Annotated in this window: 872 protein-coding genes, 13 tRNA genes, 4 pseudogenes and 1 riboswitch (1 of these 890 cut by a window edge); of the genes and pseudogenes, 389 read left to right on the top strand and 500 right to left on the bottom strand. The window is 57.9% G+C overall.

The features are described 5' to 3' along the window. The first annotated feature begins 51 nt into the window (after positions 1–51). Positions 52–1,224 carry a DUF2865 domain-containing protein gene (locus FS819_RS05805; RefSeq protein WP_156550663.1) on the top strand — a complete coding sequence of 391 codons (1,173 nt, stop codon included), beginning with the start codon at positions 52–54 and terminating at the stop codon, positions 1,222–1,224. A 165-nt stretch (positions 1,225–1,389) separates the two neighbouring features. On the opposite strand, the gene FS819_RS05800 is transcribed toward FS819_RS05805, so the two are convergent. Beyond that, complete coding sequence (locus FS819_RS05800; RefSeq protein ID WP_197434205.1) at positions 1,390–4,815, bottom strand: YhdP family protein; 3,426 nt, start codon at positions 4,813–4,815, stop codon at positions 1,390–1,392. A 220-nt stretch (positions 4,816–5,035) separates the two neighbouring features. Here FS819_RS05800 and bcp point away from each other — a divergent pair, with 220 nt between their 5' ends. From bcp to sseA, 8 genes are all read left to right on the top strand, one after another. Next, a complete protein-coding gene (gene bcp, locus FS819_RS05795) occupies positions 5,036–5,509 on the top strand; it encodes a thioredoxin-dependent thiol peroxidase (RefSeq protein WP_156550665.1) in 474 nt (157 codons plus the stop codon). A 101-nt stretch (positions 5,510–5,610) separates the two neighbouring features. Then, the gene (locus FS819_RS05790; RefSeq protein ID WP_409050100.1) at positions 5,611–6,393 is read left to right on the top strand and encodes a ferritin-like domain-containing protein; all 783 of its coding nucleotides are present in this window, start codon (positions 5,611–5,613) and stop codon (positions 6,391–6,393) included. Positions 6,394–6,529: 136 nt separating this feature from the next. Further along, positions 6,530–7,819: a M23 family metallopeptidase gene (locus tag FS819_RS05785; RefSeq protein WP_409050106.1), complete on the top strand. Its 1,290-nt coding sequence runs from the start codon at positions 6,530–6,532 to the stop codon at positions 7,817–7,819. Positions 7,820–7,989: 170 nt separating this feature from the next. Then, entirely contained in the window at positions 7,990–8,214 is a 225-nt protein-coding gene (locus tag FS819_RS05780) for a hypothetical protein (protein ID WP_070150340.1), read from the top strand. 119 nt (positions 8,215–8,333) lie between these two features. Further along, positions 8,334–9,785 (top strand): cryptochrome/photolyase family protein, encoded by a 1,452-nt coding sequence (locus FS819_RS05775; RefSeq protein WP_156550668.1) that lies wholly within the window; start codon positions 8,334–8,336, stop codon positions 9,783–9,785. 144 nt (positions 9,786–9,929) lie between these two features. Next, positions 9,930–10,967: a cysteine synthase A gene (locus tag FS819_RS05770; protein WP_156550670.1), complete on the top strand. Its 1,038-nt coding sequence runs from the start codon at positions 9,930–9,932 to the stop codon at positions 10,965–10,967. Positions 10,968–10,972: 5 nt separating this feature from the next. Then, positions 10,973–11,710: an alanyl-tRNA editing protein gene (locus FS819_RS05765; protein WP_156550671.1), complete on the top strand. Its 738-nt coding sequence runs from the start codon at positions 10,973–10,975 to the stop codon at positions 11,708–11,710. A 17-nt stretch (positions 11,711–11,727) separates the two neighbouring features. Further along, positions 11,728–13,161 carry a 3-mercaptopyruvate sulfurtransferase gene (gene sseA / locus FS819_RS05760; protein WP_156550672.1) on the top strand — a complete coding sequence of 478 codons (1,434 nt, stop codon included), beginning with the start codon at positions 11,728–11,730 and terminating at the stop codon, positions 13,159–13,161. A 123-nt stretch (positions 13,162–13,284) separates the two neighbouring features. Here the strand turns inward: sseA and FS819_RS05755 are convergent, their stop codons facing one another. Then, positions 13,285–13,695, bottom strand: a complete 411-nt coding sequence (locus tag FS819_RS05755) for a ribosomal maturation YjgA family protein (RefSeq protein ID WP_409050107.1) — start codon at positions 13,693–13,695, stop codon at positions 13,285–13,287. A gap of 96 nt (positions 13,696–13,791) precedes the next feature. On the opposite strand from FS819_RS05755, the gene FS819_RS05750 reads away from it, so the two are divergent. After that, positions 13,792–14,664 carry a DUF817 domain-containing protein gene (locus tag FS819_RS05750; protein WP_070167167.1) on the top strand — a complete coding sequence of 291 codons (873 nt, stop codon included), beginning with the start codon at positions 13,792–13,794 and terminating at the stop codon, positions 14,662–14,664. A 133-nt stretch (positions 14,665–14,797) separates the two neighbouring features. Here the strand turns inward: FS819_RS05750 and FS819_RS05745 are convergent, their stop codons facing one another. The 32 genes from FS819_RS05745 to rpsL all read right to left on the bottom strand — a co-directional run bounded on the left by FS819_RS05745 (position 14,798) and on the right by rpsL (position 35,642). Next, positions 14,798–15,856 carry a purine-nucleoside phosphorylase gene (locus FS819_RS05745; protein ID WP_234624896.1) on the bottom strand — a complete coding sequence of 353 codons (1,059 nt, stop codon included), beginning with the start codon at positions 15,854–15,856 and terminating at the stop codon, positions 14,798–14,800. A 247-nt stretch (positions 15,857–16,103) separates the two neighbouring features. Continuing rightward, complete coding sequence (rplQ, locus tag FS819_RS05740) at positions 16,104–16,529, bottom strand: 50S ribosomal protein L17 (RefSeq protein WP_060715698.1); 426 nt, start codon at positions 16,527–16,529, stop codon at positions 16,104–16,106. Between the two features lie 119 nt (positions 16,530–16,648). Further along, entirely contained in the window at positions 16,649–17,659 is a 1,011-nt protein-coding gene (locus FS819_RS05735; RefSeq protein ID WP_060715699.1) for a DNA-directed RNA polymerase subunit alpha, read from the bottom strand. A 99-nt stretch (positions 17,660–17,758) separates the two neighbouring features. Next, positions 17,759–18,148, bottom strand: a complete 390-nt coding sequence (rpsK, locus tag FS819_RS05730) for a 30S ribosomal protein S11 (RefSeq protein WP_015915761.1) — start codon at positions 18,146–18,148, stop codon at positions 17,759–17,761. Between the two features lie 132 nt (positions 18,149–18,280). Beyond that, positions 18,281–18,649, bottom strand: coding sequence for a 30S ribosomal protein S13 (gene rpsM / locus FS819_RS05725; protein WP_060715700.1), 369 nt, complete (start codon positions 18,647–18,649; stop codon positions 18,281–18,283). A 229-nt stretch (positions 18,650–18,878) separates the two neighbouring features. Further along, positions 18,879–19,529 (bottom strand): adenylate kinase, encoded by a 651-nt coding sequence (locus FS819_RS05720; RefSeq protein ID WP_156550674.1) that lies wholly within the window; start codon positions 19,527–19,529, stop codon positions 18,879–18,881. Further along, positions 19,526–20,866, bottom strand: coding sequence for a preprotein translocase subunit SecY (gene secY / locus FS819_RS05715; protein WP_156550675.1), 1,341 nt, complete (start codon positions 20,864–20,866; stop codon positions 19,526–19,528). The genes FS819_RS05720 and secY overlap by 4 nt, the downstream gene beginning before the upstream one ends. Before the next feature lie 340 nt (positions 20,867–21,206). Continuing rightward, a complete protein-coding gene (gene rplO / locus FS819_RS05710; protein ID WP_070150346.1) occupies positions 21,207–21,686 on the bottom strand; it encodes a 50S ribosomal protein L15 in 480 nt (159 codons plus the stop codon). 16 nt (positions 21,687–21,702) lie between these two features. Beyond that, positions 21,703–21,906 carry a 50S ribosomal protein L30 gene (rpmD, locus tag FS819_RS05705; protein ID WP_015915756.1) on the bottom strand — a complete coding sequence of 68 codons (204 nt, stop codon included), beginning with the start codon at positions 21,904–21,906 and terminating at the stop codon, positions 21,703–21,705. 11 nt (positions 21,907–21,917) lie between these two features. Continuing rightward, positions 21,918–22,487 carry a 30S ribosomal protein S5 gene (gene rpsE, locus FS819_RS05700; protein WP_015915755.1) on the bottom strand — a complete coding sequence of 190 codons (570 nt, stop codon included), beginning with the start codon at positions 22,485–22,487 and terminating at the stop codon, positions 21,918–21,920. 145 nt (positions 22,488–22,632) lie between these two features. Then, positions 22,633–22,995: a 50S ribosomal protein L18 gene (rplR, locus tag FS819_RS05695; protein WP_015915754.1), complete on the bottom strand. Its 363-nt coding sequence runs from the start codon at positions 22,993–22,995 to the stop codon at positions 22,633–22,635. Between the two features lie 12 nt (positions 22,996–23,007). Beyond that, the gene (gene rplF / locus FS819_RS05690; protein ID WP_015915753.1) at positions 23,008–23,541 is read right to left on the bottom strand and encodes a 50S ribosomal protein L6; all 534 of its coding nucleotides are present in this window, start codon (positions 23,539–23,541) and stop codon (positions 23,008–23,010) included. Between the two features lie 42 nt (positions 23,542–23,583). Then, the gene (rpsH, locus tag FS819_RS05685; RefSeq protein WP_015915752.1) at positions 23,584–23,982 is read right to left on the bottom strand and encodes a 30S ribosomal protein S8; all 399 of its coding nucleotides are present in this window, start codon (positions 23,980–23,982) and stop codon (positions 23,584–23,586) included. Between the two features lie 12 nt (positions 23,983–23,994). Continuing rightward, positions 23,995–24,300, bottom strand: a complete 306-nt coding sequence (rpsN, locus tag FS819_RS05680; RefSeq protein WP_060715702.1) for a 30S ribosomal protein S14 — start codon at positions 24,298–24,300, stop codon at positions 23,995–23,997. A 33-nt stretch (positions 24,301–24,333) separates the two neighbouring features. Then, positions 24,334–24,891, bottom strand: a complete 558-nt coding sequence (rplE, locus tag FS819_RS05675; RefSeq protein ID WP_156550676.1) for a 50S ribosomal protein L5 — start codon at positions 24,889–24,891, stop codon at positions 24,334–24,336. After that, a complete protein-coding gene (gene rplX / locus FS819_RS05670; RefSeq protein WP_015915749.1) occupies positions 24,884–25,192 on the bottom strand; it encodes a 50S ribosomal protein L24 in 309 nt (102 codons plus the stop codon). The genes rplE and rplX overlap by 8 nt, the downstream gene beginning before the upstream one ends. 15 nt (positions 25,193–25,207) lie before the next feature. Next, the gene (gene rplN, locus FS819_RS05665; RefSeq protein WP_015915748.1) at positions 25,208–25,576 is read right to left on the bottom strand and encodes a 50S ribosomal protein L14; all 369 of its coding nucleotides are present in this window, start codon (positions 25,574–25,576) and stop codon (positions 25,208–25,210) included. Positions 25,577–25,809: 233 nt separating this feature from the next. After that, positions 25,810–26,046 carry a 30S ribosomal protein S17 gene (gene rpsQ / locus FS819_RS05660; protein ID WP_015915747.1) on the bottom strand — a complete coding sequence of 79 codons (237 nt, stop codon included), beginning with the start codon at positions 26,044–26,046 and terminating at the stop codon, positions 25,810–25,812. A gap of 15 nt (positions 26,047–26,061) precedes the next feature. Further along, positions 26,062–26,262 carry a 50S ribosomal protein L29 gene (gene rpmC, locus FS819_RS05655; protein ID WP_015915746.1) on the bottom strand — a complete coding sequence of 67 codons (201 nt, stop codon included), beginning with the start codon at positions 26,260–26,262 and terminating at the stop codon, positions 26,062–26,064. A 10-nt stretch (positions 26,263–26,272) separates the two neighbouring features. Next, positions 26,273–26,686 (bottom strand): 50S ribosomal protein L16, encoded by a 414-nt coding sequence (gene rplP / locus FS819_RS05650; RefSeq protein ID WP_015915745.1) that lies wholly within the window; start codon positions 26,684–26,686, stop codon positions 26,273–26,275. Between the two features lie 37 nt (positions 26,687–26,723). After that, a complete protein-coding gene (gene rpsC / locus FS819_RS05645) occupies positions 26,724–27,437 on the bottom strand; it encodes a 30S ribosomal protein S3 (protein ID WP_156540492.1) in 714 nt (237 codons plus the stop codon). Further along, positions 27,437–27,826: a 50S ribosomal protein L22 gene (gene rplV / locus FS819_RS05640; protein ID WP_015915743.1), complete on the bottom strand. Its 390-nt coding sequence runs from the start codon at positions 27,824–27,826 to the stop codon at positions 27,437–27,439. The genes rpsC and rplV overlap by 1 nt, the downstream gene beginning before the upstream one ends. Before the next feature lie 2 nt (positions 27,827–27,828). Next, positions 27,829–28,107: a 30S ribosomal protein S19 gene (rpsS, locus tag FS819_RS05635; protein WP_015915742.1), complete on the bottom strand. Its 279-nt coding sequence runs from the start codon at positions 28,105–28,107 to the stop codon at positions 27,829–27,831. 15 nt (positions 28,108–28,122) lie between these two features. Further along, positions 28,123–28,959 carry a 50S ribosomal protein L2 gene (gene rplB / locus FS819_RS05630; RefSeq protein WP_015915741.1) on the bottom strand — a complete coding sequence of 279 codons (837 nt, stop codon included), beginning with the start codon at positions 28,957–28,959 and terminating at the stop codon, positions 28,123–28,125. A gap of 11 nt (positions 28,960–28,970) precedes the next feature. Beyond that, entirely contained in the window at positions 28,971–29,264 is a 294-nt protein-coding gene (locus tag FS819_RS05625) for a 50S ribosomal protein L23 (RefSeq protein ID WP_015915740.1), read from the bottom strand. Continuing rightward, positions 29,261–29,881 (bottom strand): 50S ribosomal protein L4, encoded by a 621-nt coding sequence (gene rplD / locus FS819_RS05620; protein ID WP_156550677.1) that lies wholly within the window; start codon positions 29,879–29,881, stop codon positions 29,261–29,263. Before rplD ends, FS819_RS05625 begins: the two co-directional genes overlap by 4 nt. A 12-nt stretch (positions 29,882–29,893) precedes the next feature. Next, complete coding sequence (gene rplC / locus FS819_RS05615) at positions 29,894–30,535, bottom strand: 50S ribosomal protein L3 (protein ID WP_070167171.1); 642 nt, start codon at positions 30,533–30,535, stop codon at positions 29,894–29,896. A 171-nt stretch (positions 30,536–30,706) separates the two neighbouring features. Then, entirely contained in the window at positions 30,707–31,015 is a 309-nt protein-coding gene (gene rpsJ, locus FS819_RS05610) for a 30S ribosomal protein S10 (protein WP_006728688.1), read from the bottom strand. Positions 31,016–31,336: 321 nt separating this feature from the next. Then, a complete protein-coding gene (tuf, locus tag FS819_RS05605; protein ID WP_156550678.1) occupies positions 31,337–32,512 on the bottom strand; it encodes an elongation factor Tu in 1,176 nt (391 codons plus the stop codon). Positions 32,513–32,583: 71 nt separating this feature from the next. Then, on the bottom strand, positions 32,584–34,683 hold the full coding sequence (fusA, locus tag FS819_RS05600; protein ID WP_071206309.1) for an elongation factor G: 2,100 nt from the start codon (positions 34,681–34,683) through the stop codon (positions 32,584–32,586). A 34-nt stretch (positions 34,684–34,717) separates the two neighbouring features. After that, positions 34,718–35,188: a 30S ribosomal protein S7 gene (gene rpsG / locus FS819_RS05595; protein ID WP_015915736.1), complete on the bottom strand. Its 471-nt coding sequence runs from the start codon at positions 35,186–35,188 to the stop codon at positions 34,718–34,720. Between the two features lie 82 nt (positions 35,189–35,270). After that, the gene (rpsL, locus tag FS819_RS05590; protein WP_003507760.1) at positions 35,271–35,642 is read right to left on the bottom strand and encodes a 30S ribosomal protein S12; all 372 of its coding nucleotides are present in this window, start codon (positions 35,640–35,642) and stop codon (positions 35,271–35,273) included. 679 nt (positions 35,643–36,321) lie between these two features. Between rpsL and FS819_RS05585 the strand changes: the two genes are divergently transcribed. Together FS819_RS05585 and FS819_RS05580 are read left to right on the top strand one after the other, a co-directional pair. Next, complete coding sequence (locus FS819_RS05585) at positions 36,322–36,615, top strand: hypothetical protein (protein WP_015915734.1); 294 nt, start codon at positions 36,322–36,324, stop codon at positions 36,613–36,615. Between the two features lie 11 nt (positions 36,616–36,626). Continuing rightward, positions 36,627–37,061: an NUDIX hydrolase gene (locus tag FS819_RS05580; RefSeq protein WP_156550679.1), complete on the top strand. Its 435-nt coding sequence runs from the start codon at positions 36,627–36,629 to the stop codon at positions 37,059–37,061. A 152-nt stretch (positions 37,062–37,213) separates the two neighbouring features. Here the strand turns inward: FS819_RS05580 and rpoC are convergent, their stop codons facing one another. From rpoC to FS819_RS05505, 15 genes are all read right to left on the bottom strand, one after another. After that, positions 37,214–41,425, bottom strand: coding sequence for a DNA-directed RNA polymerase subunit beta' (gene rpoC, locus FS819_RS05575; RefSeq protein ID WP_156550680.1), 4,212 nt, complete (start codon positions 41,423–41,425; stop codon positions 37,214–37,216). A 184-nt stretch (positions 41,426–41,609) separates the two neighbouring features. Beyond that, positions 41,610–45,749: a DNA-directed RNA polymerase subunit beta gene (gene rpoB, locus FS819_RS05570; RefSeq protein WP_156550681.1), complete on the bottom strand. Its 4,140-nt coding sequence runs from the start codon at positions 45,747–45,749 to the stop codon at positions 41,610–41,612. 252 nt (positions 45,750–46,001) lie between these two features. Next, complete coding sequence (rplL, locus tag FS819_RS05565) at positions 46,002–46,376, bottom strand: 50S ribosomal protein L7/L12 (protein ID WP_156533255.1); 375 nt, start codon at positions 46,374–46,376, stop codon at positions 46,002–46,004. A 68-nt stretch (positions 46,377–46,444) separates the two neighbouring features. Next, positions 46,445–46,963: a 50S ribosomal protein L10 gene (gene rplJ, locus FS819_RS05560; RefSeq protein ID WP_194416919.1), complete on the bottom strand. Its 519-nt coding sequence runs from the start codon at positions 46,961–46,963 to the stop codon at positions 46,445–46,447. Between the two features lie 343 nt (positions 46,964–47,306). Then, positions 47,307–48,002, bottom strand: a complete 696-nt coding sequence (gene rplA, locus FS819_RS05555) for a 50S ribosomal protein L1 (protein ID WP_156550682.1) — start codon at positions 48,000–48,002, stop codon at positions 47,307–47,309. A 2-nt stretch (positions 48,003–48,004) separates the two neighbouring features. Further along, a complete protein-coding gene (gene rplK, locus FS819_RS05550) occupies positions 48,005–48,436 on the bottom strand; it encodes a 50S ribosomal protein L11 (RefSeq protein ID WP_015915727.1) in 432 nt (143 codons plus the stop codon). Between the two features lie 146 nt (positions 48,437–48,582). Then, positions 48,583–49,113 carry a transcription termination/antitermination protein NusG gene (nusG, locus tag FS819_RS05545; protein ID WP_015915726.1) on the bottom strand — a complete coding sequence of 177 codons (531 nt, stop codon included), beginning with the start codon at positions 49,111–49,113 and terminating at the stop codon, positions 48,583–48,585. 16 nt (positions 49,114–49,129) lie between these two features. Beyond that, complete coding sequence (gene secE, locus FS819_RS05540; protein WP_015915725.1) at positions 49,130–49,330, bottom strand: preprotein translocase subunit SecE; 201 nt, start codon at positions 49,328–49,330, stop codon at positions 49,130–49,132. Between the two features lie 182 nt (positions 49,331–49,512). Then, positions 49,513–49,588 (bottom strand) — tRNA-Trp (locus FS819_RS05535). A 121-nt stretch (positions 49,589–49,709) separates the two neighbouring features. Next, positions 49,710–50,363: a hypothetical protein gene (locus FS819_RS05530; protein ID WP_156550683.1), complete on the bottom strand. Its 654-nt coding sequence runs from the start codon at positions 50,361–50,363 to the stop codon at positions 49,710–49,712. Positions 50,364–50,500: 137 nt separating this feature from the next. Then, positions 50,501–51,358: a 3-deoxy-manno-octulosonate cytidylyltransferase gene (locus FS819_RS05525; protein WP_234624897.1), complete on the bottom strand. Its 858-nt coding sequence runs from the start codon at positions 51,356–51,358 to the stop codon at positions 50,501–50,503. 2 nt (positions 51,359–51,360) lie between these two features. Next, on the bottom strand, positions 51,361–52,050 hold the full coding sequence (locus FS819_RS05520; RefSeq protein ID WP_162292182.1) for a glycosyltransferase family protein: 690 nt from the start codon (positions 52,048–52,050) through the stop codon (positions 51,361–51,363). Between the two features lie 267 nt (positions 52,051–52,317). After that, positions 52,318–53,493 carry an elongation factor Tu gene (gene tuf / locus FS819_RS05515; protein WP_015915721.1) on the bottom strand — a complete coding sequence of 392 codons (1,176 nt, stop codon included), beginning with the start codon at positions 53,491–53,493 and terminating at the stop codon, positions 52,318–52,320. Positions 53,494–53,715: 222 nt separating this feature from the next. After that, a tRNA-Gly gene (locus FS819_RS05510) sits at positions 53,716–53,789 on the bottom strand. A 26-nt stretch (positions 53,790–53,815) separates the two neighbouring features. Beyond that, positions 53,816–53,900, bottom strand: a tRNA-Tyr gene (locus tag FS819_RS05505). A 218-nt stretch (positions 53,901–54,118) separates the two neighbouring features. On the opposite strand from FS819_RS05505, the gene rlmB reads away from it, so the two are divergent. The 3 genes from rlmB to FS819_RS05490 all read left to right on the top strand — a co-directional run bounded on the left by rlmB (position 54,119) and on the right by FS819_RS05490 (position 55,780). Next, positions 54,119–55,000 (top strand): 23S rRNA (guanosine(2251)-2'-O)-methyltransferase RlmB, encoded by an 882-nt coding sequence (gene rlmB / locus FS819_RS05500; protein ID WP_156550684.1) that lies wholly within the window; start codon positions 54,119–54,121, stop codon positions 54,998–55,000. A gap of 211 nt (positions 55,001–55,211) precedes the next feature. Continuing rightward, on the top strand, positions 55,212–55,403 hold the full coding sequence (locus FS819_RS05495; RefSeq protein ID WP_060715716.1) for a hypothetical protein: 192 nt from the start codon (positions 55,212–55,214) through the stop codon (positions 55,401–55,403). Between the two features lie 227 nt (positions 55,404–55,630). Further along, entirely contained in the window at positions 55,631–55,780 is a 150-nt protein-coding gene (locus FS819_RS05490) for a hypothetical protein (protein WP_197434203.1), read from the top strand. A 64-nt stretch (positions 55,781–55,844) separates the two neighbouring features. Here the strand turns inward: FS819_RS05490 and FS819_RS05485 are convergent. Continuing rightward, a tRNA-Thr gene (locus FS819_RS05485) sits at positions 55,845–55,920 on the bottom strand. A 241-nt stretch (positions 55,921–56,161) separates the two neighbouring features. Between FS819_RS05485 and FS819_RS05480 the strand changes: the two genes are divergently transcribed. Both FS819_RS05480 and FS819_RS05475 read left to right on the top strand, forming a co-directional pair. Continuing rightward, the gene (locus FS819_RS05480; RefSeq protein WP_070167181.1) at positions 56,162–56,935 is read left to right on the top strand and encodes an NAD kinase; all 774 of its coding nucleotides are present in this window, start codon (positions 56,162–56,164) and stop codon (positions 56,933–56,935) included. A gap of 42 nt (positions 56,936–56,977) precedes the next feature. Beyond that, the gene (locus FS819_RS05475) at positions 56,978–57,523 is read left to right on the top strand and encodes a hypothetical protein (protein ID WP_234624898.1); all 546 of its coding nucleotides are present in this window, start codon (positions 56,978–56,980) and stop codon (positions 57,521–57,523) included. Positions 57,524–57,529: 6 nt separating this feature from the next. On the opposite strand, the gene pyrF is transcribed toward FS819_RS05475, so the two are convergent. The 5 genes from pyrF to FS819_RS05450 all read right to left on the bottom strand — a co-directional run bounded on the left by pyrF (position 57,530) and on the right by FS819_RS05450 (position 64,501). Continuing rightward, complete coding sequence (gene pyrF / locus FS819_RS05470; RefSeq protein WP_156550685.1) at positions 57,530–58,429, bottom strand: orotidine-5'-phosphate decarboxylase; 900 nt, start codon at positions 58,427–58,429, stop codon at positions 57,530–57,532. 130 nt (positions 58,430–58,559) lie between these two features. Continuing rightward, positions 58,560–59,688 (bottom strand): peptide chain release factor 2 gene (gene prfB, locus FS819_RS05465; protein ID WP_139191396.1). Its coding sequence is split into 2 segments (ribosomal slippage): positions 58,560–59,618 and positions 59,620–59,688, totalling 1,128 coding nucleotides; the frame shifts between segments, so codons are not numbered across the junction. Positions 59,689–59,792: 104 nt separating this feature from the next. Continuing rightward, positions 59,793–62,249: a penicillin-binding protein 1A gene (locus FS819_RS05460; RefSeq protein WP_156550686.1), complete on the bottom strand. Its 2,457-nt coding sequence runs from the start codon at positions 62,247–62,249 to the stop codon at positions 59,793–59,795. A 316-nt stretch (positions 62,250–62,565) separates the two neighbouring features. After that, positions 62,566–63,795: an N-acetylmuramoyl-L-alanine amidase gene (locus FS819_RS05455; RefSeq protein ID WP_409050108.1), complete on the bottom strand. Its 1,230-nt coding sequence runs from the start codon at positions 63,793–63,795 to the stop codon at positions 62,566–62,568. 178 nt (positions 63,796–63,973) lie between these two features. Then, positions 63,974–64,501, bottom strand: coding sequence for a hypothetical protein (locus FS819_RS05450; protein WP_156550688.1), 528 nt, complete (start codon positions 64,499–64,501; stop codon positions 63,974–63,976). A 26-nt stretch (positions 64,502–64,527) separates the two neighbouring features. Here FS819_RS05450 and FS819_RS05445 point away from each other — a divergent pair, with 26 nt between their 5' ends. Continuing rightward, the gene (locus FS819_RS05445) at positions 64,528–67,620 is read left to right on the top strand and encodes an Rne/Rng family ribonuclease (RefSeq protein ID WP_156550689.1); all 3,093 of its coding nucleotides are present in this window, start codon (positions 64,528–64,530) and stop codon (positions 67,618–67,620) included. 104 nt (positions 67,621–67,724) lie between these two features. Here the strand turns inward: FS819_RS05445 and FS819_RS05440 are convergent, their stop codons facing one another. Continuing rightward, complete coding sequence (locus FS819_RS05440) at positions 67,725–68,297, bottom strand: GNAT family N-acetyltransferase (protein WP_156550690.1); 573 nt, start codon at positions 68,295–68,297, stop codon at positions 67,725–67,727. Positions 68,298–68,420: 123 nt separating this feature from the next. Then, positions 68,421–69,578: a pyridoxal phosphate-dependent aminotransferase gene (locus tag FS819_RS05435; RefSeq protein WP_156550691.1), complete on the bottom strand. Its 1,158-nt coding sequence runs from the start codon at positions 69,576–69,578 to the stop codon at positions 68,421–68,423. 307 nt (positions 69,579–69,885) lie between these two features. On the opposite strand from FS819_RS05435, the gene FS819_RS05430 reads away from it, so the two are divergent. From FS819_RS05430 to aat, 5 genes are all read left to right on the top strand, one after another. After that, a complete protein-coding gene (locus FS819_RS05430; protein WP_409050102.1) occupies positions 69,886–70,647 on the top strand; it encodes a DsbA family protein in 762 nt (253 codons plus the stop codon). A gap of 125 nt (positions 70,648–70,772) precedes the next feature. Beyond that, complete coding sequence (gene aroQ, locus FS819_RS05425; RefSeq protein WP_156550693.1) at positions 70,773–71,210, top strand: type II 3-dehydroquinate dehydratase; 438 nt, start codon at positions 70,773–70,775, stop codon at positions 71,208–71,210. 25 nt (positions 71,211–71,235) lie between these two features. Beyond that, positions 71,236–71,724, top strand: coding sequence for an acetyl-CoA carboxylase biotin carboxyl carrier protein (gene accB, locus FS819_RS05420; protein ID WP_015915707.1), 489 nt, complete (start codon positions 71,236–71,238; stop codon positions 71,722–71,724). A 4-nt stretch (positions 71,725–71,728) separates the two neighbouring features. Continuing rightward, positions 71,729–73,081: an acetyl-CoA carboxylase biotin carboxylase subunit gene (accC, locus tag FS819_RS05415; RefSeq protein WP_015915706.1), complete on the top strand. Its 1,353-nt coding sequence runs from the start codon at positions 71,729–71,731 to the stop codon at positions 73,079–73,081. 9 nt (positions 73,082–73,090) lie between these two features. Next, positions 73,091–73,729, top strand: coding sequence for a leucyl/phenylalanyl-tRNA--protein transferase (gene aat, locus FS819_RS05410; protein ID WP_156550694.1), 639 nt, complete (start codon positions 73,091–73,093; stop codon positions 73,727–73,729). A 27-nt stretch (positions 73,730–73,756) separates the two neighbouring features. Here aat and FS819_RS05405 read toward each other — a convergent pair whose 3' ends face one another. From FS819_RS05405 to gatB, 5 genes are all read right to left on the bottom strand, one after another. After that, the gene (locus FS819_RS05405) at positions 73,757–74,149 is read right to left on the bottom strand and encodes a DUF2155 domain-containing protein (protein WP_234624901.1); all 393 of its coding nucleotides are present in this window, start codon (positions 74,147–74,149) and stop codon (positions 73,757–73,759) included. Positions 74,150–74,400: 251 nt separating this feature from the next. After that, positions 74,401–74,799, bottom strand: coding sequence for an NADH:ubiquinone oxidoreductase subunit NDUFA12 (locus tag FS819_RS05400; protein WP_015915703.1), 399 nt, complete (start codon positions 74,797–74,799; stop codon positions 74,401–74,403). 100 nt (positions 74,800–74,899) lie between these two features. Beyond that, positions 74,900–75,361, bottom strand: coding sequence for a GNAT family N-acetyltransferase (locus FS819_RS05395; protein WP_156550695.1), 462 nt, complete (start codon positions 75,359–75,361; stop codon positions 74,900–74,902). A 39-nt stretch (positions 75,362–75,400) separates the two neighbouring features. Beyond that, positions 75,401–75,919, bottom strand: a complete 519-nt coding sequence (locus FS819_RS05390) for a GNAT family N-acetyltransferase (RefSeq protein WP_156629835.1) — start codon at positions 75,917–75,919, stop codon at positions 75,401–75,403. 6 nt (positions 75,920–75,925) lie between these two features. Continuing rightward, positions 75,926–77,428 carry an Asp-tRNA(Asn)/Glu-tRNA(Gln) amidotransferase subunit GatB gene (gatB, locus tag FS819_RS05385; protein ID WP_015915700.1) on the bottom strand — a complete coding sequence of 501 codons (1,503 nt, stop codon included), beginning with the start codon at positions 77,426–77,428 and terminating at the stop codon, positions 75,926–75,928. Between the two features lie 349 nt (positions 77,429–77,777). Here gatB and FS819_RS05380 point away from each other — a divergent pair, with 349 nt between their 5' ends. Genes FS819_RS05380 through FS819_RS05370 form a run of 3 tightly spaced genes read left to right on the top strand, consistent with a single transcriptional unit; the run spans position 77,778 to position 80,299 of the window. Next, positions 77,778–78,527 (top strand): glycosyltransferase family 2 protein, encoded by a 750-nt coding sequence (locus tag FS819_RS05380; protein ID WP_156550697.1) that lies wholly within the window; start codon positions 77,778–77,780, stop codon positions 78,525–78,527. After that, entirely contained in the window at positions 78,520–78,843 is a 324-nt protein-coding gene (locus FS819_RS05375) for a lipid-A-disaccharide synthase N-terminal domain-containing protein (RefSeq protein WP_060715729.1), read from the top strand. The genes FS819_RS05380 and FS819_RS05375 overlap by 8 nt, the downstream gene beginning before the upstream one ends. Positions 78,844–78,856: 13 nt before the next feature. After that, a complete protein-coding gene (locus tag FS819_RS05370; RefSeq protein ID WP_156550698.1) occupies positions 78,857–80,299 on the top strand; it encodes an ArnT family glycosyltransferase in 1,443 nt (480 codons plus the stop codon). 12 nt (positions 80,300–80,311) lie between these two features. On the opposite strand, the gene FS819_RS05365 is transcribed toward FS819_RS05370, so the two are convergent. The 5 genes from FS819_RS05365 to FS819_RS05345 form a co-directional block, all read right to left on the bottom strand. Beyond that, positions 80,312–80,830: a GNAT family N-acetyltransferase gene (locus tag FS819_RS05365; protein WP_156550699.1), complete on the bottom strand. Its 519-nt coding sequence runs from the start codon at positions 80,828–80,830 to the stop codon at positions 80,312–80,314. Positions 80,831–80,926: 96 nt separating this feature from the next. Next, entirely contained in the window at positions 80,927–81,460 is a 534-nt protein-coding gene (locus FS819_RS05360; RefSeq protein WP_156550700.1) for a GNAT family N-acetyltransferase, read from the bottom strand. After that, a complete protein-coding gene (gene gatA, locus FS819_RS05355; protein ID WP_156550701.1) occupies positions 81,411–82,892 on the bottom strand; it encodes an Asp-tRNA(Asn)/Glu-tRNA(Gln) amidotransferase subunit GatA in 1,482 nt (493 codons plus the stop codon). Before gatA ends, FS819_RS05360 begins: the two co-directional genes overlap by 50 nt. 71 nt (positions 82,893–82,963) lie before the next feature. Beyond that, positions 82,964–83,251: an Asp-tRNA(Asn)/Glu-tRNA(Gln) amidotransferase subunit GatC gene (gene gatC / locus FS819_RS05350; protein ID WP_015915693.1), complete on the bottom strand. Its 288-nt coding sequence runs from the start codon at positions 83,249–83,251 to the stop codon at positions 82,964–82,966. 184 nt (positions 83,252–83,435) lie between these two features. Continuing rightward, positions 83,436–84,140 carry a metal-dependent hydrolase gene (locus FS819_RS05345; protein ID WP_156550702.1) on the bottom strand — a complete coding sequence of 235 codons (705 nt, stop codon included), beginning with the start codon at positions 84,138–84,140 and terminating at the stop codon, positions 83,436–83,438. A gap of 144 nt (positions 84,141–84,284) precedes the next feature. On the opposite strand from FS819_RS05345, the gene ruvX reads away from it, so the two are divergent. Then, positions 84,285–84,761, top strand: coding sequence for a Holliday junction resolvase RuvX (ruvX, locus tag FS819_RS05340; RefSeq protein ID WP_156550703.1), 477 nt, complete (start codon positions 84,285–84,287; stop codon positions 84,759–84,761). Here ruvX and FS819_RS05335 read toward each other — a convergent pair. The 4 genes from FS819_RS05335 to FS819_RS05320 form a co-directional block, all read right to left on the bottom strand. Then, the gene (locus FS819_RS05335; RefSeq protein WP_070150373.1) at positions 84,716–85,036 is read right to left on the bottom strand and encodes a DUF6105 family protein; all 321 of its coding nucleotides are present in this window, start codon (positions 85,034–85,036) and stop codon (positions 84,716–84,718) included. The genes ruvX and FS819_RS05335 overlap by 46 nt on opposite strands. Continuing rightward, on the bottom strand, positions 85,033–85,248 hold the full coding sequence (locus FS819_RS05330; protein WP_156550704.1) for a hypothetical protein: 216 nt from the start codon (positions 85,246–85,248) through the stop codon (positions 85,033–85,035). Before FS819_RS05330 ends, FS819_RS05335 begins: the two co-directional genes overlap by 4 nt. Positions 85,249–85,380: 132 nt before the next feature. After that, entirely contained in the window at positions 85,381–85,809 is a 429-nt protein-coding gene (locus tag FS819_RS05325; protein WP_156550705.1) for a GNAT family N-acetyltransferase, read from the bottom strand. A 60-nt stretch (positions 85,810–85,869) separates the two neighbouring features. Next, positions 85,870–87,513: an acyl-CoA dehydrogenase family protein gene (locus tag FS819_RS05320; protein WP_015915688.1), complete on the bottom strand. Its 1,644-nt coding sequence runs from the start codon at positions 87,511–87,513 to the stop codon at positions 85,870–85,872. Positions 87,514–87,820: 307 nt separating this feature from the next. Here FS819_RS05320 and FS819_RS05315 point away from each other — a divergent pair, with 307 nt between their 5' ends. From FS819_RS05315 to dprA, 4 genes are read left to right on the top strand one after another with little or no spacing between them, the layout of a single operon-like run. Next, positions 87,821–88,777, top strand: a complete 957-nt coding sequence (locus tag FS819_RS05315) for an aspartate carbamoyltransferase catalytic subunit (RefSeq protein ID WP_060715742.1) — start codon at positions 87,821–87,823, stop codon at positions 88,775–88,777. Next, complete coding sequence (locus tag FS819_RS05310; protein WP_156550706.1) at positions 88,774–90,066, top strand: dihydroorotase; 1,293 nt, start codon at positions 88,774–88,776, stop codon at positions 90,064–90,066. Before FS819_RS05315 ends, FS819_RS05310 begins: the two co-directional genes overlap by 4 nt. A 17-nt stretch (positions 90,067–90,083) precedes the next feature. After that, entirely contained in the window at positions 90,084–90,713 is a 630-nt protein-coding gene (plsY, locus tag FS819_RS05305; protein WP_070150376.1) for a glycerol-3-phosphate 1-O-acyltransferase PlsY, read from the top strand. A gap of 6 nt (positions 90,714–90,719) precedes the next feature. Beyond that, positions 90,720–91,871, top strand: coding sequence for a DNA-processing protein DprA (dprA, locus tag FS819_RS05300; protein WP_156550707.1), 1,152 nt, complete (start codon positions 90,720–90,722; stop codon positions 91,869–91,871). 162 nt (positions 91,872–92,033) lie between these two features. On the opposite strand, the gene FS819_RS05295 is transcribed toward dprA, so the two are convergent. Beyond that, on the bottom strand, positions 92,034–92,240 hold the full coding sequence (locus FS819_RS05295) for a hypothetical protein (protein ID WP_070167204.1): 207 nt from the start codon (positions 92,238–92,240) through the stop codon (positions 92,034–92,036). Positions 92,241–92,490: 250 nt separating this feature from the next. On the opposite strand from FS819_RS05295, the gene topA reads away from it, so the two are divergent. The 5 genes from topA to rpmG all read left to right on the top strand — a co-directional run bounded on the left by topA (position 92,491) and on the right by rpmG (position 99,896). Then, complete coding sequence (gene topA / locus FS819_RS05290; protein WP_156550708.1) at positions 92,491–95,193, top strand: type I DNA topoisomerase; 2,703 nt, start codon at positions 92,491–92,493, stop codon at positions 95,191–95,193. A 98-nt stretch (positions 95,194–95,291) separates the two neighbouring features. Then, positions 95,292–97,568: a ribonuclease R gene (gene rnr, locus FS819_RS05285; protein ID WP_234624902.1), complete on the top strand. Its 2,277-nt coding sequence runs from the start codon at positions 95,292–95,294 to the stop codon at positions 97,566–97,568. A gap of 157 nt (positions 97,569–97,725) precedes the next feature. After that, positions 97,726–98,181, top strand: coding sequence for a DUF983 domain-containing protein (locus FS819_RS05280; RefSeq protein WP_070167207.1), 456 nt, complete (start codon positions 97,726–97,728; stop codon positions 98,179–98,181). 269 nt (positions 98,182–98,450) lie between these two features. After that, positions 98,451–99,635, top strand: coding sequence for an MFS transporter (locus FS819_RS05275; protein WP_156550710.1), 1,185 nt, complete (start codon positions 98,451–98,453; stop codon positions 99,633–99,635). Between the two features lie 93 nt (positions 99,636–99,728). Next, positions 99,729–99,896, top strand: a complete 168-nt coding sequence (gene rpmG, locus FS819_RS05270) for a 50S ribosomal protein L33 (RefSeq protein ID WP_015915679.1) — start codon at positions 99,729–99,731, stop codon at positions 99,894–99,896. A 1,021-nt stretch (positions 99,897–100,917) separates the two neighbouring features. Here the strand turns inward: rpmG and FS819_RS05265 are convergent. Together FS819_RS05265 and FS819_RS05260 are read right to left on the bottom strand one after the other, a co-directional pair. Then, on the bottom strand, positions 100,918–102,288 hold the full coding sequence (locus tag FS819_RS05265; RefSeq protein WP_156550711.1) for a PleD family two-component system response regulator: 1,371 nt from the start codon (positions 102,286–102,288) through the stop codon (positions 100,918–100,920). 179 nt (positions 102,289–102,467) lie between these two features. Beyond that, positions 102,468–102,839, bottom strand: coding sequence for a response regulator (locus FS819_RS05260; protein ID WP_015915677.1), 372 nt, complete (start codon positions 102,837–102,839; stop codon positions 102,468–102,470). Positions 102,840–103,174: 335 nt separating this feature from the next. Between FS819_RS05260 and FS819_RS05255 the strand changes: the two genes are divergently transcribed. The 4 genes from FS819_RS05255 (at position 103,175) to FS819_RS05240 (ending at position 106,904) form a co-directional block, all read left to right on the top strand. After that, positions 103,175–103,390 (top strand): DUF3572 domain-containing protein, encoded by a 216-nt coding sequence (locus tag FS819_RS05255; protein WP_233741798.1) that lies wholly within the window; start codon positions 103,175–103,177, stop codon positions 103,388–103,390. Continuing rightward, the gene (locus FS819_RS05250) at positions 103,390–104,037 is read left to right on the top strand and encodes a hypothetical protein (protein ID WP_156550712.1); all 648 of its coding nucleotides are present in this window, start codon (positions 103,390–103,392) and stop codon (positions 104,035–104,037) included. The genes FS819_RS05255 and FS819_RS05250 overlap by 1 nt, the downstream gene beginning before the upstream one ends. Before the next feature lie 108 nt (positions 104,038–104,145). Further along, complete coding sequence (locus FS819_RS05245; protein ID WP_156550713.1) at positions 104,146–105,432, top strand: DNA polymerase IV; 1,287 nt, start codon at positions 104,146–104,148, stop codon at positions 105,430–105,432. Between the two features lie 236 nt (positions 105,433–105,668). After that, on the top strand, positions 105,669–106,904 hold the full coding sequence (locus FS819_RS05240) for a L,D-transpeptidase family protein (RefSeq protein ID WP_156550714.1): 1,236 nt from the start codon (positions 105,669–105,671) through the stop codon (positions 106,902–106,904). Between the two features lie 72 nt (positions 106,905–106,976). Here the strand turns inward: FS819_RS05240 and dnaE are convergent, their stop codons facing one another. The 6 genes from dnaE to FS819_RS05210 all read right to left on the bottom strand — a co-directional run bounded on the left by dnaE (position 106,977) and on the right by FS819_RS05210 (position 116,048). Beyond that, positions 106,977–110,465 (bottom strand): DNA polymerase III subunit alpha, encoded by a 3,489-nt coding sequence (dnaE, locus tag FS819_RS05235; RefSeq protein ID WP_156550715.1) that lies wholly within the window; start codon positions 110,463–110,465, stop codon positions 106,977–106,979. A gap of 579 nt (positions 110,466–111,044) precedes the next feature. Beyond that, positions 111,045–111,734 (bottom strand): ABC transporter ATP-binding protein, encoded by a 690-nt coding sequence (locus tag FS819_RS05230; RefSeq protein WP_015915671.1) that lies wholly within the window; start codon positions 111,732–111,734, stop codon positions 111,045–111,047. A gap of 14 nt (positions 111,735–111,748) precedes the next feature. Beyond that, complete coding sequence (locus FS819_RS05225) at positions 111,749–113,056, bottom strand: lipoprotein-releasing ABC transporter permease subunit (RefSeq protein ID WP_015915670.1); 1,308 nt, start codon at positions 113,054–113,056, stop codon at positions 111,749–111,751. A gap of 19 nt (positions 113,057–113,075) precedes the next feature. Then, positions 113,076–114,398, bottom strand: coding sequence for a proline--tRNA ligase (gene proS / locus FS819_RS05220; protein ID WP_156550716.1), 1,323 nt, complete (start codon positions 114,396–114,398; stop codon positions 113,076–113,078). 630 nt (positions 114,399–115,028) lie between these two features. After that, positions 115,029–115,298, bottom strand: a complete 270-nt coding sequence (locus FS819_RS05215) for a DUF1467 family protein (RefSeq protein WP_060715757.1) — start codon at positions 115,296–115,298, stop codon at positions 115,029–115,031. A 156-nt stretch (positions 115,299–115,454) separates the two neighbouring features. Further along, positions 115,455–116,048: a TetR/AcrR family transcriptional regulator gene (locus FS819_RS05210; RefSeq protein ID WP_156550717.1), complete on the bottom strand. Its 594-nt coding sequence runs from the start codon at positions 116,046–116,048 to the stop codon at positions 115,455–115,457. A 157-nt stretch (positions 116,049–116,205) separates the two neighbouring features. Between FS819_RS05210 and FS819_RS05205 the strand changes: the two genes are divergently transcribed. Next, on the top strand, positions 116,206–116,604 hold the full coding sequence (locus FS819_RS05205) for a RidA family protein (protein WP_156550738.1): 399 nt from the start codon (positions 116,206–116,208) through the stop codon (positions 116,602–116,604). Between the two features lie 30 nt (positions 116,605–116,634). Here the strand turns inward: FS819_RS05205 and mce are convergent, their stop codons facing one another. From mce to FS819_RS05105, 20 genes are all read right to left on the bottom strand, one after another. Next, the gene (gene mce, locus FS819_RS05200; protein WP_156550718.1) at positions 116,635–117,039 is read right to left on the bottom strand and encodes a methylmalonyl-CoA epimerase; all 405 of its coding nucleotides are present in this window, start codon (positions 117,037–117,039) and stop codon (positions 116,635–116,637) included. Between the two features lie 120 nt (positions 117,040–117,159). Beyond that, a complete protein-coding gene (locus FS819_RS05195) occupies positions 117,160–118,827 on the bottom strand; it encodes a ribonuclease J (protein ID WP_156550719.1) in 1,668 nt (555 codons plus the stop codon). Further along, positions 118,824–119,612 carry a biotin--[acetyl-CoA-carboxylase] ligase gene (locus FS819_RS05190; RefSeq protein ID WP_156550720.1) on the bottom strand — a complete coding sequence of 263 codons (789 nt, stop codon included), beginning with the start codon at positions 119,610–119,612 and terminating at the stop codon, positions 118,824–118,826. Before FS819_RS05190 ends, FS819_RS05195 begins: the two co-directional genes overlap by 4 nt. After that, positions 119,609–121,048: an NADH-quinone oxidoreductase subunit NuoN gene (gene nuoN, locus FS819_RS05185; protein ID WP_156550721.1), complete on the bottom strand. Its 1,440-nt coding sequence runs from the start codon at positions 121,046–121,048 to the stop codon at positions 119,609–119,611. The genes FS819_RS05190 and nuoN overlap by 4 nt, the downstream gene beginning before the upstream one ends. A gap of 17 nt (positions 121,049–121,065) precedes the next feature. Beyond that, positions 121,066–122,577 carry an NADH-quinone oxidoreductase subunit M gene (locus FS819_RS05180; protein ID WP_156533294.1) on the bottom strand — a complete coding sequence of 504 codons (1,512 nt, stop codon included), beginning with the start codon at positions 122,575–122,577 and terminating at the stop codon, positions 121,066–121,068. After that, a complete protein-coding gene (gene nuoL / locus FS819_RS05175; RefSeq protein WP_156533295.1) occupies positions 122,577–124,568 on the bottom strand; it encodes an NADH-quinone oxidoreductase subunit L in 1,992 nt (663 codons plus the stop codon). The genes FS819_RS05180 and nuoL overlap by 1 nt, the downstream gene beginning before the upstream one ends. Positions 124,569–124,575: 7 nt before the next feature. Then, on the bottom strand, positions 124,576–124,884 hold the full coding sequence (nuoK, locus tag FS819_RS05170; RefSeq protein WP_015915659.1) for an NADH-quinone oxidoreductase subunit NuoK: 309 nt from the start codon (positions 124,882–124,884) through the stop codon (positions 124,576–124,578). Positions 124,885–124,916: 32 nt separating this feature from the next. Next, the gene (locus tag FS819_RS05165; RefSeq protein ID WP_156550722.1) at positions 124,917–125,531 is read right to left on the bottom strand and encodes an NADH-quinone oxidoreductase subunit J; all 615 of its coding nucleotides are present in this window, start codon (positions 125,529–125,531) and stop codon (positions 124,917–124,919) included. A gap of 154 nt (positions 125,532–125,685) precedes the next feature. Next, on the bottom strand, positions 125,686–126,177 hold the full coding sequence (gene nuoI / locus FS819_RS05160) for an NADH-quinone oxidoreductase subunit NuoI (RefSeq protein ID WP_015915657.1): 492 nt from the start codon (positions 126,175–126,177) through the stop codon (positions 125,686–125,688). Positions 126,178–126,217: 40 nt separating this feature from the next. Next, positions 126,218–127,261 (bottom strand): NADH-quinone oxidoreductase subunit NuoH, encoded by a 1,044-nt coding sequence (nuoH, locus tag FS819_RS05155; RefSeq protein ID WP_156629834.1) that lies wholly within the window; start codon positions 127,259–127,261, stop codon positions 126,218–126,220. 12 nt (positions 127,262–127,273) lie between these two features. Then, entirely contained in the window at positions 127,274–129,355 is a 2,082-nt protein-coding gene (nuoG, locus tag FS819_RS05150) for an NADH-quinone oxidoreductase subunit NuoG (RefSeq protein ID WP_156550723.1), read from the bottom strand. A gap of 282 nt (positions 129,356–129,637) precedes the next feature. Further along, positions 129,638–130,369 carry a helix-hairpin-helix domain-containing protein gene (locus FS819_RS05145; RefSeq protein ID WP_156550724.1) on the bottom strand — a complete coding sequence of 244 codons (732 nt, stop codon included), beginning with the start codon at positions 130,367–130,369 and terminating at the stop codon, positions 129,638–129,640. 44 nt (positions 130,370–130,413) lie between these two features. Next, positions 130,414–131,718: an NADH-quinone oxidoreductase subunit NuoF gene (gene nuoF, locus FS819_RS05140; RefSeq protein WP_070150394.1), complete on the bottom strand. Its 1,305-nt coding sequence runs from the start codon at positions 131,716–131,718 to the stop codon at positions 130,414–130,416. A 3-nt stretch (positions 131,719–131,721) separates the two neighbouring features. After that, a complete protein-coding gene (gene nuoE / locus FS819_RS05135; protein WP_156550725.1) occupies positions 131,722–132,522 on the bottom strand; it encodes an NADH-quinone oxidoreductase subunit NuoE in 801 nt (266 codons plus the stop codon). A 257-nt stretch (positions 132,523–132,779) separates the two neighbouring features. Then, positions 132,780–133,970: an NADH-quinone oxidoreductase subunit D gene (locus FS819_RS05130; protein ID WP_156550726.1), complete on the bottom strand. Its 1,191-nt coding sequence runs from the start codon at positions 133,968–133,970 to the stop codon at positions 132,780–132,782. 19 nt (positions 133,971–133,989) lie between these two features. Next, a complete protein-coding gene (locus tag FS819_RS05125; protein WP_015915650.1) occupies positions 133,990–134,592 on the bottom strand; it encodes an NADH-quinone oxidoreductase subunit C in 603 nt (200 codons plus the stop codon). 17 nt (positions 134,593–134,609) lie between these two features. Then, entirely contained in the window at positions 134,610–135,197 is a 588-nt protein-coding gene (locus FS819_RS05120) for a NuoB/complex I 20 kDa subunit family protein (protein WP_015915649.1), read from the bottom strand. Next, positions 135,188–135,553 carry an NADH-quinone oxidoreductase subunit A gene (locus FS819_RS05115; RefSeq protein WP_070167276.1) on the bottom strand — a complete coding sequence of 122 codons (366 nt, stop codon included), beginning with the start codon at positions 135,551–135,553 and terminating at the stop codon, positions 135,188–135,190. The genes FS819_RS05120 and FS819_RS05115 overlap by 10 nt, the downstream gene beginning before the upstream one ends. 225 nt (positions 135,554–135,778) lie before the next feature. Then, positions 135,779–135,855 (bottom strand) — tRNA-Asp (locus FS819_RS05110). A gap of 61 nt (positions 135,856–135,916) precedes the next feature. Further along, positions 135,917–135,993, bottom strand: a tRNA-Asp gene (locus FS819_RS05105). A 538-nt stretch (positions 135,994–136,531) separates the two neighbouring features. On the opposite strand from FS819_RS05105, the gene FS819_RS05100 reads away from it, so the two are divergent. Continuing rightward, positions 136,532–136,607, top strand: a tRNA-Val gene (locus FS819_RS05100). A gap of 84 nt (positions 136,608–136,691) precedes the next feature. Here FS819_RS05100 and FS819_RS05095 read toward each other — a convergent pair. From FS819_RS05095 to FS819_RS05085, 3 genes are all read right to left on the bottom strand, one after another. Next, positions 136,692–137,455, bottom strand: a protein-coding gene (locus FS819_RS05095) for an IS5 family transposase (protein ID WP_498724306.1) whose coding sequence is annotated in 2 segments (ribosomal slippage) — positions 136,692–137,128 and positions 137,128–137,455 — 765 coding nt in all. Because the reading frame shifts where the segments join, the coding sequence is not laid out codon by codon here. A gap of 167 nt (positions 137,456–137,622) precedes the next feature. Beyond that, a complete protein-coding gene (locus FS819_RS05090; RefSeq protein ID WP_156550739.1) occupies positions 137,623–138,456 on the bottom strand; it encodes a p-hydroxycinnamoyl CoA hydratase/lyase in 834 nt (277 codons plus the stop codon). Positions 138,457–138,467: 11 nt separating this feature from the next. Next, on the bottom strand, positions 138,468–140,066 hold the full coding sequence (locus FS819_RS05085; protein ID WP_156629841.1) for an AMP-binding protein: 1,599 nt from the start codon (positions 140,064–140,066) through the stop codon (positions 138,468–138,470). Between the two features lie 219 nt (positions 140,067–140,285). On the opposite strand from FS819_RS05085, the gene FS819_RS05080 reads away from it, so the two are divergent. Then, complete coding sequence (locus tag FS819_RS05080) at positions 140,286–140,804, top strand: MarR family winged helix-turn-helix transcriptional regulator (protein WP_156550741.1); 519 nt, start codon at positions 140,286–140,288, stop codon at positions 140,802–140,804. 3 nt (positions 140,805–140,807) lie between these two features. Here FS819_RS05080 and FS819_RS05075 read toward each other — a convergent pair whose 3' ends face one another. The 6 genes from FS819_RS05075 to clpP form a co-directional block, all read right to left on the bottom strand. Further along, on the bottom strand, positions 140,808–142,142 hold the full coding sequence (locus tag FS819_RS05075; protein WP_156550742.1) for an MFS transporter: 1,335 nt from the start codon (positions 142,140–142,142) through the stop codon (positions 140,808–140,810). Continuing rightward, complete coding sequence (locus FS819_RS05070; protein ID WP_498724484.1) at positions 142,139–142,285, bottom strand: DUF2256 domain-containing protein; 147 nt, start codon at positions 142,283–142,285, stop codon at positions 142,139–142,141. Before FS819_RS05070 ends, FS819_RS05075 begins: the two co-directional genes overlap by 4 nt. Positions 142,286–142,618: 333 nt before the next feature. After that, positions 142,619–142,894 carry a DNA-binding protein HupB gene (hupB, locus tag FS819_RS05065; RefSeq protein ID WP_015915641.1) on the bottom strand — a complete coding sequence of 92 codons (276 nt, stop codon included), beginning with the start codon at positions 142,892–142,894 and terminating at the stop codon, positions 142,619–142,621. Between the two features lie 327 nt (positions 142,895–143,221). Further along, positions 143,222–145,642: an endopeptidase La gene (gene lon, locus FS819_RS05060; protein WP_041696436.1), complete on the bottom strand. Its 2,421-nt coding sequence runs from the start codon at positions 145,640–145,642 to the stop codon at positions 143,222–143,224. Between the two features lie 589 nt (positions 145,643–146,231). Next, positions 146,232–147,509 carry an ATP-dependent Clp protease ATP-binding subunit ClpX gene (gene clpX / locus FS819_RS05055; protein ID WP_015915639.1) on the bottom strand — a complete coding sequence of 426 codons (1,278 nt, stop codon included), beginning with the start codon at positions 147,507–147,509 and terminating at the stop codon, positions 146,232–146,234. Positions 147,510–147,797: 288 nt separating this feature from the next. Then, positions 147,798–148,430: an ATP-dependent Clp endopeptidase proteolytic subunit ClpP gene (gene clpP / locus FS819_RS05050; RefSeq protein WP_015915638.1), complete on the bottom strand. Its 633-nt coding sequence runs from the start codon at positions 148,428–148,430 to the stop codon at positions 147,798–147,800. A 396-nt stretch (positions 148,431–148,826) separates the two neighbouring features. Between clpP and FS819_RS05045 the strand changes: the two genes are divergently transcribed. Together FS819_RS05045 and FS819_RS05040 are read left to right on the top strand one after the other, a co-directional pair. Beyond that, on the top strand, positions 148,827–150,062 hold the full coding sequence (locus FS819_RS05045) for a diguanylate cyclase (protein WP_156550743.1): 1,236 nt from the start codon (positions 148,827–148,829) through the stop codon (positions 150,060–150,062). Between the two features lie 44 nt (positions 150,063–150,106). Beyond that, positions 150,107–151,351, top strand: a complete 1,245-nt coding sequence (locus FS819_RS05040; protein WP_156550744.1) for a cytochrome P450 — start codon at positions 150,107–150,109, stop codon at positions 151,349–151,351. Positions 151,352–151,362: 11 nt separating this feature from the next. Here FS819_RS05040 and FS819_RS05035 read toward each other — a convergent pair whose 3' ends face one another. Continuing rightward, positions 151,363–151,707, bottom strand: a complete 345-nt coding sequence (locus FS819_RS05035) for a cupin domain-containing protein (protein WP_156550745.1) — start codon at positions 151,705–151,707, stop codon at positions 151,363–151,365. Between the two features lie 389 nt (positions 151,708–152,096). On the opposite strand from FS819_RS05035, the gene FS819_RS05030 reads away from it, so the two are divergent. Then, on the top strand, positions 152,097–153,227 hold the full coding sequence (locus FS819_RS05030) for a metallophosphoesterase (protein WP_156550746.1): 1,131 nt from the start codon (positions 152,097–152,099) through the stop codon (positions 153,225–153,227). A gap of 66 nt (positions 153,228–153,293) precedes the next feature. On the opposite strand, the gene FS819_RS05025 is transcribed toward FS819_RS05030, so the two are convergent. Beyond that, positions 153,294–154,577 (bottom strand): O-acetylhomoserine aminocarboxypropyltransferase, encoded by a 1,284-nt coding sequence (locus FS819_RS05025; RefSeq protein ID WP_156550747.1) that lies wholly within the window; start codon positions 154,575–154,577, stop codon positions 153,294–153,296. A 139-nt stretch (positions 154,578–154,716) separates the two neighbouring features. Further along, on the bottom strand, positions 154,717–155,169 hold the full coding sequence (locus tag FS819_RS05020; protein ID WP_156550748.1) for a CoA-binding protein: 453 nt from the start codon (positions 155,167–155,169) through the stop codon (positions 154,717–154,719). Positions 155,170–155,344: 175 nt separating this feature from the next. Here FS819_RS05020 and FS819_RS05015 point away from each other — a divergent pair, with 175 nt between their 5' ends. Beyond that, the gene (locus FS819_RS05015) at positions 155,345–155,689 is read left to right on the top strand and encodes a hypothetical protein (protein WP_322192752.1); all 345 of its coding nucleotides are present in this window, start codon (positions 155,345–155,347) and stop codon (positions 155,687–155,689) included. Positions 155,690–155,771: 82 nt separating this feature from the next. Here FS819_RS05015 and FS819_RS05010 read toward each other — a convergent pair whose 3' ends face one another. Then, positions 155,772–156,236 (bottom strand): CoA-binding protein, encoded by a 465-nt coding sequence (locus FS819_RS05010; protein WP_156550749.1) that lies wholly within the window; start codon positions 156,234–156,236, stop codon positions 155,772–155,774. Positions 156,237–157,545: 1,309 nt separating this feature from the next. Between FS819_RS05010 and rplM the strand changes: the two genes are divergently transcribed. From rplM to FS819_RS04965, 9 genes are all read left to right on the top strand, one after another. Further along, positions 157,546–158,010: a 50S ribosomal protein L13 gene (rplM, locus tag FS819_RS05005; RefSeq protein ID WP_015915628.1), complete on the top strand. Its 465-nt coding sequence runs from the start codon at positions 157,546–157,548 to the stop codon at positions 158,008–158,010. A gap of 2 nt (positions 158,011–158,012) precedes the next feature. Next, the gene (gene rpsI / locus FS819_RS05000; protein WP_015915627.1) at positions 158,013–158,480 is read left to right on the top strand and encodes a 30S ribosomal protein S9; all 468 of its coding nucleotides are present in this window, start codon (positions 158,013–158,015) and stop codon (positions 158,478–158,480) included. A gap of 145 nt (positions 158,481–158,625) precedes the next feature. Further along, on the top strand, positions 158,626–158,958 hold the full coding sequence (locus tag FS819_RS04995) for an antibiotic biosynthesis monooxygenase family protein (RefSeq protein ID WP_234624903.1): 333 nt from the start codon (positions 158,626–158,628) through the stop codon (positions 158,956–158,958). A gap of 71 nt (positions 158,959–159,029) precedes the next feature. Next, complete coding sequence (locus FS819_RS04990; RefSeq protein WP_156550751.1) at positions 159,030–159,875, top strand: CgeB family protein; 846 nt, start codon at positions 159,030–159,032, stop codon at positions 159,873–159,875. Positions 159,876–159,993: 118 nt separating this feature from the next. Beyond that, positions 159,994–160,839 carry a CgeB family protein gene (locus tag FS819_RS04985; protein ID WP_156550752.1) on the top strand — a complete coding sequence of 282 codons (846 nt, stop codon included), beginning with the start codon at positions 159,994–159,996 and terminating at the stop codon, positions 160,837–160,839. A gap of 159 nt (positions 160,840–160,998) precedes the next feature. Further along, positions 160,999–161,952 (top strand): agmatinase, encoded by a 954-nt coding sequence (gene speB / locus FS819_RS04980; protein WP_234624904.1) that lies wholly within the window; start codon positions 160,999–161,001, stop codon positions 161,950–161,952. 69 nt (positions 161,953–162,021) lie between these two features. Continuing rightward, the gene (argC, locus tag FS819_RS04975) at positions 162,022–162,954 is read left to right on the top strand and encodes an N-acetyl-gamma-glutamyl-phosphate reductase (protein WP_156550754.1); all 933 of its coding nucleotides are present in this window, start codon (positions 162,022–162,024) and stop codon (positions 162,952–162,954) included. A gap of 115 nt (positions 162,955–163,069) precedes the next feature. After that, positions 163,070–163,837 (top strand): aminoglycoside phosphotransferase family protein, encoded by a 768-nt coding sequence (locus FS819_RS04970; RefSeq protein ID WP_234624905.1) that lies wholly within the window; start codon positions 163,070–163,072, stop codon positions 163,835–163,837. Positions 163,838–163,899: 62 nt separating this feature from the next. Continuing rightward, complete coding sequence (locus tag FS819_RS04965; protein ID WP_156550756.1) at positions 163,900–164,727, top strand: DODA-type extradiol aromatic ring-opening family dioxygenase; 828 nt, start codon at positions 163,900–163,902, stop codon at positions 164,725–164,727. On the opposite strand, the gene FS819_RS04960 is transcribed toward FS819_RS04965, so the two are convergent. Continuing rightward, positions 164,707–165,801, bottom strand: a complete 1,095-nt coding sequence (locus FS819_RS04960; RefSeq protein ID WP_156550757.1) for a COX15/CtaA family protein — start codon at positions 165,799–165,801, stop codon at positions 164,707–164,709. The genes FS819_RS04965 and FS819_RS04960 overlap by 21 nt on opposite strands. A gap of 155 nt (positions 165,802–165,956) precedes the next feature. Here FS819_RS04960 and FS819_RS04955 point away from each other — a divergent pair, with 155 nt between their 5' ends. Further along, on the top strand, positions 165,957–166,166 hold the full coding sequence (locus tag FS819_RS04955; protein ID WP_041696430.1) for a DUF2842 domain-containing protein: 210 nt from the start codon (positions 165,957–165,959) through the stop codon (positions 166,164–166,166). A 79-nt stretch (positions 166,167–166,245) separates the two neighbouring features. Then, positions 166,246–167,454 (top strand): GNAT family N-acetyltransferase, encoded by a 1,209-nt coding sequence (locus FS819_RS04950; protein ID WP_156550862.1) that lies wholly within the window; start codon positions 166,246–166,248, stop codon positions 167,452–167,454. Positions 167,455–167,832: 378 nt separating this feature from the next. Here FS819_RS04950 and FS819_RS04945 read toward each other — a convergent pair whose 3' ends face one another. After that, entirely contained in the window at positions 167,833–170,076 is a 2,244-nt protein-coding gene (locus tag FS819_RS04945) for a GumC family protein (RefSeq protein ID WP_156550758.1), read from the bottom strand. Between the two features lie 177 nt (positions 170,077–170,253). Between FS819_RS04945 and FS819_RS04940 the strand changes: the two genes are divergently transcribed. From FS819_RS04940 to FS819_RS04915, 6 genes are all read left to right on the top strand, one after another. Continuing rightward, positions 170,254–170,823 carry a polysaccharide biosynthesis/export family protein gene (locus FS819_RS04940; protein ID WP_060716018.1) on the top strand — a complete coding sequence of 190 codons (570 nt, stop codon included), beginning with the start codon at positions 170,254–170,256 and terminating at the stop codon, positions 170,821–170,823. Beyond that, positions 170,823–171,959, top strand: a complete 1,137-nt coding sequence (locus tag FS819_RS04935) for a glycosyltransferase family 4 protein (RefSeq protein ID WP_156550759.1) — start codon at positions 170,823–170,825, stop codon at positions 171,957–171,959. Before FS819_RS04940 ends, FS819_RS04935 begins: the two co-directional genes overlap by 1 nt. A 100-nt stretch (positions 171,960–172,059) precedes the next feature. After that, positions 172,060–173,610: an undecaprenyl-phosphate glucose phosphotransferase gene (locus FS819_RS04930; protein ID WP_156550760.1), complete on the top strand. Its 1,551-nt coding sequence runs from the start codon at positions 172,060–172,062 to the stop codon at positions 173,608–173,610. Then, complete coding sequence (locus FS819_RS04925) at positions 173,607–174,830, top strand: O-antigen ligase family protein (protein ID WP_070167245.1); 1,224 nt, start codon at positions 173,607–173,609, stop codon at positions 174,828–174,830. The genes FS819_RS04930 and FS819_RS04925 overlap by 4 nt, the downstream gene beginning before the upstream one ends. 22 nt (positions 174,831–174,852) lie before the next feature. After that, entirely contained in the window at positions 174,853–176,124 is a 1,272-nt protein-coding gene (locus tag FS819_RS04920) for a glycosyltransferase (RefSeq protein WP_234624906.1), read from the top strand. A 111-nt stretch (positions 176,125–176,235) separates the two neighbouring features. Further along, complete coding sequence (locus tag FS819_RS04915; RefSeq protein ID WP_015915610.1) at positions 176,236–176,385, top strand: hypothetical protein; 150 nt, start codon at positions 176,236–176,238, stop codon at positions 176,383–176,385. Positions 176,386–176,482: 97 nt separating this feature from the next. On the opposite strand, the gene FS819_RS04910 is transcribed toward FS819_RS04915, so the two are convergent. From FS819_RS04910 to FS819_RS04895, 4 genes are all read right to left on the bottom strand, one after another. After that, entirely contained in the window at positions 176,483–177,511 is a 1,029-nt protein-coding gene (locus FS819_RS04910) for an extracellular catalytic domain type 1 short-chain-length polyhydroxyalkanoate depolymerase (RefSeq protein ID WP_156550761.1), read from the bottom strand. A 504-nt stretch (positions 177,512–178,015) separates the two neighbouring features. Then, positions 178,016–178,092: transfer RNA gene (locus tag FS819_RS04905), tRNA-Pro, on the bottom strand. Positions 178,093–178,193: 101 nt separating this feature from the next. After that, positions 178,194–179,570, bottom strand: a complete 1,377-nt coding sequence (locus FS819_RS04900) for a sensor histidine kinase (protein WP_156550762.1) — start codon at positions 179,568–179,570, stop codon at positions 178,194–178,196. A 234-nt stretch (positions 179,571–179,804) separates the two neighbouring features. Continuing rightward, positions 179,805–180,596, bottom strand: a complete 792-nt coding sequence (locus tag FS819_RS04895) for a PRC-barrel domain-containing protein (RefSeq protein ID WP_156550763.1) — start codon at positions 180,594–180,596, stop codon at positions 179,805–179,807. A gap of 300 nt (positions 180,597–180,896) precedes the next feature. On the opposite strand from FS819_RS04895, the gene FS819_RS04890 reads away from it, so the two are divergent. Further along, positions 180,897–181,160 carry a DUF982 domain-containing protein gene (locus tag FS819_RS04890; RefSeq protein WP_060715801.1) on the top strand — a complete coding sequence of 88 codons (264 nt, stop codon included), beginning with the start codon at positions 180,897–180,899 and terminating at the stop codon, positions 181,158–181,160. Between the two features lie 8 nt (positions 181,161–181,168). On the opposite strand, the gene FS819_RS04885 is transcribed toward FS819_RS04890, so the two are convergent. From FS819_RS04885 to FS819_RS04860, 6 genes are all read right to left on the bottom strand, one after another. Then, a complete protein-coding gene (locus FS819_RS04885; protein ID WP_015915593.1) occupies positions 181,169–181,714 on the bottom strand; it encodes a MerR family transcriptional regulator in 546 nt (181 codons plus the stop codon). 193 nt (positions 181,715–181,907) lie between these two features. Further along, positions 181,908–182,246, bottom strand: a complete 339-nt coding sequence (locus FS819_RS04880; protein WP_015915592.1) for an integration host factor subunit alpha — start codon at positions 182,244–182,246, stop codon at positions 181,908–181,910. A 98-nt stretch (positions 182,247–182,344) separates the two neighbouring features. Further along, on the bottom strand, positions 182,345–183,316 hold the full coding sequence (locus FS819_RS04875; protein WP_015915591.1) for a beta-ketoacyl-ACP synthase III: 972 nt from the start codon (positions 183,314–183,316) through the stop codon (positions 182,345–182,347). Positions 183,317–183,335: 19 nt separating this feature from the next. After that, positions 183,336–184,403, bottom strand: a complete 1,068-nt coding sequence (gene plsX / locus FS819_RS04870) for a phosphate acyltransferase PlsX (protein ID WP_041696419.1) — start codon at positions 184,401–184,403, stop codon at positions 183,336–183,338. Between the two features lie 110 nt (positions 184,404–184,513). After that, the gene (locus FS819_RS04865; RefSeq protein WP_060715802.1) at positions 184,514–185,077 is read right to left on the bottom strand and encodes a YceD family protein; all 564 of its coding nucleotides are present in this window, start codon (positions 185,075–185,077) and stop codon (positions 184,514–184,516) included. Then, on the bottom strand, positions 185,074–185,628 hold the full coding sequence (locus FS819_RS04860) for a ubiquinol-cytochrome C chaperone family protein (protein WP_156550764.1): 555 nt from the start codon (positions 185,626–185,628) through the stop codon (positions 185,074–185,076). The genes FS819_RS04865 and FS819_RS04860 overlap by 4 nt, the downstream gene beginning before the upstream one ends. Before the next feature lie 334 nt (positions 185,629–185,962). Between FS819_RS04860 and FS819_RS04855 the strand changes: the two genes are divergently transcribed. Further along, on the top strand, positions 185,963–186,469 hold the full coding sequence (locus FS819_RS04855) for an outer membrane protein assembly factor BamE (RefSeq protein ID WP_197434214.1): 507 nt from the start codon (positions 185,963–185,965) through the stop codon (positions 186,467–186,469). Positions 186,470–186,547: 78 nt separating this feature from the next. Here FS819_RS04855 and FS819_RS04850 read toward each other — a convergent pair whose 3' ends face one another. From FS819_RS04850 to FS819_RS04830, 5 genes are all read right to left on the bottom strand, one after another. Continuing rightward, entirely contained in the window at positions 186,548–188,686 is a 2,139-nt protein-coding gene (locus tag FS819_RS04850; RefSeq protein WP_156550765.1) for a sodium-translocating pyrophosphatase, read from the bottom strand. Between the two features lie 339 nt (positions 188,687–189,025). After that, positions 189,026–190,252, bottom strand: a complete 1,227-nt coding sequence (locus FS819_RS04845; RefSeq protein WP_156550766.1) for an MFS transporter — start codon at positions 190,250–190,252, stop codon at positions 189,026–189,028. 26 nt (positions 190,253–190,278) lie between these two features. After that, positions 190,279–190,761 (bottom strand): transcription antitermination factor NusB, encoded by a 483-nt coding sequence (nusB, locus tag FS819_RS04840; protein WP_015915584.1) that lies wholly within the window; start codon positions 190,759–190,761, stop codon positions 190,279–190,281. A 4-nt stretch (positions 190,762–190,765) separates the two neighbouring features. Beyond that, entirely contained in the window at positions 190,766–191,224 is a 459-nt protein-coding gene (ribH, locus tag FS819_RS04835; RefSeq protein ID WP_015915583.1) for a 6,7-dimethyl-8-ribityllumazine synthase, read from the bottom strand. Between the two features lie 231 nt (positions 191,225–191,455). Then, on the bottom strand, positions 191,456–191,689 hold the full coding sequence (locus tag FS819_RS04830; protein ID WP_156550767.1) for a hypothetical protein: 234 nt from the start codon (positions 191,687–191,689) through the stop codon (positions 191,456–191,458). 66 nt (positions 191,690–191,755) lie between these two features. On the opposite strand from FS819_RS04830, the gene FS819_RS04825 reads away from it, so the two are divergent. Further along, positions 191,756–192,124 carry a hypothetical protein gene (locus FS819_RS04825; protein ID WP_070167256.1) on the top strand — a complete coding sequence of 123 codons (369 nt, stop codon included), beginning with the start codon at positions 191,756–191,758 and terminating at the stop codon, positions 192,122–192,124. A 61-nt stretch (positions 192,125–192,185) separates the two neighbouring features. Here the strand turns inward: FS819_RS04825 and FS819_RS04820 are convergent, their stop codons facing one another. The 7 genes from FS819_RS04820 to FS819_RS04790 all read right to left on the bottom strand — a co-directional run bounded on the left by FS819_RS04820 (position 192,186) and on the right by FS819_RS04790 (position 198,696). After that, the gene (locus tag FS819_RS04820; RefSeq protein WP_156550768.1) at positions 192,186–192,797 is read right to left on the bottom strand and encodes a riboflavin synthase; all 612 of its coding nucleotides are present in this window, start codon (positions 192,795–192,797) and stop codon (positions 192,186–192,188) included. Beyond that, complete coding sequence (gene ribD / locus FS819_RS04815; RefSeq protein WP_156550769.1) at positions 192,797–193,897, bottom strand: bifunctional diaminohydroxyphosphoribosylaminopyrimidine deaminase/5-amino-6-(5-phosphoribosylamino)uracil reductase RibD; 1,101 nt, start codon at positions 193,895–193,897, stop codon at positions 192,797–192,799. The genes FS819_RS04820 and ribD overlap by 1 nt, the downstream gene beginning before the upstream one ends. Before the next feature lie 2 nt (positions 193,898–193,899). Continuing rightward, a complete protein-coding gene (gene nrdR / locus FS819_RS04810) occupies positions 193,900–194,376 on the bottom strand; it encodes a transcriptional regulator NrdR (RefSeq protein WP_015915579.1) in 477 nt (158 codons plus the stop codon). A gap of 9 nt (positions 194,377–194,385) precedes the next feature. Further along, the gene (gene glyA / locus FS819_RS04805) at positions 194,386–195,675 is read right to left on the bottom strand and encodes a serine hydroxymethyltransferase (protein ID WP_156550770.1); all 1,290 of its coding nucleotides are present in this window, start codon (positions 195,673–195,675) and stop codon (positions 194,386–194,388) included. Positions 195,676–195,877: 202 nt separating this feature from the next. Further along, a complete protein-coding gene (locus tag FS819_RS04800; RefSeq protein ID WP_070167259.1) occupies positions 195,878–197,203 on the bottom strand; it encodes a L,D-transpeptidase family protein in 1,326 nt (441 codons plus the stop codon). 412 nt (positions 197,204–197,615) lie between these two features. Then, positions 197,616–198,128 (bottom strand): transcriptional regulator LdtR, encoded by a 513-nt coding sequence (ldtR, locus tag FS819_RS04795; RefSeq protein WP_015915576.1) that lies wholly within the window; start codon positions 198,126–198,128, stop codon positions 197,616–197,618. A gap of 148 nt (positions 198,129–198,276) precedes the next feature. Further along, positions 198,277–198,696, bottom strand: a complete 420-nt coding sequence (locus FS819_RS04790) for a DUF6163 family protein (RefSeq protein WP_234624908.1) — start codon at positions 198,694–198,696, stop codon at positions 198,277–198,279. A 206-nt stretch (positions 198,697–198,902) separates the two neighbouring features. On the opposite strand from FS819_RS04790, the gene hemB reads away from it, so the two are divergent. The 3 genes from hemB (at position 198,903) to FS819_RS04775 (ending at position 201,577) form a co-directional block, all read left to right on the top strand. Then, the gene (gene hemB / locus FS819_RS04785; RefSeq protein WP_156550772.1) at positions 198,903–199,916 is read left to right on the top strand and encodes a porphobilinogen synthase; all 1,014 of its coding nucleotides are present in this window, start codon (positions 198,903–198,905) and stop codon (positions 199,914–199,916) included. A 104-nt stretch (positions 199,917–200,020) separates the two neighbouring features. Next, positions 200,021–200,479: an RDD family protein gene (locus tag FS819_RS04780; RefSeq protein WP_070167339.1), complete on the top strand. Its 459-nt coding sequence runs from the start codon at positions 200,021–200,023 to the stop codon at positions 200,477–200,479. Between the two features lie 336 nt (positions 200,480–200,815). Beyond that, positions 200,816–201,577: an arginyltransferase gene (locus FS819_RS04775; RefSeq protein WP_156550773.1), complete on the top strand. Its 762-nt coding sequence runs from the start codon at positions 200,816–200,818 to the stop codon at positions 201,575–201,577. An 83-nt stretch (positions 201,578–201,660) separates the two neighbouring features. On the opposite strand, the gene FS819_RS04770 is transcribed toward FS819_RS04775, so the two are convergent. After that, on the bottom strand, positions 201,661–203,445 hold the full coding sequence (locus FS819_RS04770) for a sensor domain-containing phosphodiesterase (protein WP_156550774.1): 1,785 nt from the start codon (positions 203,443–203,445) through the stop codon (positions 201,661–201,663). A 468-nt stretch (positions 203,446–203,913) separates the two neighbouring features. Further along, the gene (locus FS819_RS04765) at positions 203,914–204,960 is read right to left on the bottom strand and encodes a class I SAM-dependent methyltransferase (RefSeq protein WP_156550775.1); all 1,047 of its coding nucleotides are present in this window, start codon (positions 204,958–204,960) and stop codon (positions 203,914–203,916) included. A 317-nt stretch (positions 204,961–205,277) separates the two neighbouring features. Here FS819_RS04765 and FS819_RS04760 point away from each other — a divergent pair, with 317 nt between their 5' ends. After that, positions 205,278–207,302, top strand: coding sequence for a putative bifunctional diguanylate cyclase/phosphodiesterase (locus FS819_RS04760; protein WP_156550776.1), 2,025 nt, complete (start codon positions 205,278–205,280; stop codon positions 207,300–207,302). Positions 207,303–207,410: 108 nt separating this feature from the next. Here the strand turns inward: FS819_RS04760 and parC are convergent, their stop codons facing one another. Continuing rightward, the gene (gene parC, locus FS819_RS04755; RefSeq protein WP_156550777.1) at positions 207,411–209,687 is read right to left on the bottom strand and encodes a DNA topoisomerase IV subunit A; all 2,277 of its coding nucleotides are present in this window, start codon (positions 209,685–209,687) and stop codon (positions 207,411–207,413) included. A gap of 304 nt (positions 209,688–209,991) precedes the next feature. On the opposite strand from parC, the gene FS819_RS04750 reads away from it, so the two are divergent. Further along, positions 209,992–211,215 (top strand): aq_1923 C-terminal domain, encoded by a 1,224-nt coding sequence (locus FS819_RS04750; RefSeq protein ID WP_156550778.1) that lies wholly within the window; start codon positions 209,992–209,994, stop codon positions 211,213–211,215. A gap of 79 nt (positions 211,216–211,294) precedes the next feature. Here the strand turns inward: FS819_RS04750 and FS819_RS04745 are convergent, their stop codons facing one another. Further along, positions 211,295–211,825 (bottom strand): FUSC family protein, encoded by a 531-nt coding sequence (locus FS819_RS04745; protein WP_156550779.1) that lies wholly within the window; start codon positions 211,823–211,825, stop codon positions 211,295–211,297. A 4-nt stretch (positions 211,826–211,829) separates the two neighbouring features. Then, entirely contained in the window at positions 211,830–213,635 is a 1,806-nt protein-coding gene (aspS, locus tag FS819_RS04740; protein ID WP_070167458.1) for an aspartate--tRNA ligase, read from the bottom strand. A 220-nt stretch (positions 213,636–213,855) separates the two neighbouring features. Here aspS and FS819_RS04735 point away from each other — a divergent pair, with 220 nt between their 5' ends. From FS819_RS04735 to FS819_RS04710, 6 genes are all read left to right on the top strand, one after another. Continuing rightward, entirely contained in the window at positions 213,856–215,091 is a 1,236-nt protein-coding gene (locus FS819_RS04735; RefSeq protein ID WP_156550780.1) for an MFS transporter, read from the top strand. 87 nt (positions 215,092–215,178) lie between these two features. Further along, positions 215,179–216,591 (top strand): multicopper oxidase family protein, encoded by a 1,413-nt coding sequence (locus FS819_RS04730; protein ID WP_156550781.1) that lies wholly within the window; start codon positions 215,179–215,181, stop codon positions 216,589–216,591. 252 nt (positions 216,592–216,843) lie between these two features. After that, positions 216,844–217,998, top strand: a complete 1,155-nt coding sequence (gene rnd, locus FS819_RS04725; RefSeq protein ID WP_156550782.1) for a ribonuclease D — start codon at positions 216,844–216,846, stop codon at positions 217,996–217,998. 41 nt (positions 217,999–218,039) lie between these two features. Then, entirely contained in the window at positions 218,040–218,492 is a 453-nt protein-coding gene (locus FS819_RS04720) for a GNAT family N-acetyltransferase (protein WP_197435830.1), read from the top strand. Between the two features lie 75 nt (positions 218,493–218,567). Then, the gene (locus FS819_RS04715; protein ID WP_234624909.1) at positions 218,568–219,545 is read left to right on the top strand and encodes a small ribosomal subunit Rsm22 family protein; all 978 of its coding nucleotides are present in this window, start codon (positions 218,568–218,570) and stop codon (positions 219,543–219,545) included. After that, positions 219,545–220,564 carry a DUF2891 domain-containing protein gene (locus FS819_RS04710; protein ID WP_156550784.1) on the top strand — a complete coding sequence of 340 codons (1,020 nt, stop codon included), beginning with the start codon at positions 219,545–219,547 and terminating at the stop codon, positions 220,562–220,564. Before FS819_RS04715 ends, FS819_RS04710 begins: the two co-directional genes overlap by 1 nt. Here FS819_RS04710 and FS819_RS04705 read toward each other — a convergent pair. Next, positions 220,548–221,909, bottom strand: coding sequence for an Nramp family divalent metal transporter (locus tag FS819_RS04705; RefSeq protein WP_156550785.1), 1,362 nt, complete (start codon positions 221,907–221,909; stop codon positions 220,548–220,550). The genes FS819_RS04710 and FS819_RS04705 overlap by 17 nt on opposite strands. 277 nt (positions 221,910–222,186) lie before the next feature. On the opposite strand from FS819_RS04705, the gene mntR reads away from it, so the two are divergent. Next, positions 222,187–222,678 (top strand): manganese-binding transcriptional regulator MntR, encoded by a 492-nt coding sequence (mntR, locus tag FS819_RS04700; protein ID WP_156550786.1) that lies wholly within the window; start codon positions 222,187–222,189, stop codon positions 222,676–222,678. A 17-nt stretch (positions 222,679–222,695) separates the two neighbouring features. Here mntR and ppx read toward each other — a convergent pair whose 3' ends face one another. The 4 genes from ppx to FS819_RS04680 form a co-directional block, all read right to left on the bottom strand. Then, positions 222,696–224,216 carry an exopolyphosphatase gene (gene ppx, locus FS819_RS04695; protein ID WP_156550787.1) on the bottom strand — a complete coding sequence of 507 codons (1,521 nt, stop codon included), beginning with the start codon at positions 224,214–224,216 and terminating at the stop codon, positions 222,696–222,698. 74 nt (positions 224,217–224,290) lie between these two features. Beyond that, a complete protein-coding gene (locus tag FS819_RS04690) occupies positions 224,291–226,495 on the bottom strand; it encodes an RNA degradosome polyphosphate kinase (protein WP_234624910.1) in 2,205 nt (734 codons plus the stop codon). 164 nt (positions 226,496–226,659) lie between these two features. Beyond that, positions 226,660–227,382, bottom strand: coding sequence for a DnaA regulatory inactivator HdaA (gene hdaA, locus FS819_RS04685; RefSeq protein ID WP_156550788.1), 723 nt, complete (start codon positions 227,380–227,382; stop codon positions 226,660–226,662). Beyond that, positions 227,383–228,522 carry an AI-2E family transporter gene (locus tag FS819_RS04680; RefSeq protein ID WP_156550789.1) on the bottom strand — a complete coding sequence of 380 codons (1,140 nt, stop codon included), beginning with the start codon at positions 228,520–228,522 and terminating at the stop codon, positions 227,383–227,385. It abuts the gene before it with no gap. Positions 228,523–228,794: 272 nt separating this feature from the next. On the opposite strand from FS819_RS04680, the gene purM reads away from it, so the two are divergent. Next, positions 228,795–229,868: a phosphoribosylformylglycinamidine cyclo-ligase gene (gene purM / locus FS819_RS04675; protein WP_156550867.1), complete on the top strand. Its 1,074-nt coding sequence runs from the start codon at positions 228,795–228,797 to the stop codon at positions 229,866–229,868. After that, entirely contained in the window at positions 229,865–230,554 is a 690-nt protein-coding gene (purN, locus tag FS819_RS04670; protein WP_156550790.1) for a phosphoribosylglycinamide formyltransferase, read from the top strand. The genes purM and purN overlap by 4 nt, the downstream gene beginning before the upstream one ends. Here the strand turns inward: purN and FS819_RS04665 are convergent. From FS819_RS04665 to FS819_RS04635, 7 genes are all read right to left on the bottom strand, one after another. Then, on the bottom strand, positions 230,544–231,323 hold the full coding sequence (locus FS819_RS04665) for a sulfite exporter TauE/SafE family protein (RefSeq protein WP_156550791.1): 780 nt from the start codon (positions 231,321–231,323) through the stop codon (positions 230,544–230,546). The genes purN and FS819_RS04665 overlap by 11 nt on opposite strands. Next, positions 231,320–231,754, bottom strand: a complete 435-nt coding sequence (locus FS819_RS04660; RefSeq protein ID WP_156550792.1) for a DUF6691 family protein — start codon at positions 231,752–231,754, stop codon at positions 231,320–231,322. Before FS819_RS04660 ends, FS819_RS04665 begins: the two co-directional genes overlap by 4 nt. Beyond that, on the bottom strand, positions 231,751–232,158 hold the full coding sequence (locus FS819_RS04655) for a YeeE/YedE family protein (RefSeq protein WP_234624916.1): 408 nt from the start codon (positions 232,156–232,158) through the stop codon (positions 231,751–231,753). The genes FS819_RS04660 and FS819_RS04655 overlap by 4 nt, the downstream gene beginning before the upstream one ends. Further along, entirely contained in the window at positions 232,158–232,502 is a 345-nt protein-coding gene (gene bigR, locus FS819_RS04650; protein ID WP_015915547.1) for a sulfite-sensing transcriptional repressor BigR, read from the bottom strand. Before bigR ends, FS819_RS04655 begins: the two co-directional genes overlap by 1 nt. Next, positions 232,496–233,782 (bottom strand): bifunctional sulfur transferase/dioxygenase Blh, encoded by a 1,287-nt coding sequence (gene blh, locus FS819_RS04645; RefSeq protein WP_156550794.1) that lies wholly within the window; start codon positions 233,780–233,782, stop codon positions 232,496–232,498. The genes bigR and blh overlap by 7 nt, the downstream gene beginning before the upstream one ends. A gap of 147 nt (positions 233,783–233,929) precedes the next feature. Continuing rightward, entirely contained in the window at positions 233,930–234,514 is a 585-nt protein-coding gene (locus tag FS819_RS04640) for an NUDIX domain-containing protein (RefSeq protein WP_070149515.1), read from the bottom strand. After that, entirely contained in the window at positions 234,511–236,667 is a 2,157-nt protein-coding gene (locus FS819_RS04635) for a molybdopterin-containing oxidoreductase family protein (RefSeq protein ID WP_197434212.1), read from the bottom strand. Before FS819_RS04635 ends, FS819_RS04640 begins: the two co-directional genes overlap by 4 nt. A 33-nt stretch (positions 236,668–236,700) precedes the next feature. Between FS819_RS04635 and FS819_RS04630 the strand changes: the two genes are divergently transcribed. Both FS819_RS04630 and FS819_RS04625 read left to right on the top strand, forming a co-directional pair. Beyond that, the gene (locus FS819_RS04630) at positions 236,701–237,552 is read left to right on the top strand and encodes a 23S rRNA (adenine(2030)-N(6))-methyltransferase RlmJ (protein WP_156550795.1); all 852 of its coding nucleotides are present in this window, start codon (positions 236,701–236,703) and stop codon (positions 237,550–237,552) included. 32 nt (positions 237,553–237,584) lie between these two features. Continuing rightward, positions 237,585–238,181 carry a glutathione S-transferase family protein gene (locus tag FS819_RS04625; protein ID WP_156550796.1) on the top strand — a complete coding sequence of 199 codons (597 nt, stop codon included), beginning with the start codon at positions 237,585–237,587 and terminating at the stop codon, positions 238,179–238,181. Between the two features lie 88 nt (positions 238,182–238,269). Here FS819_RS04625 and FS819_RS04620 read toward each other — a convergent pair whose 3' ends face one another. Continuing rightward, positions 238,270–238,908 carry an outer membrane protein gene (locus FS819_RS04620; protein ID WP_071204672.1) on the bottom strand — a complete coding sequence of 213 codons (639 nt, stop codon included), beginning with the start codon at positions 238,906–238,908 and terminating at the stop codon, positions 238,270–238,272. Positions 238,909–239,320: 412 nt separating this feature from the next. Between FS819_RS04620 and FS819_RS04615 the strand changes: the two genes are divergently transcribed. The 5 genes from FS819_RS04615 to FS819_RS04595 all read left to right on the top strand — a co-directional run bounded on the left by FS819_RS04615 (position 239,321) and on the right by FS819_RS04595 (position 243,659). Then, on the top strand, positions 239,321–240,100 hold the full coding sequence (locus tag FS819_RS04615; protein WP_156550797.1) for an SDR family oxidoreductase: 780 nt from the start codon (positions 239,321–239,323) through the stop codon (positions 240,098–240,100). Next, positions 240,097–242,157, top strand: coding sequence for an excinuclease ABC subunit UvrC (uvrC, locus tag FS819_RS04610; protein ID WP_156550798.1), 2,061 nt, complete (start codon positions 240,097–240,099; stop codon positions 242,155–242,157). Before FS819_RS04615 ends, uvrC begins: the two co-directional genes overlap by 4 nt. Positions 242,158–242,351: 194 nt before the next feature. Further along, on the top strand, positions 242,352–242,942 hold the full coding sequence (gene pgsA, locus FS819_RS04605) for a CDP-diacylglycerol--glycerol-3-phosphate 3-phosphatidyltransferase (protein ID WP_156550799.1): 591 nt from the start codon (positions 242,352–242,354) through the stop codon (positions 242,940–242,942). Further along, positions 242,939–243,196 (top strand): molybdopterin converting factor subunit 1, encoded by a 258-nt coding sequence (gene moaD / locus FS819_RS04600; RefSeq protein ID WP_015915537.1) that lies wholly within the window; start codon positions 242,939–242,941, stop codon positions 243,194–243,196. Before pgsA ends, moaD begins: the two co-directional genes overlap by 4 nt. A 4-nt stretch (positions 243,197–243,200) precedes the next feature. Then, positions 243,201–243,659 (top strand): molybdenum cofactor biosynthesis protein MoaE, encoded by a 459-nt coding sequence (locus tag FS819_RS04595; protein ID WP_070167365.1) that lies wholly within the window; start codon positions 243,201–243,203, stop codon positions 243,657–243,659. 63 nt (positions 243,660–243,722) lie between these two features. Here FS819_RS04595 and ndk read toward each other — a convergent pair whose 3' ends face one another. The 4 genes from ndk to FS819_RS04575 form a co-directional block, all read right to left on the bottom strand. Further along, a complete protein-coding gene (gene ndk / locus FS819_RS04590; protein WP_156550800.1) occupies positions 243,723–244,145 on the bottom strand; it encodes a nucleoside-diphosphate kinase in 423 nt (140 codons plus the stop codon). A 106-nt stretch (positions 244,146–244,251) separates the two neighbouring features. Continuing rightward, positions 244,252–244,932, bottom strand: a complete 681-nt coding sequence (locus tag FS819_RS04585) for a glutathione S-transferase family protein (protein WP_156550801.1) — start codon at positions 244,930–244,932, stop codon at positions 244,252–244,254. 77 nt (positions 244,933–245,009) lie between these two features. Beyond that, positions 245,010–245,702, bottom strand: coding sequence for a RhiA family protein (locus FS819_RS04580; protein ID WP_156550802.1), 693 nt, complete (start codon positions 245,700–245,702; stop codon positions 245,010–245,012). Positions 245,703–245,890: 188 nt separating this feature from the next. Then, the gene (locus tag FS819_RS04575; protein WP_156550803.1) at positions 245,891–246,610 is read right to left on the bottom strand and encodes a RhiA family protein; all 720 of its coding nucleotides are present in this window, start codon (positions 246,608–246,610) and stop codon (positions 245,891–245,893) included. Positions 246,611–246,831: 221 nt separating this feature from the next. Here FS819_RS04575 and FS819_RS04570 point away from each other — a divergent pair, with 221 nt between their 5' ends. Continuing rightward, positions 246,832–247,554 carry a Crp/Fnr family transcriptional regulator gene (locus FS819_RS04570; protein WP_197434211.1) on the top strand — a complete coding sequence of 241 codons (723 nt, stop codon included), beginning with the start codon at positions 246,832–246,834 and terminating at the stop codon, positions 247,552–247,554. Between the two features lie 118 nt (positions 247,555–247,672). Here the strand turns inward: FS819_RS04570 and FS819_RS04565 are convergent, their stop codons facing one another. Next, positions 247,673–248,551 (bottom strand): hypothetical protein, encoded by an 879-nt coding sequence (locus FS819_RS04565; protein WP_156550805.1) that lies wholly within the window; start codon positions 248,549–248,551, stop codon positions 247,673–247,675. A 160-nt stretch (positions 248,552–248,711) separates the two neighbouring features. Between FS819_RS04565 and abc-f the strand changes: the two genes are divergently transcribed. Next, the gene (gene abc-f, locus FS819_RS04560; protein WP_156550869.1) at positions 248,712–250,595 is read left to right on the top strand and encodes a ribosomal protection-like ABC-F family protein; all 1,884 of its coding nucleotides are present in this window, start codon (positions 248,712–248,714) and stop codon (positions 250,593–250,595) included. A 610-nt stretch (positions 250,596–251,205) separates the two neighbouring features. Next, positions 251,206–253,113 (top strand): HAMP domain-containing methyl-accepting chemotaxis protein, encoded by a 1,908-nt coding sequence (locus FS819_RS04555; RefSeq protein ID WP_156550806.1) that lies wholly within the window; start codon positions 251,206–251,208, stop codon positions 253,111–253,113. 71 nt (positions 253,114–253,184) lie between these two features. Here the strand turns inward: FS819_RS04555 and FS819_RS04550 are convergent, their stop codons facing one another. Beyond that, positions 253,185–253,634: a DNA polymerase III subunit chi gene (locus FS819_RS04550; RefSeq protein ID WP_156550807.1), complete on the bottom strand. Its 450-nt coding sequence runs from the start codon at positions 253,632–253,634 to the stop codon at positions 253,185–253,187. A 14-nt stretch (positions 253,635–253,648) separates the two neighbouring features. Continuing rightward, positions 253,649–255,142: a leucyl aminopeptidase gene (locus FS819_RS04545; RefSeq protein WP_156629839.1), complete on the bottom strand. Its 1,494-nt coding sequence runs from the start codon at positions 255,140–255,142 to the stop codon at positions 253,649–253,651. A 355-nt stretch (positions 255,143–255,497) separates the two neighbouring features. Between FS819_RS04545 and FS819_RS04540 the strand changes: the two genes are divergently transcribed. From FS819_RS04540 to FS819_RS04525, 4 genes are all read left to right on the top strand, one after another. Further along, positions 255,498–256,304, top strand: coding sequence for a phosphatase PAP2 family protein (locus FS819_RS04540; protein WP_197434210.1), 807 nt, complete (start codon positions 255,498–255,500; stop codon positions 256,302–256,304). Between the two features lie 126 nt (positions 256,305–256,430). Beyond that, positions 256,431–257,615: an LPS export ABC transporter permease LptF gene (gene lptF, locus FS819_RS04535; protein ID WP_156550810.1), complete on the top strand. Its 1,185-nt coding sequence runs from the start codon at positions 256,431–256,433 to the stop codon at positions 257,613–257,615. Beyond that, positions 257,612–258,700, top strand: coding sequence for an LPS export ABC transporter permease LptG (gene lptG, locus FS819_RS04530; RefSeq protein ID WP_156550811.1), 1,089 nt, complete (start codon positions 257,612–257,614; stop codon positions 258,698–258,700). Before lptF ends, lptG begins: the two co-directional genes overlap by 4 nt. Further along, on the top strand, positions 258,700–261,033 hold the full coding sequence (locus FS819_RS04525) for an LPS-assembly protein LptD (protein ID WP_070167377.1): 2,334 nt from the start codon (positions 258,700–258,702) through the stop codon (positions 261,031–261,033). The genes lptG and FS819_RS04525 overlap by 1 nt, the downstream gene beginning before the upstream one ends. Positions 261,034–261,223: 190 nt before the next feature. Here FS819_RS04525 and FS819_RS04520 read toward each other — a convergent pair whose 3' ends face one another. Then, a complete protein-coding gene (locus FS819_RS04520; RefSeq protein ID WP_156550812.1) occupies positions 261,224–261,436 on the bottom strand; it encodes a hypothetical protein in 213 nt (70 codons plus the stop codon). A 150-nt stretch (positions 261,437–261,586) separates the two neighbouring features. Between FS819_RS04520 and FS819_RS04515 the strand changes: the two genes are divergently transcribed. Genes FS819_RS04515 through rsmA form a run of 3 tightly spaced genes read left to right on the top strand, consistent with a single transcriptional unit; the run spans position 261,587 to position 264,422 of the window. Then, positions 261,587–262,534 (top strand): SurA N-terminal domain-containing protein, encoded by a 948-nt coding sequence (locus FS819_RS04515; RefSeq protein ID WP_070167379.1) that lies wholly within the window; start codon positions 261,587–261,589, stop codon positions 262,532–262,534. Positions 262,535–262,542: 8 nt separating this feature from the next. Then, complete coding sequence (pdxA, locus tag FS819_RS04510; RefSeq protein ID WP_156550813.1) at positions 262,543–263,583, top strand: 4-hydroxythreonine-4-phosphate dehydrogenase PdxA; 1,041 nt, start codon at positions 262,543–262,545, stop codon at positions 263,581–263,583. After that, complete coding sequence (gene rsmA / locus FS819_RS04505) at positions 263,583–264,422, top strand: 16S rRNA (adenine(1518)-N(6)/adenine(1519)-N(6))-dimethyltransferase RsmA (protein ID WP_156550814.1); 840 nt, start codon at positions 263,583–263,585, stop codon at positions 264,420–264,422. The genes pdxA and rsmA overlap by 1 nt, the downstream gene beginning before the upstream one ends. 41 nt (positions 264,423–264,463) lie before the next feature. Here the strand turns inward: rsmA and FS819_RS04500 are convergent, their stop codons facing one another. The 8 genes from FS819_RS04500 to fabD all read right to left on the bottom strand — a co-directional run bounded on the left by FS819_RS04500 (position 264,464) and on the right by fabD (position 272,257). Next, positions 264,464–265,144 (bottom strand): class I SAM-dependent methyltransferase, encoded by a 681-nt coding sequence (locus FS819_RS04500; protein ID WP_234624911.1) that lies wholly within the window; start codon positions 265,142–265,144, stop codon positions 264,464–264,466. Between the two features lie 69 nt (positions 265,145–265,213). Further along, positions 265,214–265,876, bottom strand: a complete 663-nt coding sequence (gene gmk / locus FS819_RS04495) for a guanylate kinase (RefSeq protein WP_156534253.1) — start codon at positions 265,874–265,876, stop codon at positions 265,214–265,216. 3 nt (positions 265,877–265,879) lie between these two features. Further along, positions 265,880–266,770, bottom strand: coding sequence for a YicC/YloC family endoribonuclease (locus FS819_RS04490; protein ID WP_156550816.1), 891 nt, complete (start codon positions 266,768–266,770; stop codon positions 265,880–265,882). A gap of 55 nt (positions 266,771–266,825) precedes the next feature. After that, positions 266,826–268,067 carry an endolytic transglycosylase MltG gene (gene mltG / locus FS819_RS04485; RefSeq protein ID WP_409050111.1) on the bottom strand — a complete coding sequence of 414 codons (1,242 nt, stop codon included), beginning with the start codon at positions 268,065–268,067 and terminating at the stop codon, positions 266,826–266,828. Between the two features lie 335 nt (positions 268,068–268,402). After that, complete coding sequence (fabF, locus tag FS819_RS04480; RefSeq protein ID WP_070167384.1) at positions 268,403–269,665, bottom strand: beta-ketoacyl-ACP synthase II; 1,263 nt, start codon at positions 269,663–269,665, stop codon at positions 268,403–268,405. Positions 269,666–269,911: 246 nt separating this feature from the next. Beyond that, positions 269,912–270,148 (bottom strand): acyl carrier protein, encoded by a 237-nt coding sequence (locus FS819_RS04475; protein WP_015915517.1) that lies wholly within the window; start codon positions 270,146–270,148, stop codon positions 269,912–269,914. A 295-nt stretch (positions 270,149–270,443) separates the two neighbouring features. Further along, positions 270,444–271,181, bottom strand: a complete 738-nt coding sequence (fabG, locus tag FS819_RS04470) for a 3-oxoacyl-[acyl-carrier-protein] reductase (RefSeq protein ID WP_015915516.1) — start codon at positions 271,179–271,181, stop codon at positions 270,444–270,446. A gap of 131 nt (positions 271,182–271,312) precedes the next feature. Beyond that, positions 271,313–272,257 carry an ACP S-malonyltransferase gene (fabD, locus tag FS819_RS04465; protein WP_156550817.1) on the bottom strand — a complete coding sequence of 315 codons (945 nt, stop codon included), beginning with the start codon at positions 272,255–272,257 and terminating at the stop codon, positions 271,313–271,315. A 207-nt stretch (positions 272,258–272,464) separates the two neighbouring features. On the opposite strand from fabD, the gene FS819_RS04460 reads away from it, so the two are divergent. The 12 genes from FS819_RS04460 to FS819_RS04405 all read left to right on the top strand — a co-directional run bounded on the left by FS819_RS04460 (position 272,465) and on the right by FS819_RS04405 (position 283,072). After that, positions 272,465–273,508 carry an aldo/keto reductase gene (locus FS819_RS04460; protein ID WP_156550818.1) on the top strand — a complete coding sequence of 348 codons (1,044 nt, stop codon included), beginning with the start codon at positions 272,465–272,467 and terminating at the stop codon, positions 273,506–273,508. A gap of 161 nt (positions 273,509–273,669) precedes the next feature. Then, the gene (locus FS819_RS04455) at positions 273,670–274,575 is read left to right on the top strand and encodes an RTX toxin (RefSeq protein ID WP_156550819.1); all 906 of its coding nucleotides are present in this window, start codon (positions 273,670–273,672) and stop codon (positions 274,573–274,575) included. A 169-nt stretch (positions 274,576–274,744) separates the two neighbouring features. Continuing rightward, positions 274,745–275,788, top strand: a complete 1,044-nt coding sequence (locus FS819_RS04450; RefSeq protein WP_234624912.1) for a M4 family metallopeptidase — start codon at positions 274,745–274,747, stop codon at positions 275,786–275,788. A 54-nt stretch (positions 275,789–275,842) separates the two neighbouring features. Further along, positions 275,843–276,127 carry a protealysin inhibitor emfourin gene (locus FS819_RS04445; protein ID WP_156550821.1) on the top strand — a complete coding sequence of 95 codons (285 nt, stop codon included), beginning with the start codon at positions 275,843–275,845 and terminating at the stop codon, positions 276,125–276,127. A 305-nt stretch (positions 276,128–276,432) separates the two neighbouring features. After that, the gene (rpsF, locus tag FS819_RS04440; protein ID WP_015915511.1) at positions 276,433–276,894 is read left to right on the top strand and encodes a 30S ribosomal protein S6; all 462 of its coding nucleotides are present in this window, start codon (positions 276,433–276,435) and stop codon (positions 276,892–276,894) included. A 12-nt stretch (positions 276,895–276,906) separates the two neighbouring features. Continuing rightward, a complete protein-coding gene (gene rpsR / locus FS819_RS04435; RefSeq protein WP_015915510.1) occupies positions 276,907–277,155 on the top strand; it encodes a 30S ribosomal protein S18 in 249 nt (82 codons plus the stop codon). A 164-nt stretch (positions 277,156–277,319) separates the two neighbouring features. Continuing rightward, positions 277,320–278,321 (top strand): DUF2232 domain-containing protein, encoded by a 1,002-nt coding sequence (locus FS819_RS04430; RefSeq protein ID WP_234624913.1) that lies wholly within the window; start codon positions 277,320–277,322, stop codon positions 278,319–278,321. A gap of 45 nt (positions 278,322–278,366) precedes the next feature. Then, the gene (rplI, locus tag FS819_RS04425) at positions 278,367–278,942 is read left to right on the top strand and encodes a 50S ribosomal protein L9 (protein ID WP_060715864.1); all 576 of its coding nucleotides are present in this window, start codon (positions 278,367–278,369) and stop codon (positions 278,940–278,942) included. 253 nt (positions 278,943–279,195) lie between these two features. Next, positions 279,196–280,692 carry a replicative DNA helicase gene (locus tag FS819_RS04420; RefSeq protein WP_060715865.1) on the top strand — a complete coding sequence of 499 codons (1,497 nt, stop codon included), beginning with the start codon at positions 279,196–279,198 and terminating at the stop codon, positions 280,690–280,692. Between the two features lie 146 nt (positions 280,693–280,838). Further along, complete coding sequence (locus FS819_RS04415; protein WP_156550823.1) at positions 280,839–281,621, top strand: transporter substrate-binding domain-containing protein; 783 nt, start codon at positions 280,839–280,841, stop codon at positions 281,619–281,621. A gap of 123 nt (positions 281,622–281,744) precedes the next feature. Beyond that, positions 281,745–282,416: an amino acid ABC transporter permease gene (locus tag FS819_RS04410; protein ID WP_156550824.1), complete on the top strand. Its 672-nt coding sequence runs from the start codon at positions 281,745–281,747 to the stop codon at positions 282,414–282,416. Further along, positions 282,413–283,072 (top strand): amino acid ABC transporter permease, encoded by a 660-nt coding sequence (locus FS819_RS04405; protein WP_156550825.1) that lies wholly within the window; start codon positions 282,413–282,415, stop codon positions 283,070–283,072. The genes FS819_RS04410 and FS819_RS04405 overlap by 4 nt, the downstream gene beginning before the upstream one ends. Positions 283,073–283,081: 9 nt before the next feature. Here the strand turns inward: FS819_RS04405 and FS819_RS04400 are convergent, their stop codons facing one another. Then, positions 283,082–283,930 carry an AraC family transcriptional regulator gene (locus FS819_RS04400; protein ID WP_409050110.1) on the bottom strand — a complete coding sequence of 283 codons (849 nt, stop codon included), beginning with the start codon at positions 283,928–283,930 and terminating at the stop codon, positions 283,082–283,084. 95 nt (positions 283,931–284,025) lie between these two features. On the opposite strand from FS819_RS04400, the gene alr reads away from it, so the two are divergent. From alr to FS819_RS04360, 8 genes are all read left to right on the top strand, one after another. Further along, positions 284,026–285,189 carry an alanine racemase gene (alr, locus tag FS819_RS04395; RefSeq protein WP_156550827.1) on the top strand — a complete coding sequence of 388 codons (1,164 nt, stop codon included), beginning with the start codon at positions 284,026–284,028 and terminating at the stop codon, positions 285,187–285,189. 126 nt (positions 285,190–285,315) lie between these two features. Then, positions 285,316–286,716 (top strand): DNA repair protein RadA, encoded by a 1,401-nt coding sequence (gene radA, locus FS819_RS04390; RefSeq protein ID WP_015915501.1) that lies wholly within the window; start codon positions 285,316–285,318, stop codon positions 286,714–286,716. A 137-nt stretch (positions 286,717–286,853) separates the two neighbouring features. Continuing rightward, on the top strand, positions 286,854–287,849 hold the full coding sequence (locus FS819_RS04385) for a UDP-glucuronic acid decarboxylase family protein (protein WP_156550828.1): 996 nt from the start codon (positions 286,854–286,856) through the stop codon (positions 287,847–287,849). Beyond that, entirely contained in the window at positions 287,840–288,820 is a 981-nt protein-coding gene (gene galE, locus FS819_RS04380) for a UDP-glucose 4-epimerase GalE (protein ID WP_234624918.1), read from the top strand. The genes FS819_RS04385 and galE overlap by 10 nt, the downstream gene beginning before the upstream one ends. A gap of 146 nt (positions 288,821–288,966) precedes the next feature. Then, positions 288,967–290,283, top strand: coding sequence for a UDP-glucose dehydrogenase family protein (locus FS819_RS04375; protein ID WP_156550871.1), 1,317 nt, complete (start codon positions 288,967–288,969; stop codon positions 290,281–290,283). 189 nt (positions 290,284–290,472) lie between these two features. Beyond that, positions 290,473–291,084 carry a CvpA family protein gene (locus FS819_RS04370; protein WP_156550830.1) on the top strand — a complete coding sequence of 204 codons (612 nt, stop codon included), beginning with the start codon at positions 290,473–290,475 and terminating at the stop codon, positions 291,082–291,084. A gap of 215 nt (positions 291,085–291,299) precedes the next feature. Further along, a complete protein-coding gene (gene purF, locus FS819_RS04365) occupies positions 291,300–292,790 on the top strand; it encodes an amidophosphoribosyltransferase (RefSeq protein WP_156550872.1) in 1,491 nt (496 codons plus the stop codon). Positions 292,791–292,834: 44 nt separating this feature from the next. Next, the gene (locus tag FS819_RS04360) at positions 292,835–293,575 is read left to right on the top strand and encodes an SDR family NAD(P)-dependent oxidoreductase (RefSeq protein WP_156550831.1); all 741 of its coding nucleotides are present in this window, start codon (positions 292,835–292,837) and stop codon (positions 293,573–293,575) included. A 56-nt stretch (positions 293,576–293,631) separates the two neighbouring features. Here the strand turns inward: FS819_RS04360 and FS819_RS04355 are convergent, their stop codons facing one another. The 7 genes from FS819_RS04355 to FS819_RS04325 form a co-directional block, all read right to left on the bottom strand. Continuing rightward, complete coding sequence (locus tag FS819_RS04355; protein WP_156550832.1) at positions 293,632–294,714, bottom strand: glycosyltransferase family protein; 1,083 nt, start codon at positions 294,712–294,714, stop codon at positions 293,632–293,634. Continuing rightward, positions 294,711–296,648 carry a glycosyltransferase family 2 protein gene (locus FS819_RS04350; RefSeq protein WP_156550833.1) on the bottom strand — a complete coding sequence of 646 codons (1,938 nt, stop codon included), beginning with the start codon at positions 296,646–296,648 and terminating at the stop codon, positions 294,711–294,713. Before FS819_RS04350 ends, FS819_RS04355 begins: the two co-directional genes overlap by 4 nt. Positions 296,649–296,889: 241 nt before the next feature. Beyond that, entirely contained in the window at positions 296,890–297,753 is an 864-nt protein-coding gene (gene rfbA, locus FS819_RS04345; RefSeq protein ID WP_156533140.1) for a glucose-1-phosphate thymidylyltransferase RfbA, read from the bottom strand. A gap of 77 nt (positions 297,754–297,830) precedes the next feature. Continuing rightward, entirely contained in the window at positions 297,831–298,736 is a 906-nt protein-coding gene (gene rfbD / locus FS819_RS04340) for a dTDP-4-dehydrorhamnose reductase (RefSeq protein ID WP_156550834.1), read from the bottom strand. Continuing rightward, complete coding sequence (gene rfbB / locus FS819_RS04335; protein WP_156550835.1) at positions 298,733–299,794, bottom strand: dTDP-glucose 4,6-dehydratase; 1,062 nt, start codon at positions 299,792–299,794, stop codon at positions 298,733–298,735. The genes rfbD and rfbB overlap by 4 nt, the downstream gene beginning before the upstream one ends. Before the next feature lie 69 nt (positions 299,795–299,863). Further along, positions 299,864–300,427 (bottom strand): dTDP-4-dehydrorhamnose 3,5-epimerase, encoded by a 564-nt coding sequence (gene rfbC, locus FS819_RS04330; RefSeq protein ID WP_156550836.1) that lies wholly within the window; start codon positions 300,425–300,427, stop codon positions 299,864–299,866. 183 nt (positions 300,428–300,610) lie between these two features. Continuing rightward, the gene (locus FS819_RS04325) at positions 300,611–302,245 is read right to left on the bottom strand and encodes a glycoside hydrolase family 28 protein (RefSeq protein ID WP_156550837.1); all 1,635 of its coding nucleotides are present in this window, start codon (positions 302,243–302,245) and stop codon (positions 300,611–300,613) included. A 345-nt stretch (positions 302,246–302,590) separates the two neighbouring features. On the opposite strand from FS819_RS04325, the gene cysS reads away from it, so the two are divergent. From cysS to rarD, 10 genes are all read left to right on the top strand, one after another. Continuing rightward, positions 302,591–304,093, top strand: a complete 1,503-nt coding sequence (cysS, locus tag FS819_RS04320; RefSeq protein ID WP_156550838.1) for a cysteine--tRNA ligase — start codon at positions 302,591–302,593, stop codon at positions 304,091–304,093. A 128-nt stretch (positions 304,094–304,221) separates the two neighbouring features. Beyond that, the gene (locus FS819_RS04315) at positions 304,222–304,614 is read left to right on the top strand and encodes a VOC family protein (protein WP_156550839.1); all 393 of its coding nucleotides are present in this window, start codon (positions 304,222–304,224) and stop codon (positions 304,612–304,614) included. 81 nt (positions 304,615–304,695) lie between these two features. Continuing rightward, positions 304,696–304,953, top strand: a complete 258-nt coding sequence (locus FS819_RS04310; RefSeq protein ID WP_156550840.1) for an antitoxin — start codon at positions 304,696–304,698, stop codon at positions 304,951–304,953. Next, entirely contained in the window at positions 304,953–305,369 is a 417-nt protein-coding gene (locus FS819_RS04305; RefSeq protein ID WP_156550841.1) for a type II toxin-antitoxin system VapC family toxin, read from the top strand. Before FS819_RS04310 ends, FS819_RS04305 begins: the two co-directional genes overlap by 1 nt. Before the next feature lie 3 nt (positions 305,370–305,372). Next, positions 305,373–305,861, top strand: a complete 489-nt coding sequence (locus FS819_RS04300; protein WP_156550842.1) for a GFA family protein — start codon at positions 305,373–305,375, stop codon at positions 305,859–305,861. Further along, a complete protein-coding gene (locus FS819_RS04295; protein WP_156550843.1) occupies positions 305,858–306,325 on the top strand; it encodes a GFA family protein in 468 nt (155 codons plus the stop codon). The genes FS819_RS04300 and FS819_RS04295 overlap by 4 nt, the downstream gene beginning before the upstream one ends. Further along, entirely contained in the window at positions 306,322–306,834 is a 513-nt protein-coding gene (locus FS819_RS04290; RefSeq protein WP_156550844.1) for a GFA family protein, read from the top strand. Before FS819_RS04295 ends, FS819_RS04290 begins: the two co-directional genes overlap by 4 nt. Beyond that, on the top strand, positions 306,827–307,792 hold the full coding sequence (gene pip, locus FS819_RS04285; protein ID WP_156550845.1) for a prolyl aminopeptidase: 966 nt from the start codon (positions 306,827–306,829) through the stop codon (positions 307,790–307,792). The genes FS819_RS04290 and pip overlap by 8 nt, the downstream gene beginning before the upstream one ends. A gap of 23 nt (positions 307,793–307,815) precedes the next feature. After that, a complete protein-coding gene (gene cimA / locus FS819_RS04280) occupies positions 307,816–309,432 on the top strand; it encodes a citramalate synthase (RefSeq protein WP_156550846.1) in 1,617 nt (538 codons plus the stop codon). A 247-nt stretch (positions 309,433–309,679) separates the two neighbouring features. Then, positions 309,680–310,603, top strand: a complete 924-nt coding sequence (gene rarD, locus FS819_RS04275) for an EamA family transporter RarD (RefSeq protein ID WP_156550847.1) — start codon at positions 309,680–309,682, stop codon at positions 310,601–310,603. On the opposite strand, the gene FS819_RS04270 is transcribed toward rarD, so the two are convergent. Next, positions 310,592–311,212 (bottom strand): TIGR00730 family Rossman fold protein, encoded by a 621-nt coding sequence (locus FS819_RS04270; RefSeq protein ID WP_156550848.1) that lies wholly within the window; start codon positions 311,210–311,212, stop codon positions 310,592–310,594. The two genes, rarD and FS819_RS04270, sit on opposite strands and share 12 nt — an antisense overlap. A 348-nt stretch (positions 311,213–311,560) precedes the next feature. On the opposite strand from FS819_RS04270, the gene FS819_RS04265 reads away from it, so the two are divergent. The 5 genes from FS819_RS04265 (at position 311,561) to FS819_RS04245 (ending at position 317,782) form a co-directional block, all read left to right on the top strand. Further along, the gene (locus tag FS819_RS04265) at positions 311,561–313,552 is read left to right on the top strand and encodes an Ig-like domain-containing protein (protein ID WP_156550849.1); all 1,992 of its coding nucleotides are present in this window, start codon (positions 311,561–311,563) and stop codon (positions 313,550–313,552) included. A 179-nt stretch (positions 313,553–313,731) separates the two neighbouring features. Continuing rightward, positions 313,732–315,618: an ABCB family ABC transporter ATP-binding protein/permease gene (locus FS819_RS04260; protein ID WP_156550850.1), complete on the top strand. Its 1,887-nt coding sequence runs from the start codon at positions 313,732–313,734 to the stop codon at positions 315,616–315,618. Positions 315,619–315,739: 121 nt separating this feature from the next. Then, on the top strand, positions 315,740–316,438 hold the full coding sequence (locus tag FS819_RS04255) for a phosphatidylserine decarboxylase (protein WP_156550851.1): 699 nt from the start codon (positions 315,740–315,742) through the stop codon (positions 316,436–316,438). Between the two features lie 37 nt (positions 316,439–316,475). Further along, on the top strand, positions 316,476–317,384 hold the full coding sequence (locus FS819_RS04250) for a CDP-alcohol phosphatidyltransferase family protein (RefSeq protein WP_156550852.1): 909 nt from the start codon (positions 316,476–316,478) through the stop codon (positions 317,382–317,384). 257 nt (positions 317,385–317,641) lie between these two features. Further along, positions 317,642–317,782: a hypothetical protein gene (locus FS819_RS04245; protein ID WP_174089192.1), complete on the top strand. Its 141-nt coding sequence runs from the start codon at positions 317,642–317,644 to the stop codon at positions 317,780–317,782. A gap of 23 nt (positions 317,783–317,805) precedes the next feature. On the opposite strand, the gene FS819_RS04240 is transcribed toward FS819_RS04245, so the two are convergent. Further along, the gene (locus tag FS819_RS04240; protein ID WP_156550853.1) at positions 317,806–318,561 is read right to left on the bottom strand and encodes an SOS response-associated peptidase; all 756 of its coding nucleotides are present in this window, start codon (positions 318,559–318,561) and stop codon (positions 317,806–317,808) included. Positions 318,562–318,651: 90 nt separating this feature from the next. On the opposite strand from FS819_RS04240, the gene FS819_RS04235 reads away from it, so the two are divergent. The 7 genes from FS819_RS04235 to FS819_RS04205 all read left to right on the top strand — a co-directional run bounded on the left by FS819_RS04235 (position 318,652) and on the right by FS819_RS04205 (position 322,990). After that, the gene (locus tag FS819_RS04235; protein WP_156550854.1) at positions 318,652–319,092 is read left to right on the top strand and encodes an NUDIX hydrolase; all 441 of its coding nucleotides are present in this window, start codon (positions 318,652–318,654) and stop codon (positions 319,090–319,092) included. Positions 319,093–319,161: 69 nt separating this feature from the next. After that, on the top strand, positions 319,162–319,596 hold the full coding sequence (locus tag FS819_RS04230; protein WP_234624914.1) for a TIGR02301 family protein: 435 nt from the start codon (positions 319,162–319,164) through the stop codon (positions 319,594–319,596). 99 nt (positions 319,597–319,695) lie between these two features. Next, positions 319,696–319,953, top strand: coding sequence for a hypothetical protein (locus FS819_RS04225; protein ID WP_015915468.1), 258 nt, complete (start codon positions 319,696–319,698; stop codon positions 319,951–319,953). A gap of 17 nt (positions 319,954–319,970) precedes the next feature. After that, positions 319,971–320,747: a hypothetical protein gene (locus FS819_RS04220; protein ID WP_197434209.1), complete on the top strand. Its 777-nt coding sequence runs from the start codon at positions 319,971–319,973 to the stop codon at positions 320,745–320,747. 212 nt (positions 320,748–320,959) lie between these two features. After that, on the top strand, positions 320,960–321,802 hold the full coding sequence (gene ygfZ, locus FS819_RS04215; RefSeq protein WP_156629838.1) for a CAF17-like 4Fe-4S cluster assembly/insertion protein YgfZ: 843 nt from the start codon (positions 320,960–320,962) through the stop codon (positions 321,800–321,802). A 1-nt stretch (position 321,803) separates the two neighbouring features. Beyond that, on the top strand, positions 321,804–322,451 hold the full coding sequence (locus FS819_RS04210; protein ID WP_156550856.1) for a YfbR-like 5'-deoxynucleotidase: 648 nt from the start codon (positions 321,804–321,806) through the stop codon (positions 322,449–322,451). Beyond that, positions 322,448–322,990, top strand: a complete 543-nt coding sequence (locus tag FS819_RS04205; protein WP_156550857.1) for a tyrosine phosphatase family protein — start codon at positions 322,448–322,450, stop codon at positions 322,988–322,990. The genes FS819_RS04210 and FS819_RS04205 overlap by 4 nt, the downstream gene beginning before the upstream one ends. Before the next feature lie 247 nt (positions 322,991–323,237). Here FS819_RS04205 and FS819_RS04200 read toward each other — a convergent pair whose 3' ends face one another. After that, positions 323,238–323,849, bottom strand: a complete 612-nt coding sequence (locus tag FS819_RS04200; RefSeq protein WP_156550858.1) for an EF-hand domain-containing protein — start codon at positions 323,847–323,849, stop codon at positions 323,238–323,240. Between the two features lie 362 nt (positions 323,850–324,211). Between FS819_RS04200 and FS819_RS04195 the strand changes: the two genes are divergently transcribed. Next, complete coding sequence (locus tag FS819_RS04195; protein WP_156550859.1) at positions 324,212–324,856, top strand: HD domain-containing protein; 645 nt, start codon at positions 324,212–324,214, stop codon at positions 324,854–324,856. A gap of 18 nt (positions 324,857–324,874) precedes the next feature. On the opposite strand, the gene FS819_RS04190 is transcribed toward FS819_RS04195, so the two are convergent. Continuing rightward, positions 324,875–325,638 (bottom strand): IS5 family transposase gene (locus FS819_RS04190; protein WP_498724306.1). Its coding sequence is split into 2 segments (ribosomal slippage): positions 324,875–325,311 and positions 325,311–325,638, totalling 765 coding nucleotides; the frame shifts between segments, so codons are not numbered across the junction. Positions 325,639–325,724: 86 nt separating this feature from the next. Between FS819_RS04190 and FS819_RS04185 the strand changes: the two genes are divergently transcribed. Beyond that, a complete protein-coding gene (locus FS819_RS04185) occupies positions 325,725–326,576 on the top strand; it encodes an MOSC domain-containing protein (protein ID WP_156550602.1) in 852 nt (283 codons plus the stop codon). 398 nt (positions 326,577–326,974) lie between these two features. On the opposite strand, the gene FS819_RS04180 is transcribed toward FS819_RS04185, so the two are convergent. Continuing rightward, the gene (locus tag FS819_RS04180; RefSeq protein ID WP_156550601.1) at positions 326,975–327,265 is read right to left on the bottom strand and encodes a hypothetical protein; all 291 of its coding nucleotides are present in this window, start codon (positions 327,263–327,265) and stop codon (positions 326,975–326,977) included. Positions 327,266–327,288: 23 nt separating this feature from the next. After that, positions 327,289–328,083 carry a DNA repair protein RecO gene (gene recO, locus FS819_RS04175; protein ID WP_156550600.1) on the bottom strand — a complete coding sequence of 265 codons (795 nt, stop codon included), beginning with the start codon at positions 328,081–328,083 and terminating at the stop codon, positions 327,289–327,291. 232 nt (positions 328,084–328,315) lie between these two features. Here recO and FS819_RS04170 point away from each other — a divergent pair, with 232 nt between their 5' ends. After that, positions 328,316–329,416 (top strand): AbrB family transcriptional regulator, encoded by a 1,101-nt coding sequence (locus FS819_RS04170; RefSeq protein WP_234624879.1) that lies wholly within the window; start codon positions 328,316–328,318, stop codon positions 329,414–329,416. A 9-nt stretch (positions 329,417–329,425) separates the two neighbouring features. Here the strand turns inward: FS819_RS04170 and era are convergent, their stop codons facing one another. From era to rpoZ, 6 genes are all read right to left on the bottom strand, one after another. Then, on the bottom strand, positions 329,426–330,409 hold the full coding sequence (gene era / locus FS819_RS04165; protein ID WP_156550598.1) for a GTPase Era: 984 nt from the start codon (positions 330,407–330,409) through the stop codon (positions 329,426–329,428). 10 nt (positions 330,410–330,419) lie between these two features. Next, positions 330,420–331,139 (bottom strand): ribonuclease III, encoded by a 720-nt coding sequence (gene rnc / locus FS819_RS04160; protein WP_156550597.1) that lies wholly within the window; start codon positions 331,137–331,139, stop codon positions 330,420–330,422. Further along, complete coding sequence (gene lepB, locus FS819_RS04155; protein WP_234624878.1) at positions 331,136–331,879, bottom strand: signal peptidase I; 744 nt, start codon at positions 331,877–331,879, stop codon at positions 331,136–331,138. Before lepB ends, rnc begins: the two co-directional genes overlap by 4 nt. Positions 331,880–332,435: 556 nt before the next feature. Beyond that, positions 332,436–332,588 (bottom strand): DUF3563 family protein, encoded by a 153-nt coding sequence (locus tag FS819_RS04150; protein ID WP_015915454.1) that lies wholly within the window; start codon positions 332,586–332,588, stop codon positions 332,436–332,438. 301 nt (positions 332,589–332,889) lie between these two features. Then, positions 332,890–335,130 carry a RelA/SpoT family protein gene (locus FS819_RS04145; protein ID WP_156550595.1) on the bottom strand — a complete coding sequence of 747 codons (2,241 nt, stop codon included), beginning with the start codon at positions 335,128–335,130 and terminating at the stop codon, positions 332,890–332,892. Between the two features lie 158 nt (positions 335,131–335,288). Then, positions 335,289–335,687 carry a DNA-directed RNA polymerase subunit omega gene (gene rpoZ / locus FS819_RS04140; protein ID WP_060715909.1) on the bottom strand — a complete coding sequence of 133 codons (399 nt, stop codon included), beginning with the start codon at positions 335,685–335,687 and terminating at the stop codon, positions 335,289–335,291. 312 nt (positions 335,688–335,999) lie between these two features. Here rpoZ and FS819_RS04135 point away from each other — a divergent pair, with 312 nt between their 5' ends. The 4 genes from FS819_RS04135 (at position 336,000) to FS819_RS04120 (ending at position 340,445) form a co-directional block, all read left to right on the top strand. Further along, entirely contained in the window at positions 336,000–336,578 is a 579-nt protein-coding gene (locus tag FS819_RS04135; protein WP_060715910.1) for a LabA-like NYN domain-containing protein, read from the top strand. Positions 336,579–337,234: 656 nt separating this feature from the next. Beyond that, positions 337,235–338,749 carry a methyl-accepting chemotaxis protein gene (locus tag FS819_RS04130; RefSeq protein WP_156550594.1) on the top strand — a complete coding sequence of 505 codons (1,515 nt, stop codon included), beginning with the start codon at positions 337,235–337,237 and terminating at the stop codon, positions 338,747–338,749. 111 nt (positions 338,750–338,860) lie between these two features. Continuing rightward, positions 338,861–339,934 (top strand): bifunctional transcriptional activator/DNA repair enzyme AdaA, encoded by a 1,074-nt coding sequence (locus FS819_RS04125; RefSeq protein WP_156550593.1) that lies wholly within the window; start codon positions 338,861–338,863, stop codon positions 339,932–339,934. Between the two features lie 232 nt (positions 339,935–340,166). Beyond that, complete coding sequence (locus FS819_RS04120; protein ID WP_156550592.1) at positions 340,167–340,445, top strand: hypothetical protein; 279 nt, start codon at positions 340,167–340,169, stop codon at positions 340,443–340,445. A 162-nt stretch (positions 340,446–340,607) separates the two neighbouring features. On the opposite strand, the gene smpB is transcribed toward FS819_RS04120, so the two are convergent. Together smpB and dapA are read right to left on the bottom strand one after the other, a co-directional pair. After that, complete coding sequence (smpB, locus tag FS819_RS04115; protein ID WP_156550591.1) at positions 340,608–341,084, bottom strand: SsrA-binding protein SmpB; 477 nt, start codon at positions 341,082–341,084, stop codon at positions 340,608–340,610. A gap of 153 nt (positions 341,085–341,237) precedes the next feature. Then, positions 341,238–342,122, bottom strand: coding sequence for a 4-hydroxy-tetrahydrodipicolinate synthase (dapA, locus tag FS819_RS04110; protein WP_156550590.1), 885 nt, complete (start codon positions 342,120–342,122; stop codon positions 341,238–341,240). A 223-nt stretch (positions 342,123–342,345) separates the two neighbouring features. Between dapA and FS819_RS04105 the strand changes: the two genes are divergently transcribed. Both FS819_RS04105 and FS819_RS04100 read left to right on the top strand, forming a co-directional pair. Beyond that, positions 342,346–344,445: a lytic transglycosylase domain-containing protein gene (locus FS819_RS04105; protein ID WP_234624877.1), complete on the top strand. Its 2,100-nt coding sequence runs from the start codon at positions 342,346–342,348 to the stop codon at positions 344,443–344,445. 41 nt (positions 344,446–344,486) lie between these two features. Then, the gene (locus FS819_RS04100) at positions 344,487–345,374 is read left to right on the top strand and encodes an alpha/beta fold hydrolase (RefSeq protein ID WP_156550588.1); all 888 of its coding nucleotides are present in this window, start codon (positions 344,487–344,489) and stop codon (positions 345,372–345,374) included. A gap of 63 nt (positions 345,375–345,437) precedes the next feature. Here FS819_RS04100 and FS819_RS04095 read toward each other — a convergent pair. Next, positions 345,438–345,527 (bottom strand) — tRNA-Ser (locus FS819_RS04095). 809 nt (positions 345,528–346,336) lie between these two features. On the opposite strand from FS819_RS04095, the gene FS819_RS04090 reads away from it, so the two are divergent. After that, positions 346,337–347,383, top strand: a complete 1,047-nt coding sequence (locus FS819_RS04090) for a porin (RefSeq protein WP_156550587.1) — start codon at positions 346,337–346,339, stop codon at positions 347,381–347,383. A 136-nt stretch (positions 347,384–347,519) separates the two neighbouring features. Further along, positions 347,520–348,554, top strand: a complete 1,035-nt coding sequence (locus FS819_RS04085; protein ID WP_156550586.1) for a porin — start codon at positions 347,520–347,522, stop codon at positions 348,552–348,554. Between the two features lie 419 nt (positions 348,555–348,973). On the opposite strand, the gene FS819_RS04080 is transcribed toward FS819_RS04085, so the two are convergent. Then, positions 348,974–350,191 (bottom strand): NAD(P)/FAD-dependent oxidoreductase, encoded by a 1,218-nt coding sequence (locus tag FS819_RS04080; RefSeq protein WP_234624876.1) that lies wholly within the window; start codon positions 350,189–350,191, stop codon positions 348,974–348,976. Positions 350,192–350,481: 290 nt separating this feature from the next. Between FS819_RS04080 and FS819_RS04075 the strand changes: the two genes are divergently transcribed. The 3 genes from FS819_RS04075 to FS819_RS04065 all read left to right on the top strand — a co-directional run bounded on the left by FS819_RS04075 (position 350,482) and on the right by FS819_RS04065 (position 352,695). Further along, positions 350,482–350,835, top strand: coding sequence for a hypothetical protein (locus tag FS819_RS04075; protein WP_060715919.1), 354 nt, complete (start codon positions 350,482–350,484; stop codon positions 350,833–350,835). A gap of 170 nt (positions 350,836–351,005) precedes the next feature. After that, positions 351,006–351,419 (top strand): PilZ domain-containing protein, encoded by a 414-nt coding sequence (locus tag FS819_RS04070; protein ID WP_156550584.1) that lies wholly within the window; start codon positions 351,006–351,008, stop codon positions 351,417–351,419. Between the two features lie 157 nt (positions 351,420–351,576). Beyond that, positions 351,577–352,695, top strand: coding sequence for a pyridoxal phosphate-dependent aminotransferase (locus FS819_RS04065; protein ID WP_156550583.1), 1,119 nt, complete (start codon positions 351,577–351,579; stop codon positions 352,693–352,695). A 108-nt stretch (positions 352,696–352,803) separates the two neighbouring features. On the opposite strand, the gene FS819_RS04060 is transcribed toward FS819_RS04065, so the two are convergent. After that, positions 352,804–353,070, bottom strand: a complete 267-nt coding sequence (locus FS819_RS04060; RefSeq protein WP_156550582.1) for an SEL1-like repeat protein — start codon at positions 353,068–353,070, stop codon at positions 352,804–352,806. 530 nt (positions 353,071–353,600) lie between these two features. On the opposite strand from FS819_RS04060, the gene FS819_RS04055 reads away from it, so the two are divergent. Beyond that, positions 353,601–353,939, top strand: coding sequence for a DUF2147 domain-containing protein (locus FS819_RS04055; RefSeq protein ID WP_156550581.1), 339 nt, complete (start codon positions 353,601–353,603; stop codon positions 353,937–353,939). 57 nt (positions 353,940–353,996) lie between these two features. Here the strand turns inward: FS819_RS04055 and FS819_RS04050 are convergent, their stop codons facing one another. Next, positions 353,997–354,689: a glutathione S-transferase family protein gene (locus tag FS819_RS04050; protein ID WP_156550580.1), complete on the bottom strand. Its 693-nt coding sequence runs from the start codon at positions 354,687–354,689 to the stop codon at positions 353,997–353,999. A 207-nt stretch (positions 354,690–354,896) separates the two neighbouring features. Here FS819_RS04050 and FS819_RS04045 point away from each other — a divergent pair, with 207 nt between their 5' ends. Both FS819_RS04045 and FS819_RS04040 read left to right on the top strand, forming a co-directional pair. After that, the gene (locus FS819_RS04045; RefSeq protein WP_070167446.1) at positions 354,897–355,091 is read left to right on the top strand and encodes a hypothetical protein; all 195 of its coding nucleotides are present in this window, start codon (positions 354,897–354,899) and stop codon (positions 355,089–355,091) included. A 59-nt stretch (positions 355,092–355,150) separates the two neighbouring features. Then, a complete protein-coding gene (locus tag FS819_RS04040; RefSeq protein ID WP_156550579.1) occupies positions 355,151–356,665 on the top strand; it encodes an AMP nucleosidase in 1,515 nt (504 codons plus the stop codon). 35 nt (positions 356,666–356,700) lie between these two features. Here the strand turns inward: FS819_RS04040 and FS819_RS04035 are convergent, their stop codons facing one another. Next, entirely contained in the window at positions 356,701–357,672 is a 972-nt protein-coding gene (locus FS819_RS04035) for a lysylphosphatidylglycerol synthase domain-containing protein (protein ID WP_156550578.1), read from the bottom strand. Positions 357,673–357,848: 176 nt separating this feature from the next. Here FS819_RS04035 and FS819_RS04030 point away from each other — a divergent pair, with 176 nt between their 5' ends. The 4 genes from FS819_RS04030 to FS819_RS04015 all read left to right on the top strand — a co-directional run bounded on the left by FS819_RS04030 (position 357,849) and on the right by FS819_RS04015 (position 361,311). Next, positions 357,849–358,799: a glycosyltransferase family 2 protein gene (locus FS819_RS04030; RefSeq protein ID WP_234624885.1), complete on the top strand. Its 951-nt coding sequence runs from the start codon at positions 357,849–357,851 to the stop codon at positions 358,797–358,799. Position 358,800: 1 nt separating this feature from the next. Continuing rightward, positions 358,801–360,327, top strand: coding sequence for a glycosyltransferase family 39 protein (locus FS819_RS04025; RefSeq protein WP_197434234.1), 1,527 nt, complete (start codon positions 358,801–358,803; stop codon positions 360,325–360,327). Positions 360,328–360,418: 91 nt separating this feature from the next. After that, the gene (locus tag FS819_RS04020) at positions 360,419–361,021 is read left to right on the top strand and encodes a PadR family transcriptional regulator (RefSeq protein ID WP_156550576.1); all 603 of its coding nucleotides are present in this window, start codon (positions 360,419–360,421) and stop codon (positions 361,019–361,021) included. Between the two features lie 2 nt (positions 361,022–361,023). Further along, positions 361,024–361,311, top strand: a complete 288-nt coding sequence (locus FS819_RS04015; protein ID WP_156550575.1) for a DUF2218 domain-containing protein — start codon at positions 361,024–361,026, stop codon at positions 361,309–361,311. 38 nt (positions 361,312–361,349) lie between these two features. Here FS819_RS04015 and FS819_RS04010 read toward each other — a convergent pair whose 3' ends face one another. Next, positions 361,350–362,720: an aspartate aminotransferase family protein gene (locus FS819_RS04010; RefSeq protein ID WP_156550574.1), complete on the bottom strand. Its 1,371-nt coding sequence runs from the start codon at positions 362,718–362,720 to the stop codon at positions 361,350–361,352. Positions 362,721–362,845: 125 nt separating this feature from the next. On the opposite strand from FS819_RS04010, the gene FS819_RS04005 reads away from it, so the two are divergent. The 5 genes from FS819_RS04005 to FS819_RS03985 all read left to right on the top strand — a co-directional run bounded on the left by FS819_RS04005 (position 362,846) and on the right by FS819_RS03985 (position 369,809). Beyond that, the gene (locus FS819_RS04005) at positions 362,846–364,201 is read left to right on the top strand and encodes a glutamine synthetase family protein (protein ID WP_156550573.1); all 1,356 of its coding nucleotides are present in this window, start codon (positions 362,846–362,848) and stop codon (positions 364,199–364,201) included. 304 nt (positions 364,202–364,505) lie between these two features. Then, the gene (locus FS819_RS04000; RefSeq protein ID WP_156550572.1) at positions 364,506–366,104 is read left to right on the top strand and encodes a peptide ABC transporter substrate-binding protein; all 1,599 of its coding nucleotides are present in this window, start codon (positions 364,506–364,508) and stop codon (positions 366,102–366,104) included. Between the two features lie 60 nt (positions 366,105–366,164). Beyond that, a complete protein-coding gene (oppB, locus tag FS819_RS03995; protein ID WP_060715931.1) occupies positions 366,165–367,088 on the top strand; it encodes an oligopeptide ABC transporter permease OppB in 924 nt (307 codons plus the stop codon). Then, the gene (locus tag FS819_RS03990; protein WP_156550571.1) at positions 367,081–368,202 is read left to right on the top strand and encodes an ABC transporter permease; all 1,122 of its coding nucleotides are present in this window, start codon (positions 367,081–367,083) and stop codon (positions 368,200–368,202) included. Before oppB ends, FS819_RS03990 begins: the two co-directional genes overlap by 8 nt. A gap of 2 nt (positions 368,203–368,204) precedes the next feature. Next, positions 368,205–369,809 carry an ABC transporter ATP-binding protein gene (locus FS819_RS03985; protein WP_156550570.1) on the top strand — a complete coding sequence of 535 codons (1,605 nt, stop codon included), beginning with the start codon at positions 368,205–368,207 and terminating at the stop codon, positions 369,807–369,809. 62 nt (positions 369,810–369,871) lie between these two features. Here the strand turns inward: FS819_RS03985 and FS819_RS03980 are convergent, their stop codons facing one another. Continuing rightward, a complete protein-coding gene (locus FS819_RS03980; protein ID WP_156550569.1) occupies positions 369,872–370,780 on the bottom strand; it encodes a diacylglycerol/lipid kinase family protein in 909 nt (302 codons plus the stop codon). 389 nt (positions 370,781–371,169) lie between these two features. Between FS819_RS03980 and FS819_RS03975 the strand changes: the two genes are divergently transcribed. From FS819_RS03975 to FS819_RS03960, 4 genes are all read left to right on the top strand, one after another. Beyond that, positions 371,170–372,399, top strand: coding sequence for an MFS transporter (locus FS819_RS03975; protein ID WP_156550568.1), 1,230 nt, complete (start codon positions 371,170–371,172; stop codon positions 372,397–372,399). 499 nt (positions 372,400–372,898) lie between these two features. Next, positions 372,899–374,275, top strand: a complete 1,377-nt coding sequence (mgtE, locus tag FS819_RS03970; RefSeq protein WP_156550567.1) for a magnesium transporter — start codon at positions 372,899–372,901, stop codon at positions 374,273–374,275. Between the two features lie 338 nt (positions 374,276–374,613). Continuing rightward, positions 374,614–375,483, top strand: a complete 870-nt coding sequence (locus FS819_RS03965; RefSeq protein ID WP_156550566.1) for an RNase A-like domain-containing protein — start codon at positions 374,614–374,616, stop codon at positions 375,481–375,483. A 15-nt stretch (positions 375,484–375,498) separates the two neighbouring features. Next, on the top strand, positions 375,499–375,828 hold the full coding sequence (locus tag FS819_RS03960) for a contact-dependent growth inhibition system immunity protein (protein ID WP_234624884.1): 330 nt from the start codon (positions 375,499–375,501) through the stop codon (positions 375,826–375,828). A gap of 12 nt (positions 375,829–375,840) precedes the next feature. Here FS819_RS03960 and FS819_RS03955 read toward each other — a convergent pair whose 3' ends face one another. From FS819_RS03955 to FS819_RS03945, 3 genes are all read right to left on the bottom strand, one after another. Further along, entirely contained in the window at positions 375,841–377,133 is a 1,293-nt protein-coding gene (locus FS819_RS03955) for a class I SAM-dependent methyltransferase (RefSeq protein ID WP_156550564.1), read from the bottom strand. 297 nt (positions 377,134–377,430) lie between these two features. Further along, the gene (locus FS819_RS03950) at positions 377,431–378,534 is read right to left on the bottom strand and encodes a branched-chain amino acid aminotransferase (RefSeq protein ID WP_156550563.1); all 1,104 of its coding nucleotides are present in this window, start codon (positions 378,532–378,534) and stop codon (positions 377,431–377,433) included. A 242-nt stretch (positions 378,535–378,776) separates the two neighbouring features. Then, entirely contained in the window at positions 378,777–380,438 is a 1,662-nt protein-coding gene (locus FS819_RS03945) for an electron transfer flavoprotein-ubiquinone oxidoreductase (RefSeq protein WP_156550562.1), read from the bottom strand. Between the two features lie 282 nt (positions 380,439–380,720). On the opposite strand from FS819_RS03945, the gene FS819_RS03940 reads away from it, so the two are divergent. The 8 genes from FS819_RS03940 to FS819_RS03905 all read left to right on the top strand — a co-directional run bounded on the left by FS819_RS03940 (position 380,721) and on the right by FS819_RS03905 (position 389,361). Further along, positions 380,721–381,506 (top strand): SDR family oxidoreductase, encoded by a 786-nt coding sequence (locus FS819_RS03940; RefSeq protein ID WP_156550561.1) that lies wholly within the window; start codon positions 380,721–380,723, stop codon positions 381,504–381,506. Positions 381,507–381,696: 190 nt separating this feature from the next. Continuing rightward, positions 381,697–382,992: an efflux RND transporter periplasmic adaptor subunit gene (locus tag FS819_RS03935; RefSeq protein WP_156550560.1), complete on the top strand. Its 1,296-nt coding sequence runs from the start codon at positions 381,697–381,699 to the stop codon at positions 382,990–382,992. Further along, a complete protein-coding gene (locus tag FS819_RS03930) occupies positions 382,989–386,123 on the top strand; it encodes an efflux RND transporter permease subunit (protein WP_156550559.1) in 3,135 nt (1,044 codons plus the stop codon). Before FS819_RS03935 ends, FS819_RS03930 begins: the two co-directional genes overlap by 4 nt. Positions 386,124–386,137: 14 nt before the next feature. After that, positions 386,138–386,341 carry a hypothetical protein gene (locus tag FS819_RS03925; RefSeq protein WP_015915412.1) on the top strand — a complete coding sequence of 68 codons (204 nt, stop codon included), beginning with the start codon at positions 386,138–386,140 and terminating at the stop codon, positions 386,339–386,341. 234 nt (positions 386,342–386,575) lie between these two features. Then, positions 386,576–387,868, top strand: coding sequence for an Hsp70 family protein (locus tag FS819_RS03920; protein ID WP_156550558.1), 1,293 nt, complete (start codon positions 386,576–386,578; stop codon positions 387,866–387,868). A gap of 91 nt (positions 387,869–387,959) precedes the next feature. After that, the gene (locus FS819_RS03915; RefSeq protein ID WP_156550557.1) at positions 387,960–388,841 is read left to right on the top strand and encodes a uracil-DNA glycosylase; all 882 of its coding nucleotides are present in this window, start codon (positions 387,960–387,962) and stop codon (positions 388,839–388,841) included. Between the two features lie 197 nt (positions 388,842–389,038). Continuing rightward, positions 389,039–389,203, top strand: coding sequence for a hypothetical protein (locus FS819_RS03910; RefSeq protein ID WP_156535192.1), 165 nt, complete (start codon positions 389,039–389,041; stop codon positions 389,201–389,203). Continuing rightward, entirely contained in the window at positions 389,200–389,361 is a 162-nt protein-coding gene (locus tag FS819_RS03905) for a hypothetical protein (RefSeq protein ID WP_156550556.1), read from the top strand. The genes FS819_RS03910 and FS819_RS03905 overlap by 4 nt, the downstream gene beginning before the upstream one ends. A gap of 81 nt (positions 389,362–389,442) precedes the next feature. Here FS819_RS03905 and FS819_RS03900 read toward each other — a convergent pair whose 3' ends face one another. Continuing rightward, the gene (locus FS819_RS03900; RefSeq protein WP_156550555.1) at positions 389,443–390,372 is read right to left on the bottom strand and encodes a hypothetical protein; all 930 of its coding nucleotides are present in this window, start codon (positions 390,370–390,372) and stop codon (positions 389,443–389,445) included. A gap of 638 nt (positions 390,373–391,010) precedes the next feature. On the opposite strand from FS819_RS03900, the gene FS819_RS03895 reads away from it, so the two are divergent. Further along, complete coding sequence (locus tag FS819_RS03895; RefSeq protein ID WP_156550554.1) at positions 391,011–392,243, top strand: MFS transporter; 1,233 nt, start codon at positions 391,011–391,013, stop codon at positions 392,241–392,243. 11 nt (positions 392,244–392,254) lie between these two features. On the opposite strand, the gene FS819_RS03890 is transcribed toward FS819_RS03895, so the two are convergent. Beyond that, positions 392,255–393,208: a DMT family transporter gene (locus FS819_RS03890; RefSeq protein WP_156550553.1), complete on the bottom strand. Its 954-nt coding sequence runs from the start codon at positions 393,206–393,208 to the stop codon at positions 392,255–392,257. A gap of 423 nt (positions 393,209–393,631) precedes the next feature. Here FS819_RS03890 and FS819_RS03885 point away from each other — a divergent pair, with 423 nt between their 5' ends. The 3 genes from FS819_RS03885 to FS819_RS03875 all read left to right on the top strand — a co-directional run bounded on the left by FS819_RS03885 (position 393,632) and on the right by FS819_RS03875 (position 400,393). Continuing rightward, complete coding sequence (locus FS819_RS03885) at positions 393,632–394,744, top strand: methyl-accepting chemotaxis protein (protein ID WP_156550552.1); 1,113 nt, start codon at positions 393,632–393,634, stop codon at positions 394,742–394,744. Between the two features lie 323 nt (positions 394,745–395,067). Beyond that, positions 395,068–397,734, top strand: coding sequence for an aminopeptidase N (pepN, locus tag FS819_RS03880; RefSeq protein WP_156550551.1), 2,667 nt, complete (start codon positions 395,068–395,070; stop codon positions 397,732–397,734). 286 nt (positions 397,735–398,020) lie between these two features. Then, positions 398,021–400,393 (top strand): PAS domain-containing sensor histidine kinase, encoded by a 2,373-nt coding sequence (locus FS819_RS03875; protein ID WP_156550550.1) that lies wholly within the window; start codon positions 398,021–398,023, stop codon positions 400,391–400,393. Here the strand turns inward: FS819_RS03875 and FS819_RS03870 are convergent. From FS819_RS03870 to FS819_RS03760, 23 genes are all read right to left on the bottom strand, one after another. Further along, on the bottom strand, positions 400,366–403,365 hold the full coding sequence (locus FS819_RS03870) for a bifunctional [glutamine synthetase] adenylyltransferase/[glutamine synthetase]-adenylyl-L-tyrosine phosphorylase (protein WP_409050142.1): 3,000 nt from the start codon (positions 403,363–403,365) through the stop codon (positions 400,366–400,368). The two genes, FS819_RS03875 and FS819_RS03870, sit on opposite strands and share 28 nt — an antisense overlap. Before the next feature lie 70 nt (positions 403,366–403,435). Continuing rightward, complete coding sequence (locus FS819_RS03865) at positions 403,436–404,842, bottom strand: sensor histidine kinase (protein ID WP_156550548.1); 1,407 nt, start codon at positions 404,840–404,842, stop codon at positions 403,436–403,438. 9 nt (positions 404,843–404,851) lie between these two features. Beyond that, positions 404,852–405,586, bottom strand: a complete 735-nt coding sequence (locus tag FS819_RS03860; RefSeq protein ID WP_085946615.1) for a response regulator transcription factor — start codon at positions 405,584–405,586, stop codon at positions 404,852–404,854. 114 nt (positions 405,587–405,700) lie between these two features. After that, positions 405,701–407,251, bottom strand: coding sequence for a Do family serine endopeptidase (locus FS819_RS03855; protein WP_156550547.1), 1,551 nt, complete (start codon positions 407,249–407,251; stop codon positions 405,701–405,703). Between the two features lie 279 nt (positions 407,252–407,530). Then, on the bottom strand, positions 407,531–407,842 hold the full coding sequence (locus FS819_RS03850; protein WP_156550546.1) for a HigA family addiction module antitoxin: 312 nt from the start codon (positions 407,840–407,842) through the stop codon (positions 407,531–407,533). A 9-nt stretch (positions 407,843–407,851) separates the two neighbouring features. After that, the gene (locus tag FS819_RS03845) at positions 407,852–408,127 is read right to left on the bottom strand and encodes a type II toxin-antitoxin system RelE/ParE family toxin (RefSeq protein WP_156550545.1); all 276 of its coding nucleotides are present in this window, start codon (positions 408,125–408,127) and stop codon (positions 407,852–407,854) included. Between the two features lie 69 nt (positions 408,128–408,196). Next, entirely contained in the window at positions 408,197–408,655 is a 459-nt protein-coding gene (locus tag FS819_RS03840) for a cytochrome c-type biogenesis protein (protein WP_156550544.1), read from the bottom strand. Further along, positions 408,652–410,655, bottom strand: coding sequence for a heme lyase CcmF/NrfE family subunit (locus FS819_RS03835; protein ID WP_156550543.1), 2,004 nt, complete (start codon positions 410,653–410,655; stop codon positions 408,652–408,654). Before FS819_RS03835 ends, FS819_RS03840 begins: the two co-directional genes overlap by 4 nt. Continuing rightward, a complete protein-coding gene (gene ccmE / locus FS819_RS03830) occupies positions 410,652–411,101 on the bottom strand; it encodes a cytochrome c maturation protein CcmE (protein ID WP_070167839.1) in 450 nt (149 codons plus the stop codon). Before ccmE ends, FS819_RS03835 begins: the two co-directional genes overlap by 4 nt. Then, complete coding sequence (gene ccmI, locus FS819_RS03825; protein WP_156550542.1) at positions 411,098–412,249, bottom strand: c-type cytochrome biogenesis protein CcmI; 1,152 nt, start codon at positions 412,247–412,249, stop codon at positions 411,098–411,100. Before ccmI ends, ccmE begins: the two co-directional genes overlap by 4 nt. Before the next feature lie 144 nt (positions 412,250–412,393). Next, positions 412,394–412,813 (bottom strand): RT0821/Lpp0805 family surface protein, encoded by a 420-nt coding sequence (locus tag FS819_RS03820; RefSeq protein WP_060715957.1) that lies wholly within the window; start codon positions 412,811–412,813, stop codon positions 412,394–412,396. Between the two features lie 185 nt (positions 412,814–412,998). Further along, positions 412,999–414,414, bottom strand: a complete 1,416-nt coding sequence (locus FS819_RS03815) for an ATP-binding protein (RefSeq protein WP_234624875.1) — start codon at positions 414,412–414,414, stop codon at positions 412,999–413,001. Next, positions 414,415–415,089 carry a response regulator transcription factor gene (locus FS819_RS03810; protein ID WP_060715959.1) on the bottom strand — a complete coding sequence of 225 codons (675 nt, stop codon included), beginning with the start codon at positions 415,087–415,089 and terminating at the stop codon, positions 414,415–414,417. It abuts the gene before it with no gap. Positions 415,090–415,223: 134 nt separating this feature from the next. Then, the gene (locus tag FS819_RS03805; protein WP_156550541.1) at positions 415,224–415,592 is read right to left on the bottom strand and encodes a hypothetical protein; all 369 of its coding nucleotides are present in this window, start codon (positions 415,590–415,592) and stop codon (positions 415,224–415,226) included. A 179-nt stretch (positions 415,593–415,771) separates the two neighbouring features. Continuing rightward, positions 415,772–416,011 carry a hypothetical protein gene (locus FS819_RS03800; protein ID WP_015915391.1) on the bottom strand — a complete coding sequence of 80 codons (240 nt, stop codon included), beginning with the start codon at positions 416,009–416,011 and terminating at the stop codon, positions 415,772–415,774. A gap of 42 nt (positions 416,012–416,053) precedes the next feature. After that, positions 416,054–419,911 carry a baseplate multidomain protein megatron gene (locus FS819_RS03795; RefSeq protein ID WP_197434235.1) on the bottom strand — a complete coding sequence of 1,286 codons (3,858 nt, stop codon included), beginning with the start codon at positions 419,909–419,911 and terminating at the stop codon, positions 416,054–416,056. Positions 419,912–419,914: 3 nt separating this feature from the next. Then, positions 419,915–420,349 carry an NlpC/P60 family protein gene (locus tag FS819_RS03790; protein WP_197434236.1) on the bottom strand — a complete coding sequence of 145 codons (435 nt, stop codon included), beginning with the start codon at positions 420,347–420,349 and terminating at the stop codon, positions 419,915–419,917. Positions 420,350–420,359: 10 nt separating this feature from the next. After that, complete coding sequence (locus FS819_RS03785; RefSeq protein WP_156550539.1) at positions 420,360–421,250, bottom strand: phage/gene transfer agent baseplate hub protein; 891 nt, start codon at positions 421,248–421,250, stop codon at positions 420,360–420,362. After that, positions 421,247–421,882, bottom strand: coding sequence for a phage distal tail protein, Rcc01695 family (locus FS819_RS03780; RefSeq protein WP_156550538.1), 636 nt, complete (start codon positions 421,880–421,882; stop codon positions 421,247–421,249). Before FS819_RS03780 ends, FS819_RS03785 begins: the two co-directional genes overlap by 4 nt. A gap of 9 nt (positions 421,883–421,891) precedes the next feature. Beyond that, positions 421,892–422,491: a phage tail tape measure protein gene (locus tag FS819_RS03775; protein ID WP_070167832.1), complete on the bottom strand. Its 600-nt coding sequence runs from the start codon at positions 422,489–422,491 to the stop codon at positions 421,892–421,894. A 113-nt stretch (positions 422,492–422,604) separates the two neighbouring features. Next, the gene (locus tag FS819_RS03770) at positions 422,605–422,790 is read right to left on the bottom strand and encodes a rcc01693 family protein (protein ID WP_498724292.1); all 186 of its coding nucleotides are present in this window, start codon (positions 422,788–422,790) and stop codon (positions 422,605–422,607) included. A 59-nt stretch (positions 422,791–422,849) separates the two neighbouring features. Beyond that, positions 422,850–423,224 (bottom strand): gene transfer agent family protein, encoded by a 375-nt coding sequence (locus FS819_RS03765; RefSeq protein WP_234624874.1) that lies wholly within the window; start codon positions 423,222–423,224, stop codon positions 422,850–422,852. Positions 423,225–423,253: 29 nt separating this feature from the next. Further along, positions 423,254–423,664, bottom strand: coding sequence for a phage major tail protein, TP901-1 family (locus tag FS819_RS03760; RefSeq protein WP_070149403.1), 411 nt, complete (start codon positions 423,662–423,664; stop codon positions 423,254–423,256). A gap of 351 nt (positions 423,665–424,015) precedes the next feature. On the opposite strand from FS819_RS03760, the gene FS819_RS03755 reads away from it, so the two are divergent. Beyond that, complete coding sequence (locus FS819_RS03755; RefSeq protein ID WP_156550535.1) at positions 424,016–425,260, top strand: MFS transporter; 1,245 nt, start codon at positions 424,016–424,018, stop codon at positions 425,258–425,260. On the opposite strand, the gene FS819_RS03750 is transcribed toward FS819_RS03755, so the two are convergent. From FS819_RS03750 to FS819_RS03710, 9 genes are all read right to left on the bottom strand, one after another. Then, positions 425,250–425,654: a DUF3168 domain-containing protein gene (locus FS819_RS03750; protein ID WP_156550534.1), complete on the bottom strand. Its 405-nt coding sequence runs from the start codon at positions 425,652–425,654 to the stop codon at positions 425,250–425,252. The genes FS819_RS03755 and FS819_RS03750 overlap by 11 nt on opposite strands. Further along, complete coding sequence (locus FS819_RS03745) at positions 425,629–425,811, bottom strand: hypothetical protein (protein WP_060715971.1); 183 nt, start codon at positions 425,809–425,811, stop codon at positions 425,629–425,631. Before FS819_RS03745 ends, FS819_RS03750 begins: the two co-directional genes overlap by 26 nt. Continuing rightward, a complete protein-coding gene (locus tag FS819_RS03740) occupies positions 425,808–426,146 on the bottom strand; it encodes a phage head closure protein (protein WP_234624873.1) in 339 nt (112 codons plus the stop codon). Before FS819_RS03740 ends, FS819_RS03745 begins: the two co-directional genes overlap by 4 nt. Then, positions 426,146–426,715, bottom strand: coding sequence for a head-tail connector protein (locus FS819_RS03735; RefSeq protein ID WP_156550533.1), 570 nt, complete (start codon positions 426,713–426,715; stop codon positions 426,146–426,148). The genes FS819_RS03740 and FS819_RS03735 overlap by 1 nt, the downstream gene beginning before the upstream one ends. A 223-nt stretch (positions 426,716–426,938) precedes the next feature. Beyond that, positions 426,939–428,201: a phage major capsid protein gene (locus tag FS819_RS03730; protein ID WP_156550532.1), complete on the bottom strand. Its 1,263-nt coding sequence runs from the start codon at positions 428,199–428,201 to the stop codon at positions 426,939–426,941. 11 nt (positions 428,202–428,212) lie between these two features. Beyond that, on the bottom strand, positions 428,213–428,782 hold the full coding sequence (locus FS819_RS03725) for an HK97 family phage prohead protease (protein ID WP_071204575.1): 570 nt from the start codon (positions 428,780–428,782) through the stop codon (positions 428,213–428,215). 37 nt (positions 428,783–428,819) lie between these two features. Next, on the bottom strand, positions 428,820–429,137 hold the full coding sequence (locus FS819_RS03720) for a DUF6107 family protein (protein WP_156550531.1): 318 nt from the start codon (positions 429,135–429,137) through the stop codon (positions 428,820–428,822). A 189-nt stretch (positions 429,138–429,326) separates the two neighbouring features. Further along, a complete protein-coding gene (locus FS819_RS03715) occupies positions 429,327–430,529 on the bottom strand; it encodes a phage portal protein (RefSeq protein ID WP_156550530.1) in 1,203 nt (400 codons plus the stop codon). Positions 430,530–430,917: 388 nt separating this feature from the next. After that, complete coding sequence (locus FS819_RS03710; RefSeq protein ID WP_156550529.1) at positions 430,918–431,526, bottom strand: glycoside hydrolase family 19 protein; 609 nt, start codon at positions 431,524–431,526, stop codon at positions 430,918–430,920. A 239-nt stretch (positions 431,527–431,765) separates the two neighbouring features. Between FS819_RS03710 and FS819_RS03705 the strand changes: the two genes are divergently transcribed. Beyond that, on the top strand, positions 431,766–431,909 hold the full coding sequence (locus tag FS819_RS03705; protein ID WP_174082350.1) for a hypothetical protein: 144 nt from the start codon (positions 431,766–431,768) through the stop codon (positions 431,907–431,909). On the opposite strand, the gene FS819_RS03700 is transcribed toward FS819_RS03705, so the two are convergent. The 5 genes and pseudogenes from FS819_RS03700 to FS819_RS03680 form a co-directional block, all read right to left on the bottom strand. After that, positions 431,910–433,157 carry a DNA-packaging protein gene (locus FS819_RS03700; RefSeq protein WP_457548373.1) on the bottom strand — a complete coding sequence of 416 codons (1,248 nt, stop codon included), beginning with the start codon at positions 433,155–433,157 and terminating at the stop codon, positions 431,910–431,912. It lies immediately after the preceding gene. A gap of 243 nt (positions 433,158–433,400) precedes the next feature. Then, a complete protein-coding gene (locus tag FS819_RS03695) occupies positions 433,401–433,946 on the bottom strand; it encodes a hypothetical protein (protein ID WP_234624872.1) in 546 nt (181 codons plus the stop codon). A gap of 795 nt (positions 433,947–434,741) precedes the next feature. Next, positions 434,742–435,173 (bottom strand): Cu(I)-responsive transcriptional regulator, encoded by a 432-nt coding sequence (gene cueR / locus FS819_RS03690; RefSeq protein WP_156550528.1) that lies wholly within the window; start codon positions 435,171–435,173, stop codon positions 434,742–434,744. A gap of 418 nt (positions 435,174–435,591) precedes the next feature. Next, a complete protein-coding gene (locus tag FS819_RS03685) occupies positions 435,592–436,644 on the bottom strand; it encodes a hypothetical protein (protein ID WP_156550527.1) in 1,053 nt (350 codons plus the stop codon). A gap of 96 nt (positions 436,645–436,740) precedes the next feature. Beyond that, positions 436,741–436,914: pseudogene (locus tag FS819_RS03680) on the bottom strand (YcgN family cysteine cluster protein); the annotation flags it as partial. A 220-nt stretch (positions 436,915–437,134) separates the two neighbouring features. Between FS819_RS03680 and FS819_RS03675 the strand changes: the two are divergent. Beyond that, positions 437,135–438,232 (top strand): hypothetical protein, encoded by a 1,098-nt coding sequence (locus FS819_RS03675; protein WP_156550525.1) that lies wholly within the window; start codon positions 437,135–437,137, stop codon positions 438,230–438,232. Positions 438,233–438,387: 155 nt separating this feature from the next. On the opposite strand, the gene FS819_RS03670 is transcribed toward FS819_RS03675, so the two are convergent. Next, positions 438,388–438,867, bottom strand: coding sequence for a YcgN family cysteine cluster protein (locus FS819_RS03670; protein WP_156550624.1), 480 nt, complete (start codon positions 438,865–438,867; stop codon positions 438,388–438,390). A gap of 241 nt (positions 438,868–439,108) precedes the next feature. Here FS819_RS03670 and FS819_RS03665 point away from each other — a divergent pair, with 241 nt between their 5' ends. The 4 genes from FS819_RS03665 to FS819_RS03650 all read left to right on the top strand — a co-directional run bounded on the left by FS819_RS03665 (position 439,109) and on the right by FS819_RS03650 (position 443,794). Beyond that, positions 439,109–441,232, top strand: a complete 2,124-nt coding sequence (locus FS819_RS03665; RefSeq protein WP_156550524.1) for a transglycosylase domain-containing protein — start codon at positions 439,109–439,111, stop codon at positions 441,230–441,232. A 101-nt stretch (positions 441,233–441,333) separates the two neighbouring features. Beyond that, positions 441,334–441,924, top strand: coding sequence for a DUF1214 domain-containing protein (locus FS819_RS03660; RefSeq protein ID WP_234624871.1), 591 nt, complete (start codon positions 441,334–441,336; stop codon positions 441,922–441,924). Next, positions 441,917–442,468, top strand: a complete 552-nt coding sequence (locus tag FS819_RS03655; RefSeq protein ID WP_156550623.1) for a DUF1254 domain-containing protein — start codon at positions 441,917–441,919, stop codon at positions 442,466–442,468. Before FS819_RS03660 ends, FS819_RS03655 begins: the two co-directional genes overlap by 8 nt. A 228-nt stretch (positions 442,469–442,696) precedes the next feature. Next, entirely contained in the window at positions 442,697–443,794 is a 1,098-nt protein-coding gene (locus FS819_RS03650) for a helix-turn-helix transcriptional regulator (RefSeq protein WP_156550523.1), read from the top strand. A gap of 142 nt (positions 443,795–443,936) precedes the next feature. Here the strand turns inward: FS819_RS03650 and FS819_RS03645 are convergent, their stop codons facing one another. Then, positions 443,937–444,362 carry an exopolysaccharide production repressor protein gene (locus FS819_RS03645; protein ID WP_156550522.1) on the bottom strand — a complete coding sequence of 142 codons (426 nt, stop codon included), beginning with the start codon at positions 444,360–444,362 and terminating at the stop codon, positions 443,937–443,939. A 642-nt stretch (positions 444,363–445,004) separates the two neighbouring features. Then, a complete protein-coding gene (locus FS819_RS03640; RefSeq protein ID WP_197434224.1) occupies positions 445,005–445,193 on the bottom strand; it encodes a hypothetical protein in 189 nt (62 codons plus the stop codon). Positions 445,194–445,556: 363 nt separating this feature from the next. Here FS819_RS03640 and FS819_RS03635 point away from each other — a divergent pair, with 363 nt between their 5' ends. After that, complete coding sequence (locus FS819_RS03635) at positions 445,557–446,654, top strand: DUF2336 domain-containing protein (RefSeq protein WP_234624870.1); 1,098 nt, start codon at positions 445,557–445,559, stop codon at positions 446,652–446,654. Positions 446,655–446,769: 115 nt separating this feature from the next. On the opposite strand, the gene FS819_RS03630 is transcribed toward FS819_RS03635, so the two are convergent. Both FS819_RS03630 and FS819_RS03625 read right to left on the bottom strand, forming a co-directional pair. Continuing rightward, positions 446,770–447,126 (bottom strand): DUF1491 family protein, encoded by a 357-nt coding sequence (locus FS819_RS03630; RefSeq protein ID WP_156550520.1) that lies wholly within the window; start codon positions 447,124–447,126, stop codon positions 446,770–446,772. Between the two features lie 58 nt (positions 447,127–447,184). Next, positions 447,185–447,820, bottom strand: a complete 636-nt coding sequence (locus FS819_RS03625; protein ID WP_234624869.1) for a TetR/AcrR family transcriptional regulator — start codon at positions 447,818–447,820, stop codon at positions 447,185–447,187. Positions 447,821–447,999: 179 nt separating this feature from the next. Here FS819_RS03625 and FS819_RS03620 point away from each other — a divergent pair, with 179 nt between their 5' ends. Genes FS819_RS03620 through FS819_RS03605 form a run of 4 tightly spaced genes read left to right on the top strand, consistent with a single transcriptional unit; the run spans position 448,000 to position 454,660 of the window. After that, entirely contained in the window at positions 448,000–449,073 is a 1,074-nt protein-coding gene (locus tag FS819_RS03620; protein ID WP_234624868.1) for an efflux RND transporter periplasmic adaptor subunit, read from the top strand. 1 nt (position 449,074) lies between these two features. Continuing rightward, positions 449,075–450,169 carry an efflux RND transporter periplasmic adaptor subunit gene (locus FS819_RS03615; protein ID WP_156550518.1) on the top strand — a complete coding sequence of 365 codons (1,095 nt, stop codon included), beginning with the start codon at positions 449,075–449,077 and terminating at the stop codon, positions 450,167–450,169. Beyond that, complete coding sequence (locus FS819_RS03610) at positions 450,166–453,291, top strand: efflux RND transporter permease subunit (protein ID WP_234624867.1); 3,126 nt, start codon at positions 450,166–450,168, stop codon at positions 453,289–453,291. The genes FS819_RS03615 and FS819_RS03610 overlap by 4 nt, the downstream gene beginning before the upstream one ends. 1 nt (position 453,292) lies before the next feature. Then, on the top strand, positions 453,293–454,660 hold the full coding sequence (locus FS819_RS03605) for an alpha/beta hydrolase (RefSeq protein ID WP_156550517.1): 1,368 nt from the start codon (positions 453,293–453,295) through the stop codon (positions 454,658–454,660). Between the two features lie 68 nt (positions 454,661–454,728). Here the strand turns inward: FS819_RS03605 and FS819_RS03600 are convergent, their stop codons facing one another. Together FS819_RS03600 and FS819_RS03595 are read right to left on the bottom strand one after the other, a co-directional pair. Further along, a complete protein-coding gene (locus FS819_RS03600; RefSeq protein ID WP_234624866.1) occupies positions 454,729–455,778 on the bottom strand; it encodes a peptidoglycan-binding domain-containing protein in 1,050 nt (349 codons plus the stop codon). A gap of 37 nt (positions 455,779–455,815) precedes the next feature. Continuing rightward, positions 455,816–457,594, bottom strand: coding sequence for an ATP-binding protein (locus tag FS819_RS03595; protein ID WP_234624865.1), 1,779 nt, complete (start codon positions 457,592–457,594; stop codon positions 455,816–455,818). A 469-nt stretch (positions 457,595–458,063) separates the two neighbouring features. Between FS819_RS03595 and FS819_RS03590 the strand changes: the two genes are divergently transcribed. Both FS819_RS03590 and FS819_RS03585 read left to right on the top strand, forming a co-directional pair. After that, positions 458,064–458,528: a DUF5330 domain-containing protein gene (locus tag FS819_RS03590; protein ID WP_156550515.1), complete on the top strand. Its 465-nt coding sequence runs from the start codon at positions 458,064–458,066 to the stop codon at positions 458,526–458,528. Between the two features lie 124 nt (positions 458,529–458,652). Continuing rightward, the gene (locus FS819_RS03585; RefSeq protein ID WP_070167797.1) at positions 458,653–459,066 is read left to right on the top strand and encodes a SufE family protein; all 414 of its coding nucleotides are present in this window, start codon (positions 458,653–458,655) and stop codon (positions 459,064–459,066) included. Positions 459,067–459,143: 77 nt separating this feature from the next. Here FS819_RS03585 and FS819_RS03580 read toward each other — a convergent pair whose 3' ends face one another. After that, a complete protein-coding gene (locus FS819_RS03580) occupies positions 459,144–459,851 on the bottom strand; it encodes a TetR/AcrR family transcriptional regulator (RefSeq protein ID WP_156550514.1) in 708 nt (235 codons plus the stop codon). A gap of 257 nt (positions 459,852–460,108) precedes the next feature. On the opposite strand from FS819_RS03580, the gene FS819_RS03575 reads away from it, so the two are divergent. Next, on the top strand, positions 460,109–461,821 hold the full coding sequence (locus tag FS819_RS03575; protein ID WP_197434226.1) for a CocE/NonD family hydrolase: 1,713 nt from the start codon (positions 460,109–460,111) through the stop codon (positions 461,819–461,821). Between the two features lie 105 nt (positions 461,822–461,926). On the opposite strand, the gene FS819_RS03570 is transcribed toward FS819_RS03575, so the two are convergent. Together FS819_RS03570 and FS819_RS03565 are read right to left on the bottom strand one after the other, a co-directional pair. Further along, on the bottom strand, positions 461,927–463,870 hold the full coding sequence (locus FS819_RS03570) for a MacB family efflux pump subunit (protein WP_156550512.1): 1,944 nt from the start codon (positions 463,868–463,870) through the stop codon (positions 461,927–461,929). Between the two features lie 3 nt (positions 463,871–463,873). Further along, the gene (locus tag FS819_RS03565) at positions 463,874–465,091 is read right to left on the bottom strand and encodes an efflux RND transporter periplasmic adaptor subunit (RefSeq protein ID WP_234624864.1); all 1,218 of its coding nucleotides are present in this window, start codon (positions 465,089–465,091) and stop codon (positions 463,874–463,876) included. 198 nt (positions 465,092–465,289) lie between these two features. Here FS819_RS03565 and FS819_RS03560 point away from each other — a divergent pair, with 198 nt between their 5' ends. Both FS819_RS03560 and FS819_RS03555 read left to right on the top strand, forming a co-directional pair. After that, the gene (locus FS819_RS03560; RefSeq protein ID WP_197434227.1) at positions 465,290–466,015 is read left to right on the top strand and encodes a TetR/AcrR family transcriptional regulator; all 726 of its coding nucleotides are present in this window, start codon (positions 465,290–465,292) and stop codon (positions 466,013–466,015) included. 309 nt (positions 466,016–466,324) lie between these two features. Next, on the top strand, positions 466,325–466,987 hold the full coding sequence (locus FS819_RS03555) for a hypothetical protein (protein WP_156550510.1): 663 nt from the start codon (positions 466,325–466,327) through the stop codon (positions 466,985–466,987). A gap of 179 nt (positions 466,988–467,166) precedes the next feature. On the opposite strand, the gene FS819_RS03550 is transcribed toward FS819_RS03555, so the two are convergent. The 3 genes from FS819_RS03550 to msrB form a co-directional block, all read right to left on the bottom strand. Beyond that, positions 467,167–468,018 carry a DUF6456 domain-containing protein gene (locus tag FS819_RS03550; protein WP_156550509.1) on the bottom strand — a complete coding sequence of 284 codons (852 nt, stop codon included), beginning with the start codon at positions 468,016–468,018 and terminating at the stop codon, positions 467,167–467,169. Then, a complete protein-coding gene (locus FS819_RS03545; protein WP_070167790.1) occupies positions 468,011–468,376 on the bottom strand; it encodes a helix-turn-helix domain-containing protein in 366 nt (121 codons plus the stop codon). The genes FS819_RS03550 and FS819_RS03545 overlap by 8 nt, the downstream gene beginning before the upstream one ends. Before the next feature lie 520 nt (positions 468,377–468,896). Next, complete coding sequence (gene msrB / locus FS819_RS03540; protein WP_156550508.1) at positions 468,897–469,325, bottom strand: peptide-methionine (R)-S-oxide reductase MsrB; 429 nt, start codon at positions 469,323–469,325, stop codon at positions 468,897–468,899. Positions 469,326–469,629: 304 nt separating this feature from the next. On the opposite strand from msrB, the gene FS819_RS03535 reads away from it, so the two are divergent. From FS819_RS03535 to FS819_RS03500, 8 genes are all read left to right on the top strand, one after another. Continuing rightward, positions 469,630–472,008 carry a putative monovalent cation/H+ antiporter subunit A gene (locus FS819_RS03535; protein WP_156629844.1) on the top strand — a complete coding sequence of 793 codons (2,379 nt, stop codon included), beginning with the start codon at positions 469,630–469,632 and terminating at the stop codon, positions 472,006–472,008. Then, on the top strand, positions 472,005–472,424 hold the full coding sequence (locus FS819_RS03530) for a Na+/H+ antiporter subunit B (RefSeq protein ID WP_156550506.1): 420 nt from the start codon (positions 472,005–472,007) through the stop codon (positions 472,422–472,424). Before FS819_RS03535 ends, FS819_RS03530 begins: the two co-directional genes overlap by 4 nt. Then, on the top strand, positions 472,424–472,801 hold the full coding sequence (locus tag FS819_RS03525; RefSeq protein ID WP_156550505.1) for a Na+/H+ antiporter subunit C: 378 nt from the start codon (positions 472,424–472,426) through the stop codon (positions 472,799–472,801). The genes FS819_RS03530 and FS819_RS03525 overlap by 1 nt, the downstream gene beginning before the upstream one ends. A gap of 50 nt (positions 472,802–472,851) precedes the next feature. Then, the gene (locus tag FS819_RS03520; protein ID WP_156550504.1) at positions 472,852–474,456 is read left to right on the top strand and encodes a Na+/H+ antiporter subunit D; all 1,605 of its coding nucleotides are present in this window, start codon (positions 472,852–472,854) and stop codon (positions 474,454–474,456) included. Continuing rightward, entirely contained in the window at positions 474,453–474,926 is a 474-nt protein-coding gene (locus tag FS819_RS03515) for a Na+/H+ antiporter subunit E (RefSeq protein WP_156550503.1), read from the top strand. Before FS819_RS03520 ends, FS819_RS03515 begins: the two co-directional genes overlap by 4 nt. 11 nt (positions 474,927–474,937) lie before the next feature. After that, complete coding sequence (locus FS819_RS03510; RefSeq protein ID WP_156550616.1) at positions 474,938–475,351, top strand: cation:proton antiporter; 414 nt, start codon at positions 474,938–474,940, stop codon at positions 475,349–475,351. Beyond that, the gene (mnhG, locus tag FS819_RS03505; protein ID WP_156550502.1) at positions 475,351–475,716 is read left to right on the top strand and encodes a monovalent cation/H(+) antiporter subunit G; all 366 of its coding nucleotides are present in this window, start codon (positions 475,351–475,353) and stop codon (positions 475,714–475,716) included. The genes FS819_RS03510 and mnhG overlap by 1 nt, the downstream gene beginning before the upstream one ends. Positions 475,717–476,129: 413 nt before the next feature. After that, on the top strand, positions 476,130–476,561 hold the full coding sequence (locus tag FS819_RS03500) for a Ros/MucR family transcriptional regulator (RefSeq protein ID WP_015915334.1): 432 nt from the start codon (positions 476,130–476,132) through the stop codon (positions 476,559–476,561). 181 nt (positions 476,562–476,742) lie between these two features. Here the strand turns inward: FS819_RS03500 and FS819_RS03495 are convergent, their stop codons facing one another. After that, entirely contained in the window at positions 476,743–477,882 is a 1,140-nt protein-coding gene (locus FS819_RS03495) for a helix-turn-helix domain-containing protein (RefSeq protein WP_234624863.1), read from the bottom strand. 118 nt (positions 477,883–478,000) lie between these two features. Here FS819_RS03495 and FS819_RS03490 point away from each other — a divergent pair, with 118 nt between their 5' ends. Beyond that, positions 478,001–478,738 carry a hypothetical protein gene (locus tag FS819_RS03490; RefSeq protein WP_156550500.1) on the top strand — a complete coding sequence of 246 codons (738 nt, stop codon included), beginning with the start codon at positions 478,001–478,003 and terminating at the stop codon, positions 478,736–478,738. Here the strand turns inward: FS819_RS03490 and FS819_RS03485 are convergent, their stop codons facing one another. Continuing rightward, positions 478,739–479,245 carry a GNAT family N-acetyltransferase gene (locus FS819_RS03485; protein WP_156550499.1) on the bottom strand — a complete coding sequence of 169 codons (507 nt, stop codon included), beginning with the start codon at positions 479,243–479,245 and terminating at the stop codon, positions 478,739–478,741. It lies immediately after the preceding gene. Positions 479,246–479,821: 576 nt separating this feature from the next. On the opposite strand from FS819_RS03485, the gene FS819_RS03480 reads away from it, so the two are divergent. Continuing rightward, positions 479,822–480,553 carry a Crp/Fnr family transcriptional regulator gene (locus FS819_RS03480; RefSeq protein ID WP_156550498.1) on the top strand — a complete coding sequence of 244 codons (732 nt, stop codon included), beginning with the start codon at positions 479,822–479,824 and terminating at the stop codon, positions 480,551–480,553. Between the two features lie 100 nt (positions 480,554–480,653). Here FS819_RS03480 and trhA read toward each other — a convergent pair whose 3' ends face one another. After that, positions 480,654–481,304 (bottom strand): PAQR family membrane homeostasis protein TrhA, encoded by a 651-nt coding sequence (gene trhA, locus FS819_RS03475; protein ID WP_156550497.1) that lies wholly within the window; start codon positions 481,302–481,304, stop codon positions 480,654–480,656. 371 nt (positions 481,305–481,675) lie between these two features. On the opposite strand from trhA, the gene FS819_RS03470 reads away from it, so the two are divergent. Then, positions 481,676–482,053, top strand: a complete 378-nt coding sequence (locus FS819_RS03470) for an MAPEG family protein (RefSeq protein ID WP_015915328.1) — start codon at positions 481,676–481,678, stop codon at positions 482,051–482,053. Between the two features lie 27 nt (positions 482,054–482,080). Here FS819_RS03470 and FS819_RS03465 read toward each other — a convergent pair whose 3' ends face one another. Together FS819_RS03465 and FS819_RS03460 are read right to left on the bottom strand one after the other, a co-directional pair. Next, complete coding sequence (locus FS819_RS03465) at positions 482,081–482,398, bottom strand: TraR/DksA family transcriptional regulator (protein ID WP_174089187.1); 318 nt, start codon at positions 482,396–482,398, stop codon at positions 482,081–482,083. A 40-nt stretch (positions 482,399–482,438) separates the two neighbouring features. Then, entirely contained in the window at positions 482,439–482,849 is a 411-nt protein-coding gene (locus FS819_RS03460) for a universal stress protein (RefSeq protein ID WP_156550496.1), read from the bottom strand. Here FS819_RS03460 and FS819_RS03455 point away from each other — a divergent pair. Then, complete coding sequence (locus FS819_RS03455) at positions 482,848–483,039, top strand: hypothetical protein (protein WP_156550495.1); 192 nt, start codon at positions 482,848–482,850, stop codon at positions 483,037–483,039. The genes FS819_RS03460 and FS819_RS03455 overlap by 2 nt on opposite strands. Positions 483,040–483,089: 50 nt before the next feature. Then, entirely contained in the window at positions 483,090–483,974 is an 885-nt protein-coding gene (locus FS819_RS03450) for a VOC family protein (protein WP_156550494.1), read from the top strand. Positions 483,975–483,977: 3 nt separating this feature from the next. Here the strand turns inward: FS819_RS03450 and FS819_RS03445 are convergent, their stop codons facing one another. Together FS819_RS03445 and FS819_RS03440 are read right to left on the bottom strand one after the other, a co-directional pair. Then, positions 483,978–484,757 carry a polysaccharide deacetylase family protein gene (locus FS819_RS03445; RefSeq protein ID WP_156550615.1) on the bottom strand — a complete coding sequence of 260 codons (780 nt, stop codon included), beginning with the start codon at positions 484,755–484,757 and terminating at the stop codon, positions 483,978–483,980. 166 nt (positions 484,758–484,923) lie between these two features. Beyond that, positions 484,924–486,546: an FAD-dependent oxidoreductase gene (locus tag FS819_RS03440; RefSeq protein ID WP_234624862.1), complete on the bottom strand. Its 1,623-nt coding sequence runs from the start codon at positions 486,544–486,546 to the stop codon at positions 484,924–484,926. A gap of 812 nt (positions 486,547–487,358) precedes the next feature. Here FS819_RS03440 and FS819_RS03435 point away from each other — a divergent pair. After that, positions 487,359–488,459 carry an AI-2E family transporter gene (locus FS819_RS03435; RefSeq protein WP_156550492.1) on the top strand — a complete coding sequence of 367 codons (1,101 nt, stop codon included), beginning with the start codon at positions 487,359–487,361 and terminating at the stop codon, positions 488,457–488,459. Positions 488,460–488,504: 45 nt separating this feature from the next. Here the strand turns inward: FS819_RS03435 and FS819_RS03430 are convergent, their stop codons facing one another. Beyond that, the gene (locus tag FS819_RS03430) at positions 488,505–488,894 is read right to left on the bottom strand and encodes a DUF930 domain-containing protein (protein WP_015915321.1); all 390 of its coding nucleotides are present in this window, start codon (positions 488,892–488,894) and stop codon (positions 488,505–488,507) included. A 237-nt stretch (positions 488,895–489,131) separates the two neighbouring features. On the opposite strand from FS819_RS03430, the gene FS819_RS03425 reads away from it, so the two are divergent. After that, positions 489,132–491,261: a S9 family peptidase gene (locus tag FS819_RS03425; protein ID WP_409050137.1), complete on the top strand. Its 2,130-nt coding sequence runs from the start codon at positions 489,132–489,134 to the stop codon at positions 491,259–491,261. Between the two features lie 346 nt (positions 491,262–491,607). Here FS819_RS03425 and FS819_RS03420 read toward each other — a convergent pair whose 3' ends face one another. Continuing rightward, entirely contained in the window at positions 491,608–492,096 is a 489-nt protein-coding gene (locus FS819_RS03420) for a fascin domain-containing protein (RefSeq protein ID WP_139191252.1), read from the bottom strand. A 305-nt stretch (positions 492,097–492,401) separates the two neighbouring features. Then, the gene (locus tag FS819_RS03415) at positions 492,402–494,621 is read right to left on the bottom strand and encodes a multicopper oxidase family protein (protein WP_156550490.1); all 2,220 of its coding nucleotides are present in this window, start codon (positions 494,619–494,621) and stop codon (positions 492,402–492,404) included. A gap of 296 nt (positions 494,622–494,917) precedes the next feature. On the opposite strand from FS819_RS03415, the gene FS819_RS03410 reads away from it, so the two are divergent. Beyond that, on the top strand, positions 494,918–495,799 hold the full coding sequence (locus FS819_RS03410) for a branched-chain amino acid aminotransferase (protein WP_156550489.1): 882 nt from the start codon (positions 494,918–494,920) through the stop codon (positions 495,797–495,799). A gap of 18 nt (positions 495,800–495,817) precedes the next feature. On the opposite strand, the gene FS819_RS03405 is transcribed toward FS819_RS03410, so the two are convergent. Further along, the gene (locus FS819_RS03405) at positions 495,818–496,741 is read right to left on the bottom strand and encodes a diguanylate cyclase domain-containing protein (RefSeq protein ID WP_156550488.1); all 924 of its coding nucleotides are present in this window, start codon (positions 496,739–496,741) and stop codon (positions 495,818–495,820) included. Positions 496,742–496,996: 255 nt separating this feature from the next. On the opposite strand from FS819_RS03405, the gene FS819_RS03400 reads away from it, so the two are divergent. From FS819_RS03400 to FS819_RS03385, 4 genes are all read left to right on the top strand, one after another. After that, positions 496,997–497,353, top strand: coding sequence for a YkgJ family cysteine cluster protein (locus tag FS819_RS03400; RefSeq protein ID WP_070167765.1), 357 nt, complete (start codon positions 496,997–496,999; stop codon positions 497,351–497,353). A 106-nt stretch (positions 497,354–497,459) separates the two neighbouring features. Then, a complete protein-coding gene (locus FS819_RS03395; RefSeq protein ID WP_156550487.1) occupies positions 497,460–498,314 on the top strand; it encodes a hypothetical protein in 855 nt (284 codons plus the stop codon). Between the two features lie 308 nt (positions 498,315–498,622). Continuing rightward, positions 498,623–499,225, top strand: coding sequence for a superoxide dismutase (locus tag FS819_RS03390; protein ID WP_015915312.1), 603 nt, complete (start codon positions 498,623–498,625; stop codon positions 499,223–499,225). 92 nt (positions 499,226–499,317) lie between these two features. Further along, complete coding sequence (locus FS819_RS03385; protein ID WP_234624861.1) at positions 499,318–499,788, top strand: GNAT family N-acetyltransferase; 471 nt, start codon at positions 499,318–499,320, stop codon at positions 499,786–499,788. Here FS819_RS03385 and FS819_RS03380 read toward each other — a convergent pair. Beyond that, positions 499,775–500,218, bottom strand: coding sequence for a winged helix-turn-helix transcriptional regulator (locus tag FS819_RS03380; protein WP_409050133.1), 444 nt, complete (start codon positions 500,216–500,218; stop codon positions 499,775–499,777). The two genes, FS819_RS03385 and FS819_RS03380, sit on opposite strands and share 14 nt — an antisense overlap. Positions 500,219–500,300: 82 nt before the next feature. On the opposite strand from FS819_RS03380, the gene FS819_RS03375 reads away from it, so the two are divergent. After that, positions 500,301–500,915, top strand: a complete 615-nt coding sequence (locus tag FS819_RS03375) for an FMN-dependent NADH-azoreductase (protein ID WP_156550613.1) — start codon at positions 500,301–500,303, stop codon at positions 500,913–500,915. A gap of 72 nt (positions 500,916–500,987) precedes the next feature. Here FS819_RS03375 and FS819_RS03370 read toward each other — a convergent pair whose 3' ends face one another. Beyond that, positions 500,988–501,488 carry a GNAT family N-acetyltransferase gene (locus tag FS819_RS03370; protein WP_156550485.1) on the bottom strand — a complete coding sequence of 167 codons (501 nt, stop codon included), beginning with the start codon at positions 501,486–501,488 and terminating at the stop codon, positions 500,988–500,990. 131 nt (positions 501,489–501,619) lie between these two features. Between FS819_RS03370 and FS819_RS03365 the strand changes: the two genes are divergently transcribed. Next, positions 501,620–502,453: a metallophosphoesterase gene (locus tag FS819_RS03365; RefSeq protein ID WP_234624860.1), complete on the top strand. Its 834-nt coding sequence runs from the start codon at positions 501,620–501,622 to the stop codon at positions 502,451–502,453. 61 nt (positions 502,454–502,514) lie between these two features. On the opposite strand, the gene FS819_RS03360 is transcribed toward FS819_RS03365, so the two are convergent. After that, complete coding sequence (locus tag FS819_RS03360; protein ID WP_197434232.1) at positions 502,515–502,679, bottom strand: hypothetical protein; 165 nt, start codon at positions 502,677–502,679, stop codon at positions 502,515–502,517. Between FS819_RS03360 and FS819_RS03355 the strand changes: the two genes are divergently transcribed. Next, positions 502,651–503,100, top strand: a complete 450-nt coding sequence (locus FS819_RS03355; RefSeq protein ID WP_197434230.1) for a c-type cytochrome — start codon at positions 502,651–502,653, stop codon at positions 503,098–503,100. The two genes, FS819_RS03360 and FS819_RS03355, sit on opposite strands and share 29 nt — an antisense overlap. 70 nt (positions 503,101–503,170) lie before the next feature. Further along, positions 503,171–504,085 carry a c-type cytochrome gene (locus tag FS819_RS03350; protein WP_156550483.1) on the top strand — a complete coding sequence of 305 codons (915 nt, stop codon included), beginning with the start codon at positions 503,171–503,173 and terminating at the stop codon, positions 504,083–504,085. Between the two features lie 39 nt (positions 504,086–504,124). On the opposite strand, the gene FS819_RS03345 is transcribed toward FS819_RS03350, so the two are convergent. The 4 genes from FS819_RS03345 to FS819_RS03330 form a co-directional block, all read right to left on the bottom strand. After that, positions 504,125–504,562 carry an NUDIX domain-containing protein gene (locus FS819_RS03345; RefSeq protein ID WP_070150296.1) on the bottom strand — a complete coding sequence of 146 codons (438 nt, stop codon included), beginning with the start codon at positions 504,560–504,562 and terminating at the stop codon, positions 504,125–504,127. 233 nt (positions 504,563–504,795) lie between these two features. Next, a complete protein-coding gene (locus FS819_RS03340) occupies positions 504,796–505,068 on the bottom strand; it encodes a hypothetical protein (protein WP_234624859.1) in 273 nt (90 codons plus the stop codon). 165 nt (positions 505,069–505,233) lie between these two features. Further along, positions 505,234–505,800 (bottom strand): type 1 glutamine amidotransferase family protein, encoded by a 567-nt coding sequence (locus FS819_RS03335; RefSeq protein WP_156550482.1) that lies wholly within the window; start codon positions 505,798–505,800, stop codon positions 505,234–505,236. 44 nt (positions 505,801–505,844) lie between these two features. Continuing rightward, entirely contained in the window at positions 505,845–506,333 is a 489-nt protein-coding gene (locus FS819_RS03330; protein ID WP_156550481.1) for a GNAT family N-acetyltransferase, read from the bottom strand. A gap of 436 nt (positions 506,334–506,769) precedes the next feature. Between FS819_RS03330 and FS819_RS03325 the strand changes: the two genes are divergently transcribed. Then, on the top strand, positions 506,770–507,375 hold the full coding sequence (locus FS819_RS03325; protein ID WP_156550480.1) for a hypothetical protein: 606 nt from the start codon (positions 506,770–506,772) through the stop codon (positions 507,373–507,375). A gap of 30 nt (positions 507,376–507,405) precedes the next feature. On the opposite strand, the gene FS819_RS03320 is transcribed toward FS819_RS03325, so the two are convergent. Further along, complete coding sequence (locus tag FS819_RS03320) at positions 507,406–508,224, bottom strand: class I SAM-dependent methyltransferase (RefSeq protein ID WP_156550479.1); 819 nt, start codon at positions 508,222–508,224, stop codon at positions 507,406–507,408. 229 nt (positions 508,225–508,453) lie between these two features. On the opposite strand from FS819_RS03320, the gene FS819_RS03315 reads away from it, so the two are divergent. The 6 genes from FS819_RS03315 (at position 508,454) to FS819_RS03290 (ending at position 513,379) form a co-directional block, all read left to right on the top strand. Continuing rightward, on the top strand, positions 508,454–509,542 hold the full coding sequence (locus tag FS819_RS03315) for an ABC transporter substrate-binding protein (protein WP_156550610.1): 1,089 nt from the start codon (positions 508,454–508,456) through the stop codon (positions 509,540–509,542). A 62-nt stretch (positions 509,543–509,604) separates the two neighbouring features. Further along, positions 509,605–510,756 carry an ABC transporter substrate-binding protein gene (locus FS819_RS03310; RefSeq protein WP_156550478.1) on the top strand — a complete coding sequence of 384 codons (1,152 nt, stop codon included), beginning with the start codon at positions 509,605–509,607 and terminating at the stop codon, positions 510,754–510,756. After that, positions 510,756–511,835 (top strand): FecCD family ABC transporter permease, encoded by a 1,080-nt coding sequence (locus FS819_RS03305; protein WP_071202799.1) that lies wholly within the window; start codon positions 510,756–510,758, stop codon positions 511,833–511,835. Before FS819_RS03310 ends, FS819_RS03305 begins: the two co-directional genes overlap by 1 nt. Continuing rightward, positions 511,829–512,584 carry an ABC transporter ATP-binding protein gene (locus tag FS819_RS03300; protein WP_070167753.1) on the top strand — a complete coding sequence of 252 codons (756 nt, stop codon included), beginning with the start codon at positions 511,829–511,831 and terminating at the stop codon, positions 512,582–512,584. Before FS819_RS03305 ends, FS819_RS03300 begins: the two co-directional genes overlap by 7 nt. 139 nt (positions 512,585–512,723) lie before the next feature. Beyond that, the gene (locus tag FS819_RS03295; protein WP_156550477.1) at positions 512,724–512,972 is read left to right on the top strand and encodes a type II toxin-antitoxin system Phd/YefM family antitoxin; all 249 of its coding nucleotides are present in this window, start codon (positions 512,724–512,726) and stop codon (positions 512,970–512,972) included. A 113-nt stretch (positions 512,973–513,085) separates the two neighbouring features. Further along, on the top strand, positions 513,086–513,379 hold the full coding sequence (locus tag FS819_RS03290) for a hypothetical protein (protein WP_234624858.1): 294 nt from the start codon (positions 513,086–513,088) through the stop codon (positions 513,377–513,379). 40 nt (positions 513,380–513,419) lie between these two features. On the opposite strand, the gene FS819_RS03285 is transcribed toward FS819_RS03290, so the two are convergent. Further along, entirely contained in the window at positions 513,420–514,625 is a 1,206-nt protein-coding gene (locus FS819_RS03285; protein ID WP_156550476.1) for an ROK family transcriptional regulator, read from the bottom strand. Between the two features lie 398 nt (positions 514,626–515,023). Between FS819_RS03285 and xylF the strand changes: the two genes are divergently transcribed. From xylF to FS819_RS03270, 3 genes are all read left to right on the top strand, one after another. Next, entirely contained in the window at positions 515,024–516,064 is a 1,041-nt protein-coding gene (gene xylF / locus FS819_RS03280) for a D-xylose ABC transporter substrate-binding protein (RefSeq protein ID WP_070167748.1), read from the top strand. Positions 516,065–516,420: 356 nt separating this feature from the next. Next, a complete protein-coding gene (locus FS819_RS03275; RefSeq protein WP_156550475.1) occupies positions 516,421–517,734 on the top strand; it encodes a sugar ABC transporter permease in 1,314 nt (437 codons plus the stop codon). A gap of 17 nt (positions 517,735–517,751) precedes the next feature. Then, positions 517,752–518,537, top strand: a complete 786-nt coding sequence (locus tag FS819_RS03270) for an ATP-binding cassette domain-containing protein (RefSeq protein ID WP_156550474.1) — start codon at positions 517,752–517,754, stop codon at positions 518,535–518,537. Positions 518,538–518,546: 9 nt separating this feature from the next. On the opposite strand, the gene FS819_RS03265 is transcribed toward FS819_RS03270, so the two are convergent. Then, on the bottom strand, positions 518,547–519,419 hold the full coding sequence (locus FS819_RS03265) for an undecaprenyl-diphosphate phosphatase (protein WP_156550473.1): 873 nt from the start codon (positions 519,417–519,419) through the stop codon (positions 518,547–518,549). Positions 519,420–519,761: 342 nt separating this feature from the next. On the opposite strand from FS819_RS03265, the gene FS819_RS03260 reads away from it, so the two are divergent. Then, positions 519,762–521,576 carry a HAMP domain-containing methyl-accepting chemotaxis protein gene (locus tag FS819_RS03260; protein WP_156550472.1) on the top strand — a complete coding sequence of 605 codons (1,815 nt, stop codon included), beginning with the start codon at positions 519,762–519,764 and terminating at the stop codon, positions 521,574–521,576. Positions 521,577–521,600: 24 nt separating this feature from the next. On the opposite strand, the gene FS819_RS03255 is transcribed toward FS819_RS03260, so the two are convergent. The 4 genes from FS819_RS03255 to FS819_RS03240 all read right to left on the bottom strand — a co-directional run bounded on the left by FS819_RS03255 (position 521,601) and on the right by FS819_RS03240 (position 527,389). Then, on the bottom strand, positions 521,601–522,521 hold the full coding sequence (locus FS819_RS03255) for an AEC family transporter (RefSeq protein WP_234624882.1): 921 nt from the start codon (positions 522,519–522,521) through the stop codon (positions 521,601–521,603). A gap of 11 nt (positions 522,522–522,532) precedes the next feature. Then, a complete protein-coding gene (gene pyk / locus FS819_RS03250) occupies positions 522,533–523,936 on the bottom strand; it encodes a pyruvate kinase (protein WP_156550471.1) in 1,404 nt (467 codons plus the stop codon). A gap of 33 nt (positions 523,937–523,969) precedes the next feature. After that, positions 523,970–525,247, bottom strand: a complete 1,278-nt coding sequence (locus tag FS819_RS03245; RefSeq protein ID WP_156550470.1) for a cation:proton antiporter — start codon at positions 525,245–525,247, stop codon at positions 523,970–523,972. Positions 525,248–525,817: 570 nt separating this feature from the next. After that, positions 525,818–527,389 (bottom strand): helicase HerA-like C-terminal domain-containing protein, encoded by a 1,572-nt coding sequence (locus tag FS819_RS03240; RefSeq protein ID WP_156550469.1) that lies wholly within the window; start codon positions 527,387–527,389, stop codon positions 525,818–525,820. Between the two features lie 290 nt (positions 527,390–527,679). Between FS819_RS03240 and FS819_RS03235 the strand changes: the two genes are divergently transcribed. The 4 genes from FS819_RS03235 to FS819_RS03220 all read left to right on the top strand — a co-directional run bounded on the left by FS819_RS03235 (position 527,680) and on the right by FS819_RS03220 (position 533,572). After that, positions 527,680–528,069, top strand: a complete 390-nt coding sequence (locus FS819_RS03235) for a hypothetical protein (RefSeq protein ID WP_015915280.1) — start codon at positions 527,680–527,682, stop codon at positions 528,067–528,069. A 224-nt stretch (positions 528,070–528,293) separates the two neighbouring features. Further along, the gene (locus tag FS819_RS03230; protein WP_156550468.1) at positions 528,294–530,480 is read left to right on the top strand and encodes a methyl-accepting chemotaxis protein; all 2,187 of its coding nucleotides are present in this window, start codon (positions 528,294–528,296) and stop codon (positions 530,478–530,480) included. A 206-nt stretch (positions 530,481–530,686) separates the two neighbouring features. Further along, complete coding sequence (locus FS819_RS03225; protein WP_156550467.1) at positions 530,687–532,870, top strand: methyl-accepting chemotaxis protein; 2,184 nt, start codon at positions 530,687–530,689, stop codon at positions 532,868–532,870. 165 nt (positions 532,871–533,035) lie between these two features. Next, complete coding sequence (locus FS819_RS03220) at positions 533,036–533,572, top strand: orotate phosphoribosyltransferase (protein ID WP_156550466.1); 537 nt, start codon at positions 533,036–533,038, stop codon at positions 533,570–533,572. An 18-nt stretch (positions 533,573–533,590) separates the two neighbouring features. Here the strand turns inward: FS819_RS03220 and FS819_RS03215 are convergent, their stop codons facing one another. Continuing rightward, entirely contained in the window at positions 533,591–534,319 is a 729-nt protein-coding gene (locus FS819_RS03215; RefSeq protein WP_156550465.1) for a class I SAM-dependent methyltransferase, read from the bottom strand. Positions 534,320–534,514: 195 nt separating this feature from the next. Here FS819_RS03215 and FS819_RS03210 point away from each other — a divergent pair, with 195 nt between their 5' ends. The 4 genes from FS819_RS03210 to FS819_RS03195 all read left to right on the top strand — a co-directional run bounded on the left by FS819_RS03210 (position 534,515) and on the right by FS819_RS03195 (position 537,129). Continuing rightward, the gene (locus tag FS819_RS03210; RefSeq protein ID WP_156550464.1) at positions 534,515–535,102 is read left to right on the top strand and encodes an AAA family ATPase; all 588 of its coding nucleotides are present in this window, start codon (positions 534,515–534,517) and stop codon (positions 535,100–535,102) included. A gap of 282 nt (positions 535,103–535,384) precedes the next feature. Further along, positions 535,385–536,119, top strand: a complete 735-nt coding sequence (locus FS819_RS03205) for a helix-turn-helix transcriptional regulator (protein WP_156533969.1) — start codon at positions 535,385–535,387, stop codon at positions 536,117–536,119. A gap of 105 nt (positions 536,120–536,224) precedes the next feature. Further along, a complete protein-coding gene (locus FS819_RS03200; protein WP_156550463.1) occupies positions 536,225–536,887 on the top strand; it encodes an acyl-homoserine-lactone synthase in 663 nt (220 codons plus the stop codon). A gap of 32 nt (positions 536,888–536,919) precedes the next feature. Next, the gene (locus FS819_RS03195; protein WP_156533973.1) at positions 536,920–537,129 is read left to right on the top strand and encodes a hypothetical protein; all 210 of its coding nucleotides are present in this window, start codon (positions 536,920–536,922) and stop codon (positions 537,127–537,129) included. 258 nt (positions 537,130–537,387) lie between these two features. Here FS819_RS03195 and FS819_RS03190 read toward each other — a convergent pair whose 3' ends face one another. The 4 genes from FS819_RS03190 to FS819_RS03175 form a co-directional block, all read right to left on the bottom strand. Further along, on the bottom strand, positions 537,388–537,780 hold the full coding sequence (locus FS819_RS03190) for a response regulator (RefSeq protein WP_156550462.1): 393 nt from the start codon (positions 537,778–537,780) through the stop codon (positions 537,388–537,390). Between the two features lie 167 nt (positions 537,781–537,947). Continuing rightward, positions 537,948–539,000 carry a sensor histidine kinase gene (locus FS819_RS03185; protein WP_156550461.1) on the bottom strand — a complete coding sequence of 351 codons (1,053 nt, stop codon included), beginning with the start codon at positions 538,998–539,000 and terminating at the stop codon, positions 537,948–537,950. 305 nt (positions 539,001–539,305) lie between these two features. Next, positions 539,306–540,235: a DUF4238 domain-containing protein gene (locus tag FS819_RS03180; RefSeq protein ID WP_156550460.1), complete on the bottom strand. Its 930-nt coding sequence runs from the start codon at positions 540,233–540,235 to the stop codon at positions 539,306–539,308. Between the two features lie 198 nt (positions 540,236–540,433). Continuing rightward, positions 540,434–540,856, bottom strand: coding sequence for an organic hydroperoxide resistance protein (locus tag FS819_RS03175; RefSeq protein ID WP_015915272.1), 423 nt, complete (start codon positions 540,854–540,856; stop codon positions 540,434–540,436). Positions 540,857–541,038: 182 nt separating this feature from the next. Between FS819_RS03175 and FS819_RS03170 the strand changes: the two genes are divergently transcribed. Next, positions 541,039–541,485 carry a MarR family winged helix-turn-helix transcriptional regulator gene (locus FS819_RS03170; protein ID WP_156550459.1) on the top strand — a complete coding sequence of 149 codons (447 nt, stop codon included), beginning with the start codon at positions 541,039–541,041 and terminating at the stop codon, positions 541,483–541,485. A 3-nt stretch (positions 541,486–541,488) separates the two neighbouring features. Here the strand turns inward: FS819_RS03170 and FS819_RS03165 are convergent, their stop codons facing one another. After that, on the bottom strand, positions 541,489–542,202 hold the full coding sequence (locus FS819_RS03165; RefSeq protein WP_156550458.1) for a L,D-transpeptidase: 714 nt from the start codon (positions 542,200–542,202) through the stop codon (positions 541,489–541,491). 192 nt (positions 542,203–542,394) lie between these two features. Next, entirely contained in the window at positions 542,395–543,228 is an 834-nt protein-coding gene (locus tag FS819_RS03160; RefSeq protein WP_409050130.1) for a L,D-transpeptidase, read from the bottom strand. A 208-nt stretch (positions 543,229–543,436) separates the two neighbouring features. Here FS819_RS03160 and FS819_RS03155 point away from each other — a divergent pair, with 208 nt between their 5' ends. The 4 genes from FS819_RS03155 to FS819_RS03140 all read left to right on the top strand — a co-directional run bounded on the left by FS819_RS03155 (position 543,437) and on the right by FS819_RS03140 (position 546,653). Beyond that, positions 543,437–544,003 carry a hypothetical protein gene (locus tag FS819_RS03155; protein ID WP_156550457.1) on the top strand — a complete coding sequence of 189 codons (567 nt, stop codon included), beginning with the start codon at positions 543,437–543,439 and terminating at the stop codon, positions 544,001–544,003. A gap of 58 nt (positions 544,004–544,061) precedes the next feature. Continuing rightward, positions 544,062–544,694, top strand: coding sequence for a hypothetical protein (locus tag FS819_RS03150; RefSeq protein WP_156550456.1), 633 nt, complete (start codon positions 544,062–544,064; stop codon positions 544,692–544,694). Positions 544,695–544,873: 179 nt separating this feature from the next. Next, positions 544,874–545,764, top strand: a complete 891-nt coding sequence (locus tag FS819_RS03145; RefSeq protein WP_156550455.1) for a thermonuclease family protein — start codon at positions 544,874–544,876, stop codon at positions 545,762–545,764. 256 nt (positions 545,765–546,020) lie between these two features. After that, the gene (locus FS819_RS03140; protein ID WP_234624880.1) at positions 546,021–546,653 is read left to right on the top strand and encodes an NAD(P)H-dependent oxidoreductase; all 633 of its coding nucleotides are present in this window, start codon (positions 546,021–546,023) and stop codon (positions 546,651–546,653) included. Between the two features lie 15 nt (positions 546,654–546,668). On the opposite strand, the gene FS819_RS03135 is transcribed toward FS819_RS03140, so the two are convergent. Both FS819_RS03135 and FS819_RS03130 read right to left on the bottom strand, forming a co-directional pair. Next, positions 546,669–547,694 (bottom strand): hypothetical protein, encoded by a 1,026-nt coding sequence (locus tag FS819_RS03135; RefSeq protein WP_156550454.1) that lies wholly within the window; start codon positions 547,692–547,694, stop codon positions 546,669–546,671. A 63-nt stretch (positions 547,695–547,757) separates the two neighbouring features. After that, positions 547,758–549,230, bottom strand: coding sequence for an MDR family MFS transporter (locus tag FS819_RS03130; protein WP_156550606.1), 1,473 nt, complete (start codon positions 549,228–549,230; stop codon positions 547,758–547,760). A 293-nt stretch (positions 549,231–549,523) separates the two neighbouring features. On the opposite strand from FS819_RS03130, the gene FS819_RS03125 reads away from it, so the two are divergent. Further along, entirely contained in the window at positions 549,524–550,093 is a 570-nt protein-coding gene (locus FS819_RS03125; RefSeq protein ID WP_234624857.1) for a MarR family winged helix-turn-helix transcriptional regulator, read from the top strand. A gap of 343 nt (positions 550,094–550,436) precedes the next feature. Beyond that, positions 550,437–552,125, top strand: coding sequence for a gamma-glutamyltransferase (gene ggt / locus FS819_RS03120; protein ID WP_409050135.1), 1,689 nt, complete (start codon positions 550,437–550,439; stop codon positions 552,123–552,125). A gap of 37 nt (positions 552,126–552,162) precedes the next feature. Here the strand turns inward: ggt and FS819_RS03115 are convergent, their stop codons facing one another. Further along, a complete protein-coding gene (locus tag FS819_RS03115; protein WP_156550453.1) occupies positions 552,163–552,687 on the bottom strand; it encodes a DUF2087 domain-containing protein in 525 nt (174 codons plus the stop codon). A 360-nt stretch (positions 552,688–553,047) separates the two neighbouring features. On the opposite strand from FS819_RS03115, the gene FS819_RS03110 reads away from it, so the two are divergent. From FS819_RS03110 to FS819_RS03095, 4 genes are all read left to right on the top strand, one after another. Next, the gene (locus FS819_RS03110; protein WP_156550452.1) at positions 553,048–553,701 is read left to right on the top strand and encodes a glutathione S-transferase family protein; all 654 of its coding nucleotides are present in this window, start codon (positions 553,048–553,050) and stop codon (positions 553,699–553,701) included. A 3-nt stretch (positions 553,702–553,704) separates the two neighbouring features. Continuing rightward, on the top strand, positions 553,705–554,199 hold the full coding sequence (locus tag FS819_RS03105) for a GNAT family N-acetyltransferase (RefSeq protein WP_156550451.1): 495 nt from the start codon (positions 553,705–553,707) through the stop codon (positions 554,197–554,199). 203 nt (positions 554,200–554,402) lie between these two features. Beyond that, entirely contained in the window at positions 554,403–556,076 is a 1,674-nt protein-coding gene (locus FS819_RS03100; RefSeq protein ID WP_234624856.1) for a phosphoethanolamine transferase, read from the top strand. Between the two features lie 145 nt (positions 556,077–556,221). Next, complete coding sequence (locus tag FS819_RS03095) at positions 556,222–556,836, top strand: hypothetical protein (RefSeq protein WP_234624855.1); 615 nt, start codon at positions 556,222–556,224, stop codon at positions 556,834–556,836. Positions 556,837–556,905: 69 nt separating this feature from the next. On the opposite strand, the gene FS819_RS03090 is transcribed toward FS819_RS03095, so the two are convergent. Beyond that, a complete protein-coding gene (locus FS819_RS03090; RefSeq protein ID WP_156537712.1) occupies positions 556,906–557,217 on the bottom strand; it encodes a hypothetical protein in 312 nt (103 codons plus the stop codon). Between the two features lie 283 nt (positions 557,218–557,500). Beyond that, the gene (locus tag FS819_RS03085) at positions 557,501–557,860 is read right to left on the bottom strand and encodes a DUF4406 domain-containing protein (protein WP_156550449.1); all 360 of its coding nucleotides are present in this window, start codon (positions 557,858–557,860) and stop codon (positions 557,501–557,503) included. 113 nt (positions 557,861–557,973) lie between these two features. Here FS819_RS03085 and FS819_RS03080 point away from each other — a divergent pair, with 113 nt between their 5' ends. Further along, entirely contained in the window at positions 557,974–558,729 is a 756-nt protein-coding gene (locus tag FS819_RS03080) for a DeoR/GlpR family DNA-binding transcription regulator (protein WP_156550448.1), read from the top strand. Positions 558,730–558,759: 30 nt separating this feature from the next. Here the strand turns inward: FS819_RS03080 and FS819_RS03075 are convergent, their stop codons facing one another. After that, positions 558,760–559,767 carry an asparaginase gene (locus FS819_RS03075; protein WP_156550447.1) on the bottom strand — a complete coding sequence of 336 codons (1,008 nt, stop codon included), beginning with the start codon at positions 559,765–559,767 and terminating at the stop codon, positions 558,760–558,762. A gap of 270 nt (positions 559,768–560,037) precedes the next feature. On the opposite strand from FS819_RS03075, the gene FS819_RS03070 reads away from it, so the two are divergent. Then, a protein-coding gene (locus FS819_RS03070) for an IS5 family transposase (RefSeq protein ID WP_498724262.1) occupies positions 560,038–560,801 on the top strand; the annotation gives its coding sequence in 2 pieces (ribosomal slippage) (positions 560,038–560,365 and positions 560,365–560,801; 765 coding nt in all). Positions 560,802–560,819: 18 nt separating this feature from the next. Here FS819_RS03070 and FS819_RS03065 read toward each other — a convergent pair. The 6 genes from FS819_RS03065 to FS819_RS03040 form a co-directional block, all read right to left on the bottom strand. After that, positions 560,820–562,733 (bottom strand): O-linked N-acetylglucosamine transferase, SPINDLY family protein, encoded by a 1,914-nt coding sequence (locus FS819_RS03065; protein WP_197434175.1) that lies wholly within the window; start codon positions 562,731–562,733, stop codon positions 560,820–560,822. Between the two features lie 115 nt (positions 562,734–562,848). Next, on the bottom strand, positions 562,849–564,747 hold the full coding sequence (locus FS819_RS03060; protein WP_197434176.1) for an O-linked N-acetylglucosamine transferase, SPINDLY family protein: 1,899 nt from the start codon (positions 564,745–564,747) through the stop codon (positions 562,849–562,851). Beyond that, entirely contained in the window at positions 564,734–566,671 is a 1,938-nt protein-coding gene (locus FS819_RS03055; RefSeq protein WP_197434177.1) for an O-linked N-acetylglucosamine transferase, SPINDLY family protein, read from the bottom strand. Before FS819_RS03055 ends, FS819_RS03060 begins: the two co-directional genes overlap by 14 nt. A 491-nt stretch (positions 566,672–567,162) precedes the next feature. Then, positions 567,163–569,148: a methyl-accepting chemotaxis protein gene (locus FS819_RS03050; protein ID WP_156548230.1), complete on the bottom strand. Its 1,986-nt coding sequence runs from the start codon at positions 569,146–569,148 to the stop codon at positions 567,163–567,165. A gap of 258 nt (positions 569,149–569,406) precedes the next feature. After that, complete coding sequence (locus tag FS819_RS03045) at positions 569,407–570,405, bottom strand: NAD(P)H-quinone oxidoreductase (RefSeq protein ID WP_156548232.1); 999 nt, start codon at positions 570,403–570,405, stop codon at positions 569,407–569,409. A 102-nt stretch (positions 570,406–570,507) separates the two neighbouring features. Further along, complete coding sequence (locus tag FS819_RS03040) at positions 570,508–572,310, bottom strand: GGDEF domain-containing protein (protein ID WP_156548234.1); 1,803 nt, start codon at positions 572,308–572,310, stop codon at positions 570,508–570,510. Between the two features lie 235 nt (positions 572,311–572,545). Between FS819_RS03040 and betI the strand changes: the two genes are divergently transcribed. From betI to betA, 6 genes are read left to right on the top strand one after another with little or no spacing between them, the layout of a single operon-like run. After that, complete coding sequence (gene betI / locus FS819_RS03035; protein ID WP_156548236.1) at positions 572,546–573,148, top strand: transcriptional regulator BetI; 603 nt, start codon at positions 572,546–572,548, stop codon at positions 573,146–573,148. Then, entirely contained in the window at positions 573,145–574,662 is a 1,518-nt protein-coding gene (gene betC, locus FS819_RS03030; RefSeq protein WP_156548238.1) for a choline-sulfatase, read from the top strand. The genes betI and betC overlap by 4 nt, the downstream gene beginning before the upstream one ends. 2 nt (positions 574,663–574,664) lie before the next feature. Next, positions 574,665–575,306: a glutathione S-transferase family protein gene (locus tag FS819_RS03025; RefSeq protein WP_156548240.1), complete on the top strand. Its 642-nt coding sequence runs from the start codon at positions 574,665–574,667 to the stop codon at positions 575,304–575,306. Beyond that, complete coding sequence (gene betB / locus FS819_RS03020; RefSeq protein WP_156548788.1) at positions 575,306–576,769, top strand: betaine-aldehyde dehydrogenase; 1,464 nt, start codon at positions 575,306–575,308, stop codon at positions 576,767–576,769. The genes FS819_RS03025 and betB overlap by 1 nt, the downstream gene beginning before the upstream one ends. Before the next feature lie 11 nt (positions 576,770–576,780). Further along, positions 576,781–577,242: a hypothetical protein gene (locus FS819_RS03015; protein WP_156548242.1), complete on the top strand. Its 462-nt coding sequence runs from the start codon at positions 576,781–576,783 to the stop codon at positions 577,240–577,242. A gap of 3 nt (positions 577,243–577,245) precedes the next feature. Beyond that, positions 577,246–578,898, top strand: coding sequence for a choline dehydrogenase (gene betA / locus FS819_RS03010; protein WP_156548244.1), 1,653 nt, complete (start codon positions 577,246–577,248; stop codon positions 578,896–578,898). A 4-nt stretch (positions 578,899–578,902) separates the two neighbouring features. Here the strand turns inward: betA and FS819_RS03005 are convergent, their stop codons facing one another. The 3 genes from FS819_RS03005 to FS819_RS02995 form a co-directional block, all read right to left on the bottom strand. Continuing rightward, the gene (locus tag FS819_RS03005) at positions 578,903–579,268 is read right to left on the bottom strand and encodes a type II toxin-antitoxin system VapC family toxin (protein WP_156548246.1); all 366 of its coding nucleotides are present in this window, start codon (positions 579,266–579,268) and stop codon (positions 578,903–578,905) included. Next, positions 579,262–579,477, bottom strand: coding sequence for a ribbon-helix-helix domain-containing protein (locus FS819_RS03000; RefSeq protein ID WP_234624788.1), 216 nt, complete (start codon positions 579,475–579,477; stop codon positions 579,262–579,264). Before FS819_RS03000 ends, FS819_RS03005 begins: the two co-directional genes overlap by 7 nt. 69 nt (positions 579,478–579,546) lie before the next feature. Continuing rightward, on the bottom strand, positions 579,547–580,836 hold the full coding sequence (locus FS819_RS02995; RefSeq protein ID WP_156548248.1) for a phosphatidylglycerol lysyltransferase domain-containing protein: 1,290 nt from the start codon (positions 580,834–580,836) through the stop codon (positions 579,547–579,549). Positions 580,837–581,121: 285 nt separating this feature from the next. Here FS819_RS02995 and FS819_RS02990 point away from each other — a divergent pair, with 285 nt between their 5' ends. After that, entirely contained in the window at positions 581,122–582,468 is a 1,347-nt protein-coding gene (locus FS819_RS02990; protein WP_234624787.1) for a chloride channel protein, read from the top strand. 3 nt (positions 582,469–582,471) lie between these two features. Here the strand turns inward: FS819_RS02990 and FS819_RS02985 are convergent, their stop codons facing one another. Continuing rightward, positions 582,472–583,437 (bottom strand): flagellin N-terminal helical domain-containing protein, encoded by a 966-nt coding sequence (locus tag FS819_RS02985; protein WP_180640259.1) that lies wholly within the window; start codon positions 583,435–583,437, stop codon positions 582,472–582,474. Positions 583,438–583,999: 562 nt separating this feature from the next. After that, a riboswitch (Fluoride riboswitch) is annotated at positions 584,000–584,076 on the top strand. A gap of 82 nt (positions 584,077–584,158) precedes the next feature. Here FS819_RS02985 and FS819_RS02980 point away from each other — a divergent pair. Together FS819_RS02980 and FS819_RS02975 are read left to right on the top strand one after the other, a co-directional pair. Continuing rightward, entirely contained in the window at positions 584,159–585,607 is a 1,449-nt protein-coding gene (locus tag FS819_RS02980) for a voltage-gated chloride channel family protein (protein WP_156548254.1), read from the top strand. Then, a complete protein-coding gene (locus tag FS819_RS02975) occupies positions 585,598–585,987 on the top strand; it encodes an ester cyclase (RefSeq protein ID WP_070167702.1) in 390 nt (129 codons plus the stop codon). The genes FS819_RS02980 and FS819_RS02975 overlap by 10 nt, the downstream gene beginning before the upstream one ends. A 47-nt stretch (positions 585,988–586,034) precedes the next feature. Here the strand turns inward: FS819_RS02975 and FS819_RS02970 are convergent, their stop codons facing one another. Next, complete coding sequence (locus FS819_RS02970) at positions 586,035–586,892, bottom strand: hypothetical protein (protein WP_156548256.1); 858 nt, start codon at positions 586,890–586,892, stop codon at positions 586,035–586,037. 231 nt (positions 586,893–587,123) lie between these two features. Here FS819_RS02970 and FS819_RS02965 point away from each other — a divergent pair, with 231 nt between their 5' ends. Continuing rightward, positions 587,124–587,210 (top strand): small membrane protein YohP, encoded by an 87-nt coding sequence (locus FS819_RS02965; RefSeq protein WP_444875226.1) that lies wholly within the window; start codon positions 587,124–587,126, stop codon positions 587,208–587,210. Between the two features lie 132 nt (positions 587,211–587,342). Here FS819_RS02965 and FS819_RS02960 read toward each other — a convergent pair. Further along, positions 587,343–587,416, bottom strand: a tRNA-Gln gene (locus FS819_RS02960). A 204-nt stretch (positions 587,417–587,620) separates the two neighbouring features. Here FS819_RS02960 and FS819_RS02955 point away from each other — a divergent pair. The 3 genes from FS819_RS02955 to FS819_RS02945 all read left to right on the top strand — a co-directional run bounded on the left by FS819_RS02955 (position 587,621) and on the right by FS819_RS02945 (position 589,616). Continuing rightward, a complete protein-coding gene (locus FS819_RS02955) occupies positions 587,621–588,181 on the top strand; it encodes a type 1 glutamine amidotransferase domain-containing protein (protein WP_156548258.1) in 561 nt (186 codons plus the stop codon). A 141-nt stretch (positions 588,182–588,322) separates the two neighbouring features. Beyond that, entirely contained in the window at positions 588,323–588,619 is a 297-nt protein-coding gene (locus tag FS819_RS02950; protein WP_060719036.1) for a cupin domain-containing protein, read from the top strand. Between the two features lie 88 nt (positions 588,620–588,707). Further along, positions 588,708–589,616, top strand: a complete 909-nt coding sequence (locus FS819_RS02945) for an MBL fold metallo-hydrolase (RefSeq protein ID WP_409050065.1) — start codon at positions 588,708–588,710, stop codon at positions 589,614–589,616. 40 nt (positions 589,617–589,656) lie between these two features. On the opposite strand, the gene FS819_RS02940 is transcribed toward FS819_RS02945, so the two are convergent. Further along, positions 589,657–590,556 (bottom strand): DUF1499 domain-containing protein, encoded by a 900-nt coding sequence (locus tag FS819_RS02940; protein ID WP_156548260.1) that lies wholly within the window; start codon positions 590,554–590,556, stop codon positions 589,657–589,659. 837 nt (positions 590,557–591,393) lie between these two features. Here FS819_RS02940 and FS819_RS02935 point away from each other — a divergent pair. After that, on the top strand, positions 591,394–592,425 hold the full coding sequence (locus tag FS819_RS02935; RefSeq protein ID WP_234624786.1) for a LacI family DNA-binding transcriptional regulator: 1,032 nt from the start codon (positions 591,394–591,396) through the stop codon (positions 592,423–592,425). 292 nt (positions 592,426–592,717) lie between these two features. Here FS819_RS02935 and FS819_RS02930 read toward each other — a convergent pair whose 3' ends face one another. Then, a complete protein-coding gene (locus tag FS819_RS02930; RefSeq protein ID WP_234624785.1) occupies positions 592,718–593,350 on the bottom strand; it encodes a TetR/AcrR family transcriptional regulator in 633 nt (210 codons plus the stop codon). 67 nt (positions 593,351–593,417) lie between these two features. On the opposite strand from FS819_RS02930, the gene FS819_RS02925 reads away from it, so the two are divergent. Further along, positions 593,418–594,167 (top strand): SDR family NAD(P)-dependent oxidoreductase, encoded by a 750-nt coding sequence (locus FS819_RS02925; RefSeq protein WP_156548264.1) that lies wholly within the window; start codon positions 593,418–593,420, stop codon positions 594,165–594,167. 32 nt (positions 594,168–594,199) lie between these two features. Here the strand turns inward: FS819_RS02925 and FS819_RS02920 are convergent, their stop codons facing one another. From FS819_RS02920 to FS819_RS02895, 6 genes are all read right to left on the bottom strand, one after another. Further along, complete coding sequence (locus FS819_RS02920) at positions 594,200–594,835, bottom strand: LysE family translocator (protein WP_156548266.1); 636 nt, start codon at positions 594,833–594,835, stop codon at positions 594,200–594,202. 136 nt (positions 594,836–594,971) lie between these two features. Further along, positions 594,972–596,510: a sulfate adenylyltransferase subunit CysN gene (gene cysN / locus FS819_RS02915; RefSeq protein ID WP_156548268.1), complete on the bottom strand. Its 1,539-nt coding sequence runs from the start codon at positions 596,508–596,510 to the stop codon at positions 594,972–594,974. Between the two features lies 1 nt (position 596,511). Continuing rightward, positions 596,512–597,468 (bottom strand): sulfate adenylyltransferase subunit CysD, encoded by a 957-nt coding sequence (gene cysD, locus FS819_RS02910; RefSeq protein ID WP_156548270.1) that lies wholly within the window; start codon positions 597,466–597,468, stop codon positions 596,512–596,514. A 157-nt stretch (positions 597,469–597,625) separates the two neighbouring features. Then, on the bottom strand, positions 597,626–598,375 hold the full coding sequence (locus FS819_RS02905; RefSeq protein WP_156548272.1) for a phosphoadenylyl-sulfate reductase: 750 nt from the start codon (positions 598,373–598,375) through the stop codon (positions 597,626–597,628). Between the two features lie 439 nt (positions 598,376–598,814). Next, on the bottom strand, positions 598,815–600,797 hold the full coding sequence (locus FS819_RS02900; RefSeq protein WP_156548274.1) for a methyl-accepting chemotaxis protein: 1,983 nt from the start codon (positions 600,795–600,797) through the stop codon (positions 598,815–598,817). Positions 600,798–601,300: 503 nt separating this feature from the next. Beyond that, on the bottom strand, positions 601,301–601,717 hold the full coding sequence (locus tag FS819_RS02895) for a hypothetical protein (protein WP_156548276.1): 417 nt from the start codon (positions 601,715–601,717) through the stop codon (positions 601,301–601,303). A gap of 359 nt (positions 601,718–602,076) precedes the next feature. Here FS819_RS02895 and FS819_RS02890 point away from each other — a divergent pair. From FS819_RS02890 to FS819_RS02880, 3 genes are all read left to right on the top strand, one after another. Continuing rightward, positions 602,077–602,153, top strand: a tRNA-Pro gene (locus tag FS819_RS02890). A gap of 424 nt (positions 602,154–602,577) precedes the next feature. Continuing rightward, on the top strand, positions 602,578–604,374 hold the full coding sequence (locus tag FS819_RS02885) for a type I secretion system permease/ATPase (RefSeq protein ID WP_156548278.1): 1,797 nt from the start codon (positions 602,578–602,580) through the stop codon (positions 604,372–604,374). Positions 604,375–604,384: 10 nt separating this feature from the next. Next, positions 604,385–605,770, top strand: coding sequence for an HlyD family type I secretion periplasmic adaptor subunit (locus FS819_RS02880; RefSeq protein WP_156548281.1), 1,386 nt, complete (start codon positions 604,385–604,387; stop codon positions 605,768–605,770). A gap of 97 nt (positions 605,771–605,867) precedes the next feature. Here FS819_RS02880 and thrH read toward each other — a convergent pair whose 3' ends face one another. From thrH to FS819_RS02865, 3 genes are read right to left on the bottom strand one after another with little or no spacing between them, the layout of a single operon-like run. Further along, a complete protein-coding gene (gene thrH / locus FS819_RS02875; RefSeq protein ID WP_156548283.1) occupies positions 605,868–606,539 on the bottom strand; it encodes a bifunctional phosphoserine phosphatase/homoserine phosphotransferase ThrH in 672 nt (223 codons plus the stop codon). Beyond that, positions 606,536–607,165 (bottom strand): LysE family translocator, encoded by a 630-nt coding sequence (locus tag FS819_RS02870; RefSeq protein WP_015915216.1) that lies wholly within the window; start codon positions 607,163–607,165, stop codon positions 606,536–606,538. Before FS819_RS02870 ends, thrH begins: the two co-directional genes overlap by 4 nt. Before the next feature lie 60 nt (positions 607,166–607,225). Next, positions 607,226–607,984, bottom strand: a complete 759-nt coding sequence (locus tag FS819_RS02865) for a 2OG-Fe dioxygenase family protein (protein ID WP_156531588.1) — start codon at positions 607,982–607,984, stop codon at positions 607,226–607,228. A 115-nt stretch (positions 607,985–608,099) separates the two neighbouring features. Between FS819_RS02865 and FS819_RS02860 the strand changes: the two genes are divergently transcribed. Continuing rightward, complete coding sequence (locus tag FS819_RS02860) at positions 608,100–609,050, top strand: LysR family transcriptional regulator (protein ID WP_234624784.1); 951 nt, start codon at positions 608,100–608,102, stop codon at positions 609,048–609,050. Between the two features lie 6 nt (positions 609,051–609,056). Here the strand turns inward: FS819_RS02860 and FS819_RS02855 are convergent, their stop codons facing one another. The 3 genes and pseudogenes from FS819_RS02855 to ppdK all read right to left on the bottom strand — a co-directional run bounded on the left by FS819_RS02855 (position 609,057) and on the right by ppdK (position 614,575). Next, positions 609,057–610,076: an acetyltransferase domain-containing protein gene (locus FS819_RS02855; protein WP_156548285.1), complete on the bottom strand. Its 1,020-nt coding sequence runs from the start codon at positions 610,074–610,076 to the stop codon at positions 609,057–609,059. Between the two features lie 1,523 nt (positions 610,077–611,599). After that, a pseudogene (locus tag FS819_RS02850) lies at positions 611,600–611,647 on the bottom strand (hypothetical protein); the annotation flags it as partial. 243 nt (positions 611,648–611,890) lie between these two features. Further along, a complete protein-coding gene (gene ppdK / locus FS819_RS02845; protein ID WP_156548289.1) occupies positions 611,891–614,575 on the bottom strand; it encodes a pyruvate, phosphate dikinase in 2,685 nt (894 codons plus the stop codon). Positions 614,576–614,998: 423 nt separating this feature from the next. On the opposite strand from ppdK, the gene FS819_RS02840 reads away from it, so the two are divergent. Both FS819_RS02840 and FS819_RS02835 read left to right on the top strand, forming a co-directional pair. Then, a complete protein-coding gene (locus FS819_RS02840; protein ID WP_156543490.1) occupies positions 614,999–615,502 on the top strand; it encodes an invasion associated locus B family protein in 504 nt (167 codons plus the stop codon). A gap of 179 nt (positions 615,503–615,681) precedes the next feature. Next, complete coding sequence (locus tag FS819_RS02835; protein ID WP_234624783.1) at positions 615,682–616,239, top strand: SH3 domain-containing protein; 558 nt, start codon at positions 615,682–615,684, stop codon at positions 616,237–616,239. A gap of 51 nt (positions 616,240–616,290) precedes the next feature. Here FS819_RS02835 and mhpT read toward each other — a convergent pair whose 3' ends face one another. The 6 genes from mhpT to FS819_RS02805 form a co-directional block, all read right to left on the bottom strand. Continuing rightward, complete coding sequence (mhpT, locus tag FS819_RS02830) at positions 616,291–617,541, bottom strand: 3-(3-hydroxy-phenyl)propionate transporter MhpT (RefSeq protein WP_234624782.1); 1,251 nt, start codon at positions 617,539–617,541, stop codon at positions 616,291–616,293. A gap of 286 nt (positions 617,542–617,827) precedes the next feature. Next, complete coding sequence (locus FS819_RS02825) at positions 617,828–618,244, bottom strand: Ivy family c-type lysozyme inhibitor (RefSeq protein ID WP_156548293.1); 417 nt, start codon at positions 618,242–618,244, stop codon at positions 617,828–617,830. 87 nt (positions 618,245–618,331) lie between these two features. After that, positions 618,332–618,628 (bottom strand): hypothetical protein, encoded by a 297-nt coding sequence (locus FS819_RS02820; RefSeq protein ID WP_234624781.1) that lies wholly within the window; start codon positions 618,626–618,628, stop codon positions 618,332–618,334. A 66-nt stretch (positions 618,629–618,694) separates the two neighbouring features. Next, positions 618,695–622,156 carry an AAA family ATPase gene (locus FS819_RS02815; RefSeq protein WP_156548297.1) on the bottom strand — a complete coding sequence of 1,154 codons (3,462 nt, stop codon included), beginning with the start codon at positions 622,154–622,156 and terminating at the stop codon, positions 618,695–618,697. 333 nt (positions 622,157–622,489) lie between these two features. Continuing rightward, positions 622,490–623,173: a DsbA family protein gene (locus FS819_RS02810; protein WP_156548299.1), complete on the bottom strand. Its 684-nt coding sequence runs from the start codon at positions 623,171–623,173 to the stop codon at positions 622,490–622,492. 199 nt (positions 623,174–623,372) lie between these two features. After that, entirely contained in the window at positions 623,373–623,909 is a 537-nt protein-coding gene (locus FS819_RS02805) for a DUF721 domain-containing protein (protein WP_156548301.1), read from the bottom strand. Positions 623,910–623,981: 72 nt separating this feature from the next. On the opposite strand from FS819_RS02805, the gene mutY reads away from it, so the two are divergent. The 3 genes from mutY to FS819_RS02790 are packed head-to-tail and all read left to right on the top strand — an operon-like array spanning position 623,982 to position 626,020. Further along, complete coding sequence (mutY, locus tag FS819_RS02800) at positions 623,982–625,133, top strand: A/G-specific adenine glycosylase (protein WP_156548303.1); 1,152 nt, start codon at positions 623,982–623,984, stop codon at positions 625,131–625,133. A gap of 3 nt (positions 625,134–625,136) precedes the next feature. Then, the gene (locus FS819_RS02795) at positions 625,137–625,745 is read left to right on the top strand and encodes an HAD family hydrolase (RefSeq protein ID WP_156548304.1); all 609 of its coding nucleotides are present in this window, start codon (positions 625,137–625,139) and stop codon (positions 625,743–625,745) included. Then, positions 625,745–626,020, top strand: a complete 276-nt coding sequence (locus FS819_RS02790; protein ID WP_156548307.1) for a putative quinol monooxygenase — start codon at positions 625,745–625,747, stop codon at positions 626,018–626,020. Before FS819_RS02795 ends, FS819_RS02790 begins: the two co-directional genes overlap by 1 nt. Positions 626,021–626,056: 36 nt before the next feature. On the opposite strand, the gene FS819_RS02785 is transcribed toward FS819_RS02790, so the two are convergent. From FS819_RS02785 to FS819_RS02760, 6 genes are all read right to left on the bottom strand, one after another. Then, entirely contained in the window at positions 626,057–627,757 is a 1,701-nt protein-coding gene (locus FS819_RS02785) for an O-linked N-acetylglucosamine transferase, SPINDLY family protein (RefSeq protein WP_156548309.1), read from the bottom strand. 25 nt (positions 627,758–627,782) lie between these two features. Continuing rightward, a complete protein-coding gene (locus FS819_RS02780) occupies positions 627,783–628,391 on the bottom strand; it encodes a pyridoxamine 5'-phosphate oxidase family protein (RefSeq protein ID WP_156548311.1) in 609 nt (202 codons plus the stop codon). A gap of 79 nt (positions 628,392–628,470) precedes the next feature. Further along, positions 628,471–630,327: an O-linked N-acetylglucosamine transferase, SPINDLY family protein gene (locus FS819_RS02775; RefSeq protein ID WP_156548313.1), complete on the bottom strand. Its 1,857-nt coding sequence runs from the start codon at positions 630,325–630,327 to the stop codon at positions 628,471–628,473. A gap of 337 nt (positions 630,328–630,664) precedes the next feature. Beyond that, entirely contained in the window at positions 630,665–631,798 is a 1,134-nt protein-coding gene (locus FS819_RS02770; RefSeq protein ID WP_156548314.1) for a site-specific DNA-methyltransferase, read from the bottom strand. Between the two features lie 184 nt (positions 631,799–631,982). Further along, positions 631,983–632,414, bottom strand: coding sequence for a DUF1284 domain-containing protein (locus tag FS819_RS02765; RefSeq protein ID WP_156548316.1), 432 nt, complete (start codon positions 632,412–632,414; stop codon positions 631,983–631,985). Between the two features lie 125 nt (positions 632,415–632,539). After that, positions 632,540–633,208, bottom strand: a complete 669-nt coding sequence (locus FS819_RS02760) for a GntR family transcriptional regulator (RefSeq protein WP_060719065.1) — start codon at positions 633,206–633,208, stop codon at positions 632,540–632,542. 154 nt (positions 633,209–633,362) lie between these two features. Here FS819_RS02760 and FS819_RS02755 point away from each other — a divergent pair, with 154 nt between their 5' ends. Further along, positions 633,363–634,052, top strand: a complete 690-nt coding sequence (locus tag FS819_RS02755; RefSeq protein WP_156548317.1) for an HAD family hydrolase — start codon at positions 633,363–633,365, stop codon at positions 634,050–634,052. A 38-nt stretch (positions 634,053–634,090) separates the two neighbouring features. Here FS819_RS02755 and FS819_RS02750 read toward each other — a convergent pair whose 3' ends face one another. Both FS819_RS02750 and FS819_RS02745 read right to left on the bottom strand, forming a co-directional pair. Further along, positions 634,091–635,017, bottom strand: a complete 927-nt coding sequence (locus FS819_RS02750; RefSeq protein WP_156548318.1) for a diacylglycerol/lipid kinase family protein — start codon at positions 635,015–635,017, stop codon at positions 634,091–634,093. A 180-nt stretch (positions 635,018–635,197) separates the two neighbouring features. Next, the gene (locus tag FS819_RS02745; RefSeq protein WP_234624780.1) at positions 635,198–635,866 is read right to left on the bottom strand and encodes a hypothetical protein; all 669 of its coding nucleotides are present in this window, start codon (positions 635,864–635,866) and stop codon (positions 635,198–635,200) included. A gap of 248 nt (positions 635,867–636,114) precedes the next feature. Between FS819_RS02745 and thrC the strand changes: the two genes are divergently transcribed. The 4 genes from thrC (at position 636,115) to FS819_RS02725 (ending at position 642,530) form a co-directional block, all read left to right on the top strand. Continuing rightward, positions 636,115–637,512, top strand: a complete 1,398-nt coding sequence (thrC, locus tag FS819_RS02740; protein WP_156548319.1) for a threonine synthase — start codon at positions 636,115–636,117, stop codon at positions 637,510–637,512. A gap of 20 nt (positions 637,513–637,532) precedes the next feature. After that, complete coding sequence (locus tag FS819_RS02735) at positions 637,533–638,837, top strand: M16 family metallopeptidase (RefSeq protein WP_070167668.1); 1,305 nt, start codon at positions 637,533–637,535, stop codon at positions 638,835–638,837. A 124-nt stretch (positions 638,838–638,961) separates the two neighbouring features. Continuing rightward, complete coding sequence (locus FS819_RS02730; RefSeq protein WP_156548320.1) at positions 638,962–639,576, top strand: GNAT family N-acetyltransferase; 615 nt, start codon at positions 638,962–638,964, stop codon at positions 639,574–639,576. Beyond that, the gene (locus FS819_RS02725; RefSeq protein ID WP_234624779.1) at positions 639,573–642,530 is read left to right on the top strand and encodes an EAL domain-containing protein; all 2,958 of its coding nucleotides are present in this window, start codon (positions 639,573–639,575) and stop codon (positions 642,528–642,530) included. The genes FS819_RS02730 and FS819_RS02725 overlap by 4 nt, the downstream gene beginning before the upstream one ends. Before the next feature lie 39 nt (positions 642,531–642,569). Here FS819_RS02725 and FS819_RS02720 read toward each other — a convergent pair whose 3' ends face one another. After that, the gene (locus FS819_RS02720; RefSeq protein ID WP_156548802.1) at positions 642,570–643,253 is read right to left on the bottom strand and encodes an ArsR/SmtB family transcription factor; all 684 of its coding nucleotides are present in this window, start codon (positions 643,251–643,253) and stop codon (positions 642,570–642,572) included. Between the two features lie 149 nt (positions 643,254–643,402). On the opposite strand from FS819_RS02720, the gene FS819_RS02715 reads away from it, so the two are divergent. Then, complete coding sequence (locus tag FS819_RS02715) at positions 643,403–644,335, top strand: DMT family transporter (protein ID WP_070167666.1); 933 nt, start codon at positions 643,403–643,405, stop codon at positions 644,333–644,335. On the opposite strand, the gene FS819_RS02710 is transcribed toward FS819_RS02715, so the two are convergent. After that, positions 644,336–644,941: a YqgE/AlgH family protein gene (locus tag FS819_RS02710; RefSeq protein WP_156548321.1), complete on the bottom strand. Its 606-nt coding sequence runs from the start codon at positions 644,939–644,941 to the stop codon at positions 644,336–644,338. A 209-nt stretch (positions 644,942–645,150) separates the two neighbouring features. Here FS819_RS02710 and FS819_RS02705 point away from each other — a divergent pair, with 209 nt between their 5' ends. The 6 genes from FS819_RS02705 to FS819_RS02680 all read left to right on the top strand — a co-directional run bounded on the left by FS819_RS02705 (position 645,151) and on the right by FS819_RS02680 (position 649,481). Beyond that, positions 645,151–646,029: a protein-disulfide reductase DsbD domain-containing protein gene (locus tag FS819_RS02705; protein WP_156548323.1), complete on the top strand. Its 879-nt coding sequence runs from the start codon at positions 645,151–645,153 to the stop codon at positions 646,027–646,029. Between the two features lie 77 nt (positions 646,030–646,106). Next, on the top strand, positions 646,107–646,592 hold the full coding sequence (locus FS819_RS02700; protein WP_156548324.1) for a peroxiredoxin: 486 nt from the start codon (positions 646,107–646,109) through the stop codon (positions 646,590–646,592). Between the two features lie 221 nt (positions 646,593–646,813). Further along, positions 646,814–646,939, top strand: a complete 126-nt coding sequence (locus FS819_RS02695; protein ID WP_267967323.1) for a hypothetical protein — start codon at positions 646,814–646,816, stop codon at positions 646,937–646,939. Beyond that, a complete protein-coding gene (locus FS819_RS02690) occupies positions 646,936–647,700 on the top strand; it encodes a metal ABC transporter ATP-binding protein (protein ID WP_156548326.1) in 765 nt (254 codons plus the stop codon). Before FS819_RS02695 ends, FS819_RS02690 begins: the two co-directional genes overlap by 4 nt. Continuing rightward, the gene (locus FS819_RS02685) at positions 647,697–648,569 is read left to right on the top strand and encodes a metal ABC transporter permease (protein WP_156548328.1); all 873 of its coding nucleotides are present in this window, start codon (positions 647,697–647,699) and stop codon (positions 648,567–648,569) included. Before FS819_RS02690 ends, FS819_RS02685 begins: the two co-directional genes overlap by 4 nt. Before the next feature lie 15 nt (positions 648,570–648,584). Continuing rightward, positions 648,585–649,481 (top strand): metal ABC transporter substrate-binding protein, encoded by an 897-nt coding sequence (locus FS819_RS02680; protein ID WP_156548329.1) that lies wholly within the window; start codon positions 648,585–648,587, stop codon positions 649,479–649,481. Between the two features lie 68 nt (positions 649,482–649,549). On the opposite strand, the gene FS819_RS02675 is transcribed toward FS819_RS02680, so the two are convergent. Genes FS819_RS02675 through FS819_RS02665 form a run of 3 tightly spaced genes read right to left on the bottom strand, consistent with a single transcriptional unit; the run spans position 649,550 to position 651,311 of the window. After that, positions 649,550–649,858 carry a Dabb family protein gene (locus FS819_RS02675; RefSeq protein ID WP_070151938.1) on the bottom strand — a complete coding sequence of 103 codons (309 nt, stop codon included), beginning with the start codon at positions 649,856–649,858 and terminating at the stop codon, positions 649,550–649,552. Positions 649,859–649,884: 26 nt separating this feature from the next. Further along, positions 649,885–650,349 (bottom strand): ribonuclease HI, encoded by a 465-nt coding sequence (gene rnhA / locus FS819_RS02670; RefSeq protein WP_156548330.1) that lies wholly within the window; start codon positions 650,347–650,349, stop codon positions 649,885–649,887. Further along, the gene (locus FS819_RS02665) at positions 650,346–651,311 is read right to left on the bottom strand and encodes a homoserine kinase (RefSeq protein WP_234624778.1); all 966 of its coding nucleotides are present in this window, start codon (positions 651,309–651,311) and stop codon (positions 650,346–650,348) included. Before FS819_RS02665 ends, rnhA begins: the two co-directional genes overlap by 4 nt. A 310-nt stretch (positions 651,312–651,621) precedes the next feature. Between FS819_RS02665 and FS819_RS02660 the strand changes: the two genes are divergently transcribed. The 5 genes from FS819_RS02660 (at position 651,622) to blaOXA (ending at position 656,806) form a co-directional block, all read left to right on the top strand. Continuing rightward, complete coding sequence (locus FS819_RS02660; protein WP_156548334.1) at positions 651,622–652,092, top strand: gamma-glutamylcyclotransferase family protein; 471 nt, start codon at positions 651,622–651,624, stop codon at positions 652,090–652,092. Positions 652,093–652,197: 105 nt separating this feature from the next. Continuing rightward, positions 652,198–653,400, top strand: a complete 1,203-nt coding sequence (locus tag FS819_RS02655) for a pyridoxal phosphate-dependent aminotransferase (RefSeq protein ID WP_156543465.1) — start codon at positions 652,198–652,200, stop codon at positions 653,398–653,400. Between the two features lie 66 nt (positions 653,401–653,466). Continuing rightward, positions 653,467–654,069: a LysE family translocator gene (locus FS819_RS02650; protein WP_070167660.1), complete on the top strand. Its 603-nt coding sequence runs from the start codon at positions 653,467–653,469 to the stop codon at positions 654,067–654,069. A gap of 30 nt (positions 654,070–654,099) precedes the next feature. Beyond that, the gene (locus tag FS819_RS02645; protein WP_156548336.1) at positions 654,100–655,863 is read left to right on the top strand and encodes an NAD(P)/FAD-dependent oxidoreductase; all 1,764 of its coding nucleotides are present in this window, start codon (positions 654,100–654,102) and stop codon (positions 655,861–655,863) included. Between the two features lie 136 nt (positions 655,864–655,999). Next, a complete protein-coding gene (gene blaOXA / locus FS819_RS02640) occupies positions 656,000–656,806 on the top strand; it encodes a class D beta-lactamase (protein WP_234624777.1) in 807 nt (268 codons plus the stop codon). A gap of 18 nt (positions 656,807–656,824) precedes the next feature. Here the strand turns inward: blaOXA and ispH are convergent, their stop codons facing one another. The 10 genes from ispH to coxB all read right to left on the bottom strand — a co-directional run bounded on the left by ispH (position 656,825) and on the right by coxB (position 665,276). Continuing rightward, positions 656,825–657,847: a 4-hydroxy-3-methylbut-2-enyl diphosphate reductase gene (gene ispH / locus FS819_RS02635; protein WP_156548806.1), complete on the bottom strand. Its 1,023-nt coding sequence runs from the start codon at positions 657,845–657,847 to the stop codon at positions 656,825–656,827. A 14-nt stretch (positions 657,848–657,861) separates the two neighbouring features. Continuing rightward, the gene (locus tag FS819_RS02630) at positions 657,862–658,233 is read right to left on the bottom strand and encodes a DUF1304 domain-containing protein (protein ID WP_015915169.1); all 372 of its coding nucleotides are present in this window, start codon (positions 658,231–658,233) and stop codon (positions 657,862–657,864) included. 162 nt (positions 658,234–658,395) lie between these two features. Further along, the gene (locus tag FS819_RS02625; protein ID WP_156548339.1) at positions 658,396–659,121 is read right to left on the bottom strand and encodes an SURF1 family protein; all 726 of its coding nucleotides are present in this window, start codon (positions 659,119–659,121) and stop codon (positions 658,396–658,398) included. A 1-nt stretch (position 659,122) separates the two neighbouring features. Next, positions 659,123–659,503 carry a DUF983 domain-containing protein gene (locus FS819_RS02620; protein ID WP_156548341.1) on the bottom strand — a complete coding sequence of 127 codons (381 nt, stop codon included), beginning with the start codon at positions 659,501–659,503 and terminating at the stop codon, positions 659,123–659,125. Positions 659,504–659,742: 239 nt separating this feature from the next. Further along, complete coding sequence (locus tag FS819_RS02615; protein ID WP_156548343.1) at positions 659,743–660,621, bottom strand: cytochrome c oxidase subunit 3; 879 nt, start codon at positions 660,619–660,621, stop codon at positions 659,743–659,745. A gap of 139 nt (positions 660,622–660,760) precedes the next feature. Beyond that, on the bottom strand, positions 660,761–661,378 hold the full coding sequence (locus FS819_RS02610; RefSeq protein ID WP_156548346.1) for a cytochrome c oxidase assembly protein: 618 nt from the start codon (positions 661,376–661,378) through the stop codon (positions 660,761–660,763). Positions 661,379–661,521: 143 nt separating this feature from the next. Continuing rightward, complete coding sequence (locus FS819_RS02605; protein WP_060719083.1) at positions 661,522–661,659, bottom strand: cytochrome c oxidase system small membrane protein; 138 nt, start codon at positions 661,657–661,659, stop codon at positions 661,522–661,524. After that, entirely contained in the window at positions 661,659–662,615 is a 957-nt protein-coding gene (gene cyoE, locus FS819_RS02600; protein ID WP_156548349.1) for a heme o synthase, read from the bottom strand. Before cyoE ends, FS819_RS02605 begins: the two co-directional genes overlap by 1 nt. 73 nt (positions 662,616–662,688) lie before the next feature. After that, the gene (ctaD, locus tag FS819_RS02595) at positions 662,689–664,368 is read right to left on the bottom strand and encodes a cytochrome c oxidase subunit I (RefSeq protein ID WP_156548352.1); all 1,680 of its coding nucleotides are present in this window, start codon (positions 664,366–664,368) and stop codon (positions 662,689–662,691) included. Positions 664,369–664,382: 14 nt separating this feature from the next. Continuing rightward, positions 664,383–665,276: a cytochrome c oxidase subunit II gene (coxB, locus tag FS819_RS02590; RefSeq protein ID WP_070167877.1), complete on the bottom strand. Its 894-nt coding sequence runs from the start codon at positions 665,274–665,276 to the stop codon at positions 664,383–664,385. 626 nt (positions 665,277–665,902) lie between these two features. Here coxB and FS819_RS02585 point away from each other — a divergent pair. The 7 genes and pseudogenes from FS819_RS02585 to FS819_RS02555 all read left to right on the top strand — a co-directional run bounded on the left by FS819_RS02585 (position 665,903) and on the right by FS819_RS02555 (position 670,734). Next, positions 665,903–666,442 (top strand): invasion associated locus B family protein, encoded by a 540-nt coding sequence (locus tag FS819_RS02585; RefSeq protein WP_197434179.1) that lies wholly within the window; start codon positions 665,903–665,905, stop codon positions 666,440–666,442. Positions 666,443–666,535: 93 nt separating this feature from the next. Beyond that, positions 666,536–667,951: a metalloprotease TldD gene (gene tldD, locus FS819_RS02580; protein WP_156548355.1), complete on the top strand. Its 1,416-nt coding sequence runs from the start codon at positions 666,536–666,538 to the stop codon at positions 667,949–667,951. Between the two features lie 6 nt (positions 667,952–667,957). Then, positions 667,958–668,380, top strand: a pseudogene (locus tag FS819_RS02575) (GrpB family protein); the annotation flags it as partial. Positions 668,381–668,461: 81 nt separating this feature from the next. Beyond that, a complete protein-coding gene (locus tag FS819_RS02570; protein ID WP_234624792.1) occupies positions 668,462–668,884 on the top strand; it encodes a bleomycin resistance protein in 423 nt (140 codons plus the stop codon). Next, entirely contained in the window at positions 668,881–669,135 is a 255-nt protein-coding gene (locus tag FS819_RS02565; protein ID WP_156548361.1) for a hypothetical protein, read from the top strand. The genes FS819_RS02570 and FS819_RS02565 overlap by 4 nt, the downstream gene beginning before the upstream one ends. A gap of 16 nt (positions 669,136–669,151) precedes the next feature. After that, the gene (locus FS819_RS02560; protein ID WP_156548363.1) at positions 669,152–669,805 is read left to right on the top strand and encodes an HAD family hydrolase; all 654 of its coding nucleotides are present in this window, start codon (positions 669,152–669,154) and stop codon (positions 669,803–669,805) included. Positions 669,806–669,969: 164 nt separating this feature from the next. After that, positions 669,970–670,734 carry a hypothetical protein gene (locus tag FS819_RS02555; RefSeq protein ID WP_070167649.1) on the top strand — a complete coding sequence of 255 codons (765 nt, stop codon included), beginning with the start codon at positions 669,970–669,972 and terminating at the stop codon, positions 670,732–670,734. 76 nt (positions 670,735–670,810) lie between these two features. Here FS819_RS02555 and FS819_RS02550 read toward each other — a convergent pair whose 3' ends face one another. The 3 genes from FS819_RS02550 to soxR all read right to left on the bottom strand — a co-directional run bounded on the left by FS819_RS02550 (position 670,811) and on the right by soxR (position 673,395). Continuing rightward, positions 670,811–671,128 carry a pyrophosphohydrolase domain-containing protein gene (locus FS819_RS02550; protein WP_156548365.1) on the bottom strand — a complete coding sequence of 106 codons (318 nt, stop codon included), beginning with the start codon at positions 671,126–671,128 and terminating at the stop codon, positions 670,811–670,813. A gap of 272 nt (positions 671,129–671,400) precedes the next feature. Continuing rightward, positions 671,401–672,729 (bottom strand): D-alanyl-D-alanine carboxypeptidase, encoded by a 1,329-nt coding sequence (locus FS819_RS02545; RefSeq protein ID WP_015915154.1) that lies wholly within the window; start codon positions 672,727–672,729, stop codon positions 671,401–671,403. Between the two features lie 180 nt (positions 672,730–672,909). Continuing rightward, a complete protein-coding gene (gene soxR / locus FS819_RS02540) occupies positions 672,910–673,395 on the bottom strand; it encodes a redox-sensitive transcriptional activator SoxR (protein ID WP_156548367.1) in 486 nt (161 codons plus the stop codon). Positions 673,396–673,479: 84 nt separating this feature from the next. Between soxR and FS819_RS02535 the strand changes: the two genes are divergently transcribed. Together FS819_RS02535 and FS819_RS02530 are read left to right on the top strand one after the other, a co-directional pair. Then, the gene (locus tag FS819_RS02535; RefSeq protein ID WP_156548370.1) at positions 673,480–674,934 is read left to right on the top strand and encodes an MFS transporter; all 1,455 of its coding nucleotides are present in this window, start codon (positions 673,480–673,482) and stop codon (positions 674,932–674,934) included. 244 nt (positions 674,935–675,178) lie between these two features. After that, a complete protein-coding gene (locus FS819_RS02530; protein ID WP_156548372.1) occupies positions 675,179–676,225 on the top strand; it encodes a polysaccharide deacetylase family protein in 1,047 nt (348 codons plus the stop codon). Between the two features lie 50 nt (positions 676,226–676,275). Here FS819_RS02530 and pdxH read toward each other — a convergent pair whose 3' ends face one another. Beyond that, entirely contained in the window at positions 676,276–676,896 is a 621-nt protein-coding gene (gene pdxH, locus FS819_RS02525; RefSeq protein ID WP_156537681.1) for a pyridoxamine 5'-phosphate oxidase, read from the bottom strand. A gap of 62 nt (positions 676,897–676,958) precedes the next feature. On the opposite strand from pdxH, the gene FS819_RS02520 reads away from it, so the two are divergent. The 4 genes from FS819_RS02520 (at position 676,959) to FS819_RS02505 (ending at position 680,723) form a co-directional block, all read left to right on the top strand. Next, positions 676,959–677,411 carry an RT0821/Lpp0805 family surface protein gene (locus FS819_RS02520; RefSeq protein ID WP_234624776.1) on the top strand — a complete coding sequence of 151 codons (453 nt, stop codon included), beginning with the start codon at positions 676,959–676,961 and terminating at the stop codon, positions 677,409–677,411. Positions 677,412–677,799: 388 nt separating this feature from the next. Beyond that, positions 677,800–679,077, top strand: a complete 1,278-nt coding sequence (locus FS819_RS02515; RefSeq protein ID WP_156548374.1) for a DnaJ C-terminal domain-containing protein — start codon at positions 677,800–677,802, stop codon at positions 679,075–679,077. 190 nt (positions 679,078–679,267) lie between these two features. Further along, positions 679,268–680,086, top strand: coding sequence for an enoyl-ACP reductase FabI (gene fabI, locus FS819_RS02510; protein WP_156548376.1), 819 nt, complete (start codon positions 679,268–679,270; stop codon positions 680,084–680,086). A 46-nt stretch (positions 680,087–680,132) separates the two neighbouring features. Next, positions 680,133–680,723, top strand: a complete 591-nt coding sequence (locus FS819_RS02505) for a histidine phosphatase family protein (RefSeq protein ID WP_234624791.1) — start codon at positions 680,133–680,135, stop codon at positions 680,721–680,723. A gap of 10 nt (positions 680,724–680,733) precedes the next feature. Here the strand turns inward: FS819_RS02505 and FS819_RS02500 are convergent, their stop codons facing one another. Continuing rightward, positions 680,734–680,994, bottom strand: coding sequence for a DUF1344 domain-containing protein (locus FS819_RS02500; protein WP_070167640.1), 261 nt, complete (start codon positions 680,992–680,994; stop codon positions 680,734–680,736). A 716-nt stretch (positions 680,995–681,710) separates the two neighbouring features. On the opposite strand from FS819_RS02500, the gene FS819_RS02495 reads away from it, so the two are divergent. The 7 genes from FS819_RS02495 (at position 681,711) to FS819_RS02465 (ending at position 689,710) form a co-directional block, all read left to right on the top strand. Beyond that, positions 681,711–684,851, top strand: a complete 3,141-nt coding sequence (locus FS819_RS02495) for an EAL domain-containing protein (protein WP_234624775.1) — start codon at positions 681,711–681,713, stop codon at positions 684,849–684,851. Positions 684,852–684,993: 142 nt separating this feature from the next. Then, the gene (gene aroC / locus FS819_RS02490; protein WP_156548386.1) at positions 684,994–686,088 is read left to right on the top strand and encodes a chorismate synthase; all 1,095 of its coding nucleotides are present in this window, start codon (positions 684,994–684,996) and stop codon (positions 686,086–686,088) included. A gap of 11 nt (positions 686,089–686,099) precedes the next feature. Beyond that, positions 686,100–687,200: a 3,4-dihydroxy-2-butanone-4-phosphate synthase gene (gene ribB, locus FS819_RS02485; protein WP_156548389.1), complete on the top strand. Its 1,101-nt coding sequence runs from the start codon at positions 686,100–686,102 to the stop codon at positions 687,198–687,200. Between the two features lie 49 nt (positions 687,201–687,249). Continuing rightward, the gene (locus FS819_RS02480; protein WP_197434180.1) at positions 687,250–687,864 is read left to right on the top strand and encodes a hypothetical protein; all 615 of its coding nucleotides are present in this window, start codon (positions 687,250–687,252) and stop codon (positions 687,862–687,864) included. Between the two features lie 162 nt (positions 687,865–688,026). Next, the gene (locus tag FS819_RS02475) at positions 688,027–688,605 is read left to right on the top strand and encodes a nucleoside 2-deoxyribosyltransferase (RefSeq protein ID WP_156548391.1); all 579 of its coding nucleotides are present in this window, start codon (positions 688,027–688,029) and stop codon (positions 688,603–688,605) included. A gap of 238 nt (positions 688,606–688,843) precedes the next feature. Further along, positions 688,844–689,149 (top strand): hypothetical protein, encoded by a 306-nt coding sequence (locus FS819_RS02470; protein ID WP_156548393.1) that lies wholly within the window; start codon positions 688,844–688,846, stop codon positions 689,147–689,149. Between the two features lie 102 nt (positions 689,150–689,251). Then, the gene (locus FS819_RS02465; protein ID WP_156548395.1) at positions 689,252–689,710 is read left to right on the top strand and encodes a cupin domain-containing protein; all 459 of its coding nucleotides are present in this window, start codon (positions 689,252–689,254) and stop codon (positions 689,708–689,710) included. Here the strand turns inward: FS819_RS02465 and FS819_RS02460 are convergent. Then, positions 689,700–690,893, bottom strand: a complete 1,194-nt coding sequence (locus FS819_RS02460) for a winged helix-turn-helix domain-containing protein (protein ID WP_156548397.1) — start codon at positions 690,891–690,893, stop codon at positions 689,700–689,702. The two genes, FS819_RS02465 and FS819_RS02460, sit on opposite strands and share 11 nt — an antisense overlap. A 60-nt stretch (positions 690,894–690,953) precedes the next feature. Next, positions 690,954–691,910: an agmatinase gene (gene speB / locus FS819_RS02455; RefSeq protein ID WP_234624774.1), complete on the bottom strand. Its 957-nt coding sequence runs from the start codon at positions 691,908–691,910 to the stop codon at positions 690,954–690,956. A gap of 136 nt (positions 691,911–692,046) precedes the next feature. On the opposite strand from speB (FS819_RS02455), the gene FS819_RS02450 reads away from it, so the two are divergent. From FS819_RS02450 to FS819_RS02440, 3 genes are read left to right on the top strand one after another with little or no spacing between them, the layout of a single operon-like run. Further along, positions 692,047–692,727, top strand: a complete 681-nt coding sequence (locus FS819_RS02450; protein WP_234624790.1) for an energy-coupling factor ABC transporter ATP-binding protein — start codon at positions 692,047–692,049, stop codon at positions 692,725–692,727. Then, positions 692,721–693,341 (top strand): energy-coupling factor transporter transmembrane component T family protein, encoded by a 621-nt coding sequence (locus tag FS819_RS02445; RefSeq protein ID WP_156548399.1) that lies wholly within the window; start codon positions 692,721–692,723, stop codon positions 693,339–693,341. Before FS819_RS02450 ends, FS819_RS02445 begins: the two co-directional genes overlap by 7 nt. 13 nt (positions 693,342–693,354) lie before the next feature. Continuing rightward, complete coding sequence (locus FS819_RS02440; RefSeq protein WP_156548401.1) at positions 693,355–693,918, top strand: biotin transporter BioY; 564 nt, start codon at positions 693,355–693,357, stop codon at positions 693,916–693,918. A gap of 75 nt (positions 693,919–693,993) precedes the next feature. On the opposite strand, the gene FS819_RS02435 is transcribed toward FS819_RS02440, so the two are convergent. Further along, a complete protein-coding gene (locus FS819_RS02435; RefSeq protein WP_156548403.1) occupies positions 693,994–694,395 on the bottom strand; it encodes an acyl-CoA thioesterase in 402 nt (133 codons plus the stop codon). 83 nt (positions 694,396–694,478) lie between these two features. Between FS819_RS02435 and FS819_RS02430 the strand changes: the two genes are divergently transcribed. The 3 genes from FS819_RS02430 (at position 694,479) to dxs (ending at position 697,880) form a co-directional block, all read left to right on the top strand. Then, positions 694,479–695,414 carry a histone deacetylase family protein gene (locus tag FS819_RS02430; protein WP_156548405.1) on the top strand — a complete coding sequence of 312 codons (936 nt, stop codon included), beginning with the start codon at positions 694,479–694,481 and terminating at the stop codon, positions 695,412–695,414. Positions 695,415–695,416: 2 nt separating this feature from the next. Further along, the gene (locus tag FS819_RS02425) at positions 695,417–695,668 is read left to right on the top strand and encodes an exodeoxyribonuclease VII small subunit (RefSeq protein WP_156548406.1); all 252 of its coding nucleotides are present in this window, start codon (positions 695,417–695,419) and stop codon (positions 695,666–695,668) included. A gap of 292 nt (positions 695,669–695,960) precedes the next feature. Further along, entirely contained in the window at positions 695,961–697,880 is a 1,920-nt protein-coding gene (dxs, locus tag FS819_RS02420) for a 1-deoxy-D-xylulose-5-phosphate synthase (RefSeq protein WP_234624773.1), read from the top strand. Positions 697,881–698,004: 124 nt separating this feature from the next. Here dxs and FS819_RS02415 read toward each other — a convergent pair whose 3' ends face one another. Both FS819_RS02415 and FS819_RS02410 read right to left on the bottom strand, forming a co-directional pair. Beyond that, positions 698,005–699,945, bottom strand: coding sequence for a methyl-accepting chemotaxis protein (locus FS819_RS02415; RefSeq protein ID WP_156548408.1), 1,941 nt, complete (start codon positions 699,943–699,945; stop codon positions 698,005–698,007). A 1,325-nt stretch (positions 699,946–701,270) separates the two neighbouring features. Further along, entirely contained in the window at positions 701,271–703,220 is a 1,950-nt protein-coding gene (locus FS819_RS02410; protein ID WP_156548410.1) for a methyl-accepting chemotaxis protein, read from the bottom strand. 492 nt (positions 703,221–703,712) lie between these two features. On the opposite strand from FS819_RS02410, the gene FS819_RS02405 reads away from it, so the two are divergent. Together FS819_RS02405 and FS819_RS02400 are read left to right on the top strand one after the other, a co-directional pair. Beyond that, the gene (locus FS819_RS02405; protein ID WP_156548412.1) at positions 703,713–704,519 is read left to right on the top strand and encodes a TlyA family RNA methyltransferase; all 807 of its coding nucleotides are present in this window, start codon (positions 703,713–703,715) and stop codon (positions 704,517–704,519) included. Beyond that, positions 704,516–705,772, top strand: coding sequence for a class I SAM-dependent RNA methyltransferase (locus FS819_RS02400; protein WP_156548414.1), 1,257 nt, complete (start codon positions 704,516–704,518; stop codon positions 705,770–705,772). The genes FS819_RS02405 and FS819_RS02400 overlap by 4 nt, the downstream gene beginning before the upstream one ends. 20 nt (positions 705,773–705,792) lie before the next feature. On the opposite strand, the gene FS819_RS02395 is transcribed toward FS819_RS02400, so the two are convergent. After that, positions 705,793–706,119 (bottom strand): hypothetical protein, encoded by a 327-nt coding sequence (locus FS819_RS02395; protein WP_156548417.1) that lies wholly within the window; start codon positions 706,117–706,119, stop codon positions 705,793–705,795. Between the two features lie 525 nt (positions 706,120–706,644). Here FS819_RS02395 and FS819_RS02390 point away from each other — a divergent pair. Next, complete coding sequence (locus tag FS819_RS02390) at positions 706,645–708,732, top strand: methyl-accepting chemotaxis protein (RefSeq protein ID WP_156548419.1); 2,088 nt, start codon at positions 706,645–706,647, stop codon at positions 708,730–708,732. 424 nt (positions 708,733–709,156) lie between these two features. Here FS819_RS02390 and FS819_RS02385 read toward each other — a convergent pair whose 3' ends face one another. Together FS819_RS02385 and FS819_RS02380 are read right to left on the bottom strand one after the other, a co-directional pair. Beyond that, positions 709,157–709,915: a crotonase/enoyl-CoA hydratase family protein gene (locus FS819_RS02385; protein ID WP_156548421.1), complete on the bottom strand. Its 759-nt coding sequence runs from the start codon at positions 709,913–709,915 to the stop codon at positions 709,157–709,159. A gap of 3 nt (positions 709,916–709,918) precedes the next feature. Further along, complete coding sequence (locus FS819_RS02380) at positions 709,919–711,694, bottom strand: acyl-CoA dehydrogenase (protein ID WP_156548422.1); 1,776 nt, start codon at positions 711,692–711,694, stop codon at positions 709,919–709,921. Positions 711,695–711,904: 210 nt separating this feature from the next. Here FS819_RS02380 and FS819_RS02375 point away from each other — a divergent pair, with 210 nt between their 5' ends. Further along, complete coding sequence (locus FS819_RS02375) at positions 711,905–712,900, top strand: transporter (protein ID WP_156548424.1); 996 nt, start codon at positions 711,905–711,907, stop codon at positions 712,898–712,900. A gap of 56 nt (positions 712,901–712,956) precedes the next feature. On the opposite strand, the gene FS819_RS02370 is transcribed toward FS819_RS02375, so the two are convergent. Further along, complete coding sequence (locus tag FS819_RS02370; RefSeq protein ID WP_143116625.1) at positions 712,957–713,415, bottom strand: BA14K family protein; 459 nt, start codon at positions 713,413–713,415, stop codon at positions 712,957–712,959. A gap of 325 nt (positions 713,416–713,740) precedes the next feature. Between FS819_RS02370 and FS819_RS02365 the strand changes: the two genes are divergently transcribed. Continuing rightward, a complete protein-coding gene (locus FS819_RS02365) occupies positions 713,741–714,346 on the top strand; it encodes a DUF6656 family protein (protein ID WP_070167613.1) in 606 nt (201 codons plus the stop codon). 25 nt (positions 714,347–714,371) lie between these two features. On the opposite strand, the gene FS819_RS02360 is transcribed toward FS819_RS02365, so the two are convergent. The 4 genes from FS819_RS02360 to FS819_RS02345 all read right to left on the bottom strand — a co-directional run bounded on the left by FS819_RS02360 (position 714,372) and on the right by FS819_RS02345 (position 720,911). Next, complete coding sequence (locus FS819_RS02360; protein WP_070151853.1) at positions 714,372–715,454, bottom strand: FAD-binding oxidoreductase; 1,083 nt, start codon at positions 715,452–715,454, stop codon at positions 714,372–714,374. Between the two features lie 2 nt (positions 715,455–715,456). After that, the gene (locus tag FS819_RS02355) at positions 715,457–716,713 is read right to left on the bottom strand and encodes an aromatic ring-hydroxylating oxygenase subunit alpha (RefSeq protein ID WP_156548426.1); all 1,257 of its coding nucleotides are present in this window, start codon (positions 716,711–716,713) and stop codon (positions 715,457–715,459) included. A gap of 472 nt (positions 716,714–717,185) precedes the next feature. Then, positions 717,186–719,021, bottom strand: a complete 1,836-nt coding sequence (locus FS819_RS02350) for a methyl-accepting chemotaxis protein (protein WP_156548428.1) — start codon at positions 719,019–719,021, stop codon at positions 717,186–717,188. An 819-nt stretch (positions 719,022–719,840) separates the two neighbouring features. Further along, on the bottom strand, positions 719,841–720,911 hold the full coding sequence (locus FS819_RS02345; RefSeq protein WP_156548437.1) for a GGDEF domain-containing protein: 1,071 nt from the start codon (positions 720,909–720,911) through the stop codon (positions 719,841–719,843). Positions 720,912–721,120: 209 nt separating this feature from the next. On the opposite strand from FS819_RS02345, the gene FS819_RS02340 reads away from it, so the two are divergent. Genes FS819_RS02340 through FS819_RS02330 form a run of 3 tightly spaced genes read left to right on the top strand, consistent with a single transcriptional unit; the run spans position 721,121 to position 723,957 of the window. Beyond that, on the top strand, positions 721,121–722,092 hold the full coding sequence (locus FS819_RS02340; RefSeq protein ID WP_156548439.1) for an L-threonylcarbamoyladenylate synthase: 972 nt from the start codon (positions 721,121–721,123) through the stop codon (positions 722,090–722,092). Positions 722,093–722,128: 36 nt separating this feature from the next. Then, on the top strand, positions 722,129–723,559 hold the full coding sequence (locus tag FS819_RS02335; RefSeq protein WP_156548441.1) for an FAD-binding oxidoreductase: 1,431 nt from the start codon (positions 722,129–722,131) through the stop codon (positions 723,557–723,559). Next, the gene (locus FS819_RS02330) at positions 723,559–723,957 is read left to right on the top strand and encodes a winged helix-turn-helix domain-containing protein (protein WP_156548443.1); all 399 of its coding nucleotides are present in this window, start codon (positions 723,559–723,561) and stop codon (positions 723,955–723,957) included. The genes FS819_RS02335 and FS819_RS02330 overlap by 1 nt, the downstream gene beginning before the upstream one ends. Before the next feature lie 30 nt (positions 723,958–723,987). Here FS819_RS02330 and modC read toward each other — a convergent pair whose 3' ends face one another. The 4 genes from modC to FS819_RS02310 all read right to left on the bottom strand — a co-directional run bounded on the left by modC (position 723,988) and on the right by FS819_RS02310 (position 728,979). Beyond that, on the bottom strand, positions 723,988–725,082 hold the full coding sequence (gene modC / locus FS819_RS02325) for a molybdenum ABC transporter ATP-binding protein (protein ID WP_322192664.1): 1,095 nt from the start codon (positions 725,080–725,082) through the stop codon (positions 723,988–723,990). Further along, entirely contained in the window at positions 725,082–725,777 is a 696-nt protein-coding gene (modB, locus tag FS819_RS02320) for a molybdate ABC transporter permease subunit (protein ID WP_156548447.1), read from the bottom strand. Before modB ends, modC begins: the two co-directional genes overlap by 1 nt. A gap of 31 nt (positions 725,778–725,808) precedes the next feature. Next, positions 725,809–726,627, bottom strand: a complete 819-nt coding sequence (gene modA, locus FS819_RS02315) for a molybdate ABC transporter substrate-binding protein (protein WP_156548449.1) — start codon at positions 726,625–726,627, stop codon at positions 725,809–725,811. Between the two features lie 168 nt (positions 726,628–726,795). Next, entirely contained in the window at positions 726,796–728,979 is a 2,184-nt protein-coding gene (locus FS819_RS02310; RefSeq protein WP_156548451.1) for a DUF1217 domain-containing protein, read from the bottom strand. A gap of 593 nt (positions 728,980–729,572) precedes the next feature. Here FS819_RS02310 and FS819_RS02305 point away from each other — a divergent pair. After that, positions 729,573–730,139 carry a DUF6101 family protein gene (locus FS819_RS02305; protein WP_060719132.1) on the top strand — a complete coding sequence of 189 codons (567 nt, stop codon included), beginning with the start codon at positions 729,573–729,575 and terminating at the stop codon, positions 730,137–730,139. 121 nt (positions 730,140–730,260) lie between these two features. Here FS819_RS02305 and dmeF read toward each other — a convergent pair whose 3' ends face one another. From dmeF to FS819_RS02280, 5 genes are all read right to left on the bottom strand, one after another. Then, positions 730,261–731,289 carry a CDF family Co(II)/Ni(II) efflux transporter DmeF gene (gene dmeF / locus FS819_RS02300; protein ID WP_156548454.1) on the bottom strand — a complete coding sequence of 343 codons (1,029 nt, stop codon included), beginning with the start codon at positions 731,287–731,289 and terminating at the stop codon, positions 730,261–730,263. Next, the gene (locus FS819_RS02295) at positions 731,286–731,561 is read right to left on the bottom strand and encodes a metal/formaldehyde-sensitive transcriptional repressor (protein ID WP_156548463.1); all 276 of its coding nucleotides are present in this window, start codon (positions 731,559–731,561) and stop codon (positions 731,286–731,288) included. The genes dmeF and FS819_RS02295 overlap by 4 nt, the downstream gene beginning before the upstream one ends. Positions 731,562–731,635: 74 nt before the next feature. Beyond that, positions 731,636–732,589 carry a 4-hydroxybenzoate octaprenyltransferase gene (gene ubiA / locus FS819_RS02290; protein ID WP_156629828.1) on the bottom strand — a complete coding sequence of 318 codons (954 nt, stop codon included), beginning with the start codon at positions 732,587–732,589 and terminating at the stop codon, positions 731,636–731,638. 72 nt (positions 732,590–732,661) lie between these two features. Next, the gene (locus tag FS819_RS02285) at positions 732,662–733,918 is read right to left on the bottom strand and encodes a cyclopropane fatty acid synthase (RefSeq protein WP_156548467.1); all 1,257 of its coding nucleotides are present in this window, start codon (positions 733,916–733,918) and stop codon (positions 732,662–732,664) included. Positions 733,919–734,152: 234 nt separating this feature from the next. Beyond that, positions 734,153–736,465 carry a Tex family protein gene (locus tag FS819_RS02280; RefSeq protein WP_156548470.1) on the bottom strand — a complete coding sequence of 771 codons (2,313 nt, stop codon included), beginning with the start codon at positions 736,463–736,465 and terminating at the stop codon, positions 734,153–734,155. A gap of 232 nt (positions 736,466–736,697) precedes the next feature. Here FS819_RS02280 and FS819_RS02275 point away from each other — a divergent pair, with 232 nt between their 5' ends. The 4 genes from FS819_RS02275 to FS819_RS02260 all read left to right on the top strand — a co-directional run bounded on the left by FS819_RS02275 (position 736,698) and on the right by FS819_RS02260 (position 741,667). Next, a complete protein-coding gene (locus FS819_RS02275; RefSeq protein ID WP_197434181.1) occupies positions 736,698–737,762 on the top strand; it encodes an acyltransferase family protein in 1,065 nt (354 codons plus the stop codon). A gap of 53 nt (positions 737,763–737,815) precedes the next feature. Further along, positions 737,816–739,096, top strand: coding sequence for a phosphoribosylamine--glycine ligase (purD, locus tag FS819_RS02270; protein WP_156548474.1), 1,281 nt, complete (start codon positions 737,816–737,818; stop codon positions 739,094–739,096). 99 nt (positions 739,097–739,195) lie between these two features. Beyond that, positions 739,196–739,627: a plant virulence effector HPE1-like domain-containing protein gene (locus FS819_RS02265; protein ID WP_156548476.1), complete on the top strand. Its 432-nt coding sequence runs from the start codon at positions 739,196–739,198 to the stop codon at positions 739,625–739,627. A gap of 207 nt (positions 739,628–739,834) precedes the next feature. After that, positions 739,835–741,667 (top strand): methyl-accepting chemotaxis protein, encoded by a 1,833-nt coding sequence (locus FS819_RS02260; protein WP_156548478.1) that lies wholly within the window; start codon positions 739,835–739,837, stop codon positions 741,665–741,667. A gap of 53 nt (positions 741,668–741,720) precedes the next feature. Here FS819_RS02260 and FS819_RS02255 read toward each other — a convergent pair whose 3' ends face one another. The 12 genes from FS819_RS02255 to FS819_RS02200 form a co-directional block, all read right to left on the bottom strand. Next, positions 741,721–742,215, bottom strand: a complete 495-nt coding sequence (locus FS819_RS02255) for a 2-thiouracil desulfurase family protein (protein ID WP_156548480.1) — start codon at positions 742,213–742,215, stop codon at positions 741,721–741,723. Further along, complete coding sequence (locus FS819_RS02250) at positions 742,212–742,685, bottom strand: type II toxin-antitoxin system RelE/ParE family toxin (protein ID WP_197434182.1); 474 nt, start codon at positions 742,683–742,685, stop codon at positions 742,212–742,214. The genes FS819_RS02255 and FS819_RS02250 overlap by 4 nt, the downstream gene beginning before the upstream one ends. Then, on the bottom strand, positions 742,612–742,851 hold the full coding sequence (locus FS819_RS02245; protein WP_156548482.1) for a type II toxin-antitoxin system ParD family antitoxin: 240 nt from the start codon (positions 742,849–742,851) through the stop codon (positions 742,612–742,614). The genes FS819_RS02250 and FS819_RS02245 overlap by 74 nt, the downstream gene beginning before the upstream one ends. 256 nt (positions 742,852–743,107) lie before the next feature. Continuing rightward, positions 743,108–745,600, bottom strand: a complete 2,493-nt coding sequence (gene glyS / locus FS819_RS02240) for a glycine--tRNA ligase subunit beta (RefSeq protein ID WP_156548484.1) — start codon at positions 745,598–745,600, stop codon at positions 743,108–743,110. Positions 745,601–745,706: 106 nt separating this feature from the next. Then, positions 745,707–746,978, bottom strand: a complete 1,272-nt coding sequence (locus tag FS819_RS02235; protein WP_156548486.1) for a 3-phosphoshikimate 1-carboxyvinyltransferase — start codon at positions 746,976–746,978, stop codon at positions 745,707–745,709. A gap of 123 nt (positions 746,979–747,101) precedes the next feature. Next, entirely contained in the window at positions 747,102–747,842 is a 741-nt protein-coding gene (locus FS819_RS02230; RefSeq protein ID WP_156548488.1) for a DUF4328 domain-containing protein, read from the bottom strand. Between the two features lie 33 nt (positions 747,843–747,875). Next, on the bottom strand, positions 747,876–748,808 hold the full coding sequence (locus tag FS819_RS02225) for a glycine--tRNA ligase subunit alpha (RefSeq protein ID WP_156537764.1): 933 nt from the start codon (positions 748,806–748,808) through the stop codon (positions 747,876–747,878). Between the two features lie 130 nt (positions 748,809–748,938). Next, a complete protein-coding gene (locus tag FS819_RS02220) occupies positions 748,939–750,147 on the bottom strand; it encodes an HWE histidine kinase domain-containing protein (RefSeq protein WP_234889376.1) in 1,209 nt (402 codons plus the stop codon). Positions 750,148–750,430: 283 nt separating this feature from the next. Beyond that, entirely contained in the window at positions 750,431–750,619 is a 189-nt protein-coding gene (locus FS819_RS02215; protein ID WP_156548490.1) for a hypothetical protein, read from the bottom strand. 127 nt (positions 750,620–750,746) lie between these two features. Continuing rightward, a complete protein-coding gene (locus tag FS819_RS02210; protein ID WP_156548492.1) occupies positions 750,747–751,613 on the bottom strand; it encodes a S49 family peptidase in 867 nt (288 codons plus the stop codon). A gap of 106 nt (positions 751,614–751,719) precedes the next feature. Beyond that, entirely contained in the window at positions 751,720–752,523 is an 804-nt protein-coding gene (locus tag FS819_RS02205; protein WP_156548494.1) for a tRNA1(Val) (adenine(37)-N6)-methyltransferase, read from the bottom strand. A gap of 21 nt (positions 752,524–752,544) precedes the next feature. Beyond that, complete coding sequence (locus tag FS819_RS02200) at positions 752,545–752,775, bottom strand: putative signal transducing protein (protein WP_071202502.1); 231 nt, start codon at positions 752,773–752,775, stop codon at positions 752,545–752,547. Between the two features lie 326 nt (positions 752,776–753,101). On the opposite strand from FS819_RS02200, the gene FS819_RS02195 reads away from it, so the two are divergent. From FS819_RS02195 to moaB, 4 genes are all read left to right on the top strand, one after another. Further along, positions 753,102–754,118 (top strand): polyprenyl synthetase family protein, encoded by a 1,017-nt coding sequence (locus FS819_RS02195; RefSeq protein ID WP_070167587.1) that lies wholly within the window; start codon positions 753,102–753,104, stop codon positions 754,116–754,118. A 374-nt stretch (positions 754,119–754,492) separates the two neighbouring features. Next, the gene (locus tag FS819_RS02190; protein ID WP_156548496.1) at positions 754,493–756,352 is read left to right on the top strand and encodes a tetratricopeptide repeat protein; all 1,860 of its coding nucleotides are present in this window, start codon (positions 754,493–754,495) and stop codon (positions 756,350–756,352) included. Positions 756,353–756,399: 47 nt separating this feature from the next. Continuing rightward, positions 756,400–757,272 (top strand): 4-(cytidine 5'-diphospho)-2-C-methyl-D-erythritol kinase, encoded by an 873-nt coding sequence (locus FS819_RS02185; RefSeq protein ID WP_156548498.1) that lies wholly within the window; start codon positions 756,400–756,402, stop codon positions 757,270–757,272. Positions 757,273–757,382: 110 nt separating this feature from the next. Further along, entirely contained in the window at positions 757,383–757,931 is a 549-nt protein-coding gene (moaB, locus tag FS819_RS02180; protein WP_060719151.1) for a molybdenum cofactor biosynthesis protein B, read from the top strand. Positions 757,932–758,008: 77 nt separating this feature from the next. Here moaB and FS819_RS02175 read toward each other — a convergent pair whose 3' ends face one another. Beyond that, positions 758,009–758,530 (bottom strand): glycosyltransferase family 2 protein, encoded by a 522-nt coding sequence (locus FS819_RS02175; protein WP_156548500.1) that lies wholly within the window; start codon positions 758,528–758,530, stop codon positions 758,009–758,011. A gap of 270 nt (positions 758,531–758,800) precedes the next feature. Between FS819_RS02175 and FS819_RS02170 the strand changes: the two genes are divergently transcribed. Together FS819_RS02170 and rnhB are read left to right on the top strand one after the other, a co-directional pair. After that, positions 758,801–759,958: a PA0069 family radical SAM protein gene (locus FS819_RS02170; protein ID WP_156548502.1), complete on the top strand. Its 1,158-nt coding sequence runs from the start codon at positions 758,801–758,803 to the stop codon at positions 759,956–759,958. A gap of 708 nt (positions 759,959–760,666) precedes the next feature. Then, positions 760,667–761,329: a ribonuclease HII gene (rnhB, locus tag FS819_RS02165; protein ID WP_498724218.1), complete on the top strand. Its 663-nt coding sequence runs from the start codon at positions 760,667–760,669 to the stop codon at positions 761,327–761,329. Positions 761,330–761,484: 155 nt separating this feature from the next. Here the strand turns inward: rnhB and FS819_RS02160 are convergent, their stop codons facing one another. From FS819_RS02160 to FS819_RS02115, 10 genes are all read right to left on the bottom strand, one after another. Continuing rightward, positions 761,485–761,970, bottom strand: coding sequence for a F0F1 ATP synthase subunit B (locus FS819_RS02160; RefSeq protein ID WP_156531493.1), 486 nt, complete (start codon positions 761,968–761,970; stop codon positions 761,485–761,487). Positions 761,971–761,974: 4 nt separating this feature from the next. After that, positions 761,975–762,559, bottom strand: a complete 585-nt coding sequence (locus FS819_RS02155; RefSeq protein ID WP_156548506.1) for a F0F1 ATP synthase subunit B — start codon at positions 762,557–762,559, stop codon at positions 761,975–761,977. A 79-nt stretch (positions 762,560–762,638) separates the two neighbouring features. Beyond that, positions 762,639–762,866 (bottom strand): F0F1 ATP synthase subunit C, encoded by a 228-nt coding sequence (locus FS819_RS02150; protein WP_003588243.1) that lies wholly within the window; start codon positions 762,864–762,866, stop codon positions 762,639–762,641. 67 nt (positions 762,867–762,933) lie between these two features. After that, entirely contained in the window at positions 762,934–763,686 is a 753-nt protein-coding gene (locus FS819_RS02145; RefSeq protein WP_015915077.1) for a F0F1 ATP synthase subunit A, read from the bottom strand. A gap of 77 nt (positions 763,687–763,763) precedes the next feature. Beyond that, positions 763,764–764,111, bottom strand: coding sequence for an AtpZ/AtpI family protein (locus FS819_RS02140; protein ID WP_015915076.1), 348 nt, complete (start codon positions 764,109–764,111; stop codon positions 763,764–763,766). A gap of 308 nt (positions 764,112–764,419) precedes the next feature. Continuing rightward, positions 764,420–766,324 carry a potassium transporter Kup gene (locus tag FS819_RS02135; protein WP_409050058.1) on the bottom strand — a complete coding sequence of 635 codons (1,905 nt, stop codon included), beginning with the start codon at positions 766,322–766,324 and terminating at the stop codon, positions 764,420–764,422. A gap of 15 nt (positions 766,325–766,339) precedes the next feature. Then, entirely contained in the window at positions 766,340–767,317 is a 978-nt protein-coding gene (locus FS819_RS02130) for a magnesium transporter CorA family protein (RefSeq protein WP_409050057.1), read from the bottom strand. A 361-nt stretch (positions 767,318–767,678) separates the two neighbouring features. Next, complete coding sequence (gene apbC, locus FS819_RS02125; RefSeq protein ID WP_070167578.1) at positions 767,679–768,845, bottom strand: iron-sulfur cluster carrier protein ApbC; 1,167 nt, start codon at positions 768,843–768,845, stop codon at positions 767,679–767,681. Positions 768,846–769,263: 418 nt separating this feature from the next. Further along, positions 769,264–770,490 carry a CmpA/NrtA family ABC transporter substrate-binding protein gene (locus tag FS819_RS02120; protein ID WP_322192660.1) on the bottom strand — a complete coding sequence of 409 codons (1,227 nt, stop codon included), beginning with the start codon at positions 770,488–770,490 and terminating at the stop codon, positions 769,264–769,266. A 123-nt stretch (positions 770,491–770,613) separates the two neighbouring features. Beyond that, positions 770,614–771,354, bottom strand: a complete 741-nt coding sequence (locus tag FS819_RS02115; RefSeq protein ID WP_409050064.1) for a LuxR family transcriptional regulator — start codon at positions 771,352–771,354, stop codon at positions 770,614–770,616. 779 nt (positions 771,355–772,133) lie between these two features. Here FS819_RS02115 and FS819_RS02110 point away from each other — a divergent pair. Further along, positions 772,134–773,030: an SMP-30/gluconolactonase/LRE family protein gene (locus tag FS819_RS02110; RefSeq protein ID WP_180640089.1), complete on the top strand. Its 897-nt coding sequence runs from the start codon at positions 772,134–772,136 to the stop codon at positions 773,028–773,030. 265 nt (positions 773,031–773,295) lie between these two features. Further along, complete coding sequence (locus FS819_RS02105) at positions 773,296–773,817, top strand: PRC-barrel domain-containing protein (protein WP_070151801.1); 522 nt, start codon at positions 773,296–773,298, stop codon at positions 773,815–773,817. Positions 773,818–773,900: 83 nt separating this feature from the next. Here FS819_RS02105 and FS819_RS02100 read toward each other — a convergent pair whose 3' ends face one another. Beyond that, positions 773,901–775,322 carry a DHA2 family efflux MFS transporter permease subunit gene (locus FS819_RS02100; RefSeq protein WP_156548515.1) on the bottom strand — a complete coding sequence of 474 codons (1,422 nt, stop codon included), beginning with the start codon at positions 775,320–775,322 and terminating at the stop codon, positions 773,901–773,903. A 398-nt stretch (positions 775,323–775,720) separates the two neighbouring features. Between FS819_RS02100 and FS819_RS02095 the strand changes: the two genes are divergently transcribed. Further along, positions 775,721–776,698, top strand: coding sequence for an MBL fold metallo-hydrolase (locus FS819_RS02095; RefSeq protein WP_156548826.1), 978 nt, complete (start codon positions 775,721–775,723; stop codon positions 776,696–776,698). 63 nt (positions 776,699–776,761) lie between these two features. Here FS819_RS02095 and FS819_RS02090 read toward each other — a convergent pair whose 3' ends face one another. Beyond that, on the bottom strand, positions 776,762–777,211 hold the full coding sequence (locus tag FS819_RS02090) for a nucleoside deaminase (protein WP_156548517.1): 450 nt from the start codon (positions 777,209–777,211) through the stop codon (positions 776,762–776,764). A 72-nt stretch (positions 777,212–777,283) separates the two neighbouring features. Between FS819_RS02090 and FS819_RS02085 the strand changes: the two genes are divergently transcribed. The 3 genes from FS819_RS02085 (at position 777,284) to FS819_RS02075 (ending at position 781,004) form a co-directional block, all read left to right on the top strand. Beyond that, a complete protein-coding gene (locus tag FS819_RS02085; protein ID WP_156548519.1) occupies positions 777,284–779,389 on the top strand; it encodes a pseudouridine synthase in 2,106 nt (701 codons plus the stop codon). Positions 779,390–779,395: 6 nt separating this feature from the next. Beyond that, positions 779,396–779,956, top strand: coding sequence for a 16S rRNA (guanine(966)-N(2))-methyltransferase RsmD (gene rsmD / locus FS819_RS02080; protein ID WP_156548521.1), 561 nt, complete (start codon positions 779,396–779,398; stop codon positions 779,954–779,956). Positions 779,957–780,125: 169 nt separating this feature from the next. Beyond that, positions 780,126–781,004 (top strand): patatin-like phospholipase family protein, encoded by an 879-nt coding sequence (locus FS819_RS02075; protein WP_156548523.1) that lies wholly within the window; start codon positions 780,126–780,128, stop codon positions 781,002–781,004. Positions 781,005–781,052: 48 nt separating this feature from the next. Here the strand turns inward: FS819_RS02075 and FS819_RS02070 are convergent, their stop codons facing one another. After that, positions 781,053–782,861: a monovalent cation:proton antiporter-2 (CPA2) family protein gene (locus FS819_RS02070; protein ID WP_156548525.1), complete on the bottom strand. Its 1,809-nt coding sequence runs from the start codon at positions 782,859–782,861 to the stop codon at positions 781,053–781,055. A 212-nt stretch (positions 782,862–783,073) separates the two neighbouring features. On the opposite strand from FS819_RS02070, the gene FS819_RS02065 reads away from it, so the two are divergent. The 6 genes from FS819_RS02065 to lpxK all read left to right on the top strand — a co-directional run bounded on the left by FS819_RS02065 (position 783,074) and on the right by lpxK (position 788,911). After that, positions 783,074–784,420, top strand: coding sequence for a TldD/PmbA family protein (locus FS819_RS02065; RefSeq protein ID WP_156548527.1), 1,347 nt, complete (start codon positions 783,074–783,076; stop codon positions 784,418–784,420). Positions 784,421–784,462: 42 nt separating this feature from the next. Then, positions 784,463–785,275: a 3'(2'),5'-bisphosphate nucleotidase CysQ gene (locus FS819_RS02060; RefSeq protein WP_156548529.1), complete on the top strand. Its 813-nt coding sequence runs from the start codon at positions 784,463–784,465 to the stop codon at positions 785,273–785,275. A gap of 113 nt (positions 785,276–785,388) precedes the next feature. After that, positions 785,389–785,625: a DUF4170 domain-containing protein gene (locus FS819_RS02055; protein ID WP_070167566.1), complete on the top strand. Its 237-nt coding sequence runs from the start codon at positions 785,389–785,391 to the stop codon at positions 785,623–785,625. 166 nt (positions 785,626–785,791) lie between these two features. Next, a complete protein-coding gene (waaA, locus tag FS819_RS02050; protein WP_156548532.1) occupies positions 785,792–787,129 on the top strand; it encodes a lipid IV(A) 3-deoxy-D-manno-octulosonic acid transferase in 1,338 nt (445 codons plus the stop codon). Further along, on the top strand, positions 787,126–787,848 hold the full coding sequence (locus tag FS819_RS02045) for an HAD family hydrolase (RefSeq protein ID WP_234624771.1): 723 nt from the start codon (positions 787,126–787,128) through the stop codon (positions 787,846–787,848). Before waaA ends, FS819_RS02045 begins: the two co-directional genes overlap by 4 nt. 10 nt (positions 787,849–787,858) lie before the next feature. Beyond that, the gene (lpxK, locus tag FS819_RS02040) at positions 787,859–788,911 is read left to right on the top strand and encodes a tetraacyldisaccharide 4'-kinase (protein ID WP_156548534.1); all 1,053 of its coding nucleotides are present in this window, start codon (positions 787,859–787,861) and stop codon (positions 788,909–788,911) included. Between the two features lie 36 nt (positions 788,912–788,947). On the opposite strand, the gene FS819_RS02035 is transcribed toward lpxK, so the two are convergent. Both FS819_RS02035 and mutL read right to left on the bottom strand, forming a co-directional pair. Further along, positions 788,948–789,178: a DUF2093 domain-containing protein gene (locus tag FS819_RS02035; protein WP_015915055.1), complete on the bottom strand. Its 231-nt coding sequence runs from the start codon at positions 789,176–789,178 to the stop codon at positions 788,948–788,950. 117 nt (positions 789,179–789,295) lie between these two features. Then, the gene (gene mutL, locus FS819_RS02030; protein WP_156548535.1) at positions 789,296–791,149 is read right to left on the bottom strand and encodes a DNA mismatch repair endonuclease MutL; all 1,854 of its coding nucleotides are present in this window, start codon (positions 791,147–791,149) and stop codon (positions 789,296–789,298) included. 361 nt (positions 791,150–791,510) lie between these two features. Here mutL and FS819_RS02025 point away from each other — a divergent pair, with 361 nt between their 5' ends. Both FS819_RS02025 and FS819_RS02020 read left to right on the top strand, forming a co-directional pair. Then, positions 791,511–793,175: a response regulator gene (locus FS819_RS02025; RefSeq protein WP_156548537.1), complete on the top strand. Its 1,665-nt coding sequence runs from the start codon at positions 791,511–791,513 to the stop codon at positions 793,173–793,175. Between the two features lie 315 nt (positions 793,176–793,490). Further along, positions 793,491–794,858, top strand: coding sequence for a putative bifunctional diguanylate cyclase/phosphodiesterase (locus FS819_RS02020; RefSeq protein ID WP_156548539.1), 1,368 nt, complete (start codon positions 793,491–793,493; stop codon positions 794,856–794,858). Between the two features lie 15 nt (positions 794,859–794,873). On the opposite strand, the gene FS819_RS02015 is transcribed toward FS819_RS02020, so the two are convergent. The 3 genes from FS819_RS02015 to FS819_RS02005 all read right to left on the bottom strand — a co-directional run bounded on the left by FS819_RS02015 (position 794,874) and on the right by FS819_RS02005 (position 797,670). Continuing rightward, positions 794,874–795,257 carry a VOC family protein gene (locus FS819_RS02015; RefSeq protein ID WP_156548541.1) on the bottom strand — a complete coding sequence of 128 codons (384 nt, stop codon included), beginning with the start codon at positions 795,255–795,257 and terminating at the stop codon, positions 794,874–794,876. Positions 795,258–795,270: 13 nt separating this feature from the next. Then, the gene (locus FS819_RS02010; RefSeq protein WP_156548543.1) at positions 795,271–796,056 is read right to left on the bottom strand and encodes an RlmE family RNA methyltransferase; all 786 of its coding nucleotides are present in this window, start codon (positions 796,054–796,056) and stop codon (positions 795,271–795,273) included. An 84-nt stretch (positions 796,057–796,140) separates the two neighbouring features. Beyond that, positions 796,141–797,670, bottom strand: a complete 1,530-nt coding sequence (locus FS819_RS02005) for a Ppx/GppA phosphatase family protein (RefSeq protein ID WP_409050063.1) — start codon at positions 797,668–797,670, stop codon at positions 796,141–796,143. Here FS819_RS02005 and FS819_RS02000 point away from each other — a divergent pair. Then, a complete protein-coding gene (locus tag FS819_RS02000; protein ID WP_409050066.1) occupies positions 797,578–797,895 on the top strand; it encodes a hypothetical protein in 318 nt (105 codons plus the stop codon). The genes FS819_RS02005 and FS819_RS02000 overlap by 93 nt on opposite strands. Before the next feature lie 360 nt (positions 797,896–798,255). Next, a tRNA-Gln gene (locus FS819_RS01995) sits at positions 798,256–798,329 on the top strand. A gap of 59 nt (positions 798,330–798,388) precedes the next feature. On the opposite strand, the gene FS819_RS01990 is transcribed toward FS819_RS01995, so the two are convergent. Genes FS819_RS01990 through FS819_RS01970 form a run of 5 tightly spaced genes read right to left on the bottom strand, consistent with a single transcriptional unit; the run spans position 798,389 to position 800,444 of the window. Continuing rightward, the gene (locus tag FS819_RS01990) at positions 798,389–799,420 is read right to left on the bottom strand and encodes a site-specific integrase (RefSeq protein ID WP_060719181.1); all 1,032 of its coding nucleotides are present in this window, start codon (positions 799,418–799,420) and stop codon (positions 798,389–798,391) included. Beyond that, positions 799,404–799,598 carry a hypothetical protein gene (locus tag FS819_RS01985; RefSeq protein ID WP_060719182.1) on the bottom strand — a complete coding sequence of 65 codons (195 nt, stop codon included), beginning with the start codon at positions 799,596–799,598 and terminating at the stop codon, positions 799,404–799,406. Before FS819_RS01985 ends, FS819_RS01990 begins: the two co-directional genes overlap by 17 nt. Further along, positions 799,595–799,828, bottom strand: a complete 234-nt coding sequence (locus FS819_RS01980; protein ID WP_060719183.1) for a MerR family transcriptional regulator — start codon at positions 799,826–799,828, stop codon at positions 799,595–799,597. The genes FS819_RS01985 and FS819_RS01980 overlap by 4 nt, the downstream gene beginning before the upstream one ends. A 29-nt stretch (positions 799,829–799,857) precedes the next feature. Further along, positions 799,858–800,121, bottom strand: a complete 264-nt coding sequence (locus tag FS819_RS01975) for a hypothetical protein (protein WP_156548547.1) — start codon at positions 800,119–800,121, stop codon at positions 799,858–799,860. Next, positions 800,118–800,444 carry a hypothetical protein gene (locus tag FS819_RS01970; RefSeq protein WP_156548548.1) on the bottom strand — a complete coding sequence of 109 codons (327 nt, stop codon included), beginning with the start codon at positions 800,442–800,444 and terminating at the stop codon, positions 800,118–800,120. The genes FS819_RS01975 and FS819_RS01970 overlap by 4 nt, the downstream gene beginning before the upstream one ends. 346 nt (positions 800,445–800,790) lie before the next feature. Here FS819_RS01970 and FS819_RS01965 point away from each other — a divergent pair, with 346 nt between their 5' ends. The 3 genes from FS819_RS01965 (at position 800,791) to FS819_RS01955 (ending at position 801,945) form a co-directional block, all read left to right on the top strand. Next, on the top strand, positions 800,791–801,273 hold the full coding sequence (locus FS819_RS01965) for a helix-turn-helix domain-containing protein (protein ID WP_234624768.1): 483 nt from the start codon (positions 800,791–800,793) through the stop codon (positions 801,271–801,273). 104 nt (positions 801,274–801,377) lie between these two features. Further along, positions 801,378–801,665, top strand: a complete 288-nt coding sequence (locus tag FS819_RS01960) for a hypothetical protein (protein ID WP_156548552.1) — start codon at positions 801,378–801,380, stop codon at positions 801,663–801,665. A 40-nt stretch (positions 801,666–801,705) separates the two neighbouring features. Beyond that, positions 801,706–801,945 carry a hypothetical protein gene (locus tag FS819_RS01955; RefSeq protein WP_156548554.1) on the top strand — a complete coding sequence of 80 codons (240 nt, stop codon included), beginning with the start codon at positions 801,706–801,708 and terminating at the stop codon, positions 801,943–801,945. Between the two features lie 178 nt (positions 801,946–802,123). On the opposite strand, the gene FS819_RS01950 is transcribed toward FS819_RS01955, so the two are convergent. The 19 genes from FS819_RS01950 to FS819_RS01860 form a co-directional block, all read right to left on the bottom strand. After that, positions 802,124–803,173 carry a hypothetical protein gene (locus tag FS819_RS01950; RefSeq protein WP_156548556.1) on the bottom strand — a complete coding sequence of 350 codons (1,050 nt, stop codon included), beginning with the start codon at positions 803,171–803,173 and terminating at the stop codon, positions 802,124–802,126. A gap of 5 nt (positions 803,174–803,178) precedes the next feature. Beyond that, positions 803,179–803,538 carry a phage tail assembly chaperone gene (locus FS819_RS01945; protein ID WP_156548558.1) on the bottom strand — a complete coding sequence of 120 codons (360 nt, stop codon included), beginning with the start codon at positions 803,536–803,538 and terminating at the stop codon, positions 803,179–803,181. Further along, positions 803,538–805,643, bottom strand: coding sequence for a tail tape measure protein (locus FS819_RS01940; protein WP_156548559.1), 2,106 nt, complete (start codon positions 805,641–805,643; stop codon positions 803,538–803,540). The genes FS819_RS01945 and FS819_RS01940 overlap by 1 nt, the downstream gene beginning before the upstream one ends. Further along, positions 805,643–807,235 (bottom strand): terminase large subunit, encoded by a 1,593-nt coding sequence (locus FS819_RS01935; RefSeq protein ID WP_156548560.1) that lies wholly within the window; start codon positions 807,233–807,235, stop codon positions 805,643–805,645. Before FS819_RS01935 ends, FS819_RS01940 begins: the two co-directional genes overlap by 1 nt. Next, entirely contained in the window at positions 807,216–807,653 is a 438-nt protein-coding gene (locus tag FS819_RS01930) for a phage terminase small subunit P27 family (RefSeq protein ID WP_156548562.1), read from the bottom strand. Before FS819_RS01930 ends, FS819_RS01935 begins: the two co-directional genes overlap by 20 nt. Further along, a complete protein-coding gene (locus FS819_RS01925; protein ID WP_156548563.1) occupies positions 807,650–807,961 on the bottom strand; it encodes a phage head closure protein in 312 nt (103 codons plus the stop codon). Before FS819_RS01925 ends, FS819_RS01930 begins: the two co-directional genes overlap by 4 nt. Beyond that, positions 807,958–808,371: a DUF3168 domain-containing protein gene (locus tag FS819_RS01920; protein WP_156548565.1), complete on the bottom strand. Its 414-nt coding sequence runs from the start codon at positions 808,369–808,371 to the stop codon at positions 807,958–807,960. Before FS819_RS01920 ends, FS819_RS01925 begins: the two co-directional genes overlap by 4 nt. Continuing rightward, positions 808,368–808,874, bottom strand: coding sequence for an HK97-gp10 family putative phage morphogenesis protein (locus FS819_RS01915; protein WP_156548566.1), 507 nt, complete (start codon positions 808,872–808,874; stop codon positions 808,368–808,370). The genes FS819_RS01920 and FS819_RS01915 overlap by 4 nt, the downstream gene beginning before the upstream one ends. A gap of 1 nt (position 808,875) precedes the next feature. Continuing rightward, positions 808,876–809,187 (bottom strand): head-tail connector protein, encoded by a 312-nt coding sequence (locus tag FS819_RS01910; RefSeq protein WP_015915037.1) that lies wholly within the window; start codon positions 809,185–809,187, stop codon positions 808,876–808,878. After that, entirely contained in the window at positions 809,184–809,654 is a 471-nt protein-coding gene (locus FS819_RS01905) for a hypothetical protein (protein ID WP_156548568.1), read from the bottom strand. The genes FS819_RS01910 and FS819_RS01905 overlap by 4 nt, the downstream gene beginning before the upstream one ends. Before the next feature lie 3 nt (positions 809,655–809,657). Continuing rightward, positions 809,658–810,146: a hypothetical protein gene (locus FS819_RS01900; RefSeq protein WP_156548570.1), complete on the bottom strand. Its 489-nt coding sequence runs from the start codon at positions 810,144–810,146 to the stop codon at positions 809,658–809,660. After that, positions 810,143–810,505: an endonuclease gene (locus FS819_RS01895; protein WP_156548572.1), complete on the bottom strand. Its 363-nt coding sequence runs from the start codon at positions 810,503–810,505 to the stop codon at positions 810,143–810,145. The genes FS819_RS01900 and FS819_RS01895 overlap by 4 nt, the downstream gene beginning before the upstream one ends. A 2-nt stretch (positions 810,506–810,507) precedes the next feature. Continuing rightward, positions 810,508–810,894, bottom strand: coding sequence for a hypothetical protein (locus FS819_RS01890; RefSeq protein WP_156548573.1), 387 nt, complete (start codon positions 810,892–810,894; stop codon positions 810,508–810,510). 35 nt (positions 810,895–810,929) lie between these two features. Then, the gene (locus tag FS819_RS01885; RefSeq protein ID WP_156548574.1) at positions 810,930–812,144 is read right to left on the bottom strand and encodes a phage major capsid protein; all 1,215 of its coding nucleotides are present in this window, start codon (positions 812,142–812,144) and stop codon (positions 810,930–810,932) included. 1 nt (position 812,145) lies between these two features. Continuing rightward, the gene (locus FS819_RS01880) at positions 812,146–812,697 is read right to left on the bottom strand and encodes an HK97 family phage prohead protease (RefSeq protein ID WP_015915031.1); all 552 of its coding nucleotides are present in this window, start codon (positions 812,695–812,697) and stop codon (positions 812,146–812,148) included. Beyond that, positions 812,697–813,101, bottom strand: a complete 405-nt coding sequence (locus FS819_RS01875) for a hypothetical protein (RefSeq protein ID WP_156548576.1) — start codon at positions 813,099–813,101, stop codon at positions 812,697–812,699. The genes FS819_RS01880 and FS819_RS01875 overlap by 1 nt, the downstream gene beginning before the upstream one ends. Then, positions 813,091–814,317 (bottom strand): phage portal protein, encoded by a 1,227-nt coding sequence (locus FS819_RS01870; RefSeq protein WP_156548577.1) that lies wholly within the window; start codon positions 814,315–814,317, stop codon positions 813,091–813,093. The genes FS819_RS01875 and FS819_RS01870 overlap by 11 nt, the downstream gene beginning before the upstream one ends. A 244-nt stretch (positions 814,318–814,561) precedes the next feature. After that, positions 814,562–815,128, bottom strand: coding sequence for a hypothetical protein (locus FS819_RS01865; RefSeq protein ID WP_156548579.1), 567 nt, complete (start codon positions 815,126–815,128; stop codon positions 814,562–814,564). 208 nt (positions 815,129–815,336) lie between these two features. Continuing rightward, positions 815,337–815,549, bottom strand: a complete 213-nt coding sequence (locus FS819_RS01860) for a hypothetical protein (protein ID WP_156548580.1) — start codon at positions 815,547–815,549, stop codon at positions 815,337–815,339. 263 nt (positions 815,550–815,812) lie between these two features. Between FS819_RS01860 and FS819_RS01855 the strand changes: the two genes are divergently transcribed. Together FS819_RS01855 and FS819_RS01850 are read left to right on the top strand one after the other, a co-directional pair. Continuing rightward, entirely contained in the window at positions 815,813–816,244 is a 432-nt protein-coding gene (locus FS819_RS01855; protein WP_156548581.1) for a hypothetical protein, read from the top strand. 30 nt (positions 816,245–816,274) lie between these two features. Further along, positions 816,275–817,297, top strand: a complete 1,023-nt coding sequence (locus FS819_RS01850) for a hypothetical protein (RefSeq protein ID WP_156548582.1) — start codon at positions 816,275–816,277, stop codon at positions 817,295–817,297. Between the two features lie 114 nt (positions 817,298–817,411). Here FS819_RS01850 and FS819_RS01845 read toward each other — a convergent pair. Then, positions 817,412–817,564, bottom strand: a pseudogene (locus tag FS819_RS01845) (IS3 family transposase); the annotation flags it as partial. Between the two features lie 63 nt (positions 817,565–817,627). Next, positions 817,628–818,905, bottom strand: a complete 1,278-nt coding sequence (locus tag FS819_RS01840; RefSeq protein ID WP_156548583.1) for an NAD(P)/FAD-dependent oxidoreductase — start codon at positions 818,903–818,905, stop codon at positions 817,628–817,630. Between FS819_RS01840 and FS819_RS01835 the strand changes: the two genes are divergently transcribed. Continuing rightward, positions 818,904–819,029 carry a hypothetical protein gene (locus FS819_RS01835; protein ID WP_267967321.1) on the top strand — a complete coding sequence of 42 codons (126 nt, stop codon included), beginning with the start codon at positions 818,904–818,906 and terminating at the stop codon, positions 819,027–819,029. The genes FS819_RS01840 and FS819_RS01835 overlap by 2 nt on opposite strands. A 118-nt stretch (positions 819,030–819,147) precedes the next feature. Here the strand turns inward: FS819_RS01835 and mqo are convergent, their stop codons facing one another. Then, entirely contained in the window at positions 819,148–820,860 is a 1,713-nt protein-coding gene (gene mqo / locus FS819_RS01830) for a malate dehydrogenase (quinone) (protein ID WP_156548584.1), read from the bottom strand. Between the two features lie 346 nt (positions 820,861–821,206). Here mqo and FS819_RS01825 point away from each other — a divergent pair, with 346 nt between their 5' ends. Together FS819_RS01825 and FS819_RS01820 are read left to right on the top strand one after the other, a co-directional pair. Continuing rightward, the gene (locus FS819_RS01825; RefSeq protein WP_070166380.1) at positions 821,207–821,884 is read left to right on the top strand and encodes a response regulator transcription factor; all 678 of its coding nucleotides are present in this window, start codon (positions 821,207–821,209) and stop codon (positions 821,882–821,884) included. After that, on the top strand, positions 821,862–823,250 hold the full coding sequence (locus tag FS819_RS01820) for a sensor histidine kinase (protein WP_234624766.1): 1,389 nt from the start codon (positions 821,862–821,864) through the stop codon (positions 823,248–823,250). The genes FS819_RS01825 and FS819_RS01820 overlap by 23 nt, the downstream gene beginning before the upstream one ends. A 70-nt stretch (positions 823,251–823,320) precedes the next feature. Here FS819_RS01820 and FS819_RS01815 read toward each other — a convergent pair whose 3' ends face one another. Beyond that, on the bottom strand, positions 823,321–823,719 hold the full coding sequence (locus FS819_RS01815) for a (R)-mandelonitrile lyase (RefSeq protein ID WP_070166397.1): 399 nt from the start codon (positions 823,717–823,719) through the stop codon (positions 823,321–823,323). A 190-nt stretch (positions 823,720–823,909) separates the two neighbouring features. Here FS819_RS01815 and bglB point away from each other — a divergent pair, with 190 nt between their 5' ends. From bglB to FS819_RS01800, 3 genes are all read left to right on the top strand, one after another. Then, positions 823,910–825,034, top strand: coding sequence for a beta-galactosidase BglB (gene bglB / locus FS819_RS01810; protein WP_234624765.1), 1,125 nt, complete (start codon positions 823,910–823,912; stop codon positions 825,032–825,034). A gap of 134 nt (positions 825,035–825,168) precedes the next feature. Then, entirely contained in the window at positions 825,169–826,416 is a 1,248-nt protein-coding gene (locus FS819_RS01805) for an NAD(P)/FAD-dependent oxidoreductase (RefSeq protein ID WP_156548585.1), read from the top strand. 107 nt (positions 826,417–826,523) lie between these two features. After that, complete coding sequence (locus FS819_RS01800) at positions 826,524–827,261, top strand: CDP-diacylglycerol diphosphatase (protein WP_156548586.1); 738 nt, start codon at positions 826,524–826,526, stop codon at positions 827,259–827,261. A 16-nt stretch (positions 827,262–827,277) separates the two neighbouring features. Here FS819_RS01800 and FS819_RS01795 read toward each other — a convergent pair whose 3' ends face one another. From FS819_RS01795 to FS819_RS01785, 3 genes are all read right to left on the bottom strand, one after another. Next, positions 827,278–827,823, bottom strand: coding sequence for a gluconokinase (locus tag FS819_RS01795; RefSeq protein WP_156548588.1), 546 nt, complete (start codon positions 827,821–827,823; stop codon positions 827,278–827,280). Positions 827,824–827,968: 145 nt separating this feature from the next. Then, positions 827,969–828,439 carry an iron-responsive transcriptional regulator RirA gene (gene rirA, locus FS819_RS01790; protein ID WP_015915017.1) on the bottom strand — a complete coding sequence of 157 codons (471 nt, stop codon included), beginning with the start codon at positions 828,437–828,439 and terminating at the stop codon, positions 827,969–827,971. Between the two features lie 255 nt (positions 828,440–828,694). Beyond that, a complete protein-coding gene (locus tag FS819_RS01785; RefSeq protein ID WP_156548589.1) occupies positions 828,695–830,191 on the bottom strand; it encodes a CoA-acylating methylmalonate-semialdehyde dehydrogenase in 1,497 nt (498 codons plus the stop codon). 103 nt (positions 830,192–830,294) lie between these two features. On the opposite strand from FS819_RS01785, the gene FS819_RS01780 reads away from it, so the two are divergent. Both FS819_RS01780 and FS819_RS01775 read left to right on the top strand, forming a co-directional pair. Then, complete coding sequence (locus tag FS819_RS01780; protein ID WP_156531462.1) at positions 830,295–831,176, top strand: LysR family transcriptional regulator; 882 nt, start codon at positions 830,295–830,297, stop codon at positions 831,174–831,176. Between the two features lie 14 nt (positions 831,177–831,190). After that, positions 831,191–831,619, top strand: coding sequence for an OsmC family protein (locus FS819_RS01775; protein ID WP_156548590.1), 429 nt, complete (start codon positions 831,191–831,193; stop codon positions 831,617–831,619). Positions 831,620–831,628: 9 nt separating this feature from the next. Here the strand turns inward: FS819_RS01775 and FS819_RS01770 are convergent, their stop codons facing one another. Genes FS819_RS01770 through FS819_RS01760 form a run of 3 tightly spaced genes read right to left on the bottom strand, consistent with a single transcriptional unit; the run spans position 831,629 to position 833,645 of the window. Next, positions 831,629–832,249, bottom strand: coding sequence for a DUF1007 family protein (locus FS819_RS01770; protein ID WP_156548591.1), 621 nt, complete (start codon positions 832,247–832,249; stop codon positions 831,629–831,631). Continuing rightward, positions 832,246–833,037 carry a hypothetical protein gene (locus FS819_RS01765; protein WP_156548592.1) on the bottom strand — a complete coding sequence of 264 codons (792 nt, stop codon included), beginning with the start codon at positions 833,035–833,037 and terminating at the stop codon, positions 832,246–832,248. Before FS819_RS01765 ends, FS819_RS01770 begins: the two co-directional genes overlap by 4 nt. After that, positions 833,037–833,645: a HupE/UreJ family protein gene (locus tag FS819_RS01760; RefSeq protein ID WP_015915012.1), complete on the bottom strand. Its 609-nt coding sequence runs from the start codon at positions 833,643–833,645 to the stop codon at positions 833,037–833,039. The genes FS819_RS01765 and FS819_RS01760 overlap by 1 nt, the downstream gene beginning before the upstream one ends. A gap of 294 nt (positions 833,646–833,939) precedes the next feature. On the opposite strand from FS819_RS01760, the gene FS819_RS01755 reads away from it, so the two are divergent. Then, positions 833,940–834,608, top strand: coding sequence for a HupE/UreJ family protein (locus FS819_RS01755; protein ID WP_156548593.1), 669 nt, complete (start codon positions 833,940–833,942; stop codon positions 834,606–834,608). A 197-nt stretch (positions 834,609–834,805) separates the two neighbouring features. Beyond that, positions 834,806–835,138, top strand: a complete 333-nt coding sequence (locus tag FS819_RS01750) for a hypothetical protein (RefSeq protein WP_156548594.1) — start codon at positions 834,806–834,808, stop codon at positions 835,136–835,138. 107 nt (positions 835,139–835,245) lie between these two features. Here FS819_RS01750 and FS819_RS01745 read toward each other — a convergent pair. Together FS819_RS01745 and FS819_RS01740 are read right to left on the bottom strand one after the other, a co-directional pair. Then, a tRNA-His gene (locus tag FS819_RS01745) sits at positions 835,246–835,322 on the bottom strand. A gap of 165 nt (positions 835,323–835,487) precedes the next feature. Further along, complete coding sequence (locus FS819_RS01740; protein WP_015915010.1) at positions 835,488–835,937, bottom strand: phasin; 450 nt, start codon at positions 835,935–835,937, stop codon at positions 835,488–835,490. Positions 835,938–836,170: 233 nt separating this feature from the next. Here FS819_RS01740 and FS819_RS01735 point away from each other — a divergent pair, with 233 nt between their 5' ends. Then, complete coding sequence (locus FS819_RS01735) at positions 836,171–840,364, top strand: ATP-binding protein (RefSeq protein ID WP_197434200.1); 4,194 nt, start codon at positions 836,171–836,173, stop codon at positions 840,362–840,364. 219 nt (positions 840,365–840,583) lie between these two features. Next, the gene (locus FS819_RS01730) at positions 840,584–842,479 is read left to right on the top strand and encodes an AsmA family protein (RefSeq protein WP_156548595.1); all 1,896 of its coding nucleotides are present in this window, start codon (positions 840,584–840,586) and stop codon (positions 842,477–842,479) included. 9 nt (positions 842,480–842,488) lie between these two features. Here the strand turns inward: FS819_RS01730 and FS819_RS01725 are convergent, their stop codons facing one another. From FS819_RS01725 to FS819_RS01710, 4 genes are all read right to left on the bottom strand, one after another. Beyond that, entirely contained in the window at positions 842,489–843,304 is an 816-nt protein-coding gene (locus FS819_RS01725; protein ID WP_060719219.1) for an ABC transporter permease, read from the bottom strand. 9 nt (positions 843,305–843,313) lie between these two features. Then, the gene (locus FS819_RS01720) at positions 843,314–844,255 is read right to left on the bottom strand and encodes an ABC transporter permease subunit (RefSeq protein ID WP_234624764.1); all 942 of its coding nucleotides are present in this window, start codon (positions 844,253–844,255) and stop codon (positions 843,314–843,316) included. 4 nt (positions 844,256–844,259) lie between these two features. Continuing rightward, complete coding sequence (locus tag FS819_RS01715) at positions 844,260–845,408, bottom strand: ABC transporter ATP-binding protein (protein ID WP_156548596.1); 1,149 nt, start codon at positions 845,406–845,408, stop codon at positions 844,260–844,262. Positions 845,409–845,507: 99 nt separating this feature from the next. Further along, positions 845,508–846,578, bottom strand: coding sequence for a polyamine ABC transporter substrate-binding protein (locus tag FS819_RS01710; RefSeq protein WP_156548835.1), 1,071 nt, complete (start codon positions 846,576–846,578; stop codon positions 845,508–845,510). Between the two features lie 319 nt (positions 846,579–846,897). On the opposite strand from FS819_RS01710, the gene FS819_RS01705 reads away from it, so the two are divergent. After that, on the top strand, positions 846,898–847,887 hold the full coding sequence (locus FS819_RS01705) for a hypothetical protein (RefSeq protein WP_156548597.1): 990 nt from the start codon (positions 846,898–846,900) through the stop codon (positions 847,885–847,887). 28 nt (positions 847,888–847,915) lie between these two features. Here the strand turns inward: FS819_RS01705 and FS819_RS01700 are convergent, their stop codons facing one another. Next, positions 847,916–849,325 carry a helix-turn-helix domain-containing protein gene (locus FS819_RS01700; RefSeq protein ID WP_156548599.1) on the bottom strand — a complete coding sequence of 470 codons (1,410 nt, stop codon included), beginning with the start codon at positions 849,323–849,325 and terminating at the stop codon, positions 847,916–847,918. A 249-nt stretch (positions 849,326–849,574) separates the two neighbouring features. On the opposite strand from FS819_RS01700, the gene aceA reads away from it, so the two are divergent. Both aceA and FS819_RS01690 read left to right on the top strand, forming a co-directional pair. Then, on the top strand, positions 849,575–850,864 hold the full coding sequence (gene aceA / locus FS819_RS01695) for an isocitrate lyase (RefSeq protein ID WP_070166362.1): 1,290 nt from the start codon (positions 849,575–849,577) through the stop codon (positions 850,862–850,864). Positions 850,865–850,998: 134 nt separating this feature from the next. Next, positions 850,999–851,259, top strand: coding sequence for an SMc00767 family acetate metabolism repressor (locus tag FS819_RS01690; RefSeq protein WP_060719226.1), 261 nt, complete (start codon positions 850,999–851,001; stop codon positions 851,257–851,259). 40 nt (positions 851,260–851,299) lie between these two features. Here FS819_RS01690 and FS819_RS01685 read toward each other — a convergent pair whose 3' ends face one another. From FS819_RS01685 to FS819_RS01655, 7 genes are all read right to left on the bottom strand, one after another. Further along, positions 851,300–852,493, bottom strand: coding sequence for a TCR/Tet family MFS transporter (locus FS819_RS01685; protein ID WP_156548601.1), 1,194 nt, complete (start codon positions 852,491–852,493; stop codon positions 851,300–851,302). A gap of 168 nt (positions 852,494–852,661) precedes the next feature. Beyond that, positions 852,662–853,213 (bottom strand): GNAT family N-acetyltransferase, encoded by a 552-nt coding sequence (locus tag FS819_RS01680; protein WP_197434198.1) that lies wholly within the window; start codon positions 853,211–853,213, stop codon positions 852,662–852,664. Between the two features lie 156 nt (positions 853,214–853,369). Continuing rightward, a complete protein-coding gene (locus FS819_RS01675) occupies positions 853,370–854,485 on the bottom strand; it encodes a LysR family transcriptional regulator (protein ID WP_197434197.1) in 1,116 nt (371 codons plus the stop codon). Positions 854,486–854,904: 419 nt separating this feature from the next. Then, a complete protein-coding gene (locus FS819_RS01670) occupies positions 854,905–857,433 on the bottom strand; it encodes a methyl-accepting chemotaxis protein (RefSeq protein WP_156548605.1) in 2,529 nt (842 codons plus the stop codon). Between the two features lie 257 nt (positions 857,434–857,690). After that, on the bottom strand, positions 857,691–858,551 hold the full coding sequence (locus tag FS819_RS01665) for a LysR family transcriptional regulator (RefSeq protein ID WP_156548837.1): 861 nt from the start codon (positions 858,549–858,551) through the stop codon (positions 857,691–857,693). Between the two features lie 332 nt (positions 858,552–858,883). Beyond that, positions 858,884–859,030 (bottom strand): hypothetical protein, encoded by a 147-nt coding sequence (locus FS819_RS01660; RefSeq protein WP_156540775.1) that lies wholly within the window; start codon positions 859,028–859,030, stop codon positions 858,884–858,886. Between the two features lie 388 nt (positions 859,031–859,418). Then, positions 859,419–860,606, bottom strand: a complete 1,188-nt coding sequence (locus FS819_RS01655; protein WP_156548606.1) for a BaiN/RdsA family NAD(P)/FAD-dependent oxidoreductase — start codon at positions 860,604–860,606, stop codon at positions 859,419–859,421. Between the two features lie 146 nt (positions 860,607–860,752). Between FS819_RS01655 and FS819_RS01650 the strand changes: the two genes are divergently transcribed. From FS819_RS01650 to FS819_RS01620, 7 genes are all read left to right on the top strand, one after another. Further along, on the top strand, positions 860,753–862,171 hold the full coding sequence (locus FS819_RS01650; RefSeq protein WP_409050056.1) for a glutamine synthetase family protein: 1,419 nt from the start codon (positions 860,753–860,755) through the stop codon (positions 862,169–862,171). 70 nt (positions 862,172–862,241) lie between these two features. Further along, positions 862,242–863,525: an NAD(P)/FAD-dependent oxidoreductase gene (locus FS819_RS01645; RefSeq protein ID WP_156548608.1), complete on the top strand. Its 1,284-nt coding sequence runs from the start codon at positions 862,242–862,244 to the stop codon at positions 863,523–863,525. A gap of 162 nt (positions 863,526–863,687) precedes the next feature. Then, positions 863,688–865,157, top strand: coding sequence for a glucose-6-phosphate dehydrogenase (zwf, locus tag FS819_RS01640; RefSeq protein ID WP_156548609.1), 1,470 nt, complete (start codon positions 863,688–863,690; stop codon positions 865,155–865,157). A gap of 13 nt (positions 865,158–865,170) precedes the next feature. Beyond that, positions 865,171–865,869: a 6-phosphogluconolactonase gene (gene pgl, locus FS819_RS01635; RefSeq protein ID WP_156548838.1), complete on the top strand. Its 699-nt coding sequence runs from the start codon at positions 865,171–865,173 to the stop codon at positions 865,867–865,869. Between the two features lie 143 nt (positions 865,870–866,012). Beyond that, positions 866,013–867,830, top strand: coding sequence for a phosphogluconate dehydratase (gene edd / locus FS819_RS01630; protein WP_156548610.1), 1,818 nt, complete (start codon positions 866,013–866,015; stop codon positions 867,828–867,830). Between the two features lie 955 nt (positions 867,831–868,785). Continuing rightward, positions 868,786–871,008 carry a methyl-accepting chemotaxis protein gene (locus FS819_RS01625; RefSeq protein ID WP_156548611.1) on the top strand — a complete coding sequence of 741 codons (2,223 nt, stop codon included), beginning with the start codon at positions 868,786–868,788 and terminating at the stop codon, positions 871,006–871,008. Between the two features lie 252 nt (positions 871,009–871,260). Next, positions 871,261–872,658 (top strand): 2-hydroxycarboxylate transporter family protein, encoded by a 1,398-nt coding sequence (locus FS819_RS01620; RefSeq protein ID WP_234624763.1) that lies wholly within the window; start codon positions 871,261–871,263, stop codon positions 872,656–872,658. Positions 872,659–872,718: 60 nt separating this feature from the next. Here the strand turns inward: FS819_RS01620 and FS819_RS01615 are convergent, their stop codons facing one another. The 7 genes from FS819_RS01615 to FS819_RS01585 form a co-directional block, all read right to left on the bottom strand. Continuing rightward, positions 872,719–874,089, bottom strand: coding sequence for a tlde1 domain-containing protein (locus FS819_RS01615; protein WP_156548615.1), 1,371 nt, complete (start codon positions 874,087–874,089; stop codon positions 872,719–872,721). Positions 874,090–874,696: 607 nt separating this feature from the next. Beyond that, the gene (locus FS819_RS01610; RefSeq protein ID WP_081343950.1) at positions 874,697–875,104 is read right to left on the bottom strand and encodes a hypothetical protein; all 408 of its coding nucleotides are present in this window, start codon (positions 875,102–875,104) and stop codon (positions 874,697–874,699) included. Between the two features lie 138 nt (positions 875,105–875,242). Then, entirely contained in the window at positions 875,243–876,331 is a 1,089-nt protein-coding gene (locus FS819_RS01605; RefSeq protein WP_156629833.1) for an ABC transporter ATP-binding protein, read from the bottom strand. Positions 876,332–876,408: 77 nt separating this feature from the next. Continuing rightward, positions 876,409–878,061 carry a beta-galactosidase BglA gene (bglA, locus tag FS819_RS01600; protein WP_070163574.1) on the bottom strand — a complete coding sequence of 551 codons (1,653 nt, stop codon included), beginning with the start codon at positions 878,059–878,061 and terminating at the stop codon, positions 876,409–876,411. A gap of 76 nt (positions 878,062–878,137) precedes the next feature. Continuing rightward, positions 878,138–879,283, bottom strand: a complete 1,146-nt coding sequence (locus FS819_RS01595; RefSeq protein ID WP_156548619.1) for a carbohydrate ABC transporter permease — start codon at positions 879,281–879,283, stop codon at positions 878,138–878,140. A 1-nt stretch (position 879,284) separates the two neighbouring features. Further along, entirely contained in the window at positions 879,285–880,295 is a 1,011-nt protein-coding gene (locus FS819_RS01590; protein WP_234624762.1) for a carbohydrate ABC transporter permease, read from the bottom strand. An 86-nt stretch (positions 880,296–880,381) separates the two neighbouring features. After that, positions 880,382–881,740 (bottom strand): ABC transporter substrate-binding protein, encoded by a 1,359-nt coding sequence (locus tag FS819_RS01585; RefSeq protein ID WP_234624761.1) that lies wholly within the window; start codon positions 881,738–881,740, stop codon positions 880,382–880,384. A gap of 318 nt (positions 881,741–882,058) precedes the next feature. Here FS819_RS01585 and FS819_RS01580 point away from each other — a divergent pair, with 318 nt between their 5' ends. Continuing rightward, positions 882,059–883,087, top strand: coding sequence for a LacI family DNA-binding transcriptional regulator (locus FS819_RS01580; protein WP_234624760.1), 1,029 nt, complete (start codon positions 882,059–882,061; stop codon positions 883,085–883,087). A 1-nt stretch (position 883,088) separates the two neighbouring features. Here FS819_RS01580 and folD read toward each other — a convergent pair whose 3' ends face one another. From folD to flgF, 39 genes are all read right to left on the bottom strand, one after another. Continuing rightward, positions 883,089–883,988 carry a bifunctional methylenetetrahydrofolate dehydrogenase/methenyltetrahydrofolate cyclohydrolase FolD gene (folD, locus tag FS819_RS01575; RefSeq protein ID WP_234624759.1) on the bottom strand — a complete coding sequence of 300 codons (900 nt, stop codon included), beginning with the start codon at positions 883,986–883,988 and terminating at the stop codon, positions 883,089–883,091. A 144-nt stretch (positions 883,989–884,132) separates the two neighbouring features. Next, a complete protein-coding gene (locus FS819_RS01570) occupies positions 884,133–885,062 on the bottom strand; it encodes a WecB/TagA/CpsF family glycosyltransferase (RefSeq protein ID WP_234624758.1) in 930 nt (309 codons plus the stop codon). A 257-nt stretch (positions 885,063–885,319) separates the two neighbouring features. Continuing rightward, positions 885,320–885,850: a hypothetical protein gene (locus tag FS819_RS01565; protein WP_156548621.1), complete on the bottom strand. Its 531-nt coding sequence runs from the start codon at positions 885,848–885,850 to the stop codon at positions 885,320–885,322. Next, on the bottom strand, positions 885,850–886,215 hold the full coding sequence (locus FS819_RS01560; RefSeq protein WP_070163567.1) for a hypothetical protein: 366 nt from the start codon (positions 886,213–886,215) through the stop codon (positions 885,850–885,852). The genes FS819_RS01565 and FS819_RS01560 overlap by 1 nt, the downstream gene beginning before the upstream one ends. Positions 886,216–886,388: 173 nt before the next feature. Continuing rightward, positions 886,389–886,988, bottom strand: a complete 600-nt coding sequence (locus FS819_RS01555) for a rod-binding protein (RefSeq protein WP_234624757.1) — start codon at positions 886,986–886,988, stop codon at positions 886,389–886,391. 32 nt (positions 886,989–887,020) lie between these two features. Then, the gene (locus tag FS819_RS01550; RefSeq protein WP_156548623.1) at positions 887,021–887,434 is read right to left on the bottom strand and encodes a hypothetical protein; all 414 of its coding nucleotides are present in this window, start codon (positions 887,432–887,434) and stop codon (positions 887,021–887,023) included. 173 nt (positions 887,435–887,607) lie between these two features. Further along, complete coding sequence (gene fliR / locus FS819_RS01545) at positions 887,608–888,360, bottom strand: flagellar biosynthetic protein FliR (protein WP_156548625.1); 753 nt, start codon at positions 888,358–888,360, stop codon at positions 887,608–887,610. Beyond that, entirely contained in the window at positions 888,357–890,447 is a 2,091-nt protein-coding gene (gene flhA / locus FS819_RS01540) for a flagellar biosynthesis protein FlhA (protein ID WP_156548627.1), read from the bottom strand. Before flhA ends, fliR begins: the two co-directional genes overlap by 4 nt. A 137-nt stretch (positions 890,448–890,584) precedes the next feature. Then, complete coding sequence (fliQ, locus tag FS819_RS01535) at positions 890,585–890,851, bottom strand: flagellar biosynthesis protein FliQ (RefSeq protein WP_015914971.1); 267 nt, start codon at positions 890,849–890,851, stop codon at positions 890,585–890,587. 151 nt (positions 890,852–891,002) lie between these two features. Beyond that, positions 891,003–891,458, bottom strand: coding sequence for a flagellar hook assembly protein FlgD (gene flgD, locus FS819_RS01530; protein ID WP_156531431.1), 456 nt, complete (start codon positions 891,456–891,458; stop codon positions 891,003–891,005). Then, the gene (gene flbT / locus FS819_RS01525) at positions 891,449–891,898 is read right to left on the bottom strand and encodes a flagellar biosynthesis repressor FlbT (protein WP_015914969.1); all 450 of its coding nucleotides are present in this window, start codon (positions 891,896–891,898) and stop codon (positions 891,449–891,451) included. The genes flgD and flbT overlap by 10 nt, the downstream gene beginning before the upstream one ends. Beyond that, positions 891,895–892,242 (bottom strand): flagellar biosynthesis regulator FlaF, encoded by a 348-nt coding sequence (flaF, locus tag FS819_RS01520; protein WP_060716418.1) that lies wholly within the window; start codon positions 892,240–892,242, stop codon positions 891,895–891,897. Before flaF ends, flbT begins: the two co-directional genes overlap by 4 nt. 34 nt (positions 892,243–892,276) lie before the next feature. Next, positions 892,277–893,344 carry a flagellar hook-associated family protein gene (locus tag FS819_RS01515; RefSeq protein WP_156548629.1) on the bottom strand — a complete coding sequence of 356 codons (1,068 nt, stop codon included), beginning with the start codon at positions 893,342–893,344 and terminating at the stop codon, positions 892,277–892,279. 3 nt (positions 893,345–893,347) lie between these two features. Further along, a complete protein-coding gene (flgK, locus tag FS819_RS01510) occupies positions 893,348–894,802 on the bottom strand; it encodes a flagellar hook-associated protein FlgK (protein WP_156548631.1) in 1,455 nt (484 codons plus the stop codon). Positions 894,803–894,826: 24 nt separating this feature from the next. After that, positions 894,827–896,083 carry a flagellar hook protein FlgE gene (locus FS819_RS01505; RefSeq protein ID WP_156531429.1) on the bottom strand — a complete coding sequence of 419 codons (1,257 nt, stop codon included), beginning with the start codon at positions 896,081–896,083 and terminating at the stop codon, positions 894,827–894,829. A gap of 130 nt (positions 896,084–896,213) precedes the next feature. Continuing rightward, on the bottom strand, positions 896,214–896,885 hold the full coding sequence (rem, locus tag FS819_RS01500; RefSeq protein WP_015914964.1) for a transcriptional activator Rem: 672 nt from the start codon (positions 896,883–896,885) through the stop codon (positions 896,214–896,216). Between the two features lie 336 nt (positions 896,886–897,221). Then, positions 897,222–897,770 (bottom strand): transglycosylase SLT domain-containing protein, encoded by a 549-nt coding sequence (locus tag FS819_RS01495; RefSeq protein ID WP_156548850.1) that lies wholly within the window; start codon positions 897,768–897,770, stop codon positions 897,222–897,224. Beyond that, complete coding sequence (fliK, locus tag FS819_RS01490) at positions 897,736–899,589, bottom strand: flagellar hook-length control protein FliK (protein ID WP_156548633.1); 1,854 nt, start codon at positions 899,587–899,589, stop codon at positions 897,736–897,738. The genes FS819_RS01495 and fliK overlap by 35 nt, the downstream gene beginning before the upstream one ends. Continuing rightward, positions 899,586–901,034, bottom strand: a complete 1,449-nt coding sequence (gene motC / locus FS819_RS01485; RefSeq protein ID WP_156548635.1) for a chemotaxis protein MotC — start codon at positions 901,032–901,034, stop codon at positions 899,586–899,588. The genes fliK and motC overlap by 4 nt, the downstream gene beginning before the upstream one ends. Before the next feature lie 4 nt (positions 901,035–901,038). After that, entirely contained in the window at positions 901,039–902,364 is a 1,326-nt protein-coding gene (locus tag FS819_RS01480) for a MotB family protein (RefSeq protein WP_156548636.1), read from the bottom strand. Further along, a complete protein-coding gene (locus FS819_RS01475; protein WP_156548638.1) occupies positions 902,361–903,011 on the bottom strand; it encodes a GTPase in 651 nt (216 codons plus the stop codon). The genes FS819_RS01480 and FS819_RS01475 overlap by 4 nt, the downstream gene beginning before the upstream one ends. 475 nt (positions 903,012–903,486) lie before the next feature. Beyond that, positions 903,487–904,449, bottom strand: coding sequence for a flagellin N-terminal helical domain-containing protein (locus FS819_RS01470; RefSeq protein WP_070163553.1), 963 nt, complete (start codon positions 904,447–904,449; stop codon positions 903,487–903,489). A gap of 404 nt (positions 904,450–904,853) precedes the next feature. After that, positions 904,854–905,819, bottom strand: a complete 966-nt coding sequence (locus FS819_RS01465; protein ID WP_156548640.1) for a flagellin N-terminal helical domain-containing protein — start codon at positions 905,817–905,819, stop codon at positions 904,854–904,856. Positions 905,820–906,230: 411 nt separating this feature from the next. After that, positions 906,231–907,196 carry a flagellin N-terminal helical domain-containing protein gene (locus tag FS819_RS01460; protein ID WP_156548642.1) on the bottom strand — a complete coding sequence of 322 codons (966 nt, stop codon included), beginning with the start codon at positions 907,194–907,196 and terminating at the stop codon, positions 906,231–906,233. A 388-nt stretch (positions 907,197–907,584) separates the two neighbouring features. After that, complete coding sequence (locus FS819_RS01455; protein ID WP_156629832.1) at positions 907,585–908,550, bottom strand: flagellin N-terminal helical domain-containing protein; 966 nt, start codon at positions 908,548–908,550, stop codon at positions 907,585–907,587. Between the two features lie 287 nt (positions 908,551–908,837). Next, positions 908,838–909,803 (bottom strand): flagellin N-terminal helical domain-containing protein, encoded by a 966-nt coding sequence (locus tag FS819_RS01450; protein WP_156548644.1) that lies wholly within the window; start codon positions 909,801–909,803, stop codon positions 908,838–908,840. A gap of 264 nt (positions 909,804–910,067) precedes the next feature. Further along, entirely contained in the window at positions 910,068–910,805 is a 738-nt protein-coding gene (gene fliP, locus FS819_RS01445) for a flagellar type III secretion system pore protein FliP (protein ID WP_060716404.1), read from the bottom strand. Next, entirely contained in the window at positions 910,802–911,320 is a 519-nt protein-coding gene (locus FS819_RS01440) for a flagellar basal body-associated FliL family protein (protein WP_156548646.1), read from the bottom strand. The genes fliP and FS819_RS01440 overlap by 4 nt, the downstream gene beginning before the upstream one ends. A gap of 83 nt (positions 911,321–911,403) precedes the next feature. Beyond that, positions 911,404–912,090, bottom strand: a complete 687-nt coding sequence (gene flgH / locus FS819_RS01435; RefSeq protein ID WP_409050061.1) for a flagellar basal body L-ring protein FlgH — start codon at positions 912,088–912,090, stop codon at positions 911,404–911,406. 23 nt (positions 912,091–912,113) lie between these two features. After that, positions 912,114–912,683 carry a MotE family protein gene (locus tag FS819_RS01430; protein WP_156548648.1) on the bottom strand — a complete coding sequence of 190 codons (570 nt, stop codon included), beginning with the start codon at positions 912,681–912,683 and terminating at the stop codon, positions 912,114–912,116. Further along, positions 912,680–913,795 carry a flagellar basal body P-ring protein FlgI gene (locus tag FS819_RS01425; RefSeq protein WP_156548650.1) on the bottom strand — a complete coding sequence of 372 codons (1,116 nt, stop codon included), beginning with the start codon at positions 913,793–913,795 and terminating at the stop codon, positions 912,680–912,682. Before FS819_RS01425 ends, FS819_RS01430 begins: the two co-directional genes overlap by 4 nt. Beyond that, positions 913,792–914,271 carry a flagellar basal body P-ring formation chaperone FlgA gene (gene flgA / locus FS819_RS01420; RefSeq protein ID WP_234624951.1) on the bottom strand — a complete coding sequence of 160 codons (480 nt, stop codon included), beginning with the start codon at positions 914,269–914,271 and terminating at the stop codon, positions 913,792–913,794. The genes FS819_RS01425 and flgA overlap by 4 nt, the downstream gene beginning before the upstream one ends. 17 nt (positions 914,272–914,288) lie before the next feature. Then, positions 914,289–915,080 (bottom strand): flagellar basal-body rod protein FlgG, encoded by a 792-nt coding sequence (gene flgG, locus FS819_RS01415; RefSeq protein ID WP_015914947.1) that lies wholly within the window; start codon positions 915,078–915,080, stop codon positions 914,289–914,291. 18 nt (positions 915,081–915,098) lie between these two features. Next, positions 915,099–915,473: a flagellar hook-basal body complex protein FliE gene (fliE, locus tag FS819_RS01410; protein WP_070163543.1), complete on the bottom strand. Its 375-nt coding sequence runs from the start codon at positions 915,471–915,473 to the stop codon at positions 915,099–915,101. Continuing rightward, the gene (flgC, locus tag FS819_RS01405) at positions 915,470–915,907 is read right to left on the bottom strand and encodes a flagellar basal body rod protein FlgC (RefSeq protein ID WP_070163542.1); all 438 of its coding nucleotides are present in this window, start codon (positions 915,905–915,907) and stop codon (positions 915,470–915,472) included. The genes fliE and flgC overlap by 4 nt, the downstream gene beginning before the upstream one ends. Before the next feature lie 3 nt (positions 915,908–915,910). Next, entirely contained in the window at positions 915,911–916,303 is a 393-nt protein-coding gene (flgB, locus tag FS819_RS01400; protein ID WP_015914944.1) for a flagellar basal body rod protein FlgB, read from the bottom strand. A gap of 289 nt (positions 916,304–916,592) precedes the next feature. Further along, positions 916,593–917,165, bottom strand: coding sequence for a flagellar protein (locus tag FS819_RS01395; RefSeq protein ID WP_081088894.1), 573 nt, complete (start codon positions 917,163–917,165; stop codon positions 916,593–916,595). Continuing rightward, positions 917,146–918,489 (bottom strand): flagellar protein export ATPase FliI, encoded by a 1,344-nt coding sequence (gene fliI, locus FS819_RS01390; protein WP_233741248.1) that lies wholly within the window; start codon positions 918,487–918,489, stop codon positions 917,146–917,148. Before fliI ends, FS819_RS01395 begins: the two co-directional genes overlap by 20 nt. 73 nt (positions 918,490–918,562) lie before the next feature. Next, complete coding sequence (flgF, locus tag FS819_RS01385; protein WP_015914941.1) at positions 918,563–919,297, bottom strand: flagellar basal-body rod protein FlgF; 735 nt, start codon at positions 919,295–919,297, stop codon at positions 918,563–918,565. 423 nt (positions 919,298–919,720) lie between these two features. Between flgF and motA the strand changes: the two genes are divergently transcribed. From motA to fliG, 4 genes are all read left to right on the top strand, one after another. After that, complete coding sequence (gene motA, locus FS819_RS01380) at positions 919,721–920,596, top strand: flagellar motor stator protein MotA (RefSeq protein ID WP_015914940.1); 876 nt, start codon at positions 919,721–919,723, stop codon at positions 920,594–920,596. Beyond that, positions 920,593–921,552, top strand: coding sequence for a FliM/FliN family flagellar motor switch protein (locus FS819_RS01375; protein WP_156548652.1), 960 nt, complete (start codon positions 920,593–920,595; stop codon positions 921,550–921,552). Before motA ends, FS819_RS01375 begins: the two co-directional genes overlap by 4 nt. Before the next feature lie 63 nt (positions 921,553–921,615). Next, positions 921,616–922,263, top strand: coding sequence for a flagellar motor switch protein FliN (fliN, locus tag FS819_RS01370; RefSeq protein WP_070163538.1), 648 nt, complete (start codon positions 921,616–921,618; stop codon positions 922,261–922,263). 29 nt (positions 922,264–922,292) lie between these two features. Further along, on the top strand, positions 922,293–922,746 hold the start of the coding sequence (fliG, locus tag FS819_RS01365) for a flagellar motor switch protein FliG (protein WP_156629831.1). 590 nt of this gene lie beyond the right edge of the window; 454 of the gene's 1,044 nt are visible here — the first part of the coding sequence; it begins with the start codon at positions 922,293–922,295; its stop codon lies off the right edge, out of view.

Genomic DNA, 922,746 nt, shown 5'->3' with positions numbered 1-922,746 from the left:
CCCGTCAACCGGCCCGTTAGCATGGCCCAATAGCATGGCTTATGGATCTGCATGCGCGCTATCGCTATCATCGCTGTCGCGCCCTGTTGCTTCATCGCCCTCGGGTTGGCCGGTTCGGCACGGGCCGCCCCAAACTGCGAAGCTATTCGGGCCGAGCTTGCCCAGACACCTGTCGTGATTGGCAATTCTCAGGACGTGCGCGCCTATTCGGGAGCTGTGACCCGGCAGGATTTCGAGATCCGTAAATTGCAACGCACCGTGCAACAAGCCGGATGTTCCTCCAGTATCGCCGTTCTCGACGGCCAGGGACAGGATCTCTGCGCACCGATGCAGGACAGCCTTGCCGTGATGCAGGAAAACAAACGTCAGCTTCTGATCGAACGCAACGCGGCGGGCATGAAAGGCGGCGTCAATCCCCGTCACGAGGAACTGACGGCTGCCTTGCAATCGAATGGCTGTGATGTCACCGAACCGGCCTCGGCGCTCCAGGACACGGATGACAGCCCGGAGACGGCCAGGCCCTTTGAAGCTCCGGTCTATCCCGATTATCCATTGCGCAATGAGGCTCCGATCTCGACATCCAGCGACGGGCTTATGCTGCCGTCGGGACAGGGCGGATATAGAACTCTTTGCGTTCGCACCTGCGATGGCGGTTTTTTCCCGATCTCGCCCAGCACCCCCGCCCGTGACTTCGGTCGCGATGCCGAAACATGCAATCGGCTTTGTCCAGGGACGCAAGCCGAACTCTATTATTCCCGCCTCACCGACGAGGCAAAGGATATGGTTTCAACCGTAACCGGCCAGCCTTATCGCGATATGCCCCATGCCTTCGCCTATCTCAGCCGGGTACCCGGGCAGCCGGGACAATGCAGTTGCAACAGGAGCCGCTCTGACGGCTTGCAGACCAATGCTCCAAAGCCTGGTTCCGGGGGGGATGCTGGCGGGTCCTCAGTCGTATCCATCACATCCAATGGATCCGCCGCCGGTTCCACACAGATGGAGGCCCCTCCTGGTGCGAAGGCCAAAACATCGCCCGACGAAAAGACAACGAATGGAATGGAAGCTACGAATAAGCCGGTCCCTGAACCGGAGGTCGTGAGCCGACCCTACGATACAGGGCGCCAATCCGTGCGCCGCGTCGGTCCGACCTTCCTGCCGTCCAACACCAGCCAGATCGACCTCGTTCACCCAGCGCTTCCGGGCGCCCAACCAGTTCAGGAATAGGCTCTCGTTACAGCATCGTGCTGATTCCGGTTTTCCTCACGATCCATCGAGCGGTTAAACCGGGCTAGAGTTTGTCAGAGAAAAGCGGAACCCGATTTTCCCTAAAAGACAAACGAAAACAAGAGAATATAGAGTCTGTCTGGTTCAATCTGAACCTGACAGACTCTATTGAAATTCGAAGATCTGGCGGAACATCCCGGGCGCGATGATCGATAGCGGATTGACCACCAGATGCGGGGCATCAACCGGGCCTTTCAGCTTGAAAGTAATGCCCAAAAGGCCGCGGTCGCGGCCATTGCCAAGGATGGCGCCGATAATCGGAACTTCCGCGAACAGCCTATTGAGACCATAGGCGGGCATGAATGTCCCGGTCATTTCCATCTGGCCCCTGGTATCCTTGATGGTGCCCTGGAACGATGCGCCGACCTGTTCGCCACGGACAATGCCGTTATCGGTCCTGAGCACGCCGTCCTGGTAGATCAGCCGCGCGAAGGCCCGCTGGAATTTTTCCGAACTGACATCCAGGTCACGCTTGACCGCGCTGTTCAGGCTACGGCCATCGTCGGTTGCCGGCGTCGTGACAATTTTCTGCAACCGATCCTCATTCTCGACCCGGAAATTGCGCAGATCAACATTGCCCATCCAGTTCTTGTTCAGATCACCACGGATTTTCACGTCCAACATGCCACCGCGCATATGGCTGTAGAGATCGACAAACCGCACCAACGTGCCTGCATCGCTGGAAATCAGCGATATGTCATTGCCATTTCCAGCCTTGGCCGACTGAACGACAACCGCCTGGCCGGTATCGGTCACGGCACTCATTTTCAGCGCTGTTATTGCACCCGACCGGGAGCCATAAACCAGCCTGACGCCGGAAAGGGATTCGTCATTGAAACCAATCAGTTTGTCGATGTCGACATTTATATCGACATCGGTCGAATTGCTTGACGACTGACCGTCGCCAGTCGCTCCATGAGACGAGCTACCGGATTTCAGCTTTTTCAGGAAAGCACGGCCATCAACGCTGCTGCCGCTGACCTTTGCGTTGATGACACCCTTGTTGACCTGAACCGAAAGGCCGAAATCATCGGCGGAGGCCAGTTTGACATGGTCGAGATCCGCCCCAACCAGTCCATTGGTTTTGGATACCACAAGCTTGCCTGTCGCCCCGAACCCGTCGCCACCGAGATTGAACTTGTCGAGCATCAGCATGCCGGACTTGTCCTGCAACTCCATCGACACCTTGGCGGGAATACCGGAGCCCTTGGTCCAGCCGATAACAGGGATGTTCAAAGTCGCACGCGACAGGTCGCTTTTCACCAGCTGGCGATTATCATCAAGGCGCGACACTTCCAGATCGATCGTGCCTCCGACAATATCGCCAAGGCCCGGTACGAGCTTGGCGCGCTGGCTGTCATTCAGCTGTCCTTTCACCGTCCAGCTGGGCGCTCTATTGGAACCGCGGTCGACCGGCTGAGAGAAGTCGATCTCCACCGACACGCCATCGATCTGGGCATCCCCCTGCAAGACGGCATTTTGCGGATCGACCACCAGCGTGCCATCGAAGCCGGTAATCTTCTTGTCCATATAGGGCCGCTTGAGATCGACCCCCTTCATATCCAGCGAGGCCTTCCACACTTCCGGTGGAGGTTTCTGATCGGCGATGATGCCGCCATAGAGCTGGACATCGGCCTTGATCTCGCCTGCAAAATCCTCTGGCACGAATTCCGTGCGTTGCAGGGCTTGCATGGGCTTGAAGGTTGCAAGTTCCGCCATGGCATCAGCAGGGCCGCTGAGGGAAACGGCGATATTGGCCATCAAAGGCTTCTTGTAGGTATTGGCGATCGCAAATGTGCCTTTGTCCAGTTTGACCTTCCGCCCCGAGGGGAAATAGGACGTGCCGCCATCGATACGCACGTCCAGATCCGGCCCTGTCAGGTCGAAATGCCCCGCAAGATCACGAATCGGCGGCAGGTCGCCTGTGACGTTCATCCGCGCACCGCTGATATCGAAAGCAATTTTCAACTCGTCCGGGCCCAGATCCAGGGGCTGGGGTATAGGCTTCATTCGTCCGGCAGGAATGAGCACATCGATAGAGGCATTGCTGATCGTGCCGCCGAACAGATTGGCCTGCACCCAGGCTCTTGGCTTCATGGCCATCCAATAGGGCCAGAGCTGCTTGACCATGGCGGTGCGCATCTCGAACAGTTTGCCGTTGAAACGGATTTCCGGCGAGGCGTTGCCAAACTGAACATTGAGCGTGGCTTGCATGCTGCCATGCGGTGTCGACACCGCCAACTCGCTGAATGTCAAATGACGCTGGCTGGGAATGAACTGTCCAAAGGCCTTCAAAGAAAACGGAAACGGTTGCTCTCCCGATGATTCCACCGAGGCCGTGCCCTGATCGACCAGCAGATCGATGCCGATACCCTGGGCATCACCCTGCACGGACTGCAACCGGTCAAGATCGATGAACCCGCCGGAGAACGGCACATGGGTTGGGCCGAAATCCACCTCAGAGGGTCGGATTTCCGCCGTCAGCTTGTCGAAATCATAGGCGAGATTGATGTCGGCCCGCGTCAGGTCCTGCTTGTCGCCATCGACGTAGAGTATGCCGTTTTCCGTTCGCAACCTCGCCGAGAGCGCGGGCCTCTGGCTTGGTGACTGCCGCAAGGCGTAAAAATCGATATTGATGCTGGTATCGGCGCCGTCCCGCCAGACACCGGTGGGCGTGCGCTTGATCAGGAAGGGCGTGGCGATCAGATCTGTCACCGTTGCTGTCAGCGAGGTGGTGCGGGTTCCGTCAGTCACCGCCTCGGCGGAGATCATGCTGACCTTGCCGTTGATAGACGTCTCACCCTCGATGGCAAGCGAATCATCCTTCCTGCGTGTCAATGTCAGATCGTTGACCTGCACATCAACCGGCTGACCGATTCCGTTTTTGGCAGGCAAGGTAATGCCACCCAGCCGCAGCCGATCCAGACCTCCCCGGACAATGAAGCCATGCACATCGTCGAGATTGCCGAACATCGTCTCCATGAATGCCGGAAACTTGTCGATCCGCAGCGTGGCAAGATCCAGATCGCCGCCCTGCAACAGGCGTGAACTGTCGAAATCGATGCCGGTCACGTCGATTTCGGTCACGGAAACCCGCCCCATCAACAGCGAGATCGGATCGATGACGAGTTTGACGTCACCGGCTTTGGAGACCACCTGCTGGGTCTTCGGATCGGTCAGGGTGACATTCTGCGCGGCGACCGCCAGATGCAAATTCTTGGAAAGACGGATGGAGGTCTGGTCGATATCGGCTTTCAGGTCGTCGCCAATCGCGGATTGAAAAGCGGCGCGCGCACCGGTCGACAGGGCCTGGTCCAGCGTACCGGTTTCAATCGCAATGGCCGCCGCCCCCAGCATGGCCATCAGCGACAGCACGATATAGGCCCCAAACCGCATCAATCTGGTCAGAAGGCCACGGCGGCGCGGGCAATGCACGATCAAGGGATCATCGACCTGCGAGGACGGCAAGGTCTCGAGGGCAACAATATCGCCTTTGCGAAAACGGATTTTCTCGCCCCGGATCTCTCCCATGCCTTGGCCTGTATCTCCGATATTTCCTGAAGCTCGACGGGCTGTTAGCGCACCGGCAACCTTATGATTCCAATGAATGACCGAATTCGACATGTGCCTTGACTGCGCGCAGCAAACAGAATTCTGATGGCAAATTCATTACACTGGACGCGCTTCATCTGCGCTATATATCCGTCCCGGCCTTATATTTCCACAAACCGGGCAAAAGAAAGGTATCAGCATGGCGGAATTGTCGATTGGGGACATGGCTCCGGATTTTACGCTTCCACGCGATGGCGGCGGCACGGTGAGCCTCTCCTCCTTCAAGGGCAAGCAGGTCGTCGTCTATTTCTATCCCAAGGACGATACCAGCGGCTGCACCGTAGAAGCCACGTCCTTCACATCCCTGACACCGGAATTCGAGAGTTCCGGCGCAGTCATTATCGGCATTTCCCCCGACACGGTGAAAAGTCACGATAAATTCGTCGCCAAACACGGACTTGCGGTCATGCTCGGCTCTGACGAAGAGAAGACCACGCTGGAAGCCTACGGCGTGTGGAAGGAAAAAAGCATGTATGGCAAGACTTATATGGGGGTCGAACGTAGCACCTTTCTTGTTGATGCCGATGGCCGGATCGCAGGCGTCTGGCGCAAGGTGAAAGTGCCTGGTCACGCTGAGGCTGTGCTGCAAGCCGTGAAAGGCAAAGCAGCGTAGCTGGAATATTTCGCCCGAAATCGATAGAGATTTCGGCAATTATGCCGTAAATGCCAAGCATGTCTCATAGCATAATAAAATCCCTGAGAGCGGGTGCGACGATGGCAATCGCCGCAACCGACCTCGATGAAAAAACCGGCCTTGCGCAGGAAACCGCCCGCCGCTGGCATGGCCGGACCCTGTCACTGCGCTCGCCGCTCGATCCACCGTTGCCGGACCGTCCGGGGCGTCCGGCCCATCCGGTTCTGGTGCCGCCAAAGGCGACGGAAAAACGGTCTCTGCACACGCTGAAGGGCCGGATCGCCATGCTGCATTCGCTGGCCCATATCGAATTGAATGCCGTGGATCTGGCGCTGGATATTGTTGCCCGCTTTGCCAGTGAACCGGTGCCACATTCATTTTTCGACGGCTGGATGCAGGTGGCCTTTGAAGAAGCCAAGCATTTCGGCCTGGTGCGCGACCGGCTCCGGGCGCTCGGGGCCGATTACGGCGACATGCCAGCCCATGATGGACTTTGGCAGGCGGCCCATAGCACCCGCACCGACCTGACAGCCCGACTTGCTGTCGTGCCGCTGATCCTTGAGGCGCGCGGCCTGGACGTAACCCCGTCCCTTCAGGAAAAGATGCGCGAGACCGGCGATATCGAAAGTGCCGAGGTATTGAAGATCATCTATGACGACGAAAAAGGCCATGTCGCCGTCGGCGCCAAATGGTTTCGCTTTCTCTGTTCCCGTGAAAAGCGTGACCCGGCCAAAACCTTCCAGCAATTGGTTCGCGCCAACTTCCGTGGAACGTTGAAAGCACCGTTCAACGACATTGCTAGGGCCGAAGCCGGGCTGACACCTTCCTTTTACCGGGTGCTCTCCTCTATCAGCCACGCTTGAAACATATCGGCGGCAGGCAACATTTTGTTAACCTTAACAGGATGTAATCACCTCGACAGAATCGGGTCTGCAATCCGGGTCAAACGTTAGAGTTTGGCCACGCGCAACGGCTGTAACGATGCACGAGGTCGGCATGATGAAGACACGCAGCCGCAACGGCTTCAGCAAGCGTCAGCGCCAACAGCATGTCCTTATCCTCGCGTCCGGCGAAACCATTCGCCATATGACACTGCGCCCGTGGATGGCAGGAGCCGGTCTTTGCCTGGTGGTGGCCGGTGTGGTCGGCTATCTCGGCGCGACCTCCTATCTCATCATGCGCGATAATCTGATCGGTGCCTCCATGGCCCGCCAGGCGCATTTGCAGCACGATTACGAAGACCGGATTTCCGCCTTGCGCGCCCAGGTCGACCGGGTCACGTCCCGGCAATTGCTGGACCAGCAGGTGGTGGAGGAAAAGCTTCAAACCCTGCTCGAAAAGCAGATGGCGCTTTCCGCCCGTTCCGGCAAGCTTGGATCGCTTCTGGACCGCGCCGAGGAATCCGGCCTAACGCCGAATGAGCCTTCAGCGCCTATGGCACCGGATAAATCCGCGTCTGTCGCACCTGTGGGCAAAGGCAATGCACTGGCCGCCCTCAATCGGATGCTCCATACCGGACCCGCAGACACACAGGAAAGCGATGGCCCGGCACTGGGCTTTATGCCCGCCCGTGAAAGCGGCGCCGACCGGGCCGACCGGGTTTTCCGCAATGTGACCCTGTCGCTGAAATCCATCGAGCAGCAGCAGAAATCAAGCATCCATGCACTGACCGCCGAGGCAAGCGACAAGGCCGGTGCCATAGAGCAGGTCTTGATCGACAACGGCATCCACATCGACAAGCCTGATGCCGGCAAAGATGGAATGGGTGGCCCCCTGGTTGATGCCGACCCGAAACTCGGAATCGATACCAGTCTCGACGGGCTGGATAGCGCCCTCAATCGCCTGGATGCCGCACGCGAAACGGCAAAGGACATGCCTTTTTCAAATCCTGCCGCTACCCGCGAAATCACCAGCCCCTTCGGTAACCGCCCAGACCCGCTGCTTGGACGACTGGCCATGCATACCGGCATAGATTTCCGCGCAACGAATGGTTCAGCTGTCAAAAGTGCCGGTGCCGGAACCGTGGTCACGGCGGGACCGACAGGCGGCTATGGGAATATGGTGGAAATCGACCATGGTCAGGGACTTTCCACCCGTTACGGCCATATGTCGAAAATCCTGGTTCGTCCCGGCGAAAAGATCGAGGTCGGTCAGTTGATCGGCCTGTCTGGGTCTACCGGGCGTTCCACCGGGCCGCATCTGCATTATGAAATTCGCAAGAACGGCAACCCGATCAATCCGATGAGCTTTCTGGCATCCGGAATGACATTGAAGCCTTTTATTCAGTAGTAGGCGCCTCAAATCGGGAGGAATCGCGCGATTGGAGATGAGATTGGCGGCACTTACCAAGGCAACCCGTTATTCATAAATGTCTGTTACTGAATATCTGCAGATACGAGGATATGTCAGGGGACCTGAGTTGCAACAAAGCAGCTCAACAGACAAAGCGGAACGGTACTATGTGGCTTGAACTGCATGACGGCGACGGGTTTCCCTTCTTCGTCAATATGAACAATGTCGTTGATTTTCGTTGGTATGAACGAGAAAAATATACCAGCTTGCTGACCACGGCGCCTGTGGCGGAAAAACTGCATATGCTTTACGTGCGAGAAAGCGCGACCCAGATCATGCAGATGATCCGCCAGGAGCAAAACCGGCAGGCTGGCAGGACAGGCGGCGCTTAAAGCATCGGCCCCGAAAAAGAAACCGGGTTGCTGAAAGGTGCTCTAAGCATGGCAGAGATTGATCCAACACCTTTCGCCTAGCGTAATGGTATAGGTTACTCCTGAATCAGCGAGCCACCATGCCAAATGCCAGCCCTAGTCCAACCATCCTTTGGTTCCGCAAGGATCTGCGTCTTGATGACAACAGGGCGCTGCACGCAGCCTTGCAGACCGGAAGCCCGGTCATCCCCCTCTATATCCTTGAGCCTGAGGAGATGGGTACCGGTCCACTCGGTCCGGCGCAGGCCTGGTGGCTGCATCACTCCCTCGTCAGCCTCGGCCAGTCGCTTGAACCTTACGGCAGTAGGTTGATTCTTCGCCATGGCCCACCGGGCCAGGTCCTGCGTAGCCTGATGAAAGAGACTGGCGCCAAAACCGTGCATTGGAACCGCCGTTACGATCCGTCCGGCATGGCCATGGACACCGAGCTGAAAGCCGCTCTGCGCAGCGAAGGGCTTGAGGCCAGCAGCCATGCGGGCTTCCTGCTGCATGAACCGTCGAAGGTGAAAACCGGGAGCGGCGGGCCTTTCCGTGTCTATACACCCTTCTGGCGCGCGCTTGAAAAACAGGGCGATCCACCACCGTCCATCGAGAAACCCAAGACCTTTCACAACCCCGCCGATTGGCCGGATAGCGACCGGTTGGAAGACTGGCAATTGCTGCCGACCAGGCCGGATTGGGCAAAAGAGTTTTCGCAGATCTGGACGCCAGGGGAATCCGGTGCGCATGAGAAACTGAGCCAGTTTATCGATCATGGCATCAAGGGTTACCGCACGCAGCGGGATTTTCCCGCCCTGCCCCATACATCCGGCCTGTCGCCGCATCTGGCATTGGGGGAAATTTCTCCGGCGCGAATCTGGCAGGCAACCATCGGCCTCGGCGATAATGTTTCCAGCGAAGACTATGTGCATTTTCGAAAAGAGCTGGTTTGGCGGGAATTTTCCTACCACCTGCTGTTTCACTTTGCCGATCTGGCCAGCCAGAACTGGAATGACCGCTTTAATGACTTCCCCTGGGAAAAGAACGCGGCATTTCTATCCGCCTGGCAGCGGGGCCAGACCGGCTATCCGATTGTCGATGCCGGCATGCGCCAACTTTGGCGGCATGGTGTCATGCACAATCGCGTGCGGATGATCGTCGCCTCCTTCCTGATCAAGGACCTGATGATCGACTGGCGCGAGGGCGAGACCTGGTTTCGTTACACCTTGGTCGATGCCGATCCGGCTTCCAACGCTGCCAGCTGGCAATGGGTGGCTGGCTCCGGAGCCGATGCCTCACCATTTTTCCGGATTTTCAACCCGGTCACCCAGAGCGAGAAATTCGACCCTGACGGCGACTATATCCGCCAATTCGTGCCGGAGCTGGCAAAATTGCCCAACAACCTGATCCATCGCCCATTCGAAGCCCCCGCAGCCCTGCTGGAAAAGGCGGGTGTTACGCTTGGCAAAACCTATCCGGCGCCACTGGTGGATCACAAAAAAGCCAGGGCCGTGGCGCTTGAGGCCTATAAATCAACCGGCGCGCCGGAATGAATAACAGCCTCAAAGGCATTTTCCCCACATGCTGAGGCAAGGTTTTCCGGGTTGATGCCACAGCAAGAAATTGCATTTCTTGTCATGCGGGGCTTGTAGACCGAAAACACACTTTCTATTGTCCGGGAAACAGAAAGTGCGCTCATGGCATTCCACCCCTCCGTTCTAGACGCCATCGGCAACACGCCGCTGATCCGGCTGAAAGCCGCTTCACAGGCAACCGGTTGCACCATTCTGGGCAAGGCCGAGTTTCTCAATCCCGGCCAGTCCGTGAAGGACCGTGCCGCGCTCTACATCATCCGCGATGCCGAACGGCGCGGATTGCTGCGGCCTGGCGGCGTGATCGTCGAGGGCACCGCCGGTAATACCGGTATCGGCTTGACCCTGGTCGCCAAGGCGCTTGGCTACCGCACCGTGATCGTCATTCCGGAAACCCAGAGCCAGGAAAAGAAGGACGCGCTGCGGCTGCTTGGCGCCGAACTGGTCGAGGTTCCCGCTGTTCCCTACAAGAACCCGAATAATTATGTGAAGCTTTCCGGGCGGCTTGCGGCCCAACTGGCGAAAACCGAACCGAACGGCGCGATCTGGGCCAATCAGTTTGACAATACCGCCAATCGCGACGCTCATATCGAGACAACGGCCCGGGAGATTTTCGAGGACACAGGCGGTGCTGTCGATGGATTCATCTGCGCCGTTGGCTCCGGTGGCACGCTGGCTGGCACGGGGATCGGACTTCGAAACCTGAAGCCCGGCGTCAAGATCGGTCTTGCCGATCCCGAAGGAGCCGCGCTCTATGAATTCTATCGGAATGGCGAGTTAAAATCCTCTGGCTCCTCAATCAGCGAGGGCATAGGCCAGGGCCGGATTACCGCCAATCTGGAAGGATTTACGCCTGATTTCTCTTACCTGATCCCCGACAGCGAAGCTCTGCCGATCATTTTCGATCTGGTCGAACAGGAAGGCCTCTGCCTTGGCGGCTCTTCCGGCATCAACATTGCCGGTGCCATCAGGTTGGCGCGTGAGCTTGGGCCGGGTCATACCATCGTGACCATTCTGTGCGACTATGGCAATCGCTACCAGTCAAAGCTCTATAATCCGGCCTTCCTCAAAGAAAAGGGCCTGCCGCAGCCGACATGGCTGGGCGGAAAAACTGACATTTCCATTCCCTTCGAACCTGTCTGAGCCCCATGCCAACATTGCCTCTGTTTCGTGACGATTTTTACCTCTCGACGGCTGAGGCGGTGGTGACAGCCGTGCATGAAGACGGCTCAATCGAGCTTGACCAGACCTGCTTTTACGCCACATCCGGCGGCCAGCCAGGCGATACCGGTTTTCTCGAACGCGCCGATGGCTCCACCATTCAGCTTGGCCTGACGCGCCACGGTGCAGACAAGAGCATCATTCTGCACCAGCCGCTGGAGGGCCAGCCAAGTCCCGACCTTGGTGAAAAACTGGTCCTGCATGTCGATTGGCAGCGGCGCTACAAATTGATGCGGATGCATACCGCCTGCCATCTGTTGTCGGTGGTCTGCCCGTTTCCCATTACCGGTGCCGCCGTCGGCGAGGATGAAAGCCGGGTGGATTTCGACATGAGCGAAGCCATCGACCGCGAAACGGTAACCGCCGATCTGATACGGCTGGTGGAGGAAAACCATCCGATCTACCTGGAATGGATCACCGACGCGCAACTGGCAGCCAATCCGGATATCGTCAAATCCAAGAATGTGCGCCCACCGATGGGTTTGGGTCGCGTTAGCCTTGTTTGCATCGGAGAGAATTCATCCGTTGACAGCCAGCCCTGCGGCGGCACACATGTTTCCGAGACCCAGGAGGTCGGCGCGATTCATATCGCCAAGATCGAGAAAAAGGGCAAGGAGAACCGGCGCTTCCGTATTCGCTTCGGTACGCTGGAACTCTCTGCCTGACAAGCATGGAGAGAAGCATGTCTGCGGAGAAAAGCCGTTTCGTCGTATCGGCCGAGTGGGTACAGAAGCAATTGGGCGCACCTCAATTCAAGGTGGTCGATGCATCCTGGTATCTGCCGGCCCATAACCGCAATGGCGCGGAGGAATACGCTGCGGGGCACATTCCCGGCGCAGTGTTTTTCGATCAGGACCAGATCGCCGACCGCTCCACCAGCCTGCCCCACACCGTACCCTCCCCGGAATCCTTTGCCGAAGCAGTCGGCAAGCTTGGCATTTCAGACACCGACACGATTGTCGTATATGATGGCCCCGGCCTGTTTTCCGCGCCGCGCGTCTGGTGGATGTTCCGGGTGATGGGCGCGCCGAATGTGTTTCTTCTGGATGGCGGATTGGACGGTTGGAAACAGGAAGAACGGCCGCTTGAGACCGACCTGCCTGAGCCCGCACCTGCAACCTTTACCACCAATTTCAAGGAAAGTCTGATTACTCCGTTCCAGGATATGCAGAGCATTGTCGAGAGCGCCAGCCGCCAGATCGCCGATGCTCGCCCTGCTGGACGATTCACCGGTGAAGAACAGGAACCACGGGCGGGAATGCGCTCGGGCCATATGCCTGGCGCTCGCTCAGTACCTGCCTCCATCCTTGGCGAAAATGGTCGGTTGAAAGACCTCTCGACATTGCGAGAGATTTTTACCGATGCAGGCATCGATCTGACCCGCCCCGTTGTTACCAGCTGCGGCTCTGGGGTTACAGCGGCGGTCGTAACGCTGGCGCTGCAATCGCTCGGCCATCACGATAATACGCTCTATGACGGTTCCTGGTCTGAATGGGGCTCCCGCAAGGACACTCCTGTCGTGACCGGACCGGCAGACGAGGTTGAAGGCGAGTTACCCACGCTTCTAACCGCCCATGTCACCAAGCTGGAAATGACCGCCCCGCCGAAATCCAGCTTGCCAGTGCCAATCAATATCCAGACGGCGATCATCCGCGCCACCGAAATGCCCCTGCCCTATTACCGCTTCCTCTATCGCCAGGTCGGCTCCCGCTGGCACTGGTACAAGCGCCTGCAGATGACCGATACCGAGCTGAAGGCGGCCATCCATAGCCCGGATGTGTCAATCTGTGTGCTTTACGTCAATGGCGCACCAGCGGGCTTCTTTGAGCTGACCCAGCAACAGGACAATACCGTCGAGCTGTCCTATTTCGGCCTGTTCGAACATGCACTGGGACTTGGAATCGGCAAATGGTTCCTGCTTCAGGCCCTCTATGCCGCATGGTCGACCGCACCAACCAAAATTTCGGTGATGACAAATACACTCGACCATCCCCGTGCCCTGCAACTCTACCAGCAATTCGGCTTTTCCCCGGTTGAGACCTGGCAGGAATTGGTGGAGCCACCCTCGGAATCCAGTTTGCTGGACATTTTGAAGCGGGATTACAACATTCAGTGATGGGCTGTGACGCCGGTCAATTCTTCTTCTTGCCTGTCAGGTTTAGATTGAACCCGACAGGCTCGAATCCATTCAGTTCAGCAATGGGATAATCGACGGGCAACACCATCAACCTTTGGACACTCACTTCTTAGGTGAGAATGCAAGCCGGTCCAGCACGCTAGCAATGACAATGCCCAAACAATAAGCCACGATGTTCCACGGTGAAAAAATCCGGCCGAGCAGCAAGGCACCCGCCATAGTCAAACGAAAAGCATCCAGCTCCGGCGTATGGATCAACCTGAACAATTCGACAGCAATTGCCACGGCCAAAGAAGCGACCAAAGACCGGCGGAATGCAACCAAAACAATAGCGGTCAATCCATAGACCATAGCTCCCCACAAAATCGACCCGCCATACTTGACGAAAAAGAACGGCAAACCAAACTGATAGCCTTTAACCCGCAAAAGGAGACCAGCAATAATCACGCCTAACGACGCCACCAATAGAATAAGCTTTCTTTGCAGTGGGCTATGTTCTCCGATCCCTACAATAGACAAGTTGGATCCTCTTCAAAAACCGTCCCTCTCCAACATTGCACATTTTTGAAGCCTACAAGTTCCAGTGAATTATGCAGCAGGCAAGATCGTATGACAGATCCCCGCACACGCCAAGCGTTCTCACTTCATCGCCTTGATGACATTCTTGAGCAGAGTCGACCATTCAACAATCTCTCAGGTCTGCGCCGATTTATTGTCGAGTTTCTCTATTTTGGAATAAAAGAGGCCCGCGCCTGTCTTTTTGTCGGACTGTTTTTTCTGGCGGTTTTCCTCGTGCCGCGCGGTGGCATTCTCGGTGTTGCCCGCTACGATATACTTTTGTTTATCGCTCTTGCCATTCAAGCGATCATGCTGATCGGCAAACTGGAGACTTGGGACGAAGCAAAGGCAATCGCGCTCTTCCATGCACTTGGTTTTGCTCTTGAAGTTTTCAAGACATCCGGCGCACTTCCATCTTGGTCTTATCCTGATCCCGGATTGAGCAAATTATTCGGTGTTCCTCTATTTTCCGGCTTCATGTACGCGGGTGTCGGCTCCTACATCATACAAGCCTGGAGGTTATTCGACCTGCGTGTTCGCCATCACCCACCGTATTGGATGACGGCGCTAGTCGCAGTGGCAATATACGCAAACTTTTTCACCCATCACTATATCGGCGACTACCGCTGGTATATTGCCGCTTGCGCGCTGGGCCTCTACGCCCGAACCACTGTGATTTTCCGTCCATATGACAAAGACCGATGGATGCCTCTGTTTGTGGCATTTATCCTTATAGGATTTTTTATATGGCTTGCGGAAAACATCAGCACATTTTTTGGTATCTGGCGCTATCCGAACCAGATGAACTATTGGTCCATGGTTCATCTTGGTAAGTGGAGTTCGTGGTCCTTGTTGGTGATCATGTCATTTGTGATCGTCACGCAATTGAAACATATCAAAACAAGGATACACATACCTCAATAGTAAGCGCATCGATCTTATAGCGATGCCTATTGATGGGGCATGAAGGCGCGACAACACACCGCGTCCTCAATGCCTTGATTTTTGTTGTGGAGCTCAAAAACGAATAAGGCGCTCAAGATACATACGATATGGTTTATTTTCCGCCATCGCGTTTCTTCCACGTTTTCCAGTCCGCGATAACGACATCGGCGAAACGACTTCCCACTCGATAAGCATTTGTAACTGATGGCATGAAGCCGCCGGACTTCGAAGTCAGCGACTCGATAGCGGTGCGGCCAAACGGCTCGCGGTCGAAATTGGACGCTGTGCGCAACACCAGAATACGGTTGAAATCGAGGCGCCCGGCCTCCGAGGCCCGCTTCAAAGCTGTCAGCGTCGCATTATCCTCCATCTGGGTGGTGCAGTAATGGGCTTTTCCATCGGTGACCAGGGTCGCAAACCGTTCCGTGGCTTCAGCGTTCTTGACCCCATGCCAGTAGGTATCGCCTGAGACCGTGTCGCAAATCTTCACAGACGGAGCCGCCTTGGCCGCAGGCGCGGCATAGGCGGCGCGATAGGTCTTGGCAGCGTCGCTGTCCATCAGTTCGACGGACCCGGTCACCGCCATGGCCTTCTGGACCAGCGCCTCGTTCAGCGCGTAGACTTCTGTCCCCGCCGCCCAGGTCGGCTTGCCGGTCGGACTTGCCGCACCCAGCGGCACCTGCCCGTCTGGCCAGTCCTTGTCGATCTGGCGGGCATCGATATCATGCCGCAATCCGCCATCAACCACATATCTGGCCCAGAACGCCGACCCCAGAGTTCCCTCCTTCGGATTGACGCCGGCAATGCCTGCGATCAACACATAGGTGTTGCGGAAGTCGAACCGACGGTCGAACGCCACCGCCATGGTCGAGCCCGCCGCATTGGCATAGCCCATTGCCGTGGTCATCACGCAGAGGCCCTGACGATCACAAGAGACCTCCGGATACTCTTTCGACAGGCCTTGTACTTTAACTTTTGTCGTCAGCTTTCGCCCTGTCAGCCACGGCTTGGTCTCTTCGCCAAACATGGTGATGACAAGAACTTTCGGAGCGATTGTTTTCACTCCCCGGCTGGAAGCCGACGCCGCGGAATGGCTGACAATGGCGCTCGACGCCACCGTCAACGCCGTGACAATCAAAACAGTAGCGAGTGCAGGCAATCTTGGCATCATGGGATAGGTCTCTTTGTCGAAGGGCAATGGCAGCATTGCAGGGAGGAGACCACCTTCTTAGCCCGGACAGAATTTCAGGTCAAAACCATAGACCAAAGGCATAGGCGATCCTGCAGATTAACCAACAATGCGTGACGCCTGAACACAACTCTCCCGGCAAGACTTGGAGCAGCGAGCCAGAAAACGGAAAAGAGCCGGATGGTTTCCCATCCGACCCTGAAACAAACGACTTAACGTCGCTTATGGCTTATGCTGCTTCAGCGGTTTCTGCTTCAGCGGCAACGCGAGCCTTGTCAGCTGCACCCTTGGCGTCGACATCGCGCTCAACGAACTCGATAACGGCCAGAGGAGCGTTGTCGCCCTGACGGAAGCCAGCCTTCATGATGCGAAGGTAGCCGCCGTTACGGCTGGCGTAACGTGTAGCAATCGCATCGAACAGCTTGCGAACAGCATCCTGATCCTTGATCTGCGAAATGGCCTGACGACGAGCGTGCAGGTCGCCACGCTTGCCGAGTGTGACAAGCCGTTCGACGATCGGGCGAATTTCCTTCGCCTTAGGCAGGGTGGTAACAATTTGCTCATGGGTGATGAGCGAAGCCGCCATATTGGCAAACATTGCCTTACGGTGGCTTGCGGTACGGTTCAGCTTGCGGCCGGCTTTCTGATGGCGCATGGCTATTCTCCTTCAATGCAGGTTCCCGCGCTTGTTGCGGCCCTGCCGTTTCCTGACACATACGGATCAAGATCCGCAGTTTGACTGGAAAGGCAGAGTTCAACCTGCCTTATCTAAGATTAATATTGGTCTTCGTAGCGCTTGGCGAGATCTTCGATGTTTTCCGGCGGCCAGGCAGGAACTTCCATACCCAGATGCAGGCCCATGGAAGCCAAAACTTCCTTGATCTCGTTGAGCGACTTGCGACCAAAGTTCGGCGTGCGCAGCATTTCGGCTTCGGTCTTCTGGATCAGATCGCCAATATATACGATATTGTCGTTCTTCAGGCAGTTGGCCGAACGAACCGAAAGCTCGAGTTCGTCGACCTTCTTCAACAGAGCCGGGTTGAAAGCCAGTTCGGTAACGGCTTCTTCTTCAGCTTCACGCTGCGGCTCATCGAAGTTGACGAAGACAGACAGCTGGTCCTGGAGAATACGGGCAGCAAAAGCCACCGCATCTTCACCCGAAACAGACCCATCGGTCTCGATCGTCATGGTCAGCTTGTCGTAGTCAAGAACCTGGCCTTCGCGGGTGTTTTCCACCTTGTAGGACACTTTCTTGACCGGCGAATAGAGGCTGTCGACCGGGATAAGCCCAATCGGCGCATCTTCTGCGCGGTTACGATCGGCGGGGACATAGCCCTTGCCGTTGTTGACCGTGAATTCCATCCGGATTTCCGCACCCTCATCCAGCGTGCAGATGACGTGGTTCGGATTGAGGATCTCGATATCGCCAACCGTCTGGATATCACCAGCGGTCACGACGCCTGGACCCTGCTTGCGAACGACCATGCGCTTGGCATCGTCGCCGTCCATCTTGATGGCAATTTCCTTGATGTTCAAAACGATGTCGGTGACATCTTCGCGAACACCTGGGATCGACGAGAATTCATGCAGAACGCCGTCGATTTGAACTGCCGTCACGGCAGCACCACGCAGCGACGACAACAAAACGCGACGAAGCGCGTTGCCGAGCGTCAGACCGAAGCCCCGCTCAAGCGGTTCGGCAACCAGGGTGGCCTTGGTGCGACCGCTGGAGGAGAACTCAACCTTGTTCGGCTTGATCAGTTCCTGCCAATTCTTCTGAATCATATGTTTACCTTCCGTTCGTCGCCACTATTCAATCGTGACGACCGAGCATGAGAAGAACCGGGACCGCATGTGCGCATATCCCGGCCGGACGAAGAATGATCAGACGCGGCGCTTCTTGCGAGGACGGCAGCCATTGTGCGGGATCGGGGTCACATCGCGGATCGAGGTGATCATGAAGCCCGCAGCCTGCAAAGCGCGCAGAGCCGATTCACGGCCAGAACCCGGACCGCAAACTTCGACTTCCAGCGACTTCATGCCGTGTTCCTGAGCCTTCTTGGCGCAATCTTCAGCAGCGATCTGAGCGGCAAACGGGGTCGACTTACGCGAACCCTTGAAGCCCTTGGCACCAGCAGACGACCAGGCAATTGCATTGCCCTGCGCGTCGGTGATGGTGATCATCGTGTTGTTGAATGTCGAGTTGACGTGCGCGACACCCGACGAAATATTTTTGCGTTCTCTACGGCGAACGCGTGTGGCTTCCTTGGCCATTCAATTCCCTTTCATTGATCTCGACACCGCCGTAACACCAGCGGCTCCACCGGAAAGGACAAAGCGCCCTCTCCAAAACTGCAACAAGGCCGGCACTGACGTGCCAGCCTCAAGCTCGCCATAAAGCGAAACTTACTTCTTCTTACCAGCGATAGCCTTTGCCGGACCCTTGCGAGTACGAGCATTGGTATGGGTACGCTGACCGCGAACAGGCAGACCGCGACGATGACGCAGACCGCGGTAGCAGCCCAAATCCATCAATCGCTTGATGTTCATTGCGGTGTCGCGACGCAGGTCACCTTCGACCTGGTAATCGCGGTCGATGGTTTCACGGATAGCCAGAACTTCAGCATCTGTCAGCTGATGAACGCGGCGGTCGGCGGCAAGACCAACCTTTTCCATGATTTCCTGTGCGAACTTCGGACCAATCCCATGAATATAGGTCAGCGCGATAACTACGCGCTTTGCCGTTGGGATGTTGACGCCAGCGATACGTGCCACGCCTATTCTCCTTGCGTTCCAGTTGCCATCCGGCAAGTGGTGTGTCGTTTGACAGCCGTGACAAGGCCGCCGATTGATTTTTGGGTTCTCAACAAGTCAAAACGACCGAACCCGTCTTCCTCCGTAGGAAGAACGCGCCGACCGTTGATCTTTAGCGAGTTGGCGCGCTATCTAGCGGAATCGGTAACAAAAAGCAACCGTTCCACTAAAGAAATTCATGGATATCCGGTCAGAGACCGGACAACACAGCCTCGATTTCCGCCGTAACCTGGTCGATTTCGGCCATACCGTCGACAGAATGGAGTTTTCCCTTGGCATAGTAATAGCCGATCAAGGGAGAAGTCTCCTTATAATAGGCCTGTAGACGGGTCTTTACCGTATCGCGATTGTCATCGGGACGGCGCTTGAAGTGAGTCGATCCGCATTTGTCGCAGACCCCCTCCACCTTCGGCTTGAGATTCTCGTCATGATAACCCGTCCCGCAATTGGCACAGGTATAACGACCAGCGATTCGATCCGCTAGAATTTCGTCTTCGACCCTGATTTCAACCACAGCCGAAAGCTCAAGGCCCTTAACCGCAAGCATATTTTCCGTAGCATCCGCCTGGATCAAGGTCCGCGGAAACCCATCGAGAATGAATCCATTGCTGCAATCATCTTGATCGATCCGCTCGGAAACGATGGCGATGACGATATCGTCCGAAACCAGTTTCCCGGCATCCATCACCGCCTTGGCGCGCTTACCGACCTCAGTCTGAGCCGACACAGCGGCCCGCAGCATATCCCCCGTCGACAATTGCGGAATACCGTACTTGTCGACGATCCTCTGGGCCTGAGTGCCTTTACCCGCACCCGGAGGCCCCAATAGAATTAACCTCATCGTCCCCTCTTTCCTCCACGCAACTTCGATTTCTTGATCAGCCCCTCATATTGCTGAGCAATCAGGTGACCCTGTACCTGTGCTACCGTATCCAGGGTAACGCTGACAACAATCAAAAGCGACGTACCACCAAGGGATAAGGGCACCCCGGTCTGAGAAACCAAAATTTCGGGAAGGATACAGACGAAGACAAGGTAGATGGCGCCAACAACCGTAATTCGCGTCAGCACATAATCGATATATTCAGCCGTGCGATCACCGGGACGAATCCCCGGAATGAAGCCGCCATGCTTTTTCAGATTGTCGGCGGTATCCTTCGGATTGAAAACGATGGCCGTATAGAAGAATGCAAAGAAGCCGATCAGCAGCGCATAGAGCACCATATAGGCAGGTTGACCATGGCCAAGCGCGCTGATGATGGTGGTCGCCCAGGCGGGCAGCGTTGAGCCACCGGTAAAGCCGGCAGCTGTCGCTGGCAACAGCAAGAGAGAAGATGCAAAGATCGCAGGGATAACACCTGAGGTGTTCAGCTTCAGCGGCAGATGCGAGGTATCACCTTGGAACATCCGGTTGCCGACCTGGCGCTTCGGATACTGGATCAGCAAACGGCGCTGGGCGCGTTCAAAGAACACGATCAGCGCAATCACGCCGATTGCCACCAGGATCACCGTCAGGATCAAGGCTGTGGACAAAGCGCCTGTGCGGCCTAGCTCCAACGTACCGGCAAGTGCGGTCGGGAGACCTGCGGCAATACCCGCGAAGATAATCAGCGAAATACCGTTACCAATACCGCGCGACGTGATCTGCTCGCCAAGCCACATCAGGAACATCGTACCGCCCAGCAGCGTCACGACGGTCGACAGCCGGAAGAACAAGCCAGGATCGGTCACCAAGCCATTGCCGTGCTCCAGACCGACCGCAATACCATAGGCTTGCAGCGTACCGAGCAGAACCGTGCCGTAGCGGGTATATTGATTAATGATCTTTCGGCCCTGCTCCCCTTCTTTCTTGAGGTTTTCAAGTGAGGGAACAACTGATGTCATCAGCTGGACGATAATCGAAGCCGAAATATAGGGCATGATGCCGAGGGCGAAAATCGCCATGCGCTGCACTGCGCCACCGGAAAACATGTTGAACAGCCCGAGAATACCACCGGACTGGCCTTTAAAGGCAGCCGCATAGGCCTCGGGGTTGAGGCCAGGCAGCGGAATGTGGGTACCTAGACGATAGACAAGAAGGGCGGCCAGCGTGAACCAGATGCGCTTTTTCAAATCCTCTGCCTTCGCAAAGGTTGAAAAGTTCAGGTTCGAGGCCAATTGTTCCGCTGCAGAAGCCATAAAATTCTCCGCGTACCATATACGGCGGCTTGATAATGGACAGCCTGCCGAAGGTAAAGTTCGTTCTCTCTCGCAGAAAACCGGGGGCGGAGCGATTGCATTGCAACCAGATGCCTCTCCCTCTGTTTCCGAAATTCCCGGAAGACGGAACATAAAGCGTCGTGTATTTTTTCAAACACAACAAAACTGCTTTATCACTCAAAAAGTGCTGTGTCGCTTTCTCCCCAAACTAAGATGATTTGGGGAGAAAGCGACACAGGGGCCGCCCATGGGTCGCGAGGCACACATATGGTAGAAAAATCGCCCGGTGTGAAGCACCCCGGGCGATAAATTTAATCGATTATTCCGACTTTTCCGCAACAGCTGAAAGCTGCTTGATCGAGCCACCTGCCTTTTCGATCTTTTCGACCGCAGGCTTGGAGGCACCGGCAACTTCAATCGTTACCTTCGTCGTCAATTCACCGTCACCGAGGACACGAACACCGTCCTTGAGGCGGCGAATCACACCAGCAGCCTTGAGAGCTGCTGCATCGATCGTGGCGGAAGCGTCGAGCTTGCCAGCATCGATCGCCGTCTGAATCCGACCGAGCGAAACGGTCGTGAATTCGGAAGCGAAGATGTTGTTGAAGCCACGCTTCGGCAGGCGACGATAGATCGGCATCTGGCCGCCTTCGAAGCCATTGACGGCAACGCCGGAACGAGCCTTCTGACCCTTGACGCCACGGCCACCGGTCTTGCCCTTGCCGGAACCGATACCGCGACCTACGCGGATACGGTCCTTGCTGGAGCCTTCGTTGTCTTTGATTTCATTCAGTTTCATGACAGTTTCCTCCGTCTCACTTCTCGTCGACGACGCGAACGAGATGCTGGACAGCACGGATCATGCCACGAACCGAAGGCGTATCTTCCAACGTGCGGACCCGATGCATCTTGTTGAGACCCAGGCCGATAAGCGTCTGGCGCTGTACAGCCGGGCGGCGAATAGGCGAACCGATCTGCTCGACCGTGATCGTCTTCTGGGCTTCAGTGTTCTTGGCCATTGTCCAGCTCCTTATTCTTCAGAACCGTTGCCGGACGCGGCACGACGAGCCTGCAAGGTCGCATACTTCAGGCCACGCTGTGCAGCGACGTCCTTCGGATGAACCTGGTGCTTCAGCGCGTCGAACGTTGCACGAACCATGTTGTAAGGGTTCGACGAACCGGTCGACTTGGCAACAACGTCATGCATGCCGAGCGTTTCGAAGACGGCGCGCATCGGGCCACCAGCGATGATACCAGTACCAGCCTTGGCAGACCGCAGCAGCACCTTGCCAGCGCCGTGACGGCCATGAACGTCATGATGCAGCGTACGGCCATCACGCAGCGGTACGAAAATCAGGTCGCGCTTGGCGGATTCGGTTGCCTTGCGGATGGCTTCCGGCACTTCACGTGCCTTGCCATGACCGAAGCCAACGCGACCCTTCTGGTCGCCGACGACGACGAGAGCAGCGAAACCAAAACGACGGCCGCCCTTGACGACCTTGGCGACGCGATTGATGGCGACCAGCTTGTCGACAAATTCGCTATCGCGCTCTTCACGGTTCTGACGGTCGTCCCGCGAACCACGCTTTTCTTGTGCCATTGTCCTTTTCCTTTTTTCTTTTCCGGGTGCAATCGGCAGATTACAATCTTGAATTCGGCCCTCCCCTTTTAGGGTTGGGCTTCTCCGGCATATGCGGCAAAGCCGCGAAACCGCCCGGATACCAGCGCATCCGGGCGGCTATTCCTTAGAAGGACAGACCGCCTTCGCGGGCGGCTTCTGCCAGTGCCTTGATGCGGCCATGATAGATGAAGGCGCCGCGATCGAACACGACTTCCTTCACACCGGCGGCAACAGCACGCTCGGCGACCAGCTTGCCAACAGCAGCAGCTGCTGCTGTGTCGGCGCCGGTCTTCAGCGAAGAGCGCAGGCTGCCGTCGAGGGTCGATGCAGCAGCCAGCGTGCGGCCGGCCACGTCGTCGATAACCTGGACGTAGATGTTCTTCGAAGAGCGATGTACCGACAGACGCGGACGGCCATTGGCCACCGCCTTGATCTGACGCCGTACGCGGTTGGCACGACGTACAAGTGCTTCTTTTCTGCTTGCCATTTCGCGCGTTCCTTACTTCTTCTTGCCTTCTTTGCGGACGATCCGCTCTTCGGCATACTTGACGCCCTTGCCCTTGTAGGGCTCGGGGCCGCGATATTCGCGGATCTCGGCAGCGACCTGACCGACCTGCTGCTTGTTGATCCCGGAAACCACGATTTCCGTCGGCTTCGGAACGGCGATAGTGATGCCCTGCGGCGGCTCATACACAACGTCGTGGCTGAAACCGAGCGCCAGCTGCAGGTTCTTGCCCTGCAAAGATGCGCGGTAACCAACGCCGTTGATTTCGAGCTTGCGCTCGTAGCCGTCCTTGACACCCTTCAGGATGTTTTCGATCATCGTGCGGGACATGCCCCACTTTGAACGCGCATCCTTGGAGTCATTGACTGGCTTGACGACAATTGCGTTGTCTTCAAGCGCAACCGAGATTTCGTCATTTGCGACGAAGAAGAGTTCGCCCTTCGGGCCCTTGGCAGTTACTTTCTGGCCATCAACCGAGGCCGTGATCCCTGCAGGAACCTGAACGGGCTTTTTACCGATACGAGACATGTGATTATCCTGTCTGTTCGCTAGGGAGATCTCTGCGCTGTCTTAGAAGACAGAGCAGAGAACCTCGCCACCAACATTCTGTTCGCGAGCCTGGTGATCGGCCATTACGCCCTTCGGAGTCGAAAGGATGGTAATGCCGAGGCCGTTCGCGACCTGCGGAATGGACTTAACCGAGACATAGACTCGGCGGCCCGGCTTGGACACGCGGCCGATCTCACGGATCACCGACGCGCCTTCATAATATTTCAGTTCGATCGTGATCTCGGCCTTGCCGTTACCATGGTCGATTTCAGAATAGCCACGAATGTAGCCTTCAGCCTGAAGAACATCCAGAACGCGCGCACGCAGCTTGGAAGCCGGAGTAACCACCGAAGCCTTGCGGCGGGCAGCACCATTCCGGATACGGGTGAGCATATCGCCCAACGGATCAGTCATCGTCATTTGCCCGTCTCCTTACCAGCTCGACTTTACAATACCCGGCACCTTGCCGGAATTGCCAAGCTCACGAAGTGCGATACGCGACATCTTGAGCTTGCGATAAAATGCACGCGGACGACCGGTGACTTCGCAACGGTTACGGATGCGGGTCTTGGAGCCATCACGCGGCATTTCTGCCAGCTTCAGGGTTGCCTTGAAACGGTCCTCGATCGACAGGGACTGGTTCATGATGATTGCCTTCAGCTCGGCGCGCTTGCCGGATTGCTGGGCAACTGTCTTGCGGCGGCGCTTGTTCTTTTCAACTGCGCTTGTCTTCGCCATATTGAAGTTCCTCTTCTACGCTCGTCGTTACGGTTATTGACGGAAGGGGAAGTTGAACTCTTTTAGAAGAGCCCGTGCTTCGTCATCCGTGGGAGCCGTCGTGCAAACGATGATGTCCATGCCCCACATCTGATCAACCTTATCGTAGTTGATCTCTGGGAACACAATGTGTTCCTTGATGCCCATGGCGAAGTTGCCACGGCCGTCAAAGCTCTTCGGGTTCAAGCCCCGGAAGTCGCGAACGCGCGGGAGCGCGATGTTGATCAGACGGTCCATGAACTCATACATGCGAGCGCCGCGCAGTGTAACCTTTGCGCCAATCGGCATGTCTTCGCGGACCTTGAAGCCAGCGATCGAGTTGCGGGCCCGGGTAATGACAGGCTTCTGACCAGCAATAGCAGCCAAATCCGCAGCAGCAACCGTGGGCTTCTTGGAATCGGCAGTTGCCTCACCCACGCCCATGTTGATGACGATCTTGTCAAGCTTCGGAATCTGCATTTCGTTGGCGTAGGAGAACTGCTCCCGAAGCGCCTGACGAATGCGGCTTACATATTCTGCCTTGAGCCGTGGCTCATACTTGATCTCAGCCATCGATCACTTCCCCCGAACGCTTGGCAACGCGAACCTTCTTGCCATCGACAACGGAGAAACCAACGCGAGTCGGCTTGCCGTCCTTGTCTGCAATAGCAAGGTTGGAAAGGTGCACAGAGGCTTCCTTGTTGATGATACCGGCTTCCTGGGTCTGCGTCTGGCGCTGGTGGCGCTTTACGACGTTGATCCCCTGAACGACCGCACGGTCTTCCTTCGGCATCACTTGAATGACTTCACCAGAACGACCCTTGTCCTTGCCGGTGAGTACGACGACTTTGTCGCCCTTACGAATCTTTTGCATCGTCAATCGCTCCCCTTAAAGAACTTCAGGAGCCAGCGAGATGATCTTCATGTGGTTCTTAGCGCGAAGTTCGCGCGGAACCGGTCCGAAGATACGGCTGCCGATTGGCTCTTTCTTGTTGTCGATAAGAACGGCTGCGTTGTTATCGAAGCGGATGACGCTGCCGTCGGCGCGACGGATGTCCTTGGCGGTACGAACCACCACGGCCTTCATCACATCACCCTTTTTCACGCGGCCGCGCGGAATAGCTTCCTTGATCGAAACGACGATAATGTCGCCGACCGAAGCGTATTTGCGCTTAGAACCGCCCAGCACTTTGATGCACATGACACGACGCGCGCCGGAATTATCGGCAACGTCGAGGTTAGTCTGCATCTGAATCATGTCAGGTCGCCTTCTCGTTATACCGGAACGGTTGGGCGATGCCCCCTATTCCGGCTTATGGATCTTTATGTCTTTTCGAGCGGAGGAGGATCTTGCCAAGGTGGTTTCCTTAAAAAGGACCTTCCCTGCGCTCAAAGCAAAAGAACGCTCTCGATGGAGCGTTCTTGCGCCGTTGCGGTGCTTCTACAGATTTTTGGGAAAGGCGCAAGTGGCCTCCCCCATTTCTCTGCAAATTAAGCCTGGGCGGAAACGACCGTCCAGCACTTATCCTTGGAAATCGGTGCGCATTCCTCGATGGAAACCACGTCACCAATCTTATACTGATTGCTCTCGTCGTGAGCCTTGTATTTCTTCGAGCGACGAACGGTCTTCTGAAGCAGCGGGTGAGCGAATCGACGCTCAACCCGAACTACAACGGTCTTCTCGTTCTTGTCGCTGACCACGACGCCCTGCAGAATGCGTTTCGGCATTGTTCTTCTGGTCCTTTAGGCCTTGGCTTCTGCCGCCTTCTGGCGGGCAATGGTTTTCACGCGGGCGATATCCTTACGGACCTCGTTGATGCGCGAGGACTTTTCAAGCTGGCCAGTTGCCTTCTGGAAGCGCAGGTTGAACTGCTCCTTCTTCAGGTTGCCCAACTCATCCTTCAACTGATCAGCGCTCATGGCGCGTGCGTCTGCGGCTTTCATGGCTTGATCCTTACTCTGCAATGCGCTGTACGAAGCGCGTTTTCACCGAGAGCTTGGCCGAGCCGAGACGCAGCGCCTCACGGGCGATTTCCTCGGACACACCGTCGATCTCGAACATCATACGGCCGGGCTTGACCTTGCATGCCCAGTATTCGACAGAGCCCTTACCCTTACCCATACGGACTTCGGTAGGCTTTGCCGTGACCGGCACATCGGGGAATACCCGGATCCACACGCGACCTGCGCGCTTCATATAGCGCGTGATCGCGCGGCGAGCCGCTTCGATCTCGCGTGCATTGACGCGGTTGGGCTCAAGAGCCTTCAGGCCGAATTCACCGAACGCCAGGTCGAAACCGCCCTTGGCAACGCCCTTGATGCGTCCCTTGAACTGCTTGCGGTACTTGGTACGCTTTGGCTGCAACATTTATCTATTCTCCGAACTTTTCTCCGGGCGCGCCTAATCAGGCGTTCTCGCGACGACGGTTGTTGTTGTTGCCGCCTTGGGCGTCGCTTTCCAGCGCCCGGCGCTCGGAGGCCATTGGATCGTGCTCAAGGATTTCGCCCTTGAAGATCCAGACCTTGATGCCGCAAATACCATAAGCGGTCGTAGCTTCCGCTACACCGTAATCGATATCGGCACGCAGCGTATGAAGCGGCACGCGACCTTCGCGGTACCATTCCGTACGAGCGATTTCGGCACCACCGAGACGGCCAGCGCAGGTGATCTTGATGCCTTCGGCACCCAGACGCATGGCGGACTGTACGGCGCGCTTCATGGCACGACGGAACGCGATACGGCGCTCGAGCTGCTGGGCGATCGACTGAGCGACCAGCGTAGCATCGACTTCCGGCTTGCGCACTTCAACAATGTTGAGGTGCGTTTCGGAATTGGTCATTTCGGAAAGCTTCTTGCGAAGCTTTTCGATGTCTGCACCCTTCTTGCCGATGATCAGACCCGGACGAGCCGAGTGGATCGTGACGCGGCACTTCTTGTGCGGACGCTCGATAACCACCTTGGCGATACCGGCCTGCTTCAGCTCTTCCATCAAATAGGCCCGGATCTTCAGGTCTTCATGAAGAAGCTTGCCATATTCGGCGTTGTCGGCGAACCAACGGCTATCCCAAGTCCTGTTAATGCCCAGGCGGAAACCGATTGGATTGATTTTCTGACCCATTATGCGGCCTCCCCTTTGGCTTCGACTTCGCGCACAACAATCGTCAGATGCGAGAATGGCTTTTCAATGCGCGATGCGCGGCCACGGCCACGAGCGTGGAAACGCTTCATGGTGATCGATTTACCAACATAGGCTTCGGCGACGATCAGCTGATCGACGTCGAGGTCGTGGTTGTTCTCGGCGTTTGCAATAGCCGATTCCAGTGTCTTCTTCACTGTATCTGCAATGCGCTTGCGCGAGAATGTCAGGTCGGCCAGAGCGCGGTCGACCTTCTTGCCACGGATCAAAGCTGCAACTAGGTTGAGCTTCTGAGGGCTGACGCGGAGCGTGCGCGCAACGGCCTGCGCCTCGTTATCCTTCAGCCGGCGTTCGGCTTTTGCCTTGCCCATCGTTACTTCCTCTTCGCTTTCTTGTCCGCACCGTGACCGTAATAGGTCCGGGTCGGAGCGAATTCACCGAATTTATGGCCAACCATGTCTTCGTTGACGCTGACCGGGATATGCTTGCTGCCGTTATAGACGCCAAACGTCAAACCGACAAACTGGGGCAAGATCGTCGACCGACGGGTCCACATCTTGATCACTTCGCTACGACCGCTCTCGCGAACTTTTTCAGCCTTCTTAAGAAGGTAGCCGTCAACGAAGGGGCCTTTCCATACTGAACGAGCCATCTCTGACTACCTCTCTTACTTCTTCTTCTGGTGGCGGGAACGCATGATGAACTTGTCCGTGGACTTGTTCGACCGCGTACGCTTGCCCTTGGTCGGCTTACCCCAAGGGGAAACCGGATGACGGCCACCGGAGGTGCGGCCTTCACCACCGCCGTGCGGGTGGTCGACTGGGTTCATGACGACGCCGCGAACGTGCGGGCGCTTGCCACGCCAACGCGAACGACCAGCCTTGCCGTCATTGATGTTGCCGTGGTCGGAGTTCGACACGGCGCCGACCGTTGCAAGGCAAGTGCCATGCACCAGGCGCTGTTCGCCCGAGCTGAGACGCAGGATAGCCATGCCGGCATCGCGACCGACCAGCTGAACATAGGCACCAGCGGAACGGGCAACCTGACCGCCCTTGCCGGGCTTCAGCTCGACATTATGCACGATGGAGCCGACTGGGACGTATTGCAGCGGCATAGCGTTGCCGGGCTTGACGTCAACAGCCTTATCCGATGCGATCACCTTGTCACCGGCTGCCAAACGCTGCGGAGCCAGGATATAGGCCTGCTCGCCATCGGCATAGGTGATCAGCGCAATAAACGCTGTACGGTTGGGGTCGTATTCCAGACGCTCGACAGTGCCTTCTACGTCAAACTTACGACGCTTGAAGTCCACCAGACGATAGGTGCGCTTGTGACCGCCGCCCTGAAAGCGAACTGTGATGCGACCGAGATTGTTGCGACCGCCCTTCGAAGACAGACCCTCGGTCAGCGACTTGACAGGCTTGCCCTTGTAGAGGCCCGACCGGTCAACGATGACCAGCTGACGCTGGCTCGGGGTTGTCGGATTGAAATTTTTCAATGCCATTTTTCTGTTCCTCAGAGACCGGTGGAGACGTCGATGGACTGACCCTCGGCGAGCGTAACGATCGCCTTCTTCACATCCTTCTGCTTACCGGCGAAGCCGCGGAAACGCTTAGTCTTGCCCTTGCGGAGCAGCGTATTCACAGCTGTAACCTTGACACCGAACAGTGCTTCGACGGCAGCCTTGATTTCAGGCTTGGAAGCAGTCCGGGCGACGTTGAAGACCACCTGGTTGAAATCGGAAACCAGCGTGGACTTTTCAGTGATCGATGGAGATACGATCACGTCGTAGTGGCGAAGATCAGTCATTTGAACCGCTCCTCCAGAGCTTCAACCGCAGCCTTGGAAAGCACGAGCTTACCGCGACGCAGAATGTCATAAACGTTGATGCCCTGAACCGGCAGAACATCGATATTCGGGATGTTCGCGGCAGCGAGCTTGAAATTGACGTCGAGTTCGACGCCGCCAATCACCAATGCGTTCTTCAGCCCGAGAGCCTCGAACACGCCAACGGCGGCCTTGGTCTTGGCATCGGCAGCAACCAGCTGATCGACGATGATCAGTTCGTCAGCCTTGAACTTGGCAGACAGAGCGTGACGCAGGGCGAGAGCGCGAACCTTCTTGGGAAGATCATGCTCGTGGCTGCGAACGACCGGGCCGTGGGCCTTGCCGCCGCCGCGGAACTGCGGAGCACGAGCGGAATGGTGACGAGCGCGGCCCGTACCCTTTTGCTTGTACATCTTGGCACCGGTGCGCGATACTTCGGCACGGGTCTTGGTCTTGTGTGTGCCCTGCTGCTTCCTGGCAAGCTGCCAACGAACCATGCGAGCAATGATATCTTGACGGGGTTCGAGGCCGAAAATGGCGTCGGACAGGGAAACCGTACCGGCATCCGTCCCCTCGAGGGTTTTGACGTTGAGTTCCATGGTTTGGCTCCCTTACTTCGCTGCCGACTTGACGGCGTCGCGCACGATGATCCAGGAACCCTTGGAACCGGGCACAGCGCCCTTCACCAGGATAAGGCCACGATCTTCATCGGTCGAAACGACTTCCAGATTCTGGGTGGTAACGCGGGTTTGACCCATGTGACCGGCCATACGCTTGCCCTTCCAGACCTTGCCCGGATCCTGGTTGGAACCAGTCGAACCGTGCGAGCGGTGCGAGACGGACACGCCGTGGGTTGCACGAAGACCACCGAAATTGTGGCGCTTCATGGCACCGGCAAAACCCTTGCCGATCGTGGTGCCGGTAACGTCAACCAGCTGACCAGCAGCAAAGTGACCAGCCTTCAATTCAGCACCGATCTCGATGAGGTTGTCTTCGGAAACGCGAAATTCGACGAGCTTGGCCTTCGGCTCGACGTTTGCAGCGGCAAAATTGCCGCGCATTGCCTTGGATGTATTCTTGACCTTGGCCTGACCGGCGCCGAGCTGAACGGCAGTGTAGCCGTGCTTATCGACAGTCCGCTGAGCCAGGACCTGGCAGTTATCCAAGCGTAGTACTGTTACCGGGACATGCTCGCCGGCGTCATTATAGACCCGGGTCATTCCCACTTTCTGTGCAATCACACCTGAACGCATCGGTTCATTCCTCTTGAGAGTAAAACAAGCGCCTCACGGCCCTTGCCCGCCTCTTTGTTTAAGGATTCCATTCCAGTCCTTCCAGACTTTCAGGTTTCCCGTTTCGAGAAGTCGTTGGCAGGTCTTGCCACGTACCTTCCTTGTTATTTCGGCTCTCGCCGGAATTGGTTTTTAAAGCTTGATTTCGACGTCTACGCCGGCAGCCAGATCGAGCTTCATCAAAGCGTCGACGGTCTGCGGAGTCGGATCAACGATGTCCAGCAGACGCTTATGCGTACGCATTTCAAACTGTTCGCGACTCTTCTTGTCGACGTGAGGCGAACGGTTGACGGTGAATTTCTCAATACGGGTCGGAAGCGGAACCGGGCCGCGGACGCTTGCACCGGTGCGCTTGGCGGTAGAAACGATCTCCCGCGTAGAGGCATCGAGAACCCGGTGATCAAACGCCTTCAGGCGGATACGGATATTCTGGCCGTTCATTCGACGTGTCCTTATTCGTTTTTCTTAAACGTCCCCGCTCACGCAAAGACAGTGAATTACCAATTTCTGGCCGGCCCCGTATTGTCAAAAATCACAAGGACGTATCGACGTCCATGTCACCTTACTTCATCAGGGACCCCACCAGTGCGACCCAAGACCGGATCGCGAAACTTAGCAGAGCCAGAGGAAAGAGGAGCGATGCGCCGCTCTTCCTTGTTCGTGGCGGGGGCATACAACGTCCCCGTCAATTCGTCAACTGATTCCCGGAAATAAAGAAGCGCGGCATGGAATGCCGCGCTTCTTCGTCTGTATTATGACGACTTATTCGATGATCGAAGCGACGATGCCGGCGCCGACGGTACGGCCACCTTCGCGGATCGCGAAGCGCAGCTTTTCTTCCATCGCGATCGGAACGATCAGTTCAACCTGAACCGTCACGTTGTCACCAGGCATAACCATTTCAGTGCCTTCAGGCAGGGAAACAATACCGGTAACGTCCGTCGTGCGGAAGTAGAACTGCGGACGGTAGTTGGTGAAGAACGGTGTATGACGGCCGCCTTCTTCCTTCGTCAGGATGTAGGCTTCTGCCATGAACTTCTTGTGCGGCTTAACCGAACCCGGCTTGCACAGGATCTGGCCACGCTCAACGCCATCGCGCTGTACGCCGCGAACCAGTGCACCAATGTTGTCGCCAGCCTGGCCCTGATCGAGCAGCTTGCGGAACATTTCAACGCCGGTAACCGTCGTCTTCGAGGTCGCGCGGATGCCGACGATTTCGACTTCTTCGCCAACCTTGACGATACCACGCTCAACGCGGCCCGTCACAACCGTACCACGGCCAGAGATCGAGAACACGTCTTCGATCGGCATCAGGAACGGCTGGTCAATCGGACGCTCAGGCGTCGGAATGTAAGCGTCAACTGCGGCCATCAGTTCGCGGATCGCGTCTTCGCCGATCTTCTTGTTGCTGTCTTCCAGAGCAGCCAGAGCCGAACCCTTGACAATCGGAATATCGTCGCCCGGGAAGTCGTAGGACGACAGAAGTTCGCGCACTTCCAGTTCGACCAGCTCCAGAAGCTCTTCGTCGTCAACCTGGTCAACCTTGTTCAGGAACACGACGATGGCGGGAACGCCAACCTGACGAGCCAGCAAAATGTGCTCGCGGGTCTGGGGCATCGGGCCATCGGCAGCCGAGCAAACCAAGATCGCGCCGTCCATCTGCGCTGCACCGGTGATCATGTTCTTGACGTAGTCGGCGTGGCCGGGGCAGTCAACGTGAGCGTAGTGACGGGCAGGCGTTTCATATTCGACGTGCGCCGTCGAAATGGTGATCCCGCGGGCCTTTTCTTCCGGAGCGGCGTCGATCTGGTCATACGCCTTGTATTCACCGAAATACTTCGTAATTGCTGCCGTCAGCGACGTCTTGCCGTGGTCAACGTGGCCGATCGTGCCGATGTTAACGTGCGGCTTGTTGCGCTCAAACTTACTCTTTGCCATTTTCGGCTCTCCATTATCTCATCCCCATGAAGGGGGAAATTCCTGTTATCTGTTCCGGCTGACTACCCCGATCATTTCTGACCGGAGTACTTTGCCTGAATTTCGGCAGCGACATTGCTCGGAACGGGCGAATAGTGATCGAACACCATCGAGTACTGAGCGCGACCCTGGCTCATGGAGCGCAGGTTGTCGACGTATTTGAACATGTTGGCCAACGGTACATGCGCGTTGATGACAACGGCGATACCACGGCTTTCCTGGCCCTGGATCTGGCCACGGCGGGAGTTCAGGTCGCCGATCACGTCACCGACGTAATCTTCCGGCGTCACGACTTCCACCTTCATCATCGGCTCGAGCAACTGAGCGCCAGCCTTCTTGGCTGCTTCACGGAAGCAGGCACGCGAAGCGATTTCGAAGGCCAGAACCGACGAGTCGACATCGTGGTAAGCACCATCGATCAGAGTTGCCTTGACGCCGAGCATCGGGAAGCCAGCCAGCGGACCGGAAGACAGAACGCTTTCGATGCCCTTCTGAACGCCGGGGATGTATTCCTTGGGAACCGAACCACCGACGATTTTCGAATCGAACTTAAACTCATCACCTTCAGGATTGGGTTCGAAGATGATCTTGACGCGGGCGAACTGACCCGTACCGCCAGACTGCTTCTTGTGGGTATAGTCTTCTTCGTGCTGACGCGTAATAGTTTCGCGATAGGCAACCTGCGGCGCGCCGACAGTTGCTTCTACCTTGAACTCACGACGCATACGGTCGACGATGATGTCGAGGTGAAGTTCACCCATGCCGGCGATGATCGTCTGGCCGGATTCCTGATCGGTCTTGACGCGGAAGGACGGATCCTCAGCAGCAAGACGGTTGAGCGCGAGGCCCATCTTTTCCTGGTCGCCCTTGGTCTTCGGCTCGATGGCGATCTGAATGACCGGCTCGGGGAATTCCATGCGCTCCAGGATAACCTGGTTCAGGGGATCGCAGAGCGTATCGCCCGTGGTGCTTTCCTTCAGGCCAGCCAGGGCAACGATGTCGCCTGCAAAGGCTTCTTCGATGTCTTCACGGCTGTTGGAATGCATCTGGAGCATACGACCAACGCGTTCGCGCTTTTCCTTGACCGTGTTCATGACCGACGCGCCCTTTTCGAGCTTGCCGGAATAGATACGGCAGAAGGTCAGCGAACCAACGAAGGGGTCGTTCATGATCTTGAACGCCAGCATCGACAAAGGCTCTGCGTCATCAGGATGACGTTCGATTTCAGCGTCGGTCTTGACGTCGATACCCTTGATGGCAGGGATATCGAGCGGCGAAGGCAAATATTCGCAAACAGCGTCGAGCAAAGGCTGAACGCCCTTGTTCTTAAAGGCCGTACCGCAGAACATCGGATGGAACTTAACTTCAATCGTGCCCTGACGAACGAGAGCGCGGATCTTGTCATTATCAGGCATGATGCCGTTCAGGTAGTCTTCCATCGCCTGTTCGTCGATCTCGACAACGGTCTCGATCAGCTTTTCGCGATATTCAACGGCCTTTTCCTTCAGGTCGTCGGGGATTTCCACAACGTCCCAGGCAGCGCCCAGCGATTCATCACGCCAGACGAGAGCGTTCATCTCGATCAGGTCAACAACGCCCTTGAACTCTGTTTCAGCGCCGATTGGCAGCTGCATAACAACAGCGGTGGCACCGAGACGGGTCTTGATCATTTCTACCGAACGGTAGAAGTCAGCGCCGGTCTTGTCCATCTTGTTGCAGAAGATCATCCGCGGAACGTTGTACTTTTCAGCCTGACGCCAGACGGTTTCCGTCTGCGGCTCAACGCCTGCGTTGGCATCGAGAAGTGCGATAGCACCGTCGAGTACGCGGAGCGAACGTTCAACTTCAATCGTGAAGTCGACGTGGCCGGGGGTGTCGATGATGTTGAAACGGCGCATCTTGCCATCGCGACCCTTCCAGTAGGTCGTGGTCGCAGCAGAGGTGATGGTGATACCACGCTCCTGCTCCTGCTCCATCCAGTCCATCGTGGCTGCGCCATCATGAACTTCGCCGATCTTGTGCGACTTGCCGGTGTAGTAGAGAATCCGCTCAGTCGTCGTGGTCTTACCGGCGTCGATATGCGCCATGATCCCGAAATTGCGGTAGTCTTCGATTTTATATTCGCGAGCCATAGTGGACTGCCTTTCGATATTCGATCGTCTAAGATTACCAGCGGTAATGCGAGAAGGCGCGGTTGGCGTCGGCCATCTTGTGCGTGTCTTCACGCTTCTTGACAGCGCTGCCGCGATTGTTGGACGCATCAAGCAATTCGCCGGAAAGGCGATCGACCATGGTGGTCTCGTTGCGCTTGCGGGCGGCGATGATCAGCCAGCGAATGGCGAGCGCCTGGCGGCGCTCCGGACGGACGTCGACGGGGACCTGGTATGTTGCACCACCAACGCGGCGCGAACGAACTTCAACATGCGGGGCGACATTTTCAAGCGCCTGGTGGAAGATTGCGATCGGCTCTGCCTTGGACTTGGCTTCAACGACATCGAAGGCACCGTAAACGATGCTTTCAGCAACGGACTTCTTGCCGTGCAACATGATGGCGTTCATGAACTTGGTGACGACCAGATCACCGAACTTTGGGTCCGGGTTGATCTCACGCTTTTCGGCTTTATGGCGACGGGACATTTTACTTCGTCTCTCAACGGTTAGAACGCTTTATCACGCGGAGAACCTCGCGCAGCGCTGAATTTCAAAGAAGGCTTCCGACTTACTTCGGACGCTTTGCACCATACTTGGAACGGCGCTGCTTACGGTTCTTGACACCCTGGGTATCGAGAACACCACGGATGATGTGGTAACGAACGCCCGGCAAGTCCTTGACGCGGCCGCCACGGATCATGACGACAGAGTGTTCCTGCAGGTTGTGGCCTTCACCCGGAATGTAGCCGATGACTTCGAAGCCATTGGTCAAACGGATCTTGGCAACCTTACGCAGAGCCGAGTTCGGCTTCTTCGGGGTCGTGGTATAAACGCGGGTGCAAACGCCGCGCTTCTGTGGATTTTCCTGCAAGGCAGGAACCTTGTTGCGCTTTACCTGCGCCTGACGCGGCTTGCGGATCAGCTGATTTACGGTAGGCATAGAACCATCCCTTATAATTCTTGTCACTTGAGCCTTTTCAGGCCCGTTTGTGCCGTTTCCGGCGGCGCTCGCACAATTTTCGCCATGCGCGAAATGTGGCCCGATCCGGGCTTCCGGATGGACCACAAAAAGCAGAGGACGCATGCGAATGCGTCATGCGTGCAGCATTCATGTCTTCAAAGTGCGTTTGGATCCTAAGCCTGGGGCAAACTTCAGAACAATATGTCCTGAAAATCATAACCGTGCATTGGCTCCGATGCGGGGCTACTACTGTTTTCACCCCGTTCCGTCAAGCCATGGCGCAAAATTAATAGCTCTCCAAAGCCCTGTGGCCGCTTTGGTCCCGGCCTATTTCGCGTTATGACGGCTTTTCGTCGATTATGCAATTGTCATCGGCCAATTCCGACCTTGCACCTACCGATTTTCAGCCTGCGATAGAAGAATCGTTTTCATGCCTGCCAAACGTCAGTTTTTGCACATGAAGCTGAGCGATTTGGAATTTGCAACCAGCCTTCAGCTTGACGAAGGCGGATGGCTCTATAACGATGAAATTATCGATTAGGTTATTGTGCCGAGGCGATTCCCGTCTACAAGACTTTCTAACCGTTGCTATCGCGGTCACCTGGCGGCTCGCTTGTCTCGAGCTATAAGAAAGGCGACCCGTCATAAGGACCGACTGATGATTTCGACCCCTGACAATGACAATAATTCGGACGGACCAATGGTCTTCATCATCATTGCCAAGGCCTATGAAGAAACGGGCACCGAAGGCATCGACCTGCATATTCTGCTGAGCGCACCCGATGACGATTCCGCAGTGCGCGAGGCTTTGAATGCACTGGCCGAGGAAGGCTTCCTGGAGGCCGACCTGGACCAGATCGGCATGGTGACAGAACCACCTTCCGACGAGCCGCACGCCTCAGCTTATCAGGGCGCACTCGAAGGTGAAGTGGCAATCATCCGCTTCAATTGAGTCAGCCGTGAATGACGGGACATGTCATCGAAAAGGTCCTGGTCTATGCAGCCGACCGCGACCGGCTCCTGGTTTTCGATGAGCCGGATTTTCCGGATATTCTACCGCAGGTGCCTGGTGGCACCATTGAACACGGTGAAAGCCCCAGCACTGCGGCTTGTCGCGAATTCGAAGAGGAGACGGGCTTAGCTTGTCCCTCGCCTCCCCGCTTTCTGACTTCTGTCGATTATCGGGATGTTCGAGATGGGGGTTCCATCCACCACAAGCGCCACTTTTTCCACCTGCCTTTGCTTCACACTCTCTATCCGCAGAGCTGGATTCACAGCGAAACAAAGCCCCATGGTGGTGGCGATCCAGTGCGTTTTTCCTTCTTCTGGTTAACCCGAGATGAGGCAAGCCACCGGCTCGGCTATGAGCATGGCGCCGTCCTGCCCCTGCTTCCTTAGGTATCCGTCAGGTTGTTATCGAGCCAATCACCGGATTGCGTATTCCACTGATAAGCTCGAACAAACTCCGCCCTTCGCTAGGCTACATCATAAAACGGAAAAGCCGCCCGGATCGCTCCAGACGGCTTTTTATTTCGATTGCTCTGCACCGATTACTCGGCGGCAGGAGCACCCTCGCCTGCCATGTCGCGCAGCATCGGGGTTGCGAGATCCGCACCGGTTCCCTTGCGACGTTCCTCGAGAATGAGGTCGTCACGCGAGGTGGCGATACGGCGGATCTGCGTCATCGTACCACCGGTACCGGCCGGGATCAGACGACCAACGATGACGTTTTCCTTCAGGCCTTGCAGCGTATCGGTCTTGCCGGCAATTGCCGCTTCCGTGAGAACCTTGGTGGTTTCCTGGAAGGACGCAGCCGAGATGAAGGACGGCGTCTGCAGCGATGCCTTGGTGATACCGAGCAATACCGGATCGCCAAAAGCTGGCTTCTTGCCTTCTTCAACCAGACGCTCGTTGGCTTCGTCCAGCTCGATACGGTCGACATTGTCGCCAACGATATACTGGCTGTCGCCGCTGTCGGTAATTTCGACCTTCTGCAGCATCTGGCGAACGATCACCTCGATGTGCTTGTCGTTGATCACAACGCCCTGCAAGCGATAAACTTCCTGGATTTCGTTGACCAGGTAGCTTGCCAGCGCTTCGACACCCTTGATCGCCAGAATATCGTGCGGAGCCGGATTACCGTCGAGGATATAGTCACCCTTTTCGATATAGTCGCCTTCCTGAAGATGGAAGGGCTTGCCCTTCGGGATCAGGTATTCGACAGGCTCGACACCGTCTTCCGCCGGCTCGATGATAACGCGACGCTTGTTCTTGTAGTCGCGGCCCAGCCGGATCGTACCATCGATTTCAGCAATGATGGCGTGATCCTTTGGACGACGGGCTTCGAACAATTCAGCAACACGCGGCAGACCACCGGTGATGTCCTTGGTCTTGGCGCTTTCCATTGGCGAACGAGCAAGCACGTCACCCTGGGAGACACGCTGGCCTGGTTCAACCGACAGGATCGCATCGACCGACAGCTGGAACCGTGCTTCACCACCACGCGGAACCTTGAGCACATTGCCCTGGGTGTCCTTGATGACGATTGCCGGCTTCAGATCGGCACCACGTGGCGTCGAACGCCAGTCGATAACCTGACGCTTGGTGATACCGGTGGATTCGTCGGTAGCTTCCAGAACGGAGATACCGTCGACCAGATCCTCGAAATGGACGATACCTTCCACTTCGGTCATCATCGGGCGTGTATATGGGTCCCACTCAGCCAGACGCTGACCGCGCTTGACCTTGTCGCCATCGTCGACAAACAGCTTGGAACCATAGGCAACACGCTGCGAGGAGCGCTCGACGCCGCGTTCATCCAGGATCGTCACTGCGATGCTACGGCCCATGGCAACATAAATACCGTCAGAGTTGCGCAGCATGTTGCGGTTCTTGATCTGGATCGTGCCCTCATAGGACGCTTCCAGGAACGATTGGTCGACCACGTTGGCCGTACCGCCCAAGTGGAACGTACGCATGGTCAGCTGTGTGCCAGGCTCACCGATAGACTGAGCAGCGATGACACCCACGGCTTCACCCATGTTCACAGGTGTACCACGGGCAAGGTCGCGACCGTAGCAGATCGAGCATACGCCGGTCTGAACTTCGCAGGTCAGAGCCGAACGAATACGGATCGACTGAATGCCAGCCTTTTCGATTTCGATGACATCGGCTTCAAGGATCATCCGACCTGCATCAACGATGCGCTCACCCGTGACCGGATGGTCGATATCGTCCAGCGCAGTACGACCAAGAACGCGCGCACCAATCGACGCCACAACCTGACCGGCGTCAACAATCGCCGTCATGGTCAGGCCCTTGTCGGTACCGCAATCGACCAGATTGACGATGCAATCCTGCGCAACGTCAACCAGACGACGGGTCAGGTAACCGGAGTTCGCGGTCTTCAAGGCCGTGTCTGCAAGACCCTTACGGGCGCCGTGGGTCGAGTTGAAGTACTCGTTAACGGTCAGACCTTCCTTAAAGTTCGAAATGATCGGCGTTTCAATGATTTCGCCCGATGGCTTGGCCATAAGACCACGCATACCACCCAGCTGACGCATCTGGTTCGGAGAACCACGCGCACCGGAGTGAGACATCATGTAAATCGCGTTCATTGGCTTTTGGCGGCCAGTTTCCGGATCGAACTCAACGGCCTTAATGCGGGCCATCATGTCTTCCGCAACCTTTTCAGTCGCCTTACCCCAGGCATCAACGACCTTGTTGTACTTCTCACCCTGGGTGATCAGACCGTCGTTGTACTGCTGTTCGTATTCCTTCACCAAAGACTCGGTGTCGCCTACGATCTTCACCTTGGAGTCAGGAATGACCATGTCATCCTTACCAAAGGAAATGCCAGCCTTACATGCGTGGCGGAAGCCGAGCTGCATGATGCGGTCGCAGAAAATCACTGTGTCCTTCTGGCCGCAATGACGGTAGACCGTATCGATCATCTTGGAGATGTTCTTCTTGGTCATTTCCTGATTGCAGGTATCGAACGGCACGTTGACGTTCTTCGGCAGAAGTTCGCCAATCAGCATACGGCCCGGCGTGGTTTCGAAAATCTTCGAAACTGGCTTGCCTTCTGCATCCACGGTCTTGAAACGACCACGGATCTTGGAGTGCAGCGTCACAACCTTGTTTTCCAGCGCGTGATGCAACTCACCGATGTCGGAGAAGACCATGCCTTCGCCCGGCTCATTCTGGTTCATGATCGACAAATAGTAGAGACCGAGAACCATGTCCTGAGAAGGAACGATAATCGGCGCACCGTTTGCCGGATGCAAAATGTTGTTGGTGGACATCATCAACACGCGTGCTTCCAGCTGGGCTTCCAGCGAAAGCGGAACGTGAACAGCCATCTGGTCGCCGTCGAAGTCGGCGTTGAAAGCCGTGCAGACCAGCGGATGCAGCTGAATGGCCTTGCCTTCAACCAGAATTGGTTCGAAGGCCTGGATACCCAGACGGTGCAGCGTCGGTGCGCGGTTCAGCAGAACGGGATGCTCGCGGATAACCTCGTCGAGAATATCCCAAACTTCCGGCTTTTCCTTTTCAACCAGCTTCTTGGCCTGCTTGACGGTCGAGGAATAACCCTTGGCGTCGAGACGGGCGTAAATGAAAGGCTTGAACAGTTCGAGTGCCATTTTCTTTGGCAGGCCGCACTGGTGCAGCTTCAGTTCTGGACCGGTCACGATAACCGAACGACCAGAATAGTCGACGCGCTTGCCGAGAAGGTTCTGGCGGAAGCGGCCCTGCTTGCCCTTGAGCATATCGGACAGCGACTTCAGCGGACGCTTGTTGGCGCCGGTGATAACGCGGCCACGGCGGCCGTTGTCGAACAGCGCGTCTACAGATTCCTGCAACATGCGCTTTTCGTTACGGATGATGATGCCCGGCGCGCGCAGCTCGATCAAACGCTTCAAACGGTTGTTACGGTTGATCACGCGACGATAGAGATCATTCAGGTCGGAGGTCGCAAAACGGCCACCATCCAGCGGCACCAGCGGACGCAGGTCCGGCGGAATCACGGGAACAACCTTCATGATCATCCATTCAGGACGATTCCCGGATTCCATGAAGTTCTCAACGATCTTCAGGCGCTTCATCAGCTTCTTCTGCTTCAGGTCCGACGTGGTGTCGGCCAAATCCTGACGCAATTCGCCGGCGATGCGCTCGAGATTCATTGAGGCCAGCATTTCAAAGATGGCTTCAGCACCGATCATGGCGGTGAACTGGTCTTCGCCATATTCATCGACCGCCATCATGTATTCTTCTTCGGACAGAAGCTGGTTCTGCTTCAGGGCCGTCAGGCCCGGCTCCGTGACAATGTAGTTTTCGAAGTAGAGAACCCGCTCCACATCCTTCAACGTCATGTCGAGCAGGGTCGAAATGCGCGATGGCAGCGACTTCAGGAACCAGATATGGGCAACCGGAGCGGCAAGCTCGATATGGCCCATGCGCTCACGGCGAACGCGCGACAGGGTGACTTCCACGCCGCACTTTTCGCAGATGATGCCCTTGTACTTCATGCGCTTGTACTTGCCGCACAGGCACTCGTAATCCTTGATCGGACCAAAGATACGGGCGCAGAACAGACCGTCGCGCTCCGGCTTGAAAGTGCGGTAGTTGATGGTCTCAGGCTTTTTGATTTCGCCATACGACCATGACAGGATCTTCTCCGGCGAGGCAATCGAAATCCGGATGGAATCGAAATGCTGCGCAGGGACCTGCGGGTTGAAAAGGTTCATGACCTCTTGGTTCATGCCTATCTCCTTGTGGGGCCTGGGGCCCTCAGCTTGGCGACGGATGTGGCCCTTCCCGGGAAGCCGCACCGCGCCTTAAAACGACAATAACCGCTGAATGCGGCAAAAGTCCCCACGCCGGTTGATGTTTACAACTGGCGGAAGACGGCGCGCGCATCGAAACGCGCGCGCCCCACTGTCACTGTTATTCCGCAGCGTCCGGCAACGGGTTGACGGTATCGGCCGTCTCGAGTTTGGAATTCTCCAACTCGACCGACAGGCCAAGCGACCGCATTTCCTTGACGAGAACGTTGAAGCTTTCCGGAATACCGGCTTCGAACGTATCGTCGCCCCGGACAATCGCCTCGTAGACCTTGGTACGACCGGCCACGTCATCCGACTTCACCGTCAGCATCTCCTGCAGGGTGTAGGCGGCGCCGTAAGCTTCCAGCGCCCAGACTTCCATTTCCCCGAAGCGCTGACCGCCGAACTGTGCCTTGCCGCCCAAAGGCTGCTGGGTCACAAGCGAGTAAGGACCGATGGAGCGTGCATGGATCTTGTCGTCAACCAAGTGGTTGAGCTTGATCATGTACATGTAACCAACGGTGACCTTACGGTCGAAGGTTTCACCCGTCCGTCCATCATAGAGAACCGACTGGCCGGAAGTGTGCAGACCGGCGCGGGTCAGCATTTCCGAAACGTCGCTTTCATGCGCACCGTCGAAAACCGGTGTTGCGATGGAAAGTCCGCTCTTGGCCTGATCGGCCAGTCGCAGAAGCGATTCGTCATCGAATCTGGCGACTTCGTCATGCGACTCGCTGGCGTAGAGATCGACCAGTTCTGTCCTCAGCTCGGTGATGTCCAGATGCTTCTGGTAGTCCTCAAGCATCTGCCCAATCTTGCGACCCATGCCGGCGCAAGCCCAGGCAAGGTGGGTTTCAAGAATCTGGCCGACATTCATACGCGACGGCACGCCAAGCGGGTTCAGAACGATATCGACATGCGTACCGTCTTCCAGGAACGGCATGTCTTCGACCGGAACGATGCGCGACACGACGCCCTTGTTACCGTGACGGCCGGCCATCTTGTCACCTGGCTGGATCTTGCGCTTCACAGCAACAAAGACCTTGACCATCTTCATGACGCCCGGAGGCATTTCATCGCCGCGCTGGACCTTTTCGACCTTGTCCATGAAGCGCTGCTCAAGGCGCGACTTGGATTCGTCGTACTGACCACGAAGCGCTTCCAGCTCGCTTTGAACCTTCTCGTCTTCAACGGCAAACATCCACCATTGCGAACGCGGATATTCAGAAATGACGGCGTTGTTGAGTTCGACGCCCTTCTTGAAACCCTTCGGACCGGCAATCGAAACCTGACCGCGCAGCGTGTCGAGCAAACGCCCATAGACGTTGCGGTCCAGGATTGCCTGTTCGTCGTCACGGTCCTTGGCGAGACGTTCGATTTCCTCGCGTTCGATGGCCATGGCGCGCTCGTCCTTTTCAACGCCGTGGCGGTTGAAAACACGAACTTCGACAATGGTCCCGAACGTGCCCGGAGGCATGCGCATCGAGGTGTCACGGACGTCGGAAGCCTTTTCACCGAAGATGGCGCGCAGAAGCTTTTCTTCCGGCGTCATCGGGCTTTCGCCCTTCGGAGTGATCTTGCCGACCAGGATATCGCCCGGCTGCACTTCCGCACCGATGTAGACGATACCGGCTTCATCGAGGTTGCGCAGCGCTTCTTCCGAAACGTTCGGAATATCGCGGGTGATTTCTTCCGGCCCAAGCTTGGTATCGCGGGCCATGACTTCAAACTCCTCGATATGGATCGAGGTGAAGACGTCTTCCGAAACGATACGCTCCGACATGAGGATCGAGTCCTCATAGTTATAGCCGTTCCAAGGCATAAACGCGACGAGCGCGTTGCGGCCAAGCGCCAGGTCACCGAGGTCGGTCGACGGACCGTCCGCGATGATATCGCCCTTGTTCAGAATATCGCCAACGGCGACCAGCGGACGCTGGTTGACGCAGGTATTCTGGTTGGAACGCTGGAACTTCTGCAGACGGTAGATATCAACACCGGACTTGCCGGCATCGAGATCTTCCGTGGCGCGGATAACGATACGCGTCGCGTCTACCTGGTCAACCACGCCGCCACGACGGGCGCCGATAGCCGCACCGGAGTCACGCGCCACGATCGGCTCCATGCCGGTCCCAACGAACGGTGCTTCAGCCCGCAGCAGCGGAACAGCCTGACGCTGCATGTTGGAGCCCATCAGCGCGCGGTTGGCGTCGTCATTTTCCAGGAATGGAATAAGAGCGGCGGCAACGGACACGAGCTGCTTCGGCGAAACGTCCATCAGGTTGATGGTGTCGCGCGGCGACAGCATCACTTCCCCAGCGTGACGGCAAACGACGAATTCCTCGACGAATTTGCCTTCCGCGTTCAGCTCGGCATTGGCCTGGGCAACGTAATACTTGGCCTCTTCCATAGCGGAGAGGTAGATCACGTCCTTCGTCACAACGCCGTCGATGATCTTACGATACGGGCTTTCGATGAAGCCGTATTTGTTGACCCGTGCGAAGGTGGCAAGCGAGTTGATCAGACCGATATTCGGGCCTTCAGGCGTCTCAATCGGGCAGATACGGCCGTAATGGGTCGGATGCACGTCGCGCACTTCAAAGCCAGCGCGCTCGCGGGTCAGACCACCCGGTCCAAGAGCCGAAAGACGGCGCTTGTGGGTGATTTCCGACAGCGGATTGACCTGGTCCATGAACTGGCTGAGCTGGGACGACCCGAAGAATTCGCGCACAGCAGCAGCGGCAGGCTTGGCGTTGATCAGATCCTGCGGCATGACCGTGTCGATTTCGATCGACGACATACGTTCCTTGATGGCGCGCTCCATGCGCAGCAGACCCAGACGATACTGGTTCTCCATCAATTCACCGACGGAACGAACACGGCGGTTGCCGAGGTTGTCGATATCGTCGATTTCGCCCTTGCCGTCGCGCAGTTCGACCAGCATCTTGACCACGGCCAGGATGTCTTCCTTGCGCAGAACACGCACGGTGTCGGCCACTTCGAGGTCGAGACGCATGTTCATCTTGACGCGGCCAACAGCCGACAAGTCATAACGCTCGCTGTCGAAGAACAGCGAGTTGAACATGGCTTCTGCCGAATCCATGGTTGGCGGTTCACCCGGACGCATGACCCGGTAGATGTCGAACAGCGCATCCTGGCGGTTTTCGTTCTTGTCGGCAGACAGCGTGTTGCGGATATACGCACCGACATTGATATGGTCGATGCCCAGAACCGGGATCTCTTCAAAGCCTGCGTCCAGAATGATCGGCAGGGTCTTTTCGTCGATTTCGTCACCGGCTTCGAGATAGATCTCACCGGTTGCAAAATTGACGATATCTTCGGCCAGATAATTTCCGTAAAGGTCCTCGTCGGTCGCCTTAAGAGCCTTCAGGCCCTTGTCCTGCAACTGGCGCAGAAGACGCGGCGTGAGCTTCTTGCCCGCTTCGACCACGACTTCGCCGCTATCGGCATCGACCATGTCGACGAGCGTCTTGGAACCCTTCAGCGTTTCCGCCTGGAACGGCACGCGCCAGCCCTTGCCATCGCGCTTATAGTCGGACTTGGAATAGAAGGTCGACAGGATCTCTTCGCCGTCCATGCCCAGCGCCATCAGCAGCGAGGTCACGGGGATCTTGCGGCGGCGGTCGATACGGGCGTGGACGATGTCCTTGGCGTCGAATTCGATATCGAGCCAGGAACCGCGATAAGGAATGACGCGGGCCGCAAACAGCAGCTTGCCGGAGGAATGGCTCTTACCCTTGTCGTGGTCGAAGAACACGCCCGGCGAACGGTGCATCTGCGAGACGATAACTCGCTCGGTGCCGTTGACGATAAACGTGCCGTTATTGGTCATCAGAGGCATGTCGCCCATGTAGACCGACTGTTCCTTGATGTCCTTGATCGAGCGGGCACCCGTATCTTCATCAATATCGAACACGATCAGGCGTAATGTTACCTTGAGCGGCGCTGCATAGGTCAGGTCGCGCTGGCGGCATTCATCGACGTCGAACTTCGGCGGCTCGAATTCGTAGGACACGAATTCCAACATCGAGGCACCGGAAAAATCGGTGATCGGGAAAACGGATCTGAAAACAGTTTGAAGCCCCTCGTCGGGACGACCGCCTTCAGGCTCGTCAACCATGAGGAACTGATCATAAGATGCCTTCTGAACCTCAATGAGGTTCGGCATTTCTGCCACTTCTGGAATTTTTCCGAAAAACTTGCGTACGCGCCTGCGACCGTTAAAGGAAAGGGTCTGAGCCATCGTCGCTCCTTGTCAGTTTGCACCCGGGCCTGCAACAGACGGCAACCGCTGGCCAGGCGGCACCATCAATCATGGGTCGTCAATCTCGTTCCAGTTCAGGCGGGAAGGCCGGTTTGCCTTGAGCGCCAGATCGGAACCATCCTCTTGAGAACCCATTACCCAAAAGCCGTTTTACCGGCTTTTGGGTAATAATTTCCGCCAGGAAAACGACTCCGGAGAGAGTTTGCACCCTCGCCGGAGCCGAAGTCTGAATTACTTGACGTCAACCTTGGCGCCAGCGTCTTCAAGCTTCTTCTTCAGGTCAGCAGCTTCAGCCTTGGAAACGGCTTCCTTGACAGCCTTCGGAGCGCCTTCAACGAGGTCCTTGGCTTCCTTCAGGCCGAGGCCTGTGATCGCGCGAACTTCCTTGATGACGTTGATCTTGTTTGCACCGGCTTCGGTCAGGATAACGTCGAATTCGGTCTTTTCTTCTTCAACAACTGCGGCAGCAGCGCCACCAGCAGCAGCAGCAGCTACAGGAGCAGCTGCAGATACGCCCCACTTTTCTTCGAGCAGCTTGGAAAGCTCAGCAGCTTCCAGAACGGTCAAAGAGGAGAGGTCTTCTACGATCTTAGCGAGATCAGCCATTTTACTAGTCCTTTGTCAGTGTTCGGTTCGAAACGAACTGGTTTGGGTATGAACAGCGAAAAACCGCCTTACGCGGCTTCGTCCTTCTTGGCATAGGCCGCAAACACACGAGCAAGCTGAGCTGCCGGTGCCTGAACAACGCCTGCGATGCGAGTAGCTGGGGTCTGGATCATGCCGACCAGCTTTGCACGCAGCTCGTCCAGCGAAGGCAGGGTCGCAAGCGACTTAACTGCATCCACGGAGAGCGTGGTTGTTCCCATGGAACCACCGAGAACAACGAGCTTGTCGTTAATCTTGGCGAAATCCATGACGACTTTCGGAGCCGTGATCGGGTCGACGCTGTAAGCAATCAGCGTCTGGCCCTTGAAGAGATCTGTCATCCCTTCCGACTCCGTGCCCTGAAGAGCGATCTTGGCCAGACGGTTCTTCGCGACTTTGACGGTGCCGCCAGCAGCGCGCATTTTTGAACGGAAGTCGTTCATCTGCGCAACCGTGACACCAGCATAGTGGGCCACAACAACCGAACCGGAAGCCTTGAAGACTTCGTTCAGTTCTGTGACGAATTCGCGTTTTTCCGCTCTTTCCACTGTCTGTCTCCAGTAGACGGGACCGCAATCCTGCAGGCCCCATCGGGTTTGCCTTTGCCTCAAGGGATCTAAACTCGTCAGATCCCAAGCGACGCTTGAGGATCCTGTCCCCCCGCACTGTCACCCGAAGGCGTCAGGCACAAGGCACACAAGGCTCGAACCGACACTTCCGTAACGCCTTGGCGTTCGTGAAGAATTTCGGGTCTTACCCGTCTCATGCAGGCAAATATTAAGGCCTTGCGGCCGCCCACAATCTCGGACAGGAAATCCGGCTATAAAACCGGACATTCCCGGTCCCGAAGGACCGGGAATTCTTGAATACGGGGTGGAACACCCCGAAAAATTAAGCTGTGACCGACGAAGGGTCGATCTTGACGCCAGGACCCATGGTCGAGGAGATCGCTACGCGCTTGACGTAGTTACCCTTGGCGCCAGCCGGCTTTGCCTTGATGACAGCATCAGCAAAGGCCTTGATGTTTTCTTCAAGAGCCTTGGCTTCGAACGAGGCCTTGCCGATACCGGCGTGGATGATACCAGCCTTCTCAACGCGGAACTCAACGGCGCCGCCCTTGGAAGCCTTAACGGCACCAGCAACGTCCATGGTCACAGTGCCGACCTTCGGGTTCGGCATCATGCCACGCGGGCCGAGAACCTTACCGAGACGGCCGACCAGCGGCATCATGTCAGGCGTTGCGATGCAACGATCAAAATCGATCTTGCCGCCCTGGACGATTTCGACCAGGTCTTCGGCACCAACCACTTCTGCGCCAGCAGCACGGGCTTCATCAGCCTTGGCGCCACGAGCGAATACGGCAACGCGAACGTCACGGCCAGTGCCATTCGGCAGGTTGACAACGCCACGAACCATCTGGTCAGCGTGACGAGGGTCAACGCCCAGATTCATGGCAATTTCGATGGTTTCATCGAACTTGGCAACGGCACGTTCCTTAACCATAGAAATGGCATCGGTCAGAGCAACCAGCTTGGTGGGATCAACGCCTTCGCGGATCTTCTGAATACGCTTTGCAAGCTTTGCCATGATCAACCTACCACTTCCAGGCCCATGGAGCGGGCAGAACCCTCGACCATTGCCATAGCGCCGTCAACGTCGGCAGCATTCAGATCCTTCATCTTGGCTTCGGCGATCGTACGAACCTGAGCCTTGGTGATGGTGCCAGCTTTTCCGCCCTTGCCCGGAGTCTTCGAGCCGGACTGAATCTTTGCTTCCTTCTTCAACCAGTAAGTAACCGGAGGCTGCTTCATGATGAAGGTGAAGGACTTGTCCTGGTAATAGGTAATGACGACCGGAATCGGCATGCCCTTTTCCATTTCCTGCGTGGCGGCATTGAACGCCTTGCAGAATTCCATGATATTGACACCACGCTGACCAAGCGCAGGACCGATTGGCGGGGACGGATTAGCCGATCCTGCCTTGACCTGAAGCTTGAGCTGGCCTGCAACTTTTTTAGCCATTTCTCTCTGCCTTTCTATCAGACCGGTTGCCCGGCCCACTCATGCCGGACATGCCGGCGGCTGCGGTTGCGTGGTGCGTATGAACGATCCGGCTTAAGAGACCGCCGCACTCCCACGCGAAACGGGAGGTTACCCTCCCTGACCAATCAGACCTTTTCGACCTGACTGTATTCAAGCTCGACCGGCGTAGCGCGACCAAAGATTGACACCTCAACTTTAAGGCGCGACCGCTCCTCATCGACATCCTGCACAACACCGTTGAAGGATGCAAAAGGACCATCGGAAACGCGAACCTGCTCGCCGATCTCGAAGGACAACGAGGACTTGGGACGCTCGACACCCTCCTGAACCTGACCGAGAATCCTATCAGCTTCGTAATCAGGGATCGGAACCGGCTTATTATCGGAACCAAGGAAACCCGTGACCTTTGGGGTATTCTTGATCAAGTGATACACTTCATCCGTCAAATTCGCCCGCACCAGCACGTAACCGGGGAAGAACTTGCGCTCGCTGTCAACCTTACGACCGCGACGGACCTCGACAACCTTTTCGGTCGGAACCAGGATCTTTTCAAAGAGATGCCCAAGCCCCTTCTGGCGAGCCTTCTCTTCAATCGATTCCGCGACCTTCTTTTCAAAATTAGAATATGCGTGGACGATATACCAACGTGCAGCCATGTTCGTTCCCGTCCTGTTAATTGCCGAGATTCAGGACAAGGCTCAAAACCCAGCCAATAACCTGATCCGCCGCAAAGAAAAACAGCGAGGCAAAAATCACCATGGCCAACACCATCAGCGTCGAGATCACAGTCTCGCGGCGCGACGGCCAGGTGACTTTGGACGTTTCGGAGCGGACCTGCTGCAAAAACGCAAATGGATTAGTCTTCGATGCCATCTAATGCCCACGCATTTACGGCACGTAAAGCTGAAAAGATCAGCCCCACGCACCGCGTGTCTGTTTGAGTGTTACATAAACGCCGATTCTCACTTTAACAAGGGCAAAACCGACATTTAAACAAATTCTACAACGCCAAAACCCACCAGCCGAAAAAATCAATTCCAACACTGTGTGAAAAATGGCAGGGGCAGTAAGGCTCGAACTTACGACCTGCGGTTTTGGAGACCGCCGCTCTACCAACTGAGCTATACCCCTATCTGCACGTCCGAGTGATGTGCCTATGGCCATCCCGTCCGTTGCTTGGCGCTCCGTTTAAGACGGTCGGTGACGATTGGCAAGAGGGTTTTTTGCACATTCAAAACAAAATACCGTTTTCCTACCAGTGACGACTATAGCTCGCCCGGAAGGTGGTCGAAGGCGCATCGAGCAGATTGGTCATAGCGGCCGAAAGACCGACATCGCCGAAAACCTTTTTCTCAATACCGACAGATCCAGTCGTCGTCGCATCCAGCTGGTCGATACCCGCTTCGCTGTAAAGCGATGCCGACCAATCCGGCATGGACAAATCCAGCCGCTGGCTCGCCGACAGCCCCGCCCCATCACCACTGACCCGGCGCACCTGGATAATGCGAGTCGAGCCAAGCGTGAAGTCAGGCGTCAGCGTCCAGTTCCAGGCGCGCTCCATCGACAGGCTGGAGGCACCCGTTGCGGGTGTGAAACTGGTATTGAGATAGGTCGCAGGCCCATTGGTTTTGTCATTGCCTTCCAGCAGCACCCGTCCCCAGAGCCGCAACGGCAGCGTGGATTGATCCACCTGCCCGCTCCTCGTGGCAATGATCGAGGTATCAACACCTATTTTCGGCTCAAAAGCATTCCGCAACTGAACGCCGGTCTGGATAGCAACACCACTCGTGCCGTTGCGCGACACGTTCCAGATCAACGGCCTGCCAAAATCGGCAGCCTGGCCAACCCAGGAAAATGGTAGAATGAAAAAAGGCGCAATCGCAACCGCGCACATCAGACGAATCATAGATACATCTTTATGTGTTCAGGGTGGGTTCGGCCCCAAACAAGCCGGGACAGCGTAAATAGTTATATCGCTATATTAACAACCAACGCCATTTATCGCAAATCAATTTTTTGCGGTGCAGCATGGCAAAACGCGAATCAACTCTTGGCCTTCTTGGCGTTCAATCGCTGTTTTCTGGTTTTCGGCTTCAGCTTTTTTGAGAGCTGATAAAACCAGCGCAGGATCTTTGTGACGGAAATCAGCTTATCGATTTCCTTGTTTGCCCCTTCAAGACGGCTTGCCAGCACGTCAGCGGCAGACAGCGCGACCGCCCCCTCAGTCAAATCAGGGAATCGTTGCAGTAGTGCCGCATAAGCGTTTTTCTCTGCCGCACCCGGAGCGACCAGCTTGCCGGAATGGATGAACAATCGCAGCACGACCTGTTCGAATGTCCAGTCATGCAGATGAAAGACTTTCCATTTCTCACTGCGTCGGGCTGAAAATCCATCCAGCACAATGGTCTTTTCGGGCAGGTATTCACTCAGCCATAAGGCCAAGGCAAAACCGCTGGTCGGAATATGATCGCCAGGATAAAAACTGGAAAAATGGCTGGAGAGATCCAGATGGCCAACCGCAGCCCCTTCGAATTTGCCGGCTTCGCTGAACAATTCTCCGGGATGAGCCCTGACATTCATTACGCCTAGAAAAGTGTCAGCTGGAAAATAGCCAAGTACCTCTTTGACTTCCTTGCGGTAGACGATATTGGCGCCAACCGAACCACTGCGCGCCACCAGCAGCGACGGGCGATCGAACGGCTTGTCGAGGATCTTGTAGACCTTGTTGAAAAACACGAACAAGCTCGTATGCGGCAATTCGCGCCGCAGCCTGTCCACATTGGCCTCTTCGCTGTTGGCGACGAGGACGATATGGGTGAAACGGCCGAGCAACGCCTGCCAGTCCGTAAAGGCCTGGATGCTGGCGGTCGTGGGGCGCGCGCTGCCGTTCTGGACTGTCATGGTCACAGGCTCTGTGTGACGTGCAGCATGCGTTCGCGGGCAGCAAACCACTCTTCTGCGTAATCGTCATTCTTGTATTGTTCGAAATAAGGGCCGCCATCGGTGAAATGGACGATCTTGGCGGCCGGGTCATGGTCATATTCGTTGACCAGATAATTCCAATGCAGCGGCAGCCCACCGATCAGGTCATCACTTTCAAGCCATTTGAACTGATGCAGTTGCAGACCGGTTGCGGTGTTGACGTAATCCTTGGTCAGCGCCGTGCATTTGGCGTTGTTGAACAGCATGACGCTCGACCAGTTCTTCTTTTCGTATTTGGTCTGAGTCTGACCGAGAAACTTGGTTTCCACCTTTGGCTGGTAGTCATGCTTGACGCACATCACGGCGTAGCGGTCGTCGCGCAGCGCCCAGAGTTCGGCCAGATCGGCGCGCGCCAGCATGTCGCAATCCATGAACATGCTCCAGCCCTGGTAATCGCTCAGATAAGGCACGAGAAACCGGGAGAAGGAAAACTCCGTCGATTGCAGTGGATTGCGTTCGCGCGTGAAGATACCGGCCAGATTGTCGAGGACGATGGGTGTGAAGGCGACGGGAATGGACGAATGTTCAAGAATGCTCTGCGCGAGCACATGATAGGCCACGACTTCCTTTGTATCGAAGCCAATGAAAATCTGAAGCTTGTTGTCCAACACCGCAACTCCTGAAATTGTACGTCTGTTTCTTTTAAAGGATAGGGACCGCTGCGGACAAGAGAACCAAGCGCTTAACTGCATTAGCCACCAAGAATTTGCAGTACGGCTTGCCGTTTTGCAGATTTTCTCATGGTCTCCATCGCAATAGCGTCCAATTTGAGGAAGGCGGCTCCTTAGAAACGTAATCAGTTCAACCGTAACGTCCTAAACGCAAAAACCCCGCTGTTGCCAGCGGGGTTCCATTTCATCCCCTAAGGGAAGAAATCATTATTCGATGATCGAAGCGACGATGCCGGCGCCGACGGTACGGCCACCTTCGCGGATCGCGAAGCGCAGCTTTTCTTCCATCGCGATCGGAACGATCAGCTCAACCTGAACCGTCACGTTGTCACCAGGCATAACCATTTCAGTGCCTTCAGGCAGGGAAACAATACCGGTAACGTCCGTCGTGCGGAAGTAGAACTGCGGACGGTAGTTGGTGAAGAACGGTGTATGACGGCCGCCTTCTTCCTTCGTCAGGATGTAGGCTTCTGCCATGAACTTCTTGTGTGGCTTGACAGAGCCGGGCTTGCACAGGATCTGACCGCGCTCAACGCCATCGCGCTGTACGCCACGAACCAGGGCGCCGATGTTGTCGCCAGCCTGGCCCTGATCGAGCAGCTTGCGGAACATTTCAACGCCGGTAACGGTCGTCTTCGAGGTGGCGCGGATGCCGACGATTTCGACTTCTTCGCCAACCTTGACGATACCACGCTCAACGCGACCCGTCACAACCGTACCACGGCCAGAGATCGAGAACACGTCTTCGATTGGCATCAGGAACGGCTGGTCGATCGGGCGCTCAGGCGTCGGAATGTAGGAGTCAACTGCCGCCATCAGTTCGCGGATCGCGTCTTCGCCGATCTTCTTGTTGCTGTCTTCCAGAGCAGCAAGAGCCGAACCCTTGACAATCGGAATATCGTCGCCCGGGAAGTCGTAGGACGACAGAAGTTCGCGCACTTCCAGTTCGACCAGCTCCAGAAGCTCTTCGTCGTCAACCTGGTCAACCTTGTTCAGGAACACGACGATGGCGGGAACGCCAACCTGGCGAGCCAGAAGAATGTGTTCGCGGGTCTGCGGCATCGGGCCGTCAGCTGCCGAGCAAACCAGGATCGCGCCGTCCATCTGCGCTGCACCGGTGATCATGTTCTTGACGTAGTCGGCGTGGCCGGGGCAGTCAACGTGAGCGTAGTGACGGGCAGGCGTTTCATATTCGACGTGCGCCGTCGAAATGGTAATCCCGCGGGCCTTTTCTTCCGGAGCAGCGTCGATCTGGTCATACGCCTTGTATTCACCGAAATACTTCGTAATTGCTGCCGTCAGCGACGTCTTGCCATGGTCAACGTGGCCGATCGTGCCAATGTTAACGTGCGGCTTGTTGCGCTCAAACTTACTCTTTGCCATTTGAATGCTTCCTGTGAACGTAAAAGGTTGACGCGGCGAACCGGTTTAGTGCCGCCGTTTAAGGCTTTCGGTCCGATTGCGCAAGCCATAAATGCGCATGGCCCAAAGCAGGTGCCTTGCGGGGGTGTCCAGCAGCGCAATTCCTGCAAATGCGCGTGATAACGGCACAGATCGCATATAGGGAAACAGCTGAAAGATAAACTAAAAGAGAGTATGGAAAGCTGGAGCGGGTAGCGGGAATCGAACCCGCGTATTCAGCTTGGAAGGCTGCTGCTCTACCATTGAGCTATACCCGCGGCGGTTTTAGATCCAGGTGTCGAAATGGTGGAGGGAGTTGGATTTGAACCAACGTAGGCTGAGCCAACGGATTTACAGTCCGTCCCCTTTAACCACTCGGGCATCCCTCCAGTATTTCGACCGGATCAAGCAACCAAGCTTACTATCCCGGAGCGTCGAACTTCGCTTTCGAGCTTGGCTCACCGCGTTCCGTGGCGGCTATATGACGGCCCGAAACGGAGATGTCAACACGCCTTAGACGGAAAATTTTCATGTTTTTTCCTCGTTCAGGCATCCCGGCAAACCCGGGGTCTCTATCCCCTGGCACGCAAGCCCGCTATAAGGCGCCATGAGCAAAGATAACCCAAACGACACGTCCGACCGCGACAGCCACTATGCAACTTTGCGCCGTCAGGTGCGGGATGCAAAGCGTGAGCGCGGCGAGATTCCCACCCCGCAACCGCAAAAACGGCGCAAGTCCAACGCCGATTGGACACCGCCGCCGATCGCCCCCGACCAGGTATTTTTATATGGCCTGCACACGGTGCGCGCCGCCCTCAACAATCCCGAACGCAAGCCGATCAAGCTATCGCTGACCCAGAATGCGCTGGTGCGGCTGGAAATCGGCCCGGTCGATGCCCTGCCCTTTCCTGTGGAAATCGTCACGCCGCAGGATCTCGACAAGCATTTGGGGCCGGAAGCCATTCATCAGGGCGTCATGCTGGAAACCCGGCCGCTGCCACCTCGCCGTCTTGAAGCGCTTAAGGAAAGCCCACTGTTGCTGGTGCTGGACCAGGTGACCGATCCGCATAACGTTGGAGCAATCATGCGCACCGCCGTCGCCTTCGGTGCTGGCGCGGTGATCACCACCATGCGGCACAGCCCGACCGAATCGGGTGTACTCGCGAAATCAGCTTCCGGTGCGCTGGAATTGATTCCCTATATCCAAATCACCAATCTCGCCGATGCGCTGGGCGAATTGCACAAGCTCGGTTTCGTTTCCATCGGGCTCGATTCGGAAGGGCCAAGCCCGCTGGAAGAGACATTCAGTGGCGACAAGTTGGCACTGGTGCTGGGCTCCGAAGGTAAGGGCCTGCGCCAAAAGACTCGTGACACAGTCAACGCACTGGCGCGGCTCGACATGCCCGGCGAGATCAAATCACTGAACGTGTCGAATGCGGCGGCTATCGCTTTGTATGCTTCACGCCAATTCCTGTTGCGCAAAAGCTGACATCACGGCGTCGGTTCCGATGTCCTCGACCTCGGAGCCGACTATCTGCAAGCCTTTCCGAGAATATCCTCTATCATTCCCGGCCGGTCAGACGCCAATACTGCTAGCTGATAGCATCGCGGTAGGCTCGACATTTGGCGAGACGTCAAAATCTTCGGAACCAATGCCCAGCCCTATGGTTGTCCTTCTGAACAGAAGAAGGAGGATAACCATGCCAACCACAATTCCCGAAAGACCAGAAGGCGCACCGCGCGGCCCGCAGGGCACGCCCGGCATTCCAGACCGTAAGCAGGATGGCGCGGTAAAACCGCCAATCCAGGATCAGGGCGACACCAAAAATCCCAATGATCCGGTACCAAGCCCGCCCCTGCTACCGATCGGCGACCCTGCCGGAATGGCCTGACAATTATCTTTGAATACTCTCCCCGGCGCATTGTGAAGCGGCGGGGATATTCTTTTTTATCGGTGGCGAGGCAATGCCAGTCCGTTCATGGCAGTCGCCGACTTTGAGATTAACCGATCCGCGGTCCGCTGATTTTCTGGCTCATCGTAACCATGCCGCAAGCTTTGCGTGAAATAAATGCCGCCGATCATGCATGGCTTTATCATAGCCCATGAGAGGAGGCACCCATGAGCGACAATGTCATAAAATTCAGAAAACCTGCCCCGCCGAAGCAACCGCGGCCAGGGCTGCGCAAACTGGTGGTCGTACTCTGTATTGTCGCGGCTTTCGCGGTCGCATGGGCGTATTTCGCGTTTATCGCACCCGGCGGGCTTTGACGAACGTCGTCGCTCCGCTGATCCTAGGATCAGCAGTTCAAGCGATGGAATTGATGTGAAATAATGGTGCCCCCGGCAGGATTCGAACCCGCGACCCCCTGATTACAAATCAGGTGCTCTACCAACTGAGCTACAAGGGCAGTGGCGTCTGACTACCAGATTTTTCCGCGCTGTAAAGAGGGTATAACGAAAAAGCGTCATACAGGACGGCTCAAACGATATCTGTCTGGATCTGGTTTTGAACCACAACACCTGCCCGGTGTTATCCATCGCGCTCCACGTCCGCAACCCGGATTTCAAGGGTTTTAACAACGCGAAAAAACTTGGCGTAGGGTTAGTTTATCATGTACGAAGAAGGCCCTTTCCAACAGGTTTTTTCGCATGGCGCGTTCCTTCCGGTCGCTTTCTTTCGTCGCAACGAACACCCCGGAGGCGCTTGCATCCCGCGAAGAGCTGATTCGAACCTATGGCTACACGCCACCCGAAGAGGCCGATGTGCTCGTCGTGCTGGGCGGCGATGGCTTTATGCTGCAAAACCTGCATGACACGATGAATTCCGGGCGGCTGATCTATGGCATGAACCGGGGCAGCGTCGGCTTCCTGATGAATGATTACCGGGTGGACGATCTGCCGGAGCGAATCGCAATCGCCACCGAGAATGATTTTCATCCCTTGAAAATGACCGCGCTCAGCGAAGACGGCACGCAAACCGTCGCGCTTGCCATCAACGAGGTCTCTTTGCTGCGGCAATCCTATCAGGCGGCGAAACTAAGGGTGCTGATCGACGGCCAGGAGCGCCTCGATGAGCTGATCTGCGATGGGCTGATGGTGGCGACACCGGTCGGCTCCACCGCCTATAATCTTTCCGCCCATGGGCCTATCCTGCCGCTTGATGCACCTCTTCTGGCGCTTACCCCCGTCTGCCCGTTTCGACCACGGCGCTGGCGTGGCGCCTTGCTTCCCGACCGGGTCACGGTGATGATCGAGGTTCTCGAAGAACGAAAGCGTCCGGTCAATGCCGTCGCCGATAATATAGAGGTCAAGTCGGTTCTCACCGTGCAGATCGAACAGGCCAAGGATATTACCGCGCGGATATTGTCAGATCCCGATCATTCGTGGTCGGAACGAATCCTCGCCGAGCAATTTGCCAACTGAAACATATTGTGCAGCACAAGGGGCGTAAGCCGGAGTGAACCTATGCAGATGAAGGGACGCCTGGATTTTTCAGCATCCGCCACCGCTGTTGCCGCGGCACTGATGGTCTGCACCTTCACATTTTCGTTCACGAATACCGCCGCATTGGCACAGGAAGCCGAAACGGTGCCGCCCGCCGTGACATTCTTGATCAGCGGGGGCTATTGGGAGGATCCCGGCACGGCAAGCAGCACCGGTATCGTCAAAAGCCCTGCCGTCATCGACGCAAGCAAGGACGGGACGCGGCGCGGTTATTACCGGCTCTACGCCCTGCGCCAGCCAGACCGCACCGCCAAGGTTTTCCTCAGCCAGATTTCCGTTGGAGGTCAAGGGTCACAGATTATCGACACCGTTGAATTGCAGGAAATTACCGATCTGCATGCCTATGTCACCGATATTCGCAGCGAAGACCCATCCGGGGTTAATCGCGGTTTTGGCCTTTCGGCAACCGTCTATCTAAAGCAGGACGCCCGTTCGAATGACCCGGAAAGCTGGACGGTGGTGGTCGATGAATTCGGCGAAATCCAGGTCGAGCGTGAGAGCCACTGAGCGCAATCAGACCGCTCGGCTCCTTGGCCGGCTGTAATCATAGGCAATGGACTGCTTGAAACTGTCCAGCCTGCCGAGGATCAACTCGGCATACGCCCCCAGGGAAAGGCTTCTGTCTTCAACCTTCGTCAGGCCACGAGCCACGGGGACCAACAAGTCACCGGGTACGGTTCCACGCAAGGAGTGGATGGCCAGCGGATCGGCGCCTTGCGCACCCAATCCTGGTGCAAGAATGATCGAACGGGGCATAAATTGTCTAAGGCGACGTCCTTCCGCAGGAACCGTCGCACCGATAACCGCCCCAATGGCACTGAGATCACCGTCCTCAATCGTGTCAGGTATAAAACCACCGATCAGCCCCGCCAGGCGGTCCGAAATAAGCTGGTTGCCCGTCATCTTGTCCTGTAGCCAGCCTGCGCCCGGATTGGACGTGCGGCAGAGGACAAACAGGCCTTTGCCATGCGCCTGCGTGGCCTCGACAAAGGGCGCAAGCGTGTCGGGTCCCATCAGCGGATTGACGGTCAGGCAATCCGCCTCGAAGTCACCGCTTCCCCCTTCAGCGCCGGGAACCAGATAAGCCCTCGCATAGGCTGACGCCGTTGCGCCGATATCGCCACGCTTTGCATCGAGGATAACGCCAATGCCAGACGCCCGCGCTCGTGCCATGCCCATCGACAGAGCCTTCAAGCCTTTGATGCCGCAAGCCTCGAAATAAGCCGACTGGAACTTGACGAAGCCAACATGCCCCTCGATCGTGTCGAGAAGAAAGTCCACATAGTCTTCGATCCAGCATCCATCGCCATTCTCGAAGACGGAGGGAACATCGCCCAGCGCTGGATCAATTCCAGCGACCAGATCGCCATAATGCTCGACATTGGCTTTGACGATTTCAGTCCATGTCGGCATGAGGTGCTTTCCTTTTGCTCACGATCCGACAATCATTATACAAAAAAACCGCCTGAACAGAAGCTCAGACGGTTTGCATTTCACTGCGTGCAAGAGGCGCGGCACAAGAACCGCCGAACATGGCCCGACATCAGTCGATATCGGAAACAGCATCGGCGCTGCCGCTGATGCGATGGGCGAGAGCGGCCTCCATGAAGGGGCTGATGTCGCCGTTCAGGACGTCGTCGGGCGCTGTGCTTTCGACACCGGTGCGCAGATCCTTGACCAACTGATAGGGCTGCAATACGTAGGAGCGAATCTGGTGGCCCCAACCGATATCAGTCTTGGACGCTGCCTCGGCATTGGCGGCTTCCTCGCGTTTCTTCAGCTCGACTTCGTAGAGACGGGCGCGCAGCATGTCCCATGCCTTGGCCTTGTTCTTGTGCTGCGACCGTTCCTGCTGGCAGGAGACTGCAATACCGCTTGGAATATGGGTGATTCGCACCGCCGAGTCCGTGGTGTTGACGTGCTGACCGCCCGCACCAGAGGAGCGGTAGGTATCGATACGGCAATCGCTTTCGTTGATGTCGATCTGGATCGAATCATCCACCACCGGATAGACCCAGATGGAGGAGAACGAGGTATGACGCCGCGCATTGCTGTCGTAAGGCGAAATGCGCACCAGGCGATGCACGCCCGATTCGGTCTTCATCCAGCCATAGGCATTATGGCCCTTGACCAGGATGGTGGCCGACTTGATGCCGGCTTCTTCGCCGTCATGCACTTCCAGCAATTCCACCTTGAAGCCACTGCGCTCGGCCCAGCGGGTATACATGCGCAACAGCATGTTCGCCCAGTCCTGGCTTTCCGTGCCGCCAGCCCCCGAATGCACTTCGACATAGGTGTCATTGCCATCAGCTTCACCCGAAAGCATCGCTTCGACCTGCAATTTACCGGATTCGGCCTTGAGGGCTTTCAGGCCTTCCTCGGCCTCCTTGACGATGCTCTCGTCGCCCTCTTCCTCACCCATCTCGATCAGCTCGATATTATCTTTCATCTGCTGTTCGAGACGGCGCACGCCGGCAATGCTGTCTTCCAGCTGCTGGCGCTCGCGCATCAGCTTTTGGGCCTCAGCCGCGTCGTTCCAGAGGTTGGGGTCCTCTGCCTTGTTGTTCAACCAGTCCAGTCGTCTTACCGCCTGATCCCAGTCAAAGATGCCTCCTCAGCAGGCTTATGGCCTGCTTGATTTCGTCTACGACATTTTCGATTTCGTTACGCATGGGTCCTTTTCTCGGAATCTTGTTTTTCGATATCGTGCCCGGTCCATAATTGCCGATGCCCCGGAAGTAAAGTCCGGGGCATGGCGACAAGCTTGATCGCTCTGTTAAAATAGGCCGGGCGTCCCGGACTGAACGGCCTGGTTGACCTGCGGCGAGCTTTTCATGATCTCATCCGGCTGCATATTGCTGTCCATGCCGATCACCGAGAGGCTGTCGGCCGGGCCGGTGCCGGGCTTGAAGGCCTCAACAATCGTATCCGGATCGCCCACGACCGCCGCCATGCCGGTCTTGCGGTTGACGGCAATCATCTGCATACCGTCAGGCACCTTGAACTTGCTGGGCGGTGTGCCCTTCACTGCGGTCTGCATGAATTCATTAAATACAGGTGCTGACATCGAGCCCCCCGTCGCACCCCGGCCCATCGGGGTCGGATTGTCGTAACCGATATAAACACCGGCGACGATATTCGGGGTGAAGCCGACGAACCAGGTATCCTTCGCGTCGTTGGTGGTGCCGGTCTTACCCGCCACGTCGCGGTCCAGCTTGATCTTGCCATAGGCCGTGCCGCGCTGGATGACGCCCTGCATCATTGAGGTAATCTGATAGGAGGTCATCGGATCAAGCACCTGCAACCGGTTATCGGCCAGAACCGGCTCATCCTGATTGTGCCATTCGTCGGCATTGCAGCCTTCGCAAATCCGCTCTTCATGCTTGAAGATCGTCTTGCCGTAGCGATCCTGGATCCGGTCGATCAGTGTCGGCTTGATCTGCTTGCCGCCATTGGCGATCACCGCATAGGCGGACACCATGCGCATGACAGTGGTTTCCCCTGCCCCCAGCGACATGGACAGCACGGGCTGCATATGATCGTAAATGCCGAAGCGCTCGGCATATTCGGCCACCAGATTCATGCCCATGTCATTGGCCAAACGCACGGTCATCAAATTGCGCGAATGCTCGATGGCAAACCGCAGCGTTGCCGGACCAATGGAACCGCCTCCGTCATTTTGCGGCCGCCAGACCTCGCCACCGGACACAAATTCCACTGGCGCATCCAGCACGACGGAAGCTGGCGTATAGCCGCTATCCAGCGCCGCCGCATAGACGAAGGGTTTGAAGGACGAACCCGGCTGACGCATGGCCTGCGTCGCGCGGTTGAATTCCGATTGGGCGTAGGAGAAACCGCCAACCAGAGCCAGAACACGGCCCGTATGCGGGTCCATGGCAACAAAACCGCCCTGGACTTTCGGCGGCTGCCGAAGGCGATAATTGGTGGAGGTATCGGCGCCGATCTTTTCAGCATAGACCACGTCACCGGGCTGCAAGACACCGTCAGGCGATTTGGCCGTCTTGCGGTCGCCGCGTCCCGACCTATAGGCCCAATCCATCGCATCGGCCTTGATGGTGCCGGTCAAACGCTCCGGCACGACTTTGCCCGCGCCGTCACGGTCCGGTTTCAGACCGATCTGCACCTCGGTCTTGGAAGTAGAGAGCACGACCGCGACTTCCCATTCCGGCACGTCGGCAAGGCTAGCCACATCGGCCAGCGGCACGCCCCAGTCGGACCCCATATCGATATGGGTGATCGGACCGCGATAGCCACGCCGTTCGTCATAGCTCAGCAAACCATCCTGCAATGCCTTGCGGGCCGCTACCTGAAGCTCTGGATCGAGCGAGGTGCGCACCGAAAGTCCACCTTCATAAAGCGACTTGTTGCCATATTTATCGATAATCTGACGGCGGACTTCTTCGGAGAAATAATCCGAGGCAAACACATTGCCGCCACCGCGCCGCAGGTTGACGCCCAGGTCTTCCTTCTTGGCAGTGTCGCCATCGGCCTGGCTCACAAATCCATTTTCCACCAATCGGTCGATAACCCAATTGCGGCGCTCGATAGCGGCCTGCGTGTGGCGGTAGGGATGGTAATTGGCCGGGCCTTTAGGCAGCGAGGCGAGATAGGCGGTTTCGGCAATGGTCAGTTCGGTAACAGGCTTGTCGAAATAGGTGAGTGCCGCCGCAGCGATACCATAGGAATTCAGGCCGAAGAAAATCTCATTCAGATAAAGCTCAAGGATCTTGTCCTTGGAATAGGCTTGCTCGATGCGGAAGGAGAGAATGGCCTCCTTGATCTTGCGGTCCATGGTCTGGTCAGAGGACAGAAGAAAGTTCTTGGCGACCTGCTGGGTGATGGTCGACGCGCCAACGGGACGGCGACCAGACCCGAAATTCTGCAAGTTCACCAGGATGGCGCGGCCAAGGCCCCAGATATCAACCCCGGGATGGGTGTAGAAATTCTTGTCTTCCGCTGACAGGAAGGCCGCCTTCACACGATCAGGAATGGCCTGGATCGGCATGAACAGCCGCCGTTCATGGGCATATTCAGCGATCAGCGCGCCGTTACCGGCGTGGACGCGGGTCATCACGGGCGGCGCATACCGGCTCAATACCTCATAATCAGGCAGATCCTTGGTAATGGTCGTCAGATAGATGGCAGCAGCGGCCGCCGCGGCAAGCGCGGCAACGGAAGCCAATCCGAAGAGATATCCAATCAGTCTTATCATCGTGAAGCTACCGGCAATCGCTTTCGGTTCGCATACGCCTGTATGTCAAGCATCGCTTATATCGTGGCGTTTTGCATACGACGCCACCAATTACAAGTCGGGAGGCGCATTGAACACCACCGCCCGGGTCTTTCCTGGTGTTGTTGTGACAATGTGCGTAAAATAGGGCCTTACCCGTTTTACACACAGCCATCGCGATCAACTTTCGTGTTGCCGCTTTATTCTTCGATAAATCGGCGTCCGCCGATGCATTCGATGTAAACACCCAGGCTTTGCCTTTAGAGCATTTCCAGCCGAAGTGGCTCTCGGTTTAGCGTCAACCACCTTTGGCAACAAGCGGCTGGCGATATTTCTTCACCGCCTCAGCGATCAGTTTCACCACTTTGCTGCGCCAGGCCGAATCGAGCAACAGCTTCTCGTCGTCCTTGTTGGACAGAAACCCAAGTTCGAGCAGCACGGACGGTACATCCTGGGCCTGCAACACTCGGAAGCCGGCAAAGCGATGCGGATTGTTGATCAGGTTGATCTGCCCGTCGAACGACGTCACCACCGATTTGGCCATGGCAATGGAAAAGGCCTGGGTCTCGCGCCGGGTGAGGTCCGCCAGGATGTCGGAAACCTCCTGTGGTTCGGCGCTCGCATCGACACCGCCAACCTCGTCCGATTGGTTTTCACGCGCCGCCGCCGCTTCGGCAAGATGGTCTGATGCCTTGTCGGAAATGGTATAAACGGTCGCGCCGCGAATATTGGCCTGACCCAGCATGTCGGCATGCAGCGAAATAAACAGGTTTGCGCCTTTCTGCCGCGCCAGCGTCACGCGCTGCGACAGGGACAAAAACGTATCGCCGTCGCGGGTCAGGAAGGCCTTGACGCCCTTCTGCCGCTTAAGCTCGACAGCCAGCGCCCGGGCAAAGCCCAGCGTCACGGTTTTTTCCGGCGTATTGGTGGTCTTGCCAGTCGCCCCGGTGTCGATACCACCATGGCCAGCATCGACGGCAATCAGAAACTCGCCATCCGTCGTCGGCGCCGCCTGTTCTATGCGCGGGCTCTTGCCATTGCTGTAGGCATCGGCATCCCAGGCCTGGGAGGCGACCAGTTTGGAAAATGTATCATTATCGGTCATCTCCGCATCGAGAATCAGCCGAAACCCCTGCCCCTCGTCATTCTTGCGAATGTCGGTCAGGACGAGTTTGGCAGGGCGCGCCGTCGTCAGCACGATACGCGAATGGGTGGCGTCGATGGAGCCGAAACGGATATCCCGAAACAGGCCACGGGCTGCCAGTGCCTCGGCTGGAAAGGCAAAGACGGCGGCGGGCAGATCGACGACGATGCGATCCGGATTGCCGATATAGCGCACAGTCGCTTCCGGCTTCTGGTCGAAATCCATGACGATACGGGTGCGGGCATCGTCACCGGCGATGCGGGCCGCAAAAGCCGCAAGACGTTCCGCAGAAAAGGCCTTTGCAGGGGCAAAACCCGCGACAATACAGGCCAATAGCCACAGAATCATCACGCCGGGCCGCTTGCCTTGCCCTATCCTTTCCATCGTCAAACGCACCACCCGTCCACGCCACGACACCATTCCGCTCACGCTTTGAGCGCCTTGATCATTCACGCCCATCCTTCAACCCTACTCAAACGCCGGACCGACCGGACGACCGGAAATTGCAACCACCGGAGGCGCAGGATGCGATCCTAACCATAAACCGGAGCGCGCATACCGACTATCCATCATTCCTCAACGCCGCACGCAAGTGCAACAATTCTAATCTATTGGTCTTATCAATATTATGGCAGGGCAGGCTTTGCCGCTTGCCAATGTGACACAGACGACATACAACAGAAATAAGGGTTAAAATTGTCGACGGGATAGAGTCATCCGACGGCTGCCAACCAATAACGGACCTGGCGCCATTTGTCTGATTTTTCATCCGCCGCCAAGGCATTTTTGTCCCGAAACTGAATCGTCCAGCCGGAATCTTCGGCAAAATAACAGGGCGGGAAACCGCCAAACGCTCTTTTGAGCATTCATTGGGCCTTATCACGAGGCCTTTGTCATTGTCGCTTTTGTTTTGGTATTTGATGTCGTTGCAGCAGCCTTTGTCCAATGTTGTCCGCCTTGGGGCCTTTGATGCCCTGAACGCTGACGGACTGCTGCCAGGAAAGATACCACAGACGAGAGCACCGATATCCGGCGCATCGCTCACGAGATCAGCCCCGCTTGGCACCAGGCCTGCGGCATTGCTCGCCACCGGTCGCGCCGAGGAGCAGAGCTTACATGGCAGACAAAATGCTAATCGATGCGTCTCACGAAGAAGAGACGCGCGTCGTTGTCGTTCGCGGTAACAGGATCGAAGAATTCGATTTTGAATCCCAGCATAAGAAACAGATCCGCGGCAACATCTATCTGGCCAAAGTCACACGGGTCGAGCCTTCCTTGCAGGCCGCCTTCGTCGATTACGGCGGCAATCGCCACGGCTTCCTGGCTTTTGCAGAAATCCATCCCGACTATTATCAGATCCCGCTTGCCGACCGTCAGGCCCTGCTGAAGGCCGAAGCCGAAGAGCATGGCCGTCACGACGACGGCGATTTCGAGCCGGTGCGCAGCAGAGATCCCGGCGAACGCGACCAGCCAGTAATTGCTGATCCGGCCGAATTCGCCAATGAAGCCGAAGAGGTGGCTGGTCTCGCCGTCAATCAGGCCGATGACGATCACGCCCAAACCACTGCCGAGCAACCGGCAGAGACAGCGGATGCGACGCAAGCCGACGCGGTACAGGCCGTGCCGCAAGCGGACGAGGCAGCCCCTGAGGCCGCAGCCAAGCCCAAGGCACGCCGTCCGCGCAAGCCCCGCAAGAAGGCAGGCGAGGTTGAAGCCAGCGCCGATGAAGCGTCCGCAGAACCTGTAGCCCCGGTCGCCATTGAAAGCGACGAGACACCGGACGATGGATCGAGCAATGGCAGCATGGCCGCCATGGTCGACACGGACTCCATCTCGGAAGAAACCGATAGCCGCCATCGTCATGACGATGATGACGACGATGATGATGATGACGGCGAGAAGGAAGAGATCGAATCCGTTGGCGCTGAAGACGCCATGGAGGAGGTTCCCGACCGGGTGCGCCGCACGCCGCGCAAGCAATATCGCATCCAGGAAGTCATCAAGCGCCGCCAGATCCTGCTGGTGCAGGTCGCCAAGGAAGAACGTGGCAACAAAGGTGCTGCGCTGACCACCTACCTGTCTCTGGCAGGCCGCTATTCTGTTCTGATGCCGAATACGGCGCGCGGTGGTGGCATTTCCCGCAAGATTACCAACCCCGCCGACCGCAAGCGGTTGAAGGAAGTGGCCCGCGATCTGGAAGTGCCGCTGGGCATGGGCGTTATCCTGCGCACGGCAGGCGCCAATCGCACCAAGGTCGAGGTCAAGCGCGATTTCGAATATCTTATGCGTCTCTGGGAAAATGTTCGCACCCTGACGCTGAACTCCACCGCACCTTGCCTTGTCTATGAGGAAGGCTCGCTGATCAAGCGCTCGATCCGCGACCTGTACAACAAGGATATCAGCGAGATCGTGGTATCAGGCGAAGAAGGCTATCGTGAAGCGAAAGACTTCATGAAAATGCTGATGCCGAGCCATGCCAAGGTGGTTCAGCCCTACCGCGACATTCACCCGATCTTCTCGCGCTCCGGCATCGAGGCGCAACTGGACCGGATGTTGCAGCCGCAGGTCACGCTGAAGTCCGGTGGTTATATCATCATCAACCAGACCGAAGCACTGGTGTCCATCGATGTGAACTCGGGTCGCTCGACCCGCGAATATTCCATCGAAGACACCGCCCTGCAAACCAATCTGGAAGCAGCGGAAGAAGTGGCTCGTCAGTTGCGCCTGCGCGACCTTGCCGGTCTGATCGTCATCGACTTCATCGACATGGAAGAGAAGCGCAACAATCGCTCTGTCGAGAAGAAGCTGAAGGATTGCCTGAAAAACGACCGCGCCCGTATTCAGGTCGGACGTATTTCGCATTTCGGTCTGCTGGAAATGTCGCGTCAGCGCATTCGCGCCAGCGTGTTGGAATCGACCACCCAGGTCTGCCAGCATTGCTCCGGCACGGGCCTGATCCGCTCACAATCCTCCGTTGCCCTGCATGTGCTGCGCGGCGTCGAGGAATATCTGCTGAAAAGCACCACGCACGACATTACCGTGCGTACCCTGCCCGAAACAGCGCTTTACCTGCTCAACCACAAGCGCGGCTCGATTGTCGATTATGAAAACCGCTTCGGCGTGTCGATCATCATCGACTCGGATGCCAGCGTCGGCCACCAGCATTTCGCCATCGACAAGGGTGAGCCGGTTGCCAATCCGGTCCGCATCGAGACCTTGCTGCCGCTGATCAGCGAGCCGGAAGAAGACGATCCGATCATCGAGATCGAGGAAGAGGATGACGAGGACGTCGTCGAGGCTCCTGTTCAGGCGCAGACCGCATCAAGTGGCAATGCCGCAGCAAACGCCGCCGAAGACGGTAATCGCAAGCGCAAGCGCCGCCGCCGCCGCCGTGGCAAGAATGGCAATGGCCATGCCGATGGACAGCAGAACGCTGCCGGCGGTGACGAAGGCGACGATGACAGCGAAGGCGAGGACGACGCCGAAGATACGGCAGAAGACCGCGATGATAGCGTCGAGGCCTCTGAATCTTCTGAAGACGGCAACAGCGAAAGCCAGCGCCGAAAGCGCCGCCGTCGCGGCAAACGCGGTGGACGTCGCGGTCGCGATGAAAATGGTGTGAGCGCCGATGCCGAAGGTAATGACACTGCTGAAGATGACGACTCTTCTGAAGAGTCGGCGCAGGCCGATGCCGATCAGGCTGTCGCCGTCGCTGTGGTTCCGTCCGAAGCCGTCGCCGACAGTGTTGCTGTGGCTGCCGAGGTCAGTGTCCCAGCAACAGAGGCCGTGAAAGCCGATGAGCCAGTGGCTGCCAAGCCACGCCGGGCTCGCAAGCCGAAAGCGTCAGCCAAAACCGAAGCCGCCGATAGCGTCGAAACGGTAACGGAACCTGCTGCTGTGCCTGAGGCTGTGGTTGTCGAAGCACCGGCTGCTGCCGAGCCTGTCGCCGCCTCCCCCGTCTCGGAAGAGACGTCAGTACCGGCACCTGCTCAGGACGTCTCTGCGCCAGAGCCTGCGGTCGAAGCACCTGCTTCTGAAGTTGCGAGCGAGCCAGAGGCCGTAAGTGATGCCAGTGCCGAAAAGCCGGTGCGCGCCAATCGGTCGTCCAATGTCAGCACATCCGAACCGGTCGTTACCTCGGTGACCAACGGCGACGACGCTCCGAAGCCCAAGAAGGGCGGATGGTGGCAAAAGCGCGGTTTCCTCTAGGAGGGACTTGCGTCTTAAACATTCAAAAACGGCCATGCTCCAGCGTGGCCGTTTTCGTTTAATGGTAAGCGTCCATCAGTCCTATTGTCTATGAAACGGTGTGATCAACCGAAGTCCGGCGCTGCCACCAATAACGGCCTCATGCGCTGCATGACCAGCGTCGGTCTGCCCATATAGGTCGCCTCACCCTTACGACTATAGCCGCTTTTCTCCGCAACCCGGATCGACGCCTGGTGCTGAGGATCGAAAAGGCAGACTGTTTCTGCATGGGCAAAATGACGATCGGCCCAGCCCAGCGCGGCCGCGACGGCCTCGGTTGCAATGCCCCGGCCATGGGCATCGGCAATAAGCACCCAGCCAATTTCCGGCACCTCGTCCAAGGGTGGGCTGATATCGCGCTTGTAATTGGCGAAGCCGACTTCACCGAGAAAATCGCCGCTGATCCGGTCTTCGACAACCCAATAGCCGAAGGATAGCGCCTGCCAATGGCCGATATAGCGCAGCAGCCGAGACCAGCTGTCGGATCGGCTCGATGGCTTCCCGCTGATATAGCGCACCACTCTCTCGTCCGCCCACATCCGGGCCGATGCCTCGAAATCCTCGAGGCGATGACCGCGCAATCGCAGCCTTACGGTTTCAAGAACAAGCACGCGCGACACCATTGGCTCATCCTGCATTTGACATCCCCTGCTGCTTCTTGAGTGATCCTGACAAACAGAATCAATCCTTTCACAGATTGATTCAAGCGCTTACGACCTTGAATCGAGATGAGACCTTAAGCCTTTGATCCCTATTAAAAATCAAGAAAGCCAGTTAGCAATGCGGTCGGTGGCATCGGTCAGGTCGGCCAGTGTTCCCGCATAGGAAATCCGCAAGGCCCGGTGGCCTTCCAGCGGATCGAAATCGAGGCCAGGCGTTGCCGCCACATGGGTTTGCGCCAGCAATCTGCGGGCAAATTCCATGCTGTCATTGGTGAAACGGCTGACATCAACATAGGCATAGAAAGCGCCATCCATGGGAGACAGCAGCGGCATGCCCAGCGCAGGCAGCCGAGCCTGGAGAAAATCGCGATTGGCGCGGCAACCGGCCCGGTACTCTTCCAACTCATCGCCTGCCCCCAGCGCCGCTATCGCGGCAATCTGCGATAATTCAGGCGCCGAAATATAGAGGCTCTGAGCCACGCATTCCACGCCACGAACCAATGCCGGGGGCAAGACCATCCAGCCAATGCGCCAGCCGGTCATCCGATAATATTTGGAGAAGGAATTGATGACGACAGCATTCGGCGCAAATTCCACAGCGCTCGCTTCCTCCACACCATAGGTCAAGCCGTGATAGATCTCGTCAGAGATGAAGCTGACACCATTGTCGTCGCACCACAGCGCCAGACGCTCTAACGCAGCCCGGCCGGTGACCGTGCCAGTAGGATTGGCGGGGCTTGCCAGAAGCACGCCTTTCAGCCGCACACCAGCTGCCCTCGCCGCACGCTCCAGGCTATCGGGCGTCAGGGTAAAATCAGTCTCAGGACCAACAGGCACTTCAATCACCACCAGTCCCAGCGCCTTCAGGATGTTACGATAGGCCGGATAGCCGGGCCGGGCGATGGCCACCGCGTCCCCTGCCTCAAACAGCGTCAGAAATGCCAGGTTGAAACCCGCCGACGAGCCAGTCGTCACCATGATCCGCTCCGCCGCGACCTCCGTGCCGTGACGACGGCGGTAATAATCGGAAAGCCCCTGACGCAGGTCGGCGCGGCCCAAGGCTTCGGTATAGCCGATCTGGCCCGCCCGCAAGGCGACTTCCGCCGCCTGGATCGCCCGCTCGGGCGCTGGTGCGCCAGGTTGGCCCACGGCAAGCGAAATCACCTTATGGCCAGCGGCCTTCAACCGGTTGGCCTCGGCCAGAATATCCATGGCGTGAAACGGTTCGACGGCACTGCGGGTGGAAAGCATAACCAAGATGGATCTCTTTCTATTCTATTAGGAGGCTGAAACAGAAATGCGCCTGACATTTGCCGCATTGCGCACCCTATCACAATGGTAAGAGCCATGCCGGAATGCGTTTTCCCGCTTTTCCCGGTCAGGAAATGAGCTACGGTCACACCTCCAATTCGAGGTGGATTGACCACGAAAATAACCGGATAGACTAGACCGCCAGCGCGGCGGCTGGCACAAGGCCCGAAGACCGGCAGGGCGGACATGCATGCCGCCGAAAACGCAGGCCGAAAATCATGGCCGAAGACAATGGCCAGAGACGAGGATTGATATGAAGACACGATTTTTTCGCACCGCCGTTCTGGCAACGCTCCTTGCCTCGACCGGCCTCGGCGCTCCTGCTTACGCGCTGGATGACAAGCAGAAGCAAGAAATCGGCGCCTTCATCAAGGAATATCTGATCGCCCACCCGGAAATCATGCTCGACGTGCAGGACGCCCTGCAAAAGAAACAGGAAGCGGCCCGCGCCAGCCAGGCCTCCAGCGGCATCGAACGCAACAAGGCGGAGATCTTCAATTCGAAGGATGATATCGTCCTTGGCAATCCGAAGGGTGACGTGACCATCGTCGAGTTCTTCGACTATAATTGCGGCTATTGCCGCCATGCGCTGGCGGACATGGACACCATTCTGAAGACTGACAAGAATGTGCGGTTCGTCCTGAAGGAATTCCCGATCCTTGGACCGGATTCGGTGGCCGCTCACCGGGTTGCAGACGCTTTTCGCAAGCTGGCGCCAGAAAAATACGGCGACTTCCATCACGCCCTGCTGGGCGGTGAAGGCCGCGCTACGGAAGAAAGCGCCATTGACGCCGGTGTGATGCTGGGGATTTCGGAAGCAGCTCTTCGCAAGGAAATGACTGACAGCCCCAATGCCGCATCCGTCAAAAAGGTCTATCAGCTGGCCCAGGACCTGGGCATTAACGGCACACCCGCCTATGTGATCGGCAATGAACTGGTTTCCGGTGCTATCGGTGCAGATGCTCTCCAGGAGAAGCTGACGAATGTTCGCACCTGCGGCAAATCAACCTGCTGAATCCACCAGATAGTCTCGATATCCAGCTGATTTTACAGTGAAGCCATAGGGAGAAAAGCGCAAAGGGCTTTTCCTTCAACGGATGCCGGTTTATAGGAGGCGGTCGAAAACGCGACGGAACAGCAATGAGCAGAACAATTTTCGTGCTGAACGGCCCCAATCTCAATGCGCTTGGCAAGCGGGAGCCCGGGATTTACGGTGGCAAGACATTGGCCGACATCGAAGCGGACTGCGTTCGGTTCGGTGAGCAGCTCGGCATTGCCGTGGACTGCCGCCAGAGCAATCATGAGGGCGATCTGGTCGATTGGCTGCATGAAGCGGGCGATAAAGCTGTCGGTGTCGCGCTCAATGCCGGTGCCTACACGCATACATCGATCGCACTGCATGACGCCATGCGGGCGATTACTGTTCCGGTCGTCGAAGTTCATATTTCGAATGTCCACGCGCGGGAAGAATTCCGCCACACCTCAATGATAGCGCCCGCCGCCAAGGGAGTTATTTGCGGCTTCGGACCGCATTCCTACCTCTTGGCGCTGCAAGCGCTTGATAACCTCACACGATAGAACAAGAAATTCAGGGACAACCTCCATGGCAGAGAAGAAAACCGGCATCGATCAGGCGCTTATCCGCGAGCTGGCGAATATCTTGAACGAGACCGATCTGAGCGAGATCGAAGTGGAACAGGATGCGCTGAGAATTCGCGTTTCCCGCGCCGCGCCGCAAATGGTGGCTCCACAGATGATGGCAATGCCGCAGATGCAGTATGGCGCGCCTTATGGTGCCCCAGCACCTGCCGCAGCACCTGCTCCGGTCGCGGTAGCGGCTCCTGCTGCCCGCGATCTGTCCAAGGCCGTAACGGCTCCCATGGTCGGTACGGTCTATATGTCCCCCGCCCCCGGTTCCAAGCCCTTCATCGAAGTCGGCTCGACGGTCAAGGAAGGCCAGACGCTGCTGATCATCGAAGCCATGAAGACAATGAACCAGATCCCTTCGCCTCGTTCCGGCAAGGTCGTCGAAATCCTCATCGACGATGCAAGCCCGGTCGAATATGGCGAAGCCATGGTCATCATCGAGTAAGCCGATGCCAGTCATCTCAAAAATACTCATCGCCAATCGCGGCGAAATCGCCCTTCGCGTGCTGCGCGCCTGCAAGGAGCTTGGCATTGCCTCCGTTGCCGTGCATTCCACCGCGGATGCCGACGCCATGCATGTGCGCCTCGCCGACGAAAGCGTCTGCATCGGCCCGCCGCCCTCGCGTGACAGCTATCTGAACATCCACCAGATCGTTGCCGCCTGCGAAATCACCGGGGCGGACGCCGTCCATCCCGGCTATGGCTTCCTCTCGGAGAATTCCAAATTCGCCGATATTCTTGATGCCCATGGCATTACCTTCATCGGACCGACCGCCGATCATATCCGGCTGATGGGCGACAAGATTACCGCCAAGGAAACCGCAAAATCCCTCGGCATTCCCGTGGTTCCCGGTTCCGCTGGCGAAGTAAAGCCGGAAACTGCGCTGGAAATCGCCCGCGAAATCGGCTTTCCAGTGCTGATCAAGGCAACGGCTGGCGGCGGCGGACGCGGCATGAAAGTCGCAAACACCGAAGCAGAGCTGGAAGAAGCCGTTTCCACGGCCCGTTCTGAAGCCGCAGCTGCTTTTGGTAACGACGCCGTTTATATGGAAAAATATCTCGGTACGCCTCGGCATATCGAAATCCAGGTATTCGGCGACGGTGAAGGCAATGCCATTCACCTGGGCGAACGCGATTGCTCGCTTCAACGCCGCCACCAGAAGGTCTGGGAAGAGGCCAATTCCCCTGCCCTGACCCAGGAACAGCGGATGAAGATCGGCCAGATCTGCGCCGACGCCATGAAGAAGCTGAAATATCGCGGCGCTGGCACGATCGAGTTCCTCTACGAAAACGGCGAGTTCTATTTCATCGAAATGAACACCCGTCTGCAGGTGGAGCATCCGGTGACGGAAGCCATTACCGGCATCGATCTGGTCTATGAACAGATCCGCGTTGCATCGGGCGCAGGGCTTTCCGTGACGCAGGAAGAAGTGGAATTCCGTGGCCATGCCATCGAATGCCGCATCAATGCCGAAGACCCGCGTACCTTCACGCCGTCGCCTGGCACAATCACCCATTTTCACGCTCCTGGTGGACTTGGGGTGCGGGTGGATTCCGGCGCTTACGCTGGCTACAAGATCCCGCCCTACTATGATAGCTTGATCGGCAAGCTGATCGTGCATGGCCGCACCCGCGAAGAATGCATGATGCGTCTGCGCCGGGTTCTCGATGAATTCGTCATTGACGGGATCAAGACGACCCTGCCATTGTTCCAGGATCTGATCAACAATCCGGATATTGCCAAGGGCGATTACGACATCCATTGGCTGGAGCATTATCTGGCCAAGACGTCCACGAAATAAGGACTTAGAATGGGTCGGCGCAGTAAGGATAGAAGCATCACACCCGACATCCTGCTGCGCGCCTATTCCATCGGCCTGTTTCCCATGGCCGAATCCAGCGACGACCCGGAGCTGTTCTGGGTCGAGCCGGACCTGCGGGGCATTATTCCCCTCGACAGTTTTCACTATTCCAAAAGCCTGGCCAAGATTATCCGGCAAAAGCCGTTTGATATCCGCTTCGATACGGCTTTTGCGGCGGTTCTGGACAAATGCGCCGAGCCTGCGCCGGACCGGCCCAGCACATGGATCAACCAGACAATCCGCGACCTCTACACAGCCCTGTTTCACATGGGCCACGCCCATAGCGTCGAAGCCTTTGAGGGCGATGAACTGGTCGGCGGCCTTTACGGCGTGTCTCTGGGGGCGGCCTTCTTCGGCGAAAGCATGTTTTCCCGCCGTTCCAATGCATCGAAAATCTGTCTTGTGCATCTGGTCGACAGGCTGCGGTCACAGGGCTTCGTGCTGCTCGATACCCAGTTCACCACCGAGCATCTGAAAACCTTCGGAGCGATAGATGTGGCAAAAGACGAGTACAGCAAAATGCTGGACGAGGCCGTAACCATGGCCAATGTGCCATTTCTACTGCCGGAAGAAATCAGCCCAGAATAGCCGGTTTTCGACATTCCGATTTTTGGCTTATTTTACCGGCTTCGGCACGTCGGAGGTCTGCTTGCAATCCTTCAACCAGACATCGTAGATCGGGTGCTCAATGGCATTCAGTGCCGGGCTATCGGCAAACATCCAGCCTGAAAAAATCTGGCGGATGCGGCGATCCAGGGTAATTTCCTCGACCTGCACGAAGGCATCGACATGCTGGGCCTCCGTTTCATCGCGGGAATAACAGGCCTTGGGCGTCACCTGCAAGGCACCGAACTGGACTGTCTCATTGATATAGACGTCGAATTCGGTAATCCGCCCGGTGATCTTGTCCAATCCTGAAAAAACAGCAACGGCGTTGGAAATGCGGGCGGCATCGGCTGGAACAGTGGCCGTTATCGAGAACGCTACGGTGAGGCTGGTTGCTGCCAGAACCGCTCTCAACACCCTTTTCGTCTGTTTCACAGATCGTATTCCTGTCGTTTCCGGCCGTCGTCGCTCAGATGGGCCAATTTTCAAATGCGCCAGCAATTGGACCGGTGATCCGAATTGCAGACACGTCCGCCCTACGCGCAAAACAAATGTCAGCAGGAACGCGCTGACAAACCCATGTACCGGAAATTTGTGGCCAAAACCGGAAGAGCGCACAACGCGTAACCCGTCATGCGCTCACAAAGTCTCTGTTAATTGCCGGGTGTCCAGGCGTCGTAGTCACCGGTGACGCGCGGACGAGCACCGGTCGCGGCAATAGAGCCCTGCGGACGATAGGCTTTGGCGGTGCCGGTCAGGTTTGCCTCATGCGGCTTTTCCCATTCCCGTGGCACGTAATTGTCCTTGGTAGGCGGAACGTCGGTGCGGTGATGCATCCAGCCATGCCAGCCAGGCGGAATGGCAGAGGCATCGGCATAACCGTTGTAAATCACCCAGCGGCGTTGCAGGCCGAAGCTGCTCATGCCGCCTTCATAGTAGACATTACCTGCCTCGTCTTCGCCAACGCGCTTGCCTTCACGCCAGGTGAAGAAACGGGTTCCGACGGTCTGGCCACTCCACCAGGTGAAAATCTGCAACAAAAGCTGCTTCATGTCTTTTCCTCGGCTCCGCCACGGTCCGGCGGCTTTCAATGATGATTTGCTTATGACGCCTTGACGAGCGCTTGTCCAGAGATTCGGGTCAAAGCCCTGTTCATTTCAGCTTGAACTTGAAGCCGAAATGGCTCTTGCTAAAGCCCAACCGCTCGTAAAATCGATGCGCGTCGAGCCTCACTGCGTTCGAAGACAACTGCACTAGGCGCAGACCTTCAGCCCTTGCTCGATCCAGGCAAAACTCGATCATCTGCGCACCAATCCCCTGCCCCCGGCAGTCGGCCCGTGTCTGAACGGCCTCCACGATCATCGAAGAGGAACCACGACCGGTGAGGGTCGTGGTGACCATGGTTTGGAAGGTGCCAACCACAACGCCATCTCGTTCCGCCACATATAGGATCTCATTGCTCGACGCGGCGATGCGCCAAAAGGCAGCAAGATAGTCCGGCAGGGCATCGGGGTCAGTGGTATCGCCATGACCACCAAGATCGTCAGCGGCAAATAGCGCTACAATGGCGACAATATCATTTTCTTGCGCCGGACGAATAATCAAGGGGAGCATGATGATCCTGAACGTTTCGGGCTGACAGGTATAAACGACCTAGAACGGCCCAGATAAGACATTGACCAATGGTTTTTCCATGACCAAGCCTTCGATGCCGCTGCCCGCTGCCCCGCAATTTTGGGTGCGATCAACCTCCACGAAGCCGTGAGTGGTGTAAAAAGTCACGGCACCAGTATTTTTGGGCTCCACGTCCAGCCGCAGGATCTCGGCGTCCGGAAAGCAGGTTTCCAGTTCGGCCAGAATATCAGTGCCAATGCCCTGGCGGTGAAAACTCGGGTGGACATAAAGCTGATGCAGAATGGCGGTCTTGACCATATTATCCGCCATGGCAGCAAACCCCATGCCGCCGAGGCGCTTGCCATCGTCAGCCACCAGAAATTCGCCGCCCTTTTTCGCCAGCCTGGCTTTCAGCGCGGCAGCCGAATGCCAGGTATCGATGATCTTCTGCACCTTGGCCACGCCATAGAGACTGTCATAGGTGGCATGCCAGGTTTCCCCCAGCAGCACCCGCACCTTTTCCAGATCCCGGTCATTGGCGGTGCGGATGAAGAACATCGGACTTTACTCCTCCAGGCCCAGCTTGGCCTTGACCAGCGCCTGCACCGCCTGCGGATTGGCCTTGCCACCGGTCGCCTTCATCACCTGACCGACAAACCAGCCGGCCAGGGTCGGCTTGGCCAGCACCTTGGCGACCTGATCGGGATTGGCGGCGATAATCTCGTCCACAGCCTTTTCGATGGCGCCGGTGTCGGTCACCTGTTTCATGCCCCGGCTTTCAACGATATCGGCGGGATCACCGCCCTCGTTGAAGACGATTTCAAACAAGTCCTTGGCGATCTTGCCGGAAATGGTCTCCGCCTTGATCAGATCGATGATACCACCGAGTTGGGCGGGTGAAACCGGAGTCTCTTCAATGCCTTTGCCGGCTTTGTTCAAGGCACCCAGCAAGTCGTTGATCACCCAGTTGGCGGCAATCTTGCCATCGCGACCGGCGGCCACGGCTTCGTAATAGTCGGCAATCGCCTTTTCAGACACCAGCACCGAAGCATCGTAGACGGAAAGGCCCAGGGAGGCGACAAAACGCGCCTTCTTGTCGTCGGGCAATTCCGGCAGATCCTTCTTCAAGGCCTGCACGAAGGCATCATCGAACTCCAGCGGCAGCAGGTCGGGATCGGGGAAATAGCGATAATCATGCGCGTCTTCCTTGGAGCGCATCGAGCGGGTCTCGCCCTTGCCCGGATCAAACAGCCGGGTTTCCTGATCAATCGAGCCGCCATCCTCCAGAATAGCGATCTGGCGACGAGCTTCATACTCGATGGCCTGACCGATGAAGCGGATGGAGTTGACGTTCTTGATTTCGCAGCGCGTGCCGAATTCGCCGCCCGGCTTGCGCACCGAGACATTGACGTCGGCGCGCATCGAGCCTTCGTCCATATTGCCGTCGCAGGTGCCGAGATAGCGCACGATGGAGCGTAGCTTGGTCATATAGGCCTTGGCTTCGTCGGAAGAGCGCATGTCCGGCTTGGACACGATTTCCATCAGCGCCACGCCGGAGCGGTTCAGATCGACATAGGACATGGTCGGATGCTGGTCATGCATCGACTTGCCGGCATCCTGCTCCAGATGCAGACGCTCGATGCCGATTTCGATATCCTCGAAATTCCCCTGACGATCAGGCCCAAGCGAAATGATGATCTTGCCTTCGCCGACAATCGGGTCCTTGAACTGCGAGATCTGATAGCCCTGCGGCAGGTCGGGATAGAAATAGTTCTTGCGGTCAAAAATCGAACGCTTGTTGATTTTTGCCTTCAGGCCGAGACCGGTGCGCACCGCCTGGCGAACGCATTCCTCGTTGATAACGGGCAACATGCCGGGCATGGCCGCATCGACCAAGGAGACGTTGTCGTTCGGTGCATTGCCGAATGTGGTTGAGGCCCCGGAAAACAGCTTGGACTGGCTCAAGACCTGGGCATGAACTTCCATGCCGATAACGATTTCCCAATCGCCGGTGGCGCCGGGAATCAGGCGTTTCGGGTCGGGGGTGCGCGTATCGACAAGGGTCATGACATGCTCTTTTCAGACCAATTCCGGAAAAACCACGAGAGATTTCGCCTGAGGAATTGCACAAACATAAAGAAGCCGGAGCGGTCGGCGATCTGGAAAAAACAGCAATGCTCCGACAGGTGATTTTCACCTTCCCGGTTAAAACAAATGCGCGCAAGGCGCAAGACGGCGCAGCGCCCTCAGCCGTCAAGGAACGGCCTGGCACCACTGAAAAAAGCGGATGACGTGGCAAAATTAGCAATTGCTCGCAAAATGCAGGGCAAAGCAGCCGTAACAGCCTTTCAAGGCGGATGACGCGCCTTGGAAAACAGGCTATGGGGGCGGCGGAGAACAGCCCTTGGAAACAGACATGACCGCCCAATTGCCCCGCTTTGCCGTTGTCGTCCCTATGAAGAATGAGGCGGATAATATCGACCTGCTGATCGGCGAGATCGAAACGGCCTGTCAGGGCGAGAATTTCGAGGCGATTTTCGTGGATGACGGATCGACGGACGCCACGCTTGCCCGGCTAAGGCAAGCAGCCAGCCTCAAGCCATGGGTGCGCGTGCTGCATCATCCAGTCTCCGGCGGTCAATCGGCAGCGATCCATTCGGGCGTCAACGCGGCGCGTGCGCCGATCATCTGCACCATGGATGGCGACGGCCAGAACCCGCCCTCGGAAATCCCCCGGCTCGTCGCTCCGCTTTTGGGCGATAACACCGCTCCCGATCTGGGCCTGGTCGCCGGGCAGCGCGCCAAGCGGCAGGACACTTTGTCGAAGAAGATCGCCTCGCGTCTGGCCAATGGCATCCGCCAGAGCATCCTGCAGGACAACACCCGCGACACCGGCTGCGGCCTGAAAGCCTTTCGGCGCGATGCATTTCTGGACCTGCCGTTTTTCAATCACATGCACCGCTACCTGCCGGCACTGTTTTCCGCCTATGGCTGGCGGGTGGCGCATGTGGATGTCGGCCACCGGCACCGCCATGCCGGAACCTCCAATTACAACAATCTTCAGCGCGCGCTGGTCGGCATTCATGACCTGATCGGCGTCAGCTGGTTGATCAAACGCCGCAAGACCGTGCGCCCGCAGGATATCGGACCGTCATCTCATGAATGATCTTCTCGCCTATTTCAAAATCCACGACACCAACGATCTGATCTGGCTGGCGCTGGGGGTGATTGCCCAATTGATGTTTTCGCTACGGTTCATCATCCAGTGGCTGGTGTCTGAAAAGCAGAAACGCTCCGTGATACCCGCCGCCTTCTGGTGGTTTTCGGTGATCGGGGGTATCATGCTGCTGGCCTATGGCATTCACCGTGGCGAGCCGATCATCATGCTTGGCCAAGGGCTTGGCATCATCGTCTATATCCGCAACCTGATGCTGCTGCATCAGGGCCGCAAGACCGATCTGCCCTCCGAATCCAAATCATAAACCGGCGGCCCCGATGCGCATCACCCTAACCACCAGCGTCTTCCTCATTCTTGCCATCACGCTCTACCGGATCGTGATGCTGCATTTCGACGGCACCGACCTGTTTGTGGATGAAGCGCAATACTGGCTGTGGTCGACCCATCTCGACTTCGGCTATTATTCCAAGCCGCCGATGATCGCTTGGGTGATCCATCTGTTCACGCTGATCGGTGGCAGTCAGGATATTTTCTGGGTCCGTGTGGCAAGCCCGCTGTTCCATATGGCAACGGCGCTGCTGCTGATCCCGGCGACGTCCAGGCTGACCGGTTCTGAAAAGGCCGGGCTGTGGACAGGACTGAGCTATGCGACCCTGCCGGGCGTGGCGCTGTCATCGGTGTTCATGTCCACCGACACGATCCTGTTTCCCTTCCTGGCGCTGACGCTGCTATGTTATTCGCATCTGATCGAGCGACGCTCGGCTGGCTATGCGGTTTTGATGGGCATCGCCATCGGCTGCGGCACCCTTTCGAAATATGCGATGCTGTATTTCGCCGCGACCGCAATCATTGCCGCCATCGCCCTGCCCAAAGCGCGCATTGCGCTGCGAGACACCGTGCTTGCCATCTTCGCGGCAATCGTGGTTATCGCTCCGAATATCTGGTGGAACAGCACCCATGGCGGCGCGACGCTGAAACACACGTCGGAAAATGCCGATTGGCACGGGCTGAACTTCAAGATCGGCAAGGCAGCAGAGTTTCTCGGCAGTCAGTTCGGCGTGGTCGGACCGGTGTTGTTTGCCGCCCTGCTGATCGTGTTTTACCGGCTGCTGCGGGGGCGTGCCTCCACGACCGAAAAACATCTGTTCATCCTGTCCTGGCCAATCATTCTCGCCATCGTTTTCCAGGCCTTGATGTCGCGTGCCTATGCCAATTGGGCAGCCACCGCTTACGCAGCAGGCACCATGCTGGCGGTCTGGTATCTTCTCCAGTCCTCGCCTCGGGCGCTGAAGATCTCGCTGGCGATCAATGGCATCATCGCCATAGCCTTTCCGTTGCTGACGGCTTTTCCTCAGCACGTCACGACACCAAAAGGCCAATCGGTGCTGGCCCGCTATCTGGGACGAACCGATCTGAGCTGGGCGATTGCCACGACGGCCGCGAGGACCGGCACAGCCACCATCGTCGCTGATAACCGCGATATTCTTGCCGATCTGTTTCACACGCTGCGCGACGAACCCTTCGCCATCAAGGCCCGGACCATCGGTGGTTTTCCGCGCAATTACTATGAGCAGGAATTTCCGCTGACCTCGGCGCTCGGCACGGAAACCGTGCTGTATGTGACCGGAGCCAATGTCACCTGCCACGGCGCGGTGGTCGATCCTGTGGCGGACCTGACGCCCAAGGATGGCTATCTCATGGGACGCAAGCTGAAAGCCTACGCGATTTCCGCCAGCTGCCTGACCAACCAGCTGACATAACCCCCTTGCGTCCTACTCAAATCCGCCGCCGGGGCCATAGGTAAAGCTGCGTTTTTCAACGAGACGCTTCGACATACCGACCGTCTCCACATCCCGGTCCAGCTTCGGATTATAGACCACCGAAAGCCAGTGGACGCTATATCCGTGGTGTTCGAAAAAACCGACGGCCTGACGGTTGCGCGCATGAGTTTCCAGATGCGCTTCCTCAAAGCCCAAGTGAAGGATATCCTCCTCGATGGAGGCGAGCAGCGTCCTGCTATAGCCGCGCCGCTGGTAATCGGGATCGATCCAGAAATCGGAGATCTTATCATCGAGATTTTCGCGCGCCGCCCAGCCAACGGGGTGGCCTGCATGTTCGACCACGGACATGGTAATCAGGTTCGAGCGGGCGAAATTGATAAATGCGCTGCGGGCAGTATCGACCATCGTCCGCGTTTCGCCGACGGGAATCATCGCCTGTTCCCAGGCGCGAAAGCCGATATCGGCCAAAATCCCTGCTTCGTCGGAATGCGCACTGCGAATCGTCGACATCGGCTCCTCACCTGGATGATCGGTTGAGTAGATCACCAGGAATGCAACAGCGCCAGTGGCGTTAAGGTTTTATGAACACTTTGCTGAGGGCGCGGTTCAGTAAAGCCGTCGCCGCAGCCGGACCTTGGGAATTTCCAATTCCATGACCGCGTCGCGCTCCATACCTTGCCAGACGGTCTCAAATCCGCAGCTTTTATAAAGGGCCTGGGCCGCAAAATTATTCTGATGGGTGGAAATTCGGGCCTGCTTTACCCCTTCGCGGCGCATGGTCTCGCAAAAATGCAACACCAAAGACCGGCCAATGCCACGCCGCTGATGGTCCGGCGAGATCCAGATATCGGAAATCACGTCCTGTTGCGCCTCACGCGCGCCCCAACCGGCAATCGCGCCTTCGATCTCGGCAACAATGACATCCAGCGCAGGCCCGAAGGGGAAGCGCAAAAACGCTTCCTTGACCTTTTGCGCAATAGCCGGATCGGTCATGGCGCGATCCAGCGGCCCGGTGGAGCGCCAGCTGTCCCAGCCGATGTGGCCGACCATCTGCCGGTCAGCCTCCTCCATCGGCCTCAGGATCAATGGCTTACCACCATTGAGCGGGTGTGAACTTTCCGGCAGCCTGTTCGATGACATGAGCGGTCTTGAAAAGAGTTTCTTCCTCGAAGGGCCTGCCGATCAGTTGCAGGCCAAGTGGCAGTCCCTTGGCGTCCAGGCCAGCGGGAACCGAAAGGCCCGGCAGACCCGCCATGTTCAGCGTTACCGAGAAGATATCGTTCAGATACATCTTCACCGGATCGGCAGCCATGTCCTTGTCGCCAATGGCAAAGGCCGAGGATGGTGTGATCGGCGTCAGGATCGCATCGACCCCTGCGGCAAACACCTGTTCGAAATCGCGCTTGATCAGCGTGCGAACTTTCTGGGCGCGCAGATAGTAGGCGTCGTAATAGCCAGCTGAGAGCACATAGGTGCCCATCAGGATACGGCGCTGCACTTCCTTGCCGAAGCCTGCCGCACGGCTCTTTTCATACATGTCGGCAATATCCTTGCCATCAACGCGCAAGCCGTAGCGCACGCCATCATAGCGCGCGAGGTTGGATGAGGCTTCGGCTGAGGCGACGATATAATAAGCTGGCAATGCGTATTTGGTATGCGGCAGGGAAATATCGACAATCTCGGCACCGGCCTCCTTCAGCCAGGCCATGCCCTTCTGCCAGAGGGCCTCGATTTCCTCAGGCATGCCATCGACGCGGTACTCCCGGGGAATGCCGATCTTCATGCCCTTGACGGACTGGCCGATGGCCGCCTCATAGTTTGGAGCGAGCAGATCGACCGAGGTCGTGTCCTTCTCGTCTATGCTGGCCATGGATTTGAGCAGGATCGCGGCATCGCGCACATCGCGGGCAATTGGCCCGGCCTGATCAAGCGACGAGGCATAGGCAACAATGCCCCAACGCGAGCAGCGGCCGTAAGTGGGCTTGATTCCGACAGTGCCAGTGAAGGCAGCCGGCTGGCGGATTGAGCCGCCGGTATCGGAGGCAGTAGCACCAGCGCAGAGCCGTGCGGCGACAGCTGCCGCCGAGCCACCGGATGAGCCGCCCGGCACCAGCTTTTCCTCAGATCCCGTGGCCCGCCATGGGTTTACCACCGGGCCATAGAAGGAGTTTTCGTTGGACGAGCCCATGGCGAATTCGTCCATGTTCAGCTTGCCCAACATCACCGCGCCCTCATTCCAGAGGTTCTGGGTAACGGTCGATTCGTATTTCGGCTTGAAGCCGTCGAGAATGTTCGAGCAGGCCTGGGTATGGACGTCGCGGGTGGCGAACAGGTCCTTGACGCCGAGCGGAATGCCTTCCAGCGCGCCAGCCTTGCCGCTGGCCAGCCGCGCATCCGACGCCTTGGCCATGTCGCGGGCGATCTCCGGCGTCACCGTCACATAGGCATTGATGGCACCATTGGCAGCCTCGATGGCGCCCAGATAGGCATCGGTCAACTCGATGGCGGTGATATCCTTGGAAACCAGCTTTTCGCGGGCTTCGGCAATGGTGAGGCTGGTGAGTTCGCTCATGAATACGGTCACTTTATAGTTGGCGCGGCTGCGTCGAGGGCATCGATGGCTTGGTGGATAATCGCACCGGCTTATTCGACAACCTTGGGCACCAGGAAGAAATGGCGGTCGGTTTCCGGCGCATTGGCAACGATGTCATCGGCCTTGCCACCATCGGTGACGGCGTCCTTGCGCTTGCGCATCGCCATTGGCATCACCGACGTCATCGGCTCGACGCCATCGACATTCACTTCCGACAATTGCTCGACAAAGCCGAGAATGCCATTCAACTCCCCCATGACCCGCTCGGCCTCGTCTTCGGGCAGAGCAATACGGGCAAGCTTGGCAACACGCTTGACAGTGGCGAGATCAACGGACATCGGCATTCTCCAGATCGATTATCAGACCCGCTATAATCGCCGAACCGCGCCCGCGCAACGGGCAGGTTTTTACCACCCTCGAATTTTCACCCCCGATCTCGAATTTTCGCCTCTGGCCCAGATTTTTCACCCCGAGAATGACTGATCCAGGGGTGAAAGTTGAGATTTTTAACAGGGCATCATTTCAAAGCGACAGCGTTTCGCCCGGCTTGGGTGCCTTGACCTCAGTTTTCGATCCTTCCATGCCGCCGATGAATTTTTCCGGGGTCTGGTCGATGATCGGGAAGGTGCCGTAATGGGCGGGAATAGCGGTCTTAAAGTTGAAGAATCGCTGGCAGGCGAGTGCGGCAACCGCACCGCCCATGGTGAAACGGTCACCAATCGGTACGATGCCGATATCAGGCTGATGCAGCTCGTTGATCAGCGCCATATCCGAGAAAATATCGGTATCGCCCATATGCAGCAGGGACGCTTCATCCTGGAAATGCAGCATCAACCCATTGGCATTGCCGAGCGCATGCGACACGCCATCCTCGGTGATCTGCGCGGAGGAATGCAGTGCATTGGTAAAGGTCGCGGTAAAGCCGCCGAGATCGATCGTCCCGCCTGTATTGCCCATCTCGATTTTGGACACACCCTTGGCGCCAAGCCAGGCGGCGAGATCGGCATTGGCCAGCACGGTTGCGTCGGTATCCTTGGCAATCGCCACCGTATCGCCGACATGGTCGCCATGACCGTGGGTCAGAAGAATATGCGTAACGCCCTTGGTCATATCCTTGATATCCAACCCGGAAAAGCTGGCATTATGGGTCAGGAACGGGTCGATCAGAATGGTGGCCTTGGCGGTTTCGAGACGAAAGGCCGAATGGCCGAGCCAGGTGAGTTTCATGGAATATCCTCTATGGATGAATGAAAATGGTTTGCCCGCCAAGACATATGGCATAAGCAGCGCAAGAAAAGGCCAAACCACGAGGATATCCCAGTATCCCCACGGTTTGGAATGAACACACTATTCACAGTTTGAGAAACAGTTATGGCGACCCTGGAAATCGAAGAACTGGCGCAAAGCCTGCAACCAGGTCAGGCCGTGGCAGGGCTTGATCTCGGCACCAAGACCATCGGTCTTGCCATGTCGGATCTCGGGCGCCGCTTTGCCTCGCCGCGCACAGTGATCAAAAGGACGAAATTTACCAAAGACGCTGAGGTTCTACTGGCCTTTGCCGCGAAGGAAAAAGTCGCGGCCTTCGTCATCGGCCTGCCAATCAACATGGATGGCTCTTCCGGGCCCCGTGTTCAGGCCACCCGCGCCTTTGTGCGCGCCATGGCCGAGAAGACCGAAATTCCCTTCGTCTACTGGGATGAGCGGCTATCGACGGTTGCGGCAACGCGGGCGCTGCTGGAAATGGACGTGTCGCGGGCCAAGCGCGCCGAACGGATTGATTCGGCCGCCGCCAGCTTCATTCTTCAAGGGGCGCTGGACAGGCTGTCTGGCCTTGCATCGACGCTCTGAAGCTGACGCGCTTTCCACCAGGCAGCAATCTGCTTGCGGCGGCGAAAAGCCACCAAGCTGAACAGAACAGTGCTATCGACGACGATGGCACGCATGACCAGCGGCGGAATGCTTTCCGGCGCGATGCCCAGAACATTGCCATAGATGGTAAAGACCAGATCATGGGTCTGGCGGGTCAGCATGAAAAAACCGAAGCTCATGTCGTTGAGCGACAGATAATACCAGCTTCCCAAAAGCAGGATTGGCCCGGCCCAGAAAATCAGCAAATATTTCATGCCAGCCTCCCCTTGGTCGAGAGGTATTGGGCAGAGACGGATTGACGCGGCAGGAGATGGTCGAAAAGATCATCCGGCGCCTTCAGCACCAGCCAATTGATCGCCGCCATGACAGACAGCACCAATGCCGGCACCGCAATATCCAATGCCAAAACGGCAAAAAACGCCATCATGACGCCCAGTGCCACAGATTTCCGAAGGCCAGTCATCATTACCCGCCCCTATTGGTTGCATTTACCAGCAGAGTTAACGGTTAATGAATGCCGCACAACGTAAACCTTTTATTAAGGTTAATTTTTGGAGGTGGGGCTGTGGATAGATTTATTGCGAACGGAAATCTAATCTCAAAAGCGCTTTTTCAGAAAATATTGTCCATGGGCTTTTTCGCCCGCCTCAAGTTCGCCGAATAGCTGAAATCCGAGCTTTTCATAGAACGGACGGGCCTGAAAATCGAAGGTCTCCAGCCAGATCCCTTCGCTTTCGTGGCGGCGGGCAATCGCCTCTGCTTCTTCCATCAGGCGTCGGCCAAGACCCAATCCCCGATAGGCCTCAGGGACGATCAAAAGCTTTACAAAACTCCATCCGTGATCCGTCAGACCATATAATCCGCCGATAACATCCCCGCTCTCCGGGTCCCGCAAAAGAATCGCGAATTCGACATAGAAAGCGTGCTGAGCCATCGCATTATTGTAGGTCAGCAAAGCATCGAGAATTGACGCCTTCTGCTGCGACGTAACGTTATCCTCGACGATTTCAATACGGGGCACCCGCATGATGACGCCACCTCCTTGAGGGTATCAAGCTTTCTAAAAACTGAGTTCCGAAACCGCGTCTCAATCTACCGCCGGATACAGCAAATCGATCAGATACCGGCTGTCGAACCGCGCATCCAGCACGCCGTAGGTATTTCGCCAGCCGCCTGTCAGGCGTGTCTCAAGAAAGGCATCAGCAATCTTGCCTGCACCCATGCGGTAAAGTTCGGCGGCGGCGGCGGCGAGTGCCATTTGTTCGACCAACAAACGCGCCGCGCCCTCGTCGCGTTCGCAGAGCGCCATGGCGGCCCGCAGCACTTCGACGGTCTTGCGGCCTGACGGACCAAGATCGCGCTCAAGCTCGGCAAATACCATTTCGAACAGGTCTTTGCCACGGGCCAGCACGCGCAACACGTCCAGCGCCATGACATTGCCGGAGCCTTCCCAGATGGCGTTAACAGGGGCCTCGCGGTAATGACGGGCAATGGCGCGTTCTTCGACATAGCCGCTGCCGCCGATGCATTCCATCGCTTCATAGATCAGCGGCGGTGCCATCTTGCAGACCCAGTATTTCACCACCGGCGTCATCACCCGTGCGTAAGCTGCGTCGGCGGGATTATCACGCGCACGGTCGAAGGCCTCGGCCAGCCGGAAGGACAGCGCCGTTGCCGCCGCCACATCCAGCGCCATATCGGCCAGAACGCGGGTCATGATCGGCTGGTCCACCAGCTTTTTGCCGAATACGGAGCGGCCCCGCACATGGTGCACAGCCTCCGCCATCGAAGCGCGCATGATGCCAGCCGAAGCCAATGCGCAATCCAGCCGGGTCAAAGTCACCATTTCCAGAATGGTGCGGATGCCGCCGCCCTGCTCGCCCAGCAGGAAGCCGAAGGCATCGGTAAATTCGACCTCGGAGGAGGCATTCGACCGGTTGCCGATCTTGTCCTTCAGCCGCTGGAACTGCAAGCCGTTGGCCGAACCGTCTTCCAACAGGCGCGGCACCAGAAAACAGCCGACGCCCTCAGGCATCTGCGCCAGCATCACGAACCCATCGCTCATCGGTGCCGACATGAACCATTTGTGGCCGGAGAGCCGGTAGATCCCCTCGCCCACCCGTGTGGCGGTGGAAATATTGGCGCGTACATCGGTGCCGCCCTGTTTCTCCGTCATGCCCATGCCAATGGTGATGGCGGATTTCTGCATGGCGGGGCGGTTGGAACTGTCATATTTGCGCGACAGAATTTTTGGCGCCCATTCCTTCTGCACCCGGGGCGAGCCCATCAGGGCAGCAACCGAGGCGCTGGTCATGGTCAGCGGGCAGAGATGGCCGCATTCGAGCTGGGCGGTGAGATAGAATCGCACGGCGCGGGCCTTGTGGTCCTGACCGCGTGCATCAGCTAAATTTTCCCAGACGGAGGAATGCAGGCCGGTTGCCATGGAACGGCGCATCAGCGCATGCCAGGCCGGATGAAACTCCACCACGTCAAGCCGCTCGCCGCGCGGCCCGTGGGTGCGCAGTTCCGGCGGATTGTGGTTGGCCATGCGGGCCAGTTCCTGCGCCTCATGCGAGGTCACATAGCGGCCAAGCGTATCATATTCATCGCGCAGGTTGCGGCTGAGGCCATTGGTAATATCGACCACCAGCGGATCGGTGCGAAAGGCGTTCACGCCGGACCAGGGCCTTGGCTGATTGAGTTCCAGCAATTTGTCTTCCGTACGGCTCATCCGCGTTCCAATTTTTATCTTTAGTCTTACAGCAATGCCGCAAATCGATCTTTGTCGATGGTCTTTAACACGTTTGCGCAGATTTGCGACAGCATGGGGCGGGCCAACCGACCAAAACGGGGGACAAAGGCTTGCACGTCTCAAGCAGGCTTGCTCCTGATCATCGCAGTCTTTATAGACCGCGCGACCCCTTCGGAGTCTCATGCTTTCATTACAAGCCGAGAGACTTCAAAGCCTTTCGTTGTCGTTTGTCCTGTCGGAAAATCGGGCTCCATTTTTCCCTGACGAACTCTAGGAGAACATGCGCATGGTCTTCTTTCCCCATCGCCATCTGATTGGCATCAAGGGCCTTACCGAAACCGATATTACCTATCTGCTCGATAAAGCTGACGAAGCGGTAAAAATCAGCCGCCAGCGTGAAAAAAAGACCTCGACCCTGCGCGGTCTGACCCAGATCAACCTGTTTTTCGAGGCGTCCACCCGCACCCAGTCATCCTTCGAGCTGGCGGGCAAGCGGCTCGGTGCCGATGTGATGAACATGTCGGTCGGTAATTCGTCGGTCAAGAAAGGCGAAACGCTGATCGATACGGCGATGACGCTGAACGCCATGCACCCGGACGTGCTGGTCGTGCGCCATGCCTCAGCCGGTGCGGCAGCGCTTCTGTCGCAAAAGGTCGCCTGCGCGGTGATCAATGCCGGCGATGGCCAACATGAACATCCAACCCAGGCGCTGCTCGACGCGCTGACCATCCGGCGCGCCAAGGGCAAGCTGTCGCGGATCATCGTCGCGATCTGCGGCGACGTGCTGCATTCGCGCGTGGCCCGTTCCAATATTCTCCTGCTCAATGCCATGGGCGCGCGGGTCAGGGTCGTGGCGCCCGCCACGCTGCTGCCATCGGGCATTGCCGATATGAGTGTCGAAGTCTTCCACGATATGAAGGAAGGCCTGAAGGGCGCCGATGTCGTGATGATGCTGCGCTTGCAGCGCGAGCGCATGGCAGGGTCGTTTGTCCCATCGATCCGCGAATATTTCCACTTCTACGGGCTTGATGCTGAAAAGCTGAAAGCCGCCAAGGAAGACGCCCTGGTCATGCATCCCGGCCCGATGAACCGAGGAGTGGAAATCGCCTCCGATGTGGCCGATGGGCCGCAAAGCGTCATCGAAAGCCAGGTCGAGATGGGCGTCGCCGTACGCATGGCCGTGATGGAATCGCTGCTGATCTCTGACAATAACGGCCCGCGTAGCGAAGGAGTTGGCGCATGAACAAGCCGCTTGTCTTCAACAATGCCCGCATTATCGATCCGTCCCGTTCGCTGGATGAGGTTGGCAGCATTATCGTCGGTGCCGATGGCCGCATTCTGGCCGCCGGTGCGGATGCCCGAAATCAGGGAGCACCCGAGGGTGCCGAGGTCAGAGACTGCAAAGGACTGGTGGCCGCACCGGGTCTGGTGGATGCGCAGGTGTTTGTCGGCGAACCCGGCGGCGAACACCGCGAAACACTGGCTTCCGCTGGCAAGGCCGCAGCGGCTGGCGGCGTAACCTCCTTCGTGATGATGCCGGATACCGATCCTGTCATCGACGACATCGCCCTGGTGGAATTCATCAAGAACGCGGCGCGGGAAAAATCGCCGGTCAATATCTATCCGGCCGCGGCCCTGACCCGTCGGTTGCGCGGCGAGGAAATGACCGAATTCGGCCTGTTGCAACAGGCGGGCGCGGTCTGCTTCACCAATGGCCGCCATGGGCTGGACGATACGCTGGTGCTGCGCCGGGCGATGACCTATGCGCGGGAATTCGGCGCGGTGATTTCGCTGGAACTGCACGAAAAATATCTCGGCAATGGCGTGATGAACGAAGGCCTGTTTGCCAGTTGGCTGGGCTTGTCCGGCGTGCCGAAGGAAGCCGAAATCATTCCGCTGGAACGCGACCTGCGTATCGCCGGGCTAACGCGGGCAAAATATCATGCCGCCAAGATTTCGGTGCCCGGCTCGGTGGAGGCCATCAAACTTGCCCGCGCACGCGGCGCAAACGTCACCTGCGGTATTTCCATCAACAATCTGTCGCTGAACGAAAACGATATCGGTGAATACCGGACCTTCTTCAAGCTGGCCCCGCCGCTGCGGGCCGAGGATGATCGGGTAGCGATGGTCGAGGCCTTGGCAAGCGGCGATATCGACATCATCGTTTCAGCCCATGATCCGCAGGATGTCGATACCAAGCGCCTGCCATTTGCCGATGCTGCCGATGGCGCGGTTGGTCTGGAAACCGTGCTGGCAGCAGCTCTCAGGCTGCATCATGCCGGTCAGGTGCCGCTGATGCGGCTGATCGATGCGATGTCCACCCGGCCTGCCGAAATTTTCGGGCTGGATGCCGGCACATTGAAGCCGGGCGCAAAGGCCGATATCGTGCTCATCGATCTGGACGAGCCATGGTTGGTTGCCAAGGAGACGCTGTTGTCGCGCTCCAAGAATACACCCTTTGAAGACGCCCGCTTCTCCGGCCGCGCTGTCGCCACCTATGTGGCGGGCCGTCCGGTGTTTTCTCTGTTTTGAACGTATAGGAGCCGGCCATGCCCAGCCTCGATTATAGCCAGGTGACGATCACAGCCCTTATCGCCTCGCTGGCGATCGGCTATCTGCTCGGCTCCATCCCTTTCGGACTGATCCTGACCCGGATGGCGGGCCTGGGCGATGTGCGCAATATCGGTTCCGGCAATATCGGCGCCACCAATGTTCTGCGCACTGGCAATAAAAAGCTAGCGGCTGCCACCCTGCTGCTCGACGCGCTGAAAGCAACGGCTGCGGCGCTGATCGCCCAGAAACTGTTCGGCTCCGATACGGTGCATCTGCCGGGCCTGCTTGGCGGCTTTGCTGCTTTTATCGGCCACCTTTTCCCGGTCTGGCTTGGTTTCAAGGGCGGCAAGGGCGTGGCCACCTATATCGGCACATTGCTCGGCATTTTTCCGTTGATGGTACTGGTCTTTGCCATCGTCTGGCTATCGATTGCTTTCCTCAGCCGCTATTCCTCGCTATCAGCACTGGTTGCAACCCTTGTCATTCCGGTTGCATTGTGGATACTCGGTCAGCCGGAAGCTGCCATGATCACGTCGGCCATGACTGTGATCACCTGGGGCAAGCACAAGGCAAATATTGAAAGACTTATTTCAGGCACCGAGAGCAAGATCGGTAAAAAAGGATAGAACACAATGTCGGCAGGCGGTTCTGGACGCTCGGGGATCGCCCTGACGGAAAAACAAAGAACCGCCTGGCTGAGGTTGATACGTTCCGACAATGTTGGCCCGGCCACCTTTCGCGACCTGATCAACAATTTCGGCACTGCCGAACGCGCCTTGGACATGCTGCCCGAATTGTCGCAGCGCGGCGGCGCCACTCGCTCCATCCGCATCGCCACGATTGCCGAGGCCGAACGCGAGCTGGACTTTGCCCGCAAATTCGGGGCGCGATTCGTCGGGATCGGCGAACCGGACTATCCCCCCGCGCTGCGCCAGATCGACGCGGCACCACCGCTTCTGGCGATGAAAGGCTCTGGCAGCACCGCTATCCGCCCCTCGATCGGCATCGTCGGCTCACGCAATGCCTCGATCAGCGGCGTGAAAATGGCATCACTGCTGGCGCGCGATTGCGGTACAACCGGCTACACCATCACCTCGGGACTTGCGCGCGGCATCGATGCGGGCGCGCATCGAGCAAGCCTGGACACCGGCACGATGGCCGCATTGGCAGGCGGACTCGACCGGCCCTATCCGCCTGAGAATGTCGATCTCTTGAAAGACATCTGGGATGGCAAGGGTGTGGCGATCAGCGAAATGCCATTTGGCTGGGAGCCCCGCGCCCGTGACTTTCCAAGACGCAACCGGCTGATTGCCGGAACCTCACTTGGGGTTGTAGTCATCGAAGCCGCCAGCCGCTCCGGCTCACTGATTACCGCACGGCTGGCCGCCGATTTCGGACGACTGGTGTTTGCCGTGCCGGGCTCGCCGCTCGATCCGCGCTGTCATGGAACCAATGGGCTGTTGAAAAACGGTGCGACGATCACCACCGAGGCCCGGGATATTCTCGAGGCGCTATCCCCGCTCAGCAGTATTGACTTGTTTTCCCAGCCGCAGGTGGAAGAACCGGTCTATGAAGAAAGCGAGACCTTCAACCAGCCACCCGGAGAACAGGATCGCAGCCGGATCATCGATGCGTTGGGCATAACGCCGGTCGAAGTCGATGATATCATTCGCCACACCCAATTGCCGCCGTCTGCCGTCTATCTGGTGATGCTGGAACTGGATATTGCCGGTCGCCTGCACCGTCATCCCGGTGGCCTGGTTTCGATTGCACCGCTGGATTAAACAAGGCTGCCTTTGGAAAAGTCGAAACCGGGTCGCCCAAAAAGATCAGCGAAAGCAATGGACGCGACAATCTGCCTGGCACGGCAGATGGGGGGAGGCACAACTGAAAACGTCTGTGTCGCGTACTCTGGCTCTATCAGAACAAGACAAAACCAAAGATTTTCAAAGCGATCTTTTGGTGTTTGAGATCATTCTCGGCGCTTTATGGCGGCGTTGAAGGTCGCCGGCCTCTTCAAAGGCCATCTCGATCAGGTAGCAAAGCATCTGTGCCCCCTCCTTTTCGGCAACCAGCCGTAATTCGCCCAGCATCTGGCGCACATAGGCTATGCTTTCCCGGCTATGAAGTTCCGCTGCGCCACTGCCCGTCATTACGTGTTCCCGTCGTGGAAATACAACCTGAATATGTATATTTGCTACCTATGCAACATAGGATACAGAAATGATTTATGATTGCAATACCATTTTTATAAACTTTCGGTTGTGCAAGCGTGTAATGGATAAAATGCATGAGGGGACTTGACCCCGGCGCAATCCCTGTCCATGTCGAACCATCGATGCTTGAACCCTCGCCAGAATCGACGCCATATGCAACAAACGGGGCCATGTTCAGAGAAACAGAATGAATGTAGTCGTTGTCGAATCCCCTGCCAAAGCCAAGACGATCAACAAGTATCTCGGACCGGGATATAAGGTGCTCGCCTCCTTCGGCCATGTCCGCGACCTGCCTGCCAAGGACGGCTCGGTCCTGCCGGATCAGGATTTCGAAATGCTATGGGAAGTGGACACCGCCTCTGCCAAACGCATGAAGGACATTGCCGATGCGATGAAGGGGGCCGACGCCTTGTTTCTCGCAACTGACCCGGATCGTGAGGGTGAAGCGATTTCCTGGCATGTGCTGGATCTCTTGAAAAAGAAGAAGGTGATCGGCGACAAGCCGGTGAAGCGCGTGGTTTTCAACGCCATCACCAAGAAGGCCGTGCTCGACGCCATGGCTGCCCCGCGTGATATCGATGGCGATCTGGTCGATGCCTATCTGGCGCGCCGTGCCATGGACTATCTGGTTGGCTTTAACCTTTCGCCCGTCCTGTGGCGCAAGCTGCCCGGCGCCCGCTCGGCAGGCCGCGTGCAATCGGTAGCCCTGCGGCTGGTTTGCGACCGGGAAAACGAGATTGAACGCTTCGTCTCGGAAGAATACTGGAACCTGTCAGCGCTTCTGAAAACCCCACGCGGCGATGAATTCCTTGCCCGCCTGGTGTCTGCCGATGGCAAGCGCTTGCAAGCGCGCAGCGTCGGCAATGGCGAAATGGCCAACCGGCTGAAAGACCTGCTCGACGGCGCCAACTATGTGGTGGAATCGATTGAGGCAAAGCCCGTCAAGCGCAACCCATCGCCGCCATTTACAACCTCTACATTGCAACAGGCCGCGTCCTCCAAGCTCGGCTTCTCCGCCTCGCGCACCATGCAGGTGGCGCAGAAACTTTATGAAGGTGTCGATATCGGCGGCGAGACCGTCGGTCTGATCACCTATATGCGTACCGATGGCGTGCAGATGGCACCGGAAGCCATTGAGGCCGCCCGCTCCGCGATTACCGAGCAATTCGGCCCGCGCTATATGCCGGAAAAGCCGCGTTTCTATTCCACCAAGGCGAAAAACGCCCAGGAAGCGCATGAAGCCATCCGTCCGACCGATTTTAACCGGACGCCGGATCAGGTCCGCCGCTATCTTGATGCCGACCAGTTGCGTCTGTACGATCTGGTCTGGAAGCGCGGCATTGCCAGCCAGATGGCCTCTGCCGAAATCGAGCGGACTACCGCTGAAATCCTCGCCGACAACGCCGGTGAAAAAGCCGGTCTGCGCGCCGTTGGCTCGGTCATCCGGTTTGACGGCTTTATCGCCGCCTATACTGATCACCGCGAAGAAGGTGAAAAGAGCGACGACGATGATGATGAAGATGGCCGCCTGCCGGAGATCAACGCCCGTGAGGCGCTGGCCAAGCAAAAGGTCAATGCCACCCAGCATTTCACCGAGCCGCCACCGCGCTATTCGGAAGCGACCCTGATCAAGAAGATGGAAGAGCTTGGCATTGGCCGGCCTTCCACCTATGCCGCGACGCTGAAGACACTCAGCGACCGCGAATATGTTGTTATCGACAAGCGCAAGCTGATCCCCGAAGCCAAGGGCCGTTTGGTGACGGCATTCCTGGAAAGCTTCTTCACCCGCTATGTCGAATATGATTTCACCGCCGATCTTGAAGAAAAGCTCGACAAGATTTCTGCCGGTGAGCTGAACTGGAAAGACGTGCTGCGCGAATTCTGGCAGAATTTCTTTGCCCAGATCGAAGGCACCAAGGAATTACGCGTCACCAACGTGCTCGACGCGCTGAATGAGGCGCTAGCCCCGCTGGTGTTCCCGAAGCGCGAAGACGGCTCGGACCCGCGCATCTGCCAGGTTTGTGGCACCGGCAATCTTTCGCTGAAGCTTGGTAAATACGGCGCCTTCGTCGGTTGCTCCAATTATCCCGAATGCAACTTTACCCGCCAATTGTCCGCCGATGGCAGCACAGAAGCGGAAGCCGTCGGCAATGAACCGAAAGCACTGGGTGAAGATCCCGCAACCGGCGAACAGATCACGCTGCGTTCGGGCCGTTTCGGCCCTTACGTCCAGCGGGGCGATGGCAAGGAAGCTAAGCGCTCGTCGCTCCCCAAGGGCTGGTCGCCGACCGATGTAGATTTCGACAAGGCGCTATCACTGCTGTCGCTGCCACGTGAAGTCGGCCTTCACCCGGAAACCGGCAAGATGATGACGGCCGGGCTTGGCCGCTACGGACCTTTCGTGCTGCATGATGGCACCTATGCCAATCTCGACGGTATCGAGGACGTGCTGACCATCGGCCTCAACCGTGCTGTCACCGTTCTGGCGGAAAAGCAGGCGAACCCCGGTGGCCGTGGCCGCGCAGCACCTGCCGCCCTGAAGGAGATCGGCGATCATCCCGATGGCGGCGCGATTACCGTGCGCGATGGCCGCTATGGTCCCTACGTGAATTGGGGTAAGATCAACGCGACCATTCCCAAAGGCATGGACCCGCAAGCCGTAACCATGGAAGAGGCGATTGCCCTGATCGTTGAGCGCGCCGCCAAGGAAGGCAGCGGCAAGACCAAGGCGAAACCTGCCGCCAAATCCGCCAGCGCAAAGAAGGCGCCTGCGAAAGCTGCCAAGGCCGATGCGGATGACGCCGCCGACGCCAAACCAAAGAAAGCAGCCGCCAAGCCGAAGGCGACAAAGCCCAAGGCAAAGCCCGCCGCGAAACCAGAGAAAGCCTGACCTTGAGCAAAGCCCCGCGACCCGACACCCGCAGCCTCACCAACAGAACGCGGAAGGCGGAGCTTGCGGCGAAAAAGGCAGCGGATAAGAATGAAACGGTGATCATCCACGGGGCGGTGCCGCCCCGCGAGATCCTGATGCAGTTCATTACCGACAATCCCGACCGGGCCTCCAAGCGCGAAATTGCCAAGGCTTTCGGCCTGAAAGGCGAGGCTCGGATCGAATTGAAGGAAGCCCTGCGGGCTTTGGAAGAAGACGGGCTGGTCAACAAGAACCGCAAGTCGCTGAGCCGCCCCGGTGCGCTGCCGCCCGTGACTGTTCTCGACATCACCACCCGTGACAAGGATGGCGACCTGATCGGGCGTCCCGCAGAATGGCCGGATGAACTGGGCGCTGCCCCTGCCGTCTCCATCCGCCAGTCGAGCGCGGACCGCGCCAAGGGCAAGACGCCTGTCGGCGGGCTTGGCGACCGGGTTCTGGCGAAGATTTTCCCCTCCAAGGACCATATCGGTCCCGCCTATACCGCGCGGATCATCAAAGTGATCGACAAGCGGCGCGGCGCGCTTTTGGGCGTTTACCGCGAAATGGCCGGGGATACCGGCGGCAGGCTGATGCCAATCGAGCGGCGCGGCGAGGAAATGGTCATCGAAGCGCCAGATGTTGGCGACGCCCGCGACGGCGATCTGGTCGAGGTGGAAGTCGGTCGGCTCTCCAGCCGTCTGGGTCTTGCCCGCGCCAAGGTGCTGTCGGTGATCGGCTCGGTGGCCTCGGAAAAAGCGATCTCGATGATCGCCATCCACGCCCATGGCATCCCGCATATTTTCCCGCAATCGGTGCTGGACGAGGCCGATGCCGCCAAACCAGCCAGCATGGCCCATCGGGAGGATTGGCGCAGCTTGCCGCTGGTCACCATCGACCCGCATGACGCCAAGGACCATGACGACGCTGTTCATGCCGAGCCGGACCCCTCACCCGACAATCCGGGCGGCGTGATCGTTACCGTGGCGATTGCCGATGTCTCCTATTATATCCGCAGTAAGTCGGCGCTGGATCGCGAGGCGCTGAAGCGCGGCAATTCGGTGTATTTCCCCGACCGGGTCGTGCCGATGCTGCCGGAGCGGATTTCCAACGATCTCTGCTCGCTGCGCGAGGGCGTTGACCGGCCAGCACTGGCCGTGCGCATGGTGTTTTCCCATGAAGGGCGCAAGGCGGGTCATACATTTCATCGCATCATGATGAAGAGTGCGGCCAAATTGTCCTACCAACAGGCGCAGGCCGCCATTGACGGCAACCCGGACGACAAGGCCGGGCCGTTGCTGGAGCCGATCCTGAAACCGCTCTGGGCGGCCTATGCGATCCTGAAGCGTGGCCGCGACCGCCGCCAGCCGCTGGAACTGGACATGCCGGAGCGCAAGATCATCCTCAAAGCCGATGGCACGGTGGATCGGGTCTTCGTACCCGAACGGCTGGACGCCCATAAGCTGATCGAGGAAATGATGATCCAGGCCAATGTGGCCGCCGCCGAGACGCTGGAGAAGAAAAAGCAGCCGCTGGTCTACCGTATCCACGACACCCCGACATTGGCCAAGCAGGAAGTGCTGCGTGAGTTTCTGGCCACCATCGGCTTTTCACTGGCCAAGGGCGGCAATCTGCGCTCCAATTCGTTCAATGGCATCCTCGCCAAGGCGCAGGACACGCCCCACCAGACCATCGTCAACGAAATGGTGCTGCGTTCGCAGAGCCAGGCGGTCTATAGCCCCGAGAATATCGGCCATTTCGGCTTGAACCTTTTGAAATACGCGCATTTCACATCCCCCATCCGCCGCTACGCCGACCTGATCGTGCACCGGGCGCTGGTTGGCACGCTGGGGCTTGGCGAAGGCGGCATTACATCCGATGAAGAAGCGGCGCTGGCCGATGTCGCCGCCGAAATCTCCACCTTTGAGCGCCGCGCCATGGCAGCCGAGCGCGACACGATCAACCGGCTGATTGCCCACCACCTGGCAACGCGGATCGGTGATGAATTCGACGGGCAGGTTTCCGGCGTCACCAAATCCGGCCTGTTTATCTCCCTGCCGCAATATGGCGCCGATGGCTTCATTCCGGTCTCAACGCTTGGCCGCGACTATTTCATCTACGATGAAGCACATCAGGCACTGACCGGCGAAAAGACCGGGCTTGGCTATCAATTGGGCGACAGCGTCAGCGTCAAGCTGGTGGAAGCCGTGCCGCTGGCCGGTGCCTTGCGGTTTGAAATCCTCAGCGAAGGCAAGAAAATGCCGACCGGCATCCGTTCCTTCCACAAAGCGACGCGGCGCGGCCGACCCGGCCCCGGCAAGACACCGGGAACCAGACCACCGCGCGGCAGGCGTTGAAACCGCGCGCCGAGTTCGTATATCTGGGCTTGGTATACGAAGCCCAGATATACGAACTCGGCGCACTTGTGCGCAAATGCCGCGATGAAATATCAACTTTCATGCCCCATCTTTGATCAAAGCCTATAGGATTTGATAGAAGTTCAGGAGGAACCGCATGTCTGTCAGCCAGTCTCCCCCCGTTATCCGCTTCGGCGGCGGCAAGGATGCGGTTCGCCCACTTGGACGCTCCATTCTGCGCGGCCTGATGTGTACCTGTCCCGCCTGCGGCTCCGGTCGCCTGTTCAAGGCCTTCCTTAAGCCGGTCGATACCTGCGCAGTCTGCGACGAGGATCTTTCCCACCAGAGGGCCGATGACCTGCCCCCCTATATCGTCATTATGATCGTCGGCCATGTGCTGCTGGGTGGCTATATGATGACCGATCTGGTCTTCGTGCTATCGACCTGGGCGCATCTGGCGATCTGGACGCCGATTGCCGTCATCACCTCTCTGCTGATCATCCAGCCCATCAAGGGCGGCGTGGTGGGGCTGCAATGGGCGCTGCGTATGCACGGCTTCGGGGAAGAACCAGAGGTGATTGAGGACTACGACGAGCGCTATCCGCCAAAGTGACGGTTTCACCACCCCATATCGGATGGACCAGTCAAGCAGGGCCAAATCCGGTCAGGCCAAATTCTGGCATTCGACGTATTACGACAATCGAATAAGTAGTTTTTCTACATCTTGGCTTAAACCGGTTTCGATTTTTGCCGTTATGGAGTAAAGCCCCGGAGGATCGCTGGCATATTATGAAATGTAATCGGCCTTTGTTGCCCTGGCATGACGCCTTGCGCCGTTATCCTTCACCGCGCATTGCGTGCATTTTCTTCTGAGGACCTTCCATGTCTGACACCAGAGACCCTGTTACCGGACATCGCGAAGAGATCCACTGGCCATCGCTGATTGCCGCAGTCTCGTCGATTTCCGCTGTTGGCATTGCCATCGGGCTGGGATTGCCGCTACTCAGCATCATTCTGGAAAAACGCGGTATTCCCTCCACCCTGATCGGACTGAATTCAGCCATGGCAGGCGTTGCGGCGATGATTGCCGCGCCGATCACCACCAGGCTTGCGCACCGTTTCGGTGTGGCGCAGACCATGATCTGGGCGGTGCTGCTCGCCGCGCTCAGTTCGCTCGGCTTCTATTACGCCGAAGCCTTCTGGATGTGGTTTCCTCTGCGGCTGGTGTTTCACGGCGCCACGACGACATTGTTCATCCTGTCGGAATTCTGGATCAATGCCGCCGCCCCGCCATCGCGGCGCGGGCTGGTGCTCGGCATTTATGCCACCGTCCTGTCGGTCGGCTTTGCCGCTGGTCCCTTGCTGTTTTCAATTGTCGGCAGTGAGGGCGTATTGCCCTTTGCCATCGGCGCGGTTGCCATAATGATGGCAGCGGTGCCGATCTTCGTTGCCCGCAACGAAAGCCCGGCACTGGATGAAAAGCCGGAGATGCATTTCTTCCGCTATATCTTCCTGGTGCCAACCGCCACAGCCGCCGTCTTCGTGTTCGGCGCGGTGGAAGTCGGCGGACTGTCCCTGATGCCCGTCTATGCCACTCGTATCGGCTTCACAGAGGCCCAGTCAGCCCTGCTGCTGACGGTGATGGGGGTTGGCAACATGGTGTTCCAGATTCCGCTTGGCATGCTCTCTGACAAGCTTAGGGATCGCCGCTTGCTGCTCGGCGCCTTGGCGACAGTCGGCCTGATCGGATCGCTGCTGCTGCCGCTGATTTCTCATAGCTGGATGGCGATGGCCGTCATCCTGCTGTTCTGGGGCGGCTGCGTCTCCGGTCTCTACACGATCGGCCTCAGCCATCTCGGCTCCCGACTCACAGGATCTGACCTTGCCGCCGCCAATGCCGCCTTCGTTTTCTGTTATGCGGTTGGCACGGTGGCCGGTCCACAAGTGGTGGGTGCAGCCATCGATATGGGCGGAAATGCCGGTTTTGCCTGGTCGATTGCCGGCTTCTTTGCGTTATATGTGGTTCTTTCCGTCGCACGATTGTTTTTCAAGGGTGCGCGGGGTTGACTTTTCGGTGGCGATTTGTAGTTTCCGCCCAGATTTGCCGTGGGCCCTGAAGGTCGTCACGGCTTTGTGTTATTCATGTAAGGCAGGACGACCATGGCCAAGGCTACAACCATCAAGATCAAGCTGCTGTCGACAGCCGATACGGGTTTCTTCTACGTCACCACCAAGAACAGCCGTACGATGACGGACAAGATGACGAAGACCAAATACGACCCGATCGCTCGCAAGCATGTCGAATTCAAGGAAACCAAGATCAAGTGATCCTGGTTCTTCGTGAGAAGATTGAAAAGCGCGCTCCATCGGCGCGCTTTTTTTATGCCGTTTTGAGGATGGGCCAGCACGCCACGCAGACCGGCTCTAAAAGCCGAGCTCGATCCTGCCTGTGGCAATAGGCGTAAGGACGCTATCGGCGCGAGGACAGTGACCCCACCCATAGGGGCGCAGGATAGAATGCATCGGAAACCATCTTGACCGCGAAACGCAAAACGCCGCCTCCGGACAAGGAAGCGGCGTTCGAATGGTGGTCGGCGGGCATGCAATAACGGCACGAGGAACCGCTTGATAATCGCACACCTGCCGACCAACCCCACGACCCAGGAGATGCGGCGGACCTGAGCACCATGGGGTATTGGTTAAACCTGTTATTCGTCAATTTTTACTGCTTAATTCCTCAGATCCACAGGGATCGATGGATATCTCTAAGCAGCTTATAAAAACGGCATTTATTAAGAACCACAGCACACGTTAAAGCACAGCTTGCTATGGATGCATCGTAGTTGTCCCAACTATGCGCATATGAAATAAAAAATCAACATTTTCTTAACCGTTGCATCTTTTCGATGCCGGCATGGTTAAATTCTGCTCATTTCCTCTTGTCAAAAACAAATAGAATTAACACTCCAGAGAGGCAAGTATTTTCTCTTAAAAACTCTCGATCTCAACGAAAAATTGTCGTTATCAACAATTCGAAAAACATAACTTTCTATTACACCTACATTTCTATCCAAAACAGAGTAAAAAAATAAAAATATACCCTTATTTATTTATGGTATATTTTCTATTTTTTTAAAAGAAAATAGACATGTATCGAGCACATCTACAAGCTCTCGGAAAAGTCCGGGCAAACATGGCTTTCTATGTCAGGAGCAAATTTTGCCAAACCGGATCCTTGAACGCGCGCATGGATGTAACGGAAAATCACGGCAGATGAATTTTTTGAAGACGCGGGAGAGCGGGCTCCACGTGAACCAAAACACAAAGGCGCACCTGTGCTGAAATTACTTTAGGCCGCCGCAGACACGACCCTGTTACGGCCTTCGGTTTTGGCCTGATAGAGCGCGCGGTCAGCCTGTCTTAACAATTGTTCCGGACTTGCGATCTCATCTCCCGCCGTAGCGATGCCAAGCGATGCCGTAACATTCAGTTCGCCCCCAGATTGCAACCGAAATGGCTTTTTCTCTACCATCTCGCGCAGGCGCTCGGCCACCGTACCGGCCATCTCTTGCGACGTATCCGGCATCACGACCACGAATTCCTCACCGCCATAGCGGCAGGCAAGATCGGCGCCGCGCACTGTGGCGCGAATACGAGCAGCAAACTCCCGCAGAACGTCATCGCCCGCCTCATGGCCATAGGTGTCATTGACCAGCTTAAACCGATCGATATCCACCAGGCACACCGAAAGCGACTGTTTGCGCAGGCTGGATCGCTCGAACAACACTTTGATATGGGTATCGAGATAGCGCCGATTGTGAAGTCCGGTAAGATCGTCGGTCACCGCCAGTTCGATGCTTTGCTGCACGCTGCTGCGCAGCCTGTCATTATACCGTTTGCGGCGTAGCTGGGTCAGCGTGCGCGCCAGCAGCTCATTGGTGTCGACCGGCCGGACAATGTAATCGTTGACGCCCAGATCCAACGCCCGCACGATCAAGTATTCCTCGCCTTGGTCGGCAATCAGCAAAATCGGAATGAAGCGGGTGCGGTCCAGCGACCGCAGCTGCGAACACAGGCGTAGCGGATCGTAATCCTCCAGCGTGCCATTAACGATCACCAGGTCGAAATTGCTTTCCGCCGCCTCAAACAGCGCGGCCTGGGCGTCGGACATCGCGATAACATCAGCCACAGGCTTCAACGCCTTGATGATGCGCTCCTGCGAACTGGCGCGGCTATCGACCAGCAAGACCTGGCCGACCTCGTCCATACGTCCATCCCCGAGATGAATATTGCTATCTATGCCGATTTTCTGCGCCGTCTCGGCGCGGATGCGCAATTCATCGGAAAGGGTTTTCAGCCGCACCAGGCTTTTGACCCGAGAGATCAATTGCAGATCATTGACCGGTTTGGTCAGAAAATCGTCAGCGCCAGCCTTCAATCCCCTCACCCGGTCCGAAGGTTGGTCCAGCGCCGTGACCATGACCACGGGAATATGGGCCGTACGCGGGCTGGATTTCAGCCGCTCGCACACTTCAAAGCCATCAATGCCTGGCATCATGACATCGAGAAGAACGACGTCCACCTGGGTACGGTCGCAGATATCCAGCGCCTTCAATCCGTCTTCGGCCGTCAATACCTCAAAATATTCCGCCAGCAGCCGGGCTTCCAGCAGCTTCACATTGGCAGGAACATCATCAACAACCAGAATACGGGCTGTCATCAGCCATCACCCCTTGAAGCAAGCCTGGCGCGCACACGCTACCGGCTCTGCATGGACATTGCGCCAACCCGACAGACTGACGTTTCATATAGAATTCAGAGCGCCTCGGTCCGTCAAGCATCTGCCCAGGTCTCAACGGAGATCGCCTATGGGTTTAAGACGCCCGCGCTACCTGCGCCTCAGGCGTCTCCCAGATAGGTCTTGATCGTTTCCAGAAATTTTGGCACGGAAATTGGCTTCGACACATAGGCCTCGCACCCACCCTGGCGAATGCGCTCTTCATCGCCCTTCATGGCAAAGGCAGTCACCGCGATCACGGGAATGACGTGCAGCTCGCTATCCTGCTTCAGCCATTTGGTCACTTCCAGGCCGGAAACTTCCGGTAACTGTATGTCCATCAGAATCAGATCGGGATGATGTTTGCGTGCCAGTTCCAGCGCTTCCATGCCATTGCGGGTCTGGATGGTCGCATAGCCCGACGCTTCGATCAGATCACGAAACAGTTTCATGTTCAGCTCGTTATCTTCAACGATCATCACCTTTTTCGGCATTTTCAATCCTTGCTTTCCCGCCCTCCATGGTGGATGACAGGCGTAACAGACATAAAGATTCATTCTTTTGTGAAATAGAATTTAGCGCGATTTGGTTGAGAAATAGGTAATTCTCCGGCACATTGCGACACAAGTCAGCCAAGACAATTTAACCGTGATAAACCGAAAATAACAATCGGTTTAAGCGAGTTGGCCGGATAGAACGAGCTGCCGGACGAAACAAACCGAAATGGGCATAGACTGTGCGAGACAAAGTGACGATCAAGACGGTTTCAGCAGAGCATGCCGAACAAACGGCGATTGCCGTTCTGGGTTGGCTGGCGAGTGAGCCGGACATGCTGGGGCGCTTTCTGTCCCTGACCGGCCTGGAGCCTCAGCAATTGCGCCTGGCCGTCAATGACCCGGAATTTCTGGCCGGACTTCTGGAGTTTCTCATGCAGCATGAACCAACCTTGCTGGAATTCTGCTCCGCCACACAGACCCGACCGGAAGATGTTATTGCAGCCTATCACGTCTATGTTCGGCCTGCACTTGATTCCGGTGAAATCTGATGGGCGAGATTGTCGACTTCAACCATGTCCGCCTGGCCGACCGGCCATTGCTGATCAGCGATGTCGACGACGTCGTGCTGGAATTCCTGGTGCCCTTCGAGGCCTATCTCGACAGCCTGGGCCATCGTCTCTTGCCGAAATCCTTTCGACTGCATGGCAACATCGTGTCAGCCAAGGATCAGCTTGCGCTGGAAGATCAGATCGTCACGGATCTCCTGCTGACGTTTTTCGAAAAGCAGGAAGAGTGGCAGACCCCGTTTGGCGATGCCGTGGCCGTGCTGCAGCGGATCGGCGAGATTGCAGATATTGTCTTTCTGACCGCCATGCCACCCGCCTTTACCGCCCAACGACGCCGTCTGCTGGATCGGCTGGGGCTGGATTTCCCACTCCTGGCCACGGAAAGCCCAAAGGGACCAGTCGTCAAAGCCCTGCATGGTGATCGGCCCCTGCCCTTCGCCTTTATGGATGACATGGCCCACAATCTCCATTCCGTGGGAGAACATGCCCCGGAATGCCTGCTGGTGCAGATCGGGCCTCAGTCTGAAATTCATCGCCACGCGCCTCCGCCCGGCCCCCATGTATTGCGTGCCGACGATTGGCACGATGCCAGCGAGCGGGTTCTCCGTCATTTCCAGGCGCGCATCTGATCCGTTCCCGTCTTTTACTTTTTGGGGGCTTGGGGATTAGCAGGGTATCCACTTGCAGGCCTTGAAAACCCGGCTTATGGTGGCGATGTTCAACTTATGTTCTCGCCCATGTCTGCTGCGCCGCCACTCCGTTCCGGCTTTTGTCGTGATTGCCTTTCGCTACAGGCGGAAGGCAAGCGGAGATGTACGGCTTGCGGCAGCCCTCGCCTCGTCTACCACCCGGAACTGTTTAAGCTGACATTGGCCCATATAGATTGCGATGCCTTTTATGCCTCGGTTGAAAAGCGCGACAATCCAGACCTGATCGACAAACCATTGATCATTGGCGGCGGTAAACGCGGCGTGGTTTCCACCGCCTGTTACGTTGCGCGCATCCATGGCGTGCGCTCGGCCATGCCGATGTTCAAGGCGCTGGAAGCCTGCCCTGACGCCGTTGTCATTCCACCGAATATGGAAAAATATTCCCGCGTCGGACGGCAAGTGCGGGCGATGATGGAGGAACTGACCCCTCTGGTGCAACCCCTGTCCATAGATGAGGCCTTTTTGGAATTGAAAGGCACAGAAACCCTGCACCACGCGCCACCCGCCCTTGTGCTGGCACGGCTTGCCCGGCGTATCGAAAGCGAGATCGGCATCACCGTTTCCGTTGGTCTGTCCTATTGTAAATTTCTGGCGAAAGTGGCGTCCGACCTGCAAAAACCCCGGGGATTTTCGGTCATTGGCGAGGCTGAAGCGATGGATTTTCTGGCGCCTCGCCCTGTCACCACGATCTGGGGCGTCGGCAAGGCCTTCGCCAGCACCTTGGAAAAAGACGGCATTCGCACCATCGGGCAATTGCAAACCATGGAGGAAAGCGACCTGATCCGTCGCTATGGCAGCATGGGCCAACGACTGGCCCGGCTATCAAAAGGCATCGACGACCGGGATGTTCATATCAATGACGCGGCTAAAAGCGTCTCCGCCGAAACCACGTTCTTTGACGATATTTCCCGCCGAGAAGACCTTGTCCCCCATTTGCGCAAGCTTTCCGAGAAAGTCGCCTGGCGATTGAAAAAGCAGGAATTGGCTGGACACACTGTTATCTTGAAGCTGAAGAGCGCCGATTTCAAACTGCGCACCCGCAATCGGCGGCTGGACGATCCGACCCAACTGGCTGATCGGATCTTTCGCACCGGTCTGCAAATGCTGGATAAGGAAGCCGATGGCACGAAATTTCGGCTAATCGGTATCGGCGTCAGCGATTTTGCCGATCCAAGCCTGGCCGACCCACCGGATCTGGTCGATCCAGACGCCGCCCGCCGCGCCAAGGCGGAAGCCGCCATGGACCAATTGCGGACGAAATTCGGCAAGGGCATGGTCGAAACCGGCTTCACCTTCGGCAGCACTAAAAAATAGCCACTATCAAAGCATTGCCCGTCAACTTTGTGTGAGCGGCCATGCCGGGTAAGCAATCGTTAAAGATCGACGTTTATTTTAGGGTTCAGCTTGCACGCGTCTGTATCCCTTGTGCGTTTTATAAAACGCATTGCGTTGTAGGCGTGTACCAACTGATTTCATGGCACATTGTTGCTCACATGATCAGGCGACCTTTTGAAGGCCCAGTTTTTCCCGGTTTACATAATGAGGGCACCATGACGGTCCGCACCATGTTTCGTTCGATGTTCCTGTCCGCTTCCGTGCTCGCGTTGAGCGCGACCCTATCGCAGGCCTCAGCCAGAGACGGCAGCGCATTGCAAATCATCGTGTCGAAACAGACGCAGTCTCTCACGGTCTATGATGGAAACCGGATCGTCGCCTCTTCGAAGGTTTCGACAGGTAAGGAAGGTCATACGACGCCATCAGGCATCTTCTCGATCATCCAGAAGGCAAAATATCACGAATCCAACCTTTATTCGAATGCGCCCATGCCCTGGATGCAACGCATCACCTGGTCCGGCGTTGCCTTGCATGAATCAAACAGTGTGCCAAACCGGCCAGCCTCGCATGGCTGCGTGCGCCTGCCCGGCCAATTTGCCCGTGAGCTCTACGGCATGACCCGACTGGGTGCGCATGTGCTGATCAGCGATGCCCCGGTCGCGCCAGCTCCCATCGAGCATCCGTTTCTATTCAGCCCGGCGCAACAACAGCAAGGCCCACAGATCCTGTCCGACGCGCGCTTGCGCGGTGCGGATGGCACAAGCAGCACGGAACCGGTGGAAGTGGCAATGGCCGATCTGCCCCGCCCCAAGCCCCCGACCGTAATTGCCGGACAACCACCTTTGAGCCTGTTAATCACCTTCCGGGGTGAAATCGAAACCATCCATGACGCCCAACTTCTCTTGCAAGACATGGGATTTGAGACCGGCGGTCACGATGGTCATGCCGGTCCCCTGACCCGCACCGCCATCCAGGGCTTCAAACGGTGGAAAGGTCTGCCCCTGAAGGGGCCACTTATTACGCCGACATTCCTGAGCGCTCTTTATCAAAGCGCTGGCAAGCCGATGCCACCCGTTGGCCAGATCTATGTGCGGCAGGCCTTCAAGCCGGTCTTCGATGCGCCTATTGTCATCGACCAGCCGGAAAAACCACTCGGCACACATTTTTTCGCAGCGAACCTGGAGAGTGCCAATGGGACGGCCCATTGGCAGGTAACCAGCCTTGAGCCGGCTCCGGCGGCCTCAAATTCGTCGATTGTCACCATTGGCAAGGCGCAGCCAACCGCCCCCGATGGGGTGGATACGGTTCTTAATCGTATTCACATCCCGGACGACATCCGCGAGCGTATTGAAACGACCATGACGACAGGCACCGTGATGACGATTACCGACCATGGACTAGGCCAGGATACGGTTGACGGTACAGACTTCATCACCTACCTGCCGGGATAACGGCAATGCCGAAATAATCCGCGTGGTCTGAGCCCGTGCCGCAGTTTTGCGAGAGCGACGCCACAAAGGTGCCTATACCAATTCAACATCCACCACGCCCGGCGCGGACCGCATGGCGGCGGCGATTTCGGGGGTGATGCGGAAACGTTGATTGAGTTCGACCTCGATTTCGCGGCGGCCATCCTCCTTGATCACCACGAAGGACACCAGTCCATCGCCCTTGGTGTTGAGATGGGCGGCCAGCGCCCGCAAGGGGCCGGAATCGCGCAGATAGACGCGCAGCGTCTTTTGCATCTGCAAGGATTTTTCTTCCAGAGATTGCGCCGTCTGGATACGAAGACCAATGCCTTCCGGTCGTTCTTCGGCAGCAACCGTGATCACCAGCGACTTGCCCGATTCAAGCAGGTCGCGATACTGATTCAAGCCCTCCGAAAACAGCACCGCCTCGAACTGGCCGGTGGCATCCGAGAACGTAACGATGCCCATTTTGTTTCCGGTTCGCGTCTTGCGCTCCTGCTTTGAAATCACCGTACCGGCCAGCCGACCCGCCGTCGCGCCTTGGCGCACAGCGCCAGAAAAGTCAGCGAAATTCTGCACGCGCATCTTTTCCAACAGCGGTTTATAAGTGTCGAGCGGATGGGCCGAGAGATAGAAGCCCAGAACCTGAAACTCCCGCATCAACTTTTCAGATGGCAGCCAGGGCGTATAGGTCGGAAACGAAATCCGCTCCGGCCCTGTGGCGCCGCCAGAGCCGAACATATCCGACTGGCCGCTGACGGCATTTTCCTGGGCGCGCTGCGCATAGCCGATGATCCGGTCCATGCCAGCCAACAGTTCGGGACGATCGCGGCCAAAGCAATCGAAGGCACCGGCAAAAATCAGGCTTTCAAACACCCGGCGATTGATCTGCTTCGGGTCGATCCGCAGACAAAAATCCTCCAGATCGGCAAAGGGCGTATCGGCGCGGACAGCCACGATATGCTCGACGGCTGCATCGCCGACACCCTTCAAGGCGGCCAGTGAATAGTAAATCCTGTTCGGACCGGTCTGGAAGTGCCTGAAAGACGTCTGCACCGAGGGCGGCACCACCTCAATACCGAGACGCCCGGCGTCCTGGCGGAAATCCACCAGTTTTTCGGTATTGGCCATATCGAGCGTCATCGACGCTGCCAGAAACTCCACCGGATAATGCGCCTTCATATAGGCGGTCTGGTAGGAGACAATGGCATAGGCGGCGGCGTGAGACTTGTTGAAGCCGTAATTGGCAAACTTCGCCAGCAGGTCGAAAATATTGTCGGCCTGGGGCTTTGAGACGCCATTCTTCACCGCACCATCGACGAAACGGGCGCGCTGTTTGTCCATTTCCTCCTTGATCTTCTTACCCATGGCGCGGCGCAGAAGATCCGCTTCACCGAGCGAATAGCCCGACAGAACCTGGGCCACCTGCATGACCTGCTCCTGATAGACGATAACCCCCTGGGTTTCCTTCAGCAGGTAATCGATGGTCGGATGGATCGATTCGATCTCCTCCTCGCCATGCTTGCGGGCATTGTAGACCGGAATATTTTCCATCGGCCCCGGACGATAGAGCGCCACCAGCGCGATAATATCCTCGATACAGTCGGGCCGCATGCCGATCAGCGCCTTGCGCATGCCGGCACTTTCCACCTGGAACACACCGACGGTCTCACCGCGTGACAGCATTTGATAGGTTTTTTCGTCGTCCAGCGGAATGGTCGCCAGATCGATCTCGATATCGCGCAACCGGCAGAAATCCACGGCGGTTTTCAGCACCGTCAGCGTCTTCAATCCGAGAAAGTCAAACTTGACCAGCCCGGCCTGCTCCACCCACTTCATATTAAACTGGGTAACCGGCATATCCGAGCGCGGATCGCGATACATCGGCACCAGCTTGGACAGCGGGCGGTCACCGATCACAATACCGGCGGCATGAGTGGAGGCGTGGCGATAAAGCCCTTCAATCTTCTGGGCGATATCCAGCAGACGGGCGACAACCGGCTCCTTCTCTGCCTCTTCCTGAAACTTTGGCTCTTCTTCGATGGCCTTGGACAGAGGGGTCGGATTGGCCGGATTGTTCGGCACCAGCTTGCAGATCCTGTCGACCTGCCCATAGGGCATTTCCAGCACGCGGCCAACGTCACGCAAGGCTGCACGGGCCTGGAGCGACCCAAAGGTGATGATCTGCGCCACCTGCTCGCGCCCATATTTGCGCTGCACATAACGGATCACCTCTTCACGGCGATCCTGGCAGAAGTCGATGTCGAAGTCGGGCATCGAGACACGCTCAGGATTGAGGAAGCGTTCGAACAGCAGGGAGAACCGCAGCGGATCGACATCGGTAATGGTCAGGGCATAGGCAACCAGCGAACCCGCACCGGAACCACGGCCGGGGCCAACTGGAATGTCCTGGTTTTTGGCCCATTTGATGAAGTCGGCAACGATCAGGAAGTAGCCGGGAAATTTCATCCGCTCGATGACGCCAAGCTCGAAATCCAACCGGTCTCGATATTCCTTTTCCTCGTAGCCTGGCGCCATGCCAAGCTTCGCCAGCCGGTCGTCCAGTCCCTCAATGGCCTGACGGCGCAATTCCCCGGCTTCGGCGCGCTCAGCCTCTTCCGGATCGTCGCTACCACCGGTAAAGCGCGGCAATATAGGGTTACGGGTGTCGAGAACGAAAGAACAGCGGCTGGCAATCTCCACCGTGTTTTCAAGTGCTTCCGGCAGATCGCTAAACAAAGCCTGCATTTCCTTGCGGCTTTTCAGATAATGATCCGGCGTCAGGCGAAACCGTCGGTCATCAGACACGATGGCATTATGGGCAACCGCCATCAATGCGTCATGGGCATCATAATCGTCACGGCTGGGAAAGAAGGCCTCATTGGTGGCAACCAATGGAATATCGTGATCATAAGCCAGCGCGATCATCCGGCTTTCATGCACCCGGTCATAGCCTTGGTGGCGCTGCAATTCGATATAAAGCCGATCCCCGAACAGGGATTTGAGCGTCTGAAGCCGCGACAGCGCCTGGGCTTGATGGCCGTCCTTCACCGGCAGATCGACCGGACCGCCTGCTGCACCCGTCAGGGCGATCAGGCCATCCGTGCCGATCTCCTCCAGCCAGGAGGCGGTGATATGCACAGACTGAGTGTTATCGCCCTGGAGATAGGCACGGCTGACCAGGTCCACCAGCCGCTCATAACCCGCCGGATCGGCGGCCAGAAGCACAATGGCGGGATATTTGGCAAGAGAGCTATTGCCCCGCTTTTCCTCGCTTGCGTCTTCCATGTCGATGGACAATTGGCAGCCAATGATCGGCTGCAATCCATCGCCGAGCGCCTTCTGGGAAAACTCCAGTGCGATGAACAGATTGTTGGTATCGGTAATGGCAATGGCCGGTTGCTGGTCAGACGCAACCTTGCTCAGGATCTTCTTCAGCGGCAGCGCGCCTTCCAGCAGCGAATAGGCCGAATGTACTCTCAAATGGACGAAACCTGGACCCGCCTTCACTACAGCCTGTCCGCTTGCGCCCATATCACTCATTGCATCCATCCTGCTTGCTTGTCGCCGCTACACACTGAAAACCGCCGCCATAAAACTTCTCGTTCAACCGAAATCGGCCCAAGGAAAAAGCAATGCAGCAGATGAAAGTGTTACCGCGTCCGATGTGCATTTAACAAAACGCACCGCGCTGTATGAAGGTTATTGTCCTAGGTTTGGCCCGCCATGTCCAGAAGACATCCAGCCTCACTGCCACCTATCCCCTTAAAGCGACGTGTGCCTTTGGCAGGCCCATCTAGGTCAGATCGCGCCAAGACGATGCCCGGCATTTCAAAAAGCCATCGCCAGAACAGACAAGCTGGCAATAAAAACAGCCAGCGATGCGAATGCGGCGATGTCATGCAGAATGTCACTCATAGCTCACTCCTGTCTGGTTATGTATTCACTTTGTTCTCCTTTTGTTTGTTCGTCAACAGAAATTTTTCCAATCATTTGTCTGCCGAAACCGGTTTCCATTTTTCTCTGACAAACTCTATGCGCCATACGAAAAGCCCGCCGATCAAGTGATCGACGGGCTTTGATATCTCTAATGTAAAAAGTTCTTTCCAGACCCGTGGGCAATTACAAATCGAAATCGACGATTCTGCCATCCTGGAGAGTGACGCAGCGGTCCATCCGCCGGGCCAGTTCGTGATTATGGGTCGCGATCAACGCCGCAAGGCCAGACTGGCGCACCAGAGCTTCCAGCGCGGAAAACACGTAAGCCGCAGTTTCCGGATCGAGATTGCCGGTCGGCTCGTCCGCCAACAGCAACAGCGGCGCATTGGCGACAGCCCGGGCAATAGCCACGCGCTGCTGTTCGCCGCCGGAAAGCTCGGCGGGCCGGTGGTCGCCGCGATGACCGATACGCATGTAATCAAGCAAAGCCTTGGCGCGCTTGCTAGCTTCCGGAATGCTCAGGCCTGCAATCATCTGCGGCATCATGATGTTTTCAAGTGCCGAGAACTCCGGCAACAGGTGATGGAACTGATAGACGAAGCCAATGCTGGTGCGGCGCATGGCCGTGCGGCCTTCCTCGGACAATTCATTGCAACGGGTGCCACCAATCAGCACGTCACCATCGGTCGGATGTTCCAGCAACCCGGCAATATGCAGCAGGGTGGACTTGCCCGTGCCCGATGGCGCCACGAGAGCGACGGTTTCGCCTTCGTATAATTTTAGTCCGGCACCTTTCAGAATTGAAAGCTTGGTTTCGCCCTCCCCATAGGTGCGCGAAACCTCCGAAATTTCAAGAACAGGGTTGTTCGCCATGGATCCGCTGTTCCTTATTCGTAACGCAGGGCTTGCACGGGATCGAGCCGGGCCGCCCGCCATGCCGGAAAGATGGTGGCGATAAAGGACAGGGTCAGCGACATGATAATCACCGAAACCGTTTCACCGAAGCTCATATCCGCTGGCAATTTGCTGAGGAAATAGAGTTGCGGATCAAACAACACAGTACCGGAGACCCAGGAGAAGAAATTCCGGATCGATTCGATGTTCAGACAGACCAGCACGCCCAGTCCGACGCCGGCGAATGTGCCAGCGATGCCGATGGCCGCACCTGTCATGAAGAAGATCCGAAGGATCGAACTTGAACTGGCGCCCATGGTCTTCAGAATGGCGATATCGCTGCTCTTGTCCTTCACCAGCATGATCAGGCCGGAAATGATGTTCAGCGCCGCGACGATGACGATCAATGTCAGGATCATGAACATCACATTGCGCTCCACCTGCAAGGCGGAGAAGAAGGTCTGGTTGCGCTGGCGCCAATCGCTGATGAACACCTGCCGGCCCGCTGCCGCCTCGACCTTGGGACGCAGCTCATCGATGTCGTCAGGATTGGTAACGAACAATTCGATGGATTGCACCACGCCTTCCGCGTTGAAATAGAGCTGCGATTCTTCAAGCGGCATATAGATAATCGAAGAATCATATTCCGACATGCCGATCTCAAACGTACCGGAAATCTTGTAGGATTTGACCCGCGGGTTGACACCCATCGGCGTCACGTCCCCCTCTGGCGAGACCAGCGTGATGGAATCACCCGCCTGCAACCCGAGATCGTTGGCCATGCGCGAACCAATCAGCACGCCTTGGCCGGACGTGAAGCCAACCATGTCGCCGGTCTTGATATTTGCCGCTACTTCCTTGAGCTTCAACAGGTCGTCCGGGCGGATGCCGCGCACCAGCGCACCCGTTCCAGCCCCGCCCTTGCCGGAGGCCAGAGTCTGCCCCTCGACCAACGGCAGCGCCATGGTGACCCCGGGCACGGCGGAGAATTTCTTGGCAAGATCGGCAAAGTCGGTGAAGGGACTATCGACCGGCTGAACGATCATATGCCCGTTTATGCCGAGGATACGAGAAATCAACTCGGTCCGAAAACCGTTCATGACAGCCATGACGATGATCAGGGTCGCAACCCCCAGCATGATGCCGACGAAGGAAAAGCCGGCAATAACCGAAATTACCGCCTCCTTGCGCCGCGCGCGCAGGTAGCGCCAGGCCACCATGCGCTCGAATGCGGAAAACGGCTTTGCGGATGACGGCACTGCGGTATCGCCTGCCGCAGAGCTTCCGGTTTCACTGCTCAATCTTGCCTCCTGGCGTCGCTCAACCGGCAAGACGGTTGATAGCGGCCTCGATGGTCATGGTTTCACGCTCGCCGGTTTTACGGTTCTTCAGCTCGACTTCGCCATTGGCGACCGACCTCGGACCGACGATCACCTGGTAGGGTACGCCGATCAAATCCGCGAGTGCGAATTTCGCACCGGCGCGATCATCGGTATCGTCGAGAAGAACATCCTTGCCGGCCTTGGTCAGCGCCCCGTACACGGTGTCGCATGCGCCATCGCAACCAGCATCCCCAGCCTTCATGTTGATGATGATAGCATCGAACGGCGCGACAGAAGCCGGCCAGATAATGCCATTTTCATCATGGGAAGCTTCGATAATGGCCGGAACAAGGCGGGTCGGCCCAATACCGTAGGATCCCATGTGGACAAGATGTTCCTTACCGTCAGGCCCCTGCACCTTGGCGCCCATCGGCTCGGAATATTTGGTGCCGAAATAGAAGATATGACCGACCTCGATACCACGGGCGGAAATCTTCGCGTCATCAGGCATGGCACCGTAAGCTGCCTCATCATGCATTTCGGATGTGGCGGCATAGTTTGACGTCCAGTCGTCAAAAATCGCCTGAAGGCCAGCAACATCGTCAAAATCGGTATCGGCAGCCGGAATGGCGCGATCCAGGAAGCTCTTGTGGCAGAACACTTCCGATTCACCGGTATCGGCGAGAATGATGAATTCATGGCTATGATTGCCGCCAATCGGGCCGGTATCGGCGCGCATCGGAATGGCCCGCAGACCAAGCCGGTCGAAGGTCCTGAGATAGGCGGTAAACATCTTGTTATAGGAGTGAATGGCGGCTTCCTTCGTCAGATCGAAGGAATAGGCGTCTTTCATCAGAAACTCGCGCGACCGCATCGTGCCAAAGCGCGGCCTGATCTCATCACGGAATTTCAATTGTATGTGATAGAGGTTCAGCGGCAGGCTCTTGTAGGATTTCACATAGGACCGGAAGATGTCCGTGATCATTTCCTCATTGGTGGGACCGTACAGCATGGGCCGGTCCTGCCGATCCTTGATCCGCAGCATTTCCTTGCCATAGTCGTCGTAACGACCGCTTTCCTGCCAAAGCTCCGCCGATTGCAGCGTCGGCATCAGCAATTCCACCGCTCCAGCCCGGTTCTGCTCTTCACGAATGATCGCATTGACCTTGTCCAGCACGCGCTTGCCCAGCGGCAGCCAGGAATAGATGCCCTGCGACTGCTGCCGGATCATGCCGGTGCGCAGCATCAGCCGATGAGAAACGATTTCCGCTTCCTTGGGATTTTCCTTCAGGATGGGCAAAAAATAACGGGAGAGACGCATACCGACTTCCATTGGTGAGGCGAGCCGCATTTCGTGCGGAATCAGCCGTATATCTGGTTTTTCTTGAAGCCTTCTAACCGTTTCGCACGCGGAAGAAAACCCGCCACGTCCGTTTGTTCACGGCGGCGAAGGATAACAAGGTGCCGCGCAAGATCCGCTTCATACAGAGACACCTTGAAGATAGACTTGTCCCGACTGGCTCAGGGCTGAACACCCGGCAAAAGCACCAAGGCCTTGCACCAAAATCGGGGCAAATCACTCTGACCTGAGCATTCGCTCAAAGCCTAACCATGTCAAAATATTGACAAATCAGCAAAAATTTCCAGCGGGAATTCTTTTTTTAGAAAGCTGTAACAAAAATGCAAAAAGTTGATGACAAGTCTGCCTTGTTGAGCTAGTTTACGCTCACAAAACAGGCAGAAAGCTTAAATTTCTGCCGAATTCGCGGTTAAAGTCTTGGGAGGATCAGATCTTAGGCGCGGTCATTCGCAGCCCCTTAATTGGTGAAAGGTCACGCGACATTTCAATAACAAGGTCTTCGGGCCTTGTTTTTTTTTGCCCATACGGTGTTTCCGCTTACAGGACACACGCATTGCTTAGCGAATATCGGGGCTTAGCGAATATCGAGCCTCAGCGAATATCAGGCATAACGTGCGGCAGATCGGAAAAACTGAAGCCGAAATAGCCCGACACGAAATTCCAGCCAAAAAAGATGACGGCGGCAACAATCGTCGTGGTGCCCATCACCCGCCAGAAGCGGAAGCCTGCTGGGGCGCTGGCCACAGTGCCTGGAACGATGTCGCTTTCTTCGTCCTGCGTCCGCACTCCAAAGGGCAGGACAGCAAACAGCGTGACCCACCAGAGAATGAAATAGATCGCTCCACCGGTAACCCAGGACATCACTCTTCCTCCCCGAAATGCACCCCGAACACAGTCGCAAGAACACAATCTACAGCATCGGGCCGAAAAGTGAAAACCGGTTCTGGGGAAAACCCGAGCCTATCGTGTGCGCCTTTCACACTGTGATTCTACAATCCGGCAGCTTTGGAAAACCAATCAACGCGGATTGCGAAGTAGGCCTTCAGCCATGGCGCGGAAAGCCTCGACCGCCTTTGGCAAGACATTTTCTGGATCGTCGCTGGCCGCAATCCAAAGTGCCGCATCAAGGGCGGCCCCGCTCAGAAGCCGTGCGGCGGCTTCCGCATCAACCGGCTTTAGGACTTCCTGAGCAATAAGGCTCTCCAAGGCCCGCCGGGTGATCTGAAGACAAGTGTTCTGGCTTGGCCATTGGGAGGGGTCACCCAACACTGCCGGGCCGTCAAGCAACACGATACGCTGCACCTCCGGCTCCATTGCCATTTCGATATAGGCCACGCCCTCAGCCAGCAGGCGCTGCCAGTCCGTCGCGGCATGAAAACCGATTTGCTGGGCGCGCGCGGCCATTTCCGAATCGATCTGGTCGACAACCGCCGCCAGCAGACCGCGCTTGTCGCCAAAGTTATGATACAGCGCACCGCGCGTCAGCCCCGCATGGGCGGTCAACTCGTCCATGGACGCCGCCGCATAGCCCTTTTCAGCAAAGGCTTTTCGTCCAGCCGCGATCAACTTGACGCGGTTTTCCTCCATGGTTTCTCGTCGGGACTTTGCCATTCAGACCTCACTTCATATACGACATGTATGCGAATTTGACATGCAGCTCGCATGCAGTTACTTTGTATACGTTCCGTATATGAAATACCGGCTGCATTGTGAAATGTCATGCGGACCCACTCGCATTGTCATCCGCCCCCCCAGAAAAGAGAGAAAAATGGCTGAACACGAAGCAATCTTTCCTGCCAACCGACATGCTCTTTACGAAAAACACGGATATTCCGCCGCCATCCGCTCCGGTGACCTGTTGTTTGTCTCAGGTCAGGTCGGCAGCCGTGACGATGGAACACCCGAGCCTGATTTCAAGCGTCAAGTCCAACTGGCTTTTGAAAATCTCAAGGCCGTCTTGGGTGCTGCGGGATGCGGCTTGGAGGATATCGTCGATGTAACGACGTTTCACACGGACCCCGAACAGCAGTTTCCAATCATAATGCCTGTCAAGCAGGAGATCTTTCACAGCGCACCCTATCCGAACTGGACGGCCGTTGGAGTAACCTGGCTTGCCGGTTTCGATTTTGAAATAAAGGTCATTGCCCGCATTCCAAAAATTCATTGAAACAGAACCATCAAAGGAATCAGGGATGACCTAGAGTTGCTCGAGTTCGATCAATGTCCCAGTAAAATCCTTGGGATGCAGAAAAAGCACCGGCTTGCCATGCGCGCCGATTTTCGGCTCGCCATCTCCCAAAACGCGGGCACCTTTGGCAATCAGGCGGTCTCGCGCGGCGTGAATATCATCGACCTCATAGCAAATATGGTGCATGCCACCATTGGGCGATTTTTCCAGAAAGGCTTTGATCGGGGAGTGATCGCCCAGCGGCTCCAGAAGTTCGACCTTGGTATTTGGCAGTTCGACAAAAACCACCGTCACACCATGCTCCGGCAAGGCTTGAGCAGCGGAAACCGTCGCGCCAAGCGTGTCAGCGTAAGTCTCCACCGCAGAGCCAAGATCTGGCACGGCGATGGCGATATGGTTGACCCGGCCCAGCATACGCTTCTCCCATGTCTGCGCAGATAGAGCGCCATTATCACGAGATGAATGGCGCTCCATGTCTGTTGATAGCTGACCTATTCCGGATCCAGAAATATCCCTTGCCAGCGGCTCCGGCAATCAGACCTTGGTCACAAAAACCGTAACGACCGGCTTCTTGCCCCAGCACTCATTGGCGGTGGAGCGAACAGCGCGACGGATACTTTCACGCAGGGCGCCAAGATCCTTGCGCCGTGTGCGCGGAATGCTCTCGACGGCGCTCAGAACGGCGTCATAGAGAATGTCCTCCATGTCATCGCCTTCCAAATCTTCCGCTGGCAGGCCATGGGCAACCACTTCCGGATCGTCGCGGAACTCGAAGCGTTCGTCCAGGAGGACGCTGACCGAGACATGGCCTGCAAAAGACAGCTTACGCCGCTCACCAATGCCCATCTGCTCGAAATCGCCCAGCAGCTTGCCATCCTTGAAGACCCGGCCATACGGCGCTTCACCGATGACTTCGGCAGGACCAGGCGCCAGCCGCAGAATGTCGCCATTGCGCACTTTCGGCACCTGCGCAATCCCAGCTTCCAGAGCCAGTTTCTGCTGCGCCGTCAGGTGGGCCGCCTCGCCATGAACAGGGACGAGAATTTGCGGGCGCGTCCATTGGTACATCTGCAAAAGTTCGTTGCGACGTGGATGACCGGAGACATGTACCAGCGCGTCGCTATCGATAACGATGGTTACACCCTGCTCGATCAGACCATTCTTGATATCGTTGATGGGCTTTTCATTGCCCGGAATAGCACGAGACGAGAAAACCACCGTGTCGCCCTTGGTCAGCGCCACATTACGCATTTCATCGCGAGACAGCTTGGCAAGCGCCGCGCGTGATTCACCCTGGCTACCAGTCAGGATCACCACGACTTTGTCGCGGGGAATGTAACCATATTCGTCCTCGGCGATAAAAGACTGCACGCCTTCCATCAGCCCGACATCGCGCGCCACCCCCACGACCCGCTTCAAGGAACTGCCCAGCAGCAGCACTTCGCGCCCAGCAGCCTCGGCCGCCTTGGCAATCGAGCGGATACGTCCGACATTGGAGGAAAACGTGGTAATTGCCACGCGTCCTTCCGCCGTCTTGATGATCTTGCGCAACCCTTCCGAGACTTCCTGCTCGGAGGGAGAAACGCCCTCGCGCATCGCGTTGGTGCTATCGCACATGACAGCCAGCACGCCCTCGTCGCCGAGAGCACGGAACCGCGCCTCATCGGTCAGCGGGCCAAGCGACGGCGCATGGTCGATCTTCCAGTCACCGGTATGGATGACATTGCCAAGCGGCGTGCGAATAATCAGCGACATCGGCTCGGGAATCGAGTGATTGACATCCGAAGCCTCGACAACGAAAGGACCGACATGGACCTTGTCGCCTGGCTTGAAGGGCGTTACCGGAATTTCAGCCCGGGTTCCCTCATAATTGCGCTTGGCCTCCAGCATGCCAGCGGTAAAACCAGAGGCATACACAGGTACATTCAGGCCCGGCCAGATATCATTCAATCCGCCATAATGATCTTCATGCGCGTGGGTGATGAAGATAGCCTTGAGCCGGTTTTTCTGCGAGAGAACGAAGCGGATGTCAGGCAGAACCAGATCCACGCCGGGCAGATCGGGACCAGGGAAGGTCACGCCGCAATCCACCATGATCCACTCCCGGTTCTTCGGCGGGCCAAAGCCGTAAAGCGCCAGGTTCATGCCAATTTCACCTACGCCGCCCAGCGGCAGAAATACCAGTTCGTCTGTCTTTGTCATTCTTTCCTTGGCCCATTCGGCTCGAAAAACACATCTCCCGCCGCAACTGGCGTGATGCCTAGCGAGCCCCGGTCGAGCAATAATATCCCTTTATCATCGATTCCTGAAAACACACCGGAAATCGACCGATCCGGGAGATTGACGGTGATTTTCTCGCCGATCCCACACGCCACCTGCCGCCAGCGCTGCATCACTGCCTTGACGCCGCGACCCCGATCCCAAAGCGCCAGGGCATCGGCCATGGCGGCAAAAAGATGCGTGAAAAGCTCGTCAGGCGTCACCGCTGCGCCATGCTCGGCGAGCGAAGCCGTCGGATACGGCGTTTCCGTGGGCTTGAAACGAAGATTGATGCCGATGCCGATAACCAGGGCGTTGCGGCCATCCGGCGTCCGCTCCGCTTCCAGCAGGATGCCGGAGGTTTTGGCACGACCGATCAGCACGTCATTCGGCCATTTGATTTCCAAAGGCGGCGCAACCGACGGCAATACGACGCCAATCGCATCATGCACGGCCACGGCCACGGCCAGCGGCAGCGAGGCCAGATCGGCCAAAGGCGCCGGATCGATCAATAAAAGAGAGCTATAGAGATTGCCGGGCTCGGAGGCCCAAGGCCTGCCACGACGACCCCGGCCGCCTGTCTGGCGGTTGGCCGTGATCCAGAGATTTCCCGGATCACCGTCACGGGCCCTGATCAGGCACTGCTGGTTGGTGGAATCCACCTCGTCCAGCGCAATATGTCGGAAGGCGTCGAGCGCCTTCCGACGATGGGTGGAATAGTCGCTCAACGGAACAAGGTCGCTGCCGCTGCCGACGCCGCACTGCCGATCGGACCACCGATCAACACATAGGCAATGACGAACAGACCGGACAGGCCAAAGACCACCCGCAACGTGCCAGACGTCGCGGCAAACTCGATTTTGGCATCGTCGAACCACATGACCTTGACGAGGCGCAGGTAGTAGTAGGCGCCGATAACCGAGGCCAGAACACCGATGATCGCCAGGGCATAGAGATGTGCCTCGATAGCGGCCAGGAAGACGAAATACTTCCCGAAGAAGCCAGCGAGCGGCGGAATACCGGCCAACGAGAACATCAGTGCCGTCAGAACGAAGGCCATGAACGGACGGGTCTGCGACAGACCAGCCAGATCATCCACTGTTTCGAGCGCTTCCCCCTCCTTGGTCCGCATCGCCATGATGCAGGCGAAGGTACCGAGATTCATGATCAGGTAGATCAGCATATAGAGCAGAACGCCCTCGATGCCCTGCTTGGAGCCAGCGGCCAGACCGACCAGAGCGTAACCCATATGACCAATGGAGGAATAGGCCATCAGGCGCTTGATATTGCGTTGGCCGATGGCAGCAACCGAACCCAGAACCATGGAGGCGATCGCGATGAACACGACGATCTGCTGCCATTCAGCGGTGATCGGCTGGAAGGCGTCGATGACGATGCGCACCAGGATCGCCATGGCGCCAACCTTTGGGGCGGCGGCAAGAAAGGCCGTGACAGGTGTCGGCGCGCCTTCGTAAACGTCCGGTGTCCACATATGAAAGGGAACAGCCGAGATCTTGAAGGCGAGACCGGCAAGCACGAAGACCAGACCGAAAATAAGTCCAAGATTGGTGTGACCAGCGGCCAGGACGGCAGCGATCTTGTCGAACTCCACATTGCCGGTGAAGCCGTAGACCAGAGACATGCCGTAGAGCAACATGCCCGACGACAGGGCACCAAGCACGAAATATTTCAGGCCAGCTTCCGAAGACCGCGCGCTGTCGCGGTTCATGGCGGCGATGACGTAGAGCGCTAGAGACTGGAGCTCCAGCGACATATAAAGAGAGATCAGGCTATTGGCCGAGATCATCAACAGAATGCCCAGCGTCGCCAGCACCAGCAAGACCGGAAACTCGAACTTGTCGAGATCGTTGGCACGTGCCTGACCGACCGCCATCACCATGGTGGTAATGGAACCGATCAGGGCCAGGACCTTCATGAAACGGGCATAGCCGTCGGAGATATAGGCACCGCCGAAGGCGACACCATCGGCGGGCATCAACAGGATCCACGCGCAGGCGGCGGCCAGAAGCGCCACCGCCAGGCCCGTCACCAACGAGGTCTTGTTGGTGAACACGCCGATCATCAGCAATACCAGCGCGCCAACCGCAAGCAGGAGCTCCGGCGTGACGAGATGCAGGCTTGCAAGGAGAGTTTCAGCATTCATGTCCAATGATCCTGTCGTCAGTTCACCAGGAGCGCAACATTTTGCGCAGCCTGCAGAGCAGCGGTGTAGTTATTCAAAAGCGCGTCCACCGAAGCCGTCGTCACGTCGAAGATCGGGGCCGGATAGACACCGAACAGGATGGTGAGCGCGATCAACGGATAAAGCGTGACCTTTTCGCGGAAGGACAGATCGAGAAGCGCTTTCAGGCTCTCCTTGTCCAGCGCCCCGAAAACGACCCGGCGATAGAGCCAGAGCGCGTAGGCTGCCGACAGGATAACGCCGGTGGCAGCAAACAATGCCACCCAGCTATTGGCCCGGAACGCACCGATCAGCGTCAGGAATTCGCCGATAAAGCCCGAGGTGCCAGGCAGGCCGACATTGGCCATAGTGAAGATCATAAAGGCCAGCGCGTATTTCGGCATGTTGTTGGCGAGACCGCCATAGGCGACGATTTCGCGGGTATGCATGCGATCATAGATCACGCCGACGCAGAGAAACAGCGCGCCTGAAACAAAGCCGTGGCTGATCATCTGGAAAACCGCACCCTGCAAGCCTTGGGTATTGGCAGCAAAGATACCCATCGTCACATAGCCCATGTGAGCAATGGAGGAATAGGCGATCAGCTTCTTCATATCCTCCTGCATCAGCGCCACAAGCGAGGTGTAGATGATGGCGATAACGGAGAGCGCAAAGACCGCTGGTGCGAAATAGTCGGAGGCAAGCGGGAACATCGCCAGCGAAAAGCGAATGAACCCATAACCACCGAGCTTCAGCATGATCCCCGCCAGAATGACCGAACCAGCGGTCGGCGCCTGGACGTGAGCATCGGGAAGCCAGGTGTGGACAGGCCACATCGGCATCTTCACCGCGAAGGAAGCGAAGAAGGCCAGCCATAGCACCGTCTGCAAATGCGGCGGGAATTTATGAGCCAGAAGCGCTGCGATATCGGTCGTGCCGGCATCCCAGTACATCGCCATGATCGCCAGCATCATCAGCACGGAGCCAAGCAGCGTATAAAGGAAGAACTTATAGGAAGCGTAGACGCGATCCTTGCCACCCCAGACACCGATGATGATGAACATCGGGATCAGGCCAGCCTCGAAGAACACGTAGAACAGCACGATATCCAGCGACACGAACACGCCGACCATCATCACTTCAAGAATGAGGAAGGCGATCATGTATTCCTTGATCCGCTTCTGGACCGAGGTCCAGCTGGCGAGCACGCAGAACGGCATGAGGAACGCCGTCAACACCACGAACAGCATGGAAATGCCATCGACGCCGAGGTGATAGGCAATGCCGGTGCCGAGCCAGGGATGATTTTCCACCATCTGGAAGCCTGGATTGGCGTTATCGAAGCCGATCCAGATGAACAGCGACACAATGAAGGTCGCAACCGTCGTCAACAACGAAATGTTGAGAACGTTCCGGCGTCCGGATGGAGTGTCGCCATTCATCAGCAGCAGCAGGGCAACCCCGACCAGCGGCAGAAAGGTGACCGTTGAAAGAATTGGCCAATCGGTCATCAGATCGAACTCCCGAGCATCATCCAGGTAATAAGCGCTGCAATTCCGAGCAGCATTGCGAACGCATAGTGGTAGAGATAGCCGGATTGCAGCCGGACAACCCGCTGCGTCAGACCTGCGACCCCGGCAGCAACGCCATTCGGACCATAGGCATCAATGGTGGCAACATCGCCCTTCTTCCAAAGGAACCGTCCAAGCGCCTTGGCCGACCGCACGAAAAGGAAGTCATAGAGCTCGTCGAAATACCACTTGTTGAGCAGGAATTGGTAGAGAAGCCACTGGCTTTGCGCCAGTTTCTTCGGCGTTTCCGGCGACTTGATATACATGTACCAAGCGGTGACCAGGCCGACGAGCATGGCAACGAACGGGCTCAGCTTCACCCAGGTCGGAACGTGATGGACCTCGTGGAGGACTTCATTATGCGCACCGGTAAACAATGCGCCCTTCCAGAACTCGGCATAGGCTTCGCCGAAGAAATAGTCATGGAAGATAAAGCCAGCGAACAAGGCTCCTGCGGTCAGAAGGTAAAGCGGCACCAGCATGACCTGAGGTGATTCATGCACATGATGCATGACTTCGTGCGAGGCGCGCGGCTTGCCGAAGAAGGTCATGAACGCCAGACGCCACGAATAGAAGCTGGTGAACAGGGCGGCAATGACCAGAAGCACGAAGGCAAAGGTTGAAACGCCTGTGCCAGCGGCAAAGGAGGATTCGATAATCGCATCCTTGGAGAAGAAGCCTGCCGTACCGATCATCGTTCCCGGAATGCCGACACCTGTCAGCGCCAGATTGCCGATGGTCATCGCCCAGAAGGTCACTGGGATATGCTTGCGTAAGCCCCCCATGTGACGCATGTCCTGCTCGCCATCCACGGCATGAATGACCGAACCGGCACCAAGGAACAACAGGGCCTTGAAGAATGCGTGCGTGAACAGGTGGAAAATAGCCGCCCCATAAGCACCGACGCCAAGCGCCACGAACATGTAGCCGAGCTGCGAGCAGGTCGAATAGGCAATCACCCGTTTGATGTCGTTCTGCACGAGACCGACAGTTGCCGCAAAGAAGGCAGTGATCGCACCGACGATGGTGACGACCATCAGGGCATCCGGCGACAGTTCGAAGACCGGCGACATGCGGGCGACGAGGAAGACACCGGCGGTGACCATGGTTGCCGCGTGGATCAGAGCCGAAACCGGTGTCGGCCCCTCCATCGCATCCGGCAGCCAGGTATGCAGCAGGAACTGCGCCGACTTACCCATGGCGCCCATGAACAGCAGCAGGCAGGCTGCGGTGACCGCATGACCCTTGTCGAGATGCATACCGAACAGATTGATGACAGCGTCACCGGCAGGCGCGCCTTCGGCTGGCAGATATGTCTGGGCAGAAGCGAAGATCGTTTCGAAATTGATCGAACCGAACAGCACGAACAGCGTGGCGATGCCGAGAATAAAGCCAAAGTCGCCCACACGGTTGACGATGAAGGCTTTCATGGCAGCAGCCGTTGCCGAAGGCTTCTTGAACCAGAAACCGATCAGCAGATAAGAGGCCAGACCGACGCCTTCCCAGCCGAAGAACATCTGCAGGAGATTGTCTGACGTGACCAGCATCAACATTGCGAAGGTAAACAGCGACAGATAGCTGAAAAAGCGCGGACGATGCGGATCGTGATGCATGTAGCCGATGGAATAGAGATGCACCAGCGTCGAGACGCTGTTGACCACCACCAGCATGACCGCTGTCAGCGTATCGATCCTCAGCGCCCATTCAACGTCGATGCCACCGACCTGAATCCAGCGCAGCACAGGAACCTTGATCAGCTCAGAATGACCGAAGCCAACCGAGATGAACACGTACCAGGACAGGGCCGCAGTCAGCACCATGAAGCCGGTGGTGATGAATTCCGATGCCTTGGCACCGATCTGGCGACCGAACAGGCCGGCGATGAGCGCGCCAAGCAGCGGAAGAAAGACGATTGTCTTATACAATAGCATAGCCGTATCAGCCCTTCATCATGTTGACGTCTTCAACGGCGATCGATCCGCGGTTGCGGTAGAAGACAACGAGGATAGCAAGGCCGATCGCGGCTTCCGCAGCCGCGACGGTCAGGATAAACAGCGCGAAAACCTGGCCGACGATGTCATTGAGGAATGACGAGAAGGCCACCATGTTGACGTTGACCGCCAGAAGAATGAGTTCCACCGACATCAGGATAACGATGATGTTCTTTCGGTTCAGGAAGATACCGAAGACGCCCAGCATGAACAGGATCGCGCTGACGGTGAGATAATGGGAAAGTCCGATTTCCATTGTTCGTTTCCTTGAGATCCCTTGCCTTCAGCTCAGATGCCCTGGCCGGGCTTGACCTTGACCACCTTGATGGCAGTCGCCGGTCCACGTGCAACCTGGTGTGCAATATTCTGCCGCTTGATGTGCTGGCGGTGACGCAGCGTCAGCACGATGGCGCCGATCATGGCCACCAGCAGCACAAGGCCGGCAATTTGGAAGAAGAAGACATAATTGGTATAGAGCACATCGCCGAGCGCCGCCGTGTTCTGACGGTCCGCCAGTGCCGGGATCGGCATGGTGATCGCCTCCTTAGCAGCAGGCGAGATGACCGAGCCGCCAATCACGAAGATCAGTTCAGCTGCAACGATGGCACCGATCAAGGCCGCCAGGGGACCATGTTTCGAAGCCCCTGCCCTCAATTCCGTGAAGTCGATGTCCAGCATCATCACCACGAACAGGAAGAGCACTGCAACCGCGCCGACATAGACAACCAGCAGGATCATCGCCAGGAACTCGGCGCCCGTCAGCATGAACAGACCAGCCGCGTTGACGAAGGTGAGGATGAGGAACAAAACCGAATGAACCGGATTGCGTGACGAAATAACCATGAACGCCGACGCAATCGCGACAAAGGCGAAAAGGTAGAAAAAGATTGCCTGAAGACCCATGATGGTGCCTTTTCATCTTCCCCAGGAGCGCGGCGCGGCCGTGTCCCATGAAATGCCAGTGGCCCGGGCCGGACCATCCATGCATTTCGTTTCAATTTCAAACCGGGACGGACAGATCATGTCCAGCCGCCATCGGTTTCCTCAAAAGACGATCTCAGCGGTAGGGAGCATCCTGCGCAAGATTGCGCGCAATTTCCCGCTCCCACCGATCTCCATTGGCCAGAAGCTTGGCCTTGTCGAAATAGAGTTCTTCGCGTGATTCCGTCGAGAATTCGAAATTCGGACCTTCGACGATCGCATCGACCGGGCAGGCTTCCTGGCAGAAGCCGCAATAGATGCATTTTACCATGTCGATATCGTAACGAACCGTGCGGCGCGTGCCATCGTTGCGGCGCGGGCCAGCTTCGATGGTGATCGCCTGGGCCGGACAGATCGCCTCGCATAATTTGCAGGCAATGCAACGTTCCTCGCCATTGGGATAGCGGCGCAACGCATGCTCGCCGCGAAAGCGCGGGCTGACAGGGCCCTTCTCAAACGGATAGTTCACGGTCGCCTTCTGCTTGAAAAAGTAACGCATCGACAGGAAAAATGCGTTGACGAACTCTTTCAGAAACAGCGAGCGGACAGCCTGGGAAACACTTGCCATCTTCAAACTCCAATTCTGCCGAAATCTGCAGGGTGAAGGCTCATGCCCAGCCCCCCAGTTTCAACACGAATGCAACAATAACCACCATGGCCAGCGACAGCGGCAGGAACACTTTCCAGCCCAGGCGCATCAACTGGTCATAACGGTAGCGTGGAACGATCGCCTTGGTGATGCCGAACATGAAGAACACCAGCGTCGCCTTGAGGATGAACCAGATAATGCCCGGCACCCAGTTGAGTACGGCAATGTCCAACGGCGGCAACCAGCCCCCCAGGAACAGGATGGTGGTCAGGGCGCACATCAGCACGATGGCCGCATATTCGCCCAGCATGAACATCATGTAAGGGGTCGATCCGTATTCCACCATGAAGCCGGCAACCAGTTCGGATTCCGCTTCAGGCAGGTCGAAGGGAGGACGATTGGTTTCCGCCAGCGCCGAGATGAAAAAGATCACAAACATCGGAAACAGCGACAACCAATGCCAATCAAGCAGCGAGGACGGCATGCCCATCATTGTGCCGAGACCATGGTTCTGGGAATTGACGATGTCGGTGAGGTTCAGAGATCCCGCACACAACAGCACCGTGACGATGACGAAGCCGATCGACACTTCGTAGGAGACCATCTGCGCCGCAGAGCGCAACGCACCGAGGAATGGGTATTTCGAGTTAGACGCCCAGCCCCCCATGATGATGCCGTAGACTTCCAGCGAGCAAATCGCAAACACATAGAGAATGCCGACATTGATATTGGCAATTACCCAGCCCTGGTTGAGCGGAATAACCGCCCAGGTCGCCAGCGCCAGCGTCACGGCCACAAGCGGTGCCAGGAGGAAAACGGCCTTATTGGCGCCGGCCGGAATGATCGGTTCCTTGAACACGAATTTCAAAAGGTCGGCGAAGGACTGGAAAAGCCCCCAGGGACCCACCACATTCGGACCACGGCGCAATTGCACCGCTGCCCAGATTTTGCGGTCTGCCAACAGGATATAGGCAATGAACACCAGCAGGCAGACCAGCAGCAGCAGGGACTGGCCGATCATGATGGCCGCCGGCCACACATAGGTAGAAACGAAACTGTCCATGGTCCCTTGCCCTTACTCTGCCGCAGCCTTGAAATTATTGCGGGCCAATGCCGAACACTCGGCCATCACCGCAGACGCGCGTGCAATCGGGTTTGTCAAATAGAAGTCTTTGATCGGAGACGCAAACCCGGATTGGGTCATGTTCCCGCCTTTTTTTGCCAAGGCGTCGATTTCCGCCGGATTGCCTTCGGCAATCTCGTCAAGCGCGGCAAAATGCGGATAGGCCTGATAGAGCTTCTGTCGCAGTTGGCCAAGCGAATCGAACGGCAACTTCTTGCCGAGCACGTCCGAGAGCGCGCGCAGCACAGCCCAGTCTTCGCGGGCTTCGCCCGGCGCGAAGCCAGCGCGATTGCCAAGCTGGACGCGACCTTCCGTATTCACCCAGGTGCCCGACTTTTCCGTATAGGCGGCAGCCGGCAAGATAACATCGGCATTCTGGGCACCGTTATCGCCATGCGAACCGATATAGATCGTCAGTTTGGCCGTCTTGGCCGACAGATCCAGTTCATCGGCACCAAGCAGGAAGATAACATCCATTGCACCAGGCATTTCAGCCGCTGTCTTGCCCCCCTGCCCCGGCACGAAGCCGAGATCGAGGCCACCGACGCGCGACGCGGCGGTATGCAGAACGCCAAAGCCGTTCCAGCTTTCGCTGACAGCACCCACGGCAACAGCAAGCGCTGCGACCTGCGCCAGCACGGCAGCGCCATCACCACGGGTCAAGGCGCCCTGGCCAATGATGATCAAGGGCTTGGCAGCCGTCTTCAACGCATCAAAGAAGCTGTTCTTGCCAGCCGCCAGATCGGAAAGCGTATCCGTACCCGCACCCAGATAGCTATAGTCATAGCGCAGGTCGGCGTTTTCGCCGATTACACCAATCGGGAAGCCACCACGGCGCCACCGCTTGCGGATACGCGCATTCATGACCGCCGCTTCAAGGCGCGGATTGCAACCGATCAACAGCAGCGCGTCGGCGTCCTCGATGCCCTCGATGGTCGAGTTGAGGATATAGGACGAACGCCCCAGAACCGGATCGAGCGCCGTGCCATCCTGGCGACAATCATAGCTCGTGGAACCAAGCGAGGTCAGCAGTTCCTTCAGCGCATACATTTCCTCGACGGAGGCCAGATCGCCAGCAATCGCGCCAATCTTCGAGCCATTGGTGGCCGAAACGGCAGTCTTGATTTCGGCGAAGGCTTCCGGCCAGGTTGCAGGCTGGAGGCGTCCATTGCGCCGCACATAAGGCCGGTCAAGACGCTGGGTCTTCAATCCGTCCCAGATGAAGCGGCTCTTATCGGAAATCCACTCTTCATTGATGCTGTCATTGACGCGCGGCATGACACGCATCACTTCGCGACCGCGCGTATCGACGCGGATTGCCGAACCCAGCGCATCCATCACATCGACCGATTCGGTCTTGCCCAATTCCCACGGACGGGCCGTGAAGGCAAAAGGCTTGGAAGTCAGCGCGCCGACCGGGCAGAGATCAACGACATTGCCCTGCAATTCCGAGGTCATCGCCTGTTCGAGATAGGTGGTGATTTCGGCATCCTCGCCGCGACCGATCAGGCCAAGTTCGGCAACGCCAGCCACTTCGGTGGTGAAGCGGACGCAGCGCGTGCAGTGAATGCAACGGTTCATCACCGTCTTGACCAGCGGTCCGATATACTTGTCCTCGACGGCGCGCTTGTCCTCGCCATAGCGGGAACTGTCGATACCGAAGGCCATGGCCTGGTCTTGCAAGTCGCACTCGCCGCCCTGGTCGCAGATCGGACAATCGAGCGGATGGTTGATGAGGAGGAACTCCATCACCCCTTCGCGCGCCTTCTTGACCATTGGCGTATTGGTATAGACTTCCGGCAACTCGCCATTCGGACCACCACGGATATCGCGCACGCCCATGGCGCAGGAGGCTGCCGGCTTTGGCGGACCGCCCTTCACCTCGACAAGGCACATACGGCAATTGCCGGCTACCGAAAGCCGCTCGTGGAAACAAAAACGCGGAACTTCGGCACCCGCTTCCTCGCACGCTTGAAGCAGCGTGAAATGATCGGGAACCTCGATCTCCTTACCGTCGACTTTCAGCTTTGCCATATTCGCCTTCCTGTCTCACGTCCATCGCAGCCGCCGCTTCTTCAGTCCGGCCAGGAAAATCGCACAGGATTTTCCGCTACGCATGTCTCAGTTCTCGACCGCTCGCCTGCTTTGTATCCCATCACTCAAGATGGGATGCATGGCGGCAGAGCGCCCTCAATTCATCCAATAGGCCTTCGCCCATCTTTTCCGTGCCGTGCTTCATACATGAGACACAAAACACGTCGTAACACATTCTATCTCAATCACAATTCCTAAACCGACGTCGGCACACCTGCCTAATCAAGCACCGGTCAGCTTGCGGGCCTGTCCGATCCAGTCATCACGCAGGATCCGACCGTCGAGACCAAGCTCTGCATCAATCCGTGCCGCATCTTCGGGCGTCCAGGTGGCGATATCATCAAGGCCATGAACACCAAGTTTACTGAGCATTTCCTGAACCTTCGGCCCGACACCGCCGATTGCCTTCAGATCGACCTTTTTGCCGCGCCGCCGGGCAGGCTTGACGGCAACAGGCGCGGCCTTCACTTCGGGTTCCGCTATAGGCGTCACAGGCGCGACTGTCGGCTTTTTGGCCGACTGCACTGCCTGGCTTCTTACCGGCTTGGCAGTCTGCGGCTTGCTCTTTGCTTTTGCGACTGGACGGCGTGCAGGTGCCGCTTTGGGCGGAACCGCTGCATCCGAAACCGGAGCATCGACTGGCTTCAGCTGCGTTTCAGGCTTCAAATTGACCTCTAAAACGGATGCGGCAGAAATCTGATCATCAGCTTTATCTTCCGGCACATCGTCCTTCGTCCGACGGGCGGGCTTGTCCATCATCGTTTGCATGGAACCGAGCATCACACCAGTCATCTGGGTGGCAAAACCGAAACCCAGCACCGTGGCAGCCGCAAAGGCAGCCATCGGATTGGCCATCAAGGCATGCAGCGACGATCCGGCCGTCTCAGCGCCGCGACTGGTGTCAGCCGGCTTTGCCGATGCATCCGTTCCCGTCCGTTTCGAAGCCTCAACCATCGCATCACCTTTGTTACTCGGCGCCACTGTAACCGGAGCCTACGTTACTCAGCCGCTTCCATCACCGCGCCATGGTCCATGGACTTGCGGGTATAGTCATCGATCCTGGCCTCGATCTCAGGCCGGAAATTACGGATCAGGCCCTGGATCGGCCAAGCCGCCGCGTCGCCAAGCGCGCAGATGGTATGTCCTTCAATCTGCTTGGTGACCTGGAACAGCATGTCAATTTCACGCTTCTGGGCATTGCCCTTCACCATGCGCTCCATCACCCGCCACATCCAACCAGTCCCTTCACGGCACGGCGTGCATTGGCCACAGCTCTCGTGCTTGAAGAACTGCGACAACCGGGCAATCGCCTTGATGATATCGGTGGACTTATCCATGACGATAATCGCTGCGGTACCGAACGAGGATTTCACATCACGCAGCCCATCGAAATCCATGGGGACGTCAATAATATCTTCCGCCTTGACCACTGGACAGGACGCGCCGCCGGGAATGACAGCCAGAAGATTGTCCCAACCGCCGCGAATGCCGCCGGCATGCCGCTCGATCAGTTCGCGGAACGTGATCCCCATGGTTTCTTCAACCGTGCAGGGCTTGTTGACATGACCGGAGATCATGAACAGCTTGGTACCGACATTGTTCGGGCGACCGAAGGACGAGAACCAGCCAGCGCCACGGCGCAGGATGGTTGGTGCGACCGCTATCGACTCGACATTGTTGACCGTCGTCGGGCAGCCATAGAGACCCATATTCGCCGGGAACGGCGGCTTCAGGCGTGGCTGGCCCTTCTTGCCCTCAAGGCTTTCAAGAAGAGCCGTTTCCTCGCCGCAGATATAGGCCCCTGCGCCATGGTGAACGTAAATGTCATAATCCCAGCCAAGCTTGTTGTTTTTGCCCAGCAATCCGTATTCGTAGCACTCGTCGATTGCGGCCTGAAGCGCTTCGCGTTCGCGCATATATTCGCCGCGCACGTAAATATAGGCGGCGTGGGCGCCCATGGCGAAACCGGCAATCACGCAGCCTTCCAGCAGCGTATGCGGATCATGGCGCATGATTTCCCGGTCCTTACAGGTGCCGGGTTCGGACTCATCGGCATTAACGACCAGATAATGCGGGCGACCGTCGCTTTCCTTCGGCATGAAGGACCACTTCAGACCTGTCGGGAAGCCTGCGCCGCCACGACCACGAAGACCCGAGGCCTTCATCTCATTGATGATCCAGTCGCGTCCCTTTTCCAGGATCTGCTTGGTCCCGTCCCAGTGGCCGCGGCTCATCGCGCCTTTCAGGGACTTGTCCTTGAGGCCGTAGATATTGGTGAAAATGCGGTCCTTATCCTGTAACATCTCTCACCCCTTGGCCTTGTCGGCATTGTCGCCGGAGACTTTCGCATTTTCACTCGCTGCCGGCTTGTCGGTGGCGGGCGTCTTCAGCTTCGGATCGGTTATCGGCGTATCGGTTGTCGGACGACCGGCATTAGCCGGTGGAACCGCTACCTCATCCTGTCCAGATTGTCCCTCGCCCCAACGGACCGGGGTGATCTCTTCCGTCAGGCTGGTCAGCCCGCCTTCAGGAGCAGAAAATACTCGCTCGATCTGCGGACCTGTCTTGACCTCGCCACCCTCGCCGGCTTCGAAGGCGTCGATGATTTCTTCGAGGCGCGCGGGTGTCAGATCCTCATAAGCGTCCTTGAAGATGATGACCATCGGCGCGTTGACGCAGGCACCCTGACATTCGACTTCTTCCCATGACAGGGTTCCGGTCGCATTACGCTCAAGAGGTTCCGGATGGATCTTTTTCTTACAGATTTTCATCAGCTCTTCCGAGCCGCGCAGCATGCAGGGCGTTGTACCGCAGACCTGGATATGGGCTTTGGTACCAACAGGCTTCAACTGGAACTGGGTATAGAAGGTCGCCACTTCGAGCACGCGGATATAGGGCATGTCCAGCTTGTCCGCGACGAATTCGATCGTCGCCTTGGTGACCCAGCCGTCCTGCTCCTGCGCCCGCATCAACAGCGGGATGACAGCGGATTGCTGACGACCCTCCGGATATTTGCGGATGGTGGCTTCGGCCCAAACGGCATTCTCCTCGCTAAAAGCGAAGGATGCGGGCTGGAATTGATCTTCGGCTAAACGACGAACGGACATACTTCCTCACGCCTTATCTCAGTTTTTGAACAGAAGGCCTGGATGCGTCGCCATGACGGCATCCCGGCCTGCGTTCAGATTGTCCTTCTCGTGGACGCTGACGAGCAATGCGGCAGAAAGCCCGATTGCCGCCTGCAGAGCAGACGGCCTGGCGGGACAGTGCCGTTCGGTCCCAACGGATTTCAATGCAGAGTGCCGACCCGCAACCGAGGCTGCAAGAGGAACACCACACTGACGATCCGAGAGGATAAGCTGCATCAACGATCCACCTCACCAAACACGATGTCGAGAGACCCCAGCACCGCCGTCACGTCAGCAAGCTGATGACCGCGCGACATGAAGTCCATGGCCTGCAGATGCACGAACCCAGGAGCGCGGATCTTGCAGCGATACGGCTTGTTTGTGCCGTCCGCCACCAGATAGACCCCGAATTCACCCTTCGGCGCCTCGACGGCCGCATACACTTCGCCAGCCGGCACGTGGAAGCCTTCAGTGTAAAGCTTGAAGTGATGGATGAGCGCTTCCATCGACCGCTTCATCTCACCCCGTTTCGGCGGCACGACCTTGCCATCCACAGACGAAACCGGACCAACGCGCGCATCGCCGAGCAGGCGATTGACGCATTGCTTCATGATCTTCACCGATTCGCGCATTTCCATCATGCGGATCAGATAGCGATCGTAGCAGTCGCCATTCTTACCAACCGGAATATCGAACTCCATATCGGAATAGCATTCGTAAGGCTGCGAGCGGCGCAAATCCCAGGCTGCACCCGAACCGCGAACCATCACGCCGGAGAAGCCCCATTTCCAGGCATCTTCCAGGCTGACAACGCCGATATCGACATTGCGCTGCTTGAAAATCCGGTTCTCGGTCAACAGACCTTCGATGTCATCGAGAACTTTCAGGAACGGATCGCACCAAGCGCCGATATCCTCGACCAACTGGGCCGGAATATCCTGGTGAACGCCACCGGGACGGAAATAGGCGGCATGCATGCGCGCGCCAGAGGCCCGCTCATAGAATACCATCAATTTTTCGCGCTCTTCGAAGCCCCAGACCGGTGGCGTCATCGCACCAACGTCCATCGCCTGCGTGGTGACGTTCATGATATGCGACAGGATGCGACCAATTTCGGAATAGAGAACCCGGATCAGCTGGCCACGGATCGGAATTTCCAGACCGAGGAGCTTTTCGATAGCCAGACAATAGGCATGTTCCTGATTCATCGGTGCGACATAGTCCAGCCGGTCGAAATAGGGCAATGCCTGCAAATAGGTCTTGGCTTCGATCAGCTTTTCGGTGCCACGGTGCAAGAGGCCGATATGCGGATCGACACGCTCAACGATTTCGCCGTCTAGCTCCAGCACCAGACGCAAAACGCCGTGCGCAGATGGGTGTTCAGGGCCGAAATTGATCGTGAAGTTACGGACGGAATGTTCAGTCATGGTCTCGCCTTCCGTTCCCTTACTTCGCGGCTTTTTCATCGCCGGGCAGCACGTAATCCGTGCCTTCCCAAGGCGAGAGAAAGTCGAAACTACGGAATTCCTGCTTCAACTCAACCGGTTCATAAACCACCCGCTTGACCGTGTCATCATAGCGGACTTCAACAAAGCCTGTCAGCGGAAAATCCTTGCGCAGCGGATGGCCTTCAAAGCCGTAATCGGTCAGCAGACGACGCAGGTCCGGATGACCGGTAAACATCACGCCATAGAGATCCCAGGCCTCGCGCTCAAACCAGTCGGCGCCTGGAAACAACGGACAGATCGACGGAACCGGTTTGTCCTCGCTGGTGGAAAGCTTGACGCGGATGCGCTGATTCTGCTTCGGTGCCAGGAAATGATAGACCACCTCGAAACGCTCGACACGCTCGGGATAATCCACACCGCAGATGTCGATGATATTGATGAAGCCGCAACGGGCGTCGTCACGCAGGAAAGTCACCAGCGCGTAAATATTTTCGACGGTCGTAGTGACCGTCAGTTCACCAAAGGCAACGGTGCTCGACAAAGCGAGACCACCGCTGTTTTCGGTGATGTGGGATGCCAGCACTTGCAGGGCTTCACTCATCTTGTCGGTCCCTCGCCTTAGCGCTCGATCGTGCCGGTGCGGCGGATTTTCTTCTGAAGCAGCAGGACGCCATAGAGTAGCGCCTCTGCCGTGGGGGGACAGCCCGGCACATATATGTCGACAGGCACGACCCGGTCACAACCCCGAACCACGGAGTAGGAATAGTGATAGTAACCGCCGCCATTGGCACAGGAACCCATGGATATCACATAGCGCGGCTCCGGCATCTGGTCATAGACCTTGCGCAAGGCGGGCGCCATCTTGTTGGTCAGGGTTCCCGCGACAATCATCACGTCCGACTGGCGCGGAGATGCACGCGGTGCGACGCCGAAACGCTCCATGTCGTAACGCGGGCCAGAGGCCTGCATCAGACCTTCGACGGCGCAACAAGCCAGACCGAACTGCATCCACATCAAAGATCCGGTGCGCGCCCAGGTAATCAAAGCCTGAGTGGAAGTGACGAGAAACCCTTTATCGGCCAGCTCATCATTGATCTCGCCGAAAAACGTGCTGTCATTGCCAACCGGCTTGCCGGTGGCAGGGTCCAGAATACCCTTCGGCTGCGGTGCAACCAAGGTCTGGTGATCGCTTTGGCTCACTCCCATTCCAGGGCTCCCTTCTTCCATTCATAGATAAATCCGATGGTCAACACGCCGAGAAACACCATCATAGACCAGAAACCAAACCAGCCGATCGCACCGAAGGAAACCGCCCACGGAAACAGGAAGGCAACTTCGAGATCGAAGATGATAAAAAGAATCGACACGAGGTAAAATCGAATATCGAATTTGACGCGGGCATCATCAAAAGCATTGAAGCCGCATTCATAGGCAGAAAGCTTTTCCGAGTCTGGCGCCTTGAATGCCACGGCAAACGGCGTCACCAGAAGGGCTATGCCGATAACCATCGCAATTCCGACGAAAACCATGATCGGAAGGTAGGAACTGAGGAGTTCAGTCATCGTATCCATCCTTGCTTGTCAAAACGCCGGGCGACGTTCACGGCGGTGCGCCGACAAGCCAAAAAGACTGTTGCAACGAGCTGTTGGTTAGCGCAGCCAGCGCCCGTGCGCAAGTGCGCTTACCGCATTTCGCACATGCACACAAAGACTTTAACACCAAGATTGAAGGCTGGTATATAGTACGTTGCAGTTCAAAAGATACAACGGACTAAGGAGGTGGAAAAATGGCGCGAGTGACGGGGCTCGAACCCGCGACCTCCGGCGTGACAGGCCGGCACTCTAACCGACTGAGCTACACCCGCGCATTGATGATGCCTTGTCATAGGCATCTGAATGGAAAGCCATTCACTTTTAGTACCAGGATGGCGCGAGTGACGGGGCTCGAACCCGCGACCTCCGGCGTGACAGGCCGGCACTCTAACCAACTGAGCTACACCCGCAATTTCCTGGTGGGAAGCTTGCTTCCCCGCTTACCGACCGTCATGTGCCGTTCGATGAGCGGCTAACTAAGTGGTTCCTTGGTGGGTGTCAAGCAGCATTGAAAACAAAAACGTGACAGAATGATTTTTCGCTGTTGATGGACAGAAAACACCGGCGATTGTGCACAGGCACAGGGATCGAAACAGGCCGCGAGAACAAACCGACCAAACGACGCCGACCGTATTGACTGCCAGGTGCGGCCCTTCGGCCATCCTGCGCATGTCACACGATCCCCACCGCCAATCCAGACCGGGTGCCACAAGAGAAAACCGCGCCCTGTTGAGAACGAGGCCATAGCGCACGCCCTATAGCAGAATACCGAAGGCGGCCTCCCCTTTTCGAAAGGAAGCGACAAGCCCGGAACTGCAGGGTTTTTGATCCAGCCGTCATCTTGCCGTCGTAAAAAAATCAAAAAAAGCAAAAAACCCTCTTGCGGTTTTTTCAACGACCGAATAGATCACAGCCACCGACGCGGCGGGCACGACCCGATGACGCGAAGGGCGATTAGCTCAGTTGGTAGAGCGCCTCGTTTACACCGAGGATGTCGGGAGTTCGAGTCTCTCATCGCCCACCATTTTTCCTTTTATAGTCCAGAATTGAACAGTGTATGCCATCAGCGCGGAGCTGTGTTTCGTTCTAGGCTGTAGTGACAATTTAATCAATTGATCCATAGCATTATGCTGGCGAGCTTAATGAACCCGAGAAAGTTGGCGGCGAGTTTGTCATATCGCGTGGCGATACGCCGCCACTGCTTGAGCTTGGCAAAGAAGCTCTCAATACCCCATCTCTGCCTGTAAGCGATGCGATCATAGGCATGCTGGTACTTGCGATGCCGTCGCGGCGGAATGACCGGTTCACCGCCTTGTTCGAGAATGACATCGTGCAGATGATCGGCATCATAGGCACGGTCTGCAAGCACCTTTTGAGCTGGCAGTCCCCGAACGAGGTCGCAGGCTGGAGCCATGTCATTTTGCTGTCCGGGCCCGAGTTGAAAACGAACCGGCAACCCTAGCGCATCAACGACCGCATGGATTTTGCAGCCAAATCCACCTCTGGAGCGACCGAGAGCCTGGGCTTGCGGTCCCCCCTTTTTCGGCGTCCGCCAGCGGCTTGCGCCTGAGCCCGGATCACAGTGGCGTCGATGGACAGCCACTCCAAATCCGGGTCCGCAGCGACGGCCTCGAAAATCTCGTCGAAAATGCCCTGCTCGATCCAACGATAGTAACGCCGTTTGACTGCCTGATAAGAGCCGAAGCGGTCTTCCGGCAGATCTCGCCAGCGGGCTCCAGACCGGGCAAGCCATAAAATCGCATCAAAGAACCGCCGACCGTCGCTGCGTGGGCCGCGTTTACCTTTACGACCGCCGGGAACAAACGGTTTCAAACGCTCCCACTGGTCATCTCGGAGAACCTCACCATCCATCGCTAAACCTCCAAAAGTTAGCGTTGAATCTGATTTGCGACGGAAAGGGAATCCCAGTCGTTAATTTGTCACTACAGCCTAGTGATCGCTTCCCCAATTGGCAAAAAAAGACCCGCCAGTGGTTCTGCGGGTCTTTCATACCTAAGAATTATTGATCGTTCGGAAGTTTATTTCCGTTTGTAAGCGCCAAGCCCAGGGCGATAGGTCTTGTCATCCAGGAATTGCTTCAGGCCCTCGTCACGGCCCCGGGTCTTGTCCAGCAGCAGCATTTGCTCCAGCTTCGCATAGATATAGTCGTCGGCCAGTTCCCAGGGCATGTTGCGGACGCGCTTGAACGTGTCCTTGGCGGCTTTCATTGTCACAGGATTTTTTTCGAGCAGACTGGCGCAGAGTTTGCGGACGCGGGTTTCCAACTCTTCCAGTGGCACCGATTCGTTGACCAGGCCCATATCCCGGGCCTTCTCACCACCGAAGGGCTCGCCGGTCATGATGTAATACAGCGAATCACGGTGATTCATCACTTCAGCGACAGCGCGAGTCACATTGCCACCCGGCAGGATGCCCCAGTTGATTTCCGAGAGTCCAAAAGTGGCTTCATTGGCGGCAATCGCCAGATCGCAGGCCACCAGCGGATTGAAGGCACCGCCGAAGCACCAGCCATTGACCATAGCGATGGTCGGCTTTTCAAAATAAGTCAGGCGCTGCCACCACCCGCCCGACTGGCGGCGGCTTTTCAGTGTTGCGTGGCGAGGCTTGTCGTCATTGTCGCGGAAATATTGCTGAAGATCCATGCCGGCAGACCATGAGGTTCCTGCCCCGCGCAACACCAGCACACCGCAACGGTCGTCAGCTTCCAGCTCATCAAGGATTTCCGCCATGCGGATATTCAGCGCCGGGTTCATCGCATTGCGTTTTTCAGGCCGGTTGAAGGTCACGAAGGCGATTCGGTCTTCAATGTCGACCAGTACGGTGTCTGCGTCGGATTTTTCTGCAACTGTCATAGTATGTCTCCTTATGCGCCGGGCTGTCCGGACGCCGATGTCGAGCTGGATGAAAGGTGAGTGTAGGCTTCGCGCAAAATGTGCTTCTGCACCTTGCCGGAAGCGGAGCGAGGAATGGTATCCACAAACACAACGTGCTTGGGCCGTTTGAAGCTGGCAAGCCGATCCGCGCAATGGCGTAGGATGTCGTGATCACGTAAGCTACCGTCGCCAGCGACGACCAGCGCCAGGCCAACTTCGCCCCATTCGGCATGGGCAAGACCCATGACCGCAACATCGGCAACGCCGGGATGGGCGGCAATCGCCGCCTCGACCTCAGCCGGGTAAACATTTTCGCCCCCGCTGATATACATGTCCTTCAGGCGGTCTGCGAGATAGACGACGCCGTCCTGGACCCGCGCCATATCGCCGCTGCGAAACCAGCCATCGGTGAAGGCTGCCTCGGTCAGGTCCGGACGGTTCCAATAGCCCTCGGTGACGCTCGGTCCTCGTAGCCAGATTTCACCGACCCCGCCATTGGTGACATCGGCGCCATCGAAATCAACAACCCGGGTTTCAAGCAGTGGGGCGGCAAAACCGATACTGCCTGGATGACGGGCGATGAGTTGCCGGTCGAGCGGCATATGATAGGCCGTGCCGGTTTCGCTCATCCCGTAGCCATTGACCAGCGCAATGCCGTCATCGAGAAAACGCTCGATCAGCACCGGTGGCAAAGGCGCACCACCCAGAAAGATCGCCTTCAAACCCTGCAATGCAGCCGGGTTCCAATTCGGCGAGCTCCGCAACGTACTGGCCATTTGCGGCACACCACAATAATGGCTCACGCCGATTTGGGCATCCGCCATGGTGGCAATCGTTCGTTCGGCGATGAAGCGATCAGAAATGACCAGCCGGGCGCCCATCACCATTGCGGTGCGCGCCAGAGCCACCAAACCGATCGTGTGGAAAAACGGCAAGTCGCAAAGCACGACCGACTCCGGCGTCACCTCACCGACGAAAGCAAAATTCAAGGCGGAGAAAAACAGATTGCGGGCATTGAGCAGTACGCCCTTTGGCACGCCTGTCGTCCCGGATGTGTAGAGAATCACGCAAGTACGGTCGGCAGATGAAGAACGGGGTGTGATTGGCTCCAATGCCGAGGCCTTGTCCAGAAAGCCTCCCTTGCCGGTCACAACAAGGCTTTCGACTTCGAAACTGATACCGGTTTCGGCAAATTCCGCATCGTAAAGCAAAAGCGCCGGTTCGCAGTCAGCAAGAATCAACGAAATTTCCCGGGCGCTCAAGCGCCAGTTCAAGGGCACGAAGATCGCACCGATACGCTGGCAGGCAAAACAAACCGCAAATTGGGCAGTGGAATTGCGTCCGAGATAGGCAATACGGGCTGGGCTGTCCTGCCCCGTCCCTGCGCTCGCAATCACATCATCAAGATGAGCGGCGCATCGCCCGATCAGCGTATCGAACTCGGAAAATGTCAGTGTTTGCCCGGTCGCAAGCTCCATGACGGCTGGCCGATCAGGACCGTTATTGGCGCGGAATCGAACCGGATCCTCGGCAACCATGCCGGCAAAAGCAGACGTATCGCGCAAACCTGCGCCACCATAGTGCGACATATATCCTCCCTGGCCCGTTCTCCCGACGGCCATTTAGTATGTAGTACATATTATATTGTCTTTCTGGCAGCACAAGCGAAATCTGCGCGATGCATAGGTCAAATATGGCGCTTTGCCTTTTGGGCTTATGGGTTTATCACCGGAGTGAGCCGTATCTTATCAGGCTGGAGATGCTACGCATCCTCAACCTGAAGGCATTATCGAACATGGATTGAGCGCATGGACGGACCGGAACAGGCGACTGACGATTTCGAAACCCCGGAATTTTCCGGAACTGTGGCCTTCGGCGACCTGGAAAAAGTCCTTGGCTTTCATTTGCGATTGGCCAATGTCGCGGTGTTTCAGGATTTTCAGGCGACCATGTCGGGGCTGGCCTTAACCCCGAAGCAATTTGCCGTACTGGAATTGATCGACAACAATGCCGGGGCCAGCCAGATCGATCTTGCCCAAAGCCTGAGAATGGACAAGGCGACCATGATGGCGCTGATCAACAAGCTCGAAGGTCGGGGCGCCGTCGAGCGCCGGCCTTCCCAGGTGGATCGCCGACGCCAGGAACTCTTCGTGACCGAGGAAGGCCAGCGTGTTCTGGCTGCGGCAAAAGAGCTTCGCCATGGCCATGAAGCCCGTTTTACCGAGCGGTTTTCGAAAGACGAGCTTGCCCAGCTGCTGTCTTTCCTGCGGCGCATCTATCAGGACGGTCGCGCCCTGCCCAAGCCATCCACGACACCACAGACCTGATCATCATGGGTTTGCTATATCCCTCTGGCGCTGCTCGATTTTCTGTCGAGTGGCTTGCTGGTGCGTGCTGTCGATGGAAAACCGCCACATAAGAGCGATGGCGAGCAGCTTGAACAGGATCGGCAAGAAAGCATAAAGCGCCGACAAGGCGTAAAGCGCCTGCCCGCTTTGAGCGCCGCCTTCCGGCTGGAAGCCTGCTAAAGCCAGCAATGGAAAGACAATACCGGAAGAAAGCGCCAAGGCCAGCTTGGTGACGAAACTCCAGGCGGCGAAATAGAGCCCGGACCGTTGTTCGCCTGACGCCAATGTGTCCTGATCGATTACGTCGGCCTGGATGGCGGGCGGCAGCGCCAGATCGAAGCCGAGCAAGACGCCGGTCACCACGCAGATGCCGAGAAACAGCCAGGCATCCCCCGGCCCCAGCAGGCCACCCAAGGCAAATATCGCGCAGCTGAGCAGCATGGCCCAGCACCAGGCCCGGTGCTTGCCCAGCCGCCGCGCCACGAAAACCGCAAGCGGCACGCCAGCGACCGCCGAAAGAAAATAAGCAAACAGCAAAGGCCCCTGAAGTTCAGGCGCCTCCAGCCGCGCCGCGACGAAATAGAGAAACAGCGAAGCGGGAATGGCATTGGCCAGAGAATTCATCAGGAAAGCCATGGCCAGCCGCAGAAAGGCGCTATTGGCCAGCAGGAAGCCCAGACCCTTCTGCAGGGAAAGCCGGGTCTTCGAAAAATCCACCGGTTCCGCCACGCGCCATACCGCAATGGCACCAAAAATTGGCAATAGCACCGCCACCATAACAGCAATCGCATTCAGGTCCGGCTGGGCGCCTGCCGTGGATGCCTGCCCCAGGAAAGGCAGCGAGATGGCGAGAAGCGTGCCGAGCAGCGTCGTACCCTCACGCCAGGCTGAAAGCCTGACCCGCCCGTCGTAGGAGGTCTCCAGCTCGGCCCCCCAAGCGGTATAGGGCAGGCTTGTCCAGGTACTGCCAATCGACAAAAGACAGCCCCAAACCACCAGATGCGCAAGCCCTGCCCCTTCCGGCGGGCTGAACAGCATGTAAGCGGAGAGCGCCGTCAGCGGCAGCGACAATAGAAAGAACAGGCGGCGGCGGCCATACCGACCGGGAATGCGGTCCGCAAGCCAACCCATCAGCGGATCGGTGATCGCATCCAGACAGCGAATGGCCAGCAAAGCGGCCCCAATGGCCGACAGAGCAATACCGAACCGCCCGGCATAGACGGACGGCACGATGATATAGAGCGGCAGAGCAATGGCTGCCAAAGGCAGGGCCGGAAGCGCATAAAATAGCAAAGTCAGGTTCGACAGCGGCTTCATGAGGTGTGCGACACTCTCGAACGGGCCATCTCCAATTTTCGGAACGATGCCCTGCGGTTACGGCAGCGCTCGGAACAGAAGCGAACCTCCTCCCAGCAGCGCGCCCACTTTTTACGCCACGCGAAAGGCCTCTGACAGGCCACGCAGAGCTTGGTCGGGAGATTGGCTTTCTTCGTGACCACGGGCGCCTCTCTGATGGACCATTGGCAACTCGTTTGCGGCAGCCAATTTGTATTGAACTCAATGCTATTTCGAAGCAGCGACCATCTTGGATCAGTGAAACGGCAACGAGATGCCTCCTTCCTGCAAAAAGACAAAAAACCCGGCTTGAGAGCCGGGTTTTCGATAGAACTGGCAGGTTTGCCGCTAGAGTCTGTCAGGTTCAGATTGAACCAGACAGACTCTAGCTACTCTTGTTTTCGTTTGTCTTTTCGGGAAAACCGGTTTCCACTTTTCCCTGACAAACTCTAGCAGGATCAGCTGTTAACAGCGTCCTTCAGGCCCTTGCCGGCCGTGAACTTCGGAACGTTACGGGCAGGAATATCGACTTCCGCGCCGGTCGAAGGATTGCGGCCCTTCGAGGCTTCGCGATGGGAAACCGTGAAGGCGCCAAAACCGGCGAGGCGAATGTCGCCACCATTCTTCAATTCCGCCTGGACGGTGTCGAAGACGGCGTCCACGGCGGAAGCTGCGTCGGCCTTGCTGAGACCGGCCTTATCGGCAACTGCGTTTACGAGTTCGGACTTGTTCATGTTTCCACCCTTTCTGTATGACATGAATATCAAAGCGGCGAAGATGCTAACGCATCCCCGCATCGAGGAACCGCGACCACCGCAAAGCGCCAGGCGCCCGAGAGGATCACAAAGGAATACCGACCGCCATTTTCGATGGCCTCCGGCATGACTCAAAAATTCCAAGTCGGGCGGACAATACTCATGCCCATGCCCGTCGCAAGCCAAAAGCACCGCAATCGCCTGAAAAACAAGGCTTCTGGTGATGTTTGCACAAAAAAGGCTGGCCCGAAGGCCAGCCTTTTCGAAGTTTTTCCGCCAATTGGGCAGGATCGTGGCAAAGACGGCTCAGTGCGCCACGGTTGCGCCTGAATCATCGACACCTTCGACCGTGCCGACAGCAGGCGTTTCCACCGTGCCATCCCACTCGATCGGCTCTGGTATGCGCACCAGCGCATGGGCAATCACTTCACCCATCCGGGCGACCGGGACGATCTCAAGATTGTTCTTCACATTGTCTGGAATATCCGCCAGGTCCTTGGCGTTTTCTTCCGGGATCAGAACCTTCTTGATGCCGCCGCGAAGTGCTGCCAGCAGCTTTTCCTTCAACCCGCCAATTGGCAAGACGCGACCGCGCAGGGTGATTTCACCCGTCATCGCCACATCCTTGTTGACCGGAATGCCCGTCATGATCGAGACGATGGCGGTTGCCATTGCCACGCCAGCCGACGGACCGTCCTTAGGCGTCGCACCTTCCGGCACGTGGACGTGAATGTCCGACTTATCAAAGCGCGGTGGTTCGATGCCGAAATCGACGGCGCGCGAGCGGACATAGGATGCCGCCGCCGAAATCGATTCCTTCATCACTTCCTTCAGATTGCCAGTTACCGTCATGCGGCCCTTGCCCGGCATCATCACGCCTTCAATGGTCAGCAATTCGCCGCCTACTTCCGTCCAGGCAAGACCGGTGACGATACCGACCTGATCCTCGCCCTCGGCCTCACCATGACGATAACGCGGAACGCCGAGATAATCGTTGATGCTAGCCGCCGTAACCGCAACAGAGGTCGACTTACCCTTGATGATTTCAGTCACGGCCTTGCGGGCGACCTTCATCAATTCACGCTCGAGACTGCGCACACCGGCCTCGCGGGTATATTGCTGGATGATCGAGACGATCGCATCATCCGCCAGCGAGAACTCTTCCGGACGCAGCGCATGCTCCTTGATCGCCTTGGGCAGAAGATGCCGCTTGGCGATCTGGAGCTTTTCATCCTCGGTGTAACCGGCGATCCGGATGATTTCCATGCGGTCCATCAGCGGGCCGGGAATATTCAGCGTATTGGCGGTCGTAATGAACATCACGTTGGACAGATCGTATTCGACCTCCAGGTAATGGTCCATGAAGGTTGCGTTCTGTTCCGGATCCAGCACCTCGAGCAGAGCCGAAGACGGATCGCCACGGAAATCCTGGCCCATCTTGTCGATTTCGTCGAGCAGGAACAGCGGGTTGGACCGTTTGGCCTTCTTCATCGACTGCACGACCTTGCCGGGCATGGAGCCAATATAGGTCCGGCGGTGACCGCGGATCTCGGCCTCATCACGCACGCCGCCCAGCGCCATACGGACATATTCGCGTCCTGTAGCCTTGGCAATCGAGCGGGCGAGCGACGTCTTGCCAACGCCCGGAGGACCGACGAGGCACAGGATTGGCCCCTTGAGCTTGGTGGCACGCGCCTGCACAGCCAGATATTCGACGATCCGTTCCTTGACCTTGTCGAGACCGAAATGATCCTCGTCGAGGATTTTTTCAGCCGCGTTGAGGTCGATCCGCACCTTGGACTTCTTGTTCCAGGGCAGACCGAGCAGCCAGTCGAGGTAGTTACGCACGACAGTGGCTTCCGCCGACATCGGGCTCATATGCTTGAGCTTTTTCAGCTCCGCATCGGCCTTGTCCTTGGCTTCTTTGGACAGTTTGGTCTTGGCAATGCGCTCTTCCAGTTCGGCCATCTCGTCGCGGCCTTCCTCGCCGTCGCCGAGTTCCTTCTGGATCGCCTTCATCTGCTCGTTCAGGTAATATTCGCGCTGGGTCTTTTCCATCTGGCGCTTGACGCGCGAGCGAATACGCTTCTCCACTTGGAGAACGGAAATTTCGCCCTCCATGAAGCCAAGCGCCTTTTCAAGCCGTGTCTTGATACTCACCGTTTCCAGCATTTCCTGCTTTTCGGTGATCTTGATCGACAGATGCGAGGCAACCGTGTCGGCCAGTTTCGAATAGTCTTCGATCTGGCTGGCAGCCCCCACCACTTCCGGCGAGATCTTCTTGTTCAGCTTGACGTAATTTTCAAACTCCGACACCACAGACCGGCTCAAAGCCTCGACTTCAACCGGATCTTCGGCGGGTTCAGGCAACAGATCGGCATGGGCCTCGTAGAAGTCCTCACGTCCGGTATAGCCAGAGATCCGGGCGCGCGCCTTGCCTTCGATCAGCACTTTGACGGTGCCGTCAGGCAATTTCAAAAGCTGCAAGACATTGGCGACCGTGCCGACCTCATAGATGGCATCGGCCGATGGATCGTCATCGCTTGCATTGATCTGGGTGGCCAGCATGATCTGCTTGTCGGAGCCCATGACTTCTTCGAGGGCACGAATAGACTTCTCGCGCCCTACAAAGAGCGGCACGATCATGTGCGGGAACACCACGATGTCACGCAGCGGCAATACCGGATAGGTATTGGTTTCGCCGGTGACAGAGGTCACTTTAGTCATTCCAGTTCCTTTCATCGTCCCGTTGCCGGGACCCAAATCCGCGCTCAAAAGCCGCGGGGGACATGGTCCTGTCTCACCGGTTAAAGTGGAGACCCAAGATCTAAAATTCAAGCCTTTCAGCGCTCAGCCACCACCGTGGCGTAACAGCTTGGGGCCTGTTGCATGATATTCCGGCTCAGACCTATCCGGGTCGAGCCCATCGTGCGGAAACACAATACAAACGGTTGATTGACGCGACAGCAAGCAACAACAAAACGCACCGGCACTGCCCAACCACTGCGACCGAAGCCGCCCTACCCTGATGCGCGCGCCAGGCATTCCAGCATCCGAAGAGATCAAACACTCGCCTGGGGCAAACCTGCCTTCGACCGAATCTGTCACATCGCGCGAAGCACCTTGTGATAGTCATAAACTATTCAAAAACGCCCTGCAAACGACTTAGAGTTTGGCAGGGAAAAGTGGGACCCGGTTTTCCCGAAAAGACAACCGACAAGAAACATAGATCCAAGCACCGATACGGCCCCACCCCGTAGAAACGCCAAAGCCCGCACATGGCGGGCTTCAAAGCTGTTCAGAGATTTGCGGAGGGTCACGCCGAAGCGTTGGCCTTTTCTTCCTGGCGATCCGCATAGATGTAGAGCGGACGGGCGGCACCGCGCACCACTTCATCGGAAATCACCACTTCGCGCACACCTTCAAGCTCAGGCAGTTCGAACATCGTGTCGAGCAGGATCTTTTCCATGATCGAACGCAGGCCACGAGCGCCGGTCTTGCGGGTAATCGCCTTGCGGGCGATTTCGCGCAGCGCGTCCTCGTGGAAGGACAATTCGACGTCCTCCATTTCGAACAGGCGCTGATACTGCTTGACCAGTGCATTCTTTGGCTCGGACAGGATCTGGATCAGCGCGTCCTCGTCCAGGTCTTCCAGCGTCGCCAGAACCGGCAGACGACCGATGAATTCCGGGATCAGGCCGAACTTGACCAGATCTTCCGGCTCCAGTTCGCGCAGCACTTCGCCGACGCGGCGATCTTCCGGCGACACAACCGTCGCGCCGAAGCCGATCGAGGTCTTTTCGCCACGAGCCGAGATGATCTTGTCGAGACCGGCAAAAGCACCGCCGCAGATGAACAGGATATTGGTCGTATCAACCTGCAGGAATTCCTGCTGCGGATGCTTGCGGCCACCCTGAGGAGGAACCGAAGCAACAGTGCCTTCCATGATCTTCAACAGCGCCTGCTGCACGCCTTCGCCAGACACGTCGCGGGTAATCGACGGGTTGTCGGACTTGCGGCTGATCTTGTCGACTTCATCGATATAGACGATACCGCGCTGGGCGCGCTCGACATTGTAATCAGCCGATTGCAGCAGCTTCAGGATGATGTTTTCAACGTCTTCACCGACATAGCCGGCTTCCGTCAGCGTTGTCGCATCCGCCATGGTGAAAGGCACATCGATGATGCGCGCCAGCGTCTGGGCAAGATAGGTCTTGCCGCAACCGGTTGGCCCGACCAGCAGGATGTTCGACTTCGCCAGCTCCACATCGCCGCCCTTGGAGGCATGCGACAGGCGCTTGTAATGATTATGGACAGCGACGGACAGGATCTTCTTGGCCTGTCTCTGGCCGATCACATATTCGTCGAGGATCTTGATGATGTCCTGCGGTGTCGGCACGCCATCGCGCGACTTGACCATCGAACTCTTGTTTTCCTCGCGGATGATATCCATGCAGAGTTCGACGCATTCATCGCAGATGAAAACCGTCGGGCCGGCAATCAGTTTCCGGACCTCGTGCTGGCTCTTGCCGCAGAACGAACAATACAGGGTATTCTTCGAGTCACCGCCGTTGCTTCCGCTGACCTTGCTCATAACTTTTTCCTTCCAGCACGCCGCACCGCCATTTACCGGCTCGCGGTCTAGTCATGTCGCCCGATACCGCACGCCCGACCATCCGGGCGAAATTCGGTTCAGAGGTACTATTCAGCTCTCAAAAGTCACATTCATGAGCTGACGGCAACGAGAACCTCTGAGAATATTCAGGCTATGTCATAAAAGCTCAACATAGCCTTAATAACTATTAGCGCTTTCGGCGGCAGTTTAAACCCCCTGGATGGATCCGGCCTTGCGTTTCCATCGAAAGCCCACCGCCAAAAGACATCAAGAAGGCGTTACCCCTTCGATTTCGGAGCGCGTCGTCAGGATCTTGTCGATCAGACCCCAATCCTTGGCTTCCGTGGATTCCATGAAGTGGTCGCGGTCGAGCGTGTGCTCGACTTCTTCCAGCGTACGGCCGGTGTGCTTGACATACACCTCGTTCAGGCGACGCTTCATCTTGATGATGTCGCGGGCATGACGCTCGATGTCGGAGGCCTGCCCCTGGAAACCGCCGGACGGCTGATGCACCATGATGCGAGCGTTGGGGGTCGCAAAGCGCATGCCCTTTTCGCCGGCCGCCAGAAGCAGCGATCCCATCGAGGCGGCCTGGCCGACGCACAGCGTCGAGACGGCCGGACGGATGAACTGCATCGTATCGTAGATCGCCATGCCGGCAGTCACGACGCCGCCGGGAGAATTGATGTAGATCGCGATTTCCTTCTTCGGATTTTCCGCTTCCAGAAACAGCAGCTGGGCGCAGACAAGCGACGCCATATGATCCTCGACCGGTCCGGTCAGGAAAATGATGCGCTCCTTCAACAGACGCGAGTAGATGTCGTAGGACCGTTCGCCGCGATTGGTCTGCTCCACAACCATAGGCACCAGAGCCATGGCGGTATCAACTGGATTTCTCATGTCCGTCCTTTTCAACCCATTCCCGAAGCCTGTCAGGCCCGATGCCGATCCGGGCTGAGGGAATCAATTCAAATGCTGTCAATCCCTACATAGAGTGTTCGCCCCCAACACTTCAAGACGCGAGCACACGATATCCTTAATCGCTTGCATGGATTGGTTCTCGCATTCTCGCTGTTTTACCCAAAGCGCCCCATGGGCGGTGGCTTGCCCGGCCAAGCCATACACAGAAAATCGACAACATGGTGAATAGGGCGTGATAGGTCCAATCGGAATTTGCAACCAAAAGAAAAAATCGATTATGATCACCGATAGATCATCCCGGCTTTCATTCGGAAGCATAAAACCAGAGAATGACGAGGGCCGACCGCCTTGCTCGACATCAAGACAGCTTTTTTGATGTGGGGGACCCAGGCGATCACGCTGGCGGTCCTGCTGATCACCATATGGCTGCGCGCGCCACAGCATCGCTATTATTGTTACATGGCCATCGGGTTTGCCTGTCACGGCATTGGCGCAATGCTGATCGCGCTTCGCAACGACCTACCGCTGCCGCTGGCAATTTACGGCGGCAACGCCATCGTGCTGTGCGGCTTCTGTTTCTGGATCTGCGCGCTGCGGCTGTTTGACGGGCGCAAACCCGGCTGGTGGATCGCGGCACCGCTGCTGCTCTGGGGCCTCGTCCTGATCCATCCGGTCATACGGGATACCTACGCCTATCGTCTGGCGACCCATCAATTTGCCAGCATGCTTTGCTTCGTGATGCTCGCGGTCACGGCCATGACGTCGCGTATGACGGCACGGAAATATCGTCGGATGCTTGCGGCCTTGTGGACGCTGCAAGCGCTGTCATGTGCGGTGATCGGTTCCGCCAGCCTGATCGGCATGCCGGAAGGCCAACATGAGGTTGCCCTCAGCGACTATATCGGCCTGTTCGTCATTGTCTGCCTGGTCTCGGCCATGGTGCTTCTGGCCCGGATCGTCATGGATCGGAACGAACGGGAACTGAAGCAATTGTCGCGCACCGATCCCCTCACCGGCGTACTGAACCGGCGTGGCCTGATCGAGACCGTAGGTGAACTGAAACACACTGTCGCCAGAGACCGGTTTCTGGCCCTTCTTGTGTTCGATCTCGATTATTTCAAACATATCAATGATACATTCGGCCATCAGGCCGGCGATACGGTCTTGTCCAACTTCGCGCAGATGACAGGTAGCGCACTTGGCAGTGGCGCGATTTTCGCCCGCTCCGGGGGCGAGGAATTCTGCGCCGTCATGCCTGTTGCGGACCTGCGCCAAGCTGCCGGCGTTGCCGAGCGGATCCGCTACATGATTGCCTCGACCCCCATCACCACAGAACAGGGCGTTGTCAGGCTGACCACCAGCATTGGCCTCTCTGCGGCCTCCGTCGAGGCCTTCGACTTCGATACAGCCATGCGTCAGGCCGATCACGGCCTCTATACGGCCAAAGCAGATGGTCGTAACAGAACTGCCGTGGCGCGTGGCGAAAGCGTTTTTTGCCTGACGCCCAACGAGGAACGCGGCACACCGGCGGCAATCGACAATGAGGCAGACCGTCAGGTCGCAGCCCTGCGCCGTCTCAGCCAGCGTTCGACACAGCAACATCTCGAATGAGGAGGCTCTTTCAGCCTCGTCAAGAAAGAATCCGCGAACCGATCATGCCGCATTCCTCGTTTTTTTCCCTCGATCCCCACCAGAGATCGGTCAGTCTCGACACTGGCCATCCCGGTTTTTTCGAAGCCCCGAATGCGGTCTATGCCATGCTACATGCGCAGGCGCCGACATTTTTCTGGCGTGAGCAGCAGCAATGGTTTTTCACCGGTTACGACCTGGTCAATGGTTTGCTGCGCGACAAGCGGTTCGGCCGGCAGATCCTGCAGATCGCCAGCCGCGAAGAACTCGGCTGGCCGGAGCCTGCCGCCCATACGAGAGCCTTCGATGCCGCAGAGGCCTGGTCGCTGCTGGAACTGGAGCCGCCGGAGCATACACGGCTGCGGACGCTGGTTAACCGTGCGTTCGTGTCCCGCCATGTCGAGAAAATGACGCCGGATATTCTCGCGCTCGCCAATACGTTGATCGATGATTTCGAAGCGCAAGGCAAAACGGAATTGCTGTCTTCCTTCGCCGAAATCATTCCGGTGACGATGATTGCCCGGATGATCGGCATTCCCGACGAAATGGGGCCGCAATTGCTGGCGTGGAGCCATGATTATGTCGGCATGTATGTTTTCAACCGCACCCGCGCCCATGAGGATGCCGCCGAGCGCGCTGCCCGGGAGTTTTCCGATTATTTGCGCGGTGTCATTACCGAGCGCCGCAGCGAGCCGCGTGACGACCTGCTCAGCCACATGATCCATACCGAGCATAAGGGCCAGTATCTCACCGATGACGAGTTGATCTCGACGACCGTGGTGCTGCTCAATGCCGGACATGAAGCAACCGTCCACCAGATCGGCAATGCGGTGCGGATCATCCTAGAGAGCGGGCTGGACCCAAAGGGGTTGTTTGGCGATACAGCCGCCACGGAACGCACGGTCGAGGAATGTCTGCGGATCTGCGCGCCGGTGCATATTTTCCAGCGCTACTGCCTGGAGCCCTGCGAGATCGACGGTGTCTCCTTCAGCCAAGGCGATAAGATCGGTCTGATCCTGGCCGCGGCCAATCTCGACCCACGCAAATTTCCAGATCCTCTCACCTTCAAGCCGCAGCGCAATGATGGCGCCAACCTTTCTTTCGGCGCCGGCATTCATTTCTGCATCGGCGCGCCCCTCGCCCGGCTGGAACTGTCATTGGTGCTGCCGTTGCTGTTCCAGCGCCTGCCGGGTCTGGCGTTGGCAGGGACCCCAAAAGTCAAGGACCTCTATCATTTCCACGGGTTGGAAAAGCTCGATCTCGTCTGGTAGCGGCAGCCGCCTCAAAACCGAACGACGTAATCCTTCATTGTGGTTTCCACCACTTCCCATAGGCCCGTGAAGCCGGGACGAAGAATCATCCTGTCACCCTTGCGCAGATGCATCGGCTCCCCGCCGTCTTCCGTGACGATGGAATAGCCTTCCAAAACGGAAAAATATTCCCATTCGTCATAGACGATTCGCCACGTGCCGGGCGTGGATTGCCAGACCCCGGCATAGAGCCCTTGACCGGGCTCATCGATACTCCAGGTCAGGAAGCGCGGATCTCCGACGACCAGCCGGTCCGGCGCGGGAGCGCCCTCTTCCGGCTGAACGGCGGATAAATCGAAATGAAGCGATGTGATCATGATCTCTGTCTCGCACATCCATTAAATGGGGTTCATCAATGCCACCGATTGTCGGCAATGCTGATTTGATTGGAGAATAGACTTGGCTGCGCCAAATGTCTCCACCAAGACAGCGACTTCCGCATCTGTACGGCAGCAAGCTGCATGATTTTCTTTTTCAGCCGTAGACCGTTTAAAGAATCATGCAGCAGCACCACAGATCCAGATTGGCGTTTCCACCGTTGTAGTGGATGCGCTCTTGTCTAACGGACTGGTGCGAACAACATTCTAGACCCTGACCAAATCAAGTCGCTTTATACTGCGACACCCGATCTCGACAATGAAGAAGCCGGAAACAACAACACGGAACAGGTCGCGTTGCCCGTCTACACCCCGAAAGAATAGAATTGATGTTTCATCTGATATTTGGACTTCCCTGGCTGATCGTCGCCATCCGCTTCATCCAGCCCTTGCCCTGGATCTGGTCGGCGAAGGTGGCGCTGGCAGTTCTCCTGTTGATCGCCTCGCAATATCATTTCTTCAGCCGCCTCTCGTCCGGTTCGGTGTTTTCGCCCGAGTTTCCCCGTCCGCTGATCATCGCGTTCAATCTCCTGTTTGGTGCGATCATCCTGCTCGCCGTGTTCCAGATCGTGCTGGACGTTATTTCCGTTGCGATCATGCTGTTCAAAGGCAATTTCCCATCGATTCCGGCCAGTCTGCGCTATGCCCTTGGAGGCGTGGCGCTGTGCCTTTCCGCATACGCGGTCAGCCAAGCGATCAGGGTACCGCCGCTAAAGGACATCGAAATTCCAATTGCAGGCCTACCACCGGCGTTTGACGGCTACCGCCTCGTGCAACTGACCGACCTCCACATCAGCCGCCTGTTCCCTGCCCGCTGGACCGAGGAAGTCGTATCGAAAACCAACGAACTCAATGCCGACCTCATCGTCATCACCGGAGACTTTATCGACGGTGACGTTGCGAGCCGGCGGGATGATGTCGCACCGCTTGCAAACTTGCGGGCGCGCGATGGCGTCTATGCCATTCCCGGCAATCACGAATACTTCTTCAGTTACCAGAACTGGATGGCCCATCTCGCCACGTTGAAGATGACCATGCTCCCGAACGCCCATACTGTGCTGACCAGAGGCGACGCCAAAATCGCCTTGGCAGGCGTGACGGATCGCTCCGCCTCGGCGCACGGAGCACCGGCGCCCAACCTCGCAGCGGCACTCCAGGGAACGCCCGCAGATGCGCCGATCATTCTCCTCGATCATCAGCCGATGTCGGCTGCCAAGGCCGCCGCTTCAGGGGTTGCCCTTCAACTGTCGGGTCATACGCATGGTGGCATGGTTCTGGGCCTTGATCGCATGGTCGCCCGCGCCAATAACGGCTTTGTTTCGGGCCGTTATGTCATCGGTGGCATGACGCTCTATGTCAACAATGGCACAGCACTCTGGCCCGGCTTTGCGCTCAGGCTCGGCGTGCCGTCAGAACTGACCAGGATTACCCTGAGAGCGAAGAGGCCGAGCGGGATATAGAGGATTTCAGCGTTTCCATGGAAACGCTGAAATCCTCTCACCGCAAACGCAGTCAGCAAGCCCCAATCAAAGCTTCGATAAAGCCTGTTGAAGATCCGCAATGATATCGTCGGGGTCCTCGATACCGATGGACAGGCGCACGACCTCCGGCCCTGCACCTGCCGCCACCTGCTGCTCCGGGGTCAATTGGGCATGGGTGGTCGAGGCGGGATGAATGACCAGCGAGCGGGTATCGCCGATATTGGCAAGATGGGAAAACAGCTGCAATCCCTCCACCAGCGCCTTGCCCGCCTCATAGCCACCCTTCAGCCCGAAGGTGAAAACGGCGCCAGCTCCTTTCGGTGCGTAGCGCTGTTGCAGCGCATGGTTCGGATCATCCGGCAGGCCCGCATAATGCACCCAGGAGACTTTCGCATGGGCCTTCAGCCAATGCGCGACCTTCAAGGCGTTGTCGCAGTGACGCTGCATGCGCAGCGGCAAGGTTTCAATGCCGGTCAGGATGAGGAAGGCATTCATTGGCGCAATCGCCGGTCCAAGGTCGCGCAGACCGAGCACCCGGCAGGCAATGGCAAACGCCATATTGCCGAAGGCGTCATGCAGAACCACATCGCCATATTCGCTGCGCGGCTGTGACAGGCTCGGAAACTTGTCCGATTGCGACCAGTCGAACGTGCCGCCGTCAACGATCACGCCGCCCATGGAATTTCCATGGCCGCCGAGAAATTTGGTGGCGGAATGCACGACGATATCGGCACCGTATTCCAAAGGCCGGACCAGATAAGGGCTGGCCATGGTATTATCGACGATCAGCGGCAGTCCGTGGCGGCGCGCAACATCGGCAATAGTGGCAATATCGACGAATGTACCACCGGGATTGGCAAGGCTTTCGATGAAGATCGCCTTGGTTCGCTCGTCGATTTGCGCCTCAAAGCTTGCCGGATTGTCGGTATCGGCCCAGCGCACCTGCCAGCCGAAATTCTGAAAGGAGTGACCGAACTGGTTGATCGACCCGCCATAGAGCTTTTTGGCAGCAACGAAATTATCCCCCAGCTGCATCAGGGTGTGAAAGACCAGCATTTGCGCCGCATGTCCCGATGCCACCGCCAATGCCGCCGTGCCGCCTTCCAAAGCAGCGACTCGCTCTTCCAGCACGCCCTGGGTCGGGTTCATGATCCTTGTATAGATATTGCCGAATTGCTTGAGGCCAAACAAGGCGGCGGCGTGATCGGTATTTTCAAACACAAAGGCGGTCGTCTGGTAGATCGGCGTCGTACGTGCGCCGGTCGTCGGGTCCGGCTGAGCACCAGCATGCACCGCCAGTGTCGCGAAGCCCGGATTGTTGTTTGCCATGGTTATCCTCCCTGAAATAGTGCGGCAGAGCATTACACCGATCCCGATGAAACGCTACCTCATGCCCTGTTTGAAAGTCCGGGCTTTTTTGGAGAATTGCACAGACTTTTGATGGCTATAGATCTCTTACCCGATCCGCCTAATGCCTGTCCTGGTCCAGCTTGCCTTGAAAAAATCTGGGATATTCGATGGCCGGGCAGCGGTTCATCACCATCTTGATCCCGGCTGCCTCGGCGCGGGCGGCGGCCTGGTCGTCGCGCACGCCAAGCTGAGCCCAGATCACCTTTGGCAGATGCGTGAGCCCCAAGGCTTCATCCACCACGGAGGGTAGATATTCGGAAGCGCGGAACACATCGATCATGTCGACCGGTTCAGGAATATCCGCAAGCGAAGCAAAAACAGTCTGCCCCAGAATGTCCTTTCCCGCCTGCCCCGGATTGACCGGAATGACGCGGTAGCCCTGGTTCAGCAGGAAATGCATGACCCCATGGCTTGGCCGCGCCGGATTGGGCGAGGCCCCGGTCAGGGCAATGGTCTTGACCGTTTCCAGAATGGTCTTGAGATAAGCGCTCTCATAAACGTCATGCTGCATGTCATTCTCCCAAGCACGCTGCTGTGATCCTCTGGAATTGCGCCCTGTCTTGATCGTAAGCACAACCGCCCCAGTTAACGAAGAGATATACAGCATGTCACCAGAAAGTGTGCGGCGGGCTTGGGACAAGGACATGCTATAGGGATTGGCGAATGTATTTGATGGAGATGTTCTGATGAACCCGATGATACGGTTGAGCTTTTGCGTTGCCATTTCCTTATGGGGCAGCAGTGCGCTGGCGATCGAGCGTTACAATTCAACCACGCTTGCCTGCGAAAATGTCCGGCAAATCCTGAGAGATCAGGGGGCTGCCGTGCTGCGCTATCCCTCGAAGCGTGTGCCGGGCATGGCGCTTTACGATCGCTACGTTCGCAACACCAATTCCTGTTCTCCAGGGGAGTATGCCGAACGTGCCACGGTACCGACACGCGACAATCCTGCCTGCCCGGTGCTGAACTGCAAACCGGTGGAAAACCTGCAGGACGGCTTTATCCGCTTCGTCCCGCATTATTCCCTCTAAGAGAACACCCGGCCCGCGGATAACCCACCAAGACGGCGCTAACCGCGCAAGGCAGCGCGATTATCGCCGGTGCCGCTTGCAATCAGGCGACGGTGGGGGAGCGATGGGCAATATGACTGGCCTGGTAGACCAGCGGATATTCAGCGACCAGCGCTCGGTTCATCACCACATCGATGCCTGCCGCCTCGGCTTTTGCCGCCGCTTCATCATCGCGTACACCCAATTGACCCCAAATCGCTTTTGGTCGTCTCTCCAGGGCCAGGGCTTCATCCACCACCTCACTGAGGGCTTCCGAGCGGCGAAACACATCGACGAGATCGATCGGCACCCCTATATCGGCAAGGCGTGCATGCACAAGGCGGCCAAGAATTGTGGTGCCAGCAAGCGCGGGATTGACGGGAAAGACCTGATAGCCCTTACCGAGCAGAAAACCGAGCACCCAATGGCTGGGCCGGTCGTCGCGTGCGGACACTCCAACCAGCGCGACAGTGCGGGTGCGCGCCAGAATCGTGCAGAGATAGTCATCGGAATAGTGGTCGTGGTTCATGGCTTATCCTTCCCGGCTCGACAGCCGTTTCTCCAGACAATCCGTCCCTAAAACCTGTCGCTCAAAAGTGGGCAGCGGTTTTGCGATAACGACATGCGGCAAAACAAAAATTCAAAGCGTGAAAAGCTACTCTGAAGATATACTTTGCTCTCGTGCTGCCGTTTGTCTTTTCAGGAAAACCGGGCTTCACTCTTCCTAAGGCAAACTCTAGGTCCCGGTCACAGGATAGCAAATTTGGCTTAACTGTTTGCAAAGACGCAAGGTCCCGCAATGACACATTACACGGTGCCATTCGCGCCATCATTTCCCGATTAAGTAACCTTTTTTTGCACAACCATCCCTCTGCCGGTCCAGAATCGGAAACGCGAATACAACCTTTGAGATAAAGACACACCAATACCCTCTCCGCCTTCCGAGGAGACATGGAAGCGGTCGTCATGTTATCGCTATCATTAGTATACTCTTTTTAAGGGAATTTTCAAGCTTGATGTGATCAACATCACATTCATAAAGATGAATGCTATTATGTTCGCTTTTTGTTCATATTTTGTTCATGTGCATTTTAGCACCCTCAAACATTGAATTCCCTAATGATTACAAGTAGTTTTAGGTAAAAATTATTTCACTCGAAATGTCGTTAGACGTGCCAGAATTTAAATCGATTTGATTATCGATCACCCCCATTGCGTAAGCCTGTGTTGACGCAAGAGCCTCGGGTTACGTATCTCAAAGGCTAGTTAACACCACCACTGATTGCAAAACCTCCATCCCGAAACAAGCCGGAGCAACAGAGCGATTTGTCTCAAAACGAAGCACTCGCCTCACGCCGTCTACAGAAACCATTAGGCATCGCACATGTGCATCTCCACTCTCGTCCGAGAGGAAAAGATAAGTGCGTCTCAGAATTAGAAAGCAGCTGGCGTGCACTTTCAAATAATGCAGACTTCTCTGCCACCATGACCTCAAACCGGGTACCGTGGATGAGCCTTCTCGCCGCAAACCTGGCAAGTTCAGCGTGACCGCCCCGCCGTTTGCACCAATGAAGAGGCCGAAATTCAGACAAGATGGCAAAGTATTTTGCGGTAAAATAATACCACATATCTAATCACTTGTTTTCTATTGGTTTTTCGAACGCCGTCGCCAATCAGCCATCCTTGACCGAACCCGGCACCGCGACTATAAAACCGCCAGCTTGCGGCCCTTATGGACCGCATTCTTTTTGTGCGCATCAAAACGCACAAGACAAGCAACAAGAAACGCCCGACCGGCCCTTCAAAGGCTGAAAGGGTCCAAAAGAAAGTTGAACCTCATGTCTACCTTCGTTCAGAAGCCTGCAGAGGTGGAGAAGAAGTGGGTCATCATCGACGCCGAAGGGCTCGTTGTTGGTCGCCTCGCCACCGTGATCGCCACCTATCTGCGTGGCAAGCACAAGGTCACGTATACTCCCCATGTCGATGATGGCGACAATGTCATCGTCATCAATGCCGAAAAGGTCGTCCTGACCGGCAAGAAATACACCGACAAGACCTATTACTGGCACACCGGCTATCCGGGTGGCATCAAGGAACGCACGGCGCGCCAGATCATCGAAGGCCGCTTCCCGGAGCGCGTTCTTGAAAAGGCTGTCGAGCGCATGATTCCTCGCGGTCCGCTTGGCCGTCGCCAGATGAAGAACCTGCGCGTTTACGCCGGTTCCGCCCACCCCCACGAAGCCCAGCAGCCTGTCGCTCTCGACGTGGCCAAGCTGAACAGCAAGAACGTAAGGAGCGCCTAAGTATGGCTGACCTCTCTTCCCTGAAGGATCTCGGCACTGCGCAGGAAGCTTCGGCTCCCGTTCACGTCCGTAAGGTCGACGCTCAAGGCCGCGCCTACGCGACCGGCAAGCGCAAGAACGCAATCGCCCGCGTTTGGGTCAAGCCCGGCACTGGCAAGATCACGGTCAATGGCCGCGATTTCCCGGTTTACTTCGCCCGTCCGGTTCTGCAGATGATCCTGCAGCAGCCTGTCGTCGCTGCTGCCCGCACCGGCCAGTTCGACGTTATCGCCACCGTTACCGGTGGTGGTCTGTCCGGCCAGGCTGGCGCTGTGCGTCACGGCATTTCCAAGGCCCTCACCTACTTCGAACCAGGCCTGCGCTCGGTTCTGAAGAAGGGTGGCTTCCTGACCCGCGATAGCCGCGTTGTTGAACGTAAGAAGTACGGCAAGGCAAAAGCTCGCCGGTCCTTCCAGTTCTCCAAGCGCTAATTGCGCTTCTGGAATTTTACATTGGAAAAGCGGGGCTTCGGCTCCGCTTTTTTTATGATCGATCATCAATTTGAATTTGTCTATTTCGGCTGAAGGAGCAAATTGACAACACGCCATGCCTCAACCCAACAGAGAGTCGCCCGTGATGTCCGGTTTTGCCAAATTGCCTTCTCCCCCTTACTACGTCGTCTGTTTTTCCTCGGTCAGAACCGAAGTCAGCAATGGCTACGATGACATGGCAGAGGCCATGGTGACGCTTGCCAGCCAGCAGCCAGGCTTTCTCGGTGTGGAATCCGCCCGCGATGCGACCGGGTTCGGCATAACCAATTCCTACTGGAGCGATGAAGACTCGATCCGGGCCTGGAAAAAGGTCGTGGATCATCTGGCAGCGCAAAACCAGGGCCGTGCGGAATGGTACAGCCGCTATGAGGTGCGCGTGGCAAAAGTGGAGCGGTCCTACAGCTTTGCGAAAGGCTGACAAAGCAAGGATTGCGTGGTGCCATCGGCTTCATTTTGACCGATGCAGCGGACGGAACCTTGGAATTGAAAATGATCAAACGGCCTTACAATATTTGCATCGTGGAGCCGAAAGGCTTCGGTCACTCCAAAGCCTTCGAGGAAGTCGCCGAGGCCATCGACTATTCCTTGAAAGAATTGGGGTATCCAACGGCCCTTTCAGTCAACAGAGTGACCGACGACGCCGTCAACATCATCTTCGGGGCGCATCTCCTCCCCTTGCAGGACCTTCACGATCTTGATCCGAGCACGATCATCGTCAATGCCGAACCTTTGTCAGCGACCTCGGAACGGACACGTGACCGAATTCTCATCTGCCTCAACGCCGGCTTGGAAATCTGGGATTACAGCCTCGCCAATATCGAGATCCTCAACCGAATCGGTGGGCGGCCAGCCAAATATCTGCAACTTGGTTTCCAGAAGGAACTGGACCGCATAGCGGCCGCCCCGGTCCGTGATATCGACGTGCTTTTCTATGGCTCGATGAATGAACGTCGCGCAGAGATTCTCTACGGCTTGCAAGCCCGGGGACTTGTCATCGAGCATCTGTTCGATGTGTATGGACGCGAGCGCGACGCCTGGATCGCCAGGTCCAAAGTGGTTTTGAACATGCATCTGCTGGAATCGCAGATTTTCGAAGTCGTGCGGGTATTCTATCTGCTGATCAATGGCGTGGCCGTTGTCGGCGAGGTGAATGGTCCGGAAACACTGATCGATGATCGGTTTGCGCAGGGCATCGTCGCCGCACCCTATGGTGATTTGATCGACGTTACGGAACAGCTGGTGCGCGATGCTGCCAGGCTCGAGAAACAACGCACCCTCGCCCGCGACGCCATCAAGCGCTATCCGCAAGTCTCCTTCACCCAACAACTACTTTGATATCCTAATGGCAAAAGTGGACGGCTACAGGTTTGCGAAAGCCATCTGCGCCATGGTCACAGCCCTTACCGTCATGCACCACACGTGCATCCTGGTCTCGTAACAGCTGGTCAGCGACATGAGTTCTGCAAAATATAATATCTGCATCGTGGAGCCCGACGGCTTCAAGCATTCCATGGCCTTTCTGGAGATCGCAGAGGCGCTGGGTTATTCATTGAGAGCGTTGGGGCATCAGGCGGCGGTGAATTTCAACGCCTTCGCGCATGACGCAATCAACATCATTTTTGGCGCCCATCTGCTGACCCCACAGGATATCGCCGATCTCAAGCCGAACACGATCATCGTCAATGCCGAACCGCTCTCGGCCATTGACGCGCCGGTGCGTGAGCGCATTCTCACCTGGGTCGAGGCCGGACTGGAAATCTGGGATTACAGCCGCGCCAATATCGAGATCCTGGGCCAGATCGGCGGACGTCCGGCGAAATATCTGCAATTGGGTTTCCAGAAAGAACTGGATCGCATTACGCCTGCGCCGCGCCAGGATATCGACGTGCTGTTCTATGGCTCGATGAACGACCGGCGTGCCGCCATCATCGATGGCCTGCGCGACAGGGGCCTTGCCGTCAAGCGCCTGTTCAACGTCTATGGACGCGACCGCGACGCATGGATCGCCCGTTCGAAAACGGTCTTAAACATCCATTTTTTCGACGCGCAGATTTTCGAGGTCGTGCGGGTCTTCTATCTGCTCAGCAATGGCGTGCCTGTTGTCGGCGAGGTCAACGGACAGGCGACGCAGATCGAGGAGCGTTTTACCCAGGGCATCGTGGCCGCACCCTATGACGAGCTGATTGATGTCACCGAAAAGCTGGTGCGCGATCCCGAAAGGCTTGCACGGCAGCGCATCATCGCCCGCGATGCCATCACGCCTTATCCGCAGATTGTCTTTACGCAAATGCTGCTTTGACACAGGCCGAGGCCTCTATAGGATTGCTGCATAAAGTTTGTCAGGGACAAGTGGAACCCGGTTTTCGCGAAAAGACAAACGAAAACAAGAGAATCTAGAGTTTGTCTGGTTCAATTTGAACCTGACAGACTCTAGAACAGCTGATGCGGATCAAATACCTTGGCAGATAAATCCATAGACCACGCCTTCACGGCTAGCGATCTCACATCGGCCGCCACCGACCCGACCTATGCCGGGGTGCTCTCCTTCATGCGCCGGCGCTATACCAAACTGCTGGATGGGGTGGACACGGCGGTCTGGGGCATTCCCTTCGATGCCGCCACCTCCAACCGGCCCGGCGCCCGGTTCGGGCCGCAGGCCATTCGCCGTGCCTCGGCCATTTTCGACAACGACCCGCAATATCCGTTCGAGCGCGATCTGTTCGCGGCCATGCCCACCGTGGATTACGGTGATTGCCGTCTGGACTATGGCAATCATTGGGAAACACCCGCTACCATTGAAAAGGAAGCGGCCGATATTCTCTCAAAGGCGAATTTCCTGCTGACGCTTGGCGGCGACCATTTCATCACCTGGCCGCTGCTGAAGGCCCATGTCGCCAAACATGGGCCGCTGGCGCTGGTGCAGTTCGATGCCCATCAGGACACATGGTTCGACGATGGAAACCGGATCGACCACGGTTCCTTCGTCGGACGGGCGGTGCGCGAAGGCCTGATCGTCCCATCCCGTTCGATCCAGATTGGCATCCGCACCCATGCGCCTGATGATTGCGGCATCCGCATGCTTTACGGTCATCATGTGGAGGAAATGCGCGCTGCCGAGATCGCCGCGCTGATCCTCGATCACACGGCGGGCCAGCCCGCTTATCTCACCTTCGACATCGATTGCCTCGACCCTGCCTTTGCCCCCGGCACCGACACGCCGGTGGCAGGTGGACCATCCAGCGCAAAAATCCTCTCGGTTCTGCAAAACCTTCATCCGCTCGACATAAGAGGAGCCGATATAGTCGAGGTAGCGCCCGCCTATGACCATGCCGATATCACCGCCATTGCAGGGGCAACGGTGGCGATGTATATGCTGGGGCTGCGCGCTGAACGACTGGCGCGGTCTGGTTGATAAACTGATTCAAGCAATTCAGGATTTGAATCCGCAAAAGCGGGCAATCTCCTGAAAAGAGAGGGTAAAATGACAGCGAAAATCTTCATTGACGGCGAACACGGCACCACCGGCCTGCAAATCCGCAGCCGCATGGCCGACCGCCGCGATGTGGAATTGCTGTCGATCCCGCAAGAGCAGCGCCGCAATGCCGCCCTGCGCGAGGACATGCTCAACAGCGCCGATATCGCCATTCTGTGCCTGCCCGACGATGCCTCGAAAGAGGCTGTGTCGATGCTGGCTGGCAACAACAATGTGCGGATCATCGATACGTCCACCGCCTTCCGCGTTGCCAAAGACTGGACCTATGGTTTTGCCGAAATGGACAAGGACCAGGGCGACAAGATCCGCTCAGCCCGCTGCGTAGCCAATCCCGGTTGCTACCCGACCGGCGCTATCGCGCTGATCCGTCCGCTTCGCGCTGCGGGCATCCTGCCGGACGGCTATCCGGTCTCGGTCAATGCCGTTTCCGGCTATAGCGGCGGCGGCAAGCAGTTGATCGCGCAGATGGAAGACGAGAGCCATCCCGAGCATCTGACCGTCAACAACTATGTCTATGGCTTGAACCTCAAGCACAAGCATGTGCCGGAAATGAAGGCCCATGGCCTGCTGGATCGCGCCCCGCTATTTTCGCCTTCGGTCGGCCGGTTCCCGCAGGGTATGATCGTGCAGGTTCCACTGTTCCTGGAGGATCTGGCCGATGGCGCGACCGTAGAAAGCATCCATGCGGCGCTTTGCGCCCATTACGCCGGGCAGGACATCGTCAATGTCGTCTCTCTGGAAGACAGCGCCAAGCTCGGTCGCGTCGATGCCGAGGAACTGGTGGGCCAGGACACGATGAAACTCTTCGTGTTTGGCAATCCGGGCACCGGCCATGTCAATCTCGTCGCCGTGCTGGACAATCTCGGCAAGGGTGCGTCCGGTGCAGCCGTCCAGAACATGGACCTGATGCTGTCGGCGTGATCGTTTGAACAGCTCTTTGAAAGCCCCCATCTTTCCTCCATCTCTGATGGAGACATGGGGGCTTTCACATCTCAGGCTAATCGCCGATACCCCTAGCAGCCTCGTTTACCGAGCCATGCAGGACCAACGCCCCGTCATTGTCAAAGCTCTGAAGCCCGAAGGCAGCGGCGAACGACCGGGCCTGGATTTTCTGCGCTGGCGGGCTGGCAATGGTGCAATCCGGCTCATCGATCAGGCCGACGACATCGCCCTGCTGGACGATGCGGGCAACCTGCTGCTGCGCCATCATCTTGGCAAGGTCGGAGATCCGGTAGCAACGGAGATCATTGTCGATGTATTGGCGCGCCTGCATGCGCCCTCGTCCGACCCTGTTCCCGATGCGCTGACGCCGCTAGATGTCCATTTCAGCGCCCTGTTTGCGCTTGAGAAAACCATGTCTGACCCGGCCATCGCCGAGATCATCCATTGGACCGCAGCACTTGCCCGCAGCCTGCTTGCCGAGCAACAGGATATCAAGCCGCTACACGGCGACCTGCACCACGATAATGTCATCGGCGATGACAGTGGCAATTGGCTGGCCATCGATCCGCAAGGCCTGCTGGGCGATCCGGCCTATGATGTCGCCAATGTGTTTGGCAATCCGCTCCACGCTCCAAATCTCGTTCTTGATCGCCAGCGCGCGCTAGACCTGAGCCAGCGGTTTTCATTGGCATTGGGCTGTTCGTCACGCAAAATCCTCAGCTATGCCGCAGCTCATGCAGGTCTCTCCTGCGCCTGGACGCTGAGCCGCCCGCTGACCGCATCAGGCAATACCAATCTTGCCGAGCGGCTTGGCTTTGCCCGGCTGGCACGGTCCATACTTGCTGAACAGTTTGTCGACTGATCCGCCTCTCGTGCTGGTTGCCGCCACGGCGTATATTCGGGTCATATCTTCAGGAGCATCCCATGACCGACAGCCGTCTTCCCGTTTATTTCATCCCTCATGGCGGCGGGCCCTGGCCCTTCATGGATTTCCCGAAAGACGACCAGGGCAAAGGCCCCTGGGACGATCTTGCGGCCTTTCTGCAAGGCCTGCCTGCCGATCTCGGCGTCACGCCGAAAGCCATTCTCATCGTCTCCGGCCATTGGGAAAAGGAACCCCAGGTCACCGTCAGCACGGCAGCGGCCCCCGGCATGCTCTATGATTATTACGGCTTTCCCGCCCATACCTATGAGATAACCTATCCGGCTAAAGGCGATCCGGCACTGGCTGCCCATGTCCGCGCGCTGCTGCAACAGGCAGGCATTGCTTCAGCGGAAGATGATTCGCGCGGCTTCGACCACGGCGTCTTCGTTCCGCTGATGGTTGCCTATCCGGATGCGGATGTGCCTGTCGTGATGCTGTCGCTGAAAAATACGCTGGATGCGGAAAGCCATCTGGAGATCGGCAAGGCTTTGCAGTCGCTGCGCGATGACAATGTGCTGATCATCGCGTCCGGCATGAGCTACCATAATATGCCGATGTTTCGCCGCCGCGATGCCGACCACGAAGCCGTTGCCAAACGGTTCGATGACTGGCTGACGGCAGCGGTAGAAATACCCGACCCGGATGCCCGTGCCGCAACGCTCAGCCTCTGGAATCAAAACCCGGATGCGCTTGCCTGCCATGTGCCTGACCATGACCATCTTGTGCCGCTGTTTGTGGCCGCAGGGGCTGCGGGCGCGGACAAGGGCGTGCGGACGTTCAATGGTCTGGCGCTGGGCAAGGCCTATTCAGGCTACCGGTTCGGGTAGCGGATAGGAGCCGTAGAAGCCCCGTAGATGTGCGACCGTAAAGCCGAGCAGGATCAGCGCGCCGCCCTGATGGGCGAGCGCCGCATGAAGCTGCACCTGCATGAGCAGCGCGGAAATCCCCAACGCGGCCTGACAGCAAACGATGGCAAACAGCACGACACTGCGGCGCGCATGGGTCGTTCCCGGGGCCGCCCGCAGCGACGAGACCATGTGATAGAGCGCCACCAGAAACACGGTATAGGCACCAATGCGATGCACGAACTGCACCGTCTTCGGGTTTTCGAAGAAATTCAGCCAGACGGGATGCTGGAGCAGCAGATCACCGGGTATCAGCGCCCCATCCATCAGCGGCCAGGTATTGTAGGACATGCCCGCATCCAGCCCTGCCACCAGCGCCCCCAGATAGATCTGGAACAGCACAAGGCACAGCAGCGCTATCGCCCAATGCCTCGAATGCGCGGCTGGAGCCGGATCGGCGCTATGGCGGGCAAGGCCACGCATCACCCAGACACAGGATGAGAAGATCAGACAGGCTGTAACCAAATGAGTTGCCAACCGGTATTGGCTGACCTCGGTGCGCTCCGACAGGCCTGATGATACCATCCACCAGCCGATAAAGCCCTGAAAGCCGCCAAGCGCAAGTATGCCGACCAGCGGCCAGCGCAAACGCTTCTCGATCCGTCCTGTGACCCAGAAAAACACCAGCGGCAGGGCAAAGATCACGCCGATGCTGCGGGCCAGGAAGCGATGCGCCCATTCCCACCAGAAAATCGTCTTGAACGCCTCGACCGTCATGCCCTTGTTAACCAGCTCATATTGCGGGATCTGCTGGTAGAGCTTGAACTCTTCCTCCCATTCCGCCGCGCTCAACGGGGGAATGACACCGTGGATCGGCTTCCACTGGGTAATCGACAGGCCAGAATTGGTCAGCCGCGTTGCCCCACCGACCAGAACCAGGGCAAACAGCGCGAGAATCACCAGGCCGAGCCAGATGCGCAGGGCGCGGCGGTTGCGGCTTTGCCGGTCAAGGGCGGCTGCCGCCGGGACGGGTGAAGCGGTGCTGGCGATGGTCATCGGTCCAATCTCTCCATTCTACGGCATAATCCCGGTCCGAACGCTGTGTTGCAGGCGGAACTGGTGCATTCCGGTTGATTTGCATCAGGACCCGGTGCAAAACAAGGGCGGAAGGTTTGCGACATCGCGTCGCGTCCTGCAATCAGGGTCATAGCATGCCGGTCAGACTGCGCAAATTCATCGGGACGATTTTGATCGTCGTGCTTGTCATGCTTTACGCGGTGCTGGCCACCACCATTGCCACATTGACATTGGCACAATCACCCTGGTGGGTGCATCTCACCTATTTCCTGCTGTCGGGTGTGGTCTGGATCCTGCCAGCCATGGCGATCATCAAATGGATGGCGGGTCCGGTTCGCAAATAATCCGCGCATTGCATAATCCTTAAATACAAACCGGGTAAACTGGTGCTGTATCGACAGGACCGGAGAATGCAGCGTGGCGATGATCGATCCGAAACGGCTGACTGAAACCGCCAGCAGCCAAATCTCCGTGGCAGATATCGCCGTGGACGTTTTGCCTGCGATGGAGCCTCTGGAGGCCGACTGGCGCTGTCTGGAGCGCAACAACCACCTGTCGCTGCATCAAGGTTACGACTGGTGCCGCGCCTGGGTTAAAACCCATGGCAACCCGCTGGCCATCCTGCATGGCAACAGCAATGGACGCAGCCTGTTCATCCTGCCGCTGGAAATCACCCGCCACGCTATGATCCGCAAGGCAAGCTTCATTGCCACCCGCTTCACCAATATCAATACCGGCCTGTTTGACCCGGCTTTTTGCCAGCAGGTGGAGCCGGACACGGCCAAACAGTTGGGAAAGCAGATTGTCCAGGCAATGACGGGGCATGCCGATCTCGTTCACCTCGGCAATATTCCGCTCTCCTGGCGTGGATTGTCTCATCCTCTGGCCAGCCTACCGGCTGTCGAACATCAGAACCATGCCTTCCAACTGCCTGTTCTAGGCGACTTTGAGCAGACGCTCTCCCAGATCAACGCCAAGCGTCGCCGCAAGAAATACCGTAACCAGGTCCGCAAGCTGGAAGCGAGCGGCGGCTTTGAACATATTATTGCATGCGGTGAAGAGCAGAAGGCCTGGCTGCTGGATTTGTTTTTCCGGCAAAAAGCGATCCGCTTCGAAACCCTCGGCCTTCCGGACGTGTTCCAGGAGCCGGAGACACAGGCATTCTTCCAGTTGCTGCTGCAAAGCGAGGCAGGCGGATTGAACGTGCCGCTGGAACTGCATGCGCTGCGGTTGTCGGGCAGCCATCAAAATGGCAAGATTGCCGCCATCGCCGGCCTGTCACGCAAGGGCGATCACGTTATCTGCCAGTTCGGCTCGATAGACGAAAACATTGCCCCGGAAACCAGCCCCGGGGAATTGCTGTTCTGGCTGATGATCGAACAATGCTGCGCCGAAGGGGCCGCCCTGTTCGACTTCGGCCTCGGTGACCAGATCTACAAGCGAAGCTGGTGCCCTATGGAAACCGTGCAACACGATATTTTGCTGCCTGTGACCCCTCTCGGCCACCTCGCCGCCACAGCGGAGCGGAGCCTGATCCGCTCCAAGGCGTTCATCAAGGGTCATCCCCAACTCTATAGCGCCCTGCAAAAACTCCGCGCCCGTAGCAATGCGCAGGCGGATGATCCGGGCTAGGATTAGAGGCTTGAGTTTGTTAGGTTAAGATTGAACCATAGTACAGAACGCAAAAGTTTTTCGGGCGCGCGGCCCCCTCTTGCCTCTGCCGCCACCTTCTCCCCGATGGGGAGAAGAAGTGCGAGCCGCCTTCCTGATCACTCACCGACACCGTGAAAAAGGTATAATCTTTTTTCAACATCAAACTGAGATTCAGTGCTGTCGCTTTTGCTTCTTCTCACCAGCGGGGAGAAGGTCCCGGCAGGGGGATGAGGGGGTGCGCAGCCGAGAGGATGTTTGCGTCGTGTACCCCGCCGATTGAACCACACAGACTCTAAATCTTCTTGTTGTCGTTTAACTGTCCGAGAAAACTCGGTTTCCACGTTCCCCTGACAAATTTCAAGCCACCCGCTGGCCACCATCATCCGGTGGCACCGCATTGTCGTCACTCATCAGCACCAGATCACTATAGCCAACGGCTTCGAAGGCGGACATGATTTGCGCCAATTGCTTGCGGTCCGGATTGGGCGCAGAGAGGATGACTTCATGGTCCTGGGCCTTGCACAGGCCAACGACATTGTCGGCGCTGGCCGGGCCGCATTCGATCAGGACCAGGTCGTAAACGTCGGCAAGCGCCTCGACCACCATTGACAGCCGCTCGATGCCACGCAGCGCCTGACGGATATCGCTATTGCCCTTCGGCACGATATGGGCGTTTGACAATCGGTCGGAATGGATGGTTTCACCAAAGGCAACGTCGCCGCAGAGCAGATCGGTCACGCCGGGCAGATCGTTTCGCACGGCCATCAGCGCTGTCGGATAGCCGGAGCCGGTCATGTCAATCAGGATCACCGTGCGTTCGGCTTTGGCCACGGCGCGTGCCAAAAGCACCGTTGCCGCCGATCCGTCATCGCCGGAAGGCGAGATGACCACTGCTTTGGAAATACCATGCCGCGTCAAGTAACGCGCCACCGACGCGATTGAAAACTCATGATCGGCATCGGAAAGGGCCGCGGGATGTTGATCGCTTTCACCTTCAGGATCTGCCGGTGCGATGGGCGGAGTTTCCTTTTCGATCCGTTCGGCTGCTGCCGTCGCTGCGATCGCGGCAGCCGCCGCATCCAGTCTTGGCTTCTGTTTTGCAGGCGCGGCTGCTGGTTCGTCAAAGGCAGGCTCACCGGTCCGGCGGCGGGGATATTCCTGCGCAAACCGCCCGCTGCGGTCTGGATCAACAGGGCCGACAGGCTTCAGCGCCCGGCCACTGAACAGTTCCGCCAACATGATGACGATCACGCTCAACACCAGAGCCGCCATGGCGGCCACAACTGTGATCGGCAGGACCTTGGGGAAATTCGGTTCACTCGGCTCGGAGGCGCGGGAAATCACCCGGGCATCGGCAGGGCTGGCATTGCTGTCCAGACGGCTGGTGGCTTCGCGGTAGCGGGCAAGATAGGTTTCCAGCAATTGCCGCTGGGCGCTGGCTTCGCGCTCCAATGCCGCAAGCCCGACCTGGCTGTCCCCAGCCTTGGCGCTTTGTGCCTTGAGGGTCGTCAGCTGCCGGTCAAGCTCCGCTTCGCGCATCCGCGCCACATTGGCCTCGGTTTCCAGGCTGGAGACGACTTTTCTCGTCTCTTCGGCCAATTGCTGGCGCAGGTTGGCCAATTGGGCCCGCAGCGCCTTGATGCGCGGGTGTCCGTCCAGAAGACTGGTGGAGAGGTCGGAGATTTGTGCCTGTACGGCGGCTTCCGCCTGTTTCAACTGCTGCACGGCAGGAGAGGCCATGACGATATCGAGATTGTCGGTCGACCGCCCGGCCTTCAATGATGCCTTGGCATTTTCGGCCCGTGCCTGCGCACTGGCCCGGTCGGTCCGCACCCGCGCCAATTCCGTCGATATATCGTTGAGCTGCTTGGAGGCGAATGTACCGCCCTCGCCGGTCGACAGCAGATCGGCATTGCGGCGATAATCCGCGACTTTCTTTTCCGCGTCGGACACCTTCTGACGCAGATTGGAAATTTCCGGCTCCAGCCAGCGGGCCGCGTCCTCATTGCTATCAAGCTTGGCGCCGCTCTGGATCGCCAGATAGACCTTGACCATTTCATTGGGAATGGCAGCGGCGAGCCTTGCATCCTTGGAGGAAAACTCGATGCCGATAACCCGCGACTTCTCGACCTGATAGACCTGAAGCTTTTCCAGGAAGGTACGGATCACCCGGTCTTCTGGCGCCAGATCGAGCGGGTTCTTTTTCAGATGCAGCATCACCATCAGATCCGACAGGGCGGAGGGATGCAGATCAGGGTCGAATTCCGTCAGTTCATAGAGCTTGAGATCCTTCACCACCTGGCGGATCAGATCGACAGATCGGAACAGCTGCACCTGACTGGCAATATTCAGCTCGTCCAGCACCGGTTCGGAGGCGGCCGACTTGGCGTTTTCCGCATCGTAATTGGGCGCGCGCGGCTCAATCAGCACCGTCGTTTCGGCGCGGTAGGTCGGACGGATCATGCTGGCCCCGGCAAAGGCGACGCCTGCGGCCAGACAAGTGACAAGCAATACCCTGCCCTTTCGCTGCCAGACGGCGCGAAACAGCTGCAAGAGATCGATATCTACGTCCTGATGGGCGGCGACCGGCTGACCCGACATTCCATCCCTCCTTCAAATCTGTCCGGAGCGTAAACGAACATAGTAACTCAAGCGTTAACCGCCTGTGGTCATCGCGGAGATTGCAGGATAAGCTTGCCGGACTTGCGCTCCAATCTTTACACTCCCTTAACCATACTGGCCGATAAGAACATGATTATCTTCTATGGGAGCGTGCGCATGGTCACCGCCAAACAGATCTTGCTGGCTGTTGCCGTCACCCTGCTGGCGGCGCTTTCCAGCTGCGCCACCTATAAGCCGGCTTCGAAAGTCTTCCAGGAAGCAACGATCCAGCCCTACCGGCTGGATAGCGGCGACCGGCTGCGCATCACCGTGTTCGACCAGGCCAATCTGAGCAATACCTATACCGTGGATCAGGCCGGCTATATCGCCTTTCCGCTGATCGGCCAGGTCGCGGCGCGCGGCACCACCATGCCACAGCTGGAAGGCACCATTGCCCAGCGGCTGCGCAAGGGCTATCTGCGCGATCCCGATGTCAGCATTGAGATCGACCGCTACCGCTCGATCTTCGTCATGGGCGAAGTTGGCCAGCCGGGGCAATATTCCTATGTGCCGGGCATGACGGTGCAAAATGCCATCGCCGTTGCTGGCGGCTTCACCAGCCGCGCCAACGAGCGCGACGTGGATGTGACCCGCAAGGTCAATGGCACCATCGCCACGGGCCGGGTGCCGATCACCGACCCCATCATTGCCGGTGATACGGTTTATGTGCGCGAACGGCTGTTCTGATGCCGGATGAAGACGGGCTGCGGATCATCCATTGCTTCCGCTCGCCAATTGGCGGCATTTTCCGGCATGTGCGCGATCTGGTCGAGCATCACGACGCGCTTGGCCATTCCGTCGGCATTATCTGCGACAGCAGCACCGGCGGCGACCATGAGGACGCCCTGTTTGCGGAATTGCTGCCCCGCCTGAAACTCGGCCTTATCCGCCAGCCGATCCGGCGCGCCATTGGCTTTGACGATATCAGCGCGGTGCGCTCCTGCTATCGGCATATCAAGAGCCTGAAGCCCGATATACTGCATGGTCACGGTGCCAAGGGCGGCGCCCTCGCCCGCATCATTGGCACGGCGCTTCGCATGCAGGGATCAAAGGTTGTCCGCATCTATTCACCGCATGGCGGCAGCCTGCATTATCGCCGCAACAGGCCGGTTGGCAGACTGATCTTTGCCCTGGAAAAGCTGTTGGAACGCCAGACCGAAGCCATCGCCTTTGTCTGCGGCTTCGAGCAATGGTCCTACGGGCAAAAGGTGGGAAAACCGAGCTGCGACTCCCGATTGATTTTGAATGGGATCAGCGAGAGTGAATTTCGACCTGTACCACTCCGTGACGCATCCGTGGACTTCGTCTTCATCGGCATGTTGCGGGATCTGAAAGGCCCTGACGTCTTCATCAACGCCGTGCTGGAGGCGGAACGGTTGCTGGGGCGTCCTCTGACCGGCGCTGTCATCGGCGATGGCCCGGACCGAGACAGATACGAGCAGCAGATTCACCAGCGCGGACTTGGCCTTCGCATGCAATTGCTGCCTGCCATGCGGGTCTCGGAAGCCTTTACCTTCAGCAATATTGTTGTCGTCCCCTCCAGAGCTGAATCCATGCCCTATATCGTGCTGGAGGCGATTGCCGCCGGAAAATCGGTGATTGCCAGCGCCGTCGGCGGCATTCCGGAAGCTCTGGGCAAGAACAGCGCCGCACTGGTCAAACCCGACAATGTCGAGGAACTGGCCGCTACCATGGTGCAGGCCCTGACCCAACCCGACTGGAAACAGGCCGTCATGCCGGACCCGGTTCTCTTCCATGCGCGATTTTCTGCCTCTGCCATGGCCACACAAATGCTGGCGCTCTACCGCGATCATTCGGTTTGACAGCCGCCGCGACCTGCATCATCGTGGGACGGGTCCTGCCAAAGCTAAAGGTTTTTTAGCACATTTGCGGTAATCCAACGTTGCAAAATGAATTGCCGCGATGAGGGCGCTAGAGACTTTGGATGTAGCAAAGCTCCGTCAAAAACTGAAGGAAGAGGCTGAACAGACCCGCGCAAGCGGCTCTTCATCGTCTCCAACAGTCGAATTGTCACCACTCGCCAGCCGGGTGGCCGATCAATTACGCCGTGCCAATCGCTCGCCCAGCATCATGCTGGGGCAGTTCGGCCTGCTGGAATTTTCCTGGCTGATCGCCACCAGCCTGCTGTCCGGCTGGTTGACGATGGACGGACCGCTCGACACACTGCTGCCCCTTGGTGCGTTCGGCGCCCTTGGAGCGATTGTTTTTGTCCTGTTCACGCAATTTGCCGACGGCTACCAGATACATACGCTGCGTCGTCCAATCCGCTCGGTAAAGCGGGCCCTGACCAGCTGGCTTCTGGTTATCGCCTTGATGGTCGGCATCCACTTTGCCTGGAATGCCCAGCTGTTTACCGTTTCCTGGTTGGCGACCTGGGCGGCAACCGCTGCCCTGTTTCTCCTGCTTGAACGCTATGGCATGGCACTGGCCATTCGCAGCTGGACCCGTAACGGCATCATCGAGCGACGCGCCGTGGTGGTTGGCGGTGGAGAGCCTGCCAAACAATTGATCCGCACGCTGGAAAGCCAGCCGGATAACGATATCCGTATCTGCGGTATTTTCGACGATCGGCAAGGCGACCGGTCGCCGAACATCGTCGCGGGCTATCCCAAGCTCGGCACCGTTGCCGAATTGGTGGCCTTTGCGCGGGAAACACGGATCGACATGCTGATCATCGCCCTGCCGATCAGCGCGGAAGCGCGTATTCTGGAATTGCTGAAACTACTCTGGGTCCTGCCGGTGGATATTCGGCTGGCGGCCCATTCCAACAGCCTCAGATTCAGACCCCGCGCCTATTCCCATGTCGGCGATCTACCGATGCTGGATCTGGTCGATAAGCCCATCCGCGACTGGGACCAGGTTGCCAAACGGGCCTTCGACATCATTTTCAGCCTGGCGGCCTTGGCCATTTTCTGGCCGGTCATGGCGCTCGCCGCCATCGCCATCAAATCCACGTCGAAAGGGCCGGTGCTGTTCGTGCAGAAGCGCCATGGCTTCAACAATGAGGTCATCAAAGTCCTGAAATTCCGCTCGATGTATACGGAAATGAGCGACCCGACCGCCAAACTGGCCGTCACCAAGAACGATCCGCGCGTCACGCCCGTCGGCCGCTGGCTGCGCAAATCCTCGATGGATGAATTGCCGCAATTGTTCAATGTTTTGCGCGGCGATCTTTCGCTGGTCGGGCCTCGCCCGCATGCGGTCATGGCGCAAACCCGCAACCGCCATTACAGCGAAATCGTCGAGAGCTATTTTGCCCGCCACCGGGTCAAGCCTGGTGTCACCGGCTGGGCGCAGATCAAGGGCTGGCGTGGCGAGATCGATACCGACGACAAGATCAAGGGCAGAACCGCCCATGACCTCTATTATATCGAGAACTGGTCGCTACTGTTTGACCTGAAGATCCTGTTGATGACGCCGATCAGCCTTTTCAACACGGAAAACGCTTATTGAGCGCGGTCAGCCACCACAGCAGCCCGCCTTTCCGGCCAGGCTTTGCAGCCATTACCCTGACCGGATCGGCGCTGGTCGGCTTTGGCGTGTTTCTGCTCGGCTTCGTGTTCATGGAGCCAGCCCCTTACGAATTGTTCATGGCGGCGCAGATCCCGCTATGGTTCCTGCTGGGCCTGAAAATTTCCCGCAGCGTCGCACCGCTTCTGGCGCTGATGCTCACCTTCAATGTCGGCGGCATGATCTCGTTGACGACAATGACGGACCTTGATGAAGGCCCGCTCTATGTTGCCGTCTCGACCTTCCTCGCCGTGACCTCGGTTTTCTATGCCGCCATCATTGAGGACCGGCATGAACGTCTACGATTGATCTTCAATGCCTGGGTTCTAGCCGCTGTCGCCACGTCCCTTCTGGGAATCCTGGGCTATTTCCACGCCTTTCCCGGCGCTGAAATGTTTACACGCTATGATCGGGCCATGGGGGCTTTCCAGGACCCCAATGTGTTTGGTCCGTTTCTGATTGCTCCGTCGCTCTATCTCATCCATGGGCTTTTGACTGGCAGGCTGTTGGACGCACCCTGGAAAATCCTCTGTCTGCTGATCCTCGCACTTGGGGTTTTCCTGTCCTTTTCACGGGCGGCCTGGGCGCTTTTCCTATTTAGCGCCATTGCCATGGTACTGATCCTGCTGATCAAGGAGCGCAGCAGTGCCTTCCGCCTGAAGATCGTGCTGCTGGCGCTGACGGCGGCCATCGCTCTCGTTGTGGCGCTGACCGTCGCCCTGCAATTCCAGCAGGTGCGTGACCTGTTTTCCAGCCGCACCCAGCTTGTGCAGGATTATGATGGCGGCCATCTCGGCCGCTTCGAGCGTCACAAGATCGGCTTTCTGATGTCGATGGAAAAGCCACTCGGGATCGGGCCGATGGTGTTCAGCAAGATCTTTCCAGAGGACGAGCACAATATCTGGCTGAAAACCCTGACATCCTATGGCTGGCTCGGCTTCGTCTGTTTTATCGCCATGCTGATCTGGAGCATTTGCTTCGGCTTCAAATGTCTGCTCTATGACCGCCCTTGGCAACCCTATCTGATGATTGCCTGGATCGTGCTGATCGGCCATGCCCTGATCGGCAATGTCATCGATATCGATCATTGGCGACATGTGTACCTGCTGTTCGGAATCCTTTGGGGATGCAGAGCACTGGAAATCAACTGGCAAAGACACTAGGGAACATCGGGGGACGCGTTTAGTGGAGGAAAACGTCAGGGATGGCCAGGGAATTGCCAATGGGCAGCATCTGCGAATCTTGCAGGTCTTGGAGCCGAGCGGCGGTGGCTCCGGCCGTCATTTTATCGATCTTTGTGCAGGCCTCGCTGCCTGCGGCCAAACGGTAACCGCTGTCTATTCTCCTTTGAGAGCCGAAAGCCGGTTCGTTGCCGAATTGCTGGCGCTGCCGCTGCACGAGATCATTACGCTGGACATGCACCGTGCGGTCGGCCCCTGGGATTTGGCCTCCTATAGCGCGCTGCGACGGCTGATCCGCGACAAAGGCCCATTCGACATCGTGCATGGCCACAGTTCAAAGGCCGGCGCGCTGACCCGACTGGCAACCCTGCCCGGGCGCAATCCACCGGTGCTTTACACGCCCCACGCCTTCCGCACCATGGACCCGACGCTCGGCTCCAAAGGCCGTTTGGTCTATGGCGGCGTGGAACGGCTGCTTGGGAGGTTCTTCAGCGACCGGGTGATTTGCGTTTCGCCAGACGAATATCATCATGCCGTGGCGCTGGGTATTCCGGCGCGAACACTCCGCATTGTCGCAAATGGCGTCAAATATCCGCCCGGCGACGCCCGCTCGGAGACACGCACACGCTTCGGCATTGCCCATGAGCACCTGGTTTTCGGTTTCATCGGCAGGCTCGTCGCCCAGAAAGCTCCGGAGCGGCTGATCCACGCCTTTGCCAGCATTGCAGACCTGATGCCTCAGGCACGGTTGGTGATGATTGGCAGCGGCGAGCGGGAGGCGGAACTGCGCAACTTGATCCATATCCTCGGTCTTGATGGCAAGGCACAGATCCGTAGCGATATGAGCGGACATGATGCCATCCAGGCTTTCGACATCCTGGTTGCTCCCAGCCGCTACGAGGCCATGTCCTATGCGATGCTGGAGGCCGCAGCCGGTGGCCTTCCCCTCGTTTTGACAGCAGTGGGTGGAACGAGCGTTGTGCTGGAGAATGGCGTCAACGGCTTTGCCGTTCCCAATAGCGATGAGATCAAGCCGCTTTCAGACGCCATGGCCGCCTTTCGCGATCCCCTGGTGCGGGCACAGCTTACGGCTGGCGCATTGAGCCGCCGTAACAACTACCGGCTTGAAAAAATGGTGGCCGAAACATTGGCAATCTACCGGGACCTACTGCCGCAAACCACGCCATGCCCGGTGATCAAACACGAAACCGACAGCAGACTTCGAACGCCCGGAGACCACACGACCTTGCGGCTCGCCAATCAGATTGGTGAATGACCCAGGGAGACTGGCAGGTATTTTTTCACACGCATGGAACAATTTCTCTTCTGTCGCATTAAGCAGCGCGTTCAGCCGAAACAGTTGGCGGACGGACAGAAGAGGGACAGCATGAACCGCACAAACGGTCTTTATTTGATCATCGGCGCATTGGTCGTCATCGTGGTTGGCCTCGGCGCCTATGCCTATCATGAGGAAACCAAGCCCAAGGGCGTGGAACTCAGCATTGGAAAAGACGGCGTTGCCGTCGAACAGAAATAATCTCCAGCCAGCGCGTTTGCCTTACAGCACTGCCGTATTATAAAACGCCAGTGCTGTAAGGCTTTATACTATTGAATAATTCTCAAGTGGAGGCAAATCACGCGACCTTGCGTTTGCCTTCAGCCCTGTCGAGACCCCAGCTTTCCACAAGCAGGGATGGCAAATGCAGGTCTCCAGGTAGCATATAGGGCATTTCCTGCCCCTCGCCCGCTTTGATCGGCAGACCATGCCCCAGGCCATCCATTACGGCATATTCCACCTTGATCGCACCGTCTTCGTCATGCCAGACATAGCCGTCGCTCCGGCCATAGGCGACGGGCTTTGCCTTGCCGTCCAGCAAGCCATGCACGGCAAGCCATTGGATGACCAGCGCATCGGCGTTCTTCTGATGGACGACATTGTCATCCCTGCCCTGCCAGATCGAAATCCGTGGCCAGTCCCGACCTTCGGGCGCGGCCTGATAGACCAGTTGCGCCCATTCATCCGGGGCTTTCGCCACACCGTTATGCATGATGTTCAAGGCATTCATTGCATCGCGCGCGCCACCAACCGGCAGGCCGGCAACCACGGCACCTGCCTTGAAGATATCGGGATAGGCGGCCAGAGCCGCAGCGGCCAGCGCACCACCGGCCGACAGGCCCATGATGAAAACATGGTCGGTGCTCAGGCTATGGGCCTCGACCATGGTGTCAATCATCTGGCGGATCGAGCCCGTCTCGCCGCGATCACGCGCAACAGCACTCGGGCGAAACCAGTTGAAACACCCATTCGGATTGTTGGAACTACGCTGTTCGGGATAGAGCAGCGCGAAACCGTACTGACGTGCCAGACGGCTCCAGCCGCTGCCGTCATCGAAATCCTTAGCCGTCTGCCCGCAGCCGTGCAGCACCACCACAAGCGGCGCACCCGGCTGCAAACCCGCAGGCACATAGGTCATCATCCGCAAATGCCCGGGATTGCTGCCGAAGCTGGTGTTTTCAACAAGGCGTGGCTGGGCGGGCTTTCTCGGTTTCGGCGCGACCTTTTCGCGAGGCGTGGCGCTCTCAACCAGATCCACAAATGCCTTTTGTAACTTTTTTTGGCGGCGAACCATGGCGGCCACCGATTTTGGAACATTCAATCGCATCACATCTGCCTTCCTGACGGCTGCATTCTCTCGTCTGCTTCACAAGCCGCCAATACTTCTGGCCCTCAAAAACTCATGGTGAATATCGTCTCATGCTAATCTCGAAGGTTATGAGGACCAACGACACGGCATATTGCTGCACTGCACCCAATATAAGGCAGAGACGGGACTTTATCGATACCAGCGCTGCACCATTCGGCGCTTTTGTAGCCTGTCTAGCCTCTTCAAAGTCCAGAAAATCTGATAATAACCGTTAGAATATAGATGGTTACGGAAAACATCTGTCTATTACGTGCACCGCAAAAAAAGAATTATACATTATAAACATAAAACTCTTGAGATTAGCTTACGCCCTGAAAGGATTACGCAAGCACAAAGCCGCCGCCTCTCCCCAAAATAGAAGGGCTTCAGCAAACCTGAGTGCAAGGCGCTGTAACGCTGAAAATAGGCATCTGGTTTGAAGAGAGACAATCACCCAAACTGGGGGGGAGTGATTGAAATAAATGGTCGGGACGGCAGGATTTGAACCTGCGACCCCTTGACCCCCAGTCAAGTGCGCTACCGGGCTGCGCTACGCCCCGACCCGCTCCTAAGAGCAAGGTTCACTTAGAGTTTTTGACTTTCGGGCGCAAGCGGAATTTTGCCCGGACAGATCAAAAACACGCAAAACACACCTCAAAACTCATTCCGCCAAGATCGACGGTGGAAGCCTGACGGTATACGTCGTGCCACTGGAGCTCGTCGCGCTGGCCAGGGAACCGCCGAGTTGCTTGACGAAAGCTTTGACGAACTGGGTGCCAAGTCCCGACCCCTCCGATTTGCCGCTGAGGCCGATTCCGTTATCGCTGACGGTCAGTGCGACCTCACCTTCCCGGCGCTGAAAGCCGAGAACAACCTCGCCCTGCCCCGATGGAAAGGCATATTTTACGGCATTGGTGGCAAGCTCATTGACGATCAAGCCGATCGATACGGCATAATCGGGTTGAATGCTCAACGGCTCGGTTTTCGTGCTGATCGTGATGTTCGAATTCGGGCTCAAAAGGCTCTTACGGATCGTGGTGTTGATGCCTCTCAGGTAGGTTTCCATGTTGACGGGGCCAAAGGCACTGGATTGAGCAATGACGTCGTAAAGCTCGGCAACGGCTCTAATCCGCGCTTGCATGGCCTTATATCCTTCGGCGCAAGGTTCTGCGGCGCGGCGAATTTCGTGCGAGACGAAAGAGGAAATGATCTGCAGGCTGTTTTTGATGCGATGGGCGAGTTCCGCTGCCAATATATCCCGATGCCTATCGAACAGCACGGCCTCCGTCGCGTCTTCGAATACGACGAGCATCCGGGTGACATGATTGCCTGGCCGAAATATTTTCCGGGCATTGATCTTGAACACACGACGGCCCAGACCGGGAAAGTCGTCCTCCAGCAGCAAGCCATCGACATGCTCGTCGCGTGGCAAGACACGCTCCAGGAGATCGTTGAGCGCAGCCACGTTCCACTGGCCGTCCCCCAGCGTTTTCAACTGCTGGCCGACAACCTCCGTGGCTTGAACACCGAAAAGTTTCAAAAAAGAACGGCTGGCAAACACAACGCGCATGTCATGTTCCAACACCAGCAATGGATCGCGGACCGTATCGACAATATTCTGCGCAAGAATCCAACTGCGCTCAGCTTCCGCACTGGCAAGGCGCGCTTGCGTGACATCATCGATCGACATCAAAAACAGGCTTGTGGCATCACTCGTGCGTTGAACCCGCCGCACATTGACCAGCATGATCCTATGGCCCAGATCGGGGAAAACCACATCAATTTCATGAGCATTAACGACGATATCGAGCGGAACGATCTGCTCCAAAAGCAATCGAAGCCCAGGTATGTTCCAATGGCCACCCTTTAGCTCGTACAGCTGCCGTTCCAGTGTCTGTTCAGAGGTGATCTGGAAATTGGCGTAGAAGGCTTGATTGGCGGCAAGCACAGTCAGATCCTGGCTCAGAATCAGCACTGCGTCACGGGAGGTATCAATGATGTCCTGAGGCAGGATTTCGTTGAGCGGAAGATTGGTCAAGGGGTGTCGCTTTTCTAAGATGAGATAGGCTGTTTCCAGGTGCGGCTAGGCCGCGCGTGAAATAGGTGAGCTATACCACGGTCCAAAGATACCAATGCATCACTGGCTTTGGATAGAGATCAGTGGAATAGCAAACATCGTTTTTAATGAAACATTTGCATCGGACGACCAAAACGGCATGCACGGCAACAGGTGGCTCGTCCTCGCCCATCAAGGCGTGCTTTGGCTAATCGCTCATTTCGTGGCACTGTCTCTGGAGGTTTTCGTGGGTTGATCGGGCCCGGGGCCAGCAATCAAACTCTCGAAAATCGCATCGTTTGTCTTGCGCCATGTCTCGTCCGTCAACCATTGATAATCCTGGTCCGGCATCAAAGGGACTGCCTTCACCTGCGCATTCGAAATCCGCAGAAAGAAGCTCTTCCTTTCCCGATCGACAAGCAGGTAGCGAAGCGGAACAACGAGACTATCCTTGCCCGGTACAAAAAAACCACCAGCCGCAACGATTGCGTAATCCTGCCGGTCCTTGGTGCCGATGACCACATTGCGAACCTCGCCAACAATCTTGTCATCGGCGGTCCGAACCTCGGCCCCGACAATTTCATTGACCAGCAAGCCAGGATCGAGATCGTTGATGCTGATCAAAGCCCCCTCATTGGCAGTGCCACGGCTTCCCTTGACCTGGCCCAGCCTATGCCATTGCGGCTCGCCGGCGGCCAATTGCTGGTCGGTCGCGTCTTCGTCATTGGTACCCAACCGCGCCATGAACGGGGATGCGATCAATTCACGAATATTGCCCAGTAACCGCTCGCAATCTTTTTCCAGCCCGTAATTCCACAGAAGAAAGGCCGCATCGCGCAATTTGCGCAGGTCATGCACGAGATAGCGGTTTTGAGGATCCCGGAATTCAGGCTTTTCCAGAATGGCTTCTTCAAACCTTGCATCGGAAATATTGCAGGCGGCGAGCGCTGGCGTGCCACAAAGCGCAAGCAGAAGCGCTCCAGCCGCGGCTGATTTCATAAACGTCATTCCTAGTCCGATCGGCGGGTTTTGCTATGACTTCGTGTTGCCCAGCACACTGATCGGAAGGAGGCGCACCGCATGACGCTATTCTTCAGTCAGCATAACGCGCGCCATCCTGATTTGTTCCAAAATTTAAGAAAATATTCCTTTTTGCCGTTCTTTTCTTATTGCCGAAACACACGCCAGACACGTCTTTGCCGTCGATTCCACAGCCCGCGATATACGGCCAAAATTTATTATTCACATCGGATTTTTTCTGCGGAACCAATGGTTAACCGTGGCGTTATGAGCCGCGGAGAACATGACATGACATTAGACAGAGACTTTCAGCGGCCGGTCGCCTTGGTCATTGCCGGAACCACCCACATGGTCAGATCGATTCGGGAAGCAGCCTGGCTGCTTGCCGATCAATGGCCGGATTTTTCCTGCGAATATTTTCGCAAGGCCTTGTCCGCCTGCGCAGCCGCCCTGGAAGGACGGCGTTCCGCCACCTATGCGCGGCGCGCGCTGATCCTTGCCGCGCATCGCGCCAATGTGGCGATTGCGCCGGAGCAAACTCAGGCGGCGTGAGGGGTGTTTTAGCGGACCTGATCCAATAGCCGCTTGCATTCCAGCAGATCGAACAGAGTTTCCTGAAGAAGCGCCCGGTCTTCCTTGCCGACCGAACCACGGCCAGCGGAAATGTCGAGAGCGCTATCGTCGCCACCGCCGAAGTTAAAGAATCGGCTGCTGGTACGCGACTTTGCATGACCGACAACCTGATCGTCGTCGCTGCCGAGTTTGGGATCGTCATTGCTGGATTGGCCAGCAGCAACCAGGGCTTCCATCGTCGCCAGATCGCCGGAAGCGACAGCCATGACGAATTTATTGCCGTTGGTTTTCAGAAGCTTCTGCACACCTTTGATCGTATAGCCATGATCGTAAAGCAGATGTCGAATGCCCTTCAGCAGTTCGATATCGTCAGGACGGTAGTAGCGCCGCCCGCCGCCGCGTTTCAGCGGCTTGATCTGCGGAAACCGGGTTTCCCAGAATCGCAGCACATGCTGAGGCAAATCAAGATCGTCCGCCACTTCGCTGATCGTGCGGAAGGCATCAGGGCTTTTATCCAAGACGGGCTCCATCATGTCACTCTCAACGACAGCATGTCTCTCATCAGAAACTGAGGCTGTATCATCTTGTATTGCAGCTACTGTTTTGAGGACTATTCAGTAAGTCGCCCATCCGTATGGCAGCTCGAAAGCGCCGTCCGCAACAAATAGGGACCGACATAATCAAGCTCAAAACTTGCCGGAACCGCTGGGGTTGCTCCCAAGACCATTAAGCAGCAGGATTGGCCGGTTTCTGCTTGGCTTTGCGGGCCAGATGCGAGCGCAGAATACGCTGTTTCAAGACATTGGAGGCCTTGAACGTCATCACCTTGCGGGGCGAAATCGGCACTTCTTCACCGGTCTTCGGATTGCGGCCGATCCGCTCGTTCTTTGCGCGCACCTGGAAGGTAGCGAAAGAGGAAAGCTTGACCATTTCGCCACGCACGATGGCATTGCAAATCTCATCGATAACAGTTTCGACAAGTTCGGCGGATTCCGTCCGGGAGAGACCAACCTTGCGGAAGACCGATTCAGCCAAATCCGCGCGTGTTACCGTTTTGCCAGCCATAGCATCCCGTCCATTTATCAGTTCTGATCGTTATACTCAGAGACTATTGATATGAACGCAATCGGTCAAGCACCGTTAACAACTTGTTTTTGCGGCAACTACCAGCGCAGCAGCAGCGCACCCCAGGTAAATCCGCCGCCCATGGCTTCCAACAGCACCAAGTCACCCTGCTTGATCCGGCCATCAGCGACAGCAACCGAAATCGCCAGTGGAATCGAGGCAGCAGATGTATTGCCATGCTGATCGACGGTGATCACAACTTTTTCCAGGGGAATATCCAGTTTTTTCGCAGCACCATCGATAATGCGGCGATTGGCCTGATGCGGCACCAGCCAATCGACATCCTCAGCCGTCAGGCCCGACGCCGCAAAGGATTGTTCGATCACATCGGCGATCATCCCGACCGCGTGCTTGAAGACTTCACGGCCTTCCATGCGCAAATGGCCGACGGTGCCTGTCGTGGATGGGCCGCCATCGACATAAAGCTTGTCCTTGTGCGAGCCATCCGAGCGCAAATGCGCCGTCAGCACGCCGCGATCGGCAATGGTTCCCTGCCCTTCGACCGCTTCCAGCACCAGAGCGCCAGCGCCATCGCCGAACAGCACGCAGGTGGTACGGTCCTGCCAGTCGAGAATACGCGAAAAGGTCTCGGCACCGATGACCAGCACCCGCTTCGCCAGTCCGCCGCGAATATAGGCATCCGCCGTCGTCATGGCATAGACGAACCCGGTGCAGACGGCCTGAACGTCAAAGGCAAACCCATGGGTCATGCCAAGCCGGTTCTGGATATTCACCGCAGCCGACGGAAAGGTGTTGTCGGGCGTCGATGTGGCGCAGATGATCATGTCGATATCGGCGGGCGCGAGGCCAGCGGCCTCCAGCGCCTTCAAGGCAGCCTCAGCGCCAAGCGAGGCGGTGGTCTCCCCCTCGCCGGCAATATAGCGCTGCTTTATGCCGGTGCGTTGAACGATCCAGTCGTCCGACGTGTCGACAAGCGTTTCCATTTCGCGGTTACTCAATAGCCGCTTGGGCAAAGCCGAGCCAACACCGCGAACAACTGAACGAATCATTTTATATTTATCCTGTCTTTCACGCTGCTTCCGGCCCGGCGCTGGAGGAACCAGCCCTGGACGTCGATGGAAAGCGAGTGTGATAAAGTTTCAAATCATTTTCAATTTTCTGGGTCAAACCATTGCGCGCCATGTCATAGCCAACCTCAATGGCTGAACCGAAACCTTCCGCGTCCGTACCGCCATGGCTCTTGATGACGATGCCGTTCAGACCGAGAAAGACGCCGCCATTCACCTTGCGCGGGTCCATCTTGTCCTTCAGCGCATCGAACGCCCCCTTGGCGAAGAAATAGCCGATCTTCGACATCAGGCTGCGCGACATGGCAGCCCTCAGATAGGTGGCAATCTGGCGCGCCGTGCCTTCGGCAGCCTTCAGGGCGATATTGCCGGTGAAGCCTTCCGTGACGACGACATCGACCGTGCCCTTGCCAAGATCGTCTCCCTCGACGAAACCAGCATAGTTTAGGGTGTCCAGACCTGCCTCACGCAACATGCGGCCCGCTTCGCGCACTTCTTCCTGACCCTTGATTTCCTCGACGCCGACATTCAACAAGCCAATCGAAGGACGATCAATCTGGAATAAAGCCCGGGCCATAGCGCCGCCCATGACGGCGAAATCCAGCAGTTGTTGCGCATCGGCACCAATGGTGGCGCCAATATCGAGCACAATGCTTTCCCCCTTCAGGGTCGGCCAGATCCCGGCAATGGCCGGGCGCTCCACATTGGCCATGGTGCGCAGGCAGAACTTGGACATCGCCATCAGTGCGCCGGTATTACCGGCAGACACGACAACATCCGCCTCGCCTGTTTTGACGGCCTCAATCGAGCGCCACATGCTGGAGACATAGCGGCCACGCCGCAGCGCCTGGCTTGGCTTTTCGTCCATAGCGATTGCCACTTCGCAATCGTGGAAGACGGATTTTGCTTTCAATTTTGGATATTTGGCAAGAAAAGGCTCGCACTTTTCCCGCTGGCCAAACAGGATGAATGTAATCTCCGGATGGCGCTCCAGCGCCCGGGCGGCGCCCGGAATAACGACTTCGGGACCGAAATCGCCCCCCATGACGTCGAGAGAAATTTTGACCACGCGTCTTAATCCCTTCTTTTTCACCCCCAGGTGAAATTTTCGGCCAAAATACCGGTTTTGGTCTGGCGTACAACTTATTTGTGGTTCATCGTCAAGGCGCGACTGTCAATCTAGTCCTTTTTCCAGTCTTTAAGCGCGGCAAAGGGCGATGGGCGAATAATCTGCGCGCCTGTATCCTCGTTATGGCCTGAAAATTCAACGCCCGGCTTGCGCGGATAGGGGTCGATTGCCATGGCGGCAAACTCGGCGACCAGCGCGCCCGCATCGATCGTGTCCCCGACGAAGGGTTCCGGCGCGTCCGGTCCATCCGGGTCCAGCACCATTTCGCCCTGGCCGTCCAGCACAATGCGGGCAAGCTTGGAGCCTTCAGGCACGAAAACCTGCTCCACCTGTTCGCTAATCTGCGTCAGGACCGGCTCCAGCGTCACGACGCAGGCCTGCTCGATTTCACCTTCCACCACGCCCTTGATTCGCACACCGTCGCGCTTCCAGCGGCTGATCTGAAGTTCAGCCTTCAGGGAACGGACAGCCAGCACTTTCCACAGCTGCGCCAGGCCTTGGCGCTCGGCGTCATTGGCCTCAAGGCGCACCCGTACGGCATTGGCGGAGACATGTCCGACCTTGACGTGATAGGAAAAAGGCGTGTTTGCCAGGGTTTGGCCTTGCGATTTCATCGATGAACCTGCTGCTCTGGAAGAGGAAATGCCAGCGATCCGATGATCACGGTCTCTTCCGTCATTTGTAAAAGATATGTTTCCGCTGTGATGGCCCAATGGGCCAGATCCGTCATGGCCGGAAGCGCGGCTTCTGGCACGTCTGGATGGATATTGCGCCGAAAGCCGGCGGCAAGCGCACTCTCATCCTTCAAATCGAGTGCCTTGCCGTAGGTTTCAAGGCGGCCGTAGAACATTCCCGCCAATTTTTTCATCCTCTTGGGCACGGTCTGGTCGCCGACGCCCAATTCCCGGATGGAATGATCGACATCCTGAAAAAACGCGTCAATGATTTCCTGCGCCACTTCCTGGCCGCTGCGCTCAGATTTCGCCGTGCGGCGCAGATAGAGAATCAGCACCAGCGACAGCATTTCAAAACGGCCCATCACGGTATCCGGCACGTCGAACGCCTCGTAGAATAGCGGCACGCGGGCGGTTTCCATCAGCACCGCATATTGGCGATCGATAATCTGGCGGTTGTTGCGGCGGGTCTTGAACAGGGAAAAAATCATCGCAGCGCCTATTTTACGTGTTGCCGGCTATTCGTCCGATCCCTGGAGAAAGAGGCGCGACGGCCCGACCGATGTTGCATGATGGCTAAAGCTGGTTTACCGAAGCAGTCATGAATTGCAATGCCGTTTTACCGGACCGGCCCTGCCGATGGCAATCGTATCGGCCAAAGTGGGTTGGAGCTTGAAACATATCGTTGCTCCGTCTTTTCGGTTTCCCCGGAAAGGCCACAATGATATGGGCAAGACGCAAGCGGATAAGCACAAGAAGCGACTGGCGCAAGAAATGGCTGGCGCAAGAACGAACCTGGCCTGCAGGCGGGCAGAAGAGAGCATGATGGGAGATGCATCATTGAAGAGACGGTATTTCCGGCCCGACGCCAGGGCAATCGGCCTGGCCGCGATGACTTTGCTGATCGCAACCGGCGGCTTGACCGGCTGCACGACCAGCGAAGTTTTCCATAACGGCTATATTGTGGACCCAAAGGCGCTCGATCTGGTGCCGGTCGGGGCCAGCCGCGAACAGGTCCTGCTATCGCTCGGCACGCCGTCCACCACGGCGACCTTCGATGGCGAGGTATTCTATTATATCTCCCAGACCCGCAAGCGCCCCGTGGCCTTCATGAAGCAGCAGCTGGTCGATCAGCAGGTTCTGGCGATTTACTTCGACAAGAACGGCACGGTCGTACAGCGCGCCAACTACAGCATGAAGGACGGCAAGGTCTTCGACATGGTGTCGCGCACCACGCCAACCGGCGGCAAGGACCTCAGCTTCCTGCAACAGATTCTGTCGGGCGGCAACGGCGCTGCCAACAGCGTCAAGAACATGCTCGGCTTCCAATAAGCAGAGCCTCGATATCAAAACAAAACCCGCGGCCTTACGGTCGCGGGTTTTTCTATGTCTGCGGTGTATCAAACACCCTCAACCGGCAAGAATAGCCAGCAGCAACAGAGCAACGATATTGGTGATCTTGATGGCCGGATTGACGGCAGGGCCTGCCGTATCCTTGTAGGGATCGCCAACCGTATCGCCTGTCACCGACGCCTTATGGGCGTCTGACCCTTTCAGATGCGTTGTGCCGTCCTTGTCAACAAAACCATCCTCGAAGCTCTTCTTGGCATTATCCCAGGCGCCGCCGCCCGATGTCATGGAAATTGCCACGAACAGGCCGTTGACGATCACGCCCAGCAACGAGGCCCCCAGCGCCGCAAAGGCCGAGGCCTTGGAGCCGGAGACCAGCAGCACACCGAAATAGACGACGATGGGTGCAAGCACCGGCAACAACGACGGCACGATCATCTCACGGATCGCCGCCTTGGTGAGGATATCGACGGCGCGACCATAATCCGGCTTTTCGGTTCCCTGCATGATGCCGGGCTTTTCACGGAACTGGCGGCGCACTTCCTCAACGATCGAGCCAGCGGCCCGGCCCACTGCCGTCATGGCGATGCCGCCGAACAGATAGGGAATGAGCCCCCCGAAGATCAACCCGGCCACCACGTAAGGGTTGGAGAGGCTGAAGGAAATGTCGCCTATTCCAGCGAAATACGGATATTGATCGCCATTGGCGGCAAAATATTGCAGGTCATTGGAATAGGCGGCAAACAGCACCAGCGCACCAAGCCCTGCCGAACCGATCGCATAGCCTTTGGTGACGGCTTTCGTCGTATTGCCAACCGCGTCCAGCGCATCGGTAACCTTGCGCACCTCCGGTGGCAGATGGGCCATTTCGGCAATGCCGCCAGCATTGTCGGTGACGGGACCGAAAGCATCAAGCGCGACGATCATCCCGGCCAGCCCCAGCATGGTGGTGACGGCGATGGCGGTGCCGAACAGACCGGCCAGCTGATAGGTGGAGATGATGCCGCCGATGATTACCAGCGCTGGCAGCGCGGTTGACTCAAGGGAAACTGCCAGCCCTTGGATAACGTTGGTGCCGTGGCCGGTCACCGACGCCTGGGCGATGGAATTGACCGGGCGTTTGTTGGTTCCGGTATAGTATTCGGTGATCACAACGATCAGCGCGGTGACGACCAGGCCCAGAATGCCGCAAATGAACAGGTTGACGCCAGTGATGGCCTGACCCGCAACGCTGCCAATCGCGCCCCAACCGATGGTAAGCTGGGTTGCCACGGCCAGCCCGATGATCGAAAGCAGGCCAGTGACGATCAGGCCCTTGTAGAGCGCGCCCATGATCGAGCCATTGACACCGAGCTTGACGAAAAACGTACCAGCAATCGAGGTCAGGATGCAGGTGCCGCAAATCGCCAGCGGATAGATCATCGCGCTTTCCAGTATCGCGCTGCCTGCGAAGAAAATCGCCGCCAGCACCATGGTGGCGACCACGGACACCGCATAGGTCTCAAACAGGTCGGCGGCCATGCCGGCGCAATCGCCAACATTATCGCCGACATTATCGGCAATGGTGGCCGGGTTGCGCGGATCATCCTCGGGAATGCCCGCCTCGACCTTGCCGACCAGATCGCCGCCGACATCGGCACCCTTGGTGAAGATACCGCCGCCCAGCCGGGCGAAAATCGAGATCAGCGACGCGCCGAAGCCAAGCGCCACCAGCGCATCGATGACATCGCGCGAGCCGCTGGCATGGCCAAGACCATAAGTCAGGATGAGATAATAAACGGAGACGCCGAGAAGGGCGAGACCAGCCACCAGCATGCCGGTAATGGCCCCGGATTTGAAGGCAATGTCGAGACCGGCGGCCAGGCTCTGGGCCGAGGCCTGCGCGGTGCGGACATTGGCGCGCACCGACACATGCATGCCGATAAAGCCCGCTGCACCGGAGAGAACCGCGCCGATCAGAAAGCCGATGGCAGCCTCTCCCGACAGGAGGTACCAGACGCCTGCACACACCACAGCACCGACGATAGCGATGGTCAGATATTGCCGGGCCAGATAGGCCTGCGCGCCCTCGCGGATATAGCCGGCGATTTCCTGCATACGCGGCGTGCCCTGGTCAGCAGCCAATACCGCCTGCGTTGCCCAGACCGCATAGGCCACCGAAATCAAGCCACATAGAATTACGCCTAACAGAACTGCCATTCCAACGCCTCCCTGTTGGACACCGCCCTCTCCTCCAAGGACGTTGCCTGTTTCTAACAGTCTATCCAATAATCGCCGCTGGCCGGCTGCAAATGGCAATTTCTGCGCTTCCGGTACTCACGTACGTTAAGTACGCTCCGTTCCGGTTCTCAAAATCACCATTTTCGCCAGGCCAGCAGCAATTCTTGAACAAACTGTAAGGCAGAGTGCGCTTCTCACGCTGCAAAGGTCAAGAGCGTGCAACCGGATTTCAAAGCGTCCTGCCGTGCCAGAACGCAATCAACAACCGTCGGGAAATGTTCCGCCGTGAAGGGCTTTGTTGGAGGGTATCAGGAGCCGTCAGGCCTTGGCGCGGCGCTCGGCAAGCAGTTGCAGCGCAATCAGCACGAGGCAAAGCACGGTCACCGGCCAAATCACCAGGTTCATCACCGACCATCCATAGGCAGTAAACACCTTGCCGGAAGAAAAGGACGAGAGGGCAACTGTGCTGAACAGGATGATGTCATGGAAACCCTGGACCTTGTCAGCTTCCTGTGGCCGATAGGAGGAGGCAACAATGGCTGTCGCGCCGATGAAGCCGAAATTCCAGCCGATGCCGAGCAGCACCAGCGCGCCCCAGAAATTCCAGAGTTCAACGCCCATATGCGCAACGACGGCGCAGCCCATCAGGATCAACAGACCGGCGGCAACGATTTTTTCAGCCCCGAACCGGCGGATCAGCCGTCCGGTGAAGAAGCTTGGCGCGAACATGGCGATGACATGCCATTGAATACCGAGTGTTGCCTGATCAGAGGTAAAGCCGCAGCCGATCACCATGGCGAGCGGCGCACCGGTCATCATGAAGGTCATCAGCGCATAGGTGCAGATGCCGCAGATCATCCCGGTAATGAACCGTTGCGTCAGCACGATCTCACGCAGCGAGCGAACGGGCTTGGCGCTGTCATCCTGGTGGCCGAGCGGCTGCCCAAGATGAACGAAGCTGAGAATCGCAATGGCCAGCAGCATCAGCGGTGCCAGCGCCAGGAATGCACCGGCAAACAACACCGGCTCGAACAGATCTTTCAGCCAGATCGCCAATTGCGGACCAAGGATCGCCGAAACAATGCCGCCTGCGAGAATCCAGGAAATGGCCTCGCCCTTGAAATAGCTGGGCGAACTGTCGGCGGCGGCAAAACGGATCTTCTGGGTAAAGCCGCTGGACAGGCCAATCAGCAGCAGGCCGAAGGCAAACAGCCAGAAATCGATCCTGAACAGCGCCAGCGTAGCGACCAAACCGCCAATCGCCGCCGAACCTGCCCCGATGATGAATGCAGCCTTGCGGCCAAACAGGCGGGACGCAATGGCAATGGCCACTGCGCCAAGGGCTACGCCAATGTTGAAGCCGGTGAGCGGCGCTGTCGCCAGCGATTTATCGGCACCCAGCATTTGGTAACCGGCAAGCCCGCCCAGGGAAAAGGACAGGGGGGCAACAGAGCCCAGAACCGCCTGGGCAGCGGTCAGGATAGCAACGGTGCGCTTGGCACCTCGCAACTGATGTTCAAGGCCAGTGCTGCTTTCCACTGCCATGTCCCTGCCCTTCCCCCGAAGGGCTGTTACTTGACTGCGGGAACCCGGACCTGCTTGGCAATCCGGTCCAGCACCGCATTGACCAGCTTGGGCTCGTCTTCCTGGAAAAAGGCGTGGGCAATCTCGACATATTCCGTGACGATCACCGCAATGGGTACGTCCTTGCGCTCCAGCAATTCGAACGTGCCAGCGCGCAGAATGGCCCGCACGGTGCTGTCCACCCGGGCCAGCGACCAGTCGTCCTGCAAGGCCTGACGGATCAGCGGATCGATCTTGGTCTGGTCGCGGACCACACCGGCAACGATGGAGCGGAACCAGGAGGCATCGGCCTTCAGATAGGTTTCGCCGTCGATTTCCTGACCGAGACGATGGGTCTCGTATTCGGCAACGACTTCAAGAACGCCGGTGCCGCCGATATCCATCTGGTAGAGGGCCTGCACGGCGGCAAGCCTGGCGGCGCCGCGCTGGTTGGCGGTCTTGACCGGCGGTTTGTTATTTTCGGTCGTCATCGGTTCAGCCACCAAATTTCTGCTTCAGAGCAATCATCGTCAGGGCAGCGCGAGCGGCAAAGCCACCCTTGTCCTTGTCTGTCCGCTTGACGCGGGCCCAAGCCTGTTCGTCATTCTCTACCGTCAGGATGCCGTTGCCGATGGCAAGCGATTCTGACACGGAAAGATCCATCAGGGCGCGGGAGGATTCGTTGGCGACGATATCGAAATGATAGGTCTCACCCCTGATAACCATGCCGAGAGCCACATAGCCATCGTAGACCACGCCGCCATTGTCGGCGCCGTCGAGCGCCATGGAAATAGCCGCGGGGACTTCGAGCGCGCCCATGACGGTAACGATGTCATAGCTGGCGCCAGCCTCATCCAGCACCGCCTTGGCGCCGTCCAGAAGCGCATCGGCCATGTCGTCGTAGAAACGGGCCTCGACAATAAGAAGGTGCGGTGCGGAATACTGGTCAGACATAAGCGGTCACCCCGGAACGGATGGAGAAAATGGCAATGATTGGATGCGGGGTCAAACCATGCCCTACCCCGAATGGCAAGTGTTTTTCCGCAAAACCCGCCGAAATGCCGCCAAAGCCTTGCAATCCTGCTCCCGCGGCTTCGGCACCGCAAGCGCTATTGCACATTATTGTGACCTAGCCTGCAAAGGACCGGTTTTGCGGCAGGTGCAGACATCTTACTGACTCATCAGTCATTGGAAGGCGCGCCAATGAGATGGCCTCAACAGAGGACACGCTTCGTCAACATGCTGATAAATATCAGTAATCTTGCGAAAATCCGCGCCAGAAAGCCGGTAATGATGATTGGTCAGCGGCCACACTTTCGCCCGCGCTAAAAATGGCGATTTGATGAAAATCAAGATGACGGATTTGTAACCCATCAAGGCAGTTTGCGGGCTGGAAATTGCCTTTGTTGCAACGCACATCATTGATCACCGGCGAGCGTTTAGGACGCGATAAGCCGGGGGAAAATTTGGATTAGGAGATTACCGATGAACCGTATCGGACACGTATTCAGTGCTTCCACCGTTGCCGCCATCTCTTTCGGTGGCGCATCCCAGGCCGCCGTTGAAGTGGCCTGCGAAGATGGTCGGCCCCAATCCGTACAATCCGTACAACCCGTCGTCGGCAACCGACTGACAGTCGTGCCGCTGCGTGGCCTACAGATATCCGACCCGATGCGCCAGGCGCTGGATTCGCAGGACCCACATTCCGCCCAGGCGCGCAAGTTGCAGGCCGCTATTATTGCCAATCCGAAACTGATGCGTCAGCTCGATGGCCAGGGCGTCGATGTCACCACCATTGTCGGCATGGTCACGGTAGACGACGGCAGCATATCGGTGTTTACCGCTTCGGCTTGATGGATATGCGCGGAAGGAGCTACCCGGCCCTTCCGCCCTTTCTCAAAAAGCGCGTAAGTTTTTACGCCTTTGGAAATTCCGCAAGCCTTGCCGCATAGCGCGCCATGGTATCGACTTCGAAATTGACGAAATCGCCGACTTGCCGGTCGCCCCATGTCGTCACGTCCAGCGTGTGGCGGATCAGCAGGATGTCGAAGTCGCAGCCATCGACACCATTAACGGTCAACGAGGTTCCGTCCAGCGCAACTGAGCCCTTCGGGGCGACGAAACGGGCCAGATTCTCGGGTACGCGCAGGGTGAAGCGGGTCGCATCGCCTTCGGCTTTGATCGCCAGAATCTCGGCCTTGCCATCGACATGGCCAGAGACAATATGCCCGCCTAGCTCATCGCCGATTTTCAACGAGCGCTCCAGATTGATCCGCGTGCCCTTTTGCCAGCTGCCGATGGTGGTTAGCCGCAGGGCTTCTTCCCAGGCTTCGACTTCGAACCAGCGCGCATTGCTGCCCGACTCTGGCAGACCGGTCACCGTCAGGCAGGTCCCGGAATGCGCGATGGAAGCGCCCATGTCGATTGTGTCAGGATCATAGGCTGTAGCGATGCGCAGCTTTACGCCTTCCTTCAGAGGCACGATGTCTTCCACGGTGCCGATATCGGTGACAATGCCTGTAAACATCAGAAATCCCGCTCATATTCATAAAACCGATCCGCGCCGAAGGTCACACTGCGCAGATGACGAAAATTTTCCGGTATATTGGCAGGCGTGAGCGGCGATACAAGTCCATTGCGACCGATTTCATCCGGCCCCTGATAAAGATGGATGCGATCCACCAGGCCCGCGTCGAGGAAGGCCTTTGCCGCAGCAGCCCCACCTTCGACCAGCACGGAAGACATGCCCTGCACAGCCAGTTGACGCAGGAGATCGTCAAGATCAGCTGCCGGCCAGACATCAACGCCCGCAGCCTGCAATGCCGTGCGGCTTTCCTCAAAACTTTCCGTACAGGTAAAGGTGGAAGGCTCACCGCAGGCGCAAACCGTTGGCACCTGCCCCGCCGTTTGCACCAGTTTCGAGCCAAGAGGCAGTTCCAGCCGCCGGTCGAGCACGATGCGCAGCGGAGACAGATGGGTCTGTCCAGCCAGCCGCACCGTCAGTTCCGGGTCATCGGCTCTTGCCGTGCCGATCCCGACCAGAATGGCATCGCTCTCGGCGCGCAGCAATTGCACCTGGGTGCGGGCCAGCGGCCCGGTAATCGCCACCTGCCCCTCGCCCGCCCGGCCAATCATTCCATCGCGCGACAGGGCCAGTTTCAGCGTCACATGCGGGCGCTGTTTCGTCTGCCGTGTCAAATAGGCAGCGAGGCCATAGCGCGCTTCACGCTCCAGCACGCCGGTCAGCACCTCGATCCCCGCATCCGTCAGGATGGACAGGCCACGGCCTGAAACACGCGGGTCCGGGTCGGTGACAGCAACCACAACCCGTGCAACGCCAGCCTCAACCAGCGCGTCAGCACAAGGCGGGGTCTTGCCATGATGGGAACAGGGTTCAAGCGTCACATAGGCCGTAGCACCGCGGGCCTTTTCGCCGGCCACGGCAAGGGCCTGACGCTCGGCATGCGGGCGTCCGCCAATCGCTGTGACAGCGGAGCCGACAATGGTTCCGTCGGCAACAATCACACAGCCGACCGACGGATTGGTCAGGGTTTGTCCCAGATGACTGCGACCAAGCCTAATCGCCGCTGCCATAAACCGCTGATCATCGGGCTGTTCGCACACCATGTTTACCCCGGTTCGTGATCCTGGGAAATCTTGGCGGTAATTTCAGAAATGACCTGCTCGAAATCCTCGGCATGGGAGAAATCGCGATAGACCGAGGCGTAACGCACGAAAGCCACATCATCGAGGCTTTTCAGCGCTTCCAGCACCTGCAAACCGATCTGTTCGGAGGAAATTTCCGTCTCGCCGGAGCTTTCCAAACGCCGCACGATGCCGGAAACCGCCCTTTCGATCCGGTCCCGGTCGACGGGACGTTTGCGAAGGGCGATCTCGAACGACCGCACCAGCTTGTTGCGATCGAAAGGCGCCTTACGACCCGTCTTTTTCAACACGGTCAGCTCGCGCAGTTGCACGCGCTCGAACGTGGTGAAGCGGCCACCGCAATCCGGGCAGATCCGACGCCGGCGGATGGCGCTATTGTCCTCCGCCGGGCGAGAATCCTTGACCTGAGTATCGTCCGAACCGCAAAACGGGCACCGCATCTGGCCGCCTTACAGGTAAGGATACATCGGGAAACGGCCCGTCAGGCCAACGACCTTATCGCGCACGCTTGCCTCGACGGCGCTATTGCCCTCGTCGGAATTGGCAACCTTCAGACCGTCGAGAACCTCAACGATCAGATTGCCGATTTCGATGAATTCAACCTCCTTGAAGCCACGGGTCGTGCCAGCTGGCGTGCCGAGGCGAACACCCGAGGTGACGAAAGGCTTTTCAGGGTCGAAGGGAATGCCGTTCTTGTTGCAGGTGACATAGGCGCGGCCAAGGGCTGCCTCGGCGCGCTTGCCGGTGGCGTTCTTCTTGCGCAGGTCGACCAGCATCAAATGGTTGTCGGTACCGCCAGAGACGATATCGAGGCCCCCCTTGACCAGGGTTTCGGACAGAGCCTTGGCGTTCTTTACCACCTGGGCCGCATAATCCTGGAATTCCGGTTGCAAGGCTTCGCCGAAGGCAACCGCCTTGGCGGCGATCACATGCATCAGCGGGCCGCCCTGGAGGCCAGGGAAGACAGCCGAATTGAATTTCTTGGCCAGATCCTCGTCATTGGTGAGAATCATGCCGCCACGCGGGCCACGCAACGACTTGTGGGTCGTGGTGGTGGCGACGTGGCAATGCGGGAACGGCGACGGATGCTGATTGCCAGCAACCAGACCGGCGATATGGGCCATATCAACCATCAGATAGGCGCCAACTTCGTCTGCGATTTCGCGGAAGCGCTTCCAGTCCCAGATCCGCGAATAGGCTGTGCCACCGGCGATGATCAGCTTTGGCTTGTGTTTGCGGGCCGATTCAGCCACCGCATCCATATCCAGCAGATTGTCGTCCTGGCGCACGCCATAGGAGACGACGTTGAACCACTTGCCGGACATGTTGACCGGCGAACCGTGGGTCAGATGGCCCCCGGAATTCAGGTCGAGACCCATGAAGGTATCGCCCGGCTGCAACAGCGCCAGGAACACGGCCTGGTTCATCTGCGAACCGGAATTGGGCTGAACATTGGCAAAATTGACGCCAAACAGCTTCTTGGCGCGCTCGATCGCCAATTCCTCGGCAATATCGACGAACTGACAGCCGCCATAATAGCGCTTGCCCGGATAGCCCTCGGCATATTTGTTGGTCATGATCGAGCCTTGCGCTTCCAGCACGGCGCGCGAGACGATGTTTTCAGAAGCAATCAGCTCGATTTCATGGCGTTGACGACCGAGCTCCTTTTCGATCGCACCAAAAATATCCGGATCGGTTTCGGCAAGCGGACGGGAAAAGAAAGCATCGGTATTGGCCATGATCGCAGTCTCCTGAAAGCGTTGATGCGTGCGCGTCTTAACGTCCTCGCGCCCCAAGAGCAAGACAACAGAGCGACATTTGCACGCCAATGCGCGGAAGAAGATGCTTGTTCTTGTATCACCCGGTGTGCTGCCCGCGTAAAAACACAAAAGGCCGCGCAACTTGAGCGCGGCCCTTTATAAAAACGCCTGGTGCCAAGACTTACTGCGGCAAATTGTCGTCCTCAATCCGGCCCGGATTTTGCTCCACGCCAATGTTGGTTTGCAGCGCCAACTGGGCATCGCCATCACGCTTGTAGATATCGTCACGGAACTGCACGACATTGTCCTTGGCCGACCACGCCGTGATGTAAACGATATAGACGGGGACTTCCTGCGAAAGCTTGATCACATTGTTCTGGCGCGTGGAGATGACCCGCTCGATTTCCTGACGGTTCCAGCCGGGCGTATCCCTCAGCAACCATGTGATCAGATCACGGACGTTCTGGACGCGCATGCAGCCGGAGGATTCAAAGCGCATCAGTTTGTTGAACAGACCCTGCTGGGGCGTATCGTGCAGATATTCGTTGTTGGGATTGTGGAAGTTGATCTTCGTCGAGGCCATGGCGTTGATCTTGCCAGGGTCCTGACGGAACATCAGGTTCGGTGCCTTTGGCGCGTTCCAATCCACAGTCTCCGGAGCCACTTCCTGGCCTTTGCCATCGAAGAGACGGATATTGTTGCGCGTCAGATAGGTCGGGTCCTTGCGCATCAGCGGCACAATGTCTTTTTCGACGATTGAGCGCGGCGCAGTCCAGTAAGGATTCAGGATGACTTCATAGATCTTGGAATTGATGGAATGGGTCGGGCGGTCGATACGGCCAACAACGGCATTGGTGCGCAACGCAACGCGATCATTTTCGACGGCCTCGATAGACATCGAGGGAATGTTGACCATGACATACCGGTTGCCAAGATCACCGGACATTGCCTGCAGGCGCACCAGATTGGTATTGAGCTGGTTGAGGCGCACGTCGGCAGAGATATTCATGGCTTTCAGCGTATATTCGCCGAGTGCACCGTCGGTTGGAAGCCCGTGACGAGCCTGAAAACGCTTCACGGCACCATCGACATAGGTATCGAAAGAATTGGACATGCCCGCTTCCTGGCCAAGATCGCCCGAGATCATCAGGCGTTGACGCAGCAGCTGCACGGTCGGATCAACGGACCCGAGTTTCAATTTCACCGAGGGATTGACCTGCGGCCAACCGCCCTGGGCGACGATCTGCTGATAGGCGGAAATGGCCAATTGCAGGTTCGGCAGGTTGGTGGCGCTCAACATCGGCGAATTGGACGTGACCGAAGCGACCGCACGTGACGTCTGGGCATCGAACTGGTCGTCCCAATTGCCCCGCGACCGGGCATTGATCAGCTCGTCGACAGCGGATTGCGCCATGGCGGTCCCGGCCAGCGTGGATGCTCCCACCAATGCAGCGCCTCTCAGCAATGCTCTGCGAGAGACCGAAACCAGTTTAATCTTGTCCGCCATAGTCTTCTATTTCCCTACCGATCCACCGATCCCGAAACCCTTTAGCCCATGGGAGACGATCAGGTCCCATGAAGGCCTTGTGCTTAATAAAGCCGGAGGCGTTCCGCAATCATTGTTTTCATCGCAGGAAACGTTTGCCGCTATCGCTTGTTCCCAAAGCCCTCTGCCCTACAGAATTCTTTAGAACCCAGGCGAAGGCAAGGCTTCAGCTCGGGTCGAGCAACCAGCTTATTCCACAGTCTGGCGGTCCCATATCAATATGGCCAAAGCTTGTCAGGCCCGATGCGCTCACAACACTGTGTTGAATAAGCGTGCGCGCATCAAAACGAAGCGAGGCGATATCGATCTGCCGGGATTGATGACCGTTACCGGTCGATCAAGGCAGCAAAGCCAGACATTGCAGCCGGTTGGCCTACATCCGATAGGCGATCGTGTCGTTCCAGAAGCGATCGAGACGCTGCAACAACCTGTTCATCTGGTTGAATTCGTCAGGACCGATGCCGCCGACCTTCTGGATGGAGCCGACGTGACGCTCATAGAGCTTGGCGACGGTTTCGGCGATATCCTGGCCTTCTGGTGTCAGGGAAATACGGACCGAACGGCGGTCGACACGCGAGCGGGAATGATTGATGAAACCGAGGTCCACCAGCTTCTTGACGTTATAGGAAACGTTGGAGCCGAGGTAGTAACCGCGAGACCGCAATTCACCGGCCGTCAGCTCGGAATTGCCGATGTTAAACAGCAGCAAAGCCTGAACAGCATTGACGTCGTTGCGGCCCTGACGGTCGAATTCGTCCTTGATGACGTCGAGCAGGCGGCGGTGCAGGCGCTCCACCAGATGCAGGGAATCAAGATAGAGAGAACGGATGGTCTGCTCTTCGTGATCGATAGCGGACACCTGCGGTTTGATCTTTGTCGTGGTCATATCGTCTGCCTCACTGTTTGGGTGGCGGCCTTGTTGGTTTCCAACCGCCTTGTGAGTGACAATATCGAATGCAGATAAAATTCTATTTAAAACGCAGGCTTAACAGAGGCTTACCATTCAGCCTGCTTGTATCAGGGTAAACCATTCCTTATGCCGTGGCGCGCCGACGCTTTTGCATCAGGATTGCCAGGCGGAAAGCGATATAAACGACGGCGACAATCAGATGGAATGCGACGATCAGCGGATCGCGTCCGAAAATGCCCGGCCATACGGCATGCATCAGGATCTGGCCGCTGGCGGCAATCACCCAGATGACCGGCCCCCAGGAGACCGTCATCCACAACCCAACCCCTGCCACCGGCAGCATCACGGCAAGCCCGCAGCTGGCAATGCGCCAAGGCACATTCATCAGGTCGAACCGCCCAAGGCCGTCACCGGCAAAGCCCACCAGCAGGCCCCAGAACTGTAAGCCCAGCCAAAGGCAGGCAAGCGCAACAACGCGCAGGAAGAGCACGAACAACAGGTCTACCAGGCTGGGTTTTGGCGTATGGACGACATCATCAATCATCCTGCGACGATATCGCATAATTGACCGGACCGGTATCGGCGACAGGTGAAATTTATGGGGAGACAAACAATCCGCGGACGGTTTTACCCGAGCATCGCTATGCCCGGGGGTGGGTGTGGGGGCGGTCAGGTTGCCGCAGTGGGCAAACATCCCGGTGCATGATAAACGGCATCATAAGAGAGCAGGCCTGAAGACTGGAGACCGCGATGACCAACAAGACCCACCTCGTCGACGATATTACCGGCCACCGGCGCATGCGCCGCAACCGCAAGGCGGACTGGACGCGCCGGATGGTCCAGGAAAGCCGGTTGACGGTGGACGATCTGATCTGGCCGATATTTCTCGTGCCCGGCAGCGGCATCGCCGAGCCGATCGCCGCCATGCCGGGGGTCAACAGGATGAGCGTCGACAAGGCCGTCGAGGCGGTGAAGGAAGCTGCCGATCTCGGCATTCCCGCCATTGCCACCTTTCCGAATATCGAGATGAACCTGCGTGACCAGACGGGCTCCCATATCCTGGAAGCCAATAACCTGCTCAACCAGGCGACAGCCGCCATCAAGAAAGCCGTCTCCAACATCGGCGTGATTACCGATGTGGCGCTGGACCCGTTCACCAGCCATGGGCATGACGGTATTTTGCGCGGCGATGATATCGTCAATGACGAAACGGTCGATCAGGTGGTCAAGGCCGCCATCCTGCAAGCCGATGCCGGCTCCGACATTATTGCGCCGTCGGAAATGATGGATGGGCGAATCGGCGCCATCCGCCGCGGGCTCGACGCTGCCGGTCACCAGTCGGTCGGCATCATGTCCTATGCGACGAAATTCTCCTCCGGCTATTACGGCCCCTATCGCGAGGCGATTTCCACCGCAGGCCTGCTGAAGGGCGACAAGAACAGCTATTACATCAGCCCGGCCAATGGCACCGAAGCGGTGCGCGATGCTGCCATGGATGTCGAGGAAGGGGCGGATATGCTGATGGTCAAGCCCGGCCTGCCCTATCTGGATATCTGCTGGCGTCTCAAGGAAGCCTTCAGCCTGCCGGTCTTCGCCTATCAGGTGTCAGGCGAATATGCACAGATCAAAGCGGCGGGTCTGAATGGCTGGATCGACGAGGAGCGAGTGATGATGGAAACGCTGCTCTGCTTCAAACGGGCCGGATGCGACGGCATTTTGAGTTATTTTGCCGTGGAAGCGGCAAAGCGGCTGGCCAAAAGCTGACGGTTTTCGGTGGGACGCTGCCCCATGCAAGGGTCCCCGATAGAAGACAATTGTATTTTGGACCGGAGCATCCCATATCATCGTGATCGACCAAGGAGACGATCATGAGCTTCGATCCGAATATGACCACCGTGGCTCCCACCGACTGGCGCGCCTATAGCGGCGTGCTATCGCGCCGGGTCTTTGCCTTCATCATCGACTATGTCCTGGTCGGGCTCCTTTGGGTTCCCGCCGCCGTCGTGGTGTTTTTCCTTGGCGTCATCACGCTTGGCCTCGGCTGGCTCCTTTATCCCATTCTGTTTTTCATTGTCGCGGGCCTTTATTTCGGCCTGTCGCTGGCTGGACGCACTCAGGCGACACCTGGCATGCGGGCCATGGGAATTGCCATGATTCGACTGGATGGCAGCAAGATCGATTTCGTAACCGCCATTGCCCATCTAGCCCTGTTCTGGATTCTCAACTCCGTGCTGACACCACTGATCCTGCTGGCAGGCCTGTTTACCGATCGCTCGCGATTGGTCCATGACTTGCTACTCGGCACCGCTGCGCTTCGCGCTGGCTGAGTGGACGCCAGCATCCACTAAAAATCGGTAGTCTCGACAGGAATGCTTACAATTTCACGTTGAGCAACCGAATCGTGAAATGAAATAGTTGACCTTTTGAAATCTTGAGCCATGCTAGACATGAACTTGAAGGTCATGGGCAATAACGGGAATCATTAAAAATGATTTTTGATATTGCGCTTTTGGATAGCTCAAGCGCTTGATGCATTTGAGATATTCGACATTCCTGCAAGGTGAGGATGCGTTAGCACCTTCGATGTCTTGGTGTAATGTGCATTCCCGGCCAACGAAGCAAGCGCGCTTTTCCGGGTGCCTGAGAGGACGCATAGACAAAGCATGAACACGCAGGCTGCTACGTCTCCGCAGTTTTATCTGACAGCGCCCGCGCCCTGCCCTTACTTGGCGGGGGAAATGGAGCGGAAGGTCTTCACGCATCTTGTTGGACCACGCGCGCCGGAAATGAACGATCTTCTGACACAGGGCGGCTTTCGCCGATCGCAGAATATCGCCTACCGTCCAGCCTGCGAAACCTGCCGCGCCTGCATTTCCGTGCGGATCGTCGCCCGGGAATTCCAGCCGAACCGGACCATGCGGCGTGTGGCGGGCGTCAATGCTGATCTCACCAGCAGCGTCTTTGCCGCCCAGCCTTCGACCGAACAATTCTCGCTGTTTCGCACCTATCTCGATCATCGCCACCAGCAGGGCGGCATGTCAGACATGTCGGCGCTCGATTTTGCAATCATGGTGGAAGACAGCCATGTCAAAACCAAGGTGATCGAATATCGCCTGCCGAAAGTGGACGAGGACAGCGACCGCCCCGGCGAACTGGTGGCCGTGGCGCTGTCCGATATTCTCAGCGACGGATTGTCGATGGTCTATTCCTTCTTCAATCCGGCTATGGAAAAACGGTCTCTCGGCACATACATGGTTCTCGACCATATCCGCCGTGCCAACGAAATGGGCCTACCCCATGTCTATCTTGGCTATTGGGTGAACGGCTCGCGTAAAATGGGATATAAAATCCGCTTCCTGCCGCAGGAACATCTGCTCAGCCAGGGCTGGACCCGCTATGAGCCAGAAAGCAGCGTCGAAGAGTAAACCAAAGATCACTCTTCGTATTCCTGTGCAGCAGCCTGGAGAGGAGGATGCGTCATCCTCTCCAGGAAACTTGGTCGAATGGATCAGGCGACCCGAGCCGCCTGATCGGCAGCTTCGCGGCGATGGCGCAGCCATTCCGGCAGAACTTCCGCCGCCATGGGACGCGACAGCCAGAAGCCCTGAATCTCATCGCAACCCATCGCTTGCAGGAGATCGGCGGCCTCCAGCGTTTCGACGCCTTCCGCTACCACTTCATAACCTAGACTGTGCGAGAGATTGATCATCGATCGCACCAACACGCGCTCGCGATTGCCTTTTGCCATATCCGCGACGAAAGAACGGTCAATCTTCACCACGTCGGCAGGCAATTTTTGCATATAGGCCAGGCTGCTATAGCCAGTGCCGAAGTCGTCGATCGCCAGCCGGACACCATGGGCGCTCAGCGCGTGAAGAAGGTCGAGTGACTTTTCGGTCTCCCTCATCATCGCCGTTTCCGTCAGTTCAAATTCGATCTGACCCGGCAGAACATCGTATTTCGCCAGCTTTTCCTTCAGCAATTCCAGAAATTCCGGCTCATTCAGATTGAGAGCCGAAATATTGATCGACAATCGCATATCGATGCCTTGGCCTCGCAGAATGGCCAGATGGGAGAGCGCCTTGTCGATCACCCAGGCGCTCATGGAGCGCACCAGATCGGACGCTTCGATAACTGGCACGAATTCGGCTGGTGAAATCGACCCCAGTTCAGGATGGTTCCAGCGCAGCAACGCTTCGGCGCATTCCGCTTGACCGGTCTTCAAAGACAGCCTCGGCTGGAAAACCAGATGCAATTGATCACTCGACGCCAGAGCGACAGGAAAATCCTGCAACAGGCGGAAGTTACGGCGATGCAGCAAATCATGATCGTCGGAAAAAAAGGCAATGCCGGTTTCGCTATCACGCGCATCTTGAACCGCACTTTGCAGCGAGCGTAGCACGTTTTCTGGCTCCATTGCGCTGGGATTGAACCAGGTCACCCCAAGCGAGGGTGTCATCGTCAAACGAAGATTTCCCACCTCACCCACATCGGACAACAAGCGTTCCAGCACAGGCAAAAGACTTTCGGATGTGGCGTCCTCAGGTGGGATCAAGGCAAACTGCATCGCGCCAATATGATAGGAGGCCGTATGATCACCCATCGACCTCTGCAGGAACTGCGCAACGGAGCGGATGACACCATCCAGATGCGATGGGCCCATGACACGCGACAACCGGTCGAACTGCATGGTGCGCGCAAGATCGAGAACGCCGATCAACCGTTCCTTGCCACCGCCATGCTTGCCAATATCAGCAAGGTCGCTCAACAATTGGAAGCGATTTGGCAGGCCGCTGGCGGCCTCAATACGGCCCACGGCATGCTGCATTTCTATCTGCGCCATGACCATGGCCGCCATATCGGACAATACAGCCATTTCCCTTTCGCCAACCGCGTGAGGTTCATTATCAAGAACGCAGAGCGCACCCAGGGAATAGCCATCGGTCGTCATAAGCGGCACACCGGCGTAGAACCGAACGCCAGCCTGACCGAGGGGACTATCGACATAAAAGGCATCATTGTGAAAATCGTTGACGATCAGCGGCCGACAAGTTTCCGCGACTTCAGCGCAGGGCGCCTTGAACCGTGGAATCTGGTTATGATCAATTCCCACTTTCGACTTGAACCACTGGCGATCGACATCTGTCAGCGACACTGCCGCGACCGGCAATCCGAAAAATTCCGATACGATTCGAGTAATCCGGTCAAAGCTTTCGCTCGGCAGGGTATCGAGTATTTTCAGGTTGCGTAGGCTGGTCAGTCTTGCCAGTTCGCGCTCTTGATCCACAGTCATCGCCTTCTTGGTAGGGCTCGAAGCATCTGATTATCATGCCGAAAGCCAGCCACGCAGAAACGCGGTTCCGAAAGGCGCAGCCAGGCAAAAAACTCTTCCGGCTTGCGTATTGAGCACGGTTTGAAATCAAAAACGCACGCGCACAGCCTTTGTTCCATATGGAGCAGAAGTGATTAAAACCAAGTGATGATGTTAACTGCAAAAAGACTGAATTTATCTATGGTTATAGCATCATGAATCATTGTTTTCATGCAAAACAAAACCCAGAATTCCGAAGAATTCTGGGTTTGAATAATGGCGGCCAGTCATTTGGGAGATATGCTGGCTGCAAAACAACTGAAATCGATTTTCTTTAAAGATTCACGCGCCCGAAATGTAAAACGCAGGCTCGTGTAACGTCTCATGGATTCCGCAAAAAGCCGAGAATATATTATATTCACGAATTTACACAGTAAACTCCAAGCGAACCTAGCCGATTTTTCGAATAAAGCCGTAGACAATATTGCGATTAGCACCGAAACGAACCTGCGCATCGATATCGCCTTCCGGTGTGCTTGCATGAATAACGCGCCACATGTCCTGCTCGCTGCGCAGCAAAAGGGCCCAGTTCATGAAGGTTTCCATATAGCCGTCGACGACAATATCTTCCGCAAAATTGGCGAACATAAAGACACCATTCGGCTTAAGCATGGACAGGCACTTCTTCGTCAGCTTTACAGCTACCTTGTCGTTAAGATAGTCATAAAGGCCCGACGCATAGACGAAATCGAAAGTTCCAAGGTCATGCTGATTGGTCAAGAGGCTACGGACTGATCCATCAATAGGCTCAATGCAGGTGTTTGCGAAATCCCGACGGATGGAACCGACACTCACAGGGTCCTGATCCAGTGCGATCCAGCGCTTGATTCTGCCCTCTTTCAGAGCGACTGAACGATTGGCCTCGCGTAGGTGGCCTGCGGCAATGGTCAGGATTTCTGCATCCGGCCCGCGTGACGTGGCAATTTCATCGACATGCTGGGTCAGGAGATCGCGGCGCTCCCGTACGGCGACAGATGACGACGCATCCTTGGTGTAATCATACAGCGCCAGCCCGAGAGGCGAAGCAGCGGCAATTTCATTCGCAACGCTTTCATGGCCGTAAATAAAATCAAGTAATTGTGCATCCCCTGAATAGCCGCGCGGCTTGACGCAAGACCAGCGCGTAAAAGGATCCTCGAGAAAATACTTAGATACTTTATGATTTTGCGCCATCGGTATCAATGACTGCCATAAGACAGGAGAAACCTTATTGCGGAGATTATGAAGGGCTCCAGCCATCATTGCAATGATAGCAGCGGGATCTCTACCGTGCTCAAATTGCTGATAGGCAATGTTGAGTGCCAGGGCCAACTCGGATTCCGCTAAAACCCGCTCACGATCATCGATTTTCTTGCCTTTTGGCGAAAAAACCTCTGCTGCAATTGCATCTGGAGTTACCAAGCTTTCGCCGTCCAAGACAGTTTCTATATACTGCATATCCGATCTACCTCTAATGTTTTATCGACAAAATTAAATGTTTGATAACTATAAAGTCTGATTCTAACTATTGCGACTGGCGATTTAGGCAATTTTCTATTAAGGTTAATAGATGAGAGTGCGTCATATTCAGCGTGATACAGAGGTTTGACGCTTGTCTAAATTTCAATTAAATTTAAGGGTAATTGTGCGCTGTATTACATTAGGGATTCGGGTTTAAAATAAAAGGTGTATCGAGCTGAGTGTGTGAATAGCGCGCATGAAGGAATAACTTGCATTCCTGTTCACGACGGTAAAACTCAGTGGAACAATCCAGCATGAAGCACCCCGGGTCGGACCCAATGAAAGCCGGGCGGCGTGGCACCCCTGACAGAAAGCGAACTGCAGAAGTCGTGAAGCTGTATCGAGACCAGACCGAATCCGAGCGCATTGCCGCAGCACGCCATGGCCTTTGGATCGCTGTGATCGTCTATCTGATGTTTTCAGGGATGGATTACATCCTCATTCCTGATGTTGCATCAACCTTGCTGATCAGCCGTTTTGCGGTTGGCGCCTTGTCTCTCGTCATTTTGGAAGCCCAGATCTTCATTGGCCCGAGAGCCAATATGATAGACTTGACCTGCGCCCTGGCGCTCATCATCGGCTATGGTGGCTGGCTTTTTCCGGCATCAATGACCGATTCGGTTGAGAATTTTCGCTATTACATGGTGTTTGGCGCGATTTTCATGATGGGTGCCAACCTGTTTTTCGGCCTGTATTTCCTGTTGTCGATTGTCACCTCTGCTTCATTACTTGCCTTGTTTCTCTGGGTTGTTACGAGTGTTTTCGGTCGAGAGACGTCTTACATCATTGCTTTCGCTACGTTTTATGTCTTGTGCTTCGTCTTCACCAGTTATGTAAACTGGCGACTGAACAAGGAGCGCTACCATGTTTTCCTGAACGCGCTGGAGGCACGCAAGCAGCATCGGGAAGCCATCGAACGCGGCAAAGCGCTGCTGCGCCTTTCCAATACAGACTATCTGACCGGCGTTGAAAACCGACGTGCCATCGATCAGCGATTGAGGGACAATTGGGCTGAATGGCAAAGTTCAGGAACCGGCTTTGCCGCAATTCTGGTCGACGTCGATTTTTTCAAGAAATACAACGACTATTACGGGCATCAAGCTGGCGACCATTGTCTGGTCCTGGTCGCCAATGCTCTGAAGACAGCCCTCCTGCCCTTCAATGCCTCCATTGGCCGTTATGGCGGCGAGGAATTTATCGTTCTGGCTCCAGCCGCCAGCCGTGACGATGTTGGGCTGCTGGCTGAGATGATTCGCAATACCGTGGAAAAAATGTCGCTGGTCCACGATCAGCGCAAGGATGGCATCAACGTCGTCACGGTCAGCGTCGGCGCGGCCTTTACACGCCCTCATTTCGGTCCACGGCTGGAAAAGATCATTACCGAGGCCGACCGGGCGCTCTATTCGGCAAAGGCCAATGGTCGTAATTGCGCGCGGTTGTTCGACCCGAACGACCCGCAAAGCAGCGACGATAGCGAGCACATTGCCGCCCTTTTGCGGGTGGCAGTGGCCAATAACCTTGTTTCCCTCGTCTATCAGCCGATCCTCAACCTCACAACCGGCAAGATCGACGCTGCGGAAGCCCTGATGCGGCTGAAACTGCTCGACGGAACGCCTGTGCCACCCTCGGTGTTCATTCCGATTGCTGAGCGGACAGGTTCGATCCTCGATCTCGGCTTGTGGACGCTACGGCAGGCCTGCGACGAAATCCTCGTTCCCGGCCACGCGCCGGTCGTCAGTATCAATGTCTCTCCCATTCAGCTGAAAACCCGCGGCTTTGCCGCCGCCGTCGCTGAAATCCTGATTGATACCGGCGTCGATGGGCAGCATGTCGCCTTCGAGATTACCGAAGGCATCAATATGGATCGTCAATCCGACATCCTGCGCTGCATCAAGGACCTTGAAAATATGGGCATCCGCATCTGGCTGGATGATTTCGGTACTGGTTTCGCTGGCCTGTCCTGGCTGCGGCTCTTCAATTTCGACACGGTGAAAATCGATCGGTCCTTCCTTCAGGACAGCGATACGCCGAAGGGACGCTCCATGCTGCGCGACATCATCGCGCTGGTCCGCAATCGTGGCCACCGCATTCTTGTCGAGGGCATCGAGACCGAGGAACAGCTGGAGTTGATGCGGCAGTTTGACATTGATCATGTGCAGGGATTCTACATCGGCCGCCCGGCCACCCTGGATGTCTTCAAGTCCAAACCCCTGAACCATTTTAGCCAAACTGAGGCGGAAAGCACAGACGCATCGCTGATTACCCATTTCATCAGCTAGGGCATTCAATGTTTCTCGGAAATGCAGAAATACGCTACAGCCTGAGCCATTGGCAAAATGGAACCGGCGGCCCTGCGCACTACATGGTGCGCAGGACGAAACGGGCAATCAGCCGCTGAATTTGCCGCTGCGCGGGAAGCCCTTGGGAACCGTGCGTCCAGACCCGGCCCGATCGCCCAGCCATTCCAACAGTTCGTCCTTGCTGCGGGTGAAGCTCCGTCCCGCACTGTCTTCCCAGGAAAGCCCGCCTGCAAGGGTAAAGCACTTGATGTCGGAGACACCGCCGTCCTTATAGCGTTGCAGGCGCACGCCCTTGCCACGGCTCATTTCCGGGACCTGCGCCAGCGGAAACACCACCATCTTGCGATTTTCGCCGACCACAGCTACATGGTCGCCGGAAATCGGCACGACCAGCTTGGTTTCATCAGGCATGCCGACATTCATCACCTGCTTACCCTTGCGGGTATTGGCGGTGATGTCGCTTTCCGCAACGATGAAGCCATTGCCCCCCGTCGAGGCGATCAGCAGCTTGCGGGCTGGATCGTGGACGAAAGCCGTCAGCACATCCTGATCGTTTTCCATATCGACCATGATGCGGATCGGCTCACCATGACCGCGCCCGCCAGGCAGCTTGTCGCCGCCAAGTGTGTAGACCTTGCCACCGGTGGTCACCAGCAGGATCTTGTCGGTGGTCTGCGCCGGGAAGGCCACGCGCAGACCATCGCCTTCCTTGAAGGTCAGGCTGGCCTTGTCGTAGCTGTGGCCCTTCAGCGCCCGTATCCAGCCCTTTTCGGAGATGACGACGGTGATCGGCTCTTTCTCAATCATCGCCTGCTGAATGGCATCGATATCGGCGTCAGGCGCATTGGCAAACAGCGTGCGGCGGCGACCGATGTCGGTCGCCTTGGCGTATTTCTTCTTCACCTCACCGATTTCCGAGGCGACAGTCCCCCATTGCAGGTCGTCAGAGGCCAGCAATGTCTCGATCTCTGCCTTTTCCTTGGAGAGCGCATCGTGTTCCTTGCGGATCTCGAATTCCTCGAGCTTGCGCAAATTGCGCAACCGCATGTTCAAGATGGCTTCGGCCTGGTTGTCGGTCAGCTCGAAGCGGGCAATCAGTGCGTCCTTGGCCTCGTCTTCCTCGCGGATGATGCGGATCACCTCGTCGAGATTGAGATAGGCGATCAGCAACCCGCCGAGAATTTCCAGCCGCCGGTCGATGGCCGCCAGACGGAAGCGCGACCGGCGCACCAGCACGTCCTTGCGGTGATCCAGCCATTCCAGCAGCACCTCGTTCAGCGCCATCACCTTCGGTACTTTACCTTGGGAGAGGACGTTCATGTTCAGCGGGATGCGGCTTTCCAGCTCAGACAGCTTGAACAGCGATTCCATCAGGATGGTCGGATCGACAGTACGACTCTTCGGCACCAGCACAACGCGAACGTCTTCGGCTGACTCATCGCGAATGTCTTCCAGCAACGGCAGGCGCTTGGCGATCAGCAATTCAGCGATCTTTTCGATCAACCGTGATTTCTGCACCTGGAACGGAATCTGGGTGATGACGATCTGATAGCCGCCGCGCCCGAGGTCTTCCGTCTCCCATTTGGCCCGCACCCGGAAACCGCCGCGTCCGGTGCGGTAGGTTTCCAGCATGCTTTCGCGGCTTTCGATGACAATACCGCCGGTCGGGAAATCCGGTCCCTCGATGCCGCCGCGCTGCGGATGAGCCGGATCGGCAAACAGCTCTTCAACAGAAGCGCTACGGTTCTTGATCAGATAAAGCGCCGCATCACACAGCTCATGGGCATTGTGCGGCGGGATCGAGGTTGCCATGCCGACCGCGATGCCGGAGGCGCCATTGGCGAGCAGATTGGGGAAAGCGCCGGGCAACACGACCGGCTCGTCGTCTTCCTCGTTATAGGTCGGACGAAAATCCACCGCATCCTGCTCGATACCCTCAAGCAGAAGTCCGGCAACGTCGGTCATCCGTGCTTCGGTATAGCGGTAGGCAGCCGCCGAATCGCCGTCGATATTGCCGAAATTGCCCTGACCATCGACAACGGGATAGCGCTGCGAAAAGTCCTGGGCGAGCCGCACCAGCGCGTCATAGACCGACTGGTCGCCATGCGGGTGAAATTTACCGATGACATCGCCGACGATACGCGCGCATTTCTTGAAGGCGGAATTGGGCCTGATCCCCATTTCGCTCATCGCATGGATAATGCGCCGATGCACCGGCTTCAGCCCATCGCGCACGTCAGGCAGCGCCCGGTGCATGATGGTCGACAGCGCATAGGCCAGGTAGCGCTCTTCCAGCGCGTATTTCAGATCGATCGGTGTGACGTTATCGCCACCGTCGCCAGGCGGTATAAGACTTTTTCCCATACCCCTTGCGTAGCCGAGAACCCCTTGCACGGCAAGGATTCCGGGGGATGCACCTGTGGATTATCCGATCCGGGCGTTTAAGGTCTATGAGACAAAATCAAACTACAGCGCCGTGCGCCCTATAGGGCGCACAAAGGTTCGCTGTAGCTCTTTATATCTGCTGCATAATTTTCTCCTTAAATCGAATCCGATTTAAGGAATTATGCAGTAGTACGACAAAAAGCATGGCGGATTTCCGCACTGTCTTATAAAGGATCATGACCGCGCAATCGCGCATATCCTTTTGTTCTTAGAGGGAATTGTTATGACGACGCATAAATCCGCCGGGCCTGCCCTGCGCCGTATCCTCTCGGTCAGTGCCGCCATTCTCGTGCTTCCCTCGGCAGCTTTCGCGCTGGATGGCCAGGATTTGCTCGCCAAGATCAATAAATCCTATACCGGGGGCAATGCCGCCATTACCGCTGGCTCAATCGATATCAACGGCGATGTCGTGACCCTGCGCGATACCAAATTGAAGCCGGCCAATGCTTCTGATACCGGCCCGGAGTCGACACCAGTCTCCATCGGCGATGTGAAGATGAGCGGGGTCATTGAAAACCAGGACGGCTCCTATGAGATCGACCGGGTCGATTTCCAGCCGCTCAACCTGGTTGAAAACAAATCGACCGTGACAGCTTCCGATCTCTATCTGTCCGGCGTCACCGTTCCCGCCAAGACCGATGGCGGCGATCTCGCCTCCATGCTGTTTTATGAAAAGGCCCATAGCGGCCCGATCAGCGTCAAGGCGGATGGCAAGGAAGTGTTGTCCATGGCCGAGGCCGAGGCGACAACGGCAATCGAGGACGATGGCGCCAGCCTCGCTTTCGAAGGGACTGTCAAAGGCTTCAAGCTCGATCTGTCCACCGTCGACGATCCAAAGAGTCGCGATGCCATCGAAAAGCTCGGGATCAGCATGCTGGATGGCGGCATGACCATGAAAGGCAGCTGGGAACTGCAATCGGGAACGATTGACGTTCAAAACTACACGCTCGATTTCAAGAATGTCGGTAAGCTGACGGTGGCGCTCGGTCTGTCCGGTTATACGCTGGACCTGGTCAAGCAACTTCAGGAAACCGCACGGGCCATGGAAACCAATGCCAAGGACCCGCAGGCGCAGCAGGCCTCCGGCATTGCCATTCTCGGCCTGATGCAGCAAATGTCCTTCCTGGGCGCCGATATCCGCTTCGACGATGCTGGCATTACTGAACGGGCGCTGGCCTATAGCGGCAGCCAGCAGGGTATCTCGGGCAAGGATATGGGGCAAATGGTCAAGGCCATGACGCCTTTGATGCTGGCCCAGGCCAAGCTTGGCGATTTCCAGAATGTCGTCACGTCAGCCGTCAATGCCTATATCGACAATCCGAAGAGCCTGACAATCTCCGCCGAACCGCAGAACCCGGTCCCCTTCCCGATGATCGTCGGCGCAGCCATGGGCGCACCGGAGACACTGCCCAAGGTTCTGGGCGCAAAGGTAACGTCCAACGACTGAGGAGCGTCAAGCTCGAACACAGACGATAAAAGCCGCCAGACTGGCGGCTTTTTTTGTGGAATGCGTTTTGCAGATTGCGCTATTTTTCCTGCGGCCCCTGCCCTGCATCCTTGCTGGGCGCGGTCGTCGTGTCATGCAGTTTCGTCGCATTGCGAAACAGGATGAGCGCGAAGGCAAGTCCGGTGGAGACGCCGATGATCACATCGAGAAAGCGCACCAGCCCGCCGGTCGCAGGGCCAAGCAGGATGACCAGAAGTGCTGAGGCGCCAGCCTGGATAGGCGTGACCGGCGCCAGATTGGCCAGCGCGCCGAGAAACATCGCGGCGAATATGGCCAGCGAAATCTGGATGCCGAGCACACTTATCGGCAGGAGAAAGATCAGCTCGCCGACCGCGATGCCGATGGTCACGCCAATGACAACATTGATACCTTGGCGCAGGTGATTGGGAATGCCCGGGGCCAGACAGATGATCGCGGCTATGGCGGCAAAGATCGGCTGCTGGTGGCCGAACAGCCAGTGTGCACCATAAAATGCGACCGCCGCAGCTAAGGCTGCGGCGGTCGCATGGCTGAAGGCATCCCGGATATGGCTAGCAAACCGGGACCACATCGGTTCAGTCTTTCTTCGGCGTCGGCACCACGCGCAGCGCCAATTCACGCAACTGCGTTGGCGTTGCCGGAGCCGGGGCGCCCATCAACAGATCCTGCGCCTGCTGGTTCATTGGGAACAGCGAGATTTCGCGCAGGTTCTTGGCACCGACCAGCAGCATGACCACGCGGTCGATACCGAATGCACAGCCACCATGCGGCGGTGCGCCGTATTGGAAGGCGCGGTAGAGGCCGCCGAAGCGCTCTTCCACGTCCGTCTGGCTGAGGCCAACCTTCTCGAACGCCTTGACCATCAGTTCCGGCGACTGATTACGGATCGAGCCGGAAGCGATTTCAAAGCCGTTACAGACGGCGTCATACTGGTAAGCCTTGAGTGTCAGCGGATCTTGGCTGTCGAAGGCTTCCAACCCGCCCTGCGGCATGGAGAACGGGTTATGGGCGAAGTCGATCTTCTTTTCTTCCTCGCTCCATTCGTAGAATGGGAAGTCCACAATCCAGCACATTTCAAACCGGTCGCGGTCAACAAGGTTCAGCTCTTCGCCTGCACGGGTGCGGGCTTCGCCAGCGAACTTGTAGAACTTGGCCGGATCACCGGCGACAAAGAAGCAGGCATCGCCAGCGCCAAGGCCAAGCTGGGCGGCGATGGCTGCGGTGCGCTCTTCGCCAATGTTCTTGGCCAGAGGGCCGGAACCGCCAACCTTGCCGTCTTCTTCCTTCCAGAAGATATAGCCAAGGCCCGGCTGGCCGGTCGATTGCGCCCAGGCATTCATGCGGTCGCATACGGCGCGGCCAATCGCGCCTGTTGCTTCCGTATGCTTGACCGGGATCGCCCAGACCTCAACCTTGGGGTTGGAGGCAATCATGCTTGCAAAAATCTTGAAGCCTGAATCAGCGAAATGCTCGGTCACAGCCTGCATGACGATGGGGTTACGCAGGTCTGGCTTGTCGGAACCGTATTTGCGGATCGCTTCATCATAGGGAATGCGTGGCCACTGCTTCGTCACCGGCTTGCCTTCGGCAAACTGCTCGAACACCTTGGTCATCATCGGTTCCATCGTGGTCCAGACATCTTCCTGGGTCACGAAGCTCATTTCCACGTCGAGTTGGTAGAACTCGCCCGGCAGACGGTCGGCACGCGGGTCTTCATCGCGGAAACAAGGGGCGATCTGGAAGTAGCGGTCGAAACCAGCCACCATCAACAGCTGCTTATACTGCTGCGGAGCCTGCGGCAGGGCGAAGAACTGGCCTTCATGGATACGGCTTGGCACCAGAAAGTCACGCGCACCTTCCGGCGAAGAGGCGGTGAGGATTGGCGTGGTGTATTCAGCAAAGCCAAGCTCGCTCATGCCATTGCGCATGGACGAAATAATCTGGGTGCGCTTGACGATGTTCTTGTGCAGGGTTTCGCGGCGAAGATCGATGAAGCGATACTTCAGGCGCACATCTTCCGGATAATCCGGCTCACCAAACACCGGCAGCGGCAATTCCTTGGCCACGGCCAGAATTTCGATTTCCTGCGCATACAGCTCGATTTCGCCGGTCTGCATGGCCTTATTGACCGTCTCATCGGCGCGGGCCTTGACCACGCCGTCGATGCGGATCACCCATTCACCGCGCACGGTTTCAGCCAGCTTGAAAGCCGGGCTATCGGGATCGGCCACCACCTGCGTGATGCCGTAATGGTCACGAAGGTCGATGAACAAAACGCCGCCATGGTCGCGGACGCGGTGGACCCAGCCGGAAAGGCGCACGGTGGCACCAACATCGGACTTGCGGAGAGCGGCACAGGTGTGGCTGCGGTAACGATGCATTTCGAACGATCCTGGACATGTGTAAAAGGTCAGCACGGACGCAAGGAATGCGCGCTTGGCTGGCATGGAAAATCGGGCGGAAAAGCGCATGGCCGGCCTGATTTGTCAAGGCTACAGGCTTTTACGCTTTGGATTTACGCTATATCGGCATCTCCTGCCGGGGTAAACGTCGCATGCTGTTTATAGCCCGACTCACCTGCATTTGAAAATCCTGCCCATCATGAACGATATCCGTCCGCTTTTGCCCTTGCTCGTCACCGCCGGTATTCTGATCGGCGGCAATGGCTTGCAAGGCACGTTCATTTCGCTGCGCGCCCTTGAAGAAGGGTTCTCGACGACGATGATCGGCGTGGTCGGCACCGGCTATAATATCGGCTTTGCCATCGGCTGCATCTATGTCACCCGGCTGATCCGGGAAATCGGCCATATCCGCGCCTTTGCCGGGCTGGCGGCGATTGCCTCTGCCGCCTCCATCGCCATGCTGATCTTCATCCATCCTGCCGCATGGTTTTCGATGCGGCTCATCCAGGGCATCTGCTTTGCCGGATTGTTTGCCGTGGTGGAAAGCTGGCTCAATGCCCGCGTCACCAACGAAACACGGGCGCGCACCTTGTCCATCTACCGCTTCGTCGATCTCGGCTCCGTCACCGTGGCGCAATATGTCATTCCGGCGGTAGGGATTTCCGGTGTCGATCTGTTTGCGCTGATCGCCATGGCGCTGTCCCTGTCGCTGGTGCCAATTTCCTTTGCCGACCGCACCAGCCCCACCCCGCCCCGGCATGTGGAGTTTAACATCAAGGCCCTGTGGGGCATTTCGCCGCTGGCGACCATCGGATGTATCGTCGTCGGGCTGACCAATTCCAGTTTCCGTTCGCTCGGACCGATCTATGCGCAGGATCTTGGCATGTCGGTCACGGCCATCGTCACCTTCATGAGCATAGGTATTTTTGCGGGCGTGGTGCTACAATATCCGCTCGGCCATTATTCTGACAAGCTGGATCGGCGCACCATCATTCTGGTAGCCGCCGGCGGTGCAATGCTAGCCGGGCTATTCCTGACCTTCGTGGCGGGAACGAGCGAAATCCTCAATTTCATCGGGATTTTCCTGTTCGGAGCCTTTGCCATGCCGCTCTATTCGCTGTGCTCGGCCCATGCCAATGACCACGCCGCCCCCGGTCAACATGCGCTGGTCTCTGCGGGAACGCTGTTCTTCTGGTCCTGCGGGGCCGTTGTCGGGCCGATGTTTGCCTCTGTCCTGCTCGACCATTTCGGCCCAAGGGCGTTGTTTAGCTATATGGTCGTCGTGCTGGCGCTGTTCATCCTCTATACCCTGCTGCGGATGCGGGCGCGCGAGGCGGTTCCGACGGAAGAGCGGCGCTATCCCTTCCGGGCGCTGCTGCGCACCTCGGCCTTTTTCAGCAAGCTCGCAGCACCTGTGCGAACGAAGCGGAAATAGGCTCGGCGGCATCGGCCTGGGATATTGCTGATTTCGATAATCAACTTTAAAAGATCTGCGTCCCGTCCGACGCTGGAACCGCCCATCATGCCCATTCTCTCCCGCCGCACCCTGTTGAAAGCCTCCGCTGTTGCCACTGCCTATGGCGCAGGGCTCGGCATTACCAGCCGCTTCCAGGGCACGCGCATGGCCTTTGCCGCCCCCAAACCACTGGAGATCGAGGCGCGGTTTACTTCGGCCACACTCGACGGCAGCCACGAGACGAAAAAGCTGATGAGTTTTGCTTTGCCTGGCCAGACGGCGGCAATGCCACCGACCATCCGCATGCGACGAGGCGAGCCTTTCGCGGCAAAACTCATCAACCATATCGATGATGCGACCACCATTCACTGGCATGGATTGCGGATTCCTAATGCCATGGACGGCGTGCCTTTCCTGACCCAGCCCTATGTCTATCAGGGCGACAGTTTCGATTACGCTTTCACGCCGCCGGATGCCGGTACATTCTGGTATCACCCGCATTGCAACACGCTGACCCAGATGGCGACGGGCATGACCGGGATGATCGTGGTCGAGGACCGCGATGACCCGGTCTTCGACGCGGAAATCGATCTCAATCTGCGCGACTGGCGGCTGGGCGATGATGGCCAGTTCATCGCGCTTTTTAGGCCACGCGACACCGCCAGGGCCGGAACCTTCGGCACCGTGCGCACCGCCAATTGGCAGGTGGAGCCGCGCTACGATGCGCCCAGCGGCGGTTTTACCCGGGTGCGGATCGTCAATACCGATGTGACGCGGATCTATACGCTGAAGCTGGAAGGCGCAGAGGCGGTGATCGTCGCGCTGGACGGCCAGCCGGTGCCGGCGATCCTGCCAATGGAACTTGCCATCGTTGCCCCCGGCCAGCGCATGGACATCATCCTGAAAATGCCCGACAGCGAAGGCAGCGAGGCGCGGCTGACCGATATTCGCCCCAGCACGCCAAAAATCGTGGTCAGCTTCCGCGCCACCGGTCAGTCCTTGAAACGCGATCTGAAGGAGGTGCCGCCGCTGCGGCCCAATCCTTTCAACAAGCCCGATCTCTCATCCGCCCAACATATTCCGCTGGTGCTTTCCGCCACGGCGGAAAACGGCGCGAAAGAGTCAATCTGCGGCACGCTCGGCTATTCCTTCTGGGCGATCAACAAGGTGACCTGGCCGGGCGACACCCCGGACCCGACCGCGCCACTGGCGGAATTGAAGCTGGGCAAGAGCTATATCTTCGACCTCGTGAACGACACGCCGCACGCCCATCCCATCCATCTGCATGGCATGAATTTCCAGGTGATCGCCTCCAACAACCGCCCTGCTGTACCGCTGATCTCCGATACCTATCTGGTCATGCCCGATGAAAAGGTTCAGCTGGCTTTCGTGGCTGACAATCCCGGCGACTGGGTTTTGCATTGCCATATCATCGAGCATCAGAAGACTGGCATGACAAGCTATATCCGGGTGGCGTAAAAAGACCCTGCCGCGCCGCAATGCCATGATGTCCGTTTTCGTCCAGAAGTGGAAACATGCCGCCAATCATGGCGGAGCGCATTGAATGAATTGCTTGACGGCCAGCGTTGCAAGCAGGTCACAAAGCCGTCACTTACTGCGAAAAACCGGGGAGTTTTAAAGCTTGGCAGGCTCAAACCTTGTCATCAACTTGACAACCCCGACACAAGCGGAAAGGAAAGATATGATTTCGAAGAAATATGCCGGGGCCAAATGATTTCCACAACTCAAGATTTAGAAGCCGCTTGCGAAAAACTGGCCGGATCTGAATTTATCACCATCGATACCGAATTCCTGCGCGAAACCACCTTCTGGCCGGAGCTGTGCCTGATCCAGATGGCCAGTCCAGATCTGGAAGTTATTGTTGATCCGCTGGCTGACGGGATCGATCTTGCGCCGTTTTTCAAGCTGATGGCCAATGGCGACGTGATCAAGGTGTTTCACGCTGCGCGCCAGGACATCGAAATCATTTTTCACCTCGGAAATCTCATTCCCCATCCGATCTTCGACACCCAGGTGGCGGCCATGGTCTGCGGCTTTGGCGATAGCGTGTCCTATGATCAGCTGGTCCAGAAGATCAAGAATATCCATATCGACAAAAGCTCGCGCTTTACCGACTGGAGCCGCCGTCCGCTCTCTGAAAAGCAGCTGGATTATGCGCTGGCCGATGTCACCCATCTGCGCGATGTTTATCTGACGCTGAAGGCGGAACTGGAGCGTGAAGGCCGCGCCAGCTGGCTGAGCGAAGAAATGGCCATTCTGGAATCCCGCGACACCTATGACCTGCATCCCGACGATGCCTGGCAACGGCTGAAGATGCGGCTGAGAAAACCGCAGGAACTGATGGTGATGAAAGCCGTCACCGCCTGGCGTGAGCGTGAGGCCCGCGCCCGTAACGTCCCCCGCTCACGGGTGATCAAGGACGACGCTATTTTCGAAATCGCCCAACAGCAGCCCAGGGATGTTGAGGCGCTGGGACGGCTGAGGACCATTCCGAAAGGTTGGGAGCGCTCGACGCCGGGCGGCGCGATCATCGAGGCGGTCAATGCCGCCCTGGCAATTCCCAAGGCCGAATGGCCTCAGGTCCAGCGCCAGAACCATGTGCCAGAAGGCACGGCACCGGCAGTGGAACTCCTCAAGGTACTTCTGCGCCTGACCTGCGAACAGCATGGCGTCGCCGCCAAAATGATCGCCAATACCGACGACCTGGAAAAGATTGCCGTTGAAGGCGAACAGGCCGATGTGCAGGCCATGCGCGGCTGGCGGCGTGATCTGTTCGGCGAGTCGGCGCTGAAGCTGATCAATGGCGGGGTTGCCCTTCGTTTCGTCGGCAAGAAGATCGAAGCCGTCGAATTTATCGAACCTTGATGGTGTCGCTGCGCGCGGCCACGAAAGGTGATATCGGCTTCATGATGTCGGCGGAGCGCCAGCCCGGCTACGACCTGGTGGTCGGTCGGTTCAGCGCGGCGGAACACCTTGCCAATCTCAATGACCCGGCGAAGGCCTATCGGATCGCCGTGTCGCCGGAGGACGAACCCCTCGGCTTCGTGTTGTTCCGTGACATCAACGATCCGCAGGATAATCTCTATATCAAGCGCGTCGTGGTCGCCGCTCCCGACAAGGGAACCGGCACGGCGATGATGCGGCTTGCGCTCGACTGGGCATTCACCAGCACCTCCGCCTACCGGATCTGGCTGACACATATACCGAATAACCGGCGCGCCCACGCGCTTTACAGCAAGCTCGGCTTTCAACAGGAAGGCGTGCTGCGCGGAGCCTATGGCCACCGTCAGGACCAGCGCGGCGATCTCGTGCAGATGTCACTGCTGAAACCGGAATGGGACAGCGGGACCCACGGCTGATAAGACGTGTTTGCCTCACAGTCCGTTCAACAATCGCCGCTGTTTCCCAACTCTTCAAACTGCCGGACCCTTACCGTGGAACTCCCCTCTCCCTTGAAAAGCGCCGTCGAGCGCCTGTTGGAAAACCAGCCGCTGGCACCGCTGATGAAGGCTGCCGAGCGCCTGTCGCAGCGCTACCGTAAGGAAGTGCGCGACGGACAGTTGCATATCAGCGATGATCTCGCCGCCCGCGCTTATCTGGCGGCCCGCCTGCCCGCCACCTTTGCCGCCGTCAGGGCGGCGATGGAGATGGTGGCCGAAGTGCAGGCGGATTTTGCGCCCAGAACCTTAAGCGATTTTGGCTCCGGCCCCGGCACCGCGCTTTGGGCCGCCGCCGATTGCTGGCCACAATTGCAACAGGCGACGCTGATCGAGGCCAGCCCTGCCATTCGCGCCATTGGCAAAAGCCTCTCGCAAGCCCTTCCCTTTACCTGCGACTGGCAGGCGGCCGATCTCACCAAGACCCTGCCGCCTATGGCCCCTGCCGATCTGGTGACGCTGGCCTATGTGCTCGATGAATTACCCATCGATGCGGTGGCAAGCATGACGGCAAAGCTCTGGGCCTTGACCGCAGGCACGATCATCATTGTTGAGCCCGGCACGCCAGCGGGCTGGCAGCGGATCGTCACGGCGCGGCAGGCACTTCTCGATGCGGGCGCCCATCTGCTTGCACCCTGCCCTCACCAGCAGCTCTGTCCGATCACCAGCCCGGACTGGTGCCACTTTTCAAGGCGCGTTGCCCGCTCACGCCTGCACCGGCAGGTGAAACAAGGCGAAGTGCCGTGGGAAGACGAGAAATACATTTTCATCGCCGCCTCGCGCCAGCCTGTGACCCTATCTGGAGCGCGGGTCCTGTTGCCGCCCCGGCTGGCCAGCGGCATGGTGAAGCTGAAACTGTGCCAAGGCGATGGAACGGCAGAGGAAACCACTCTCAGCCGCCGTGATGGTGCGCTGTTCAAGGCTGCACGCCGGGCCGATTGGGGTGACTTGCTGATCGCCGAGGAGGAAGACTGATGCCTGTGCCACAGAGAATGCTGGATATAGAGACGGCACATGGTTTTGCCGAAATTGCCCTTGGCCATGTCACCAGGGAATATCCCAATCACATCATGCATGTGTTCGATGGTCCGGAGGCTGGCGTCACACCCTCGGCCCTGCATCCGGTGTTCTATGGTAGTTTCGACTGGCATTCCTGCGTCCACGGCTATTGGATGTTGGCGCGGCTGCTCAGGCTTTTCCCCTCCATGCCCTCGGCACCGGCGATCCGCGACCTGTTCGATACCATGCTGGTGGCGGAAAACATCGCCGGAGAATGCCGCTATTTCGACAGGCCATCATCGCGCGGTTATGAAAGGCCCTACGGCTGGGGCTGGCTTCTGGCCCTTGCCGCCGAATTGGAGGGTTACGAACAGCCGGATTGGGCGCAAGCCTTGCTGCCGCTGACCCAACGGATCGTTGCACGCTTTGAGACATTTTTGCCGCTGGCGACCTATCCGGTTCGGGTCGGCACCCATTACAATACCGCTTTTGCCCTGCGGCTGGCCGCAGACTATGGGCACGTGTCCGGCAATTCCGCATTCCTGACACTTCTTGAGCAAACGGCCCGGCGCTGGTACGGCGCCGACCACACGTGCACGGCCTGGGGAGAGCCATCCGGCGACGAATTCCTGTCCTCATCGCTGATCGAGGCCGAATGCATGCGCCAGCTTCTGCCGCCTGCGGAATTTTCCAACTGGCTGTCGCGCTTCCTGCCAGATCTCGACCGGGGTGAGCCTGCGCATCTGATGCAGCCCGCCAATGTTTCCGACCGCAGCGATGGCAAGATCGCCCATCTGGACGGGCTAAACCTCAGCCGGGCCTGGTGCTTTTATTCGCTTTCGGCGGCGCTGACGGATCAGGATGCCGCAAGCCTGGTGCTTACCCAAGCCGCTGAGCGGCATCTGGATACTGCACTCGCCCATGTCGCGGGCGACTATATGGGCGAGCATTGGCTTGCAAGCTTTGCCGTGCTGGCGCTTACACAGCCCCGCTGAAGACATCCCAGAGCAGTTTGAGATTGAGCGCGATGATGATCGCAGCAATCACCCAGGCCAGGGCCGCCGTCCAGCGGGAGATGACGAACGATCCCATCTTGCGCTTGTCGCTGACGAATTGCACCAGCGGCACGACGGCAAAGGGCAATTGCATCGACAAGATGACCTGGCTGAGCACCAGCAGCTCTGCCGTTCCCTTGTTGCCGTATAGCCAGGTGACGATCACGACCGGAATGATCGCCAGACAGCGGGTCAGCAGGCGGCGCGCCCAATTGGGGATGGTCAGCCGCAGGAACCCTTCCATGACGATCTGCCCGGCCAGCGTTGCCGTGACAGTGGAATTGATGCCGGAGGCGAGCAGCGCCACGGCAAACAGGGTGGAGGCAAGGCCGAAGCCCAGAAGCGGCGACAGCAATTGATGCGCCTGCTCGATTTCCGCCACATCGGTGCGGCCATTGGCATGAAACACCACGGCGGCGATGATCAGGATCGAGGCATTGACGAACAGCGCCAGCATCAGCGCAATCGTGCTATCCAGCGTCGCCCATTTGATCGCATCCTTGCGCCCCCGGTCATTGCGCTCATAGGCGCGGGTCTGGACGATGGAAGAATGCAGGTAGAGATTATGCGGCATAACCGTCGCGCCGATAATGCCGATGGCGACATAGAGCATTTCGCGATTGGTGATCACTTCCGTGGACGGAATGAAGCCCGACAGAATCTCGGCGACTGGCGGTTGGGCCGCGATGATCTGCGCCATAAAACACAGGGCGATAATCGTCAGCATCGACACCACGAAGGCTTCCAGAAACCGAAACCCCTTGTTCATCAATAGCAACAGCAAAACCGTATCGAGCGCGGTAATCAGCGCCCCGCCGATCAGCGGAATGCCGAACAGCAATTGCAGGGCGATGGCCGTACCGATCACTTCCGCCAGATCGCAGGCGATAATCGCCACTTCGCAGGCCAGCCACAGACAGATGCGCACCGGCGGCGAATAATGGTCGCGGCAGGCCTGGGCGAGATCCCGCCCGGTGGCAATGCCAAGCCGGGCTGACAGCGCCTGCAACAGGATCGCCATCAGGTTGGAAATCATGATGACCGACAAAAGCGTATAGCCGAACTGCGACCCGCCAGCGATATCCGTCGCCCAATTGCCGGGATCCATATAGCCGACCGAAATCATATAGCCCGGTCCGGCAAAGGCCATCAGCTTACGCATCCAGGAGCCGATCTTCGGCACATGGATAGAGGCATGCACTTCCGGCAGACTGGCGCGGTCATCTCCCGGCCGCGCAAAACTCCAGGCCCCTTTCGGGGCGGGACTGGTTTCCAATTTCGACATAAGTGCCCGTAGCCTGTTTTTTATTGCGATTAATTCGCAACAATCTGCGCCGGTTTTTTTAATTATGCAATAGGCTATATTCTATTGCATTGGCTTTATTCGAAACGTTTGGCCATGGGTGACGCCCCGTAACCCCGCCCTTTTTCGACGTCTGCCGGAGGCTGGTCATCAAGGCCAAGACTTGCTACTGCATTGTTTCGCCCGAACCAGGCCACAGCGCACGGTTGCGTCAAAAATGGTGCAAGGCGAGCGACCCACTGAATAAGAGGAACAGCATTTGGCGCGCATATCTCCTTCAAAGCCCCGGACCGGTTCCCTGCCGGATGCCGACGCCCATTCCGAAGGGTTCCGGCAGGCGCGAGAGGCACAGCGCAGCGCGCTGGTGGAGGACTATGTCGAACTGATTGCCGATCTGATCGCTGAGGGTCAGGAAGCCCGGCAGGTGGATATCGCCCAGCGGCTCGGCGTCGCCCAGCCAACCGTGGCCAAGATGCTGGCCCGACTGACCGAAGGCGGTCTGATTTCCCGCAAACCTTATCGCGGAGTCTTCCTGACCGAGGCCGGAGAAAAGCTGGCGCAGGAAAGCCGCGAGCGGCATGAGACCGTCGAGGCATTTTTGAAAATGCTCGGGGTATGCGAGAAAACCGCAAGGATCGATGCCGAGGGCATCGAGCATTATGTTAGCGCCGAAACGCTGGCGGCTTTTCGTAAAGCGCTGACAGATGGACTTTCCGAATCACGGGCAGCAGAGATTGGCGATCACCAATAACCGCCTTAGCAATTAACTCACTCGAAGCGAAAGGCCAGCCGCTTGCCCGTCAGTTTCGAGAGTTGCTGCAAACGGCCATCCAGGCGCTCCCCGGCAAATTCGTGATAGTCCTTCGGCACCACGAATTCGAGGTCCAGATCCGGGCGCTTTGAGCGCTCAAACGTCAGATGATCGACCACGCCCGGCATCGAGGCGGAAAACAGATAGACGACGCGCAGCAACCCACCCAAGAGCTTTGCCCGGTCCAGCAGTCGTTGCGTGGCAATGGTGGCGAGCGGCCCCGTCTGCCCATCATCATGCAGGCCTTCGAACCGGTAGTAATTGCTGAGCGCGATAAAGGCCCGGCCCGGATGGCTAATGCCGACAAAGGAGGAGTGGGCAATCAGGTTCAGCGCCTGCAAGCCGCGATAATCGGGATGGGCGCGCCAGCTGAGATCAGCCAGAAGGCAGGCGGCCTGACGATAGCGCGCCTCTTCCTCCGTCTCCACGACATCGAAAAACGGCATCATCGCGCCGGACCATTGCGCAAGCTCACGCGCATGTTCCGGCGAGCGGGCTCGCAGGATCGCCAATTCGTCGGCGGCTTCCAGCAAGGGGTCCAATGCACGGATCTCGTCCGACAGCTTGGAATAGAGATAGCCCTCACGCACGCCTTGTGCGGAAAAGCACACCCGGGCGGGCTGCATGGCCTCCAGAACTTCGCGAAGGGCAACCGCACCGAAAGGAATCAATGTGCGGCGGCTCTTGGAGACCGTCTGCCAGGCCGGTGCGCGAGCACTGACACCGGTGATGATCTCGTTGAGAAACTGCATCATCTCGGCTGTGGACACTTCATAGCCCTGCATCATGTGCAGGGGGTAATTGCGGATTTCCATATGCAGCTTGGCAATATTGCGCCATGTGCCACCGACTGCATAAAAGGTCCGCCCCTGGCCATTTTTCAAAAGGCTGGCGGAGCGAACCTGTTTGCGGGTAAAACTGGCCGCCTTTTCAAGGGAGCCTTCTGATAGTTCCGATAGTCGCAAGCCGCCAAGCGGCAGGGTAATTCCCTTGCCAATCACCTGTCCCTTGACATCGACCAGTTCAAGAGAGCCGCCGCCCAGATCGCCGGCAATGCCATCGGGGTCGTGAAAGCCGCTGATGATGCCATAGGCGGAATAGAGCGCCTCTTCCTCGCCGGACAGAACTTCGATTTTATGGTCGAGGATCTCTTCGGCCTCGGCGATGAACGCGGGGCCATTTTGCGCCTCGCGCGCCGCAGCCGTCGCCAGAACATGCATGGAGACCGCGCGAGCCTGCTGCGATAAGGCGTGAAAACGCTTCAGCGCCAAAAGCGCGCGCCTGACACCCTCTTCATCCATCCTGCCGGTCTTGGCGAGGCCCTTGCCCAGGCCGCACAGCACTTTCTCGTTAAAGAGAATGGCAGGCGCCCGCGACAGGCCCTCGTAGATGACAAGACGAATGGAATTCGAACCGATATCGACAACGGAAACAGGGGAAATTCCGGGGAGACGCCCCTGCGCTTCGGATTGGGTCATGCGTATCCAGTTTGGCGTTCACTTGCTTTGCAGGTCTATCCGAAAGCTGGTCACCCGCCTTTCGGAAAACCTGCTTAGCTTTTCCGACCGGAAACAACCCCGGCGATCAGCTTCGGCGCGCTCGATTTCAAGGCTTCTCCTCGCCCGGACAGGCTGGGATTGGTCATGAAATACTGTTGCGCGTTAAAAGGTTCCTCGCCTGCGCGCACATCGATGCGCCTCGACGTTCCATCGGGCAATATCTCGTAGCTCTGCTGGTTGTCAATCAGATTGCCCAGCATGATCTGCGAGAGAACCTGTTCATGCACGGTTGGGTTGACCAGCGGCACCAGGGTTTCGACACGCCGATCCAGATTACGCGGCATCATATCGGCCGAGCCGATATAGACCAGCGCCTTTTCGGAGGGCAGACGATGGCCGTTACCGAAGCAGAAAATCCGGCTGTGTTCAAGAAAACGTCCGATGATCGATTTGACCCGGATATTTTCCGAGAGACCCGCCACTTGCGGCCGAAGGCAGCAGATGCCGCGAATGACCAGATCCACCTCGACGCCAGCGGCACTGGCCCGGTAAAGCGCATCGATAATCTCAGGATCGACCAGAGAGTTCATCTTCATCCAGATGCCGGACGGTTTACCGTCCTTGGCATTGCTGGTTTCTTCCTCGATATGGCGCAGGATGCGCGAGCGCATCGTGTAGGGAGACACCGCCAGTTTCATGTTCTCCTCCGGCTCGCCATAGCCGGTGATGAAGTTGAAGACATTGGCCATGTCATGGGCAATCTTCGGATTGCAGGTGAAGAACGACAGGTCCGTATAGATCTTCGCGGTAATCGGGTGATAATTGCCGGTGCCGAGATGGCAATAGGTCCTGAGCTTGCCGTCCTCACGGCGCACCACCATGGACATCTTGGCATGGGTTTTCAGCTCGATAAAGCCGAACACCACCTGCACGCCAGCCCGCTCCAGGTCGCGTGCCCAGCGAATATTGGCCTCTTCGTCAAACCGGGCCTTCAACTCCACCAGCGCCGTCACCGATTTTCCGGCATCGGCGGCATCGATCAGGGCGCGGACAATCGGGCTATCATTCGAGGTACGGTAAAGCGTCTGCTTGATCGCCAGCACGTCGGGATCGCGGGCAGCCTGAAGCAGGAACTGCACCACGACATCAAAGCTTTCATAGGGGTGGTGGACCACCATGTCCTTTTCGCGGATGGCCGCCAGGCAATCGCCCATATGCTCACGAACCCGCTCCGGGAACCGGGCATTGTAAGGCTCAAACCGCAAATCTTCACGCGGGGCCTTGGTGATTTCAGATATGGTATTCAGCGCCAACAGTCCTGGCAGAACCGCGACGCGATTATCAGGCACATTCAATTCCTGCACCACGAACTGGCGCAGCGCCGCTGGCATTTCCGAATCGGTTTCGATGCGGATCACCTTGCCGCGACGGCGGCGTTTCAGGGCGGTTTCGAAAAACCGAACAAGATCTTCGGCCTCTTCCTCGACCTCAATATCGCTGTCGCGGATGATGCGGAAGGTGCCATAACCCTTGACCTCATAGCCGGGATAGAGCCGGTGGATAAACATGCCGACCACATCTTCGAGCGTGATGTAGCGGATGGTGTTCTTGTCGTCGGGCAGGCGAATGAAGCGGTCCAGCGCGGTCGGCAGGCGCAGCAGTGCCGTCATTGGCTCCTTGCCGTGCAGGCTTTCCAGTTGCAGCCCCATGGAAAAGCCGAGATTGGGAATGAAGGGGAACGGATGGGCCGGATCGATGGACAGTGGCGTCAGGACCGGAAAGATCGACTGCTCGAATTCAGTCCCCAGCCAGGTGCGGTCTTCCTCGGAAAGAGCCGAGGGCCGGACGATCAGAATGTCTTCCTTGGCGAGATATTGCTGCAAGACGGCCAGCGACGCCTGCTGTTCCATTTGCAGATTGTCGATTTCCTTGAGGATATCTTCCAATTGCTCGACGGGCGTGCGTCCGTCCGGGCTCTTGATGACGATGCCCTGGCGCACCTGGCCTTCCAGCCCGGCGACGCGCACCATGAAAAACTCATCCAGGTTGGCGGCGGAAATCGACAGGAAGCGCACACGCTCCAGCAGCGGATGGGCGGTGTTCAGGGTTTCCTCCAGCACCCGCCGATTGAATTGCAGCCAGGAAAATTCACGATTGATGAAGCGATGCGGGCTGGAGAGCAATTCCTCGCGCGCGACCTCTTCTCCCGCCAGGATAACCGTTTCCTGAGATACCGCCGATTCCGTCACCGATTCCATTGTTCCCGCCTTCGTTTTCAATGCCTTGCGGCATGGCGTCCCAGCTTCATGCAAAACGCAATGCAAGCCATGACACTTCTATTGATTGCAAATCCCGCTAAAACTCTGAGGGAGTCACAGACTTGCCCAACTATACCAGCAACACGACGTTCCTGTGACAACCGTTAGCCGTCGATTGCAGAGAGAGAATCCAGAACCTCCGCCGCCAGCGCCCGCGAAATTTTGACCCGACGCGCCAGTGCCAGCCGATCAAGGTGCTCGACAACGGTCTGGGCGGCGGCCAGCGACCGTTCCATACGCTGAACGATATAATCAACGACCCGTTCGTCAATCGCCAATTGACGGTCGGCAAACAGCTTGACGATCACCTGCGACAGCAAAGCCTCGTCCGGCTCGCCGATTTCAACCAGGGTCGCGGCCTTCAGCCGGGAACGCAGATCGGCCAGTTTGACCGGCCAGGACAATGGCCAGGTGCGCGAGGTGATCAGCAGGCTCGTACCATGCTGCTTGACGCTATTGATCACATGAAACAGCTCGACCTCGTCGAAATCCGCCCGGTCAGCGTCCTCAAACAATACCGGTCCCTTGGATGCGATCAGGGAGCTCTCTGCATCGGCCACAGGGAGAATATCGACGGCCCCGCTTTGCGCCCGCCAGATTTCCGCCAGATGCGATTTGCCGGAGCCTTGCGGCCCCGACAGAATCACCACCGGTGACGGCCAGCTGGGCCAGGCATCGACAACAGACACGGCAGCCGCCAGCCGGTCCGAGACCAAAAGGTCGTCGCGGCCCGATGCCGGGCTGTGGCCCAAGGCGAGCGGTAGTTGTTCGCCCGTTTTGCCTTCATATGCTGGGTGCCGCACCGCTGTCTTGTCGATGTCACGCATTTACGTCTCTGAAATGACTGGAGGACGGACGTCCTTGATAACGGTCGCCTCCTCACCATAGTATAGATCGCTGTCAAGATATCGCCGCACGGCAAAGCGGACAAGCACGCCAACCGCCGCCGCGCAGGGAACCGCGACCAGAACCCCAAGAAAACCGAAGAGCGAGCCGAAGGCGAACATCGCAAACATCAGCCAGACGGGATGCAGGCCAACGCTGGAGCCAACCAGCTTGGGCTGAAGGACATTGCCTTCCAGAAACTGGCCGGTGAAGAAGAATACGCCTGTAATGACCACCCAGAGATAATCGGGCCAGAACTGCACCGCCGCCATGCCGAGCGCCAGAATCAGACCAACGGATGAGCCGACATAGGGAATGAAGCTGATCATGCCGGTGAAAAAGCCGATCAGCAGGCCGAAATTCAAACCGATCAGCGACAGGCCGACCGCGTAATAAATGCCGAGAATGAGGCAGAGCGAGCCCTGACCACGCACGAAACCGGCAATAGTCCGATTCATTTCGCGGGCGATTTCCCGCACGGCGCCGACCTGATTGCGCGGAATGAGGCTGTCCAGCTTGTCCATCATCCGGTCCCAGTCGAGCAACAGATAAAAGGCGACGACAGGGGTCACCACCAGCAGAGAGATGATATCCAGCAGCGCCTTGCCGGAATTCCACAATTGCGACAGAAGCGTGCCGATAAAGCCCGCCCCTTCCGCCAGATAGCGGGAAAAATTGCCCTTGATCGCCGCCATCTGGGTGCTCACCTGGCCATTCAGCCATTTCGGCACCCAGGAGGCGTTGGATTTGGCAATCAGCGCCTGCAACTGGCTGACATAATCGGGAATATTGGTGATGAAGTCGTTGAGCTGGGTGACGAGGACCGGAATGATGATCACCAGCGACAACACGAAGATCACCACGAAGGACACCAGGATCAGCACCGTTGCCATCATCCGCGACAGGCCCAGCCGCTCCAGCCGGTCGGCGACCGGATCGAGAAAATAGGCGAGCGCCATGCCGGCCACGAAGGGCAGCAGAATGGAACTGAAGGTCAGCAGAAAGGCAATGACCACTGCGAGTGTGCCAATGCCGAAAAGAACCTGCCGCCAGAAAACGGGGCCGCTGACGCGCTTGATCATGACTTACTGTCCTTCCCGGCGGATTGCCTTTTTGCAAACTGGATATGCAGGCCGCAACAGGCCGTCCTATCATCATGCCGATGAACATGAGATAGGATGGTGTTTCGTCAAGGGTCAAGGTGGCGCGACCGCAATTCACATATACGGCCACCACAGTCCTTGGAAAACGATGAAAAAGCGGCAGTTTCCAGCCCTTGCGCTTGCATCCCGGCCCCACCCATGCCATGGCGGGCGAAATGAGCCTAACCCTGCCAACCAGCGGAGACGAACGGATGAGCCAGTCGGGGAAAAACGGTCTGACCTATAGCGATGCAGGCGTCGATATCGATGCGGGCAATCTTCTGGTCGAAAAGATCAAGCCTGCGGTTCGCTCCACCCGCCGCCCCGGCGCCGATGGTGAGATCGGCGGCTTCGGCGGATTGTTCGACCTGAAGGCGGCAGGCTTTACCGATCCGATCCTGGTTGCGGCCAATGACGGCGTCGGCACCAAGCTGAAGATCGCCATCGATGCGGGCCTGCATGACACTGTTGGTATCGACCTCGTTGCCATGTGCGTCAACGATCTCGTGGTCCAGGGTGCCGAACCTCTGCTGTTTCTCGATTATTACGCCACCGGCAAGCTTGACCCCGACCAGGGTGCTGCCATCGTCGGCGGCATTGCGGCGGGCTGCCGCGAGGCAGGCTGTGCGCTGATTGGCGGCGAGACCGCTGAAATGCCCGGCATGTATTCCGGCGGCGATTACGATCTGGCCGGTTTTGCTGTGGGCGCTGCCGAGCGCGGCCAGCTTCTGCCTGCGGGTGATATTGCCGAGGGTGATGTGATTTTGGGTCTTGCCTCGTCCGGCGTCCATTCCAACGGTTTTTCGCTGGTGCGCAAGATCGTTGAGCTTTCCGGCCTTGGCTGGGACGCACCGGCACCGTTTGCAGAAGGTGCTACGCTTGGCGCTGCCCTGCTGACCCCGACCCGGATTTATGTGAAGCCGCTGTTGAAGGCGATCCGCGAGACCAAGGCCCTAAAAGCACTGGCCCATATTACCGGCGGTGGTTTTCCCGAGAATATTCCGCGTGTCCTGCCAAAACATCTGGCCGCCGAAATCGACCTTACTTCGATCACCGTTCCCGCCGTATTTTCCTGGCTGTCTAAAACCGGTGGCGTGGCGCAGAATGAAATGCTGCGCACTTTCAATTGCGGCGTCGGCATGATTGTCGTGGTCGCTGCCGAAAACGCCGATGCGGTTGTTGCTGCTCTCAAAGCCGAAGGCGAGACCGTCGCCCGTCTCGGCCGGATGATTTCCCGTGAGGAAGGCGCGCCCGGTACCGTCTACAAGGGAACGCTCGGCCTATGAGTTCGGCACCTTCATCGGCGGTCGAAAGGCCATCTCACGCCAAAAAGCGTGTCGCCGTGCTGGTTTCCGGCAGCGGCTCCAATATGGTGGCGCTGGCCAAGGCCTGCGAAACGGAGGATTATCCGGCGGAAATCGTTGCCGTATTCTCCGACAAGCCGGAGGCTGGCGGTCTGGCCAAGGCCAGCGATCTCGGCATTTTCGCTGCCGCTTTTCCCCGTAAGGACTATGCCAGCAAGGCGGACCACGAAGCCGCTATTCTGGCCGCACTGGATCAGGTACAGCCCGATCTGATCTGTCTTGCCGGTTATATGCGGTTGCTGTCGGGCGATTTCATTCGCCGCTACCAGGGCCGTATTCTTAATATTCACCCATCACTTCTGCCGTTGTTTCCCGGCCTGCACACCCACCAGCGGGCACTGGATGCTGGCATGAAGATCGCCGGCTGCACCGTGCATTTCGTCACCGAAGGCATGGATGAAGGTCCAATTGTTGCCCAGGCCGCTGTGCCCGTGCTACCGACCGATACCGCTGATGCGCTGGCCACTCGCACCCTGACGATAGAGCATCGCATCTATCCGGTCGCCTTGCAGCTGGTGGCAGGCGGTACCGTCACCATGCTGGAAGACGGTCGCATTGAGCGCTCCGGCTTTGTCGCGGATGCTGAGGCGCGGCTGCTCAGCGCGTAATGATCGCGCTAGAGCTCTTGTAGATCACATAGAAGGCAACCAGGAAAATCATCACCGCGAAAATGCGGTTGAGGGTGTTTTTATGCGCGCCGAGCCGTGTTGCCGAGAGGGTGCCGACAATACCGCCCAGCAGCCCACCCAGAATGAATTCCGCCGCCAAGGCCCAATCCACCAAACCTGACAGTGCGTAGTTCACAGCCGTTGCCAACCCGAAGGCCGTGACCGCCATAAGCGACGTGCCAACAGCATTGATCATCGGCATGCCCGTGGCAAGCATCAGGCCGGGCACAATCAGGAAGCCACCACCAATCCCGAAAAAGCCGGAGGCGGCACCCGATACCAGCGCCACAAGCGCCGTCATCAGACACATGCGCAGATCCACCGGCCTTGGAGCGGCAGCCACCGCCTTTCTGGGCCGCAGCATCCACGCCCCGACAACCAGCATGACAATACCGAACAACAGCAGAAGCCTCGTGCCATCCATCGCCTTGCCAAGCGAGGATCCGGCCAACGCGCCAAGCACACCCAGCGCTGCAAACACCGCGCCGCAGCGCCAGCGGACATTGCCTTTCAGGGCGTGACTGGCAAAATTGATAAGGGCATTGGCCGACACCGCCAGCGCGCCGGTACCGATCGCCACATGCGGTTGCGATACGCCCACCACATAGAGCAGCAGCGGGGTCGCCAGGATAGACCCGCCTCCCCCCAGCAGGCCAAGGGTGAAGCCGACCACGCTGCCTGAGCCGATGGCTGCAAAAAGCGTGTTCATTGGCGACCTCCCGTCATCAGGCGATCATGCACGACCATGCCGATCACCATGGCAACAACGAAGATCAGGCTTTCTCCATAGCCGAGCGGCAAAGCCGCCAGCGCCGGACCGGGACAGAACCCTCCAAGGCCCCAACCGATACCGAAAATCGCCGAGCCTGCCACCAGCGGCAAATCGATGCGGGTCGCGGTCGGCATGGCGAAACGATCCGCCAGCACGGGACGGGCCATACGGCGCACCAGCACCATACCGGCGAAAGCCGTGACAACCGCACCGCCCAGCACGAAGATCAGGCTCGGGTCCCAGACGCCGAAAATATCAAGAAAGCCCTGGACACGGGCGGGGTCCAGCATGCCGGACAAGGACAGGCCGAAACCGAAGAGAAGACCGGATAGGAGCGCGGCAGCAGCCTGCAAGGGAATGGTTTTCATAGGCTGCCCCTCATGATTGTCACGGTGACAATGCCGGTGAAGAGAAAGGTGACGACCGCAACGAAGGAGCGCGGCGACAGTCTCGCCAGACCCAGAACGCCATGGCCGCTGGTGCAGCCTGAGCCCATGCGCGAACCGAAACCGACCAGCAGGCCAGCAACAACCGCCAGCGGCAGGCTGGCCGTCATCGTCACCTGCGGCCATGCCCCAAACAGGGCAAGGAACAGGATAGGACCAAGCATCAACCCTACGACAAATGCGCTATTGATAGCGATGCTCCCCCCCTGCGCCAGGCGCCCGACAATACCGCTGATCCCGGCAATCCGGCCCGTCATCACCAGAAACAGGATGGCCGAGGCACCGATCATCACGCCGCCCGCAAGCGAAAGAAGATAGGTCGATATCATGCTTCGTCCTCCGCGCAGAAAATCGTGAACAGGGCAGCAATCAACCGCTGGGTCTTCGCCTCCGTCAGGCGATAGAAAATCTGCTTGCCCTCGCGCCGGGTCTCAACGATCCCGGCCTCGCGGAGCACGGTAAGCTGCTGCGACAGGGTCGGCTGGTGAATATCCAGCTTTTCCTCCAGCTCACCCACCGACCATTCGCCCTCGACCAGCGTGCAGACCAGCATGAGGCGCACCGGATGGGCGAGCGTTTTCAAATGCCCGGCCACTTCATCGGCCCGCTCTTCCATCGCCTTCGGCGTCATGCCGGCGCGACGCTTGATCTCAGCAAACGGATCTACCATGCGGCCCCCTCCAGAACATTAAGCGGAATTTTCAGGTAGCGGCGGCCATTGTCTTCCGGTTCCGGCAACCGCCCGCCACGCACATTGATCTGCAAGGCATGGAGAATCAGTTTCGGCATCGGCAGGGTGCGGTCGCGAGCCTGACGCAGGGCGATGAACCCGGCCTCATCCGTATTGGCCAGATGCGGATTGGCGGCCTTCTGCGCTGCGACGGTGCTTTCCCAACGCGGATTGCGCCCGCCCGGCTGATAGTCATGGCCGGTGAAAATCCTGGTGTCGTCAGGCAGGGCCAGAATATCCTGCATGGATTGCCACAGCATATGGGCATCCCCACCGGGAAAATCGGCCCTCGCCGTGCCACTGTCAGGCATGAACATCGTGTCATGCACAAAGGCCGCATCGCCGATGACATAAGTGACAGATGCCAGCGTATGGCCCGGCGAAAACATCACCTTCGCATCGATAGATCCGAGCTTGAAGCTCTCACGATGGCTGAATAGCCGGTCCCATTGCGATCCATCGGCTTTTAGCGCTGGCCAATTGTAGATGCCTTTCCACAGGGCCTGCACATCAATGACATGCGCACCAATCGCCGTTGGCGCGCCGGTCTTGCCCTTCAGATAGTCGGCAGCAGAAAAATGATCGGCATGGGGATGGGTGTCGAGAATCCAGGCGACCGTCAGCCCCTCGTCCTCGATATGGCGAAGGATGCGATCGGCATTCTCGGTCGAGGTCTGGCCGGATTTCTCATCATAATCCAGAACCGGATCGATGATGGCGCAGACTTTCGTTGCAGGGTCGGACACCACATATTGCACACTCCAGGTGCGCGGGTCGAAGAAGCCCTTGACCTGCGGCCGACGCTCGGCCCGGCGATTGAGCCAGGCGACGGCGGCGCTCAGATCCATGCCATGAGCAGAACCGAAATATGGGACCTCGTCCACACTCATGCGGCCATCGAGGACTTCGCCTAGAACATGCAGGGTCAGCGCCCGCAAGCCGCTGCGGCAATGGGCAAAGACCTTACGCTTGCCTTGAGACGCAGCCCGGAAAGCCTCCACATCAGCCTCGGTAATATCGGCCATGGTGACCGGAATGAAATGATAGTCCAGCCCGGCCTTTTGCGCGGCCTCACGCTCGGCTTTTGTGCCGGGGGCCCCTTCTTCAGCATCTGGGCGTAGATTGACGAGCGTGGTAAACCCATCGGTCGCCAGTGCGGCAATCTCGTCCATGGAGGGTTGGCTGGAAATGGTAAACGTATCGGAGATGTGGTTCGGCATGGTGGTTCGCCTCCTATCAATATACAATATCATATAATGTATATTGATAGAAGGCGCAAGAGCCAGAATGACGCAGGCATGCGTCCTCCCGGCCTCTCAAAACGATGAGTGAATTGCCTTGGTCGGAACGTCCCCCGACCGCTCCGCTCAGGCCAAGTTGAGCGCCGCCCATTGCAGCAGCATGATCGTTTTGCCATCGACAATGTCGCCGCGCTCGATCATCGAGATTGCATCCTTAAGCGGCACTTCGACCAGTTCCAGATCTTCGTGCTCGGCTTCCAGCCCGCCGCCGAGCGACAGTTTTTGCGCCTCATCGATGGGTGAGTAGAAGAAGTGGATCTTTTCTGTCACCGCTCCCGGCGACATATAGGCGGTGAACAGGAAACGCGGCGCGGCAATGTGATAGCCGGTCTCCTCCTCAACCTCGCGGGTCACGGCCTTTTCAGCATCCTCGCCATCGGTCATGCCCGCCGGCACTTCCAGCAGAAAGGGCTTGTCACCCATCATATAGGCGGGAATGCGAAACTGCCGTACCAGAAGCAAGGTCTTCTTCGCAGGGTCATGCAGCAGGATTGCCACCGCATGGCCGCGATCGAAGACTTCCCAGCTAAGGCGCTGGGTGGTGCCATCCGGTTTCGCATAATCGAACACCATCTTGCGCAGATGGCTCCAGCCCTTCCACAGGGTCTTGTCCTCGACAATGGTAATGCCGGTCGCGTCGAACTTGCTCATGATACTCGCACCCAAACCTTGTTATCGTGAAACGCAGCCCCACCATGCGGGGCGGGCGCGTCGGCACCGGTCAACACGTTGATGCCCTCGCCGTCCAGATGCGCCTTGTTGGGCCAAAGACCTTCCGCCACCAGCACGCCGGGCTTGACCGCATCGGTGACGTTGACGTGGATACGCAAGCTTCCCCGCCGGTTGCCGATCCGCACCACATCACCATGGCCGATACCCAGTGCCGCCGCGTCAGCCGGATTGACCATCACCTCTGGCCTGCCCTCCTTGTCGCGCGAGGTCTTGGTCTCGGCGAATGTCGAGTTGAGGAAATTGCGGGCGGGTGACGTGGCGAGCCGGAACGGATGCTCGCTATCGGCTGTCTCGATCACATCCATCTGATCGGGGAAAACCGGAAGCGCGGCCACCGGCCCCAGCGAACCCAGTGCCCGAGGCGGTTTGTTGGGCGCGGGCGTGCCTTCCCAATCCGGCCTAAAGCGGAACCTGCCATCGGGGTGGGCAAAACCTTTGAGATAATGAGCGTCTTCGAATGGCGGCTGACAATCCAGCCATTTGTCCTGTTCGAAACTGGCAAAATCCGGCTTGCCGCTAGCGGCGAGGATATGGTCGATATGCTCGCGTTCGCTGAGGCCAAAACCCGGAAGATCCGCTAGACCGAGCCGTTTGGCCAGTTCCTCAATAACAAAGAGATTGGTGCGCACCGTGTCCGGCGGCTCGACCAGTTTTGGCCCAAGCAGGATATGGCTCTGGCCACCGCCGCGATAGAGATCGTCATGCTCAACGAACATCGTGGCTGGTAGAACCAGATCGGCAAGCTCCGCTGTCTCGGTCATGAAATGCTCGTGTACCGCCGCGAACAGATCGTTGCGCAGAAAGCCCTGCTTTACCAGCCGCTGTTCCGGCGCAACATTGACCGGGTTGGTGTTCTGGATCAGCATCGCCGTCACCGGGCCACGATGGCGCAGCGCCTCCGCATCGCCGGTCAGCACCCGGCCAACCTGCGACTGGTCCAACATGCGGATATCAGGATCGACAAACGCCGTCCCCATCAACTCGGCCTTGTTGAGCTTGAAAATATCGCTGTTGGAATGAAACGCGCCACCGCCTTCATATTGCCAGCTGCCCAGCACGGTCGAAAGCGACAGAGCCGCATGCATGGAGACCGCACCGTTGCGGCTGCGGGTAAAACCATAGCCGAGGCGGAAGAATGTCTTTTTGGTCTCGCCGACCAATCTGGCGAAGGCTTCGATCTCTTCAACCGAAAGACCGGTAATGCTGGCGGCCCATTCCGGCGTCTTGTCCTTCAGATGCGCTTCCAGCCCAGCGGGATCGTCGGCAAAGTCAGCCATATACTCCCGGTCGGCATAACCGTCACGAAAGGCAATATGCATTGCGGCACAGGCCAGCGCCGCATCGGTGCCGGGGCGCAGAATGAGGCCCATATCGGCCTGTTTCATGGTCGGATTATCGTAGATATCGATAACGACGATTTTCGCGCCGCGATTTTTGCGCGCCGCCACCGCATGGGTCATGACATTGACCTGGGTCGCCACCGCATTGGTGCCCCAGATCACCACGCAATCGGCAACCGCCATTTCGCGCGGGTCGGGGCCACGCAGCGTGCCGGTGCCCATCACATAGCCGGTCCAGGCCAGATTGGTGCAGATCGAACCGAAAAAGCCGGAATATTTCTTGGCATGGCGCAACCGCTCTATCGAATCGCGCTGCACCTGCCCCATCGTCCCGGCATAGAAATAAGGCCAAACAGCTTCGCTGCCATGCAGTTGCTCGGCTTTGATAAAGGCATTGGCGATTTCATCCAGCGCCGCCTCCCAGGAAATCTCCTGCCATCTGCCCGCCCCTTTGGCGCCTTTCCGGCGCTGCGGCACCAGCAAGCGGTCGGGGTGATAGAGCCGCTCGGTATAGCGCGCCACCTTGGCGCAGATCACGCCAGCGGTATAGCTATTGTCGCGCGCGCCGCGCATCCGCCCGATCCTGCCGTCCGGGGTCAGATCGACCTCAAGCGCGCAGGTGGATGGACAGTCATGCGGACAGGCCGTATGACCAACGGAAGTTTTCAAGGCGGGGCTGATGATGTTCATGGCAAAGTTATAGGCCAAGCCTGCAAGGCTCAAAAGCCCCATTCCAAAATTTCACCGGACCCATCGGAAAAGCGCATGAATTACCGCCACATCTACCACGCAGGCAATTTCGCGGACGTGCTGAAGCATGCCGTGCTGGCGCGGCTGGTCATTTATCTCCAGCAAAAGGACAAGGCATTCCGTGTGCTGGATACCCATGCGGGCATCGGTCTTTACGATCTATCCTCAGACGAATCGCAAAAAACCGGTGAATGGCTGGGCGGGATCGGCAAATTGCTCGACGCCGAGCTGACACCCGCAGCAGCGCAAGTGCTGCAACCCTATCTCGACGTGGTGCGGGCGCTGAACCCGGACGGCGGTCTGACCCGCTATCCAGGCTCGCCAAAGCTGGCACGCGACCTGTTTCGCCCGCAGGACCGATTGTCGGCCATGGAACTGCATCCGGACGATTGCCGCACACTTTCCCGGCTGTTCGAAGGCGATTACCAGGCGCGGATCACCGAACTGGATGGCTGGCTGGCGCTGGGCGCTCATCTGCCACCCAAGGAAAAACGCGGCATCGTGCTGGTTGATCCGCCCTTCGAGTTGGACGGAGAATATGAGCGGCTGGTCGATGGATTGGCGCGGGCCTATCGCCGGTTTTCCGCCGGGGTCTATTGCCTCTGGTATCCCATCAAGAAGGGTGCGCCGATTGCCGCGTTTCACGAGGCCTTGAAAGAAACGGGCATCCCCAAAATGCTCTGCACTGAGCTTTCGGTGAAAAGCGACCGGGATTTGACCGGCCTGTCTGGTTCAGGCCTGATCGTCGTCAATCCGCCCTTCACCCTCAAGGATGAATTGCATGCGCTGCTGCCCGAATTGAAGCGGGTGCTGGCGCAGGACCGCTATGCCTCGCAGCGCTGCTTCTGGCTGCGCGGCGAAGAGTAAACTCCACCTGACACGCGAACAGGACCAAACCGATGAAGCTGCTTTATGCTCCCGCCTCGCCCTATTCCTCCAAGGTCCGGATGGCCGCCCGTGCCACCGGCATTACCCTTGAGGAAATCAAGGTCGATACCAATGCCAACCCGCCTGAATTGATCGACAACAATCCGCTGGGCAAGATCCCGACCCTGATCACCGACGAGGGCCAGGCGATTTACGACAGCCGCGCCATCATGCTCTATCTGAATCGGATTTCGGACGGTGGCCTCTATCCGAAAAAGGACGAAAAGCGCACCGAGGCCGAGGTGCTGGAAGCGCTGTGCGATGGCATCACCGATTGCCTTCTGGCGATTGTCTATGAAAAGCGCCTGCATCCGCCGGAAAAGATCCACCAGCCCTATATCGACCGGCAATGGGAAAAGGTCACACGCGGCCTTGACTATCTCGAAGCCCATATGCCGAAGATGGGCAAGAAGCTGAACGGCGGCCATTTTTCCATGGCGGGCCTGCTCGGCTACCTGATGCTGCGCTTTCCGGGCGAATGGGAAAATGGTCATGTGGCGCTGACCGAATGGCCGGTGCTGTTTGCCAAGAAATTCGATGGGTATCAGTTGCTGCGACCGCAGGCCTGAAAGTTTTTCCAAGCTTGAAAAGTCTTCCCAGAATCAAGAAGCCCGGCGCTAAGGCCGGGCTTCTTTCGAGATCACGATAATCGGCTGATCAGAACTTCATGCCGATACCAACCTTGACGCTCTGGTCGTCAAAGCCGCGCGATACCTTGGAACCGCCGATGTTGTAGTCCTTGTTCTGGTAATCGGTGTAGCGGTATTCCACACGAGTGGTGATGTTGTTGGTCACCATGGCTTCGACACCTGCACCGACCGTGTAGCCGAGAGCTGCCTTGCTGTCAGAACCGCCAGCACCGGAAATCTTGGTGTCAGCCGCAGCCACACCGGCTGTGCCGTAAACCATGAATGGGTTGAGGTCGTAGCCGACGCGGCCACGAATAGAGCCGTTTACGCCCTGCTTGCCGGTCAGGCCAGCGCCGGAGCGGCTACCATTGCCGTCATAACCGATGTCAGCTTCACCACCGTAAACGATCTTGTCGTTCTGCATGTTGTAGCCGCCATAGACCTGGCCGCCGAAGGCACGGGCGCTGAACTTGCTGCCGTGCGAACGACCCATTGTATAGGTGCCTGCACCGCCGACATAAGCACCGGCCCAGTTGCTGACCGGAGCCGGCATATCGACGGCTGCGGGTGCTTCCGGCACCGACATGACGGCATCGGCAGCGTGAGCGCCGGTGACGAGGGAAAGACCAGCAGACGATGCCAGCAAAATCATAACGAGAGTACGCATACCAAATTCTCCTATTTATAAAACGAACCGATGGCGATCATGTCGTCTCTTGCGGTTCGAATACTTGCACGGATGTCCCTGCCCGCTTCAGTGTTGAAAATGGCCCTCAATTGCGGAATTGGAAGAGCCGAATTGTGAAATATTTTAGGCAAACACTAGGCAAAATTTAGACGTTGCTTTCGTGCAACAGGTGATTTGTTAACCCTAATAAATCGTCAACAGGATATTACTTTGCACTCACGGCATTTTACTTTCGCAAATGCAGCGTGATACAGAGATTCAAGATGAAGAAAACGAAGATCGCTGACCTTCAATAAGTCGCGCCATGACATATATCTGGAGCGACAATAATGGTGCGCCTTGAGCGTCCGGCCTATCCATACAAAGCCGATTATAACAAAAGGTGAAGAGCATGTCCGCCCCTCGTCCAAAAGCTGCCTCAAGAACAGCACTTGTCACCGCTTCCGCCAAACGGATTGGCCAGGCCATCGCGCAGGATCTGGCAGACAATGGTTTTGCCGTTGCCATCCATACCCATGCGTCTCTTGACGAAGCTGAAACTCTGGCGCAGCAGATAAGTTCCAAGGGCGGCAAGGCGGTGGCCTTGAAAGCGGATCTTCGTGACATTGGCGAGACACAAGCGCTGATTTCAAAGGCGACGCAGGCGCTTGGTCCTCTTGGTCTGCTGGTCAACAATGCCTCGGTGTTTCTGGACGACAAGGCAGACCAGTTCGATGCGGAGCATTTCGCTGCCCATTTCGATATTCATGTCCGTGCGCCTGCCATTCTGTCCGCTGAATTTCATCGGCAGGTGCCAGAGAATGGCTCGGGCCTGATCGTCAACATCATCGATCAGCGGGTGCTGGCCCTCAAACCAACGTTCTTTTCCTATACATTGTCGAAATCCACCCTGTGGACGGCGACGAGAACCATGGCGCAGGCCTTTGCCCCACAGATCCGGGTCAATGCCATCGGCCCCGGCCCGACGCTGAAAAGCGAGCGGCAGGAGCAGAAGGATTTTCAGGCGCAGATCGACAGCCTGCCGCTGAAGCAGGGCGCGGGCCTTGAAGAATTCGGCCGCACCATCCGCTTTCTTTTTGACACGCCATCGATCACCGGCCAAATGTTTGCCCTCGATGGCGGGCAACATTTGATTTGGCCCGGCGCAAACGGTACGGAGATTGCGGAATGACCCCAGGGAAGCAGCCGGAAGGCGGCATTCTCTATGATGGCACAGAAGACGACGAGGATGACGTTGCGACAGATGGCGCAATCGACCCCGCGGTCGCTGCCGTGTTGCCGCCGATCGACTGGAACGAGGGTGCCCTGCATGGCAGCGGCCTGACCGGCGCCGACCTGATTGCGGAATTCGTCAAGAAACTACCCAACAATCCCGGCGTCTACCGGATGATGAATGGCGACGGCGATGTGCTCTATGTCGGCAAGGCCCGCAGCCTGAAGAAGCGCGTCAGCAATTACGCGCAAGGCCGCCTGCATTCCAACCGCCTGACCCGCATGGTGCGCGAAACCGCCCATATGGAATTCGTCACGACCCGCACCGAGGTCGAGGCGCTGTTGCTCGAAGCCAACCTGATCAAGCGCTTGCGGCCGCGCTATAACGTCCTGTTGCGCGACGACAAGAGCTTTCCCTATATCCTGATTACCGGCGATGGCCGCGCACCCGCCATTTACAAACATCGCGGCGCGCGTGCCCGCAAGGGTGACTATTTCGGCCCCTTCGCCTCGGCGGGCGCTGTCGGACGCACCATCAATTCGCTGCAACGGGCGTTTCTTTTACGCACCTGCACCGACAGCGTGTTCGAGAGCCGCACCCGGCCCTGTCTTCTTTATCAAATCAAGCGCTGTTCCGGCCCCTGCACCCATGAAATCAGCGATGCCGATTACGGCGTGCTGGTGAAGGAAGCCAAGGATTTCCTGTCCGGCAAGAGCCAGAACGTCAAGGAAGCCATGGCGCGGACGATGAACGAGGCGGCGGAAGAGCTGGATTTCGAACGCGCCGCCGTGTTCCGCGACCGTCTGGCAGGCCTCTCCCATGTGCAGAGCCACCAGGGCATCAACCCGGCGGGCGTCGAGGAAGCCGATATTTTCGCCATCCATCACGAGGGCGGGCTGACCTGTATCCAGGTGTTCTTTTTCAGGACGGGACAGAACTGGGGCAACCGCGCCTATTTCCCGAAGGCCGACCCGCAAATGACTGGCGCGGAAGTGTTGAGCGCCTTTCTGGCACAGTTTTACGACGACAAGCCCTGTCCCCGGCAAGTGCTGCTGTCGGAGGGGATTGACGAACAGGATCTGTTGAGCTTGGCGCTCTCCGAAAAGGCGGGATACAAGGTGACGATCCTGGTGCCGCAACGCGGCGAGAAGAAGGATCTGGTCGAGCATGTGCATGGCAATGCCCGCGAGGCCCATGGCCGCAAGCTGGCGGAGACGGCCTCGCAGGAACGCTTGTTGAAAGGCTTTGCCGAAACGTTCGCGCTCAGTTACGTGCCACGCCGGATCGAGATCTACGACAATTCCCACATCATGGGGACCAATGCAGTGGGCGGCATGGTGGTCGCCGGGCCGGAAGGCTTCGTGCGCAACCAGTATCGCAAGTTCAACATCAAATCGACCGACATCACCCCTGGCGACGATTTCGGCATGATGCGCGAAGTGATGACGCGGCGCTTTTCGCGGCTGTTGAAAGAAGAAGGCAAGCCGGACCGCAAAACTGTTACCGAGGAAGGCGCGGATGCGGTTTTCCCGGCCTGGCCCGATGTGATTCTGATCGATGGTGGCCAGGGTCAGATGACCGCCGTCAGGGCGATCCTGAAGGAACTGGATATTACCGATTGCGTCACCGCCATCGGTGTCGCCAAGGGCGTTGACCGCGATGCGGGCCGTGAGCGTTTCTTTGCTGAGGGCAAGCCGGACTTCACCTTGCCGCCACGCGATCCGGTGCTGTATTTCATCCAGCGGCTACGCGACGAGGCACATCGCTTTGCCATCGGCTCGCACCGGGCGCGGCGCAAGAAGGAAATGGTCAAAAACCCATTGGATGAAATCGGCGGCATCGGACCGACCCGCAAGCGGGCGCTGTTACAGCATTTCGGCACGGCCAAGGCGGTCTCGCGAGCGGCAATGAACGATCTGATGGCGGTGGATGGCATTTCGGAAGCCGTTGCACGACAAGTTTACAATCATTTTCATGAAAATGCTGGTCATTCTCACGAAAACAGCCGGGAATAGTGAAGCTGCTTAATTCCTTAAATCGGACTCGATTTAAGGAGAAAATTATGCAGCAAATATAAAGAGCTACAGCAAACCTTTGCTGTAGTGAGCATAAAATGGCCGTTTCGACCCCGGAAAAACCTTAGCACCGGCTTGACGATCGATCTTTCCAAGCGCCATCTTCCAGCGCTTCATAACAAAGACAGGGCATCATGGCTTCGCGTACTTACAGTATTCCCAACCTGTTGACTTATTGCCGCATTCTGGCCGTGCCGTTGATCGTCCTGTGCTTCTATCTGGAAGGCAAGCTGCAAAGCACCGACTTTGCCCGCTGGGCGGCGCTGGCGATCTTTGTTATCGCCTCGATCACCGATTTCTTCGACGGCTATCTGGCCCGGATCTGGAACCAGACCTCCAATATCGGCCGGATGCTCGACCCGATCGCCGACAAACTGCTGGTCGCCACCTGCCTGTTGCTGATGGCTGCCGATACGGAAAAAACCATTGCTGGCTGGTCGCTCTGGGCCGCCATCATCATCCTCTGCCGCGAAATCCTGGTTTCCGGCCTGCGGGAATATCTGGCCGAACTGAAGGTCAGCGTGCCGGTGACGCGGATTGCCAAGTGGAAAACCACCGTGCAGATGGTGGCGCTGGCCTTTCTGCTGGCCGGTCCGGCGGGCGACAAGGTTCTGCCTTACACAACCCAGATCGGCATCGGCCTGCTGTGGATCGCCGCCGCTCTGACCATGTATACCGGCTATGACTATTTCAAAGCCGGTGTGAAGCATATGGTGGATGAATGACCGTCAAGCTTGTCTATTTCGCCTGGGTGCGTGAAAAGATCGGCCTCGATGAGGAAGAGCTTGCGCTGCCCGAGCAGGTAAAGACCGGCGCCGACCTGATTGCCTATCTGACCGAACGCGGCGAGAATTACGCCGAGGCGCTGCAATTTCCAAACGCCATTCGGATTGCCGTCAATCAGGAACATGTCGAGCATGACGAGCTTTTGGCCGGTGCCCGCGAAATCGGCCTGTTTCCGCCGATGACTGGCGGCTGAGGCCATGGTGTCGCCTGTCATCCGGGTTCAGAAGGACGATTTCGACGCTTCGGCAGAGACGGCGTTGATAACGGATGGCCGCACGGATATCGGCGCGCTGGTGTCCTTCGTCGGGCTTTGCCGGGATGAACAGGGCAGGCTCGATGCGCTGGAGCTGGAACATTACCCCGGCATGGCAGAAGCCGAGATGAACCGGATTGCTACGCTTGCCATCGAGCGATTCGATCTGATGGCGCTGACCGTGCTGCATCGCTATGGCAAGATCGCCGCTGGCGAACAGATCGTGCTTGTCATTGCCGCCTCAAGCCACCGGCAGGCGGCCTTCGATGGTGCCAATTTCGTGATGGATTTCCTGAAAACCGCCGCCCCCTTCTGGAAGAAGGAACATGCCAAGGATGGCACGTCAGCCGGCTGGGTCGCCGCCCGCGACGCCGACGACGCGGCCCGCGACAGATGGACATGAAAAAACCGGAGCCTCTCAGCTCCGGTTTTTTTTTAATTCTGAAAGCAAAAACCTCGAAGAGGCTCAGCCAACGATCTCGGTGGCTGCGAACCAGTAAGCGATTTCTTCAGCGGCAGTTTCCGGGGCGTCGGAGCCGTGCACGGAGTTTTCGCCGATGGAGAGGGCGAACTGCTTACGGATCGTGCCTTCGGCAGCCTGGGCAGGATTGGTTGCGCCCATGATTTCGCGGTTCTTCAGGATGGCGCCTTCGCCTTCCAGAACCTGGACAATGGTCGGGCCGGAGGTCATGCCTTCAACCAGTTCGCCGAAGAAAGGGCGTTCCTTGTGAACTGCGTAGAAGCCTTCAGCTTCGCGCGTGCTCATCCAGACGCGCTTCGAAGCAACGACGCGCAGGCCGTTGTCTTCAAAAACCTTGGTGATCGCGCCCGTCAGGTTACGCTTGGTTGCATCCGGCTTGATCATCGAAAAGGTGCGTTCAATCGCCATCGTCTCGTCCTTTGTTTGTAGGGAAAGTGGGCGGTTTCTACCTGCCCCGATTCGCGAAGACAAGGGGGAGACGCGAATTTCACGCCACCGTCACATGACAAGGCCTTTATGCCGCGTCAGCCTGCGCCAAGCCAAGGGCCGCGCAGCGCTCAAACCATTGCGCTGCCGGATCGTCTTCGGGCAGGAAGATCGAGCCTGTGACAATCTTCAGCCATTGCAACGCGCCAAACACGATGTAATCGGCAAACAACGGCTTTTCCCCGCCGATAAAAGGTTGCGAGCGCAGCATATGCCGCAAGGGCTGGAGTTTTGCCGGAAAAGCCGCAATCGCCCCGTCACGATCCGGGAAAATCTCTTCCAGCACCTTGCCGAACAGCGCTTCGCGGGTTTTACGAAAATGCGCCTGATCGGCGGGAGAGATCATATTATAAATGTCCATCAGGATGATGGCACTGATGGCCGGATGGATAGTGGATTGCGAATAGCCTTCCACAAACCGTGCCAGCGCCTTGCCGCCCTCGCCGCGAAACAGGCTTGGGCGATCCGGATAGGCCTCCTCCAGATAAAGCGCGATCTGGAAACTATCCGCCACCACCTTATCGCCATCGCGCAAGATAGGCACGAGCTTCGAGACCCCCTCCTCCACCGTTGGAATTTCGGTAAAAGCCAGCGGCTTTTCCTCGAAGCTCAATCCCTTGTGGCGCAGCGCCAGGATGATCTTCCAGCAATGCGGTGAAAACGGACGAGTGACGTCCGTGCCTGCAAGTGAGTAGAGAAGTCGGGTCATCGGTGGTTGCCTCCAGTCGAAACAATCTGACTATCGGATGTCAATCCTCCCAACTATTCAAATCAAAAATGCTTATATCAGCCATCAACATCAAGACTGAAGGGCTTGCCCGCTGCCGGCTGCACACCGTCATCTAGAAACTCCGTGTCATAGGCAGCGCTGGAAATGGCTGTGTCGATCACCTGCCCTTGCACGAAGGAGCCGGCGATAATGTAGTAGGTCGGATTTGGCTTGAACTGGTACGTCAAGTTCGGCTCCAACTGCACAGCAATTGCCGATTTCCCGGCCATGGCAAGGCCGACATTCAGAGATACGTTCTCGCTGTGCCGGACGGCCACGGTCGGTAACGCATCGTCGGCATTGATATCGGTCACGGCCTGAGTATCGTCGACGGGCTCGTTGGGCAAGCCGGTTACCCCATCAGAAAACTGCCCCTGATAGTTAGCACCCACCGTATTGGCAGAGTTGATGCGAACACCCATCTGGCTGATCGTCTCGAAGCTGCGCGGCGGGGTCGTCGTACCAATTTCTTGAATGGAGCCAACAGGTGCCGAATAGTCGACAGTCAAATTGAACTGCGGCTGGCTCGGATTGCCCGGCGCGCCCACAGAAGCTCCGCCCACCATCCAGGCGAGCGAGAATGGATCATAGGATGATGCACTCGGCACCTTCTGAAATATCACGAACTGTTGAAATTTTGTATTCTCGTTGAGAATCGTCAGTGTATATTCCTGTTTGTTGGATAGGTTCTTTGTCTCCTCACTGCCCAAGACTTTCCTCCTTCAAAATGAACTGGACCGCGGGCGTCCAAAACCCCTTGCAGCTCGTCGCAGTCTGTGAAGAATCATCATAACAATAATTTTCAAACCCCACACTCAAAAGATGAAAACAACAAAAGACCCGATGCGTTTCCGCACCGGGTCCAGTTTGCTTTTGGGTCACTCTGCGGCTGGGTCAATCAGGCAGGTTCAAACTGGTTTTGCTGGGTAAAGCGAACCGTCATATTGGTCACGCCCTGGAACTTTACTTCGTAGGCAGCGCTGGAAATGGCTGTGTCAATCACCTGCCCTTGCACGAAGGAGCCGGCGATAATGTAATAGGTCGGCTTTGGCGTGAACTGGTAGGTCAGGTTCGGCTCCAACTGCACAGCAATTGCCGATTTCCCTGCCATGGCAAGACCGACATTCACAGATACCTTGTCGCTGCGCTGGACGGCCACGGTCGGGAACGAGTTGTCGGACTTAATGACGATCACCCCTTGGGTGCCGTTGACGGGTTCGTTGGGGAAACCGGGCGCGCCATAGGGAAACTGCCCCTGGTAGGTAACGCCTACCGTGTTGGCGGAGTTGATGAGAACCCCCACCTGGCTGGCTGTCTGGAAGCTGCGCGGCTGGGTCGTCGTACCAAAATCCTGAATGTAGCCAGCAGTTGCAGCATAGTCGATGGTCCAGCTGAACTGCGACTGGCTCGGATTGTCCGGCGCTCCCCCGGCAGCTCCGCCCACCATCCAGGCAAGCGAGATCGGATCAAAGGATGAGCCGATCACCTTCGGGATCGTTTGATAGAGCGCGAATTGCTGGAATTTCGTGTTTTCATTCAGTATCTTAAGCGAATAAGGCTGACCAGATTCAACCTTTGCCTGTGATTCAATCGCATTTCTTCCCATCCAAATCGTCATATCATTCTCCAAGTCGCGTTAATCGGCAGTCAGCGCACCATGCACTGTCCCGCCTGTCGGCCAACCACCTTGATGGGCCAACAACGGTCGTAACCAACCGTGAATGCAACTATAGATAAATATTTCTTCCAATCATGTTCCTTACGTTACAGTTGAATCCTAATTTTTTGCAATCATTACTGGCACTCTGTGGTATTCCTCTCAACGGACATTTTCAGACCATGCCATTTCAGCCTTATATTCCCATCGTCAGCAATTTGCGGTCTCATGAACCCTTTGCCTTGCTTGATCCAAAAGTCCTGGCAGAGCATGAACGGGCGTTTCGCATTCGGAAATACTTAAATGGACAGACAATATTCCAGGCGGGGGATGCCTGCCATGCCGTCGGCATCATTCTCTCCGGCGGCGTACACCTGTCCTTCCAGTCGATCTCGGGCCATGAGGTGATCTTCAGAGAGTTGCGTGCTGGCGAGATGATTGGCGATAGTGAATTGGCCCTGGGTAGCACCTATGGCACGAGCGCCACGGCAACTGAGGAAACTCGCCTGGTGGAAATTGATGGCGCAACCTTCACCAAGCTGGCACAGCTGCCACCGGTCGCGCATTTCTGGCTGCACAGTAATGCCCGAAAACTTCATGCCGCCTTGCAATTTGCCGAGGGCCTGGCGCTGCAATCCCTGGAAGCCCGCCTGGCGCGCGTTCTGCTGGAACTGGCAGACCGCCATGGCCGCACCACCCCTGCTGGCACACTGATTGACAGAGTGATACCCCAGCACCTGCTAGGGCAATTGATCAACGCCAGTCGCCCCAAGGTCAATATTCAATTGCAGATCTGGAAATCGCGGGAGGTCATTCAGATGCAACAGCACCGTATCCTGATCGTCAAGCCGGAGCTTTTGCGGAGCAAGGCGGGATGGTCAATCGTCGCACCCCAGCGGCGGTGAGGCAAGACGGAATGCAAGGCGTCCTATGCGACGTCTCCTCGTCTGAACGATTTTCTACCCCGCCGAGGTGGAGTTCAGAGAAGCATGGCCGCCGCCACGACGGCCATGCTTGTCCAGCCTATTTGCAGCCGCCCTTCACGTAGGCGATCATATCCGTCGTGTCATCCGTGAAGACCGGACCTCGGACATAGTCGCTTGTCCCCGAGGCCACGACGCTTACTGCCTTGAAGGACCCTGAATCTCCGATGAACCAAGCCCCACCGCTTGCACCGCCACCAGACATTGGATGCGGTCTCGCTTCGAAAGAGGTTCCTGCCTGAGCAAGGATTGTCGCGCCTTCCCGATACATATAGTTGCCATCCTCCAGTCGACCTGGATAGCCAGTAATGGTCACGGCGGCATTCACTTTTGCAGTGCCGAGATCATAGCGACCAACTGCGCTAGCCGTCTTTGTGCGCATGACGGAATAGTCATATTGGGATTTTTTCGCGCTTGGATCCTCGCCCGCGACCTTCGTCCATTCGGTCAGCACCGCGGCCTGATCGATGTCGTAGCGGGTCCCGCCGCCGCCATTATAACCTTGCATGAAGCGGATGTTGGTTGCCTCCTTACCTCCATACCACAGACTGTGCGCGGCGCCGATGACGATATTGTCTTGCGCAACGAACTGGGCGCTTGCTTTGTAGTCCTTGCCTCCACGAGTGTAGAAGAGCTTGCCGCCAAATTTGTAAGGCGCTTCATTGATGGGAGCACGCTCGGCATCGCCAAGCGCCTGTGGCGACGCGGAGCCAGAGCCATTCTGGTCCGAGGGCAGTTCCAGCGGCTCGGATACGGCTTTGCGCATCCGCTCCTCCGTCCAATAATCGGCGGGTGCCACTGCCAACTCTTTGGTATTCAAGCCCCAGCAAGTGACTTTATCATTGGCAAGCAGTGGCGCTGGCATGGCGGTCATGGCGCCCGCAAGGGCAAGCATCAGGTGTCGGAATGAAGGGCTCATTAAGTTCTCCTTTGTAAACGAGGGACACGCCGCACAGTTGCAGCGCAAGAAGAACGTTAGTCCTGCCTTTGGTCTTTGGCTGTTCCGGCGGGGACAACCGCTCTGCCTTCCCATCGTCGCCCTCTTGCTTTCCCAGCCATCATCCGCCAAAACGCCAGCCATGATTACCATCAATGACGTCTCCGCCCGTATTGCAGGCCGCCTGCTGATTGACCACGCCAGCATTTCGCTGCCAACAGGCACGAAAGCGGGTCTTGTCGGCCGCAATGGTGCCGGTAAATCCACCCTGTTTCGGGTGATCACCGGCGACCTGGGAGCTGAAAGCGGCTCGGTCTCCATTCCCAAGAATGCCAAGATCGGTCAGGTGGCGCAGGAAGCCCCCGGCACCGAGGACAGCCTGATCGAAATCGTGCTGGCTGCCGACAAGGAGCGCACCGCGCTGATGGCGGAGGCCGAGACGGCCACCGACCCGAACCGGATTGCCGACATCCAGATGCGGCTGGTGGATATCGATGCCCATTCGGCGGAAGCGCGCGCCTCCAGCATTCTTGCCGGTCTCGGATTTAACCAGGAAGCGCAGTTGCGCCCGGCCTCGGCCTTTTCCGGCGGCTGGCGGATGCGCGTGGCGCTGGCCTCGGTGCTGTTTGCCGAGCCGGACCTGCTGCTGCTGGACGAACCCACCAACTATCTCGACCTTGAAGGCACCTTGTGGCTGGAAGACTATATCCGCCGCTATCCGCACACCGTCATCATCATCAGCCATGACCGCGACCTGCTCAACAACGCGGTCAATGCCATCGTCCATCTCGACCAGAAGAAGCTGACCTTCTATCGCGGCGGCTATGACCAGTTCGAGCGCCAGAAGGCCGAGAATGACGAATTGCAGATGAAGTCGAAGGCCAAGAGCGATGCGGCACGCAAGCATCTTCAGGCCTTCATCGACCGGTTCAAGGCCAAGGCCTCGAAGGCCAAACAGGCCCAGAGCCGTGTGAAAGCGCTGGAGCGCATGGGCACGGTTTCAGCGGTTATTGAAGACCACGTCCAGCCGATCACCTTCCCGGAGCCGGAAAAGCAGCCAGCATCGCCGATCATCGCCATCAATGGCGGTGCCGTTGGCTATGTGCCGGGGCAGCCGATCCTGAAAAACCTCAACCTGCGCATCGATGCGGATGACCGCATCGCGCTGCTGGGCTCGAACGGCAACGGTAAGTCTACATTCGCCAAATTCATTTCTGGTCGTTTGCCGCCGGAAAGTGGCGACCTGCGGCTGGCTCCCAGCCTGAAGATCGGCTTCTTCGCCCAGCATCAGTTGGACGATCTGGTGCCAGAGGATACGCCGGTGGAACATGTGCGCCGGCTGATGCCGCAGGCGCCGGAAGCCAAGGTACGCGCCCGCGTCGCGCAAATGGGGCTTGCCACCGAAAAGATGGCGACCGCCGCCAAGGATTTGTCCGGTGGCGAAAAGGCCCGATTGCTGATGGGCCTTGCTGCCTTTCACGCCCCCAACCTGCTGATCCTCGATGAGCCGACTAACCATCTCGACATCGACAGCCGCCGCGCGCTGATCGAGGCGCTGAACGATTACGACGGCGCGGTCATCCTGATCTCCCATGATCGCCACCTGATCGAGGCGACGGTGGACCGGCTCTGGCTGGTCAATAACGGGACCGTCACCACATTCGAAGGGGACATGGAAGAATACCGCGACCTGATTGTCTCCTCAGGTAAAAAAAAAGAAGAAAAAATTGACGTAACCGTCGAAGCCGGGAAAAAAGCCGACCAGCGCAAGGCCAATGCCGAAAAGCGGGCCGCGCTGGCACCGCTGAAGAAAAAGATCAACGAAATCGAATCATTGACCAAGAAACTGGAGACAGTGATTCAAGGTCTTGATGCAGAACTTGCAGATCCGGTTCTCTATGAAAAGCATCCGGCCAAGGCGGCGGAAAAGGTTAAGCAGCGCGGCGAGGCAGCCGCCAAGTTGAGCGCTGCCGAAGAGCAATGGCTGGAGCTTTCAACCGAATATGAAGAGGCGATGGCGGGTTAGACAGTCTTTCTGATCGTAGTCTATCAGAATGCTTGGAAGCCATCGATGCTATAGCGGCCATCGAAATCGCCAACAGATGTGCAAAATAAAAAACAACTTTAAATTTTAAATACTACCCATAGCGAACAATGCACAATTCCGACACTCAACGATCGGATAAAAGATAAATTCCGGAAACCCGCCTTTCTATTATTATTTTTGCAACGCAAACAAAAGCCATTCGACTGAATGCAGCGAAGCAATTCGCTAAACCCCTGAATCTTTTAGGATAAGACAATAAACCCCTAAAATATCAGGGTTAATTATCCATTAGAGATATTTTAAATATTAAGCAACATCATCCTCGCCAAGGACAGACCAGCAAGAAACATGCCGGTTGCCATGCCCCTCCGTCGGCTGTCAACGCTCGCCCCCAGCGTGAATGTCGCGTCATATCTGTCAGTAGGTTCAGCCGCTCTCCGGCTTTTATATATCCATTTCTCCACGGTGCTGTTCCAGCACGTGTCACATGATGAAACTCCAGGCCTCCGCGCAATGAATTGTGCGGAATGGTGCAAGCACGCCGTCGGACAAAGATGATATTTGCCATCGGCTCGATTGGAACAGATCAATGCATCTGAATTTCTCGCTCAAGACATCGCTGGCCAGCGCGTTTAGCGGCCTGATGCTGCTCCTTCTCCTCCAGGGCTGTTTTGCCTTGTCCTCCATGTCCGGCGTATTTGACAATGTCGAGGGTTTGGCGAAAGACGCCGTTCCCTCGGTCGATATTACCAACCGCCTCAACATTTCGCTCGCCAATGTGCGCGGCCTCGAAATGCGCCATATCCTCAGCAAAACGCCACAGGCCATTCAGGAAGCGGACGACGCCCTGAAAACTGAAATGCAGAAGCTGGACAAGCGGATGAAAACCTATGAAACGCTGATCTCGCTGCCTGAAGAGCGCAAGGCCTATGAGGCCTTCAAGCTGGCCATGGGTTCTTATGTTACGCTGCATAATCAAATGGTGACCTATTCGTCCAAAGGTGAAAAGGACAAGGCTGCGGCATTGCTGACCGGAGACATGGTCAGTGCCTATAACGCCATGGACGAACAGGCCGATATCTTCCGGGACGCCAATGTCGATGCGGCCAACCGGATGTATGAGAATGCCGCCGCGGCATTCCGGCTCTCGCTGCTGCTCAATGGACTAGTGCTGGCGCTGGGAGCGGCGGCCGGAATTGGCGCGATGGTTTTCGTCTTCAAGGGTGTGTCCAACCCCATCGAACGGCTGACCCGGTCCATGCGTCGCCTGGCCGACGGTAATCTTCAAACCGAAGTGCTCTATCTGGAGCGTGGCAACGAGATCGGCGACATGGCCCGGGCGCTCGAAATCTTCAAGCAGAACGGCCTGCGTGTTCAGATGATGAATGCCCAGGAACTGCATATGCGGCAGAAATCCGATGAATTGCGCGACAGTATCGGCGAAGTGGTCGCTGCCGCCGTCGTCGGCGATTTCAGCCAGCGGATCACCCGGGATTTCGATTTCGAAGATCTGAACGCCTTTGCCTCATCCATGAACAAACTGGTACAATCCATCGATACCGGCCTTGGCGAAACCCGCCGCATCGTCGCCGCCCTCTCGGATGGCGACCTCACCGACACGATGCGCGGCCAGTTCCATGGCGCGTTTGCCGAGTTGCAGCAGAATGTCAACGGGACGATGTCCGCATTGCGGGGCATTGTCGGCGAAGTGCGCTCCTCCATCGACATGATCAATTCAGGCTCCGGCGAATTGCGGTTTGCCTCGGACGATCTGGCCAAGCGCACTGAGCAACAGGCCGCCACCCTTGAAGAAACCTCCTCCGCATTGGAAGAAATCACCACGGCGGTGCATTCCTCTAATGATCGCGCCCAGCAGACCAGCCGCATGGTGGATGAAGCCCGCCGCAGCACCGAGCAGTCGGCCTCAGTCGTCCATGACGCCGTCTCGGCCATGGGCCGGATCGAACAAGCCTCCGGCGAAATCGGCAAGATCATCAATGTCATCGACGAGATCGCCTTCCAGACCAACCTGCTGGCGCTGAATGCCGGCGTCGAGGCGGCACGGGCAGGTGAAGCCGGCAAGGGCTTTGCGGTCGTCGCTCAGGAAGTGCGCGAATTGGCACAACGCTCGGCAGGCGCTGCCAAGGACATCAAATCGCTGATCACCAAATCGGGCGAGGAAGTCAATGCAGGCGTGCGGCTCGTTACCGCCACCGGCGATGCGCTCTCCAAGATCCGTGATCATGTGGTGGACATCAATGCGCAGGTGCATCAGATCGCCAATGCGGCCAAGGAACAATCCTTCAAACTGCAAGAGGTCAATTCTGCCGTCAGCCAGATGGACCAGGTCACTCAGCGCAATGCCGCCATGGTCGAGGAAACCACGGCGAGCACCAACCAACTGGCGGATGACGCCCAGAACCTTGCCCGGCTGATCTCGCATTTCAAGCTGGAAGCTGGCGGCGCTCACCAAAGACAGAAACGTCAGGCGGCCTGAGCTCTAACACTTTATATCATTGACGCGGGCGACCGCGTCAATGTTGCGTTTCAGGCATGAAAGAACATCAATTAAGCCTTCTTTTCCCATCGGCCCTGATTGTTCTGTTGCCAATAGGTGAGCGCATGGCCCTCACCCTTCAGCCGTTTCCATTCGCCTCTGGCCGTTTCCAGCTCGCCCTGATCATGGCCGTCGAACACGAAGACGATCCGGTCATAGACAAGCGGCAGGTCCGGCACCGCGCCATCGATATAAAAGCGTACCGTCGCCCCATTCGGATTGTCTGAGGACAGGCAGAGAAGAATCGGTTGTGCCTCCGCCTGCTCGCCGGTGCTAATGCCATGGGCCAGAAAACTGTCGTCGCGAAACGTCCATAAATGCTGATCCAGCCGGCCACACCGCTCCGGATCGCGCATTTCCACGCCAACCTTCCAGCCGCGCTCGACGCTTTTTTCCAAAAGCGCCGGAAGCGCATCTTCCAGCCGGGTCTCGGTCAGGTGATAGAACAATACCTCGGTCAAGGCCGGGCTATCCCTTACGATTCATAGGCATCACGCACCAGCTGATCGAGCAACCGCACGCCAAAGCCCGACGCCCAGGACTGGTTGATCTCGTCCTTCGGCGAGGCCATTGCCGTGCCAGCAATATCGAGATGCGCCCAGGGTGTGTCGCCAACAAAGCGCTTCAGGAACTGCGCTGCCGTGATTGCGCCGCCATGCCGGCCACCGGTATTTTTCATATCGGCGAACTTGCTGTCGATCAGCTTGTCGTAATCCTTGCCGAGCGGCATGCGCCACAGGCGCTCATTGGTGGAAAGACCGGCCTTCAGCAGATTATCCGCCAGCCTATCGTCATTGGAAAACAGCCCGGCATGCAGATTGGCCAGCGCCACCAGGATGGCGCCGGTCAGCGTCGCCAGATTGATCATCAAGGCAGGCTTGAAACGGTCGTTGCAATACCACAGCGCATCGCACAGCACGAGACGGCCTTCAGCATCGGTATTGATCACTTCGATGGTCTGACCGGACATCGAGGTGACGATATCGCCTGGGCGCTGGGCATTACCGTCAGGCATGTTTTCAACAAGGCCGAGAATGCCAATCGCGTTGACCTTGGCCTTGCGGGCCGCCAGCGTGTGCATCAAGCCGATCACGGCGGCAGCACCACCCATATCGCCCTTCATGTCTTCCATGCCGCCCGCAGGTTTGATGGAAATGCCGCCGGTGTCGAACACCACGCCCTTGCCGATGAAGGCAATGGGCTGACCATCAGGCGCGCCACCCTTCCACTGCATGATAGCAAGCCGCGGCGGACGGACCGAGCCCTGGGCCACGCCCAGAAGAGCGCCCATGCCAAGGCTGGCCATTTCGGTTTCGGTGAGGATTTCCACCTCGACGCCAAGCTGCTCAAGCGCTTTGGCGCGGTCGGCAAATTCCACCGGACCCAGCACATTGGCCGGCAAGTTGACGAGGTTGCGCGCCAGAAGAACACCATCGACAACCGCCCGGCCCTCAGCCGCAAACAACCGTTCCGCAGCGTCGGCCACAGCAGTCACCAGGGTGATCCGGACGGCGGACGGTGCCTTGTCGTCATCGTCCTTTTTCTTCGTCTTGTAATCATCGAAGGAATAGGCGCGCAGCAGCATGCCGATGGCAAAATCACGCACGGCCTGCGCCGTCACGGCCAGCCCATCCGCATCGAGAAAGACCGTCGCCGCCTCCGCGCCCTTCAGGTGTGCCGCTGCCACACCGCCCAGACGCAGCCAGTCATGATCGACAAGATCGGCGGCCTTGCCAGTCCCGATGACAATCAGCCGATTCGCCGGCGAACCGGCGGGCGCGATAATGTCGAGAGCCGACATGGATTTGGCCTTGAACTTTGCCGTTGCGGCGGCCTTCCCAAAAATCCCGGACGGATCGAGAGTGGATGCCCCGGCTGGCAAGTTCGCTTCGGCCTCCTTCAGGCTAAGGACCAGCCCCGTCTCGATTAAGGCGGATGGGGCAAAGGAAATTTCCAGCTTCATGGACATGGCTTACTCCGGCACTGCATGTTTGATCGCGATTGTCACGATTTGCTCTGGGCGCCGATCATGTCGGTTTTGCGCATGATTGCAACAGGGGCCGCCACCTTCTCCTCACTCCCGATCAAAGAAGCGCTTTGCCAACGCCGCCCCTGTCGACGTCGATCACAATTCCACATGCCCGATAGACCCTAATTTGGCCGTTTCCGACCCATGATCAGAGTAAAGATTTGTAATGCGTGGCCTGCCCGCAACTGGTCTTTGTCTTATAACATCTATAAGCATTAGCTATGATGCAAATCAGCACCGGGGCAAGCCAGAACCGGGGCAAGCCCGAGTTGTGACGAGCCTCAAGAGTTTGACGATGAAGACCAGTGCCCGCAAACCCCAGCTGACCGTCACGGATATATTTGGACGGCACTGTCGTATTCCCGATCTCACCCGATCCTCGTTTACGACCGCCGCCTTGCTATCCACCGTCTGGGTGATGCTGCTAGTGGTGTTCTATTCAGCTCCCGGCTTCGATGTCGCGGTGTCGGAATTGTTCTTTCGCGCCGGCAATTGCACAGCGCATGAGGCAAACACGATCTGCGGCGGCTTTCCCATTTCGCGCGAGCCAATCCTGAAGGCGATCAGGCAAATCCTGTTCTACATGCCGCATGTGGTTGGCGTCGGCGTGCTGGTGGCGCTGATCGTCAAGCTGTGTCAGCCGCGCGCCGCCTGGCAGCAGGAACAGATCGTCAAGCTGGTTCTGTCGCTGCTGGCAACGGCTATCGGCCCCTATCTGCTGGTCAATGTGTTTCTGAAGGACATGTCCGGTCGGCCACGCCCCAATCAGACCGTGTTTTTCGGCGGACCCTATGGGTTTGAACCGGCGGGCAATTTTGCCGGTGCCTGCGACCAGAACTGTTCCTTCATTTCCGGCGAAGCCGCCGGGGCAGGCTGGATCATCTGCATCGTTCCCCTGCTGCCAGCCACCTGGCGCCGGCGCATCGGCTGGCCGCTGGTCTTCGCGTCGTTTGCCTCGCCCCTGCTGCGGTTGGCCTTCGGAGCACATTACCTGTCCGACGTGGTTCTGGGCTGGCTGTCTTCCCCTGTTATCTTTGCCATCGTCTTTGCAGTGGCAAACGGCTGCGGGCTTTTGCGGGCCAGAAACCAGCCCCATCTTTAAATGAGGCACGTAAATCTGCCTGTTGCCGAGAAGCATCATTAAAAAGTCCTGCACAGGTGATTGAAGCATCGGCTCTTGTGTTTTGCCCTGACGATGGGCAAATAGGCGCTATTGGCAGGATCCGGCATGAAGCTTCTTGAGTCCTATATATTGCGGCGTGTCGCGCAGATGTTCCTGACGGCACTTCTGCCCGTGCTGGCCATCATCTGGACGACACAGGTCTTGGCACGCATCAATCTCGTGACCGATACAGGACAGTCGATCGGCTCTTTTGCCACACTGGCAACGTTGATCCTGCCCACCATCATTCCCATCGTTATGCCGTTCGCGCTGGTTATTGGCATTACCCAAAGCCTGACGGCGATGAACAACGATTCCGAGCTGGCTGTCATCGACGCCGCTGGTGCATCTCGCGCGGTCATTCTCCGGCCAATCCTGCTATTTGCGCTGGCCATCAGCGTGATAACGCTTGTTATCACCAACGAAGTGCAGCCAAAAGTGAAAGTGGCGGCGCGTCAGATGATCGCAAATGCCTATGCTGACCTTCTATCGACGGTGATCGAGGAAAAAACCTTCCGCAAGGTGGAAGATGGTCTCTATGTGCAGATTTCGCAGCGGCTGGCCGGACGCGTGCTGAAGGGCCTGTTCGTCGCCGATTACCGCGACCCGGCCTATTCGCTGATCTATTATGCCCGCGAAGGCGCGGTGGATGAGACGGGGACCGCCCTGATCATGCATGACGGCGAGGTCCAGCGCAAAGCACCGGGTGGCACGGTTTCAATCGTTCGCTTTGATTCCTATGCCTTCGACCTGTCCGACCTGACGGAAACCCGTGGCAAGGCAAAGATGCGGCCGAGCGACCGCAGCCTGAGCTTTCTGCTCAATCCCGATACAAACGACGACGATTACAAGGATCACCCAGGCGAATACCGGGCGGAACTGCACAAGCGCATGACCGAATGGCTCCTGCCGTTTGCTTTCGCACTGATTTCACTGGCCATCGCCGGCGATGCGCGCTCCCACCGAGAGGCGCGGCTGCATCCCATGGTCTCGGCATTGACCATCGCGCTTATCCTGCGCTGGCTGACATTCTATGCCGCCAACAAGTCCGAATCGAATGCTGCCTTCATCGTGTTGATGTATGCGACACCGCTCGCCAGCGCGGCGATTGCCACCCTGATGCTCATGCGACAGAAGAAATCGCAATTGCCGGCACCCTTGCGCCGCATGATCGACACGACACGGTTGGCCTTTCAGCGGCGCTTTGCTTCCAATAGCGCGAACGGCCGGGACAATGGAGGCAGCGTATGATGCTCAACACGCTCAGCCGCTATTTTCTCAAGCGCTATGCGATCACCGTGTTCTGGTTCGTGGTCGGCGTCGCCGCGATCATTTTCCTGATCGACTTCAGCGAGGTCAGCGGTCGGTTCTCCGACAACGAACAATCCTCGCTGTTCGGCGTCTTCCTGCTGACGCTGATGCGCCTGCCTCTGCTGCTTCAGCAAACCGTACCCTTCATCGCACTGTTTTCCGGGATGGTGACCCTGATCACCCTGAACAGGCGCTCGGAATTGGTGATTGCGCGTGCCGCAGGCATTTCGGTCTGGCAGTTCATGTTCCCCTTCCTGCTGGGCGCTTTCCTGCTCGGCTGCGCCACATCCCTGCTGATCAATCCGCTTGCCGCGCTCGGCCAGAAACAGGCCGCGACACTGGAAGCCGAATACAGCGACCCCGGCAAGGCCAGCAACAACAAGAACTCCGTGCCGTGGATGCGCCAGATCACCGGCAAGGAAGACACGATCATCGGCGCGACCTCCGTTCTGGAAGACGGTACGTTGCTGATGCAGGCGGTGTTCATCCACTTCGACGGCCAGGGTCGAATCACCTCCCGTCAGGATGCACGCACAGCGAAGTTGCAAGATGGTTACTGGTTGCTTAAGGATGTCGTGGAGACCAAGCCTGGCGAAACACCCAAGCGGGAGGCTTCGGCACAAGTTAGCACCAATTTGAAACAGGAATTTGTACAGGAGCGTCTCGCACAGCCGGATACTGTTGCTTTTTATGAACTTTCTCAGAAAATCGCAGTTGCCAAATCCTATGGCGTCTCAACGAAAAATCTGGAAACGCAGTTTCATACGCTGCTGTCCACTCCCTTCCTTTTCGTTGCGATGACTCTGATTGCTGCAACTGTTTCTCTCAAATTCAGCCGGTTCAACCAGTCACGTTCCGTGATTCTGGGTGGAATCATTTCGGGCTTCGTGCTTTATGTGGCGACAGTGCTCGTGAAGGCGTTCGGAAGCAGTGGCGTTGTGCCTCCGTTCGTTGCGACCTGGGTTCCTGTCATCGTTGCGACAGCGCTCGGGGCGACGATCCTGCTTCATCAGGAGGATGGTTAGTGGCGGCAATTGACCGCGGAAATATAAAACGGCTTTTCACAGCCCTGCTGGCAGGCGTCGCCTTTGGTGCGACCCTCGTTCCTGTGCCTTTTGCTTATGCACAGTCTGCCTCCAGCAATGGTTTGGTGTCACCGAAAATTCCCGCCGATGCGAAGCTCATGCTCGCAGCGAATGAAATGACATATGATAAGGACGCCCAGAAGGTGACTGCGGTCGGCGGCGTCCAGATCAATTACGCCGGCTACCAGATGGTATCAAAGCGCGTCGAATACGACCAGAAGACAGGTCGGATGATGGCCTATGGCAATATCGAACTGATAGAGCCTGATGGTAACCGCATCTATGCCGACAAGATGGACGTCACCGACGATTTCGCCAACGGCTTCGTCAACAGCCTGCGGGTGGAAACGACTGATAATACCCGCATCGCCGCCCAGAAGGGCGAACGCGTCAACGGCGACCAGATGATCCTCTACAAGGGCGTCTACACTGCCTGCCTGCCGTGTGCAGAACAGGGACGTGCGCCTTTCTGGCAGATCAAGGCGGAACGGGTCATCCAGAATGGCAAGACCCATACAATCCGTCTCGAAAATGCACGCTTCCAGCTGTTCGGCAAGTCAATTGCTCTGATCCCGTCAATCGAGGTTCCCGACAATACCGTCAAGCGTAAGTCGGGCTTCCTGTTTCCTGAATTCAGCACGACTCAGAAACTCGGGTTTGGGGTAATTGTTCCCTATTACTGGGCGATTTCCCCGCAGACCGATGCCACGATCAAGCTGGGCGGCTTTACCAGCCAGGGCGTGCTGATCGATACCGAAGTGCGCCATCAGTTCGAGGATGGATTGGCGACGCTGCGCTTTGCTGGCATCAACCAGTTGAATCCGGGCAAGTTCGACAGCGGCACCACGGATGCCGAGAAGGACTTCCGCGGCATGGTCGGTTCTACCGGCAAATTCGATATCAATCCCCGCTGGAGCTTCGGCTGGGACGTGATGCTGGAGAGCGACAACAATTTCTCACGCACCTACGACCTGGAAGGTTTCAACCAGAAAACCCATACCAATCAGGTCTATCTGACCGGTCTTGGGGATCGTAATTCCTTTGACATGCGCGCCTATTACTTCGACATCCAGGATGCTGACAGTAAGGATGTCGCCGAGCGCAAGCAGCCGATTGTCACCCCGACCATCGACTACAGCTATTATGCGCCGGAACCGTTCATGGGCGGCGAATTGTCGGCAACCGTCAATTTCACGGCCCTGACGCGCTATAACAGCGATATTCTCAACCTGAACAATGGCAACCAGCGTTTCAGCGGACTGAAGGGCAATACGACCCGCCTGACCGGTGAAATGGAATGGAAGCGCACCTTCGATACACCGCAGGGCGTATTGCTGACACCTATCCTTGCCGCACGTGGCGATGCCTTTGGCAATAACATGGATGCGCCGGGCTCCAGCTATTCCGGCAATTACAACGACACAACAGGCGTAACCCGTTCGATGGTAACGGCCGGGCTTGAAGTTCGCTATCCGTGGTTGCTCAGCGCTCCGGGCAGCACGCATGTGATCGAGCCAATTGCCCAGGTCTTCGTGCGGCCTGACGAGCAACAGGCCGGCAGGCTGACGAATGAAGATGCGCAAAGCTTCGTCTTCGACGCCAGCAACCTGTTTGAGCGCGACAAGTTCTCCGGCTATGACCGGGTTGAAGGTGGCACGCGTGCCAATGTCGGCCTGCGCTATACCGGCTCGTTCGACAGCGGCTATACGATGCGCAGTATCTTCGGGCAGTCCTACCAACTGGCCGGCAAGAACTCCTTCGCCTCCTCGGATCTGGTCTATGCTGGCAACGAATCGGGCCTGGAAACCGCAGTATCCGATTATGTCGGCATGGTCGGACTGGACACGCCCTACGGCATTTCCACCTCGGTCAATGCACGGTTCGATGAAAAGACCTTTGAGGTCGAACGGACGGATTCGGCTATCGGTTATCACAACGACCGACTGCAAACGAATTTCATTTACACCCAGATCGCGGCACAGCCTAATTACGGCTATGATTACGACCGCGAAGAGATACAAAATGCCAGCTCGGTCAAGGTCGGTGATTTCTGGTCGGTGTTCGGTTCGATTACCTGGGATGTGAAGAAGGACAATATCAACCGCTATGGCATCGGCGTGTCCTATGCCGACGATTGCACGATCTTCTCCATCGTCTACAAGAACAAGGACGACGACGAATCCGCCAATGACTGGTCCATCGGCGCCCGCCTGACATTCCGCACGTTGGGCGATGTCAAAGTAGGCGATACCGACGTCACCGGATTCAATTGATCTGTCTCGCCTTTTAAAAGCCCGCTGTTTTCCCTGGAAACCAGCGGGCGACAATCCTATTCATCCAAAATATCAATAGCATCGTGCGGAGACTTGAACATGCACGACGCTGTTGGTTTTTATTTTCCCATCGGATTTTTCAAAATCCGGTTCCCGCTTTTCGGCCAGATGCCATAGAACAGATGAATTTTTATAAGAAACGCTGCCGCACCGTTGGTTGAAGCGCCGTTTCTTCTGGAAAAGCCATTGTTTCGCCGCAGGGTTTGTGCAATCGATCCTGCAATAAAGCATTTTCTGCAAAGGTGCGGTGCGGCTTTGTGGTGGAAATGCCTGGAAGTAAAAAGGGGGCATTCTGCGCTTCACTTGGAAGCGGGAATTCTCCAATATGCTGTGCCCGCTGCATAATTGTTTGAATCAATGCTGATTTAAGAAATTATGCAGCAGAGTTTACCAGGAAAAAAGCATGCGTGTTTTTAACGGTAGACCCTGAACACGATAATTCAGAGGGTGCCGCGCGCCATTGGATCGCTGCGGCATGGGAAAAGGACAGGTGATGACCTTGAGCAATAAAACTTTGCGCGCCGCTGTTGTTGCAACGGTGGCTTTGGTTTGCGTGACAGGCTTTGCGCCAGCAACGATCACTCCAGCTCTGGCCGATACCGGCGTGGCTGTCGTCGTCAATAAAACCGCGATTACCAATACCGATTTGGCACGGCGGATTGCCTTCCTCAAACTTCGCCACGAGACCGGCGACGTCGCTAAAAAGGCCCGTCAGGAATTGATCGACGAGCAGCTGAAACGCCAGGAAATCGCCCGGGTTGGAATGTCCGTCAGCACCATGGATGTCGACCAGGCTTTTGGACGGTTCGCCGCTTCCAACAAACTGTCAACGCAGCAGATGGGCCAGATCCTCGACAAGGCAGGCGTCGGCGTTGAGCACTTCAAAGCCTATATTGCCGTGCAGATGAGCTGGCCGCGACTGGTCAACGCACGCTATGCGTCCCGCTCGAAGATGAGCAATCAGGACATGGTCACCCGTCTGCTTGAAAACAAGCAAAAGCCAGTGACGACGGAATACACCCTGAAACAGGTTATTTTCGTGGTTCCCGTTGCCAAACGCGCCACCTTGACCGCCAAGCGCAAGGCAGAGGCCGAAGCCTCCCGCGCCAAATTTCCCGGCTGCGACCAGGCCATGGATTTTGCCAAGAACTATCTCGACGTATCGATCCGCGACCTCGGCCGGGTGATGAAGCCTGAATTGCCTGACGACTGGAAGCCTTTGATCGAGGGCGCCAACGGCACCACCACGGGCACGCGTGTCACCGAACGCGGAATTGAATATCTGGCGATCTGCAATCAGAAGCAGGTCTCCGACGATCTGGCCGCCGAAGCGGTTTTCAAGGCCGAAGATATCGGCAAGGAAGACAAATCCAAAGGCGATCCGAACTCCGAAAAATACCTGACCGAACTGCGCTCCAAGGCCCAGATCATCAATCGTTGAGCATCATCATGTCGGATACCAGCCAGCGTCTTCCCCTCGCCTTGACCCAAGGCGATCCAGCGGGGATCGGCCCGGATATCGCCTTGGTGGCATGGACAAAGCGCAAGGCGCTTGACCTGCCGCCATTCCTGTTTCTGGGCGATCCAGCCGTGCTGAAAAGCCGTGCCAGACAGCTGGGGCTGGATATTGCCTTTAAGGAAACCGGGGCAGAGGATGCGGCAGAGGTTTTCGAAACCGCGTTTCCAGTTCTGCCGATCCCTGTTGGTATCGATGTCGTGGCTGGCGAGCCGCATGTTGCAACCGCGCGCTCGACGATAGCAGCCATTGAAATGGCGGTCGATCTTTGCCTGAAAGGCCAGGCTGGCGCTGTCGTGACCAATCCCGTCGCCAAATCCGTGCTCTATGAAGGCGGTTTTGGGTTTCCCGGTCATACCGAGTTTTTGGCCGCTCTTGCCGAAAAGGCCACAGGCCACCCAGTCATGCCTGTCATGATGCTGGCCGGAGCGCAATTGCGGGCAATTCCAGTCACAATCCACATGCCGCTAAGCGCGGTGGCGCCAGCGCTGAGCGAAGAGTTGATCATTCGCACCTGCCGGATCACCCATGCCGACCTGCGCGACAAATTTGGTATTGCCGAGCCTCGGCTCGCCGTTGCGGGGCTCAATCCGCATGCTGGCGAAGGCGGCGCGATGGGCCGCGAAGACGACGAGATCATAGCACCGGCTCTCAAGATCCTGCGCGCAGAAGGAATCGACGCCTTCGGGCCGCTGCCTGCCGACACCATGTTTCATGAGGAAGCGCGCAGCCGCTACGACGTCGCGATCTGCATGTATCACGATCAGGCGCTGATACCGGTCAAGACCCTGGATTTCGACGGTTCGGTCAATGTCACGCTCGGCCTGCCCTTCGTGCGGACATCGCCCGACCATGGCACTGCTTTCGGCCTCGCTGGCCAAGGCATTGCCCGCGAAAACAGCCTGGTCGCAGCGCTACGCCTGGCGGTCGATATCAGCCGCAAGGCTGCCCTCACCCACGCATTGGCCGTCTGATGGCCGCTCTGGACGGATTGCCGCCGCTGCGCGACGTTATCCAGCGCCACGGGCTGGATGCGAAGAAAGCGCTCGGCCAGAATTTTCTTCTGGATCTGAACATCACCCAGAAGGTTGCCCGCACCGCCGGTGACCTGACGAATGCGACGGTGTTCGAGGTCGGTCCAGGCCCAGGCGGCCTGACGCGGGCCTTGCTGGCGCTGGGTGCCAAAAAGGTCATTGCCGTAGAGCGTGACAGCCGCTGCCTGCCGGCGCTGGCCGAGATTTCCGACCATTATCCAGGCCGTCTTGAGGTGATTGAGGGCGATGCGCTGAAGACCGATTTTGAGGCAATGGCCCTGGAAGGGGCCCCGGAAGGTCCGGTAAAAATAGTTGCCAATCTGCCCTATAATGTCGGCACGCAATTGCTGATCAATTGGCTAATGCCGCGCCAATGGCCACCGTTCTGGGACTCGTTGACGCTGATGTTTCAGAAGGAAGTCGGTGAGCGGATTGTGGCCCAGGCCGATGACGACCATTATGGCCGCCTCGGCGTGCTCTGCGGTTGGCGAACTGAGGCCCATATGGCGTTCGACCTGTCACCGCAGGCCTTTACACCACCGCCGAAAGTGACATCCACAGTGGTGCATCTGACGCCGCGCTCTGCCCCTATCCCTTGCGAGATCGCCAAGCTGGAAAAACTGACCCAGGCCGCCTTTGGTCAGCGGCGCAAGATGCTGCGTGCCAGCCTGAAGCCCTTGGGTGGTGAAGCGCTTCTAAACCGCGCCGAGATCGATCCATCGCGCCGGGCAGAAACCCTGTCGGTCGAGGAGTTCTGCCGGATTGCCAATCTCCTGTAGGTGCCAGCCCGCCCCCTGCCCAATCAAATGTGCCCGCCCGATCACGCCTTCGGCAAGCGCAGGGTAAACAGAGCAACCCGGCCATGACGACGGACGTCCACATCCTGAAAATGCGCACGGAGCGTCTCTGCAAGGCCATCCTGCGTGTCGTGGCGATTGCCGAAAACACCCTTGGCGTTGTAGACCGCCATCAGTCGTCGGCCATAGTGGTTATGACCGGCGCTATCCCCGAGGATCGTCGCCCCGTAAATCACTCCGCCAGGTTCCAAATAGGGCGACAGATGGGCGATAGCCGCTGACTTTTCCACCATGCTGCCTGGCAGGCAGTGATAGAGATAAAACAGCGAAATCGAAGAAAAACGACAGTCTGACGGCAGTGGATGCGGTCGCATCACGTCACCGACATAGGTGTTGCAGGGGCGGACCAAAGACAGGGCCAAGCGCGCTTCCGCCGCCTTCAGGCTGTTCGGGTTGAGGTCGAGCAGACTGACCTTCTGATGCGGGCCGATCCCCGCCTCCGCAAGGTAATAGCCCGTGCCAACGCCGACATCGAGGTGATTGTTGCTGAGATGCGCCTTGAAGAACGGGAGCAGCACCGCACGGGTCGGGCATGTCCAAGCGAAGCGGTTGGAAAAACCGAGCACGACGAGATCATAAAGCTTCAGGGTCAGCGGCGAATAGATCGCCGCACCCGAACTGCTATCGAGACCATTCTCCACCATTGGCATCTCTCTCCTCATGCCACCAGGAACAGGCTATTTGGGTTCGGACTCCCCAGTCCTGGCCCTTTGTTAAAGCTTTGGCTCTTCTGTAATCAGGTTATTGACGAAATCGAACAGGCCCGGGCGGCGGTCGCGACGCAGACGCTCGGCCTTGACGATTGACTGTACAGCATCAAAGGCCGAATTCAGGTCGTCGTTGACGATGACATAGTCATATTCACGCCAATGCTCGATCTCGGAGCGGGAATTGGCGAGCCGGGTCTGGATCACCTCTTCAGAATCCTCGGCGCGGCGGTGCAGGCGAGATTGCAGCTCGGTCATGGTCGGCGGCAGGATGAAGACCGAGACGACATCGGCGGCCATTTTCTCCTGCAATTGCTGGGCACCCTGCCAGTCGATGTCGAACAGCATGTCACGCCCCTCCGACATCGCCACCTCGACCGGCTCGCGCGGTGTACCGTAGAAATTGCCATGCACTTCCGCCGACTCCAGCAGAGCATCCGAGGCCTTGAGTCGTTCGAATTCGCGCTGCGAAATGAAATGGTAATGCACGCCCTCGATTTCACTTGGACGGCGCTGGCGCGTGGTGACGCTGACCGACATGCCGATCTGCTTGTCGATATCCATCAGCGTGCGCGAAATGGTCGATTTACCCGCCCCCGAGGGTGAGGAAATCACCAGCATCAGGCCGCGCCTGGGAATGGTGGCGTTTTTGGACGCTGCGATGGACATGTTTCACTCCAGATTTTGGACCTGCTCGCGGAACTGGTCGATGACGACCTTCAATTCGATCCCAGCCGCTGTAACCGCGGCGGAATTGGACTTAGAGCAGATGGTATTCGATTCGCGATTAAATTCCTGCGCCAGAAAATCGAGCTTGCGCCCGACCGGTCCGCCAGCGCGCAGCAGGGTCCGGGCCGCAGCCACATGCGCCTTCAGCCGGTCGATCTCCTCGCGCAGATCGGCCTTGGTGGCCATCAAGGCCGCCTCGGCATAGAGCCTGTCCTTGTCCAGAACAGGTGCGGAGGCCAGCAATGCGCTAATCTGCGTGGCGAGCCGTCGAGCGATCTCGTCCGGGCTGCGGGATGGATCAGCCTCGATGACCAAGGCCAGTCGCTCAATTTCATCGATATGCGCGAGCAGGACCGCCTGCAAGGCAAGGCCCTCGTGCGACCGCATCTCAGCAAGTGCGGCGACGGCAGTTTCCAGTTCGCCCAGCAGCATTCGCCGCCGTGCGGCCAGTTGGGTGCCGTCCTCCTGCGCCTCGCGCAGATCGACAAGGCCACGGATGGACAGAAGCGTATCGAGCGACAATGGTTCGGCAGAGACGATGCCCGGACCCAATTGAGTGCGCAGCTCTAGCACAGCATCGAGGGCATCGCGGTTGACCACCGCTTCCATTCGGTTGTCGCTGGCAGTCAGGCTCAGGCCAACCTGCACATTGCCGCGAGACAGCTGCAAGGCGACCGCTGCCTTGACCTCAGTTTCCATGTCTTCCAGGCCCGGCGGCAGGCGAAGCCGCACATCCAGCCCCTTGCCATTGACCGACCGCAGCTCCCAGGCAAAACGATAGCGGCCGATCTGACCTTCATTGCGGGCGAACCCGGTCATCGATTGCAATGTCATCGTGTGTCTTCCATCGCCGCCCTGTTTGACCGATCATCCGGCAAGCCGCGTCATGTTATTTTTTCTTCGCCGGTTTCGGAGCCTGGTCAGGGTCCGCCTCGGGCTGGCCATCGACGGCCTGGCCAGGATCTGCACCCCGGTCCGCCTCCAGCTTGCGCCAGCGCCTGACATTGGCATTATGCTCATCGAGGGTCGATGCAAAGACGTGACCGCCGGTGCCATCCGCGACGAAATACAGATCGGAGGTGCGCCAGGGATTGGCAACCGCCTCCAGCGCCGCGCGGCCAGGATTGGCAATCGGTCCCGGCGGCAGGCCCTTGATCACATAGGTATTATACGGCGTCTGCTTCTGCAGGTCCGACTGGTAGATCGGCCGGTCGGCAGGCTTACCGTCACCGCCGAACAACCCATAGACGATGGTCGGATCCGATTGCAGCCGCATGCCCTTCTGCAGCCGGTTGAGGAACACCGAGGCCACATGGGCGCGCTCATCATCCTTGCCGGTTTCCTTCTCGACAATGGAGGCCAGAACCACGAATTGCTCCTTGGTCTTCAAGGACAGGTCGGGGGAACGATTGGCCCAGATCTGATCGACAAGACGTTTCTGTCCGTCGAGCATCTGATCGACGACTTCCTGCCGCTTGGTGCCCCGGGTGAATTTATAGGTATCCGGCCGCAGGCTTCCCTCCGGCGGCAGCGCCTTGGGTAGATCGCCTTCCAGCGTCTCGTCCTTGGCCAGCCTGTCGAACATCTGCTTGACCGTCAGCCCCTCCGGCAGCGTCACCGAATAGAGAATGGATTTGCCCGACCGTAGCAGTTCGAGAATATCCTTCATCGAGGCGCCGGCCTTGATCTCGTATTCGCCAGCCTTCAACGTATCGCCGTCATGCAGATAGGTCGATGTCATGTAACGGAAAATCCGCGCATCGGAAATCATGCCATTGCGCTCAAGGCTGGTGGCGATTTCGGACACGCCCGCGCCGTTGCGAACCAGAAAATTGGCATTGGTGGAGAGCGGACCCGGGTCCTGAAACGCCGAGACCACGTAATAGAAGGCAGCAACGGCGGCAATGCAGGCAAAGACCAGCAAGGTCATCACGAAATTCAGGAACACCACCACCTGGCTTCGGGCGCGCCGGGAACGACGCGGGGGTTGTGGCACCCGTTCCGGCCTCAGGGCTTCCGAGGGCGATTTGGGAATGAAAGGCCCTTTCGCCTGGTTTTGATTTTGGGGCTGCTGTTCACCACCATTGCTGGAACGGTTGGCTTCCTGGTCGACGCGATCGCTCACCGGCACTCCTCTTCTGTTCGGTCATGGTGCTTTTGGGCAAGCATTACGGCAAAAGCGGGTTCCGGACACGTGTCTTCCGGCGTTGTTGCGACGGCAGGGGTTGAAAACAGACCTTCAAGCCCATCCCCTGCCCTTACCAAGGGACAGGATCGGCCCGGCAGAGTGTCATACTCTACCCCTGCCCTTCAGAAAAGGCAGGGGATCTATTTTTCCGACTGGTCGGGATTGAAAGCATGACCAAAGCCTTGATCACAGGAGCGCAAGCAGTATCGGGCTATTGCTCCCGGAGGCTGCCGTTAGTCTTCTCGGGAAAACCGGTCTCCGCTTTTCCTAAGGCAAGTCTAGCCTTCGAAGCGGCGCAGCACCAGCGATGCATTGGTGCCGCCGAACCCGAAGGAATTCGACAGGGCCACCCGCACATCGCGTTTGCGGGCCTTATGCGGCACCAGGTCGATGGCACTGTCCACATCCGGCGTATCGAGGTTCAGCGTCGGCGGAACGATACCATCCCGAATGGCAAGCGCCGAGAAGATGGCTTCGACCGCACCGGCTGCCCCCAGAAGATGCCCGATCGCCGATTTGGTCGATGACATCGAAATCTTCGAGGCGGAAGCGCCGACCAGCCGCTCGACAGCGCCAAGCTCAATGGTATCGGCCATGGTCGATGTACCATGGGCGTTGATATAATCGATATCGGCAGCCGTCATCCCAGCCCGCTTCAGCGCCATGGTCATGCAGCGGAATGCACCGTCGCCATCTTCCGCAGGTGCGGTGATGTGGAAGGCGTCGCCGGACAGGCCGTAGCCTACCACTTCCGCATAGATCTTGGCGCCGCGCGCCTTGGCATGTTCCAACTCCTCAAGCACCACGATGCCAGCGCCCTCGCCCATCACGAAACCATCGCGGTCTCTGTCATAGGGGCGCGAGGCCTTCTGCGGATCGTCGTTATGTTGGGTGGACAAGGCCTTGCAGGCCGCAAAACCAGCCAGCGAAATCCGGCTGATCGGCGATTCGGCACCACCGGCCACCATCACGTCGGCATCGCCGAAGGCAATGAAGCGGCTGGCGTCACCGATCGCATGGGCGCCCGTCGAACAGGCGGTGACCACGGAGTGGTTTGGACCGCGCAGCTTGTGGCGGATCGAAACATGACCGGCGGCCAGATTGATCAGACGGCCAGGAATGAAGAAGGGGGAAATGCGGCGCGGACCCTTGTCGCGCAGCGTATAGCCAGCTTCGACAATGCCTTCGATGCCGCCGATGCCCGAGCCGATCAACACGCCGGTGGCGATCTGATCCTCATCGGTCTGGGGTTTCCAGTCGGCATCGGCCAGTGCCATTTCAGCAGCGGCCATCGCATAGACGATAAACGGATCGACCTTGCGCTGTTCCTTCGGCTCCATCCAGTCATCGGCATTGAATGTGCCGTCTGTACCGTCGCCAAAGGGAAGGCGGCAAGCGATCTTGGCCGGAAGATCCTCGACCTCGAATTCGGTTACCTTGCGGGCAGCGTTCTGGCCGGCAAGAAGCCGCGTCCAGGTGACATCCGTACCGCAGCCAAGAGGAGATACCATGCCGGTACCGGTGATAACGACACGTCTCATTCGCCCGTTCACCCCACTCAAACAATCAAATGCTAACGCATGCCTCCCTCAATCCGCCTCGATTGAAGGTGAAAACATGCAACGGATTAGAGATTTCCAGCCCGATTGCCCGTCATCCAGGATGAGGTACGACTGTGAAACCTGAAAACAACGTCAAAACAAACAGGACCGCAGGTGCATGTGTTTTGCTTGCAGGTCCTTTGAAGGGGGCGGACAGGAGCCCGCCCCTCTCAGGAAGATCAAGGATCAAGCCTGAGCCTTTTCGATGAACTTGACAGCATCGCCAACCGTGAGGATGGAGTCAGCTGCATCGTCGGGGATCTCGACGCCGAATTCTTCTTCGAACGCCATGACCAGTTCGACCGTGTCGAGCGAGTCTGCACCGAGATCGTCGATGAAGCTTGCTCCTTCAACGACCTTGTCGGCTTCAACGCCCAGATGGTCAATAACAATTTTCTTTACGCGTTCTGCGATATCGCTCATGTCGGTTTCCTCGACCTCTAATATAAAAGGGAATGCCGTGATGACGTTCCCACCCTGTTTTGCGCCCGCGGGTCCGAAGACGTCGCCGGCATTTGCGTTGAACCCGCTCTGCACACGTTCGTTCCGTGCTCACGGTCAGGCGCAAGACCTTCCATTTCGTGGCCATTTTCTGGCCATTTCCGGGACGACTGCTCACAGTCCCCGCCCGATTAACATGGTTTAAGTCTGCCGGAAAGCCCGAAAATCGATGCCCTCTGGTTGTTCCCAGACCAATTAAGCGGGTTTTGGCTTGTCTTCAGATCATTGCCATGCCGCCATTCACATGCAGTGTCTGGCCGGTGACATAGCTTGCTTCCGAAGAGGCCAGGTAGAGAACGGCAGACGCGATTTCGGCTCCCGTTCCCATGCGTTTCATGGGGATTGCCCCCATGATGGTGTCTTTCTGCTTATCGTTCAGCTTGCCGGTCATGGCGCTTTCGATAAAGCCAGGCGCAATACAGTTGACCGTGACGTTGCGCGCGGCAATTTCCTGGGCCAGCGACTTGGAAAAGCCGATCATGCCAGCCTTGGAAGCACAGTAATTGGCCTGCCCTGGATTGCCGGTCACGCCGACAATCGAGGTGATGTTGATGATCCGGCCATAGCGGCGGCGCATCATCGGATGGGTCAGTTCCCGCGTCAGGCGGAATGTTGAGGTCAGGTTGACCTCCAGCACGCTGTCCCAATCGGCATCCGACATGCGCACGAACAGGCCGTCCTTGGTGATACCGGCATTGTTGACGAGAATATCGACGCCTTCCAGTTCGGCTTCGGCCTTTTCGCCCAGCGCCTTCACTTCATCGCGGTCGGCGAGATTGGCAGGGAAAATCTTCACACGCTCGCCGAGATCGGCGGCCAGCGCCTCCAGCTTTTCGACGCGGGTGCCATGCAGACCGACGATTGCGCCTTGCGCATGCAGCATGCGGGCGATTTCCTCGCCGATGCCGCCGGTTGCGCCGGTTACCAGGGCCTTGCGGCCGGTCAAATCGAACATGTTCAATCCTCGTTGCTTGAAACCCGGTTCCGCCCTGCGAAACGCCAGTCTCATGTTAGAAACTTCTGCATTGTGCATTCATAAGCGACCGGCATAAGCTACCAGCCCCGGCAGGCCGCAAACCGGATGGCTTAAGACATCAACGCGGTCAGGGCCGCTTCGATATCAGCTGGCGAACCGACCGCCGTGCCGGTGATATTCTTGTCGATGCGCCGCACCAGGCCGCTCAGCACCTTGCCAGCGCCAATCTCATAGAGAACCGAGACGGCATTGTGGCTGAACCACTCCACCGTTTCACGCCAGCGCACCTGCCCCGTCACCTGCTCCACCAACAGGCGGCGGATCTCGTTCGGGTCGCTTACAGGAACGGCGACGACATTGGCGATCAACGGCACAACAGGTGCTTTCATCTCGACAGTCGCCAGGGCCTGCGCCATCGCATCGGCTGCCGGTCCCATCAATGTCGAGTGGAACGGCGCCGAGACCGGCAACATGATGGCGCGCTTGGCGCCTTTTTCAGTCGCGAGTGCCGCTGCCTTTTCCACGGCAGCCTTCGCGCCGGAAATCACCAGCTGGCCGCCGCCATTGTCATTGGCGATCTGCACCGGGCCGTCGCTGCTGGCCGCCTTGCAGACCTTTTCGACATCGCCATGCTCCAGACCGATAATTGCCGCCATGGCGCCAGCCCCAACCGGAACTGCGGCCTGCATGGCATTGCCACGAATGCGCAACAGGCGAGCGGTATCGGCAAGGCTGAACGTGCCAGCGGCACAGAGCGCCGAATATTCACCAAGCGAGTGGCCCGCGACATAGGACACTTTGCCCGCCAGCGAAAAACCACGCGCTTCCATGACCCGCAGCACCGCGATAGACACCGCCATCAGCGCCGGCTGGGCATTGGCCGTCAAGGTCAAATCCTCGGCGGACCCGTTCCACATCACGTCCGACAGTTTCTGGCCGAGTGCATCGTCCACTTCGTCAAAAACCGTGCGGGCTTCCGGAAAAGCCTCAGCCAGATCCTTGCCCATTCCGACGACCTGGCTGCCCTGGCCCGGAAATGTAAATGCGACACCCATGCGGTACTCCCTGCTAATTTCCTTCTCCAATTCACAAACTATCCTGGAGAGTCAACCCTTCGAGGCCGTATCGACGCCTCAACCCCGGTGAAGTCACAGGCTTTGGAGGTGCATTGGCGGGTCTTGCGGATCGGAAAATTCCCTCTACATTCCGCCTCGATCCCTCCCTGCTCGCAAAGAGCTTTTTCAAAACCGAGACCATAGACCATGAAATATAACAGGCTTGGCCGCACGGATATTTCCGTCTCCTCAATCTGCCTCGGCACTATGACCTGGGGAAGCCAGAATACCAAGGAAGACGCCTTCGCACAAATGGACTATGCCCTTGATAAGGGCGTGAATTTCTTCGATACCGCAGAGCTTTATCCCACCACGCCACTCTCTGCCGAAACCTATACGGATACCGAAAAACTGATCGGCCTATGGTTTGAAAAGACCGGAAAACGCAAGGACGTGGTGCTCGCCACCAAGGTTGCAGGCGCCGGCCGACCCTATATCCGCGGTGGTGCACCGATCAATGCCGACACGATCCGCGAGGCGGTCGATGCCAGCCTGTTGCGGCTGAAAACCGATTATATCGACCTCTATCAAATTCATTGGCCCAATCGGGGTCATTATCATTTCCGTGGGGTCTGGGGCTATGATCCATCCAACCAGAACCGCGCCCAGGTGCTGGCCGAAATCACCGAAAAGCTCGAGGCGCTCCAGGATTGCGTCACCGCTGGAAAGATCCGCGCCATCGGCCTGTCGAACGAAACCACCTGGGGGACGCAGAAATTTCTGGATATCGCCGAGCAGAAAGGCCTGCCGCGCGTTGCCAGCGTGCAGAACGAATATAACCTGCTTTACCGTCCGCACGATCTCGACATGGCGGAACTGTCCCACCACGAACAGGTCGGGCTTCTCTCCTATTCACCGCTGGCTGGCGGCATCCTGAGCGGCAAATATCTTGGTGGCACCAAGCCCGCCGGATCACGCGGCTCTATCAACGGCGATATCGGTGGCCGTCTGACACCCCATCAGGAACCCGCCACCCGCGCCTATCTGGAACTGGCCAAACAGCACGGCCTCGACCCATCGCAAATGGCGCTGGCCTTCTGCCTGACCCGTCCGTTCATGGCCTCAGTTATTATTGGCGCGACCAGCATGGAGCAGCTGGAAACCAATATCGGTGCTGCTGACGTCACCCTGTCCGACGAAGTGGTGAAGGGCATTGCCGCGATTTACCGGCAATATCCCATGCCGATCTGACAGTTTTTGGCGAGCCAAGAATAACCATAGGGGCGGGAGATATCCCGCCTTTTTTTTGTTAACCCTTTGCTCACCGCATTTGCAGGCAAAAGTAGCTTTACCTATCTTTATATATAAGTGTGCTCTTATCTTGTGGCTCGTAGCGGGCACGGAGAGCGCACATGAGCAGCATCAACAGTTTCTATCGCGACCCAAATGCCGTGGCCTATGCAAGCCAGCTGTTTTCCGGCAGCAGTCCGGCCAAACCCACAACAACGACAAACACCGGCCATAGCCAATCTGATCGTGGCACAGTCTCCGACAGCGCCGGGCAACGGGCATTGGCCCGGATCATTGAAATTCTCAGCCTTGGCGATGGCAGCAGCGCCGACCAGGCCGATGTCAGCGAAAGCCTTGGCTATATTACCAGCGTTACCGGCACGGAAGGCAATGACAGCCTGACCTTTACCGGCCGAGGCGTCTATCAGGTCGAGACCGGCAATGGCGACGACAGTCTGGTGGCCAAAAGCGCTGCCATGGCAGGAGTTGCACTTGGCGACGGCAAGGACAGCCTGAAAGCCAGTGCCGCCCTGCTCTCGGAGATCGACGGCGGAGCCGGTGATGACGATATCCAGTTGACGGGATCGCTGATCATGGCGGTAACGGGCGGCGATGGTGACGACAGTATCAAAGCCTCCGGTGACACGCTTGCCAATATCGATGGCGGTGCTGGCGACGATACAATGTATCTCGAAGGCAGCCGCATCTTCGCCTCTGGCGGCACCGGCAATGATACAGTGACCATCCACCAAACACCCGGCAGCAATAGCGTCGCCGAATATGCCTTTGCCGCTGGCGATGGTCAGGACACCATGACCACGGATGGGCCACTCTCTCTTCAGCTGGGCGGATTTCAGCAGAGCGATATCACTGTCACCGCCGGTGCCAATAGCTTGACCCTCACCTTTGCAGGGTCGTCCGACAAGATGACCGTGACCTTTGACGGCGCGGCGGCTAAAGGCTCCACCCCGAGCTTTGCCTTTGCCAATCACGATGGCCGCCTGACCCTTCAGATCCAATCAGCCTGATCGCTTTCCAAATAACGCATGACCTTCCTTGCTTAGCCACCGTTGGCTTGCCAGCAACTTTGTCTGGCAGAGCATGGAACCTGCTGGCATCCTGATCGTTTTCCCGAATAAATTTTAACGACACTTTATACTCCCCTCGGTGGAAATCTGATCAATCATGGAGGTTGCCATGTGCCGCTATTGCCAAATCATTCCCGAAAAAGTGCTGATCGCCCTATCCCATGACCAGGATTTTCCTGCTGCCGTCCGCGAGCGATTGCAGGAAACGATGCGTCACGACCATCAAGTACGCCAGTTTCGAGACAGCGCCCGCCAGCTGACCATCGCCAAGCGGCCTTTTCGGGCGTTTTCCGTGACGGTAGCCCAGGCGCCGGATATCCCGGTCTATACCTGCAATAACGGCATGACCCTTCCCGGCGTACAGATCGTCAATCCCGGTTCATCAAAGGATGCCCAGGTGAAGACCACATTCGACACCACGACCGGGGTCGAGGAATTCTATAGCAGCGTCTTCAAGCGTAACTCCATCGACGGCAATGGCATGACCATCCTGTCGTCGGTCCATTACGGCAGGGATTACAACAACGCCTTCTGGAACGGCTCGCAAATGGCCTATGGCGATGGCGACGGGGAAATTTTCACCCCGTTTTGCGAGAGCGCCGATGTGGTCGGCCATGAGCTAACCCATGGCATCACCCAATATACCCTCGGCCTCGACTATGAAAATCAGCCGGGCGGGCTGAATGAAAGTCTCTCGGATGTGTTCGGCAGCATGTTCAAGCAATGGACGAAAGGCCAGAGTGCCGATGAGGCCGACTGGTTGATCGGCAATGACATTCTCGGCCCGACGGCCCGGCAGAAATATACTTGCCTGCGCGACATGGCCAATCCTGAAGCAACCCATTGCATGGCCGAGCAGATCAGCCATTTCAGCGATTACCGCGATGGCATGGACCCACACGAGAGCAGCGGCATCGCCAACCGCGCCTTTTATCTGGCAGCCACCCGCATTGGCGGCAAAAGCTGGGACAAGACCGGACAGATATGGTATGATGCACTCACAAAGAATGGCAGCAACCCGGACATGACCATGGCGGAATTTGCCGAGGCGACCCGGGCCGGAGCTGCCAGGCTTTATCCGGGAGATGGATCGCTCGCTGAAACGCTCAACACCGCCTGGAGCGATGTGGGTTTGCAAAGTGCTTCGGTCTGATGCGTTTGCCACGATCACGGCGGCATCGATCAGGGCCGTATAGGTCAACACCGTATGGATGAACTTATTCTCGAAAAAATGGGCGGCTTTGGCGGCTTTGGCGGCGCGAGATCGGCGTTGCGCAGCGATGGAGTCTGCGCCGTCGAAAAACTGAGCGCTGCGGAAAAACAGCTGATCGAAGAGTTTTTCCGGGAGTCTGTGCCTCAAACAACCGCCGTGGCGGATGGATTTCGCTATCGAATCGTCTGGCCGTCACGTTTCGGCGACCAATCCGTGGAAGTGCCTGAAAGCCTGGTGCCGGATGAAATCAAGGCTGCCGTCAAGGATCGGCTGCGTTAAGGTCTCCCGCATAAGAATGCCTCGGCTTACAACCGATAGGTTTCCCCAGCTTTTTGCTTGCTTTCCGGCTGAAACCAGCTATAAGCCCGCTGTTCGCAACACCCGGTCTTTTGGCTGGTGGCTGAACGGAGGGCCGGCAGACTTGTTTTGCCGTCAGAAACGAAAAGCGTTTCGGCCTCCCGTGTCTCCGCTCTCGACCGTCTCGTACAACGCTTTTCTTGCCCCGGGCCTTGCCCGATCAGGAGCAGTCGTTGAGGCTTAGCGCCGATCCGGGTGATGATCACAGCAAGAAAGGCAAAGCTATCATGGCTCTTTATGAACATGTATTCCTTGCCCGGCAGGATATGTCCGCACAGCAGGTTGATGCCCTCGTAGAACAGTACAAGGGTGTTATCGAAGCAAATGGCGGCAAAGTCGGGCGCGTAGAAAACTGGGGCCTGAAGTCCCTGACCTACCGCATCAACAAGAACCGCAAGGCTCACTACGCTCTCATGGACATCGATGCTCCGGCTGCTGCCGTGCACGAAGTCGAGCGTCAGATGCGCATCAACGAAGACGTTCTTCGTTACATGACCATCGCCGTTGAAGCCCACGAAGAAGGCCCGTCTGCCATGATGCAGAAGCGCGACCGCGACGACCGTCCGCGCCGCGATGGCGACCGTCCGGATCGTGGCGACCGCGGTGATCGTGGTGATCGTGGCCCCCGTGAAGGTGGTCGTGAAAGCTTTGGTGATCGTCCGCGCCGTCCGCGCGAAGATCGCGCATAAGGAGATTTGACTATGGCTGAAGTTTCCTCTTCCACGGTTCGTCGTCCGTTCCATCGCCGTCGCAAGACCTGCCCGTTCTCCGGCGCCAACGCTCCGAAGATCGACTACAAGGACGTGCGTCTGCTGCAGCGCTACATTTCCGAGCGCGGCAAGATTGTTCCCTCGCGGATCACGGCTGTTTCGCAGAAGAAGCAGCGCGAGCTGGCCAAGGCCATCAAGCGCGCCCGCTTCCTTGGCCTGCTGCCTTACGTCGTTGCGTAATTTGGGCGTTGTCGCTTAACCTAAGCTGACGTGACTTTGCGGCTCCCGTTTTCGGGGGCCGTCTCCCTTCCGCGATGGGCGTGGATCGGAATGGATAAATCCCATGTTGAGGTGCAGGCCGCTTGCCGGTATCGCCCTCTAACTGCCAGGCGCAGGACAGCGACGTGAAACAATTGGACGGAAAATTGCTGCTGACCGGCTTTCTCGCCGGCGTGACCGCCATCTTTCTGGTGCTGGCGGCCAATGCACAACCGTCTTTTTCGTCTGTTTTCTATGCGGCATCTGCCCTGCCCGTGATGATTGTCGGCCTGCGCTGGGGCAATGTCCCTGCCATCGTTGCCATCGTCACCGCAGCCTTTGCTGGCGCGCTGGCGGTTTCGCCGCTGTTTGCCTGCGCCATGGCGGTTTTTACCTTGCTGCCCGCCGGCTGGATCAGCCATCTTGCCAATCTCGCTCGCCCCGCGTCTGAAATCGGCGGCCCGGACAAGCTGCTCGCCTGGTATCCCTTGTCGGATATCCTCATGCATCTCTGCGGATTGGTCTGTATCGGCGTGATCTTTCTTGGCGTGATGATCGGTTATGATGCTGAACTGGTTGGCAACATGATCGATGCGCTGATGCAGTCGCTGACCGATCGCGATCCAACCGTTGCCGCCACCATGGGCAGCACCGCCGGAATCAAATCCACCATGCTGCTGACCCTGCCGATCGTGCAGGGTGGCATGTGGGTCATCATGCTGTTTGCCGCCTATTACCTGGCAAGCCGGATCGTGGCAGCATCGGGCAATGCCTTGCGTCCGCGCGAGGATATTCCCTCGGCGCTGCGCATGAACCGCAATGCGCCGTTCATCTTCCTGGCTGGCATTGTCGCCTGCTTTATTGGCGGCGTTCCGGCCCTGATCGGCGCAACTGTCTGCGGCACGTTTGGGGCAGGCTTCCTGCTCGGCGGCTTCGCATCGCTGCATCAACGCACCCGTGGCAAGGAATGGCGCATCCCGGCGCTGATCCTGACCTATATGGTGTCTCTTCTCGCCTTTCCGGCCTTCTTCATCGTCATTCTCGGCCTTATCGACACACGGCGGACCGTTGCTCTCACTCCACCGAGGGTAGACGGCAAGTCCGGTACGGACAGCAAGTCCGATGACGATAACAAACCCGAAACATGAGCTTACAAACTTGAATTGCCCAACTTGAATTGAAAGGAAAATAGCATGCAAGTCATTCTTCTCGAGCGCATCGCCAAGCTTGGCCAGATGGGCGAAGTGGTCAAGGTTCGCGACGGCTTTGCCCGTAACTACCTGCTGCCAACCGGCAAGGCGCTGCGCGCCAACGCCGCCAACAAGGCCCGTTTCGACGCCGAGCGCGCCACCCTCGAAGCCCGCAACCTGGAGCGCAAGTCCGAAGCCCAGACCGTTGCTGACGTTCTGAACGGCAAGTCGTTCATCGTCGTCCGTTCGGCTGGCGAAACCGGCCAGCTCTACGGTTCGGTTGCGGCTCGCGACATCATCGAAGCTCTGGCAGCCGAAGGCTTTACCGTTTCGCGCAACCAGGTCGAGCTGAACAACCCGATCAAGACCATCGGCCTGCACAACGTCACCATGCACCTGCATGCCGAAGTTGAAATCAGCATCGAAATCAACGTTGCCCGTTCCGCTGAAGAAGCTGAGCGTCAGGCCAAGGGCGAAAGCCTCACCTCCGCCGACGCCATCTACGGCGTGGACGAAGACGCGCTACGTCCGGAAGACTTTTTCGATCCGGATGCCGACCGCGATGGCGACGACGAATAAGATATTCGTCATTATCGACTGAAGAGACGCCCGGATTTTCCGGGCGTTTTTTTGTGCGGATCGGGTTAAAATAGGCGCCTGAAGAACTGAGTCGTGCCATACCACAGTCAATGGAAAAAGCGGGTTCAGCTTGTTTTTTTCTGCCCTGGCGCATCAGGCCTGTGAACTACTGTGTTTATCGCAATGCGCCCTTTAACCGCCCCGCAGGATCGATAGGAATGCAGCTTCCAGCGAGAGAGAACGGATAAAGCCCATGAACGATGTTGCGCGCAGGTTAAATCCTGCCCAGCCGGCAGAGCCCCATTACCGGGAAGCCCCGAACAATATCGAGGCCGAACAGGCTTTGCTCGGCGCCATTCTGGTCAATAACGATGCCTATTATCGTGTCTCGGATTTCCTCAAGCCCCCACATTTTCACGAGGGCCTGCACCGGAAGATCTACGAGGTCGCCTCCGACATCATCCGCATGGGCAAGACCGCCAATCCGGTGACGATCAAGACCTTCCTGCCCTCCGACCAGAAGATCGGCGATTTCACCATTGCCCAATATCTGGCGCGACTGGCGTCGGAAGCCGTGTCGATCATCAATGCCGAGGATTATGGCCGGGCGATCTACGACTTGGCCCTGCGCCGCGCGCTGATCACCATCGGCGAAGACATGGTGAATATCGCCTTCGACGCACCGCTCGACATGCCGCCGCAGGCGCAGATCGAAGATACCGAGCGACGTCTGTTCGATCTCGCTGAAAACGGTCGCTATGACGGTGGCTTCCAGTCTTTCAACGATGCGGTGGCCCAGGCCGTCGATATGGCAGGTGCCGCTTTCGAGCGTGACGGTCATTTGTCCGGTATTTCCACCGGCATTCATTCGCTTGACAGCAAGATGGGCGGTTTGCAGCGCTCCGACTTGATCGTGCTGGCCGGACGTCCCGGCATGGGTAAGACCTCGCTTGCCACCAATATCGCCTGGAACATCGCTGCATCCTACGAGCCGGAAGTGCAGCCAGACGGTTCGTTCAAAGCCAAAAACGGCGGCGTGGTTGGCTTCTATTCGCTCGAAATGTCGTCCGAGCAGCTCGCTACCCGTATCATGTCCGAGCAGACCGAAGTATCCTCTTCGAAAATCCGCCGTGGCGATATTACCGAGCAGGATTTCGAAAAGCTGGTCGGCTTTTCCCAGACCATGCAGAAAGTGCCGCTATTCATCGACCAGACCGGTGGTATTTCCATCGCCCAGCTTTCCGCCCGTGCCCGCCGCCTGAAGCGCCAGCGTGGCCTCGATTGTTTGGTTGTGGACTATATTCAGCTGATGACCGGCTCGGGCAAGTCAGGGGAAAACCGCGTCCAGGAAATCACCCAGATCACCACCGGCCTCAAAGCGCTCGGCAAGGAGCTGAACGTGCCAATCGTCGCGCTGTCGCAGCTGTCGCGTCAGGTGGAAAGCCGTGACGACAAGCGTCCTCAGCTCTCCGACCTTCGCGAATCAGGCTCGATCGAGCAGGACGCCGACGTGGTGATGTTCGTGTTCCGTGAGGAATATTATGTGCAGAACCTCGAACCCCGCGACCAGGGCGACCCCAAATATCCCGAATGGGAAGCCCAGATGGAAAAAGTACGCGGCACGGCGGACGTGATCATCGCCAAGCAGCGTCACGGACCGACCGGCACCGTCAAACTGGCCTTCCAGGCGCAGTTCACCCGCTTTGCCGATCTGGCCGATCCGAGTTTCACGCCTTATGAGGAAACCTGACCATGCTTTGCGCGGTTCTTGCTTAAACTTTGCGCAAATGCACACCGTCAATCCAGACAAAACCAAGAGCCGCCTTTTCCAGGCGGCTTTTTGCATAGTGGCATAGCAATTGCTTTCTGAGGAGCAACATCAACCCGGAGCATCCTATGCATCGTCGTACCCTGCTTGCCCTTGGCCTTTCCCTTGCCACCTTTGCCGCCGTCCTGCCGGCCCATGCCGATGCGCTGGGCGACATTACCAAGCGGGGTACGCTGAAAGTGGCGGTGCCGCAGGACTTTCCGCCATTTGGCAGCGTCGGCCCTGACATGCAGCCCGTCGGATATGACATCGATACCGCAGCCCTGATTGCCAAAAAACTGGGCGTCAAGCTGGAACTGGTGCCCGTTACCAGCGCCAACCGCATTCCCTATTTGCAGACCAACAAGGTCGATCTGGTGATTTCAAGCCTCGGCAAAAATCCGGACCGCGAAAAGGTCGTGGATTTCTCCACCGCCTATGCGCCTTTCTACAATGGAGTGTTTGCACCCGCGGATACCGCCATCAAGTCCGCTGCCGATCTGTCGGGCAAGTCGGTCGGCGTTACCCGTGGCGCGGTCGAGGATCTGGAACTGACCAAGGTTGCGCCGTCCGACGCCACCATCAAGCGCTATGAGGACAATAACGGCACAATTTCCGCCTTCCTCTCCGGCCAGGTCGATGCGGTTGCCACCGGCAATGTCGTCGCGGCTGCTATCCTCGCCAAGAACCCGCCAAAGCGTCCGGAGCCAAAGTTCCTGATCAAGAATTCCCCCTGCTTCATCGGCTTCAACAAAAACGAACCGGCGCTGACGGAAAAGCTCAATGCGATTATCGCCGAGGCCAAGGCCGATGGCTCGCTGAGCAAGATTTCCGAAAAGTGGTTGGGCGCCCCGCTTCCCGCCGATCTCTGATCGTTGATCGGACGGTATAACCATTTTCTGCACAATCACCCGCAGCCCTGACGGCTGAGGTGATTGTGTAGGCCAGATACGGCAGCAAAGTAGAATACCCTCGCTTTGCCAGCAGGTTTCATCATGCATTACATTTTCGATTTCAGCTGGTTTGGCGAATACTATCCGATCATCCTCAAAGGGGTCGGGGTGACGGTCGAACTGACACTGGTCGGTGGCGTGGTCGGCATTGCCTTCGGCATCGCCTGCGCCTGGGCGCGGGCCTTAGGACCGAAATGGATCAAGCCACCAGTTGCCGCCTATGTGGAACTGATCCGCAATACGCCCTTCCTGATCCAGCTGTTCTTCATCTTTTTCGGCCTGCCCTCGACCGGGCTGAAGCTCTCCGAGATGGAAGCCGCCAATCTGGCGATGATCATCAATCTCGGTGCCTATAGCTGCGAAATCATCCGGGCCGGGATTGAGGCAACCCCGAAAGGTCAGTTCGAGGCCGGAAGCGCACTGGCGCTTCGACCACTGCAAACCTTCCGGCTGATCATTCTGGTCCCTGCCCTGCAACGTATCTGGCCGGCGCTATCGTCGCAGCTGGTCATCGTCATGCTCGGTTCCGCCGTCGTCTCGCAGATTGCCGCTGAAGACCTGACCTTTGCCGCCAATTTCATCCAGTCGCGCACCTTCCGGGCCTTTGAAGCCTACATGATCTCCACCGCTCTCTATCTGGTGCTGGCCATCGGCCTTCGGCAATTGCTGGCCCTGCTCGGACGGCAGATCTTTCCGAAAGGGGCGACGCGATGATTGAGTTCACCCTCTGGGATATCGCCCGCAATCTGTTGCTGGCTGCCCGCTGGACCCTGGTTCTGTCACTGGTGTCCTTCCTGTGCGGCGGGGCTTTGGGACTGGTGGTATTGATGCTGCGCATTGCCAAACAGCGCATGCCCCGAATCTTCGCGCGCGGCTTCATCGAGTTTTTCCAGGGCACGCCGCTCTTGATGCAGTTGTTCATCGCCTTTTTTGGTCTCGGCCTTTTCGGTATCGACGTTCCCGCGTGGCTCGCTGCTGGCGCGGCGCTGACCTGCTGGACCGCCGCTTTCCTGACCGAAATCTGGCGCGGCTGCGTCGAGGCCGTGCCAAAGGGCCAGTGGGAAGCGGGTACCAGCCTGGCCCTCACCTATCGCCAGCAGATGCGGCTGATCATCCTGCCGCAGGCCATGCGGATCGCCATTCCCCCTACGGCGGGTTTTTCGGTTCAGGTGGTCAAAGGCACGGCCCTGACCTCGATCATCGGTTTCGTTGAATTGTCAAAGGCCGGAACCATCGTCACCAATGCCACTTTTCAGCCCTTCACCGTCTATGGCTTGGTCGCGCTGTTCTATTTCGCCATCTGCTACCCGCTGTCGCGCTATTCCAAATATCTGGAACGCCGGTTTGGCGCGGCACCGGTCGGGCATTGATCCCTCAACCTATCCCCGGCGAAATTGCGCCGGGGTCATGCCCATCCGCGCCTTGAAATTGCGGGTAAAATGCGCCTGATCGGCAAAGCCGCAGGCAAAGGCAACGTCGGCAGGCGCAGCGTCCTTTGCCAGCATGGACTCCGCTTCTCGAATACGCCGAAGTGTCAGGTAGGCATGCGGCGTAATGTGATAGGTGGCGCGAAAGCTGCGGATCAAATGCGCGCGGCTACAGCCAACCAACCCCGCCAGATGCTCAAGGCCGATATCCTCAGCAAAATTCGCATGGAGATAGTCTCGTACCCTCGCCATCGCCGTGTCGGGGCGAGCAGTAGAGGACGCAGGCGCAACAACGCCATGGCGGGTGAAAAGAGCGGTGAGCATGTCCAGCATCCCCTCTTCGGCATCAAGCATTCCATCTGCCTGCTCTATTTGCCTGTGCATCCTGTTAAAGGCCTGCGCCAAGGCCGGATCTGTGACGATCTGCTGGCGAAAGGACGGCGTTCCCCACGACGGTCTCTTGCTCGTCTCTTGCAGAACGTCGCACACCATGGCGACCGACGGATAGATCATCCGATATCGATAGACCCCACCCGCAGGACTGCCATCGTGGATCTCCTCCGGATTGATCAGATAGAGATCGCCCGGTCCACAAATCTGCCGGCAGCCGCGAATAGTGGCAATTTTCTGTCCCGTCTCCATGGCGCCAATGCCGAAATGCTCATGGGCATGCGGGGAAAACCGATGGGTGACGAAGGTCGCGCTCATGCATTTCATACCGCCAAACCGGGCATCCCGCCAGAAGCGGGTCTGCTCCCGAATGGGCACTGACGCAAGGCTGGTGGAAACCGGTGAAAGCATGTTCATCGCCAGACAATAACACCAGCCCGGCATTCCAGTCTTGAAGAAAAGTGATAGGGTCCGGCTACCATTATTGTTCGCAAAAAGCTGTTTCCATGACCCTTACTGCCTTTTCCATCCCTCCTTCCGATGAATTCCTGACCGCACCGCTGCGTGTGACAATCGACCTCCAGGCGCTGGCCGACAATTGGCGCGAGATGGCGAAGCGATCCGGCAAGGCGCGGGCGGGTGCCGTGGTGAAGGCCGATGGCTACGGCATTGGTATCGAGGATGCAGGGCAGACGCTTTACAATGCCGGTGCGCGGGATTTTTTCGTGGCGCTGCCATCGGAAGGCGCGACCTTGCGCACCTATGCGCCGGACGCCCGGATCTTCGTACTGTCAGGGATCTGGGAAGGAATGGAACCGCTGTTTTTCGAGCATGATCTGGTGCCGGTGATTGCCAGTGAGGAACAGCTGGCGTTCTGGATGCGGGCCGTGGCCGAGCATGGCGACCATCCATGCGCCCTGCATGTCGATACCGGTTTCAACCGGCTGGGCCTCAGCATGGACGACGCAATGTTCCTGGCGACTGACGTTTCGCGCCCGGCCAGTTTTTCGCCAGTGCTGATTTTGAGCCATCTCGCCTGCGCAGACGATCCATCCTCGCCGATGAACCGGCTGCAATTGCAGGCTTTTCATCAGGTTAGCGCGGCTTTCGAGGGAATTGAATCAAGCCTTTCAGCCTCTGCTGGAACTTTACTCGGCCCCGATTACCATTTCGACCTCACCCGCCCCGGCATCGCGCTTTACGGCGGCGAAGCGGTCACGGGCCTGCCCAACCCAATGCGCCCAGTGGTCAAGGCCGAGGCCCGCATTCTCCAGATTCGACAAGCCAAGAGCGGAGAAACTGTCAGCTACGGCGCCACCTACCAGTTGACGAGAGAAAGCCGTCTGGCCATTGCCTCCGTCGGCTATGCCGATGGTTACCTGCGCAATCTCTCAGGCCACGGCACGGCATTGCGCGATACGGGGGCGCCGGGCGCCTATGGCTTTATCGCCGGATACAAGGTGCCGGTTGTTGGCCGCATCACAATGGACATGACGATCTTCGACGTCAGCGACGTGCCGGAAAAAGCGATTGCCGCTGGCGACTATATCGAGCTGTTCGGGCCAAACATGCCGATCGATGACGTGGCGCGGGCGGCGGGTACGATCGGCTATGAAATGCTGACCAGCCTCGGCCTGCGTTACGAGCGCCATTATCTGGAAGCCGAATAGGCCTTCCCCCCCTTGCATCGGCCCGGCATTTCTCTTAGGTGATAGCGCGTATTCACTTTTTGTTCTCATTTCTCCATCCATATTGCGGTGGGTGGGATGGTACGATGCTCGCATGAAAGGCAATGCATGGCCAAGGCCAAGACCCAATTCATCTGCCAGAACTGCGGCACGGTTCACAGCCGCTGGGCTGGCAAATGCGATGGTTGCGCACAGTGGAACACCATTGTTGAGGAAGACCCGATGGGTGGCATCGGGTCCGGTCCCGGCAAGGTGCCGAAGAAAGGCCGGGCGGTGACGCTGACCTCGCTGTCTGGCGAAATCGAGGAAGCGCCACGCATTCCAACCGGCCTGTCGGAACTGGACCGGGCGACCGGCGGCGGCTTCGTGCGCGGCTCCGCCGTGCTGATTGGCGGCGATCCGGGCATCGGTAAATCCACCCTGCTAATGCAGGCCGCCGCCGCCTTGTCGCGGCAGGGCCATCGCGTCGTCTATGTCTCGGGCGAAGAGGCGGTGGCTCAGGTGCGGCTGCGCGCCCAGCGGCTGAACGCCGCCGATACCGATGTGCTGCTGGCGGCAGAAACCAATGTCGAGGATATTCTGGCGACAATTTCCGAAGGAAAGCGGCCCGATCTTGTCATCATCGATTCGATCCAGACTCTCTGGAGCGATACCGCCGATTCGGCGCCCGGCACGGTCACGCAGGTGCGCACCGGCGTGCAGGCAATGATTCGTTTTGCCAAGCAGACTGGCGCCACCATGGTTCTGGTCGGCCACGTCACCAAGGAAGGCCAGATTGCCGGTCCCCGCGTCGTCGAGCACATGGTCGATGCCGTGCTGTATTTCGAAGGCGATCGGGGCCACCATTACCGCATCCTACGCACCGTCAAAAACCGATTTGGCCCGACGGATGAAATCGGCGTGTTCGAAATGTCGGATCGGGGGCTGCGCGAAGTCGCCAATCCATCGGAACTGTTTCTGGGCGAGCGCAATGAAAAAGCGCCTGGTGCTGCGGTGTTTGCCGGCATGGAAGGCACAAGACCCGTGCTGGTCGAAGTGCAGGCGCTGGTGGCCGCAACGGCGCTTGGCACACCGCGCCGAGCCGTGGTCGGCTGGGATTCCAGCCGCCTGGCGATGATTCTGGCCGTACTGGAGGCCCATTGCGGTGTCAGGCTTGGCCAGCACGATGTCTATCTCAATGTGGCAGGCGGCTACCGAATCACCGAACCCGCCGCCGATATGGCAATTGCCTCGGCGCTGGTGTCATCGCTGGCGGGCGTCGCCCTGCCCGCTGATTGTGTCTATTTCGGCGAAATCAGCCTTTCGGGCGCGGTGCGGCCCGTATCGCATACGGCGCAGCGATTGAAAGAGGCTGAAAAGCTTGGCTTTTCCTCCGCCGTTTTGCCCGCCTCCTCCGTCGATCTGCCGAAACGCACCGGCAAATGGGGTGAAATCGAAAGCCTGCCGGATCTGGTGGCGCGCATTGCCGGATCGAAACTGAAATCGCGCCAGCAGGGCAATGAGGATTGACAGAACGGGCGCAAAAGGTTCGGCAACGGGCAGGTTGCGTCCCTTGCCGCTCATAACGGTTGATTGCTGGTAGCCTGGAATTGACAGGGCCTGACCCCTTCCCCTACATGAACGGCAACGGACTGCAAGAGGACGCTATGGGAAAGACACGGACGGCATTGGTGACCGGCGGCGCTGGATTTCTCGGTTCCCACGTCTGCGCACGATTGCTTGACGAAGGCTGTGATGTGGTCTGCCTGGACAACCTCCAGACCGGGCGGCGCAAGAATATCGAACCTCTGCTGGCCAATCCCAAACTGTCCTTCATCAAAGCCGATGTCCGCGATCCCTTGCCGCAAGGCCGCTACGACGAGATCTGGAATCTCGCCTGCCCCGCCTCGCCGCCGCAATATCAGATCGATCCTGTCGGCACGATGCTGATCAATGTGCTTGGCATGAAAAACGTGCTGGACCTGGCTGTCGCCTGCGGCGCGCGGGTGTTTCAGGCATCGACCAGCGAGATCTACGGCGATCCGCAGGTTCATCCGCAGACGGAAAGCTATCGTGGCGCAGTCAACACGATAGGGCCGCGGGCCTGCTATGACGAAGGCAAGCGCGCCGCCGAAACCCTGTGTTTCGATTATCACCGCCAGCATGGCGTTGAAATCAAGGTGGTGCGGATCTTCAACACCTATGGTCCCAACATGGACCCGCAGGATGGACGGGTGGTGTCCAACTTCATCGTCCGCGCCCTGGAAGAGGCCCCGCTGGAACTTTATGGCGGCGGCACGCAGACCCGATCCTTCTGCTATGTCGATGATCTGATCGAGGGATTTTTCCGACTGATGCGCTCCGATGCCTCGATCACCGGTCCGGTCAATATTGGCGATCCCGGCGAGTTTACCGTGCGGGAACTGGCTGACATCATTCTGGAAATGACCGGAAGCCGGTCGGTTATCATCGACAGGCCGCTGCCGAAGGACGATCCGCTGCTGCGGCGTCCAGACATCACCCTTGCCGGGCAGTTGCTGGGCTGGGAGCCGAAAGTGCGGCTGCGTGAAGGACTGAAGCGGTCGATCCCGTATTTCGCGGCGGAAACGGGACGCACCATTAACACCAGTGCTGCCAACATCAATCTGGATACATTGTCATGAAGAATATCCTTGTTGTCGGCGGAGCCGGCTATATCGGAAGCCATGCCTGCAAGGCTTTGTCCAAGGCGGGTTACACACCTGTGGTCTATGACAACCTGGTTCACGGCCACGCGGATTCGGTCAAATGGGGACCGTTCGAACAAGGTGACATTGCCGATGGCGCAAGGCTTGATGCGGTTCTCAGCAAATACCAGCCGGAATGCGTGATGCATTTCGCAGCCTTCGCCGCCGTCGGCGAATCGGTGACGGACCCGGCGAAATATTACAATAACAACATCCATGGTTCGGTCTGCCTGCTGGATGCCATGCGCCGCAACGGCGTTGACACCATCGTGTTTTCCTCGACCTGCGCCACCTATGGCGAGGTCAAAAGCCTGCCAATTGTCGAGGAAGCTCCGCAGAGCCCGGTCAATCCCTATGGGTTCTCCAAGCTGGTCATTGAGCAGGCGCTGAAGGATTACGGCCATGCCTATGGATTGAAATGGGTGGCCATGCGCTATTTCAACGCCGCCGGTCTCGATCCGGAAGGCGATCTTGGCGAACGTCACGATCCGGAAACCCATGCCATTCCGCTGGCGGTTCTGGCAGCCATGCGGCAGACCGAATTCAATGTGTTCGGCACCGATTACAATACGCCTGATGGTACCGCCGTCCGCGACTATATCCATGTCTGCGATCTCGCCGATGCCCATGTCCTGGCCATCGACTATCTGCAAAAGGGTGGCGAAAGCGGCGCCTTCAATCTTGCCACCGGCAAGGGCACATCGGTCAAGGAATTGCTGGATGCGGTGTCTCAGGCGGTCGGCGCGCAGGTTCCGATCAATTATGCGCCAAGGCGGGCTGGCGATGCGCCGGTTCTTTACGCCTCCGGCGACAAGGCCCGCAGCCTGCTGGGCTGGACGCCCCAATATACCGATATCAACCTGATCGTGAAAACGGCGGCGGACTGGTTCAAGGCCCACCGTAATTAAGGCTCACCGTAATTAAGACCAACAATAGCCAAGGTCGAAAATAACCAAGGATTGTCGACATGGTTCGACAGGAACCGCAAGGCAGTCCCGTCCATCGCACACCCCCCGCCCATCCAACACCCTTTGACAGGAAAGCGGCAGAATTCATGAACGTTCGCATTACCATGGTAGGCACCGGCTATGTTGGCCTGGTCAGCGGCGCATGCTTTGCCGAACTGGGCCATGACGTGATCTGCGTCGACAAGGACCAGCGCAAGATTGAAATGCTGCGTCAGGGCAAGATGCCGATCTATGAGCCCGGTCTGGATGAACTGGTGCAGCGCAATGTCGCCGCCGGGCGCATCACTTTCACCACCGACCTTGCCGCAAGCGTCAAGGACCGTGATGCCGTGTTCATCGCCGTCGGCACGCCAACCGAGGCGGGCTCGGACCGGGCCGACCTGAAATATGTGTTTGCCGCCGCAGCCGAGATTGCCAAGGCCGTCACCGGCTTTACCGTTATCGTCACCAAGTCGACGGTGCCGGTTGGCACCAACCGTCAGGTCTTCGAGATGGCCAAGGCCAATGCAGGCCCGGATGTGCAGATCGCCGTTGCCTCCAATCCCGAATTTCTGCGCGAAGGCGCCGCCATCAAGGACTTCCTGGAGCCGGACCGGATCGTCGTCGGCGTCGATACCCCCCAGTCTGGCGAGGTCATGGAGCGGATTTATGCGCCATTGTTGTTAAACGGCAATGTTCCTTTCTTCAGCACCGGCATCGAGACCGCTGAACTGATCAAATACGCCGCCAATGCTTTTCTCGCGGTGAAAATCAGCTTCATCAATGAAATGGCCAATCTGTGTGAAGCGGTTGGCGCCACGGTTGAGGATGTGGCCCATGGCATCGGTCTCGACAAGCGGATCGGCCGGGCCTTTCTCAATACCGGCCCGGGCTGGGGTGGCTCCTGCTTTCCCAAGGATACCCGCGCGCTGCTGGCAACGGCTGCCGATGCCGGGATCGACTCACGGGTCGTCTCTTCAGCGGTCGATGCCAACAACCAGCGCAAGGCCGATATGGTCACCCGGGTGATCGATGCGGCGGGCGGTGATGTCGAGGGCAAGAAAATCGCCGTGCTGGGCGTGACCTTTAAAGGCCAGACCGACGATATGCGCGAAAGCACCAGCCTGGTGATGCTGCCGGCCTTGCAGGCGAAAGGCGCAAAGGTTGCGGCTTTCGATCCGTCGAGCCCGCATGATGCCGCAAGCCAGTTGCCGGGCGTTGAAATGACCAAGACGGCCAAGGAGGCCGCGACCGGCGCCGATGTCCTGGTGATCCTCACCGACTGGATGGTCTTCAAAACCTATAATTTCAAAGAAATCGCCAGTGTCATGGCCTCTCCTGTGCTGGTCGATCTTCGCAATATGTTCAATGCCAACGAAGCGCAGAAGAACGGCTTTTCTCATTATGTCTCGCTGGGACGGTGAGGTACTTCCTGGGAACGGGTCGTTCGGAGGTTTTTTGGCGTAAAGTCACATTTGTGTAACAAACTCGGCAAGGATTGATCCTTCCACTGCGTGACATCGTGGTGTAAGGAGAGGCCGCCGGAACAGCCGGACCGGAAAGATCAAGAAACCTGGCGACCCCTTCGCGGCCTAGTCCTGGAGTTGAACGGAATGCCCATTACGATTTTCGACGGTATTGTCATCGGTGTCGTGCTGTTTTCAGCCGTGCTGGCGATGATCCGCGGCTTTTCACGCGAGATCCTGTCGATTGCCAGTTGGGTGGGTGCTATTGCGGCGGCCTATTATCTCTATCCCTTCATTCTTCCCTATGTGAAGAATTATACCAATGACCAGCGGATCGCCGTGGCAGCCTCTGCCGGTGGCGTGTTCCTGCTTGCCTTGATCCTGATCTCGTTCATTACCTCGCGCATTGCCGACTTCATCATCGACAGCCGGATCGGCGCATTGGACCGCACCCTTGGCTTCCTGTTCGGGGCAGCACGCGGTATCCTGCTGCTGGTCGTCGCCGTGGCCTTCTGGAACTGGCTGATCGATGCCAAGCAGCGGCCGGACTGGGTCAACAATGCCAAGTCGAAGCCGTTCCTGGATGCGCTGGTCGTCAAGCTGGAAGCGGTGCTGCCCGACGATATCGAACCGCAATTGCGCGCCCGCATCCTCGGCAAGCAACAGACAGCACCCGCTGAAGGCCAGGCCCCTGCCGACGATGCGCCTGCACAACCGCCAGTCCAGACACCAGGTCAGGCACCCGCGCCGGCCAACTGATATCGTCCGCCTTCTGGACGTTGATGGCAGGCTTGCTTATATAGAGCATCCTGTCCGAATTGCTCAAGACCATCAGATCCTGCCAGGAACTGAGCCCTGGGATTGAGCCGAGACAAAGAATGAGCGCTACCCGTAATGGAAATCGGCGCTCCTCACTGCATTTCGTCACCCGTGCCCCGTATCGGCGCGCATGTATCGAGCAAAGGCTTGCTGCAATGAAACAGTCTATTTCATCGACTTTCCTTGAAGAGCTTGATGGCGACACGCTGCATGAAGAATGCGGCGTGTTCGGCATTTTGGGCCATCAGGATGCCGCAACGCTGACCGCTCTCGGACTGCATGCGCTTCAGCATCGCGGCCAGGAGGCAGCCGGACTGGTTTCCTTTGACGGCAAGCAGTTTCACACCGAAAAGCATATGGGCTTGGTCGGCGACCACTATACCAATCCGGTAACGCTGGCGAAGCTGCCGGGTTCTGCCGCCATCGGCCACACCCGCTATTCCACCACTGGCGAAGTGGCGTTGCGCAATGTGCAACCACTTTTTGCCGAGCTGGAAGAAGGCGGAATTGCCATTGCCCATAACGGCAATTTTACCAACGGCCTGACGCTACGCCGCCAGATCATTGCCACAGGCGCCATCTGTCAATCCACCTCGGATTCGGAAGTGGTGTTGCATCTTATCGCCCGGTCACGCCACAGCTCGACAGCCGACCGTTTCATCGACGCCATGCGGCAGATGGAGGGCGGCTATGCGATGATCGCCATGACCCGCACCAAACTGATCGCCGCCCGCGACCCGATCGGCATCCGACCGCTGGTGATGGGCGATCTCGACGGCAAACCGATTTTCTGCTCGGAAACCTGTGCGCTGGACATTATCGGCGCAAAATTCGTGCGCGATGTCGAAAACGGCGAAGTGATCATTTGCGAGATCCAGCCTGACGGTTCGATTACGGTGGACAGCCGCCGCCCGGCACGTCCGCAACCGGAGCGCCCCTGCCTGTTCGAGTATGTTTATTTCGCCCGCCCCGATTCGGTCGTCAGCGGTCGCAACGTCTATCAGACCCGCAAAGCCATGGGCATGAACCTGGCGAAGGAAGCCCCTTGCGATGGCGATGTCGTGGTGCCGGTTCCCGATGGCGGCACGCCAGCGGCGCTTGGCTATGCCCAGGCCAGTGGCATTCCCTTTGAATATGGCATTATCCGCAATCACTATGTCGGACGCACCTTTATCGAGCCAACGCAGCAGATCCGCGCCTTCGGCGTCAAGCTGAAACATTCGGCCAATCGGGCGATGATCGAGGGCAAACGGGTTATCCTGGTGGACGATTCCATCGTGCGCGGCACGACATCGCTGAAGATCGTCCAAATGATCCGCGATGCCGGTGCCAAGGAAGTGCATATCCGTGTTGCCAGCCCGATGATCTACCATCCTGACTTCTACGGCATCGACACGCCGGACGCCGAAAAGCTGCTCGCCAATCAATATGCGGGTGCCGAAGCCATGGCGAAATTTATCGGTGCCGATTCGCTTGCCTTCCTGTCCATCGACGGGCTGTACATGGCCGTCGGCGGCGAGGCGCGCAATGCTGCCAATCCGCAATTTACCGATCATTACTTCACCGGTGACTACCCGACCCGTCTGATGGACAGGGAAGGCGAGAAAATGGGCCGCAAGGTGTCGGTTATGTCTAGTAACGGCTGAGGCCGGTTCTTGGTGTTGCATGAGATGATGAGGGGGAAGCGGACATGACGGTTGATCTCAAGGGACGGATCGCGCTTGTCACCGGCGCGTCACGCGGCATCGGCTATTTCACCGCGCTGGAACTGGCGAAGGCGGGCGCGCATGTAATTGCCTGCGCCCGCACCGTCGGGGGTCTGGAAGACCTTGACGACGCCATTACCTCGGCAGGTGGTAGCGCGACCCTGGTGCCGTTCGATCTCGCCGACATGGCCGCCATCGATGCGCTGGGCGGATCGATTTTCGAGCGTTGGGGCAAGCTGGATATTCTGGTTGCCAATGCTGGCGTGCTCGGGACGATTTCGCCCGTTGCCCATGTCGAGGCCAAGGTGTTCGAAAAGGTGATGACTATCAATGTCACCGCCACCTGGCGGCTGATCCGCTCGATTGATCCGCTGATCACCAAATCCGACCAGGGCCGCGCCCTGATCCTGTCCTCCGCTGCACCGCATAAATGCAAGCCTTTCTGGGGCCCCTATTCCGCATCCAAGGCTGCGGTTGAAGCTTTGGCGCGCACCTGGGCTGCTGAAAACCAGCGCCTACCGCTCCGCGTCCTCGCGATTGACCCAGGCGCCACCCGCACGGCGATGCGCGCCCAGGCTATGCCGGGCGAAGACCCTGATACATTGCCGCATCCCTCAGAAGTCGCCAAAGCCCTGTTGCCACTAGTCGGGCCGCAACAGACGGAAACAGGCAAGCTGTTTATCGTCCGGGAACAGAAGATCGTCGATTATCCGCCCTACGGCTGACCGCGATTGCGGACAGCCTGGACGGCTGCGATCTTCAAAAATATTGAAATAGATTTTTACGGCAATAGCGGCTCGAAAGTCGTGCCCATCAGGGCCACTTTGCTGCGAATCCGCTCGGCTCCTTCGGCTCTTTCCGCGGGATTATCGATCAAGCGGATGATTTCTGCGATCCAGGCAGCCTGATCATAGGGCAATCGAGGTTGTGCATCATCAGCCTCGGCGCCATAGGCCAGGCCTTCTGAGAACAGCCCTGCCGCACCCAGCCGGGCAACATCGATGAATTTGGTGCAGGCGCGGCTGTCATTGGCCTCGGACGGCGCCAAAGGCACCAGCATGATATCGACCTGCGCCCTTCCCGCGTAAACCAGATATTGTGGCCAGGACACTGGCGCCTTCACCGTTACGCGGTTCATGTCTTTCCAGATCGTGCGCGCCTTCTTGCCCGCGAACACTTCGAACACCGCCTGGGGGCGCTGTTCCAGCACGGTCCGGATGACCGGCTTCAGGAAGTGATGTTCCGCCACATGCACCCCCGTGGCGTGATAGGCAACCACCACCTTGTCCTGGCTCGTCGCGTCATCCGCTTCGCTATCGGCGTGCAACCGACGCTCCCAAAGGCTGATGGGAGGAGCTGGCGGCAGGATACGGGCCATCGGTTCGCCAATCGCCTGGAACAATTGCGGCGTGGACAGCCAGAGAATGTCAAGATGGCGGTTCAGGCGCCGCAGCGGATAAAGCGCCCGAAACCATAGAAACAGGCTATAAGCGATATCGGCGTCCCGGCTGGATATCACGGCATTGATGTCGTCATCCAGCAGCAGACCGACCCCGGCGAGCTTGTCGGCATGGGTTTCGATCCAGCGCAGCAAGGGCCGTGACGCATAGCGACAGATCACCACAAATGCGCCGTCGGGGTCGAGTGCGGCCCCCTCAAGCTTTCTGATATCGTGAACCTGATACGGAGGCATGCCCTCTGCACTCAACCGGACGGGCAGATAATAGTCGAATGTGGGGTTTGGAACGCGACCGAAGACCAGAACCGACTTGACTGGGCGGCGCGGCTTTCCATCCGCTTGTTCCCGCAGCCGGGGTCGCGGCAAAACCTGCTCCAGAACGGGCCAGTACCACCGTTTTTTCATCGGATGCGGCCACTCCTTGCCGACAGGTCACGCGGCGCCGCTTCCAGCACGAAATCACCCGCGCTCAGTGAGCAATTCGGATTGTAGCAGGGATCGTTATCGATCACCTCGGACCAGCGTTCGAACATCACCTTTTCTTCTCCGGCAAAGCGCAGCCGCTTTTCGACAGTATCGTCCCGCCCGCGCGATACGGATTCACGATGAACAAGGCGTGCATGAGGCGTCCAGACGATATCGAGACCGGCACGGCGCAGCTTCAGGCAATAATCGACATCGTTGAAAGCAACCGGCAAATTTGCTTCGTCCATGCCGCCCACCTGAAGCCAATGGCTCTTGCGGGTCAAGAGGCAGGCCGCTGTGACGGCGGAAACATGGCGGCGCTGCGCAAGCAGGCCATGATCCTCACCACCGTCAGGATCATGAAAATGGAAACTGTGACGGGCGATGGACCCCGCCCCCAGCGTGACGCCGGCATGTTGGACAAAGCCATCGGGATAGAGCAACAGGGCGCCGACAGCCCCGACCTGAGGATCGTCCAACTCGGCCTTCATCTCACCCAGCCAGTCGCGCTCCAGCGGCTCGACATCATTGTTGAGCAGCAGAATCCGGTCATGCCGGGCCTGATCAACGCCGAGATTACAGGCTCTGGAAAAATTGAAGGTGCCGGGCATCGGCAAGCGCCGCACATGGCCTTCCGCCTCGATCCTGTCGAGAAGAATGCGCGTCGCATCCTCCTTGCTGTCATTGTCGATGACAATAATGTCCAACTCACCATGATCGGTGCGGCCCAGCAGGCCATCAAGACAGGCGGAGAGAAGATCCGCCCGGTCGCGGGTCGGAATGATCACTGTGACAGGCGGGCGAGAGCTGCCCGGCTGAAGCAAGGGCCGCGACGGCGTGAGAGCCGGTCGCGCAGAGGACCGGTGAACCAGAACGCGGGGCAGATGAAGAATGTCCCCCGCGGCCGCCGCCTGGATGACCAGTTGGTTCGCATCGAAATTGGTGACATCGACAGGCTGCGGCAGGCAGGCAGGACGCAAGAGAACACAGTCCATCGGCAGCCAGCCGGTTTGCACCAGGGGCAGGTTCCAGGCCGGTTTGAACAACGGCACAGCTGGCCCACCCTTGCGGCTAGCCTGGTCCTCGTCGCAATAGACGCCTGCCGCCTGCGGGTGACGGATCAGGCAATCCGCCATCCATTGCAACGCCAATGGCGACAAGGTGACACCCGCCGGTACCAGCAGCCAAAACAGATCCTTGTCCGCAGTGCGATTTGACAGGCTATCCGCCAGATCTTCCAGCTCGGCAAATTCGAAAGCGCGGTAGCTTTGCCGCTCAAGACTTTTGCGCGTAATGGTCCGCCCCTCACCCGCCCCAGTGATACTGACCAAAACAAGCGGCCCAGAACTGCTATCGGTGGGTGGTGGCCTGTCCACCTCATTGCGCAGCCGAAGCCAATCTTGATAGCGGGGGGACGACAAGGCCTCGAAATGCCGGAGGAACCGGAACGTCGCGCCTTTAAAGTTTCGCGCTGCCAGCAAGCGGAGCAAGGTGCGTGCGGTATGAGGCCAACGGATCAGCACCCGCAGGACAGCTTCAGCGATGGACAGTGTGCGGATGGTGACGGTCGGTTGCCGAACTGTCTTGCCCCCACTCTTTGCCGGTGAGGCGACGAGTGCAATAGAGTCCAGATCGTCGGGCATCCATCCCAGAAAGCGTCCGGCTTTGTTGACGATCAAAGAACGTTTAAGAAGGGCTGGAACCCGACCGGGACGATGAAGCAAGAGGCGCGGCGACGGTCCAAGGCAACCGTCGGGATCATCAATGGAGATCATCACTGGCTTATCGGCGAGATGGCGGGCAGCCGAACCCTGCGCGGCGCATACCTGCGCCAACCCGGTCGAATCCTGTCCATCGAGCACACTGGTCTTCAACGCATCACACCACCGATAAGACCGTTGGATGCGCTCCACAGCCGATACAATATTTCACCGGGCCTCACTTTTAAAACGCCAACACCGACCGCACCTAGACCTCTGCCCGCGTTTTACCGCATAAACCTTAAATCTAAGTCGATTTGAGGAAAAATTTATGCAGCATATATAAACTGTTACAGCGCCACACCCTCTCAGGTGCGTGGCGCTGTATTGCAGATACGCGTTCAGTTTAAAAGCGTCAGAGCACTTTTTTCAGCAGATATTGCCCATAGGCGCTCTTGCCATATTGCAGGCCGAGCGTCTCCAGCTGCTGGGCGTCGATGAAACCGAGCCGATAGGCGATCTCTTCCGGGCAGGAAATCTTGAAGCCCTGGCGGCGTTCCAGCGTGGCGACGAATTCCGAGGCATCCAGCAGACTGTCAGGCGTTCCGGTATCCAGCCATGCATAACCACGACTCATCTTTTCGACACTGAGACGGCCCCGCTCCAGATAGACCCGGTTGACGTCAGTGATTTCAAGTTCGCCCCGGGCCGATGGCTTGAGGTTCGCGGCGATATCCACGACATCCTTGTCGTAGAAGTAAAGCCCGGTCACGGCCCAGCTCGAGCGCGGCACCTGAGGCTTTTCCTCGATCGAAACCGCCTTCATGTCCTTATCGAATTCCACCACGCCATAGCGTTCCGGATCGTTGACGTGATAGGCAAATACGGTTGCCCCGTCATTGCGGGCCACAGCACTTCTGAACAGGTCGTTGATGCCATGACCGTAGAAAATATTGTCGCCCAGAATCAGGCAGGACGGGCTAGAACCGACGAAATCCGCGCCGATAATATAGGCCTGCGCCAGACCATCCGGTGTCGGCTGCTCAGCATAGGTCAGCGAAATCCCCCATTTCGATCCATCACCCAGCAGGCTTTGAAAGTTCGGCAGATCCTTTGGCGTCGAAATGATCAGGATATCGCGAATCCCGGCCAGCATCAGCGTCGAGAGTGGGTAATAGATCATCGGCTTGTCATAGACAGGCATGAGCTGCTTGGAGGTGACTAGCGTCATGGGATGCAGGCGGGTGCCGCTGCCTCCGGCTAGAATGATACCCTTCATTTATAAAACTCCTGACACGTCATTTGTGTTCGTTGTCTTTTGAGAAAAACCGGCGACCATCGTTGCCTTGACAAACTCTAAACTGCCGCCGGACGCCGCAACCGATCGATGACCAATTGCGTCGACACGCGCCAATCGGGGATATCGGTAGAGTGAACTCTGTCCAGTTTGGCGCAATCCAGCCGGGAATTCGCAGGCCGTTTGGCGGGAGTTGGGTAAGAGCTGGCCGGGATCGGATTGACCTTGGCTGATGGGCCGTTTTGCTCAGCCGACAGCCTGAAAATTTCAGCTGCAAACTCCGCCCAGCTGGCCTCTCCTGACCCCGTCATATGGAAGATGCCGCGCAGATCGGCGTCCTTTGAAGACAGCAGGTTATCGGCAACTTTCAGCACCGCATCGGCAATATCGAGCGCCGAGGTCGGATTGCCGATCTGGTCGGCGACCACGCCCAGTTCATCGCGGGTTTCGGCCAGCCGCAACATGGTCAGCAGAAAATTCTTGCCAAACGGACTATAGACCCAGGCCGTGCGCAGGATCGCGTGATTGTCGGTTTCAGCCGCCACCCGGCGCTCGCCTTCCAGCTTGCTGCGGCCATAGACGCCAAGCGGCGCAACCGGATCGGCCTCGTTATAGGGAAAAGCCTTGCTGCCATCGAAGACATAATCGGTCGAGATATGGATGATCGGAATATCCAGCGCCTTGGCAACCCGCGCCAATTCCCCCGGACCTTCGCCATTGACCGTGAAGGCTGCGGCCTCGTCGGTTTCGGCCTGGTCGACCGCGGTATAAGCGGCAGCAGAGATAATCAGGTCGGGTCTGGCGGCGCGCACAGCCGCTTCAATCGTTGAGGGGTCGGCCAGATCGAGCTGCGGCCGCCCCAGGGCGACCAGGTCAACATCCTTGCGATCACTGGCCTTCTCAAGCAGTGATTGAACGACCTGTCCCGCCAGTCCAGTCACCAGATAGCGCTTCACGCCGCTCATTTGCTTGCCGCCGCCTTCAACAGGCCAAGACGGCTGCCATCATAGCCCTTGCGCAACGGCTCCCACCACCAGCGGTTTTCGAGATACCATTTCACGGTCTTCTCGATGCCAGTCTCGAAGGTTTCCTGAGCCTTCCAGCCGAGTTCGGTTTCCAGCCGCGTCGCGTCGATAGCATAACGGGCGTCGTGGCCGGGACGGTCGGTCACATATTGGATCAGTTTCTCATGCGGTGCATCTGATGGATGAAGCTCATCCATCAGCGCGCAGACACGGGTAACGACGTCGATATTGCGCCGCTCATTACGTCCGCCGACATTATAGGTTTCGCCGATCCGCCCCCGCTCGGCGATGATATCCAGCGCCCTTGCATGGTCTTCGACGTAAAGCCAATCGCGGATATTGGCGCCATTGCCGTAAACCGGCAAAGGCTTGCCTTCCATCGCGTTGATGATCATCAGCGGAATGAGCTTTTCCGGGAAATGGAAGGGGCCGTAATTGTTGGAGCAATTCGACACCACCACCGGCAGGCCATAGGTGCGCGCCCAAGCCTTGGCGAGGTGGTCGGAGGCCGCTTTCGAGGCCGAATAGGGAGAGCTTGGATCATAGGGGGTGGTTTCGGTAAACAGACCCTCATCGCCCAGTGATCCATAGACTTCGTCGGTCGAGACATGCAGGAAGCGGAAACCGTCCTTGCTCGCACCTTCCAGCCCCTGCCAATAGGCGCGGGCGCATTCCAGCATGGTGAACGTGCCGAGCACATTGGTTTCGACGAAATCCTTGGCACCGGTAATCGAGCGATCAACATGGCTTTCGGCGGCCAGATGCATGACACGGTCCGGACGGAAGCTTGCAAAAGCCGAAGCAATCGCCTGGCCATCGCAGATATCGGCCTGAAGGAACCGGTACAGCGGATTTGCCTCAACCGATTTCAGCGAGGTCAAGGTCCCGGCATAGGTCAGCTTATCGACGTTCAGGACGTCATAGCCTTTTTCAAGCACCAGATGCCGCACGACGGCTGATCCGATAAAGCCGGCGCCGCCGGTTACAAGTACGCGCATGATTTTCGATATCCCCTAGCGTTCATAGAGCTGACTTGCATGAAGCAGATTGGCAAAGAGCAGAGGCGCTCAAGGCCGATAGACGAAATTCGTCTCAAGCTCGCTCAGTTTCGGCTGCTTCTTGTCCTTGTCAGACAGAATGGCATTATCTTCCGTCACCGGCCAGTCGATCGCCAGCGCCGGATCGTTCCACAACAGGCCCCGGTCATGATCCGGGCTGTAATAATCCGTCACCTTGTAGCTGATCACGGTATTGGGCTGTAATGTGCAGAAGCCATGGGCAAAGCCCGGCGGTACCCAAAGCTGGCAGCCGTTTTCGGCGGTCAGTTCGGCTTTCACCATCTGGCCATAGGTCGGCGAGCCCTGGCGGATGTCGACTGCAACATCCAACAACGCACCCGCCGCGCAGGAAACCAGCTTGCCCTGCGCCCTTGGGTCCAGCTGGAAATGCAGGCCGCGAACTGTGCCGACCTCTGCCGAAAACGACTTATTGTCCTGAACGAAGGTGAAAGATCCCACTTCGCTTTCAAACAGGCTGGCGCGGAAGGTTTCCATGAAATAACCCCGCGCGTCCCCAAACCGCTTCGGAGTGATCAGGAAAACGCCAGAAAGCTTCGTTTCTTCAAACTGCATTCTTGTCCCTTTGAATTAAGCCCCTCGCGCAATTAACAACCTCAATCTCACGAGGCAAGCAAAATGCTAGGCGCCCACCGTCTTAACCGGAAGATTATGACGTTATTCGGACAGTCTCCACGACCAGCAGCCACCATTGCAGGCAAGCCTTTGCCATTTGTGTCTCTTTACGACGCCGTCCGTTCAAAACGGTGCGCCCTCCAAAAAGCTCGAGAACGGCACAAAGGCTGACGAGCAATCGAGCGGCGGAACCGGATCTTCTTCACTGGCATCCACGAGATTGACCGTTTTCACCCGGCGCGCTGGGTCGGCCTTGATGAGGTCGGCAAAACTGACCGGACCAGGCCCCAGCGTGACATGCGCATTGAGCGGCGGATCTTTTGCCGCCGGATCGGCAGAACCGACCAAAAGCGGCTGAGGGCCGTCGAACTGAATGGTATCCAGGAAAAGGCCGAGCGGCTGATAATGCGCATCATCCCTGATGCCACGCAAAACCACATGGCCACCGCTGCCGGTCGTGCTCCCCGTATAGCGCATGTTGCGCACCGTGATGCCGGAAAAATCCGGGATACGGTCGCCGGTTTTGTCCGAGTAGCGGGTATCGAACACCAAGGGGAAGGCGACATTGCGCATGCAGACATCTTCATACAGCACATTCGTGACCTTGCCGCCCCGCGACGTATCCGACTTTATCCGCAGGCCATTGCCGTTCGGGCTGTCATGGCCGTCCATCACCAGATCATAGACATGGATACCGTCCACGCCAGCATCTGTCTCGGAGCCGACAGACATCCCGTGGCCGTAATAGAACCGGTTATGGGCAAAGGTCATCCGCGTCGAAGGCTTGTCGCCGCCCGCCTTGATCGCCACATGGTCGTCGCCGGTGCTGATCGCGCTATAGGCGAGCACGACTTTCGAGGATTGGCCCGGGTCGAACCCATCGGTATTCTTGACCGTATCAGGCGTGAAACAAGTGGCGGGCGTCAGCTTGTCGGGCGTGGTCTCCGGCGGGCAGGCGTAATCCGGGCGGGTATAGACGGCACTGGGGCTGAGGATCTTGATTCCCCAGGCGGTCAGGCCCGTCACGCCATTGCTCACCACATGAAAATTCGGGCTGTTCAACAGCGTGATCCGGTGCAGGGTAAAATCCTCGCCGCCATCGATTTCCACAAGCCGGAACACATGCTGGATCAATCCCTGCTTGGATTGCCAAGCCACATCCCACCAGGACCGCTTGCCAGCATTGTCGCCCGACAGCAGCAGCGAGCCGCCGCGTCCATCGATCTTTCCCTCGCCAACGATGCCGCTGCCTTTGGTGTCCTTGGCCATAATCAGCGGCTTGCAGGTTTTGGCGGATGAAGTATTGGCCGTACCGCAATCACCAGCACCGCTGTCGTAATCCTTGGGATCACGGGAGGCAAACAGCGTGACGCCCTTGTCGATCCACAGCACGACACCGCTCTTCAAGTTCAGCGGTCCGCTCAAAAACGCATCCCGCCCCTCACCGCCGGGCACGAGCTTGACGGCACCGCCCGCGCAGCCGTCGATAGCAGCCTGCAAGCGCATCTGGTCCGGATGGGGGGATTTGCCATCGGCATCGGCAGGATCGAGGGAACCGTCCTTGGCCGTCAGGCCAGCCGTCAATGTCGCGCAAAGGGTGGAGGGAGCCTCCGGCGCGGTGACTGCCCCCCATTGGGTGGCAACAGCCGGCTCCGCCGCCCAAGCCGCAACAGGCGCAAGGGCGCAAAAGGCGACCGCACCAAGCAACCGGCCAACGGCAGACTGTTGAAACAGGCGGGCAAAAACAGGTCCGGGCATGGGCTTATCCTTCAGCGGCGGCATGCGAAACAACAGTTAGCGCGCCCTCTTCAAACCGGTGAATGGCCCGAAATCAAGGCCGCAGCGTGCGCTTGTCGATGGGATAACGCAAAAATTTTTCATCACGGCGTAAAAACCGGCAGAGACCGTCCAGACGGCGCAAAAATCCGTTGACCAAAAACCGGGCTCGCGTCATAAAGCCAACCATGAAAACGAGCACCTGCATCCTCTGCTGGATCATTATTCGCTAGCGCATTCGCTGGCCCGGCCGTTTTCGTCTCTTGCAAAAGTCCCAGATGACAAACGCTCCGGTCCAGCCGGTTATCATTACGTCTGGAGACTGCCATGGCCGAGGGCCTCAAGCTTTACAACACACTGACGCGCAGCAAGGTTGATTTCACCCCGATCGACCCAGAAAACGTGCGCATGTATGTCTGCGGCCCAACGGTTTATGATTTTGCCCATATCGGCAATGCCCGGCCCGTTATCGTGTTTGATGTGCTCTACCGGCTGCTGCGTCACGTCTACGGCGAAAATCACGTCACCTATGCCCGCAACATCACCGACGTCGATGACAAGATCAACGCGCGGGCGCTCCGGGATTTTCCCGATCTGCCGCTGAATGAGGCGATTGCCAGGGTGACGCAAAAGACGGCGGATCAGTTCCATGCCGATGTGGCGGCACTGGGTAACTTGCCGCCGACCATCGAGCCACGCGCCACCGACAACATCAGCCAGATGATCGACATCATCAAGACGCTAATCGCCAAGGGCCATGCCTATGTGGCGGAAGGCGAAGTGCTGTTCGATACCCGGTCCATGGCGGTTTACGGCCAGCTTTCCAAGCGCAATCTGGATGAGCAACAGGCAGGCGCACGCATCGCTGTCGAGGCCCATAAAAAGCATCCCGGCGATTTCGTGCTGTGGAAACTGTCGAGCCATAACGAACCCGGCTGGGACAGCCCCTGGGGCCGAGGCCGCCCCGGCTGGCATATCGAATGCTCGGCGATGTCGAAGCGTTATCTGGGCGAGGTTTTCGACATTCACGGCGGCGGGCTGGACCTGATCTTCCCCCACCACGAAAACGAAATCGCCCAATCCTGCTGCGCCAATGACACCAGCGTGATGGCCAATGTGTGGATGCACAATGGCTTCGTGCAGGTGGAAGGCCGCAAGATGTCGAAATCGGATGGCAACTTCTTCACCATCAACGAATTGCTAGACACAGATAATTTCGGCGGTCGCAAATGGCCGGGCGAAGTGCTGCGGCTGGCAATGCTGATGACCCATTATCGTGAGCCAATTGATTTTTCGGTGAAGCGATTGGAAGAGGCGCAAAATATCGTTGGCAACTGGATGTCAAAGCTGTCTGGACATGACTCTCGCTGGATGTTTTGCGAGCCAGATCAAGAAGTACTTGCTCTCGTGACAGATGATCTCCAACTAGGAGAAGCCGTAAAGCTCCTAAACAGCAAATATTCCGGAGACTTGAAGCCGGAAGAAATTGGGCTGTTTTCCAGCACGCTCGGGCTATTGGGATTGATGCCCTCGCAAAAAATTCAGGAGCATTTCGACAATGCCACTGATCGGAGATCACCGGTACTTATGTCCCAAATTAAAAGCGGCATCTCTAATATGATGAAGCTATTTCGGTCATACGAAGCAGATGACGACCTTTCCGCTGCCATTGACGCTCTTGTCCAAATGCGCCTTGAAATGCTGAAGACCAAGAACTTTGCCGAGGCCGACAAGATCCGCGACGATCTTTTGGCAAAGGGCATTCAGTTGAAAGACGGAAAGAATAAGGACACCGGCGAGCGCGTGACCACCTGGGAGGTCAAGCGATAGAAGGCTTGCGGCTCTCGCTCTCTTCTCCCCAGCGGGGAGAAGGTGGCGGCAGCCGGATGAGGGGGGCGAAGCCAAAACGCCAAAAAACGGTTTTGGCATGTCTTTGAGACCGTATGGGAGCGACATCCATGATCGATCACATGAATATCAAGGTTGCCGATTTTGAGCGTGCAAAGGCTTTCTATGATGCGGCCTTTGCGCCACTTGGCGCGTCACTGCTCTACATGGTGCCAGCGGAATATTCCAACGGCGTGAAAATGGGTGGATACGGGCGCGAAAGGCCCGTCTATTGGTTACACGAGGGCACGCCACCCGTTGGCTACCATCAGCATATCGCCTTTACGGCCAACAGCCGCGCCGAGGTGGATGCGTTCTATCAAGCCGCAATCGCCGCTGGTGGCACAGACAACGGCCCACCCGGCCTGCGCCCGCATTATCATCCAGACTATTATGGGGCCTTTGTGTTTGATCTGGATGGCAACAATATCGAGGCCGTTTGTCACGCGAGGGAAGATGCGTGACCACGATGGAGGTCAAGCGTTGATTTGCATGGGACACGCGCTTGGCATATGCTAAGGCCTATGCCAGTGATGGAGGCACATATGAGCGGTGAGCAAGAAAGACATGTGCGGGTGTTCAAGAACGGTCGCAATCGCGCCGTTCGCATCCCCGTGGAATTCGAGTTTCCGGGCGATGAAGTGATCATGCGCAAGGAAGGCGACCGGATCATTATCGAGCCTATTGGCAATGCCCGAAAGAAGGAAAATCTTGTCGCTTTTCTGAGGAAGCAGGGGAAAATAGAGGAGGATTTTCCCGATGTAGATGAAGGACTGCTTCCTTTGAAGGATATCATCCTGTGATGGGATTTATGTTGGATACCAATATCGTCTCCGACATGGTTCGAAATCCTGATGGGCCTGCCATGGAACGCTGGAAACAAACGGGCTATGCGGACCTGCATATCAGCGCCATCGTCGTCTCCGAACTTTACTTTGGCATTCAAAAGCGTGAGTCGGAACGATTGCGACGGGGTGTTGAGACATTTCTGAACAATGTTGAGATCGCAGCTTTCGAAGGACACGCCGCGCATCATTATGCCAGCATTCGCAATGCTCTGGCAAAGGCTGGTGAGATGATTGGCCCGAACGACCTGTTCATCGCCGCCCACGCGCTGTCGCTGGATATGGTTCTTGTCACCAACAATAGCCGCGAATTTGCCCGTGTATCCGGGCTGAAACTGGAAAACTGGCTCGAAATCGCAACAGAGGGACAATAGGGCATGGCAGAAACAGTTTATACGGGCGGCTGCCAATGCGGAGCCATTCGCTTTCGCGTCGAGGGCGTGCTGAAAGACTCATCGATCTGCCATTGCCGCATGTGCCAGAAGGCGTTCGGGGCCTATTATGCACCGTTGGTGTCCACCCGTGGCGCGCAATTGAACTGGACGCGCGGCGCGCTCAAGCATTTTCAATCATCCAATATGGTCAAGCGCGGCTTTTGCGATGCCTGCGGCACACCACTGACCTATGAAGCGCCCGATGGCATTGCGGTGTCGGCTGGCGCGTTTGATGATCCATCTACCCTGCCCCCGACTATTCAATACGGTATTGAGGGCAAGGTTGGCTTTGTCGATAAACTGCATGAATTGCCAAACCGCAATACCGAAGAGGATTTGCAAAGCGCTGCCTTTCTGGCGCAGCTGATCTCCTACCAGCACCCCGACTTTGATACCGACACCTGGCCAACCGAAAGCGGAGCAAAGCCATGAGCGAGATTTTTTCCGGCGGTTGCCAATGTGGTGCTGTGCGGTTTCAAGCGGCAAAGCTGGGGCGGCCTTCCATCTGTCATTGCCGCATGTGCCAGAAACAATTCGGTGGCTTTTTTGGCGCTTTTGTCACCGCTGATCAGGCCCATCTGACCTGGACGCGCGGCCAGCCAAAGCTTTTCCGCTCATCCGCCAAGGTCAAGCGTGGCTTTTGTGAAAAATGCGGCACGCCGCTGACCTATCAGCATCCCACCGGGGTAGAGATTGCCATCGGTGCCTTTGACAATCCCGCCGCCTTTGAGCCCGCCATTCAGGTCAATCACCAAAAGCGCCTGCCGTGGATCGATACGCTGTTTGAAACGCCGGTCTATAACAGCCCGGAATACGAGGCGTTCTTCGACTCCATCGAATCCTGGCAGCACCCGGATTTCGACACCCAAGTCTGGCCGGTGGAGGACGAGGCATGAAAGCTCAAACCCTGCATGGCGGCTGCCAATGTGGCGCGGTGCGTTACACGGTGAAACCGTCGATGAGCCGCAAGCCGCCAATCGGCAATCCGCATATTTGTCATTGCCGCATGTGCCAGAAGGCGTCGGGCAATTATTTCCTGCCGCTCGGCTCGGTCAACCGTGAGCTGTTTCAGCTGACACGCGGCACCCCGAATTGGTTTCAGTCTTCCGATCTGGTGCGGCGCGGCTTTTGCGCCGCCTGCGGCACACCACTGTTTTTCGATATTCCCGAGGCGGATTTCATCAATATCACGCTCGGCTCTCTGGATGATCCGGCCAGCGTCAAGCCCGTTGAACAGGCCAATCTGGACAGCAAGATGCCATGGTTTGCAGCCCTCGACACCTTGCCGGTCGAGGCCAGCGAAGCAAATGCCAACTGGCTGGCGAAAGTGGCAGGTGCCACCCATCAGCACCCGGACCATGACACAAGCGAATGGCCAACCCATATCGGATCACCCCATGACTGAGCTTTGCGGCTTCTACCCTGAGATCGAACCTTTCGAGACCGGCGATCTCGATGTTGGCGATGGCCATGTCATCCATTGGGAGCGGGTCGGCACCAAGGGTGCCAAGCCTGCGGTGTTTCTGCATGGCGGACCGGGTGGTGGCATCACTCCCAACCAGAGGCGGGTATTCGATCCCGCCCTGTATGATGTGATCCTGTTCGATCAACGCGGCTGCGGCAAGTCTACGCCGCATGCCCATCTGGAAGCCAATACAACCTGGCATCTGGTGGCCGATATCGAGCGCTTGCGGACGATGATCGGCGTCGAAAAATGGCTGGTGTTTGGTGGCTCGTGGGGCTCAACACTGGCGCTGGCCTATGCGCAGACCCATCCCGAGCGGGTCAGCGAACTGGTGCTGCGCGGTATCTACACGCTGACCAAGGCGGAACTGGACTGGTATTATCAGTTTGGCGTCTCCGAAATGTATCCTGATCGTTGGGAACATTTCATCGCGCCCATCCCAGCTGAAGAGCGCCATGACATGATTTCCGCCTATCACCGCCGTCTGACCGGTGAGGACAAGGCCGTCCAGCTCGCCTGCGCCCGTGCCTGGAGCCAGTGGGAAGGCGCGACGATTTCGCTGATCCCCAATATCCAGCAGATCGAAAATTTCGGCGAGGACCATTACGCCATCGCCTTTGCCCGGCTGGAAAACCATTTTTTCATGAACCGGATCTGGATGGAAGACGGGCAATTGCTGCGCGGCGCCCATAAGCTGAAAGGCATTCCGGGCGTGATCGTGCATGGGCGCTATGACATGCCCTGCCCGCTGCGCTATGCTTGGGAATTGTCCAAACTCTGGCCGGATGCCGATCTGCACATTGTCGAGGCCGCTGGCCATGCCATGAGCGAACCCGGCATTCTCGACCAATTGATCCGCGCCACCGACCGTTTTGCCGGAAAAATCCAGAACACATAAAAATTTGCCTTTGGGAGGCACTCATGACCCGCGAAAAAATCACCCTATTCGATACCACGCTGCGCGATGGGCAGCAGACACCCGGCATCGATTTTTCCGTGGAAGACAAGATTGCCATTGCCGCCATGCTGGATGATTTCGGGCTGGACTATGTCGAGGGTGGCTATCCCGGTGCCAATCCGACCGACACGGCATTTTTCTCAAAGAAACGCACCAGCCGCGCCCGGTTCACGGCGTTTGGCATGACCAAACGCGCCGGGATTTCCGCCTCCAACGATCCGGGCCTGAGCCAGCTTTTGCAATCGAAAAGCGACGCCATCTGTCTGGTGGCGAAAAGCTGGGATTACCATGTGAAAGTGGCACTTGGCTGCACCAATGAGGAAAATCTCGACTCCATCCACGACAGCGTCAAGGCCGTGGTGGCTGCGGGCAAGGAAGCGCTGGTGGATTGCGAGCATTTCTTCGACGGCTACAAGGCCAATGCCGATTATGCCGTGGCCTGTGCCAAAACCGCCTATGAGGCCGGTGCGCGCTGGGTGGTGCTGTGCGATACCAATGGTGGCACCCAGCCGCCGGAAATCCGCAGTATCATTGCCAGCCTGATTGAGGCAGGTGTTCCCGGCGCAGCGCTGGGCATCCACGCCCATAACGATACCGGCCAGGCCGTTGCCAATTCGCTGGCCGCCGTGGAGGCCGGTGTACGCCAGATTCAAGGCACCCTGAACGGCATTGGCGAGCGCTGCGGCAATGCCGACCTGACCACCATCATTCCCACGCTCTGTCTGAAGAAAACCTATGCCGACCGGTTCGAGACGGCTATCGATCTCGAAAAGCTGGTGGAATTGACCCGGCTGTCGCATGCCTTCGATGAGCTGTTGAACCGCTCCCCCAACCATCAGGCTCCCTATGTCGGTGCTTCGGCCTTTGCCACCAAGGCTGGCATCCACGCCTCGGCGCTGTTGAAGGACCCGAAAACCTATGAGCATGTGGAGCCGGGCCTTGTGGGTAATTTCCGCAAGGTCATGGTGTCCGATCAGGGCGGCAAGGCCAATTTTATCAACGAGTTGAAACGCCGCGGCATCATGGTTGCCAAGGACGATCCGAAGCTGGACCGGCTGATCGAGATCGTCAAGCAGCGCGAAGCCTCCGGCTACGCCTATGAAGGTGCCGATGGCAGTTTCGAGCTTTTGGCGCATCGCACCCTCGGCACCGTGCCGGAGTTTTTCGCGGTCGAAAGCTTCCGGGTGATGATCGAACGCCGCTTCGACAGCAATGGCAACCTGAAAACCGTGTCGGAAGCGGTGGTGAAGATGGTGATCGACGGGCAGACGGTGATGTCGGTCGCCGAAGGTGACGGCCCGGTCAACGCCCTCGATATTGCGCTGCGCAAGGATCTCGGCAAATTCCAGAATGAAATAAAAGATCTGGAACTGGCCGATTACAAGGTCCGTATCCTCAATGGCGGCACCGAGGCCATCACCCGCGTTCTGATCGAATCCACCGATGCCAGCGGCGCCCGCTGGTGGACGGTAGGGGTTTCGGAAAACATCATCGATGCATCTTTCCAGGCGCTGATGGACGCTATCGTCTACAAGCTGATGAAAAACCGGCAACTGGCGGGACGGATCGCGGCGGAATAAGCTAAAACCGTCTTGATGTGCATTCCAGTTTTCGAACATTACTGCATAATTCCTTAAATCGGACTCGATTTCAGGAGAAAATCATGCAGCAGATTTAAAGTGTTACAGCGCCGTGCGTTTTATAAAACGCACGGCGCTGTAACAGGGTCGCATTCACCAAACTCACCGATCCTTCAATGGAATGAATTTGCCGTTTGCGCCCTGAAGGCGTATCGGCAGGAAAAACAGCAATGGGATCGGAAACATCATGACCGAGGTTGCAGCGCCAGGGACTGAGAACCGCGACAGCCTGCGCGGCTTTCTTTTTGCGCTTTCAGCCTATCTGCTCTGGGGGTTTCTGCCTCTTTACATGAAGGCCGTGGCGCATATTCCGCCCATGGAAGTGATCGCCCATCGGGTGCTGTGGTCCATTCCGGTCGCCGGTCTTGTTCTTCTGGTGCTGCGGCGCACCGATGATCTGAAGCGGGCGCTGCGCAATCCGAAAATGATTGGCATGGCAGCAATCACCGCCTGCCTGATCAGCGTCAACTGGGGCATTTATGTCTGGGCCATCGGTGCCGGCCACGCGCTGGATACCGCGCTCGGCTATTTCATCAATCCGCTGTTTTCCATTCTGCTTGGTGCCGTGCTTTTGAAGGAAAAGCTGAAGCCGGCGCAGATGGCGGCGCTGGCTTTGGTGGTGGTCGCCGTCGTCATCCTGACGGTGGATGCCGGACGCCTGCCGCTGATCGCCCTCAGCCTCACCTTTTCCTGGGGCTTCTATGCGTTTTTCCGCAAAACGCTGCCGATTGGCCCCAACCAGGGATTTCTGCTGGAAGTGCTGTTACTTGCACCGTTTGCCCTGGCCTACCTGATCTATCTCGGCGTGACCGGACAGTCGCATTTCCTGGGGGCGGCGGATGCCAGCATGTTCAACAATACCACGCTGCTGGCCTCAAGCGGGTTGGTCACAGCCGTGCCGCTGATCCTCTACGCCAATGGTGCCAAGCTGCTGCGTCTCTCCACCATCGGCATTATGCAATATATCGCCCCGACGATGATTTTCCTGATCGCCGTCTTCCTGTTTCGCGAGGAATTCAGCACCGCCAAGGCCATTGCCTTCCCGCTGATCTGGGTGGCTCTGTTCATCTATACCTTACCGATGCTGAAACGGCGCCCATCACAGCTTTGACAACACCTCGGCATCGCCGGAGATGCGGCCGAGTTCTTCCCAGCGATCGACGATCGTCGGCACGATGGCGTCGATCTCGTCAATCACCAGCGGCTGCACCTTATGGCCGGTATGGACGAAGCCCTCCTGGCGCATATGGGTGATCAACTCCAGCATCGGGTCCCAGAAACCGTTGACATTGGCAAAGACCATCGGCTTTTCATGGCGGCCAAGCTGGCCCCAGGTCATGATCTCGACGATTTCTTCCAGCGTGCCGATACCGCCCGGCAGCGTCACGAAGGCATCGGCACGCTCGAACATCTTGTGCTTGCGCTGATGCATGTCCTGCGTAATGATCAATTCGTTCAACTGACCGAGAGAATGGCGTGTGGCTTCCATATCGACCAGGAATTCCGGTATGATGCCCGTCACCTGGCCACCCGCATCCAGCACGCCGCTGGCAACGGCACCCATGATGCCCTTGGTGCCACCGCCATAAACCAGGCGCAGGCCATGGGCGGCAATCGAGTGGCCAAGTGTGCGGCCCGCAGCCATGTAATCGGGATCGCGCCCGGGCCGTGAGCCGCAGTAAACGCAGATGGATCGAATCGAAGAATGGTTTTCTGTCATACGTTTAGAATGGCCATCGCCGCCCGCTGACGTCAATAAAATTAACGAAAACTCCAGGAAGGCTATGAACAAACCGGGTTCATCGCTTGTGCAGCGATTAAGGAAACGTTACTGCATAAACTCTTAAATCCCAATGGATGTAAGAGATCGGACCAGAATGCGGGACGCGATTTTTGGAAAATCCGATGGAAACGCCAAGCCCGTAGCACCGCACCGTTCTGCGGTTTTGAGCTGGGTCATGCAGTGGGGACAAAACTTTTGAGCGTCCTTCATTGGGTATTCATACCCGATGGCGCTCTATCAGTTTCAAGGGATATGGCGGAATAATCCGCCCGGAGACGTTGGACTATGAAAAACCGTGCCGGTTGGCTGGCTCTCGGCGTGCTTGCCATTGCGACAGTATTGATGGTGTTTTTCGTGCTTCCGCAAATTGGCGGCACAAAGAAGACGGCAGAAACACCTGCTGCCCCGGCAGAACAGGCGGCGACGCCCGAAGCGTCAGGGCCCTCCTCAACCACGCCTGCCCCCGATGGCCAGGCCGCCGCCAAGATGCAGCGTCTGACCAAGGCCGCAGAGCAATCGGTGGCCGCCTTGGAAAATCTGTTTGCCGATCAGAAAACCCCGGCACCCGAACTTTACGCCACAGCCCGCATTGCCGCATTGACCGCGCTGAAAGCCCTATCGGATGCCGACCTTCCCGCCGGGATCGAATCTGGGCTTGTAGACAGCCTCACGAAGGCCAAGGCCTCGGCTGCCCATGCCTTGCAGTTGATCGCCAAACTGCCCGCCTCCCCGCAGGATGCCGCCGCCATGATCGCCAATATCGGTCGGGCCATGCGTGGCGAGCCGGAAGTGGCTATCGATCCAGACATGCCGCGTTTTGACGTGCTACGCGTTGAAAAAGACGGCTCAACGGTCATCGCCGGCAGCGCGGCACCGGGTGCCAAGGTCGAGGTCCATGACGGCTCCAACAATATTGCCAGTGCCACCGCCTCTCCCAACGGTGATTTCGCCATCGTGCTCGACAAGCCCTTGTCGCCCGGCGATCACTCTCTGGATTTGAAAGCCACGACCAAGGAAGGCAAGACCATCGGGTCCGAGGAGCAGGCTACGGTTTCCGTCCCGGCGGATCCATCCGGTGACGTGCTGGCCATGGTGACAAAGCCCGGCGAAGCCAGCCGGTTGATCAGTGGCCCGCAGCAGGATCAAGCCACGCAACAGGATAAGGGCCAGCCACAAGCTCCTGAACAGATCAATGGTGTCGACAAGCAAGGCCGCGTCGCCGCAGCCACGCCTAATGCGCCCACGGCATCCCCCGGGTCTGCGTCCAGCCCATCCCTGTCCGCTGCCGATTTGCAGATCACCGCCGTCGAGCTTGAAGGCGACAAGATCTTCGTGGCAGGCAATGCCCAGAAGGGCCGAACCGTGACCGCCTATGCCGATGGCAAGCAGATCGGCTCGGCGGATGTCGACCAGAAGGGGCATTTCGTGGTCGAAGGCCAGATGGCGCTTTCCGTCGGCCAGCATATCATCAGCGTCGATCTGAAGGACGCCAATGGCAGGGTGACGCTGCGCGCGTCCGTGCCGTTCAACCGGCCGGAAGGCGATCAGGTTGCGGTTGTCGCACCGGAAACCCAGCCCGGCGCCGCCAACAGCACCGTCAGCCCGGCCACCGTCGATAGCAACCTGTTCGACCGGCAGCGCGATACGCTGGCCAAGTCCTTCACGCTGCTCAGCAACCTGTTTGCCGATGGCAAGACACCAACGCTGGAAAGCCTGGCAGCCTCGCGTTCGGCGCTGGAATTTGCCCTGAAAGCAGTTGCGGATTTCCGCCCGACCCCCAGCACGGACCAGACCGCCAGCGCCTTCATGACGCGGATGGCAGATCAGGCTGACAAGGCTCTGGTCGTCCTCAAACAAGTACCGACGGCTTCGGTCACGGCGATGGCCAATGCCTTGCCGACCCTCAAGTCGCTTGTCGATGCGGCGCTGGAGCCCATGCCGGCCAAAATTGCCGCCGCGCAAGCCGCAGCGACGCAAAACCCGGCACCGACCCTGGCACCAACCGATGGCACATCGCCGCCAGTGCTGAGCCAGGCGCCGCTGACCGAAAGCAAGAATGCGGTGATCATCCGCCGGGGCGATACGCTCTGGCAGATTTCCCGGCGAGTCTATGGCCAGGGCGTGCGCTACACGACGATCTATGTTGCCAACGCCGAACAGATCAGCAACCCCGACCTGATCGAGCCCGGCCAGACCTTCACCGTGCCGGATCAATCCATGCCCGATGACGAGGCCAAAAAAATCCATCGCAAATGGATGCGTGAGCACAAGCGATAGGCGCAAATACAGGCAAGGACGGGGCTAAACCCGACCGGTCCTTGCCTGTTTCACTTATATTGCCTATATCAGCGACGACCAAAGGCGGCCCCAGGGTCGCCTTTTTCGTGCCGCCTCTTTTTGGCCGCCCTTCCGGGAACCGACCGCGCTTCCACCAGCCCGCGCGCAGGACATAAAGCATGCATCAGAAAGTTAAAACGGTTTCGGCCGAAAGCAGCAATCCGTGGCGCACCATCGTCAATCTCTGGCCCTATATGTGGCCAGCCGAGCGCCTCGATCTGAAAATGCGGGTGGTCTGGGCAAGCCTGTTTCTGGTGATCGCCAAGCTGGTCCTGATGCTGGTGCCCTATTATTTCAAATGGGCCACCGATGCGCTGAACGGTAAGATGGATGCGACTGGCCTGCTGCCTACCTTCATGCTGTCGGCAGTCATGCTGGTCATCGCCTATAATCTGGCCCGCATCGTGCAGATGGGCATCAACCAGTTCCGCGACGCGCTGTTTGCCAGCGTCGGCCAATATGCCGTGCGACGGCTGGCCCATATAACCTTTCTGCATATGCATCAATTGTCGCTGCGCTTCCATCTGGAGCGCAAGACCGGCGGGCTGTCGCGGATCATTGAGCGCGGCACCAAGGGTATTGAAACCATCGTCCGTTTCACCATTCTCAACTCCATCCCGACGCTGATCGAATTTGCCCTGACAGCGGTGATTTTCTGGTGGGGCTATGGCCTCTCCTATCTGGCGATCACGGCCGTCACCGTCGCCGTCTATGTCTGGTTCACGGTCAAGGCTTCGGACTGGCGCATCGCCATCCGCCGGTCGATGAATGACAGCGATACCGATGCCAATGTCAAAGCCATCGACTCGCTGTTGAATTTCGAGACGGTCAAATATTTTGGCAATGAAGACATGGAAGCCCGCCGCTTCGATGCCTCCATGGCCCGCTATGAGAAGGCCGCCACCCAGGTCTGGACCTCGCTCGGCTGGCTGAACTTCGGCCAGGGGCTGATTTTCGGTGTGGGCATGACAGTGATGCTGGTGTTTTCAGCACTGGCCGTGCAGCGCGGCGAGCAGACCATCGGCGATTTCGTCTTCGTCAACGCGCTGCTGTTGCAGCTTTCCGTGCCGCTGAATTTCATCGGCATGCTCTACCGCGAAATCCGCCAGGGCCTGACCGATATCGAGCAGATGTTTGACCTTCTGGCGGTAGAGCCGGAAGTACGCGACGCGCCCGATGCCAAGCCGCTTGCCATCGCCAAGGGCGCGATCACCTTCGAAAACGTGCATTTCGCCTATGACCCCGCAAGGCCGATCCTGAAGGGGATTTCCTTCACCGTGCCGGAGGGCAAGACGGTTGCCGTCGTCGGCCCATCCGGCGCTGGCAAGTCGACGATTTCACGGTTGCTCTACCGGTTTTATGATGTGCAGCAGGGCGCGATCCGCATTGACGGGCAGGATGTCCGCGACATCACCCAGACCTCGCTGCGCGCCGCCATCGGCATGGTGCCGCAGGATACGGTGCTGTTCAACGACACCATTGCCTATAATATCCGTTATGGCAGGCCAGAGGCCAGCGACGCCGAAATGGAAGCCGCCGCCGACATTGCCCAGATCAGCCGCTCGATCCGTGAACTGCCGCAGGGCTACAAGACCATGGTCGGCGAGCGCGGGCTAAAACTGTCAGGCGGCGAAAAGCAGCGCGTCGCCATCGCCCGCACCGTGCTGAAATCACCGCCAATCCTCATTCTCGATGAGGCAACCTCAGCGCTCGACACGACAACCGAGCAGGATATCCAGGCGGCCCTCGACATTGTATCGCAAAATCGCACCACTCTGGTCATCGCCCATCGGCTGTCCACCGTGATCGGGGCTGATGAGATCATCGTTTTGAAAGCGGGCGAAATCGCCGAGCGCGGCACTCACGCGGAACTTCTAGCGCAAAACGGCCTTTATGCCTCCATGTGGAACCGGCAGCGGGAGGCGACCCAGGCAGAAGAGCATCTGCGCCAGGTGCGCGAAAGCGACGATCTCGGCGTGGTCACGCGCCTGCCGCCTGCTGTGTAATGCCCGTGTATAAAAGTGCGACTGCCTGCCTGTGGATGACCTCAATCAGGCCCGGCATTGCCCCTGAACACGTTTCGCGGTAGTCACGTCATCAATAGAGTTTTCAGGAGAAGTCCTACCGATGTCCTTGTTCGATACGATCCGCAATACCCTCGTCCCCGTGCATAAGGAAGGCTATATTTTTGTCGGCGCTTTCTTCGTCGGGTCGCTGGTGCTCGGATGGATCTGGGAGCCGCTGTTCTGGGTCGGCCTGCTGCTGACACTGTGGTGCGCCTATTTCTTCCGCGACCCGGAGCGCCTCACCCCACAGGATGACGATCTGGTGGTCAGCCCTGCCGATGGCCGCGTGTCGATGATCCAGATGGTCATCCCGCCGGAAGAATTGCAGCTGTCGAGCGACCCGATGCTGCGCATCTCGATCTTCATGAATGTTTTCGATGTTCATATCAATCGCGCCCCGGTGCGCGGTCCAATCCGTCAGGTTGTCTACCGGGAAGGTAGTTTCCTGAATGCTGAACTGGACAAGGCCAGCACCGACAATGAGCGCAACTCGCTAGTCATCGATGGCCCACGCGGCGCCATCGGCGTGGTGCAGATCGCAGGTCTCGTGGCCCGCCGCATCCTCTGCTGGTCAGTCCCCGGCCAGGCGCTTGGGGTTGGCGAACGTTTCGGCCTGATCCGCTTTGGTTCGCGACTGGATGTCTACCTCCCAGCCGGTGCTGAGCCGCGTGTTGCAGTTGGCCAGCGTTCGATTGGCGGTGAAACCGTGATCGCGGAATATGGTTCGGCAAAGGGCCCAGTCATCAGCCGCCGCAGCTGAGACGATTTTTGCAAGCCATAACGGAGACAGGCCAGCCATGAACAGCGACACGCCGCAGCATCAGGCGCACCCCTCGGAAGAGAATGAGGGGCCGAGCAATCCGGCGGATGAGAATCAGGCAGGCCAGCAGGAAGTCAACGAGGCTTCACGCGGGCCTAGGCTGCGGGAAATTCCGCTGCGGCTCATGATTCCGAACCTGATTACCGTTTTGGCAATCTGCGCCGGTCTGACCGGCGTACGCCTGGCATTCGAAGGACGTTTCGAGCTTGCGGTTGGCATGGTGCTGGTCGCCGCTTTTCTCGATGGGATCGACGGACGCATCGCCCGCCTGATGAAAGCCACATCGAAATTTGGCGCGCAAATGGATTCACTCGCCGATATCGTCAATTTCGGCGTGGCGCCCGGTCTGGTTCTGTATATCTACGTTTTGGACCAGGCCCGGTCCTTCGGCTGGATCGCGGCGCTGATCTTTGCGATATCCGCAGGTCTGCGGCTTGCCCGCTTCAATGTGATGGACGAGCGTGCCATCAAGGCCCCTTGGCAAAACGCCTATTTCGTCGGCGTTCCGGCACCGGCTGGTGCGCTTCTGGTCATGCTGCCGATCTATCTCGGCTTTCTGGGTGTGGAAGCCACCCCCGGATTTGCCTTTGCGTCCTCGGCTTATACGATGCTGATCGCCTTCCTGCTGATCAGCCGTTTGCCGGTCTGGTCCGGCAAATCCGAAAAGAAGGTCCGCCGCGATCTGGTTCTGCCACTGACGATCGCTGTAGTGCTCTATGTCGCCCTGCTGATGAGCTTTACCTGGGAAGTGCTGTCGGTAACGGTCATCGTCTATCTTCTCTCCCTGCCCTTCGGCGCCCACGCCTGGAAGCGGAAATACGGCACCTTGACCGTCATGGAAGACCACGACGACCATCACGGCGCCGGCATGGATCGAGGCCTTTGAAACAGGCCTTTAAAACCGGAAATTGTAAAACAGACTCACGAAAAGTAGCAGTCTTTGATTTAAATTAATTTGCATTGTTCACGAAAGTGTCATGATCTCTAAACCTGAGCAGTCAAAAAAGCACTGTTCTGGAGTTTGTTACGGGAAAAACGCAATCCGATTTTCTCGATAAGGACAGACTGAAACAAGGGAAATGCGTGTCCCTCAGGTTGCAAGCAGATCTGAGAGGCCGCAATGGAAACACTTTGGAGAACATCATGCCCGCCCCCCTGCAAGCTAAAGAAGCCCCGCAACCGGCCAAGCCGGAATTGAGCGATAATTACCGTCCGATCGGTCTGAAAGCGGTGATTGCCGCCGCTCTGATGTTGAAGCGAGCGCCGATCAAGAAAGTTGCGTGAGGGCGCACTTTTTCCAATACCGTTCAAAACAGCGATAGCTGTTGCGAAGGCGGCTTGGGCTCGGCTTTCGGCGTCGGGTTTTCGATACGGATTTGCACATCCGGGCCGGTATTGGCGACCTTGTTGACCTTATCGGAAACCGGAATGGCTTCGAATATGTCCTCGCCTGCCGGTTTCAACAGATCAGCGACATGGCGTGGCTCCTGGCGCTTGCAATCCAGCCAACGCTCGAAATCCTCCGGGCCGATCACGACCGGCATGCGGTCGTGGATCGCTCGGATCGACTGATTCGCACGGGTGGTCAGGATGGCACCGGTATCGATTTCAGATCCATCGGCGGCGGCAAAGGTTTCGACCAGTCCCCCGAAAGCGACAATACCGCCCTGGGTGGGGCGGATCCAATAAGCCTGCGGTTTTTCACCGCTTTCTTTTGCTGGCCGATACCATTCGTAAAAGCCGGAGGCCGGGATCAAAACACGGCGATGGCGCATGGCGCCGCGAAAAGATGCCTTGGTTTCCGCCGTCTCAGAACGCGCATTGATCAGCAGTGGAAAATCACTTGGATCTTTCACCCAGCCGGGCAGAAAACCCCAGCGCACCAGCAGCGCCCGCCTGCTTGGCAGGTTACTGCCCATCATCGGCACCTCGCCATTGCCAACAGTCAGGATCGGCTGGGTCGGAGCAATATTAAACCGGGGCGGAAAAGCCTCGAGTTCGTGCAGACCAAATGCCTCCACGATTTCATCCGGTGTCACGGTCAGGGCAAAACGTCCACACATGCACTTGTCTTCGCAGTCACAGAGCCTATCGTCAAGCGACCTTATAACGGCTGCCTGATGCATCGGGTCAGCAAACAGAACGAGCACCGTATGACCGAGCAACCCGTCCCGGTTTTTTTCGCCCCCGCCTCCTCCGCCATCGTGATCCGCCAAGGCAAGCTGCTGTTGGTCAAGCGGTCAAAGCCGCCAGCCGCCGATCTCTACGCCTTTCCCGGCGGGCGTGGCGAACCCGGCGAAACACCGGAAGAGACCGCTTTGCGTGAGCTCAATGAGGAAACAGGGTTGTCGGCCCATGCGCCCAGTCTGTTTGCCAGCTACGACCTCTACCCCGACCCGGGCGGCCCCAGTCACCATCACTTCCGGCTTTCCGTTTTCCTCGTCACCCTGGACGACCCGGCGGCGGCGGCAGTCGCCCAAAGCGATGCCGCAGCGCTGGGCTGGTTTAGCCCGGTGGAAATCCGGGATCTGCCCGTGCCACCGAGCGTGCGCGACTGCGTGGAAAAGCTGGTGGCTTGCGGTAAAGCAGCGTAAACGAAGGCGGGAATCGTGATAAGGTTGAAGTCAATCCCGGCTAATCTGCCGGATATGCCATGGATATGCATGACCCGACGAATACTGTTTTTTTCCGCACTTTCTACCCTATCCGTCCTCATGGCGGGAATTGCCGCAGCGGCAAGTGTTGCGCCTCCAGCAAAGCTGCCCAGCGAGGCTGCAACGCCTGCGCAACAGGCAACGCCCTATGACGGACAGTTGAATCGGCTCTCGGAAATCCTGGGGACCGTGACCTATCTGCGCAATCTCTGCGCGGGCCAACCGGAGCAGCAATGGCGGGCTGTCGCCGAAAAGCTCATCGCGCTCGATGCAGGCACTGAACCGGCCCGCAAACAGGTGCTGACAGCCGCCTATAACCGTGGTTATCGGGCCTTTGCCGCAGTCCATCCCTCTTGCACTTCTGCCGCTCGGGTGGCAGAAAGCCAGTATCGTGCTGAAGGCGCAACACTTGTTCGGGAAATGACGGCGCGCTTTGGAAATTAACCAATAATTCATCCGATTTAGCATTCGCCCGTGTCGTTTTGATAAAACACTGATAGAGTCGTTAACAGCTGAGTAAGTATCGCTTCGAGGACATGCAGAATGGAACCACGCCGCAACGAGATTGACGACATGATCGTTCATGAAAAGATGCAGGCTGCCCTCGAATATCAGAACGAGGCCTGGGCCGACGGCATGGCTGACGGTATCGAACCGGAAATCATCGCCGATGCGGCCATTGCACTGGCCATGCGCGAAACCATCCGCATTCATGGTGAAGATGGTGCGGAAGCCATGTTGGAGTCTTTGCGCGCCCGTATGCTGGCCGGTGAGTTTTCTCCCAAGCGAAGTGTTCAGTAAGTTTCAGAGGCAAGAAGATGCGCAAGGCATGCCAGACCGGAGCAAAGGCAACCGGTCTCAAGAACAATGTAAAAACAATGCTGGTCTGCGGCTGGATGGCAAGTATTGCCGTTGTCGCTCTGCCGGGCAGCAGTTTCGCTCTGTCGGAATTGCAGGGCGGCGCCAAGGATGCGGCGCAGCAGGGACAGCAACCGCAAACCGGCCAGCAGCCGGGCCTGCCAACCGATAGCACCTCCGATCCGAAGAGCGCGCCCAGCACCGAACCACAGCAGGCAACCCCCGCCGACAAGGCGAAGGCAGCGACTGCCGAAGCGGCACCCCACACGCCTGTTGAGGTGATCTACGATATTAGCAAGGCCCCCGAACCCGTGCGCAAACTGCGCGAGAAGCTGGTGGAAGCCGCAGCCTCCGGCGACCCGGAACGGTTACGCGCGCTTCTGGCAGGCGGCAACGATCCGACCGCGCTGGCACTTGGCAATGACAATGGCGACCCGATCCAAACGATCAAGAGCGTTTCTGGCGATCCCGATGGCCTCGAAGTCCTGGCCATCATGCTGGACGTGCTGTCGACCGGCTTCGTGCATGTCAATGCCGGAACCCCGGAGGAAGCCTATGTCTGGCCGTATTTTGCCGAAAAGCCGCTGACAACGCTGACCCCACCGGAAAAAGTGGAATTGCTGCGGCTGGTGACAGCGGGCGATTTTGAAAACATGCTGGAAGTTGGCAATTACAATTTCTTCCGCATCGGCATTGCACCCGATGGAAAATGGAAATTCTTCACGGCAGGCGATTGATGGACGCGTGCTTGCCTTGGAAAAGTGGGCCCCGCGTTTCCCAACAAGGCAAATGATGTCATAGGTCACGAGAGGTTGCCGGGTTCAGTTTGAGCCAGGCAGCCTCTAGCCTATTTGACCTTGCGGCAATCAATTTGCTGAAGAGAAAAATATGCAATCCACGACCTCGCCTAATACTGCCGTGGTTTCGCAAGATGTGATTGGATCGTCTCATGCCAGCCGTTTTTCTTGAAAACCGGGCTTTTCTAAAGGTGGCTGGAGCAGAGGCCGCGCATTTTCTCAACAATTTGCTGACAGCAGATCTCGGCCTTATCGAACCTGGACAAGCCGCGCCCTCGGCGTTGCTGACACCCCAGGGCAAGATCCTGTTTGACATGCTGGTCTATCCGCTGGCCGATGGCTATCTGCTGGAGGTAGCATCTGACGAACAAGAGGCCCTGCTGCGCCGTTTGACACTCTACAAGCTGCGCGCCGCCGTGACCCTTACCGCCGCTGAATTTACCGGTGTCACAGTGATTTGGGACGAGGCGCCGACTGAATCCGCTTTTCAGGATCGTCGTTTCACCGCTGCCAGCGACACGGTCTGGCGCGTGCCGGGTCGCGTCAACTCGGCTGGGGGTGATGTCCGGCTCTATACAGCATTGCGAATCAAAGCCGGGGTGGCAGAAGCGGGGCTCGACTATCCGCTTCAGGATGCCTATCCGCACGACGTGCTGCTTGATCTCAATGGCGGCGTCTCCTTCAAGAAGGGCTGTTATGTCGGGCAGGAAGTGGTGTCGCGTATGCATCACCGTAAGATGGCCCGCCGCCGGATCGCCATCGTTTCCGCTGACACTGCCCTACCCGCGACCGGCACCGAGCTTCGTGCCGATGGTAAGCCGCTTGGCACACTCGGCACCATCTTGGACAACATGGGATTGGCGATCGTCCGCATCGACCGCACTGGCGATGCGATAACAAATGGCACGCCTATTCTGGCCGGCGATCAGGCTGTGCGTCTGCACCTGCCCGCCTGGACCGGTCTGGATTTTCCTGCCGCGTCAGACGAAGACTGACATGCCCGTCGTCCCTCCTCCGATATCGGCGCGGGCCTGGCAACGGATGCTGTCGGGCCGTCGTCTCGATCTTCTCGACCCTTCGCCGCTTGATGTCGAGCTTTCCGATATTGCCCATGGCCTGGCCCGCGTCGCCCGCTGGAATGGCCAGACGATTGGCGACCATGCCTTTTCCGTTGCCCAACACAGCCTTGTGGTCGAAGAGATCTTTCGCCGCTGCAATAGCAAATACAGCGCCAACGACCTGCAAATGGCCTTGCTGCACGATGCGCCGGAATATGTGATCGGCGATATGATTTCGCCCTTCAAGGCGGTGGTGGGCGGCGGCTATAAGCTGGTCGAAAAGCGGCTGGAGGCGGCCATCCATCTGCGATTTGGCTTGCCCTCGCATCCCACGGCCAGCCTGAAAAGCCTGATCAAGAAAGCCGATAGCATCGCCGCCTATTTCGAGGCCACCGAGCTTGCGGGATTTACCAACACGGAAGCCGTGCGAATCTTCGGCCAACCGCGCCATATTACCGCCGACATGCTGCCACTTGCCCCTATGCCAGCCATTGAAGCCCAGCGGCAATTCGCGGAGCGTTTCGACGCCATCGAGCGACTTCGAGAGGCGGAAAATCACAAAAAAACCGCTACGGGTGCGCCATGAGCTATTTCGTCGTCAGCCCGCTGGCTCGCCTTGCCGAAATGGCGGTGCGCCACAAGGCGAAAGAAATGATTAGCCTGCTGGCCAAGGGCCAGGATTTTCATCGCCCCGCAGTGATTTCACCGGATCGCCATCTTACGCTTGCGCTGAACGACATTACCTTTGCAGGCAGAGGTGATCTCATCGCCCCGCAAGACGTGCATGTGGAACAGATCATTCATTTCGTGAGGGATTGGGACCAGACTGCGCCGCTGCTGATCCATTGCTGGATGGGGGTATCACGCTCTCCAGCCGCAGCCTTGATTGCCAGCCTCGCCTTGCATCCCGAACAGGACGATGAGGCGTTGGCGCAAGGCTTACGGGCCGCATCGCCTTTTGCGACGCCCAATATCCGGATGGTGGAGATTGCCGATAGTCTGCTTTCACGCGGGGGGCGCTTCGTTGCGGCGATGAAAAAGCTAGGCCGTGGTCTGGACGCTGATGGCAATACGCCATTTGTGCTGCCAATTTTTGCAGCCGATCCGGTCTCCAGCTCCGCTTGATACGGATGGGCTCGATCCGAGGGATCTATAAATCAGCATTGAATGGGATAAAAAAGGGATAGATTGGTAAAGTTTGAAGCGGGTTCAATCGGCATAGGCATCATGTCTCCATGCCGTTTGTTTGCAAGTAGCGGCCCTTCAGGGCAGCATTCAGCCTCATGGCTGATAAAACGATCTCCCAGTCTCAGTCCTAGAACGATGAGCTCCAAAGTCCTGCACCGGGATAGTCGGGTGCGATAGCGACCCGTCAGGCAGCGGCGGTTTGTCCGGTCGTATCGGTTTCGTCGGCGGTGCCGCCAGCGGAACGATAGGCATTGATAACCGAGCTCATCTGACTGAACACGTCATCCATGGACATGCTGTCTTCACTACCACTGCTGTCACCGGACATCATGCTGCTAAGGCTCTGCATGTCGCCCATACCGCCCATCATCATCGGAGGTGGCATTTTAGTCTCGGACTGCAGCTGGTCTTCGGTCACATAGCCAGCATCTTCCGAGTCAATGGCCTCAAACATCTTGGTCGAATCTTCCTCCGACGCACCCTCCGGACGTGCGTTGACAAATTCTTCCTGGGTTACTTTTCCATCGCTATCTGTGTCGATGGACTTGGTTGCATTCTGGTCGGTAGAAGAGCTGTCGCCACGGGCCAGAACCATGGCCATCATATCACTGGAAAGCTGCGAGGATGTGCTGTTGGCGGCACTATCGCTCAAAACGGTTGGGTCCTGGGTCCGGGTAGATCCCGCGGATTGTTCTTCCGCAGAAACGACACCATCGCTATTGGTGTCCAAGCTGGATGTCGAGCCGACGTTGTAAGACGACACCGACGAAAGAGACGCTGAAGAAACGCTCGTCATTGAAAACCCCTGTCTAGGTTGTTTCTATTTTTATAGCGCCATTTAAACGCGAGACAGGACGGCGCTACGCGATGCCTATCGTGATTTGGGGGCCTTAGTCAAAAGGCAATTGTTATAGGTGATAATTTATATGGGCCGGATGATTTCCCTAGAAATCTGGGGTTTTCTAGAGGTTGAGTTGAAAAACGCTCAGTTGTTGCCGCGCGGGATCACGGAAATTTGCGTCCTTGCGTACCGCTTTTCCACTCTGCGAAGGCCAGGGCAAAATCATGCGATTTTGAGGGTGGATTTATCCTTCAATCTCAGTGGATTTGGGCAATGATACAGCAGAACCAAGTGATTCCCTGCGAGAAGATGCCCCGATGATCGCCACAGCCTTTGCCCCTCATGACGATCTTGCCAAATGGCTCCTGCCGCATGCCACTGAGGGTAATGACGGCTCGCATGACGCCGCCCATATTTTGCGCGTGTTCAAAAACGCCATGCGCATTCATGCCGTCGAAGGCGGCGACAGTCAGGTTCTTGCCGCAGCCGTTCTGCTGCACGATTGCGTTTCCATGGAAAAGAACGCGCCCAACCGAGCGGATGCGTCCCGCCTTGCCGCAAAGCAAGCTGAAGCCATCTTGGCTAACGACAGACAATGGCCAACGAGCAGAGTCCAAGCGGTCTCCCACGCAATTCTCACCCATAGTTTTTCGGCCAATCTTGCACCCGAAACGCTGGAAGCAAAGATCCTGCAAGACGCCGACCGGCTGGATGCCATCGGAGTGGTCGGGGCGGCGCGCTGTTTCTACATTGCCGGGCGGCTAGGCTCCGGGCTTTACGATCCAAGCGATCCGAAGGCTTTACATCGCCCACTGGACGACAAGCGCTTTGCCATCGACCATTTTCAGACCAAGCTTTTCAAGCTGGCGGATGGCTTCCAGACCCCGACCGGACAACACATGGCGCACGAGCGCCATACCCGCCTACAGGCAATTTTCAGCGATTTTCTTGAGGAGATCTAGGCTGTAGTGACAATTTAATCAATTGATCCATAGCATTATGCTGGCGAGCTTAATGAACCCGAGAAAGTTGGCGGCGAGTTTGTCATATCGCGTGGCGATACGCCGCCACTGCTTGAGCTTGGCAAAGAAGCTCTCAATACCCCATCTCTGCCTGTAAGCGATGCGATCATAGGCATGCTGGTACTTGCGATGCCGTCGCGGCGGAATGACCGGTTCACCGCCTTGTTCGAGAATGACATCGTGCAGATGATCGGCATCATAGGCACGGTCTGCAAGCACCTTTTGAGCTGGCAGTCCCCGAACGAGGTCGCAGGCTGGAGCCATGTCATTTTGCTGTCCGGGCCCGAGTTGAAAACGAACCGGCAACCCTAGCGCATCAACGACCGCATGGATTTTGCAGCCAAATCCACCTCTGGAGCGACCGAGAGCCTGGGCTTGCGGTCCCCCCTTTTTCGGCGTCCGCCAGCGGCTTGCGCCTGAGCCCGGATCACAGTGGCGTCGATGGACAGCCACTCCAAATCCGGGTCCGCAGCGACGGCCTCGAAAATCTCGTCGAAAATGCCCTGCTCGATCCAACGATAGTAACGCCGTTTGACTGCCTGATAAGAGCCGAAGCGGTCTTCCGGCAGATCTCGCCAGCGGGCTCCAGACCGGGCAAGCCATAAAATCGCATCAAAGAACCGCCGACCGTCGCTGCGTGGGCCGCGTTTACCTTTACGACCGCCGGGAACAAACGGTTTCAAACGCTCCCACTGGTCATCTCGGAGAACCTCACCATCCATCGCTAAACCTCCAAAAGTTAGCGTTGAATCTGATTTGCGACGGAAAGGGAATCCCAGTCGTTAATTTGTCACTACAGCCTAATCCGATGTTTCTCTCCACCCTTTGCATCTATCCTTTGAAAAGCGCGCGGGGCATTGCCCTGGGCCAAGCCGACATTCGTCCCGAGGGTCTTAGCCTCGACCGCCAGTTGATGCTGGTTGAGCCCTCGGGGCATTTCGTCACCCAACGAGAGTTGCCGGAACTGGCGCAGCTGGACGTTCGGCTGGATGACGCAGTTTTATACCTGCGACTCGATGATAGCAGAAACATCAGCATGCCCCTTGGGAGTTTTAGCACCCGCAAGCCGGTCACGGTCTGGCGGTCATTGGTTGATTCGGCCTTGGCGGATCCCGCCATCAACGACACCTTGTCGCAATGGTTCGGCAGGCCGCTCGAACTGGTGCTCTTCGATGAACGGGCATCGCGCCTCGCCAATGCAGACTGGGCCGGACCGGACACGCCCGTCACCTTTGCCGATGGCTATCAGGTGTTGATCACCACGACAGCCTCGCTCGACGCGCTGAATGCCGATATGGAATCCCATGGGGAAGGCATGGTTGCCATGGACCGCTTTCGGCCCAATATCGTCATCGACGGCGCACTGCCCTGGGAGGAAGACCAATGGGCCAGTATCGCCATTGGCGGATTGCGCTTCGATCTCGTCAAGCCCTGCGCCCGCTGTATCATGACAACACAGGATCAAAAGACTGGATCGCGCTCCGGCCCCTCACCGCTCGCTGCCATGGGACGGCTTCGAATGTCAGGCAACAAGCGCGTTCCCGGTCCGCTATTCGGCTGGAACGCTGTTCCCCGCGCCATTGGCACACTGCGCCTTGGCGATATTGTCGAGGTGCTGGAAAGGCGACCGGAAGGTATCGAACTTAGGAAACGTCGGTAAACGGTTCTCTTAACCGACAGATATCTTGCATAGAAATCCAATACTTCAATTTTAACGGGAATTTTTCCTGGTTTTTTGCGACTGCGCAGATTTTGCCGCAATGCGAACGCTATTTTCCAAAATGGGGCATGTGGGATTCATTTTGCCATGAAACCTTCATATTCAACCGATCACAAAAATATATTTTGTTTTTGATTAGAGCGCCATTGACGGATCGACCCATTGATCTTACCTTCAACGCTGTCGACAAGGTGGTGATACACGCTACCAAGATCTGTCAATCGGACAGGACATCGATCGGCACGTGTTCAATGTAGAGCCGGTTCCATAACCGGCTCCCTGGCAAGGAGGTAAAGCATATGCGCAGACTATCGCACCATGCGGCGCGCTCCTCGCATCTATGCCCGCTTGGCGTGAGAGGCGTTATAATGATGTCTTTCATTTGCTGTCGAATGTGACGCGTTCTTAAAACAAGACACCACAATTGATCGACTATTGGCCTGCGTATCAAAGCGGGCGGGGATATGACTATGGAAAAACAAGTTATCGAATATGCCGGTGTGCCGGTTGGAATAAGCGTCCCGGAAGGCAACCGGATCAAATTTATCGCCGTGAAATTCCCAGTCATCGATCTGGATGGCGGCGTTTATAGCAATGTCACTGAACTGCAACGCGCCATCCGCACGCATATGAAAAAATCCGATGAGAATGCCTATGGTACCCTCACCGGTTTCGGAGCCGCTCCACCGAGCGCGATCTCATCCGGCGTCTCCAAGGCTTTCAGCGCCGCCTGACAGAAACCATCGCGCGCGGCTCCAGCCGTGAGCCCGCGCGGTTCATAAACATGCCTTTGCAGAAAATAGCCGGTCAGGCTGAACGCCTGTTGCAGGGCATGCGCATCCGCCTGTTTGCCTTTACCGACTAACGGCTCCGGTTGCAGAAAAACCGGAAGGGATAGAAGTCGATCCGCATAGGGCAGACCGGCGGCGTGGGAAACCGCCCTGCCCGTCTTCGGCGACACGAAAACCAGATCCTGACGCCCGCCTGTGGCCGCGCAGGCTGTCAGGTCCAGACCGAAACCAAGATCGTTCAGGATTGCCAGTTCAAAGCGGATGAACAATTCACCTGCCGACGCTGGCTCATGCAGATGATCGAGAATGATGTTCATCGCTTCATACAGATGCCCATGCGGCTCCCGCTCCGGCAACAGCCGCAGCAGAGCCGCCAACGCCTGCACGCCATAGACCGCCGTGGCCGAACTCATCAGATGACCGGCTCGCAATTGCAAAGGCTCGACGCGGAAATCGCCCAGATGCTCTTCCAGCCGCGCCCGCCAGGTGACTTCCACGACATTGCCCGGCTGCAACACCGGCTGCATGGTGCGTGATCGCCCACCCCGCACCAGACCGAGATGTCGGCCCCGCGCCAGCGTCATCATTTCGGCAATGACGCTGGTTTCGCCATGCCTGCGCACACCCAACACAATTGCCTGATCGGTCCATTCCATAGATTGTTTTTATACCAGAGCGATGATTTTCGCCCGTAAAAAATCTGGATATTCCCTATATACGCTTCCGAACCAGCATGTCTTTTGGCAATCAGGCAGCATAGCTGGCATGCCAGAATTTTGCATGGCGCAAACAGGAAGATGGCCCTATACAGCAACCAGGCCTTTCAACCTGCGGCATGCTTCACTTCAGCGCCGTATCCCTGGTTCAGATCCCGCAAGACGGCATGACATGACCCCAATGGACACGAAAAACACCGAACCCGCCTTGGGCGATGGCCGGCTGACAGCGCTTCCATCCGCGCTCAAATGGGGACTGCTGCTGCTCTTGTCGCTGCTGGTGGCTGGGGCTTTGGAATATGTCCGCTTCCCGGCAGCGCTTCTGCTTGGGCCGATGATTGCCGCGATCGTGTTTGCCACTAATGGCGCAAGGCTTTCCCTGCCGCGCCCACCCTATATCGCCGCCCAGGCTCTGGTGGGCTGCATGATCGCCGAATCGCTGAATGGCGATATCCTGCGGCGGTTCTTGCAGGATTGGCCGCTGTTTATCGGCGCCACGCTGTCGGTAATCGCGCTCAGCTCGCTGCTCGGCTACATCATGGCGAAGCGCCAAGTTCTGCCGGGGACCACAGCGGTCTGGGGCAGTTCCGCCGGAGCGGCCTCGGCTATGGTGCTGATGGCCGAAGCTTACGGCGCCGATACGCGGCTGGTTGCCTTCATGCAGTATCTTCGGGTGGTCTGCGTGGCCTCGGCGGCGGCGGCCATGGCGGCCTTCGTCTTCAATATAGCCGGAGCCGAGCCGCCGCCGCTGGTGTTTTTTCCTGATATTGACGGCCAAGCTCTGGCCCTGACGCTGGCGATTACCGCTGCGGCCACTGCCGCCGGTCACTATCTGAAAATCCCGGCAGGCACGATGCTGGTGCCAATGCTGGTCATGGCCGTGCTGAATTCTTTCGGATTGGTGAAGATCGAACTGCCGCTCTGGCTGCTGGCGGTGGCCTATGCCATGGTCGGGTGGCGCATCGGGCTGGCCTTCAGCCGCCGTCTTTTGCTGCATGCCGCCAAGGCAGCACCGCAGGTTGCCCTGTCGATCCTTATTCTGATTTCCTTTGGCGGCTGTCTGGCTTTTCTGTTGTGGTATCTGCTGGGCGTCGATCCGCTGACCGCCTATCTCGCCACCAGCCCGGGCGGGCTGGATTCGGTGGCGATCATTGCCGCCACCACCCATGTGGACCTGCCCTTCGTGCTGGCCCTGCAAACGGCACGCTTCCTGATGATCCTGGCGCTCGGCCCGTCGATTTCAAAGTTCATCGCCAACCGGATCAAGGTGTAGGGCGAGCGGTTAGTCCCTCGGAAACTCCAGGCCCATTTCGCGGAAACGTTCTGGATCATTGCCCCAGTTTTCACGGACTTTCACGAACAGGAACAGATGAACCGTCTGTTCGAGAATTTCCGACATTTCCTTGCGCGAACTGGTGGAGATCGATTTGATGGCATCGCCATTCTTGCCGAGCACGATCTTCTTCTGGCTGTCGCGCTCGACATAAATCACCTGCTCGATCCTGACCGAGCCGTCCTTGCGCTCTTCCCATTTCTCAGTTTCGACATGAGAAGAATAGGGCAATTCCTGATGCAGGCGCAGGAAGAGTTTTTCACGGGTGATTTCCGCCGCCAGTTGGCGCATCGGCAGATCGGAAATCTGATCCTCCGGATAGTACCAGGGGCCTTCCGGCAGGTAATCGGCCAGATAATCCATCACGTCCTGGCAACCGGAACCGTTGGTGGCCGAGATCATGAAGGTGCGCTCAAACTTCACCGCCTCGTTGGCCGTCGAGGCCAATTTCAGCAGATCTTCATGACGCACCTGGTCGATCTTGTTCAGCACCAGGATTTTCGGCTGATGCACATCCTTCAGCGCTTCCAGAATGGCTTCGCCATCGCCGCGCAATCCGCGTTCACTGTCGATCAACAGCAGGATCACGTCTGCGTCCTTGGCGCCGCCCCAGGCGGATGTCACCATGGCGCGGTCCAGCTTGCGGCGTGGCTTGAAAATGCCGGGCGTGTCCATGAAGACGATCTGGGCATTGTTATGGATGGCGATGCCGCGCATGACGGCGCGTGTCGTCTGTACCTTGTGGCTGACGATCGACACCTTGGCACCGACGAACCGGTTCACCAGGGTCGACTTGCCGGCATTGGTGGGACCGATCAGGGCAACGAAGCCGGAATGGGTCGGACGAACAGCAGCCGCATCTTCGGCCACGGTACCCGCAACAGTGTCAGCGATCTGGCCATCGCCAGCCGGTTGGTTTTCATGCTCGGTCATTGTCATCCAATCAATCTGAGGCGGCGGATCTCGTCCACACGCCTTCTCTTTCCAGCAACCGGGTCGCCGCCGCTTGTTCGGCGGCGCGCTTAGACCGGTCAATTCCGGTTTCCGGCTCCAGCTTGCCGATTTCCACCGTTACCGTGAAGCTGGGATCATGATCCGGTCCGGAGCGGTCTGCAACCCGATAGACCGGTGTCACGGCAAATTTCGCGTGTGCCCATTCCTGTAGCTCGGTCTTGGCGTCACGCCGGCCTGCATCCTGCCGGGAGGCGCGTTCAGCCCAGAACTTCAACACGAAGGCACGCGCCGCTTCCAGCCCGGCATCGAGATAAATGGCGGCAATCAGGCTTTCTACCACATCGGCCCGCACATTCAGCATGTTCTTGTCGGTCAGCTTTTTGACGTCGGCACCGGTACGGATATAGCGATGCAGCTGGATTTCATCGGCCACCGCCGCACAGGTCTCTGCGCTGACCAGTTGGTTCAGCCGCACCGACAATTCGCCTTCGGTGGCAGCGCGAAACACCTTGAACAAATGCTCGGCCACGCAAAGGCCAAGCACCCGGTCGCCCAGGAATTCCAGGCGCTCATAATCGCTACCTTTAGCAGGCCTGGCACTGGAATGGGTCAGCGCCTTATCCAGCCGTTCCTTGCCGATAAAGCGGTAGCCGATAACGGCCTCCACTTTCTCGCGTTCCTCAGCGCTCAGGGCCTTGGGAGCCTTCATTGAACAGCCTTGAACAAACGATCCCACCGCATATTGGACGGCCATTTCCAAATTTCACGGAAGGACGTGTTGTTGCCAAGCGAGAAGAAGATCACCGAGGCACGGCCGACCAGATTTTCAGCCGGAACCATGCCCACGTCGAAGCGACTATCAGCGGAATTATCGCGGTTGTCGCCCATCATGAAGTAATGACCGGCGGGAACGGTGAATTCGCGGGTATTATCGCCAGCTGAATTCTGGATTTCATCCAGCGTGTCGTAATTGACGCCATTATCAAGCGTTTCGCGGAAGACCGGAACGTCGCGCCCGGCATCCATCCGATAATCGGAGGTAAAGGTTCCGTCCGGCACTTTGGGTATCGGCTTGCCGTTCACCAGCAACACGCCATCCGTCACCTGGATACGGTCGCCCGGCAGGCCGACAAGGCGCTTGATATAATCGATGTCAGGATTGGGCGGAAAGCGGAAGACGACGACATCGCCTCGCTTGGGCTCACTCGCCAGAATACGGCCGGAGAACAGATCGAGGGAAAAAGGCAGCGAATATTTCGAATAGCCGTAGGAGAACTTGTTGACGAAGATATAATCACCCACCAGCAGTGTCGGCATCATCGAGCCGGACGGAATGGTGAAAGGCTGGAACAGCACGGTGCGGATCACCATGGCAAGCACCAGCGCCTGAATGATGACCTTGATGTTCTCCCAAAGGGCATTCTGCTTCTTTTCGACTTTATCCGTCACGCCGGTCTCTTTCATAATTCGTCAGTCTGACGTTTCTCTAGTCGTTTCATGCCGACCCGGCAACGGCAAAACCGTTGCATCACGCGCTTGCGTCCCGATAACACGACAGGAACGCACACGGATCAGACAATTATCGTTGAGAAACGAACTTTAACGGGAAAGAAGCGGCATAGCTGGGGATCGGTCTTCATCACAGTGCTGCCGATGTGCAGCCGTGAAACCGGGCAATCCCAGATAAATAGCAGCCAAGATGAACAACGGACAAGGATGCAAACGCATGCCCCCAGAAAACATCAGAAATGTAATTTTGAAATTTGCCAGCACCCGAACGCATCGCGTTCGTCGGCGAGACCACCCAAAGACGATGGTCCCGTATCAGGAAGGCCATTCGTGATGGCCATTATTACAAGACGTCGCTGGCATTACACGACGTGGCTTGATGCAACGTCTTTATTCACAAGCCCCGGCAAGACCGCAACCTTTTTTCTCAACATCCAATTCGCCTCACCCGGCACAGCTGATTTCACAGGTCAGCCATGCGCCCGGCGTATAGCGATTAACGGATGCGACGGAACAGGCCACCATCGATTTCGCGCTGGCGATATTCCAGGTCGAGGCGGTCATGGGCAGCGTTCAGATAAGCCATTTCACGTTCCTGGGCAGTCGGGACGCGCAGGGCGCGGGCAAATTTGCGAATAGGACCAAACATTGTCTTATCTCTCTGTGTTTGTTTCGATGACCTCAATATACGAGTGCACTGCACAAAGAACCAGAGACAAGGTGCGTTGCCAGCCATGCTCAAAATGCATGGCATCGTTAAAAACCGTGGAATTTAGCCAGAAACTGCACGAAATTTGATCAGAAACAAGGCTCCGATGTCAAAACATTGGCAGCACCGCCGAAGCGGACAGTAAGCATTTACAGTGCCGTGCATGTCATAAAACACACCTATGACGCTGTACCGCTTTGTATCGGCAGCATAATTTCAATCGAAGTCGGCAATCCAAGCCTCAGTCATAGACCCGCTTGGCGGTTGCCACGCAATCCAGCTCCTTTAGCTGGGACAAAAGCTGGTTGAGCTGGCGCAGATCCCAGACATCCAGATCGAAGGCCATTTCGGTGAAATCGGCAGCGACGCGCATCATGGACAGAAGCCGGATATTAATGTCCAGCCCGGCAATCAGCTGCGCCACCTTGGCCAACGTACCCGGCTCGTTGATGGCATTGATCAGGATGCGGGAATGGAAGCGCGATTTGTTCGCCTCGTCCAGATCCCAGCGGACATCGATCCAGCGTTCCGGCTCGTCATCATATTTCTGCAAGGCAGACGCCTGGATCGGATAGATGATGATCCCCTTGCCGTCTTCCATGATGCCGACAATCCGGTCGCCGGGAACGGCACCGGCTGCGGAGAAATGCACTTCGAGATTACCAGCAAGCCCTCGGATCGGCAGCGGATCCAACTCCTCCGCAAGACTGCCATCGGTGGGCTTTGCGGCGTCAGTTACCTTCTTGCCTTGCGGCAGCTTGAACATCATGCCGCTGGCTGAGCGCATGTTGAACCAGCCATCATCCATGGCGGGCTTTACCGTAACGCGCTCGTCCTGATAATCGGGGAAAACGGCGCGCAGCACATCGAGCGAAGACACTTCGCCGCGCCCGACTGCCGCTATGGCATCCTCGACATCCTTATGGCCCAGCCTGTGCAGAACCGGTTTCAGGATCTCGCGGGAAAACGTCTTGGCGGCACGCTCGAACGTGCGCTCGAGGATTCGGTAGCCAAGGCCGGAATATTGCTTACGGATCGCCATTCGGGTGGCGCGGCGGATGGCGGCGCGGGCCTTGCCCGTGACGACGATCTCTTCCCAGGCCGCCGGCGGCACCTGCACGCCGGAGCGGATGATCTCCACCTCATCGCCATTGGCCAGGCGGGTGACCAGCGGCATGATCCGGCCGTTGATCTTGGCGCCGACGGTGGTATCGCCAATATTGGTATGAACGGCATAGGCAAAGTCGATCGGCGTGGCGCCGCGCGGCAGGGCGATCAACTTGCCCTTCGGAGTGAAACAGAAGACCTGGTCCTGGAACAGTTCCAGCTTGGTGTGCTCAAGAAACTCTTCCGGATTGTTGGCTTCCGCCAGAGCCTCGATGGTATGGCGCAGCCAGGAATAGGCATTGCTTTCGCGTGACAGCAACTCGCCTTCGCCACCGCCCTCACCATCCTTGTAAAGCGCGTGGGCGGCGATGCCGTACTCGGCGATTTCATGCATGCGGTGGGTGCGAATCTGCAACTCGATACGCTGGCGCGACGGGCCGACGATGGTGGTGTGCAGCGACCGGTAATCGTTCTGCTTCGGCGTCGAGATATAGTCCTTGAACCGGCCAGGCACCACCCGCCAGCGGGTATGGACAATGCCGAGCGCCCGATAGCAGGCCGCAACGCCATCGACCAGGATGCGAAAGCCATAGACATCCGAAAGCTGCTCGAAGGACAGCGATTTGGACTGCATCTTGCGAAACACCGAATAGGGTTTCTTCTGGCGCCCCTTCACCGACGCCTGGAGCAGGCCATTGGCGACCAACAGTTCGCTCAATTCGTCTTCGATCTTCTTGATCAGGCCTTCATTGCGTCGGGAAAGCTCTTCCAGCCGCTTTGTAACAGTCTCGTAAGCTTCGGGATTGATATAGCGGAAGGACAGATCCTCCAGCTCGTCGCGCATGTCCTGCATGCCCATGCGACCGGCCAGCGGCGCATAGATTTCCATGGTTTCCTCGGAAATCCGGGCGCGCTTGTCGGGGCGCATATGCTCCAGCGTGCGCATATTGTGCAGGCGATCGGCCAGCTTGACCAGCAGAACCCGCACATCGTCGGAAATCGCCAGCAACAGCTTGCGCAGGTTTTCGGCCTGCTTGGCTTTCTTCGTGACAAGGTCGAGTTTCTTGAGCTTGGTCAGGCCTTCGACGAGCCGGCCGATATCCTCGCCGAACAATTCGTCGATTTCGGCCCTGGTCGCCGTGGTATCCTCAATCGTGTCATGCAGGAGGGCAACCGCGATGGTCGACTCGTCCAGATGCATTTCGGTGAGGATGGCGGCCACTTCCAGCGGATGGGAAATATAGGGATCGCCGCTGGCTCGCTTCTGCTGGCCATGTTTCTGCATGGCGTAGACATAGGCCTTGTTGAGCAATGCTTCGTTGGCGTCGGGCTTGTACTTCTGTACCCGCTCCACGAGCTCATACTGCCGCATCATGCCAAAGCTACTCCATCAATCGAAAAACAGGCCACAAGAACGCTGGTCGAGGACGCACTCTCAAAAGAAAAAGCGCGCCAACCTTCCGATTGACGCACAGAGAGTTTGAAAGATCGGACCACCTCAAGACCGGTACGCCGATCTTGAGACTTCGGCAATCAGTAATCGTCGCTCTTTTCCGGCGGGACAAGGCCCTCGATGCCGGCCAGCAGCTCTTCTTCCGACATCTGGTCGAAGGCAACGGTTTCCGGCATTTCGTCCTCGTCTTGCGAGCCGCTGGTCAGCTGGCCTTCGGCAACGGAGGCAGCATCCTGTTCCGGCTCGTCGACTTCGACGTGCTTTTGCAGGGAATGGATCAGATCTTCCTTCAGATCATCAGGCGACAAGGTTTCATCGGCGATTTCGCGCAGGGCAACGACGGGATTCTTGTCATTGTCGCGGTCGATGGTGATCTGGGCTCCCTGGGAGATCTGACGGGCGCGATGGCTTGCCAGCAGAACCAGTTCGAAACGGTTATCGACCTTGTCGATGCAATCTTCCACGGTGACGCGTGCCATGGTCTGTCCTTCTTTTTACTATTTAGTCCTGGGGGCTTTTAATATTTATTCCTGAGGGATTGACAGACCGGATACATGTATTATCGCCGGAGTTCAAGTTTTTCCTGAGCGTCGTTTCAGCCAGACTCAACCTAGAAATTGTAAAAAAAATTGGAAACTAATAAAGATTCAATCAACAGGCGGTTGGAATATGCTCTATCGCTGGATACATAATTCATATATGATTAAATCATAATACATTGAGTCGGGTTGGAACCCGAGGCTGGCCATACATGATGCCGCGCTAATGTATATAACAAAGGATGTTGAAGGATGTTTGATCCGAGAGAAAAAATAGCGCTTTTCATAGACGGCGCAAATTTATATGCGGCTTCCAAAAGCCTTGGTTTCGATATCGATTACCGCAAGCTGCTCAAAGCATTTCAAAAGCGTGGTTATCTGCTGCGCGCTTACTATTACACCGCGTTAATCGAAGACCAGGAATATTCGTCGATCCGCCCGCTGATCGATTGGCTGGACTATAACGGCTACAAGGTCATTACCAAGCCGGCCAAGGAATTCACCGATTCCATGGGCCGCCGCAAGGTCAAGGGCAATATGGATATCGAACTGGCCATCGATGCAATGGAACAGTCCGAAACTGTGGATCATCTGGTAATCTTCTCCGGCGACGGCGATTTTACCACGCTGGTCGAAGCCCTTCAGCGCAAGGGCCGCAAGGTTTCCGTGGTTTCGACCATGTCGACCCAGCCGCCGATGATTGCCGATGATCTTCGTCGCCAGGCCGATCATTTCATCGATCTCGTATCGTTGAAGGCTGAAATCGGTCGCGATCCAAGCGAACGGCCGATACGCCAGGTCGAACCCATGCTGGCCGAACCGCAGATCTAATTGCCTACAGCGCCGTGCACCACATACGGCGCACTCAGTTTCGCTGTAGCGCTTTATATCTGCTGCACAATGAGACGACCCTGGGTCAGCCAGGGTCCCCTCCAGCACGGTCGGGCACATGCCCTTTCCTGCATTGCTCAAGGAAATAAACTGATGGTTGCCACGCAACCGCCCTGCTAGCTGCTTTCTTGATAAAAAATATTCCGGCTCAAACAGGACGCGACAGACGCTTTGCGGATCGCGACACGACTGTATCTATTAGATATTCAGCAACGTAAGCTCTGCTTATTTTAAGGGTTTTTGCGATAATATCTTGGTTTACCCGCTCCTGCGGATAAACGCTGGCGACCGCCTTATTATCCTATTGTTAAATTTCTGGGCGTTAACATTTCCATGGGAGGTGAGATCCTAACGGATCCACAACCGGGAGAATGATGACCGAAAACACAACCATAGCGCGTCTCTAGGCTGAGTATTTTTCCTCGGATAGCGACAGAAGGCTCGAGGCGCCACCTCTTGCATCCTGTCTTCAACACCTTGGATAAAATGGGATGTAACGGAGACCTCGCGTTATGGCAAAGCGCAGTGCCGATCTCCGTGTTGAATGGCTGGTGATCGTGCATTTTTAAAACAGGATAAGTGGACCAGGGTGTTTCATGACTAATGCAACCGATGACAATGGCGAACTTCACAAGCGAATGGCTTTCCTCAAGCTGACGGCAAGCGATCTGCAGGTCGTCGCCGGCTTGCAGCCGATCATTGCCCATTCCATCGGTCCGACGCTGGACATCTTCTACCAAACCGCCAAACAGCATCCGGAAGCGGCGAAGTTCTTTTCCAGCGACAGCCATATCGAACATGCCAAACAGAAACAGATCAAGCATTGGAGCCATCTGCTTTCCGGCCATCTGGATGGCGCTTATGTTGCCTCGGCAACCACGATTGGCCGCACCCATGCAAGGCTGGGCCTCGACCCGCGTTGGTATATCGACGGCTATGGCCTGATTCTTTCGGGCCTGGTCACCGGCGTGCTGGAAGCAGAGATGCGTGGAACCATGTTCGGCAGCCGCTTGAAAGGCGCCATTCCAAAAATCTCCGCGCTGATCCGCGCCACGATGCTGGATATGGATTTCGCCATTTCCACCTATGGCGAAGCTTTGGGCGAGGAGCGCAGCAAAATTGCCGCGGAGCGCGCCAGGATCGAAGAAGAACAGCAACAGGCCCTGAGCGCCCTGGACAATGCACTGGCCGCGTTGAGTAACGGCAATTTGACGGCACAGATCACCACGCCGCTTGCACCACAATACGAAGCCTTGCGCGGCAATTTCAACAAGGCCGTCGCGACCCTGGCAGGCGCTTTCGACGAAATCAGCCACGAGGCAGGCCAGGTCAATGCCAATACCCGTGAGCTGACCCGAGCCACCGACGACATGGCCAAGCGAACCGAACAACAGGCCGCCGCCCTCGAAGAGACGGCTGCGGCGCTGGAGGAAATCAGCGTGATTGCCAAGCAATCGGCGCAGCGCAGCCGGGAAGCCCAGACGGTGGCCAGCCATGCCGCAGAGGCTGCCGGCAAATCCGGCGAGATCGTCGGCAATGCAGTTGCGGCCATGAGCGCCATCGAGGATAGCTCGACGAAGATTTCCTCAATCATCAGCGTCATCGACGAAATTTCCTTCCAGACCAACCTTCTGGCGCTGAATGCCGGGGTAGAAGCCGCACGCGCGGGCGAGGCAGGCAAGGGTTTCGCTGTGGTCGCCCAGGAAGTGCGCGAACTGGCGCAGCGCTCCGCCAATGCCGCCAAGGAAATCAAGACGCTGATCGACCGCTCGTCAAAAGACGTTGCCAATGGGGTGGCTCTGGTCAACCAGACGGGCGACGTCTTGCGCACCATCAGCGATCAGGTTCGTGAAGTGGACGGACATATTGCAGCGATAGCCCAGGCCGCCCAGGAGCAGGCCTCCGGGATGAGTGAAATCAATGCCGCTATTTCCAGCATGGATCAGTTGACCCAGCAGAATGCCTCGATGGTGGAGGAAACCAACGCCTCAACCCATACGCTGCAAGGCGTATCCGACCATCTGGCATCACTGCTGGCCCGTTTCCAGACGCAAGGGACGAAGGCGCATACGCCACGGTCCGGGGCCTATCACCAGAGCTACGCGGCCTGACGACCGGATAAAAATAAAATTGGTTATCCAGCCAGAATATTTTTTGAGAGCGGGCATATCCATGCCCGTTTTTCGGCGGCGGCGTCCGGTGGAATGACGTAAAACCTGCCCATGCTGTTCAAACAACCTTCCGACGAGACCCTCTACGCCGCACTGGTCGCCAAAGATGCGTCCTATGACGGCTTCGCCTATGTCTGCGTCACCTCGACACGGATTTTCTGCCGTTTCACCTGTACGGCGCGCAAACCCAAACCGGAAAATTGCCGGTTCACAGAGACCATCGCCGCCTGCCTTGAAGGCGGCTTTCGTCCCTGCAAGCGCTGCCGGCCGCTTCTCGCCTATGGCCATGCCGATCCGCTGGTGAAAACCCTGCTCGACCGGCTGGACGCCGATCCCGGTCGTCGCTGGCAAGAAGCGGACGTCGTTGCACTCGGTCATGACCCATCCACGGTCCGGCGCGCGTTCAAACGGCGATTCGGAGTGAGCTTTATCGAAATGGCAAGGCTGCGCCGGATCAGCCTTGGCACGGAAGCCCTTGCCGCTGGCGAGGCTGTGATCGAAGCGCAGATGGAGGCCGGATATGAATCCGGCAGCGGCTTTCGTGCCGCCATCACCCAATTGCTCGGCAATGCTCCGGCAAGGATGAAGGACCTCGACCTGCTCAAGGCTGACTGGATCGACACGCCGGTCGGGCCGATGCTGGCGATTGCCGACGATCATGCGCTGCATCTGCTCGAATTTGCCGACCGGCCTGCCCTGCCCACGGAACTGAACCGTCTGAAGACAAGACAGGGCTGCGGGGTGGCAATTGGGCGAACCGCCGTGACCGAACAAATCGCGGCCGAACTGGCGCGCTATTTCAGCGGCGATCCGAATGATTTCGAAACCCGGGGATTCGAAACCCGGCTTGCCGGACATGGAACGCCATTCGAGCGTGATGTGTGGCAGGCGCTGCGGCACATTCCAGTGGGGGAGACCTGTAGCTATTCAGAGCTGGCGACAGCCCTTGACCGTCCAAGCGCCGTGCGGGCGGTGGCACGGGCAAATGGAGCAAACCAGATCGCTATCGTCATACCATGCCACCGCGTCATCGGCGCGGATGGCAGCCTCACCGGCTATGGTGGCGGATTGTGGCGCAAACAGTGGTTGCTCAATCACGAGCGGCGCATAAAACACAACCCATAAGCGTTGCTGATCGTTGTCATTCAAAACATTCGCTGGACGATTTGAGGCATCTCGGTCATTTTTCGCGCGTCCACTGGCAGCCAGAGTATTTCCAGGAAAAGGGAGATTTTCCCTGTTTCCATGAAGCAGAACAAGGCTCTCGGCCCGCCACCTTTTCACCCCTCACCCATCGCTTGTCTGCGTCGTCGAGACGTAGGCTCCTGTCCTCGTGCCCGCTTGAAAGGAAAAGATCATGCGCACGACAGATCCGACGAAAAACAGTGTTGTCCAGGCCCCCAGAGGCGGTTTCACCCGCCGCTTTGCGATCGCTTATCGCTGGATCGCTTCGGTTCTGACGCGCCGTTTCTTGCGCCGGGGCGGGGAAAAGCCGAGCAACCACATAAGCGATCTGAATGCGCATCAATTGCGCGATATCGGCCTCGACGAAAGGGATATCTCATCCCGGCAGGAACAGGAGCGGAGCGCCCGGCTGGCGGCCTATGCCTTCCTGATTGGGATGCACGGGCGGTAAAACTCACGCCGTGTCTGTCAAAGCGCCGTACTAGAGTCTGTCAGGTTCAAATTGAACCAGACAGACTCTAGATTCTTTTGTTTTCGTTTGTCTTTTCGGGAAAACCGGGTTCCACTTTTCCCTGACAAACTCTACGCGGCGCTTTGACAACTCACACGCATCTCAGCCCGTCTTCAGCAACCGGCTTTTCTGCCGGTTCCAGTCGCGTTCCTTCTCGGTCTGGCGCTTGTCATGCAATTTCTTGCCCTTGGCCAAGGCCAGTTCCAGCTTGGCGCGACCTTTTTCGTTGAAATAGATTTTCAACGGCACCAGCGTCATGCCTTCGCGATTGATGGCAACGCGCAGCCGGTTGATCTCGCGCTTGTTGAGCAGCAATTTGCGGCGACGGCGGGGTTCATGATTGAAACGGTTGGCCTGGAGATATTCCGGCAGATGCGAATTGATCAGCCAGATTTCCTCACCCTCGTCTGAAGCATAGGATTCGGCAATATTGGCCTTGCCTTCGCGCAGAGACTTGACCTCCGTGCCGGTCAGCATGATGCCGGCCTCGTAGGTGTCGATGATCTCATAGTTGAACCGCGCCTTGCGGTTTTCCGCGACGATCTTGTTTACGGTGCGCTGGCTGCCTCTGGGTGCCATGAACTCTGTCCAATCCGACCTAATGCTTTTTTGTTTTTGTTGAACGCCGGTGGGTCACTACTCCGGTCTGTAGGCCTTATGTAATACAGCAATATCAGGAATGGAAGAAGCCGGAGCCAATGTGAACTCCGGCCCAGCCGTCCATTGATGATCTCAGTTCATCAGACCAGCATGCTGAAGAGCGGCATCAATCGCCGCTTCGGTCGAGGATTCCAGCGTCGATAACAGCGGCAGGCGCGCGGTCCGGCCCATCCGGCCAAGCCGCGACAGGGCATATTTCGCCCCGCAAAGACCTGGCTCCAGGAAAATCGCCTTGTGCAGCGGCATCAACCGATCCTGATAGTCAAGCGCCTTGGCGAAATCCCCGGCCAGCGTCGCTGCCTGGAACTCGGCGCACAGGCGCGGCGCGACATTGGCCGTCACCGAGATGCAGCCAACCCCACCATGGGCGTTGAAGCCCAGCGCGGTCGCATCCTCGCCGGACAGCTGGATGAACTCACGCCCGCAGGTGATCCGCTGCTCGGAAACCCGCTCCAGCTTGCCGGTGGCGTCCTTGACGCCAACGATGGTCTTATGGGCCTGGGCCAGCTTGCCCATGGTTTCCGGGCTCATGTCGATTACCGAGCGCGGCGGAATATTGTAGATGATGATCGGCAGGGAGACCGCCTGGGCAATCGCCGAGAAATGCGCGATCAGCCCCTTTTGGGTCGGCTTATTATAATAAGGTGTCACCACCAGCACGGCATCAGCCCCGGCCTTTTCGGCGTGCTGGGCGAGATCGATGGCTTCCATCGTATTGTTGGAGCCAGCACCAGCAATCACCGGAACCCGCTTGGCGGCCACTTCGATGCACAGCTCCACCACCCGTTTGTGCTCGGCATGGGTCAGGGTTGGCGATTCGCCTGTGGTGCCGACCGGCACCAGACCGGAACTGCCTTCGGCGATCTGCCATTCGACATGAGCGGCAAAGGCTTTCTCGTCAATCGCCCCGGTTTCGGTGAACGGCGTGACAAGCGCGGGCATGGAACCCTGGAACATGCATAGAACTCCCAACAGCCGCCAATCCCTGGTCAGCCGTAAATGTGCAATCAAACGCGGGCACATTACTGCTAGGCCCGCACCGGTACAAGCACGGTACGGGCGGTTTTATGACAGTTTTTCAATGTGGAATTTTCGTCGCATTGACGCCATTTCATTAAGCATTCATTAATCGGGCTCAGAGTTAATGGGAGCTATGCGCATTTTCCGGACGAGTTTGCCGATGAAACGGACCATTTTGCTCAAGCTTGCCCTGTCCTTAAGTGTGGCGGTGGCGGCCCCTGCCGGTGTGTCCTGGTCCCAGCCGCTCCTGGGTGGCGGGGATGTGCCAGCGCCCGCCAACCGTCCAGCAGCGCTTTCGGTGTCTTCCGCCTCCTCTGTTTCCGGATCCTCTGTTTCTGGCGACATTACCGGTTCCATACCGGTTGTCGCGCCCATGCCGGTCGAGCGGTCCCCGCTGAAATCCGGCCTTGATGCCCTGTCGGATCGCAACGGAGCGCTGGCGCTGTCGATTCGCGATGCCATGCCCCAGGGGCTGGACCGGCATATGTTGACATGGTCGATTGCCATGTCCGGCCTTGCCGGTATTCCCTCCTCGGAAATTGCCAATGCCCAGCGCGAACTGAAAGGCTGGCCGGGGCTTTCCGCGTTCCGCGCCAATTCGGAAAAGGCGCTTTTGCGTGAAAACCCGCCAGCGCCGGATGTATTGGCAGCCTTCGGAGAGACAAAGCCGGAAACGGCAGAAGGCACGATCATCCTGACCCGCGCCCTGGTGGCAAGCGGCAATCGCAGCCGCGCCGTTTTTATCCTCAAAGACCTGTGGCGCAGCCAACCGCTGGAGATTGCCACCGAAGACCGCATCCTGAGCGAATTCGGCGGCTTGCTGACTCGCGCCGATCACAAGGTACGGATGGATTATCTGATGTATCGCGGCCGCACCGCCCAGGCCAAGCGCTTCGCATCGCTTGGCGATGCGCAGGCTCTTTATGCCGCCTGGATGGCCGTCAACAGCCGTTCGCCCAAGGCCGTGGCGCTGGTTCAGGCCGCCAGCGCACGGTTTGGCAATGACCCCGCATTGCTGTTCGTCAAGATCGAGTATCAGCGGCGTCAGGACAATTACCAGGACGCGGCAAAGCTGCTGGCGCTTGTGCCCAGAGATGCGTCACGGTTGGTCAATCCGGGCGAATGGTGGAATGAGCGGCGTATCGTGGCGCGCGGCCTTGCCGATGACGGCAAATACCGGCTGGCCTATCAGGTTGCCGCTGGCTATACCGCCACCGACCCGGTCGATATCGTCGATGCCGAGTTCCATGCTGGCTGGTATGCCCTGCGCGGCCTCAATGATCCCAAAACCGCAGCCCAGCATTTTCGCCGGATTGTCGAGGCCTCGAATCGGCCGCTATCGGCTTCGCGCGCCTATTATTGGCTGGGGCGTGCCGATGAAGCGCAAGGCAATCCGACCGCAGCGAGGCAGGATTTCGTTCGGGCTGCCGATTATCCCGGCACATTCTATGGACAATTGGCAGGCGCCCGCCTGAAGCAGACACGGCTCGACATTCGCTACCCCACACCGACGGACGAAGACCGGCGTCGCTTCGCCAGCCGGGAAGCCATTATCGCTATTGATCGCTACAAGGCAGCCGGTCACGAATGGCGCGGCGCAAGCCTTTACCGGGCCTTGGCCGAACAATTGCAAAGCCCTGGAGAACTGGCGCTTCTCGCCTCCAAGGCGGAGCGCGCCGGCAATCACCAATTGTCGTTGCAGGTGGGTAAAACCGCCTATGGCCGTGGCATCAACGTCCCAGCCCTGGCCTTCCCCATCGGGGTCATTCCGGCTTCCGCCAATATCGCCGGTTCCGGCAAAGCTATGGCCTATGCCATTGCCCGCCAGGAAAGTGCCTTCAACCCGGCAGCCGTATCGGCCGCCAATGCCAAGGGCCTGTTGCAACTGATGCCCGCCACGGCCAAGGCCGTCGCCAAGCGTCATGACATGGCATTTTCCCCTGATCGGTTAACCCAGGACCCAGCCTATAACGCCACGCTTGGTGCCCATTATCTGGGTGAACAGATCGACGCTTTCGGCGGCTCCTATATATTGACGTTCATTGCCTATAATGCCGGACCGAAGCGGGTGCCGGAATGGATCAACCGCTATGGCGATCCGCGTGGTATGCCAATCGATGACGTCGTCGACTGGATCGAGCGCATCCCCTTCCCCGAAACGCGCGGCTATGTACAACGCGTCATGGAAAACTACCAGATCTACAAGACCCGGCTGGGGCAGACCGCAGATATCGAGCACGACCTTCGCTATGGCCGCTGACGGCTGATACCAGTCAGGTGATGAAAACAGGAGTTCACGCTATGCAACACCTTGAAAGTGGAACTTTTCACGACAGGACGGTTGCAGCCGCCGATGACTTAAAACTGTTTGCGCGCGATTACCAAGCCAGCGGCGACACCCAACTGGCAGCCCTGCCCCCGGTCGTCTGCCTGCCGGGCCTGACACGCAATCACCGTGATTTCACAGCCTTGGCGCAAAGGCTTGCTGCGGGCGGACGACGCGTGATCTGCATCGATTCGCGCGGTCGTGGCGGCTCTGAGCGTGATCCGGACCCAAAGAACTACAATCTTTTGACGGAAATGGCCGATGTGGTCGCCGTACTGGATGAGCTTGCCGTTGCTCAGGCGGATTTTATCGGCACATCCAGAGGCGGACTTCTGCTGCATTTCCTGGCCGTCATGCATTCCGGCCGTATTCGCCGCGTGATTCTCAACGATGTGGGACCGGTTCTGGAAAAAGAGGGCCTGATCGCCATCAGGGATTACCTGAGCGGCAGTGGCGGACCAAAGACCTGGGCGGATTGCCCTGATTATCTCAAATCCGTGCATGGTGCGACGTTTCCGGTGCTGGAACAGCAGGATTGGGAAGACATGGCACAGGCACTCTATCGCGACGACAAAGGTATCCCCGTCGCCGACTACGATGCGGCGATTGCCGCACAAATTTCAAGCATTGACTTCAGCAAACCCATCCCGGATCTATGGGTGCAATATGAGGGTTTCGCCCCCTTCCCCCTACTGATCATTCGCGGTGAGCACTCACAATTGCTGTCCAAACAGGCAAGCGAAGCCATGGTCGCTCGCCATCCCCAGGCAAGCCTGATCATCGCAAACGGCCAGGGCCACGCGCCCGTGCTGCACCTCATGCCGCTTGCCGATGATATCACGCGATTTCTGAACGCCAGATAGCAATCGTTTGCTCGCCCAGAGCGACACATGGTTACAAATAGATTTAAATGGAAGTTTGTTTGATGGCGGAGAGGATGGGATTCGAACCCACGATACCATCTCTGGTATACTCCCTTAGCAGGGGAGCGCCTTCGACCACTCGGCCACCTCTCCGGTGCGGTCTGATTATGTCGTCGTAGATTCGATTGCAAGCGCTTTTCGCCAACTTCCACGATAAAGGCGCCATTTCCTCATAACAAACAAAGCAAACCGCACACCATTGTGCCAGCCTGGACAATTCCGCCATACTCGCCCCCGGCGACAACGCTGCTCTGTCTCGTTTTGATTGTCCTTAATTGCCCTTATAAGAAGACTGCCCTTATCAGAAGGCGGGCGCACTCTCCCTGTAACAAGCGGGCCCTGTAACAAGCGGGCTGCATGCGCGAACCTCGTCAGGTAACGAGCGACACCGCGATTGGTTGAGAGAATCGCTAGAGTCTAAAATAGAATCGCCACCGATTCCGGCTGTCCTCAGTCCGATTTTGCTACACTGCGAGCCGAAGAGGCTGTTGAAAACATCGTCTCACCTTGAAGCGACTTTGCAGCAGATCGCCTTCAAATAGCACTCGTCGGCACCGAATCGCCCGGATTTGCCGCATTTCGGATGAGGTCGGAATTCAAGCCGGTTTTCAGTTGATTGACGTTAGCCTTTGTTTTTCAAAGCGTTTCTTAACAAAGAGTAAACAAATGCCCCGCTTCGGCCATAGCTTTGTGTCCTTTCAGCAACATCAAACAGGGAAGGCTATGGCGAAACTGCCCCGTTTGCCGTTTGTCGATTGCAAGCGCAGCAGCGTTTTGTATTTTCAAATCCAGAAGCGAGGCGGTGGATCGTCCGTTTCATACGTTAACGGGAATGGGGGCAGGAAATGCTGTCCTTCAGCCAAACAAGCCCAGACCCTAATGAAACTTGACTGGAGGTCATTATGAACATCAAGAGCCTTCTTCTCGGCTCCGCTGCGGCTCTCGCAGCAGTATCCGGCGCCCAGGCAGCAGACGCTATCGTTGCTGCTGCTCCGGAACCAGCTGAATACGTCCGCGTTTGCGACGCCTTCGGCACTGGCTATTTCTACATCCCCGGCACCGAAACCTGCCTTCGCGTTAAGGGCTATGTCCGTTTCGAAGTTCAGGGCAACAGCAACGACGGCGACTCGTCCTGGTCGGGTAACCGCGACTGGAACTCTCGTACTCGTGGCCTCGTCACTTTCGACGCCAAGAACGACTCTGAAATCGGCACGATCGGCTCCACCATCACTGTCCGCACCTGGGCTGATGAAAACGGCGGCAGCCTCGAACTCGACGAAGCCTTCATCACTGTTGCTGGCTTCCAGGTTGGTGAATTCTACAACTACTTCGATACGGGCCTCTCCGGTGAAACCGATGACCTCGGCTCGAACCGTCTGAACTCGATCGCTTACAACTACAAGTCCGACACCTTCTTCGCCGGCATCGCTGTTGACGAACTGACTGGCTACTACAGCCGTCCACGTGACCTCGGCCAGGCTGATGCTTACGGCCAGAACAAGCGCGTTGGCATTGAAGGCCAGGTTGGCGGTTCTTTCGGTCCAGTAACAGCAACCCTGCTGGGTGGCTGGGACGCAGTTGCTAACGACGGCGCTGTTCGCGTCATCGCAACCGCAAACCTCGGTCCTGGCGTGCTCGGCGTCGCTGGCCTGTACTCGACCGGCGTTTCGGCTTACTACGACAAGGCTGAGTGGACTGTTGCTGCTGAATACGCAGCAAAGATCACTGACAAGCTGACCCTGACTCCTGGCGTTCAGTACTTCGCTAACACCCAGGTTGACGGTAGCGGCGATTACACCGGCCGTGACATCTGGAAGGGTGGCTTGACGCTGGACTATAAGCTGGCTCAAGGCCTGACCACCAAGGTTTCCGCTCAGTACCAGGATCATGCCTGGAGCAACAGCGACGACGTATGGTCTGGCTTCGTTCGCTTGCAGCGTTCGTTCTAATTATCTCTTAGGAGATAAGACTAAGACTAGGCTCCGTTGGAATACGGGGCCTAGTCAGTATGCCGGGGGGCAAACAACAAGAGCGGTTCATAGAGAGAATATCTCTATTTCTTAAACGACAAACTGGAGATTAAAAATGAATATTAAGGGCCTTCTTCTCGGCTCCGCTGCGGCTCTCGCAGCAGTATCTGGCGCACAGGCTGCTGACGCTATTGTTGCCGCTGCCCCCGAACCTGCTGAATATGTCCGCGTTTGCGATGCTTTCGGCACTGGCTACTTCTACATCCCCGGCACTGAAACCTGCTTGAAGATGAGCGGCTACGTTCGTTTTGAAGTTCAGGGCGCAAGCAACAACAGCCTGGGCGATGATCGTAACTGGAACGCTCGTACACGTGGCCTCGTCACTTTCGACGCCAAGAACGACTCCGAACTCGGCACGATCGGCTCCACCATCACGGTCCGCACCTGGGCTGATGAAAACGGCGGCAGCCTCGAACTCGACGAAGCCTTCATCACTGTTGCTGGCTTCCAGGTCGGTTCCTTCTACAATCCTTGGGATAGCGATCTGTCCGGCGAAACCGACGATATCGGTTCGAACCGTCTGAACTCGATTGCTTACAAGTACAAGGCTGACAATTTCTTCGTATACGGTTCGGTTGACGAACTGACGGGTTACTACAGCCGTACTCCGGCTGCTGGCTCTGATCCGTACAGCAAGAATAACCGCGTTGGTCTTGAAGCTCAGGTCGGCACGACTTTCGGTCCGGTTACTGCAAACCTGCTCGGCTCTTGGGATTTCGCAACCAGCAATGGTGCTGTTCGTGGCTTGGCTACAGCTGAAGTTGGTCCTGGCGAATTCGGTATCGCTGCGATCTACTCGACCGGCGCAAGCACCTATTACGACCTCAGCAAGTGGACTGTTGCTGCTCAGTACGCTGCAAAGATCACCGACAAGCTGAGCCTGACTCCTGGCGTTCAGTACTGGGGTGAAACTCAGGTTGACACGGATGGCGATTACTTCGGTCGCGACATCTGGAGAGCTGGTCTGACGGTTGACTACAAGCTGGCAGAAGGCCTGACCACCAAGGTTTCTGCTCAGTACCAGGATCATGACTGGGATGGCAACGACGACGTTTGGACGGGCTTTGTTCGTCTGGAACGCAAGTTCTGATCTGATTGTTGATCTTCAGTTGACAATAGCCTCCGGGTTTACGCCCGGAGGTTTTTTATTGCCTTGATGCGGTGTGCAACCTCGCAAGCAGGGTTGGATATAAAGCGCGATTGCGCTTATTGCCCTTAATCCTCTCTTATAGGACTGGGTTCGAAGGGTTGGGTCCTAGGATTGTTTGGGGTCTTTCGGTTTTGATTGAACCATGCAAACTCTCCCGTCTTGTGTTGTCGTTTGTCTTTTCGGGAAAACCGGTTTCACTCTTCCCAAGGCAACCTCTCACTCTGAAAGAATTTGGCTGGCCTTCTATCAAGGCACGGATGCTCACGCATTGTCGCTTTGAACGAGATGCAGATGCTTCCACGCCTCAAGGGCCTGAGGTGCTTTAAAATGGCCCCGAGAGCTATTTCGTCAGCGCTGGATCAGGCCAGCAACTGCTTTAAATCTTCCTGCGGATTACCAATGATTGCCTTATCGGCGAACCGGCCGGCTTCCAGAAGCTTTTTGGCCGTGACATAGGCCTTGGCATCATTGATGGCATCGACCGCAAGGAAACGGTCCTCATGATAATACCAGACGGACAGGCTACCCTCGCGCATGCCCGGTCTTATAATCGTCTCGTCATAGCCCAGATTAAGCCCGGCGATTTGCAGTTTCAGATCGTATTGATCCGACCAGAACCATGGTTTTGGTGCGTAGGGCACTGTCCCACCTGCAAGCACCATAGAAATGGCTTCCCCTTGATCGACGGCATTCTGAACTGATTCCAGCCGGACAGCCCCCTCACCCCAAGGAAGCAGCGCGCAATCGCCAGCAGCGAAGATGTCAGGATCGGATGTCCGGGCATAGCCGTCGACAATAATGCCATTCTGCACATGCAGTCCGGCGTTGCGCGCCAATCCGTCATTGGCGGTCGCGCCGATACCGACGATCACCAAATCGACATCAAGCCTGCTGCCATCTGATAGCTCGGCAGCCGTCACGATATCATTCTTACCCAAAAGGCATTTCAAGCCCATGTTTTCGCGAATCATCACGCCATGACCCTGGTGAACGGCACGAATGAAATCGGCAGTCTCTTTGGCGGCAACACGCGATAGAATGCGGTCGGCCATTTCGATCACCGTGACCTCAAGGCCAAGATGGCGCGCCACGGCAGCAGCCTCCAGGCCAATATAGCCGCCCCCGATGATCAACAGCCGCCGCCCTGGCTTCATCACCTCAGCCAGGCGGTCAGCATCGGCCTTGTTGCGGATGGTGTAGACCCCAGCCAAGTTGCCGCCAATTTCCTGCGGCAATCCTCGTGGCGTCGAACCGGTGGCAAGCACGAGTTTGTCATAGGACAGTGATGAACCGTCCTGAAGCCGAAGTAGCTTTTTCGATCGATCAATTTCTTCCACCCAACTGGAAAGGCGCAGTGTAATCGCATTTTCATCGTACCATTGGGCGGGCCGCAACAGCAGTCGATCAAAACTCATTTCGCCGATCAGATATTTTTTTGAAAGCGGTGGGCGCTGATAGGGTAATTCCGGTGCAAGGCCAATCATGGTAATCGGTCGTTCGTCGTTCAGTGCCCGTAGCTTTGCCGCAACAGAAAAACCGGCCTGCCCTGCGCCGACGATCACCAATGAATTTTCCACGCCATGCCTCCAGAAAAATCGCGAACTCTCTGCCGGAAAAAATGCAGCAATCAACGCGATAACCATTCTCATCAACGGGTAAATACCGGATGCCAACCCGTCAAGTTCGGTGGCCACGCCTGGATGTAATAATGCCAGGTTCCGAAGATCGGCCACCTCCTCACCTTGGGACGGATCAGAAGAGTTGCCGCAGTTCGTCAGGCTCGACAATTTTACCGATAAGATGAGGCAAACAATTAGGAAAACTGCGTTAAACTGGGATACCAAGAAGGAGAAGAAGGACCGGTGTCATGCCGCTGCAGAACATTCCCGATGCAAAAAAGGACATTCCGCGGGACCTTGTCTATAAGAAGTTCGGCATTGACCGACCTGGCAAAATCATCTTTGTGGGCCATCATCTCAGCACCAAAACCACGGTACGTTGCCTGATTCGCAAAATCTCTCTGCAGGGTGCGGAACTCGAAGTCAGCCGCATGCTACCCGTGCCGAAAAACTTCTTTCTCGAAATTCTAGGCATTCGCGACGAGATCGGTTGCACCTTGATGCGCAGGGAGCAAGAGACGGCAGTGGTGAGCTTCAACATGCTGATCGATCCCGAATTCCTTCATCACGTCGTAAAGCTCTCATTCGAATTTGGGCCGTAATGGCACAGACTAACACAGGTTGGACTTGAGATTGAGTTGCGTTTCTTTGCATATTCTCGTTTTGGTTTTAAAATTAGTCCAATCGCTCAAATTTGATGGAATAGATTCAACGCTCTGAAATGCCATTGCGGCAAACTTCTCCTGACAACGAGCACAACCGAGGAGAGATCATGCTGCAAGGAACCCATCTAGCGTCCGTCACTTCAGAAATGTATGAGCGGCGCTGGGACCGTTACCAGGTTCGCCGCCCCGCTCGTATTATGGCGGTCCGTGCAGGTTTGAGCGGCGTGACCATGCGCAGCGCGACGGTGCTGGATATTTCTCGCGGTGGCGCCGGTCTCGAATTGGATACGGGTATCGGCCTTGGCAGCCATTACTATCTGGAGGTGCTAGGGATTGCTACGCGCATTGGCTGTGCCGAAGCTTTTCGCAACGGCACAAGGGCGGGTGTCAAATTCCTGATGCCGATTTCAGAAGTCTTGTTGCAACGGATTATCCGTACCGACTTCGTCATGAGTGCCGACCGGACCAAAGACAATGCTGGAAAAACCGTTGCGCCGGGTACAGGCAGACTTGCCCGGTGAGCAGGCGCTCAAACCTCGTCGCGCACCATTTATTTTCAATCAACGGCCGTCCGCTGCAATAAAGAGGACTAGCCGCTGTTGTTTGATCTCATGCCCCTTGGCGGCTCCTTGCAGCCTTTCTATTCTCAGCGACACCGATTCGCCAGGAATAGCGTTCATGTCATCCTTTTCGCGGTTTACACCGCTTATCTCCCGCCTGCCCGCCACCGTTCCCTTTGTCGGCCCCGAGGCTATCGAGCGCCAGCGCAGTCTGCCGGTCAAGGCCAGGATCGGCGCCAATGAAAGCGGCTTCGGTCCCTCGCCCAACGTTCACTTGGCGTTGCAGGCCGCCTCATCCGACATCTGGAAATATGCCGATCCCGAAAATTTCGATCTGAAGGCCGCCCTGGCTGCCCATTATGGCCTTGCCGCCGATAATTTTGCGGTTGGTGAAGGCGTCGATGATCTTCTAGGCCTGACCGTGCGGCTGGTGATCGAGCAGGGTTTGCCAGTCGTCACTTCGCTTGGCGGTTATCCGACCTTCAATTTTCACGTCAATGGCTTTGGTGGGCGACTGGTGACGGTGCCCTATCGCCAGGACCGCGAGGATCTCGACGGTTTGCTAGAGGCCGTACGCCGCGAAAATGCGCCGCTGGCCTATCTCGCCAATCCCGATAATCCGATGGGAAGCTGGCACAAGAGCCACGACGTCGTCGCCTTTGCCCGCGCCTTGCCGGAGACATGTCTGCTCATTCTGGACGAAGCCTATAGCGAAACCGCCCCGGCTGGCAGCATCCCTGCGGTCGATGCGCTGATCGACCTGCCGAATGTGCTGCGGATGCGGACATTTTCCAAGGCTTACGGCTTGGCCGGAGCGCGGATCGGCTATGCGATCGGCACACCCGGAACAGTGTCTGCCTTCGACAAGATTCGCAATCATTTCGGCATGGTGCGCACCTCCGTCGCCGCGGCTCTGGCCGCCCTCGCCGACCAGGATTATCTGACCGCAACCGTCGCGAGGATCATCGCGGCACGGGAGCGAATTTCCTTAATTGCCCGCCAGAATGGCCTGCAACCGCTGGCCTCAGCGACCAATTTCGTGGCGGTGGACTGCGGCCGCGACCCGGCCTATGCCCGCGCAATTGTCGATGGATTGATGCAGCATGGCGTGTTTATCCGCATGCCGGGCGTGGCACCGCTCAATCGCTGTATCCGCATCAGCGCTGGCTTGCCGGAGGATCTCGATTTGCTGGAGCAAGTGCTGCCGATGGTTTTGAGCGATCTCGAATCGAAGTGATTGAACCACTTGGAAAAACAAAAACCGCGCCGGCTTGTTCCTGCCGGTCGCGGTTGAATGGTTTGGTATTACCCTGTTTCGTTGATGCCCTGTTTGGATGGCGGTGGATCAGTGGGAGGTCATCCATTCACGGGCGTCACGGAGCGCTTCTGCCAGCTGGCCCTTGGTCATGGTGGAGGCCAGATCGGACCGGAGGCCGACAGAACGGTCACATCCTTTGATCGCGGCGATATTCAGCCATTTATGGGCAGACACCAGATCCTGCTCGCAGCCACGACCGGTGGCATACATCAGGCCCATGATCCGAAAGATATCAGCCTGTGGCTGGCCGCCAATCGTGGCCATATCGTCTGCCTGCATATCGAAACGTGCCATGGTCTAGTTCCTGTCCAATTTGGCTTCGGTTGGTCTTTTTTCAGTGTCATGGCGGGTTTCCGGCTTATCATTGCGCCGGAATACCCCGCCAGGCTAAGTCCCTGTTTTTATGTCTGAACCGTCAACATCCTTGCGATCTAACGTCGCTTTTCGGAGTTTGCGGTGCGGCAGGTTTTCCCTGCTCGTTTGATGGGTTCATTATGTCGGACGGGTTTCAAAATGCGCTTAAAATGCTTGCTTAACGGGTGGCAAACGGGCTCGAAACCCTTTGTCAACTTGTCTTTCCGTTAAGCATTACAGGGGCTGGTTTACCGGCAAATAGAGGTTAATTTTACTGATCTTTTACAGTTGTGATTTTACTCTTTGTTCATCATGATCGAGAGAGACGCGGAAAGGCTTCGACATTCATCCCTTGCGATAGCGCCTCTCACATCGCATCAAAGCCCTATTTACGTTTACGTGCGCGTCATTTAATTTGGTGGTCTTGTGACCCGAAATCATATCGGGGGCGGAGGATCGTGGAGGAAACAATGAAAACTATTCTACTCGCAGCCGGACTATTGGCCTTGAGCCTGACAAGCGTCAGCGCAGCGGAGCCGATTGAAGGCAAATGGAAGACGGCGAGCGGTGAAACCGCCGAGATCGCCAGCTGTGGCACAGCCTTTTGCATCACCCTGAAGACGGGCAAGCATGCTGGCAAGCAAATCGGCAAGCTGAGTGGCTCAAGTGCCAGCTATACCGGCGAAGTCACCGATCCGGATAATGACAAGACCTATTCCGGCTCGGCAAATGTTCAGGGCAAGTCCCTCAACTTGAAGGGCTGCGTGTTGGCCGTGCTGTGCAAGAGCCAGACCTGGACCCGGATGTAATATTTCGCCGCGCCGGATCGTCCCGGCGCGGTATTGCCCGATTTTGAAGACGCCTGCTTATCGCGCCTTTTGACCAAACAGGACTTTCTTGGCTTCCTCATCGGTGGCGACATTGCTACGCCGCTCGGCGCCAACAGCAATACCGGCCTTGACCGCCGGTCGTTCCATCATCGCCTCAAACCAGCGCTTCAGATGGGGGAAATCGTTGAGGTCCTGTCCCTGATTGGCATGGGGTACGACCCAGCCGATGCAGGCCATGTCGGCAATGGAATAATTGCCCGCCAGAAACTCCCGATCCGCCAGCCGCTTGTTCATCACGCCATAGAGACGGTTGACTTCATTGGTGTAGCGGTTGATGCCGTATTCGATCTTTTCCGGCGCATATTGACGGAAATGATGCGCTTGTCCGGCCATCGGGCCAAGGCCGCCCATCTGCCAGAACAGCCACTGATCCACCTCGACACGGGCGCGCTCGTCGGTGGGGTAGAATTTGCCGGTCTTGCGTCCCAGATATTGCAGGATGGCGCCAGATTCGAACACGGATATCGGCTCCCCGCCCGGACCATCCGGATCGATAATTGCTGGCATGCGGTTATTGGGCGAAATTTTCAGGAAATCCGGCGCGAATTGCTCGCCCTTGCCGATATTGATGTATTTCACCTCATAGGGCAGGCCGAGTTCTTCCAACAGAATGGAAATCTTCCAGCCATTCGGGGTGGGCCAGTAATAAAGCTCGATAGGCGCTGTCATGGGCTCTCTCCTTTACGGCATCGTGTGTTTTATCAAATGCCGATGCTGTAGCACTTCAAATGATGCAGTCGCTTCCTGTCCTGAGGTAAATATCACAGCGCCAAGTTCAAGGGACAGAAACCTTAAAACAACAGCGTCAGAGGGGATTCCAGCCTCGCGATAGCTTGATCGTTTTATATCAAAACCATCAAGCTATCGGGGGATATCATGAGAGAGATTGCACTACGGCTGACGGCGGTAACGGTTATCATGGCGGTGTTCGCGGCGCTGTTTTCCATACTGGTCGTCAATTCTGCCCGCATACCGCAAAACCTGCGCACGGGCCTGGCGGGAGAGCGGCTCTATTCACTGCAAAACGGGTCGTCGTTTGCCAATCAAAACATCACCGCGCGCAGGGGATAAAATCAGCGGAAATGCATGGCTGTCGTTTGCTTGTTATTCAGACCGATATATAACGTCTCATGAGCAATAGAATCGTCAATTCCATCCCTGGGCCTATCCCCGTCACCATCATCAGCCCACCCGCTTATGAGGCAAGGCTGTTTGCCGATGCCAATGAGGCTGTCGATGCGATTACAGAAATCTATGAGCGCAATACGGCGTTTCTCATCGATGCATTTACAGCCCTTGCCAATGGCGCGCCGATAGAGGGTCGTTACCGGGCCTTCTATCCGCAGGTCAGTATTGAGACCAATAGTTTCGGCCATCTGGATACCCGGCTTTCCTATGGCCACGTCACCTCGCCCGGCGTCTACACCACGACGCTCACCAATCCGAAATTGTTTCGCCATTATCTCAAGGAACAGCTGTCCCTGCTGATGCGCAATCATCAGGTTCCGGTCAAGGTCTGTGAATCAACGACGCCGATCCCGCTGCATTTCGCCTTTGGCGAAGGCGCGCATGTCGAGGCTTCGCCCACCGGCTTTTCCGATATCCAGTTGCGCGATATTTTCGATACGCCTGATCTTTCGACCACGGACGACGAGATCGCCAATGGCGAATATGAGCCGCCAGCCGGCGAACCGTTTCCACTGGCGCCGTTCACGGCGCAGCGGATCGATTATTCGCTGGCGCGGCTGTCGCATTATACGGCGACCAGCGCCAAGCATTTCCAGAACTTCGTGCTGTTCACCAACTATCAGTTCTATGTGGATGAATTCTGCGCCTATGCCCGCACCCTGATGGCCAATGGCGGCGAAGGCTATACGGCCTTTGTCGAGCCGGGCAATATCACCACGCAAGCGGGTGAAAATGCGCCCTCTTCCGGCGCGCCGCTTGGCCGACTGCCGCAAATGCCTGCCTATCATCTGAAAATGAAGGGGCATGCCGGTATTACCATGGTCAATATCGGCGTTGGCCCGTCCAATGCCAAGACCATTACCGACCACGTCGCCGTGCTGCGCCCGCATGCATGGCTGATGCTTGGCCACTGCGCTGGCCTTCGCAACAGCCAGCGGCTCGGCGATTATGTGCTGGCTCATGCCTATATGCGTGAAGACCACGTGCTGGACGACGACCTGCCTGTCTGGGTACCGATCCCGGCTTTGGCCGAAGTGCAGCTGGCACTGGAAGATGCTGTCGAGGAAATTACCGGTTATGAAGGCTTCGAGCTGAAGCGCATCATGCGCACCGGCACGGTAGCCACCATCGACAATCGCAACTGGGAACTGCGCGACCAGCGCGGCCCGGTGAAGCGCCTGTCGCAGTCGCGCGCCATTGCGCTCGACATGGAATCCGCGACGATTGCCGCCAATGGCTTCCGCTTCCGCGTTCCCTATGGCACCTTGCTCTGCGTCTCCGACAAGCCGCTGCATGGCGAATTGAAACTGCCGGGCATGGCGACGGCTTTCTACAAGACCCAGGTCAGCCAGCATTTGCAGATCGGTATCCGCGCCTTACAGAAGCTCGGCGCCATGCCAACCGAAAAACTGCATTCGCGCAAGCTGAGAAGCTTTTTCGAAACGGCCTTCCAGTAAGCAGCTTCGATGCCTTGCCGTTGATGCCTGCCGTTTTAGGGCTTTTGCGCAGGCGAAGGGAAGATCGCGTTCAGCGCCAGCGACAGCGCTGCACTGAGCAGGGCTGAAACGATGACGATCAGATGCAGGTTGACGGCGGCCTTGGCCAATCCGTCCATATCCTGCACTGCCGCTCCAAGAGCCGCCGCACCGGCGACGATGCCAGCCGGATAGGTGCCGACGCCAGCCGGCGCATGAAACGGCAGGACGGAGGAAAGCTCGCCGCCCAGCGCTCCGCCAAAAGCCGCAGATAGCGGTGTCACCTGCATCAGGCTCAACACCCAGGCAAACACCAGAACTTTGGTACCCCAGGTGACAATGGTCATGGCCCAGGCCCGGAAAAAGGCCGCCTTATGCGCAGGCAGGCCTGCCTCCACCCCTTCGACCATCTTCAGCAGCCTGCCGGAAAACCGCGCCCTTGCGAAAGCTAAAGCAGGGCGTTTTAACGCAAAGCCGATCAGCGGCAGGACCAGAAACAGCAGCCAGACCATTCCCCACACTTTGGGCTGCGGCTTGCCCAGCACCAGGCCGAGACCGGCGGCGGCCAGAAGCGCGTGCAGATCCAGGAGCCGCATCACCAGCAGCGCCGAAGTGCCAGACAACAGCGGCACGGAAAATTCCGAGCGCATCAGCAGCGGAAAGCTGGTTTCACCGCTTCGAAACGGCAGAAGAATATTGAGGAGATTATGGACCTGCGCCAGATGAAACAGCGCGGTAAACCGGCCCGAGGTTTGGTGTGGAAAATAATCGTAGATCCGCCAGGCCCGCACCAGAGAGGTGGACACCAACAGGCCCAGTGCCAGCAGCACTGTTGAAAGGCCCAGCGCCTGCCACTCTCGCAGCACCATCCCCCAGCCCCAGACGGCTTCGACAAAAACCACATAAGCGGCAATGGCGATAAAGGCGATGAGCGAAACGCCATGGCGCTTTATCCACGATTTGCGGTGACTTTGATCGATTGAGGTCATTGCCCTGACAGTTCCGAATTGCGTGGCCGCGCCGGTTCCTATAACACCCGGACTTATAAAGGCCAGCAATTTTCGGAGTTCCTCCCTTGCCGACAGACCGTTTCGCCGCCGTGACCGGCCATGCTTCCTCCGATGATGCCGCATCCGCGATCGAGCTGTCGGTCATCGTTCCCTTCATGAACGAAGAAGACAATATCGGGCGGATGATCGAGCGGGTGATGGAAGCGCTGAAGGATTTCGGCAAGCTCTGGGAACTGATCGTCATCGACGACGGCTCCACAGACCGGACATTGAGCCGGGCGCAGGCCTATATCGGCCGTGAAGGCCTCGACCTGAAAATCATTGAATTCCAGCGCAATTTCGGCCAGGCAGCAGGCCTTCAGGCTGGTTTTGACGCGGCACGCGGACGGCTGATTGCCTCGCTGGACGGCGACCTGCAAAACGACCCGCACGATATTCCCGGCATGATCACCGAGTTGGAAAGCCGCGATCTCGACCTGCTCTGCGGCTGGCGCAAGGCCAGGCAGGATGCGCTGGTGCTGCGCAAGATCCCCTCCTGGTGCGCCAACCGGTTGATCGGCAAGGTGACCGGCGTGCGCATCCACGATTACGGCTGCGGCCTGAAGCTCTACCGTGCCCATATCATCAAGCAGATCAGCATCATGGGCGGAATGCACCGCTTCATTCCTGCCTGGGTCGCCAGCGTCATTCCATCGTCAAGGATCGGCGAGACCGTGGTCAATCACCATGCCCGCCAGTTTGGCACCTCGAAATACGGCATTTCCCGCACCGCCCGCGTCGTGCTCGATCTGCTGGCCGTGCTGTTCTTCATGCGGTTTCGCCAGAGGCCCGGCCATTTCTTCGGGATGATCGGCTTTTTCATCGGCACGCTCAGCGCGCTGATCCTGTTCTATCTGTTCGTCATCAAGCTGATGGGCGAGGATATCGGCACGCGGCCGCTGCTGCTGGTCGGCGTCATGCTGTTTTTGGCCTCGATCCAGATGATCACCACTGGCATTGTCGCGGAAATGCTGACCCGTTCCTACGATACGCCCCGCGCCTACGTGATCCGCAAGACCTATGAGCAGGCTCCGGATACCCAAGCACCGGATACCAAGGATATCTGAGATGATTTCGACGCTCCGGCAGAAGCCCGCTTCGCTCTTTCTTCTTCTGGGCGTCTATTTCATCGTGCAGGTGCTGGTGCGACTGGCCTTGCCCGCCTCGCTGGAACTCGATGAAGGCCAGCAGCTCTATTATGCGCAATGGCTGTCAATCGGTTACGACAGCCAACCGCCGTTCTATAACTGGATCCAGTATGGTGTGGTGGAGCTGCTTGGCCCCAACCGGCTGGCGCTGGCGCTATTGAAAAACCTGATGCTGTTTGCCAGCTACGTGTTGATCGCGCTGGCCGCAGCGCAGGTGCTGAAAAGCCGTGATCTCGTGATCATCGCCTGCCTTAGCCTGTTGACCATGCCGCAGATCAGCTTTGAGGCACAGCGAGACCTGACCCATACTGTCGCGCTGATTTTCTGCACCGCGCTGCTGCTGTTCGGGGTGTTGCGGACCCTGAAATCGCCCAGTCGCTGGAGCTATGCCCTGACCGGGGCTGCGATCGGCTGTGGGTTTATTTCCAAATACAACTTCGTCCTATTGGTCAGCGCCGCCTTCCTCGCCATCCTGGCGGAGCCGAAGTTTCGCCGACGTGTAATGGACTGGCGCATCCTGCTGACGGCTGGCGTGGCATTGGCCATCTTGCTGCCGCATGCCCTGTGGTTTTTCCAGCATATGCAGGAAGCGACCCGCAATACGCTGGGTAAAATGACCGATGACAATATTACCAGCCTGCCACAGCAGATCTTCAAGGGTCTGACATCGCTCAGCACTGCGGTTCTGGCCAGCGCAGCCCCCACCATGGCGCTGCTGCTGATACCCTTCGCCCGCACCCTGCCCTTCCCGCATCTGCCGCGCCCAGCCGCCTCCGTTTTGTCCGCCAGCAATGAATGGACCCGGCTGCTGGGCCGGATGATGCTGCTGGTGGTCGCCGTTCTGGCGCTGATGGTAATTTTCGGCGGCGTCAGCGCCATCAAGGACCGCTGGCTTGCGCCCTGTTTCCTGATGCTGCCGCTCTATCTTTGCCTGAAAGTCGAGGCAGCAGGCTTAGGCGAAGAGGGACAGTTGCGCCGCTTTCTGGTCGTCGCGCTTGCCATCATGGTGCTGGTGCCGGTGATCCTCTATGGCCGCGTGGTCGGTGCCGGCATTATCGGCCATTACCAGAAGCAGAATGTACCCTATGGCCAGGCCGTTGCCACGGCGCTGGCCTCTGCGCCAAGCCGCCCAGTTCTGGTGCTGACCAGCGATCAGCAGATGGCCGGCAACATCCGCCTGCACGCGCCCGATATTGCTGTTACCGTTCCGCCGACAAGCGGCGTGCCTGCACCGGCGCGTTTCGACGCACAGCATCCGCTGATGGTGATTTGGCGCAATTTCGGCAGGCCCAACCCGGAAATGCCAAAGGCCATGAAGGACTGGATCGCCACCTATCCCGGTCTACAGGCCCAATCGGTCGGCGAAATCGCCCTGCCCTTCCTGCATGGGCGGCCGCATTCGCTCTATTCCTTCGGCTACGCCCTCTATTACTCCACCACACCCTGATATTTCGATTTGGCAAAAAAGATCAAAATGCCTCTTGATCGATTTTATCTAAGATATATCTTAGACCTATAAAACTTATCGGAGATACACAATGCGATTTTCTCATTCACACGAATACCAAGGGGAGCATGGTGGCAGGCATGGTCATCGGCTTACCGACCTGATGCAGGCGATGCGTGGCGGTCCCTTTGGACACAAGGGACCAGGCGGCAAGCACGGACGCGATGGCGAACGTCGCCGGATGTTTGAAACCGGCGAATTGCGGCTGGTGCTGCTGAAGCTGATTTCGGAACTGCCGCGCCATGGCTATGACCTGATCCGCGAAATCGAACGGCTCTCGGGCGGTGCCTATGCGCCCAGCCCCGGCGTGATCTATCCGACCATGACCCTGCTGCTGGATATGGGCCTTGCCGAAGAACAACAGACTGAGGGCGCCCGCAAATTGCTGGGCATTACCGAGGCTGGAAAAATCCACCTCGACGACAATGCCGAGGCGGTCGAGATTGCCATCGCCCGGCTGACCGCCCTTGCCAAATTGACCGAACGCACCGATGCCGGGCCGGTGCGCCGGGCAATCCATAATCTGCGCGCCGTGATCCATGACCGGCTCGCCCAGGACGACGTATCGCGTGAGACGCAATTGGACGTCGCCCGCATTCTCGATGAAGCAGCCAGCAAGATTGAAAGGCTTTGACCATGACCAAAACCATTGCCACCGTCCCCACTGAACACGGTTGGAAATATGTTCAGCAACTCTGCAAACACTGGAGCCACAAGCTGGAGGTCGATCTCGGCGATCAAAAAGGTACCGTCAAATTCGACAACGCCATCGCTGTGATGACCTGCGACGAGGCAGGACTGACCGTCACCATCGAAGCCGCAAGCGAGGACCTGCTGGAGCGCTTCAAAGGCGTGGTCTCCAGCCATCTCGACCGCTTCGCCTTCCGCGAAGCGCCCCTGCCCTTTGATTGGAAACCTGCCTGATACCAAGGCCATTGAAAATGACCTTGGTATGACGTGACCTATTCGCGATAGTGATCGCGCAGCCAATCCAGCGCCTTGCCCAAAACCTCCACCGCCTCATCAACCTCGGCGCGGGAGATAATAAATGGCGGCGAAAACAACATGCGGTCGCCGGTGGCGCGGACAATCACGCCATTGGCAACGCACTGATTGCGCACTTGCGCGCCGACATCGTCGGGTTTGGCGAAGCGATGGCGCGACGCCTTGTCTGCCGTCAGTTGCACCGCACCGATCAGCCCAAGGCTGACCACCTCGCCCACGCACGGATGATCGGCAAGCGACGCCAGCGCCGTGGCGAAATAAGGGCCGATATCGTCGCGCACCCGCTCCACCAGTTTTTCATCTTCGAGGATACGGATATTTTCCAATGCCGCTGCCGCGCAGACCGGATGGCCGGAATAGGTATAGCCGTGATTGAAATCGCCGACCTCATTGATCAGCACCTCGGCCACCCGGTCCGAGACCAGCACGCCGCCGACCGGCAGGTAGCCTGACGATAGGCCCTTGGCGATCGGGGCCAGATCCGGCTCGAAACCGAAATGCTGATAGCCGAACCAGCTGCCCAACCGGCCAAAGCCGCAGATCACTTCGTCGGAGACCAGCAGCACATCATAGTGCTGGCAAATGCGCACGATCTCCGGCCAATAGCTATCCGGCGGAATGATAACCCCACCCGCCCCTTGCACGGGTTCGGCCACGAAGGCCGCAACGTTTTCCGCGCCAAGTTCCAGAATTTTCGCTTCCAGCTCCTGCGCGGCCTTCAGGCCAAACTCCTCAGGCGAAAGGATGCCGCCCTCGCCATACCAATAGGGCTGGTTGATATGGTGAATGCCCTCAATCGGCAGATTGCCCTGTTCATGCATGTATTTCATACCGCCCAGCGAAGCGCCCGCCACGGTCGAGCCATGATAGCCATTCTTGCGAGCGATCACCTGCGTCTTGGTGGGGTGGCCGAGCGCCTTCCAATAGACCCGCGCCAGGCGAAACCATGTATCGGTGGCCTCGGAACCCGAATTTGTGAAGAACACATGGTTCATCTGCGGCCCGGCCAGGCTGGTCACTTTCTGGGCCAGCAGCGTCGCTGGTGGCGTGGTGGAGCCGAAAAACGTGTTGTAATAGGGTAGTTCCTGCATTTGCGCATAGGCCGCATCGGCAATCGACTTGCGGCCATAACCGACATTGACGCACCATAGCCCGCCAAACGCATCGAGATATTTCTTGCCCGTCGCATCCCAGATATGGACGCCCTCGGCGCGCTCAATAATGCGCACACCTGCCTCATTCAGCTTTTTGGTGTCATTGAACGGGTGCAGATGATGAGCGGCATCGATGGCGGCAAGATTGGAAAGGGTGGCAGGTTTCTCGTTCATGGCAGGCATCCTCAGGCGGCGGTGTCGCATTGAAAGGCGGCAATTTATCCGCTACGACCATGACGATATGCCCCAGCTTTGGCAAGAACCGCCAAGGGCTGGCACACCTCTTTCGAAAGCCCGCCATGACCCAGATCGACGCCTCCACCAGCACCGCCCTCGACCCGCAGGCCCGGATCGAAATCCTGCTGGTGGGCATGAATGGCGATCTGCGCGGCAAGATGATCCCGCTCAGTGCTGAGGACAAGGTCTGGAAAAACAGTGTCCGCCTGCCCGCCTCCACCCAGTCGCTGGATATCTGGGGCGACGACAATGACGACCTGACCGGCATTTCGCTGACCTTGGGCGATCCCGATGGCCTGTGCATTCCCGACAAGCGTTCGCTTAGCTCCATGCCGTGGGCACCATCAGGCTCCAAACAGGTGCTGGCCACCATGCACACGCTAGAAGGAAAGCCGCATTTCGTCTGCCCGCGCGCCATTCTGGCCAGGGTGCTGGAACGGTTTACGGCATTAGGCCTGACGCCTGTCGTAGCAACCGAGCTGGAATTTTACGTGATGGAGGATGATTGGCGCGAGACCGGAAGGCCGATGCCGCCCAAGGCGCTGACCTATCGCGGCGAGCCGAACGGCTTTCAGCTGTATGACATGCGGGCAACCGGAGCGATGGAGGATTATCTCGCCACCGTGCGCGCCTATGCCGATGCCATTGGCCTGCCCGCCGATGCCACGACAGCGGAATTCGGACCCGGCCAGTTCGAGGTCAATCTCCTGCACCGGCCCGACGCTATGGCCGCAGCGGATGACTGTATCTATTTGAAGCGCGTCGCCGAATTTGCCGCCCGGCGCCATGGGCTGAAATCCACCTGCATGGCCAAGCCCTATGGTGATCAGGCCGGTTCCGGCCTGCATGTGCATGTCAGCATCATCGATACGCAAGGCCGCAATATTCTCGATGCCAAAGGCGGCGAACCGGTCAAGCTGAAATCGGTGACGGCGGGCCTGTTGCAGACCATGCGGGAAGCGCAGCTGATTTTTGCACCCTTTGCCAATTCCTATCGCCGTTTCCAGCCCGGCTCCTTTGCGCCCGACCGGATCGACTGGGGTTTCGGCCATCGCGGCACCGCTATTCGTATTCCCGACAAGGACGGCCCGGCAGCACGGATCGAGCACCGGGTAGCGGGGGCCGACGCCAATCCGCATCTGCTGCTCGCCGCCATTCTCGGCGGCATGTTGAAGGGCCTGGAGGCCGATCTCGATCCCGGCCCAGTGACCACGCCTGATGCGCCAGCCACAAGCCCGGACCTTCTGACCCATGACTTCCTGACCGCCGTCGATGCCTTCCGCACGTCTGATTTCATCGCCGATGTTTTCGGAAAACAATATCGCCAACTCTATGGCGATACCAAGCGCAAGGAAGCGATCACGTACCTGCGCACCGTGTCGGATTTCGATTACCGGACCTATCTGCCGCGCCTGTAAACGCGCCTGCCATGTCCAGAACTGCCGCAGCATGAGAACCGTTCAGCGGAATGTGATCCCATGGACATCGCATTTTGAATAATAAAATACTAAAATAACGCCGACGGACAGAATGGAGCACCAACTTCCCCTGAAATCATGGGGAGGCAGGGCCAGACTGTGGAAAACATTTTGCCTTTTGAGCACAAAGTGCCTCTGGTCAGAAACCGACAATGTTTTTTTGAAGGCAGGGCTTGTTTTTTGGGCAGTTTTACCATTTGGTCAACAACCGAACGAATTCCCTACGGGCGCGGAGACAACAAGAATGACCAAGATGAAAATCCGATTGGCAACGGCAGTGCTGGCAGGTTCCCTGCTGTTTGGTGCAAGCAGTGCATTGGCGGAAGCGGTGCTTCGGCGCGGCAATGGCGCAGAGCCCAAGTCGCTTGATCCGGCCCATATCTCGATCGACATCGAAGGTCATATCATGCAGGACCTTTACGAAGGTCTCGTGGTGTTTGACAATGCTGGCAAGATCCAGCCAGGCGTGGCCGAAAGCTGGAAAATCTCCACGGACGGCACGGTCTACACGTTCAACCTGCGCAAGGATGCCAAGTGGTCTGATGGCACACCTCTGACGGCTGGCGACTTCGTCTTCTCCCTTCAGCGTGAGGAAAATCCGAAGACAGCCGCCGAATATGCCAATATTCTTTATCCGATCAAAAATGCCCAGAAGGTCAACAAGGGTGAATTGCCGCCCGAACAGCTTGGTGTGAAGGCGGTGGATGACCACACGCTGGAAATCACCCTGGAACAGGCAACACCGTTCTTTCTGCAATTGATGACCCATTATACCTCCTTGCCGATCAGCAAGGCCAATTATGATAAATTCGGCGAGCAATTCGTCAAGCCGGGCAACATGGTGTCCAACGGCGCCTTCAAGCTGCAAGCCCATGTGCCGAATGACAGCCTGACCGTCGTTAAAAATGAAAACTACTGGGATGCGAAGAACGTCAAGCTCGACAAGGTGATCTTTTACCCGATCGACGATCAGGCCGCAGCGCAGCGCCGCTATGAAGCCAAGGAGCTGGATGTCAGCTACGGCCTGCCGCTCGATCAGTTGAAGCGCCTCAAGGCTGCATTTGGCGCACAGGTTCACGCAACGCCGTCACTCGCGACAGAATACTATGCTTTCGACACCCGCGAAGCCCCCTATAGCGACGTGCGGGTCCGCCAGGCTCTGTCCATGGCAGTCGACCGCGATTTCGTCGCCAATGACATTCGCTCCGGTGCCGTCATCCCGGCCTATAGCTTTGTGCCGCCGGGCATGGAAGGCTATGGCGCAGGCCCACAGCCTGAATTTGCCAAGCTTTCGCAGATCGACCGCGAGGACAAGGCCGTTGAATTGATGAAAGAGGCCGGTTACGGCAAGGGCGGCAAGCCGCTGAACATCGAAATTCGCTACAACACCAATGCCGACCACGAACGGCTGGCGACCGCCATTGCCGACATGTGGAAGACCACCTTCGGCGCTACGGTCAAGCTGACCAATCTCGATGTGGCCTCGCATTACTCCTACTTGCAGGAAGGCGGCAAGTTCAACGTTGCACGTGCGGCCTGGGCTGCCGACTACGCCGACCCGGAAAATTTCCTGGCGCTGCAAATCAGCGACAACAAGACCTTCAATTATCCGCATTGGAATAACCCGGAATTCGACGCGCTGATGGCGAAATCCTACAAGGAAACCGATCAGGCCAAGCGCATGGAGCTGATGAAGCAGGCTGAAGCGATTCAGGTCAAGGACCAGCCGATCATGCCGCTTTATTTCCGGTCCAATCTGTGGATGGTTTCTGAAAACGTGCAGGGCTGGGGCGACAGTGGCGTTGATTGGCACCTCTCCAAGTATCTGAGCCTGTCCAAGTAACCTCAAAGGAGAGCGACGCGCGGGGACCGAAAGGTCTGGCCGCGCGTCTGCTATTTGACCATGATCAACTTTGTTCTGCGCCGACTGATGAGCGCGATACCGACGATCTTCATCGTCGTGACCATTTCATTTTTCCTGATGCGCTTTGCTCCGGGTGGACCGTTCAGCCTTGAACGGCCATTACCGCCGCAAACCATGGAAAATATCATCGCGACATTCCACCTCAACGATCCCTTGTGGAAACAATATCTGCATTATCTCGCCAATGCCTTCCAAGGGGATTTTGGTCCGAGCTTCGTCTACAAGGACAATACCGTTGCGCAGTTGATTTCGCAGGCGCTTCCCTATTCCATCAAGCTTGGCGGCACCGCGCTGATTATCGCGCTGATTTTAGGCGTCATTCTGGGAACAATCGCAGCGCTTCGGCAAAACGGCTGGATCGATTTTACCGTCATGTCGTTTGCGACGATTGGCATTACCGTCCCGAATTTCGTGGTCGGGCCGGTGTTGACGCTGATTTTCGCTTTGATGCTGTCCTGGCTTCCCGCCGGTGGCTGGGGTGATGGTTCGCTCTACTATCTGGCGCTGCCGATTACCGTACTGGCCCTGCCCCAGGTCGCCATTATCGCCCGCCTCACCCGCGGCTCAATGATCGAAGCCCTGCATACCGACCATATCCGCACGGCCCGCGCCTATGGCCTGCCCTCGCGCACGGTCATCATAACCCATGCCATGCGCGGTGCGCTGCTGCCGGTTATTTCCTATCTCGCGCCCGCAGCCGCGGCTCTTTTGACCGGCTCTGCCGTGGTCGAGAGCATTTTCACCATTCCAGGCGTCGGACGTTTCTTTGTCATCGGCGCCCTGAACCGGGACTATCCGCTGGTGATGGCAACCGTTTTGCTGGTTTCGATCTTCGTGATCGTCTTCAATCTGCTTGTCGACATCGCCTACGGCCTGCTCGATCCGAGGGTCCGCCATGACTGATACCACCATCACCTCCCCTTCGATTGAAGGCCGCAGCCTGGGCCAATTGGCGCTCCTGCGGTTCCGCCGGAATAAGGCAGCCATGGGCGGCTGCGTGATCCTGCTGCTCATTGCCCTGTTCTCCTTTGCCGGGCCTCTGTTCAGCAGCCACAGCTATGACCAGGTGTTTTCCTCCTATGTTTCTGTGCCTCCGAGCCTGAAACCCTTTCCCGACCCTGCCTCTCTTCAACAGGTAGCGGAAAGTGCTGCCATGCGGGCACGGCTGAAACTGGACAGTTTTACGGTGGAAAACGGCACGTTTACCGTGAAGATTTCCTCCGACAAGCCCGTCGATCCCCGCAGTATTCGCTATTTCGACCGCGTCAATGAGTTTCATGACACCCGCGTCACTGAGACCACGCCCGACCAGCTTTCGATGACGTTGAGCGGACGTGTCAGCCAAGAATATTTCTTCTTCGGCACCGACAGCAATGGCCGCGATCTGATGGTTCGCGTTATGCTGGGCGGACAGATCTCGATTGCCGTCGGCATTGCCGCCAGCCTCGTTTCCCTCGGCATCGGGGTGATCTATGGGGCAACCTCTGGCTATCTTGGCGGACGGGTCGACAATGTGATGATGCGCATCGTCGAAATCCTTTATTCGCTGCCCTTCGTGTTCCTGGTTGTTGTCATGGTGGTGTTTTTCGGCCGCTCCATCCTGTTGATGTTCCTGGTGATCGGGGCCGTACAATGGCTGGAAATGGCCCGGATCGTCCGTGGTCAGACCTTGTCGTTGAAACGGCGTGAATTTGTCGGCGCGGCAGAGGCTTTGGGCTTGACGGATTGGCAGATCATTCGCCGCCATATCATTCCCAACACCATTGGCCCGGTCATCGTCTTCGTCACCGTGGTGGTGCCGCAGGTGATCCTCACCGAAAGCTTCCTTTCCTTCCTCGGTCTTGGCGTACAAGCACCACTGGCCAGCTGGGGAACATTGATTTCGGATGGCGCGCAAAACATTCAAAACACGCCATGGCTGCTGATCTTCCCGGCCATTTTCTTCGTCGTCACCCTGTTTTCGCTCAATTTCGTGGGCGACGGGCTGCGCGATGCGCTTGATCCCAAGGACCGATAAGCATGGACAAGACCGAGAACCAGACGGTACTGACCGTCAAGGACCTGAAGGTCACATTCACCACGCCCGATGGCGAGGTGAATGCTGTCAAGGGCATTTCCTTCGACGTCAAGAAAGGTGAGACGCTGGCCATCGTCGGTGAATCCGGCTCCGGCAAAAGCCAGACGATGATGGGCATCATGGGGCTTCTGGCCTCCAACGGCCAAGTCGCCGGTTCAGCCCGCTACGGCGAAACCGAACTGGCAGGGGCCAGCATCTCAACGCTGAACGACGTGCGCGGCTCCAAGATCACCATGATCTTTCAGGAGCCGATGACCTCGCTCGATCCGCTCTACACGGTCGGCAAGCAGATTTCCGAGCCGTTGATTTTTCACCGCCGCATGAGCCGGTCGAAGGCGCGCGCCCGCGTGCTGGAATTGCTGAAGCTGGTCGGCATCCCGGAACCGGAGCGGCGGATCGACAGCTATCCGCATGAATTGTCCGGTGGCCAGCGCCAGCGCGTGATGATCGCCATGGCGCTCGCCAACGAGCCGGACCTGCTGATTGCCGACGAGCCGACCACGGCGCTGGACGTGACGATCCAGGCGCAGATCCTCGACCTTCTCGCCGATCTGCAAAAGCGCTTCGGCATGGCCATCGTGTTGATCACCCACGATCTCGGCGTGGTTCGCCACGTCGCTGACCGCGTAGCGGTGATGCGGCGCGGCGAAATTGTCGAACAGGGCAGCCGCGACGATATTTTTGAGCGTCCCCAGGTCGATTACACCAAGATGCTGCTGGCCGCCGAACCATCAGGCTCCAAGGCCGCACCGCCCTCCGATGCGCCTGTCATTCTCGAAGGCCGCAATGTCGTGGTGGATTTCAACATCAGTTCCGGCATCCTGTTCAAGGGCAATCGAAAGTTTCGGGCCGTCGATCATGTCAATCTGACACTCCGAAAGGGCCAGACCATCGGCATCGTCGGCGAATCCGGCTCGGGTAAATCGACACTCGGTCGGGCGCTTTTGAAACTACTTTCGGCCGATGGGCGCTTCAGCTTCGAAACAACGGATATTTCCGGCCTCGACCGCGCCGGGATGCGGCCCTTCCGCCGTCAATTGCAGCTGGTATTTCAGGACCCCTACGGCTCGCTCTCGCCACGCCAGACGGTTGGCGAGATCATCACCGAAGGGCTTTACGTGCATGAACCGAACCTTAGCAAAGCGGAGCGCGACAAGCGCGCCATTGCCGCCTTGAAGGAGGTTGGCCTCGATCCGGCCTCGCGCAACCGCTATCCGCACGAGTTTTCCGGCGGCCAGCGTCAGCGTATCGCCATCGCCCGCTCGATGATCCTTAAGCCGAAAGTGGTGATCCTCGATGAGCCGACCTCGGCCCTGGACCGTTCCGTGCAGCGGCAGGTGATCGAGTTGCTACGCGACCTGCAACAGAAGCACGACCTGTCCTACGTGTTCATCAGCCACGACCTGTCGGTGATCAAGGCGATTTCCGACCATGTGATCGTGATGAAGAACGGCAAAATTGTAGAGGAAGGGCCGACGGACGACATTTTCGAAAGCCCCGCCGAGGACTATACCAAGGCCTTGATTGCGGCTGCGTTTACGCATTAAAGCTTTGGTAAAATTGTGATAGTTTAAACGCCCGGCTCGTCCGGGCGTTTCTATGAGGTGCGCTATACCTGAAGGGCTGGTGCCAAGACCTTCAGTTCTCCGGGATGGATTCTGATCTCCACGTCGCGGGGCATGTGCAGCAGTTCTCCATCGATCACGCAGGCGACGCCGTGACGGTGTTTTGGGAAATGCAGCTTGACGATTTGTGAGGTGGCCGATGTGACAGCCTGGTTTTCCGTGAGTTTACCGCGCAAAATATCAATCGCCAACCCCACCATTCCAACCGAATCGAGGGGTGCCGCAAGATAAATCCCAAGTTGTCCGGTGGTAATATCATCGGCATAAAACAACGGATTGGTTCCAACCGGGTTGTTGCAAACCGAAACGGCGGACACTTCCTTGCTATCCTGCCGTCCATCGGCGTCGATATCGAAAACGACGTCGAAGCGAGGCGGATTGAACATCACGCTGATCGCTGCGCTGGTGCTGGCCCGCATTTTGCCAAAGCGCGAGGCATAATCCATCCGGTTGCGCAGGCGGACCATCCGGGCGTGCAGGCCCGCGGAAAACTGGTGGACATAGGGCTGACCATTGGCAGTGGCAATATCAACGGATTGGACCTCCGCAGAGGCCAGCACCTCCAGAACCTGCCAGATATCGAGCGGCAGTTTCAGCGAGCGTGCAAACAGGTTCATCGTCCCGGCGGGTACGACGCCGAGCGGCAGGCCGGCTTTCCAGGCGATACCGGCGGCAGCCGAAATGGTCCCGTCGCCACCACCGGCAATCAGCGCGTCATAACCCTGCTTTGCAGCGGTCTCCAAGGCCTTGACGATATCACGGCCATCAACAGCCATGGTGTCGATCTCATGACCAGCATCGCGGAAGATTTGCTCGGCGCGTGCACAATAGGCATCCATGTCGGTGGTGCGAAAGGTCCCGCCCTCCCGGTTGAAAACGGCCTTGATCTTCATTCGCCCCCCTGCTCTTGTTGTCCGATGCTAGGTTCCATACGGTGTGCCTTACGTTGAAACCGCACGACAACGCATTTTAACGATCCGCCGTCGATTATGTTGCATGCGTCTGCTGCAAATCGGGTTTGCAGCTGAAAAGATCAAGATGATCATTATCATTCTACCGCAACGCACACATGCATGCTAAGGGTAACGGCATCACGTTTGACCATCCCATCCGCAGGTTTGCGATCTTCGCCGTCTTGCCTTGCGCATGACCGCCACAAGGTCAGCGGCTTCATGATGGGTACGCCAAATGGGTTATTTCGCGATTCAGCTGCGTCGAGCAGTCCTCCCTGCTACCCTTCTATTGAACAGCACCAGCCTTGCTCCGGTGCCGGGATGATTTTATGAATGATACGATCCGGTTTGCCCCCTCGCCCGTCAGACCAAGCCCAGACCGGACCGAAGCCGCCCTGTCGCCGCGCACCGTCCTGTTGATTGAGTTTGCGCTGGCCGTCGGCGGATTTGGCATTGGCACCGGCGAGTTCGCCATCATGGGCCTCCTGCCGGAAGTGGCGCAAACCTATTCCGTCAGCGTACCGGAAGCAGGCCGCGTGATCAGCGCCTATGCATTGGGCGTGGTCGTCGGAGCGCCGATCATTGCCGCACTGGCGGCAAAACTGCCACGCAAGACATTGCTGCTGATGCTGATGTGCCTGTTTGCTCTTGGCAATATCGCCAGTGCAATGGCCCCGGGCTTTCTGAGTTTCACCGTCCTGCGCTTCATCACTGGCCTGCCGCATGGCGCCTATTTCGGCGTCGCCGCCCTGGTGGCCGCATCGATGGTCGAGCCGCACAAGCGGGCGCGCGCCGTTGGCCGCGTCATGCTGGGTCTGACCATCGCCACACTGATCGGCACGCCATTTGCCACCTTCCTTGGCCAGATGATGAGCTGGCGGGCCGCCTTCATGCTGGTCGGGGCAATTGCCGCGCTGACGGCGGTGCTGATCGCGTTCAACCTGCGCAAGGACACGGTAGCGGAAGGCGCCAGCATTCGCCGCGAGCTCGGCGCTTTCGGCCGGTTACAAGTCTGGTTGGCGCTTGCGGTGGCTGCGGTGGGCTTTGGCGGCATGTTCTCAATCTTCAGCTATATCGCCAAGACCACCACCGACACCGCCGGACTACCCGCCTCGATGATTGCCGTCGTACTGGCGCTGTTCGGCATCGGCATGAATGTCGGCAATGTGGTTGGCTCACGCATGGCCGATTATTCGCTGAACGGCACAATCGGCGGCATGCTGGCCTTCAACGTCGTGCTGATGACGATCTTTTCGCTGACCGCCGCCAATCCGGTCATGCTGTGCATCTGCGTCTTTCTGACCGGCTGCGGTTTCGCCGCCTGTCCCGCCGTGCAGACGAGACTGATGGATGTTGCCGCCGACGCCCAGACGCTCGCGGCAGCATCGAACCACTCAGCCTTCAATATCGCCAATGCCCTCGGCGCCTGGCTGGGCGGCATGGTGATTTCCGCGGGTTACGGCTATGGCGCAACCGGCTATGTCGGTGCGGTTCTGTCGCTTCTAGGCCTCGTGGTCTTCCTGATCTCGGTTGCGCTACAGCGCCAATCAGCGTCCTGACCGGTCCCTTGCGCAAGCGCGCTACCGACCCGCACCAACAGTAGGTATTGAATGTGTTCTGTGTGCGTGGTTAACCGACCGTGAGTGCTGCGCCCACCGTTTTGCAGCCTTTCCGACCGAGAAAGTCACGGCGGAATTTATTGAGCAAGTCCTTGCATAACCTCGGAAATTCGCGTGCGCGTGGGCCAACAGGGCCGCGGAATACGCGGTGAAATGGCTCTTATATCAAGACAGAGCCGACACTCACCGAATTGTGTAATGCGCCCGACGCTTTGACTCCGATTCCAACCGCTATCCCCCTCTTGACTTTGCGCAGGCAGAGGCGCAGCTAATATGAACGAGCGGGAACTTCCCGCACGGATATCAACGGAGTCATCGATAAGATGCCAAGCGACAGTAGCAGTCGATTGTCCATGCCGTACGCGGTCGCCCTGCTCTGACGGTTCCGTCAGCTTGCCGGTCGGTTGCGCTACGGCGGATCGACGGAAAGGCAAGCACAATGAACATCCAACGCCTTCCTCTGCGGGCCAGTCATGCTGCCCGCCACCTTCTCAACGACAGCCTCAATGTCGTCACCGTTACGGACCGGATCGAACAGCTGAATGCGCTGGACGTTTCCGAGGCCGCCGCCATGCTGGCTAGCCTGCCGCAGCCAAAGGCGCTGCGCGTCATTGCCCGCCCCGAACTGGTGCATGCGGCCGACATCATCGCGGCCCTGCCGGTCGATACAGCCGTGCGCCTGCTGAAAGCCACCGCCCACGACCGGGTCGCCGACATCTTCCAGGCGATGGACGACCGCTGCCGCATGGTGATCTTCTCGCGGCTCGATGCGGCCACGGCCCATGCTGTCGAACATCTGATGGCCTATCCGCAGCGCACCGCCGGCTCGATCATGACGACGGAATTCGTCAGCGTTCCCGATGATTTCACCGTTGCCGAAACGCTGGCCCATGTGCGGATGGTGGAAAACGCCAGCGAGACCGTCTATGCGATCTATGTGCTGGACCGTATCACCCGGACGCTCATTGCCGTGGTCACGCTGCGGCGGCTGATCACCGTAGAGCCCGAGGCGTCCATCCTGTCGGTCGCCCAATGTCATGGTGTCGTGCATGCAAGCCCGTTGATGACACAGGAGGAAGTGGCTCGCCTGATCCGTCGCAACAACCTGCTGGCCCTGCCCGTCACTAACGACACAGGCCAGATGCTGGGCATTGTCACCGTCGATGACGTGATCGACACGATGATTGCCGATACGACCGAAGACGCCCAGAAATTCGGCGGCATGGAAGCATTGGGCAAGCCCTATATGCAGATCGGCTTTGCCGGCATGATCAAGAAGCGGGCCGGCTGGCTGGCTGCCCTGTTCCTCGGGGAGATGCTGACGGCCAGCGCCATGCAATATTTTGAAGGCGAGCTGGAAAAGGCGGTGGTGCTGACCCTGTTCATCCCGCTGATCATGAGCTCGGGCGGCAATTCCGGTTCACAAGCAACGTCGCTGATCATTCGTGCGCTGGCTGTCGGCGAATTGAAACTGTCCGACTGGTGGCGGGTTGCCATCCGTGAATTGCCCACGGGCATGACACTGGGGACCATTCTCGGCCTGGTCGGTTTCGTGCGCATTGCGCTGTGGCAGCATATGGGTCTCTATAATTACGGCGATCACTGGCTGCTGGTCGGCTTCACCGTGTTTGCCGCCCTGATCGGCATCGTCACGTTCGGCTCGATGGCGGGCTCGATGTTGCCCTTCCTGCTGCAACGCCTACGGCTCGACCCCGCCAGCGCGTCAGCCCCGGCTGTGGCGACGCTGGTGGATGTCAGTGGGCTGGTGATTTATTTCACCGTCGCGCTGGTGATTTTGAGCGGGACGCTGCTGTAAGCTTGGGATCGCGTGAGTAGCCGTTTGAATGACGCACTCGCTTACACCGCTATGTCTTATACAAAGAGTCATTTTCAATGACTCTTTGTATTCCGTTTTCGAATATCTCAAGCCCGTCATGCATTTGAGATATTCGAAATCTCTTCAAAGCGAGGATGCGGTAGCATCTTCGAGCTTTGGTATTATGGTCGACATGGCTCTGTTGCTATTGAATGGACCATGAGTTCCATGTGTCAGCATTGGGTCTTCGGCAACCTTCAGGTTTATCCCTTGCCGGGGTTGTAAAATTCCGCGAAAAATGAAACCTTCCCAATTCTGGAATGTTTGGGAGGTTATCCATGCCAACAGAAAATGAAAGCAATGCTCCGATAGAGGGGGGATTGGTTATCGCTGTATCTGCCGTTCAGTTGGCGGCGGTCCTTGAAGGGGAAACGGTCGAACAAAGCGGAACACTGGGCAACAGGGTCATAGGCGGATTACGCTTGCTCGGCTGCGCTGCGGAAGGCCTGACGGCCGGAGCACTTCTTGCCACACCAGAACCGACAATGTTGACCAAGGTCGGTGGAGGAGCTTTGGCGCTTCATGCCGCAGATCAATGCACCACAGGCGGACGACAATTATGGACGGGGCAAAACGAACGCTCCTGGACGGAGAGAGGCACGTCGTCCCTCGCGAAATCTCTTGGTGCATCGCCCCACGCAGCAGACAACATCGGCATGGCGATGGACTTTGTGGTGCCAATCGGTGGGGCTGCAATGGCTGGCGCAGTTCGCGCAGCCGCCATCAGATCCGGCCGTATCTCTTTGATGCAGCACGAAGCGCAGGCGGGAAGCCGCCTTGGCGGCCATACGATAGAGAGGCATATTGCCAAGGATGAAGCATTCCTACGCCAACGGATCGCACAAACAGCACCCAATCGCGCGCCCCCTCCCGTTATCTCGTCCTTCAGCAGTCTGCGCATCGCTGAAGATCAAATTTCCAGAGCATTGAGGTTGAACCAAGCACGGATCATGCAATGGTCACAGAATGCCGCCATTGGCTCCAAGCTGGAACCACCCATTGTGTTCGATGCAGGACGGGTGATCGGACAAGGTGTGGTCCGAGCATCAGGGCAGGTTCAACAAATGACGAGGCTCCGGATTATTTTAAAGAAAGAGACTTATAATGGCATGACCCATTATATTCTCACCTCCTATCCCGTTCCGTAAGAGTAACGATTGACCATGCCAACAATGACTGACGATTTCGACGCACTTTCAGGCCTGATTGGCAGCTATCTTCATCAGGATATGGATTTGGAATATCAAAGCGTACCCGCGGCGATTGCTGGCTATGCCCGATTGACCGAGGACACCAGAAAGCAACAATTAGTGCAGGAAATGCACGAGTTCTTGCGCCGCTATCACAATGACATCGAAGGCGAATTTTCCAAACGCTACTGGTTTGATTTTTCACCCCAGACACTGGGCCAGACAGTTCCCGAATTCTTTGATATGGTGCGCGACATCCTCACCGACCCCGATAGCTATCACCGATTCCTGCCGACGAACTGATCGTCGTGCGTCTTATACGGCGGCGACATGCTTTTCGTGATCGGTCAAAATATAATCCCGCGTCAGCGGCAGGATATTGTTTTTCTTGGCTATCTGGATCTGAAAGACGACGAGATCCTCGTGATAGAAGGCAGCTTCGGCAGTTGATAGATAATAGTCCCACATCCGGCAGAAGCGGTCGTCATAGAGGGTGGCCGCCTCTGCCCATCGGGCGGTAAAGCGGTCGCGCCAGTGGCGCAAGGTTTTGGCATAGTGGATGCGCAGCACCTCGACATCCGTGATCGTCAGGCCAGCCTTCTCGATTTCAGGAACGATTTCAGAGAGCGCCGGAATATAGCCGCCGGGGAAGATATATTTGTCGAGCCATGGCGTGGTGAAGCCCGGCGTTGCGGAACAGCCGATCGTGTGCAGCACCATCACGCCATCATCGGCCAGCAGCGTGCTGCATTTGCTGAAAAACGTCCTGTAGGCCGCAAGGCCGACATGCTCGAACATGCCGACCGAGACGATGCGGTCGAACGATCCTTCCAGGCTGCGATAATCCATCAGTCGGAAATCGACATTGGCCGCCTCGGTGGCAGACTTGCGAGGCCGCTTCACCGCATAGGCTAGTTGCTCTTCGGACAAGGTGACGCCCACGACCTCCCCACCCACCGCCCTATCGGCCAGATGAAGGGCAAGACCGCCCCAGCCGCAGCCGATATCCAGCACACGGTTTCCCGGTTTGAGGCGCAGCTTGGCGGCAAGATGGTCTTTCTTGGCGCGCTGGGCGTCGTCCAGGCTCTGGGTATCATGCTCGAAATAGGCGCAGGAATACTGGCGGTCTTCATCCAGGAAGAGTTCGTAAAGCCGTGCATCCAGATCGTAATGGTGCGCGACATTCTGTTTGGATCTGGCTGGAAGATTGCGATGGCGAAAGATCCTGAACCGGGTTCTCACATCGTCGATAATCCGGGCGATCAGTGGATGGGTGGCATTTTGCGCCTCCCGCAGCACCACGGATACAAAATCGAACATGGTTCCCTGATCGACAAAGAACCGCTCATCCATATAGAGCTCGCCCAGCCGCATATCAGCATCGATCAAAAAAGCCCATTGGGCAGCCGTATCGGCGAAGCGAACGGTGACAGGGTCACCCGTACGGTCACCAAATGAAAGCGTCTTGCCACTAGCCGTCACAATATCAAGACACCCAATGGTGACGATGCGCGACAGCGCCGAGGCCAAGGCCCAATCCGAAATGGCGTTAAAAATGGATCTTGGTGGTTGTTTCAAGCGGTCTGCATTTCCGGGATGCACTGCCATGATCTTCAACAGCCCTTACAGTCTGTCGGGGAAAGGTTAATGCGATTTTCCCGAAAGACAAACGAGAACAAAGGAAGCGTGAGTTTGCTTGGCTTGCAAGGGAAACCTGCGTACCTAACCAGGCAAACCATAAGAACAAATTATGCGCAAAATGTGAAAATCTACAGACAACCGTAGAATGTGCGGTGTTTTATATTGCACGTCACGCAGTAAATCATGCCGAAACATAGAAAAGAAAATCATATTTACTATTGAGAATATAATTAAAAAGGCCGGGATCACTCCCGGCCTTTTGTATCAGACGCCTTCGATCCGCCGCACCCAGCCATGCGGGTCATTGCTCTTGCCGCGCTGGATATTGACCAATTGCTCGCGGATTTTCAGGGTGGTCGGACCGGTCTCGCCATTGCCGATCACAAAGCCACCGTCGGTGAATTTGACCTCGCCGATGCCGGCCACCACAGCCGCCGTGCCGCAGGCGAAGGCTTCCTTCAGCTTGCCACTTTTGGCATCCGCCTGCCATTCATCGAAGGAATACGGGCGTTCATGCACTGTCACGCCCTGGTCTTTGATGAGCGAGATCAACGAATTACGGGTAATGCCTGGGAGGATGGTGCCCCCCAGAGGCGGCGTCACCAGCGAACCGTCGTCCATAACGAAAAACACGTTCATGCCACCCAGTTCTTCCAGCCACTTATGCTCGGCGGCATCCAGGAAAGCCACCTGATCGCAGCCATGCTCGACCGCTTCCTGCTGGGCAATCAGGCTTGCCGCATAATTGCCGCCGCATTTGGCGGCACCGGTGCCGCCGGGAGCGGCGCGGGTGTAGTTTTCCGAAACCCAGATCTTCACCGCCTTGGCGCCGCCCTTGAAATAGGGGCCAACCGGCGAGGCGATGACGCAGAAAATATAGTCACGTGCCGGTCGCACACCCAAAAACGCTTCGCTGGCAAACATGAAAGGCCGCAGGTAAAGGCTGCCCTCACCCTCCGGAATCCACTTTGCATCGGCCTTGACCAGTTTATCAATGGCTTCGAGAAACAACTCCTCGGGAATTTCCGGCATCGCCATGCGCCGTGCAGACTCGTTGAAACGGCGGGCATTTTCATCCGGGCGAAACAGCACGACGCGACCTTCCGCCGTACGGTACGCCTTCATCCCCTCAAAAATTTCCTGGGCGTAATGCAGCACCGCGGCTGCCGGATCGATGGCAAATGGTCCGCGCGCGGTAATCTCCGCCGAATGCCAGCCCTTCACCACATTCCATTGGATCACCGCCATATGGTCGCTGAACAGCGTGCCAAAGCCCAGGCTCTGGAACGCCTCGAGGCGCTCTGCTTCCGGCATGGGGTTCGCATTCGGCTTGACGATGAATTCCGGCTTTGCGGTTGCGGCAGACATGACAGGTGATCTCCTCAAATCAGTCAATAGGTCAACATTACTGACCTATTGACGTTTCGTATAGACGATCACCAGCTTTCGCAAGTCATTTCAAGTGCAAACCGGTACGGTTGATAAAAATATCCAACCAACGGCCTGATGCAGATATTAAGGACGTGCGGACCGCCTTTACATGTTCGGATAAACCGGTCCTTCGCCTCCTTTCCCCAACGGAGGTCCGTGCGGACCGCTATACCCGAACATTACATGTTCGGATAAACCGGTCCTTCGCCTCCTTGTGGCGGCACCCAGGTGATGTTCTGGTTCGGGTCCTTGATGTCGCAGGTCTTGCAGTGGACGCAGTTCTGGGCGTTGATGACGAAGCTCGGCTCGCCCTCCTTCTCCACCCATTCATAAACCCCGGCGGGACAGTAGCGGCTGGACGGACCGGCATAGACGCCAAGCTCGGAGTTCTTCTGCAGGGCCATGTCCTTGACCTTCAGATGCACCGGCTGGTCTTCCTCGTGATTGGTGTTGGACAGGAACACCGAAGACAGGCGGTCGAAGGTCAGCACGCCATCGGGCCTGGGGTAGTCGATCTTCTTATGCTGTGCAGCCGGTTCAAGACTCTCAGCATCGGTCTTGCCATGTTTCAGCGTCCCGAAGACAGAAAAGCCGAAGAGCTGGTTGGTCCACATATCCAGCCCACCCAGCGCCACGCCGAGCACCGTGCCAAGTTTCGACCACAGCGGCTTGACGTTTCGCACTCGCCGCAAATCCGTGCCTATTTCGCTGCCGCGCCAGCTGTTTTCGATCTCGACCGGCTCGTCATTGGCGCGGCCTGCGGCAATCGCCTCGGCAATCTTTTCCGCCGCCATCATCCCCGACAGCACAGCATTATGGCTACCCTTGATGCGCGGCACATTGACCATGCCCGCCGAACAGCCCAGCAGCGCCCCACCGGGGAAGGACAATTTCGGCACCGACTGATAGCCACCTTCGGTAATCGCCCGTGCTCCATAGGAAATCCGCTTGGCACCCTCAAAAGTGTTGCGAATGGCCGGATGGGTCTTGAAGCGCTGGAACTCCTCAAACGGATAGAGATAGGGATTCTTGTAGTTCAGATGCACGACAAAGCCGACCGCAACCAGATTGTCCTCCAGATGATAGAGGAACGAGCCGCCGCCGGTTTTCATGTCCAGCGGCCAGCCGAACGAGTGCTGCACCAGACCGGGTTTGTGGTGCTCGGGCTTGACCTGCCACAGTTCCTTGATGCCGAGGCCAAATTTCTGCACATCGCTATCGCGTGACAGATCAAATTTGGCGATCAGTTGCTTTGCCAGCGAGCCACGCACGCCTTCGCCGATCAGCAAATATTTGCCCAGCAATTCCATGCCGCGTGTGTAACTGGAGCCGGGTTCGCCGTTCTTTTCGACGCCCATATCACCGGTGGCAACACCAATCACCGCACCAGCCTCATTATAAAGCAATTCGGTTGCGGCAAAGCCCGGATAGATCTCGACACCCAGCGCCTCGGCATGGCCCGCCAGCCAGCGACAGACATTACCAAGCGAGACGATGTAATTGCCGTGATTGTTCATCAGCGGCGGCATCAGCGCGTTGGGCAGGCGAACGGAGCCAGCGGGACCGAGAAACAGGAAATGATCGGCGGTGACTTCGGTCTTGAACGGATGATCGGCTTCCTTGCGCCAATCGGGAAGAAGCTTATCGACTCCAACCGGATCGACCACAGCCCCGGAGAGAATATGGGCGCCGACCTCCGCACCCTTTTCCAGCACAACAACCGTCAGATCGGGATTGACCTGCTTGAGGCGAATGGCAGCCGAAAGGCCAGCAGGCCCCGCACCGACAATCACCACGTCGAATTCCATGCTCTCGCGCTCGGGCAGCTCTTGTTCGCTCATCGTTTTTCTCCGCTCGGCTTTTTCCCCATATGGACCTCTTCCTTGTCAAATCAAACCGGGCTTGTCGAGCCAGGTTGCGACAGGGCAAGGCGTGAAATCCCTGCGAGGTGCTATGAGGGACAAGAATATCTTCCGTTTACGTGCACGTCAATTACTGTGACGCCGGGAAATGGATGACATGCTGACCGCAGGAGCTTATCGCTTTCTGCGCCTTTGATTTTACATCCCCGCTTGTTAGGTTCGCGTGAAAATCGCATCGTCATTCACAAAAAGGAATTCACAATGGATCTCGGCATTTCCGGCAAGCGGGCGGTTGTTCTCGCCGCATCTCGCGGACTTGGACAAGGCATCGCCAATGCACTGGCCGCCGAAGGCGCGCATGTGCTGATCTGCGGACGCACAAAAGACAAGCTTGAGGCCAATTGCGCTGACATCGTCAAGGCTGGCGGCAAGGCGGACTATGTGGTGGCGGATCTCTCGGATACTGATTTCGTCGCCACGCTCGTTGAAGCGGTCGCCGTAAAACTTGGCGGCATCGATATCCTCGTCAACAATACCGGCGGGCCGACACCCGGCACCGTGGAAGACATGGACGATGAAAAGCTCCACATCTTCTTTCAGTCCATGGTGGTGCGGATCATTACGCTAACCAACGCGCTGGTTCCCCAGATGAAGGCGCAGGGCTTCGGACGCATTCTCACCGTTGCTTCGTCTGGTGTGATTGAGCCAATTGCCAATCTGGCGCTTTCCAACACGTTGCGCGGCGCGTTGGTCGGCTGGAACAAGACATTATCTTCCGAAATAGCCTCCTTCGGCATCACCGCCAATCTTCTCCTGCCCGGACGAATCCATACCGACCGGATTGATGAGCTGGACGGCGCCAATGCCAAACGCCAGGGAAAATCGCTGCAAGAGGTTCGCGAAAGCTCGATCAAAACCATCCCGATAGGCCGGCTTGGCAAGGTGGAGGAATTTGCCGCCGCAGGTGCTTTTCTCTGCTCCGTCCCCGCTGCCTACATCACCGGCACAATGCTGCGGGTTGATGGCGGCGGCGCTAAATCTCTTTGAACAATCCGCCCAAACCATCGTATTTAGTGACGAACCAATATCAATGTCACTAAATACGACTTTATTACAAGAATTTAAGGATAACTCACCGCGAGTTGATCGATAGTGTGCGTCTCTGTTATTTTCGCGGTGCATTAATTCAATAATGATAGGATGAACGACCAGCTCAAGCTTCATCAGGCCCTGACACATGAAAAAATTCTGGACCGCCTCCAGCATCATCGCAATCCTTGCCGTCGGCGGGTGGATATATCGCGACCAAATTCCTTATCTCGACAAGGTTCCGTTTCTGAGCCAAGCCAGCCAGACGGCGGGCCACAAGCCGGGTGCCGAACAGGCAACAGCCCAAGCAAACGGGCAATCTTCAGATCGGGCCTCAGGACAGGAAGCCGGTAAACCGGCAGGCCAAGGTGGCGGAAAAAGTGGCGGTCGGCGCAATGGCGGACCGGCATCGGTCAAGACCGTTGCGGCCAGCATGGGCAATCTGCCAATGGATGCCACGGCAACAGGCTGGGCCGAAGCGGAAGATACCACGACATTGGCCGCCCTCCAGAGCGGGCTGCTTCAGGACGTGATCGCCAAGGACGGCCAGGAAGTGAAAGCCGGAGATCTGATTGCCCGGCTTGATGACCGGATCGCAAAGGCAACAGTGGACAAGGACCAGGCCAATATCGTTGCCGACCAGGCCAGCCTGGCCGAATACGAGGCGGCCTTGACGCGTGCGGAAAGCCTCTTGAAGCAGAATGCGCAATCACAGCAGGCCTACGAACAGGCCAAGGCGTCGCGCGACTCGGCTGCTGCCAAGGTCGACGCCGATAAGGCCACGCTGGCCTCCGATATGGTCGACCTGGAGCATATGAAAATCCGGGCGCCCTTTGATGGCCGGCTCGGAAGTATCCAGCTCAGCATCGGCGCCTATGTCAGCGCCGGAACCGCGATTGTCACCATCACCCGCTATAATCCGATCTATGTGAAATTCCAGATGGCGGAACGCTACCTGCCGCAATTGCATCAGGCGTTTTCAGGCAAGGATGTGGTGGTCGATGTCGATCCCGCCTCGACCGGCGGCGTGCCGGTTCAGGGCAAACTGTCCTTCTTCGACAATAGCGTGGACACCGCGTCGGGGACTGTTCTTGTCAAGGCAGAGTTTCAAAACGACAAGGGCGTTCTTTGGCCCGGTCAGAGCGCCAATGTCACCGTTCGCTTCCAGACAGACCAGCGTAACATCCTCGTGCCAACCGTAGCCGTTCGCCCCGGCGCTGAAGGCTTCTTCGTCTATACGGTCAACAGCGACAGCAAGGTCAAGGCAACCAAGGTTTCCGTCCTGCGCGCCAATGGCGACATGGCGGCGATTGCCTCGGGCCTCAAGGAAGGCGATCACGTCGTGGTGGAAGGTCAGGTACAGCTTGCCGACGGACAGACTGTTCTGGAACAGTTTGCTGGCCAGAAAGTGGCTGAAAACGAGCCGAAGGATATCACCCGATGATCCCTGCTTTTTGCATCAATCGGCCTGTTGCCACCATTCTGCTTGCCATCGGCCTGGTTCTGGCCGGACTGGCCGGTTATCGGCTTCTACCGGTGGCCGCTCTGCCCAAAGTGGACTTTCCTACCATCAACGTGACGGCGACCCTGTCAGGTGCCTCGCCGGAAACCATGGCGACGTCCGTTTCCACCCCGCTGATCAAACAGTTCGAGACCATCCCCGGGATCAGCGAAATCAGCGCCACCAACTCGCTGGGCAACTCCTCCGTCGTTCTCCAGTTCGACCTGAACCGTGATATCGATGCCGCTGCCGCTGACGTTCAGGCGGCAATTTCCCGCGCCAGCCGTCAATTGCCCAGCAACATGACGTCCGATCCGAGCTACCGCAAGACCAATCCAGCCGATTCACCGGTGCTGCTCCTGGCAATCAACAGCGATGAGATGCCGCGCAGTCAGGTGGATTCGATTGCCGAAAATATCATTTCCCCGCTGCTGTCGACGCTGAACGGCGTGGCGCAGGTCAGCATCTATGGTTCCCAGACCTACGCGGTGCGGATCGGCGTCGATCCCGCCAAGCTGCAAGCGCGCGGGCTTGGCGTCGACACGCTGACCTCGGCGATTGCCGGGGCCAATAGCCAGGTGCCAATCGGCACCTTGCAGATGGCAAATCAGTCGCTGACCATCAATGCCAATACCCAGCGCACCAATGCCGAGGAATTCAAGTCGCTGGTAATCTCCACCACCAGCAATGGCGCGCCAATCCACCTTTCCGATGTCGCCAATGTGCGCGACAGTGTCGACAATCTCGACGCGGGCAGTTGGTTCGATGGGAAACAGGCGATCATCCTCGCCATCCAGCGCCAGCCGGACGCCAATACGGTCGAGGTGGTCGATGAGGTGTTGGCCAAGCTGCCTGCCCTGCAAAAGCAGCTGCCTCCCTCCTTGAAGATCAATGTGATGAACGATTCATCGACCGCGATCCGCGAGGCAATCCACGACGTTCAGTTCACGCTGTTCCTCACCATCGCCCTTGTCATCCTGGTGATCTATTTGTTCACCGGCCATCTGACCGCGACCCTCATTCCCGGTCTTGCCGTGCCGCTATCGCTGATTGCCACCTTTGGCGGCATGTATGTGCTTGGCTACAGTATCGACAATATCTCATTGCTCGGCCTGACGCTGGCGGTGGGTCTGGTGGTGGATGACGCCATCGTTATGCTGGAAAATATCCTGCGCCATGTCGAAGAAGGCATGCCGCCGATGCAGGCGGCCCTGAAAGGCGCCGGTGAAGTCAGCTACACGATTATTTCCATGTCGATTTCACTGGTGGCAGTGTTCATTCCCATCCTGTTGATGGGCGGTGTCGTCGGACGCCTGTTCAATGAGTTCGGCATGGTCGTCACCATGGCGATCCTCTCCTCTGCCCTGGTGTCCCTAACGGTCACGCCAATGCTGGCAGCCCGGATTTCCTCCCACAGCAGCCGCCCACCGCTGATCGTGCGCTGGTTCGACGCCGGTTTTGCCAAGACGCAACGCGGCTATGACAAGTCTGTCCGCTGGTGTCTCAACCACCGTTTTGTGGTGATGATGGTCTTTGTCGCCTCCATCGCAGGCTCCGGCTGGCTGTTCCACACGCTGCCATCCAGCTTCTTCCCGCAGGAAGATATTGGCCGGTTGACGGTCAGCACCCAGGCGCGTGAGGATATTTCCTACGCGGCCATGCGCGATCTTCAGTCAAAGGTCGCTGAAGAACTGAAGACCAATCCGGCTGTCGATCATGTTACCTCCATCGTCGGTGGCTCAAGCCGCAGCCCGCTCAACAACGGCACGATCTTCGTGCAGCTGAAACCGAAGGACAACCGTCCGCCTCTCGCTCAAACCCTCAACGAGATGCGACAGAAGCTGTCCAAGATCGCCGGCATCCGCAGCTATATCACCCCACAGCAAAATCTGCGTTTCGGCGGACGAAGCACCGCTAGCCAATATCAGTTGGTTGTCCAGGCGCTGAGCACGAAAGCAACCGATGAATGGTCATCGAAAATCCAGGCCGCCATGCGCCAGGACCCGTTGTTTACCGATGTGACCAGCGATGCGCAGAACAATGCCATTGCCGCCGATATCAACATCGACAATGGCAAGGCCGCCGCTTTCGGCATTACCAACGACCAGCTTCGCAAGACCCTGGAAATGGCGTTCAGCGGCTATAATGCCGCCCAGATCCAGTCGACCGGCGACAGCTACGATGTCATCGTTGAGTTCGACCGGAACAAGCCATGGGACGACGAGTTCCTGCGCGATATCCTGGTGCGTTCATCGTCTACGGGCACGCTGGTGCCGCTATCGAACTTCGCCACCGTCAAGCGTCATAATGCGCCTGTCACTGTCAACCAGACCGGCCAGCTGGTTTCGACCACGGTGTCGTTCAACCTGCCTGACGGCATATCGCTGAGCGACGCCACCGCCCGGATCGATCAGATCAAGACCGAGATTGGCGTGCCCAATGACGTCTTCACCTCCTATGGCGGTACGGCGGCGATTTTCCAGCAGTCGCAAAGCAATACCGGTCTACTGATCCTCGCCGCCGTGCTGACGATCTATGTGGTGCTGGGCGTGTTGTATGAGAGCTTCATCCATCCGCTCACCATTCTTTCCGGCCTGCCAGCGGCGGCTTTCGGGGCGCTTCTGGCCCTGAAACTGCTGAATTTTGATATGTCGGTCATCGCTCTGATCGGCCTGCTGATGCTGATCGGCATTGTCAAGAAAAACGCGATCATGATGATCGACGTGGCGGTGGAATTGATCCGCGAGCATGGCGAGACACCGGCAAAGGCCATTCACGAGGCCTGTGTGCGGCGTTTCCGGCCGATCATGATGACCACTTTCTGCGCCCTTCTCGGAGCACTGCCCATTGCGCTTGGCCATGGCGCCAGTTCCGAACTGCGCCAGCCGCTCGGGATCGCCGTTGTCGGCGGCCTGATCGTCTCACAATTGCTCACACTGTTCATCACACCTGTCATCTTCGTGGAAATGGACCGGTTCGGTAAATTCTTGACCCGGCTCGTTCGCCGCGACAAGGGTCACCACGCTGCAAACAGCGAAGATGGGCCATCAAAACCAGCCATGGCGGCTGAATAACGGGAGCAAGTCAAATGATTGTCGTGCGTTGGGCTTTAACAATTGTCGGCTTGCTGGCCATTGCCATGGGCATTCTGTGGATGGCGCAGGGTGCCGGGATTTTCCCCTACCCGCAATCCAGTTTCATGATCAACCAAAGCCCCTGGATCATCTGGGGGGGCTTGCTGGCCCTGTTCGGCCTGGTCCTGACCTGGGGGTCGGGCCGGATTTTGCGATAACCTCGCGCAGTTCATAATTGCCGCTTCAAAGCGCCGCGTTTGACCGAACGCGGCGCTTTCATCTGTCAAGCCGTAGGCGCGCAGGCAGTGGCTCTTTCTGGAAATCGATCCTTGCATCCTGCCCCAGCCTGTGTCATCAGGCCCGCTCGTTAAGCAAAGCCCCTCTCAGGCAGAGGCGCGCCCGCAACCGTCCAATCATTCACGCCAATAGACAGGCATCAGGGAGCAGCAGCCATGGCAAACGCGCTTGGGCTTGATTTCGGCACGACCAACACGGTCCTGGCACAGAGCATCAACGAGACCACCACCCATTCGGTGCAGTTCACATCCATGGCCGGAACCACCGACAGCATGCGCACGGCGCTGTCCTTCATGAAGGATGCCCAGCTTGGCGCGCGCGCCCTGAAGGTGGAGGCCGGGCAAGCCGCCATTCGCCAGTTCATCGACAATCCCGGCGATTGCCGTTTCCTGCAATCGATCAAGACCTTTGCGGCCTCGGCACTGTTTCAGGGTACGCTGGTCCATGCACGGCGGTTTCAGTTCGAAGACCTGATGGAAGTGTTCCTGAAAAGGCTGGAAACCTATGCTGGCGATGGCTGGCCTGCGAATGCCAACCGCATCGTCGCTGGCAGGCCCGTGCATTTCGCCGGCGCCTCCCCCGATCCCGAGCTTGCCATGCGCCGCTATAACGAAGCGCTCACCCGGCTCGGCTTTCCGGAAATCCATTATGTCTATGAGCCGGTGGCCGCGGCTTTCTATTTCGCCCAGCACCTGACGACAGATGCCACCGTGCTGGTCGCCGACTTCGGCGGCGGCACCACCGACTATTCGCTGATCCGGTTCGAGCGCAAGGCAGGCGTGCTGTCGGCAGTACCTGTCGGCTATTCCGGTGTTGGATTGGCCGGTGACCAGTTCGATGCGCGGATCATCGAGCATCTGGTGGCACCGGAAATTGGCAAGGGCAGCCAGTTCAAGAGTTTCGACAAGATCCTGGATATTCCAAGCAATTATTACACCAGCTTTTCGCGCTGGAACCAGCTGTCGGTGTTCAAGTCCTCAAAGGAATTCGCCGATCTGAAACAATTGGTACGCCAAAGCCTAGCCCCCGACAAACTGGAGCTTTTTATCGACCTGGTCGAGCATGACGAAGGCTATCCGCTCTACCAGGCGGTATCCTCCACGAAAATGGCGCTGTCTGCGGCGGATGAAGCGGAATTCAACTTCTCGCCACTTGGCGCGGCTGGCCGCAAGTCCGTCAAGCGTCAGGATTTCGAGAGCTGGATTGCCGACGATCTCACACGCATCGAATCGGCACTCGATGATGTTCTCACCCGGACGAACACGGAGGCAGGCGCCGTGGACAAGGTGTTTCTGACCGGCGGCACATCCTTCGTTCCGGCGGTGCGACGGATCTTCACTGAGCGCTTCAGCCAGGACCGCATCGAGAGCGGCGGCGAAATGGTATCGATTGCACATGGACTGGCGCTGATCGGCGACCGCGACGATATTGCTCTTTGGACAGCATGACCTGGGGACAGCATGACAGGGGGGACAGCATAACCGGAAGCAAATACGGTTTTCTGTTCCTTTCTGCGAATAGCTTGTCTAAAACATAGCAATGATTGCCGCTCAGGACATGACTGCCGCCGAACTTGCCGCCCTTCTGGCTTTTCACGCCGAAGCCGGGGTGGATTGGCTTGTGGAAGATGCGCCTGTTGACCGGATCGCACAATTTGCAGCAGAACGGCAGGCGCGGACCAGGGCCGCGCCCCAACAAGCCCCAGTTCAAGGCCAGGACCAACGGGCTACGACTGCCCCTGTCGGTTCGCAGAATGGCCCTGCCCTCAACCGCGACGGCCCGGCGCCTCGGCCTGCTGCATCGACACCGCTTGCCATTCCCGATGAAACGGCAATCAACGACGCCCGGTTTGCCGCCGAAAGCGCTCGTTCACTGGCTGAGTTGAAAACGGCTCTGGAAGGATTTTCCAGCTGCAATCTGAAGACCAGTGCCCGCTCCACCATCTTTGCAGAAGGCCCCGCTGAGGCAGGCATCATGGTGATCGGCCCCATTCCGTCAGCCGATGACGATCGCGAAGGTCTGGCCTTTTCCGGCCGGACTGGCGCGCTTCTCGACCGGATGCTTGCCGCCATTGGCCTTCGTCGCGACGCGCTGCTATTGACAACCGCCATTCCCTGGCGCGGCCCTGGTGACCGCATGCCGACCCCGGCTGAAGCCGCCATCTGCCGACCCTTCATAGAGAGACAAATCGCACTGGCTGAACCGAAGGCCGTTCTTCTGCTCGGCAATTTCACCGCCCGGTTCTTCTTCGGTGGAACGGCGACAATCCATTCGATGCGCGGAGAGTGGCGTGACGTGGCCGCAGGCGGTCACGGCGTTGCGGCCATGGCAACCTTTCATCCGCAGGAATTGCTGCAAGCCCCGGCCACCAAGGCTCTAGCCTGGCGAGATCTTCTCGCCTTCCGGCAGCGGTTGGCTTGACACACACCTTGCGAGGATTGCCGGATGTTCGCTTTCTCAACGAACCCATGCGCAAACCGCATGGCAGTCATCATTTTAGAGCCATTGAATTTTCTATATTGCAGTGCAATATATTCATTGTTGCAGGTGTTTGTCGGACATGAATGGTCGGCAATCGCCGCACAGTCTTGGGAGGACCCTTTATAGGAACCAGGACGATGAACCGGAAACGCATTACACGGCCAATCCATAGCAAGTTCGAAACGGTGCGCGGGCAAATCCGTTCGCTTAAGGGACTGCATAGCTATTACCGCATGGGCTATGTCGCCTGCGAACAATTGGCCTCCACGGCCTGGATACGATTGGAAAGAGACATTCGATGACCCACAGTTTCGACGGGACAAAGGCCAGACGCCTCGCAGTCCGCCCGATGCGGGCTTTTCAACAGATCCACGCGGCGGTTAGCGCATCGCGCGATTTCAGTCGCTCCGCCCGCACCGACGGGGATGAAACCGTGTTGCAGGCAGCCATTCCATTCTAAAATGATTCCGATTTAAAACGGGAGGGCGATCTTCATCTGGAATGGATTTTGACTGCAACATCCTTGCTTGCGGCATCAAGTTCAGCACCCTCTGCTTGATGCCGAACGCGCTACCGTGACAGGTTCGCTTTGCGGATGCGCTTGCTGCGTTTCTCCTGCCAGTATCATCTCTTTTTCAAAGACCGCGTCGAGAATAGCCGATTTGCGCGCCAGCCAATCGCGATATTCCTGATAGAAGTCTGCCGCCAGCCAGATATGGCTGGCCCGCCCCGATCCGTTACGGCGAATGCAACCGTGTTGCTCGGCCTTTCTCAAAGCCCTTTGCAGATGGGTTCGTGACATGACGAAGCGTTCTGCCATGGCTGGGATGTCAATTGTCCCCAAATCGTAGAAGTCATCCTCAAGGACTGCATTGGGTGTGAGGGATATAAACCTATCCATCACCAGGGCACCACTTTCCGTCCACAGAAACAGGCCGATACGCTCACCTGGCTCGCGCCATTGCTGATCATCAAGGCACAGGCGCGCAAATTCCGGCTGAACCCGGAAAAGCAATTCTGGACGCTGCCGAAAGTGCTGCAATCGCTCACCACCATCGACATGATCGAGCACGGCGAGATTGACGCCAAGCCATCGCCGCATGGCGTCAATGCTGGCCTCGCTTGCCTCAAAACTGCGCGGACGCTTGGCGCTGGCGGGGTGAAGGCGGATGAAGCGATAGGATAGCAGTTGATCGACATAGGTCAGAACCGTATTGCGGCTGGCAATTTCGGTCTGGCAAATCCAGTCCACCAAGCCGCTGGCCGTCATTCCAGGACCGCTACTGCGTCCCGCCAGGTGATCCGCGTAGAGCGCAAAGGCGGCTTGGGTCATCATCCAGCGCTGGTGCGAAACAAGCGCACGCGCCAATCGTGGCGTCTCATCGAACTGATCGCCGAACTGTGCCGCCATGACAGCTATCGCCTCGGCGAAGCGCCAGGAGGATGAAAGCGTTGCAACAGAAAGCGCCATGGACAATCCCAAGTTCAGCAATACATGAATAAGGAAAGCAGCAAAAGCCTATACCAAGCGAGCCATCGCCACCTACATCATTAATTTTTTATTGATCATAACAACAAAACCCGCCCTATTGCCAATCAATTCTTGTGAGCCCCATCACAATTTCCAGGAATACAAGGCGATGCTTAACATAAAAATGATTGATACGGTCATGCCAATTGAAATAGTGTCATTTTTACAAAACCAACATTATCCAATCTACATCATCCTCATCCAAACGGCGCGTGTCCGTCGTAGAGAAGCGATATTATACCATGTCACAGTCGACTTTGGAGCATCTTTTCAATACAGGGTCCGTTATGGCTCCCTATCGCACGTACCCCAGCGTTCCGAGCAAGGACCTTTCCAGGACGCATAACACGGAAAACCACTGAAAATGGCTCTTCGTATTCCACTTTTGCGTATCTTAAGCCTTCGGTGCGTTTGAGAGATTCAAAATTCATACAAGGCGAGGATGCGTCAGCATCTTCGATGCCTTGTTCTATAAAGCATGCTGTTGCCTGTCATATCTGCGGCATAATCTTCGCCGTAAGTGGGTCCCAGTTAGAGTCGCTTCCCAGTCGCAGCCCCATTCCTGTTCGGATCATGCCATGATTGCCAGTCTCGCCTCCATCGGCGCCCTCATGCTCTCAACCCTGCTGATGATGGCTGGATTCGGGCTGATGAATTACATGCTGCCAATCCGGGCGATTGCCGAAGGCTGGTCGACATTCACCATTTCAATCATCGCTACCGGTTATACATTTGGCTTCACCACATCCTGCGTCGTCACGCCTCGCCTGGTGCAGAAGGTGGGACATGTCCGGGTTTTTTCCGCCCTGATCACTCTCCTGACCATGTCTGTCCTACTCTGCGCCATCGTTGTCGACTGGCGGGCCTGGACCCTGTTCCGGGGTATTGCCGGCTTTGCCATTGCTGGCAGCTACCTGATCATCGAAAGCTGGCTGAATGAGCGCAGCAACAATGAAAACCGTGGCGGATTGTTTTCCGTCTATATGATTTCCTGCCTGGTTGGCTCGATTGGTGGCCAGTATATCGTGCCGCTTGGCGATCCAAGCCAGGTGACACTGTTCGTCGTCTGCGGGTTGATTTTTTCCGCAGCGCTCTTTCCAACCGCCCTGTCCACCGCACAATCGCCCGCGCCGCTCGCCCAGGCGCGGTTCGACCTGAAGAAACTCTATATCCGCTCGCCCATTGCTTTTGTCGGCTCGCTGCTGTCAGGCGCTTTATCGGGAACCTGGAGCAGTCTCGGTGCGGTTTACAGCCAGCGGGTCGGTCTTTCGACGGCGGAAGGCGCTACCTTTCTGGCAGCCGTCCTGGCTGGAGGCGCCATCGCGCAGATGCCGCTCGGGCGACTGTCCGATCGCATGGACCGCCGCCGCGTTATGGTCGGCGCTGGTTTGTTCGGGGTGTTTTGCTGCGCGGTGATGATCGTGCTCGGCGGAATTTCGCCATTGGCGCTCTATATCTGCGGCTTCTTTGTCGGCACCGTGCTTTATCCGGTCTACTCACTCAATGTTGCCCATGCCAATGATATGGCCGATCCCGATGAATATGTGACGATCTCCAGTGCCATCATGATTCTCTACGGCTTCGGCACCGTCACAGGCCCGCTGGTAACAGGCGCAATCATGCAGGGCATCGGCCCCAACGGACTACTGTTCAGCCTCGCTATCAGCTTTCTTCTCTACGCTGGCTATGCCGCCTGGCGGATGCGGCAGCGTAGCGCTGTCCCTGACCAACCTGGAAAAACGGAGTTTCAAGCCTCCTCCATCCCGCTCCAGGGCACGGAAGCCGTCTCCAGCAAGATCACCGATCTCTAACCCAATGCGACTCAGGCGCCAGGAGTGGATGCCTTACGCGCCGCGCGGCGCTCCAACCCCAATTGATGCTCGCGCAGGATGATGAAAATTCCGGCACCCGCCACGATCAGCGTGCCGACCAGGGTGTGAATGCTCGGAAGATCATCGAACAGCAGATAGCCGATCAGCGAGCCAAACAGGATGGAGCTGTATTCGAACGGCGCGATTGTCGAAATATCGGCATGGCGATAGCTTTCCGTCAGTAAAATCTGGGCGAGACCACCGCAGATCCCCGCAAAAGCCAGGAGAGCAAGCTGGCGGACGGAGAGATCGTTCCAGCCGAATGGCAGACTGACAAGCGATATCAGCGCCGCGATGATCGAGAAATACAATACGATCGTGGCGGTTTTTTCTTCACGAACGAGTTGGCGGACCTGCAACATCGCCGCTGCTCCAAGCGCGGCGGAGGCGAGAACTGCAAGCGTCCCCAAGCCAGCCTCGGAACCATAAAATCCGTCCTGCAACAGGGTCAGCTTCGGCCAGGAAATAATCACCACACCGACCAGGCCGATGGCAACGGCCGACCAGCGATAGAGTCTGACGGTCTCACCCAGGAAAACCGCAGCAAACACCACGGCAATCAACGGCATGGCATAACCGATAGCAATTGCATCCGGCATCGGCAGATGCACGAGGCCGTAAAAGCCACAGGCCATGGCGGCGATACCGATCAGCCCACGTTTGACATGCCCAAACACATTGGCCGTCTTCAACCCGGTCCTGATCTGCCCCAGATAGGCAAGATAGGCCAGAATGGGAATGAGCGCGAAGGCTGAGCGATAGAAGGTGATCTGCCCCGCCGGCACGTCATCGCCTGCCAGTTTGATCGCTGTCTGCATGGCAACGAAGACCGTAACAGAGGCGACCTTGAACACAATGCCCCTGATCGGGCCTCTGATCGGACCCGCCGATACTTCACTGTTCATGACGCTGGACTCACAAGGCCGGCTGATATGCGGGCCATGACATCAAGGGGACGAGCGGCCATGGGTTTCAGCCAGCACGTCGGATAACCCGACCATTGCCGATTCGGACCGACCGCGCAAGAACAAGGTCAGCATTCACGAACACTCCCGTGTCGCAAACATGCGATGCGCAATGGGGTGGACAACCACAAATACTGTCGCAACCCTAAATAAATAATTACAAAATTACTATATTTAAATCATACACTTATCCACAAAACTCAAAAATCCTCGAGCTATCCTCGATAAATAAATCGCACCCAAAAACAATAGATTTGAATTTATACTTACTTAACCAAGTGATGCGTTAATTTACTGCAAAGCAATATATTATTTTTCTTTCCACTTTGGGTCATCGCGGCCCTGGCTTCAGGATTTATCGCCATGTCGAATTCCCCAGCACCGCTCCGCCAGAACCGGGTCGTGACTGCAACGCCTCGCTCCATGCGGTTGATTACGGAAAGCATTGGCGGCGATCTCGAAAAATTCAGCATGAACAATACATTGGTGGTCAAGCAAATCCGCCTGCTGGCCATCAATGCCCTGATTGAAGCCGCGCGCGCCGGTGATACGGGCAAAGGCTTCGCGGTCGTGGCCAATGAAGTCCAGCGCCTGGCTCAAAGCGCGGCCGACATCGCCAAACAGTTCGAGGACAATGTCCTGAGCCGTATAAAGCTTGGCCGGGCCATGGCCGATGGTCTGGTTCAGGAAATGGAAGGCGTGCGGCTGACCGATCTCTGCCTGACCCTGGTGCAGTTCATCGTCCGCAATCTGTTCGAACGCACCGCCGATGTCCGATGGTGGGCAACGGACACTGCCCTGTGGTCGGCGCTACAAAATCCAACCACCGAAAGCTTCAACCATGCCTCGGAGCGACTGGGGGTCATCAATCGGTTCTATACGGTCTATCTCGATCTGGTGATGACGGATGCCAGTGGCCGTGTCGTCGCCTCTGCCAATCCGCGCTACCGAAACAATCTTCAGAACAAAAGTTTTGCTCAGGAAACATGGGTCAAGGCCGCCGGTCAAACGACAAGCGGCGACGACTATATCGTTGACGAAGTCAAAAAAAGCCCTCTGCATGACAACCGCGACACATTGGTCTATGCTACCGGAATTCGGGCGGGAGGCCGTTCGGACGGCGAACTACTGGGAATGCTTGGCGTCTATTTCGACTGGCAGGCCCAGGGCCAGGCCATTGTCGAAAAAGAAGCCAATCTGCCGCCGCATCTCGTTGACAAGACCCAGGTCATGCTGCTCGATGGCTCAATGCGGGTGATTGCAAGCTCTCATCCAAGCCGGATCTACACTCATTTCCCGCTGCACAATAGCCAAGCAAACCAGAAAGGCAGTTACTATGATGACAGCGGAAACATCATCGCCTTTGCCAAAACGCTTGGTTACGAAGACTATGACGGTCTTGGTTGGTATGGCGTGATTATTCAACAGACCGAGGCGGATCAAGACATTCGCGCAAAGCTTGATATTGGTCTGTGACCCAGGTCAATATCCCAGTGGTTCCCGCCGAGGCCTGTCGGCACACCAAAACCAGACCTCGGGTCAAAATATTTCTGGAGCATTTCCAACAAAAGTGCAAAGCGAATTTTGCAATCTGAAACCTTTGAAAACAATAGGATAACTCATTTCCGCGTTTTCATGGGACAAGAAAATGATCTGACTTCATCAAGAATAAACAATAATAGATCGGATTTTAGCAATCGTTCAGAAATTGATGTCATCATGCCCATGAATTGCGCTGGCCCGTTCCATCGAAACGCTCGCGTGTAGTCGATTTGCAATAGGACGATCAGGATATATTGATGCGTACAGAAACGGGCCAGGTTGTCAGCCTGGCGGATTATCGCCCGACCGAGTTTGTCCTGGAGCGAGTGGACCTGACTTTCGAGCTTGATCCAACAGACACAAAGGTCGAGGCCCGACTGATCTTTCATCGTCGTGAAGGTGCCGATGTCGCCGCACCGCTGGTGCTGGACGGCGATGATCTGGTTCTCTCTAGCGTGCTGTTCGACCAGATCGAGCTGGAGCCGGAGCGTTACAGCGCCACTGCGCGCTCATTGACGATCCGCGACCTTCCAGCTGCCGAACCCTTTGAGATTACCATTACCACGCTGATCAATCCTGAGGCCAATACCCAGTTGATGGGGCTTTACCGCTCGAACGGCATCTATTGCACCCAGTGCGAGGCCGAGGGCTTCCGCCGCATCACCTATTTCCCGGACCGTCCGGATGTGCTGTCGGTCTATACCGTCAATATCATCGCTGACAAGCAAGCCAATCCGCTACTGTTGTCGAACGGCAATTTCCTGGGTGGTGCGGGCTATGGCGAGGGCAAGCATTTCGCCGCCTGGTTCGATCCCCATCCCAAGCCCAGCTACCTGTTTGCACTGGTGGCAGGCGATCTCGGCCTGATCGAGGACACGTTCACCACGGTGTCGGGCCGCGAGGTCGCGTTGAAAATCTATGTGGAGCACGGCAAGGAACCCCGCGCCGCCTATGCGATGGATGCGCTGAAGCGCTCGATGAAATGGGATGAGGATGTGTTCGGGCGCGAATACGATCTGGATATTTTCATGATCGTCGCCGTGTCGGATTTCAATATGGGGGCCATGGAAAACAAGGGCCTGAATGTCTTCAACGACAAATATGTGCTGGCCGACCCGCAAACCGCCACCGATGCCGACTATGCCAATATCGAAGCGATCATTGCCCACGAATATTTCCATAACTGGACCGGCAACCGCATCACCTGCCGCGACTGGTTCCAGCTCTGCCTGAAGGAAGGGCTGACGGTCTATCGCGATCACCAGTTTTCCGCCGATCAGCGCTCACGCGCCGTCAAGCGCATCGCCGAAGTCCGGCATTTGCGCGCCGAACAGTTCGTTGAGGATTCTGGCCCGCTCGCGCATCCGGTGCGCCCGAATACCTACAAGGAAATCAATAACTTCTACACGACCACCGTCTATGAAAAAGGCTCCGAAGTCACAGGAATGATCGCCACGATCCTCGGGCCGGACCTATTCAAGGCTGGCATGGATCTCTATTTCGAGCGCCATGACGGCGATGCGGCAACCGTCGAGGATTTCGTTGCCTGCTTCGCGCAAGTCTCCGGGCGCGATCTTAGCCAATTCTCTCTCTGGTATAACCAGGCCGGTACGCCGAATGTGACGGTGTCCTGCGACTACGACACCGGCGCGAGCCTGTTTACCATCGAGCTGGAACAGGTGATCCCGCCGACACCCGGCCAGCCCAACAAGCAGCCGATGCATATTCCGCTGCGCTTTGGGCTTCTGGCAGCAGATGGCACGCCGCTTAACGCAGCAACCGTGGACGGCGGCGAAATCAGCGGCGACGTGCTGCATCTGACCGAACGCCGGCAGGTATTCCAATTTTCAGGCGTGAAGGAACGTCCAGTCCTGTCACTCAACCGGAGCTTTTCGGCACCCGTCATCCTGCATTTCAGCCAGGCAAGTGCGGATCTGGCGCTGATCGCACGCCACGATAGCGACCTGTTCTCCCGCTGGCAGGCCCTGACCGACCTCGCTTTGCCGGTTCTGTGCGACAGCGCGCGCCAGTTCTCCACCAAGAGCGGCACGGCCAAAAGCGCTTCTGACAAGGCAAGCGCTGCCCTGAAGGGAAGCCTGCTTGCCATCATCGCCGACGATGCGCTTGAGCCGGCCTTCCGCGCCCAGGTGCTGGCGCTGCCGAGCGAAGCCGATATCGCCCGCGAATTGGGCAGCGACATCGACCCGGACGCCATCCATCAGGCACGCCAGGCGGTGCTGGCTGATATCGCCACTGAGGGCGCGGATCTGTTTGCCCGCCTCTACGATAACATGGCGACTGAGACCCCCTACAGTCCGGATGCTACTGCCGCAGGCAAAAGAGCGCTGAAAAATGCAGCACTCGGCTATCTCGTGCAGGCCAAAGGCGATCCGGCCAAGGCCGCCGAGGCCTATGACAAAGCCGATAATATGACCGACCTGTCGCATGCGCTCGGCGTTCTCGCCTATCACTTCGGTGCTACGGAAGAGGCGCAGGCAGCGCTGGCCAATTTCCAGACACGGTTTGCCCAGAATGCATTGGTTCTGGACAAGTGGTTTTCCATTCAGGCCACCATCCCGGGACACGGTGCGCTGGAACGGATTGAAGCGCTCATGCAAAATTCGCTGTTCAACGCCAGCAATCCCAACCGCGTTCGTGCGCTGATCGGCAGCTTTGCCTTTTCCAATCCGACCGGCTTCCACCGCGCCGATGGCAAGGCCTATGATTTTCTTGCCTCGGAAATTCTGACCATCGACAAGCGCAATCCGCAGCTTGCAGCCCGACTGCTGACCTCGATGCGCACCTGGCAAAAGCTTGAACCGATCCGCGCGGCCAAGGCCAAGGCGGCCCTTGCCGTTATCGAAGGCTCAAACGGGCTTTCCAACGATGTCCGCGACATCGTCGAGCGGATGCTGAAGGGCTGAGCGCCTACGGTTTATGATCTTCCAAAAGGGGTGGCCGCACATGCGTCCGCCCCTTTTTTTGTGCGCAAGCCTGGAGTGCATGCTCATGCAATGGCGACGCAGGGATGATTCGACGGCTGATAGGTGCGGCTGCAACAGTCACGCGATCATGAAAAGCTGATTCTTCGCAAGAGGTTAACAAGCGGTTAGTTTTTTCGACTGGACAGGAAGAATCCCTGATGATTCATTAGGTTAGATTTGGAGCGAGCGGCGCGCCGAATCAGGACGAGGGATCAAGGCAGGGACAATGGAAAACGTGCAGCGGGCGACCGCAGCCGATGATCGGTTGCGACCGGAATTTCCCGGATATCTGTCATTTCTGGATGCGGTCAAGAACCACGGAGGCGTTGCTTACGTCGTCCGAAACCTTTCGATTTCCAATACTGACGCGGCCCTTCGCCAAGTCATTCCTATTCTGGTGGTTGCTTTTCTGATCGTCATCGCCATGGCGCGCGGCATGGGGCTTGTCTCGGAATATGCGCGAATGGAAAGCGCCATCCGTCATTCCACCGCGATGATGGCCTCTGCGGCGGCGGCGGCCTTATCTTCCGGCCCCGAGCTTCCGGCAGAACTTGGCCGGGACAAGGCCGAGGCGCTGATCAAGCGCTTTCTGCCGCCCAATCTTCTCGATGACGAAAGCTTTGTTCTCTTGCTCGATCCCGAAGGCCGGGTAGTCGCCAGTTCCGGCAATGGCAGCAGTTTTGTCGGCATGCAAATCATGGCGCTGTTTCCGCAAGTCGCGGTGCTCCGCAATTTCGGAGACCAGACGGGCGCGGTAGAAACCGACATCAACGGCTTTCGCCATATCGCCGTGCTGACACCAACCGGCACGGACGGCGCGCTTGTGCTGGCGGCCCATTCGCTGAAATCCGCCGCCGACTACTGGCGGGCGGAACTCGCTCTCAACGTCACGCTGTTTTCGGCCATCTCGCTGATCCTGATGGGCATTCTCTATGCCTATTTCGCCCAGGCAAAACGGGCGCGGGAGACCTCTGACGTGTTCGTCGATTCCAACCGCCGGGTCGAAACTGCCCTGTCGCGCGGTCGCTGCGGATTGTGGGATTTCGATCTCGCCAGCCGAAAACTGGTCTGGTCGCGCTCGATGTTCGACATTCTCGGCCTGCCGCCGTCCAGCGAACCGCTTGGCTTTGCCGACGCCGCCCGGCTGATGCATCCTGATGACGGCAATCTTTATGCGCTGGCCCGCACCATTGGCCGAGATGGCGACCGCCATATCGACCAGGTGTTTCGCATGCGTCACGCCAATGGCCATTATGTCTGGCTGCGCGCCCGCGCCCAGGTGATCCGCACCAGTTCCGGCAGCCCGCATGTGATCGGTATCGCCATGGACGTGACGGAGCAGCACCGGCTGGCACAGCGCTACGCCGAGGCCGACCAGCGGCTGGCCGATGCCATCGAATGTACCTCGGAAGCCTTCGTGCTTTGGGATAAGAACGACCGGTTGGTGATGTGCAACGCCCATTTTCAGCATGTCTACGGCCTGCCCGACAGCGTGCTGGTGCCCGGCGTCGAGCGCGCTGTGGTGGATGCCGCCGCTGCCCGGCCCATCATTCAACGGCGTATTGCCGATCCGTCCGCCAAGGGAAGCTCGCGGACTACCGAGCTGCAACTGGCCGACGAGCGCTGGCTACAAATCAACGAGCGGCGCACCCGCGATGGTGGCCTGGTCTCTGTTGGTACCGATATTACCCTGCTGAAGCGTCATCAGGAGCGGCTGCGCGAGCAGGAGCGCCGGCTGATGGCCACCATTGGCGACCTGTCTTCGTCGCAGAAAAAGCTGGAACGGCAAAAGGCGGAACTGTCGGAAGCCAACGAGAAATATCTGGCCGAAAAGCAGCGCGCCGAAGCCGCCAACAAGGCCAAGTCGGAGTTCCTCGCCAATATGTCGCATGAGTTGCGCACGCCGCTCAACGCCATCCTCGGCTTTTCCGAAATCCTCTCCACCGGCATGTTCGGGCCGATCGGCTCGCCGAAATACGGCGAATATGCTCGCGATATCCACGATAGCGGCAAGCATCTCCTCAACGTCATCAACGACATTCTCGACATGTCGAAGATCGAGGCGGGCCATATGCTGCTGAAATGCGAAAACGTTGATTTCGCCTCGCTGATCGACGAAACCCTGCGACTGACGACGATTTCCGCCAAGGACAAGAATATCGCCATTGAGCAACGCATCGTTTCGGGCCTCGCCATGACTGCAGACCGGCGCGCCCTGAAGCAGATCCTGCTCAACATCCTGTCAAATGCGGTTAAATTCACCAATGAGGGCGGACGTATCGCGGTGCGCGCCCACAAGATCGACGGCGCGGTGCGGCTGCTGGTCTCTGATACCGGCATCGGCATTCCCAAACAGGCCATCAGCAAGATCGGCCAGCCCTTCGAACAGGTGCAGAGCCAATATGCCAAGAGCAAGGGCGGATCGGGCCTGGGCCTGGCGATTTCCCGCTCGCTGATCATGCTGCATGGCGGCAGCCTGCGGATTCGCTCACGCGAGGGCAAAGGGACCGTCGTTTCGATCACCGTGCCGGATAGACCGTCACAACTTCCCCCCTGCCGCAAATCCGCCGCTCAGGGCCGGGTGCTGACAACTGCCTGAAAAATCCGCCGAACCGCCTTGGACAGGCGCTTCAACTCGGCCTCCAGCACTTTCAGGTCCGGGCAGTCGGCAACCCGCAGGACGACATCGATCAGGCCCGCCGGTGCATCCTGCGGCCTGAATCCTCCCTCGACACAGGCCCTGATTACCTGCGACAGTTCCGTGTAGAGCGTGAGGGCCGCAAGGCAGAGATCGAGATCACCGGCATCCATCGCCCGCGCACCACCCTGCTTCAAACGCTGGGCGGTGGTGATATCCGTCTGCGAAAATCCCGACCCGGCCTGCGTCTTCAATCCATGATCCGGTTCTATCAGGGCCAGATATTGGGCGAGAAATTCCAGGTCGACCAATCCGCCGGGTATCAGTTTCAAGTCCCATCCGTCCTTCGGCGGCTTTTCGGTGTCGATCAGGTTGCGCATCTCACTGACATCGGCAGCGATCGCGGCGCGGTCGCGGGTCTGCGCCAGGATATCGGCAATGATGGTTTGCGCCTCGGCGACCAGCGGGCCATCGCCGGTGATCAGCCGGGCGCGGGTCAGCGCCATATGCTCCCAGGTCCAGGCCTCCTCGCGCTGATAGCGCTCGAAGGCTCTCAACCGGGTTGCCACCGGCCCCTTGTTGCCGGAAGGACGAAGCCGCATGTCCACCTCATAGAGCACGCCCTCGGCGGTCGGTGCGGACAAGGCGGCGATCAACCGCTGTGTCAGGCGGGTGTAATAACGCACGGCATCGAGCGGTTTTGCTCCATCGCTCTCCCCGTTTTCATCATCATACTCATAAAGCACGATCAGATCGACGTCGGAACCTGCCGTCAGCTCCCGCGAGCCAAGCTTGCCCATGCCGACCAGCGCCAGTTGCCCGCCAGAGATCCGGCCATGCACCCGTTCCACTTCACGGCGCACGGCGTGAAAGGCCTGCTCGATCACCAGATCGGCGAGATCGGTAAAGGCATGACCTGCCACCGTTCCGGAAATTGCCCCGGTCATCAGGCGAATGCCGATCAGGAAACGCTGCTCGGCGGCAAAGATCCGCAGGCGGTCCAGCAATTCCTCGTAATTCGACACACCGCCAATAAAAGCATCGAGGCGCATGGCAAGGTAATCGCGCGTCGGCAGATCGGCCATCAGACCGGGGTCGAGCATACCGTCGAAAACATGCGGCCGACTGGCAATGGTGGCAGCAAGCCGGGGCGCGGCAGCCATGATGGTAACGATCAATTCCAGCAGTGCCGGGTTGTTGCCAAGCAGCGAAAACAACTGGATACCGGCGGGAAGGCCCGACATAAACGCATCAAACCGCAACAACGCCTCATCGGCGCGACGGCTTTCGCCAAATGCCTTGAGGAGACGCGGAGTCAGTTCCGTCAACCGTTCGCGGGCCTCCACCGATTGCGTGGCGCGGTAGCGTCCGTAATGCCAGGTGCGGATCACCCTGGAAATGTCTTCAGGCCGTTGAAATCCAAGCTTTTCCAGCGTTTTCAACGTATCGGGATCGTCCTTTTGACCGGTAAATACCAGATTGCCGCCAACAGACAGATCGTCTTCCTGTTCAAACAATTGACCGTAACGCCGCTCCACCAGCCGCAGCCGCTTTTCCAGGGCCTGCGAAAAGCCTGCCGGGGTATCGAAGCCGCACATCAGCGCAATCCGCTTCAACTCAGTCTCGGTGGTCGGCAGCGTATGGCTCTGCTCGTCATGCACCATCTGGATGCGGTGCTCGATATCCCGCAGGAACCAATAGGCCTCCGTCAGTTCATCGCGGGTGGTCGCATCGATCCAGCGGGCCTGTTCCAACGCCGCCAGTGCTGCCTCGGTGCCGCGCACCCGCAGATCCGGCATCCGTCCACCGGCGATCAATTGCTGGGTCTGGGCGAAGAACTCGATCTCGCGAATCCCGCCGCGCCCGAGCTTGACGTTATGGCCCTTGACCGCAATCGCTCCATGGCCTCGATGGCTATGGATCTGCCGCTTGATCGAGTGAATATCGGCAATCGCCGCATAATCGAGGTATTTTCGAAACACGAAAGGTGCCAATTCCTTAAGAAAGGCCTGACCTGCGCTAAGATCCCCCGCCAGCGCCCGAGCCTTGATAAAGGCGGCGCGCTCCCAGTTCTGCCCACGTCCCTCATAATAGATCAGTGCCGCCTCGACCGGCATGGCGAGGGGCGTGGCCCCCGGATCGGGCCTGAGCCTCAAATCGGTACGGAAGACATAGCCATCCCCCGTGCGCTCCTGAAGGATGCGGATCAACCGGCGCATCATCCGGCCATAGGTTTCAGTTGCTTCCTCGGGCGCGACCAGGATCGCCGCATCCGGCTCAAAAAACACCACGAGATCGATGTCCGACGAATAGTTCAGCTCAAACGCGCCAAGCTTGCCCATGCCCAGCACGATCAGGCCGCTGTGTTTCGATGGCGCATCGCGATCGGCAAGCCGAAACTTGCCCGCCTCATGACCCGCCAGCAAAAGATGGTCGATGGCGCAGGCGATTGCCGCATCCGCCATCCGCGACAGCCATAGCGTCGTCTGGCGGGGATGAAACAATCGGCCCAGATCGGCCAGCGCCAGCAGGAAGGACAGGCCCCGCTTGGCCTGGCGCAACCTGCTCATCACCATGGCCTCGGTCGGCGGCGTTTCTCCCTGGTCCGGTCGCCAGGCATGGCGCGCATGCTCCACCAGCATGTGCAGGCTGTCTTGCAGAGGGGCTTGAAGCGCGCATACCAGCAGATCGGGGCGCAAGGCCGCCGTCTCACGCAAATAGGGTGACAGCGTCAGGGCGGCGATGATGAAAGCTCTGAGTGGCGTCTCCTCCAAAAGCAAGGCCGCGATCTCAGGCGCATCCCGGCCAAGCTCCTTCAGCACGGCAAGGACAGCCTTGGTCTCCACCTTGTTCAGCGGTTTGACGACATCTTCGGCGACATCGCGCAGAAAGACGGTTTCCGGCGAAACGGGCTGGTCCTTGGGCATGCACATCCTCCATCCCGCCTGTTTCGGTCTGCCTTTTACAAGGCGGCCTTTTTGGCCATTGCGGGTTGAGAGAAGTTTATGCGGTTACACGCGGAAAGACCATGGTGGCCGTCAACCCGGGACACTCGGAATTAGCGGTATCGGTATCGCTCAGCTCCAGCCTGCCGCCATGCAATGCCATCACCGCCTCGACCAGCGACAGGCCAAGACCAGTGCCGGGTTTGCTGCGGCTTTCATCCAGCCGCACGAAACGCTTAACGACATCTTCCCGGCGCTCCGCTGCGATGCCAGGGCCATGATCGCAGACGCTGAGACGCGCCTCGCCGTTCGCTGCCTTTGCCAGTTTCACGCGGATTTCGCTGCCGCCTTCACCCGCATATTTGATGGCATTGTCGAGCAGATTAAAAATCGCCTGGCCGATCAGTTCGCGATTGCCCCGCACGCTAATGCCGGGGGCAATATCGCTTGCCAGCATATAGCCCGCCTCCTCGGCCACCGGCTCGTATAGCTCGGCGGTATCAGCAGCAATGGTGGAGGCATCGAGATCGGAAAGCTCGGCGGCAATCGATCCCGCTTCGACGCGGGAAATCATCAACAGCGCGTTGAACGTGCGGATCAACTGATCCGATTCGCCGATAATCCCTTCCAGCGCCTGACGCCGCAGTTGGTCATCATCCTCGGCCAGCGCATCGGCGGCCTTGTTGCGCAGCCGGGTCAGCGGCGTCTTCAGGTCATGGGCGATGTTGTCGGAAACCTGGCGAAGGCCCTCATTGAGCTTTTCGATCCGCTCCAGCATATCATTCAGCGAGCGCGACAGCCGGTCGAATTCATCGCCGGAACCGGAGACCGGCAGACGCTGGCCAAGATCGCCCGCCATGATCTTCTTGCTGGCGGCAGACACCCGATCGATGCGCTTCAAGGCGTTGCGGCCAATGGCAAACCAGATCACCAAAGCCCCCGCCCCCATGATCGCGAGCGCCACCATCAGCGCCTTGCGCACCAGAATGCGGAATTTGGTGGGTTCGCCCAGATCCCGCCCGACCAGAATGCGCAACCCATTGTCCAGCGCCAGCACATTGGCTATCGCCAGATGCGGACGGGCAGGCCCTGTTTCGGCATAGCGGTTATAAGCGAAGGGAAAATTCGTCCAGCCCTCGCGGTCCAGCACGCCCGGCTCGACGGAGCTGACATTGCCCGCCAGAAATTCGCCGTTTGGCCCGGCAATGACATAGAGATTGGCACCGGGCTGGCGCATGCGCCGTTCCATCAACCGCAGCAGATTTTCGACGCCGCCCTTTTCATAAGCGCGCTCAATTTCCGTCACTTCCTGTTGCAGACTATCGCGGGTCTGCTGATTGAGCAGACGTTCCGAAAGCGCCGTGACGTAGATCACCAGAAAAGCGGCGCAAAGCGCAAACAGAATGATGTAAAGCGCCGAAAGCCTGACGGCGGTAGACTTGAACAGAAATCCGGCACGCGACATTGGGGCTCGTCAGCTTTCGTCTTTGATCATATAGCCGGCACCGCGCACCGTCTTCAGCAGCGGCCGGTCGAAATCCTTTTCGATCTTGGAGCGCAGCCGCGACACATGCACGTCGATGACATTGGTCTGCGGATCGAAATGATAGTCCCAGACATGTTCCAACAGCATGGTGCGGGTCACCACCTGCCCGGCATTCTTCATCAGATATTCCAGCAGGCGGAATTCGCGGGGCTGGAGCAGGATTTCCTTGCCCGCCCGGCGCACTTCGTGGGAAAGGCGGTCAAGCTCGAGATCGCCGACCCGGTAAATCATGTCCTGTTCCGGCGTACCCTTGCGTCGCCCCAGGACTTCGACCCGGGCCAGAAGCTCGGAAAAGGCATAGGGCTTGGGCAGATAATCGTCGCCACCGGCGCGAAGGCCGGTCACCCGGTCATCGACCTGGCCAAGCGCCGACAGGATCAGCACCGGCGTATTGATGCTGCGCTTACGCAATTCAGAAATCACCGACAAGCCATCGCGGCGCGGCAGCATCCGGTCGATAATCATCACATCATAGGTATTTTCGCAGCCCATGAACAGGCCTGCCTCGCCATCGCTGGCGTGGTCGGCCATGATCCCAGCCTCACGGAAGGCCTTGGTCATGTAAGCGGCGGCTTCAAGATCGTCTTCGATCACAAGTATTTTCATGCGCGCGACATTAGTGCCCGCATTGCCCGATGCACAGCCTGTTTTACCGGTTTCCATGCTTTGTCCCGTCCCGAATGCCATGATCTGCGCCTCTTCGTTCACGAAAACACATCTTCTGCCGGAAGATTGACGGCGACTGGAAAAGTCCAGCCGCCGCCAATAGCCTGATCATCAGCCCTGGTTGATCGGCAGGGCGATGAAGCGGCTGCCATTGTCGGTTTCCACCTGGAAGAGCGCCTTGGTGCGGCCATCCTTCTTAGCCTGTTCAAGGATCTTCTTGACATCGGCGGCGCTGGAGACCTGCTGGTTATTGACCGAGGTGATCTTCTGGCCAGTCTTCAGCCCCTTGTCGGCAGCCTCAGAATCAGGGTCGACATTGGTGATCGTCAGGCCCTTGCCGTCATCGGCACGCTGGACAGTGACCCCGAGATTGGCAAGCGCCTGCTCGGTGGCCGGTGCGTTCTGCTCGGGCGCGCCCTGGTCCTCATCACCGCTGGCCGCATCCTTTTCAGCAGGCAGGGTGCCGAGATCAACCTTGACGGCAGTCGGCTTGCCATTGCGCCAGATCGAAATATCGACCTTGGTATTGGGCGGGAAGGCCGCAATGCGCTTGGCCAGGTCACGCGGGTCCTTGACCGGATCGCCGTTCACCGCGGTAATCACGTCGCCCTGCTTGATACCGGCCTTTTCACCGGGCGAATCGGCCTGCGGCTCAGCCACCAGCGCACCCTTGGCATCGGCCAGACCGAGCGATTCGGCTATATCCTTGGTGACGGGCTGGATCTGAACGCCAAGCCAGCCGCGCTGCACCGAGCCATGCTTGATCAATTCAGCAACCACATCCTTGGCGGTGGCCGCCGGAATAGCGAAGGCGATGCCAACGCTGCCGCCCGATGGCGAGAAGATCGCCGTATTGATGCCGACCACCTTGCCGCTGAGGTTGAAGTCTGGCCCACCCGAATTACCCCGGTTTACCGGTGCGTCGATCTGGATGTAATCGTCGTAGGGGCCGGAGCCGATATCGCGGCCAAAGGCCGAAACGATACCCGAGGTCACGGTTCCACCGAGGCCGAAAGGATTGCCGACGGCCACGACCCAGTCACCAACGCGGATCTTCTCGTCCTGCGCCCATTCGACATAGGTGAATTTCTTGGTCGGCTGATCGACCTTCAAAACGGCGAGATCGGTGCGCGGGTCCTTACCGACTAGCTTGGCATCATATTCGGTGCCGTCATTCATCACCACCGTATAGGCCTGGCCATCGGAAACCACGTGATTGTTGGTCACGACATAGCCGTCCTCGGAGATGAAGAAGCCCGAGCCCTGGGCAATCGGACGCAGTTTGCCATGACGCTCGGCATGCGGGCCGCCCTTGGGGCCTCCTGGACCACCCGGACCGCCGGGGCCTGGCATGCCCCATTCCTTGAAGAAGCGCTTCAGCGGATCGGGAAGCTGGTCGAAGTCACGGCCATTGAAGGAGAAATTGCTGCCGTCCTCGGAAGCCTGCTGCACATCCGATTTGACGCGGATGGAGACGACGGCGGGCGAAACGGCACTGACCAGATCGGCAAAGCTTGGCACCTGCGGCGCCTGCACCTCGACGGGCGCAGCCAGCGCAGGCGTTACCGTCACGGCACCCGCCAGCATCAGGGCCGCCAGCCCTGCCGCGGTACCGGCCCGCAGCCTGGAGGTAACGGAGCGATTATGGAAGGATTTCGACATGGATCTCTACCTTATCTGTTCTGTTGGCATCGTATCTTGCGAAGACCGGAACAACCCGGCTTCAGGCGGTGGATGACACAGATATAGGATGGATCACGTTACAACGAACTGTCCGGAACATGAAAAGTTGGTAATGCGGAAATTTATGCGCCGGAAAGGTTTTTGGGGCTTGGAATATGGGCGGTCGGAGCAGCAATACATCAAAGCAAGTCACCGTGGACAATAAGGATAAGGCCCGGCTCCGATTTATCCAATAAAACTCTCCCGCCATAGAGACCGTTAGGCGACATGCAAAGTCGGGATACCGGATACGTCGATCTCGCGTTCGGCATACCAGGCGTCGTAGGCCGCTTGCATCCTGATCCAGAACAGCGGGCCATTGCCGAACATCTTCCCAAACCGGACAGCCACGGCGGCACTCACCGGCCTTTCCTCAGCCAAGACCTCATGAAGATGCTGGCGGGAAATGCCAAGCAGGCCGGCAATCTCCGTCTTCGGCTTGCCGATCGCCGGAAGAATGACATCGCGCAACAGGGCGCCTGGATGCGTGGGGCATCTGTTGGGGTTACGTTTTGCCGCGATTGAGGTCATCGACCGCTCCTAATGATATTGTTCAAAGTCAACATCGTATGCATTGCCATTGCTGAACTCGAAGGTGACGCACCAGGGACCGTTGACATGAACGGTGTATCGCCTCGGATTTGGCCCGACAAGCTGATGGAAATCGAAGCCGGGGAGATTCATATCATCCGCCTTGGTGGCGGCATCGAGAGCATCGAGCCTCGCTTCGATACGGGCATGAAGCCGCTGGTCGATCTTGGTTCGAGATCCTTCCCAGAGCTTGGCCAGTTCCTTATTGAGGAAGGTCTCGATCATAGAAAATATGTAACACTTTGCGTGACATCTGTCAAGCATTACGTGACATCTCTGACACGCGATGGAATCCTACTCTTCCAACAGCCGCTTCAACCGCGCCTCTTCCTCCGCACTCAACGGCTCTGCCACAGCCACGCTTCTACGTCGGCGGCTGTAGGCAAAGGCTGCCCCTACGCCAATCACCAGCAACAGACCGGGCGCGCCCCACAGAAGCAAGGTCTCCGAGGTCAATCGCGGTTTCAGCAGCACGAATTCACCGTAGCGCGACACCAGATAGCGGATGACATCGTCATCGCTATCGCCCTTGACGATGCGTTCGCGCACCAGAAGCCGCAGATCGCGGGCCAGTTCAGCGTTGCTGTCGTCAATGGACTGGTTCTGGCAGACCATGCAGCGCAATTGCCCCGACAGGTGCCGGGCGCGGGCCTCCAAGGCCGGATCTTTCAGCATTTCATCGGGATTGACGGCAAAGGCGGGCTGGACCAGCGACAGCCAGAAACCGAAGAAGACGGCAAAAAGTCCCCTCATTCCGCCGCCTCCAGGCCCTTGAGGGTACCATTGGGCGCCGCTGCCTTTGCCTTGCGGTTTGGAGCACCGACGCGCAAACGCCGGTCGGAAAGCGAGACGAAACCGCCGATCATCATCACCAGCGCCCCGCCCCAGATGCAGAGAATCCAAGGCTTCCACCAGATCCGCACCACCATGCCGCCATCGGCCATGGCATCGCCAAGCGAGACGTAAAGCTGGCTGAAGCCGAAACTGCGGATACCCGCCTCGGTGGTCGGCATGCGCCTTGCCGTATAAAGCCGTTTCGATGACCAGACATCGCCCTCGGAGACCCCGCCACGCCGAATGGTGAAATGACCGCGATCCTCGGTGTAATTCGGTCCCTTGGCGGAGCGCAGCCCGTCATAGGTCAGGGAAAAGCCACCGGCCTCGACGGTCTGGCCGGGCTTCATCTCCACCACCATTTCGCTCTGGAACGTGGTAACAGCGACAATGCCCAGCACGGTGACGCCGAGGCCGAAATGCGCGAGTGCCGTGCCAAAGGCCGAGCGCGGCAGGCCGATCAACCGACGAAAGGCGACGCTTGGCTTCTGCTTGCCGAACGCCGAGCGATAAGCAAGATCGGCCAACGCCCCGAACATCAGGAAAAAGCCTGCGGCCAGCCCCAGAACAGACAGAACCGGACCGCCATTCTGGAAATAATAGAACACAAGCCCAACCAGAAAGGCCAGCGCCGCCACCAGATAGAGCCGTTGCAGCGCGCCCAGCAGATCGCCGCGCTTCCAGGCCAGCATCGGCCCGAACGGAACAGCAACGAGGAGCGGGATCATCAGCAGGCCGAAGGTGAGGTTGAAGAAGGGTGCGCCAACCGAAATCTTCTCACCGGTCAGGGTTTCCAGCAGCAGCGGATAGAGCGTGCCGATCAGCACTGTCGCGGTCGACACCGTCAGGATCAGATTGTTCAGCACCAGCGCGCCCTCGCGCGAGATCGGCTGGAACAGCCCGCCCGCCTTCAGATGCGGAGCCCGCAGCATGAACAGGAACAGCGCGCCGCCGATGAACAGGATGAGGATGGCGAGAATGAAAATCCCGCGGCTGGGATCGGTGGCAAAGGCATGCACCGAGGTCAGCACGCCGGAGCGCACCAGGAATGTGCCAAGCAGCGACAGCGAGAAGGTCAGGATGGCGAGCAACACCGTCCAGATTTTCAGGGCATCGCGCTTTTCCATCACCAGCGCCGAATGCAACAGCGCGGTGCCAGCCAGCCAGGGCATGAAGGAGGCGTTTTCGACCGGGTCCCAGAACCACCAGCCGCCCCAGCCCAGCTCGTAATAGGCCCAGTAGGAACCCATGGCGATGCCCGCCGTCAGGAAAGTCCAGGCTGCCAGCGTCCAGGGCCGAACCCAGCGCGCCCAGGCGGCATCGATCCGCCCGTCGATCAGAGCGGCAATGGCAAAGGAAAAACAGACGGAAAAGCCGACATAGCCGAGATACAGCAGCGGCGGATGGATGGCGAGGCCGGGGTCCTGCAACACCGGATTGAGGTCCTGCCCCTCGGCAGGGGCCGGATTGAGGCGAATGAAGGGATTGGAGGTGATCAGGATAAACAGAATGAAGGCCGTGGAAATCCAGGCTTGAACGCCGAGTACATTGGCTTTCAACCGGTCGGGCAGATTGGTGCCGAACAGCGCCACCAGGGCCGAAAACAGCGTCAGGATCAACAGCCACAGCATCATCGACCCCTCGTGATTGCCCCAGACCGCCGAAAAGCGATAGATGGCAGGCATCAGCGAATGGGAATTCTGATAGGCATTCAGCAGCGAGAAATCCGAGACCAGATAGGCATAAGCCAGCACCCCGAACGCAAACAGCACCAGGCCAAACAGCGCATAGGTGCCGGTGACCGCCGTCTGCATCATCGCGGTATCGCCCCTGCGGGCGCCCAGCATCGGCAGGACCGAAAGCAGGAGTGCGGCGGCCAGCGCCAGCACCAGCGCGTAATGGCCGATCTCAATGATCATTTCGCCTCTCCCTCGCCCTTCCAGACGCCGTCCTTCTTCATCCGGTCGGCAACTTCCTTCGGCATGTAATTCTCGTCATGCTTGGCCAGAACCGTATCGGCATCAAACAGCGTGCCGCCAGCGCCAAATACGCCTTCCGTCACCACGCCCTGCCCTTCACGAAACAGATCCGGCAGAATGCCCGTATAGGTCACTGGCACCGTGGCCGTACCATCGGTGACGGCAAAACTGACGGTGGAGCCGGTGTCGCGCTTGACCGAACCTTCCGCCACCAACCCGCCCAGCCGGATGCGGGTGCCGGGACCAACCGGCGTCTTGGCGAGATCGGAGGGCATATAGAAATAGGCGATGGACTGGCCGAACGCGAACAGAACCAGCAGCACAGCCGCCATGATGAAACCAACCCCACCGGCAATCACAGCCAGACGTTTCTGCTTGCGGGTCATTTCAGCGCCTCCTCGACCGGCAATCCCAATTGTTGCGCCATGGCGATCAGCTGCTTGCCTTGCTCCCCCTCGGCGGGGAAAGTCTTCAACCCGGCTTTCAAGGCCTCAAGCGCCCGCTGGTTGTCCTTCAACACGGTATAGGAGCGCACCAAACGCACCCAGCCTTCGAAATTGTTTGGATCGGTTTTCAGCTTGGCATCCAGGCTTTCCACCATGCCCTTGATCATCGCCTGACGGTCGCCGTCCGGCAAGCCCTGGGCTGCGGCGACAGCGGCGGCATCGGGATTTCCGAGGGGCGCCGCCGTTGCAGCAGCCTGAGGATCATTGCGGGTAATATGACGGGCGACCAGCGGTAGCCACGGCGCATTGGGCGGGGATTGAGCCGCAATCGCCTTGAAGGCGGCCAGCGCCTCGTCGCGTTTGCCGGACTGTTCCAGCGCCAGCGCCAGATAATAGGCGGCACGCGGATTGTCGCGGTTCAGCGCCACGGACTGCGAAAACAGATCGCGGGCGGCATCCGTCACCACACCGTCGCTCTGAGCAATCAGCGCTTCGCCAAGACCATTGAGCCGCTCGGGGCTGGCGCCCTTCAACCGGATGGCGTTGCGAAAGGCCAGTTCCGCCTCGCCCATGCGGTTCTGTTGCAGATAGATCGGGGCAAGCACATCCCAGCCCGCGCCATCCTCAGGCTTTTGCATCAGATGACGTTCTGCCTGGGCAATCAGCAGGCTCATGTCGTTGCCAGGATTTTCCAGTCGGGCCTGCAAGGGCTGTGATGGCAGGCCGGGACTGCCGAGAGCAAGATAAAGCCCAAGGCCGACCGCTGGCACCAGCAAGACAACAAAGGCCTGCGCCAGACCGTTACGCGAGGTTTTGCGAGGCGCGTTTTTGGCTGCCTGACCTGTTTCATCGCCCTTATCGGCAGCGAGAAGGCGGCGGGCAATCTCGGCGCGGGCATAATCCACCTGCTCGGCGGAAATCAGCCCGCCCGCCCGGTCACGGTCGAGTTCCTGCAATTGATCGCGATAGACGGCCATCGCACCATCACGGGTCTCGCGCTCACCACGCTGCTGCGCTCGCGTCAACGGCAACAGAAAGGCCGCCGCGACGGCAAAGGTCAGAACTGCAATTTCAACCCAGAACAGCATAAGGCTCCCTGAACCCGGAGGGTTCTATGACGTTTTGGAACGCCGTCCATACTATCTTGCAACTGATGGCGTCTTAAACAACCGACCTTCCATCAGCCTTGACTTAAGTCAAGGGCAAGCCGGACTGACCCGCGCAGATGTGATTCAGGTCAGAGGCGTCCATGTCCCGTCTTCATTGCGGCAGGCAACGCCGCGTGCCTCCACCGTCTTGCCATCGACCGTCACCTTGTGGCGATATTGGCGGCAGTTCTGATTGCCGACCTGATAAGGGGCTGCGGCCACCACTTCGCCGGAAACATCGTCATCGCGCCATGTCACGGTCTGGCCGCCGGGGGCCACTTCCAGGGCCTGATATTCGGCCGCCAGCGCCCGCTGCTTCTGGCTGTTGTCCAGTTCCGCACCGGTCCGCGACACAATGCCGCCCTGAAGTGCGTTGAGATAGAGCGAGCTTGAGGTGGTGGATTTGGCAAGCAGGCCGGTGCTGCCACCGGTCGTCTTGCAGGAGGTCAGTGCCAGGGCGCAGCCCAGCAGGGCAAATGCAAAACCGGTGCTGATCTTCCTCATGGCCTGCAATTCCAAATTCTGTTTCTCATGACAATTTGCACGGTCAAACCGTGCGTTGCTGTAGTATCTCATGATAAGCCCGACACTGCCTCACTTTGCAAGCCGCCATTTTGATCCGCTGTCTGGAGTTTGTCAGGAAAACAGTACAATCCTGCCCTGCATAAAGCACCAGCACCCATGCCAGATCATGCTCCATCCCGTGACAGGGCAGGCAGAACCAGCCGCGCCAGCAGTCCACCATTGACGCCGCGCGACAGGCCAAGCTTGCCTTGATATTCCGAGGTTATTTCCTTGACAATCGACAGTCCGAGCCCAGTGCCGGGCTTGCTTTCATCCAGGCGGCGACCGCGCTTTAACGCCTCGCCGATCTGGTCGGGGTCAAGACCCGGACCGTCATCCTCGACGATGATTTCCAGCCAGGCCCTACGACCCGGATCTAGCCCGACCTCGCCGACCGGCGCGATCCGGGCCGTCACCGTCACAGTGGTTTGTGCGTGACGGGCAGCATTTTCCAGCAGATTGCCGAGGATTTCCTCGAGATCCTGACTTTCCATCGCCAGAACCAGACCTTGCCCCGAGGCTTGGCTCTCCAGTTGAACCTCGAATTGCTTATCGGGATTAAGCTTGCGCATCACCCGCACCAGACGCTCCAGAACCGGCTCCACCTCGGCGCGCGACAGCACCGATTCGCGCTGGGCCGCGATGCGGGCGCGGTTGAGATAGGTGCCGACCTGGTTCTGCATGGCGGATGCCTGGGCCTTGATGACCTCGCCATGCGGTGGATCAAGGACGCGCGCCTCGTTGAGAAGCACGGCAATCGGGGTTTTCAGCGAATGGGCGAGATTGCCGACCTGCATGCGGGCGCGCTCGACAATACGGTGGTTGCTGTCGATCAGGGCGTTGATTTCATTGGCCAGCGGCTCGATCTCACGCGGGAATTCGCCTTCGATCCGCTCTGCCTCGCCGCCCCTGATCCGCTCCAGCGCCCGGCGCGCCCGATCCAGAGGTTTTAGCCCGAAGATAATGGTGACGGCATTGACCAGCAGGCCGCCAACCCCGAACATCGCCAGAACGGCGTAAAGCCGGTGGGAAAATCCGGTGATTTCGTCTTCCACCACTTTCAGATTGCCCGACACCCGGAACCGCGCCGCCCGGCCGGATTCGTCGAGGATAACTTCAGTTTCGGCAATCCGCAGCCGGTTGCCGAAACTATCGGTCATGCCGTAAAACCGCTCGTAATTCTGGTCGAACGGGCTTTCCTCGAAGCTTGGCACCGGCAGATTGGTCAGCCCCAGCGATGTGGAGGCCAGCGGCGCGGCATTGAAGGAGCCGAGCGGCTCGACCAGCCAGTACCAGCCGGTTCCGGGCTGCGAAAACCGGAGATCGCCCAGCGCCGGACTGCCGGACAGGCTTTCACCATCTCCAACCGTGACGGAATTGACGACATTATAGAGCTGGGCGCGCAACAGATCGTTGAAGGAGCGCTCTGCCCCTTGCCGATACAGCGCCGAAATCACCACGGCCATCGTCACCAGCGCGATGATGTACCAGAGAGTGGCAGACAGCAGAACGCGAAGGGTGAGAGAGTTGACCCGGAACACCTAGCCCTCGACGCTGTCAGGCGCTTTGATCCGGTAGCCCAGCCCGCGCACGGTCTCGATCATGTCCAGACCGATCTTCTTGCGCAGCCGCCCGACAAACACTTCGATCGTGTTGGAATCGCGGTCGAAATCCTGATCATACATATGCTCGACCAGTTCGGTGCGCGACACGACTTCCCCCATGTGATGCATGAGATAGGACAGCAGCCGGAACTCATGCGAGGTCAGTTTCAGCGCCTTGCCCGAAACAGTGACCTTGGAACTCTTGGTGTCGAGCCGCACCGGCCCGCAGGCGATTTCCGATGAGGCATGGCCGGCGGCGCGGCGAATCAGCGCCCGGATGCGCGCCAGCACCTCTTCGACATGGAAAGGCTTGGTGACATAGTCGTCGGCACCGGCATCGATACCAGACACCTTGTCGCTCCAGCGGTCGCGGGCGGTTAGGATCAGCACCGGCATAACACGTCCGGCGGAGCGCCATTTTTCCAGAACGGTAATGCCGTCCATGGTCGGCAGACCGATATCGAGGATCACGGCGTCATAAGGCTCGGTATCACCGAGATAATGACCTTCCTCGCCATCCATGGCCTGGTCTACTACATAACCTGCCTCCTGAAGCGCCTCGACCAGCTGGCGGTTCAGATTGACATCGTCCTCGACGACGAGAATGCGCATTCTTCACTTCTCCGTTTTGCCATGCTGGCGCCAGCCGGGCGATCTTGCGTGCAGGTCCGGAAAACCAGGCCGCGCAAGAAAAAAATATCCAACATATAGAAAGCCTTACACTACTCCACACACCAAAACCAGCCTCAGCGGGACACCTGGACCGTCATCTTGCGGGGCCTTGCATTGTCGCCGGTGCCTGGCACGAGAATGGTGATCACGCATTGGCCGCCCGACAGCCGTACCGAGAGCAATTGCCCGCCCGCCTGCTCAACGGCTCTGAGCGCCGCCGAACGGCAATCGACCCTGCCATTGGATTTGCTGTCGTTACTGTCGGAATTGTCACTGTTCTGATTCTGGTTCTGCGCCTGGACGATGACAGGTGAAGAAGACCCGCTGGAGCCAGACACCATCTGCGACATAGGGACAGCATCGGGTACCGGCGCTACGGTCGCCGGTACCGTCCAGGCAATAAGCCCGGCTGCGATACTGCCTATGATCGATTTGGATGTCATAAACTGCCACTCTGCCGCATTCGGTTATCGTGGTGTCAGTGTTACCGAAGAGCGGCTGAATGGCAAATGAATGCATGGTAATCTTGGCCTGTGGCACGATCTGCATGACAGATCTGCGACAGGGCAAGCATTTCAATTTATGAGATTATTGGCAGATTGAATGCGATATCCATTGCCGTTCAGGGTTTTTCCGGGGGCGGCCGGTTCGCCTGGGGGACGATGGCGTGGCTTGCCACCAGCCGGCCATAGAGCGCAACGAGCCCGCCCACCGATCCGGCCAGCGCCACCAGTCCATCGGTCAACTGACCCTGTTCCAGAACACCAAGCTCGAACCCGCCAAGTTGCAGGCCGGACGCCAGGATAGCGACCAGCGCACCCCAGACAGTCTTGGACAGATACCATGGTTTGCCATCATTCATGTCGATTTCCCTTGTTTTCGGTGGAGATTTTCGGGTTGAAGATCAGAAAATGAACTGTGCTTCAGCCGCGATGCCGCTGGCATGGCGGCCAATCTGGCGGACCCGGATGGAAAGCGTCGAGGGTGCCACGCCAAAGTCTGTGGCCTGCAACTCGGCGCTGTAGGTGTAGGACGCAGACGTCAAGGTTACGCTGCGCAACGTCGCTTTCCCCGTGTCGAGAATGTCGAGTTGGTAGCGTTCGCTTTCTTCATCGAGCGGAATATCGGATGGTGTCCAATTATCGGCATCGGTGCGGCCACGCCGGACCCAGGTCAGCGCAATATCGCCGCTTGCCCCCCGGCTGGCGCGCAGATGCACCGGGGAAAGCGGCGTCAACGCCCGCACGCCACCGGAAAAGCTAACCGGCCCCTTGGCCGCAAGGCTGGTGCCTGCGGCCTCGGCGATCCAGTTCAGCGTCAGGCCGATTTCGCTATCGGCAAGGTCAAGCGCAGTCACCGCGTTGTTGAGCAGAACCACCTGCGCGCCCGAGACCGCGCCCGCCGCCATCGCATCCTCCGTGCCATAGAGACCGCGCAACAGGCCGGACAATTGCCAGACGCCACTTTCCACCTCCTCCGCCGTCAGAAAGCCAATCACCTCCCAGACATCATTGGCGGCCTTGATCGCAAGGCGGTTATCGCCATTCAGCACCGACAGCCGCGAACCAGAGGAAAAGCTGCCATGCGACAGAGTAACGGTCAGACGATTGGCCTTATCGAACCGGCCCGACACACCCGCAGCCAATGCCGATGACAGGCTGCCGAGGGTTGCTGGGCCATCCACCACGACACGGGTCGCATAGTTCTCGGTCTCGGCGGATGACGACAGTACGATCTTGCGCCAAGGGCTGGCATAGGCAGCCGCGCGCGCAAAACTGCCGTCCTCGCCATCGTCAAGGCGTGGCAGGTCCATCAGCCGCCACAGCGGCGCAAACCCGTCCGAGGCCCGCCCGCTCTGCACCCGCCCGCTGCTGGCAACCGTGATCGCACTGGACACCGGCGCTGCCACTTCGGTCAGTTCCAACGACAGCGTGCTGCTGTCTTCGATCCGGGTGATCAGGAACCGGCCGGATGGCCCTTCCGGCAAGGTCAGCACGTCACCGGGCTGAAGCGCCAGCTGCGAGGGCGACAGCGACAGGGTCAGGCTGCGCCGCCCGATCCGGTGATCGCGCAATTGCGTTTCAACCACGGCCAAAGCGCTCGCCTCATCCAGCACCGCAGGCAGATCGCTGGATAAAAGCTTGGCCGAGGTCCCCACCACGCGGCGCGAGCGGACACTGGCATCTTCGTAATCATTGGCGGGGTCGTAAAAATCCAATACGGCCTGCCCAGCATAATCGGTGCTATCGCCCCGGGTCTCGGTCCAGAACGGCTCATCTTCGGTATCGACGAAAACCCGGGTCTCGACGGCCTGCAGGCTGGCGGCCTGGCGTGAGCGGAACCGCAGCACGGCACCGTCCTCGATCACGTCGATCAAGAAGGCCTCGGTCAGAGGCTCGATCAGGCTGCGGGCCGAGGATATATCGCCCTGCACATAGCCCGAGAGATCGCCGGTGACAGCAGACACATCGTAATCGGTAAAGCCGCAATCTTCCAATATCGCGGCGATCACCTCGGCCAGCGTGCCGCCGCCCAGCCTACCGTTCAGCCAATGGCCGCTGCGCCAATTGTCGCCATCGGCAAACAGATCGGTATCATAGGGAAAGGCCGGAAAGGGCCGGCTGTCCCAGGTCCAGAGAAAGATATGGTCGGCATCGACCATGCCTGATGGTGCCGACTCTCCCTGCCAATAGCTCAGATGCGCTTCAAGAAACCGCCGCTGCATGGCATCCGAGCGCATGCCGGAGGAAAAATAGGGAAGCGCATTTTCCGAGGATTTCGGATCGGGAAACACGTTCGGCTGGTTGGCACCACGCTCTACCGCCGGGCAACCCAGTTCGCTAAACCAGATCGGCTTTTGCTTCGGCACCCAGGCGCTGGGCGTAGAAAGCTCAACACCGCCGACCCGGTCATAGTGGTGGTTTTCCCACCAGGATTGAATATCCTTATAGCGATAGACCCAGGGCTTGCCCGCCAGCCCATCGGTAATGGCGGCACGCTCGCGTTTCTTACGGGCGACAAGGTCTGGATAATACCAGTCATAACCCTCCCCGGCGGCAATCTGCGCCTGCATGGCGGCACGGTCATCGGCAATGATAAACCCGTCAGGATTATCAGCAGTGAAATCCGCGTCATTCCAGTCCGACAGCGGCATGTAATTGTCGATGCCAACCGCATCGATGGTCGCGCTGGCCCAGAGCGGATCGAGATGGAAGAACACATCACCAGACCCATCGCCAGGATGATAGCCGAAATATTCGCTCCAATCGGCGCCGTAAGTCAGCTTGGTCTGGCTCCCCAGAATGGCGCGCACATCCTCTGCCAACCGCATCAAGGCGGTGACGAAGGGAAAACTGTTGCCCGCACCGCGCAGGGTCGTCAGGCCCTTCAGTTCCGAGCCGATCACGAAACTATCCACCCCACCCGCCGCCTTGGCCAGCAACGCAGAATGCAGCACCAGCCGCCGATAGCCGCTATCGCGACCGTTATTGTTGCCGGTATAAAGGATCGTTGTGCCGAGCACGAAGAAATCATCGACTGTGGTCTTGCCCATGAAGGCCTCGATAATGCCGTCCACCGCGTCCGTGCCGTCAGGCGAACCGGCAAGACCAGGGGCCGGTGAACAGGTGATGCGACCACGCCAGGGATAGGCCGCCTGTTCTGTCCCGCCATAAGGATCGGCCAAGCCGTTACCGGAGGGAATATCCATCATCACGAAGGGATAGAGGCAGGTGGCAATGCCCCGGCTGTTGAGATCCTTGATCGCCTCAATCACGCTTTTGTCACTGGGCGTGCCGCCATAGGCCGGGCCGCCGCCGCTCTGGCTGACCAGCCGGGCCTGTGAGCGCCCGATGCCTGCAACACTCCAGGCGCGGCTCTCCTCGTCACGCCTCGCCACTTCGACACCCGGCACGATGGCGCATTGATCGGCCCGCAGATCGGTACCGAACCAGCTGACCACCAGGGCTGCACGGACGAGATTGGGACACACCGCCTGCAACTCATCCAGCGAGGCCTGCCAATCGGTGGCGGCCACCAGCGTATTGCGGTTGATGATCCGCTCTTCGCCATCGCCGGTTTCCTCGGTAATGGCTTTTGTGGCATAGCCATGTTCGGTGGCGCCGGGAATGATGGTGACAGCCCTGACCTGGTTTTCCAGTGCGCCCAGTGGGCGGATCACCTCGAATTGCAGCACGGGAAGACGGTTGCCGTAATCGTCGAGCGGCAGGCGCTCGAATACGACATAGGCGACGCCGCGATAGGCGGGCGCATTGCCCTCGCCCTGTTTGGCGGCAATCAGCGGATCGACGCCCTGATCCTCACTGCCAGGATAAAAGCGCATCTCGACCTCAGTCAGATCCACTTCCTCGCCATCGGCCCAGACCCGGCGAACGGCCGCCACAGGGCCTTCGCACAAAGCCAGCGCCAGATTTCCGTAATAATCATAACTCTTGGTCTTGCTGCCGGTGGATTTACTGCCGGAGGTTTCGGTGGTGGTCTTTTCCTCAAACCGCGTCGCCCAGATCAGCGTGCCGCCAATGCGCACCGTGCCATAGGCCCGGTTCAGCGCCGTGCCTTCGCTGGCCCCACCGATCCGCGCCGACGACAGATGCGAGCCTGTCGTGGTGGAACTGCCGTTGATCAGCGCCTGATCGACCATATTGCCAGCCAGTGACCCCACGGCGCGGCCCAGCATGGTGCCAACAGGCCCGAATATGCTGCCGATGGCCGCACCGGCTGCCTGGAAAACAAGAGTTGCCATCGATCACTTCTCCGGAAAACGATAGACGCCCGCGACACGCCGCCGCCAGGCGGGCACCAGGGCGGAGCGAACCACCGCGGCCTGCTCATAGGCGTGAATGAAATGCTGGTCCGCCGCCAAAAGCCCCAAATGCTTGGCGGCGTAATGGGCGCGAAACCGGAAGACCAGGAGATCGCCGGGCAAGGCCTCGCCAAGGCTGGCGATCAAGGTGAAATGCCGCCCCGCCGCCTCGATCAACCGATCCTCTCCCGACCGCTCGGCCCAATCAGGCGCATAAGCAGGCGTTACCTCCGGCTCCTGCCCATAAAGCTCCCGCCAGATGCCTCGGACCAGGCCGAGACAATCGCAGCCAACCCCCTTGGTGGAGGCCTGATGGCGATAGGGCGTGCCAATCCAGCCCTCGGCAAGGGTGAGGACATGGGTGTTGATGGAGGACATACAATCCTCCTCACTCAAACAGCACCGACCCGTCATGGGTCGTTTGGCCGCTGACATAGGAATAGGCGAAATCGCTGCCGGGCATATGCGGGAAGCCCCGGAAGTTGGCGGCGTTGGCGAAGCTGTCGCGGCAGGTGGCGAAGCGTTTGTCGCAGCCGATAGTGATGCTCAGTGCATCGCCCGGTGACAATGTTACTTCCAAGGGCAGCCACAGTGTCAGCTCCGTGCCGTCCTCTCCGGGGCGGCTGGTTTCAATCTCGGCGGTCAGGCCGGTCTCAGCCCCTGATGTGACGGTGATCCGGCCATAGCGGAAATGGTCGTCGCCATAGGCATCCAGCCCCGAAACGATGAGCCGGTCGGACGCCGCCATCGCCACCAACACAGCGCTGACGGTGCGGCCCTCAATATTCAAATCGATACCGCAGCGATTATCGCCCAGGCTGGCATCGCAGCGGCGGCCCAGTGTGCGGCCTTGGTCCTGGGAAAGCTTGGCGGCAAAGCTGCGCAATTCGGCGGTAAACTGCCCCGTCTGACGCTTGACCTCGCCAACATCCTGTACCTTGAGCAGAACATGCTGGTCCGGCACCTGCCAGTTGACACGGTAGACCTCGATGCGCGCCCCATCATAGCGCCCGGCAATCAGATCGGCTTCGGTAATCACCTCGCTGGAAAAACCACCGGCAACTTCGGAGGTCGGAGCCGACAAGGTGTTTTCCGCCTCACCATCGCTGGCGGAAAAACCGCTGGCGGCATGAAACAGCGTGCCGCGCAGGGTCAGATCCCGGTCATGATCGGTAAAGCCCAACACCAGCCCATCGCTGCGGGTGACGCGCCAGCAGGTGCAGAGCGTCGTGGCGTCGCCCGCCAGATGGCGCGCCAAAGCGGCATCGATTGTCCTCATGGAAGGATCTCCGTCAGCGAAATGGAGGGAATGCTGCCAGCATTGAAGGCTTCGAGATTGATCTCGATCCGGTCCGTGTCAAAACGCACCGGCACATCGAATTGGAAGCCCGCCCGGATAACGGCACCGGATACAGGAATAAAATCCTGATTGAAGGACACCAGCCCGGTGGTGCTATCGCAGTTGAACCCATTGACCGGCACGCCATCCACCGAGATCAGCACGGTGCCATCGACCGGCTTGGCAATGGTGCGGTTCCAGCCGCCACCGGCATCGCCATAGGTCTTGACCAGTTGGAAGCTGGCTGTGACACCATCGCCGATGCCGATCTTCTGGTCTTCAGCACTCACCGCCCGGCCCGGCCCGGCGGAATTGGCATCCAGCGGATCGCGAAACCGGAACCCCGCCATCTGGCCGCCACGAGCCTCGAAAAACTCCAGGATCGTGTAGAGATCGGCAAGCGATTTCACCCCCGATCCGGCATCATAACTTCGGCGCGAATTGGCCCAGCGCTGGTTGCGCACTTCGCGCCCATTCGACAGGTTGACAATATCCGTGCGCCGCACCGGCCCGCCGCTGGTCGAAAGCGACACGCGCAGCGGAAAGCGCACCTCGTGAAAGGCGGTTGCCATGGTTTCACCTCACAAATTGCGCTGACCGCGCTTGACGGAACGCGCCAGCAGGCTGGAAATCTGCGACTGGCTCTTGGTGAAGCTCGACGCATCCTGGGTGGTGACGTTGACATTGACCTGCGTGCCGGAGGAACCACCGCCCTGGGTGGCAACCCCCAGCGACCCATCCGAGCCGCGTTTCAGCGGCAGGATCGCCTCGCTGCCCGCCTCGCCCATCAGCCCGGTATTGCCGCCATCCATGCCGAAATAGGTGGGGCTGGACACCACCCCACCGGACGCAAAAGGCGTGATCGAGCCGGGCACGCCGCCCTTCTCGAAGGCAAACAGCGAGCTGATCCCCGATGAAAGGCTGGATGTGGCGCTGGAGGCCAGCGACGACAGACTGCTTTGCAGCGGTTGCAGCCCGGATGACAGGGTAATGCTGGACAATTGGCTCGCCAGCGATTTCAGCGTGTCTTCCAGATCGCCACCGCCGCTCGTGGCGGATTTCAACGCTGATGTCAGCGCGCTGCCAAAGCTTTTCGAGCGGCTTTCCAGATCGTCGAGGGTCTTGGTCGCCCCGGAAGCATCGAGATCGATCCCGAAGGACAGGGTTTCGTCATCGGCCATGGTCTACCTCTTCTAGAGTCTGTCAGGTTCAGATTGAACCAGACAGACTCTCGATTCCTTTGTTTGAGTTTGTCTTTTCGGGAAAACCGGATTCCACTTTTCCCTGACAAACTCTATGTTGCGGTCAGGAAAGCATGGTCAGGATAGCGGGCCATCAGCGCCTCCAGATCGGCACGGGCAAGCTCAGTGCGGGCGGTGGCGACGGGACGAAACGCCCCACTCATGGCGGCGAATTCGCGTGGGGTCAGCGCCCAGAAGGCCTGCGGGGTCAGCCGCAGCAGGTGAAATCCGGCATGCATCACCGCCTCCCATGGAAAGGGAGGCGGCTTTACCGTGTCGGATCGACCCGCTGCGGCCCTCAAGGGCGGGCGAGATCACCTTCCCCTATCGAAGCGGCCTGCCCGGCTGAGGCGGACTGATCGGACGTTCCAAACGTCACGAGCAGCAACTCGCGGACGATGGCGATGCAGGCGGCAAGCCCGCCCTCGACGCACATGTCGGCGACATCCTCATCGGCGCAGCAATTGCCGCCACCCCGCAACCCGACGGCCAGAATGCGGATCAGATCGCGGCTGGAAAGCTTGCCACTGGAAAACCGCAGGGCAAGATCCGCCAGACTGTCGGCGGCAAAGGCCGTTTCCAGTTCGGCCAGCGCGCTCAGCGTCAGGCACAGAATCCGCCGTTCGCCATCGATCACCGCTTCCACTTCGCCGCGCCTGCGGTTGGCGCGCATGCCCGTCCCTCCTTTCATGGTCCCCCCGTTCATGCCGTCACCTCAAAGGCAATAGCCCCTGCCGATTCCAGCGCGATGTCGAATTTCAACTCGCCGTCATGCTCGCCGGAATAGTCCAGCGCCGTCACCTGAAACAGGCCGGTCACTGTGCCAAAAGCCGGGATCACCACCTGCCAACTCAACACCGAACCGGCAAAAAACGCCGCCCGGACCAGTTCATCGGAGGACTGGTCCTTGAACAGCCCGGCCCCCGATAGCGAGGCGCGTTTGGCACCGGCACCGGCCAAAAGTTCACGCCAGCGCCCGGCGCTGTCGGCATCGGTCACATCGACGGTTTCGGTATTGAAGGCCAGCTTGCGTGAACGCAGTCCTGCAACGGTTACATAATCGCTGCCGCTGATAATCTTCAGCAGCAGGTCCTTACCCCTCTGGGCCACCATAAAAAATCTCCTTGAAAATAACTAGAAATCCGCAAACCGGCCGCCAACCACGCCAGGGCGACATCCACCCCCTCCCCGTTTTCAGGGGTCTCTCCCACGTGCGGACCCGGCCAAGCCGGCACGACCGCCCGTCCCTTTTTCAGAGAGAAACCCAGGGCGAAGGTAAGGAGACCAAGAGGCCCGCAGGGGAAGCACCAAAACTAGTGTGACCGCGAAAACTCGCGTAAAAAGACAGTAAAGGTTGTCCGCACCGATGCTGCAAACAGATGTAAATGTCTGGACCAGACACAGCCGTGTCTTGAAACTTACACAGATGCGGCACTATGCTGATCTGCCGATTAGGTTGCTTGCATGTCCGCTCTCCCCGCCGATTCTCCCAGTCCCGTTCCCCACAATGCCGCATCGCTGGCGCGCTTGCGGCTGCTGGCCGTGCTATCCATCAGCCAGATTGTCGGCTGGGGCACGAGTTTCGACCTGTTCGGCATTCTCGGTCGCACCATCGCCGCCGATATCGGCATCAGCAACGAGACCGGCTTTCTCGGTGCCACGGTGATGCTGCTGATCATGGGTTTTGCCGGACCGGCCAGCGGCCGCCTGCTGGAAAGGCACGGGGCCGCCAAGGTGATGGCGGCGGGTTCGGTTGTGTTTGCTTTCGGCCTCGCACTGCTCTCGCAGGCGCAAGGCATGGCTTCCTATTTTGCCGCCTGGTTCACCATCGGTATTGCCGGCACCTTGGCGCTGAGCGTTGCCTGCTATACGGCGGTCGTCGAGCGCGAAGGCTCGTCGGCGAAAAGCGTCATCGGCCTGCTGATGATTTTCACCGGGCTGTCGACGGCCATTTTCTGGCCGCTGCTCAGTTGGCTGACTGGCCTGCTGGGCTGGCGCGATACATTGCTGCTTGCCGCTGGCTGCCATCTTCTCATCCTCGTTCCCTTGCATCGCTTCGCCCTGCCACCCATCAAAACCCGGTCGCAAACAGCGCAGGCCGCTGCCGACCGCGAACCAATGCCGCTGACAGCACTCCAACAAAAGCGGGCGATGATCGCACTTGCCATCATCAGCATCGGCTTCAGCAGCGTCACCTTCGGCGTCTCGTCATCGCTGATTGAAATGCTCACACAGGCTGGCGCCACACCGGCGCTGGCGCTGCAACTGGGGTCGCTGCGCTCGGTGCTGGGCATTTCCGCCCGTGCCGCCGATACAATTGCCGGAAAACGCGCCTCGCCCGTCACATCAGGCCTTGTGGCCACCGGCCTGATCGTCATCGGCTTTCTCGCGCTGATATTCGGCCATGGCTCCGTATGGATGCTCGGCCTGTTTATCGGTGCCTATGGCGTCGGCTCCGGCCTGTCGGCCATTTCGCGCACCGTGTTGCCGCTCGGCTTTTTTTCCGTCAGCCGCTACGCCGGGATCTCAGCAAAACTGGCACTGCCCGGCAATATCTCCCAGGCGCTGTCGCCGGTGGTGATCGCTGGTCTGCTGGATCGCGGCGGCCTGCCGCTGCTTCTAACCTTTACCCTCGCCGTCAGCGCTCTGGTGCTGGCAGCACTGATCTTTCTGGCCATGCTTTCGCGCCAGTCAACCATCAAGCGATAACAGCGCGAAATTGCAACTCGGCCAGATAAAGGCCGGTCTTTGCCTCGCGGCGACTGACGGTTTTGATATGGCGCAGCGCGATCAGCCGGGCAGCGACCAGCGGCAGCGCCGCATCCTGCAACACGGCGCGCACCATCGCCGCCAGGCTTTCCGCCTCGCGGCGACTGAGTGACGACCAGGCCTGCAAACTGACCAGCGCTTCAACCAACCCATCATCATCGGTGGAGATATCCGTGACCGTCACCTCGCCCACCATCAGGTAAGGTTGGGCCGAGCGCAGCAGCCGACGATCCTTCATCCCATCGGCACCGATGATCGCCGCAATGCCGGTATCGGCGAGCGCCGCCGCCGTCATTGCGGTGAGCAGGTCATTGACCGGACTGTGCGTGGTCATCGGATGTCTCTCCAATTTTCTCGCCCTTCGGCTCTTCGCTCGCGCTTTGCCTTTTGGCAGCCGCCCGGCTGGCGGCCTCTTCCACCCTGCGCCGCAGCGCAGCGGTAAAATCCGTCACCGCACCCTGCTGCCCGTTTGCTGAAAATTGCAGGCTCATCTCACCTCCTCCTCACAATCCAGCAGCAGAAACCGCTTGGTCTCATCCGGGTCGCGCAGCGCCCGGACCGCGAGAATGCGCGTTCCCTTCACCAGCCGATGGCCGCGCGCCACATCGGTGCGAAAACGAATGGTCACCGTCTGGTTGATGGTGGCGATTTCCGCTTCGCCGCGCTCTTCACGGGTGAAGGATTGCGGCTCGATCAGCGCCCAGAGCGTGGCAATCGCCTGCCAGTTCTGGCTCACCCCGCCCTGACCGTCAGGCTCATTAACTGGCTGTTCCAGCGTGAGGCGCGCCGTCATCCGGCCCGGATCGGGCATGGTGAAGGCACCCATCACAGGCCCCTGCGGGAAAAAGGTGCGATCAGCCGTTCGTAACCAACCGGCAGGGCGGCAGGCTGATCGGCCAGCGCCACTACACCACGAAACGCATGCATGGCCGCAACATGCAGGCTCATCGCGCGGCGCAGCGTATCCGGCACATCGGTGGCGGCAGCACCGAAGCCTGCGGTAAAGTCGATCTCGATGCCGTTGATCGGCCGTCCCGGCAAGGGCCGGTCGCGCAGCCACAGGCGGGCTGGACGCGCCTGTCCATCCAGCAGATGATCTTTCAGTGAAACATGAAGTTCATCGCCGTTTTCATCAAAAACCGTCACGGCATCAATGGTTTGCACCGGACCTTTGGGAAGCTGAATCACTTCGCTCTGCGGCCAGTCATCCAGATAGAGCCGCAGCGATTGGCTCATCAGGCAAAGCCCTGTCTCAGCCTCCAGATGCTGGCGGGCAGCGGTGATCAGGCCGGAGAGAAGATCGTCTTCATCATCGGTATCAATCTTCAACTGCGCCTTCACATCGACAAGGGTCAGCGGCTCCGCTTGCGGCGGAGTGAGGGTGGTGATGGTCATGTGTTGGGGGTCTCCGGAAGGTGAAATGCCCAAAATACAAAGGGCGCTCTCCGTTTACGGGAGCGCCCTTCCTGCCGCAGCCGACAGCTCGTGCAGGAATTCCTGCTGACGTGGCGAAAATGGTGAATTCGAGAACCGGCGCGCAGCGTACTCAAGTACGTGAGCACTGGAAGCGCAGAATTCGCCATTTGCAGCCCGTCAGCGGGTATTCATGCGCGGGCTGTCAAGCGGCAGCAAACTTGATCAGCTTTAGCGCTTCAAAATTCTGCATTCCACCGCCAACCCGCTTGGTGGTGTAGAACAGCACATAGGGCTTGGCCGAATAGGGATCGCGCAGCACCCGCACGCCCATCCGGTCAACCACCAGATACCCGGCCTTGAAATCACCAAAGGCGATGGAAAAGGCGTTGGCGGCGATATCGGGCATGTCCTCGGCCTCGGCAATCGGAAAGCCCATCAGTGAGGCCTCAAGGCCGGGGCCTGCGGGCGGCAGCCAGAGATAATTGCCGTCGGCATCCTTGAACTTGCGGATCTCGCCCTGGGTCTTGCGGTTCATCACAAACGTGCCGTTCTGGCGATGCCCAGCCTTCAACGCATAGATGGTGTCGAGCAGCACATCGGACGGCCCGCTTGCGGCAAAGCCACCGGCAGCGCCGGTCGCCTTGAAGCCGATCTTACCCCAGGCCCAGGCGCTGTCGGCCACCGTCTCATAGGCCAGAAAGCCCTTTGGCTTGTTGACACCATCGCCCGCCACAAAGGCCGCCCCTTCCTGTTCGGCAAAGGCGATGTCCACCTCACCAGCAATCCAGGCCTCGACATCAACAGCCGCATCGTCCAGCAGCGACTGGGTGGCGGCGGGCATGGCGTAAATCTCCATGGTCGGAAAGCTAAGTTCCGTCAGCTGCGGCGTATCGGTCTGGGTGCGGGCCGTGGTTTCGGCCACCCAGCCGGAGGCCATGCCCGTCGGGGCAAACGGCTTTTTCAGCACCGCGCCCGAGACCTGCCGGACGCTGGCCAATTGCCGGATCGGCGAGATGGAGGCCAGCCTGCGGCCAATCTCGCTATCGGTCTCGTCGGTGACCAGATAACCGCCATCCGCATCCGACCCAATCGCCATGGATTTGGCGTCAAGATCGCGCAGCGCCGTCTCATCGCCGCGCCGGATATAGGCCTCGAAAGCCGCCTTGCGCTCCGTCATGTCAAGGCTAGAGGAACCACCGCGATTGCCGTTCGATCCCAGCGCCGGACGCAGATTTTTCAGCGCCAGCTGGTCCAGCAGCCGGGATTGCTCGTCCATCGCCTTGTTGATCCGCTCCACCTTATCGCGGGTGACGACATCGGCGGTCAGCTTCTGCTCGATTTCGCCAAGCCGCTGGTCATTGGCCTGTTTGAAGCCTTCGAAGGCTTCCATGAAATCGTCGAAAGCGGCGGCCATGGTTTCCGGGATCGCCTTGATTTCGGGGGCAGTCATCTGATGATCGCTCATAAATCCATCCTTTATTTGAAATTGCTGTTGGCCATCGTCCGGGCTGCCCGGCGCATCGCCCGGATCAGCTCGGTATCCTTGTCGCGGTAAAACCGCTGATGCTTGACATTGGAAACTCTGGCCGAGGGGGCCATGGGAAAGGTGACGACGGAAATTTCCCAGAGATCGGCCTCCAGAATACGGCGAATGCCGGTCTTGGCGTCCTGACGGGATTTCACCGTCTGGAAACCGATCGACAGCCCGTCCAGCGCGCCCGATTTCATCAGGGCGCGCACCTCCTCGGCACGCTTGACACCGGGGGAAAGCCGTCCCTCGACATAAAGGCCACGCGCGTCTTCCTTCAGCAGCGTCCAGCTGCCAATCGGCTGGTTGGGATCGTGCTGGTACAGCATGCGGATGCCGCCTGCGCCGCGCCCCTGCAAACTGGTGCGGAACGCTCCCGGCTCGATCACATCGCGCCCCAGATCCACCTCGCCGAACACGCTGGCATAGCCGCTGAACGTGCCGTCACCGCTGAGATCCGACAGGGTCAGATCGGCAAATTTGCGCACCAGCTTTCCTGGCCCGCGATAAGCGTGCATGAATTTCTCCTTCAATGGTTTAAATTGTGAGGCTGGCTCAGCCGCCCTTGGAGCCGTATCTGCCCGCCAGTCGCGCCAGCGCGCCCAGCGCCCACCAGGCCGAAAGGCTGGCAAATGTCGCCCCCGCCAGCATGATTTCGGCACCGGACAGGCTTTGCAGAATGTCCAGCTTGCGGGCCAGCCATTGGCCGGTGGCGCCGCCGAAGATCAGCCCGATGGCCAGCCCGGTGAAAAACCGGCTAGCCGCCTCGCGTCGGCCTCTTGGTAGAAGATAGACCAGCGAGATAGCGGACCCCGCCAATGCGCCCGCCAGCCGCGCACCCCATAAGGGCGTGTCGGGTGTAAAATCGGTCATTTTATTAATCTTTTCGTCTTATGATTGTGGAAACGGACACCAATCCGCCCTGATTTATCCGAGCATTCTAATATTTAGAATCGCTTAGGCGCGTCTGCTCGCAAACAGGGTGCGGACGTTGACACTCTGAATCACCCTCCTGCGCAACAGAGTCCGGATCAGGCATCAACCTCTTGAAACTTCCAGGCTTTACGCGTCATACCCAACCGCCTGGCGCTTTTCCTCGTCGGTGAGGAAGCTGGCAGAGCCTACCCGTGACCACAGCGCGTCACGCTCGCTGGACAGGCCCTCGACCTGATCGAGATCAGGCTTCAGGCACAAGACCTCGCCAAACCCATCGGACAGAAACCCCGACAGGCTGGCGGCAGTGCGGCGGATCAGCGGCAGCACCGTCAGCCGGTAGAAGGCGCGGTTGGCCTCCTGATAATTGGCATAGGTATTGTCGCCGGGAATGCCCAGCAGCATTGGCGGCACGCCGAGCGAGAGCGCAATATCGCGGGCCGCGCCATTGCGGGCATCGGTAAAATCCATGTCGCGGGGAGTCAGGCTCATCGCCTTCCAGTCCAGCCCGCCCTCCAGCAGCATCGGGCGGCCTGCCTGCATTGGCCCGGAATAGCCCTGTTCCAGCTCGTCCTTCAGCCGCTGATATTGCTCCGGCGGCAGGTTGCCACCCTCCTTGGGCTGATAGACCAGCGCCCCGGAGGGTCGGGCGGAATTGTCGAGCAACGCCTTGTTCCAGGTCGCGGCGGCATTGTGCAGGTCCAGCGCATTATGGGCGGACGCCAAGGGGGCATAGCCGCTGATGTCATCAAGCGGATGAAACAGCTTGAAATGCAGGATCGGCTGCGGCTCGCCTTCAGCAGCCAAACGCCGCGTCACCCCGGCGGCGCGATAATCATAGGCGACCGGCCAGCCATCGGCCCCCTCGACGACGCTGACCCGGTCGGGCCGCAACAGATGCAGTTCCATCAGCCGCCCGCCAAGCCAGAGCGGCTCCAGATAGGCATTGCCCGATAGCAGCAGATGGCCATAGAGCATTTCGAAAAAATCCGCCCCCGTCGCCCGCCCGTTGGGCCGGGCCAGAAGCGCCAGCGCCGGATGCTCGCTCAACTCCCCGGCCCCGTCCTGCGGCAGGCCCTGATAAAGCAGAAGCGGCACAGCCGCCGCCGCCTCCGACACCAGCCGCACCGCCCGATGCGCCACCGGATTGCCGAGAAAGCCCGCGCGTGACAATGCCGCATAAGACCGCCCCGTGCCTCGCCCCGCACCGGTGGAGAGCAGCATTTCCAACCCCGCCCGGGGTCGTATCGCCGCTTTTGTCTGTGTTGGCGTCGCCGACGACACGGCAGCACGATTGGCCCGCCAAAACGGCAGGCGAAAGGAAGACAGCATGATGTTCTCCTAGAAAATGGGATATTCGCGCCGGAATACATTCGGCAGCTTGGGCGATGAGTGTCAGTCAGGAATACGGCGAACGAATATTGGACGTTCTTTCAGGGCGAGAATGCCGCCCGCATCTTCGTACCGTCCTATAAGATGCTGAAATTCCATTCTTCCCAGGCTAGGGGAGATGCGAGCTTACCGCGATCTCGTTGCCCAGCCTCTCCCCTAGCAGGAGAGGCTGGGCAACGGTGGCCGAAGGCCAGAAATCGATAAAGTCGATTTCAGTGAACGAAGGCCTGAGCGCGACGCCGCGCGAAGGCTCATCAGTATCTTAGCGTTGCTAAGTCATAGATTTTTCAGGTGAGGGGCATGCCCCGAATACCAACGAAGACCGCACTCACCCCAACCCCGCCAAAATCACCCGCCCATACCCGGCCACCAAGTCGGCCCGGTCCTGCCCGTTGACAATGCGCCGCGCGCCGACCCAATCGCTTGCCGTGGCGGTAAACACATCGCCAAGCCTAACGCCCGAAAACAACCCCTCGCGCATACCGACCACCAGAATATCCGCCGCGGTCGCCAGATGCAGGGCGCGGGCCGGATCGGCGACAAGATCGACGCCCAACGCCGCCGACAGCGCCTGATAATTGCGCTGATGAGTGAGTTGCACAAAGCCTCGGCCAAACCAGCTGCGCCCGGCCTCGTCCAGCCGCCAATAAGGCGCGGTCACCTGCGGCAAACGGCCCGCCGCATAGGCGCGTTCCAGCCGGTCGATAGCCTCGGCATCGGTTTTCGCCAGCGTTTCCCGCAGGGGCTGAAAGCGACCCACCGTTTCATGAAAGGCGGTGGCCAGCACATAGGCGATATGGCGATGGTCGGTCAGACCATGGCGCGCGCAGCCCGCCAGGATGGCGTTGATGCCCTGTACCTGAGCCGTGCCAAGCCGCCCGCCACATAAGTCACCGCGGATCACGTTGAAGAGCCATTGCAAAGCCGTGCTGTTCATAAACTGTCAATTCCCCTTAAAATGGCAGGGTCCAACTGAACGCGGTGAGATTGAACCCAAAAAATGCTGGGATTTAAATCGGTTAAACGAAATTCAATCGGTTCAGGACCTATCACGTGATATTTACAAATATTTAAGCTTGTGGAACTTTCCACTCCACCGCTGGTTATGAGCGGCACAGAGCAACAAGCCCTGCCGCGCCATGACGGGCGCCGGGCGGTTAACACAGGAGACATGTGATGGACGCCAAGAGCAGCAGCCAGATCAGCAAGACGATCGCAGAGGCCAGCCGGACCATTCCTGCCCATATCGTTGAACGCCTTGAATCCGAATGGCGCCAGATGCGCCAGCCTGCGCCCCAGCCTACCCCCGCTACCAAGTAATTACAGCGTGCGAATGCGCGGCTCGCCCGCGCCTTCCAGCAAAAGCGCGGTCAAGGCCCAGACCAGCGCATCGAGCCGGTCCGGTGATCGGCCACTCGACAAGCCCTCCGGGCCGAAATCACACATTTGATCTTCCAGATCGGTAAAACGGGCCGCGTGAAAAACGCGGCCTTGTTCATATAAAGCGGCCACCGGCTCGGCCCGCAGAAACTTGCCGCGGGTTGCCCGCACCATGCGCACCGGCAGATTGGCATCGACGCTTTTCAACAGCGCGCCGACCATTTCGCCGCCCTGATTGACCTCCGCTACCACCCGGTCCGCTTCAAACCGGCGAAACGCCCGCACCACGGCGGTCGCCCAGCTGGCGGGGCTTTCTCCCGTGACCGAACAATCAGCCAGCACCACCGCCCGGCCCAGACGGTCGAGACCGGCAACAACGATACCGCAGACAGATTGCGCCCCTGCCCCGGACGGCGGATCAACGCCGACGACGATCCGATGCAGCGGTTCGCTGAGCCTGACCGTCAATTGCTCCAGCCGGTCGCGCCGCCAGAGCGCATCCTCCCGGTCCTCAATCAGCTCGCCATTCAATTCCTGACGGCCCAGCCGCGTACCGCCGTAGCGGGCCTGCAAGGCCTCGATAAAGCCGGGAGCAAGATTACCGGCATTGCCAAAGGTGGAAAGCCGGGTCAGCCTTGTGCCGGGGTCCGCCAGCAATCGTTTGAGGATCGGCACCGGGCGCGGCGTGGTTGTTATCACCTGGCGTGGATCATCCCCCAGCCGCAGAGAAAATTGCAGCATGTCGAAGGTCTCCTCGGCATGTTTCCATTTGGCGATCTCATCGCACCAGGCATAGTGGAACTGCGGACCGCGCAGGCTTTCCGGGTCTTCGGCGGAAAACATCTGCGCCACCGCCCCATTCGGCCAGACCAGCCGACGCCGGGAAATTTCCACCTCCGGGCGTTTGTGGCGGGCTATACGGGCAATGCCGGACAAACCATCCACCATCACCTCACGGGCATCGCCCAGGGTTTCGCCCACCAGCGCAATCCGCACAGCGGATTTTTCGCCAGCCGAGGCGATCTCATGCACCCATTCGGCTCCGGCACGGGTCTTGCCGGAACCGCGTCCGCCCATCAGCAACCAGTTACGCCATGCCCCCTCGGGCGGCGCTTGCAATGGGTGCCGCAGCAAGGCCCAGTTGCGCGCCAGCCGTTGCAAGACCGCAAGCTCCAGCCCCTGCATCATATCAACGCCGTTATTTCCATCCGCCTGACCAGCCAGAACCGGAGAATTATGGCCCTGTCGCGCGCTGATCGCCTGCGCCAGCAGCGATCCTTCATCCCCCAGTGCCGAAACCGTATCGTGCAGGTTTTGCATCTCCCGGCGCAGGGCGGATAAACCATTGTTTTCGATCTGCGATGCCGCCAGAAGGGCCGCAACCGATATGCCCGCCGACAGCCGATCCGAACGTCCTGTCACCTGCGGCCCTCACGCTGTTGTCTGAATTGGCTGGTCGCTTGTCGCGCCCGGGGGGCCAGTTGCAGCAAGACTTTCAGCTTTCCACCGCTCAAACAGCAGGCCCGCCTTGGCCTCCGCCTGGGTTTCCACCAGCGCCAACAGCCGCGCCTGGGCGGCATCCAGGGTCTCCGTCTCACCCGCCCGCTCCTCCTCGGCCTCGCGGTCGCGGGCCAGTTGGCGTTGCAGCGCATCGATTTTTTCCAGCGTGCGGACAATCACCGACATCGCTTCGGTCGCCGCCTTCAGATCAGCACGGGCGAGCTTTGCCGCCGCCTCATCGCCCCCCTCCATCAGCGCCGCCGCCCCTTCGCGCAACAGCCGGAATTGCTCGAACTGCGCCGACATTTCCCGCGTCAGCTCATTGAGCAGCCCGGCATAATGATCGCTCAAAGTAGCGAGATCGGCAGCCTTGATTTCAAGCCGGTCACGCGCCAACAGCCAACCCTCTTGGTGTCGCAGGAGGGTCGGGGCAGGCAAAGGCCAACAGCCGTAAAGCGAGATATCGAAATCATCCATGACCAATGTCCTCCCGGCAGGCGAGGCTCCCATCACGATGGATGGGCAAGCCGCCAGAACCAGAGTTGAAGCGCTGTAATGATATGAAAGAGAGCGTAAAACCGAACCGGAAGAGCCGAAGCCGCAGATTTCCGACCGTAAACAAAACCTATCAAAACACCGTCACGGTGTCAATGACTATTTTCCTATTTAGGTTTTTTTTCTTATTTTTAATTGCGACAAAGACAACCTCCTTCCACAATCGGAGGCTCACTTAACGCATAACCAACATATGAGAAAAGAGTGGTGAGACAATATCCGGTTCAATTTCACAATTGCCGGTTCTAATACCAAGCGTCACTGAAAATGACGCTTGGTATTCCCTTTGCAAATATCTCAAGCACCTGATGCATTGGAGATATTTGCAATGCCTTCAAGGCGAGGATGCGTGAGCATGTCAGAGACTTGGTATAACACCGTGCATTTAGTACAATGCCAAAGCACACTGTAACTCTTTAAAACTACTGTGTTTATAGACTCAGGCGGTTGAATCCGCGCCTCATGAAGACATCACGAACGGCACAACAGAGACGTACACGTCTGCCTGGTTCAGCATACAGCTGACTGAGGTCTTGATTGACGGCCGGTCTTTCGACCGGCCGCCCGCCCCATTCCCCCGCCCCCAGGGTTCAGGTGCGTCCGACGACGAGCTATATTGCCCGCATGAGTTCTACCGCTAGCCAAACACACAGCGGCAGATATAAAAACACGTGGCCGTGGCGGATGACGCTTTCGCCTGATCGGATATGCCGAGGCTCAGGCCTCTTCCATTTCCACTGTGCAGCTATTGTCGTTGGAAGAACCACCGCCCAGCTTTTCCAGGATCGGGCAATCCGGGCGCTCACCCTGCTCGCAGTGATCGACCAGGTTTTTCAGCGTGTCGACCATGGCCTGCATGGCTTCCATCTTGTCTTCGAGTTCGCGCAGGTGGTTCATGGCCACCTGGCGCACATCGTCGTTTTTGCGGCCAGAGTCGCTCCACAGCGCCAGCAACCGCTCCGTTTCCTCCAGGGAAAACCCGAGGGTCCGCGCCCGCCGCACAAAGCGCAGACGGTGGACTTCATTTTCGCCATAGACCCGATAATTGCTTGAGGTGCGCCGTGCCGGAAGAACCAGCCCGATTTCCTCATAGTAGCGGATCATCTTCGCAGAAACGCCGGAGGCTGCGGCGGCTTCTCCGATATTCATGAGCTTGTCCTTCCTGGTTGCAAGCAAAAATAGTAAACTATCCAGCTTGCGCCGTTTTTTAAAATTGCATTCCAGCTTTTAACTATCAATATCGGCAGAAGTAAATAACCAAAAAAAGTTACATTGGATGCACACATTTTTACGTGAGCGACAGCAAGAGCGCGAATTATCCAATCCGAATTGCCATTCACTCCTTATCCACACAATTTCATGGAAAGCGTATCGTACTCCGATACACTTGCGTGTCGGAACGATACAGGAAGTACGATCGGCAAATTCGATATCACGATAGTACAGCTAGCGATGCACGAAATCGCTATATAGCGTAACCACAACCTATGGTGCAATAGTTATAAGGTACAAGGGTGCAAAAATCCACGCTGTACACCCGGCCTGAAGGATCGGCGGAACAGAGGTGTTAGGAGGGCAATATTTCAGAAAAATCGAAATCATCGCGATAGAGATCGAAACTCGCCCTGATCCGATCCTTGACACGCTGAGGCAATTGGCTGCCCCGACCGCTGACACCCTTGTTGAACCGGGCATGACCCGCCTCTATCGTCTCGGAAAACACCTCGGACAGCTTTGCGGAATCGACGAATTCCGGCCCGACAAAGGCGGCGATCCTCTCGGCCAGACGCTGCTTGTTGCCGAGAAAATCCTCCTCGTAGGAGACCCAGAGCGGCTTGACCAGACCAAGCGCTTCGCAGCGTTTCCAGCTCATGAAAAATTGCAGATACCAGGCACATTGGCGATCCACCAGGATCAGATAGCGCGTCTCATCGTCCAGCTCACAATAATTGGATGGCAGGCCATCGCTGAAATAGATCGCATCCTTGTCACGGGTCGCCGCCCATTCCTGGTGCTGTTTGCGCATCATGTCATCCAGACTGACCAGGCTATCATAGACATTGCGGTAGGTTACGATCGGGCGGATATTGTAAAGCTCAAGCTGCTGGCAAAGATAGGGCGTACAGCGCAAATGATGCTGCGCCACATAGCCAAGGCCATTATTGCCGTATTGGATCAACGCCAATTCGTCCGTTTCCTGCTCACGCAGGGTAATACCCATGGAAAAAGGCGTTTGCGGCGACAAGGCGGAGGACATCAGCACCGCCATCGGCACATTCAATACTTTCATCAAGCTCTGCCCGATGAAGGTCGAAGCCGATTTCGGCAGGCACGCCACCAGAACATTCGGCTGACGCGCGCGCGAGGCCGTCAGCCGTGCCCGCATCAGAGCCTCGCCAAGTTCCGGCACAGAAATCGCCAGACTGTCGGCTGCGGCATCGCTCATCTTCGGCACATAGAAAGGATGCGCCAACGAAAACACGCCCGAAATCGCAAAAGCATCGGCGGGATCGGTCCGCCGGAGAAACTCATCGAATTTCCGTGATACCCATTCCGCATCAGGCACCGGAGCCGCTTCACGGACAAAGCTTTTGACAAACGACCAGTCAAGTCTCGACATAGGCTCTCCATTGCACCGAAACGGTTTCAATCGAGATGAAATTATAGTGTAAAACTTGTACGAGACTTACCCTAAGGATAAACTTGCAGGCGATTGTCAGGGCGCGTCCCCGGCCACCGTCAATGGCCAGTCACAAAGACAATCCTCGACAGGCACTTTCTCTTCGCTGACCGTGCGTCCCCGGGCGGAAATCCCGGCCTGATGGACGGTTTCGCGGTCGCCAGAAATCAGCGGATGCCACCAGTAAAGGCCGCGGCCCTCATGGACGAGGTTGCAGGCTCCTGCCTGGCGCAAGCTTCCTCAGTCAGCTTTACGCCACAACGTTTTTGCCCCTTGCGAATAACCCTTTGGCACAGACACACCCCGGTGCACCGACGCATTAACTTCGGTCATGCTCTCATGCACCAAGCTTTTGTTTATGCGTCGATATCTCCAATTCGGCTAAAGCCTCCGTTTGGATAGACTCAGCAGGATAAGGACAGGTTGCAGCATGGAACATGCGGTCGGCATCCGGACGAATGACAAGCCAGGCTCGAACCTGGAAGACACGCTGGGCCAGACGCTAGCAGACATATCCACCCTGGCGCCGCGCGAAGCGCTAAGCCTGGGAATGGACTATCTATCCTCCGTGCCGCCAAACCGGGCTCTGGAAGTCGCCGCGGCCCTTTGCCATGCCAATCCGTTCTTTCTGCCCGCGGTAAGCGATGACGACGCCCAGGGTCTGAAGCTGTCGACTTCCCAACTTGCCGAATTGACATTTCGGGCGAGATTGACGGCAAGCCGGGCCAGACAGCCGAATGTTCTGGTGGCCTGCGCGCCCAAATCGGCCTCGACTTTTATTTCGATGGCGTTGGTGCAGGCACTGGATATCCCCCTGGCCAACCTGGCACTTCCCAGCTTCACACCCGGCAGCGGCTCTGCACTGGGAGGCAATCTGCGCTCGCAGGAAACCGATGAGCTTGCACTTATGCGGCATGGATTGAACGGCTGTGGCTATGTCGCCCAGCATCATATTCGATGCACGCCCTATCTGGCCCGCCAGATGACGCTTTACAACATCCGCCCTATCGTCACTGTCCGTAATTTCTTCGACACGCTGATCAGCCTCGATGATATGTTCCAATCCTGGCGCGCTTCCAATCGTCCGGTCGACACCATTTTTTTTGATGACGGCCTGCCAAGCAATTACCACCACCTGCCCTTCGAGGAGCGGCTTGAGATGCTGGTTGCGGCTCAAGCGGTCTGGTATGCGCAGTTTCTGCTGAGTTGGCAGCGATGCGAAATGCTCAATCTGGTCAAGCCGCTATGGGTTTGCTACGAAACGGACTTCCTCGGTGACAAGGCGGTTCTGGCCGATCGGATTGCCACCTTCACCGGAGCGGACAGCCAGGCGGCTCAGAAAATCACTGAGGCGCTGGCCGACAAGCGTGACGGTGAACGCAAGCGGATCAATCAGGGCATCGCGGGCCGCGGAGCCGAGGTGCCGGAAAATATTCGTCGGCAAGCCATGGCCATTTTCGACCGCTATGCCGTCAATGGCGACCTGACACTTCTGACGGGACCGGTGGCAGCCAAGACGGCAGCCTAGGTTGCTAGTGGTCTTCAAGGTTTTTGACAGCTGCTCTTGAGGGTGCTGCGAACGGTAGAAAATGTCAAAATAATACCACGAGAGCATCAATCCAAACGAAAGCTTCAGCCGAGTTTGGAAAAAAGTCCGTCTGCTTCTGCCGTCATTTCATGTCCCTATTGGCCGTCAGATTCTTCGGCCTGCAAGAGCACCGTCATCGGCCAGTCGCAGAGATAATCCTCGTACTCCTCGATAGAAACATGCTCTTCGCTGACCGTGCGACCACGGGCGGAAATCCCGGCCTGATGGACGGTTTCAGGATTGCCCGAGACCAGCGGGTGCCACCAGTAAAGGTCGCGGCCCTCATGCACCAGCCGGTAGCCGCAACTGGGCGGCAGCCAGGCGATGTCCTCGACCTGATCCGGCGTCAGCTGGATGCAATCGGGCACGGCGGCCTGCCGGTTGGGATAGTCCTTGCACCGACAGCTTTCCCCATCCAGCAGACGACAGGCGACGGAGGTGAAGACCACCTCACCGCTTTCCCAGTCCTCCAGCTTGTTGAGACAGCACAGGCCACAGCCATCGCAGAGGGATTCCCACTCCACAGTGTTCATCTCATCAAGGCGCTTGGTCTTCCAATAGGGTTCGCTGGTCATCATGCCCTTGGCCATCGGTCGGATGCGAGCACCCAATCCGCGGCAATCTTATAGATTCGTTAAAAGTTAAGTCGCATATGATCCATTGGCTGGGATATATCGCGATCAACGCAGACATGGGCGCAAGCTTGGCGCCTGTCAAGCGTTGCATGTGAAGCGTTGCATATGCCTACAGCATCCCCGGCACTCTCCGCCTGTGATATTGTAGCAGATCATCTTAAGGCTCGGCCCCGGAACCGCCATGCAGAAGAAAAAGCGGCATATCTTTCTCAAACTCGACGCCTGGCTGGATTCCACCCTGTGGAATACCGGCTTTCAGGCCGCCGAATTCTGGGAGGAAACCACGATCTTCTTTCGCCGGTTTCGCATGCGCGGCTGGAAGAAATGGCTGTTCGAGGCGCTGGGCGAAGCCATGACCCTGGGCACCGCCGGTGCCGTCGTCATGCTGGCGCTGGCCATGCCCGCCTTTCAGGAAACGGTCAAGGATTGGCGCAATCGCGGCGATTTCGCCGTGACCTTTCTGGATCGCTACGGCAATGTCATCGGCCATCGCGGCATTATCCATGAAAATTCCGTGCCCTTCGAAGACCTGCCCGACAATCTGATCAAGGCGGTGCTGGCCACCGAAGACCGGCGGTTTTTCGACCATTTCGGCATCGATTTCATTGGCCTTGGCCGGGCACTCAGCGAAAACGCCCGAGCTGGCGGCGTGGTGCAGGGCGGCTCGACGCTGACCCAGCAGCTCGCCAAGAACCTGTTTCTCACCAATGAGCGCTCCATCGAGCGCAAGATCAAGGAAGCCTTCCTGTCGCTATGGCTGGAGGCCAATCTGTCGAAGCAGGAAATCCTGTCACTCTATCTCGACCGCGCCTATATGGGCGGCGGTACATTCGGGGCGGCGGCGGCCTCGCAATTCTACTTCGGCAAAAGCGTGCGCGACGTCAATCTGGCCGAAGCCGCCATGCTGGCGGGTCTGTTCAAGGCCCCGGCCAAATATGCGCCGCATGTCAACCTGCCCGCCGCCCGTGGCCGCGCCAATGAAGTGTTGAGCAATCTGGTACAAAGCGGCTTCATGAGCGAGGGACAGGTGATTGCCGCCCGGCGCAATCCGGCCACCGTCGTCGATCGGGCCGAGCGCGAGGCGCCGGACTTTTTCCTCGACTGGGCGTTTGACGAGGTGCAACGCATCGCCTCCCGCTTCCCTGAACATTCACTGATCGTGCGCACCACCATCGATCCCGGCCTGCAAAAAGTCGCCGAAACCGCTGTCAGCAATACGCTGCGCGAATATGGCGAACAGTATAATGTCAAGCAAGCGGCCCTCGTGACGCTGGAAAACGGCGGCGCGGTGCGCGCCATGGTCGGCGGGCGCGATTACGGCGAAAGCCAGTTCAACCGCGCCACGCGCGGCCTGCGCCAACCCGGCTCCTCCTTCAAAATCTATACCTATGCGGTAGCGATGGAAGCGGGCCTGACCCCGGAGACCACCATTGTCGATGGTCCGGTCAATTGGGGCAATTGGAGCCCGCATAATTACGGCAACAGCTATGCCGGGCGCATCACGCTGACGACGGCGCTGGCCAAATCGATCAACACCGTGCCGGTGCGGCTGGTCAAGGACCGGCTGGGCGTTGATTCCGTCATCCGCATGGCGAAGGCCATGGGCGTGGAAACGCCGATCCGCAAAGATGTCACCATTCCGCTCGGCACCTCGGAAGTGACCGTCATGGACCAGGCGACAGCCTATGCCGTGCTGCCATCGGGTGGCCTGCAATCACGCCGCCACGGCATTGTCGATGTCAGAGACTATCGCGGCCATGTGCTCTACGATTTCGACCGCGACGAACCGGCCCCACGCCGGGTGCTGACCGAGCAGGCCGATAACTACATGAACCAGATGCTGACCAAGGTCCCCTATATCGGCACGGGCCGCAAAGCCGCCCTGGACGGCATTCTGACCGCTGGCAAGAGCGGCACGACGCAAGCCTATCGCGATGCCTGGTTCGTCGGCTTTACCGGCAATTTCACAACCGCCGTCTGGTTCGGCAATGATGACTATACTTCAACCAACAACATGACCGGCGGCTCACTTCCGGCCATGACCTTCAAGACCATCATGGACTACGCCCACCAGGGCGTCGCCGTCCGGCCAATTCCAGGCGTGCTGGAACCGGCAACCATTGCCGTAAAAGCCCCAGCCCCGGCCAAGGGCGAACCAAAGGGCGCAGCATCCGCCCCCACCCCGCCCGAATTCGTCCGCCCCCGGACACTGTCGGTGGAAACCACCGCCCTGCTCCGCCAGATCGGCACGATGCTCACAGAGGCCGAGCCGCTGGCACCGGCACTGAGGGCGGCGCTGGATTGAACAAAGGGTTTGTCATGGGGCCGAGCGAAGCGCGCGCCATTTCCCTGCCCTGAATTGAGTGCTACCGCTTCTCCAACAATCAACAGGGTTCGAATCAGCGCGTGTTCCGGGTTCCGCTTCTTGTCGCCATTGCGCTTGCCATTGCCTTCGGGCTTGGCATCCAGTCCACGCTGATGGCACTGAATGCCACGGTGGGCTTTGGCGAAATTGAGATTGATGGCTGGCGGGCGTTTCCGCAGGCGCAGACCGCCGATGCCGATCCTTATGCGCGCTCACACCGGGCCAAGGCCGGGCGGTTGTTGCTGGGCAGCGCCGAAGGGCTGAGTTTTATTGCCACCACAGATATGAGCGGACGTAAGCTGAATACACGCTGCCGCTACCGGCTGGCGGGTACGGTGCCGATGGCCCGCTACTGGACGCTCTCAGCCAGCCGCCCGGATGGAACGCCCCTGCCCGTATCGCCCGACCTGCCGGGGGCGCTGAATTCCGTCACGACGCTGAAAAATCGTGATGCCAGCATGGAGATCACCATCGGTTCGCAAGCAGCACCCGGCAATTGGCTGGCCATTCCCGCAGGAAGCGAAGATCTGATGCTCAACCTCACTCTGCTGGACACGCCGGTCGCGGGCAATTCGGGTCTGGTGAAACTGACCATGCCGCATGTCGAACAGATCGGATGCGGCGATGCGTAAGCTGATCTACGCCTTTCTTGTCGGCCTGGTCGGGGCCGTGGTTTTGCATATCGTCATCATCCTGGCATTACCGCATTTCACCGGCAAGGACGCCTATACCCGCGTGACCATGGAAGGCCCGCTGTTCAAATTCTATAGTCTCGACAGTCGGGCGGACCGGGCGGGGCTTGCCAATGGCGATCCCTTCCTCAAACTCGCCGCCTGCGCTTTCGATGTCAGTGAGGCGCCGGTGCATCTGACAGCAGAGGGCAGCGTTCCCTTTTGGTCCGTGGGTATTTTCGACCGTAATGCCAATGAAGTCTACAGTATGAACGACGCTACATCCGTGGAGGGCAAGCTTGACATTATTGTCGCCACCCCGGCCCAACTCGCCCGGCTGCGCGCCACGGCACCCGATGCGCTGGCCCAGACCATATTGGTGGAAATGCCGGAAACCCAAGGCTATGCCGTGTTGCGCACCCTTGTGCCTCAAGCCAGCTTCGCGCCCGATGCACAGGCTTTTCTTACAAACTCTGGTTGTGATCAGACAGCCATAGATCCATAAAGTATTTTTGCAGTCGCACAAATAGCTAAAACACTTTGGCGCGCACGTTTGCTTTAGAACATTCAATTAAGTCTAAAATTTTCTTTTTTCCAAGCGATAAAAAATTAAAATATTCGATTATTTTGTTTTTTCGACTTAAAATCTGATAATGTTATTCAGTAAATTGACTGGCATTGCTTCAGAAAGACATGTTTGCTAAACATAGCAATATTAATATGTGAGATTGCTATGCCGGAAACTATCATAGATTGCATTTATGAAGCGGCCGCTGAACCGGCTGCCTGGGAAAATGCGCTGGACCGCTTGGCGCATCTTGTCGGCGCGGAAGGCGCCCTGCTTGTCAATATCTCCGACGAGCTCATGCCCTTGATCACGACGCCAGGTGTGCGCGAGCTTTATTCTGATTTTTTCAAACAGGGCTGGACCGCCGACAATATCCGCACCAAAGCGCTGCTGAGTGCCAGCAAGTCGAAATTCATCAGCGATGTCGATCAGTTTTCACAAGAACAGATGCGTGATGAGCCACTTTATCGGGATTTTCTCTGGCCGCGCGGCTTCGGCTTTGCCGCAGGCGTCAGCTTCGATCTTCCCCAGGAGAAAACCATTGCCATCTCGATTGAACGAAAGCGTGATAGCGGTCCCATCGAAGAAAAACATCTTGATCTTCTCAACAGCGTTGGCCGGGACCTGCGTCGCAGCCTAATCCTTGCCTCCCAGCTTGAATTCAAGGCGGTCGATAACAGTCTGCGGGCATTGCAGCTGGCGCGGCTCCCAACTGCCGCTCTTACCGCCAAAGGCAAGATCCTGGGTTGCAATACGGTGTTTGAGGCAGCCAATCCAAGATACGCCATTTCGGCCTTCGACCAGTTGCGCTTTCTCCATCCCGCAGCACAGGCAAGTTTTGAAGCCAGTCTTGCCGCGGGTATGGCAGATGGCGCCAGCCGGGACGAGATGCAGGGCGCTCAATTCGCCTGCCCCGGCCAGCCGGGCCTGCCGCCGGCGGTCGTCTATCTCATTCCCGCCGCCCGGTTGAATGTCGGATTGTTCAGCCCGGTCAGCTTTTTCATCATTCTGGTCCCCCTCAGCCGTAGCAATGGCCTGACCTCGGAGATGATCCAGTCCCTGATGAATTTAACGCGCGCCGAGGCGCGGTTGACGAAACTGCTTCTTGATGGAGAGCCTCTGCGCGATGCCGCCCAGGCCCTTGGGATTCAGCTGGAAACCGCCAGAAGCCAGATAAAAACCGTACTGGCCAAAACCGATATGGCCCGGCAAACCGACCTTATTGCCGCTCTGACTTCGCTTCATTCACTGGAAGCGGATTGAGGGTCGTTACATCCTACTTTGTACGGCTTCGACACTGGAAACCGCTTTAAAAGGACGTCGGCACTTTGTCATTCTGATTCCGCATCACCAATGCCCGGAAAAGCCCCTTCATACCTGCACACCTCACAGGCATAGACCAGTCTCAGGCATTGTCCGCCCTCTCGGCAAGCGTCAGGTCGCGACCTGCGCACTGGTCCTTTTGTGCACGACCATCACGGGAGGCTTGACTGTTTTGAAGCGTGGCAAGGCGCGCCTTCACCCGACGCATGACAAGATAGACAATCGCGATGAAATAAACGCTTTGAAGAATAATTGCCGCAACAACCGTCCTGATGATTGTGGCCGCGATGAGCCCTGTCGATTGGTAATTATAGATGGCAAAACCCAGCAAGACGACACCCATTCCTGCAAACACCCGTGGCGCATACATCATGCTGTCACGATCGGGCGTGCCCGCCAAATCCTCGTCGTAGGCTTCCTGTCGATTGTTTCGAGACAATTCTGTCTTCTTCTGGTCCAGCTGTTCCGCGTGACTATATCCAAGCGCAGACTCTGTATCTTTATGCATCAAACGCCCCACTTGAAATAATGTTGCTTATTCCTAACAACGTTTATCAACCATTTTTGGGTGCTTTAAACATCCCCCAAATGGGGTAGGCGGAATTATTACTCAAATATCACAATCGTATACAAAACAATCTTTGGTAGAATTGCAAAATAAAATACATATTTTAAATTTGCGGATCATACTTAAACAAAGCAGATATAGGTATCTCTGGGAAACTATGGTTGCACAACTATTGCGTATTCCCTTAAAGCGCGTCCGTTCCAAAAAAGAAAATTACCCAACAGAATTGGCGGTATTAGTGCATCTCCTGCACAGTGGTTAACGTGAAGGATGCCATAGAGCATTCCGGTGAATGCCTGGAAAAACGGCCCGGATTTCCTGATTGCCACTGAACGCTTCATAAAAAAGCAACCGGGCTCAGCCAATGACATTCACCCCATGTGATTGCCTCAATGGTCGCAATAGCCAACGGCCAATTGATCTCACTCCACGCAGTGGAAGAGCCGCATCACGGTAACACAGGCCTAATACCAAGCCTCGAAGATGATCACGCATCCTCGACTTGAAAATATCTCAAATGCATCAGAGGCTTGAGATATTTTCAAAAGGAATACGAAGAGTCATTTCCAGCGAATCCTCGTATTACCCCTCATAGGGATGCATGTCCTGCACTGGACGCTTGCCGGTGAGCGAGGCGGCGCCGATCAGCAGGGGGTCGGCGCGGGTATAGCGCACGCCAGTAAACAGCAGGATACGGGCCTGTGTCGGTGCGGGGGTACGGTTGACGGGCTTTTGATCCAGCCGGTCTTTCAGTTTCACGATGTCAGCCATGCTCGTCTCCATTTGGGGTAGATGAGACGGATGAAGAGATCGATTTCATCCTGCCCCGGCAAAGGGGCCAGCACATCCAGCCTTGCCGTTTTGGGCAGCAAAGACAGGCATTCTGCGCTTTTCTCCAGACATGAGGGGTAAACAGCCATCCTCATGAAAAGTTGCTTTTATACTGAATAGGTTCCCGTTTTGCCGGGAACCCTTGCTGACATTTCCGAGTAAAAGCGATGACACTGCAACGCTCACGCAAGGATATGCTGCTTTATCAAAGTTTCCTTATTAAACACTGTCGATGGTTAACAGCTTGCTAACGATTACCGTCTATTTTGACCGAATTGGTATTGCGTTGGGACGGGTAATGTCGTGGATCATCAATTTCGGGCGTTGGAAAATCCGAGGATCGGCCGCAAGAAGGACGTGGTTTTAATGGCCACCGTTTCCAGTTTCGAAAGCCTCGAACATCCCCGCAAGGCCGATCTCCGGCAGTTTGCCCTGCTGTTCCAGCCCCTGTTTCAATACTCCTCCGAAGAGGCCCGGCGCGATGCCGTGGCGGCGCTGTCCCAATCGCCCAATGTGCCGGAAGCCGTCGCATTTTTCATCGCCAGCCAGCCGCTCGCCATTGCCGCGCCATTCCTGATCGCCTCGCCCTGTCTGTCGGATGAACTACTCATCACCATCGCCCGCACCCAGGGCATACACCACGCCCGCACCATCGTGCGCCGCGAGGCTTTGTCGCCCGCCGTCATCGATGCACTGGCAGGCCTGCGCTTCATCGACCCATTGCCCGAGCATGCCCAGCACGTGGACAACGAGGATATTGTCCAGGACATGATGGAAGCACCGCCCCGCCCCATTCGCCTGAGGTCGGATGCCGCTGCCGAGCCCGAAAACGTGCCCGCTATAGACCCTGAGGATGCCGTGGAAAATCAGGGGGTAACGCAGGAACCAGATCAACTCCGTGTAGAGAAACAGAAACAAGATCTGACAAGGGCACAACGCGAGGAAGCCTTGCGCCAGACCTTGAAGGCGCTGGATCGTCACCTTCATCGCCAGGATCGTGATCGCCTGGGTCGGCGCAATCTCAGCTCCGTGCAGGCTGCCCTGCTGGTGCGTTTTGCCCGTGAAAACGCACCAGGCAGTTTTGCCACGGCCTTGGCCGATGCCCTGTCTTCAAGTCGATGGCTGGCCGAGCGTATCCTGCTCGATACCTCCGGCCAGCAGCTGGCCACGACGCTGACCGGCCTTGCCATGGCCATTCCCGACATGATTTTCATACTGACCCGCCTCTATCCGCATCTCAGCCAATTGCAGCAGGGCGAACCGCGCGTCGCCAGACTGATCGCCGCCCTCGACGGCAGGGACTGCGAAAAGCGCATCGATGCCTGGCTCAGGGCCGACCGCTATACCTATCAGAGCGGTCAGAGCGACATCCAGCCAGCGGCGGTGTCGGCTTCCCGTTGAAACTTTATCCGTGGATAAGTGGAAACCGATTTTCCTGAAAAGACAAACGACAGCGATTAAAGACACTGTCTTGTCGGAGTGCGGCCATTTCGGCGGCAGTAAGCGTGACTGCCCTTCAGCTTCCCTCGCCAACCAGCGACAAAAGACCGTCCAACTGGTCGATCTCGATTTCCACCAGCCACAGATCCGGATCGAAACGGTATTCGCGCTCCATCAAAGCCGCGACCTCGCAGGCATCGACCTTGTCCAGGCGGCGCTCGAATCGGCGGTCGCCTGACATTTCGGCATCGTCGGCTTCAATCAGGCTTTGGGGGGCGGGAGCGTAAAGACTTTCCAGGCCATCACGAAACCGCTGGCGCAGGAAGATGGCGCCGGCTTGGTCCATGCCCTTACGCTCCACAGCAGCAAAGCCGCCAGCGGAAAACACGCGGCGTAGGATGGCGGCGACGAAAATATCGGAGCGAAGGCGCATCCCGCCTGTCTATAGACAGGATTGACGGAAAGAAAGGCATTCATCGAGGCAGTCGGGATTATTCGCCCTTGCCGCGCATCAGGGTCCGCATCACCATATCGACATGAGCCTCCATGTACGCCTTTTGCTCAAGCGGCCTGCGTTGCGCAAACAGGATTGACCAGAGATTGAAGTGGATGATCGGTCCAATCAGAACATCGGGAGCCGAAGCGGCAGGGCCAGGCAAAAATTCGCCGGCAGCGACGCCCCCCTCCACTAGCGTGCAGACCGTTTTCAAGAGGGGCGCAACGAATTCGTCGTAATGCCTGTCTACAATATGGGGAAAGCGGGTTCCCTCGCTCACCGTCAAACGCAGGAGTTCGCTACACTTGCAATCGCCGGCGATCATCTCATAGGCCATGCCGATCATTTGCTTCAATCGTTCGGCATGGCTGCCCTCCAATATTTCAGCAGAAGCACGCAATTGGGACAACGGCAGCGACATCTGCCGGATGGTCTCCTCGAACAAGACCTCCTTTGACGGAAAATAAAGATAAACTGTGCCCTTTGTAATGCCGAGCCGCAGAGCTACATCTTCCACACGCGCTGCAGCAAACCCTTTGTCCAGAAACTCTTCAAACGCGGCTTCTAATATTTCCTGCGGGCGCCTCGCTTTCTGCTCGGCCCGGCTGATCGTTTTCAATCGCTTTGCCATGACCATTTCCTTGAGGTTTGAGCGAGCGGTCTTGCGTGAGGCGCCGGAGCGAAAGCATCAGGCATTACGCTTTCAATTCCTATACCAGCAACTGACATACCGGCAATTATATTGACTAACCATACAGTCATTGATATCTACTCGCAACGACCCGTGAATGCAATGGTGGGGACCTCACAGTGCGGTTACAAACGACATTATCCGGACTGGCTTGCGTCCTGCTCGCCGTGTGTCTGGCAGGCTGCAATGAAAAGACCGAGAGCCAGTCTTCACCGCGCAGCGTCACGGTGACCAAGGCCCAAACCGCGCAATATCAGCCCTCGGTGGAAATCTCCGGATCGGTGAAGGCGCGGGTGCAGTCCGACCTGTCCTTCCGTACCGCAGGCCGGGTGATCGAGCGGCATGTCGATGTCGGCGACCGGGTCAAGGCGGGCGACGTCCTGGCCCTGCTCGACAATACCGAGCAGAAGGCGGATATCGCCGTTGCCCAGGCCGGGCTGGAATCGGCCCAGGCGACGATGCGCCAGAAGAAATTGGCCTTCGACCGCTACAAGGTACTGATCCAGACCAACACCATTGCCCAATCCACCTTCGACCAGGCCCGCGAGGATCTCGCCACGGCTCAAGGCTCGCTGCAAACCGCGCAGGCCAATCTGGCCACCGCCCAGGATGCGATGACCTATACGGAGTTGAAGGCCGATGCCGACGGCATCATTACCTCGCGCAGCATCGAGGTGGGACAGGTGGTTTCGGCGGCGCAGGCGGCCCTGACGCTTGCCCATGACGGACCGCGCGATGCCGTATTCGACATGTTCGAAGCGTTTTTCCTGGAAGGTGCGCCGTCCGATACCGTCGAGGTTTCGCCGATCGGCGGCCGCGCCAATCCCCAGGACGGCAAGATCCGCGAAGTCTCTCCGGCCATTGACACCAGCGCTGGCACCATCCGCATCAAGGTCGCCCTGCCCGCCGATACGCAATGGTCGCTCGGCACGACTGTCGTCGGACGGTTCCGCGCCCAGCCGCAGCAGGGCATCGTGCTCCCCTGGAGCGCCATGGCCTCGGCCAATGGCCAGCCCGCCGTCTGGGCGGTCAATGCCGCCGACAGCTCTGTCAGGCTGCGCAAGATCGACATTGCCCGCTACCGCGTCGGCGATTTCGTGGTGGCATCCGGTGTCGCGCCCGGGGACATCATCGTCACCGACGGCGGCAAGTTTCTGACGGACGGCCAGGTCGTGGCCTTTAAGGAAAAGTGACATGCGCCTCTACCGTCCCATCATCACCCTTCCCTTTCTGCTTGCCCTGGCGCTTTCCGCCGGTTGCAGCGAGAAGGACGACCAGCAGGCCGCCGGGCCACGTCCTGTCCGCTCGATAACCATCAAGGCCGAGCGCCTGTCGGGGGTCAGCTTTGCGGGTGTCGTCCAGGCGCGGGTCGAGACCGACCTCGCCTTTCGCACGCTTGGCCGGGTGATCCTGCGCAAGGCCGAAGTCGGAGATCTCGTTCACAAGGGTGACGTGGTTGCCGAAATCGATCCGCTGGCGCTGCAATTTGCCGTCAACAGCGCCGAGGCCGACCTGCGCAATGCCCAGGCGGCCTATGAGAATGCGCAGATCACCGAAAAGCGCCGCCGCACGCTCGCCACCATCAATGCCGGCAGCGTCGCCGATTTCGAAGTGGCCGAACAGGGCCTGAAATCGGCCGAGGGAAGTCTCAACCAGGCCAAGGCCAAGCTGGACAAGGCCCGCGAGCAATTGGGGTATGCGCGGCTACAGGCGGAATTCGACGGCGTCGTCACCTCGGTATCGGTCGAAGTCGGGCAGACGGTGACCGCCGGGCAGACGGTGATGAAAGTCGCACGGCTCGACCAGCGCGACGTGATCGTCGATGTCCCGGAAGGACGGATCGGCGCGCTGAAGGAAGGCACGAAGTTCAGCGTAGCGCTACAGCTCGACCCCACCAAACAGGCCATCGGCACGCTGCGCGAGATCGGCCCGGAAGCCGATGCGGAAACCCGCACCCACCGGCTGAAGATTGCCATCAACGATGCCCCCGAGGTCTTTCGACTCGGCGCCGTTGTAACCGCGACCGCAAGCCGTGATGAAGAAGACGGCGTCATCCTGCTGCCGTTGACCGCCATCCTCAGGAAAGACGGCGCGACTGGCGTCTGGGTGATCGACCGGGCCAATGCCTCGGTCGCCCTGCGCAAGGTCGTTCTGGACGACGCCACTATCGACGGCACCCGCGTAAAGGTCCTGTCCGGATTGAAGGAGGGCGAGCAGGTTGCCGTCGCTGGCGCCAACCAGCTTGCCGAGGGACAAAAGATCAAGACCGATGAGGAGCCGCGCCCGTGAAGAAATTTAACCTGTCGGACTGGGCGCTCGAACATCGCTCCCTCGTCTGGTACTTCATGATTGTGTTTTCGCTGGCCGGCGTGCTCGCTTATATCGGCCTTGGGCGTGAGGAAGACCCGTCCTTCACCATCAAGACCATGGTGATCCAGGCACAATGGCCCGGTGCCTCTGCCCAGGAGGTCACCCAGCAGATCACCGACCGGATCGAGAAGAAGCTCCAGGAACTGGAGTCGCTCGACTATACCAAGTCGATCACCACGGCTGGCCAGACCATCGTCTTCGTCAACCTGCTGGATACGACCAAGGCCCGCGACGTGCCCGCTACCTGGCTTCGCGTGCGCAACATGGTCCAGGACGTCCAGGGGGACTTTCCCTCCGGCGTCGTCGGACCGTTCTATAACGACCGTTTCGGCGACGTTTACGGCAATATCTACGCCTTCACCAGCGATGGCCTGACCCATCGGCAATTGCGCGATCTGGTCGAGAGCGCGCGCACCAAGCTGCTGACTGTCCCCAATATTGGCAAGGTGGACATTGTCGGCACCCAGGACGAGGCGATCTATCTCGAATTTTCCACCCGCAAGATTGCCGCCCTCGGCATCGACCAATCGGCGATCATCGCCACGCTTCAGGCCCAGAATGCAGTTACCCAGTCAGGCTTCATTGATGCCGGGCCGGAGCGGATTGCGCTTCGGGTCGGCGGGCGCTTTATTTCGGAAGACAGCCTGCGGTCGATCAATCTCAAGGTCAACGACCGGTTCTTTCCGCTGACCGATGTCGCCACCATCAGCCGGGGCTATGCCGATCCACCGACCAGCATGTTCCGGGTCAATGGCAAGCCCGCGATCGGTCTTGCCATCGGCATGAAGGCCGGTGCCAATCTGGTGAATTTCGGCAAGGCGCTGGACAAGACCATGGCCGACGTCATCCAGGACCTGCCGGTCGGCGTTTCCGTCGATCGGGTCGCCGATCAGCCGGCGGTGGTAGAGGAAGCGGTTTCCAGCTTCACCCATGCGCTGTTCGAGGCAATCGTCATCGTGCTGGCCATCAGCTTCATCAGCCTTGGCCTGCGCGCCGGACTGGTGGTTGCGATCTCGATCCCGCTAGTATTGGCGATCACCTTCCTGTTCATGCAATATGCTGGCATATCGTTGCAACGCATCTCGCTCGGCGCCTTGATCATCGCGCTCGGGCTTCTGGTGGATGATGCGATGATTGCCGTGGAAATGATGGTGGCGCGGCTGGAAGTGGGCGATAGCCTGCGCAAGGCCGCCACCCATGTCTATACCTCGACCGCCTTCCCGATGCTGACGGGAACGCTCGTCACCGTCGCCAGCTTCATTCCCGTTGGGTTGAACAACAGCAATGCAGGCGAATTCACCTTCTCGCTGTTCGTCGTCATCGCCGTGTCGCTGGTGGTGTCCTGGGTGGTGGCTGTGCTGTTCACGCCGCTTCTGGGCGTCACCATGCTGCCGAAAACCATGAAGAAGCATGCCGACCACAAGGGCTGGTTTGCCAGGCTGTTTGCCAGCATGCTCCACTTTTGCCTGCGCTGGCGCTGGCTGACCATCGTTGCGACGATCGGCGCCTTCGCCCTGTCGCTCTATGGCATGACCCATGTGCAGCAGCAATTCTTCCCCAGCTCCGACCGCCCGGAACTGATCGTCGACTGGAACCTGCCGCAAAACAGCTCCATCGACGAAACCAACCGGCAGATGGCCAAGTTCGAACAGGAGCAATTGGCCAATAACCCGGATATCGACCACTGGTCGACCTATGTCGGCCGCGGTGCGCCGCGCTTCATCCTGTCTTTCGACGTGCAGCCGGATGATATTACCTTCGGTCAGATGGTCGTCGTCACCAAGGGTCTGGACGTGCGCGACAAGCTGCGCCAGCAGTTCCAGGCCTATCTGAGCCAGACATTCCCCGGCACCGATGCCTATGTAAAGCTGCTGGATATCGGACCGCCGGTCGGCAAGCCGGTGCAATACCGTGTGTCCGGCCCCGACATCCAGAAGGTGCGCGATTATGCGGGCAAGCTGGCCGCCATTGTCGGCACCCATCCGCTGCTCACCAATATCGCCTTCAACTGGTATGAACCGGCCCGGGTGCTGAAAGTGGATGTGTTGCAGGACAAGGCCCGTCAGCTCGGTGTCACCTCCGAAGACATCGCCCAGACCCTCAACAGGGTGGTCGAGGGATCGACCGTCACCAAGGTTCGTGACGACATCTACCTGATCGATGTCGTCAGCCGTGCCGAAAAGAAGGATCGCGGTTCCGTCGAAACGCTGGTCGATCTGCAATTGCCGAGCAGCAACGGCCAGTCGATCCCGCTGTCATCCGTCGCCACCTTCCATTACGAACTGGAGCAGCCGACCATCTGGCGGCGCGACCGCACGCCGACGATCACCATCGAGGCCGCCGTCAACGGCCCCACCCAGCCCGCGACCATCGTCAACGCGCTGAGCGGCAAAGTCACCGAATTCTCCAAGGCGCTTCCGGCAGGCTATGCCGTCAATATCGGCGGCGCGGTCGAGGAGAGCAACAAGTCGCAGGGGCCGATCATCCAGGTAGCACCGCTGATGCTGTTCATCATGGCAACGCTGCTGATGATCCAGTTGCAGAGCTTCCACCGGCTGTTCCTGGTGTTTTCCGTCGCCCCGCTGGCACTGGTCGGCGTGGTGATCGCGCTTCTCACCAGCAACGCACCCCTTGGCTTTGTGGCGCTGCTCGGCGTGCTCGCGCTGATCGGCATCCTGATCCGAAACTCTGTCATCCTGGTGGTGCAGATCGAGGACCTGCGAAAATCGGGCGTCGCGGCCTTTGCGGCCGTGGTCGAGGCCACCGAACACCGGATGCGCCCGATCATGCTAACCGCCGCCGCAGCAACCCTGGCGCTGATCCCGATCTCGCGACAGATCTTTTGGGGACCGATGGCCTTTGCCATGATGGGTGGCATCGTCGTCGGAACGGTGCTGACCCTACTGTTCCTGCCCGCGCTCTACATCACCTGGTTCCGGATCAAGCCGGAGAAAAACCAGGCGCACGACAGCCACGTCCCCGATACCCATGATCACAACAACGGAGCCCCCGACAACAATGCTATCGGAGCCGAGAAATAGGATGTCGACCCTCGGCTGGCTCAAGAACAGGAAGCGGGAACACGCCCGCTCTCTCTTGAAGCGTGGATATGCCCTCACGCCTTCTGCTTCCACATCTAGGCTGGCGGCATCTGGGTCGGCCGCAAGCGGACTGGCAGGATCCAGTCCTGCTTTTGCGGGACATGCCGTCATTCCCTTAGTGATCGTCCTCGTGCTGGGTGGTTGCGCGGGCAGGCCAGAAAGCGTGCTGAAGCCTGTGCCGGTTGCCAGCGACGCCAGCCAGGTGAACATGCTGGTGTTCACCACCCGCAAACCGGCGGACGATCCCGGCCTGCTTTACTCCGGTGATCGCGGCACAGCGATCTCGGTGAACAATGTGGTCGTTTCCATCCCTCCGGAGCGCAACCGCAAGGTAGGCGAAGTGCAGTGGCCTTCCCGTGTGCCCCCCAACCCGGAACATGATTTCGCGGTGCTGAAGGCCGATAAAGTGCCGACGGAAGCCGAGGCCCTGCGGTGGTTCAACGCGACCCGTAACAAGAAACGCCAGGCCGTGATCTTCGTGCATGGCTTTAACAATACGTATTCGGATGCGGTTTTCCGCTTTGCCCAGATCATCCATGATTCCGGCACGGACGCATCCCCGATCCTGTTCACATGGCCGTCGCGCGGCAGTGTGTTCGACTATCTCTACGACAAGGAAAGCACCACCTATTCCCGGCGGGCGCTGGAAGACCTGATCCTGCAAGCCGCGAAGAATCCTAATGTCGGCGATGTGACGATTATTTCCCATTCCATGGGCACCTGGTTGACCATGGAAGCGTTGCGCGGCGTGGCGATGCGCACCGGAACAGTTCCAAGCAAGGTCAACAATGTCATCCTGGCCTCGCCGGATATCGATGTCGATGTATTTCGTCGCCAGTTGATCGAAATGGGGACCAAACGGCCGCATTTCACCATCTTCACCTCCAACAAAGACAAGGCCTTGTCCGTGTCGCGATGGCTGTCGGGCGGCGTCAACCGGGTCGGCGGCATGAGCCAGGCCGACCTGCAGCCGCTGGCTGGTGACCTGAAAGCGCTCGGCATCACCGCCATCGACACCAGCAGCGTCGATAGCCACGATCCGCTCGGCCACACGGCCTTTGCCGACAGTCCGGAGATCATCCGCAATCTGGGCAAGAACATCGCTGGCCAATCCATGGAAGGCGGCCAAACCACCTTGGGCGATCGGGTCGGCCTGGTGGCAATCGGCACAGCCAATCTGGCCGGTTCCGCGGCCCGCACCGTCGTCACCGCTCCCATGGCGGTGATCAGCAGCGATGCACGTCAATCGCTCAAGCAGGAATTTTCGTCGGGGCAGAAACCGCTGATAGACGGAAAAATCGCTTATTAGCGTTTACTTTAGGGAAAGATGGAAACCGGTTTTGCGTTAGGATATACGCAAATGCTGGCGAAAGCCGTTTACAAAGCGCCAATGGATTTCAGCTTTTTCAGCACCGCCATATTCGGTTCGCCGGTTTCCGGCAGGCGATAATGGCGCTCGAAATGGCGGATGGCAGCCTTGGTCTTGTCGCCAGCCACGCCGTCCACGCTGATATCGGTATAAGCGATATTGATCAGGCCGCGCTGGATATCCATGATCAGGCTTGCTTCCCCGCTTGCACCAGTCCCATTGGCACCGGCCCCATTGGCACCCGTCGTGACAAGGCTGGCAGAGGCAACAGGTGCTTGTGGCACTGGCGTATTTGCCGACGTAGCAGCCTTGGTCAGCGCACCGGACTGGGTTTTGCCCGAGGAGGCCGAGGCGGTCGACACGGGTGTTGCCGTGGGCAACCGTGAGGGCGCGGACCGCGCTGTGGTGACGGTCTTTTCCGCATTGCGAATGGCTGCGGCTACGGGATCGATGGCATCATCCGCTGTCGCCGTGACCTGAACTGGCCGTTCCATAGGGCGCACTGGCGGTGCACTCCCCTTGGGGGCCGCAACCGCAGGTGATTTCTGATCGACGCTCAGCGCTGCCAGCAGGTCATCGCTGGGCGCGCCAGTCACCGGCATGCCGATCCGCCGCTGATAGGCGCTGATCGCCGCATCGGTTCGGGGTCCCCGTTTGCCATCGGCCACGCCATCGTAAAGCCCCAGGCGAATGAGCTGCGCCTGAATGCCAACAGTCAGCTGGTCGGCGCCAGGCTCCGCGGCCTGCAACACACCTGTTGCTGAACCACCGCTGCCGGGCGCTGTGCCAACAGGGGTGTTTTCCGCTGTCTGGCGCTGAATACGGAACGTGGTGACGTCATCAGGGTCGGGTTTCAGGGAATGGTTGCTGTTCAGCCCCAGCATGGCGGTAAAATCATGCGGATCGCGGGTGCGCAGGAAGGGAGACGGATGCCGGCCCGGCTGATACCAGAAAGCGTTGGCCGCAACGAAACCCATGACTACGACAAAGCCGACCGTGCTGGTGAACCGAGCTGGATTGCGCGCGCAGATGCGCACGGACGCTCGAGCGGCCAGCATCAGAAATCCCGGTTCCTTGCGGGCCGGTTTTCTTTTATCAGGCGATTTTCGCTTTCGCGTCGTCATTCACATCCTTTTGCTGGCCCATCCTTTGGCCCGGCTGCCCGCTACCCTGCCGCTCATGCGTTTGCCCTGTGCTCCCTTCAAAAGAGACGCCGTCCATCTGGTGATGCCGCGGCGATGGGGCAAGCCCCTCACCAAGCGCACCGCTGTCGCCCACCATATTCATGCTCATTGCCCCATCGAGCCTCTCGCGAGCAGGCTGCCTTTCACTGACGGGCAAGCGTGGCGGAAATTCGATCTGACGGCTTTCGCCTGTGGATTGAACCCGGGCAATGCCCGATCCGTCGATTGGCAGGGTGATGGAAACAACAGTCCCCTCGCCCACACGGCTCGTCAACAGGAATGTCCCGCCATGCAGGGCAACGAGGCCCTTGACCAGCGACAGGCCCAAACCAACGCCGTCGAATTTCCTGTTATAATCACTATCGACCTGAACAAAAGGCTGGCCGAGCAGAAGGATGCGATCCTGGGCGATACCAATACCCGTATCGCTGACAGAGATCACCAGATCCTTGCCGAAACGTGCCGCATCCACGGTAACAACGCCACCCGGCTCAGTGAATTTAATGGCGTTACCAACAAGATTGATCAGGATCTGGCGCACCGCACGCGGATCGGCGGTCAGCTCGCTCACATCGCGGCCGATACGGCTGGTGAGCTTGACGCCTTTTTCCTGGGCCTGCAAGGCCAGCATGTTTTCACAGTCGTGAATGGTCTGCGCAAGGCAGAACGGCTCCACCAGCAATTCGTAGCGCCCGGCCTCGATGCGGCACATGTCGAGCATGGTATTGACCACCGACAGAAGATGGCCGCCGGATTGGCGGATCAACCGCACATATTCGCGGTGACGCTCATCTTCCATCCGGCCGAAATAATCGCCCATCAGAATATCGGAAAAGCCGAGTATGGCATTCAGCGGCGTGCGCAATTCATGGCTGACGGCGGCGAGAAAGCGCGACTTCGCTTCGTTGGCCGTCTGCAGATCGGCATCGAGCTTGACCAGCCGCTGCGCCATCTGCTGTTGCTCGCGGCAATCAAGCATCTGTACGAAAATCCCGGCAATGCCACCGCGTTCGTCACGGCGCACGGCCATGTCGAGGCCAACCGCCATCAGCGTGCCATCGGCAGCCTCATCGCTCGCAGTTTCACTATACTGACCTTCGCCGGTCTCACCCTTGACGCCTTCAATATGACCGGTCGGGCGGGCAAGCCGCAGTTGCACACGGCCAATATCCTCGCCCTGGCGCAGGGCGTCAAAGGCACGCACGAAAGCGATACGGTCGGTGACATGCACCTGATCGATGAAAGGACGACCGAGCGGATTGCGCAGGAAAGGCAGGAAATCACGGGCATCGCGCCCGCCGACGGTCTCTACCCGCGCCTGGGCATCGAGAGTGAAAACCATGCCGGGAAACAGCGACAGATCGATGGAAGCGCTCGTGTCCAGCGAATGGCGGATGACCGGCTGGCGAGCCGACAGGCGCGCCAGCCACAAGGCGGCGACCACGGCGATCAGAAACAGGCCGGCAACAATAGCAACGCCGAGCGGCAGGGCCACGGCGACACCTTGAAAGAAGGACAGGGTGAGCGGCACGAGGACCAGAGCGGGCAGGCAGGCCAGGACCACGCAGCGCGCCGCCGCAACTTCGGCGCGAGACGGCGAGGCTTCCGCGCCGATGCGCGTCACCACCAGGGTCACGGCTTCGTCGAGAAGGGTCTTTGCCCGATCAGCGATTTTACTCAATACCAACACGCCAAATTTCCGCGACTTGCGGTCCTCTTTACTGACCAAACAATAGAGGTCGCCGCCTTAAGGAAAAGATAAAGGGAAAGCTGCAAACCCGCCTAAACCGGTGTTTCCGTCTCGGAAAGGGACAGGGGTCAGAAGCTTTCGAAAACATGGTTAACGTGGCGTAAGCAACGGATTTTGCATGTTTTTCCGCATCACGTTAATATCTGTGGCGGTTGGTAGAATGAAAAAGCCCGGGAACAGAAGGGTTCTGCCGCAATTATGCTTAACCTCAGTCGTTAAACTTTGACTAGAATGTGGTTCAAATGCGGAAAGAGCGCATTTTATGAAAATACGCAGAAAATCCGATTATGTTTTGCAAAGCGATATTTCCGCGCGAATCATAGTCTGTTTCGCAGCAGCCCGGCCATACGACCGGCGCAACCGACGCGACAGACGAAAAAATGTCGCAGAACGAGACGGATAAGCGGTCATGTGGTTTCTGATCAAGGGAGCATTCTGGTTTACGCTGGTATTGGTCGCCCTGTCCTATCTGGGCGGCGCGCCGCGCGATGGTTCTGCATCTGCACCGCAATTCGAGCTGGCAAACGCCGTTTCGGCCGCATCAGGCGCTTATGATTACGTTTCCGGCCTCTGCGGGGAAAAGCCCGATGTCTGCGTAAAGGGCGGCCAGACGCTTCAGGCCATCGGAATCCGGGCGCGTGAAGGTGCGCTGGTCGCTTATCAATTGCTTAACCGTCAGTTTGGCACCGGAGAGGATCATCAGGCCATCAGCGCCGATGCGGCGCCAGCCCATGGCAGCGTCAAGGAAGCGGCAATCGCCGCCCCTGCTGCCGCCAGCGAAGACCATATGGTCACCGGTACGGTCTCTGCCGCTGGCAATGGCGTGCCCCTGACCATCACCGTACCAAGACCAAGGCCGAAACCCGCAGGTTGAGTGATTTTTACCGCGCAGCCGGTTCATTTCCGTATGGGAAAGGCCTATATGGCCTCGAGCGGCTTCCAAAACCATCATCGGAAGCCACCCAAAACACCCGAAAAACCGCCTGGATGACCCTCCCATGACGCCCATCGACCAGATTATCGACGACTTCGCCTATCTCGACGATTGGGAAGACCGCTACCGCTACGTTATCGAACTGGGCAAGGCACTGCCTGACCTGCCGGAAGAGCAGCGTATCGCTGACAACAAGGTCAAGGGCTGTGCCAGTCAGGTCTGGCTCGTAACGAAGGCGGGCGAAGGTCCGGACCCGATCCTGACCTTCGAAGGCGATTCCGATGCCCATATCGTCAAGGGCCTGGTCGCCATCGTGCTATCAGCCTATTCCGGCAAAACAGCCTCAGAAGTCGCAGGCTTCAACGCCCTCGACCTGTTTGGCAAGCTCGGCCTGATCGAACACCTCTCCGCCCAACGCGCCAACGGCCTGCGCTCCATGGTGGAACGGATCAGGGGCGAGGCTGTGGCGCGGGCCTGAGTGGGCTGCCGGTGCTGCCAAGGCCATAAAAGCCGCCCTACCCGCTTGCCACTATCTTTATTGCCGCATCATAAAATTTATGCCGGTGGATTGGCCGATGCGATTGCCAGTTCGAATTCGGCCGTCAGTACGCCTGCTGCGGAACGGATGATCATTGCCAGAATATCCTTCATCGTCTGCTCCTTGCGGCCCTCAGGCTGGAGATAGAATGCCATTGTACCCTGGCCTGCCAGAACGTGCGAAATGGTGATGGAATGGGTGAAAAACAGCAGGGATGCATCCTGCCGGTGGACCAGTCCCAGGTCCATTCCTTCCAAGAGAAGCGGCACCGTCGCATCGTGAAAAGGATCGATCAGCGAGGCTTTCACCTGTTCCTGGCGCGGGCCTTCCTGAACCATCTCCTGGAGAATGAACAGGCCATAATCCGGCAGGTCGGCATTGAAGCGGATGAAGGTGGCATAGAAATCCGCCATTCTCTGCGAGTAGGCCAAAGGGGCCGCCGAAATGGCCTGCAAGGCGCTGATGCAGGGTGCTGCGCGCAGGTTCATGCGTTCAAGACATGCCTCCCATAGGGCGGCTTTTGAGCCGAAGTGATAATTTGCCAGCGCAATATTGACCCCGGCCTGCCTTGCCAGGTCCCGCAGGTTGACCCCGTCAAAGCCCTGGCGGCCAAACGCATGAATGGCTTTCGAGAGAATTGCCTCACGGCCAACCTCCGCGCCCAACCGGGGCCTGCCGACCCGGGTCGGCTTCATCTTGGCTGGTTGCTCGTCGCTCATGGTCATGTCTGCTTCATCGATGAGGCCATTGACTGATCTTTTGCCCCGTGACCGAACAGGGCGTCAATAACGACAGCCTATAAAAATATTAAACACACGTTGTATTTTTATATAAATGGCGTAACCTCCGGGTGTTTCCTGTCGTGTGCAGATGCACACGATGCAGGACATGAACTGGCGGTCACTGGGAGGAGGCCGGAACCTGAAGCCTTGGCGCTTTTTGGGCCAAGGCACAGGAGGACCGGCACCATATGGAGGAAAACATGAATATTACCAAAAACTTAGACGGAATCGACGTTATTTTCAGGAAAGCTGTGGTCAATGAGAACTCCACCAATTATCGGGTGGATGAGCGCAGTTTCATTCTCAAAAAGGGCAGCACCCACCGTGAAGGCGGTATGCCACTACAATCGGATGTGCTGGTGGAACGGGATGTGGCCGTAACACTGCGCGACGGCGTGAAGATCAGGGCAGACATATATAGGCCCGTCGCAGAGGGCCAGTATCCAGCCATTATCGGCTGGAGCCCTTATGGCAAACGCGGGAGCTTTCTCAACAACGATCTGTTCGGACACCCGACACGCATGGATGTGCCTGTCGCCTGGGAGGATGGGCTCAACAAGTTCGAAGCCCCAACACCGGCCTATTGGGTTGCCCATGGCTATGTGATCATCGCGCCGGACAGCCGCGGTGCCGGTAATTCTGAAGGCGACATTCACGCCTGGGGACGCCAGGAGCCGGAAGACGAGTACGACCTGATCGAGTGGGCTGGCCAGCAACCCTGGTCGAGCGGCAAGATCGGCCTGACAGGCAATTCCATGCTGGCAATGTCGCAATGGTTTGTCGCCGCGCTGCGCCCACCGCATCTGGCAGCCATTGCCCCTTGGGAAGGGGCTGCCGACATCTATCGTGATTCCAACTGCCGTGGCGGCATCCCGGACATTATTTTCTCCGAGGGCATTTTCGGTCGGCTCGCCGGCCACGGTCTGGTGGAAGACATTCCCGCCATGTCAGCCACCCATCCGCTCCTCGACGACTATTGGAAGGCCAAGGTCCCTGTCCTCGAAAACATTGATGTTCCCGCCTATGTCGTGGCTTCCTGGACCAATCTTCTGCACACGGGCGGCACATTTCGCGGCTGGTCATCCATTTCATCGACGGAAAAATGGCTGCGGGTCAACAATACCCATGAATGGACTGATTATTTCAACCCCGAGAATGTCGATGATCTGCGCCGTTTCTTTGATCGCTACCTGAAAGATATCGATAATGGCTGGGAGGCCACGCCGCGCGTCCGCCTGTCTGTGATGGACCCGGGCAACCGCGATACCGTCAACCGCAGCGAGGTCGCCTTCCCGCTCGCGCGTCAGGTCACCAAAGCGCTTCACCTTGGGCTGAAGGACGGCAAACCTGTTTTGTCCCACGAAAGCCAGACGGAGGCCGCCAGCCTTTCCTACGATGTCGCGGACAAGGAAGGTGTTTCCTTCTTCATCACCTTCAACGAGCTGACGGAACTCACCGGTTCCTTCAACCTGAAGCTCTGGGTGGAAGCGGATGGCAATGACGACATGGACCTGTTTGCCTTTGTCAGGAAGCGCGACAGCAACGGAACGGTGCAGGAAAGCCACGTGGTGACGGACCGCACCCATGTCGGCCCCAATGGCCGCCTGCGCGTCTCGCTACGGGCCACGGACCCCAAACGTTCGACCGAACTTGAACCCTTCCTGCCCTATGACACTCCGGCCAAGCTGAAGGCGGGGGAGATCGTGCCCGTCGAAATCGGCTTTTGGCCCTACGGCATCCGCTGGCAGCCGGGCGAAACACTGGAACTGGTGATTACCGGTACCGATCTGCTGATCAGGCCGGAATTCCCGCAATTGCCGCCTATTCCAACCCTCAACAAGGGCCGCCATATCATCCACTTCGGTGGGGAATACGGCTCGAAACTGCTCGTACCCTTTATTCCCGGGGTGTGAACCAAAAATAGCAGCACGAAGAGTAGCAGGACGGCCCGCCAGCCGGTCCGGCAAGAAGGCGGGGCTTTTCTTTTGCCCCGCCTTCTCAGTTCTTGGTCCGCATTCCTAATCTTTTGAGAGTGCCGCCACCGGGTCGAGCCTTGAGGCATTACGGGCGGGCATGAAGCCGAAGACGAGGCCGATAAGGCACGAGCAGCTGAAGGCTGCCACCATTGACGTGGTGGAATAGACCAGCTGGAAATCCTTGGTCAACAGACTAAAGACAAAGCCGATCGACAGCGCAAAGCCAAGGCCGAGGCCGCCGCCGATCAGGCAGACCAGCACGGCCTCGATCAGGAATTGCTGGAGAATATCCTGACGACGCGCGCCGACCGCCATGCGCACGCCGATCTCGCTGACCCGCTCAGAAACCGAAACCAGCATGATATTCATCACCCCGATACCGCCAACGATCAGCGAAATCACCGCAATTGCCGCCACCAGCAGTGTCAGGGTCTGGGCGGTGCTGACGATCGTCTTGCGGATGTCGTCGGTGTTGAGGATGAAGAAGTCTTTTTCACCATGGCGGCCCGTGAGAAACGTGGTGACGGCACTTTCGGCCACGGAACTATCGACGCTGTCGTCCAATCTGACGGTGATGCTGCGCAGCGACAGATCGCCAAGGAAGCGGGCCTGGACACTGCTATAGGGCAAATAGGCCTGTAGATTAGAGTTCGAACCGAAGCCGCCCTGCTGGGCCTCGATGACGCCGACAATCCGCACCGGCACATCGGTCAGGAACACCGTATGGCCAAGCGCCATGGCCGGATCGTCGCCAAACAACGCCTTTGCGGCATTCTGGTCGATCACCGCCTCCTGGCTCATCGCGACAACGCTTGCATGGTCGAACAGCCGCCCGGCCATCAGCTTGGAGCCCTTGGCGGTGAAATACTGATCGCCGACGCCGTTGACCAGCGCATTGGCCACGGTGGCGCCGTAGCGCACCGTGCCTGAGGTGGAAACGGTCGGGGTTACGGCAGAAACATAGGAGAGCCTGGCGAGTGCATCGGCATCGCCGACCTTCAGCGTGGTGATCTTTCCTGAACGGGTATCGCCGAACCCCTTGCCGGGGAAAATTTCCAGCGTATTGGTGCCAAGCCCGTTGATATTGGAAAGCACTTTCTGCTGGGTGCCAGCCCCGAGCGCCACGACCGATACCACCGAGGCGATGCCGATGATAATGCCCAGCATGGTCAGGAAGGTGCGCAGCCGGTGCGAGGCAAGCGCCCGCACGGCCATCATGAAGGCTTCACCCAACCGGTCGAGACCGGGGAAACGATGCGGCCGGGCCGAGGATGGCAGGGTGTTTTCACGCACCAGCACTGGCTTGTCCTGGCGGCGGTCGGCAATGATTTCGCCATCGGCAATCTCAATCACCCGTTCCGCGCGCGCGGCAACGCCCGGATCGTGGGTGACGATGATGATGGTGCGGCCCTCGGCATGCAATTCGTCGAGAATGCGCAGTACTTCCTCGCCGCTATGCTTGTCGAGCGCGCCGGTTGGTTCATCGGCCAGGATCACCTCGCCGCCATTGATCAGTGCGCGCGCGATGGACACCCGCTGCTGCTGACCGCCGGACAATTGGCCCGGCCGGTGGCGCAGCCGTTCGCCCATGCCCAGCCGTTCCAGGATTTTGGTCGCCCGGTTGCGGCGTTCCGAAGGCGAAATCCCGGCATAGATCGCTGGCACTTCCACATTGCCAAGCGCTGTCAGATCTGACAGCAGGTTATAGCGCTGGAAGATGAAGCCGAAATGCTCACGCCGAAGCGCCGACAGCGCGTCGCTGTCCAACTGGTCGGTACGCTTGCCATCGATCTCATACGTGCCACCGCTTGGCCGATCGAGCAGGCCGAGAATATTCATCAGCGTCGATTTTCCCGACCCTGATGGACCGATGATCGAGACCATCTCGCCGCGATTGATGCTGAGATTGACGCCTTTGAGGACCGCAACATCCTCTTCCCCGGAGCGATAGATGCGGGTGAGGTTCTTCAGCTCGAGCAGGGCCATGGCTCACATCCCTCCGGGTGGTGGCCCAAAGCCCCCCGGAGCCGCTTTGGCCGATGGATCGGCCTGGCCGATGACGATCTTCTCCCCTTCGTTCAAGCCCGATTTCACTTCGGCATTGACCCCGTCATTCAGGCCGATTTCTACCGTTCGGGTGGCAACCGCGTTGTCGCCCCCCACAACCCGCAGGCTGGCCTTGCCGGTCTTGACGCCGGCGCCAAGTGCCGAGGCCGGCACCGTCAGCACATTCTTCGCCGCGCCAAGCACGACATGCACTTCCGCCGTCATATAGGTGCGGAAACGGCCGTCGGAATTATCGACATCCAGGATGCCGTTATAGTAAATCGCCGAGGACGATGTGCTGGAGGAACTGCTGGACGAGCTGGAACTGGACGAGGTCGAGACGCTGCTGTCACTGGTGATCGATTCCGGCGCGGGCTCGATGGATTTCAACACCGACTCGTGGCGGACGGAAGGCTGGCCGAGAATGTTGAAATAGACCGCCTGGCCCGGCCTGACATTGACCACATCGGCTTCGGAGATTTCAGCGCGCACGATCATCTGGTTGAGGTCGCCCAGGATAACGATGGTGGGCGCCGATTGCGTGGCATTGACGGTCTGGCCCTGCTGGTTGACCACGGCCAGAACCGTACCATCCATGGGCGCGGTGATGCGGGTATAGCCGAGGTCAGCCTCTGAGGTTTCCACGGCGACTTCAGCCTTGACGATCTGGGCCTGAAGGCTGTCGATCTGCGCCTTGGTCTTGTCGCGGGTGGCGACCGCGCTTTCGAGATCCGCCTGGGTGCCGGAATTGCTGGCCCTCAGATTCTGCTGGCGCACCAGCGCCAGTTCAGCGCTGACCAGGGTCGCCTCGGCCTCTTCCTTCTGGGCCTTGATATCGGCCAGCGAGGCCTTTGAAGTGCGCAGGTCGTTGACCTGGGTGACCGAGTCGATCTCGGCCACCAGGCTGTCCTTCTTGATGGTGTCGCCAACCTTGACGTGCAGGGCCGTGATACGGCCCGACACCTGGGCGCCGACAGCAACCAGCCGGGACGGCTTGAAGATGCCGGTAGCAAGCACCGTCTCCTCCACATCCCCCCGCTTGACCACCGCCAGCAGCAGCCCATCGGTCGGATTGGCCTCGGAGCGCTTGAACAGAGTGAAGCCAACGGCGGCAAGTACCAGAACGACGATGACAACGACTGCGAACAGTTTACGCGACACTGTAATCCTTCCTACAGCGGTGCGAGCCGCTGGAATCCTACCTTCAGCAGTGTGAACTGCTGGAACTTCTATCTCAGGTCAGATGACGCCGACCTGATTTTCTCCAGACTTCCAAAACGTTAGAAAATGTAAAGACGGTTCTGGACGACGGTAAATTTATAAGTACTCTTAAGTACCGATAATCTGAGGGGACAAAGGGTGTCAATCAGCGGAAGGATTAAACTTCGGCAACAAACGGCGACCCCGAACCAGTCGGACACGGCTCGCCTCAAGGGACGGCCGCGCCAGGATGACGAGATCAGGCGCGAATCCATCCTGGAACAGGCCTATGCCTGCCTGGTCGAGCAAGGCTATCTGGCCACCACGACCGGTCTCGTCGCAGCCCGTTGCCATATCTCCAAACAGACGCTTTACCGGCTTTTTCCCAGCAAGGATGCTCTTTTTGTTGAGGTTCTGCATCGCCACCGGCGGTTGATGCTGGATTTGCCACGTCCGCCAGAAGAGGACCTGTCTTTCGTTGAGACGCTGGAGCAGATTTTCCATGTCGGCACGGATAAGACGACCGACCAGCGAAGAACTGTTTTCATGCGTGCCTTGCTCCGCGATGCCAGACAAGCGTCGGGTCTTGCCGAGGCATTTGCTAACCGGGATATCGAGCGTTCAAGACTGGATCTGGCGGAATGGTTGAGCGCTCAGCACCGGCTGGGACGCATCCGCATCGAAAATCCTTTGTCTGCGGCCCAAATGCTGATGGACATGGCCTTTTCTCCTTCGCCGCTGATGCCGCAGGACTGTCAACGCACCGACCACCTGCGCTATTGCCTGGCCATTTTTGCCCGTGGCGTCATGCTGGAGAGCCTGACAGATCCGGATAAACCTTCCCTTGATCAGGACAGCTTTTTTCCACAACGGGGGCGCGAATGATCAGCCTCGCGCAAGACAAAAGGTTATAAATCATACCTATTCACTTGTACGGCATGATGCCGTGGTGAACGCGACAGGGCCCACGCCCGCTGCGCTGCATTCCGGAATGCCACCGGTCCAGGATGCGGCTTTTGCAGCAGGCGTACCCAGCCTTTAACGATCATGCGCCCGGCCCAGGAGATCATTGCTGGCAATCATCGCCATTTGGCGTGAAGCGCTCGTATTTTAAGGGGTTGCGTAACCGGCCTTCGATCGAACCCGGTTTCAGGACAGACGCAGAATGGCACGGTCACACACGGAGAGAGGTCCATGCAGGTTTCCAGCAGCAATGCATCGCAATCAACTTATACATCGAGTTCATCGAAGCAAAAATCCAGCAGCGGCAGCGGTGGTCTGTTCGATTCTCTGTCGGGCGGCAGCAGCGGTAGTAGCAGCAGCAGCGATGATACACTGCTCAACGCCCTCTTCGGTAGCGATAGCACCGAGGAGACGGATGAGAGTGATACAAGCGAAAGCGTATCGACCGATCCGTCCACGTCGTTCGAGGCCTGGCTGTCACAGCTGACCTCGGCATCAGCTGCCAGCAGCACCAGTTCAGACGAGGAAAAAGACGAAGAGGTCACCGCCGGTTCGTCGACAAGCACTGAAGCCACTGAGGCTGAATCGACCACAGCCAGCGCATCGAGTACGGACGCCGCCGCCGTTGAAGACGATCTTCTGTCGCAAGTGTTCGCAGTACCGTCCGCCGGTGCTTCGACGGGCGCTAGCTCAACGCAGACCTCCACGTCATCGACCTCCTCGACAGAGGATACCGATAGCGCCACCGCATCGTCGTCTACTGACAGCACCGATGACAGCGACATGTCGGATGAAGACCTGCTGGCCCAGTTGACGAACTATAATGGCAATCTCAGCAACTTCGCCGAACAGTTCATCAATCAACTCGAACTGCCCGGCGGAGGGTCCGCTTAATAAACCTTGAAGATGTTGAGGCATTCTCGACTTGAAAATATCTCAAATACATCAGAGGCTTGAGATATTTTCAAAGGGAATACGAAGAGTCATTTTCAATGACTCTTCGTATAAAGCCTTGAGACGGCCGGAAACGTCATCCGGTTTTGGCTGTCCGACAACCTCCGTCAACGGATGCCTCACCCCGGAACGCATGAGAACGGCGGACGATAATCGCTATCGCCCCAATGTCGAAGGCCGGACGCTGTCCTTGCCGATGGCGGCGCATAGTGACGAGCCAGCGCCAGTAAGGCTGTGCGCAGCATCAGCTTGGCCGAGCGGGCGGGCCATTGCCGCTCCCGTTCCACGGTTTCCAACCCCTTGGCAAAACAGCAGATATCCAGAGCGACGCCTGACAGATCCGGCCCCAAAGCGGTCAGTGCCTCGCCAACCCGCAGCCGCGCGGCGAGCGCGCTGTCGGTCAGATCCGGCCCGGATGGCCGGGCGCCTTTGTGCTTTTGCGCCAAGCGCGGCTCGAAGGATGCGGTGATGCGTGGCTGTAAATGACTGCGCTCGAAATCCGCCGCCAACCGCTCCCCGGCGGCAACCGCTTCCGGTGGCAGATAGGGCTTGCCAGTCCGGTCCCGCAGCCGGGCCACCGTCGAAAACGGCTGGTCATCAAGATTGCGCCGTACTGTAGAACGATTGCCATCCGGCTCCACCAGGGTCTCGGTCACCCTCTCCCCATGCTGGCCTGCAAAGATCTCGTCTTCGCGCTCGGCCATGGCCCGTTTCAGGAAACTTTCCGCCTCGCAGGTCGCGGCCAGCCTATTGTCTTTCCGTTGGACCAGACCGTCCGCCAGCGCCTTGTGCAACAGCGCGTCGGGTACGCGGCCCAGCAGTACACCATCCTGAGCCCGCAGCAGCGCGGTTTCGCCAGAACCGGCTGGCTCCAACAACACCCCCCGGCTCGCCAGCCGCAACAACCGCAGCAGCGGCTTGATGCTGCCTGATGCCGGTTTTTGCGGCGAATGACTTGCAGGCTTACGCATCGCGCCCGTCCTTGGCCACCGTCGACAGCACCGCGACGACCCGTTCCAGGACGCTGAGAAACTGGTCGAGGGCCGCATTTTCGCGCCGGTCCTCGATGACATGGCAGGCATAGGATACTGTGCTTCGGTCGTAGCCGAACGCGCGGGCGATTTCGTGTTGCGGCAGGCTCAGCACCACATGGCAGAGATACATGGCGATCTGCCGGATCTGGCAGCGCTGGCGGCGGCGCCCGGCATGCATAAGAGCCGGGCTCTGGAAAACAACAAATATTTCCTCCGTGACCCTGGCAACGGAATGGCACAGGAGCCTGCTGGAGGCCTTGACCGGGACAGGATGTTCAAGCGGCATTGCAGACATGATAACGTCTCCCTATATAGGATTTTATTCATATCAATATCTACAATCCCTGTGAACGTACTTTCACGTCGCCAAAATTCTATCCTTTGTTTTCATTATTATTTTTGTTGAAACCCGCAGGCGTATTCAGGATTATTTTCCACGGTGCCGTGAGTTTGCCCCGGCTAATTCAGGGGGATTCTATAGAAACAAATGCAATATACAAACGTGCCGCGCATCCTGTTGATACGCGGCACGTTAGAACATCGGTATTTTGCATAGGCGCTTTTGCTCGAACGCAATGCGCTTATGCGACATGACATTCATCTCACAACGAATTGTGTCACAGTCTGTTCAAGAATTGCTGCTGGCCTGGCGAAAATGGTGATTTCGAGAACCGGAACGGAGCGTACTTAACGTACGTGAGTACAAGCATTCCAGGAAAAGTGCGAAGCGGTTTTCCGTTTGGAAATGCGATTGCACCATTCAAGCGCAGAAATTGCCATTTGCAGACGGCCAGCGGCACTTCTTGGACGGACTGTCAGGGCTTTTGCTCGAACACCATGGAATGACCATTGATGCAATAGCGCAGGCCGGTCGGCTTGGGACCATCGGGAAACACATGGCCAAGATGGCCGCCGCAGGTGGCGCAGCGGATTTCGGTGCGCACCATGCCATAAGCCGTATCGCGATGTTCGGTGACGGCGTCAGGCGTGACCGGCTCGAAATAGCTCGGCCAGCCGCAACCAGCATCGAATTTGGTATCGGAGTAAAATAGCGGCGTGTCGCAACCGGCGCAGCGGTAAAGGCCCGGCTCGAAATTATCCCAGTAGGGTCCGGTAAAGGCCCGTTCCGTGCCATGTTCGCGCAGGATTCGATACTGATCTGGCGTCAATTGTTCGCGCCACTCGGCCTCGCTGCGCTCTGCTGTTGCGGGCTTTTCACCGCTGTCGATGCTGTCCTCGCTCATTGTCGCGTCCTCACTTGGCTGGCTTATCGGGTTTCAAGCCTATAGATAGTGTTTCGCCCTCAGGCTGCAAGCAGGGTGCGATACAGGACGAACCAACGGATCTGTTAACCCACATTATAATCGAGGTTTTGGGGTGGCCGTTCCGGCCAAAATGCTTATATTTGCCGCGGACCTGTCGAAACATTCCTGTTTGGGCGTCAGTGTCACCATAAGATTATTGAAAAACCGCAATCGCACTTGCCTTTTGCAGGTTTTATAGCCCGTGCGACCGCGACCCATCGTGTTGCAGACGACAGGAGACAAGATGATCGCTCATGCCGCCGGTATGACATTGCTGGCTTTGGTCCTGCCATTTCTGGGCGCCTGTCTGGCGCCTTGGCTGGTACGGCACCTTGGCAGCCGGGCGGCGTGGGTTCTGGCGCTTCTGCCGCTGTTTTCCTTCGTGCATTTCCTCGGCTTCCTGCCGGAAATCTCCCGCGGTGAGGAAGTGACGGGCGGCTATGCCTGGGTGCCGAGCTACAATGTCAGTTTTTCCTGGTTTATCGATGGATTGTCCCTGACCTTCGCGCTGCTGATTACCGGCATCGGCACGCTGATCGTGCTCTATGCGGGCGGCTATATGAAGGGCCATCCGCAGCAGGGCCGGTTTCTGTCCTTCCTGCTGCTGTTCATGGGTGCCATGCTGGGCGTGGTGATCTCTGACAGTTTCCTGATGCTGTTCATCTATTGGGAACTGACCTCGATCACCTCCTTCCTGCTGATCGGTTTCGACCATGAGCGCCCGGCTGCGCGCCGTGCCGCGCTGCAAGCGCTGGTGATTACCGGCGGCGGCGGGCTTTTGCTGCTGGCCGGGTTGATCCTGCTGTGGAACGTGTCGGGCGTCACGCAATTGTCGATGCTGATGCATAGCAACAATATGGTCACCGCCAGCCCCTTCTATCTGGCGATCCTGCTGCTGGTTCTGGGCGGGGCCTTTACCAAATCAGCGCAATTTCCTTTCCATGTCTGGCTGCCCAACGCCATGGAAGCCCCCACCCCCGTCTCGGCCTATCTGCATTCGGCGACCATGGTCAAAGCCGGGGTTTACCTGCTGATGCGCTTGCAGCCAGTGCTGGGCTCCACACCCGCCTGGGAAATATTGCTACCATTTTTCGGTGGCGTTACCCTGATCGTCGGCTCTGTCATCGCCGTGCGCCAGACAGACCTCAAGCTGATGCTGGCCTATACGACCGTCGCCTCGCTGGGGTTGATGGTGATGCTGACCGGCTTCGGCTCCCCCCATGCGCTGTCTGCCGCCGTGCTTTATCTGGTCGCCCATTCGCTGTTTAAAGGCGCACTGTTCATGGTGGCCGGTGTTCTCGACCATGAAGCGGGTAGCCGTGACCTGACCAGACTTGGCGGGCTGGCGCGGGCCATGCCGGTTACCTTCACGGCGGCGCTGCTGGCCGGGCTGTCCATGGCCGGACTGCCGCCGCTGTTCGGCTTTCTCGCCAAGGAAGAAATCTATGAGGCGTTGGCAGGGGGCAATCTTCGCGCCCTGCTGTTTACCGCCATCGCCGTGGTCGGCAATGCGCTGATGATGGTCGTCGGATTGGCGCTGGCCTTCAAACCGTTTGTGGGGCGCGCTGCGACCAGCCCGAAACCCGCCCATGACGGCCCCGCTTTGCTGTGGCTGGGACCGCTGGTACTCGCCTTGGTCGGACTGGGTGCTGCGGTGTTTTCCGGGCCGTTTCACCAGGCGATTTCCTCGCCGATGGTTAGCGCCGTCACCGGCAGAACGGTGACCGTTTCCATCGGCCTTGTCCCGCATATCGGCGTACCATTGGCTCTATCGCTGTTAACCATCGCCATCGGTGTGGCGCTGTTCATGTTGCTCGACAGGCTGCGCCGTCTGGTGGCAAACCTCTTGGAGGTGCTCGGCCCCGGCCCCGATCAGGGCTTCGACCAGTTGATGGCCGGATTGGTGCGGCTGTGTTTCCGCATCACCAATGTGCTGCATGGCGGGCGGCTGGATGTCTATGTTACCGTGACGCTGATTGCCATTGCCGCCGCTTTCCTGGTGCCGATGATGCTGTTTGGCGAGGCGCCGTCCTGGCCGGTGCTGCCGGAGCGGATCGAGCTGCATGAAGCCGCCTTCCTGCTGATTGCCGTGGCCGGTCTCTACGGCGTGCTGCGGGCCGCCAACCGGCTGGATGCCATCGTCGCGCTCGGCATCCAGGGCTTTGCGATCTCGGTGATCTTCCTGTTGTTTGGCGCGCCGGATCTGTCCTTTACCCAGTTCATGATCGAGACGCTTTCGGTGGTGATCCTGGCGCTGGTGATGACCCGGCTGAAACTGCATCCCGCCGATCACCGGCCCCTACCCCAGATCCTGCTGGACGGCACGGTGGCACTTGCCGCCGGGGCCGGCCTGACGCTGATGCTGCTGAAGGTGACGCAAATCCCCTTCGATTCGACCCTGACGGAATTCTTCAACAGCTATTCCAAAGTCATCGCCCATGGGGCCAATGTCGTGAACGTCATCATCGTCGATTTCCGCGGCGTCGACACCATGGGCGAAATTGCCGTGGTGATGATCACCGGGCTTGCCATCCTGGCGCTGATCCGGCTGCGCGCGCCCAAGCCAACGGCTTCGCCGTCCGGGGTGGGGCATGAAAGCCATGAGGTGGGAGAGCGCTTATGAACAGCTTGATCTTTCGCACCGTTGCGCCCGTCGTCACTGCGCTGATGCTGCTGTTTTCGGTTTTCGTGCTGCTGCGCGGTCATAACGAGCCGGGCGGCGGCTTTATCGGCGGCTTGATCGCCGCCTCCGGCTTTGCCATCTACGGCATGGCCTTCGGCGTGCAGGCGGTGCGCCGCGCCCTTTACGTCCATCCGCTGTCGGTGGCGGGCTTCGGCCTGCTGATGGCCTGCCTGTCCGGCTTCCTCTCGGCCTTCGCAGGTGTGCCGTTCATGACCGTGCTGTGGATCACCCCGCATATTTTCGGCGTCGATGTGCCGGTCGCCACCGTCACCAGCTTCGATATCGGCGTCTATCTGGTGGTGGTCGGGGCGATCACCTCGATTGCGCTGGCGCTGGGCGAAAGGGAGAGTGACTGATGGAAGCGATTTTCTCCCTGCTGGTCGGGCTGTTTGCCACGAGCGCCTTTTACCTGATCATGTCACGCCATATCGTCCGGGTGCTGCTTGGCATCGTATTGCTCGGCAATGCCGTCAATCTGGGCCTGTTTACCGCCGGACGCCTGACCCACGAAGTGCCGCCGATCATGATGAAGGGTGAGGACGTGCTGAGCATGGCCGCCGCCAATCCGCTGCCGCAGGCGCTGATCCTGACGGCTATCGTGATTTCCTTCTCGTTCTTCGCCTTTCTGCTGGTGCTGTCCTACCGCGCCTATCAGGACCTCGACACCGACGATACCGACGACATGCGGCTGGCCGAACCGAAAAACCCGCCCTTGCCGCCGCTTGATTACTGAGGATTTCGCGGTAACACGAACGCTTTAAACCGAAAGACCAAAATAACCGCATGGCCGTTTCACCCACCAATACCGAGGCTCTGACTGCCGCCCTGGCCGCTGCCACGGTGCAGACACCGACCACGTTTGCCCAGTGGCTGCCCATCCTGCCGGTGGCCCTGTGTCTGGCAGGTGGGGCCGTGGCCTTGATGCTGCGTGATCGCACCCGCCTTCAGCCGATGATTGCCCTTCCCACGCTGGTCCTGCTGGTGCTGATCGATCTGGCGCTGCTGCTCGAGGTCATCAAGGATGGCCCGCTAACGGTGATGATGGGCCGCTGGCTGCCGCCCTTCGGCATTGCCTTCACCGTCGATATCACCGGGGCGCTGTTTGCCCTGATCTCTGCCATCGTCGCCCTGGCCTGCGGCGTCTATGGGCTGACGGATATCAATACGTCCGGTCGCCGCTATGGTTTCTATCCGTTTCTTCTGGTGCTGATGGCCGGGGTGTCCGGTGCCTTCCTGACCGGCGATATTTTCAACCTCTATGTCTGGTTCGAAGTGCTGCTGATCTCGTCTTTCGGCATGTTGATCCTCGGTTCAGAGCGCGAACAGATCGACGGCGCGCTGAAATATGCGGTGCTCAACCTGATCGCCACCACGCTGTTTCTGATCACCATCGGCTTTCTCTATGCCAGTTTCGGCACGCTCAACATGGCCGATATCGCCCGCAAGGCCGATGGTTTGCGTGATACCGCCCCGCTGATGACGCTGGCCACGCTGTTTGCCCTGGCCTTTGCCATGAAAGCCGCCGCCTTCCCGCTGAATTTCTGGTTGCCTGCCTCCTATCACACGCCGCGCATCGTGGTGTCGGCACTGTTTGCCGCCCTGCTGACCAAGGTCGGCATCTACAGCCTGCTGCGGGTCGTGGTGATGCTGTTTCCGATTGAGCGTGAGCAACTGAGCCTGGTGCTGGGGGTGATTGCCGCCGCCACCATGGTTCTGGGCGCGGTTGGCGCTCTCGGCCAGTCTGACATCCGCCGGCTGATGGGCTTTGTCGTCATTTCCGGCATCGGCATCATGCTGGCCGGTATCGCCATTGGCGCCGTACAGGGCATCAGCGCGACGATCTTCTATGCCATGCACTCGATCCTGTTGATGGCAGCGCTCTATCTGGTGGTCGGCCAAGCCGGGCGGATGACTGGCAGTTTTGCCCTGCAGGACATGTCTGGCCTTTACCGCGCAGCTCCGGGCTTTTCCTTCCTGGCGCTGGCGCTGTTCTTCGCTGCAAGCGGCCTGCCGCCGTTTTCCGGCTTCTGGCCAAAGGTCATGTTGTTGAAGGCAGCACTCGATATCGGCGCCTGGTGGATGGCCGGCGCAATCCTGCTATCCGGCTTTCTGACCACGATTGCGCTGGCCCGGGTCTTCCTGCTGGCCTTCTGGCGGACACAACCGGCCAGGGACGAATCAGACGTGAATTCCAACCAAGCCAATCCAGGAATCCTTACTGCGCCAACCCGCTCATCCCTCGCGCCGATCCTGCTGCTGGCAGGCTTGATTGTCTGGTTCGGGCTGTTTCCTGAAACGTTGATTGCACTCTCACAGGACGCAGCGGTCGGGCTTGTCGATCCATCGGCCTATATCACCTCGGTCTTTCCCACGGAGGCGCGCCCATGAGGCTGTTGATCCTCAACCTGCTGATGGCCATTATCTGGGTAGCGGTCACCGGCAGCGCCAGCCTGCATAATCTTCTGTTTGGTTTCGTGCTGTCGCTGGCGATGGTCGGCGTGTTGCGCGAGCAGATCGGCGGCGTTTCCTATCTCAACAGAACGTGGCGCATCCTGTCCCTGCTGCTGCTGTTTCTCAGCGAGCTGGCCAAATCTGCCTGGAAGGTAACGATCATGGTCCTGTCGCCGGGGCTCGACATCAAGCCCGGTATTTTCGCCTTTCCGCTCAGCGTCGAGCGCGACTTCGAAATCACTCTTCTGGCCAATCTCATCACGCTGACACCAGGCACCCTGTCGGTGGATGTATCCGAAGACCGAAAGATCCTCTATGTCCATGCCCTGGATTGCAGCGATCCGGATGCGGCCCGGCGCGACATTGCCGAGGGATTCGAGCGCAAGATCCGCGAGGCGTTCCAATGACACCTTCAGACATGACAGCCGCGCAAGTCCTCGTCCATCATGCCTGCAATGGCGGGCTGCTGTTGCTGGCCATCGCCTTCTTCCTGACCGTCTACCGGGTGATGCGTGGCCCAACCCTGCCCGACCGGGTGATCGCGCTGGACATGCTGGTCGGTATCGTCATCGGCTTTATTGCCGTCTTCGCGATCAAGTCGGGCTATGTGCTCTACATGGATATTGCCATTTCGCTCGGCCTGGTTGGATTTCTGACCACCATTGCCTTTGCGCGATTCATCCTTGTGCGCGGCGTGATTGGCGAAACACCGGAAACCGAACCGGCAATTCGGGCGGCAGCCGAACAATTAGCTGTGGAAAAGTCGCGCATGGAGCGCAGGCGCAAGCGGAGTGGCGCGGATAGGCACATGTCCCAAAAGGAAACAGATTAATGGAAATAGCGGCGGCGATTTTAACATCTGTATTGATTCTGGGCGGTTCGTTTTTTGCAGTGATCGCGGCAATCGGTCTCAACCGTTTGCCGGACCTGTTCACCCGCATGCATGCAGCCTCCAAGGCCGGAACGGTGGGATCGGGCCTGCTGTTACTGGCAATTGGCGTCAATTCCGGGGATTTGTCGGTTTTTGCACGCGCTTTTTGCGGGTTTTTCTTCTTTGTACTGACAGCGCCGGTCTCTGCACATCTGCTGGCAAAAGCTGCGCGGCATGTCGGATATCCCCTGGCCCAGGCGACCGTACTCGATGAAATGAGCAACGGCATTGGCAACGGCAAGAAGGACTTAGTTAACAAATTATGAATGAGACCGTTCTAAAAGTATCATAAGAGCAGAGTGCCATTCATATTTGATCTGATCTACATTCTTTCACGCACAAGAATTAGGATAAATAGGAACTGGACATTTTTCCCGATGTTGATAATTCATTAAAAGGACTATTTGGATCACTGAACCGTTTTCAATTTCGATCTAGTTCAAAAGCAGCATGTATTTAGCCGATACAACCGCCCGGGTTGTAGACCAGAGGCGGACAATGAATTTGGAGACTAGTTTTGGGTTAATGGCGTAAATATCTAATATAACACTGCCATCCTGGCTGGCTGGCAGTGGATTTTATGTGGGGGTATCACGCAAACCAGTCAAACTGGTTTGAATTCAGTGTCGGCGGTGGGTGGCAAACGAACCGTCAGGCAGACATATGACAGGAGAAAAAAATGAGTGAAACGGCATTTGGATCGTCAGGAAACGATCTTCTGGTCGAACTGACGGCAGATATCGTTGCAGCGTATGTCAGCAACCATGTTGTACCAATCGGGGACATCAGCCACCTGATTTCGGATGTGCATACCGCATTGTCCAATACATCTTCACCGGTGCCAGTGGTATCCGTGGTCGAAAAGCAGAAGCCTGCCGTTGCCGTTCGCAAGTCGATTCAGGGCGACCAGATCATCTGCCTGGAATGTGGTGGCTCGTTCAAGTCGCTGAAGCGTCACTTGATGACCCATCACACCTTGAGCCCGGAAGAATATCGCGAGAAATGGGACCTTCCCGTCGATTACCCGATGGTTGCGCCCGCCTATGCGGAAGCCCGCTCGCGCCTCGCCAAGGAAATGGGCCTGGGCCAGCGCCGCCGCCGCGCCAAGTAAGACCAAGTCTCGAAGATGCTCACGCATCTTCGAGTTGGCATTCATGCCTTCGATAATCAGAAATCAATTCCGTGGGCCTCATAAGGCTTGCGGAATTTTGCTTTATGATTGCTGATATCAGCCCGATCCCAATATCAGCCCAATCCCGGCAAATCGTCCTTGGTTGGCTTGCCCAGCGCGACTATGCACACGCTTGCGTGATCGTCTCCTGCCGCCGCCAGGCACTGGGGCTTTGGCCCGTAACCCGCAGAAATTCCCGATTGAAATTGGACTTGGTCATAAAACCGGCCTCAAAGACGATTCTGGTAATCGGTGCATCGCTGTGTCGTAGCAGCCGGCAGGCCTCCGTCACGCGGTGATTGTTGACATACTGCGAAACACTCATGCCATGCACCCTGTTGACGGCATTTGACACGGATCTTGCGGACAGGCTCAGGCGACGCGCCAGCCGGCCAAGGTTCAGGTCCACATCCTTGTAGAGCTGTTTTTCCACCATCATCGCTGCCAGCGCGCTGGCAATCCGCGCGTCCTCCTCGCTCGCGGGTCTCGGCACCGGCTTGTCGCCTGTGTCCCCCGCTCGCTCCTCTTCACGCCCCTTGTCATCTGAAGAGGTGCCTTCATCTGAAGAGGCGCCACTTTCGGCCAGCGACGCAGCAAAGCCGAGCGCCAGAAGGATCAGGGTCATGAAAGCCGAGACGACGGTTGCCGCATGACGGCCGCCGCCAAAGGCAAAGTCGAGGCTGATGACGACATCGGCAGCCGCTGAGGCCAGCAGCGACGCTGCCATGCATTGCAGGGCACGGTAGGACCGAAGCGCCCCGTCCAACCGCGAGGCCGTCAGCCCGTCCGGCCCCAGCCGCGCCAGCCAGAGCAGCGCCAGTCCATAGGCCAGGAAGGTGAGGATGATAATGGCGTCGATTGGCCCACCGCCCGCACTGCTCAGCACCAGCACGATGGCAGCTGGCAGGGCATGCAGCCAATTGACATGCGACAAACCACGATCCTGACGTTCCGCACGGGTCGAGGTCAGGCTGCGAAAGGCCAGAAAGCTCAAAGGCGGGATAACCGTCGCCAGAACCGACATGGCTGGCATGACCAGCATCATGCCATAGCCCCAGCGCAAGCCGACCAGAACCGATTGCGCCGCCATGACCGCCAACAGCAGCAGGAAAGGCTTCGCGGAGGCCGGGGCATCGTCCTGCCGCAGCATACGGATCAACAGGGTCACAAGCAGCAGGGCGACGAAAAAGGAAATCGGCAGAAAGATCATGGGACAGGAATCGTTGAGCGAGGTGAATTTCTGAGCGATTGCATGGGGCATTTCTTGCGACTGTTATACCCCCGATCATGATCGGCGACGACCGGAAACGTGTTTCAGGTCGCAGCATTCCCTCCCTTGGCAAAGATTGGCGCATCGCAATCCATCGGAGTGAAGACCCATGAAAAAACGTGTGATCGTGCTTGGCATTGCCGCAGGACTTGTTTGCATCGCCGCCATGGATCGGGCCATGGCGCTATGGCGGCACGATGTGCCGATTGGCGCGCCGCTCGACCTGTCGGCCATTTCCAAACTGCGCGTCGACGGCGCCGCCAGCCTGATTTCCGTAACCACTGATCCAGACAGGCCGCTAACCGCCACCCTCACAGGCGAGCGCGACGGCTGGGGGTCGCTCTGGCAATCCGGCTGGTATGCCCGCGACTGCGCGGACAGTGGCCGGATGCATATCGATAAAGACACTCTGGTTGTCGATGTCGCCGATCTGTCGCGCTATTTCGACTGGTCGGACTGCACCATAAAGCTCAAGGCCAATCTGCGTCCGCAATCTGCCGTGCTGATCCGCCAGAAAGCCGCCCGTATCGGGCTTAACGGTGATTTTTCCACCATCAATGTGCGGGCCGATGCCGGGGATTTCACTCTGGACGGCCATGCGAGCACGCTGGATGTTTCAGGCGCAGCGCTGCGAGTACAGGCGTTCTTCAAGACCATCAGCAAGGATGAAACCATCCTTCTGTCCGGCCGGATGATGGACGCCACCCTGCGCTTCCTCACCCCCACATCGATCAGCTATCTGGTCGAGGCCACCGCCTCCTATATCGACAGCGCCCTGCCCAATACGCCGGGCGCCCACCCCGCCATTACCATTCGCGGCGAGATGGTGCGGGCCAGGATCGAGTAATCAACGCACAATCATCAGTTCCATCGCCGCCAGATCCAGCCAGCGGCCGAATTTGGTGCCGACCTCGCGGTGGATGCCGACCAGACGGAAGCCGAGCTTTTCGTGCAGGGCAATCGAGGCCGCGTTTCCGGCCTCGATGGCGGCGATCATCACATGCACATTTCCGGCTTTGGCACGCTCGATCAACGCCTGCATCAACGCCTTGCCAAGCCCCGCGCCGCGATGGTCCTTGTCGATATAGACCGAGTGCTCAACCGTATGGCGATAGCCATCAAAAGCCCGCCAATCGCCATAGGATGCATAGCCCGCAACACGGCCATCCACTTCAGCCACAAGGACCGGAAAGCCTTTGGCCCGGCGCAGTTCCAGCCAGACACGGCGATTGTCGACATCGATCAGCGCCTCGTTCCAGATGGCGGTCGTATGCTCGACGGCGTGGTTGTAAATCTCGACAATAGCGGCAAGATCCGCTTCGGTGCCGTCGCGGATGACGTGCTGTGTGGTCATGAGAAGCCCTGAAACAGACATAGGATACGCACAGTCCTAACGCAGAAAACCATGCACGGAAATAGGATTTGTCGTCTTCAATGACCCCTCGTATGGCGCTCCCGACAAGGGCCTTTCCGCAACTGGTCAATACCCCAACTCGAAATGGAAGAACGGATCAAATTCAACTTTTTGGATAGGACAGTCATTTGACTGAACCAAAAACAATATCCCAAGCCTTGATGTCGCTTTTGCGGAGTAAACATCGTCCTTGCGATATGGGCGGACGCTGTTGTAAAGGATCTGAGCTCGGATAAAGGCTGATATCACAGCGCAAGGTCGATCTTGCGTCGAGATTTTCCGCAATGTGGCATCGAATTTTGCATATTTTCGCTCTTCTTCCGAAAATGTAAAGAAACGTCAAGAAACTATTCGCGTTATTCTCTTTGGAATGGTTTTTTTCGGAAATGGTTAGTGTTGGCTTCCACAATAAATCGTTCCATCATGCAGCGCCGTACCCGCGAAAATTATTCTTTAGACCTTCCTAAGCAGCGGTAAAAATCAGTTCTAATTTTCCTCCTTGCAAGAATGTAACACATGAGCCTTTCTTCGCCCGCTAGCCGACCGCCACTCCAAATCAGAGCAACGCCTGTATGGTCGCCGCAGCGAGATGAGAACGCGGAGCATATCGTCCTAAGCCCACATGAACAGTACGAACTTGGGCGACTGGGAGAAATCATAGAGTATCGCACGGCGAAATTAGAGATATTGTCGCAAGGTGAACCCGCAGATTTCCTCTATTTGCTTATCGAGGGAGTCGTTCAGGCCTGTCACTCGCTGAAGGATGGTCAACGGCAGATCGTGGCGTTTTACTGGCCAGGCGATATCTTTGGTCTGGCGGAGACGGGACTGTACGTTAACTCGTCAGAGGCGGTAACACCCTGCTCCGTATACCGCTTTCCGTTCCGCAAGCTGGAGAAATTCCTTCTGGAAAATCCGAGGATTCAGCAGGGTTTCTTCGTCAAGGCGGTCCACGAAATTCGGACCGCGCAACGACACACCATCACAATCGGACAATTGGAGCTGCCACAACGCCTAGCCGCGTTTTTAGTAGACTGCTCGGACCATGATCGCTATTTTGACCGTGAAAGCTCGACCTTATCGCTTCCGATGTCGCGCTACGATATTGCGGACTATCTTGGGACCTCGGTAGAATCAGTGTCACGCACTTTTGCGCTGCTGGAAAAAAACGGCCTTGTCCAGCGAAAGGGGCCGAGGAAGCTCGAGATAAGCATGAAAAAACTGATCGACTTTTCAGGTATCGGCTGAGGGACTGGCGCATTGCCGAAGCGCGACGAAACGGCTGATCTCCGAGAGGTCAACATGATATCGCCAACTCTGACTTTCTCGGCTATACAGCCGCACCGCCTCAAGACCCGATGGCGGTAACCACGGCGGAATAATGCACGGCAGCCGCAGCCACCACGAAACCGTGCCAGATGGCGTTTTGAAACCGCAACCGCTGCCAGACGTGAAAGATCACGCCGGCTGAATAAAGAATGCCGCCGATGAAGATCAGCACCATGGTGACGGGCGGCAGCCGCTCGGAAATCGGCTCCAGCGCCAGCACGCCGCTCCAGCCCATGGCCAGATACAGCAGGATGGCCAACCGGTCGTAGCGACCCGGATAGCGGCATTTCAGAAAGATACCTGTTATCGCCGTCAGCCAGATGCCGATCAACAGACAGAGAATGGCCGGTTCATCGGCACCGCGTTCCAGAAAGGGCGTATAGGTGGCGGCGATCAGCACGAAAATCGCCGAATGATCCAGCCGTCGTAAATAGCTTTTGAAGGTCGAGCGCGGCCACATATTGTAGGTGAAGGAACAGCCAAGCGCGAGCACCAAGCCAAGACCATAGATCCAGCTGGCGGCAATCTCGCCAAAGCTGGTAAACACCGTGGCATAGAAGATCAGCGCGGTTACGCCAACCAGCGCAAACACCACGCCGACACCATGCACGATGCCATCGGCCAGCAATTCGTGAAAATCATAGTGTCGCCCGAAGCGGAATTCTTCCATCGTTATGATCAACCCAAGAAATTAAAATATCTGCCGACAGCATAACCGAGAATGATTGCCAGATAATGTCGCCTGTCTCGTCGTCTTCATATAAGCCTGATCAGCCCGACGATCCGGTCAAATTTATGTCTATGACGGCCACACACCGCAACCTGTGGTGACCATGATGCGTCAACTCCATCGCGTTGGCAAGACGGCCAGCTGCCGTTCTTCGATCGACCATTGCAGTGTCAAGGCCTGAACTATATGCGCCGAATGCCAAGGCTTGCGCCGTCATCAACCGGGCTTAAACCGTTTGCGGATAAAGCTGTTGGACAGTTAACGGTTCTGTCCGCGGAACTGCCGTCCTCGCACCCAGTCAGGAAGCACCCATGCGCTTTACAGTCCTTGCCACGTTCATGGCGCTGATCGCCTATAACTGGTTCTTCATCAAGGTCGCCCGGGCGCGCCAGCAATTTGGGGTCAAGGCACCGAAGATGACAGGCGATGAGAATTTCGAGCGGATTTACCGGGTTCAACAGAACACCGCCGAGCAATTGGTTTTCTTCCTGCCGTCGCTCTGGCTCTTCGGCTTTTACCTGTCCGACCAGCTGGCTGGGTTGCTGGGCCTGTGCTGGACAGGCGCACGGGTGCTCTATGCCGCTGAATATTATGCCGACGCAAAAAAGCGCGGTCCCGGCGCGCTGATTTCCTGGGTCATTGCCTTTCTGCTGCTGATGGGCGGCACGGTGGCGGCACTGCTGCAATAGCCGGATCGCACCTGTCTGCATGTCTGTTCAGGCCGGGGCGCAATCCTGGCAAAACGGCGTGGCCGGCAAAAGGGCGAGCCGCTCGGGTGCAATTGCCGCATCGCAGGTCACGCAGCGTCCGTAGGAACCGGCCTCCATGCGGGCCAATGCCGCCTCGATGCCGCGCAGCTCGTTTTCGCCCGCCTGCCCCAGGCTTTCCAACACTTCGTCATTTTCCGATTCGATAGCGCGCTCGGCGCTTTCGGCGCTGCGTTGCTCTGACAGGTCACCGGAAATTTTTCCTAGTCGGCTGGTCAGCTCCAGCCGCCGTCCGAGCAGCGTCTGCTTATATCCATCCATGTCCATCATCGATCTCCTCAAAATGTGAAACGCCTCCCGGATGCGATTACCGGTCGACAAGTACCGCGCATCGGGCGTGGCGCACGACACGGTCGGCAGTCGCCCCGATCAGGTAGTTGGAAAAATCTGGGATATGCGAGGCTATAATGATCAAGTCGGCCTTTTGCTCCGCTGCGACAGCCAGAATCTCATGGGCGGGCGAGCCGACCCGCAATTGCGTTGTCACGCCAGACCCAACCGACGCGGCCAGCGCGGCGAGTTTGGTGCGCCCTTCCTCCACCGCCCCATCGATGATGTCATGCGGAATATCGATGGCAAGATAGGACGGCAGATGCTCGACCACGGTCAGCAGCACGATCTCGCCACCAGCATCCAGCAGGCTCTGGGCTTTTTTCAGGATCTTGTCGCCCTTTTCCCATTGCGCGATATCCACGGGAACAATGATCTTTCTGTACATGGCCCTCTCCTCTCGGCTGCTGAACGACTTTGCCGACAACAACCTGCGCGCGCCAAGCTCCGCCCGCATTGATCCCGATCAAGCCTGGAAATCGCCAGGATTGAACGATGACAAAGACACTGTTCAGCATTATCGAACGATCTTTCGCGTATATGCGCTCTACATGAAACGACCGGCAGGCTGTATCTAGGGAGCAAGACGTTCTCAGCGCCCTCGCGCCAACCTATCGGACCTGCCGTCATGGATGCCCATCATTCCCCAAGCTTTGCCCTGACCCGGCCGATCCATATCGGACGGGCGCATCTGGTGGTCGGTGATCTGGCCATGGTCTCCAGCTTCTATCGGCAGATCATTGGCCTTGCCGTGCTGGAGAGCACCCCCAGCGGCATGGTGCTTGGGGTTGGCACGACGCCATTGCTGACGCTGACCACCCGCAGCGATGCAGCCATGGCGCCGCCCACGGCAGCCGGGCTGTTTCACACTGCTTTTCTTGTGCCGAACCGCAAGACGCTTGCGCAATGGCTGCGCCATGCCGCCCATTCCGGCGTTCAGCTGGACGGCGCCTCGGACCATCTGGTCAGCGAGGCGATCTACCTGTCCGACCCTGAAGGCAATGGCATCGAGATCTACCGCGACCGCAGCCCGCTGGAATGGACCTACCAATCCGATGGCACGGTTGGCATGGCCACCCTGCCCCTCAGCCTGCAAGAGCTTTACGACAGCGCCAGTGATGAGGCATGGACCGGCCTGCCCGAGGGCTCAAGCATTGGCCATATGCATTTGCAGGTCGGCAATGTGCCGGAAGCAGACCGGTTTTATGAGGGTGTGCTGGGTTTGAAGAAAATGGCCTCCTATCCCGGTGCCAGCTTCTTCGGCTCCGGCAAATACCACCACCATGTCGCCGCCAATATCTGGAACAGCCGGGGCGCAGGCCCTCGCCTTGCGGCAATGACCGGGCTTGCCGATTACTCCCTGACGTTCAACGACGGGGAAGCGCTGCAAAAGGCGCTAGCGACGCTGGAAGGATTGGAGATTCCTGTGACATTGAGCGCCGAAGGCCACAGGCTGACCGATCCCTGGGGAATTGGTCTGACTTTGAATTCGGTGCCGTCCATATCCGGATAAATGTCAGTTGACTGGCGGGCCTTTGACCGTTTCCACAGGGCCTGCCTCGCTCAGATGCACAAACACCACGCCCCTTGCCTTCAGTGCCTTTAAACCGGCCACCACACCTTCACCAGCGGCGTGGGTGGGCTGGTTGATATGGGCGATCAGCACGTCACCGTTTTTGGCGCGGGCAAATTGCTGCTCGGTCTGTTTGGCGCCCAAAAGTGAGCCTGAATCGCCATTGATGGAAAAGCCGCCGATCTGGTAGCCCATCGCCTTGATCTCTGCGATAGCGGAGGGTGAATATTCGGCCGTGGCATCCCGATACCAGCGTGGCGGAGAAAACCCTGCGGCCCGCATGGCGTCCGCGCCGCCGGTCACTTCCCTGGCAACCGCTTCTGGCGATCCAGCGGCGGCGATGCCATAGACGGTCGCCGGATAGTCGACCGCCGGGATGTGGTTTTCGCCGTGGTTTTCCACCTCGAACAGGTCCGGCCTGGATTTCAGCACCGCAACGGCCTGCGGATTGGACCTTATCCAGCGACCAGTGACGAAAATCGTCGCCTTGATATTGTCATCCAGCAGGGTGGAGAGAATGCGCATATCGGTTTTGCCCATGCAGGCATCCAGCGTCACCGCCACCTGCACCAACCCTTTCGGAGCGGCATGAATATGCAGTTTCGGCTCGATCAAGCCATCCGCAGCGGCAAGAGCAGGTCGTGCTGCTCCATTCAGAAGCAGCGCCCCCAGCAGCAGTGATGACAAGTAAATACCGATCCGGCGGATATCCATAACAACCATGACACTCTTTTCGCGCCTGCCAGCCAGATGGCCGTGATACCAAGGGTCTGATACCAAGGTCTGGGATGCCACATCCCTGCCTTGAAGAAAGCGTTTCGGGAGAAACGCTTCTATCACGCTGCCGTCAAGAGAATTCTATCGATAGATGCGGCTCGGCGGCCTTCCTTCACGACCTCTGAAGGTTGAAAGCCAGCGCCTGGCTGTTGGGATCACGCGGCAGAACCGAGGGCTTGGCGCCAGGTGGGACGTAGAGGCTGGAAATCAGCTCATCATAGGACACGTCCTGAATATCGGCCCGGCTGACGGCGACCAGCGCGGCAGCAGCGCCCGCCGACTGTCCGGTTTGCATCAGGCTCATTTCCATGCGGATCGCCCCGAAGGCCTCATGAGTAGCGCTGAGCGCGAAGATCGACATCAGATTGGTGCATTCCGCCCGGCGCGGCACGATGGCCGACAGCGGAATGGTGAAGATCCGGTCAGCACCGCCAGCCTCGGCCTCGAAATTGCCCTCGTTCCAGACACTCAGCGTCGGCGTGCCGAGCATGTTGACCGTGGTGCGGACGATACGTTGGGTATGGTGGCTGTCACGCTTGTAGGAACCGGTGGAAATCGTGGTGTTGTCGCGCAATTCCTGGTCGTCGGCAGCAGTGACGTCATGGCCGGTCATCTGATGGTCGGACACCATGCGCCGGGCTTCCCGCACATAGAGCTGATAGGGCCAGTTCGCCTCGTCGTTTTCGTGCGGGTCCTGATAATGCTGGCCGTCCAGTCCATAATCAAGGAACACATCGCGCAGATGACCCGGCATGCGAGCGTCCTTGTGGTGTTGGAGCGCGTAGAACAGGCCCCGTGTCCAGCGCTCATGGGCTTTCCAGATCTTTTCACGCATGCCGTAATCGGCCTGCGGATAGCCCCAGGAGCCGCCGATATAATCGGTGGAAACGGCTCCGCGATTGTTGATGTCGAAAATGCCGTTGCCGAGATCGTTATGCAGCAGGAACTGCATCTTGACGGCGTTTTCCGCATCCGCGAGCTGGCCGCGCTCGCCCAGCGCCTTGATCCAGCGGAACAGCAATTCGTAGCGGGTCGGATCAAAGCCCGGCGGCGGTGTCGAGGGCAGATCCACGCGGCGGGCCGGATCGCGCGTCATGGTCATGCGGAAATTATAGGCCTGCACGGCCCGGTCGCCCGCGCCGACTTCCGGGGACGGATAATTGCGGATGCCCGGCAAAAGACCGCTGGCGGCCACGCCCTCGGTGACGAAAGGATCGACGCCGACCTGACCGATCACCCGCTCGAAACGGCGATGCAGCTGGAAATTATGATTGTCGCCCCAGGAATCCGTCCGGGTTCCGCGAAAACCGTTCAGCACATTGTCGCCGTCCTGCGGCTCGCGGCCAACGGTCCAGGAAACGCCTGACGCGGCCATCAGGTCGCCTTCATAGCTGGCGTCGATGAAGACACGGCCATTGAACAGCTGGCGGTCAACCGTTTCCATCGCATCGATCCGAGGCCCGGTCTTGGCGACCCGCAGCACACCACGGCTTTGAAACACCGGAATATCATATTCGCGCAGCAGTTTTTCAAACACGGTCTGGGCAAAGCGGGGCTCGAAGGCGAACCGGTCGTCGGCCACCTGGGCCTCTTGATTGATCCTGGAAATCACATGGCGCGCCAGACCGCCGAAGGCGCTGCCGGCCTCGACATCGGTGCCGCCAAGCCCGCCAGACATCATCCCACCGGGATGACGCTCACGCCAGCCGCCAACAATTGCCACGGTTCTTCCCATGACTTTTGCCTGTATGGCAGCTGTAATTCCGCCACTGGTCATTCCATAGACAATAACATCATAGGTCGCTTGCTGTGCAAAACTTGGTCTCAGCGCAAAAAGACTAGCCGCTCCAGCAACAAACACTCGACGACCCATAATGAAACGCATAGTCATCCGCCTTGTACATATTATTTACTCTATCAATGTATTGGAAACGGCGACAAAAAACACATATTTTCAGTTGCATTTTTTGTTTTTCCAACCTTAATACAAATCTTGCTTTTTACACTTTTCAGACACTTTTATTGGGTGCATCTCTATTTTTTTGGAGCAGTTACCTGCCAGTGTCAGGGGTTTTTTGTTTCGGATAGTTACAAAAACCTCCATATCTCCATGGATGCAGACTCAAAATGCCGATTTTTCGTAGACCCCTGTAATAATAGTGGATTTTACGAAAGGAGGCTGACGCTCGCGGCTGCAACCCGTGATTTAGCGCGTATGTCGTGCAGAGACCCGACCTGTTCCGATCGCCTGCCCCAAATTGATACAACCCTTGAATCCCGCAATTCGCACCAAAGTGGCGCAAGCAAGGCAAAATCTGGGCGGAACCACTGCCCGTTCTGCGCGTTAATTAAGGGTTGCTTGTCAAGACGCCCCTCAGCGGCACTCTCGGGGAAAGCGTCGAGCCATAGCGCCAAATTGCGATGCGAAGGTCGTGTTGCTGGCAATCTGAAAAGATTATGTAGTAAATATAACATGTTGCGGCTTTGCACCTTCTGGTGCCAGCATGGCCGCACATAATGATGGCACCGATGGGGACGTAAACGGACATGATGGATGACACGGTGAAGCGGCGGATTTTGCAGCCGGCGGAAACGCGGCTGGGCCGGCACCGCAAGACGGCGCTGGACCTGGCGCAGGCCTGGGCGGTGATCGGGCTTTTCCTGATTGTCGCCATTGCCGCACTGCATTATGCAGGCACGATCCTGATGCCATTGACCCTTGCGGTTGTGGTCGGCCTTATCCTGGGTCTGGCAGCAGACCGGCTGGAAGCGCTGGGCGTTCCGCCGATGATGAGTGCCGTGCTGCTGACCACAGCGCTTTTCACGCTGGTGACGATCATTGCCAACACGCTGGCCGGGCCACTGATGGAACTGGCCCAGGACATTCCCAGCATTGGCCAGACCATGATGGATCGGTTCACACCCTATTTCCAACGCTTTCACTGGCTGCATCTGGACAGGCTTGCCAGCGGCAACGGCCCTATCAACCTCGACAAGATGCTGGAAAATGGCGGCGGCATTCTCTCGACAGTGGCAAGCCAGGTGACGCCCGCCATCGTCCAGACATTGATTTTCTTTGCCGCATTGGTGCTGTTTCTGGCCGGGAGGGTGTCGATCCGCAAAACTCTGATCGTCTCTTTCCGCGACCGCGCTCGCCGGCTCTCGGCCATCCGCAGCATCAATGCGATTGAAACGGCGCTGGGCTTCTACTTTGCCACCGCTTCGGTAATCTACGCGGGCGTCGGTTGCTGCGCCCTGCTGATTGCCTGGGTTGGCGGGCTGACGCTGCCGGTACTCTGGGGCTTCTTCGCCTTTCTCTCCAGCTTCGTGCCTTTTCTCGGCGTCACCGCCATGACCTTTGCGCTGGCCGTGGCCGGAATGCTGACCCATAGCAGCCTGCTGTTTGGCCTGCTTCCCGCCATCGCTTTCTTCACTGTCCATGCGCTGGTCGAAAATCTGGTAACGCCAGCCGTGATGGGGCGACGTATGGAGATCAACGCCTTTGGCGTGTTCGTCGCCATCATCTTCTGGACCTGGGTCTGGGGCGCGGCGGGTGCCATGCTGGCCGTGCCTCTGGCATTGATCGGCAAGGCGATCTTTACCGAACTGGCGCCCCATGCGGCACCGAAGCCGAAACTGCCAGGGTGACAGGACGAAAAGGGTGACAGGCGTCACCCCACGGCTCATCACTCGTCAATTATACAAGTAATATTTACTCCAGCTTTCCTTGGGTACTTCGGCACCCACCTGATAGCTGAAATTCTTCACGTCCAGGCGCTGGTTGCCGGTCTCGCACTGGTATTTCAGCCGATACCAGTGGCCCTTGCTGCGAAACACCGCACCCGGCGCCTTCAGCCGGTTGCCATCGGCCTTGGTCTGGGCGAACGTGTAGGCGATCACCTTGTCAGGCGAATAGGTCTTACTATCCTTGCCAATCCGGCTCATCGCCTCCATGTCGCAGCGCTGTTCCAGCCGCTCGGCCGGCGACAGCGACTTGAGCTGGCGGGTGGCTGCGGCGTCAAGCGCAAAGGCCGATTGCGCAAAAACCATCGCCAAACCACCCCCTAAAATCATCAATCGCATATAGAATTTCCTAACAGATACCGATTCGGCGGAATGTATTGCCTGACTTCTGGCGAAGCCAGCACTCAAAACGTGCATCCCGCATTTGTGATCGGCTTCCTCTGTCGCTGGCACCGGCCATGGCCGGGACCACCGATTTCTGCTTGATCGGTGGTGGGCGGGCGCCTATCTCTCATGCAACACATCCTACGTAACACCGGCCTTATACCAAACCCCGCCTATGCCAAAAAAGCGAGATTGCTCTTGTCTTCATCCTCAAAGTCCCTGTTTGCCAACCTGCCCGCCGCCCCCACAGTCCAGAAGAAACCGCTGAGCGACACCCGCCACGGCATCACCCGCATTGACGACTACGCGTGGCTGCGGGCCGATAACTGGCAGCAGATGTTCAAGGATACCTCGATCCTTGATCTGGAGATCCGCGCAGTTCTGGAGGCCGAAAACATCTATATGGACGCGGCCATGGCCGATACCAAGCCACTGCAACAGCAGCTGTTTGCCGAGATGAAAGGCCGGATCAAGGAGGATGACAGCTCCATCCCGATGAAGGATGGCCCTTATGCTTACGGTTCGGCTTTCGTGACCGGTGGCGAGCAGCCGCGCTATTTCCGCATTCCACGCGACGGCGACCCGAAGGACGAGAGCCTGCGCGAATTGCTGCTGGATGGCGACAAGGAAGCGGCGGGCAAGGATTATTTCCGCCTGTCCGGCATCGACCATAGCAATGATCACACCCGTGGCATCTGGGGCTATGACGACAAGGGGTCGGAATATTACACGCTGCGCATCCGCGATCTCAAAACCGGCGAAGACCTCGCCGACGTGCTGGACAATACCGCAGGCGGCGGCGTCTGGGCACCCGATGGCAAGAGCTTTTTCTATACGCTTCAGGATGAAAACCACCGTCCGTCCAAAGTCTTCCACCATATTATCGGCGAGCCGCAATCCTCCGACCGGCTGGTCTATGAGGAAAAGGACCCCGGCTTCTTCATGGGGGTCGGCGGGTCGCTGCTCGACGACTTTATCTATATCGACATCCACGATCACGAGACCTCGGAATACCGGCTGCTCTCCACCAAAGATCTGACGGCAGAACCTAAGCTGGTGGCTGAGCGCGAGGAAGGCGTCGAATATTCGATGACCGAGGGCGGCGATGTGTTCTACATCCTGACCAATGCCGACGGTGCCAAGGATTTCAAGATCATGGAAGCGCCGGTTGGTGCGCCGGGCAAGGACAACTGGAAAGACCTCGTTCCTCATGTGCCGGGCCGTCTTATCCTGTCGCATATGGCCTTTGCCGGACATCTGCTGTGGCTGGAACGCCGCGATGGCCTGCCGCGCATCATGATTCGCGACCGCGAGACCGGTGAAGAACACGCCATCGATTTTGCCGAGGAAGCCTATTCGCTTGGTCTGTCAGGCGCTGCCGAATATGATGCCACCGTCATCCGCTTTTCCTATTCGTCGATGACGACGGCCAGCCAGCTCTATGACTATAACATGGTGACGCGCGAGCGGGTGCTGCTGAAAACCCAGGAAGTCCCCTCAGGCCACAAAGCCGAGGACTATGTGACCCGGCGGGTGTTCGCCAAGGCGCATGATGGCGTCGATGTGCCGGTCACGCTGCTCTATCGCAAGGATACCGTGCTGGATGGTTCCGCCCCCTGCCTGCTTTATGGCTACGGCGCTTACGGCATGACCATTCCGGCTGGTTTCAACACCAATTGCCTGTCGCTGGCCGACCGAGGCTTCGTCTATGCCATCGCCCATATCCGTGGCGGCAAGGACAAGGGCTTTCAATGGTATGAAGACGGCAAGATGGAGAATAAGGTCAATACCTTCAAAGACTTCATCTCCGCCGCCGATCATCTGGTGAAAGAAGGCTTCACCGCCTATGACAAGATCATCGCCGAAGGCGGCTCAGCTGGCGGCATGTTGATGGGCGCCGTTGCCAATATGGCGCCAGAAAAATTCGCCGGCATCATCGCCGCCGTCCCCTTCGTGGACGTGCTCAATACCATGCTTGATGATACCCTGCCGCTAACCCCTCCCGAATGGCCGGAATGGGGCAACCCGATCGAGTCAGAAGAAGAATACCGCTGGATCGCCGCCTATAGCCCCTATGACAACGTAGGCAAAAAATCCTATCCGCCCATTCTCGCCCTATCCGGCCTCACCGACCCCCGCGTCACCTATTGGGAACCAACCAAATGGGTGGCCAAACTGCGCGAAAACGCACCCGATGCCGGACCATATCTGCTGAAAACCAACATGTCCGCCGGCCACGGCGGCAAATCCGGGCGGTTTCAGCGGTTGGAAGAGGTGGCGTTTGAATATGCCTTTGCGGTGAAGGTGGCGGGGAAGATGTGAGAGCGATCTCAGATCACTAATAATCCGCTTCCTACAGCGCCGTGCGCCATATATGGCGCACAAAGGTTCGCTGTAGCTCCTTATATTTGTTGCATAATTGCTAAACAGAATGAGCGCCCGCAGGTGAGAACAGGCGGACGCTCTATACATGTAGACTTTATTCGATTTACTGACAGCGACAGCATCGGACCGAAAAGTGGAAACCGGTTTTCGGATAAATCCGATGCACAAACAAAAACTGAGAGTATCGTGCTGATTCCGGTTTTCTGTACGATGCTCTAAATTGCGTTGCTTACAGCCGATTGTTCGGTCACCGCTTCAAGTGCCGCATGTCAGTCCGAATTCCTTATTTTGCAGCATCGACGATGTGGAATTTCTCCCAGGGACCGACACCGATCTGAGCATTAACTTTTCCGGAACCTGCATCTTCGAATTTGGTGACACCCGAGCCGTCAAGGCGAAGATAGATGCCCGGGAACGCCTTTGACTGGATAGCGACGGTACCATCGGCCTGCGGAACCAGAACGAAGTGTTCATACGGGCCAGGAGCGCCTGTCTGGCCATTGACAAGACCACCGCCCTCATCTTGGCCGTAACTGACATTGCGACCATCCATCCGAAGGTAAATCTCTGGAAACTGGCTGGAACGGATAGTTACGCTGCCATCGGCGACAATATCAATATGAAAAGCCTCCCAGGGACCGGCATAGAACTGGCAATTCGCCGTACCAACGCCTTGTCCATCCGGCAAAACATGACCTTGCCCATCATAGCGTAGAAAGACGTGAGGAAATGCAGCCGAACCAATGTTTTTAAGAGTCACTTGAACCTCCACAATAAGAAACCGCGCCTAAAGCCTGGCGCGATGCTTCGATAGCAGAGCGGTCTATGGATTTCTACTTTTAATGGATTTTTTAATACTATACAACCAAATTTGGCCGATCATCATTCGGTGCTTTTTCAGCATCTATTGCCGTAGTGACTTCGATACAGCTGCCACCATCAATTCCCGCAGGTGGATGTTTGATCCCGGTTTCTAATGGTGCATTATTGTCCCTCCACTGAAATGAAACAATTCCGCCATCCCGAGGGACGGCGGAAACAGTTTGTCGCATCAATTCCGGTTACGAGAGCAAAGGTCTACTTACTCTCTGGTGAACTTCCGTGATGATGGGCGTTTGCCAATCCGCCCGCACCGTCGGGCAGGCCGATGGAGACATTTTGCATCATGCCCTGGTCCTCATGGTCGAGGATGTGGCAATGCAGGACGAATTCGCCGATATAGCGTTCATAACGGGTGCGGATGAAGATGCGGTAGACGCCTTGCGGCTTTGCGGCATCGGGGGTATCGGGGGCATCGGGGGCATCGGGAATCGACTTGCGGCTGAGATCGCCGTTCAGCCAGGCGGCATCGACTGCTGTCAGCGGATTGTTGACATTGCTTTTGATCCAGAGCGTATCCTTCCACACACCTTTCAGGCCAGCATATTGGGAATCCAATCCGTCCAGTTCCTTGGCGTCCAGCCCGCTGACATCCTTGCCGTCGGGGCGAAGAATGCGGACGATCTGGAAGGGATTGACGTGGATATGGAAGGGATGACTGACGAAATAGGAGCGTAACTCCCATTCCTGCGCTGTCCCCAACACCAGTTTGCGATCAACCACATTAGGATCGTAAGCCTTGGCGCCGTCTGGCACATAGACGCCGACATCGTTTTGCACGACATTGAAATTCTTACCGACCTGGAAGCCATTTGGCCCATTACCGCCCGGACCGAGATTGATGAAGAACACCAGATCCTGCTTTGGCTGGCCGGCAACTTCTTCGTCGGCAACTGTCGGATGGGGAATGAATTTCGTCAGCTTCAGCCCATCGTTCAGATCAGCGACCACCGTATTGGCGACCTCTGGCGTGTAGAAGGCATTGGCATTGGCGATCAGCTGTTTTTTGATCTCGGTAATCGGATCACCCGCTGCTGGCGCGCCCTTGCCCCCTTTGACCCGGACGAAGCCGAGAACTGAGCGGGCCTGCTGCGTGCGCGTGACGGAATTGGCAGCGTCGGTTGGCGGGTTGACGATGCAGTAAAGACCGTCTTCCGGGAAATTCACCAGCAGGTCGTTGCGATAGCCGGGTTGCAGGGTAATATCCTTGCGCACCTGGCCCTGCTCCATGGTCAGCCCGTCGGAAGCCGCCACGACGTAAGGCACCGATTGGCCAGTGCACAGGTCATTGGCGAACCGGTCTTCTCCATCCGCATCGGTGCTGCGCTCCCGCTTGAAGAAATCCGTGGTGTTCATTTTGTGGAACTCGACCTGGATCGTGTTGCGCACGCCCGCATGCACCAGGCGCCAGCGCTCGGTCTTGCCCGTTTCAGCATTGGCAAACACCGGACGCACCCGGCCATTGACCGTCGTGAAGCGGCCGGAATCATCCCAGCTCGAGGGCGTGAACTGGTCGTAGGAAATCACCTCGCCCACTTCACCCTTCTCGCAGGTCCAGTCGATGACATATTTTCCCTTTTTCGGGTCTTTGGGATCAGGGACAAATGTCTGCTTCAGCTTGCCGTCCTTTGTCAGGCAGGCATAGGGGATCTGCTCGAACACCAGCAGCCGTTCCGGAAATGGTTTGACCAAGGTGTCGAGGTCGCCATTGGTCTTGTCTGTCGGCGGACGGTCGCCGCGAATGATCAGCGCCCCCGCCATGCCGCTGCCAACCTGCAAGGCGGTAGAGCCATGGCGATGCGGGTGATACCAGAACGTGCCCGCCGGATGATCGGCCGGGATATTATATTCATATTCAAACCTCATGCCCGGATTGATCGACAGCAGCACATTGTCGCTATTGCCGGTCGGGCTGACCCAAAGGCCGTGGCTGTGAAGATTGGTGCCGTTGAAGCAATGGGGCACATCCACCGATGTATCGCTGGATGTGCAGGACGGGTCTGCCGGCAGCTGGTTGTCCAGCCTGACCCGAATAGTGTCGCCCGGCATGGCTTCGATGGTTGGAGCGACGAAGGGGTGGTCGGGATCGACATTGGTGCCTTGATAACTGCGCAGGCGCACGCGATCGAAAGGGTTATCCGGCGACCCACCCGGTTTGCGGATCCTGCCTTCCGTATAGACGACCTTGAGGTCGAGCACCTGTTCGCGCCCGGCATGGGGCTGCGGCGTGGCGGATGGCAGCGCCCGGTAAAGCGTGCCCTTGGGTGCAACAGCCGATTGCCCCAGCACCGGCGGATTGCCAAATGCTTCTTCTGCGGCAGGGGGGCTTGCAACCTGCACGGCATCCTGCGCCAGAGCTGGGTATATCGGGCCAAGGAAAGCGGCGGCCGCAAGGCAACGCCATCGAGCACTTTGCATGAAATCTCCTTAAGAAAAGCAAGGGAATCGCGAAAAGGCTACACTTTCCTTAGGTAGTAAAAAAATCAATCACAACTTTTATGGTAAAACACCGAATCCATCGGTGAACTCTGCAACGACTGATCGTCATGCCACTGTTTTTATAGAAAAATTTCGCAAGACGCGCCGTCTGTCCGAGACCATGGTGGCAGACCGGCCATTTTTGGGGGCAAGTGCTGCATGCCCTTTGCATTTTCTCCTTGACGTTGCGCGGTGCAGCTTGTCTTTTGCCGCCAAATACGATCCGGAGACTGAGAATGACCGTCGATACCACCCCGCGCACCCCCACCTGGACCTATGTCGATGGCGAATGGCTGTCGGGCAATCCACCGCTGATCGGGCCGACATCCCATGCCATGTGGCTGGGCTCGACGGTGTTTGACGGCGCGCGCTGGTTCGACGGGATCGCGCCCGACCTCGACCTGCATTGCCAGCGGATCAACCGTTCAGCTTTGGCCATGCATATGCAGCCAACCATGAGCGCCGAGGAAATCGAGCGGCTGGCGCGCGAAGGGGTTGCCAAGTTCGATGGCAAGACGGCGATCTATATCAAGCCGATGTATTGGGCTGAACATGGCGCGCCGGGCTCGGTCGTTGCCCCGGATGCTGCCTCCACCCGCTTTGCGCTCTGCCTGTTCGAGGCGCCGATGCACACAGCCACGCCGCACACGCTGACCGTCTCCCCCTTCCGTCGCCCCTCGCCGGAATGCGCGATGACCGATGCCAAGGCTGGTAGCCTCTATCCCAATTCCGGCCGGATGATTCTCGAGGCCCGCGCCCGTGGTTTTGACAATGCGCTGGCGCTGGACATGAATGGCAATGTGGCGGAAACCGCCTCCTCCAACATCTTCATGGTCAAGGACGGCGTGGTGCTGACCCCAATCCCCAACCGCACCTTCCTGGCGGGTATCACCCGTTCGCGTGTCATCACCCTGCTGCGCCAGGCGGGCTTCGATGTGCAGGAAGTCACGCTCAGCGTCGCCGATTTCCTCGGTGCCGACGAAGTGTTCACCAGCGGCAATTATTCGAAGATCGCCCCGGTTTCGAGGCTGGACGGCAGCGATTACCAGGAAGGCCCCGTGACCCGCAAGGCACTGGATCTTTATATGGATTGGGCGCGGTCCGGAAGCGATATGTGAGCCACGGATAGAATTGCTTCAGCCGTTCTCCCCCTGGTCGAAGCGAACCAGACGGCCACGGCCTTGGCTCTTGGCGCGGTAAAGGGCGATATCGGCGGCGCGCGTCAATTGCGCCGTCTGCGTTCCATGGTCTGGAAACAGGCTATAACCAAGGCTGATGCCGAGGGATAAGGACTTGCCCTCGAAGACCACTGGCTGGTCGGCGCAGGCGATCAGCTGCTGCGCAAGCCTTTCGGCGTTGGCGTCCGGCGCATCGTCATCATTGCAAAGAAACAGAAATTCGTCGCCACCGAGCCGGGCGGCGAAATCGTTGCGGCCGAGGACAGCTCGGAAGCGGCAGGCCATTTCCTGCAACACCGCATCGCCAGCCGCGTGGCCATAGGTATCGTTAATGACCTTGAACAGATCGAGATCGCCAATCAGCACCGCAAACCGACCTCTGCCCTCGCTCTTGATGGCCGTCAACCGATCAAGCTGAGCCTCGACGCTGGCGCGGTTGGCAAGGCCGGTGAGAATGTCGTGGCTGGCAAGATAGGCCAGCCGACGTGCCGCGACGATCTGCTCGGTAATATCCTGCTGCACCGAAAGGATCATCCGGTCTTCGATCAGCCGGTCTTCCACCGCAATGATCCGGTCGCCAATTTCGAGCTGATCCCGGCACAGACCGCCATTATCGACAAGACGCTCGACCAGGGTTTGAAAATACCGGGCCGGATCGATATTCCAATGGGCGAGCGCCCCGGACTGGACAAGATCGCTGAAGCCACCAGCTGGGGCCAGATGCGCGGCATAATCGTGCAATGTTCGAAACGGCTTGTTGGCAAACAACAGGCTCCCGTCCAATCGCATCAGGGCGACGGCCACCCCCATATTCTCCATGGCAAGCGTCATCGCCTCATAGTCTCCGATGTCGACCCACGGCGTGATGGCATTCTCTTCCATTGATAATCCTCAAGAACAGGCGCGCATGGTAACCGCCAATCCCTAACCTTTGGTTGTTTTAGCGTGTATGAATTCCAGCAAACTGCCTCATGGCGTCCTTCTGCTTTTTGGCCAGAAACAATTCCGCTCCGGATGCTTTTGTGCTAGAGTTTCTAGGGAAAAGTGGAAAACGGTTTTCCCGAAAAGACAAACGAAAATAAGAAAAGCGTGAGCCTGTCTGGTTCAATATGAACCTGACAGACTCTAAGACAAATCATGCTGGAAACCTCACCGCCCGAAATTTTCGATTGCCAGACCTGCGGCGCCTGTTGCGCCTATCAGGCTGACTGGCCACGATTTTCGCTGGAGAGCGACGAGCAGCTGGCAAAGATCCCTGATGAATTCGTGGCAGCGGATCTGAGCGGCATGAAATTTGACGTCGATGCGGCGGGCAAAGGCCGCTGCGCGGCACTGACCGGCGAACTTGGCAAGCATGTCGGCTGTGGAGTTTACGACGTTCGTCCGCAGGTCTGCCGCGATTGCATGCCCGGCGACCCTGAATGTCGCATCGCCCGAGAAGCACGCGGATTTGCCATAGATAATTTGCCCGACACCGATATTTATGACGACTGATTTCTGAATGTTCGCGCATAGGTTTTAATTATATTGCTTAAATATAAATTGTATGTTAGCTATATATATAACATTTTTGTTTCTCGGGCACAGCCGAGGATGTGTGATGGCGCAAGTTGATTCAGCCAAAGGTAGTAAACTACCAAGCATTCATGCCGTTCGACGACGCGAGTCGGGAGGATTGCTGGAGGCGACAATTATTCTTCTGCTTTCCGTTGCCATGGTGATTTTCATCGTCACTATGGCCGGCAAGTTTTTAGGTGATGAAAATTTCGAGCGTTTGCCAGATTTTATCAAGAACTCTTACATATCGCTGTATACCTTGCTCACTGCGGGTGGATTGGCGGGGCTGACCTCGCTGATCAACGGTCGTGGCAGCCCCCAGATCAGCGCCGCATCCTGTATCTTCTATACTTTGGGATGCACGGCTTTCGCGCTACTCTTCATTGGGGCCGCTGTGGTCATGGCCCCCAACCCCCTGGAGAGGTTCTTTCAAAATCCCCCGCAAACCACGCCGTTGAACGTCACGGAAAAGAATGTAGCTCGCAAATCCTTTGCGCTCAGCCAGACAATTCGGCCCAATATCCGCTTTGAGATTTCCGGCAATGTAGAAGTGATCAACGGCCGGGTGATTGGACATGTCAATCGCGGCAGTTTATCAGCCATTAATGGACCGGGAGAGCCCATTCCCCGAGATCTGGAAATCACCACGATCTCTTTGAATCTCTGTCATTTTGCACTGGTTCATGGACAGCCCTCAACCCGGTTTTCGCCCGAGACCATCGTCGAGAAGAACTATCTGGATGTAAAATTCAATCTCAGCAAAAATCCCGACAAAACCTTCTTTATCGGACCATTTGATTTCAGCTTTAACATTCCCACCATCAGCTTTGCCAAAACGGCATGGCTTTGCGCCACCGCGTCCAACACCAACCGCACATTTTCAGCCCTCGTTCAATAAGCGTTATAGGGCATCGGACCAAAGGGTAAGAACCGGTTTTTGGATCATACGAAGAGCCGCTGAAAGTGATCGTTCGTATTATACTTTTAAATATCTCAACTCGTGTCCGTGTTTGATGTCTGTGGCATCATTTTTTTCTCAAGCATTTTCGGCTTCAGGCATATGCAACAGGCCAGGCAATTTTCAGGCCGTTCGTAACAGCGCGATGAGGAACAATTTCTCATTTGGAAGGTTGCCTCTTTAACAACGCCCTCCTATGTTCCCGTCATCTCGCGATTTCAATTAAGCGATGCCAGAGGAGTTTCATCATGGCTTTCGAACTTCCCGCACTTCCCTACGCTTACGATGCACTCGGCCCGTTCATGTCGGCCGAAACGCTGGAATTCCACCACGACAAGCATCATCAGGCCTATGTCACCAACGGCAATAATCTGCTAAAGGATTCGGGTCTTGAAGGGCTTTCGCTGGAGGAAGTCGTCAAGCAGTCCTATGGCAAGAATGCCGGTCTGTTCAACAATGCCGGCCAGCATTATAACCACGTGCATTTCTGGAACTGGTTGAAGAAAGACGGCGGCGGCACCAAGCTGCCCGGCAAGCTGGAAGCAGCGATTGCCTCCGATCTCGGCGGCTACGACAAGTTCAAGGCCGACTTCATCGCCGCTGGCACCACCCAGTTCGGCTCCGGCTGGGCCTGGCTCTCCGTCAAGGACGGCAAGCTGGAAATTTCCAAGACCCCGAATGGCGAAAACCCGCTGATCCATGGCGCCTCGCCAATCCTCGGTGTCGATGTCTGGGAACATTCCTACTATATCGACTACCGCAACGCCCGCCCGAAATACCTGGAAGCCTTCGTTGATAGCTTGATCAACTGGGATTACGTGGCCGAGCTTTACGAAGCCGCCACCAAGTAATCGGCGATACCAGATTACCGACGATAATAAGGCCCGGCGGCTCGTTGCTCCGGGCCTTTTTCATTGAGCAGACCCAAGCGGCGCAGGGGAAAATGATTAAATTCACAGGGATGTCCGACGAGGACTACAGTCACTACCTCAACTATTTCATTGCGGATTACGCTGCCGAAATCGCCCTCAATTATAATGTCACTGAGGGCGAGGCGTTAAAACGCGCGGAACACGAGATCGCTCAAAGCCTGCCGCACGGCCCGAAAACTCCTGATCATGCGTTGCTTAACATTGTTGACAAGCAGCAGCAGACGATCGGCTATCTCTGGTATCGCTTCGACGAAACGGCGAAATCCGTATTCATCCTCGATTTCTATCTTTTTCCGGCCCATCGCGGCACGGGCCAAGGCAAACAAGCCCTTGCCGCCCTGGAAACCCTGTTGGCGGAGGAAGGATACCGCGAAATCAAGCTGCGGGTTGCTGCCGACAACGACCGCGCCCGGCATATCTATGAATATGGTGGCTTTCGTGTCACCGGCGTCAACATGGCAAAGCAGATCAGGGCTTCCTGACGCCTTGCTTCTTTGCCGCCTTATCAAAACTGTCACGGGCCTTTGCGATGCATGCGTAATTGTCGAAGGCCCAGTGGCCAAGCGCCTCGATCGGCTGGCGCAGGGATTGGCCGAGATCGGTCAATTCGTAATCCACTCTGGGTGGGATTGTCGGAAACACGGTGCGCTTTACCAGCCCATCCCGCTCTAGTCCGCGCAGCGTTAGTGTCAACATGCGCTGGGAAATGCTGCCGATCCGCCGTTTCAACTCGTTGAAACGCAGGGGGCCGCTGGCCAGCATCATGACGATCAGCACGCTCCATTTGTCACCGATGCGCGTCAGCACGCTGTTAACAGCCTCGCAGCTGCTGCGCTGGTTGACAGCCGCCATGGAAACCTCCGGCGCCGATGTCGGTTCGGATGTGGTTACATCGATGTTCCCGAGTTCCAAGTCTGTGCCTCCTTGCGCTCGATTGGCAGTTACCATAAGTGTGCCAGTATTGATTTTATACCACAAGGAAAGGTCGATGACCATGAAACTTCTGCATCTCGATTCCAGCGTGCTTGGCCCCTATTCCGTCAGCCGCGACCTGTCGGCGTCGATTGTGAAGACCCTCAGCGAAAAGACCGCTGGCCTCGACGTCACCTACCGCGATCTGGCCGCCAATCCGCTTCCGCATCTGTCCGGCCTGACGCTGGCGGCTGCCATGGGCAATTACGATGCAAGCAATGACGAAGCCACCAAGGCCGATCTGGCGCTGGGCGGCGAGGTGCTGGAACAGTTCCTCACCTCCGACGTCGTCGTCATTGGCGTTGGCTTCTACAATTTCGGCATTCCGAGCCAGCTCAAGGCCTGGATCGACCGTATCAGCGTTGCCGGCAAGACCTTCAAATACGGCGCTGCCGGTCCTGAAGGTCTGTGCGGCGGCAAGCGGGTGGTCGTTGCCATCTCGCGCGGCGGCATCTACAGTCAGGGCCCTGCGGCTCCGCTCGAACATGCCGAAACCTACCTGAAGGGCGTCTTCAGCTTCCTCGGCATCACCGATCTGGACTTCGTGATCGCCGAAGGCGTCAACATGGGCGAAGAAGCCAAGGCCGCTGCCGTCAAGGGCGCCAAGGATTCGATCGCGACCCTGAAGGCCGCTTGATCCGCTTGACATAAGGTCAAATGAAAGGCGCAGCGGCATCCCCGCTGCGCCTTTTCTTTATGCTGCCACGCTTTATCCTGACATCTTGGCCCAGCGCTCATGATCGCGCCATTCCCCGCCGATTTTCAGGTAGCGCCTGGAAAAGCCTTCCTTTTCAAAGCCGCAGCGCGCGACAAGCGCAATCGAGCGCAGGTTTTCCGGCTGGATATTGGCCTCGATCCGGTTCAGGCCCACCTCCGTGAAGGCATGGGCAATGACCGCGTTCAGCGCTTCCGTCATCAATCCGCGCCCGCCAAAGGCAGCCATGCCGTAATAACCGAGATAGCAGCTTCTGAAATTGCCCAGCACGATCTGACTCAGGGTAAAGACCCCGACCACACCGTGACTGTCTGACTCTCGGGCAATCAAACCAATATTGGCGCTGCTGATCGTCTGGCTGAGATAGGCCTCGAAACCATCGAGATCGGTGAAGGGCGCCGCCCAGGGCGCATGGTAATCGCGGCTGGCCAGATTGGCCGCCACCAGATCCGCCCCGTCGGCGCGGCAGATGCGGGAGAGTGTGATCGATGACATGAGAGCACTCCAATGAAAGTGCGCCGATGTATTCTCCCGTCATCCACAGTGCAAGCCCGCCGCCGTCATGCTGCTGTTATAGCCGGGGCATAATTCGACGATAAATGAAACCGACCGCGATGCGCACTCCCATGCCCAAACTTCGTCTCGGGCTGATCGCCGATCCGCAATATGCCGATCTGCCGCCCAACCTGACCGCCAACCGCTATTATGCCCTGAGCCTCGCCAAGATGCAGGCGGCCATCGACGTGTTCAACGAACAGACGCTGGATGCCGTGCTGCTGCTGGGCGACCTGATCGACCGGGATTTCCGCAATTTTGCCCCTGCTCTGAAAGTGCTGGAAGGTCTGCGCCACCCGCTGATCACCCTGTCCGGCAATCACGATTTCGCGGTCTCTGACGCTCAAAAACCGATGGTGCGCGATGCACTGGGCATGCCTGCCCCTTACTTCGACAGGGTGATCAACGGTATCAGGCTGATCTTCACCGATGGCTGTGAAATCTCCACCTTCTCGGTGGCGCGCGACGATCCCGACAGGGAAGTGGCAGTGCGCCAGCTCCTCGCGCTGAAGGCAAAAGATGCGGCCAATGCCCAGGACTGGAACGCCGCCATCAGCCAGCCGCAGATCGACTGGCTGGAAAGCCGCCTGACGCTAGCGCATGCCGCAGGGGAAAAGGCCATCGTCTTCGGCCATTATCCGCTCCATCCCTTCACCGACCACGCCCTTTGGAATGCGCAGGAGGTGGCCGACGTGATCGCCGCATCACCCGCTGCCATCGCCTATATCAACGGGCATGACCACCGTGGCGGCTATGGCCTGATCGGCGATACCCATTTCATCACCCTGAAAGGCATGGTGGATGGCGAAGAGGACACCGCCTTTTCAATTCTGACCCTTGCGACAGACGCGCTTAGCCTTCAAGGCTTTGGCCGCGAGGAAGACAGGCTCTTGCCGATCAGGTGACACGGCGATTGAAAGGGTTGCTGATATGATTGTTATATCAGATATTTAACCATCGCAAACATCACTCTCTTGTGACTTTATTTGCTATTTGATTTACCATCAAAATGCGGTGACCGAAATTGAAGAGAATATCACGTGTGAAAAACGCCGCAGGTTCGGCCATCAACAGGAGAATGACGATGATATCAGGGCTTGGCATGAGGAAGCTTGCAACAATGGCCGCCATTGGTCTCTGTCTTGGCGCGGGCATCAGCAGCGCGGTCAGCGCCGCTGATGAGCCGCAGGTGGTACGCGCTGGAATGATGAAGAAAGTCGGCGGTGCCATGGGCCAGCTGGCCGCTATCGCCAAGGGCGAAAAGCCCTATGACGCAGCGGTGGTCAAGACCTCGCTGACCACGATGGAAGAGGTTGCCAAGGCTTTCCCGGAACAGTTCCCCAAGGGCTCCGAGACCGGCCTCAACACGGAAGCCAGCCCGAAGATCTGGGAAGACCCGGCCACCTTCAAGACCAAGGCCAAGGCGCTTGAAACCGCAGCCGCCACCCAGCTCGCCACCCTGCCCGCTGATCAGGCTGGCGTTGGTGCGGCGCTGAAAAGCATTGGCGGCACTTGCGGCGATTGCCACCAGACGTTCAGGCTGAAGAAATAATTGCATCCCATGTAGAGACCCGTCCGGGCCACCCGGGCGGGTTTGATATATAAAGAAATTGGGGATGAGCATGGCTGGAACGGCAAAATTCGGCATCGCAGCGGCGCTCGTCGTGGGTGTAGCACTGGTCGGCACCTATGTGTTTGCCGTGGCACCGCACCGCCAGCCCGCCACCGTCTGGGCCGCGACCACGGCACCCGACCTTACCAATGGCAAACGGATGTTTTTTGCTGGCGGCTGTTCCAGCTGCCATGCGGCACCCGGTGCAACCGGCGATGCGCGCCTGCTGCTGACTGGCGGCGTGGCGCTGAAAACCCAGTTCGGCACCTTTCACGTTCCCAATATTTCGCCGGACCCGAAGGCCGGGATCGGTCAATGGACGCTGGCCGAATTTGGCGATGCCGTCACCCGTGGGATCGGTCCTTCCGGCGAAAATCTCTATCCGGCCTTTCCCTATACATCCTATGCGCGGATGAAGCCGCAGGATGTGGCCGATCTCTATGGCTATCTGAAAACCCTGCCCGTCAGCGGCAATGTCGCGCCCCCGCATGAGCTGGGCTTTCCCTTCAATCAACGTCTTGCGCTGACCGGCTGGAAACTGCTGTTTCTAAACGATAAACCGAGGGTCACCTTGGCCTCTGCGGATGCGCAGATCCAGCGCGGCCAATATCTGGTCGAAGGCCCCGGCCATTGTGGCGAATGTCATACGCCCCGCAACGTGATCGGCGGGCTGAAGGCGGATCAATGGCTGGCCGGTGGGCCAAACCCGGAAGGCGAAGGCCGCATCCCCAATATCACCCCCGGCTCCGACAGCATGGGTAAATGGTCAAAAGACGAAATCGCCAGCTATCTGGAAACCGGCTTCACCCCCGATTTCGACAGTGTCGGCGGCTCGATGGTCGAGGTGCAGAAAAACCTCGCCGAACTGCCCGCCGAAGACCGCGCAGCGATTGCCGCCTATCTCAAGGCCATTCCAGCGAAGTGAGATTCGTTTGGAAATGTGATTTCCGCTAAGCTGCACTATCTACGAGAACAGAGCCGGAAGAGGATAAGGCAACGCGAGGGACGGCATGTCATCGATGGCAAAATATCGAAGTGATTTTGTCTCAGTATCCGTCCACTTGCCCCCGCCTTCATGCACCCGGCACTTAAACAACGTCACCACATACTCGACTTGATGGCCATTCGGGTAGACGTACCGAAACTCACGTCCACCAAAAACGCCCAGAATGCCGGTTGAGGAGACGACGAGGCCAGTCTCTTCCTTTACCTCCCGGATGACGGCGTCCTGCGGCGTTTCGCCGGGTTCGATTGCGCCAGAAGGGAGGCTCCACCCCTCCCCTGATGCCTTCTCTTGCAAAAGCAACTTGCCGGTATGGTCATGAATGACGCCCGCAACAGAAGGGAGTAAAATTAAGCGGTTTCCGATCAAACCGCGAAGGTCCATAAGATATGATGTCATTGGGCACTCACTTTGATGGGGAACGTTCACTTAAAACACATTCCACACTGGCGAAAAAGGACGAGCCTCCATGGTCCTAACTTAACTATCACCAGCATCAAAACTAGGAAAAACCGTATGATGAACAAAACGGGGCGCGATGTTTTATAGCCGCTCGCACATTTTGTGATCTCTGTTTAATTGCGTGTCGTTATCGGAAAACCGAGATACACTTTTACGCGGCGGCTTTAGCTTTAGTGCTGCGAAACCGGGTTTCTCGACCATTCCTGCAACGTTGTCCTGATCAGCACCAGCGCCGCATGGCGGGCCTGGTCGCGCTCGGACGGATCGACGATACCGGCAAGCCGCGCCTCAAATGTCCTCACGGTTTCTCGCACCCAGCGATGCAGAGCCGGGTCGGAATGCCGATCCAGCAGGCTGCGGATGGCGCTTTCTATCCGCCGGTTTTCCATGGCGAGCGTCTCAGCCCTTGTTTGGTCGGTTTTCTTGAGCATTGCCGAAGTCATGCGATATCGTCACTTTCACCTTCTTCAAGAAGGTCTAATATAATTGGCCGGGCTTGCCCGAGGCATATCCGGAGATAAAGGGCCGTGAGCGGCAGAGCCGTCTTCGAGTCTGCGAAAAAAAGGGCCGTTGTTGCAGAAGCCACATCCCGCGCCTACCGAAAGCGGTCAGGAATATTCGGCGGCAAAACCGTCCATTTCCGCCTGAACCTCTGGCACCCAGAGATCAAGGGCTTTCAGGATTTCCACCGTGAAGGTGAAGGACGCGGTGCCGGCTGCGGTGATGACGCCACCATCCGAAACGGCCTGCGGCTGATCCTTGTAACGCGCATCCCCGAGATAGGCGGCGTAGGCCTTATGTGCGGCGAGACCGTTGCCGGTATGTGAAACGCCATTGAGAATGCCGGTGCCAGCCAACGCACTTGCGGCGGCACAAATTCCGGCAATCAGCTTGTCGTTGATGCGAAAATCATCCACGAGGCCGGAGAGATCCGGCGCATTTCCCTTTTCCCAACTCATCCCGCCCGAAATGACCAGCGCATTGAAAGTATCGGCTTTCAGCGCGGCATAGGCACAATCCGGTGTCACCTTCAATCCACCCATGGAGGTGACCGGCGCACCATCCGGTGAAGCGTAAACGATATCCACATCGAGAAAGCTGCGCGACATTGCGGTCAACAGAGCAATTTCCCAATCGGCATAATCCTCAGCCAAAGCGATGGCGATGCGTGCCATGATCTTGTCTCTCCCGTTCTCTCCAACATTTTCAGGCCAGTTTTTCAGGCCAGCGCCTGAATATAGCGCATGCCGGTCACAGGCCGGGCGGAGAAGTCCATCTGCTCGTAGAAGCGATGGGCGGCGAAATTGCCGGTGGCGGCGGACACCGAAAGGTAATCGCAGCCGGACTGGCGCGCTACATCGCGGGCGCGGGCAATCAGGTGATGGCCGATGCCATTGCCCCGCTGACCGTCACGCACATAGAGATGCAGCATTTCCATGCCGCGCTTTCCCTCATTGGCCCTGTAAAGCGGCATCAGGATGGCATAGCCGATCAACTGTTCACCACCATCGGCCACAAGTGCTGTGATCCACGGCATGGGGCCGAACAGGTCGCGTTTCAGCGTTTGCGGGGTCATGTCCGAGGCATCGCCGTGATGGGCGGCCAAGGCCGCGATCATCTCGTTCAACTCCGGCAGATCGCCGGGCTGGGCATTGCGAATGCTGACCATTGCAGGTCTTGGCAGGGTAATGTCGCTATCTTCAGTCATGGCTGCTTCCCTCTTGAAATACCGCCGTCAGGGAAGCTCGTTCAAACAACAAGGCCGCCTGACGGCGGCCTGTTGACACAATGATCTGTCAGGCCGCCGGCTACCGGTAGGCCCAAAAATACGTGCAGGAAATGGTTGTGCGCGTGTTGATCATGTTGCCATTAAAGCGCTTGCTTAGGGCAAATGTCAACCTTGGACCGTGTCGCCGTTCCGCAGCTGTAATGCCCGCGAGCCAGTAGCACCATCTCATGCCATTCTTTTGGCCTTCCAGACACGCTCTTTTAGATTGCTTCATTCATTATTGCAATTCTAAATAGATTTCTTGTGTTTGTATCGACTTTGCCGCTAAGCCGCTGGCGACACCACCTTATCTCAGACATCGAAAAGCCAAATTTGAAGAAATGTCTGTCGTAAACAGCAAGCGGATCCAATCTCTATGACAGGCTTTCAGCAAGTCATCCTCTTCCTCATGGCATCCTTTGCTGTCTATCTCCTGGTGCAGCCCTTTGTTGACAGCTGGGGGCAGACGCTCTGCAAACGGGTCTGCCTGTTCAGGGGCAAGTGGGGTTTTTCCTTCTATCTCAATATGTCTACGACGAAAAAGGGCAAATTGATCTATACTTTCTCTGGTGAATTCGACGGCTATTTCTCCCGTCGGATCAAGCCACAGCATATGAAACTTCTGATCGAGAAGATCAGAATACTTCGCGACGACATAGAGACCGGATCCTATTACGTCAGCCGACCCTATCAAGCAAAAATTGGCGACAATAAAAGAGGAAAACTATATTTTGGACCCACATTCACGGTGTTCAAGCGGTACGGGTTCGTCAGCTACCTGAGCGAGAAAAACGAACAGAAATATTATAACGACCTATTCGATATCTTCATCTGCGACGCACCAAAGAGTCATTTCGCGGTTTTCAAACCACTGGGCGTTCCTGAAATTTCGCCGCTGATCCGGTTTACCCTGCTGGACATGAAGAAGACCTGCGAACAGGTTATCGAGGCCTTCGAGAAGGATTTTGCCGAGTCCTCCTGAGTGACTGCCCCGACAACACCGATCACCGCCTCACCGCACCGCGCAAATCGCATAGCGATGCTGGGTCGCCCTCTCCAACCCCTTCAAAAATCCGAAATTGGCGCGTTGCGCCCGGTTGATGGCGCGCAGGTCCGTATCCACCGTTACGGAGGAAAAACCTGCCTCTTTCAGCAGGGCCACCACGGCGTCAGCCCTGGCGCCTTGGGAAAAATAGACCCGTGAGAGAATGCTCCTGTGGGTTTCCACCAGCGACGATGCCGGGCCGTGATGGGCAACGGCTTTGCCGATGCCAAGGCGTGACGCCAGCCTGGCCAACAGGCCGGTGAGTTTGGCAAGCGGGCTGGGATTGACGAAATCGCCATCGACGATCAGCAGCTTGCCGCCGGGTTTCAGCACGCGGTGCCATTCCTTGAAAGCTGCGAGCGGATCGACCAGCGTCCACACCAGATGGCGGTTGGTGATGGCGTCGTAGCTTGCCTCCGCCTCCATGGTGTTTTCGGCATCGCCGATCAGGAAGCGGATATTGCGGCCTCGGGATTTGGCCTTGGCGCGGGCGCGTTCCAGCATCGGTTCGGCCCAGTCCATGCCGGTCACTGAAAACCCGAGATCATCCAGCAGATGCGAGACGACACCGGTGCCCGACGCCAGATCCAGCACCTTGCGACCCTCGCCAGCGCCAACGTTGCCCACCCCCAGATGTTTGCGGATCAGCGTATGCCAGGCAGCGCGCTCGTCTTCTGAAAAGATTTCGTGGCCCGGCTGGCTATCAAAGGTTTCGGCGCGGGCCGACCAATAGGCCTTGATCTCGTCTTTCAGGTTGTAATTCTGTTGCATTGCCGTCTGCGTCATGCCCGCAAAAACCCCTCAAAATCTCTGGAATTCTTCTAAAAGATATTTCTTGACTGTTAAAGTCATAAAAACATAAATCCACGGCGAAACACTGTGTGGGTCACGAAAACAAGAACCAGGTGGGGACGCCATTCCGCTTTCGTGCTCACACAACAGAAAATTATATTTGGAGGCAAACGTGTTCAACGTTCATGGGGTGGCTTGCGCAGCCGCATTTTCGCTCACGCTGATGTCCGGCGTGGCAGTCGCCGGTGAGATGGTGAAGATCAAGGATATTACCGGCCGTGAGGTCGAGGTCAGCGTGCCTGTGGAGCGGGTCATCCTGGGCGAAGGCCGCCAGATCTATTTCACCGCCGCTCTTGACACGGAAACACCGTTCAAGCGCATCGTTGGCTGGCGCGATGATTTCCAGAAGGCCGATCTGGACGGATACAATGCCTATCTGGAAAAATTCCCGGAGATGGCAAAAATCCCGACCTTCGGCGGCATGAAGGACGGCACGTTCGATATCGAACAGGCCGTGACGCTGAAGCCTGACGTGATCATCATGAATATCGACGCCAAGTCGGCGACCGAGGAAAGCGGCTATATCGAAAAGCTTGCCAAGGTCGGCATTCCCCTCGTTTATGTCGATTTCCGCGAAAAGGCCATGGAAAATACCGACCCGTCGATGCGGCTGATCGGCAAGCTCTATGGCAAGGAAAAGCGCGCCGAAGAGTTCGTTGAGTTCCACGATGCGCAGATCAAGCGCGTCACCGAGACGCTGGCCAACGCGAAAGACCTGAAAAAGCCTGTCGTGTTCATGGAACGCGCCGGTGGCTATAGCGACGATTGCTGCATGTCGTTCGGCAACGAGAATTTCGGCAAGATGGTGCAGCTCGCTGGTGGCGTCAACATGGCCGGAACCATCATTCCCGGCACGTTCGGCACCGTCAATCCAGAGCAGATCATTGCCTCCAACCCCGATCAGGTGATCGTCACAGGTGCCAATTGGGAACTGTATGTCCCCGGCGGCAAATGGGTGGGCGTCGGCCCCGGTGCCGACAAGGCGCTGGCGACCAAGAAGCTGGCCGACCTGATGAAACGCCCCGCCTTTACCGACATCAAAGCGGTGAAGGATAGCAATGTCCACGCGATCTGGCACCAGTTCTACAACAATCCCTACCAGTTCGTCGCCGTGCAGCAGATCGCCAAATGGTTGCATCCCGAGCTGTTTGGAGATCTGGACCCGGAAGCGACTTTCAAGGAACTGCACGAGCGCTTCCTGCCGGTTGCTTACCGTTCCGGCTATTTCGTCTCGCTGAACACGGGTCTCTAATACTTTCAAAGGCTTCCGGCGGCTGGCACTTGCCGCCGGAATTTATATAAAGAGGTTTGTTGATGACTTTCAGAATGATCATGCGGGCGCTCGTCGCCCTTTTGCCGTTTATGGCCGCACCTGCGCTAGCCGCCGAGATTACCGATGTCGCTGGCCGCACCGTGACGCTCGACCTGCCCGCCAAGCGGGTTCTGGTCGGCGAGGCCCGGCAGATCCACACCATCGCGGCGCTGGCCGGGGACAAGACCTTCGACACCATTGTCGGCTGGCGCGATGACATGGTGAAAAAGGACCCCGACAGCTACGCCGCTTATGTCGAGCGCTTCCCTGAGATCGCCAAGCTGCCGCAATTCGGCTATCTGCCGCAGGGCGGTTTCAGCTTGGAAGCAGCGATTGCCCTGCATCCCGATGTGATGACGCTTAATCTGGAAGTGTTACAGGCGGCGCGTGAAAGCGGGCTGGAGGAAAAAGCGGCAGCGGCGGGCATTCAGGTCGTCTATGTCGATTTCCGCCTTGATCCTGACAAGAATACCGAGAAATCCATTGAAATCCTCGGCCAGATTTTTGGCGCAGAAGACAAGGCGAAAGAGCTGATCGCCTATCGCCGCCAGCAGATTGCAATTGTCACCGACCGGCTGGCCGCTGTGAAGGACTTGAAACGCCCTGCTGTCTTCATGGAACGCGCACCGGGCAATGATGCGGAAGGTGGCTGCTGCCGCACCTTTGGCCCTGCCAATTTCGGCCAAATGATCGATATCGCCGGTGGGCATAATATTGCCTCCGACATCATCTCCACCACCTTTGGCGAAATCAGCATCGAACAGCTGATCGCCTCCGATCCGGCCCAAATCATCGTTACCGGCTCCAACTGGCTGGCGGAATCCAAGACCAACCGTTTCGTGCATGTCGGGCGAGGTGCCGATCCCGAAAAGGCCCGCGCCAAGCTGCAAACCCTGATCGAGCGCACCGGCTTCGACGGGCTTGCCGCCGTGCGCAATCGCCAGGTTCATGCCGCGTGGCACCAGTTCTACGGCGTACCCTATGAATTTGTTCCTATCCAGCAATTCGCCAAATGGTTCCACCCGGAGCTGTTTGCCGATCTTGACCCTGACCGCACCTTCCGGGAGTTTCACCAGAAATTCCTGCCGGTCGCCTATAAGCCGGGCTATTTCGTCTCAATGAACCCGTCGGACGACGAAAAAGGATCAAACTGATGACTGTTGCCATTGAGAGCGCCGCTGAGGTGCAGGGTGAAGGAAAGGGTCGTAGCCAATACCGCGCGCTGACCGCCCGGCGCGTCACCATTCTCCTGTGCCTGCTGGCGGCTCTGGCCACAAGCGTTGCCGTTGATATGGCGCTCGGACCGGCCCGCTATACGCTATCCCAGGTGCTGTCGGCGATTTTCACCCCCGATAGCGTCTCCAACCAGATCCGGGTGGTGATCTGGGATATCCGCATGCCGATTGCGCTGATGGCTGTCACCGTCGGCGCCTGTCTGTCGCTGGCGGGCGCGCAGATGCAGACCATTCTCGCCAATCCGCTGGCAAGCCCGTTCACGCTCGGCATTTCGGCCGCCGCCGGTTTCGGCGCGGCACTGGCGCTGGTCGGCGGCATCGCGGTGTTTCCCGCCGCCATTGAGTTCATGGTGCCGATCAACGCCTTCCTGATGGCGATGCTCGCCTCGCTGTTCATCTATGGCGTCTCGACCATGCGCGGCGTGACGGTGGAAACCATCGTGCTGCTGGGCATTGCGCTGGTCTTCACCTTCAACGCGCTGTTGTCGCTGCTTGAATATCTGGCCTCGGAACAGGCGCTGGCTGCCGTGGTGTTCTGGACCATGGGCAGCCTGACCAAGGCGACCTGGATGAAGGTTGGCGTGACGCTGGCCGTGCTCGTCATCTCCGTACCCCTGTTTGCGCGCCGCGCCTGGGCGCTGACAGCGCTGCGGCTTGGTGATGACAAAGCGGCCAGCCTTGGCGTCAATGTCCGGGCGCTCCGGCTGGAAACCATGATGCTGGTCAGCCTGCTGGCTGCCATTCCAGTGTCCTTTGTCGGCACCATCGGCTTTGTCGGTCTGGTCGGGCCACATATCGCCCGGATGCTGGTTGGTGAAGACCAGCGGTTCTTCCTGCCCGGCTCGGTCATCTGCGGGGCCTTGCTGCTGTCCGTCACCTCGGTCGTGTCGAAAATGCTGATCCCCGGCGCCATTCTCCCCATCGGAGTGATCACCGCCCTGGTCGGCGTTCCCTTCTTCTTCTCGCTGATTTTCACCAACAGGAGGCGCGCATGGTAAGCCTGAAGCTCGACCGCGTCGGCGCCCGCTATGGCCGCGCCCAGGTTTTTGAAGACATCAGCACCGATTGGCTGACCGGCGGTGAAATGACCGCGCTGATCGGCCCGAATGCGGCGGGAAAATCCACGCTGTTCAAGCGCATTGCCGGGCTGATTTCCGGCCCCGGCGTGGTTGCCGTGGAAGACGTGCGCGAGGGCCACCGCCCGATCTGTTACATGCCACAGGATACCGGCGCCAATGCGGTGCTGACCGTCTATGAAAGCGTGCTGCTGGCCGCCAAGCAAGGCGGCGGCTGGCGGGTGGCCGATGGCGAACTCAACGATATCGACCGGATTCTGGCCGCTCTGCGCATCTCCGATCTCGCCTTCCGCGATCTCGGTGCGCTCTCGGGCGGTCAGCGGCAATTGGTGGCGATTGCCCAGGCCTTGGTGCGCAAGCCGGAAGTGCTGCTGATGGATGAGCCGACCTCGGCGCTCGATCTCTTCCGGCAGATCGAAGTGCTGGAATTCATGCGCAAGATCGCCACCCGCGAAGGCATTGCCGTACTGATCGCGCTACACGACCTCAACCATGCGCTTCGCTATTGCAGCCGCACCCTTGTCATCGGCGGCGGCAAGCTGATCGCCTCAGGCCCAACCGAAGACGTCATCACCCCTACCCTGCTGCGCGACGTCTACCGCGTCGATGCACGCATTGAGGCATGCAGCCAGGGGCGGTTGCAGGTGATTGTTGATGGGGCGTTGGTGTAGGGCGTGTAATTGCTATTCATTTAGCTGAGTGTAGGGTGAAAAGAGCACCCAGTTACAGCGTGTTGAGAAGCTGAGCTAAGGCAATTGACATGTTTGCGTAAATTACGTATTTTGCGTATAATTTTAAAGGAGACCGGCCATGGCAATTCAAGTTCCTGCCAGTGCTTTTTCCCGGCAATTTGGCAAAATCCGCGAAGAAGTCTACGACGTCGGCGTGATTGAGGTTACGTCTCATGACCGTGTCGTGGGTGCTTACATTAGCCCTAGGGAACTGGAGCATTTCAAGAGATTGAAGAGCCAGGAAGTTCGGGTTCTGCACGCGAGCGAAATTGATGACGATCTCCTGGGGGAAATTGAAAACGCACAATACGGCGTGATTTCCAAGTGAATCTGCCGGACCCTGTTCCGGGTCTTGTGATCCGTTTTGGCTACACCTGGCATAAAGATCGCTTCAGGAAGGATAGGCCCTGCGCGATCGTGCTGACGTCTCAGGAGTCAGGCATGGTAACAGTGGTTCCAATCACCCATTCCTATCCAGAAGTCGGGGAAGAAGACCAATCCATTCTTATCCCAGAGGACCTCTGTAAGGCTATCGGATTGGATCAGGAGGCTAATTACGTCCGCGTATCTGAAATCAATCAGTTCACGTGGCCCTCTGATCGGCTGGCCCCCTTGCCGCACGATCAAACCCGTTGCGACTATGGCATGGTTCCGGAGAGCTTCTTTGTTGAGATTCGCAAGAAACTCGCGGAAATCGTCAGAGCGAAGCGGATGAAAGCCCTCAAAGTCGATTGATCCATGATGGCTCGCATGACAGGATCGCAGAACAGTTGCGTTATCCCCCAACCCCAAACAACCGCTCATCAATCGCCCTCAGCGCATGGTCCACATGCCCCTCCTGCACCAGATCGGCCTCGTCTCCAACCAGAGTGATCGAGGGCATACCGTCCAGCCGTACTTGCAGGGATTGGGCAAGGCCCTCCTCTATGCCCTGCGCCAGCAGGTCATAATAGCGGGTGCCGGGGCCGGTGATGATGACGGGGAGCGTTTCGTGGAGGCTGAACACCCGTGACAGGCCTTGGCCCAACGCCAGCCCCGCCTGGCGGAAGGCATATTGGGCCATACGATTGCCCTGGCGGGCCGAGAGCGCGATCTTGTCCATCTCGGCAATCGGCACGAACTTGGCGGGAATGGTATCGGGCCGCACTTCAAACGCCATGCGCAGGATGCCATAGAATCCGGCGGAGGCCTCGATACAGCCGCGCGCGCCGCAGCGGCACAATTTGCTGTCGGCGGTATTGAGCATATGCCCGAAATTCGGGGCGCTGACCGCCACCGTGCCATCCGGCACTGGCCTCGCAATGCCAAGCCCGATGCTGTGGCCGAGCGACAGCGCAATCAGGCCACGAAACGTGCCGTCCTGGGCGTCCATGCGGCGGCTGAGACCGTGGGCCACCAGCAATGTCTCGTTGCTGAGCAGAGCCATGGCCCGATCGAAATCACCAAGGCCCGCCTTGAGGTCGAGCGGTTGCTGACCGAACACCGGTGTCCAGAGCAGTCTTGCGCCGCCTGCATCGACGATGCCTTTGGAACTGACGGAGAGAACGGCGACCTTTTCCGGCGGCAATTTCGAGCGGCTGGCCAGACGGGCAAGGTTGCGGCCAAGCCCGTCGATAAAGCCCGCCGCCGACACATCAAGCGGGCGCGGCTCCTCGAAACGGTCCATCAGCGTGCCGCGATAATCCGACAGGGTGTAATTCAGCCGGTCGGAGGAAATCCTGACCGACATCACATAGGCGAAATCCCGGCGGCGCGACAGAGCGACACGCGGCCTGCCCCGTGCGCCAGCGATCTGCTGCTCATGCCGCTCAATCACGCCGGCCTGTTCCAGCTCACTGGTAATGGCGGTGACCGTTGCCGAGGCAAGACCGGTCACGGCAGCGATCTGGGTGTGGGACATGGCCTGCTCTATCCGCAAAGCGGCGAGAACCAGGGCCGAATTCTGGCGGCGGATCTGTTCGGTGCTGGATTTCATCAGCATCGATGCGCCGACCTATTCCTATCTTCTGTTATCTCTGCCTGAACCACATGCCCCTCCCAAAGCATCTGTTTCACTGCAACGCCCCTGTTCTTCTGGGTCATCCTGAACCAGCAAGGTCTGATTTCTCTATGGCCCATTTGTCATTTCTGGAAAAGCGCTCTTCAATTCCTCCTGGGCAAACTCACAGGTGTTGCAGTTCTCGACCCATCACCCGTTTATGGTTCCCACAGGCATATTGACAGGGTCTAATTCTTCTGCCAGTTATTTTCTCGACTGTCGAGAAAAACAATCGCCCGGCTTGTAAGAGCCTGATGATTGGGGAACAGAGGCAGTTTTCTGGCAGCGTGGCGGCGGACGAGGAGGTCTGCCCGCGCTGCCTTCACCTGGGGAGGTTTACAATGAAATCCGTTTTGAAACTGATGGCAGTGGCTGCCGTCATGACATCTGCCTATGCTCCTGTTCATGCCAAGGATCTGGTGGTTGGCGTATCCTGGTCCAACTTCCAGGAAGAGCGCTGGAAGACCGATGAAGCCGCCATCAAGGAAGCGCTGAAAGCGCATGGCGCCAAGTATATTTCCGCCGACGCCCAGACATCCGCCGCCAAGCAGCTGACAGATATCGAAAGCCTGATTGCCCAGGGCGCCAATGCTCTGATCGTACTGGCGCAGGATTCAAGCGCCATCGGCCCGGCCATCGAAAAGGCTGCGGCTGAAGGCATTCCTGTCATCGGCTACGACCGCCTTATCGAGAACCCCAACACCTATTACATCACCTTCGACAACAAGGAAGTCGGCCGTTTGCAGGCCAAGGACGTGATGAAGGTCAAGCCCACAGGCAATTACGTGTTCATCAAGGGCGGCTCCACCGACCCGAACGCCGATTTCGTGTTCTCCGGCCAGATGGAAGTGCTGAAAGACGCCATGGCCAGCGGCAAGATCAAGAATGTTGGCGAAGCCTATACCGATGGCTGGAAGCCGGAAATTGCCCAGAAGAACATGGAGCAGTTCCTGACGGCCAACAACAACAAGGTCGATGCGGTCGTCTCGTCCAATGACGGCATGGCGGGCGGCGTTGTCGCAGCGCTGGAAGCACAGGGGCTTGCCGGTTCCGTGCCGGTTTCCGGTCAGGATGGCGACAAGGCAGCGCTGAACCGCGTGGCGCTTGGCACCCAGACCGTCTCCGTCTGGAAAGACAGCCGCATGCTGGGCAAGAAGGCCGGTGATGTGGCTGTAGCTCTGGCTGGCGGCAAGAAGATGAGCGAAATCCCCGGCACCGCCAAGTTCAAGGGCGGCACCAAGGGTGTGGAAATGGAATCGCAATTCCTGATGCCGCAGGCCATCACCAAGGACAATCTCAACGTCGTTCTGGATGCCAAGTGGATCACCAAGAGCGAGTTGTGCCAGGGCGTGAAAGCCGGGGCGGTAGCAGTCTGCAAGTAAGGGCGGTTTGGGTCAGGCTGCTGCGCCGGAAACAGTCGCTGCGGCCTGCCTAAGCTGTTACCGCTTTGACAAAGGAGCCGCTGATTGCTCCCATTTACAGCATGCCGATGTTTCACGCTCGCCGTAAATGACAGCATCCTGGGCTCCCCCTCACCCCGCCTCCGCTACGCTCGGCGGACCTCTCCCCGCTGGGGAGAGGAGGCAACCGGCGCTGCGGATGAAGGGCGAAGCCAAGATATGCACTGATCCTCTGTTTTAAAGCCGTTTCCGTTTGAAAGCGCTCAACAATCCCATATCGCCGCTCCCAGTTGTGCGGCGATACATCTGCCGGAAGATCATAGAGGAGTAACCGATCCATGGTGGATCACACACTTGGCGCAGCATCCAGCAGTGCGCGTCCGTCAACGGTCAGTCCCTGGCGGCGGTTTTTGAACGCCACCGAAATCGACACCCGGTTGATGGGCATGGTGGTCGCACTGTTGTTCATCTGGTTCGGCTTCCACATTCTGTCGGATGGACTGTTTCTGACGCCGCGCAACCTGTGGAACCTGTCGGTTCAGGCCGCGTCGGTCTCTGTCATGGCCACGGGCATGGTGCTGGTTATCGTTACCCGCAATATCGATCTGTCCGTCGGGTCGATCCTTGGCTTTGTCGGCATGATGATGGCCGTCACCCAAACCAAGTTTCTGCCGGTTCTGCTCGGCTATGACCATCCGCTGATGTGGGTGCTGGCGCTCTCGCTCGGCATTGTCATCGGCGCGGCAATCGGGGCGTTTCAGGGCGCGATCATCGCCTTTCTCAACGTGCCGTCCTTCATCGTCACGCTCGGTGGTCTGCTGGTCTGGCGCGGCTGCGCCTGGATGGTGACGAGCGGCGCGACGGTCGCGCCGATGGATACCCGTTTTCGCCTGATGGGCGGCGGCGCGGATGGCTCAATTGGGGCCACTGCCAGCTGGGTGGTGGGGATCATCGCCTGCGTGTTCATCGTGTTGTCGATCCTGCAGTCGCGCCGTCAGCGCAAGCGTTTCGGCTTTCCGCTAAAGCCGATCTGGGCCGAATATTTCATGGGGCTGATCGGCTGCGGCGCGGTGCTCGGCTCCGTCAGCGTGCTCAATAGCTATTACATGCCGGTCAATCTGGCCCGCAAATATGCCGAGGCCAACAATATCGCCTGGCCCGACAGCGGACTGGAGATTTCGCTGGGCATTGCCATTCCGGTGCTGATCGCGCTTGGTATCGCCATGGTCATGAATTTCATCACCAACCGCACCCGGTTTGGCCGCTATGTGTTTGCCATTGGCGGCAATCCGGAAGCCGCCGTGCTGGCGGGCATCAAAACCCGCTGGGTGACAGTGCGGATCTTTGCGCTGATGGGCGCGCTCTGCGCCATTGCCGCAGCGATTTCCACCGCCCGTCTCAATGCCGCCACCAATGCGCAGGGCACGCTGGACGAGCTTTACACCATTGCCGCAGCCGTGATTGGCGGCACATCGCTGGCCGGTGGGGCTGGCACCATTGCCGGTGCGGTACTGGGTGCCATCGTCATGCAATCGCTGAATTCGGGCATGGTGCTGCTGGGCATGGATACGCCGCTGCAAAGCATCGTCATCGGCATGGTGCTGGTCGTCGCGGTCTGGCTGGATACGGTTTACCGCGCCCGCACCCGATAAAAAGCAGGAGAAACGTTATGACACAACAGAACACGCCTCTTGTGGAAATGAAGAATATCTCCATCTCCTTCGGCGGTATTCATGCCGTCGATGATGCCTCGGTGGATCTTCATGCAGGCGAGGTCGTTGCCCTGCTCGGCCATAACGGTGCGGGCAAATCGACGCTGATCAAGATCCTGTCGGGCGCTTATAAACGCGATACCGGCGAGATCCTGATCAATGGCCAGCCAGCCGATATCAGCAATCCGCGTGATGCCAAGCGCCACGGCATCGAGACCATCTACCAGACGCTGGCCGTTGCCGACAATGTCGATGCCGCCGCCAATCTTTATCTTGGACGCGAGCTGCGCACCCCCTGGGGCACGCTGGATGATGTGGCGATGGAGGCCAAGGCGCGCGAGGTGATGGGGCGGCTCAATCCGAATTTCCAGCGCTTCAAGGAGCCGGTGAAAGCGCTGTCAGGCGGCCAGCGACAATCGGTGGCCATTGCCCGCGCCATCCTGTTCGATGCCCGCATCCTGATCATGGATGAGCCGACCGCAGCGCTCGGCCCCCAGGAAACCGCCCAGGTGGGCGAGCTGATCCTGCAACTGAAAAAGGAAGGCATCGGCATTTTCCTGATCAGCCACGACATTCACGACGTCTTCGATTTGGCCGACCGGGTGTTCGTGATGAAAAACGGCAAAGTGGTCGGCCACGCCCGCACTCAGGATGTCACCAAGGATGAAGTGCTGGGTATGATCATCATCGGCAAAGTGCCGCCGGGTGCCGTGCCTGGCCCCGGCGCGATGCAGGTGGTTTGAGACCCAGGTTTAGGACGCCATGCCGGAGGCGGCGGCCGCCAGCAGCACCACGCCCAGAATGATCCGGTAGATCACGAAGGGCCAGGTGGAGAAGCGCTCCAGAAAGCGCATCAGGCCCCAGATGGCGATGAGCGAGGAGATGCCGCCCGCCACCAGGCCGACACCGAGCAGCGCCCAGCCATGGCTGTCCAGCGCCAGCTTGTGCAATTCCCAGACCTCCTTGAGACCGGCCAGAAGAATGGCTGGCAGGCCGAGCAGGAAGGAAAAGCGCGCTGCTTCCTCCCGCTTGAAGCCCAGCGCCAAGGCCGCCGTCATCGTCGCGCCGGAGCGTGACACGCCGGGGATCAGCGCGCCGACCTGGGCGATGCCGACCAGAAGAATATCCAGCGGGCGAATACTGGGCAGATCGCGGCGATGTTTGGCCATAAGCTCGGTGGCGGCCAGCAGCCCGCCCATGACCAGACAGGCCAGCCCCACGGCCCACAGGCTGCGCAGCGGCGAACCGCAGCTGTTCAGCGTATGTGACAGCGCCAGCCCGGCGACGATGATCGGCAGCGTGGCGATCAGAATCCACAAGACCAGCTGGAAATCGAAATTCTCAAAGTCGCGGCGTTTCACGGCGCTGATCGAACCGTTGGCCAGGCCGTAAATGTCGCGCCAGAAATAGCTGATCACACCAACCAGCGCGGCCATCTGCATGGCGGCGGAAAAGGCGGCACCGGGATCGGGCCAGCCCAGCAGCGCCGGTACCACCCGCATATGGGCCGAGGAAGACACCGGCACCAGTTCCGTCACTCCCTGCACCACGCCTAGAAACGCGGTCTGGATAAAACTCAGATCGACAAAACCCGTTGCCGAACCCACCACGCATGCATCCGCCATCTTGTACCCTTTGCCTTACCCGCTCATCGCTCGTTCTGGCATCAAACGCCAGGTGTTTTGAAACCGCGACCATGGCATAAGCAAGACAGTATATTGCCGGATCGTGACAGAATACCAAAAACAGTACAGCAAGTACGCGATTTGCGATGGCGCTAATCTCCCAAGACGAGCGCGCACATCTCCTTCTCCTTTTGCGGGAAAATCAAAATGTTGGATGTGGTTTCTTGATATTATTCAACATTATTAATGTTTAAACCTATTTGCCATTAAACTGAGGATTAGCAACATCATAATGGTAACCCTGCAAGAAAGCGGGCCGTGCGGCTCCGGAGATTTTTAAAAATGCGCATCTCTCTTGGCCAACTTCTCATATCCCTGTTCGCAGTCATTCTTCTGGTCGTGGTCGGCCAGGGCATTTATGCGGTGACGTCGCTGAACACCATATCGGTTGGGACCAATCAGATCGTCGATAAGCGGGTTCCCTCCTTCATCCTTATGGGGCAGATCAATGCTGATCTGGGCGATATCCGCGTTGCGCAGAGCAATTATCGCAGTGCCGCCACACCGGAGCAACGCGCCGTCTTTCTGGGATCGCTGAACAATGCCTATACCGCACTTGAGCAGGCTAGAAAGCAGTATGAGCCGCTGATCGTCGACAAAGAAGATCAGGCGCTTTACGACACCTTCTCCAAGGACTGGGCCAAGGCCGAGCAATTGTGGCAGAAGGTCAAGACATTGACGGACAGCGGCAGTGCCGATGAGGCAAAACAGCTGTTTCTGGGAGACTCCCTGGCGACCTATGCCAAGGCCGGTGACGATATCCAGGCCGCTGTTGACGATCTGGCCAGCAACGTTAAAGACGAGGGCGCCTCCAACGCCGAGCAAATTTCCCTGGCCACGACCGTGACCTATATCGCTCTTGCCTTAGCGTTCAGCATCGGCATCGGTGCGGCACTGATCAGCAGCCTGCGGGTCGTGCGCCCCTTGAAGCGCATCACGGACAATATGCGCACCTTGTCTTCCGGCGATACCAGCGGCAGCGTGCCTTACATGAGCCGCAAGGACGAAATCGGTGCAATGGCCGCCGCCCTTCAGGTGTTCAAGGACGGCATTCTCCACAGCCGTGCCCTGGAAGCCGAAGCCGCCAGCAACCGCCAGAAGGCCGAAGCCGACAAGCTGCGCCTTCAGCAGGAGGCCGAAGCAGCGGCACAGAAGAAATTGCAGGAAGCCACCGCAGGTCTTGCATCTGGCCTGAAGCGCTTGGCGGCTGGCGACCTCGGCTTTGAACTGAAAGAACCGTTTGCCCCCGAATTCGACGCTCTGCGCCTCGACCTGAATACCGCCGTGGCCCAATTGGGCAGCACGATTTCCACCGTTGCGACCTCTGCCAATGCTATCAGCGACGGCTCACGCGAAGTCAGCCAGAGTGCGGACGACCTTTCCAAGCGCACGGAACAGCAAGCCGCATCGCTGGAAGAAACAGCTGCCGCTCTCGACCAGATCACGGTCAATGTCAGCAATTCCTCAAAGCGCGTTGAAGAGGCGCGTGGTGTGGCGAAAGAAGCCAATAGCAGCGCGGTGCATTCCGGCCAGGTGGTGAATGAAGCCATCAACGCCATGCAGCGCATTGAGCAATCCTCCAACCAGATTTCCAATATCATCACCGTGATCGACGAGATTGCCTTCCAGACCAATCTTCTCGCCCTGAATGCCGGTGTCGAAGCCGCCCGTGCGGGCGAAGCGGGCCGTGGCTTTGCGGTGGTCGCCACAGAAGTGCGCGAACTGGCGCAACGCTCGGCCAAGGCCGCACGCGAAATCAAGGAACTGATCAACAAATCCACCCAGGAAGTGGAAAACGGCGTGCGTCAGGTGCAGGAAACCGGCGAGGTTCTGAAAGCCATCGAGCAGCACGTCACGACGATCAACGGCCTGATGGACGCCATCGCCACCTCCTCGCGTGAACAATCGGTTGGCCTGTCGGAGGTCAATACCGCCGTCAACCAGATGGACCAGGTCACCCAACAGAATGCCGCCATGGTAGAAGAAACCAGCGCCGCCAGCGCCAACCTTGCGCAGGAAAGCGTGCGTTTGCAACAACTGGTCTCGGACTTCACACTCCCCAATACCACCAGCAATCAGAGACGCCGGGCGGCGTAAGCGTTTTCACTTCCTGGAAATGCACTAAACCAAAGCGGCCAGCACCAAAGGTATCGTCACAGCTGCTATTGCTGTCTGGATGCTGATGATGCTGGCCGCCATCCGATAATCTCCTCCGAACAGCCGGGCCATGATATAGGTGGAAGGCGTACACGGAAGCGAATTAAACAGGATGATCGTTGCCAGAGATGTGCCAGTCAGGCCAAGCGACTTACCGATCCCATAGGTGGCAACCGGCAGTACAGCGAGCTTGATGGCCGAAGACAGCCAAATCATGCCACGCGAGGCGCGAACAGCGGCAAAATCTATTCCGGCCCCGACGCTTAACAGTCCGAGCGGCAGGGAAGCGCTTCCCAAAATTTTGAGAATGGCTGTCACGAAATCCGGCATTGGTATGCTGGCAAGATTGACCACGCCACCAATCACCACGGATAAAATGACGGGATTGGTAACAATGGTTTTCACCATATGCCTTTTGCCGACAGGGCCGTTATCCCCATGGATCATCAGAATGAAGATCGATCCGACATTCAGCACCGGAATGGTGATGGCGATGGCCACAGCCGTCACCATCAAACCTGGCTGACCATAGAGGGCGGTCGCGGCGGCAACGGCAACATAGGTGTTGGGGCGTAAAGCCCCTTGCAGAACGGAGGAAAAAACAGGCCCCGGTCTCGGAAACAGCACTTGCAACAGAAAGACGATACTGCCGCCCAGCACAATGCCTCCCAAAAGAGCGATTGTGACCAGGGATAGAGAAATACCGGCAAGGTCAGCCGTCACGATCTGGCTGAACATCAAGGCTGGAAAGAGATAGAAGTAGTTCAACCGCTCGCACGGCATCCAGAATTCGGACGCCAAAAGAGTGCGGCGATGGAGAATGAACCCCATCAAAATCAAGGTGAAGATGGGGATCAAGGCCGTGAGTATTGTCAGCACGCGCATAAACTCCGGCATCAATTCGGCTGCAAGGCGGGATGGTTTGCTCCACCGACACGCAGGGTTTGGAAACTGTTGAAATAGTCGCGGTCATCACCCTGGTTTGCCCCGACGATCAGCACAACGTCTTCGGGACTCAGCAATGTGCCGTCATTGACCTCTTTCAAATCGTGCAGCGCAGAAGACGGCACCTGCCAGTCAACCTTGGAAAGGTGAATACCGGAGACACCAGGCACCAGGTTCAGCGCCCTTGCCACCCAAGGGTCATCATGGACGGCAATGACCTGCTGCTGAACGGACGCCGACGCGACCAGGCCCACAGCGTAGCCGCTGCGCGAAACGACGACGATCTTGTCCACCGGCAGAGTGGAGATGAGGGCCTTTACAGCGCGTGCGATCTCATGTTTGGGGGCATCTTGGGGCGCTGACGTGTAGATATAGGTCTGGGAAATGGCTGCGATATTCCTTAACCGCCCGACGGCCTCGACCGGATAGCGCCCGACTGCCGTTTCGCCTGATAGCATCAACAGGCTAGCACCATCGATGACGGCGTTGGTGATATCTCCGATTTCCGCCTTTGTCGGATAGGGGTTATCGATCATCGAATGCAGCAATTCCGTCGCGACAATCACAGGCTTGCCATTGGCATTTGCTGTTGTGATAATCCGCTTCTGAAACACGGAAACGCTATCGACATTGGTTTCCACGGAAAGGTCGCCGCGGTCGATCATGATAACGTCAGCAGCGCCGACAATGTCCTCCAGGTTATCAAGACCACCCTGATTCTCGACCTTGGCGACGATGCGAGGTGCCCGACCGCCGATCAGCCCACGGATGGCATCGACATGTTCGGCGCTTTCCACAAAGCTGATCCCGAGATAATCGACCCTGTTGTCTCTGGCGAAATCGACCATCGTGCGGTCGTTTGATGTAATGAGTTCCCGTCCGAGAGAGACCTCAGGCACGTTAATGCCCTTCCGGCTCCGCAATGTACCATCGCCACCGGCACGCACATGAATGTCTCTCCCGTCAATCCTCTCAACCTGGAAGGACAATGTTCCGTCGTCAGCATAGAGCCGAATGCCGGGAGCCAGTTGCTCATGCAGGCCATCGAAATTCACCGGTACTTTTTCAGTACCGTCATGGCTGATATCTGTCGTCAGGATCAGGATCTCGCCTTCCTTGAAGCTTGGCTCGTGGGCGAGCTGGATCGTTCTGATCTTGCGCCCCGGAATGTCGAGCAAGACCGGAACACCGGGAACGGCTTCACGGATCAGGCGAATGGTTTGCCTGTGCCACTCAAGATTGCCATGAGAGCCATTCAGCCGTGCAACGGTCATTCCGGCCTCTCTCAGTGCTTGCAGAGTGGTGAAATTGGCCGAGACCGGACCAATGGTTGCAATAATACCTATAGACGCCATGAGAGGTCTCCGAATGAAGCGGTTATGTGAAATTTAAAGGGTTCCTTCCAGCGCGGCATCGCCAACGGTGGAGGTCTTTGCGTGGTCAGCCCGGTAGCGGAGAACAAGCTCTGTCACGGGTGCAGTGAGAATCGACGCGACAACGAATGCCGAGAAGGCGTTTACATTGATGAGGTTCATCGAATAGGCGACGGTGGCGAGCACGAGCCCCGGACCGCCGCGCGTGTTGAACACGACCCCATTGAGGAAGGACTGCCGGGCATTTTTCGACATCAGGAAATGGGTGACGGTCACCGATGCTATCTTCAGTGCGGATGACCAGAGCAGGAAGACGGCAATATCGTAGATCGATATGGCATTATCGAAAACCAGGCCTCGCCCAACAAGGATGAAATATGCCGGAATAAAAATCCATTGCGCCAGCTTTGCGAGGAACGGCATGCCGTTCTCGGCGATAGACTTTGCTCTCCCCAGACATAATCCTGCAATCAGCATCCCCAGCAAGAGACCTGCACCCAAGGAGGCAGACGTCAGAGCGGCGGCCAGGGAGACAGCGATGATGAAAGCAATGCCGATTTGCCTGCTCTCATGCCGTTGCGCCCATGTGTCATAGAGTTTGACAAGGGAGAAGGTTACCAGAAACAGAGCGCCAGCCGCAGTCAACGTCATGACCAAGCTTGTCAAAACCGGCAGAAGGTCGAATTGTGATTGCGTTCGCAGCACGTCGGAGATGGGAAACACCGCCCAAATCAGAATATCCAGCAAACAGGCCGACACGAGAACCGTCGATGAAAAGGTGGTCCCGATCATTTTGAGATCGATGAAGATTTTCGTCAAAAAGGGTACGGACGTAACGATAACCGCCAAAGCAAGCACAAGGATCGTTGCTCTTTCCTCACCGACCGTTTGAGACGGAAACGTCAGTCCCGGCGCAATGCGCAAAACGATGTGGGACGTCGAGAGCGCCAGAAGAAGGGCCGCGAACGTACCCGCCATGTAGGAGGTCAACGATTTGAGATCGACTTGCTTTTCCGCACTCCGGATATTCGAGAAGGACGTAACAATCAAAAAACCGAGAGCGACGTTACTGAGGGCATAAATCTCACCAATCCGCGCACCTACCCGATGAAGCTCAAACCAATCTTCAACATTGAGGGAATATGGCCCAAGAAAAATACCGAATATAATATATAATATAATTTTTGGTATTTTTGTATTAAATAATTTTGCATTGAAAAATATAAACGCAAAAAATGACAGAATCAAAATCAAAGAACAATATATAATTGATTCAACGTTCTTAATATACATGGATCTTCCTATATTAAATAAAAAGAACCCCTTATATATGAATCTACGCGGGCCATTTTATTTTCATGACCTATCTTTTCGTAGTCAATTATCTTGATGGATCTTCAATTCTGACAGTTTCATGACAAAATATATCGATATTGTTCATTAAAAATGAAGCTGTTTCATGCTAAAATTTCCACCCGAAACAGGCAATAATTCCACCAAATAGCGATTGATTGACTTATTTTTCTACAATAGATTGTATTGGTTCATGACCATCAGCCTACCACCACCCGTCTAGAGACCGGTGGATCATTCATAAGGCGATGAAAATCCTGCATTTGGAGCGAAACCAACGATATTGATCGTTCAGAGCAAACTCTGTCTTTTTGTTACGGCACAATTTCCTCCTTAAATCGGAGCGGACTTAAGGAGGAAATTATGCAGCAGATATAAAGTGCTACAGCGAACCTTTGCGCGTCATATATGGCGAACGGTGCTGTCGTGTATCTCCGATCGCAGAAGCCGGTTCCGTTTTCCTGGGAAGCTCTCCCTACCAGCCCCCATGATACCCCAGGCGAGCATATCCTACCGTTTCAAGCTCCCCAAAATCCCCCGCACCAGCGCCCGGCCGAGCTGGTTGGCGACTTGGCTGGCGAGTGAGCGGGCGGCGCTTTTCATTGCTGCCTCGATCACCGTTTGGCGTTGGCGACCGGGGGGTGCGGTGCGGTCAGGCGCTTGGCGGGTGGTGGTGGTTTTTTGGTCTGGTGCTTCATCGCCAAAGCCCGGCAGTTTCCAGCGGCTGGCGGCGCTGGTGCCTTCGGCACGGTCATCGGCTCCGCTGTGGCCTGCGGCTTTTTCGGCACGTTCCGCCAGGATTTCGAAGGCCGAGTGCCGGTCGATGGTGCGATCATAGAGGTTCGCCATGGGGCTGGCGCCAATGATTGTCGCCCGCTCGCTATCCGTCAGCGGGCCGATGCGGGCGGAAGGCGGGCGGATCAGGGTGCGCTCGACCATGGAGGGTACACCTTTGCCCTGAAGGGTCGAGACCAGCGCTTCACCGGTGCCAAGTGCCGTAATCGCCTCTTCGCAGGAAAAGGCCGGATTGGGCCGGAAGGTTTCGGCGGCGGTCTTCACCGCCTTCTGTTCGCGGGGCGTATAGGCGCGCAATGCGTGCTGCACCCGGTTGCCCAATTGCGCCAGAATGGTTTCCGGCACATCCAGCGGATTTTGCGTGACAAAATAAACACCGACACCTTTGGAGCGGATCAACCGCACCACCTGCTCGACCCGCTCGACGAGAACGCTTGGCGCATCGCGAAACAGCAGATGCGCCTCATCGAAGAAGAACACCAGTTTGGGCTGGGCGAGATCGCCAACCTCAGGCAGTTCCTCGAACAGTTCCGAAAGCAGCCAGAGCAGGAATGTGGCATAAAGCCGTGGGTTCATCATCAGCCGGTCGGCGGCCAGCACCGAAATCGTCCCGCGCCCATCCGGCGCAACCCGCATGATATCCTGGATAGACAGCGCCGGCTCGCCAAAGAACTGGTCGGCGCCCTGGCTTTCCAGCAGCAGCAGCGCCCGTTGCAGCGAGCCGACCGAGGACTTCGACACCAGCCCGAATTGGCCCGATAGTTCACTGGAATTTTCCGCCATATAGGTCAGCAGCGCCTGCAAATCCTTGAGATCCAGCAGCGCCAGCCCGCCCTTATCGGCGATCTTGAAGGCAATGTTCAGCACGCCTTCCTGTGCTTCCGAGGCCTCCATCAGCCGAGCCAGCAGAAGCGGCCCCATTTCGGCGATGGTGGTGCGGACCCTGTGGCCCTTTTCGCCGTAGAGATCCCAGAAAGTGACCGGAAATTCCGCGAAGGGATAGGGCGAAAGCCCGATCTCCTCAGCGCGCTTCAACAGGAAATCCTTGGCCTCCCCCGGCGCGGCCACGCCCGACAGATCACCCTTGATATCGGCGCAGAACACCGGCACACCCGCACTGGCGAAACCTTCCGCCAGGATTTGCAGCGTCACGGTCTTGCCGGTGCCGGTGGCGCCGGTGATCAGCCCGTGGCGGTTGGCCAGTTTCAGATCCAGATATTCCGGTGCGTTAAACGCATCATCCGGCTTGCGGCTGGCGCCGAGAAACAATTTTCCATCTTCAAGCATCGCGTCACATCCCCTCGACACGCCTTCGCGACAACAGCACCGGGCGTTTTATCAAACACCTAAAGCGCTGCATGGTCTTCTCCCTCAACCGGTTTCGATTGAAGGACGTGTACAATCGCCGAATGCCCCTTCGGTCATGCACTTGTTGTTCTTAGCAGAATATGGAACATCCTCAACTCCGTCAGCGGTTTCACACGGCTTTGAGCAGATTGAAGGCGCTTGCCGCTTGAGTTTGCGGCCTGAGTAAATTACGTTGACGTGAACGTCAAAAAACCTTTGAGGAGCATCCCATGAGCGAATTGGTCACCCGCATTTCCGACAATGTCGGCATCGCCCCGGACACGGCGGAAAAGGCGCTTGGCATGATGCTGGGCTTTTTGCAGCGCGAAGCCGATGACGGCGCGGTTGCCCGGATGATCGAAGCCATGCCCGGCGCACCTGAACTGGTGGCTATGCACAATGGCGAAGGCAAGAGCGGCGGCCTGCTGGGTGGCCTGATGAGCGCCATCGGCGGCGGCGGCATCATGGGTCTCGGGCAGCAATTGATGAGCCTTGGACTAGGCATGGGAGAAATTTCGGCGCTTGCCAAGGAAACCATGGCCATTGCCCGCGAACATGCTGGTGACGAAGTCGTGGACAAGGTCGTGGCATCCGTACCGGGCCTTAGCCAGTTCGTCTAACACGCACCAGTCAGACTGTCCTTTCAAATATTTCAAACCTTGCAAATATCTCAAGCACCTGATGCATTTGAGATATTTGCAACGCGTTGAAGGTTGGACGCAGGTGTGCTCGCCATACATGGTGGTATTCGCAGGCTATATGGATTTTAACACCGAACATTAGCATTTATTTAGAAAATCAAAGATACGGTTCCGTAGGACTTACAACCAGTCGGGGTCATTTGATGAAAATGCCAGTGCAATCGGTTTCAGCAAAGCTTCTGCTGGCAGCAGGGGTCGTGATAACGATCTCTCTGGGCGGCTTCTCGATTGTCGGCATATTTGCCACCAAAACGCAACTGAGCGACAATATTGTCGCCGTGGCGACGCAAAAGGCCGAGCTTGCCTCCAGGCAGGTAACGGCAGATATTACCAATGTGGTTTCCTCTGCGACCAGCGTCGCGGCCAGCCTGTCGGGACTGATTGAAAACGGCGCCGGCAGCCGCGCCGATGTCATCGCCGCGCTGAAAAACATTCCACCACAATATCCAAGCATGTTTGGCGCATGGATGACCGAATTGCCTGATGTCCCGGCGGACCTTAAACTGCAGGGCGCTGAGGGCACCAACAAACAAGGTCTGTTCACGGCCTATTGGACCAAGGACGATAGCGGCAAGCTGGGATTTTCCACCTGGGAGATCAAAACCACCGATCAATGGTATGCCGAACCTCTGGCAACCGGCAAGAGCTTGATTACCCAGCCTTATATCTCGACCACCGGTCAGTTGCTGACATCGATATCCTTGCCGGTAAGGGTGAATGGCAAGATTGTCGGTCTGGCGGGCGTCGATATCAAGCTGGACGATCTCGCCGCGACAATCAGCGCTTTGCGGCCCTTCGAAGATGGCCGCATCATGCTGCTGGCCGATAACGGCAAATGGCTTGTGAATGCCGACAAGTCCCTGATGATGAAGGACTATGCCGATACCGGGGCCGCCGAGGTCAAGGCGGCGCTTGCCGATGGCAAGACGCGCATCATCCATGGCCTGCCGGATGGCGCGACACGGATTGTCTTTCCCTTTACCAGCCCCGGCATGAACAAGACCTGGGCCACGGTGCTGGACATTCCGGAAAAGACCTTCACAGGCCCGATCAAAGAACAGATCATCGCCATATCCTCCAGTTGCCTGATCATGCTGACGATCGGTCTTTGCCTGATTTACTTTGTCTCGACGCTGATCGTACGCCGGCCCTTGGCAAATGTGGTGGCTGACGTGCGTGTGATGGCCGGTGGCGATTACAACAAACCGATTGCCGGAACGGAACGTCACGACGAATTTGGCACCTTGGCGACAGCGCTCGACCATTTCCGCCGCGAACTCTCCAATGGCCTTCGCGTGCAGCAGGAACAGGATTCCTTACGCAAAAGCGTGGAACAGGACCGGGAACGCCAAAGCGCGCTGGAAAAGGCAAAGGCCGAAGATTTGCTACAATTTGTCCAGCAGGTCCAGGCTGGCTTCGATGCCCTGGCCGCAGGCGATCTGACCGTGCGCATGCAGGACAATGTCGCACCGGAATTCGAAGCAATCCGCCAGAATTTCAACACCTCGGTGGCAAGCCTTGAGGAGGCGATCGGCGCCGTTGTCCACGCAATCGGTACGATCCGGTCCGGTCTTGGCGAAATCTCGTCCGCCTCCAACGATCTGGCGCGGCGCACCGAACAGCAGGCCGCATCGCTGGAAGAAACCATTGCAGCACTCGGCGATGTGTCACGCGCCATCGACGGCACGGCCGACGGGGCTGGCCGGGCGCAGTCGGTCGTTACCGCCACCCGCGACAATGCCGCCAAGGGCGGAGATATCGTCTCCCGCGCCATCGAGGCGATGACGGCCATCCAGGGCTCATCCGAAAAGATCGGCAATATCATCGGCGTTATCGACGAGATCGCCTTCCAGACCAATCTCCTGGCGCTGAACGCCGGGGTTGAAGCGGCCCGCGCCGGGGAATCGGGCAAGGGTTTTGCCGTGGTGGCGCAGGAAGTGCGCGAACTCGCCCAGCGCTCCGCCAATGCAGCCCGCGAAATCAAGGCGCTGATCTCCACCTCCAGTGCCCAGGTTGAAACGGGGGTCCATCTCGTCAGCGCCTCGGGGTCCTCGCTGCAACAGATTGTCGATCAGGTCGCCAACATGAGTTCGACAATAACAGACATTGCCAATTCGGCCCGCGAACAGGCTACATCGCTGCGCGAAGTGACGAATGCGGGCGATGTCATGGACAAGGTCACCCAGCAGAATGCCGCCATGGTGGAAGAAACCACCGCCGCAGCCCAGAACCTTGCCCAGGAAACCGAAAATCTCGCCCATATGGTCCGGCGTTTCCGGACCAATTCCGCCAATTCCGGCCAGCCCCAGCGCTACGCCAAGGCGTCGTGAGATTGGCATCGGGTCTTCGATCATCTGCATGAAGATAAATGCCGCCGGATTACTCGGCGGCATTTCGCTTTCTTGGTTTCGCCAGTGGAATATTTTTTTCACAAAAAAGGTGGGTGCGGCCCAGCAATCGGGGTGCAGCCTTAGACTTTCGTTAGAATCTCTATGCAACCTTAGCCAAAATTCGGCAAACCGAGGGGCTGGTTGCAATGAGTATACAGGTAGGGACTGTTTCAGGAAAACTGATGCTGGCGGCAGGTGCCGCGATGGCGGCGCTCATCGCCTCCTATACGGCATTGAGCGGCTGGGAAACCAGCAAGCGCGTCAATGATCAGGTGGTGGCGCTCGCCTCCGAAAAGGCGGCCTCGGTCGCCAATCAGGTGGCCGTGCAGATCACCGATGTGGTGTCTGCCGGAACCAGTGTGGCTGGCAGCCTGTCCGGCCTGATCGAAAACGGCTCACGCAACCGAACCGATGTGATTGCGCTGTTGAAGGGCGTTCCGACCCATTACAAAACCATGTTCGGCGCCTGGATGACTGAAGTGCCGGAAGCCCCGCAGGAGCTGAAACTGCAAGGCACCGAGGGCAGCAACAAGGTGGGGATTTTTGCGGCTTACTGGACCAAGGATGATAGCGGTAACCTGGAGTTTTCCACCTGGGTCACCAAGACCGCCGACCAATGGTATGCGGAACCCTTGTCAACCGGCAAGGGGTTGATTACCCAACCGTATATTTCCACCACCGGCAAGCTTTTGACCTCGGTTTCAACCCCCGTCATCGTCAAGGGCAAGATCATTGGTCTTGCCGGTGTGGATGTGCAGCTGGGCGATCTTTCCGCCTCGATCAGCGCCATGACCCCATTTGATGGCGGCCGTGTCATGCTGGTGGCAGACAACGGCAACTGGCTGGTGCATCCTGATAAGGACACGCTGATGAAGCCCTATGGCGACACGGGTGCCGCCGATGTCAAGGCCGCCCTTGCCGATGGCAGGATGCGCATCCTTCACGGTTTGCCTGACGGTGCGACACGACTGGTCTTTCCCTTCACAGCGCCGGGCATGAACAAGACCTGGGCCGCCGTTCTCGATGTTCCCGCCAAAACCTTTTCCGAACCGGTCGTTGCGCAGGTGACCTCCACCGCCATCAGCGGGCTGGTCCTGCTGGTCATTGCCCTGGTGATGATCTACGGCGTTTCCATCCTCATCGTGCGCCGCCCGCTGGGCGACGTGGTGGAAGCCGTGCGCCGCATGGGCGGTGGCGATTACCAGACGGACGTGACCGGCAAGACCCGCAGCGACGAATTCGGCATGCTGGCCTCGGCCCTCGACAGTTTCCGCCTTGATCTCGCCAATGGCCGGTCCGTGCAGGCGGAACAGGAAAAGCTCAGGGCCAGCGTCGAGAGCGACCGAGAGCGCCAGACCGCACTGGAACTGGCCAAGGCGGAAGATCTGCGCCATTTCGTCCAGCAGGTGCAGGCAGGCTTCGACGCGCTGGCCGCGGGCGACCTGACCGTGCGGATGAACACTCATGTCGCACCGGAATTCGAGGCGATCCGCCAGAATTTCAACACCTCGGTCGCAGCGCTTGAAGACGCGATGGGCTCGGTGGTTTCCACCGTCAGCACGATCCGTTCCGGCCTTGGCGAAATCTCCGCCGCCTCCAACGATCTGGCACGCCGTACCGAACAGCAGGCCGCCTCGCTGGAAGAAACCATTGCAGCGCTCGGCGATGTGTCGCGCGGCGTCAACGGCACCGCCGAAGGCGCAGGCCGCGCCCAACATGCCGTTACCGCCGCCCGCGACAATGCCGCCAAGGGCGGCGACATCGTTGCCCGGGCTGTGGAAGCGATGACTGCCATCCAGGGCTCATCGGAAAAGATCGGCAACATTATCGGCGTCATCGATGAGATCGCCTTCCAAACCAATCTTCTGGCCCTGAACGCCGGTGTGGAAGCTGCCCGCGCTGGTGAAGCCGGTAAGGGTTTTGCGGTGGTTGCCCAGGAAGTGCGCGAACTCGCCCAGCGGTCCGCCAATGCCGCCAAGGAGATCAAGGCGCTGATCTCCACCTCAAGCGCGCAAGTCGAGACCGGCGTCGGCCTCGTCACCGCATCCGGCACTTCGCTGAAGGAAATCGTCGAGCAGGTGGTCGAGATGAGCACCACCATCACCGACATCGCCAACGCCGCCCGCGAACAGGCGACCTCGCTACGCGAAGTCACCGCCGCTGGCGACCAGATGGACAAGGTCACCCAGCAGAACGCCGCCATGGTGGAGCAAACCACCGCAGCGGCCCAGAGCCTGACCCAGGAAACCGAACATCTCGCCCAGATGGTCCAGCGCTTCCGCACCAATGCCGGAAGCTATGGCCAGCAACGCTATGCGATGGCGTCTTGAGGGATGAAATAAGGGGGCGGCAATGCTGCCCCCTGCCCTTTTTGCTCGGCACTGCATCATGTATTCAAATGATAACGGACGCGCACATCCAGCAACTTCCACTTGTTGCATGCGCATAATCGGTGTAGCCATCCGGCATTTACGACAGGTTCAGAGAGGCCGGAAATGACCGGAAATACGCCCTCCCCGTTGGCGGAACTCGCCAGACAGATAGCAGCAACGGCGACGCTGGAGGGCGAATTCGTGTTGCGCTCCGGCCAGGTCTCCAACCGGTATTTTGATAAATATCGCTTCGAGGGAAACCCGGTTCTCTTGAGAGAACTGGCCAAGGCCATGGCCTCCCTGCTTCCACCCGGAACCGAAATCCTTGCTGGTCTGGAACTCGGCGGGATTCCGCTTGTCACGGCAATATCGTTGGAAACAGGACTTCCCGCCGCCTTTGTCCGTAAAGAGGCAAAAACCTATGGAACCTGCCGCGCCATAGAAGGACAGGACGTCAGGGGCCGGCGCATCACCTTCATAGAGGACGTGATCACCACAGGCGGCGCCGTCGCCGATGCGCATCGATTGGCCTTGGCAGAGCAAGCAGACATTCTTGCCGTGGTTTGCGCAATCTGGCGTGGGAACGGCAGTCCTCATATCACAAACGCGCCCGACCTTGCGGTATTTCCGGTTTTCACCATGGCTGATCTGGAGAAGTGATCCCGAACCTTGGGCCGGTTAAGGGCCGACGAAGATCGAGGCGTTGAAATCGCTCAAGATCACCTCGCCCGAGGCGACCGGGTTGCTGTCGTAAAACCGCTCGATTGCGGCATCGTCCATCATCTCTAAAATATACGCCTGGATGATCTGGTAGTAGTGGTCCCGCAGCACGGTTGAATCCGGATCGAGATTGGTGACACAAACGGTGCCGGTCGGCTGGGTATCAACGAGGGTGATATGCAGGTCTGGCCGGTAGATCTTGAGGATCGGGATGATTTTCCAGACATCGCCGGTCCAGGACGGGGCATTGTCGCGGTCAAGCCGGCCAGCCATGTTAAAGACGCGCTCGGTCATTTCCGCGTTGATCGGCAGGCAATCATCCAGCATGACAACCGTGTCGCGGTGGGCGATCCGCTCGCTGTTGATGAAATCGCGCAGCAGATATTCGAACTGGTGCAGGCCATCGAGAAAAATCACGTCCGGCGACCGTCCCAGGATCACGCGCGGATCATGTTCGCGGAAAAATACGTCGCTGGTCATGCTGTAGAGATGAACCGCACTCTTGTTGGCGAGTATGTCGTAGCGGATCTTGAACTCCAGATCGACGCCGATGGCCTCGCATCCGATCCCCGACAGCGTGCCGCCATCCCGGACCCCGACTTCGAGATAGCCGCGCGCCTGTTTCTTGCCAGCAATCGCGGCAATGAAGTCACGGTAGGCAGGGCCTTGATGATTGCGTCTGAACATGTTTTCCAATTTCCTCGCCTGGAGATCGCCCGATCCAGGCCAAGACTGACCCTCTCCGCTTTGCGGTCATGGAGGAGCCAATAAATTGCACAACCTGATGTGCCAGTTCTGGCTTGTATGAAACTGAACCGAAGCAGCAGCCGGGCGATGTTTCAAAACAATCACCGCCACATTGATGAACGAAGGGATGCAAGCATGGGCCAGCGCAATATTCTGATCGAAGGCGTTTCAGGAACCGGCAAGACCTCCGTCGCCACCGAACTGCAACGGCGCGGCTACCACGTCATTCACGGTGATCGTGAACTGGCCTACCAGGGCGACCCCGAAACCGGCGAACCGCTGGATGCGTCCACACTGGCGCCGGGTCTTGCGGATGTAGCTTTCGGACACAGGCACCACCTGTGGGATGTCAGCAAGGTCAAAGCGCTGATTGCCGACCACAACCACCCGATCTCCTTCTTCTGCGGCGGCTCCCGCAATTTCCATCGGTTTATCGAGCTTTTTGACGGGGTCTTCGTTCTCGACGTCGATCAACACACCCTGAAAAACCGGTTGGCCAGCAGACCCGAAGACGAGTTCGGCGGAAAACAAGCCGAGCGGGATCTGATTATGCGGTTGCATGCAACGTGGGAGGATATTACCGAGAATGCGACGGTTATTGATGCGATGGTGCCGGTTGAGGCGGTTGTCGAGCTGATTTTGCTGGGGTGTGGAGGTGATCACTCACCCCCTAAGGGAGAGTATGACGTCCTGCCGGATCACCAGTGGAAGAAATTGCCATGAAGACGCTTACCCAGAATAGGGCATTGGTGTGATTCTCAGTCCGTTCGGCGATCATGGCTCGAACGAGTGCTTCTGCCCCAGCCAAGTCACCATAGATTTTCAAGGCTTGGATGGCCTGGCCGATGCTAGGCTGCTCTTCATTGAGAATTGTCAAAATCTTTCTGGACATGGCGCGAGGATAACACTTCGAAAAGCTTTCGTCATATCCCACAAATATGCGAGACAGCCCGCTCGCAATGAGCTTATAAGGACACTTTACCCCCTTGAATCGTGGGTTTACCGATGCGCATTGACCATGACCAAAGCCTTTTTGAAAAGACATTTAATCAGATCAAGTTAAGCCGAAACACCAGTCTCGCGGTATTGATCTTGCGTGACAACTATTCAGCCCTGGCCCATGTGACTTATCACCACGCCCATACCGTGCTGGGTAAGATGACTGTCGATGCACCATTCGTGAAGACAACCTATCCGGATGCCTGGATCGGACGTTACATCATCCAGGGTTACGCCGCTATAGACCCGGTGGTTCAGGAAGGAACCAAACGAATGTTGCCGTTCCGCTGGGCGGAGATTGAAGTCAAACCCGAGTCGTCCGCTCTTTTTACTGAATTCGAAGCCCACGGCCTCGGCGGCACCGGCTATTCCATTCCGATCATTGATCGTGCCGGTCGACGGGCACTGCTTTCGCTCAACTTTTCGCCGGATTTTACGGAATGGGAAGAATATGTGAATCTCTATCAGTCAGAATGGAGCGAACTAGCGCATCTCATCCACAAGCAAGCCATTGAAGAAATGTATGGCGATAAAGACCCAGCGCCACAAATAAGCCCACGAGAATTGGAAACACTCTATTGGGTCGGCCAAGGCAAAGAAGCTGCCGGGATCGCCGTCATTCTTGGCATTTCCGAGCATACCGTCCGGACTTACATGCGTTCAGCCAGGTCGAAATTGGATTGCGCGACCTTGGCTCAGGCCGTTGCGAAGGCAATGACCTTAAGGCTGATCAAGGGCTAGTCATACCACATATGTACTAGTCCTTTCGAGTTAACATGACCATGGGACTTATAATTTTAATCAATCGAGCGATGATCCTTCCAGTATCTCACGACGGAGGCTTCAATGTTCTTTTCTTTACAAGCTCACAATTACGATCATCATCAACCTCTCATGGAGCAAATGTTCAAACTCCGTAAACGTGTATTTCAAGACACGTTGAAATGGGATGTATGTTGCTCGCAAGACAAAGAATACGATATTTACGATACATACGGTCCTGCCTATGTTGTCTGGTGCAGTAAAGATGGGCAGCGCCTTTATGGTTCGATGCGCCTCATGCCGACCACCGGGCCGACCCTTCTCTATGATACGTTCCGCTCGACATTCCCCAAGACTGTGAATTTGGTCGCTCCTGGGATTTGGGAAGGCACGCGACTGTGCATCGACGAAGATGTGCTGGCAAAAGACCATCCAGACCTACCTGTCGCCAGGGCCTTCGGTATTATGCTTCTTACCGTTTACGAATGCGCCTTGGCGCACGGCATCAAGGCAATCGTTGCCAATTACGAACCACGTCTAAAGAAAATCTATGATCGGGCAGGCGCCGATGTGCTGGAAATCGGCAGGGCCGATGGCTACGGAAAGTATCCCGTCTGCTGCGGAACATTCGAAATTAACCATCAGGGCCGTGAAAACATGCGCCATGCCTTGAAGGTTCATGAACCGCTCTTCTCACGCGACGTACCGAACCCGGAATTTACGCCTGCTTTCGCCGTTGCTGCCTGAGCGAAGAATATCGAATAATGCGGAGTTTTGCAATGAAACCGAATGATCCTGCAGATGTCGCTATTCTCAAAGCCAAAATTGCCGATCATGCCCTCATGATGAAACGGCTGATCAAGGAAGCAGCTGACGCGCGTACACAGGTTCACGAGGAACTGTATCTTATAGACCATCTGATCAACATGCTATTCCTGGCCAGTTCCGGAATAGAGGATGAATATCGGGGCATGTCGTTCGTTCTCTAGGTGTTTTAGTTTTAGTCTCTGCTTCCAAGGGGGCCGCGCCGGGTGCTCTGTATAGCGCACACGGGTTCGCTGTAGCGCTTGATATCCACTTCGTAATTTTCTCCTTAAATCGATGCCGATTTAAGGAAACATGCAGTAAATGGGGGTGCAGTGGGAGATCGGCTTATAGAGAGGCCAGTTCTTCCGCTTTCAGCCAGAGGCGGATGTCGTTCCGGACGTTATCGAAACTTCCTCTCGCCTTCATTTTCCTGCTAGGCTTCAGGTGATACCGGCGTGTGGATCTTCGCTCAAAAGCAGCTGTGCCATTGCCTCGGTAATGGTGAGTTCGTCATAGGGTTTTGAGAAGAAGCGACTTCCACCAGGCAACATACTTTCCTTGATAATGGCAGCACCGGATGTGACGATCAGCTTCACCGGCGGCCAACGATCACGGATGTAGTGGGACAATTTGATACCGTCCATCGTCCCCGGCATCTGAACATCGGTGAACACAAGGTCAATGTCATCTCGCGATTCCAGGACGCGGATTGCCTCGTCAGCGTCGCCAGCCTCCAGCGCTTCGTAGCCCGCCGATTTGACAAGATCGATGGCACCCATTCGGATCAACGGGCTGTCTTCCACGACCAGGATAACCGGTCTGCCGTTCTTCATTGTTCACTCGATCTATGAGGCTAGCCACAATGCCGCGGCCTTTAGAGTTTTTTCGGAAAAGTGGAAAGCAGTTTTCGAAAAATACGATGCGAAAACAAAATTTTATGCGTCCTACAATGCCGTTTTTCTGCACAACACCGTTAGCGTTTTGGGGAGCCGTTTTGTTCCTATGCCGCTGGAGAAAAGTCGGCCTGGAGGTCCGATGCGTCCCGATGACTGATCGTAACCACCGTACCTGGCTCCGCGCTGCTCACCGTAATCTCACCGTTCATATTCTTCACGAGCGCCTCCACAATACCCGTCCCCAATCCCGCCTTGGGTGCATCGCTGCCCACCGGCATTCCTATGCCGTTGTCGGTAATGGTAAGCGTCCAGTCCTTGCCAGCCGATCGATAGTCGATGACGATCGTCCCGGCCCGCCCGTCTGGAAAGGCATGCTTAAGAGCATTGATCACCAGTTCGGTTACGATGAGCCCCAGACTTATCGAGACGTCCGCATCCACCGTACTATCGTCAACCGTCACCTGGATCGATAGCCTCTCGGGGTCGGCGATCATCGATGCACCGAGGCTTTGGCACAATTGCGTGAAGTAGGCACTGAGTTCAACACTGCCGCCGGGGGATGCGGAAAGCTGCCGTTGCAGCGCGGCGATAGACATGATGCGTTGACGGGCATCGTGCAGATGTCCGCGTGCCTCCTCCGACTGAACGCGACGTGCGCTCTGCATCAGGACGCTGGCGATGATCTGCAAACTGTTGGCGACCCTATGCTGAACCTCCTGCAACAGAATGGCCTTGTCACGCACCAGATCGTCTTTCAGACGCGCTTCGGCGCGCATGTCGGTCACGTCGGTTATGGCCAGAAGCAGGCGAATATGGTCGAGGTCGCCATCATCGAGCGTTCGTGCATTGACGACCAACCGCCGCGTTTTCTGGTTTGCTCGCTTCAGGTCGAGCTCGTAGGCATCGATGCTCGCACTGCCGGTCGCAGTCGCCCTCAACAGCGACAAAAGCCTGGGCATCGCCCATTCCCCGCTGCCAAGTTCGCCGAGGTGCCTACCGGAGACGGAGGTGGGGTCGATCTCAAAAGCCCGGCAAAACGATGTGCTTGCTGCAATGATTTTAAGGTCGTCAGACAGAAACAACAACGGTTCGTTGGAAGACACAACCACGGCAAGCGTGCTCGCCGCTTCTAAACGGACCGTCGGTATCTGTGGCATGAACGAGCTTTCGAGGGCCGAAGACTTGCGGAGCAAGCCATGACTCGGCAGGCAGCGTCGGAAAATCGATGGGGTCAAGTCCAACGCTGTCACTGTAACACGCCTGCCGCGGGGTTGTTGCATCAAATCGCCCAACTTGAGCGCTCACGGTCAAAGGGTTCGGGACAAGCGCACCTTTCGATCATGCAACGTCGTCTGGTCCGTTTCTAAGAGCCGAGCTGCTCCGGCGTGGTAGGGCCGTGTGTCAGTCATTGGCGCGAAGCGGACAAGTCAAAGCTTCTTGGGCGGATACCCTCAGTGGCGGCCTACATATCCTTGTCAATTATCCTAACTACGCGCTGCTTGTCGAAGAAACCGTGAGCGATGCGACGCTGGGGATTGGTTCCAATCCATCTTTTTACGAAGGTTGTCTGGCTACGGTCAGCGGCATAGACAAACCCGCCGGAACCCTCAACGACCTGTTTGTTATAGTTCCTGACGACAGCATTAGGTGTCATACTTTTAAGGTTGTTCATGGTCGGGATGTCCCGCGCGGCAAGAAAGAGCTTAGTAGGCCCGATTGCGAGCGCGATATGCCCGCCTGTCTGTTGGAGTCCGTTTGTGCGGATGACGGGTCGATCCGACGTTAGTAGCTTCTGGTTAGCGTCACTCACATCCCTTACGCACCAGCGCATCTTCTTCACAAATTTTAGCACGTTCTGATGATTGAAGAGGTTGAGGTACGCCCGGAACATCGACTTCTCTTCTGCAGCGGGTGTCATCAGCTTGATTTTGTCAGCCAACGTCGCTGGCTCGCCCGGCTCTCTCGTCTCCTCATAGGCAAGCTCCCAATGCGCGGGCACATCCACCACATATTTAAGCCAGTTCTCTCGCATCAGCTCTAAGTCCTCCGGACACCTGATAAGCAAGCCAACGATATACTGAGCCCACGCCTCGCGGAAGTTGTCCTTGCATATCGTGCGACCGCTGCCGAGGGCATGCATTGCCTTCTCGGCAACAGTGTCAGCTGGCGCAAAGAACTCCTTCTCGATGTCTGCTGCCTCCTTAGGTGGCACGCTATTCATGGAGTAAAGCTTACTAAGATAGCCCGTCGATTTAGGCGAGCCCTCCCGGATATGCAGACCATTTTCCGTCAGCTTGTATATCGTGAGCAGGCCGTTTGTCGTCCATCGCTTCGTATAGAATTTTGGGATGTAATGGTGGGCATCGGCGGTGTTTTGAATCGGCTGGTTCATGCCAAGATTATGCACCGTTGCGTTGCAGAAGGAAGAGCTGCACCTGTTAGCCCACAGCTAGATTATAAGCGCGTATTCGCCGCGATGACCGCTCTTGGCGCAAAGCGGACCTCAAGAGAGTGACACGTTTGCCCCTCCCCCAAACGACAAAAGGCCGGCCCCGCCAGACCGGCCTTTCGCCTATCCTTTACCCCAGCCTCAGGCCAGCGTAGCGGATACTTCTGTTGCCGTGCGCATGGCGTGGCTGTAGGGGCAGACGATGTGGGCAGCGGCGACGAGCTTTTCGCCGGTTTCGCGGTCGATGCCTGGCAGATCAACGCTGATGGAGACTTCGATGCCGAAGCCGGTGCCGTCTTCGCGGGGGCCGATGCCAACCGTGGCGGTGACCTTGGCGTCTTCAGGCACCTTGACCTTCTGCTGGCCAGCGGCAAACTTCAGCGCGCCGAGGAAGCAGGCGGAATAGCCAGCAGCAAACAGCTGTTCGGGATTGGTGCCGGTGGCGCCATTGCCGCCCAATTCCTTCGGTGTCGTCAGCGTTACATCCAGAACGCCGTTTTCGCTGACGGCGCGGCCTTCGCGACCACCGGTTGCAGATGCCTTGGTTGTGTAGAGAATAGCCATGAGAGTCTCTCCTTTTTGAAAACTGGGCGTTTTGGTTGTTTGAAGGCCGGAACAGTGTGCCAGCCGCTGTGTCTGTATTGTTAGTATCACGCAATTCAATTGTACGCAATTGTTTTTTGCACATTGCATTTTTATGACAAGGCTGGGAGAATGTGTTCTCACCTGCATGAAGGATAAGGCCGATGGACAAGACGGATCTGGTGCTGGACAAGCAGCTCTGCTTTGCGCTTTACGGCGCATCGCTGGCGCTGACGCGCACTTACAAGCCGCTGCTGGAGCCGCTGGGCCTGACCTATCCGCAATATCTTGTGATGATGGTGCTGTGGGAAACCGACCATCTGGCGGTCAAGGCGCTGGGGGAGCGGCTGGGGCTGGACAGCGGCACGCTGTCGCCACTGTTGAAACGGCTGGAACAGGCGGGCTACGTCACCCGCCAACGCCAAAGCCAGGATGAGCGGCAGGTGACCGTCTCACTCACCCCCACGGGCGCCGCCCTGCAGGACAAGGCTGTGGACGTGATGGCGGCTATCGGCTCTGCGACCGGCTGTAGCCTGGAAGAAATCGCGGCGCTGCGCGATCAATTGCAGGATTTGCGCGGCAAGCTGAATGCCGCCGCGCAGGACTCTTGATCCCTATTGCAGGACGATGATCCGCGCCTTGTTCGGCACGCGGTCATAGAGGTCGATAATGTCTTGGTTCATCAACCGCACACAGCCCGACGACATCGCCTTGCCGATGGAGTTCCATTCCGGCGAACCATGCAGACGGTAGAGCGTGTCCTGACCGTTCTGGAAGATGTAGAGCGCGCGCGCGCCCAGCGGGTTCATCAGGCCAGGTGCCATGCCGCCATTGGCGGAGGAATATTTGGCAAGCTGCGGCTGGCGGGCGACCATTTCATCCGGCGGCGTCCATTTTGGCCATTTCTGCCGCCATTGGATCACGCCTTCGCCCTGCCAGGCAAAGCCCTCGCGGCCAATGCCGACGCCGTAGCGCATGGCGGTGCCGCCCTGTTCCACCAGATAGAGGAAGCGGTTGGGCGTATCGACAACGATGGAGCCCGCCGGATAGCCGGTCGGATCGCTAACCCGCTGGCGATAGTAGCGCGGCGGAATCTGCTGGTAGGGAATGGCCGGAATGACGAAGCCGCCATCGACCACTTCGCCATACATGGCGTCCAGTTCCGGCGTGGATGGCGCCATGGGTCCCGTGGGCTGCACCATACCGCCCAGCGAACCCTGGTCATACACCGGGGGGCGATAGGACGAAGCGCAACTGGACAGAAGCGCTGCCGCTCCAAGGCCGGAAAAAGAGAGAAAGGCACGGCGGGAAAAATCGGGGCTTGTCATATACGGTGGTACATCCTGCTGGTCAGCAGCGCACAAACGCACGCTGCACGGTTTTGTTCCGCAAGATCCTATCTACAGCGATTTACCCGAATTTCACCGCCAATAGCGCACACACACGTTCACATTTGCGCCATTGCGTGTCGTTCAGGCAACAGGCCGGTAGGCGGAGCCTCGACCGTGGCTGCCTACACCTTACATAACCACGATCTCCGCTTTGTCCCGCACACGGGAATAAAGATCAATCACATCCTGATTGAACATCCGCACGCAACCTGACGAAACGGCCTTGCCGACGGATTGCCAATCGGGCGTGCCATGGATGCGGTAAAGCGTATCGCGGCCATTCTGGAAGATATACAGCGCGCGCGCGCCGAGCGGATTGCGCAGGCCCGGCTCCAGCCCGCCTTGCGCGGCGGCAAACTGGCGCATGTCGGGCTGGCGCTCGACCATGTCGTCGCTTGGGGTCCAGCGCGGCCAGGTCTTCTTGAACTGGATAACGCCCCTGCCCTGCCAGGCAAAACCCTGCTTGCCGAGGCCAACGCCATAGCGCATTGCCCGGCCATTGGCCTCAACCAGATAGAGATAATGCGCCTTGGTATCGACCACGATGGTGCCGGGCCGTTCCGTGGTCGGATAATCAACCTCCTGCCGCAGGAAGCGCTTGTCCACCCGGTCGAGCGGAATGGCAGTCAGCGTATGGCCGTCATCGCTCATCTGTCCATAAATCGCCTTCTGCATTGGCGTCGCAAACGGCGAAACATAGGGCTCGGCTGCTGGCATCCCATAGGTCTGGTGGAAAGGCGTCTTGAACAGGCCGAGGAATTTATTGGGCTTTTCCGTCGGCGGCGCGGCCATCGACTGGTTCCAGGTCGGCGCGGTCTGGGCCGCAAACACTTCCGTATTCATCCGCTGCGTATCCGTCACGAAATAGCAGCCGCCAAGCACAGACAGCGACAGGCAGCCAAGCCCTGCCAACAGGGCACGAGCAACACGGGAAAACGGGCGGACAAAAACAGTAGACGACATTGCGCAACCTGGCCTGGTTCGAGATTGCCACGAGACTGACAGACGCGGCTGGCGCGAAGCTGGTGAAGGGATGAGCTTTGAGCAAATCGAAAATGATGATGTCGTCGCCTCAATCACCATGACGAAACACCAATATGCAATCAAAGATAGAAAGTTACACGCAAGCTTTGATTGATAATTCGATTAAAAATTAAAGCCGGAGGTCGAGTTGAGCGCAACAATTTCATCCACCACCACGACATCATCCAGCACCGTTTATCAAACGAAGCAGACGCCGAAGCTGCCAGACGATTTTTACGAAACCGAATACACAACGCTGGAAGATCTTCCCGCAGAAGATACCGACAGCGAACCAGCCACCGTATGGGGCGTATTGCATCTCAGCACAGGAACTGTAACGCTCTACAATGAAGGCGGCTCCAGATACAATCCGTACGAACAGGGAACCGACTTTTCGGAATGGGGTGAGGGTATCGATTGGGAAAACCTTGATACCCCGGAAGAACGCGCCGCCGCCATCATGGAAAAACACGGCGGCAAACTCACCGCAAGCTCTGTCGAAAGCGGCGACAAAAGCCTGACCAGCGAACTGATGAGCACGATGTTCAGCAGCGATGCGCTGGTGGATCGGATGATGATGACCAGTTCCGGTGAAAGCCTGCAAGAGGGCTTGCTGTCATCCGATGAAGAGGCGAATGGGGCGCAAGCGAGTGGATCGGCCATGTCAGCCGCCAGCGCTGTGCAGCCATCGCAAGTGCAATCCACAGCCGCCTGATCGAGTACCGCATTGCGGCATCGGGGTTTTTCATTTCCATGCTCATAGGAGGGGTCACATGAGCACGACAGTTACACCCGGCATAGCGTATGCCTATGGCTATTCCTCAACCAAGGCTGCGGAGGCCGATACCGAGTTTATGGCGAGTTTGCCTGACGATAGCCAACCCAAGACCGCCTTGCAGGTGGAAATGGAAGCGATGTGGGCGGAGGTTGCGGCGGAGCAGGTCAAGATTGAAGCCGATAACAAGCCCGCGACCGTGTGGGGAACCATACAGACCGAAATCGGTACAGCGACGATTTTTAATGAAGGGGGCATGGCCTTCACGTCCACTGACGGAAAAAGCCACAGTTTTGCAGACATAGCTGATATAGATTGGGAATCCGGGTATACGCCTGAGGAACTTGCGGCGGCCATCAGGGAAAAGCACTTTGGCATCCTCACGACAAGCTCTGTCGAAAGCGGCAGGAAAAGCCTCACCACCGAGCTGATGAGCAAGATGTTCAGCAGCGATGCCTTGGTCAACAGGATGTTCCTGACCGATACCGGCGAGACTATTCAGGACGATTTGGCCGCGACGGATGAAGACGCGGCGGCGGATCAAGGCGCGGACGCTGCCCCGTCTCCGGCATCCACCGCGGCGGCGGCCAGCGGGTTGTTGGCGGTGCAGGGTCTGGCCGCAGCCGTCTGATCGGCCTCCTCTGTCTCACCCATGACACAGATCTGCGGTTTGCTGCTCCTACTGCATAATCCCCCAAATCGGACTCGATCTGAGGGATTATGCAGGAAATTCGAAGCGTTACAGCATCTTATGTGCGTTTGATAAAACGCACGATGCTGTAGACCATTGATGGCAAAGGAGGATCGCCCATGGCCTTGCAGAATTATCGCTACGTTCCCGGCACGATCATCATCATCGGCAAGCAGCCGGATGGCGATTCGGTGCGGTTTCGCCCGGATGATGAAAACCTGCTTGCCGACATCTACCGCGCCCATCTGCTGCGCCCGGCCAAGGATGGCAGCCATCAACTGCGGCTGGAAGGGATCGATACGCCCGAAACCCATTACGAGAGCAAGGCGCAGCCGCGCGGCGGGGTGGCGCGGGATTATCTGCTGCGCGATCTCATCGGCTTTTCCTCCTTTTCGCTGTCGAAAGAAACCGTCACCGCCGCCGAGCCGCAAACCATCCAGGCCGGTATTCTGACGGCCTCCGCCGATGTTCACGGGCGACCGATTTCCTATCTGACGTTTGACGGCAATCCGTTTTCCTCCGGCGATACCGGCGCGATTTCGCAAAAGGCCCTGGAGGCCAGCGCCAATTACCGGCTGATTTCCAGCGGAATGGCCTATCCCATGCTCTATAGTTCCGCGCCGGTAGACCAGCGCGAGACGATTTCCGAGGCCGCAAGACAGGCGCGGGATGCGGACCTTGGCGTCTGGGCGGTGGATAAGACGGAACGGTTTGCCCTCACCGACCTCAGCGATCTTGGCTGGGCGAGCGGCAGCAAGCCGGGCGAGGAAGAGGAAGACGGCACCGGCAAGGCCCAACTGATTTTCCCGAAACTGTTTCGGCGTGGCTGCGATTTTCTCAAATCCGGTGAGACCGATCTGGTCGAGTGGTTGCGCAAGACGGAAAGCGAAAACGACAAGGTGATTATCGACAACCGCAGCGAAGTGCCGCTCTCGCAATTGCTGCGCCGGGAAAACGACCGCTACCGTTTCGATGCCGATCTGACACAGGCGGTGTTCGTCGAAAAGTAGCTTCGCTATGCCATGGAAAATCACCAATGATCCATGCAGGGTGAACGCTGTATTCATCATCCAGCCGATTGCGGATCACCGCCTGCCCGCCTACATCGGGCAGGCAATTTTTCTTCCATAATACGGAGTGTCATCGAAGATGGCAGTTCGTATTTCCTTTTCGACTATCTCAAGCCTTTGCTGCATGTGAGATAGTCGAAATTCTTCAAGGCGGGGATGCGTGAGCATCTTCGAGCCTTCGCATAAGGATAGTATCGTGCTGCTTGATAAGTTGAACTGGCGTTATGCCGCCAAGAAAATGGACCCGTCGAAAACTGTTGCCGAAGACAAGGTCGAGCGTATTGTCGAGGCGGCCCGGCTGGCGCCGACGTCCAGCGGCTTGCAGCCGTTTTCCGTGCTTGTCGTGACCAATAAGGAGATTCGCGAGCGGATCAAGCCGATCGCCTGGAACCAGGGCCAGATCACCGATTGCTCGCATCTGCTGGTGTTTGCCGCCTGGGACAATTACACGGCGGAACGGATCAACACGATGTTTGATCTCACCAATGCCGAGCGCAATTTCACCAATGAAGGTTGGGAAAACTATCGCAAGATGCTGCTGGGCACCTATCCGCCACGCGATCCTCAAGTGAATTTCGAACATGCCGCCCGCCAGGCCTATATCGCGCTGGGGCTGGCCCTGACGGCTGCCGCCTTCGAAGAAGTTGATTCAACCCCGATGGAAGGTTTCGACCCGGCAGCGCTGGACGAAATTCTCGATCTGCGCGCCAAGGGCCTGCGCTCCGTCGCCATCCTGCCGCTCGGCTATCGTCAGCCGGACGGCGACTGGCTGGTCAACCTGAAGAAAGTCCGCCGCGCCCGCGAGGACTTCGTCATCGAGGTGAAGTGAGAACTTTGCTCTTCATCACTCCCGGCAATCGGCCAGCGCCGTCACCGGCGCATTGACGATCAGCACCCCGGAAGCCGGATAGACCCGGCTGAGAACCGCCGTCACCTCGGGATTAACCACCCAGACCTCCCGGCCCTCGCCGCTGCATTGCGCATAGCGGGGGCCAAAAGCCGCTTCCAGCGCCTCTTGCGCCTTGCGAGAGCCAAACAGGTCGTTTTCGCCGGTGGACAGGAAAAGGCTGGACGGTTTGCCGAACCTGGAGACGGGGCAAAGGCGCAGGCTGGCTGAGAATGTGCCAATGCCGCCAAGCTGCTGCTGCGGTCTGGCGATATCCAGTTGCGCTGCGCAATTGTCCGGCCTTTCAATGGTGCTTTCGCCATAAGGCTTCAGCCAAGCCGCCATGGCATCCGCGTTGGTCCATGGTACCGGCTCGTTTTTCAGCCGCGTGAATAATGCCGTCAAAGCCGCTTTGTCCACCAGCGCATTGGGCGGCGCTGAATTGACTTTGCAATTGGCATCCGGTGGGGCAGACGCAAGCAGCGTCAATTGCGCAATGGTTTCCGTCTTATAGACATCAATCCGCAAGGCCAGCGAGTGGTCAGGGTGTGGTGCCCAATAGGCGTGGGTTTCATCGCTACAGGCCGGATCGGATGGCCCGAAGGCTTGATCAAGCTTTTGACGAAAACCATCCGCCGCCGCCTTATCGGTAAAGCGCATGTCGATCAGCGTGCCGCGCACCTCGCCGTGAATGACCGGCAGGATATAGGCCAGACCCGGCACATTGCCCGTCAACTGGTGCAGGCTGGCCGTTTCTTCCGGCGGGGAGACCAGACCGGCGAAATGCCCGGCCAGAACCGCTTCGTCCGCCAGCGCCTTTTCCATATCGCCGACCTTCTCGACGATCCGCGCCGCATCCTCATCGCCTAGAAAGCCTGGATCACGGGCCGTAAACGGCTCCGCCGCCAAAGTGGAGACCGTAAGGGAGAGGCCACGCAAAACAGCAGCCGCAAGGGCGAAAATTATGCGGTGTACTGGGGCCATGCTCGCTATGCTACCAAAGAGTGCTTTGCTCTCTGGTAGCATAGCACCCTTATACCGGGCAAATCACTCCGCCACGGCCTCCACCGGTTTCGGGGCCTCGCCGGTCGGCAACCGGACGTTTTTCAGGCAGCAAGACGCGATGAAGCCGCAGCCGATGATTAGCGCCATGCTGATGAACACCGGCCCGAACGCATGGGCATAGGTGGCCGAGACCGCCGCGCGGGCTGCCGGGTCCAGCGCCGCCATGGCCGCCGGTGTCAGGCTTTCGATATTGCCGACGCCGGGGATTTCTGCGCCGCCGGTCATGAAGGCCGACAGCACCGCGCCATAGATGGAAATGGCGATGGAGGCACCCCCCATGCGGGTTAGCGTCACCGTGCCGGTCGCCGCGCCGACATCCTTCTGGGCCACGGCATTCTGCACGCCAATCACCGGGATCTGCTGACCGATGCCGACGCTGATGCCATGCATCAGCATGAGCGCGCCGATCACCGCGATTGGTGTGCCAACAGGCAATTGGCTGAAGAGGGCAAAGGCAATGCAACTGCCCGCGCCGCCGAGGATACCGAAGATCTTGTAACGTCCGGTCGCGGAAATCAGCCGTCCGCTGCTGAGCGAACCGATGGCGATGCCGCCGGTCACAGCAATGAACAGCAGGCCGGCCAGTGTCGGCGAAAGCCCGGTCGTGGTTTGCAGGTAGAGCGCGACATAATTAACGGAGCCAATGCCGACAGCACCACTGGCCAGCGATATGATCCACAGCAGCCGGGCCGTGGAATTGCGCATCAGGCTGATCGGTACCATTGGTTCTGCTGCCCGCTTTTCCACCTGCACGAACAGCACGGCGCAAACCAGGCCAAAAGCAACGACGCCGAGGCTTCCCGGTGCCACCAGCGAACCGAAGATCTGGCCGCTATCGGCCCAGAACACCACGCTGGTGACCGCCCCGGCCAGAAGCAGCGCACCGGCATAATCGATCTTCGGACGCCGCTGCGGCTTGCGATAGGGCAGATAGAGGCCAAGGCCCACCAGAACAACAATGCCGATCGGCAGGTTGACGAGAAAGATCGACCGCCAGCCGAACAGGTCGCTCATCGTGCCGCCCAGGGTGGGGCCAATGGCGCCGGAGGCCATCAGCACCAGGCTGGAATAGCTCTGATAGCGGGCCCGCACCCGTGGCTCGAACAGATCGGCATTGATGGAAAAGATCGACACCATGATGCCGCCGCCGCCAAGCCCTTGCAGCACCCGTGCTGCAATCAGCGTGTTCATCGAGACCGCCGAGCCGCAAATCAGCGAGCCGACGGTAAAAATCGCGATTGCCGTCATCATCACATATTTGCGGCCAAACAGGTCGCCCAACTTGCCATAGAGCGGCATGACCGCGCTCATGGCCAGAAGATAGGCGGACCCCACCCAGCCGAACCGTTCCAACTGGCCGAACTCGCCGACGATGGTGGGCAATGCCGTGGAAACGATCTGATTGTCCAGTGTCGCCATGAACAGCGCCGTCATCAGGAACAGAAACAACATCATCCGCAGGCGCGGATCAGGCACCAGCGACTGGAAGGGGGGCGGCTCCACCGTCTTAGGAGCGACGGCCGGATCGGACAGGGCAGTATCCATGCAGAAATCTCTTTGGTTGCAAGGCAGAAGGAGCTGGAAAGGCGCGATTGTCTGGGGTGCTATGGCCTGAACGAGCGGAGAACGAAACGTTCATTGCTCTTGTCATATATGTGATAAAAGCATATATTGTGTTTTATTGTCAATCAGCACATATATGATAAAAGCACATATTTTCGTGAACTCCCATCTGCACTGGCTTTCGCATGACCCAACCTCAAGACCGCGCCGAACACGCAACTGCCCTGGGCGCCGATCTTGCTGGTGAGCAAGCCCCTGCGGGCGTCGAAACGGCCTTGGACGGCATTTCGCAGACCATGGCCCGGCTGCGCATGATGATGGGCCGCCGCTTCATGTCGCGCATTGCGCTCAGCCGGATGAGCGAGGGCCACGGCATGGAGCTTTCCCATTTCGATGTGGTGAAGGTGGTTTCCCATTCCGCGCGTGGCCAGGAAGTGACCGTCGGGGTAATTGCCGAGCAGATGCGCATCGATCCGTCGCGAGCAAGCCGCGTCGTGGCCGATCTTGTCCGGCGCGGCGCCCTGCGGCGGGAGGCGTCACAGGCCGATGCCCGGCGCACTATCGTCACCCTGACGCCAATCGGTGAGGAATTGCTGCATCACTTCGACAGTGTTCGCCGCGAGGTGATCGGCCAGACGGTGGAAGACTGGAGCGCTGACGACATCATCACATTCGAAACCCTGTTCGATCGCTTCATCTGTGGGCTGGAATGCCGGGGAACGATGCTGGCCAAAGAGGCCGGAGATAAGATTTAATACCAAGGGCCGCCTTCCATTCATACTTCAGATTGCCGCCGGTTTTGCATGACATCGGGTGCGCATGAAACGATGGACCGGAAAATCGGCCGAAAAATCGGATTGATCTTGCCGCTGCCGTGGTTGCAAGATCCGTTATGGGTGATACCTTTCGACCTCGCCGGATGACCGTATTCTCTTTCGGCCAATGATTGTCCCGGAAAAGGGAAATCCGATTTTTCCGAAAAGACAAACGAAAACCTGTTGTGCTCCAGAGGTCGTTTTGATGATTATGTTCCGCTGTAGATCCTTGCTGTTCCCATCCTCAGGCCTGTTGACAGCGCTGGCACTGGTGCTTGCGCCGATGACATCGCTTCATGCCGCCTCGCCTGCTCCGGTCGAAGGCCGCAATGGCATGGTGGTCACGGCCCAGCATCTGGCCACCGATATCGGCGTTACGGTGCTGAAATCCGGCGGCAATGCCGTCGATGCCGCCGTGGCCGTAGGATACGCGCTGGCAGTGACCTATCCGACCGCCGGCAATATCGGCGGTGGCGGTTTCATGACCATTCGCCTCAAAGATGGCCGCACCGATTTCATCGATTTCCGTGAAAAGGCACCGCTGGCCGCCAAGAAGGACATGTATCTCGACGACAAGGGCGAGATCGTGCCGCGTGCCAGCCTGGATGGCTATCTGGCCGTCGGCGTGCCCGGAACCGTCAAGGGGCTGGAACTGGCGCGGGAAAAATACGGCACCAAGGACCGCGCCGCGTTGATCGGTCCGGCGATTGCGCTGGCCCGCGACGGATTCACGCTCAACCAGGGCGATGCCGCCATTCTGGCCGGTGGTGCCAAGCGGCTGGCAAAAGACCCGGCAGCGGCAAAGATCTTCCTGAAAGCCGATGGCGCGCCCTATGGCGCAGGCGAAGTGCTGAAACAGCCGGATCTGGCCAATGTGCTGGACAGCATTGCCGAAAAAGGCCCTGATGCCTTCTACAAGGGCATGCCTGCCCAGGCAATTGCCAAGGCCAGCGCCGATGGCCGTGGCATATTGACCACCGCCGATTTCGAGACCTATGCCGTGCGTGAGTTGAAGCCGGTCGAATGCGACTATCGCGGCTACCATATCATCTCCTCGCCGCCGCCATCCTCGGGCGGGGTGATCATCTGCGAAATCCTCAACATTCTGGAGGCCTATCCGCTGGCCGAGCAGGGCTATGGCGCAGCCACCACCGTGCATCAGATGGTCGAGGCGATGCGCTACGCCTATGTTGACCGCAATGCGGCGCTGGGCGATCCTGATTTCGTCAACAATCCGCTGCCAAAAATGCTGGACAAGGCCTATGCCGCCGAAATCCGCGCCAAGATTATCCCTGGCAAAGCCGGAGAATCCACCAATCTGAAGCCGTTCGGGGGCAAGGAAAGCACCGAGACCACGCAATATTCAATCATCGACGGTGACGGCAACGCGGTTTCCGTCACCTATACGCTGAACGGCTCGTTCGGCGCGGGCGTGGTCGCCCCCGGCACCGGTATTCTCCTCAACAACGAGATGGACGATTTCACCTCCAAGCCCGGTGTGGCCAATCTCTACGGGTTGGTGCAGGGCGAGGCCAATGCGATTGCGCCGAAGAAAACGCCGCTCTCCTCGATGAGCCCGACCATCGTCACCAAGGATGGCAAGCCGTTCATGGTGATCGGCAGCCCCGGCGGCTCGCGCATCATCACCATCACGCTGGAAGCGATCCTCAATGTGGTGGATTTCGGCATGGACATTTCCGCCGCCGTCAACGCGCCGCGCATTCACCATCAATGGCAGCCGGACAAGGTCTATTATGAGTCCTACGCGCTATCGCCCGATACGCTCCAGAAGCTGAAGGACATGGGCTATACGCTCGATGGCGGCAATGACGGCCCGGTCTGGGGCCAGGCCGCCGGCATTCTGGTTGGAGGCAAGAGTGTCTCTGATATTGCCAAGGCCGGGGACAAGGCATCCGGCTATTTTGGCGCCATCGACACCCGGGCTGTCGCCGGTTCCGCCAAGGGTTATTGACGAGGCTTGCCGACGAAGACGGTGGCCGGAGCCGCCGTCACAGTCCGATCAAGGCCAGAGCATCCGGCGGCGGACGGCTTTCCACCCGCCGGTAGAGGCGGCAATCCAACGTGCGCGACAACAGCCTGTTGTTGACCATTTCCCGGCGCAGCAGGACATGATCGCCAAAGCCATTCAAGCTTCGGAGCAGCGCATTGACCTGCGTTTCCGGCATGTCCCTATCGGCGGGAAAGGCCGCCCAGAGCTTCCATAGGCTCAGCCGCTGGTGGCTGGTTTTCGATGGCCAGCGGATCAGCACGCCTTTGTCACCAAAGCAGCGCGCGACCGCCTCGACAAGCCGATAATCGACCGGTGGATCGGTGGCCTTTGGCAGAGCCAGCCTTGCCTGGGCCGCACGTGACGCTTTCCAGTGCTGGAAATTGGCGTGGCCTGAGGCGCGGGCGAGCATATTGAGAAGCTCGACATGGCCGGGTGCTCCCTCATGCTTTTGAAGTTCGCGGCCAAGACGGCGGGCGAGATCGGAAATATCTGCGATTTCATAAGAGTAAGTCAGACGCGACATCGCTTTATCCCTCGATAGATGCGCCCATGCCATGCCGGTAACCACCGTCCTGCCAGCGGGCGCAATAAAGCGTGCCGTGGATCTACAGCGCCGTGCGCCAGATATGGCGCACAAAGGTTCGCTGTAACTCTTTCATACCTACTGCATAATTTTCTCTTTAAACCCATTCCGGTTTAAAGAGAAAATTATGCAGTAGGATGATGCAGGTTTAGCTCTCCTTTGCAGGAGCGGTGATGTCTGGGTGAACTGCGGACCCTGTTAAGAGTGATAGAAGCAAATTGTTTTCAGTGTCAATCCCGCGCTTCCCAAGGCTGCATTTCAAGGATAGCCTCACCTCCAAATCACCCTTGGGAGACACCGATGTTAAAAGTCTATGGCTGCTATAAATCCCGCGCCACGCGCGTCATATGGCTTGCGGAAGAGCTGGAGCTGGCCTTCGATCATATCCCGGTCTTGCAGGCGGTGAAGCTGGACAATCCACTCGCACCGGATGCACCGATCAATACGCAGTCGCCTGCCTTCCTGGCCATCAATCCGTTCGGGGCCATTCCGGCAATCGAGGATGACGGGTTGGTTCTGTTTGAATCGCTCGCCATCACCCTTTATCTTGCCAAGCAATATGGCGGCGAGATCGGTCCGAGGGATCTGGAGGAAGATGCGCTGATGATGCAGTGGTCGCTGTTTGCCGCCACTGAAATCGAAGGCAATGCGCTGAAAATCTCCCGGATCTCCATGGATGGCCGGTTGGACAGCGAGGCCGGTCAATCCGAAGCCGCAGCCGCAGCCCGGCTGTTGAAACGGCCGATGGCCGTGCTGGAAAAGCATTTCTCGGCCAAGGAATTCGCCGTTTCCGACCGTTTCACCGTAGCCGACATCAATCTCGCCGAAATCGTTCGCTACGCCCAGCCTTATACGCCGGTGATGGACGCCCATCCGAGCGTCAGTGCCTGGCTTGGCCGCTGCCAGAGCCGCCCGGCCTTCAAGGCCATGTGGGAAAGGCGGGCTGCGGAGTAACCGATGGAACCCGCACTGACCCTGGCGCCGCTGGCGCGCGACGACCGCGCCCGCGTCCTGCATCTATCCTTGCCGCTAGAGCAGCAGATATTTGCCGGGCCCATCGAAAGCGTTATCGATGACAACGATCAAACGGTGGATTTTCACATCGGCAGTGTCAGCGATGACCCTGTCTGCTTCTTCAAGATCGACCGGGACTATAATACCCGCCTCTCCAGTTTTGATCTGGCGAAGCACGGTTTCCAACCCGGCGATCTCGGCCTGCGGGCGCTGATCGTCGGCAGCCAATTTCAGGGAAAAGGCTATGGCAGGGCAGCCATGGCCGCGCTGCCAGCCTATCTCGCCCGCCATTATCCGGCCAGACACTGTTTCCTCACCGTCAACCTGCGCAATCCCACGGCAATTGGCCTCTACACAAAAAGCGGCTGGCAGGATACCGGCCAGACCTATCTCGGCGGCAAGGCCGGGCCGCAGGTGCTGATGCTGCTGGAGCTTTGATCGGTCCCATAACGGCTCACCTCCAGGCAGAGCCATTCTATATCCCTAAAAACAACCAGTAATTGCTTTATCCATCGATTCATCCTGTGGAAAGGTCTGCTTTTCGCGCCTGAATTCTTTATTTAGTATTTTCCGATATTCAGCTTCCTGTCAGGACTGCATGCCATGCGACCGACATAAAACGGTCATGTGGAGGACGTTACGTGGATTATCGTGCAGGAAAAGCCAGCGTCTTCAGGTCCAGACCGCAGATCGGCAGCGTGACGCTGTGCATCCTGACCACGGCCTATCTGCTGGCGGTGACCAACACTACGTTCTGGATCAAGGCGCATGGCTATCTGGCAGATACCTCGCCATTGGCCTTCGGCCTGTTTGCGCTCGGCATTTCCGCCATGTGCCTGGCGATCCTCACGCTGTTCTCGGCAAAATATCTGGTAAAGCCGGTACTGATCTTCCTAGTGATCACCGCCTCGCTATCATCATGGTTTACCGACCAGTTCGGCACGATCATCGACCGGGAAATGATCCGCAATGCAGCGGTTTCGACCGGCGCGGAGACTGCTCATCTGCTCACGCCCCGTTTTATGATACATGTGGTTCTGACCGGTGTTTTGCCCTCGCTGCTGATCGTCTGGCTGCGGGTCCGCCACCGGCCTTTCCTCAGCAAAGTTGCCCATAATGCTGGCGTCATCATCGCCTGTGTCGCGGTGTTTGCCGCCGCCGCCTTCAGCGATTACCGAACCTTTGCAGGCGTCGGGCGCGCCCATAACGATATTCTCGACCGGCTGAACCCGTTCCTGCCGATTGCCAATGCGGTGCGCTATACCATCGATGCCAACCGCGACCGCAATATCGTGGCAGGGCCGATCGGCACCGACGCCCACCGGATCAATACCGCCGCCATCACCAAGCCGCGCGTCACGGTCATCGTTGCCGGGGAAACCGCACGGGCTGCGAATTTCTCGCTGGGCGGCTATGACCGCGATACCAATCCGCAGCTGAAAGCCCGGGGCGTGACCTATTTCAGCAACACGACCAGCTGCGGCACTGCAACCGCCGTCTCCATCCCCTGCATGTTCTCCGACCTCACACGGGCCAGCTATAGCCACCGCAAGGCCGCCGAGCGGCAAAACCTGCTGGATGTGCTGGGCTATGCCAAGGTCTCCGTGACCTGGCTGGACAATGACACCGGCCATTACAATGTCGCCGACCGGGTGCCCTATACGTTTCTGCCACCGTCTGCCGATCCGCGCTTTTGCAAGGATGGCGAATGTCTGGATGGCATCCTGACCGACAAGCTGAACGGCTGGCTGGACGGGATCAAGGGCGACAGCGTGCTGGTGCTGCATCAGCTTGGCAGTCACGGCCCTGCCTATTACGCCCGCTATCCGGAGGAATTCCGCAGGTTCCAGCCGGATTGCCGCGCCAATGATTTCGGCAAATGCAGCCCGCAGGAAATCCGCAACGCCTACGACAACACTATACTCTATACCGACCATATCGTTGCTGAGGTGATCGACACGCTGAAACAGCGGTCCGCCACGCTGGCTGGCGCCGTCGTTTATCTGTCCGACCATGGCGAGTCGCTTGGCGAAAACGGTATCTATCTGCATGGCATGCCCTATATGGTGGCGCCAACCGAACAGACCCATGTGCCGATGCTGTTCTGGCTGGCCGACGATCTGGCCAAGGATGCTGGATATGACCGGGCCTGCCTGGCAAAGACCACAGCCGAACCGCGCTCCCACGACAATCTGTTCCACAGCGTGCTGGGCCTGATGGATGTGGCGACCAAAGTGTACAATCCCGCCCTCGATGTGTTTTCCGGCTGCCGCCGTGCGCCGGGCGCCGTGGCAACTGCCGAACCGGTCAAGTAGCCGACACCAACGCCTGCTCTCAACTATTCGTGTCCGCGCCTTGAAAGAGCAGCGGCCGCGAGCAGATCTGTTAGGATATCTCGACAGGTTGCCAACCAACCCTGCCAAAGGCTCAACAGAAAGCAGCACCATGCTACGAACGACAATGGTACGATCGAAAACCACCCTCTCCCTTCTCGCAGGCAGCCTTCTGGCGCTGGGTATCGGCATGAGTGCAGAAGCGGCGGAAGCGTTGCGCATTCGCGGCACGGTCGAAAGCTTTGAGGGCAAGGTGCTGACCGTCAAGACCCGCGAGGGGGAAACGGCGAAGATTGCCCTGAAGGACGGCTGGAAAATCTCCAGCGTCGCCAAGGCCTCCGCCGATGCGATCAAGCCCGGCGATTTCGTCGGTATTGCCTCGGCCCCCAAATCGGATGGTGGCAACAATGCGCTGGAAGTGGTGATCTTTCCCGCCGCCATGAAAGGCACCGGCGAAGGCAGCCGCCCCTGGGATCTTCAGCCCGGCAGCACGATGACCAATGCCACCGTGGCCAATGCCGTCAAAGCCGTCGATGGCCCGACCCTGACCCTGACCTATAAGGGCGGCGAAAAGACCATCTCCATTCCCGAAGGCACGCCCATCGTCACCTTCGCCCCAGCCGTCGAAGCCGACCTGAAGAGCGGCGCCACCGTGTTCGTTAATGCCGAAAAAGCCGAGGACGGCACAATCGCCTCAAGCCGCGTGGTTGTCGGCACTAAGGGCGTCGTGCCGCCGATGTGATGCTACTAAGCTCTGGCTCTCGGCAGATTTCCGGTGGCCAGAGCTTACGTGCTTTGGCGAGGGCAAGCTTTAATAATAGCAGCCCCAAGGTCCGCAGCGACGATAGTAATGGTGCCGGTTGTCCAGGCTGGCACCAAGAACGGCACCTCCCAGGACGCCGATTGCTGCGCCGGCAGCCACATTGCTTTCAGCCTGCTTGGCCTGAATGCGATTGCTTTGATAGGTGGCCCCGACACATTTCTGATAGCGCGAGGTACCCGGCTTCAAGCCTTGCGCGCTACAGGTCATTTCCGCGTTGCTGGCAGATTCCTGAGGTGTCTGGCATGAGACCAGACCTGACAAAACCACCAGACTAAAAAGCCCATGCAAAACTCTTCTCATCAACATCTGTCCCCTATTCTCTCCACAATCCTGGCCACAATCCTGGCAGAAACTGCGATTTGATCGCTCCTGCCGGTCACCGCCGCAATCCTGCGGGGCAATGCCGGGTCATCCAGTGGCATGGGAGATAGAGGGAATCCATTAGCTCATGTGTTCTATTGGATTTGCAACCGCGCCTCCTTTATGATCACCCGCCAAAACCGGGCAGATGCCCGGCTTCGGCTCGTCTGTTCTGCGAAGGTTCGCTGTCGCGCATCCTCGTGTTCAGCAAGGAATCTTCGTCTTATAAGCTCACACCCGGCACATCCTCCAGCCGGGTCCACACGGGAATGCCCCGTTGGTTGGCAATCCGCACATCGTTGTCGGCGCCTTTGGAAGCACCGGGCAAGCGTAATACACCATCGCAAAGCGCCAGCAGCCGACCCGCGACCGGGTGGAAAATCTCCTCATAGAGCGCGTCGCCGACAGCCGTTCCACCCGCTGCATGCCAGATCGGCAGCGCCACCCATTCCCCGATCATCGGCACATGGCCCGCCTGAAACAGCGCATAGGACGGTGCCTCCAATGCCCTCAGGTTGGCCGCCATTTTCACCGGGTCGTCACCGGTGCCCGAGCGATAAGGGCCTGCAATCAAAATCAGCATTTCTCTCTCCATTAAACTGCATGAATATCCACAAATCTGCACGATTTCTGTTGAAAGTCGAGTCAAAATCGTCAATAAATATGACTATGTAAATTTTCAGGTAATTTCGTGCAATGCTGACTCATCAACGCAAGGCTCTCATTCTATCCCGGCTACAACGCGACGGACGGGTGATCGCCAAGGATTTTGCCGCTGAACTCGACCTGTCGGAAGACACCGTTCGCCGTGACATGCGCGACATGGCAGCAGTGGGATTGCTTGCGCGCGTGCATGGCGGTGCGTTGCCGCTTTCGCCTGACCTGCCGGATTTCTCGGCCCGGAAAAGCCGGGCGGGCAGTGAGAAACAGGCTTTGGCAACCCGTGCCGTAGCGCTGGTCCAGCCGGGGCAGATGATCTTTCTGGATGGTGGCACCACCAATGCCGAAATTGCCCGGTTGCTGCCGCAAAATCTCGGCCTGACGGTGATCACCCATAGCCCGACCATCGCTGTCGAACTGGAGAGGCGCAGCGATATCGAGGTTATCCTGATCGGCGGGCGGCTCTATCGGCATTCGATGGTGGCGGTGGGTGCAGTGGCGGCGGAGGCGATTGCAAGGCTGCGCCCGCATCTGTTCTTCCTGGGGGCGACATCCGTCCACCCACAGCATGGTGTGACCACTGGCGATGCCGAGGAAGCGGCGATCAAACGGCTGATCGCCTCGGTCAGTGCGGAAACCTATCTCTGCCTGACCGCGGAAAAGCTCGATACGCTATCGCCCTGCCAGATCCTGCCGCTCTCGGCCCTGGCGGGATTGATCGTTGGACCCAGTGTGGAGGCCGTGCGCCTTACCCCCTATCAGGCGACTGGGATCGCGCTTTTTCAGGCGTGACCAGCCGTCAGGATATGAAATCGCGATAGATCAGGAAAACAGCACGTCGGTCACTCTGACATCACCGACATGGCGGCCTGTCCAATTGTGCATCGGCTTGTTGGCCATGGCCATCAGGGCCAGCCGCTCGCAACTGTCCTTTTCGAAATAGCGGGCCAGCAGCGCCGTCACCATCGCCTCGGCGGCGCGGGTCGCGCCGTCATCCGCCTTGACCGCAATCGACAGGCCCTGTTGCGGCAGAATGGCGCAGAACACCCCTTCGGCACCGGTCTTGGCGAAGATCTTTCCCGGGGCGACCTGCATCATCTTCGTGCAGGCGCGTGCTGTACCCGCCACGTAATAAGGCTCCGCCATGCAGGCATCGATCAGCCGTCTGGAGGCTTTGGCGCGCACTGGCTCCAGCCCCTGTCCGGTCGCCATCCTGGCAAAACCATGGGCCAGCGCCTTCAGCGGCACAGCATAGGTGGGGATCGAGCAGCCGTCGGTGCCGCAATGGTCACGGTCCAGCACGGCCCCCGTCAGGCTTTCCATGGTCGCCCGGATATCGCGTTGCAGGGGGTGGTCGTATTCCACATAGCCTTCGACCTGATAGCCAGCATGTACGCAGGCGCAGACGAAACCGGCATGTTTACCGGAGCAATTGTTATGCAGCGCCTGCGGCTTTTCCAATGTGCGGGCCTGATGGATCAGGGTTTTCTGGTCGAAAGACCAATGAGCGCCGCATTCCAGCGCATCCACATCCAGCCCGGTCCGGGCCAGCATCAACGCCGCCAGCACCACATGCTCGTCCTCGCCGGAATGAGAGGAACAGGCCAACGCCAGCTCCTTGTCACCAAACCCATAGGCATCGGCCGCACCGCTTTCCACCAAAGGCAGGGCCTGCATGGCCTTGCAGGCCGAGCGCGGGAACACACCCGCCTCGATATCTCCGGCAGAAAACACCACCTGGCCATCGCCATCCACCACCACGGCTACGCCATAATGGCGGCTTTCGACGCGATTTCCGCGGGTGACTTCAACGGTAATGGGATTGTTCATGATAGCGAGGCCTTGGATGTTTGGCGATCCTGTTTGATTAACGCAGAATGCGACAGGGCGCATCCCTAAACAAGCTGGCGAGATTTTTGCGGCACCGTGCTTTTTTAAAGCCCGAATACACGGAGCACGAAGATAAGACAGCCACAAGCCAATCCAGTCTGACTGGTTCAATCTGAACCCGACAGACTCTAGGCTGTAGTGACAAATTAACGACTGGGATTCCCTTTCCGTCGCAAATCAGATTCAACGCTAACTTTTGGAGGTTTAGCGATGGATGGTGAGGTTCTCCGAGATGACCAGTGGGAGCGTTTGAAACCGTTTGTTCCCGGCGGTCGTAAAGGTAAACGCGGCCCACGCAGCGACGGTCGGCGGTTCTTTGATGCGATTTTATGGCTTGCCCGGTCTGGAGCCCGCTGGCGAGATCTGCCGGAAGACCGCTTCGGCTCTTATCAGGCAGTCAAACGGCGTTACTATCGTTGGATCGAGCAGGGCATTTTCGACGAGACTTTCGAGGCCGTCGCTGCGGACCCGGATTTGGAGTGGCTGTCCATCGACGCCACTGTGATCCGGGCTCAGGCGCAAGCCGCTGGCGGACGCCGAAAAAGGGGGGACCGCAAGCCCAGGCTCTCGGTCGCTCCAGAGGTGGATTTGGCTGCAAAATCCATGCGGTCGTTGATGCGCTAGGGTTGCCGGTTCGTTTTCAACTCGGGCCCGGACAGCAAAATGACATGGCTCCAGCCTGCGACCTCGTTCGGGGACTGCCAGCTCAAAAGGTGCTTGCAGACCGTGCCTATGATGCCGATCATCTGCACGATGTCATTCTCGAACAAGGCGGTGAACCGGTCATTCCGCCGCGACGGCATCGCAAGTACCAGCATGCCTATGATCGCATCGCTTACAGGCAGAGATGGGGTATTGAGAGCTTCTTTGCCAAGCTCAAGCAGTGGCGGCGTATCGCCACGCGATATGACAAACTCGCCGCCAACTTTCTCGGGTTCATTAAGCTCGCCAGCATAATGCTATGGATCAAATGATTAAATTGTCACTACAGCCTAGAACGGCATTGACCGGATCGGCAGGGCCGGCACGTCGATATGGTCAGGCGCCAGCCCAGCCCTGGCCCGCGCCACCATCATCTCATAGGCGCTTTCCAGATGCCGGGTGAAGCGCTCGGTGTCGAACAAAGGCTCCTTACGGCGGTTCGCTTCGAGCTTTTGTTTCAGGGCGACGATCTTTTCCGGATGAGCGGCGAACTCTACCGCCCTTTCGACAAACTCTTCACCGTCCCGCGCCACCAGTTCGGGCAGTCCGATGGCCGTAAGCAAGCTCTCGGATACCCGCGAAGCAAAGCTCTGGCCTTTTTTGGTCAGGACCGGCAGGCCTCCCCAGAGCAGATCCGAGGTCGTGGTATGGCCGTTATATGGGAAGGTATCGAGCGCCAGATCGGCAAGGCCCACCCGGCTGAGATGATCGGGATAGTCCGCGCCTTCGGCAAAAACGATACGCTCACGGCCAATGCCGAGGCGGGCGAATTCCTCGGCGAAATTGGCCTGCAATTGCGGCCCGCTGCACAATATCCACAACAGGCTATCCGGCACGGTTTTCATGATGGAGGCCCATAGCGAGATGCTTTGCGGACTGATCTTGGCGGGAGAATTGAAGGAAGCAAAAACCAAGGCCTCGTCAGGCAGCCCGTGATCGGACCGCTTCATGAGTTTGGCGCGCGGCTTGGTCAGGCTGCAATTACCCTGATAGGTTTCCGGCAGGCGGCAGAGCTTTTCCTCAAACCAGGGCTTGGCATCGTCAGGTGTGACGATGGGGTCGGTAATGTGATAATCGAGACCGGCACCGCGCACCGAGCCGGGATAGCCGATCCAGGTCGCCTTGACCGGCGCATCCGAAAGAGCAACGGCGGCAAGCCGGTTGCCCGCCGTGTGTCCCTTCAGGTCGATGAGAATATCGATACCGCGCCGGCTGATGTCCTGGGCGATCCCGTTATGATCCATCTGGCCGACGGCGATAATTTCCGATTGCAGCACCGGGTCCCAGGTCTTTTGGATCGCCGCCTGACCAGGTGGCGTGTGGCAAAAGAACGTAATGTCGAAACGGCTACGGTCATGCGCCAGAAAGACATCGTAAAGAAGAAACATGGTGGCGTGGATGGTCAGATCCGAAGAGAGATACCCGATCTTGAGTTTTTCGCCCAAAGGACGAATGGCGCGCCGGGGCATCGCAGCGCTCACATTACGCTGAAGCAGGTCAGTGCCGCCGCAAGGACCGTTGATCACCGCCTGATCGTCACTCCAGTAGCAGCGCGACAGAGGCTGGTCGCGATAGAGAATTTCCGCCGTCAACGGATCATCAGGCGTCTTCATCATCTCAAGCCATTGCCTTTCCACCGGAAAGACCAGGCTGGAGCGGCAGAACTTGAAATAATTCACCGCGATAAAACTGTCCTCGGGGCTTTCCGCATAGCGCTTTTCGATGATCGGCTTCAGTTTTTCCGGTTTGCGGGTCAATTGGTAGTGGTTGACGATGATCTGCAAATGCCAATTATTGGCCGGATCGAGAAGCGGCACCAGTTCATCCAGTGGCGGATGCATACCTGCCCCCAGCAGCATATTGGCGAGCTCGCTGACGAAACCCGCATCGTCGGTATTGGCGCGCGCTGCCGCAACAGCGATGCCTTCCAGAAGATCGGCCCGCCGCTCGGCCAGATAGAGCTTGGCGGCGAATTTCAGGAATTCGGCGCGCTTTTCCGGCAAAGCCGCGGCCGACCGGGCGAAGGCTTGCGCCGCCTCGATTTTCTGGCCGAGCTTCAGATGGATATTAGCGGCGAGCATTTCGGCCTGCCCGGCTTTTCCGGCCCGCGCCAATTGCCTGGCTGCCGCCTGCGCATGGCCCAGAGCCTTATCAAACGCGCCCTGCCGATAGGCATTAAGCGCCAAATCCATATCTTGAGCCATGATCCGCCAAGCCACCTGCATGTTAAATCCATGCGACGGCAGAAAAATGCCGTAGCGTCATGTCGGATAGAGGAAAACCATTGCCCGAGGCTTGCCCGCACACAGCGTTAAACAATTACCCCGGTAAGACCGGAACGTCGATCCGGGCGGGCGCAAGGCCAGCACGGGCGCGCTCCGCCATCATCTCATAGGCTCGCTCCAGATGCCGGGTGAAGCGAAGCGTATCAAACAGCGGCGCGGCATGGCGGTTGGCGGCAAGGTGGTTTTTCAGCGCCGCGATCTTGTCCGGTTGCCGGGCCAGCTCTGCGGCCAGACTGACGAAAGCCTCCTCATCATCAGCCACCAGTTGCTCGAGGCCGACAGCCTTTAACAAGCTTTCCGATACGCGAGCGGCAAAGCAGTGACCCCGCTTGGTCAAGACCGGTAATCCGCTCCAGAGCATGTCCGACGTTGTGGTGTGACCGTTATAGGGAAAGGTATCGAGCGCCAGATCGGCCAGTGGCAGCCGGTGGACGTGGTCGCCATAATCCTGCTTGCCGGCAAACAGGATGCGGGCCGGATCGATGCCCTCAGCCGCAAACGCCGCTTCCAGGTTGGTTCTCGCAAAGGCATCCGGGCATAACATCCACAACAGGCTGTCGGGGGCTGACCGCAACACCCTGGCCCACAAGGCCAACGTCTGCGGCGTGATCTTTTGGACGCCGTTGAAAGAGGCAAAAACGAAAGCCCGCTCCGGCAACCCGTGATCAGCACGCCGTGTCGGCTTCGGCTGCGGACGGCTGGCTGCGCTGTTGGCCTGATAGCACTCCGGCAGGCGGCAGAATTTTTCCTGGTAAAAAGCCTCGGCACTATCAGGCGTCACCACCGGATCGGTGATGGCATAATCCAGATCGACGCCGGACACCGGGCCGGGAAAGCCGAGATAGGTTGCTTTAACTGGCGCCGACGACAGATTGACGATGCCGAGCCTGGCACCCGGCGTATGGCCTTTCAGATCGACCAGAATATCGACCTGTTGACGGTCGATTTCGCCAGCCGCCGCCTCGTCGGAAAGATCGCGCAGGCTGACAAGTTCGCGGCGCAGCTGCTCCGGCATCGCCTGCTGATCGGCGCTGTAGGTCTTTGCAGTATAGCAGAACAGCGTGATCCTGAACCGGATGCGATCATGGGCCAGCAGGCTGTCGAGAAACAGCGTCATGGTTGCATGGGCGTGAAAATCGCTGGAGAGATAGCCGATATGCAGGGGTTGTTCAGCCATTCCGATTTTCCGCCGCGGCTGGCGGGCGGCAAAGCTTTTCGCCAGCGCCAGATGCTCGCGCACGGGCTTGGCCTGCACACTCTGGTCTTCGCACCAGAGCACACGGGACAGCGCCTGCTCGACCTGCAAGATAGCGCGCGCGTAAGGCTCGTCCGGGGCTGCCATCAACGCCTGATGACGGGCAATGGTGGCGAGATCGACCAGATCATGGGCGCTGGCAAAGCGCAGGCCTTCGATGGCCACATCGTCAGGCACGGTTTCGCGGGCCTCGTCCAGCAGCGCTTTCAGCTCCGGCAATTGCCAATTGGCGCGGTAGAAACTGGCGGCAAAAAACATCGCCGGGCCGCTCGCCCGGTCGAGAAAAGGGATCAGTTGCGTCACCGCCTGGCGGGCAGCATTGTCCCAGGGGGCCAGCAGGGTCTGCGCCATGACCAGCACGAAGGCCGGATCGGCGCGGTTGAGAAGGCCCGCCTCCAACCCGATCCGGCGGACATCATCCGCCTGTCCGGCCTGGAGAAACAGCGTCGCCGCCAGCTTCAAAAAGGCAGGGGCCTCAGCGCGATTGGCCTGTGCCGCCTGGACAAAAGCGGTGGCGGCAGCTGGCTTATCGCCGCGCTTCAGCAGAATATTGCCGACCAGGGCCTGCGCCATCGCATGGTTGGGCGCTTTTTTGGCAATCACACAACGCGCCGCACCCAGCGCCGCGTCGAAATCCCCGGCCTGATAAGCCTTTACCGCCGTATCAAACGTGGCCATGGTCTGCCTCTTGCGGCGTGAAAAACGGCTCGTTGCGGGCAGGCAAGGCCGGAACATCGATATGATCGGGTTGAAGACCCGCCCGCGCCCGCTCCACCATCATCTCATAGCCGCGCTCCAGATGGCGGGTGAAGCGCTCGGCATCAAACAGCGGCGCGGTTAAAATCTGGGTGCTCAGACGCATCCGAAGCGCTTCCAGCCGGTCTGGATGCTCGGCGAAATCGGCAGCGCGGGCGACAAAATCATCCGCATCCTGCGCCACCAGTTCCGGCAAGCCCACGGCCTTCAGCAGGCTTTCGGAGACCCGGCCCGCGAATGCCTTACCCTTCTTCGTCAGGACAGGAACCCCCGCCCACAGCGCATCGGATGTGGTGGTGTGGCCGTTGTAGATAAAGGTGTCGAGCACCAGATCGGTTGCCGACATCCGAGCCAAAAACTCCGCACCTGGACAATTCTCGAAGAAGATCAATCGCCCGGCATCGATGCCCTGTTGGGCGAAGGCGACGCGCAGATTGCCGGCAACAACCGGCCGCGCGCAGCTTACCGCGAGCATCGCCTCTGGCACGCGCTCCAGCACCTGCGACCAGAGACGGATTGCTTGACGGTCGATTTTCTGCGACGCATTGAAGGAGCCGAAAACGAACCGGCCCTGTGGCAACCCAACCGACTCGCGGCTTGCCCTCTTTTGCCAAGTCCGGCGAGACATGCTGTTGGCCATATAGGTTTCCGGCAAGCGGCAGAGCTTTTCCTGATAATAAGGCTTGCTGCTATCGGGGGTGACGATCGAATCGGTGATTGCATAGTCTAGATCGACCCCCACCACCGCGGCGGGAAATCCCAGATAGGTGACTTTGATCGGCGCATCGCAAAGGTCAACGACATCGAGCCTTGCCTGCGCCGTATGCCCATTCAGATCCACCAATATATCCACCTCATTCTGGCGGATCCACTGGATAATGGCCTCGCTGGACATGTCGCGAACCCGGACGACTTCGCTACGCACTTGGTCCGGCCACGTCGATTGATAGACCTCAGAACCGGCAGGAGAGTTACACAGCAGGATAATCTCGAATCGCGAACGGTCATGCCACAACAGCGTGTCCTGAAACAACGTCATGATCGCATGAACACGAAAATCGCTGGACAAATAGGCGATACGAATCCGGCCCTGTGGGCGGATCGCCCGGCGCGATAGAGGTTCTGCCACTTGCGCGCGGTGACGCATGACTTCAAGCGCTCCGAAAAACGGCTTTGCTGCCTCGCCCTCGTCATCGGTGCGCACGATCCTCGCCCAGCCCAACTCGAAAGCTGCCAGACGCTCCCCGAAACCCGGCTCCTGCAATCGTGTCGCGAAATGATCCGTCACAGCGAAATCGCAACGCTCCTGGGCGCGCAGAAACAGAGCAGAGAGCAGGAAAGCATTATTGGGGTAGCGCGCGGCATTGGCCAGCAGAACGGGATATAACCCGTCTCTGTCCGTCGATGTGGCAAGGAAAGCAATGAGAAGATTGAGATGTGGACGCTTTTCGCAATCCAGGCCGCCGATGATCGGATGGGCCTCGCCGAGCCGCCCAAGCGTGGACAAGGCGGTCACGACCTTGAACACCGCCGTCTGATGATCGGCAAGCCGTTTTGCAACGAGATCGACAAGCCCGGCCAGCGCCTCGAACTGGCTCTGCGAAAATAGCAGATCGATGGCGAGCACCAGACAGTCACTCGCCTTGGCCGATGCGCTGTGCGCCACGCTCACAAACGCCTTGGCCGCCCCGGCTCTGTCCCCCACCTTCAGCCGGATGCCGCCGGTGAGGAAATCCAGATCGGCTATCCGGTCCGGGTCCGTTTCCTGCGTCGCATCGGCCAGCGCCAGCGCCTCGGCCAGATCGCCGCTTTGATAGGCCGAAAGTACCAGTTCAAGGGTAGCCACGCGATGCTCCAACATTAAACACCCATGCCACCAGAATTATCGAATTCACAAGGCAACACCGGGTTCCAACGCCGGATACAGAAAGCCCGGCACCGTCATCCATAAAAACAAGAGTTTGCGCGGGGCTGGAGCCGCCTTCACCTGCAAGCAAACATCCATAAGCCAGACAGCAAAAAGGGCCGCTTTCGCGACCCTTTCCTCCTGGCCTTGCGGCCATGAATTTTGTATGAGTTTGGCCTGACTGAAGACCCGGCGGCACAGCTGCCGCCGAAGGAAGATGGGATCAGATCGAGGGCTGCCCCTTTCCGACCATCACCTTCCCAAAGCCTTTAACGCAGACCGAAATCTCATTAGACATTGGATCACCTTCCTTTCTTTCTGTTGACGTTGATAAGAAGGTAGGCCCGATTTTGCGGAATTTCAAGCGCCGTCTTCCAAAAGGTAGAAATGGAACAAAGGCCCAACAGGCGGAGCCAGCGTTACGATGCGCCTCAGAACTCCTCCCAATCCTTTTCCATCGCCAGCGCTGCATTGCCCTGGCTGGCGGACATGGGCCTCCGCCTCGTGCGGGCAGAGGTCAGAGCCGACCGGGATGAGGCCGAGACCTGAGCACCGGTGTTTACCTTGAAACGCGCCACCAGCGTGGAGAGATTGCTCGCCTCGTCGGCCAGCTTGTTGGTCGCGGCGGTCGATTCCTCGACCATGGCCGCGTTCTGTTGTGTCGTCTGATCCATCTGGTTAATGGCGGTATTGACCTCGCCCAGACCGGTCGATTGCTCCCTGGCGGCCTGCGCGATGGAATGGACATGTTCGTTGATCTTCACGACATGGCTGCCGATAGTGCCCAGAACGTCGCCCGTCTCCGTCACCAGGGCCACGCCGCCGGCCACCTCGTTGCGGGAACGGGTGATGAGCGTCTTGATGTCCTTGGCGGCGCCTGCCGAGCGTTGCGCCAGTTCGCGCACTTCCTGGGCGACCACGGCAAAGCCCTTGCCAGCCTCGCCGGCACGGGCCGCTTCCACACCGGCATTCAGCGCCAGAAGATTGGTCTGGAAAGCGATTTCGTCGATGACATTGATGATGGTGCCGATCTCGTTGGATGCCTGCTCTATGCGCTCCATGGCGGCAACCGTGTTTCTGACCACCTCGCGGGACTGTTCGGTACTTTGACGCGCCTGGGCAACCATCTCGGCGGCCTCAGCCGAACGGTCCGTGGAACTCTTGACGGCGGAGGTGATCTCCTCGAGCGCCGCCGCAGTTTCCTCCAGAGAGGCCGCCTGCTGCTCCGAACGCTTGGACAGATCGGAAGAGGCATGACGTAACTCGCCCGCGCCGCTATTGATCATGTCGATAGCGCCACGGACTTCCGTCATCACCAGTCGCAGGTTCTCCATGGTCGCGTTCATGTTTTTCTGCAAATTGAGGAACACGCCTTTGAACTCACCGCGCATGGCTTCGGTCAGGTCGCCTTCGGCCAGAGCCGCGACCACGCGATTGGTTTCAGCCACGCCCAGATCGACAGAGGTCACCAACTGGTTGACGCTGGCAGCGAAGCGATTCAGATCCTCGTTGTCATAGTGCTTCTGAATGCGAGCGGAAAAATCGCCCGCAACAGCCGACGATACGACGTGGGAAATATTGCTCTGTAAGTCCGCATTCTGAGCCTGAAGGGCGACTTCCTGCGCATTGAGATCACGGACCTTTTCTGCATTCTGCTTGAACACCAGCACGGCGCGGGCCATGTCGCCGATCTCATCCTTGTTTTCGGCATAGGGAATGGTTTTGGACAGATCGCCCTTGGCCAGGTCTGCCATGCAATCGGTGATACGCTCGATGGGCGTCGCAATCGCCCGGCGTCCGAAGAGCGCCGAGCCGATCATCAGCATCACCAGCAAAACCGAGAGGCAGAGAGTGATCACTGAGGCGGTATTTTGCAGATGAAGGCGCTCTTCGTTGGTCTCCTCGACCTGCTGCTTGACAGCAATCACCGTCTCATCGACAAGGGCGGCCAGTTCGTCATTCATTTTTTTCAGAGGCGGCAGGCTGGCGGAGACATCTGCCGAAGAACGACCGATGACGGTTACCAATTGGGTGATGGCCGCGCTGTAATTGGTCAGCAGTTCGCCAATGCGGCGTGCACGCTCCTGATTGGCGGGCAATCGCATGTCGGCTCTGGCGATGTTTAGATATTTCTCGGCGGAACTGCGTCGTTGCTGGAAATACTCGACTGCGGCTTGTTGCTGCTGCTGGGACGTTGCCAGGCGCAGTTCGCCCACACCGATATCCATGCCGCGCAGGGACGCTTTCATATCAATGATATTACGGGCGATCCCGGCCTGTACCTGGCCCTGGGTGACAGCCCTGTCAACCGCTTGCGACAAAAGCCATCCAGCAACCGAAATGATAATGACAAGGACAATGCCCGCGCCGGACATGACCGAGAGTTTACTACCGATACGTGTGACACCAAATGCCATGAAGATTGACCTTGCCAAACAAAAGAGCTGTCATGCTTTCTTCAAGGCGGATTGGGCAAATCATTTGCTGGAATGGAAAACCGCATTAGCAAAGCCAGACCACTGTGTACGAATAGATTTAATAAGCACTTAAAAAACAATCATATGCGGCACTATTGCGAATGTTTTATGACAACCTCATCCGAATGACTCGCCCCCCAAACGACAAGCTAAAGAGGCAATTTTAACCACCTGCTCGGACGTGACCGGAAACATCTTTCAAAGCGCCAGCACAATCTTGCCGATATGTGTGCTGTCTTCCATCAGCCGATGCGCATCCGCCACCTTGTCGAATGGCAGAACGGTATGAATGACCGGGGCGACGGTGCCCTGCTCCAGAAGCGGCCAGGCGCTCGCCAGCAGGTCGTCGCGGATAGCGCGTTTTTCTTCCGCCGTGCGCGGGCGCATCGTTGAGCCCGTCACCGTCAGGCGTTTGACCATGATCGGTCCGAGATTGACCTTTTCGGCCACGGCACCGCCCAGAAAAGCAATGATCGACAGGCAACCGTCCTTGGCCAGCGAGGCAATATTCTTGTCGAAATAGGACGCGCCGATCATATCGAGGATGATGTCGACACCCTTACCATCCGTCTCAGACTTCACCACCTCGGCGAAATCCTCACTCCGGTAATTGATGGCCCGGCGAGCGCCGAGCTTGAGGCAGGCCTCGGCCTTTTCAGCCGAGCCAACCGTGGTCAGCACGTCGGCACCGAAAGCGCGGGCAAGCTGGATGGCCGTGGTACCAATGCCCGAGGAGCCGCCATGGATGAGGACCGTTTCGCCTTCGGTCAGCCCCGCCATCTGGAACAGGTTGGCCCAGACGGTGAAGAAGGTTTCCGGCACCGCCGCTGCTTTCACCGCATCGAATCCCCTGGGCCACGGCAGGCTCTGGCCTTCCGGCAGGATGCAAAATTCGGCATAACCGCCGCCATTGGCCAATCCGCAAACCTTGTCGCCAATGGCAAAGTCGCTGACCCCTTCGCCCAGCGCCACCACCGTGCCGGCCACTTCCAGGCCGAGAACAGGGCTTGCGCCCTTCGGCGGCGGATAGCTGCCCTGTCGTTGGGCCACATCCGGCCGGTTAATGCCTGCCGCCTCGACCTTGACAAGGATTTCACCGGCTGCTGGGGCTGGCAGCGGCCCGGTTGCGATGGTCATCACATCAGGTCCGCCGGGGGATGCGACATCGACATAGCGCATGTGAGTGGGAAGCGTCATAGGACCGGATCTCCGCGTTATCTTCGTTGGGAACGGAGATAGGCTTCCATCCGGCATTTGAAAAGGAGGCCCATTGACGCGGACGCTCTTCGAGGGCCCAGTTCAGATCGGCTGACGAAGCTCGCCGACATGCAGGCCGCTGTCGCTGTCCTTGGCGCTTTTCTTGACACCGGCGATCTCGGCGGACAGTCGGCTGACATCATCAATGACCAGCCCCTGCGGCAATTCCAGCACGCCGATGGAACAACGCATCAGCGGAAAATCGCGGTCGATACCATGACGGTCGGTGCCACGAATACGGCCTTGCGCCCGATCTTCCGGCGAATAGAGAGCGGCGACATCGCCGTGGAAATCCGAGAGCAGCCGGTTGAGGATTTCCAGCACCTCCTCGCCGGTCCAGCCGATCAGACCGATGAAAAAATCATCGCCGCCGACATGGCCGAGAAACACGCCATCGGCGAAGAAATAACGGCGCATCAGCGCGGCAAACAGCGAAATGGCGTGATCGCCGAGGTGAAAGCCGTAGTGATCGTTGAAGGGTTTGAAACTGTCGAAATCGCAGTAGCAGAAATGGCGAAGGTCATCGCTATCACGACCACTGTCCTGCATGAAATCGCGAATGGCGCGATTGCCTGGCAGGCCGGTCAGCGGGTTCTGCTCCTGAGCGGTCTTCAACTGCTTTTCATTGATGATGCGCACCAGCGAGGCCGCAGAAACCACGCCCGCATAGCGCAGGTTTTCGGTCAGCAGCACGCAATCGCTGCCTTCGGTATTAGAGAAGATCGCCATCAGCCGGTCGGCATCGGCATCGAGCCCCACGACTGGAGCGTGATCGACGAATTGCGATATGGTCCGCTCATAGACCTTGTTCTTCAGAAGATCGCGCCCGAAGGGCTGATAGATATATTCCTTCAAATGCACTTCGTGGATGATGCCGCGCGGCTCACCATTGGCGTTCAGCACCGGAAAGAACGACTGGCGCGGATTGCGGCGAAACAGGTCGAACACGCTATCGACACTGTCGTTTTCATAGACTGTCGGCAGGCGCTCGATCTGCTTGCGGATCAGGATTTCGTCCAGCGACTGGCTGGAGCGCCGTGACTGGCCGATATCCTTCAGATGCCGATAGTGGGATTTCAGCTCAGCCAGATGGGTGGTGGGCCGGGCAATGTACCAGCCCTGGACGAGATCCACGCCAAGCTCGCGACAGGCGATGAACTCGCCTTCCGTCTCGATCCCCTCGGCAATCACCCGCACGCCAAGCACATGGGCGGTCTGGACGATGTTTTTCACCAGATGGCGTTTGCGCGAATGACTGTCCAGCCCTGAGATGAAATGCCGGTCGATTTTCAGATAGTCGATGGGGAAATCGCAGAGCAGCTTCATCTCGGCATGGCCAACGCCGAAATCGTCAATGGCAATCTTGAAGCCGGCGCTGCGCAGCCGCACCATCAGACCGGCAAATTCCGGCACTTCGGTATTGTTGAACCGCTCCGATAATTCAAAACACACAGACGACGGCGCAATCCCGGCGGCGCGCAGATGCGCCAAAAGCCCGTCGATAATCGTCTCTCCTTGCGCAATCAGCCGCACATCGAGATTGAGAAACAGCGTATAGGCCGCATGATCGGGCAGGCTGGCAAATTTGGCCAGCGCCCTGCTCGCCACCATCTGCTCCAGGGCCAGCAATTGACCCGTTTCATGGGCCTGGTCGAGAATATCGAGCGGGGTCTCAAAGCCGATTCGTTCCTGACCGCGCATCAGCGTTTCATAGCCGAAGACCGCCCCGGTCTGAACCTCGACAATCGGCTGCATGGCATTTTCCATCACGACTTTCGCCAGCGTCAGCAATTGATCGCTGGCATAGCGGCGCAATACTCCGCGTTCCGTCGCAACCGCTACCATTGAAAATATCCCTGCGCCCAAATTGTTTAAGTTTACGGCACGGTGACGGCAAAGCCTGAAGGAAATCTTTACCGGGGATGAAAGTTTTGTGACAGTCCCCGGACTGGCTAAGTCCACCGGGTGTCAGCCCACGCTCGGCAATCATCTGGACCTCAGACCGGCATCCCGCTGGCTGATTTTTATTGATTGATCAGTCAATCAAGAATAGATTGATGATCATCAGAAAGGATAGGCCATGCCGAAACTGGGAATGGAGCCGCTCAGACGAAAAGCCCTTGTCGATGCGGCCTTGAAAGCCATCGGCACGCATGGCTCGCTGGCTGTCACCATGTCTGAAATTGCCCGCACCGCCGGGGTTTCTCCCGCTTTGGCCCATCATTATTTCGGCTCCAAGCAGCAATTGCTGATCGAAACGATCCGCTCACTGTTGAGACAATTGCAAGCCGATGCCGCAAGCGCGCTGACCGCGGCAACCACCCCGCGTCAACGGATTAGCGCCGTGATCCGCATCAGCTTCCAGGCCGACCAGTTTACGCCCGATACCGTGGCAGCCTGGCTTGCCTTCTATTCCGAGGCGCAACGCTCGGAAGCAACCCGCCGCCTGCTGGTGATCTATGCCCGGCGGTTGCGCTCCAATCTGGTCGACGCCCTGCTGCACCTGACCAGCCGGTCTGATGCTGCGCGTATTGCCGAAGGCACGGCGGCGATGATTGACGGGCTGTATATTCGCCAAAGCCTGCGGGCAGCGCCGCTGTCCATTGATGCCTCTGTCACGCTGGTGGAAGATTATGTGAACAGCCAATTGCACGCCATTGATCGGGAGACCCGCAGCCTATGAGCAAGCCCAATATTCTCATCATCATGGTTGATCAGCTCAACGGCACGCTGTTTACGGATGGCCCGGCAGACTGGCTGCATGCACCGCATTTGAAAGCGCTGGCGGCCCGCTCTGCCCGGTTTCAAAACAATTACACATCTTCGCCGCTCTGCGCCCCTGCCCGCGCCTCCTTCATGGCCGGACAATTGCCCAGCCGCACGCAGGTTTATGACAATGCGGCGGAATATGTGTCGTCCATACCCACTTACGCCCATCATCTTCGCCGCGCGGGTTATTACACCGCGCTTTCGGGCAAGATGCATTTTGTGGGGCCGGATCAATTGCACGGCTTTGAAGAACGGCTGACCACCGACATTTACCCCGCCGATTTCGGCTGGACACCGGATTATCGCAAGCCCGGTGAGCGGATCGACTGGTGGTATCACAACCTCGGCTCCGTGACGGGTGCGGGCGTGGCCGAAATTACCAACCAGATGGAATATGATGACGAAGTGGCGTTTCTGGCCAATCAGAAGCTTTATCATCTGAGCCGTGAAAATGATGATGCAGATCGTCGCCCGTGGTGCCTCACCGTCTCCTTCACCCATCCGCATGACCCGTATGTGGCCCGCAAACAATACTGGGATCTCTATGAGGATTGCACCCATCTTCTGCCAGACGTCGGTGCTCTAGCGGATCAAGACCCGCATTCCAAGCGGCTGATCCATGCCTGTGATTATGACAATTTCAACGTCACGGAAGAGGACATCCGCCGCTCGCGCCGCGCCTATTTCGCCAATATCTCCTATATTGATGACAAGGTGGGCGAGTTGATCGACACACTGACCCGCACAAGGATGCTGGACAACACCACCATCCTGTTCTGCTCCGACCACGGCGATATGCTGGGCGAGCGGGGGTTGTGGTTCAAGATGAATTTCTTTGAAGGCTCTGCCCGTGTGCCTTTGATGGTGGCAGGCCCCGGCATTGCCCCCGGTCTGCATCTGGCGCCCACTTCCAATCTGGATGTCACGCCGACACTGTGTGATCTGGCCGGGATTTCCATGGATGAGATCATGCCCTGGACCGATGGCATGAGCCTGAAAGGCATGATCAGTGGCGAGGCCCGCACCGCGCCTGTGTTGATGGAATATGCCGCCGAAGGCTCCTATGCGCCGATGGTGTGTATCCGCGAGGGGCAATGGAAATATGTGCATTGTGTGCTCGATCCCGACCAATTGTTTGATCTTGAGCGTGATCCGCAAGAGCTGACCAATCTGGCCGCTGATCCGGCTTATGCCGATGTTCTGGCCGATTTCACCGCCAAGCGCGAAGCCCGCTGGGACATGGCCCGCTTTGATGCAAGCGTGCGTGAAAGCCAGGCCCGCCGCTGGGTGGTCTATGAGGCGCTGCGCAACGGTGCCTATTATCCGTGGGATCACCAACCGCTGCAAAAAGCATCTGAGCGCTACATGCGCAATCATATGGACTTGAATGTGCTGGAAGAAAGCAAACGCTATCCGAGGGGAGAGTGACGATGCTGACCATCTGGGGCCGTAAAACATCCTCGAATGTGCAGGCGCTGATGTGGTGCGTTGGTGAACTTGGTCTCGACTATGTGCGCCATGACATTGGCCATCGCTATGGTGGCAATGACACGCCAGAGTTTTTGGCGATGAACCCGAATGGCACCGTGCCGGTTTTGCAAGACGGTAATGGTGACTTTCTGTTTGAGACGGGAGCGATCCTTCGCTATCTCGCCAGCCGTTATGCATCGTCTCCGTTCTGGCCCGATGATCTGGCGGGTCGCACCCGTGTGGACATGTGGGCTGAATGGTCCAAAGTGAATATTGCGCAAGAGTTTACCGCGCCGATTTTCTGGCGTGTGGTGCGCACTGCACCAAAAGACCGTGATCCCGCCGCCATTGCAAAGGCCATGGGCGTGCTGGGCGCAAAGCTGGATATTGCCGAACAGCGACTGGCAAACCACGCCTATCTGGTGGGCGATGAACTGACTTTGGCCGATATTCAATTCGGCCATGTGCTGTTTCGCTATTTCGATATCGACATCACCCGCCCAGAGCGCCCCGCCCTTCACCGCTATTATCAAAACCTGACCACGCGCCCCGCGTTTCGCGAGCATGTGATGGTGTCTTACGAAGAATTGCGAGTTTTATGATGGAAGCCCAACCCAAAGCCTCTCATTTCATTGATGGCGAATACGTTGAAGACGCAAGCGGCACTGTGATTGAAAGCATCTACCCCGCCACTGGCGAGGTGATTGCCAAGCTTCATGCTGCCACGCCTGCGATTGTGGAACGGGCCATTGCTTCGGCCAAGCGGGCGCAGAAGGAGTGGGCAGCCCTTAGCCCTACTGCCCGTGGCCGCGTGTTGAAAAAGGCCGCCGAAATCATGCGGGAGCGCAACCGTGAACTCTCCGAGCTGGAAACGCTGGACACTGGAAAACCGATTCAGGAAACCATCGTGGCAGACCCGACATCGGGCGCGGATAGTTTTGAGTTTTTTGGCGGTATCGCAGCGGCAGGACTCAACGGCAGCCATATTCCGCTAGGCAATGATTTTGCCTATACCAAACGGGTTCCCCTTGGCGTCTGTGTTGGCATTGGCGCATGGAACTATCCGCAGCAAATCGCCTGCTGGAAATCGGCCCCGGCCTTGGCGGCTGGCAATGCCATGGTGTTCAAGCCATCAGAAATGACGCCGCTGGGGGCTTTGAAGATTGCCGAGATTTTGATGGAGGCGGGTGCGCCGAAGGGCGTATTCAACGTCATTCAGGGCGATCGGGAGACGGGGCCTTTGCTGGTCAATCATCCTGATGTGGCCAAGGTGTCATTGACGGGATCGGTGCCAACGGGGCGGAAAGTTGCGGCTGCTGCGGCTGGGCATTTGAAGCATGTGACCATGGAGCTTGGCGGCAAATCGCCTCTGATCGTGTTTGACGATGCCGATGTGGGCAGCGCCATTTCCGGCGCGATGCTGGCGAATTTTTACTCGACGGGACAGGTTTGCTCCAATGGCACGCGGGTGTTTGTGCACACGGCCATCAAGCACACCTTCCTTGAGCGCTTGAAGGCCCGCACGGAAGCCATTGTGATTGGCGATCCGCAAGATGAGGCCACCCAGATGGGGCCTTTGGTGTCGATGGCACAGCGGGAAAAGGTGCTGTCCTATATCGATAAGGGTAAGGCAGAGGGTGCTACGCTGATCACGGGCGGCGGCATTCCAAACAGTGCATCCGGCACCGGAGCCTTCATTCAGCCCACAGTCTTTGCCGATGTGACTGATAGCATGACCATCGCCCGCGAGGAGATTTTTGGCCCGGTGATGTGCGTGCTGGATTTTGATGACGAGACTGATGTGATTGCCCGCGCCAATGCCTCCGAATTTGGCCTCGCAGGCGGCGTGTTTACCGCAGACATCACCCGCGCCCATCGCGTGGTGGATCAGCTGGAAGCCGGAACGCTGTGGATCAACACCTATAATCTCTGCCCGGTGGAAATGCCGTTTGGTGGCTCCAAACAATCCGGCTTTGGTCGCGAAAACTCGCTGGCGGCGCTGGAGCATTATTCGGAGTTGAAGACGGTTTATGTGGGCATGGGGAAATGTGAAGCGCCGTATTGAGGGGTACATCGATGTCTAGCAAAGTAAATATATATGTTTTTTCTTCAAAATCGATAACCAACATATGGGCCGGATACGGTGCTCAAACTTGGGCCGTTTCAATTGGAGAAGATGCATCCAATAATGCGGGAAAAAAGACCAAAAGCAAAAGGATGACGGTTGGGTCGTTCGGTATTCTTTACTGTGAACCATGGAAAGCCTTCACTGTTCCTTTTGTTACAATTTCAGCACCAGATCTTGATAAAAATGAAGAAGAAATTTGGGACGGTACGTGGATGCTGCCATTCCGGTTTAAAGCTTTAGGAAATCCAAAAAGCAGAATGCCCGGATCAGATATTAGTAAGTTACCTGGTGCAGCAAGAGAAGGTATAACGAATTACAGCCATTATCTCAAAGTCCAAGGCAACCTTGCATTCACTACTTCAGCAATTGATGCGGAAGATTGGGAATACATTATCAGAGAGCTTGCGTAGGATATGCAACAGGCAGATTTCATCATCATCGGTTCCGGCTCGGCGGGCTCGGCCATGGCCTACCGCCTTTCGGAAGATGGCAAGCACACGGTGATCGTGCTGGAATTTGGCGGATCAGACATTGGCCCCTTTGTGCAAATGCCAGCCGCCCTTGCCTTTCCGATGAATATGGACCGCTACAATTGGGGCTATGTCACCGAGCCGGAGCCACACCTCAACAATCGCCGGATGATTGCGCCGCGTGGCAAGGTGGTGGGTGGCTCGTCCTCCATCAACGGCATGGTCTATGTGCGCGGCCATGCGGAGGATTTTAACCGTTGGGATGAGCTCGGAGCTACTGGTTGGTCCTATGCGGATGTGCTGCCCTATTTCAAGCGCATGGAGCACAGCCACGGCGGGGAAGACGGCTGGCGCGGCGCCGATGGCCCCTTGCATGTGCGCCGGGGCGAGGTGAAAAACCCGCTGTATCAGGCTTTTATTGATGCAGGTCAGCAGGCAGGCTTTCCCGTCACCGAGGATTACAATGGCCGCCAACAGGAAGGCTTTGGCCTGATGGAACAGACCAGCTGGCAAGGCCGCCGCTGGTCCACCGCCAACGCCTATCTGAAACCAGCGCTGAAGCGTGACAATTGCCTGATGATCCGCTGTTTTGCCCGCAAGATTGTGCTGGAAGGCCGCCGCGCTGTTGGCGTGGAAGTGGAGATTGGTGGCAAGATTGAGGTGATCCGCGCCAACCGCGAGGTGATTGTTGCCGCATCCGCCTTCAACTCGCCCAAACTGCTGCTGCTGTCTGGCATTGGCCCTGCGGCACATTTGCGCGAGATGGGTATTGATGTGGTAGCGGATCGGCCCGGCGTTGGCCAGAACCTGCAAGATCATCTGGAATATTACCACCAGTTCAAATCGAAACTGCCCATCACCCTGCATTCCAAAAACAACTGGTTCTGGAAGGGCGTGGTCGGGGCACAATGGCTGTTCTTCAAACAAGGCCTTGGCACCTCCAACCAGTTTGAAGCGGCGGCGTTTATCCGCTCAGGCGCGGGCGTGAAATGGCCGGACCTGCAATATCACTTCCTGCCGATTGCGGTGTCGTATGATGGAAAATCCTCGGCGGAAGGCCACGGTTTTCAGGCCCATGTCGGCTATAACATGTCGAAATCCCGCGGCTCCGTCACCCTGCGCTCACCCGACGTGAAGGATGCGCCGGTGCTGCGCTTCAACTATATGAGCGACCCTGAAGACTGGGTGAAATTCCGCCATGCCGTGCGGATCACCCGCGAGTTTTTTGCCCAAAAAGCCTTTGATCCCTATCGGGAATCCGAAATCGCACCGGGATCGAAAGTGCAAACCAACGACGAAATCGACGCCTTCCTGCGCGAACATCTGGAAGGCGCCTATCACCCCTGCGGCACAGCCAAAATGGGGCGCATAGATGATCCGATGGCGGTTGTTGATCCGACCTGCAAGGTGATTGGCGTCGAAGGCCTGCGAGTGGCGGATTCATCGATCTTCCCGCATGTCACCTATGGCAATCTCAACGGCCCCTCGATCATGACCGGCGAAAAGGCATCCGATCATATTCTGCGCCGTGATCCCCTACCCCGCAGCAATCAGGAACCGTGGATTAATCCGAATTGGGAGTTAAGTGATCGGTAAGACATCACAGCCGATAGGGAATGCGGATGCCGGGATGGTTGCCCGGCAAATCCTTGGTATCGCGGGTTACCAGCACCATGTCATGGGCCAGAGCACTTGCCCAGACAATCGCGTCAGGCAGTTTCAGCCGATGCGCCCGCCTCAAAGCAACGGCGCGCTCGGCCACGGCCTGATCGATGGCGATGCAGCGAAAACTGCGCAGAAAGGCAGCGGTTGCCTGCCCATTCTCATCGGATGCACCAACCATGACCTCCATCCAGGTCACCATGCTGATCGCCTTTTCCTCGTAAAGCGAAAGCTCCTGCCTGGCCGGTTCCTTGCCATTCAGGAAATCGATCAAAATATTGGTATCGAACAGTGCTTTTACCATTCGTCGCGCAGGGCCTGCTGATAGGCAAGGCCATCCGGCTGGTTTTTCCAGAGACCAAAGCCGTGATCCAGATCGGGCTGCTGCCGTTCTTCCAGCAAAGATGCCACGGCTTGGCGGATCAACGCTGCCCGGGAAATTTTTTCCTGGCGGGCAATCCGGTCCAGCTCCACAACGGCATCGTCATCAAGATCGATCAATGTTCTCATCATACACCTATCATATATCGCTATATGATATACATCGACCCATGGTTACAATCAAGCCGGCGCGAGACACCGCTATCGCCGCACCAGCTGCCTTACCCCGCCGCTGATCAACAGCGCGGTATCGACAACGGCTGGCAAAGCTTCGCGCTTGCCGCTGACGGCGAGGTAGCGGGGTTGCCAGTCGGGGTCGAACTTGGCCTTGAAGGCGTGGACGCCCTTGAAATTATAGAGCCGCTCGCCGTTCTCATAGACCAGACGGCCAAGGCGGTGCCAGAGCGGGGCGGTGGGCCGGGCCGACAGGCCGGACAGCGGGGCCATGCCCATGTCGAGCTGGCGATAACCTTCCGCTTTCAGATGCAGCATGATCTTCACAAACAGCAGGTCCATCATGCCACGATGCGTGCCGGGCAGATGCCGCATCAGGTCGATGAAGGCGTCCTGTTTTGTCTCGGTGGTCAGAATATTGGCAAAGGCGACAATCCGGCCTTCAAGGCGAATGACAGCAACCGGATGGGCGCAGAGATAGCAGCGCTGGAAGGTACCGAGCGAAAAGCCCTTTTCCCCGGCCTTGTGATGGGCCAGCCAGACATCCGAAACGTAAGCCAGTTCATCCAGTAATTCCGACACCTCGGCTGGCGGCACGATGGAAAATTCCAGTCCGTCGCGTTCGGCGCGGTTGATCGAGCGGCGCAGTTTCAGCCAGTCGCCGCCTTTCAGGTCGAAGCGGTGCAGATCGACAATCGCCTGATCGCCCAGCTTGAACAGCCGCAGGCCCGCATCCGCCGCGACAGGCAGAAAGTCCGGGGAGACCTGGTAGAAGGCGACGCGGCAGCCGCAAGCCTTTGCCTCCTTCAGCAATTTCGTAACCAGCTGCGGCCAGGCGGTCCGTGGTCCGACCGGGTCGAACAGCACGACGAACCGACGGCCGCGGCGCGCATACATCAGGAAAGCGTCACCCGCATTGGAAAACAGCACCTGCTTGTCGCCGAGCGCCACCAGGCCTGCCGCCGCCCGGGAATTTTCCCGCACGATGCGCCCAGCCAATTGTGTATGAGCAGGTGATGCACCCGCCCGAACCGGCCTGATCTGCTGCTGAACAACACGGCCAGCCGCGATGGCACCCAGCAATGACAGCGTCGCTAAGCTCGCGCCGCCAATATCCTGATGCAGTTTGTAAACGAGACCAAGCTCAGCCAAAGGCTCCAGCAGGAATTCAATCGACAGCAGCGACAAAGCCGCAAGGCCAAGCGCCAACATCAGGCGCAGGAGCTTGCTGGCCGCATGCCAGCCAAGACCTATTCCGGCAACCAGGAAAAATCGTCCGGGCTTGATTGAAACGTCGGTTTCCAATGCATTCACCATCAGCCCCGACGTCCTTCGCCCGAGAAATATTAGGGATTATTCACTCTGCCATGCTTATGGCAGCGCCCGGTAAACATGTCGTGAAGCGGATACATGAACAATCGGTAAAATACCAGACCCGTGCAGGCGCAAAGGCCATTGCCGCCCTTATGGTCAAGTGACGATTTTTGAAAACCCGTCGCCAATGTTTGTCCCAAATCGCTAAATCCCCAACCTTCTAAATCTCTTGGGATTTCATCGATTTCGATTTAAGGAATGATGCAGTATCCATCTGGGAGTTGCCTCATGCCGCGTTCCACGCCCTCGAAAATGCTGCGGCGCTCGCGCGCGCTCAGCGGTTCCTGGCGCATGTGGAAAATGCGGCTGGTCTTCTGGGCCGGTGCCGGTGCCATCGGCGTGGTCAGCGTCGGCTTTGCCTGGCTGGCGGACCGCGCCCAAGGGCTGTTTCACACCATCACCCACGCCACACAATGGACCTTTCTTTTTCCGCTTCTGCTGACACCCGCAGGCTTTGCGCTTTGCGCGCTTCTGGCGGGCAAGGTTTTCCCGGCCTCACAAGGCTCCGGCATTCCCCAGGCGATTGCCGCCCGTCATATCGATGATCCGGCTGGGCGCAGCCGATTGCTGTCAATGCGGATCGCTATCGGCAAGGTGCTTTTGACCGCAATCGGTCTGCTCTGCGGCGGATCGATCGGCCGTGAAGGACCGACCGTGCAGGTCGGGGCCTCCATCATGCTGTTTTGCGCCCGCATTGGCGGGATGGCGCGGGCAGATGGGCTGATCCTGGCCGGATCGGCAGCGGGCATTGCCGCTGCGTTCAATACGCCGCTGGCCGGGATCGTCTTTGCCATCGAGGAAATGAGCAAGACCTATCACTCCCGCGTCAACAGCCTGGTTCTGATCGCTGTGATCGTTTCCGGCCTTGCAGCCCTCGGTCTCGTCGGCAGCTATACCTATTTCGGCACCGCCAATCCCACCGTCTCCGGCTTGCGCGATTGGATGCTGGTCGGCCTGTGCGGCATTGGTGGCGGCGCTTTCGGCGCGCTGTTCAGTGCGGGGGCGCTGACCTTGATGCGCCGGATACGCCGCTGGACGCAGCTGTCGGCAATGCCCTTGCGGCGCGCCGTTCTGCTCGCCGCCATTTGCGGACTGGGCGTGGCGCTGATCGGCATCCTGACCGGAGGCGCCACCTACGGCACCGGCTATGAACAGGCGCGCGGCGCGGTGGAGGGCCAAGCCCTGCCGCTGCTGTTTTTCGCGCAAAAGCTGGCGGCCTCGTTCCTGACGATGATTTCCGGCATTCCGGGCGGGATTTTCGCACCCTCCCTATCGGTTGGGGCGGGGCTCGGCAGCACCGCCGCCAGCCTGACCGGCTCGAGCATTGCGCTTGGCGCCATCCTCGGCATGGCCGGCTATTTCGCCGGTGTCGTGCAAGCGCCAATGACCGCCTTCGTGATCATCATGGAAATGACCGCCAGCCACGACAGCGCCATCGCCATCATGACCGCCGCCATGCTGGGCTATGCGACGTCGCGGCTTCTGTCCCGCGAGCCGCTCTATCACGGCCTGTCCCGCCCATTCCTCGCTGAAGCGATCCGCGCCAGCCGGGCGGCGGAGCGCAGCCAAAGCTGAAAGTTACAACAACTGCGAGAGGGATTGTACGCTGGTGTTGACGATAGACAGGGATTTGATGCCGAGTTGCTCTCTCGCCTGTAGCGCTTTCAGCCGGCTGGATTCCAGGTTCATGTCGGTATCGACCATGTTGCCAACACCCTTGCTGATCGAGCCTTGCAGGTCCTTGGAGAATTCATACTGCATCTCCACCCGGTTGCTCATCGCGCCCAGCGTGCTCGCCACGCCGTTCATCCGTTCCGCCATGGCATCGACCACCTTGATCATGTCATCAATATCGGCATTCGTGGTGCTCTCTTCCAACCTGATCTCGTCATAGGTCGTCGACGCCTTGGCGCCATTGAACATCACCCAGGTCTTGGCGGTGCCAAGTTCGGTCGCAAAGCCCGAACCGGTGAGGATGCCCCCTTCCCCATCGACATCGTCGATCAGGTAATTGACCTTGGACGTGCCGGGCTCGCCGCCGACATTGTAATCGATGGTGTTGATGCTGATCACACCAGCGCCATCGCGCACGAAGGAGCCGACCAGATTGCGATTGTCCTTGTCGCTGGCGGCATCGCGCAACAGCCAGTTTTCCTTGGAAAAGGAGGAGGATTCGGCAATGGAGCGGAATTGATCGCGAATCTCGTCCAGTTCGGTATTGATCTTGTCACGTGAGGTGCCACCTTCACGCGCCAGCACCAGACGCGCCTTTACATCCATCATCAGGTCTGTCGATGTGCTCATGCCGCTTTGAGCCGTGTCCAGCACGCCAGCGGCCATGGACAAGGCATCCTGCACCGCAGACAAGGAACGATTGTCGGAGCGCATCGTCGTGGCAATCGACCAATAGGCGGCATCGTCCGCCGCGGTGGCGACCCGGTAACCGGTCGTCACCCGCGCATGGCTGTCGTCGCGGCTGGACACCGTATGGCGCAGGCTTTGAAGCGCGGTATAAGCCGCAACATTGGTGTTTTTACTCGTCATACGCTTACTCACATACTCAGTACAAAACAGGTCCAGTACAAAACAGTCAAAACACAAGCCGTCCGCAACACTGGACAGCATGTCACCTCGCTGTCGCGAGGGCTGGAAACATTCCGTCACCCGACGACAACAGGAAACCATTCGTGGATGCGCAGGCAACCACGTTCAACGGCTCCAAAGTCCGATTTTCCCCAAACAGATGCCTCCGCCAGACACCCCCAAAAGACCGATTTTCGCAAAAGCGGATGGATGATTTATAGGGCCGTTAAGGTTAAGTCCTGCCCAAGGAAGATGGTGAACGGAGAATAAAGAGCGGGCTTTTGGGATTAACTTTCTGGATTTTGCCCTTCGTCGCACACACCGCAGCGCCTGTTGCGACGAGAGCATCGCGCGGCAAAACGGAAACAGAACCATGCGATAATATTTTGTTTTTAAATACTATTCTCCGAGAACTGGGCGCCCGCATTTCAGTATGGCACCCTTTTGAAGAGGCTATCAATGATGAAAAAAATGTGCCCTCGTTTCTGCCCCCATTGACTTTCATGGGTGTCAATCGATATTCGATGGTAACGGCAATGGATTCTGCCGGGCATGATGCCGAACCGCTTCCCTGATGAAGCCGATGACTCCTACTCAACACGCCAAGGCGAAGGAGTAGAGTCATGTCCAGAATTTCCAGGCTGTTTTATCCAATTGAATTTGCTGTTACGGGAGCGTCAAAATGAGGACGGTCCCAGCATTTCCTGACCTCCGTTTATTTATTGGTCTTCGTTTGCGCCAGATCCGCAGCCTGGCGAAATGGATCGTCGTCACGGTGCCGATGGCCGTCATGGTGGGTTCGATTGTCGCCCTGTTTTTGTGGAGCCTGGATGAAGCGACCCGGCTGCGGTTTGCATTTCCTGATCTGATCTACGCCATGCCAATTGCCGGGTTTGCCATGGTCTGGGCCTATCAGCGCTTTGGCAAATCGGCCGAGGGCGGCAATAACCTGATCGTCGAGCAGATCCACGAGCCGGGCGGCGGCGTGCCGTTGCGCATGGCGCCGTTCATTCTGGTCAGCACGGTGCTGACCCATCTGGTCGGCGGATCTGCCGGGCGGGAAGGCACGGCGGTACAGCTCGGCGGCAGCCTTGCCAGCGCCTTTGCAAAGCTCTTCCGGCTGGCACCCGGCGATGTCCGCATCCTGCTGATGGCCGGAATTGCCGCAGGCTTTGGCGCTGTCTTCGGCACGCCAATTGCCGGCGCGGTGTTTGCCCTGGAGGTGCTGACCATTGGCCGGATGCAATATGAGGCCTTGCTCCCGGCTCTACTGGCTGCCGTGGTGGCCGACTGGACCTGCCAGGCCTGGGGGGCGAGCCATACCCATTACGTCATCGCCTATCTCAAGAGCATGCCGGATAGCGGCGGATTTCACCTCGATGCACTGATCATGCTCAAGGTGGTGTTTGCCGGAGCGGTGTTCGGGCTGGCGGCGCATGGGTTTGCTGAGATGTCCCATCTGGCAGGTGCCGCTTACAAAGCCTTGATTCCTTCTGCACCCCTGCGCCCGGTGGCGGCCAGCGCCATTCTGCTTGCCCTGGTCTGGCTGCTTGGCACCCGTGATTATCTGGGATTAGGCGTCTGGTCACCCAATCCGGGCGATGTCACCATTCTCAGTTTTTTCCGCCCGGATCATGTGGATGCCTGGAGCTGGGCCTGGAAGGCGCTGTTTACGATCGTCACCCTCAGCGCCGGTTTCAAGGGCGGTGAAGTCACGCCGCTGTTTTTCATCGGGGCGGGCCTTGGCAATGCACTGGCTGGCCTGACTGGCGCGCCGACCGACCTGTTTGCCGGTCTCGGCTTCGTCGCCGTGTTTGCCGGGGCCACCAACACACCGCTTGCCTGCATGATTATGGGTCTGGAGCTGTTTGGTGCCACCCATGCCGTCTATATCGCCGTCGCCTGTTTCACCGCCTATCTCACCAGCGGTCATTCCAGCATCTACCTTTCACAGCGCATCGGTGTGCCAAAGCATGCCGCCGGTCAAATCCCCTTGGGCATCGCGGTGCGCCATCTGCGCGTAAAGAGATCTGCACCAAGTCAGGAAGACAACGACAAAAGCCGCAACAGCGAACCCCTGGATCAGGCATTTTGCGATGACCACCAACAAGGAGGGCCAAAATGCCGGTAAAACAGCTTGTAGACCAGTACCGCGCCTATATCGATTGCCTCAACCGCCAGGCGTGGGACGAATTGGGCCTTTTCGTCGATGCCGAGGTTCGCCACAACGAGTGCTTGCTCAAGCTTCACGGCTACCGCGAAATGTTGGTTCAAGACTTTATCGATATACCGGACCTGCGGTTCGACATTCAACGGATCGTCTGCGAACCACCGCAAATTGCCGCACGCCTCTGCTTTGATTGCTCTCCCAAAGGCCTGTTTCTGGGAGTGCCCGTTCATGGGCGCCGGGTAGCTTTTACAGAAAACGTCTTCTATGAATTCAACGGATCGAAAATCGCCAATGTCTGGTCGGTCATAGACAAGGTCGCCATCGAGGCTCAACTTCGATAGCCATCTCGCGCCAACGCTTGAAGTGGTTGTTTTCGACAGAGTATGATTTACTCGTCCGGCGCGTCCGAGGGCTGAATGGCATGGACCAGTCTTTGAACAATCTCTCTTTTGACGCGGGCTTTTTTGCCGCCCGCCTCTACAAGCTCTTTCAGGAATTCTGAAAACAGCCGTGCTCGTTGAAAGACAATCGAATGGTTGGAGGATGCTGCCAAAAATGTGTCGATCGATGGCACATGCGCGATCTTGACCATATGCAAATGGTCCATCCAGAAATGATTATAATAGGGATTGGTAAATTCCGAGGCCGAGAAAATGGCCGCCGCCATGCCGGTCCGGCTGGACGTTCTGTAAAGGTCTTCGATATCGAGCAGATAGTCCGGCGTATGCTGCACCGCCAGCGAGGGTGATATGTTCAGCCGGCGCTTCAAATCCGCGTCGGGAAAGGTTTGCGGCGAACAGGCAAGTACGTCGTAATGAGGACACATGGCACCAAGCGCCAGCGCTGCATAGCCGCCGGAAGACTGGCCAAACACCAGGCAGGGCCGGCGACCGATAGGTTGGCGCCCTATATAGCGACGCAGAAATGCCGCGATACCATCGATATCAGGAAGTAAATTCGACCCGCCATACCACCAGCTGACCGTATCCTGGAAATAGAAAACCCTTGATCCGAGGCCTCTGGCCACCGACAGCATCGAAAAGCGCTCAAGATTTCCGCCGAAGATCACGAGATCGGTCTTGCTCGATCCGTCTCCTTCGAAAACCACGCAGCCCAACTCTTCGGAAAGCGCATTCAGCTCGAAAATCAGATGTCGCAACTCATCCAGCGTCAGGGAAGATAACGATGTCGGGGAATATTTGAAGGATATGCCGTGATTGACGATATCCTGAAAATCTACATTCACGGCTCGGAACCTTCAAAGCATGCTTGTCTGCGACATTGGTAATCGATCTGATTTGCATTAGCAAACCATCAACACGCCGTTTCCCATTGAATTTACCAGGCTCCCACAGTGTTCTCGGCACGCCCCTCCCCAGTGATTGGAACTCAAATCAGCCAGAATCGTTGAGAGACCTGGAGCAAGCGGTTGCGGATTGCATCTCTATCGGTTGCCCACAATCGAAGGAGTAGAAAAATGCTGAAATTCATTGGTGGCACGATCGGTGCAATTTTCCTGATCGGTCTGATCGTCGTCGTCTTGCTGCTCAAGCTCATATTTTGACAGGGCGGGCTTTCAAAAGCCCGTTTCAGGCGCTCATCCAGCAAAAGTCTCGCCCGTTTTCGAAAACAATCCACTTTTGCTTTCGACCATCAACCTTCCGACGTCGATCTCAAAAATGTGGCATCGGAAGAGTGGCTGGGGCGCCTGGATTCGAACCAGGGATGGCGGTACCAAAAACCACTGCCTTACCGCTTGGCTACGCCCCATCACAATGCGCACGGATCAATGATGCCGCGCGTTTGGCATGCCGGTCATTAGCAAAAGCGCGCACGGGCTGCAATCGCTGATTTGATATTTTCCGTGGAAAGCGTCGAGGACCATCATCATTCAAAGGTTAAGAAATTACGGAACGATCCCCGGCTCCATCTGTTGTGATGATGAACCACCACGAAACAGAAAAGGACTTAGAGATGACAAAGATTAATGAAGCAAAGATCCTTATTCTTGCCACTGATGGCTATGAGCGTTCGGAATTGCGGGTTCCGCTGGATCAGTTGAAGGCCAAGGGCGCATCAGTGACCATCGCCTCCTTGAAGAAGCAGCCGATCAAAAGCTGGGACGACAAGAACTGGGGTGACACGGTCGATGTCGACCTCACTATCGAAGAAGCTTCTGCCAGCAATTATGATGCGCTGGTCATTCCCGGTGGCCAAATCAATCCGGATATCCTGCGGGCCGATGCCAAGGCCGTTCAGCTGGTGCGCGATTTCGTCGCGTCCGGCAAGGTTGTCGCTGCTGTTTGCCATGGGCCATGGCTGCTGGTCGAAGCTGATGCGCTGCGCGGCCGTCAGGCAACATCCTATGCCTCGATCCGCACCGATGTGAAAAATGCCGGTGCGCGCTGGGTTGACCAGACTGTGGTTGCCGATCAGGGCATTATCACCTCGCGAAATCCCGGCGATCTCGATGCGTTCGTCGCAAAAATCGTCGAGGAGGTCGAAGAAGGCCGCCATGAGCGGCGCGCCGCCTGATCTCTTTTCCCATCTGAAAATGGAGCACCCCTTCCCCAGGAACGGGGTGCTTTCTTTTGGTGCGTCAACAGCTTTACTCCGCAACCAGCATGCTTATCATAGGATTTCTTAGAGACACGCTTGTGTGACAAGGATTTCGACATGCCCGGATATTCCGCTCGCCCGCCTGCCATTTCCACGCTTTTGATCGATGATGCCGTGGTGCGGGTGACACGCTGGGATTTCGAGCCGGGTGCCGCCACCGGCCATCATGTCCATGGACTTGGTTATGTCGTGGTGCCGATGACGGATTGCGACTTCCTGATCGAGGACACAGCCGGCGAACGGCGTGTTACCAGCCGGGCTGGCGAGGCTTACCGGCGCGAGGCGGGCGTGGAGCACAATGTCGTCAATGGCGGCACGCTACCGATGAGCTTTATCGAAATAGAATATAAATGAGGGGCCTGCCGTGTCTGTTCCCCAACCATGTCTGTTCCTGGCACCGTTCGCCCTTGAGTTCTGATAGATCATGACAACCCAGCCCCATATTAGCCAGCCACACATCAGCACCGATTATCGTGCCGACCATGGACGCCGCGTGCCCATTATTGGCGGCGTTGAACGGGTCACCGCCAATAATCCTTCCGCCATGACCTATATGGGCACGAACACCTATATCATCGGCGAAAAATCCGTTTGTGTGATCGATCCCGGCCCCGATAACCCTGCGCATTTTCATGCTTTGCAATTGGCGCTGCGCGGTCGCGAAGTCAGCCATATCATCGTCACCCATACCCACCGCGACCATTCCGGCCTTGCCCTTCGGCTGCAAGAGCAGACCGGCGCGAAGCTGGTGGCCGAGGGTCGACACCGGCTGGCGCGCCCCTTGCACCCTGGCGAGACGGCGGCGTTTACCGAGAGCGGCGACCGGGATTTCGCTCCTGACATCACCCTTGGCGATACCGAGCGTCTGGAGGGGGACGGTTGGACACTGGAAACCGTGCTGACCCCCGGCCACGCCGCCAACCATGCCGCCTTTGCACTTGTTGGAACCGGCATCCTGTTTTCCGGCGATCATGTCATGGCCTGGGCGTCAACGGTGATCGCGCCGCCCGACGGATCGATGCGCGATTACATGGCCTCGCTGGATGTTTTGCTGGCGCGCGACGACCTGGCCTATCTGCCCGGCCATGGCGGGCCGGTCCTGTCTCCCCTCGACCACGTCTCCAGGCTGAAAGGCCATCGACTGAACCGTGAAGAAGCCATTCTGGCCCGTGTTCAGGCCGGAGACAGGACGATAGACGAGATGCTGGCCGCCATTTACCACAATATCAGCCCGGATCTCTACAAGCCCGCTGTCCTGTCGATTTTGGCGCATCTTGAAGATCTGGTGGCAAGGGGCGCCGTTCGATGCGAGGGGCCAGCCTTGGCAGACGGCCGGTTTCATCCGGCTTGATCGGCATATGAGCTGAAGATATCACCGGTCCGATCAGCTATCACTGGCTGGCGATGCCCAGCAATTCGCCATCCAGTGCGGTCAGGTAGCCATTGGCGATGGCGGCGGCAAAGCCGAGATCGTGGGGACCGTAGCGGCTGGAAACCCTGATATCGACGAGCACCGTCTCCTCTTCTTCCCGCAGCCGAATGAGAATATCGAAGGGGAAGCCCAGAATGAAATTGCGGGTGGTGGCCTGAATGCGGATCACCCCAGGCGGCTCGTCATCGGGAATGAGATCCTGGGCTTGCGGCTGGGGACGCGGGGTTGGCACCGGCACGGGTGCAGGCCCGGCGGGCGTCCCGGAGGCTGGCGCCGGGGCCTGGAAATCCGGGCGGGCATAAGCGGCCCCGCGCGTCGCCGTTACGCTCCAGCGCTGGTCGGACGCCACTTTGCGCACCGCCTGATAAACCCGGTCCAACGCTCCGTCATAGCGGCGCACGGTCAGGGTTGGATAGGCCTCGGCCTGTAGACGGGCTTGCACAACGGCATCGGTTGGCGGGCGCGGCAGCCAGCTGGATTTCGACGCTGGGGACAAGATCCAGCCAGGCGGATCGGTGAGGTCGCTGACCACTTCATAAAGCTCCGGCCGGGTCTGGTAGCGCTCAGCGGCCAGCCCCAACACCGAAAGCAGCAGAGCCGCAATGACCAGCGCCCGGCTGGCGGCCATGCCGCCCTTGGCGCCAATCGACCAGAGCCGCCAAAGGCCCCAGAGAGCAAACGGCACCGAAAGCGCCGCCAGCCCGCCGCAGAGCAGAACCGCAAGCACGAAGCTCGGCATGGACAGCGGACCGAAACGGAACCCAAGCCAGGCCGCCACCAGCAGCAGCAGGGACAAAGACGCCAGCCGCCAGGCCCAGCGGGCGGCAATGGAAACGGGACGAGTGAAACGGATGGTCATGCGGAATGCGCCGTCTCCAGATCTTCCGCTGAACAATGTCTGAAACCGATGGCGAGGTCTGAAATTGTGCAGCAGGTATAAAAATTTCGACTATCTCAAAGGCATCAAAAGGCCCATTCGATGACCGGACGGTGCCAGCTTTCAATGCATCTACAGCCTTGCAGCCGGAAACCGTAGTCTCCCTCACCCCATACCGCATAAATCCCCCGGTCGGAATCGTTTTCAGAAACTATGCCGCAAAACATCCTTGGCGCACTTGATAAAACGCAAGGCGCCGTGCCAGGACTTGCGGCATATATGATCCATGATGACTCGCTACAATAGCTTATTTCTATTGTGTAATTTCATCCGTGGCGCCAACTGGAACCGAGCAATCATGCAATGAAGAAGTGGTGCGATCAGGCTGACCTGTCGATCTTTTCTGACTGCCATATCCACACCTTTGATGTAAAGGACCAGGAATTCAGCAATTTTCAGTTGCTTTACTCTTAAGTTCAGGTTGTCCTGTTATCAAGGCTTATTAGAATGTTTCAATATTGCCTTCGGACTGTGTTTCGAACAAAACCGGTGGGGAGAGCCTTGGGAGGGGTGCATGACATGAACCGACATAGAAGCCTTGGACTCATAGGTGTCCAGCTTTATCAATGGCTTGAGATATCTGCAAAGTGACTATCACTGCGCGTTTTCAATGATTTCCGATAGGAAATCAAAAGCGGAGGACGCAGTCGGCGATAACGGCATCCATGATCCTTGCCGATGCCGATACGCGGATCATTCATCCACGTGAATGTCCGCCGTGACAGCAAATGAGTGCGCAAGCAAATGACCGGGGGCGGAGTGGGGAAGAAAATCAGGACGTCAGGCAATCGCCTGACATTGAACGAAGTGGCGGAGAAAGTCGGCGTCAGCCCGATTACCATTTCAAGGGCGCTGAACAAGCCGGAAAAAGTCTCTCCGGGACTGCGCGAAACGATTCTGAAAATCGTCGAAGAGCTTGGCTATGTGCCAGACTACGCCGCGCGGGCCTTGGCGAGCCGAAACAGCAATACGATCGGCGTCTTGTCCTCGCTGCTCGGCACCAATATTTTTCCCAGGGTCATGAAAGGCATCGAGGATCGGGCCCGGGGCACGGGCCTGCGCATCCAATATGTCAATACGCGCTACGATCCCGATGAAGAGCTTTACCAACTCAGACAGTTTTTCGCCCAGAAGCCGACAGGCATCATCATTGGTGGCGTGCAGGTCGATCCGCGGGTGACGGAAATGCTGCATGAGGCGCCCTGCCCTGTCGTGCAGTTTATCGATATCAGCTATCCGCCAGTCGATATGGCCATCGGCATCAACAATGCCGCCGCTGCCGATGTCGCCATCCGGCATCTGCTGGATGTGGGCTACCGACGGATCGCCTTTTGCTCAACCGGTACCGATATTCCCGTCCGAATGCGGCTGGAGAGCTATCGCAACCGGCTGAAGGAAGCAGGGCTCTACAATCCTGATCTCGAAATCAATGTGGACGCCAACGATTGCTTCGGATCAGCGGGCAAGACGCTCGATACATTGTTTGCCGCCGATCCCGATGTCGATGCCATCTTGTGTTGTCACGACGACCTGGCGCTTGGCCTGCTGTTTGAATGCCAGCGGCGCGCTATCAGTATCCCCGACCAGCTCGGGCTGTGCAGCTTCACCGACCTCGATTATTGCGCCCACACCGTGCCTGGCCTGACGACGGTGCGCACCCCGCTCTATCAACTCGGCTACCGCGCCACTGACATGATCATCCGCTCCCAGGACAAGATCCGTCAGAAACATACGACGGATCTCGGTTTCGAACTGATCGTCCGAGGCTCCACCCGCCGTCCGAAAGCATAAACCATATGGCGGCTGACCAGCCGCCAACCGGGGCTTGAATATCAGCCCAAAACCTGTAGACAGACCCCGAACGCGACCGCCGTTATCTATAGAACGGGGTCGGGCGGCCGATTGACGTCACGCTGCTGCCACGAGATCACGTGGCCGTTCTTTTGGTTTTGAGTTTCTCTCCTTGGGAAACCCAGCGGTATTCTCCTCACACAGATTTTTCTGTTTTCGTTTGTCTTTTCGGGACAACCTGTGACCGTTTTTCCCCGACAAACTCTATGGCGTAGAGCACCTTCTTGAAACGTCAGTTCATCCGCCACGGCAAGATTAGATGTCTGGAGTGCTCGCAGAGCCTCATTAAACGCGTTTTGCCAAGTCCATCGCGCGCAGCCTGAGCCAGGCCTTGAAGAAGCACGGCGTAAAGATCGGACAAGTCCTGAACAGGCGTGTCATCGCGTAGCTTGCCCGCGCGGACATCCGTTTTCAACCGTTCGGCTATCTGTTCCGAGCGTTGCCACCTCAGTCGCGTCAACACTTGCTCCAGTTCCAACCCCCTCGGCGCATTGCTAGCGACAGAGTTAACCACGAAACAGCCACCGGGCGTATCCTGGTGCGTAAACAGCTCAATGGCTGCCTCAAACATGGCTTCTATGCCACTTGCGGCATCCGGCGCATCATTCAAGGATTGAAGCAGTTGGCGCGCATAGGCCTCACGATAATAATCAATCGTCTCAGCAAACAAAGCTTCCTTTGATCCAAACGCCGCGTAAATACTTGGCGAATTGATCTGCATCGCCTCAACAAGATTGTGCATGGAGGTTGCCTCAAAACCGTTTTGCCAAAACGCCATCAGCGCCCTGTCCAATGCGTGTGTGCGGTTAAAATTCCTTGGGCGTCCTCGCTGAGCCATCATTCCCCTTTCTGTGTCGATCAACATATAAATCTCTCGACAGGATGAGTCCAACATTCTATTTTGTGCTGATTGACACATAAATGGGTGATGGATGTCCGACTTCGATTTTTCAGGCAAAACGGTTGTTATTACCGGCGCAGGCAGCGGCATCGGACGCAGCATTGCCTTGGGCTTTGCCAAGGCGGGAGCAAAGACAGTGATCGCCGGACGACGGCTCTCAAACCTCGAAGAGACTGCTAACATAATCCGCGATGCGGGTGGCGACACCCTCCCCGTGGTGACCGATGTGACCGACGAGGCATCGGTGAGAGCCTTAGTAAAACGCGCTGGTCCCTTGCATATTGCTGTGAACGCAGCAGGAATCGTGGCTGGTGGTTCGCTCGATGACATGGAGGCGGAGGCGTTTACCCGGATCTTCAATTCCAATGTGACCGGGCTTTGGCTCACAATGAAACATGAGATCCGCGCCATGAAAATGACGGGCGGCGGCGCGATCGTCAACATCGGCTCGAATGTTGGAGCGCGGATCGTTCGCCCGACCATGGGGGCATACGCCGCCTCCAAAGCCGCCGTCAGCAGCTTGACGCGCACAGCCGCGCTGGAAGCCATTTCCCATGGTATCCGTATCAATTGCCTTTGCCCAGGCCCAGTGGACACACCACTTTCCATGCGCCCTGGGGAAGATCGTGCCGCACGCGATGCGCGGATAGCAGCCACCAATCCCTCCAAACGGGTCGCACGCACCGACGAGATTGCGGCCAATGCGCTTTGGCTAGCCTCGGATTCGGCGTCCTACATTATTGGTCAGGATGTGATTATTGACGGCGGGGCATGTGCCTGATGATCGCCATCGCGGCACGAACCCCTTGATGTTCAATCTCTGGCCAATTTGTAAGCTGAAACAGTGAATACCAATCCCAATGTCGCGTCTATCCACCGCTGCGCGCGGCTGTAAATTGACACCATTTTTGGCGTCGAAAACGCAATCGCTATCAGCGTATAGAAAACGACAGAGAAGGATATTGTGCCAGCAAGAACCGCAAAGACTGTCCACAAGGGCGCACCAGGCTCTATGGCAAGCGAAATGATAGCGACCCAAGTCAGGATCGCTTTTGGATTGGTGAGATTCAAAGCGCATCCTCGCAAGAAGACGTGTGAGGCTTTGTATTCTTTCTTACCTGTCAAATTGACACTCAGGTCATAATTCGAAAATGCAGATCGAAATGATTTCCAAGCAAGGTATAAAAGATACAAACATCCAAAAAGACGGATAAGATCGAGCACACCAGCATAAGCGGCCAAGAGCGTAGACAGACCGAGGAATGACAGAGCGCCCCAAGCAAGCGCACTTACAGCGATACCGAGCCCTAACGCGATACCAGCCTTTCGACCAGATTCCATCGATGTTCCCATGGTTGCCAACATTGCTGGGCCAGGGCTGATTGCCGAGATAATATATGTTGAGTAAGCGAGCATGATGCCCGGCCAATAAGAATGGATAGAACCCATATTTATTTCCTCGCAACCAAGCCAATAAATTCAATTATTATTGAACTTTGCCAGACGAGGTTATTCGTATCCAGCATACAAGCAAAAGCCCGGTGCGTTTCCAAACCGGGCTTCAATTCACTCCACTCTGGCAAAATTACCCCTCAATCCCGTCCAGCAAGTCCCGCGCCTTGGCGGTCGTCACGCGGCGCAGTTCCACTTCGTCGCGGCGGGCGGCCAGGAGTTCGGTGGCCATGAGCTGGTCGGCGAGATCGGCGGGCAGCGAGAGAAGGACGCGGGCTTCGCCGGTGTTCAGGCCATCGACATCCGAACGCTTGGCGGTGATCATGCCGCCCGCCACTGTGTTGTTGGTGTCGGGGTCGATCAGGATGAAGGCGCCGGTCGAGCGGTTCTGCTCGTAAGGGTCAAACACCGCCTTTTCGTCGAAGGCCAGATGTACCTTGCCGATGGCGTTCATGGGAAGGCTTTCCGCCGGACCCCATTTGCCGTTTTTCAGATCCAGTTGCTGCACTGGCTTGACCTGGACACGCTGACGGCGCGAGCCGCTTTTCAGCCAGTAGCGCTTATTGGGCAAGATGCCGTCCGGCTGCAAAGCCACCAACTGCGCATCGAAGGCCAGGCCAACCTGTGGCTCGGCATCGAGCGAGACAATCATGTCGCCGCGCGACACATCCACTTGCCGGTCGAGCACCAGGGTAATGGCATCACCAGCCACAGCCGCGTTGCGCACCAGGTCGAAGGTGACGATCTGCTTAACATTGGCAATGGCGCCCGAGGGAAGGATGGCGACGCTGTCGCCCGGCTTGACCGCACCACCGGCCACCGTGCCTTGATAGCCGCGAAAGCTTTCACCGGGACGCGACACACGCTGCACCGGCAGGCGGAAACCCGTCGATTGTGCCGAGCGCGAGGTGGCGCGTTCCAGCGCTTCCACCAGCGTCGGGCCGTCATACCACGGCATCGGCTCCTTGCCGGAATAGACGACATTTTCGCCCTTCAGCGCCGACATCGGAATGGCGGTGGTCTGGCGCACGCCAAGCGTCAGGGCGATGTCCTTGAACTCGTTGACGATGGCGTCAAAGCCTGTCTTGTCGTAGTTGGTCAGGTCGATCTTGTTGACGGCCAGCACGAATTGCTTGATGCCCATCAGCGAGGCAATCGTCGCATGGCGACGGGTCTGTTCCAAAATACCGGCGCGGGCATCGACCAGCAGCACAGCCAGATCGGCGGTCGAGGCACCGGTTGCCATGTTGCGGGTATATTGCTCATGGCCGGGCGTGTCGGCCACGATGAAGGAGCGCTTGTCGGTGGCAAAATAACGATAGGCGACATCGATGGTGATGCCCTGTTCGCGTTCCGCCTGAAGACCATCAAGCAGCAGCGCGAAATCCGGCAGGCCAAGATCGTTCTGCTTGCCGCTATCACGGCGCAGCGTTGCGGCCTGGTCTTCCTTGACCGCCTTGGTATCCCACAGCAACCGGCCGATCAGCGTCGATTTACCGTCATCGACTGAACCACAGGTGATGAGACGCAAGGGGCGGGAATCGCGACCGCTATAGGCGGCCTCGGCTTGAGGGACTGCATTTGCCAAGGAAAGCCCCTGCGACGGTTCTTTGGAGGAAAAATCCGATGTGGACGCCAGGTTGGCGGCGAGTGCGGTGGCGCTTGCGGTCATCTCAGAAATATCCTTCGCGTTTCTTCTTTTCCATCGATCCGGACTGATCACGGTCGATAGCGCGACCCTGACGCTCGGAGACGGTCGCAATTTCCAGTTCGGCAATCACTTCATCCAGGGTCCGGGCTTCGGACCGGATCGCGCCGGTCAGCGGGAAGCAGCCCAGCGTGCGGAAGCGGATCGATCCATGCTGCACCTGTTCGCCGGGCAGCAGTTCCAGCCGCTCATCTTCGGCCAGGATCATCATGCCATCACGCTCGATGTAAGGGCGCTTTTCGGCAAAATAGAGCGGCACAAGCGGAATGTTTTCCGCCTGAATATAGCGCCAGATATCGACTTCCGTCCAATTGGACAGCGGGAAGGCCCGCACGCTTTCACCCCGGCGGATCATGCCGTTATAGACATTCCACAGTTCCGGGCGCTGGTTGCGCGGGTCCCATTTATGGTCAGGCGTGCGGAAGGAATAGATCCGCTCCTTGGCCCGCGAGGCTTCCTCATCGCGGCGCGCACCACCGAAGGCAGCGTCATATTTGCCGGCGTCCAGCGCCTGGCGCAGCGCCTCGGTCTTCATGATGTCGGTATAGAGCGCCGAACCGTGGGAGAAAGGCGTGACACCTTCGGTCTTGCCGCGCGGATTGGTATGGACGACCAGATCCAGATCATAGCGCTTGGCCATCTCGTCGCGGAAGGCAATCATTTCCCGGAATTTCCAACCGGTATCGATATGCAGCAGCGGAAACGGCACCCGGCCTGGATAGAAGGCCTTGCGCGCCAAGTGCAGCAGCACGGACGAATCCTTGCCAATCGAATAGAGCATGACCGGGTTTTCGAACTCGCCGGCGACTTCGCGGAAAATATGGATTGCCTCGTTTTCCAGCGCCTTCAAATGCGGATCGAGCGGCGCACGGGCCACGACCTCCTTCGAATGCGGATCAAACTCGGACTGGTGCAGATGCATGACTTGATTTCCAGATGCGTGCGGCCCAGATTCGGGCTGCGATGACGGCTGCGGGGGCAGGCTCTGTACGGACATAAAACATATTCCTAGTTGCCGATGACGGGTCTTGGCTAGTCTTCAACGAGAAAAACCTCGCCAAAAGCCCAGAAAACGGCTGTTAAAGGGAACTGGAATTCAGTGATGGAATGGCAGCGTCCGGCACATGCAGGCCGCATTCGCGCTTCTCGTCGTTTTCCCACCACCAGCGGCCGGCCCGCTCAGGCTCGCCCGGCTTGATCGCACGGGTGCAGGGTTCACAGCCAATCGAGGGATAGCCGCGCGCATGCAGCGGGTTGATTGGCACAGCCTCGCTCTCTACGTAGGCGTTGATATCGTCCAGCGACCAGTCGGCCAGCGGGTTGATCTTGATCAGGTTGCGCTCGGCGTCATATTCGGCGAACGGCGTGGTGGCGCGATTGCCGGACTGGCTGCGGCGCAGGCCCGTAACCCAGACCGAAGCGCCTTGCAGCGCCCGCGCCAGAGGAACAAGCTTGCGCACATGACAGCACGCATGGCGCGCTTCAACGCTCTCGTAAAAGCCATTCAAGCCATATTTTGCCGCATAGGCGTCAATATCGTCCTGATCGGGCGCATATTGCGTTATGGAAATGCCGAAGCGCTCTTCGGTCTCGGCAATCAGATCGAGGGTCTCCTTGAACAGGCGGCCAGTCTGCAAGGTTGCTACCTCAATGGAGAGACCGGCAAGGCCGATTGCCGCCGTAATCACCTGATCCTCAAGGCCGAGGCTCGTGGTGAACACGGACCGACCGCCGAGTTCCTGCACAAGACGCAGGCGGGCGGTGAGATCAAGATCAGCGAGAGCCGCGTCCAGGGTGGCAACGGCCTGAAGATTGGATTGCGATGTCATTCGTTCTACTTCCTAGCGGGCCTACTCAATGTCCGACCAAGGCCTACTCCCAATGGCTGCGCTTGGCATAAACTGGCTGCGCCCGGCATAAGCCTGTCATTTTGCCAAGTATCGAGGTTTTTATCGTTAAAGGACAGGAATTGCCTTTTATGCTACCGCCAATGAGGAGCAAATATCACTCAAAGCCAAAGGTATAGCGCAATTCCTGCCGCCTCATCCTTGTCGCTCTTATCGCCCTTGCACCCTTTGCCCTTGCTCCTGTGGCTGCCCGTAAGCTTCATTCCAAACGAAAATGCTGACCAAACGAAAGCGCCGGCCAAACGAAAACGCCGGAAAGCAAAGCTTCCCGGCGGAATGTCCTAGATAAAAAGGGGATCTCCCCTTTAAGCGGTGCAGCTACTGCGGTCGCAACGCCTCAGCAGCCTGGCAAACCAATGCCTCAAAACTCTTCCCAGGACTGATCGGCAGCAGCAGCCGTCGCTGACGATTTGCCAGAAAAGGCACTGGCGATTTTGCGACCAAGCGCACGAGCGGGCGAAGCTACCGGCGCCTGCGCCGCATGTGCGGAATGAACGGGAGTGCCGCGAACCGGCGCGGCATAGGCCGATCCAGCATTGAACCCACTTTGTCCGCCGCCGGACAGCTTGAATTGCGACAGAAGCTGGTTCAGCGAAGCGACTTCTCTTGCCAGACCGTGGCTTGCAGCGGTGGATTCCTCCACCATCGCCGCGTTCTTCTGGGTGTCCTGGTCCATCTGATTGACGGCAGTGTTGATCTGCTGGAGGCCGGACGATTGCTCATGGGCCGCCTCAACGATGGCGCTGACGTGACGGTTGATTTCCTGCACTTCGGCCACCATGGTTTCCAGTGCCACACCCGTTTCCCCCACCAGCTGTACACCGGACTGAACCTGGCTGTTGGAGGTGGTGATCAGCGCCTTGATGTCCTTTGCCGCATTGGCGGAACGCTGGGCCAATTCGCGCACTTCCTGAGCAACGACGGCAAAGCCCTTACCTGCTTCACCGGCACGCGCCGCTTCGACACCGGCATTCAGCGCCAGAAGATTGGTCTGGAAGGCGATTTCATCGATGACGCTGATGATGTTGGAAATCTCAGACGATGACTTTTCGATCTGTTCCATGGCGATCACGGCGCGGCGCACCACTTCGCCAGATTGCTCTGCTCCGGCCTTGGTGCGCGAAACCAGGGTTCCCGCTTCCTGGGCGCGACGGGTCGAATCCTTCACCGTGGTGGTGATCTGCTCCAGGGCCGCGGCGGTTTCCTCGACGGAGGCTGCCTGCTGCTCGGTGCGCTTGGCCAGATCATCCGCCGCCGACTTTATTTCATTGGCGCCCGCATCGATTGCGTTTGCATTCTGGGCAACATGGGTCAGCGCTTCCTGCAATTTTTCAGCCGAGCTGTTGAAGCTGGCGCGCACGCCGTCCAGATGCGAAACGAAAGGCTGTCCAATGCGATAGGAGACATCGCCATCGGACAGATGCGAAAGCCCGCTGGCCAGATTGTCGACCGCGAATTGGATATCCGCCGCTTCCCTGGCCTTTTGCTCCTCACGCTCCAGACGCTCTTTTTCCGAGAGGCTGCGATTGGCCGCGGTTTCCTGCTCCAGACGGACACGCTCGATGGCATTGTCGCGGAACACGCCGACAGCGACAGCCATCTGCCCGACCTCATCCTTGCGCGACAGGCCGGGTATCTCCTGCTGCGATTCACCGTTTGCTAGCGCTATCATCCGACTGCGAAGCTTATCGATCGGACCGATAATGCCACGCGAGGTGACGAACAGCGCCAAAAGGATGGCCATCAGCATGACGCCGCCAAGAACCGACAGCGAGGTCAGGATCGTCGAATTGGTCTGATCAGTGAGATCATCGCTTTTCTTGAGAAGAGCGACGGAGTTCGCATTGTTCCAATCACGCAAGTCATCCCGCCATTTGGCAATCAACGGATCCGCCTTGAGCAGCACAAGTCTTGCTTCTGGACGCTTTCCATCAGCAACGAGTTGAACCGCCTCGTCGGTCAGAGCCTGAATGTCGCGGGCGCGGCTGGCAAATCTATCGATATCGCTGGTAAACTCCGGCGTCAGTGTCTTAGCTGTCTCCAGGCGCTTAAAAACGGTCGCAATCGCGTCCGTATAAGCCGCATTGACGCTTGCGACATCGACCGACCCAGCGTCATAAGAGACCATCTGGTAAGCGCCATATCCCATTGCTACAAGCGAGGTCGTGGCGCGGAACATCTGGCTTGCCGAAACGGTATCCGTCGTCATGAAGTCGGAATACTTCGTATCCGTCGATTTATAGCTGCTGGCCATATAGCCCAGGCCACCGATACTGATCACGCAGACCGGAACGATCAGCGACAAAATTTTCGTGCGAATGCTCGCATTGGCCAAAAAAGACATTATGCCTCGCCTCTTAAAATTATGGGGGGGAAGGAACAGAGGGAGAGGCAAGCTCTCACGAACCTGACGCTGCTTTCTTGGCTTGGCAAGAGTGCGACAGGCCACCCATCATGGGTGTTTTTACGATAGATTTCATATAGCACAATTAAGATTTAATATTTCCCTAAAATAGGTTGGGTAAATTCGAAAGGTCGAAGTCATACCCGCAACGAAAAATCCGCCCTCACCCGGACCGTAGAAATATTCGACCAGCAGGCATTGAAAACCGGTCGCCGGGACTCAATTTTGCCGCCGGCGCAAGGCCAGATTTGCAAAGAAAACCGTTTTGAGCAGGTCTGCGCGTGAAAGCACGAATCTCTAAACGACGCACACACAACAAAAAAGGCGAGGTCGCCTGACAACCTCGCCTTCATCCATTTTCGTGCACTTTAGAAGACACGGTTTCTAAAACCGGGCACCGTCAATTGACGTTTGCCCGACCTCTCATCACGCAGATCACAGCATTATGCGCCGCCCAGAAACTCTTCGCACCAGGTCTTGCCGCTTTCGACAGGCCTGTCGATGACAGGCTTGATCGCACGGATGACATAATCTGGAGAGACCGTGACCCGCACTTCGCAGCGCAGGTACTCGGTGCGCCCGGCCTTGGTGACCTTGCCGCGCTTGCCATCGGGCGTTTGCGCATAGGTCGGAGCGACCGTGCGGGTCCTGAAGCCGCCGCGCCAGCTATAGACGGTAGCACCACCAGCCTGTTCGTCGTTGATCGGTGGTCCGAACTTGGCAAAGAAGGCGCCCGCTGGCTGGCCGACCCAGCGCTCTTCCACCAGATTTTTCTTCTGTACAGGTATGACACCCGATGTCGTGGTACATCCAGCCAGCGCCAGCGCCAAGCCAGCCGTCAGCATGATCCGAAAATTCATAATTCTGTCCCTTGGTAACCCGCTTCAAGCGGCCCGGCCGAGCAGAGCCCTGCCCCGGCCACACCTGTGCCACTTTGTCTTTCGCCTTTATCCCCAAAACCTTAAATTGGAAATCACCAAGTTTCTTGCTCACGTCAACTTGTTTCAAAACGGCAACAGTGAAATACCGCGAACCGAAATTGATAAAAGATAATATTATTCATTAAATACAAATAATTAACTCAATTTTTCCGCAACCGTTCGAGGCACGCGGCACCCTCTGCGTGCGGCATTCTCACCCCTGTTGAAAAGCCATGATTTTTTTAAAGCCACCCGCTTGTCTATTGTGAAACCCTGGTTTATACGGGCGCCACTGGTCACGGAGTGTAGCGCAGTCTGGTAGCGCACCACGTTCGGGACGTGGGGGTCGAGTGTTCGAATCACTCCACTCCGACCAGGTCAAAGGCTTTTCCCGAAGGCTGTTTCCTCCTCACTATTTAAAGCACCTGCTTCTCGTGGTATCATCCTATACGATGTTATTTCGTGACCGTTTTTAACTGGCTGCGCAGTCACGGGCCTGAAGTTCCGGTATCTGGGACTAGCCAAAAAATCATAATATGGAGGGATTTTTTTTAAATCCTGCACGGTAGAGGGAATTGTACCTTAACGAGAAGATTGTCATAAAGACATAAAAGGCTGGGTTGCAGACTGCGAACGCGGCAAGGTTCACCAAATGTCGTCATAATAATTTGTTTTTTCTGCATTATTTGTAAAAATCATTCCCCTCGGAGGGGATGATGCAGAGGCCGGACAGGTCTCAGCCAGGGGTGGCTGTTCTGTCGGGCTCCGATCCAGGGGTTTTCAATGATCAAGAACTATTCATGAGCCGGAATCAGGTCGCGCGCGGCGGCGTCGAGGAATTGCGGGCAGCGTTGGCGCGCAGCAAGGCGGGCTTCCTGTCCATTGCCCTGTTCAGTTTCTTCGTCAACCTCCTGATTCTAACCGGACCCTTGTTCATGCTTCAGGTCTATGACCGGGTGCTGGCGGCGCGCTCGGAAGCCACGCTTCTGGTCCTGTTCCTGCTGGTCATCCTGCTCTATGCAATCATGGGCATTCTCGACCACGTCCGCTCACGCATCGCCGCCCGGATTGGGGCACGGCTCCAGAGCGAATTCGACATCAGGGTGTTTCGCGCCCTGCTCGATCGCTCCGCACTGGCGTCGAAGGGTATTACCGGACCACGCGGCATGCGCGATCTGGACGCCCTGCAAAAAATGCTGTCTTCCTCGGCGATTTTTGCCGTTTTCGACATTCCCTGGACGCCGGTTTTTCTGTTTGTGATCTTCGTTTTCCATCCATGGATGGGCTATCTGGCGCTGGCGGGCGGGCTGCTGCTGATCGCGCTGACGCTGCTGAACCAGCGCGGGACGAAACGCATCCAGGCAAAAGCTGCCGATGCCAGCCGGATCAGCGACGAGATGACCATGGCCTTGGCCCGCGACGCCGAAACGGTCAAGGCCCTGGGCATGCGCAAGAGTGCGGCAACACGCTGGAGGGCGACGCGCCATACGGCGCTTGCCGCCAACATTGCCTATTCGGATACCAATGGCTTTTACACCGCCATGTCCAAAACCTTCCGGATTTTCCTGCAATCGGCCATTCTGGCGCTCGGCGCCTGGCTGGTGCTGCGCGGCGAAATCAAGGCTGGCGCGATGATCGCCGGATCGATCCTGATCGGTCGGGCGCTGGCCCCAATCGAGACGGCCATTTCCCAATGGGAATTGATGCAAAGGGCACAGGAAGGCTGGCGCAATCTATCACTCCTGCTGGAACAGATCCCCGAAGACGACACCCGCACCACGCTACCTCGCCCCCGCGCGCTGTTGCAGGTTCAACAGGTTACCGCCGTACCGCCTGGCGAAAACGTGGCGACGCTGCGGATGATGAGTTTCGAACTTGGCCCCGGCCACGCGCTGGGCGTGATCGGCCCCAGTGGCTCCGGCAAATCGACCCTTGCCCGGCTGCTGACCGGCGTCTGGCAGCCAATGGCGGGCAAGATCCGGCTGGACGGCGCCGCTCTGGACCAATATGGCCCTGACGGGCTGGCCGACCATGTCGGCTACCTGCCGCAGGACGTGGTGCTGTTTGAAGGGACGATTGCCGAAAACATCGCCCGCCTCACCGCCGATCCCGACCCGGACAAGGTGATTGCCGCCGCTCGCAAGGCCGCAGCCCATGAGATGATCCTGAAACTGCCGCAGGGGTACGACACCCCCCTGCCCGCAACCGGCCAGCGGCTTTCCGGTGGGCAGAAGCAGCGCATCGGCCTTGCCCGCGCGCTTTACGGCGATCCGGTCCTGCTTATTCTGGACGAGCCGAATTCCAATCTGGATGCCGAAGGCTCCGTGGCGCTGAACATGGCAATCCGCGCCCTCAAGGCCAGTGGCGGGGCCGCCGTGATCATGGCTCATCGCCCTGCGGCGATTGAGGAATGCGATCTGGTGCTGATCATGGACCATGGCGCCCGCACCGCTTTTGGCCCGCGCGACGAGGTGCTGCGCGCCCATCTGCGCAATGCCCAGCAAGTGGTTGGCACGCAGGGCAATACCAAACAGGCCTATGCCAAACAGGAAACCACCATGACCGGCTTCGTACCCGGCACCCCGCGTAAGCCTTAGGAGAGCGACGATGAGCCTGTTTTCCCAGACATCGACGCTGGCCTCCTCTTCCCCGGCCAATATGCCCTCATCTCCCTCGGCAAAGCCGTTGTCGTCCAACTCGGAAACCGTCTGGCAGGCCCGCGGTCACACGGCGCTTGGCTATGGCGCGCTGGCGGTCCTGGTGTTGGGGCTGGGTGCCTGGAGCACGCTGACCACCATCAAGGGCGCCGTGGTCGGCAGCGGCACGGTGGAGGTGGAAACCAACCGCCAGGTGGTCCAGCATCAGGCCGGTGGCATTGTGCAGGACTTGCTGGTCAAGGAGGGCGATGTCGTCCAGCCCGGCCAGGTTCTGCTCAGGATGGATGAAAAGCTCGACCAATCCGAGCTGACGATCATTGAAAACCAGTTGTTTTCGCTGCTTGGCAATGCCGGGCGGCTGACTGCCGAGCAGGATGGCAAGAGCGAAATCAGCTTTGACCCCGAGCTTATTGAACGGGCAAAGACCGACGGCCATGTGCGCGAGATTATCGAGGGTCAGCGCAACCTGTTGCAGGCGCGCCAGGAAAACCGTGACAAACAGGTCGGGCAATTGCAGGAACGCAAGCACCAGACCGCCCAGCAAATCGAGGGCTTGAACGCCAAGCTCAATGCGCTGCGCCAGCAAAGACAATTGATCAGCGAGGAACTGGCCGTGCAGCAGAAATTGCTGCGCGACGGCCTGACCCAGACCAGCAAGGTGATGACGCTGCAACGGTCCGAGGTCGAAGCGGATGGCGAGATCGCCTCGTCCATGGCCAGCATTGCCGAAAGCCGCGCCAAGATCGCCGAGATCGAAATCGCTATTCTGAACGTCAGTGGCGAACTGCGTGAACAATCGATCACCGATCTGCGCAATGCCGAAGCACAGATTGCCGAATTGCGCCAGAAACGGGTCTCTTCCCTGGAAACCCTTGGTCGCACCGAAGTGACCGCACCAACCGGCGGCGTGGTGTTCGGCCTGACCGTGCATGCGTTGCGCACCGTGGTCAAAGCGGCGGAACCGATCCTCTATATCATCCCGCAGAATGTCGGGTTGGTGATCACCACCAATTTGCCGCCCAATGAAATCGATCAGGTGCATGTCGGCCAGAAGGCCGATCTGGTATTTGCCGCCTTCGATCGCCGCCAGACGCCGGATATCCATGGCACGGTGATCGAGGTTTCTGCCGACGTGTTCAACGATGAAAAAACCGGTAATAGCTTCTATAGGGCCAAGATCAGGCCCGATGAAAAGGAAATTGCTCGATTGGGGGATGTGCAAGTCCTGCCCGGAATGCCGGTTGAAACCTTTATCCAGACTACAGAACGCTCGCCCTTCACCTACCTTACCAAACCGCTGGCCAGTTATTTCAACAAGGCATTCCGGGAGCGGTGACGCTACTGCATATTTAAAGCGCTAAAGCACCCTACGTTTTATAAAACGCAGGGTGCTGTAAGGAAAACTCTAGCTTTACGCGTGGCCGTATATGCTGTCAGCCGAAGGCGCTCCCCAGGAAAGTCGTGGCCCTCTTTGAGGTCGATCTGCTATTGATATAAATGGCTTCATCGAGGATATCGAGGACTTCGCTATAGGATGATGTGGCCCGCAGATCCGGCGCGGCCAGCAGCGTCGCCATCGAGGGCTGAAACAGCACGCCATAGGTCGCCGCACGGATCATTGAGATGTCGTTCAAAGCGTCGCCCATTGCAAAATGAGCGCACCCCTCGGTATCGACGGCGTCGAAGCAGAGATGTTTTCCGGCCAGCCCATTCCAGAAGTCGAAGCCGGTAATAACATCCTCGTCATTGGTCTGAAAACTGTGGCAGAGGACCTGATCAGCAGCAATCTGCTCGATAAAATGCCGGTTCATCGGGCTAAAAGAATCCGAGACGATCACCACACGCCCGCGTTGCTTGAGTGCGGCGAGGAATTCCACCGCCCCATTGAACAGATCGAGTTCCGCGACACTGGCGCAGATTTCGGCCAGGGTAACGTGGTGATCGGCCAGATACTTGATCCGCTGGTCCAGCAATTGTCGGTAATCGGGAATTTCCCGCGTGGTCGCCTGGAGTTCGGGAATTCCGAACGACTTAGCGATATGCGGCCACATTTCCGGCACGAGAACGCCTTCGAGATCGATGAAGGAACAGATGGATTCGGTCATTGCGCGCCACTCCCCAAGGTGCCCGCGGTGAAGAGAATGGCCCCCAGCGAGGCGAGCACAACCCCGATCAGGATATTGAATAGACGCTGGCGACGTAGCACCACGGTTCGAATGGCCGGGTTGGACAGAAAGGTCGAAACGGATGCGAACCACAGCAAATGCGACAGGGAAATGAACAGGCCCCAGAGCAATTGGTGAGACAGCGGCGTGTCCTTGCCGATGAATTGCGTGTAGAGGCTGATCACGAAAATCGACGTTTTCGGATTGAGACCATTGGTCAGAATGCCGGTCATCATTTCCCGGCCCATGGATCTGTCGCTGGGAACCAGACTGCCTTCGACATCGCGTATCTTGCTGAAGGCCGTGGCCAGGCCCGCATAGACCAGATAGGCCGCGCCGACGAATTTAATGATATCCAGAATATTGGGGAAAATATGCTGGATAATCGCAATGCCGAACATGGCATAGATCACATGAAACCAGCAGGCGATGGCAATGCCCATCGACGCTGCAAGCCCGGATTTGCGGCCATAGAGAAAACTATTGCGCGATACCATGGCAAAATCCGCGCCGGGGCTGAGAACGGCCAGCCAGGTTATCGAAGCAATCAGAAGTATTTGTTCCATAAATATGTGGGCTCCGGCTCCGGCAACAGCCGCGCGGTTCCGCGCGGCTGACATCTGCATTTATTTTCGGCGGAAGGTCAGGACCAGAACATCGCGCAGGCCTTGTTGGTCGGGATCGAGCTTGGTGATTGGCGTTACGCCATGGGCAACGCGTTCATCATTGACAATGGCAGCATCGAAGGGGTCCGTCAGCGTAAATTCCGCCAGCTTGACGCCGTCCCGATCCAGAATGGAGGTTTCGCCTCCAACAATATTCTGCCGGTTGATGAGCACCATCAGCACGAAATCCACACCATCGCGGTGAACACCTTCAGGTGTTGGCTTGCCACCGGTCTGCACAGCCTCAATGCGGAACTGATGCAATTCGACATGCCATGTCGAAAAAGGCGACAGGGCGCCAAAGGTGGAAGAGGCGAACGAGAAAATCGCCTGCATCACCGGATTTTCAATGGTCGATGCCAATACCGGCTCGAAATGGCGCTCAATGCCGCCATTCAGAGGATTGTAGGAGGTCGTCTGGAAATGCGGCTGATGCTTTTCGAGACTGACGGGCCCGCCCTTAGGCGCGCCCGTCAGGGTTGCGTGCCGGCGAAGGCGATATTTGCCGCCGTCGGCCATATAGGTATCCGGCTTAAGATCATCCCAGGATGCCTGAAAATCAGCAATATCCTGGCTGCTAAAATGGCTTTGATGAATGACATTGAGAAAATTGTTGCCTTCAAGAAACACAAAATCGAAGTCATGCAACTGTTGGCAGACATCGATATTGGTCACATTGGCCGGATCGCTGTGCTTTAAAACTGTAATATTGCCTTGCATTGAAAATGGCTCCGATTTCATCGGCGTAACCCGCCGACACCGATTATCAATCATATGTTGTGTTTCGTGAAAACCGATATATTTTCGAGCAAACGCGTGAGGTAAATTCACACATATGTCCGACAATTCCGAATTCAGATCCAGGATGGCGCGCCTGCCGCAATTGGGGGCTTTGAAGGCCTTTTCGGTGGCGGCGCGGTATGAAAGTTTTGTGCTCGCGGCCCGGGAATTGCACGTTACACATGGGGCAATCAGCAAGCAGGTCAAGAATCTGGAGGAAAGTCTGGGCGAGCCGCTGTTCCTGCGTCGCAACCGAGCGGTCTTCCTGACGGAGCGGGGTCGTCAATTGGCGGCCAGGCTTGCCTCCGTGTTCCAGGATCTGGAAAATGTCGTCACGGATTTTCGCAGCAATGCCTATGCCCAACCCCTGATCGTCTCCTGCGAACCAACGCTCTGCCTGAAATTCCTCATCCCAAACCTTGGCGATCTGAAAGAAAGGACCGGTCTGGATGTCAAGGTTCTCGCAGCGGGCGGAAAAATCGATTTTCGCCGCGATCACGTCGATCTTGCCGTGCGGCGCAACGATTTTGCCATAGACCCCCGCCTGCATGTGAGGGAGCTGGCGCCGGAAGCGATGGGCATGGTCTGCACGCCGCAGGTGGCGGCTGACCTCAGCAAAGCGCCTCGCCCCAGCGTGCCTGCTCTGCATACCCGCTCGCGCCCCGATGCCTGGCTGAACTGGTGCAAGACCCAGCCAGGGACCCGCAAGTTCAACTCGGACATTTTCTACGAGCATTTCTATCTGGCCCTTGAGGCGGCGATGGCCGGCCAAGGCGTCGCACTGGCATCGATCCATATGGTGACGACGGATATGGCAGCCGGACGACTGGCCGCGCTCGGTGCGTTTCATGAGGATGGCACCCATTATCTCGCCGTCTCCAATAGCGATTTTGCCGCCGACGAAAGACGGCTGGTGTTTACCGACTGGCTGTCACGACGCATGCGCGCCCATCTGGCGCAGGCATCCACTGCGCGCCAGACCGCAGAAACCCGGCATCTGCCATAGGCATTCTCATCCACCAATTTTCGGCGTTTTCAGCCCCTCAAACACGGAGGGCGCATTGGGATCGGGCTTTGGCTCCTCTTCCAGAAAATCGGGCACCTGCGTGCCATTGGAATTCATCGAGCCGTAGGCGCCCTTATCCTGCAAGGCAGAGGGGTCGGTCGGAGCCGTACCGGGATCCTCGCCATCGATCGACAGGTCCGGCTGACCGAGATCGACGGGCGGCTGGGTCTTGATTGGCAGCGGCACATAGAGCGAGACGGTGACGATAATGGCAATGACCAGCAGCCAGCTGCCAAGGATGCGCGAGGGAATGTTCAGCCAGGGGCCCTTGAAGCAGCGCAGCAGAAAGGCCGGAGTGAGGATAATCCACAGGGCCGAAAGCACAGAGGCAATCGCAAAAGACGGAATGCCGACGCCGAAATCGTCCAGGCCGAGAAACAGCGAGAAGGAAAAGGCAACAACGGCAGCGGATGCCAGCATGGCCCGATCCCGCCAGCGCCCCGAAAGCCAGAGACTGGCGCCGGTGATGGCGACGGCCACCGGCGCGATCAGGTACAGCACCTGCCCCAGCGCGCTCTCGCGAATGGCGACGAAGATCGGGTCGAAAAACAGCAGCATGACCGATAGCACGGCGAGAAACACGCCGATGGTGATGGCGAATTGCCGGGCGCTGGGCATCATCGCGCAGGCGACCGCGATGCCCAGCATGGCCAGAACCAGATCATACACCGAGAAGGTGAACAGCGCGCCAAGCTCGGTAAAGCCATAATCATGCGGCAGGCTTTGCGATACCGCCAGCAGGAACAGGCCGAAACCGGCCAGCAGCGCACTGGCGCGAAAACGATCCGTCTTCATAACGCGACGGGCTTGCGCCCAGGTGTCATTACCGGACGCAGGAACGGCCTTGCCCTGCCCCTCGCGTTGCGGCTTGGTAGAATGAGAGCCATGCGGCGGCGTGTCGCGGCCCTTCTGGCGGCGTTTGCGGGAGGTGGGCGCCGTGGAGGATGTCCGGTGCGTGTCGTTCATCGGGCCTGGCCTTTGCGAGTGTGACGACCCGGCCTATCTCACAATCAAGGCAATTTGTCACCCACGCGGCTCTTCATCATGCCTTTACAGCGCCGTGCGTTTTATAAAACGCACAAAGGACGCTGTAACACTTTAAATCTGCTGCATAATTCCTTAAATCGATTCCGATTTAAGGAATTATGCAGCAACCGTACGGTTCAGTGCGTCAGCCGCACCGTGCTACCGATGATGTTCTTGGAGATTGCCGTATAGACATCCTTGATATTGGTGGTGGAGGCGCTGAAGTAATATTTGGTGCCGCTGGAGCAGGTCTGCAAATTCTGGACATCGGCTTCCGAACTATAGGAAATCGCGTAAATCTCGATACTGTTGGATTTGATCGAGTCGCAGGTGGTCAAAAGCGCACTGGTGGCGGTATCGTTGCAGGATTTCGTGCGGTTTTTATCGCAGATCCAGTCCAGCTTTTCGGTACTGCTCTTGGCAGGGTCTGTAGAACCGAATTTCACATTCATCTCGCCATCGGTCATGAAGACGATGACCTTTTTGACCTTTTCGGAATAATCGGCGGGCGAGGTCCCACCCCCCCATGCAGAGCGCCATTTCGGCGACAGCGTGTACCAGCCAGCCAGCATTCCGGCATCAAGCCGGGTGGAGCCTTCCGACGTCATGTCCGCCACCGCGCTTTGCAACGTGCTAAAGCTCGATGTCAGGGAAACGATGGGCGGTGGACAAAAACTGGTGGAAGATCCGCTATTGGAATCCTGGGCCACGAAAGCCTCGGTGCTGGGTGGCGCATCACTCAGACCGTAGGTGCCGATGGCACCATTATCCTTCATTTCCACGTCGGCGCGCGGCTCGACGCAGCCGATCCAATAATAGTTACTGGAGGTATAGGCGAGCGTCGTGACATTATCGATCCACTGGCTGAAACTATATTTCGAGTCCTTATAATAGGACTTGGGATCGGTCCAACGGCTAGGCACGGCAGCATTGCCGCCATGGGCCTTCAACCAGTCCTTATGGGGGAGGCCGATGTTGAAACGGCTGGAAAACGGCGCGATGGCGATCTTGCTGCGCTTGGCAACCGTGGCATCATTGGCAAAGGAGGTCAAAAAGCTCTTCACCGCCGTCTGCATCGGCACAAAACGGCCTTCCTCGATCATCGAGCTGGAGACGTCGAGCACCAGGGACACTTCGAGATCAATATTGCCCGGCAGCGCTGCACAGGATTTGGCCGAGACATCTACGGTCTTGACGCCAGCGAGCTGCATGAAACTGGTCGGCACGCCCTCGCCAACGACAATGCAAATTTCCTTGCCGTCCGCCGACAAGGTCGGCCCACTCAACCGCTTGGGCACCGCGGCGGTATCAACGTCATTGGAACCCTGATCCGCCAATTTGGACTCGAGATAGCTGTCGATCCCCGCCGCAAGGGCGTCGACGCCGGAAGACGAGGAATAGCTCGACGCCGCAGCCAGGATAGCCGAATCGGCGGTCACCTGAATATCATTGCGATGATCGCGTGCCGAACTGTAATCTACCGCCGCACCGACAGCCAGAAGCAACGGCATAAGCAAAATAGCCGACATGACGGCGAAATTGCCCTTGTCATCGGCGAGAAGCTTTGAAACTGTATCTTTAAGGCGCATTTTACCCAACCATGTGTTGAAGCCTCCGGGACATCAGTCCTGACCTTCAATCCTTGTTGGGTAACTGTTTTATAAAACCATTTAAAACAAAGCCGAAATCTAATTGATAAAATGCAACTCAACAGGCAATTTTGTGCCGAAACGGCGAATAAACATACGGTAGCTTCAAACTTCCTTCGCCATGAGGCGCCTCTGCTTGATGCTTGCCTGGGCGGCGGACAGCCGGGCGATCGGCACCCGGAAGGGTGAGCATGAGACGTAATCCAGCCCGACATCCTCGCAGAAATGAATCGAGGCCGGGTCGCCGCCATGTTCGCCGCAAATGCCGAGCTTCATATCGGGCCGGGTCTGGCGACCGCGCTCGGCGGCCATGCGGATCAACTCGCCGACCCCATCGAAATCCAATGAGATAAACGGATCGCGCTCAATAATCCCTTTGCGCTGATAGGTCGGAATGAAGGCGGCCGCATCATCGCGTGACATGCCGAACGTGGTCTGGGTCAGGTCATTGGTGCCGAAGGAAAAGAATTCGGCAGCCTCGGCAATCACATGGGCGCGGATGGCGGCACGCGGCAGCTCGATCATCGTGCCGACCAGATAGGAGATTTCCAGCTTGCCTTCACGCATCACTTCAGAGGCAATCCGGTCGATCACACCCTTCACATAATCGAGCTCTGAGCGCAGCCCGACCAGCGGCACCATGATTTCAGGCACGACCGGCGCGCCGGTCTCAAGGCCTGCGGCAACGGCGGCTTCGAAAATTGCCCGCGCCTGCATTTCGGCTATTTCCGGATAGGAAATCGCCAACCGGCAGCCGCGATGGCCGAGCATGGGGTTGAATTCGTGCAAAGCCTCGACCCGCTGCGCCAGCGCGCGCGGCTCCATGCCCATCGCCACCGCCACCTCGGCGATTTCCTTGACGGTCTTCGGCAGGAATTCATGCAATGGCGGATCGAGCAGCCGGATCGTCACCGGCAGGCCATGCATGATGGTGAACAGCTCGGTAAAGTCCGAGCGCTGCATCGGCAGCAGCTTGTCGAGGGCAGCCCGGCGACCCGCTTCGTTTTCAGCAAGAATCATTTCGCGCATCACATGAATGCGCTCGCCTTCGAAAAACATGTGTTCGGTACGGCAAAGGCCGATGCCCTCGGCGCCGAAAGAACGGGCGGCACGGGCATCGCCCGGTGTATCGGCATTGGTGCGCACCGTCATGCGCCTGATACGATCGGCCCATTGCATCAGTTTGGCGAAGTCGCCTGATAGTTCCGGTTGCAGCATCGGCACCGCGCCCTGCAAAACCTGGCCGGAGGAACCATCGATGGTGATGATATCACCCTTCTTCAGCTTGACGCCGACGCCCAGCAGCACACCATTGCGGATATCGACCCGCATGCTGCCCGCACCGGCCACGCAGGGAATGCCCATGCCCCGCGCCACCACCGCCGCATGGCTGGTCATGCCGCCACGGGTGGTCAGGATCGCTTCGGCGGCATGCATGCCGTGAATGTCCTCCGGGCTGGTTTCCATGCGCACCAGAATAACCTTGCGGCCTTCTTCCTTGGCGCTGACAGCATCTTCGGCGGTAAAGACGATTTCGCCGGTGGCCGCCCCCGGTGACGCCGGCAGGCCGGAGCCGATCACATCACGCGCCACGCGCGGATCGATGGTGGGATGCAAAAGCTGGTCCAGCGACGCCGGCTCGATGCGCGACACCGCCTCGTCCTCGTCGATCAGCCCTTCCGCCACCATATCGACAGCGATCTTCATGGCCGCCTTGGTGGTGCGCTTGCCGGAGCGGGTCTGCAACATCCATAGCTTGCCGCGCTCAATGGTAAATTCCACATCCTGCATGTCGCGGTAATGGGTTTCAAGCTGCGCGCAGACCGCCGTAAACTCGGCAAAGGCCTTGGGCATCAGCTTTTCCATCGACGGCTTGTCGGAACCGCTTTCCAGCCGCGCCCGCTCACTGAGGGATTGCGGGGTGCGGATGCCCGCCACCACGTCCTCACCCTGGGCATTGACCAGAAACTCGCCGTAAAGCTGGTTTTCTCCTGTCGACGGATTGCGGGTAAACGCCACGCCGGTGGCCGAACTGGAGCCGAGATTGCCAAACACCATGGCCTGGATATTGACCGCCGTGCCCCAATGGCCGGGAATATTGTGCAGTTGCCGATAGGTAATGGCGCGGGCGTTCATCCAGCTGGCAAACACCGCTGCCACCGCCCCCCAAAGCTGAACCGCAGGGTCCTGCGGAAAGGGTTCGCCCAGTTCATCCTCAATCAATTGCTTGTAGAGGTCAGTCACATGCTGCCATTCATCGGCGCTCAGTTCGGTGTCGAGTTCATGGCCAAACCGGCCTTTTTCATGCTCAAGGATTTCCTCGAACACTTCATGATCCAGCCCCAGAACGACATCGCCATACATCTGGATGAAGCGGCGGTAACTGTCCCAGGCGAAGCGAGCGTCTCCGGCGCGATGGGCAAGACCGACCACCGTCTCATCGTTCAGGCCGAGATTGAGCACCGTATCCATCATGCCGGGCATGGAAGTGCGCGCACCCGAGCGCACCGACAGAAGCAGGGGATTTTTGGCATTGCCGAACGTGCGTCCGGTCTCGGCTTCAATCAGGTCGATACCGGCCAGCACCTCTGCCTTCATGTCATCAGCCAAGCTGCGGCCATGGGCGTAGAAATGCGTGCAGGCATCCGTGACAATCGTCAAACCCGGCGGCACGGGCAGGCCGAGACCCGCCATTTCGGCAAGATTGGCACCTTTACCGCCCAACTGTTCGACATCGCCAGCGCCGCCCTCAGCCTTGCCGCCGCCGAAGCTGTAGACCCACTTCCCCATGGTCGTTTTTCTTTCTCCGCCCGACTGTTGTTGTTTTCGCATCGGATTTCCCGAAAACCGGTTCCCACTTTTCGGTCCGATGCTTGTATCCCTCAAAAGACTTAGCGCATTCGTGATCCGTTGAAAATCTCATAATATCAATCGTATCCCGCATTGCAGCATAATTGCGGCATCCCAGTGTAAAGATCAACGTGTCGAGGCTCGACTTGGCATTGAGCGATGGTTGGGACGGGAAAGTGGCCAACGCCTGTTTCGAGGGCGATTTTCTCGCTCAACCAATTGATATTTCAAAAATTTGTGACGGAATGTCGCAAATTGGCTCAACCAATTGTGAAGAGAAATTAACGTGTCGGTAACCTCATGGCCGGCTGATTGGGGTAGAGAACGAACAGCGACCCACTCAACCAAAGGAGATTGCCAGATATGTCATCACTACAAACCGTTGCATTAATGCTTGCCATTCTTGGCTTTTCGGCGAGCTTTGCATCGGCAGCCCCTCGGATGGTCAAGCAGTTCGATCACTGGGGGCTGTTTTCCTACAAGGATGGCGGCAAGACCGTTTGCTACGTGCTGTCCGTGCCTTCAAAGGAAGATCCTGTTGGCATTGACCATGGCAAGAATTTCTTCCTGATCGCCCCGAAAAAAACTGGCGGCGTCAATTATTATCCCCAGGCCGTGATGGGCTACAATGTCGCTCAGGGCTCGACCATCGACGTGAACGTCGATGACAAGACGTTCCAGATGGTGCCGAAAGCCAATGTCGGCTGGACCCGGCTGGAAGCGGATGACGCAAAGGTGATTGCCGCCATGAAACAAGGTCGCCGCATGACTGTGAAAACCACCTCGAAGCGCGGGACCCACACGACCTATACCTATTCGCTACAGGGCGTTTCGGCGGCGCTGAAACAGGCCCAGGCCTGCCGCTGACATGTCCAAAACCGACAATGCCTGAGAAACGCCCCCTGACCGCCAAAGGCGGTTTCACACAAAGGCTCCAGGAGGATGACGCATCCTCGCCGTCAAGAGATTTCGATGACCTCAAATGCATCAATGACTTGAGACATCAGAAAACTGAATACGGTCCGTCATTTTCAGTGGCTCCCCGTGTGAACCGCCGCGCCCTGCTGGCCATGCTGTTGCTGACCCCGTTGATCGGGGCGGCAAGCCTGCTTGCGCCCGGCACGGTTGCGGCCATGCCAATGCTGCGGCAGAAGGGACGCGTTACCGGCTATCCGCTGCCGCGCTTTGCCTCGCTAAAGGCCGATAGGGTGCGGATGCGGGCTGGCCCTTCCACCGACTACCCGGTTCGCTTTATCTACGAGGCCCGGGGCCTGCCGGTGGAAATCATCGAGGAATATGACAATTGGCGTCAGGTTCGCGATAGCGACGGCACCAGCGGCTGGATGTCCGCTGTCATGCTCAGCGGTGCGCGCACCGGCCTTGTCGCCCCCTGGCGCGGCTCGAAAGGCGATCTCGTCATGCTGCGCGACCGCCCGCTTGCCACGGCTGCCGTCACCGCCCAACTCCAGCCACGGGTACGGCTGAAAATCGGCGGCTGCGATGGGCATTGGTGTTCCGTATCGGTAGAACGAGGTGGCCCTTCCGGCTTTGTCCGGCAGGGCCTGGTCTGGGGCGTTTATCCCGGTGAAACCATCGGCAATTGAGGTTTTACAATCAGAATGCCGGACGGCTTGCCAAGCAACATCCTCAGCCGGTCAAGGCTTGACCATGGAGGGCGTTGCATGGCCTGACACACCCTTCGCGATGCTATCCTGCGGCAGGTCGCGCAACCGCGACAACAGCAGAACGGTTGCGATACCGGCGACAACAGCCACCGGCACGATCGCCATCAATACCTCGGTCGGCGAGCGTCCGGCGGCAATCAAACCACCGGCAAACAGCGGGCCGACCACCGAACCAAACCGTCCGACCGCGACGGCAAGCCCCACGCCGGTGCCGCGAACATCGGGCGCGTAGCATTGCGGCGCAATACCGTAGAGCAGCGACTGGGCTGCCATGACGCTCACCCCGATCAAGGCGCCGGCAATGGCATTGGCGGCAAAATTGGCCGGTGCCAATCCGAGCAGCACGAGAGACGCGACCAGGAGAAGGAAGCAGAGCGAGCCGTTGAGGACCTTGCGTTTCCCGTCAAGGAACCATCCGCCCGTCAAGCCGCCCACGGCCCCGGCAATATTGAAGATCACCTGGATGAGGCCCGCCTGCTGGCGATCCAGCCCGCGCGTGACCAGAAGCGTCGGCAACCAGTTGAGCAAAAGATAAAGCACCATGATGCCGAAGAAGAAACCCGTCCACAGCAGGATGCTGCGCAACGCCGTATCGGCGGAGAACACCTGACGCCAGGCGCCCTCCTTCTTGGTCTTTTCCGACTTTTCGACCTTGAGCTGCGGCAGCATCATAAACAGTGGCAGCACGAGCAGCATCGGCATGATGCCGCCGGCAATGAAGATGGTGCGCCAGTCATCATGCAGGCCGGCCATGGCCACCACGCTGGCAATCGCCCCGCCAAACGGAATACCGGCATACATGATCGACACGGCCCGGCCGCGGCGCTCCGGCGTGGTCGACTCGACAGCAATGGCTACCAGGTTCGGCAACGCTCCGCCCAGGCCGACGCCGGTGAGGAACCGCATGGCGATCAGCCCTTCCACGGATGTCACTGCTGCCGTAGCGAGCGAGAAGATCCCGAAGATGAAAAGCGCCAGGCTAAGGCCCAAACGGCGTCCGAACCGGTCGGAGATCATGCCGCCGGAAACGGCGCCGAAGATCAGGCCAAATGTCGCAGAGGAAAAGAACAGTCCCATCTGGGCGGGTGTCAGCCCGAAGACCGGCGCCAGTTTCGGCGCCGCCACGCCCGCAGCCTGAAGGTCGAAACCTTCAATCATCGCCGCCAGAAAAACCAGAAAAATGATCCGGGACGAGCCCGGTCGCGATGTTGTCGACAGCATAATGCCTCCCATTGATGCCGATAACGGTTCAACCGCTCGCCTCCTCGCGCCCGGTCAGACCTTTTGGATAATCCCACAGCCATCATGACCACGCCATCCGCGCGGCAAAATGCTGTAAAGTATGTTGAGCATACTATTGGAATTGGCATTTAGCAATCGTGGCTTGCTGGACAGGTGAAAATCTCTCCAATCAAAGCAAGACCTCTATTTCCTATTTAAATACAAAGGATTGTGATCTTTTATGCATCGCAGACAGCATGATTTAAAATCGCTGTCCCTCAGACTATCACCCGGGAGCGCGTGCCAATGCGGTCTTTTCCGCCTCGCTTGGCGTGCCCAGGAAGATCTCGCCTTCCGCCTGGTCCTGAATACGCATGACCGCATGCTTGCCATCGGCGGAAAACAGCACACGAACGGCGCTTTGCTCGCAGCGTTTTGGCTGGCAGGCGTAGAATAATTGCATGGGCTTGGCGTCAACAGGCATTTCGACGGAAGCGAGCCCGATATAATCATCCTTGCGGACCATGTTCAGCACCCAGAGCGGGATGCCCTGGCGTCCGCGCACAAGCCCCGTCAACGAATCGCGGTGCGGCTTGGAGGTTTTCACGGTCTGAGCAAGGAAATTGCCGGAAAGATTTTCGGCTGCTGCCGGAATCGCAAAGAGGCAGGCAAGAGCGGTCAGCAGCGGTATCCAGCGGGCCATACAAATCTCCTGTTTATGCCTGCCCGACAGGTTCACGTTGAACCAGCCAGACTGTCCCTTCCTCGGTGTTCCTTTCGAAACAATGCTCTATTTGTCTGTCAAATCGACGATGCCATGGATGCTGACCTCGCCAAGCCGCACACGAGCTTCAGCAGATGCCAGCCTTACGTCCGGATTTTCTTCGACCGCTCGTCCGTACCAGTATTTGGCGGCATGCAGATCGCCGATTGCCTCGTAACAGATCCCGAGTCGCTCCCCAAGATATCCACCATCGAGAGACTGATCGCCATCGGCCATGAACAGATAGATCTTGATCGCATCCGCGCTCCGGCCCGCTTTGATGAGGTCCTTGGCACGCCGCTCAAGCTGATTGAAATTGTACACGACGCTTTCCTCTGTATCTAAGGCGGACTTGCTCCCGTAGAGCATTCCAATCGGCCTTGTGAACCCTCACACAGCCTCGCGCAATTGCTCCGCCGTCTGCAAATCCACGGACACCAGTTGCGAGACGCCCTGTTCGGCCATGGTAACGCCGAACAGCCGGTTCATGCGGGCCATGGTGATCGGGTTGTGGGTGATGATCACGAAACGGGTCTGCGTGGAGGCAGCCATTTCGTCCATCAGGTTGCAATAGCGCTCGACATTGTGGTCGTCGAGCGGCGCATCGACCTCGTCCAGCACGCAGATCGGTGCGGGATTGGTGAGGAAGACGGCGAAAATCAGCGCCATCGCGGTCAGCGCCTGTTCACCGCCCGACAGCAGCGTCATGGTCTGCGGCTTCTTGCCGGGCGGGCGGGCGAGGATTTCGAGACCGGCATCCAGCGGGTCGTCGCTTTCGATCAGCTGCAATTCCGCCGTGCCACCGTTGAACAAGTGGGTGAACAGCCGCTGGAATTGCGCATTGACCACATCGAAAGCCGCCACCAGCCGTTCCCGGCCCTCGCGGTTCAGGCTCTGAATGGCGCCGCGCAGCTTGCGGATCGCGTCGATCACATCGTCGCGCTCCTTGATCAGGGCTGCGAGCTTGTCGGACAATTCCTTCTGCTCTTCATCAGCGCGCAGGTTAACAGCACCCAGCCGTTCGCGCTCGATTTTCAGCCGGTCCAGATCGCGCTCAACCTCGCGCAGATCAGGAATCGCATCATCGGGTTTCAGCCCGGTCAGGCGGAAGGCCTCATGCGGGCCGACGTTGAGCGCTTCCTGAATGCGGGCCTCGGCATCCTTGCGCCGCTCGCGTCCAGACAGCAACCGTTCTTCCGCCCGGCCCCGGCGCTCCCGTGCTTCGGCCAGTGCAGACAAGGCGCTAGCGGCGACCTGATCGGCCTGACGCTGGCGGGCCTCGGCCTCCACCAGCCGGTCGGCAGCAGTACGCCGTGCGGCTTCGGCCTTGTCCAGCTCGCTCAACAGCAGGCGGCGTTTTTCGTCGAATTCGTCGGGGGCGGCGTCCAGGTCGGCCATTTCGTCGCGGGCTTCCGCCTCGCGTTCCCGCAGCGTGGCGATATGTTGGCTGGCACTTGCAGCCCGCTGCGCCCAGCTTTGCCGCTCCTGACGGATCGCCATGATCCGGCGCTGGCGCTGGTCGTTTTCGCGGGCGAACCCTTCATGGCGGGCGCGGGCTTCGGCCACCAGTCCGCGACCGGTGGCAACCTCCATCTGCAATTGCCGCAATTGTTCATCCAGCGCCGTCAGGTCGGCCTGATCGGCAAGGGCAATCTGCGCTTCTTCGGCCAGGCTTTCGGCCTCTTCGATCTGGGCGCGAAGCCCGTTGACCGCCTCTTCCACCACAGCGCGGCGGCGCAGCAGATCGCCGCTGGCCCGTTCGGCAGCGCTTAACGCCTCGCGGGCTTCAGAGAGTTGGCGCAGGATCAACCGTTGACGTTCACGCACTTCCGAAAGACCCGCTTCGCTCGACGTCACCGCCTCGCGCGCTGCCGTCAATTGTTCTTCAGCGTCTTCCAGCCCGATGCGAGCCTCGTCAACCTCTTCTTCCAATGCCTTCAGGCGGTTCTTCTGGGAAAGACGAAGGGCCGCCGCACTCGGCGCTTCAGAGCCTGTGACATGGCCATCCCAACGATAGACGGCCCCTTCGCGCGTCACCAGCCGCTGGCCGGGTTTCAGGTCCGATTGCAGGCGTTGCGCGGTATCGGCATCGGTGATGCCGATCTGTTTCAGCCTACGCAGCAAAGCTTGCGGCGCCGACACATGCGTGGCGAGAGCGACGATGCCAGCAGGCAAAGCCGGGTCGTCACTATCAGGCCCGGGCATGGCCCAATGGGCAGGCGCACGCGCATCGAGTGGGCTTTCCAGATCATCACCAAGCGCCGCCCCCAGCGCAGTTTCAAAGCCGCGCTCAACCGTCAGCGCGTCGGCCACCGGCGAAAATTCTCCGGCGCTGGCCGAAGAGGCCAGCATTTTGGCAATGGTTTTCGCCTCGGTTTCCAGCGCCGCCAAGGTAGAGCGGGCAGCTTCCACCGGGCCACGGGCCAGTGCCTCGGCGCGACGTGCGGCACTTAAAGCCTCTTCCGCTTGCGCAACCGTGCTTTCAGCCTCTTCCACGGCATATTCACCGGCTTCCACGGCCTCGCGCCTTTCCTCCGGGTCCGGCAGGGCGGCGAGCTTCTCGGCCACGGCATCCAGTTCACGGCCAGCCTCTTCGGCCTGGCGCTCCAGCCGCAGCCGCTTGTCGGCGAGGTCGCGTAGAGCCCGTTCCAACTGGTTGCGCCCGGCTGCCGCCTCGGCGCGTTCGGCGGTGACAGCAGAAAAGCGGGCTTCGCTGTCGGCAAGACTGGCAGATGCGTCTTCCAGTGCAATGCGCAGATCGTCGGCCTCCTGGCCGCTTTCCGTCAGCACCTCTTCCAGTTCGGCTTCCTCGGCAGCCAGCCGCTCGAGAATTTCGGCATTGTCATCGACCAGCCGCTGCTCACGAGTAATGTCCTCTTCCAGCTGCAACAGCCGCCGGGTCAGTTCGTCACGGCGCTTGAACAGCCGTCCGGCATCCTCTTCCAACTGGCTGCGGGCAATCTGCAAGCGTTGCAGGGAGGCTGCGGCCTTGACCTCTTCGTCACGCAACGCAGGCAATTGCAGGCTGGCAATGGCTTGGGCCTTGGCCGCTTCCATCTGCTCCTGCGCCCGTTCGGCCACCAGCGAGGTCGTCTCATTGAGCGAGGCTTCCGCCTCGGCCTCCGCCTGCCGCGCTTCCGTCCAGCGGATATGCAGCAGCATGGCATCACGGGCGCGGATATCGGCAGACAGCATCTTGAAGCGATTGGCCTGACGGGCCTGACGTTTCAAACTCTCAATCTGGCTCTCCAACTGGGCGACAATGTCCTCCAGCCGCTCCAGATTGGTTTCGGCGGCGCGCAACCGCAGTTCCGCCTCGTGGCGGCGCGAATGCAGGCCGGAAATGCCAGCGGCCTCTTCCAGCAATTGCCGACGTGCCTGCGGCTTGGCCTGGATCAGCTCGCCGATACGTCCCTGGCCAACCATCGACGGTGATCGCGCCCCGGTCGAGGCATCGGCAAACAGCAATTGAACATCCTTGGCGCGGGCTTCCTTGCCATTGATGCGATAGACCGAGCCGTTTTCCCGCTCGATACGGCGGCTGACTTGGATTTCGTCGCTGTCATTGAAGGCAGCGGGCGCGGTGCGGTCGGAATTGTCGAGATAAAGCCCGACCTCCGCCGAATTGCGGGCGGGCCTGTTGCCGGAGCCGGAAAAGATCACGTCGTCCATGCCCGAGGCGCGCATGTTCTTATAGGAGTTTTCCCCCATCACCCAGCGCAGCGCCTCGACCAGATTGGACTTGCCACAGCCGTTCGGCCCGACAACACCGGTCAATCCGCGCTCGATGATGAATTCGGTGGGCTCGACAAAGGATTTGAAGCCGACGACCCGAAGCTTGGTGAACTTCATGGGTGGACCTCTGGGGAACGGGTCTTGTGAGATGCAGGAAACGCCTCGGCCAGGGGTACCCCCCTCTGGCTTGCCAGCCATCTCCCCCTCAGGGGGTGAGTTCGGGTGAGGATATCTCCTAGTTCCTTTTCCTGACCCATGTTTATCAGGCTTACCGCGTCTCTCCTGGAAAGACCAATCACGGATCTTGCCGATCTCCCCCCTTGAGGGGGAGATGTCCGGCAGGACAGAGGGGGGTGGGCCCCACGCTCATCACGCCAAAAACCGGCCACCAACCACAAAAAAACGGGCGCATGGCTTTCGCCACCGCCCGCCTTGATCGGATGCGCAGTGTCAGAGAAGGCTGTCGATGAGCGCCGACATGGATTCAACCGACATATCTCCAGAATAGCTTTTGCCGTTGATCAGGAAGGTCGGGGTTGCGTTGACGCCGAATTGCTTGGCGCCGCGGTCCCGCTCTGCGGTTACATCACCGGCAAGCTTGGTGTTCGTCAAGCAAGCCTGGAAGCTTTCCTGTGTGAAACCGGCCATTTTCGACATTTGCAGCATGGCGCCGCGCACATCGCCATTGTCAGGCGCTGCCCAGGAGCGCTGCTGCTTCAGGAACATGGTGATGAAGGGATAATATTGATCCTTCGGGGCGCAACGCGCCAGCATGAAAGCGGCGGTGGCGGCGGGGTCGAAAGGAAACTCGCGGAAGACGAAATAGACCTTGCCGGTATCGATATATTTTTCCTTGATCGTATCGAAGGTCGTGGCGTGGAAATGAGCGCAATGCGGGCAGGTCATCGAGAAATATTCAACGATCTTGACCGGTGCATCGGGCTTGCCAAGCGCCATGTCCGGCAGGGCGCCGGGTTTCATCACTTCAGCCATATCGACATCATGGTCGGGCTTGGGCATTTCGGCGGCGGCAAAGGCCGGGCTCACCATGCCGGAGACGGCAAGGCCTGTGGCCACGGTGGCGATACCAGCCAGAAGATGGCGCTTGGTCAGGATCAGTTCGGAATTCGACATTATTTCACCCACATAGAGTAACGATCGTGCTGTAAACCTGCGCCCGGTTATACCTGTCTCTCACAACCTGACAATACATCATCTGGCATGACATCGCTCGCAAAACTGCAATATATGCGAGACAGGCATACCGCGCGCCCACAGCCCGGTTCAGGATGTATGTGAAGGTTTTGACCCCTCAATTCAAATTACAAAGCTGTCATTTCGGCTTTTTTTGCGACAACACCGCCCGGCCCAGCCGCTCTACCGCCTTTTTGAGCTTGTCGCTTTCAATGCCCTCAGTCATTTCCGAGAGTTTTTTCGCCTGCACCGCATCCAGCCGGCCCGGCCCGCGCCGGTGCTTGGCGGTGTTGGAGACCGGTTTTTGCACGATGCGGATCTGGCCGATGGCCGGATAGCCGAAAAACCCGTTGATGCGGGCAATCAACTCGCCCTGCGCATGGTTGAGAAACAGCGCCCGCGCCCCTTCGCAGGCAATGGTCAGCACGCCTGCCTTGTAACCACCGGATTGACCGGGAGATGAGCTGGATTTCTGGCCTGAATCCTGACCGGCATAGTCACGCCGCGGCCAGACGATCTTTTCAGGCCGGGTGCAATCGGCAAAATCGGCTCCGGCAATCTCCTCCCAGGAGGATAGCAGCGCCGTCGAAATCCCGGCACGCCGCGCAATCACCGGATCGATGATGCCGTTGGCCAGTTCCGAAATCTGGGCAGCGCCGCGTTTTTTGAAGGCCATGGCTGGATGGTGCCTCGTCATTGCAATCCGGAACGCTTGATATGCGCCGTGATTCGCCAACATATATATAGTATGAGCATAAAAACCCGAAAACTTGCCGAACACACCCTTCACCAAGATGGGCCTCACCAAGATGAGCCAAGTGCTGAGGACCTTCTCGCCTGGTATGACCGCCATCACCGTGATCTCCCTTGGCGGATTTCGCCGCCGATGGCAGCGCGCGGTGTGAGGCCCGACCCCTATCACATCTGGCTTTCGGAAGTGATGCTGCAACAGACCACAGTGCAGGCGGTCAAACCCTATTTCCTGAAATTCCTGGCGCGCTGGCCGAAGGTCACCGACCTTGCAAGCGCGCCGACCGAGGACGTGATGGCGGCCTGGGCGGGCCTTGGCTATTACGCCCGCGCCCGCAACCTGAAAAAATGCGCCGAGGCTGTCGCCGATCTGCATGGCGGTGTGTTTCCCGACACCCAGGAAGGCCTGCAATCGCTGCCTGGCATCGGCGATTATACCTCCGCCGCCATTGCCGCCATTGCGTTTAACCGGCAGGCGGCGGTGATGGACGGCAATGTCGAGCGGGTAATTTCGAGGCTATACGCGATATCCGATCCACTGCCCGGCGCCAAACCGGCCATAAAACTGCTGGTCACGGCGCTGACACCCAAGGATCGGCCCGGCGATTTTGCGCAAGGCATGATGGATCTGGGCGCCACCATCTGTACGCCGAAACGGCCCGCCTGTGCGCTCTGTCCGTTCAACACCCACTGTCTGGCGCTGAAAGCCCATGACCCCGAACATTTTCCGGTCAAGGCGGCGAAAAAGGCAAAGCCGGTGCGGCTTGGCGCGGCCTTCATCGCCCTTGATGACCGCAACCGCATCCTGCTGCGCAAGCGCGCCGACAAGGGGCTTCTGGGTGGCATGACCGAAGTGCCGACCACCGAATGGACAGCGCGCATCGACGGCGACGATAGCGAGGCCAGTGCGCCGATGGACGCCAACTGGCGGTCCTGCGGGGTGGTCACCCATGTGTTTACCCATTTCGAGCTACGGCTGACGATCTTTAGGGCCGATGCGGTCAAGGTACGGCCCGACGATTACCATTGGGCCGATCACGGATGGTGGGAGCCGCTCATCAATCTTGAAGCCCAGGCCTTGCCGACGGTGATGAAAAAGGCGATCACCCAGGCTATACCCGAGGCCTTCGCAGCCCAAAAAATGGAATAGAGCATGGCAGAGATCCGGCATATCGTTTTCGACATCGGCAAGGTATTGATCCATTACGACCCCAACCTGCCCTTCAGCCGGATCATCCCCGATGCCAAGGAACGGCAATGGTTTTTCGACAATGTCTGCACCCATGACTGGAATATCGAACAGGACCGTGGCCGTACATGGGCCGATGCCGAAGCGCTGCTGATTGCCGAACATCCCGACCGCGAAGCACATATCCGCGCCTTTCGCCAGCATTGGCGCGAAATGGTGCCGCACGCCTATGACGGCACCGTCGAGATCTTCAATGCCCTGATTGATGAGGGCCGCGATGTGACCATGCTGACCAATTTCGCCGCCGACACCTTTGTGGAAGCTCGCGAGATGTTTCCCTTCCTCAACCGCCCGCGCGGCGTCACAGTGTCGGGCGAAATCGGCCTGATCAAGCCGGATGTGGCGATTTATCACCGCCATGCCACGGATTTTGGTCTCGATCCCGCCCATTCGATTTTCATTGATGACAGCCTGCCCAATGTGGTGGGTGCCAAGGCTGCTGGCTGGCAGGCGGTGCATTTTGTCGGCCCGGAAAAGCTCAAGGCGGATTTGCAGGATTTGGGTGTGATTTGATGACAAAAGTATTTCTGGACGGCCATATCGATGTGACGGAGGATCGGCTGGAAGCCGTGAAGGCGGCTCTGCCTGAGCATATTGCCCTGACGCGGGCCGAGCCGGGGTGCCTGTCTTTCAACGTCGAAGCCTGCCCTACTGTCGCCGGGCGTTTTCTTGTTTCGGAAGTCTTTGTTGATCGGGCCGCTTTCGACGCGCATCAGCAGCGCACGAAGGCATCGAACTGGTTCACGGTGACGCAGGGCATCGCCAGGGATTATACGATCAGGGCTTGATAGCCCTGATCTCCAGCCTATTACCTCAAAATCTCGTCATGGGAACGGCCTTGCCGGGACATCGATATGATCCGGCTCCAGCCCGGCCTTGGCACGCGCCACCATCATCCGGTAGGCGTCTTCGAGATGATGAGTAAAGCGGTCGGTGTCAAACAGCGGCGTGGTGTGCCTGTTGGCAACGATCCGCTCGCGTAGCGCCAAAAGGCGGGATGGGTTGCGAGCGAGATCCAGCGCCTGGGCAATATAGGCCTCAACCGTTGGCGCCACGAGTTCGGGGATGTCGAGCGCGGCCAAAAGGCTTTCCGAAACTCGGGATGAGAAACTGCGACCCTTGAGCGCCAGAACCGGCACACCGGCCCATAGGCAATCGGATGTGGTGGTGTGACCGCAATAGGGGAAGCTGTCGAGCACGAGGTCCACGGCCTGCACACGCGCCAGATGCGATGCATAAGCCAGTGGCGGCGCGAAAATCAGCCGGTCCGCCGAGAGCCCCTGCCGGGTGAAATAGGCACGCAGATTGTCCCTGACGTTTTCCTGCCCGCACAACAGGCACATCACACTGTCAGGCACCTCTCGGAAGATGGACAGCCAGGCATCGGCGGTCTGCGGGCTGATTTTCCTGATATTGTTGAACGAGGCGAAGATAAATTTGTCCTCTGGCAACTCCAGAACCGTTCTCGGCACCGGCGACGGCAAGGGCCGGTTGATATTGTCATTCGGTTCATAGGTCTCCGGCAAGCGGCAGAGTTTCTCATGATAGAACGGCTTGCTGCTATCCGGTGTCACGATCGGGTCGCCGATGACGTAATCGCAATCAATGCCGGTGCCGGTGCAGGGAAAGCCCAACCAAGCCACCTGGATCGGCGCCAGACCAGAATTGACCAGATCGATCCGGGCATCCTGGGTATGGCCTTGCAGATCGACAAGAATGTCGATTCCATCGCTCCTGATCAGATCACCCGCTGCCTGCGTTGAGAGCTCGGCAATTCGTTTGATCGTCCCCATGCGAGCCCGCGATCCGTTGTCGCGGTCGATCTTGGCCTGTTTGGTATAGCAATAGAGAATAATCTCGAACCGGCTTCGGTCATGACGTTCGAGGACGCCCTGCAAGTTGACCATCACCGCATGATTACTGGTGAAATCGCCAGAGAGATAGCCGATGCGGATTTTGTCGCCGTAGATATGCGGCTTCGTGCGGCGTGCCAATCTGTTTTGCGGCGAGATGACCGATTTTTCCTGGTTCGATAGGCGGGCAAGTGTGCTCTCATCATCGCACCAGTAAAGGGCTTCCATCGGCATTTCGCAGGAAATTGCAAACTCATCACCCTCCGCAATGGCGTGCGCGGCCGCGTCGTTGGCCAGCTTTAGCTCATCCAGCATTGCGAGTTCGAAAAGACGTTTGCGACGGAGAAGGGCTGCTTCAAGATGGCGAGGGTCATCCTGCAAGACGTGCTCGGCAAGGGCGACGGCTTTTTCTCTGTTTCCCGTGTTTTTATAGAGATCGTAAGCCAGTTTGCGCAGCTGCGCCCCTTCCCCCCCAAGACGCTCCGCCGCCCGGACATAGTGATCGGCCGCCGCTTCGGCATAGCCGAGCTTATAAAGACATTGTCCAGCGATGATCGCCATCCTGGGGTCATCGGCAAGGCCCGGCGGCAAGGCCTTCACCTCATCAAGGGCTGCCTGGAACAGGCCCTGCGAATAAAGCGACAGGATCGTATTGGTAAGGTCAGCGGTCATGATGTTCCGAAAATTCTACCGAGGATCAATACAGGCTCTTCCTCGACCGCTCCGGCAGTTCCTTGTCATAGGCTTCACCATCGAAGCCGTTGACGATGTTTTTCAGGATTTGGCCGGGTGATGGCAGGGTGGAGCGCTCGACATGGCGGGAGGCGTCCCAGAGATTTGAGCGCAGAATAGCCTTGGCGCAGTGGAAATAAACGCTGTCAATCGCCAGGAGAATCACGCTTTTCGGCAATTTTCCATCAACAGTGAAGCGGGCGAGCAGGTCCGGGTCGGCGCTGATTGTAGCCCGGCCATTGACCCTCAGCGTTTCGCCAACGCCGGGGATGAGAAACAGCACAGATGTCCGACCGTCTTCGATGATGTTTTTGAGGTTATCGATCCGGTTGTTGCCAGGGCGATCGGGAATAGCCAGGGTCTTGCGGTCAAGGATCGCCACGAAGCCAGGCGCATCGCCCTTGGGCGAGCAATCAGTGCCATCAGAGCCGACAGTAGCGAGCAGGATGAAAGGAGAAGCGTTAACGAAGGCGGCGTAATCGTCATTCAGATGGTCGATTTCCTTGGCAAGTGACGTCTCCCTCACCGTGCCATAGAGGGCTTCCAGCTGTTGCAGCGTGGTAATGGTCATCATCCGCCTCCCGCGTTATCGCGTCTTATACCCTGCCAGATTGCGCGCCATGATCATCATTTACCTTGATGATTCACCCGGATCAACCCTTGGCAGCATCCGCGCAGATCGCCTCCAATGCCGCCTCGAAATCCCGGGTGAAGCGGGGGGTATCAAACAGCGGCGCGGTATCGCGGGCTTGAAGGAGGTTCTGGCGCAGGTGAGATTGGCGGACCTCATCCTGCGCCAGTTCGACCGCCAGGCGGCCGAATTCGGTAAGATCGTTGGCGACAAGTTCGGTCAGGCCAACGGCACTCAAAAGACTTTCGCTGACACGTCCGGCAAAATTCGTGCCTTTCCACGTCAGAACAGGCACTCCAGCCCAAAGAGCATCCGCCGTCGTTGTATGACCGTTACAAGGCCCGGTATCAAGGGCGATATCAGCATAAGGCAGACGACGCAAATGCTCCGTAATCGGTTTTTTCGGCGCAAAGATCAATCTCTCCGGCGCCACGCCAAGCCGGGCTGCGGCAGCACAAAGATTGTCTCGCGTCACTGGTAGCATATCAATCAGCCAAAGCACCGACCCATCAACCGATTTCAAGATTTCCATCCAGGTTTTGAACACCTGATATCGAATTTTCACCGCTTGATTGAAAGAACAGAACACCACACCCTGCTCCGGCAGGCCGTGGAGGCTGCGCGGGCCATCGCGCATCACCTTTTCGCGGCTATTGTCATTACACTGGTAGCTATTGGGCAGCCGGAAGATTTTCTCGGCATAGAATTGCTCTGATGATGGCGGGGCGACAATGGTATCGGCAATGGCGTAATCAATGCCAACACCCACCACGCTGCCTGGAAAGCCGAGATAGGCCACCTGCACGGGAGCCGGACGGCGGCAGAAAATCCCCAGCCGGTTCTCGAAAGTAAATCCCTTGAGGTCGATCAGGATGTCGAGATCAAGCTGCCGTATGGCGGCAGCAGCCTGATCGTCATCCAAGTCGATGATGTCGACATAGTGATCGATAGCCTCAAGGAAACGTTGACGCAGCATGCCCTTGCGGTTCTTGGCTGCGGTATGGCAAATGCCAAAAATCTCAAAACGGTCGCGATCATGGTTTTCGATCACGCCGGTCAAAAGCGACAGCGTCGCATGTTGGTATAGGTCCGCCGAGACATAGCCGATCCTCAGCCTTTGCCCGGGCCGCGCCGTATAAGGCCGCCGGGGCGCAACCGTGCCGCGATGCTTCTCTCCCGTCCGGATCGCACTCAGCACATGATAGGCCTCATCGCCAGACCATTGCAGCGCGCGAAAGACGTTTTCGCGGATATCCAGCACCGCGCCATCTGCCGCATAGGCCGCCTCAAGTTCACCCTGTAGCCGCGTGGCCAGGTCGAAATCGCAGAGGTTCATCGCGCACCAGAACAACTCTGTCAGCGCCAGCCGTTCTGTCGGGCGAGCCTCATAGGCAGCCTTCAGCACGACAAAGGCTTTCTCCGCCTGACCGGCCCCCAACAGAACCATGCCTGCATTCAGCCAATTGTCGAAATCGCTGCCAATCGTCACCAGCTTAAGCGCATAGGGCAGCGCATCCGGATAGCGGCCCGCCTCGCGGTAAAGGCTGCAAATCGAATGATTGGCATCGACATCGTCAGGCATATAGCGGTGCAGCGCCAGCAAGGCGCGCAGAGCCAGATCATCGTGGCCGGATTCAAGATAATGAGAGCAAGCGCGAAAGGCGACATCGCGTTTGCGCGATGGCGTAAGCGCAATAACCCGCTCAAACAGGCCGGCCGCCTCCAGCCGGTTACCAAGACGCTCATGCACGGTGGCGGCAAGAATATAAGCTTCGGCATTGCTTCGTTCGGCTTGCAACAGGCGCGAAACGGTGGTCAGGGCCGCCTCATAGGCGCCCTCCCCGTATTGCTCCAGTGCCTGCCTGTATAAAGCCGCCAAAATCCGTCCCCCATCTGTTGGAGACGGGAAATAAAGCGGCAGACTTGTCCGAACCTGTTTAATGCTGAGAGAATAACCGCTAAGTGCTTATAACTAGATATCTAATTTATATTAGCTGCACATCTGCAACTTGAAGATATCATAAACTAGACCCGCCGCAAATATTACAACCTGCGTACTTGAGGCAAGACCGAAATGCCCGGCGCGGAAACCGGGCCGGGCATCGTCATTTTCATCGGGACTGGATACAAAAACCGACGAAGATAGTCAGCATCGGCGCCGATGATTAAAAAATCGTAAGGACGAAAGACAAAGCAGCCAGACTTAGCGGATAGGCCTATCCGGCCAGCTTGCCCATGCTGGCGCGCACCAGGCTGCGCAGATCGTCGATCGGCTTCAGCTTGCCTGCGTCTTCGAAGTGCCAGAAGGTCCAGCCATTGCAGGCATCCAGACCGCGCACCTTCGCACCAACCCGGTGGATGGAACCGGCCTCGGTGCCGGAAACCAGCGTGCCATCGGCGCGGATAATGGCGCTATGGCGACGTTTTTCGCAGCTCAGCACCTGACCGGGCCGCAAAAGGCCGCTGTCCAGAAGCGTATTGAAGGCAACGCGCGGCTCGGATTTCTTACCGGTCAAGACAGTCAGTTCCACCTTGCCCAATGACTCGACGGCGTCGATGCGGGCGGAAGCTGCATCGATATAGTCCTGCTCGCGCTCGATGCCAACGAAATTGCGGCCCAGCCGCTTGGCGACCGCACCGGTCGTGCCGGAGCCGAAGAAGGGATCGAGCACCACATCGCCGGGCTTGGTCGAGGCCAGGATGATGCGGGCCAGCAGGGCTTCCGGCTTCTGGGTCGGATGGATCTTCTTGCCGTCCTCGCCCTTCAGACGCTCGCCACCGGAGCAGATCGGAAACAGCCAATCCGAGCGCATCTGCACATCGTCGTTGGACGCCTTCAGCGCATCGTAATTGAAGGTATAGCTCTTGGCCTTGGCATCGCGCGAAGCCCAGATCATCGTTTCATGGGCGTTCTGGAACCGACGGCCCTTGAAATTCGGCATCGGGTTGGTCTTGCGCCAGACGATGTCATTGAGGATCCAGAAATTCAGATCCTGAAGCGTCGCACCGACCCGGAAAATATTGTGATAGGAGCCAATGACCCAGATGGTGCCATGCGGCTTCAACACGCGCCGGCAGGCAAGCAGCCAGGCGCGTGTGAAGGCATCGTAAGCCTCAAAAGAGGCAAACTGGTCCCATGCATCGTCCACGGCGTCGACAACAGACTGGTCCGGCCGGTGGAGCATGCCCCCCAACTGCAGATTATACGGCGGATCCGCAAAGATCGCATCCACCGATTGATCCGGCAGAGCCTCCAAAGCCGCAACACAGTCGCCCTTGATGATACTGTTCATCCAGGCGAAGGGATCGTTGGAGCGACGAAGGTCGGCGAGCGGGAAAACAGAGGCCATGGAATACTCACTGGTTACGCTGACGCAGCACATATTGAACAGTGCCTATGGTTACCGAACTTGGTTACCAAATGCTGAACGGTGAGCTTAAATTTCCATGCAATTTCAGGTCGGCAGCCAGATTGCCTCCTGTCGGGTCTCAACGCCCAGGGAATTCGAGGACGGATGATCCCGAGGTAAGCGATCAAGCTGCGGGCGGATTCACCAGCGCTCCGCTATAGCCCTCAGCCGCGATGCCATCGCAGAGCGACGACCATTCGCAGTCATGACAGGCAGACCGCACCGAGCCCGTGGCAAAGGCGGCCCGCAGCCGCGCCAAAAGGGGGGCATCCGGGGTGATGACCGTGCCGGTCACCACCGGGCGAGACAGCAACTGAGCCACGGCATCCTTGGCTTTCCGGTCGCGTTCGAGCACGCTGTCACGAAAACAATGAGCCGTTTGCGAATGGGTTAAGGGCTGACAGAGATCATCGGGGCCATCGACGATCTCAATGGTTTCGCCCTCGGTCAACCGCGCAGCGACGCGGTGATAATTGGCGACGAAATCGGCAGTATAGCCTTCGCCGACAAAGGTCAGCATGCAGAGCAGATGATGGCCGCGCAACCGCACCGTCATGGCATTAATCCTTCATTCGTTGGGCTTTATAGGCATTCGTTGGGCTTTATAGGTTGCGCCGGGCTTTTCCGCCTGATCAACAGGCTTGTCATTTTTACCGATCGTTTTTGCGCGCTCACGCCTCATCATCCGACAATCGCAAACCGCTCCGGCTGCGGCTCGCCGCGACGCGGCGCGGGCGCCCGGCCAATCCATTGCACATGCCGTTCCAGGATGGCTGTCGCCTCACCAACGGCGTTGCGGCGCAAGGCATCCAGGATGGCGCGATGGTCGTGATCGGTGCGGCGCTCCCAGCCACTTTGCCAGCCTGCCAGCAGGAAATGAGCGCTGACCGCATGCAGGTCATCGATGGCGGTCAGCAGGCGCGGCATATCGCAGGTGGAAACGATCAGCCGGTGAAAGCGTCGATTGGCCGCCTCCCAGTCCTCGACATTGTCGGCGCGGTCGCAGGCGCAGGTCGCGGCTTCCGCTTCGTCGAGCAGCGCGGGCGTCAGATGGGGAGCAGCATGCTTCAGCGCCAGCACTTCAAGTGCGGCGCGCATTTCCGCCACTTCGCGCACCTGTTTCAGATCGAAACTCGCCACCCGGACCCCGCGGCGCGGCAGACTGACGACCAGGCCCTGCGCCTCCAGACGCCGGAAGGCCTCCCGCACGGGCACCTGGCTTACCGAAAATTCCTCGGCAATATGGTCCTGTGCCAGCCTTATGCCGGGCTGTAATTCTCCATGCACGATGCGTTGCGCCAATACGCGGGCAATCCTCGCGGCTATAGTGTCGTCCTTGGCTTTGCTCATGTCTTCTGATTAGGCTGAAGGGGCAAATTTGTCGAGAGAGACGCAGATCTGCCCTGAACATCCGGGCCATGAACATTCAGCAGATCTGCGCAATTGTTCTTTACCGCCTTATCGTGTAGTCAGGCATTTCCCCCGACAACAGGATATGATGAGCATGGCTGGCTTCGACCTCACCCTTTTCGATTGTGACGGCGTGCTCGTCGATTCCGAAATCATTGCCGCCAAGGTGGAGTCCAAGCTGCTGACCGAGGCAGGCTATCCGATTTCAGTCGAGGAAATGGGCGAGCGTTTTTCCGGTATGACCTGGAAAAACATCCTGATGACCATCGAAAAGGAAGTGGATATTCCGCTCTCGGCCAGCCTGATCGACAAGTCGGAAGCCCTGCTGGACCAGCGGCTGGCCCGCGAGGTCAAGCTGGTAGAGGGCGTCACCTATGCGCTGTCGCGTCTCCAGGGGCCGCGCTGCATCTGCTCCAATTCCTCATCGCCACGGCTGGACATGATGCTGACCAAGGTTGGCCTCAAGGAATTTTTCGCGCCGCATGTCTATTCTGCCAAGGATCTCGGCGCTGACCGGGTCAAGCCGAAGCCGGATATCTATCTGCACGGCGCCGCCCAGTTCAACGTCAAGCCGCAAAATTGCGTCGTGGTGGAAGACAGCGTGCATGGCATCCATGCCGCCCGCGCCGCAGGAATGCGGGTTGTCGGCTTTACCGGCGCCTCCCACACCTATCCCTCCCATGCCGACCGCCTGACTGAAGCCGGTGCGGAAACCGTGATCGCCCGGATGATGGACCTGCCAGCCGTGATTGCCGCCATGGCCGAATGGGACCATGTGATCTAGAGTTTGTTTCCAGGTTTTTGGAGAGCGTCAGCGCTCATTCACCCAGGCGCCACAGCGGGTGGAAGGCGAACTGTGAGCGCATGCGGCAAAATGCTGAAGCGCAATGCGCCGGGCCTGATCACTTCGCCATCGGCCTCGGCCATGGGGATCTTGCCCTGCGGCTCGATGTCGATCACCTGGCCGCGATGGGTCTTGATCGCGGACGAATTCGCCGGACTGCCATTAGCGAAAGCGGCAAAGATCTTCAGATTGCCAATGGCGCCGCAATGGCGTGCAAAGACCAGATCGAGCTGGCCATCGTCCAGCAAAGCCTGCGGCGCGGCGCGCACTCCGGCGCCAAACCAGCTGCCATTGGTAACGGCGGCCACAAGAACCGCGCCGTCATAAACGCGCCTTCCATCCACCGAAATACGCAGGGCCGCGCCCTTGTAACGAGCGATGCGCACCAATGACATCAGCCGGTAGCGCAGAAACGCCGGCAGACGCGAGGGTCCACGGCTTGCCTCGATCGCCGCGACGATCTCGCCCGACACGCCGGTACTGGCGACATTGATGAAATGCGTGGAATGGACCTCGCCACTGCCCAAACGGCTTTGCAGAACACCGACATCGATGCGGCGCGGGGTAGCCGTCGCAATCGCCTGCAATTGGCGCTCAGTGGTCGCGGGCCAATCGAAATTGCGGGAAAAATCCGCGCCCGTGCCACCCGGCAGGAACGCAAAGGCGGTTTGTGGATAAAGCGACGTCAGCAGCCCATCCACGGCCTGACCAACCGTGCCATCGCCACCCACCACCAGAACCAGATCGGTTTCGGGCGTGACAGCGGCGCGCACCTGGGAGCCCGTCATGCCCTTGACGGTTTCGACCAGCGAATAGTCGGGAAAAATCTCCGCAAGTGCACGAGCCGTGGCAGGCCATGTATGAGCACCACCCGCCACAGGATTGCGAATGACCGTGACCCTCATGCCGGACCTACCATTGCCGCGCCGCTACTCATGGAAACATGACGAGCGTGCTGCATCTTTGTTTTTTACGTATTTGCGAACACAAAACCGCTTCGCACTTCTGCTGAAATGCTCAACACACAAGAAAGAGCGACAGCGCCGTGCGCTATATCTGGCGCGGCGCTGGTATGCCCGAGAGGCTTATTTACGCTTTTTGCCGGATGGCTTGCCCGCGGCACTAGCCGGACCTTCATCGAAGCCGACAAAGATCTGCGTCGCCGCCGTGGCATTGGCAGCCATGGTGATATCGCGGCTAAACAGGAACTGGGCTGGCTGATCGGCACTGGCGAGGTTGGCGGTAAACGGCACCAGTTCCGAAGACACCACCGTATCGCCATCGACGACGGCAACCCGGATCGGCATATTGATCGATCCGGCATGGCCTTGCGGCCCGGCGACCAGCCGTCCCGCCACCTGGACCTTGACGGTCAGCGTGGTGTCGGACTGGGTGCAGGCGCGGGTGGTTTCGGCAAGCGAGGCCTGGAACACAACGTCCTGTGGATCTTTAGAACCCGACTTCGCATAAGTGCGATAGTAGGATGTGCCGTCGCGCAGGGAGATCTTCGGGCAGACGGCTTGAACCACGGCACCAGAAGACGCTGCCGGGGCGCTCGCCGTGGCCGCACCGGAGACCGATGTTGTGGCATTGGAGCTGAACAGGCTGCCTCCACTGGCGCCGGAACTGGAACCGGCCCCGGAGCCGCTGGTATTGCAACCGGCCAGAAAAACGGCCAGGACTGGAACAATGACCAGAGCCGACTTATTAACCTGAGATGAGGCGGACGAGCCGCGCATTATAGATTGAAACACCGGGTCACACCTTCTGCATCATGACTTCGTCTCACCGCGTGGAAAATGCGGTCTGGAAACAGGAAAATCTCCCGCAATCAGCCTTTCCTTATCGGTTGGCGATGGTCTATACCAGCGGCGTGGCAAAAAATCGATCAGCTAGCACGTGCTTTGTTGCAATTTTCAGCAAGGCATCAGCAAGAGTCTGCATCATTGTGGCGGCCATGAAACTTTCGACCGGGCGTGACCTTTAGACCGAGGATACTGGCATGGACTTTATTTCCACTCGCGGCGAGGCGCCCGCTCTCAATTTTTGCGACGCGCTTCTGGCAGGCCTCGCCCGTGACGGTGGCCTTTACCTGCCCCGCGAATGGCCGAAAATGCGCAAACGCGATATCCGGGCGCTGCGCGGCAAGACCTATCAGGAGGTCGCGTTCGCGGTGCTGAAACCCTTCGTGGACGGCGAAATCAAGGATGATGCCCTTCAGGCGATGATCCATGACGCCTATGCCACCTTCCGCCATCCTGCTGTCGCGCCTTTGGTGCAGACCGGGCCGAATTCCTATATTCTCGAACTGTTCCACGGCACGACCCTGGCCTTCAAGGATGTCGCCATGCAATTGCTTGGCCGGCTGATGGATCACGTTCTGCGCGAGCGCGGACAGCGTGCCACCATTGTCGGCGCCACCTCGGGCGACACGGGCGGGGCGGCCATCGATGCCTTTGCCGGGCTTGATAATATCGACATGTTCATCCTGTTTCCCAAGGGCAAGGTTTCGCCCGTGCAGCAGCGGCAGATGACCACATCGAAGGCCGGGAATGTCCGGGCGCTGGCCATCGAGGGCAATTTCGACGATTGTCAGGATCTGGTCAAAGCGATGTTCAACCATGTCGCCTTTCGTGACAAGGTGCAGCTATCCGGCGTCAATTCAATCAACTGGGCGCGAATCATGGCCCAGGTCGTCTATTACTTTACCGCCGCCCTTTCGCTGGGGGGACCGGACCGCAAGATTTCCTTCACTGTCCCAACAGGCAATTTCGGCGATATTTTCGCAGGCTATGTGGCGCGCGAAATGGGCCTGCCGATCGACAAGCTGGTGATTGCCACCAATGACAACGACATTCTGGCCCGCACGCTGAAAACCGGGCGCTACGAGATGCGCGGTGTGATGGCCACCACCTCGCCGTCGATGGATATCCAGATCTCCTCGAATTTCGAGCGCCTGCTGTTTGAAGCCAGCGGCCGCAATGCCGGCGAGATCCGTTCGCAGATGGCTGGATTGAAGCAATCCGGCGCTTTCGAAATCAAGCCGGACACGCTCAAAACCATCCGGAAACTCTTCCGGGCCGGACGCGCCTCGGAAACGGAGGTGGCCAAGACCATCGCCACCACTTTGGCTGAAACCGGCTATCTGCTTGATCCCCATACGGCTTGCGGCGTGGTGGTCGCATCGAAATTCGAAAAGCCCCAAAGCCCGATGGTGACGCTGGCCACCGCCCATCCCGCCAAATTTCCGGCGGCGGTAAAATCGGCATCGGGTATTGACCCCGCGCTTCCGACGTGGCTTGCTGATCTGATGGATAGGGAGGAGCGTTTCGACGTCCTTGCCGGCGAGCTCGACGTGGTGGAGGCATTCATCTCCGCTCATTCGCGCGCTGGTGCTTAAGAAACGCGGAAAGATGGACCATGAATGTTGAGTGCACCCGCCTGCCTTCGGGGCTGACGGTCGTTACCGAAAAAATGCCGCATCTGGAAAGCGTCGCGCTGGGCGTCTGGGTCAAATCCGGTTCGCGCGATGAAACCGCCGAGGAACATGGCATTGCCCATCTTCTCGAGCACATGGCCTTCAAGGGGACGAAACGGCGCACCGCCCGCCAGATTGCCGAGGAAATCGAGAATGTCGGGGGCGAGCTGAATGCCGCGACATCAACCGAGACCACCTCCTATTACGCCCGGGTGCTGAAGGACGATGTGCCGCTGGCCGTCGATATCCTCGCCGACATCCTCACTGATTCGGCCTTCGATGACGAAGAGTTGATCCGTGAAAAGCATGTGATCCTGCAGGAAATAGGCGCGGCCTTTGATACGCCTGATGACGTTGTCTTCGACCGTTTCGCCGAAACCGCCTTTCGCGACCAGACGGTCGGACGCGGCATTCTTGGCACGCCACAAACGGTGGATGGTTTCACCAGCGACCAGATTCGCGCCTATCTTGCCCGCAACTATACCACCGACCGGATGTTTGTGGTGGCGGCTGGCGCCGTCGACCACGAAAGCTTCGTGCGCCAGGTGGAAGACCGCTTCAGCACGCTGCGCACCAAGCCCGCCGTCTCGCCGCTGATCACCCCTGCCCGCTATACCGGCGGCGAGGTGCGCGAAAGCCGCGACCTGATGGACACCCAGCTTTTGCTCGGCTTCGAAGGCCGCGCCTATCATGCGCGCGATTTCTACGCCTCGCAGATTCTGGCCAATATCCTCGGCGGCGGCATGTCCTCGCGGCTATTTCAGGAGGTACGCGAGTTTCGCGGCCTCTGTTATTCGGTCTATGCCTTTCACTGGGGCTTTTCCGATACCGGCATTTTCGGCATTCATGCCGCGACCGGCGGCGAAAACCTGCCCGAACTGGTGCCTGTGATCATCAGCGAGCTGCGCAAATCGGCTGAAAGAATCGAGCAACAGGAAATCGACCGGTCTCGCACCCAGATCCGGGCGCAATTGCTGATGGGTCAGGAAAGCCCTGCGGCGCGGGCCGGACAGATTGCCCGGCAGATGATGCTCTATGGTCGGCCGATTTCCAATCCGGAACTGATGGAGCGGCTGGAAAGCATTACCGTCGACCGGCTGACAGACCTTGCTGGGCGGCTGTTCTTCGACGGCAGCCCACCGACATTGTCAGCCATCGGCCCGCTCGAACAGCTAGCGCCAATGGAAGACATCCTTTCGGCCTTGTCGGGATCACGCGACACGGTGCTGAAGGCGGCGCGCGGCTGAGTCGATTGCTCAATCTTGCCGTTTGACTGGCTTTTGGGGTGAGCCATATCTTTCAGCAGGTTCCCGCAATCCCTCCAGCATTCGATGCAATGGGGCCGGAACTGTTTGGGTGGGGGTATGACAAATGACGCGGTCTGTGTTCGGGTTTCTGTCCCGCCAGCCGGAACGGCCTGAACTGCGTGACGGGACATGTCTGCTGCGGCTGCCGCGCAATGGCGATTATAATCAATGGTATAGGCTACGGTCTGAAAGCCGGGCTTTTCTCCAGCCCTGGGAACCGCTCTGGCGTCCGGACGAGCTGACCGAAAGCGCCTTTCGATCGCGTGTCATGCGCAATGCCCAGGAATATGCTTGTGGATTGGCCGTGCCGTTTTTTCTGTTTCGCGAAAGCGACGCTGTGCTGATGGGCGGGCTGACCATCGGCCTGATCCGGCGCGGCGTCTCCCAGGCCTGTATGATCGGATATTGGATGGGCGAACGTTTCGCCGGCCAAGGCCATATGTTTGCCGCACTTCAATTGGCAAAACCATATATCTTCAAGGAACTTGAGTTGCATCGTATCGAAGCCGCCTGTATTCCTGACAATGACAAAAGCATCCGGCTGCTGGAGCGGGCCGGTTTTGAACGGGAAGGTCTGTTGCGCGGATATTTGAACATCAACGGACAGTGGAGAGATCACGCGATCTACTCGCTTCTGGCGGAACCTGGTGCCGTTTCCGGCAAAAAACTCTATTCATGAATATATTCAGATACTCATCCGAGGCCAGTTCCCAGCGGTTTTTTGAGCAGAAACAAGCCTTATCCAATCCTGGCCTGTTGCGGCTTGCCGCTGGCCTCCTGGTGGTGCTCCTGGCGCTGACGGGGTTTGGCGCGGGCACCAGCCATGCCGCCGAACCGGTGAAGATTTCACGCGACGATACGGCGCTCGACCTGACCGCCACGACGGAAATCCATCTCAATCAGGGTGAGGCGTTTCAGGTCTCTACTGCCGCTGGGTCCGATGGCATTCGTCGCCGCATCGAAGTGCGCGCCACCTCAGCGCAGCACCAGGGCGATTGGGCGGTGTTCGCGCTTGCCAATGTGTCCGACGAGCAGTTGGAGCGGGTGATCGTCGCGCCGCATTATCGGCTCGTCAATTCCAAGGTGTTCTGGCCGGATCTCGGCTCGCAGCGGATCATTTCCATTACCCCCAGCGAAGGATTTTCGCTGGACCGGGTGCCGAGTGACGATGCGGACGTGTTTCGCATCACCCTCAATCCGGGTGCGGTGGTGACGTTCGTGGCCGAACTGGCAACGCCGAACCTGCCGCAGATCTATCTGTGGGAGCCGGATGCCTATAAGGATACGATCAACTCGTTCACGCTCTATCGCGGCATCGTGCTGGGCATTTCCGGCCTGCTGGCGGTGTTCCTGACCATTCTGTTCGTGGTGCGCGGCACATCCATGCTGCCCGCTGCGGCCTCGCTGGCCTGGGCGGTGCTCGCCTATATCTGCGTCGATTTCGGCTTTCTTGGCAAGCTGATCAGCATCACCACCCATAGCGAGCAGATCTGGCGAGCGGGGGCCGAGGTGGGTCTGGCCTCAGGTTTCGTGATCTTTCTCTTTACCTATCTCAACCTCAATCGCTGGCATGTGAACCTCGGCTACGCGACCTTTGCCTGGATCTTGGGCCTGGTGCTGCTGTTTGGCGTGGCAATCTACGATCCGTCGATTGCCGCAGGCATTGCCCGACTGTCCTTTGCGCTGACGGCCACGGCTGGGATCGCGCTGATCGTCTATCTCGGCTTCAACCGCTATGACCGCGCCATCCTGCTGGTGCCGACCTGGACGCTGATCATCGTCTGGCTGATTGCCGGCTGGATGACGGTGACGGGACGGTTGTCGAACGACATCATCCAGCCTGCCCATGGCGGGGCGCTGGTGCTGATCGTGCTGCTGATCGGCTTTACCGTCATGCAGCACGCCTTTGCTGGCGGTGGCTATAACCAGGGCCTGTTTTCCGATCTGGAGCGGCAATCCCTGGCGCTGACCGGGGCTGGGGACATTGTCTGGGACTGGGATGTGGCCCGCGACCGGGTGGTGACCATTCCCGATATTTCCACCCGGCTTGGCCTGAGCCACGGCGCGCTGCATGGGGCGGCCCGCAACTGGATTCCCAGCCTGCATCCCGATGACCGCGACCGGTTTCGCGCCACGCTGGATGTGCTGCTGGAGCACAAGCGCGGACGGCTGAACCACGAATTCCGCATCCGCGCCGATGACGGGCATTTCCACTGGCTGCATATCCGCGCCCGGCCCGTGTTGGGAGCCAATGGCGAAATCATCCGCTGCATCGGCACGATTGCCGATGTCACCGAACAGAAAAACACCGTCGACCGGCTGTTGCAGGATGCGATCAACGACAATCTCACCGGCTTGCCGAACCGGGAAGTGTTTCTGGATCGCTTGCAGACACTTCTGACCGTGACCGCCACCGCCGATACGGTGCGCCCGACGGTCATGATCGTCGATATCGACAATTTCGGTCGGGTCAACGACATGCTCGGGATTTCCGCCGGAGACAATATTCTGATCGCGCTGACCCGGCGGCTGCGCCGCCTGTTAAAGCCGCAGGATACGCTGGCCCGGCTTTCGGGTGACCAGTTCGGCCTGATCCTGATTTCGGAGCGCGATCCGGCCAAGGTCGCCGATTTTGCCGACGCTGTCAGCAAGGCGATCATGGTGCCGATCAATTTCGCCAATCGCGAGATCAACCTGACCGCCTCCATCGGCTTGGTCTCCTGGGTAGACCAACAGGAAAGCGCTGCCGGGCTGCTATCGGATGCCGAGCTTGCCATGTACCGCGCCAAGCGCGGTGGCGGCAACAAGGTGGAACCGTTCCGCCCGGCCTTCCGGGGCAGCGTCTCGGAAAAGCTGCAATTGGAAACCGAACTTGCCCGCGCTGTCGAGCGCGGCGAGTTGACCATGGTCTATCAGCCGATCGTCCGGCTGGATGATGAGGAACTGGCCGGTTTCGAAGCGCTGATGCGCTGGGAACATCCCAAGCGCGGCACGATCTCCCCGTCTGAATTCATACCTCTGGCGGAAAGCTGCGACCTGATCATGCCGCTTGGCATGTTCGCGCTGGAGCGGGCGGCAACCGATCTGGTGGAATGGGAAAAACAGACGGGCGAAATGCCGATTTTCGTCTCCGTCAACCTGTCCAGCGCCCAGCTGATCAACAACACGCTCTATACCGACATTCGCAGCCTGCTCAGCCGAGTCAATTGCAATCCGGCCCGGCTGAAACTGGAACTGACCGAATCCGTCGTGGTCGAAAATCCCGAACAGGCACGGCTGGTGCTGGAAAAGCTGAAGGATATCGGGCTCAGTCTCGCCTTGGATGATTTCGGCACCGGCTATTCCTCGCTGTCCTATCTGACCCGCTTTCCCTTCGATACGCTGAAACTCGACCGGGAACTGGTGACCGATACCAGCGAGCGGCGCAATATCCTGCTGCGCTCGGTGATCGGAATGGCCAAGGACATGGGCATGGATGTCGTGGCGGAAGGCATAGCCAGCGAGGATGACGGCGACGAACTGGCCCAAATGGGCTGCCATTACGGCCAGAGCTTCCTCTACGGCGCCCCGGTTGGCCCGGAAGCGGTCATGCGCCTTTTGAAAGACCAGCAACAGCGGGCAAAGCGGGCTTGATCATACCGGAGGGCGGGGCTGTTCAGGCCCTGGTTTTTTTCACGCCATCCAGTCTTCCGTAACCCCGAATTGCGCCCGAAAGCCCTGCTGTCCGGCCTGGGTGATCCTCAGCGCCCTGCCCTGCGGCTGGCGCGCCACCCAGCCCAGGTCCAGCATTCTGTCCAGCAAGGCCGCGCCCAGCCGTCCGGCCAGATGCGGGCGCCGCTCGCTCCAGTCAAGGCAGGTGCGGCAGAACGGCCGTCCGCGTGGTGTGGTCGGGGAAAGATCGATGCCGAAATCACAGAAAAACTGCTGGCCGGGTGGTGTCAGCGTCACCGCCTCCTCCCCCAGTTCGATATAGCCCTTGGTTTGCAAGCCATCGGCCAGCGCTACGCCGAGACGACCGGCGATGTGATCGTAACAACTGCGCGCCGAGCGTAGCGCCAGATCCTTCGGGCCAACAGGATGCAGGCGTCGCGGCCCGTCAGCGGCAAGCGACATCAGCGTCTCCATCGCCGCGGCGACAGCGCGCCCGGCCAGACGGTAATAGCGGTGACGGCCCTGTTTTTCGACCGACAGCAGACGGCCTTCGACCATCCTGGCCAGGTGCCCACTGGCGGTCTGGGCGCTGACACCGCCATGCAGCGCCAGTTCGCCTGCGGTTAACGCCTGCCCGCCCATCAGGGCGATCAGCATATTGGCGCGGGCCGGGTCCCCCATCAGGGCGGCAATTTCAGCCAGCATGTTTCCAGATGCGATGTTCGACATGACCTCAATATAGGCCGCTGAACAGCAATTGTCATCATACAACACTTCGGCTATGGCCGAAGCATTATCATCAGCGACTGGGCTACCAAGGCACATCAAACCATCCCGATAGAAAGTGATAGTCCATGGAAAAACCGGTCCTTTTAAAAGAACTTGCCCTGCTTTTGGCCTTAGCAACCGTTTGGGGCGCTGCCTACAGTTTCATCCGCATCGGGGTGGAGACCATCCCACCGATCACGCTGATTGCCACCCGCACCCTGCTGGCTGGCAGCTTGTTGCTTGCCATTCTGCGGATGCGCGGCATGACACTGCCCCGCGACAGCGCAACCTGGCGGCGGTTCTTTATCCAGTCCTGCCTCAACAGCGCCTTGCCCTTCACCCTGATTGCCTGGGCGGAACTGCATGTCGAGGCCGGGCTTGCCGTGATCCTCAATGCCTTGACGCCGATCTTCACCTTCCTGATCACCGTCGCCTTCACCCGGCATGAACATGTCGGCCTGCCCAAACTGCTTGGCGTTTTGTTGGGAATTTCTGGCACCTGCCTGATCGTCGGCTTCAACGCTTTTCATTCCGCCGGAACCGATCTCGTTGCGCAATGCGCCGTCATCCTGGCATCGGCCTGCTATGCGATGGCCGCGATTTTCGGGAGGAATTTTAAGGGACTTGACCCGATGATGCCCGCTGCCGGCTCGCTTTTGTGCGGAGCGGCTATGCTTATTCCGCTCAGCCTGATCGTGGACAAGCCCTGGACGCTGGCCGTCTCCACCTCTTCGCTAGCGGCCCTGCTGGCGCTCTCGGTGTTTTCCACCGCGCTGGCATTTGTCATCTATTTCCGGCTTGTCCATACGCTCGGCTCGGTCGCCACCACATCCCAGGCCTATCTGCGGGTGCCGATCGGGGTCGGCATTGGCGCGATTTTTCTGGGGGAGCGCTATAGCCCGACCGTGCTCGCCGGTCTCGTCCTGGTCGTGGCCGGTGTCATCGTCATGACCCTGCCCGCTTCGCTCAGTCTGCCCCGCATCTTTCGCCCGCTGCGACGCAAACCTCAACAGCCCTGATCAGGCGTGGCCAGCCTCTGCCGACAGGGTGGCGGGGCTGATGCCGATCAGGGCAAGTGCCCGGTCGTACTTGTCCTCCAGCACCGGATCGAAGATCAGGTCTTCTGAGGCCGGGCAATTCAGCCAGCCATTGTTGGCGATCTCCGCCTCCAGTTGACCTGGCCCCCAGCCGGCATAGCCAAGCAGCATAGTGGCACGCGCCGGGCCGCGCCCATCGGAAATGGCGCGGACGATGTCGAGCGTCGCGGTCAGGGAAATATCGTCGCTGACCGGAATGCTGCTGTCGCTGAGGTAATCGTCGGAATGCAGCACAAAGCCGCGACCGGTTTCCACCGGGCCGCCGCATTGAATGGGGAAGTTGCGGGCATGGTCCGGCAGCATGATCGCGTCATGCTGGTCGATCAGGTCGAGATGCAGCAGGATTTCGGCGAATTTGACCGGCTGGGTCCGGTTGATGATAAAGCCCATGGCCCCCGCCGTCGTATGGGCGCAGACATAGACGACACTGCGGGCGAAATTGCCATCCGGCATGCCGGGCATGGCGATCAGGAAATGGCCATCAAGAAAGCCTCGTTCGCGGTCAGACTTCAATGTCAAAAAAGCCATGCTGCCTCCGGTCTGTTCGGGGTGCCGATCTAAAGCATTTCCAACCAAAGTGTGTCGCGGTTTGGCGTATGGAAATGCGTCAAACAAAGATATGTGGCGCAAGTCATGCACCTCAAGATGAGCCATCACCGGCCATCAATCAACCGAAAATGATAAAACCGTCAAAAGCGTGATTGGCAGCAGCCATGGCGCCAGTCTAAATAGCCAGCATGATCCATCCAGGTTTTTTCATCCGGCCGGTTTTCGCCCTGTTTCCAGCCCTGCTCACCGCTCTGCTGATGCTGCTGCCATCGGGCAGCGCCCATGCCGCTACCTCCGCCTGGGCCACCAGCGATGGTGGTCGCATGCGGCTGGTTGTGCTGCCGCCCTCCCCCGACGGCACACGCCAGGCGGGCCTGCAAATTGAGCCGAACGATGGCTGGTTCACTTATTGGCGTGAGCCGGGCGATAGCGGCATCCCCCCGCAGCTGACCACTGCCCCGGATGCAAAACTCATCCCTTCACCGCTCAGCTTTCCCGTGCCGAAGCGGATGGATATCGGCAGCGTGCGCGACGTCGGTTACGACCATCCGGTGGTCTTTCCCTTCACGCTCAAAAGCACGCAGGATGATTGGCAAAGCCCGCTGCGGCTGACAGCCTTTATCGGCATGTGCCGCAATATCTGTATTCCGTTTCAGGCGGAATTGAGCGTCGATCTGAGTGGCGAGGAAACCACTGATGTCAGCGAGGCAAAGCTGATTGACAAGGCGAAATCCAAGCTGCCCGCCACCGCAGCGGAGGATTTCTACGTCTCGGATTTCCACATGGCAGATGATCTCTCCAGCCTTGATGTGTCGCTGATCCTGCCGGAAGGCTCCAAGGACGACCCGCGCATTCTGGTGACTGGCCCGGATGGATATCTGTTTACCGAATACAAGACGCTGTCGAGCAAGGGCAATAACCGGACCCTGCAAATCGCCCTACCGAAACTGCCGCGCCATTATTCGATCAATGGCAAGATCTGGCATATCCTGGTGGCCGCCGGCAACAAACGGACCATGGAAGCCCCGCTTGCCTTCGGAACAGGCCGCCCTATAGTGCGACCCTGACAGTCTATCAAACAGGCTCTGCGGTCAGGGCGACGATTGAATAGAGTGCGACGCTTAGCAAAATGAGGAGAGATTTCATGACGATTGCAATTGGCGAGACGATACCGGCAGCCACATTCAAGGAAAAGACCGCGGATGGCCCGGTTGAGATCAGCACCGAGGAACTGTTCAAGGGCAAGAAGGTTGTCCTGTTTGCCGTACCCGGTGCCTTCACCCCCACCTGTACGCTGAACCATCTGCCCGGCTATCTGGAGCACCGCGATGCGCTTCTAGCCAAGGGCGTCGATGAGATCGCCGTCCTCTCCGTCAATGACTGGCATGTCATGGGCGCCTGGGCGCAGCAGAGCGGCGGCATGGGCAAGATCCATTTCCTGGCCGATTGGGACGCCAGTTTCTCCAAGGCGCTTGGCCTTGACATGGACCTGTCGGCTGGCGCGCTCGGCGTGCGTTCCAAGCGCTATTCCATGCTGGTGGAAGATGGCGTGGTGAAAAGCCTCGATATCGAGGAAAATCCCGGTCAGGCCACGGTTTCCTCCGCGCAAGCCATGCTGGAACGACTGTAAGCTTTCTCTTTTCCCCGTTTTGTGGGTAATGCTGCCTTGCAGCGCTCTGCACATAAAACCCACCCCGGAGGCTCACGCTTCCGGGGTTTTTTCATGAAACATAGATAGGCTGGGATACGACTCCCACATCCCGTAAGAAAGGCTTGCCATCGATTTGCCATTATTGTTATATCGTTACACGTAACGTTATTACATAAATAAGACACATCGGAGTGCGAGCCTTGCAGGACGAAGATCCCATCTTTCCCAGTTTACTGGCACGGTCCGCCGTGATGCGACTGGGTTTTGCGCTGGTGCTCATCGGCCTGACCTGGCTTGCCATTCAATGGGCGGTGGCCCTGCCATGAACAATGCCGCGATCCGGCTTACCAATCTGACTGTCGCCTATGACAGGCACCCGGCTGTGCATCACGTCCATGGCGTGATCGAGGCTGGCAGCCTGACGGCGATTGCCGGGCCGAACGGGGCGGGAAAATCCACCTTGCTGAAGGCGATTATCGGTGAATTGCGCCCCGCCGAAGGCACGGTGGAGCATAACCTGAAGCGCACCGATTTCGGCTATCTGCCGCAGGCCGCCGACATCAACCGGCGCTTTCCGATCAGTGTGTTCGACACGGTGCTGATGGGCGCCTGGCGCAATAGCGGTGCCTTTGGCCGTATCGCCAGATCCGACATGGACAAAGCTGGCCAGGCGCTGGCAATGGTCGGGCTGCAAGGCTTTGAGAAGCGCCATATCGGCGCACTATCCGCCGGCCAGTTCCAGCGGGTGCTGTTTGCCCGGCTGCTGCTACAGGATGCCAAAGTGATCCTGCTGGACGAGCCTTTCACCGCAATCGATGCCCGCACCACCCGCGACCTGATCGACATTATCCGCGGCTGGCATGGCGATGGCCGCACGGTGGTTGCGGTTCTGCATGATTTCGACCAGGTGCGCAGCCATTTCCCCGAGACTTTGCTTCTCGCCCGCGAGCTGGTCAGCTGGGGTCCGACCCAGGACGCCTTGTCGTCTGCCAATCTGCTCAAGGCCCGCGCCATGGCCGAGCGCTGGGACGAGGATGCCGAGGTCTGCCGCCCGGCAGACCAGAAAACATCAAGGCCCGCCGCATGACCGCCTACGATCTGTTGATCGTACCGTTTGCCGATTACGGCTTCATGCGCCGGGCGCTGGTGGCCTCGCTTTGCCTCGGCCTCGGCTCCGGCCCGATCGGGGTGTTTCTGATGCTGCGGCGCATGAGCCTGGTCGGTGATGCCATGAGCCATGCGGTATTGCCCGGGGCCGCCATCGGCTACCTGATCGCCGGGTCCCTGTCGCTGACCGCCATGGGGTTGGGGGGGCTGGTGGCTGGTCTCTCCGTGGCGCTGCTGTCAGGCTTCGTCACCCGATCGACCGTGTTGCAGGAGGATGCCAGCTTCGCGAGTTTCTACCTGACATCCCTGGCGCTGGGCGTGCTGATCGTCTCGCTGCGCGGTTCCAATATCGACCTCCTGCATGTGCTGTTCGGCACAATTCTGGCCATCGACAATGACGCGCTGGTGCAGATCGGCGCCATTGCCTCCTTCTCGCTGCTGGCGCTGGCCGTCATCTACCGGCCATTGGTGACGGAATGTCTCGATCCAGGCTTCTTGAGGGCCGTCGGCGGCCGTGGACCGGTTTATCATTTCCTGTTCCTGTTTCTGGTCGTGCTCAATCTGGTCGCCAGCTTTCAGGCACTCGGCACGCTGATGGCCGTAGGGTTGATGATGCTGCCCGCCGCCATTGCCCAGCTCTGGTGCCGCAGCCTGCCCGGCATGATGGTGGTGGCGGCGGCAAGCGGCATTGTCGCAAGCTATCTCGGCCTGATTGCCTCCTACCATCTGGAACTCGCCTCCGGGCCGACGATCATCCTGGTCGCGGCGCTGTTCTATGGCTTGTCGATTCTTTTTGCTCCCTCCGGTGTTTTCCGGCGGTTTCTTCCCAGTTCCCATCTGAAAGCCTGATCACAGGAGATTACTATGAACCGTAAACTGTTATTGTCCGCAGCCTTGCCACTGTTAATGACCCTGTCTGCCGCACCGGCCTTTGCCGAAACAGTGAAGGTTGTCGCGTCCTTCACCGTGCTGGCCGATGTGGTCAAACAGGTTGGTGGCGATCATGTCGCCGTCTCCAGCCTGGTCGGCCCCGATGGCGACCCCCATGAATTCGAGCCGTCGCCCGCCAATGCCAAGGCGCTGAAGGCCGCCGATGTGACATTCGTGTCCGGTGAAGGCCTGGAAGGCTGGATGGACCGGCTGATCACCGCCTCCGGCTACAAGGGCAAGCCGGTCGTCGCCTCCGAGGGCATCAACACCCGCACCATGGAAGAGGATGGCAAGACCGTGACCGATCCGCATGTGTGGAACAGCCCGGTCAATGTGAAGGTCTGGGTCGCCAATATCGAAAAGGCGCTGACCGCTGCCGATCCGGCCGATGCCGAAGCCTTCAAGGCCAATGCCAGCGCCTATACGAAAAAGCTTGATGACATGAACGCCTATGCTCATGCCAAGTTTGACGCGATCCCTGAAGCCGAGCGCAAGATCCTGACGAGCCACGACGCCTTCGGGTATCTGGGCCGCGAATACAAGATCAGCTTCCTGTCGCCGCTCGGCCTTTCCACCGAAAGCGAAGCCTCTGCCGCCGATGTTGCCAAGCTGATCGAGCAGATCAAGACCGAGCATGTGAAGAGCTATTTCTTCGAAAACTCCAACGATCCGCGTCTCGTCAAGCAGATCGCCAAGGCAACCGGCGCCACATCCGGCGGCGAGCTTTACGTGGAAGCCCTGTCCAAGCCCAAGGGCCCGGCTTCAACCTATGAGAAAATGTTCCGCTACAATGTCGACAAGCTGACCGATGCCATGCGCAAATCAAGCTGACGTCACCCTACAGTCAGCCTGATAGGGCCGTCCCGATAACCCTACATCTACCGGGACGGCCGCTGTTTTTATGCCTCGAGATCAAAGACCATGATGCCGGACAATCCGCCATCCGTCGCAGCGACGATACGGTCGCCAACCGCGATATGATCGGGATGTTTCAGGTAATAATCGCGCACCGTGGCGTCTTCGAACCGGACGATGAACCCATCGACAAAGCCGCCATTCAAACCTTCCGGCGACACATTCTGACCGGCGCGGACCTCCAGCATGCCCGGCACAACCTCCTTCAATGCAGTGATGGCATCATAGATCGACTGTTTCTCAGCGTCAGAGACCGCCGATTTGAACCGCAGAAAAACGCAGTGATAGATCATCGGTAACTCCTTGTGGGATTGTGCGATTATAAGCCTGGCTTCGAGCCTGCACCGCCCTTTTTGAAGGGTTCCATGCCCTTGCGGGCCAGTTCGTCGGCCCGCTCGTTTTCGGGATGACCGGCATGGCCCTTGACCCAGTGCCAGGTCACCTTGTGACGCTGGTTGGCGGCATCGAGCTGTTGCCAGAGCTCGCCATTTTTCACCGGCTTCTTGTCGGCGGTTTTCCAGCCGTTTTTCTTCCAGCCGAAAATCCACTTGGAAATGCCGTCCATCACATATTTGCTGTCGGTATGCAGATCAACTTCGCATGGGGTCTTCAGCGTGTTCAGCGCGGTGATCGCCGCCAGTAATTCCATGCGGTTGTTGGTGGTATCCGCCTCGCCGCCGCACAGGTCTTTTTCCACCTCGCCATAGCGCAGCACCGCGCCCCAGCCACCGGGTCCGGGATTTCCGGAACAGGCGCCATCGGTAAAGATTTCAACATGTTTCATTGCGGCCACCCATATTCGGCAGCGGTCTCGACCGCCTGGTGGAAGCGCAGCTTGCGCAGATATTCGAGCGGTTCCTTCTTCACCACCATGGCGCCTTCCGGCGTGGTCAGCCAGTCGTAAAGCCGGGTCAACAGAAAGCGTAGTGCCGAGCCACGGCACAGAACCGGCATAGCCGCCACCTCCGCCGGTGAGAGGGGGCGAACCGACAGATAACCGTCGATCATCGCCTTGCCCTTGGTGATATTATAGCTGCCGTCCTTTTCGAAGCACCAGGCATTCAGGCAGATCGACAGGTCATAGGCGAGAGAGTCATTGCAGGCGAAATAGAAGTCGATCAACCCCGACAATTGGTCGCCAAGGAAAAACACATTGTCAGGAAACAGATCGGCATGGATAACGCCTGTGGGAAGATCCTTCGGCCATTGGCCGGCCAGATGCGCCAGCTCAGCATCGATTTCCGCCTGGAGGCCGGGAGAGACCTCATCGGCGCGGGTGCGCGCCTTCGGCCACAGCGCCTGCCAGCCCGCAAGATCCAGGGCATTATCGCGTGTCAGGGAAAATCCCTGTGCCGCAAGATGCATGGTCGCCAAGGCCTCGCCCACGGCCCGGCAATGCTGGGTTTCCGGCTTGCGAAGCCACATGCCTTCCAGAAAGGAAATCAGCGCCGCCGGACGCCCGGACAATTCGCCGAGCAGCGCGCCATCCTTGCGCGGCAGTGGCAGCGGGCAGTTGAGGCCCTTGGCCGAGAGATGGTGCATCAAGCCCAGGAAAAACGGCAGGTCGTTTTTCTCGACGCGCTTTTCATAGAGCGTAAGGATCAACGCACCTTTCGACGTGTGCAGCAGGAAATTGGAATTTTCCACGCCCTCGGCAATGCCCTTGAAGGACAAAAGCTCGCCGGTTTCATATTGCGCCAGGAAGTCTTTGAGATCGACCTCGTTGATATCGGTATAAACTGCCACAGATCGGGTCCGCATTCCGGTTGATTGGCGCACAGGGATACAATGACACGAACGCGAGAGCCAGCCCCGGCATGGACGGAGGCACAGGAAATGGCAGACAATAAAAGGTGAAAAATATTTCTACATAACTCATAAATTGCATTGACAGTTTTCAAGTGAACTCATACTTAATCCACAACGTATTTTTTGCTTTAGTTTTGAAGCATTAAAAAAAACTAGAATTTTGTAATACTGAATAAACGTAATATTCAGCACCGAAAACTGAAAAATACTCGATCCTAGGCGCCCTCGATACAAGAGATATATTTCGATGAAATATTACTTCGCCTATGGGTCCAATCTCGATGTGGATCGTCTTGAGAAAGAGCGCCTGAATAAAGACGGCGTCCATTCCATCTCGCGTGGACTGGGACGACTGGATGGGTATGAATTGGTGTTCAACAAGCCATCAGCCTATTTTCCGGGAGCGGGTGCCGCCAATATCCAGCCCAATGCTGCTGCCCATATCTTCGGCACCCTGAACCTGATGCCGCAGGCTGGTTTTGACATTCTCGATATCTATGAAAATGTTGAAACCCAACAATATGAACAGCTTGAAGTCGATGTCGTCGATATGAGCACCCATACGACGGTCAAGGCCATCACCTATATTTCCCTGAAGCATAATGTGGACGGTCTCAAACCGAGAACCGGCTATATGAACCACATCCTGGCGGGCGCCGATGTTCTGCCAGTTGCCTATGTCGACTATTTGAAGTCCCTGCCTGTCATGCCCGACTGAGGACACGGCGTTCTGGCCGTGTTTCTCCACCTCGCATTTTAAATCTACCCCGTTTCGCAAACCGCTGCGCATTCTGATGCAACACGCGCTAGGAAGACCTGTATCATGACGATTGTTGCCCGTTCCGTGTCTGAAATCCGTCCGTCGGAGACCATCACCATCAGCCAGAAGGCGCGATCGCTGAAGCTGGCCGGTGTCGATGTGATTTCCATGTCGACCGGTGAGCCGGACTTCGACACGCCGGACCATATCAAGGCAGCGGCTATTGCTGCGATCCAGCGCGGTGAGACCAAATATACCAATGTGGCTGGAATTCCTGAATTGCGTGAGGCCATCGTGCGCAAGTTTCAGCGCGAAAACCAGCTCTCCTACCGCGTTGATGAAACCATCGTTGGCACGGGCGCCAAGCATGTGATCTACAATGCGCTGCGGGCCAGCCTCAATCCCGGTGACGAAGTGATCATTCCCGCCCCCTACTGGGTCTCTTACCCGGAAATGGTGTCGCTATGCGGCGGCGTGCCGGTGCGGGTTGCCACCACGCAGAAGGCGGCCTTCAAGCTGCGGCCCGAGGATCTGGAACAGGCGATCACGCCGCGCACCCGCTGGGTCCTGCTGAATTCGCCGTCCAATCCATCGGGCGCCGCCTATACCCATGACGAGTTGAAAGCGCTGACCGATGTGCTGATGCGCCATCCGCATGTCTGGCTTTTGACCGACGACATGTATGAGCATCTGGTCTACGGCGATTTTCAATATGTCACCGGCGCGCAGATCGAGCCCGGCCTGAAGGACCGCACCCTGACCGTCAACGGCGTTTCCAAGGCCTATGCCATGACCGGCTGGCGGCTGGGCTATGCCGCAGGTCCGAAAGTGCTGATTGATGCCATGGTGCTGCTGCAAGGCCAGCAAACATCCGGCACCTGCTCGATTGCCCAATGGGCAGCCGTCGCCGCCATGGATGGACCGCAGGACCACCTGGTGCAGTTTCGCACTGCCTTCGACAATCGCCGACACCTGATCACCTCCATGCTCAATCAGGCCAATGGCTTGACCTGCCTGCTGCCGGAGGGGGCCTTCTATGTGTTTCCCTCCTGTGAAAACACTTTCGGCAAGACGACGGAAGGCGGTCGGCTGATCGAGACGGATGAAGATTTCGTCACGGCACTGCTGGAGGAAAAAGGCGTCGCCGCCGTGCATGGTTCCGCCTTCGGACAGGCCGGAAACTTCCGCCTGTCCTATGCCACAGACGAAGCCGCAATTACCGCCGCCTGCCACCGAATTCAGGAATTCTGCGGCAACCTTCGGTAATTCGACACCCATTTTTATCGAACACTGTAAACGCGGCTTCGTCGAAGCTCCGCGATTGGAAAAATCATGACTATTCTCGGAATTTCGTACCTGGCTTTAGCCCTTTATTACTGGACAATGTCCGTCACACCCGGCCCCAACAACGTCATGCTGACAATGTCGGGCGTCAACTTCGGCTTCACGCGCACCGGCCCGCATATTCTGGGTATTGCCATGGGTTGCGCGGTGCAGACGTTTTTGCTGTGCGTCGGCTTTGGTATTCTGTTTGACTATTTTCCCGCGCTGCAAACCCTGCTGAAATGGGCGGGCGCTGCCTATCTGATTTATCTTTCCTTGAAGCTGATCGGTGCCAGGGTTGCCAATGCCAAATCCGCACCGCAGCCCCTGACCTTTATTGAGGCGGCGTCGTTTCAGTTCATCAACCCGAAGGCATGGGTCAAGGCGACAACAACCGCATCGATCTTCATGCCAACAGGAACCTCCATCCTTGCTTCCGGCGTGGCGATTTTTACCGTCTGCACAGCTGTGAATATCGTCTCTTCATCGCTCTGGGCCAGTTTCGGGGTCGGCATCCGCTCGCTTCTGGCCAACCCGACCTATCTGCGCGTGTTCAATTACACCATGGCCGCGCTGCTGATCGGCACCGCGATCTATGTCGTCATGACCTGATCAATTTCTCACCAACACTCCGAGGCCAGCATGAATGTTCTTCTTCTTTCGCGCGTGGACAATGAGATCCTCGAGGATCTGGCCACGGACACCCTGCTCTTCCGCCATGACCTGGTTCGCAAGGGGCCTCGGCACCTGTCGCGCTTCCTGCGGCAAAATCCCGTCTCGGTGATTGTTACCGCCGATGCGGTGGACACCGATGTGCTGGCCGAATGGTCGCGCGCCGCCAACCGGCCCGTCTATGTCGCGGTTTACGGCGAAGCCGGAGCCGACAAGGCCTGGCAGCGGCAATTGGCAAACAGCCAGATCACTGTTCTCGGCCCAGCCACCAGCGTGGTCGCTGCCTTCCGGGATGCCGAACAATGTATCTGCAACGATCAGTTTGGCGGTGGCGTCCATACGGATCTGCGCGAAGAGGTGACGTTCATCGGTGCTGGTATCGTCAATCTCATTACCGCCCATTACGCCATCGAGGCGGGCTATAGTGTCCGGATCATCGATGCCCGGCCCGATCCGCGCCGCAAGACCGATTGGCGATCGCTGGGATGCAGTGCAGGCGGTGGCGACGCGCGCATGTTTACCCTGTCAGAAATGGACAATTACAATTGCCGAAACATCCATGGTGACATGAACTGGCAATTTTCACGGCCCGTGACCGAGCGCGGTTGGAACGTTGCGCCATCCAGCAGCCTCAAGGAGGCCGAACGCGACTGGATCGCCTCTTTCGAGAGCGTTCCGGGCTGGCTGGCCGAAAACTATAACGACTCGATCTTCCGCTTCAATCGCGAGAGCCATCCCCTCTGGGACGACTGGATCGCCAGAGAGCCGGAGCTGTTTGCCGCATCCGGTTTGCAACGCGACATCCTGCGGGTCTATTCCGATGCTAGCCATTTTCAACGCTCCAAAAGCCGCCAGGACCGCATCGGCGCGACCTTGAGAAATGCCTCTCTCGACGAGATTGCCGCCGAGCAGCCCATCCTGCGCCAGGCCATTGAGGCTGGCGAAATTTCGGGTGGTGTTTATGTTCAGGGCTTCACGCTCAATCTGCATCGCTTCATGGCCAATTTGCTGGATCGGTATGAGGCTCGCGGTGTGGTATTTGACTGGAACACCGAAATGATCAGCATGCCGACCCGCTTTGATGGTCAGGTGGATCATGTCGTGCTGTCCACCGGCGAGCGCGTGACCGGCAATCTGGTGATCTCACCGGGGGTCTATGCAGGCGCGGCCATCGCAAAGACCGCCTCGCACCGCCAGATTTGTGGCGTGCTGGGTGCATGGCTCTCGCTGCCCGACCCGCAAGGGCTGTTGCGCAATTCCTTGAAACTGGCGCGCAAGGATCATGTCACGGAAGATGCCAATGTTACTATCGGCTGGGGCGAACAAGGTGAACGTGCCGCCATCATAGGCTCAGGCTATGGCTTTACCGGCTTTAACCCCAATAATATCGACGAAAGCCTTCTCAATACTATCTATGACGGCCTGATCGACACCGCCGCCACCTGTTTTCCTGAGCAATATCAGAGCCTGGTCGAAGCAGGCAGCCTGCGCGAGACGTTGAAATACTGCGTGCGTCCCTGGACCCCATCCGGTCTCGGCCTGTTCGAGACCTATAAATCCAAGGCATGCTGCGTGATTCTGGTCGGTGGACATAATACGGGCGGCTTTGCACAAGCCCCGGCCATCGCCTCGGCTATTCTAGCCGCCATGCGCAACAGCCATCACCAGATGCATATCGATTATCACACCGAACGGCTGTCCCTGATGACCCAAACAGACACCTGGATGACCTGACCGTCGGTTCGACGCACTCAAACTGGGCAATCGACGTCAATCCTTGCCGACCATAATGCTGCCGAAGTTTTCGATTGCCATGGCAGCCCCGCGACAATCGTGGGTTTCTGTCGCAATCGAGGCAAAGGAACAGGCTGTGAAATTAGGGAAAATCGCGCTAACACTTGTCGCAGCCAGTGTTTTCACGTCCACGGCGCATGCCGGAACGGTTTGCACGGTCATTGCCGATAGCAACACCGGAAAGACTCTGGTCGAGAACGGCAATTGTGCGGAGCGGGTCACGCCGGCTTCCACCTTCAAGGTCGCCCTCAGCGTCATGGGATACGATGCAGGTTACCTGAAAGACGAGCATAATCCGACCCTGCCGTTCAAACAGGGTTATGTGGATTGGGGCGGCGACAATTGGAAACAGCCGACCGATCCGGTGCGCTGGATGAAATACTCCGTCGTCTGGTATTCCCAGCAGATCACCAAGACACTTGGACAAGACAAGCTTCATGATTATGCGACGAAATTTGCCTATGGCAATGCCGATTTTTCCGGCGATCCCGGCAAGAACAATGGCCTGGAGCGGGCATGGATCGCCTCCTCCTTGAAGATTTCACCGCTGGAACAGGTCGCGTTCCTGCAAAAGCTGGTGCAGCATCAACTGCCCGTTCGCCCCGAGGCCATGGACAAGACAATGGCCATCGTTGAGCAACGCGAGATCGCCGATGGCTGGACCGTCCACGGTAAAACCGGTGCGGCCTTCCCTCGTCTGTCGGACACCGCGTTTGATTATCGCCGAGGATGGGGTTGGTATGTCGGCTGGGCCAGCAAAGGCAAACAGACCTATGTATTTGCCCGTCTCATTCAGGATGAGAAAAAAGACCAGATCACCCCTGGGGTTCGGGCCCGAGACGCTTTGCTGGAAGAACTGCCGGGTCTGCTCGCCAGCAAGTAATGTCCTGACCCGGCGGGGTCAACCATTCACGAAGGCCATGTCATCTGCGGTTAGCTCAATGCTGCGCAATTCGCGGTTCACCAGGAAGTTTTCGTTCTCAATTGAAAATTCGGCCAGCTCGATTGTCGCATCGAAACGGGCTTTGAAGGCCTCGATGATTTCGTTGACCACCACTTCCGGCGCCGATGCGCCTGCCGACAGGCCAAGGCTGCGGATCTCGCCGATGGCGTCCCAATCCAGCTCGCTGGCGCGTTGCACGAGGATGGAGCGCTTGGCACCAGCCTTCAGCGCCACTTCCACCAGCCGCTTGGAATTGGACGAGTTGGGAGCGCCGACGGTGACGAACAGGTCGCAGCCGGGCGCAGCCTGCTTCACCGCTTCCTGCCTGTTGGTGGTGGCATAGCAGATACTATCGGCGGCAGGCGCCTTCAGCTCTGGAAAGCGTTCCTGCAATTTGGCAATCACGCCTGCGGTATCGTCCACCGACAGCGTGGTCTGGGTGACAAAGCCGAGATTGAGCGGATCAATTGGCTGATAGACGGCGGCATCTTCAACGGTTTCCACCAGGGAAACGGTACCTTCGGGCAATTGCCCCATGGTGCCGATCACTTCCGGATGTCCGGCATGACCAATCAGGATGACATGGCGGCCAAGCCGCTGGTGGCGCATGGCCTGTTTATGGACTTTCGAGACCAGCGGACAGGTGGCATCGAGATAGAAGAGATTACGCTTCTGCGCATCTTCCGGCACGGATTTCGGCACGCCATGGGCGGAAAACACCACAGGCTGCTGGCGATGCTCGACCGGGATTTCATCCAGTTCCTCGACAAACACCGCCCCCTTGGCCTCCAGCCCCTCAACCACATAGCGGTTGTGGACGATTTCGTGACGGACATAGACCGGCGCGCCATAGCCCTTCAGCGCCAGCACGACGATCTGGATCGCCCGGTCGACACCAGCGCAAAAACCGCGCGGACCGCACAGCCGGATCGTCAAAGGCGACCGGGTTATCGAGCCGGTTTCCAGAAGCGTTTTGTCCATCGCAGTCGTCATTGTTATCCAGCCAGTAAAACCAAAAACAGGGCAATTGCTGCCGGCGCGGCCTGGACGAAGAAGATCCGCCGCGACACGGTCCTCCCTCCATATAGGCCAGCAACCACCACAGCGCCAAGAAAAAATACCTTGAGCTGGAGCCCCATGGCCGGCAGCGGATGCAGAAGCGCCCAGAACAGGCCCGCAGCCAGAAATCCATTGTAAAGACCTTGATTGGCCGCCATCACCCGAGTGGTTTCAGCGCCCTGCAGGCTTTTACGGAAGATCTTCCGGGCGCGCGGTGTCGTCCAGAGAAACATTTCCAGCACCATGATGTAGATATGTTCCAGCATGACAAGAACGACCAAAACTGTCGCAATTAAGAATATCGTCATATCTCTCACCCCCGTTCGAGATTGTTGAAAGCAGTAAAATTCCAGCAATCCATATCGAAGAAAACAAAGTAAAAATGCAGATGGATTGCGCATCTATGCTTGAACCGATTGGGTTCAAGCATTTTGACAATATCCACATTATTGTTGATTCTGGAAATGACGTCAGGTTTTCTTTCTGAAAACCGAAATAACTGCGATCACCGCCAGAGCAAGCGCCAGACCGTACCAGGTCAAGGCATATTGCAGGTGACTATTGGGCAGGTCGATCATCGTGACACCGCCGATCGGCAGGCCGCCGGGCACCGGTGACGGCCCTGCATCCAGAAAGAACGGCAGAACCTTAGCCGCATCGATCCCGGTGCTGTCGGCCATGGCATCAAGATCTTTCCAATAAAACACATTCTTGGCGATATCGTTGTCAGGCACCAACCGGGAGGGCTTTTCCGCCAGTTTCGCCCGCGCCAGGCCGGTCACGCGCTGGAGGCCCAGCAATTGCCCACCCATGCGTGTCGAAGGCTCCTTCTTCTGCTCCGGCACAAAACCGCGATTGACGAAGAGAATATGTCCATCGGCAAGCTGAAGCGGCGTGTAGATGTAAAAACCGGCATCGCCATCATAGGTCGCCAGGAAACGGCGTTCCTTGTCGTTGAGATAGGTGCCGGAGGCGGTCATGGCCCGGTAATCGACATCTCCACCACCGCGTGCCAGCGCATCGATGTCCTCGACGCTGGCTGGGGGCTGATGGCGGCGCGATTCGATATCGGCAATCAGGCCTTCCTTCCAGGCCAGACGATGCATTTGCCATGTGCCAAGCGAGACCAGCAGCGCCAGGGCGACCAGCACCAGAAAGCCGCTTGCGGCAAGCCTTACACGCGTCATCGCACCCATCCTACTCCCGGTCGATCTGGCCCGGATGGGCATTGTGCTTGTATTGCAAGGCAATCAACAGCGCCTTGATGGTACGCAGCAGCCAGAGCGACAATCCGATCGCCAAAGGTCCAAACACCAGAAAATGGACCCACAATCCCGGCGAATACGTGACCTCGGTATAAAGCGCCAGGCCGACCACCAGAAAATCGGCGATCAGAATAACGAAAATCGACGCCCCATCGCCGGGATCGATGCTGCTGTAATCGAAGCCGCAGGCGCTACAGACGGGCTTCAGCTTGGTCAGTCCCTGAAAAAGCTTGCCCCGGCCGCAACGCGGGCAGGAAACCGAAAGGGCGGCCTGGACCGGTTCGACCGGCGGGAAATCGCTATTGCTGGCCATGGCGTCGAGGTCCTCTTTGCATTCCAGAGTTTGTGAGATTCAGTTTAAACCACACAATCTCTCGCTTTTCGTGTTTCGTTTATCTTCTCGGGAACATCCGATTCCGTGCTCGGTACAGTCCTTAAGCCCAACTGCAAACAAGAAGGCGGCGCTCTTGACGCCGCCCTCGTTAAATCCAACTCGCTGGCGGTTAGAGCATTTCCAGACGCAAAACCGCACCGCACGTTTGCTGGAATGCTCTAGCCATGCGCCAGCGGCGCACCCCATCCGCCCCAGATATAGATAGAGAAGAACAGGAACAGCCAGACCACATCAACGAAGTGCCAATACCAGGCCGCTGCTTCAAAGCCGAAATGCTGCTTCGAGGTGAAATCGCCCTTCAGCGCCCGAAACAGGCAGACCAGCAGGAAGATCGTGCCAACAAGGACGTGGAAACCGTGGAAGCCGGTGGCCATGAAGAAGGTCGCGCCGTAAATCGAGCTTTTGAACGCGAAAGGCGCATGCATATATTCATAGACCTGCACAAAGGAGAACAGCGCGCCGAGCACCACGGTCAGCGTCAGGCCGCTGATCATGCCCTTGCGGTCATTGTGCAGCAGAGCGTGATGCGCCCAGGTAACACAAGTGCCCGACAGCAGCAGGATGACGGTGTTATAGAGCGGCAAGTGCCAGGGATCGAGCACTTCGACGCCCTTTGGCGGCCATTGCCCGCCGGTAAACTCGACCCGCGATGCCTGGATGGCTTCATGGGGAAACAGGCTGGCATCGAAAAACGCCCAGAACCACGCAACGAAGAACATCACTTCAGACGCGATGAACATGATCATGCCATAGCGCAGATGCAGCGACACGACCCGCGTATGGTTGCCCTCATGGGCTTCCTTGATCGTATCTGCCCACCAGCCGAACATGGTGAACAGGATGATGGCGAGGCCAATGTAGAACAGCCAGGGATGCGCCAGTTCCATGCCGAACAGCTTGAAAGAGCCGCCATGCAGGTAACGCATATAGCCGACACCGCCAAAGGTCAGGATGAAGGCCCCGAGCGATGCCAGGATAGGCCATGGGCTCGGATCGATGATGTGATAGTCATGATGTTTCTGATGGGCGTCGGCCATGTCAGCAATCCCCGCTTGAAAACTCTCCTCAAGTGACCCGCCGCCTCTCGCCGCCGATCACTTCATCCCTTAATTCCGGCAGTTTATTCCGGCCCTGGCTCCAATATGCGTCCACCGCTTTGATACGGCAGAAAGCTTACTAAAGCTTAGGTTGAACGGTGGCCTTGTCCTGCGCAATCCCCGCCACCGGCTTTTCGCCGCCATGCGGATAGAATGTATAGGACAAGGTTACCGTTCCGATATTCTTGGTTTCCGGCTGCGCCATGATGTCGGGGTCGATATAGAAGACCACCGGCATGTCCAGCGTCTGGCCGGGCTGTAGCACCGTCTCGGTAAAGCAGAAGCACTCGATCTTGTTGAAATAGACCGCCGCTTCCATTGGAGTCACATTGAACACCGCCTGCCCCTTGGTCGTATAGGGCGAGCGATTGGTGACAGAATAATTGGCCTGAATGGTCTCGCCGATCCTTGGGGCAACAGAGGCCTGCATCGGCTTGAAATCCCAGTTCAAACCGGGCGAGACATTGGCATCGAAAGTGACAGTCATCTTGCGGTCGAGAATGACCGATGACGGCTGCTCGGCCCGCTGAGTGGTGCCGTTATAGCCGGTCAGCTGGCAATACATCCGGTAAAAAGGGGCCGCAGCAAAGCTCATGGCGGTGACGCCGCCGACAAACGCCAGGCAGGCGAAAAACACGGTCAGGTCCTTGCCCTTGCCGCGCCGTTCTTCTGCTTGCTTGCCTCCCGGTTCTGCCATGGCTCGTTCCTCCCGTGCCGCTGCTTGAATGGTATGCGTATGTCAACGTCTGCGTTTCAAAACCCGGCTATCGGCTTCTCTCACTTGAGCATTTCCAGTCTGCGCATCGCCAAATGACGAGCCATGCGCAAATCAGATCATGCTCATTGTCCCATGCCGCTAATCTTCACCAACGTCACGAGGTAAAACAACACGACAAGTCCGGCCAAGACCAGGCCCAGCGCTATATTGCGACCCCGTCTCGATTTTCTCTGGGCTTCCGTCAGCTTGACCGTTTCCATCACAGCGCTCCCGATGCATGAGCGATAAGGCTCGCCGCATAATGGTCGACCAGCAGGGCTGAAAACACCGCAAACAGGTAGAAAATCGAATAGGCGAACATCTTGCGGGCCGGCGCCATGCGCTCATCGCCCTCTGGCATCCGCCAGACAACAACGGAACAGGCAACGAAGACGGCACTCAGCACGCCAGCCACCAGCCCGTACCAGAGCGAAGCAAGCCCGGTGAAAGCCGGTGCCACGGCAAAGATACCGGTCAGCACCGCATAGACGAACATCTGCCGCTTGGTCGAGGTTTCACCCGCCACATTCGGCATCATCGGCACGCCAACCGAACCGTAATCGCGCATCTTGTAGAGCGCCAGGGCCCAGAAATGTGCTGGCGTCCACAGGAAGATCACCATGAACAGAATGATGCTATCCAGCGACACGCCACCAGTCACGCAGGCCCAGCCGATCATCGGCGGAAAGGCACCCGATGCGCCGCCAATGACTATATTCTGCGGGGTCGAGCGCTTCAGCCACATCGTATAGACGACAGCGTAAAACAGGATGGTGAAGGCCAGAAAGGCGGCGGCGAACCAATTGACCGCGAGGCCAAGAATCGAGACCGAAAAGACCGACAGCGTGATGCCGAAGGCCAGCGCCTCCTGCGGACGGATACGGCCTGCCGGGATGGGGCGGCGCGCCGTGCGGGTCATCACCGCATCGATATCGGCATCATACCACATATTGAGAGCGCCGGAGGCGCCAGCCCCAACCGCAATGCACAGGATGGCAATGACACCCAGAATGGGGTTGATCGTGCCTGGTGCCAGCACCAGACCTGCGAAGGCCGTGAACACCACAAGCGACATCACCCGCGGCTTTAAAAGCGCGAAGAAATCCTTCGCGCCCGCTTCGGACAGACAGATCTCACTGTCCAGACCGATGATGTTGCTGTTGTCTATGGCTGCCATTATGCTGTCCTGACCTGTCATGTTCTCAACGCCGCAGCGGCTTCATCCACGGCGTTGATGGCTTTTTTTAAGTCTATTTTATCCGCGGCAACTGTTCCCACTGGTGGTATGGCGGCGGCGAAGACAGCTGCCATTCCAGTGTGGTCGCACCTTCACCCCATGGATTGTCGCCTGCGACCCGCTTCCTGGCAAAAGCCTCGAACACGCCGAACAGGAAGATCAGCACCGCGACGCCAGAAAGATAGGAGCCATAGGATGAAATCCGGTTCCAGTCGGCAAAGGCATCCGGGTAATCGATATAGCGGCGCGGCATGCCAGCCAACCCGAGGAAGTGCTGCGGGAAGAACACCATGTTGACGCCGATGAACATCACCCAGAAATGCAGCTTGCCGATGAACTCGCTATACATATAGCCCGACATTTTCGGGAACCAATAATACCAGCCAGCGAAAATTGCAAATACGGCACCCAGCGACAGAACATAGTGGAAATGGGCCACCACGTAATAGGTGTCATGCAGCGAACGGTCGAGACCGGCATTGGCCAGCTGCACGCCCGTTACACCGCCAACGGTGAACAGGAAGATGAAGCCGATAGCCCAGACCATAGGAGTGCGGAAGGACAGCGAGCCGCCCCACATGGTGGCGATCCACGAGAAGATCTTGATGCCGGTCGGCACTGCGATCACCATGGTTGCGAAGACGAAGTAGCGTTGGGCGGCCAGGGACAGGCCGACCGTATACATGTGATGCGCCCAGACCACGAACCCGACGGCGCCGATGGCGACCATGGCATAGGCCATGCCGAGATAGCCGAAAACCGGCTTTTTCGAGAAGGTCGAGATGATGTGGCTGACGATGCCGAAACCGGGCAGGATCAGGATATAGACTTCCGGATGGCCGAAGAACCAGAACAGGTGCTGGTAGAGGATCGGGTCACCACCGCCTTCGGGGGCAAAGAATGTCGTGCCGAAATTGCGGTCGGTCAGCAGCATGGTGATGCCACCGGCCAGAACCGGCAGGGACAGAAGCAGCAGGAAAGCCGTGACCAGAACCGACCAGGCAAACAGCGGCATCTTGTGCAGGGTCATGCCCGGCGCGCGCATGTTGAGGATGGTGGTGATGAAGTTGATGGCACCAAGGATAGACGAGGCACCCGACACATGCAGAGCAAAGATCGCCAGGTCCACCGCCGGGCCAGGCTGGCCGGAGGTCGACAAGGGTGGATACATCGTCCAGCCGCCGCCAACACCGTAAGCACCAGCCGGGCCTTCGACAAACATCGACAGCAGGAGCAGCACGAAAGCCGGCACGATCAGCCAGAAGGAGATGTTGTTGAGACGCGGAAACGCCATATCCGGCGCGCCGATCATGATCGGGATCATCCAGTTGGCAAAACCGCCGATCAGCGCCGGCATGACCATGAAGAAGATCATGATCAACGCATGCGCGGTGGTGAAGACGTTATACATGTGCTTGCCGCCATCGATGGCGGCATCGCCCTCGAAGCCGTAAACCATAGCTGCCAGACCGTGGAAGATCTGGATGCCAGGCTCCTGCAATTCCATGCGCATGGCCACCGACAGAGCCCCGCCGATCACGCCCGCGATAATGGCGAAGATCAGGTAGAGCGTGCCGATGTCCTTATGATTGGTCGAAAACAGCCAGCGGGCGGCAAAGCCCGGCTTGTGATCATGTGAATGATCGTGTGAATGTTCGGGTGCATGAGCGCCCTCGCCGGTATGTCCAGCCATTGTCCTCACTCCCCTCAGTTCGAAACGGTCATTGTGGAAACGTTCTGAGCCAGCTGATTGGCGGCCTTCGGGCCATCCGTTGCTGCCATCAGAGCCTTGTTGGCCGCACCAAGATCGCTTGCGGCCGCCGTCATCCAGGCATTGTACTTGTCAGCCGAAACGACGCGGATGGCGATCGGCATATAAGCATGGTCCTTGCCGCAGAGTTCCGAGCACTGGCCGTAGAACAGGCCTTCGCGGTCGACGCGGAACCATGTCTCGTTCAACCGGCCTGGCACGGCGTCGATCTTGACGCCGAAAGACGGCATGGCGAAGGAATGGATCACGTCGGAAGGCGCTGCCGTCACCAGCATACGAACCGTCTTGCCGACCGGCAGGACCATTTCATTGTCGACAGCCAGAAGACGCGGATAGATCTTGTGATCTTCCTTGCCGGCGCTGGCGCGATCCTGGTCCTTCAGCAGGTAGCTGTCGAAAGCCAGTTGCTTTTCACCCTGATATTCATAGTTCCACTGCCATTGGGTGGCCGTGGCCTTGATGGTCAGGTCGGGCTTTTCCGGAATCGTCAGTTCATAGGTGAGCAAATTGAAGGACGGAATGGCGAGAAAGAAAAGAATAAGAACCGGCCCCAGCGTCCAGACAATCTCGATCACGGTATTGTGGCTGGTGCGGGACGGAACCGGATTAGCGCTGGCCCTGAACCGCACGACCACGATGATCAAAAGAGCAAGAACCAGCAGCGTCACCGGAACGATGAACCACAAGGTATAATGGTTGAACCAGCGGATCTGCTCCATCACCGGGCTGGCATGGGGTTGCAGGTCGAGCTGCCAATCAACCGGCTGGTCCGCCATCGCACCGACGGCACTCATAAGACAGAGAACCATGGCTCCCGCCAGACCTGCCATCAGCCCTGCCGTCCCCGTGACCAGACCCGTGGCCAAACTGGCCATCACTTTTAAAAGAGTTTTTATCACGGTTGCCTCTCCCTCCCGCGTTTGACCCAAATCAATGGCAAACGCACAATCCCTGATATGATACTAATTTAAAATCACAATTTTGCCAATTTCGCAACAACCGTACGTCCATGCCGCTGCGGCATTTTTGCTCATCCCACAGAGATCGCCATAAAGATTCAGGCGGAACTGGCGCAACTCCCGGCCCTGCGCTGCAAATGTCAGTACGCGCTTTGCGGGCAATGCCAGAGAAGATTCTCCTGAAATCTCGTCACCGCAGGAACCTGAACTGGGTCTCACCCTGATCGCAACACAGGCAAACACCCCAATTATGCCGCACTCGGCTGGAAAGGAGAATGTCAATAGTCAGCCCATCTCCGGTTTTCGTCTTGTCCAGTCTTGGGCCAGGCCTTTTATCGGTCGGGCCAATAACCGCAGATTGGATTTGTTTCGACGATCATCGCAGGTTACAGGAAGATACAGCGCGCATAGCGCAAGGATGTCGAAGGCCTTAGCCCTTGATCCTTTGTGCGGCGCAGGCGAGAATAACAAGATTGAACAGAATTCCAGAGGTATCCATGGGTTTCCAGAGAATGTTGCGGGCTAGACTTGTCGCGGCGGGGCTCGTTGCGGCAGGGTTTGCAACAGCATTGCAGGCGGGCGCAGCGCTGGCACAACAGCCGCAGGCAGGCACGGTGCGCTCCAATCACGGCGCCTGGTCGATCATTTGCGATACGCCTGCCGGTACCTCGCAGGAGCAATGCGCCCTGATGCAGAATGTGATCGCCGAGGACCGCCCCGAAGTGGGACTGTCCGTGGTGGTGCTGAAGACCGCCGACCGCAAGGCCCGCATCCTGCGTATTCTGGCGCCGCTTGGCGTGCTGTTGAAGGACGGCATGGAGCTTTACGTTGACAATAATAATGTCGGCCGGGCTTTCTTCACCCGCTGCTTTGCCGAGGGCTGCTATGTTGAAGTGGAAATCGACGATCAGTTGATGAAAGTGCTGCGTTCGGGCAAAAGCGCCGTGTTTGCAGTGCGCGAATCCTCTGATCAGGACCGGGTCGGTATTCCCGTCGAGCTGAACGGCTTTGGCGAAGGCTACGACGCCCTGCCCTGAGTAAGGAGCTGTCTGGCATCGGCCCTTGCCCCATCGGTTCAGTGCAATTACATGGGGCCGATGAAATGGGAACCACAAGCCAAGGAGATCCCGATGACCACCGACCTCATCAGCCTGTTCGATTGCGACGAGCGCAGCCTGTCGAAAGCCGTCGCCTCGGCGCTGGAGGGATCGGATGACGGCGAATTGTATATTGAACATGCCCAGGCCGAATCACTGTCCTTCGACAATGGCCGCCTGAAGGGCGGCAGCTTTAACACCGACCAGGGATTTGGCCTGCGCTCGGTGGCAGGCGAAGCGGTGGGTTATGCCCATTCCGGCGAATTGTCGCTATCGGCACTCGGTCGCGCCGCTGACGCCGTCAAGGCCGTTACCCATGGCTATAGCGGCTCCTATGCCAGCGCCCCGCAGCGTACCAATGTCCGGCTCTATGGCGACGAAAATCCGATTGGCAGCCCGACCTTCGAGGAAAAAGTAGCGCTTCTGTCGGAAATCGACGCCTATCTGCGCGCCAAAGACCCGAAAGTGCGCCAGGTCTCCGCCTCGATTGCCGCCAGCTGGCAGGTGGTGGAAATCCTGCGCGCCGATGGCCACCGGGTCCGCGACGTGCGTCCGATGACCCGCATGAATATTTCCGTGGTGACCGGCCAGGGCGAGCGGCAGGAATCCGGCTCCTTCGGCACGGGCGGGCGAATGTCCTTTGCCGATTTCCTGAATGATGAAAGCTGGAAGGCAGGCGCTGATGATGCGCTGCGCCAGGCGCTGGTCAATCTGGAGGCCATCGAGGCTCCGGCTGGCAGCATGGACGTCGTGCTCGGCAATGGCTGGCCGGGCGTGATGCTGCATGAAGCCGTCGGCCATGGGCTGGAAGGCGATTTCAACCGCAAGAAAACCTCGGCCTTCGCCGGACTGTTAGGCGAAATGGTTGCTGCCCCCGGCGTGACCGTGGTCGATGATGGCACAATCAACAACCGGCGCGGCTCCATCACTGTCGATGACGAAGGCACGCCGTCGGCCTATAACGTGCTGATCGAAAACGGCCGGCTGGTCGGCTATATGCAGGACCGCCAGAATGCCCGACTGATGGGCATGACACCAACCGGCAATGGCCGCCGCCAGGGCTATGCCCACCAGCCGATGCCACGCATGACCAATACCTACATGCTGTCAGGCGACAAAAGCCCGGAGGAAATCATCGCTTCGGTCAAGAAGGGCATCTATGCCGTGTCCTTCGGCGGCGGTCAGGTGGATATCACCTCGGGCAAATTCGTGTTCGGCTGCACCGAAGCCTATATGATCGAGGATGGCAAGATTGGCGCGCCGGTCAAGGGCGCCATGCTGATCGGCAACGGACCGGAAGCGATGAAACGGGTGTCGATGATCGGCAACGACATGAAACTCGACACCGGCATCGGCAATTGCGGCAAGGCTGGCCAATGGGTTCCGGTCGGCGTCGGCCAGCCGCATCTGCGGATGGATCAGATCACGGTGGGTGGTACGCGGGCGTAATGGAAAATGCCGACGTCAGTGCTGCTTAAAAACTATGATCCGGCCTGGCCTCGCCATTTCGCCAAGGTCGCGGATGAGCTGTGCCAGCTTCTCGACATTCCCCTATCGGCGCTTGAACATGTCGGAAGCACGGCTGTTCCAGGGCTCAACGCCAAGCCGATTATTGACATCGACATCACCGTGCCGGATGGTGCCGCGATTGCAGAGATGGCTGCCACGCTGGAGACAGCTGGCTATACGCCCCGTGGATCGCGCCATGGCGACGGGGTCTTTGCCTTCGTTATGAATGACAGTCCCGGCAGGCGGGTCTATCTCTGCCCGGAGGGTAGCCAAACCCATTCGGGCCGCATCGCGTTTCGTGATGCCCTGCGGAAAAGCACCGAGCTTTCCTACGTTTATGGCCTTTTGAAGCAGGAACTGGCCGCGCTTTATCCTCAGGATGGCGATCTATATACCCAGGCAAAGGGTCGGTTTATTCGGACCGTTACGGACACCCACGCCGCAAAAGACATTGCACTTGTTCCAGAATTCGCCGTCACCGACTGGCAGGCAAGCCGGGCCTTCTATACGCAGTTGCTCGGCTTTTCCATCGCCTATGAGCGGCCCGAAGAAGGCTTCAGCTATCTGACATTGGGCGGTGCCGCGCTGATGATCGACCAGATCGGCCTCGGCCGCACCTTCGAAATCGACGGCGCTCCGCCGGAACGACCGTTCGGACGCGGGCTGAATGTCCAGATCCAGGTCGAGGATGTCGACGTTATTATGCAACGGCTCGCCCAGGCAGGCATTGGGCTTTATCTGCCGCTCGAAGAGAAATGGTACCGCAAGGACACGCTGGAGCTTGGCAACCGGCAATTCGTGGTGGCCGACCCAGACGGCTATCTGTTGCGGTTCTATCAGGATCTCGGGGCGCGACCGGTCGAGGCGGAATGAAGCGGCGGCGGTTCCAAGTCGGCATTGGCGCTTGGATCGCCGCCCTGTCGCTGCTGCTCACAAGGCTCTGGCTGTCTTATCCCAATGTAGCGCCCTTACCGAGATCGCTTGCCGAATATCTCGTTCAGCTCTATGGAGCACAGAATGCCGAGCAGGTCGCCGATCTGGAGATCCTTATCGGTCTGGCGATCACTCTGCCGACTGTCTCTTTCCTGACGTTCCTGATGATTCTGATATTTCGACGACGCTGAAATTGGACCAATGCTCATGCTCCCACGCACTCCCAAAGCCGTTATCTTCGACATGGATGGTCTCATCCTCGACAGCGAAATCCTCTATCGTAAATCGGTGATTTCGGCAGGTGAGCAAGAAGGACTGCATGTCGGGCCATCGGTCTATGAAGGCATGCTGGGCCGCCCCTGGGACGGGATCGTGCATTTACTGAAGGACCATTATGGGCCGGATTTTGACGCTGAAGCCTTTCGGGCAGTATGGGTGGACCATTTTGATCGGTTGACCGCCCTGGAACTGAAGCTAAAGGCGGGTGTGGTGGCCCTGCTCGATATGCTGGATACCAAGTTCATTCCACGGGCTATCTGCACATCTTCCGCACATTCCCAAGTGCAGCACCATCTTTCCGGCTTTGGCATTCGAGAGCGGTTCGATCACGTGGTTGCTTTAGGCGACTACGCAAGGGGCAAGCCTGCGCCGGACCCATATCTAACCGCTGCCGAGCGGCTTGGAATCGCACCGGCCGATTGTTTGGCATTGGAAGATTCCCACAACGGCATCCGCTCGGCAGCCTCGGCGGGCATGATGGCGGTGATGGTACCCGATCTCCTGGCCCCGACCGATGAAATTCGGGCGCTGGCAACATTGGTCATCGATGATCTGCACCAATGCTGCGGCTTTTTTGCATAACGCGCTTTCGGAACGCCAAATACTATAACTTTGGTAGCGCTCCGCACTTCAGATACTCCGCATAATCTTCAAGCCACAGACAAGCTTCTGGCCTTAGACCTACGGCATGCCATCGGGTTATAGCGCGGTGCAAACTGCGTCCGTATCTTGCCAGGAGTTCACAGGTGCACACACTCGTCATTGCCCGTTATGCGGAAGAGTTGGAATGGATCGCGCAGGTCCCCAGCAATTTCGAGATTTTTATCTATAACAAGGGCGAGGAGATCACATCGCCGCAGGTGCTTGAGCGTGCCAATCATATCATTGCGCGCCCCAATGTCGGGCGGGAATCTGAGACCTATATCCATCACATGATGGGTCAGCGCCAGCGCAATCATGACTTTACGGTCTTTGCTCAAGGTGACCCCTTCACGCACAGCCCTGACTTCATCCAATTGCTGAACAATTGGACCGACTGGGAAAAAATCCAGACGCTCTCCTGGGCATGGGTCGAAGAGAAAAACGTACCGCCGCAAAAATTTCTGGATGCCTATCGCCCGAAGCTGCGGGGCGGCCCACGGGTTCGCGAGGAATATTTCTCGCTTTACACCTGGGGTCCGGTCGACTTTATCGACAATGGCGCCCTCGGCATGGGCACAGTCTACCGCCTTCTGAACGGCGGTATGGAAGCTTACATCAATATCGCCGCGCATATGTTGCGTCGCTGCCGCATGGACCACATTGCCGACGAAGCCGAAAAGCATCTGCTGGGGACGTTTTCCTATGGTGCAATTTTCGCGGTTCGCAACGATCTGGTCACAGCCGTTTCACCCGATAGCTATGCAAGGCTCTATGATTTCGCCACGGCACCCGTAGTGGCGCATGGCTATATCCTGGAGCGCATGTGGCTCCATTTCTTCGGCGCACCATTTACGCTTCGCAGGCTCTGATACCAAGGCGAAGATCTCAAAGACATTGAAGCCATGAGATCTTCGCAACTGGCAAGGTAGCGCGCGCGGCGGTTCTTCATCCCGCCGCCGCAACTGTCGGATCAAACCGCCATTTCCGCCGGATCGCGCTTTCCAGATCCAGTCGGTGATGACGGGCAAAAAGCAGAACATGCCCGAAAAGATCAGCAGTTTCATCGGCAAGCAGTTGGCGCAATTCGTCTTCGCTCATGCCCTTCTGGCGACCGCGACCGCTGACGCGGTTTGACGCTTGAACCAGCTCCCCCGCTTCCTCTAGTAATTTCAGCAGGAACCAGGTCTCGTCGCGTTCGACACCATTGGCCGCTGCATAGGTAGCCGACGCCTTTTCAAAACGCTCCATCAGATCAGACAGCATATTGTTCTCCATTTGTTCTTGACTTTATCGCGCGATTCCGCAAGATTGTCGAGAGTGGAAAACAGAGCCTGAGGAAGATTGGACAGCCTTGGATATGGCACCGAAACTCGACAGAACATTCGGGCGCCGTTCATCTATAGCAAGGCATCGAAGATGCTGATGGGAGAATAACCGGAAACTATCCAGCCTCTGCAAAATGATAGTGCCGCCTATCGATAAGATAGACGGCACGACGGATACGGATAGGAGATTGCAGCAGTCGTTGGAAAGGCTTAGCCTCGGGCTGGCATCAGCACGCAATCATAGCTGCTTTTCACCAGTCGCTCACAGGCGCTTTGAGCATCGTCTTTGTTGGGAAAGCCGGTAAAGCGAGCGCGGTACACGGTGGCGCCATTGCGGGTGACGGCTTCGGTATAGATATCGCGGTCGGCCAGCGGTCCACCGATCTTGTCGCGGACCATTTGCAGCAGGCTCATGGCTTCCTCGGCGCTGGCGGCAGCCGCGATCTGGATCTGCCAGGTTCCGTCGCGATGCAGCGGAATGGGCTTCAGGGGACGCGGATGGGCGCCCGCAATCAGGGCTTCCGTGGCTGCTGCGGCATTGTTGGCACCACCACCGGCATAAGCATTGCCAAAGCGGGAGCCGAGAACCGGCGCATCGGCCTGCGCGCTGACGGAGGCGACCTGAGAAGCAACCTCTCTGCGGTCGATTGGGGCGCTCCGGTCGAGCGGCAAGGGAATGCTGCCAGTGGTCTGGGCAATGACAATAGGAGCGGTCGGAGCAGCGCTGGCGATCAGCGAATTGCCGTCAGACGCCTTGCCGATATTCTTGGTGATCAGCTGCGCCATCAGATTGTCACGGCTGGCGCCACTACGGCCGCCCATGATCACGCCAATCACCCGGCGCTTGCCATCGGCCACGGCGCTGACCAGATTATAGCCGGATGCGTTGGTGTAACCGGTCTTGATGCCATCCATGCCCTTGTAGCGATACATGAGATTGTTATGGCCGTTGATGGTGCGGCCACGAAAGGCAAAGCTGCGGGTGGAAAACAGCGCGTAATCGCGGGGAAAGTCGCGCAGCAGTGCTACGCCGAGGGTGGACATGTCGCGGGCGGTGGTGATCTGCCGATCGTCGGGCAGGCCGGAGGCATTGACGAATGTGGTATTGGGCATGCCGAGCTGGCGCGCCTTGGCCGTCATCATCGCCGCGAAATTCTCTTCCGTCCCGCCGAGCTTTTCGGCCATCGCGGCGGCGGCGTCGTTGGCCGACAGGGTCACCATGCCCAGCACCGCCTCGCGCACGGTAATTTCTTCACCCGGCTTGAGGCGAAGCTTGGTGGGCGGACGTGATGAGGCGTATTTGGAAAACGGCACGGGGCTATCCCAGCTCAACGTGCCACGGCGGATCGCATCGAAAACCATATAAATGGTCATCATTTTGGTCAACGATGCCGGATGGTTGGGCATATCCGCATTTTCCGAGGCAATCACCCGACCGGTGCGTGCATCCAGCAGAAGCTGGGCGCTGCCTGCAAGAACCGGGCTGGCCATCATGCTGATCGACACAAACAACGATAGCGCGATCAGGGTCCTGCTCATTCGGCCTCCAGACTGGTTACACTGCAAATACTTGGGCAAATTCATCGGCAAATTCACGAAAACGACCTCGAACACTTCACGGAACCGGCACGAGGACGTGCTGGCATTAGACCCAAAATGGGGCAGGAAATTGTGCAACGCCTTCATCTTGCCCAATATTGTTAATGAAGAGTTGCCCAATTATGGCAACTCTGTGGAATCTGCAGGGTTTCCCCCTTCGTTCCTATCAGAATCGAGAAGAAATACAGCCCCCTCGCTGCGCTCGCCCGCCATATCCTGGGGATTGAAGATGTTGCAATGCGTCATCGACAGGCAACCGCAGCCGATACAGCCGTCGAGGTCGTTGCGCAATTTGCCGAGCATGGCGATGCGCCGGTCCAAACTATGCGCCCAACGTGTCGCAATCCGGCGCCAGTCTTCCCGGCCCGGCGTCTGGCCTTGCGGCAGATCCGCCATGATCGCCGCGACCTCCTTCAAGGGAATGCCGAGTGCCAGGGCGGCCCGGATAATCGCCACGCGGCGCAGCACGTCCCGGTCGTAGCGCCGCTGGTTGCCGCTGGTGCGCCGTGCGCGAATCAGGCCCTTGCGCTCGTAAAAATGCAAAGCCGAAACCGCAACGCCACTGCGCTCAGCCAATTCACCGACGCTCAAACCCTGCATCCGCATTTTTCCTCTTTACCTCAACTTAAGTTGAGGTTGTAGCGTGGCGATCACCAATTGACCAGAGCAGAAGGCAAGGACTAAAAAAATATGGAAATTCAGGAGATTAACCCCGAAGCCACAAAGGCCGATGCGACGATGCCAGAGAACGGGCATTGGCGCGATCTGTTCGCCCCCGGTCTCAGAGCGGCAACCGTCATGGTCAGCCTTGGTGTTGGACTGCATGCTTTCAACGCCTTCCTTGTTTCAACCGCCCTGCCCTCGGCCATTGCCGAGCTTGGTGGCGCGCAGTGGTTGCCCTGGACCAGCACGCTTTATCTGGCCGCATCGATTGTGGCAGGCGCAAGTTGCGCCAGCCTCAAGGCCCGGGTCGGCACGCGGGGCGCGCTCGCTATCGTCACGTTGGTTTTCCTGGTGGGGACACTAACCGCCGGTCTGGCGGGATCGATGGCGGGCATCATCATCGGGCGTGTCTTGCAGGGGCTTGGGGAAGGCGCTGTCCTGGCTCTGTGCTATATGCTGATCTCGACGCTGTTCCCGCGCAGGTTGATAGCCCGCATTTTCGGTATCGAAGCCGCCGTCTGGGCAGTGTCGGCCTTTGGCGGGCCGGTGCTGGCCGGGCTGTTGACTGAGGCGATTTCGTGGCGCGCGGCCTTCCTCGTCAACGTTCCCGCCGGCATCGTCTTTCTGGTCTTGGCCAGGATCGCCGTTCCAAAAGGGGAGAAAAATGGCAAAAACCCGGCCAATCCGGGTGGCTTGCCGATAGGCCGGCTGAGCCTGCTGCTGGTCGGGCTGGTGCTGCTGCTGGCGGCAAATCTGACGGCGCTGGACATCTCCCTTAACACCATGATCGGCATGGCGCTTGCCGCTTTCATGCTGTTTGTCGCGCTCGACAGAAACAGTCTTCAGCCGATCCTGCCCGCCGGCGCCTTTGTGGCGTCAACACCCGTCGGGCTTGGCCTGTGGATCGTGTTGCTCATGCCACTTTCCGAAGCGGCTCTTGGCGTCTATCTCGTCTATACGCTGCAACATCTCTGGTCGATGGGACCAATGGCAGCGGGTTCGTTGAGCGCGCTGATGGCGGTCAGCTGGAGCTTAACGGCTGTGATCACCGCCAATGTCTCCACCCAAAAAGCCAGAGAAAGACTGATCCTGCTGGGGATCTTCACCGAGGCTGGCGGCCTTGCCGGCACCACGCTTGCCATTGCAACCGGTCACCTACCGGGACTGATCCTGTCACTGATCGCCGTGGGCATGGCCTTTGGCATGGCGTGGGCGGCGCTGAGCCAGACAATGATGGAGGCGAGCCCAGCTGACGACCGCGACCGGACCTCAGCACTTTTGCCCACATTGCAGACCGCCGGTTATGCCATGGGGGCCGCACTGGCCGGTCTCATTGCCAATCGCTCCGGCTTTTCCGGCACGGCATCGCCGGAGGTGCTGCGCCATGCGGTCGGCAATAGCTTGCTGTTTGGCCTGGCCTGCCTTGCTCCGGCAATCCTGCTGGCGCCCTGGATGGTGAGAAGCCTGAGGAAAAACCCCTGAGGTCCAGGCTCTTCCATAGATTTTATCCTGAGAACAACAGCTTCATCGCCGGAGTCGGGCTTAAAACCGGAGCCGATGCACAATTCCTTAAATCCGTACCATTAATCTGGCATGTATTGAGACGATAACCCTTTGGGCCGGATGGGACTGCCCATTCGATTAAACCTATCCGGTCCATTCCGGACACCTGTTATAGAGCATCTTTTTCAAAGACAGCGCAGCCGCGGCTGCCGGAAAACCACGTATGGATGGTACTATTTTCAAGCAGGGGCTGATCGCGGGCGGACTGGTCGTGGCGGGAATGGCGCGCAGGCTCGGTGCGTTGAAAGATGCACGCGGACTTGGCGCGATCTTCACCCTGCATCAGGTGCGCCCTTATCTTCCTCTGGTGCCCGATCCCAACCGGCATCTGGAAATCACTCCCAAATTCCTGGATACTGCCCTTCGCGCCCTGTGGCGGGAAAATTACGAATTCATCCGCCTGGAAGATGTGCCCGCACGGCTTGCCACAGGGCCAGGTCAAAGGCCGTTTGCGGCCTTTACTCTTGATGATGCCTATTACAGCAGCCGTGACTTCGCCCTGCCGATCTTCGAGCGGTTCGATGCGCCCTTCACGGTTTTTGTCTGCCAGGGCCTCAGCGAGCGCAGCCATGGCCTCTGGTGGGAAACCCTTGCTGCCCTGACCCGCAAGGCTGAGCAGCTGAAATGGGACTTCGACGGCAGGAGGCGCATCCTGTCCACCGACACGCCATTGCGCAAAGCCGCCGCGTTCCGGCAGATCGCCAGCCAGATTACGGCGATGAACGAGGCAGACATGATCGGCAGGCTAAACGGGATGGCGGCAGAGGTCGGGATAGACAGCCGCGACATCGTTGCCAAAGCCATCCTGCCCTCGGAGGCGCTGGCCGATTTTGCCGCCCATCCGCTGGTCAGCCTGGGCGCTCATACGGTCAGCCATCGCGGCTTGACCGGGCTTGATGATGAAACGGTGCAGCAGGAGTTGAAACTCTGCGCCGATTATCTCGAAACCGTGACCGGAACGCGACCGGTCAGTTTCGCCTATCCCTATGGCGATGGCCGTAGCGTCGATCGCCGTACCATCGATTTGGTGCGCGAGGCCGGTTTCCGTCTGGCAGTCACCACCCGGCCCGCGACATTGTTTGCAAGTGACGGAGCGGGCCTGCACGCCCTGCCGCGCATTTCACTCAATGGTCATTTCCAGACGCCAGCCACGGTCCGGACGCTGGCATCGGGCATTCCCTTTCGCCTGATGTCACGCAAATTCGCCTGATGTCACGCAAACCGGCTGCGTGACACAGGGGAAACACAACCCTTGCGAGATCAAGGATACATACGCACCTTGTTCCAGGGCTGCCCCAGCGCCTCGCGGCGAAACTCGATCCGGTCATGCAGCCGGAATTTACCGTCACGCCAGAATTCGATGGTCAATGGCTTGATCCGGAAACCCGACCAATGGGCTGGACGGGGAATAGATCCCAGGGCATAGCGCGCCGTATATTCGGCAACCGCTTTTTCCAACGCAAACCGGCTCTCCAGCGGCCGCGACTGTTTCGAGGCCCAGGCGCCGATCCGGCTGCCGATCGGTCTTGTCTGGTAATAGGCATCGGCCTCGGCGTCGGACACGACCTCCACTTCGCCGCGCAACCGCACCTGGCGTCGCAGGGATTTCCAGTGAAAGCACATCGCGGCTTTCTTTTGGGAAAGAATCTCCGTACCCTTCTGGCTCTCGAAATTGGTATAGAAGACGAATCCGTTTTGATCGAAATCTTTCAGCAGCACCATGCGCACATTTGGCAGGCCGCTTTCATCGACTGTCGCCAATGCGACAGCGTTGGGATCGTTGATCTCGGAGGCCTTCGCCTCCGTGAGCCACGTTTCGAACAAGCCAAAAGGCTCATGCTCCTCGGTAAAGTCACCGGTTGTTAACTCATTTTGCGACATATTATGTTAAATGCTCCGCATATGCCCGCGCCGCCAACGACGCATGAAGGACAGGACAGGTCTTGAGAGACATAGCAAAGCCGGATCGATGCAGAAAGGGACGCTGGGCCACCAGCGGTCATTTTATGGCCATGGCAGCGCTTTGCCTCATGTTGGGCGGCTGTGTCGGTGGCGTCATGGACTTCGGAGGCGATACGCCAAAGGTCGATCGGTCGATTTCAACCGGCACCATTCCAAACGAACCGGAAAAGCGGTCCGACCAGGATACGGTGCGCAACGCGGTCTCTTCCGCCGATCTTGAAAAACTGGGCCCGAGCCCGGTTCCCTGGGCCAATACCACAACGGGAAGCGCCGGTGTGATCAACTCGATTTCCGAGGATCGCAGCAATGGCGTGATCTGCCGGGTGTTCGTCACCAGCCGCCATGCCTATGACGGCATTGCCAAATTCTATGGCCGCACCTGCCTGGCCGGCGATGGCCAGTGGCAATTGGTGAATTTCGACAAGCAGTCCTGAGATCGGCAATTCCGTGCTGTAAAAACGCCGATTGCACCGGCTTTCCGTGACTTGCTAACGGTCATAGCCGCTGAAGGCAGCACCCATTGCGTAAATTCCATTGGCATCAAAGCCTGATTCAAGGAATTATTCCCCAAGCGTAACCACTGGTTAGCATCTGCTTCCTAATATAATCATGTCCCGTGGCGAGACAGATAAAGACAATGCTTGCCACGTATGAGCGTGAATGATTCACCTTTCTGCGAAATTGCTGGGCAAAAATCTTTTGTTCTGAAATTTCCGCAACAGATTGAAAGTGTTACGGTACATCATATTTCCCCTTACGGGTGCGATGTCGTGACCCGGACAGATCTCAATTGAACCGCTCTTGTATTTGGTTGGTGGTAAAATGCGTGATCCCTACTCCATTCTCGGCGTGCAGCGTGATGCTGGTACTGACGAGATCAAGGCTGCCTGGCGCTCGAAAGCCAAAACCTCTCATCCCGATCAAAACAGGGAGGATCCGACGGCAACCCAACGGTTTGCGGAGATCGGGCAGGCCTATGATGTGCTCAAGGACCCCGCCAAACGAAGCCGCTACGACCAGCAACGCTCGAAGATGGACGCCATGAAACGCGAACAGACGATCATGCAACAACGCGAGGAAGCCCGCGCCGCCGCTGAGCGCGCCCGCCAGGCCAAGGCCAATGCGGAGCGCATCATGGCCGATCTGGCGCGCATCGAGGCGGAAAAGGCCAAGGCTGAAAAAGCCGCCGAAATGCTGAATGTCAAGGTTGAGGCCGCCCGTGCCCGCGCGCAATCGGCCGAAGCCCAGGCCGCCAATGCATCGGCCGACGCAACAGCAAGCGCCAACGCCTCGGCCAAAGCTCAGGCTCAAGCCCAGCCCCAGGCCGCAGCAAAGCCGGAAACCGCAAAAGCTGGCCCGGACGCAGCCGAAACGACGACCGCCAGCCGCCCCGCCAGCCCGGATGCCGCAGACGATGCCGTCTCGAAGATTTTTGGCGCCGCCCAGACAGAGCAGCGCCAGACCGAACAGCGAAGGGGCGAAGACGAGGCAAGCGAAGACGGCAACCGGTCACGCGGCTTTGCACTTCCGGTTCTTGGCCTGATTTCGTCGCTGGTGCGCCGCATTCGCAAACCGGCGCCGCCGGTTCTGGAAAAGGCCCCCGACATCATGGTCGAGGCCACCATTGCCATTGACGACCTGTTGCAACACAACACCATTTCCGTCCAGCTGAGCGATGGACGCGAGGTGAGGCTGCCGCTGGAGGCGGGTTACACTGATGGCAGCATTGCCCGGCTGTCCGGCAGGGGGCTGAAAGTGCCGGGCATGTTAACAGGCGATGTGCTGGTCACGCTGCGGGTGTTGAAAAGCCACGCCTTCAGCGTCGATGGCTATGACATTCACTGCGTCGTACCGATCAAGCTTGAGGATGCCGTGCTGGGATGCGACACGGTGATCGAAGGGCCGCAAGGTCCTCTCGACATTACAGTGCCGGCCTGGAGCGGCTCAGACCAGAGCATTCGCATCGACGGCGAAGGCCTGCCCAGCGGCCCGGACGAACGGGGCGCATTGGTGGTCGAAATCAGGGTCGTGCTCTGGGAAAAACCGGACGAAAAAGTCACGGATCTGATGAAAGTGATGAAGCACGGGCTTTTCCTGTAGTTTCCGCCCCCCGGAAAAATGACGGGGTAAACCGAATTTCGCTGTAATCACACAGTGATAGCCACACCCTTTGTTACCGCTCCTTACAGTATTTGTTGCCTCTCTCCCATGAAGACAGGTGTAGCACAGCTTGAACCAAGGATCGGCCTATGCGATAGGCAGGTTCGATAGAAGTCTCAAGGAGCAAATAATGGCTCAAATTTCGGGCCTCATGGCAGGCAAACGTGGCATCATCATGGGTGTTGCCAATAATCGTTCCATCGCATGGGGCATAGCGAAGGCCTGCCGGGATGCAGGCGCGGAGATCGCGCTGACGTGGCAGGGCGAGGCGTTGAAGAAGCGTGTCGAGCCGCTGGCCCAGGAGCTTGAGGGCTTCATGGCAGGCGATTGCGACGTGACCGATCTGGAAAGTGTCGATGCCGTCTTCAAGAATGTCGAGGACAAGTGGGGCAAGATCGACTTCGTCGTGCACGCCATCGCCTTTTCCGACAAGGACGAGTTGACTGGCCGCTACCTGGATACCAGCCGCGAAAACTTCGCCCGCACCATGGATATTTCGGTTTATTCCTTTACCGCTGTCGCCAAGCGGGCAGAAGCCATCCTCAACGACGGCGGCGCATTGCTGACGCTGACCTATTACGGTGCGGAAAAAGTCATGCCGCATTATAATGTGATGGGCGTGGCCAAGGCAGCGCTGGAAGCCAGTGTCCGCTATCTCGCCGTCGACATGGGCAAGCGCGGCATTCGCGTCAATGCCATTTCGGCCGGTCCGATCAAGACTTTGGCAGCTTCCGGCATCGGCGATTTCCGCTATATCCTGAAGTGGAACGAATATAATTCGCCGCTGAAGCGCAATGTCACGACCGACGAAGTCGGCACATCCGGCCTTTATCTGCTGTCGGACCTGTCGAGCGGCGTGACCGGCGAAGTTCATCACGTCGATTGCGGCTATCACACGGTCGGCATGAAGGCCGTGGACGCGCCTGATATGTCGGTCGTCAAGGATTAAGTCCCGGATAAAAAGGCCGCAAACAGGCTTGGAAGGTTCGTCTGCCGTGCTGCTTTACGTCATTCGCCACGGACAGACGGACTGGAACGCCGAAGGCCGGTTTCAGGGTCAGACGGATATTCCGTTGAACGCCACCGGTCGCGGCCAGGCAATGCGCAATGGCGAAACCCTGCGCCATGTGCTGGGGGATAGAGTCGATACATTCGATTTCGTCGCTTCCCCTCTTGGCCGAACCCGCGAGACCATGGAGCGGATTCGCACCGAAATGGGGCTCGACCCCAAGCGTTACCGGCTCGACGACCGGCTGAAGGAAATCTGCTTTGGCGACTGGGAAGGTCATACGACCCGCGAATTGAAAGAGCTGTACCCAGAGCGGGTCAAACAGCGGTCCCAGGGCAAATGGGACTTCATTGCTCCTGGTCAACGGGCTGAAAGCTATGAGATCCTGTCCTGGCGCACCGGTGCCTGGCTTGCCTCGGTCCGCCAGCCAACCGTGGCCGTGACCCATGGCGGCGTTATCCGCAGCCTGTTCCGCCTGATCGGCAATGTCGATGCCAACGAGGCCTGCGCCATGCCAATCCCCCAGGACAGGATTCTCCTGATCGACCTTGAAAACAATAGCCTGAATTGGCAGTGACAGATCGGCGTCAGTTGACGACCTGCAAATCGTCCACAACGCGCTTGCCATCGACCATGGTGTAATAAACCACAACCTTGACGCCGGTCGTCAAGCCGTCGAAATTGAATTCCGCTGGCACCGAATAGGTTTTGCCGTCCTCCAGCGTCAGGGTCAGCTTTTCGGTGCTGATCGACTTGATCGTCGATTCCACGTCATCGCTTTGCGCAAGCGCACCCATTGGCGCAAACAGGCTGCCGGCCAGCAACAGCATAGCGATAAGGAAGCGCATGGTTTTTGCCCCTGCTTTCGGTCTAGAATCGTCACGTACTTGCAAATAAGCCTCCGAATGTGGCGGAATTTTCCCCTCGCCTGCACTTATCCCCGGCACTCATCAGAAGAGTCATTGAGGATAGCGGCTCGGATTCCGGTTTCGAATATCTCAAGCCGTTGCCGCATTTGAGATATTCGAAATTCTTGTCAGGTGAGGATGCACGAGCATCTTCGATGACTTGGTATTAAAGCGTGGCGCGATAGTCGAGGGTAGCGTCTCCCACCCAGAATTTTTATTTCATCCCAAGGCTCTGCAGCATCGGCCAGAAAACCGGTATCCACTTCCCAACGTAAATTCTACTGCATACTTTTTCCAAAAACACAAACGGCAAACAACAGATCAAGAGCCATCCATAAAGGCCGATGCAAGCATTCCCACCGCTAAACACAGCAGACTGTCCTGCGCCAATGTTCCAGTCATGAACAGCGCCATCCCTTCACTCACGTTTTATTGACGATACCTTTTAAATTCCACTGATTTCAACTAATATAAATGCTAAATTAACAACCGTTACAATATCATATTACCTAAGATCAAAGCATAGCATCAGATGTTTCAGGCAGAATAAATGGCCGAATATAACGTCTCTGCTGCATGCGAGATATCAGAAATTCTTATAAGCCGAAGATGTGTGATCATCTTCGATGCCTTAGTATAATGTGTATGGCAGGATAATGACAGAATTCGCAAATCCCGCCGATGTCCAAACACGCCGTTCCAACAATGTGGCGATGGTGTTATTGGCCCTGGCTTTAGTCCTGCTGACAAGCCTGCTTGCCTATATCGGTTATCTCAATATCACCGACTACCGCAGCCAATTGCGCGGGCAAGTCCAAGCGGACCTGCAGCGGGTCCGCGGGATGATGACCCAAAGAACCGAGGAGAATTTCTTCGCGCTCCGGCACGTTACCCATGCACTGTCACCGCTTGAAGGCGCACTGGCCTCGCCGCAAACGGAGGGGCTTGTTCGCGGTATTCTCAGGGAACGTCCAGAATTTCGAGTTTTAGCGCTGGCCCGAGGCACTGTCGTGGAACAGGTGTGGACGCAGCAAGGGCTCTCACCCAAGACCAGCATGACGATCGGTTCGGATTCGGACACGGATATGCGAATGCTGGATGACGGGCAATTGCAACTGGATCTCACGGCCGCCGATGCGACGCCCTCCCCTATCCATGTCCGTGCCATTCTGGATACCGCCAAATTCATCCAGTCTGCCATCGCCGATGGCGCCACAGCTCCGATCGGCAACGGACCGGCTATCGAGATTGCCGTCATGGTGCAGACCGCATCCGGTACGCGCACTGTTTTTGGTAGCCCATCGCTCGCGGCACAGGATTTGACCAGGCCGGATTTGGCCAAGCAGAACATGGCTGAGCAAAATATGACCGGGGAAAACCCGGAAATACTGACCATGGCGCTTCAAGGCGGGACGCTGCAAGTGTTTGGCCGCCCCCGTGCAGGCTGGCAGCAGAAACCGCAGGATCACAGTAATTTCGTCATGACGCTGGTTACCGTGGATCTGGCTTTTGCGGCCCCGCTCTGCGGCATAGCTGTGCTTGTCATCTCCCGCGCCAAACGCCGGCGCGCGCTAAAGCAGATGGAAGACAAGTACCGGGCGCTGACCCGGCGTTTCGAACTGGCCATGGACAGTTCCAACATCGGCATGTGGGAACTTGCAACCGGCAATCCGACCCTCCATCAGGACAGCCGTGCCGCACAATTGCATGGAGCAGGCAGCGGCGGCGATATCGATCAGGACATGGCCCGCTGGTTGGAAACAGTGCATCCCGAAGACCGCGCCAAGGCGCAAACCCATGTTCTGGCCTGCCAGCAAGGCGAAAACAGCCAGGATTATCGGGTCGTGCTGGAGAGCGGCGCGATCCGCACCTTGCGCTCCGTCGGCAGCCATGCGGATGCCTCCGGGCATAACCGTGTGACGGGTCTCGTCTGGGACATTACTGCCGATGTCGCCATGCAAAATGACCTCCGAGCTGCCAAGGAGAGCTCCGACATCAAGAATGCGGAGCTGGAACTGGCCCTGGACGAGTTGTCCATCCGAGAGCAGCAGTTGGAAAGCCTGTCCTATCGGTTTGAACTGGCGCTGGATTCCTATGGCTGCGGCGTCTGGGAACATGATTTTTCCACAGGCCACACCGTCTGGGACGAACGCATGTGCCATCTCTACAATATTCCGGTCACCACCGGACACATCTCCGACGCCCTATGGTTGAGCAAGGTTCACAAAGACGATCATGAGATGTTGATGGAAGCCGCGCGCAACGCTGTAGAGCAACATACGCGCCTCAACACCAGCCAAAGGGTGCCGCTGGAAAAGGGCGGGACGCGCTGGGTGCGCTCCGTTGGCCAGGTGCATATTGACCGCAACGGACGCAAAAAGCTGATCGGCATCAGCTTCGATGTGACAGCCGATGTGCTGCTGACGGAAGAATTGCGCACGGCGAAGGCCGAGGCGGAAGCGCGCAATATCGAGCTTGAACTGACCAAGAACCGGATCGAATTCAATGCCTTGCATGATCCCCTGACTGGCCTTGCCAATCGTCGCAAGCTGGATATCGCCCTGGATAGCCTGACGCGGCAGTCCCAGGCAAACAGAAGCCGCTTCACCATCCTGCATCTCGATCTGGATCGGTTCAAGGAAATCAACGACACGCTGGGCCACGCCGCAGGCGATGCCATGCTGGTCAATGCGGCACGGGTTCTGTCGCGCCACATGAACAGCGGCGATCTGGTGGCGCGGATTGGCGGAGACGAATTCGTGGTTCTGTTGCATGGGCCAATCGATGCCAAGGCCGCCGCCGAGCTTGCCGAACGCATCATCGAGGACATCAACGTTCCCGTGGATTTCGAAGGCTTCATCTGTCGCTGCGGCGTTTCCATCGGCATTGCCGAGGCCAAGGGACTGCGAACCGATGCCCGAAAGATCCTGATCAATGCCGACCTGGCGCTCTATGAAGCCAAGCGGCAGGGTCGCAACTGTTTCCAATTCTTCACCGAAAATCTCCAGGCCAATATTGTCAGCTCGAAGCGTATCGCCGATGAATTGCTGCACGCTCTGGAAAATGACGAGATCACCGCCTGGTATCAGCCGCAATTCTGCGCCAACAGCATGGAACTGGTCGGCGCCGAGGCGCTGGTCCGCTGGCAGCATCCGACCCGCGGCATCCTGCCCAGCAATAGCTTCCTGAAAGTAGCGGAAGACCTGAATGTCATGGCACGTATCGACCAGATCGTGCTGGAACTGGCGCTGAAGGACAAGATGCGCTGGGCCGCCATGGGTGTGAAACTCCCCAAGATTTCCGTTAATGTCTCGTCCCGTCGGCTGCATGATGCCGGGCTGATCGAGACGCTGGAAGGCCTCAGCATTTCGCCCGGTGAAATTTCCTTCGAACTGGTCGAATCGATCTTTCTCGATGAAAGCGAGGATATTGCCACCACCAATATCGAGCGGATCAAAGCGCTGGGCATCGACATCGAAATCGACGATTTCGGCACTGGCCACACGTCGATCATCAGCCTTTTGAAACTGCAACCCAAGCGGCTGAAAATCGACCGGCAACTGGTGATGCCCCTGCTCAATTCCAGCCGGGAACGGGCCATGGTGCGCTCGATCATCGACATTGCACGCTCTCTTGGAGTGGCAACCGTGGCCGAGGGCGTCGAAAGCACCGCCCATGCCCAGATCCTGCGCGAATTGGGCTGCGACCTCTTGCAAGGCTACGCTTTTGCAAAACCACTGCCCTTCGAGGAATTCGGCCGTTTCGCCTTGCAGACAGACCGCCAGATGGCGTCATAAACCCCAATTCACGCAAAGCTTTTCCGGTTTTTGCGCCATTGCCGCAAAGAAAGGCTTTTCACGCTCGCAGCTTTTCTACTAAGAGTGGGGCCTTGTAAAAGGCAGGGCTTATCCCCTGGCAAAGCGGACCCGGTTTCAGCATATGTCGCATAATAGTTTCGGTCACCTTTTCCGTGTCACCACCTGGGGCGAAAGCCATGGTCCAGCCCTTGGCGCAGTGGTGGACGGTTGTCCCCCCGGCCTGAAATTCACACTCGAAGACCTGCAAGTCTGGCTCGACAAGCGCAAGCCCGGCCAGTCGCGGTTCGTCACCCAGCGGCGCGAAGACGATCTGGTCAAAGTGCTCTCCGGCGTCATGCCGCAGGACGACGGCTCGATGATCACCACCGGCACACCGATTTCGTTGATGATCGACAATACTGACCAGCGATCCAAGGATTACGGCGAAATCGCTCAGCAATATCGCCCCGGCCATGCCGATTATACCTACGACCTGAAATATGGCATTCGAGATTATCGCGGTGGCGGACGCTCCTCGGCGCGCGAAACGGCAGCGCGGGTGGCAGCGGGCGGCATTGCCCGCCTGGTTCTGCCCGGCGTCACCATTCGCGGCGCGCTGGTACAGATCGGCACCCACAAGATCGATCGTGCCAATTGGGATTGGGCCGAGGTCGGCAATAATCCGTTCTTTGCACCGGACCCGAAGATCGTTCCCGTTTGGGAAGACTATCTCGATCAGATCCGCAAGCAGGGCTCCTCGGTCGGTGCCGTGGTGGAGGTGGTGGCCGAAGGCGTGCCGGCCGGGCTGGGCGCACCGATCTATGCCAAGCTGGACCAGGATATTACCGCGCTGCTGATGTCGATCAATGCCGTCAAGGGTGTTGAAATCGGCAATGGCTTTGGTGCCGCCGAAATCACCGGCGAGGAAAATGCCGATCAGATGCGGATGGGCAATGACGGGCAGCCGATTTTCCTGTCCAACCATGCTGGCGGCATTCTCGGCGGGATTTCCACTGGCGAGCCCATTGTGGCGCGGTTTGCCATCAAGCCGACCTCGTCCATCGTCACCGAGCGCCAGTCCATCGATTCGCAAGGCCGGAATGTCGATATTCGCACCAAGGGCCGCCACGACCCCTGCGTCGGCATCCGGGCCGTGCCGGTTGGCGAGGCGATGGTGGCGTGTGCGCTGGCGGATCATTATCTGCGCGACCGTGGCCAAACCGGTCGTTTGAAGTAAGGAAATCGATCATGACCTATGAGCAGACCCGTGTCGTTGACGCTATCCGGGCTTTTGAAGCCGGTGAAATCGTCATTGTCACCGATGACGACGACCGCGAGAACGAAGGTGACCTGATCGTTGCCGCCGTACATTGCACGTCGGAGAAAATGGCCTTCATCATCCGCAATACGTCAGGCATCGTCTGCACCCCAATGCCGAAGGAGGAAGCCAAGCGGCTGAACCTGTCGGCCATGGTCGCCGAAAACGACAGCGCCCATACGACAGCCTTTACGGTCAGCGTCGATTTCAAGCATGGCACCACGACCGGGATTTCCTCTGATGACCGGACGCTGACGGTGCGCAATCTCGCCAATCCCAATGTTGGTCCTGCCGATTTCGTCCGCCCCGGCCATATTTTCCCGCTGGTGGCGCGCGAAGGTGGGGTGTTGATGCGGTCCGGCCATACGGAAGCAGCCGTCGATCTCTGCCGACTGGCCAACCTGCCGCCGATCGGCGTGATCTCGGAAATGGTCAATGACGACGGCACGGTCATGCGTGGCCCGCAGGTCTCAGCCTTTGCCGAAAAGCACAAGCTGAAACAGATCTCGGTCGCCGACCTGATTGCCTATCGCCAGCGCAAGGAAACCCTGATCCAGCTGATGTCGACCTTCGAGATCCAGACGGCTTATGGCCCGGCCAAGGCCCATGCCTATTCCCTGCCCTGGGACCCGATGCAGCATCTGGCGGTGGTATTTGGTGACATCCGCGACGGCGTCGATATTCCCGTGCGTCTGCATCTGGAAAATGTCGGTGCCGATGTGTTCGGCGGTGCCCGCCAGATCGATAGCATGCTGAAACGGATCGCAGAAAAAGGCCGCGGCATTATCGTTTATCTACGCGAAGGCTCCGTCGGGGTTGGCGCCTCCACGACGGCCAGGGCAGGCATGCACGACCGCGAGGCCCATCAGGAAGCCCAGACGCGCGAAAGCGAATGGCTGGAAATCGGCCTCGGCGCCCAGATCCTGAAAGATCTCGGCGTCACCTCGATCCGGCTGATGGCCTCGCGTGAACGCCATTACGTCGGCCTGGAGGGCTTCGGCATCAAAATCTCGGAAACCGAAATTGCGTAAATCATATGTCGCTGCGGACATTTCCTGATGCCTGCCCGAGGGTATGTCATTGACCTTGCTTTTCGGGCAAGACATGTTTGATGTCATGTTCGAAAGCAATCCCAAGGCCAGAGCCGACATGAAAGCTGGAACCCTCTACGCCATAGCTGGCGGGCAGGAGTGGATTTATTACGGGCAAGTCAATGCGGATAAGGAAATCGCATTTTTTCGTCGCAATGATCGAACGATCACGACAGTAGACAACATTATCAATTCGCCCGTCATGGCGGTGATAATGGTTTTTCCTTCCTCGATAACTCGGGCGCTCCGTTCCGGCGCATGGAAAAAGCTTGGGCGCTTTCCTGTTTCCGAACTCGCTGCTCCAAGGCCCACCGTCCAATGGCCTGAATTTACCTTGAAGGTCACCGTCTGGCGAGATGGGGTTCCAAGCTATGACACGACAATCGATGATCCGGCAATCCAAATGCTGGAGGTGATGGCTGCGTGGGATGCTGAGTATCACATTCCTGCAAGATTGACTGCCGACTTTTCCCCGGATGAGGCCTTGTGGCACGTTGGAGGGCCTGTTTGGCGGGAACGAAAAGTCAAAGAAGAGACTGCAAAACGTTTTCCAGGAAACCCTGTGAATGCATTGCCGGAAAACTGGGTTGCGACCAATAGGTAGGATATTCCTGGGGTGGATACAGGATCAGGAGCGACGACCATCCGCCTCGAAAGCCCTGGATAGGCAGAAAAAGTGCTACCCTTTCGGCAGACTCAGTGGCAGGTAAGAGTCTGTTCCGCGCAAAACTCGCGCGACAACTACAATTCTCCAGGAACCCAATCCATGTCACTCAAGCTCTATCTCGCCGGTCCCGAAGTGTTTCTAGCCGATGCCCGCGAGGTGCTCGATGCCAAGGCTGAGATGACGCGGGCTTATGGGTTCGAGCCGATCTGCCCCGGCGACATTTCCATTGAGCCAGCCCCGACCTTGCATGAGTTCGGATTGAAAATCAGTGCCGTCGATGAGGATATGATGAACCGGGCCGATGGGGTGATTGCCAATCTCACGCCGTTCCGTGGCATTGCCGCCGATCCCGGCACGGCTTTCGAGCTGGGCTATATGTGCGCGCAGGGCAAGCTCGTCGCTGCCTATACCAATATCGTCGACAATCACTATGCCCGCACCGCCGGATTTTATCAGGGCAAGGTGACACTCGGTCCTGACCAGCGCAAGCGCGGGCCGGATGGCCTGTCATTGGAGGATTTCGATATGATCGAAAATCTTATGCTGCATGGCGGGATCGAACGCCGGGGCGGGCCGATTTTTACCCATCAGGCCCAAGCAGACCAGCTCTATAGCGATCTGACGGCTTTCGAGCTTTGCCTGAAGGCATTGTCGGCGAAGCTTCCCACCGTAGTATAGTTCAAGTCTTGCAGATCTCGAACGCCGAATAGTTGTATAATTCGAATTGATCTTTACAAATTCTAACAGAATTGGCGGAAAATTCCTATTTTCTTCAGTAGAAAATATTGATAAAACTAGATCTAGTGAAAATGCCTAGTGGCTCCACAATTTCTCGGAAAAGCCGGACCTGACGCAAGCCTCGCGCAAGCTTCGATCGTTAATAAAGGGTTAACGAAGCGAACAGAAAGGGCCTGCGATGAGGATCGACAGCAGCCTTGGCAATTCACAGTATCAGAGCCGCTACATTCATGGCGCGTCAAGCGTTGAGGATGTTGCAGTAGAGTCTGCGACCACGCCCCGCTCGCGCTCTGCCGGTGGAAACTCCACCAGCACACTGTTATCCGCCTCCCTGGCCAACGCGCTCTGGAGCCTGGATTCAAGCAAGAAAACAGCTGGCGTAAAAACCAGCGCCTCGACGGCCATCGACGAGGCAAAAGCGGCGTCTCCGATCCAACAGATCGAAGCGCATTATCTGGAATATATGGATACGGACGAGGAGTAGCCACGGTTCAGCCATGGCTACGCGAAAGAGGGGTGTGTGGCGGCACACCCCTTTTTGCGTTATCTATCGGTATGGAACAGCTGCAAAACGGTTGAGGGAACCATGCCTGTTATCAAAGCCGAAAACGCGCCGTTGGATATTGGAACCGCGGAAGGTATTAACGCCGAGCTTGGGCCCTATAGCGCAAGGCGCTTAAGCGATGCAGGCGGCTTGACGCAATTCGGCGCGCTCCTGGAAACATTGCCGCCCGGCTCCCGCTCATCTCACAAGCACTGGCATGAACAGGAAGACGAATTCCTCTATATGCTCCAGGGGACTGCCACATTGCTTGAAGGCGATGTGGTCACCGAGATGAACCCGGGCGATGCCGCAACGTTCAAGGCCGGTGTTCCCCTTGGCCATTGCCTGGAAAACCGCTCCAATGCGGATTGCGTCTATCTGGTGGTCGGCACCCGCTCCGCCAACGAAATTGTCCATTACAGCGACAAAGACATGGTCGTGACCAAGGTCAATTTCGTCAAAACCCTGACGGATCGTGCCGGACAGCCCATCAAGAACTGAGCCAGCCATCACCATACACGACCGCCTCCACCCCGGTAAATCGCGCAAGTCTTGCCAATTCCTGGTCAAGCTTTTCCAACCGTCCGGTCGATGGCCTGATACCAGGCTCCAACCATAGCCGCTTCACGTCCAGCGTGCCGGCCTTGCGATTGGCTTTCATGTCGATCCTGCCGATCAGTCGGTCATTTTCCAGCAGCGGAAAGACATAATAGCCATATTGCCGTTTCGGTTCGGGTACAAAGACTTCGATCCGGTAAAAGAAGCCGAATAGCCGTTCGGTGCGGGCCCGGTCGCGGATCAGCGGATCGAAAGGACTGAGGACGCGGATGCGGGCGGGTGGCTCTGGTGGAGTGGTCAGTGTTTCCAGCCAATCCGCCAGCGCAAAGGAAGGGCGCGGATTTCCGCCATCGGCGGGGGCAATCTCGATCTCCTCAAGCTCAGCGCGATGAGTCTCCAGCCAGAGTTTTGCCTCCTGCGGGCTGACAAGGTTCCAAAAAGCGGCGATTTCACCTGACGTGGCAAAGCCTAGCCGGATCAGCGCTTCGCGGCAGGCCCAATCGATGAACGCTTCCTGCGTCACCTCGGCCTGCAAATGGTCCGGAAGAATGCAGCGCTCCGTCAGATCATAAATCTTCTGGAAGTTCTCCCGACCAGAAATCGATAGCTTGCCGGTACGCCAGAGAAATTCGAGCGCGGTTTTCGACGGATGCCAGTTCCACCAGCCGCCGGATTTATGGTCGCCTTCCTTCATGTCCCGCGACAAGGCCGGGCCGCCCTCGTTAATCCGCCGGTAGGTTTCCTCGAAAGCCGCCTCAAAGCCCGGCTCGCGCCAGGTTCGCCAGCGCTCCAGAATCAGGCTTTCTTCGCGCCGGAACCGATGCTTCCAATAAGGAAAGAAAGCTGAAGGCAGGATCGAAGCATCATGGGTCCAATGCTCGAACAGCAGCCTGTCCTGCTCCAGCAAAGCGGTCAGATCTTCGCGTTTGTACGTCTGGTGGCGCGAAAACAGGATCTGGTGATGCGCCCGCTCCACCGTGCCGATACTATCCACCTGCACGAAGCCAAGATCGGTAATCAGCGCCAGCAGGCCCTGACGGCTCAACGCTCGCCCCGGTGGCCGGGAAAGCCCCTGCCGCTCCAGAAAAATCCGCCGTGCTGTGCTGTTGTCTATCCCTATCGCCATAAGCTGACGATAGGGTATGTTCTCTTTTTGTTCAAGATGGCTTTCTCTTGAAAAGTGCTTTCATCGCCGATCCGCCACCGCCTTGGCCATGATGCAGAGCAGTTCAAACATCATGGTTGCACCGGCCAGCGCCGTCATGCCACCGACATCGAAGGGAGGTGCGACTTCCACCACATCGGCACCGACAATATTGACGCCCTCCAGCAGCCGCACCATGGCCTGCACTTCGCGGGTCAGGAAGCCGCCGATTTCCGGTGTGCCGGTTCCCGGCGCCATCGAGGGATCGATGCAGTCGATATCGAAGCTAACATAGGTCGGGCCATCACCGGCAATGGCGCGGGCTTCCGCCATCACATCTGCTGCGCTGCGGGCGACGAACTCCTCCATATAGATGATGCGAATACCCTGGTCCTTGGCCCATTGATGTTCATCGACTTCGTAATTGGAGCTGCGAATGCCGATCTGCACCATGCGTTTCGGATCAAGCAGCCCTTCCTCGATGGCGCGGCGAAAGGGCGTGCCATGGGTAAAGCGCTGGCCGCCGAAATAGCTGTCATTGGTATCGGAATGGGCATCAAAATGAATGAGCCCGACCGGCCGCGATTTCGCCACCGCCCGTAGCACCGGCAGTGTCGTCAAATGATCGCCCCCGGCGCAGAGCGGCAGCGCACCGGCAGCGACAACTGCCGCCACGCCGTTTTCTATCTGTTGAAGCGCCAGCATCAGGTCTATGGGGTTGACGGTCACATCCCCCACATCGGCAATATTGGCAAGGCTGAACGGCTCGATTTTTGAGACATGATGCACCCGGCGCATCAGGCTGGATTGGTTGCGCACTTCACGCGGTCCATGGCGGGCGCCGGCCCGGTTGGTGGTGCCGCCATCCCAGGGAATGCCGATCAGCGCGATATCAAGCCCTTCAGCCGAGGTCACGGCAGGCAGACGCATGAAGGTGGCATGTCCAGCAAAACGCGGCACTTCAGCGGCATCGACAGGCTGATGAAAGGATGAGGTCACGGGCGGTTCCTTCGGGAATGGGTCGGATAACCCATCCGATCAAATCGCAAGGCGGCTGTAAATGGTAAAAACCCGGATTTGCCTTTGTCGGTCTGCGGGCTATAGAACAGGGCAGTCAACGCAGGGTAACGACATCGTGCAGATCCATTTCGATCAGGCCAGCGCCAGTTTCGACGGCCATGTGGCGCTCGAACCGCTGACCATCACCTTCGGCGAACAGCGGATCGGGGTCATCGGCCTGAATGGATCAGGCAAATCCACCTTTGCCCGGCTGATCAATGGGTTGGTCAAGCCGAGTGCTGGCCATGTGACGCTGGATGGGCTGGACACGGTAAAAGACGCCAAGGCCGTGCAGGCACGCACCGGCTTCATCTTCCAGAACCCGGCCAATCAGATCATCCTGCCGCTGATCGGTGAGGATATTGCCATGGGGCCAAAGGCACGTGGGCTGAAAGGCAAGGCACTGGACGAGGCCGTGGACAGCGTTGCGGCAAGGCTCGGCATAACCCATCTGCTGCGCCGCCGCCCGCATGAACTATCCGGTGGCGAGCTGCAATTGGCGGCGCTGGCCGCTGTTCTCGTCACTCGGCCCGATCTGGTGATTTTCGATGAACCGACCAACCAGCTCGATTTGAAAAACCGGGCGCTGGTGGCTGGCACCATCGAGGCGCTGGAGGAACAGGCGCTGGTGATCAGCCATGATCTCGACCTGATCGCCGGGTTTTCGCGGGTACTGGTGTTTCACCGCGCCAAGCTTGCCTTCGATGGCCCAGCAAGCGAGGCTATTGCCCGCTACCGCGAGATCGCCGCATGTTGAACAGCCTTCATGTCGAGGGCAATAGCTGGCTACACCGGATGCCGGTCGGGGCGAAACTGGCCATTCTGCTGGTGTTTGGCCTTGGCCTTGCCTTCAGCCTGTCCATGCCGCTCCAGGCCACTGCAGCCTGCGTCACCGGCGCGCTCTATTTCAGCCTGGGGCTTGGCGCGCGGGCGGCTTTGCGGCGCATCCGCCCGATGCTGATCAGCATTGCCGTGCTTGGCCTGTTCAACATCTATGCGCTTGATCTTATAACCTCGGCAACGCTAACACTGCGGCTACTCGCCATCCTGTTTCTCGCCTGCGCCATTACCGCGACGACCTCGCTTGGCGCCTACATGGAGACGCTTGACCGGCTGCTCGCCCCGCTTGATCGGCTGGGTCTGGTCCGGGCCGCCGATATCAGCCTGGCGTTGGGGCTGACACTGCGCTTCGTGCCTGACATCGCAGACCGCTATGAGGCGCTGAAGGCCGCACATCAAGCACGTGGCATTCCCGTGCGGCTGCACCGGATGCTGGGACCTCTGTTTATTCTGGCCTTGAAAGAGGCCGATTCCATCGCCGAGGCCATTGACGCCCGCGGCATTCGCCGTCACGAAAAGAGAACAGACTGATGAGGAGATCACCATGACCACGCGAGACCTGGTTCTGATTGCGCTGTTTGCCGCCATCGTCGTTGTCCTCGGGCTTATTCCGCCCGTGCCGCTCGGCTTCATTCCGGTACCGATCACCGCTCAGTCTATGGGCGTGATGCTGGCTGGCTGCATCCTCGGCGCCAAGCGCGGGGCCTTGGCCTATGCGCTGTTCGTGCTGCTGGTCGCCATGGGCCTGCCGGTGCTGTCGGGCGGCCACGGCGGTCTGAACGCGCTGTTTGGCGCCACCGGCGGCTATATTTTCGGCTGGATTCTCGGCGCTTTCGTCACCGGCCTGATGGCTGAACGTTTTGCCCGTGCCTCCTCCACCGCCAGCGGCCAGACGATCGGCTTCTTTGCCGCCAGCATCATCGGCGGTATCGGCGTAGTCTATGCCTGCGGCATGCCATGGTGGAGCTTTGTGGCCGGCACCCCGATCGACAAGGTGCTGATCGGCTCGCTCGCCTTTCTGCCCGGCGACCTGATCAAGGCCGCCATCGCAGCACTCGCCGCCCGCGCCGTGATGGTCGGCTATCCGCTTCTGCCGAAGCGGGTGTAAACGTCTGTCATCATTCCCGCGTATCGCATTCGCAAAGCAAAACAGCGGCCCGGGTTATGGATGACAGACTGATGATTATGGCAACCACTGATACAGCCAATCCCTCAGCGCTTCCGATAGCGCCACCGGTTCGGCACTGTCTTTGTTCACAGCTGTCCAGGTGATCTCGACATCGGCGGCGCGGGTCTTGCCGCTTTCAACCGCAATGGCGAAGCCGACGGATTTGCCGCCGATCTTGTCCACCTGCACGGTGAAGCGCAGCGGGTCGCCCGGTCCAAGCATTTCAAAAAGCCGCGCCTCGAATTTGGTGGCGCGAAACTCCGGCTCCTGATCGTCTGCGGGCCGAGCCTGCCAGAAGCGATGGAGCGCTTCTTCGCACAGCGCCAGCAGCGCGCTGTTGCTCAACCGTCCCCCCATGCCGACATCGCGCAGGCCGATCACCGTTTCGGTCACGTCCAGCCGTTCTCTTTTCGCCATTGCCCTTGCCCTCCATGCCGTGATCGCTCATGTAATGGAAAAGAGATTGGTCGCGCAAGTTTGGTGCGACAGGAGGATGCGTCATGACAACCCGGCTCTATGAAAACCCGATCTTTCTGGAACACAACACGCCGGAAGGCCACCCTGAACGGGCAGACCGGCTGCGCTCGCTGAATATCGCCCTGGAGCATCCGAATTTTTCCGCCCTGGAGCGCCATCAGGCCCAGCAGGCCAATGAGGATGCTGTCATGCTGGCCCATCCCGAAGAGCATTTCATCGCTGTCATGCGGCAGGTGCCGGAGGAGGACGACCGGATCAACCAGCTGGAGGCCGATACCTATGCCTCGCAGAAAAGCCTGCAATGCGCCCTGACCGCCATCGGCGGGGCGATGGCCGCTGTGGACGATGTGATGACGGGTGCCGCCGACAATGTGTTCGTGGCGGGCCGTCCGCCCGGCCATCATGCGGAAAAAACCAAGGCGATGGGCTTCTGTCTGTTCAATACAGTAGCGATTGCTGCCCGCCATGCCCAGCAGGTCTATGGTGTCGAGCGGGTCGCCATTGTCGATTGGGATGTGCATCATGGCAATGGCACCCAGGATATTTTCTGGGACGATCCATCCGTGCTGTTCTGTTCCACCCACCAGATGCCGCTTTATCCCTGGACGGGCAAGAAGGATGAGGTCGGGCCGCACAATACCATCGTCAACGCGCCGCTCTCGGCCAATAGCGGCTCGGACCATTTCCGCGAAGCGTTCAAATCGCGGGTGCTGACGGCGCTCAATGATTTTTCCCCGGATCTCATCCTGATTTCCGCCGGGTTTGATGCCCATCACCGCGACCCGCTGGCGCAGATCAATCTGGTTGGCGAGGACTTCGACTGGGCAACCGGGCGGCTGATGGAAGTGGCCGACCGCTTTGCCAAAAACCGGGTCGTCAGCCTGCTGGAAGGCGGCTATGATCTGGAAGGCTTGGCCGAATCGGCTGGCATGCATATTTCGAGATTGATGAAGGGTTGAGTATGACCGACGTTGCCGCCACCGATATTGCAGCTTATTCCTTTGAAAAGGCCGTGGCCGAACTGGAAAGCATCGTGGCCCGGCTGGAGCGCGGTGATGTGGCGCTCGACGAATCCATCTCGATTTACGAGCGCGGCGAGTTGCTGAAGAAACATTGCGAGGCACTGCTCTCGGCCGCTGAAAACCGCATCGAAAAAATCCGGCTGGACCGGGCCGGCAAGCCTGTTGGTGCCGAGCCGCTGGACAAGGAATAGGCCTGATCCTGGCAGGCCCGCCGCAAGGAAGATGCGTTTCTCCCTTTGCCGAAGGACATTTAAGTCCTATATGCATCAATAGGGCAGTTTTGCTGGATCTGCCCAATCATGAACCTGGACCTCCTGTTTGACAGCGGCGCTCAGCGCCTGGGAAACCAACAGGATTTGCGGGAAATGACATTGAATACTGTATGATTTCCCCCATTCATGGACCATTCAGGCCGTGCAGTGCATTCGGGAGGAAACTTGTGCAGCCGATAGTCTGAATGAAGAGAGAAAGAGGCTGGAGCCTGTGACATCGAAGCCAAACACGCCGTTGCTGGATCAGGTCGTGTTTCCGTCCGACCTTCGCAAGATCGAAGACAAGGACATGCCGCAAGTGGCGCGTGAACTGCGCGACGAGATGATTGATGCCGTGTCGGTGACCGGCGGACATCTGGGCGCCGGGCTTGGCGTGGTGGAACTGACGCTCGCCATCCACAAGGTTTTCAACACCCCAGAAGACCGGCTGATCTTCGATGTCGGACACCAATGCTATCCGCACAAGATCCTGACCGGGCGGCGGGCGCGCATCCGCACCCTGCGCCAGGAACATGGGCTGTCGGGCTTTACCAAGCGCACTGAGAGCGAATACGATCCGTTTGGCGCCGCGCATTCCTCCACGTCTATTTCGGCAGGCCTTGGCATGGCTGTGGCAGCCGAGCTTGGCCAGACCGACCGCAAGGTCATCGCCGTGATCGGCGACGGCGCCATGTCGGCGGGCATGGCCTTTGAGGCGCTGAACAATGCTGGCGCGCTGGACGCGCGGCTGATCGTCATTCTCAACGACAACGACATGTCGATTGCCCCACCAACAGGCGCGATGAGTGCCTATCTGGCGCGGCTCGCCTCCGGGCGCACCTATATGGGCATGCGCGAAATCGGCAAGAAACTCACTGCCTATCTCGGCAAGAATATCGACCGGGCCATCACCCGCGCCGTCGAACATGCACGCGGCTATGTGACCGGCGGCACGATGTTTGAGGAAATGGGCTTTTACCATATCGGCCCGATTGACGGCCATTCCTTCGATCACCTTCTGCCGGTGCTGCGCAATGTGCGCGACAACGCCAAGGGGCCTGTGCTGATCCATGTGGTGACGCAGAAGGGCAAGGGCTATGCGCCTGCCGAGGCCGCTGCCGACAAATATCACGGCGTCAATACCTTCGATGTCATCACCGGCACCCAGGCCAAGGCCAAACCGAATGCGCCGAGCTATACCGCCGTGTTTGCCGACGCACTGGTGGAAGAGGCCCGCCATGACGACAAGATCGTCGGCATTACCGCCGCCATGCCATCCGGCACCGGGCTGGACAAGCTGAAAACCCTGTTCCCGGATCGGACCTTCGATGTCGGCATTGCCGAACAGCATGCCGTGACCTTTGCCGCCGGCCTTGCTGCCGAAGGCTACAAGCCGTTCTGCGCGCTCTATTCCACCTTCCTGCAACGCGGCTACGATCAGGTCGTGCATGACGTGGCAATTCAGGGTCTGCCGGTACGCTTTCCTATCGACCGCGCCGGTTTCGTCGGCGCTGATGGTCCGACCCATGCTGGATCGTTCGATACCGGTTTTCTGGCCAGCCTGCCCGGTTTCGTGGTGATGGCGGCAGCGGATGAAGCAGAGCTGAAGCATATGGTGCGCACCGCCGCCGCCTATGATGAGGGTCCGATTTCCTTCCGCTATCCACGCGGCGAAGGCGTTGGTATCCAGATGCCGGAGCGTGGCGAGATTTTGCAAATCGGCAAGGGCCGGATCATCAAGGAAGGCTCGAAAGTGGCGCTGCTGTCGTTCGGGACGCGGCTGGCTGAATGTCTTGTCGCAGCGGAAGATCTCGATGCCGCTGGCCTGCCGACGACTGTGGCCGATGCCCGGTTTGCCAAGCCGCTCGATCTCGACTTGATCCGCCAGCTTGCCCGCCACCATGCCGTGCTGATCACGGTCGAGGAAGGTGCTGTTGGCGGGTTCGGATCTCAGGTCCTGCATATGCTGGCCAATGAGGGTCTTCTCGACCACGGCCTGAAAGTTCGCAGTCTGGTTCTGCCAGATCTATGGATGGATCAGGCCAAGCCTGACGTCATGTATGAAAAGGCAGGCCTCGACGCCAAGGGTATCGTTTCAACGGTGTTCACGGCGCTGTCACTTGATGCCCTGGCCCAGGATAGCCTGGCTTAAAGATAGCATCGGCAGCCCTTCAGCGGACGATACTCCGGATAGTGTTAAATACCAAAACGCCGCTGACGATTAAGCCAGCGGCGTTTTGTTGACTTACACCCACCAAGCATGGTGGACAGTTCGATCAGAATTCCGACCATTCCTGTTTCACGGCGGCGGACGATGCACCTCCGCCGAAGGCCTTGCCGATCTTGGAGGCAAGAGCACGGGCGGGAGAAGCAACCGGACGCTGCGATGGGCTGGCAACTGCCGGATGTCCGGCAAATGACCTCCGACCCGCAAGTTGGAACTGACTGACAAGCGTCTTCAAACGGTTGGCTTCGGTGGCAAGAGCTGCAGCAGCGGCGGTCGATTGCTCGACCATGGCCGCATTCTGCTGCGTCGTCTGGTCCATCTGGTTGACCGCCGAATTGACTTCGGCAAGACCGGTGGACTGTTCCCTTGCCGATGTAGCGATTGCCTCCATCAACTGGTTGATCTGAACCACGTGATCGCCGATTGACTTCAGGGCAACACCGGTTTCACGCACCAGCTTGACGCCACTATCGACTTCCGAAGAGGAGTTCTGGATCAGACCCTTGATTTCCTTGGCAGCCTGGGCAGACCGTTGCGCCAGCTCACGCACTTCCTGGGCAACCACCGCAAAGCCCTTACCGGCTTCACCGGCACGCGCTGCCTCGACACCGGCATTCAGTGCAAGAAGGTTGGTCTGGAAGGCGATTTCATCGATCACGCCGATGATGTTGGAAATCTGCTGCGAGCTTTCCTCAATCCGCTTCATGGCGTTTTCGGCCTGATTGACGACTTCCGACGACCGCACGGCGTTCTGGTTGGCGGTAATCGCCACAGAGCGGGCCTCTTCTGTGCGCTGCGATGAATTGGTCACATTGACGGTGATCTGGTCAAGCGCCGCCGCTGTTTCTTCCAGGGCTGCGGCCTGCTGCTCGGTCCGCTTGGACAGATCATTCGTGCCATCGGCAATTTCACGGGTGCCGTTTTCCATACCTTCGACGGTCTGGAGAACAGAGCCGAGCGTCGTTCCAAGCTGTTCCAGCGAGGCGTTGAAATCCTGGCGCAGCGATTCATATTCAGCGGCGAAAGCATCGTTGAGCTGGAAGGATACGTCGCCCTGCGCCAGGCGCTTCAGGCCTTCGCCAAGTGTCTGCGTTGCAAATCGCAGATTGGCCGCTTCCTGCTCCGCGCGCTGTTGATGGGCAGCCTGGGTCTGTGCCGTTTGCTGGCGGTTGACCGTTGCCTGCTCTTCCAACTCGCGATTGGCAATGGCGTTCTTGCGGAATACTTCAACCGCATCGGCCATATGACCGACTTCGTCGCGGCGACCAATGCCCGGGATATCAATTGCTGTCTCGCCGGTTGCAAGCGCACGCATTGAGGCGGTGATCCGGGCCAGCGGCGCAATCATGCCCTTGTTGAGGAGCAGAAGCGAGAAACCGATCAACAAGACAAGCGTTGCACTGCCCATCAGGATATTGCGGCGGGCGTCATAAGCGGCTTCCTCGGCAGCTTTCTGGCGCACGCTGAGAAGCGCGCTTTCCTCATCGGCAATCTCCTTGGCCTTGGCGCGAATGCCATCCATATAGGTCTTGCCCGCCCCGGAAATTTCCAGCTGGCGGCCCTGCTCCCGGGTGGCCGGGTCCTTCATCAGGGCAAGTTCCTTTGACACGACCTTGGCCTGCCATTCCTGAACGAACGCATCGAGATCGGAGAGACGCTTCTGCTGGACCGGATTGTCAGAGGTCAGGCCGCGAACAGCCGCATAGGCATCGGCGTAGCTCTTCAAGCCAGCCTTTTGCGGCTCAAGGAATTTTTCATCCGCTTCCGACAGAAGGTAAGCCCGAATACCAGTTTCCTGATTGACCATCGACGCAACAATGGCATCCATCTTTTGCAGCACGACATAGGTATGCACAGTCCAGCCAGACGACTCTTCCTGATGGGAGAGCGAACGCCAGCTGACCGCATTCACAACAAGACTGACAGCAAGCAAGATTGCAAATGTCAGTCCAATTTTTGCAACGATCCGTATATTATCCAGAATTTTCATCGTCCAGTTCCCTCATTCGCGAACTTGAAGAGATGAATTCTTTCAAGAGGCGAGGCGTTGCTATCTCAAAACATGATTATTTGGGCGACAGTCCAGCATCATGCCGGGATAACCACAATCCTGGGAATCCCCCTCCCTTGATTGCAACGCGTCACTTGGTTTTTAGTTTTATTGTATATGCATTAAAAAATCTATAATAATATAAATACATTCGCATCATCGAGAAGCACAACCGCTAAACATTGAAGAAAATACATATGAATATGCCTAGTATATAATCTACCCAGACGCGAATAATGTTTTTTATTTCAATTTTTGGATATGTCGCATTCCCTATACATGAAACATATTTTCCGCATCCCCAAGTTGAAACATAAAATATTATTCATGGCTGAATATTTATTTATGCTCATTTAGTTACTTTCACTTTACAATTTAACTTTGACAAAAATCAATTTTGCGCTCCATGTGCCGATGCATATCAAACCGCTTATAATTTGCATTTTGACCAGCAAATGATTGGAATCATTTAAAAAAACGCTGGAAAATGAGAGAGTGATCCTACCTCAGTAAAATTGACGTCTATCAAAAGATACGTTCTACGAGTATCGAGGGGAAAAATGCTTACACTCCTGAACGACAGGCAAAGGCTTTTCATTGTCGAAGCCAAGGAAAAGCCTTTGCCCTTCTCCATCAACTCCCGACTGTAAAATGATAGCGAAGATTTCAAACCTTCAATGCTGATGATTGTCACGCTGGCAATTGCGGTGGCTCGACAGCATCGGCTGCATCGCTCAATGCTGCGTTGAACAGACCTGAAAGGAGGAAGACGCCCTTTCCATTTCAGCGCGTCCTGAAGACGCAGCACGCGACGCAATGGTTTTGCGTTTGAGCTGCCGTCTTGCCGCTAGCCCACCTTCTCCTCCCCAAGGCGTGCAAGCAGAGAGAGAAAGACCCGCAGCGTTTCGGGCTTCCCCTCCACCTTCTAAGAGCATCGGACCGAAAAATGGGAACCGATTTTCTGTAAGATGCTCTAAAAATGGCAGGGAAGTTGAACTCGTCATCCTCTATCTTTTGGGTTCAGTGTGTCTCTTCGGGAAACGTGGGCCCGATTTTTCCTAACAGTCTGTTCAAGAATTTCTGCTGGTCTGACGAAAATGGTGATTCCGAGAGCCGGAACGGAGCGTACTTATGTACGTGAGTACAAGCATTCCAGGAAAAGTGCGGAGCAGCTTTTCGTCGGAAATGCGATTGCATCATTCAAGCGCAGAAATTGCCATTTGCAGACGGCCAGCGGCGATATTGGACGGACTGCAAGACAAATTCTAGAATTCCGACCATTCCTGTTTGACGGCGGCTGCCGCTGTGCCGCCCCCAAAGGCCTTGCCGAGCTTGGAAACCAGCGAGCGAGCGGGAGAGGAAACCGGACGCTGCGATGCAGCGCTGGAGACAGGATGAGCCGGACCCGCCGAGGCGGTATATTTCGCCATGTCCGGACCATCCTCCAGCTTGAACTGGCGCAACAGATCCATCAGCGCATCGGCTTCCGAGGCGAGCGTATGGCTGGCTGCGGTCTGCTCTTCCACCATGGCGGCGTTTTGCTGCGTGCCCTTGTCCATGTCGGTGACGGCCACGTTGATCTCCGAGAGACCCGTCGATTGCTCCCGCGAAGCGGTGACGATGGCCGTGACATTTTCGCTGATGTGCTGGACAGCCGTGACGATCTGCTCCAGTTCGCGGCCGGTCTCTCCGACCAGCGACACGCCTGCCCCAACCTGGGCGGAGGATGCACTGATCAGCACCTTGATTTCCTTGGCGGCCTTGGCAGAGCGCTCTGCCAAGGCCCGCACTTCCTGTGCTACCACGGCAAATCCCTTACCTGCATCGCCGGCGCGGGCAGCTTCTACTCCGGCATTGAGCGCCAGGAGATTGGTCTGGAAGGCAATATCCTCGATGACACCGATGATATTGCCGATTTCGCCGGAGGATTTCTCGATTTCGGTCATGGCGGCCACGGCGTTTCTCACCACTTGGCCGGAGCGTTCAGCACCGGTGCGGGTGGTGGCCACCAGCTGGCCAACATCTTCGGCGCGCCGGGCGCTGTCTTTCACGGTGCGGGTTACCTGCTCAAGGGCGGCTGCGGTTTCCTCCACAGAGGCCGCCTGTTGCTCGGTCCGCTTGGCCAGATCGTCGGCCGACGCACGGATTTCCGCCGCCCCGGCGTTGATCGCCTGGGCATTGGCGCCCACCGTTTTCAATGCGGCCTGCAACTTGGCAAGGGATTCGTTGAAATTCACCCGCAGCCCATCCAGCCGCTCGACAAAGGGCATGGTAAGGCGATGGGCGACATTGCCGTTGGCGAGTGCCGAAAGCCCTTCCGCCAATTGCACGACAACGAACGAGATCTCGTCGGACTCCTGCTGTTTCTGCGCCTGGGCGGCCTGCTGCTCATCCTCGGAGCGGCGGCGCAGGGTATCGGCTTCCTCGGTCAGGCGCAGTTTTTCAATCGCCGCATCCTTGAAGACCAAAACGGCCTTTGCCATCCGGCCAACCTCATCGCCCCGGTTGATGGCGGGAACATCGACGCCGTGGTCGCCGGATGCCAGTTTGCTCATCGCCACAGTCATACCAGTGATCGGGTTGACGATGGAACGCGCCAGAAGCCAGATCAGCAAGACAGCCAATCCGCCGGCCAGCGCGCAACCGGCCAGCAGCGCCAGTTCAAGACGCGACTGCGCATCGCGCTGGATTCCCCGTTGCTCGTTGCCCATTTCCACCACTACGGTCTTTGCCTTGGCGGCAGCATCGCGAAATGCATCCAGTTCGCCCTTCGACGCATAGACACGGGTGATCTCTTCCACCGTCTTCCCGCTCTTGCGGGCTTCCAGCTGCGGCAAGACCAATTGCGTGTGAAATCTGTCGGCCGCCGTCTTGATATCGTCCAGCATGGACTGAACGGCCTGATGACCGGCAGCGGCAGTGCGGGCATCGTCCAGGGATTTCAACATTTTGTCGCGGCTGTCGAAGACGGCCTTATAGGTGCTGTCGGACCCCAATAGCAGATAGCCGCGTTGATTGACCGCCTCTTCCAGCATCGCCTGAAGCGTCAAATCCAAGGCATAACCGACTTGTTCGATCTGAGCGTGTTCCTCAAGCGCCGCCTTGACCTGTCTGCCCTGAAGAAAAACAACCGCAGAAGCAACAAAGCACCCCGCCATGATCGCGACGAAGGTCAGATAAAGTTTTTTGCTGAGGGACAAATCCTGAAACGACATGGGGCGCGCTTTCTATTCTCACTGCATTTGGGCGGCGGCGATTGCCACGCGCCATGTGAAAGCCGATACTCAGGTGGGAAACGTCACAAAGCCGCAAAAAAGGCATCCAAACCCATCGGGCGTGGATGTCACGATCCGGCTATTTGACGTCATCCTTGCCAAGACCTTTTCAGGCCCGGAGACCATCCCTGGCTTTCATTCGAGGCGAGTATTGCCGCAGTGGGTCTAAAAAAGTGTTACATCTGTACCGTGAATAAGCACATGTACACATTTGACCGCCAATTCCGAACCGAGGGCCTGTGTAGATTTGACACGTGTCAAAACCACCTGTCCGAAAGTATGAGAGTGAGCCTTCCGCCCCTGTTCGAGCCTTGCCCAATTGCCGCAGTTTTCCTCTTATGGAACGCGCAAAGCGATGGCGGCGATCCTACGACCTAGCCTGACAAGGGCAAGAGACTTGCAAGTCGCAGCGGAAACCGTCATTGACGGGGTATGACCCAATCGCCAAACCCCCAATCGCCAAGCTCCCAATCGTCGGAACCCCAACGTCTCGACCAGTTGCTGGTTGCTCTCAATCTGTTCGCCAGCCGCTCGCGCGCCCGCGACGCCGTGCAGCGTGGCGGCGTCAAGGTGAACGGCCGCACGGTGACCAAGCCGAGCCTGACCTTCTCCCCTGATGTGTCGATAGAAATCGACGATCCGGCCCAGGATTATGTGTCGCGCGCCGCGCTGAAGCTGGTGGCTGGTCTCGATCACTTCAAGCTCGACCCAAAGGACCATGTCTGTCTTGACGTCGGTGCGTCCACCGGCGGCTTTACCGAAGTGCTGCTGCATCGCGGTGCCGCTCATGTGATTGCCATTGATGTCGGCCATGAACAGTTTCATCCCCGGCTGGAAAGCGATCCCCGCACCACCAATATAGAAGGGCTGAATGCCCGCTATCTGGAGCCGGAGGATATCGGCAATCAGGAGTTTACCTTCCTGGTCTCCGACGTCTCCTTCATTTCGTTGAAACTAGCGCTTGTGCCTGCTCTCGAAATGGCCGAGCCAGGCAGCCATTGCCTGCTGCTGGTCAAGCCGCAATTTGAGGCGGGCCGTGAGGCCATCAGCAAGGCGGGTCTCCTCAAGGAGCCGGAAACCGCGCCGCTGGTCGCCGCCGAGCTGGAACGCTGGTTAAGCGAAGACATGGGATGGACAAGCCTTGGCCTGATCCCCTCGCCGATTGCCGGTGGCGATGGCAATGTGGAATTCCTGCTGGCAGGGCGAAAGCCTGAAGAACAGCCTGAGGACGCAGAATGAGCACCGAAACCCTAACGATCAACAGCCTCGGCGCCCAGGGCGATGGCATTGCCAATGGTGCGGACGGCCCGGTCTATGTGCCGTTTTCCCTGCCCGGCGAGCGGGTGGCCGTGGCCCGCGTCAAGGATCAGGGCACGATCATGTCGATTGCCTCGGCCTCGCCGGAGCGGATCGAGCCAGTCTGTCGGCATTTCGGCCCTGACGGGGTCGGCGGAACCTGCGGCGGCTGTTCGCTTCAGCACATGGAAAAATCCGCCTATAATGAATTCAAGCGTTCGACGCTGATCGCGGCGCTGAAATCCAAGGGCATCGAGACCGAGGTAAACCCTCTGGTCGAGGCCTTCCCCGGCGAACGGCGGCGGCTGGTGTTCACGGCCCGCAAACGCGAAAAGGGCCTGTTGATCGGCTTCAACCAGGCCGCATCCCGCCATATTGTCGAGTTGGAAGAATGTCCCGTCACATCCGCGGGCATTCTCGCCCGGCTGGATGACCTGCGCGCCATCGGAGCGGCGATTGCCACCGGATCGGATCATTTCCGCATGACGGTGACGGAAACCACCACCGGGCTGGACGTGTCGCTTGATGGCGTGCGGGGCGGCCTGCCGGACCGCGAGCGCCGGGCGATTACCGAAGTCGTGTTGAAAATGCGCGGCGTGGCCCGCGTTTCCGTCAATGGCGAAATTGTCATCGAGCCGCATAAGCCGATGCTGGATTTCGGCGGGGCGCTGGTCGCCATGCCGCCCGGCACCTTTACCCAGGCAACCCGCCAGGCCGAAGAGGCCATGACCGCCTTGGTCCTCGACCATGTCGGTAAGGCCAAGCGGGTGGCGGATCTGTTTTGCGGGATCGGCACATTTGCCCTGAGACTGGCCCGCCAGGCCCAGGTTCTTGCTGTCGAATCCGACGAAAAGGCGGTGAAGGCGCTGGATCTGGCCGCCCGCAACACCAAGGGCCTGAAGCCGATCAAGGCCGAAAAGCGCGACCTGTTTCGCCGCCCGCTGATGGTTTCGGAACTGAAGGGGCTGGACGCCGTGGTCTTCGACCCGCCACGGGCCGGAGCCGAGGAACAATGCGCGGAACTCGCTCGCTCGCAGGTGAAAACCATCGTCGCCGTCAGCTGCAATGCTTTGACGCTGGCCCGCGACCTGTCGATCCTGATGGCCGGCGGCTACCGCATAACCGCCGTCACACCCATCGACCAATTCCTCTGGTCGCCGCATGTCGAAGTGGTGGTGGCGCTCACCAAGGGCTGACGGTCTTCATCCGATGATGATCAATACTGCCGCAGCTTGCCGCTACCAACCGCGTTGGCGCAGCGGCAGCTCTCCCCGACCCGGCCCGGACTGGCCGGGCAAGAATACCGCCCCGCACCCGCATCGCTGGCCGGTGGCTTGATAATGCAGACATAGCGCGGCGGACGGACATTACCGCCCTGCTGGGGGCCGCCCTGCTGTGGAATGTTGCGGTTGATCGTATCCGGCTGTGCCTGGGCAAGCTGGAGGAGAGGTACCCTGGTAGAGGGTTCAGTGCCGGGTCGGTCTGCGGCATGAGCCGCTGGCGCCGCAGCGATCATCGCTATGGCAATCAATAAGCCTCGCATCTTTCCCTCCCGAATAGACAGGCCGCAAAACAGTGGAAACAGGCTTCCCCAAAAAAACTCTAGCAGAAACCTATGAATATCCACTGAACAACACGATGGCTTGCGGCTATACAAACAAAACAAGAGCATCCTCTCCTGAAAACATAAAACGAAGACTATATTTAAATAATAATTTAAAAAATCTAAAATCAACTGTAAATAGAAGATCTTAATGGACTTCCGTTTAAATATTCATTGGAATGTCATATTCGATTAAGGAATTTTTATATCCTTCACGACAGTTTCGAGATCAATTTGACACGCTGACATTGCCAATCAGTCAGGGCTTATGATGGCGTGGATTTATGTAGCGCCGGACCGCATAGTGGAAACCGGTTTTCGAAACAGCCGATGCTGAAACGACCGCGAGAGCACAGTGCCGATTCGGTGTTTCGCATCATGCTATAAACTCAATTTAAACTGCCGACCGCGTGGGGCGCTGGGGTGTCTTCACATGCGCAGTTTCGGTGTCAGGATATATTTCATATGGCCAGAAATTTGAACCTGATGTCCAAGATTCTGATCGCTGCATGTGCGGCTGTTGTCTTGGTCCTCTGTGGATTTTCGCTCTATATTGATAATCTTCAGCGCTCGACCATTGGCAAGACTGTGGCGGAGGAAATCAATTCTTCCGGCCTGCAAGCATCAGAAAGCATTGCCAATTGGCTGAATGCCCGCGTGATGCTGACGGAATTCGCTGGCCAGGCTGCTGGCAAGATCGGCACGCCAGAGGGAATTTTGACCGAATTTGACAATCCGGTGCTGCTGCGCGAATTCATGTCCACCTATGTCGGCCATCAGGCGGATGGCAAGTTTACCTCGGTTCCGTTCCAGCCTCTGCCGGAAGGCTATGATCCCCGCATTCGTCCCTGGTATCAAGGCGCGGTCAAGGCCAATAAGGTCGTGCTGACAGAGCCATATACCGACGCATCGACCGGTCAGTTGATCCTAAGTGCGGCGGTGCCGGTAAAAAGAGAGAGCCAATTATATGGCGTCGCTGCCAGCGATTTCTCCTTGAAAACACTGGTTGGCCTGATCAAGGCCGTTGATATTGGCGGCAAGGGTTCGGCTTTCCTCGTCAACGGCAATGGCACGATTCTGGTTCATCCGGATCAGGCACTGGTGACAAAAACGCTTTCGGATGTCTTTCCGGCTGAAACACCGAAAATCGGTGGTGGCTTGGTGGAAAGCCAGTTCGCCGGTAAGCCGGTGCTGGTCAACTTCATGCCGATCAAGGGCCTGCCGGTCGATGGCTGGTATCTGGCGCTGGTGGTGGATGAGGCAAAGGCCTATGCCGCGATTGGCGAGTTCCGTCTTGCCGCGGTCATTGCCACGGTGATTGGCGTGATCGCCATGGTCGGCATTCTCGCACTGGTGCTCTCGACCCTGGTGGTGCGTCCTGTGGTGCAGATGACCACGGCGATGAGCAAGCTGGCCGGCGGCGACGTGTCCGCCGCCATTCCCGGCGTGCAGCGCGGCGATGAGATCGGCCAGATGGGTGCGGCGGTCGCTGTCTTCCGTGACAACGCTATCGAGCGGGTTCGTCTGGAACACGAGGCCGACTCCACCCGCACGATGAGTGAACAGGAACGGCGCGACCGCGAAGCCGTAAAGGCACGTGAAGCAGAACAGGTGTCATTTGCGGTACATGCGCTGGCCGATGGACTTGGCAGGCTTGCCGATGGTGATCTGGCCCATAGTATCGAGACACCTTTTGCCGGTGATCTTGAGCGGCTGCGCTTCGACTTCAACGCAGCAGTGGCAAAGCTGCACGACGCCATGGCTGCCGTTGGCCAAAACGCCAGACAGATTGATGGCGGTGCCATGGAAATCCGCGCCTCGGCTGATAATCTTGCACGCCGTACAGAACAGCAGGCCGCCTCGGTTGAGCAAACCGCAGCGGCACTGGAAGAGGTGACGACAACGGTGCGAGACAGCGCCCACCGCGCCGAAGAGGTGGGCCAGATCGTGACCCGCGCCCGCAGCGGGGCGGAAAAATCCGGCGAAATTGTCCAGAATGCTGTTAATGCCATGGAAGCCATAGAGACATCCGCCAACCAGATTTCCAACATTATCGGGGTGATTGACGAAATCGCCTTCCAGACCAATCTTCTCGCTCTCAACGCGGGCGTGGAAGCAGCCCGCGCCGGTGAGGCTGGCAAGGGATTTGCCGTTGTCGCCCAGGAAGTGCGCGAATTGGCCCAACGTTCGGCAACAGCTGCCAAGGAAATCAAGCAATTGATCCGGGTATCGGGCGAGCAGGTGGCAAACGGCGTATCGCTGGTAAGCCAGACCGGTGAGGCCCTTGACGGCATTATCAATGAGGTTCAGGAAATCAACAAGCATATCAATGCTATTGTTGTCGCCTCCCGCGAACAGTCACAGGGATTGCAGGAAATCAATGCCGCTGTGAATGTCATGGATCAAGGCACGCAACAAAATGCCGCCATGGTCGAAGAGCAAACAGCGGCAAGCCATGGACTGGCGCAGGAAGCGGCCGCTCTGACTGAATTGCTGGCGCAATTCAGACTGGCCAGAGACGCGGCAAACCTTACGCAACGGCGCGCCGCCTGACGGGTCTTGTACGAAGAGTCATTTAAAATGACGCTTCGTATTCCTCACAGTCCATGACACAAACGTTTTGATAGACCGCGTGCCCCCTCACCCCCCTGCCGGGACCTTCTCCTCACAGGCGTGAAGAGATACAAGGCAACGTTCTGTTATTTCGCCGTTAATTTGCGGTTCAGTGCAATCAGCATGGTCTCTTCTCCCAAGCGGGGAGAAGGTGGCGGCAGCCGGATGAGGGGGTGGCGAAGCCCTGAAATGTTTGCGTCGCCTACTGTGCATATTCCTTGTGAAAATATCTCAAGCCTTTGATGCATTTTAGATATTTTGATTTTTCAAAGTCAAGGATACGCATCTATCTGCCTAGAGTCTGTCAGGTTCCACTTTTCCCTGACAAACTCTCGGTACCATGCTTATGCGATAGGCACTGCAATCACTTCCTGGCCAGAAATGCCTCGAACGCTGCACGGGCCTCGGCGCTTTTCAGTTGGGCTGCAAAATGCGCAAGTTCTTCATCCAGCCGGGCCAGAACCAGGCTGCGATCACCGCGCAGCAGATCCCGGGCGATTTTCAGGGCCTGGGGTGGCTTTTTGGCAAGGTTTGCGGCGAGCGCCAGGGTTTCGCGCTCGACCGCATCTGGCTCGACCACTTTCCAGATCAGCCCGGCTGCACGGGCCTCTTCCGCCGAGAACCCCTCGCCTAACGCCAGAAGTGCGAAGGCGCGCTGGTGGCCCATGGCAAGCGGTGCCAGCAGGCTGGAGGCCGCTTCCGGCACCAGTGCCAGATCGACGAACGGCGTCTTGAACAGGCTGCGGCTGGAGGCAATCGTTAGATCGCAATGCATGTTAAGGGTCGTGCCGATGCCGATCGCCAGGCCATCGACGCCTGATACCAGCGGCTTTTCCGCCGCCACCAAGGCCCGCAGCACGAGAGCTGCCGCTGGAAGTTTGCTGCCGTCAGACAGGGCATAGGCGAGGAAATCCCCCATGTCATTGCCTGCGGTAAAACAACCTTCGGTGCCAAGGAATGCGACGGCACGCACCGTGTCATCGGCCTGCGCCTCATTCAGGGCGGCGGTGATGCGGTGATACATCGCCTCGGTAATCGCATTCTTCTTATCCGGCCGATTGAAGCGGATAACCAGCACGCCGGGATGGGTTTCGGGCCGCTCGACAAGGATATGCTCGCTCATGATTTAGGCCTCCAGCACGGTGCGGGCAGCAGCAAGGCTAGCCCCGCCGCCGACCACCGCCTGTTTCAGGCCCGAACTTTCCGCCAAGAGGTTTTCCGCTACAAACCGGCAAAGCGCCACGCGCTTACCATCTTCCACCTGCGCCAAGCCCCCCTTGGCCAGATAGGCACCGGTCAGGGTCAAGCCGAACAGCCGCTGATAGGGTGTTGCGCCAGCAAGGGCTTCGGCTTGCGCGCCCTCGCCTAGCCGGGCCAGCAGGTATTCCGTCGCATCTTCGAGATCGCGGATCGCGGCCAGCAGCCGGGTCGCCGTTTCGCCGAAGCCGGGCCGGTTGCTGGCATCGACAGCCACGGCAAGGGCTTTCAACTCGCTGAGGAAGCCACGCACATGCGCACCCTCGGCCAGCGGCAGCTTGCGCACCACGAGATCGATCGCCTGGATACCGTTGGTGCCTTCATAGATCGGCGCAATGCGGGCGTCACGCAGCAGGCGGGCAGCGCCCGTCTCTTCGATAAAGCCCATGCCGCCATGCACCTGAATGCCCATGGAGGCGACATCGACGCCGATGTCGGTGGCAAAGCTCTTGGCAATCGGCGTTAAAAACGCGGCACGCGCCTGCCAGTGGCGGGCCTCATCGCCTTCGCTATGGTGGCTCATGTCGATGGCATGGGCGCAGGAATAGCAGATCGCCCGCGCCCCTTGGGTCAACGCCTTCATGGTCAAAAGCGTGCGGGCGACATCCGGATGCTCGATGATCGGGCTCATGCCCGCACCGGTCCAGCCGGGGGCCTTGCCTTGGGTGCGCTCCCGCGCATAGGCGGTGGCAAGCTGGGTGGCAGCTTCGGCAATCGCCACGCCCTGCATGCCGACGGCCAGCCGCGCATTGTTCATCATCGTGAACATGCAGACGAGGCCCTTGTTTTCCTCGCCGATCACGTAGCCAATCGCGCCCGGATCATCGCCAAACCGGCCATCGCCAAAAATCATCGTGCAGGTGGGAGAGCCGTGAATGCCCAGCTTATGCTCCAGCGAATGGCAAAACAGGTCATTGCGCGCGCCAAGCGAGCCATCGTCATTCACCAGGAATTTCGGCACCAGAAACAGCGAGATGCCGCGTGTACCCGCAGGCGCATCGGGAAGCCGTGCCAGAACCAGGTGGATGATATTGTCTGTGGCGTCGTGTTCACCCCAGGTGATGTAAATCTTCTGACCGAAAATCCGATAGGTGCCATCGTTTTGGCGCTCGGCGCGGGTTTTCATCACACCCAGATCAGAGCCTGCATGGGGCTCGGTGAGATTCATGCTGGCCATCCATTCACCGGAGACCATTCTGTGCAGGAATTTTTCCTTCAGTGCCTCGCTGCCATGGGCGGTCAATGCCTCTGAAGCACCCATGGTCAGAACTGGCCCCAGTGCAAAGCCCATCGAGCCAGCATTCCACATTTCCAGCGCCGCAACGTTGAGCAGATGCGGCAGGCCTTGTCCGCCATAGCGTTCCTCGGCCACCAGCCCGTTCCAACCACCTTCAGCCCAGCGGCGATAGAGATCGGCCCAGCCATCCGGCAATTGTACCTTGCCATCCACCAGTTTCGCGCCCTGCCGGTCGCCATTTGCGGCCAGCGGTGCGATCTCATTGGCAGCAAACCGACCAGCCTCCTCCAGAATGGCATCGGTCAAATCCTCGGAAAGATCGCCAAACCGGCCCTCTTCCAACGCCTGCGCCATGCCAGCAACCTGTTTCAGGGTAAAGGCAATTTCCTCCACGGGGGCCTTGTACATCGCATTCTCCTCCGCCAAATCCCGGCTTGCAGCGGGCCACTCCCGACCCGGACAGTTCCTGACACTCCAGCTAATTGATTTTTACGTAAACGTCAATAAATCGCAAGCTCATTCGGGCATTCCCGCCAGTTGATCCGGGCGTCACAATCGGAGCATATAGGGTAGGCCGCAAGCCTTGGAATAACCGCGACGCGAGGAAGTTCAATACCCATGCTGACAGCGACCACCCCCATTCCCGGCTTAGTATGGGCCTATCATATCGACGCCCGCCATCAGAGTGCCATCCGCCTGCCGATGGATGCGACACTGACGGGCCTGATGCCGGAACAGGGGTTTCTCTGGCTGCACCTCAATCTTGCCGATGTGCGGGTACCCGGCTTTATCGAACAGTTTCCGGGCCTGAGCGAAGCCGCTCGCGCCGCGCTGATCAATCATGAACATCACGCAGCACTCTCCGTGGACGAGCAGCTGATCTATGGGACGCTGGTGGATTTTCAGCGCGAATTTGCCGCCGCCACCCGTGACATCGGCTGGCTGCATTTTGCGCTGTCCGACCGGTTCATCATCACCACACGGCTGCAACCGATCCGCTCGGTGGATATTTTGCGCGGTGCTATCGAGAAAAATCCGGCGAAATTCGCCTCGCCCATGCAGGTCTATGAAGTGCTGGTGGCGGAGTTTCAGCGCGGCATCATGGCGCTGGTGCTGGAACTGATGGAAGAGATCAACCGCATTGAGGATGTCGTCTATGATGAGGACATGCGCGACGAGCGCACCCAGCTTGCACCGCTGCGCCGGGTGATCGTGCGGCTGCATCGGCATTTGCGCGGCATGCTCAGCATGATGCGGCGCGCCAATGCCGTAGACGAGGACGAAATGCCCGCCGGTTTCGAAGATGTGGCAAGCCGCCTGACCAACCGGCTGGAAGCCGCCGACCACGATGTCTACGCGCTGCATGAGCGCGCCCGGTTGCTGCATGAAGAGATCGACAGCAAGCTCTCCTCCGAGACCAACCGGCATCTCTACATCCTGTCGCTGATGACGGCCTTCCTCTTGCCGCCATCGCTGGTGACAGGCTTTTTCGGAATGAACACCTCGCATCTGCCCTTTACCAGCGGACCGGAAGGATCGGCCTATGCGATTGCCTTCATCCTCGGGTCGATCTTTCTCGCCTGGTTTATTCTAAGGCGTGCCAGAATTCTCTGAAAACGCAAAACGCCCGGCGCAACCAGCACCGGGCGTTTTATCAGTGAAGAATTCGCTTAATAGTAAGGCGAGTAGCACTGCTGGCGCACGCCGCTATAGGTCACGAACGTATTGCTGTAGGAATCATAGCTGCGGTAGCGACCGGCACACCAATCGTAATGGCGCGGATTGATGCCATTGCTATAGGCAGGTGCCGCGGGTGCCGGGCGTGGCTGCGAGGCGATGGCCCCACCGATCAACGCACCGGCGGCAAAGGCTGCCAGCGGATACCAATGGCCATCATGGTGACGGCGGTAACCAGGGCGCGGGCCATCGTAACCCCGGTAGCCACGGTAATAGCCACCGCCACGTCCGTAACCATCGTCATAGCCGCGCCACTGGACCTGCTCCACCGGAACAGCAGATTGCGCCACTGGCTGCAATGTGTTCAGAGGCATGGCATCGGCGGATATAAAAGATGTTGCCAGAACAGCCAACGCCGTACCGGCCACTGCAACGCGCTTGATGAAGGTCATGATCGTCGTCTCCATATGATCAATAGAGATAGGGAGGAGAAGCTCGCCTGTCCAGATCACGTCTCATCACAGTTATTAGACGCATGATACGGAACGGCAATACTTACCCTTATTGCCCTCACCCTAGCCAGGTGCAGATGAACCGGCGATTAATACATCTACCACTCATCTGTCCGCTGCCAGACAAGCCTCGCGAAACGCAGCCGGCCTAAAGCTTGGGAAAGTTTCTTTTAACAAGCATCCGGTAATTTACTTGTATCCGGTCATTCACTTGGGCGACAGCCAATGCGGCAGCTCGTCATCCTTTGTGTGGAGAGTGCGTTCGATGTCCAAATTGAGATATTATGCCGCCCCCAAAACGACGGCTTTGGAAAACAAGCCTCCCAAGGCTGTCCACAGCGAATTCCTGCGGACCGGCAAGATCATCCGCGACGAGGACGACTGGCTGGCCGACGAGAAGCGCTATCTGACCCACGAGGAAGTGGCCGTGCGCACCGCACGTCGGCTGGAAGCGGCGGCAGAGACCACCCATCAGCGCATCAACGGCTTTCACAAGTCCATCCGCTTTCCCAAACTGCTATTTCACCAGACACTTCAGGATATTCCGCATCTGGGTTACTGTCATGTCACGGCCTCGCGGTCGAATTTCGCCCAATATGCCGATGTGAAATGGGCTTTCTATTTCGCCAATTTCAATGCCGAGGTCGGCGGCGAGGACAGTTTCTTCCAGAAGATCACGCCGCAATATGGCCGGATGTATTTTGCCGTAGCGCTGAAACCCGACAAAGCCAAACGCGAAATGACCGTGGATCGCTCGATCCGCGAAGACGGCCTGCTGTTTCGCACCAGCGATCCGAAAGTGGCGCTGAAAAACGTGCTGCTCTTGGGCGCACGCACCTCGGCACTGCGCAAGATCATCGCCAGCATGTGACACAAGCCAGGTCTGATCCTTTGGATCAGACCTCGATTTCGACGTCGCCTGTCGGACGGGAGCAGCAGGCGAGGATATAGCCTTCCTCGATTTCGTCATCGAGAATGCCGCCATTGTGGTTCATGTCCACGTCGCCCGACAGCTTCATCACCCGGCAGGTGCCACAGAGACCGGATTCGCAGGCGGCACCGATGCGCACGCCGATGGAGCGGGCGGCTTGCAGCACGGTAAAGCCCGGCTCGCACAGCGCTTCCTTGCCCGCCAGCGTGAAGGCGACCTTATGCGGCTTCACCTCGCCCGTGGGATCGGCAACCACCACCATCGGCTCCGGCGCGACTGGCTGGAAGGTTTCCTCGTGGTAGCGGCTCATGTCGAAACCGGCACCGGCCAGCGATTCCCTCACTGTTGCCATGAACGGTTCTGGCCCACAGCAGAACACCGTGCGATCGAGAAAATCCGGTGCCAACAGGCCGATTTTCGCCTTGTCGATAAAGCCGCGCAGGCCCGACCAGAGCTGTGAACGCTGCAATTGCTCGACAATGAAGCCAAGCTGGAAGAAGGGCAGATATCTGGCCTTATATTCCAGTTCCCAGCGGAAAATGATGTCGTCAGGCGAGCGAGCGCAGTGGATGAAGGCGATGTCGCTATCGGGCTGGCGGTCGGCCATGTCGCGGGTCATCGACATCATCGGGGTAATGCCGGAGCCTGCCGAGATGAACAGGTATTTCTCGCCCGGATGCTTCACATAGGAAAAATCACCCAGCGGCCCGAAGGCCTTGATCTTCATACCGGGCTTGAGGTTTTCAAACATCCAGCGGGTGCCGATACTGTCCTTCTGCGCCTTGACCGTAACGGCCACCGTATAGGGTCGCGACGGGCTGGAAGACAGCGTATAGGTGCGCATCACAGGTTCTGGCCCGACCGGCAGTTCCAGCGTCACGAACTGGCCGGGCAGATAGCGGAACCAATGGCCCGGCCTGTCCGACTTGAAGGTGAAGGTCATAACGTCAGGCGCTTCCGGCGTCCAGGCGACGCATTCCAGCAGATGCTCCCGGTCCGACCAGGGCCGCATCTCATCGACATGCCGATAGATCTTGTCCACCGCCATGATCAGGCCACGACCGACAAGGGGGATTTCCGCGCGGCTGTTTCGCCGTCCAGACGGTCCACCATGAAATTGGCGTACCATTCCACGAACTGCATCACGCCGCCTTCATGATCGGGCGAATAGGGGCCGGGCTCATAAGCGGGCGAACGAATGCCAAAGGCATTTTCCTCGACAATCGACCGGTCCTGATCGTTGGTCATGTTCCAGACATGGGTGAGGTCGTGGAGATTGTAATCCACGCCTTCCACCGCATCCTTATGCACCAGCCAGGTGGTGGTGACGGCGGTTTCCTCGGCGCTCAGCGGCAGCACCCGGAAGGTAATGGCGTGGTCACCAAGCAGATGGTTCCAGGTGGTCGGATAGTGGAACATCAGCATCGTGCCGATATGGGAGATGGTCACATCATCCGACAACGGGCGCTTGACGGCCCGCTTGCCATCCATCGTATAGCTTTCGGCATCCTGAATCAGCGGCATGCGGGCGACGCGGAACTGGCCGCTCTGATGCATGGTGAAGGCGCTGGGCAGGTTTGCCGCCTCGCAGCGCTGCCAGTGCTCGGTAATCACAGGATCGTCACCCGCGCCCTGCACGCCGGTGGCGCTTGGCGCTTCCGGATAGGTGCGGCACAATTCCGGGTGATTGCCGGCGCAATGGTAGCATTCCCGGTTGTTTTCCCAGACCAGCTTCCAATTGCCCTTTTCGACAATGGTGTTGCGATGGGCAATCTTAGCTTCGGCAAGCCGGTGCGGCTGAAGATAGGGCAAGGCTGTAGCGCGGTAGCTGGCGAAATCCTCCGGCACCTCTGCCAGACAGATGAAGATATAGCCGCCAAAGCTTTCGCAAGCGACCGGCTTCATCCCATGCTGGCTCTTGTCGAAATCCTCGCCCATCTGGCGGGCAAACACCAGCGATCCGTCCAGATCATAGGTCCACTGGTGATAGGGACAGACCAGCTTTGCAGATGCGCCGCGTTCCTGTGTGCAGACCCGGTGGCCGCGATGGCGACAGGTATTGTGGAACGCACGGATCACCCCATCGCGCCCGCGCACGACGACGACAGGATAATCACCGATCTGCACGGTAAAATAATTGCCAGCTCTCGGAATTTCGCAATCATGGCCCATGAACAGCCAGTCACGATACCAGATCAATTCCATATCAAGCTTGAAGTAATCTTTGTCGATATAGAAGGGCTGCTCCAGACTATAGCCTTCGCGGCGATTTTTCAGCTGGCGCAGAACGGTGCTGTGAATATCCATGATACCCTCGTTTTCCAACCGGCGCGGGAGCATCGAAAGAAAGGGGGCATACCCGCCTACCTGCGACAGCACAGCGCGACCTATGCCTCATAACCCGCCCATACCTTCAAACCTCGATTCTAACCCATCAATCAGATCAGAACCATTGTTTTTCAGAGGATTTGAGCTTTTTCCCATCTAGCCACAAGCGCGCCACCCGCGCCGCCTTGGCCTACGACATCGCAGATATGGATTGCGACATGGGGTGATTTGGGTGGGGAGTGTATTGGGGGGGATAGGATTGCGGCCGCCGTAACATCCGCAGGATAGACATCACGAGACCGGCAAATATCGGCAGGCTACCCGCAACGACAAGACCCGCCAATCCGATAGCATCGGATAGCGAGTCAATTGTTGCCATTTTTGGGAACGTCATCAGCGCGTTATAGCCGCATCAAAAAACGCCCCGACGTTTCCGCCCTTCACACGACCTTCACGCCGCATAGGACATACCGGAATTCCCCGCACTGCGGCCAATCTGGAACTGCCCCAGCAATTGGCGAAGCTTATTCACCTCGCCTGCCAGCGAGGCGCTGGCGGCGGTGGTTTCTTCGACCATGGCGGCGTTTTGTTGGGTCATCTGGTCCATGTGGTTGACGGCGCTGTTGACCTGGGTGAGGCCTACGGATTGCTCCTGCGCCGAGGTGGCGATGGCATCCATATGGCCGTTGGCAGTCGAGACGTAATCCTCAATGGTTTTGAGGACATTGCCCGTATCACGCACGAGGTTGACGCCATTGCCCACTTCGTCGGAGGAATTGCGGATCAGTTCCTTGATTTCCTTGGCGGCCTGCGCCGAGCGTTGGGCCAGTTCGCGCACTTCCTGAGCCACCACGGCAAAGCCCTTGCCCGCCTCGCCTGCACGGGCGGCTTCAACGCCGGCGTTCAGGGCCAGAAGGTTGGTCTGGAAGGCAATTTCGTCGATCACCCCGATGATGTTGGAGATCTGGCTGGAGGATGCCTCGATGCGCTGCATGGCATCGACGGCGTTGGCCACCACCTGGCCAGATTGCCGCGCGGCTTTGTTGGCCTCAATCACCACGGCACGCGCCTCCTGGGTGCGTTTGGCCGAGTTGGAGACATTCACGGTGATTTCATCCAGCGCGGCAGAGGTTTCTTCAAGGGCTGCCGCCTGCTGTTCCGTGCGTTTAGAGAGATCACCTGCGCCAGACGCAATCTCAGTAGAACCGTTATTGATGTTGCTGACAGAGTCGAGGATAGCGCCCATGGTTTCACCCAGCGTGCGCACCGATTGATTAAAGTCCTGCCGCAGGCTTTCAAACTCTTCTGAAAAGGCTTCGCGCAGCTCAACCGTCAGATCGCCGCTGGCCAAGCGCCGCAGACCTGCGGCCAGACCGGAGGTTGCAATCATCAAGCGTTCTCGGGCGTCTTCCTCGGCCTTCAGCTGCGTCTGGATACGCTCCTGTTCGGCACGGCGGCGGTTGGTTTCCGCCTCGGCCTCCAGCTGGCGCTTGGCAACGGCATCTTCGCGGAAAACCTCAACGGCATCGCACATCAGGCCAATTTCATCGCCCCGTGGGCCAAAATCAGCCCTACGGCTTGTATCGCCCGAGGAGAGCCTGTTCATGGCTTCAACCAGCAATTTGATCGGTATCACCACGGTGCTGCGCAACACAAAGGCCGTTGCAATCAGCACCAGCACAATCAGGATCTGGATCGTGCCATTGATGGTCTCGGAGCGTGCTTCCGTCGCCTGAAGAGAGCTGCGGGCATCCGTCGTTACCTTGCGGGACGCCGCAACCGCGCTTTGAATGGACTCGTTGAGTTTCGAGGTGATTGGTCTGGTATATTGGTCACGGCGGGCGGTCAGCGCGACAAGGTCCTGACTTTGCTGCGCCCGCTGCTCTTTGACGAAATCCTTGATCTTGATGGAAGCCGTTGCGTAGTCGCCGAGACCTGTCGAAATGGCCTGCAACGCGCTCGGATTTTCAGCAACGCGCATCGCCTCTTTCAGACTGTTTTGACCGTTGAGGGCTGATTTATTGACCGCGGCCAGCTCATCATCCACCTCCTTGACGGTGGGGGCGAGCATGATGTTGCGTACACCGCTCTTCATCTCCACAAACGCTTTCTCGCTGGCACTAATACCATCGAGAACCGTCTGTTCACGCGCGACAATGTCCTGCGCTGCCTTGATCGTGCTGTTCGTCCATTGCTGGTTGGCAACCATGCCCACAACCATGGCCACGCCAAGCCCCGAGGCAATGTAGATCTTCTTTGCGATGGTGATATTTGATAAAAACGACATTGTCTTTCCCCGTATAGGGCTTTCCGCCCCCACCCATGATGACAAAAGCTAGCCCCGCGACTGCGACCACAGACGAACGGTGCGATGTGTGAAAGACCCGCAAAATCAGAAAATCACAGCATAGAGATATCCGCTGGCCCCCAGCCAAACGGATCATCAAACGCACATGATGGTTCAAGGCCGATAGAGCCTCTTTGCCGATTTGCCGTTGCGGGCTGGCTCTCATTCCATCCGGACAACAGGGTGCCTGCATTGTCATAAAGCAGGCCACTCAATTTCAAGAAACGCTCAAAACGTGCAGATGCATCTGCAACAACCCAATATTGGAAACATTAACTTAAGCATCTCTTAATTTAATGCACTCAAAACAGGAGATGCTAAATTATTTTGCACTTATAACGTTATTTGCTGCGGGAGCGGTGCGCAGAAAACTAAATTCCCCCTGGAAGGAACGTATCGCGATACAGAAGAAACAAGCCGCAAATATGCGGGCGAATAAAGTTTCGCCGGGAAAATTTGGAAACCGGTCTTCTCGAAAAGACAACCGAAAACAAAGAAACCTAAAGTCTGTCTGGTTCAATCTGAACCTGACAGACTTTAGGTTGACGCATCGACTTTTCGGCCCGGTGCTTTAGGCAATTGCTCTGTCACCCGTCGTTTAAGCGGGGGGTTTACAGTCTGTTCAAGAATTGCTGCTGGCCTGGCGAAAATGGTGATTTCGAGAACCGGAACGGAGCGTACTTAATGTACGTGAGTACCGGAAGCGCAGAAATTGCCATTTGCAGACGGCCAGCGGCGATTATTGGATAGACTGTTACATCACACCACATGCGGCTTGTAGATCAGCCAATCCTTCGGCACATAGCTGTTTTCCGTCACGCCATAGAGGGTCACGGTATCGCCGCCGGAGGATTTTGAGGCTGTCAGGGCGCGTTCGGAATAGGTCATCAGATCAAAGGCATTGGGGGCCTGTTCGGAAAGGCAGATGCCGAAAGACATGGTGAGTGCGGCGAGCGAGCCATTGGAGCCGGCATTGACTACGGCAGTAGCCTTCAGCTTGACGCGCACGGCGTTGACGATGCGGCTGATTTCATCCTGATCGGAGGTGTAGAACAGCAGGCCGAAGCGGCTGCCGTCGAAGCGGCAGGCGAGGTCGTCCTTGCCGGCCACGGCCTTTACCACCTTGGCAATCTGCTTGATGAAGCGTTCGGTCACCGTCGGGCCAAGATGATCGGCGAGCTTGGCGAAATCGTCGATTTCACCGACCGCAAGGCCGCAGAGCGTCGGCAGGGCCGGATTGGCATAGACTTTTGCGAGCGCCTTGTTGAAGGCGCGGCGGCTGCCCATGCCGGTCAGGGCATCGACGAATTTCGCCTGTTCCACCTGGTCGGCCTCGCGCTGCACATCGGCGAGCTGCTCGGTCTTTTCGACAACGGTTTTGACGACATTGCTGTTTTCGGCAACGCGCTGGTCGGTGGCGGCCTTCAGCGCCTGAATAGAGCGGCTCAGTTCCGGATTGCCAAGATCGGTGTCGGTCAGGATGCCCTTGGTGGCATCGCCGATCAGGCGGCCATAATCGGTCAGCGACAGTTTTTCCTGGTTGAGCAAGCTGATGAAGCTACTCATTTCGGCGCGCACCTTGTTGTTGTGGCGGGCCAAAAGGCCGTCTTCATGGTGATGGGGCAGGTATTTGCGGCCCAGGGCATCCAGCGCATCCTGGGTCTTGACCTTGCCCAGCGCGATGAATTCGCGCACCAGATCCGGATTACTCCCGGAATAGGCCTCATAGACCAGTTCGTAATTGCGTGGCAGGCCCTCGATCCCCATCTGATGCATGGCAGTCGCAACACGCAGTGCAATGCTGGAGGCCGGATTTTTCATAGGCTGCATCGGATGTCTTCCCCACATCGAATCACTGATTGCACGCAGAGTAGCGCGACACTTCTTTCTTTCGGTTACAGCTGTATTTAAAATTTTACGGATTAGTGAAGAGACCGTGAAAAGCCCTAGATGAAACCGATGCGGCTTCACAAAAGTCATTTGCCCTTAGGGCCTGGGTCAGGCTATTTCACCTGGGAAACAGTGGCAATCAGGCAGGCATGGCAAAGCGTCTCTCAGTCATCACATCACCAGAACCGGCCATCCGCGCCGCGGTTCCTCTGCTTGAGGCAGGCGAGGTCATCGCCATGCCGACCGAGACCGTCTATGGTCTGGCGGCGGATGCCACCAATCCGCAGGCCATCACCCGGATCTACGAGACCAAGGGCCGCCCGCAGTTCAACCCGCTGATCTGCCATGTCGCCGACCTCGCCATGGCCGAGCGCTACGGCGTCTTCGATCCCTTGTCACGGCAATTGGCGGAGCGGTTCTGGCCGGGGCCGCTGACGCTGATCGTGCCGCTTGCGCCAGGTTCTCTCATTCACCCGCTGGCAACTGCCGGGCTGGATACGGTTGGCCTGCGCATGCCCCTGGGCTTTGCCGCCACGCTGATTGCCGCATTCGGCAAGCCACTGGCCGCCCCAAGCGCCAATACGTCGGGCAAGATCAGCCCGACCACGGCTGCCCATGTCGAAGAGGATCTGGGGGCAAAAATCCCGCTGATCCTCGATGCCGAAGCGGCGGGTGTCGGGGTTGAATCCACCATCCTGAAAGTGGAAGACGGCCAGATCCGGCTGCTGCGGCCCGGTGGGCTTTCGGTGGAGGCGGTGGAAGACGCGACAGGATTGCGGGTGATCCGCCCGCAAAAGGCAGGCGCGATCATCGAAGCGCCGGGCATGCTGGCCTCCCACTACGCACCGGAGGCGGCTGTGCGGCTGAATGCAACCTCGGTTTTTGCCGATGAGGCGGTGATCACTTTTGGCGCGGCGGCCCCGCAAGGGCTTGAAAAGGCTGCCCTCGTGCTCAATTTGAGTGCCAGCGGCGACCTCGCAGAGGCCGCCGCCAATCTGTTCAGCTTCATGAAACGGGCCGATGCCAGCGGCGCTGCCCGTATTGCCTTTACCGCCATTCCCACCCATGGGCTGGGAGATGCAATCAACGACCGGCTGGAGCGGGCCGCTGCGCCACGGTGATGGTTTGCGGCGATAGAATAACAAGGACGAAACGCCATGACTGACATGCCCCTTTCCGCCGCCCTGCTCGAGCGGTTCATCGCCATTGTCGGCGCAGCGAACGCCTTGACCGATCAGGCTGATATCACCCCTTATCTCACAGAAAACCGTGGCCTTTACCACGGCGCCTCGCCGCTGGTGCTGAAGCCCGGCTCGACGGAAGAGGTCTCCAAAATCCTGGCGCTGGCCAGCGAGACGAAAAGCCCGATCGTGCCGGTCAGTGGCGGCACCGGTCTGGTTGGCGGACAGGTGCCGCGCGATAACTCCAGCGATATCCTGCTGTCGCTGGAGCGGATGAACAAGGTGCGCGAGGTCGATCCGGTTGGCAATGTGATCGTCGCCGATGCGGGTTGCATTCTGGCCGACATCCAGAAGGCGGCGGCTGATGTCCACCGGCTGTTTCCGCTGTCGCTCGGTTCGGAAGGCTCCTGCCGGATCGGCGGCAATCTCGCCACCAATGCAGGCGGCACCGCCGTGCTGGTCTATGGCAATATGCGCCAACTGTGCCTGGGCCTCGAAGTGGTGCTGCCAACCGGGGAGATCTGGAACGGCTTGCGGCGGTTGAAAAAGGACAATAGCGGCTACGACCTGCGCGACCTGTTTATTGGCGCGGAAGGCACGCTGGGGGTGATTACCGGCGCCGTGCTGAAGCTTTATCCGCAGCCGCTTGGCCACGAAGTCGCCTTTGTCGGGCTGAAATCACCGGTGGAAGCCTTGGCGCTGTTTGAAAAGGCCAGCGCGCTCTGCGGGCCGGCTCTGACCGGTTTCGAGCTGATGCCGCGCATCGGCGTCGATTTCACCAGCCGCCATATTCCCAATGTCCGTGATCCGCTGGCCTCCGTTCACGACTGGTATGTGCTGGTCGATATTGCCACATCCGATGCCGTTGAAACGGCAAGAACCATGATGCATGACGTGCTGGAACAGGGCGTAGAGGCCGGGCTGATCGAGGATGCCGTGGTGGCTGGCTCGGTGGCACAGCAAAAGGCGCTCTGGCACATGCGCGAAAGCATGTCGGATGCGCAAAAGCCGGAAGGTGGCTCGATCAAGCACGATGTTTCGGTGCCAATTGCTCAGGTTCCGGCCTTCATGCGGCAAGCGGAAGAGGCCGTGCTCGCCGCCATGCCTGGCGCGCGGGTCTGCGCGTTCGGCCATCTGGGCGATGGCAATATCCACTACAACATCAGCCAGCCCGTCGGCGCCGACAAGGCGCAGTTCATCGGTCGCTGGCGCGAAATCAATAAGGTCGTGCATGATATCGTCCGCGCCCATGGCGGCTCGATTTCGGCCGAACACGGGGTCGGCCAGCTGAAACGCCAGGAACTGGCGCAGACAAGACCGGACATCGAAACCGTGCTGATGACCCGCATCAAGCATGCCTTCGACCCCGCCGGCATCATGAACCCGGGCAAGGTGGTGCCCGGCTGATGGCGGACACTGTGCCTTCCCACGACAATCCAAACCCAGCATCGGACAAGGTGCTGTTCAGGATCGATCTGGCCAATGGCGCGCGGCTTGGGCCGGGCAAGGTGCAATTGCTACAGCTGATCGGCCAGCATGGATCGATCCGCTCGGCGGGGGCTTCCATGGGCATGTCCTATCGCCGCGCCTGGCTTTTGGCCAATGAAATCAACCGGATGTTTAGGGAGCACTCCATCGCCACCCGCCATGGCGGCAAAAGCGGCGGCGGCGCTATCCTGACACCCTTTGGCGAGGCCTTACTGGCGCGGGCGCAAGCCATGGATGCCGCCATCCGTGCGACTCTGGCCAAGGATCTCGCCTGGCTGGAGGCGATGGCAGCGACAGAGTTGGTGCCAACTGAGTGATGTAGCAGGCCCTCATACGAAGGCCCTGGTTCAGCCCAAAGGATCCGTCCGTAGCCGATAAACACCTCCCGCCTCTACCGAAACCGCCTTGAACAGCAGCGAAACCGGCTTGCCAAGCGCCAGATCCAGGGCGGTCAGCGAGCGGCGGGTGATTTCGGCGTCGATGACCTGGCCGGAGCAATCGACCCTGATGACGATGCCGGGACCTGTCTCGAAAATCGCCTGCACCCGGCCTGACAAGCGATTGAGGGTGGAAAGCTGACCTGTCTCGCCTGTTGCCAGCACCAGATCGCTGGCAGCGATGAACAGGCGGATCGGGGTACCGACCGGTAGATCGGCATATTTCAGGAAGAGCGGACCCGCAGGGCTTGTTGCCAGCGTCAGGCCTTCCTCGCGGGCGTGGCCGTTAACATGGGCATGCAGGAAGCTACCGGGGCGACTGTCGCCGAGCCTAGGGAGATGAAGCAAAGCCCCTTCGCCCAAGTCCACCCTTGCGGCTCGGCCTTTGCTCATCGTCACCACCCGGCTGGCCAGCCGGGTGACTTCCTCGACCGCATGGCTGACATAGAGGATCGGCACTCCCGCTTCATCGCGAATCCGCTCGATATAAGGTAGGATCTGCGCCTTCAGCGCAGCGTCCAGCGCCGAGAGTGGTTCGTCCATCAGCAGAAGTTTCGGGCTGGCCATCAGGGCGCGGGCAATGGCCACCCGCTGCTTTTCTCCACCCGAAAGCCCATTGGGCGCACGGTCCAGCAGATCGGTGATCCCAAGCAGATCGCAGATCCGGGACAAGTCTTCGCGTCGTTCAGCTTTCGGGGTGAAATACCGGCCATAGGTGAGATTGGCCCGCACGTTCAAATGCGGGAAAAGCCGCGCCTCCTGGAAGACATAGCCGATCCGGCGGCGATGCGGTGGCAGGAAAATGCCGCTCTGCGCATCGCTCCACACCCGACCCTCGAAGGCGACCCTTCCCTGATCAGGGCGAATCAATCCGGCCACGGCATTGATCATCGTGGTCTTGCCCGATCCGGATGGGCCGAACAGCGCCGTCAACCCCGACCCCAGTTGAAGATCGGCTTCAAGATCAAACGTTCCCTGGCGGTGGCGGATATCGATTTCCAGCATCAGCCCGCCATCCGCACGGTCAGCCGCCGGGTCAGCAGCTCGGAGGCGAGCAGCGCCAGCAGCGAAAGGACGACCGAAACCAACGTCAGCCGCAGCGCCCCGGCATCGCCGCCCGGCACCTGGGTATAGGTGTAGATGGCGGCGGACAGGGTCTGGGTTTCGCCGGGAATATTCGACACGAAGGTAATCGTCGCGCCAAACTCACCCATCGCCTTGGCAAAGGCCAGCACGGCACCGGCAGCGATGCCAGGCAGGATCAGCGGCAGGGTAACGGTGAAGAACACCATGATCGGCGATGCGCCGAGCGTCGCCGCCGCCGTTTCCAGCTTGCGATCCACCCCGTCCAGTGACAGGCGGATGGCGCGCACCATCAAGGGAAACCCCATGATGCCGGAGGCGAGCGCCGCACCCGTCCAGCGGAAGGAAAACACCAGGCCGAACCATTGATCCAGAAAGGCACCGATCACGCCGCGCCGCCCGAAAGTGATCAGCAGCAGATACCCGGTGACAACAGGCGGCAGGATCAACGGCAGATGCACCAGCCCGTCCAGCAGGCTTCGGCCTAGAAAAGAGGTGCGCGACAACAGCCAGGCCATGCCGATGCCAAGCGGTAGCGAGACGGCAACAGCCGTCAGCGCCACTTTCAGGCTCAGCAGGATCGCGGTGATTTCGTCAGCGGAGAGCGCGTCAATCATGGCTCAACGGGCCATAGCTCGACAGGCTTTGTCAATTGATCTTCGCCAACACCGTAAACCCGGCAGCTCTAAACACGTCCGCAGCTTTCAGCTGTTGCAGATAGGCGAGAAACGCCTGGGCATCGGGATTGGTGGAGGCCTTCAGCACCGCTGCTGGATAGACGATCGCCGGATGGGAGTTTTCCGGGAACCGATCCAGGATTTTCACAGCCGGATCAACCTTTGCATCGGTTTCATAGACGATGCCGAGCGGCGCTTCCTGACGCGACACCAGCAGCAATGCGGCGCGAACATTATCGGCCTGCGCAACCTTGTCCTTGACGCTTGCCCACACACCGAGATTTTCCAGCGCCGCCTTGCCATAGACACCGGCGGGCACTGAGGCAACATTGCCCATGGCCAGCCGCTCATCCCTCAAAAGCCCAGCCAGATCGAAACCGGGAGCAATTTTTGTCGTGACCGTGGACGAAGACGCCGCCACCAGCACGATCCGGTTGCCCAGCAGGTTGACGCGGCTACCCGGCACAAGTTCACCGCCCTTGTCGAGATGGTCCATCCAGTTGAGGTCGGCGGAGATGAACAGGTCGGCGGGGGCACCCTCATCGATCTGTTTTGCCAGTGCCGAGGACGCTGCAAAGGACAGCTTGACCTCCCGGCCGGTCTCAGCCTTCCAGTCGTCGGCAATCTTGCTGATGGTTTCCTTCAGGCTGGCGGCGGCAAACACCGTCAGGCTCTGGTCTGCGGCAAAGGCCTGAGGGGCGAAGAAGAGGATCAAGGCCATCAGGATCGCCAAAAGCCGATCCATGCCTGTCGTTCTGGCTTTGGTCACCATTTTCCAACCTGCCTTCATCCCGTGTTCCCTTTTGATCGATGTATCTGATGGGATATATCGGTTGTCGCAAACAAGGGCAAGCGTGAACCCGCATGATGATGACACCACCATCACGGTTTATACCAGATCTCAAAGACCCTCATGGAACGTCGACTTGACGGAATTATGCAACAGATAGCTTATTCTTTACAGGCTGTTGACGGATTCGAGCAGGCTGGCGCTGATGCCGCTGGTCGAAGAGCTGCCACCCAGAATGGTCAGCGCGGCATTGGCCGAGGAGCCGGTATCGTTCTCAAGATCGTACATGGCCGTAAAGCGTTGCAGGAATTTCGTCTGCTTTTCAGGATCGCTTAGATCCTTCAGGTCCATTTTCTTCTCAATGACCTTTTTCTGCTGCTCGATATCCATGTTACTCATGTCGCTGGGCAGGCTATAGGCGGTGCGGAACACTTCCAGCAGCGCCGTATCGCCCAGAATGTCATAGGCCGAGGTAATGGTCGACGACATGCGATCCCAGTAAAGGGCAAGGCGCACACCCTGGTCGCTTTCACCCTGCTCATTTTCCAGGGTCTGGTGCAGATAGAGATTTTCGGTGTTAAAGGTCTCACTGCGGTTCTGCACACCATCGGCATTTTCCTGGGAAATCTTGCCACTACTGTCGAAATTATAGGAGGCGACGAATTTCGCATAGTTCTCGTCGGCCTGGGTATTGGCAAAGCTTTTCGGATCTGTGAGATCAGACGAAAACAGCTGCTTGAGCATGTCGTCACTGACATCTTCCGGGTCAAGCCCGTGCGCCGTCAGGCCAAAATCCACCAGCTTGCGATCCTTGAGCAGATCCGTGACAGATGTGACCTTGACGATATTCTCCTGGTAATATTTGGAATCCTCCTCCGCCTTGGTCTTGGCGTCAGTCTGTTCCGTGCCCTCCAGAAACCGGGTTTTCTGGACGATGTAGTCCTTGGCCACCTCGGTAATGGTGCGCTCCGATTGGGCCAGAAGCGGCACGTCAGCCGTCCCATCCTCCTTGAAATTGAAGGCGGAAGCCATGCTGATCAGCCGCTCGTCCCGGGTCTTGTTGGCATAGCTTTTGGGATCGTTCATATCGCTGGTCAGAACTTTTTTAAGCTCTGCCTTGGAAAACTCGTCCGTCTCAATGCCATAGGCCTTCATCACCATATCGTAGATTTTTTCATTGCCGAGCAGATCGTCAACATTGGCAATGGATTTCATCTGGGTGGAATAATAGGTGGTCAGGGAACTGAGATTGGCCTGGTCCTCGTCATCGTAATTGGTCATGTAGCCAGTCGCCGTCTGGGCCAGTTGGGTCTCGCTCTGGGCATTTCCAGCCGTAGCATTACCGCTGGTGTCGAAGTTGAACATGGCAGCGATCTTGGCATACTCACCCTTCACCTTGCCCTGGGTATTGGCATAGCTGTTGGCATCGTTCAGATCGCTGCTGACGATGTTCTCAAAGGTGGATTTCAGCGTGTTCTTGTCCATGCCAAGGGCAGTCTTCACATAGCTGAACAGCCGCGAATCCCCCGTAATATCCGAGGACTTGGTGACGTTAGCAATCTTTTCCTTGTAGTAGGCGGCTTCGCGCTCGGCCTGGTAGGCGGTCTCGGTGCTGGGAACTTCCTCCAGATAAAGATCTTCCATCTCCGTTTTCTGATCGGAGGTCTGGGCCGTGGCGTTTTTCAGCGAACCGTCGGTATTGAAGGAAAAGGCTTTGGCGATATTCAGGTAATCCGACTTGTTGGTGGTCAGCGTATTGACGTAACTTGTACTGTCGTTGACATCGCTGGTCAGGACCTTTTTCAAATGGTCGGTGGAATAATATTTGGTGTCGAGCCCATAGGATTCGAGCACGAATTTGGTCAGACGACTGTTTTTCAAGAGGTCATCGACATTGGTGACCTTGTCGATAGCGGAATCGTAATATTGCACCTCTTCCTTGGCATCGTCGCCTTCGGTCACCAGCGATTGCTTGTAGAGGCCAATCACATCCTCTTCCTGCTTGTCGGTCTGGATATCGGCGGTCTCGGCGGAAAAATTGAAGGATCGGGCAAAATCGCGGTAACGGTCGTCGGACAGCTTGTTGGCATAGCTGTTTTCGTCGGACAGATCGCTTTCCAGCACCTTTTTCATGAAGGCCTTGGCATAGGTCATGTCTTCCAGACCGTTGGCCTTCATCGTATATTGGTAGAGCCGGTCGTCGTTCATGAAGTCGTCGACGGTTTTGACCTTGCCGATATTCTCCTGGTAATATTTCTGCTCGCGGGCCACCTCAGGCTCCTGAGACACGCGCTTCAGGCTCGCTTTCATATCGCGATTGACAAGATCATAACCGACATAAGTAGACACCATGGCACTGCGTTCCTCGATAAGCTCCAAAAGCGCCGCCCGCCACGTCCCTGGCTGCAACGCCCTCAATCACCGCATAACCCTGCCCCTAACCACCCCTGGCCGGTTGCGTCATGCGAATGTCGGGTAACCCATCATGGCCTACCTGCCTTGCTCCTAGCTTTTGCCGCTAGGCAGAATGGCGTCAAGCAAGAGATACTCACATGCCTGGCGCCCGCCGCATTCCATTTGCGGCATTCAAACTACAACCTGCCAAACACAACCCAAAAGCAATTTTCCGGCAGTTCTACACGTATTGCAACACTCAACGATCATACCAATAAAGGTTGGTGACCGATGCAGGTTGTCGTAGCATTATCATCCAAACATAGTAGAATACTCTTAACTAATCCTTCACAATTTTACAAAAGCCGTTCACCAAATCGAAACCGTTAGCGCTGGCAATTCGATAACCATCTGGAACGGCAAAGTTTTCTTAACCGCGATTTTTAAGCGGTCCGGAACCCGGCAAGGCTATCTTTGGCCTCAGAGGACGAAAAGTCCCAGTGAAAAGAGCAGATGCAATAACGGCTCTCAGGTAAAACAAGGGTAGTAAGATGACGAACACGGTTATGAAGCCCGTCTGGGCCGGAGCAACGTTTCGACTGGAACCATCACGGTTTCCGCAACATGTGACTTATACGTTGCGCGATGCTTCCGGCAATGTCTCCGTTACACTCGACGAGCGCGGTGCCGTGCTGCGCAAGATCCTTCCGGCCAGCGGCTTGCCGATGTCCTTTGCCCTTCCAGCCCGGGCTTTCAAGGGGATTGCCGCCCGTGCCATCGACCATGGCAATGGAGAAGTGACCGTGACGCTGGAACTGCATCACGCCGATCCGGACCTGTGCATTCCGCTGCTGGTTGCCCATGATCTCTGCGATATTGCCGCCGACTGGCGCAGCTGGGCTGAAACCTTCCGCATTCCGATGCTGATGGTCGAGGCCGATGGCGTTGCCCGGCCGCTGGAAGAGCATCTGGGCGAATTGCGCGCCGAGCCGCCGCGCAGCCGTCGCCGCCATTCCTATTTTGCAGAGCGTCGTCCGCGCTTTCTGGTCCGCCGCACCACCGGTTCGCTGGGCGTTGCGATGAAAATTTCCGGCAAGGAAATCATCGCCCGCCGTTAACAGAGCGGTTGTCGATACGTGAATATTTTAACATGGCTCGCCGGAAAAGGCGGGCCATGTTTCGTTTTGAGGCGACGCACCCCGGAAAAATTCCTCCATCATATCTGTGTGTTGGCGGGGACTATGCCGCCTCGGCGCGCTCAACCTCGACAGTCACATGCGACAGAGCGGCAATCTGGGACAATTTTTCGCGGTACCAGGCTGGAGATTGCGGCTCGCGCGCCACCAGCGAAACGATGGCGCCGTGATGACCGGGGCCCAATTGCCAGACATGGAGATCGGCAATGTCGGCCCCTTCCGCTTCGATCACCCGGCGGATAGTGCCGGAAAGGTCTTCGGAATCGGCGACATGATCGAGAAGAACCATGCCGCTATCGCGCATCAGGCCGAAGGCCCAGCTACCAATGACCACCGCGCCTGCGATGCCGATCAGCGGATCGAGCCAGAGCCAGCCGAAAAGACTGCCGAGCAGCAAGGCTGCAATCGCCATGACAGATGTCAGCGCATCCGCCAGCACATGGATATAGGCAGCGCGCAAATTACGGTCGCGACCGCCATGGCTGCCGGGCGCTTCAGAATGGGCGTGATGGCCGTGTCCATGATGATGGTCTTCCTGAAGCAGCAGGGCGCAGACCAAGTTAACGGCCAGGCCGATGGTGGCGATGACGATGGCCTCGCTAAAGTTGATGGCGACCGGCTGAAACACCCGCCAGAGGCTTTCCCAGGCGATGATAACCGCCACAAGGCCGAGAAAAATCGCGCTGGAAAAGGCGGCGAGATCGCCGAATTTGCCGGTTCCGAAGGTAAAACCACTGTTATCAGCATGGCGCCGCGCCAGGCTATAGGCGAGCGCCGAAACAAAAATCGCCCCGGCATGGGTGGCCATATGCCAGCCATCCGCCGTCAGCGCCATGGAGCCGAACAGATTGCCCGCGACGATTTCCACCACCATCATCACGGTGGTGACGCCGATCACTGCCCAGGTGCGACGCTCGTTGCGCTGATGGTCTCTGCCAAGAAAGACATGGCTGTGGCGATTGCCCGGCCCATGCGGATGCGGATGAACATGCCCCTCTTGCCCATGCGGATGGTGGTCATGAGGGGGATGCTGATGAGAATCGTGGCCTTGAGGCGTCGGGTCCTGGGTCATTTCAGGTAGCTCCTGATCACGTCGATGAGTTCGTCGGCGCCTTGATGACGCTCTGAGGCGCCGAGATCTTCGGCAACGATATGCTCGCGGATATGCTCTTCGACCAGTTCGGTCATCAGCCCGGTCAGGGCTCCCCGCACAGAGGCCGTCAGGTTCATGATATCGCCGCATGGCTTTTCCGCCAGAAGCGCGGTTTCGATGGCCTCCATCTGTCCCTTCATCCGGCGGACGCGGGCGAGAAGCTTGGCCTGGTGTTTGATTGTATGGCCCATAGTATAGGGGGCTACCCTATTTTGAGAGGAAATACAAGGAATTTCTTATATTCCATAGCCGTCGGGCCGAGTGATCAGGCGAAGGGAATAGCAACAACCAGACCGATAAACAGGATCAGCCCAACCTTGCCATTCAGCTTGAACAGCGCCAAACACTGAACCGGATTGTTGATATCCAGCACCTTGATCTGGTAGCCGAGCAGGACGAGCGCGACAAGCAGGCCGAGATAGGCGGGGAAACCGGCACCAGCCGAGAGGAAGGACAGGGCCAGCAACAGGCCCATCGCTCCGTAAAATCCGGAGAGCCAGATCTTGGTGTCCTCGGCAAACAGCCTCGCGGTGGAACGAACGCCGATCAGGGCGTCGTCCTCCTTGTCCTGATGGGCATAGATCGTATCATAGCCGATGGTCCAGACGACGGCGGCGACATAGAGCAGCACGGCGGCAATAGACATCGACCCCGTCAGCCCGGCCCAGCCCATCAACCCGCCCCAGGAAAACGCCAGACCAAGGAAAAACTGTGGCCAATCGGTAAAGCGCTTGGCGAAGGGATAGATCACCACGATGGCCAGAGACGCCAGGCCAAGCAGAATGGAAAAGCCGTTAAAGCAGAACAGCACCGCCGCACCAACCACCGCCTGCGCGACGATGAACAGTTTGGCCTGGCGGCGAGTGACCCGCCCCGAAGGCAAGGGGCGCGAGCGGGTGCGGGCAACCTCCATATCGATTTTTTCATCGACCAGATCATTATAGGTGCAACCGGCACCGCGCATGGCAACGGAGCCGATGAAAAACAGCAGGAGGTGAGCCATGAAGGTAAGGACCGGCAGCGCCCCGCCAGATGCCAGAAAATTGGCGGCCAGCGCCGATGACCAGAAGCACGGCCACATCAGCAATTCCCAGCCGATCGGCCGGTCCCAGCGGGCCAGCTGCGCATAGGGCCAGACCGCCCGTGGCAACAGGCGGTAGACCCAATTATCGGAAAGCGCGTCCTGGACGCGGGCGGTGGTGTCGCTGGCGGTGCTCATGATCGAAGTGATAGCTCAAATCCGCGCCCAAGAAAACTATCCTTAAACCTTGGCCAACAGACACCTCGACGTTCAGAACCGCACCTTTTCCAAGGGTGCGCGCAACGCTTCCGCCGCCTTCAGCGCCTCTTCACGCCCAGCGATATAGTCGCGATTGTCAGGCACACTCATCCGCTTCTTGGTGATTTGCAGCTGGAAAATGAAGAAATCCTCATGGGTGAAGGCCATTTCTGAGCCTGCGAGGTAAAACTCCCACATCCGCACAAAGCGTTCGTCATAAAGCCGCGCCGCCTCTTCGCGGCGCGCCAGGAATCGCTCTCGCCAGTGTCTCAGGGTATGGGCGTAATGCATCGGCAGAATTTCGCAATCGGCCACCAGCAGGCCGGATTTTTCAATAGCCGGCAGGACTTCGGCAAACGAGGGAATATAACCGCCGGGGAAGATATACTTCTCAAAGAACGGATTGTTGTAGAGCGCCGGATAGGGCTGTCCGATCGAATGCAGGATCATCACCCCATCATCCTGCATCAGCTCATGCACCTTGCGGAAATAATGCAGATAATGGGTTGGGCCGACATGCTCGAACATGCCGACCGACACCAGCCGATCAAACGGCTGGGCCTTCAGTGTGCGGTAATCCTGCAAGTCGAACCGCAGCCTTTCGTCGAGACCGCGTTTGCGCGCCCGTTCGCGCGATACCTTCAACTGTTCTTCGCTGAGCGTGATACCGCTAACATCGACGCCGCAGGTCTCCGCCAGATAGATCCCCATGCCGCCCCAGCCGGAGCCGATTTCCAACACCCGCTGGCCCGGCTCGGCCATCAGCTTTGCGGCGATGTGGCGTTTCTTCGCCAACTGCGCCTCTTCCAGCGAAATGCCCGGCGGGTTGAAATAGGCGCAGGAATATTGCCAGTCCTCGTCCAGAAACAGGTCGAACAGCTTGGCGCTGAGATCATAATGATGGGCGACATTGCGCTGGTTGCGATTGACCGGCAAAGCCCCCCGCACTTTCGCTGCCACCACTCGCAGCAGTCCGCGCCAGACCATCGGAAAGGTCAGGTCGGACACCAGCGTATTGGTTTTCACCAGTGCCAGCAGGTCGTAGATATCGCCTTTTTCGAAGGCCATGCGGCCCTGCATGTAGATCTCACCCAGCTTTAGCTGTGCATCGCGATAGATCTCGTCTTCTGCCTGGTCATCGAAGAAATGGATCGCAATCGGCGGCCCCGAACCATCTCCGAAACGCTGCATCTGGCCATCGGCCCCGATGACCTCCAGCGTGCCTTTTCGGATGATCCTCATCAACATGCCACGAAGAGACGATGCCATTGACACCTCCTGAAAGGAAAGAGATTGCCTGTCCGCTAACGGCAACCCTATCCTCTCCAATGGCGCTGACAAGTATGCTTTTGTCACATAACCTTCAAAAACTCAGGGAACTTTTCCGAAAAGCAAAACGCGCGATCACCTCAGGATGTGCGCGTGTTTTATGTTCTCTCAATGGTTTACAGTGCATCGGACCGAAAAACGGACATCGGTTTTAGGTCCGATGCTGGTGAGGCGTTATTTCTTGCGCATCGCCTCGGCAAGGGCCGCCCCCAGGCCACCCATCGCCGGCTTTTCATCACGGGCCGGTTTAGGGTTGGCATTGCGCACCACCGCCGGGCCACGATTATCGCGCGCCGACGGCGGCGGGGCTTCTCCCCCATCCTTGCGCATGGTGAGCGCAATGCGCTTGCGCTTCACGTCCACCTCGACCACCCGGACTTTCACCACATCACCGGCTTTCACCACCTCATGCGGGTCTTTGACGAATTTGTCGGCCAGTTGCGACACATGAACCAAGCCATCCTGATGCACGCCAATATCGACAAAGGCCCCGAAGGCCGCGACATTGGTGACCGTGCCTTCCAGCAACATGCCGGGCTTCAGATCGGTGATTTCTTCCACACCATCGGCAAAGGTGGCAGTCTTAAAGCTCGGGCGCGGGTCACGGCCCGGCTTTTCCAATTCCGCCAGAATGTCCTTCACCGTAGGCAGACCAAACTGCTCATCGACAAACTGGCGCGGGTCCAGCCCTTTCAACAGGCTGCTATCGCCCATCAGCGTGCGCAGATCCCGCCCGCAGGCAGCGACGATTTTCTTAGCCACGCCATAGGCTTCCGGGTGAACAGACGAAGCATCCAGCGGTTCCTTGCCATCGGGAATGCGCAGGAATCCGGCGCATTGCTCGAAGGTGCGCGCACCGAGCCGAGCCACTTTCAACAGATCCTTGCGACTGGAAAAAGGACCGGTCTGATCACGATGCGCGACAATCGCCTCGGCTATCGAGCCGCCCAACCCCGACACCCGCGCCAGAAGCGGAGCCGATGCCGTGTTGAGATCAACGCCCACTGCATTCACCGCATCTTCGACCACGGCATCCAGCGAACGGCCTAGACGGCCCTGATCGACATCATGCTGATACTGGCCAACGCCGATGGATTTTGGGTCAATCTTCACCAGTTCCGCCAGCGGGTCTTGCAGACGCCGCGCAATCGACACCGCACCGCGCAAGGAGACATCGAGATTGGGGAATTCCTTGGCGGCCAGTTCCGACGCCGAATAAACCGAGGCGCCAGCTTCCGAGACGATCACCTTGGTGGGCTTTTTGCCGGTCGCGGGCAATTGCGTCAGCATATCGGCCACCAGCTTTTCCGTCTCGCGGCTGCCGGTGCCATTGCCGATGGAGATCAGGTCAACGCCATGCTTGCGGATCAGGCCCGCCAGCTCGGCCTGGGTGCCGCGAATGTCGTTTTTCGGTGGGAAAGGATAGACCGTCGTGGTTTCCAGCACCTTGCCGGTGCCATCCACCACCGCCACTTTCACGCCGGTGCGGATACCCGGATCAAGCCCCATGGTAGGGCGCGAACCGGCAGGGGCCGCCAGCAGCAAATCCTTGAGATTGCGGGCAAAAACGTGAATGGCCTCTTCCTCGGCCCGCTCACGCAGATCGCGCATCAAATCCAGCGATAGTGACATGGAGAGCTTCACCCGCCAGGTCCAGCCCGCCACCTCCATCAGCCATTGGTCGGCGGGGCCTTTTTGGCAGATCTGATAGGCTGACGCAATTATCCGATGGGTGGGCTTGATCAGTGAAGTATCGTCCTTGTCCGCCTCGATGGTCAGCGTCAAAATCTCTTCGTTCCAGCCACGCAGCATGGCCAAGGCCCGGTGGCCCGGCACCGTCGCCCAGCGCTCGAAATGGTCGAAATAATCGGCGAATTTCTCGCCAGACGCCTGTTTGCCATCGACCACCTTGGCATAGAGAATGGCCTTGTCTTTCAAATAATTGCGCAGGCTCTTCAACAGATCGGCATTTTCCGCCATGGCTTCGGCCACGATATCGCGGGCGCCTTCCAGTGCCGCTTTGACGTCGGCCACGTCGCCCTTCACATAGGCCTCTGCCAGCTTGGCCGGATCGCCGGTGCGGTCTTCCCAAATCGCATTGGCCAGCGGCTCCAAACCCTTTTCACGGGCAATTTCGGCACGGGTGCGGCGCTTGGGCTTATAGGGCAGATAGATGTCTTCCAGCTCGGCCTTGGTGGTGGTGCGGGCAATCTTGATGGCCAGTTCATCGGTCATCTTGTCTTGTGAGGTAATGCTGTCGACAATCGCCTTGCGGCGCGCGCCAAGCTCCCGCAGATAGGTCAAGCGCTCGGCCAGATTGCGCAATTGCGTATCATCAAGCCCGCCGGTGACTTCCTTGCGGTAGCGGGCGATGAAAGGAACCGTGGCGCCACCATCCAGCAAATCCACCGCAGAGATCACCTGATCGGCTCGGGCATTGATCTCGCTCGCAATCAGTGCGGCAATGGATTTGATATCGTCGGCCATGAAACGTCCTTCTTGATCGTGCGGCGCGCACTGTAGCCAGCCAATCGGGCAACACAACAGCCAAGCAGCGCGACTCCACAGGAAAGCCGCCAGAAGATCAACCTGCGGGTTAACCATTCCGCTAGGAAAACACCCGCCGAGCAGGGTTAACCATTTATGACCATTCACTTTTTCTCCACTGCCCCTATAGTTCAAAATGGAGCAGGCACACCCTGCCAGGAACGGGTCAGCGATGAATAAAATCCAGTATATCCAAAGTCTTGACGGGTTGCGCGGCCTTGCTGCCTTTGCCGTGGTGCTCTCGCATATGCCCTTGCTGCTTGGCATTAGCCTTCCGGCCCTGCTGGTCGGCGACCCCTCCGTGGCGCTGTTCTTCTCGCTCAGTGGCTTCCTGATGGCCCATCTTTACAGCACAAAGCCCTTCACCCGCGCCAGCATGGCCGATTATCTCGTGCATCGCTTCGTGCGGATCTATCCGGTCTATCTGGTCGCGGTGCTGCTGGTCGTCCTGCTCTCGGCCATTCCGGCGCTGCACTATATCCAGTCGGTTACAGGTCTGGTGGAGATCTTCCGCCATATCGCCATGATCGGCTCCAGCGGCGTGTTTTGGTCGGTGCCACCGGAAATCCAGTTCTATCTGTTTTTCCTGCTCCTCTGGCTGTGTTTCGAAAATCCGGCCAAGCGCCCCGGCCTTTGCGCAGCCATCGCCGGTGGATTCGCCATCGCCATGTATCTCGGCTTTCCCGGCCCCGGCATCGTGCTGCTGTCGAAAATTCCCTATTTCCTGTTCGGCGCTCTGGCAGGCCGGGTGTTTTCCGCTGGCTATTGCCGACCCGCAACGGCGCTGTCCGGTCTCGTGGTCCTTGGGTTGATCGCCCTGTTCTTTCTCGGCCAAAGCTTTTATGCCGCCGCCAATGTCTTCTGGGGTACATCAACGGCGCTGATCGCCACTATCATAGTCTATCTCGCCGCCTGCGAAGCGCCGCTCTCCAAGGCGGTGCTGGCCTCGGCTCCACTGCGCTTTGCAGGACGTATCAGCTTTTCACTCTATCTCTTCCACATGCCGGTCAGCTTCCTGACACTCACGGCGCTGCGCAGCGCGTTTGGCGACACCCTCCCCGGCTGGCTTTGCGCCCTCATCATGATTTTCGCCAGCCTTGTGGCGGCATCACTCAGCTACAGCATGATTGAAAAACCGTCCCGGCGTTTCTTTCTCGGCCTGTGGAAAGCCCGTTTTCCAGCCTCGGCATCCGAAGGCAAACCAGCCATTCCAGCGACGACGCAGCTTTCCTCTTGACCTTTTCGGCTGCCCGCCTTAACCGCCGGGCAGGTTTTCCAGAGGGCTGTGCCATGAATATTCTGCTGATCGGTTCGGGTGGACGTGAACATGCGCTGGCCTGGAAGCTTGCCCAATCGCCGCTGATCGGCGCCTTCTACGCCGCCCCAGGCAATCCCGGCATTGCCGAACATGCCGAACTGGTCGACATCAACATCGACGACCACGCCGCCGTCATCGCCTTCTGCAAGGACAAGGCAGTGGATTTCGTCGTGGTCGGACCGGAAGCACCGCTGGTGGCGGGCCTTGCCGATGCCTTGCGCGCCGCAGGCCTCACCGTTTTCGGTCCATCGGCGGCAGCCGCGCAACTGGAAGGCTCCAAGGGCTTTACCAAGGATGTCTGCGCCCGCTTCAATATCCCGACAGGTGCCTATCAGCGCTTCAACAATGCGCCGAAAGCCAAGGCCTATGTGCGCCAGCAGGGCGCGCCAATCGTTATCAAGGCCGATGGTCTGGCGGCTGGCAAGGGCGTGACCGTGGCGATGACGCTGGACGAGGCGCTGTCGGCTATCGACGATTGTTTCGAAGGCGCCTTCGGGGCCGCTGGCGCCGAAGTGGTGGTGGAAGCGTTTCTGGATGGTGAGGAAGCCAGCTTCTTCTGCCTGTGTGACGGCAAGACGCTGCTGCCGCTGGCCACCGCCCAGGACCATAAGCGGGTCGGCGATGGCGATACCGGCCCCAATACCGGCGGCATGGGTGCCTATTCACCTGCCCCCGTGATGACGCCTGACATGGTGGAGCGCACCTTGCGCGAGATCATCGAGCCGACCATGCGCGGCATGGCGGAACTGGGCATGCCGTTTTCCGGGGTGTTCTTTGCAGGGTTGATGATCACCGAAAAAGGCCCCGAACTGATCGAATACAATGTCCGCTTTGGCGACCCGGAATGCCAGGTGCTGATGATGCGGCTGAAAAGCGATCTCCTGCCACTGCTGCATGCCTGCGCGTCAGGCACGCTGGATAAGGTTTCAGCCGAGTGGCACGACGACCCGGCGCTGACTGTGGTGCTGGCCTCCAAGGGTTATCCCGGCAGTTTCACCAGAAATACCCCGATTGCCGCCGTTCCTGCCGCCAGCGATGAAGCAAAGGTTTTCCATGCCGGCACCGCCCTGAAGGACGGCCAATTGATTGCCACCGGCGGACGCGTGCTGAACGCCACGGCCCGCGGCAAGACGGTGGCTGAAGCCCAGGCAAAGGCCTATGCGCTGGCCCGGCAAGTCGAGTGGGACAATGGTTTCAGCCGCAGCGATATCGGCTGGCAGGCGATTGCCCGCGAAAAGCCGTCGGAATCCTGATCCAAAACGAGCAATCGATAAAATTTGAACATTCCGGATTACGGCACGACAACATCCTTTGGCTAATCTCTCCCTATGAATTTGAGGAGTTAGCCTTTGATGAGCCAGTCAATGCGTGTCGTGATCGCCACTCTTGCCACCCTGTTGCTGGTGCAGACGGCGCAGGCCTCGTCCATCGAAATAATCGGTGGCGGCGACGTGGCGACGCCCAGCATTTCGGCTATGTCCTGCACAACCTGCCCGCCCAGCGCCCCGATAAAAGCACCGGAACAAGCCCAGGAAATCCTAGCGGAAGGCACCCAGCGGATCGAGCTTCGCGATACCAACGGCCATAAACAGCTGCTGCGCACCGAAGCCTGGCTGGGCGGTTCGCCCGTCACTTACGTTCAGAAGGCGGATGGCTGGCTGGACCATGACAATCAATTGGTGGGGCTGGCCGGAGACGGGCTGGACACGGCAACGACCACCGCAGCCGTCGGCGATGATTATCGCCCTCTCGATGCAGATAGAATGCAACTGCGCCTGAAATAATCCCCCACTATCGGCCCCATGGTGTTGATGAGGCGACAATCTGAGACTGTGCCAGTGCATTTGCCATTTGCGACATAACGCAGACCCACAACCCATTCGTCACTTATTGATAAAATACAACCGAAAACTGCCAAGGGACTGTCTTTAGGCTTTTTTTAGCAAATGCCACTATACTCCTTGAAAATTGATCGGGGCTGGAAGACACCTATGAAAAATCTCAGGATTTCGCTGCAACTGTTCCTTCTGGTCGGCGGATTGATGGCGGCTTTCGCAATTGCGACATTCTTCCAGATCCGCTCCTCAGAGCAAACCATCTATACCCAACGCTATGAAATGCTGCGCACCGAGGTGGAAACCGCCATTTCGGTGATGAAGCTTTACAATGCCAAGGAGGTGGCAGGTACTCTATCGCGGGCCGATGCACAAAAGCAGGCCTATGAGACGATCAACGCGCTGAAATTCGATCCCGACGGCTATTTCTTCGGCTATGACTATGATGTGAACATGCTGTTTCATCCCGATCCGAAGCGCGTCGGGCAGAATTTCAAGGGCAAGGCCGATAGCAAGGGCTTTGCCTATCGTGACGAACTGGTCAAGCTTGGCCGCGAAGGCGGTGGGCGCACCGACTTCTACGGTCCAAAGCCAGGCCAGGAAGGCAATGATTTCCGCAAGAGTTCCTACGCCAAGGCCTTTGAGCCCTGGGGCGTCGTGGTTGTGACCGGCCTCTACATGGACGATCTCGATGCGGAGGTGAATGCGGCAATCTTCAAAGCCATTTCCATGGGCCTGATCGTCTTCGTCATCGGTCTTGCCGCTGCTTATGTGGTGATCCGTGGCATTTCGCGACCGCTGACGGCCATTCACGATGCGCTGCGGGCCGTGGCCGATGAAAATGTTACGCTGACCATTCCCCATACCAATATGAGCAATGAAGTCGGCATGATGGCCAAGGCCACAAAATCCTTGCAGGAAAAGGTGCGCGAACGCCATGCCATGGTGGCCCGCCAGGAGGAACAGCAGCGCGAACTGGACAGCGAGCGCCAGCAGAATGCCGACCGGCAAGCCGAAGAGGCCCGCGCCCAGGCGCATGTGGTGGCGACCATCGGCGCCTCGCTGGAAAAGCTGGCAACCGGCGATCTGACCGTGCGCTGTGCCGATCTCGGTGCAAAGTATGAGAATCTGCGCGATAATTTCAACGATGCCCTGACCCGGCTGGAGCAGGCCATGGCCCGCGTCAACCTGAAGGGCAACGATATCAGCATCAGCAAGGAAGAAATCCGCCGCGCCTCCGGCGAGCTTGCGACCCGCACCGAACGCCAGGCCGCCAATCTGGAAGAAACTTCGGCAGCCTTGGACGAGTTGACCGTAGCGATCCGCCAGACCGCCGATGGCGCCCGCGAGGCGGCAAGCCGGGTGAAATCGGTCAGCCAGGAAGCCCAGCAGAGCGACGGCATTGTCGGCCACGCCATTGAGGCGATGAGCGGCATCGAAAAATCCTCTGAGGAAATCACCAAGATCATCGGGGTGATCGACGAGATTGCCTTCCAGACCAACCTTCTGGCGCTGAATGCCGGTGTGGAGGCCGCGCGTGCCGGCGAAAGCGGCAAGGGGTTTGCGGTCGTCGCTCAGGAAGTGCGCGAACTGGCACAACGCTCGGCGGCAGCCGCCAAGGAAATCAAGGCGCAGATCGCGCGCTCCTCTGCCCAGGTCACGGAAGGCGTGCAACTGGTGGGCCGCACCGGTGAGGCTCTGAAGCGGATCTCCACCCAGATCACCGAGGCCAACGAGGTGGTGGCGCGGATTGCCGCCAGCGCCCAGGAACAGGATACCACCCTGCGCTCAATCTCGTCCGCGCTCAACGTGCTCGACACCACCACCCAGCAGAATGCCGCCATGGCCGAGGAAACCACGGCCTCAGCCGAGGTTCTCGCCAATGACACCGGCGACCTTCTCAACCTGATACAGGGATTTCGCGTCAACCAGCCGGGTGATGGCGCGGCGCTCAGTGGCATGGCCCAGCAGATGCGCCGGGCTGGCTGAAACAGATCACTCCCGAGACAAAAGCCGTCGGAGCAATCCGGCGGCTTTTGCTATTAAGAGCCGCTTGAAAGCGCGGCCTCCAGCGCGTCGATCTCCCTATCTGAAAACACTGCAACACCCGCCTGTTTCAACAGGGCCGCTGTCACGCCAAAACCCGGATGACGGGTGCCTGAAAACGAGCCGTCATAGATAAAGCCGGAGCCGCAGGACGGGCTGCCATCGATCAGCAGCGCGTAGCGACAGCCCTGTTCCAGGGCCAAATCCACGGCCTTACGGCCACCGGCGATGAACTCTGCGGTGACGTCGCCGCCGGTCACTTCCAGCACCCGGGCGCGGCCATGCAGCACATCTGCGCCGGTGCCACCCCGCTCGATTTCCGCTGGTGGACGCGGGGTCGGCAGGCCACCGGCCTGTTCCGGGCAAAACACCACCAGCCGCCCCTGGCCTTCCCAGCGAGCAATAGCAGGATGATGCAGAGGCTTGCCCTTGCCATCGTAGCGTACCGGGCGACCCATGAGGCAGGCGCTGATCAGGATTTTATCGATCATGAGAGCATCGGACCGAAAAGTGGGAACCGGTTTTCGGTCCGATGCGTAAACAAAAACTGAGAGCATCGTGCTGATTCCGGTTTTCTGCACGATGCTTTAATCAAGCTGGCGTTCCACATCCATGCGTTCATGAAGAACACGGATGATATCGATAATGGCAAGGTCCAGTTTTCGATAGAAAACCAAGTGAACACCCACTCTACGCCGACGATAATCCTTTTTGATCCAAGACACATCCTCACGGAATCGGGGAATGCCGCGATTTCCTCAAACTTGTCGAAGAGGAGGTTGAGATAGCGCTCAGCCTGGTCATGTGACCAGCGTTCAGTTCCATAGGACCAGATTTCACGAAGATCCTGCTCTGCGGCAGGGCGAAGCCGGTACTCACCCACGGGTTTAAAGGCCGCTGCGCAGATCGTTGATGAAGGATTGCCTGTCGATTTTGCGGGCAGGTCCGCTGTTTTCCCCATCCGTCAACGCCTGACGGAGGGTGTTCAGCTTGCGCTGCTCTTGCTCCAATAAACGCATACCGGCTTCAACCACTTCACGTGGCGAACCGTAACGACCGCTTTCAACCTGCCGGTCGATGAAGGGAGCGAATTGGTCGCTGATGGCAATGTCTACCGGTTTCGTCATCCATCTGCCTCAGAACGCATGCGCCTAACACCAACGCGACCAGATAAATATAAGCTCATCGCGCATTTTGCGCAATGACAGGCGGGGCAGGCCAATATGCCCGACCCGACCATCGTATCATCCGGCGACCTTATACCAAGGCTCGAAGATGCTAACGCATCCTCACCTTGAAGATGTTTCGAATATCTCAAATGCATCAAAGGCTTGAACTATTCGAAAAAGGAATACCAAGAGTCATTTTCAATGACTCTTGGTATTACCCGGTGATTTTGGAGAAATCCGCCACCGTGCCGGTTGCCTCGCGGATCGCTTTCAACAGCGCCAGACGATTGGCGCGGATGGCGGCGTCTTCGTCATTGACCAGCACATCCTCGAAGAACTTATCCACTGGCGCACGCAGGGTGGACAGTGCCTGCATGGCGGAGCGGAAATCTTCCTTAGCCACGGCCTCGGCTGCGGATTGGGTCGCCTGGGTGATGGCAGCATAAAGCGCCTTTTCGGCGTCGAGTGTCAGCAGCGCCTCGGACACGCCATCGGCCACCACCGTCCCCTTCTTTTCCTCCGCTGCCAGCAGCTGCGTGGCGCGCTTGGTGCCAGCCAACAGGTTCCTGCCGTCTTCGGAGGTGATGAAAGCGGTGAGTGCTTCGGCACGGCGGGCGACCATGAGGAGATCGTCGGCGGCAGAGAAAGCCCCCTCACCCTGCGCTGCATGACCTTGCCGGACAGCCGCACTCCCCTCTCCCCGCTGGGGAGAGGAGGCCGACACCGCATCGCCAAGCTCCCTCTTCTCCCCAGCGGGGAGAAGGTGGCCCGCAGGGCCGGATGAGGGGGCGGCGAGCACAGCGTCTATGATGTCGTGACGAGCGCCTTGGTCGCGGAGGTAGACTTTCAGACGGTCGTGGAAGAAGGAGAGGAGGTCGGCACGCTGCGAAGAAAATGATGGATAATTTCCCATCATATTCGTCATAAAGGCATGCCCCGGAATAAGGGAAAATGGATTCATGTCCGCAAAATCGTAGTCTTTAGAAGACTTTAAATCATCAATAAGCGTACTAGAACCAATTGGAACCACAATACTTTCCGAAATTACCCGTGCAAAGATTTGTTCTTGGGCGACTTTGAAAGCAGAAGATGCATTGAGACGAACTCCACCTTCAAGGATAATCCGCACCACACCCAGCGCAGCCCGCCGCAGTGCAAACGGGTCCTTAGACCCTGTCGGCTTCTCGTCAATCGCCCAAAACCCTGTAAGAGTATCCAGCTTGTCGGCCAGCGCCACCGTGATCGCCACCTTGTCTTCCGGCAGGCGATCCGATGGGCCTTGTGGCTTGTAATGATCCTCGATGGCCGCAGCGACGCTTTCCGGTTCGCCCTGAAGCGTCGCATATTTGCGGCCCATCAGGCCTTGTAGTTCCGGGAACTCGCCGACGGCTTCGGTGCGCAGATCGGCCTTGGCCAGCACCACGGCGCGATCAACCAGTGCTTCGTCAGCACCCACAATCGGAGCCAGAACCTTGGCCAGCGCCCGGATACGGGCGACCCGCTCGCCTTGGCTTCCGAGCTTGGCATGGAAGGTCACGTTCAGCGCATCCAGCTTGGCCATCCGCTGGTCGAGCGGTTTTTTCAGGTCGAGGCCGAATTTTGCGGCAGAGGCTTCAAGCGTTTCCAGATCCGGCAGATTGCCCTGGTCACGCTTCCAGAAATGCAGGGCATCGGACAGGCGGGCGCGAACCACCTTGCCATTGCCATGGATGATTTCCGCGCCGCCATCATGGGCGGCGATGTTGGAGATCAGGATGAAGTGGTTGGAGAGCTTTTCACTCTCGCCAATTGGCCGGGTGACGAAGCATTTCTGGTTGGTCTTGATGGTCAGCCGGATGATTTCCGAGGGGATCGACAGGTAATCGGCCTCAAACGTACCCAGCAGGACCTGCGGATATTCCACCAGGCCGGACACTTCTTCCAGCAGACCCTCGTCTTCCACCAGGTCCAGCCCGTTGGCAAAGGCGATATCGCGGGCGTCGTGCAGGATGATGTCCTTGCGCCGCTCGGCATCAAGGATCACCTTGGCCTTTTCCAGGCTCGACACATAATCGTCGAAGCGCCGCACGGTAATGGCATCCGGCGCGTGGAAACGGTGGCCATAGGTCACGTTGGAGGCGGTGATCCCGTCGATGTCGAAGGGAATGATAGCCACTTCGTCATGCTCGGAACCGAAGGTACAGAGAATGGATTGCAGCGGCCGCACCCAGCGCAGGCTTTCCGACCCCTTGCCCTCGATGCCGCCATAGCGTGAACCCTTTGGCATGGAAGCCGCACCTGATCGCATGGACTTCGGCCACGGAAAACTGCGGATAATGCCCGGCATCACCTCAGTGATGATCTCTTCGGCTGACCGGCCCGGCTTGTCGATCATCGCGACGTAGAAATCGCCCTTCTTGGGATCGGTCTTGACCACGGCCTGATCGATGGAGGCAAGCCCCGCGCCGCGCAAAAAGCCCTCGATGGCCTTTTCCGGCGCCGAGACGCTTGGTCCCTTGCGCTCTTCCTTCACATCGGCGGACCGGGCCGTCAGGCCGCGAATGTCCAGCACCAACCGGCGCGGCGTCCAGTATTCGCGCGCACCCTCATAGGTCAGGCCCGCATCGACAAGTGCATCGGTGACCAGCTTTTTCAGATCACCCGCCGCCTTGCGCTGCATGCGGGCGGGGATTTCCTCGGAGCGAAGTTCAAGCAGAAGATCGGGCATGTGTCTTTTCCTTGCCTCAACAGGACGAGGCCAGTGGTTTTACAGGTAGACCCTGCTAGCAAAATTGTGAGGGGGCTTACAATGGCAAACTGCCATTGTAAGCGGATCAGTCGCGCTGATACTCCATCCCAAGCATCGCCAGCGCGTCCCAATAGCCGGGATAGGTTTTCGCCACGCAGCCGGGATCAAGAATGGTGATGCCGGAGATTTTCAGGCCCGCCAGCGCAAAGCTCATGGCGATTCGGTGATCGGCAAATGTGTCGATCTTCGCGGGTAAGGTCTGTCCAGCCAGCGCCGGGTCGGCGGAGATGATCAGGTCGTCGCCCTCTTCCGTGGCAAGGCCGGGGCGGATGGCGTTGAGGCCGGTCGAGAGCGCCCGGATACGGTCGCATTCCTTGACGCGCAGATTGGCGATGCCGACGAAACGCACCGGCGTTTGGTTAAAGGCCGCCAGCACGGCAATGGTCGGAATGGCGTCCTGCATCTGGCTGCCGTCGATCACCTCGGGCATCTGCGGGAAAGCGGAAATCACCGCATGGGCCTTGGCATCGGGCTGGGTAAACTGCCCGGCTGGCGTGCCGATATCGACCTTGCCACCGGTCAGCACTTCCGCAGCCCAGAGATAGGTGGCGGCGGAGGCATCCGGCTCGATGTGGAAATCGCTTGCCTTGTAGCCGGTCGGCTCGACCCGCCAGATGGTTTCGGACGGTTGCTCAATGCGGGCGCCGAAGGCGCGCATGGCCGCAAGTGTCAGGTCGATATAGCCGCGCGCGCCGATCTCACTGCCGGCCAGTTCCACCTCGAATGCCGCGCCCGCCATCGGCGCGGCCATCAGCAGCGCTGAGACATATTGGCTGGAGAGACCGGCATCGATCACCACCCGGTTTTTGGTAAACGCGCCCTTGGCATCAATGGCAACCGGCGGGCAGCCGCTTGGGGCGGCAATCGCCACGCCCAGAGATTGCAGCGCATCGACCAGCGGCTGGATCGGCCGTTTGCGCATATGCTCGTCGCCGTCGATGGTGAATCGGCCATTGGCCAGCGCCACCGCCGCCGTCAGGAAGCGGGTCGCCGTCCCGGCATTGCCCAGAAACAATGCCTCCTCAGGGGCGCGCCACAGGCCTGTGCCGGTCACGACAAAACTGGTCTCATCCGGCTCCTCAACGGTGACGCCCATGGCCCTCAGCGCATCCGCCATATAGCGGGTGTCATCGCTTTTCAGCGCGCCGGTCAACCGGCTGGTGCCATTGGCCAGACCCGCCAATAGCAGCACACGGTTGGTGATCGACTTCGAGCCGGGCGGGCTGACATGGCCGGTTAGCGGCTTTGCGGGCGGCAGGATGGTGAGGGCGTCGGCGGTCTGGGCGGTAAGGGTCATGAGCATGTCCGTGGGTTTAACCGGGCTTTTGCCTGCTGCATAATTCCTTAAATCGTTTCCGGCTTAAGGGCTTATGCAAGTAGCGCGCCGCCGTTTCCATTGCAATCTTCAATGTGCCAACCTTCAAGCTTCAGGCAGATCGCGATCCAGGAACAACCGTGCCAGCCGGGTTTCCTGGGCTTTCGCCATCGTACGGGCATAGGCATCCATGGCCAAAAGCGACAGCAGGCTCGCAACACCACCGGCAGCGGCAAGATGCAGGATGTGTTGACTATGGGCCGAGAACTGCAACCGGTCGGCCACAGCCTGCGATACGACATTCATCACCGTCAGGCTCACCAGATTGCAGACCAGAATGGATGGGACGAGCCAGTACAAGTCTCGAACATTCAGAGCTGGCAGATCGTGATCCGGCGCTTGTCCTTCCGGCGGAGCGTGGTCATCGCGCATGGTGATGCGGGCGATTTCCATCATCACCACCTGGGGAAATATATATTTGATGATCGGCACGAACCAGCAGATCACCGAGACCCAGGGGCCAAGTCGTGGCGGCGCATCGGGTGAAAGACGGGCGGCGAAGTGAACAGCAAACCACAGCCAGGCCAACCAGAAACAGGCGCTGGCAACCCGAAAGACGAAAGCGCCAATCTCGATGAAAGCCGCCCAGCGACCAACACCCTGCGCCAGCCAGCTGGTTACGCCGGTATAGGTCGCAAAGCCGGTGGCAGCCACCACATATTGAACCCAGGCGGTGTAGAGAAAAAACGGCACCAGAATGAAATAAAACACCCCGCAGAGAGCTGCGAGAATCAGCCAGCCGCGCCGCATCCATGTCATTCGCCGGAGAAGGGTGTCCAGCGTCATGCCCTTGCCCTCTCCCCAGCCGTTTCCAAGCTCTTACGCGGCCTTGCCGAAATTCGCGCCACCGGCATCGGTCTGCAAAAACGCCTCGCCGCAGGCCTTGGCCAGCGTGCGCACCCGCAGGATATAGCTCTGGCGCTCGGTAACAGAAATCACCCCGCGCGCATCGAGCAGATTGAAGACGTGGCTTGCCTTGATGCATTGGTCATAGGCCGGGAATACGCATTTATGCAGCACCTGATTGGCGCTTTCGCCCGGCGCACCGGCATCCAGCAGCGCCTGACATTCCTTCTCGGCATCGGTAAAATGCCGCAGCAGCATTTCGGTATTGGCATATTCGAAATTATGGCGGGAATATTCCTGCTCGGCTTGCAGGAAAACATCGCCATAGGAGATCTTTTCCTCGCCGTCGCGGCCATTGAAGTTCAGGTCATAGACATTATCGACGCCCTGCACATACATGGCCAGACGCTCCAGACCATAGGTCAGTTCGCCCGCCACCGGCGAGCACTCGATGCCGCAGACCTGCTGGAAATAGGTGAATTGCGAGACCTCCATGCCGTCGCACCAGCATTCCCAGCCGAGACCCCAGGCACCCAGCGTCGGGCTTTCCCAATCGTCTTCCACAAAGCGCACGTCATGCAGCAGCGGGTCGAGGCCGATGGCCTTCAACGAGCCGAGATAAAGCTCCTGCAGGTTGGATGGGTTCGGTTTCAGGATCACCTGATATTGGTAGTAATGCTGCAAGCGATTGGGATTTTCACCATAGCGGCCATCGGAAGGACGGCGCGAGGGCTGAACATAAGCAGCCTTCCAAGGCTTGGGGCCAAGCGCGCGCAGCGTCGTTGCCGGGTGAAATGTACCAGCGCCAACTTCCATATCATAGGGTTGCAGCACGGCGCAGCCCTTGTCGGCCCAGTAATTGTGCAGCGTCAGGATCAGCGCCTGAAAGGAGCGCTTCGGGTCCATATGCGGGGCGGAAGCCGAAGGAGCGAGAGGAAGCGTCATGGGAACCTGCATTTATCATCGAAATCAAAGGGTCAGTCTGACCTGCCATGTGCGGCCTTTGCGGTCAAGAGTGGCGTCGCTTGCGAGCGCGCTACTCGGCAGACCTTGATCGCTCAGTACCCACGACCTGATCCAATTGCCCGCGCAGCAGAAACACCACGCCATCGGAGGCAAAATCAATCTTCGCCTCGCCGCGAAATAGATCCGCCACGACCCGCTCGGTCAGCTTGGAGCCGAAACCGCGACGCTCCGGTTCAGACACGGGTGGCCCGCCATGTTCGCTCCAGCGCAGAAAGAACCGGCCATCCTGCTGATTGCCCCATTCCACCTGCACCTGACCGCCCGTTACCGATAGCGATCCATATTTCGTGGCATTGGTGGCAAGTTCATGCAGGGCAAGCGACAGACCAAGCGCCTGGCGCGACGAGGCCTGCATGGATAAAGGTCCCGTGATCAGGAAGCGTTCTGGACTGTCCCTATGCGGGTCGATGGCGTTTTCGACCACTTCGGCAATATCCGCCGAGGCCACGCTCTTGCCGGTCAACAGGTCCTGTGCCTTGGACAAGGCCTGAATGCGGGCCGAAACCAGACTTGCCGCCTGCGGCAGGGATTGCGCGCCGCGCATGGTCTGGCCGACAATGGATTGCACCATGGCCAGCATGTTTTTCACCCGATGCGCGAGTTCGCCGTTCAGCAGGCGCAACTCCTGCTCGAATGCTTCTTTTTGGCGAAGATGCTGGCGGGTTTCTTCATGGCTCGTCTCCAGCGCCTGGCGGTCAAGCACGGCCTGCGTCGTCTCCGTGACGATGTTCAGCAGCCCATGCACAGCACCATCGTCGCCATAAAGCGGGCTATAGGAAAAGGTCCAGTAGGTCTGCTCCGCAAAACCGTTGCGGGTCATCACCAGCGGCATATTTTCTTCCCATGTCGCCTTGCCGGCAAGAGCACTGCGCACATAGGGCAAAACCCCGTCCCAGACATCCGCCCAGATTTCGGTAAAGGGCCTGCCCAGCGCCTTGTCCTTGCGCAGGCCCAGGATCGGCTCATAGGCATCGTTGTAGAATTGCAGCAGATCCGGCCCCCACCAGAAGCACATAGGCTGGCGCGAGGCCAACACCATCCGCATGGTGATTTTCAGCGATAGCGGCCAGCTCTTGATTGGACCGAGCGAGGTCGCCGCCCAGTCGAAATGGCGGATCATCTCGCCAATCCTGCCGCCTCCGGCCAGGAAATCATCTGTGCTGATTGATGCATGAGAGGATGGCCAAGCCTGTTTCGCCTCCGGAAAAGACAATGCCAAGATCCCCCAACTTCCCAATATCACGTTATATAATCACAGCACTGAGCGCCCTTTGGGCGCATTCAGGCTCTCTGCAACAGTTTATAGGCTTGTGCATTGTTACTGTCCTGAACGGTGTGCTCAGGCAGTCATGCCGTTTGTCGCAATGAAACAGGTTTCACGGCGGCTTGTTCCCATTCATAAGATCATAATTTTCTCGGGATGCAAGCAAAGCGATACAACCGGGCTGTTTTTAGCACTTTGTTTTGGCAGGCTATTCTTTGGCCGAAGACGCCCCTGCCTATCAGTCGTCCTGCTTCACCCGGTATTCGCCAGTCTTCGGGTCCTTGACCAGGGTGGTGATCGCATCGCTCTCGCGCCCGCTGCGGCGATGGGCATTCACCGTTTTACGCTGCGCTACCGATGCGGTCCAGCGCCGGTAATACCAGACGGCAAGACCGATCAGAATGATAAAAAAGAGAATGCGCGTCATGCTGCCTGCTCGCCCACGGATCACATTGCCCGCTGGAAAACCGAGAGGACATCACCTTCTTTTATCAGGTCGCCGAGATCTTCGAAAGCCCCGCTCTCGCCAAAACCCAGATGACATCAAGCATATCTTAAAGCCCGTAGCGCGCCCACAGCGCCCGGTCTTCCAGCGTCTCGACAAGACCGGCGGCGGCGGCGCTGCCGATATCGCACGAAGCAGATAGTGCCGTATCAACGCCCGGCAGACGGCGCCCAAACAAGCCGCGCGCCCCGGAGATCAATTCCAGCCGGGCCGTCTTGCCGTAGCGCGCCTTGATGTCTTCGCGCATGCTGCCCAGTCCATCGACCAGACCAAGCTCGAAACCCTTGCGCCCGGTCCAGAACAGGCCGGAAAACAGCTCCGGATTGTCGTTAAGCCGGATGCCGCGCCGCGTCTTGACCATATCGATGAAAACACCGTGAATATCCAGCTGAAGGGTCTTCAGATAGTCGATATCGCTCTGCTTTTCCGGCTGAAAGGGATCGAGCATCACCTTGTTTTCGCCAGCCGTATAAACGCGCCGCTCGACGCCGATCTTCTTCAGCAGGTCTGGAAAGCCGAAACCGCCAGAGACGACACCGATCGAGCCGACAATCGAGGTCGGGTCGGCAATGATTTCATCACCGGCAAGGGCAATCATATAGCCGCCGGAGGCTGCCACATCTTCCACGAACACCAGCACGGTCTTGCTGTGTTCATCGGCCAGGGTGCGAATGCGCTGATAGATCATCCGCGATTGCACCGGCGATCCGCCCGGCGAATTGATCGACAGCACCACAGCCGGGCTGTCCTTCAACTTGAACGCTTTTTCAAGAAGCGGGGCGACAGCGGCGAGGTTCAGCGCCGGGCGAAACCGGCTGCCGCCGCTCATGATCGCGCCATGCAGCCGCACGACCGGAATGACGATTTCCTGCTTGCGAAACCGCTTCGGCACCCACCGCTTCCATAGACCCGCCATGCGTCACATCCTTTGCTGCATCAAACCGAACAGTCATGTAAGTCCTGAAGGCGTAAACGCAATGGCAAGGCTGATTTTTGCCGGATGACCCCGCCACGACGACCTGTCAGACCGCCTTGATGTCCAGCCTCGGATAGGCCCCTCGGCCATTGTTGAGCGCATCGACCTGCGGCAGGAAGGCATGACCTTCAGGCCCATGCATGATCAGCGGGCTGCGGAAGGTGAGCCGGGCGCGCGAGCCTTTAATCGCCGTCAGCAGCAGGCGGATAGCACTTTCGCCCTCCCTTGGATGGATGAGGGTAATCTCGATGCCGCCAAAGCGTTTGCCGCAGGCGGCGATGATCTCGGCCACCGATTGCGGTCGGGCAATCAGCGACAATTGCCCGCCGGGCCTCATGATCGCACCAGCGGTGCGCAACCAGCGTTCAAACAAATCCCCGTCCATGGCATGGGCCTCGGCCTTCAGGCTGTCAGGCGTTGTCCTATCACGCCCGTCATTGAAGGGCGGGTTCATGATCACATGGTCGAAAGCGTCATCCGGCAATCCCGCCGCCCGGCGCGCCCGACCCGTGAGCGTTACATCCGCCGCGATCAGTCGAACCCGTGCCGCCAGATGGGCATTCTCGGCCAGACCGAGGGTCTTGTGCGCAAAGGACAACATGTCAGGGGAACGCTCAACCAGCGTCACCATGGCCATCGGAAGACGCGAGGCAACAGCCAAACCCGCTCCACCGGCGCCAGCGCCCAGATCTGCAACCGTGCCACCCTCCCCCACCAACGCTGCCAAGAGCATGGCATCCATGCCAGCGCGATGACCACGGCCTTTTGGTTGCACGAGGAAAAAGCCGCCGCGATGAAAGGCATCGACGGTTTCGTTGATGATATCGGAGGCAGTCCCCTCAAACGCCATGGGCTTCTGTCCCGATCTCGCTTATGCCGTGCCGTCGCGCAATTCTGCGCCAAGACCGGCATCGATCAGGATGCGCCGCGCTTCTTCTGCCCGGCCCGGCTCGACCAGGAAACGGCGCGGCAAAAGCCCGAGCGATCCTTCCAGAATGCTCATCGACTGGTCGGCAATCAGGCTCTCGATACCGGCATCCTTCATCAGGCTCTGGGCAAAGGACAGTAAAACGGCGTCATTGGTGCGAATGAGTTCATGCATGCGATGATGAGTCCTATCAAATCTGCGGGATAGAGAAATTCCGCTCTTGCCGGGTCGCCAACGGCTTTTTATGTTTGTTTCAGCATTATGTCTCGAATTTTCGCGCAAACACCGCTTGATGACGCGACAGTCAGGCAAAAAAACCGTAAGTTGGGTCGAAGCGACGACAATTGCCCGATCCGGTTAGGCCAAATCCGGTTGGGCTAGGCCCGGTTGGGATTGAGATGACATTGAGCCTTGGATATAAGGGGCCAACGCGGTCTTGTGGTGTGTTAATCCACACGCTATCGCAGTCCTGATACAGGAATAAACAGGAGTCCGGACAGTTGGGCGCAGTGATACCGCTTGGTGACAAGAAAAACAAACAGGCCTCGGTGCAACCTCTGGTGGACCTGACCCGCAACGGCATGGAGCGGGTCAATCAACTGATCCTGTCAAAGGCAGGCTCCGATGTCCAGATGATCCCGGAAGTGGCCAATCACCTGATTTCCTCTGGTGGCAAGCGCCTGCGCCCAATGCTGACGCTGGCCTCCGCCGCGATGTTTGGCTATGAGGGCGAAGGCCATATCAAGCTCGCCACCAGCGTCGAATTCATGCACACTGCCACGCTGCTGCACGACGACGTGGTCGATGAGAGCGACCTCAGGCGCGGCAAATCCACCGCCCGGATGATCTGGGGCAACCAGGCCAGTGTGTTGGTCGGCGATTTCCTGCTTGGTCAGGCGTTCCGGATGATGGTCGAGGTCGGCTCGCTGGAAGCGCTGGATGTCTTGTCAACGGCGGCCTCGGTGATTGCCGAGGGCGAAGTGCTTCAGCTTTCGGTCGCCAAGAACATGGAAACCACCGAGGACGATTATCAGGCCGTCATTCGCGCCAAGACAGCCGCGCTGTTTGCCGCCGCCGCCGAAGTCGGTCCTATCGTCGCCGGAACGGACAAAGGTGCGCGCAACGCGCTCAAATCCTACGGCATGAATTTAGGCCTGGCCTTCCAGCTGGTCGATGACGCCCTGGATTACGGCGGCAAGGTCGCCGATCTCGGCAAGAATACCGGAGACGATTTCCGCGAGGGCAAGATCACCCTGCCAGTCATTCTCGCCTACCGGCGCGGCAACGAGACCGAACGGGGCTTCTGGCGCGAAGCGCTGGAAGGCGGCAGGCATGACGATGCCAATCTGGAAAAGGCCATGGGGCTGATTACCAAATATAACGGTCTTTCCGATACGGTGGCGCGGGCCATTCACTATGGCGACGTCGCCCGTGATGCCTTGGCGCCGGTGCCTGACGGCGTCTGGAAAGATGCCTTGATGGACGTCATCGATTTCTGCATCGAACGGGTCAGTTAAAACATTTCCAGCCAGACCATGTTGCGGTTTGGCATCTGGAAATACATCCACCAAAGACACCCGGTTTTCTTGAAACGCTGAAATGCTCCGACGTTCCTCCGGAAAACCGGGAGCCATTGCCGCTAACACGTTCCGGGAGGTTTTTATGTCACTTACGCAAAAAAGCCATTCTGTTGCCATCACATTGACTGGTCACGTGGGGGCAAGGCTCTTACATATCATGTTCCGGTCTCAGCGACCTGGCTGGCAGCGAGCCTCGCAGCCTTCTGATTCGCTGGCCTGATGTTGAATTTTCCGATCCGGCCAGAATGGCCGGTGACCCTGGTTGCCCGATCCGGTCGAATGACCGGTGATCTTGGTTGAAAGGCTTCTTCATGCGGCAGATCTTTGCCACACGCTTCCTCTCGGGCACAGCGCTCCTGCTTCTGGTGTCCTTCAGCGGGGGCGTCCTCCCGTCCTTCCTGGCTCCGCCGGTAGCGATGGCGGCAGAAACGGCAAAACAGCCGGTCGATGGCTTCGATCTCGATGAGGTCGATACTCTGTCCGGCGCGTATCTGGCGGCCCGCACGGCCAATACCGACCGCGATTTCACGACCGCCGTGACCCTTTACGAGAAGGCGCTGCGTTTCGAACCGCAGGATCTGGAAATCCGCGAAAGCCTGATGCTGTCGCTGCTGATGGCTGGCCGCTTCGAGGAAGGCGCGAAATACGCCAACGAGCTGCGCAAGGATCAGGCCGTTGAGCGCATTACCGCCATTGTCCGCGGTCTGGAGGCTATCAAAGGCAAAAAATACCGCACGGCGGAAAAAGTCCTTGCCTATAAGGGGCCGAACGATCTCGACCGGCTGACCAATGCGCTGCTGACCGCTTGGGCGAAAATGGGCGCCGGGCGTGGCAAGGAAGCCCTTGCCGATCTCGACAAGATGAAAGGCCCGGACTGGTACGGCATTTTCAAAAACTACAATGCGGGCGTGATGGCTGCCGCCATTGGCGACGAGACCAAGGCCCGCAGCTATCTGAGCGGCGTTATCACCGACCGCGAGGGCGGCGCGACCGCACCCGACACGTTCCTGCGGGCTGTCATGGCCCTGGCGACGCTGGAAGCCAAGACCGGCAACAAGCAGAAAGCACTCGATGCGCTGGCGGCTGGCGACGAAGTGTTGAACAATTATCCGCCCTTCAAGGCGATGCGCGAGCGGATCGAAAAGGGCGAGGTTCCCAAGCCGCAGGTGGCCACCGCCGATGAAGGAGCAGCCTCAGTGCTGTTTTCGATCGGTGGCGCCCTGAACCGCCAGGGAACCCAGGACACCGTTGCGCTCTATCTGCAATTGTCGCGGGCGCTCGATCCCGACAGTGCCGATACGCTGATCATGCTGGGTGGCATTGCCGAGGGCAACAAGCAGACTGATCTGGCCATTTCCTTCTACAAGCAGGTGCCGGCCGAATCGCCGATGCGGCGGATTTCCGAAATGCAGCTGGGTCTGGCGCTTGCCGAAACCGGCAAGGTCGAGGAATCCAAGGCCCATCTGAAATCGCTGATCGCCTCCGATCCGCAGGATATCCGCTCCTATCTGGCCTATGGCAGCGTGCTGTCGGATGCCAAGGACTACACCGAAATGGCCGCCAATTACGACAAGGCAGCGGAGATTCTTGGTTCGGCCCCCGGAAAGAACCAGTGGCCGGTGTTTTTCCAGCGCGGCATTGCCTATGAACGCCTGAAGAAATGGGACCAGGCCGAGCCGAACTTCCGAAAGGCGCTGGAGCTCAACCCCCAGCAGCCGCAGGTTCTCAACTATCTCGGCTATTCCTGGGTGGATATGAACCGCAATCTCCAGGAGGGCCTGGAGATGATCAAGAAAGCCGTCGAGCTGAAGCCTGATGATGGCTATATCGTCGACTCGCTTGGCTGGGCCTATTATCGGCTGGGCCGGTATGACGAGGCAGTCGAGGAATTGGAGCGCGCAGTGCAGTTGAAGGCCGGCGACGCGACGATCAACGACCATCTGGGCGACGCCTATTGGCGGGTTGGTCGCAAGCTGGAGGCCACCTTCCAGTGGCGTCAGGTCCTGGCGTTCAAGCCGGAACCGGAACTGATCGCCACGGTGCAGGAAAAGCTGGAAAAGGGACTGCCGGACCTGCCTGCTGGGCCGGGGGCAGCCGAAGTCACGCCGCCGGTCGCCCCGGCGCCCGCACCCACGCCGCAGACCCCGGACCAACCTGAAAAGAAATCCTAGGCATCGTCGATGCCTTGGTTTTCAAGCAGGGCGGGGCAGGAACCCGAATGACCGTATTTCGTGAAATTGCAGCGGCAAAGATCAATCTTGCCCTGCATGTCACGGGCAGACGGGATGATGGCTACCACCTTCTCGATACACTCGTGACATTTGCCGAACATGGCGACGTGATCACGGTTGAAACGGCCCGACAGGATGAATTTACCCTGTCGGGGCGCTTCGCAGGCCCGCTTCAGTCGGAAAATCCGGCTGGAAACCTGGTTATCCGGGCGCGGGATCTGTTGCGGGCAGCCTCTCTGGCCAAGGGCCTCCCCGCTCCGCCCGTTGCCATCTCCTTACAAAAAAATCTGCCGATTGCATCAGGCATTGGTGGCGGTTCAGCCGATGCCGCAGCCACGCTGAGGGCTTTGCAGCACCTATGGGACAGCCATCTTGAGCCAGCGGCCCTCGAGGATCTGGCCCTAAAGCTGGGAGCAGATGTGCCGATGTGCCTTGCAAGCACATCCTTGCGTGCCACAGGCATTGGCGAGGAATTGACACGCCTGCCGACCTTGCCGCGCTTCGGCATCCTGCTCGCCAATCCGTTGCAGGCGGTGTCGACACCGGCAATCTTCAAGGCGATGACCCGGCGCGACAATCCACCGATTGGCCCGCTCCCAACTCTAGCAGAGCAAGACCCGTGGACAGAAACGCTCCGCCGATTGCGCAATGATCTGCAACCCGCAGCCGAGACCTTGTGCCCGCACATTGCCGAGCTTTCCCGGATGATTGAGGCGACCGGCGCGCTTGTCACCCGGATGTCCGGCTCCGGCGCCACCTGTTTCGGCCTTTATCCCACCTATGAAGCCGCCGTCGCCGCTGAAAAACGGCTTCTCACGGACAGGCCTGATTGGTATTTTCAGGCGAGCCAGACTCTATAAACTATCGCGTGGTTCGGGATTCATCGGACATGCTATAGACTAGTGTTTTCGCATGTCTTTCCCAGAACGGCTCCACACGTTCGGGAAACATGCCGTATTGGAGACATGACATGCCTGGATTAGACGAGACACGCGCCTTTATTCCGCTCGGCATTGCCGTTCTGACTGTTTCCGACAGCCGTATATTGGCCGATGACCGCTCTGGCGATGTGTTGGCCGAACGGATCGAATCAGCTGGCCACCGGCTCATCGACCGCGCCATCGTCACCGACGACGCCGACCGGATCGCCAACCAGGTGCGCGCCTGGAGCCAATCGCAGGACGTCGACGTGATCATCACCACCGGTGGCACAGGCTTTACCGGTCGGGATGTGACGCCGGAGGCGGTGGAGCCGCTGTTCGACAAGCGCATGGACGGATTTTCCGCGGTGTTTCACCGGATTTCCTATGACAAGATAGGCACCTCGACCATCCAGTCGCGCGCCACAGCCGGACTTGCCAATGGCACCTTCGTTTTCGTCCTGCCCGGCTCTCCCGGTGCCTGCAAGGATGGCTGGGACGGCATTCTCGCGCAACAGCTGGACTATCGCTATCGGCCCTGCAATTTCGTGGAAATCATGCCACGGCTGGCCGAGCATCTGAAACGGGACAAGGCGTAAAACGACACGTTGGCTGGGCTAATATGGCAATAGGCCCAGCAAAACTATCTAAGCCGCAGTGACATAAGCAGGCAAGGTTAAGCCCGTGCCTGACGGACCGCCCAGGCTGGCACCATTTCACTCGACAGCGCCCTGCCCCTCAGCCCAACGACCAGATCGGCTAGCTTCATGCCCGTCTTGACCAGGGTTTGAGCCTGGCTCTTTCGCAGTAGAAATCCATGTTCCAACGGCGGACCGCGGCGGGTGAAGCGTCGAAAAAACGGACGCTTATGGTGTCGTGAAGGTGAAAATCGGGCTGGCGCGCTGTTCAGTGCCACATATTCCGCCACTTCCTCGATCCATCCAGAGGATGGTCGGGCGCCTGGCTCGACCAGCAGCAACCACTCGCCCCTCGCCGCCGAGACCACGTCTCGCAAATCCCAGATCATGTGAAATCGGCAGCCCGCTGCATCCGCCAACCGCGACGTCCCATCGCTGGACCCGTGATCCAGAACAACCACATCACAAATAATACCCTCCACCGCCCCGGCGACAAGGGTGGTCAAGGTTTGCGCCAATTCGCTTTCCTGATCGCGGCATTCGATAATAACAGTCAACATGCGTTACTCATACCGCAATGCATCATGCTTTACCACGGGTGAACCGTGCTTGACTGGAATTTGATCGAAGACGGATCGGCAAGTGAATAAATCAGGACATGCTGTTTTTTACTTCTCATCGCGACTATTGAATATATTTTTTGGTGCATTTTTGATTTTACGCAATCCATGATTACGTTTTCAAGATCGGTATTTTGTTCTTGCATTGTTCTCATTTTAGCGTTAGATCTCAGCTCATGAAAGGGCCGGTTGGCCCGTCAGGAGTTCCAAATGACCGTACTGTCTGATGTCAGGCAGGCTGCCTTTCAGCCTGCCAATACGGCGGATATTGCCGACGCGCTGCTGGTCGCCTCAGGGCTTCGGGTGGATGGCGCGCGCAGGCGCGGACGCGGCGCCGGGCTCAATCCCTCCGGGCGTTTCGAGACGCTGGAGCGGCAGCTGGAAGACGATGGCTGGGCAAGCCTCGAGGACATGCCGCCGTTCCGCACCGAAGTCCAGGTGGAGCGGCCAAAGACGGTGATTACCCGTAATGACTCGCCGGACATTCCCTTTGATCGTTCGGTCAATCCGTATCGCGGCTGTGAGCATGGTTGTATCTATTGTTTTGCCCGGCCCAGCCACAGTTATATGGGCCTGTCTCCAGGGCTTGATTTCGAAGCCCGGCTGTTTGCCAAGCCGGATGCGCCGAAACTGCTCGAACGCGAACTGTCCAAGCCAGGCTACAAGCCCCGCACCATCGCCATCGGCACCAATACCGATCCCTATCAACCCATCGAGCGGGAATGGCGAATCATGCGGCAATTGCTTGAAGTGCTGAAGGAGGCCAATCATCCGGTTGCCATCGTTACCAAGTCGGCAATGGTGCTACGCGACATCGACATTTTGGCCGAGATGGCAGAAAAGGGCCTTGCCAAGGTCGGTATTTCAGTCACCACGCTGGACCGCAAACTGGCCCGGACGATGGAGCCTCGCGCCTCGACCCCAAGCCGTCGGCTGGAGGCAATCAAGGCCCTGAGCGAGGCTGGCATCTCGACAAGCGTATTGGTGTCGCCGATCATTCCGGCTCTCAACGATCATGAAATCGAACGCATCTTGGATGCTGCCAAGGCCGCTGGCGCCTCGGAGGCGAGCTATGTGCTGTTGCGCCTGCCACTGGAGGTCAGCCCGCTGTTTCGTGACTGGTTGCTGCAACATTACCCGGACCGCTATCGCCATGTCATGTCGCTGGTGCGCTCGATGCGCGACGGCAAGGATTACGATGCGGAATTCGGCAAGCGGATGAAAGGCACTGGCCCCTATGCCTGGCAGATCAGCCGCCGTTTCGAGATAGCCACCAAACGCCTCGGAATGGGCCGTCGGAGCATGCAATTGCGCGACGATCTGTTCATCCCGCCGATGGGCAATGGTGTGCAGCTATCGCTGCTGTAACGAACCATTGTTCGGCTTGGCAGCGCGGGCGCAAGAGATTGATCACTCTGGCACCTGTGCCCCTGGCCTCGGACTATCCATCCAACCCGGCACCACGCACATAAATTTCAACCTTCTCTTTCCGAGGCCACACCGCCTACCGCAAGGGCGGCCCTCGGAAATGCCGGAAGCGGTTTCCTTGACCGCTTGTCCGGCGCGGCGTCGCGTCTTGGGTAGAGGGATCGACCCTTTCGATCCTTCTGCATCGAGGCGACGCCGAAGCCTTTTACCAACAGCATGACAGCGCCGTGGGTTTTATAAAACGCCACAGGACACGACGCAAACGTCTCTCGGCTTTTCCGCCCCCTCTTGCCTCTGCCGCCACCTTCTCCCCGATGGGGAGAAGAGACCTGCGGCACCCTCTTGTGCCTTATACGCGCGGCAAAAGCCGATAAACCCCTTAGCCCGCAGCCTCAGGATGAGGCTCAGTCCTCTCGTGTTGACCTCTTCTCCCCAGCGGGGAGAAGTCCCCGGCAGGGGGATGAGGGGGGCGAAGCCAATTCATCAAGGTGCGTCGTGTACTCTACAGCGCCGTGCGCCATATATGGCGTACAAAGGACGCGCTAACACTATAAATCTACTGCATAATTCTCTCCTTAAATCGATTCCGGTTTAAAGAATTATGCAACGGGCTTGCAAGCCAGGCGGATGATGTGCGACGTCTACCGCATGCCAAAACGTTCTCCATCCGACATGCGCGATCTTTTCACCCTGCCCCTGACCGGACCGGATTTCTCCCTAGAGGAAAGCTTCCGCGCCAAGGGTTGCTGGCCGGTGGCTGGCACGGATGAGGCCGGACGCGGACCGCTGGCGGGGCCGGTGGTGGCCGCAGCGGTCATTCTTGACCCCGACGCCATTCCTGATGGTCTCAACGATTCAAAAAAGCTTACCGCCGCCAAACGCGAGGCGCTTTTTATTCAGATCCTGGCAACGGCAACGGTCTCCATCGCCTCTTCAGGCTCCGATCATATCGACCGGCGAGATATCCGAAAAGCCAGTCTCGACGCCATGCGCCGCGCCGCAGCCGGACTTTCACTCACCCCCGCCCATCTGCTTTGCGATGGCCGGGACGTTCCTCCAGGCCTGATCTGCGGAGGCACTGCCGTCATCAAAGGCGATGCAAGATCGCTCTCCATTGCCGCCGCCTCGATAGTCGCCAAGGTCATGCGAGACCGGATGATGACCCGCGCCGCCCTGGTCTTCCCCCAATACGGATTTGATGCCCATGCGGGCTACGGCACCAAGGTCCATCAGCAGGCCATTGCCGACCATGGTCCCTGCCCCCTTCACCGGATGAGTTTTAGTCCTCTGCGCCTATCGGATGAACGGTGAAGAAATGAGAGTGTGTCCGGTACTGATTGCAACAGAGATATTTTCATTTTTCTTTTCGAAAATGGGTCCGATTGTCGTCTGAGTAACACTGCAAACACCCAGACATGAAAAAGCCGGGCTGAACCCGGCTTTCAATTCATCGTTGATGAACAATCTCAGTTTAGACGGCTTTTCACTTCGCTTACAGACGAATTAAACAGGCCTGACTGCAACTGGGCGTCGACTTTCTGCTTCAACAGGGTCTCTGCAGCCGAGATTGCAAGATCGACAGCAGCTGAGCGAACCGCATTGATGGCGTCGGTTTCGGCCTGCTTGATCTTCTGTTCCGACAGCGCATTGCGGCGCTGAACGAATTCCTCGGTCTTCTGACGGGCTTCTTCCGTCAGCGCAGCAGCTTCGCGCTCAGCGGCGGCAACGATGGCCTGAGCTTCCGCTTCAGCCTGTTTGCGCTTGGCACGATATTCAGCCAGCAATTGCTGGGCTTCTTCCCGCAGGCGCTTGGCTTCCGCCAATTCGTCGCGGATATTGTCTGCCCGTGCATCCAGCGACTTCGCCATCATGCCCGGGACTTTGAGATAGGCAATCAGTGCCAGAAACAGCACCAGGCCGACAAAGGCGAAGAAAGTTGCATCATATTGCATCGGTTCAGCCCCTCTTGCCAGCGGCAACAGCCGATTGCGCATCTGCTGCGGTGACATTTGCACCGGTCAGCTGCTCAACGATAGCGGCAACGGTTTCCGTGGCAATCGTATCGACCTCGGCAAAAGCCTTGGTCTTGATTGCTGCAATGCTGGCTTCCGCCGCAGCAACCTTGCTCGACAGCTCGGCCTCGACAGCAGCGCGGTCGGCGGCAGCCTTGGTCTTGGCGGCTTCCCGGGCGGCAGAGGCGATCTGGTTGCCCTTCGCCTTGGCGGCGGTCAATTCTTTTTCATAGGTCTCGACTTCGGCATCCGCTTCCGCCTTCAGGCGGCTGGCCTCATCGATATCCTTGGCGATACGGTCGTGACGATTTTCGAGGATACCGCCGACGCGTGGCACGATGACCCGCTGCATCAGAATGTAGAACAGGCCAAAGGTGATGACCAGCCACAACAGCTGCGATGGGAACGTAGAATGGTCGAAGGGCGGAAATACGCCTCGTCCATGTCCGGCTTCCGCGGGAACGCCGGTTTCCGTGTGGGTCTCAGCCGCTGCCGGGACTTCCTCGGCATAGGCGGGGGTAACGAACATACTCGCCTCCAGTATCCTGCTAATACAAAAGATCACGGCCGACGTCGAAGGCCGGCCGTGATCCTGAATTCCGCTGAAATCAGACAGCGAACAGGAGCAGGAGGGCTACGAGCAGCGAGAAGATGCCCAGAGCTTCCGTAACGGCGAAGCCGAATACCAGACGGCCGAACTGGCTGTCAGCGGCAGACGGGTTGCGCAGTGCGCCCGACAGGTAGCTGCCGAAAATGTTGCCAAGGCCGAGAGCCGTGCCGGCCATGCCAAAGCAAGCCAGACCTGCGCCGATGAACTTTGCTGCTTCCGCTTCCATGAAAGTACTCCTTTGAAATGGTTATTGCGGCGAATGACTGACGCTTGTTACGCCAATGTCGATATCCTTAGTGCCCACCGGGATGGATTGCGTCGTTCAGGTACATGCAAGTCAGTACCGCGAAGACGTAAGCCTGAAGGAAGGCAACCAGGAACTCCAGACCGGTCAGTGCGACGGTCATAGCAAGAGGAAGGAGCGCGCCACCGACGCCAAGGGCGCCAAGGCTGCCAAGCGAGGCAACGAAGCCCGCAAACACCTTCAATGTGATGTGGCCTGCCAGCATATTGGCAAACAACCGGATCGACAGAGAAATCGGGCGCGACAGAAACGAGATCACCTCGATCGGCACCACGAGTAACAAGAGAGCGCCAGGGACGCCAGAGGGCACGAACAAATTGAGGAAGCCAAGGCCGTGCTTGTAGAAACCATAGACCAACACCGTGCCGATCACAAAAATCGCCAACGCAAAGGTGACGACGATCTGGCTGGTGATGGTGAAGAAATAGGGCATCATGCCGAGAAGGTTCGCGGTCAACACGAACATGAACAGCGAGAACACCATTGGGAAGAATTTCATCCCGTGGCTGCCCGCCCCTTCCCGCAGCATCGACGCCACGAATTCATAGGACATTTCCGCGACCGACTGCGCCCGACCGGGAATCAGGCCGCGATTGGATGTGGCGAAATAGAGGAAGCCAGCCGCGCAGGCCACCGTCGCCACCATGAACAGCGAGGCGTTGGTGAACGAAAAATCAATGCCACCAATCTCGATCGGAACAATCTTGTGGATCTGGAACTGATGGGTCGGATCGTTTGACACCTGGTGATCTCTCTCGCTTTTGCCACCCTCAGGCAGCGTTCCTTACCTCGTCCGCCGGATGCCAGGCATCCGCCGTGTTATTTCCCTTTGCCGTCCGAGCTGCGATCCGCAGGATGGGGCGAAGCCACCTTTCCTGCCGCACGCAGCACGTTCAGCACACCGGCGCAAAACCCCAGCAACAGGAGGACGATAAGCCCCCAAGGCGAGGTTCCGGCAAAATGATCGATCAGGAAGCCCAGAATGATACCGACGATGATGGCGGAAAGGAATTCGCTGGAGAGCTTCATGGCCTGGGCATAGCCTTTTCGGCTTGCCTGCGCCCGCTCGTCCTGTGCGGCTTCTTCCCCCGTCCGCAGATCCTTCGCAGCCAGCTTGGCTCCGAGATGGCTGCGACGCCGTTCCAATTCTCTTTCCTGATCGTCCATGCGCCCTCCCCGTCCGATCCCGGTCCGGCTGCTAAAGCCTTGTCCGAGTATGCAAACAGCTCGGATTTACACATGGTCCGACCGGTTCTGAATTTGGCCGCACCATAATTTTGCGAGCTTTGATAGTCAAGGCATTGCCAAGGGTTGTTTCACGACAAATTAACCGAATAAAATCAGCTCTTTAGTCGAAATTTTCGAATTCCCCACAGAAAGTGGCATGAAAAAGCCGCGTTCCGGGCGGTGAATTCACGGAATCGGTCCGGCTTTGTGGCGATGCCCGTCGCGCGAAACACCGCCACAAATAACGCTCAGATGATCACATGCGAGCCAAGCTCAACGACGCGATTTGCCGGAAGCCGGAAGTAATCCGAGGGGTCGGTTGCCGAATTGGCAAGTGCGATGAACAGCCTGTCCTGCCAGTTTGGCATTCCTGCCTTGGCGTCCGGCACCAGTTTGCGGCGGCCGAGATAGAAGGAGGTGGACATGATGTCGAATTTCAGCCCGCCCTTGCGCAATTTGGCCAGCGCCTGCGACACATTCTGCTGCTCCATATAGCCAAAGCGGATCTCCACCCGGCTGAACCGTTCCGACAGGCTTTCGGCCACGAAGCGTTCCGCTTCGCTGGCGCGGGGCCGGTTGACGGTCTTGATGGTCAGGATGATGTTTTTCTCATGCAGGACGTGGTTGTGCTTGAGATTATGCAACAAGGCCGCAGGCGCCGTTTCCGGGTCGCTGGTCAGAAAGATTGCCGTACCCGGCACGCAGACCGGCGCATGTTCGCTCTTGCGCTCCACCGAGGAAATGAACGACGACAGCGGAATATCGGCATGGCGGGTCTTGGCAAACAGGATGGCCGTTCCACGCCGCCAGGTCCACATGACGATAGTGAAGCCAGCCGCAAACAGCACCGGAATATAGCCGCCATCGTGGATCTTCAGCAGATTGGCGCCGAGGAAAACCGTTTCCAGTGCCAGAAGCGGCACAATCACCAGCAGCGCCAAGAAAACCGACCATTTCCACTTCTTGCGCACGAATTCGAACGCCATGATGGTCGTGACGACCATGGCGCCGGTGACGGAAATACCATAGGCCGTAGCCAGGGCATCGGAGCTTTCAAACAACAGCACGAGGCTGAGAACGCCGAGTAGCAGCAGCGTGTTGACGGCAGGAAGATAGATCTGTCCGGTATTGGTTTCCGAGGTGAACAGGATCTCCATGCGCGGCAGGAAGCCGAGATGGATGGCCTGACGCACCATGGAGAACGCCCCCGTTATCACCGCCTGGCTGGCAATGACAGTAGCCGCCGTCGCCAGGATGATGACCGGCAGGATGGCCCAGCTTGGAAACATCAGATAGAAGGGGTCCGATGCCATGGCGGGGTCCTTCAGCACCAGCGCGCCCTGGCCGAGATAGTTCAGCACCAGCGCCGGAAACACCAGCACAAACCACGCCCACTGGATCGGACGACGCCCAAAGTGGCCAAGGTCGGCATAGAGTGCTTCGGCGCCGGTAACGGTCAGGAAGACCGCGCCCAGCACGACGAAACCGAGAAACTTTTCCTGAAACAGGAAGGTTACGGCATGGATCGGGTTGAAGGCCCGGAAAATCGCCGGGTCGTCGAAAATATGGCCGATACCGCCTGCCGCCATCACTAGGAACCAGACCACGGTGATCGGCCCGAAGAAATTGGCAACCGCGCCCGTACCACGCGATTGGACGGCAAACAACATGATCAGGATGACCACCGAGATCGGCACGATGAAGCCGGAGGATTGCGGCGCCACCAGTTTCAAGCCTTCCACCGCCGACAGAACTGACAGCGCAGGCGTGATCATGGCGTCGCCCAGAAACAGCGCAGCGCCGACCAGGCCCAGCACCATCAGCACGACGGTATGCCGCCCCGCCGATTTACTAAGCAGGGCCAACAGCGACAGGGTGCCGCCTTCGCCGTCATTGTCGGCGCGTAGCAGAAACAGCACATATTTCAGCGTGACGATGATTGTCAGCGTCCAGACGATCAGCGAGGTCAGGCCAATCACCTCGAAACGGGTAATGCCGTCATGGGCAATCGGCTTCAGCGCCTCGCGAAACGCATAGAGCGGGCTGGTGCCGATATCGCCGTAGACGACGCCGACCGAACCGAGCGCCAGCAGCATCAGGCTGCGCAGGTCTTTCTTTTCGGCCGGTGCGGCGTGGGTGTTTTCCTGGGACATCAATCTTACAGGCTCTCAGAGCCAGCCTTTCGAGCGGAAGAACAGGAAGGGAATGATCGCAGACAGAACCATGACGATCAGAGCAAATGGGTAGCCAAGCAGCCACGTCAACTCCGGCATGACCTGAAAGTTCATTCCATAGATGGAAGCGACCAGCGTCGGCGGCAAAAACACCACCGATGCAATCGAGAAAATCTTGATGATCGAATTCTGTTCGACATTGATCAGACCAAGCGAGGCATCGAGCATGAAACTGATATTGCTGGCGATGAAACCGGCATGTTCGGACAGGGATTGAATATCGTGAGAAATGACCTTGCACAGATCACGCGGCTCACCACTCGTCTTGAACGGCTCCACCGACAGCAGGAAGGACGACAACCGCGACAGGGATGCCAGACTATCGCGCGTCTTGCTGACAAGCCGGTGATGGCTGGCGATATCGAACAGCCGGTCTTCCAGAAACCGCGCCGCACGGCGCTTGGTCCGGCTGCGATCAACAAATACATCGCCGGACAGCGCATCGACCCGCATACCGGCAATTTCCAGGATTTCGGCGGTGCGATCGACCACCGTTTCCAAAAGTCGCGCCAGCATGACGGCGTTGGAGGTGCAATGGGCATGATTGCGGCTGAGGGCCGCGGTAAACAGGCCAAAGGCGCGGGGCTCGGCGTAGCGCACGGTGACCAGCCGCCCCCCGCCCAGAATGAAGGCGACATCGGCCAGATGCGGTAGTTCCGATTCGGCCTTGCAGAGCAGCGATGCGGTCATGTAAACGCCATGATCGTCCATATACAGTCGGCTGGACGGCTCGATATCCTTGAGGTCGTCACGGGTGGGAAGCGGCAGGCCCAGCAAACGCTCGGCCAAAGCCTCCTCGGTCCTGTCAGGATTGAGAAGATCGAGCCATAGAACATCTTTGTCCAGCACCGCTGGCGCATCGCTGGGCAGGATCATATCTGCCGTCCCGTCACACCTGTAAGCTTTGATCAAACGTTCGACACCTTTGCCCGATGACGGACAGTGCCGCCAGCCGCAGCATTCCCATGGACACCCATGAAAACCTGCGATGATTTACCCTTGCCCATGCGCATGACTATCATTTCCCATAGAGGAAAGACGTGTTCCTGCCCATGATCCATGCTCAGCGGGCAAGCAATAGCACCTGCCGTCAGGATGGCAAGGGCAATTGCGCGTCGGCATTTGATCCTGATCAATGCAACCTGAAGAAATATCCTCTACAAAGAATCCGCCAGGGTAGCGAGATCCTGTTGCATTTCCGCCGGAACCCTACAACCGTGCGGCCCGCCGTTGCAGTATCAATCTGCAACGGCGGCTCTATTCTGTGCTGACCTCATTCAAAGGTAATAGTTGGCGCCTGTCGTGTTGAATGTCGCTGGACCTCGCTCCAGACACGGGTGGCGATCTCGCGGTACACAAGCGCCTGAGGGCTCTCCGGCTCGGAAACCACGACAGGGGTTCCGGCATCGGAATGCTCGCGGATGGAAATGGTCAACGGCACTTCTCCCAGGAATGGGGCACCAATGGCTTCGGCTTCGGCTTTGGCGCCGCCATGACCGAAAATATCGTAACGGGCGCCGGTGTCGGGAGCGATGAAATAGCTCATGTTCTCGATGACGCCGAGCACCGGCACTTCGACCTTCTTGAACATGTTGATACCCTTGCGGGCATCGATCAACGCCAGGTCCTGCGGGGTCGAGACGATCACCGCGCCGCTCAACGGCACCTGCTGGGCCATGGTCAATTGCGCATCGCCCGTGCCCGGCGGCATATCGACCACCAGCACGTCAAGCTCGCCCCAGGCCACTTCGCGCAACATCTGCATCAGCGCCGATTGCACCATCGGGCCGCGCCAGATCATCGCGGTGCCCTCATCCACCAGGAAGCCGATGGACATAGCCTTCAGGCCATAATTTTCCATAGGCACGATAATGCGCCCGTCAATCTGCTGCGGCCGCCCGGAAATGCCAAGCAGGCGCGGCATGGACGGACCATAGACATCGGCATCGAGAATGCCGACCTTCAGGCCATTGGCCAGCAAGGCCAGCGCCAGATTGACCGCCGTGGTGGACTTGCCGACGCCACCCTTGCCCGACGCCACCGCGATGATGGCGCCGATGCCGGGAATACCGGCCTTGGCCGGGCGGGCCGGCTGGCTTGGGGCCGGTGCATGAGAATGCCCGTGTGAATGGGAATGCGAGTGGGAAGGATTGGGTGCCGAGGGCGCAGGCGGCGTTGACGGCGATCCGGCCTTGCGCTCTGCGGTCAGGCTGACAAGCGCTCCCTTGACGCCGGCAAGCGCCTTGACACTACGCTCCGCGGCCTGGCGCAAAGGCTCCAGTTCCCGGGCGCGTTCAGCCGGAACATTGATGGAGAGATAGACCTTGGCATCGGAAATGAACACGTCGGATACCATGCCCAGATCGACAATATTGCCCTCGAGATCGGGGCCGCGCACGGTCTTCAAGGCTTCAAGAACAGTGTTTTTATCGAGCGTCATGGATCCGCTTCCTTGGTAAAGGCCGGGACACTCGACTGGAATTGCCCGCGCCCGACGAAACGTGTGAGTGACGCTCAAATAGGGTTTTATCGCCTGCAACGGAAGAGCCAAAAACAAACGCCGCCAAAACCATTGCCCTCAGGCACGGTTAAGGCGGCGTTTTGTGAGGGCGATTTCAAGACCGCCCTTCTCCAAGTCCCCTCTGGACCCTGTTGCTATATTGAAAGCACAAACCGTGCCAATTCGAAAGATTGGGCTTTTTGCCCGATAACCGCTGCCAAATGACCGGTGTCACCGCCAATTGGCTGAAGAAATCACCACAATCCAGCCGGGCCATTCCGGCAATTGCTTAAAAAACAGCCGCGCCACCATTTTGAGCGCTCACGTTATGGGTTTTGTCTGGTGAAATTTGAACCTCTCACCCCCTCGGAACCGCTGGCGAAGTGGCAAGATAATCGTCCAGGCGGTCGGGGTCGAAGACCCGTCCATCGAAAAATTCGTCCGGCCCAAGCAGCAACCGGCCATTGCTGGCGCCGACATAATCGGCTGCTGCCATCGCCCCCTCCACCTTGATATTGGCGCCTGGCATGGCGGCGAAGACCGGCCTGAGGGCGCGGCGATAAAGATCCGGGCGATAGGTTTCGAGCACCGTGGCAATCCGCTCGCGGTCATTGACAACGTGACCGCCAAGCACCATCTGGCTATAAAACCACAGGGCATGGCTGACCCAGGGGAAATTGGCGGCCTTGCGCTCCAGCACCAGAAAATCCTCAAGCGGCTGAACCTCTCCCGGCGCGGTTACCAGATCGCCGGTCAGGCCGGGTAACAAAAGCCGGCCTTCGACACCGAGATAGCGGGGGGCCGCCATGATACCGGCCAGCTCCTCGGTATTGCCGGGATTACCGCACCATTGCGCGGCGCGGTAAAGCGCACGGATCAGCGCATCGAGCGCGGCGGGATTGTTCTCGCCCCACTGCCTGCCAATGCCGAGAACCTTGTCCGGACCGCCGCGCCAGATAGCTGCGGTCGCAGCAACAATGCATCCGACCTGCCGGTCCACCACAACACTATTCCACGGTTCCGCCGCGCAAAATCCGTCAAGCACGCCCGCGCCAAGCCCATCCGCCATCAGCGGCGATGGCAATGAGACGATTTCGATCTCACTGCCACGGTCCAGATTGCAGGCAGCAAGCCAGTAGCGCAGATAATAGGCCTGGCTGGAATGGGTATCGCCGACGGCAATCCGCAAAGGCGGCAGGGACTTAGCGCGGCGTTTCTCCACCACTCGTTTCAGTGCGGCGCCCGCCGCTATTGGCTCCAGAAGGTGGCTTTCCCAGCCTGCCTGTTGCATGGCTGTTGCAAGCGCATTCGACACAGTTAGCGCGCCGCCACCCAAATTGAGGGCCATAGGGACCAGCAGAGCGGGGGCCAGCGGCGAAAAACCGAGATTGGCGGCCAGCGCAAAGGGGCCAGGCAGATGCGCGCCATCGAAATGACCGACCGTCAGGCGGTCGCGGATCTGGGTCCAGCAGGTTTCGCGCACTAGGCGCAGGGTCAGGCCTTCGTCGGAGGCAAAGCCTTTTTCCATCGCCGCAACCAGTGGGGCGCTATCGAGACATGGCATGTAGCCAAGAGTGACATGCAAAGAAATGTGCTGACCCATTGCAGCATTGATGACGCAAACCGCTGCCTCAGGCAAGTTGCACCTGCCGGAGAAGGCCGTCCTTCGGATGCATTATTCAAGACATCGAAGATGTCTCACGCATTCCTATTTGATCAGACTCAACCGTAGCGCCTTCGCGACCGCCTGGGTGCGGTTCACGGTATCCAGCTTGCGGGTGGCGCGGTTGAGATAATGATTGATCGTATGTTCTGACAGGCCCATGATCTCAGCGATTTCAACGGAGGTCTTGCCCGCCGCCGTCCAGGTCAGACATTCGATCTCGCGCTCCGTCAGCGTTTCGGTGACCCGTGCATCCAGTTCGCGAATTTCGGCAAGTCGGTTGAACACATGCCCGGCCAGATATTGCAGCAGCACCATGTCAACGAAGGAAAATGCTGGCATTTCACCGCAAATATTGACAGCGCCCCGGTTACCATGGGCATCATGAACCGGAAAACAGGCGCCGCGCGGCATGCCAAACCGCAAAAACAGGTCCGTCGCCAGCTCGACAGTCTTGGGATCGCGTTCACGGGCGACCACATGCACATCGAAAACAACGGGTATAGAGGTGTTGCGCAACCGGTTGAACATCGGGCTGGACGACAGCAGGGACGCCATGTCGTATTCGCTGAGAAAATCAGCAGGCCAGTTGGTGATGACCGAGCTGCCGGTCAAAGTTTTTGCACCAGCCGAAGGCACATTCATGACCATGAAGCCCTTGGCGCCGAAAAAGTCAGTCAACCGCTTCATCAGCCTGAAAACGTCAAACTGGGTCTTATAGCCACTTAATTCGCGCACATAGCGTTCTGCCGTCGCAAATTTCGAGGCCGCATCTTCGGCAACCATTGCCATATGGACCAGATCGTCACCCATCGATAAAAAGCCTTGTTCTCTTTACATATCGCGACCGCGTCGCAACCCGTTGCAGACCTGCTATAGCCGGACATTGCGAAAATTGAATGCCGACTGCATTCCGGCAGTTACAGCCAAAAACATTGATAACTAAAAAAGCCAGTCCTGAATAATTTAACGAAGCCCTCTATCCATTCACTTATCTTCCGGCCATTCATTTATTTTCCGGTCATTTATTTAGGTCCTGCCGCAACAGAAAAAGGCTTCCGGTCTTATCGTTTGGCGATAACGATGCCCACCCGAACGCAATTGCCCATCCTATAGATCGACCATCCTGCCAATACCAAGGGCTGAAACCACGTTTTTAGAAAATTCTATCGTCTAAGCCGCGAAATAGGCCAACGCCACAAAACAGGTTCGCACATCAAGTATTCCCTGTTTTGCTTGCGCGACGTTGACCAATACGACGGCCATGTCGGCCTGGATGTGAAACCGCCGTCATCGCACGCAGTTTATTTTGCCTGGCATTGTCATTCGTACCAAATCGGCTGTCGTGGAACCATCCGAGCGGCTTGAATCGCGTTCTCTGCGGTCTAGATGAAACGCGATTGGCAAAACCGGTTTCCACTTTTTCTGGACATGCTCTACAGCGCCGTGCGCCCTATATGGCGACAAAGGTTCGCTGTAGTGCTTTATATCCGCTGCATAATTTCTCCTTAAATCGATTCCGATTTCAAAAATTATGCAGTAGACAAGAGAGCCACAGCGATTGGATGAAGGAGACCATCTTGCAAACAGCGTATTCCGGCACCGTCCTGGTCGATACCCGCCTGCATCTGGGTGAAGGCCCGACCTATGACGTCGCGCGTGACACCGCCTGGTGGTTCGACATTCTCGGCAAGGGGCTGATCGAGCATCGGTTTGCCACGGGCGAAACGATCCGCCACGATCTGCCGATGATGGCCAGCGCGTTGGCGACAATCGATGCTGAACGCCAGATGCTGGCGACGGAACAGGGTATTTTCATCCGCGCCATTGCCAGCGGCGAGTTGACCTTGCTGACGGCACTGGAACCGGAACGGCCCGGCAATCGCTCGAATGACGGGCGGGTCCATCCTTGCGGTGCACTGTGGATCGGCACGATGGGCAAGACAGCCGCCGATGGGGCTGGCGCGATCTATCATGTGGCGGGCGACAAGGTGACCCGTCTTTATGATAGTATCAGCATTCCCAACGCCATCTGTTTTTCGCCGGACGGTAGCATCGGTTATTATGTCGACACCCGGGTCAATACGCTGATGAAGGTCAGTCTCGATCCGGCAACCGGCCTTCCGACTGGGGTACCGTCCGTCCATATCGACGGACGCGGCAAGGATGGCGGCATCGACGGTGCGGTCTGCGATGCAGAAGGCGGGCTTTGGAATGCCCGTTGGGGCGTTGGCGCCGTCGATCACTACGACAGTGCCGGACAGCACCTGGCACGCTACCGGCTTCCCGCTGCCCAAACCACCTGCCCGGCCTTTATCGGCCCCAAGGCAGACCGTCTCTTGGTTACCTCCGCCACCGAAGGGCTGGATGCCGATGGCCTGGCCGCAGATCCACATGGTGGCAAGACCTTCGTCCTCGATGTCACGGTCAAGGGCAGGCACGAGCCAAGCTTCCGCCTGTAAAGCTGCGACAACAGATGCTCCTCAACCCCCGGCGTATAGCCCGGCCAAGGGGAGCGAAGGGCCGCAAACTCATTCTTATGCCTAAAGTTCCGTCAATTTGCAGAAATAAAATGCAGAAAATTATCGGAACTCCTGCCTCTTTCGGGCATTTCACTACCGAGCCGAGCAGAGAGCCAGTCACTCACGCTTATGGAAACACACCTTTCATAAGCGACTTGCTCTCACTCAGTCCGACACGAAACAAAGACCGAAAGGCAGGTTTAAGATGAACAAGACCCTTAATTTTGTAGCAGCAACCGTACTCATGGGTTCCACTGTTGTCGCGCCAATGGCCTTTGCGCAGAGTGCAACGACACCAGCAACGCCCGGCACCACAACAACCGCTCCAAGCACCGCCCCTGCCATGCCTGGCACTTCGGCAGCCATGGACACCTATCTGACCCAGCAGGGCAGCGACCAGTTGGCCGCGTCCAACTACATCGGCCAGAACGTCTATGCCGGTGACAAGAGCATCGGTGAGATCAAGGATCTGATCATGCAGCAGAATGGCGGCCTCGTCGCAGCTGTGATCGGCGTTGGTGGCTTTGTCGGCATCGGCGAAAAGAATGTTGCCGTTCCCGTCAGCAAGATCACTGTCACCCGTGATGCGCAGAATGCAGACAAGCTGCGTCTGACGACGACAGAAACCGCTGAAACCTTGAAGGCCGCTCCGGAATTCAAGACACTGGAAGAGCAGAAGGCCGATGCAGGCACCACTGCTTCCACGCCGGCAACTGTTACCAAGTAAGCATCTGACCGCGGCCTTATAGGCCAGCGTCAATCGATAGAAGGCGGGACCGCAAGGCTCCCGCCTTTTTTATTGCCTTCACTTTATTTGGCGGGAAGGTTTTCCGCAGCGGCGGGCCCACCTGCCAAAGGTTGTCGGTGGCCGGACACGTCGGCACCGGCGTTCTTGTCCATGAAGATATAGGGAATGACGGCGGCCAGCGATAAAAACGCCACGACGGCAAAGGCCACATGAAAATCGGCAAGATCCAGATGACCGCCGGTTATCATGGTGCTGATTTCCAGGACGAAGGCTGCGCAGGCAACGCCGAGCGCAAGGCTGACCTGTTGCAACACCGAGGCGATTGAGGTTGCCTGACTGGCCTCGGTGTTGTCGATATTGGCATAGCCCAGCGCATTGGTTCCGGTAAAGAAAAACGAGCGGCAGAACCCGGCCAACAGCAGGAAAAACATCAGCAGCGCATGCGGGGTTTGCGGCGTGAAAAATGCGTTGAGAAAGGTGGTCGCGGCGCCGCAGACGCCAGCCACGATCAACACGCTGCGAAAACCGGCCGCGGCAAACACCCGGCGCGCCAGGAATTTCGTGCTGATCGCCCCGATGGCGCCGACAAAGGTCGTCAGTCCGGATTCGAACGGTGTCATGCCAAAGCCGAGTTGCAGCATCAGCGGCATCAGGAAGGGGATGGCCCCCGCCGAAATCCGAAACAGCGTCCCACCGATCTGGGCGGCGCGAAAGGCCGGTTTGCGAAACAGGGTGAGATCCAGAAGCGGAGCTGGATGACGCCTGGCATGCACGATATAAAGAACCCCGCAACACAGGCCGATACCAGTTGCGGCAATACCGACAATCGGCGGCAGGGCCGGCAGGCTCATGACCGACAGGCCGAAGACAACACCGGCAGCAGACAGCGATGTCAGGGCAAATCCGGTCCAGTCGATCGGCGCTGTTTCAACCCGCTCGATTTCCGGCAGGAAAATTGTCGCCAAGACGACACCCAGCACGCTGATTGGCACGTTGATCAGGAAAATCCAGTGCCAGGTGAAATAGGTGGTGATGAAGCCGCCAACCGGCGGACCGGCCAATGGGCCGACAAGGGCCGGCATGGTCAGCAGCGCCATGGCCGAGACCAGATCCTCGCGCTTGGTGGTGCGCAGCAGAACCAGACGGCCGACCGGCGTCATCATCGCCCCGCCCATGCCCTGCAAAAACCGGGCGGCGACGAATTCCACCAGCGAACTGGACATGGCGCAGCAGAGGGAGCCGACGATGAAAACCCCCATCGCCGCCCGGAAGATCTGCTTGGCCCCGAATTTATCCGCCATCCAGCCGCTGACCGGAATGAAAATGGCGAGCGCCACCATATAAGATGTCAGTGCCAGTTTCAGCGTGATCGGCCCGACGCCGAGATCGTTGGCAATGGCGGGCAATGCCGTCGCGATCACCGTGGAGTCCATGTTTTCCATGAACAGGGCCACGGCCAGGATGAGCGGAACGATGCGATTCATGATGAGCACTCTTTAAAGATGGCAGCCATTGGAAATGAATTTGATATCCCCTTGCGGCATCATCGAAGATCAAATGTCACAAACAGACCACCAGGCGTACATATCAAGGCCCGACGAAAAACCTCACCCGGCGCGTCCTTCTATTCCCCTAATCCCATATCTGACAATCGTTATCGTCCCGATAAGCTTGGCGATCACGTACACGTTACGCATTGCCGATCATCAGCTACAGGCCATCAACTTCAACGCAATTCATTCTGTTTACTGGATAATTTTTCCTCGAAAATCTGGAGCGCCGGAGAAAACATCCTCCGCGCCATTGAAACGGCACAGACCCGCCGCTACCTGTGGAAGCTGTAAGCGATGAAAATGGGGACGAGGAGGTTGTAATGGTTTCAATGAACAGGCGAACAATAATCGCAGGGGCTGCTTTGAGCGCCTTGTCGGCCCCGGCGCTGATAACGCGGGCAGCCTTTGCGCAAGCGGAGACATCGATGGATATCAATCATGCTATGCCCCCGGAGACCCACAGGTTCCAGTTCGGCGAGTTTGAAGTCGTGGTCATCAAGGACGGCACGCGGGTTTCTGAAAAGCCGGGCGAGACCTTTGGCATCAACCAGAGCCCGGAAACGGTTTCGGCGCTGCTGGAAAAGAATTTCCTGCCGACCGACAAATTCGTCAACGGTTTTTCGCCGGTGCTGATCAATACCGGCTCTGATGTGATCCTGTTCGATACCGGAATGGGCGAACAGGGCCGTGTCAACGGCATGGGACGGCTGAGCGAAGGCATGATGGCGGCAGGCTATTCGCCTGATGATGTGACCATCGTCGTTCTCACCCATATGCATGGCGACCACATTGGCGGGCTGATGGAAAAGGGCAAACCGGCCTTCACCAAGGCGCGTTATATCGCCGGGCAGCGCGAATATGACTTCTGGACCAATGCCGCCCGTGCAGGCACGCCAGCCGAAGGCGGACAGAAAGCAGTTCTGGCCAATGTGAAGCCGCTGGCCGAGAAAATCACCTTCCTTGGCGATCAAGGCGGCGATGTGGTCTCCGGCATTCGCGGCGAGGCCGCTTTTGGCCATTCGCCAGGCCATATGATTTTCCATGTCGAATCCAAGGGCAAGCGCCTGCTGTTGACCGCCGACACCGCCAACCATTTCGTGCTGTCGCTGCAACGTCCCGATTGGGAAGTGAAATTCGACATGGACAAGGCTCAGGCCGCCGCCACTCGTAAACGGGTGTTCGACATGGCAGCAACCGACAAGGTTGCCTTCCTCGGCTATCACATGCCCTTTCCCTCGGTCGGCTATGTCGAAACGCTCGATACCGGCTACCGATTCGTGCCGAAGAGCTATCAGTTCGATCTCTGATCGCTTGCGCCGCGCCGCCCGCCCGCCCGCCGCGCCGTCAATTGGGGGCGCGGCGATCCTCCGTCACCGTTTCGCGGTGAAAAAATCCTTCAGCAGAGCGGCGGCCTCAGTCTCGCCGATCCCGGCATAGACATCCGGCGCATGATGGCAGGTGGGCTGGCTGTAAAAACGCGCACCATGATCGACGCCCCCGCCCTTTTCATCGGCTGCCCCATAATAAAGGCGGCGGATGCGGGCGAAGGATATTGCCGCCGCGCACATCGTACAGGGTTCCAGCGTCACATAGAGATCGGCACCTGCCAGCCGCTCGTCCTCCAGAATGGCGCAGGCGCGGCGGATCGCCAGGATTTCCGCATGGGCCGTGACATCCTGCAAGGCACGGGTTTCATTACCAGCCCGGGCCAGAATGACGCCGTCCTTGACCAGCACGGCGCCAATTGGCACTTCGCCGCGCGCGCCAGCCAGCCGGGCCTCTTCCAGGGCAACATCCATGAAACGGATTGTCGGCGTCATGATGCATGAACTTTCCACTTAACCAAGCCTTCGCGAACTGATAGGACACAGCAAACGACAGGCAAGCAAAAAATGACCGATAAAGAAAAGTTCAAGCGGCCGGGCAGCAAACCCGCAGGCCGCCCCTTCAAGACATCTGCCGACAAACCCGGCAAATCCGGCCCGAAAAGCTTTGGTGCCCAGAAAAGCTTTGGCGCAAAGGCCGATGCGGCACCGCGTGCCAAATCGGATGCGGCACCGCGCAAAAGCGCAACACCTGCTGCCAAGACTGGCAGCGAGGACACGCTGAAGCCGGAGCGGATTTCCAAGCTGCTGGCCCGCGCCGGTATCGCTTCGCGCCGTGACGTGGAACGCATGATTATGGAAGGCCGTGTGGCCGTCAATGGCAAGGTGCTGGACAGCCCGGTGCTGAACGCCACGCTGGCCGACCGGATCGAAGTGGATGGCGAGCCCATTCGCGGCATCGAGCGCACCCGGCTCTGGCTCTATCATAAGCCATCCGGCCTGGTGACCACCAATTCCGACCCGGAAGGCCGCCCGACCGTCTTCGACAACCTGCCGGAGGAATTGCCGCGGGTGATGTCTATCGGACGGCTCGACATCAACACCGAGGGCCTGCTGCTGTTGACCAATGATGGCGGCTTGGCGCGGGTTCTGGAACTGCCGACCACCGGCTGGCTGCGCCGCTACCGCGTGCGCGCCTATGGCGAAATCGACCAGGCCAAGCTGGACACGCTGAAGGACGGCATCGCCGTTGACGGCGTGCTCTACGGTGCCATCGACGCGGTTCTGGACCGCAGCCAGGGCCATAACGTCTGGATCACCATGGGCTTGCGCGAAGGCAAGAACCGGGAAATCAAGAATGTGCTTGGCGCGCTTGGCCTTGAGGTCAACCGGCTGATTCGCATTTCCTACGGTCCGTTCCAGTTGGGCGACCTGCCGGAATCCCAGGTGCAGGAAGTGCGGGGCCGCATGTTGCGCGACCAGCTCGGTCCGCGCCTGATCGAGGAATCCAAGGCCAATTTCGACGCGCCGCTCTATTCCAACGCACCTGCCGAGGAAGACGATGCGCCTGCGCCAAAAGCCAAGGCGAAAGCCGAGGAAGGCAATTGGAAGAAGGAAACACGGGCACCCAAGCCGCGCGGCTTCGACAATCGTGAGGACGCCCGCGAAAAGGCTCTCAGCCGGCTCGACACCCGCCGCGATGGTGCAAAGCCTGCCTTTGGCAGCAAACCCGGATTTGGCAGCAAGCCTGGCTTCAAGGGAAAACCTGCTGCCGGTCGTGACGGCGACGATGCCAGCCGCGATGGCAAACCAAAGCGCATGCCGCTTGGCCAGAGCCGCACCGCCAATGTCTGGATGGCGCCAGGCGCACGTCCGGTGTCTGAAAAGAAGGCGGCAAGTGACGACGCTCGCAAAGGCGGGCCGCGGTCGCGCCCGGACGGCGCACCGCAAACCAAGCGTTACGGCCGCACCATGGATGGCGCGCCAACCAAGAGCCTTTCGCGCCACGACCCAGATCGTGGGCATTATGCCGGCAGCGACGATAAAGATTTGCGCGTCAAGGTCAGCCGTGCCCGTGATGCCGAGGGCGAATGGATTCGCGCCGAAGGCCCAGACAGCAAACCAGCCGGACGTGGCGGACGCGCTGGCGAAGGCTTTGGCGGCAAGCGGGATGGCGCAGATCGTGGTGCCCGTCCCGCATATGGTGACAAGCCTGCATATGGTGATCGACCAGCGCGTGGCGAGCGTGCAGCGCCAAGCGACCGGCCTTCGCGGGGCCAGTGGCCCGCACGTGGGGATCGCTCGGACCGGAGTGAAAGACCTGCTCGCAGCGAGGCTCCGGCCCGTGGTGATCGCCCCTATTCCGGTCGACCCGCTGGTGAAAGAGCCGAACGGCCAACGGGCGACCGGCCAACGGGCGACCGGCCTTATGACGGACGGCCAAAATCCCGGTCCGCTTCCGGCGACAAGCCGTCCTTTGGCGGTAAGCCATCCTTCGGTGGAAAACCGGCGGGCAAATCCTCATTCGGTGGCAAGCCGTCTTCCGGTGGAAAACCTGGCTTTGGCGGCAAGCCGGGGGGTAAGCCCGGTTCTGCCAGACCCGGTTCTACCAGATCAGATGCAGGGCGTGGCCCATCGCGTGGCCCTTCCTCTGGCCCCAAAGGCAAGAGGTAAGCCGACATGCGGATCGTTGGTGGAGAATTTCGGGGGCGTAGCCTTGCCGCGCCCAAGACCGACGCCATCCGGCCGACCATCGACCGGACACGCGAAAGCCTGTTCAACATCCTGATGCACGCCCATCCCGAATGTCTTGATGGCACGCGGGTTCTCGACCTGTTTGCCGGCACCGGCGCTATCGGGCTGGAAGCCTTGTCGCGCGGTTGCCGTTCGGCCCTGTTTGTCGAAAATAGTGTCGAAGGCCGTGGCCTGCTGTGGGAAAATATCGACAATCTTGGCCTGCATGGCCGCGCCAAGATCTTGCGACGCGACGCGACCGACCTCGGTTCGGTCAGCACGATGGAACCCTTCCATCTGCTGTTTGCCGATCCGCCCTATGGCAAGGGCCTGGGCGAAAAGGCCTTTGCCGCTGCCCACCAGGGCGGTTGGCTGGTGCCTGGAGCTTTGGCTCTACTGGAAGAGCGCGCCGATGTCCTGGTCCAGGCGCCCGAAGCCTTCGCTCTGCTGGAAGAGCGGATCTTCGGCGATACAAGAATTTCATTCTTTGCCTATCGACCGGGTTGAAACGGCAGCGCGATTTCTTAAATCCGCTGCGATGTAGAGTTTGTCAGAGAAAAGCAGTCTCCGATTTTACAGGACACTTCGGGCTGCTTTCTCGCATTTTTCTTGCATATCTGACGGAAAGCCAATCGGCACTTTTGTTGGACATGCTCCAAAAGGTCCGTTTGAAATCATGCCGCAGGATGTCCAATCCCATAAATCCCTCGTTGAGGTAGGACCCAGCACGCCCACGGTTGCCGTGGCGCTGGGGGCTGGCGGCGCGCGGGGCCTTGCCCATATTCATGTGCTGGAAGCGCTTGAGGAAATGGGGATCGAGCCTGTGGCGATTGCCGGTTCCTCCATCGGTGCCATTATCGGGGCCGGCAAGGCTGCGGGCATGTCGGCAGCCGAAATGCGCGACCATGCGCTGGAAACCGTCGGCAAGCGCAATGAAGTGTTCAAGCGGATCTGGGGCCTGCGCCCGCCGACCATGCGCCATGCCATTGGCGGGTTCCGGCTCGGACAGTTCAATCTGGAGCGTATTCTGCGCGCCTTCTTGCCATCACGCATTCCCGATGATTTTTCCGGCCTTGGCATTCCGCTGAAGGTGATCTCCACCGATTATTACGGCCATTGCGAACAGGTCAGCGAAGACGGCGATCTCTATCAGGCGCTGGCGGCTTCCGCTGCCATTCCCGCCCTGTTCATGCCTGTCATGCTGAACGGGCGGCTGATGATCGATGGCGGCATCTTCAATCCTGTGCCTTATGAACATCTGATGGGCCTTGCCGATATCGTCATCGGCATCGATATCGTCGGCGGACCGGTCGGAGTGGACGAAGTCCCGAACCGAATCGACAGCCTGTTCGGCGCCTCGCAACTGATGATGCAATCGCATCTGGCCCTGAAACTCAAGCTTGGCCCACCGGCAATTTTCCTGCGCCCGCCGGTCAATGGGTTCGGCGTGATGGACTTCATGAAGGCCAAGCAGATCTTCGAGGTATCCGCCCCTGTCAAAGACGAGGTCAAGCGGGCACTGGAGGCGCAATTTGCGCTTCTCGCTCAGCGCTAGAGTTTGTCTTTTCGGGAAAACATGGTTCCACTTTTCCTACGGCAAACTCTAAGCAACAGCATCCCTGTCTTTTTCCTGATCTTTCTCCGTCTCATGTCCCCGCTTGGGTTTGATCAGCGGTTCCGGCTGGACAGGCCGGTTATACAGCATATGGGCGCCGCCCTTGATGCCCTCTACTGCCTGAATGCGCAGGCGCTCATCGTCCCGGCGGCGAATATCGGCCTCGATGGCTTCGGCCATGTCCTCATCGACACCCAGCGCCTCGATGGTCTTGCGGCCAAATTTCAAGCCTGATTCCACCGTTTCGCGCAGTTCATATTCGACATTGCGGGCCCGAAGCGACAGGCTGTGAACACGATCATAGGAGCGCACGAACAACCGCGCCTGGGGAAATTCAGAGGCGACCAGGTCTACGATCCGGTCGGTGACTTCACGCTTCTGGGTGCAGACCGCCACCACCTTGGCCTTTTCGATGCCAGCGGCCCGCAACATGTCCAGCCGCGTGCCATCGCCGAAATAAATACGGAACCCGAAGGAGGCAGCCTGGCGAATACGGTCGGCGGAATCGTCAATAATTGTCACGTCCCGGCCACTGGCCAGCAGCACCTGGGCGGCGATCTGGCCAAAACGCGAAAAGCCGATCATCAACACATCCGAACCGGCGCCGTCAAAATCCTCATCCAGCTCCTCATGCTGATCGCGTGACAGGAGCCGGGAGGAGAGCGCCGCGACCACCGGCGTCAGCGCCATGGTGAGCGTGACGATGGAAATCAGCAGCGACGACGTGGCGCTGGAAAACACACCCGCCGAGACGGCGGTGGTAAACAGCACGAAACCGAATTCACCGCCCTGCGGCAGGATGGCGGCAATGCGAATGGCATCATCATGGCGCGATCCCGCCAACCGACACAAAGCATAAATACTCATCGCCTTGATCAGCATCACCACCGGCACGGCGACAGCCAGCAGCCAGAGATTGGCGAAAATCACGTTGAACTGGACGGACAGACCCACCGCCATGAAAAACAGCGCCTGGAGAATGCCGCGAAATGGCTCGATATCGGCTTCCAATTCATGGCGATAGGAGGATTCGGCCAGCATGACACCGGCCAGAAAGGCCCCCATGGCCATGGAAAGGCCAACCGCCTGCATCAGCATGGCTGATCCGAGTACGATGAACAGAGCCGCAGCAATCATCACCTCACGAGCGCCGGTGCGGGCCATGACCTGAAACAGCGGATTGAGCAAGTAGCGTCCGGCCAGAATCATCGCAACGGTGGCAATAACGGCCACACCGATGTCGATCCACAGCGAGCCAGGCGCAGGCGCGGCCTGAGCGCCGAGAATGGAAATCAACGCCAGCAGCGGCACGATCGCCAGGTCCTGAAACAGCAGGACGGAAAAGGTACGCTGGCCGTATTGGCTATTGAGGTCACTGCGATCATTGAGGATCTGCAAGGCAAAAGCCGTAGAGGACAGCGACAGGCCAAAACCGGCAATCACCGCGCCGCGCCAGTCAAGAAGGTCAAACGCTAGCGCCACCCCTGTCAACAATGCGCCACCCAACACCACCTGGGCGGTGCCCAGACCGAAAATATCGGCCCGCATTTTCCACAGGGTCGAGGGTTTCAACTCCAGCCCGATGACGAACAGCAGGAAGACGATGCCCAGCTCGGCAACCGAGAGGATTTCCTCCGCCCCGGTGATGACATGGGCGACAGGACCGATAACGGCGCCTGCCGCCAGATAGCCCAGCACCGTACCGAGGCCAAGCTTGCGGAAAATCGGCGCGGCGACCACGGCGCCGCCCAACAGCACGAGAGCCTCGGTAAACAACAGGGTGGGTGCAGTGCTCATGCTCAGCCTTTCCGGTGCAAGCCTTCCAGAGCAGGGTTCGACTGATCTGCCCTTGATGCGGAAGGGAATGCAAACTATAGCGACCTCATCGCACCCTATCGAGTGCAATCAGGTCGCTATAGCACTTTATCCCTGCTGCATAATTTTCTCCTCAAACCGATTCCGGTTTACGGAATTATGCAGTAAATGGTGGTGACGAGAAAGGCCAAGCCATGTCATCTGAAAATTCCCCCGAACATCTTTTGTCGCGCGCCCATCAACTGGTCGATCTGGCCCGCAAGGCCGGAGCCGAGCGGGCTGACGCCGTCGTGGTGCGCTCCCGCGCCCATTCGGTCAGCGTGCGCCTCGGCAAGGTCGAGCAGACCGAATCCTCGGAAAGCGACGATTTTTCGCTACGGGTGTTTATCGGCAACCGCGTCGCCTCCGTCTCGGCCAATCCAGGCTTCGACCTGACGGCGCTGGCCGAACGGGCCGTTGCCATGGCGAGGGTTTCGCCTGAAGACCCCTTTACCGGCCTTGCCGATGAAGAGGATCTGGCAAGGACCTATCCGGATCTGCAACTTTACGACCCAACCGAAGTGTCGAGTGATGCGCTGCGCGACGCGGCCCTTGCCATGGAAGAGGCAGCTCTTGCCGTCAAAGGCGTCAGCAATTCGCTGGGAGCCAGTGCATCGGCAGGCATGGGCGGCTTGGTCCTCGTCACCTCGCACGGTTTTTCCGGCCACTACCAGGCGTCGCGCTTTTCCCGCTCGACCGGGGTGATCGCTGGCGAAGGCACGTCGATGGAGCGTGACCACGATTATGACAGCCGCCTCTATTTCGCCGAGCTGGACAGTCCTGAAGAGATTGGCAGGCGCGCAGGCGAGCGCACGGTGCGCCGGATCAATCCGCGCAAGGCCGACACCGCCAAAAACCTGACGGTTGTGCTCGATCCGCGCGTCGCACGCGGCTTTGTCGGCCATATCGCCGGCGCCATCAATGGCGCTGCGGTGGCCCGCAAGACCTCTTTCCTGCGCGACCGGATGGGCCAGCAGGTTCTGAAATCCGGTCTTGATATCACCGACGATCCGACCCGGGTGCGTGGCTCGTCCTCGCGTCCCTTCGATGGCGAAGGGGTGATGGGCAAGCCCATGACGATGATCGAGGACGGCGTTTTGCGCCATTGGTTCCTATCGACCTCGGCGGCGCGGGAACTGGGCTTGAAAACCAATGGACGCGGCGCGCGCGGCGGCACGTCCGTCTCGCCCTCCTCCTCCAATCTGGCGCTGGAGCCGGGCGACATCACGCCGGAGGCGCTGATATCAGGTATTTCCAGTGGATTTTACATTACCGACATGATCGGCCATGGGGTTGACATGATCACCGGCGATTACAGCCGAGGAGCCTCCGGTTTCTGGATCGAGAATGGCGAACTGACCTATCCGGTATCGGAAGTGACGATTGCTTCCAACCTGAAGCACATGTTCATGGCGATGACGCCAGCCAATGACATCGACCGCAAATTCGGCGTCGCGGCTCCGACCCTTGCCATCGAAGGCCTGACGATTGCAGGGAAATAACCACATCGACAAGGACCGTAAAGGGTGAGCAGCACAAGACAAATGCCAGATCTTCAAGCCGATCTCGACCTCATTGCCGAGGCAGCTAGACAGGCTGGCGAGGTGGCGCTGACCTATTTCGGGGCCGATCCTGATGTCTGGTGGAAAAACGAGGGCCAATCACCGGTCAGCGCAGCAGACTATGCCGCCAACAGCCTGCTGGAAAAACTCCTGCGCGGCGCACGCCCCTCCTATGGCTGGCTTTCGGAGGAAAATGACGACGACGAAAGCCGGCTGAGCCGCGACAGTGTCTTCGTCATCGACCCGATCGATGGTACCCGCGCCTTCCTGGCCGGTCAAAAGACCTGGTGTGTGTCCGTCGCGGTCGTGCATCGTGGCCGACCAGTGGCCGCCGCCCTGGTCGCCCCTGCGCTTGGCGAAACCTTTCTGGCGACCGCCGAGGGCGAGGCAAGTTTGAATGGCAAAGCGATCACGGTCGCTGACCGCCTGCCCCACCAAAGTCTGCGGGTGGCGACGCCTGCCGAATTGCTCAAGGCCTTTCGGGACGGCGTGCGTGAGCGGCTGGAACGGGTCGCCCATATTCCTTCGCTCGCCTATCGGCTGGCGCTGGTGGCGGACGGGCGGATCGATGCGACACTGGTGATGAAAAACTCCCATGACTGGGACCTGGCTGCGGCCGATCTGGTTCTTGAACGGGCCGGCGGGGCGCTGACCGACATCCACGGCAAGCCGCTGCTCTACAACCGGCCGCAGGTGCGCCATGGCCACCTTCTGGCTGGCTCGAACGCCGTCCTGCCGGAACTGCTGGCCGCCTTTTCGGCTGGGCCGGAGACTACACCGGACAAGGGCCGATAAAATGCAGGATGAACAACCCAGTGTCGGCATGGCAGGTCGGGCGGCGGCGGTTGACCTTGCTGTAAAAATCAAGCAGATGACATCTGCGGGACAATGATGATGGAAAAGATGAGATGACCGAGACAAGCGATAAGAAACAGCTTCTACATCTGGTGTTCGGTGGTGAGTTGAGCAATCTGGCCGAGGTTCAATTCCGTAACCTTGAAGAGTTGGACATCGTCGGGATCTTCCCTGATTATGCAACCGCACTTTCCGCATGGAAAAGCAAAGCGCAGCAGACAGTCGACAATGCCCATATGCGGTATTTCATTGTGCATATGCATCGCCTGCTGACCCCTGGCGAACAATGAGATTGAGGCTCGAAGCGTCATCTTCCATGGCGCTTCGGATGAAGCATAGACTTGACTGACATTGGGTGCCGCCTTGAACCATGAGGGTTTGCGGATAAAAACACGCTTGACGACGGATCACGGCCTCGCAGCCATGACCCTCTGGCGTATTTAGGGTTGGAGAAGGATGAGCGCATTGGCACGCATCGCACTGACCGCCTATCGCTGGGCAGGGATCGTCGCCTTTCCGTGTGCAGGACTTTTCCTGTCCATTCGCGCTGCCAAAGGCAAGGAAGACCGCACCCGGCGGCTGGAACGGGTCGGCTACGCCGCCGCCAACCGGCCGCGCGGGCCGCTGGTCTGGGTTCATGCCGCCAGCGTCGGCGAGATGATGGCGGTGACGGCCCTGATGCGGGAGCTGCGTCGCTGCGAGATCAATGTTCTGCTGACCACGGGTACGACAACCTCGGCCCAGATTGCCAGTGACCGTCTTCAGGACGGTATCATCCACCAATATGTGCCAATCGATGCCCTGCCCGCCGTGCGCCGGTTTCTGGACTATTGGCAGCCGGACATGATGATCGGCGTGGAATCGGAAATTTGGCCGACCATGCTTCAAGATCTGCATGACCGGCAGATCCCACAGATCCTGGTCAATGCCCGAATTTCCGACCGCTCCTTTGCCCGCTGGCAGCGCCATCCCAATGTGGCGTCCTCGCTATTTTCCAAGCTTGCCATGGTCGTGGCGCAATCGGATGTCGATGCCGAACGGTTCCGCGATCTCGGCGCCTGGCCGGTCAGCGTCTCCGGCAATATCAAGGTGGACACCGATGCTCCACCATGTGACAGCAGCCTATTGGCCAGCTATGAGCGGCAGATTGGCCATCGCAAGACCTGGGCGGCTATTTCCACCGCCGAGGGCGAGGAAAAGATCGCCGCCATGGTCCACCGCGCCCTGAAAGCCCATATGGGCCAACTCAGCATCGTTGTTCCGCGCCATCCCGAACGGGCCGATGTGATCGAGGCGATGATGATCGAACAGGGGCTGACGGTTGCCCGCCGCAGCCGCAACGATCCGATCACGCCGCAGACCGATGTGTTTCTGGGCGATACGATCGGCGAAATGGGCCTTTATCTGCGGCTGACCGATATTGCCTTCGTCGGTCGCTCGATGATGAAGGAAGGCGGCGGCGGCAACCCGATGGAGCCTGCCGTGCTGGGCTGCGCGGTCCTGAGCGGCCCGCATGTCGAAAATTTCCGCGAAAGCTATCAGCGCCTGGTGCGCCACGGTGCCGCACGCGTGGTGCGCGATGCCGAAACCCTGGCGAAAGCCGTGCATTTCCTGATGAATAATCACCTGGCGCGTCACAAAATGTCTGATTCCGGCATGGAAGCCGTGCAGGACATGCGCGGCGCACTGACGGCGACCATCAAGGCGATGGAACCCTATATCAATCCCTTGACCGTCAAGGCGCGCCTCGAACCGAAGACGGCAGCGGGCGAATCACAGGAAGCGGCATTGTGACCGATGATCTTGCCCGACCGGCCTCTGAAATTCGCGGCATCCTGTTCGACAAGGACGGCACCTTGCTGGATTACGACGCCAGTTGGGCGCCGGTGAACCGGCAACTGGCGCTGATGGCCGCCGATGGCGACCAGACGCTGGCCGATCAATTGCTCGGCGCCTGCGGCATGGACCCCGAAAGCGGATATGTGGTTCCCGACAGTCTGTTGGCAGCAGGCAATGCGCGTGAGATCGCCGAGGGCCTGGCCAAGGCGGGCTCCCCCTTCGACGCTGATTATCTCACCGAAGCGCTGGATGCGATTTTCGCCAATGCCGCCGAACTGTCCGTGCCGGTGACCGATCTTGGCGCGCTGTTTGCCAAGCTCAAGGCACGCGGCCTGAAGCTTGGCATCGCCTCCTCCGACAACGAACGCTCGATCCGCGCCATTGTCGCGCGGTTCGGGCTTGCACCGCATGTCGACTTCATTGCCGGTTACGATAGCGGGTTCGGCTGCAAGCCGGAGCCGGGCATGGTGCATGGCTTTTGCCAGGCGACCGGCCTCACTCCCGCAGACGTAGCGGTGGTCGGCGACAATAATCACGACCTGTTGATGGGCCGCAACGCCGGAGCCGGGCTTTCCATCGCCGTGCTGACCGGCACCGGATCACGCCTGACGCTGGAAGCCGGCAGCGATTTCTGCCTGAACGACATTACCGAACTTGAACAGGTTCTGGGTTGAGGGGCAGCCGATGAAGCTGCTTGCACCCTCTTTTTGGTGGAGAAAAACAGGCTTGCCTGCCCTGGCGCTGTGGCCGCTGTCTTTCCTCTATGCCCGAATTGCCGCCCGGCGCATGCGCGGGTCTTCAGCCTATGCTCCCGCTGTCCCGGTGATCTGTATCGGCAATGTCACGCTTGGCGGCGCTGGCAAGACGCCAACAGCCCTGGCACTGGCCAAGGCCGCCCTTGCCATGGGCCTGAAGCCCGGCTTTCTCAGCCGTGGCTATGGCGGATCGGTCCGCCGCCCGACGGTGGTCGATCCAGCCCAGCACACCGCCAATGATGTCGGCGACGAACCGCTGCTCCTGGCCTCGGTGGCGCCGACAGTGGTGGCATCGCGGCGCCGCGACGGGGCCAGGGAACTGGAACGCCAAGGCATAGACCTGATCATCATGGATGACGGATTTCAGAGCGCGCAGATCCGCATCGATTGTGCCGTGGTGGTGACCGACAGTTACAAAGGCGACGGCAATGGTTTTGTCTTTCCCGCCGGGCCATTGCGGGCGCCGCTGGCAATCCAGTTTCAAAAGCTGGACATGCTGCTGGTGGTCGGCAAGGGCGATGCCGCCATTCCGCTGGTGCGGCGGGCCGCACGCATGGGCAAGCCGGTATTGACCGCGCAGCTTCAACCCCTGCCCGGCCCAAACCTTAGGGGGCAGCGGGTGCTGGCCTATGCAGGCATTGCCGATCCGGAAAAATTCTACCGGACCCTGCGTGAAATGGGTGGAGACATCGTCGTGGCCAGGGGGTTTGGCGATCACCAGGCCTTATCCGCTGTGGCAATTGCCGAGCTGATCGAAGAGGCTGAGGCCAACGATCTTCTGCTGGTCACGACCGCCAAGGATCAGGCCCGGCTACGGGGTTCAAGTCGGGGGCGCGCAAGTCGGGGTGGCGCGCGACAAGACCGAGCAGAAGAACTTCTGGCTAAATCCACCGTGATTGAGATCGAGATGATCTTCGATGATCCGGCTGTGCCAGCACGGGTGATCGACCAGGCGCGGGATCGATTTCGCAGGTCTCGGTAGCGCAAGCCGCATTGCCAGCGCACCGGGTCTGGCCGCTTACCGCTTCTGGTTTGGCAGGTTGCCGGCGCGCTTTTCCGCTTCGAGCGAGGCCGCCGCATCGACATAGGCTTCCTGGCGGTCGACGCTCCAGTATTTCAGCTCATCAATGGTGATCGGCCGTCCGGTGATGGCGCAGACCACGTAGGAGCCGGGAAAGGTGATCTGGAAGTCCGCATCCAGGTATTTCACCGTGGCCTCGCGATTTCCACGGCTTTCGAAGCGATTCATGGAGTGGTCCTAACTCTCTTCTTGTTCTTGTCGTTTTGTAATTCCTGCACGTTCCGTGCCAAACCGGCAGTCGCATGCCGTCTATAAATGCACACAAACTGCCCTTGCAATCAACCGTCAACTGCGCCCGAACAGCCGCTCGATATCTGACAGTTTCAGTTCAATATAGGTCGGACGCCCGTGATTGCATTGGCCGGAACCGGGCGTTTCCTCCATTTGTCGCAGCAGCGCATTCATTTCCTCGATCCGCAGCAACCGACCGGAGCGCACCGATCCGTGGCAGGCCATGGTGGCAGCCACATGTTCCAGCCGGGCAAACAGGCTGCCCGCCGTCTCCCATTCGGCAATTTCATCGGCCAATTGCCGCACAAGCCCCGGCACATCCACTTCGCCCAGCATGGCAGGTGTTTCACGCACGGCAATCGCTCCCGGCCCGAATCGTTCGATGGCAAGGCCAAGCTTGTCGAGGTTTTCGGCATGTTCCATCAGCCGGTCGCAGTCTTCTTCCGGCAGGCTGATGATCTCGGGAATGAGCAGGCCCTGGCTGGGCAATCTGCGCCCCGATAGCGCCTTGCGCATATCCTCAAACACCAGACGCTCGTGGGCGGCATGTTGATCGACGATTACCAGTCCGTCCTGCGTCTGGGCAACGATATAATTGGCGTGAACCTGCGCCCGCGCCGCGCCGAGGCGAAACGAGCCACTTTCCATCGCCATCGCCACCGGCTCCGAGATCTGTGAGGGCGAGACATGCGCCTCCGCCCGCGCCGCGGGCATCGCCAGACCATCGAACCGGCTCTGACCCCCATCAAGCGGCCTGTGTGGAGACGTATCGACGCTCCATGCTGAAGGCTGCGGCGGGCGCGCATGATAGGTTGGCGCATAAGAATTGTTCGCAGCCGCCTGCGCGCCTTCGGCAAAACCGCCATTTGCACCAGGACGAAAGGCCCGCAGCATGGCATCGGCCCCCGCCGTGGACGACCGGTCGCCTTCGCGCGTCAAGGCCTGGCGGATCGCCCCGACGATCAGGCCGCGCACCAGGCCTGGATCGCGAAACCGAACATCCGACTTGGCCGGATGGACGTTGACATCGACCAGGGCCGGATCAACCGTCAGCGCCAGCACCGCCACCGGATAGCGGCCATGCGGCACGGTTTCGGCATAGGCGCCGCGAATGGCCGACAGGATCAGCTTGTCCTGCACCGGACGGCCATTCACGAAGGCATATTGATGGGCGGAATTGCCACGGTTGAAGGTCGGCACACCGGCAAAGCCGCCCAGATGCACATCCTCGCGCTCAGCGTCCAGCGCAATGGCATTGTCCCGAAAATCGGGGCCAAGCACCTGGGCAATCCGGGCGAGATGATCGTCGCCGGTCGACGGCAATTCCAGGGTTGAACGGTCGGAGCCGGACAGGACGAAGCGGATCTTCGGAAAGGCGATGGCCATGCGCTTGACCATTTCGGTAATCGCCGCAGCCTCGGCTCTCTCGGTTTTCAGAAATTTCAGCCGGGCCGGTGTGGCAAAAAACAGGTCACGCACCTCGACCACCGTGCCGGGATTGCCGGGCGCCGGGCGCACCTCTCCAACCTTGCCGCCTTCCACCGCGATCTGGAAAGCGCTGGCGCTGTCTGCTCTGCGGCTGGCAATGGTCAGGCGCGCCACCGAGCCGATGGAGGGCAGCGCCTCGCCGCGAAAACCGAGGCTCTTGATGTCCATCAACGAATCACTGAGCTTGGAGGTGCAATGACGGCGAACCGCCAACGCCAAATCCTGCCCATCCATGCCGCAGCCATTATCGGTGATGCGCAGCAGCGCCTTGCCGCCACCTGCGGTGGCAATCTCGATGCGGCTTGCCCCGGCATCGATGGCGTTTTCGATCAATTCCTTGGCGGCACTGGCCGGACGCTCAATCACTTCGCCAGCGGCGATCTGGTTGATCAGGGTTTCCGAAAGCTGTTTGATGCTCATACGCTTATTGTCGCCAATTGTCGGCCAAGAAGAAAGTCCGGCAAGGGCACAATTCACCGCGATCTTCCCTAACTCTCGCCCCTGTCATTAAGGGGGCATTAATCGAATACCAATAGGCTTAATTCAACTTTAATCGTTTTTGATCGCGGCCGTCGAAGAAAACCGCTGTTTTGGTTGGCGTGACCCACTCCTGCACTGTTTGGTATCATCAAGGCACGACGAAAACGCAAATAAGTTTTATATGCTGCATATTTCTACCGGGAGTCGATTCCGATCCGGCTGGCCATGCAGTAAACATGGGTTGGTAGGATAATGCGGCCGATGCTTATCTTGAACGAGATGCAACGCCTTGGAGGCGAAGATGCATAAGCAACCGGGCGACAGGCAGGCAACGGACCGGACCTGGGCAAGCGCCCTGGTTCTGGAGCATAGCCTTCTCGATGCCGTCTGCGATGCGCAGGGCAGCGCGGTTCTGGTTGTCGATAGCGACGATATTATCGTCTATGCAAGCCCGCAATTGCTGAACTTCTTCGAAATTCCGGAATTCTACCTGCAAGCGGGCACCAGGCTGCGTGACTGCCTGGGCGCAATTTACGATCACTGCATCCGCGCCATCCTGTCCTCCAACCCTCCGTCAAGAGAAGAGTGGCTGGCCGAGCGGGTTGCGTCCCATTGGCGCGAGCGTTTCGAAACACTCGACAGAACCGTGAAGAAGCGCACAGTGCGCCAGCTCAATCGACGGCTCGCCAATGGCTTTGGCATTTGCGCGATTTCCGATATTACCGAACAGAAAAAGCGCGAAGAACAATGGCGCATCGATCTGGAACGGGTCGAAGTCACGGAAAATATTCTCGACAGCCTGCCGCAACCGGTCATGGTCTGGGATCGCCAGCACATCGTGGTTGGCATCAACAAGGCGTTCGTCGCCATGATGGGGACAAGTGAAGACGCCATTCTGGGCCGCCCTGCCGCAGATCTGCTTGAAAGCCGCTTCCTCGCCAGCTTGCAGCAGGCTGAGCAGCAGGTCAGTGTTCGCGAGCGCTTCATCCGGATTGCCGATCCCGGCTCGTCGCAAGCCGCACCCGCTGCTTATATCAACCGGATCGGCAAGACCGACCGCAGCTTTTGCGTGGTGACCTTTGCAAGCGTCGACGGCGCCGCCCATCTGCTTCGCCCAACGATCCGGGCGGAAAGCAGAAACGCACCAAGCCCGGCAGCCCACATCACCTCACCGCTATCTCCGCCGCAAAAGCAGGCGCAACCGGCAACCGAGCCTCCACGAGAAGACAGCCTGCGGCAACGTGTGTTGATTGCCAGCAGCGATCCGATTTTCCTCGCAAATGCCGTGGGCGCATTGCCGCAAGAGGCAAGCGATCGCTGCATCGTTCATAGCCCTTACGAATTGCGCGCCGTCATTGAACTTGCCAGATCGCTGGCCATGTCCATTGACCTGATCATTACAGACAGAGCCATGTCTGTCAGCCGGGAGCAGCTTGCACTCGATGATACGACGCGAACCCTCGTCGCTGACCGCAACAGCGTCGCAGCGCGCCTGACCCAGCATCTTCAGCCACGGGCCGCGACCTCTGCGCGGACAGGGTCTCACCCGGCAGGCATCGTCCGCGCGCCAAAGAAGACGGTGGACATCCTTGTTGTCGAGGACAATGAAGTCAACCAGATCGTGTTTTCGCAAATCCTCGAAGGACTTGGCCGCAGCTACAAGCTGGCGGTCAACGGTGCGGATGCCCTAGCGATCTGGCAGGCCGAACGTCCCGCCATCGTGCTCATGGATATTTCGCTGCCGGATATCAATGGCATGGATCTTTGCCGCCTGATGCGGCAAAGGCAGCGGGCCGGAGATCCCCGCTCGGCCATTATCGGCGTGCTGGTGCCAGCCTTCGACCATGACCGGGGCCGGTGCCTCGACGCGGGCATGGACGATGTCATCGTCAAGCCGCTCAGCCCCGACATGATCGAACAACTTCTGGAGCGACATCTCGAAACAAGCCGTCATGCAACGGCGTGATGGGTTAAAGCATCGGGCAGAAATCGAAATCAGCACAATGCTCACTTTTTGTTTGGGCGTCTGAGTTTTTCGAAAACCGTTTCTTAACATTCGGTCCGATGCTGTCTTCGACACCAATGCGGGTTATGCCGAAAAGTCAAACCGCATCAAAGATAACAACCGTCTGACTGGTTGAATGTGAACCTGACGGTTTCGAGTTGTATGCAGTAAATCACGGGTAAGAATCCACAGTCCCCCTCGGCTAAACGCTAGAATTTTATTAATTTTTTATGCGCATGGTAGATCCGTGATCTATGACTTTTTTTGGGATAATGAATGGGTGCGGCCAACACCATAGTGCCAGACATCGATCAGGGAGAAGCCAAGGCTTTTACCGATCCGCTGACGGGGCTTGGCAATCACCATAGGCTGCAGGAGCGAATCCGCAGCCTATCGGCGGAGCGCGCCGCCGATCCCGCACCATTTACTGTGGCTTTGGTCAATCTGGACGGTTTCAAGCCAATCAACGACCTTTTCGGATCCTTGGCGGGGGATGAAATCCTGTGTCAGGTCGCCCATCGTCTCAAAGCCTGTATTCCCGATGGCGCCATTGTTACCCGTCACGATGGTGACGAGTTTGCCGTGGTCCTGCCGCTGATTTTCGAACAGATCAGCGCCGAGCGGATCGGCAATCTGATCAAGGACGTGCTATCAGCGCCCTACGACCTCGGCGACCGTAATGTCCGGCTTTCGGCTTCGCTGGGCTTTGCAATCTTTCCCTTTGCCGGAGACGATTTCGAGACGCTGATGAAGAGTGCGGAGACGGCTCTTTATCGCTCAAAACGGCGCGGACGCGGCCAGATAACCGTCTATTCGCGAGAAATTGCCCAGGAAATGCGCCGCTCCACCCAATTGGAGCAGGCCCTGCGCAATGCGATCATCAACGATGCCGTCGATACCCATTTCCAGCCGATCGTCTCGCTTGTCGATGGCAAGGTTCTGGGTTTCGAAGCGCTCGCCCGCTGGATCGATCCAGATCTTGGCTTTGTTTCGCCAGCGATCTTCGTACCACTGGCCGAGGATAGGGGCTTTATCGACACGCTGTCGGAAACCCTGTTGCGCAAGGCTGCGGAAGCGGCGCTGACCTGGCCGCGAGAACTGTTTTTGTCCTTCAACCTTTCCTCCGTGCAATTGACCGATTCCAGCACGGCCTCACGCACGCTGTCCATCATCAACAGTGTCGGCCTCGACCCGTCGCGGCTGGAACTGGAGATTACCGAGACCGCTGTGATGAGTTCCGCCGACATGGCCGGGCGGATCATCGCCGAACTGCGCGCGGCGGGCGTGCGTATCTCGCTCGATGATTTCGGCACCGGCCAATCCAGCCTTGGACGCTTAAGGGAATTCACCTTCGACAAGGTCAAGATCGATCGGGCCTTCGTCTCGGCAATCACGACCGACACCACCTCCGAACATATCGTCCGGGCGATCATCACCATGTGCGAAGGCCTGAATCTGCAAGTGGTGGCGGAAGGCATCGAAACTCTCAGCGAAGCAACCCGGCTCCTGGCCTTGGGCTGCACCATGGGCCAGGGCTATTATTTCGGCAGGCCCGCCGATGCGATGGCGACGCTGCGCTATCTATCGCGCCAATATTCCGACTTCGCCGCTCGCAGGCAGACGGGGCCGTTTTCTGGCTATTGAGTAAGCAGCCGTCAATTACTCTGGCCGCTCGCAGACCGCCGATAATTTATTGCCATCGGGATCACGGACATAACAGGCATAGAAATGCGCATGAAAAGGCCGCAGACCCGGCGCACCTTCATCTGAACCGCCATTTGCCAGTGCCGCCGCATAAAAAGCCTCGACATCCGACCGGCTAGCAGCATTGAGCGTCACCATGGAACCATTGCCGAAGCTGGCGGCCCTGCCATCATAAGGGCTGACGAGCCAGAACCGGCATCGCACATCCGATGGCGCGCCATAGCCGATTTCGTCTTTTTCCGTCACCCGGCGGATGAAGCCAAGCGCGCTGAGGCAGCCATCGTAAAACCGTCCGGAACGCTCCAGGTCGTTGGAGCCAAGCGTGAGATAGAGGAGCATTGACTATTCCCGCTCAATCCTGATCCTCGTCAGCCGTAGCATCCTCACGCGGATCATACGGCATGGGTCCGTCGTCTTCCACTTCATGACCCAGCGCATTGCCGGACCGCCTGCCCTTGAAGCCCTTGGCAAGCAAGAACATTTCAACCGATTCCTGACGTGAAGACGCGGGCTTGATATGGATGACCTGCTTGAAATTCTGCTTGAGCATGTTGAGCAGGTCTTTTTCCGTGCCGCCCTGAAAGGTTTTTGCCAGGAAATGCCCGCCTTCAGCGAGAACTTCCACGGCGAAATAAGCGGCCACTTCGCAGAGATGCATGGTGCGAATGTGGTCGGTCTTCTGGTGGCCGGTGGTGGGTGCCGCCATGTCGGAAATCACCACATCCGGCACACCGCCGACCGCTTCCATCAGCAGGGCGGGCGCCTGGGGGTCGAGAAAGTCGAGTTGCAGGATCTTCACGCCCGGCAATTGGGTCATTTCCAGAAAGTCGATGGCCGCAACCCGGATGTCACTATCGGTGGACCCGGTGACATTGGCGGCAATCTGCGACCAGCTGCCGGGTGCAGCACCCAGATCGATAATGCGTCGGGCGCCTTTGAGAATATTGTGCTTCTCATCGATTTCCAGCAGCTTGAAAGCCGCGCGCGCGCGGTAGCCCTCCAGTTTGGCCCGCTGCACATAGGGATCGTTGATATGCCGCTCCAGCCAGCGCCGCGACGACGCTTTCAACTTGCCCTTCTTGACCTTCTGGCCCAGTTTTCGTCCAGTGCGGTTGCCGCCAATAGGTGGTTTGGTCATGCTTACTGCTCAACTCCTGACAGCGCCCTGTGCATCCGCACTTCGATCCGCTGTAACACTTTTATGCCTCAATATTACGTCCGGTCACAAATGCGGGACACGATCCCGGCTGCCCGGCGGGCGTCGCGTGCGATTGCGTCGCCAGACACCGTCATCGGCCATCATGTCGGTCAACAGCCCTTCTCTCAAGCCCCGGTCCGCCACCCGCATGCGGCTGGAGGGCCAACGCCTGCGGATCGCTTCCAGAATGGCGCAGCCAGCGAGAACCAGATCCGCCCTGTCCGGGCCGATACAGGGATTGGCGGCGCGGCTCTGGTAATCCCAGGACAGCAACTTGGCCTGCATGGCCGAGACCTCGTCATCGCTCAACCATAGCCCATCGACCCGGCGGCGATCATAGCGCGGCAAATCGAGATGCACGCCCGCCAGTGTCGTCACCGTGCCGGACGTACCGATCAGGTGGAAATCGACATCGGCAGCAGAATGACCAAGCGCCTCGACCGAGGGGCAATCGAACTGATCGAGCATGCCCGCCACTTCGGTAATCATCGCTTCGAACACCGTGGGCGAAACATCGCGCCCGCCATGGCGCTCCGACAGCGTGACCACGCCGACCGGCAGCGAGGTCCAGTGGGTGATGTGATTGGCGAGACGACTGGAGCGATTGTCGCCAATGCGGATCACCGCGATTTCCGAGGAACCGCCGCCGATATCAAACAGCACGACCGAACGGGCTTCGCGTCCAACCAGCGAGGAACAACCGGACACCGCCAGCCGCGCTTCCGTCTCGCGATTGATGATTTCCAGCTCAAGCCCGGTCTCCGCCCGCACCCGCTCCAGAAATGCCTCGCCATTCTCTGCGGCCCGGCAGGCCTCGGTGGCAATCAACCGCTTGCCGCGCAGGTCAACCCCATGCAGTTTGGAGGCGCAAACCTTCAAGGCCTCAATGGCCCGGTCCATGGCGTCCTGCGACAGGCGACCGGTCGCAGCCAGCCCCTCCCCCAGACGCACGATGCGCGAAAAAGCATCGACCACCCGGAATTGGCCGGGCCGGGTCGGCTGGGCAATCAACAACCGGCAATTATTGGTGCCGAGATCGAGCGCCGCATAGAAATCGGCAGGATGGTCGTCAGAAGGACCGTGACCGGAGTGATGGCCCTGGTGCTTTCCATGATGCGGATGATGTCCCTGTCCACCATGTCCACCATGAGCATGTCCATGTCCGCCGTGGCGGCTGCGGCCATGTGGTGCCTCGCCAGAGCCGGCAGCCGACTTCTGGCCCTCCACGGCAGGCGGGCAATAGCTGGCAGAGGCAGGCTTGGCATCCACGCTGCGGCCAGGCTGCAAGGGACGCACCTGGGCGTTCTGCCGGCCCCGGTTCTTACGCCGCTTCCTGGTGGGTTTCCTGGCAGCACCGCCGGTTTCGCCAGCAAGGGCATGTCCCTGGATAGGGGATTCTTTGGTGTGAGGCCCCTGAGGATTAGACCGTTGAGCATTGGATAAACCTGCCTCGCGAGGCGCATGCCCGGCAGAGCCCTGATCACGATGATGATGCTCTGCCTGCCGCTCAGCCTGGGCCACTGTCCCTTGCGTTTCCACGCCCTGATGCGGCACCGCCTGGACCTGCCCCGGCAAGGTGTTGCCACGGCCTTTCCTGCGGCGCTTACGCTTTCGGCCCGGCGCCTGCTGGGCCGCCTGCTGATCTTGTTGTATGGGACGTCGATCCGGCTCGGCCAAAGCCGTCCGGTCTTGCGTCACGGGGTTAGCTGGCGGCCCGGATTTCCGGCCTTTCCGCTTGCCCCGACCGCGCCTCGAGGGCTTGCCCTCGGTACGGTTTGACGTTGACGCCCCGTTTTCTGGCGGAAATCCGCCATTGCCAGGGTCTACCACTGATGTCTTCCATAGCGCCGCGCAAAGTCTGATCAGGAAAATCCAAGAGGAAAGTCCGTTTCAAATATGCCGCTGGCGATCCTTAGATTTTCGTTGGTAAAATTGTAGCAGGCCCGGCAAGCTTCTCCAAACGCTTTTTAAGCCCCTCCCTCTCCGGTCAAGGGAGGCCGAAACCAACGCCACTCAAGGGGCGGAACTGCGACAAAACCGATTTGTCTGAACCGGTTCACTTTTTTTGCAAAAAGACAGTTGCAATCAACCAGCTTTTGTTTATAAGCCGCATCCATCAGACGGCAACGCCGCCCCTGCTGGGGAATAGTTCAACGGTAGAACGACGGACTCTGACTCCGTTAATCTTGGTTCGAATCCAGGTTCCCCAGCCAATTGTTTTTACAGCGTATTCCCTCGTTTTCTCTCAGAACATTTATGGTCAGTTGGAAACTCAGTTGGGAAACTTTGTTCTCCCTTCGAGCTTCCGAATAGCGTTTTCGCCAAGCTCTGGGTCTCTGTTCAGGTAATTGGAATCAAGGATTGAGCGAACGTCGCGCAGGCTGTGGCCGCTGATAGTCGCGATTTCAGCTTCTGTGCATCCGGCAAGCGCAAGGCGCGTGACGGCTGTTCCTCGTAGGTCGTTGAACGTTACACCGACGACGCCAGCCGCCGCGCAGGCTTTGCGCCATGAGGATGAAAAGCCGCCCGAAGTCCATGGCGTACCATCAAGCGTAAGAAGCACATGGCCCACCTTTTGCCGGATCGGGTCAAGCATTGCCTTAAGCGGCCCGCCGACAGGTATCACCACCCGCGCCCCGGTCTTTCCTTGCTTCAGTCGAATCCGCTCACCATCGTATTGCGGCCACGTCAGGGCCAATAGGTCGCCCTGCCTTTGCCCAGTCCAAAGAGCAAGTATTAGCGCCAAATGAAGGTGCGGCGGTGCAGATGCAAGGAAATTGGCTTCATCGTCACCCGTCCAAACAAATTCGGCCCGCGAACCCTGATAGAGCCGCCCACCCTTTTCACAGGGGTTCGCTTCGATGAGACCGCGACCAATCGCCCATGAGAGAATACGCGCCAGAACTTGCCAACCATAATCAGCTTGACGACGAGACGCCCTTGCCCGCTCATCCCGCCATGAGAGAAAGATTGACTTTGCACGTCTGTTCTTGAGGCCGGAAATTGGAAATGTACCGAACTCTTTTTCGATCACCTTGATCAGCTTCACATAGTCGGACTTTGTGCGCGGTGCCAAATCATCCCAATCGGAACTCACCTGGAATGCATTCAGTATCGATTGCAACGTTCCTGCTTGCGGCTCGACCTTGCGAGAAATGGCCGCATTATATGCGGCCATAAATTCGGGATCACCCGGCTTTCCGGGCAGTGGCGGGCCACCTTTCCAGGCGTAGAAGTATGTAACGGGCGTTCCGTCTGCCAGCTTCTTTTTGACCTTATTCAGCCCCTTAAGCTTTACGCGCACGATCCCGCTCCCATACGTCCAATTCAGTCTCAGCAGCTTGAACCGCTTGCGTTGAAATCAGAATGATCCTTCCGTTTTCAACCTCCACCCGGCCCACATTCAGGCCACCGGCTCTTGCCCCATCGATAGCGCGCTTAATATCAACCGTGCGCCAAGTTGCTTGAAGTTTCGCCATCATCTTTTACCCCTCTTTTTCTGGAGAAGGCGCAGGTTGACGCGGCTCATTTTGATCGGGCTGGTGCTGGAGCCAGCTTTGAATGTCGCGATCTGGCCCTTTGCGTGGTAACGGCGTACGGTGCGAGTGGAGCAGCCCAGCTCTGCGGCGATTTCCTTGATACCCAGGGTATCGTCATTTTCGTTTTTCATGGAAAGATCCAGTTCAATGAGATCAAACAGAAGAGTCGCCACTGGGGCGACTCTGCGAAACGAATTGTGGGCTAGTTTTCCACCGGCTCACCTATGGCGAACTCGTAGTTCATCACGAGAGTTTCGACCGGAATCAACCGGTCTCGCACCGTGCGCAGCAAGACAGGCAGACTGAAAATAGCTTCATTTCGAAGCCTTCTCGTTTTTCTGCATTCGCTGTTAGGGTCATTGTTCACGACGAACTCGGATACGATCTCCGCCGCCGTAATCAATGCGTCCGTGTCGAGCCATGCGTCTATGGCCGCAGATTTCTCATCAGAGGTGATGGTTTTCATGCCGCATCGCCTTCCGGCATTTCACAGGGCTTAGGCACAAACCAAAGACACGGCGTCCTTACGTCCTGTTCCAGATCCATGGCGATATCGCCCGCTTTGTCGATGCAACCTCTCGCCCGTTTAAGAAGACGTGGTAATGCCCGAATGATATCTTCAGAGCCGGTGAATTCAGCCATACCGTAAAGTTCGTCGGTCACGAAGATTGCGGCATCAAGAAACGAAATCGCATCGAGATAGCCTTCTACGGCCTCCGCCAATTCAGCCGCACCAAAGGGAAACGCCCTTGCGCCATCGGGTTTTTGTGGTGTATGTACGGTAGTCATAAATGATCCTTTCTGGGTTGTTTTCCAAAAAGCCGACGCGGAGTTTCTCAGGACCGTGCGTCGGCTTTTTCATTTCCTTTTATGTCAATATAAGATGCCCTAAGGAGCAAACGCCTTCTCAGTTCCTCAGCTTTTGGGCCGTTTCGTTTTCCCTTGAGCGCGTCAGCGGCCCATACGCGGCAAACGCCATTTTCTAAGCACCACTTGCTCAAAGATGTACCCTGATAGATAAAGCCGGAACGAACGCGAGCGAGAAGGCTTGCGCCGGGAACAAAATGAGCGATATTCGTTGTCTCTGACTTCATTTTGAAGTCTATGACTACATTAACTATGATTGTCAAGAGTGATGGTTGAACCTGTTCGCGTCTACATCGAGAGGGTCAAGGCTGCATTGGGGGTAACCACCGATGAAGAGGCCGCCAAAAGCCTAGGCATCTCTAAGCAGGCTATTGCCAATTGGAGAAGGCGCGGAAAGATTCCGTGGGAAGTAGAGATCCGGCTTATAAATGCCTTCGGGCCTGACTTCGCCCATAACGAGATAACCAGAGAGGTGGCAACCAACCGTGAAAACGATGTGACATATGCCGCAACCCTCTATGCGTTCTCTAAATTCGAAAAGGATCTCAAAAGAAATCCAACCCTAGATGAGCGCATTTCCATGGGACATCTATTCAGGGAAGCTGAATCAATTGTACGTGAAAAAATAAGAGAAATAGGATTTGAAGAAGAAACCAGCGAAAGCGTGCTCGAAATCCTAATAGAACTTATAGACTTAAAGACAATTACTAAATTAAATAATATACTAGGAAAAATAAATCAAAATTTCTAAAAATATGCTTGTAAATTCTTAAAACAAGAAAAATCAACCATAAGTTGACATTCATTAGATGTTTAGCCATCTATGCCGAGTATCAGTGGCCTCCGGGGGCATTTATGGAACTTTTTCTTTTATGGTTTATCTGCGGAGTAGTGACTGCGATCATTGCCACCGCGAAAGGTCGTAGCGGCGTAGGTTGGTTTTTTGTCGGCCTGCTTATATCCATATTTGGCATCATCCTTATTGCCTGCCTGCCGTCATTGAAGGCGACAGAAACACCATATCTCCTAGAGACGACTCGCGTCCAACCAACCAAGGCTTGCCCGGACTGCGGTGAAACCATCCTCTACGTTGCCAATGTCTGCAAGCATTGCGGATTCCGATTTGATAGTAAGCACAAATAGTCAGAGTGATCTTCGCCCACTCTTAACGTGAGGAAGTAAAATGAGCTGGAAAATAGTGTTAGATGACGGTACTCGCCACGAGATTACCTCGGTGCAAATATCCTACCAAATCGGCACCCCGACACGTCAGACGATCAAAACTGGAACCATTGACGGCGACCCCGATGTTTTAATCTCAGCGTGTACAGATGCAAATGTCTTCGTTGAAGCCCCTAATGGCACCCAGCATCCAGTCCATGTTGAACTGATTAACGGCAAAGCCAGCATTAGTCCCCGCTGACGCAAGCGGTAAATTATTAGGGCTACCGGCCCCAGCTAGTAAACCCGCATAGACTAAGCGTTGAAGCAAGCCGCATGGCTTTAACCTTGCCAGCTTCGCCAACTCGGCGAAGCTACTCCGCATCAGTTCGCCAACTTGGCGAAACGGGAGGAATAAAGCGTTCCCACCGTGAACGCTTTCAGGCCGCCTGCTTAAACCACCCATCGAAGATTTCCGCCGTGAGATAGATGATATTGGATTGCGGCGCTTTATTTCGCTGTTGCCGGATCAATTTTTCAACAGCTCTTGCACACTTATTACTACAATATTTTTTGGGCCGTGCGTTCATCACCTCAAATTCAACATTGCAATGTTGGCATGTGCAAGCCCGAGGCACCCCAACCAAAGGCACTTCACCGCCCTGGCCATGCCTAACGTGGTAGGAACGGCACTTCTCACTGCAATAGATTGCTTTCTTTGACTTCGCGTTGAAATTCTGCTTGCAGACGACGCATGTCTTTTCAAGTTTCATTTGCCTCAAACATGCCCAGGAGCAATGAACCTGCCCTTCATGCAAAGGATGAAAACCCTTACTGCATATCGGGCAATCCTGTTGCTGAAGCTTTCGCTTGGCCTGCCCATAGCAGTTCCTTGAACAATATTTCTGGCTATGGTCATTACGACTGAAGCCACGGTATTGATCGCCGCAATTCTCACAGGTTCGAAGCGGTCGCCGGTCACGATTGATCAGCGAAAATGCGGAAGCCTCGATCCGGCTGGCATGTAATGAGCTGGTAAAATCTCGCTTAACAAGAAAGCTGCGGGCGCATTCATCAGAGCAAAAGCGACCACGCCTACCTCCCGTTATCATATCTTCCGGCATTGGCCCATGGCACCCGGAACATACGTCATAAGCTAAGAGATATTCGGGCTGGCCTTGATCCCAGCTCGGTCGTTTCGCGCCAGTAAGTCTAAGAGCTTCCCCGACGATATTGCCTGCTTCTGTGTTTGAAAGCGACCAGCTGTAACCCTCCATACATAAGGCTGACCTGAGGCCCGTGTGACAAGGGCCTTCATGTTCGAAAGGGCTATAACGCCAGTCCGAAAGAGTATCCATAACCTTGTCTATGACGTGCTTGCGCCGATCTCCCTTGATGATTTGGCGCTGCTTGGTCTTTCTTGACTTGGCCTTGTGCTGCGTCCCCAGGCGTTCGTTGCGCGCTTTCAGATAGTTATCCAAATATGCCATGGCATTCACCCAAACATTGCGTCGATCAGGCCCGCAGACAGCGGAACCTTGGAAACAGGCGGAAGCGTTTTCACGCCATCCGGGACGGACTGGCGTTTCTGGTGGAAACGCAGATAGGCGGCATCCATGGCCAGCAGGGCCGCGACATGACGGGGAGCGATTGGCGCCCCTGTCAGACGGGCATAAGCATCGATCTCGCCATAGGTGATGGCGTTGGGGGCGGAAAAGCCAAAGGACCGGGTTTGGTTTAGATCCTGGAACCAGGACCAGAGGATTTCGGAGCCAACAGGAAGGCGAGGAATGCAGCCGGGTGAGGCCAGTTGCCTTTCCAGCTCGGCACAAAGGCGGGCGTGAAACCGGTTCATTAGATCCTCACCCCCCTGGCCCTTGCATCCCGGATCGTGGCGATGATCTGTGCAGGCAAGGTTTTCTGGAATTTCGCCAATGCCTGTTCGTTGCGAGCAACAGCCTCAGCCGAGGCACCGCGATTATCTATCACCGGACTGAGGGTGATATGGATAGGCGTGGCGCTGGCACTGGCACCGCCAGACGATGTGTTGACCATGGGCGCAGGCGTCACGGCCACCGGCCCGCCATCGGCATAACCGAAGCCGCGCCGCAAGGCTTCCACCCGGCCCACACCACCAAAGCGGCGGACATCGGCTTGACTGAAGACGACTTCGCCCTTGTGGACGATGCCAGCCGGTTCATACTTCCCACCCGGCCCGGTATAGCCGCCGCTGTCAAAGCCCAACAACTTGCCGAAACCGCTAATGATTCCGCTTACCCCCCCGCCGCTTCCGCCTTGGGTTGGCGAGGCGAACAGATCGTTGAAGACCATATCAAGAAGCCGGTCACCGATCTTTTTCAGGGCATCCGAGAAGACATCGGCGGCATTCTTGCCCTCAATGAACCCGTCAACAATGCCGCGTGTAAAACTCTTGTTGAATTGGTTTGCCTCTTCCGCCCGTTGGCGGATTTCGTCCTGCGTATCGCCAAGTTTTTTCGCCTGCACAACCGAGTTGGCGTAGGCCGTGGAAAGCTTATCAACCTCGCTGGATAGCTCTGGCGTGATCTTGATGCCCGCTTCCTTGGCGGCATTAAGCAAGTCCTGTTGAGCAGCGGCCTTCTCAACAGCAAAACCATAGTCGTCAATGAGAGGGTTCAACCCGGCTTGCGCTTCCTGTTCGGCCTGCATGACGGCGATGTGTTCCCGAAGGGATTCCGTCGCCCGCTGGTATTCATCGGGGCTGCTGTTTTTTTTGGAACTGGTGCTGCTGGACGGAACCGTTTGACCGCCGCTGTAACTTCCGGTCGGTTGCGTGGGGGTGCTGATCGTCGGACGCCGGGCGCGTTCCTCCACGATCTGCCGTTCCTCTTCCGCCACCGCCGCCAGTTGTCGCCGGTATTCTTCGATTTGGCCGGTATCACCTGCAACGATAGAATTCTTCGAATCCTCAAACCCAAGGTTTTTCGCGACGGAGGACAGCTTTTCCATGCCCTGGCGTTGACGATCTTGGGTCTCAAGGATCTTGGTTTCAAGATCCAGCCGCTTTTGCCCCAGCTCGGCAACCCGTCGTTCAAGCGTTGCGTCCGTCTGGTTTTGGAAATCGCGATAGCTGTCAACGAAACTCACGAGATATTCGAACGCTTCAACCACTGCCGATTTCAGGTTGCCGCCGATGGTGGCCGCGATCATGTTGAACTTGGCATCGACCTCAACCGCTTTTTTGATGACGCTATCGTCAATGACGATGCCCAGATCATTGGCGGCTTTGATCTGGTCGCGGATGCCCTGTTCACCGCGCCCAATGAGTTGCACGAACTGTTCGCCGCCCGTACCGCCGAACAGTTCGTCCGATATGCGGATTTGCGCAGCCTTGTCCAATTCGCCCAACTTGCCGATGATTTCGGTAAACAGTGCGACCGGATCTTTGATTTTTTCCTTCAGCTCCTGCGCAGAATAGCCGAGGCGCTGGAATGCCTCCGCCCCGGAGCCTTTGCCGGTAATGATGAATTCATCGGCCCGCAGGCTCAATTCCTTCATGCCGTCCGTCAGGGCGTCAACGCTGACCTTGTTTTGATCCGCGACATATTTCAGCTCTTGGAACGCCTTGGTGCTGAGACCCGCCCGGAGCGCTTCCGCGTTCATCTCGGCAAGGCTGGACGTAATTTCACGGAATGCCGTGACCGCACCCGCCACCCCAAGCCCAGCGATGCCACCGGCAATTCCACCAGTAAAAGCCTTGCCAACCGCGCCGATCTTCGTGCCGACCGTCGCCATGGCCTGATTGATCCGTGTTGTGGAGCGGATCGCGTCCTGTTCCATCTGCTTTGTCGCAGATTTGGAAGAGAGTGACATTTCCCGGAAGCGCTTCGCTGTGGTCCCGGAGGCTTTCGCCATATTGCGTTCAAGGTCACGAATGCGCGCCTCAAGAAGCACCACAAGCCGTTCTTCATCATCAGCCATTATGCGTAGCTCCACTCTTCAAGATTGCCTTCGAAATGGTCGTAACTGGAAACGTTGCTGTCACCGGCCGCACACCGGGCCACGGCCATGGCAGCGGCCACCGCGCCGTCGATCCGGTCTTTGCTCTTGCCCTTGTGAAACGAACGATTGCCCGCCGTGTCGGTATGAACCGAGATGTTATCGAAATTCCACCGCAAGACGGGGTGGCCGCCATGGCGGAAGCGACGGCCAAGAATGGCCCGTTCCAACTCTTTCACAGCCGGAGCCATCGTCACCCAGCCTTGCCGCATTTCCACCGCTGGCAGGCCATCGTCCAGCAGGTTGTTCATGATGTTGCGGGCCATGTGCGGATCGAAGGCGATTTCGCGCACATCAAAGCGGGCGCACAATTCGCGGATATGATCCTCAACCGAACGGTAATCCACCACATTGCCGGGTGTCGGAATGATATGTTCCTCTTCCGCCCATGCCACATAAGGCACCTTGTCGCGATCCGTGCGGGCGCGAAGGTTATCCGCAGGGCAGAAGAACCACGGGTGGACGGTGTAACCGCTTTCGCTGTCACCCCAGCAGGCGACAACCGAAGTCAGGTCATTGTTGGATGACAGGTCAACACCAAGCCAGCAGGGCTTGCCCTCAAGGTCATCAAGGTCAACCGGATAATTGCCTTCGTCGTAGACCATCATATCCACGAACGGATCGAGGGAATGATCAAGCCAGATATTAAGGTTGAGCTGCTTGAAGGCTTCCCGTTCTGCCGGGATTTCGGCGGATTCCCGCGCCAATTGGCGCATACCCGCTATGTCGGGATACCCGAATGCCAAGCCCGGATTGGAAGCGTACCAGACGGTTTCATCCTGCCAGTCCGCATCGCGGGGCGTTTCAAACAGGATCGGAAGCCAGCTTTCATCAATGATCTCGCCGCGCTGGACTTTGCGGGCATAGTCATAAAACTCCCATGCGACATTCTCTTGCCCACGGCCCGCCGTGCTGATCACCATCAGCAGCGAACCGGCAACTTTCACAAGCCCGGAGCGGATGGCTTCCCACAGATCGCGTTTCGGCCAGGCGTGCAATTCGTCCACCAGGGCGAAGACAGGTGTATGACCATGGGCCGTTCTGGCGTCGGCGCTGATGGCTTCAAAGAATGCGCCGGTCTTGGGATTGCGGATGCGGTTCTTCGAGTCCGTCAGGTGAAGCCGACCATCCATCCGAGGTTCCGCACCGATGATGTTATAGGCTTCCTGATAGGCAATCCGGGCCTGCGATCTATCCGAGGCCGCAACCATGCATTCGCCACCGGGCAGATTTTCCGGACCGATGGTATGGAGAAGCGCCAGCGCCGCGCCCAGCGAGGTCTTGCGGTTGCCGCGTGGTAGCAGCATGGCGACCGTGCGCACGATCCGGCGACCGTCAGGATGACGCGGGCCGTAGATCCGGCGCACAATGCGTTCCTGCCACGGATCGAGCTGGAAAGCCTTTCCAGGCATTGTCGATTTTGGATGCTTCAAAAGCCGCAGGAATTTCACCGCCCGCTCGCCATAGCCGAACGGATCGTCAATCGGGCTATCGTCAAAAATCCATGACGTCATCGAACATGTCCTTTTGTCCAGGAACGTCGCCGTCGCCGCCGCCCTTCATTTTCGAGCGGGAGCGTGAGGCGGGCGTCAGGCCCAATTCTGCCGACAGGCGAAGGATTGCCGATTGCGCTTTGCCCAGTAGACTGACAGCCGGGTTCTGCTTGAGAATGCCCTTGCCGCTGTCGATCAGCAGGCCATGCTTATCGATGGCCTCTTGCGCCTTGCGGACGTTGAACATGGCCATGACATAGGCATCAACGCTGCCAAACATCGCTTCTGTCAGCATGCGCCGCTGCTTCAAATCATTGGCGACGGCTAACCATTCGGATCGCATTTCGTCCGGGATATGCGACGGGACGCCATCCGGGACTTGCTCCATGCCGCCGCCCTCAATGACGCGCAAATCTGCTTTTCGTCCGCGTGTGCTCATATCGACACCGCCCTGATTTCCCAGCCGCGCTTGCGGCGGATCTCGGTTAAATGTTCAATGCGGAAACGTTTTTCATTAAACAGAATACTATGCGCCATCAGGAGACCCGCGACATAGCGGATGCGGAAAACCGTCAAGTCTTCATCCGTGGCACCGTAAGCGCGGAAGAACCGTTCCGTTCCTGATTCGATGATCTCGGCCCGAACCTTGGCAAAGTCGGACCATTCGGAAATCACTGCGCCGTCAGGCCGCGTTGTATTGGTCGCGACCTGCAATGTGATCAGGGCATCGAGTTTTCCAGACCTCATGACAGCACCTTCACCAGCGTCTCAACCGTGACGATGCCATGCGCCGTTGCCCCGTCCGGGTCGCGCAAATGGCGTGTCGAGGAAATGAAGCAGTCACCGCACTGAAAATCCGGGCCAAGATCCAGGCGACCAGGACGAACCGCAGAGCGGATCGCCCAGCCAATGGCGCGGATACCACTCAGACTTTCTTCGCGTTTCCACACATGGATGGTCGAATACACCCGCACGCGGTCCCGCTTCAGGCTACTACCGTCATCGACAACCTGGACCTCGCCCAGCACGATAGATGGATCAAGCGGCGGCGCGCTTGTGCGATCGACAATGTTTACAGCTGGGACAAGCGAGGTTACTGCCGCCGTGGCGATCAGCCTTCCCCGCAAAGCTACCTGTAGCGCGGTTTCCAAGCTCATTGGCCCTTCCCCCAGTTTTCGCGAACGGATTTGACAATCGCCCGCTTGATCAGGTTCGCGGCGCGCTTCTTGCCGAGGCGATAGGCCGGAAAGAAGAACGGTTGCGCAGCCGTGCCGGGATGTGTGCGGTAGCTCTTGCGCCCCTTCGATTTGCTTTGATGGATACCCGCGCCGCGTTCGGAAACCCGCTGGTTAAAGACGCCGGCTTGTGTGCCGAATTCCACCCAGCGGGCGTAATACGCTTCATCATCCCCGGCATAGATTGTGATCGTCAGCTCGCCACTGACGCTTTGCGCCAGCACCATGCTACCAGCCGGGGCCGTACCCCACGTCCAGCCGATAGAGTTTTTCAGCTTGCCCTCATCTTCCGGGACAAGCGCCCTTGCCAAATCGACAATATCGCCCGCTGCCTTTTCCATGGCGGGCCTCACACCATCGCGCACCGCCTTGGGAATGGCGTTCATGCGCTGTTGCAGTCTGGAAATGCCGCCGTCATTTGCCATGTCAGAAGCTCCAATTGCGGTATTCGCGGATAATGTCCTGCACACTGAAGGGCATGGTGTTGACGCCCATGCCCACCACGGACGCCTCGCGGTTCTCATACCAATGGGCGGCAAGCTGGCAGACGGCCTCAATGAGCGAAGGCGGGATAGGGTCTTGCCCCTCCCCGCCATAGGCTGCTTCAATCTTGAAGCCGAGACCGCGTTCAATATGGTCTTGGGCCGCCGCCAGTTTGCGACCTAGAAATGCATCGTCCGATCCATCTTCCGCGACGATGTTCAATTGCTCTTTGATTTGCGCAACGGTGACAATCATGATGCCTCTCGCAGAATGTTGGATTGAAGCTTGAGGGAGAAGGACCAGCTCATCACATTGGCGGCCTCATCAAAGACGTGATCCGCCCCCAGCACCAAGGCGACGAAACGCAGAACAGAACCATCCGCAGCCGTGAGCCTGAAGGTGACTGGATGAACGATGCCTTCCGCCGCAAGCATTGCCATCTGCCCGGCATCACCGGCCACCATGGCCGCGACCACTTGCATGGTTTTGGCCGGTCGCGCCGACTTCAACACAGTCGGCATTTGCGGGTTGTCGGGATCGTCCGCGTCAGGGCTCGCCGTTTCTTCCGTCTGCCATTCACCGGAAATGCGGCCAAGGCTGCTCACACCCTCAACCGGCACCCAGACTTCAGAACTGAAATCCACAGCGGAAACCTGCCGCGCAGCCCAGTTTGCGCGGAGGTCTCCAATATCGAAGGTTGAGCCAGCAGCCGTGAAGAACATCGATTATGCTTCCGACCGTGCGATGCGAACAATATTGCTGTTAACGCCGAGGCTGATATTCAGCTTCATCACGTTGTTGGCCTGGTCGAACTGTTCCGACTGGCTCATGACCTTGGCAATGAAGTAGCGTTCCGAAGGTGTGCCACCCTCATGGGCATCATTCAGGATCAATCGAAACTCGTAATCGTGAATGGTTTTCTCGGCGGCAATGGCTGCCTGTTGCCCGGCGTCGTCACCGTCCAGGCCGCACACCACTTCCATCTTTCCGGCAGAACGCGGGCCTTTGAGGGTACGGGTGCGGGCGGTTTTCATGCCGGTGAAGTTCACATCTTCACTGGTATCGCCAACCGAGCCAAGCCCTTCGATTTCATCGATTTCAATCCAGGTGACAGCATTGGCGACGGAGAAGTCGGCCCGAACAAAATCCTCGGACTTCTGTTCCTTCACCACACCGATGAACAGCCGCGAACCCGCTGAAGCGTAAATTGTCATTTCGATTTTCCTTGATCGTTGCGGCGCTCTTCCGCTGCATCGAGCGCATTGCAGCGCTGACAGCCGGGACGCCAGTTTGATTTATCCATGCGCAGTTCGGGGCGGGCGCGAATGCTCTTGATGTGCCTGACCACCGTTGCTTTCGCGCCGCACTGGCAAAACTGGTTATGCGGAAGGCTCAAGAATTCCTTCGCCCCGCTTTCCCATTCGCGGTCATATCCACGCTGTCTTGCGGTTGGGCGCTTCTCGTCAAAGCGGGCTTTGCGCTCCCTCGCCATGCGCGCTACGGCAGCGCAAGGTTCGGCTTTCGAATGAGCCTTGCCGCAATAACCACAAACCGAGGGAGCACGAACCGGCATGATCAGGCCACCGGACGATCAGCGGCATTGCCGAGAATGAACAGAGCCGACGTTGTGACGCTCGTTCCGCCGTTGAAGGTCATCACCGCACGCAGGTAGCGCTTGAAGCCGCGATAGCCCACCTTGGCCGTGGTGCCGGTCGCAAGGCTGCCAGCGATTGCGCCTTGCAGATGTTCGGCGTCAACATCGGTAAAATCAGCGGCGACCGTGGTGTCGCTTTCCTGAAGCTTTACCGACATGTCGCCAGCGCCGGTAACGGCACCCGTAGCAACGACCAGCGCCACGCTATCGAAGCCCAGTAGGTCAACCGCCGCACCATCGATACTTGCCGAGCGCGTGGCAGGTGGTACGGCAATGACGGTTTTGATGTTATGCACAATGTCTCGCATATCTTTCACCTTAGAAACTGAGGGGTTGAGGCCGCTTAGGAAGAAGCGGCCATTTTGAGCTTGCGCAGCGCCTCGGTCAGAACCGGGCCGCCACCGACGCGACGGCGGGCATGGAACCGGACAAGGCCCTTGGTGGCTTGGGTGAAGGGATCACGCAAAATCGACATTCCCACCCGGTCATAGATCCGGTAGGCCTTGGAGAAATCGCCATACATCAGGGGGAAAGCATTTGCGGCGATATCCGGCATGGTCGGATCTTCAATCACCGGACGGCCCAACAGGGTCGAAGGCTGGCCAGCCTGATAGGATGGCTGCCAGAGGTAGTTGCCGTTCCCGTCCTTCATGGTGCGGATAACGCCCAGCGTTGTGCCATTCATCAGCCAGGAGCCGTTGTTGCGATATTGCGCAGGCATCGCATACATGAGCGCAATCAACTTATCGCCACTGACATTGGCGGCGTTGCCGTTGATGATTTCGGCAATGCCGGAGGCATTCTGGAGACCGAGCGGCTTCTTCACACCGTTGCCATTTGAGAATGCAGACGCTTCCTTGACGGCGAATTCTTCCGAAAGATCGGTGGCAACTTCGCTTTCAACGTTGATGGCACTGTCCTCAAGAAGGCGCTGCGATACGTCGATGTAGCAGGCGATTTCATGAACAGGGATTTCGAGCTGCCCATAGGACATCGTGGTTTCTTCGCGCTCTTCATCCTCGCCAACCCATGACGCTGTGGGACGGCCCGTGCGCTTGGGCAGGATCACGGAACCGGCCCCGGTCGAACCAACCCGGACGGCCTGGCGGATCGGAGACAGCTCGACAATGCCCTTGATCACTTCCGCCTGGAACTCGGCAGGGGCGAGATAGCCACCCTTGGTGTCGTCACCCACCACCAGCGCCCGCACCTCTTCGGCTTCCATGGCCTCACGGCCCCGGCGCAAGAAATTGGTGAAGGCGCGGCGCTCAAGGGTCACTTCACCCGTGGTCTGGATTGCGCCCACGCCCCCCGGACGGTTCATGCGGGTTTCGAGGTCCGTGATCTGGGTGCGCATTTCGTCAAGGCTGGTGGTGAACGCAGTGCGCATTTCATCGACGGCGCGGGTCGCCAGTTCCATCGGATCGTCGTTCGGCTCTTCACGGGTTTCGAACGGCGCTGTGCGGGTTACGAAACGCTCTCCAAGCGTATCGGTCGCAACGACTGTTCCGATGTTCGCATCGAGCACAGACAGTGCCATAGCAGGCTTTTTGGTCATGTTACTTTCCTTTTGAAATGAGAGCGCATCGTGCCTTCCGGCAAGCGTCAACGAAGGCCGCCACGCTCTCGACAGAGCGGCCAGAACTGCGAACAGACGTGATCCGGGCGCGGCCAGCCGATGGCATGCCCACGATGGAAACTTCGGCCAGATCAAGATTGGTGAGAATGCGGGTTCCCGCCTGGCGCGTTTCGCCCCCAGGCGGAACGCGGAAGCCGATGGACAGGCCGTTGACCGCGCCGGACTTCACCCGCTCATAGGCTTCCCGCCCGCTGGTGATCTCGGTCAGGAACCGGCCTTGAACAAACAGGCCCTTGTCATCTTCGCGGACTTCCGTCCAAACTCCGATGATCTCGGAAGGGTTATGGCTCCACAACATCAATGGCCGTGTGCCTTCAAGACTGTGGTGATCGAGGGAGCGCTTGAAAGCGCCGCGCCGGTAAAGCTCGTTATGCCGGTTTTTTTCGGCCCAGATCACAGCGTAGCCGGAAAATTCGCCGCTATCTGAGGGCGCAAACCGGACAGCAATATCCGCAAACTCCAGGCGGGCCATCACGCCACCTCGCTGTTGAGGCTTATCGGGAAGTTCGCACGGTCCCCAGCGAAGGCGTCAACCTGCTGTTGCAACCATGCGATGCGCAAAAGTTTAATGATGGCGACTTGGCCGAATGTCGCATCAAGGCCGAATGAGGCCGCGACATCCCAGTTGAGGACACACCGCGCCAGGCAATAGACCCGCGCCTTTTCGCGTTCCTCAAATGAGACTTTGCCATCTAAGTCGGCAGCGTCGGAAAGCCGGTCCATCATCTCGACACGCGCCTTGCGCTGCACGTCGCTATCAGGACCGGCAATCAGCAGGCGAAGGCCCACGGGCTTTTCCTGCCAAGGGTCGCGCACTTCCAACCATCGGCCCCGGTCCTGGTCGGCTAGGTTCGAATGAATATCGTCAAGCGTCATCAACCGGTGGCTCCTTTTCGTCGTCAAGAACCGGCCCGCCATTGTGTCCGAGACCGGGTGTGCTGGGATTGATATGTGGATTTCCGTACTCGTCGCCGCCCTTGTAGGGGCCGAGGTCAAGCCATTGGCGGGCCTCGTTCGGGTTCAAAACCTTGGCGCTGATCAGGCTGGAAATGGCCGTTGCGCGGGCCGTGAGATCGGCACGGGTGAGGTCGTCGCGGTCAAGCAGAATGCGATAGCGCTTGCGATCTTCACGCGACAACAGCGACCGACCAAGCGCCGCCTCGATAGCGCGAAGCCACGGCTCCAGAGTGTAAGTCAGGAACTCGCGGCCCATCTGTTCGGAATTGCTCCACGTCGCACGGTCCAGCTCGTAGAGCATGGACGGCGGGATGCGGAAGGCCCGGCAAATCTCGATGATCTGGAACTTGCGCAGCTCGATAAACTGACTGTCTACCGAGTTGAGCGTCATCGGATTGAAGGTCGCACCGTCGAAAAGCAGCGCCGTCCGACCGGCATTCTGTGGACCTTCATGCGCAAGACGCCACGCCTTCAGCATGTTCTTGACGCCTTCGTCGCCAAGCGATTTGGGGGTTTGGATCACACCGCCTGGACGCGCACCATTCTTGAATAGTTGCGAAGCATGGGTTTCCATGGTCTTCGCCGCGCCGATGGCTTCCGCCGCAAGGGTCAAGGGCGACCGGTCGAACGGCCCGCGCACATGCACGATGTTTCGGGCCGATACGACGACGCCACTCAGGCGGTAAGTCGGCTCCCCGGTAAACGGATCGAGCTGCACGGAAATCGCCGCTGGCTGATAGCGGATCACTTCGCGGATCTCGTCACCAACCCGGTTGACGTAAGCGAGGCCACCCCAATCACTGGTAAGCGCGCCCGCCACGAGATCGCGGATCAACTCGAAACCGGAGGTCCAGGGATTGGCATCGCCGCGCAACAGCAGGCCGACCGGATGGTTTTTATCCTCGGTCTCGGAGCCGCTTGCATCCCGCTCCATGATCCGCACTTCAAGCGTTGCCGCAGCTTCCGAGATCACCCGCACCGCACTGGCAACAGCGGGAACCCGAAGCGCTTCCGCGCCGGAGACAGCAACCGCCCCCGATGACATCCCAGACCAGAGCGCCGCCAAGGCTGCATCCGAAATAGACGTGTCGCGCGTTTCAAGTTTTTCAGATCGGAAAAAAGAAAATATCTTCATTCCGATTGTATGCCCGAATTTTTTTTATGCGTAAATTTGACAACTTAGGACAGGCGTGTTAGGCGTAAGTCTTTCCAAACAATAAGAAAAATCTCTTAATTGAGAAAATTATAGAGCGTATCTCCCCGCGCCGGTCCCCAGGATAGGTCGAAAGTTCTAGACCACCCCCCCCCGGCCCTCTCATCACCCCCAGCCCGAAGCGACGCATCTCGCATTTGCGATCCTCGTGGCCTTTGATTTTCCATCAACAGCCCTTGTCTCGCCCTCGCCAGTGGTTGTTGTCCGCAGCAGTGCCGCTCTCTCCCTCTCCAAAGCCCATGAAGCGCTTGCCACGCACACCATCGGTGCGGTTCATTCTTCCCTTATCTTCCTTCTTGTATTTGTTTTTATCTTGGTTCTTCGTGGGGTGGAAATCTTTGAACCCTATCTGTCTGGCCAGAGAAGGCCCGCACTTAAGCCAGGTCATCCACTCGCGTGACGTGATCCGCACAAGGTTGGTGAGGTTCTTCTGCCCTTTGCGCGGACGGCTTTCCACAGACAGATGACCAAGGGCGCGGGCTTCACGAATAGCGTTCTGCACGGTGGTACGGCTCACACCCGCAACGGCGGCGATACGGTCCACGGCAAGATCACACAGGCCGTGGTGCTTCACCTCGCCCGCAATAACCGCCAGTACAGCGCGGTGGCCTTCCGTGTAGTAATGACGGATAGTGTCAGGCATCCCGCTTGATCCGCCCAGCTTGCGCTTGCGGGCCATTGAGGCGGCACGATCCGGGGACCGTTGCCACTTGCGGCTAACGATCTGCTTCATACGACGAAGCTGCGGGCTAAGGACGTTGGCGCGGGGCGACGGCAGGCTTGCCGGTTGCGTTGGCATAGCGCCGGTCTCATATGCCAGAGCCAAGGCAGCATTTTGCGGCTTCCGCTCAGACACAATCCGAAGCAGAGCATTTGAAATAGGAATAGGGGAGGTCACTTGTTGCGCGCCTCCTCACCCTTCGGGCGGGAATTCATCGCCATTACAGCGCCCTCCCGTATTGGAGAGCATGGGCGCGTTTTGCTGCCTCGATAGCCTCAAGATTGCCGAGGCCAAACTTCTCTTTCAATGTTGGGATAATGCGAACGCCGCACTGGTCGCGGTTCTCGCTCAGCCACGCTGAAATCTCAGCAAGAAGCTCTTCGTTTATCCGATTTCCAGTTGGAAATTCTACGGTAACGCATTGATCTTTCATCTTGCGTTTTCTCCAAAGTTGGAGAAAATGCGCTGGTATTACAATAATAAATCGGGGACTCTGACTCCGTTAATCTTGGTTCGAATCCAGGTTCCCCAGCCAATTTATTTTTTTCAACACAATCAAACATTTAGATAAAGCCAGAAAAGAACAACCGGAACACATTTCCGGGCCATTCTTGCGGATCAGCATTCGATATTCTTTCCCTTGCGAATTCCTTATAATCTGCGCAACTTGGAAATGGGAACGCTCCGGAGGTGCGCATGGACTTCATTTCGTGGCTACTTGCGCTAATCGGCATTGGCAGCGATCGGGCGATGCGCCGAAGCGATAAACGCGCCGAGGTATCTCGATTGAACGCCGAGGTCGCCGGTGAAGTGGGTAGAGCGCTTGATATTCTCGCAATGGCTACACCGCGCCTTAAACGTCTGGCGTCACAGATCGCAAACGAACACCCTGAAATACATCTTAGCATCGTGAAATTTTTGGATGAGCAGCAAGCGATTGCTGTGACTATGCTCAAGACAACCGAAGACAATAAAACGAAAATTGCTACAGCGAGTGGCTTTCCCGATTGGGACAAAGCAGTTCGCGATTTTCAGGAATGGCGCATCACTGCGTCACGCATACCCCCGTGGATACAAGGAATTGTAGACAGGTGGGACGCGGTCTTTCTTGAGAACGGGATACGGTAGCACCGGCGATTGGTCGTTAAAGGTAGGCTCATGACGGAAGAAAAGTCAGCAAAACGCAGAATAGACCGCATTCGAGAGGGTGGCGGAATGCTGATGGTTGGCGACGAGAGCGACGGCGCAGTAGTGTCCGCTGAGGGGATAGGTCACCGACTCTTTGCGATTAAAGAAGAGGCAATTTACGTTATCGCGCTTGCTGACCAGATCGATCCAGGTCGCACGAGAGAAGATATACCAAACACTGTGCAGAAAATCGCTGACGTTGGTGCGAAATCTGAGGTAGTTCAGAAGACGCTTCTGACAGGTCTAGAACTATTCAAGAAGGAACGGCTCATCGACTCGGTGTCACATGAGTCTGCCCTCTTGTCGGTCATCGACATTATGAATGACCTTGTTGCAGCTGATAGCGTGGCCGGAGAGATCAAGCGCGTGCTGCTGCACCACCGTGAAACGACAATTCAGCCGAAACAGGGAGCGCTTGCTCTTCCATCCTATCCAAGACTTCGCGCTGAGACAAAGACCTTTATCCAAAAGATGGACCACGCAATGCAAGGCGTATTCAATCTTTGTTGTATTTTTTACGTTGAGGAAACATTGAGGAAATCTGGCAAGTGGTTTGACGGTTTACATAAACATCTCATCAAGACCTTCCCAGAGGATGACGAATTCATTAGTTTTGTGGAAGGTCTAACTTACTTCGGAAAACTTGTGAGAAATGTCCGGCACTGTATTGAGCATCCCAAGACGGACAGACAGATAATTGTGAACGACTATCGCCTTACCGCAAACAAAGAGCTTCGAGAGCCTGAAATCGGTGTGCTTCATGAAGCCACGCCAATCGAAATAGTTGGAGCCAATGAGTTTTTTCGTTACTTTATAGAGAACGCATTGGCTTGGTGTGAAAATTTGATGGCATTCCTCGCTGGTCGGCACATGGCCGAGTTAGGTGGCTTTGAGATCGTGGTAGATGAAATACCCGAAGCCCAACGGCACTATGCTGGCGTCCGCTTTGGATACCTGGTAAATGTTGGGGGAAATTTTTCGAGGCTAGGTTGAGACCTACGCTACGACTTTGCATAAATGCGTTGCCATCGCCGTGATGGTATCTGGTTGCATCCTACACGAAGCCTCTGAACCGCGCCGGGTTTGCCGGAGGCCATTTTGTTTAAGTTATGCGGCCATGGCTGCTTCGTCCAGCATGGCGTAATATCGCTCTTCGGCTTCGGCTGGCGGTATATTCCCGATCGGCTCGAGAAGTCGTCGGTGGTTGAACCAGTCGACCCATTCAAGAGTGGCGAATTCCACTGTCTCGAAGCTCCTCCATCCGCAACCTTAACCTCGGTCTGGTCGCTACGCTTCTTAAAATTACGATATCATTTATTAATTTTATTTTTTCGCTTGCCCGTCATCCCTCATGGTCTCTTTTTGAGTAATCAAGCGGGCGCTATGCTGTCCGCTCAGATAAATCCACAGCCAGCTCCAGGCGACAGCAAGTCTTGAGCGCGTGCCGATGAGAAAATAGATATGCGCGAGCCCCCATATCCACCATGCGAGACTACCCGTTAGCTTTACCTTACCAAAGTCAACGATGGCCGCGCTCTGGCCGATGGTGGCAAGACTCCCTTGATGCCGGTAATGGAACGGCGCGGGAGCGGGTTTGCCTTTCAGTCTTGCCTTGATCACTTTGGCGACATAGGCGCCCTGTTGTTTGGCGGCAGGCGCAATACCCGGTACAGGCGTGTTATTGCCTTGGATGACCGACGCCGTGTCTCCGATCACGAAGACATCAGGCATTCCCGGGGAGGTCAGATCTTTTTCAACAACGACGCGGCCCGCCCTATCGGCGGGAACACTGAGCCAACGCGCCGCAGCCGATGCCTGAACGCCAGCCGCCCAGACAATCGTCCGGCTTGGAGTGAACTGTTCACCGATCTGTACGCCCTCGCTTGAGCACTGTGTAACAGGCTGCCCGAGACGAACCTCAACGCCGAGTTTTTCCAACACGCCTTGTGCATAGGCAGACAGTTCCGGTGCAAAGCTTGGCAGCACACGTTGGCCCGCCTCGACCAGGATCACCTTTGTCCTGCGAGTATCAATGGCGCGAAATTCCTTGGGGAGGGTCTTGTGCGCCAGCTCGGCGATAATACCGGCAAGTTCAACGCCTGTTGGGCCGGCCCCAACAATGGTAAATGTCAGAAGCGCCTCACGCATCGCCGGGTCAGAGGTGGTTTCTGCCTGCTCGAAGGCAAGAAGGAGGCGGCGGCGAATTGTCGTGGCATCCTCCAGCGTCTTGAGACCTGGAGCCACAGGCTCCCATTCATCGCGTCCGAAATAGGCATGGGTCGCTCCGGTGGCCAGAACAAGCGTGTCGTAGGATATGGATGCCCCACTGCGTAACATGACCTGCTTTGCAGCGACATCGACGCCACCGACTTCACCCAGCAATGTCGAAACCTCCTGCCGGTCGCTATAGAGATGACGAATGGGCCAGGCGATTTCCGACGTGGACAGAATGGTTGTTGCAACCTGATAGAGAAGAGGTTGGAAAAGGTGATGGTTTCGCCGATCAATCAGCGTTATCCGTGCTCCGCTGCCTTTGAGATCATGGACCAGCTGAAGCCCGCCAAAGCCGCCACCAACAACCACGACGTGATGATCACTCATGATCGATCTTTCTCTTTTTATACCGGGTGAAATTCAGCTCAATGTAAACGCAGACCATGAGCAGAAAATTACAGTTGAAATTCTCGCCTGTGATCTCGCACGCAACTCATCACCTTTGCGCTGATGCTACAGTATTGTGCACTTCATAAAACACACAATACTGCATGCGAGGACATATATTTTTGCCAGGATCCGCCGAATGCACGCCAAGGCGCGCATTCATTCTCGCGTAAGGCCAGAATTTACAGAGCCATGTCCGGCACACGTTTGATGTCTGCCGCCGGTGCGCTGACGCCAGGCTTTGTGATTGCGGACATGTCGATTGCCGGTGGTGCGAGCGTCAGTTGAAGGCGCTCTGCCGTCGCTGCCCATTCCTTGGCCAGCATCTCGGGATTCTCATTGAGGTTGACGCCATAGCTTGGCACCATGGTGCGCACCTTCTCCTGCCATTCCGGTGTCGCCAATTTCTCGGCAAACACTTTCTGGATCAGATCCAGCATAATCGGTGCAGCCGTCGACGCGCCCGGCGAAGCGCCGAGCAGAGCGGCAATGCTGCCATCCTTGGCCGCCACAATTTCTGTTCCGAGCTTGAGAATGCCGCCCTTTTTGGCGTCTCTTTTGATGATCTGAACGCGCTGGCCTGCCTGCCAAAGGCGCCAATCCTCGGCCTTGGCATTGGGAAAATAGGCGCGCAGAGCCTCTAGCCGATCTGCGTCTGACAGCAAAAGCTGTCCGGCCAGATATTCGACCAGATCAAACTCATCATAGCCAACTTTCAGCATCGGCCAGATGTTTTCGAGCGTGATTGTCGCAGGCAGATCGAACAGCGATCCTTCCTTCAGGAATTTTGTCGAGAAGGTTGCGAAAGGGCCAAACAACAGGTGGCGCTTGCCTTCAAACACGCGGGTGTCGAGATGCGGAACCGACATCGGAGGCGCACCGGTGGAGGCCTGACCATAGGCCTTGGCAAAATGCTGGTTTGCGATCTCTGGCTTGTCACAGACCAGGAAAGAACCGCCGACGGGGAAGCCCGCGTAATCATCGCCTTCAGGAATGCCGGCCATCTGCAGAAGGTGCAACGCACCACCGCCCGCACCGATGAATACGAACTTCGCTTTGACCGTGCTTGACGATCCATCCTTGCGATTGGAGGTGCTGACGTTCCACGATCCGTCGCTGTTCTTTTCGATAGCCTCCACTTCGCTGGAGGTGTGCAGCGTAAAGTTTGGATGGCTTTTCAGATGCGTGACGTACTGGCGGGTCACTTCGCCCCAATCGGCGTCGGTGCCAAGGGGGCTCCAGGTGGCGGCGAGCTTCTGGGCGCGGTCACGCCCGTCCATCATCAGCGGCACCCATTCGGCAATCTTGTCATGATCGGTCGAAAACTGCATGCCGGAAAACAGCGGGCTTGCTTTCAACGCATCAAACCGCTTGGCAAGAAACGCCGTGTTCTCATCGCCCCAGACGAAACTCATATGCGGTGTCGAGTTGAGGAACGAGCGCGGATTCTTCAACACGCCAACATCGACCTGATGGGCAAGGAACTGGCGGGTGATCTGGAAGGCCGAATTGATCTCAATCGCCTTTTCGATATGCACATTGCCTTTCGCATCCATCGGCGAATAATTCAGCTCGGCCAGTGCAGAATGCCCCGTGCCGGCATTGTTCCAGCCGTTGGAGCTTTCCATGGCCACGGTGTCGAGCCGCTCGAGCATTTCAATCGTCCAGTTCGGCTCAAGCTGGCTGAGCAAAACACCCAGCGTCGCACTCATAATGCCGCCGCCGATCAACAGGACATCCACGGTTTTTTCCGGCGCTTGCGCCCAGCTGGGCACAGAGGTCGCACCGAGAACGACAGCCCCGGTGGCCGCCGATCCCAAAAGCTGACGGCGGCTCAAAACCGGGCCTTGGACGCCTTCGGCAATGGATGGGTTGTCTTTACGATGAACGGGCATCTGGCACCTAATTGAGTTTAAGGGCGACTGCGATTGCCGTGGGCTTTGACGATCGCACCATATAGTCACAAGTCAGCACGCGACTTTCTGTCGCGCATGTGCTGGGGTTTGACGCAGTGAAATGACAAAAGCCATTAAATAGAAATTTAAGAACGGCCATCCCGCCCCGGACGGCAAGCCTGGTTATGTGCATCCGCGCGTTGAATCACACACCGCACAATTGCGCTATTTTTTGAAAAACCGTAGGAGTGAAACAGCAAACCGGTATTTGAAACGCGCGTGTGCTCTGGCAATAATGGATGACCTGCAACATCTATGGAGGTACCGACGCATCAAGGAATAGGCCATGGCGAAAGTTATCCTTATTGAGGATGATGAAGATACGGCACAAGATATCTGCGCTGAGCTGAAAGATTACGGATACGCCGTTGATTGGGAATCCGATGGTGCCAGAGGCCTTGAACGCGCAAGGAATGGCGGGGCTGATATCCTGATCGTTGACCGTATGCTGCCTGGTATGGACGGCCTTGCTGTGATTGATACATTGCGGCGCGAACAGGTTCGCACGCCTGTGCTTGTCATCAGCGCCCTCAGTGCCGTCAACGACCGTGTGCGCGGCCTGCGGGCCGGTGGAGACGACTATCTCACCAAGCCCTTTGCGATCCTCGAACTTGTAGCCCGCGTGGAAGCCCTTCTTCGCCGCCCCGCTGACATGTCGGCAAAAGTGCTGCGGGTTGGACCGCTTGAGCTTGATCTTCTGGAGCGTAGCGCTTGCCGCGGCGAAAGGGAGATTGAGCTTCTTCCCCGTGAATTCAAGCTGCTCGAATATATGATGCGCCATTGCGAGCAGCTTCTGACGCGCGGAATGCTGTTTGAGGAAGTCTGGAAATATAAGTTCGTTCCCGACTCAAACCTCATCGATGTGCATATGGGTCGGCTCAGACGAAAAATTGATCATCCGGGAGATCATCCCATGATCGCCAATGTTCGTGGAGAAGGTTTTGTACTTCGCGCGCCCGATTGAATGGGTCCGGCAATCCCGTTTCCGCTATGTGGTGGCGCTGGTGGCGGCAATAACGGTCACCATGGTGCTGAGCTTTTGCTTTGCTTATTTTCAAACCACTGGCCGTGAGTTGATCAATCAACTGGATGAGCTGGTTTTGCAAGAAGCAAGCGTCATCACGCAAGGTGCTCTTCTGGGGCGGATGGATGCCTATGAGGAACGCGTGCGGCAAGACCCGCGACGGGTGAAGCCAACGGGTATTTTCACAGCCGATGGCCACCATGTGTCGGGAAATGTCCAGCAATTTCCAAAGGGCCTGGCGCTGGATATGCCGCCCAGACAGGTTTCCATTGTGCGCACCGACCAAACACCACCGCGTCAACAGCGGGCGCGCGCGGTTGCGCGACGCCTGCCAGATGGCAATATTCTGTTCGTTGGCTGGAGTACGGCCGATAATGAGCAGGCCGCATCCATGGTGGAAAGAGGGCTGCTGTTTGGCCTGGTTCCGGTGCTGACGTTTGGCCTGGCGGCAGCGGTGTTTTTCGGTTTGAACGCCCACAGGCGCGTCAACGAAATGCAAATCCGGATCGCACAGATTGTTGCGGGCGATTTGAAACAGCGCCTGCCCTACCGCAATGTGCAGGACCCGCTCGACAACCTTGCGCAAATCGTCAACGGCATGCTCGACGAAATGCAGACCTTCATCGAGGACCTCGCCGCCGTCGGTGACGATATAGCCCATGATTTGAGAACACCTCTGGCCAGAGTGCGCCTCGGCCTGGAAAGGGCTCGGCGCAATGCGACCTCTGTTGAGGACATGCAGATTGCCATGGATCGGGCGATTTCAGGAATTGACCACGCGATCTCCATTGTCACGGCCATTTTGCGTGTTCGAGAGATTGAACAAGCGCGCCGACTTCAGGCATTTGACAAAGTGGAACTCGCAGAGCTCTTGCTGGAAGTTGGCGACCTCTACGAGCCCATTGCCGAAGAGAAGCAGCTGACACTGGCAGTGAAGGCGGATGCCAACATTGTCGTTCACGGAGATCGGGATCTGATTTTCGAGGCCGTCGCCAATCTCGTTGATAACGCCATAAAATTCACGCCCGAAGGCGGCAGGATCGATGTTTGCCTTATCGTGGAAGACGAGCGTAAAGCGCTGCGTGTGAGTGACACCGGTCCAGGTGTGCCAGAGAGCGAGAGAAATCTCCTTATCCAGCGCTTTTACCGCTCAGACCGAAGCCGCCACACAAGAGGGTTGGGGTTGGGATTGACCTTGGTGGCGGCAATTACCAAATTGCATGGCTTCCGGTTCGATGTGCTGCCAACCAAGGGCTTCACGACGGAGATCACGTTTCCACAAAATGTACGCGACAAGGACGAATGACGTCGCCGTAACAGGCATGCGCCCGGGCGTCTCGAATGCAGCGCATTGTTGTGGCGGAAGGTAAACCCGATCACACGGATCGATACTGCTCGTCGGTCACCTGCTCCAGCCAGTCGACCACCTTTCCATCCAACTGCTCTTGAATGGCGATATGGGTCATGGCTGTGGTCGCGGAGGCACCGTGCCAATGCTTTTCGCCGGGTTCGAACCAGACGACGTCACCCGGATTGATGGTTTCGATCGGACCACCCTCGCGCTGCACGAGGCCAAGGCCGGCGGTGACGATCAGCGTCTGGCCGAGGGGATGCGTGTGCCAGGCGGTGCGTGCGCCGGGCTCGAATGTCACGCAGGCTGCGGCGGCGCGGCGGGCATTGTTGGGCGAAAACAACGGATCGATGCGGACCGTGCCGGAAAACCAGTCCGATGGACCTTTGGTGGAAGGCTGGGTGCCGTTTCTCTTGATGTCCATGGACATGAGCCTTTCGATTTGCCGCTATTGCAAAGTAAATGGTGTACGAACGTCAGTATAGCAATGATCATGTTGCGGCATGTTTAGGGACAATAGCTTTCAACCCACCCATCCCCTCACCCTTGCAATCCCCTTCCGTCTATGCTCCCTTCACGCCGACGCTGTGGAGGGCGTCGCAGGAGGAGTTACCATGACCATGCATCCTTTGCTGGCGCAGCCGGAGCGTTTTGTGACGCGCAATGAGGTTGTCGGGCTGATTGGCCGGTTGACGGACAATCTGATCAACATCACGGACACCACAGGCGAATTCCTGCTGCGGCTGGACGATGGGCGGGTGATCGACACCAAGGGCTGGGCCGGGTGGGAATGGACCCATGGTATCGGGCTTTACGGCCTGTTCAAATACTGGCAGCAGACCGGCGATGCCAAGGTGATGGCTGTTATCACCGACTGGTTTTCGGCGCGGCTTGCCGAGGGAACGCCGACCAAGAATATCAACACGGTCTGCCCGTTTCTGACGCTGGCCTGCCTCCATGAACATGCGCCCAACCCGGCCTTTGTGCCCTATCTGGAAACCTGGGCCGAGTGGGTGATGCACGAGATGCCGCGCACCCGCGAAGGCGGTTTGCAGCATATCGTCTATAACAGCGTCAACGACCAGCAGATGTGGGACGATACGTTGATGATGAGCGTCATGCCGCTCGCCAAGATCGGCCTGCTGTTGAACCGCCCGGACTATGTGGAGGAAGCGAAGTATCAGTTTCTGATCCACAGCCAATATCTCGCCGACCGCGCCTCTGGCCTGTGGTTTCATGGCTGGACCTTCGATGGCAATCACAATTTTGCCCGCGCACTCTGGGCGCGCGGCAATTCCTGGGTGACGATCGCCATTCCGGAATTCATCGATCTCCTGCAATTGCCGGAGGGAGACGCGCTGCGGCGTCATCTGCTCTCGACGCTAGACCGTCAGGCCGCAGCCCTTGCCAAATATCAGGACCCTTCCGGCCTCTGGCACACATTGGTCGATGACGAAGGCAGCTATCTGGAAGCCTCGGCCACCGCCGGTTTTGCCTATGGGCTGATGAAGGCGGTGCGCAAACGGTATATCAGCGCGGACTATCGGCCCGTGGCGGAACGGGCGGTGCGCGGCGTCATTGCCAATATCGACGCCAAGGGCGAATTGAACCAGGTGTCCTTCGGCACCGCCATGGGTTCGGATCTGGATTTCTATCGTAATATCAAGCTGACCTCGATGCCCTATGGGCAGGCGATGGCCATTCTCTGCCTCTCTGAATATCTGAGATCCTTTATTTGAAACCGGCAGTAGAGAAAGCCCGAAGCACCTCAATGGCAGGATAAAAATCCTGCCATTTCAGAAAGTTTTCATTTGCGCATTTCCCAGCGCTTTTGCATGGTCACGGCAGTAAATCCTTGACCGTGGGTCTTTTCATGTCTGTCGATGCAATTGTTCTTGGCGCCGGTATTATCGGCGTGTCCACCGCTGTTCAGCTGGCGCGGCGCGGCAAATCTGTGGTGCTGGTGGACAGGCGCGGCGCGGGCGAGGAAACCTCCTATGGCAATGCCGGGCTGATCCAGCGCGAAGGCGTCGTGCCCTATGGCTTTCCGCAGGAGCTGAACTTGATCCTGCGCTATGGTCTCAACAACCGGATCGATGCGCATTATCATCTCAAGGCCCTGCCGAAGCTGGCGGCCTTTCTCTCCTCCTATTGGTGGAATTCCAACCGGCCGCGCCATGAGGTCATCGCCAGGGCCTATGCGCCGCTGATCGAACACTCGATCACCGAACACAAAGAGCTGATCGAGGCATCGGGGGCCGAAGCGCTGATCCGCAAGGACGGCTGGGTCGAGGCGTTTCGCACCCAGGCCGTGCGCGACAAGGAAGTGGCGGAGGCCGAGCGGCTGGGGCGTGAATACGGCATTCAGTTTCAAACCATGACAGCTAATGATCTCGCCCGCGAAGAGCCGCATCTGAGCCAGGATTTCATCGGCGGGCTGAAATGGAATGACCCCTGGTCGGTGCTTGATCCGCATGGGCTGACCAAGGCCTATCTTGCCTATTTCGAAAGCCTTGGCGGACGCTTCGTGCATGGCGATGCCCTGAGCCTGAAACAGGTGGGCAGCGGTTGGCAGGTTACGAGCGAAGAGGGCGTGATTGAGGGAAAACAGGTTGTGGTGGCGCTCGGCCCCTGGTCGGATGAGGTGATGGCCAAGCTCGGCTACCGGTTCCTGCTCGGCGTCAAGCGCGGCTACCACATGCATTATGCCAGCACCGGCAATGCAGTGCTGAACAACTGGATGATGGACAAGGAGCGCGGCTATTTCCTGGCGCCGATGACCCAGGGCATCCGGCTGACGACCGGGGCGGAATTTGCCTTTCGCGATGCACCGAAAACCCCGGTGCAATTGGCGCGGGCCGAAAAAGTCGCCCGCACAGTGTTTCCACTGGCCGAACGCCTCGACGCTGAGCCCTGGATGGGCGCACGCCCTTGCACGCCAGACATGATGCCGGTGATCGGTCAAGCGCCGCGCCACAAAGGGCTGTGGCTGGCTTTTGGCCATGCCCATCACGGCCTGACACTGGGGCCGATCACAGGGCGCCTGCTGGCGGAGGCGATGAGCGGCGAAACGCCCTTCCTGGATATATCGGCCTTTCGCCCGGAGCGGTTTCGGGCTTGATACAGATCCCGAAAATGTGATCTGCGGACGCAATGGGCGTCACAGGAAATCGGCAAGCGAGCTTTACAGTCGGGTGCTTGAAACCAGTGACACGCTTAGGGATCATCATGACCAGCCGCCCACTTTCCTCCATCGCCCTTGGTCTCATTGGCTTGCTTGCCGCCAGCGCGATTGCCCATGCCGATCCCGATGCGCTGTGGAAGATCGTCCATGACAAATGTGTCGTCGCCACTGCGCCTTGCGTCCGCGTCAATACCGGCGAACATTATGCTCTGCTGAAGGACCAACGTGGCGTGGCGCAGCATCTGCTGATCCCGACCGACAAGATCACCGGCATCGAAAGCCCTGCCCTGCTGGATGACAAGACGCCGAATTTCTTTGCCGATGCCTGGAATGAACGGGCCGCCGTCAATGCCAAGCTGCCGCATCCCTTGGCGCGCGACGCGCTCAGCCTGGCGGTCAACGCGCAGGATGCTCGCTCACAGAATCAGCCGCATATCCATATCGATTGCCTCAGCCCGGATGCCCATGCGCTTTTGACCAAGATGGCCAATGAGATCGGCACCGACTGGGCACCCTTGCCGGCGGAGGTGGCCGGACACCATTTCATCGCCATGAAAGTCGAGGGTGATACGCTGGCTGGTTACAATCCGTTTCTGGCGCTGGCGAAGACCCTGCAAGACCCGTCAACGGAGATGGCAAGCCACAATCTGGTGGTGGTTGGCGCCAGTTTCGCCACTGGCCCAGGCTTCATCATTCTCACCGATGTCGCACCTGCCGCGACCATCGGGTTTTCCGGCGGTGAAGATGTGCAGGATCACAGCTGCCGGATCGATCCGGTCTGATCACCGCAAATCATTGTTATTCCAGCTCCGACAGCCCGACTGCTGCGGCATCAACAATGGCGTCGATGCTGCGATCAATATCAACTGTCACCACACAAGGCTCATCTTTCGGGCTTTCCAGTGTCGCAAGCTGGCTTTCCAGCAGGCTGACCGGCATGAAATGTCCGGTGCGTTCACCCATGCGGCGGGTCAGCAGCTCTTTCGAGCCTTCCAGATAAATGAACGCGGTGCGATTGCCAGTCGCCTCGCGCAACAGGTCGCGATAGCTTTTCTTCAACGACGAGCAGGACACGATAATGGTCTGGCCCTCCCGCAAGGCGGCGGCCATTTTATCGCCGATCGCTTGCAACCAGGGCCAACGGTCCTGGTCAGTCAGCGGTGAGCCCTTGGCCATTTTCGCGACATTGGCGGCGGGATGCAGGCTGTCTCCTTCCAGGAAAGGGACACCAAGCTTTTTCGCCAAGCCTTCGCCAATCGAACTTTTGCCGCAGCCGCTGACCCCCATGACGATGATCGCCCAAGGTCTGGTAGGAACGGTGTCGGCTGTCTGATGGGCGGTCATGCTGATTTCTCCCGGCGGATACGTCACTTACCTTCAAGTAGCGTATTGCCGCCATCGGTCAACCGCTTCATCCAAGCCTCTCCACAAACGAAAAACGCCCGGACCGGAGGCCAGGGCGCTGTCATATTCTTCTTGCAAAACAGGTTCAGGCAGCCGGTGCAGCCGCCAGACGGGGCAGATCCTCGATACCCAGCAGAAAGTTGATCTGCGGGCGAGCCTTGACCAGATCGTCAATGGAATATTCCGCCAGCACCGCGAAGAAAGCGTTGAGCGCCTTGCGCAGCGCCGAATTCAGGCCGCAGCTGTCGATCAACGGGCAATCGACCTCGCCATCGTCCTCGAAGCATTCAGCCATCGCAAAGCTGTCTTCCGTCACCTTGACCACGTCAAACAGGCTGATCTTTTCAGGCGCACGGCCCAGGCGCACGCCGCCATTGCGGCCACGCACGGTTTCCACCAGACCCGCCTTGTTGAGCGGCTGAAGGATTTTGAACAGGAAGAGTTCGGAGACGCCATAGGCCTTGGCAATTTCCGGGATACGGCTCAGGTGGTCCTTGTTCGCCGCGCAATACATCAGAATGCGTACCGCGTAATTGGTCTGCTTCGTCAAGCGCATGCGCCACTCCTTAAGCTGGTCCAGCGAATCATAGCCGCTCGGCGGCCCTTGGCAAAGCGCCAAATTTGTCCGTCCATATCGGCATATATAATGGACTTTGTACTTTTGAACAATTCCAAATTAACATTTTTTGAGTGTGTTTCTCCAGAAAAGATTTTCATGCATGAAGTGTCGATCCTGGCTTTTTATCACGAAAAAAGGCGGGCCGTTGGGGACCCGCCTTGGTGATAATTTTTGGTGCGACGTCTTACGTCATCACTTCATCGTCGGCATGACAAATTCAGCACCGTCTTTAATTCCTGAAGGCCAGCGGCTGGTGACGGTCTTGGTGCGGGTCCAGAATTTGATCGAGTCGGTGCCATGCTGGTTGAGGTCGCCGAAGGAAGAAGCCTTCCAGCCGCCGAAGGAGTGATAGGCCAGCGGCACCGGAATCGGAACATTGATGCCGACCATGCCGATATTGATGCGGCTGGCGAAATCGCGCGCCGCATCGCCGTCGCGGGTGTAGATGGCAACGCCATTGCCATATTCATGCTTCATCGGCAGATCGAGGGCTTCCTCATAGTTCTTGGCGCGCACCACGGAGAGAACGGGGCCAAAAATCTCGGTCTTGTAGATGTCCATGTCGGTCGTGACGTTATCGAACAGGCAGCCGCCGATGAAATTGCCGTTTTCATAGCCCTGAAGCTTGAAATCACGGCCATCGACCACCAGCTTGGCCCCGGCTTCGACGCCGCTGTCAATCAGGCCCAGAATGCGTTCGCGGGCTTCCTTGGTGATGACAGGCCCCATATCGGCCTTGTCATCGGTATAAGGGCCAATGCGCAGGCTTTCAATCATCGGGGTGAGCTTGGCAATCAGCCGATCTGCGGTTTCTTCGCCAACCGGAACGGCAACCGAAATGGCCATGCAGCGCTCGCCAGCCGAACCATAGCCTGCGCCCATCAGAGCGTTTGCGGCCTGATCCAGATCGGCATCGGGCATGATGATCATGTGGTTCTTGGCACCGCCAAAGCACTGGGCGCGCTTGCCGTTTGCAGCAGCCGTGCCATAGACGTAGCGGGCAATTGGCGTGGAGCCAACGAAGGAAATCGCGCCAATATCAGGATGGCTCAGAAGGCCATCAACGGCGGCTTTGTCACCATTGACCACATTGAGAATGCCAGCAGGCAGGCCTGCTTCAATCATCAATTCGGCCAGACGCATCGGCACGGATGGATCACGCTCAGAAGGCTTCAAGATGAAGGCGTTGCCGCAAGCAATGGCAGGGGCAAACATCCACATGGGAATCATCGCCGGGAAATTGAACGGGGTAATGCCAGCGCCAATGCCCACGGCCTGACGGATGGAATACATATCAATGTTGGGGCCAGCGCCTTCGGTAAACTCGCTCTTCGACAGGTGCGGAATGCCGATAACGAATTCACAGACTTCCAGGCCACGGACGATATCGCCCTTGGCGTCTTCAATGGTCTTGCCATGCTCGCGCGATAGCATTTCGGCCAGCTCGTCCATATGGGTGTTGAGCAGTTCGACGAACTTCATGAACACGCGAGCGCGGCGCTGCGGATTGGTGGCAGCCCATTTCGGCTGGGCGGCCTTGGCGTTTTCCACCGCTGCATTCAGCTCGTCCGCGCTGGCCAGCGCGATTTCGCCCTGCACTTCACCCGTGGCAGGGTTGAAAATCGGCTGCTTGCGGCCAGAGGTTCCAGCCACGGCCTTACCGCCAATAAAATGCCCGATCTGATACATGGGTGATCCTCCTGAGTGTTTTTTGATAGGCCACTATCGCGCTTTAATTTGCACAACGCAACGCGATGATTTACGCATCCGTTGTGCATAAATGGATGTTACTATGAATTGGGATGACGTTCGCATTTTTCTGGCCATTGCCCGCACCGGACAAATTCTGGCCGCCTCAAAACGGTTGGGGCTGAACCACGCCACGCTCTCACGCCGCTTGACGGCGCTGGAAGATGCGCTGAAAACACGGCTGTTCATTCGCCGCACCAATGGCTGCGAACTGACCGCTGAAGGCGAGACGTTCCTCACCTCCGCCGAGCGGATGGAAACCGAAATGCTGGAAGCCCAAGCCCGCCTTGGCCGCACCGATGCCAAGGTGGCAGGCACGGTGCGCATTGGCGCGCCCGATGGGTTTGGCGTGTTTTTTCTGGCCTCCAAGCTGGGGGATTTGATTGAGCGGCACCCGGAATTGAAAATCCAGCTGGTGCCGGTGCCACGCTCGTTTTCGCTGTCACAACGCGAGGCCGATATTGCCGTGACGCTGGAGCGGCCCGATCAGGGCCGCCTCGTCTCGGCGCATCTGACCGATTACAGCTTGGCGCTTTACGCCTCCCGCCAGTATATTGAGCGCCACGGGTTGCCGGAGACGGTGGAGGCCCTCAAGGATCATCACCGCATTGGCTATGTGGAAGATCTGATCTTCACGCCATCGCTGAATTTTACCGGCGAAATCATGCGCAACTGGAACGCCAGCTTTGAGATTTCCTCCGCCATCGGCCAGACGGAAGCGGTGCTGGCAGGGGCTGGCGTTGGTATTTTGCACAGCTACATCGCGCGACAGCATCACGATCTGGTCCGCATTCTGCCCGACATCACCTTGCACCGCGCCTATTGGACCACCTATCATGAAAGCCTGCGCGATCTGGCCCGCATTCGCACCGTGGTGGATTACTTACGCGAGCGGGTCGATCAGGATCGCGGTATCTTTTTATAACCAGGATAAGCATCATGGCCGAGATCAAGATGAAAGCCCGCCCGGTGGGCGCCACCGCCGTAATCGGCCGCACCGGTTTTCCGCAGATCACCTCGGCCACCGGCGGTGAGCTGGCCATCGTCACCGGCCCGTCACAACCGGGCTTCAACCCGCTGGACCTGCTCTACGCCTCGCTGGCCGGTTGCCTGACGATCAGCGCGCGCCTTGCCGCCAGCGAGATGGGGGTGATGGACAAGATTACCGGCATTACCGCCTCCGTCACCGGAGAAAAGGCAAAAGACGGCCTGTCTCGGGTTGAGCGTTTCGACATCACCCTGACCATCCAGGGCGAGATTGACGCCGAGACCCGCAAGGCGATTGCCGACCGGGCCGAGCATGAGATCTGCACCGTCAGCAACACCCTTTCCGGCAGCCCGGAATTTGTGACCACAGTGCTGGATTAAACTGGTTCTTTATAAGGGAGCATCGCAGGTCAGGGTTATCCGCTCCGGCACGACCAGACCGGCGAAATAGGCATGGGCCGGGTTTGGGGCGCGACTGGTCCGGCACTGGCCACCATCACCGCGAATCTGAAGCCCACCGGCCTCGGCCAGGCGGAAAGCGGCGACATAATCCTTGTCCTTGACCTCCAGGTCGAGGCTTTTGCCGCGCAGGTCCACCGGTCCGGCCAGGCTGAAAGCGAAGGTGACAGTCACGACAGTCCCATGGATCTCAGCGGTAAAGCCCACCGGCTGCAACCGCGCCGCCTGCCTGCCATCCACAGACAATTCCGTGAAAAACCGCTTGCGGCCAAGATCGGCAATCAGCTTGTCGCGCAGGGCCGAGGCCTCCTCGGCGGTAAACTGGCTATTGCGGTCCCGGTCATAGCGATCCAGCAGAACACGGCTATAGGCCGCATCGAAGGACCAGCTTTCGCCGACCCCCGTCAACACCCCATGATGCATGTCGAAAAGCACCCTCAGCGTGATGGCGATGTCGGGATGCGCCAGCACGGGAGAAGCAGGCAGCAGACAGAGCGCCAGCGTGGCTGCAAGCGCGGTCTTCCGGCGAAAGGCAAGTGGCAAACGGCTCATGGCAACCTCCCCTCACCCACATCCGGCCCCAGCACCGGTCTCTGGGGACCATAGCGGTCCAGGGATTTGAACAGAGGCTCAAAACCTGAAAAATCATCGCTGGCAGCAGGAGGCTCCGCGAAGGGCGGCGGGGTGAGTGTGGTCTGTTTCGAGGCCATGTAAGCACCGCCGTACAGCATGCCGATGGCAAGCAACCAGCTGCCATAAACCCGCGAGGCAATCCTGGTCCAGGCAGCGGTGACGATACCAGCGACAAGACCGGACACCAGCAACAGCCAAAGCGCGGCAGACAGCGCCAAGGGCAGATAGAGCCGGTCATGCAGGCTTGGATCGGAAAAAGAGATCGCCAGCGAAAGAGCGATCCCAAGCACCGGCAACAGCGCCAGACCGGACCAGAGCCGCAGCGGCAATGGTAAGACCAGAATTGCGCCCGCCAACAGACAGGCCAAGGGGCCAACCAGAAAGAAATGGCTGGGCGCTGCGGGCAAAGGCGCCAGAAGCTGCATCCACATATCGCGCCAGACAAAACCGGCGACAAAGCCTGCCGCCAGCACCAGTAGAGCCAGCGGCAATCGCCGTCTCGGCAATTGCCCCAGAATGAAGCCTGTGCCGATCAAGGGCAGCAGGCGTTCAATGGTAAACGTGGTCGATAGCAGCCAATGGTCCAGCGTCTCCTGGTCAAGCCAGGTCCACACTGCAGACGCGCCTATCCCAATTGCTCCGAGCAGCACCACAAGGGCTAGACCCGTCGTCAGATGACCAGCAAGGGGCGTGCCCGGCTTTGCCATCAGGTCACAAGGAAATAAAGGCCGCCGATGGCGATCAGCCCGCCGGGAATACGAACCATGCGCTCGCCCAAGGCCCGCGACACACCAAGCCCAACGGCAATACCAGCAAGATGGATCAGGCCGGTGGCAATCACGAAGCCGATGGCAAAATCGGCGGGATCGGCGGCAATTGGCAATTCGGCGCCGTGGGCATAACCATGGCAGATGGCAAACAGGCCGATGACCGTCAGCGCCAGCCATTCCGGCGGCCGCCAGACCAGCGCAATCGCGGCACCCAGCACGACGATGGAGAGCGCAATGCCGGTTTCAATCGCTGGCAACGGCACACCGGCAATGCCGAGAATGCCACCCAGGACCATGATCAGCGGAAAGGTGATTGGCAGCGCCCAGACATTGCGGCCGCCCAGTTGCGCGCCCCAGAGACCGACGGAAAACATCGCCAGAAGATGATCGGCACCCGACAGGGGATGCTCGAAGCCTTGCAGGAACCCACCGGCACCGCCCTGGACGATATGCGCCTCGGCCATGCCCGGCATCAAGGCGACAAGGGCTGCGACAGCAGCAAGCCGCCCCGCCCCGACGATCTGACGTTTAAAGTTTTCCTGCATATCCGATCTCCCGAATTGAATGGCTGTGCTGCTGCTCTGTCCTGCTCTGCCTTGGCTGCCACCTTATGCAGACTGTTTCTGCGACCAAATTGTGGTCGCGAAATGCATGGAACCTGTTTGCACCTGATCAAGCCAGAAAGAAAGCTTCGACGATAACAGCAGCACGTTGTCAGCGCCCAGGTCGTCACTTATACCCCATATTTTACAGCTATAGGCCCATCTTCCTATAAACGGGCTTCCAAAAAACGGGCTTCCCCAAAAGTCCTCGAGAAAAGCGGCAAGGGCAAAGCGACAATGACCCCATTTCATCCAAGGAGAATCCCGGACCATTTCCAAGGGTATTTTCTGAACCGTTCCAGCACAATCAACGGGTTACCCCTACGCCTGGCCGTCACATTCCTGGGTTTTGCAGGCAGCGCCGCACCGGCCTTTGCCCATGTTCTGGGTGGCCCCATGGGCGGCTTCGGCAGCGGGTTCGAGCATCCACTGCTGGGCGCCGATCACTTCCTGGCCATGCTGGCGGTCGGTCTCTGGGGCGCGCAGATGGGGGGCCGCTCCGTCTGGACCCTGCCCGCCACCTTCCCGCTGATCATGTGCATCGGCGGCGTGATTGGTATGTTGGCCGACATTCCCGACCCGGTGATTTCAGGCGGCATAGCGCTCTCGCTACTGGCGCTGGGCGCTGCCATCGCCGCCAACTGGAAAGCCCCCGAATTCGCCTCCCTGGCGATCATCGCACTGTTTGCGCTGTTCCATGGCTATCCCCATGGCAAAATGGCCCCTAACGCCACCGACCCCGCCGCCTACACTGTCGGCTTCGTCGTCGCCACCGGCATGATCCACATCCTCGGCATCGCCATCGGCTACGGGTTGGGGCGGCTGTATAACGGCCTTGTGGTACGGGCGCTGGGCGGGCTGATCGTGATTGCGGGGGTGTATTATCTGGTGACGGGTCAGATGTAGTGCTTTTGCAACTCTGTCGTTGAGGGCGGGCATCACGTCAGTGATGAGCTTGTTAATTACAGATTAGAATATGAATGAATTATTTTCAGCTTACATGGTGCCGCCGATCTCTCCTCACATCAAGCTCATCTTAAGCTAATGCTGATGAACTTGGATGAATGAAGGCGTAAACGTGTACAAATTCAAAAAGGTGATAAATGCGGCTGTTTTTTTTCGTGGTACTGACTGCCTTAACAGGGACACCTGCATCAGCGTTAACCAGTGCAGAGCTTTTACAGTCCGATCAAAACTACGCCAGAGGATATCTGTGGGGCGCACTGAACTCTTACTTACTTTTGGTTTCCCCCGAGGCTAACGGCGATAACGAGAAAGCGCGTGCTAGTCGCCTCAAATGCCTTCAAAACGCGAAAATCAACGACCGCATCTTCCATCAAGCGGTAATCGGTTACATCAACCTAAATCCAAGGGCGTTGACGGAAGACGCCGTGGGGCCAATGATTCGAACTCTCATTGAAATCTGTGAGAGATAACAAACTTGCCGACACCGATTATTTCGCAAAGACCTATATATCCTCAAATCAGAAAGTAATGCCAATTTTCCGGCATACACTAAGTGACTGATTTCCTAAAAGGAAAATGGTACGGTTGGGGGGTCTCGAACCTCCGACCTCAGGTGCCACAAACCTGCGCTCTAACCAACTGAGCTACAACCGCACATCAAGCGCTAGCGCTTTCGAGGGGTCACATACGGGGCGTGGGAGAATTTTTCAAGCCCCTTTTTGCGCTTCCCCATTTATTTACAGATCACTGGCCGCAACGGCAATAAAAAGGGCCGGACGAACCGACCCTCTCATCTTCATCAATATGTGACCGGAAAGATCAGGAGACCTTGAAGCTGGACATTGCCTTTTCAGCGGCTTCCTTGCCGGGCTTTGCCACGGTTTCGGCAACCTTCTTGACGGTTTCCTGCATGGCCTTGGCCTGCTCGACGGTGACTTCAGCCTGCTTGCGGATGAAGGCGGTCTGCAATTCAACCAGTTCAGCAACAGACTTGACGCCCATCAGAGCTTCCATGTGCGACAGGGACAGCTCGGCATTGGTGCGCAGGGCGTCGATAGCCTTGAGGCCAAGCTCCATGCTGCCGCTCTGGGCGCTCTGCAAGGTGGCTTCAACCGTCTTGGTGGCGTCTTCGGCAGCGGTCTTCATCTTAGCATAGGCTTCCTTGGACTGAGCAGCGCCCTTCTCAGTGAAGTCGCGCAGGCTGTCGGAAATCTTTGCAGGGTCGAAGGCAGCGGCAGAGAAAGGGGTGGATTTCGAATTGGTAGCCATGATGAACTCCTTGGAAGGGGCTGATCGTTGCAGCCCGGTGTTTTTCGATAGAGGCTATATAGCAAGACTTATTGTGCGTTGCAATATTATGTTGCGATGCACAATAAAATAATTACTCACATTAACCCTGTTTGGCGATAGAGGCGCTCTTCGCTGGACCCGGAGGGGGTGCGAAGTTATTAAAAATCTGTTAATTCAGAACAGTGCCGGCGAAAAAGCTCGACAGGTTGACCATGCCCGCTATCCAATACCCCTTCATTGATATCGCCGTGCATAGCGCGGTCAGGGCCAAGTTTGCGCGTGGAGATGCGCTCGCGCTGTTTTCGCCGGATCTGGAACGGGTGCTGTGGGCCAATGGCGCCGGAGCGGGTTTCTTCGGAACGGCTTCGGTTTACGATTTTCTCGACCAGGGGCCGCCGCGTCAGGATGTCACCTTCCGGCAGATCGCCGCCATGGCCCGGCAGTTGAAAACGACGGGCGAAGCGCGCCGGTTGGTGGTGCGGGCCGGTTCGGGCTTTCGCCTTGTGCCTGTTGAAGCGCAGCTGGAACGGCTGGAGATCCGCCCCGGTGAAGTGGTCATCCTGTTTTCCATGCCGGTCAGCTACCGCGACGCCTCAGCCCGCAGCGAAGCATTGCTGCGCGGCTTCGAGGACCCTGATACCCATATGGCTCTTCTGGACAGCAAGGGCGCGGTGATCCGGGCATCCGGCAATTTCGACCGGCTCGGCATTACTCCACGCACAATCGAAACCATCGTGCAGATGGCGCAAGTCCAGCCCGGCGGCCTGATGAAGCGGCCTATTCCGACCGCGCGCGGCAACCTGCCCGCTGCGCTGGGCAAAATTGCCGACGACCCTGCAATGTTCCTGCTGTTTGCAGTGGAAACCCTGCTGGGAACGCTGGATACGTCGGATGGGTTTACTGAGGAACAACCCACCCCGGCTTCCGTAACGTCGCCACAGGTCCACGAACCGCAGGTTTCGATAGAGCCCGCCGTGGCCGCTGTTGAGACCCATCTTTCTGAGCCTCCCCCATCCGAGACTTTTCCAGCCGCGGATACAATCGCTGTCGAGGTTGAAGAGGGCAAGCCTGAGGACGCCAAGCCCGAAGAAACCAGATCGACGGAGACGTTCGAGGATGTGGTCGAAGCCCTGGGCAGCATTCACGAGTTGGAACCTGAGCCGGAAGACCTGTCTCAGGCGGATGCGATGAGCCCGCAGCCGGACGATCATGCTGAAGACAAGCCCCTGCCTGAAGACGAGCCCGCGCCTGAAGAACTGTCCGTTCCTGAGGAAAGCCCCGCTGAAGCGGAACAGCCCGCGACGTCCGACGCGACGTTGACCGAGGATCATCAAGCCAGCACGGATCTGCCGGATTCCGATCTCCATCCCGATGTCGAACAGGATGAGATCGAAGCCGAGGACGATGCCCGCCTGGAGGAAACCACAAAGCCCGAGGCCATCACTGACCCCGCTGACCAGCCTGACGAGAGTGAAGCCGAGACAACCGCATCCAGCGCGGATGCTTTTGAGCAGGACGAAGAGGGCGAAACGGAGCCAGCCTCGCATTCTGCGGAAGAGACGCCAGAACTGCCGGAAACCGTCAGCGAACAGGCCGCAGGGCAACAGGAAACCACCCAGCAGGATTTCGCCTTCGCTCCAACCATGCGGGCGGCGCGGTTCGTTTGGAAGGTCGATGCACTCGGCTGTTTCAGTGAAGTCTCACCGGAATTTGCCAAGGCGGTCGGCCCGCGGTCGGCGGCCATCGAAGGCCAGACCTTTGCCGATCTCGCCGCCCTGTTCAATCTCGATCCCGATGGCAAGATCGTCGAATTGCTGAAAAAGCGCGATACCTGGTCCGGCAAGACGATCTATTGGCCGATTGAAGGCACCAGCTTGAAAGTGCCGGTCGATCTGGCCGCCTTGCCGACCTACACCCGCAATCGCGATTTTGATGGCTTCCGAGGCTTTGGCGTCGTGCGGCTGGCCGATTGCATCGAAGATATCGACAAGGTCGGACTGACCTTAAGCGCCCCCCTTGATCAGGCCAGCACGGCCGAGCAAGTGGCGCAAGCCGATCCTCAGCAAGACATGCGGAATGATGTCGCCGCTCCGGCAGAGGTCGAGAACGCTGATACCATCCCTGTGCCAGAACGGGTGGAAGAACAGGTGGCGGAACGGCAAGAGGTTCCGGCCTTGATCATCAGCGCTCCGGCCCCCCTTCCGCAGGCGGAAAATATCGTTCAACTCAAGCCCCGCAATTTCGGCCGCGAAGGCTTGAGCCCCGCTGAACATGCGACCTTTCAGGAAATTGCCCGCAGACTGGACGCACTCGGTGCAAAATCCGCTGACGGCAGCCGCGATCTATCGCCCAAAAAGAGACCTAACGACACTGGGCGCGACGACAAACCCGCTGCAGAAGACCAAAACCCATCCCCTGTTGACGCAGCAGATGCCGACGCAGACCATGCGACACCCGAGGCGACGGATACAACAGTGCCTTCGCCACGTGCCGAGCGCGACAGCCTGCCTGAGAATGACAACACAAAACCAGATCCAGACACCGATCTATCGGCATCGCAGGCCAGTGAAGAGGTCATTGACGAGGTAATTGACGAGTCAACAAGCGCCGAAGACGGCGACGATCTGGCTGGCGTCGTTTCTGACCAGGAAGAGGACTCTCCCGCTGAGACCGTCGTCGAATTCCCCACCCCCTCCGCTGGTGACGAAGTTTCCGCCAATACGAACGATGTCACGGAGGATGGAAAAAGCGCTGCGGACGAGATGATCCTGCCGGTCGCATCCGTGCCTGGCGCTCTCCTGCCACGCCCGCCGCGCGATGTGGTGTTTTCGCCTGATGTGCTGGACATGCTGCCCGTGGCGTTGCTCGCTCATCGCGGTGATACCCTGATCCATGCCAATCCGGAATTTCTGGCGCTGACCGGCTATGCCGATCTCGGCGCATTGGCTCAGGCAGGTGGGCTGGACGTGCTTTTACAGCGTGACGACGTGGTGCAAGGCGACAATCCGCAAGACAATCAGCCTGGAACGGACGACGCGCGTCGTGATGGCAGGCTCGTTGTGGTCAGGGCCGATGATGCGCTGGTGCCGGTCTCGGCGCGGCTGCAATCGATCCGCTGGGAAGAGGCCAGCGCCTTGCTGCTGGCGCTGGTGCCGCAGGCTCCGGCAAAGCCTGCCGAGACGCCCGGAGCGGACCATACTCTTCGTCCGGTTTCCGATGCCGGTGACGGTTCACAGCCTGGATTGGACCATCCGACCCGGCTCGATGCAGTGGAGCATACCGGCCTGCGCATTGAGGTGGAGGAATTGCGCTCCATCCTGGAAACGGCAACCGATGGCGTGGTGACCATCAGCACCGACGGCGAAATCCGCTCGGTAAACGGCGCGGCCAGCGCGCTGTTCAACTATGACGAAGACGATATTCGCGGTAAGCCGTTCGTTACGCTGTTTGCCCATGAGAGCCAGAGGGCGATCCTCGATTATCTCGGTGGGCTGACCGGCCATGGCGTGGCCAGCGTGCTCAACGATGGACGCGAAGTGATCGGCCGGGAATCGTCCGGCGGCTTCATCCCGCTGTTCATGACCATTGGTCGGCTTTCCTCTTCCAACGGCTTTTGTGCTGTCATCCGCGACATTACCCAGTGGAAGCGCACCGAAGAGGAATTGCGCAGCGCCAAACGCGCCGCAGAAACCGCCAATGCCCACAAGACCGACTTCCTGGCACGGGTCAGCCATGAAATCCGCACGCCGCTGAATGCGATTATCGGCTTTGCCGATATCATGGCGGATGAGCGCTTCGGGCCGATTGGCCATGGGCGCTACGCTGAATATGCCGCCGATATCGGCCGTTCCGGCCGACATGTGCTGGATATCGTCAACGATCTCCTGGATATTTCCAAGATCGAGGCGGGCGAAATGGATCTCGACTTCATCGCGGTCGGCTTGAACGAGACGGTGTCGGAAGCCGTCGCCATCGTCCAGCCGCAGGCAAACGGCCAACGGGTGATCATCCGCACGGCGCTGTCGCAATCGGTGCCGAATGTTGTGGCTGACATGCGGTCGATCAAGCAGATCGTCCTCAACATTCTGTCGAACGCCATCCGGTTCACGCCTTCAGGTGGGCAGATCATCGTCTCCACCAATTACGAGCCGAATGGCAGCGTAACCCTGCGGATTCGCGATACCGGGATCGGCATGACGCGGGCGGAACTGGAGCAGGCCATGAAGCCGTTCCGGCAAGTGTCTCCCGGCGGCGCCCGGCTGCGTGGCGACGGCACCGGTCTCGGATTACCGCTGACCAAGGCGATGGTGGATGCCAACCGCGCCAGCTTTGCCATCCAATCGACACCGAACGAAGGTACGCTGGTGGAAATCACCTTCCCCTCTCCGAGGGTTCTGGCGGGATGATCGGCATGGTCTCCCGATTCGAGGCGGTCAAATGATGCGCAGCGTTTCGCCGCGAGCTGTCATTTCTGCGTCCTCTATCAGGGAAAACCGGGTTTCACTTTTCCCTGACAAACTCTAGATCCAGCGTAAAAGCCTGAACAAATTGCCAGGCAAAACCCTTTGCTGTATCGAAACGGCGGCAGTGGACATACTCTTCGCACCGAATGTGAAAGGCCTGATGTGACGCTCGGTTCAAAACGGAAATGGTCTGGACCCAGGCGTTGGCACGGTCCCCGGCTGGCCCGCGCGGCGATTGCTGTCATTGCGGTTGCGCTTTGCGTTTTTGTCGCATCCCGGCTGGCAGCGCCTTATATCGTTTCCAGCAGTCTGGTGCGCGGCAGTATCGAAAAGGCCATCAGCCGCTGGAGCGGCCATGACGTGGAGATAGCAGGCACACCCAGCCTGCAATTCTGGCCGGAACCCCGCATCACCCTGCCCAATGTGACGATTACCGACCGTGACGACACTCAACCTGGTGGGACGGATGGCAATGCCAAGCGCGTTCTTGCCCATATCGACCTGCTGTCGGCGTCGTTCGGACTGGTGCATGCGGCGATGGGCAACCCGGTCTTTGACGATTTCCATCTCAGCCGACCCCACATCTACATGCGGCGCAATGCGCAAGGCCATCTCGATTGGGCGGGACAGGGCTTGCTCTCCGATGCCATCTCTCATGTCCAGGAGAGTACCAAGGGCGGACAGAGCCTCGACAAGGCCTATGATGCCCGGATCGGATCGATCACCATTGAGAATGGCCGGATCGATATCGAGGATCAACCGTTACAGCGCCGGGTGGTGATCGACAGCATCTTTTCCCATCTGTTCTGGCCAGTGATGTCGGCACCCGCGATCGGCAACGCCAATATGATCATCGGCGGCGTGGCCACCCAGCTGGATTTTGCCTCCACCCAGCCCTTGATCCTGCTGGGCGGCGGGGTTGGGCAGGCGGATTTTTCGCTGACCGCACCGACCTTGAAGGGCAGTTTCAGCGGCACGACCGGGCTTGCGCCCGCCCGTTTTGCCTCAGGCCAGCTCAGCCTAGCGATTTCCAATGTGCCTGGACTTCTTGCCTGGACGGGTGCCGCACTGCCGGGCACGGAAGCGCTGCACACGGTCTCCGTCAAGGCCACGGTGACGGCGGAGACTGACAAGATCAGGCTGGACAGCCTGTCCTTTACCGCCAACGACACAAGCGCCACCGGCCTGATGGAAATGGCCCAAGCGAAAAGCGGCAAGCCGAAACTGAGCGGCACGCTAGCCTTCGAGCAGATGGATATTCCAACGTTTCTCGGTGCATTTTCACTTTCGACACCCGATACCGGTGCCAATAGTGGAAAAACGGGCCTGCTGGACTGGCTGGAATTCGATCTGACCTTGTCGGCCCGCAAAGCGACCTATGCGCCCTTCACCCTTACCGATATGGGTGCCAGCATTCTGGCCACCGATGGCACCGTGGTTTTCGACATTGCCGACAGCACACTGGCCGAAGGAACATTGATTGCCCATCTCGAAGGCCGCAATGGCGGCTTTGACGAAGGTGGCCATCTCGATCTGTCGCTGACCAATGCCGATCTTTCCGATATCGAAGGCAAGCTGGCGCTGAATGGCCCCCTGCCGCTCGGGTCAGGCTCCCTGACACTGTCAGCCGCGACCAACCGGGCGCTGTGGGAAACCCGCGCGGCGGATATTACCGGCACATTGGACCTCAGCGCCGGACCGGGCCGGATCACCGGCGTCAACCCAGAGGGCATCCGGCGCAAGGCAGCGGAGCAGAAGTTTTTCCGATTGCAGGATGCTGGCACGGGTGAATTGCCATTTGACAGCCTGACTGTGTCAGCAACGCTTGATGATGGCAGTATCAATATTGGCAAGGGTGATCTGCTGGGCAGTGTGCAGTCCTCCTCTTTTTCCGGTGTCATTCCCTATAATTTCAAGGGACTGGCTCTCTCGACGGAAGTCCGCCCCGGCACCGCCTATGCCAGCAGCGCCAGTGATGCCGCTGGCAATTTTGCGCCACTGCGGATGTTCATCGGCGGCTCCTGGCCGGATCTGATCCTGTCACCAGCCCGGCCTTGATCGTTCACATCACCGCCCGGCGGCTGCAATGTGCTCATCGCGCTGGCGCTGCAACTCCCGCCGCTTGGTGCCAATGGATGCGATAATGACGCCAAGCGTCACGACGGCGATCAATATGGTGCAGACCGCGTTGATTTCCGGCGTCACACCCAACCGCACCTGCGAATAGATCTTGATGGGCAGGGTCGTCGCGCCCGGCCCGGTGGTAAAGCTGGCAATCACCAGATCGTCCAGCGACAGGGTAAAGGCCAGCATCCAGCCGGAGACCACGGCGGGCAGGATCAGCGGCAGGGTGATGCGGAAAAAGGTCTTGACCGGCGGGCAACCGAGATCAAGCGCCGCCTCTTCCAGGCTGCGATCAAACGTCACCAGCCGCGATTGCACGACGATGGCCACATAGCACATGGTGAAGCTGGTATGGGCCAGCGTAATGGTCATCAACCCGCGATCGACATTCAGCGCAACGAACAGCAAAAGCAGCGACAGGCCGGTGATGACGTCAGGCATGACCAGCGGCGCATAGACCATGCCGGAAAACAGCATGCGGCCACGAAACCGCCCGAAGCGCACCAGCGCCAGCGCCGCCATGGTGCCAAGCACGGTGCCGAGGCTGGCCGAGATGACGCCAACCCGGAGCGTGACCCAGGCGGCATCCATCAGGCTGTCATTCTGCCAGATCTCCTGGTACCAGCGCAGGGAGAACCCGCCCCAGACCGTCACCAGCTTCGACGCGTTGAACGAGAAGATCACCAGGATCAGGATCGGCACATAGAGAAAAGCGAAACCGAACGTGAGAAAAACGGGATCGAAACGGCCAGATTTCATCACGGTCCCTCACACTTTGCTTTGCTGGTTCTGGAAAATCATGATCGGCACCACCAGCAGAAGCAGCAGCACGATGGCGACGGCGGAGGCGACGGGCCAGTCCCGATTGCCGAAAAACTCCGTCCACATGGTCTTGCCGATCATCAGCGTGTCGGCGCCACCCAGCAGGTCTGGAATGACGAATTCGCCTGTGATCGGAATGAAGCAGATCATCGATCCGGCAATCACCCCCGGCAGGGACAGCGGAAAGGTAATCCGCCAAAAGGCGGTCATCGGCGGGCAACCGAGATCGCTTGCCGCTTCCAGCAGGCTGCCATCCATCTTCTCCAGAGCCGAATAGAGCGGCAGGACCATGAAGGGCAGGTAGGAATAGACGATGCCGATGAACACCGCGATATCGGTCTGGTAGATATGCACCTGCTGGTCTGGACCGTAGATATGCAGGCTTTGCAGCAGCAGCGTCAAAAGCCCTTCCGGCTTCAAGATGCCGATCCATGCATAGACGCGGATCAGGAATGAGGTCCAGAACGGCAGGATGACCATCATCACAAGGGTTGGGCGCAGTTCCGCCTTGGCGCGGGCCATGGCCAGCGCCATCGGGTAGCCGATCAACAGCAGCAGCAGGGTGGAAATCGCCGCGATCCTCAGCGAAGACAGATAGGATTCGATATAGAGCGGATCTTCACCGAGGATCTGGAAATTCTCGAAATCCAGCTGCGACAGAAAATCGCCCAGCTGCGAAAAACCTTGGAAAACCGGCGTATAGGGCGGCATTGCGATGGCCGTATCCGACAGCGCGATCTTCACGATGATGAAGAACGGCGCCAGGAAGAACAAACCCAGCCATAGATAGGGGAGGACAACAATCAGCCAGCGAGCCCGGCTTGCCTTGGAAAGCGCTGGGGGAAGTGCCGGAGGAACGGCTTGTGGAAGGGTTGCGGGCTCGGCCATGGCGCTACCTCGTCAACAACAGGCCGGCATCCGGCGTCCAGGAAAACCAGACCTGATCGCCGAATGTAATCGGCCGGTCTACCAGGCGCGAGACATTGGCCTGTGCCGCCCGGAACGTGAAACCATCCTCGCGCCGGATGATAAATACCGAAAAATCGCCGAGATAGCCGATATCCCAGACCTCACCGGAAAGCGCATTGACGTTGGTATCGGCGGGCGGGTCGATGGAGATACGAACCTTTTCCGGGCGGATGGCAAAGGCAACCTCGGCACCGTCAGCGAGATCGCAGGGCTGATCCACCAGGCAGGTGAAGCCGTCACAGGCAATGGCCACAGGGCCGCCCGCACTATCACTTCGCAGCAACCGTCCCTCAACGATATTGATATCGCCAATGAAATCCGCCACGTAACGGCAATTCGGCGCCTCATAGATTTCGGCGGGCGTCGCCACCTGGACGATTTCGCCCTTGTCCATGACCGCAATCCGGTCAGACACCGTCATCGCCTCTTCCTGGTCATGGGTAACGATCAGGAAGGTCAGGCCAAGCTCGGTCTGGATATCCATCAGCTCGAACTGGGTTTCCTCACGCAGCTTGCGGTCCAGCGCGCCGAGCGGCTCGTCCAGCAGCAGCACTTTCGGGCGTTTGGCCAGTGAGCGGGCCAAGGCGACACGCTGGCGCTGGCCGCCGGAAAGCTGGCCTGGCTTTCGCCTGGCAAACTCCTCCAGCTTGACCAGTTTCAACATTTCCTCGACCCGCGCCTTTATTTCACCCTTGGGCAGATTGTCCTGCTCCAGGCCAAAGGCGATGTTCTTTTCCACCGACATATGCGGAAACAGCGCGTAGGACTGGAACATCATATTGGTCGGGCGGCGATAGGGCGGCACGCCGGCCAGATCGCGGCCCTGCAACAGGATGCGACCCTCGGTCGGCTCCTCGAAACCGGCCAGCATCCGCATCAGCGTGGTCTTGCCGCAGCCAGATGGCCCAAGCAGCGAGAAAAACTCCCGCTCGTAGATGTTCAGGGTAAGGTTATCGACTGCCGTGAACGGCCCAAAGCGTTTAGTGACATTTTCAAACCGGATGAAGGGCATTTGCCCCCGCTCCGTCCAAGGTGCGAATTTGCGTTTTACCGGCCCCAGAGTCTTCGCCATCGGTCCCCTTCCCCGCCTGCCTTGTTTGCCAAGGCCTGTACGGTCTGTTGTGCGCGTCTCAAATAGAAAACGGGGCATTTCTGCCCCGCTTCATCTCGTTTACTTGCCGGTCTTGACCTGGGTCCAGAGCCGGTTCAGGACGCGCTGCGATTTGGGATCGTAAGGCGAGATGGTGAACAGCCGCTTCATAGTCGCCTCGTCGGGATAGACGGAGGGATTGTTGAGCACATCGGCGCTGACCATTTTTTGCGAGGCGAGATTGCCATTGGCATAGGAGACGAAATCAGATGCCTTGGCGATTACCTCAGGCTTCATAAGGTAATTGATGAAGGCATGGGCTTCCTCGACATTCTTGGCATCAGCCGGGATCGCCAGGTTGTCGAACCACATATAGGTTCCTTCCTTGGGGATCACATAGGCGATTTCCACGCCGTTCTTGGCCTCTTCCGCCCGCTTCTTGGCCTGGATCACATCGCCGGACCAGCCGATGGTGGCGCAGATATCGCCATTGGCGAGATCATTCAGGTAGGAGGAGGAGTTGAAGGTCTTGGCACTGGGCCGGATCGCCTGGTAGACCTTGGCGCCTGCTTCCAGATCGGCTGTTTTCTTGCTGTCAGCCGGTTTGCCGATGTAGTTCATGGCAATCGCGAAGGTTTCATCCGAGGCATCGAGGATGTTCAAGCCGCATTGCTTGAGCTTCTTGGCGTTTTCCGGCTTGAAGATGAAGTCCCAGCTATCGACCTTGACGTCATCTCCGAAGATCGCCTTGATCTTCTTGACATTGTAGCCAATGCCGGTCGTGCCCCACATATAGTTGACGGCATATTGGTTGCCGGGATCGTAATTGGCTAGCCGCTCCATGACCATCGGCCACATATTGGCAAGATTCGGCAGTTTCGACTTGTCGAGCTTCTGGAACACGCCCGCCTGGATCTGGCGCGCCAGGAACGGACCGGTCGGCACCACCACATCATAGCCAGAGCCACCGGCCAAAAGCTTGGTTTCCAACAGGTCGTTGTTGTCGAAGACGTCATAGACGACTTTGATGCCGGTTTCCTTGGTGAAATCCTCGAGAATCTGCGGATCGATATAATCCGACCAATTGTAGACATGCACTTCCCGTTCGGCAGCACCGGCAGGCAGCGCGCCCGCCGAAGCGGTGATGGACATGGCCGCAAAGGCGGCGGCAGCAAAGCGAATCCCGGTGGATGTCATCACGTCTCCTGTATCCAGGCCATTGGGGGATAAGGCCCGTCGTTCCCATTATTTTTCGCCAGACTAGAAAGGAAATATGCGCTCGACAAGCGTAATTTTCCGCATCACAGCAAAGCAGCGCACAATGTACCGGCGGGGCACCGGCTGGTTGAAGCGGCAGGACCATCTTCTTCATGACATGCGGCCCGGCTAGCTCCCCTCAATAACCAACTGTCAATCTTTTTAAAACATCTTATGGTTATATTATTTTAAAATTCAATCAAAGGTAGATACAATGAGCGACGCCAATGTGACATACCAGACCATTTTTTCCGCAGGCCAATTCGTGACCGGTGTACGCCAGGATGCCGGCACCGACCAGCCGGTCGTGCTGACCGGAAATTACCAGCCGACCCAAGGTGCGCAATCGCAGGCGCTTCTCTATCGCGGGCCGCTGTTTCCCACCGACAGCTCGGGCTATGCCTATCTGACCCCCGTTTTCAAAGGCCAGACGGTGACGACATCGACCTTTTACGGTCCGAATACACCTTTGTTCAATCCTGGCATCGGCAAGGGAAATGTGCGTGCCGTCGGCAGCTATAAATATGCTGAGGCCTCCGATCCGACTGCCGACCATGGCATGATGTATGAAGGCGCCTTCGACGGTTCGGGCAAATGGACGGCGCTCGACATACCCAAGGATGTTGCCGGTGGGATAGTGTTTTATACCATTGCCCATTCCACCATGGGCGACCTGGTGGTCGGCAATTTCGATATTACCGGGCAGGCTGCCTCGGCAGCCGCCTTCATTTACGATATCCGCACGCAAAGCTTCTCCAGGCTCAGCCTCGGGCCGCTCACCACCGCCTATGGCATCTGGCAAAATGGCGGCGACGGCAGCAATGCCTATACGATCGTCGGCGGCTACAAGGGCGCAACCGGAATCAATGTCGGCTTCGTGCTGGATTACGATGCCGAGACGAAAAAGATCAGCAATGTCAAGAATTACAGCTATCAGGGCAAGCCAGAGCTGGTGACCCATTTCGAAGGCATCAGCGCCATAGAGAGTGGCTATTGCCTGGCTGCGATGTCGGACCAGGACACCGCTTTCGTGACCATCGGTCGCAATAGCGACGGAACCTTTACCGACGCCAAATGGGTTCCGGTCGCCTATCCAACCAGCGATGGACCATCAACCGGCAATACGGTGATCGACAACAATCTGATGGGCATCATGACCACGGGAGGCCACGTGCAATCCTATCTGGCAGTGATTAAAGCCTAGAGTTTGTTCGCCCCCTCACTGGGAGCCGTCACTGGAAATCGAAGGCGCTTAATCCCGCCGTCATTTCGTCCAATCCGAGTGGCCGCGTCATCGGCGGCTCGGCCCTGGAAAGACAGGCCTGTCGCTCACAGATTCGGCAGGCCTGGCCGATCTCCACTGGCGCCATCCGCGCCTCGCCATAGACGGTGTCCTGTGCGTGAACGAGATCGCAGCCGAGCAGCAGGGCCGTGCGGCGGACCCGCTGCTGAAAGCCCGCCTGTGGCCCTTCCAACGTGCGCGACACGGTGAGAAAACCCACGCCATCCGGAGCAACCACTGGCTCGACCAGAACCTGTCCGGGCTCTGAAAAGGCCGCATGAATGTTCAGCTTCGGACATTGGCCGCCGAACGTGGCGCGCGGAAAGCCCTGCCCGCCAGCCCGGCGGATGATATTACCGGCATGATCGATCTCCATCATGAAGAACCCGATGCCCGCAGCGCCCGTCCGTTGCAATGTGACCAGCCGCGAGGCCGCCTGCTCGAATGACACCCGGAACCGGGCGCGCAGCACGTCCACATCATAACGCGCCCGCTGCGCCGCAGCCAGAAAAGCGCCGTAGGGCATGATCAGCGCCAGCGCTGCGTAGCGCGCCAACTCGAACCGGGCGATGCGGCGTGCTTCATTTGAGGTCAGGGCCAGAGTTTCCAGCTCGGCGCGGATCTCCTCGCCCATCACAAGAAGACAGGCTTCCATGGCCATTTCCCGCAACTGGTCGAAGGGCGACAGCCGTTCCGACAGGAACAGCCGCATGGAATGGCGGTCATAGCGCCGCCCGAGATGCGGCATGACATGCACAGGCAGCGCCCGCACGACGATGCCGTGTTGGGTGCGCAGCCAGGTTTTCAGCGCAGCCTCCAGCCCATCGCCCGGATCGAGCGCCGCATAAAAGGCTTCCGCCGCCGCCTCGATCAGGGGAAAATGCAGGCTGCGGCGCTCCAGCACGTCGCGCACTTCATCCATCGGCAGCCGCGCCCCGGCCAGCGCCGTTTCATGGCCCTCACGGGCCAGCAATTCCGCAAGATCCGACAGGCGCTTGGCCTGCTCCCGGTAGGCCCGGTAAAGCTTGACCACGCCGCTGGCGGCATTGGGGGCGGCCTCGGCAAACTCGATCAACTCCTGATCGCCCGGAATTTCTCCAGCCAGCAGCGGATCGGCAAACACTTCGCGCAATGGCACCGAGCCGCCGCCCGCATCGCCCTGTAATTCCTCCAGATCGACCTTGTAGACCGAAGCCAATTTCAGCAGCAATTGCACGGTCAGCGGTCGCTGGTTGCGCTCGATCAGATTGAGGTAGGACGGCGAAATGCCCAGCGCCTCGGCCATCGCCGTCTGGGTCAGGCCCAGGCCGTTGCGCACCCGTCGCACCCGTGGCCCGGCAAAGATCTTATGGTCGGCCATATCAGCCCCTCCGACAGGAATTTACAAAAATCGACCCCCTTAGGGCGCTACAGCATTATTTACAATTTTTACAATATTACATCGCTCATTTGTAAACAACAAGACATCCTAACCTCTTTCAACCCGTTGTTTTATCGTTTTTTCTTGGGATTTTTTGCAGCGCATTGTAAAACAAGTCACATCAGACCAGCAGGAAAGCAGCAAGAGGAGCGCGGTATTCCTGCATGAAAACGACAAGAGGAGACTGCCATGACTGATTTTTACAAACTCGTTCCCTCCGCACCGCAGGGCCGTTTCGATGGCGTCGAGCGGACCTATTCGGCAGAGGATGTCAAGCGGCTGCGCGGCTCCGTGGAGATCCGGTATTCGCTGGCGGAAATGGGCGCGAACCGGTTGTGGCAGCTGATCGGCCAGGAGGATTTCGTCAATGCGCTGGGAGCGCTGTCGGGCAATCAGGCCATGCAGATGGTGCGCGCCGGGTTGAAGGCCATCTACCTTTCCGGCTGGCAGGTTGCGGCGGATGCCAACACCGCGTCCTCCATGTATCCCGACCAGTCGCTCTACCCCGCCAATGCGGCGCCGGAACTGGCCAAGCGGATCAACAAGACCCTGCAACGGGCCGACCAGATCGAAACTCAGGAAGGCAAGGGCCTGTCCGTTGAAACCTGGTTTGCACCGATTGTTGCCGATGCCGAAGCAGGCTTTGGCGGGCCGCTCAATGCTTTTGAGATCATGAAGGCCTTTATCGAGGCGGGTGCGGCGGGCGTGCATTATGAGGACCAGTTGGCGTCGGAGAAGAAATGCGGCCATCTGGGCGGCAAGGTGCTGATCCCGACCGCTGCCCATATCCGCAACCTGACCGCCGCCCGGCTTGCCGCCGACGTGATGGGGACGCCAACGCTGATCATTGCCCGCACCGATGCGGAGGCCGCCAAGCTGTTGACCTCTGACATCGACGAGCGCGACCAGCCTTTTGTGGACTATGATGCGGGCCGCACCGCCGAAGGTTTCTATCAGGTGCGAAACGGCATCGAGCCCTGCATTGCCCGCGCCATTTCCTATGCACCTTACTGCGATCTGATCTGGATGGAGACCTCCAAGCCGGATCTGGAACAGGCCCGCAAATTCGCGGAGGCCGTGCATAAAGTGCATCCGGGCAAGAAGCTGGCCTATAATTGCTCGCCATCGTTCAACTGGAAAAAGAACCTCGATGACGCGACGATTGCCAAGTACCAGAAGGAACTCGGTGCCATGGGCTACAAGTTCCAGTTCATCACGCTGGCGGGCTTCCATCAGCTGAACTACGGCATGTTTGAACTGGCGCGTGGCTACAAGGACCGGCAGATGGCCGCCTATTCCGAGCTGCAACAGGCGGAATTTGCCGCAGAAGCCAATGGCTACACCGCCACCAAGCATCAACGCGAAGTTGGCACCGGCTATTTCGATGCGGTTTCCATGGCGATTTCCGGTGGCACGTCCTCAACCACAGCCATGAAGGAGTCGACCGAACATGACCAGTTCCGCCCTGCTGCTGAATGAGTTCTGGGCCGTTGTCCTGCTGATATCCACCGCCTTGGCCAGTCCGAAACTAACGGCTGCCTTTATCGCAATTCCCGCCCGGTCTCGGGCGGGGAATCCCTTTCAAAAACCCCAGACATAAGAGGAGCAATGCCATGACACCCCAGACCCGCGTTAAAGAACGTGCCGAAGAACAGGCAACCGCCATGAATGCCGACCAGCAGGCGCTGATCCGGATGCTGGCCAATGATCTGCACCGGCTGAACCATTCCGTCATGAAAGCTGTTGAAGCTGGTGTTTCCGTCGAGCTGGTCCGCTCCGCCCGCCACCATGGCGGCGATGGAAACTGGGGCGATCTGTTGATCCCGGTCGTGGTCACCCAAGGGATTGCCGCTCAGGGCATCAAGGCCGCCTGATAGGAAATGGCAAGCAGTTTAGCCCGGCTGGGAGGCCGGGCTAAACTGCTTTCCCGCTGGTTTTAGTCTTGAGGCGCAGGCCCAGAACCAAGGGGACGCTGATGGCATAAACGGCAATGACCGACATCCAGATGCCCCCCGGCCAATAATCCCTGATGAGAAAGTAAACACTCGAAAACGCCAGGGGACCGATAATGGCGGCAAGGCTGAGGGCCGAGGCCAGTACGCCCTGGAATTGGCCTTGCTTGTCCGCATCGACCTGGGCGGTCGCCAAGGATTGCAGGGCCGGAACGCCAATGCCGCTCAAGGAAAAAACCGGCATGATCGCAAACACCATCCAGCTTTCCGTTGCAAAGGCAATGACGGCCAGCGAAAAGCAGGCACTGGAAACGCCGATCAAAATGGCGACCCGCTCGCCGAACAGCTTGACCGCCGGGCCAGGAAGAAAGGTCTGAGCAAGCGCCTGACAGATGCCGAACGCGCCGAGTGACAGGCCGATCCACAGCCCGCTCCACTGAAACGCATCGCCACCCCACAGCGCCCAGCAGGTGGCATAGGCCTCGCCGGTCAGGCTGAAGAGGAAAAACAGGATGACCATCGGCAGCAGGTTTTTCAGCGAAAACGCCCAGCGCAAAGGCCGCAGCGGGTTGATGGCCGCCAGATCGAGTTTCTCCCGCGTCGGGATGCGGGACTCCGGCAGGACGAAAAACGCCAGCAGAAGATTGCCACCATTCAGCACCGCAGCGGCAATGAACGGCAGCCGTAGCCAATAATCCCCCAGCGCCCCGCCGATAATTGGCCCGAAGATGAAGCCCAGGCCGAACATCGCATTAAACAGCCCAAAGCGCCGCGCCCGCTGATCCTCCGGCGAAATATCCGTCACATAGGCCGTCGCCACCGACATATTGGCGCTGGTCAACCCGGTAATGGCACGCCCCAGCAGCAGCAGCCAGAGATTGTCGGCAAAGGCGAGAAACAGATAATTGACCGCCGCCCCCGCCAGCGAAATCAACAGGATCGGTCGGCGACCAAGCCGATCACTGAGCGATCCCAGGATCGGCGCAAAGATAAACTGAATGACAGCATGAAGCGCCACCAACATGCCGATATAAGGCGCCACATTCTGAATATGCGTCACCTCCCGCAACAAAGCCGGCAAAATGGGAAAGATAAGGCCAAACCCGACCGCATCGAGAGCGACGGTGGCGAAAATGACGACGAGAGCTTTGTTCATAGCGCATTCCGGTTACAGCATTTCCAGCAGAAGTGCGATGCGGTTTTGTGATCGGAGATACGAGCGAAGAAAGAGTGGGCAGGTTTATAGCGCCGAGAAGACGGCGGCGGCTTGCGGTTGGGCCTGATAAATTTTGAATATGCGTTCAGGTCTCGTCCGCTTTCGGCCCTAAGCGGTCATGCGGACACTGCGACTGAACCAGTCCAAGCGGTTCACTTCGTACACCACGTCGCCTTGTTCACTTCCAGAAATAGGATCAGGCCAATCATAGTAATCGGTGCGAACATAAGTCATGTTGATCTTTTCCATGACCCGGCGCGAGCCGATGTTCACCGTCATGGTGGTCGCAATGATTTTCTCATAACCGCCTTTGCTGAAGCCCCACCCCAAAAGAGCCAAGGCCCCTTCCGAAGCAAGCCCTTGCCCCCACTCCTTCCGACATAGGCGATACCCGATCTCGGCTACGGTATCGCTTGCGGGAGACAAGCAAACCCATCCGACAAATTCACCGGTGCAGCGTCTGCGCACGGTCCACACGTGTGGTTCCGTTCCACGCGGCATCAGGAATGTTACAGTTTCCGGCTCGATCGTCTCATGGTTCACCGCGCCACCATTGAGAAAGCGCATTACCTCGGGATCGAGTTCAAGTGCGATAAAGTCTGCTCTGTCACTTGGAAGGCAGGGCGTGAGAGTAAGACGATCGGTGTGTATGACAGCCACTTTTCAGCATTCCTTTCCTTGTGGTCACAGGTCGCAAAACTTAAACGATCTAGAGAGCTACGTTAGGAGATGAAGTGGTCATCGGCAGTCAGCCTCTCGATCCTAAATTACTTTATGACGTTGCGGGCTATGACGCGATAGCCTTGCATCCAGCATTCAGGAAGTCCGCGCCTGACCGTGCAACCACTTTACAAAAAGCGCTGCCGGTGGATGGAGGGTTCCGTTGCTTGGATAGACCACATGGTAGTTCATTTCTGCGGAGAGACTTTCGGTGACGGCTTTGACCAATTGGCCAGAGGAGATTTCATCGACCGCAAGTATGGACCGCACCAGAGCAAAGCCTTCTCCCCGCCGACACGCATCTAACATCTCGTCGAAAGTGGGGAAGACCACCATTTTCGCAAGATATTCGGAAATCCAATCTGCGCCTTCGATGCCGAAGAGTTCCAGCATCCAGCGTCGCCAATCCAGCCTGGTATGATAGGCGTCGGCATGGGTTAAAAACGGAGCGGCGGCAAAAGCGTTTCGCGGGGGAAGTTGTTCGGAAAGCGTCGGCGAACACACTGCAAACTCCTCGTCGGCGGAGAGCGCAAACCCGCCTTGACCTTGCACAGGTTGAGCCAAGCGAATCTGGACGTCTGCACCTCCATCGGAAAAAACATCGCGTCGATAGTCTTGGCTAAGCCGAAGCGAAATTTCCGGATGCAATGCCAGGAAGGCGTCAAGCCGGCGGGCAAGCCAATAGCGATAAAGCTCGGGCGCAACGACCACATGCAAATCATTATGCCGGGATTGTGGGCGGGCGGCTTCCAATGCGTCTGAGACCCCGCGAAGCTGGCCTTGCAGTTGGAAGGCAAGCGCTCGCGCGTTCGCCGTTGGCTTCATCGCCTTACCTGAGCGCTCGAACAGTCGCTGTTCTACAAAGCCCTCCAACTGAGAAATATGGTGGCTAACGGCGCTTTGCGTCAAATGAAGCCGCGCTGCCGTCTTCGTTACACTTCCAGACTGTACGACCTCGACGAATGACAACAGGATCGACCACGACGGTATCCCACGACGCATCCATCGAAATTCATCATGATAAGCATGGTCAGACTTTGTTTCCATTTCCCGTAAACTCCCGTGATCATTGACGGAACCTAACAGGTTTTGGAGAAAATCATGAGGATTATCTATCGATTGATACGGCGCTGGAGAAGTCGCCGGTGCGCGGAACCTCCAATAACCCTCTATAGTGATGTCGGCCTTGAGCTTCCCTTTGAGAAGGCCCATTGGCAAAGCTTCAACCGTTGGTGACGAAATTGTAACGTCTGACACGCTGGCCAAAACGCTTCCGCCATTGGCGCAAAGCAATCGCATTCACAGCCGGTTCAGCCCGTCTGCACCGCCGGGCAAGGATATCCTCGCGCTTAGTAAACGTAAGCGCCCGCTCGCCCCATCACCCCGCCTCCGCTATGCTCGCCGGACCTCTCCCCGCTGGGGCGAGGAAACAACAGGCGCTGCGGCTCTTTCCCTCTTCTCCCCAGCGGGGAGAAGGTGGCGGCAGCCGGATGAGGGGGGCGGAGCCAAAACGGCGAACGTAATCAATAACGGCTCTTGCTCTCAGATATGTCGCTTATCATTTCACATCAAACGCTTATAAAAAACGCCCGGCCTCTCAACCGGGCGCCCGTAACCTCACACCATATCCCTCAAGCCGCCCGATCCCAATGCCCCGGCTGCGATCCATTCTCCAGCTTGAACTGCTGCAACAGCCCCACCAATTGATCCGCCTCGTCGGCCAACATGCGGCTGGCGGCGGAGGTTTCTTCGACCATGGCGGCGTTTTGCTGGGTCAGGCTGTCCATCTGGCCGACGGCGCTGTTGACTTCGCCAAGGGCTGCCGATTGGTCGCGGCTGGCGGCGGCTATGCCTTCGACATGGGTGCTGATCGTGGCGATCTGCTGGCTGATGACGGTCAGGGCAGCACCGGTTTCCTGCACCAGCCTTGCTCCGGCATTGACCTCTTCGGTGGAGGTGTTGATCAGCGTTTTGATGTCTTTTGCGGCGCGGCCAGAGCGTTGGGCGAGTTCACGCACTTCCTGGGCGACGACGGCAAAGCCCTTGCCCGCCTCACCCGCACGGGCCGCCTCGACACCGGCATTCAACGCCAGAAGATTGGTCTGAAAGGCGATTTCTTCGATGACGCTGATGATCTGCTCGATCTTCTTTGAGGCATCCTCGATCCGGCCCATGGCAGAGACGGCATTGCCGACCACGACAGCCGATTTCTCGGCATTCCCACGGGTTTCACCAACGATCTCATTGACCTCACGCGCCTTGTTGGCAGCCTGGCGGACATTGGAGGTGACTTCGTTGACGGCGGCGGCGGTTTCTTCCAGCGAGGCAGCCTGGGTTTCCGTGCGGCGCGACAGGTCGTCGGAGGAATGGGCCATCTGCTGCACATTGCCTTGAATGGCGGTGACATTGCCCTGGATCAGGCCAATGGTTTCCTTCAGCCGGGTCAGCGAGCGGTTGAAATCGCTGCGCAACTGTTCCATGCGTCCGGCAAAGGGATGGTCCAGCGTGGCGGAGACGTCACCATTGGCGAGGCGCTCCAGCCCGGCGGCCAGTTCCGTTACCGCAAATTGCACGTCCTGGTCTGCCTGCTGCTTTTCCGCATCGTTGCGGGCGCGCTCAGCCTCGCTTTCAGCCCGAACCCGCGCCCCCTCCGCCTCGACGCGGATCTTCGCCTCGGCATTGTCCTTGAATACGCCAAGCGCGCGGGCCATATCGCCGATTTCATCGGGACGCGCGCCACCAGCAATCTCGATCTCGAGATCACCGGATGCCAGGCGCCGCATAGCGGCGGTGATTTGGTTGATCGGCCCCTTGAAAGTGGCGATCAGACCAATGCCAGCGACAATGGCGATGACGACGCCCGCCAGCAGAGCCAGCGCTGACATGGTATCGGCAGAGGCGCTCTGCGCATCGGCCACTTGGCGCTGCGAGGCGGCAAAATCGCTGAGCTGCGACCAGATGGCGTCGATATCGCGTGCGGCGGCCAGGAAGGCGGCTGTTTTCTGGCCATCCATGGCCACCAGCTGAGTGGCCTTATCGCCCATAGCATCCGTCAACGGGCCAATCTGCGCCAGCTTCGTCTTAATGTCGGCGCTAACATTGGGGTCCTTGGCCATGGCTGTGGCACGGCGCTTCAGGGTGCCAAGCGAGGCCTGCAATTTTTGCAGACCATCCGCCGATGCCGCCGCCAGGAACCGCGAACTACGCAGCTCAACCCCATTGCTGATATCCACCAGCTGACGTGTTGCGGTAAGCAAAGCTGTCGCTTCGGCAATCGGCTGGTCAAGAGTGCCAAACACCGCCGTCGCCTGCCGGGATTTCAGGGTGGACGCGCCCTGCAAGCGGATGGACACCGGACGCATCAAGTTGATCGCCTGTTCGGCTGCGCCAACTGTCGTGTCATTGGTCACGCCGATTTCGACCTGAGAGGACAAAAGCTGAACGGTGTCGGTCAGCGATGTGCCAAGCACGGCCTGTTCCGCTGGCAAGGCGGCAGCGATATCGGCCACGGCCTTTTTCAGCTCCGGCATCCGCGTCTTGACCAGCTCCATCTTCGCCTCCGCGGCGGTGGCGCTGTTGAAATCAGTGACAAGATCGGCAATCAGATTGGCGCCGCGCGTCAGCCGGTCGGAATCACGCAACATGGTCTTGGCCTGATTTTCATCCTTGGCCAGCGCCTCGCGGACACTGGTGGAATAGGAAAGCAGGTCGCTTTGCTGGCTGGACAGTTGCTGGGTATCGGCCTCCAGGGCCGCACGCAGATCCGCCGCGCCATGATCCAAATCCCACAGGCGCTTGACCTGGCCGGCAATCGATTCCGTTCCGGCAATCGCCGCATCGACCTGGGCAGCGCCGCTCAGACCGTCAAGCGAGGTGCGCATGGCCTTCAAACTGGTCAACTGCTTATTCAGCTCCTGATCCAGCGCCGTTTTCGATGCATCCGTCGTCTTTTGCAGGAAAGCCGTCATCGCCGCATAGACATTCTTGAAACCACTCAGCGTGTTGACCACACTATTGGTGACGTCCATCTGCCCTTGCAGGATACGCGATGCGTAGTAGCCGGTCAGACCAACGGCCGAAATACTGAGAACAAACGGAACGATGAAGACCAGAACCTTGGTCTGAATCTTGCACCGAGAAAGTAGACGATCAAATAGCATAGCCAAACCCCCGAAAACAAAGGGCGAAATTAATTAATTCGAATAAACGAATATAATTGCCGCCTTTCTTTTCTTGCATGGGGGTCTGAAGAAATTCTGAATATTCTATTTCGACTTATAGTTATGCACGATCACTTCGTTCTAAAAAGCAACGGACTTTGTATAAGATTCTATTTTCGACACAAGAAAATAAACCTTAAGTTGCTTTTATTGATTTAAAATCCCTATGCGTTTATTCGAGACAGGTGGTTTCAGCTCTATCGCCGCCCGGCGAAGGCATCCGACCAATCTCTCATCAGGGTAACCAAACGCCCGGCGCAATCGCGGATTTCGCTTCTGTGGCGGTCGTCATTATTGGTGACCAACCATTGCCGATGGCGCAATTCGGTAATCTCCTCGTCAACTCGCTGAAGCTGCGGATGGCTATCACCGATAAAACACGGCAGGACCGCAAGGCCCATGCCCGAGACTGCCATATCTTTCAAGGAGCGCGGGCGGTTGACGGTGATCAGGATCTGCTCGGCCCTATGTTGATGCGGCCATTTCAAATAGGCCGAGATTGCCGCCTCCTGCGTTACCGCGATCCAGGGTTGGGCTTGCAGTTCGTCGGCAAGGCGGTGGCGATAGGCCGCGTAGGCAACCTCGCCGAATGGGACTCTGGCAAGATTGCTCTCCTGTGGCTCGAAAGCCCGGATACCAATATCGGTTTCGCGATGCGCAAGGGCTGCGCGCTCTTCGGTAATATGCAAATCGAGGCGAAAGCGATCAGTGCTCCGGCACAGCTTCGGCAGGTTTTGAGCGATCAGCCAGGCAATCCATGTTCCCGCCGTCACCCGCACCAGTGCTGGCTGCGACGCCTCTTGGCGCCAGAGATCAATGCCGCGCTCCGCCGCCTCAAAGGACTTCAGATGATCGAGCAGGGCGCGACCATCCACCGTTAACGTATACCCCGTCTGGGCGCGGTGAAACAGGATACGACCCAGCTTTTGCTCCAACTCCACCATCCGGCGGCCAAGGGTGGCGGCACTGAGGCCGGTGGATTGCACAGCCCCCGTCAGCCCGCCATTGCGCGCCACATCGATGAACAGTTGATAGGTATCCCAGGGCAGGTTTTTCATGGGTGAACGATATAGCGCAAACTTGGCGATATATCCATCATCCATGAAACGCTAGCCTTCTCCACAACACTGGAGAAGACGATCATGGACTTTATCGGATTGCTTGCTTTTCAGGAGACCATACGACGGGAGGCGATGAACCATCATGCAGTAACGCCAGCCCAGCAAGAGGATGCGTTTTACAGCTTTTACAGTGAGCCATCATGGCCGCGCCTAAGCCGGATCGTTACCCGAGTTTTCGACATGCGAAAGCGCCGCAGGTGTGCGCCGGAAGATGTGCACGCGCAGGCGGAAGCGACAGTCGCCGCTTTGCCGCAGGCGCAGAGGTCTGATCAGCCGATAACGCCAATCAGCATCAGGCCATAGACCATGAAGCAGGCCATCAGGCCGAGGCCAGCGCTGCGCAGGATAAGTTTGTTCTGATCGTCACGCGCCTTGGCGATAGCAATGGCGCGGGCCTTCCGGATGGGTCTGTTCATTGGCAGCACTTTCCAAAAGTTAAGCGGGGAATCACCCCGACCTTGATCGTAACCCTAACCCGTCCCGAAAAACAGCAAAACAACGAGGCGGAAGATCACGATGACTGAGGTATATTAACAACTATTGAAAGATGGTGGCGGGAATGCGGCGTGACGCAAGACTTGACCATGCAGGACACAATTGCGGTAAACAAATCGTATCGTCGCGCTAGTGGTCCGATTCCGACATTTGCATCCGTTTGCAGCACCCTCGAGAGCAAATGTCGGAATCTTCAGGACCACTAGCAAGTCTCTGTTTCTAGTGGAATTTAAGAATTTGACATTTGATCCTCGACGGTGCCGCAAGGGGGTATCAAATGTCAAATTCATTCCACTAGGATGACAAATATTACGCCGCAAGGCCCGCTGCATGGCCCGACGCCCAGGCCCATTGAAAATTATAGCCACCCAGCCATCCCGTCACATCGACGGCCTCGCCAATAAAATAAAGACCCGGCACCGCCTTGGCCTGCATGGTCTTGGAGTCCAGCGCCTGGGTATCGATGCCGCCCAGGGTCACCTCGGCGGTGCGGTAGCCTTCCGATCCCGCCGGTTTGATCTGCCAGTTGCGCAAGGCATCAGCAATGCTTGCCAAAACCTTGTCGGACAGGTCGGCAAGCGGCTTTTCCAGTCCATGGCGCTCGGTCCAATATTGCGCCAACCGCTTCGGCAGATATTGGCCCAAAACCGTCTGCACCGCCTGACGGCCATTGTCGCGTCGGGCGGTTTTCAGCAGATCCAGAAAATCCAGCTCCGGTTGCAGCGACAGGGTGATTGCCTCGCCCTCGCGCCAATAGGAGGAGATTTGCAGGATGGCCGGGCCGCTTAGACCGCGATGGGTAAACAGCAGTGCCTCGCGAAATTCGGTCTTGCCATGACGCACCCGTGTATCGACAGCCATGCCGGACAGCGGCGCCAGTTCCTCCAGCAGTCCCGGCTCCAGCGTCAGCGGCACCAATGCCGGGCGGGTCTCGACTAGGTCAATGCCAAACTGTTCGGCCAGCCGATAGGCAAAGCCGGTTGCGCCCATTTTCGGGATGGATTTGCCACCGGTGGCGATGATCAGCGATTGGCAGGCGATGGTGCCGTCAGAGGTCTCGACGCGAAAACCGTCCAGCGTCTTTTCCACGGCGCGGATGTCGGTCTGCAAATGCAGCCTGGCACCGGCGGCGCGCATCTCTTCCAGCAGCATGCGGATAATATCCTTGGCGCTGTCATCGCAGAACAATTGCCCAAGGGTTTTTTCATGCCAGCCGATCCGGTGGCGCTCAACCATGGCGATGAAATCGGTGGGCGTGAACCGGGCCAGCGCCGATTTGGCAAAATGCGGATTGGCGCTGATGTAGTTCTTTGGTCCGGCATTGACATTGGTGAAATTGCAGCGCCCGCCGCCGGAAATGCGGATCTTTTCGCCCGGCGCCTTGGCGTGATCAAGCACGGCCACAGACCGGCCCCGCTGGCCAGCCCGGATCGCCGCCATCATGCCGGCGGCCCCTGCCCCGATCACCACCACATCCACCCGTTTTTCCAATGTCATGTCCTCGTCATCATCGCCATGTCTGTTGTGTTTTCGATCGGCAAAGCGATGTCAATTGCATATTCACCCTCGCCAATTCCAGCGAGGCGGATATGATGGCATCATTATCAACACAGATCCGGTGAGACATGCCTGCAAAAAAGACAATGCTCAGACCCAAGGGCGCGGCGTCCAAAAAAGCAGGCATTCCCCCAGATATCAGCCCGACACGCGGGGTCAAGACCTGGAAAGAAGCGGCCTCCTGGCTGCGCTCCCGCGGCATCGAGGATATCGAATGCATCACGCCGGATCTGGCCGGTGTGCCGCGCGGCAAGATGATGCCGAGCTCGAAATTCACCAGCAATACCTCGCTGGCCCTGCCATCAGCGCTCTATCGCCACACGATTTCAGGCGAATATCCTGATGAAACCGGCAATTTCCGCTATGACAGCCGCGATAGCGACATCAAGCTGCTGCCGGACCTTTCGACGCTGTCGGTCGTGCCTTGGGAGACCGATCCGACCGCGCAGGTGATCTGCGACATTGTCGGCACCGAAGGCGAGGATGTCAGCTATACGCCGCGCAACGTGCTGAAGAACGTCCTCAGCCTCTATGAGAAAAAGGGCTGGAAGGCGGTCGTCGCCCCGGAAATCGAATTCTATCTGGTCGCCAAGAACGAGGACCCGGATTACCCGCTGCATCCGCCGAAAGGCCGGTCTGGCCGGTCGATCATCGGCGGCCAAGGCTATTCGATTGCCGGGATCAACGAATTCGACGAGTTGATCGATGATATCTACCATTTCTCGGCCAAGCAGGGCCTGGAAATCGACACGTTGATTCATGAGGAAGGCCCGGCCCAGCTGGAAATCAACCTGCGGCACGGCGATCCGATCGAGCTGGCCGACCAGGTCTTCCTGTTCAAGCGCACCATTCGTGAAGCCGCCCTGAAGCACGGGATCTTCGCGACTTTCATGGCAAAGCCGATGCAGGGCCAGCCGGGGTCTGCCATGCATATCCACCAATCGGTGGTGGATATCGAAACCGGCCGCAATATCTTCTCCAAGGCCGATGGTTCGCCGTCGTCAGAATTTTTCCACTTCATCGGCGGTATGCAGAAATATGTGCCGAATTCGCTAGTGATGATGGCGCCCTATGTCAATTCCTATCGCCGCCTGACGCCCGATATGGCCTGCCCGGTTAACAATGCCTGGGGCTATGACAATCGCACCACGGCCTTCCGGGTGCCGATTTCCGATGCGGCGGCGCGGCGGGTGGAAAACCGGCTGCCGAGTTCGGACTCCAACCCCTATCTGGCGCTGGCCGCCTCGCTCGGCTGCGGCTATCTCGGAATCTTGAAAGCAATCGAGCCGACCGCACCGACGGCCGATACCGCCAATGAAGGCTCCATCGAGCTGCCGCGCGGCCTGCTGGAAGCCGTCGCCCTATTGGAAAGCGAGCCGGATTTCGAAACCGTGTTCGGCCGCGCCTTCATCGATATCTATGCGGGCGTCAAGCGCGGCGAATTCGAGACCTTCATGCAGGTGATCAGTCCCTGGGAGCGTGAATTCCTGCTGCTGAACGTCTGATCCATACAGCTGTCATGGCGCCCGCTTGTCCCAGGCGGGCCGCCTTGCAGCGTTCAAAAAGGAGCTTCGCATGTGGCAAAGCCCGATTGCACCCGGCCTTTCCTGGTATCAGGCCACCGTGGGCGAACGCCCTGAATACGAACCGCTGGATGGTTCGACCACCACCGATGTCGCCATTGTCGGCGGCGGCTATACCGGCTTGCAGGCGGCTTATACGCTGGCACGCGCCGGGGTCAGCGTGGTGCTGATCGAAGGCGGTCGGTTCGGTGATGGTGGCTCGGGGCGCAATGGCGGCCAGTTCGGCACCGGCCAGCGCGCCTGGCCGGAGGAGCTTGAAGCCGAATTTGGTTTTGAGCGCGCCAAGGCGCTGTTCGATATGGCCGAACACGCCAAGCGCTATATTCTGGATTTTGCCCGCGAGCACCAGATCGACATGGAGTTCATGCCCGGCCAGCTGAATGTCGAGCACAAGCGCGGCAAGGACAAGGAGTATCGCAAGAGCGTCGAGATTGCCGCCACACGGTTCAATTATCCGCATATGCATTTCATGGACCGCGAGGAAACGGCGGCGCGGCTTGGCTCTTCCGCCTATTACTGCGGCATCCGCGACATCGGCACCGGCCATATCCATCCGCTGAAACTGCTGGTGGGATTGGCGAAGGTGGCGAAGAATGCCGGTGCCCGCCTGCATGAAATGACCAAGGCCACATCGATTGCCCAAAGCGGCGGCAGAACCATGATCGAAACGCCGAAAGGCACGATTACCGCCCGCCATGTGCTGATCGCCACCAATGCCTATATCGGCAATCTGGAGCCGGTGACGGCGGCCCATGTCATGCCGATCCGCTCCTTCATTGGTGCCACCGTGCCGCTCAAGGATTTTCCGGACATCCTGCCCGGCTCGGAAGCGGTCGCCGACAGCCGGTTCGTGGTGCGCTATTTCCGCAAGACCCGCGACGGGCAATTGCTGTTTGGCGGACGCGAGGCCTATACCGCCGACAGCCCGCGCGACATTTCCGACCATATCCGCCGCCAGATCACCGAGATCTATCCGGCCCTTGATGGCATCGAAATGACCCATGCCTGGGGCGGCTCGGTCGGCATCACCATGAACCGCCAACCCTTTGCCCGCGAGGTCATGCCGGGGGTGATTTCCGTCGCGGGTTATTCCGGCCATGGCGTGATGTTGTCAAACTATTGCGGTACGCTGTTTGCCAAATCGGTTCTGGGAGAAACCAGCGAGTTGGACCTGTTGAAGGAGTTAAAGGTTCCGGCTTTCCCAGGCGGGTCCCGGCTACGCTCGCCGCTTCTGTTCCTGGCGCTCAGCTGGTATGCCCTGCGCGACCGTTTTTGAAGGAACGCTATTCACGCTTTCGTTTTAGAAGGTGAAGCGTTTTAGAAAGGTGGGGCGTTTTAGAAACGCTAGGACTGGCTTTTTTAAATCGATTGAATTATAACCCGATCCAACAGCCTTGCCCATCAGCCTAGCCGATGGCCATGAATGAGAGATGCCCGTATGAGCAGCCAGATTATTCCTGTCGAACCCTTTGACTATGTCGTCTTTGGCGGCACCGGGGATCTTGCCGAGCGCAAGCTTCTGCCGGCCCTTTATCACCGCCAGTTGGCCGGCCAGCTCACAGAGCCGACCCGGATCATCGGGGCGTCCCGCTCGCCGATGACGGACGCGGAATACCGCGAATTCGCTCATAAGGCCCTGAAGGAATTTCTGAAGCCCGATGAATTGGAAGAGAGCCAGGTCAAGCGCTTTCTCGACAGGCTGCATTACGTCTCGGTCGATGCCAAGGCTGACAAGGGCTGGGATACGCTGAAAAAGCTGCTGGACACCGGCAAGGACATCGTACGCGCCTTCTATCTCGCCGTGTCCCCGTCGATTTTCGGCGATATTGCCGACAAGATCCGCGATCACAAGCTGATCACCAAATCCACCCGCATCGTGGTGGAAAAGCCGATCGGCCGCGATCTCGCCTCGGCGCAGGCGCTGAACGACACAATCGGCAAGGTGTTTAAGGAAGAGCAGATCTTCCGCATCGACCATTATCTCGGCAAGGAAACCGTGCAGAACCTGATGGCGCTGCGCTTTGCCAATGCGCTCTATGAGCCGCTGTGGAATTCCGCCCATATCGACCATGTGCAGATCACCGTGGCCGAATCCGTCGGGCTGGAAGGCCGCGTCACCTATTACGACAAGGCAGGCGCGTTGCGCGACATGGTGCAGAACCATATCCTGCAATTGCTCTGCCTCGTCGCCATGGAAGCCCCGTCCTCGATGAACTCAGAGGCGCTGCGCGACGAAAAGCTGAAAGTGCTGCGGGCGCTGAAGCCAATTGATGCCTCCAATGTCGAAAAAATGACCGTTCGCGGCCAGTACAAAGCCGGGGCTTCGGCAGGCGGTGCGGTCAAGGGTTACACGGAAGAGCTGGGCGACACATCCGACACGGAAACCTTCGTCGCCATCAAGGCCGAGATCAACAATTGGCGCTGGGCGGGCGTGCCGTTCTACCTGCGCACCGGCAAGCGTCTGGCGGGCCGCGTTTCGGAAATCGTCATCCAGTTCAAGCCGATCCCGCATTCGATCTTCGGCGATGTCGGCCGTATCGAGGCCAACCAGCTGGTCATTCGCCTGCAACCGGATGAGGGCGTCAAGCAATGGCTGATGATCAAGGACCCAGGTCCGGGCGGCATGCGCCTGCGTCATGTGCCGCTGGATATGAGCTTTGCCGAATCCTTCGGCGTGCGCAATCCGGACGCCTATGAACGGCTGCTGATGGACGTGATCCGCTCCAACCAGACGCTGTTCATGCGCCGCGACGAAGTGGAAGCGGCCTGGAACTGGGTCGATCCGATCCTGAAGAGCTGGGAAGAAATTGGCCAGCGGGCGCAGGGCTATACGTCCGGCACCTGGGGTCCGAGCCAGGCCATCGCGCTGATCGAGCGTGACGGTCGCACCTGGCACGAGAATGACTGAGGGCATTGGCATCATGGCGCATACATTGCATAGCTTTGACACTGGCGCGGCGCTGGCAACAGCGCTGGCCGACCGTGTGGCCGCAGCGCTGACGGAGGCAATTACCGCCTCCGGTGCAGCGTCGCTGGCCGTCTCCGGCGGGTCCACCCCCAAGGCCTTCTTCGAGGCGCTGTCGCAAAAGGCGCTGGACTGGGATAAGGTCTCGGTGACGCTGGTCGACGAGCGTTTCGTGCCTGAGGACAATCCCCGCTCCAACCATTTGCTGGTCGCCACGCATCTGTTGAAAAACCAGGCCGCCGAGGCCGAATTCGTGCCGCTCTATTCGCCGGAAGAGACCATCGAGGCTGCTGCTGCGGTGGCGAGCGACGCGGTGTCCGACCTCGGCACGCCACTCGACGTGGTTATCCTCGGCATGGGAACCGATGGCCACACCGCCTCGTTCTTTCCCGGTGGCGACAATCTGGAAGACGCGCTTGATCTGACGCTTCCGCCCAGAGTGATCACCATGGAAGCGCCGGGTGCTGGCGAGCCACGGCTGACCCTGTCTTTTTCCAGTCTCGCCGATGCCGGTCTGCTGATCGTCCATATCGAAGGCGCGGAAAAACAGGCGGTGCTGGACAAGGCGCTGGCAGGCACGGACGAGACCGAAATGCCTGTTCGCGCCGTATTGGCCCGGGCCGAGACGCCTGTCGATATTTACTGGGCGCCCTGATCTCGATCAGAACGCCCTGATAGCCAGGCTGGTATCAAAAGCGATGCGGCCTTGACGAACGAGGCCCAATAGCGCGGGCGACCGCAGCGCTTTAACAAGCGCCAAGGTCGCCGCCCCTGCCCTTTTCAGGAAGGATGCTTTCCATGAGTGCCGATCACCGTATCGAAACCATCACCAAGCGCATTGTCGAGCGCTCCAAGCCGACCCGCGAAGCCTATCTGGATCGCGTTCGCCGGGCCGCTGGCAAGGGCGTGAACCGTGGCTCTTTAGCCTGTGGCAATCTCGCCCATGGCTTTGCGGTCTGTTCCCCCGGGGACAAGGCCGCACTTGCTGGCGACACCGTCCCCAATCTCGGTATCATCACCGCCTATAACGATATGCTCTCGGCGCATCAGCCGTTTGAGACCTATCCGTCCCTGATCCGTCAGGCGGCCAGCGAAGTGGGCGGCGTCGCACAGGTGGCAGGCGGCGTACCCGCCATGTGCGATGGCGTCACACAGGGCCAGCCCGGCATGGAGCTTTCGCTGTTTTCCCGCGATGTGATCGCCATGGCGGCTGGCATCGGCCTGTCGCATAACATGTTCGACGCGGCGGTGTTTCTCGGCGTCTGCGACAAGATCGTCCCCGGCCTGATGATTGCTGCGTTGACATTCGGTCATCTCCCTTCCGTGTTTATTCCGGCCGGGCCGATGACCACGGGCCTGCCGAATGACGAAAAGACCCGGATTCGCCAGCTCTATGCCGAGGGCAAGGTGGGCCGGGCCGAATTGCTGGAAGCCGAATCCAAATCCTATCACGGACCCGGCACCTGTACCTTCTACGGCACCGCCAATTCCAACCAGATGCTGATGGAAATCATGGGCTTTCACATGCCCGGTGCCTCCTTCATCAATCCCGGCACGCCGCTGCGCGATGCGTTGACCCGTGAAGCCACCAAGCGGGCGCTGGCGATTACCGCGCTTGGCAATGACTATACGCCGTCAGGCGAGATGATCGACGAGCGCTCCATCGTCAATGGCGTGGTCGGCCTGCATGCCACGGGCGGCTCCACCAATCACACCATGCACCTGATCGCCATGGCCCGTGCGGCGGGCATTCTGCTCAGCTGGCAGGATATTTCCGACCTCTCCGACATCATTCCGCTTCTCGCCCGCGTCTATCCGAACGGATCTGCGGATGTGAACCATTTTCACGCCGCCGGTGGCATGGGCTTTCTGATCAAGCAATTGCTGCGCGCCGGATTCGTCCATGATGATGTGCGCACCGTCTATGGCCAGGGGCTTGCCGCCTATACGATCGAGCCGCATCTGAACGCCGACGGCACCGTAGACCGCCAGCCCTCGCCCGAAGAGAGCGCCGATCCGAAAGTGTTGTCGCGGATCGAAGCACCGTTCCAGGCGAATGGCGGCTTGAAAATGCTGACCGGCAATATGGGCAAGGCGGTGATCAAGATTTCCGCCGTCAAGCCGGAGCGCCACATCGTCGAGGCACCTGCCATGGTGTTCCACAGCCAGCAGGACATGCAGGATGCCTTCAAGGCCGGCAAGATGAACCGCGACTTCATTGCCGTGGTGCGTTTCCAGGGGCCGAAAGCCAATGGCATGCCGGAACTGCACAAACTGACCCCGTCGCTTGGCGTGCTTCAGGACCGTGGCCTCAAGGTGGCGCTGGTGACGGACGGACGCATGTCCGGCGCGTCTGGCAAGGTGCCAGCCGCCATTCACGTCACGCCGGAAGCCGTCGATGGCGGGCCAATTGCCAAGATCCGCGATGGCGACATGATCCGTCTCGATGCCGTGGCCGGAACGCTGGAAGTGCTTGTCGATGCCGCGGAATTTGCCGGTCGCAGCCCTGAAGTCATCGACTTGGCGGATAATGACTTCGGCATGGGACGTGAACTGTTTGCCCCGCTGCGCCGGATTGCAGGCCCCGCAGACCAGGGTGCCAGCGTGCTGTTCTAGAGTTTGCCTTAGGAAAAGTGGAAACCAGTTTTTCCGAAAACAAGAGACGTTACAGCGCCGTGCGTTTTATAAAACGCACGGCGCTGTAACGCTTTAAATCTGCTGCATAATTTTCTCCTTAATCGATTCCAATTTAAGGAATTATGCAGCAGCCATCATCGCGAATAGCATTCAGAAGCGATGACCCTGTGGGCGAAAATCATGGGAGCATGACCGGCGAACTCGACCGGCATCACAGTCAAGCCTTGTTGTACGTCAAGTTTATGATGCCGACCAGAGTTGTCTAAGGACGCACTCATAGCATCATGTTCTCTAGGTCAAATGAATTCACAACCCTAGGTGATTTTCACGGGCAGCCGATTCAACCAATGATGATATATGCAATGCTGCTCTTGGCAAAGAGCCATGGCTATTGCGATGCAACTGCGCCCACAACAATGCGAGGGCGTTACTGCTACCTATATTATACGAAAGCTCAAAGATGCGCTGCATCCTCTCGTTGAAAACACTAAATATCTCATATTCAAAATATACTAGATTTATTCGCATATGCAACACGCGGCCCGACTTCTAAAATTGTTTTTAATACGTAAATCATTTTTATCTCAACTTTAGTTTTCAATCGATAATTGAATATAAAAATAGCTATTCTTTTCTAAGCTTCACATTTTATTTTTGTGTTTTCATTATTCATAAATTTTTAGTTTTTTTATTAGATAATTATAAGTAAATACAAATACTCTCCAGTCACACTACCAGATTCGATTTCATCCCATATTCCAGACCGGGACGAAAATGACAGTATTTCTATTTATCGAGCGGTTTTACTTGCCGATAAATCTCGACGGCTGACTGCTTCACAATTATTTAATTTCTTTTTCTCTACATTAGTTTTTATTAATTTACAGTGCAAAATGACGGAAAATGCTCTTGAAACAAACGAGGACACTGAGCCATGCTTGACAATATGAAACTCAACCACAAGATCTATGGTGGTTTTGGCATCATCATTGCCATACTCATTACAATTGCAGGGATGTCGGTGTACTCGAACACCGGCAATCAATCCGATTTCTCGGATTATCGCAGTATTGCCCGGCTGACCAATGAAGCGGGCCGCGTGCAGGCAAACATGCTGGAGGCCCGGCTGGCCTTCACGAAATATCAAACCACCCAGTCTGCCGAGAATCTTACCGCTTTTGATAGGCGCCTGGCCACCGTCAAGGAGAGCGCCGTCACGCTCGCAGGCATGGCGCGCACAGATGTGGAAAAGACTGCGACTTCAGGGTTTACGACCGCAGTTTCAGATTATGAAAATGGCTTCAAAGCCGTGGTCGCCGCACAAACGGAACGCGACAAACTTGTAGATGAAAGCCTCGATGTCATCGGGCCGAAGCTCCAGAAATCCATGAATGACATTCTTGCTGATTTTGACAGGACTGGCAACACCGAGGCGGCCTATGAAGCCAGCGTGTTCCAAACCTCGACATTTGTCATGCGCTTGGCCACTGCAAAATACCTGTTGAACAACGAAACCAAGGATTTTGAAAATGCGCTGGCGGCAGGCCAGGATGCATTGGCCAACAGCAGCGCCGTTACCGCCGCCATTACCAGCCCGGACCGCCTCCAGCAGTTCAAGGCCAGTTTGGATGATCTCAACACCTATATCGGTGACTTGAAAAAGACCCAGGCGGTCATCACCAAGCGCAATGCCGTCATCACCGATGTCATGAACGTCGTTGGTCCAAAACTGGGCAAGGAAACCGAGGATTTGAAACTGATCCTGAAGAAGGAGCAGGACACGCTCGGCCCTCGCATCGATGAGACAATGCGCGATTCGATCACCACCGCCATTATTGTCGCCGCACTCGCCCTGATCCTCGCCTCCGTGCTGGCTTTCATAATCGCCCGCAGCATCAGCCGCCCGATTTTTGCGATCACCTCGGCCATGGGCAAGCTGGCCGACAACCAACTGGAAACCGATATTCCGGGCCTCGCATACGATAACGAGGTTGGGCTGATGGCCAAGGCCGTCAATGTCTTCAAGCAGAATGCCATCAAAATTCGCCAGCTGGCCGCCCAGGAAGCTGCCTTGCAGCAGAAAAATGCCGATCTGCAATCCGATATTGCCACAGTCGTCTCAGCAGCGGTCGCCGGTAATTTCACCAGCCGCATTACCAAGCACTACGACAATCCGGATCTGGACGCCTTTGCCCATAACGTCAACACGCTGGTCGACTCCGTGGATAAGGGCATAGCAGAGACCAGGCGCGTCGTGTCCGCCCTTTCCAATGGCGACCTGACGGAAGCCATGAACGGCAAATATCAAGGTGTGTTTGCCGAACTGCAAACCAATGTCAATGACACCATGACCAAGCTGCGGCTGCTGATGGAACAGGTGCGCCAATCCGCAGATGTCATCAACGGCGGCGCCGACGAAATCCGCCAGGCCTCCAACGATCTGTCTCGGCGGACAGAGACCCAGGCGGCCTCGCTGGAAGAGACTTCGTCGGCCCTGGAAGAAATCACCGTAGCGGTCAAAACCTCGACCGAGCGGGCGCAGGAATCCAGCAAAATGGTCTCTGAAGCCCGTCATTTTGCCGAGCAATCCGCAAATGTCGTCCAGGACGCGACAGCCGCCATGAGCCGTATCGAGCAAGCCTCCAACGAAATCACCCAGATCATCAATGTGATTGACGAGATTGCTTTCCAAACCAACCTTCTGGCCCTGAACGCCGGGGTTGAGGCTGCCCGCGCTGGCGAGGCCGGCAAGGGCTTTGCGGTTGTCGCGCAGGAAGTCCGCGAACTGGCGCAGCGGTCGGCCACCGCTGCCAAGGACATCAAGGCGCTGATTACCAAATCGTCGAATGAAGTGGAAACAGGCGTGAGGCTGGTCACCGGCACCGGGGAAGCGCTGAAGGAAATCCAGCAAAAGGTCATCGGCATTTCCACCCAGGTCACCTCGATTGCCACGGCTGCCAACGAGCAATCGACCGGTCTCAGCGAGGTCAATACCGCCGTCAACCAGATGGACCAGATGACCCAGCAAAACGCCGCCATGGTCGAGGAAGCTGCTGCCAGCACATCGAAACTGGCCGAGGAAACCGTCAACCTGCTCAACCTGATCTCGCAGTTCAGGGTCCACAAGGCCGACCAGGGCATGCGGCGCGCCGCCTGATCAGGAGATATGTTTCAGAGGATATGCCGGGGGGACAAGCGCTCCCCGGCTATTCCAATGGAATAAACGCCCTTCACACCTCCGGTTTTTTTTAATTTACCTTTGTGCCAGCTCCTATAAAACGGACCCCAGACGTTACAGGGTCGCACGCCTTCCCAACGATACGATGCTGTAACACATTAAATTTTCTGCATAATTTCCTCCTTAAATCGATTTCGACTGAAGGAGTTATGCAGTAGACAGGAGTTCATAGTGTCATCAATTTCAGATAGCGATCATAATTCACGGCCGTCACAGACCGGTGAAAAAAACGAACGATTGCAGGATAACACACCTCTTCAACCAGGACCGGCCAATGGCTGGCGTGAACAATGGTGGCGGATCGTCGATATGAAGATCGGCGTCGTTCCCGTTCCAATTTATATTCTTCTCTTCGTATTGATTGCAGCCTTCGCCGCCACCGGCAAAGTGCCCTCCGACCTGACCATGTCGATTGCCATTCTGTCGTTTGGTGGCTTCTTCTTCATGCAGCTGGGTCGCTGGCTGCCATGGCTCGGCATGATGGGCGGAGCGGCGATCCTGTGTTTTGTCGTGCCGTCTGCCATGGTATTTTACGGCATCATTCCGCCGCCGGTCGCTGAAGCGATTGACAGTTTCGTCAAGAGCTCCAATTTCCTCTATATGTATATTGCCGCCATCATTGTCGGCAGCATCCTCAGCATGGATCGTAGCGTGCTGATTGCCGGTTTTTTCAAGATTTTCGTGCCTTTGGCGATCAGCTCAATAACTGCCATGCTGGTTGGTACCCTGGTCGGCGTCATCATGGGGATGACCGTCGAGCATAGCCTGTTTTTCGTCGTCCTGCCCATCATGGCAGGAGGCCTGGGCGAAGGCGCAATCCCGCTGTCCATGGGCTATTCCGGCGTTCTGTCTCAGCCGCAGAACGAGATTTTCGCGCAGATTATTCCCGTCGTCATGCTGGGCAGTTTTACAGCGGTGGTGATTTGCGGCCTGCTGAATGTGCTCGGCAAACGCTATCCTCACCTCACCGGCGAAGGCCGGTTGCAGGCGGGCCTGCTGAATATCGACATCAACGGCAAAAAGCCGGGTGAACAACCGGTCGACCGCGCGATGATTGCCACGGCTGGCGTCACCATCATCACCTTCTATCTGGTGGGTGTTCTCGCCCAGCGGCTTCTGGATTTTCCAGCCCCGATCACCATGCTGTTTCTGGTGGTGATTGCCAAGCTGGGTCAATTGGTCTCGCCAAGCCTGGAAGACGGCGGACGAGAAGTTTACGCGTTTTTCTCGCGCATCGTGACCTGGCCCCTGCTGTTTGCCATGGGGATTTCCTACACGCCGTGGCAATCCTTTATCAGCGCCTTTACCCTGCAAACGGTGGTCACGGTGGTCAGCACCGTGCTGACATTGATCGGCACCGGATTTCTGTCCGCCCGCCTCGTCAAGATGTTTCCCATCGATGTCGCCGTTGTGGTCGGCTGTCACAGCGGCCAGGGCGGCACCGGCGATATCGCCATTCTGACCGCCGCCAACCGGATGAGCCTGATGCCGTTTTCGCAGATCGCCACCCGCATCGGCGGTGCCATCACGGTCACCTGCGCCATCCTGGCCTTCCAGCATCTGGCTTGAATGCGAAAACGCCGCGATGGTGCCAGCGCGGCGTGATCATTTTTAGCGGTTTTGTTCGTATTACAGCTTTGCCATGTATTTCGGCAGTTCGGCCACGGTTGGAACCACGATCAGCGTCTTGATGTCGCCGCGCTTGTAGGCGGCCAGGAAGCGCGGATATTCCTGGAACACCACGCAGCCACTGGAATCGCCGCGCACCCGCAGCAGGAATGTATGGGTGAGGAAGCCATCACGGCCATACATATTGTTGCCGCCAACCGGCGTCATCCGCAAGGCCTCGACACCATGGAACAGGCTTTCACGCAGGGTCAGCCGATAGACATTGGGCGGGGTCGCACCACGGTTCTTGATATGGACGGAGCGTGGATTATCGCGATTTTCGCCACGGCCGGAATGGGCCACCAGCTTTTCACCATTCGGCATATAGACCGTAGCGCTGGAAATATCATAGACGGCGACACCGCTGCCGCGACCGGGCAACGAGGCGCGCTTGCGGAAGATCGACGGGCTTTCATCGTCGTCCATCACCTCCTGCGAGCGGGCATAGGCCATCACCGTCTTCGGCGCGGTTTTTTCCGGTGCAGATTTTAGCGGAATGGTCTTTGGCTGTGGCCGGGCGGAGGTTTCGGTATCAGCGTCGGTCTCAGGCTTGGGCGCAACCAGAACTTCGCGGAAAGGGTCGCTCTTCGGTCGGTTGATCGGTGCTGGCACCACATCCGGCAGCATAGCCACCTGCATCGGCTTGGCGGCGGGTGGCTCACTCGAGGCAATCGTCACGGGTCCAGCCTGCGAAGGCGCGACAGAATCGCGGCTGCGGTCGGCGACCAGGGCGGTTGCGACCGGCTGCAATTGCGCGGACAAGGTCTGGTTTAGCTGACCAAGTGGCGGCGCTGTCTTGAGAATCGCTTCTGCGACCTGCTGCGGCGGCATCGCGGTTGGTTGGGCAGGCTGCGCGGCCTCGGCGACCTGGCTGCCCGTATCACTGCTCCAGCGTTGCGCCAATGCCCGCTCGGCGATGGAGACGGCCAGCGCCTGTTCGAGAATTGCGCGTCCTGCGAGGTCAAGCGGCCTGGAAACCGGCGTGGACAGAGCCGCGATTTCGTGGCGGACCTGCGCCATCTTTTCCTTCACCACCTGGGCAGATCGGACTTCGTCCCGCCTTACCGCCGCCACAGGCGGCTTTGGCAAGACCAGGCTGTTGCGGAATTCCGCGGCCATATCTCTCGAAAAGGGAGCAGAGACAGAGGTCTGTGAAAACCCAACACCGTGCAGAGTGCCGAATGCCACGGCGACCCAAAGACCGGCGGCAAGGCTACCGCCGACAAGCGCCGCGCCGGACATCAGCCTGGGAACCAGGACGGATTTTGCACGCCCTGAGCTTCCGGTGCCAGACCTGCCAGTGCTGGGAAAGAAATCGACCGCGAACGCCATACTCACAACTCGTACCCAAACAGCCGGTCAGCGGCTGGCGGCTCAACGCCGCAACTTTTTACCAAGGCTGGAGGATAGCCAAGCATCCCCGCCTTCAAGAGAGTGCAACTGTCTCAAATGCTTGCCGCGCCTGAGACCATCGCCCTGAAGATCCGGTCCAGAAGACCCAGTCCATCGGCAACAAGCACCGACTGTCTTTAAAGGATGAAGAAACTTGGTAACCAAAGGGTTTACAAAACCCGGTTTTTATCATCGCAATGTCTCATATTCGTGCGGAGAGAGGAAACACCACGGACTTGCGGCATTTTTATCGCTGCGCGCAGGAGCGAGCCTTTAAGGCTGAACTGCACAAACTCCCGGATGAGGCTTAGGACCTGAACGTCAAGGCACATAGCGCATCGATATGGATGCTGCTCCTGATCTTCAATATTATCAATCGGTTGAGATATAAGAAAAGGAATGGACATCCCATCCAACTGCCCGAAGCAGCTCTCCGGCAAACAGCAAAACGGGGAGCTGATGCTCCCCGCCAACGTCTCTGATATTTAAAGTTTGGTACGCTACCGTACAAAGCGCTTACTGGCCAAAATTGCCTCGCCTGCTGTCATTACCAGGTGCGGACATCCAAAACCCGGTCACGATGGGCCGGATGGGTGCTGAACACGAAAATTCGATCCAGTTCCTTCTGCGTCAACAACCTCAGGAAACGAATCTCGGCGGTATTGTTGGAAAAGGTCTTCATCAACAGGCCGCCCACCTTGTTGATACGGGCATCGGGAATGTCCAGGTAGAATTGCTTGGGAAGATTGAATTGCGTCAGCAGGGAAATCAGCGCGCCGCTTTGAGAAATACGGATGATGTCACACCGGCGCGACGCCATATGGCTCATGCCTTTCTCGGTATATTCCAAGCGCCCGGAATTCATGGTGTCTTCCATGCGAAACCGGCCTTCCCGGTCATACATGAAGGACTCTTCCCTGCGCAGGTAATTTGATTGACCAGCTGCCGTACTCATAACGCTTACCCCATTCACGCCCTCACTGGACACAGGCTAGGGGAACGAGCTTAACAGAAAATGGAGAAACCGGCTTGCCCGCCCCCTTGGCGAGCCTGCCTTTTTTACCATAGTTAATGCATGGGAAATCAAGCGCGATTAACGCTTGTAGCTTTGCCCCTGCGCATCAAAAAGATGTAGCTTTTCACTATCTGCCGCAAAGCGCAGCCGCTCGCCCCTGGCAACCTTGGCAATGCCCGGGAGTTTCACCACCACCGGCTGCCCCTCGACCGGGCCGTCGACATAGAGCATTGTCACCTCGCCCAGGGCCTCGACCAGGGAAACTGTACCTTCAAACAGCGCCGGACCTTCGGCGGCAATGGTCAGATCTTCCGGCCGCACCCCGAAACTGGCCGCCTTGCCCGCATCTTCTGTAGGCACAGCAATCGGCACCGACAGGGTTGAACGATCCTTGAGCGCGATACACGTTTCAGACCCCGCCTCAACGATGGTGGCCGGCAGGATGTTCATGGCGGGCGAACCGATAAACTGGGCAACGAACAGATTGGCGGGGCGCTCGTAAAGCTCCAGCGGCGCGCCGACCTGTTCGATCCGGCCCGCCGACAACACGACAATCCGGTCGGCCAGCGTCATCGCCTCGACCTGATCATGGGTGACATAAATCATCGTTGTATCGGACATCTGCTCGTGCAGACGGGCTATTTCAATCCGGGTTGCGACACGAAGAGCGGCATCGAGATTGGAGAGCGGTTCGTCGAACAGAAAGACTTTCGGATCTCGGCAGATCGCCCGGCCAATGGCCACACGCTGGCGCTGGCCGCCCGACAAAGCCTTGGGCAAGCGATCAAGATAGGGTTCCAATTGCAGGATGGCGGCGGCGGCGCGCACCCACCGTTCGATTTCCTGTTTGTCTTCACCGGCGATCCGCATGCCGAAGGCCATATTATCATAGACGGTCATATGCGGGTACAGCGCATAGGACTGAAAGACCATGGCGATGCCGCGCTTGGAGGGCGGCACGTCATTGACGATCTGATCGTCGATGCGCATCTCGCCGCTGGTAATGTCCTCCAGTCCGGCAATCATCCGCAAAAGCGTGGATTTGCCGCAGCCGGACGGACCGACAAACACCACGAACTCGCCCTTGGCGATTTCAAGATCGATGCCGTGCAGCACCTTGACCTGTCCATAGGCCTTGCGGATGTCTTTCAGGACCAAGCTTGCCATTGTCCTCCCCCTCCTCGTTTTAGGATCTGCCCGGCTCGCCATGAGCCGGACAGATGACCGTTTGTTAGTCTCAATGTTTAACCGTGACCGAACCAGGCACCCCAGGCCGGAAGGCTGATCTTGCCGCCTGCGACACTCCCGGCAAAACCATGGCCCTCCAGAGCCTGCCAATTTCCATCCGGCAAAGACAGTTCAGCCGGTTCGGCAGACATATTGAAGCCGCACAAGACTGTCTCGCCGTCCAGGCTACGGGAATAGACGAGGGCAGTCTCCGTGACCGTATGGAAGGCGATCTCGCCCTTGATCAGCGCTGGCTGCGTTCTGCGGAAATGCAGGAAACGCCGATAGTGTTCCAGCACGCTGTCGTCATGCCCCTCCTGGACATGGACGGCGTTGAGGCTATGCTCGACCGGAATCGGCAACCAGGTTTTGTCGGCGGCGCTGAAACCGGACTGCTTGGCCAGCGTATCCCAGACCATCGGCGTGCGGCAACCGTCGCGCCCCTTGAATTCCGGCCAGAACTGGATGCCGTAAGGGTCCTGCAGGTCCTCAAAGGAGATATCGGCTTCGGTCAGCCCCAGTTCCTCGCCCTGATAGATGCAGACCGAGCCACGCTGGGTCATCAACAATGCGGCCATCTGCTTGGCGAAGGCGGCACGGTCGGCAACGTTGGCGCCCCAGCGGCTGACATGGCGCACCACATCATGGTTGGAAAACGCCCAGCAAGCCCAGCCCTCAGGCGCAGCTTCCTGGAAGGCCTTCTGGGTATTGGCGACCAGCGCCGGTGTGACCGGATCGGGCGCGAGGAATTCGAAGGCATAGCACATCTGCATCTTGTCGCCGCCCGACGTGTATTGCCCGGCAATTTGCAGCCCGTATTGGCTGTCTCCGACTTCGCCAACGGCGGCAATCGCTGGAAACTCATCCAGGACAGAGCGAAAGCGCTTGAGGAATTCCAGGTTTTCCGCCTGGTTCTTGTCGTAGATATGCTCCTGGAAATTATAGGGATTGACCGCCGGTGCCGTCGCCGCATTGCGGCGCTCCGGGTCCAAGGCCGGATTGTCGCGCAAGGCTAGGTCATGAAAGTAGAAATTGATGGTGTCCAGACGAAACCCGTCAACGCCACGCTTCAGCCAGAACCGGACAGCATCAAGCACCGCCTCCTGCACATGCGGATTATGCATGTTGAGATCGGGCTGCGAGGTCAGGAAGTTGTGCAGGTAATACTGCATCCGGCTCGGGTCCCATTGCCAGGCAGACCCGCCGAAAATCGACAGCCAATTGTTCGGCGGCGTGCCATCCGGCTTGGGATCGGACCAGACATACCAGTCGGACCTGGCATTGATGCGGCTGGAACGGCTTTCGACGAACCATGCATGCTGGTCTGACGTGTGGGAGATCACGAGGTCGATCATCACCTTGATGCCGAGGCGATGGGCTTCGGAAATCAGCGCGTCGAAATCGTTGAGCGTCCCGAACATTGGATCGACATCGACGTAATTGGACACGTCATAACCAAAGTCCTTCATCGGCGAGGTGAAGAACGGCGAAATCCAGATCGCATCGGCACCGAGGCCTGCCACATGTGGCAGGCGGGCGGTGATGCCTTTTAGATCGCCAATACCATCGCCGTTGGAATCCTGGAAAGAGCGGGGATAAATCTGATAGATGACCGCGCCGCGCCACCAGTCCTTGTCCGGCATTGCGACACTATCGGAAGCAGCAGTCATGAATGTCTGTCCTCTTGGAAATTTTGGCCTGTTGGGGATTTAGGGAGGGAGGGAAAACAAGCCGTCGAAAACGCGATCAGCCACCCTTGACGGACCCGGCCAGCAGACCGCGCACCAGATAGCGTTGCAGTACGAAAAACACCAAAAGCGGCACGATAATGGTGATGAAGGCAGAGGCCGTGAGAATTTCCCAATTAGCGCCGCGCGAACCGAGCAGGTTGACGAGGCGGCCGGTCAGGACTAGTTCGTCATTGCCGGTCCCCAGAAACACCATGGCGACCAGCAGGTCGTTCCAGGTCCACAGAAACTGGAAGATCGCGAAGGACGCCAGCGCCGGATAGGACAGCGGCAGGACGATCTTGATGAAGATCTCGAAATCGCTGGCGCCGTCCACCCTTGCCGATTCCATGATTTCACGCGGCAATCCGGCGATGTAATTGCGCAAGAGATAGATGGCGAGTGGCAGGCCAAAACCCATATGTGCCAGCCAAATGCCAAGATAGGTCTTGGACGGCACCCCGAAAAACGCCCCGACATCATTATAGATCCGCAGAAGCGGGATCAGCGACATTTGCAGCGGCACAACCAGCAGGCCAACAATGCCCGCAAGCAAGAGAGAGCGGCCCGGAAAGGGCATCCAGGCCAGCGCATAGGCGGCAAAGGCGGCCACAAGAATGGGAATAATGGTAGCGGGAACGGCAACCGTCAGCGAATTGATGAAAGATTTGCCAATGCCCTCGGCATTCAACACCGTGCGATAGTTGTCGAGGCTGAAACGCGGCGGCTGCTCGGCCGTGAAGAAAATACGCTGGCCACGCGATCCCTCGAAAGATGCATTCGAGGTCAGCTTGAAGGTACCGTCTGCGGCCACCGTCAACGTTTGGCCGTCCTTGAGCTGGGCTGTCGCACCGGCTTCGAATTCCTCCGGCTTCAGGCTGGATGTTCCGAATGCACTGACCGTGCCGGACCCGCCCTCCAGCACATTGCCGGATATTACGTAAGCTGCGCCCTCCTGGCGCTGCGCTTCGCCACCGGGGGCGCGAAAAATGCCTTTCTGGCTGGAACTGGTCAGCGCCGTCCACCAGCCGGAGGCGACGATCTGGTTCTTGTCGCGCAGGGACGTCACCAGCAGGCCAATGGTTGGGATGGTCCAGACCAGCACCAGCAGCAGAACCGTCGTATGAACCGCAATATTCAGTGGAGAGAGAACCCGTGTGCGCATCTCAATGGCCTCCCATTTCCCGGCGTGCATTGCGGATATTCCAGATCATGATCGGCACCACCATCAGCATGATGACAACGGCAATCGCAGCACCCCGGCCGAAATCCCCGCCACCTCGGAACATCCAGTCAAACATCAGGTTGGCGAGAACCTGGCTCTGCCATTGGCCATTGGTCATGGCCAGCACGATATCGAAAACCTTCAGCACCAGGATGGTGATCGTCGTCCAGACAACGGCAATCGTACCCCAGATCTGCGGCACCTTGATCTTCATGAAGATCTGCCAGGGATTGGCGCCATCAATCACCGCAGCCTCGATGGTTTCTTCGGGAATACCGCGCAGGGCAGCCGACAGCAGCACCATGGCAAAACCGGTCTGAATCCAGATCAGGATGACCATCAGGAAGAAATTGTTCCAGAACGGCAGGGAAATCCAAACCTGCGGTGTGCCGCCGAACCAGACGACAATGGCGTTGAGAAGGCCGATCTGCTCGGCATTGGCGTCGCGGTAATCATAGACGAATTTCCAGATCACCGAGGCGCCGACAAAAGAAATCGCCATCGGCATGAAAATCAGCGACTTGGCGATATTGCCCCACCAGATCCGGTCGGTGAGCGCGGCGATCACCAGACCGAACAGGGTGGCGCCGGTCGGCACCACGATCAACCAGAGGATATTGTTGAAGATCGATTCCCGGAATTCGCGATCGAAAATCATCCAGCGGTAATTGTCGAGACCGACAAACTGGGTCCCGGAACGGTCATAGACCGAATAGGCAATCGACGAAAACAGCGGATAGACCAGATAGACGCCGAGCGACAGCAGCGCCGGGCCGAGAAACAGCCAGGGCCGGATCTGGCCTGCGATCCGCAGATTGCGGGAGGCGCGGGAAAGATCCGGGATATTGGCGGGAAACAGCCGGTCGAGAATGAAGTTCGACCCGAAGAAATAGGCCAGCGCCGCACCTACGCCGATAACGATGGTGATCAATGCGTATAAAAGCTGTTCCACGGACCCGGCCTCCCAACCCGTCTGATCGATATGGACACCAGATATCGCAGCAGTTTCAGGCTGCGATACCTCGCGCTATTGCGGTGTTATTTCAGGCCGTCCCAGGATTTCTGGATGCCTTTGGCGACTTCGTCGGCAGATTTTCCACCGGCATAATCGACCATCGCGGTCCAGAAAGCGCCCGCACCGATCTTGCCCGGCATCAGGTCGGAACCATCAAACCGGAACGTGGTGGCATCCAGCAGGATCTTGCCCTGTTTCTTCAAGGGGTCGTTGGCATAGGTATCCTGATTGGCCGCCTTGAAGGCGGTCAGGAAGCCGGACTGCGCCATCCAGATCTCATGGGCGATCGGGGTCTTGATGAAGTCGATAAAGGCGCGCGCACCGGGCGAATCCTTGGTGATCATCGCCAGGGTGCCAGCACCCTCTACCGGATTGCCGAGTTCCGGCTTGCTGGCATAATTCGGGGTCGGGAAGAAGTCGACGTCTTGGCCAACGACCGTGCCTTGCGGGAAGAAGGACGGAATGAAGGAGGCCTGATGATGCAGGTAGCATTTCGGCGGGGAGGTAAACAGACCCTTCGGGCTATCGCGGAAATCGGTGGAGGCCACGCCCGCCGCGCCGCCATCGACGAATTTCGGATTGCGCGAGAACCAGCCATAATCCTCAATGGCCTTGACCACTTGCGGGTCGTCGAACTTGATCTCGTTCTTCACCCACTTATCATAGACGTCAGCCGGATAGAGCCGCAACATCATGTCTTCGACCCAGTCGGTCGCAGGCCAGCCGGTCGCACCGCCGGAACCGAGCCCGATGCACCAGGGGGTGCCGCCATCGGCCGCGATCTTTTCGGTCAGTGCCTTCAGTTCTTCCATCGACTTGGGTACGTCATAGCCCGCATCCTCGAAATTCTCAGGCACATACCAGATTAGTGACTTGATATCGATCTTGTAGGGGAAGCCATAAATCTGCGGCTTACCGTCCTTGCCCTTGAAGGTGGCAAGATCGACCCAGGACTGGCCTGCGGAGAAATTGTCCTTCAGCCACGGCCCATTCTCCTCACCCAACGGCGTCAAAGCACCCTTGGAGGCGAGATCGGCGACCAGACCTGGCTGGGCAAGAATGGCGACATTGGGCGGGCTGCCCGCCTGGGTGTCGATGACGATCTGCTGCTCGTAATTTTCCGAGGAGGAATATTTGACGTCGGCGCCGGTGGCCTGGCGGAAATATTCGAGCACGCTTTCAAACAGCGCCTGGTCTTCGCCACGCCAGGGGCCAAAAATCGTAATGGTCTGGCCCTTTAACTGGTGAGACTTGGAAAATTCCTCATAGCTCTTCCAGTTGAACCTTGCATCTTCGCCCGGCTTGAACTTCAGCTCGGCGCTGTTTGCGCCGCCTGCAACCAGGCATAAAGCGGCAATCCCCATAAGCAGATGTTTTTTCACGAAAGTCCTCCCTTTAACCAATGCCTGTTTCCCCAATCCCTGTTTCCAAGAGCCTGTTTCCCAAGCGGGGGTGATCCTGCCATCACCATTATCCAGCTTCCAAAGCGCTTTGGTGGGCAAACATCTCCATTGCTTGTTGCAGAGTCAAGCCTTTTCAAAAACACCAAACCATTCTGTCTCGTTAAAAATGGAGCAGCGACCGGTTTGGGAAAGGGATGGGGTTTAAAAATAGATTTTCGATTTGCAGCACCTGCCTCTCCTGCTAATTTGCAAGCGCTTTGGGCGCGGGAGACCCAGGGAAAGGGAGAAATAAACCTCGTGAATTTGAAGCAATTGTCGCAGATGCTCGGCCTGTCGCAGACAACGATCAGCCGGGCATTGAACGGCTATCCGGAGGTCAACGAAGAGACCCGCCAGCGCGTTGCCAAGGCCGCCGCCGAGACCGGCTATCGGCCTAACCGCGCAGCCCTGCGGCTGGCGACCGGCAAGGCCGGGTCGCTCGGACTGGTCATGCCGATTTCCCCGGATCACAGCTCCGATATCCATTTCGCGGAATTCCAGAGCGGGCTGGCCGAAACTTGTCTTCAGCATGAATTTCACTTCGTCATCATTCCGGCCCATCCCCAGGCGGAAGAGCAGGCCATTCGTGGCCTTGTCGGCAGCGGCGCCGTGGATGCGTTCTATCTCGCCTATCTCAGGGCCAGTGACCCCCGCATTGCCATGGCGAAATCACTTTCGGTGCCTTTCATCATCCATGGCCGCTCGCAGGGCATACCGGAAGACTATCCCTATCTTGATATCGACAATGAAGGTGCTTTCCGGCAGGCGACGGAGCTGCTGATCGGGCTTGGCCATCGCCGTTTTGCGCTTTTGAACGGTCCGGCAGACCTCGATTTCGCCTTGCGCCGATTGCAAGGCACAAAAAAGGCGCTTGCAGGCGCAGGCCTTGCCCTGCCGCCAGAGGCAATCAGCCATACGCTGATGACCGACGAATGGGGCTACCGGCAGATGAGCGCCCTGCTCCATCAGCCAGAACGTCCAACCGCCGTGCTCTGTGCCAGTACGGTTCTGGCACTGGGCGCCGTGCGGGCCATCAACGATGCCGGGCTGACTGTGGGTCAGGATATTTCGCTGGTCGCCCATGACGACGATCTGCCGCTGCTAAAGCCGGAACATTTCCGCGTACCGCTGACCACGACGCGCTCGTCGCTGAGAGATGCTGGAAGGCGGGTGGCGCAACGGCTGATCGCCGACATAGCCCAGACCCCGGCGGGGCCTCCCCTCCAGGAAATCTGGCAGGCTGAACTGGTCATCCGGGCCTCGACTGGCCCGGCGCCTGGAAAATGACTCAGAATTTCGGCGGCTGCTTGCCTGCGCCACGATAGGCCGCAATCACCGTATTGGCCATCAGCATGGCGATGGTCATCGGGCCAACACCGCCGGGAACGGGGGTGATGGCACCCGCCTTTTGAGCGCAGTCTGTAAAGGCGACATCGCCAACCAGTTTGGTCTTGCCCTCGCCTTTTTCAGGGGCGGCGACGCGGTTGATGCCAACGTCGATCACGGTCGCGCCCTCTTTCACCCAATCGGCCTTGACCATTTCAGCCCGCCCGACCGCTGCCACCAGAATATCGGCCTGGCGGGCCAAGGAGGCCAAATCGCGGCTGCGGGAATGGGACATGGTCACGGTGGCATTGGCGTTGAGCAGCAATTGGCCCATCGGCTTGCCGAACAGGTTGGAACGACCAATCACCAGCGCATTCAGACCGGAGAGATCAGCCCCGTGGATCTGGCGCACCAGCAACATGGCACCTGCGGGCGTGCAGGAAATCAGCCCGGTTTCGAGATCCCCGGTCGCCAGCTTACCGGCATTAACGACATGCAGACCATCCACGTCCTTTTCCGGCAGGATGGACTGGATGACCGCCTCGCTGTCGAAATGCCTGGGCAGCGGCAATTGCACGAGGATGCCATGAATGGCGGGATCGGCATTAAGGCTTGCCACCAGATCCAGCAATTGCTGCTGGCTGGTCTCTTCCGGCAAGGTATGCTGAACCGAATTAAAGCCGCATTGCTTGGCCATCCGGCCCTTGGAACCGACATAGGCGTGGCTGGCCGGATCATCGCCGACGATGATCACGGCAAGACCGATCTTCTGGCCGCTGTCTCTTTCGAATGCCTCGGAACTGATCCTGACGGCCTCGATTACCGAAGCCGCAACCTGCTTTCCGTCAATCACCGTTGCCACGTCTGGTTTCCTCTTGCTGAAAGCGATAGGAGCCGGTTTACCGGCTCATGGGAGAATGAATGGTAGCTACCATTCCCGTCTCCGCTTTCAAAATGCAAAACCAGTAATTCGGATCAAAATTTGGCATGGTCGCGATCAACGCAATCATTGCTCGGTAGAAGCCTTGTCGCGGCGGGCCGACAGCTTGAAGCGCAGCACATGCAAGAGGAAGACCGGAATACCGATCAGATAGCGCCGCCACAACCGGCTCGGCTCCCGTGTCAACCGGTAGAGCCATTCACAGCGGATTTTGCGCATCCATTGCGGTGCGCGTGGCATGGTGCCCGAGACAAAATCAAACAGCGCGCCGACGCCGAACACCACACGCGCATGCTCCGGCTTGATATGCTGGGCAATCCATTTTTCCTGCAAGGGAGTGCCCATGCCGACCAGCAGCACGTCGATCTTGGCGTCCTCAAGCCGTTCGAGAATGATCGGCAACTCCTCATTGTCGAAAAAGCCGTCGGCCACCGGTACGAATTCGTGCCATGGCGCATGTTTGCGGAAACGGGCGACAGCACCCGCCAGCACACCGGGCTTTGCGCCGATCAGGCCGATACGGCGCGGCTCTTCCATATAGGTAAACAGGGCAGGCACGAAATCCGTACCGTTCAGATTGGCCGCAAAGGGCTCGCCATCGATGATGCTCGCCGCAAGGTCCATACCGATCCCATCAGGCAGAACGATATGTCCTTTAAGGACATCGCGATAGGCGGCATCCCTGAGCATGATGTTGATATTGTTGGCATTCAGGAAGGAGACCTGCGCATGTGCGCCAGGCGTTGCCGCATATTGAGCGATCAGGCTGAGGCCGGAAATCCAGGAGAGATCGAAGATCGGCATGCCAAACAGGATCTTTTTCGGGGCAATCTGCTCTGCGGTTGAAATCAGGTTCATCGGGTGGAACTCATCATCATGATGGAGGCGACCCCAGTCTCCGGCCAGATCCTGGCGAACCCTATGAATAAGGCGCGCCGTGCTGATCTGTTCATCAGCATCTGCGACAGGGGCTTTGCGCGTGGTAACAGTGTTCATAAACATGACAAGCCAGATTGAAACCATACGCAGAATAACAGGCAGGCATAAAATCCGACTTAAGTAGCCCGCTAGAAATACAGGCTTTTCGTTTATACTTCGTTTACCGCGATCGCTCCAGCCATGTCTCTCATAGGCAGGCGCGAAGATGTGAACCCCATCCTCACCCTCAAAGGATTTCGAATATTTCAAATGCATCAAAGGCTTGAAATATTCGAAACCGGAGTACCAACTGCCATCTTCAATGGCCGTTCGTATCAATGTGCAGGCGCCGCACCTTCCGGGGCCTTCTCTCCCTCAACGATCTTGACCGCTGGCAGCAGCTTCGGCTTGCCGCCACCACCTTCGCGGATATCGTCCTTGCCGAGGAAGTCCAACTGCTCGATCAGCACGTCATTGATGACATCGCTGCCGAGGCGTTTGTTGATGCCGGTCTTGATGGCCTGCTTGAAACCGTCAACATCGAGCTTGGTCGATTTTGACAGATCAACCATCGAGTTGCCGACCAGCAGGGTAAACAATTGGTCCGTCATCAGCGCCGTCATCGGCATTTGCATGGCGCCAGCTTTTTCCTTGTCGACCATGAAGGAGAACCGACCAATGAAATAGCCTTTCACCTTACCATTCTCGAGAAATGGCACAGTGATGGCTTCTCCGCGCACCACTTCAGTCGGCGGTGCCTTGACCTCTTCGACCGGTGGTGGCGCGGTGGCCACCTGGATGGAAAAGTAAACGGCGACGAGAGCGACGATGCAGGCCCATACGCCGGCAATGACAATCTTGACCATTAATTTTCTCTGTAGAGAAACTGTTCCTGGGAATAGGTACCATCATTATCGGCATCCTGAACAGCGCTGCGCAGAATATCGGCCACCGCGCGCACGGCATCCAGATGTGCCTCGACTCGTCTTGCGTTCAAGGCCAGCTTTTTCTTCAGCCCATGCATCTGCTCGACATAATTGATGGCAATTTCCTTGGGATCGGTATCGCGAAACAACATTGTCAGTTCATAGAGGCAGCGGCTTTTGTGGGCGTTCGAAACCTTGAAATCAAACTGCGGATCCTTGCCAATTCGATGATTTTCGTTATCGACAATCATTTCGAGACGACCGAGAACGGTCTTGATCCGGTAGTCGTTGGACACATGTTCCATGAAAAATCTGTTCCTTGAATTCCGACCGCCAAGCGCCTGCGCTGTGGCGCCGGGGCTGGTGTCACTTTTTAATCTGCGCATATTGGTGGGATGAGCCCAATAGCAAGGCAGGCATCCCAGGCGTGCGGGATAATCATGCACCGCTACAAACTGCGTGCCTTACGCTGAAAAGATCAGACTGTGGCTGCGCCAGAGAAGGGCACCTTTACCGTGTCAGTTGCCTCATCGGAACCCGCAAGGCCGAGTGACTTGCGCTCGATCTCGTCAAGCCGCATCTGCGCCATGTTCTGCTGAGCAGGGTCTGTCGTAGCGTTCTGGGCGCCCTTGTTGCGCAGTTTTGCCATTTCATCGGCATACATCTGCTTGGCAATGCCAACGCCACCACGCTCGGAAATGGTATTGCCGATCTGCTCGGCCATCATGCTTTTCCAGATTTCGCCAGCATTGCCCTTGCCAAAAACAGCTTCACTATCCTTGGGCAGCATGTTGGAAATGAAATTCTGCAACACGATACCTTCATATTGCCGGTAAGGCTTGGGAATATCGCTCGCCTTGATCGTATTGGTGGCGCGATTGGCAAGCCCCGCCTTGGTGGAAGCGCCGTCGTTCAAAGTGTTCATCGCCACGTCGAAGCCGGCGCTTTTTTCGTTCAGGCTGGCGGCCTGCACACTGGCGCGTGCCGATTGCAGCCTTTGCTGGGCCTCTGCCATGGCAGACGGTTCGGCCGCCCGCACAACATCCATAACAAGATCGCTTGGAGGAGAAATAGCCACGGTGTTCGTTCCCTGAAAATCAACTGGAACCACTATCTCTCGTGAAGCTTGCTGGAGGCTGGTGTGGCAAATGTCAGGTCGATCAGATCCTGAAGCGCTTCGTCCTCGGCCTCGCGATCCTCGTGTCCGCGCGCCTCAATCATCTTGTCTTGCAGCCGTTCCGCCTTGGTGCGCTGGCGCAGAACCTTGTTTTCCTGCACCCGCTGCACATCGGCCATGCGCCGGTCATCGCCCGAAAGCCGGTCGAAGCGATCCGCATAGGATTGGGCAAACAGCCTATGCACCGGGTCCATCGAACCCAGTGCCTCAATCACCCGTTCGAGGCCAGCGGCAATTTCCTGGCGCTGGCGCGCGGTCTCGACGAGATCATACTCGGCGATCTTTTCCAAATGCCGCTGCACGGCCACCAGCCGCTTCAATTTCTTGGATTTCTTATCAGGTCCCATGACACGGCCTCATCGAGAGCTCGCTCTCATCCCTGGCATCCCTGGCTCTGTCATGTCAGTGCCCCTCTCATGTTAGAGCATCTTCGCTTTTGAAGCGTGAAAAAATCTCTAACTCTCTCTTAATTTACACATTTCCGGACGCAAAACCGCATTCCACTCCTCCCTGACAAACTCTAATGCCCCAGGAAGATCGGTATGAAAGCATCGGCAAACTGGCGCATCATCACCCCGATCGACCAATAGACCAGCAGCATTCCCCCGGTGATAAGATAGGGGGTGGAGATGTAGTAGACCGGGATCTGCGGTGCCAGCTTGTTGACCAGACCGACGCCGAGATTGAACATCAGGCCATAGATGATGAAGGGACTGGAAAGCCGCAGCATCAGCATATAGGTCCGCGAGGCGGTATCCGTCAGCGTTATCAGCATCTTCTGGGTATCTGGCACGCCGCCCATCGGCATAACCGAATAGCTGTCGATCAACGCCCGGAAGATGACATGGTGAAAATCCATCATGAACAACATCATCAGCCCGCAAAAGCTGATCATGTTGGTCATCTGGTTTTCGGCACCGTCTTCCAGAACATCCGCCGTGGCCGTGCTGTTGAAACCGATCATCATCGTCAGAATCGCACCGGCAAATTGCAGGCCCAGCGTGAAAAATCGGGTAATCAGCCCAAAGACCGCGCCGATCAGCGTTTCCGTAAAGATCAGCGCGACGAAAATCGAACCGCCGCCGCTCACCTTGGGATAAACCGTATCCCAGACGAGCGGCGTGCAGGCAATGGAGACCGCAAACGCGACCAACAGGCGGATCTGGGTGGGAATGCGCGAGGAGGCAAAGCCCGGCATGGTCATGAAACAGGAACCGATACGGCAAAAAACCAGGAACACCGCCAGTACCGATCCTTGCGGATCAGTGATCATGAAATCGATCCCAGAATCTTGATTTCGATGCCTTTGGCCAATTCGACATGTGACAGCACCGGCAGGGTTGCAAACAAGCGTTCAATAATCATGCGCACATAAGACCGCGTTTCCGGCGACGTGACAAGCACGAAAGGCAGGCCGCGGTCCATGAATTCACGGATAACCCGGCTTGCCTGCTCGCTGAACTCTTCCAGCGAACGCGGGTCGATATCGAATTCGACAACCTCACCCTTGTTGTCACGCTTCAGGGCTTGATGGAAGACCAGATCCCATTTGCTGCCCAATCGCAGAACCCGCAGCACGCCATTGTCGGTCAGATCGCCGCACAATTGCTGCGCCATGCGCACACGCACATGCTCAACGATCTGCTCGGTCTTGCGCACATGCGGCGCCAATTCGGCCACGGCCTCAAGGATCAGATGCAGGTTACGGATCGACACCCGTTCGGCCAACAACAGTTTCAACACGGCTTGCAAGCCTGAATAGGACATATGCGAGGAGCAGATTTCGTCTGCCAGCTTCTTATATTCGGGATCGAGCCGATCAATCAGGATTTTTACGTCCTTATAGGACAAGAGCTGAGGCAGATTGTTGCGGATAACCTCGCTCAAATGGGTCAGCACGACAGAGACATTGTCGATAGGATGAAAGCCTTCGCGCTTCAAGTCTTCGGTAAAGGCTTCCATGATCGATACGGCTGGCATGCCAAAGGCAGGTTCGCGAATCTCGTCACCGGGAATGCGCGGCTTGCGGCCGTTGCCGGTGACAACAAGCACTTCGCCAACCCGCAACAAGTTCGAGGCGATGGTCGTGCCATGGACCCGAATATGATAGGACTTGTCCGGTATACCGATATCATCCGTCACCTTGATTTCGGGTACGACAAAACCGTATTGGCTGGCGAATTTCTTGCGCATCTTGCCGACGCGGAAAGCCAGTTCCTGATGCGAACCCAGCAGGCGGGTCGAAACCAGCTTGCCGAGCGCCAGCTCGATCTCGGAGGTTTTCAGCACGCTCTTGACCGAATCCTTTTCGGCTTCCTTGTTCTGAATAACCTTCTTTTCCTCGACCTGGCGCTTCGCAAGGTTCACGGCTTCCACCTGGCGGGGAATGTACCAGCTGCCGAACGCCATGATACCGCCCAGGATCACGAAGGGCAGCAAGGGTAGGCCCGGAATGATCGCCAGAAGGAACATCAGAGCGGAGGCAACCGACAACGCACGCGGATAGCCGCTCAGCTGGTTGATGACCGCTTCGTCCGTGGACCCGGCATTGCCGCCACGGGTGACGAGCAGGCCGGCGGCGAGCGAAACGATCAGAGCGGGGATCTGCGAGACCAGACCATCGCCCACCGAGAGCTTGACGAACACATCCGCTGCTTCGCTGATGGGCATGCCATGGCGGAAGTAACCGATGATAATGCCACCGACGATATTGATGGCGGTGATGATCAGACCAGCGACCGCATCGCCGCGTACGAATTTCGAGGCACCGTCCATCGCGCCGAAGAAGGAGCTTTCCTGCTCCAGCTCTTTGCGCCGGCGTTGAGCTTCGCTTTCCTCGATAATCCCTGCCGAAAGGTCGGCATCGATCGCCATCTGCTTGCCGGGAATGGCATCCAACGTGAAGCGGGCGCCGACTTCCGCGATACGGGTGGCACCCTTGGTGATGACGATGAAGTTGACGGTGACCAGAATGGCAAAGACGATCAGACCAATCACGAAATCGCCGGACATGACCAGGTTGGCAAAGCCGGCGATGACGCTGCCAGCCGCATCATGACCCTGATGACCATGCGACAGGATAACCCGCGTTGTCGCGATATTCAGCGACAGGCGCACCATGGTCGAAATCAGCAGAATGGTCGGGAAAGATGAGAAATCCAGCGGCCGTTGTATCCAGAGCGACACCATCAGGATCAAAACGGAAAGGGCAATGGAAAACGCCAGCCCCATATCGATCAGGAAGGGTGGGATCGGTAGAAAGAGAATGCAGAGAATAGCGACAATGCCCATGGCAAAGCCGATTTCTCGGCCGCGATTATTGGCAATTGTCGGAAGTGAGGTCGTCGGTGCTTGCGCCATGTCCTGTTCCATCTCTTCATGAGAAGGCTGGCGGAACGAGAATCCGCCATTATGGCGACAGGATTAGCGGACAAAGCTTGCGCGAGGATGCCCTTATCTCAAGGCGAAAGTCTCAGGACGAACGGCTGCATATTGATTTAAAACCCGGATTGGACCCGGGAAAACACAAGATTGGCAAAAATCGAAATTTGAGATCCAACAAAGGGAGCGGAAATGCCAATCGTCACCATGATCGCAACGATTTTCGGGACGAATGTCAGGGTCATTTCCTGGATCTGGGTCAATGCCTGGATCAAGGCGACCACGACGCCGACGATCATCGCGGCCAGAACGGCTGGCCCCGAGGCAATCAGCACGGTCCATACAGCGGCGCGCATGATATCGAGGGCATCTGCTTCATTCATCGGCATTCCTCCAGCGACATCATGCCGCCCGACACGACTCAATTGATAAAGCAAAATTCCTCAAATCCCAATCGATTTGAGGAATTTTACAGTCGTTAAAGCCTTTTGCACTTTCCATCTCGACCAGTTCCGGTTGGATGGAAATGAGCGATCAGGAGCCGCTCGAGAAGTTGACGCCGGTCTGCAACTCTACTGTTCCACCGCTGCTGGTGGTGAGTGTCACGGCGTCGTCGGCGACCTTGACGTTGGAGACAACACCCGTCGTTTCGCCGTCCGAACTTGTCACCGTCTTGCCGACGATATCGCCGGCCCGTGTCAAGGCTTCTGCCTGCAACATGCTGCGCAGCAAGGTATTGGTCTTGATGGACTGCTCGACCTGCGAATAGGTTGCGAGCTGAGTCACCTGCTCCGTGGCAGACATTGGATCCGTCGGATCCTGGTTCTCCAACTGGGCGATCAGAAGCTGAAGGAAGCTATTATAGTCCATGGATGCGTCAGCCGCGTCCGAGTTGGCCGATGCGTTGGCGAACGGATTGGTATAAGTCGCCGAGCTCGAAGAGGACGAGGAACTCGTAGACGTCGCAGAGCTCGTTGCTTCTACCGCCATGGTGCGATCTCCTTGCGGATCTGTTCGATGGTTGCCGGCGCCATTTCCTGGTTGTTCAGGATTCTGTCCTCGAGCGGATAAAGACCGCGAATGGCCTTCAATGCATCGAAGGCGCGCCCTGAGACGACCTGAGCGTCGATCCGCTTCAATTCAGCCAGGATCTCGTCATCCTGGAAGCAGGACAGCAACATCACGATCGACTTGCGGAACATGGTCAACGTCTGTTCCTTGCCTTCCGGATTGATGAGAATCATCTGGGCGATGAAATAGAGCTGGCGTAGCGGGGTATTGGCGTCTTCCGGCTGGAGCACGTGATTTTCCAGCAGAAAGGTCACATCGTTCAAGAATTCGAGGGCAACCTTCCGATCGACGCGCAAAACGGCACCATTGATAAAGATTCGTTCCCCGGATTTCAGCGAGATTCGCAAGGTGCTCTTCATTTAAGTCCATCCCTGATGATGGTGGTTACATCGATTATGCCTTGGTAATTGTCGGATTCCCGCTTTCTGATGCGGTCACATTCCTTCAATATCCAAAGGGCAATTGAAATGAGATTGGCTCGAAGTTCCGTGCCAAGCTGGTTGTCCGGCTGCTTGAGATCCTCAATGAAGCGGATCCAGACGCGGCGCGTATAGTAAAGAGCCTCAATGCCTTCACGACCGTATTTTCCGGCAGTCCTGGCCTGGCTCAGCAAGTCTATCGATCTGTCGAGAACCTGGCGCTCACGCTCCTTAGCGTCGGCAACCCCATCCTCCATAATCTCATTGTAGGAAAACTGGTACATCTAGATTTCCTCTACTCCACCCCACCTTTGATCATCAAAGGTAATCCACAAGGCTGAGCTTCTGCAAGCGTGCGGTCAAGGTGTATGACGTCTCGACCAAAGATTGCAGGTTGTTCAAACGGGTCGATGCTTCATAGGCATCCACACCGGTCAAATTGCTTAATTGGTTTTCAATAATGTCCTTCTGGGACGTTAAAGAATCGTTTGCATTGGTGACACGTTCCTGGGACAGGCCCAATTGTGTGCGCTCGTCATTGATACCGGAAACGGCAAGACCGGAATATTCGATCGCCTTGGAGATCATCGCATTGCGGGTTTCGGTCGAGTAATTGCCATTCAGCATTTCGCTACCGATCACCGAAACAAGGCCCGTATAGCGGAAGCCATCGGAGTTGGCGCTGGATGAGCTTTGAATAACTTCGTTTTTGCTGATCCGGCTCGTCATTGTCTCATCGGTGGCCGCCGACCAATTGTCCGTCCAGTCCGCCCCGTCAAAGGATGGCTCAAGGACGTTCTCCATGAAATCGTCCATCTGGTCAGCGCTGATGCCACTGACCCCATCATCGTCAGGCGACATGCCAAAATATCCGGAAAACAGATTGTCAAAATTCTGCTTGGCGTCCGTTTCATTATCGTCGTCATCGATATAGTAGTAATCGGTGATCGGCTTCACATCGGTATTAATACCAGAAAACAGATATTCACCGTTCACAGAGGTATTTGCGGCGTCAATGAAGCTGTCCATCGCGCTTTTCATGGTTTTTTGCGCGGAGTCCAGCGTCGTACTGTCAGTGCTGGTACCAAGACCAACCAGCGTCGACTGCATTGTTGTTGCTGCCGATGCAATCGTATCCAACGCCGTCTGAGATGCATCGAGACGGGTCGAGACGATGGAATTGGTGTCCATCAGGGACTGCACGCGCAGAGAATCCCGATTGAGATCCACGGCTGAAGAGGTCTTGGCGCCAAGTTCTGTTCCGACATCTGCGTATTTGCCGGTCGTCACTTCTGTCTGAGCATCCGACATCTGCTTTTGCGCATCACTGATCGTGAGACGCATGGCGTTCTGGATGGTAAGACTGGATATGCTCGATGTCTTCATGGCTTATGCGATCTCCAAGAGGGATTTCAGCATCTCATCGACAGCGTTCATCAGCTTGGTCGAAGCCTTGTAGGATTGCTCGATATCAAGCATCTTCGACAATTCTTCATCGAGATTGACGCCGGTCTTGTTCTGATAGGCTTCCGTGGCCCGCTGCGACAAGGCGGATTTGGTTTCATTGGCTGAATCAGCCGTCGAACGATAGCTTTCGAGCCAACCGACGGAGTTCGAGGCATAGTCTAGGACATTGGAGGTGTCACCGAGACCTGCCGATGAATCGAAGTCCATTTCATCTTCGAAACCTGTGACAAGGTCGTCGAGCAATTCCGAATAACTGACACCTTCCGTTGTATTCCAGGTGTAATTCGAGCCATTGGCGCCGCCATCGCGCAGAAGCGTCGGATCACCATCTTCCGCGGTCACGTAAGCGCTGTTGACCTTGAATGATTCCGAAATACCGGAAACAAGCGTTCCATCTTCCGGCGTCGTTCCCTCTTCCCATGTGAAGAGGCCCGGCATGTCATTGTCTTTAGTCGATTCTTCCGTTTCCGAAAACATCTTGATCAGCGACCGTGAGGTCTCGTCCAACTGCTGCTGCATCTGCGGCGCAATCGAATCGCGGATCTGTAGATTGGCGGCGATCGATCCTTCCGCCGTGGTGTTTCCACCCGTACCGGCCTTGACGGGAACGCCATCGATATAGACCGAGTTGCCCTCGGTTGAAGCACCGTAAGCGCCGGTCGAATCGAATGTCACCGTCCTCGGCTGCTTGTCGAACAACACGGTGCCATCATTGGTGTACAGCGCCATGTCGTTGTTATCGCGCTTGACCGACGATACACCGACAATCTTCGAGATATCCGAGACGAGTTTGTCGCGCTGGTCGAGGGCGTCGTTGGGATCGTTCCCCGTCGCCGTCGCCTTGACCACAGACTGATTGACGGTTTCAAACTGCGACAGAAGATCGTTGAGCTTGTTGACATCGTCCTTGATGGCGTCGTCGGCCTGGGCCCGGACGTTACTGATGCCCTCGGCCGTATTGTTAATCGAGGTGGCGACATCCTGGGCTGCGCTGACCGCCGTTTCCGCCAGGGACAATTCGCTGGGCTGCGCGGCATAGGATTGCATCGCATCCCGCAGCTTGTTGATATAGGTCGACGGTGACGATTCGTAGTCGTTACCGCCGAGAAGTGCCTTCAACTGGTCCAGACCGGTATTGAGCGTATCCTGCCCTTCCGCCTGGGACTGCCCTGAAAGCATTTGCTTTTGCAAGACAGCATCTTCGGAACGGGTCGTAACGACCTGCGCTCCTCCGGTGCTGGTCGAAATAGTGGCAGCGTCACGCTTGACGTAACCTTCCGTCTGGGAGTTGGCAATATTCTTCGACAGAGCCTGCGACTGGACGCCGGTATTGCCGAGAGAAGTTGTCGCCGTATTCATCGTTGACGAAAGAGACATGACACTGCCTTTAAAAGAATAGGATTACCGCTTCAGACTGATCAGCGTATCCAGCATATCCGCCGCAGTCTGGAACACCTTGGAATTGGCGCTATAGCTGCGTTGGGACTGGATCATGTTGGTCAGTTCCGTCGCGAGATCGACATTGGAACTTTCAAGCGTCTTGGAATTAATGCTGCCGAAGCTGCCTGTATTGGCAAAACCAACCACGACCGTGCCTGCATCCGCCGTGACCTGATAGGCCGTGCCGTTGACCGATTTCATATTGTCGGGGCTGGCAACCGTGGCCAACGCCACCTTGTAGAGATTGGCGGTCGAGCCATCCTGATAGGTTGCAACGATATTGCCGTTGCTGTTAACCGTGACGGAGGATGCCGCGCTGGCGCCATTGCCATCCACGTCGCCTTCCGAGGAGTTGGCTGAGTTCAACTGGGTCATGGTCGACATATCCACCTCAATCGTCTGAGGCGAACTGGTCGTGCTGTCGGTAAAGGTAAATGTCCCGCCACTGGAGACCGCGCCATCGGAATCGAAGGTCAGGGTCGTGCTGCCGAGAACACCATTGGTATAAGGGAAATTGGTCTCGTCAGTTGCCTCGCTGGTGCGGAAGATATCCGCTTGCCATTCGTTGTCGGCGGTCTTGGTATAGTAGATGTCATACTGATTGGCGTTACCAAGGCTGTCATAGGCAACCATGGAGCTCTTGAAGCTCCATGTGGCGCTGGCGCTGTTGCTGGAGGGCACATCGCTGGTCACGATATCAGAACCGGACTTCAGGTTACCTTCGATCAATGCATTGGTCGTAGCATTGGCAGAAATGCTGCTGTCCTGAATCTTGACGGGTTCGAGACCTTCAAAACCGTTTATAACAGAGGCCGGCTCGCCATTTTCGTAGGAATAGCCCAGCAGGGTGTAGCCGGCCGAATTAACCATATACCCATTCTCGTCGGCCTGGAAATCGCCAGCTCGCGTCAGGAAAACGCTGCCCGCTTCGTCCTGAACGACGAAATAGCCATCGCCCTTGATCGCCAGATCGGTTTCCGACGTGCTCGACTGATAAGAGCCTTCCTCGGAAATGCTGTTGACCGTGGTCGTTTGCACGCCGCCGGAATTATAGGTTCCACTGCCCGAGGAACCGACAACTAGGCTGGAAAATGCGGTTGATACCCGCTTGTAGCCTGTCGTATCCGAGTTTGCGACATTGTCGCCGACCGTGCTCAGCTTGCTGGCTTGGGCCTGCAAACCGGATACGGCTGTATTCATGCTGCCTGAAAGGCTCATACCACGTCCCCATTCGATCGTCGTGTGAGAAGATTATGAAGTGGGCCTTGCGTGAAGCTGTTTGAAAAAACGCTTAAGAGCACATTCGGCTGCAAGGCCCTGAGAATCTGGCGGCGTGGCCGCCAGATTGTTATTTCCAATCAATACAATATCCAAGGAACCGCTTGGAATCGACCGGGTCGACACCAAGCTTCTTGCGCAGTTTCTTGCGCAGCTTGCTGATATGGCTTTCGACCACATTCTCTTCGACTTCCTCGTCGAAGATGCCGTAGATCGCATTGAAGATCTGAGACTTGGACACCCGCCGGCCGCGATTGGCGACTAGATATTCCAGAATGCGGCGCTCGCGGCGCGGCAAGGGGAAAATCTCTCCGCCGATCTCGGGATCGCGGCCATCCGAATAAACGCGGATCGCGCCGATTTCGGTATAGTTGGCCACAGCCTTCAGGCGCCGCCGAATGGCCGCAGCTCTCGCCAGGATTTCCCGAGGGTGGACCGGCTTGCGCACCACGTCATCCACGCCACTGTCAAACAGGGCAAGTGTTGCTTCCAACGATGGCTGGTCACTGACCGCAATCACCGGAGCCGTCGTACGATCCCGGATGGCCCGTGGCAGATCGCCTGTGCGATCTCCCTGACCAAGCAGAAACGCTTCCACGGCTGCAACATCGCTATCGGCTGCCGAGGCAACCCATTCACCAAATTCGATCGGGTCAAACCCGGTCGAAGGTATTCCTTCACGTCCAAATAAAGACGTGTATCCATTCTTAACGAGCTCGCGCTCATCAACCACTACGATCATTCGTCCGCCTCCGAATCAGTGTGGTGTTTCAACACGACAATGGGTACGAATCGGGGGCTAAAACGACAACTGTAGAAAGTTAATGATAGTTATTAATAGTTGATTAAGATTTTAGAGGTGATTTGACCTACATCTTGTGTCACTGCCGTTAACCACATACTATTTTTCTGTGAAAAAGGTTAACAAAACGCTTGCAAAGCCGCGAGCACATGAAAAAATTATTTGATGCTAATGTGGGCAGGATCAGGGCAGGCAATCAACCAAAGATTGTTTTTGCTGACAGAAAGACATTGTGATCTCTGACAGATAAGCCATCACTTCCGGCGTGCCAGGTTGTTATTGCTGACAAAATTGCCGCGCATTCGCGGTCCAGTTGCCGTATCCGGTTGCAACGAGATTGGCAATAACCCTGCAAACATAGCGTTTTTGCGCTGGATCGTTGTTAGGACCTGCATGATAGCGCGCAACTGCCATTGTCCAGGTTTCGTGTCTTCCATGCAACGCGACCAGGAATTTTGCGGCGTATTCGACGTTCCGTTTCGGGTCGAACATCTCTTCGAGCGAGTGGAAATTCTCGTGATGGAAATAATGGTTGATTTGCATGCAACCAATATCGATCAATTTCGCGCCCTGCTGCTTGGCCAGCGCGAAAGTTTGCATGGCATCTGTCATGGAATCGGGGAACAGCGCCTTACCCTCGACATTGAGAGCGTAAGGCTGAAGTGACCCTTTGCGTCCGGTTTCCGTCAGGCCGACCGAATAGAGGATCCCTTCGGGGATCCCATATTTGGCCGCAGCACTGCTAATTTCGCGCTCGCATAATCCCGCTGAAGCCGAAGCGTAGCCCTCGTTACAGGTAAAGCTGACCGCTACCGCCAGAAGCATTGCCGCCGGTGCCCACCGTCGCAGAACGTGCCGCATCATCGACTGGACCTCCGGATGTCTGTCCATACACATCAAAAATCGGCTGCGTTTGTGAACGGTTGCCGCCCTGGCTGGAACTGCCACCGCCCTGCTGCATGCTCTGCTGATTGCTGTTCTGGCTCTGGGAATTGGTCTGGTTGTCATTATTGGGCTTTTCAGTGCTGGCTATGCTGATCTGGACGTTGTCAACGGAGAAGCCATGGCTTTTCAGCGCCGCCACAAGACCGTTCTGGTCTTCGTTCAACTTTCGATAAGCCGCGCTGTTTTCAACAACCAGGCTGACCGTTAATTCGCCATTCGTCAGCTTCAATGTCGCCGTGACACTTCCAAGATTTTCCGGCGTCATCTTCAGTTTGAGCGTGTTCATCGTTCGATCGGTGCTGATCTGTTCGCTGGCACTGAGCTTATCGGAAGCATGACTATGCATCGCCTGCGCCCAGGAACTGTCACCAGCCATGGATGCGGCAATATTGGCGCCATTGCTGGTGTTGACCGGGGCAATAATGCGTCGGCTGTCAAGCACGCTGACATTCTGCAACGGATCAATACCTGTCGTTGCTGGCTGGCTTGCGGTATCATCGGCAGGCGACGCCGCCGAGGTATCGCTGCTGGTGACCATATGCAGGGCATCCGCAGCACTGCTATCCTTGACCGTTTCCTTGGTCGCCGGTGAAACGGCATCCTGCTGCCCCGATTGGACGGACTTGGCCTGCTTGGCAAAATCAATCGCTGTGGCACCCTGGCCGATCTTACCCGTCTTGTCATCCTGCGACGCAACCTGGCCGGCGACGGCGGTCAATGCCGTATCGCCGTCACTGGTGGCCGACCCGGCTGCTGTCTGGCTGCCTGCTTGACGTGCAGCGTGCTGCAATTGTCCAGCGCTCAAATCGCCCAATAATGTCAAGGCATCCTGGGCACCCGTCGCTGCCTTTGGCTCTGCAGCAGTGTCTTTGGTATCGTCGGTGGCAGGCTTTGCCGTCTTGGAGCTGTCCTTGGTCTGGGTTTTCGTAACCCCCGGCATGTCTGACTGAGCCGCCGCCGTAGCGGCTTCCTCATCGGTCGTTGTCGATTTGAGGGCTGCCAGGGCCGCGAGCAGAGGCGTACCATTTTCCTGACGGCCTTTGACGGCGATTTTGCCGGTATCATCTCCAGCGCCTTCAGTCTCGGCAGCGAGCGCTTCCTCCGCATTTGCGCCAGCAGTAGCAGCCTCAGTCGTGGCGTCATCCCGCTGGGTCAGAGCAGCAACAAGCTTTGCGAGCATGCGGCTCTCATCCGTCTTCTCCCCGGAGGAAGATGCGGTCTCTGTTTGCCCTTGTGTCTGGGCCTGCGTTTCGGTCTGGGCTTGGGTTTGGGTCTTGGTCTGGCTCGCCAAAGCCTTGGCAATCAGTGCGGCAGCCTTGGAATCGCCAGCAGCTATCGGCGCATTGCCGACCGTTTGCGACGATGCTTTGCCGTCATCGCTGGCGCCAGTGGCTTCATCATCAGCGACACTCCCCTGCTCCGCCTCGGCCGAATGCTCCTGATGTGCTGTAGCAGATGTCGCTGTGGACGTCGTTGATTTGGTCGATGACGATAAAGCAGCAGTCGAACGGGTCTGTGTCTGGTCTTGATCCACAGGAGCATCGTCGTCGTCTGCTTTCTGCTCCTGCGCTTGGCTACGGTCAGCCGTATCGGCCAGAGCGTCTAGAAAACCCTTGCCCGCGCCCTTGCCTTGATCAACACGGCTGCTGCTGTAGGCTGGTGAAGCGGCAGAACCTGCTGTAATAGTGGCATCGATCATTTCGTTACGCCCTCCCCCTTCAACATTTTATCTATTTCTTCAAGCTTAGATCGGCCGCCGCTCATGAATGTCTGGAATTCCGGATCAGGCTTTTGCTTTGCATCTGCCGAGGCCGGATTGACCGGCGCCGTGCCAACGCCCGCAACGGGTGGCGCGTTGGCCTTGGTATTGGCCGGCATGCCAGGGTCCTGCTGATTGGAAACATCGGCCGCAACCCCTGGGGCAGACTCGTCCCCCAATGGAGGCGGTGTGTTTGATGGGTTTTGCGGCGCGGTTGGCAAGGTGATGATCTCCTGCGCAACAGCTCTGGCTGCTTCCAGCAAGGCGTTATCGGAGGCCGACAGCTGATCTTTTGGCAATTGTGAGATCGTGCTCAGCGCGTTTTTGACGTCGGTGGTCGAAATCAACGCCGCGCCGCCATAAAGCAGCGCCTGCGGATCATTTTTATCTGGGAGGCCCGCCAGGCTTTGCGCCTGGCTGGAAGCAAGACTGGCCAAAGTCTGATTGCCGTTGATCGTCGCGCGGCGCGCAATGCGCAGATAGACTTCCCGCTGACGATCCGGATCCATGGTCGCCAATGTCGCCAGAATATCGTTCTTATCCAGCTCCGAGAAATGATCGACAACCAATTGCACCAGGAGATCGGCAAATTGGCTGGCATAGGGCGAATAGAGAAAGCGCCGGGCATAGCGATTGGCATAGGCCATGGCGCGACCATTCTGGCCGGTATCCATGGCAATCTGGAAGGACCGCCGCAGGGCCGCTTCCTCGACAATGGTGCCGGGCGCAACAAGGCGGGCGATATCGAAGAATTTAAGGGCCCCAGCCGGATCTTTCACCAGGGTGACATTCCCAGCCACCAACGCGATATAAGGCCCGACCCGACCGTTCTGATAGAGGGGCACCATCTCGCCAAGCGAGCTTGCCACCAGCACGCCTTTGCCACTCAAGTATTTTCTCAACATATCGCTGACGCGGTTGTCGAAATGACCATCAACGTCGCGGGCAACGAGATAATCCAGCGTTGCCGGATTACCCCCGCTCATCGTGTAGATCAGCGCCGCATCGACATTGCGCGGGTCTTCGAAATCCGAAGACACCGCAGTCCGCAGCCGCTTGTCGATCCGGGTCAGAAGAAAACGCTGCATGTCCGCAGCCGAATGGTCACCGCGAACGACTGAGTCCTGTACAAATTGCAGAGAGCGCAACATCAGATAAGGCGGCAGGTTATCACTGTCGCCGCCACCTGCGGGAACGCTGGTGGCAGGCCCGGTTGCACCGGCCGCAGGAGCCTGGCCCGGCGCGTTGCTTGCTGGAGCTGGGCCTGCCGCATATGCCTGACCCGCGCAGGCAACAGGGCTGCCGACAGCCAGGGTCAGCAGCACGCCATAGAAGGCGAAGCTGGAAAATCCAGATCTGGCACCCAGGGATCTGCGCGCGGTCATCACCTTACTTCTTGTCTCCCTGAACAAGGATCTCGATCCGCCGGTTTGCAGCGGCCAACGGGTCCTCCGGCTTCAACAGCCGGCGATCGGCAAAGCCGGACACCTGGGTAATACGGTTTTGTGCGAGCCCGCCGCGCACCAGCATGTAGTAGGCCGAATGGGCGCGTGACATCGAGAGGCCCCAATTGTCGTTATCAGGGCCTTTATATTGGCGTGCGTCGGTGTGGCCCCTGATAACCACGGCACCCTGGCGCTCCGCCAGCAACTTGCCGATCTTTTCCATCGCCAGCACCATTTCCTTGCGAGGCACGGCGGAGCCGACATCGAACATCGGGGCCTGGGACTGGTCGGTCAATGTTATCAGCAATCCGCCTTCAGCCGGCTGCACAATCAACCCTTCGGCCAATTTACCAGCCACGCCACCGATTTCGGAGGCGATTTGCTGCTTAAGCTGGTCCGCCTGCTGTGTCTGATCGCTATCGGCCGATGCATTCTGCTCTTCACGAGCAACCTGCTTGGGATCAGGCCGCGCCTTGGGAACGGCAATGGCTACCTGCTGACCGTCGATTTCGACCTGCGGCTTTGCCTCAGGCTGAGACTTCGATGGGGGATTGCCCTGCGCTCCATCCGGTGCGGCGGCAGCAGCAGTCTGCTGATCGACCGGCTTTTGCTCGAACGGATCGGGCTTTGCCACCGTCTCGGCCACGGTTTGCTGTTCGTCAGGCTTGGCTTTACCGGGCTTGCCCTGCGCCGTCTGCATCTGTTGGCTCCAGAAATCCGGATCGAACGGGTCGCGGTAAGCCTCGCCGCCCGACGCGCCGGTGGACGGGCCGGATTCACTTGCTCCGCCTTCACCCTTGGCGCTGACATTGGCTTGCTGACCAACTTCCTGGGCAATTTCGGCCAGGACGGAATAGGGATTTTCGAACAGATCCGCTTCCGAATAGACGGGCTTATCGCCCGAGGTCGAGGTCATGTCCTCGCCGGTTGCCGCCGCCTTGCCGAGCGTCTCCTCTTCGGCCTTGATTTTCGAGCGTTCCTTGCTTTCTTCGCCCTCAGCCTGATCGACCGGCTTTTTCACGCCCTTCTCGGTTGGCTTTTCATCAGCCAGCTTGATCGGATTGAAATAGCTGGCAACCGAGGCGGTCGTCTTCTCATTGGCGGCATTGACCAGCCACATGACCAGGAAGAAGGCCATCATCGCTGTCATGAAGTCGGCATAGGCAATCTTCCAGGCGCCGCCATGGGCGCCATCGTGATCGCCGCCGCCATGCCGTTTGATAACGATGATCTCGTTCTTGCCGTGGTGGTGATTTTCAGCGTCGCTCATGCCAGAACTTTCTTCAGACTGGCCGTCCAGGCGGAAATCCGGGTGACCAATGCCGCGCCACCGACATCGACCGTCAGGTCGAGATCATCGGCCTCGACATGTTTAAGCAACAGGTCTTGACCTTCCATGAGGTCGGCAAGTTGCTTGAACAGCGCGGCAGGTCCGGTAACGGTGATTTGACCCGCGGCTCCCTCCAGGACAGCGGCCTTCAACAGGCCGGAAATATCCTCCAGGGCCTTGTCGACAAGCAGATCCGATAGCAGGGGCGCCAATGTCTCGACCGTCTGGCTACCAACAATGCGCGACAGGTCCGAGGCGATCTGCTGAAGCCCGTCTGCAATCACACGCGCTAGCTCCGCCTGATGCTTTTCTGTCAGTTCCTGAAGCGCTTCAGCATGAGCCTTTTCGAGAGTGCTGAGCACTTCGGCGTGACGTTCATCCGCCGCCTTGCCCCCCGCGTCCTGGCCTTCCGCATAAGCTTCCTGCCGCTCTTTTTCCACATCCACCGGATCGGGCTGAGGAAGCTCAAGCATCGGCATATCCGGAAACATCAGCGCATCATCGTTGAAACTCATGGCCTCCGCAGCCATCGGCGCTGGCGGCGGTGCAGAGAAATCCTTCAGATAATGAGCGAGCGGCATGGTCATGTCATTTTCTCCCGGACCTTACGGCCCTAATCGTCGAGACCGCGTCTATGGCGTTATCGACGCACAATACCTTTGGCCGGGTAAGGCCCAAAGCTTAAATCATCAACCTGATACCCGGGATCATTCCCAGGACCCTTTCAGGACATGCAGGATATCACAGGCGGCCCGGTCTCCCGCATGACGGCAAACGCAAACACCTGTTTCATGATGTCGAAGCTAGGCGGCCAAACTTGCGCGAGGATTTTCTCAAGGCGGTCAGGCGTGCCGATTGGCACTCACCCTACATAATTTAACGGGATTGGGCAGGTTTAGGACGAAAATGCCCCGGCGGATTTTGCAGTTATATCGGCTGCATCTCCTGAAAATATGTTGGACCGCGCCAGGGCAGTTGCGCGGTCCAACGATTCCACCAGATGCCGATGACCGGCGGCACGGCAGAAAGCGAAAATTGTAACTCCGGCCCGTTGTCGAAAAACTACTTGAAGAGCGTCAGGATGTTTTCGGCATTGGTATTGGCAATCGACAGCGCCTGGATGCCAAGTTGCTGCTGCGTTTGCAGTGCCTTGATCTTGGTGGATTCCTCGTTCATATCTGCATCCACCAGACGTCCGACGCCCTTGTCGATCGTATCGCTGAGGTTTTTAACGAACGTATCCTGGGATTCGATACGGCTGCTGATCGCACCCAAGGTCGAAGCAGAATCGGTCAGATCCTGAAGCATTTTGTCGACGGCCGAAATCATGCCATCGAGATCGTCGTTGGACATGTCGGTGGTCAGGGTGATTTCGGTGCCGGTGGCAGGCGTCACCGAATCCGCGTCCAGCAGGTAATAGGTGCCTGTCGTGGTGGTCGTACCGTAGGCCCAGGTCGCAGTCGTGGTCCGTGTCAGGATGCCGTTTTCAGCATTCTGAGTATCGATCAGGGTCGACTCGGACGTGTTAAACTTCAATGTGGTAACCGACACCGTACCGTCGCTGGCGCGGTTGAAGGAGGCGACCATTTCCTTGGTGGTGGGAGGATTGGTCGATTCGTTATACAACCAGTTTTCGCCGGAGAATGAAGCGGATTCGGCAATGGAGGCGAGCTGGTTCTTCAGCTCGTTGATTTCCTGGTTGATCTTGTCTTTGTCCACGCCCGGTTCGCGCGCCGCAACCAGTTTGGACTTGATGGAGCTGAGCACGTCAATACTGGAATCCAGACCAGTATAAGCGGTATCTGCTTTTGAAGCAGCAAGCCCCAAGGCGTCCTGAACTGTGGAAAGCGCTTTGTTATCCGAGCGCATCGTGGTCGCAATCGACCAATAGGCGGCATTGTCTTTGGCGCTGTCGACTTTATAGCCGGACGAGATTCTATTCTGCGTCGTCTCCATGTTCTGGTCGATGCCACGGAGGGTCTGCAAAGCCGCCATAGCGGAGGTATTGGTCATAATGCTGGTCATAGAGTGCCCCATGAAGGTGAAGGGACATGCCGGATTTATGGAAGACACCGGCAACGCTGGTCTGCATCATGCACGTCGGCTACGCTCTTGCCCTGGTAGCCAACCCAACGTTGTTAACAGATTATTAACCCTGAATTAGTTAACAAATGGTTAACTCTGTTATCAAAGTTTTAATAGGTCTAAACGAATTCCTAATTTTTTCAAGACCAAAGAAAAGCGCGCATGAAAAAAGCCGCAGCGGGTGCTGCGGCTTTGATAAGCATCGTGGGTCCAACACATCGGGCAAGAACCATTCCTGGCCTCCCAACGGTAGATGGCTCTGGCTTGGTGCAACCTCCAAGCCATTGTTGCGGCTTGGAGGTTTTTTTTGACAAAGAAGGCGTAAGGGCCTTCGAACCCTCGTGTTATTTGAACAGCGACAGAATGCTTTCGGAATTGGAATTTGCAATCGACAGGGACTGGATGCCCAGCTGCTGCTGCGTCTGCAACGCCTTCAGCTTGGTCGACTCCTCGTTCATGTCGGCATCCACCAGACGGCCCACACCGGTGTCGATCGTATCGCTCAGGTTCTTGATGAAGCTATCCTGCAACTTCAGGCGCGAGGTCGTCGCACCAATGGTCGAGGCCGCATCCGTCATGTTGGATAGCATCTTGTCGACTGCTGCAACCATTCCGTCGATGTCATCATCGCTGGTCGACGAGGACAACGTCACCTCAGTGCCAGCTGAAGCACCAACAGACCCTTCAGACTTGATCAGAAAAAAAGTGGCTGTGGACGTGGTCGTACCATAGGCATAGGTGGCGACGGTCGCCTTGGTCAGCAAACCACCCTCACCAGACGTGTCATTGATCAGGACCGAGTCGGACGTATTGAAGGAGATCGTCTTGATCGACACATTGCCATCAGCGCCACGAATGAAGGAGCCGACCATTTCCTGGGTCGTGCCAGTGGTTTCGCTGTTGTCATACAGCCAGTTCTCGCCATTGAACGACGCAGACTTGGCAACAGAGCTCAGCTGGTTCTTCAGCTCGACCAGCTCCTTGTTGATCTTGTCCTTGTCTACGCCCGGTTCGCGAGCGGCAACCAGCTTGGCCTTGATATCGGTAACGACGTTGATCGCTGATTCCATGCCGGTATAGGCGGTATCCGTCTTGGCAGCACCAAGGCCGATGGCATCCTCAACGGCACCAAGCGCCTTGTTATCCGAGCGCATTGTCGTGGCTATCGACCAATAGGCCGCATTATCGGATGCGTTCTCAACCTTATAGCCGGACGAGACCCTGCTCTGCGTCGAGTTCATGTCGTCAGAAATCGACCGTAGGGTCGAAAGTGCTGAAATTGCAGCCGTATTTGTCATCAAGCTCGTCATAAAAGTGCCCCTTGAGGTGATTGCTTTGGAAAGGGACAGACCGGATTAAGACCGGCAACATTGGTCGGCTTCATGCCCGCCAGATCTCTATCTGCTTGTCCGGCCCAGTGCTTTCGTGAGCACAGAAAACACCATCATGGTTAACGAAACCTAAATTTAAAAAAAATATTAACCATAAAACGAGGGCGTACGGAGATGCTCCAGCCATCTTTCAGGATCAGGGCATTAATTTTCTCTCTACTTATCAATTACTTGAATTACCGCGCCACCTGCCATCCCAAAGAACGAAATTTTGTAATTCCAGGAACCGGCATGTTCGATAGACCAACCTCCCAGGGTGCTTTCGGTCCTAAAAAAATAGCCGAGCTTTCCGCCCGGCTATGCATTTGGTTGTTCTCGACGTCCCTAGGCTTAACGGAACAGCGACAGCACGTTTTCGGAGCTGGAGTTGGCGATCGACAGGGACTGGATGCCCAGCTGCTGCTGCGTCTGCAACGCCTTCAGCTTGGTCGACTCCTCGTTCATGTCGGCATCCACCAGACGGCCCACACCGGTGTCGATCGTATCGCTCAGGTCCTTGATGAAGCTGTCCTGCAACTTCAGGCGCGAAGTCGTCGCACCGATGGTGGCCGCAGCATCTGTCATGCTGGACAGCATCTTGTCCACCGAGGCAACCATTCCGTCGATGTCATCATCGCTGGTCGTTGACGACAACGTCACCTCAGTGCCAGCTGATGCACCAACAGACCCTTCAGAGCTGATCAGATAAAAAGTGGCTGTGGACGTGGTCGTACCATAGGCATAGGTGGCGACGGTCGCCTTGGTCAGCAAACCACCCTCAGCAGACGTGTCATTGATCAGGATCGAATCGGATGTATTGAAGGAGATCGTCTTGATCGACACATTGCCGTCGTTGCCACGGACGAAGGAGCCAACCATTTCCTGGGTCGTGCCAGTGGTTTCGCTGTTGTCATACAGCCAGTTCTCGCCATTGAACGACGCGGACTTGGCAACAGAGCCCAGCTGGTTCTTCAGCTCGGTCAGTTCCTTGTTGATCTTGTCCTTGTCCACGCCCGGTTCGCGAGCGGCAACCAGCTTGGCCTTGATATCGGTAACGACATCGATAGCGGCTTCCATGCCGGTATAGGCCGTATCCGTCTTGGCAGCACCAAGGCCGATGGCGTCCTCAACGGCACCAAGCGCCTTGTTATCCGAACGCATTGTCGTGGCTATCGACCAATAGGCCGCGTTGTCCGACGCGCTCTCGACCTTATAACCGGAGGAAATCCGGCTCTGGGTGGTCTCCATATCGGAGCTGATCGACCGCAGCGTGGAAAGTGCTGAAATCGCAGCATTGTTCGTCATAATACTTGTCATAGGCGTTGCCCCTTATGGAACTGGAAACGGAAGGGACATCCCGGGCTCCTTCCCGGCGAACGACGGCTCCGCTTCATGCCATTAATCTTTTTAAACAAGAGATTAATCCGTCGTTTTGATGTTTCTATTTAAAACGAGTTAGGTTAATTCTTGCTAAATCACGAGAAAAAATTATTCAAAAAATTTTATGAAATGGTGATTCGTTTAACGATAACCAGCAAGCGGAATTCCATTCAAAAGTACGACCATGGCCGAGGGCGTCATATGGCTGTTTGATCAGAAACAGGTGCAATCCAAAATCGTACAGCGGCACATTGCGGATCAAGAAAACAAAATAGCCGGGCTTTCCGCCCGGCTATGCATTTGGTTGTTCTCGACGTCCCTAGGCTTAACGGAACAGCGACATAACATTTTCGGAGCTGGAATTGGCGATCGACAGGGACTGGATGCCCAGCTGCTGCTGCGTCTGCAACGCCTTCAGCTTGGTCGACTCCTCGTTCATGTCGGCATCCACCAGACGGCCCACACCGGTGTCGATCGTATCGCTCAGGTCCTTGATGAAGCTGTCCTGCAACTTCAGGCGCGAAGTCGTCGCACCGATGGTGGCCGCAGCATCTGTCATGCTGGACAGCATCTTGTCCACCGAGGCAACCATTCCGTCGATGTCATCATCGCTGGTCGTTGACGACAACGTCACCTCAGTGCCAGCTGATGCACCAACAGACCCTTCAGAGCTGATCAGATAAAAAGTGGCTGTGGACGTGGTCGTACCATAGGCATAGGTGGCGACGGTCGCCTTGGTCAGCAAACCACCCTCAGCAGACGTGTCATTGATCAGGATCGAATCGGATGTATTGAAGGAGATCGTCTTGATCGACACATTGCCGTCGTTGCCACGGACGAAGGAGCCAACCATTTCCTGGGTCGTGCCAGTGGTTTCGCTGTTGTCATACAGCCAGTTCTCGCCATTGAACGACGCGGACTTGGCAACAGAGCTCAGCTGGTTCTTCAGCTCAGCGAGTTCCTTGTTGATCTTTTCCTTGTCCACGCCCGGTTCGCGAGCGGCAACCAGCTTGGCCTTGATATCGGAGACGACATCGATAGCGGCTTCCATGCCGGTATAGGCCGTATCCGTCTTGGCGGCACCAAGGCCGATGGCGTCCTCAACAGCACCAAGCGCCTTGTTATCCGAGCGCATTGTCGTGGCTATCGACCAATAGGCCGCGTTGTCCGACGCGCTCTCGACCTTATAACCGGAGGAAATCCGGCTCTGGGTGGTGTCCATATCGGAGCTGATCGACCGCAGCGTGGAAAGTGCTGAAATCGCAGCGTTGTTCGTCATAATACTCGTCATAGGCCTTGCCCCTTGAATGACACATAGGAAGGGACATTCCGGGCTATCCCCGGTGAAATTCGGCTCGCCTCATGCGATTAACATTCAATTAACAGGTTAACCCGCCGATTTCGATAGCCTGTTTTAAAACATATATAGTTAAAAATGCCCTAATAACGGATTTATTTATTAATTTAAATAAATTTACTCCGATATTACTTAGTTAATACATCGTTAAGTTAACGAAAAATTAAAAAAAGGCCGGATTTGCAGTCCGGCCTCTCGGATTGAAATGACTATATCGTCTCTTAGCGGAAGAGCGACAAGACGTTCTCTGTGCTGGAGTTGGCGATCGACAGCGCCTGGATGCCCAGTTGCTGCTGCGTCTGCAACGCCTTCAGCTTGGTCGATTCCTCGTTCATGTCCGCATCAACGAGCTTGCCGATACCGACATCAATCGTATCGCTGAGATCTTTTGCAAAGCTGGACTGCGATTCGATCCGGCTCTTCGTCGCACCGATGGTGGCCGCAGCATCTGTCATGCTGGACAGCATCTTGTCCACCGAGGCAACCATTCCGTCGATGTCATCATCGCTGGTCGTTGACGACAACGTCACCTCAGTGCCAGCTGATGCACCAACAGACCCTTCAGAGCTGATCAGATAAAAAGTGGCTGTGGACGTGGTCGTACCATAGGCATAGGTGGCGACGGTCGCCTTGGTCAGCAAACCACCCTCAGCAGACGTGTCATTGATCAGGATCGAATCGGATGTATTGAAGGAGATCGTCTTGATCGACACATTGCCGTCGTTGCCACGGACGAAGGAGCCAACCATTTCCTGGGTCGTGCCAGTGGTTTCGCTGTTGTCATACAGCCAGTTCTCGCCATTGAACGACGCGGACTTGGCAACAGAGCTCAGCTGGTTCTTCAGCTCGACCAGCTCCTTGTTGATCTTGTCCTTGTCCACGCCTGGTTCGCGAGCGGCAACCAGCTTGGCCTTGATATCGGAGACGACATCGATAGCGGCTTCCATGCCGGTATAGGCCGTATCCGTCTTGGCGGCGCCGACGCCGAGCGCGTCCTGCACGGCAGACATCGCCTTGTTATCCGAACGCATCGTCGTGGCTATCGACCAATAGGCCGCGTTATCGGATGCGTCCTTGACCTTATAGCCGGAAGAAATCCGGCTCTGCGTGTCCTCCATCTGCGTGCTGATCGAGCGCAGAGTGGAAAGTGCCGAAATGGCCGAATTGTTGGTCATGATGCTTGTCATCAGATCTGTCCCTGTGGTTACACAATACAAAAGAGGGACATGCCGGACTATATACCGGCAGAAGCGATCGACATCATGTCAATTAACGAGAGTTTGTTTAACTCGCCTCTAATCAGCACATAACCACGCACGCCTTTAAGGTTAGCTCAACAGGATTGGTAAAAGAAACATTAACAACACCAAAAGCGCTCACGATGGGCGCGCAAGTCGCAAACAGACTGTTCTATGGTTTATAAACCCTCTATTTCTAGGGACGATCTGGATTCAGGAAAAAGAGCGCACCAGGCTGCCGACCAGAAGGTTCCAGCCATCGATAAGCACGAAGAACAGGATCTTGAACGGCAGGGAAATCGACGTCGGCGGCAACATCATCATGCCCATGGCCATGGTGATGGTAGAGACGATCATGTCGATGACCAGAAAGGGCAGGATGATCAGGAAGCCGATTTCAAAGCCACGCCGGATCTCCGACAGCATGAAAGCCGGGATCAATACCCGGTAATCGACCTTGCCTTCCACGACCGCCGTCTGCCCGCGCTCATTGGCCAGATCAATAAACAGCCTAAGGTCTTTTTCGCGGGTATTGTTGGACATGAACCCCCGAAAAGGCTCGGCGATCCTGGGGACAGCCTCGGCCTCGGTAATCTGGTTGTCCAGAAGCGGACGCACACCATCGCGCCAGGCCTGGTCCATGACTGGCGTCATGACATAAAAAGTCATGAACAGAGCAAGGCTGGTCAGGATCATGTTGGACGGCGTGCTGGACAGGCCCATGCCGGAACGCAGAATGGAAAAAGCGATCACAAAGCGCGGAAAGCTCGTCACCATGATCAGGATGCCGGGAGCAACCGAAAGAACGGTCAGAAGACCGAAGGTGCGGATAATCCAGGCCGCGACGGATCCGTCGACCGGCGCTGTCAGGAAGTTTGACGGAAGCTGCTGCGCCTGGGCCAGTTCCGGGGCCGCTATCATCGCGGCGATCAAGATAAGGGTTCGAATCATTCGATGACAAACGTCCTAAACAAAAGCTTCGATACCCGTCCTTCAGACCGCACGTCAACTCGCTCGCGCAGATCGTCCTTCAAATAATCGAAACCGCGTGGGCCTTCGATCTGTTGCAGGGACACCGTGCGCATATAGGCCATCAAATCCTGATGGATATCTTCGGCCAGTTTCGCATCGACCGGACCGTTGAAGACCAGAGCCACTTCCAGCCGCACCCAGCTTTCCGAGGGATAGGCAAGGTTGGTGGTGACAGGATCGAGCTGGACAATTCCATTGGCCTCTGCTGGCAATTTCGGCAGGCCGGTATCTTCTTTTTCGCCTTCCTTTTTCTTGCCCCCGTGCTCTTCAGTAGCCTTTTGTTCTTCCTTCGCCACCTTCACCTTGGGCGCAACCATGGTGCCGACCAGCCAGCCAGCACCACCACCGACCACTGTCAGTCCAGCAAGCGCCGCGATGAGCAGAATGGGAGAGGCCTTTTTTGAAGGGCCTTCCAGCGCTGGTGCATCTGCCATGGTGGTCTCCATCCTGCTGCACGATCCTGAAATCACCAGGAACCAAAGTGATCATGCCAAAATAAATAGTGTGTTTCGCCCCGTCAGAACGGCGAGAACATGTCGACGACCTGCTGGCCGACCGGCGGCTGCTGAACTTCGGTCAGACGTCCCTTGCCGCCGTAGGAAATGCGGGCCTCTGCGATCTTCTCATAGGAAATGGTGTTCTTGGCATCAACATCCTGCGGGCGCACGATACCCGCGACATTCAGAATGCGGACTTCGTGGTTGACGCGCACTTCCTGGGAACCGCTGATCAGCAGATTGCCGTTTTCAAGAATGCTGGTCACCACAGCCGCCACCATCAAGGTCAGTGTTTCGGACCGATCCACCGATCCCTTGCCATCGGAACTCGAATTCGAATCGGTGCTCATGTCGCCGGAAGAATCCGGTGGCTTGATGCCGAACAGGTTGATCACCGTCGACCATGTCAGCGATGTCGAGTTCTTGCGGCTGCGCGATGTGTCGTTCTTGAACTTCGCCTTGTCGGCAATCGAGATATTGACGGTCAGCAAATCCCCGACATTGATGGCGCGTGAATCCTTGAAAAGCGCTGCCTGGCTGTCGTTCCAGAGGGAATAGCCATTGCTGACAGCCTTGGTTTGTTTTGGATAGCTGGCAAGCTGCGGAGCTTGATTGTAACGCAAGCCGCTGCCCACCGGGCTCATGGCCGGTGCATTGCCGACTTCTTCCAATGTCTTGTTCCCACAGCCGGTGAGGATAACGGCCATGAAAACCACAGCGCTACGCTTTATCATGTGGGTTCCTTCGAGGTATTAGGATCAGCGGCATTGGACATGATGCCGGCGACGAGCGCGGCTTTTTCGGGGTCCATCTCGCTGAGAATCAAACTGGATTGCTTGGCCGGAAGCTTCATGATGATCGCGGCGGCCAGAAGGGGATTGACCTTTTCCAGCTGCGGGGCAGCGGCATCGGGCTTCATATTCTTGTAGACATCGGTCAAACCGGCTTCTGCCTTTTGCAGAAACTCGTTTCGGCGCGCCAACCAGTCCTGATATTCGCTCTTTCGCGCTTCCAACACGGCAATGCGGTCATTGACATCCGATTGCAGTTTTTCCAGATCCTGCTTTTGCAGCAGATAGCGCTGGTCGCGGGCCGGATCGGCAATGTTGGTGCAAAAACGCTGGATGTCATCGGCGCTGGTCGTGCCGGTGGAGCCGGTATTGGCGGCACGCGCCGGGGCCGCCTGCTGGGCGCTGCCTGGCAGGGCCGAAACAGCAAGAACAGCGCAGGCCAGGGCCAAAGCGCCAAGACCAGAATATCTTGAAGCGGCAGAGTTTGCGAGGGAGGCTGTAGATCTCATTGCAGGACAAGCTCCGCTTGAAGTGCCCCTGCCGACTTGATGCCCTGCAGAATGGCGATGATACCGTCCGGCTTCACGCCGATATTATTCAGGCCAGCCACCAGTGTGCGCAGGTCGGGTCCATCGACGATGGCAACCTTGTCACCGGTTTTCTGCGCGGAAATATCCGTCTGCGGTTGCGTCGCCGTCGTGCCGCTGGAGAAGGGCTGCGGTTGAATGACCTGAGGGGTCTCGTTGACCTGCACCGTCAGCGTGCCGTAGCTGACAGCGACCTTGGAGACACGCACGTCGGCACCGATGACGATGGTTCCTGTGCGCTCATTGATCACCACCTTGGCTGGCGTATCGGTCTCCACGACAAGGTTTTCGATATCGGCCATCAATTGCGCCAAGTCCGCCGTACGCGGTTTCTGGATCACCACTTCCTGGCTGTCGCGTGCCTCGGCAATCGGAGCGCCGTAGGTGGCGGTGGCATAATTGTTGATACGCCGCGCCATGCCGAGCGACGTCGAAAAATCCGGATTGCGCAATTGCAGCACGAGATTGACCGAATCCTTGAATTTGGACGGAAGTTCGCGCTCGATGATCGCGCCATTCGGGACACGGCCGGAGGTGGTGACGCCTTCGGTCACCGTGGCCGCCTGACCCTGGGCGGTAAAGCCAGAAACCACCACCGACCCTTGGGCAACGGCGTAGATCTGGCCATCGGCGCCAGAAAGCGAGGTCATGATCAGCGTACCGCCGCGCAAGGACGTGGCATCCCCCAATGAACTGACCGTGGCGTCGATACGACTGCCAGGGCTGCCGAAGGGCGGAAGGGTGGCGGTAACCATGACAGCGGCGACATTCTTGGCCGAGGACTGACCGCCTTGGGTGGAGATCCCCAGATTCTGGAGCATGGCGCGCATGGACTGGTCGGTGAAAGGCGAGGAACGAAGACTGTCGCCGGTGCTTTGCAGACCAACGACGAGACCATAACCGATCAACTGGTTATCACGGCCGGCCTGGAGGGAGGCAACGTCCTTGATGCGCGAACCCTGCGCCAAGGCAGGAGCGGCAGCCGCCAGAAGGAAGCCGGTGAAAATCGAGAAAAGCAGAACCCGGATACTCATTTTGCCATCACCTGCACAGTGCCATCGCCCATAACCGTTCCGCTGACGATCTGGCCGGAATCGAGATTACGGACGCGGATGACGTCGCCGACATTCGCATCGTCCATCGGGCTGCCCGACGCAGAAATGGTGAGGTTGCCGATATTGAAGATCAGCCGCAGCTGCGATCCGCGGATCACCGCATAGGGGCGTTTCAGCGTCGCCAACGGAATAGTGCGACCGGGCAGCAGTGTCTTGGTCGAGAGCATGCCGACCACATCCGCCATGTCAGAGGCAAAGCCGCCGGCAAGATTGGGATTGGTCACCTGAACCCGATCCAGTTTGTTGGACGAAATCGCTTCGCCTGGATAGATGGTGTCCGTCGGAACGATCGCATAACGATCCCGCGCCGCTGACGGGGCAGCGGCGAAAGCCACCAAGACCATGACGATCACCCCTGTCAGCCTGAACATTCTCTTCATATGGCGAAACATCATGTTTGCCCCTTTGATGTTTACTTTAGGTTCTTGCTAACGATCTGCGCCATTTCGTCGGCGGTAGTGATGACCTTGGAATTCATCTCGTAGGCGCGCTGGGCAGAAATCAAGCTGGTGATTTCCGTGACCGAGTCGACGTTCGAGGACTCCAGATAGCCCTGTTTCAGATAGCCATAGCCCGCGTCGCCGGGCACACCGTTGATCGGATTACCGGAGGAAGCCGTTTCCTGGAACAGATTGTCGCCGATAGCCTTCAAACCAGCTGGATTGACGAAAGCCGACGTTTCCAGCTGCCCAAGCGTTGTATAGGTGGAGGAATCGCCCTGCAAAACCGAGACCTCACCGGATTCGCTGATCTTCACTTCGGTCGCATCCGTCGGGATGGTGATGTTTGGAATGATCTTATAGCCTTCGGTCGTCACCAGATTGCCGTCGGAATCCTTGTTAAGGGCGCCGGCACGAGTGTAGAACGTGGTGGCTCCGTCAGGGCTCTGCACCTGGAGGTAACCGCGTCCAACGATGGCCACGTCCAGTTCGTTCGAGGTCTCCGACAACTCGCCCTGCTCGTTCATCGTCCGCACAGCTGCCGTCTGCACACCGAGGCCGATATTGGCACCTTCCGGCACCGTCGATTGGTTGGCGCGGTTTGCGACGCCCACAGCCTTTTCGGTTTGATAAAGAAGGTCCGAAAACTCGGCGCGCGACTTCTTGAAACCGGTCGTATTGATATTGGCAATATTGTTGGAAATGACCTCGAGGTTGGTCTGCTGGGCATTCATGCCGGTGGAGGCAATTGCGAGAGCTCTCATGTGCTGCTATCCCTGAGGTTAAATCTGCATTTTTGTGATGTCGAGGAAGGCCGAAACCAGCTTGTCGCGCAGCGCAATCGCCGTTTGCAGGGATTTCTGCGCCGACATGACGGAATCGACCACTTCGCGGGTGCTGACCTTGCCGAGCATACCGTCGAGGGAGTTGCTTTCAGCGGTCTTCAGGTTCTGCATCGCATCGTTCATCACGCCGCCGACGACATCGCTGAAGCTCATGCCCGTTGCGGTACCCGGTGTCGCATTCTGCGCCGTGACGCCCGTCTGCGTGCTGAAGAGCGAATGTGTGCCGCCGAGCGAGGCCGTGCTTGTTGCGTCGGTGTCCTCTGTCATGCCCGATGGCACGAGAGAGCCAACTTTGCTAATGGAATCAATCATTGTGAGCTCTTCAGCAGGTCGAGGGTCGAGGTAATCAGGTCACGTGTCTGCTTGACGGACTGAAGATTGGCTTCATAGGTGCGGTTGGCTTCGCGCATGTCGGCCATTTCGATCAGCACGTTCACGTTCGGCATTTTCACGTAGCCCTTGGCATCGGCAGCCGGATTGCTGGGATCGTATTCTTCCGTGAATTTCGACTTGTCGAAGCCAAGCTTCTTGACCTTGACGATTTCCGTGCCTGTGGCGCGGTCCATTTCGGACCCGAAGGTGATCGTCTTGCGCCGGTAGGGATTGGCGCCGGGCGTGTCGCCGGTGCTCTGGGCGTTGGCAATATTTTCCGAAACGATCCTGAGCCGGGTGGACTGTACATCCAGTCCGCTGCCGGCAATTTTCAGGGCCGAGGTGAGAGGATCTGTCGCGGTGACGGAATCCATGGTTTACCCCTTTACAGTCATCAGCATCATGCGATTAAAACTACTGACGAGGTTAGTGTTGAGCGAGTGCTGCCGTTGGATCTCGCCCATCTTGGTCATCTCATCGGCCAGCGCGACCGAATTTCCCGAGACCTGAACGCCGATTTCGCCATTCAGAGGCGCCTCGCGGATATCGACATCCAGATCGGTATTCAGATCGCTCGAGGCCATATGCTTCGAATTGGTCCGCGCCATACCAAACTGACGTACGTCCAGAATGGCATTGAAGGGCGTGATGTCCTTCGCCATGAATTTCGGTGTATTGGCATTGGCTATGTTGCCGGCGATCACTTCCTGGCGCAGGGAAAGCCACTCGGCCTGCCGTGATGCCACATCAAAAAGCTTTATCGGTTCCATAGAGTTTTCTCCAATTTACACCCTGGAGATTAGGCCGGTAATCTTGCGTGGGACTGACCGCAAAACCGACCGTTCCTACAATCGTTAACTTTTCCTAAGATCCCATTTAAGATTATGAAACAATTGTATATTTAACGAGGATTCGTCACCAGGCGAGTGCATTTTCGGCCATAGATGCCAATGCAAAAAGCCGCCCAAAGGCGGCTTTGAAAAACACACTGGATGTGGGATGAAAGCGACGGTCAGTCAAGGCTTGTGCCCGCTCCCGGCCCGCACGCGCAAGGCCGGTCTACTGATTTTCGTAGATCGCGCCGGTGCTGGTGATGATCACCCATTTTCCATTGCGTTGTTCCAGTGTCGCCACCCGGCTATTGTCGGGCAGGACGGAGCCGATCTTGACCATGAACATGCCAGAGGCATCCTCGATCATGGCGCGACCGTTGGAGACATGCAGCAGCCGGAAACCGCCACCGGGAAAGGGCTGTTCGATCTTCACCGGCTCACCATCGGGATCTTTCCGCCCGATATCGGACGCCGTCGCCGTGGTCAGGGGATCGAGATTATCAGGAATTTTCTGTTCGCGGTCTTCGCGCGACACCAGCGCCATGGGAGAGACGCTGAATACATTGCGCGCATCGACCTGCGGCAGGTCACGGGTCCGGTCCATCGGCTCGACATGAATGCCGAATTTATCGGGATTGAAAAACACATACCACGGAAACATCGCCGCGCTGCACGCCAGCACGACGCCAGCCGCCGCCAACATCCTGTCCACCGATGATGCGCCCGACCGGCGAGGTGCGCGAGGCCGAACCACCTCGTCGGCATCGCTGTCTAATGGATCATGCTCTTGATCTTGCATTGCTGTTTCCAGAATTATTGGCCGCCTTCAGGGCATGGGCGAGGTCGGCATAGGCATCGACGACAGCCCTGTCGGAGGGGGTTTGCTTCAGCACTTCGTAAAGGATCGGAACCTGCTTGATCGCCATATCGAGATCGGGATCGCTGCCGGCGCGGTAACCGCCAATCAACCGCAAGTCGCGCGTTTCCTCGAAACGGTGGATCAAAGTCTTCAGGCGCGATACGAGCTTTTCCTGGTCCGGCGTCCAGGCCTTGCGCGCCAAACGCGAAATCGAGGCCAGTGGATTGATCGGCGGATAGCGTCCTTCTTCGGCCAGGCTGCGGTCCAGCACGATGTGGCCATCGAGAATACCGCGGGTACAGTCGGCAATCGGGTCGTTGTGATTGTCACCATCGACGAGGATCGAAATGATCGCCGTGATCGTCCCTGTTCCCTCTTCGCCAGGACCGGCACGCTCCAGAAGCTTGGGCAGCTCGGTAAACACCGAGGCGGGAAATCCACGAGCAATCGGTGGTTCGCCGGCTGCTGTCGCCACTTCGCGAATGGCATGGGCGAAACGGGTAATGCTGTCGGCGATGAACAGGACATTGTCGCCCTGGTCACGAAAATGCTCGGCAACGGTAATCGCTGTCAAAGGCGCCATCTTGCGCAGCATCGGGCTCTCGTCACTGGTCGCCACAATCGCCACGGTCTTGGCCATGTTGTCGCCCAGGGTATCTTCGATGAATTCGCGCACTTCGCGGCCACGTTCGCCGACCAGCGCAATCACCACTTTGTCAAAGGCATCGGCCTTGGCCAGCATGGACAACAGCGTCGATTTACCGACGCCTGAGCCGGCGAAAATCCCGAGCCGCTGTCCAAGGCAAAGCGGCGAGAAAATATCGACCGCCTTCACTCCCGTGCGAAAACCGGTCTCTACCCGTTTGCGCCCCATGGAGGAGGGTGCGGTATTAGCAATAGAGCGACGCACCAGGCCGGGCATGACCGGACCCAGCCCGTCGATCGGATCACCCAGTGCATTGAGCGTGCGGCCACACCAGCTATCCTGCGCGGCGACCCGGAAGGCACCCTTGCGGATCACCGTGTCGCCAATGGCAATCGGCTCGCCCGGCTCGATAGGGCAAACATAGGCGAGATCAGGCTCGACCCGCACCACTTCGCCCAGGTGAATGCCGGTTGGACTGCGATGGGCAACAAAATCGCCCAGATGCAAATGGCGCGACAGACCCGTAACCGTGTAATGGCCAGCGGCAATGGTGCGGACATGCCCGCCATGGGCGACGGAATAATCCGAGGTAGCATACCGCTTGGCAATGGCCGCCATGGCGTCCAGCTGGGTATTCCTGTCGATCCGGGGGGTGAATTCAACAGTCATGGGAAGACGATCCAGTTACCGGTCATTTGCTGCCACCCAGCGTCTTGATCGTTTCGCTCATGCTGTTTTCAGTCTGGCTCATCGATGCCGAAATGCTTTCGAAAGCGCGGCTGACCTGAATAAGCTGCGTCATCTGGCTGATGCCGTTGACGTTGGATTGCTCGACATAACCCTGCATGACGCCGATTGTCGCATCATCGACGACGGCCTGCGGCCGGTCGGTGGTGATAACGCCACTATTTTCGGTGCGCAGATAGCCCTTGGAAATATCCGCCGTGAAAAGGCCGATCTGGCTGATCTGGCGGCCGTTCTGGTTGATCGTGCCGTCGGCGCCAACATGCGGCTCACCGCCATTGGGATCGAGCTGAATAGGTCCGCCACCGGCATCCAGAACAGAATAGCCGCGCACCGAGACCAACTGACCGGTGGAGGTCATGGTAAAACGACCGTCCCGGGTCAGGGCCGGGCCGGCCGGCGTATCAATGCTGAACCAGGCGTCGCCCTTGACGGCAAAATCCAAGGTACCGCCGGTTTGCAGCATTTCGCCGGATTGGGTATTCAGATAATCGTTGCCCTGAGAAACAAATGCGATCTTGGCATTCTGATCGTTGCCGGTGCGGCTGACCACCTCGTCAAATTTCACCTCGGTGCCGCGAAAGCCGACCGTATTCACATTCGCCATGTTGTCGGCGATGGTGGTGAGACGTTTGTCGAGCGCCCGTTGCGACGACAGGGATACATACATGCCGGATTGCATTAAGAGTTACCTCCAAGCCTTGAGTTCGTAACCAAGACCAGCAGGCCTGACGTCCACCGCCATTGTTCCGTCACGCAGGATCATTCTGCTTCGGGGTACAGCGTGTTTTTTGCGGTCCGTCACGGTTGCTCGCCTTCCATCATGGAACGTGGTTTACCGTTCATTGACCCTATTCATGCGCGCAAATGCTTGCGCGAAACTGTCTGGATGCAAACCCGTCAGCAATACGTAAACTCGCCTCAGACAAGCATAATGGGCAGGGACCCAATCCGGTGATGGCAACGGGCCGGTAATGGCGGCGGGCCCCTGATACGCAACCAAGATCATCTTCCTCATGCCCATTAGCCTCACACCCATCAGCCTCACGCAAGGCAGGCTGCCTATCGGTTGAAGTGAAGAGAAACGTGCGGATGCAGGCGCAATATGAATATTATCATCGGATTCGTTATTACCGTGGGCTGTATCCTTGGCGGCTTCATGGCCATGGGCGGCCATCTGAACGTGCTGATACAGCCTTTCGAATTGCTGATCATCGGCGGCGCCGGCCTGGGTGGTTTCGTGATGGCCAACCCGATGAAAATCGTCAAGGATTCCGGCAAGGCGCTGGGTGAAGCGTTCAAGCACGCCGTCCCCAAGGAGCGAGCCTATCTGGATGTTCTCGGTGTTCTCTACTCGCTGATGCGCGACCTGCGCACCAAGTCACGTAACGAGATTGAGGCCCATATCGATAATCCTGAGGAATCCTCGATCTTCCAGACCGCGCCCAATCTTCTGAAAAACAAGGAACTCACATCCTTCATCTGCGACTATGTCCGCCTGATCATCATCGGCAATGCCCGCAGCCATGAGATCGAGGCCTTGATGGACGAGGAAATCAACACCATCCTGCACGATAAGATGAAACCCTACCACGCCATCACCGCGATGGGAGACAGCTTCCCAGCCATTGGTATCGTGGCGGCGGTTCTCGGGGTTATCAAGGCCATGGGCAAGATCAACGAATCGCCCGAAGTTCTTGGCGGCCTGATCGGCGCTGCCCTGGTAGGCACGATGTTGGGTATCTTCTTGTCCTACTCGGTCTGCAATCCGCTGACCTCGCAAATCAAGATCGTCCGCACCAAGCAGCACCGCCTGTATATCATCGTCAAGCAGACACTGCTTGCCTATATGAACGGTTCGGTTCCGCAGGTTGCACTTGAATATGGCCGCAAGACCATTTCCTCCTATGAGCGTCCGTCCATCGATGCCGTAGAGCAGGAAATGATGAATCCAGGCGGCGGTAACGAGAAGGCTGCATGACCATGAGCGAAACCGCCCAGCCCCAATCCCTGCCAAAACCAATGGATCACGCCTTGCTTGCTCGTCTTACCGGCGGCCTTGGCGATATGAAATCCGTCGAAAAGCTTTGCCAGGATTTCGGCCAACTCTATAGCGAGTTCCTGCCGGACGTTTTTCACAGCGAAACCAATCTGACCATCGAAGTCGGTTATCTCGGTTTCAAAAGCGGCCTGATGCGCGATCTGGTCGTCGGTCTCGGCGATAATTTCGTGCTGGCCGATACATCGCTGCGCAACTGGTCGCCAAATTTCGTCATGGCTTGCGGCAACGGTTTCGTCATCACCCTGATGGAAACCCTGCTGGGCGGCATGCAGGAATTTATCGGCGAACCGATCAAACGGCCGCTGTCGAATATCGAACTCGATCTGGCGGTGATGGTTTTTGAACGGATCGCCAATGTGCTGCGCTCCGGCGTCAATGCGACCGGGGGCTTTGAACCGATTTTCGAGCGTCCGCACAATTGGGAAAACCGTCTGAGACAGGATGGCGAACAGATCGAGGAATTCGGCGCCCTGGTGCATATGAGCATCAAGCTGGGCAAGATCATCTCCGATTTCGCCCTGATCATTCCGCAGAAAACCCTTTTAAAGACCAATGTCACGGCGCCAAAATCGAAAAACCAGGTCTCCAAAGCCCGCAAAGAATGGGCCGAGCAGCTGGCGGAACAGGTGCGCAAGAGCCAGGTCACTCTGGAAGGCCGTATCAGCCTGCAATCTCTGAGCCTGTTGACGGTTTCCAAGCTTGCGGCTGGCGATGTGATTCCCTTTCTCGAAAAGGGCGATGTGACAGTCGATGTCAGCGCCAACGGGCGCGACCTTTATACCTGCGAATTCGGACGCGCCGGCGATCACTACACCGTCCGGGTGAAGTCGATGCACAGTACAGATAGTGAGCTTTTACGTCATCTCATGAGATGACAATTTTCCCTGCTGCACCCATGGCAGCAGGTTGAGGCAAGTTTCAAAGGGAATAGTATTTGCATGGCTACGAAAAAAACACCTGTAAAAGATGATGATGCCCTGGCGATGCCATTGGGCGATGCCGATCTCGATCAGGCAATCGATGACCTACGCGGGGTCTTGAAAAGCGATAGCGATGGCGGCCTGCCGGATATCGGCGCCGACTTCGGGGATGCCTCAGGCGGTGACTTCGGCGATGCCGCTGGCGGCCTTTCCGATTTCGAAAGCGATTTCGGCGGCGGCGCAGCCACCGGAGCCAGTGATTTCGGCACCAGCGACTTTGGCGGCAGCGATCTCGGCGGTGGCGATTTCGGTGGTGGAGATTTTGGCGGGGGCGACTTCGGCGGCAGCGCCTTAGGTGGTGGGGGCAGCTTCGATGCCGCACCGGCACATCAGGCGCCGGGCAGCGCTCTGGATTCCAATCTCGACCTGATCATGGATATCCCGATCGATGTTCAGATCGTACTCGGTTCCAGCCGTATGCCGGTTTCGGGCTTGATGAATCTTGAAGAGGGCGCAATCATAGCGTTAGATAAAAAGATCGGTGAACCTGTGGAGATCATGGTTAACGGTCGACGGATTGCCCGCGGAGAGATTACAGTTCTCGAGAATGACGATACGCGATTCGGTGTGAAATTGATCGAAGTTATGAGCACCAAGACGTCCTGACCCCATGAACGGGCCAGAGAGGAAAGACCATGATGGACTTTGACGATTTCGGCGGGCCGGTAGCGGGCAAGCCATTGAGCCAGGCCGACAAGGCAGCCGCCGTGCTGTTGGCCATGGGCAAAGGCGTGGCGGGAAAGCTGCTGAAATATTTCACGCAGGCCGAACTGCAGATGATCATCAATTCGGCCCAGACGCTCAGAACCATTCCACCGGACGAACTGGCCGAACTGGTTGGCGAATTCGAGGACCTGTTCACCGAAGGTGCAGGTCTGATGGACAACGCCAAGGCCATCGAGGAAATCCTCGAGGAAGGCCTGACGCCGGAAGAAGTTGACGGCCTGCTTGGCCGGCGCACAGCCTTCCAGGCGTTCGAGACCTCGATCTGGGACCGTTTGCAGGACGCAGACCCCGATTTCATTGCTCAGTTCCTCTTGCGCGAGCATCCGCAGACGGTTGCCTATATCCTGTCTATGCTGCCCTCCT

Origin of the sequence: Allorhizobium sp. Av2 (genome assembly GCF_021462805.2) — a bacterium.
GTDB lineage: Bacteria > Pseudomonadota > Alphaproteobacteria > Rhizobiales > Rhizobiaceae > Allorhizobium > Allorhizobium vitis_G.
The sequence above is the reverse complement of the archived record's forward strand: the minus strand, read 5'-3'. Positions and strand labels throughout refer to the sequence as shown.

Bases quoted from the DNA above. Each gene is read 5' to 3' on its own strand.
- FS819_RS05805 (WP_156550663.1), top strand. From the start codon at position 52: ATGCGCGCTATCGCTATCATCGCTGTCGCGCCCTGTTGCTTCATCGCC.
- FS819_RS05800 (WP_197434205.1), bottom strand. From the start codon at position 4,815: ATGGGAGAGATCCGGGGCGAGAAAATCCGTTTTCGCAAAGGCGATATT.
- bcp (WP_156550665.1), top strand. From the start codon at position 5,036: ATGGCGGAATTGTCGATTGGGGACATGGCTCCGGATTTTACGCTTCCA.
- FS819_RS05790 (WP_409050100.1), top strand. From the start codon at position 5,611: ATGGCAATCGCCGCAACCGACCTCGATGAAAAAACCGGCCTTGCGCAG.
- FS819_RS05785 (WP_409050106.1), top strand. From the start codon at position 6,530: ATGAAGACACGCAGCCGCAACGGCTTCAGCAAGCGTCAGCGCCAACAG.
- FS819_RS05780 (WP_070150340.1), top strand. From the start codon at position 7,990: ATGTGGCTTGAACTGCATGACGGCGACGGGTTTCCCTTCTTCGTCAAT.
- FS819_RS05775 (WP_156550668.1), top strand. From the start codon at position 8,334: ATGCCAAATGCCAGCCCTAGTCCAACCATCCTTTGGTTCCGCAAGGAT.
- FS819_RS05770 (WP_156550670.1), top strand. From the start codon at position 9,930: ATGGCATTCCACCCCTCCGTTCTAGACGCCATCGGCAACACGCCGCTG.
- FS819_RS05765 (WP_156550671.1), top strand. From the start codon at position 10,973: ATGCCAACATTGCCTCTGTTTCGTGACGATTTTTACCTCTCGACGGCT.
- sseA (WP_156550672.1), top strand. From the start codon at position 11,728: ATGTCTGCGGAGAAAAGCCGTTTCGTCGTATCGGCCGAGTGGGTACAG.
- FS819_RS05750 (WP_070167167.1), top strand. From the start codon at position 13,792: ATGACAGATCCCCGCACACGCCAAGCGTTCTCACTTCATCGCCTTGAT.
- FS819_RS05745 (WP_234624896.1), bottom strand. From the start codon at position 15,856: ATGATGCCAAGATTGCCTGCACTCGCTACTGTTTTGATTGTCACGGCG.
- rplQ (WP_060715698.1), bottom strand. From the start codon at position 16,529: ATGCGCCATCAGAAAGCCGGCCGCAAGCTGAACCGTACCGCAAGCCAC.
- FS819_RS05735 (WP_060715699.1), bottom strand. From the start codon at position 17,659: ATGATTCAGAAGAATTGGCAGGAACTGATCAAGCCGAACAAGGTTGAG.
- rpsK (WP_015915761.1), bottom strand. From the start codon at position 18,148: ATGGCCAAGGAAGCCACACGCGTTCGCCGTAGAGAACGCAAAAATATT.
- FS819_RS05720 (WP_156550674.1), bottom strand. From the start codon at position 19,529: ATGAGGTTAATTCTATTGGGGCCTCCGGGTGCGGGTAAAGGCACTCAG.
- secY (WP_156550675.1), bottom strand. From the start codon at position 20,866: ATGGCTTCTGCAGCGGAACAATTGGCCTCGAACCTGAACTTTTCAACC.
- rplO (WP_070150346.1), bottom strand. From the start codon at position 21,686: ATGAAACTGAATGAAATCAAAGACAACGAAGGCTCCAGCAAGGACCGT.
- rpmD (WP_015915756.1), bottom strand. From the start codon at position 21,906: ATGGCCAAGAACACTGAAGCCCAGAAGACGATCACGGTCGAGCAGATC.
- rpsE (WP_015915755.1), bottom strand. From the start codon at position 22,487: ATGGCACAAGAAAAGCGTGGTTCGCGGGACGACCGTCAGAACCGTGAA.
- rplR (WP_015915754.1), bottom strand. From the start codon at position 22,995: ATGGCAAGCAGAAAAGAAGCACTTGTACGTCGTGCCAACCGCGTACGG.
- rplF (WP_015915753.1), bottom strand. From the start codon at position 23,541: ATGTCTCGTATCGGTAAAAAGCCCGTTCAGGTTCCTGCAGGGATCACG.
- rpsH (WP_015915752.1), bottom strand. From the start codon at position 23,982: ATGACGATGACTGATCCGTTGGGCGATATGCTCACCCGTATCCGGAAT.
- rpsN (WP_060715702.1), bottom strand. From the start codon at position 24,300: ATGGCGAAGACAAGCGCAGTTGAAAAGAACAAGCGCCGCCGCAAGACA.
- rplE (WP_156550676.1), bottom strand. From the start codon at position 24,891: ATGGCTGAGATCAAGTATGAGCCACGGCTCAAGGCAGAATATGTAAGC.
- rplX (WP_015915749.1), bottom strand. From the start codon at position 25,192: ATGCAAAAGATTCGTAAGGGCGACAAAGTCGTCGTACTCACCGGCAAG.
- rplN (WP_015915748.1), bottom strand. From the start codon at position 25,576: ATGATTCAGATGCAGACTAACCTCGACGTTGCCGATAATTCCGGCGCG.
- rpsQ (WP_015915747.1), bottom strand. From the start codon at position 26,046: ATGCCGAAACGCATTCTGCAGGGCGTCGTGGTCAGCGACAAGAACGAG.
- rpmC (WP_015915746.1), bottom strand. From the start codon at position 26,262: ATGAAAGCCGCAGACGCACGCGCCATGAGCGCTGATCAGTTGAAGGAT.
- rplP (WP_015915745.1), bottom strand. From the start codon at position 26,686: ATGTTGCAGCCAAAGCGTACCAAGTACCGCAAGCAGTTCAAGGGACGC.
- rpsC (WP_156540492.1), bottom strand. From the start codon at position 27,437: ATGGGTCAGAAAATCAATCCAATCGGTTTCCGCCTGGGCATTAACAGG.
- rplV (WP_015915743.1), bottom strand. From the start codon at position 27,826: ATGGGCAAGGCAAAAGCCGAACGCCGGCTGAAGGATAACGAGGCGCAG.
- rpsS (WP_015915742.1), bottom strand. From the start codon at position 28,107: ATGGCTCGTTCAGTATGGAAAGGCCCCTTCGTTGACGGCTACCTTCTT.
- rplB (WP_015915741.1), bottom strand. From the start codon at position 28,959: ATGGCATTGAAAAATTTCAATCCGACAACCCCGAGCCAGCGTCAGCTG.
- FS819_RS05625 (WP_015915740.1), bottom strand. From the start codon at position 29,264: ATGACTGATCTTCGCCACTACGACGTGATCGTATCTCCATCGATCACT.
- rplD (WP_156550677.1), bottom strand. From the start codon at position 29,881: ATGGAACTCAACGTCAAAACCCTCGAGGGGACGGATGCCGGTACGGTT.
- rplC (WP_070167171.1), bottom strand. From the start codon at position 30,535: ATGCGTTCAGGTGTGATTGCACAGAAAGTGGGAATGACCCGGGTCTAT.
- rpsJ (WP_006728688.1), bottom strand. From the start codon at position 31,015: ATGAACGGCCAGAATATCCGTATCCGCCTGAAGGCGTTTGATCACCGG.
- tuf (WP_156550678.1), bottom strand. From the start codon at position 32,512: ATGGCAAAGAGTAAGTTTGAGCGCAACAAGCCGCACGTTAACATCGGC.
- fusA (WP_071206309.1), bottom strand. From the start codon at position 34,683: ATGGCTCGCGAATATAAAATCGAAGACTACCGCAATTTCGGGATCATG.
- rpsG (WP_015915736.1), bottom strand. From the start codon at position 35,188: ATGTCCCGTCGCCATAAAGCCGAAAAGCGTGAGATCAACCCGGACCCA.
- rpsL (WP_003507760.1), bottom strand. From the start codon at position 35,642: ATGCCTACCGTAAATCAGCTGATCCGCAAGCCGCGTCAGGCGCAGGTA.
- FS819_RS05585 (WP_015915734.1), top strand. From the start codon at position 36,322: ATGATTTCGACCCCTGACAATGACAATAATTCGGACGGACCAATGGTC.
- FS819_RS05580 (WP_156550679.1), top strand. From the start codon at position 36,627: ATGACGGGACATGTCATCGAAAAGGTCCTGGTCTATGCAGCCGACCGC.
- rpoC (WP_156550680.1), bottom strand. From the start codon at position 41,425: ATGAACCAAGAGGTCATGAACCTTTTCAACCCGCAGGTCCCTGCGCAG.
- rpoB (WP_156550681.1), bottom strand. From the start codon at position 45,749: ATGGCTCAGACCCTTTCCTTTAACGGTCGCAGGCGCGTACGCAAGTTT.
- rplL (WP_156533255.1), bottom strand. From the start codon at position 46,376: ATGGCTGATCTCGCTAAGATCGTAGAAGACCTCTCCTCTTTGACCGTT.
- rplA (WP_156550682.1), bottom strand. From the start codon at position 48,002: ATGGCAAAGCTTGCAAAGCGTATTCAGAAGATCCGCGAAGGCGTTGAT.
- rplK (WP_015915727.1), bottom strand. From the start codon at position 48,436: ATGGCTAAAAAAGTTGCAGGCCAGCTCAAGCTTCAGGTCAAGGCAGGA.
- nusG (WP_015915726.1), bottom strand. From the start codon at position 49,113: ATGGCTGCACGTTGGTATATCGTCCACGCATATTCTAATTTTGAAAAG.
- secE (WP_015915725.1), bottom strand. From the start codon at position 49,330: ATGGCATCGAAGACTAATCCATTTGCGTTTTTGCAGCAGGTCCGCTCC.
- FS819_RS05530 (WP_156550683.1), bottom strand. From the start codon at position 50,363: ATGATTCGTCTGATGTGCGCGGTTGCGATTGCGCCTTTTTTCATTCTA.
- FS819_RS05525 (WP_234624897.1), bottom strand. From the start codon at position 51,358: ATGACAGTCCAGAACGGCAGCGCGCGCCCCACGACCGCCAGCATCCAG.
- tuf (WP_015915721.1), bottom strand. From the start codon at position 53,493: ATGGCAAAGAGTAAGTTTGAGCGCAACAAGCCGCACGTTAACATTGGC.
- rlmB (WP_156550684.1), top strand. From the start codon at position 54,119: ATGAGCAAAGATAACCCAAACGACACGTCCGACCGCGACAGCCACTAT.
- FS819_RS05495 (WP_060715716.1), top strand. From the start codon at position 55,212: ATGCCAACCACAATTCCCGAAAGACCAGAAGGCGCACCGCGCGGCCCG.
- FS819_RS05490 (WP_197434203.1), top strand. From the start codon at position 55,631: ATGAGCGACAATGTCATAAAATTCAGAAAACCTGCCCCGCCGAAGCAA.
- FS819_RS05480 (WP_070167181.1), top strand. From the start codon at position 56,162: ATGGCGCGTTCCTTCCGGTCGCTTTCTTTCGTCGCAACGAACACCCCG.
- FS819_RS05475 (WP_234624898.1), top strand. From the start codon at position 56,978: ATGCAGATGAAGGGACGCCTGGATTTTTCAGCATCCGCCACCGCTGTT.
- pyrF (WP_156550685.1), bottom strand. From the start codon at position 58,429: ATGCCGACATGGACTGAAATCGTCAAAGCCAATGTCGAGCATTATGGC.
- FS819_RS05460 (WP_156550686.1), bottom strand. From the start codon at position 62,249: ATGATAAGACTGATTGGATATCTCTTCGGATTGGCTTCCGTTGCCGCG.
- FS819_RS05455 (WP_409050108.1), bottom strand. From the start codon at position 63,795: ATGGAAAGGATAGGGCAAGGCAAGCGGCCCGGCGTGATGATTCTGTGG.
- FS819_RS05445 (WP_156550689.1), top strand. From the start codon at position 64,528: ATGGCAGACAAAATGCTAATCGATGCGTCTCACGAAGAAGAGACGCGC.
- FS819_RS05440 (WP_156550690.1), bottom strand. From the start codon at position 68,297: ATGCAGGATGAGCCAATGGTGTCGCGCGTGCTTGTTCTTGAAACCGTA.
- FS819_RS05430 (WP_409050102.1), top strand. From the start codon at position 69,886: ATGAAGACACGATTTTTTCGCACCGCCGTTCTGGCAACGCTCCTTGCC.
- aroQ (WP_156550693.1), top strand. From the start codon at position 70,773: ATGAGCAGAACAATTTTCGTGCTGAACGGCCCCAATCTCAATGCGCTT.
- accB (WP_015915707.1), top strand. From the start codon at position 71,236: ATGGCAGAGAAGAAAACCGGCATCGATCAGGCGCTTATCCGCGAGCTG.
- accC (WP_015915706.1), top strand. From the start codon at position 71,729: ATGCCAGTCATCTCAAAAATACTCATCGCCAATCGCGGCGAAATCGCC.
- aat (WP_156550694.1), top strand. From the start codon at position 73,091: ATGGGTCGGCGCAGTAAGGATAGAAGCATCACACCCGACATCCTGCTG.
- FS819_RS05400 (WP_015915703.1), bottom strand. From the start codon at position 74,799: ATGAAGCAGCTTTTGTTGCAGATTTTCACCTGGTGGAGTGGCCAGACC.
- FS819_RS05395 (WP_156550695.1), bottom strand. From the start codon at position 75,361: ATGCTCCCCTTGATTATTCGTCCGGCGCAAGAAAATGATATTGTCGCC.
- FS819_RS05390 (WP_156629835.1), bottom strand. From the start codon at position 75,919: ATGTTCTTCATCCGCACCGCCAATGACCGGGATCTGGAAAAGGTGCGG.
- gatB (WP_015915700.1), bottom strand. From the start codon at position 77,428: ATGACCCTTGTCGATACGCGCACCCCCGACCCGAAACGCCTGATTCCC.
- FS819_RS05380 (WP_156550697.1), top strand. From the start codon at position 77,778: ATGACCGCCCAATTGCCCCGCTTTGCCGTTGTCGTCCCTATGAAGAAT.
- FS819_RS05375 (WP_060715729.1), top strand. From the start codon at position 78,520: ATGAATGATCTTCTCGCCTATTTCAAAATCCACGACACCAACGATCTG.
- FS819_RS05370 (WP_156550698.1), top strand. From the start codon at position 78,857: ATGCGCATCACCCTAACCACCAGCGTCTTCCTCATTCTTGCCATCACG.
- FS819_RS05365 (WP_156550699.1), bottom strand. From the start codon at position 80,830: ATGTCGACGATTCGCAGTGCGCATTCCGACGAAGCAGGGATTTTGGCC.
- FS819_RS05360 (WP_156550700.1), bottom strand. From the start codon at position 81,460: ATGTCATCGAACAGGCTGCCGGAAAGTTCACACCCGCTCAATGGTGGT.
- gatA (WP_156550701.1), bottom strand. From the start codon at position 82,892: ATGAGCGAACTCACCAGCCTCACCATTGCCGAAGCCCGCGAAAAGCTG.
- gatC (WP_015915693.1), bottom strand. From the start codon at position 83,251: ATGTCCGTTGATCTCGCCACTGTCAAGCGTGTTGCCAAGCTTGCCCGT.
- FS819_RS05345 (WP_156550702.1), bottom strand. From the start codon at position 84,140: ATGAAACTCACCTGGCTCGGCCATTCGGCCTTTCGTCTCGAAACCGCC.
- ruvX (WP_156550703.1), top strand. From the start codon at position 84,285: ATGGCGACCCTGGAAATCGAAGAACTGGCGCAAAGCCTGCAACCAGGT.
- FS819_RS05335 (WP_070150373.1), bottom strand. From the start codon at position 85,036: ATGAAATATTTGCTGATTTTCTGGGCCGGGCCAATCCTGCTTTTGGGA.
- FS819_RS05330 (WP_156550704.1), bottom strand. From the start codon at position 85,248: ATGATGACTGGCCTTCGGAAATCTGTGGCACTGGGCGTCATGATGGCG.
- FS819_RS05325 (WP_156550705.1), bottom strand. From the start codon at position 85,809: ATGCGGGTGCCCCGTATTGAAATCGTCGAGGATAACGTTACGTCGCAG.
- FS819_RS05320 (WP_015915688.1), bottom strand. From the start codon at position 87,513: ATGAGCCGTACGGAAGACAAATTGCTGGAACTCAATCAGCCAAGGCCC.
- FS819_RS05315 (WP_060715742.1), top strand. From the start codon at position 87,821: ATGGTCTTCTTTCCCCATCGCCATCTGATTGGCATCAAGGGCCTTACC.
- FS819_RS05310 (WP_156550706.1), top strand. From the start codon at position 88,774: ATGAACAAGCCGCTTGTCTTCAACAATGCCCGCATTATCGATCCGTCC.
- plsY (WP_070150376.1), top strand. From the start codon at position 90,084: ATGCCCAGCCTCGATTATAGCCAGGTGACGATCACAGCCCTTATCGCC.
- dprA (WP_156550707.1), top strand. From the start codon at position 90,720: ATGTCGGCAGGCGGTTCTGGACGCTCGGGGATCGCCCTGACGGAAAAA.
- FS819_RS05295 (WP_070167204.1), bottom strand. From the start codon at position 92,240: ATGACGGGCAGTGGCGCAGCGGAACTTCATAGCCGGGAAAGCATAGCC.
- topA (WP_156550708.1), top strand. From the start codon at position 92,491: ATGAATGTAGTCGTTGTCGAATCCCCTGCCAAAGCCAAGACGATCAAC.
- FS819_RS05280 (WP_070167207.1), top strand. From the start codon at position 97,726: ATGTCTGTCAGCCAGTCTCCCCCCGTTATCCGCTTCGGCGGCGGCAAG.
- FS819_RS05275 (WP_156550710.1), top strand. From the start codon at position 98,451: ATGTCTGACACCAGAGACCCTGTTACCGGACATCGCGAAGAGATCCAC.
- rpmG (WP_015915679.1), top strand. From the start codon at position 99,729: ATGGCCAAGGCTACAACCATCAAGATCAAGCTGCTGTCGACAGCCGAT.
- FS819_RS05265 (WP_156550711.1), bottom strand. From the start codon at position 102,288: ATGACAGCCCGTATTCTGGTTGTTGATGATGTTCCTGCCAATGTGAAG.
- FS819_RS05260 (WP_015915677.1), bottom strand. From the start codon at position 102,839: ATGCCGAAAAAGGTGATGATCGTTGAAGATAACGAGCTGAACATGAAA.
- FS819_RS05255 (WP_233741798.1), top strand. From the start codon at position 103,175: ATGCTGGGGCGCTTTCTGTCCCTGACCGGCCTGGAGCCTCAGCAATTG.
- FS819_RS05250 (WP_156550712.1), top strand. From the start codon at position 103,390: ATGGGCGAGATTGTCGACTTCAACCATGTCCGCCTGGCCGACCGGCCA.
- FS819_RS05245 (WP_156550713.1), top strand. From the start codon at position 104,146: ATGTCTGCTGCGCCGCCACTCCGTTCCGGCTTTTGTCGTGATTGCCTT.
- FS819_RS05240 (WP_156550714.1), top strand. From the start codon at position 105,669: ATGACGGTCCGCACCATGTTTCGTTCGATGTTCCTGTCCGCTTCCGTG.
- dnaE (WP_156550715.1), bottom strand. From the start codon at position 110,465: ATGAGTGATATGGGCGCAAGCGGACAGGCTGTAGTGAAGGCGGGTCCA.
- FS819_RS05230 (WP_015915671.1), bottom strand. From the start codon at position 111,734: ATGGCGAACAACCCTGTTCTTGAAATTTCGGAGGTTTCGCGCACCTAT.
- proS (WP_156550716.1), bottom strand. From the start codon at position 114,398: ATGCGTCTCTCCCGTTATTTTTTGCCCATCCTGAAGGAAAATCCCAAG.
- FS819_RS05215 (WP_060715757.1), bottom strand. From the start codon at position 115,298: ATGTCCTGGGTTACCGGTGGAGCGATCTATTTCATTCTCTGGTGGGTC.
- FS819_RS05210 (WP_156550717.1), bottom strand. From the start codon at position 116,048: ATGGCAAAGTCCCGACGAGAAACCATGGAGGAAAACCGCGTCAAGTTG.
- FS819_RS05205 (WP_156550738.1), top strand. From the start codon at position 116,206: ATGGCTGAACACGAAGCAATCTTTCCTGCCAACCGACATGCTCTTTAC.
- mce (WP_156550718.1), bottom strand. From the start codon at position 117,039: ATGCTGGGCCGGGTCAACCATATCGCCATCGCCGTGCCAGATCTTGGC.
- FS819_RS05195 (WP_156550719.1), bottom strand. From the start codon at position 118,827: ATGACAAAGACAGACGAACTGGTATTTCTGCCGCTGGGCGGCGTAGGT.
- nuoN (WP_156550721.1), bottom strand. From the start codon at position 121,048: ATGAATGCTGAAACTCTCCTTGCAAGCCTGCATCTCGTCACGCCGGAG.
- FS819_RS05180 (WP_156533294.1), bottom strand. From the start codon at position 122,577: ATGACCGATTGGCCAATTCTTTCAACGGTCACCTTTCTGCCGCTGGTC.
- nuoL (WP_156533295.1), bottom strand. From the start codon at position 124,568: ATGCTATTGTATAAGACAATCGTCTTTCTTCCGCTGCTTGGCGCGCTC.
- nuoK (WP_015915659.1), bottom strand. From the start codon at position 124,884: ATGGAAATCGGACTTTCCCATTATCTCACCGTCAGCGCGATCCTGTTC.
- FS819_RS05165 (WP_156550722.1), bottom strand. From the start codon at position 125,531: ATGGGTCTTCAGGCAATCTTTTTCTACCTTTTCGCCTTTGTCGCGATT.
- nuoI (WP_015915657.1), bottom strand. From the start codon at position 126,177: ATGGCAAGTGTTTCCCAGGCTGTCCGCTCGCTGTTTCTGAAAGAGTTC.
- nuoH (WP_156629834.1), bottom strand. From the start codon at position 127,261: ATGGACAGTTTCGTTTCTACCTATGTGTGGCCGGCGGCCATCATGATC.
- nuoG (WP_156550723.1), bottom strand. From the start codon at position 129,355: ATGGCAAAGCTGAAAGTCGACGGTAAGGAGATCGAGGTTCCCGATCAT.
- FS819_RS05145 (WP_156550724.1), bottom strand. From the start codon at position 130,369: ATGGTTGAGGCTTCGAAACGGACGGGAACGGATGCATCGGCAAAGCCG.
- nuoF (WP_070150394.1), bottom strand. From the start codon at position 131,718: ATGTTACAGGATAAGGACCGCATTTTCACCAATATCTACGGCCTCAAG.
- nuoE (WP_156550725.1), bottom strand. From the start codon at position 132,522: ATGTCCGTTCGTCGTTTAGCCGAAGATCAATTCCAGCCCGCATCCTTC.
- FS819_RS05130 (WP_156550726.1), bottom strand. From the start codon at position 133,970: ATGACTGAACATTCCGTCCGTAACTTCACGATCAATTTCGGCCCTGAA.
- FS819_RS05125 (WP_015915650.1), bottom strand. From the start codon at position 134,592: ATGAGTGAAGCCCTGCAAGTGCTGGCATCCCACATCACCGAAAACAGC.
- FS819_RS05120 (WP_015915649.1), bottom strand. From the start codon at position 135,197: ATGGGAGTGAGCCAAAGCGATCACCAGACCTTGGTTGCACCGCAGCCG.
- FS819_RS05115 (WP_070167276.1), bottom strand. From the start codon at position 135,553: ATGACTGAACTCCTCAGTTCCTACCTTCCGATCATGGTTTTCGTCGGA.
- FS819_RS05090 (WP_156550739.1), bottom strand. From the start codon at position 138,456: ATGACAGTTGCAGAAAAATCCGACGCAGACACCGTACTGGTCGACATT.
- FS819_RS05085 (WP_156629841.1), bottom strand. From the start codon at position 140,066: ATGTCGCACTATGGTGGCGCAGGTTTGCGCGATACGTCTGCTTTTGCC.
- FS819_RS05080 (WP_156550741.1), top strand. From the start codon at position 140,286: ATGGACGGACCGGAACAGGCGACTGACGATTTCGAAACCCCGGAATTT.
- FS819_RS05075 (WP_156550742.1), bottom strand. From the start codon at position 142,142: ATGAAGCCGCTGTCGAACCTGACTTTGCTATTTTATGCGCTTCCGGCC.
- hupB (WP_015915641.1), bottom strand. From the start codon at position 142,894: ATGAACAAGTCCGAACTCGTAAACGCAGTTGCCGATAAGGCCGGTCTC.
- lon (WP_041696436.1), bottom strand. From the start codon at position 145,642: ATGACTAAAGTGACCTCTGTCACCGGCGAAACCAATACCTATCCGGTA.
- clpX (WP_015915639.1), bottom strand. From the start codon at position 147,509: ATGAGCAAGGTCAGCGGAAGCAACGGCGGTGACTCGAAGAATACCCTG.
- clpP (WP_015915638.1), bottom strand. From the start codon at position 148,430: ATGAGAAATCCAGTTGATACCGCCATGGCTCTGGTGCCTATGGTTGTG.
- FS819_RS05045 (WP_156550743.1), top strand. From the start codon at position 148,827: ATGTGGGGGACCCAGGCGATCACGCTGGCGGTCCTGCTGATCACCATA.
- FS819_RS05040 (WP_156550744.1), top strand. From the start codon at position 150,107: ATGCCGCATTCCTCGTTTTTTTCCCTCGATCCCCACCAGAGATCGGTC.
- FS819_RS05035 (WP_156550745.1), bottom strand. From the start codon at position 151,707: ATGATCACATCGCTTCATTTCGATTTATCCGCCGTTCAGCCGGAAGAG.
- FS819_RS05030 (WP_156550746.1), top strand. From the start codon at position 152,097: ATGTTTCATCTGATATTTGGACTTCCCTGGCTGATCGTCGCCATCCGC.
- FS819_RS05025 (WP_156550747.1), bottom strand. From the start codon at position 154,577: ATGGCAAACAACAATCCGGGCTTCGCGACACTGGCGGTGCATGCTGGT.
- FS819_RS05020 (WP_156550748.1), bottom strand. From the start codon at position 155,169: ATGCAGCATGACGTTTATGAGAGCGCTTATCTCAAGACCATTCTGGAA.
- FS819_RS05015 (WP_322192752.1), top strand. From the start codon at position 155,345: ATGAACCCGATGATACGGTTGAGCTTTTGCGTTGCCATTTCCTTATGG.
- FS819_RS05010 (WP_156550749.1), bottom strand. From the start codon at position 156,236: ATGAACCACGACCACTATTCCGATGACTATCTCTGCACGATTCTGGCG.
- rplM (WP_015915628.1), top strand. From the start codon at position 157,546: ATGTCTACCTTCGTTCAGAAGCCTGCAGAGGTGGAGAAGAAGTGGGTC.
- rpsI (WP_015915627.1), top strand. From the start codon at position 158,013: ATGGCTGACCTCTCTTCCCTGAAGGATCTCGGCACTGCGCAGGAAGCT.
- FS819_RS04995 (WP_234624903.1), top strand. From the start codon at position 158,626: ATGTCCGGTTTTGCCAAATTGCCTTCTCCCCCTTACTACGTCGTCTGT.
- FS819_RS04990 (WP_156550751.1), top strand. From the start codon at position 159,030: ATGATCAAACGGCCTTACAATATTTGCATCGTGGAGCCGAAAGGCTTC.
- FS819_RS04985 (WP_156550752.1), top strand. From the start codon at position 159,994: ATGAGTTCTGCAAAATATAATATCTGCATCGTGGAGCCCGACGGCTTC.
- argC (WP_156550754.1), top strand. From the start codon at position 162,022: ATGACAGCGAAAATCTTCATTGACGGCGAACACGGCACCACCGGCCTG.
- FS819_RS04970 (WP_234624905.1), top strand. From the start codon at position 163,070: ATGCAGGACCAACGCCCCGTCATTGTCAAAGCTCTGAAGCCCGAAGGC.
- FS819_RS04965 (WP_156550756.1), top strand. From the start codon at position 163,900: ATGACCGACAGCCGTCTTCCCGTTTATTTCATCCCTCATGGCGGCGGG.
- FS819_RS04960 (WP_156550757.1), bottom strand. From the start codon at position 165,801: ATGACCATCGCCAGCACCGCTTCACCCGTCCCGGCGGCAGCCGCCCTT.
- FS819_RS04955 (WP_041696430.1), top strand. From the start codon at position 165,957: ATGCCGGTCAGACTGCGCAAATTCATCGGGACGATTTTGATCGTCGTG.
- FS819_RS04950 (WP_156550862.1), top strand. From the start codon at position 166,246: ATGATCGATCCGAAACGGCTGACTGAAACCGCCAGCAGCCAAATCTCC.
- FS819_RS04945 (WP_156550758.1), bottom strand. From the start codon at position 170,076: ATGTCGGGTCAGCCGGTCGCCGCCCATCAGGACGTAGATATCGATCTC.
- FS819_RS04940 (WP_060716018.1), top strand. From the start codon at position 170,254: ATGGTCACCGCCAAACAGATCTTGCTGGCTGTTGCCGTCACCCTGCTG.
- FS819_RS04935 (WP_156550759.1), top strand. From the start codon at position 170,823: ATGCCGGATGAAGACGGGCTGCGGATCATCCATTGCTTCCGCTCGCCA.
- FS819_RS04930 (WP_156550760.1), top strand. From the start codon at position 172,060: ATGAGGGCGCTAGAGACTTTGGATGTAGCAAAGCTCCGTCAAAAACTG.
- FS819_RS04915 (WP_015915610.1), top strand. From the start codon at position 176,236: ATGAACCGCACAAACGGTCTTTATTTGATCATCGGCGCATTGGTCGTC.
- FS819_RS04910 (WP_156550761.1), bottom strand. From the start codon at position 177,511: ATGCGATTGAATGTTCCAAAATCGGTGGCCGCCATGGTTCGCCGCCAA.
- FS819_RS04895 (WP_156550763.1), bottom strand. From the start codon at position 180,596: ATGACGTTTATGAAATCAGCCGCGGCTGGAGCGCTTCTGCTTGCGCTT.
- FS819_RS04890 (WP_060715801.1), top strand. From the start codon at position 180,897: ATGACATTAGACAGAGACTTTCAGCGGCCGGTCGCCTTGGTCATTGCC.
- FS819_RS04885 (WP_015915593.1), bottom strand. From the start codon at position 181,714: ATGATGGAGCCCGTCTTGGATAAAAGCCCTGATGCCTTCCGCACGATC.
- FS819_RS04880 (WP_015915592.1), bottom strand. From the start codon at position 182,246: ATGGCTGGCAAAACGGTAACACGCGCGGATTTGGCTGAATCGGTCTTC.
- FS819_RS04875 (WP_015915591.1), bottom strand. From the start codon at position 183,316: ATGATTCGTTCAGTTGTTCGCGGTGTTGGCTCGGCTTTGCCCAAGCGG.
- FS819_RS04865 (WP_060715802.1), bottom strand. From the start codon at position 185,077: ATGAAATCGCAAGGCCAAACCCTGGCAAACACGCCTTTTTCCTATCAC.
- FS819_RS04860 (WP_156550764.1), bottom strand. From the start codon at position 185,628: ATGATTTTTTCCCTGTTCAAGACCCGCCGCAACAACCGCCAGATTATC.
- FS819_RS04855 (WP_197434214.1), top strand. From the start codon at position 185,963: ATGGGAGATGCATCATTGAAGAGACGGTATTTCCGGCCCGACGCCAGG.
- FS819_RS04850 (WP_156550765.1), bottom strand. From the start codon at position 188,686: ATGGCAGTTCTGTTAGGCGTAATTCTATGTGGCTTGATTTCGGTGGCC.
- FS819_RS04845 (WP_156550766.1), bottom strand. From the start codon at position 190,252: ATGGCAGTGGAAAGCAGCACTGGCCTTGAACATCAGTTGCGAGGTGCC.
- nusB (WP_015915584.1), bottom strand. From the start codon at position 190,761: ATGACGACCGAAAATAACAAACCGCCGGTCAAGACCGCCAACCAGCGC.
- ribH (WP_015915583.1), bottom strand. From the start codon at position 191,224: ATGTCTGACCAGTATTCCGCACCGCACCTTCTTATTGTCGAGGCCCGT.
- FS819_RS04830 (WP_156550767.1), bottom strand. From the start codon at position 191,689: ATGTGCGTTGCAACAAAGGCAATTTCCAGCCCGCAAACTGCCTTGATG.
- FS819_RS04825 (WP_070167256.1), top strand. From the start codon at position 191,756: ATGAACCGTATCGGACACGTATTCAGTGCTTCCACCGTTGCCGCCATC.
- FS819_RS04820 (WP_156550768.1), bottom strand. From the start codon at position 192,797: ATGTTTACAGGCATTGTCACCGATATCGGCACCGTGGAAGACATCGTG.
- ribD (WP_156550769.1), bottom strand. From the start codon at position 193,897: ATGGTGTGCGAACAGCCCGATGATCAGCGGTTTATGGCAGCGGCGATT.
- nrdR (WP_015915579.1), bottom strand. From the start codon at position 194,376: ATGCGGTGCCCGTTTTGCGGTTCGGACGATACTCAGGTCAAGGATTCT.
- glyA (WP_156550770.1), bottom strand. From the start codon at position 195,675: ATGGCCAATACCGATGCTTTCTTTTCCCGTCCGCTTGCCGAAACCGAT.
- FS819_RS04800 (WP_070167259.1), bottom strand. From the start codon at position 197,203: ATGGCGGACAAGATTAAACTGGTTTCGGTCTCTCGCAGAGCATTGCTG.
- ldtR (WP_015915576.1), bottom strand. From the start codon at position 198,128: ATGACCACGACAAAGATCAAACCGCAGGTGTCCGCTATCGATCACGAA.
- FS819_RS04790 (WP_234624908.1), bottom strand. From the start codon at position 198,696: ATGATTGATGATGTCGTCCATACGCCAAAACCCAGCCTGGTAGACCTG.
- hemB (WP_156550772.1), top strand. From the start codon at position 198,903: ATGACCAACAAGACCCACCTCGTCGACGATATTACCGGCCACCGGCGC.
- FS819_RS04780 (WP_070167339.1), top strand. From the start codon at position 200,021: ATGAGCTTCGATCCGAATATGACCACCGTGGCTCCCACCGACTGGCGC.
- FS819_RS04775 (WP_156550773.1), top strand. From the start codon at position 200,816: ATGAACACGCAGGCTGCTACGTCTCCGCAGTTTTATCTGACAGCGCCC.
- FS819_RS04770 (WP_156550774.1), bottom strand. From the start codon at position 203,445: ATGACTGTGGATCAAGAGCGCGAACTGGCAAGACTGACCAGCCTACGC.
- FS819_RS04765 (WP_156550775.1), bottom strand. From the start codon at position 204,960: ATGCAGTATATAGAAACTGTCTTGGACGGCGAAAGCTTGGTAACTCCA.
- FS819_RS04760 (WP_156550776.1), top strand. From the start codon at position 205,278: ATGAAGCACCCCGGGTCGGACCCAATGAAAGCCGGGCGGCGTGGCACC.
- parC (WP_156550777.1), bottom strand. From the start codon at position 209,687: ATGGGAAAAAGTCTTATACCGCCTGGCGACGGTGGCGATAACGTCACA.
- FS819_RS04750 (WP_156550778.1), top strand. From the start codon at position 209,992: ATGACGACGCATAAATCCGCCGGGCCTGCCCTGCGCCGTATCCTCTCG.
- FS819_RS04745 (WP_156550779.1), bottom strand. From the start codon at position 211,825: ATGTGGTCCCGGTTTGCTAGCCATATCCGGGATGCCTTCAGCCATGCG.
- aspS (WP_070167458.1), bottom strand. From the start codon at position 213,635: ATGCATCGTTACCGCAGCCACACCTGTGCCGCTCTCCGCAAGTCCGAT.
- FS819_RS04735 (WP_156550780.1), top strand. From the start codon at position 213,856: ATGAACGATATCCGTCCGCTTTTGCCCTTGCTCGTCACCGCCGGTATT.
- FS819_RS04730 (WP_156550781.1), top strand. From the start codon at position 215,179: ATGCCCATTCTCTCCCGCCGCACCCTGTTGAAAGCCTCCGCTGTTGCC.
- rnd (WP_156550782.1), top strand. From the start codon at position 216,844: ATGATTTCCACAACTCAAGATTTAGAAGCCGCTTGCGAAAAACTGGCC.
- FS819_RS04720 (WP_197435830.1), top strand. From the start codon at position 218,040: ATGATGTCGGCGGAGCGCCAGCCCGGCTACGACCTGGTGGTCGGTCGG.
- FS819_RS04710 (WP_156550784.1), top strand. From the start codon at position 219,545: ATGCCTGTGCCACAGAGAATGCTGGATATAGAGACGGCACATGGTTTT.
- FS819_RS04705 (WP_156550785.1), bottom strand. From the start codon at position 221,909: ATGTCGAAATTGGAAACCAGTCCCGCCCCGAAAGGGGCCTGGAGTTTT.
- ppx (WP_156550787.1), bottom strand. From the start codon at position 224,216: ATGACCCAATCCGAAGCGCAGGGGCGTCTCCCCGGAATTTCCCCTGTT.
- FS819_RS04690 (WP_234624910.1), bottom strand. From the start codon at position 226,495: ATGGAATCGGTGACGGAATCGGCGGTATCTCAGGAAACGGTTATCCTG.
- hdaA (WP_156550788.1), bottom strand. From the start codon at position 227,382: ATGCGTGACATCGACAAGACAGCGGTGCGGCACCCAGCATATGAAGGC.
- FS819_RS04680 (WP_156550789.1), bottom strand. From the start codon at position 228,522: ATGATCAAGCGCGTCAGCGGCCCCGTTTTCTGGCGGCAGGTTCTTTTC.
- purM (WP_156550867.1), top strand. From the start codon at position 228,795: ATGAGCCAGTCGGGGAAAAACGGTCTGACCTATAGCGATGCAGGCGTC.
- purN (WP_156550790.1), top strand. From the start codon at position 229,865: ATGAGTTCGGCACCTTCATCGGCGGTCGAAAGGCCATCTCACGCCAAA.
- FS819_RS04665 (WP_156550791.1), bottom strand. From the start codon at position 231,323: ATGAACACGCTTTTTGCAGCCATCGGCTCAGGCAGCGTGGTCGGCTTC.
- FS819_RS04660 (WP_156550792.1), bottom strand. From the start codon at position 231,754: ATGAAAACCATTCCCTTGCAGGCTGCTGCCGCGCTCCTATCCGGTCTT.
- bigR (WP_015915547.1), bottom strand. From the start codon at position 232,502: ATGGTAGATCCGTTTGCTGAGATCAAGCGTCGCGCCGGCATGACGCCG.
- blh (WP_156550794.1), bottom strand. From the start codon at position 233,782: ATGCCGAACCACATCTCCGATACGTTTACCATTTCCAGCCAACCCTCC.
- FS819_RS04640 (WP_070149515.1), bottom strand. From the start codon at position 234,514: ATGAGCAAGTTCGACGCGACCGGCATTACCATTGTCGAGGACAAGACC.
- FS819_RS04635 (WP_197434212.1), bottom strand. From the start codon at position 236,667: ATGGGGCTTTTGAGCCTTGCAGGCTTGGCCTATAACTTTGCCATGAAC.
- FS819_RS04630 (WP_156550795.1), top strand. From the start codon at position 236,701: ATGAATTACCGCCACATCTACCACGCAGGCAATTTCGCGGACGTGCTG.
- FS819_RS04625 (WP_156550796.1), top strand. From the start codon at position 237,585: ATGAAGCTGCTTTATGCTCCCGCCTCGCCCTATTCCTCCAAGGTCCGG.
- FS819_RS04620 (WP_071204672.1), bottom strand. From the start codon at position 238,908: ATGCGTACTCTCGTTATGATTTTGCTGGCATCGTCTGCTGGTCTTTCC.
- FS819_RS04615 (WP_156550797.1), top strand. From the start codon at position 239,321: ATGTCCGCCCCTCGTCCAAAAGCTGCCTCAAGAACAGCACTTGTCACC.
- uvrC (WP_156550798.1), top strand. From the start codon at position 240,097: ATGACCCCAGGGAAGCAGCCGGAAGGCGGCATTCTCTATGATGGCACA.
- pgsA (WP_156550799.1), top strand. From the start codon at position 242,352: ATGGCTTCGCGTACTTACAGTATTCCCAACCTGTTGACTTATTGCCGC.
- moaD (WP_015915537.1), top strand. From the start codon at position 242,939: ATGACCGTCAAGCTTGTCTATTTCGCCTGGGTGCGTGAAAAGATCGGC.
- FS819_RS04595 (WP_070167365.1), top strand. From the start codon at position 243,201: ATGGTGTCGCCTGTCATCCGGGTTCAGAAGGACGATTTCGACGCTTCG.
- ndk (WP_156550800.1), bottom strand. From the start codon at position 244,145: ATGGCGATTGAACGCACCTTTTCGATGATCAAGCCGGATGCAACCAAG.
- FS819_RS04585 (WP_156550801.1), bottom strand. From the start codon at position 244,932: ATGACCCGACTTCTCTACTCACTTGCAGGCACGGACGTCACTCGTCCG.
- FS819_RS04575 (WP_156550803.1), bottom strand. From the start codon at position 246,610: ATGACGATTTGGATGGGAAGAAATGCGATTGAATCACAGGCAAAGGTT.
- FS819_RS04570 (WP_197434211.1), top strand. From the start codon at position 246,832: ATGCCATTTCAGCCTTATATTCCCATCGTCAGCAATTTGCGGTCTCAT.
- FS819_RS04565 (WP_156550805.1), bottom strand. From the start codon at position 248,551: ATGAGCCCTTCATTCCGACACCTGATGCTTGCCCTTGCGGGCGCCATG.
- abc-f (WP_156550869.1), top strand. From the start codon at position 248,712: ATGATTACCATCAATGACGTCTCCGCCCGTATTGCAGGCCGCCTGCTG.
- FS819_RS04555 (WP_156550806.1), top strand. From the start codon at position 251,206: ATGCATCTGAATTTCTCGCTCAAGACATCGCTGGCCAGCGCGTTTAGC.
- FS819_RS04545 (WP_156629839.1), bottom strand. From the start codon at position 255,142: ATGTCCATGAAGCTGGAAATTTCCTTTGCCCCATCCGCCTTAATCGAG.
- FS819_RS04540 (WP_197434210.1), top strand. From the start codon at position 255,498: ATGAAGACCAGTGCCCGCAAACCCCAGCTGACCGTCACGGATATATTT.
- lptF (WP_156550810.1), top strand. From the start codon at position 256,431: ATGAAGCTTCTTGAGTCCTATATATTGCGGCGTGTCGCGCAGATGTTC.
- lptG (WP_156550811.1), top strand. From the start codon at position 257,612: ATGATGCTCAACACGCTCAGCCGCTATTTTCTCAAGCGCTATGCGATC.
- FS819_RS04520 (WP_156550812.1), bottom strand. From the start codon at position 261,436: ATGCAGCGGGCACAGCATATTGGAGAATTCCCGCTTCCAAGTGAAGCG.
- FS819_RS04515 (WP_070167379.1), top strand. From the start codon at position 261,587: ATGACCTTGAGCAATAAAACTTTGCGCGCCGCTGTTGTTGCAACGGTG.
- pdxA (WP_156550813.1), top strand. From the start codon at position 262,543: ATGTCGGATACCAGCCAGCGTCTTCCCCTCGCCTTGACCCAAGGCGAT.
- rsmA (WP_156550814.1), top strand. From the start codon at position 263,583: ATGGCCGCTCTGGACGGATTGCCGCCGCTGCGCGACGTTATCCAGCGC.
- FS819_RS04500 (WP_234624911.1), bottom strand. From the start codon at position 265,144: ATGGTGGAGAATGGTCTCGATAGCAGTTCGGGTGCGGCGATCTATTCG.
- gmk (WP_156534253.1), bottom strand. From the start codon at position 265,876: ATGTCCATCGCAGCGTCCAAAAACGCCACCATTCCCAGGCGCGGCCTG.
- FS819_RS04490 (WP_156550816.1), bottom strand. From the start codon at position 266,770: ATGACATTGCAATCGATGACCGGGTTCGCCCGCAATGAAGGTCAGATC.
- fabF (WP_070167384.1), bottom strand. From the start codon at position 269,665: ATGAGACGTGTCGTTATCACCGGTACCGGCATGGTATCTCCTCTTGGC.
- FS819_RS04475 (WP_015915517.1), bottom strand. From the start codon at position 270,148: ATGAGCGATATCGCAGAACGCGTAAAGAAAATTGTTATTGACCATCTG.
- fabG (WP_015915516.1), bottom strand. From the start codon at position 271,181: ATGTTCGATTTGACCGGCCGCAAGGCCCTGGTAACCGGCGCAACCGGC.
- fabD (WP_156550817.1), bottom strand. From the start codon at position 272,257: ATGGGTGTCGCATTTACATTTCCGGGCCAGGGCAGCCAGGTCGTCGGA.
- FS819_RS04460 (WP_156550818.1), top strand. From the start codon at position 272,465: ATGAAATATAACAGGCTTGGCCGCACGGATATTTCCGTCTCCTCAATC.
- FS819_RS04455 (WP_156550819.1), top strand. From the start codon at position 273,670: ATGAGCAGCATCAACAGTTTCTATCGCGACCCAAATGCCGTGGCCTAT.
- FS819_RS04450 (WP_234624912.1), top strand. From the start codon at position 274,745: ATGTGCCGCTATTGCCAAATCATTCCCGAAAAAGTGCTGATCGCCCTA.
- FS819_RS04445 (WP_156550821.1), top strand. From the start codon at position 275,843: ATGGATGAACTTATTCTCGAAAAAATGGGCGGCTTTGGCGGCTTTGGC.
- rpsF (WP_015915511.1), top strand. From the start codon at position 276,433: ATGGCTCTTTATGAACATGTATTCCTTGCCCGGCAGGATATGTCCGCA.
- rpsR (WP_015915510.1), top strand. From the start codon at position 276,907: ATGGCTGAAGTTTCCTCTTCCACGGTTCGTCGTCCGTTCCATCGCCGT.
- rplI (WP_060715864.1), top strand. From the start codon at position 278,367: ATGCAAGTCATTCTTCTCGAGCGCATCGCCAAGCTTGGCCAGATGGGC.
- FS819_RS04420 (WP_060715865.1), top strand. From the start codon at position 279,196: ATGAACGATGTTGCGCGCAGGTTAAATCCTGCCCAGCCGGCAGAGCCC.
- FS819_RS04415 (WP_156550823.1), top strand. From the start codon at position 280,839: ATGCATCGTCGTACCCTGCTTGCCCTTGGCCTTTCCCTTGCCACCTTT.
- FS819_RS04410 (WP_156550824.1), top strand. From the start codon at position 281,745: ATGCATTACATTTTCGATTTCAGCTGGTTTGGCGAATACTATCCGATC.
- FS819_RS04405 (WP_156550825.1), top strand. From the start codon at position 282,413: ATGATTGAGTTCACCCTCTGGGATATCGCCCGCAATCTGTTGCTGGCT.
- FS819_RS04400 (WP_409050110.1), bottom strand. From the start codon at position 283,930: ATGCTTTCACCGGTTTCCACCAGCCTTGCGTCAGTGCCCATTCGGGAG.
- alr (WP_156550827.1), top strand. From the start codon at position 284,026: ATGACCCTTACTGCCTTTTCCATCCCTCCTTCCGATGAATTCCTGACC.
- radA (WP_015915501.1), top strand. From the start codon at position 285,316: ATGGCCAAGGCCAAGACCCAATTCATCTGCCAGAACTGCGGCACGGTT.
- FS819_RS04385 (WP_156550828.1), top strand. From the start codon at position 286,854: ATGGGAAAGACACGGACGGCATTGGTGACCGGCGGCGCTGGATTTCTC.
- FS819_RS04375 (WP_156550871.1), top strand. From the start codon at position 288,967: ATGAACGTTCGCATTACCATGGTAGGCACCGGCTATGTTGGCCTGGTC.
- FS819_RS04370 (WP_156550830.1), top strand. From the start codon at position 290,473: ATGCCCATTACGATTTTCGACGGTATTGTCATCGGTGTCGTGCTGTTT.
- purF (WP_156550872.1), top strand. From the start codon at position 291,300: ATGAAACAGTCTATTTCATCGACTTTCCTTGAAGAGCTTGATGGCGAC.
- FS819_RS04360 (WP_156550831.1), top strand. From the start codon at position 292,835: ATGACGGTTGATCTCAAGGGACGGATCGCGCTTGTCACCGGCGCGTCA.
- FS819_RS04355 (WP_156550832.1), bottom strand. From the start codon at position 294,714: ATGAAAAAACGGTGGTACTGGCCCGTTCTGGAGCAGGTTTTGCCGCGA.
- rfbA (WP_156533140.1), bottom strand. From the start codon at position 297,753: ATGAAGGGTATCATTCTAGCCGGAGGCAGCGGCACCCGCCTGCATCCC.
- rfbD (WP_156550834.1), bottom strand. From the start codon at position 298,736: ATGAGCGGCGTGAAGCGCTATCTGGTGACTGGACTGGCGGGACAGGTC.
- rfbB (WP_156550835.1), bottom strand. From the start codon at position 299,794: ATGCGCGTACTTGTAACCGGCGGCGCCGGCTTTATCGGATCAGCCGTC.
- rfbC (WP_156550836.1), bottom strand. From the start codon at position 300,427: ATGCAGTTTGAAGAAACGAAGCTTTCTGGCGTTTTCCTGATCACTCCG.
- FS819_RS04325 (WP_156550837.1), bottom strand. From the start codon at position 302,245: ATGCCCGGACCTGTTTTTGCCCGCCTGTTTCAACAGTCTGCCGTTGGC.
- cysS (WP_156550838.1), top strand. From the start codon at position 302,591: ATGGCCGAGGGCCTCAAGCTTTACAACACACTGACGCGCAGCAAGGTT.
- FS819_RS04315 (WP_156550839.1), top strand. From the start codon at position 304,222: ATGATCGATCACATGAATATCAAGGTTGCCGATTTTGAGCGTGCAAAG.
- FS819_RS04310 (WP_156550840.1), top strand. From the start codon at position 304,696: ATGAGCGGTGAGCAAGAAAGACATGTGCGGGTGTTCAAGAACGGTCGC.
- FS819_RS04305 (WP_156550841.1), top strand. From the start codon at position 304,953: ATGGGATTTATGTTGGATACCAATATCGTCTCCGACATGGTTCGAAAT.
- FS819_RS04300 (WP_156550842.1), top strand. From the start codon at position 305,373: ATGGCAGAAACAGTTTATACGGGCGGCTGCCAATGCGGAGCCATTCGC.
- FS819_RS04295 (WP_156550843.1), top strand. From the start codon at position 305,858: ATGAGCGAGATTTTTTCCGGCGGTTGCCAATGTGGTGCTGTGCGGTTT.
- FS819_RS04290 (WP_156550844.1), top strand. From the start codon at position 306,322: ATGAAAGCTCAAACCCTGCATGGCGGCTGCCAATGTGGCGCGGTGCGT.
- pip (WP_156550845.1), top strand. From the start codon at position 306,827: ATGACTGAGCTTTGCGGCTTCTACCCTGAGATCGAACCTTTCGAGACC.
- cimA (WP_156550846.1), top strand. From the start codon at position 307,816: ATGACCCGCGAAAAAATCACCCTATTCGATACCACGCTGCGCGATGGG.
- rarD (WP_156550847.1), top strand. From the start codon at position 309,680: ATGACCGAGGTTGCAGCGCCAGGGACTGAGAACCGCGACAGCCTGCGC.
- FS819_RS04270 (WP_156550848.1), bottom strand. From the start codon at position 311,212: ATGACAGAAAACCATTCTTCGATTCGATCCATCTGCGTTTACTGCGGC.
- FS819_RS04265 (WP_156550849.1), top strand. From the start codon at position 311,561: ATGAAAAACCGTGCCGGTTGGCTGGCTCTCGGCGTGCTTGCCATTGCG.
- FS819_RS04260 (WP_156550850.1), top strand. From the start codon at position 313,732: ATGCATCAGAAAGTTAAAACGGTTTCGGCCGAAAGCAGCAATCCGTGG.
- FS819_RS04255 (WP_156550851.1), top strand. From the start codon at position 315,740: ATGTCCTTGTTCGATACGATCCGCAATACCCTCGTCCCCGTGCATAAG.
- FS819_RS04250 (WP_156550852.1), top strand. From the start codon at position 316,476: ATGAACAGCGACACGCCGCAGCATCAGGCGCACCCCTCGGAAGAGAAT.
- FS819_RS04245 (WP_174089192.1), top strand. From the start codon at position 317,642: ATGCCCGCCCCCCTGCAAGCTAAAGAAGCCCCGCAACCGGCCAAGCCG.
- FS819_RS04240 (WP_156550853.1), bottom strand. From the start codon at position 318,561: ATGTGTGGACGTTTTGCCCTGACCGTGACACCGGATGAAATCGTGGAG.
- FS819_RS04235 (WP_156550854.1), top strand. From the start codon at position 318,652: ATGACCGAGCAACCCGTCCCGGTTTTTTTCGCCCCCGCCTCCTCCGCC.
- FS819_RS04230 (WP_234624914.1), top strand. From the start codon at position 319,162: ATGACCCGACGAATACTGTTTTTTTCCGCACTTTCTACCCTATCCGTC.
- FS819_RS04225 (WP_015915468.1), top strand. From the start codon at position 319,696: ATGGAACCACGCCGCAACGAGATTGACGACATGATCGTTCATGAAAAG.
- FS819_RS04220 (WP_197434209.1), top strand. From the start codon at position 319,971: ATGCGCAAGGCATGCCAGACCGGAGCAAAGGCAACCGGTCTCAAGAAC.
- ygfZ (WP_156629838.1), top strand. From the start codon at position 320,960: ATGCCAGCCGTTTTTCTTGAAAACCGGGCTTTTCTAAAGGTGGCTGGA.
- FS819_RS04210 (WP_156550856.1), top strand. From the start codon at position 321,804: ATGCCCGTCGTCCCTCCTCCGATATCGGCGCGGGCCTGGCAACGGATG.
- FS819_RS04205 (WP_156550857.1), top strand. From the start codon at position 322,448: ATGAGCTATTTCGTCGTCAGCCCGCTGGCTCGCCTTGCCGAAATGGCG.
- FS819_RS04200 (WP_156550858.1), bottom strand. From the start codon at position 323,849: ATGACGAGCGTTTCTTCAGCGTCTCTTTCGTCGGTGTCGTCTTACAAC.
- FS819_RS04195 (WP_156550859.1), top strand. From the start codon at position 324,212: ATGATCGCCACAGCCTTTGCCCCTCATGACGATCTTGCCAAATGGCTC.
- FS819_RS04185 (WP_156550602.1), top strand. From the start codon at position 325,725: ATGTTTCTCTCCACCCTTTGCATCTATCCTTTGAAAAGCGCGCGGGGC.
- FS819_RS04180 (WP_156550601.1), bottom strand. From the start codon at position 327,265: ATGCGTGCGGATGGCGCGTTGCAGTTCAGTGACATTGCTATAAACGCC.
- recO (WP_156550600.1), bottom strand. From the start codon at position 328,083: ATGGAATGGACCGATCAGGCAATTGTGTTGGGTGTGCGCAGGCATGGC.
- FS819_RS04170 (WP_234624879.1), top strand. From the start codon at position 328,316: ATGACCCCAATGGACACGAAAAACACCGAACCCGCCTTGGGCGATGGC.
- era (WP_156550598.1), bottom strand. From the start codon at position 330,409: ATGACCGAGCATGAAAACCAACCGGCTGGCGATGGCCAGATCGCTGAC.
- rnc (WP_156550597.1), bottom strand. From the start codon at position 331,139: ATGAAGGCTCCCAAGGCCCTGAGCGCTGAGGAACGCGAGAAAGTGGAG.
- FS819_RS04150 (WP_015915454.1), bottom strand. From the start codon at position 332,588: ATGTTTGGTCCTATTCGCAAATTTGCCCGCGCCCTGCGCGTCCCGACT.
- FS819_RS04145 (WP_156550595.1), bottom strand. From the start codon at position 335,130: ATGATGCGGCAGTATGAGCTCGTGGAGCGGGTACAGAAGTACAAGCCC.
- rpoZ (WP_060715909.1), bottom strand. From the start codon at position 335,687: ATGGCACGCGTCACCGTGGAAGATTGCATCGACAAGGTCGATAACCGT.
- FS819_RS04135 (WP_060715910.1), top strand. From the start codon at position 336,000: ATGTTTGATCCGAGAGAAAAAATAGCGCTTTTCATAGACGGCGCAAAT.
- FS819_RS04130 (WP_156550594.1), top strand. From the start codon at position 337,235: ATGACTAATGCAACCGATGACAATGGCGAACTTCACAAGCGAATGGCT.
- FS819_RS04125 (WP_156550593.1), top strand. From the start codon at position 338,861: ATGCTGTTCAAACAACCTTCCGACGAGACCCTCTACGCCGCACTGGTC.
- FS819_RS04120 (WP_156550592.1), top strand. From the start codon at position 340,167: ATGCGCACGACAGATCCGACGAAAAACAGTGTTGTCCAGGCCCCCAGA.
- smpB (WP_156550591.1), bottom strand. From the start codon at position 341,084: ATGGCACCCAGAGGCAGCCAGCGCACCGTAAACAAGATCGTCGCGGAA.
- dapA (WP_156550590.1), bottom strand. From the start codon at position 342,122: ATGTTCCAGGGTTCCATGCCCGCGCTTGTCACGCCGTTCACCGAAACC.
- FS819_RS04105 (WP_234624877.1), top strand. From the start codon at position 342,346: ATGAAACGGACCATTTTGCTCAAGCTTGCCCTGTCCTTAAGTGTGGCG.
- FS819_RS04100 (WP_156550588.1), top strand. From the start codon at position 344,487: ATGCAACACCTTGAAAGTGGAACTTTTCACGACAGGACGGTTGCAGCC.
- FS819_RS04090 (WP_156550587.1), top strand. From the start codon at position 346,337: ATGAACATCAAGAGCCTTCTTCTCGGCTCCGCTGCGGCTCTCGCAGCA.
- FS819_RS04085 (WP_156550586.1), top strand. From the start codon at position 347,520: ATGAATATTAAGGGCCTTCTTCTCGGCTCCGCTGCGGCTCTCGCAGCA.
- FS819_RS04075 (WP_060715919.1), top strand. From the start codon at position 350,482: ATGCCGCTGCAGAACATTCCCGATGCAAAAAAGGACATTCCGCGGGAC.
- FS819_RS04070 (WP_156550584.1), top strand. From the start codon at position 351,006: ATGCTGCAAGGAACCCATCTAGCGTCCGTCACTTCAGAAATGTATGAG.
- FS819_RS04065 (WP_156550583.1), top strand. From the start codon at position 351,577: ATGTCATCCTTTTCGCGGTTTACACCGCTTATCTCCCGCCTGCCCGCC.
- FS819_RS04060 (WP_156550582.1), bottom strand. From the start codon at position 353,070: ATGGCACGTTTCGATATGCAGGCAGACGATATGGCCACGATTGGCGGC.
- FS819_RS04055 (WP_156550581.1), top strand. From the start codon at position 353,601: ATGAAAACTATTCTACTCGCAGCCGGACTATTGGCCTTGAGCCTGACA.
- FS819_RS04050 (WP_156550580.1), bottom strand. From the start codon at position 354,689: ATGACAGCGCCTATCGAGCTTTATTACTGGCCCACCCCGAATGGCTGG.
- FS819_RS04045 (WP_070167446.1), top strand. From the start codon at position 354,897: ATGAGAGAGATTGCACTACGGCTGACGGCGGTAACGGTTATCATGGCG.
- FS819_RS04040 (WP_156550579.1), top strand. From the start codon at position 355,151: ATGAGCAATAGAATCGTCAATTCCATCCCTGGGCCTATCCCCGTCACC.
- FS819_RS04035 (WP_156550578.1), bottom strand. From the start codon at position 357,672: ATGACCTCAATCGATCAAAGTCACCGCAAATCGTGGATAAAGCGCCAT.
- FS819_RS04030 (WP_234624885.1), top strand. From the start codon at position 357,849: ATGAACGAAGAAGACAATATCGGGCGGATGATCGAGCGGGTGATGGAA.
- FS819_RS04025 (WP_197434234.1), top strand. From the start codon at position 358,801: ATGATTTCGACGCTCCGGCAGAAGCCCGCTTCGCTCTTTCTTCTTCTG.
- FS819_RS04020 (WP_156550576.1), top strand. From the start codon at position 360,419: ATGCGATTTTCTCATTCACACGAATACCAAGGGGAGCATGGTGGCAGG.
- FS819_RS04015 (WP_156550575.1), top strand. From the start codon at position 361,024: ATGACCAAAACCATTGCCACCGTCCCCACTGAACACGGTTGGAAATAT.
- FS819_RS04010 (WP_156550574.1), bottom strand. From the start codon at position 362,720: ATGAACGAGAAACCTGCCACCCTTTCCAATCTTGCCGCCATCGATGCC.
- FS819_RS04005 (WP_156550573.1), top strand. From the start codon at position 362,846: ATGACCCAGATCGACGCCTCCACCAGCACCGCCCTCGACCCGCAGGCC.
- FS819_RS04000 (WP_156550572.1), top strand. From the start codon at position 364,506: ATGACCAAGATGAAAATCCGATTGGCAACGGCAGTGCTGGCAGGTTCC.
- oppB (WP_060715931.1), top strand. From the start codon at position 366,165: ATGATCAACTTTGTTCTGCGCCGACTGATGAGCGCGATACCGACGATC.
- FS819_RS03990 (WP_156550571.1), top strand. From the start codon at position 367,081: ATGACTGATACCACCATCACCTCCCCTTCGATTGAAGGCCGCAGCCTG.
- FS819_RS03985 (WP_156550570.1), top strand. From the start codon at position 368,205: ATGGACAAGACCGAGAACCAGACGGTACTGACCGTCAAGGACCTGAAG.
- FS819_RS03980 (WP_156550569.1), bottom strand. From the start codon at position 370,780: ATGAAGATCAAGGCCGTTTTCAACCGGGAGGGCGGGACCTTTCGCACC.
- FS819_RS03975 (WP_156550568.1), top strand. From the start codon at position 371,170: ATGAATGATACGATCCGGTTTGCCCCCTCGCCCGTCAGACCAAGCCCA.
- mgtE (WP_156550567.1), top strand. From the start codon at position 372,899: ATGAACATCCAACGCCTTCCTCTGCGGGCCAGTCATGCTGCCCGCCAC.
- FS819_RS03965 (WP_156550566.1), top strand. From the start codon at position 374,614: ATGCCAACAGAAAATGAAAGCAATGCTCCGATAGAGGGGGGATTGGTT.
- FS819_RS03960 (WP_234624884.1), top strand. From the start codon at position 375,499: ATGCCAACAATGACTGACGATTTCGACGCACTTTCAGGCCTGATTGGC.
- FS819_RS03955 (WP_156550564.1), bottom strand. From the start codon at position 377,133: ATGGCAGTGCATCCCGGAAATGCAGACCGCTTGAAACAACCACCAAGA.
- FS819_RS03950 (WP_156550563.1), bottom strand. From the start codon at position 378,534: ATGTCTGCCGCAACCGCAAAGCCGGAATTCATCGTCAAGCCGAATGCG.
- FS819_RS03945 (WP_156550562.1), bottom strand. From the start codon at position 380,438: ATGAGCGAACAAGAGCTGCCCGAGCGCGAGAGCATGGAATTCGACGTG.
- FS819_RS03940 (WP_156550561.1), top strand. From the start codon at position 380,721: ATGGATCTCGGCATTTCCGGCAAGCGGGCGGTTGTTCTCGCCGCATCT.
- FS819_RS03935 (WP_156550560.1), top strand. From the start codon at position 381,697: ATGAAAAAATTCTGGACCGCCTCCAGCATCATCGCAATCCTTGCCGTC.
- FS819_RS03930 (WP_156550559.1), top strand. From the start codon at position 382,989: ATGATCCCTGCTTTTTGCATCAATCGGCCTGTTGCCACCATTCTGCTT.
- FS819_RS03925 (WP_015915412.1), top strand. From the start codon at position 386,138: ATGATTGTCGTGCGTTGGGCTTTAACAATTGTCGGCTTGCTGGCCATT.
- FS819_RS03920 (WP_156550558.1), top strand. From the start codon at position 386,576: ATGGCAAACGCGCTTGGGCTTGATTTCGGCACGACCAACACGGTCCTG.
- FS819_RS03915 (WP_156550557.1), top strand. From the start codon at position 387,960: ATGATTGCCGCTCAGGACATGACTGCCGCCGAACTTGCCGCCCTTCTG.
- FS819_RS03910 (WP_156535192.1), top strand. From the start codon at position 389,039: ATGAACCGGAAACGCATTACACGGCCAATCCATAGCAAGTTCGAAACG.
- FS819_RS03905 (WP_156550556.1), top strand. From the start codon at position 389,200: ATGACCCACAGTTTCGACGGGACAAAGGCCAGACGCCTCGCAGTCCGC.
- FS819_RS03900 (WP_156550555.1), bottom strand. From the start codon at position 390,372: ATGGCGCTTTCTGTTGCAACGCTTTCATCCTCCTGGCGCTTCGCCGAG.
- FS819_RS03895 (WP_156550554.1), top strand. From the start codon at position 391,011: ATGATTGCCAGTCTCGCCTCCATCGGCGCCCTCATGCTCTCAACCCTG.
- FS819_RS03890 (WP_156550553.1), bottom strand. From the start codon at position 393,208: ATGAACAGTGAAGTATCGGCGGGTCCGATCAGAGGCCCGATCAGGGGC.
- FS819_RS03885 (WP_156550552.1), top strand. From the start codon at position 393,632: ATGTCGAATTCCCCAGCACCGCTCCGCCAGAACCGGGTCGTGACTGCA.
- pepN (WP_156550551.1), top strand. From the start codon at position 395,068: ATGCGTACAGAAACGGGCCAGGTTGTCAGCCTGGCGGATTATCGCCCG.
- FS819_RS03875 (WP_156550550.1), top strand. From the start codon at position 398,021: ATGGAAAACGTGCAGCGGGCGACCGCAGCCGATGATCGGTTGCGACCG.
- FS819_RS03870 (WP_409050142.1), bottom strand. From the start codon at position 403,365: ATGTGCATGCCCAAGGACCAGCCCGTTTCGCCGGAAACCGTCTTTCTG.
- FS819_RS03865 (WP_156550548.1), bottom strand. From the start codon at position 404,842: ATGTCGCGTGCCGGATTTCTGTTCAAGTCTACCGCCGTCAGGCTTTCG.
- FS819_RS03860 (WP_085946615.1), bottom strand. From the start codon at position 405,586: ATGGAAACCGGTAAAACAGGCTGTGCATCGGGCAATGCGGGCACTAAT.
- FS819_RS03855 (WP_156550547.1), bottom strand. From the start codon at position 407,251: ATGTCGAAATCCTTCCATAATCGCTCCGTTACCTCCAGGCTGCGGGCC.
- FS819_RS03850 (WP_156550546.1), bottom strand. From the start codon at position 407,842: ATGACCTCAATCGCGGCAAAACGTAACCCCAACAGATGCCCCACGCAT.
- FS819_RS03845 (WP_156550545.1), bottom strand. From the start codon at position 408,127: ATGATCGAGACCTTCCTCAATAAGGAACTGGCCAAGCTCTGGGAAGGA.
- FS819_RS03840 (WP_156550544.1), bottom strand. From the start codon at position 408,655: ATGAGGGGACTTTTTGCCGTCTTCTTCGGTTTCTGGCTGTCGCTGGTC.
- FS819_RS03835 (WP_156550543.1), bottom strand. From the start codon at position 410,655: ATGATCATTGAGATCGGCCATTACGCGCTGGTGCTGGCGCTGGCCGCC.
- ccmE (WP_070167839.1), bottom strand. From the start codon at position 411,101: ATGACCCGCAAGCAGAAACGTCTGGCTGTGATTGCCGGTGGGGTTGGT.
- ccmI (WP_156550542.1), bottom strand. From the start codon at position 412,249: ATGCTGTTCTGGGTTGAAATTGCAGTTCTGACCTTTGCCGTCGCGGCG.
- FS819_RS03820 (WP_060715957.1), bottom strand. From the start codon at position 412,813: ATGAGGAAGATCAGCACCGGTTTTGCATTTGCCCTGCTGGGCTGCGCC.
- FS819_RS03810 (WP_060715959.1), bottom strand. From the start codon at position 415,089: ATGCGCATTCTCGTCGTCGAGGACGATGTCAATCTGAACCGCCAGCTG.
- FS819_RS03805 (WP_156550541.1), bottom strand. From the start codon at position 415,592: ATGACATCCAAATCGATCATAGGCAGTATCGCAGCCGGGCTTATTGCC.
- FS819_RS03800 (WP_015915391.1), bottom strand. From the start codon at position 416,011: ATGAATGATGGCAAACCATGGTATCTGTCCAAGACTGTCTGGGGTGCG.
- FS819_RS03795 (WP_197434235.1), bottom strand. From the start codon at position 419,911: ATGGCAACTCTTGTTTTCCAGGCAGCCGGTGCGGCCATCGGCAGCATA.
- FS819_RS03790 (WP_197434236.1), bottom strand. From the start codon at position 420,349: ATGTCCTCCATCAACACCCATGTCCTCACCCTTGCCGAGGGCTGGATT.
- FS819_RS03785 (WP_156550539.1), bottom strand. From the start codon at position 421,250: ATGAGGACAATCGATGCCGCTTTGGCGCGCCATCTGGCGGGCGACGCC.
- FS819_RS03780 (WP_156550538.1), bottom strand. From the start codon at position 421,882: ATGGCAACCGCCTTTCACGAGGTGCGCTTTCCGCTGCGCGTGTCGCTT.
- FS819_RS03775 (WP_070167832.1), bottom strand. From the start codon at position 422,491: ATGGCCGATGACGAAACCCTGTCCTTCGGGATCGATCTCGATGCTTCC.
- FS819_RS03770 (WP_498724292.1), bottom strand. From the start codon at position 422,790: ATGCATGCCGGATTTCACCTGCTGCGGCTGACCCCGCAGGCCTTCTGG.
- FS819_RS03765 (WP_234624874.1), bottom strand. From the start codon at position 423,224: ATGCGCGCCAACCGCAGGCGCGGCGAAGTGGAAGCGGTGATCGATGGC.
- FS819_RS03760 (WP_070149403.1), bottom strand. From the start codon at position 423,664: ATGGTGGCCCAGAGGGGTAAGGACCTGCTGCTGAAGATTATCAGCGGC.
- FS819_RS03755 (WP_156550535.1), top strand. From the start codon at position 424,016: ATGTCCGCTCTCCCCGCCGATTCTCCCAGTCCCGTTCCCCACAATGCC.
- FS819_RS03750 (WP_156550534.1), bottom strand. From the start codon at position 425,654: ATGACCACGCACAGTCCGGTCAATGACCTGCTCACCGCAATGACGGCG.
- FS819_RS03745 (WP_060715971.1), bottom strand. From the start codon at position 425,811: ATGAGCCTGCAATTTTCAGCAAACGGGCAGCAGGGTGCGGTGACGGAT.
- FS819_RS03740 (WP_234624873.1), bottom strand. From the start codon at position 426,146: ATGGGTGCCTTCACCATGCCCGATCCGGGCCGGATGACGGCGCGCCTC.
- FS819_RS03735 (WP_156550533.1), bottom strand. From the start codon at position 426,715: ATGACCATCACCACCCTCACTCCGCCGCAAGCGGAGCCGCTGACCCTT.
- FS819_RS03730 (WP_156550532.1), bottom strand. From the start codon at position 428,201: ATGAGCGATCATCAGATGACTGCCCCCGAAATCAAGGCGATCCCGGAA.
- FS819_RS03725 (WP_071204575.1), bottom strand. From the start codon at position 428,782: ATGCACGCTTATCGCGGGCCAGGAAAGCTGGTGCGCAAATTTGCCGAT.
- FS819_RS03720 (WP_156550531.1), bottom strand. From the start codon at position 429,137: ATGACCGATTTTACACCCGACACGCCCTTATGGGGTGCGCGGCTGGCG.
- FS819_RS03715 (WP_156550530.1), bottom strand. From the start codon at position 430,529: ATGCTGTCTTCCTTTCGCCTGCCGTTTTGGCGGGCCAATCGTGCTGCC.
- FS819_RS03710 (WP_156550529.1), bottom strand. From the start codon at position 431,526: ATGAACAGCACGGCTTTGCAATGGCTCTTCAACGTGATCCGCGGTGAC.
- FS819_RS03705 (WP_174082350.1), top strand. From the start codon at position 431,766: ATGGACGCCAAGAGCAGCAGCCAGATCAGCAAGACGATCGCAGAGGCC.
- FS819_RS03700 (WP_457548373.1), bottom strand. From the start codon at position 433,157: ATGATGCAGGGGCTGGAGCTTGCGGTCTTGCAACGGCTGGCGCGCAAC.
- FS819_RS03695 (WP_234624872.1), bottom strand. From the start codon at position 433,946: ATGGATGATTTCGATATCTCGCTTTACGGCTGTTGGCCTTTGCCTGCC.
- cueR (WP_156550528.1), bottom strand. From the start codon at position 435,173: ATGAATATCGGAGAAGCCGCCGCAGCCTCCGGCGTTTCTGCGAAGATG.
- FS819_RS03685 (WP_156550527.1), bottom strand. From the start codon at position 436,644: ATGTCGAGACTTGACTGGTCGTTTGTCAAAAGCTTTGTCCGTGAAGCG.
- FS819_RS03675 (WP_156550525.1), top strand. From the start codon at position 437,135: ATGGAACATGCGGTCGGCATCCGGACGAATGACAAGCCAGGCTCGAAC.
- FS819_RS03670 (WP_156550624.1), bottom strand. From the start codon at position 438,867: ATGACCAGCGAACCCTATTGGAAGACCAAGCGCCTTGATGAGATGAAC.
- FS819_RS03665 (WP_156550524.1), top strand. From the start codon at position 439,109: ATGCAGAAGAAAAAGCGGCATATCTTTCTCAAACTCGACGCCTGGCTG.
- FS819_RS03655 (WP_156550623.1), top strand. From the start codon at position 441,917: ATGCGTAAGCTGATCTACGCCTTTCTTGTCGGCCTGGTCGGGGCCGTG.
- FS819_RS03650 (WP_156550523.1), top strand. From the start codon at position 442,697: ATGCCGGAAACTATCATAGATTGCATTTATGAAGCGGCCGCTGAACCG.
- FS819_RS03645 (WP_156550522.1), bottom strand. From the start codon at position 444,362: ATGCATAAAGATACAGAGTCTGCGCTTGGATATAGTCACGCGGAACAG.
- FS819_RS03640 (WP_197434224.1), bottom strand. From the start codon at position 445,193: ATGGCTGACATCGTGAAACTGAAAGACCGGCTGGATCAAAAGCCCGTC.
- FS819_RS03630 (WP_156550520.1), bottom strand. From the start codon at position 447,126: ATGCGCCTTCGCTCCGATATTTTCGTCGCCGCCATCCTACGCCGCGTG.
- FS819_RS03625 (WP_234624869.1), bottom strand. From the start codon at position 447,820: ATGGCAAAGCGATTGAAAACGATCAGCCGGGCCGAGCAGAAAGCGAGG.
- FS819_RS03615 (WP_156550518.1), top strand. From the start codon at position 449,075: ATGCGCCTCTACCGTCCCATCATCACCCTTCCCTTTCTGCTTGCCCTG.
- FS819_RS03605 (WP_156550517.1), top strand. From the start codon at position 453,293: ATGTCGACCCTCGGCTGGCTCAAGAACAGGAAGCGGGAACACGCCCGC.
- FS819_RS03600 (WP_234624866.1), bottom strand. From the start codon at position 455,778: ATGCTGGCCGCTCGAGCGTCCGTGCGCATCTGCGCGCGCAATCCAGCT.
- FS819_RS03590 (WP_156550515.1), top strand. From the start codon at position 458,064: ATGTGGTTTCTGATCAAGGGAGCATTCTGGTTTACGCTGGTATTGGTC.
- FS819_RS03585 (WP_070167797.1), top strand. From the start codon at position 458,653: ATGACGCCCATCGACCAGATTATCGACGACTTCGCCTATCTCGACGAT.
- FS819_RS03580 (WP_156550514.1), bottom strand. From the start codon at position 459,851: ATGACCATGAGCGACGAGCAACCAGCCAAGATGAAGCCGACCCGGGTC.
- FS819_RS03575 (WP_197434226.1), top strand. From the start codon at position 460,109: ATGAATATTACCAAAAACTTAGACGGAATCGACGTTATTTTCAGGAAA.
- FS819_RS03570 (WP_156550512.1), bottom strand. From the start codon at position 463,870: ATGGCCCTGCTCGAGCTGAAGAACCTCACCCGCATCTATCGCTCCGGG.
- FS819_RS03555 (WP_156550510.1), top strand. From the start codon at position 466,325: ATGCAGGTTTCCAGCAGCAATGCATCGCAATCAACTTATACATCGAGT.
- FS819_RS03550 (WP_156550509.1), bottom strand. From the start codon at position 468,018: ATGCGTAAGCCTGCAAGTCATTCGCCGCAAAAACCGGCATCAGGCAGC.
- FS819_RS03545 (WP_070167790.1), bottom strand. From the start codon at position 468,376: ATGTCTGCAATGCCGCTTGAACATCCTGTCCCGGTCAAGGCCTCCAGC.
- msrB (WP_156550508.1), bottom strand. From the start codon at position 469,325: ATGAGCGAGGACAGCATCGACAGCGGTGAAAAGCCCGCAACAGCAGAG.
- FS819_RS03535 (WP_156629844.1), top strand. From the start codon at position 469,630: ATGATCGCTCATGCCGCCGGTATGACATTGCTGGCTTTGGTCCTGCCA.
- FS819_RS03530 (WP_156550506.1), top strand. From the start codon at position 472,005: ATGAACAGCTTGATCTTTCGCACCGTTGCGCCCGTCGTCACTGCGCTG.
- FS819_RS03525 (WP_156550505.1), top strand. From the start codon at position 472,424: ATGGAAGCGATTTTCTCCCTGCTGGTCGGGCTGTTTGCCACGAGCGCC.
- FS819_RS03520 (WP_156550504.1), top strand. From the start codon at position 472,852: ATGGCCGTTTCACCCACCAATACCGAGGCTCTGACTGCCGCCCTGGCC.
- FS819_RS03515 (WP_156550503.1), top strand. From the start codon at position 474,453: ATGAGGCTGTTGATCCTCAACCTGCTGATGGCCATTATCTGGGTAGCG.
- FS819_RS03510 (WP_156550616.1), top strand. From the start codon at position 474,938: ATGACAGCCGCGCAAGTCCTCGTCCATCATGCCTGCAATGGCGGGCTG.
- mnhG (WP_156550502.1), top strand. From the start codon at position 475,351: ATGGAAATAGCGGCGGCGATTTTAACATCTGTATTGATTCTGGGCGGT.
- FS819_RS03500 (WP_015915334.1), top strand. From the start codon at position 476,130: ATGAGTGAAACGGCATTTGGATCGTCAGGAAACGATCTTCTGGTCGAA.
- FS819_RS03495 (WP_234624863.1), bottom strand. From the start codon at position 477,882: ATGCCCCATGCAATCGCTCAGAAATTCACCTCGCTCAACGATTCCTGT.
- FS819_RS03490 (WP_156550500.1), top strand. From the start codon at position 478,001: ATGAAAAAACGTGTGATCGTGCTTGGCATTGCCGCAGGACTTGTTTGC.
- FS819_RS03485 (WP_156550499.1), bottom strand. From the start codon at position 479,245: ATGACCACACAGCACGTCATCCGCGACGGCACCGAAGCGGATCTTGCC.
- FS819_RS03480 (WP_156550498.1), top strand. From the start codon at position 479,822: ATGAGCCTTTCTTCGCCCGCTAGCCGACCGCCACTCCAAATCAGAGCA.
- trhA (WP_156550497.1), bottom strand. From the start codon at position 481,304: ATGGAAGAATTCCGCTTCGGGCGACACTATGATTTTCACGAATTGCTG.
- FS819_RS03470 (WP_015915328.1), top strand. From the start codon at position 481,676: ATGCGCTTTACAGTCCTTGCCACGTTCATGGCGCTGATCGCCTATAAC.
- FS819_RS03465 (WP_174089187.1), bottom strand. From the start codon at position 482,398: ATGGACATGGATGGATATAAGCAGACGCTGCTCGGACGGCGGCTGGAG.
- FS819_RS03455 (WP_156550495.1), top strand. From the start codon at position 482,848: ATGGCCCTCTCCTCTCGGCTGCTGAACGACTTTGCCGACAACAACCTG.
- FS819_RS03460 (WP_156550496.1), bottom strand. From the start codon at position 482,849: ATGTACAGAAAGATCATTGTTCCCGTGGATATCGCGCAATGGGAAAAG.
- FS819_RS03450 (WP_156550494.1), top strand. From the start codon at position 483,090: ATGGATGCCCATCATTCCCCAAGCTTTGCCCTGACCCGGCCGATCCAT.
- FS819_RS03445 (WP_156550615.1), bottom strand. From the start codon at position 484,757: ATGGTTGTTATGGATATCCGCCGGATCGGTATTTACTTGTCATCACTG.
- FS819_RS03440 (WP_234624862.1), bottom strand. From the start codon at position 486,546: ATGGGAAGAACCGTGGCAATTGTTGGCGGCTGGCGTGAGCGTCATCCC.
- FS819_RS03435 (WP_156550492.1), top strand. From the start codon at position 487,359: ATGATGGATGACACGGTGAAGCGGCGGATTTTGCAGCCGGCGGAAACG.
- FS819_RS03430 (WP_015915321.1), bottom strand. From the start codon at position 488,894: ATGCGATTGATGATTTTAGGGGGTGGTTTGGCGATGGTTTTTGCGCAA.
- FS819_RS03415 (WP_156550490.1), bottom strand. From the start codon at position 494,621: ATGCAAAGTGCTCGATGGCGTTGCCTTGCGGCCGCCGCTTTCCTTGGC.
- FS819_RS03410 (WP_156550489.1), top strand. From the start codon at position 494,918: ATGACCGTCGATACCACCCCGCGCACCCCCACCTGGACCTATGTCGAT.
- FS819_RS03405 (WP_156550488.1), bottom strand. From the start codon at position 496,741: ATGGAAGAGAATGCCATCACGCCGTGGGTCGACATCGGAGACTATGAG.
- FS819_RS03400 (WP_070167765.1), top strand. From the start codon at position 496,997: ATGCTGGAAACCTCACCGCCCGAAATTTTCGATTGCCAGACCTGCGGC.
- FS819_RS03395 (WP_156550487.1), top strand. From the start codon at position 497,460: ATGGCGCAAGTTGATTCAGCCAAAGGTAGTAAACTACCAAGCATTCAT.
- FS819_RS03390 (WP_015915312.1), top strand. From the start codon at position 498,623: ATGGCTTTCGAACTTCCCGCACTTCCCTACGCTTACGATGCACTCGGC.
- FS819_RS03385 (WP_234624861.1), top strand. From the start codon at position 499,318: ATGATTAAATTCACAGGGATGTCCGACGAGGACTACAGTCACTACCTC.
- FS819_RS03375 (WP_156550613.1), top strand. From the start codon at position 500,301: ATGAAACTTCTGCATCTCGATTCCAGCGTGCTTGGCCCCTATTCCGTC.
- FS819_RS03370 (WP_156550485.1), bottom strand. From the start codon at position 501,488: ATGTCATCGATCACACTCTCCCGCATCTGCCGCGCCGACGGGGCGGAT.
- FS819_RS03365 (WP_234624860.1), top strand. From the start codon at position 501,620: ATGCCCAAACTTCGTCTCGGGCTGATCGCCGATCCGCAATATGCCGAT.
- FS819_RS03355 (WP_197434230.1), top strand. From the start codon at position 502,651: ATGAGGAAGCTTGCAACAATGGCCGCCATTGGTCTCTGTCTTGGCGCG.
- FS819_RS03360 (WP_197434232.1), bottom strand. From the start codon at position 502,679: ATGGCGGCCATTGTTGCAAGCTTCCTCATGCCAAGCCCTGATATCATC.
- FS819_RS03350 (WP_156550483.1), top strand. From the start codon at position 503,171: ATGGCTGGAACGGCAAAATTCGGCATCGCAGCGGCGCTCGTCGTGGGT.
- FS819_RS03345 (WP_070150296.1), bottom strand. From the start codon at position 504,562: ATGACATCATATCTTATGGACCTTCGCGGTTTGATCGGAAACCGCTTA.
- FS819_RS03340 (WP_234624859.1), bottom strand. From the start codon at position 505,068: ATGACTTCGGCAATGCTCAAGAAAACCGACCAAACAAGGGCTGAGACG.
- FS819_RS03335 (WP_156550482.1), bottom strand. From the start codon at position 505,800: ATGGCACGCATCGCCATCGCTTTGGCTGAGGATTATGCCGATTGGGAA.
- FS819_RS03330 (WP_156550481.1), bottom strand. From the start codon at position 506,333: ATGACTGAAGATAGCGACATTACCCTGCCAAGACCTGCAATGGTCAGC.
- FS819_RS03325 (WP_156550480.1), top strand. From the start codon at position 506,770: ATGACAGGCTTTCAGCAAGTCATCCTCTTCCTCATGGCATCCTTTGCT.
- FS819_RS03320 (WP_156550479.1), bottom strand. From the start codon at position 508,224: ATGACGCAGACGGCAATGCAACAGAATTACAACCTGAAAGACGAGATC.
- FS819_RS03315 (WP_156550610.1), top strand. From the start codon at position 508,454: ATGTCCGGCGTGGCAGTCGCCGGTGAGATGGTGAAGATCAAGGATATT.
- FS819_RS03310 (WP_156550478.1), top strand. From the start codon at position 509,605: ATGACTTTCAGAATGATCATGCGGGCGCTCGTCGCCCTTTTGCCGTTT.
- FS819_RS03305 (WP_071202799.1), top strand. From the start codon at position 510,756: ATGACTGTTGCCATTGAGAGCGCCGCTGAGGTGCAGGGTGAAGGAAAG.
- FS819_RS03300 (WP_070167753.1), top strand. From the start codon at position 511,829: ATGGTAAGCCTGAAGCTCGACCGCGTCGGCGCCCGCTATGGCCGCGCC.
- FS819_RS03295 (WP_156550477.1), top strand. From the start codon at position 512,724: ATGGCAATTCAAGTTCCTGCCAGTGCTTTTTCCCGGCAATTTGGCAAA.
- FS819_RS03290 (WP_234624858.1), top strand. From the start codon at position 513,086: ATGGTAACAGTGGTTCCAATCACCCATTCCTATCCAGAAGTCGGGGAA.
- FS819_RS03285 (WP_156550476.1), bottom strand. From the start codon at position 514,625: ATGCTGATGAAATCCAGCACCGAACAGATCCGCCGCCAGAATTCGGCC.
- xylF (WP_070167748.1), top strand. From the start codon at position 515,024: ATGAAATCCGTTTTGAAACTGATGGCAGTGGCTGCCGTCATGACATCT.
- FS819_RS03275 (WP_156550475.1), top strand. From the start codon at position 516,421: ATGGTGGATCACACACTTGGCGCAGCATCCAGCAGTGCGCGTCCGTCA.
- FS819_RS03270 (WP_156550474.1), top strand. From the start codon at position 517,752: ATGACACAACAGAACACGCCTCTTGTGGAAATGAAGAATATCTCCATC.
- FS819_RS03265 (WP_156550473.1), bottom strand. From the start codon at position 519,419: ATGGCGGATGCATGCGTGGTGGGTTCGGCAACGGGTTTTGTCGATCTG.
- FS819_RS03260 (WP_156550472.1), top strand. From the start codon at position 519,762: ATGCGCATCTCTCTTGGCCAACTTCTCATATCCCTGTTCGCAGTCATT.
- FS819_RS03255 (WP_234624882.1), bottom strand. From the start codon at position 522,521: ATGCGCGTGCTGACAATACTCACGGCCTTGATCCCCATCTTCACCTTG.
- pyk (WP_156550471.1), bottom strand. From the start codon at position 523,936: ATGGCGTCTATAGGTATTATTGCAACCATTGGTCCGGTCTCGGCCAAT.
- FS819_RS03245 (WP_156550470.1), bottom strand. From the start codon at position 525,247: ATGTATATTAAGAACGTTGAATCAATTATATATTGTTCTTTGATTTTG.
- FS819_RS03240 (WP_156550469.1), bottom strand. From the start codon at position 527,389: ATGCTTGAAGATGGAAAATTGTTTCTCGGCGCCAGCCGCAAGCCGGAT.
- FS819_RS03235 (WP_015915280.1), top strand. From the start codon at position 527,680: ATGAGCGAATTGGTCACCCGCATTTCCGACAATGTCGGCATCGCCCCG.
- FS819_RS03230 (WP_156550468.1), top strand. From the start codon at position 528,294: ATGAAAATGCCAGTGCAATCGGTTTCAGCAAAGCTTCTGCTGGCAGCA.
- FS819_RS03225 (WP_156550467.1), top strand. From the start codon at position 530,687: ATGAGTATACAGGTAGGGACTGTTTCAGGAAAACTGATGCTGGCGGCA.
- FS819_RS03220 (WP_156550466.1), top strand. From the start codon at position 533,036: ATGACCGGAAATACGCCCTCCCCGTTGGCGGAACTCGCCAGACAGATA.
- FS819_RS03215 (WP_156550465.1), bottom strand. From the start codon at position 534,319: ATGTTCAGACGCAATCATCAAGGCCCTGCCTACCGTGACTTCATTGCC.
- FS819_RS03210 (WP_156550464.1), top strand. From the start codon at position 534,515: ATGGGCCAGCGCAATATTCTGATCGAAGGCGTTTCAGGAACCGGCAAG.
- FS819_RS03205 (WP_156533969.1), top strand. From the start codon at position 535,385: ATGCGCATTGACCATGACCAAAGCCTTTTTGAAAAGACATTTAATCAG.
- FS819_RS03200 (WP_156550463.1), top strand. From the start codon at position 536,225: ATGTTCTTTTCTTTACAAGCTCACAATTACGATCATCATCAACCTCTC.
- FS819_RS03195 (WP_156533973.1), top strand. From the start codon at position 536,920: ATGAAACCGAATGATCCTGCAGATGTCGCTATTCTCAAAGCCAAAATT.
- FS819_RS03190 (WP_156550462.1), bottom strand. From the start codon at position 537,780: ATGAAGAACGGCAGACCGGTTATCCTGGTCGTGGAAGACAGCCCGTTG.
- FS819_RS03185 (WP_156550461.1), bottom strand. From the start codon at position 539,000: ATGCCACAGATACCGACGGTCCGTTTAGAAGCGGCGAGCACGCTTGCC.
- FS819_RS03180 (WP_156550460.1), bottom strand. From the start codon at position 540,235: ATGAACCAGCCGATTCAAAACACCGCCGATGCCCACCATTACATCCCA.
- FS819_RS03175 (WP_015915272.1), bottom strand. From the start codon at position 540,856: ATGGCTATTCTCTACACAACCAAGGCATCTGCAACCGGTGGTCGCGAA.
- FS819_RS03170 (WP_156550459.1), top strand. From the start codon at position 541,039: ATGGACAAGACGGATCTGGTGCTGGACAAGCAGCTCTGCTTTGCGCTT.
- FS819_RS03165 (WP_156550458.1), bottom strand. From the start codon at position 542,202: ATGACAAGCCCCGATTTTTCCCGCCGTGCCTTTCTCTCTTTTTCCGGC.
- FS819_RS03160 (WP_409050130.1), bottom strand. From the start codon at position 543,228: ATGTCGTCTACTGTTTTTGTCCGCCCGTTTTCCCGTGTTGCTCGTGCC.
- FS819_RS03150 (WP_156550456.1), top strand. From the start codon at position 544,062: ATGAGCACGACAGTTACACCCGGCATAGCGTATGCCTATGGCTATTCC.
- FS819_RS03145 (WP_156550455.1), top strand. From the start codon at position 544,874: ATGGCCTTGCAGAATTATCGCTACGTTCCCGGCACGATCATCATCATC.
- FS819_RS03135 (WP_156550454.1), bottom strand. From the start codon at position 547,694: ATGGCCCCAGTACACCGCATAATTTTCGCCCTTGCGGCTGCTGTTTTG.
- FS819_RS03130 (WP_156550606.1), bottom strand. From the start codon at position 549,230: ATGATGTTGTTTCTGTTCCTGATGACGGCGCTGTTCATGGCGACACTG.
- FS819_RS03125 (WP_234624857.1), top strand. From the start codon at position 549,524: ATGACCCAACCTCAAGACCGCGCCGAACACGCAACTGCCCTGGGCGCC.
- ggt (WP_409050135.1), top strand. From the start codon at position 550,437: ATGACATCGCTTCATGCCGCCTCGCCTGCTCCGGTCGAAGGCCGCAAT.
- FS819_RS03115 (WP_156550453.1), bottom strand. From the start codon at position 552,687: ATGTCGCGTCTGACTTACTCTTATGAAATCGCAGATATTTCCGATCTC.
- FS819_RS03110 (WP_156550452.1), top strand. From the start codon at position 553,048: ATGTTAAAAGTCTATGGCTGCTATAAATCCCGCGCCACGCGCGTCATA.
- FS819_RS03105 (WP_156550451.1), top strand. From the start codon at position 553,705: ATGGAACCCGCACTGACCCTGGCGCCGCTGGCGCGCGACGACCGCGCC.
- FS819_RS03095 (WP_234624855.1), top strand. From the start codon at position 556,222: ATGGTACGATCGAAAACCACCCTCTCCCTTCTCGCAGGCAGCCTTCTG.
- FS819_RS03090 (WP_156537712.1), bottom strand. From the start codon at position 557,217: ATGAGAAGAGTTTTGCATGGGCTTTTTAGTCTGGTGGTTTTGTCAGGT.
- FS819_RS03085 (WP_156550449.1), bottom strand. From the start codon at position 557,860: ATGCTGATTTTGATTGCAGGCCCTTATCGCTCGGGCACCGGTGACGAC.
- FS819_RS03080 (WP_156550448.1), top strand. From the start codon at position 557,974: ATGCTGACTCATCAACGCAAGGCTCTCATTCTATCCCGGCTACAACGC.
- FS819_RS03075 (WP_156550447.1), bottom strand. From the start codon at position 559,767: ATGAACAATCCCATTACCGTTGAAGTCACCCGCGGAAATCGCGTCGAA.
- FS819_RS03065 (WP_197434175.1), bottom strand. From the start codon at position 562,733: ATGGCTCAAGATATGGATTTGGCGCTTAATGCCTATCGGCAGGGCGCG.
- FS819_RS03060 (WP_197434176.1), bottom strand. From the start codon at position 564,747: ATGGCCACGTTTGATACGGCGGTAAAGGCTTATCAGGCCGGGGATTTC.
- FS819_RS03050 (WP_156548230.1), bottom strand. From the start codon at position 569,148: ATGGCATTTGGTGTCACACGTATCGGTAGTAAACTCTCGGTCATGTCC.
- FS819_RS03045 (WP_156548232.1), bottom strand. From the start codon at position 570,405: ATGACGCTTCCCACTCACATGCGCTATGTCGATGTCGCATCCCCCGGC.
- FS819_RS03040 (WP_156548234.1), bottom strand. From the start codon at position 572,310: ATGGTAGCGGTTGCGACGGAACGCGGAGTATTGCGCCGCTATGCCAGC.
- betI (WP_156548236.1), top strand. From the start codon at position 572,546: ATGCCGAAACTGGGAATGGAGCCGCTCAGACGAAAAGCCCTTGTCGAT.
- betC (WP_156548238.1), top strand. From the start codon at position 573,145: ATGAGCAAGCCCAATATTCTCATCATCATGGTTGATCAGCTCAACGGC.
- FS819_RS03025 (WP_156548240.1), top strand. From the start codon at position 574,665: ATGCTGACCATCTGGGGCCGTAAAACATCCTCGAATGTGCAGGCGCTG.
- betB (WP_156548788.1), top strand. From the start codon at position 575,306: ATGGAAGCCCAACCCAAAGCCTCTCATTTCATTGATGGCGAATACGTT.
- FS819_RS03015 (WP_156548242.1), top strand. From the start codon at position 576,781: ATGTCTAGCAAAGTAAATATATATGTTTTTTCTTCAAAATCGATAACC.
- betA (WP_156548244.1), top strand. From the start codon at position 577,246: ATGCAACAGGCAGATTTCATCATCATCGGTTCCGGCTCGGCGGGCTCG.
- FS819_RS03005 (WP_156548246.1), bottom strand. From the start codon at position 579,268: ATGGTAAAAGCACTGTTCGATACCAATATTTTGATCGATTTCCTGAAT.
- FS819_RS03000 (WP_234624788.1), bottom strand. From the start codon at position 579,477: ATGATGAGAACATTGATCGATCTTGATGACGATGCCGTTGTGGAGCTG.
- FS819_RS02995 (WP_156548248.1), bottom strand. From the start codon at position 580,836: ATGGTGAATGCATTGGAAACCGACGTTTCAATCAAGCCCGGACGATTT.
- FS819_RS02990 (WP_234624787.1), top strand. From the start codon at position 581,122: ATGCCGCGTTCCACGCCCTCGAAAATGCTGCGGCGCTCGCGCGCGCTC.
- FS819_RS02985 (WP_180640259.1), bottom strand. From the start codon at position 583,437: ATGACGAGTAAAAACACCAATGTTGCGGCTTATACCGCGCTTCAAAGC.
- FS819_RS02980 (WP_156548254.1), top strand. From the start codon at position 584,159: ATGAGGACGGTCCCAGCATTTCCTGACCTCCGTTTATTTATTGGTCTT.
- FS819_RS02975 (WP_070167702.1), top strand. From the start codon at position 585,598: ATGCCGGTAAAACAGCTTGTAGACCAGTACCGCGCCTATATCGATTGC.
- FS819_RS02965 (WP_444875226.1), top strand. From the start codon at position 587,124: ATGCTGAAATTCATTGGTGGCACGATCGGTGCAATTTTCCTGATCGGT.
- FS819_RS02955 (WP_156548258.1), top strand. From the start codon at position 587,621: ATGACAAAGATTAATGAAGCAAAGATCCTTATTCTTGCCACTGATGGC.
- FS819_RS02950 (WP_060719036.1), top strand. From the start codon at position 588,323: ATGCCCGGATATTCCGCTCGCCCGCCTGCCATTTCCACGCTTTTGATC.
- FS819_RS02940 (WP_156548260.1), bottom strand. From the start codon at position 590,556: ATGACCATCCGTTTCACTCGTCCCGTTTCCATTGCCGCCCGCTGGGCC.
- FS819_RS02930 (WP_234624785.1), bottom strand. From the start codon at position 593,350: ATGTTGATCGACACAGAAAGGGGAATGATGGCTCAGCGAGGACGCCCA.
- FS819_RS02925 (WP_156548264.1), top strand. From the start codon at position 593,418: ATGTCCGACTTCGATTTTTCAGGCAAAACGGTTGTTATTACCGGCGCA.
- FS819_RS02920 (WP_156548266.1), bottom strand. From the start codon at position 594,835: ATGGGTTCTATCCATTCTTATTGGCCGGGCATCATGCTCGCTTACTCA.
- cysN (WP_156548268.1), bottom strand. From the start codon at position 596,510: ATGACCGCAAGCGCCACCGCACTCGCCGCCAACCTGGCGTCCACATCG.
- cysD (WP_156548270.1), bottom strand. From the start codon at position 597,468: ATGCATCTGCACCAGTCCGAGTTTGATCCGCATTCGAAGGAGGTCGTG.
- FS819_RS02905 (WP_156548272.1), bottom strand. From the start codon at position 598,375: ATGACATCGCAATCCAATCTTCAGGCCGTTGCCACCCTGGACGCGGCT.
- FS819_RS02900 (WP_156548274.1), bottom strand. From the start codon at position 600,797: ATGTCTTTTTTGGCCAATGCGAGCATTCGCACGAAAATTTTGTCGCTG.
- FS819_RS02895 (WP_156548276.1), bottom strand. From the start codon at position 601,717: ATGAATTTTCGGATCATGCTGACGGCTGGCTTGGCGCTGGCGCTGGCT.
- FS819_RS02885 (WP_156548278.1), top strand. From the start codon at position 602,578: ATGAGCCGGAATCAGGTCGCGCGCGGCGGCGTCGAGGAATTGCGGGCA.
- FS819_RS02880 (WP_156548281.1), top strand. From the start codon at position 604,385: ATGAGCCTGTTTTCCCAGACATCGACGCTGGCCTCCTCTTCCCCGGCC.
- thrH (WP_156548283.1), bottom strand. From the start codon at position 606,539: ATGACCGAATCCATCTGTTCCTTCATCGATCTCGAAGGCGTTCTCGTG.
- FS819_RS02870 (WP_015915216.1), bottom strand. From the start codon at position 607,165: ATGGAACAAATACTTCTGATTGCTTCGATAACCTGGCTGGCCGTTCTC.
- FS819_RS02865 (WP_156531588.1), bottom strand. From the start codon at position 607,984: ATGCAAGGCAATATTACAGTTTTAAAGCACAGCGATCCGGCCAATGTG.
- FS819_RS02860 (WP_234624784.1), top strand. From the start codon at position 608,100: ATGTCCGACAATTCCGAATTCAGATCCAGGATGGCGCGCCTGCCGCAA.
- FS819_RS02855 (WP_156548285.1), bottom strand. From the start codon at position 610,076: ATGAACGACACGCACCGGACATCCTCCACGGCGCCCACCTCCCGCAAA.
- ppdK (WP_156548289.1), bottom strand. From the start codon at position 614,575: ATGGGGAAGTGGGTCTACAGCTTCGGCGGCGGCAAGGCTGAGGGCGGC.
- FS819_RS02840 (WP_156543490.1), top strand. From the start codon at position 614,999: ATGTCATCACTACAAACCGTTGCATTAATGCTTGCCATTCTTGGCTTT.
- mhpT (WP_234624782.1), bottom strand. From the start codon at position 617,541: ATGCTGTCGACAACATCGCGACCGGGCTCGTCCCGGATCATTTTTCTG.
- FS819_RS02825 (WP_156548293.1), bottom strand. From the start codon at position 618,244: ATGGCCCGCTGGATACCGCTGCTGACCGCTCTTGCCTGCCTCTTTGCG.
- FS819_RS02815 (WP_156548297.1), bottom strand. From the start codon at position 622,156: ATGAAGTTCACCAAGCTTCGGGTCGTCGGCTTCAAATCCTTTGTCGAG.
- FS819_RS02810 (WP_156548299.1), bottom strand. From the start codon at position 623,173: ATGTCGAATTCCGAACTGATCCTGACCAAGCGCCATCTTCTGGCTGGT.
- FS819_RS02805 (WP_156548301.1), bottom strand. From the start codon at position 623,909: ATGGCCTTCAAAAAACGCGGCGCTGCCCAGATTTCGGAACTGGCCAAC.
- mutY (WP_156548303.1), top strand. From the start codon at position 623,982: ATGAGCATAAAAACCCGAAAACTTGCCGAACACACCCTTCACCAAGAT.
- FS819_RS02795 (WP_156548304.1), top strand. From the start codon at position 625,137: ATGGCAGAGATCCGGCATATCGTTTTCGACATCGGCAAGGTATTGATC.
- FS819_RS02790 (WP_156548307.1), top strand. From the start codon at position 625,745: ATGACAAAAGTATTTCTGGACGGCCATATCGATGTGACGGAGGATCGG.
- FS819_RS02785 (WP_156548309.1), bottom strand. From the start codon at position 627,757: ATGACCGCTGACCTTACCAATACGATCCTGTCGCTTTATTCGCAGGGC.
- FS819_RS02780 (WP_156548311.1), bottom strand. From the start codon at position 628,391: ATGATGACCATTACCACGCTGCAACAGCTGGAAGCCCTCTATGGCACG.
- FS819_RS02770 (WP_156548314.1), bottom strand. From the start codon at position 631,798: ATGGCCTCTGTTTTCCCGCTCGCCGACCTTCGTCGCTCCAACGATCCC.
- FS819_RS02765 (WP_156548316.1), bottom strand. From the start codon at position 632,414: ATGACGGTGCGGTTGCGCGGCCATCATCTGCTCTGCATGCTGACCTTT.
- FS819_RS02760 (WP_060719065.1), bottom strand. From the start codon at position 633,208: ATGAGCAAAGCCAAGGACGACACTATAGCCGCGAGGATTGCCCGCGTA.
- FS819_RS02755 (WP_156548317.1), top strand. From the start codon at position 633,363: ATGGCTGGCTTCGACCTCACCCTTTTCGATTGTGACGGCGTGCTCGTC.
- FS819_RS02750 (WP_156548318.1), bottom strand. From the start codon at position 635,017: ATGAGGGTCACGGTCATTCGCAATCCTGTGGCGGGTGGTGCTCATACA.
- thrC (WP_156548319.1), top strand. From the start codon at position 636,115: ATGGACTTTATTTCCACTCGCGGCGAGGCGCCCGCTCTCAATTTTTGC.
- FS819_RS02735 (WP_070167668.1), top strand. From the start codon at position 637,533: ATGAATGTTGAGTGCACCCGCCTGCCTTCGGGGCTGACGGTCGTTACC.
- FS819_RS02730 (WP_156548320.1), top strand. From the start codon at position 638,962: ATGACGCGGTCTGTGTTCGGGTTTCTGTCCCGCCAGCCGGAACGGCCT.
- FS819_RS02725 (WP_234624779.1), top strand. From the start codon at position 639,573: ATGAATATATTCAGATACTCATCCGAGGCCAGTTCCCAGCGGTTTTTT.
- FS819_RS02720 (WP_156548802.1), bottom strand. From the start codon at position 643,253: ATGCTGGCTGAAATTGCCGCCCTGATGGGGGACCCGGCCCGCGCCAAT.
- FS819_RS02715 (WP_070167666.1), top strand. From the start codon at position 643,403: ATGGAAAAACCGGTCCTTTTAAAAGAACTTGCCCTGCTTTTGGCCTTA.
- FS819_RS02710 (WP_156548321.1), bottom strand. From the start codon at position 644,941: ATGGCTTTTTTGACATTGAAGTCTGACCGCGAACGAGGCTTTCTTGAT.
- FS819_RS02705 (WP_156548323.1), top strand. From the start codon at position 645,151: ATGATCCATCCAGGTTTTTTCATCCGGCCGGTTTTCGCCCTGTTTCCA.
- FS819_RS02700 (WP_156548324.1), top strand. From the start codon at position 646,107: ATGACGATTGCAATTGGCGAGACGATACCGGCAGCCACATTCAAGGAA.
- FS819_RS02690 (WP_156548326.1), top strand. From the start codon at position 646,936: ATGAACAATGCCGCGATCCGGCTTACCAATCTGACTGTCGCCTATGAC.
- FS819_RS02685 (WP_156548328.1), top strand. From the start codon at position 647,697: ATGACCGCCTACGATCTGTTGATCGTACCGTTTGCCGATTACGGCTTC.
- FS819_RS02680 (WP_156548329.1), top strand. From the start codon at position 648,585: ATGAACCGTAAACTGTTATTGTCCGCAGCCTTGCCACTGTTAATGACC.
- FS819_RS02675 (WP_070151938.1), bottom strand. From the start codon at position 649,858: ATGATCTATCACTGCGTTTTTCTGCGGTTCAAATCGGCGGTCTCTGAC.
- rnhA (WP_156548330.1), bottom strand. From the start codon at position 650,349: ATGAAACATGTTGAAATCTTTACCGATGGCGCCTGTTCCGGAAATCCC.
- FS819_RS02660 (WP_156548334.1), top strand. From the start codon at position 651,622: ATGAAATATTACTTCGCCTATGGGTCCAATCTCGATGTGGATCGTCTT.
- FS819_RS02655 (WP_156543465.1), top strand. From the start codon at position 652,198: ATGACGATTGTTGCCCGTTCCGTGTCTGAAATCCGTCCGTCGGAGACC.
- FS819_RS02650 (WP_070167660.1), top strand. From the start codon at position 653,467: ATGACTATTCTCGGAATTTCGTACCTGGCTTTAGCCCTTTATTACTGG.
- FS819_RS02645 (WP_156548336.1), top strand. From the start codon at position 654,100: ATGAATGTTCTTCTTCTTTCGCGCGTGGACAATGAGATCCTCGAGGAT.
- ispH (WP_156548806.1), bottom strand. From the start codon at position 657,847: ATGGACAAAACGCTTCTGGAAACCGGCTCGATAACCCGGTCGCCTTTG.
- FS819_RS02630 (WP_015915169.1), bottom strand. From the start codon at position 658,233: ATGACGATATTCTTAATTGCGACAGTTTTGGTCGTTCTTGTCATGCTG.
- FS819_RS02625 (WP_156548339.1), bottom strand. From the start codon at position 659,121: ATGGGTGCGATGACGCGTGTAAGGCTTGCCGCAAGCGGCTTTCTGGTG.
- FS819_RS02620 (WP_156548341.1), bottom strand. From the start codon at position 659,503: ATGGCCAGCAATAGCGATTTCCCGCCGGTCGAACCGGTCCAGGCCGCC.
- FS819_RS02615 (WP_156548343.1), bottom strand. From the start codon at position 660,621: ATGGCCGACGCCCATCAGAAACATCATGACTATCACATCATCGATCCG.
- FS819_RS02610 (WP_156548346.1), bottom strand. From the start codon at position 661,378: ATGGCAGAACCGGGAGGCAAGCAAGCAGAAGAACGGCGCGGCAAGGGC.
- FS819_RS02605 (WP_060719083.1), bottom strand. From the start codon at position 661,659: ATGGAAACGGTCAAGCTGACGGAAGCCCAGAGAAAATCGAGACGGGGT.
- cyoE (WP_156548349.1), bottom strand. From the start codon at position 662,615: ATGGCAGCCATAGACAACAGCAACATCATCGGTCTGGACAGTGAGATC.
- ctaD (WP_156548352.1), bottom strand. From the start codon at position 664,368: ATGGCTGGACATACCGGCGAGGGCGCTCATGCACCCGAACATTCACAC.
- coxB (WP_070167877.1), bottom strand. From the start codon at position 665,276: ATGGCAGGTCTGGCGGGAGCCATGGTTCTCTGTCTTATGAGTGCCGTC.
- FS819_RS02585 (WP_197434179.1), top strand. From the start codon at position 665,903: ATGGGTTTCCAGAGAATGTTGCGGGCTAGACTTGTCGCGGCGGGGCTC.
- tldD (WP_156548355.1), top strand. From the start codon at position 666,536: ATGACCACCGACCTCATCAGCCTGTTCGATTGCGACGAGCGCAGCCTG.
- FS819_RS02565 (WP_156548361.1), top strand. From the start codon at position 668,881: ATGAAGCGGCGGCGGTTCCAAGTCGGCATTGGCGCTTGGATCGCCGCC.
- FS819_RS02560 (WP_156548363.1), top strand. From the start codon at position 669,152: ATGCTCCCACGCACTCCCAAAGCCGTTATCTTCGACATGGATGGTCTC.
- FS819_RS02550 (WP_156548365.1), bottom strand. From the start codon at position 671,128: ATGCTGTCTGATCTGATGGAGCGTTTTGAAAAGGCGTCGGCTACCTAT.
- FS819_RS02545 (WP_015915154.1), bottom strand. From the start codon at position 672,729: ATGAGCAGGACCCTGATCGCGCTATCGTTGTTTGTGTCGATCAGCATG.
- soxR (WP_156548367.1), bottom strand. From the start codon at position 673,395: ATGCGGATGCAGGGTTTGAGCGTCGGTGAATTGGCTGAGCGCAGTGGC.
- FS819_RS02535 (WP_156548370.1), top strand. From the start codon at position 673,480: ATGGAAATTCAGGAGATTAACCCCGAAGCCACAAAGGCCGATGCGACG.
- FS819_RS02530 (WP_156548372.1), top strand. From the start codon at position 675,179: ATGGATGGTACTATTTTCAAGCAGGGGCTGATCGCGGGCGGACTGGTC.
- pdxH (WP_156537681.1), bottom strand. From the start codon at position 676,896: ATGTCGCAAAATGAGTTAACAACCGGTGACTTTACCGAGGAGCATGAG.
- FS819_RS02515 (WP_156548374.1), top strand. From the start codon at position 677,800: ATGCGTGATCCCTACTCCATTCTCGGCGTGCAGCGTGATGCTGGTACT.
- fabI (WP_156548376.1), top strand. From the start codon at position 679,268: ATGGCTCAAATTTCGGGCCTCATGGCAGGCAAACGTGGCATCATCATG.
- FS819_RS02500 (WP_070167640.1), bottom strand. From the start codon at position 680,994: ATGCGCTTCCTTATCGCTATGCTGTTGCTGGCCGGCAGCCTGTTTGCG.
- FS819_RS02495 (WP_234624775.1), top strand. From the start codon at position 681,711: ATGACAGAATTCGCAAATCCCGCCGATGTCCAAACACGCCGTTCCAAC.
- aroC (WP_156548386.1), top strand. From the start codon at position 684,994: ATGTCGCATAATAGTTTCGGTCACCTTTTCCGTGTCACCACCTGGGGC.
- ribB (WP_156548389.1), top strand. From the start codon at position 686,100: ATGACCTATGAGCAGACCCGTGTCGTTGACGCTATCCGGGCTTTTGAA.
- FS819_RS02475 (WP_156548391.1), top strand. From the start codon at position 688,027: ATGTCACTCAAGCTCTATCTCGCCGGTCCCGAAGTGTTTCTAGCCGAT.
- FS819_RS02470 (WP_156548393.1), top strand. From the start codon at position 688,844: ATGAGGATCGACAGCAGCCTTGGCAATTCACAGTATCAGAGCCGCTAC.
- FS819_RS02465 (WP_156548395.1), top strand. From the start codon at position 689,252: ATGCCTGTTATCAAAGCCGAAAACGCGCCGTTGGATATTGGAACCGCG.
- FS819_RS02460 (WP_156548397.1), bottom strand. From the start codon at position 690,893: ATGGCGATAGGGATAGACAACAGCACAGCACGGCGGATTTTTCTGGAG.
- FS819_RS02445 (WP_156548399.1), top strand. From the start codon at position 692,721: ATGTTGAACAGCCTTCATGTCGAGGGCAATAGCTGGCTACACCGGATG.
- FS819_RS02440 (WP_156548401.1), top strand. From the start codon at position 693,355: ATGACCACGCGAGACCTGGTTCTGATTGCGCTGTTTGCCGCCATCGTC.
- FS819_RS02435 (WP_156548403.1), bottom strand. From the start codon at position 694,395: ATGGCGAAAAGAGAACGGCTGGACGTGACCGAAACGGTGATCGGCCTG.
- FS819_RS02430 (WP_156548405.1), top strand. From the start codon at position 694,479: ATGACAACCCGGCTCTATGAAAACCCGATCTTTCTGGAACACAACACG.
- FS819_RS02425 (WP_156548406.1), top strand. From the start codon at position 695,417: ATGACCGACGTTGCCGCCACCGATATTGCAGCTTATTCCTTTGAAAAG.
- FS819_RS02415 (WP_156548408.1), bottom strand. From the start codon at position 699,945: ATGAAAATTCTGGATAATATACGGATCGTTGCAAAAATTGGACTGACA.
- FS819_RS02410 (WP_156548410.1), bottom strand. From the start codon at position 703,220: ATGTCGTTTCAGGATTTGTCCCTCAGCAAAAAACTTTATCTGACCTTC.
- FS819_RS02405 (WP_156548412.1), top strand. From the start codon at position 703,713: ATGACCCAATCGCCAAACCCCCAATCGCCAAGCTCCCAATCGTCGGAA.
- FS819_RS02400 (WP_156548414.1), top strand. From the start codon at position 704,516: ATGAGCACCGAAACCCTAACGATCAACAGCCTCGGCGCCCAGGGCGAT.
- FS819_RS02395 (WP_156548417.1), bottom strand. From the start codon at position 706,119: ATGCGAGGCTTATTGATTGCCATAGCGATGATCGCTGCGGCGCCAGCG.
- FS819_RS02390 (WP_156548419.1), top strand. From the start codon at position 706,645: ATGGCCAGAAATTTGAACCTGATGTCCAAGATTCTGATCGCTGCATGT.
- FS819_RS02385 (WP_156548421.1), bottom strand. From the start codon at position 709,915: ATGAGCGAGCATATCCTTGTCGAGCGGCCCGAAACCCATCCCGGCGTG.
- FS819_RS02380 (WP_156548422.1), bottom strand. From the start codon at position 711,694: ATGTACAAGGCCCCCGTGGAGGAAATTGCCTTTACCCTGAAACAGGTT.
- FS819_RS02375 (WP_156548424.1), top strand. From the start codon at position 711,905: ATGCTGACAGCGACCACCCCCATTCCCGGCTTAGTATGGGCCTATCAT.
- FS819_RS02370 (WP_143116625.1), bottom strand. From the start codon at position 713,415: ATGACCTTCATCAAGCGCGTTGCAGTGGCCGGTACGGCGTTGGCTGTT.
- FS819_RS02365 (WP_070167613.1), top strand. From the start codon at position 713,741: ATGTCCAAATTGAGATATTATGCCGCCCCCAAAACGACGGCTTTGGAA.
- FS819_RS02360 (WP_070151853.1), bottom strand. From the start codon at position 715,454: ATGGCGGTGGACAAGATCTATCGGCATGTCGATGAGATGCGGCCCTGG.
- FS819_RS02355 (WP_156548426.1), bottom strand. From the start codon at position 716,713: ATGGATATTCACAGCACCGTTCTGCGCCAGCTGAAAAATCGCCGCGAA.
- FS819_RS02350 (WP_156548428.1), bottom strand. From the start codon at position 719,021: ATGTCGTTTTTATCAAATATCACCATCGCAAAGAAGATCTACATTGCC.
- FS819_RS02345 (WP_156548437.1), bottom strand. From the start codon at position 720,911: ATGCAGCCTATGAAAAATCCGGCCTCCAGCATTGCACTGCGTGTTGCG.
- FS819_RS02340 (WP_156548439.1), top strand. From the start codon at position 721,121: ATGGCAAAGCGTCTCTCAGTCATCACATCACCAGAACCGGCCATCCGC.
- FS819_RS02335 (WP_156548441.1), top strand. From the start codon at position 722,129: ATGACTGACATGCCCCTTTCCGCCGCCCTGCTCGAGCGGTTCATCGCC.
- FS819_RS02330 (WP_156548443.1), top strand. From the start codon at position 723,559: ATGGCGGACACTGTGCCTTCCCACGACAATCCAAACCCAGCATCGGAC.
- modC (WP_322192664.1), bottom strand. From the start codon at position 725,082: ATGCTGGAAATCGATATCCGCCACCGCCAGGGAACGTTTGATCTTGAA.
- modB (WP_156548447.1), bottom strand. From the start codon at position 725,777: ATGATTGACGCGCTCTCCGCTGACGAAATCACCGCGATCCTGCTGAGC.
- modA (WP_156548449.1), bottom strand. From the start codon at position 726,627: ATGAAGGCAGGTTGGAAAATGGTGACCAAAGCCAGAACGACAGGCATG.
- FS819_RS02310 (WP_156548451.1), bottom strand. From the start codon at position 728,979: ATGGTGTCTACTTATGTCGGTTATGATCTTGTCAATCGCGATATGAAA.
- FS819_RS02305 (WP_060719132.1), top strand. From the start codon at position 729,573: ATGACGAACACGGTTATGAAGCCCGTCTGGGCCGGAGCAACGTTTCGA.
- dmeF (WP_156548454.1), bottom strand. From the start codon at position 731,289: ATGACCCAGGACCCGACGCCTCAAGGCCACGATTCTCATCAGCATCCC.
- FS819_RS02295 (WP_156548463.1), bottom strand. From the start codon at position 731,561: ATGGGCCATACAATCAAACACCAGGCCAAGCTTCTCGCCCGCGTCCGC.
- ubiA (WP_156629828.1), bottom strand. From the start codon at position 732,589: ATGAGCACCGCCAGCGACACCACCGCCCGCGTCCAGGACGCGCTTTCC.
- FS819_RS02285 (WP_156548467.1), bottom strand. From the start codon at position 733,918: ATGGCATCGTCTCTTCGTGGCATGTTGATGAGGATCATCCGAAAAGGC.
- FS819_RS02280 (WP_156548470.1), bottom strand. From the start codon at position 736,465: ATGGCCGACGATATCAAATCCATTGCCGCACTGATTGCGAGCGAGATC.
- FS819_RS02275 (WP_197434181.1), top strand. From the start codon at position 736,698: ATGAATAAAATCCAGTATATCCAAAGTCTTGACGGGTTGCGCGGCCTT.
- purD (WP_156548474.1), top strand. From the start codon at position 737,816: ATGAATATTCTGCTGATCGGTTCGGGTGGACGTGAACATGCGCTGGCC.
- FS819_RS02265 (WP_156548476.1), top strand. From the start codon at position 739,196: ATGAGCCAGTCAATGCGTGTCGTGATCGCCACTCTTGCCACCCTGTTG.
- FS819_RS02260 (WP_156548478.1), top strand. From the start codon at position 739,835: ATGAAAAATCTCAGGATTTCGCTGCAACTGTTCCTTCTGGTCGGCGGA.
- FS819_RS02255 (WP_156548480.1), bottom strand. From the start codon at position 742,215: ATGATCGATAAAATCCTGATCAGCGCCTGCCTCATGGGTCGCCCGGTA.
- FS819_RS02250 (WP_197434182.1), bottom strand. From the start codon at position 742,685: ATGGGGAAAACAGCGGACCTGCCCGCAAAATCGACAGGCAATCCTTCA.
- FS819_RS02245 (WP_156548482.1), bottom strand. From the start codon at position 742,851: ATGACGAAACCGGTAGACATTGCCATCAGCGACCAATTCGCTCCCTTC.
- glyS (WP_156548484.1), bottom strand. From the start codon at position 745,600: ATGCCCGATCTTCTGCTTGAACTTCGCTCCGAGGAAATCCCCGCCCGC.
- FS819_RS02235 (WP_156548486.1), bottom strand. From the start codon at position 746,978: ATGACCCTTACCGCCCAGACCGCCGACGCCCTCACCATCCTGCCGCCC.
- FS819_RS02230 (WP_156548488.1), bottom strand. From the start codon at position 747,842: ATGACGCTGGACACCCTTCTCCGGCGAATGACATGGATGCGGCGCGGC.
- FS819_RS02225 (WP_156537764.1), bottom strand. From the start codon at position 748,808: ATGGACCCGAAGCGCTCCTTTCAGGCGCTGATCCTGACGCTGCACAAT.
- FS819_RS02215 (WP_156548490.1), bottom strand. From the start codon at position 750,619: ATGACGCGCATTCTCTTTTTTATCATTCTGATCGGTCTTGCCGTCTGG.
- FS819_RS02210 (WP_156548492.1), bottom strand. From the start codon at position 751,613: ATGGCGGGTCTATGGAAGCGGTGGGTGCCGAAGCGGTTTCGCAAGCAG.
- FS819_RS02205 (WP_156548494.1), bottom strand. From the start codon at position 752,523: ATGGCGTTTGAGGGGACTGCCTCCGATATCATCAACGAAACCGTCGAT.
- FS819_RS02200 (WP_071202502.1), bottom strand. From the start codon at position 752,775: ATGCATGAACTCATTCGCACCAATGACGCCGTTTTACTGTCCTTTGCC.
- FS819_RS02190 (WP_156548496.1), top strand. From the start codon at position 754,493: ATGCGGCAGATCTTTGCCACACGCTTCCTCTCGGGCACAGCGCTCCTG.
- FS819_RS02185 (WP_156548498.1), top strand. From the start codon at position 756,400: ATGACCGTATTTCGTGAAATTGCAGCGGCAAAGATCAATCTTGCCCTG.
- moaB (WP_060719151.1), top strand. From the start codon at position 757,383: ATGCCTGGATTAGACGAGACACGCGCCTTTATTCCGCTCGGCATTGCC.
- FS819_RS02175 (WP_156548500.1), bottom strand. From the start codon at position 758,530: ATGTTGACTGTTATTATCGAATGCCGCGATCAGGAAAGCGAATTGGCG.
- FS819_RS02170 (WP_156548502.1), top strand. From the start codon at position 758,801: ATGACCGTACTGTCTGATGTCAGGCAGGCTGCCTTTCAGCCTGCCAAT.
- rnhB (WP_498724218.1), top strand. From the start codon at position 760,667: ATGCCAAAACGTTCTCCATCCGACATGCGCGATCTTTTCACCCTGCCC.
- FS819_RS02160 (WP_156531493.1), bottom strand. From the start codon at position 761,970: ATGCAATATGATGCAACTTTCTTCGCCTTTGTCGGCCTGGTGCTGTTT.
- FS819_RS02155 (WP_156548506.1), bottom strand. From the start codon at position 762,559: ATGTTCGTTACCCCCGCCTATGCCGAGGAAGTCCCGGCAGCGGCTGAG.
- FS819_RS02150 (WP_003588243.1), bottom strand. From the start codon at position 762,866: ATGGAAGCGGAAGCAGCAAAGTTCATCGGCGCAGGTCTGGCTTGCTTT.
- FS819_RS02140 (WP_015915076.1), bottom strand. From the start codon at position 764,111: ATGGACGATCAGGAAAGAGAATTGGAACGGCGTCGCAGCCATCTCGGA.
- FS819_RS02135 (WP_409050058.1), bottom strand. From the start codon at position 766,324: ATGTCCCAGGAAAACACCCACGCCGCACCGGCCGAAAAGAAAGACCTG.
- apbC (WP_070167578.1), bottom strand. From the start codon at position 768,845: ATGACGCTCGATAAAAACACTGTTCTTGAAGCCTTGAAGACCGTGCGC.
- FS819_RS02115 (WP_409050064.1), bottom strand. From the start codon at position 771,354: ATGGTTGCCGAAGATGCGGCCTCGAAATTTGCGACGGCAGAACGCTAT.
- FS819_RS02110 (WP_180640089.1), top strand. From the start codon at position 772,134: ATGAAGGAGACCATCTTGCAAACAGCGTATTCCGGCACCGTCCTGGTC.
- FS819_RS02105 (WP_070151801.1), top strand. From the start codon at position 773,296: ATGAACAAGACCCTTAATTTTGTAGCAGCAACCGTACTCATGGGTTCC.
- FS819_RS02100 (WP_156548515.1), bottom strand. From the start codon at position 775,322: ATGAATCGCATCGTTCCGCTCATCCTGGCCGTGGCCCTGTTCATGGAA.
- FS819_RS02095 (WP_156548826.1), top strand. From the start codon at position 775,721: ATGAACAGGCGAACAATAATCGCAGGGGCTGCTTTGAGCGCCTTGTCG.
- FS819_RS02090 (WP_156548517.1), bottom strand. From the start codon at position 777,211: ATGACGCCGACAATCCGTTTCATGGATGTTGCCCTGGAAGAGGCCCGG.
- FS819_RS02085 (WP_156548519.1), top strand. From the start codon at position 777,284: ATGACCGATAAAGAAAAGTTCAAGCGGCCGGGCAGCAAACCCGCAGGC.
- rsmD (WP_156548521.1), top strand. From the start codon at position 779,396: ATGCGGATCGTTGGTGGAGAATTTCGGGGGCGTAGCCTTGCCGCGCCC.
- FS819_RS02075 (WP_156548523.1), top strand. From the start codon at position 780,126: ATGCCGCAGGATGTCCAATCCCATAAATCCCTCGTTGAGGTAGGACCC.
- FS819_RS02070 (WP_156548525.1), bottom strand. From the start codon at position 782,861: ATGAGCACTGCACCCACCCTGTTGTTTACCGAGGCTCTCGTGCTGTTG.
- FS819_RS02065 (WP_156548527.1), top strand. From the start codon at position 783,074: ATGTCATCTGAAAATTCCCCCGAACATCTTTTGTCGCGCGCCCATCAA.
- FS819_RS02060 (WP_156548529.1), top strand. From the start codon at position 784,463: ATGCCAGATCTTCAAGCCGATCTCGACCTCATTGCCGAGGCAGCTAGA.
- FS819_RS02055 (WP_070167566.1), top strand. From the start codon at position 785,389: ATGACCGAGACAAGCGATAAGAAACAGCTTCTACATCTGGTGTTCGGT.
- waaA (WP_156548532.1), top strand. From the start codon at position 785,792: ATGAGCGCATTGGCACGCATCGCACTGACCGCCTATCGCTGGGCAGGG.
- lpxK (WP_156548534.1), top strand. From the start codon at position 787,859: ATGAAGCTGCTTGCACCCTCTTTTTGGTGGAGAAAAACAGGCTTGCCT.
- FS819_RS02035 (WP_015915055.1), bottom strand. From the start codon at position 789,178: ATGAATCGCTTCGAAAGCCGTGGAAATCGCGAGGCCACGGTGAAATAC.
- mutL (WP_156548535.1), bottom strand. From the start codon at position 791,149: ATGAGCATCAAACAGCTTTCGGAAACCCTGATCAACCAGATCGCCGCT.
- FS819_RS02025 (WP_156548537.1), top strand. From the start codon at position 791,511: ATGCATAAGCAACCGGGCGACAGGCAGGCAACGGACCGGACCTGGGCA.
- FS819_RS02020 (WP_156548539.1), top strand. From the start codon at position 793,491: ATGGGTGCGGCCAACACCATAGTGCCAGACATCGATCAGGGAGAAGCC.
- FS819_RS02015 (WP_156548541.1), bottom strand. From the start codon at position 795,257: ATGCTCCTCTATCTCACGCTTGGCTCCAACGACCTGGAGCGTTCCGGA.
- FS819_RS02010 (WP_156548543.1), bottom strand. From the start codon at position 796,056: ATGACCAAACCACCTATTGGCGGCAACCGCACTGGACGAAAACTGGGC.
- FS819_RS02000 (WP_409050066.1), top strand. From the start codon at position 797,578: ATGCCCGGCAGAGCCCTGATCACGATGATGATGCTCTGCCTGCCGCTC.
- FS819_RS01985 (WP_060719182.1), bottom strand. From the start codon at position 799,598: ATGATGGCGAAACTTCAAGCAACTTGGCGCACGGTTGATATTAAGCGC.
- FS819_RS01975 (WP_156548547.1), bottom strand. From the start codon at position 800,121: ATGAAAACCATCACCTCTGATGAGAAATCTGCGGCCATAGACGCATGG.
- FS819_RS01970 (WP_156548548.1), bottom strand. From the start codon at position 800,444: ATGACTACCGTACATACACCACAAAAACCCGATGGCGCAAGGGCGTTT.
- FS819_RS01965 (WP_234624768.1), top strand. From the start codon at position 800,791: ATGGTTGAACCTGTTCGCGTCTACATCGAGAGGGTCAAGGCTGCATTG.
- FS819_RS01960 (WP_156548552.1), top strand. From the start codon at position 801,378: ATGGAACTTTTTCTTTTATGGTTTATCTGCGGAGTAGTGACTGCGATC.
- FS819_RS01955 (WP_156548554.1), top strand. From the start codon at position 801,706: ATGAGCTGGAAAATAGTGTTAGATGACGGTACTCGCCACGAGATTACC.
- FS819_RS01950 (WP_156548556.1), bottom strand. From the start codon at position 803,173: ATGGCATATTTGGATAACTATCTGAAAGCGCGCAACGAACGCCTGGGG.
- FS819_RS01945 (WP_156548558.1), bottom strand. From the start codon at position 803,538: ATGAACCGGTTTCACGCCCGCCTTTGTGCCGAGCTGGAAAGGCAACTG.
- FS819_RS01940 (WP_156548559.1), bottom strand. From the start codon at position 805,643: ATGGCTGATGATGAAGAACGGCTTGTGGTGCTTCTTGAGGCGCGCATT.
- FS819_RS01935 (WP_156548560.1), bottom strand. From the start codon at position 807,235: ATGACGTCATGGATTTTTGACGATAGCCCGATTGACGATCCGTTCGGC.
- FS819_RS01930 (WP_156548562.1), bottom strand. From the start codon at position 807,653: ATGAGCACACGCGGACGAAAAGCAGATTTGCGCGTCATTGAGGGCGGC.
- FS819_RS01925 (WP_156548563.1), bottom strand. From the start codon at position 807,961: ATGAGGTCTGGAAAACTCGATGCCCTGATCACATTGCAGGTCGCGACC.
- FS819_RS01920 (WP_156548565.1), bottom strand. From the start codon at position 808,371: ATGAGCTTGGAAACCGCGCTACAGGTAGCTTTGCGGGGAAGGCTGATC.
- FS819_RS01915 (WP_156548566.1), bottom strand. From the start codon at position 808,874: ATGGCAAATGACGGCGGCATTTCCAGACTGCAACAGCGCATGAACGCC.
- FS819_RS01910 (WP_015915037.1), bottom strand. From the start codon at position 809,187: ATGATTGTCACCGTTGCGCAAATCAAAGAGCAATTGAACATCGTCGCG.
- FS819_RS01905 (WP_156548568.1), bottom strand. From the start codon at position 809,654: ATGTTCTTCACGGCTGCTGGCTCAACCTTCGATATTGGAGACCTCCGC.
- FS819_RS01900 (WP_156548570.1), bottom strand. From the start codon at position 810,146: ATGACAATTTACGCTTCAGCGGGTTCGCGGCTGTTCATCGGTGTGGTG.
- FS819_RS01895 (WP_156548572.1), bottom strand. From the start codon at position 810,505: ATGCCGGTTCGTGCTCCCTCGGTTTGTGGTTATTGCGGCAAGGCTCAT.
- FS819_RS01890 (WP_156548573.1), bottom strand. From the start codon at position 810,894: ATGCGAGACATTGTGCATAACATCAAAACCGTCATTGCCGTACCACCT.
- FS819_RS01885 (WP_156548574.1), bottom strand. From the start codon at position 812,144: ATGACCAAAAAGCCTGCTATGGCACTGTCTGTGCTCGATGCGAACATC.
- FS819_RS01880 (WP_015915031.1), bottom strand. From the start codon at position 812,697: ATGGCCCGCCTGGAGTTTGCGGATATTGCTGTCCGGTTTGCGCCCTCA.
- FS819_RS01875 (WP_156548576.1), bottom strand. From the start codon at position 813,101: ATGACGCTTGACGATATTCATTCGAACCTAGCCGACCAGGACCGGGGC.
- FS819_RS01870 (WP_156548577.1), bottom strand. From the start codon at position 814,317: ATGAAGATATTTTCTTTTTTCCGATCTGAAAAACTTGAAACGCGCGAC.
- FS819_RS01865 (WP_156548579.1), bottom strand. From the start codon at position 815,128: ATGAAGCAGATCGTTAGCCGCAAGTGGCAACGGTCCCCGGATCGTGCC.
- FS819_RS01860 (WP_156548580.1), bottom strand. From the start codon at position 815,549: ATGAAAGATCAATGCGTTACCGTAGAATTTCCAACTGGAAATCGGATA.
- FS819_RS01855 (WP_156548581.1), top strand. From the start codon at position 815,813: ATGGACTTCATTTCGTGGCTACTTGCGCTAATCGGCATTGGCAGCGAT.
- FS819_RS01850 (WP_156548582.1), top strand. From the start codon at position 816,275: ATGACGGAAGAAAAGTCAGCAAAACGCAGAATAGACCGCATTCGAGAG.
- FS819_RS01835 (WP_267967321.1), top strand. From the start codon at position 818,904: ATGATCGATCTTTCTCTTTTTATACCGGGTGAAATTCAGCTCAATGTA.
- FS819_RS01840 (WP_156548583.1), bottom strand. From the start codon at position 818,905: ATGAGTGATCATCACGTCGTGGTTGTTGGTGGCGGCTTTGGCGGGCTT.
- mqo (WP_156548584.1), bottom strand. From the start codon at position 820,860: ATGCCCGTTCATCGTAAAGACAACCCATCCATTGCCGAAGGCGTCCAA.
- FS819_RS01825 (WP_070166380.1), top strand. From the start codon at position 821,207: ATGGCGAAAGTTATCCTTATTGAGGATGATGAAGATACGGCACAAGAT.
- FS819_RS01815 (WP_070166397.1), bottom strand. From the start codon at position 823,719: ATGGACATCAAGAGAAACGGCACCCAGCCTTCCACCAAAGGTCCATCG.
- bglB (WP_234624765.1), top strand. From the start codon at position 823,910: ATGACCATGCATCCTTTGCTGGCGCAGCCGGAGCGTTTTGTGACGCGC.
- FS819_RS01805 (WP_156548585.1), top strand. From the start codon at position 825,169: ATGTCTGTCGATGCAATTGTTCTTGGCGCCGGTATTATCGGCGTGTCC.
- FS819_RS01800 (WP_156548586.1), top strand. From the start codon at position 826,524: ATGACCAGCCGCCCACTTTCCTCCATCGCCCTTGGTCTCATTGGCTTG.
- FS819_RS01795 (WP_156548588.1), bottom strand. From the start codon at position 827,823: ATGACCGCCCATCAGACAGCCGACACCGTTCCTACCAGACCTTGGGCG.
- rirA (WP_015915017.1), bottom strand. From the start codon at position 828,439: ATGCGCTTGACGAAGCAGACCAATTACGCGGTACGCATTCTGATGTAT.
- FS819_RS01785 (WP_156548589.1), bottom strand. From the start codon at position 830,191: ATGTATCAGATCGGGCATTTTATTGGCGGTAAGGCCGTGGCTGGAACC.
- FS819_RS01780 (WP_156531462.1), top strand. From the start codon at position 830,295: ATGAATTGGGATGACGTTCGCATTTTTCTGGCCATTGCCCGCACCGGA.
- FS819_RS01775 (WP_156548590.1), top strand. From the start codon at position 831,191: ATGGCCGAGATCAAGATGAAAGCCCGCCCGGTGGGCGCCACCGCCGTA.
- FS819_RS01770 (WP_156548591.1), bottom strand. From the start codon at position 832,249: ATGAGCCGTTTGCCACTTGCCTTTCGCCGGAAGACCGCGCTTGCAGCC.
- FS819_RS01765 (WP_156548592.1), bottom strand. From the start codon at position 833,037: ATGGCAAAGCCGGGCACGCCCCTTGCTGGTCATCTGACGACGGGTCTA.
- FS819_RS01760 (WP_015915012.1), bottom strand. From the start codon at position 833,645: ATGCAGGAAAACTTTAAACGTCAGATCGTCGGGGCGGGGCGGCTTGCT.
- FS819_RS01755 (WP_156548593.1), top strand. From the start codon at position 833,940: ATGACCCCATTTCATCCAAGGAGAATCCCGGACCATTTCCAAGGGTAT.
- FS819_RS01750 (WP_156548594.1), top strand. From the start codon at position 834,806: ATGCGGCTGTTTTTTTTCGTGGTACTGACTGCCTTAACAGGGACACCT.
- FS819_RS01740 (WP_015915010.1), bottom strand. From the start codon at position 835,937: ATGGCTACCAATTCGAAATCCACCCCTTTCTCTGCCGCTGCCTTCGAC.
- FS819_RS01735 (WP_197434200.1), top strand. From the start codon at position 836,171: ATGCCCGCTATCCAATACCCCTTCATTGATATCGCCGTGCATAGCGCG.
- FS819_RS01725 (WP_060719219.1), bottom strand. From the start codon at position 843,304: ATGAAATCTGGCCGTTTCGATCCCGTTTTTCTCACGTTCGGTTTCGCT.
- FS819_RS01720 (WP_234624764.1), bottom strand. From the start codon at position 844,255: ATGGCCGAGCCCGCAACCCTTCCACAAGCCGTTCCTCCGGCACTTCCC.
- FS819_RS01715 (WP_156548596.1), bottom strand. From the start codon at position 845,408: ATGGCGAAGACTCTGGGGCCGGTAAAACGCAAATTCGCACCTTGGACG.
- FS819_RS01710 (WP_156548835.1), bottom strand. From the start codon at position 846,578: ATGTCCATCACCGCTTCGGCGGGCGCGCTGCCTGCCGGTGCTGCCGAA.
- FS819_RS01705 (WP_156548597.1), top strand. From the start codon at position 846,898: ATGAGCGACGCCAATGTGACATACCAGACCATTTTTTCCGCAGGCCAA.
- FS819_RS01700 (WP_156548599.1), bottom strand. From the start codon at position 849,325: ATGGCCGACCATAAGATCTTTGCCGGGCCACGGGTGCGACGGGTGCGC.
- aceA (WP_070166362.1), top strand. From the start codon at position 849,575: ATGACTGATTTTTACAAACTCGTTCCCTCCGCACCGCAGGGCCGTTTC.
- FS819_RS01690 (WP_060719226.1), top strand. From the start codon at position 850,999: ATGACACCCCAGACCCGCGTTAAAGAACGTGCCGAAGAACAGGCAACC.
- FS819_RS01685 (WP_156548601.1), bottom strand. From the start codon at position 852,493: ATGAACAAAGCTCTCGTCGTCATTTTCGCCACCGTCGCTCTCGATGCG.
- FS819_RS01675 (WP_197434197.1), bottom strand. From the start codon at position 854,485: ATGGGCCTTCTCAAAGGGAAGCTCAAGGCCGACATCACTATAGAGGGT.
- FS819_RS01670 (WP_156548605.1), bottom strand. From the start codon at position 857,433: ATGCTATTTGATCGTCTACTTTCTCGGTGCAAGATTCAGACCAAGGTT.
- FS819_RS01665 (WP_156548837.1), bottom strand. From the start codon at position 858,551: ATGAAAAACCTGCCCTGGGATACCTATCAACTGTTCATCGATGTGGCG.
- FS819_RS01660 (WP_156540775.1), bottom strand. From the start codon at position 859,030: ATGAACAGACCCATCCGGAAGGCCCGCGCCATTGCTATCGCCAAGGCG.
- FS819_RS01655 (WP_156548606.1), bottom strand. From the start codon at position 860,606: ATGACATTGGAAAAACGGGTGGATGTGGTGGTGATCGGGGCAGGGGCC.
- FS819_RS01650 (WP_409050056.1), top strand. From the start codon at position 860,753: ATGCTCAGACCCAAGGGCGCGGCGTCCAAAAAAGCAGGCATTCCCCCA.
- FS819_RS01645 (WP_156548608.1), top strand. From the start codon at position 862,242: ATGTGGCAAAGCCCGATTGCACCCGGCCTTTCCTGGTATCAGGCCACC.
- zwf (WP_156548609.1), top strand. From the start codon at position 863,688: ATGAGCAGCCAGATTATTCCTGTCGAACCCTTTGACTATGTCGTCTTT.
- pgl (WP_156548838.1), top strand. From the start codon at position 865,171: ATGGCGCATACATTGCATAGCTTTGACACTGGCGCGGCGCTGGCAACA.
- edd (WP_156548610.1), top strand. From the start codon at position 866,013: ATGAGTGCCGATCACCGTATCGAAACCATCACCAAGCGCATTGTCGAG.
- FS819_RS01625 (WP_156548611.1), top strand. From the start codon at position 868,786: ATGCTTGACAATATGAAACTCAACCACAAGATCTATGGTGGTTTTGGC.
- FS819_RS01615 (WP_156548615.1), bottom strand. From the start codon at position 874,089: ATGGCGTTCGCGGTCGATTTCTTTCCCAGCACTGGCAGGTCTGGCACC.
- FS819_RS01610 (WP_081343950.1), bottom strand. From the start codon at position 875,104: ATGAGTACGGCAGCTGGTCAATCAAATTACCTGCGCAGGGAAGAGTCC.
- FS819_RS01605 (WP_156629833.1), bottom strand. From the start codon at position 876,331: ATGGCAAGCTTGGTCCTGAAAGACATCCGCAAGGCCTATGGACAGGTC.
- bglA (WP_070163574.1), bottom strand. From the start codon at position 878,061: ATGACTGCTGCTTCCGATAGTGTCGCAATGCCGGACAAGGACTGGTGG.
- FS819_RS01595 (WP_156548619.1), bottom strand. From the start codon at position 879,283: ATGCGCACACGGGTTCTCTCTCCACTGAATATTGCGGTTCATACGACG.
- FS819_RS01570 (WP_234624758.1), bottom strand. From the start codon at position 885,062: ATGAACACTGTTACCACGCGCAAAGCCCCTGTCGCAGATGCTGATGAA.
- FS819_RS01565 (WP_156548621.1), bottom strand. From the start codon at position 885,850: ATGGTCAAGATTGTCATTGCCGGCGTATGGGCCTGCATCGTCGCTCTC.
- FS819_RS01560 (WP_070163567.1), bottom strand. From the start codon at position 886,215: ATGGAACATGTGTCCAACGACTACCGGATCAAGACCGTTCTCGGTCGT.
- FS819_RS01550 (WP_156548623.1), bottom strand. From the start codon at position 887,434: ATGGGACCTGATAAGAAATCCAAGAAATTGAAGCGGCTGGTGGCCGTG.
- fliR (WP_156548625.1), bottom strand. From the start codon at position 888,360: ATGATCACTGATCCGCAAGGATCGGTACTGGCGGTGTTCCTGGTTTTT.
- flhA (WP_156548627.1), bottom strand. From the start codon at position 890,447: ATGGCGCAAGCACCGACGACCTCACTTCCGACAATTGCCAATAATCGC.
- fliQ (WP_015914971.1), bottom strand. From the start codon at position 890,851: ATGAATGAAGCAGATGCCCTCGATATCATGCGCGCCGCTGTATGGACC.
- flgD (WP_156531431.1), bottom strand. From the start codon at position 891,458: ATGGCGGTAGAAGCAACGAGCTCTGCGACGTCTACGAGTTCCTCGTCC.
- flbT (WP_015914969.1), bottom strand. From the start codon at position 891,898: ATGAAGAGCACCTTGCGAATCTCGCTGAAATCCGGGGAACGAATCTTT.
- flaF (WP_060716418.1), bottom strand. From the start codon at position 892,242: ATGTACCAGTTTTCCTACAATGAGATTATGGAGGATGGGGTTGCCGAC.
- FS819_RS01515 (WP_156548629.1), bottom strand. From the start codon at position 893,344: ATGAAGACATCGAGCATATCCAGTCTTACCATCCAGAACGCCATGCGT.
- flgK (WP_156548631.1), bottom strand. From the start codon at position 894,802: ATGTCTCTTTCGTCAACGATGAATACGGCGACAACTTCTCTCGGCAAT.
- FS819_RS01505 (WP_156531429.1), bottom strand. From the start codon at position 896,083: ATGAGCCTTTCAGGCAGCATGAATACAGCCGTATCCGGTTTGCAGGCC.
- rem (WP_015914964.1), bottom strand. From the start codon at position 896,885: ATGATCGTAGTGGTTGATGAGCGCGAGCTCGTTAAGAATGGATACACG.
- FS819_RS01495 (WP_156548850.1), bottom strand. From the start codon at position 897,770: ATGCTTCTGGCGGTAGCGGTCAGCTTTACCTGTAACGAGGGCTACGCT.
- fliK (WP_156548633.1), bottom strand. From the start codon at position 899,589: ATGATCGATGCCACTATTACAGCAGGTTCTGCCGCTTCACCAGCCTAC.
- motC (WP_156548635.1), bottom strand. From the start codon at position 901,034: ATGACCGCGCGCAGATCCCTGGGTGCCAGATCTGGATTTTCCAGCTTC.
- FS819_RS01480 (WP_156548636.1), bottom strand. From the start codon at position 902,364: ATGAGCGACGCTGAAAATCACCACCACGGCAAGAACGAGATCATCGTT.
- FS819_RS01475 (WP_156548638.1), bottom strand. From the start codon at position 903,011: ATGACCATGCCGCTCGCTCATTATCTGAAGGATTTCTCTGCACCGCCG.
- FS819_RS01470 (WP_070163553.1), bottom strand. From the start codon at position 904,449: ATGACCAGCATTATGACCAATACCTCCGCTATGGCGGCTTTGCAGACC.
- FS819_RS01465 (WP_156548640.1), bottom strand. From the start codon at position 905,819: ATGACGAGCTTGATGACAAATACGGCTGCAATTTCAGCACTTTCGACC.
- FS819_RS01460 (WP_156548642.1), bottom strand. From the start codon at position 907,196: ATGACAAGTATTATGACGAACAATGCTGCGATTTCAGCACTTTCCACG.
- FS819_RS01455 (WP_156629832.1), bottom strand. From the start codon at position 908,550: ATGACGAGTATTATGACGAACAACGCTGCGATTTCAGCACTTTCCACG.
- FS819_RS01450 (WP_156548644.1), bottom strand. From the start codon at position 909,803: ATGACAAGCATCATGACCAACAATTCGGCCATTTCGGCACTTTCCACT.
- fliP (WP_060716404.1), bottom strand. From the start codon at position 910,805: ATGATTCGAACCCTTATCTTGATCGCCGCGATGATAGCGGCCCCGGAA.
- FS819_RS01440 (WP_156548646.1), bottom strand. From the start codon at position 911,320: ATGGCAGATGCACCAGCGCTGGAAGGCCCTTCAAAAAAGGCCTCTCCC.
- flgH (WP_409050061.1), bottom strand. From the start codon at position 912,090: ATGGCCGTTATCCTCACCGGCTGTGGGAACAAGACATTGGAAGAAGTC.
- FS819_RS01430 (WP_156548648.1), bottom strand. From the start codon at position 912,683: ATGAGATCTACAGCCTCCCTCGCAAACTCTGCCGCTTCAAGATATTCT.
- FS819_RS01425 (WP_156548650.1), bottom strand. From the start codon at position 913,795: ATGAGTATCCGGGTTCTGCTTTTCTCGATTTTCACCGGCTTCCTTCTG.
- flgA (WP_234624951.1), bottom strand. From the start codon at position 914,271: ATGATGTTTCGCCATATGAAGAGAATGTTCAGGCTGACAGGGGTGATC.
- flgG (WP_015914947.1), bottom strand. From the start codon at position 915,080: ATGAGAGCTCTCGCAATTGCCTCCACCGGCATGAATGCCCAGCAGACC.
- fliE (WP_070163543.1), bottom strand. From the start codon at position 915,473: ATGATTGATTCCATTAGCAAAGTTGGCTCTCTCGTGCCATCGGGCATG.
- flgC (WP_070163542.1), bottom strand. From the start codon at position 915,907: ATGGATTCCGTCACCGCGACAGATCCTCTCACCTCGGCCCTGAAAATT.
- flgB (WP_015914944.1), bottom strand. From the start codon at position 916,303: ATGGAACCGATAAAGCTTTTTGATGTGGCATCACGGCAGGCCGAGTGG.
- FS819_RS01395 (WP_081088894.1), bottom strand. From the start codon at position 917,165: ATGCAAGATCAAGAGCATGATCCATTAGACAGCGATGCCGACGAGGTG.
- fliI (WP_233741248.1), bottom strand. From the start codon at position 918,489: ATGGCGGCCATTGCCAAGCGGTATGCTACCTCGGATTATTCCGTCGCC.
- flgF (WP_015914941.1), bottom strand. From the start codon at position 919,297: ATGCAATCCGGCATGTATGTATCCCTGTCGTCGCAACGGGCGCTCGAC.
- motA (WP_015914940.1), top strand. From the start codon at position 919,721: ATGAATATTATCATCGGATTCGTTATTACCGTGGGCTGTATCCTTGGC.
- FS819_RS01375 (WP_156548652.1), top strand. From the start codon at position 920,593: ATGACCATGAGCGAAACCGCCCAGCCCCAATCCCTGCCAAAACCAATG.
- fliN (WP_070163538.1), top strand. From the start codon at position 921,616: ATGGCTACGAAAAAAACACCTGTAAAAGATGATGATGCCCTGGCGATG.